This is a genomic window from Williamsia sp. R60 (assembly GCF_054063855.1).
Map to the genome: position 1 here is coordinate 115,344 of NZ_JBSSGR010000003.1, position 914,179 is coordinate 1,029,522.

Sequence of the window (914,179 nt, forward strand, 5' to 3'; positions counted from 1 at the left end):
GGACTCGGCGGCGAGTCGTCGGATCCTCAGGGCGCTCTCCTCGAGGACCACGAGGTGCCATGGCTCGAGCCGTTTGCCGGGTCGGACGAGACGTTGTCCGAGACCGCGGACCCCGCCGCCGTCGTCGGTTCCCGTGAATCCATCCGGTTGGCGTTCATCGCTGCACTCCAGCATCTCCCCGAGCGCCAGCGCGCGATTCTGATCCTGCGTGATGTACTCCAGTGGCGTGCTGCCGAGGTCGCCGAGACGCTGGGACTGACCACCGCAACGGTGAACAGCCTCCTCCAGCGCGCCCGAGCCCAGCTCAAAGAGGTTGCGCCGGAGCGTGATTCCGTGGTCGAACCCGGGGACGCCGCCCAGCGAGAACTCTTGCAGAAGTGGGTCGCCGCCTTCGAGGCGTACGACATCGACGCCATCGTGGCGTTGTTCACCGACAAGGCCATCTGGGAGATGCCGCCCTTCACCGGTTGGTACCAGGGCCCGGAGGTCATCGGTACGCTCATCGGTTCCAACTGCCCGGCCACCGCAGCGGGCGACATGGTGCTGCTGCCGGCGGTGGCCAACGGACAGCCCGCGTTCGGGCTGTACATGCTCGACGCCGACGGTGTGCACAGGCCCTTCCAATTGCAGGTCCTGGACATCACCGCCGACGGCGTCGGTCATGTGGTGGCTTTCTTCTCCGACACCATGGAGGCCGACTTCGCCCGGTTCGGACTACCTGCCGTGCCTCCCGGCCCGTCGGCCTCGGAGAAAGAACCGGTTCAGCCATAGATGCCGAGCTAGCCAGAATGCCGTCCTAACCCGATATGGCGGACTGATCCATCCAGGTGACCTCCCAGACGTGGCCGTCGAGGTCGAGGAAGCTACGGCCGTACATGAACCCGTGATCCTGCGCGTCCATCCACTTGGAGCCACCGATCTCCAGTGCCTTGTCGACGAGTGTGTCCACGGCCTCACGGGACTCGGCGGAGATGGCGATCAGCACCTCACGTTCTTTGCTGGTGTCGGCGATGCCTCCGGTGATGAAGTCCTGGAACCGGGCGGGTGTCATCAGCATGGCGACGGTGAGTTCGTTGATCACAAGGCACAGGGTGTTCTCGTCGCTGAACGTCTCGTTGAACTCGAATCCGAGCTCTCCGAAGAACTTGCGTGTCGCGGGGATGTCGGTGGCGGTTGTATTGAGGAACAGCATGCGAGACATGATGATGACTCCGATCCAGGGTTGTTTTGTGCATCAAGCGGACACCACAACAGACACCGACCGCAACCAAAACTCATCGCCCGCCGAAGTTCCGCCTTTCGCCTGATGCCCCGGGGTCGTCTCGACGCGCATGATCAGGCGATGCGAACCGGTGGGCTGCTGTGACAGAAGGATGGGATGATCTGACGGCTCGGGGCGCGTGGATGCCCGGGGCCGTGCGCGCCGAACTGGAGACCGATCCCCACCCCTTGATCGGCCGGCGGAGCAAACGCGACATCGCGATCGACGTACTGATGATCCTGCTGGCCGCCGCGATCGGGGTCGTTGCCATCAGCCCACGTCTGGACAACATCTCCGGCATGATCGTCGCCGACATTGCGGTCGGGGTGGCGGGCTGCGTGGCCATGGTGTGGCGGCGCCGATGGCCGCTGGCTCTGGCAATCGTCGCGACGGTTGCCTCCGGATTCACCTCGGCCATCGGCGGGGTCGCTCTGCTGGCGGTGTTCTCGCTCGCCGTCCACAAGCCGATGCGTTACGCGGTCTCGGTGGCCCTGGCCAGCTTTGTTGCGGCTATGACAAACCGCTGGCTGTACCCGGAAGGGCAGGAGTCGCTGCTTGCCGTGCTCGTGTTCTGGGCGCTGATGGCCGCGGTGGCGGTCGGGTGGGGAACCATGGTCCGCAACCGCCGGCAACTGCTGATCTCACTGGCCGAGCGTGCGCGAACCGTCGAGGCCGAGCAGCGCGAGCGGATCGCCAATGCGCGGGCAACCGAACGCGAACGGCTCGCACGGGAGATGCACGACGTGCTCGCCCACCGGATGAGCCTGCTGTCCGTGCATGCCGGCGCGCTCGAGTTCAGGCCCGACGCACCACCGGAGGACATTCGCCGGGCGGCCGGGGTGATCCGCGCCGGCGTCCATCAGATGCTGGTCGACCTGCGTGATGTGATCGCCATGCTGCGTGAGGACTCCGAGGATTTTGCTCAGCCCACCCGGTCGCTGAGCACGTTGCCCACCCTGTTCGGCGAAGCCGAGGAGGCGGGCAGTCAGATCCGCGCGACCATCGACATCTGCGACCTCGACGACGTCCCTGGTGTGGTCAGCCGGGCCGCCTATCGAATTGTTCAGGAGGGCTTGACCAATGCGCGTAAACACGCGGGTGCTGTTCCGGTGACCGTGCACATCAGCGGCGGACCCGGAGATGGGCTGAGTGTGAGGATTCACCAACCACTGTCGATGGCTGCCAATTCGGCCATCGAACCGATCCCGGGGGCCAAGTCGGGTCTTGTCGGCATCAACGAGCGGGTCACTCTCGCCGGCGGCGAGTTGTCCTATGGCGTCGTGGAGCGCAACTTCGTGCTGACCGCTCGCCTGCCATGGGAAGCGGGCAGCCTGTGAGCACCGAGGCCCCATCCCCCATCCGCCTGCTGCTCGTGGACGACGAGTGGCTGGTGCGTGCGGGTCTGCGGACGATGCTGTCGGGGCAGCCGGACATCGACATCGTCGGCGAAGCCGCCGACGGATCCACGGTATCGGCGCTTGCACAGCAGACCGGCGCCAACGTGGTGCTGATGGACATCCGGATGCCGAAGGTCAACGGGCTCGAGGCCACCATCGCGTTGCGTTCGATGTCCGAGCCGCCACAGGTGATCATGTTGACCACCTTCGACACCGACGACCTGGTGTTGCGTTCGTTGCAAGCCGGCGCCAGCGGCTTCCTCCTCAAGGACACCCCACCCGCCGACCTCATCGCATCTCTGCGCAAAGTTGTTGCGGGCGAACCGATCTTGTCACCCTCGATCACCCGCAAGTTGATCGTGCGCTTCACCGACCCCGGCGATCGCCGCACGAAAGCAACAGAACAGTTCGATCTGCTGACCGCCGGCGAGCAGCGCGTGGCCATCGCGGTCGCGCGCGGGATGTCGAACGCCGCGATCGCCGAAGAGTTGTTCGTGTCCATCGCCACGGTCAAAAGTCACATCTCGCACATCCTGGAGAAGCTGGCGTTCAACAACAGGGTGCAGATCGCACTCCTGGTTCACGACGCATTGCCAGGTGAGGTGCTCTGAACTCGACGTCGCGCGTTCGATCCTCCACAGACACAGGCTTTTCGTCTCGACGCAGGGGTTGCAACTCCGGCGCCTGGATACAAATCCTGCGAATTCGTCGCTGCGGCAACTACTTCAAGACCAATGCGATGGTGTCGACCAAGAGGTCGACCATCTCGTGCAGGGAGTCCGCGCCGAGCGCGCCGGCCATCTCATCGGAACGCATGCTGATCACCGACTCGACGAGCCGGAACGGCAGGTGTCGACGCGGATCGTCGGGGTCACCGAGTACCTCCCCTGCCAGCGCCGCGTAGATACGCGCCAGATCTGTTCTCGCCTGGCGGAATTCGGCGAACCGCTCGGTGCGCAACTCCGGCAGGAGATACAGGGCGCCGAGGTTCCACCTCGAACCCGCGAGTTGGGCGGCGTCGAATCTGGCAAGCGACTGCAGCCGTTCGAGCGCCGGCTCGCCGACGGCCTCTCTTAGCTGCTGCGCCGTGACCAGCGCCCGTGCCACGGTGTTCTGTAGCAACGCCTCGAGGATGTCGTCCTTGGTCTTGAAGTGGTGATAGAGAGAGGCCTGCCGAATACCGACGGCCTCCGCGATCATCCGGGTAGAGGTACCTGAGTAACCGCGTGTGGTGAAGAGTTCTCCGGCGGCATCGAGGATCTCGTCCCGTGCGGTATCCCCACGGCGACGCTGCTCCACCAACCTCGGGCGACCTGGCCCTGCCGAAACCGAACTCACACAGAGCACCTTACTGTCATCCGCCGCAGCCGATCCGCCGTCACAGCGCGGCTCGGATGGCAAACGGACCTGACCGGGCAAGTGCGCATTCGGAAACACAGTTGTTGCACTCGTTTGCCTCGGGGTAACAAACCTGTCACCCGACAGAAATAGCGAACGGTTTATCTATCACCTGACAGATAAACCGGGCTCATGGGCCCACTACCAGGAAGATCTCCCATGACCGCAACTGCGCAACCACCTTCGGCACCAGTGAGCGGCGGCGTCACCAAGAACGGCGACTCCGACGATCTCTCCGCGTTCGGTTACACCCAGCAGCTCCATCGTTCGCTGGGAACATTCGCGTCCTTTGCGGCGGGATTTTCCTTTGTCTCCATCCTGACGACCATCTTCCAGCTCTTCGGGCTCGGCTTCTCGTTCGGCGGTCCGGCATTCTTCTGGACATGGCCCGCGGTCTACGTCGGTCAACTCCTGGTGGCGCTGTGCTTCGCCGAGATCGCCGCTCGCTTCCCGATCTCGGGGGCCATCTACCAATGGTCGCGCCGGATGGGCGGCGAGGTGATCGGCTGGTTCGGCGGCTGGTTCATGATCCTCGCGCAGATCGTCACCGCCTCGGCGGCAGCGATTGCGCTGCAGGTGGTGATGCCGTCCATCTGGACCGGCTTCCAGCTCATCGGCTCCGACCCTGCCCTCACCAGCACCAGCGGTGCGTCCAACGCTGTGCTGCTCGGCTCGATCCTGCTGGTGATCACCACCATCATCAACTGCATCGGCGTCAACTGGATGAGCCGAGTCAACAGCATCGGTGTCACCTGCGAGATCGTCGGCGTCATCGCCGTGATCCTGGCCCTGTTCACCCATGCCGAGCGCGGCCCCGACGTGGTGTTCGACACCGGCATTCCAGGCGAACAGCCCGGGTACGTCTGGGCTTTCATCGTCTCCGGTTTGATGGCCGCCTACGTGATGGTCGGCTTCGGCTCCGCAGGCGAGCTCGCCGAGGAGACCAAGAATCCGCGGCGCGTCGCACCGCGGACCATCCGTTTGGCGTTGACCGTATCGGCCATCGGCGGTGGGCTCATGCTGCTCGGCGCCCTGATGGCAGCACCGAGCCTCGGTGAAGAACTGGCCGTCGGCGGCCTGCCTTACGTCCTCGACTCCGTGCTCGGATCGTTCTGGGGCAAGGTCCTGCTGTGCGACGTCGTGGTGGCGATCTTCATCTGCACCTTGGCAATTCAGACCGCATGCTCCCGGCTGATGTTCTCGATGGCCCGCGACGACCGGCTTCCCGGATCCCGGATTCTCTCGCACGTCAACCCCAGAACCGGCACCCCGATCGCCCCGTCGATCCTGATCGGTGTTCTCTGTATCGGCGTCCTGGTGGTCAACGTGGGCAACTCGGCGATCTTCGCGACGCTTGCCAGTGTCTGCATCATCCTGATCTATCTTGCCTACCTCTCCGTCACGGGTCCGATGCTGTGGCGACGCCTCAAGGGTTGGCCGCACGGCACCCCCACCGTCGACGCCGAGGGTAAGAAACTGTTCAGCCTGGGCCGGTTCGGGATTCCCATCAACCTCCTCGCAGTCGTCTACGGGCTCGCCATGGTCGTGAACCTGGCGTGGCCGCGATCGGAGATCTTCGACCCGGCCGGCGAGATGCCCATCCTGAAGTGGGCTGGCCCGATCTGCATCGCGGTGGCCATCCTGCTCGGCATCGCATGCTTTCCACACGGCAAGAAGCATCCGATGCCCGTGAAGGTCGCCGCACCCGCAGAGCCCATCTGATCCGGCTCTCCGCGAACAGCTCTCACTGAAAAGGAACTCCGTCATGACAACGTCCACCGAGTCGACAACCGGTTCGACCGGCACCACCGCAGGGGCCCGCGAACATGCGCGGGCACAGGCCGCGACCATCACCGACTCCATGCCGGTGGTGCCGGCATCGACGTGGACACCGTTGCCCGACAACGTCGCCGCGCACGACATGACCTGGGCTGAGACGGTTCCCGGTGGGCGCTACACGGTGAAGGTTCTCGCCCGCGGAACACGCCTGCGACTGCGTGATGTGGCCGGCACCGGATGTGCGCACATCCTCCTGTGGCGCGCTGATGCACCATGGGAGCGGCTCAATGTCGCCGACACGGTCAAGGTGCCCTGGCAGGCGTACCTCGGCTCCGGTCACCCGCTGCTCAGTGATCAGGGGCGCGCACTCGCGACCATCGTGGCCGACACTTCCGGCCATCACGACGCCCTGTGCGGTACCAGCACCCTCGCCGGCAACCTCGCGAAGTATGGTGCCGGAGCTGTTCATTCGACGTCTCCGGCCGGCCGCGAGATGTTCACGCTGGCGGCGGCGAAGCACGGACTGAACCCCACCGACGTGGTTCCGTCCCTGTCGTTCTTCCACAGCATCGTGGTGGAAGCCGACGGAACACTGACGTCGAAGGGCTCCGCCGGCCGCGACAAGTACGTGGACCTGCTCTTGCATCTCCCCTGCACCGTCGCGATCGTCAACACCGCGCATCCTCTCGACCCGTCCCCCGGTTTCGATGTGGGGCCACTGGAGATCTTGGCGTGGAAGGCACCGGGCGATCTCGACTCCGCGTTGGCATCGCTACTCGACACAGACCCGGAATATCAGCGGGCGGTGCTCAACTCCGAGGACGTGTGGGGCGCGGCCCACTTCTAGAATCCGGCCTCCCGCACCTCGTGAACCCCTTCCGCAAACCTTCCGAAAGGACACCGTGATGACCTCTGCCACAACGGCATCGGCTCGCGACCTCGCCCTCGTCGACGGACAGGTGATCCTCGACCACGAGATCGGCGAACGTGCACCGTGGTCAGGCATCGTCGAAGCCGGCGATGTGCTGACCCTCGTCGATCTGCATGGGAACCAGGCCGTGGACACCCTGTTCTTCGGCGGTGCCGATCACACCATCCGCTACTCCGCCCAGACCACCATCGCCGCCCAGGGCAACATCTTCCTCACCACCGGAACCGTGATCCGCGACCACGATTCGGCGCCGATGATGACCATCGTCGCCGATGAGGTGGGCAACCACGACACGGTCGGCGGTGCGTGCTCGCAGGAGTCGAACACGCTGCGCTACGGCCACCACACCAAACACCAGCACGCCTGCGTGGAGAACTTCCTGATCGGTGGGGCGCCGCATGGTCTGGGCAAGGCCGACATGGTAGGCAACGTCAACTTCTTCATGAATGTGCCGGTGGATCCCGACGGCTCGCTCGGCATCGTCGACGGTTTGTCGGCACCAGGACGGCGCGTCGCATTGCGCGCCGAAGCCGACACCCTGGTGCTGATCTCGAACTGCCCCCAGATCAACAACCCCTGCAACGGATTCGACCCCACCTCGGCGCGGGTCATCGTGACACGACCAGAGGCATAACAGATGTCGAGCATCTCGGTACTGCGGGCGGGCCCGCAGAGCACCATTCAGGATTGGCCGGGCCGTATCCGGTATTGGCAGGTGGGTGTACCGCCATCCGGTCCCATGGACGATCTGTCGTTCCGGCTGGCGAACATCGCGGTGGGCAACCCAGAAGGAGCGCCCGGACTCGAATGCACCCTGCTGGGACCGCAATTGAAGTTCGACGAAGACACCGTTGTCGCGGTCACCGGCGCACCTGTGCCGGTGACGGTGGCCGGCGAGGTGGTACCGCAGTGGTCACCGATCGAGGTCAAAGCGGGTCAGATCCTCGATGTCGGCGCGGCAGGCGGCGTCGGGATGCGGATGTACATCGCCGTTGCGGGCGGGATCGACGCGGAGCTGTACCTGGAGAGTCGCGCGACGTTCACACTCGGGCGATTCGGCGGAAAGGACGGACGTTCTCTGACCGACGGGGACACGCTGGCTCGGGCACAGACGTCAGCCGCTGGGTCCCCTCGCCGGATCCTGATCGACGAGAAGCCTGCGTTGACCAACAACTGGCAACTCGCCGTCACTGTCGGACCACACAGTGCTCCAGAGTTCTTCACCCAAGAAGACATCGAGGATCTGTACAACACCGCCTACGAGGTGCATTTCAACTCCGACCGCACCGGTGTCCGCCTGCTCGGACCGCAGCCCCGCTGGGCACGCACCGACGGCGGTGAGGCAGGACTTCACCCGTCCAACATCCACGACACCGCCTATTCCGTGGGCGCGCTCGACTTCACCGGTGACACCCCGATCCTGCTCGGTCCCGATGGGCCGAGTCTGGGCGGCTTCGTCTGCCCGGTCACCGTCACCACGGCGGACCGCTGGAAGATGGGTCAGCTCAAACCGGGCGATACCGTCCGGTTCGTACCGGTGCGCGTTGCCGAGGTGGCGAGTTCGGCCGCACTGGGAACAGCTCGGCGCTCGAACATGGTCACCGTTCTGTCGTCCGGTACCGATCTCGACGACGGAGTGCTCGGATCCACCCGAACCGCTGACGGCACCACCGAAGTGACCTACCGCCGCAGCGGCGACGACAACGTCCTCGTCGAATACGGCGACATGACACTCGATCTCGCGCTCCGGGCACGGGTGCATGCGCTTGCACAACGGATCGAGGCCGACCGGCCCGCCGGTCTCGTCTCGCTCACACCAGGCATCCGGTCACTTCAGGTCAAGGTCGACGCCACCGTGATGCGGCAATCGGTGCTGCTCGACTGGCTCATCGAGTGCGAAGCCCAGCTGCCTTCGGCGTCTGAGCTGATGGTGCCGAGCCGCACGGTGAACATGCCCCTGTCGTGGGACGATCCGGCGACCCGGGAGGCGATCGAGCGGTACATGCTTGGTGTGCGCTCCGACGCGCCCTGGTGCCCGTGGAACATCGAGTTCATCCGGCGGATGAACGGGCTGAAATCCGTCGACGACGTGTACCGCATCGTCTACGACGCCGAGTATCTCGTACTCGGCCTGGGCGATGTGTATCTCGGTGCCCCCGTTGCCGTTCCACTCGATCCGCGACACCGTCTGATCACCACCAAGTACAACCCGGCTCGCACCTGGACCCCGGAGAACGCGGTCGGCATCGGCGGCGCCTACATGTGCATCTACGGCATGGAGGGTCCCGGCGGCTACCAGTTCGTCGGCCGCACCACCCAGGTGTGGAACCATCGGCACCCACTCGAGGCAGCAGGTTTCGAACCCGAGCACCCGTGGCTGTTGCGGTTCTTCGACAAGATCAGCTGGTACCCGGTCAGTGCCGACGAGTTGCTCGACCTACGGGCCGACATGGCCGCCGGCCGAGGACATGTGGAGATCACCGACGGCACGTTCTCACTGGCCGAGCATCAACAGTTCCTCGCCGACAATGCCGACGACATCAGGGTCGAACGGACAGCGATGGAGACGGCGCGCGCCGAGGAGCGCAAGCGCTGGTCCGACGGCGGCGAGTTCGCCACGAAGACAGGGAAAGTCGCGTGACACGCATAGCCGACATCTACGCCCAGATCGCCGCGGCCGATCGGCCGGAGGTGTTCATCACCCTGCGCGATCAGGCGGACGTCGAAAGAGACCACGCTGCCTCCATCGCTGCCGGAGGCGCACTGGCCGGGGTGGTGCTTGCGGTCAAGGACAACGTCGACGTCGCCGGGCTGCCCACGACCGCCGCCTGCCCGGGCTATGAATACCGGCCCGAACACGATGCCGCGGCGGTCGCCGCCCTTCGGGCTGCCGGAGCGGTGGTCATCGGCAAGACCAACCTCGACCAGTTCGCGACCGGTCTGGTCGGCACGCGCAGCCCCTATGGTGCTGTGCGTGATTCACGTCGCCCCGACCACATATCCGGGGGTTCGAGCTCCGGCTCGGCAGTGGCCGTTGCCCTGGGGCTCGCCGACATCGCCATCGGCACCGACACCGCCGGATCGGGACGGGTGCCCGCCGGCCTGCAGGGCATTGTCGGCATCAAGCCCACCATCGGAGTGGTCAGCACCGCGGGCGTGGTGCCGGCCTGTGCCAGCTATGACTGTGTGACCATCCTCGCCGCGGATCTGGACCTCGCCAATCGCACGATGGGGGTGATGGCCGGAGGTGCTGCGTGGCCGGCGTCAACGCATTTCGCTGCTCCCGACAGTCCGGTGGTCGCCGTGCCGGCCACGCTGCCCGCTCTCGATGCACGGTGGCAGGAGGCCTTCCACACCGCGGTGGAACACGCCGAGAACGCGGGTGTGCGGATCAAAGGAATCGATCTGTCGGACTTCCTGGCTGCGGCCAAGCTCTTGTACGAAGGCGCCCTGGTCGCCGAGCGCTATGACGCGGTGGGCGAATTCATCTCAGCGGCATCTTCTTCCGACCTCGTCGACCCGACGGTCGCCGCGATCATCGGCCCGGCCGACCGGTTCAGCGCCACCGACCTGCTGTCGGATCGCCGACGCGTGCAGGCGCTGGGTGAGCGCGCCATGTCGGCGCTCGGCGACGCGACGGCGCTGCTGATCCCGACTGCCCCGATGCATCCGACACTGGCCGAGGTCGAAGCCGATCCCGTCGGCGTCAACGCCACGATGGGGACCTACACCAACTTCTGCAATCTGTTCGACCTGTGCGCGGTGTCCGTCCCGGCGGGTGAGGTCACCGAAAGCGACGGATCGACAGCACAATTCGGCGTCACAGTGGTGGGCCGGGCCTACGACGACGCAGTGGTGCTCGACATCGCCGGCCGGATCGGTACCCGATCGCCTGCAATTGGTCGGTCCTGGCCCGAACGGGCGGGCGCCAAGGCCACCGAGGTGTTCGTGGTGGGTGCGCATCTGCGCGGTCAGCCGCTGATGGGTCAGCTCACCGACAAAGGTGCGCGTTGGGCCGGAGACGCCGCGACAGCGGAGGCGTACCGGCTCGTCGCCCTAGATACCGAGCCCGCAAAGCCGGGGCTTGTCCGCGATGAGTTGTCGGGCACATCCATTCGCGGCGAGCTGTGGGCTCTCTCGCCGGCGGCACTCGGAGAGTTCCTCGGCGAACTCCCGTCACCGATGATGCTGGGGCCGGTCCAACTCTCCGACGGTCGCTGGACCGTGGGCTTCGGGTGCGACCACCAGTCGGTGGGCGAGGCCGTGCCACTGACCGCCACCCATTGGCTCGAACGCTAGGGGTTCGCTTCCGCCGGACCTTGGCGCAGTTCTGAGATCACCCGTCCGAACGCGTCAAGATCTGCCGCCGACGGTTCGATCGGCGTCAGGTAGGTGATCCCGAATTGCTCTCGCAGTTGCCGGATGCGGGTGACCACCTCGTCCTGAGACCCGTGCAACGCGTTGGGTTGGCGCAACAGTTCGCCATCGGTGGCATCGCGGTTGTGGTGACGCAACGTGTCGAGGTCCGGCTCTCGGTCGATGGCGAGGTCGAAGATGATCAGATTCAATTCGAGGTCGTCGAACCTCGGACCTGCTTGGCGCCGAATGTATTCCACGCGCTCGGCGAGCGCCTCGTCGTCGGCGAGACCCGCAAGGGCAACGATGTCCGCATGGTGGGCGGCGATCGTCAGCACTCGGTTTCCCGTGCCGGCGACCATGATCGGGGGTGGTGTCTGCACCGGCGGCGGCGTGCGAGCCGGGTCACCGAGGAGTCGTCTCAGTTCGATCACCATGTCGCGCATGTGGTCGACACGTTGCCCGGGCGACCCGAACGGGATACCCGCTGCTACGAACTCCGCCTCGACATAGCCCGCGCCGAGTCCGATCTCCACGCGTCCACCCGTCAACTGGTCGACACCGGCGATGTCGCGGGCGAGCAGAGCCGGCCGATAGAAGCCCGCGTTGAGGACGAAGTTGCCGACCCGAACGGTCGGTGCGGCAGCTGCGGCCGCGACCAACATGGGGAACGGCGCACCCAGTTCGAGATGGTCAGGCAGCAGCACCACGTCCACACCGCACTGTTCGGCGTGCCGCACCTGGGCCAGGAACTCATCGGCCGTCCCTCGGGCCAGGAAGTTCACCCCGAACCGGAAGTCTCGAGAACCGCTCATGACACACCATTAGAGACGATCGACGCACATCGGCGCGACCGATGCCGGGCGGCGGTCCACCGCACGGCAAGATGATGCCCATGGGTGTCATCTACTTGGTGCGGCACGGTCAGGCCGGTCATGACGAGAACGGTTACGGGAGCCTGACCGATCTCGGACGCGAGCAGGCACGGAACGTGGGCAAGCATCTCGCGCGGCGCGTGGGCCGGCTCGATTTCGCGGCGTCGGGAAATCTGGCTCGGCAGTTGGAGACAGTGCAGGAGATCGTCGCGCAGTTCGAGGATGGGACTGCTCCCGAGCCCGTCGTGAACGCGGGCTGGAACGAATACGACCTGACTCACCTGACCAACCGGGACATGCCACCGGTGGGCACGTCGGCCGCGGCCGCCGACGCTCAGCGTGATTTCCAGCGCGATCTCGACAAGGCACTGCTGGCCTGGGCTGCCGACGGCCACAGCACGGGGGCCGGTTCCTATGCCGAGTACCGCGAGTCGATCCGTGAGGCACTCAAGGAGATCGCGACGTTCGCGGGCCCCGGTCAGGTTGCGCTCGCGGCGTCCTCGGCGGGCACGGTCGCGGCCGTCGTCGCGGAGTTGTGGGGTGTGGACTCGCAAACCTGGCCCGTCATCGCCCGCACCATGGTCAACGCCTCGATCACCAAGCTCATCGTGGGCAGCACCGGCATCAACGTGATGTCGGTGAATGATCACGCACACGCCGACACCCCCGATGACCAGGGGAAACGACGGCTCGTCACCATGCGCTAGAGCGCCTTCGCGTTTGAGATCTCTCGACCTGGGCATTCCGTCGTCAGCATCTCTTGAACCGAGACGATCGCGGTCTCGGGACGAACCCGAATCCCAACCATCGGAGCGCTCATGCAGCCCGCCACCAGTTCGACACCCAGCGCTCTGGTCACCGGCGCCACCGGATACGTCGGCGGCCGCCTTGCACCACGCCTGATCGAACGTGGCCACGACGTACGGGTCCTGGCTCGGACCCCGGACAAGTTGAAGGGCGCTCCCTGGATTGGCAGCGCGAAGGTGATCAAGGGCGACCTGAGCGACAAAGGGTCGCTGGAGAATGCCTTCACTGATGTCGATGTGGTCTACCACCTCGTTCATTCGATGGGCGGTTCCAAAGACTTCAGCGCCGAGGAACGTCGGTCGGCAGAGAACGTCGTCGAGGCCGCACGCAAGGCTGGGGTGTCCCGGATCGTCTACCTCTCGGGACTGCACCCCGAGGGTGTCGAACTCTCCGAGCACCTGAGTTCACGCACCGAGGTGGGCGAGGTCCTGATGGCGTCGGGCATCGAGACCATCGTCTTACAGGCGGGCGTGGTGATCGGTTCGGGGTCGGCGTCATTCGAGATGATCCGGCACCTCACCGAGCGTCTGCCGGTGATGACCACCCCCAAGTGGGTGCACAACAAGATCCAGCCGATTGCAGTCAGGGACGTGATGCACTACCTGGTGGAGGCCGCCACCGCGAAGGTTCCCGAATCGCGCACATGGGACATCGGTGGTCCAGACGTCCTCGAATACGGCGACATGATGCAGATCTACGCCGAGGTTGCTGGGCTGCGCAAGCGCAAGATGATCGTGATCCCGTTCTTGACACCGTCGCTGGCCAGCAACTGGGTCGGCACCGTCACCCCGATTCCCGGTGGTCTCGCCCGTCCCCTGGTCGAGTCGCTCGAACACGACGCGGTCGCCTCCGAGCACGACATCGACGACGTCATCGCACCTCCGGTCGGCGGGTTGACCCCGTACCGCACGTCCGTCGAATTGGCTCTGGCCCGGGTGGGTCGCGGCGATGTGGAAACACCGTGGTCGAACGCGTCGCCCGCATGTGCGCCGTCCGAACCGATTCCCTCAGATCCCAAGTGGGCCGGTGAAGAGGCGTACGTCGATGCCCACACCAGCCACACCGTCGCGACCGCGGCGGCTGTGTGGAAGGCGATCGAAGGACTGGGCACCGAAAAGGGCTGGTACGGAACGGCACCGGCCTGGAAGTTGCGCGCACGGATCGACCGGGCAGTCGGTGGACCCGGATCGTCCGCAAGCCCGAGCCAGCAGGGCACGCCGGCTGCCGGCGACGACCTCGACTGGTGGCGCGTGGAGACAGTGGAGCCCGAACACACGTTGCGGCTACGGTCACAGATGCGGTCGCCGGGTACGTCGTGGCTCGAATTCCGCATCGCCGCAACAGAATCTGGCAGCGAACTCGAACTGCGCACGGTGTTCTATCCGCGTGGCATCGTGGGACGTGTCTACTGGTATGCCCATTTGCCGGCTCATCGCGCGGTGTACCGCACCATTATGAAGAACATCCTGCGCGAGGCCGAGAGATCAGTCTGATCTGACGCACGATCACATCCGAAGGAGCCGAGGACGCATTCCAGCGGGTGTTGGTTTTGTCGAAATCCTCACCAGCCTGCGGCGAACCGATACCAGTCGCCAGAGACGTGGCTGAGTTCGATTGCTTCGAACTGCGCTCGAAATGCGTCTGTAGGGTCATGGAACTGCACGATCCCGAAAGCGCACAAAATACTTACGGCTGTACCGACGTCGCCAACGCTGACAACTGGATCGACTGGTTGAGGGTCCCGTAATCACCTGGTGCCCGTTCGGTGCGCGCGGCATCCGGGACCGATGAGCGCTTCGTCAAATCAACTTGAATAGTTTCTCCTAGCGGCCTGAACCCCTTGTGCGGCAAAAACTTGTGCGCTGAAAGTTCCCCCAGTGGTCAACCCAACGCAGTCACGCGGGCCGGGTTCATGCGAAGACGGACCGTGTCGTCATCCAGCCGTCGATAGCGTTCATGGTTTTGTCGAGTGTTGGCGGGTCGAAGAGTGCGTGGTCGGCTCCCGGTATTTCGACGTGGTCGGCGTCGCGGTATCGCCTGGCAGTGGCGCGAGGGATCCTCGGGTTGACGGCTCTGTCCTGTTCGGCGCCGATCACGAGAACAGGTGCGGTGATCGCGTCGAAGTCGACGCTCGCCGCGTGACGTCGGTCGAGGTACGGGAAGCTCATCTCGCAGTACGCGCGACCCGACTCGGCGACCGCATCGTCGAGGAGTTCGCGCACGTGCTCTGGCGGCTGGTGCTGCGCGATCATCTCAAAGCGAGCCGTGGTGGGCATCAGGGGACGTCGCCACGGTGCGCTCGGTCGAAAGAAATGGGTTCCGAACAGTCGGATCATGGTCGGATATACGGCGAAGATGCCCGCTGCGGGTGCCGGAGCCGCGGCCACGACACCGGCGGTCGGGGTACGTGCGGCGACCAACTGCACCAGTAGACCACCCATGGAGAGTCCGACGACCAGTGGCGGGGAGTTGAGGGACTCACAGAAGTCGACCAGGTCGTCGGTGTAGTCGAGCAGGCTCAGACCGGCGATGAGGGGAGCACCGTCGTCGCGGGGCAGTTCGTGATGGCGCAGGGTCGGGGTGTGAACAGTGAACCCGCGGTCGGCGAATGCCTGCGTGGCCGACCCCCACCAGGTTTCGGTACCGCGGCCCCAGGTGCCATGAACAAGGACGACGTGAAGAGGTGACATGACTGTGAATTTACACGCATCGATCGATTTGGCAATCAATCGATCCGGGTAAATTGGCGCCACTACAGTGGCGATATGGATCGAGAGGACGAGACCGAGGTCGGGATTGATGGTCGTGCCGCTCGCTGGGCACACCGGCGCCCGGAGCTGGTGGCCGCGGCCACCGGCTACGTTCTCGACCATGGCGTCTCGGATCTGACACTGCGGCCGCTGGCATCCGCGATGGGAATCACCATCGCAACAGTGGTGCGTCAGTTCGGAACCAAGGAGGCACTCATCGAGGAGGTCAGCCGGTCTATCAACGCCGACCTGCTGAGAACTCTCCGCGACGATCCCGAACTAGCCGACCTTTCGCCGGCGCAGACCCTTCGCACCCTCTGGCGGCGGTGGCTGGACCCCGCGCAAGGCCGACAGTTCCGAATGTTGTTCGAGCTATACGCCCTGGCACTGCGTCACCCCGAGCAATATCGGTGGTTCACAGAGTCGATCGTCACCGATTGGCTGCCACAGATCGAGTCCCCACTGATCAGCGACGGGGTCGATCCCGCGGCCGCACGCCAACTGTCCACGCTGGTGTTGGCTGTGCTCAGGGGGCTGCACCTCGACCTTGTCGCGACCGGCGACGTCGACCGAGTGGATGCCGCGTTCGAGCTCGCCATGGCGACGCTCGATCCCGCGCTCACGCCATCGGCGGTAGCCAAATCAACGAACATGGGCACCAAGTAACGAATTCTCGCCCGCAACAGCGGGTTCAGGTCTCCATTGACACACATCCGTCCATGTCGCGCCGACAGCTGTGGTTGCCAGCCGCTTTGTTAGTTCCGTTGATCGAAGCCGGCGCCTGGTGGCTCTACCTACGCCGTGTCACGTTTACTTGACACAAGTTAGCTTCCTCAGACGCGAGCGCCCCCAAGCGCCTGTCCGTGCTTCCGAGCGAGCTGCTCGGCTTCGCTACGAAGCGTTGCGGCGAGATTTGTGAACTCGTCGAGCGCCGGGTTCTCACCAACGAGGGTGAACGCGGTTTCGACGACCTCGAGGTCCAGGCTCCAGACATCGGCGAGGATGCGACGCATCCAACCGGTCGCGTGATCCCAGCCCTCGCGTGGTGTCCCGGCCGCGTAGTTGCCACCTTGGACCGTCACGAGCACCGCAGGCCTGCCCGCGAGTACCGGAGCGGCTGCCGGACTGAAGCGCGGGTCGGTCATGACGGTGTCCACCCAGGTCTTGAAGTGTTGGGACACTCCGAAGTTGTACAGCGGCACAGCGAACAGCAGAGCGTCGGCGGCGATCAACTCATCAGCCAGTTCAGCCGCGACACTGAGCGCTTCGCGTTGCTCGGGCGACTGCTGATCCTCAGGGGTGTAGCCGGCGAAGGCAGCTGTGGCCCAGGTCGTCGCGGGAATCGGCTCTGTGCCAACGTGGCGCCGGACGATCCGGTCGTCGGGATGCCCTGCCGTCCACTCCTGTTCGACGATGTCGGCAATTGCCCGGCTGTGTGATCCGTCGACTCGAATGCTGGCGTCGAGACGGAAGAGGGTCATGGGTTCTCCTTGGGTGAGCTGTCAACTTGAACGTGCAAGTTGAACCATACGCCTCATTGTTGAACATTCAAGTTCGCTAGAATGATCGCGTGACCGACACCCCGGATACGCAGGATGACGTGTGGCTATCCCCCGATCAACAGCGCGACTGGGCATCCCTCGTCGCAGTACTGATGACCCTGCCCGGCAAGCTCGACACGCAGTTGAAACAGGTCGCCGGAATCAACTTCTACGAATACAGCGTGATGGTGTCATTGTCGAACGCTCCCAGACACGTCAGCGTGATGAGCGATCTGGCCATGGAGGCCAAGGGGTCACTGTCCCGGCTGTCGCACGCAGTCTCACGTCTCGAGGCTGCCGGCTGGGTGGAGCGCCGGTCGTGCGGCGGCGCCGGCCGACGAACCGAAGTACTCATGACCGAGACGGGCTGGCAAGAGCTTCAGCGTATTGCGCCCACGCACGTCGAGGAGGTACGGCGGCTCGTCGTCGACGCCATGGACGCCGCCCAGCTCGAACAGCTGGGCTCGGCCGCCCGCCTGATCGCCGCCGCCGTCGACCCCGCGCTCGCCGACGTTCTGGCGTCAGCGATTGTTCGTAGCGACAAGACACAGGACTAACAAGTGCCGCTTGCAGTCAACTTATCGAATGGTCGAGCCCACAACGCACATCATGTTCAAGATTCGATGCTCGCTCGACTCAATGCATCGCCCCACGGAGTCGGTGTTGCAGCCGGTCCAGTGCGACAACACAGAGGTATCGTCCGCAGTTCAACTGTGCCGCAATTGATGTCGTCCAAATCAGGCCGACTGTGACATTCACGTTCACTGAGCGCGGCGGGCATTGTCGACCGTGCCCTCAACCTCATGGAATCAGGACCTTCGCCATCGCTTACTCCTGAGCAGTCGTCTGTTCACCCTGCTCACGTGTCGCGGGAACGACCGTCCAGAGCGAACGAGAATTTCATTGACTTACAGTCAACGAAACTATACCGTCGTGCCATGGACGCCACCGCCACCCACGCCGCACCCAAGGAATCGGCCAACCGTCGCAATGACGTTCCCGCCCAGGATGCGGCAGATTTGCGACGCGCGTTCGGATGCTTGCCCGGCGGCGTTGCTGCAATATGTGCCGATATCGAACCCCACCCAACCGGGATGCTGGTGAGTTCACTGACGTCGGTTTCACTCGAACCACCGCTGCTGTCATTCTGTGTTCAGAACGGATCACGGACGTGGGCCGGCCTGCAGAGCGCCACCCATGTCGGGGTGAGCTTTCTCGGCGACACCCACGAACACGTCTGTGTGCAGTTCGGCGGCGAGTCATCACAACGATTGGCGCGCATACCTGTTCGCCGTACCGCTGAAGGTGCGGTCCCCATAGAAGACGCAGCCGCCACCTTTGTCTGCTCGCTCTACGAAGAATTCTCAGCGGGTGACCACACGATCGTTGTACTCCGGATCGAGACGTTCGAGGCGGCACCGGAATGTGCACCGCTGGTCTTTCACCGATCGCGCTACCGCACGCTGACCGGGTAAACACCACTCTTACAACCGATTCCGCGAAACACAGGAGGACCACACCATGACCACAACACAATCACCCCAGATCGACTCTGTTGGCGACGTGCTTGCCCGCGTCAGAGACCTGCTGCCGCTGATCAAACAACATTCGGCCGGCAACGAGCGAGAACGCCGGGTGGATCCGGCAGTCATCGAAGCCCTCCGAGACGCGGGCGCATTCCGCTTGGCTGCTCCGCGACGTCACGGCGGACTCGAAGCCGGGCTCACGTCCATGCTCGAGCTATCGGCGCTTATCGCCGAAGCCGATGGCGGAACATCCTGGGTCACAACGCTATCGAACATCCAGTCATGGTCGACGTGCATGTATCCCCGCCAGACGGTCGACGAGATCTACGCTGACGGACCGGACAAGATTCTGTGCGGTGTGGTCTCACCGGGAGGTACCGCTCGAAAGGTCGACGGCGGATACCGCGTCACCGGCCAGTGGCCGTACGCATCAGCGAGCCTGCACGCCGAGTGGATGGGCGGTGGAGTGTGGGTGCTCGATGACGACGGCGACGAAGAAGACCAGGCAATGATCCTGCTCCCCCGCTCCGATGTTCGGGTTGAGGACACCTGGTATGTCGCCGGCATGCGCGCCTCGGGTAGCAACACCATTGTCGCCGAGGACGTGTTCGTACCCGACCATCGATTGATCTCCATGCTCCCGGTGATGTCGGGTACGTACATGGCCGACCATCCCGACTCTGCGTTCTACCGGTCTGCGTTTGGCCCGATGCTGGTGCTCGTGCTGGTCGGGCCTCAACTGGGCCTGGGCCGCGCTGCGCTCGATCTCGCGGTGACCAAGGCGGCCACCAAGACATTGGCCTACACCAACATTGAACGTCAAGCGGATTCGGTGGCGTTTCAACTGCTCATCGCCGATGCTGCCACGAAGATCGATACTGCCCACCTTCACGCATACCGGGCGACGGCTGACGTGCAGCGTTACGCCGAACAGAACATCTACCCCGACTTTGCCGCCAGGGCCAGAATGCGCGCGGATTCCGCTGTGGCGTTGCGCAGCATCAACAGCGCCATCAACACACTTCTCGATGCTTCTGGTGCCGGGAGCTTCGCCGAAGTCAACGCCATGCAACGTATCTGGCGCGATTCGAACGTCGGTGCGCGCCATGCGGTCATGCTGCCGCAGGTGTCGATGGAAACCTACGGCAAAGCACTGCTCGGCCAACGCGACCACATCACCGCCATCATCTGACCCAGGCCGTCGTGCGCGGATCTCCCCGCCGGCAGACACGTCATCATCCGTCAGTCACAGATATCCAGGAGTAGCGATGCCCGAGATCACCACCACCAGAACACTTCACACCAGCCAAGACAAGGCCTGGGCGGTGATCTCTGACCCCTCCCGATTCGAGGAATGGAACACGCTGCACACCCGGTGGGGCGCCGAGCCACCTACAGAACTGGGCCTTGGTACCAAAATCGTGGAGGTGGTCACCATCAAAGGTGTCGTGGACACCATCGACTTCACCACGTCCGCCTACGACGCACCCCGTTATGTGCAATTGGAAGGGTCCGGGAGCACTGGGTCGACGGTGCAGCTCGATTTCACCGTCGAACCCAACGGTGACAATGCCTGCAACGCAACGCTGCACATTATTTTCGATAGCTCAATCCTGTTCGGCCCTCTCGGAAAAATCATCCAGAAGGCGTTCAGCAAACAGCTCGACAAGTCGCTGGACAAGCTCAGCGAACTGGTCGAATAACACACTGCTGACGGGTTCGCGGAACGATGCCCGCCAGCGAAAGGGTCACAGCCATGAAGACTCGACTCAGGTGGATTGCCGCGCACGGCGTTGTGCGCCGTATGTTGACCAGTGCGGCGCGCGACGGCGATGTGCAGGCGATGCTGCTTGCCGATCCAGTCGCCCGAGCGAATCCACAACAGGTGTTCGAAACAATCAGAGCCTCAGGGCCACTGGTCAAAACGCGTATCAACTACATCTCGGTGTCTCATCGCCTCGCACACGACCTCCTGCGATCAGACGACTTTCGGGTGACGGAACTCGGCGCCAATCTGCCGGGACCGCTGCGGTGGGTGGAGACAAGGACCCGTTCGACTGCCCTTCACCCGCTCAAACCGCCCTCGCTGCTGGCGGTCGAACCACCCGAGCACACCCGGTACCGGAAATTGGTCTCCTCGGTGTTCACCCCACGAGCGGTTGCCAGGATGCGCGAGATGGTGCAGGGCAACGCAGACAGCCTCCTGGACGAAATCGGTTCCGGCGCCGGCCAGATCGACATCATCAGCAAGTACTGCGCGCAGCTCCCGATCGCCGTGATCAGCACCATTCTGGGCGTCCCAGACAACGAACGTCAGCGCGTTCTGGAGTTCGGAGAACAGGCAGCTCCCAGCCTTGATATCGGATTGTCCTGGGATCAGTTCAGGCGTGTCGAAGTCGGCCTGGAGCGCTTTGACGCATGGTTGGCCGACCACCTCGCTGAGCTGCGCCGCAACCCTGGCGACGATCTGATGAGCGAGCTGATCATGGCCACCGAGGAGGGCGTCGGGCTCACCGACGAAGAGCTTCGCGCCACCGCGGGGCTGGTTCTGGCCGCGGGCTTCGAGACCACTGTCAACCTGCTCGGAAACGGCATACGTCTCCTCCTCGACAACCCTGACCAGCTCAGCATTCTGCGGCAAGATCCTGCACTGTGGCCGAACGCGGTCGAGGAGATGCTCCGTCTGGAATCCCCGGTCCAACTGACCGCTCGCAGGGCGAAACATGATCTGACGCTCGAAGGCCGATCTCTGGGGCAAGGCGACCATGTCGTTCTCATTCTCGCCGGAGCCAACCGCGACCCCGAGGTGTTCGACGATCCATACAGCTTCGACGTCACCCGCGAGAACGCCAACAAACACCTGTCGTTCTCAGGCGGCCGCCACTACTGTCTCGGCGCCTCGCTGGCAAAAGCGGAGACAGAGGTAGGCCTGAAAACCCTGTTCGACCGGTTCCCCCACATCACCTCGGCAGGCGACGCAATCCGACGCGACACCCGTGTGCTGCACGGCTGGTCAAGACTCCCTGTGGATCTGGGGCCGGGAACGCTTCGACAACCGGTTTGACCTGGCCCTCAGATCCACCGGCCGACGTAGGCAGTACGCGCAACGTGCAGGGCTCGTCGCCCGGGGATGTCTGATGATGCGCCCTATCGATGGTGCGGCGTTGCCACCCGCTGTCCCGTTAAGATCGGTGGTGTCTGGGGGCGTGGGCAACAATGGTGTGCCACGCCGCGGACGTGACAGCCGCACTGAGGCGAAGACGCTGGCGTTCAGGGAGAACTGATGGAGGTATGTGGTGTCCCAACCTTCAGCTGTCAAACTCGGTAAGCGCGCGGCCCAGAAGGCGGAAACAAAACAGCGGCTGATCTCGATCGCCGTCGAGGTGTTCGCCGAGAACGACTACGACCAGGTGACAGTGGCCGACATTGCCGAGCGGGCAGGGGTTGCCCATGGACTGCTCTTTCACTATTTCAAGAGCAAGCGCGGCATCTACCTCGAGGCAGTACGTGCCTCGGCGGAGCAGATGAACGCCGCTTTTGCTGCAGTGACCGGAACCTCTGCAGGCGAACTGCTGCGGTCGGCCCTCGAACAGCACCTGACGTACTTACGGGACCACCGAGGCCTGGCTCTGCGCCTGGTGCTGGGCGGTCGCAGCGCGGACCCTCAAGCGTGGGAGATCTACGAGGCCGCTCGTTGGGATGTGCTCGGCGGGCTCGCGATGCTGCTCGGCCTCGATCAGAACAACCGTGCACTGCGGTTCGTTGGGCGTGTGACGGTCGGCGCGATTGATGAAGCGAGCATCCAGTGGCTCAACAACCCCGACGATTTCGATCTCCCCCAGCTGGTGAAATGGATGGAATCGCTCATTGTTGCGTGTCTGTCGTCGGCGAGCGTGCTCGACCCAGGCGCGGATATCGCGGCCGCGCTGGCGTCCTTGAAGTAGCCCCCGCCCCCCATTCGTCGACGTTCCGTTCCCCTCTGATCACCACGCGCGGTCGCCGCCTGGTTTGCTATCCGATCAGCGGGATACGGTTGGCCGTCATCGCGGTGAGCTCGTGATCCATCACTGCATGAACACGTCGGCTGAGGACTTCGGCATTCTCTCCATTTTCAGCACGCATCGCTGGGAGCACGGTGGTTGTGATCTTCGTGGGCAAGGGCAGATACGGCAGTAACCCTACGAACCCGGCATTGAGGCCCCACGGCACTGAGACCGTGACAGGAAAGGTCTTCAGCCGCAACACCTTGTCGAGACCAACTCTTTGTGCAGCGCTTCGTCCGCTACTCAGGACGAACAACGACTCCCCCGCGCCGGCGGTGACCACGGGAACAATCGGGACATCGGCGTCGATGGCCAGCCGCGCGAAGCCGGTCCGGCCTTCGAACATGATCTTGTTGCGATTCCTCCATGACTTGAAGCCGTCGACGTCACCCCCGGGGAAGACGAGGACGTGATCACCCGAGTCCAGCGCGCGCAATGCTGTGTCGTGGTCGGCGGGTATCCCATCGAACATGTTGACCAGCTTGCCGACACCGAGCTTCCAGGCAATGGCATGGGTCAGGACCGAGACTCGACGACGCTCACCTAGCCGTTCATACGCCGCGGCGAAAGCCAGCACATTGAGGTCGAACACTCCGCCGAACCCGTGATTGGCCACGAACAACACCGGCCCGTCAGGCATGTGGCAGCGCTGATCAATCTCCATTCGATGATATCGACGCGCAAGAGCGACAGTCATCCCCACGAGATGTCTCGGTACAACGTCCATCCCCAGAGCTTAAGGTCGATTGCTGTGCACCACCGGCTTTTTCGGCACCTGGCGCCACTCGTCGGCGACGACGCAATCGCCCGGTAGACCGGGCTGATGGAATGGGGGTCGACGGCTACGCGTCGGGGATCAGCTGGCCTACCCGGTGTTCGATGAGCTCACGCATCACCAGCGAGGTGGTGGTTCGTTTCACACCCTTGATGTCGAGGATGGTTCCGGCGATGCGGTAGAGGTCATCGGCGTCTCTGGCCACCACCTGGATGAGCAGATCGCTACCTCCGCTGAGCCCGTCGACCGATGTGACCTCTGGAACCTCTCGCAGAGCCTCAGCCACAGGCGCCAGACGTCGCTGCTTCACCTTTGTGAAGACATACGCCCGTAGCGGATATCCGAGGAACGCCGGCGCGACACGGCGATCAAACCCCCACAATGCGGCCTGACTGTCCCATTTGTTGAGGCGTGCCTGCACGGTATTGCGTGATACCCCGACCCGCTGCGCCAAGGTCACAGCAGCAGCCCGTGGATCGCTGATGACCGCGCGTAGCAAACGACCGTCGATGTCGTCGGCGATCACCGTCGTTGCCATATTGCCCACGTTTCCCAACTCCGACGAGGCACTGGCTGTGCAATGTGCATAGCGGCCGGGCCGATGTTTGCACAATTCTAACCCCCGTGATCGACTTGGTCGACGGTTTTGCACACCCCTGGCCGTCGCAGACGACCGCAATCCGGTCCATGGCGCTGCCGCGCGGCACGTGCTCGCCTTGGCAGTGGTTCGGCAACGTCGATAACAACCATCTCCTGTTCTCGACTGCCGGATCACTGTCAGGGGACCCCACTGCTGTCGTCCCCAGGAGGACCTTGACGTGACCGAACACCCCCGAAATGACACCGCAGGCACCCCCGACGATCCGCTCTCGCTGATTGCGCAGCGTGTGCTCTGGACCTCGACAGCCATCATCCACCACGCCAATCATGTTCGTCCGAACACTTCGGGCCTCAAGGTCGGTGGCCACCAAGCATCTTCAGCGTCCATGGTGACAATCATGACCTCGTTGTGGTTCGAGCAACTACGCGCCGACGACCGGGTGTCTGTCAAACCGCACGCCTCACCGGTCCTGCACAGCATCAACTACCTTCTCGGTCTTCTCGACGAGGAGTACCTGTCCACGCTGCGCGAGTTCGGTGGCCTGCAAAGCTACCCGAGCCGAGCCAAAGACCCCGATCCGGTCGACTATTCCACCGGGTCGGTGGGAATCGGTGCGACAGCACCGATCTGGGGAGCGATTGCTCGACGCTACGTCGACACGACCCTGGCAACCACCGGCACCGGGCGTCAGTATTCCTTGGTCGGCGACGCCGAACTCGACGAAGGCGCGGTGTGGGAAGCAATCCTGGACCCTTCTGTCGAAGCCCTCGGCGAGATCGTATGGATCGTCGACATGAACCGACAGTCTCTCGACCGCGTGGTGCCCAACATCGCCGCCAATCGGCTCGAAGCGATGTTCGCCGCGGCAGGCTGGCAGGTGATCACGGTCAGATTCGGCCGGTTGCTCGAGGAACTGTTCAGCCGTGACGGCGGTGATGCACTACGAACCCGCATCCTGCAGATGCCCAACGCCGAATACCAACGCCTGCTGCGGTGTGACGCCGACGAGATCCGGACTCGACTGCCCGGCAACTCACCCGAGGCGGGCTCAATCGCCGGACTCATCGGCGAATTGGACAACACCACCTTGGTGCAGGCGATAGCGAACTTGGGCGGGCACGACTTCGAATCGATGCGCCAGGCCTACAACCAGATCGACGACAACCGACCAACCGTAATCATCGCCTACACCATCAAGGGCTACGGGCTACCCACACAAGGCCATCCCCAAAACCACTCCTCGTTGTTGAGCCCCGCCCAGTTCACCGCACTGGCCAAGCAACTCGGCGAAGACCCGACCCACCCGTGGCGCCGATTTGACGAACAATCACCCGCCGGGATCGTGTGCCGGAAGGCAGCGAAACGGTTGCAGCGCAGACCTGTTCCCGTCCCATCCGAGCTCAGATTCCCCTCTGATATGGGTCGAACCCCGACCACGAAATCCACCACCCAGGCTGCTCTGGGACGAGCCCTGCTCGACCTCTCACGCGAAGCGCCGGATGTGGCCAAACGCGTGGTCACAGTCAGTCCTGATGTCAGCTCCACGACGAACCTGGCGGGCTGGCTGAACAAGGTCGGGGTGTGGTCTCCCTCCGAGCGACGAAACTGGTTCGACGACGACGGTGAAACCATCATGCATTGGCGGGAGAACCCGACGGGCCAGCACATGGAGTTGGGCATCGCCGAAACCAACCTGGTCGGTCTGATCGGGGAGCTGGGTACGACCTGGAGCCGGTGGGGTGAGCGCCTGTTTCCGATCGGCGTGCTCTACGACCCTTTCGTTGAGCGCGCGCTGGAGCCTTGGTCGTACGGGATTTATGCTGGGGGGCAATCGATTCTGGTCGGTACGCCGTCAGGGGTGAGTCTGGCCGCCGAGGGTGGGGCCCATCAGTCGATCAAGACGCCGTCAATCGGGCTCGAACAACCTGGGTGTGTCAGCTACGAGCCCGCGTTCGCCATCGACGTGGAATGGATTCTGCTGAAGTGCATCTCGCAGTTGGGTACGCCCGAGGGACGATCGGCGTACCTTCGGCTGTCAACTCGTCCGGTGGAACAGGCTCTGGCCGAGGTGCCCTCAGATCCTGCGGCCCGCGAACGCCGCCGTGCGCACGTACTTGCCGGCGCCTACACGCTACGGGCCCAACGTAACCCGGCGGCAACGATCGTGACCATGGGCGCCATGGTCTCCGAGGCGATCGCTGCGGCAGACCGACTCGCCGATATGGGAACGGCCGCCGAGATCGTGTGCGTCACCAGTCTGAGCCTGCTGTTCGAGGCCAAACAGGCCCGCCGCGGACAAAGTGCTGGTCCTTCCTGGATCCTGGATCAGGTGTTCCCTCCGGATAAGGCCGCCCCGATGGTCACCGTCCTGGATGGACATCCGAACGCAATGTCGTTCCTACCATCGATCAATCACGTCAAGAGCATCGCTCTGGGCGTCTCGGGCTTCGGCCAGGCCGGTTCCCTCGAGGATGTGTATCGCCATCACCACATCGACTCCGATGCCATCGTGGCCGCAGTACTCGACATCGCATCCTGAAGGGTCCGGCAACCGCACCCGGAACCAACTGCCCCGGTCACCCAGAGAGCGCAATTCGCTCATGACTAAGCGGGTGGGTAACACCGCCCACCCGCCAAAGTCGTATCAGCGGCGAAGGCCGTGCGACCAATTGCTGAGCCGATTGACGCCACCTTCGGTCAGCGCCCTGCGGGCCGCAAACGCAAGAGGTGCACGGCTTCCGACGGCGTAGAAGGAGCGCGGGCGTCGATGTTGAACCGCCGAGACTATTGTCTGCGCAACGCGTTCGGCGGGAATCCCACGCTTTTCATTCCGATCGAGGGCGTCGAGCACCCTCTGAAAGCCGGGCGATACACCGAGTCGTCGGCGATGTACTTGGTGCGGCGCTCACTGATGCCTGTGTTGATCGAGCCCGGCTCCACGGTGATGAATCTGACGCCGAACGGGGCGACTTCACCCCTCGCTGCCGTCGAGAAGGCCTTCAATGCGGCCTTGGATGCCACGTACGACGACCGGTACGCCAGCGGGAAGCTGGCCAACATCGATCCGACCATCACCACCCGCCCGTATCCGCGTTGTCGCATCCCGGGTAGCACAAGCTGCGTCAGCCGCACCGGCGCAAGCACATTGACGGTGAAGAGGCGCTCGATCGCGTCCATCGGCAAATCTTCGAGCGGACCGTTCTGGCTCTCACCGGCGTTGTTGATCAACACGTCCACCGCGCCCACCTCTGCGATGCACTGCTCCGCGCTGTCGACGCTTCCCAACTCGAGCCGCGCATAACGCACGCCCTCGATACGCGCGCTATCGGGAATCTCAGCGGGGTTCCGGCTGGTGCCGTACACCCGAAAGCCCTCTGCGACCAATCGTTCAGCGGTGGCCTGACCAATACCCGAGGATGCCCCGGTTACCAAAGCAGTACGGACGTTCACAACTATCTCCTAAATCGGGGAACCCGAAATGTAAAACTGACGAGGACGCAGTGGCTCTTGTCGCGTCCGGTGGGTCAGCCGACTATCCAGCCGGCAGCGACGAAGGCCGCGAGGGCGCCGCACAGTACAGCTGGCGCAGCGGGTTTGACACTCTTGTCCACGTGCAGATGCAGAATGGCTGCTCCGACCAGAAGCAGCAGGATGGCCAGGGCGCTGATCACCCCGAGTGCGGTCCACCAGTTTCCCGCGATGAGACCGATTGCGCCCGCAATCTCCGCCAGGCCCAGCAACTTGAACGCTTGCATACTGAAACCGAAGTGCTCGGCGTTGTCCCGCATAGATTCGTGCCCAACAACTTTGAGAATGCCGGTGACCGCCACCACGACTGCCAACAACCCCGACGCGATCGCAACAATCACTGACATCGAATCCCCCGTCTCCGAGCCTTGCCTACAACGACCGAACGAGCTCGGTCCGGCCCGCCCGCGTGCCAAAGCTGAGGTCACCGGACGACATTGGTTTGCGTTCCGAGGTCGATGTCGCCGTCAGCGGTCGCGATACGTGCGGTGACCACGTCGTCCGTGGACAGGTATTTTGGGTTGCGTGACTGGCGGGAGAAGAACAATTTCCACTTGATCGTCGCGGGCAGTAGTTCGCCGATCTTCTGCACGATGGCGGGAGGCGCCGAGATGGCCGTTCCGATGGGTGTTCCTGTGAGCAGCAGGTCACCGGGTGACAATGTCTGGAAGCGTGCGAGCCGGGTCAGCGCAGCCGCGGGTGGGGTGAGAAGGTCGTCACCGATGAGTTGATCTTGTCGTACCTCGCCGTTGACTGAGAGCGTCATCCGAAGTTCGGGGATGCGGGCGAACTCATCTGGTTCCAGCAGCACCAGACGTGGGCCGACAGGGGTGAATGTCGGGTACGACTTGCTCTCGTAGACCTGCACCTTCGTCAGCTGTATCTCCCGGGCGGATACGTCGTTGGTCACGACGATCCCGGCCACGAACTCGCTCAACGACTCCGGGGTCACCACCTGGTTGATCGGAACGTGCGCGCCGATCACAAGACCCAATTCGATCTCGTAGTCGAGCAATCCGACCTCGGGTGGTCGACAGATCGGGTCGGTGGGGCCGCTGATCGATGCGGACGATTTGCGAAAGAAGGTCGGCTGCAGGTTGTCCACGTCGGCGCCGGCATCGATGGCGTGTGACCGGTAGTTCAGCAACTGAGCAACCACCCGGCACGGCGCGGTGACCGGTGACACCGGCGCTAGCGTGCCGACAGGTGTGTCCCCGCCGACCGCAGCTTCTACCGCCGGACGGTCTTCCAGCAGCTCGGCCGTCGTGGTTGCGGCCGTGTCCACGCGAGTCGCGACCTCACCCTCGACCCGCCACCAATCCTCGGCTGTGCGTATAACGCTTGTGCTCAACTGACTTCGACCTCCACCAGTTCTTGTTTACTCACAACGTCCTGAAGTTCAGTGTTTTCTTGTTTGCGACGATTTTGCGACCGGGACGGACCCCCGCCTCGCGGCGCCTCAAAGATTCCTGCGTGGCGCCGTTTCGGAGCTGACTGAGCAGATAGTCAGGGTCGATGTTCACACCGATCGGGTTCTCGCTGAACTCGTTGCTGGAGAAGAACTCGGCCGTCTCTTCCGGCGTTGGGAAGTTCTCGACCTGGAACTCAAGACGCACGCCATCAGGATCCTCGTAGTACAACGAGATCGTGGGCCCGTGATTGATCGCCCAAACAGGCCTGATGCCCTGCCTTTTGAGCCGGACGTAATCTTCCAGGAGTCCCTCGAGGGTGGGAACGGTGAAAGCGATGTGGTCGAGACCAAGCACTTTGCGTCGCAGCTTGGCGAACGGGAACAGGTACCGGACCACGTTGGGAACCGAGACGATGGCGAGGCGATGAGACTCATCATCCCAGGTCAGAAAAGTCACCTGCCCATCGTCATGGACCACGCGTGCACCGAAAACCTGTCCATACCAGTCAATCAGCTCAGTTCGCCTGGTGGATTTGACTACCCAATGCGCGATCAGAGCAGGCGCGATGCGACCGGCTTCCACACCATATTGAGCAGGACGAGTAGCCACTGTCATCTCCTACCTACGTAGACGTAACTCAGAATCGGCGAACGTAAGTGCTCGCACGCGATCGCCTGTCGACTCCGATGCCCCTTCAGAGTAGGACATTGGTTGACTAACAGTCAACGAATTGCTTGCTGGCCCGGATCAGCCAGAGCAGCCGGTATTCCATTGCTGCCGCCCTCTCGCCGTAGAATCTGACGATGATCGACAAAGAGCTTGCCGCTGTCCTCGACGCGAACCGTACGGCCCTGATCGACTCGGTGGCCCGCTTGACGGACGTTCAAAGCCGGTCGCGCTTGGTGCCTTCACTGACCACTCCGATTGCACTTGTCAAACATTGCGCCGCGGCGGAAAGGGTCTGGTTCCAACGCACTGTCGCGGGTCTTGCCGAGGCCGAGTGCGACGGCTATGCGGCGGGCGACGACCGCGGATGGCTGGTGGATCCCGAACAAACACTCGCAGACGTGATCGCAGAATACGAAGCTGCCGCTGACCGTTCCCGACACATCGCGCAAGGACCTGATCCGGCCGACCGGTTCGTGCACTACCGCCGCGGCGAGGTGACTTTCCACTGGATAGGGCTTCACATGATCGACGAGCTGGCACGGCACGCGGGCCACGCCGACATCCTCGTCGAACAGATACTCGCCGCCCCGCAGTAGCCCTCCGACGAGGCCTACCTCTCCCCGGATTCAACCCGACGTAGCCAATTTTACCGACGTAAATAGTTTCGCTGCAGGACGTTTCGACACCAGCGACGAAACAGAACCTCACTGCAGCGGATCTGCGTCACCCATGTGGCAAGGTTTGGTGATGACGACACTGCGCCAGCGAGTCGGGGCACGCCGCTGGCGCTTTATCGTTCCTGGGGCGATTCTGGTGGCGCTGGTTTCTGCCGGCATCATCGTCATCGGCAACGAGACGTCGGACCCTGCGGGCCCATCGCTTGCCGCTGCTCTCGAAATTGTTTGTTCGCCCGGAACGCGCAGCGCGGACACTGGTCCGTTGACTGGCACCGTGGCGGGCGGCAACTGTAGGAGCAAAGTCGATCCAGGGGTTCCGTTGTATTACGGCGAGTATCTGGCGGCCTCAACGCTGCGAGATTCCGTGGGCAGTCGCCCTGGCGTGTTCGCGACGGCCCACCTACCCAACTACACCTACGCCGCGATTGCTTGCGAGCACGGCGATCGTTATTTGCTCAAGTCACTTGCCGATCACGGATGGGCGCTCGGCTACGCGATTGAGTAGTCGCATGCAAACGATTTCAACTCAGATTCAGGTTCAGGTGAAGCGACGGCTCATGGCTGTAGTGACGGCAGCGGCACGGGCCCGGGGCGTCTTTATACAGGCGTTCTCCTACAGCTTCCAGCCCAAAGTGTGCGCCAGGTCGATAATCTCGCGGTCGATGACGGGACGGTCATCCGGTTCGGACTGCCACCGTCCTGTCATATCACCGACAGCGTAGATCGCGTAGATGAGCGGTCCTCCGCCACCAACGTCATCGCCGCCGTGACTCCCTGCGTTGCTGTTCCAGATGTGTCCGCCAACCACGGGGTGGACAAAGCCGTCTCCGATACGTGCCGACCACATGCGGCTACAGAGACGGCGTCCCGCGGCCGCCAGCCCATCCCCAAGGTCGCCGCCAAGGTTCAGATACAGCTCCGCGCGAAGCCGAGCCTCTTCGTCGGGTAGATCTATAGCCCCGGCGACCTGCCGACCAAGCTGCCATCGAGAAACGATGCGGCCGACGTGTTCGGTGACCGCCGGCGGAACAAGAGGCACCGGACTGCCGAGGGCGGTCTGATCTGACCGGCACGCCGCCTTGAAGCCGCTGCAGGCATACGAGAACGAGTTCGCAGCGCCTTCGTCCATCGCCCAAAGGGTGGCTTCAAAAATAAAATTGTCGAACTGGTCCCTACGTACCGGCACGCACCTACGCAGTGTTTCGACGTCGGCGAGACCGCCAGACCGCCGGAACCTGTCGAGGACCGACGCTTCAACCTCCCCGATATACATCCCGGCTAGCGTAACGGCCGGCACAAAGAACTCCTACACGCTCGCACAAGGTTTGAGCGCCACGAGTTCAACGCTGGTGTCAGGCCCGACCCAGGTTGGTGCCGGGCCGGGTGAGGACGATGCCGGGAAGCACCGCGTACCGCGACAACTCGGTGACCGCGAACGCCATGGTGGCCACGTCGTCTGCGGTGATCATCTCCGAAGCCGGGATCGCGGTCCACGAGGACATGTCGGTGTTGACGTAGCCGGGCGAGATGGTGGTCGCCGAGACGCCCTTCTCGGATTCCTCGAGGTTGAACGTTTCGCACAGGGAGATCAGCGCCGCCTTCGTGGCACCATATGCGGACAGCTCAGGCTCAGGGTGTACACCGGTGATCGATGCAATGGCAACCACTTTCGCGGCTCCAGCAGTCTCGGCGGTACTGCGCAGAGTCGGCAGCAACGACTGGAGCAACACGTACGCCGAGCGGACGTTGACCTGGTACAGCTTGTCGAATCGGCGAACCGGCAATTCACCGATCGCCCCCTTCTGCCCCATCCCCGCGTTGAGGACCAACGCGTCGACCCTGTCGAAATGGTCGAGATGACCCGTGGCCAGTGTCTGCAGCTGCTCCTCGTCGGACATGTCGGCGGTGACCACCTCCACACGCACCCCGTGTTCGCGGGAAAGGCGTCCGGCCAAGTCCTGCAACGGTTCCAGGCTGCGGGCACTGATCGTCAGATCCCAGCCTGCCGCAGCGAATCGGGTCGCGATCGCCGCGCCGATACCGCGCGAGGCGCCGGTCACCAACGCCACTTTGCGTTCTGCACCAAGTGTCACGTGTGTGCCCCTCTAGTTCTTTCCCTTGATGGCGCGCAATCCTGCCGCCATGAACTCGCCGGTCGCGGCCGCTGCATTTTCGGCGCCGCTCCCCGATGACGAACCATTCAGTGCCCGATGGGTGATGCCCTCGCCGATCACTCCGAGTTTGAAGTTGGCGAGCGCGAGATAGAAGTTCCAGTCGGACAATTCACGACCAGATGCCAGTGCGTACCGCTGGGCGATGGCGTCCGGCGAGGGGTACCGATCACTTGTCCACGCCGCCTTCATGCCCAGGACGGCGTCGAATATCGGTTCCCGGTACGTGCACATCAGTGCGACGTCGGTCAGCGGGTCACCCAGCGTCGACATCTCCCAGTCGACAACGGCTTTCACGATGCCCGGATCACCGGCGTCGAGGATGGTGTTGTCGACGCGGAAGTCACCGTGCACGATCGAGTTGCTGGTCTGCGCAGGGATCGACTCAGTGAGTGCCGCATGCAAAGTCGCGACATCGTCGAGTTCGCGGGTCTTCACGTGTTCCCACTGCCGGGCCCACAGCTTCACCTGTCGTCCGACAAAACCGTCGGGACGGCCGAACTCACCCAGCCCGACCGACTGGTAGTCCACGGCATGCAAGTCTGCAAGTGCCTCGACGAGTCCGGTGACGTTGCGTTCCACGGCTGCGTCGTCGAGAGCGTCGAGCTCATCGGCGCTGCGCACCACGAGGCCGTCGACGAACTCGACCACGGTGAGCGGCGCACCGAGGGCAGTCCCCTCTTTGTCGAAAGCGACGGTGCGCGCCACCGGCACCGGCGTGTCCTGCAGTGCGCGGGTGACGGTCCACTCACGATTCATGTCGTGCGCAGAAGGCGTCAGTCCGCCCGTCGGGGGACGGCGCACCACCCAGTGCGAATTATCATCGCGCGCAGTGAATGTGAGATTCGAGCGGCCACCGCTGATGAGCTCGACCACCAGTTCGCCGGATACCGGCACACCGCTGTCGACCAGGAAGGCGCGTAGGGCTGGGACGTCCATGCCCGGAAGTTCGGTCACGACGACGTTCCGTTCGCGGCGGCAGCGGCTGCCGCCTTCTTCGCCTTGCCCACGGCCCGTTTGGCCAGCGCCCAGCGATGGACCTCGGACGGGCCGTCGTAGATCTGGAACGGCCGCAGCTCACGCTGCAGACGGGCCAATGGCAGCTCGTCGGACACTCCTTGGCCGCCGCACATCTGGATCGCGCGGTCGACGACCCTCGAAAATGCCTCGGCCGCAAATGTTTTTGCGATCGACGTCTCGTCGCCCGCATGTTGACCCTGGTCGAGCGCGTAGCAGGCCTTGACCAGCAACGCCCGCGCAGCAGCTAGATCGATTTCGTTGTCGGCCACCATCTGCTGGATCATGCCCAGATCGCCGAGCTTGCCGCCGAAGGCTTCCCGGCGGGCGACGTAGTCGAGTGCGACGTCCTGGGCACGGTTGGCGCTGCCCATCCAGCGCATGACGTGGGTCATACGCGCTGGGCCCAGCCGCACCTGTGCATAGCGGTAACCCTCGTCGACCTCTCCGAGCACGTCTTCGTCCGGAACGAACACGTCGCGGAATGCCACCTCGCAGTGGCCGCCGATCATCGCGCGGTCGATGGTGTTGATGTGGCGTCCCACCGTGATGCCGGGGGTGTCTGCCGGCGCGAGGAACATCGTCGCGCCGCCGCGGTCACCGGGGGAACCCGCAGTCCGCGCCATGATGATGAAGAATCCGGCACCGTCGGCGCCGGTGATGAACCACTTGTCGCCGTTGATCTTCCAGCCACCGTCGACCTTGGTGGCCGCAGTGCGCAGTGCTGCCGGGTCTGCACCGGCTCCCGGTGCGGGCTCGGTCATCGCGAAGGCCGACCGCACGTCACCGCAGGCGAGTGGAGCGAGGTACTTCTCTTTCTGGTCCGCGCCGGCGATGTGCGCGAGCATGTGCACGTTGCCCTCGTCGGGTGCTCCGATGTGCAGCGCGATCGGACCGAACACCGAGTACCCGGCGGCCTCGAAGACCGGGGCGCGATCGGACATGTTGAGGCCGAGGCCGCCGTATTCGACGGGCGCGTGCGGCGCGAGCACACCGGCGTCGCGCGCCTGGTCACGCAGTTCCAGTCGACGCTTGTCGCCGCCGGCGGCGGTGATGTCACCGGCGAACTCGTCCTCGATCGGCATCACGTGGTCGCGGACGAAGTCACGAGTTTTCGTGACCACGTCCTCGACGGCTGGATCGTAGGAAAGGCTGATCGCCATGTGCACCTCCTTGTGCGGCGCCGGCGAACCCGTGGTTGCGATCCCGACCGAGCGCTCGTTCGGTAATGGGCCCAGAATGTCACGCCCGGACTCGACGGTCAAGCCGGTCGACGTCACCCCTTACGGCTGATCCGGAAAGTACCCCACCATCCGTCTGGCGATCAGCAGATAACGGGCAACGAGTTCGTCGGGACCGAGACGGCCCTGTGGCCGGTACCAGGTGGACACCCCCACACACATGGTGGTGACCGCCCGTCCGGCGTCCTCTGGGTTGGGGCATCGGAAGTCACCCGACTCGACGCCGTCCATCACGAGCCTGTCGACCATCCGCTGCTGCCTGTCACGCAGTTGGATGTAATCGGTGCGGAACGACGGATCCAGGCTGCGGATCTCGGTGGAGCCCACAAACGCCTGGGCCCGCCGGTACATGTGGAACCGCAGCAAGGACTCCACCACGGCGTCGTAGCGTTCGAGCGGCGTCGGACCGGCTTCGGCAAGCGCCGCCTCGGAACGGCCGAGCAGATCACTCATCGTGAGCTCGAGCAAACCCTTGAGAAGCGACTGCTTCGACGGATAGTGGTGATAGAGCCCCGGCACACTCAGGCCTGCGCGTGCGGCGATGTCGCGTACCGAGGTGCCGTGATATCCGTGTTCGGCAAAGGCCGACAGCGCTGCCGCGAGCGGCGCAGGCAGATCTTCCTGGCCGTATTCGCGCCAACTGTCGCCGCCGTGGTCTCTCGGCGTCGGCTCGGGCACGGTGTTCATGTCATCAACCTACTGTGCCGCTCGATCACGCTCACGCGAATACGGGTCGGTCGATGGGCGTTTCGCCGCGGAAAGCCTTCCGATGCCGCCGCGCAGCCTCCTGACCGACGTCGCCGCAGGGCTTCGATCACGCGTCACCGCGACGTATCCGGCAGGCTGGGGATCATGCGACCGACGCCAGGCCCACCCACCGATCCGTCGTCGACGAACCCGGCCTCACCGGGCGACCGGCAGGGGATCAGCAGGTCCCTCGTGGTGTTGTTCGCCATCACGTGCGGCGTCTCGGTGTCGTCGCTCTACGTCCTGCAACCGGTACTCGAGGAGATCCGCCAGGACTTCGATGTCTCCACGGCGACTGCCGCACTGGTGGTGACCACCGCTCAACTCGGGTACGCGGTCGGGCTGCTGTTCTTGGTCCCGCTGGGCGATCTGCTGAACCGGAAGTTGTTGGCGCCCAGCATGATGGTCGCATCAGCAGTCGCCCTGTTGCTCTCGGGACTGGCTCCAGGTTTCGGGACCCTCTTCGTCGCCTCGATCCTGGCCGGCGTGTGTGCGGCCACCGCCCAGATCGTGTTGCCGTGGTCCTCGTCCCTTGCGGTGCCGTCAGATCGCGGGCGCGTGGTCGGCATGGTGATGAGCGGACTGTTGCTGGGCATCTTGCTGGCCCGCGTCGTCAGTGGACTCATCGCCGAATTCGGGGGCTGGCGATCGGTGTTGTTCACGGGGTCCGCCCTGATGATCGTGCTGGCCGTGGTGGTCTACGTCTCGGTGCCACCCGACGCGCCCCGTCCCCGGCAACCCTATGGCCAACTGCTGATCTCGGTGGCCCGGATCGTCCGTGCCGAGACGATGCTCCGGCAACGGATGCTGCTCGGGTTTCTCACGATGTTCGGGTTCAGCGCCATGTGGACCTCGATCGCGTTCCTCCTCTCGGGTAGTCGGGGCGAGCACTTCTCCTACTCGGAGGCTGCCATCGGCCTGTTCGGTCTTGCCGGGGTCGCCGGCGCCGCGGCGGCTCCGCTGTTCGGAAAGCTCGCCGACCGTGGGCATCTGCGGATGGCGACCACGGCCGCGTGGGTTGTCACCATCATCGGCTGGTTGTCGCTCGCGTGGCCCGGAACACCGTTGGCAGCGCTGGTGATCGGCCTCGTGGTGTTCGACTTCGGGGTTCAGGCTTCGCAGTTGGCGAATCAGTCCGCGATCTATTCGCTGGCGTCGGAGGAGCGCAGCCGCGTAACCACGGCGTACATGGTCACGTACTTCGCAGGCGCGGTGGCGGGTTCGGTCTCATCGGGCTACGCATACGGCGCCGGTGGCTGGATTGCCGTGTGCCTGAGCGGTATCGGTGTAGCTGTGGCCGGTCTGCTCGCGTGGCTGGTCTTCGACCGCTGGAACGAACGCCGCGCCGGTCAATCGGTGCGCTGAGCGTTCTCGGGCAACAGTTCGTAGATCGCACCGAACATCATCGTCACGCACAGTTCGATCAATTCGTCGGTGGGGCAATCGATTCGGCCGTCGATCCACGCGTTGAGCACCTGCCCGAGCCCGCCGACGTAGAAGTGGGCTGCTCCTTGGGTGGTCGCGTCGTCGAATTGGGATCCCGAGGTCTGGATGGTCAGCGCCGCGAACATCATGGCGGCGTCCATCCGTTTGGTGGCCAGGGTTCCGCTGAGCAGTGTCTGCGAGAACAGCACCCGACCCTTGCGCCGATCGGTGTCGATGAGCCGAACGATGGCGCCCACCGCGGAACGGATCTGCTCGCGCGGAGACTGACCGCCGGCTGTCACTGCGGTCTGGGCGGCCTCGGCTATGTCGAAGACGACGGCGTCGTACGTGGTGCCCACCAACTGGTCCACGTCTTCGAAGCTCTCGTAGAAGTATCTCGCGGTCAGTCCGGCCTGCCGGCACACCCCGCGAACACTGATCGCCACCCCGTCGGCCGAGCCGAGGATCTCGAGCGCAGCTTCGATCAGCGCTGCCCGGCGACGTTTGACCCGGTCAGCTCCATTCTCGCCGCCATATGGGCGCAAAGGATCTGCCATGGACCTCATCTTTCCACCTTCGGTTAACGACGATTGACTTTCGGTCCGATCGCCGCTTCAATACGAAAGAGATAACGGTTGTTATCAGAAGCAACCTTGGAGGCCGACAATGACGTCTGGAACCGTTGACGGAACGGCTGCCCTGTCCATCGACATGCCGCAGCCCATCCGCACCCGAAATCGCGCAGAGACCGACAGCGCACCGGGCGACCTGCTGGACATGCCGGGCATCTCGGCTCTCGCCGGGGCCGCCAACGTGATCATGCAACTTGCACTCCCTGCGGTCGGATACGGCGTCGCAGAGAGCAAGGTGGACAGCGGCAACCTGTTCAAGCACCCCATCAAGCGGGGCCGCACCACGCTGTCGTACCTCGCGGTCGCAGTGAACGGCACCCCGGAAGACCGCAAGGCATACCGCAAAGCCGTCGGCCACTCACACGCGCAGGTGCGGTCCACCGAGTCGAGCCCGGTCGAGTACAACGCCTTTGATCCCCGCCTGCAGTTGTGGGTTGCCGCCTGCCTGTACAAGGGCTGGGAAGACATGCAGATTCTCTACGGCGACCCATCGGCGATCACCGAAGAGGCATACCAGCAGGGCGCTCTCATGGGCACCACGCTGCAGATGCCGCGCGAGATGTGGCCGGCCACACGCGCCGACTTCCAGGAGTACTGGGATGGCACCGTGGCGCAGCTCGAGATCGACGACACCATCCGGGAACTGCTGATCAGCATCGCCAAGTTCGAGTTCCTGCCCAAGCCGGTGTCCATGCTGATCGGCGACTTCGGCCTGTTCCTCACCGCCGGGTTCCTGCCACCCGAGTTCCGCGAGAAGATGGGCCTCGAGTGGACGCCGCGGCAACAACAACTCTTCGACCTGCACAATCGCATCGTCCGCTCCGTTGTGACGCGACTACCCGAACCGATGCGCGCATTCCCGTTCAACGCCTACCTGTGGGACGTCCGCCGTCGGATCCGGACCGGCCGAAAACTCATCTAGTCGAGTCGTACCTTCTTCAACACCGCCGGCGACAGGTCGGCGGTGCTGGTGTTCCCGGACAGTCCCAGCGTCAGGTCGAGCTCGGCGATGATGTTGGCGACCACGTCTCGCGCACCTGCCGATCCTGCCAGCGCGAGTCCGTACATGTGCGGACGTCCGATACACACCGCGTCCGCACCCAGAGCCAGCGCTTTGAAGACGTCGGCGCCGCCGCGGATGCCCGAATCCAGCAAGATCTTCGCCTTGCCGTCAACTGCGGCCACCACGTCGGTGAGCGCTTCGACTGAGCCGATGGATCCGTCGATCTGCCGGCCGCCATGGTTGGAGACCAGGATGCCGTCCACCCCGGCATCGACGGCTTGCCGTGCGTCGTCGGGGTGCAAGATCCCTTTCAAGACGATCGGCAGCGACGTCCGCTCGCGCAGCCCGGCGATGTCCGTCCAGTTGAGCGAGGGACGCGAGTAGGTCACCAGGAAGGTCTGCACAGACTCTCTGGGCACAGGCGAGCGAAGGTTGGCCAGCACACTGCCGGGGGTGTTCTTCGCCATCGACACCAGGGACTTGATCGCGCCGACCGTCACCTGGGGTTTGGGACCGGGTACGGCCGCAGCGATACGAGCTCGCACCATGTCGATGAAGCGGGGATCAGAGGTGTACTGGTCGATGCCCAACCCTTGCGCGAACGGCAGCGACCCCAGGTTCAGGTCCTGCGGCCGCCATCCCAGCATGGTGGTGTCGAGCGTGACCACGATGGCCGCCGCACCGCATTTCTCGGCGCGCTGCAGGAAGCTGTCCACCAGTTGTTCGTCGCTCGACCAGTACAGCTGATACCAGCGGGGAGCCCCCGGCGACACCTCGTCCATCGCCGCGGCAGTGCTCTCCATCGGTGCGCTGGCCTGGCTGGAGAAGATGTACGGGACACCGAGTTCGGCGGCGGCCCGGCCGATGTGGACGTCGGCCTGCGGAAAGACCAGGCCGCCCGCACCCACCGGGGAGAACAGGATCGGTGCCGGCAACTGCTGTCCGAACAGCTCGGTGGACAGACTCCGCACCGAGACGTCGCGCAGCATCCTGGGGACGATCGCCCAGCTGTCGAGGGCGCGGCGGTTGGCCCGCATCGTGCTGCCTTCACCCGCTCCACCGGCGACATAGGCCCACGCCTTGGCGGACATCGTGCGCTCGGCAGCGCGTTCCAGGTCGTCGAAATTGGTGGGTACCTTGGGCTTTCGACCGAAGACGCCGTCGGTGTAGATCTGGTTCTGTCGAGCCCGGCCGGAAAGATCGGACGCCGGTGGCGTGTTGCTGCTCATCGGCCCACCGTAGCGAACCAGATGAGCGACGATGGTGACTTGAGTTGCCTCACATTCGGCAGCCGACGGAACAGCACGGTCGCCCTTGGCTGTTGACGAGGGAGACCGCAACACTTCTCGACGAGGAGATACATGACCAACGGCACCCGCATCGTCCTGGCAGCACGCCCACACGGCGAACCCAAGGATTCCGATTTCCGATTCGAAGAGTTCGATCTCTCCGAACCGGGGCCGGGCGAGGTGGCGCTGGAAACCCTGTATCTGTCGCTGGACCCCTACATGCGAGGCCGGATGAGTGCGGCCAAGTCGTACGCAGCACCGGTCGAGATCGGCGACACCATGGTGGGCGCCACGGTCTCACGCGTCCTCACCTCGACCGTCGACCACTTCGCGCCGGGTGACGTGGTGCTCGGGTACGCCGGCTGGCGCACCCACTCGATCGAGCAGGCGAAATACCTCCGCAAGCTTGATCCAAAGGCCATCTCACCATCCACCGCGCTCGGCGTTCTCGGTATGCCCGGGATCACCGCATACGCAGGGCTGCTGACCATCGGAAAACCGCAGCCGGGCGAGACGGTGGTGGTGGCCGCAGCTGCCGGCCCGGTCGGGTCAGCGGTCGGGCAGATCGCCAAGCTCAAGGGCGCCCGCGCGGTCGGGATCGCCGGCGGACCGGACAAGGTGGCCTACCTCAAGGACGAGCTCGGCTTCGACGCAGCCATCGACCACCGTGCCGACGACTTCAAAGACCAGCTCGCGGCTGCGACCCCCGATGGCATCGACGTGTACTTCGAGAACGTGGGCGGCGCGGTCTTCAACGCGGTGCTGCCCCGGATGAATCTGTACGGACGCATCCCCGTGTGCGGTCTGGTCGCCAACTACAACCTGACATCGGCCCCTGAAGGCCCAGACCGGTCCGGCGCGTTGATGGGCGCCGTGCTCACCCAGAGCTTGACCATCCGCGGGTTCATCCAGACCGAGTTCGCAGCCGAGCAGATGCCTCGCTTCCTCGAGGAGGCCACACAGTGGGTGGCTGATGGCTCGCTGAAATACCGCGAGGACATCACCGACGGCTTGGACAACGTGCCCGAGGCATTCCGCGGCCTGCTCAGTGGCCGCAACTTCGGCAAGGCTCTGGTTCGAGTAGCCGAGTGAGAGTCGGACTCGAACAGCCCTATCGGCCGTGACCCTGGTTTAGGGTCGGTCATGACCAGACTGCAGATCGTCGTGCTGCTCTTCCCGAACGTCACGCAGCTGGACATGACCGGCCCCGCCCAGGTCTTCTCGCACTTCCCCGACACAGACGTGCACTTGGCGTGGCACAACCTCGAACCGGTGACCACCGATTGTGGTTGGAGCATCGTTCCGACCGTCACCTTTGACCAGGCGCCGCAGGCCGACCTACTGTTCGTCCCCGGCGGGCGGGGAGCGTTCGAGTTGTTCGAAGATGCTGTTGCGCTTGACTTCCTACGCACACAGGCTGCCGGCGCTCGATGGGTGACCTCGGTGTGCACCGGCTCGTTCACCCTCGCGGCCGCCGGCCTACTCTCGGGAAAGATGGCGACAAGCCACTGGGCGTCGATGTCGATGCTCAGCGAGTTCGGATGCGAACCCGTCGGTGAGCGAGTTGTCCAGGACGGCAACGTGATCACCGGAGCCGGCGTCACGTCCGGAATGGACTTTGCCTTGACGGTCGCCGCAACCATCTTCGGCGAGGATGTGGCACGCCGCATCCAGCTGATGATCGAGTACGACCCGGCACCGCCTTTCGACGCGGGCTCGCCGAATACTGCGGACCCGGCTTTTGTCGACGACATGAAACACAAGATGCGGACCGAACGTCTGCCGTTGATCGCGAAGGTGCTTGGGCGCGAGTCGCTTTGATATACCGAGATGCCGACGGCGAGGGTCATCCGAACAGATGACTATCGAATGTGTGTTCGAATAGCTATGCTGATAGCAAGCTGATTGTCCGCAAGACCTGACCCTGAGATACGTGTGACTACGCCACCATTGTGATCGGCTGTCCGATGTTGTTGCCCAATATTGTTGTCTCGGAGGGTGTCTGATGATACGTGTTGTGGATTTGGTTGATGAGGTCATCGGTGTGATGTTTCCTGATGATGCGGCCGGTGCGGTGGGTATGGTGAGGGATTTGATCACGTTGCGTAATGCCGCCGACTTCCAGTTGGCGGTGGGTGCAGCGCTCATCGACCGGATGGGGTTGGCCAAACGGTCTGGATCGACGACGTCGAAGTTGCTGCAGGAGAATGGTGCCGCCCCGGCGACGGCGACGCGATGGCTACGTGTCGGGACCGGACTGGCAGGGTTGGATCGCACGGCCGGTTACGGTCGGGACGGGTTCTTGTCCGTTGAGCATGTTGATGCGTTGGTCACTGGTATGAACCACGTCAGCGGTCGTTCCGGTTCCGCGATGACCGAACAGTTCAGGTCTGACATCGAGCGAAAGCTTCTGGCTGCCGCGATCTCCGGTGCGCCACCGGCGGAGATCAGCACGATCGCCAGGACCGTGGGCAACGAGGTCGCCGGGGAACATGGTGGTGTGCCGGCAGCCGAAGACACCTCACTGAACCGAGTCGACTATGGGGTCACCAGCGACGGCCGACTTACAGGGACCTTCGATGTGGATGCGGTGACCGGGGAGAAGATGATGTCCGCGCTGGACCTGTGGTCCAGACCCCGACCCGAACCCGACGGCAGCAGGGATTCCCGCACACCGTCGCAACGACGGGCGGACGCTCTGAATCAACTTCTTGATTGCGGTGGCGGTGGCGGTGGGCAGGGTTTCGTGTCGGCGCCGAGAACGGAAGTGGCCGTGACCGTTCCCGCTGATCATCCCAACCTTGCGTCACTGCGGTGGATGGGTCCGGTCACCGAAGCCACCGCCGCAGCAGCTGCGTGTGATGCAGTGATCACCTCGATCACCCTGGACGGGCAGCAGGTGCCGATCGACTTGAGTCCACCAAAGCGTTTGTTCACCGGGCCGGTGCGTAAAGCGATCCTGCTTCGCGATACCTGCTGCATCAAGTGCGGGGCACCGGCCACCTGGTCGGACTGCCACCACATCGTGCACTGGGCTGACGGCGGGCCCACCACCCTCGCGAATGGGTGCTTGCTGTGCCGAACGTGCCATCGGGCCGTGCACCACACCGACTGGGACATCACCATGGGCGCCGACCGCCATCCCTGGCTCATCCCACCCGCCCACATCGACCCGACCCGACAACCACTACCGGCCTACAACCGCCGAACCCTCACCCTCGCAGCCTGACTCACCGTCCACTGCAGCGTGCACCTTCGTTCACCTGCAATACGAATGACGACTCACAGACCACTCCACCCGGCCTCACTCGGCACAGCTGAGAACGCGCAGGCACATTGACAACTCCATAGTGTGAGGGCTTCACCCTCAGGAACGTAGCGGAGCTCGCGGTGTCACTCGCTCCTGTCGCGCAGTTCGTCGGTGACCCAGCCGACGTAGCGGTCGGCCGAAAAATGAACGATCGCAGGACCGTTCGACTCGATCACCTGTCCGTCGAACCCTCCGTAGATCCGGTCGAACGACAGCGCCATAACCGTCGCCTCGATTTTCCGGACCAGGCGTGGGGGCAGCGGGATCAGATTGGGGTAGCTACGCATGAACGAGACGCTGCGTCTGTCCGCGCCGACCATGAGGGTGTCACCGACGAAGATCGCTCCCCTGCCATTGCCGCCGTCCGGCCACAGCAGCACAGAGCTGCCAGGGAAGTGGCCGCCGCATTGCACCAGTTCGATCCCGCCGAACACTGGTTGACGCTGGGTCCAGAACCGTATGACGTCGTCGGGGCGGGTCAGTGAGGTCGCGTCGGCCTGGTTGAAATAGACAGGCACCGACTCGAACTCGTGGCTCAGTGAGACACTGGCTCCCACGAGGTGCGGGTGGCTGGACGCGATCGCCGAAATGCCGCCGTGGGACCTGATGAGCCGGACCAACGACTGATCGATGTACCCAGGCGGTTCCCACAGTAGGTTTCCAGCCGGCGTTCGGATCAGGAAGGTTCGTTGCCCGATACCCACTTGCGGATCGAGAGTGATGGCAAGCAGATCGGGCTCCACCTCACTGCAGTCGATGGTTCGCTCATCGAGGTCGGTCGGCCGTGCCCACTGCTGACCGCCCGGCGGAACGAACTCACGTTCATCGGTACAGATCAGACACTCCGCAGGCGGATCAACAGCGGGCGCATACTCGTTGGCGCAGTTGACACAGAACCAAGGGTCTCCGGATGTGGTGTGCGCAGACAAATCAGGAATCTCCAGGCTTGTCGAACTGGGCGCGCTTGTAGTCGCCGAACGGCTCGTCGCGCTCGCGTACCGCCTCGCGGAACCCGACTGTTGCCGAACGCATCTGAAATGCGTAGCCCTCGCGAGTGTGTCGCGAGATGCCGTCGAAGACAGTGCTGACCATCGTCGAATTGGCAACGCCCTGCGACAGCAGGGAACTGTTCATCGCCAACTTGGCCATGATGAGCTGGTTGATCGGCATCCGCGAGATCCGTTCCAACAGATCCTCGGTGCGCTCGTCGAGGCGGTCCGCCTCCGGCGCCTCGATGGCCAGTCCCCACTCCGCAGCCTGTTTTCCGCTCAGGCAGTCACCGGTGAACAAAAGCCGTTTGGCCCGTTGATCTCCGAGTCGGTGCGCCCACATCCCCGCCGCAGGAATTCCCCAGACGCGGGTCGGTGGGTAGCCGATCTTGGTGTCGTCGGCGCAGATGATCTGGTCGGCATACAGCGCGATGTCGGTTCCGCCGGCAACCGCAAATCCGTGGAGTTTCGCCACCGTCGGTTTGTTGGCATGCAGGAGACTGGCGAAACCCCGGTTGAATCGACTCATCATTGCGTAGTCGACCATGGGGTCCCATGTGCCATGAGGATTGTGGTTGCGCGCCTGCACAATCGGATCGAGTACGGTCCCGGCAGCCGCGTCCGGACCGTCTGACGGATTCCCGCCGTTCTCCGCGAAGATCGACAGGTCGTAACCACCACAGAAACCCTTGCCACGTCCGGACACCACCATCACGTGCACTCGTGGGTCAAGGTCGGCGCGCTCGACGGCAGCAGCCAATTCGACCGGGGTGTCGGCCGTGATGGCGTTACCCCGCTCAGGCCGGTTGAAGGTGATCCGCGCGATCCGGTCGGTGACCTCGTAGGTCAGGGTTCGATACTCAGCATCCGGTTCGGCCCGATCCCGTCCGGCGAACAGCGAATCCGCACCCTCCGAAAGGCCTTCTCGCCACGCGGCCGGCCGAGTTCCGGAGTGGTCATCATCAGCCATCAGCCTTCGCCTCCCTCGTGGGCACAGTCCACGTGCGTGGAACCACCGTCAGTATGGGCGATGGGCACTTACTGACGGCGCTGTTTTCCATACCGCGGCGAACGCCGCGTACAGCACGGACGCTCCAAAGATCGCCACCAGCGCTCGAATTGCGTTAGGAGGCGCGCTCAATCCGCAGGTCTCCTCTTGACGCAATTGAGATTGGCCCTTGCGCACTGTGTCAGCACTCGCTAACGTTAGCGATAACCGACATAGCTGACAGTAGGAGTCACCATGGGAGCACCGGTCGCGTTCTTCGAGATCACATCGCACGACCCCACCCGCCTCACCGCGTTCTATCGCGAACTGTTCGACTGGACCATCGACGAGAGCCAGGGTCCCGGATACTCACTGGTCGACACCGGCGCAGGGGAAGAGGCGATCGGCGGCGGCATAGGCGCCGTCTCCGACCCGGCCGAGACCGGCGGCGTGAGCGTGTACATGCGGGTCGACGACCTGCAGGCATCGCTCGACCGGGCCGAAACCCTCGGCGGCAAAGCACTCGTACCTCCCACGGACCTACCGGACGGGTACGGCCGCTTCGCGATGTTCGCCGACCCCGACGGCAACACCATCGGGCTTTGGACATGACCGCAGAACAGCCCGGCGTCGACGAGGCCCTACGTGCGATGGCCGAGCCCCGCCGGCGCGCCATCCTGGAACTCGTTTCCGGTGAAGAGCTCGCGGCCGGCGAGATCGCGGCGCGCTTCGAGGTCAGCCGTACCGCGATCTCTCAGCACCTCACGGTGCTGAAAGACGCGGGGCTGCTCACCGAACGACGTGAAGGAACCCGGCGCATGTACCGCACCCGTCCCGAAGGCATCGACCAACTCCGAGACATGCTCGACGGCATGTGGGCGTCATCTCTCGACGTCGCGCGGCAACTGGTGGAAGCCGAGCGCGGACTGACCGATGGTGACGAGGTGAACCGTGCCGGCTGAACGCGAGACCAACCAGTCCACCCGGCCGGGTAGCGACTCGGTCCTCCCCCTGCGGCGCCCCCCGATCCGCCAATCCACCACCGTGCGCAGCGATCTCGACCACGTCTTCACCACCTTCGTCCGAACCATCGGGGTCTGGTGGCCCCTGCAGCCCATGTCGATCGGCGGCGACCGCGCCCGCAGCGTCACCATCGAGGAGCACACCGGCGGTCGCGTCTACGAGACATGGGACGACGGCACCACCGCCGACTGGGGTCAGCTCGAAGTGTGGGAACCGCCGAGCCGGTTTGTCATGTCGTGGCTCAACACCCCCGAGCCCACCGAAGTCGAGCTGGCGTTCAGCGCCCTCGGCCCCGCACTCACCAGAGTCTCCGTGGAACACCGCGGCTGGGAACGGCTCAGCGAAGAGCAACTCCGCGAAGATTGTGCTGCGCCAGGCGGTTACAGCTCGGGCGCATACTCCGGCGGTTGGGCCACCGCCCTCGCGGCCTCGGTCGCCGCTATCGAATCATCACTCACCTGAAACCTGGAAGGGCGTCGTCATGACCCACTTCGTGTACAAACTCGTTCCACCTCGACCCACTTTCGGTCCCGGCGACATGTCCGACGACGAGGTCGCGATCATGGGCCGGCACGGCGCCTACTGGTCGGAGCTGCTGTCCGACGGCACCGCCGTCATCTTCGGGCCCGTCGTCGACCCGGCAGGCAACTGGGGCCTGGGGGTGGTGCGCGCCGACTCCGAGGCCGAGGTGCGGGCGATCAGCGCCGCCGATCCCGCGATCACCTCAGGTCTTGCGCGCGTCGAGATACTGCCGATGCCCGTCGGTATCGGCCGCGATGACACGGCGGGCTGACCGGCGCCTGCATCACACCGTCAGAACCGGCTTCACAACGGAACCCGACCTCGCCGCCTGCCATGCGCTGTCGAAGTCGCGGAAAGCGTAAGGCGTGATCAGCTTTTCGAGTGGTAGGTCTCCGCGTGAGTACAGATCGACCAGCTCGGGGATGAAGGTCTGCGGCACGCTGTCGCCCTCGACGATGCCCCGGATCGACAGGCCTCTTCCCATCACGAGTCCGACGGGGAGCTCAGCCGTCGGAGCACCCAGGCCGACGATGCCCAACTGGCCTCGCGTACGCAGCGCTGACACGGCTTCGACGAGGACGGCGGGGATGGCGGTGGTGTCGAGGGCGTGGCCGACACCGCCGGCGGAATGTTCCACCACCGCCTCCACCACGGCGGATTCGGTGGGGTCGATGACATGTGTGGCGCCTAGATCCATTGCCAGTGAACGTCTCTCGGCAATCGGATCCACTGCGATGATCGTGTGGCAACCGGCTATCCTTGCCCCCATCACCGCAGACAGACCGACGGCACCTGCCCCGAACACCGCGATCGAGTCGCCGATGCCCGGTCGCAGGGCATTGAGCACCGCACCGACTCCGGTTTGCACACTGCATCCCAGCGGAGCTGCTGTGGCGGCATCGATCTGATCGCCGATCGAGACCGTGTTCCGTTGTGTTGCAATCGCATACGTCGAGAAACTCGACTGGCCGAAGAAGCCACCGACAACCGGGCCATTCGATCCACTCGAGGCCCCCGACCAGCTCAAGGCACCGGACCCGTCCGCACGGTCACCGCGCATGTTCAAGGTGGTCGATCGGTCGCAGTATGCAGGACGACCGGCCGCACATTGCGAACAGACTCCACAAGTGTTGAACGTCAGCACAACACGCTGCCCGACGGCAACCGTGGCACCCGGCCCCACCGCTTCGACCACGCCGCAGCCTTCGTGCCCGAACACGATCGGCATCCGCTTCGCCGGCCATCGGGCAGCCAGGGATATGTCGGTATGGCAGATACCGACAGCACCGATCTTGATCAGCACCTCGTCGCCAACCGGCTCACGGACCTCGATGTCGGCGAGCACCGGGGCACCGCCTGCCTCAGTGAGTACCGCAGCTCGACTCGCGACCATGTCCGCCCTCCACTCGACCGATGAAACCGGATGACACAACGCCCCACCGGCACCGCCATCTGACACTGACTGTAGTCACTTCCATCTGCGACCACCCGATCATTCGCGGGTGTCGCGGGGGCCGAACTCCTCTGGCACGCCGCCCCTCGATGCGGCGGGATCGTCGATGCCCGATTTGGCGGAACCGGGCTCGGCCACGCGTGCGCTGTCGGACTCGTCCTGATCGAGTGCGTCAAGCGCGGCCCGCAGCGCATCGCTTGTGGCGCCCGCCGCCAATGCAAAGGGCTCGAGGACAACGTCCGCACCGGCCGAGCGCAATTGTTCGGCATCGTGGCGGGTGTGCGCGGTGACCACCGTGCGACCGGCGTACTTCGCCTGCCGAAGGTTGTGCAGCAGAGTCCTACTCGTGTCGATCACCGGGATGGTGCTGATGACGTACCGCGTCTGCGCGAGCGGCAATGACTCGAGGAAGTGGACGTCCTCGGCACTGCCGAAGACTGCCGGCTGTCCGCGGTTGTTGTGGTGCGCGACGCGCTGGGGATCGAAGTCGACCACCAGCACCTTGTGCCCCGACTCGCTCAGGTGCTCGGCGACGTGGGTACCGAACCGGCCCAGTCCGTAGACGATCGTGTCGATTTCGGGCGTGACGTCGGCTGCCTCGGGACGCAGCTTCTCGGTCCGTTCGAACACCGCAACCCAGCGCTCCAGGCGGTCGAAGATCGCACTCCAGTACAGGATCAGGTAGGTGGAACAGCCGATGGTGATGAGCCCGACGACCGTGATGAGACTGACTGTGGCGCCATCGATGTGGCCGAGACCGAACCCCAGAGCGGCGAGTATCAGTGAGAACTCGGAGATCTGCGCGAGGGTTGCACCGGTGGCAAATCCCACGCGCACCGGGTAGCGCATCACCGCCATGATCAACATGACGATGATCGGCTTGCCGATCAGGACAAATGCCGAGAACACCAGCGCTTCGACAACTTGGCCACCGGCATCTGCGAACTCGAGTCGTGCTCCGAGGTCGAGAAAGAAGAACAGCAGCAGAAAGTCCCGCAAACTGACCAGCCGCGCACCCATCGCATCGCGATACGGCGTTGCGGCCAGGGAGATGCCCGCGATGAAGGCACCGACCTCGGAGCTGAAACCGAGCCACTCGGTCAGCGCTGCGACACCCACGGCATAGGCGACCCCGAACAGCACCAGCAACTCTTGAGATCGCGCGATGTGACCGAGCAACCACGGCAACACGTACCGCATCATGAGGCCGACGCCCACCAGGAGCGCAATGCCCTTGGCCACCACCAGCACCACGCTGAGCCCGATGTTGGTGTCGCCGCTGCCGTGCCCGACGGCGGTCAGCACGATCATCACCAGCACCACGACGATGTCCTGCACAATCAGGACACCGAGTGCGATCCGGCCGTGGAGCTGCTCGATCTCGTGTTTGTCCGAGAGTAGCTTCACCACGATGATCGTGGACGAGAACGTCAGCGCCACAGCCACATAGAGCGCGGAGGTGGCGTCCATCCCGAACGCGATGGCACCGCCGTATCCGATGACCGCTGTCAAGATCACCTGGCCCAGCCCGGTGATGAGCGCTATCGGCCCGGTGTTTCGGATCAGGTGGAGGTCGAGCCGCAAGCCGACCAGGAACAGCAGTACCGCGATGCCCAGCCGAGCCAGCAGCTCGATGGTCCCATCGGCGACAACCCATCCCGTGCCGACCGGGCCGACGAGCACGCCGACGCCGATGAAAGCCACGATCATCGGCTGGCGCAACCGGGTGGCGACAAGCCCCACGATCGCGGCCATGAGCAACACCAGCGCGATCATCGAGAAGGGCTCGAGGCCGCTGTCGGCACCGAGATCAGCAGAGGTCGCCACCAGGCTGGTCACCAGCGGGCCGCCCGTGGGCCAGGCGCCCGCGCGTGGCCGCCACGTGCATTGACGCAAACTGGCACGGTGCGGGGCATATCGGAATTGTCGCTGTCGGCGCGAGGTCCCACAAGGCCAGAGCCCACGTGTCGGATCAGTCGGGCCGGCTCAGCTCGTCCGGTTGATTACCCAGCGGTCATTCGCGCTCGAGGTAAAAGTAGAAGTGGCGGTCACGGACCAGCGACGTCTTGCCGTTCATGATGCCCATGACGTGGGTGTCGTCGACCTTCTTGAAGTGGTCGATGACCGGCTGGCCGTCGTAGACCATCGACGCGGTGGTCTCGCCGCGGAACTGCACATCCCACAGGCTGGCCTCACCCTTGCCGAGTTCCTGATTCGAGTACAGGTTGCCGTCGTCGTCGCGGCACACCAGCGGTTTGACGTCGTAGATCGAGTTGAATGTCTTGCCGTGCCAGCGCGCCAGCTCGAGCTGACCGTCCATCTTGTGCCCGCTCGGCAGCTCGCCCCCGGACCAGGCGCCGATCATGAAGTCGCGCCCGATCGGTTCCAACGCGGCCCACAGTTCGTCCAGATGGGCGGGTTCGCTCACCGCCTGGCTCTCCTTGAGCTCGAAGAACGTGGCCACGGCCTTGTCGTTGTCCATCCAGACCTCACTGCTCGGGGATTCTGCGCACAAGAGTAGTCAGAAAGGGGCGGCCGACCAACCCGCTTGGTGGATCTGCTTCACAGCGCGCTCACGATGAGACCCACCGCGAGTGACCCCATGACGACGGCCACCAGCACGTCGAGCAGTCGCCATGCCCGGGGTTTGGCGAACAGTGGCGCCAGCTTTCCCGAGCCGAACCCCAGCGCGGCGAACCACAGGAGAGACGCCGCGCAGGCGCCGGCGGCGAACACCCATTTCGATTGCGGGCCATGCGTGTTGGCGATTGCGCCGAGGGTGATGACCGTATCGAGGTAGACATGGGGATTGAGCCAGGTCAGCGCGACCGCTGTGCCGACGGCGGCCCATCTGCTCGTCGCGGCCACCGCGTTGCCTGCGTCGATCGCCGCCGGCCGCATCGCCCGGCGGGCGGCCAGCGCCGCCAGCACCAGGAGGTAGCCGGCACCGGCGAAGGTGGCGAGGTCGACCACCTGCGGGTGCGCGGTGACCACTGCGCCCAGACCGATGACGCCGGCGAGGATGAGGACGATGTCGGACGCGGTGCACACGGCGACGACCGGCAGGACATGCTCGCGACGAATACCTTGCCGCAGGACGAACACGTTCTGTGCACCGATGGCGATGATCAGACCCGCCCCGGTCAGGAGGCCGGCAACCGCCGGGAAGAAGTAGGACACCAGGCCACGCTAAGTCGGTCCGTCCATTCAATCCAGCGAATGATTTTCATGGAGCATTAGACTGACTTAAGTGGACATCACAAGCGAAGGGCTGCGCACGCTCGCAGCTGTGGTCCAAGGGGGCACGTTCGACGCTGCGGCCGACGCTCTGCACGTCACACCGTCCGCGGTGAGCCAGCGGATGAAAGCCCTGGAGGCGTCGGTCGGGCGGGTCCTGGTGCAACGCACCAAACCGGCACGCGCCACCCCGGACGGTGAGGTTCTGCTGCGACTCGCGGCGCAGTGGGACCTTCTCTGGCGCGAAGCCGAGTCCGCTCTGCTCGGCCATCCCGAGGCGCTCGCGGCCGACCCCCGAGATGTCCCCCGCATGCATCTGCCGGTTGCCGCGAACGCGGACTCGATCTCGATCTGGCTGCTACCGGTGGTTGCCGAGATACAGCGGCGCCATCCCGTCGCGGTGGAGGTGCTCAGGGACGACGAGAGTCACTCCACCGGATTCCTGCGGTCGGGACAAGCGGTGGGGGCGGTGACCTCCGACCCCATCCCCGTGCGCGGCTGCGCCGCGATTGCTCTCGGCGCCATGCGTTATCTCCCGGTGGCCAGCACCGACTTCATCGACACATGGCTTCCAGACGGGCTGCGCGCGGCAGACCTGGCGCGTGCGCCGATGGTCGCGTTCGACCGCAAGGACACCATTCAGACGGACCTGCTCAACCGATTGACCCGACGTCACGTCGACCCCCCGATCACCTATGTCCCCGCATCGGTGGAATACCACCGAGCCGTCGAACTCGGGGCCGGATGGGGAGCGGTCCCCGCAGCGCAGATCACCCCGGCGCTGGCGGCGGGAACGGTTCGCACCCTGGGCAATCACCACGTCGACATCCAGTTGTACTGGCAGTACTGGAAACTGGAGTCACCGATCGTCAACGACCTCACCGAACTCGTCGTGGCCGGCGCGAAGCAGTTCCTGATCTGACACGCCTGCCTTCACCTCCACGGCGGGGATTGCTTCGGCCGTGGTGACCACCTCGACAGTCGCCGGCCCGTCGCGCAGGGGATGCGCGATCTCGTCGTGTTGCAGGCGGGCGACGAAGAACGCGACGGCGGCCACGGGAACGGGAGCGATGCCCGCGATGACAAAAGTGGTTGTCAGGCCGATCCATTCACTCACCGGTGCCGCGATCGCCATCGACACGGGCATCAGCGCGATGGACACGAAGAAGTCGAGACTCGAGACCCGTCCCAGCATGTGCGGCGGGACCCGGCGCTGTAGCAGGGTGCCCCAGATGACCATGGGGCCGTCGAACGCGAAACCGAGCACCAGGCCCGCAAGAACGAACACCCACACCTCGGTGGCCATGCCCATCACGACCAACGGCAACGACGACAGACCCCAGACCACGAACATCACCGTCAGATACCGGCGCGGCATCGGCATGGACGCCATCACCAGGGAGCCGACCGCTCCCCCGATTCCGAACGCCGCCAACACCATTGCGTGTGAACCCGCATCGCCGCCGGCGCGTTCCTTGACCGCGAACGGCACCAGCACCTCCAGCGGCCCCATCACCATCAACACCATCAGCAAGGCGAACAGCAGCGTCGCCAAAAGCCAAGGGGTACGCCACATGTACACAAATCCCTCGGCGATGTCGGTGACCGTTCCGCGGACCAGTTCTGCGCGCGGCCTGGGCTCTTGCCTGGCCGGCGTCGGCCGCATCAGGAGGTAGAACACCGCCGACAATGCCGAGGCGACCGCGGACGCGGTGATCGCGAGGGCCGGCGACGACAGCGCGATCAGACCGCCGGCCACTGCCGGGCCTGCTGCCTGAAAGATCGTGGGACGCAACGTACCCTCGATGCCGTTGGCCGCCATGAGCTCCTCGCGCGGCACCAAAGACGGCAGCAGTGCCGAATAGGTCGGGTAGTAGATGCCCGTCGTGATCCCGCCGATGAGCGAGACCAGCGGCAACTGCCACATCTGCAGCGTGCCGGTGAAGCCGAGCACGCCCACGAGGCCGATCACGATCAGTTTCACGACCTCGAGGGCGATCAGGATGGTGCGTTGCGACATCCGGTCGGCCAGCACTCCCCCGAGCAACGTCGAGGCCACCATGCCGACCGCAGCCACGGCGGTGACCAACGACAGCTGCCCTGGGCCGCCGCCGAGGTCGATGACCTGCCACACCACGCCGACCGTCCAGATGCCGTCGGCGAACATCGCCAGCACCAGGCCCATGCACAGCAACCGGTACTGCTGATGCCGGAACGGCTTCAGCGCACGGGGCAGCGACGTCGGTGTGGTCACCGGTCAACTGTGCCCGATCCGGCGACGCACATGCCAGCCGATTTCCGTCGGCATGCTCCGGGCACCTTGGGCACAAAAAGAACCCGCCACCACCGGGTCACGGTGGTGGCGGGCTTGTTCTCGGCGAGAACGTGAGGTCAGGTCACTTCACGCCGACGACTTCTTGCGCGATGGCCGCGATACGGGTCTGTGCTGCCGAGACCACTCCGTGGCGGTTCTTGTGCGCTTCCTCGTATGCGATCACCAGACGGACGTCCGACGGCTTCTCCAACTCCTTGATCGCCGCGACAACCGAGCTCACGTTGAGCGACTCGTAGTCATCGATCGGGAGATCGGCGGGGTCGATGGTGCCAGTGCCTTCGCGGGCCGCGTGCAGCCGGTCCGCGGCGTCGTTCGCGCCGTTGGCCCGAGCAGTCTGCTCTGCCGCTTCCAGAGCCGCGTCCCGGCTCGCGCTGGCAGTCTTGCGTGCGGTGTCTCCAGCGCGCGAGGTGCGGGCGAGTGCATCTTGCCCCGCCTTGGCGGCCCGGCCAAGCGCGGCTTCTCCGGCCTCTTCGGTGCGGTCGAACAATGCGCTGACCTGCGCCGGGGCGTTACGGATCGCGTCGACTGCGCGGTCGACGCCGCGTGCGGTGAGCGTGGCCGGGATGCTGGCGGCGCGAAGAGCAGCTCCGCTGGCGGCCTGCAACGGTCCGCGACGCAGCGCAACCGGTCCGCCGATGGCTTCCTCGGCGAGCAGGGTGGTGAGCCAGACGACTGTCGACTCGTGCGCGTTGATCAGCTGCTCGGACAGGGTGACCACGGTGGTCTCGTTCTCAGCTGTGGCCAGTGCCTTCACGTAGCGTGCCCGGTCGAGCAACTGGTGCTCGAGCGCGAGGTCACCCAGCAGTGCCTCGTCGAGCGGCTGCGCCTGCTCGGCAAGGGCCTTCACGGACGCGGACAGACGGCCGGCGATGGGCCGGATCACGTCGGGCAGACCGCCCAGGTCGCGGATCGCTTCTTCGATGGCCTGTGCCCGGAGTCGGCCGTTCTCGGCGTTCTCGGTGAGCTCGCGACGAACTGCCTCGGTCCGTGCCTGCGCGGTACGCGTCTCGGCGATCTGGATCTCGGTGTTGGTCAGGGTCAAAATGGTGCGCAACTGCTGGCGCAGCGTTGTCGATGTGGTGCTCATATCTCTCCTTCGGTTGGACTCTCTGGTCGATAGAGCTGTCGAGGAAAGGCGTACCCGTGAGGGTTGCAGGTAAACGATGCAGAGATTCAGATCACAATTCGATAACCTTACGGCGCCTAACTACCGTTTTGACCTGCTCGCATTCAGAACCCGCCTGGTCGATAATTATGGTACCAATGGTACCGAATTGATTCGATGGGGAGGAAAATCATGGACCGAGTAGCAGGCAAGGTGGCTCTGATCAGCGGCGGCGCCCGCGGCATGGGCGCATCCCACGCCAAGGCGTTGGTGGCCGAGGGCGCCCGCGTGGTGATCGGCGACATCCTGGACGAGCCCGGGCGGCAACTCGCCGACGAACTCGGCGACCACGCTGTGTACGTCCACCTCGACGTCACCCAGGAAGACAGCTGGCACGAGGCCGTGAAGACCACCCTCGACACCTTCGGCAGCCTGTCCGTGCTCATCAACAACGCCGGGATGGTGAACGGCAACCTGATCGCCGACTTCTCGTTGGCCGACTGGCAGGCCATCCTCGACGTCAACCTGACCGGCACCTTCCTCGGTATCAAGGCGGCAGCGAACGCCCTGGCCGACTCAGCACCCGCATCGATCATCAACGTGTCGTCGGTGGAGGGTTTCCGCGGCAGCCCAGGGCTGCACGGCTACACCGCGACCAAGTTCGCGGTCCGCGGATTGACCAAGTCCGTGGCGCTGGAGCTCGCGCCCAAGAACGTGCGGGTCAACTCGATCCATCCCGGATTCATCCGGACGCCGATGACCGAGGCGATCCCCGAGGACTTCCTCACCATCCCGCTCGGACGTGGCGGCGACCCCGAAGAGGTTTCCGCAATGGTGCTGTTCCTCGCCAGTGACGAATCGTCGTACACCACCGGTGGCGAGTTCGTTGTCGAAGGCGGACTGCTCGCCGGCGTCCCCCACAAGACCTTCTGACCGGGCCGGCATGCGGGTAGCGATCACGGGCGGCACCGGGTACGTCGGTGCACACATCCTCCACGGTCTCGACCGCGCGGGCTTCGACCTCCGAGTAATGGTGGCACCGCACGAGGATCCGTCCCTCGTCGCCCGGTTGGCACCGTCGGGACGTGCCAGCGTTCTGACGGGTGACGTGCGGGATGCATCGGTTGTGAAGAGCCTGCTCGACGGCTGCGACGCCCTGATCCATGCAGCCGGCGTTGTCGGCACCGACGACCGGCAGGCCGACCTGATGTGGCAGATCAACGCTCACGCAACCGAGGCGATCTTGCGGACGGCGGTGGACGCCGGCCTCGATCCAGTGGTCCTGGTGAGCAGTTATGCCGCACTGTTTCCCTCCCCCGACCCAGTGATCGGACCGGACAGTCCCACCGCCACCGCCCGCAGCGCCTACGGGCAGACCAAGGCATATGCCGACCGGGTGGCTCGGGAACTTCAGCAATCGGGCGCGCCTGTGGTGGTGACGTACCCGGCAAGCGTTGTCGGGCCGGCGCTGCAGACGGCCGCGGGTGTGACCGAGCGTGGCTGGGCGCCCATCGTCCGTTCGAGGATCGCGCCGGTGGTCGACGGGGGTATGCAGATGATCGACGTTCGCGATGTGGCCGACGCACACGTGGTGATGATGACGCCTGGACGCGGTCCGCGTCGGTACATTCTGGGCGGTCAGATGCTGACGTTCGCGCGCATGATCGATCTGCTCGAACGCGGAACCGGACGCCGATTCGTCCGGATACCATTGCCGGGCAGCGTGTTCCGTACGCTGGGCCGGATCGCCGACACCGTGGCCGGGATTGTTCCGATCGGCGGACTGAGTTACGAGGCCGCACAGTTGCTGACCGCAGCCACCCCGACGGACGACTCGTTGACCCGCACCGAACTCGCCCTGACCTGGCGCTCGGCGGAGACCGCGATCCTCGAAACCTTCACCACCGCTTCACCGAAGTGATCTGAGCAGGTGAAGAACATGCATCACAATGCGGCCGTGAGGATTTCGATGATCCTGCGCCGCAGGACATCGGAGTCGTCGTCGGTGGCGACCGCGCTCAGGAACAGCGCCGACCCCGCGGCGAGGGCCAAGATGGCGCGGGCATCGACATCGGGATCGGCAGACTTGGTCGACTCCGGGTCGGCAGCGAACAGCGATGCGGGCGGCCCACTGAAGTCCGACCACAGGCGCCGGCGTAGGTCATCGTTCTCCCGCAGCGCCTGAAGCAATCCGGGGACCGCGGCCCGTACCTCCGGGGTGGCGAACAATTCGTGACTTCCGTTGACCGTCTCGGTGATCCACTGCACCCGGTCGGATCCGTCGAACCGCGACATGTCGGGCTCGGGCCCGAGGATCGCATGCAACACCAGTTCGGCCTTGGTACGCCACCGGCGACGCAGACTCGCCCGCCCGACGCCGGCCTTTGCCGCGACAGCACGCAGGCTCAGCCCCTCCCACCCGACATCGAGGAGCATTTCGCGGGTCACCGCGACTATCCGGTCGTCGATCGAACCGTCGCGAGGCCGGCCCGGAGGCCTCGGCTCGTCAGCTGTCGCTTCTGTGTCCGATGTGCTCACCGCACCGATTCAATCACCGCACAGACGACTCGGAGACCGTCGGTGCGGTGGCGGGAGTGATGGCCCGGCCGAAGATCATCGATTCGCCGATGCGATCGAACCGGTGATCGAGGGAATCGAGGAGGAAGTTCTGCCGCACGTTCCACGGACGTCTGGTGCCCGACTTCGGCAGCGCATGTGGCGATCGCAGGACGTAACCCGCCTTGATGTCCCACGCGAACTTCTCGGTGAGCACCTCGTCGCCGAGATGCGGGTAAGCGTGGGTGTAACCGTGGGACGTCATGTGCGACAGCAACTTTGCGACCGATTGCGCTGTCATGTCGGCGCGCAGCGTCCACGATGCGTTGGTATAGCCCACACACCAGGACATGTTCGGCACGTCTTCGAGCATGTGGCCCTTGTAGACAAACCGATCACTCGGCTTGACGTCCTCCCCGTCGACGCTGACGGCGATCCCGCCGAGCGCTTGCAGTTGCAGTCCGGTGGCCGTGACGATGATGTCGGCGTCCAGGTGCTCCCCTGACCGGAGCCGGATCCCATCGGAATCGAACGTCTCGATGTGGTCGGTGACCACGGATGCCTTGCCCTCGGCGATGGCCTTGTACAGATCAGCGCCCGGCGCCAGACACATCCGTTGATCCCACGGCTGATAAGAGGGTTTGAAATGGGTGTCGACGTCGTAACCCTCGGGGAGGTTACGGACGGCGATGTTGCGCAGGAACCGCTTCGCGACGCCGGGCGACTTGCGTGCGACGAGATAGATGAAGGAGTTCAGCAGAACGTTGCGCCACCGCACCACGTTGTGGGCGATCTTGCGTGGCAGCACCTTTCGGATCACATTGGCCAGCGGCTCCACCTTCGGCATCGAGATGATGTAGGTGGGGGTCCGCTGGAGCATCGTCACCGAGTCCGCGGCCTCGGCAAGGGCCGGGATCAGCGTGATCGCCGTCGCCCCGCTGCCGATCACCACCACCTTCTTGCCGGTGACGTCGAGGTCCTCGGGCCAGAACTGAGGATGGATCACCTGGCCGGCGAAGTTCTCCAGACCCTCGAACTCAGGTGTGTAGCCCTCGTCGTAGTTGTAATAGCCGGTTCCGAAGAACAGAAACCGGCACCGGAACGTGGTCTCGGTGCCGTTGTGCTCGGCATGCACGGTCCAGGTGTCGGTGGACGAATCCCAATCGGCCGACCGGACTCTGGTGTCGAATCGGATGTGCCGGTCGATGCCGTACTTGTGTGCGGTGGCGGTGATGTAGTCGCGGATGTGGTCGCCGTCGGCCACCGACTCCTCACGCGTCCAGGGCTCATACGGAAAGCTGAGGGTGAAGATGTCGCTGTCCGAGCGGATTCCGGGGTACCGGAACAGGTCCCAGGTGCCGCCAATCCTGGAACGGCGCTCGAGCAGCGTGTAGGTGAGAGATGGGTTCTTCTCGGCGATCCGGTAGGCCGCGCCGATCCCTGACAACCCCGCACCGATGATGACGACGTCGGTGTAGGGGATGTCGGTGTCAGAGACGTCGGGCACTTCCGGGTGCTCTTGCCCTCGGATGTGCTCTTGCCGTTGATCGTCAATCACTGCGCAGACCTCCACTTGTCGCGGCACCGGGCCGTCTGCCCGCGCGCGGCCGTGGCCGCGGGGGCTCATCCCAGCGCGACGACCGCGCCTACCGACCCGAGGACCACGATAAGCACGAGGAGGTCCATAAATCTCGGACTCCGGTCAGATCGGGACACCGATCCCACGCCACCTCGGGCTTCGATGGCGGCCGCGAGCTCGCGTCCGTTCTGGCAGGCAAGTGAACAGACGATCGGCAGACAGGCCGCCCACCCGTTGATCCTCTCCCGCGCCGTCTGCTCTTTGTCGGATCTGCGCTGGGCGATGGTCTGCAGCAGGGTGCGGAAGTCACTGATCAGGAAGGGACACAACCGCAGGGCAAGGGCCACCGACACCGCGGCCGACTGCGCGGGGATACCCAGTCGCGCTGCCCACCCGACCAGCCGCTGAGCAAACGCAGGTATCTCGACCATTGGGGTGGTCCAGCAGAACAGCAACGCGCTGTACAGCGAGATGACCGTCATGCAGATGAGGATTCCCCAGTACGCGGCACCGCCCAGCCCGAACTCCACCCCGCCGACGGTGACGTACGGCTCGTCGCCACCGAGGGCGGTGATGAACCCGCCGAAGAGTGTGATCCCGACAAGCCAGAGTGGCAGTCGGGGAACGGCAGCGCGTGGGACCTTGCCCAGCACGGTCCAGCCTGCGGCGATCGTGGCGCCGACGGCAACACTGAGCCAGGTGGGTTCGAGTGCGAACATCAGCGCGATCGCCGCCAACACCACGAGTTTTGTTCCCACCCACCATTTGCGCGCGGGTGAGGCGTGGGGCAGCGTGCGCACCACGCTGGCCAGGTTCGCAGTGGATTTCAGACTCGACGGCGGCGGGGCCGGCGTGACCGGCTGCCCGTCGACGGTGCCCTCGTCGACGACAATTGTCCTGTCGACGAGCTCGTCGAGCTCACCGACATCATGCGAGATCACCACGAGTGTGGTGCCCGACGCCTTCACCCGCTGCAGCGCGGTGACCATCGCGGCGCGGGCCGGGGCATCCAGACCGGCGAGCGGCTCGTCGAGAACCAGCAGTCGCGGCTTGCAGGCGAGTAGCCCGGCCAGGGCAACGCGGCGTTGCTGACCCACCGACAGCTCGTCCACCAGCGCATCACCGATGACTGCGGAGTTGAGGCCGAGCTCGAGCAGCGCCGCGTTGGCCGCGGTGTCGTCGACACCCGCGGCATCTTTGACGTCCGCGCGGGCGCGGGACCGAACGATCTGCAGGCGCGAATACTGGAACCCGAGCAACGCGTGTTGCCGACCGTTCTGCACCGGCATCCCGTCGACCAGCACCCGGCCCGAGGTGGGCTGCTGCAGCCCGGTCATCACCCTTGCGAGGGTGGATTTGCCGGCTCCGTTGGGGCCGGTGAGCAGCACGGCCGAGCCCGGCTCGAAGTGCAGGTTCAACCCGCTGAAGATCTGGTTGTGCCAGGGCGTCCCGGCGTCGTGGGCGTACCCGACGTCGACCAGGCTGACCTGAGCGCCGCGGATCGCGCGGCCGGCGCCGGTGGTGGTCCGCAGCTTGGTGGACACCGACGAATGCCGGGAATCCAGCGCGATCTCCCGGTCGGCGACGGCCGATTCGTCGGTGTCGTGGGTGATCTGGAGGACGGCGGTCTCACCGTGGTCGGCGAGCGATCGGAAGATCCCGTTGACCGCCGCGCGACCCTCCTGGTCGATCATCGCCGTGGATTCATCACTGATGAGCACAGCAGGATGTCGGGACAGCGCCGCCGCTATCGCAAGACGCTGCAGCTGACCACCCGACAGCGTCCCGGTCTCGCGGTACAGCATCCCGCCCAGACCGACTTGATCGAGCAACGCCTCCATCTGGGTTTCGGTGAGCCCGGGATTGCCCCACGCCAGGTCATCGGCCACCACCATGCCCAACACCTGGGTCTCGGGCCGCTGGCTGATCACCGCGGTGCCACCCGGACGACCCAGTCCGACCGCCCCCGGCCGGCTGACGGTGCCTGCGGTGGGATCACGTCCGGCGACCACTTTCGCGAGAGTCGACTTGCCGACTCCATTGGGCCCCGTCACCGCCACCAGTTCCCCGGCCGCGAGGGTCATCGACACATCCGCGATGACCGGCTCCGTGGCACCCGGGTAGGTGACGGCGACGTTGTCCAGACGCACGGGCAAGGGGCCGACGGGGCCGGCGTCGGGACGTCGTTCGTCGGTGTGCGGTGTGCCCAGTCGGGCGATCATCGGCGGGACCGGACGGCGATGAAGGAGGAACACGGTCAGAGCGGAGAACGTGACACCCGCGATTCCGGACGCGGGGATCGCGATCCACCAGTAGTCGAGACACCAGTTGACCGCCGGGTCGACCACGGACGTGAACTGATCGAAGCCCGCGTTGTCCATCAATCGCTTGGTGCCCCGCCACCCGTTGTCGATCTGTTTGATCATGAACTCGCGGTAGTCGGTGAACAGCGCCAGAAGACCGGTCGCGACAGCCGCCGACGGCACCGCGATCGCGAACAGTGCGGTGAGGGTGACCCGCGGAGCGTTCCAGCCACGACGCAACGCGATTCCCGAGAGCGTGCCGAAGATCGCCGCACTTCCGACCAGGTTCGCGGCGGAGAACCCACCGAACAAGAACGCCACGATGTACCCGGTGAGCGCGCCGAGCAGACTCACCCGCAGTCGCCGACGCCCGGCAAGGATCGCGAACGGGACGGATGCGACCAATGAGGCCGCGCCCCCGATGGGTAGGAATCGGCTCAATACACAGATCGCCGCCGCGACGTCTGCGAGGGCCGCTGCCTCGGCGATCTCGATGGCGGTGACGCGCCGACGGGCTCTGGCGCTCATCGGTTCGCTCACTGCGCCACCGGCTTCTTGTTTCTGTTGCTGTTCGATCTGTCCAGATTGCCAGAGGACCGAGCCACGGCCATCGGCCTCACGGATGATATTCGGTATGACCGCAGGTCAAACGCGGCTTCGGGTCAGCCGGCCTTACGTTTTGCCGGGGCTTTCTTGGCAGCGGTTGATTTTGCCGCAGCCTTCTTGGCCGGAGCCTTCTTGGCAGGCGCCTTCTTCGCGACCGTCTTCTTCGCGGGCGTCTTGCCCGAATCGGAGTCCTCGCTGCCGTCGGAGTCGTCGGAGTCGTCGGCCGAGCCGGTGCGGTTCTTCACCGATGCCCGCAGCGCAGCGAGCAGGTCGGCCACCTCGGAGTCGTCGTCTTCGTCCTCCGCCTTCTCGGGTGCGGTGAACGCTTCGGTGCCCTCGGCCTTGGCTTCGATCAGCTTGCTCAACTCGTTCTGATAGGTGTCCTCGTACTGGCTCGGGTCGAAGTCCGCCGACATCGACTCGATGAGCGAGGCCGCCATCTTGAGTTCCTGCGGCTTGAGGTCGGGTGACTCGTCGAGCGACGGGAATGCCGCCTCGCGGACTTCGTCCGGCCAGAGCAACGTCTGGAGGGTCAGTACATTTCCGACCACTCGTAGTGCCGCCAACCGGGTGCGGTTACGGAGAGTGAAGGTGGCGATGGCCAACCGGTCTGTGTCTTTGAGAGCCTCGCGCATCAGCGCATACGCTTTCGGCGACTTGCTGGCCGGCTCCAGGTAGTAGGGCTTGTCGAAGTAGATCGGGTCGACCTGATCAACTGGGACGAAGTCGGTGATCGAGATCTCCGGACTGCGCTGGACGGGCAGCTCGGCCAGATCGTCTTTGGTCAGCACCACGGTCTGACCGGTGTCACTCTCGTACGCGTTCGCGATCTGCGAGAACTCGACTTCTTCGTCGGTGCCCTCTCGGACCTTTCGATAGCGGATTCGGGTGCCGTCGTTCGAGTCGACCTGGTGGGATTTGCGATCGTGACTCTCGGTCGCTGAATAGACCTTGACCGGTACGTTGACCAAGCCAAAGCTGAGATCGCCTTTCCAGATCGAGCGCATATCGTCATTGTGCAGGTATCTCGCACAAGACGCAGCCCCCTCCACCAGGAAAGTCCGAACCATGGCCAGCCGCAACACACTCGAGGTCGACGGTCACAAGATCGCCGTCACCCACCTCGACAAGGTGATCTACCCGGCAACCGGGACCGTCAAGGCGCAGGTCATCGAGTACTACAGCGACATCAGCTCGATGATGTTGCCGCACATCCGTGACCGGCCGGTGACCCGCAAGAGGTGGCCGGACGGTGTGAACTCGACCCCGTTCTTCGAGAAGAACCTGCCCGACCACGCTCCGGAATGGCTCGGCCGGGTCCGTCTGGACCACAGCGACCGCAAGGTGGTCTACCCGGTGCTGACCTCGCGCGCCGAGTTGGTCTGGCTCGCACAGCAAGCCGCGTTGGAACTGCACGTGCCGCAGTGGACGCTGCCGCCGGGCCAGGCCGACGTCCCGTACAAAGTCGATCGCATGACCGATCGAGTGGTGCTCGATCTCGATCCCGGGCCGGACGTCACGTTGTTCCAGTGCGCAAAGGTGGCGCTGCGCATCAAGGAGATGCTCGACGGCATCGGGCTGCCGTGCTTTCCGGTGACCAGCGGCTCCAAGGGAATCCACATCTATTTCCGGCTCGACAAGGCCATCTCGTCGGATTCCGCACGCAAGGTCGCCAGACAGATCGGCACCCAGTTGCAGAACGAGACCCCCGATCTGGTGACTGCCCAGATGACCAAATCGGTGCGCGGCGGCAAGGTATTCGTCGACTGGAGCCAGAACAGTGCCTCCAAGACCACGCTGGCGCCCTACTCGATGCGTGGCCGCGAGGAACCCTGGGTCGCCGCTCCCCGACACTGGGATGAGCTGGCCGACAAGGACATCCGGCACATCCCGTTCGACGAGATGCCGGACAGGCTCGAACAATTCGGCGACCTGCTGATCGGACTCGAGGCAGAATCCGGTGACGGCGAGGCCGCGGCAAACCCAGAAAAGGCCGAGAAGCCCGCGCCCGGCCGGGCCGCGGCATCTCCGCCGGTGGTCGACCTCGGGGAGTACCGGCGCAAGCGCGACGAGCGAAAGACGCCGGAGCCGTTCGGCGACAGCCGATCCGAAGACGAGCAGGCCGCCGGGCCCATCTTCGTGATCCAGGAGCACCACGCCCGCCGCCTGCACTACGACTTCCGGCTCGAACGCGGCGGTGTGCTCGTGTCGTGGGCTGTGCCCAAGAACCTGCCGCTCGACGGTGACCAGAATCGGCTCGCCGTGCAGACCGAGGACCACCCGATCGACTACGCCGACTTCGCAGGCGACATCCCCGCCGGAGAATACGGAGGCGGGCATGTCGAGATCTGGGACCGCGGCACCTACGAGACCGAGAAGTGGCGCGACAAAGAGATCATCGTCCGACTGCACGGCGAACGGATTCAAGGCCGGTATGCACTGATCAAGACCGGTGACAAGAACTGGTTGGCACATCTGATGTCCGACGAGCCGCGGCCGATCGTGCCCGACAGCCTCGCCGACCCACGACCGATGCTCGCCACCGACGAGCTCATCGAAGAACTGACCGACGACAAGTGGGCTTTCGAGGGCAAGTGGGACGGTTACCGGATCCTGTTGCGGTACATCGAAGGAAAGCTCCAGCTCACGTCGCGGTCGGGCATCGACATGACCAAGGACTTCCCCCAGCTCCACCCCATCGCCGACGATCTCGGACTGCTCGACGTGGTGCTCGACGGCGAGGTGGTGGCGTTCGACGAGAAGGGCCGGACCAACTTCACCCGGCTCGCCGGGCGCAGCGCGGCCACCGACGACCTCGACATCAAGTTCTTGCTCTTCGACATCCTCTACCTCAACGGTTCGTCGCTGCTCAAACTCAAGTGGGAGGACCGGCGCAAGCTGCTCGAGGAAGTCGCGCAGGCGTTTTCGTCGGATTCGCGGGTGCAGCTGCCGCCGCTCCTCGAGGGTCCCGGCTCCAATGCCGTTGCCTTCAGCCGTGAACGGGGATGGGAAGGGGTGGTGGCCAAGCGCCGCGATTCCATCTATCAGCAGGGCCGCCGCACGAAGACGTGGCGGAAACAGAAGAACTGGACCGATATCGAGGTGGTGATCGGCGGCTGGCGTCCCGGCAAAGGGGGCCGCAGTCAACGCATCGGGTCACTGCTGATGGGGCTACCGGAGGCAACCGGTCTCCGTTACGTAGGTCGGGTCGGCACCGGTTTCACCGACAGCCAGCTCGAGTCCCTGATGGAGGAACTCGAGCCCCTGCGCCGCAAGACCTCGCCGTTCATCGGCAGCCTCGATCGGCCCGTCGAATCCGACGCCGTATGGGTGTTGCCGAAGCTGGTGGCCGATGTGAGATTCATGGACTGGACGAGCACTGGTCATCTGCGTCACCCGTCTTGGCGCGGAATCCGCCGCGACAAGCTGCCCGGGGACCTGTGACGGCGGGCCGGCGAGCACATCCCGCCGGCAATCGGCCGATGCTGAACGCGTCGGGTTGTTCGCGGCGCGTTACGGTCTAGCCTGGCGCTCGTCGTGACCCCCCTCGCTCGTTCGCCCCGAATTGGGTACCCCAAGTACTGGCTGCCCGAATCGGTCGCCCCAGATCGGTCGTCACAGCCGCACAGAAGGAGGCCACGTGCTCGTCGTCGCGCACATGAGTGATCTGCATTTCAACGGGACCCTCCGTGCCCGCCGGCGTATCACCGCTGTGCTCGACTACATCAACGCACGTGCCGAGGGCATCGACGCGCTCGTGATCACCGGCGACATCACCGACACCGGCAAGCAGTCGCAGTACGAGGAAGCGGCCGCCACCCTGCGCAGCGATTTGCCGATCCTCATCTGTCCGGGCAACCACGACGACCGCGGCGAGTTCAGTCACGGCCTCCTCGGTACCCACATCACCGACCGGCCTCTCAATCACTCCCGGACCATCGCGGGCGGCCTGTTCCTGGTGTGCGACAGCTCGATTCCCGGACGCAACGAGGGATATCTCGACGATGCGACCATCGCGTGGATGGATGCCGAGATCTCCTCGGCCGGTCCACACGTCCCGGTGTTCATCGCCTTCCACCACCCGCCGGTCATGCTGCAGATGCCGTTCATGGACACCATTCGGCAGACCGGCGAAGAGCGACTGATCGCCCTGGTCGACAAGCATCCCAACATCGTCAACTTCATGTGCGGCCACGCGCACACCGGTGCGGTCACCGCCTTCGCCGGGCGCCCGGTGTGCCTCGCGCCGGGGGTGGCGTCCACGCTGAACCTGCCCTTCGAAGGCGCCGAGGTGATCAACGAGGGCCAGCCTCCTGGGCTCGCCTTCCACGTGTATGCCGAAGGCCGTGTGATCAGCCATTTCCGCTCGGTGCCGGTCTAGCGACTCAGCATCTCGATCAATGCCTCCGGTGCCGCGTTCTGCCCGACCCGGCGACAGCCGTCGAGTTCGACCGACATGGTCACACCACCCGAGCCATCGGCCCTGGACAATCGAATCGACACCAATCGAGTCGCCGTGAGACTGCAGGGCGCCGCGATAGGCGCGCCCAGGACGGACCGAATCGCGTTCGAACTCTCCCGCGCCGTCAGCCATAGGTACCACCCGCCACCCTGCGCCGGCTCATTCACTCCGTGCCGGCAGGCCTGGAGCGGTCCGACATCGTCGATCGGCAGCGCCAGGTCAGCGAGAAGTGGGCGGGCGGACAGGTTCAAAGCTCGGCGTTCTCTCTCTATCGCGGCCGTGCCGGAGTAGACACCTCCCATGGATCCGCTGAACCGCTCGGTGCAATTGCGAGGCAACGTGATCGGGACCCCGGTGTCGAACGACTCCCGTCCGACTTCGTGGAGCGCTCTGAGCGCATCAAGCGGCTCCTCCCGAAAACTGCACGGGACCGACGGCCAGGCCGGCCGGATTGCGCGACCTCGGGCGTCGACCAGCCACAGCCCAACAGCCGGATCCACACTGATGGCGCAGCTGATCGACACGTTGTCGGGGTAGCGCCTCGATTCGATCGAGAACGCCTCCACCACCGCGGCAACATCGCCGGCCAGCGACACGGCGTCGACTGTTGTGTTGCCCGCCGGGTTCTGCGCGCGTTCACACCGCACCACGGACACCGGTTCGAAGTCGACAGGTGGGTGACCGAGCTCAGGCGCCGGCGCGATGTCCGCCGAGGGCCACGGCCCCAGGCCGGTCAATCCCGTGTAGATGTCCGGGGTCAGGCAGTCGGCGCGGTCGACCACCGGGGCTGTCTTCGGGGTGAACAACACGAAGTCGGGACCGAAGGTCATCCCGGGGGCACAGGCTGTTGTCAGCACCCCGACGATCGCGACAAGGATCAAGCGCGCTGTCGGTCTGCGCTCTGCTCTCAGCCCCTGGTGTCGGGAAGGCCGAGCACGCGAGAGGCGTCGAGGTAGATGTCCCACTGGTCCACCTTCGCAGGCACGGCCACATGAGCGAACAGATCCGTGATTGTTGTCGTCGCACGGGCCACCTTGACGCCGGCGACCTGGAAGTCGACGGCCGCGCGGCGCACCTGGTCGGGCGAGGTCACCAGCACCACGTCGCGAAGTCGCAGCTCCGCGGCCTTCTCGGCACCGAGCAGGGCGCCCTGCACCAGGGTGGTTGCACGTGGTTCCACGTGAATCATCGACGAAGCGATGGCCTTTGCTGTCAGCCATTCTCGGATGCCGGGGTTGTTGCCGACGACGATGATGGGCGACCGTGGGGCTGCCACGGCCTGGAGCCAGGTCGCCACCAGCCGGGCGGTCGTCTCGCCATCGAAACCACCGGCCGCCGGTGGGCCGACACCGATGAGAACGATGCCGGTGGACGGCGACAGCAGGCGCGGTACCGGATCGGGACCGACCAGTACTCCCGTGTCGACAGCGGTCAGTGCCCGCGAGATCACCGCTGCGCGAGCGGGATCGAGACTCCGCAATGCGTTCACCGCGGCCTGGGTGGTGGCCCTGTCGGCGTTGTAGTCCGACCACAGCGCCTGGAGCGCCAGTGCATCAGCGTCGCGCGGGTTCGCCGCGAGCAACCTACGCAAGGCGTTCAGACCGGTCCCGATGTCGCCGGTGCGGAACCCCAGCTGGGCGGCGTTGTACATGCCGGTCACGTCGCCTGCCGACGCGGTCGGCATTACGGCGATGGTCGGGCTGATCACGGTCGGAACCATGGCCACCGCCCCGGTGGACATGCCGATTGCCGCCGCGGCAACCACAAACGTCCGGTTTATGCGCGTCACACGCGCAACATGAGTCACTACAGCCACAGTAGGGCACCGGAGCTACGGCCTCGCACCCACGCGGTCTCAGGTCAGTAACAAGCGCGCGATCGCCGTCCGGTGCCGAACCGCCGCCCTCGGCGCACCCTCACCAGGGCGAATCGACCTGCCGTTCGTGGACGGGCGCGGCGGTCTTCCAGCTCTCGACGCCGTGGTCGGGAGTACCGATGATCGTCTCGCCTGCCGTCACCTCGGCCCAGTGGGCATGGTTGATCTGATGCAGCGAGAAGCAGGCGTTCAGCGCGTTGTAGAAGCCCATGTTGTCGACGGACTGGTTCACCGATTCCTTGATCAGCAGGGAGGCAACCGTCGGACGCTGAGCGATCCGGCGAGCCAGATCCAGGGTCTTGTCGGCGAGTTCGTCGGGGGCGAAGATCTTGCTCACCATCCCGATCTGATGCGCCTCCTGCGCGCTGATCGAATCCCCGGTCAGCAGTAGCTCTTTGGCCCGTCTCGGCCCGAACTCCCACGGATGACCGAAATACTCGACACCACACATGCCCAGGCGCGACCCGACCACGTCGGCGAACATCGTGTCGGTGTCCGCGGTGATGAGGTCGCAGGCCCACGCCAGCATCAGACCCGCGGCATACACCGTGCCATGCGTCTGGGCGATGGTGATCTTGCGGAGATTGCGCCACCGCCGGGTGTTGTCGAAGAAGAAGTGCCACTCCTGCAGCATCCGGGCTTCGGTGCCCGCCTTGGTCCCGCCATAGGTGGACATGGTCGGATGCTGGCCCGAGCCGGGTGCTCGCTCGGCCCGGTCGTCCGACGACCCGAGGTCGTGGCCGGAGGTGAACATGGGTCCGGTGCCGCCGAGAATGATCACCCGCACCCGGTCGTCTGCCTCCGCGGCCTTGAATGCCTCGTCGAGTTCAACAAGCAATCCGCGGTTCTGAGCGTTGCGCGTCTTCGGCCGGTCCAGCATGATCCGGGCGATGGCGCCGTCGTCGATGAGCTCGTAGGTCAGGTACTTGGGCACGAAGGTTCTCCCGTCGAAGGCGGATAAGTTAATCCACATTCGCACGTCCGGACGCCGCACCGCTCCTACCGCGTTTTGCTCGGCGTGGCCGGGCCTGGCGGGGCAAGGTCCGGAGCCACCGCATGCTCGTCCGGTGGTTGTATGGAAGTCGAACAGCCTTACCGTGCTCGGACGCTAGGAGATCCACATGGCCGCCCCACTATCCCGACGCGATCTCGACTTCATGCTCTACGAATGGCTTGATGTCACCGCGTTGATCGAGCGCGAACGCTACTCCGAGCATTCCCGAGAGACGTTCGACAGCATCCTCGACCTCAGCGAAGACATCGCCATCAAGCGGTTTGCACCACACAACAAGAAGGCCGACCAGAACGAGCCCACAATGGGTGCCGACGGCAAGGTCGAGATGATCGACGAGGTCGGCGCCGCACTCGACCAGTTCAGCAAGGCCGGTTTCATCGCCGCCCAATTCGATGAAGAGGTCGGGGGCATGCAACTGCCCACGGTGGTGACCCGTGCCGCCATGGCCTGGTTCCAATCCGCCAACGCATCCACGTCGTCATATCCCTTCCTGACGATGGCGAACGCGAACCTGTTGGTGGAGTACGGTACCGACGAGCAGATCGACACCTGGGTGCGGCCGATGCTCGAAGGCCGTTTCTTCGGCACGATGTGCCTGTCCGAACCGCAGGCCGGCTCATCGCTCGCCGACATCACCACCAAGGCGGTGCCCGTCGACGACGGCAGCTATCGCATCACCGGCACCAAGATGTGGATCTCCGGCGGCGACCACGAATTGTCCGAGAACATCGTGCATCTCGTGCTGGCCAAGGCACCCGATGGCGGCCCGGGCGTCAAAGGCATCTCGCTGTTCGTGGTGCCGAAGTTCCTTGCAGACGGAACCCGCAATGACGTTGTGCTGGTGGGCCTCAACCACAAGATGGGTAACCGCGGCACCACCAACACCCTGCTGAACTTCGGGGAGGGCAAGCATCAGCCGGCGCCGGAGACCGGTGCGGTCGGCTATCTCGTGGGCGACGTTCATCGCGGTCTGTCGTACATGTTCCGGATGATGAACGAGGCCCGGATCGGTGTCGGGTTCCTGGCCACCTCACTCGGCTACGCCGGTTATCAGCAGTCGCTGGAGTATACCAAGACCCGCACACAGGGCCGCGTGCCCACCAGCAAGGACCCGGCCTCCGCGCCGGTGCCCATCATCGAGCACGCCGATGTCAAACGGATGCTGTTGGCGCAGAAGGCATACGTGGAGGGAGCCCTGGCCCTGGGCCTCTACTGCTCCAAGTTGGTCGACGAACAGCAGACTGCTCCCTCGCCGGAAGAAGCCGCCCGGATCGAGTTCCTGCTCGACGTCCTCACCCCGATCGCGAAGAGCTGGCCATCGCAGTGGTGTCTGGAAGCGAACAGCCTGGCCATCCAGGTGTTCGGAGGGTACGGCTACACCAAAGAGTTCGATGTCGAGCAGCTCTACCGGGACAACCGCCTCAACCCCATTCACGAAGGCACGCACGGCATTCAGGGTCTGGATCTACTCGGCCGCAAAGTGGTGATGAAGGGCGGCGCAGGGTTGCAGCTGCTCGTCGACGCCATCTCCGCCACCATCGACCGGGCCGCGGGCGTGGACGCAGCCAAGGCAGACGCCTTGCGGGCGGCCGTCGATCGCTTGGTCGAGGTCACCGGGCAGCTGTGGTCCGCCGGTGACCCGGCGGTCAGTCTGGCGAATTCATCGATCTACCTCGAGGCCGCCGGACACGTGGTGATCGCCTGGATGTGGCTCGAGCAACTCATCGCGGCCGACGGTGCACAGGGCGACTTCTACGACGGCAAACGTGCTGCGGCCCAATACTTCTATCGATATGAACTGCCCCGCACCGGCCCGCAGTTCGATCTGCTGGCCGACCTGGACCGCACAACTCTGGACGCCGACCCGAACTGGTTCTGACCTCCGGCTACGGCCACGACCTCCGGTTGCAACCGGAGGAACTCACCGAAGCCGGAGGGGTTGGCCCCCACCGGCTTCGGTGTCAGCTCTAGAGGGCTTTGAGTTCTTCGATGACCAGGCCGACGGACTTCTTGGCGTCGCCGAAGAGCATCGAGGTGCCCGGTGCGGTGAACAACGGGTTGTCGATACCGGCGTAACCCGATGCCATGCCTCGTTTGAGGACGATGACCGAGCGGGACTGGTCGACGTTCAGGATCGGCATCCCGTGGATCGGGGACGACGGATCATTGCGGGCGGCCGGGTTGGTGACGTCGTTGGCGCCGATGACGAGAGTGACGTCGGTGCGCGAGAACTCACCGTTGATGTCGTCCATTTCCTTCATCGCGTCGTACTCGACATCAGCCTCTGCCAGAAGCACATTCATGTGCCCGGGCATACGACCGGCGACCGGGTGGATGGCGTACTTGACCTCCACACCCTTGTCTTCGAGGATGCTCGCCATGTCCTTGACCGCATGCTGTGCCTGCGCCACCGCGAGCCCGTAACCGGGAACCACGATCACCTGCGAGGCATAGGCCATCTGGATCGCCGCATCGGCGGCCGAGGTGGCCTTGACGGTGCCCTGCTCACCGGCCGGACCGCCCACCGCTGCGTCACCGCCCCCACCGAACGACCCGAACACGATCGCCGGGATGGACCGGTTCATCGCCGTGGCCATCAGGTTGGTCAAGATCGAACCCGACGCACCGACGATCATGCCGGCCACGATCATCGCCGTGTTGTTCAACGCCAAACCGGCTGCCGCTGCCGACAATCCGGTCATTGCGTTGAGCAGCGAGATCACCACGGGCATGTCGGCGCCGCCGATCGGCAGCACCACGAACAACCCCATGATGCCGGCGGCGATCAGCACCAGCACGATCCACCACTGCGACGAACCCTCACCCGGGGTGGCGTTGACACCGATGAACACACACGCCGCCACAGCAACGATCAGCAGGGCGATGTTGGCGAGCTGGAAGGTCTTGGCGTTCTTGACGAATGCCTTCTCGACCTTCTTGTTCATCAACTCCTGCAGCTTGAGGAAAGCGATGAGCGAGCCCCAGAACGACACCGAACCAATGATCGCCGCGAACAGCGACCCGATCACGATGTGGATGGTCGGGGATTCACCGTGCTTGAACTCAGAAAACCCTGCCGTCTCGATAAACTCGGCCCACGCGATCAACGCGACCGTGCCGCCACCGACACCGTTGAACAACGCCACCAGCTGCGGCATCGCCGTCATCTTGGTGCGTTTGGCCGGTGGCACACCCAAGATCACTCCGATCAGCAGACCCGCTGCGATCAGGATCCAGTTGATGGCATAGGTGTCACGGATATCGATGAGCGTCGCGACAACGGCCAAACCCATACCGGCCGCGGCAATCCAGTTGCCACGGACCGCGGTCTTGGGACCTGTCAGCCCGGACAGACCGAAGATGAACAGTGAGAACGCAACGATGTAGAGGATCTGGACGAGGTTGTTCATTTGTCAGCTCCCTCGGCCGGCGCGACCGGCGCCTTCTTGCTCTTGAACATGCCCAGCATCCGATCGGTCACCAAGAACCCACCGACCACGTTGAGGGTTCCGAAGATCAACGCGACGAACGCGATGATCCGCACGCCCCACGGGGCGTCATCAGGCAAGCGGCCCAACACGATCAACGCACCCAGCACCACGATGCCGTGAATGGCGTTGGTACCCGACATCAACGGCGTGTGTAAAGTGTTGGGGACCTTCGAGATGACGGCGAAGCCCACAAAACCCGCCAACACCAAGATCGCGATATTTGCCAATAGACCCGTATACATCTCAGGCACCTGCCTTCACGTCAGTCGTCTCGCGCGTCACGCACGCTTTGGCCAGCACTTCGTCGTCGAAGTCCGGGGCGAGGTTGCCCTCGTCGTCGAGCATCAACTCCAGCAACGCGAGGATGTTCTTGGCGTACAGCTCCGAGGCGTGTTCGGGCATCCCAGCAGGCAGGTTCAGCGGCGAGCAGATCATCACGTCGTGCTTGACGACGTCCTGGCCCGGTTCGGTCAGCTCGCAGTTGCCGCCGGTCTCACCGGCCAGATCCACCACCACCGAGCCCGGCTTCATGCCTTCCACCGCAGCGGCGGTCACCAGACGCGGCGCCGGGCGACCGGGCACCAGGGCGGTGGTGATCACCACATCGAATCCCTTGATCGCATCTTCAAGGGCCTGCTGCTGCTTGGCCCGCTCGTCGTCGGTGAGTTCGCGGGCATAACCACCCTCACCGGCAGCGTCGATACCCAGGTCCAGCCACTGACCGCCCACAGATTTGACCTGCTCGGCCACCTCCGGGCGCACGTCATACCCGGTGGTACGTGCACCCAGACGCTTGGCCGTCGCCAACGCCTGCAACCCGGCCACACCCACCCCGAGCACCAGTACCGTCGCCGGCTTCACTGTGCCCGCGGCCGTGGTCAACATCGGAAAGAAGCGGGTGGAGCGCTCGGCAGCCAAGATCACGGCCTTGTAGCCGGCCACGTTGCCCTGCGACGACAACGCATCCATCGACTGCGCACGCGAAATCCGCGGAATCGCCTCCACCGCAAACCCCTGCACCCCGGCAGACTTGAGTGCGCCGATCTGATTCTCGGCATTACGCGGAGCAAGGAACCCGATCAGCGACGACCCCGACTTCAGCTTGCCGATCTCCTCATCGGTGGGAGCATCAACCTTCACCACCACATCCGCCGACCACGCATCACCGATCGAGGCACCAGCAGCCACGTACAGCTCATCGGGAATGAGCGCGCCCAAACCCGCGCCGGACTCCACGATCACCGACACACCCTTGTTCACCAAAGACGCCGCGACCTTCGGAACCAATGCGACCCGACGCTCCCCCGCAGCCGTCTCGCGCACAACGCCGACACTCATACACGCTCCCTCGTCATGGGTGCGGGCAAGTCACACGGTGCGGCCCGGTTTTCGCCGCCCAGAATTTTTTGCCCACCAATGCCTGATGTGGCGCACGACACGCGCACGCCACATCACTTTGATGGAACATAGCATGATCAAATGGCCCGCCCGGTGTGGCATAGCGCACTGCGATGCGTGACACAGATCTCGGCTGTTGCCTCTTTGATCAGCGCATTTGGTCCAGGCAAACAGACAGCGGGCGTTGTCAGAACTGCACTGCGGTGACGACCTCGCCTGTCGGCTGCGGTGAGCCGCCCTCGGGTTCGATGGTCACTGCGATCCGGTCAGAACCGGTGAGATCCGTGATCGGAACGGCCTGTCGGACGGGCTCGGCGCCCATCGTCCCCACCGAAGTCGGGTCGTGGCCCTCGCCGAGCAGCCACATCTGGTACGTCTGTCCGGGCGGCGTGGGCGGTAGGCCCTCAGCGATCACAACAGCCTGATTGGCCTCTCGTGAGGTCGCGACGATGACACTGCCGCCGTCGCTGAGCGAATCCCGCTTCAGCTGCATGTCCGGCGATCCGAGGATCGCCATGGTCTGTTGTTCGAGCGCGCTGACCGGCGCCTTCTCCTCGGGGGCAGTGACGCGTCCGACCGTCACACCGCCGATCACGAGGATCAGCGCCGCTGCGGCGGCACCGACGGCGATGCTGAACCGGCGCCGGCGTTCGGCCAGATTGATCACCTTTGCCGGCTCGGCATCGGCCTGCGGCACCGCCGACGGAAGCGCCGCGAGCACCGCCTCACGTAGCTGAGGAGGCGGGGGCGTCGCGTCCACTGCGGTCATCTCCACGAGAGCTTCGCGGGTGCGGCCGATTTCCCGCAGGTACTGGGACCGGACTGGTTCGGGTTCCTGGGCGAGCTCGCGTTCGAGGCGTCCCACCTCGTCGTCGTCCAGTGCGTTGATTGCATAGAGCTCGACATGTTCGTCCAGCCAGCTGTGGTCAGCCATGTGATGTCGCCTCCAAGCAGTCTTTGAGGCGTCGCAGTCCGTCGCGGATGCGGGATTTGACGGTCGGGAGTGCGGCGTCGAGCCGCTCGGCGACCTGCCGGTAAGTCATACCGCCGTAGTACGACAGCTCGATGCTCTGCCGCTGGGTGGCGGTGAGGCTGCCGAGACACACCATCACGTCGGATCGTTCTTCGGCCGCCACGACCGAGTCGGCGACGGTGTCGGTGGGTGTTTCCACATTGGAGACGGAGTACTCGTGGCCGCGCTTGCCTGCGGCTTCCTCACTTCGGACCCGATCGACTGCGCGGCGGTGGGCGATGGTGAGCAGCCAGCTCAGAGCCGAACCCGATGAGGGATCGAAACTGTCCGCCTTCTGCCAGACCTGCAGGTACACCTCCTGCACTGTCTCCTCTGCGTAGCCACGATCGCGCAGAACTCGAAGGATCAGCCCGAAAACACGGGAACCCGTCGCGTCGTACAGCTCGGCGAAAGCCTGTCGATCACGGCCGGCCGTTCTGATCAACAGATCAGCTAGATCTACCCGAGCTTCGGGAATTCGGTCGGTCACATCCATGACACTAGCGATAGTCATCAAAACACCTACTCGATCCGGAACACCCGGTTGTGCCAACCGGTCGCTCCGTCGGGGATGGGGGCGACCCTCTCTTCGGGTTGCACTGCCCCCGTTTCGTCAGTTGCGCGGCAGTAGACGGTGTGTTGGCCGGGTGTGGCCTGCCACGTCCAGAACCACTGTCGCCAGGTGTCATTGGAGTACTCGGTGGCCAAGGTCGCAGTGTTCCAGGGCCCGTTGTCGACCCTCACCTCGACCTTCGCGATACCGCGGTGCTGCGCCCAGGCCGTACCCGCGATCACCACTTCTCCCACGGGCAACTTCGCCAATCCGGCGGGCCTGTCGATGCGTGAAGCGGTCTTGATCGGCGCCTTCACACCCCAGTCCCGCTTGGTCCAGTAGGCCTCGGCCTTGTCGAAGCGGGTGATCTCCCAGTCGACGACCCATTTGGTCGCCGAGACGAAGCCGTAGAGGCCGGGCACGAGCTGCCGAACGGGGTAGCCGTGCTCGAGTGGCAGCGGCTCGCCGTTCATCCCGACGACCAGCATCGCGTCGCGACCGTCGGTGAGGGCGTCGATGGGCGTGCCGGATGTCCAGCCGTCGACACTGGTGGAGAACAACATGTCGGCGTCGTCCTGCACTCCGGCGCGGGCCAGGATGTCCTTGATCGGGTAGCCGGTCCAGCGAGCCGTGCCGGCCAGATTGCCGCCGACCTCATTGGAGACACAGGTGAGCGTGATGATCCGCTCCTGCGCCTGCATGTCCATGAGGTCATCCCAGGTCAGCGTGATGTCGTTGTCCACCATGCCGTGGATCTTCAGGCTCCATTCACCGGTCGTGAGCTTGGGGACCTGGAGCGCGGTGTCGATGCGGTAGAAATCTGCGTTGTTCGTCATGAACGGCGTCGCGCCGTCGATCCCGACATCGGTGCCTGCGGGTATCGGTGCCGCGCCGCTGGCGGGACGGGGAAGCCGGACCCTGCGCCGGTCGGCGATCACATCGCCCATCGTCGACATCTGCCGGCCAATGAACGCGGCTGCCACCGAGGCCACCGCGACCACGCCCGCCGAGATGCCGAACTGCCGCCTCGACAGTCCCCGCGAACCGGAGTCCGACGAGTTCGCGGCAGCGTGGGATCCGGTGTCGAGAGGAGCGGAGACCTCCTTCGTGGCCACATCGTCACGGTCCGTGCGCCGGCCTTTGAAGAGAAATCCCCGCAAACCCCTCAGCACCAATATGCCGACCACCATCGCCACCAAAGACGGTGCGGCATACCACATGTCAGATGTCGGGCGATGGAGCGCGGCGAGCACCCCGAAGGCTCCGAAGGCGACGATGAGCGCTGAACCGACTGGAACTGTGCGCCGTTCGGCTATCCCCGCGATGATCGCGAGCACAACAACCGCACCAGCAATGCCCCACAACAGAACCGGCTTGTCATTGGTTCCGAAGGTGTCGATCGCGAACTCGCGGACCGGAGCCGGGGCTCGGTCGACGAGGAATGACCCGACTGCATAGAAGGGAGATGCGTAGGAAGAGACGGCGGCTGCCGCCAGTTCGCCGGCGGCAAGGCCGGCGCCGACCGCGATCAGACCGGCAAGTCCGTCGCGTGCCATCGCTGCGATTCGCAATTGCTCAGCCTTTCAAGAGAAGTCATCGGGTCGGTATCGATGAGGGATTCGGCGCCGAGAACGTTACGGATGGTCATGACCTCTTTGAAAAAGTTTTTCGATCCGCACCCATCCGATTCCGGCACAGCTCCGAACCTGCAGTGATCGACCAAGTGATCGACACACTCCGCCACCAGGTGGTGGACGAAGTCGTTTGCGCCTCCGTAAAAGACAGCAATGGATAGGACAGCGAACATGGCTCTCAAACGAATTCAGCGACTTGCAGTGACCGTGGCGGGCGTCGGCCTGGCAGTAGGACTCGTGGCGGGGTGTTCGGACGACAGTTCCGACTCGTCCTCGAGCACTGCGGCATCGGCACCGATGACCTCTTCCGAAATGACCTCGGGCTCAAGCGCTTCCGCCGAGCCGGCTTCGCTGGTCGGACCGGGCTGCGCGGCATACGCCGAGGCCAACCCCACCGGCGCGGGCTCCGTGAACGGCATGGCGATGGATCCGGTGGCCACCGCCGCATCCAACAACCCGATGCTCAAGACCCTGACCCAGGCCGTCTCGGGACAGTTGAACCCGCAGGTCAACCTCGTTGACACCCTCAACGGTGGCGAGTTCACCGTCTTCGCACCCACCGATGATGCCTTCGCCAAGATCGATCCGGCCACCATCGAGACGCTGAAGACCGACAGCGCGTTGCTGACCAAGATCCTGACCTACCACGTCGTGCCGGGCCAACTGACCCCCGAGCAGGTCGCGGGCGAGCAGACCACAGTTGAGGGCCAGGCCGTCAACGTGACCGGCTCGGGCGACTCGCTCAAGGCCAACGATTCGGCAGTGGTCTGTGGTGGTGTGAAAACCGCCAACGCAACCGTCTACCTCATCGACACCGTGATGATGCCCCCGGCCATGTGATCCATGTCCGACGCGTCATCTCACAGCTGAGGTAGATCAAGATTCGGGCCGGGACGGTTCACCCCCCGACCGGCCGTCCCGGCCCGAGTCGCATGCCGATAACACAATTTTCCAGGGTCTCCCATATCGTGGGGGGTGTGACGGTAGGCCCGGTCCCTGGTGATCAGATCGAAACCGCTCCGGCGGAGACCGATCCGGCCGAGCGGCGAACCATAGTCGACTTTCTGCGCAGACCTGTTTCAGTTCAGGTTCTGCGCTTTTGTGCTGTCGGGATCGCGTGCACCACTGCGTATGCGCTGATGTACCTCAGTTTTCATCCGCTGATCGGCGCGCAGGCCGCGAACTTCGTCGCGATGCTGATCGCGGCAGTTCTCAACACCGGCGCCAACCGCGCCTTCACTTTCCGGCTTCGGGGACAGCGGATGATCCTGCTCCATCACGTGCAGGGCATCGCAGTGTTTGCATTCGGCTGGTCGCTGAGCGCCTTCTCACTGTTCGTCCTTCACCAGATCTCAGAGCACCCCTCGAGCAAGCTGGAACTGGCCCTGCTCATGCTGGTCAATCTGATCGCGACCGCGGTGCGGTTCTTCACCTTCCGGCACGTCTTCTCACGGGCTCTGGCCCGCCAGCTCGAGGCCGGCGGCCAGAGAACCCGTTAGAGCGACGCTGCGTGCCGGCCGGCTCGACGACCGAAGAAGGACCCCTCACCCAGCTGCGTTCCACTGGCGTAGCCCTTACCGTCCTGGGCGATGTTCGCCGCGCCTGCGCCTGCGGCATAGAGCCCCGTGATGACCGAACCGTCGTCGGTGAGCACCTGGCCTTCGGCGGAGGTGGCAAGACCGCCCATCGTGAAGCCGGCGTACATCGCCTTGCCGAGCGACATGTCGAATGCCGCCCATGGTCCCTTGTCCTGGGGCGCGAGCCACTCCGCACGCTTACCGAAGTCCGGGTCTTCACCGCGGGCGGCGTTCTCGTTGTATCGGTCCAGCGTCTCTTGCAGCTGTCCTGACGGGATACCGAGCCCGTCCTCCATCTCGGCCACGGTCTCCCAGCCGTCGATGAACGGGACGAGAGGGAATTCCGGGCGTTCCATGTGCGCTTCGTCCACGATGAGGTAGGCGATCGCGTCCGGCTGCTCCATCACGAATGCCGATGTGCGCGAGTGGTAGGAGTCCTCGTTGACAAAACGCCGGCCGTCTTTGTTCACCGCAAGGCCGGTCAGGAGGATCGACGGCGGGTACAGCGGCGCGGTGACAAACGACTGATCCATGTGCTTTAGTCCGCCACCCACCGACGCGCCCAGCCGGATCCCCAGTCCGTCGTCGTAGGTGCTACCAAGGGTGTACGGCTTCTCGGCCAGTTCCGGCGTGAACTCGGCGACCATGGATTCGTTCATCACGAACCCGCCGGCCGCGATGACAACTGCTTTTGCGCGAATGAAACCGGTCTCCTGCAATCGCTTCCACTTCAAGCCGACAACAGCGCCGGATTCGTCGACCACCAGGTTGCGGGCGCCGGTCTCGTACCGGATCTCGTTACCCGTCTCGGCAAGCCGCTTCACCAGGAGCTCGGTCACCATGCCCGCACCACCGGTGTCGCCTTTGACGGGCACCTTGTGACCACGCGGCGCCGGCTTGGCCTTGTCACAGAACGGCCAGACCTTCTCGTTGCCGGTGAACATCAGGCCCTGGGTACCGGGCTGGATGACGGCCTTCTCCGGGTAGTACGACCGCTCGAACTCGAACCCGAGACTTTCGAGCCAGTTGAAGTGCTCGACACTCCCCTGGCAATAGGCGTGGATCTTGTCCGGTTCGGGATCGCGGGAGACCGCGAGTAGGTACTTCTCCATCTCCTCGGGCGAATCCTCGTGTCCGGTCGCCTGCTGCACCGGGGTGCCGCCACCGAGGTAGAAGTGGCCACCGGCCATCGCCGATGTCCCGCCTGCCGCTGCTGCCCGCTCGAGGACCAGCACACGGGCACCGGCCGACGCGGCCTCCACCGCCGCGCTGCCGCCCGAGATGCCGCACCCGACCACCACGACGTCCACCTCATCGGACCATTCCGACACCTCGGAAACGGGCACTACCTCGGGCAACTCCGCCTGCATCGCGACTTCCTCACTTGTTTGACCGTCGGACGACCGCCATGTCGGACAAATCGTCAAACTAGAACTCGTTCTAATTTAGGTCATTTCGGTGATGAGTGCCATGGCCTTGCACTGTTCGGTGAGCGTCATCGTCGATTGGTTCAGCTCCCAGTGCACTTCGCTCGCGCCGAGTTCACTCGCCTGTGCCAGATCGGCGGGCAGGGTCTCGACGAACCGGTCGAGTGCACCGGGAAGGGAGTCGCGGATCGGATTGAGCCGTAGCGCAACCGGGCCGCGCCCCCCGGCCTGCCGATACAGACCGATCGCCTCGGTGGCCGAGGCCCAGGTAGTAATTGGGTACATGAAGCCATCTGCAATGGCCGCCGCCTGTGCGATGCCCTGGGGCGTCATCGCCGCGATGTACACGGGCAGGGTCGGCTGGGCCGGCTTCGGCTCCACCCAGCTCGGTCGCAGCCGGTAGTGCTCGCCTTGAAAGGAAACCCGGCCAGTGCGCCAGCATCGACGCATCAACTCCAGATGTTCGGCGAGTGCTTCCACCCGGGAAGTCATCGCCACCCCCGCCGACTCGTGTTCGTGCGGGGTCCACCCCTGGCCTATCCCCACATCGAGACGCCCTCCGCTCAGCCGATCGAGGGTGGCCAGCCTCCGGGCCAGCACCACCGGCGGCTGGAACAGCGCATGCACCACGGTGGTCGCGAGCCGAACCCTGGTGGTGTGCGCGGCCGCCCAGGTCAGCATCTCGATGCAATCCCACACCGGTCGGGGCGTCTGGCAGGCCTGGCCGAGGGGTCCGGCGTCGGCCGGTAGCAACAGACGGTCGGCCGAGGACACACTGTGAAAGCCGAGGTCATCGGCGGTGCGGGCGATCTGCGCCACCGAATCGGGTCCGGCCAACGGGCCAAAGGTGGGCAAGCTGATACCGCGGCGGATTGCCGCCATCGCCGCACCTCCTTCGGTCCAGGTGTTGTTGTTCTCACCCGTATGGACCGGTGCGGCGGCGTTTCTTCATCGACACCTGTCACACGTGTTCGGAGATGAGCACCGCGGTGCAGTCCGGTTCGAGGGCTTCGAACGTGTGCGGCAGATCGCCCGGGTAGCTGATGTAGTCGCCCGGGCCCAGTTCGACCGGGTCATCGATGAGTCCGACAAGCGCGCGACCACTGCCCATCACCAGATGCTCGACCACTCCGGCCATGTGGGGGTCGGACACCCGCGGTTCGCCCGGTTGCGCCGTGATCAGGTAGATGTCGCGGCGGGCGTGTGGCGGGCACGCAGCCAGCACAGTCGCCATGTAGTCGGACTGCTCCGACGCCACTGCAGGACCTTCACCGGATCGGATCACCTGCACGCGTGGGGTCGGTGGCTGGACGAGGTGGGCGAAGGGCACATCGAGGGCGGTACTGAGCGCCCACAGCGTCTCCACACTCGGATTGCCGTTGCCCGCCTCGAGTTGCGACAGCGTCGATTTGGCGACTCCCGCGCGGCGAGCCACTTCGGCGAGCGAGAGCCCCGTTCGTTTGCGTTCGCGTTGCAGTGCTGCCGCAATCGCCTGCAGTGGCGCTCCAGCCATGTCCGACCTCCGGTCTCGCCGACAACTCCCCGTGCCGTTCGGCCCAGACTACCTTCGTTCGGCTTGACGAACACCACGGATATCGTTCACCATGTTGATCATGCGTTCGATATGGCGAACACCACGGCTCGGCATCTCGCTTGATGCCGCCACTACCCGCGACGTCGCACTCGTCTGCGTCGCCGTGGGCGTTGTCGGACTGTCCTTCGGCGCGATCGCCGTCAGCAGCGGCTTCCCCCTCTGGATGCCGATGCTGATGTCGGTAGTCGTGTTCGCCGGCGCGTCTCAGTTCACGTTCGTCGCGATCCTGGCCGCCGGCGGTGGGATCTTCGCCGCGGTCGCCGCCGGGTTGCTGGCCAATGCCAGGCACATCCTGTTCGGCTTCTCGATCGGCGACGTGCTCGGGAAGTCCCTCGGATGGCGGTTGCTCGGATCGCACCTGATGATCGACGAATCGGTTGCCTTCACGCTTGCGCAGGACGCACCGAAGACGCGTCGAGCGATCTATTGGGCCTGCGGCGCAGGACTTTTCGTCGCATGGAACGTCGGAGTCCTCGCCGGTTCGGCGGGCGGCACACTCATCACCGACACCGACGCCTTCGGATTGGACGCCGCGTTCCCGGCGGTCCTCCTCGCCCTCATCCTGCCCGGGATGCGCGAGCGAGCCACCCGCAATGCCGCGCTCGCCGGTGCCGTCATCGCCGTCGGTGCCTCGTTCTTCACCCCGGTGGGCGTACCGGTACTACTCGCTTTGGCTGCGCTGGTGCTCGTCGTTCCGATCCCCGGCCGTCGACGTGCGGCCAGCGGATGAACACCTCGACGCCCGTCCTGCTCGTCGGTATCGCCGTATTGGCCTTGGGCACGTACGCTTTTCGGTTCGTCGGACCGGTGCTCGCAGCGCGGGTGACGATGCCTCCGGACGTCCACCGGCTCACAACCGTCGGCAGCGTGGTCCTACTGGCCGCGCTCGTGGCGACCTCCACACTCATCGACGATCAGCACTTCGCGGAGCCGTCCCGCATCGTCGGCGTCGCCGTCGGCGGCGTCCTCGCCTGGCGCCGGGCGCCTTTCGTGGTTGTCGTGGCAGCCGCAGCCGCGTGTGCAGCGCTACTGCGCCTGGCCGGTCTCCCCTGACACCGGCCTTCGGGCGCCGAGCCGGACTGTCAGGCGCCCAGCCAGGTCAAGATGTCTTTGGTGACCGGGTCCGTGATGTCGGCGTAAGCGGGATGCTTCTTCAGGAAGGCCGAGACCAGCGGGCACACCGCAACAATCCGCTTGCCTTGTGCGCGAACATCATCGAGCGCCTCTGAGACGAGGATCGTGGCCAGTCCGCGTCCTCCGAACGCCTCTTGCACCTCGGTGTGATAGAAAACCCGACTCTGTTCGCGGTCTGCGTAGGCTGCGAACCCGACGACCTCGCCGTCCACGGAGACCGTGTACCGGCGCTTGTCCGGATCGGGTGCAACGGTCACGGGCGCGCCGGTCTTGTCGGTGATGGTGGAGCTGTTTTGAGTCATGCCACGACAACCTTTCCGAGGTATCCGCTATTCCACCCACATCAGGACTCAGCGGTCAGACGTGGTTTGATCCGGGCATTCGGCAATGTCGGTGCAGGCAGGCGGTCGACGCCACCTACGTAGCCCTCGACGTGTCCGAACCGGTCGGCTTGCGCCTGCCACTGCGTCCGGTACTCCACGATCTCTTCGTGGCTGCGTCCGACGAAATTCCACCACATCACCAGATCCTCGCCGAATGGTGTGCCGCCCAACAAGATCATCCTGCACGGGCGTTCGTCGGAACTCTGCAACGTGATGTGGTGGTGCCCGGGAGCCAGGTAGGCCAACTCCGTCTGCCCCACCTCGGCTCCTTCCACACTGACCGAGCCCTGGTCCACCAGCACACCGTGCTCGAACGTGGGATGCACCGGGATGGTGACGGACGCACCCATGTCGAGATCGATCTGAGCGCCCAACAGCGGGCTGAACGTGGTGACCGGCGACGACTTTCCGAGCAGATCGCCGATGAAGACACTCACCCGGCCGCCGTCGAGTGCGATCGGTTCGGGAACGAAGTGCTCGAAGTTCCGCGCCGTGTCGCGCGATTCGTCAGGAAGGGCCACCCACAGCTGGACGCCGTGCAACGTGGTGGTGTAAGGCGTAGAGACCTCCGAGTGGGCGATCCCATGACCCGCAGTCATCAGGTTCACCTCGCCCGGGCGGACGAAGGCGTGCACACCCAAACTGTCGCGGTGCTCGATCTCGCCGGTGAAAAGCCAGCTCACCGTCTGCAACCCGGTGTGCGGGTGCGGTGGCACGTCCATTCCACCCGTGGTCCGGACATCCGCCGGGCCGTAGTGGTCGGCGAAGCACCAGGCCCCGATCAGGGACCGGGCACGCTGCGGCAATGTGCGGTGGACAGTCATCGCACGCGGGCCGCCCAGCGGAACGTCGCGCGACGTCAGGATCTGCACGTGATGCCGATCTCCCGGGGCCGGTGAGCAATCGATTTCCGGACCGTTGATTACGTTGCTCATACTGGCGCCTCATTCCTCACCTTGTCGGCGGGCATTCTCATTTCGTGACATTTCAATCCGCAATCCTGGGCTCACGAATTGGGTGACGGTGGTAATACTTTCGATGAGCAACCAGCCGATTCAACTGAAAATCGTCAGGTGACCGCGTCGTTCCACCCGAGTCTAAATCGTGCGCCACAGCTAGACCACTAGTGGAGGTAATCCGAAAATGTCTGCTCCGACGACAGTTCAAAAATTAGCTGCCGAAGCACTGGGAACGTTCTGGCTTGTTCTCGGGGGTTGCGGCAGCGCCGTTTTCGCGGCGAAGGTGATCGCGGACGACGACGGGACCCAGCTCGGCATCGGGTTCCTCGGCGTATCCATCGCTTTCGGCCTCACCGTCCTGACCGGCGTCTACGCCCTCGGTCACATCTCGGGTGGACATTTCAACCCGGCCGTCACGGTGGGCGCCGCTCTGGCCAGACGTTTTTCATGGAAAGACGTACCGGGCTACGTCGTCGTGCAGGTGATCGGTGGCCTCATCGGCGGCGCGATCATCCTTCTCATCGCCAATGGCAAAGAAGGGTTCGAGGCCGAGGGTTCGATGGCCGCCAACGGCTTCGGCGACCACTCGCCGGGCGGGTACACCTTGTGGGCCGCACTCGTGGCCGAGATCGTGCTGACCGCCATCTTTGTCATCGTCATCCTGGGTGCCACCGACACCCGAGCGCCACAAGGTATCGCGGGCATCGCAATTGGCCTGGCCCTCACCCTCATTCACCTCATCAGCATCCCGATCACCAACACCTCGGTGAACCCCGCGCGATCGACGGCGGTGGCATTCTTCAACGGCAATGGCGCGCCCGGTCAGCTCTGGTTGTTCTGGGTCGCACCGCTCGTGGGCGCACTGTTGGCCGGCATTCTCTACCCGCTCGTCTTCGACAAGGGTGCAAACGAACCCGAACTCGATCAGATCCCCAATCCAGCGGTGTCTGCCTGAACTTGCCCGGTCGACAGCTCCGGCCGTCACGCAACCCGGGTGGCGAGCATCGTCTCTTCGAGAGTCCAGGTGTTCTCGCCGTCGTCGGAGAACTCCCCTGTCCATGTGAAGGTGTTGTCGGTGATGTCGGTGAAGCGCCACCGAAGCGTTGGTTCGTCATCTGTGCTGGTCAAAGTGATATCCCCGTCGCCTATTTCGCCGATGAACTTTCGAACACGTGCATTGATCGGCTCCACCCACGTTGATCTCCAGGCTGCGATCGACGGATCGTAGAACCGGATGGTTGACCCATGAAATGCTCGAAATCCCCGTTCCGGTGGCGCAAGAGCAGCCCCGGGCACCATCCACACATCCTGGATCGCACGACCGCCCAGGACCCACCCGAAGTGGAGCTCTCCGTCGAGTTCGGGAGAGTCCGTTGCCGCCGGTATCCAGCGGATATGCCAGGATCCCACGAATCTTCCGAACGCCCGCAAGTGCTCAGTTGCGCCCCGAGCCGGGCCAGGGGAATGCAAGTGGGCGGCCAAGGCGTTGCCGCCTCCGAAATCCGTCAGCATGTTGACATGTTGTCAGATTGCTGACGAATATGCCAGGCTGGGTAGGTGAACAAGGCGGAGGCTTACCGATTACTCATTGCCGACGTCTACGAACTCGCCGGCGCATCGCGCCGGACGAGCGAGGACGTGGCTCGACGGGCCGGACAGACCGTTGCCCGCTGGCACGTGCTCAGCGTCCTGTCCGAACCGTCGACGGTGGCCGGAGCTGCACGACGCCTTGGCCTGTCACGCCAGAGCGTGCATCGCATCTGCGGCGACCTCTTACGTGAAGGGCTTCTGGAGAGCCAGGACAATCCCGACCATCAGACCTCACCCCTACTCCGACTCACCAGCGCCGGCCGGGCGATCCTGGCCGAACTGGTGCGGGAATCGGACGTCGAGAGGTCCCGGTTGCTCACCCGCACACACATCACAGTGGACGAACTTGAGAGCACGCGCACCATCGTCCGCGCCCTGATCACCGCCCTCGAGAGTCAGTGACGCCGGGATCGTCAGCGGAATCGCCTGAGTCGCAGACTGTTTCCGATGACAAACACCGATGACAACGCCATCGCCCCGCCGGCGATCATGGGGCTGAGCAATCCCAGTGCGGCCAGGGGCAGTGCGGCCACGTTGTATCCGAACGCCCAGAACAGGTTTCCCTTGATGGTGCGAAGTGTTGCGCGAGACAGGCGAATCGCATCGCCTGCGGCCCGCAGGTCACCCCGGACCAGGGTGATGTCCCCGGCCTCGATCGCGGCGTCGGTCCCCGTGCCCATCGCCAGTCCCAAATCGGCCTGAGCCAGAGCGGCGGCGTCGTTGACACCGTCGCCGACCATCGCCACGGTCTTTCCCTGTGCCTGCAAATCCTTGATCGTATCGACCTTCGCAGAAGGCAATACCCCCGCGATCACTGTGCTGATACCCACCTGTGCGGCAACCGCTTTGGCGACACTCTCGTGATCACCGGTGAGCAACACCGGCTCGAGACCGAGGTCCACCAACTCCGCAACGGCCTGCCGCGACGTCGCCTTCACCACGTCGGAGACCACGAGCACGCCGCGGGCGCGTCCGCCCCAGGCGACCGCGACAGCAGTCTGGCCTTCCGAACCCGCCCGCTCCAGTGCGGCGACAAGCTCACCGGGTATCTCGTTGCCTCGCTCGGTCAGCAGTTGTGGTCGACCCAGAAGCACCTCCACGTCGTCGACGACACCCTGGACCCCGAGGCCCGCGGAATTGACGAAATCACGAACTGCGGGCAGCGGCCCGGTGCGCTCGCGTGCGCCGTCGGCGATGGCACGCGCGATCGGATGTTCGGACGCGTTTTCGACCGCTCCGGCCACGCGCACAACATGATCCGTCTCTTCACCGTCGGCGACGGCAACCTCCGTCAAGGTCATCTGACCGGTTGTCACGGTGCCGGTCTTGTCGAGCACCACGGTGTCGACCTGCCGCGTGGACTCGAGCACCTCGGGTCCCTTGATCAGTATTCCCATCGTGGCCCCGCGGCCTGTCCCGACCATCAACGCGGTCGGCGTCGCCAGCCCGAGTGCGCAGGGGCACGCGATGATCAACACGGCGACCGCCGCGGTGAAGGCATCGGCAGCGTCATATCCGAGCAGCAGCCATACAGCCAGGGTGCCCAGCGCGAGCGCGATGACCACGGGCACGAAGACACCGGAGATCCGGTCGGCCAAACGCTGTACCTGCGCCTTGCCGTTCTGCGCCTGTTCCACCAGCCTCGCCATCTGCGCGAGCTGTGTGTCGTTACCGATCTTGGTCGCGCGTACGGTGATCCGACCTCCGGCGTTCACCGTTGCGCCGACCACGGCATCGCCTTCGTTCACCTCGACCGGCACCGATTCACCGGTCAACATCGACGCATCCACTGCCGACGAGCCACTTTTCACCACACCGTCGGTTGCGATCCGCTCGCCCGGCCGCACCACGAACAGGTCACCGACGGCCAGGTCTCCGATGGGCACCAGCGATTCGGTGTCACCCCTGAGCACGGTCACGTCTTTGGCGCCGAGACCGAGAAGCGTTCGCAAGGCCGCTCCCGCACGGCGTTTGGATCGCATCTCGAAGAACCGGCCCGCCAAGATGAAGGTGGTGACTCCCGCCGCCGCCTCCAGGTAGATGTTGGCCGACCCGTCCGAGGAGCTCATCTCCATCCCGCCGTGTGCGGTCTGGGGATCACCTGCGGCTCCGAAGAACAGCGCGTACAGCGACCAGCCCAGCGCGGCAATGGTTCCCACCGATACGAGTGTGTCCATCGTCGCAGCGCCGTGACGCAGGTTGATCGCTGCCGCCCGGTGGAACTGCCAGCCTCCCCACACGACCACAGGCGCTGCGAGTGTCAACGAGAGCCACTGCCAATTGTCGAACTGCAGAGGCGGAATCATCGCCATGGCGATCACGGGAACGGAGAGGGCGGCGCTGACCAGCGTGCGATGACGCAGGCGGTTCAGTTCCTGATCATGACCGTCGTCATCGTTGTCGTCGGCGGCGGAATCGGGATGGTCCTCGATCGCTTTCGCCCGGTAACCGGCCGCCTCGACCGCAGCGATCAAGTCGCCGGTGGCGACCGGATCGGAGTAGGCGACGTTTGCCTTTTCGGTCGCGTAGTTCACCGTCGCCTGCACGCCGTCGAGCTTGTTGAGCTTGCGTTCGATGCGGTTGGCACACGAGGCACACGTCATCCCAGCGATCTCGAGGTCGACATGTGCCTGTGGGACAGCCGCTTTCGCGTCGCCGGTGGAACTTGTCGGCGTAGTCGAACTCATTGCTCAGCCCAGCCGGTATCCGGCCTCGTGCACCGCGGCCTCGATCTCGTCCCGGCCGACCGGCTGCTCACTGTGGACGGTGAGCCCGCCGCTGTTCAGGTCCACGTCCACCTTGTCCACACCAGGCACCTCGGACACTTCCTCGGTGACCGATGCGACGCAGTGCTGGCATGTCATCCCCACCACCGTGTAGGTCTGCGCGCTCATGTTCGCCCTCCTTCTACGACCGGACCAGCCGGGCGATCGCCTCGGTGGCCTCTTTGACTTTTTCCTGACCCTGCTCTTCGCTCTGGCGGGCTGCGTCGACGACGCAATGCGACATGTGCTCCTCGAGCAGTCCCAGGCTCACCGCTTGCAATGCCTTGGTCATCGCCGCCACCTGGGTGAGGATGTCGATGCAGTACTTCTCGTCTTCGACCATCCGCTGCAACCCGCGGGCCTGCCCTTCGATACGGCGCAGCCGCTTGAGGTAGTCGTCCTTGCGGTTGATGTAGCCGTGGTGTTGGTGCTCGTCGGCCATGTGTCCTCTTTCGCCCGTTGTTCGTACCGGTTTACCATACCCCCCTACCGTACCCAAGTCGAGGAGTAGAGCTGACGGAACTGCCCAGGTGGGGCGATCGAGTTGATCGGCCCCCTAGGAGAGGGGACGTGAGGCCGGGCCGATGGGCCGCGGCGTGATCATCGGATCCGGCGGATCCGAACCGGCAGGCCGTCGGCGGGCATCGGACCGGTTCCCCAGGTCATCAGAGGGACATAGTCGCGGGGCACCGTCCAAGAGAAGTCGAGGAGGAGTCGATGCAGCACCGCTTTGACGGTCATGGCCGCAAAGTGCATCCCGATGCACTTGTGGGCGCCGGCGCCGAACGGCGACCACGCGTAGCGATGCATGTCCTTCAACACTGCAGGGTCATCGAAGCGACCGGGATCGAAGACGTCCGGCCGCGACCACCACGTGTCCAATCGCATCGACAGATGCACGTTCAGGGCAATCTCGGTGCCCGCAGGTATGTGGTGGCCCAGAATGCTGGTGTCGGACACGGCCTGACGGAACAGCGTCCCGGCAGGCGCATACATCCGCAAAGACTCTTTGAAGGCGCAGTCCAGCAGATGGGCGGAATTGAGCTCGTCCATCGACGCGTCGGCAGGTAGGGCTGCGACCTCCTCTCGCAGGTGCTGCTGCAACTCGGGGTCTTTGCCGAGGTGATAGAGCAGCATGGACAGCGCGATGGTGCTGGTGTCGTGCGCCGCCATCAGCAGGAAGATCATGTGATTGGTGACGTCCTCATCGGTGAAAACGTTGCCCTCGTCGGTGCGCGACTGACACAACACGGTGAACAAGTCGTCGCCGTTTTGACCACGGCGCCTCGGTACCGCCGTCCTGAAGTATCGCTCCAGATGCCGTCTGCCGCGTAGACCACGAGCCCACAGCCCACCGGGAACCGGCTGACGGACAACCGCTTGCGCTCCCCGGACCGCGTCGTCGAACGCACGCGACAGATCAGTCGCAGTCGAGCTGTCGGGGGGCTCGCCGACGAACACCTGACTCGCCATCGCGAGCAGCAACTCCTTGGTGTGGTCGAACACAGGGACTTGCTCACCAGTGGCCCATGTGGCGACGATCCCGGAGACGAGCGGCCGCGACAACGCGAGGTAACCGTCGAGACGGGGACGCGTGAACGCCTGCTGCATGATCCGTCGATGGAACATGTGCTCGTCGAAATCGAGCAGCATGAGGCCCCGACGGAAAAAGGGGCCGATCACGGGGTGCCAACCCCGCTCGCTCGAGAACACCTTGTTCTTGTCGAGCCAGACCTCCTGCAGCGCTTCCGGACCCGTCACGGTGACAACCCTGAAGCCGACGGCGCCGGTCCACGACACCGGCCCGAACCGGCGGTATCGCTCACGCCCGAAGTCGAGAGGATGGGCGATGCTCTCCAGGACGTGCCCCAGACCGGGAATGCCGTAGCTGCCCATGACGGGTTCGAGTCCACTGCCTTCGGGGGGTGCGGCGAGCGGTTCCGCCGAAGACGGGTACAGCGAGGCCAGGCGGGCCGAACCCCGCTGCAGAGTGTCGGTGACCCCTGCCCGCGTCGGCCTCATCGGATCTGGGTCCTGTCGAGGTATGCCCGGCGACCGCCCGGATCGAACGCACCCGGTTCCTTGCCACCCACGAGTCGCTTGGCCTGCAGCAGAAGCCATTCCGGCACACCCTGTTCGACCACGCCCATCGGCGCCAGCCAACGAGGGACCGTGACCTCTGATCTACCGTGACCCGCGCTGGCGACAATCGCCGCCGCGACGTCGTCGGCCTCCAGTGTCGGCTGCAGGCGCAAAGTCACCCCCGAGGTCAAGTCGGTCCGGGTGGCAGCGGGCATCACTGTCGTCACGCTCACCCCGGTGCCGGCGATCTCGGCGCGGATGGCACGCGAGAGTGCGACCACTCCGAACTTGGAAGCGCAGTAGGTTGCCATGCCTGGTGTCGAGACCTTGCCTGCCATCGATGAGACGTTCACGATGTGACCCCGGCCGCGGACGATCATGTGGGGCAGCACCAGATGGGTCCCCGTCACCACTGCGCCGAGATTGATGGCCAGTTCGCGGTGCAGCGCCTGGAGTTCGGAATCGACGAAGCGACCCATCAGCTGGATTCCGGCATTGTTCACGAGCATGTCGATGTCGTGGCCGTCCGCGGCGGCCAGCAAGAACTCCCGAAAGCTCTTCTCATCCGTGACATCGAGAGCTTCCGCCCTGATTCCCAGCTCGTCGGCCGTCGCCGAAGCGGCATCGAGATCGATGTCGCCGATCGTCACGATGGCACCCCTCTGGGCCAAGGCGGCTGCAGTGGCTCGGCCGATCCCGCGAGCACCGCCCGTGACACAGACGCGGGCACCATCGAGGTCGATCACAGGGGTCTTCCGATCGGCTCACGAAGCGCGAAGTAGGCGATGAGTCGGACCTCCCCGCCGGGCATGGTGAGCAATGCGCGCCCCAGATACACCCCCGGGACCAGCTCGACGATTTCATCGCGCGTCCTCTTGATGGGGAACGTGCGGACGCTGGGATTCTTGTATTGGGGCACACCGTAATCGAGCGCGCGCACCATGACTCGTGGCTCGATCAGGCCTTTGTCGATCGCATGGTCGAAGTCGAAACCCTCCACCTCGCCGCGTCCCCGCCGGAGCCCGCGGTACCCGAATGCGACAACCGGCATGGCCAGCCGAGCGATAGGTGCCAATCTGTTGAATCCCGTTCCGGCGCCCAGGTCGAAGGTCTTTCCCCGCCATGTCGGGTTGACGCGCATCAAAGGATTGGCCAGGTGGGCCTCGGGTATCCCGAACAGCTTGCCGACGATCAGTCCCTCCATCTTGCCGTCCGGTCCGTCGGGGGCCGTGCCTTCACCGAACAACTCCGCCAACGCTTCTCGGTCGTTTCGGGCACCGAGTTCTTTGATGTATTGCCACGCCGCTCCCCGGGCGACAGTTGGACGTGCGACTGCCAACTCCCGCAGCTCCGAGGCCATGGAACGAACGGCAGTAACCGACTCCCCATCCCTCGTCGACGAGACGACCTCTTGCTCTTGTACCGACATACGTGGGCCTCCAAACTTTGGTACAACTCTGTTCCAGTTCGTATCTGGAACGGGACGGTACCAGATAGACGTGGGCAATCAAGACCTTTGGCGGACGAAGATGCAAAACTGTGGGCGTGACTAGCGGCAGCACGCGGAACTACGGGGGTGCTTCCGCATCTGCACGTGTCGAGAAGCGCCGGTCCGGTCTCATCGACGCGGCTTTGACGGAGATGGCCGAGAATCGCTGGCGTTCTGCGACCGTCGCCAGCCTGTGTGTTCAGGCCCGACTGAACAAGCGGTACTTCTACGAGAGTTTCGACGACCTCGACCGGCTCGCCGACGCTGTCATCGACAGCGTCGCCGCCGACGTCGGTGGTGCGGCCGTTGCGGCGTATCTCGCGACACTCGACTCGCCTCTGGAGGTGCAGGCCAAGAACACTGTGAGCGCATTGGTCGACGTCCTGGGCACCGATCGGCGCAAGGCGCTTGTCCTACTCGGCGGCGTACCGACTTCCGCAGGTCAGGAGAGCACGCGACGGGCTGCCATCGGTGGTTTGACGGCCATCCTCGTGGACCATGCACGGCGTATCCACGACGTCGAACTGGAACAGGACTCTTTGGCCTTCACAGCCCCGGCGTTTGTCATCGGCGGTACCGCACAGGCGATCTTGTCGTGGGTCAACGGCGACCTTCCGGTCGAGCGCGATCAGTTGATCGACGACATCGCCGCAATCTGGTTGTCGCTCGGCGAAAGCGCGTCGGATATGGCGCGGTCGAGGCTCGATGCCCGCCCGGGTGAGTAACTGTCCCGAGTTTCACCGTTGGGGTTCGGCAGGGCGATGACGCAACGCGCGCGCCAGATCGGTCAGGGCATCCGCGACCGCGAGTAGCGCTTCGTCGACCGTGGGCGTACGCGAGTGGCCGGCCTCCCGGTTCGACTCTGGTTGATCACCGGCCGGACTCACTCCGCTCGGCGCGGGGTCCCGGGGCGAGTCCGCCGTCTCCACCTGCTCCGGGTCAGGTTCGCGGTGTCGACGAGGTGGGGCCTCTGGTGCCATTTCGCGAGACGCGACATCACTGACGGTGACGAGGGTGCCGTTGCGGGAACCGTTCCGGCTGATTTGCGGCTCCGGCCGGTACGGTGCCCCGAAGCCACGCATCTTCGAGGGCGGGGCGAATCGGTGGGGTCCACCGTGGTCGGCGAACAGAACGCAACTGCCTCCGTGAACTCCGTCGGATGCCACACAGCTCTCGAGCTCCGCCAGACGCTGGCCGGGCTGGCCGGGCTGGCCGTCGAGCCACAGCACCCAGGTCCGCCGCGCATCGGGCGGCTCGGATCCCCCGTCACTGCCGTGCGTCCCGTCGTGACCGAGCCCCAGGCGGCATCGTTGAACCCAGCCGTTCTCCGGCGCGTGCGCAAACGCTTCATACGTGTCGGAGGCAGCGATTACCGTGGACCAGCACAGGTCGAATTCGGTCGCCACCGCTACATCTTGGCCTCATCGCGATGCGGTGGCGAGTCCGACACACGAGTTGGGAGTTTTGATGATCGGTTTCGTTAATGCCATTGCCCTCGACGGACCAGATCCGGTCGGGCTCGCGCAGTTCTACCAGCAAGTTCTCGGTGGCGAGCTGGATACAAGCGATCCCGAATGGGTCACGCTGGATTGCGGTTTGGGTAAAGCGAAACTGACATTTCAACCATCAACCAGCTATGTACCCCCGAAGTTCCCCGACCCCAACGGCAGTCAGCAGTTCCATCTCGACATCCAGGTCGACGACTTCGAGTCGGCCGAACCACAGATACTCGACCTCGGAGCGCGCAAGGTCGAGGGTCAGGAACATCCCGGTTTCCGGGTGTACCTCGACCCGGTGGGTCACCCGTTCTGCCTTGTCCTGGAGTAACCGAGGCTTCCTTCTGACTGCTGTCTGACGAAGTCAGGCCGCGTATAGTTGCTGCCATGGTTGCAGTTCTCGACGAGAAGTTGGCCGACCTCGATCGGTGGACACCGGGCGACCGGTGCTCGATAGTCCGCGCCCTCGAGGTGGTCGGGACCAGGACTGCATTGCTGATCATGCGCGAGGCCATGTACGGCACGACTCGTTTCGACGGATTCGCGCGGCGGGTCGGAGTCAGCGACGCAGTCGCATCCGCGCGACTCAAAGCACTTGTCGAAGCAGGTCTGCTGGAGAAGTCGCCGTATCAGGAACCTGGTCAACGCACGCGTTACGAGTACCGGCTCACCGAGATGGGCACCGACCTGGTTCCCGTGCTGTTCGGACTCATGCAGTGGGGAGACAAGTATTTCCAGCCCAAGGGCAAGCCGCTGCAGCTGCAATCCAACGTGACGGGTGAGCCCGTGCACGTGGGACTGACCACGCCTGACGGCACCGAGGTCCCCCTCGACGACTTGCGGATATCGCTGGTCAAACGCTGACGGATAGACTCCTCAGCCATGGTTGCCGACGCTGCGCTGCGTGCTGATCTCGTGGTGGTCGGTGCGGGTGTCGCGGGCCTGACCGCGGCCGTTCGAGCCGCCGAATCAGGGCTCGCGGTGATCGTTCTCAACAAGGGCAGCGGCTGGCGTCCCGACGATCCGGCACCCAACACCGCCACCTACTTCGCGCAGGGTGGCATCGCCGTGGTGGAGCCCAGCAACGCGGAGGACTCGGTCGCACTGCACACCCGCGACACCGTGGTCGCGGGTGCCGGTCTCACCGACCCTGTAGCCACAGAGTCCATCCTCTCGGAGGGCCACGCCGCGGTCTCGGCCTTGGTCAGCTGGGGCGCGCACTTCGACATCGGGGACGACGGGCGCTTCCTGCGGACACGAGAAGGTGGACACAGCGTTCGTCGGATCATTCACGCCGGCGGCGACGCCACCGGAGCGCAGGTGCAACGGTCCCTGGCGGTGCGCGCGCTCGCCCAACCCACCATCACCGTGCTCGACGAATCGTATGCCCAGCAGATCCTGCAGGACCAGCACGGCACAGCGGTCGGGGTGCGCGTCGGACGCTCCGGTGGCTCCTTCCGAGACATTTTGGCGCCCACGGTGATTCTCGCGACCGGCGGGGTCGGGCACCTCTATGCGGCCACCACCAACCCCCTCGGTTCGACGGGTGACGGCATCGCCCTGGCGCACAAGGTTGGTGCGGCGGTCTCGGACATGGAGTTCATCCAATTCCATCCCACGATGCTGTACCGCCCCGGTCAGCGCGGCAGGCGCACACTCATCACCGAGGCCCTACGCGGCGAGGGCGCAAAACTCGTTGACAGCGAAGGCAATTCGGTCACCGAAGGCGTACACCCCCTCGGCGATCTCGCTCCGCGCGACGTGGTCGCCAATGCCGTCGGTGCCGCCATGGCGCGCACCGGCCACCGCTGCGTCTACCTCGACGCCCGTCACATCGCGGACTTCGGCCGCCGCTTCCCCACGGTCACCGCCGGTGTCGCAGCAATCGGCATCGACCCCACCACCGACCTCATCCCGGTGGTGCCCGGCGCTCATTATCTCTGTGGAGGTGTTGTCACCGATACCGAGGGCGCCACCACCGTTCCTGGGTTGTTTGCCGCAGGCGAAGTCGCCCGGACAGGCCTGCATGGTGCAAATCGTTTGGCGTCCAACAGTTTGCTCGAAGGACTGGTGATGGGACTGCGGGTCGCGCGGGCAGCCGCCGGCCGAGCCGGACACCCAGACGCTTCGCGACCGGACGTCGCGACCGAGCTCGACGCACCTGTCGCCCCACGTCGAGACCTCCAGGACCGAATGTCCGCGAGCGCGGCCCTATCTCGCGACCATTCAGGGCTGATGGCTCTCGCCGACCACCTCGACGCGGTGCCGCGTCGGCCACTGCTGGATGGTGCCGACCACGAAGATGCTGCCCTGACCGCCACCGCACGATTGGTGGTCGCCGGCGCTTTGGCCCGAAAAGAGTCGCGGGGTTGCCATCACCGGGTGGACTACCCCGAGGCCTCTGCGCCCATCGCGGGTTGACACACGCGACCCGCCGATTGCCAGGTGGATGTACAGCGCTTTGGCTCCTCAGACTGTTCATAAAGGCTCTCCTGCTTCAGTTTTCGTAGATGCTCATCGTCTTCCCGCCTTTGACGTTCTCGCCTGTGCGCGGGTTCCCGGCCGGTTTCATCTGAACATATGACTATCGAATGTGTGTTCGAGTATCTAGACTGATTCCAAGCTGATCGTCCGCAAGACCTGACTCTGAGATACGTGTGACTACGCCACCATTGTGATCGGCTGTCCCAATGTTGTTGTCTTGGAGGGGGTGTGGTGATGGCTGTTCTCGATGTGGTTGATGAGGTCATCGGGGTGGAGTTTCCGGATGATCCGGCCGGGGTGGTGGCGGTGGTGAAAGATCTGATCACCCTGCGTAATGCTGTGGATGCGCGGTTGGCGGCCGGTGCGGCGATCATCGACCGCCTGGGTGTGGCCAAACGGATGGGTTCGACAACCTCGAAGGTGGTGCAGGCCAACGGTGCCGCCCCAGCGGTGGCGGCACGATGGCTACGGATCGGGACCGGCCTGGCGGGGTTGGAGCGTACAGCCGGATACTTTCGGGACGGGTTCCTCTCCGCTGAGCACGTCGACGCAATTGTTCGGGGCATCAGTCATGTGCGCGGCCGCATGGTGGGTGTGATGAGCGACGACTTCCGGTGTGAGGTCGAGCGGAAACTCGTGGCTCATGCGATCTCTGGTGCACCCCCCGCCGAGATCGGCCGGATTGCCCGGGCGATAGGTAACGAGGTCGCCGGGGAGTCGGGTGGGGTGCCGGCCGCCGAAGACGTTTCGTTGAACACTCTGGACTACGTCATCACTGACGATGGCCGGCTATCGGGCAGGTTTGATGTTGATGCGGTGACCGCAGAGAAGATGATGTCCGCGCTGGACGTGTGGTCCAGGCCGCGACCTGAACCGGACGGGAGCGCCGATGCTCGCACACCGACGCAACGACGCGCTGACGCCCTGCACCAACTGCTTGATTGTGGCGGTGGTGGGCAGGGTTTGGTGTCGGCGCCGAGAACGGAAGTGGCCGTCACGGTTCCGGCGGATCACCCCGACCGGGCCGTGTTGCGGTGGATGGGTCCGGTCACCGAAGCGGTAGCGGCAGCAGCTGCGTGTGATGCAGTGATCACCTCGATCACCCTCGACGGGCAGCAGGTGCCGATCGACCTGAGTCCACCCAAGCGTTTGTTCACCGGGCCAGTGCGCAAAGCAATCCTGATCCGCGATACCTGCTGCATCAAATGCGGGGCACCAGCAACCTGGTCAGACTGCCACCACATCGTGCACTGGGCCGACGGCGGACCCACCACCCTCGCGAATGGGTGTCTGTTGTGCCGGACGTGCCATCGGGCCGTGCATCACACCGACTGGGACATCGTCATGGGCGCCGACGGACATCCCTGGCTCATCCCGCCCGCCGACATCGACCCCACCCGACAACCACTACCGGCCTACAACCGCCGAACCCTCACCCACGCAGCCTGACTCAGGCTGCCTGACTCACGCGAACCAGCACCGCACCGCGAAACACCGCACCCGACACATCGCCGGGACCGCGGACGCACCCTGACAACTCCATAGTGTGAAACCGCGTTCAGGGGCTGTCGCCTGCCCGACTGGCACAGGTCAGGCGACAGCCCTACCAACACGGGCCGGCTCAGGAGCACGATCAGGGCCACATGCGTTGGCGACTTCGAGACGTGAAAAGTGCTGTCGCTGAATGGTTGTTCTTCGCAGGTAGACCGAACTCCATCCCGCCACCACAACCCACGTGATCAGCAGTAGCGCGAACAACGCTGCAGCAATGACGCGCAAGGGTGTCGACCCCACCGCAACGGCAAGTGATGCCAAACCGGTCACGCACGTGCCGATCGGAAAGGTGAAGCTCCACCAGGTGGGCGTGAAGGTCAGTCCCCGTCGGACGTTGTGCACGGTGATCAGCGCCGCGAGGACAAAGACGAACCCTGCAAACCCCGACATGACCAATCCGTAGCCGATACCGAAGACGCGCAGACCGTTTGCGATCGAGGCCTGCTCGCCGTCGAACACGAGGTGGGCACTCGACCCGAGTAACACTGCGGCTGCTATGGATTGGCCGATCATCCCGAGCATGATCCATACCGTCGGTGCAACCTGCACAGACGGCAGTCCGCGATGGATGAGACGCGAATAGACCATCGTCATCGTCAAGAACCCGACAATCAACGTCAGCCCGAACAGCGCGTAACACGTTGCGAGAAGTCCTGATCGGATGTCGCCGGGCGGCAGGTGCGGGAGGAGCAACGGGCCGGTGGCTGCCGACACCATCGGCGGAACCACCGGCATCAACCAACTCGGCATGGCACCGTCCGCCGAACTCTGCGTACCGGTGATGGTCCGAAATGGAACCCACACGGTTGTGAACACGCCCGCGGCGGTACCCACCGCCCACAACGCACCGCCGACCCACACTGCGGCTGAGTCACCGACGAACTGCGGTCCGAGCTCGACCGTCCCGGCCCCGACCGTGAGCAAGGCCATGGCTGGGGCGCCGTAGAAGTGAGCCATACCGGGGTCCGCGGCGTGATCGGCAGGCCCCTTGCCGAGGAACAGGCACGACGCGACCACCAGGCCGGCCAGCGCGATCACCCAGAAAGAGGTGGTGAGAACTCCCATCGCCGGCCAGGCCGAGTGCAACGCCACACCCGACGTGGCCACGATGCCCGTGCCCATCACTGCAGAGAACCAGTTCGGCGTCATGGATTCATGGTCACCTCGTCTCGTCGAGACAGGTAGAGGGCTTGTTGTTGTCCGGGTACAAGTCAGGCTTGTAGCCTCGACAGATGGTGTTGCCCGCTCGAGTCCCCGACCTCTCCGCCCTCGACGTTGTCGTGTCAGTGGCACGGCAAGGCAGTATGAGCGCCGCCGCCCGCGAACAGAACCTCAGCCAGCAGGCAATCAGCGCACGCGTCCATGCCGTGGAACGCGAACTGGGTGTGGTGCTCTTCCGCAGGTCGCCGTCGGGCACCGAGCTGACGCCCGAAGGCGTCGCAGTCCTGGAGTGGGCATCGGGTCTGCTCGACGCGGCGGAACGGTTCTCGGCCGGAATCGACTCGTTGCTGGGCAGCAAGCGCGCCACGGTCACGGTCGCGGCCTCGATGACGGTTGCCGAGATTCTGATTCCGTCCTGGGCCCTGGCCCTCCGGCGCCTTCACCCCGAGACACGGATACGGGTGCAGCCGATGAACTCCGCCGATGTCATCCGGGATGTGTTGGCAGGATCCGTCGACGTGGGGTTTGTCGAAGGGCCACACACCGATTCGCATCTGGATCACCGGGCTGTCGCGCACGACGAGCTGGTGGTGGTCACCCGGCCGGATCATCCCTGGGCGCGAGCCGGCCGCGCGATCTCTCCTGCCGAATTGATGCGCACCCCGCTGGTTCAACGTGAACACGGTTCGGGCACGCGAGTCACCTTCGAGGCGGCGCTCGGTGAGGCCGCGGATCCGTTGCTCGAGCTGACGTCGGTAGCTGCTGTCAAGGCCGCGGTCCTCAGTTCCGACGCACCGGGCGTGCTGTCCAGTCTGTCCGTCGCGCCCGAGCTGGCGGACGGCAAGTTGGTCCGCATCGAGGTGTCCGGCGTCGCAATGCCTCGGGTGTTGCGCGCAGTATGGGATCGAAATCGCGGGTTGCACGGGCCAGCAAGGGATTTGGTCGACCTCGCGATCACCCGGTCTTCCGCTTCGCCCTGACTGAGGTGCCGTCGGGCAATACCATCGGCTGAGGCAGTGGATGCTGCCGAAAGGAGCCATCATGAAGTTCAAAGTTCGCCACATCCCCACCCGGGTCGCCACCGGCGCATTCATCCTCAGTTCGGGTCTGGCCAAGCGACAGGCCGACGAGGAAACCGCCACACAGCTCCACGGCCTCACCGCCGGGACATACCCACTGGCAACCAAGCTCAGCCCACCTGCGTTCATTCGGTTTGTCTCGACCGGCGAGATCGCACTCGGAGCAGCGTTGTTGCTCCCCATCGTCCCCACCGCCGTTGCGGGCGCGGGTCTAACCGCCTTCTCGGCGAGTCTCCTCGGCCTCTACCTGAACACCCCCGGCATGCGGGAACCAGGCACCCTGGCCCCCACCCAGCAGGGCACCGCGCTTGCCAAGGATGTCTGGATGCTGGGCATCGGTGTGGGACTGATGGTTGACGCTCTCGGCGAGAAGGTGCGGTCGAAATAACGGCGGCCTGCCGGTGAGCGGCCCGCCTGCATCCATCCACACCACCGCGATCGGGGACGCCGAACTCGCCTGGACAGAGTCGGGCCACGCCTCCAGGTCAGGCCGGACCGCCATCTGGGCGCATGGGCTGACGTCCAGCGCCACCGCCCAGGAGATCGTCGGCATGTTCGATTGGTCGCCGGTCACCCGCGATCACCGGCTGATCCGGTACGACGCCCGCGGCCACGGCCGATCGACGGGCGGTGCCGATCCGGAGCAGTACACCTGGCCGAACCTCGGCCGTGACCTGCTCGGCCTCCTCGACTCGGTGAGCCCCGACGAGCCGGTCGCCGGGATCGGCTCGTCCATGGGGACAGCCACGCTGCTGTGGGCGGCGGTCGCCGAACCACACCGGTTCCACCACCTCGTGTTGACCACCCCACCGACCGCCGGACAGGTCCGGGCCGCACACGTTGTCGCCTACCGGGCAGGCGCCGACCTCATCGAACGCAGCGGGCTGGCCGCCTACGAAGCAGCTTCCGCAGGACCACCGCCTGCGGTGTTGTCGGGTCTTGCCGACGCCCGAACACCGATCGCTGTGCCCGAATCCCTGCTGCCATCGGTCCTGCGGGGCGCCGCGCGGTCGGATCTGCCGGCGGACGTGGAGCTGCGTGCACTGCGAGTACCCACCCTGGTGCTCGCGTGGTCAGGAGACCCGGGCCATCCGCTGTCCACCGCACGTCGGTTGGCAACCGTCATCCCGGGGGCGCACTTGTGCGTCGCCGACACCCCGGGTCAACTCCGCGAGTGGCCGCAAGGGGTCGCAGACTTCCTGGACGGGTGAGTCTGCCGCTCGGTTGAAGTTGAAAGTTCGGGTACCCGAACTCTAAGGTGAGAGGATGCGAACTCGGTCCAGGGTAGTGCGGGTGACCTCGGTGTTCGTCATCGCCCTGAGCGTGTTGGCCCTCAGTGCGTGTGTCGGCAAACGCGAGCGCAACGACGGTCGGCTGACAGTGCTGACCACGTTCACGGTGCTCCAAGACATCGTCGCCAACATCGCGGGGCCAGAAGTCCGGGTGGAGTCCGTGACCAAGGCCGGCGCGGAGATCCACGGCTACGAACCGACACCGGGCGACCTGCGACGGGCCGCGGAAGCGGACCTCATCATCGACAACGGCCTGCACCTGGAGGCCTGGTTCGAGCAGTTCGTCGACCGGCTCGACGTGGAACACGTGGTCGCCAGCAAGGGCGTCGAGCCCATCCCCATCAGCGATGACGCCGGAACGGGTACCGCGAACCCCCACGCCTGGATGTCCCCGTTGAACGTCCAGACGTACGCCGACAACATCGCATCGGCACTCGCCGAACTCGATCCCGACCATGCTTCCGAGTACCGCCAGAATGCCGTCACCTACAAGGCGCAGTTGCAAGAGGTCCACGACCGGATGGTCTCCGAATTGGCCAAGCTGCCACCGCAGAGCAGAGCGCTGGTCAGCTGCGAAGGCGCTTTCTCGTACCTCGCCCGTGACACCGGTATGCAAGAGAAATACGTATGGCCCGTGAACGCCGAACAGCAGGGCACATCGAAGCAATTGCAGTCCACGATCGACTTCGTGCGCGCGAACAACATTCGCGCGGTGTTCTGCGAGTCCACCGTGAGTGATTCGGTGATGCGCCAGGTCGAGCGCGCCACCGACGCCGACTTCGGGGGCGTTCTCTACGTCGACTCGCTGTCCGAGTCCGATGGCCCGGTGCCGACGTATCTCGACCTCATCCGCCACGATTCCGACACGATCGTCAACGCACTGACCCGAGGTGGATCCCAATGACCACACTTCCTTCCCAGCCTCAGCCGGGCCGAACCCCTCACGACGGGCCCCCCGCCATCGCGATCAACGGGGTCAGCGTGTTCTACGGCGACGTACACGCCCTCGACAACGTCTCCATCAACATCGCGCCGGGGCGCATCTGCGGACTGATCGGGATGAACGGTTCGGGCAAGTCGACACTGTTCAAGACCATCATGGGGCTGGTGAAACCCGACTCCGGATCGGTCGAGATCGCCGGAGGTACACCGGCAGAGGCGCGCAGCAACGGTCTCATCTCCTACGTCCCGCAGTCCGAAGACGTCGACTGGACGTTCCCCATCTCGGTCCGCGAAGTAGCGATGACCGGGCGGTACGGCCGTCAGGGATTCACCCGCAGGCCACGTCGCGCCGACAAGGAAGCCGTCGACCATGCCCTCGCCCAGGTCGAGCTGACCGAGTTGGCCGGCCGTCAGATCGGGCGACTCTCCGGTGGACAACGCAAGCGGGCATTCGTCGCCCGTGGGATCGCCCAAGAGGCGGACGTCCTGCTGCTCGACGAACCCTTCGCAGGCGTCGACAAGAAGTCGGAAGCCACGATCATCGCTCTCCTGACGTCCCTGGCCTCACAGGGAAAGACGATCCTCATCTCCACCCACGACCTCGGCTCGCTCGAGACCTTCTGCGACGAGGCGGTACTGCTGATGCGCACGGTCCTGATGCACGACGAGCCCGACGTCGTACTACGGCCGGAGAGCCTTGCCCTGGCCTTCGGTATGGACGTGCTGGGACGGGGGGTGCGGTCATGATCATCGACTGGTGGCTCGACCCTCTGGCCGAGGACTTCATGGTGAACATGCTTCTCGCGACCACGGTCGCCGCCGCGGTGTGCGCCATGATCAGTTGCTGGATCGTTCTGATCGGCTGGTCGCTGATGGGTGATGCCGTATCCCACGCGGTTCTGCCCGGCGTGGTGCTTGCGTACATCTTCGGCGCGCCGTTTGCGGTGGGTGCGTTGATCTTCGGCCTCGGTGCCGTCCTGCTGATCGGCGTGGTCCGCGACACCAGCAGGGTCAAGGAAGACGCCGCGATCGGCATCGTCTTCAGCACACTGTTCGCCCTGGGCCTGGTACTCATCTCGATCACGCCGAGTCAGACCGACCTCAACCACATCCTTTTCGGCAACGTTCTCGGGGTCTCGCAATCAGACCTGTGGCAGATCCTCGGACTGGCCGTGGTCGCCGTGGTGGTCCTGACACTCAAACGACGAGACCTCACCCTGTTCGCCTTCGACCCCACCCACGCTCACGCGATCGGTTTGTCACCTCGTCGCCTCGGCGCCCTGTTGCTCGGACTGCTGGCTCTCACATGTGTTGTGGCACTGCAGATCGTCGGCGTTGTTCTGGTGGTCGCGATGCTGATCATCCCGGGTGCGTCCGCTTACCTGCTCACCGATCGCTTCAACCGGATGCTGATCATCGCCCCGATCTTGGCCTGTTCCTGCGCAGTCCTGGGGATCTACTATGCGTACTACCTGGACGTGGCACCCGGCGCGATGGTGGTACTCGCCCAGGGACTGGCGTTTGCGGTCATCTATCTGTTCGCACCTCGCCAGGGCGTGTTGATCAAGGCGATCAACCGGGCGCAGCGACGACGCTCCACGGCTCTCGCGGCGTCCTGACGCAGGGCCGGCCCTTCAGGGCCGTCCTGATCGGCGAGAGGATGGCGAGTGATGGGGCTGTACGCGGAGGCTTTTGCGCAGAGTGTGGACGACCCAGACGAGTTCTGGCTTCACGCGGCCAAGGCTGTTGATTGGTACACAGCACCAACCGTCGCTCTCGGCCGACGGAGCGAAACGCAGTACCAGTGGTTTCCCGGAGCAACCCTCAACACGAGTTTCAACGCGCTGGATCGGCATGTGGACGCCGGCCACGGCGATCGGCCGGCCCTGATCTGGGATTCGGCGATGACCGGTGTCTCACGCACCTTCTCCTACTCCGACCTGCTGGCCGAGGTCGCCACATTCGCAGGCGCCCTGCGTGAGCGCGGCGTCACCGCCGGTGACCGCGTCATCATCTACATGCCGATGATCCCCGAGGCCGCCATCGCCATGCTGGCCTGCGCACGGATCGGCGCCGTGCACTCGGTGGTGTTCGGTGGGTTCGCCGGAAAAGAACTCGCCACCCGCATCGACGACGCCCGCCCGGTTGCCCTCATCACCGCATCGGGTGGACTCGAGCCGGGGCGCACCGTGGAGTACCTGCCGATGGTGACCACAGCACTCGAGCTGTCCGATCACCCACCCAGCACGGTGATCGTCAAGAATCGCGAGCAGGTCGCCGGGAGCGCGGCAGACCACGACGGCTGGTTCGACTGGGATGATCTGACTGCCGAAGCGCCTGCCGCAGAACCTGTTCCGGTCGCGGCCACCGACCCGCTCTACATCCTGTACACCTCCGGGACCACCGGTAAACCCAAAGGCGTCGTCCGCGACAACGGTGGCCACGCCGTGGCACTGACGTGGTCGATGCGCAACATCTACGACATCGCCCCAGGCGACGTGTGGTGGACGGCATCCGATGTCGGCTGGGTGGTGGGCCATTCGTACATCGTCTACGGCCCGCTCCTCGCGGGCGCCACGTCCGTGATGTACGAGGGCAAACCGGTGGGAACGCCGGACGCGGGCGCCTTTTGGCGGGTCATCGACGACTACGGCGTACGGGCGCTGTTCACCGCACCCACCGCCATCCGCGCCGTCCGAAAGCAGGATCCGGAGGCGAATCTGATTGCGCAGTACGACATCTCATCGCTTCGGACACTTTTCGCCGCCGGCGAACGACTCGATCCGGACACATACGAGTGGTCGACGAAGGTGCTCGGCGTCCCGGTGGTGGACCACTGGTGGCAGACCGAGACCGGCTGGGCGATCGCGGCCAATCTCCGTGGCCTCGAACCCATGCCACTCAAGGCCGGGTCGCCCACCGTCCCGGTGCCGGGCTTCCGGGTGCAGGTTGTCGACGCCGAGGGGAAAATCGTTCCGGCAGGCGGTGAAGGCAACATCGTCATCGAACTCCCACTTCCGCCCGGAACTCTTACCGGCCTGTGGAATGACGAAGCGCGCTACCACGATTCGTATCTCAAGGCATTCCCCGGTTTCTATCTGACCGGCGACTCGGGATACATCGACTCCGACGGCTATGTGTTTGTCCTCGGACGTTCCGACGACGTGATCAATGTCGCCGGCCACCGGCTGTCCACGGGGAGTATCGAGGCCGTGGTCGCGGCACATCCGGCGGTCGCCGAATGTGCGGTGATCGGCATACAGGACGAACTCAAGGGTCAGCGGCCCAGCGGATATGTGGTTCTCAAAGAAGGGGTCGACATCGATCCGGAGAGTCTCCGTTCCGAACTGGTCGCCATGGTGCGCGAGCAGATCGGCGCAGTCGCGACCTTCCGCGATGTCACCGTCGTCAATGCGCTCCCCAAGACGAGGTCGGGCAAGATCCTGCGCAAGACGATGCGTCAGATCGCCGACCACGAATCCTTCACGGTGCCATCGACAATCGAGGACCCGGCGGTTCTCGAGGCACTGAAGAGCCAACTCGAATGATCGTGGTCACGGGACCTGTCGGTGGCCACCCGTAGATTTGCACCATGCCATTCGCCGACGAACTCCTGGGCGCCTCCGCGGTCGAGGGCCTGACGACGTGCCTGATGCTCGCCGGCTACGACACCGCCCGCACGTCGGCAACCGTCAACGAGTTCGACGGCATGGCGCTCAAGAATCGATCAGATCTCGTCCGTGATGCCCTGATCGGCGATCTGCCCGAGCCGTTCACCGAGTTCGTCGGCGCGGTGAACAAACTCATCGACCAGCCGAGCTGCACCGGGTGGATGGTCTGGCCGATCACCGAAGCAGTGGCCTTGCGTGCCACCGCGCAACGGACAACCAGAGCCTTCGACACCGGCCTGGCGTTGCTCGCCGAGCTCACTCCCCGACTCACATCCGAGTTCGCTCTGCGCACCATGCTTCTGGCCGATCTCGACCGCACCCTTGCCGCGGCGCGCGCCTGGGCGGAATCACCGGACCACCACGTGCGGCGGCTCGCGAGCGAAGGAACCCGGCATTACCTGCCGTGGGCACGCCGGATACCCGAATTACTTAGGCATCCAGAGGCAACCCTCCCGATCGTCGATGCGCTCTACCGCGACCCCAGCGAGTACGTTCGACGGTCCGTGGCCAATCACGTCAACGACCTCAGCCGGCACCACCCCGACCTGGTGGTCTCTACTGCGGCACGCTGGCAGAGTGCACCCGACGCCAACACCGGCAGGCTGGTGCGGCACGCGTTGCGGACGCTGGTGAAGAAGGGCGACCCTGACGCGCTGGCGCTGCTGGGCTTCGATGCGCCGACCGGTCTCGACCTCACCGAGTTGATCGTCGACCCAACCGTGGACACCGGGGACAAACTGGCGTTCGCGGTAACTCTGGCGCATTCCGGCGAGTCACCGGTGAACGTGGTCGTCGACTACAGCATCGGATTCCGCAAGGCCAACGGCGCCATCACCCACAAGGTGTTCAAGTTGGCCACGAAGACGATGAGACCGGGTGAACACCTACGTTTGAGCAAGTCACATTCGTTTGTCCCCATCACCACCCGCCGGTACCACCCCGGCCGCCATGAACTGGCCGTGCAGGTGAACGGCCGGCGCATGGGTGAGGCCGAATTCGATCTTGTCGCCGCCGTAGATCCCACTGTCTTGCGCTGACCATAGTCAGGCCGTACCTTCTGACTATGCTTACTAGTAGTCAGTCGGCCGCGCCGGCGACCGGCAGCGACAACACCCGGTGGTTTGCGCTGGCAGCGGTGTGCTTCGGCATGATGCTCACGTTCCTGAACATCACGGCCACCATTTCGGCCGTTCCCGCGATCCAATCCGATCTCGCTGCCGACAGTGCCACGATGGTGTGGATCCCGAGCATCTTCGCGTTGGTGGTGGCCAGCCTGGTGCTTTCTGCGGGCACCGTCGGTGATGTCATCGGCAGACGAACCGCGTTCATCGCCGGCTCTGCGATCATGTCGCTCGGCAGCCTCTCATCGTTCCTCTCGCACAGCAGCGGCATGATCCTTGCCGCTCAGGCGATCACCGGTGTGGGAGCCGCGCTGGTACTGCCCAACAGTCTGGCCATCATCAGCAACGGCTTCCCCGACCCGAAGGAGCGGACCGAGGCGATCAGCGTCTGGGCTGCTTGCTCCGGCCTTGGCCTCGCCATCGGACCCCTGTCAGCCGGAGCGGTCCTCGGGGCATTCTCCTGGAATGCCGTCTACCTCGTCAACGCCATCGCTGCCCTCGTCGTCGTGGTCATCGCCCCGATTGTTGTGCCACGCAGCAAAGTTCAAGGAGCCAGACTCGACGTTCCCGGCCTTCTGTCCGCCACCACAGCCATCGCCGCGCTCACCTACTGGGTCATCGACGGTTCACACAGCGGCTTCACGTCCACCCACGCGATCATCGCGATCATCGTATTTGCCTGCGCCTTGGCTTTTTTCATCTTCTATGAGCGCTCGACGAACGCCCCGATGCTTGATCTGCGCCTCTTTCGGTCAGCGTCCTTCTCCACCGTCATGGTGGTCAGCGCGACCGTGCTCTTCGGCTTCACCGGACTGTCCCTGATCTCCGTGTTGTTTCTCGAAAGGATAGGAAAGCTGAGCGCCTGGACCACCGGGCTGCATCTGCTCGCTCTGATGGGCACCTACGTTGTCGTCAGTGCGATCGCGCCACGGTTGTTGCCGCGCATCGGATTCAAGGTCATGCTCACAACCGGGCTGATCATCACAGCGCTCGGATCATTACTGCTCCTGCGAGTCCATCCGCACGAGGGTTGGACAAACCTGACCGTGGCACTGGTGGTCCTGGGAGTCGGCTTCGGTTCTCTGATCGCGCCGGCCACCGCTGCCGCCATGAACAGTGTGGCACCCGCTCAGGCAGGGATGGCCAGCGGCACGGTCAACATGTTCCGCCAGCTCGGTGGCGTACTCGGCACAAGCGTGCTCGGGTCGATACTCACCTCGCAGCTCGCTTCCGGTCTGCTGACCCGCCCCGCCGACGAAGCGTTTGAGTCGGCATTCCACACCTGCGCACTGGTGGCTGCCGCAGTCTTTGTCACCGTGGCCATCCCGACCGCCGTCTTCGTCCGAAGCAGGCCCTCACATGGGTGACCCACTTGCATCCGCAGAGTGGGGTGAGCCCCGATCACGCACCGTCACGTGGCACGACCCGTCGAAACCCGCTGCCATATCGCAAACGATGGCCGGGTTGGACTATCTTCAGGCCCTGGCGGCCGGGACGATCCCCGCACCGCCCATCGTCGGTCTGATCGACGCCCAGTTGGCATCGGTGGACTCGGGCACAGCCGTATTCACCCTCGAGCCCAACGAGTCTCACTTCAACCCGATCGGCGCGGTTCACGGTGGCATCATCTGCACACTGCTCGATTCGGCTGCGGGGTGCGCCGTGCACACCACCTTGCCGCGCGGCACCGGGTACACATCCATCGAGATCAAGGTGAACTTCATGCGTGGGGTGACACTCGACTCGGGCCGGCTCACAGCGCGTGGCTGGGTGAAGAAGCCGGGGCGTCGTGTTGCCTTCGCCGAGGCGGAGATCACCGATGCAGCCGGCAAAACGGTCGCGACCGCATCGAGCGCTCTTCTGATCTTCGACACATCCGCGTGAACGCACCTCTCGTCAGCTTCTGATCGAACTCTCAGCGTTCCGCACGGGAATTGACATGTGCGACATCTATGGTCGGCCAAGTGTCTGACGCGATCGTTTCTGCTGCCTCGACCCGTGGCGGGGGCCGCCGATGATCGCCATATTATTGATCGTGCTCATCGGCGCCCTCGGGGTGACTGCACTGTGCCACCGGGCCGGGGTCCAATCCGGATTGGTGATCGTTGTTGTCGCGGGGATTGTTTCGTTCATTCCGGACATTCCGCGGCTTCAGCTGTCCCCCGAGTTGATCTTGACGTTGGTGATACCGCCTCTGCTCTACTCGGCGGCGGTTCACTTCTCGATACTCACCTTTCTGCGCCATCTGCGCGTCATCCTCGCGCTCGGGGTCGGCCTGGTTATGGCGACGGCTGTGTCCATCGGATTCTTCACGTGGTGGCTCGCACCGGGCCTGGGTCTCGGCGGCGCATTCGTGTTGGCCGCCGTGGTCTCGCCACCCGACAGCGTCACAACCGTCCGGCACGGTCGTGAACTCAGTTTGCCCAAACGCGTGGTCGCGATCCTCACGGGCGAGAGCCTCGTCAACGACGCCGCGGCGCTGACCATCCTCGCGGTGGCCGTCGCAGCGGTGACGGGCCGGCACACGTTCATCGCCAACCCCGCCCTTCTGTTCCTCTATGAACTCGGCGCCGGTCTCGCGATCGGTGTGGGTCTGGGGGCGACGGCGGTGTGGATCCGCCAACGGCTCGGCAACCCGGCTCTCGAGTGCGTACTGGGCCTGGCGTTGCCGTTTGCTGCCTACCTCCTCGCCAGCCAGTTGCAGGCATCCGGAGTGCTCGCTGTCGTCGCGGCCGGTTTCACGATCGGAACCCATACGTCGCTTGCGGGCTCCGCCGGCGGTGGTGCGCCGAGCTATCGCACACGGTTGCAGGAACGGGAGATCTGGCCCATCGCGGACACTGTTCTGGAATCCTTCGTCTTCGCGTACATGGGTCTTCAGTTCCGCTTTGTCATCGAGGACCTGATGCACACATCGGGCTCACGCTTCGATGACGTCGGGCTCGGTCTCACCGTGTTGGTCGCGGTGATGGTTGTCCGAATCGTGGTGGTGGGTGCCGCGTTCGGCCGGTTCCGGCGGCACCGAACCGGGCGCGATTCGCAGTCGCCCGTCTCTGAAGGCAGACTGTCGGGACGGGAGATACTGCTCGTCTCCTGGACCGGCATGCGGGGGATCGTCACGCTTGCCGCGGCAGCCGGGTTGCCCATGTCGGTGGCCGGTGAACCGTTCCATGGTCGCGAGCTGATACAGGTGGTCGCCTACATCGTGGCTCTGGGCACCCTGCTGGTCCAGGGGGTGACGTTGCCGCTGCTCGCTCGACAACTCCGGATAGACGTGTCCTCTGAATACGACTGGGAGGCCGCCGAGACCGCTCGCGGTGTGGACATGATCGCGCAGGTTGACCCGAGCGACTTCTCCGGACAACGTGCCGTCATCGCCAGGGCGGTCCGTCGGCGACAGCTGAGCGACGAGATCGGCGATGACCTTCTCCACCACATCGATCTCCAGCAGGCTGCAGCTGAGAGTCGTCAGGTCACTCGGGGCAACTCGATGAGGCCGCCCACCGCCCGTGGTCAGCGATAAGGTGGTTGCACGTACCGACAGGGGAAGCAACATGGCCATTGTGCCCGACACCAAGAACTGGACGTGGGTGCTTGAACGACCCTGCGCTGATTGCGGTTTCGATCCCACCGCGATCGGTTTCCGGGACATCCCGCAACTGATCTCGGTCAACGCGGCGCAGTGGCCTCCAGCGTTGGCCGTGGCCGATCCCTGCCGGCGACCCGATGACTCCACGTGGTCTCCACTGGAGTATGCGGCCCATGTGCGCGACGTGTTCATCAGGTTCGTCGAGCGCCTCGAAGCGATGCTCATTCAGGACAATCCGGCGTTCGAGAACTGGGATCAGGATGCGACCGCCGTTGCCGAACGCTACAACGATCAAGATCCGGCAGTGGTGGCGGACGAATTACTCACTGCCGCATCACGATTGGCCGAAGCCTTTGCTGCCGTTCCCGACAGTGCGCTTTCCCGCCGCGGCCGCCGAAGCGACGGCAGCGAGTTCACCATCGACTCGCTTGCCCTGTACTTCATCCACGATCCGATCCACCACTTGTACGACGTGACCGGCAACAAGTTCTCCCGTCAGCAGTCCTGATACGAGTGGTGTGGATTCTGCCGCTCGGCATGGCCGCGACAGCGGGTGCAGCGACGGGTAAGTCGCTGACGAAGTCCTTGGCGGGCGCGGGGATCGAGTCTCCACTGCACCTCCCGCCGGCGCCATCATCGGGTTCGAAGCAGGTTAGAAATCGACAGCGCCGCAGGTCATACGGGATCGCTCGCAAGGCTCACGATCGTCGCCATGACCGGTCGCGTTGCCAAGGGTGCGCGCAAACAGATGCCCTGTTATTTTGCTGTTATCTTTCCCGCGGGGCCGCATGCGGCACCGGGGTGAGCACCGGTCCGGATCGGGCCATTCACTGGCACCACGTACAAAAGGAAACTGATGCGCGCAAAGCACGCCTGGCGAAAGTTCGTCGCCGGAGCCCTTGCCCTTGTGGCCGGAGTGGCGGTCTCGGTGGCCGCGGCACCCGGCACTGCGTCGGCAGCCCCTCAGACGGTCTACGTCTACTCCGCCGCGATGAACAAGAACATCCCCGTTCGCGTCCTCCCCGCGTCAGGCGGTGGCAGCCATGCCACCCTCTACCTGCTCGACGGCCTGCGTGCACCTAACAACAACAGCGGCTGGCTCATCGAGACCGATGTGCAGCAGTTCTTCGCGGGCAAGAACGTGAACGTGGCGATCCCGTTCGGCGGCGGCGGCAGTTTCTACACCGACTGGCAGCGCGACGACCCGACCCTGGGCCGGCAGAAGTGGGAAACCTTTCTCACCCGGGAACTGCCTGCCTACCTGAAGTCGGCGTTCAACAGCGACAACCGGCGCAACGCCATTGCCGGACTCTCGATGAGCGGTACCTCCGCACTGAACCTGGCCTCCAAGCACCCCAACTTCTACCAGGGCGTGGCGTCGTACAGCGGCTACCCCACGGTCAGCACCCCGGGGTTTGCACAGGGCATCGCCGCATCCGTGCTGGAGATGGGCGGCAACCCGGTGAACATGTGGGGCGTGTGGCCGGCCGGAGCCTGGACAGCGAACGATCCCTCGCTGCACACCGGAAACCTGCGTGGCAAGCGCGTGTACGTGTCCTCGGGTGCGGGTTCGCCTCGGACGAACCCGATCTTCAACCCGGCGAGCCCGTCATTCGACCCGATCAAGTTCTCCCAGATGGTGCCGCTGGAGACCGCGGCGTCGATCAGTAGCCAGCTCTACGTCGCCAGCCTCCGTGTCGCCGGCGTCAACCCGCAGATCCACATCACGCCGGAGGGTGTGCACTGGTGGACTCACTGGGAGGACCGCCTCAAGGAATCCTGGTACGGAACGCTCGCTCCTTCGCTGGGCGTCTAGTCCCACAACAGTCCGTCGGCCGCGCCCCAGAGTTCTCGGGTCGCGGCCGACGTCGTTGTTGCTGTGCTCAGGCGACGAGGTCTATGTTTCAGCGTCCGTTCGTACTCCCCGTTGTCCGAATGTGCCATCGGTGACGTTAACGTCGGCTCATGGATCAGTTCTCAGCCCTGGTGGCGCGACAGACCGACGACGGTATCGAGACCGCAATCGAGACCGTGGACGAATCGTTCTTGCCCGAGGGTGGCACTCCCACCGCGGCGACCGGCGACGTCACCATCCGGGTGTTGTACTCCAGTGTCAACTACAAGGACGCACTCGCTCTGACGCCGAAAGGTGGTGTGGTACGCGATTATCCGATCGTTCCCGGCATCGACCTCACCGGCGAGGTCGTGGAATCGAAGTCACCCGACTTCGCGGTCGGCGATCTGGTTCTCGCCCACGGCTACGAGATCGGCACCGGCCGCCACGGCGGCTACGCCGAGTACGCGCGCGTTCCGGCCGACTGGGTGGTTGCCCTCGGGGCACTCTCGCCACGCGACGGTGCCGCGATCGGGACCGCCGGGTTCACCGCGGCGATGAGCGTGCAAGCACTGCTCGATCGCGGGATCTCCCCCGCCGACGGCCCGGTACTGGTGACCGGCGCGACCGGCGGCGTCGGTTCGGTCAGCGTCGACATCCTGGCGGGTCAGGGCTTCGAGGTGGTCGCGTCCACGGGCAAGGCGGACGCGGGCGATCGGCTGCGACAACTCGGTGCCGCCGACGTCATCGGCCGACTGCCACTGGACCCGGATGCCAAACCCCGCCCGCTCGGCAAGGCCCAGTGGGCGGGCGCCGTCGACTGTGTCGGCGGCAAGACGCTCGCCGAGGTGCTGAGCGGCATCAAGTACGGCGGCGCCGTGGCGGCCAGCGGCCTGACCGGCGGACCTGCGTTGGCCACCACCGTGCTGCCGTTCATCCTGCGCGGTGTCGCCCTGCTCGGCATGGACTCGGTGCAGATGCCGATCGAGCCTCGACGAACCATCTGGGCTGCACTTGCCGGACCGCTTGCCCCCAGGCACCTCGCGCACATCGTGTCGGAGGTCGACGTCAAAGACGTCGTCGGCGTGATCGACCAGGTTCGCGCGGGAGAGTTCTCAGGCCGGGCCGTGGTGCGGGTGGCCGGCGGGTTCTGAGGACTCAGCTCACGGGGTCAACAGAAATGTCGACCCGGTCGGGATAGAAGGCGAGGTGCCCGGCGATCGGCGCGACCGCATCGTAGGGCTCCTCGTACGTCCAGGCCGCATCTTTGATGACGCCTTCGTCGGTGACGACATCGAAGTAGGAGGCACTGCCCTTGAACGGGCAGTAGCTCTCGGTGTCGCTGCGTTGCAGCACTTTTGGATCGACCGCAGCGAGCGGCACGTACGCCACCGGCGGGTAGGACGCCTCACGCAGGGTGAGCGTCTTGTCGGTGTCGGCGACGAGCGTGCCGCCTGCGGTCACGGTCACCGAGTCGGCGCTCGGTTCCACCGTGATCGGATGGTCGGGGCCAGGGATCAATTGCGTTCTCGACATGGTTCGCCTCTTTCTCTCCCTCGGTGCCAACGCTCACCGCAGCCGTGCATTCCCCGCGTCACCGATTAGCGAAGTCGCAGGAACTCCGCCGTCTTGTCGTCGGCCGGATAGAAGCTCTCGACGCTGAGTTCGTCGACCGTCACGTCGAGCGGGGTACCGAACGTGGTGACCGTGCTGAAGAACGACAGCTCACCCTGGTCGCTGCGCAGCCTCAGGTAGATTGCAACATCGCCGGAGAGGGTGGCATCTGCGTCGACATCCTCGTCGGCGTCGGGCACCGGATACCGCTGGAGGCGGGCCAGCAGTGCTTTCAATTCCGTGTCGCCGGTCACCCTGATCTGCCGATCGAGTCGTTCGAACAAGTGCCTGCGCCACTGCCGATGGTTGATGATCCTGGACCCGAGCCCCCGCGGGTCGAGGCTGAACTCGAGCACGTTGAACGGAGGCTCCAGCAAGTCGTCGGGAGCACCGTCGGTGAAGGCGGCAACCGCTGCGTTGGCGTCCACGAGATTCCAGTGCCGGTCCACCGCCAAGGCCGGGGACGGTTCGGTCGCGGCCAGCACCTGACGTAAAGCGCTCCGCACCATGGTCATTCGGGAACCGTCAAGCGGCGTCTCACCGTAGGACGGGGCATATCCGGCGGCGAGCAACATCTGGTTGCGCTCGCGCAGCGGCACATCGAGATGCTCGGCCAGTCTGAGCACCATGGCGCGGCTCGGCACCGATCGGCCAGTCTCCAGGAAACTCAGATGGCGCGCGGAGACGTCGGCCGCTGACGCGAGCTCCAGTTGCGGCACCTTGCGGGTGGTGCGCCACTGCCGCAGCAGGTCACCGAAAAGGTAACGCTGTTCTTCGGTCATGTACTGATCTCCCGGGTTGATCTGTCAGCATTATGGACTGCGGGTTTTGCACCGAGCGCATGTTCGACTGCTGCCCGTCGGTGGGTGTTCGACGATCGAAGAGGAGTTCTCATGACCGTGCTCGACCGCTTTCGGCTCGATGACCGGGTGGTGATCGTCACCGGCGCCTCGTCCGGCTTGGGGGTTGCCTTCGCCAAGGGGTTCGCTGAGGCCGGAGCCCGCGTGGTACTCGCTGCCCGCCGCGCCGACAAGCTCGAGAAGACCGCCGCGCTGGTCGAGTCTGTGGGAGGCACCTCCCTGTCGGTTGTCACCGACATCACGCAGGTCGAGCAGGCCACCGCGATGGTCGAGGCTGCCATGACCGAGTTCGGCCAGGTGGATGTCTTGATCAACAACGCCGGAGTGGGAACGGCCGTGCCGGCCACCCGGGAGACTCCCGAGCAATTCCGGTCGGTCATCGACATCAATCTCAACGGTTCCTACTGGGCTGCACAGGCCTGCGGCCGGGTGATGAAGCCGGGAAGCTCGATCGTCAACATCTCGAGCGTCCTCGGCATCACCACCGCAGGCCTCCCGCAGGCCGCCTACTCCGCGAGCAAGGCCGCGATCTCGGGGCTCACCCGAGACCTCGCCCAGCAGTGGGGATCGCGAAAAGGTATCCGGGTGAACGCGATTGCCCCTGGGTTCTTCGAGTCGGAGATGACCGCCCAGTACCCCGACGGTTATCTGCAGCAGATGGCTGCACGGCAGGTGCTGCCCCGCAGTGGCGATCCCGAAGAACTCGCGGCCACCGCGGTCTGGCTCGCCTCACCGGCCGGCGGGTATGTCACCGGCCAGACCATCGTGGTCGACGGCGGCCTCACCATCACATAGCGGTCTATCCCGGCATCTTGTCGATGAACCCGTAGACGCTGGTGATCTTCTCGTCGTCATTCACCGCGGCGACGTCGAAGCCGATCACCACTGCCTCTTCTCCGCTCTCCGGCACCAGTTCCCAGGTGAAGCGGGCGATGTTGTGGTGCGTCTCGAACACGTCACCCCGAACGAACCGCATCCCCGCGAATTGTTGCTGAGCCCCGGCGAGCACCTGATCGATCGCTTCTGTGCCCGTCACCGAAGCGAGCGGATCGGTGTACACACCCTCGGGGTCCCAGACCTTCTCGACGATCGCTCGCCGTGCGCCTGGATCGGTTTCGTTCCAGGCGCTCAGGTAGTCGTCGACCAGGGCTGTCATCTCGGTCATCGTATCTCCTTCGTCTTGCGTTGATGTTGTGATGACCATGCTGCTGCGCCGCGGTGTGTTGAAGCGATGACCTCCGAGGTAACACTTTTGATCGACCGCTTGCCGCATTGCCGCTCCGGCCGACAATGCTCGCATTCGTCGGCGCGCTCTAGGATTGTCGACAGAATGGTGAGGACGCCGACGATGGAGGGGATGGGTTCACCCGTGGCAGCACCGAAACGAGCTGTGGGAGGCGACGGCTTACCGGTGAGTCTGGTCGACGTGGCCGCGAGGCGGATTCGTGACGAAATACTCAGCGGCGCACTGCAACCGGGCGACAAGATCGTCGAAGAACAGTTGTGTGCTGGCTTAGGTATCAGCCGGGCGCCACTGCGCGAGGCGCTGCGACTACTCGGGCAGCAGGGACTGGTCGAGCATCTCCCCCGGCGCGGATCAAGGGTCACCGAGTGGTCGCCACAGGACATCTTGCAGCTGTTCGAGCTACGGCACCTGCTCGAGCGGCACGCGATCGAGAAAGCTCTGCCGCTTGCCGACGTGACCACCGCTCTGAGTCCGGTGCGGGCCGCGCTCGACGACATGCGAGAGGCCGGTAGGCGCGACGACGACCTCGAGAAGGACGATGCCCATCGTCGTTTTCACGCGGCAGTGGTCGGGTTGGCGGGCAACCGGCAGCTCGACATCGCCATGGAACCCGTGCTGCTGAAGTTGCAGCTCCCGATGGCCATCAATCTGCGCGCGGAGGCGCGGGTCCACGACCCCAGTGACGGCATCCGCCGGCACGAGCGGATTCTCGAGGCACTCGAAACCAACGATGCACGAGTTGCCGTGGAGGCGGCCAAGAATCACGGACAACTCGCGTATCTGGGACTTGAGAGCAACAACTAACACGATCGACACACAACCGTTCCGTCGTCGCCACGATTCTGTCGACAATCGACATTATGACTTTCCGGAAACCGGTTCACGGCCCGACTCTCGGACCCTCGATCGCCGAGATACTCCAATCACACGCCACCGGCACCGGTACCCCGGCGACCACCGCCGCTCGTGTCGCAGACGCCATTGCCGCACGTGGTGACGACGGCACCTGGATCTCCACGGTGCCGCGTGAACAATTGATCGCCGCCGCCGAAGCCATCGAGAGACGGCCCGGGGCGCGCACCCTTCCGTTGTACGGGGTGCCGTTCGGGGTCAAGGACAGCATTGATGTCGCCGGCGTCCCGACCACCCTGTCGTGCCCCGACTTCGCCTACGTGCCAGAGGTCACCGCGGCGGTGGTCCAACGCCTGCTCGATGCGGGCGCTCTGTATGTCGGTAAGACCAACCTCGACCAGTTCGCCACCGGGCTCAACGGCACTCGAACGCCACTCACCGTGCCACGCAGCGTATATGGCAACGAGATGATCTCCGGGGGCTCCAGCTCGGGTTCAGCCCTCGCCGTTGCCCTCGGCCAGGTTCCTTTCGCCGTCGCAACAGATACTGCGGGATCGGGCCGGGTTCCCGCCGCACTCAATGGGGTCGTCGGGTTCAAGCCTTCGCGGGGCGTCATCAGCGCAGTGGGCCTGGTGCCGGCATGTAAGTCGTTGGACTGCATCACGATCATGGCCGGATCGCTCAACGATGTCGACCGCGCATTCGACGTGATGGCAGCCGAGGACGAAAACGACTCGTGGTCGCGCGCACGAGGCAACAGCCACAGCGGTGCGCCGATTCGTGTCGGCCTGCCGTCACCGCAGGAACTCGACTTCTTCGGCGACTCCGACATGGAAACCGCCCATCTTGCCTTCCGCGAACGGCTTTCGCGTGGATCGACAGTGGTGGACGCCCCGCTGTCGCCGTTCCTCGAGGCCGGCGCCCTGCTGTATTCCGGGCCATGGGTGGCCGAGCGACTGGTTGAATTCGCCGACTTCCTTGCTGCACAACCGGAATCGATCCATCCCGTTGTGCGCGACATCCTGCGGAGCGGCGAGCGATACACCGCGGTCGACGCGTTCGCCGCACAACAGAAGCTGCAGGAGTTGCGCGCACAGGTCGGGCGCCTGTGGCGCCAGATGGACGTGCTGGTGGTCCCCACCATCGGAACCACCTTCACAGTTGCGCAGGTGCTCGAGCAACCCATCGACTGCAACACGATGCTGGGGCACTACACGCATTTCGGCAATCTACTCGACCTCACCGGCGTAGCGATTCCCGTGGGTCACACCGCTGATGGGCGTCCGCTGAGTGTGACAGTGCTCGGCCCCGCATTGTCCGACGACATTGTGCTCGACCTCGCAGCTCGACTCCTCAACGAGCCACGCGACGCCGCGCGGGCCGGACAGATTCCCCAAACAGTCACCACCCCAATCGCATCCCACGAGGAGAACCCATGACCGTGGTCACCGTCGACACCGCGGTGCCGGCTCCATTTCCCCTCGAGCTGGGCAGGACAGCCCTGCTCGTCATCGACATGCAACGCGACTTCCTCTTACCGGGCGGCTTCGGCGAGAGTCTCGGAAACGACGTGAGCCTGCTCCTCGATGTGGTTCCGCCACTTACGGCGTTGATCGATGCGGCCCGATCCGCCGGCATCATGATCATCCACACCCGCGAGGGTCACAAACCCGACCTGTCCGACTGCCCCCCGAGCAAACTCCGCCGTGGGGCGGCATCGAAGAGGATTGGCGACCCCGGCCGATACGGCCGGATTCTGATCCGGGGTGAGTACGGCCACGACATCGTCGATGAGCTGGCACCGATTGCAGGCGAAGTCGTGATCGACAAACCCGGCAAAGGCGCGTTCTACGCCACCGACCTGCAGCAGATCCTCACCGACGCGGGCATCACCCAACTGCTGGTAACAGGGGTCACCACCGAGGTGTGTGTTCACACCACAACCAGAGAGGCGAACGACCGCGGATACGAGTGTCTTGTCGTATCCGATTGTGTCGGTTCGTATTTTCCCGATTTTCAGCGCGTCGGTCTGGAAATGATCAGTGCGCAAGGTGGAATTTTCGGCTGGGTTGCCGATTCCACGGCGGCCATCGCCGCCCTGTCTCTCATCCCCGATCCTTCGCAACACAGCTGACAGGAAGCACGACAATGAGTACAGAAGTCAACCAATCGGCGGCTACTCCCCCATCCCCCACCGACGACAAGATCACCGTCGCCTGGTGGACCCGCGGCGACACCAATGCCTTCTTCGGGCTGGGATTCAACATCCTGGTCAACGTCCTGACCCTGACAGGGCTGATGATCGGTGTCGTCAGCGTGCCTGCCGGCGATGTTCTCGGCACAGTCCTTCCCGCTCTTGGTGTGGCCCTGATCCTGGGGAATCTCTACTACACGTTCCTGGCGCGCCGACTGGCGGCCAAAGAGAACCGCACCGATGTCACCGCCCTGCCCTACGGGCCGAGCGTGCCACACATGTTCATCGTCGTGTTCGTCGTGATGCTGCCCGTCTACCTCAACACCAACGACGCGATGGCGGCATGGCAGGCGGGACTGGCGTGGGCCTTCATGATCGGTGTGATCGTGATGATCGGTGCATTCGTCGGACCGTACATCCGCAAGATCACTCCACGGGCGGCCATGCTCGGCACACTCGCAGGCATCTCGATCACGTTCATCTCCATGCGCCCGGCAGCCCAGATGTGGGAGGCGGCATGGATCGGTCTCCCCGTCCTGGCGATCATCCTGATCGGCTTCTTCACGAATGTTCGTCTGCCCGGCAACATTCCGGTCGGCCTGGCCGCTCTCCTCGTGGGTACCGCCATCGGATGGGCCGGCGGATTCATGGATGCTCCGGCGGTGTCCGACGCCGTGAGCGACATCGCCGTCGGCGTTCCCGACCAACGATTCGACATGCTCTTCGACGGCTTGAAAGACCTCGCGCCACTGCTCGGCACCGCCATCCCGCTAGGCGTGTACAACTTCACGGAGGCGATGAGCAACGTCGAAAGCGCAGCAGCCGCCGGAGACAGCTACAACCTGCGCAGTGTGCTTCTCGCCGACGGCGCCGGCGCGGTCATCGGATCGGCCTTCGGTTCGCCCTTCCCGCCCGCGGTCTACATCGGTCATCCCGGTTGGAAGGACGCCGGCGGTCGCACGAGTTACTCACTCGCCAGTGGCGTGGCAATCGGATTGCTCTGCTTCCTCGGCCTTTTCGGGGTGCTCGACTCACTGTTGCCCGTCCCGGCGATCGTCCCCATCCTCCTGTACATCGGATTGCTCATCGGCGCCCAGGCCTTCCAGGCGGTTCCCCGGATCCACGCCGTGGCGGTGGTCATCGCGATCATCCCCAACCTGGCTCAGTGGGCAACGGGCCTGATCGACAACGCCCTCAGCGCCGCAGGCACCACGGCAGGTGAGGTCGGTTACGACTCACTCGACGGCGCCGGCGTGGTCTACGAGGGACTCAAAGCGCTCGGAGAGGGCGCCGTGCTGGTGGGCCTGGTGCTCGGCACCATGGTCACGTTCATCATCGAGAAGAAGTTCCTGTACGCGGCCCTCGCCTCCGTGGCCGGCGCTGCGCTGACGTTCATCGGCCTAATCCACGCTCCTGAGGTCGAGTGGGCCGCAGCTCCGGAGATAGCTCTGGGCTACCTCTTCTTTGCAATCGTCTGCCTCGGTTACCACTTGCTCCCGAACGCGAGGGACGAGGTCGAGATCGATGACGTCGAGGCCGCCCGCGAGTAGCGCAGAATGCGACGGTCACCGAGAGCCTCACGCACGCCGTGGGGCTCTCGGTCTCTCACCATGGACGATCGAAAGGCACGAACGACGCCCCGTACGGTGGTGACAGCAGGACCAGGTGTCAACGAGCAGGAGGACCGCATGACCTTTCCGCATGAAAACGAAGAGCCTGTCGGCGAAACCGACGAGACAGCCGAGCAGAAGAAGACGTACGAAGCAGGCGAAGAAGGCACCGGGGAAGAACGCGACCATGCTCTCGGTGGCAGTGACGGCACGTCCGACGGTCAGTGAGATCGAAGCGTTGATGGAGCCTGCAACCACGGCATAGGGTTCGAGACGAGCCGGGAACTTCCAGCGATGGCGCTGGCCTTGATCATCCGGTTCACCGGACCGAGGATGTGAGATGAACACCGACGCCAGCAACGCACCGGCCATCGTCGTGGGGATCGATGGTTCCGAGGCCGCACTCGGCGCCGCCCGATGGGCGGCGGACTTTGCCGCAGCAAGCCATTCAGCCTTGTCCCTGTTCCACGCCATACCTCGGATCGACTGGTACTTCGCCAACGCGATGGTGTTCACGCCCGAGGCGTTGGCCGCCGAACTCGCCGAGGAAGGCCGCAAGAAGATCGACGAGGCGGAATCCGCCATCCGGGCGGTGCATCCCGATCTGTCCATCGAGCGGCACATCGTGAACGAGGCCGTTGGCCCGGCGTTCGAAAAGATCTCGGCCACTGCGAGATTGGTGGTCATTGGATCTCACTGGACCAGCGCGGCAAGCGATCTCATCCTCGGCGGCCATGTGATCCGGATCGTCAACAACTCGCGCTGCCCGGTCCTGGTGTGGCGCAGGACGGCCTGCCCCGACACCGACGAGACGCTACCCGTTGTTGTCGGAGTGGATGAGTCGGAGAACTCGACGCGCGCGCTGGAATCGGCGTTCGAACTCGCCGACACGCTGCGCGCACCAGTGACGGTTGCACACATGTGGGAGACCGGCGCCGCGGTCGGGCTCGGCTACGGCGAGGGGCCGGTCGACTGGAACCTGCTGCACCTCCTGCAATCCAACCAGGAACAGAAGTTGGACGAACTGGTGGCACCGCTGCGTGCACGGTTCCCGGGTGCACACGTCAACAAGGTGTACACCGACACCGGTCCGGCCAAGGGACTCAAGGAACTGTCACAGTCCGCACAGCTGGTGGTTGTGGGGAGCCGTGGGCACGGCAAGTTGGCCGGAGCCGTTCTGGGTTCGGTCAGCCAGAGCCTCATCCACCATGCTGATTGCTCGGTGCTCGTGGTGCACTGACGTATGGCACGGCTGTTGTGAACAGATCTAAGAAGACGTTCTGCCTTACACCCACGAACAGGATCGGCACACTACGCCCTATACGCGTAGATTGTCGTGTTTTTAGGACTTCTAATCAGTTCGTAACGATCTCATACCCGGAGTACGATCTACAGTTATCGGCCTAAGTGGACGGCACTCGTATGGAGACGACGCCACTCCGCCGCTCAGGGAATGTACTTCGTATCCCTACACGGACAGCTGGCCATTGCCCAGTGTCGTGGCTCGACATCTGCAAACAATTCGCACGTCACCACGGCCCTTTTTTTGCTGGGTCCAAAGGGAAGACAGTCATATGAATACACGTATAAAAGGCGCCATAGCAGCAGCCGCAGCAGCCGTCCTGTGCCTCGGGGGCCTCGGTACTCTCGCCTACTGGAATGATGATGAGTCGACCAACGGCGGCATCGTCTCCTCAGGTGAACTCTCACTCGATCCACCCACGAATGTCTCGTGGTTCGACGTGACAGGCGGAGGCGAGGAGGCCATCGCTGACATCGAAGCCTTCCTGATCGTTCCAGGCGATGAAATCGAGTATCGCGCATCGGTGGTGGTCAATGCAGCTGGCGACAATCTGGCCGCAGAGCTCAACGCAGATGGCTCAACGATCACAGGAGACGCCTCACTGCTGGAGAATCTCGATACGTCGCTGGTGGCATTCATCGGCGTCGCGCCGGGCACTCCGGTCACCGGGGACTATCCGATCACAGCGGCCAATGATGGCGACACCGTCAACGTGGTAGTCACGCTCTCGTTCGATTCGGTCACGACAACGGATCTCGAGGCACAGAACGAGTCCGTGAACCTCTCGGATCTGACGGTGACTCTGCAACAGGTCCAAGAGGCCTGAATCGGCCGGACCGACTGACAGCGCGGAGGCCCTGACATGACCAAATTGGTTGTCGCGCTGATCGCAGCAGCGTCGGCTCTCGTACTCGCCACCTTGGCGACGTACGAGACCGGCGCCCTGTGGAGCGATCATGAGGCAAACGGCGCAACGACAGTCACGTCGGGTACCCTGATTCTCACCGCCGATGGCGTCAAGTCGGTGACGCTGAGCGGATTCTCCAGTACCGCACTCAAACCCGGAGACATCCGGCAGAAATCCTTTCTGCTCAGGAACGCCGGAACCACCCCGCTGACTTACCGCTTGGCGTCAGCAGTCGTTACCGGCAGTCCCACGGGCGGCATGACAGTCAGCGCATCACGAATGGCGTCAGGTTCGGTGGCCGCCGACTGTGACGCCACCATCGCCTTGCCTGGCACCGCACTTCCGGTCAACACCACACCGGCCATCGCGCTTGCACCAGCAACGTCGACACGCATCTGCTTACACGCACTCATCACAAACTTGGCTACCTCAGGAGCAACGTACACAGCTACGTTCACCTTCACCGCCGCGCAGGCCTAGTGCTAGATACCTCAAGAAGCAGGTCAGGACAATGACGCAAACATCCACTCAGGCAACATCGTTGCCGGCCAGACGCACTGGTCCCCTGTGGTGGATTCAGCAGATCGTGACGTGGCTACTGCTGATCGCCACCCTGGTCGTGCTTCTCGCCGTGGTTGTCGTGCCTCGCGTTTCCGGGGCCACGCCATACACCGTCCTCACCGGCTCGATGCAACCTACTTATCCGCCGGGCACGTTGATCGTCGTCAAAGAGGTTCCCACCGATGAACTCGCCGTCGGCACCGTGGTGACCTACCAGCTCGAAACCGGCAAAGCCGCTGTGGTCACTCACCGGATCGTGGCCGTGAACCGGAACACCCGGGGCGAGACCCTCTTCACCACCCAAGGCGATGCAAACGGCGCTCCGGACATCAAACAAGTACAACCTCAGCAGATCCGCGGAAAACTCTGGTACAGCGTCCCTTATCTCGGTCGCGCAAGTTCGATGATCTCTGGTAGCCAGCACATGATTCTACTGGTTGCAGCGGTGAGCATGTTGCTCCTTTACTCCGTTGTCATGTTCTACAAGGGCCACCGCGAGTCACGACGCGAACGGCAGCAATCATGATGCAGGCGCGGGTGGCCCTGCGCATGCTGTGGAAGGCGTGTGCCAGCACGAAGATTCGCGCCATCCTCTCCCTCGGGATGGCCTTGGGTCTGGGAGCGGTGGGCACCCTCGCCGCTTGGAGCGACACCGCCTCAGCAACCTCCGGCGCGTTCACCATCGGTTCGGTAGACATGAAAGTCAATGGAGCGGATTCCTACGCCTTCACAACGTTGGGGATGACCGGCATGACCCCCGGTTCCAGCAAAGCGGCGATGCTCACAGTAAGCAACACCGGATCACTGGCGGTGACCTACCTGGCCAAGGCGTCATCACCTGGCATTCTGGCCCCCTATCTACGGGTGTTCGTGCACGCGGGGGGTTCCGCGACCAACACGACGACCACGGGGACCTGCTCCTCCACCACCGTTGTCGGCACGACAGTCACACCGACGACCTCGCCCGGTGCCACCGTCTTCTCCGCCAGACCACTCGCGGGTACACCGGCCGGTGGCACCGTTGCCACCGACAGCCTTTGCGTTCTGGTCAGCCTGGTCAACACCACGCCGATCACTATGGAGAACAAATCTAGCGTCCTGACGTTGGCCTTCACCGGAACGGCGGCCTGACATGGCAACCCGCCATTCCGCGGCCCGTCGGCACACACGAATCCTTCCCGAGGTGGCGCTGACGGTCGGGGCCGTCGCCGGGCTGATGTGCATCATCGCGGCGGTCCTTGCGCTCACCTTGGGTATCCGCCCATTGATCGTGCGTTCCGGGTCGATGGAACCGGCGATGCCGGTCGGATCACTCGTCCTGGCGAAGGAAGTCGACGCGTCCGCTCTCGATTCGGGTGACATCGTCAGTGTGAAACGGGCGGACGGCTCACTGCTGACCCACCGCCTCGTCGCCATCGATTCCTTGACGCAGGGAACGGCCACGTTCCGAATGAAGGGTGATGCGAACGCCTCTGAAGATCCGGCGCCGTACGTCACCTCCTCTGCTGATCGCGTGTTCTTCACCATCCCTGCCGCGGGTTACGTCGTTTCGTGGCTGGGTACGCCTCCCGCCTGGGGATTGATCGCCCTGACGTCAGCAGGCTTGCTGTTCCTGGCTTTTCGGCCGCAACGCGACGGCGATCATCAAAACCACGCCAGCAGCGGACACAGCCGGAATGGGAGTGGCCGGGTCGGTACCGCGGCAGCATCCCTGGTCATTGCGACCACCGTCGTCACTGCCGGAGTTCAGATCGCCGACACCACAGCCCTGTTTGCTGACACCGCGACCACAACAAGCACATTCACCACAGCCCTCTACGGCAACTTCGCGGTTGTTCCGTCAAACCTGAACTGCGTCGATGATCAGGCCGCACCACGAACTGCCCGGCTCTATTGGACCGCGGCACCGAGTGGCTACTACTACCGCATCGACATTTTCAACGGGACCACCTACGTCGGCTCGCATGTAATCCCCGAAGGCACCACCAGCTATCACCCGACGGCAGGCGCCGCTCCGGCACCAGGCAGCGGCACACGGACCTACACCGCACGGCTCCATACCGTCTACGGGGCAACAGGTTCCACGTCGACGGCCTACTCAACCCACAACTTCACGTCTACCTACGTCAATTTTCTGACAACTATCCAGTGTGCTGCAGGCCAGACGGCGGCCCGAATGGCGGCGCCCGCAACCACCAGCAGCACCAGCACCGCTCCGCCAGCGACGACGACCACAGCGCCCACAACTACGCCGCCGACCACGTCCACAACGACACCGCCAGCCACCACAACGACGACCACAACTACGGCGCCGCCCGCGACGACCCCAACCACAACCCCGCCGGCGACGACGACGACCACAACAACTCCGCCGCCAACCACAGCCTTGCCTGCGGGGGGTGTCACCTCACCGAGCGGGGCCTACACCGCCTACGCGGACGCATCGAATCTGACGATCCGCGATTCAGGAGCATCGGTCGTCTACACAGACAGCATTGTTGCCGGGTCAAATCTGCACTGGCAGTCAGGAACCGACACTCTCTGGGTCATCCACGACGGCCAGGCCGACAAAGTGTCGCAATCAGGCGGAGTGTGGTCGACGACCGCCGTCCCGAACTCCGATCTGCCTCCAGAGATCGCCGCTCTGGTCTGAACTCCGTGGTCACGGGGAGCGACGATCATGGTTCCGATGCCCTCCTGTCTGTCACACAGACGCGGTACTGTCCGATCGTGGACTACACCGATGCACTCGTAGAACAGAACCGGCTCTTCGGCGAGGCGATCCGGGACGCCGACTTCACGCAGCCAGTCCCCACCTGCCCCGAGTGGACGATCCAGCAACTCTTCCGGCACGTCGGACGTGGCGATCGCTGGGCCGCGCAGATCGTGGGCGAGCAACGTGATAGCCCGGCCGACCCGCGCCAGGTGCCGAACGGCAAGCCACCGGAGGACCTCGACGGTGCCATCGAGTGGTTCAACGACGGTGTGCAGACACTCCTCGCCGCAGTCGCGCAGACCGGTGCCGACACCCCGGTGTGGACGTTCACCGGACCCCAGCCGGCCGCCTGGTGGATTCGACGACGGTTGCACGAGACCACCGTGCACCGCGCGGATGCTCAACTGGCGCTTGACGTTCCGTTCGATCTCGTCGCTGATCTCGCTGCCGACGGAATTTCCGAATGGCTGGGTCTCATGGCGGCGCGGCCGGCAGGCGCGACGGCTCCCCTCGACAACGGGGCAACCCTGCATCTACACGCATCCGAGACGGATCTCGGTCCTGACGGCGAATGGTTCATCCGCGGACAGCAAGGAGTGGTGGTGTGGGACCACAGCCACGCAAAAGCAGATGCTGCCGTACGAGGGCCGTCATCGGGCCTGCTGCTGGCGATCAGCCGACGCAAATCGGCGGAGGAAGCTGGCCTGGAGATCCTAGGTGATCGTCAGGTGTGGGACACCTGGCTGGAACGTACCCAGTTCTGACCGGCAGTTCTGAGTCAGCCGATCATCAAGGCAGTGTCCAGAACACCACGGTGACAAGGTAGAACACCACGGTCCACAGAGCCATCACCGCGAGGATCACTGCGAACCCCCGCAAGTTCGTTTGCCTCTTGGGGGTGCTCGGTGACGGGTACAGCCAGTGACCAAGGATCTTGTTGACGTAGTACGGCATCGTGAAGAACGTCATCACAAAGCTCGACAGCAGGTTGCCGATCAGCAACCCGAGCCAGAGCGGCATGCCCAAAGGTGAAAGGGCAAGCGAGAGCAGCACAACGGTGGGATAGAGACCCACCCAGACGGCGGTGGACATCTTCGTGTCCGACGGTATCGGCGCACGGTGACCGTCTTGGTCGAACGCGAACCAGCTACCGAATGAGTTGTCGATCGTGCGCAACTCGAACTCGTTGAACTTCTTGCCCTCGTCCAGCAGTACCTGCCGCTCACGTGAGGTGAGCCATGCATCCAGGTCGGCGGCACTGTCGAAGCGGTACAACGCCGTCCACTCGTTCTGCAGGCCCTCGATGGGCCGGAACAGTTCAGTCCCGCGAAACCCCTTGAACCCGGTCTCGGCCTCGCGCATGCGGCCCTGCCATTCGAGGAAGTCGTCGATGTGTTCCGGTGAGACCCGGTGTGTCACCACCACGGTGACAAGCGGATCCACCGGGGCCGCGCCACCGGTGATGACCTGTTGCGTCGCGGGGCCGTCGAAGTACTTTCGGCCCTTGTCGAGATGTTCTTGCCGTGTGGCGCTGTTGATCCAGGCCTGCACGTGAGCCACCGAATCGAAGCGATACACCACCACCCAGTCGGGCTGCACGTCCGTCGGCTGCGCGGTCTCCGCGGCGATGAACCCCGGATAGCGGGCCGCCGCAGCATTCATGTCGTCTTGCCAGATGGCAAATGCACGCTCAGTTCCTGGGCGGACCTTTTGGCCGATGATCACCGTTGCGGCATTGTTTGTGGTCGTTGCTTCGGCGGTCATCGCCGGCTCCTACTCGTCGTCACGCGGTGGAATCACGGGCAGGCCGGCTTGGGCCACACCTCGACGTGACTCGAAGCGCGTCGTTTCGACTTCCTGGCGGAATCGTACGTGAGACGGCTGCGTTTCACCGGCCGTGTGCAGAAATCGCTCATCGGCACGACCTCGGCGCAACCGAGGGAGGTAGCAACCGCGTGTCACGAAAACCCGGTCGCGCGAGCACCATTGACGCCTCAGACGCTGAAGGCGGCCGGAAATCGTCGACGAAGTGCATCGATCTGTCGACGGACCTCGTACAACTCGAACCGTTTGCGCGAGTGCATCTCCGCTGACACCTTGTTGTTGGTCAGCTCTTCTTCGATCTGCGTTGCCCACAACTCGAGCTGGGCGGCGAAATACGTTGCCTGCGCCTCGTTCGAGTCCTGCTCCCACTGCCCGGAGGTCATGGCGCAAAATTGTAGCCGCTCTATAGTTCCTGTCCGATCCAGATGGAGCCCAGTTCACACCGGCGCAGTCATGCGAGGCGGCGGGTGCACACCTGACGGATCGCGGCGACGACAGACTGGTCGTGACTACCGGCCTGATCGGTGTCGAGCACATCGGTGAGGCGCTCGAAGTAGTCCCGCTCCCCGATGCCGAACTCCACCAGGATGTCGTCGGCCGACCCTCCGCCGTACGGGTACCACCGCCGGGCGAAGTCGAGCATTCGCTCCACCTCGTCCGGCGGGATGTTGCTCCGAGTGGTCATGGTCCAATTATCGATCCTGCGACTGAACTTCGCATCCGACAAAGGGCCGGATCAGCCGTCTGAGAAGATCGTGCGGACCAGAAAGCGAGGGGCAGTGCGACATCGACTGTCGACGTTGATCGAGGTCCTCGACCGCCGGCAAGTGATCGTCTACGTGGCGGCCATCGGTGCCGGCATCGTTCTCGGCCTTGTCGCACCGGGCGCCGGCGAGTCGCTGGACTGGGCCATCAACCCGGCTCTCGGCGCGCTCCTTTACGTGACGTTTCTGCAGATCCCCACCCGTGACCTCGCCCGGTCGCTGCGAGACCGCCGGTTCCTGGTCGCTGTCGCAGTACTCAACTTCGCCATCGTCCCGTTGGTGGTCGCGGCGATGTTCGTGTTCTTGCCGGACGACCAGGCAATTCGGTTCGGTGTGCTGCTCGTGCTGCTCAGTCCCTGTATCGATTACGTGATCGTCTTCTCCGGGCTCGCTGGGGGCAGCGCTCATCGGTTGCTGGCCGCGACGCCGCTTCTGCTCCTGGCGCAGATGCTGTCGTTACCGGTCTACCTCGCCGTGTTCCTCGGGTCGGACCTCGCCCAGATCATCGCGGTGCGACCTCTCGTCGAGGCTTTTGTGATCCTCATCGTGGTGCCACTGCTGCTCGCGTGGGCCACCCAGACGCTGGCGGTGCGTTTCCCGATCGCGCGTCGGGTGAGTTCATGTGCAACAGCCGCGATGGTGCCGCTGATGGTCATCGTGCTGTTCGTGGTTGTCGCGTCGCAGATACCGAAGGTGTCCGGCAGTCTCGGTGACGTCGTCGCGGTTGTGCCGTTCTACGTTCTCTTCCTGGTCGTGATGGCTTTTGTGGGTCGCTGGGTGGCCTCGAGGTTCGCGTTCGACAATCCCGGTCGCCGCGCGCTGGTCTTCAGCGGTGCCACCCGCAACTCACTCGTGGTGCTCCCGCTGGCCCTCGCCCTACCGGCGGGCTACGAGCTGGCAGCGGCCGTGGTGGTGACACAGACCCTCGTCGAGGGGGTCGGCATGGTCGTCTACGTCCGGGTGATTCCGTACCTGCTCCCTTCCCGTTGACATCGTCTGCGCAATTGTCCGAAACGTTCACGATGCCGTGGCCTCCCTGACCTAGCGTGAGAAGGGTGCAACTCGACCAGCAGATCCACTTCCTGACCTTCGCCACCGCCGACCTCGACGCCGCACGGCAGTTCTATGTGCACGCTCTCGCATGGAAGCCGCTGATGGACGTGGAGAACGAGATCATCTTCTTCCAGATCGCGCCCGGCGTTGTGCTCGGGTTCTTCGACGCCGGCAAGTTCGCCGAGGACGTCGGCGTGGCCGGTGCCCCACCGATATCCGGTGCGACAGTTGCCCACAACGTCGACAGTCGGGATGCTGTCCGGGCGGTCGCCGACGCCATGGTCACGGCCGGCGCGACGCTGCTCAAACCACCGCAGCCGGGCGCTTTCGGTGGCATCTTCCACGCACAGGTCCGTGATCCCAACGGCCTCATCTGGGAGATCGCGCACAACCCCGGCTGGCACGTCGAGGCCGACGGAACGGTGGTCCTCGCCTGACTCGGTCCTGGAGAATGCTTTTCGCTCGGCAACAGCAGGTGGCGACGTACGGTGGGGTCAGCACGCGCCCATCACCAGCGAGGATCGATGACCTTTCCATTCGAAGACGAGGAACCTATCGGCGAGACCGATGAACTCCTGAGACAAGCCGCCGTCTACGAGGCGGGCGAGCACGGACACGAGATCAACCGCGGTCACGCCCTGGGTGGGACCGAGGGTTCCACGGACGGGCAGTAATTCACGTGGTCACCGACATCGGCGGCCGCCGTCTGACCTTCGCCGAGGAGTTCGACAACCCCGATCTCGACCCGGCAGTGTGGTTGCCGCACTACTTGCCTGCATGGAGTTCGCGAGCGCTCACCGCGGCTACCTACTCGATCTCCGACTCGTGTCTGCATCTGTCCATCCCACCGGAACAGCCGTTGTGGCTGGCGGGCGAGCACTCCCCGCTACGGGTCTCCGGCATCCAGTCGGGCAACGGATCCGGAGCTGTCGGCAGCACCCTGGGACAGCAACCGCCTTTCGACGGGGCCGTGGTGCGAGAGCATCAACCGGAGTTTCGCGGCTGGACGCCGGCGGGCGGCTACCTGGAAATCCGGATGCGTGCCACCGTCTCGCCCAGATCCATGTTCGCCTGGTGGATGGTGGGCCTCGAAGACGCTCCCGAGCGCAGCGCCGAGATCTGCGTGGCCGAGATCTTCGGCGAGACCATCACCTCGTCGCCCTCCGCCGCGGTGGGTACCGGTCTGCATCCGTTTCGCGATCCGTCGGTGGTCGACGACTTCGCGACGACGGTGCTGCCCATCGACGTGGGCGACTTCCATGACTACGCGGTCGAATGGACCACCGATGCAGTCGAGTTCTACGTCGACGGCACGTTTGTCCGGCGATGCCTCAATCCCCCGACCTATCCCATGCAGATGATGCTGGCCGTCTTCGACTTCCCGGAGCGGTCCAACGGCGCCGACGATGACCTGGTGCCAGAAATGGTGATTGATCATCTTCGCGGCTACGCCTGACCGGGCGGTCAACCGCCGAACAGCAGATACAGACCGAGGAAGGTGTACGCAACCATCGTCAGCAACAGCGCCAACTGCCCGGTGCGCTGGTGACGTGCCGGAAGAAGTCGCAACGACGCATCGTGCGCGGCTATGACTGCGGCGATGTGACCGGCGAGGACAAACCCAACCTTGAGCGTGGCCGCCACGGTCGGGTGTTGTGAGAGAACATAACCGGGGTGGGCGTCCTGGAGCCACAGCACATTCCACCCTCGGCCGAGCGGATCGCCGAGAGCCAGGAACGTCTCCTGCCCCTTCTCCACCAGATATTGCAGATAGTGGGCCAGCACGTACCCGATCACGATCGGGATCAGCGTGTGTGCGAGTTGACCCGGAAGTGCTTGCCGCTGCGCCGAACTCACGCCACCGGTCGCCCGGGTGGCGAGCGTGAAGGTTCCGAACACCACCGCGATGAAAACGACAAGGGCAAGGGTGTGCGCCGCCGAGGAGCCCACATCTCCGCCGCCGATCGACTCCACATAGTCCTTCCACTGGGGAAAGTCGGAGAAGCTGTCGAAAGCGGTGGAGCCGAGCAGCACCGACAGCAGAACCACCGTGCCGGGCAGAATCGGAAGCGTGGTCAGGTGATTCATCGGGTTCCCGACGATGATCCGCCCAGTTGCCCGGTCACGGCCGAATACCGAAAGACGGGAAGCGACAACGCTGTAGACGTCGAACGGGTCGGACCTGGTGAGCCAGCGGTCTCCCCAGACGGCAGCGCCTGCGACCATGAGCACCACGTAGCAGAGCAGCCAGATCCGGATTGCCGGGACCGAATCCGGCTCAGGTGAGGCGAGTTCGAGCCAGACGAAAGCGAACAAACCAATGGATGCGGGCCAGTAGCCCCACGTCGTCGGGTAGACGCGCGTGCGGTCGGAACGCGATCGGCCGACAACTCGGCTATCGAATCGATAGACGGTGCGGATCGGCGAGATGACCCGCCACACCGGGCCGACCAACACGGACAGAACAACAAGCCCCACCCAGAGAAGAACGTAAAAGCTTCCCGCGAAAGGGTTGTCGTCCGAATTCGGGCCGAATACCCCGGCCATCATCACCCACACCGCAAACACCAGAGCCATCACCGACGCCAGGGTGCGCGTCACCCGAGAATCGACGAAGCGATCAACCCACAGCGGTGCCGGCCGCCCAGGTTTGTCCGGACCGAACCTCGGTGTACGCCATGCGAAAACAACCACTGCGAACGAGAACGTCAGCGCCCATGCCCCACCGATGAGCACAGATGTGTACGGGATGGGCAGGTCCTCGGATCCGCCCAGGCCATGCGCAACGATCATCCGCGTGTGTCTCCGGCGTTTCCGTCGCCGCGAACGTATTCGTCGCCGTCGTGCTCGGTGGAGTCGCGTTCGACGTCGCCATCGAGACCGGAGCCATCATCGTCGCCGCGCCGTCGATCCCTGACGGCGATGACAACGATCACGATCACCAGAATGAGCGCCGGAAAGAACGCCGGCGCGGCCAACAGCAGCGAGTGGCCGGCCAGATACTGGACGTTGTTGTCGCCCATCAGGTCTGCGGTTGCACTGTCGGTCGCGTGTCCGTACGGGCCCCGGTCTCCTGCTGCCTGTTGTTGATCCGGCCGGCACCCCACGACAGCGCTGCGATCAAGATCAACGAGCACGCCAACACCACCAGGCCGGCGACCGTGAACAGCCAGCTCGGGTAGTCGAAGCTGCGCTCTCGCTGCAAGATCTTGATCTCGGGCATGAACTCACGTGTCATCGTCGATTCCGCAGCCACCTCAGGGGCGCTGATGCCCGGGTCGGCGGGCAAGAAGATCGGCACGGCGGTCATCGTCGTGCCATCCTGCACGCGCAGAAGCGTTTTCCACGTCCCCGACACCGGCACCGGCTCGGTGGACCGGTAGATGCCGGCACCGACGCGTTCGAGCGGATCGATGAAAAGACCGCGGTCGTTCTCGATGCCGCCCTGCCACGAGAGGATCGACACCCATTCGGGGTCGTCACTGACCAGCCCAGGCGGGTCGATTGTCACCTCGGCCGTCACCATGCGACCGCCATTGCTCGGCACATCGGTGAGTGTGATTGTGGCGCTGGCATTCTCAGGCACCTCGGTGCGCAACCCGTTGGCTACGGCCCCTCCGACGATCAGGACCGTGAGCACCACTGCCACAGCACTGAGGCGGGGACGCGGCAGCGGCTCGCCTCGCAAGACGACGGCCAACAGAGCGCCGCACACACCGGTGGCGATGCTGACCGGGATCGCCATGGCCAGGGCTTCTGCCCACATCCCGGTCGGCCACGGGTAGTGGTACACCGCATCGATCCACCACGACTCGATCCACAGACCGAGGGTGGCCACGCCGAGTCCGGAGACAGCCCCGAACAACACCGGTCGTCTCACCAAGGGCGTTAGGGCCAGCAGTTCGACCACCACGGCCGGGCCGAGGTACAGCGCGAAGAAGTTGATCGGTGCTCCGAGTGCGGGACCGACGACCAGTGCAACGATCCCTCTGATGGCAATTGCGAAAAGGGCTGCGGCGATGGCTGATCCGGGTCCGAGCGTCATGCGGACCGCGACCAGGGCAAACGCTGCCGCGCCGGCGATCATCATGGGCTGCAGGTCAAGCCGGAACTGCTCGACACCGAAGTCGTACTCGATCTGGAAGACCGACAGGCCGATGACAAGTCCGCCGAACGCCATGCACCGAGTGAGCCAGTTGCCCCACCCGTCGGCCGGCGCATTCTCGCCCATCGCGGCGCGGCCCTCACGGTCGAGCAACACCACTGCGATCAGCGACAACCCCGCGCCACCGATCAACATCAGGTGGGTGGGGCCCCACAGGGTGACGTCTTGGCCGAACATGCGGTGCCAGATGTCGTCGAGGGGGAAACCGACCAGGGCGTAGAAGCCACAGCCGGCCAGCAAGATGCCACCGACGGGTGCGTACCAGGTGCGGGTGATCCGAACGGCTGCCGGACCGGGCTTGTCGTACGGCAGGAAGACGGCCAGCATCCCCGCGATGAAGAGGAGGAACAGGCCGACGAGGATGAAGTAGTGAGCAGGGTTTGCCAGCGGACCCTCGTCGCGACCCTTGCCGATATGCAGACTGACGTCCCAGATGAACCCGAACAGGGCGCAGATGATGGTGCTGGTGAACAGGAATACGGGTAGCGCAGCCCATGGCGGGCGGTTCAGGCGGCGACCGGCCCACTCGGCTACAGATGCAAGCCAGGTGATCTTCCGGGTTCGGTGGAGATAGCCAACCCAGAGCAGCATCACCGAGACCACCCCGGCAGCCGCGCTCACGGCGAAGACCTGATCCAGTGCCGCTCCGCCACCTTCGGACGCCGCCAGCACGTTCTCACCTTGTGTCAACATCGACTCCCCGCCACCTCACACCACACTGGGCCGAATCCACTCGACTGGAGATTCTCAGTAAAATACAGTAAACGAACGTGCACCCACAAGGGGACGAAACTACCGCTGCCTGCAAAAATGCGAAGGCTGTGTGGATTGATTTCAGTGCACAGCCGTACACTGGAGGTAGACGAGGCCGTCGGGCTCCGCCGTCTGTAACCGTGCGTTCACCTGACTTTGTACGTTACAACGCCGGGTGTCAAGATCCATTGGGTCTCGAAGTCAGATCACCAAGCCATCCAGGTGGATCGGCGAACGGCCCGGGACAACCTCAGAGGGCCGAGACGAGCCTGGCCACGATGGATTCAGCCGTACCGGAGGTGGCGTTACGAAAGTCCGTACCGGCCCAGAGGTTCGTCGAGTGCGGATCACCCGCAGCGACCGCAGCCTTCCGCAGGGGCCCGGTCAGATGGTGGATCTGCGGGTAGGCGAACGGCGCGGAAGGGTCGTGTTCTTGCATGAACCGGTTGTAAAGACCCCTCGCGTGACGGCCCGAGAACGCTCGTGTGACTCCCGTCGTCGTGAACTCGGAATCCACCAGGGCGGCGCGGTGCACGGCATTGGTCCCCGCCTCGTCGGCGAGCAGGAACGCCGTGCCCACCTGGACCGCCCGTGCGCCCAGGGCGAGTACCCGGCTCACTTCCTCAGGAGTCGTGATGCCTCCGGTCGCGACCACATCGACTCCCCGTCCGACCACGTCGGCGAGGAGCTCGTCGAGGCTGCCCGGTGCGGGTTCAGCGGTGGGGTCGAAGGTCCCGCGATGCCCACCGGCGCCTGGGCCCTGCGCCACCAGCGCGTCGACTCCGCGGCCGAGTGCGATGTCCGCCTCGGTCGACGTGGTCACGGTGCCGAGCGTGAAGATGCCCGCATCGGTGAGTCGGCGGATCTCGTCGGCCGTGGCGCATCCGAAGGTGAAGGACACCGCGTCGGGCTTGAGGTCGAGCAACACCTCGAGCTTCTCCGCCCAGGCGTCGTCGTCGTATCGCGGCTCACCGAGCGAAGCACCGAACTTGTCTGCCAGTGGCGCGAGTTCTGCTGCGTAGGCCTCGATCTGCGCCGGATCACCAGCATTTGGTTGCGGGACAAAGAGATTGACGCCCAAGCGCCCCGACGTCAGAGACCTCGCCTCCTCGATGTCCGCGGCCAGCTTCTCGCCGTTCAACAGGGCTCCGGCCAGAAAGCCCATACCGCCGGCATTTGTCACCGCAGCCGCAAGCGCCGGCGTACTGGGCCCACCGGCCATCGGAGCGCCGATCACGGGGGCGTCCAGGTCACGAAGGTCGAAGGTGGGCACGTGCTACCTCCCGGGGATCTGAGCCTGCGGTCACCGGCTCGGGTGTGCGGCAGTCGGGCTGCTGCATTCGGTCTCGACGCGACGGTAGCCTCTTCGCCATGGCCGACGACATCGACATGGCGACTCCGATCGAGATCTCGACGGACGGAGCATGCCTCGGCAATCCCGGGCCGGGCGGGTGGGGCGCGGTGCTGCGGTACAAGAACCACGAGAAACAGTTGTCGGGCGCCGATCCTGCGACCACGAACAACAAGATGGAATTGACCGGGGCCATCAAAGGACTCGAGGCACTCAAGAAGCCCTCGAAGGTCATCCTCTATACCGACAGCACCTACGTCCGCAACGGGATCATGAAGTGGGTGACCGGGTGGCAGAACAACGGCTGGCTCACCAAGGACAAGAAGCCGGTCAAGAACAGCGATCTCTGGCGTGAGCTGATCGAGCAGTGCGCTCGCCATGATGTGGAGTGGCGCTGGGTAAAGGGTCACGCCGGCGACCACTACAACGAAATCGCCGACCAACTCGCCACCACCGCTGCGAGGGCATTGCGCGACGGCGGACGGACGGGCCAGGTGGCCGGATGACCGCCCCCATCCCGGTGGCTCTGCTGCCGCACACAGATCCACACCTGTCCGAGGCCATAACATCGGCAGGCGGCACTCTGGCCGACCTCGCGGACGCGCGCGCCCTTGTCTGGATCGGGAACGTCGACGGTTTCCCCGATCCGCTGCCCGAATCGATCGAATGGGTGCAGCTGCGGCTGGCAGGCATCGAGTCGTTCCTGCGCGCGGGATTGCTCGACGATCGGCGGATCTGGACCAACGCGTCGGGGTTCTACGCCGAGAACGTCGCCGAGCACGCTCTCGCGCTCTTGCTGGCGGGCCTTCGCCAGATCAACGTCGCGGTCCTGCGGCACTGGGATGAGAAGGCCATCGACCCGGCTGTGCGGTCGCTACACGGCTCCACGGTCGGGATCATCGGCGCCGGTGGCATCGCCAGGTCGCTGATACCCCGGTTGAAGGCCTGCGGAGCCCAGGCGATCGCGGTCAACAGATCCGGCCGGCCCGTCGAGGGCGCTTCGAAGACGCTGCCGGCGAGCAGGATCGACGAGGTCTGGGGTCTCATCGACCACGTGGTCCTCGCGGCTCCGGCCACCGACGAGACCAGGCACCTGATCAACGCCCGCACGCTCACTGCGCTGCCCAGGCATGCCTGGTTGATCAATGTGGCGCGCGGGCCGCTCGTCGATGAAGCTGCCCTGCGGGATGCACTGCTGGCTGGTGAAATCGCCGGCGCCGCGCTCGACGTCACCGACCCGGAGCCACCCGACGCCAACGATCCGCTGTGGGACCTCGAGAACGTGATCATCACCCCGCACGTGGCCAATCCGTCCGCGGGACTCACCCGCACCATGGCGCCATGGCTGGCCGAGAACCTACGGCGTTTCGCCGCAGGCGGCGACATGCTCGCGGTGGTACATCCCGATGCGAGCTATTGATTCTGCCGATGAGTGAGACGCGGCGGCCGGCCGACAAAGAATCTGCGGCACCGAAATGGTTGCGCGGCCTCATGAACATCGGGAGGCTGAAGGCGCGGCATGTTTTCGGTGTCGAGGGCTGAGCCTCAGCCTGATCACACTCCAACAGAATCGAGATTGGCATGAGCGACAACGTCTACCGGGTCACCGAAATTGTCGGTTCGTCGACCACCAGCTCAGACGATGCCATCAAGACCGCGCTGTCACGGGCTGCCCAGACACTGCACAACATCGACTGGTTCCAGGTGGTCGAGACGCGCGGCCATGTGGAGAACGGCGAGATCGCCCACTTCCAGGTGACGGTGAAAATCGGCTTCAAGCTCGAGGACTGACAAGCACGCCGGCGTCGGCGCGGCGTCCGGGTACGGTTTTCACAGGAGCCCAAACCGGACACGGCCGGCGTCGGCAAGGCGCGTTCACCCGGTACCTCCCCGACCGGAAGACGCGCATGACACACAGATTCAGCATCGCGCTGGCGGTGGCGGGTGCGCTGCTCGTCGCCGGGTGCGACAGCCCTGACAACGAACGATCCACTGATCCGGGTGCAACCTCGCAAGCGACCACCCCTGCCTCCTCTTCGGCAACTGTCGCTCCGGCCGGGGCGCCAACGGACCTGGTGACTGGGCTCGACGCGCCATGGTCGATCGTCTTCGCCGACGGTGCACCGCTCATCAGCGAACGCGACTCCGGCAACATCCTCGAAGTCGTCGGCGACCGCACCCGGGTGGTCGGCGCGGTGGCTGATGTCGCACCCGCAGGCGAGGGCGGGTTGCTCGGTCTCGCCGTGCGGGAGGAGTTCCTGTACGTCTACTTCACCAGCGACGACGGGGACAATCGTGTCGTGAGATACCGCCTGACCGGATCAACCGGAGGTCTCGGACTCGGCCCTGTCGAACCCATTCTTGCCGGCATCCCGGGCGGACGAACCCACAACGGCGGCCGTATCGCATTCGGTCCCGACGGCATGCTCTTCATCTCCACCGGCGACGCCCAGGACCGGCCGAAAGCGCAAGATCCCGCCAGTCTCTCCGGCAAGATCCTGCGGATCACCCCGGATGGAGACGTGCCCGCCGACAATCCGACAGCAGGCAGCCCGATGTGGTCGCTCGGACACCGCAACGTCCAGGGTCTGGCGTGGGCAGCCGACGGGACCATGTTCTCTTCCGAGTACGGCCAGGACACCTGGGATGAGCTCAATGTCATCGCGAAGGGCGGCAACTACGGCTGGCCCCGACTGGAGGGCAGAGGCGAGCAATTCGACAGCATCTACATCGACCCCGTCCAGCAATGGAATCCCGACGACGCCAGCCCCAGCGGCATGACCATCGCAGGCGACACCATCTACATCGCCAATCTACGAGGCGAGCGATTGCGTGCGGTACCCGTGGCCGCTCCCGAGACCGCACGCGATCTCTACGTCGGCGAGTTCGGTCGTCTGCGTGATGTCGCCGTGGCCCCCGATGGCTCGCTGTGGTTTCTCACCAACAACACCGACGGGCGGGGCGACGCACGTTCGGGCGATGACCGCATCAAACGCGTGCCGGCCCTCCCCAACTGACCACAAGACGCACCGATACGCGACGAATACCGTTGCGTCACAACATTTTCACCAACATCTCAATATCAGCCGCCAATCCCTTCCGGCGGCCGAGGGGCAGGCACGTCGGCACCGTTTCCGGTGATGTTTGGTTATCCTCGCTCACGGCTATTCGCCAAGAGACACAGATGCGCGCCTCAAGGAGGGAGATCGAGTGGGCGGCGGGAAAGATCACGATGTCCGCGGCGCCGGCCAACCACGCACTGGCGGTTCCGTCTCGACGGGGTTGGGACAACTCTGCGAGGACGTGGTGCACGCCGCCGGTGTTGATGGAGCCGCACTGACCCTCCTCACCACATCGAGCCGGGTTCGCGACCTGGTCTATGCGACCGACGCTCTGGCCCAGCAGCTCGACGATTTGCAGTTCACGCTCGGCGAGGGTCCGTGTCTGGATGCCTACGACAACCACGACGCCCGGCTACTCTCCGATCTCGACAGCCGAACGGCGAGCCCGTGGCCCACATTCGTCGGTGAGGCGTTCGGCCTCGGTGCTCGTGCCGTGTTCGCCTTCCCGGTGGCCGCCGGAGGGACGCCTCTAGCTGTGCTGGAGTTGTACCGTCGCACAGCCGGCGCGTTGAGTGCCGATGAGTACGCTGCCGCGACGGCGACTGCGACGGCTGCCGGGTACACGGTCACCCGTAATTGGCACGATTACCTCGCCACCCAGGGCGACTACGACGACCGGGTTGCCACGGCCGCAGCCGATATGAGTCACGCACAAGACCACACCACGGACAGGTTCTCCCGGTCAGACGTCTACCTCGCATCCGGCATGGTGGCAGCCCAATTGTCCGTGTCCGCCGATGAAGGGCTGGCCAGGTTGCGGGCATTCTCGTTCCGACACGATCGCTCACTCAAGGACGTCGCGGACGATGTGGTCGCCCGGCGGATGAACCTGCGCACCCTCGACCTGGAAGATCACTGAGCGCAGGCGGATATTCGGGCGCCGCGACGTGAGTCACGCGACGAGGATGCGCTCAGGAAGTGAGCTCGATCAGCCCGACCACCCCGAGCACTCCGCCCAGCAGCCCCGACATCGACAGCAACATCGTGAGGTCACTGCCGCTGATGGAGATGCGCGGTGTCTCGCGGGGCGCGATGCTGCGGGTCGTGCGCGTGACAGAGGGCCGGATCGGCCGATGGCCCCCGACGGTGGGGTCCCACAGCATTCCGGTCATCTCGCGCGGAACGGTCCGCCGCGCATCACGACGGACCAGTACTGGCCTGAGCTGCGATTGACGACCCGGCCGCTCAAGAAAAGTCACGCTGTACATTCTGCCGGTTATCGCAAACTCGCGTCGTCTATCGCGAAATGTTCATCCGTTCGACTCACGGGCCTTACCGGCGATGAGGGTGCCGAAGCAGCGGCGTCACCTCCGGCCGTCACACCCCGATGATCGAAAGCACATTCCCCGATGGGTCCCGGAACCATGCGATGTCCGGACCCTGGTCGTTTCGAGATCCGCGAAAGACCCCCTGCTCGTCTTGGTCGAAGTCGTCGTACCGGTCGAACTCGACCCCTCGTTCGGTCAGCGCGGTCACCGCCGCATCGATATCGGGGACCTCGAAGTTGAGAATGGTGAACACTGCCGGTTCGTGGTCGGGCTTGGGATACACCAGCACGTTGGTGCTGCCGGTCAGGTGCAGGTTGAGCAGCCCCATCGGGCCGTCCTCGACCTCGAGGCCAAGTGTCTCGGAGTAGAAACTCCGGGCCTCCTCGATGTCCTTGACCGCGAACCCACTGAACGCGTTGCTGATGTCGAGCATGTCGATCCTCCTCGCCGGCGGTCACCGCCGATGGTCATCGCCTTGCCAATACCGACCACCGATGTGTCCTCAACTCATCGGTCGACCCCGGCGCTCTTCGGCGGCAGATCGTGCTCGACGGCGGGTGGCGCAAAAGTCACCGCATCTCCTCCGCCTTTCTTCGACTGGTACATCGCGGCGTCAGCCGATGGCGCGAGTGCACTCAGCAGAGCGATGGTTGGTCGAAGGCGTCCCGACTTGGTCATGCAGTGCGCCGCCACGGCAACACCGACGCTCACCGTGATCGGGTAGGCATCATGCGGGTTGCGCAGTACGATCCGCAAACGTTCGGCCAGGTCGACCAGCTGCTCGGCTGAGCCCGTGACAGCGACCGCGAATTCTTCCCCACCGACCCTGGCCACCAGCGCTGCCGGACCCGCCGTCGCGGCAAGTCTGGAGGCAGCGAGTTCGAGGACGGTGTCTCCGGCGTGGTGCCCGTGCTGATCGTTCACCATCTTGAACTCGTCGATGTCCAGCATCAGCACGGCCAGCAAGGTCCGGGGACCGTCGAAGCGCAGCTGGGGGAAGTCCACTTCGAGGCCGCGTCGGTTGCGGAGTTGGGTGAGGTGGTCGCGAAACGCGTCGCTGGCGTCGTGGCCGAGGTTCAGCAGGCCGGACTGCATCATGATCGGCGCCGACAACAGGACCGACAGCAAGACTGCCAGCAGAGCGGATGCGATGAATACGTCTTGCCCGGGAGTGACCAGCACGTTGAGGTACAACGCCACGGTGGTCGACGTGGCGAACGCCAGGTGCGCGGCCAGCCATCGCGGGCTGTGAAATGCGCTGATGTGGGCGGCGGTCACCGCGAACAACACACAGCCGGTCATCGCGACGAACGGGTCGGCGAACGTGAACAGCACCACCGCGACACCCACGTCGGAGTAGACGAGGAACAGCTGCGCAGCTCGTCTTGACGGCCATGGGCCCCGGAGCCAAGCCAGGCCGACGACCATGCTGCTGACCGCAGCAACCAAGACCGCACCTTGCGCGGCGACGGTGTCGCGTGGACCGGCCGGGGACCCCAGCGACAGCAGCGCGGCCACCCCGTAGAAGAACGACCACATCCCGACGGCTTGGCGGTTGACGACCAGGGATCCGCGCGAGCGGTGGTAGTTCAGCGTCCACTGATAATCGAACGGTTGCCGCCACCACCTCCGGATGAAGTGCATGCGGCGGCTCCCAAGCAATTAGTGGGCGGTACGAATCAACACGTGAGCAGGCTGCGAAAATGTCACTCTGTCAATTCGGCATCGAAGGGCCGCGAGATTGCTCGGTGAGATGCAGACCACATAAGAACCGGACGTCGCCGGTTCGGTCGTCCAACATGTGGGAACCGATGGAATGGCCCCTCTGACGGGCGTAGTTGTAGAAACCATGACTGATCTCGCAAGCAAGGCAACCACTCTGCTCGAACTCCACCAGCCAGGAAATCCGGTGATCCTCCCGACGGTGTGGGATGCGTGGTCGGCGAACCTCGCCGTGTCCGCCGGTTTCACGGCTCTGACCGTGGGCAGTCACCCGGTGTCGGATTCGATCGGCAAGGCCGACAACGAGGGCATCACCTTCGATGAGTTGATCACCCGCATCAAGCAGATCACCGAAGCTGTCGACGTACCGATCTCGGTCGACATCGAGTCCGGCTACGGCGAAGACCCCAAGCGACTGATCGATGGCCTGCTCAGTGTCGGCGCTGTGGGTTTGAACATCGAGGACACCGTGCACAGTGAGGGCGGCCGCCTGCGTGAGGCACAGGAGCATGCCGACTTCGTGGGAGCACTGCGTGCAGCATCGGACGCCACCGACACCCACGTGGTGATCAACGCCCGCACCGACCTCTTCGTCAAACAGGTCGGCGATGAAAACGACCGCGTCGACCGCGCCATCGACCGCTTGAAACTGGCGGCCGCCGCCGGCGCCGACGTGCTCTACCCCGTCGGCTTCCACTCCGACGACGTCCACAAGCGCCTCACCGCCGAGCTACCTCTCCCGGTCAACGCGATCGGTCACCCCGCCAACGACGACAAGGCAGCCCTGGCCGCGCTCGGTGTCGCCCGGGTCAGCTTCGGTCCGATCCTGCAGATGGTTTTGGCCGAACGCGCAGGCGAGGTACTCGCACGCTGGAAGTGATCAGCGGCCCGCTCGGCGTCGGCTGTCGCACCGGCGTGCCACCATGTTGACGTGGTTGCGACAGCGGCGGCGCACGCTTTGTGGCGCTCAGGGGTGGGGTTGTCGCTGTGGTTCACCGACGCAGACGGCGAACCGTGCACCGGCCACGTGCCGGACGGACTACCGGAGCCGGTCGCCACAGCGGTGTCGGGACGGTCACTGCGGCGCACCATCACCGTTGCCGGCCCCGGGCCCACCCGTCGCGACGTCTCATCGCTGACACTGGGCCCGGCGGCCTCCTGCGACCTCCTGCGGTCAGTGAGCGATGATCCTGCCGTCGGTGGCGAATTACGTTATTACCGTTTCCTTTTGGAATCCACCGAGCGTTTCGTCAGTGCCGGGGCCGTCGCTCCGGCGGTGAACCGGGTCGCCGGCGAGTGGGCAGTGCGCTGGGCTCCGCTCACCACGGCGGGCTGGCGGGCCTGGCTCTCCACAGCCATCGCGTCCGCGCCACCGGTGATCCTGGAGAACGGCGATTCCACCGCCATCATGGACTTCTGTGGCGAGATGACCGACCACCTCTGCCGCATCCGATGCTCCGACATCGCCCCCAATTCAGTGCGGTCGAGCCTGGTCCGAGGCCTGTTGCCAGACACCGATTCGCCGGAGATGTCGGCGGAACGGGCCGCGTCCGCCGCGGCTGCGTGGGCCAACTGGGCCGACGGCCTCCGGCAGGGCGAGTCCGCGCTGGTACTCCGGCTGTGCGAGCCCGAAGAAGACGACAACGACGACTCCGACCTGGTGACCCGGTGGCGCCTGCAGGTGTGCCGGCGAACCCTGGACCGTCCGGATCAACCCGTGGAGCTGCGCCGGCTGGACCCACATCAGATCGATGAGATCACCACCGAGGTCGCCGGAGCCGTCCGCGCATTTCCCGACCTCAAGGCCGCCCACCACGACCACCATTCCCTTGATTTCCTGCTCTCCACCGACACGGTGCTGGCTCTGCTCGACACCGGAGTCGCCGCGTTGGCGGACGCCGGGTTCGAAGTACTGCTCCCTCGGTCCATCGCCCATGTGAGGCCGACCCTGACGCTGCGGGGCAAGACCGAGGGTGGGCCGCGTTCTCGCGCTGTCATGGTGGGGCTCGGCGAGATCCGGGACTTCCAATGGCAATTGGCCTTGGGCGACGACATTCTCGACGCCTCCGAACTCGAGGCACTGGCGCGCCAGAAGGGTGATCTGGTCAGGATCCGCGGCAAGTGGGTGCGCGCCGACAACGCGGCCTTGTCGAGGTCGGCTGCGTTCATCCAGACGCAACGGGCACTGGCCGAGTCAGGTCAGCCGGCCGACATGGGTGAGCTCTTCAACCTCGTCACCGACGGAGACGACCGGCTGCCGCTACCGGTCGGGCGGGTGGAAGGTCTGTCATGGCTCGACGACATCAAGCGCGGTGGGCAACTGGCCCCACCGCCGCTCGAGGCTCCCGCATCGTTGCGTGCCGAGCTCAGGCCCTACCAACACCGTGGGATGGAGTGGCTGCGGCATCTGAGTTCCCTCGGCATCGGCGCGGTGCTCGCCGACGACATGGGCCTGGGTAAGACCATCCAGGTGCTCGCGCTGATCTGCGGCGAAAGTGCACCAGATGATGCCGGTTCGCGCACAACGCTGCTGGTGTGCCCGATGTCGGTGGTGGGTAACTGGGAACGAGAGATCACCAAGTTCGCGCCCCACCTCACAGTGCTCGTCCATCACGGACCAGGCCGCCTTGCCCACGGGCACTTCGAACCGGCGGCGGCCAAGGTGGATGTTGTCATCACGACGTTTGCGATCGCTTCGCGCGACCGGGCGCTGCTGGGTGCGGTGAAGTGGGACCGCCTCGTGGTGGACGAAGCCCAGCACATCAAGAACGTGAACACCGCCCAGTCCAAAGCGGTGCGGGCGATGTCGGCCCGTCACCGTGTCGCCCTCACGGGCACCCCGGTCGAGAACCGGCTCGAAGATCTTCGTTCGGTCATCGACCTGGTCAATCCCGGACTGCTGGGCACCGCGTCGGTGTTCAAGAACCGCTACGCCGAACCCATTGAGCGCGAACGTGATCGGGATGCGGTACGCAGGCTGTCGGCGGTCACCTCGCCGTTCATCTTGCGGCGGGTCAAAACCGATCCCAGCGTGATCTCCGATCTACCGGAGAAGACCGAGCTGACCGTTCGGGCGAACCTCACCGTCGAGCAGGCCGGGCTGTACCGCGCCGTCATCGACGACCTGATGGATGCGCTCGGAAAGGGCGAGAGCCGACAGCCCGGCAGTGAGCGACGCCGAACGGTGTTCGCCGCCCTGACCCGGCTCAAACAGATCTGCAACCATCCCGCGCACTATCTCGGCGACGGCTCCCCCATCCTCCGCCGGAACGAACACCGCTCGGGCAAGGTCGAATTGCTGGCGGACATGCTCGAGAACATCGTCGCCGACGGCGAGCGCGCTCTGGTCTTCACCCAGTTCACCGCATTCGGCACCATGCTCGAACCATGGTTGTTCGACCGACTGGGCCATCCCCTGTCGTTCCTGCACGGGGGCCTCAGCCGCCCGGCGCGTGACAAACTCGTCGCCGAGTTCGGCGAGGCGGACGGGCCACCTGTGATGATCGCGTCGCTCAAGGCCGGGGGCACCGGTCTCAATCTCACCGCCGCGAATCATGTTGTGCACTTTGATCGTTGGTGGAATCCCGCCGTCGAGAACCAAGCCACGGACCGTGTGTACCGAATCGGCCAGGAGCGCCGTGTGGAGGTACGCAAGTTCGTCTGCGTCGGAACCCTGGAGGAGCGAATAGACCAGCTCATCTCCGACAAACGTGAGCTGTCGGAGATGACCGTGGCCACCGGCGAGAATTGGCTCGCCGACACCGGCGACGACGATCTCTACGAGCTGATGCGCCTGCACGATGAGGCGGTGAGCGAATGAGCCGCAAGAAGAAGGCACCTGAACGCGGTTACGGCCTCACGCCGTGGTCCAAGGCCTTCCTGCTGGCCGTCGAGCCGACTGCCGAACAGCGAAAGATCGTCAAGGCGCGCAGCTATTTTCGGGACCGCAACGTCATCGACCTGGTGATGCGGCCGGGCCGGGTCAGCGCCTTGGTGCAAGGTAGCCAGCTCGACCCCTTCGAGGTGGAGATCAACACGCTCGCAGCCGATCCGGCCACTGTCGTATCCATGCTGCGGCATGAAGGCAAGACAGACGATCTCGTCGCCCTGACGCGCGGCAAGCAACCGCAGTTGCTCGGTTCGCTGGTGATCCCGACCGAGGCGTCGGATCTGCGAGTCGACTGCACGTGCCCCGACGACAGTGACCGCTGTATTCACGTGTTGTCGGTGTGTTTCGAGATCGCGGCGTCGATCGACAAGGAGCCCAGCACCCTGCTCACCGTGATGGGGGTTGAACTCGGCGTCTTGCTGGCCCACCTGCGGGACGCACCATCGGCCGATTCGGCTGAGCCTGACGAAGCCTCTGCACCACCGACCGATATCGACTTCTACGGCGACGGGCGCCAGATGCCGGGACTGCCACATCCACCGCCGATCGACGTGTTGTCCGAGTTGGACACCACTGCCCTGACGGCGGCTCTACGCCGATCGGGTTCTGCGGCGATGGATGTGGCGCAGGCAGTGGACGAGCTGGCTGACCTCTACGCCCGGATCATCCGCTGAGCGACTCTGCGGACGAACTCAGTTGAGAACCGACCTGATGACCTCGGAGACCGGGGTCGACTCCCGTCCGATGAGTGCCTGCAGGTCACCACTTGCCGTGTCCAGCTCGCCGCGCGAGATACCGGCGTCCGCATCGGCAAGCATCGCGGCGACCGGTCCCGGCAGGCCGGCCTGCTCCAGTACGGCGGCGTAGTCGGCCTGCGGGAGGTCCTGGTACGTCACTTCTGCGCCGGAGATCTCACTGATGGCCTTGGCGAATTCGGCATAGGTGAGGCGTTCGCCACCACCGAGCTCGTAGATCTTGCCGCCCTGATCGTCGAGCGTGAGGACTGCGGCTGCGGCGGCGGCGAAGTCGCCCCGGGTCGCAGCGGCGAGACGTCCTTCGCCAGCGGCACCGTACAGTTTGCCGGACTCGACCGCCTGCGGGATGGCTGCCGCGTGGTTCTCCCAGTACCAACCGTTCCGCAAGAGCACGCTGGGCACCGACGACTCGGCCAGGCGGGTCTCGGTGGCCTGATGCTCAGGGGCGAGAGAGATGTTGCTCCGGTCTGCGTTCAGCAGACTCGTGTACGCGATCAGTTGGACACCGGATTGTTCGGCCGCGTCGATGACGTTGATGTGCTGCGCAACCCGCTGGCCCACCTCCGAGCCCGAGACGAGAAGCAGTTTGTCCACGCCCGTCAGTGCCGCCCGTAATGCTGCCGGGTCGCCGTAGTCGGCAGATCGAACGTCGACGCCCTTGTCTTTCAGGGCCGCGGCCTTCAAGGTGTCTCGCACCACTGCGACGATCTCGGTCGAGGGCACACCTCGATCGAGAAGGCTGTCGATGACAAGTGTTCCCAGTTGGCCGGTGGCACCGGTGACCGCTGTTGGCATTTCAAATCCTCCGTCTCAAGCGCCGTCCTCAGCGCTACCGTTTCAGTATGCACTTACTTTTAGTAAGCGCAAGCCGATGAGTAACCATCCTGGTCACAGCTGAGTTATCGTGGAGCAATGGCCGACCAGGTGGACAACTCTCTCGAAGCAGACGTCTTCGCGCGCGACTGTTCATCCCGCGAGACACTCCAGGACGTCACCGGTCGCTGGGGGTTACTTGTTCTCGCGGCACTCGCCGAGGGCAGTTATCGATTCAACGCACTCCGCCGACGAGTCGACGGAGTCAGCGAACGGATGCTCTCGCAGACACTGCAAAACCTCGAACGCGACGGCATGCTCACTCGCACGGTGCTCGAGGCCATCCCGCCCAAGGTCGAATACGAGCTGACGCCGCTGGGCCGGGAGATCGCCGAACGGCTGCACGGCCTGATCGAACTGGTGCAATCGAACATGGACGTCGTCTATGCCGCCCGCGCTGCCTACGACAACCAGTGACTGTCCCACCCGTCAGGAACTCCTGCCAGATTCACCGATCCCGACTCCCTGCCTGAGCTGCCGGTTATTCTCGAAACGTAGCTAACCAGTTGCGATGGGCAGTGGGAGCAGAATGCAACGAGCAAAGATCGCCGGGGTGATCGCTGCTCTCGTGTTGACCCTGGGGACCGTGTTCGGGACCGGCCCGGTGGCGGCGAAGGATCCATTGCCCGTCGACTACAACTTCTTCGCAGGTATCCCCAGCGAACTCACTCGGCCCGGCGGCTCCTTGCCCGGGTCCAACGACTGGAATTGCAAGCCGACTCCCGAACATCCGCGGCCCGTTGTTCTCGTGCACGGTACGGGCGGGGGCGCCCAGACCAACTGGGGTACCTACGCGCCGCTGCTTGCGAACAACGGCTACTGCGTCTTCGCCTTGACCTATGGCGCCATCCCGTGGGCGCCGTGGCCGATCAGCGCACTCGGCGGCTTCGCATCCATCGACAAGAGTGCCGCCGAATTGGCCGCCTTTGTCGACAGGGTGCGCGCATCAACCGGCGCGGCCAAGGTCGACATCGTGGGGCATTCGCAGGGCACCTTGATGCCCACCTACTGGATCAAGTTCCTGGGCGGAGCCGACAAAGTTGACAAGTACATCTCCCTGGCGCCGTTGTGGAACGGCACCAACGTCGCCGCGGCCGGTGAGATCGCAGCCTATGCCAAAGCGCTTGGGATAGACCAGGTTCAGCAGCAGACCATCGGGGCCATCTGCGCGGCGTGCCTGCAGATGACCAAGGGTTCGGACATGCTCAAGAAGCTGCAGCGTGATGGCCTCTATGACCCCGACATCACCTACACCAACATCATGACCCGCTTCGACGAACTCGTTGTTCCATACACGAGCGGGGAACTGCGTGCCGAGAACGCCACGAACATCGTTGTGCAAGATGGATGTTCACTGGACTACTCCGAGCACACCGGCATCGCGGGATCTCGCCGTGCGGCGCAGTTCGTCCTGAACGCACTGGACCCGGCGCACCCTCAGGCAGTCGGATGCGAGTTCGTCCCACCCTTCACCGGCTGAGTATGCGACCCCCGGTCGGGTAGGTCGCGAGTGCGGGCGACAACACATCAGGGCCCAGAATTCATCGGCGGTTGACGGGCGGGATATCCCGTTGAACCAGCCGAACCCGATCGCGGCCGACCACACCGGGAAAGAAGTAGTACCCCTGAGGTGACTCGACCAACGTATCGGCGTCCACGCCGCTCACCTCCCACACGTCAACAGGTCCGCCGGTGTTGTTCATTCGAACGAACCAGTCACACTCGTACTCATTGGCGGCGAGAAAGCACCCTTCTTGCTCCGGCCGATCCGAACCGGCAATGCCACGCGCGGCGCCCATGAGCCGCCAGTCCAACCCGCTCCGAGAGATGGACGCACGATTCTTTACAGACGTGACATGAAACCGAGTTGGGCACTCGCGCTCCGACGCTTCTGATTGCATCCGGCCATTGTGCTGCTCCGAGACCTGAAAGCTAAGTCATTTTTCCAGCGGGACGAGACCATTCGCCTCCACCTACATACGACAGCAAGCGGGCGCTGCTCCCGGCGATTACTTCCGTGCTCCGGCTTGGTCTCACTTCACAAGACCGACAAACCGCCACAACCCCAGGAGCGCATCATGACCGCCATCGCCGACAACCCAACCACGTCCACCCGGACCACGTCCCCCATCAGCCGGAGGTCTCAGATCGCCGGCCGAGTGGTGACCGGACTCGTCAGCATCTTGCTGCTCGTCGACGCGATCTCGCACCTGGCATTGCCGGAAGAGGTGACAAAGGCGTCGTACGAGCTCGGCTTCACCGACGGCGACATCGTTGCCATGGGCGTGGTGATGCTGGGGTGCCTTGCGTTGTACCTGTACCCGCGGACCGCGATTCTCGGTGCGGTACTCCTGACCGGATACTTCGGCGGCGCGACCACATCCCACATGATCGATGAAAAGTCGCTCAGCGCAAGCATTTTCCTGCCAGTCGTCGTCGGCATCGCAGTGTGGGCCGGCCTGTGGCTGCGCAGCGCAACGGTTCGTTCGATCATGCCGCTGGTGCGCTGATCACACACATTTCACCCGACACCTGGACCCGGCGAGATCACCTCGCCGGGTCCACTGGGCTCACCGGACAACCGGCGGGCCGACGTATCGGGCGCTCGGCCGAATGCTCTTGCGGTCCTCGGCCTGCTCGAGAATATTGGCGCACCAGCCCACCATCCGGCTCACCGCGAAGGTGGGTGTGAACATCTGTCGGGGCACTCCGCAACTGTCCATGACGACCCCGGCATAGAACTCGACGTTCGCGTAGAGAGGACGATCCGGATAGGCCTCGGCCAACACCGCGACCACATCCTTCTCCACATCGATGGCGAACTCGGCCAGCGGTCCGCCGAGTCGCGACGCGATGTCACGCAACAGGTCCGACCTCGGGTCGTTGGTGCGGTACACCGCGTGACCGAAACCCATGATGCGGCTACGCCCCGCCAGCTGGGCTTTGGCCCAGGCGGTCGCATCGCCGGTCTCGGCGATCTCGTCGAGCGCATCGAGTGCCCGATCCGGCGCGCCGCCGTGTAGGGGTCCGGAGAATGCGCCGAGTGCCCCACACACCGCGCTGAAGACGTCGGCGCCGGTCGACGCGATCACCCGGGCGGTGAACGTCGATGCATTGAAACCGTGATCGACGGTGGCGATCAAGTACTGCTCGATCGCTCGTGCGCGCTCTGGCTCGGGTTTCTTGCCGGTCAATCCGTACAACCAGTTCTCGGCGGTCGAGAGGTCGTCGCGCGGTGGTAGCGGATCCTCACCCGCTCGAATCCTGTGCAAGGCGGCAAGGATGGTCGGCGTCATCGCCGTGGCGGCCAGCGAGTCGGCAATCCTCTGATCCGGACCCGCATCCCACAGCGGTACAACCGATGTGGTTGCCGCGGCTGCTGACAACACGGTGCGTAGTCGCGCGAGCATCTGCCGTTCGTTGCCGGCCAGGGCGATCGTGCGTAGCAGCGACGACAATTCCGCTGGAATCGCGCGAAGGGCCCGCGTCGTGGCGACAAACGTGTCCAGCTCGTCGGGGTCAGGAAGGCGCCCGTAGACGAACAGGAACCACACTTCTTCGAACGTCTTCGTCCTCGCCAGGTCGATGGCCGAGTACTGGCGATACTGATAGAAGCCCTCGTCACCACGTACATCACCGATCGCGGTATCCGCGACCACGACGTTGCTCAACCCCGGCGGGGCGACCATCACCGACATGTGAATCTCCGATCCATAAGTGTGGTTGTCTGGCAATCACATTCGACCGACGGTTGCCATGTGTCAATGTTGATCGAATCAATGTGAAGGGACCTCGACGATGGCAGTTCGATCGACCGACCACGTGGCCCATCACCGTCGGCGGCGACCCACACCGCTGCGACACGATGGGCGCGACTACCTCACCACCGCGCAAGTCGCCCGGGTGCTCGGCGTCAAAACGCAAACCGTGTACGCCTACGTGAGCCGGGGGCTGTTGACCAGCGCTGCAGTCGACGGAGTCCGGGGCAGCGTGTTCGCCGTCGACGAGGTGGACGCATTGACCCGCCGTTCCGCCGGCCGACCTCCGGCCGGGGTCGTCGAACGCATCCGAACCCAGATCACACTGCTCGACGACGATCATCTCTACTACCGTGGCCAGGATGCCGCCGTGCTCGCCACCTCGGTGGACTTCGAGGCAGTTGCCGCAATGCTGTGGCGGAGCGAGCCCGAATGGGGTCGAAACATGCTGCCCCGCAGTGTGATCAAACAGTTGAGAGCCCTCAGCAACCCCGCTGGCCGCCGTGTCGACATGGCCAGAATGGCCATCGACGTACTCGGATCCCGCGACAACCTCCGCCACCAACTCACCCACGATGTGGTGACCCGCAAGGCCGGCGGCATCCTCGACACGGTGGTCGATTGTTTACCTGTCGCCTCGGGTGAGGACGCGATCGGGCAATCACTCGCGGCAAGGCTGTGGCCACGGCTCACCTCGATCCCGGCCAATCGCGGCCGTGTCCGCTTGCTGAACGCCGCGCTGGTCTTGCTGGCCGACCACGACCTGACTGCGAGCACGGTCGCGGCCAGGGTGGCCGCGAGCGCGCGCGGCAGCATCTATTCGGTGGTCACCGCGGGACTCGGTGCGCTCGACGGGCCGTTGCACGGAGGTGCCGCCACCAGGGCGTCACGATTCCTGACCGACGCGCTGGACAATCCTTCGAGTGCATCGGCACTGTGGTCAGGGCCAGACCAGGCCACACCCGGTTCGGTCACGTGGTGTACCGGGACCACGATCCGCGCGCCGAGGCCCTGTTCGAATTGATCGCCACCACCACCGGCGGCAACCGGAAAGTCATCCGAACCATCGAAGAGTTGCGGAGTATCGCAAGCCAGACCGATTCCGCGTTCCTCAATTCGGATATGGCACTGGCCGCGATCGCGGTTCGCTTCGACATGTCACCCGACGCGGCCGAGACGATCTTCGCGATCGCGCGAATCGCAGGATGGGTTGCCCACGCCATCGAGGAGTACGAGGAGCCGAGACTGCGGTTCCGGCCGCAGGGTGTCTACGTCGGGGTGCGACCACCTGCCCTGTAAGTCGACTGCGAGCCGTCCTCGCTGACGCATCGTTTTGATCGCCGCGCACCGGTTCAAACCCGCGCGCGGTGCACAAAACGGTGCGTGGGCAATCTCCTCCGGAGTCAGTCCTGAGCGTCGAGGCGGGCAGCCACGTCTTCCGGAAATCCGCCGGTGGCAATGGGACTCCAGCGCGACGGGGTGATCCGGATCAGCGACTTGCCTTGTACACGCATCGCCTTGCGGTAGTCGTCCCAGTCGGGGTGCTCACCCGAGATGCTACGAAAGTAGTCGACAAGCGCATCTTCGGCCTCCGGCATGTCGAGCACCTCGGCGGTTCCATCGATCTGGACCCAGGCGCCGTTCCATTCGTCGGACACCACACACACGCTCACCGAGCTGTTACGGCGGGCGTTGGCCGTTTTTGCGCGGCCGGGGTATGTCGATATGACGATGCGGCCTTCCTCGTCCACTCCTCCGGTGACCGGCGAAAGCTGCGGACTGCCATCGGATCGAACCGTACTGAGCAGCATGTGGTGGCGCGGCCGGACAAAGTCCAGCAGTGCTTGGCGTTCGACGTCTGTGGTGGTCGCAATTGTTCTGGCCATGGGATGCAGTCTAGTCCTGTAATCCGGTGCGCAGTTCTCGCTTCAGCAGCTTACCGCTCTGGTTCCGCGGCAGATCTTCCACGAACACAACGCGTTTCGGCACTTTGAAGGGAGCGATCTGCTCCTTGACATGAGCGATCAGGTCATCGGGCGACACATCGCCCGCGTCCGGACGCAGCACGACCACCGCGGTGATCGCCTCGATCCACTTCTCGTCCGGTGTACCGATCACTGCGACCTCCGCGACACCGGGATGGGTGTACACCGCATCTTCGACCTCACGCGATGCCACCAGGATCCCACCGGTGTTGATGACGTCTTTGATCCGGTCGACCACGGTGATGTAGCCCTGCGCGTCACGGGTGACCAGGTCACCGGAATGGAACCAGCCATCCCGGAACGCCTCTTCGGTGGCTGCGGGGTTATCCCAATAGCCTTGGCACAGTTGCGGAGAGCGGTAGAGCACCTCACCGGGGGTGCCGTCGGCGACGTCGTTGCCGTCGGTGTCCACCACTCGTGTCTCGACAAAGAACACTGCTCTGCCGCATGACGCCGGCCGATCCGCATGCTCCTCGGGTTGCAGAACCGTTGCCAGTGGGCCGATTTCGGACTGACCGAAGCAGTTGTAGAAGGCGATGTCGGGGTAGCGTTCGCGTAGCCGGTTCAGCACGGTGACCGGCATGATGGAGGCACCGTACTGGGCCTTACGCAGGGTCGAGAGATCGCGGGTCTCGAGATCGGGATGACCGGCCAGCGGCACCCACACGGTCGGCGCCAGGAACAGCGACCCGATCTTCTCGACTTCGATGCGCCGCAGGATCTCCGGGATGTCCGGAGTCTCTATGAGGCTGATCGTGGCTCCCACCGACAGGTACGGGAGCATGAACACGTGCATGCCCGCCGAGTGGTAGAGCGGCATGCAGATGAGCGGATTGTCCGACTCGGTGAAGGCAAGCGCCATCACCGAAGACACGTATTCGTGGACCATGGCGCCGTGGGTCATCATCGCGCCCTTGGGTTTCGACGTGGTTCCCGAGGTGTAGAGCAATTGCACGAGGCTGGTCTCGTCAACCGGGTCGTCGATGTCCGGGATGTCTCCCGAACTGCAGCGCTCCAGTAGTGAATCCGTGTCGTCACGTAAAGCAACGATGTGCTCGACGTCCAGCTGTTCGGCTACGGGCGTGAGGCCCGGCCGAAGTGCCGGGTCCACCAACACCGCACGACTTCCCGACTGCCCGACGAGGTATTCGAGCTCGCCACCCTTCAGCGCATAGTTGACAGGTACATGGACCAGTCCGGCGCGGGCGCAGGCCAAGAATCCGATGAGGTATGCGTCGGAGTTGGTGCCGTACGCCGCGACCCGATCACCTCCGCTCAGGCCTATCGACCGGAGGTGTCCCGCGGCCCTGCTGACTGCGGCATCCAGATCGCGATAGGACCACAAGCGATCGGCGAACCGGAGTGCGATGCGATCAGGGAATTTGGCCGCGCTCCGCCGGAGGATGCCGTCGACGGTACTGGCACGAAACATTGTGCTCATGGGAACAAACTTTATAGGAAGTCCAAGTATCTCGACCGCACATCTGTCGTGAGAAGCTGGGCGCCATGACCGTCTCATCCACTCTGATCCGCGGTGCGCGATTGGTTCCGGTCGGCCGACCAACCCCCACAGATCTCCCCCTCGACATCCGGATCGACGACGGAACGGTGACCGAGATCGCTGCCGGGCTTCGCCCACGCGGCGCGGAGACGGTGATCGACGCCGACGGCCGCTGGGGCATCCCCGGACTCTGGGACCAGCACGCTCACCTGACCTGGTGGGCCCAAAGCCGTTCCAAATTGGACGTATCCGGCACTTCAGGTCCTGGCGACGTGCTGCGCATCGTCGCCGACCACGTGGCGTCACTGCCCCACCCCTGGCGGTCCGGCGCGATCGTCGGCTACGGATTCCGAACGGCCACCTGGCCCGAACAGCCAACCGCTGCCATGCTCGACACCGTCAGCGGACCCCATCCGGTCATCCTGGCCAGCGGCGACGGTCACACCGGCTGGCTGAACACCAAAGCTCTTGCACTTCTGGGGGTTCCGCTTCGCGACGGGCCACTTCTGGAGTCCGAGTGGTTCGACCTGCAACACCATGTCAGTACCCTGACCGCCGCATCGGAGAACATCGACGACCTGCTGCGCGCGACCATCTCGGACGCAGCGAGCAAAGGTGTTGTCGGTGTCGTCGACTTCGAGATGGCTGCGGGCTACCAGGAGTGGCCGGGACGATTTGCCCGCGGTATCGATCAGATCCGCATCCGGCCGGTCACGTACCCCGACAGACTCGACGATGTCCTGGCGGCAGGTCTGCGAACGGGCAGCGAACTCGCCGACGGACGAGGGTTGCTGACCATGGGTCCGTTGAAGATCTTCTCGGACGGGTCGCTCAACACCCGGACCGCGTTCTGCTGCGAGCCCTATACCGACACCGAACACCACACACTCGGCCACCAGGCATACGACCACCAGTCCCTCGTGGAGTTGCTCACCCGTGGACACCGCGGCGGCATGGACATCGCCTTGCACGCCATCGGTGATGCTGCGGTGGACCAAGCACTGAGCGCGTTCGAGGCAACAGGCGCGCGCGGCGGCATCGAACACGTGCAACTCATCCGCCACGACGACATCCGGCGGATGCGAGAACTGGGCGTACGGGCGAGTGTCCAACCGGCCCATCTGGTCGACGACCGGGAGGTGGCCCGGCAATGCTGGTCCGACCGCACCGACCGTTGTTTCGCCCTTCGTTCGATGCTGCGGGGTGGTGTCACACTCGCGCTCGGCTCCGATGCACCGGTTGCGCCGCTCGATCCGAGAATCGCGATGGCAGCAGCCGTCGATCGGGGCGCCGACGCGACAACCGAGCCGTGGAACCCCGATGAGGCGCTCACCCCGGCGCAGGCCCTCTCGGCCAGTACTGATGGGCAGACCACGGTGGCAGTGGGCAGTCGGGGCGATGTGGTGCTGCTCGACGACAATCCGATCACATCAGGTACGTCGACACAGATGGGCGCTCGTCTGCGCACACTCGGGGTCGCCGCCACCCTTGTCCGCGGCCGGCCCGTTCACCTGGCCCTGTAACGGCGAACGGGACAGCACGACTTGGGGGCAAACCTCTCGTTACGGTAGGTTTGCGGGCGGTCCGGCCACGTCTGCCGGCCACCACTCCGACTGCCCACATCAGCTCGAAAGGACGCGCGTGCCCAGCACGAACTCCGTCACCCATTCTCAGAACCCGCCGGCGACGGTGCGCGCACTCGTGCGTTCACCACGCGATCTCCGGCGGGAGGTGCTGGCAGGTCTGGTGGTGGCGCTCGCGCTGATCCCCGAGGCCATCTCGTTCTCGATAATCGCCGGGGTCGACCCGCGCGTGGGGCTGTTCGCGTCGTTCACCATGGCCGTCACCATCGCCGTGGTCGGAGGCCGGCCGGCGATGATCTCCGCGGCCACCGGCGCTGTCGCGCTTGTCTTGGCGCCGATCGTCGACGACTACGGACTCGACTACCTCATCGCCACCGTCATCCTCGCCGGCATCTTTCAGATCGCGCTCAGCGTGATCGGTATCGCCAAGTTGATGCGCTTCATTCCCCGAAGCGTGATGACCGGGTTCGTCAACGCGTTGGCAATCCTCATCTTCGGAGCCCAGCTGCCGCATCTCATCGGCGACGACATCCCTTGGCTCGTCTACCCCCTGGTGGCAACGGGTTTGGCGATCATCGTGCTGTTGCCCCGGCTCACCACGGCCATTCCCTCGCCACTTGTGGCGATCGTGGGTTTGACGGTGGTGGTCACCGCGTTCGGCTGGGATGTCCCCTCGGTGGAAGACGAAGGCGCATTGCCCGATTCGCTACCGTCCCTGTTGATCCCCGATGTGCCGTTCACGATGCACACCCTGTCGGCCATCGCGCCTTACGCACTGGCGATGGCCCTCGTGGGACTGATGGAGTCGCTGATGACAGCCAAGCTGGTCGACGACATCACCGACACACACTCCGACAAGACCCGCGAAGGGTGGGGCCAAGGAGTGGCCAACGTCGTCACCGGGTTCTTCGGCGGCATGGGCGGCTGCGCGATGATCGGTCAGACGATGATCAACGTCAAGCAATCGGGCGCCCGCACCAGACTGTCGACGTTCCTCGCCGGGTTGTTCCTGTTGATCCTTGTCGTGGTTCTCGGCGACATCGTCGGTGTCATCCCGATGGCCGCCCTGGTCGCCGTGATGATCATGGTGTCGGTCGGTACGTTTGACTGGCACAGCGTCCATCCCCGAACGCTGCGGGTGATGCCGTTTCCGGAAACTCTTGTCATGCTGGTCACCGTTGCCGCAACGGTTTTCACCAGCAATCTCGCCATCGGCGTTGTTCTCGGCGTACTCACCGCAATGGTGCTGTTCGCCCGCCGGGTCGCACATCTCACCACGGTCACGCCGGTCACCGAAAACGACCCAGAGAGTACCGATTTCGCCGAGGTGCGTCGCTACCGGGTCACCGGACAGCTGTTCTTCGCGTCGAGCAATGACCTGGTCTATCAGTTCGACTATGCGGGCGATCCCGACAGGGTCATCATCGACCTGAGCGATGCCGACGTCTGGGATGCGTCGACGGTCGCCAGTCTCGATGCAGTACTGGGCAAGTACCGGGCGCGTGGCAAACGGGCCACGATCGTCGGGCTGGAGGGCGCGGGGCTCGCGCGTCTGGAACGGTTGTCGGGCCGACTCGGCGCATCCGACTGATGGCCGGGAACCGCATGAAGGTGGGCGAGGTTGCCGATCGGCTCGGCCTGTCGGTCCGGACACTTCGCCATTACGAAGACATCGACCTGGTGGCACCGACAGCCCGCACAGAAGGCAATTTCCGGCTCTACACGGAAGACGACGTGCGACGTCTGCTGATCATCCGACGGATGAAACCACTGGGCTACAGCCTCGACGAGATGCGCACGTTCTTACGCGCCGTGGATGCAATACACGGTTCCGACAAGCCAGATCCCGCTGCCCGCATCGTCATCGACGAGGTGAGAGCCGACGCCCGAAACCGCTACGAACGCCTGCTCACCCACGTCGAGTACGCCACCGAGTTCATCGGCATACTCGACGACCTCGACTGACAGCGGGACTCCTCAGTCCTCCAGTTTGAAACCGACCTTCAGGGTGACCTGGAAGTGCGCGAGCTCTCCGTTCTCCACGTGTCCTCGGGTCTCGATCACCTCGAACCAATCCACGTTGCGCAGCGACTTGTTGGCCCGGGCTATCGCGGTCTTGATCGCATCGTCGGTACTTGTTGTCGACGACCCGACGATCTCGGTGACGCGGTAAACGTTGTCGCTCATGCGAATCTCCATTCTCGTTCTGCTCGGCGAGGGTTTTTTGATCTCTCGCCCAACCCACGTTAGGCGATCGCGGCGCCGCACGACATCGATCTCGACGTCGGTCACCGTTGCCCCGTGGAATCGGACTCCTGCCGTTACCATCACGCCATGGGCTTGCCCGTCCCGCGTCGACTGCGCTCGCTGCCTGCGGCCGTGGGTTCGCGCGACCACGGTTTCGATGCGCTGCGGAGGGCGGTGCGCACCGCGATCATCGTCCCGATCGTGGCTGCAATCGCCGTGCATGTCGGCGGCCCCCAGACTCCGTTGTTCGCCATCTTCGGCACCATTGCGCTACTGGTGCTGGTCGACTTCCCGGGCAACCGCACTCGACGTGCCGTCAGCTTCGCCGGCCTCGCCGTTGTCGGATACGTATTCATCACCGTCGGAACGATTCTGGCGACGCCTGCTTGGGTGGGCGTGGTCTCGATGCTGGTGGTCGGGGTGGTGGTGTCGTACCTGGCCATTCTCAGTTCCAGTTTTGCCGCAGGTCAGCGCGCGGCTCTTCTCGCGTTTGTCCTGCCGGTGGCAGTTCCCGATGTCGGACCGATCTCTGACCGACTGTTGGGTTGGACTCTGGCCCTGGTGTTCTGCATCCCGGCTGCGCTGTATTTCCTGCCCCCGGATCACCACGATGCGCTGCGCCGCCGGGCCCGGGAAGTCTGCGAGGCTCTTGCCGAACACATCGCCATGAGCCACAACGACACCGCGTCCACCGCGTCCACCGCGTCCACCGCGTCCACCGCGTCCACCGCGCGAGTCATGGACGCGATGAGCAACTTGCGTCAGGCGTACCTGGGCACCGACAGCCGACCTACGGGGCTCACGGCCGGCAGCCGAGCTCTGGCACGCGTGGTGGACGACCTCGAATGGCTTGCCGCTCAGACCACTCACGGCGAGACCCGGTTGCCCGATGTAGTCCGAGACGCTGCCTCGGCGGTCCTGCGTCGTTGCGTCGAGGTGCTCCGCGAAGGCAGGTCACCAGAAGACGATGACCTGTACCGGCAACGACTCGTCTCCACAGCAACGGACCTGACCTCGGTGTTGCGAAATCGATTCGGTCACAACGTCGAACAGATCGTGGCCGAGCCGAGCGAGCCCGAGGCGGAAGCAACTGGCGCCCGACTGCTCACGGTTCACACCGTCGGCACAACAGTGGCTCTCGTCGGGCGGACCATCGCGTGGTCGTCTGCTGCCGATGCGCGGCCGATGATCGCCAAGGTGCTGGGCAGGCAGTTGCCACCGACCGGCGCAGCAGATCTCGTGCTCTCCGAACTCGAGGCCACCCGAAAAGCCGCATCCCCGGTCGTCATCGCCCGGTCGGTGATTGCCCGCAACGCCCTTCGCACCGGTGTGGGCCTCGCTGCCGCAGTGGCCCTCATTCAGGTGGTGCCGGTGCAGCACGGGTTCTGGGTGGTGCTGGGCGCGATGTCGGTTCTGCGCAGCAGTGCCCTGACCACGGGCTCGAAAGTGGTACGGGCAGTTGCGGGAACCACCGCGGGGTTTGTCATCGGCGGAGCCATCGTCGTCGTGTTGGGGACCAACGGCACCCTGTTGTGGATTCTGCTTCCCTTTGCAGCTTTCGGAGCCGCCTACATTCCCAAGGTCTTCTCCTTTGCCGCCGGTCAAGCCGCGTTCACGGTGCTGGTGATCACCATGTTCAACATTCTCAAGCCCAGCGGTTGGCACGTGGGCCTGATTCGCGTAGAGGATGTTGCCATCGGATGCGCAGTGGCAGTGGTGGTCTCGTTTCTCCTCTGGCCCCGAGGTGTCGCAGCGACGGCACGCGCAGCCATCGACAGCGCAACCGGCCAGTACCTGCAGTACCTCGATGTTGTGGTGGGCCGATTACTCCGGGGCGCCGACCGCTCGGCGAACGCCGACGTCACCAAGCATCGCAACCTGAGTGTCATCGCTTATCGCACTGCCGATGATGCGGCACGCCAATATCTTTCAGAAAGTGGTGGGCCCACGGACGAGAGAACGCCCATGCTCCGAGCTTTCGGACACGCCACTCGCCTCCGCGTGGTCGCCGATTCGATCGCAGACCTCCCGTTGCCGCCCGACCCGGACGGCCATCCGCGACTTCGGGCGGTGGTCAGGCGCCACACCGCCAAGATCCGGAGCGGCCATACGACGCACGCCGACGGCGGAGTCGGGATCGCCGAGGATGCCGTGTCGGCTCTGCGCGCGGACACCGCCGATCACCCATTGGACATGGCCACTGCGCGACCACTGATCGGCACATGCGCGTATCTCGGCGAACTCGAACTGATGTACGGCGCTGCCGAGCCGTCTGCTGCGTCCCCACTCGGACGGCCGAGCACCTAGCCGCCCTGTCCGACGAACGGTCGACTCCGAGCGGCGCACGCACGGAAAATCGGTTGCCCCGCGCCATCTGAACCGCCGACACTGTCCTGGCCTGCACAAACACTGTCGAGCGATCGCTTGGCAGGATATTTGCCAATACTGTCAAAACAGACACTGTTGGCGTGATGTATTCGAACGGATAGTTGCTGCCATGGACATTTTGGTGATCTTGGGGCCGGCCGTGATTGCCGGATTGATTGCGACGTATCAAAATCGCACGTCGCCGCGGGCGTCTTTCGACGCCGGATCTGGCATGAGCCGGGCCCGCACCGAGCTCGAACTCGACCTGCTCGATCGAGGCAGCAAGGGGCGCAATGTCGGCTGACGCGGTCTGGTGGGTCTGCGCGGTGGGCGCGATCCGCGGTGGACAAGATGCGCAAACGATCGAACACTGATCTTGTGGTCGAGTAACGATCGATGAGCGAGAGGGCCCAGAATGACAACTCCAGACATCAACCCGTCGGTGCCACCCAGCGGTTCCGGTTGCGTCGAATGCGACCAGACGGGTAGCTGGTGGTTCCACCTACGCCGGTGCGCAACGTGCGGTCACGTTGGCTGCTGCGATGATTCGCTGTCCCGGCACGCCTCACACCATGCCGCCGACACGGGTCATGCCGTCATCCAGTCGTTCGAACCTGGTGAGGATTGGTTCTGGAATTACGCCACCAATGACTACTACCGCGGCCCCGAACTCGCTCCGCCGCACGCGCACCCCGTCGATCAGGCAACTCCGGGTCCTAGTGATCGCGTGCCGGCCGACTGGATGAGCCGGCTTAAAAACCGGACCGACTGACCGGGTTTGGGCTCTCGTAAGGGCCCGGAACGGTGGCGGCACGATGTCTCGGGCCCGTAGCCTTCACATCACCATCGATGTGGAAGGGGCACCATGGCTTCGGAGTTCGACCTCCTGACCGAGAACGCTGCCGAACTGGATATCGACCTCGACCGCATCCCCGAAGTGACCCGCATCGACACCGATGTGGATGGCAACGTGGTCAGCAGCGTGCAGTGGACCGCCGAGTCCCCCCGCATCGTCTTCCTCCATGGTGGCGGACAGAACGCCCACACCTGGGACAGCGTGATCCTGGCACTGGGCCTGCCGGCGCTCGCCGTCGATCTGCCGGGGCACGGTCACTCCGGCTGGCGCGAAGACCACGACTACCGCCCGCAACCGAATGCTGTCGCCGTCGCTCCGGTCATCCGCGACCTCGCCCCCGACGCCGAACTGGTTGTCGGGATGTCGCTGGGCGGACTCACCACCATCGCGATCACCGCACTCGAGCCCCGCCTCATCCGACGGGCCCTGATCGTCGACGTGAGCCCCGAATCGCCAAAACGGGTTGAGCAACTGAGCGGAGCCGATCGAGGCACGGTCGCGCTGGTCAGCGGACCCGACACGTACGACAACCGCGACGAACTGATCGAGCTGACCGCCGCAGCCGCACCCGGACGCAGCAGGTCGTCGATCCGTCGCGGGGTCATCCACAACACCCGCGAACTCGACGACGGTCGTGTGCAGTGGCGCTACGACAAGATGCGCGAGAGCATCGAACCCGGGCCGCTCTGGGATGCCCTGTCGGCCAGCACCATTCCCCTCACCCTGGTCCGCGGCGGCGCGTCGGCCTTTGTCACGGACACCGATGCCGCCGAGATCGTCCGTCGACGGCCGGGCTCCGAAGTGATCTCGGTACCCGGAGCCGGGCACTCGGTGCAGAGCGACGCCCCATTGGAGTTGGCCGCAATCATCCGGTCGACGCTGGGCTTGTGATCGCAGGCCGTTTCCCAGAATTGCTTCGATGAACACAGCCCGAAGACTGCGGAACAGTTCGACGATCAAACCCTGAGCTGCGCGCTCGGTCGCGGGATACTCTTTGCGCACCCTGTTGTTTTCATGTGGATGTTCGTTCGATCACCATCGAGTCAAACTGCTTGTCTGGTGCCCAGGCACCGACGAAGGGAGCCACCCTTGACGGCCACCGTGACACCGGAAGCACCACCACGCGCGAAGGTTGTGCTGGGCACCCTGATACTCGTCGCCGGGGTGGCCAACATCAACTTGGCAGTCGCCAACGTCGCACTCCCCGACATCGGCAAAGCCTTCGACGCCGGTGCCACCGGACTGAACCTTGTCGCAGTGGGATATTCACTGGGATTGGCCGCCTCCGTGCTGTACTTCGGCGCACTCGGCGACCGGCACGGCCGCAAACGGATGCTCGTCTTCGGCATGTTGTTGTCGATCCCGGCCTCGTTGGTGGCCGGCTTCGCGCCGTCGATCGAGGTGCTGTTCGCTGCGCGTCTGGTGGGCGGAATCGCCGCCGGACTGGCGTTTCCGACCACGCTGGCGGTCATCACCGCACTCTGGTCGGGTCCGAGTCGCACTCGTGCGATCGCCGCGTGGTCGGCTCTGGGTGGCGCGATCTCCTCACTGGGGCCAATCGTTTCAGGTGCATTGCTCGAGGTGTTCAGCTGGCACTCGGTGTTCCTGGTGACCCTGCCGCTGGCCGTGGTGGCACTGGTGGCCGCGATATTCCTCGTACCGTCCGATTCCGGCGATGCGTCCGAGTCCGTGGACAACCTCGGCGGCGTGCTCTCCATCGTGTTCGTGGGCGCAATGATCCTGGCCCTCAACTTCATCCCGATGTCGGGCGCCGGAACGGCTGTGGGTGTACTGGCCGCGATCTCTCTGGCCGCCGGTATCGCGTTCTTCGTGCGGCAACGTCATGCCCCCACACCGTTGTTCGATCTCTCGATTGCCAGTCGCCGTACCTTCTGGGTGGCCGCCTTCGGTGGCGTGGTCGTGTTCGGCACGCTGATGGGTGTGATGTTCATCGGCCAGCAGTATCTGCAGAATGTGCTGGAGTACTCGACGTTGGAGGCCGGCACCACCATCGTTCCCGCCGCGATCGGAATGGTGCTCTTCGCGCCGTTGTCCGCCCGGATGGTCGAGGCGCGTGGTTCACGCATCACTCTGCTGGTGGGATTCGTGTTCATCCTCGCCGGTCTCGTTGCGGCGTTGACGATGTGGACCGAGGATGCGCACTACTGGCAGATCGCGGTGGCGTACGCGTTGGTCGGAATCGGGGTCGGCTTCGCCGGCACGCCGGCATCGCGGTCGCTGACCGGATCGGTGCCACGCTCGCGCGCAGGAATGGCGTCCAGCATGTCAGACCTGCAACGCGATCTCGGTGGGGCCATCATGCAGTCCATCCTGGGTGCAATCCTGACCGCCGGATACGCCCGCGACTTCACCAAGTCCATCTCGGATTCGCCCGACGCGTCCAAGGTCACCGACGAGACCGAAGCTGCTCTCACCAAATCGTTTTCGAGTGCTGAGGTGCTGGCCGAGCGTTATCCCGAGTACGGCAAAGAGGTCATCGCCGGCGCCCGCGATGCGTTTGTTCACGGCGACCACCTGGCCTACGCCGCGGCGATCGCCGTTGTGCTGGGCGGCGCCGTGGTGGTGTTCTTCGGCTATCCGAAGGTCGATGACGAACGCAGACTCATGAAAGAGTATGCGCGCGACGGGTCTTAGCTCTGCTTCTTGTTCCGCCAGATCCTCTCGAACGGCAGGCGCCAGGCGTGGGGCGCGATGAGTTGATGAATGGCGTTCGGTCCCCAGGAGCCCTGGTCGTAGCTGCGCACCGGCGGCGGGTTCTCGAGCAACGGCGCCGAGACCTCCCACAGACGCTCGATGCCTTCGGCTGTTGTGTAGAGCGTTCGATCGCCCTTCATCGCGTCGAGGATCAAACGCTCATACGCCTCGAGCACAAGTCCCACCTGATCGGTCTCCTGCATGGCGAACTGCAGACTCAGCTTGTCGAGTTTCATACCCGGTCCCGGTCGCTTGCCGTAGAACGACAGCGACACCTTGAACGCGTCGGCCAGATCGAACGTGAGGTGGTCCGGACCTTGCTGTCCCACACCAGAACCCGGCGGGAACATGCTCTTGGGTGGCTCGTGGAAGGCGATGGAGATGATGCGTTGGCCTTCGCCGAGGCTCTTGCCCGTGCGTAGGTAGAACGGCACGCCGGCCCAGCGCCAGTTGTCGATCTCGGCCTTCAGCGCCACAAACGTCTCGGTCTCGGATTCCGGCGCCACGCCGGGCTCGTCGCGGTAGCCGGCGTATTGACCGCGCACCACATTGCGTGGATCGAGGGGCCGCATGGATCGAAAGACCTTGTTCTTTTCTTCGCCGATCGGTCCCGGCGCCAGAGCGGTGGGTGGTTCCATCGCAACGAACGCCAGGATCTGGAAAAGGTGTGTCACCACCATGTCCCGGAACGCGCCTGTCGACTCATAAAAGTGGGAGCGGCCCTCCAGCGACAATTTCTCTGGCACATCGATCTGGATGTAGTCGATGAAGTTGCGGTTCCAGATCGGTTCGAACAATCCGTTGGCGAACCGGAAGGCCAAGATGTTCTGCGCCGACTCCTTGCCGAGGAAGTGGTCGATACGAAAGACCTGCTCTTCCTTGAACCATCGGTGAATGGAGGCGTTGAGTGCCACTGCACTCTCGTGGTCGGTACCGAAGGGCTTTTCCATGATGACGCGGGATCGCTTGACGAGATCGGCCGCGTGCAGCATCTCCAGCACTGCCATCGCCGCCTTCGGCGGAACACTGAGGTAGTGCAACATGCGCGCTTCGCTGCCGAGCGCATCGAGTTGCACGCGTACGCCGGCCGCGAGCGCCTCAGCCCCGTCGCCCTGCGGCACGTAGGTCAGGTGCTGGGCGAACTCGGCGGCAGCCTCAGGCGTGAACATCCTGCTGGAGAACTCACTGCAGGCCTTGATCGCGACTTCGCGGAACCCCTCGGTGTCGAAGTCGTCCAGCGATGTACCGACGATCCGCAACTCGGGTGCCAGCTTCGACAAGAACAGATGGAACAGCCCCGGCAACAGCTTTCGCCGGGCAAGGTCACCAGTGGCGCCGAACAGTACAACGACGTGGGGGGCGAGATCCCGCTTCTCTCTGCTGCCGCGGGCCTCGATCAGTTCGGTCACACCAGTGATGGTCCCACCTCGGGGGCATTTGGGCGCGCCAACTGTCAGTTGGGCCGGGGAACATCGAATTGAACGAACCGTGTGGTCTCGGCGGGCTCTAGTCCTCCAGATATCCGGTATCGGGGTCGATCGAGCTGAGAAAGTCTCGGATGGAGCTGCGGTAGTGACCGAGTGTGTCGACTCGTCGCGGCGGTCGTCGATTGGTTGCCTGGTCTGCCGGGACTTGGGCGGTGCCCAGCGCACCTTCCGAGAATCCGTAGCCGGGGTTGGGGCCGTTGTCCCAGTTGTAGTCGTGCCCGCCATCACGTTCCGTGATGGTGAAGGTCTGACCGTCGACCGTGAGGATGATCGGGAGTGGAGGGACGGTGTCGTCGGGAGCCGCAGGATCAATCTGAACAGGTGGGCCGGTGTTTGATGATGTGACGGTCTGCCGCACTTCGGAGGTGCTGGGAAACCCCGTGCGAGAATCGCTCGGTGTGCAGGCGGCAAGCATGCATGCGGCAACGGTGAGCGCGGCGACACCTGCTGTTCTCATGTGGTCCCCCTGATGACGTGGCTACGAGGAAGTATGCGGCACCGCCTCGCGGTGGCTGGGAACGAGCCCCCGCACAACCTATTTCACTGAACCCGCAGCCGCCTGGGACCACTGGTACGACCTGGCTCTACAGATCTCCGGCCCCACCGGTGGCCTAAACACCCTGCAATCCAACTGGTTACGTCGGCAACAGACGGCGGTCCACCGGGGCAGACGTAAACCCACTTTGGGCACGTGCTGCGGCTAGGCCCACGGCGGCATAGGTCGCGGTGAGAACGATCATGAGGGCGACAGGTCGGCGCGAACTCGGTTGTCGGAAAGCCTGACCAATGCCCGCGGTGGTGTCGCAGATGTCGATGGCAAGCGATAGCTTGGCCCACCGTGCCTGCTCGTGTGGAGTGGCGGTGAGGTAGCCGGTTCCCATAGCAACTGCTCGGGCGCCGTAGACGCGCGTCATGTATGACAGTTCGTCGCTGGGATTTACAACTCCGACGGCGGTGGCGAACGCTCGTGGCGCGACTAGTGACGTCACGCCGAGAATGATCCGCCCTGCGGCAAGGACTTTCATCATCAATGGCGCGTGCATGATTCCTCCTGCTGGTTCCGGTCTTTGACAAGGCTCACTGGTGTTCTCACGCGTTCGCAGGCCTGTGCACTGCACGCCATGCCTTCGTCTGGTTAAGCATGTGCGTGGTTGACGCCGACCGGCTTCGCAGATGTGTAGTTCCGTCAGTGGCGATGAGTGCAACGTCGCTGGGTAGTCGTCGAGCCAGACGACGTACCAATCGACTCGGACTCTGTCCGTTCATACCGGCGATGATGGTCGGACTTTGATACCGCTCGGCGGTGCTGAGCAGCACGCGGACGGGATCGCCGTGGAGGTAGAGCGCGGCCAGGGGCCGCAGACCGGCTACAAGTGCCACCTCCGTACTTCGGCGGAGGACTTCATCGACTGTTGCCCGGTCGGTGAGCAGGTATGCCTCGGCCTTCAAGGCATCGTGCAGCCGAGTCGGGCGCGGCGGTGGGGAGGGCGCTCTGATCGCGCACACGAGAATGACGTCCGCGGGCCCACCCGTCAATCGGCTTGCTGCTGTGATTGCTCGAATCGATGACTCTGAACCGTTGCAGCCGAGAACAATTGGCCCGTCCTGGCGGGTTGTCGTGTAGGCCACGAACTGGCCTCGATAGAAGTGGGACAGCATCTTGTCGGCCATGGCCAATCGCCTCACAGTGTCAGGGGTCCTGGGTTTGCGTGTAGCCCGAGGGGGCGCCGATGGTTGCCGTTGCCTCGCGGGCCGCCGTGCTGATTCGACTCTTACATAAGATTTCGAAGTACACAAGTAACAAATGGAAGTATGCACTTTTGTAACCACTGTTCTGGGGTACGGTGGTGGCCATGGTGCGACGTAGCTACGACCAGTTCTGTGGGCTTTCCCGTGCGCTCGATGTGGTCGGCGAGCGGTGGACGTTGCTGATCGTGCGCGAGCTGATGTCGGGGCCGAAGCGGTACTCCGACCTCTCGGACGTGCTGACCGGCATCGGCACCAGCTTGTTGGCGTCGCGACTCAAACAACTCGAGGTCGACGGGATTGTCCGGCGGCGGTATCTGAGCCCGCCTGCCGCTTCGACCGTCTATGAACTGACCGACCCCGGCCAAGAACTCGCTGACGCGATGGTGCCGTTGGCGTTGTGGGGGGGCTCGACATCACACCAGCGAAGATCCAAAGTCCGATGAGAGTTTTCACGCCGAGTGGTCACTGCTGTTCCTCGCGCGCATGCTCGACAAGGAATCACTTCGAGGAGTGACTGCGAAGTTCGAGTTCAACGTGGGCAATAGCGTTGCGACACTACAACTTCAAGATGGGTTCCCCCGCGTCCAAGCGGGGTCGCCCGAAACGCCCGCAGACGCGGTCATTTGGACGGAGCCGCCGACAATGGCTGCCATCGCCGGCAATCGGATGACCGTGACCGAGGCCATCGAAAACGGACTCGTCAAGATTGATGGCGACCCCGACGCTTTGAAATCGCTCCTCGAGATGCTGGAGGCCAGCCTCGCGCAAAGGTCGGGCGCCTGATCGGATCCGTCAGGCGCTGTCAATCGCATCGGGCACGTAGACCCCACGCCCACGGAAGTGCGCCGCGCACCTGCCCGAACATGGGCGTGACGCACCTGCGCGGGCGCCGCAGAATTTAGACAGTCGGCGACGGTACTAAATCAATTAGGCGCCTGGATTCAGCAGCAGGTCGTCGGGGCGGCATCTGAGACGTCTCGACTCAGGATCGGGCCTGCAACATCCTCTCGACTGCGGTGACCACAGCCTGCCGGTGAGCATCAACTCCATCTCCATCAGTCTCGTATTCGTCAAGTCCGGTAAGCCCTTTGGGCGACAGCTGCCAGGCTTGCGCGATGGCGTAGATGAAGACCAGCACGTCGACGGCCGACAATGGTTGGGCCGCGTCCGTCGCGACGGCGAGTGCCTTGTCCCGATAAATCTCGCTGGGCTCAGCAGTTGCTTCTGGCCGCTCGAGCTGAGCCCACATGCTAAGCCGAAGCACTTCGGGGAAACGCTGATGATGGTCGAACACGTCACCGGCCCAACCGGCAAGGTCTTCAGGGCGCGGCGGGACGTTCTCGGCCATCCGACGTAGCGCCGCCGCCAGGGTCGCGTCGAACAAGCCGCTTTTGCCGCCGTAGTACGCGTAGATCATCCGAACGTTGCTCTGCGCTTTGGCAGCGATCCGCTCTACCCGCCCACCCGCAAATCCGTGCGCAGAGAACTCGTCGGTTGCCGCAGCGAGGATCCGTTCCTTGGTCGCCTCGGCGTCGCGGGCCATGGTTGACTCCCTGCTTCGTGTTGACGGGCATTCCAACACGATCTACCTTACAAGTAAGTATTCATTTACTTATCTGACTGGAGAAGCCATGACCCATATCGCCCTCGTGACCGGCGCCAACCGTGGACTCGGACGAGCGACCGCGCTCGCTCTGGCCCGAAACAAGATCAGAGTTGTCGCGGCCTCGCGGGGCGGTGGCAGCGAGGTCGTGGATGAGATAGTCGAGTTGGGCGGCGAAGCCATCGCAGTTCACCTGGATGTCGCGGACCTCGCCTCCATCGAGGCGGCACGTGTCGCTGTGCTCGCCGGCATCGAGCGCGAGTGGAGCGCCAGCACCATCGACGTACTTATCAACAACGCCGGGGTGGGCCTGTTCGCGCCGCTTGGCGCCATTACGGCCGATGACTTCGACGCCACCTTTGCCGTCAACGTCCGCGGTCCGCTTTTTGTCACCCAGGCTTTCCTGCCACACCTGTCGGAAGGGGCAAGCATCGTGAACGTATCGAGTTCGCTCAGCCGGCACGTCAGCCCGGCAACCTCCGTCTACGCGGCATCAAAGAAGGCCCTCGAAGCTCTTACCCGCAGCCTCGCTGCCGAACTCGGCCCTCGGGGCATCCGGATCAACTCGATCGCGCCCGGCCCCACCGCAACCGACTTCAACGGCGGAGCCATGCGCGACGACGAAGCGATGCGCGCGGGATTGTCCGGACAAACCGCGCTCGGGCGAGTGGGCGACCCAGCTGAGATCGCCGACGCGATCTCAGCCCTGGTGTCCCGCGAGTTCCGCTGGGCGACAGGCGAACGCATCGAAGTATCCGGCGGTGTGTTGCTGTGACCGGACCGCGGGCCCTCTAGCTCGTCGATCGATTCATACGACGAGTGTGTTCTGCCGACGCCAAATCGCCCAACGACCCTCGCGACGGACAAAGACATACAACGCGTTCATCTCCGGGGGCCTGCCGTCGCGCGCGTCCTCCGAGGTGGACCACGCGTTCTTGCGAGCGACGATGACGTCTTGGGCCAGCAGCGTGACATCGACCAATTCGTAGTAAGCGGTCGCGTCTCTCAGAAACCCCGTCGACAGGCCATCTTTCGTGGATTCCTCGATTGCCCGGCGCCCTTCGAGGACCACCCCACGGGCGTTCACGACGACCGCGTCGTCGGCAAGGTGCGAGTTCATCTGAACAGGGTCGTTGTTGGTGAACCCCTCTTGAACATCGATGATGATCCTTCGGATTGCGTTGAGATCAGCGGTCTCTGGCGCCACGATGCGGTTTGATTGTTGAGTCATGACACGACACTAGGACTTCAAGTGAGCATGAAGTCAAGACTGTGTTCACGCGCAGACGTTGTACGGGGTGGGACAGCGCTCGACCGTTGTCAGTTGGCAGACGCCCAGGATCTACTGCGCTTCCGCTGGCACGTCGGCAGATTCGACCTCAACGACCACACCTGCAACCGCGGTCAAAGACGCAAACACCTTCGCATAGCGAGCAACAGCTTCGGCGATGAACTCGTCGAGTCGGGGCAGATCGTCGATCACGAAGTACAACCCGCGGCCCGGCACCACTGCACCCAGTTCGGCGAGCAGCGGCAACAGTGTGGTCTGGGGAGCGAGCGAATGCGTGAGATCGCCGCCGGTGAAGACCGGGATCGCGACCACTCCCTGCAGCCCATCGGTTCCGTAGCGGTCGAGGAACGCTTTGAGCAGACCCGTATAGGACGCCTTGTAAGTGGGCGTCGCAAAGATCACCAGGTCGCTGTCGGCGACAGCGGTGGTCACCGCCTTCAGTCGCTCCGACGACCACTCGAACAATTCAGATGCGTAGTCGGCGAGCTCGATCACCTCGAGGTCATAGTTTCCTGGAGTCAGCAGGGCCGGTACCAGCGCCTCCGCCACAGTGCGGGTCCGCGACTGCGGTTTGGGGTTTCCGACGACTACAGAGACTTTCATGTGACTCACTCCAGACATGACGGTGCCGGTCGGGATCGACCGCCGGTGACCTTACGATACGAACGGCCGGTTGCCACGGGTTTGTCTCAGCAAGAGTTTTGTTCTGGCGCGTCGAGCGAGAACTGTTGCTGCCTCAAAACTGCCGTGTGCGAGAACACCGAGGGAACATTGCCCTCGGGAGGCCGCTATTCGACAGTTTTCAGTCGAACCTCAGAACCCTTGACTTCACCCGTACTTGAAGTTGGACCATTCTTGTCATGAGCACACTTCCGGCACCCACGGTCACGAACTCATCCGGCCTCGACATCGACGCCTACTTTCGGCGCATCCATCACACCGGACCGTCGAGACCGACGATCGAAACCCTGCACGCGCTGGTGGCAGCGCACACCCGGACCATCCCGTTCGAGAACATCGACCCCCTGCTCGGTGTGCCCGTCGCCGACCTCAGCGCCGCGGCGATGACCGACAAGTTGGTCCACCGGGGGCGCGGGGGATACTGCTATGAACACAACGGCCTGATGCGATACGTACTGTTGGAGTTGGGCTTTGAGGTTGACGCATTGACCGGGCGCGTGGTGTGGATGCAGGCCGACGACCACTTACCGGCGCGGACTCACCAGGTCTGCGCAGTCACCATTCCCGGTGTCGCCGGCAAGTACCTCGTCGACGTCGGCTTCGGGGGCCAGACGTTGTCATCGCCCGTCGAAATGATCACCGACGAAGTGCAGTCGACTCGTCACGAGCCCTACCGGATCCGGCGGCGCGATCAGGAGTTGGTGCTCGAAGCGCTGATACGCGACCAATGGCAGCCGCTGTACCGGTTCACCGAGGACCCGCAGCCGCAGGTCGATCTGGAAGTCGGGAGCTGGTACGTCTCGACACATCCGGAGTCGGTCTTCGTGGTCGGATTGAGTGCGGCCAGGGTCACCGACGACGCGCGGTGGAATCTGCGCGGCCGCAACTTGGCGGTACACGGACGCGATGGCTCGTCGACCCGTACCCGTCTCGAATCGGCTGACGAGGTGATCGAGGTGCTGCAACGCGACTTCGGGATCAACCTCGACGGCGTGAACGGCCTCCGAAACCGGGTCGAGGAAGTTCTGGACACCTAGTCACAAGTCAAGTGCCACAGCGGTATCGAGCGCCACCTCGATGCTGCGCATCCAACCGTCCTTGAGCGCCGAGTCCTTCTTGTCATACACACTCACGCCATCGAGGAGGTTGCTCGAGCAGGCGCAGACCATCCCCGCACGCAGACCACGCAACTTCGCCACCACGAACAGTGCAGAGCTCTCCATCTCCACGTTGAGAATCCCCATCGCGGTCAGCTGCGCTATCCACTCGGGGCCCTCGGCGTAGAAGGCGTCGTCGGTGGCGTTGATACCCGAATAGACGCCGAATCCGCCCCGCTGCTCCCTCATCGATTCGGCGGTGCGACGCAGTTCGCCGGCAATCCCGATGTCGGGCACCGCCGGAAACCCCGGGTGCACGTAGGCGGCGGTGGTTCCGTCGTTACGGAGTGAACCTTCACTGACAAGAAGGTCACCCGGCTCGATACCCGGCTGCAGTGCAGCCGAGCTACCCACGCGGATCATGGATGTGACGCCCACGCGGGCGAGTTCCTCCACCGCGATCGCGGTGGAAGGGCAACCCATTCCAGTGGAGGTCGCGGTGATCATCTTCCCGCGATACATGCCCGTCATGGTCCGATGTTCGCGGTTGTGTGCGACCTCGGTGACGTCGGTGAGGAACTCCGCCACAAACGGCACCCGAAATGGATCCCCTGGCAGCAGCGCCACGCTTCCGACCTCGCCGGGCGCTATCCCGATGTGGTACTGCCGGGCACCACGCCCCGCGGCAGCCTTGTCGACGATCTGCTCTGACACGATTTTCCATCCCGTCCTCAGGAGCGTTCACGCTCCCACAGGGCACGGGGCCTCGCCACTCGAAGCGGGCTCGACAGTTCATCCGGCGGATGAATCCACTAGCGATCGCGAAACCCGAAACAAAGGGCGCTAGCGTAAGGGAATGCCCGCTCCCGAAACGCTCGCCGGCCGCTATGAACTACGCGGTCTGCTCGGCCACGGCGGCATGGGTGACGTGTACGACGGGTGGGATCTGCGACTCGGACGTCCGGTGGCGGTGAAAGTGCTGCGCTCAGATCTGGCCGCGGCCGCCGATATCCGGCTGCGATTCGAAAGCGAAGCCCGTACCGCTGCCACCATCAATCATCCCAATGTGGTGGCCGTGTACGACAGCGGCGAGGACGGTGGTCGCCCGTTCATCGTCATGGAGCGACTACCGGGACGCACCCTCGCCGACGAGATCGCCGAGGCTCCCGTAAGCCCGGACCGGGTCCGGGTGGTGCTCGCCGACGTGCTGTCCGCGCTCGGCGCCGCGCACGCAGCCGGAGTCCTGCACCGCGACATCAAGCCCGGAAATGTGCTGTTCAGTACGGCGGGCGCTGTGAAGGTCACCGACTTCGGCATCGCGAAAACCGCTGAGTCGAACCAGACCGCGACCGGTGAAGTGCTGGGAACAGTGGCCTACCTGAGTCCTGATCGGATCGAGGGCAAACCGGCCGGTGTCACCGACGATCTGTACGCGGTCGGCGTCATGGGCTACGAGATGGTCGCCGGGTTCCGTCCGTTCGCCGGCGACAACATCTTGTCGGTGGCGCGGGCCATCCTGCAGCACGACGCGACTCCGCTTCGCACGCTGTCGCCCTCTGCCGATCCGATGCTGGTCGGGACGATCGAACGTGCGATGGCACCTGACCCTGTTGCGCGTTTCCCCGATGCCGAGAGCATGCGGCGAGCACTGCTGGTTCAGCCGATGCATCCCCCCGCTGCGCCCCCGGTGCCCGCGGCCGTTCCGCCTGCGACCCGGGCATTCACCTCGCCCATCCCGCCGTCTGCTGCCTACGCAGCACAAGCGGCTCCCGCACCTGCGTCGCGGTCACGACGGCCACTTATGGCAGCGGGGCTCGTCGCCGCCGCGATCGTCGCCGTGGTGGCCGGGATTCTGGCCGTGTCACTCGGGTCCGATTCCTCCGATGCCCCGGCGACCACACCGAGCACCACCAGCGCCTCCACCTCGAGCGTCCCGCAACTCGCGCCAGCACCGGTGACCACGGCGACGGTGCCCACCACCTCGACCACCGCAGCCGCACCTGCACCGACAGAGCCGGCTCCCCCTGTCGTCGAGGTGCCCGCCGACACCGGAAACGACAAGCAGAAAGAGAAGGAGAAGGAGAAGGAGAACAAACCGGGCAACGGCAACGGGAACGGCGAGAAGAAGAACGACAACTGAACTCAGCGTCACGGCACGATTGCGCGAGCCCGCCTCTGCGCCTCATCCGCCGGACCGGGCTCGATCGCGGTATAACCCAACTACCGCAATGGAGAGAAAGAGGCAGCCATGTCGCTGGAAGTACTCGGTATCAGTTTCGATGCGCAGAACGCGGCGGCTCTTGCCGGCTTCTGGTCGCGCGTACTCGAACGCGACCTGGGCGACGACGCCACGGAGGAATTCGCCTCGATCGCGCCGAGCAAAGGTGATTCGGGCCCCCTGCTCATGTTCCACAAGGTTCCCGAAGGGAAGACGGTCAAGAACCGGGTGCACTTCGACCTCAAATCGGACGACGTACATGCCGAGACCCGCCGCCTGATCGCGCTGGGGGCGCGTGAGCTGCGCTCATTCGGCGAGAACAACAATCAGTGGGTCAGCTTTGCCGATCCCGAAGGCAACGAGTTCGACCTCGTCCCCGCCTGATCGCGCCTCATTGGTCGATACCCGACCGCTGCATGTCCGCGCCTGTCTTGCGGAGCAGCGTTAGTTCAGCGTCCAGGGCCAGCCAAGTCTGCCTCTGAGATCTCCGCCTCAAAGCGATGGGTCAGGAAAGGACGAAACAAGTCGAGGTGCCCGGGAGAGGCACGGCGGCTCCGGGGTCGATTCGGTCCCGGGATAGTCACCGGGTGATGGTGTAGCGCTAGAACCCGAGGATCCAGCCGATGAACGCGAGTGCAGCCAAGACGTAGATTTCCACTGAGCCCATGACTTTTCCTTTGTACGGAGACTTTGATCGAGCGGAGTTGTCGAAGCTCGGACTCTCGTGGGTCTCGGGATCATCTGAGCCGATACAACTTTGACACGTGACGACGTGTCTGTCACTTTTTTCGGCTAACCAACTTGATGAACATCAGGAAACACATCGCGCCCCATTCGAGCAATCACTTTTCTGCACGACGTTGACCGCGGCAACCACTGCTGCCGCGAGTATCCAGCGAAGCGTGAAGGCCATAGCGACGGCATACCCGAGGAACAAAGTCGACCCGAGCGCAGGCGCGACCTAGACATGCCCATGAGCAACGGCAGAATCAAAACGGCGGGCCGTCCACCTGGTCGGTCGAGCCGCCCCGGCGGCTCTGGGTCATGGCGTCAGTTGCCAGCGCAGGACAGTTACGGCGCCTTCCTCGTCGTAAAATGTATTGCAGTACAACGCCTTCCCACAGGTGAACGCCGGCCGTAGGAACTAAGCCGCCGGCGCCTTACGCGCATCACCCGATCGCGATAGCAGTGGATCTGGCGCAGAGCGCCGTTCGTCAGTGTCGAAGCCGATTAGACCAGCGATGGACTGGGTCACTCCAGCGCCTCAGACGGGATCTGCTTGATGCGTCTGACGCGGCGTTGTTGTACGTGTGGTGTGTCGATCGATAGACCGAGCGGAGTTGTCGCGGAGGACCAGTTGCTGCGCGGCCGTCTCTACCCGCTCGGGCGGAAAGTCCACCGCCGCAGCGTAAATGCGGCTGGCATGTCTACCCTGGTGACGGGGGTAGCGTCCTGCGCTAAAGCTGATTAGCGCAGTCGCAGTGGGCGGCTTCGAGTAGCGATGCCCCCAGGTCGGGTAGCCGTTTGTACTGGAAGCGGGTTTGAACTCCGGTGAGGCTCAGTGCCCATCCTGGACGGTCGTGGCTGTCGAACACCACCGCTCCTACTCCCCAGCTACCTTCGACGATGAGGACCCACCCTGATCCCCGGCTACCTGACCTCCGAGGGTAAGTTCTGGAACGCCGGCTACCCAGAGGAGACCCACGCCGACGAGGGCGACGATCAGCACATGCTGGCCGACTTCAGCCCGTGGGGCGGCGCTCCGGAAATCGCAGTGACCGGCTTCAGCGCCAAGTCGCCGTCGATGAAGTTTGCCGGTGAGCGCGGATTCCGTCCGGTGTCTATCTTCTCGGGCCTCGATGCGCTCAAGACGCACTGGGAAACCTATTCGACGGCAGCGGAAGCCAATGGCCACGTTGCAGACCGTTCCCGCTACCACGTGTCGCAGACCGTGTTCGTCGCCGACACCGACAAAGAAGCGAAGCGGCTCGTGATGGAAGGCCCGATCGGCTACTGCTTCGAGCGCTACCTCATCCCGATCTGGTGGCGTTTCGGAATGATGGACGGGTTCATCAAGGATGCCGGCGCGACCAAGGCCGACGTCAACTTGGAGTGGATCGTCGACAACGTGTTCTGTGTCGGTTCACCGGACACTGTGGTCGAGAAGATCAACACGCTGTTCGAGGCGAGCGGAGGGTGGGCACCCTCCAGGTGGAGTCTCACGACTATTCCGAGGATCCGTCGCCCTGGTACCAGTCCCTGGAAATGATCGCCAAGGAAGTTGCCCCGCGAATCTCCCTGCCGGCCAAAGTCTATGTTTAAGTAGCCGACACTGAGAACTGGGAGACGACATGACTGAGCGGTTGCAGGGCAAAGTTGCGCTGATCACTGGTGCTGCGAGAGGTATGGGCGAGTCGCACGCAAAGACCTTCATCAAGCATGGTGCATGAGTTGTGCTGGCTGACATCTCGGACGATACCGGCGAGAGACTCGCTCAAGAACTCGGCGAGAATGCCGTCTTCGTGCATCACGACGTGACCGACCTCGACTCCTGGGCCAACGTCGTCCAGGTGGGGGTGGCAGCGTTCGGTGAAATCAATGTGCTCGTGAACAATGCGGGAGTCCTCGGGCCTTTGGCCACAACCGCTGATCTGACCGAGCAGGACTACCGCAAGGTGTGTCAGATCAATCAAGAGGGGTGTTCTTCGGTATGAAGTCTGTCCTACCGTCTGTGGAGCGGGCCGGCATTGGCTCGATCGTCAACATCTCCTCGATCGCAGGAATGGCGGCCAACTACGGGTTCCCAAGCCTGGCATACGTCGCCAGCAAGTTCGCGGTGAGGGGAATGACCAAAGCCACCGCCATCGAATACGGCGCGAAGAACATTCGAGTCAACTCGGTGCATCCCGGCTTCATTCAGACCCCGATGATGGTCGAGGCGACCAACGAAGAGGGGGGTGATGCGCTGGCGGAGATCCCGCTCGGACGCATCGCTGACCCGAGTGAGGTTTCAAACCTCGTCCTCTTCCTGGCGTCGGACGAATCGTCGTACATCACCGGTTCGGAACATCTCGTCGATGCCGGAATGCTCGCGCATTAGGTAGCAGAGACGAGATTCACCGGGGTGAGGCATCAGTGCTCACCCCGGTGAATTGCTTTGAACTGAAGGTGGATCAAAAAGTCCTGGCACCCGAAGCCATGTTGGCCATAGGTGGTAGCGGTGTGGAAGCAGACCAAACCAATGCCCGTCCAGGCTCGGCGACACCGCGCGCCGTGGTGCCGTCGATCGCCGCCGCAGACCACGTCTGGCCTGGGGCGATCGGAGTCCCAGTCGTCATTACAAGCCGCTACCCTAATCGCGGCGCAAGGCATCACTGCGGCAACGGGTTTAATGTTCTACGGGCGCCGGCGCTCCCCCATCAGGTCCGCGCAGCAGGACTTCGCCGGTGGTGTGCCATCGTCGTGGCGCGAGCCCATTCCGCTGGTCAGCGAGCCCCTCGTCGAGGTCCGACGAATTGTCGTCGAGGATGCGTTTGACCGGACCGGACTCGATATGTGAATAGGGTTGTCCGCCATGCCGCGACAGTACGACAACTCGCTGCCGCAACCTGCCTTCGTCGACGGCGTCCTCGAATGCGGCAAGGTCGTGCGGACCGAGATCGGGTGTCGCCTCGGTGAACCCGGTGACGCCGAATGCGGCCAGCCGGGCACTGAGCGGCGCAAAGTCCATGGGTTCGCCGGCTGTTACCGAGGCGAACTGTGCGTCTTGCCGAAAAAAGCGGCCGGTGGGGTGGTCCGGCTGGTTCAGTGCGACCAGGCCCAGGGTGTTCACCATCCACAAGGCGCCGCTGCGGTGTTGGATCCGCAACGGGGCGTGGTCGAACAACTCGTCGAGACGATGGCGGTCCGACTCTCCCGCGACACTGTCGCGATAGCCGACCGCACGAACCCAGCCGTCCGCGTGCGGTGCGCTCTGATCGAGCGACGCTTTCAACTGTGTTGCTGTGTTGACATGTGGCGGACCGACTTTCACTGACTGAAATGCTGCGATCGTCGCGCGTTCCTGATCAACATCCCGGACCGCGGCGCTTCTCGACGAGGTCGATGACCCATTTGTCGTCAACGCTCTCGAACACCGGTCCAGGAAACCGCGGAGCCCGTGGTGCCGCGACGTCGATCTCGCCGTCGCCCAAGGGGTCGACATCTTCCAGCACCGGCACCTTTGCGTATTCGGCTGCCACTCCTGCCATCGCAACGTCGATCAGTTCACCACCACCACGACCAAGCGAGGCAACCACTGCATGTGCGGCTTCGAGCCCGGTCAGTGGATCGGCGATTGCATCACCACAGAACACCGGCCCACGGGCACCCCCGAGAGACTGCAGGAGCTGCCCGCACAGTGGACCCGCCCACATCGCAGACAGATCGACCACCACAAGCTCCCACATGTTCGGACCGATCGCCGACGCCGTCGGCAAGGACATCGACGTAGTCCTCGACTGTGCGCGCCGTGCGTCTGCTCCACTCACGGACAGCTCATTTGATCGAACTGTTATCGCACGGCAGCGACACCGCAGCATCGTCCACTTAAAGGTAGAGAGGAACATTCAAATGACGAAACTCACGAACAAGGTCGCATTCATCACCGGCGTCGCACGCGGGCAGGGTCGTGCGCACGCGGTTCGCATGGCACGCGAAGGTGCTGAAATCGTTGGCGTCGACCTGGCAGGCCCGCTGCCCGGGGTGCCCTATGACTCAGCAACGCCGGCCGACCTGGCTGAGACCGCGCCCTCGTCGAAGCTCAAGCCCGCAAGGCGTTGCTACGGCAAGGTGACGTACGCGACCTCGACGGGCTTAAGTCGCTCGCCAACGACCCGGTGGCCCGATTCGGTGGCCTCGACGTAGTGGTGGCGAACGCAGGTATCTGCATTCCCGGGCGGACATTCGCAGTGCAGCCAGCGCTGACTGGCACGTCGGCGAGTGCGGCGGACTCCGCACGTCACAGGAACAGCAACTTCAACTGAGCCGACTTGTACATCCAATCGTCATACGCGCACTTTTCGCTGCACGTGCGGTACGCAAAGGCCTCTTTGGTCACCAACTCCGCATCGCACATCTTGCAGAAGAATGAACGCGCTCGGAGTCTGGACCGCAGCACCGCACATCGGACCGCTGTGTCGTTCACGCCTCGGTTCAAGGCATGCTTCGTGCGCCAGATGGTAAACATGATCCCCCGTTAAAGATAACCTAGTTAGATATGTAGCTAATCAACATCTCGCAGGGTAGGCAAGCGAACAGCGGGTGAACCCGCGGCAAGTAGTACGCGCAGATTCAGAAACGGCATTTAGCTACAAACTGAGAGGGAGCTGGTCGAGGGGTTCATCCGGATCGGCTCCATCCCCGGCGTAGATCGCCACTAAGACCAAACGCAACGCGTGTTTCGCAACATCGTGAACCACGGATCGGCGCAGCTGACCTCGGATCGCGACGGATGAACAGTCGCCATGAGCACATGGGTGGGCCTACGCACAACGCTCAGCGCGACAAGACCGAAGACGCATCTGAATCCCCAGGGACGCGAAGACGCCTCGCGGGAAGCTTGTTCAACTTCAGACCACGCAACCGAAGTGCGACAGCTCCGCTGCCGAATGCAATCTTCCCTCTCGTCAGCATTGCCCTCCGATTGGTTCTGGTCACCGCTTCAGCATCGCTCCCGCATCAATCTTCATCTGCACTCCCGTGACGTATCTGGATTCGTCCGACGCCAGGTAAACAACCGCATTGCTGATGTCGGACGGCTCAACCCACGGAATCGGCATCGCCTGCATGCGAGGGAAGGAGACTGCCGCATCCTCTGCCGTCGGGTTCTCGAGGTCGGGACGGAACTGTTTGTACATGATCGGACTCTGGAGCATGTCAGTGTTGACGTTGGTTGGGTGGATAACATTCACACGAATCGACTCGGGCGCGAGCTGCGCCGCGAGCTGCATGGTGTATGAGTCGACCAACTGTTTTGCGAAGTTGTACCCTTGCCCGCCTGGACCTGCGGGGCCGCCTGCGCCAGATGTCGAGGCGATGAGGCCGGCGATGGATCCCGTGGTGATCACTGATGCACCGGCCTCGAGAAATGGCAGCGCGGCATGAATTGTGTTCACCACCCCCACGAAATCCACGTCGAACGCTTCGGCGAACGCGGTCACCGGTTTTCCTGCCCCCAAGGGGCAGATCCCCGCGTTGGCAACCACCACGTCAAGGTGTCCAAGTTCCCCGATCGCGGCCTCGAGTGCAGCCTCTACAGCAAAGCGATCTCGGACGTCGACCTCAGCGGTCACCACGCGCTGACCAGTCTTCTCCACCGCGAGACCCGCTTCCTCGAGATCGCGACGTGTGGCGAGCGGATAGTCGTTGCTGGCTATGTCCTTGCAGATGTCGAAAAGAACTATGTCGGCGCCTTGCTCGGCGAGCATGACGGCATGGCTCTTCCCCTGGCCGCGTGCACCCCCCGTCACCAACGCGACCTTGCCGGCGACTCTGCCCGTTGTCGTCATCATGTGAACCATCCTGCCTTCTAGATTATTTATCCGGCCGCGCTCGGCTCGAAGTGCCACAGTCACCTGCTCTGTCATGGCAGAGGAACGTCGACCCCCAACTGCGCGAGACTCTGTCGTAGCGACTCGGTGTCGCGGTACAGGATGGTGGTGATTCCCAGAGCAGCAGCCGGTGGCAGATTCTCCTCGAAGTCATCGACATAGATCACCTGCGCAGCATCCCGATCGAGACGGCGCAACAATTCCTTGTAGATGTCGGGATCCGGTTTGCGGAGGCCGACGTCCGCAGAGTTGAGAACGAAGGTGAACAGCTTTCCCGGCAACGTCGCATCGAGGTGCGCTTTGTTCTCCGACACGTTGTTGCTGAGCACCGCGAGATCGTAAGAGTGCGCGAGCTTTCCGAGCAGTTCGATCATGGACGGTTGCAGTTCACGGGATGCGGTCATCGCTGACGCAAGTGCGCGAATATCCACATCGACGTTGTAGGTGTTGCGCACCCGGACACATACACCTTTGAGGAAGTCCCTCACACCGAGTTCGCCCCGCTCGACCTTCGCGAATTCGCCGTCCCCACGCACGTATGCGGACAGAGCTCCGTCCGGTAGCCCGAGTGCGGTGTTGTAGGCCACCAGGCCCGCCAATGGAGGATCTGTGAGGACCCCGCCCCAATCGAATACGATCGCGCTGAATGCGTTCAACTGATGAGCTCATGCCCGTGTGTCTGGGCGGCCTCGAGAACTGTCAGGGTCCCGGACTTGCCATCGATCTCGACCAGGGCACCGTTCTGCACACGGGCCGCCGCCACCTGTGTGTCGACGATGCACGGAACGCCATACTCACGCGCGACAACGGCAGCGTGTGACATCACTCCACCGATATCGGTGACCACGGCAGCCGCGTGAGCGAAGAGAGCGGTGTATCCGACGTCGGTTACGTGAGCGATCATGATTTCGTCGGGCTCGAGGTCATCGATCGTGTCGTGGTTTATCACTCGCGCGCGCCCCCTCACGGTGCCGCCACATATCCCGATTCCGCGCAACGAGTCGCCCGGTTGGAGGGGCGGCAGTACATCAGCCACCTCCCATGTGCCCGCGAAGACGGGAGGCATGTGCAGTGCAGCGAGGCGCACCCGTTCAGCCTGGCGATCAGCGATCGTCGCACGCACAGTGTCCGCTGGGTCCAAAAGCTCCGGAAGTGTCAGCGCGAAGAGGTCGTCAGCGTGGTCGATTCGACCCTGTGCCACCAGCCGTCGCCCCTGCTCACGTACGAGCCGGCGTGTGATCCAGGTAAGGCGGACACATCGATCACGGTTCTGTTCCCGCTGCGACAGAAGATGTTTGGCCAATCGCTGGGCGAGCGTGCTCTTCGCCCGAGGCGTCGCATTGCCGGTCGCCGCGGTTGCGGGGCCATTACTGATGGTGGATGCCGCGCGACCAACCGTTCCGAGGAACATCGGAATGTCGTCGGAAAACGAACGGGCGTCGAACTCTGCCTCGGCCGGACCCCGATGTCCGAAACCCTTGAGCGCAGCCTCGACCGATGCCCAGAAGTCCGGGGCCTGATTTCTCACGCGATCGGCAAGACCTTCGGACCGGTCGCTCAGGAGCGCAACGATCTCGGGATCGGCGGCGGCCTCCGCCGCGAGTTGTCTGACTCCGCGCAGCGTCGCGCTGCTCTCCAGATCGTCACCATTACCAAGTTCATTGCCGCGATTTTTCGACGCCACCTCCAGTGCGGCACCACTGGCCAGGTTCACCACGCCCTGGATTGTCCACGCGTAACCGAGCAAGTCGCGTGCCAGCAGCAAAACACTGCGCAGTCGCTCGTCCGACATCGATTCCAACAGATGAAGGTGCTTTTCGAGCCTGTCCGTTTGCACACGCACCTCGTGGACGTCCTGCTTCACCGTCCGGACGACTCCAAGGACCCGCCGCCCAACCGTCGCCACCCTTTTCGCCTTGGTCACCGCGGAGACCGGTTCAGGTCGGAAGGTGCCCACGATTGCAAACTCACCACCAGGAAGATCGTCGCTGTGAGTCCCGGAAAACTGTCCCCTCATCGCGTCCGGGTTGGTGCCCGGCATCACCAGCGCCACGTGGTACGAACCCGAGGCGTTGATGAACACCCGATGCGCGTGGATCGCCTGGAGCCGGGCAGCGGCTTCGGTTCCGAGTACTCCGTCCAACGCGAGGATGCGGGCGACCGCAGAGGTGGTTCCACGCAACGCACGGCCCGTGACGTCCAGGGTCAGCACGGTCGACGGTCCGGGCAACGCCTCAGAGAGGTTGGTCTGTGAAAACACCGGGAAACGGGGGTCGATCGGGGTGTCAAACGTTCCCCGGACGTCGTCCGGACCGCTGAACTGCAATGGCGCCCCGTCCGATGGCGCGATATCGCCAGGCACTATTTGATGCGAGTACGGGATACGACCACCGGCGGAGACCACCTTGCCGCGCCGCACGGTCCGGGCGACGACCGCCAATCGGGTGTCCTCGACTGTCTCTCGAGCATTCCACGACGGCGTGAATCCCCAACGCTCTCGAAGGATCGTGGTGTCCCCGATGGGCATCCGTTGCGCGCACGCCACCTCTCCGGCAGAGATGTGCAGTTGCTTTCCGGCGACGCTGGCAGCCTTGATCATCACCGACGGTGGAACCGCGGCGAGCTTTTTTCCGAGCACTTTGGCGATGTATGACTGACCGATTGCATCCGTGCCGAGGTTGACGACCCCGGTCTCCTTCGACGACACGGCCAACGTCAGGAAAGCGGCCACGTCGTCGTGGTGGACGATCTGCCAGCCGTACTCAGCACCGCTCGCCGCAAAGTGGATTGGTGCGGCCAGGTTCTCTTGAATCCGATTGTCGGTGCCTCGACCGAGGATGATGCCGGCGCGCACCATCACCGATTCCATCGAGGATTCGGCGAACAGACGCTCACACTCAACCTTTTGCACTGCGTACGGCTGATCGGGATGTGGGCTCGTCCCGCTCGCTTCGGTACGAGGGGGCTCATCCGGTCCGGAGCGCGGTCCGTAGACCGTGGTCGACGAGAGGAATATCGCACGTCGAACGCCGGCCGCCTCCGCCGCGCGGATCAGGTTCTTCGTCCCGCTGACGTTGGTGCGGGCCATCGCTTCGACACCTTCGCGGGCGTCGAGCATGAACGCCGCGTGAACGATGACGTCAACGCACTCCACCGCTCGCGCGATCAGTACGTCATCTGCGATGTCACCTCGCACGTGAGTCACACCGGCCGGCATCTCGAGAGGTGCACTGCGACTCACGCCGATGACCTCGTGGCCCGCGCCCGCCAGCCGCTCCGCGGTACTTCGTCCAACCAACCCACTGACACCGGTCACCAGAACCCGCATAGTCACACTCCACTCTCCACACAGCTACAAAGATCACCAAGTATAACATCTAAAAGAGATCTGGGTCACCTCTTTGGGTCCAGGGCCGCCTCGCCAGTAGCGCAACCCTCAGTCCGTTCGCGCCACCTGCTGTGCGCGGTCGGCCGGGGCTTGCTGCGGTCGTCGATCAGGGGACATCGAGCCCCAATGCCCGCTCGGGGCATGCATTGACCCCGGATCGGACCGCCTCGGTGTCCGCCGGGTCGACTTCTTGATCCGCGACGAGGCTGTAGCCCTCGTCGTCGATCGGGAATCTGTCAGGATCGGCCGCAAAGCACTGCGCGTGACCGACACACTTATTCCTGTCGAGTGAAAGTCTCACATTAATCAACTCCTCATTTATGCTTCACGCCGAAGTCGTCATTCGCAACACAAGGGTAACTAGGTGAGTGATGAAAGTGGTAGCTTCGTGCATACGACGTGCCACGCCAACGACCTGCGAGGGTGAAAACATGACCGACACCGTCCACTCCACCTCGGGCCACGAGTCGACCTTCGACTACCGCACCGACGCCGCGATTCGCTCCGATCAATTCGCCCGGTGGGATGAGCTGCGCAACGAATGCCCCGTCCAGGTCAATACCACCACGGGCCCACGTCCGGTCTGGTACCTGCTGAAGTACGAGGACGTCCGGGACGCCTTTCAGGACTGGGAAACATTCTCGAGCAGTTCAGTCGAGGCGTTCGAGACCGACGAGATGATGGCCCGCAAGGTACCGTGGATCCCCGTCGAGACCGATCCTCCGATGCATACCGAGTACCGTTCGCTCGTCGCGCCGTTCTTCGCACCCAGAGCGATCGCGGACATGACAAGCGGGATCACCGAGCTCTGCAGGAGCCTCATCGGCGACACAGCACCGAGAGGGTCGGTCGATTTCGTTAACGAGTTCGCCAAAGACCTTCCGACCCGGGTATTCCTGAGCATCATGGGGATGCCACTCACCGACGCCCCGTTGCTGCTCGGTTGGATCGACACCCTCATGCACACCAAGGCTGCGGACGATCCCGACTACTCGATCCGCTACGGGGTCCGAGCCGAAGTGATGGGTTACCTGGGACAGATTCTCAAGGCCCGCCGGGAAGAACCACGCGGCGACCTGATCACCACGATTGTCAGTACACCACTTCGGGACGGCCGGCTGTTGACCGACCAGGAGGCGTTGTCGCTGACCTTCCAGCTGTACATGGCGGGCCTGGACACGGTCGCCAACGCACTCGGCTACACGTTTCGTTATCTCGCCACCCACCCTGAACAGCGAAGGCAGGTCATCGCCGGCGAGGTCACACCCAAGGAGGTGACCGAGGAAATCCTTCGTGCCCACTCGGTGGTCAACACCAGCCGGGTGGTCACCCAGGACACGGAGGTCGGCGGTTGTCCGATGCATGCCGGTGACCGAGTCGTGCTCTCCACTGCGGCCGCGAACCGCGATCCCGATGAGTTCGCCAACGCCGACGAGGTCGTCTTCGGACGCAAGCACAACCGCCACATCGCATTCGGTGCAGGTCGGCACCGCTGCCTCGGATCTCATCTTGCTCGAGTCGAGATCGAGGCGGTCGTCGCCGAATGGCACAAGCAGATCCCTGACTACCGGATCCGGCAGGGGGCCGAGATCGACGACCACGTCGGCGCGGTATCGGGACTCACCTCGCTGCCGCTGGAATGGGACGTCGAGAAGCCCCCAAGATGACCAAGGACTCGACCGCGCGGCGTCCGCTGCCCGAAGTCACGGACGAGAACCGGCACCACTGGTCTGGCTCGGCGGACGGCTTTCAGGTGTTGCGCTGCGATGCCTGCCGACAGTGGATGCTGCCCCCGGCCCCGGTCTGCCGCTACTGTCGCATCGGGTCACCGATGCCAGAGACGGTGAGCGGCAACGCCCAAATCGTGTCCTGGACGGTCAATCACCAGGCTTGGATACCCGGGATGGACGTCCCGTTCGTGGTCGTCGTGATCGCGCCGGCCGAACAGCAGGATTTACGACTCTTGACCAACCTGGTCGACGAGCATGGCGCTCCGGTGCGATCAGCGGACGGGTTGCAGATCGGTACTCCTATCCGGCTGACGTTCCAGCAGGTGGCCGACGATGTCTCTCTGCCTCAGTCGGTGATCGCCCCATGAGTGGAGCGGAAGGTTCCGCCGTGGTCAGCGGTGTTGCCCAGTCAGAGGTCGGTCGCGGTTTGGGACGGTCGGCGCTGTCGCTGACCATCGAGGCGGTCACCGCCGCTGTTGCCGACGCTGGGCTCACCCTCGACGACATCGACGGGGTGTCGACGTGGCCTGGTCGCGCGGATCACCTCCCGGGATTCTCGGGGGTCGGCGTGCCGGAACTCCAGCAGGCATTGGGGCTGCAACTGAACTGGTTCGCAGGTGGACCCGAGGCTGCCGGTCAACTAGGTCAGGTGATCAATGCCGTCGCCGCGATACACGCGGGATTCGCCCGGCATGTGGTCTGCTTTCGTGTCGTCACCGAGGCATCTGCGCGCCGAAGCGGAGTACGACCGTCGCAGTCAGGTGTGGGAAGTGGCCGGGTATCGGGGAACGCGGCCATGCTCGCCCCTTACTACGCGACCTCGGCTGCGGTGTGGGTCGCGCTCTACGCCCGTCATCACATGGAGCGATTCGGAACCACGCGCGAGGACCTGGCGCGCGTTGCGCTGAACAACCGCGCCAATGCCGCACTCAACGAATCCGCTGTTCTGCGTGACCCGTTGACGATCGACGACTACTTCGAGGCCCGGATGATCGCTGATCCCCTGTGCCTGCTCGACTGCGACATCCCTGTTGACGGATGCACCGCGGTCGTCGTCAGTGCGGCAGACTCGCGTTCTGATCTCCGAATCAGCCCGGTGTCCATCCTGTCGATTGGCGGGGCGTTGCGAGATTCACCGACATGGTTCGGTCGCCACGACTTCGACACGATGGCTGCCCATGACGCCGCTGCCATGATGTGGTCGCGCACCGATCTCCGACCCGCCGACGTCGATTTCGGCGAGATCTACGACGGCTTCAGCTTCCTCACACTGGCGTGGATCGAAGCGCTCGGCTTCTGCGCGCAGGGTGAAGTCGGCGCCTTTCTCGACCAAGGCCGTACGATCGCCCGAAATGGTTCGCTCCCCCTCGATACCCACGGTGGCCAGCTGTCCGGCGGACGACTCCACGGCCTGGGGTTTCTCCACGAGGCGGTACTCCAGCTGCAGGGACGCGCGGGTCCCCGCCAGTTGACCGGGCGGCACGAGGTGGCCGTCGCCGCCGCGGGTGGCGGACCACTCGGAGGATGTCTGCTTCTGGGAACGGGTTGATCAACCTGCGTGGAATGTGATGCTCTTCGTCTCCAAGAACGACTCGAACCCCTCTTCGCCGTATTCGCGCCCGAGACCACTGCGCTTGTAGCCTCCGAACGGGGCGGCCGGATGCATTCCGCCGGCACCGCCGTTGATCGCCAGGTAACCCGCGCGAATCTGACGGCACATTGCGTACGCAGCCGCGGTGTCGGCGCTGTAGACATGACCGCCGAGGCCGTAGGGACTGTCATTGGACATCCGGACCGCTTCGGCGTCATCTGAGAACGGGATGATCACCGCCACCGGGCCGAAAATCTCCTCCCGCGCACTAGTCGCGGAGTTGGTCAATCCGGTGATCACTGTGGGGTCGTAGAAAAAGCCCTTGTCCAGACCGGCTGTTCGCCGTCCACCGGTCGCGATCGTCCCACCTTCGGCACGCGCCAGGTCGACGTAGTGCTCGACCTTCGCCACCTGACTCTCCCTGATCAGCGGGCCCATCCCGACACCCTGATCGCGCGGTCGCCCGGTCTTCACCCTCGACAACGCCCCGACGACCATCTCGACGAACTGGTCGTGGACCGATCGGTGCACCAGCTGCCTGGTCGACAGCGCGCATCCCTGTCCGGCTTGCGTGATGACCTGCCGCACCGTGTATCCGACGGCCGCCGCGAGATCGGCGTCGGATCGCACGATGAGCGCCGACTTACCTCCGAGTTCAAGAAGTACGCGGGTGATGTTCGCAGACGCCTGAGCGCTCACCAGACCACCTACCCGTTCCGAACCGGTAAAGCTGATGACATCGACCCGCGGGTCTGTGGTGAGCGCCTGACTGACCTCGACATCGCCACACACGACATTGAGTACACCGGCGGGGAGATCGGCCTCTGCCGCGGCCTCGGCGATCACGAACGCCTCTAAAGGCGTCATCGGGGAGGGTTTGAGAACCACGGTGTTCCCCGTCGCCAGTGCACCACCGAGCTTGGCCATGTTGAGGTAAAACGGAAAGTTGTACGCACTGATCGCGGCGACTACGCCGCACGGCTCCTTGATCACCACACCGGATCCGATCGCCCGTCCAGACATCACCGGTAGCGGACGCACCCAATCGCGGTCCGCCTGATCGACGGCCCAGGCGAAGTGCTCAAGGGCGATGCCCACGTGAAAGAGTTCCGCCATCTGCGGCACTGCGCCCGTCTCTGTGACGACGAGGTCGGCGATGTGGGCACGCCTGGAGTCGAGGGCGTCACCGAACCGGCGCAATCGGATCTTGCGTTCGGCACCGCTCATCCGACCCCATGGGCCTTCGTCGAACGCGTACCTTGCAGACGAGATGGCCGCCGAGATATCCGCTGCGGAGCCATCCTGACCGCGAGCCACCACTTCCTCGGTCGCCGGATCGATGACTTCGTTGACCGGACCGTCCGAGTCGCACCACTTTCCGTCGATGTAGGGGCGAAAGGCGAGATCGGCAAGCGTTGTCACAACAACTCCTCGTTTGAAGTATGACCAAGTTATACAACAAGCATCGTAGGTGGTCCGCCCTCGCATAACCACTCCCGGTCGTAGCACAGCGACTGCCGAGAGACGCAGCGCCGATTGGGGTAGACACATGACCCTCGTCACATGTATGACATAGTTGTCTAAGTGACTGCCAGGAGGACAGTGTGACGACTACACACAAACCGCCGTCAACCGGTGCCCCCAGACAATCGAGATCGACACCGACTCTGTTCGTCGTCGGTTCGCTAATTCTGTTCGCGCTGGCGATGTTTGTTCTGCCGGCCGCACTCGGTGACGACCCGTACACCAACAAACCCGAACTCGTACCCGGGTCGGTCGAGGACCCCCCGGCAACGTGGGTCTTCAATTTCCTGATCCCCATCCTGGGCACTGTCGTATTCATCGCCCTGACCGTGCAATCCGTGAAACGGAGGAGCCTGTCCTGGTACTGGCTGTTCTTCGTAGCCGGCGTTGCAACTTTCTGGGTCGAGACAATTGCCGACTGGGGTATCTACCTGACCTACAGTCCCGAGTTCGCCCACTATGAACTGCCCTTCGACTACCCCTGGCACGTGCATGACAACCCGATTTTCATGCCGTTCGCCTACGGCCTGTACTGGGGGATGTTCCCGTATGTAGTCCTCCGCGTCCACAATTACTTCTCGACGCGCTTCGGGTGGAGTGACCTGAAGGGGTTGGTACTGATCGGCGTCCCGTTCGGGATCGTCTGGGATCTGCTGGTCGAGGGCACAGCCACCTATTTCGGTTGGTGGACCTACGAACCACCCCTCGGCCCCAGTTTCTCCTGGGTCCCACTTGGCGGAATCGGGATCCAGACCATTGTCGTTCCCGTGTTGCTGATGATTGTGTGGCCCAACCTCGTGGCGTGGATGGCAGGGGATCCCGACGACGGTTCATCACCCCGCATCGCAGCGCTGTTCCGGATCCCGGCGCATCGCTACCGTGACGACGCCCTGCGTTCAGGTCAACGTGTATCCCTCGCCCTCCCGGCGGCAGCACCACGATGGGACTTTCCGTATGAGTTCATGAGATTGGGAGCGTGGATCTCGGTGTTCTGGTGGGCTCAGGTGACACAAATCGTGCCGATCATCATCGTCCGCTACGTCTTCGGTGGCGACAGCGTCTATGCCCCGTTCCCGGCATGGTTCTGATCGAAGACGTGAACCCACCCCCACGGCCCACCTGTCCAGTACCCGATCTGAAGGAAAAACAATGAGCAGCGCGATGTCCGGAAGCAGCGTGACCGACGCGTCGACCCAGCCACGAGTACCCCTGGTACTCCTCCTCGATGGTTCCGTTCGTCTCGATCGCGAGGTCGTCGGAAACAAGGGATTCGGCGTCGATGCGATGCGCCGCAACGGTTTACCTGTACCTCCCGCGTTTGCCATCACCACAGAGGCCTGCCGCTCGTGGCAGAGCGATCCCGACGGCCTGCTGGATCTGATCTGGCCTCAAGTCATGGAGGCGATGACCTGGTTGGAATCAGAGACCGGCCGCACGTTCGGTACGCCGCCGCAACCGCTTCTGGTCAGCGTGCGCAGCGGTGCCGCGCAGTCGATGCCGGGGATGATGGACACTGTTCTGGATCTGGGTATCAACGACTCGGTGGAGACCGCTCTGGCCGAGGCAAGCGGTCGCGACTTCGCCGCGGACTCCCGCGCACGTTTCGAACAGATGTACCGCAAAATAGTCCTCGGTGACGACAGCGGTACGGTGCCCACCGACCCGGATGAGCAACTGCGCGGCGCGATCGAAGCAGTTTTCGCCTCGTGGAACAGCCCGCGGGCGATTGCATACCGCAAGCACAGCGATCTCGACGATCTCGCCGGCACCGCCGTGGTGATCCAAGCAATGGTCTTCGGCAACATGGCTGCCTACTCGGGAACGGGGGTTCTGTTCAGCCGTAACCCGATCACCGGTGCATCGGAACCGTTCGGCGAATGGCTGCTGGGCGGACAGGGCGAGGACGTAGTGTCAGGGACCAACGATTGCGATCCCATCAGCGTGCTGGCCGATACGCTTCCCGGCGTGCACGACGAGCTGATGAGAGCAGCGAAGGTGTTGGAGGGCCTGGCCACCGACGTCCAGGACATCGAGTTCACTGTCGAGAACGGCAAGCTCTGGCTGCTGCAGACACGCAACGCGAAACGATCGGCGGCCGCCGCGGTGCGCTTCGCACTGACCCTGCACGAAGAGGGAATGATCGACTCCGCCCAGGTGATCGAACGTGTCCTCCCTGCGCATATCGACACGTTGCTGCTCCCGTCGCTGCAGCCGGAGACCCGTCTGGCGGCCAGGTTGCTCGCCACCGGCCTACCCGCCTGCCCGGGTGTGGTCGTTGGTCGCGCGGTCACCGACCCGAACGAAGCGATCGACGCCGCAGACGAGGGCGAGAAGGTGATCTTGGTGCGCTCGTCGACAAGTCCTGACGATGTGCACGGCATGCTCGCCGCCGAAGGGATCGTGACCGAACTCGGCGGCGCGACGTCGCACGCGGCGGTCGTCTCCCGCGAAATCGGCCGGCCCGCCGTTGTCGGATGCGGACCCGGCGTCGTGGATTCCATCGCAGGAAAGATCATCACCGTAGACGGAAATCATGGTGAAATCCGTGAGGGCACACTGGAATTGACGGCCTGGTCGGAGTCGGACACCCCGGACTTCGTACGGCTTCAAGAGATCGTCGATGCCCGATCGCCCCTGCGAGTCCATCCTGCGGGCACCGAATCCGTCGAGCATTTACCCGAGGTGAACGCCGACACCATCCGCGCGGCCCTGGCCTCGGGAACCACCGAGATCAGCTGCGAACATCCCCTTCTTGCTGCTCTGATCGCCGCCCGCCTGACCGCGACCACATAACTTGAACTCGACAGAAAGACACCATCTCATGACTACAACTGCACCCTCCCAGACACCACCCGACGGTGCGACGACGTCCGATCAGTCGTCGGTGTGGGGGGTCGGCCCCACCGACACCGTCGTCGAGATACTCCAGCGCGCGTGCCGCGACCACGGGGGGCAGACATTCCTCGACTTCTCCGGCGCCGACTTCACCTACGACGACGTCTGGCGCGCCTCCCTCGTGCGCGCGGCGGGCCTGCGGGAGCTGGGTGTTGGACCCGGCCAGACCGTGGTCTGCATGCTCGACAACAACCTGGACGCCATCACGATGTGGTTCGCCGCCAACGCCCTCGGCGCGATCTGGGTACCGGTCAACACCGCACTCAAGGCCGACTTCCTGCGCCATCAGGTTGCGGATGCCGGGGCGGCAGTAGTTGTTTCCGAGCAGGACTACGCCGAGCGTTTCAACCAGATCGTCTCCGACCTACCCGACCTGAAGCACTTGGTCATACGGGGCACGCCTGTGGCCACAATCGCCCCGGGCACCGTCACCCAGCACACCCTCGACGAGATCGACGATCACGGGTCACTCGACACACCTGTTGACGTACAGCCCAGTGACCTCTCGATGCTCATTTACACCTCTGGGACCACCGGGCCATCCAAGGGCTGCATGATCAGCCACAACTACGCCACGAATCTGGCGCGCACCACAGCCAAGACGCGGAACCCCGACCACACGCTTTGGACGCCGCTTCCGTTGTTTCATCTCAATGCAGCGGCTACGTCTGTGCTGGCGACGGCCTATAACAAGTCGAAATTGGCCATCGCGCCGCGCTTCTCATTGTCGCGGTTCTGGCCCGAAATCGAACGCACCGGCGCGCAACGGGTGTCGATTCTCGGGATCATGATCACCCTCATCGCAGCTATGGACGACACGCCCGAGATGCTGCGCTGCAAGGGACAGATTGACCACGTCGGCGGTGCACCCTGGACGCCCGAACTGATCGACATCTGGACCAACCGGTTCGGCGTCCGCGCCGCAGGCAGCTCGGTTTTCGGCCTGACCGAGGCGACGTTCATCACCAGCACGCCTGCGGGGGTCGTCGCACCGCTCGGCTCATCGGGCCGCCGTAATGACGACTTCGACGTTCGAATCGTCGACGACCACGATCGCGAGCTGCCCGACGGACAGCCGGGCGAGATCATCCTCCGCCCGCGCCGACCTCACATAATGTTCGACGGCTACTGGCGTCGACCCGAGGCGAGTATGGCTGTCATGCATAACCTCTGGTTCCATACCGGTGACATCGCCCGATTCGACGAGGACGGGTGGTTCTGGTTCGTGGACCGCAAGAAGGATTACCTCCGCCGTCGCGGCGAGAACATCTCCAGCTTCGAGCTCGAGCGAACGTTCCGCAACCATCCCGATGTCGCGGAGGTGGCAGTACACGCGGTGCCATCGAATTACACCGAAGATGACGTCAAGGTGACCGCAACCCTCACCGGTAGCGCGACGGTCACCGAAGAAGAGTTGTGTGCATGGTCGTTGGACAAGCTGCCGTACTACGCCGTCCCGCGGTACGTCGAGTTCCGTACCGAGTTGCCCAAGAACGCCACCGGCAAAGTTCTCAAATATCAACTGCGCGACGAAGGCGTGACCACATCGACGTGGGACGTGGAGAAGTCCACGCTGGTGATATCCAAACGCTGATTCATCCGCCGACGCACGCACGCACCAATGCCCTCCCAAGACACCTGAGACGGAAGAACCCACATGTCTGAACTGGAACTGTTGCAGGCGGTACGCCTGAAGGGACGCGCCACCGGCGCCGACCTCGTCGAAACCTCCGGCATCCCAGCCGAGGTGGCAACGGCTGAACTCGAACGCCTCGGTGATGCGGGGTTGATCAAGTATGGGAAGCTCATTCGCATCACACCGGAAGGCCGCGAACGTCTCTCTGCCTTGTTGGCCACAGAACGCGACGGGGCAAATACCACGAAGGTGGCCGCCGCCTACGACGACTTCCGCTCGGTGAACGGAGATTTCAAAGCTCTCGTGTCCGAGTGGCAGATCCGCGATGGCGAACCGAACCCACACGACGACGGCGCATACGATTCTGCGGTCATCGCTCGCCTACAGGTCATCGACGACCGGGTCCAACCCATCGTTGGGATTGTCGCCCAGGAGATCCCCCGTCTGCGAAGGTATGCCACCAAATTGACCGCCTCGTTGGAAAAAGTCAACGCCGGCGACACGGCCTGGTTCACTCGGCCTCTCGCCGATTCCTACCACACGGTGTGGTTCGAACTACACGAGGAATTGATCCTCGCGTGCGGTCTCACGCGGGACGACGAGGCGAAGGCCGGACATGCTCAGTAGACCTCGATTCGAGAACTGAGCTTTGCGCAGATTACGCAGTAACCGACGATGACGCTGGCCCTCCCGGCCGGTCTATTTTTCTGACCGGCGGGAGGGCTTGTTTATCTGCCTCCTCAGTGGTGCGGATTACGAGACCACCTGCGGCGATGCGTGGACATGGCTGCCCGCCAGAATCATTACCCGCGAGAAAAACTAAACGGCCGCAAGACGGATGCCCAGGTCACGATCAGGCGACTTCATCCCATCCCGGGTCGCTAGCCAGAACCGACTCGATCACGCAGCAGGCAAACAGGTTTCAGGTTTCGGACGGATTCCTGGTCTCTCACACTCACATCACCTTCTCCTCACAACGAGGTAAGAAGACCTCTGTCTCCTCACCTGTTCAGGACAAGCCACGGGACGGTAGACGACAGTCACGCGCGTCAAGGCGCGGGGTACTTGCATGTCAGTCTCTGACAATGTCACAATATGGCGTGCTGCAAGTCACAGTAATGGAAGGCGAGCGCCATGACGACGGTTACAGGCCTACTCGAGTACAAGCCGACGAACAACGATGACCGGGTCCGCCAGACTCGGCGGGCGATCGCGGAGGCGGCGGCACAGGTTTTCCGTAGCCACGGCTACGGTGGGGCTACCGTAAGCGCCGTAGCTGCCGTCGCAGGCGTGAATCCCAGGACGCTCTACCGTCACTACGGGAGCAAGAGTGCGCTTTTCGCAGCAACTGTCGCCCTCGGCACGACCGATTTTCTGGCGACATTCGCTGACCGCGTGAGCGAGCAACCCCTTTGCGACGCATTGGTGTCCGCGTTCATGGAAACCGCCCCCGAAACGACGCCAGAGTGCCAGCAGCTTGTCGCCTTGGTTTGGAGCGAAGATGATGTGCGGCAGTACTGGCTGGCGTCGTCATACCGCATCCAGCCGTATCTTGCCTCGACGTTGCATTCGGTCGCGACCGGCCGCGTACCCACAGACGGCCCCGGCCGGGAGGCAGACATCGCCTGGCTGGCCCGGGCGGGGTGCATCATCGCCGCATTCAACACCGCATACCAACTGTGGGCGGCGTCCGAAGTCGGGGCCTCTCTCGAACAGATCGTCCGTATGGCGGTCGCCACAATCGAACCCGCGCTGGGATTGCCCCAACGCGGCGAACGTCAATTATCAAGCAAATAAGGAGTTCTCATGCCTTTGCAGGACTACATGCAACTCATCTCGACAGACGACCATCTCATCGAGCATCCGATGCTCTGGCAGGACCGCCTCGCGCCCAAGTTCCTCGAGCAGGGGCCGCGCATCATCGAGAAGGTGATGGTGGAGGGAAACAAACCCGCACAGGTATGGCAGTGGGAGGGAAGGGTGTATCCCTATATCGGCCTGAACGCCGTGGCCGGGAAAAAGCCTGAGGAATTCGGTGCCGAACCGGTTCGCTACGACGATATGCTGCCAGGCTGCTACGACCCCAAAGCAAGACTCGCTGACATGGATGTCGACGGGGTGCACTCGGCCTTGTGTTTCCCGTCGTTCCCGCGTTTTGCCGGAACGGTGTTCCTACAGGGTGACGACATGGAGCTCTCCTTGGCGTGCGTCCAGGCATGGAACGACTACATCCTCGACGAATGGTGCCCGACAGCGCCAGACCGATACATCCCGATGACCATCATGCCCCTCTGGGATGTCGATCTGTGCATCGCTGAGATCAAGCGCACCGTTGGTCGCGGCGCACGCGCCATCTCTTTCCCGGAGAATCCGGTTCCATTGGGACTCCCCTCATTTCACACCGACCACTGGGACCGCTTCTTCTCCGCTTGCGAGGAGTACGAGCAAGTGCTGTGTGTCCATTTCGGCACGTCAGGTAAGCCCCCCATCACCGCTCCCGAGGCGCCGATGGCCGTGATGATCTCGCTGTTCGGATGCAACTCGATGTACGCGACTGCCGATTTGCTCTTCTCACCGGTTTTTCACCGCCACCCCAAGCTGAAGTTCGCCCTATCAGAAGGCGGGATCGGTTGGGTGCCTTACATGCTCGAAAGAATCGACCTCACGTGGGAGAAGCACCGCTACTACCAGAACATCGACCAGACCGTGCGGCCGTCGGATCTGTTCCGAGAGCACATGTATGGATGCTTCATCGACGATCAGCACGGCGTCAACATGCGACACCTCGTTGGCATCGACAACATAACCTGGGAATGTGACTACCCCCATTCGGATTCGAACTGGCCGAACAGCCGAAAATTCGTCGAGCAGTCCATGCTCGACGTTCCCGACGAAGACGTTCACAAGATGGTCGAACTCAATGCCCGCAAACTCTTTCGTTTTGAGCGGAGCAGCTGATGAGCGAGCCCACCCATGAGCTGGTCGATCAGATTCCGGCGGCCGATTGGGTCGATCAGGATCTGCTCACGCGCGACGACTCCGCCGAGCTGCTCCGGAAGGAGATCGAGGCCGAAGAGACTCACCTGACACAGATCGACAAGGACCACGAATTGTCCGAGCCCGACAGAGTGGCCGCGCGCGATCTCGTCAGCCGCCGAATCGAAGCCATGAAAGCGATCCGTACACGGCTGTTGTCCACACGTTGAGAGGCTCGAGGCTCAACACCGCTGTGGGCATTGAGTGAGCCAAACCGCCGGCGGCGTTCACCCGTATGTCGTCGTCCCAGCGTGCAGACTTGCTGTGGGCGAACGCGATTCAACTCATGCAGCATCACCGCAATAGTCGACGCACGTCGACGACCGCGAGCGGATCCTAGTCGCCGCCGGCACTCACCAGGCAATCCTGCCGACCGGGCATGACGTCGACGCGAGAACGTGCGATGAATCCCGACATACGATTCGTGCCAGGAGGAATCGGGTTCGCTCACCTCCCGAGCGAATAACTCGCTCTTCGTCCCCGGGCACGATCATAGCCGCCGGCGGTCGCGCGAGGCTCTGGCCACAACGCACACCTGATGCACCAACCCCGGTCAATTCTGCCTCTCCCTGCCGATGAGCTGCGGACGCTGGCGCGCGGTTGATCTCGGACCGCTCAAGTCTCCTGCATCATCGCAAACGGCCGCGGTGGTTCAACTGACCAAAGGGGTGCCTCCTGCCATCAGCGGGGGCCCACTTCTGTTGCCGCGACCATCATTTGGTCCGACGTCCGCATGGATTACACCGTGACCCGCTGATCGCAGACAGATATACTGACTCAAGGAGCAATCGGCCCAGTGGTCACCGGCGCCTTATACGTTTCCGCGAATGCCCGCCGTACAGACCGGAGGGAGAGTGCTCAACGGAGCCGACCGAAGTCAGTCCTCGCGATGTGAAGACATCCGATTGCAGACCATCTGCCGAAGCGTGGTGTGATGTCAAATGGGCAGAGGTTCCCACCTGAAAACCGAGGAGCGCGTTTGTATGACGCACAGGGCGACTGCCGCGGGGCGGCCGCGAGATCCCGCACTCACAGGATTGCTGATGACTGCGGCACTCGAGGAGTACGCGCTCACCGGCTGGGGGTCGTTCACGATGCAAGGTGTGGCCCGGCGCGCTGGGGTGGGCAAGTCAGCTCTGTATCTTCGGTGGCCCACAAGAGAGCAGCTGTTGATGGACAGCATCGAGGCCGTCACAATCCCGCTGACAGCCGGCTTCGATTCAGGGGCCTTACGCTCTGATCTGGGGGGAACAGCTCAAGAGCTGATGCGCTATCTCCTTGATCCGATCGGGTGGTCCACGCTGCGGATCGCAGTTGATGTGGCAGTGGAGTTCGCCGAGTTGGACCAGTTTCAGGAACGAATTGTCGACACAGTCGGCGACGCGGTGTCGCGAGTGTTCAGCCGCGCCGTCGACCGAGGCGAAATAGATTCGACTGCAGACATAGAGGCGCTCGTCCAGACCCTGTTCGGGTCCATTCTCGTCCACGTACTCGGGCTGTCTCCTAAAGCCCGCCGGGCTGCGCAGGACCGCATTGCCCCACATGTCGAGCCCCTGGTCGACGTTGTCTACCGAGCTGCAACGTCGGCCCGCTGACAGACCATCACAACTGGTTGCATACGAAAAGCGCCCGCCAACGGGCCGGTCGACTCTGGTCTCCTTCGCTTACACAGGAGGGAGATGACCGCGTAGCAGCAGCCATGCAATGGCTTTTACGACATACAAAATCGGGTCCACGACGTCGATGTACATGCGCCCTCCTCTCTTCACTGAATCAGAACGGTTCGACAGGCAAGGTGCGGCTTTGCCCCGGCTTGTTGTTATCGCAACACCTCCCGCGACGAGGTCTCATACCGGGTCGAACTTCGAGATAAGCCAGCGGCCATCGTTCTTCACCAGTTCCACTCGCACTGAACTGGCCGAACTCGCCGGGTTCGGAGCTTCGGCGGTTGTCGTCTGCTGGTTCACCATCACGAGGACAACAGCTCTCGAATCTGACACCGAGACCGCGCCGGCTGCGGGAACCGTTGCGGTGGTCGCCACCTTTTTCTCCTTTGCAGCCGGAGCCACCACGGTCGTCGTAAATTTGCTGTAATAATCCAAGAAATCACCCGTCAGCCGCTGTTTTGCATTCAACAAATCGGCGTCGACAGTGTCGGGTTTGTAGGACAAAATCGCTACTGCACCGTCCGATGCCACTTTGGTGACTATCGACGAATCGTCAACCGACGCTCCAACGTCGCCGCGCTCTACGTGGAATATGTACGTGAGCGTCGCACCCGCGATCGCAACAGCGGCGAACACCATCACAACGATCCACCACCGCAGATTCGGCCTTTTGTCGGTTCGCTTGCGGGTGGGAACTTCGTCCGTCTCGTGCGTGGCGACCGCACCCTCAACGCCAGTCGTCTCTTTCGTGAGAGTTGCACTCATGGCACAAACTCCACATTTGTTACGAACATACGATTGTCTTTCTTCTCGACTCTCACCTTCATCCTCCAGGCGCGTGGTTCTTGTTCAGCCGCACCAACGTTGGCCGTCTTGACGGTTGCAGACACGATTACCTGCGCACTGTTGCCCTCCACGGTCTCGAGCCCGGCTTCTGTGATCTCTCCGGTCGAAGTCGACTTCGCTTCCTTCACAACCGCGATGAACGACTTCGATCGGTCGGCGAAGTCTTTCCGAAATGGGTCGCCCGCACCGTCGAGGATGCGCTGCACATCCGAATCGGCATTGTCCCAGCGGATTGTGGTGAGATTGAGAGCACCTTGCCGTCCAGCCTGCAGGAAGGCCTGCCGCTCGGATCGAGCACCCTTCTCGTCATGCAATTCCCGCCACTGCAACACCGCAGAGGTGCAAGCCACGATTGCCAGTAGCGCTACGAGCGCCGCTACGAGCGCGCGCGGAGCCAACAACCGGGCGAGCCGACCCGTTGGCGTCGACCATGCAGGAATCCTCGGCGTGATCTCCGCGGTCGGTTCTTCGCTGTCTGTGCCCTCGGCCTCAGGGATCTCGGCATCCCCATCCGTTGATTCGGCGGGCGTCTCCGCTGGGTTCGGTTGAGCTTTCGTCTTCAGGTCGTCAGGCACTTCGACGATATCCTCGGCAGACGCCTGTACCGGCTTCGTTGCTTTGCGTTTGATGGCGCCCAACCTGACCGGTTTGCGTCTGACCACGCGGGCCTTCGTATCACGTTGTGGGGAAGAGGTGTCGATTTCCGAATTGCGTTCGTTTTTGTCCTGGGTCTCCGCGGGGTCGGTCAACGTCCCGCGGGCGTCATCATGGTCTGCCACGACTTCTCCTTTACAGCTTGATGTCCCAGATCGGTCTGGCGATAGACTTTTCCGTCCGGCCCGACGTAAGTGCCGGTTTCCGGATTGTATTCAGCAGTTGCGACCACTGACTCCGCGCTTGTCGCGTTGCCGGGATCGCCGTTTCTGAAGTTCTGCGGCACGGTCTGACCTGTGTCGGTGGCGTTTGGATCTCCGACTGCCGCCCTCCCATTGTTGAGAGGGACGTACGGTTCGGTGCGTCGGCAATCCTGTACTGTCGCTGCACGCTTGCCGGGTTCCTCGATGCACGGGAAATTCCGGCCGCCGCGAACCACGTTGTCTTCGGATTGCGGTATGCGGCAATAGAAATTCCCTTCTGGACGCTCCGGGTAGTCGACCTCGACCGGGTTGCGTCGCTCCGATGCCGGCAAGTATCCAGTTGTGCAGGGTTGAGGCAGGTTCAGATTGAGGTTGAAGCTCAAGAATGCCCCGGGGAGGTCCGTTCCCAGGTTCGGAACCACTGTTGCCGCGTGAACGGCGGTGCCCTGTGGAAGCAGAACGAGGATCTGCTCGATTGAGGCGTTGTAGACCACGGCCATGTCCCCGAGACTGACGAGATTGGTCAGCAGGATGGGGAGCGTGGGCCGCACCTGCTGGAAAAGCGCATTTGCCTGGTCGGCGGTAGCCGGCCCGTTGCGCAGTATCGAACGAACGCTTTCGTCGTTGGCGCTGAGCTGGCCGCTGATGTCGTTCAATCGATTCGCCCATGTCCCGATGGCGCCCGCAGTTTGTGCCTGCGACTCGAGTACCGGCTCGACTTCTCTGATCAGCTTCACGGACGGGTCGAGATTTGCGCGTGCCTGACTGCTCAATGCGGTTATCGATTCGATGATCCGGCGCAATTCGGGTCCGGATCCGTTGAAAGCGTTGTAGCTCTCATCTATCACGGTCTTGAGATTCTCTTGCGGAAGTGCGGTCACGGTGCTGTTCACCGAATCCATCAGGGAACCGATATCTGGAGGAACGGACGTACGTGACAGCGGAATCACCGAGCCTTCGCCCAACGGCTTGGACGTACCGTCTTCGGGTATGAGTTCGACGTACTGCTCCCCAACTGCCGACCGGCTGTGCACCTGTGCACGGACATTGGAGGGCACCTTGTAGGCCGACTCCATCGAAAGCTCGGCCATCACACCGGACTTCGTCAACGACACGCTGTTGACCTTTCCGATTTCCTTGCCGCGATACGACACGTTGGCAGTGCCGTACAGCCCGCCGCTATTGGCCAGTTGCATTGTCACGGTGTAGTGGCCGATTCCGAAAAGCGATGCGGGCAGCTGCATGTATCGCACGATCATCACACCGCCTGCGATGAGCGTCACGACGATGAAGACGCACAACTGGGCACGAATCCGACGCGAAAGGGTCACGTCAACGCCCCCCGGTGTTGTAGGGGAACGCCAGCGGGTTGCCCTTGGTCGCGGGGCTCGGCTGAACTCCGATCGTGCGGCCCAACACCGCTTCCAAACCAGTGAGTTTGCCTTCGAGGGGGGTGCCGACGAAAAGCGAGGTGTCCAGGCGACTCAAAGTGAGATCAATGATGCCGGTCAGGTTGGCGTAGTCACCGCGCATCCATTTGGGTAGTGTCTCTTTCGGCCAGGGGTAGGTCGCGAGGTAGCTGAGGGAACGCGTCAGCGCCGGTCCAGCATTGGCCAGCGAATCGAGCACGGGTCCCAGATTGCGCAAGTTCATCACGAGCGCGTCGCCGCTCTGGTTGACCACGTCGTTGGCGATACGGCTGAACTCGCCGAGACCCAGCAGCGCATCGGCAAGTTTTTGACGTTGACCGGACAACACGCTGATTGCCTGTGGAATGGTTTTCAGTGCATTGTCCACAACTGTGTTCTGTTCAACGACCTGGCCGGCCAGGTCGTTCAGACTGCCCATCGCATTGATGATGTCGGCGGATTGCTCGTTCAAGCCGGCCACAAACGTGTCGATGCGGTCGATGAGGCTCCGGACCTGATCCTCGCGGCCCGAAAACGCGCGTGCCAGTGTGTGATTAATTTCTTGCAGCTGGCCGAGCCCGCCGCCGTTGAGGACAAACGACAGCGACGCGAGCGTCTGCTCGGTGGTCGGATACAAGTCTCCACGGTCGAGTGGGATGACGTCTCCCTCCTCGAGTTTGCCTTCTGGCGCGATGCCTTCGGGCGGTGGTGCCAACTCGATGTGCATCGATCCGAGGAGGCTCGTCTGTCCGACCTTCGCGGTGGCGTTGACCGGAAGCGAGATGTCCTTCTGGAGCCTCATCGTCACCTCTGCGTGCCAGTCTTCTCGAGCCACCTTGGTCACCGTGCCGACCGTGACGTCGCCGACCCGTACCCGGCTGTTCTGCTCGATGTTGACGACGTCGGGCAATTCCGCCCTGATCTCGTAGGAGCCATCTCCGCCACCGGCAGTCCCGGGCATGGGCAGGGAATTGAGGCCTTGCCAATCGCCGCACCCCGAGAGCGCGACACTGGTCGTCAGACAGAGAAGCATCACACCGATTCCACGACGTTTCATCGCACACCCCCGCCCGGTGCAAGAAGTCCTGCCAACGGATTGGCCGGAGCGGTCGGAGCGGTCGGAGGGGCCTTCGGGGTGGACGGAGCGGGTGTGGCCGGTCTGAGATCGTTGTCGCTGTAGTCAATTTCATTCGGTCTGGCCTGTACCCCGGTAAGTGGGTTGACTCCGACGGCCGGAAAGTTGACGGCCAAATTCTTCAATACTGGCCCCAGATACTGCGCACACAGTTTCGCCGATTCCTCGGCTCCCTTCTGTGAGGCCGCCTGGATCATGCCGCAGATGAACTGCAGAGGATTGGCGAAGTTGTTGAACGCGAGGATGCCGGTCAGGGCGCTCTGCGCAGGCTGATAGATGTTGACGAAGTTCTGGAACGCCGTGGGTGCGACGTGCAAGGTCTGTTCGAGATCGCTCTTACTCTGCTGCAGCGCAGTGGTGACCGAAGTCAGCTGGGCGGTCGTCGTCGACATCCGATCCCTGTTCTCGGCGACAAATGTCCCCACATCCACAATCGCTCCGTCCAATGCGGTCGTCGCCTGGGCTACTTCGTTCGGTTCGTTCGACAGCAGAGTGGACACATCCGCGAGTTGTGCGTTCAGTTGCGCCATCAGGTCGCTGCTCGATGAGAGAGCGGAGACGAAAACCTGCAGGTTACGCACAGTGGAGAAGATGTCGGTGCTCTTGTCACCGAGAATGGACAACGCCTCGGACATCTTGGTAAGTGTCGAGTTTACGGTCAGCCCTTCACCCCGGAGGTTCGCCGCGGCGGTGTCGATCAGTTCGCCCGGAGCAGATTGCCCGTTGCCTTCGGAGGGTCCAACGGATGCGGTGAGCTTTTCGATTTGCGCCCTGAAGTCGTCCCATTCCACCGGCACGGCGGTGCGTTCAAGGGGAATGACGGCGCCGTTGTCCAGAGTCGGCCCCCCTGTATAACCAGGGACCAGCGCGATCGAACGCGCCGACACCAGTGACGGCGACAGTATGGCTGCCTTGGCATTTGCCGGAACTTTGTACTTCTCGTCCACCGAGAAGGTGATCTTTGTGTCACCGGGCCGCGGTTCGATCTTCTCGACGCTCCCCACCGGAACGCCGAGAATGCGTACGTCGTCACCCACGTAGATGCCGTTGGAACTCGAGAAATACCCCACCAACGTGTTGTGTGGTTCGGTTACGACCACACGCAATATCACGACTGCGGCCACCACCACCGCCACCACTACCGCGATCACTCCGACCAGCCGTGTGCGACGCCCGAGGGCCCTTTGCCGATCTGCGGAGCTGAAACGTGCTGCAAACACGCGCATCACCCACCTGCCTGACCTGGTTTGACCGATCCAGGGCCCACCATCTGAGACGGAAGAAGCTGTGCAGGGTCGAGTCCTTGATCAGCGAACGCCGCATCCACAAAGGGTTGCAGGAACTGTCCCGGCAAGAGGTTCACCAGATATGCCTTGAAAAAGGGCCCCGATCCCACCGATTCACCGAGCGAGAGCGCATAGGAGTTGAGTCGCTTGATGGAGACCTGAATGTCCTCTTTACGCCGGTCGAGGATCCCGAGGACCGCGTTCAACTTGTCCAGCGCAGGCCCGAACTGCTCTCGATTGTCCTGCACCAGACCCGATAGCTGTTGAGTTACGGCAAATACGTTGCCCATCAGCGCATCGATGGCTCCCCTGCGTTCTTGGAGGATCGTCAGCAGAGTGGATGAATCGACGATCAATTTCGCGATCTGGTCGCTGCGCTCGGAGAGCACGGACGTCACTTTGTTGGCGTCACCGAGCAGAGTGCGAAGAATTTCGTCTCGCGCGTTGATCGTGTCCGAGAGCCGGCTCACTCCGTCCAGCGCCATCGCCAAGTCGGGTGGTGTGTCCTTGAAAGTGCTTGCCAGCGTGTTCAACGCGCCCGAGAGTTGATTGGTGTCCAAGCCGCTAATCGTGGTGGTGAGATCACCCAGCGCGTCGGGCAGCTGATACGGAGATGAGGTGCGCTCCAGCGGAATCGCACCGTCGAGGTCACCTGACCCGCGCGGGACGACCGCAAGAACCTTCGAGCCCAAAACGGTTTCGGTCTTGATAGCTGCCTCTGTGCCGGAGCCCAAGTGAATGGATTTGTCGATCTTGAACCGGACCAAAACCTGGTTTCCGTCGAGCTCCGTCGCAGTCACCTCACCCACTTCCTTGCCACTGACCTGCACTTTGCTGCCTGTCTTGAGGCCACCGAGCTCGGCGAAGTATGCCGAACTGTCGTGGGTTCCGGAGAAGAGCGGAATCTTGTCGTACTGCAGGGCCCCGACAACCAGCAATACCAAGATCGTGATGCCGATCAGCCCGATGGTCAACGGGTTTCGTTCGCTGAACGTCTTCATTGCGGGGTACACCTACCCGTTTCTTGCCCGACCACCTTGATGTAAACCGGGTTTCCGTCTGGTCCATTGACCTTCAGCGCGGCGTCACACAGATAAAAACTGAAGAAGTCACCGTAGAGTCCTTGCCGCCCGAGAATCTTGTACGTTTCCGGGAGCGTGGCCAGAAGGTTGTCGAAATAGTCTCGGTCACTGTCGATCTGACCTGCAGTGCGTTCAGTTTGATGAATGGTCTCCTGCAGCGGCGGACGGGCCGCGGTCAACAAGTCTGCGACAGAGCCCGAGGCCCTGCTGATGTCTTCGACCGCCGCGCCGATACCCTCCCCCGGCGTTGCCAGGCCGGAAACCAACGATTGGAGTTTGTCGACGGCGGTCGAGAACTCGGCGTTACGGCGCGCAAACGTATTCAGCACGACAGTCAGATTGTTGATGACCGACCCGATAAGTTGGTCCCGGTCGGCCAGCGTGTTGGTCAGTTGCGTTGTCTGTTCGAGGACCGTAGCAATAGTCCCGCCCTGACCTTGAAATACCGAAATAAGTTGCCCGGTAAGATCGTTCACCTGATCTGGATCGAGTGCTCGGAACAACGGCCGGAAACCCCCGAGCAGAGCATCCAGGTCGAGGGCGGGCGAGGTGCGGTCCTCGGGGATCGTTGCCCCGGCCACCAGCGGGATCGGGTCACCGGCCTCTTCGGTCAAGGTCATGAAGCGATCTCCGATCAGGTTTGCGTAGCGGACTGCAGCCCCGGTCGACGATGTGATGCGGACGGACTTGTCGACGCTGAAGGTCACCACGGCGGCGTTGTCCGACCGAAGTTCGATGTCGTCGACCCGACCGACCTCGACGCCCGCAATACGAACGAAGTCGTCGCCCGACAGTCCGGACACGTTCTCGAAAACTGCCTTGTACTCGACCCGGTCGTTGAACCGCACCTCTCCGAACACCACTATCACCGCGAACAACGCCATGACGCAAACGACCATGAACGCTCCGAAACCGACAAGCGCTCCCCTGACATTTTCCTTCATCGACCCGGACCGCCTGCGTTTCCGAACAAGAAGTCGATGAATGTCGGATTGCCGATAGCAGGCTTGGTCGTGATGTCACCCGGGGTCGCACCGTAACCGGTGTCGGTCACGAGAGCTTTGACCGGATAGTTCTTACTCGGATCGGGCAGTGACCCGCACCCCGGCTTGCCTCCGGGACCGCCGGTTGCGTGCACTTTCGGGAGGTTCTTCGGATACTCATATCGGTTGTCTCCCGCAAGTATTCCCGCATCCAAGATGACCGAGTATCCATTCTGACCACCGGTCGCTTCGTATGCACCGTTGTCGAGGAACCACTTGGCGCCCACCAATAGACAGGTGTAGGTCGGCTGGTACTTGTAGAGCAGGTTGGTCGTTGGTTCGAGCAGATTGAGCGACCTGATCAAATTATCTCTGTTGCTGCCCAGCACGTCATTTCCCGTCTGGGTCAGACCAATCGACGCCACAAGCAATTCGTCGAGCTTCTTCTGCTCAGTGGTGATCGTCTGGCTAGTCACCGACGCGTTCCGAAGAACTCCCAGAATATCCTGTGCCGCAGATGAATAGGCGTCGGCAGCCCCCGTCAGTGAGCGCAGATCGCGCCGGATCGTCGGCAGCAACGGATTCCATGCCTCCAGGACGTCGTCGGAGTCGGATATCGCCTGACCCAGAGCATCTCCCTGCCCACGCAAACCCTCGGCCACCGCGCCGAGTGTCGCATTGAGTTTTGCCGGATCGATGGTCTGCAGCACATTGGTCAGGTTCTCGAAGACGGTGTTCACCTCCGTGGTGACATTCCTTGACACCAGTACAGCACCGGCTCTCAAGCTGCCTGAGCTCGGTTCCGGCGGCTCCTCGAGGCTTACGAACTTTGCACCAAACGCTGTCGTCGACTTGATCTCGGCGGCCGCATTGGCAGGTATGCGTTGTGCATCATCGGGGTTGATCAGAAGCCTGAGGGACGCCGTGCCCGTACTGCCCCGCACGCTCACCTCGCCGACCTCACCTACCTGAACACCGCGAAACTTCACTTTTGCACCACGTTCGAGCACGAGTCCGCTGCGATCGGCTGTAAGGGTCACGTCGAGGTGGCGTTTGTAGCCTCCGGTGAAGAACACCCCGGTGAGCACGACGGCGGCGATGATCACGATGATCATCACGAGCCCCCACCATCCGGGCGCGACCTTCGGTTTCTGTCCACTACTCATGGTCGCCGCTACCCGGACAGATCGAAGTTGCCGGAGTCGCCGTAGACCGACAGAGAGATGGCCAGTGTGACGAATACGGTCGCGATCAGCGACATTCGAACCGCGCGCCCGACGGCTTCCCCGACGCCTGCCGGTCCACCAGATGCGTTGAAACCGTATTCGGTGTGAATGAGCATCACGACGATGGCCATCACCATCGCCTGCAGAAACGACCACATGAGGTCGTTCGGCCGTAAGAATGTCCAGAAGTAGTGGTCATAGACTCCCGGCGACTGACCGTAGACGAACGTGGTTCCGAGTCGCGCCGCAAGGAACGACATCAACACGGCCACGGCATAGAGCGGGATGACCACGATCATTCCGCTGATCACCCTGGTGGACACCAGATACGCCACCGAATGAATGCCCATGACTTCCAGCGCGTCGATTTCCTCGGCGATGCGCATGGAGCCCAGCTGAGCCGTTGCACCTGCCCCGATCGTGGCGGCCAGACCGATGCCTGCGACCAGCGGGGCGATGATGCGGACATTGAGAAACGCAGACAGGAAGCCGGTGAGAGCCTCTACCCCGATGTTGCTGAGCGAGTTGTATCCCTGCACCGCGATCAGTGCACCGGCAGACAGCGTCAAAAATCCCACGATGACCACGGTTCCGCCGATCACGGCGAGCGCGCCTGTCCCCAAGCTCATCTCGGCAATGAGGCGAATGGATTCCTTCTTGTATGAACGTAGTGCTTCGCCGATCGACGCAAGCGCTCTCCCGTAGAACGCAGCCTGCATTCCGAGTTTGTTCCACCAGACGACCCGGCGGCGGATGAACCGCCGCGAGCGCGGATAACGCGTAGAGACCACGCTTACCATGTTCGATTCCTCACACAGTTGCTTTGACGCCGACAGCGGTTACGAGGACGTTGATCACGAACAACGCCATAAAGGTGAAGACCACCGTCTCGTTGACGGCATCTCCGACCCCGCGGGGACCACCCCTCACCGTCAGGCCCTTGTAGCACGCGATCAAGCCTGCGCACAGACCGAACAGCGCGGCCTTCACGATTGAGATGACGACCTCGGGCAGTCCGGTCACCAAGGTCATCCCCGCAACGAACGCGCCTGGCGTGACATCTTGGACGAACACCGAGAAGCAGAAGCCACCAATCAGACCTACTACGGCGACAAGGCAATTGAGTAGGAAAGCAACCAACGTGGCGGCAAGGACGCGGGGCAGCACCAGCCGCTGGATCGGGTCGATGCCGAGCACCCGCATCGCGTCGATTTCCTCGCGAATTGTACGGGCACCTAGATCCGAGCACATCGCCGTTGCGCCCGCGCCGGCAACCACCAGCACCGTGACCACCGGACCGATCTGAGAGATCGCTCCCAGGGCTGCTCCCGCCCCCGACATGTCCGCTGCACCGATCTCGACCAGCAAGATGTTGAGGATGAACACGGTCAACACCGTGAACGGGATCGAGAGCATCATGGTGGGCACGATCGACACGCGTGCGACGAACCAGCACTGCAGGATGAATTCTCTTGCGGCGAAGGGCCTCCTCCCAATGGCGAGGACCGTGTCCAATGACATCGCGAAGAACCCGCCCAATGCCCGGACTGGTGTTGCAACGCTCGGCAGGCTCAACGGTCCAACCTCCGGTTTTTATCGATGATGCCTGGCTGCGTTTGTCAGGTCTCTGGAGTGTTCGCGAACTCACCATCGGCTCTGCGGTGACTTGGAACACAACGTTTATTTCATTCGGGACGCTACAGGACCGATATTCGTTACCGCAAGCTGTTCAACTAGGTTATTTATCTGGTGTCGTACAAGCTGGGAAGATGTCACACTTGGCGGGTAGTGGTTGACCTGACCCGCCTCAGGTATGTTTCCTGTATTACCAGGTAACCGAGCCCTGCAGCCGGCAATCAAGCAACCGAGTGGTCGCACATCTGCGTCATCAGATCCGGGCGGACTCACACCGGTGCCGGCTGTCCGGTGAGCACATCGGGCACCAACTAGGCGTCCACGGGCTTCGCCTACGACAGCCCACCACCACACAGCCGATTAGGAAGCGAGAATGCGAGTGAGCAATCCCGGAGGTAGAAACCTGTCCGGTCAGACCCTGATCGTTTCCGGTGGCAGCCGGGGCATCGGAGAGGCAATCGCGATCCGCGCCGCGCGCGATGGCGCGAATGTGGCACTTCTCGCAAAAACCACCGAACCTCATCCCAAGCTACCGGGCACGATCTACACAGCCGCCAAAGCCGTCGAGGACGCCGGTGGCCAGGCGCTCCCGATTGTCGGAGACGTCCGTGATGACGAATCAGTGTCAGCGGCCGTGGCACAGACCGTCGAACAGTTCGGCGGCATCGACGTCGTTGTCAACAACGCCAGCGCACTCGACCTGACCCCTTCCGATTGCATCAGCATGAAGAAGTACGACCTTATGCAGGACATCAACTGCAGGGGGGCATTCTTGTTGTCGACGTTGTCGATTCCGCATCTGCGCGAATCTGCCAACGCACACATCTTGACGCTGTCACCCCCGATTACATTGGCGCCCAGATATTTTGACCAGGTTTGCACGGCATACGCTATCTCGAAGTTCTCCATGAGCCTGGTTACACTGGGCCTGGCCCAGGAACTTCGGAGCGACAACATCGCTGCCAATTCGCTGTGGCCGCGCACCACCATCGACACCGCGGCGGTGCGCAACATACTGGGCGCCAATCTGGTCGCTCGCAGTCGCAGTACCGACATCATGCGCGACGCTGCGTACGCGATCATCACCAAGCCCGCCTCAGAGGTCTCCGGTAGATGCTTCATCGACGACGAAGTCCTGACGGCAGAGGGAGTCACCGACTTCTCCGCCTACCGCCTCTGCGACAGCGAGGACGATCTCGAACTGGACTTCTGGATGGAACGTCGGTGACATCGAGGTGGCACAGCAGTAATCGGGCAAGGTGTCGACCGATCGACAGAACGGTCTGATCCACACCGTGTCGAGCTACGTCGGGCTGTCGGCGGGATCGTATGTGGCCATGAGGGTCCGGCGCAGGATTTTGTCAGACGGCAGGCGCGGGCCGGCATAAACGCGATCTTCACCCGCGAACACGCGCTGCCCCATCTCGTCATCGACGACACCGAACACCGCGGCATCGGCGACATCTGGATGCATCACCAGTGCGTCCTCGATTTCCTGCGGGTAGATGTTGACGCCGCCGGAGATGAAGAGATCTGTCGTGCGCGACGACAGGTACAGACATCCGTCGGCGTCGAGATAGCCGAGGTCTCCGAGCGTGATGCTCGTTTGATCAGCAGGCACTTTCGAGGAATCCGCACGTTCTCATGCAGCGCGGCTTGGACGGAAAAATATGCGGCACAACGGACTACGTGAACGCAAGAAGGACGCCGCACGGCTTGCTCTGGCAACCGTCGTACTACGCCACGCCTCCGCAAGCAGTCTGGAATCGGTGGCTGTGGAGACGGTGGCCGCCGAAGTCGGGGTGATGCTCGAGCGCCTCACTGAGCTCATCGAGTCCCGGCCGTCATCCGACTCCATGTGCGACTCGGTTGAATACCCACTCGCCCATGGATGGCAGCACCTCGAGCCGGGACCATCGAGTGCCGAGGTATCGACAGGGAGCATGCCTTCCAACCGCTCGACATTCGCCAACAATATCCTTTGGATCAGGCGTAGTACCGACTTGCTCAGGGCTTGTAGTCGCTGCACGCCGACCTCCGTGAGGCACCGACCACCCAGTCGACCTGCCGGATGCGAGACCGGTCGATCGTGAGCCGGTGCCCGCTAACCGAGCCTGCTCACCAAGGCTTGTGCGGCGTTGTCACGAAGGCGGTCCGGACGACCGAGAAGCACCTGATTGGAGATTGCGCGACGCAGTAGGAGGTGGGCCGTGTGCTCCCAGGTAAAGCCGATGCCTCCGTGAATCTGTATACAACTCTCCGAGACCGTGACGGCGGCATCAAGCGCCGCCGAGCAGGCAAGGTGGGCAGCCAGCATCGCATCGGGGTCATCCGGCGCCATGTCTGCCGCCGCGAACACCTGGCTGCGGGCACCCTCGGAAGCGACGAGCATGTCAGCGCAGCGATGTGAGATCGATTGATAAGAGCCGATCTTGTGACCGAACTGCTCCCGCTGTCCTGCCCAGTCCACGGCCATCGCCATCGCCCGGTTGGCGACCCCGACCGAGTCGGCGGCTAACACCAACTCGGCGATGCGCTGTGCCGTGCTCAACGCGTGCCGGGCAGCCTCGCCGCTGGCGAGCACGATCACCTCGGTCGAATCGAACTCAACGGTTCCGATGGTGGCGGTCAGGTCGAGCGCGTTCTGCGGCCAGACAGACGCGTCTGCGGCATTGCATGCGACGATGGCAGGTCCGGTGCCGTCGTGAGCGACCGCAATCAAATGCTCGGCGACCGGCGTCCCGGGTACCTCACTCACACCGCCGTTCAGGCGATTTCCTTCAAGAACAGGGAGCCGACCTCGTTCGAATGACCACCCGTCGTCCGACAGCGGGACAACGAAGGCGGCAGTCGCGCCACCGCAGATGGCAGAGACGACGCCACGACCTCTCGCAGCAACGGCGACCTCCAGCGCGATCACGGTCGGAACGAGCGGAACCGGGGCCAGACTGAACGCCGCCTCCTCTACCGCCGCGCAGAGCAGCCGCAGATCCGCTCCGCTGCCGCCGAGGTCTTCGGCGACCGCGAGCCCGGGCAAACCGAACTTGACCAGTTCATCCCAGAGCCCGATGTCGTAGACATCATGGATTTCAGCCCGGTCCAGCAGCCACTCGGTGTTCACGGACGTCGAGATGGCTTTGCCGAGGACCGCGCGGAGGTCGGCCTCGTCCTCGCCAGGCGCGGTCAACGGTCGGCCGGGCGTGATCGAAGCTTTCCGAGTACGCTCGCCGCGGTGCGACGGCAGGCCGAGCACTGATTCGGCGATCGTATTGCGTTGTATCTCAGAGGTTCCCGCACCGATCGTCGACGCGCGCGTCATCAGGTAGCCGTAAGTCCAGCGACCTCCGTCCACCGCACCCGGCGACCGGTTCCCGAGCGCGGCGCCGGGTCCGGTCAGTCGCAACGCGAGCCGGTGGAGTCGCTGTTCGAACTCGGACTTGACCAGCCGGTTCACAGAGGCCACGGCGCCCGGATCTTCGCTGCGCAACACAGCTTCCAACGCCCGAGAGCTGTTGGCCGCGATCACCCGGACACCGGCTTCCATCTCAGCCATCTGCTGCCGGACCATGGGGTCGCCCGCCAATCCGCGTTCGATCGCAAGTCGCACAACCTTGTCGACCAGGCCGCGATAGCGGAACTCGTCGGCCAAGAACGCGGTTGCCCGTTCATGGCCGAGGGACGTGCGCATCACGCTCCAGCCTTCGCCCTCCTCGCCGACCCTGTTCGCGACCGGAACCACCACGTCGTCAAAGAACACCTCGGCGAAATGTACGCCGCCGGATGCGTCACGAAGCGGCCGCACGTCGATACCGTCGGACTTCATGTCGATTAACAGGTAGGTGATGCCTGACGTCCTTCGGCCCGCAGGCCCGGTGCGCACCAGTGCGAACATCCAGTCAGCATGCTCGCCTTGCGTGGTCCAGATCTTCTGACCGGTCACCCGATAGTTGTCACCGTCGCGGGCAGCTTTCGTGGTCAGCGAGGCCAGGTCGCTACCGGCGCCGGGTTCGGAGAAGCCCTGGCACCAGATCTCGTCCGCACGCAGCAGAGGTTCGAGGAAGCGGTCCTTTTGCTGTTGCGTCCCGTAGACGATCAATGTCGGCGCGACGATGAACGAGATGCCACTCGGATGTTTTGGCACCCCTGCCGCGGTGGTCATGCGGTAGTAGTCGAGTTGATCTTCCAGTTCCAATTCCATGCCTCCGACAGCACGTGGCCAACCTGGGGCCGCGAGGCCGGCATCGACCAGTTCCGACTGCCATTGCCGTGCGGCGGCCGCCCGGGCCTTTGAGCTCGATGGCCGGGGCCGGCTCGCACAGTCAGCCATCAGCTGCGTCAACCGCTCTCGCCAATCGATCACGTCGCTGGTCGCCGAACCCACGATCGTCGCCGTGCCTTCCACCTTGCCTCCTCGATCCATGCGACAAAGATAACCTAGTTACACTGCAAAACAGTAGTAGTTGCGCCGATCAAGGAGAAGAAACGTGTCAATTCCGTGGAGCGGGCTGCGAATCCCCGTCATGGCCGCACCGATGTTCATCGTGTCGAACCTGGACTTGGTGATCGCGTCGTGCCGTGCCGGCGTCATCGGCGCCTTCCCTTCCGCCAATCCACGGTCGCCTGAGTCGCTGGGAACCTGGCTCGAAGGGATACGCGCCGCCGAAGCCGAAACCCTCTCACAGGGAGGCGCATTTGCACCGTTCTGCGTGAACATGCTCGCGTCCTCCGCACTCGACAAGGACAGACGCGACCATGCTCTGGCCACGCTCGGCAAATACGAGACACCGTTGATCCTGACCAACATGGGAGATCCCCGCGAGGTCGTCGACGCTGCGCACGACTGGGGCGGGATGGTCTTTCACGACGTGACCACGGTCCGGCACGCCGAGAAGGCCATCGAAGCCGGGGCCGACGGGCTGATGTTGGTATGCGCCGGGGCGGGCGGCCACGCAGGCACGTTGTCGCCGTTTGCCTTTCTGCCCAAGGTGCGCACGTTCTTCGACGGCCCGATCATGCTTGCGGGTGCGATCGCAGATGGTGCCGGTGTCGCCGGCGGCCTTGCCTTGGGCGCTGATCTCGTGGTGATGGGTACGCGGTTCATCGCCAGCGCCGAATCGGGAGCATCGGCCGACCACAAGGAGATGCTGATGTCGTCAAAGAGCGAGGACGTGTTGTTCACCGACGCGATAGCCGGACTGCCGGCCAACTTCCTCAAGCCGTCCATAGTGGCCAACGGTCTGGATCCAGCCGACCTACCGGCACCGAACGGACGCCACCGGCCGAACCTGCCGACCGGCGTCAAGCCGTGGAAGACCGTCTACAGCGCAGGACATTCCACCGCACTCGTCGATGACGCGCCCGACATCGAGGCGGTGGTGAGCCGACTCGCAACCGAGCTCGAGACGGCCACGAGTAAACCCGACTGGCGAACCGCCTTGGAAAACCGCGTGGGCGCGATCCGACACCCAGCCTGATCAATGATGGTCGCACCTGCCTCTGCGCGCTACGCGTTCCTACATCGGAAGCAGTGGACAGGCAGGTGGCGCGTAGCTCGGTTGCCGGCACCTTCCACGGAAGGGCTGACAAAGAAGCGTTAATGTACTAAGTTACACACGTGAAAGATTGACCGCGTCGATCGGCTCGGTGGAGGTCATAAGGTTCGCTATTCCACGGTGCGAATGAGAGGCGACAAGTGCTGCTAGCCAACGAACTAGTGCCCCCTTCGGTCATAGACCCGTCCGGCACCTGGTTCTTCAACTGGGTGATCACAGCCGTCGGAAGCGTGTTCATAGTACTGGCGATCATCGACGTGGTACGGCGGCGTCGGCTGACGTGGGGTTTTCTGTTCCTGTTCAACAGTCTTGCGGTGTATTGGATGGAGACCATCGGCGACTGGGGGCAAATGCTGTACTACAGCCCTGCCTTCACCGAACACCACATGCTCGACTGGTTGCCGCTCAAGACCCCGCACGATCCGCTGTTCATGCCATTTGCCTACGCGGTGTACTGGGGTGTCCATGCGCTGCTGGTGTTGTGGCTGAGTCAGTGGGTGTCGTCGCGGTTCGGCTGGAGCATGCTCAAATCCATGGTAGTGCTTGCCATTCCGGTCAACTACCTCTGGGACTTCGTCGTTGAAGGCACCGCCACCGCCATGGGTTGGTGGACCTACGATCCAGGCATCGGGCCGGTCCTGGAGTGGGGGAACGGCGGTCGGATCACCCTGCTGTGGACCATCGGCATCATGTGCGTGTGGCCCAACCTGATCGCATACTGGGCGGGCAAGCCTCCGATCCGCGGTCTCAATCATTTCGAACGGTTCTGCCGCTTGGACCGGTTCACCGTGCCCAAGGCGACGCCGCGGCTGCCCGAGGAAACGACGCGGTCGGGCGGGACCGTACGTGCTGTTGTTTTCACCGAGCAGCAACTGAAGACCAAGCAGCAGGAGTTCGACGACCACCTCAACTACGAGGTGACCATCCCACGCTGGCAATTCGAACTGATGCGACTGGGTGCCTGGTTCATCAGTTTCCAGGTCTCTTTCTTTGTACTCCTCATCGTCCCACTCGTGGTGCTGCGCACAGTGACCGGCGCCGACTCCCCCTACATTCCATGACTCACGAAGGAGTTCTAGGTGACAAACTTGCCCGATGAGTTCTTCCTTCCGCCACAGAGCGGCGAAGGGTTACGTTCGGAAACCATTCGGATCACCGCAGGGTGCATCGCATTCCTGGTGATCCTGGGCATTACCGTCGCCCTCACCCAGGGAATTGTGATCACCCTTTGATACACGGTGTTGCAGTCGAAAGGGCGCCGACATCGGGTTCGACCCGACAGCGACATCAGGCCGGGCGCCGTCAGACTTTGTTCTTCGCCGGGTGGCCCGCTGAATCCTCGGTTTCATTTGCCGCATTCGCCGACCGTCGCTTGCCGTAGCGTGCACCGACGTCACTGTTGTCGGACTTGAACGACGCAACCGCCTCGGCTTCGAGCCCCAACGCATGCGCGGTCGAGGTGCCGGCGCCTTCCTTGAGCAGTCGAAGCATCCGCTGCACGGCGCCCGGATGGCTCTCGGCAATGGAGGCGGCGATCTCAAGCGTTCGCTTCATGAGATCATCGTGTTCGACCACCTCGTTTGCCAGGCCTACGCGCAAGGCCGTGGCCGAATCGACCGGGTCGCCCGACAGGATGATCTGAATGGTGGCGGGCAGCCCTACCATGCGCGGCAGCATTGCGCTGCCACCCCACCCGTTGAGCAACCCGATCTTGGCGTGGGTGTCCGAGAAGACCGCCCGGTCGGAGGCAATGATGAACGAACAATTGGTCGCGAACTCGAAAGCACCTGTGTAGCAGGGCCCGTTCACTGCGGCGATCACAGGCTTGGTCACTGCGCGGAGCACCTGGGTCGGTGTGGTGCCCTCGGTTCTCGGCGCGGGACCTGACAGCGCTTCGGGCAGATCGACACCTGACGAGAACGCCGTCCCGGCGCCGGTGATGACGATGACCCGCACGTCAGGGTCGGCGTCGGCCTTCCACAGTTCGCTCTTGAGCGCGCGACGCATCGCCCTGTTGATGGCATTGCGCCGGTCGGGGCGGTTGAGGGTCATCACCGAGACGTGTCCGTGCAGCTCCACCAACAGTGGACTGCCGGCCTTGACTTGTTCACTCATGTCTTCATCCTCCAAGAGCTGTAGGCCCGGTTGTGGTGGGTTTCGGCGCGCATTCCCCTGGTTGGGGCAGCCAGAACCCACCTCTTCCGGGGAGCTATCGCGATTTCCAAACCGGGGCTCGCTTATCGGCGAACGCCAGCGGACCTTCCTTGGCGTCCTCGGAGCCCATCAACTTCTGCCATTCCGCCTCGGACAGAGCCCATTTCGACTTCTCTGCCACGATTTCACCGTTCTCTACACCGAGTGCGACGCGCTTGCTGGCCTGTACCGACAACGGTGCGTTCACCGAAATCCGTTCGGCCAGAGCCAGTGCGGCATCGAGCAGCTCGACATCGGGCACCACGTCGTTGATGAGGCGGTACTCCTTGGCCGTCGCCGCAGAGATCGGATCGCCCGTCAGCATCATCTCCATGGCCAGGCGCTGGGGAATCTGCGCCGGGAGACGGAACACGCCGCCGGCACCGGCGATCAAGCCACGTTTGACTTCCGGAAGACCGAAAGACGCGCTTTTCGCCGCGACGATCAGATCAGCAGCCAGAGCCAATTCGGTACCACCTCCGAGGGCGGTCCCGTTGACCGCCGCAATGGTCGGCTTGGAGACGTAGTGGTTCACGAAGCCTGCAAAACCCCACTGCTCGTTCCCAGGGGCGTATAGCCCCTCTCCGCGTGAGATCGCCTTGAGGTCAGCTCCAGCACAGAACGACTTGTCCCCAGCACCTGTCAGGACGATGACCCGGATCTCAGGGTCGTTCTCTGCCTCCTCCAACGCACCGCCGACGGCGATACTGACCGACGCATTCACCGCATTGCGGGCCTGCGGACGGTTGATGGTGATGAGGAGAACGTTGCCGCAGCGTTCGGTGACGGCGCCCGGCTCGGTAGTGGTCGGGGCCGCCATCACTTGACCAGCTCGAGAATCGTCGCGTTTGCTTGTCCGCCGCCTTCACACATCGTCTGCAGGCCATACCGGATGTCGTTGCGACGCATGTGGTGAACGAGGTCGGTCAGGATCCGCGCACCCGATCCGCCGAGCGGGTGGCCGAGCGCGATGGCGCCACCGTTGGGGTTGAGGACGTCGTCGGCAACACCGATCTCCTTCTGCCATGCGAGCGGCACCGGCGCAAACGCCTCGTTGACCTCGAAGGCACCGATGTCGGTGAGCTTGAGACCGGACTTGTGCAGAGCCTTCTCGGTCGCCGGGATCGGCGCGGCCAGCATCATCACGGGGTCCGCACCGACCACGGTGGCGGTATGAATACGGGCAATCGGTGTCACACCCAACTTGTTGGCAGCGTCCTCGCTCATGACGAGAAGTGCGGCCGCACCGTCGGAGATCTGAGATGCGTTGCCGGCGTGGATGACGCCGTCTTCCTTGAACACGGTCTTGAGGCTCGCAAGCTTCTCGACGGTTGTTCCCCGACGGACGCCCTCGTCCATGCCGACAATGCCAACGGCATTGGACACGCCGACGATCTGGTCATCGAAGATACCGGCGTCCTGAGCCGCAGCGGCCCGCTCGTGGGACCGTGCCGCGAACGTGTCCACGTCCGTACGGCTCAGCGCCCACTTCTCCGCCATCATCTCCGCACCGATGCCCTGATTGGGGTCGACGCCGTAACGCTCCTTGAACTTCGGGCCGTTCGGGCTTCCACCGATCGAGCCCGACATCCCCATCGTGATCCGTGACATCGACTCCACACCGCCCGCGACCACCACGTCGTAGTGACCGGCGATGACGCTCGCGACAGCGAAGTTCAGCGACTGTTGGGACGATCCACACTGGCGGTCAACGGTGACACCCGGAACGGTCTCCGGCCACCCGGCCGATAGCACTGCGGTCCGTGCGATGTCGAAGCCCTGTTCACCGACCTGTCCGACACAACCCCAGATGACGTCGTCGACGACGTCGGCCGATACACCGGCCCGGGTGACGAGTTCGTTGAGGACCATGGCCGACAGATCAGCCGGGTGGATTCCCGAGAGCCCACCATTACGTTTTCCCACAGGCGTACGGACAGCTCCCACGATCACTGCGTTGGTCATTCGACTCCTTCTGCTTGGTTCGTCTCTTTGGTAATCGGCTGGCTACAGTCCTAGCGAGCGGCCAATGATCTCTTTCATGATTTGGGTGGACCCTCCGTAAATGGTCTGGATGCGCGCATCGGCGTAGGCCCGGGCCACCGGGTACTCGGTCATGAACCCATAGCCGCCGTGCATCTGCTGGCACTGGTAGATGAGCTTCTGCTGCAGTTCGGTGGTCCACCACTTGGCTTTCGCCGCGTCCGTCACGTCGAGACGCTTCTCGTTGAGAAGCATGATGCAACGATCGATGAAGGTCTGCGCGATGTCGACCTCGGTCTCGAGTTCGGCCAGGGTGAAACGGTTGGCCTGGAACGAGCCGATGGGTGTTCCGAATGCCTTGCGGTCCTTCACATAAGCGAGTGTGTAGTCGAGCACGGCGCGGCATGACGCAACGGCAGAGACCGCAATGGACAGCCTCTCCATCGGCAGGTTGTGCATGAGGTGGACGAAGCCCTTGCCGACCTGCCCGATGACGTTCTCTGCAGGCACCCGCACGTCTTCGAAGTTCAGCTCAGCGGTGTCCTGCGAATGCAGGCCGAGCTTGTCGAGGTTGCGACCCCGCGTGAAACCCGGCGTGTCCCGTTCGACGGCGAACAATGTGAACGCGGCGCTGCCCTTGGCGTTCGGGTCGGTGCGTGCCACCACCACCACCAGATCCGCGTGGATCCCGGATGAGATGAATGTCTTGGCGCCGTTGATCACCCACTCATCGCCTTGCTGGTGTGCGCTGGTCTTGATGCCCTGCAAGTCACTTCCGGTCCCGGGCTCGGTCATCGCGACGGCGACGATCAGCTCACCGGCAGCGAACCTCGGCAGCCAGCGGGCCTTCTGCTCGTCGTTGGTCAGCTCCAACAGGTACGGGGCGATAACATCGTTCTGTAGCGTGAAAGCCGGTGGGTCAGAGTCCATCCGAGCCAGCTCCTCCGCCACGATCGCGTTGTACCGAAAGTCATCGGCGACGCCGGCGCCACCGAACTCCTCGGGAACAGAAAACCCGATCAGGCCGAACTTCGCGGCGTCGGTGTAGATGCTCCGCTCGACGATGCCTTCTTTCGACCAGCGCTCCAGGTTGGGAACGGCGTAACGGGCCAGAAACTCGCGAACGCTCTCCCGGAACTGGTCGTGCTCGGACTCGAATATCTCTCGTTGCATGTCATCTCGATTCCGCACCGGTATGCGGTGCTCTTGTTTTCTGGTCAGCCCAGCTGAATGCTGATTGGCAATCCGTCATCGTGGGCACGTTCGAGTTGCTCCAGTTCGGCGACCTGTTCGAGGAGCCGTCGGCGATCGACCTTCAGCGACACGTTGCGAGGCAACTCCGGCAGAACGAAGATCCGTGTGGGTATCTCGTACGGTGTGAGCTGCTGCCGACAGAATGTCTTCAGCTGCTCCTCGTCGAACGTGGACTGCTCGTCGATCAGTTGAACCACCGCAACCGGAACCTGTCCGAGCCGCTCATGGTCGCGGCCGTACACGGTCGCATCGAGCACGGCGTCGTGCGCTCGCAGCGCATTGGCCACCAATTCTGGATGGACCTTGAAGCCGCCCCGGACGATGGCGTCGTCGGCCCGGCCGTCGATGTACAGGAACCCATCGCTGTCCAGATGTGCAAGGTCACTGGTCCGAATCCAGTTGAGGCCTCCGGAGCCGGTTTGTCCCGAGCGGACCTCGAGGCGACCGGACTCATTGTCTCCGAGCACGATTCCGTCCTCGGACACCACGCGCAGCTCGACGCCGGGAAACGCCTTGCCCACACTGCCGCGTTTGCGCATCCACCACTCCCGATGCAACGGCATGGTCCATCCGGCAATGGCCCCGGAGAACTCGGTGGCGCCGTACATGTCCAGGATTGCGCAACCGAATCGCCGCGTGAACTCGTCGGCAAGATCGGGATCGACGACGGTGGTACCGGCCGTGATCGCAGACAGACTCGACAGATCCCCGGGATCGATGTCGGCCTGCAAAATGGAACGCATGGCAGCCGGGGGGAGGCCTGCGACCCTGGGTTTGTGTTCGCGAACAGCCTTGACCCAGCCGTCGATTGTGAACCGCTCGAGCATCACAAAAGGCCGAGCTTCTGCGAGATTCTGAAGAACACCCCAGAGCCCACCGATGTGCACAATCGGCAAAGTGACCAAAGCCACCCGGCCTGTGAACATCTCGCGTTCGGGCTTACCACCCTTACCGGTGTGGCCATGCACCGCACTGAGGGCAGATTCCAATTGACGCCAAGTGAGAGGAATGCGCTTCGGCGGGCCCGTCGTCCCAGAGGTGAACATCTCGATACCGACCGGTTCCACCGGAAGCTGCCCGAGAGAATGATGCTTGCCGACAACGGTCTCGGCGACGTCGAGGCCGTCTACCGCCAATCCTGCTGCTTTGCAATCGATCACCGCTTGCCTGAACTCATTCTCGGACCAGAACATCTCGCCGGCCAACACGCAGTCGGGCGCGGCACCGTGCAGATCGGAGGACAGCCTTGCAATCGGTTGCATGGGATTCAGCGTTATCAACGTTCGGCCGGCCCGCAGAAGCGAGATGATGGCTGCGATCGACTCGGGCCGATTTCCGAGCACCACACCGATCCGGCTGTTCTCGCCACACCCGATGCGGGCTAATTCAGCATCGATGGCCTCGGCGAGTGCGCGCACATCGCCCCAGGCGGTCCAACGATCGTCTTGCTGAATCATCAGCGCCTGGTCGCGAGCATCCCATAGCCCGTCCAGTGCCTCTCTGATTGTGGTCATACGCCCTTCCCAATGCAGTGCAGCGCTTCACGCGGCAGGTCGCCGGTACGAAGAGGTTCTGAAGAAGCCTTCCGCGCCGCGACAACACCCGGGTACTCTCCAGTTGCAAGGTAGATGACATGGTTAACTAGGTCAACATTCATACCGTCGCGGCTTACGTGGCAGCCAATTTGACCCGGAAGGATCACATGGACTTCGCGCTCACTCCCGAACAGACCGATCTGGCCGCCAACGAGCGCAGTTGGCTGGCAAAGAACGATCCGATCACTGTTCGACGTCCCCGGATCGACGCGGAGCCGGCGTCTGTCGACCGGGGCGCACTTCAACATCTGGTCGAGTCCGGCTTCATCGGACTGCTCGGCGAGGACGTCGGGGGCACCCATGTAGACCTGCTCGTCCTGGTCGAGGAACACGGCCGCGCCGCAAGCTCGGCCCCTCTCGCCGAACTGGCCCTGACAGCGGCTTTCGCGTCCCGAATCGGGGCGGTCGGCGCCGCAATCGCCGACAAGCTCGTCGAAGGTGATGAGTTCTTCACACCAGTGGTCGCATCACCCGAGGGATCCTTCCTCCTTGCCTCGGTGACCGGTCAAATCCTGCACCTCAGTGGCACCTCGGCGCCTGGCCCAGGGCGGTCGGCAGCCACCGGCTTTCTTGCCCTCGCCGACCTCGACGACGGACGACTCGTGGCGGGGATCGTACCGAGAGACGCACCGGGCGTCACCGTACATCCGCTGGGCACACTCGATCTGACGCGCGATTGGACGACCGTTGAGTTGAACATCGAACTGGCTGAAGACCACTGGTCCGTGATCGACCGTGCAGCGGGCGAGAAGTTGATCGACGCCATGGCGCTCTATCGCGTTGTCGACGCTCTCGGCGCTGCTGACCGCTTGCTGAATGAAACCGTCGAATACGCGGTTGCACGAACACAATTCGGACAGGCCATCGGTAGTTTCCAGGCCGTCAAACATCATTGCGCCAACATGGCCGTCGCAGTCGAGTCATCACGCGCGGCGACGTGGGCAGCTGCGGTCGCGCTGGACGGGTCCGATCCAGTGACTCGACGTAGAGCGGTGTCCGCCGCTGCAGCACACGTGGGTACAGCTGCAAGCCAGGCGGCGCAGCTCGCGTTGCAGGTACACGGCGGCATCGGATTCACATGGGAGCACGACCTCCACCTGTTCTTGCGCCGCATAGAAGTCGATGAGGCGCTGGACGGCTCTGCCGCCTACCACCGCCGCCGCCTGATCATGGACCGACTCGTGCAGTCGGATCGATGAACGGGTCCAACCGGATACTTCTTCCATATGGCAGAAGAACTCACCTCACACGGAGGAACGATGAAACAGATTGATCTGTTCTCGGCCGACCTGGATCTTGGCAGCCTGAACACCGTTATCGCCGAACTCGACGATAACGTTCTCACCATCACTCTCAACCGGCCCGACCGATTGAACTCGTTCACCGACGACATGCGGGCTGAGTTCAAAGCCCTGTGGCACTTCGCATCCCTGACCGACGACGTACACGCCGTGGTCATCCGCGCGGCAGGCAACCGCGCCTTCAGCACGGGCGTCGACGTCCAGGAAGGAACCTTTCTGTCCGACAACCCGTTCAGCCGACGCGACCCCGGCGAAGACCTGTCCCCGAAGCAAAACGGTTGCTGGAAACCCGTCGTTGTTGCGGCGCACGGACTCGTTGCCGGCGGCGCGCTCTACTGGCTCAACGAGGCCGACATCATCATCTGCAGCGATGATGCCCAGTTCTTCGATCCACACGTCTCCTATGGAATGGTCGCGGCACTCGAACCGATCGGCCTCGTCCGCCGGATGCCGCTCGGTGAGGTGCTTCGGCTGGTCCTTACCGGCCTCGACGAACGGATGTCGGCGAACCGAGCTCTGCAAATCGGCTTGGTCAGCGAGATCGTCACACGTGACCAGCTGTGGGACCGCGCGTCACATCTGGCCGGCCGCATCGCCAGGAAGCCGCCCGCCGCCGTGCAGGGCAGTATCCGGGCCATCTGGGAATCGCTGGACACTGGACGCAACCAAGCACTGGCAACTGCGATGTCGTACACCACCATCGGCAATCCTGTCGGCACGTCGCGGGTCGACCGATCCGCCGTCGCCACCCGCGACTATGAAGTGCGCTAGCCCCAAACCATTCTTCTGACACGCCCGAGGAGTCAACGTGGATTTCGGAATGAGTGCCGAGCTCGAACAGTTTCGTGCGGAGGTCCGTGCGTTCGTCGCCGAAAACGCACCAGCGATCACCCCAAAAGCGGGGGTGCGCACCCCCGCGGATCGCGAAGAGCTGGCACTGTTCAAGAAGTGGACCGGCGCCTTGTTCGCCGCCGGTTATGCCGGGGCCGGGTGGCCTGAGGAGTTCGGGGGCATGGGCAAGGCCCACTCCGCCGAGCGGGACATCGTCGTGGATGAAGAGATCGCCAGGGCGAGGGCGCCCCAGGTGACCGGTGCAGGAAGTCTCGTCGCCAACGCGCTCATCGACTTCGGAACCCAGGAGCAACGTACGACCTACCTGCCGCCGATTCGGACGGGAGACGCCATCTGGTGCCAACTCTTCAGCGAGCCCAGCTCCGGCAGCGACCTCGCTTCGCTGCGCACCCGCGCGGTTGTCCAGGATGATGGCACCTTCCGGGTCAATGGCCAGAAGGTCTGGACCACCAACGGACACTGGGCCGACTTCGGGTACCTCTTGGCGCGCACCGATCAGGATGTACCCAAGCACAAGGGGATCAGCGCTTTCATCGTCGACATGACTTTGCCCGGCGTCGATGTGCGCCCACTACGTGAGATGACCGGTACATCAGACTTCAACGAGGTCTTCCTCGACGATGTGGTGTTGCCGGCCGATGCAATGATAGGCAACAGCGGCGAGGGGTGGAAGATCGCTAATTCCAGTCTCGCCCATGAACGGAGCGGTGTGGCAACAAGCGCCGTGATCCAACGTCAGAATGTCGATGCCCTGATCACGCTCGCACGCAAAACGATTCGAGGCGGACGCCCCCTCATCGACGACGATCGCGTTGTCGACGAGCTCGGTCGCCTGAGCGCTTCTGTTGATGCCTTGTCGGCGCTGGTATACGCCAACATCAGCCGCTGGTCACACGGCCGCGAGCGGGTCCAGGATGCGCCTGTCGCCAAGCTGATGTTCAGCGAGCTGGGGGTTGAGATATCCAGGCTCGCGATGGAGCTGCTCGGAGAGGCGGCCATTCTCGCCGAGACGGATCCGGACGTCGTCGAACACGGACGCTGGCAGGACGAGTTCCTCTACGCGCGTGCCTACACCATCGCGGGCGGCAGCTCTGAGATCATGCGTAACATCATCGCCGAGCGCGGTCTCGCCCTACCCCGTTGACAACTCGCACGGCGGCGCCCCGACTTAGCAAACGCGCGATTAGGAGTCTCTACATATCAATCGTTTATAACCTAGTTGGCTAGCTACTGGTAGATTGGTGATTCGATGCTGTCAACTATCCGGAGAACGGCACGCTGAGCCCGGTCATGGTGGCAGATGGCATGTTGATACCTGATCAAGAGGAGTACAGCTGTGACGGATGAGGCGTTCGCCCCGGTTTTCGACTCTCGGAACACCACACGGTCCATCCGGACGCCGAAAACCGCCGAATTGGTCGCCCGACGACTACGCCGGATGATTGTCGACGGCGAGTTGAAAGACGGTGACCACCTCCCTCACGAGGCGGAGCTGATGGAGCATTACTCGGTGAGCCGTCCGACTCTCCGAGAAGCAGTTCGCGTGCTCGAATCCGAACGTCTCGTGGAGGTGCGACGTGGATCCCGATCGGGCGCCCGCATCTGCGTTCCCGGCCCGGAGATCGTCGCGCGGCCAGCCTCGCTGTTACTCGAGTTGCGCAATGCGACGGTGGCCGACGTGTTCGTCGCCCGGGAAGCCGTTGAGCCTGCGGCGGCGCGACTGCTTGCCGAACGCGGCGGCGAGGACGACTTCGACGAGCTCGAAAGAATTGTCGATGAGGACATTCCGGCCGCTTTCGCGTCGGACACGCTCGGCGCAGGCGCTGCCAGGTTCCATCTCAGGATGATCGAGTTGTCAGGTAACGCCACGCTCGGTTTGATCGCCGGCATGCTCGACGAGATCACCGAGCGTCACATGACCGAGGCCACCACCAAGAAGGCGCATTCCCACGCAGCCGATGTCGCAGAGTACCAAGACAGTTACAAGCTGCTGATCCGTTCACTCCGCCGGTTGATCAAATTACTCCGGGCGCGCGATGGCGACGGAGCGTTCAATCATTGGCAGAACCACATGGTGATCTCCCGCGACTCGCTGCTCCGTGGCAGTCAGCACGTAGAAGTCCGGGACATCTTGGACTGAGCGATCGAGATCGAAGCAGGCGTTGCCCTCTGCCTCGAAGAGGAGCACCCGGCTGGTTGCCCAGCCGGGCCCTGAACCCACACTTCGAAGATCAGGCTCTCTCCTCCGCGCGGCGCTTCTGGGCACGCAACTCTCCGTGCCGTTTGAGCATTTGAACGGCGACCCGGCTCAGGTCCTCGGGCGGCGTAGGCAACACGGCTTGACTGGTCTCGCGGCTCGGCAATGAGATGACCGCCGTCGCAGGGCAGGTTACCTCGCCGCGCTGGCTGGTACCGCGCAGAGCGACATCGACAAGGTAGCGGTCTCCCTCGGCTCGCTTGCCGGTTACCTCGCCGGTGAACGTATGGGTATCGCCCTGATAGTTGAACTTCCGCATCTGGCTCGACTGCTGCACCAGCCAGCCCTCGTCGCCCATCCAGTCTGTGAGGTAGTGACTGATCCAGCAGTCGCGCATCATGCCGTAGTCATATGCGGCCGGCAGTCCGATGGATCGCGCATACTCGCTGTCCCAATGAATACGCTGCGCCACATCAGGGATCCCATTTTCGTTCGGGATGTAGAAGGCCGTGATTCGCTGGCGATTCTGGTAGGCCAGCCGCCCGGTGGAAGGTGTGTATGGGGCGAATCCGTAACCACCTGAATGGAATACGACCATGTCGGTGGTCGTCAACGGACCTTTGGCCATCGTGCCCAGGCTGTCTCCGACGTTGACGTCTTCCCAGTAGCGTGTCTCGCCGCCGCGGCGGACCTCTGCTGCATAGATCTCGTCGATCCTCGCGATGTCTTCATCGCTGTACGTTGCCGGACTGATGGCATCGTACTTCTTGCGCTTCTTCGATTCATGGCGCTCGGTGTGGATGGTGATCACCCGCTGTACCTGAACGATTTCGGCACGCTGATTCATCTGCACGTGCGACCGGGTCACGATGAGTGATTTGCCGGCAAACTCCGACACTTTCTCCTCAACACTCTCGAACCCCTGGAACGAATAGAGAGTGTCGCCGTCGTAGACCGGCCGGTACCAGTCGGTGGTGGTACCCGAAACGAACACATGAATGCCGCGAAACGACGGCTTGCGCTGCTCTCTTGGAACGGGATCAGCCAAAAGGGACTGTGTCAGTGCGATATTGATCATCGGTGGTGCGATCTGTCCGCCCCAGCGGGTGTCCATACCGTAGTCCTCTTGGCAGAACAGCGGATTGTCGTCGCCATAGCTGCGTGCAAAGTTCCGCATGATGTCGGGAGTCGCACGGGTGTATTGCTCCCGTTGCGTCATCGCGTGATACACGCCGACCAGGTCATGGGCACGCTGGACATCAGACTCTGTGAAGGTGTAGATCTTTGCCTCTTCGGACACCCTCGGTAGCTCGTCTGTTTGTGGGGACGTCATGTCGAATCGAACCTCCGTGATCGTGGGCCTGATCAGACCCGGGGCAGCCGGCCCGGTTGCCAGGGAGACCCGCCGGCGATGTGCGCTCGCAGGGCGCCCACTGACGTGAGCACAGCATCGGGCGACTGTACCAACAAAGGTTACTAAGTAAAAGCGGTAACCTGCGAGGTTGGTCCGCCGCCGCGCCGTCGACGCCTCGAACGTCGATGTGGAGCAAGCAGCGACGGACCAGCCGTTCGGCCCCGGTGCGCGGCGCTTCATTCCCGTGGACAACAGCGATTCGGTTATGCTGCCTTGCAGCGCATTCCGAACACAATAGGCAGAACTCATCGACGTTGACCCCTTCACCCTTTGACGGTGAGGTCTGGGGCATCACCTTCTAAACATATATGACTCGGTTATATTCCTAAGATGTCGCTCTCTCCCGAGGCTGTACGACAGTCGTTGGCGCAAGCTCGCCGACCGCCGCTGCGGCGAATCCTCGACCTCGATCCCGTCGACCGCGACGTGTCCCTGGGTCACTCGGTCATGAAGGCAACCCGGATCTATGGCGGTCAAGCAGCGGGGCAAGCGCTGGTGGCCGCCGCCCAAACGGTGTCGCCAGATCGTCCCGTGCATTCATTGCACGGCAGTTTTCTGCATCCGGGTGACCCTGCGCTGCCAGTCCGGTACGAAGTCGACCGGCTTCGCGACGGCGGCAGCTTCACCTCCCGAAGTGTCAAAGCAACGCAGTCAGGCGTGCCGATCTTCACTGCATCTGTTTCGTTCCAGCGGGTGGAAAACGGCCTTTCACATCAGCTTCGGGTCAGCGCACCCGCTCGGCCACCAGAGGACTTGCCAGAATTGGAGGACAGTCTGACCGAGGACGAATTGGTCACGGCCGCGTGGTTGCCGCAGCTCCATAACAATGTGGCCGTTGACTTCCGATTTCCGGAGGAATATCCCAGGGTCGCCAACGCGCGCGGCGAGTCTCGACCACCTCTCCAACGGGCGTGGATCCGAGCATCGGAGCCACTCGGCGACGATCCGGTGACCCACGCATCGGCGTTCGCGTATCTGTCCGACCTCTTTCTCCTGTCGTCCGCGTTGCCTCCACACACGATCACGATCGAGGACCCACGCCTCCAACTCGCCAGCTTGAACCACACGGTCTGGTTCCACGAGCAGTTCCGCATCGACCAGTGGCACCTCTACGAACAAGAGGGATCGTGGATGGGTCATGGGCGTGGGCTCTGTCGCGGTTACCTCTATGACCGAAACGGAACGTTGATGGCCAGCACGGTCCAGGAGGGACTACTAAGACTTCGGAGTTGAGACAGGGGATCACCGCTGATTTTTCGCCGTGTCGAAGCACGTTGCGAGGCCCCAGAAGAACCATTTTGCAACGCAGGTAGACCCTGACATTTTCGATTGCCCACCCGAAGAACGAAAAGAAAGTCACCGCATGAGCATCCGTACCGCCCAGCAATATCGAGAAGGTCTACAAGACAACCGACGAGTCATCTATCGGGGCGGAGCCGTCCCCGATGTCACATCATTCGCAGAGTTCGACGCAGCAAATCAATCACTCGGCCCTGGCTTACGAAATATCCCTGCTGCGACCAGATCTGGCTGTCGCTGACGGTCCCGACGGTCCCTACACCGCGTTTTACCGAGTCCCCCGTGACGCTGACGAGATCGAGGCCCGGGCAAAACTCATCGAAGAGGTATCCCGGCTCGGCGCCGGCACCATCGTTCTCAAAGAGGTCGGCAGCGACGCTCTGTTCGCCCTGCTTCGTGCCCTGAGCGGCACCGGGCTCGAAAATGCGCGGGCCTTCTACGAGAATTGCTGCGCAAATGATGTGGCGCTCGCCGTGGCGCAAACCGATGTCAAAGGCGATCGCTCTCTGGCACCACACCAACAACCCGATCCCGACCACTACCTCCGCATCGTCAACGAAGACTCTGACTCGATCACGGTGCGCGGAGCCAAGGTTCATACATCATTCTCGGCGAACGCCGACGAGATCATAGTGTTGCCCACCAGGGCGATGGGCGAAGCGGATGCGGACTACGCTGTCAGCTTCGCGATCCCCATCGACACCCCTGGACTCACTCTGTTCGTATCGCCGTATCTTCACGGCGAACGCAACAGCTTCGAGCATCCCATCTCCTCACGCCACAAACTGCTGGAGAGCCTCACCGTCTTCGACGACGTTCGAGTACCCAAGGATCGAGTGTTCCTCAATCGCGAACCCGCACTGGCCGGCCCACTGGCGCTGGCCTTTGTCGATCACCACCGATTCACCGCCGTGAACTACAAGCTCCCCTTCCTCGACATATTGGTCGGCGCTGCAACATTGATCGCTGAGGCAAACGGCATCTCCAAGGCAGGCCACGTCCGGGCCAAGATCACCGAGCTCGTCACCTATGCCGAAACAGTGCGCGGCTTTGCCGAAATGGCGTCCATTCGCTCGGCAGGTGGGGGCAATGGTGTCCAACTCCCCGACCCCCTGGCGGTCAACATGGTCGAAGTTCCATTTTGCGTATGGATTCCACGCGGCCGTCGCCACCGTACTCGATGTGGCAGGCGGTTTGGTCGTCACCGGTCCGGGCGGTGACGACTGGAACGACCCCGAAACCCGAAAGGCTATCGAGAAGTATTTCGCCGCCGCGGTTCCCGCTGAGCAGCGCCTGAGAATTATGAACTTGATCGGAGATATCGGCGCCGGTCAATGGGGTGGCTACCAGTCAGTGCTCGCAACCCACGCCGAAGGATCGATCGAGGCAGAAAAGATGCAGATCGCTCGCTCGTACGATCCCAAGCGGGCGAAGGACGACGTCACTGAACTGATTTGCTGAAGTTCGGGGTAGTGGCCCGATCTACGCCTGTCGCACCACCCCAACACGCAGCTCCTGTGTGTCACAACACTGGCGAGTGGCTCCGTCCTTACGGCATCCTGCGTGCCCGAGCCACGCCTGCTCCGTGCCTCGGCCGTTCAAAGCCTGCTGATCATCTAGGCAGATGGCGCTAGCTGGTGTGGGGCGTCAACATGCGGCCATAGGGATCCGAACCTGGACCGCTTGATCTGGTAATCGTATTCAGCGCGGTGTACCGAACCCACGCCGAGCAGATTAGCTTTAGCAAACCGGGAGGCCTCAGGCCGTGCCAGGTTGCCGGGCGACTCCGACTTCTGAGCCGCAATCTTAGCGCGGGTTGCAGATGGGTCCGGTCATCAGATGTTCGACAGCGTCCCGTCCGCGGTGGCTCAGTCCTAGGCCTCGTCTGGCTGGAACCGGTGCAGAAACGGTTGCTGGCGGGCGGCCAAGCTGAGTTCGGATGCATTCCGGCAAACGCGCAAGCAACCCACGACGTCTCGCCCCATCGGCCGGTCTCGCAGACCACGCCTGATCCGGCGCGGTCGTCAAGATAGATGCCTCCTAGTCCCACTGGCTCGATGTTCGAATCTACGCAGGTTAGTCTAATCGCAATCCGCGCTAATTGGATTTAGCGCAGAAAGTCCCACCACCGAGGTCTGAACTCATGGGCCGCGGTACAACGCGACCGGGCAGACGCATAATCGATGGCACCTCGAGGAGTCGACGGTTGCGCGCGGAGCCAGCGGCGGCGCTAATCAGCGAAGGGGGAGTCATCAACGTTGCCCGGCAACGTCTTGTGTTGTTGTGAGGCCCTGCCGGACTCAGACTGCGACCCAGTGGGCCTGTTTGTACACGTCCACGTTCCCCATGGAGAAGTGTCCGCGCGTACGCACGCCGTTATCGTGGCTGGCATCCGCCCACTCGTGCACATCCACCTGTGCACGACACCGGCCGGCGGGGCGGTCGCTCTCGGGACATCGGCCCGATTAGCTGGGTTCCCTGAAGGCCGCAAGAATCCCGGCGTGCACGGGTAGCATCAAAGCTGAAGTCGGCCGTCCGAACCGTCCCGATACGGGGGGTTGTCAAGTGCGCCAACTCCTCCTGTGGTGGCGGCAGCCAGACCACTTTGACTGGCTGTCTGACTATTTGGCCGCCCGTAGCCTGACGTCGGCGACCAGATACGTCCTTGCGGCGATCTTGGCGATGCTGGCGATGGCGACATTCTTGATGATGTTGAGTCCCTCGGGTCCACAGAACACGTCCCAGAAAATGGTGTCCATCGCCGTGACGGTCGGTCTATCCGCAATCGCCGCCGGCTACGCGTGGCGGTGGCCGAACCGCAGGCAGTCGCAACTTGCCTCCGTCGCAGGAACCCTTTTCATCGCGGCGGCCTGCCTGGCTGACTCCGATCCGCGTGCAGGCATGCTCGGATGCACGGCGTTCATCGGCCTTGCGGGCTATATCGGCTTCTTCCACTGTGCTCGCTACCTGTCGCTCACGCTGATCATCTCGCTGGTGACCGCCGTCATCTGTGCCGTCCGGATCGCGGTCGGCGGCGATCCGGCCATGGCGTTGTCGAAGCTACTGGTGATGGGCGGCGGCATCCTTGCGGTGCCATTCTGTGGTCAGGTACTCGTTCACTGGCTATCCGTCGACGCACTGAAGTCCTCCACTGATGCTCTGACCGGACTGCGCAACCGTCGCGGTTTCCACCGTGCCGCGTCCGATCTCATCACCGGCGCCGCCGGAGACCCCGAGAGAAGCATCACCGTCGTGATGATCGACCTCGACGCCTTCAAGGCGGTCAACGATGCTTACGGCCATACCGTCGGCGACATGACCCTCATCGCCGTCGCTGACAGCTTGCGCAGAGCCAGTCCCGAGGACGCGGTCGTGGGCCGCATCGGCGGCGAGGAGTTCGTGGTAGCCGAGATCACGCCAGGCGGCAAAGCTGACGACACCGCCGAACGCCTCCGCACAGCCATCGCCACGATGTCGTGGAATGTGACAGCCAGCCTCGGCGTCTCGAGTATCGGCCTCGTCGAGGTCACCGGTAACACCCGCGAGCTCATCAGCGGTCTGATCGCCGCAGCCGACGCCGCGATGTACGAGGCAAAACGCGCCGGAGGCAACCAGATCAGTCACGCCGACACGCCGATTCACTGACTACCTGGTCCCAGAACTCACGTTGCCGAATCCTGGCCACCGACTCCTCAGACGGAGCCTTGTTGTGGGCCAACGCGCTGGCCGCGTCCACCCCTGCCGCGAACTCTTTGACAGCTCGCCAAAATCGTTGCATCACAGTCACGTTCTGTTTGTCCATGTACCAAGGGTGGCGGAGATGAACTGCAACGAAAAGTGGCACTGATGCCGATCTCCGTTAAGATAGTGCCATGTCTTCGCAGCGCTCCCGTCCGGGGTCAGCACGCACCGTGGCCATCCTTGCCTACGACGGGATGACCGCATTCGAAATGGGTATCGCCGCCGAGATATTCGGCCTGGCCGAGCTGTCCGAGTCATTCTGGCCGGGCATGGTGCGGCCCTGGTACTCGGTGCAACTGTGCACGGAAACCGCCGATCCGGTGAGAGTTGTGGGCGGGGCGACCCTGAAAGCAGCATTCGGACTCGAACAACTCGCCGCAGCACACACGGTCATCATCCCCAGCATCCGCGACATACACGCCCCCATCTCCCCCGATGTCATCTCCGCGGTCAGACACGCCGCGGGGCGGGGGGCACGTCTGGTCTCCATCTGTTCGGGTGCCTTCGTGCTGGCCGCCGCCGGGGTGCTGGACGGGCGACGGGCGACCACCCACTGGCGTTACGCAGAGCAGCTCCAGCAGCGGCATCCGGACATCGAGGTGGACCGCCTACCCCTCTACATCGACGAAGGCGATGTGCTCACCAGCGCAGGTTGCTCGGCCGGGCTCGACCTGTGCCTGCACATCGTGCGCAACGACCACGGCCCCTCCGTCGCGAACGAGGTGGCGCGAAGCCTCGTGATCGCACCGCACCGTTCCGGCGGACAGGCCCAGTTCATCGAGAACCCACTCCCCGCAGTCCAGGACGACACCGCCATCACCGACAGCATGGCCTGGGCGCTCGCACACATCGACCGCCCCCTGAGCCTGGACGACCTTGCCGCCCAGTGCAATATGTCGAGACGCAGCTATCTGCGCCAGTTCACCAAGACAACTGGCACCACACCGATCAAGTGGCTGATCGCCCGCCGGATCGATGTGAGCCTGGAACTACTGGAAACATCATCCGAACCCGTGGAACGCGTTGCCGCGCTCGTGGGATTCGCGTCCGTTGTGACATTTCGACATCACTTCACCCGATTGATGGACACCACGCCCAGTCAGTATCGGGCGACCTTCCGCGCCGGGTGACCATCGCAGCCATCCTCTGTGTCAACAGATCCCATTCATTCAACGCAAGGTGTCGGCGTCCAGGGTGCGCGCCGCGACATGCTCGACAACCGCCAGAGCGCCGCACCGCTGGAATACCTGGCGCTGCTGCATCGCGCCGTTTCCACGGCGGAAGAGTGTGTCCAGCGCGTCATCCACGGCCGCACGCTCACCCAGGGCGTCGAGTGCGGACGTGATGTGGGCGAGCATCCCTTCCACGGCGGTGCGCACCGAAACCATGCTCCCGGAGAGCAGATCTGGACACTCGCCGGTCAGACCGTCGCGTGCTGCCCTCCATTTTGCCACGCGAATGTCATCGGAACTGATCGCCCGCGCGGCGGTGGGTGGGCCATCAGCAAGGGCCGTCATCACCAGCGCACGCACCAGCGTGGCGTAGAGCACCGTCTCGTCCACAGTCGCGGGAACGTCACTGACGCGGACCTCGATGGTCGGAAAGTTGCTGGAAGGCCGCACATCCCAGTAGATCATCCCCTCGTCGAGCGCAGCGCCCACCTCGAGGAGCCGAGCGGTGGCGGCGTCGTACTCCTCCACCGACGCGAGATGAGGGGGAGCACCCGCGCTCGGCCATCGCGACCACAGCATGGTCCGCCAGCTGCTGTACCCAGTGTCCGAGGATCGATGGATGGCCGAATTGGCCGTCAGCGCAACGAGAACGGGCAACCATGGTCGCAGCGAGTTGCTCACCTCGATTGCACGTGCGCGGTCCGGCACCGCAACATGCACGTGGCATCCACACACGCCTTGCTCGGCAGCGATGATGCCAAAGTTTTGTGCGATGCGCTGGTAGCGGTCGGTTTTCGATACCGGCTGACGTTCTCCGACGATCGGCGGCACGCCCGCTGCAAGCACGCGGCCGCCCATCTCCCGAGCCGCGGCACCGGCTTTGTTCCGGCTCTCCACGAGGTGCCGCCTGAGGTCGGCCATGGAGTCGAGTATCGGCGTCGCGGTCTCGATCTGGCACGGCGTCAGTTCGAGATCCAGGTCGAGTCCCAGCGATTTCGCGACGTGGGCAACCGCGGCGCTTTCCATGAACGGTTCACCTGTCGACTCCTCGACGAGCAGGAGCTCCTCTTCGACACCGAACGTGGGAACGTCCAAACCCGTACTCGCCACCGCACACCTCCTCAGGTCCCCCGACCGACCCCGACCGCCCTCGTCCGTGAGACGCGACCGGCACCTCATTGAGAGGTACCTCCGCATCGATCGCGGCAAACGGCTGGCAGGGGGTGGTTTCGGGCGAGGCCGCACCGGGTACCCGCCATACGAAGGACTGATGTCAATCTGGAGGACGACATGGATCAGCGTACGAAGGACGAAACCCGCAACAAACTGTCTTTGCCAGTCGGCTGGTCCGGATTTGTGGCCATCGCGGGTGGCGCGGCCTGTGTCGCGATGGCGATCCTGACTCTCGCCGGCGGTCACATGATTGCTGCCGTCATCCTCGCTGTGGGCGCAGTGTTGCTGTTTGCATGGGGCTTTTTCGCCTACCGCGCGACCGACAGCCTCAAGGACAATCACGTGTCGGAACTCAAGGCACGCCGTGACCGCGTGCGTTACCGCGCCAAGTACCCGCGAAAGAACCGCTGACCATTCAGGGACCTGAGGCTTGTCGATGACCAACGACGTCGAAAAGCGCTGGAATGATCGAACGGTCTACCGCGCCGCGGTGACGTATGACGTGGCGGTCATCGCCGCGGCATTCGGCTGGCTGATCATCTACCTGGTGATCGACCCGAGCAGTTCGGTCTGGGCGATCGGAGTCCCGGCACTATTACTGCTCGGCGGGCTGGGGGCGTTCGTCCAAACGTACCGTGTGTGGAAACGCGGTGGCGGTTGGCCGGTATGGCAGGGCGCCGGATGGTTCCTGTTCGTCCTGATGCTGCTGACCCTGAGCTTGCCCGTCACCGCCGATTGACAATCCGTTCTGTTGAGTTCTCACGCTTGTGCCCCCGGCCAAAAGGTCGGGGGCACAAGCGTGTTTGCGCTATTTCGACGTTGTCATGACATCGCCCACCAGTCGTTCAACGGACTGGGCTCGGGCCAGATCACGGTTTCATCCAACTCCACAGCATCACCCCTCTTTCGCGGTCGACCAATTGCGATGTCAGTCAGTGGTTCTCAGGAGGAACTCGTCTCGATCGACTTCTGTGAGTCCGTGTGGTTGATCGAGATTCGGCGAGGCTTGGCCTTCTCGGCAACCGGAATGGTCACCGACAGCACACCATTTTCGTAGCTCGCCGAGATGCCCGCCGCGTCGATTCCGTCGCCCAGCGTCAGCTGGCGGCGATACGTGCCGTAAAACCGTTCGCTCGACATCCACTGCACGGAATCCTCCGACCGTGCCGTCCGATGGGCGGTCAGGGTCAGCGTGCCATTGTCCACACTGACATCCACCGAGCCGGGATCCACGCCCGGTAGATCGGCGGTGAGAACGTAATGGTCCTCGACCTTGTAGAGGTCCATCGGCATGAACCTCGGCGTTCGAGATGACCCCACCGCCTGGCCGGTCAACAGTCCCCGCGCCAACGTGTCCACATCACTGAAAGGATCAAACCGAAGCACAGCAACCCACCTCCTGCTCGACACTTCGGCCCGCCACCCTGGCGGGCAGCCAATCACTGTGCACTACTTTTTTAGCACTCATCACCGGGGAGTGCCAAGTACTTTTTTCGACGAGTTGCGCACTCGCACACCATCTCCCGGTTCGGCGCCGATCAGCCCGCCGGATCCCGCCACCACAGGTCGGTGGGGGCGACCGGAACGGTGCGCTTGTGCCTGGTCTTGACGAAGGCCTGCTCGATGGTCTTGGCCGCCTCGTCGGAGACTGCCTCCCCGGTCAGGTACGCATCGATCTCGCGGTAGGTGACACCCAGGGCCTCCTCGTCCGGGATGGCGGGCCGGTCGTCTTCCAGATCGGCGGTGGGCACCTTGGTCCACAGGCTGTCGGGCGCGCCCAGACGTTCCAGGAGTCGCGCTCCCTGCCCCTTCGTCAATCCCGAGAGCGGAACCACGTCGGCGCCGCCATCGCCGTACTTGGTGAAGAACCCGGTCACCGCCTCGGCCGCGTGGTCGGTGCCCACGACGATGAGGTTCAGCTGGCCCGCCACGGCGTACTGCACGATCATGCGTTCACGCGCCTTGACGTTGCCTCGGACCAGGTCGGTGAGCTCGTCTATGCCCAGCGCAGCAGCGGTGGCCTTTGCCGCGGCATCGGCGGTGTCCTTGATGTTCACGCTGATCGTGCGGCTCGGCTTGATGTAGTCGATGGCGGTGTCGACATCGGCCTGGTCGGCCTGCACGCCGTACGGGAGCAAGACCGCCACGAACTCGGCTGATCCTCCCGACTGATTGATCCGGTCAACCGCCAGCTGGCACAGACGCCCGGCCAGCGAACTGTCCTGCCCACCACTGATACCCAAGACGAAACCGTTCGCTCCGGCGTTCTGCGCGTAGTCGACCAGGAATTGCACCCGGTTCTCGACCTCCGCGGCGACATCGATGTCGGCGCGGACGTTCAACTCGTTTCGGACTGTGTCTGCGAGGGAATACATAACTTCACCGTAGCCGGGGTACACCGGTCCTGCGAACCGAATGGCAACTGTTGCACGATGTTTGCAGCAGCGATGCGACGCGCCCCAAAACAACGTGAGGACAACATGATTGCCGATCCCGACGACCGAGTTCCGACCGAGGACGAGGTGCAGGAGCTGTGTGAGGAACTGGCGAAGTTGGCGGGCGAGCACGATCTGACCATCGCGACCGCCGAATCACTCACCGCGGGTAACCTCGCCTCCCAACTCGGCCGGGCCACGTCGTCCGGCGACTGGTATTGCGGTGGCGTGATCGCCTATCGCAAGGAGGTCAAGTACTCGCTCCTGAAGGTGCCCGAGGGGCCGGTCGTCAGCGAAGAAGCAGCTCTGGCGATGGCACGCAGCACCGCAGAGTTGATGGGTGCCAACCTCGCAGTCGCCGTCACCGGCGAGGCAGGACCCGAACCGCAAGAGGACAAGGAACCCGGGACGGTCTGGTTCGGCGTCTTCGATCACGGTTCGGTGGACGCCACCAAGCGGGTCTTCGATGGCGACCCGCCCGACGTTCTGGCCGCGACAGTTGCTGCCTCGGTGCGCATACTCGTCGACCGGGCGAAGTCGTCTGGCGGGTAGCAGCACGGGCCGCGGCGCCATGTTTGGGTACGCCGGCGATGGCTATTCCACACCCATGTCTGAACTCAGCGCCCTCGCCCTGATCTGCAGCCTCAAGCCGTCACCTGCGCCATCGAGCACCGAGTTGCTTGCCGGTCAGGTGCTCGCCCAACTCGAGACCCATGGGGTGTCGGGGTCGAAGATCCGCGTGGTGGACCACGACGTGAAGCCCGGAGTGGAAGGCGACATGGGCGACGGCGACGAGTGGCCGGCCATCCGCGACGCGATCCGGAAAGCCGACATCTTGGTCGTGGCGACTCCGACCTGGGTCGGTCACATGTCGAGTGTCGCCCAACGTGTTCTCGAGCGCCTGGACGCAGAGCTGTCAGAAACCGACGATCAGGGGCGGCCCGCAATGGTGGGCAAGGTCGCGGTGACGGCAGTTGTCGGCAACGAGGACGGCGCACACAAGATCACAGCAGATCTCTTCCAGGGGCTGAACGACATCGGTTTCACGATTCCCGCTCAGGGCGGAACCTACTGGAACGGTGAGGCAATGCAGGGGACGGACTACAACGACCTGGACGAGACACCTGAGCCCGTAGCCACCACCACTGCCACCGTGGCGAGGAACGCGGCCCATCTGGCCGCGCAGCTGAGGTCGGCCCAGTACCCACCCTACTGACCGCCCGCCAAACGGCTTTCAGGGATCAGCGGGTGTACCGCAGATAAAGAAAATCGTTGTGCGAGAGCACATGTGCCAGCTTCATCCGTCGAGGCCCACCCAGAGTGGTCTTCGACCTGGGCGATCCGCCCTGCCCGCCGGCAATCATGGGTGACACCGTCACGCACATCTCATCGATGAGGTCATGCTCTGCCAGGGCCTGCAGCAACGACGGTCCGCCCTCACACAGGATCCGCCGAAATCCACGCTCCCGCAGGGCATCTATCGCCTGCGGCAGATCCACCCGGTCGTGGCCGGCGACGATCGTCTCGTGAGCGTCATCAGGCTCACCCTGGGCGGCCACCGCGGTCGTGATGATCAACGGTCGAGGCTCGACACCGAACAGCCGGGATTCCCTCGGCAGCCTTCCTTTGGTGGTGACCACCGCAACCGGTGGCGGGCCAGTGGAACCCAGCTTGGCCTCGCGGAGCCGTATCTGTCTCTCCGTCAGGATCACTCGACCGTACAACTCCGCACGCACCGTTCCCGCCCCGACGAGCAACACGTCGGCGAACGCGCGCAGATCCAGGAGCAATTGGTGGTCGGTCGGATCGGAGATGGCGGCGACGCGGCCGTCGAATGCCGCCTCGTTGTCCAGGGTGTTCACCATGTTGACGCGCACACCGTCCGGCGGATCGCTGTAGAAGTCGAGCGGCGCCACCGTGTCTGCCGCGGTCAGCACGGTCACCTCTGTCTCACTCATGTCGCGAAACCGACCGGCCCGTCATGTATACGGTTTGCGGGCCGTCTCCGGATCGCCGTAGGTGATCGCGCGTTCACGCCTCGATCCGGTCGCCAGTGTGGCTGCCCAGTTCAGCAGAGTGCCAGTGCGATTGCGCGCGCCGGACAGGAACGCGATGTGGATGACGCCCCACGACAGCCATCCCGCCATACCCGACATGTGCAGGGGTCCGGCTTGGACCAACGCGTGATGCCGGGCGATGTACGCCGCGTTGCCCAGGTCTCGATACTTGAACGGCCGCCTCTTGTTGGTCTTGCCTTCCACCGCAGCGGCGATCACCGCACCGGCGTGCCGCCCACCCTGCATGGCGACCTCGGCGACACCGGGAAGTTTGTTGCGCGACATCATGTCTCCGACAACGAACACATTCGGATGCCCCGGAACGGACAGGTCGGCCTCGACCGCGATGCGTCCTGACCGGTCTTGCTCCGCACCCAAGGCTGTGGCCAGCGTCCGTGCGAACGGAACCGCTTCCACGCCTGCCGTCCACAACACCGTCCGGGTGTCGAACCGGGTCTTCGTCTTCGGTTCGGCCTTGGTGGTGATCTCCACGTCCGTGGCGGTCACATCGGTGACGTGCACGCCGAGGTGGGTCTCGACCCCCACCTTGTCGAGTGTGCGCAGCGCGCTGTCGCTGAGCTTGCTGTCGAACGACTCCAGAACCCGCTGGCCACCGTGCAGGAGCAGCACCCGCGCCTCACCCGGGTCGATCGACCGAAACTCGTGTGTCAGTGCGCGCGTGGCCAATTCGCGGATCTGTCCGGCGAGCTCGACACCGGTGGGTCCACCGCCCGCGACAGCGAAGGTCAGCCAGGGTTGGCGTTCTTCCGGTGTGGGCAGCGATTCCGCCATCTCGAAGGCGGCCACCAGCTTTCGGCGGATGGTCAGCGCATCGTCGAGGGTCTTCATGCCCGGCGCCCACTGGATGTACTCCTCGTGACCGTGGTACGCCTGCTGCATTCCTGCAGCCACCACGAGGTAGTCGTACTTCAGCTCGAAGGTCGATCCGTCGAAGCGGCTCGCTGTGAGCACTCGCGCCTCGGTGTCGATGGCGTTCGCCTCACCGAGCGCAACGTGTGCGTTGTCCTGATTGCGCAGCAGGTGCCGCAGAGGACTTGCGATCGATCCTTCGGACAACAACCCGGTGGCGCACTGGTACAGCAGTGGCTGGAACACGTGACTGGTGCCGCGCTCGACAACGGTCACCGCGACATCGGCGCGCTTGAGGCGCTTTGCCGCGTAGAGACCTCCGAATCCTCCACCCACGATCAACACATGGGGCCGGCCGGGTGCAGTCATTCGGTGTCAACTCCTTTCGCTGCAAGACGGCGCAGCGATACCCGCTTGTTCACAACTCGAATCATGTTATGCGGTTCGGGTCATGACCGGGCCTGACTCAGGCCGCGCGCGGCGTCACGTCAGATAGCCGCCACCGCGTGGGAAGAAGTCTTTGCCCGCATGCTCCACACCGTCTTCGGTCCGCAGTCGTTCCACGACCAGCCCGTGGTTCTTTCCGCGGTATGCGTCGGCTCCGGCCACGATCACCATGCCGTCCCCCTCGTGGATGAACACCCGGCCGGGGGTGCCGCCGTAGATGCCTGTCGAGACCGAGGCCTTGGTGATCCGGATGCGCTCGCCACGGAAGTGGGTGAAGGCGTTGGGGTAGGGATCCGATTGGGCGCGGACGAGGCGATCGATGTCCTCGGCGGGCCAGTTCCAGTTGATCTGGCTGTCGATGTCCGCGCGCTTGTGGAAGAAGGTGCGGTCGGCGAGATTCTGTGGCTTCCAGACGGCTTCACCCGACTCGATGAGGTCGAGGGCCTCGATCAGGACCTCGGGGATGATGTCGATGGTTGCGCGCACGAGATCGGTGGCCGTGTCACGAGGTCCGATCGGCACGGCCCGTTGCACCACCACATCACCGGTGTCGAGGTCGTCGTCCATGCGGTGGGCGGTCAGGCCCACCTCCTTCTCCCCGCTGATCAGCGCCCAGATGACCGGCGAGAAACCGGTGAACTTGGGCAGCAACGAGTCATGCAGGTTCAGGGTGCCGTGCGGCGGTAGATCGAAGAGTTCACGCGGTAGCCAGGTGCGCCAGTTGTTCGCGACGATGATGTCGGGCTCGGCGTGCTTGACCTGCTCGATCAGTTCGCTGTCGGGTCGTTGCGCGAGATGGACGGGGATGTTGTTGGCCCGGGCCAGTTTCTCGACGGAGTCCGACCAGATGGACTCGTACGAGTGCTCACTCGGCGGGTGGGTGACGGCCAGAACCACCTCGTGATCCGACTCGATGAGTGCTTCGAGAGTCTTGTGTCCCCAGGTCTGATAGCCGAAGGTCGCTACTCGCATGAAACTTGCCTCTTCAGTCGTCGGAAGTACGTGGCGCCCGCGAGTGCACCACAAATGTGCGTTCAGCTTGACCGACTGAGATAGGTTATGCAAACCTACATTCACCATTGAAGTTAGTGCAGCATTCCCTAAACTCACCCAGCGATGCAACGGGGCCTCGCCGAGTGGGTCAGCGCGCTCCGGACAGAAGAGATCCTCAGGTGGATTCCGCACATACCTTGACCGGGAACCCCACCCCCTCGGCGCCTTCCCCGACGACTCCAGCTGCCGGATCGGCACCGTTTCCGTTGACCGCGGCCCAACGCGGTATCTGGTTCGCCCAGCACCTGATGCCCCACACGCCCATCGTCATCGCGAACTACGCGGAGATCCATGGCCCACTCGACGTTGATCTGCTCGATGACGTGGTCCGCGCCTGCATGCACGAGATCGACTGCGGGATGCTCCGCCTCGTCGACATCGACGGTGAGCCGTTCCAGGTGGTCGACCAGACCCTCTCGGATCGATTCGAGCGAATCGACCTGCGCGGCGAGGACGATCCCGAACTGGCCGCGCAGGAATGGATACACGCGAATTACTCGGCGCCGATAGATCTGCTCTCCGATCGGCTGATCAAGGGTGCGGTGCTCCGCGTCGGCGACGAGCACTACCTCTGGTACTCCTGCATCCACCACATCGTCATCGACGGCTACGGCGCCATCCTGTTCATCAATCGTGCCGCCGAGATGTACACCGCAAAGCTGGCCGGACGCGAGGCCGACACCCAGGCCGTCCCTCCACTGCAGGCGCTGATCACCTCCGAGAACGACTACCGGTCGTCCAGCCGTTTCCAGCGCGACCGCGACTACTGGCTGGCAAAGGCCGCGAATCTCCCCGAGCCACAGTCGTTGTCGCCGTTCGAATCGGCGCCCGACGTCAGACCACGGCGAGTCGGTGAGCTCCTCTCGACCGAGGTCACCCGGCAACTCGAGGCCGCTTCGACGAGATTGAAGAGCTTCGAGACACCACTCTTGATCGCAACCCTCGCCGTGTACATCGCCCGAATCACCGGTTCGGCGGACGTGGTCCTGAGCCTTCCGGTGTCGGGGCGGACCAACGCGGTGCTTCGCAAGTCGGGCGGGATGGTGTCCAACATCGTGCCCATCCGCGCGTCGATCACACCGACGACGACCGTCGGCGACCTCGTCTCCCACATCCAGCTCGAACTCACCGGGGCCCTGCGCCATCAGCGCTATCGGGCCGAGGATCTGCGACGCGACCTCGGTGCAGGCGAGGACTCCCGCGGCTTCTACGGGCCGGTCATCAACATCATGAACTTCCCGTCGGACATCCGTCTGGGGCCGGTCACCGGGCGGTTCCAGATCCTGTCGACCGGGCCGGTCCACGACCTGTCGGTGAACCTCTACCCGAGTGCCGACGGCAACACCCGCGTCGACTTCGAGGCCAACCGGCACGCTTACGGAAGCGATGAGCTGCGCGCGCACCACCGCCGGTTCGTCACGCTCCTGCAGACGATGGCCACAGCCCCGGCCGGCGCCGCCGTCGACGGCTTCGATGTCTTGACAGCCGACGATCGCCGCGCTCTTGTGCCATCTCGTGGCCCGGTGGCTGTGCCCCCGGCAACGTTGAACGAAATGACAAGGGCCGCAGTGCTGGCCGACCCGGATGCCGTCGCCTTGGAGATGCACACGACGCATACGTACCGCCAGGTGGACGCCTGGTCCGATCAGCTCGCCCGAGAGCTACGCGATGCCGGCGCATCCATCGAGCAGTTTGTTGCCATCGCCTTGCCCCGGTCGCTCGACTCCGTACGCAGCGTGTGGGCGGTTGCCAAGACCGGTGCGGCGTTTGTCCCGGTGGATCCGTATTACCCGGCCGACCGCATCGCGCACATGCTCACCGACTCGGGCGCCCGACTGGGCATCACCACCAGCGAGTTCCGCTCGCAGCTGCCCGACACCGTGCAGTGGCTGGTGATCGACCAACTGGAGATCGACAGCGAGGTAATCGCGACGACGACCCCCGCAATGGAAGTCGATGTCTCGCTGGATCATCCCGCGTACATGATCTACACCTCCGGCTCCACCGGAACCCCCAAAGGTGTTGTCATCACCCACCGCGGACTGGCCAACCTCGCCGCCGAAAGAAAACACAACTACCTCGTCGAACCCCACTCGAGATTCCTCCACAACACCTCACCCAGCTTCGACATGGCCATCGGCGAACAAATCGCCGCACTCTCCGCAGGCGCCACCCTCGTGGTCTCAGCACCGGACCTGAGCCCAGCGGAGCTCACCGATTGGATTGTCACCAAACGGATCACCCACGCGTTGATCACCCCGACCATGCTGTCGGCGCTCGATCCAGACGCGCTGGTCTCCCTCGAGGTGCTCGGGGTCGGGGGCGAGGCGGTGACCGGTGACCTGGTGGACCGTTGGGCCGTCGGACGACAGATGCGCAACGGATACGGACCGACCGAAGCCACCGACATAGCCACCGTCTCCATCCTGCGGGCAGGCAAACCGGTGTCGATCGGTACCGCCGTGCACGGTTTCGAACTGTTGGTACTGAACGCCCGCCTGCAACCTGTGCCTGCCGGTGTACCCGGCGAGCTGTATCTCGCCGGGCCCGGCCTCGGCCGCGGTTACCACCGTCGACATGCGTTGACCGCAGAACGGTTCGTGGCCAATCCATTCGGCAGCCCCGGCGATCGCATGTACCGGACCGGGGACGTCGTCAGCTGGGCCGGCGACCACCAACTCCGCTATCACGGACGAGCCGACAGCCAGGTGAAGATTCGTGGGCATCGAATAGAACTGGGCGAGATCGACGCGGTGCTCCGGTCTTCTCCGGATGTCCGGCACGTACGGACAGCGGTACGCGAACTCGCCGACGGCCATCCGGCTTTGGTGTCGTACGTGGTGGGTGACCCGCGCTCGGCAGACCGTCTTCGAGAGTTCGCCGGGCGTAACCTCCCCCGCCACATGCAACCGGCGGCGGTCGTGCTGATCGACGCGCTACCACTGACCCCCACCGGCAAGCTGGACGAACGGGCGTTACCTGTACCCGAACTCACCCGTAGCGCCTACCGCGCGCCGAGTTCCGACGCCGAACGTGTTGTCGCAGCGGTGTTTGCCGAGGTGCTGAACATCGACCAGGAAGACGTGGGGGCTGACGACAGCTTCTTCGACCTGCACGGCAACTCACTGTCCGCGATGGGGGTGGTCTCCCGCATCAATGCGGAGTTGGGCAGCGGGTTGACCGTTCGCACGGTCTTCGAGAGCCCGACTGTGTCCGGCATCGCCGCGGCGGCGGCGGGAACCACCGGACAGGCAGCCCGTCCGCCTCTACGGCGGGGTGATCGCCCCGCCCGGTTGCCGTTGTCTGCGGCGCAGCAGCGCATGTGGATCCTCAACCAGTTCGACACTGCGGCTGCAACATACAATCTTCCGTTGGCCATCCGACTCACCGGAGAACTCGACACGAGTGCCCTCACGGCAGCTGTCGATGACGTGATCCGACGCCACGAATCGCTGCGCACCACATTCCCGAATGACGACGGCGGACCCAGGCAGGTGGTTCTGCCACCGACTGCGGTGTCGCTCGATCTGACCCCGCAACCGATCGAGGCCGACCACATCGCCGCGGCCGTGCTGACGCTCGCCCGCGACGGTTTCGATGTCGCGGCGGGGGTCGCCATCCGGAGCCGGTTGCTTCGCAGCGCCGCCGACGACCACACGCTGGTACTGGTGATCCACCACATCCTCGCCGACGGCGTCTCCATGGGACCACTCGCTCGCGACGTCATGCTCGCCTACAACGCCCGCACCGAAGGACTTACGCCGAGCTGGCCCGAGTTGCCCGTCCAGTACGTGGATTTCACGCTGTGGCAACATCGTGTCCTCGGCTCGGAAGGCGATCCCGATTCTGTTGCAGCGCAACAGGTCCGATATTGGCAACAAACACTCGACGGCCTGCCCGCGGTGCTCGACCTGCCCACCGACCGACCACGGCCCGCCGTCGCCTCACACCGCGGAGCGTCCGTCGACTTCGAGATAAGCCGCTCGACCGGCGCCGCGCTACGGGAGCTGGCGCGACAACGTGGTGCATCCATGTTCATGGTCGTCCACGCCGCACTGGCCACGCTCCTCGCAAGGCTGTCCGGAACCGAGGACATCGCGATCGGCGCGCCGATCGCAGGTCGCGGCGAAGAACAGCTCGACGACGTCATCGGCATGTTCGTGAACACGCTTGTCCTGCGGACACAGGTGGACCTCAGTACCGGATTTGCCGACCTTCTCACCCAGACCCGCGCCGTTGACCTCGGTGCGTACGCCCACGGTGATGTCGCATTCGAGCGTCTCGTCGACATCCTGCAACCGCCGCGCACCCAGGCGTATTCGCCGCTGTTCCAAGTGGTTCTGAACTTCGAACCAGGGCTGCCCGGCAGCTTCGAGCTCCCGGGCCTCACTGTGACTCCCGTTCCCCTCGACCCAGGTATCGCCCAGTTCGAACTCGCGTTCTCCATCACCGAGCCGGCCCCCGATGACGACTGCCTGCGTGGGTCGCTGCGCTATGCAACCGACCTCTTCGATCGCCGCTCGGCACAGGACCTCGCCGACCGTCTTGTTCGGATCCTCGTTGCGGTCGCCATCGACACTGCCACGCCCCTGGCCGACCTGCCGCTGTTGACCGCCGAGGAGAACGCGAAGCTGGTACCCGTACGCGGCCCGGCATCTGTTCCGGCAGCGTCAATGGCCGAACTGATCGACACGGCCGTGCGGCAACGCCCCGACGAAGCCGCGTTCATCTGGGATGGCCGTGCGCACAGTTATCGAGAGGCCGACGCCTGGGCCGACAGCTGCGCCCGAGTCCTGCAGGAACATGGCGCCGCACCAGAACGTTTCGTCGCCATCGCCCTGCCCCGGTCTGCGGACTCGGTGCGCAGTATGTGGGCGGTTGCCAAGACCGGTGCGGCGTTTGTCCCGGTGGATCCGCACTATCCGGCCGACCGCATCGCGCACATGCTCACCGACTCGGGCGCGCTGTTGGGCATCACCACCAGCGAGTTCCGCTCGCAGCTACCCGACACGGTGCTGTGGCTGGTGATCGACGAGCAGCTCGCCGCCCCCGGCAATAGCATCCCATTCGTGCCGAAACCCCGAGTCTCGCTGGATCATCCGGCGTACATGATCTACACCTCCGGATCCACCGGAACCCCCAAAGGTGTTGTCATCACCCACCGCGGACTGGCCAACCTCGCAGCCGAAAGAAAACACAACTACCTCGTCGAACCCCACTCGAGATTCCTGCACAACACCTCACCCAGCTTCGACATGGCCATCGGCGAACAAATCGCCGCACTCTCCGCAAGCGCCACTCTTGTCATCTCACCCCCGCACCTGCCACCGGCGTCGCTCGGCGACTTCATCCGGTCAGAGCGGGTGACCCACGCCCTGATGACACCCACCATGCTTGCCGCGCTCGCTTCCGACGACCTTCCCGATGTCAGGGTGCTGGGTGTCGGCGGTGAGGCAGTGTCTACAGCGCTGGTCGACCGGTGGGCTACCGGCCGACAGATGCGCAACGGATACGGGCCGACCGAGGCCACCGACATAGCCACCGTCGGCAATCTGCGGCCAGGCGAGCCGGTCACCATCGGCGCTGCAGTGCACGGATTCACGCTCCTCGTGCTCGACGACCGCCTGAATCCGGTACCGGTCGGGGTGCCCGGCGAGCTCTATCTCGCCGGACCCGGTCTGGCCCGCGGCTACCACCGCAGATTCGGCCTGACAGCAGAACGGTTTGTCGCCAATCCATCTGGCGCGCCGGGCGACCGGATGTACCGCACCGGCGATGTGGTCGCCTGGACTGCAGATCTGGAACTGCGCTACCACGGACGCACCGACAGCCAGGTCAAGATCCGCGGACACCGCATCGAACTCGACGAGATCAACGCGGTTCTGCTTAAACATCCGGCGGTCGGGCAAGCCGTCACCATCGGCACCGCCACCCCCACCGGCGAGCCGGCCCTGGTTTCGTATGTGGTGCCATCGACACACTCCAACCCACCGGACATCGTGCACCTCGCGGTGTTCGTCAGCGAGTTCCTGCCCCGGCACATGGTGCCTGCCGCGATGGTCGCGGTGGCCGGCATCCCGGTCACACCGACCGGAAAGCTCGACGAATCACGTCTGCCCGTCGCAACTTTCGAATCGCGGACTCCGTACCGAGCTCCGAGCACACATACCGAAGTCGTCGTCGCGGCTGCCTTCGCTCGATCACTCGAACGACAGCAAGTCGGCGTGCACGATGACTTCTTCGCACTCGGCGGCAACTCCCTGTCGGCCATCGCCATGGTCGGCTCGATCGGCGAGCAACTGGGCCGACGAGTCCAGCTGCAGTGGTTGTTCGCCGACCCCACCCCGATGGCGTTGGCCCGACGGATCGATATGACCGATCCCGTTCAGGACGACGCCGCCCTCGACGTGGTGCTGCCGATCCGCCGCACCGGCTCGGCAGCACCGCTCTTCTGCATACACCCGATAGTCGGATTGTCCTGGTGTTATCGACCTCTGGTGCAGCATCTTCCAGAGGATCGGCCGATCTACGGCATCCAGGTACCCGGGACCGACGACACCGAGCCACCACGGTCCATAGAGGCGACGGCCGCACGCTACGTCGCGGAGATCCGGCGCATACAACCCGACGGTCCCTACCACCTGCTCGGCTGGTCGCTCGGCGGCGTCCTCGCGCATGCGATGGCTGTGCTGATCGAAGAACAGGGTGGCCAAGTGGCCGGTTTGGTGATGCTGGACAGTTTCGCATCACCACCGGTGCCCGCAGCCGACGAATCCGTTCACGCGGGAGATCTGCTGGCGGGACTCGGATTCGACGGTGCCGTACTGGAGCAACTGGGAGCAACGTCCGCAGATTCCCTCACCGACGTGCTCGCGGTGATCGAGGATCTGCCACACGGCATCGAGCGTCATCAGGTTCGGCGCTTGGTCGACTTCGCCGAGCACAACAGCACACTGTTGCGGGAGCATTCACCGGGCATCTACACCGGAGACCTGCTCTTCGTCACTGCCGACGGTGATTCACCGGGGTCCACGGCTGCTGCCGACTCGTGGCTGTCGCATGTGAAAGGCGAGATCTCCACGCTTGCCATCCCGTTCACCCATTGGCAGATGTGCAGCCCCGCCGCGCTTCGTCTCACCGGCCCCTCCATCGCACGTCATCTCGCCCGCCGGTCCGACGTGACACTCGTCGGCGGAGAACGCTGACATGGGGCCTCGGCACACCCGGTCCGGCGCAACCATTCTCCGCGACAGTGTGCGAAGTAACGCCCCGCTGCTGTCCGGCGCAGCACTTCTGCTGTGCCTCCATCAGGCCTGTGAGGTTGCGGTCCCCGTTCTGATCGGCGTGATCATCGACCGGGCGGTGACCAACGGCGATATTGGTTCCCTCGCCACCGGAATCACCTGGCTCGCCGCGGTATTCGTGGCGCTGGCGATCTGCTATCGACTGGGCGCACGGCTCGCGATGCGTGCCGCCCTCGATCAGGCACATCGGCTACGTGTCCAGGCCACCCGCCGCGTGCTCGACCGCGCGATGCTGGACACCGACCTGCGTAGCGGGGAACTGATGGCGGTGGCGGGCACCGATGCCGACGAAACCGCGGCACTGCTCCGGTACCTGCCACAGGCGGCGGGTGCCCTGGCCGCCGTCGCGGTGTGCGGCGGCGCGTTGCTGGTCATCGACATCCCACTCGGACTGGCCGTGTTCGTCGGTGTGCCGGTGCTGCTGCTCGGATTACAGCTCACCGCACCGGGTTTGACCCGGCAGATGATCACTCAACAACAGGGCGTGGCCGAGACGTCGGGATCAGCGGCAGACCTCATAGCCGGTCTGAGACCGCTACGCGGTATCGGAGCCGAGGAAGCGGCCGCGGCGCGCTACCAGAAGTCGAGCCAGGATGCGCTGGTCGCCATGCGGCGCGCAGCGCGTGGGCAGGGCATGTTCATGGGGGCGGCCGCGGGAATCAGCGCGATCCTCGCCGTGGGTGTCGCCACCGCTGCCGGATGGTTCGCGCTCAGTGGCCGGATCAGCGTCGGGGAGCTCGTCACCGTGCTGGGGATCGCGCAGTTCTTCCTCGAGCCCCTCGCCGTGCTCTCGATGTTGCCAGGAAAGGTGTCGACCGCCCGCGCATCGGCCGAACGACTCGCGCTCATCTCAGACGCCGACGTGGTGAAGTCCCGGGCAACCATGCCGCTCGGACCCGGGCCCCACGGCATCGAGTTCCGGGGCGTCGAATACGCCAGCCTGCGCGGCCTCGACCTCATCGTGAAACCCGGCGAATGCGTGGGCATCGTCGCCACCAGTGCCCACGACGCCCACGCGATACTCGCCCTGATGTCCGGCGTGGCCACACCCCGTGCCGGGGGCGTCTGGGTGTCGAATGTGCCCGCCGAATGCACCGACACATCCGAACGGCCGCGACCATTGCTGATCGCTCCCCACGCGACTGACCTCTTCACGGGATCCGTCATGGACAATCTCCGCGCCGGCGATGACGACCTCGACCCCATCGCGGTCGGCGAGGTGTTGCGGACCGTGGCGGGTGAAGACGTGGCCGCGGCCCACACAGACGGCCTCGATCACGTGGTCGCAGACCGTGGCTACTCGTTGTCGGGAGGGCAGCGACAGCGACTGGCACTTGTCCGCGCACTGCTCGCCGACCCCGCTGTTCTGGTCTTGCACGACCCGACCACTTCGATCGACGCCGTCACCGAACGCGCTGTGGCGCACCATGTCCATCGTCTTCGGCATCAGCGACGGGCCGACCGCACCACTGTGGTGATCACCAGCAGCCCAACCCTGCTGTCGGTGATGGACCGTGTTGTGCTCGTCGACGGGGGCCGGGCCGAACGAGACGGCGCGCACGCCGATCTGACCGCCATGGACAACCGCTACCGCGAGGCGGTCCTGCGATGACCCCTGAGTTGCACGAAGACACCCGGGTCCTCCCGGTCGCTTCCGGACGACAGACAAGGTCGTGGCTCGCCGCTGCCCTGGCCCACCACCGCGCGGCGGTGGCCCGTGTCATCGCCGTATCCGCCCTTGCCGCAATCGCATCCGTGACTCCGGCGCTGGCCCTGGGAGTGCTGGTCGACCGTGTGGTCGCCGGTGCCGGTACCTCTGTCCTGCTGTCCATCGCCGCTGTCGCCGCTGCCGCCGCGCTGGTCGGCGGAGTGGCTGCGGGACTGTCGGTCTACTCCGTGGCATCTCTGGGGGCCGGGCTGCTTGCCGACCTCCGTGAGAGCGCGGTCCGGCGGGCGCTTCGCATGCCCACCCGGGTGATCGAAGACACCGGGCGGGGCGACCTGCTGTCGCGCGTCACCAACGACGTTGCGGCCGTGAGCAAAGCCGTGATCACCGTGCTGCCCACCGTGGTGATCGCGACCATCCTCACCGCGGTGAGTATCGCCACGATGGTGGGTCTCGACTGGCGCCTCGGTCTCGCGGGTGCTGCCGCATTGCCGCTCTACGGGCTGGCTCTGCACTGGTACCTGCCTCGGTCGTCCCCGCGCTACGCGGCGGAACGGCGTGCAGTGGGCGAACGCTCCCAGGCCATGGTGGAAAGTTTCACCGGCCTTCGCACCGTGCACGCGTACGGACTCGAGACATCGCAGGCGAGCATCGTCGAGACCAAGTCTGCTGCGGCGCGCGACATCTCCATTGCCGCATTCACGGTGTTCACCCGCATGGTCGGCCGGGTCAACCGGGCCGAGTTCGTCGGGCTGGCAGCGGTTCTGGTGGTGGGCTTCATGCTCGTCGAGGACGGTGCCGTGTCGGTGGGTGCAACGACAGCCGCCGCGCTGCTGTTCCACCGCCTGTTCAATCCGATCGGCATGATCCTGTACAGCTTCGCCGACCTCCAGCTAGCAGCGGCCGGCCTGTCCCGGCTGATCGGCGTGGCCATCTCGACCGACGTCGATTCCGACGCCCCCGCCGACACCCAGATCGACAACACTCTGATCGGCGGCGCGCCGCCTCGGGGAGGCGCCGTCGAACTGCGCGCGGTTCATTTCGGATACGACGCTCGCCGGCCCGTTATTCGCGGGATCGATCTCCGCATCGAAGCAGGCACCCGAGTGGCGCTGATCGGAGCGAGTGGCGCCGGCAAGTCGACGCTGGCGGCCATGGTCGCCGGAAACCTCACCCCGACATCGGGATCGGTGATGATCGGTGGCATCCCGTCGGACGCGTTGCCTACCGCCGTCGTCCGGCAACACGTGGCCACCGTCAGTCAAGAGGTCCATGTGTTCGCCGGGCCACTGATCGACGATCTCCGTCTCGCCAGACCGTCGGCCAACACGGACGAGGTCTGGGCCGCGCTCGACACCATCGGGGCACTCGAGTGGGTTCGCGAGCTGCCCGGTGGTCTGGACACCGTCGTAGGCGAGGGCGGCCATCAGCTCACCGATGCGCAGGCTCAGCAGATAGCACTCGCCCGGCTGGTCCTGGTGGACCCGCCGATCGCCGTACTCGACGAGGCCACCGCCGAGGCGGGCAGTCTCGGCGCGCGCGATCTGGAGCGCTCGGCGGCTGCTGCCACGGCCGGGCGAACGACGTTGGTGGTGGCGCACCGGCTCAGTCAGGCAATGCAATGCGACGAGGTGGTCGTGCTCGATCGCGGCACGGTCATCGAACGGGGAACGCCGGCTCAACTGCTGGCTTCTGAAGGACTTTTCGCCCGAATGTGGGCGGCATGGACGATCCAAGGACACGGAAGGGACGCGGAACAATGAATGACCACAACACGGAGGTCGTCGACGTCCTCGGAATCGGTTTCGGTCCGTCGAACCTCGCACTCGCCATCGCAGTGGAGGAACTGAACTCCGGACTGGACCCAGACCAGCGGATCACCGCCCGATTCGTGGAAGGCAAAGAACAGTTCGGCTGGCACCCTGGAATGCTGTTGCCTCGCACGACGATGCAGGTGTCATTCCTCAAAGACCTGGCGACACAGCGCAACGTTCGCAGCGAGTACACCTTCCTGAACTATCTCGCGGAGGTGAACAGGCTCACGGAGTTCGTCAACTTCCAGACCTTCTTCCCAACCCGTCACGAGTTCCACGACTATCTGGAATGGGCGGCTCGCAAAGTCGATGCCGACGTCTCGTACGGCACCCGGGCTGTGCTCATCGAGAACTCCGGAGACTGCTTCGAGATCCACGTGGAAGGGCGGCACGCCGGGATCATCAGGGCCCGCAACATCGTCGTCGCAGCCGGCTTGGTGGCCAGGCTCCCCCTCGGGATCACTGCGTCGCAGCGGGTCTTCCACAACCACCAACTACTCCCGCACCTCGCAGAGTTGCCCGAGCCCACCGCCAACAGTTTCCTGGTGATCGGAGCCGGCCAAAGCGCAGCCGAGGTCGCGGAGTACCTGCACACCAACTATCCCGGTGCGGAAGTACACGCGGTGTTCGCCAAGTACGGATACACGCCCGCAGACGACAGTCCGTACGCGAACCGGATCTTTGATCCCAACGCGGTCAACGACTTCCACTCGTCGGCTCCCGAGTTCCGGCGTCGGCTGCAGAACTATCACCGCAGCACCAACTACTCGGCGGTGGACCTCCCGCTCATCGAGGAGTTGTACGCCCGCGAATACGACGAACGAGTGCGCGGCCAACGCCGCCTGTTCGTCCACGGCGCCTCCGAGGTGACCCAGGTGGTCGAATCGGACACCGACGTGACGGTAACCGTTCGCCACGAGCCGACAGGCCTCACCGAGGACATCGTCTGTGATGCGGTGGTGTGCGCCACCGGTTTCGATCCGCTCGACCTCAAGGAGATCTTGGGGGATCTGACGAACAGCGTTGCGTACGACGCTGCCGGACCTCAGGTCGCCCGCGATTACCGCCTCATCACCACCTCACCTCTACCCGGCGGGATCTTCTTGCAGGGAGGGACCGAACACACGCACGGCATCTCGTCGTCACTGCTGTCGAACATCGCCGTTCGCACCGGGGAGATCGTGAAGTCCGTGGCCCGCGACCGCAAAGGCGAGGCGGTGTCGACACTTTCGCGGGGGAGCCTCGGCTAGGTCTGGTCAGCCAAGGGCCGGGCGGCCACCGCCTCGACCTCGAACAGGATGTCCGGCATTGCAAGTCCCGCAACTCCGATGACCGTTTGCGTGGGCGGTGCGGCGCCGCTGCCCTGCACTGCCTGGCCGATCACCCCGAGTTTCTCGAAGTCGGGATCCACCACATAGGTCCTGAGTTGGACAACGTTGCCTAGGTCGAGTCCGTGGGCGGCGAGGGCGACACCGAGGTTGCTGAAGGCCTGCTTCACCTGCCCGGCGAAATCTGGCGAGATGACCATGCCGTCCAGGCCCGATCCGTATTGGCCCGCGACGAACACCAGCTCTGCGCCGGACGGAACGCTCGCAGTGTGGCTGTACCCGAACGGAACCGGGTCATGCAGCCCCTCAGGGTTGACGATGGTGTGGGACATGACTTCACCTGTTTCTCATCGAGACGTCCTTCAGACGTCGGTCGGGTTGTGCTCTGATGTGTTGAGGGCGAATGCAAGTTGGGCGAGAACCACCTCGCGGTAGTCGACATCCGTTGGTGACAGATGTTCGAGCACAACCGGATACAACAGGCCGACGATGTTCGCCACGACCACCTCGATGATGGCGTCCGAGCCGAAGCGGGGGCGGAAGTCACCCGCGTCGATCCCGCGCCGGACCGCGTCGACGAAGGGCTTGCGGTACTGCTCTGCGAGCGTGGCGGCATGTTGCTGCAGTTCGACATCGTGCGCGGCGGCGGTCCAGAACTCCATCAGCATTCGCCAGGTGGCAACGTCTGTGGCCAGGCCGCGGTCGACCATCGCGACGAGCTGCTCCCACGGATCTTCGAACTGAGCTGCGAACTCGTTCATTGCGTCCACCGCAATGGAAGTGGCGCGATCGAAGGCTTCGATCAGCATGTCCTCGCGGGATCCGAAATAGCCCTGCAACGTGCTCACTGCCACACCCGATGCGGCGGCGACGTCGGTGTAGCGGGTACCGCCGTACCCGCGGTCCGCGAGTGTCGCGATCACCTGGTCGAGCACGGCCGTGCGCCTCGACCCGCCCGCTCGGCGGCTGCGACTCGGCCTCGGCTCACTCATGTTCGTACCGTATCACCATACGGTACGGAGATACCAGAGCGTCCCGATCCGCCGACCTGACCGAACTGTCTCGCCGGCACGGTAGGGATCCGTCAGACTGACACCATGACCGTGACCGTCGATTGCCTGGTCATAGGCGCAGGTGTGGTCGGCTTGGCTGTAGCGAGGCGCCTGGCCCTGGGCGGGCGGGACGTGGTGCTGGTCGACGAGGCGGATGCGATCGGCACGCAGACAAGCTCGCGCAATTCCGAGGTGATCCACGCCGGCATCTATTACCCGCGGGGCAGCGCCAAGGCCCGGCACTGTGTGGCCGGTCGGCAGATGTTGTACCGCTACTGCAGCGACCGGGCCATCGATCACCGGCGGATCGGCAAGCTCATCGTGGCCACTGATTCCGACCAGCTCGCCCGCCTCGACGCGATCGCGGCTGCAGCGGCCGCAAACGGGGTCGACGACCTCCGGCTACTGAACCGGGACGACCTGGCCTCGATCGAACCCGGACTCGACTGTGCGGGCGCGCTCCTCTCACCGTCGACGGGCATCATCGACAGCCACGGACTGATGAGGGGCCTGCATCGCGATGCCGAAGACGCCGGTGCGACAACCGCTCTGCGCACCAAGGCGACGGGCGGGCACATCGGGCGCGGGCAGCTCGCCGTCGAGCTCGACGGCACGGCGATCAGCTGCAGAACCGTGGTGAACGCCGCCGGGCTCGGCGCCTGGGATGTCGCGCGAGGCATCGAAGGTGTACCACCAGAGACCATCCCGAGGCGGTTTCTGGCAAAGGGTAGCTACTTTGTTCTCGAGAGCGGCCGAGTTCCCTTCTCGCAGTTGATCTATCCCCTACCTGCCGGCGGCGGTCTCGGCGTACACCTCACGCTGGATCTCGCCGGCCAGGCTCGGTTCGGGCCGGACGTCGAGTGGACCGACCACATCGACTACCACGTCGATGCCGCCAGAGCAGATCAGTTCCACGCAGCGATCCGGCGTTACTGGCCCGGCCTGCCGGACAACTCACTGGTACCCGCCTACTGCGGAATCAGGCCCAAATTGTCGGGCCCAGGCGACGGGGACAGTGACTTCCTCATCCAAGGCCCCGCCGCACACGGGACGCCCGGACTGGTGAACCTGTTCGGCATCGAATCACCCGGCCTGACGTCCTGCCTGTCGATCGCAGAGGCCGTGGCGTCGCTCGTGGATGACCGCTAGAGAATTCGGTCGTTGTCCGGATCGTCGGGATTCTCCGGTTCCTCGGGCGGGGGTTCGACCGGACGGCGCAGGTTGGCGATCGTCGCGTCGATATCGGCGAGCGCCTTCGTCTTCGACGCGTAGAAGATCTCGCCGGGAAGCAACTCGAGCCAGCGCACCGACCACCCGATGTCGCGCAACGTGTCGCCGCTCTTCTCCGGCGACGCCGCGGCAGCGATGAGTCGGTCATCGAGTTCGAACACCGCATCATCGAGGCGTCCTCGGGCGGCCAGGAGTTCGTCGTCACTGCGCAGGGAAGGGTTCTCGTACACCAGGCCCATTGCGTAACGGATGCGTCGGTGCAGGACGGCCTCTGGATCGGTGGCGGTGGTCCATTCGGCGGGCGCCCGCCCGGGCTTGCCCGGGACCAGGTCGGCGGAACGGGCAAACCGTCGCACCCGCTTGTTGGAGTCGTAGGCGAACCACAGGCCCCCGAGCAGCATCAGCACGGCGACGACCACCGCGGCGACGACGATCAGCCACGCCACATCCATCACCCTCTCGACCCAACGATCACAACCTTCTCGCCCACGTTAGTTCAGGCACGGGCGTGGCCGGGGACCGCCCGTCCGCGTCATCACACGCCGGCCTCATCTACGCGAGGCCGCTACCAACCCGCTTCGACGCCCGTGGCACGGTGAAGCAATGTCTGTCTGGGAAGTGGTCGCGATCCTGATCGCCGGCGTGGGCGCCGGAGCGATCAACGCGGTGGTCGGCAGCGGAACACTCATCACGTTCCCCACACTGGTTGCGTTCGGATTCGCTCCGGTGACCGCAACGATGACCAACGCCGTGGGGTTGGTGGCCGGCGGCGTATCAGGGACATGGGGCTACCGGCGCGAACTGCGCGGACAGTGGCCGCGGCTGCGGTGGCAGATCCCCGCCTCGTTCGTCGGAGCACTCATCGGCAGCTGGCTGCTGCTGCACCTACCGGAGAAGGCATTCGAGACGATTGTCCCGGTGCTCCTCGTCCTCGCACTGGCCCTGGTGATCTTTCAGCCCAGGATCCAGCGTTGGACTGCCTCTCGGATGGCCTCGGCACCCGTCGACGACAACAACGACACCGTGCTCAGTCCCACGCGCCTGGCTCTGGTCACCGGGGCGACACTGCTCGTCGGTGTCTATGGCGGTTACTTCACTGCGGCACAAGGTATTTTGCTGATGGGCGCGATGGGCGTGCTCGTCTCCGACAACCTGCAACGCCTCAATGCCGCCAAGAACCTGCTCTCTCTCATCGTGAATGTGGTCGCCGCGGTCGCCTACACCATCGTTGCGTTCGACCGAATCGACTGGGCCGCCGCCGGTCTCATCGCCATCGGCTCGCTCCTCGGCGGAGTGATCGGCGCCAAGTACGGCCGTAAGTTGTCACCGTCGGCGTTGCGTGGCGTGATCGTCCTGGTCGGTCTGATCGGATTGTGGCGGCTGCTCGTCTGACCCGTAGTTTGCTGCTACAGGTCCGAGGCCATCAGCGCACAGCTGCAGCGCTCAGGGCAGTACCGCAGTGGCCTCCACCTCGACCAGCAGATCAGGCTCGCCCAGGGACGCAACACCCAGGAGCGTGATGGGTTTGGTGGGGTCCACCCCCAGCTTCGCCGCTGCGCGGCCAACGCCTTCACCCAGGAGCGGGAACTTCTCTTCGCTCCAATCCACGACGTAGACAGTCAGTTTGGCGACGTCGTCGAAGGTGCCGCCCACTGCGGCCAGTCCCGTCGCGATGTTGAGGTACGCCTGCTCCACCTGTGCGGCGAGGTCGCCCTCCCCCACAGGTTTGCCATCGGCGTCGCGAGCGACCTGTCCCGCGAGAAACACCATCCGGGACCCGGTGGCAACCGAGAGTTGCCGGTACACATCGGGTTTGGGCAAGCCATCAGGGTTCATCAGTGTCACGGGCATGGCAATCTCCTTCTCGAGGTCCTGCGGTCCCCCTAACCATAGCAGTGTTATGTATTGTGGAGAAGTGGTCAGAACAAGAGATCCGGCAGTACGTGCCCTGTTGGTCGAGCGCGCTGCGGTGATGTTGGGTCGGCGCGAATCCATCACCCTGCGCGCGCTCGTCGACGGGACAGGTGTTTCGACGATGGCGGTGTACACCCACTTCGGCGGGATGGACGGCCTGCGGATGGCAGTGCGGCAGGAGGGGTTCACCCGGCTGGAAGCACTTCTGCAAGAGGTCCCGGTCACCCGCGACCCGGTCAAGGACCTTGTGGCACTGTCTGCGGCGTACGTCACCAATGCGGCACACAACCCCGACCTCTACCAGGTGATGTTCGAAGACGGCATCGCACTGGAAGATCCCGCTGCCGCCGACAACACCCTGGAGCATCTGGTGCAGGCCGTGGCGCGATCCCGACAGCACGGACGGCTGCGAGATGACGTCGACCCACTCGATCTCGCGACGCAGTGCTGGATAGTCGGCCACGGACTGGTGTCGCTGGTGGTCACCGGACCCCTGCCACCACAGGCAATCCATCACGGTGCGGCGATGCTCACCTCGCTGCTGACCGGAGCCGGCGACGCACCGGACACGTGCAAGCGGTCGGTGCGGCTGGGATGGAAACCCGACATCCCCGGCATCTGACCAACACGGCGCACACCCTCCGGTTTCGGCGACTTCCTCCGACTGCAACCGGTGCATCTGACTGCAATCGGAGGAACTACCCCCACGGCCACACACCCTCCGACTCCAGGCCGAGCCCGGGCGGCTAGGCGGCGCACACCCTCCGACTCCAGCCACAACCTCCGACAGCAACCCGAGCCTGCGGACAAACCAACTCGGCCCCACCATTTCTGTATTGGTGGGGCCGAGTCTTTCGGAGGATGTGGCCGCGGTTGTTCTGGACTGCCGATGAGCGAGCGCAGCGATGTGAGGAGAAGGGAAGAACTACCGCCCGATGGCCACGTCCGACAAAGCGAGCGGAGCGAGCAGAAGGATCAGTGAGACACTGCCTTCTCGACGCCCACTCCGGTCAGCGATCGAACTTCCATCTCGGCCTGCTTGGCAGCGTTCTCCTTGCGACGGCCGCCGATGTAGGTACCGATCACCGCGAGCAGGAAGCCGGCCGGGATCGACACGATGCCCGGGTTCGACATCGGGAAGAGGTCGAAGTTGGCGTCGGGGAACATCGAGGTCGGCTTGCCCGACACCGCAGGCGAGATCACGATCAGCCCGATGCAGGTGATGAGACCGCCGTAGATGCTGAACAGTGCGCCGGTGGTGTTGAACCGCTTCCAGAACAGCGAGAACAGCAACGTCGGCAGGTTGGCCGACGCGGCGACCGCGAAGGCGAGAGCCACCAGGAAGGCGATGTTCTGCCCCATGGCCGCGATACCCAGGACGATGGAGACCACGCCGATCACGACCACGGTGATGCGTGAGACCCGGACCTGTTGTTCCTCGGTGGCGTTGCCGCGCTTGATGACACTGGCGTAGATGTCGTGGGCAAACGATGCCGACGCGGTGATCGCCAGCCCGGCGACGACGGCGAGGATCGTCGCGAAGGCGACCGCCGAGATCACCGCCAGGAAGATGGTTCCGCCGAGTTCGAACGCCAGCAACGGTGCCGCCGAGTTTTCCTTGCCCGGTGCCGCGAGGATCTTGTCCGGTCCCACCGACTTGGCGGCTCCGTAACCCAGCACCAGGGTGAACAGGTAGAACGCGCCGATCAGGGCGATTGCCCAGGTGACCGAGCGACGGGCTTCTTTGGCGGTCGGCACGGTGTAGAAGCGCATCAACACGTGGGGCAGGCCTGCGGTACCGAGGACCAGGGCGATGCCCAACGAGATGAAGTCGAGCTTGGACATGTCACTGATGCCGTACTTGGCGCCCGGCGCGGCGATGTCACGACCGGCGACGGCTTCGCTCGCCGAACCACTCACGGTGGCTTGGGCATCGGCGATCAATTGCGAGAAGTTGCCTTTCACGGCGAACAGCACCAGGACGAACATCACGCCGGCGCCGGCGATCAACAGCACCGCCTTGACCATCTGGACGTAGGTGGTGCCTTTCATGCCGCCGATGAGGACGTAGGCGATCATCAGCACACCGACGACGGCGACGACGACGCCCTGACCGAACTTGCCGTCGATGTTGAGCAGCAGCGCCACGAGTCCACCGGCACCGGCCATCTGGGCGAGCAGGTAGAACAGCGAGACCGTCAGCGTCGACAGTGCAGCGGCCATCCGCACGGGGCGCTCTTGGAGCCGGAAGCTCAACACGTCGGCCATCGTGAAACGGCCTGTGTTGCGCAGCAATTCGGCAACGAGAAGCAGGGCGACCAGCCACGCGACGAGGAAGCCCACCGAGTAGAGGAAGCCGTCGTAGCCGTAAACCGCGATGGCACCGGCGATTCCGAGGAACGACGCGGCCGACAGATAGTCACCGGCGATCGCGAAGCCGTTCTGTGGTCCGGAGAACTGGCCGCCACCGGTGTAGAAGTCAGAAGCCTTTTTGGTGGTCTTGCTGGCGCGGATCACGATAGTCATGGTGATGACAACAAACGCCACGAAGATGGCGATGTTCAGCGCGGGGTTGCCGACAGAGGCGGCGCCTGCAGCGAGCGAGGTCATTTGAGCGGTCCTTCCAGCTCGTCGCGGATCGCGGCAGCGCGGGGATCGAGGTCGCGGTTGGCGAACCGGACGTAGACGGCGGTGATCACGAAGGTCGTCAGGAATTGACCGAGACCGAGGATGATGCCCAGGTTGATGTTTCCCCAGACCTTGGTGGCCATGAAGTCGCTGGCGTAGGTCGCGAGCAGGACATAAAGCATGTACCAGGCGAGGAAAAAGGCCGTCAGAGGAAAGACGAAGACGCGTAGGCGGCGGCGCAGGTCCTGGAACTCAGGGCTTGCCTGCATGTCGATGAATGCCTGCGCGTCCGGTGCGGGTCGCTGTGGCGACGCCTCCGGGCTCAGGTCGGATGTGGTCATGACGACTCCTGGGGTGAAGGGAAAAGCTCGTATCGGACATTAGTGAGATGCCGGTCACAGCAGAAGGGTGTGGCGGCAGTCACACGGCGAGCTGTCGAACTGTGCGATGAACGGTCGGTTGAGCGCGACGAACGGCACCTACTCCGGCCGCAGATTCGCCTCTCGGTCTTTGCCGACACCAAGGCGTTCGGGAGCATGGAGCCTGGTGAGCAGTCGGCCGACATCGGCTGGGATCTGGTGCGGGGTGAGCTTGCTGACCAGCACCATCGAAGCGAACGCGAGGGGCACACTCACCGCTGCGGGATAGCCGATGATCGTGGCGATCCAGCCTTCCTGCAGGACATCGGCGATGCCCGTGATCGAGGTGGCCAGCGCCGCACCCCCGGCGACCACCCCGCCGACGATCAGCCCCGCTGCGGCGCCTGCCGCCGTCAGGCCACGCCACCAGATACCGAGAACCAGCAGTGGACACAGGGTCGACGCGGCCACCGCGAACACCAGGCCCACCGTGCGCGACAGGTCGATCGACGTCACGGCCACCGCGAGGAACAACGGCACCAATCCGGCGAGCAGCGAGGCGATCCGGAAGTCCCGGACCCGACCACGCAAGACATCGGTACTCAGCACGCCGGCCACACTCACCAGCAGCCCCGACGAGGTGGACAGGAACGCCGCGATCGCCCCCGCGGCCACCAGAGCGGCCAGGAGTTGCCCGCCCAGCCCGGACACCACCGATCCAGGAAGGAGCAGTACCGCGGCGTCGGATGCACCGGTGATCAGCAGTTGCGGCACCCACAGCCGAGCGAATGCGCCGAGCAGGGTGGGGAACAGATAGAACACCGCCAGCAGACCCACCACCGCCAATGAGGTTGCGCGGGCGGCCCGCCCATCGGGATTGGTGTAGAAGCGGACCAGGACATGCGGCAGTCCCATGGTGCCGAGGAAGATGCCGATGATCAGTGAATACACCTGATACATCGGGTGGTCGCCCCCGAATCCCCATCCGGGAGTGGCCCATTGATCGTGCGTGGCCGGCGCACCCGACACCACCGGTACGGCCGCACCCGGCGCCAGCACCAAAGACGTACCCGCACTGACGTCATGGTCGCCCGCGGTCAGCCTGATCGGGCCGCTCACCTCACCACCGTCGACCGTGCCGTCCGCGGTGACCCAGAGGTCGCTGTTGACCTGCACCACCACGTCGGTGGTGACGTCGACGGTGGTCTGTTCGGCGACGGTGGGAGGGGCGGCCGACCCCAATTCCTGGTCTTCTCCGTAGAAGTGGATCGCCAGCACGATCGCCGGTACCGCGATGGCCGTGAGTTTGAGCCAGTACTGAAATGCCTGGACGAAGGTGATCGACCGCATCCCGCCGCCGATCACGTTGGCGATCACGATGACCCCGACCAGCACTGCCCCCACCCACGGCGACGTACCCAGCAGGATGTTGAGGGTCAGTCCGGCGCCCTGGAGCTGAGGGACCATGTAGAGGATGCAGATCAACACCACCACGCCGGTGGCGAGCTTGCGCAACAGTGTTGACCCGAGCCGGAATTCGGCGAAGTCAGGGACGGTGTAGGCCCCTGATCGCCGCAGTGGTGCCGCGACGAACAACAGCAGTCCGACGTAGCCTGCGGTGAATCCGATCGGATACCACAGTGCGTCGGTTCCGTACTTCGCGATCAGGCCCGCCACACCCAGAAAGGATGCAGCCGAGAGGTATTCACCGGAGATCGCGGCGGCGTTCCAGTTCGGTCCGACACTGCGGGAGGCGACCAGGAAGTCAGAAGTGGTGCGGGCCAGCCGCACTCCGTACGTCCCGATCGCCACGGTCGCCACCGCCGCGGCGATCAGCGCCAGCAGGGTCGCAGTCGGTACCGATTGTCCGGTGATAGTCTCCATGGCGGACGGTCAATCGTCGACCAGGTCGGCGAACTCTTGTTCGTTGCGGTCGGCGAGCCGGTTGTAGATCCACGAGACCCCGAGCAGCACCGGGTAAACGCCCACTCCCAGAACCAGCCAGGGCAGCCGGATCCCCCACACGGTCACCTCGGCCAGATCGGGAAAAACCGCCCACAGCAACGGGATCGCGCACAACATCGCCACGGTGAACCCGGCGAGCCGCAAAGCCAGTCCTAGCTGCGCCCGCATCAACCCGCGGATGAGGGCGTCACCGACCTCGGTCTGCTCTTGCACCTCCACCCGGGACCGGACCCGGCGGGCTCCGCGCCGCTTGGCGAGTACCACCCGCTCGCGGGGCCGCGGATGACCCTCGGCGGGCGACGTCACGGCGCGTTCCGGGTCTGCCGGGGAATCCGGACCAGACGGTCCTTCAGCTCGCGGGTGTGCCGACGACTGACGGGGAGTTCGACCGGCTGCCCGTCCCGGACCGAACGCAGGCACACCACGGTCCCCGACCCCACCGTGCGGATGCCGGTGACCAGAGGCAAGGCCACGAGATAGGACCGGTGGACACGCAGGAATCCGGCGTCGCGCCAACGATCCTCGAGTGTGGAGATGGGGATGCGGACGAGGTGCGAACCGGTGGCGGTGTGCAAACGGGTGTAGTCGCCGTCGGCCTCCACCCAGTTCACGGTCGACCGGGGCACCAGCGTGGTGGTCCCGCCCATCTCGACCGGGATCACCTCATCGAAGTCGCCGTCCGCCGCAGAGTCCTGCCGGGAAGCTGCGGGGGTCGATGGCCCCCGCTGCTCCCTGTGCTCGAGCACCCGGCGGACGGACTCCGCCAGCCGCTGCGCGCGCAGTGGTTTGAGCAGATAGTCGACGGCCCCGAGGTCGAATGCCCGCACGGCGCGGTCCTCGTGGGCGGTCACGAACACCACGGCAGGCGGGTGCGCAAACGCGGCCAGCACGCCGGCGAGCTCCAAGCCGTCGAGTCCGGGCATGTTGATGTCGAGGAACACCGCGTCGATCGATCCCGGGCGGTCCTTGATCAACCTCAGGGCAGTGGTGGCGTCGCCCGCGGTCAGCACTTCCCCGACGGCCTCTTGGGCACGCAAAAGGTAGCTGAGCTCGTCGAGCGCGGGCCATTCGTCGTCCACGGCGAGCACGGTCAGCGCATGCCGGCCCGGTCGTCCTGGACTGTTCGGTGTCTGCGTCACAACGCATCCATGGTGCCACGCACACCGGTCCGCGCGGTTCTTCTCACGCGGAGATGCCCGGCCGGAATTTCGGTACCCGCATGCTCACCTTGGTTCCCGCTCCCGGCGCGGTCTCGACCACCAGACCGTAGTCGTTGCCGAATGCTGCCCGCAGGCGGTCGTCGACGTTGGCCAGGCCCACGTGTGCGGACTCGGTCGCAGTTGCGGTGGCACCGGACACGATGGCGTCGAGATCGCCCGATCGCAGCAGATCCGGGTCCATTCCCACCCCGTTGTCCTCCACACTGATCACGCAGTCGGTGCCTTCGTCGGCGGCGACGATGATCACCGTGCCGCCGTCGGGTTTGCTCGAGATACCATGCCGCACAGCGTTTTCCACCAGCGGCTGCAAGGCAAGAAAGGGCAGCACCACGTTGAGCACCTCTGGAGCCACCTGGAGGCGGACCTGCAGGGCACTACCGAAACGAGCCCGCTCCAGGGTGAGGTAGCGATCGATGTTCCGGAGTTCGTCGGCGAGCACGGTGTATTCACCTGCCGACCGGAAGGAGTACCGGGTGAAGTCCGCGAACTCGAGGATCAGCTCGCGCGCCTGATCGGGATCGGTGCGCACGAAGGACGCGACCGTGTTCAGCGCGTTGTAGATGAAGTGTGGACTGATCTGTGCGCGCAGAGCCCGCACCTCGGCGCGGTCGAGCCGGGCCCGCGAGGCGTCGAGTTCGGCCAGTTCGATCTGGCTCCCCGCATATCGGGCCACCTCCGTGATCGCCGACAACATGCCCGGCCCCGGCTGGATGCGCGTCACCACCCCCATCACCCCCACCGACGCGGAATCCTCGAGCAGCAGCGGCTGCACGATGAGCGCGCGCACCCCGGGCTCATCCAGGTCAGGGGCTTTGATGAGGATGCGGCGACCTTCGTCGGCGGCGCGCACCGCGGCCTGGGCAAAGGAGTCGGTCAGCGCTTCGTGTGGCCCCGTCCAGGCCAGGAGCGTTCCGTCCGCGTCGGCGAGTCCGAGGGCATCCGCAGACGTCAGCTCCCGTAGATGCGGCGCTGCTTCGGCCGCCGAATCGGCGCCCAGGCCGCGGCGTAACGGGACAGCCGCGAGTGACGCAGTGTGAAGTGTCGCGTGCACGACGCGTTCGGCGGGAGTGGTCAGCGTCGGCCGGGTGCGCACGCGCAGGGCCAGCACCGCCACCACGACGAGCAGGACAGCGATGACCGCGAGGGTGAGCGCGATGCCGGACATCAGCGGGTCATCACGCTCGCGACCCGACTAGCGGTCGCCGAGGGCGTATGCGGCAGCGGAGGTTGCCGCGGTGACGGTCAGCACCGACGGCCACGCGCCGATCTTCTTGGCGAGAGGATGGGAGGCCCCGAACGCGAACAGGTAGCCACCGAGCAGCGGGGCCGCCACAGCAGGCCCTTTGGTCTGCCACCACTGGGCGGTGCTCCAGGCGCCGGCCGCGGCCAGGACGACTCCGCCGAGTTCGCGGCGTCCCGAGTACCTGGCGGCGGCGAAACCACCGATGAGTCCGGCAGCGACAACAGGTGCGGTGTAGGTGGAAGTCACACCAGCGACTCTAACCGCTGAGCGCCTGGGTTCCGATGACACCGAGAAGGTCCAGTCGCTCCCTGGCTGCTGTCCCTGGCTGGGGGAAGTAGACGAGCAGGTGCTGGTCTTCCTTTTGGGTCACGAGGGTCTCGCACAACAGCGCGATCTCCCCGACCTCTGGGTGGATGAACCGTTTGAGAGCACTGGTCCGGGTGGCCACGTGGTGTTCGGACCACAACGCCGCGAACTCATCGCTGGCTGTGTGAAGGGCGCCGACCAGTTCGGTGACGGTGGCGTCGTCGCCACGCTTGGCCGCGATCGCTCGCAGATCGCTGACGTGTTTGTGGCTCATCCGGGCCCAGTCCTCGGGATTGAAGCGTTCTCTCGTCGCGGGGTCGGTGAACCAGCGCCAGGTGTGGAAGCGGTCCAGACCCGTGACCGTCGACTGATCGCCGACGAGAAGCAGGTTCATCCGGTTTTGGGCCAGCGTCTCGCCGAGGTCGGAGATCACGCACGCTGGGATGTCGTCGAGTTTGTCGAGGAGGTGCAGCAGACCCGGACCCACGTGGGAGTCGCCGCCGATACGCGGAGGCGGAGCATGCCCGCACAACAGATAGAGGTGATCGCGTTCGTCATCGGTGAGCCGCAGCGCCCGCGCCATCGAGGCGACGATCTGCGTTGAAGGATGCGGCCCACGAGATTGCTCGAGCCGGGTGTAGTAGTCGGTGGACATCCCGGCCAGCACGGCGACCTCGTCGCGACGCAGGCCTGGCGTGCGGCGGCGCACACCCTCGGGCAACCCGACATCGCGCGGCACCAGGGCCGCGCGGCGCCGGCGCAGGAAATCGGCCAGCTCGGCGCGATCCATTCGTTGACTCACATCCACCACTGTGCCGTTCGCGCGCCACCTCAACCAGGGATCGGCGGTCCCCCGATGACCGGTCTCTGCCGCCGGGGCGGCAACCGGCCGAAGGTAAATGAATGAACATTCAACAGATAACCCTTGGAAAAACTGGTCCCACGGTCTCGCGCATCGGCCTCGGTGCGATGGGCATGTCCGGCGTCTACGGACCCAGCGATGACGCCGAGTCGGTTGCCACCATCCATGCCGCCATCGACGCCGGCGTCAACCTGATCGACACGGGCGACTTCTACGGCATGGGGCACAACGAGATGCTGATCGGTCGGGCACTGCGAGACCGTAGCCGCGACGACGTGCAGCTCAGCGTGAAGTTCGGCGCACTTCGCTCCCCCGACAACGGGTGGGGTGGCTTCGACGGACGACCCGAGGCCGTGAAGAACTTCCTCGCCTACACATTGACGCGCCTCGGGGTCGACCACATCGACATCTACCGCCCGGCCCGGCTCGATCCCGCGGTGCCGATCGAGGACACGGTCGGGGCCGTCGCCGAGATGGTCCAGGCCGGGTATGTGCGGCACATCGGGCTGTCGGAGGTGGGCAGTGAGACGCTCCGTCGCGCGGCAGCCGTGCATCCGATCGCCGATCTGCAGATCGAATACGCGCTCGTCTCCAGGGGCATCGAAGCCGGCATCCTGCCGACCGCGCGCGAGCTCGGAATCGGGATCACGGCATACGGAGTGTTGTCGCGGGGCCTGCTCAGCGACAACGTCTCGGTGGCGAGCACCTTCGCCGCCAACGACTTCCGTGCGCACAGCCCGCGGTTCCAAGGTGACAACCTCGCGAGAAACCTGACGCTGGTCGACACCCTGGGCACCATCGCAAAGGAACGTGGAGTGACGGTGGCGCAACTCGCCATCGCGTGGGTGCTTGCCCAAGGCGACGACATCGTGCCGGTCATCGGGGCCCGGAAGGTGGTTCGGCTGCACGAAACCGTTGCGGCTCTCGACATCCATCTCACTGCCGACGAACTGGCCACCATCGAATCGGCGGTTCCGCCCGATGCGGTCGCCGGCGATCGGTATGCCGAGGCGCAGATGGCCATGCTCGACAGCGAGCGCTGATCTCGCGACCTCCCCGATCCATGCAGGGTTTGTGTTCGTCCGCAGGCACTGCAACGCCGGTATTCGTACACAAAGCCTGCATGGATCGCCTACTGTCCTGCCGGCACACCCCGAACCAAGCACGTCACGACGAACATCCACCTCGAGATCGACGGCGCGTCGGCGGCCGTGCGGTCATACTTCACTGTCCTTCAGGCGGTGTCAGGGTTGTCGCTACAGCCGATCATCGCCGGACGGTACAGGGATCGATTCACGAGAACGGCCGACGGCTGGCAGTTCGCCGAACGGGTGGTCACCATCGATTTGATCGGCGACGTCAGCGGGCATCTTCGCGGGACGCGACCCGCTCCCGTCACCGACTGAGCATCCTCACCACCCTGAGCACCTTCACCACCCTCGTACCGCTGGTCAGCGCCGCCGAATGGATGAGTCCAACAGGACCATGTACTTTTAGCATCGCTATTCATCGAAGAAGTCGAGGACATCAGTGACCGAAGACAGCCGAGTGCTGGTTCCCGGCGACACCTGCTGGCAGATCGCTCGAGCCGATCGCCTCGCCTGCATCATCGATGCCGCCGACTACTTCTTCTACGCCAAGTCGGCCATGCTCGAGGCACGCCACCGGATCATTCTGATCGGCTGGGACTTCGACACCCGCATCAAGCTCGAGCCGGGCGGCCAGACCCTCGAAGGGCCCAATCGTCTCGGCGATTTCCTCAAGTGGTTACCGAAGCACCGGCCCGGCCTCGACATCCATCTGCTGAAGTGGAATCTCGGCGCTCTGACCGCCATTACCCGGGGCATGGCCCCGATCTTCATCGACAACTGGCTGACCGACGAAAGCCTGCACTTCGAACTCGACGGCGCGCACCCGGTGGGCGCCGCGCATCATCAGAAAATCCTGGTGATCGATGACCAGCTCGCGTTCTGCGGCGGCATCGACATGACGGTGGACCGGTGGGACACCTCAGACCACAAGGACAGCAACGACTTCCGAACCAAACCCAGCGGAAAGTCCTACGGCCCATGGCATGACGCGACCACCGCGGTCGATGGGGACGCCGCGCGAGCGATCGGCGAGATGGCCCGCGACCGGTGGAAGGCCGCGACCGGGACAACGCTCGAGCAGATAGCCGGCGATTCCGAGGGTGACCAGTGGCCCAAGGGACTGGTCCCCACGCTGGAGTCGGTGGACGTGGCCGTCGCACGCACACTGCCGGAGATTCCGGGCCGCGACGAGGTGCGGGAGATCGAGGCGCTGTACCTGGCGGCCATCGCGAGTGCGCGGCGTTATCTCTACATCGAGAGCCAGTACCTGGCGTCACGCACCATCGCCGAAGCGATGGCCGAGCGTCTCGGCGAGTCCGACGGACCCGAGATCATGGTGGTGCTGCCACGCAACGCCGAAGGCTGGCTCGGACAGCAGACCATGGACGGTGCCCGCCACCGATTGCTCAAGCTCCTGTGGAAGGCGGACGTGCACAACCGTTTCCGTGCACTCCATCCCGTGACCACCGGGGGTGAGCCGATCTACGTCCACGCCAAGATCCTCATCATGGACGACAGCGTGCTCCGGGTCGGCTCGTCCAACCTCAACAACCGCTCGCTCGGGTTCGACAGCGAGTGCGACCTCGCCGTCGAGATCCGCGATCACGACGCCACCGCCGATGAGCACCGGGCAAGTATTCGGCACGTTCGCGATCGCCTCCTCGGCGAGCACCTCGACGTCGGAACCGAGGGCTTCACGGACGCGCTCACGAAGCACAATTCGCTGGTGGCCACCGTCGATGCGCTTCGCGGAGAAGGCAAGACGCTGATGGAGTTCGACCGGGAGGCCATCGACGGCGAGGACAACCCCCTCGCCGAGAACGAGCTGATGGATCCAGAGCAGGCACCGTCGTCGTTGTTCCAGCGGACGTACCGGGAACTCGCTCGCAGACGCTCGGTTCGACGCCAATCCGCCCACGGCTGAACGGCTTACGCGCCGAGGAGGCCATTCAGAGGGCGTACGTGCGCATCACACCCTTGCTGATGATGGTCTTCTGGATTTCGCTGGTGCCTTCACCGATGAGCAGGAACGGCGCCTCTCGCATCAGACGCTCGATCTCGTACTCCTTCGAGTAGCCGCATCCGCCGTGGATACGGAAACTGGCCTGGGTCACCTCGGAGCAGTACTCACTCGTCAGGTACTTGGCCATACCGGCCGCAACGTCGTTGCGTTCTCCCGAGTCCTTGAGCCGCGCAGCGTTGATCATCATCAGGTGCGCCGCCTCGACCTTGGTCGCCATCTCCGCCAGCGAGAACGCGATGGCTTGATGCTGCGCGATGGGCTTGCCGAATGTGCTGCGTTGCTGTGCATATCGCGCGGCGAGTTCAAACGCGCGTAAGGCGACACCGCATGCGCGGGCAGAGACGTTGACGCGACCGACCTCGATACCGTCCATCATGTGCCGGAAACCCTGGCCGGGACTGCCACCGAGGACCATGTCCGACGAGATCCGGTAGTCGTCGAAGTAGAGTTCGGTGGTGTCGACGCCCCGATAGCCCATCTTCTCGATCTTCCCGGGGATCGTGAGTCCCGGCGCCACCTCGCCGAATCCCACGGGCTTTTCGACCAAGAACGTGGTGAGGTTCTCGTGCGCCTTCGCCGACCCTTCGTCGGTGCGCACCAGAACCGCGACGAGGGTAGAACTCCCGCCGTTGGTGAGCCACATCTTCTGACCGTTGACGAGGTAGTGGTCGCCGTCGCGTGTGGCGCGGGTTCGGATTGCGGCCACGTCCGATCCCAGCTCGGGCTCTGACATCGAAAAGGCACCGCGCACTTGCCCTGTCGCCATCCGCGGCAGAAAGTGCGATTTCTGTTCGGCAGTGCCGTGCTGCCGGATCATGTACGCCACGATGAAGTGGGTGTTGAGCACACCCGACACACTCATCCACCCGCGCGCCAACTCCTCTACACACAGGGCGTAGGTCAGCAGCGACTCACCGAGTCCCCCGTACTCCTCGGGGATCATCAACCCGAAAAGTCCCATATCGCTCATCGTGTCGACCAGAGCCTGAGGGTAGGTGTCGGAGTGTTCGAGTTCCTGAGCGTTCGGTATCACGTCCTTCTCCACGAAATCGCGCACCGTGGACAGGATTTCCTTCTGCACGTCGGTGAGGCCTGGGGTTTGCGCGAGTCGGGTCATTCGGTGTCCTTTGTGGTTGGTCGAGTGGTTGCGCGCACCACGCCGCGGTTGTGGAGGTCGGCGATCTGCGCGTCGGTGAGGTTCAGGTACTCCGCCAGCACGTGCGCCGTATCGTCGCCGTTGGCCGGTGCGGGACGGGCGGGTGGATGTGCGCCCTCGAAGGTCATCGGTGTGGTCGGTGCCAGATAGCTGCCGATGCGCGGCTGCTCGACCAGGCCGAACATGGGGTTGTTCATCACCTTTGGGTCGCAGGCAACCTGCGCGAAGGTGCGGTAGCGCTCGTACACCACCGACGTGTCCGCCAGGGCTGCCTCCGCCTCGTCGGCGATCCGTTCGGCGAACCACACCCCGAACAAACCGTCGAGTACCCGGCGATGACGGTAGCGGTCGCCGTCCTTCGTGAAGTCCACGCGCAGTGCAGTTTCCAGCGCCCCGACCGCATCGGCAGTTCCGGTGGCCTCGGCGAGGTCGCGGAAGTGCCGCGGCGTGATGGCAACCACCATGAGCCGCTCACCATCTGCTGTCGCGAAGTCGCAACCGTAGGTGCCATAGATCCCGTTACCCACCCGCGGTCGATCATCGCCGCCGAGCTGCGCCTCCGCCAGGTATCCGAGATGCCCGGTGGTCGCCAGCGCGACATCTTCCAGCGGCAGCACCACCCGTGCACCGGCGCCGGTCTCCGATCGACGGATCACCGCCGCGGTCACCGACAGCGCCGCGTACAGGCCGCATGCCACATCCCATGCCGGCAACACGTGGTTCACCGGGCCCGCCGTGGTCGATGGGCCGGTGACAAGCGGAAAACCCGTGGCCGCGTTGACCGTGTAGTCGAGGGCACCCGAACCGTCGGCGCGGCCGAGGACCTGAACGTGGATGAGATCAGGACGGATCGCGGCGAGGGAGTCGTAGTCGAGCCAATCTCGTCCGGCCGCATTCGTCACGAGCACACCGGCTTCGGTGATGAGATCACGGATCAGTGCGATCGCCTCGGGGTCGCGGAAGTCGACCGCGACAGATCGTTTGCCCTTGTTCAGATTCGCCCAGTAGATGGACTCGCCTTCGTCGGTGACCGGCCAACGGTGGTAGTCGGCAGCGCCGCCGATCGGGTCGACTCGGATGACCTCGGCGCCAAGTGCTTCCAGTGTCATCCCCGCGAGAGGGGCGGCGACGAAGCTCGACACCTCCACGATCCGCAGCCCCTTCAGTGGCGAGGTCGGCACGTCGGTCACCGCAGGCGGTCTGGAGATTGCAGGCGGTCCGGGGGATGCAGGCAAATGGTCATGGGAACACCCTGCCCGGCATCGGCCCGAAGGTCCATATGCACCGACCCACCATGTTTTCATCCTTCAGCGTGCATGATGGATCCGCTGAGAGGAGCCGGTGTGCGCGATGTGGTGATCTGTGAACCGATTCGGACCCCGATCGGTCGGTATGGCGGAATGTTCAAGTCGCTGACCGCCGTCGATCTGGGTGTTGCCGCCATGACCGGCCTGATCCATCGCACCGGCATCGCACCCGACCTGATCGAGGACGTGATCCTGGGCCACTGCAACGGCAACAGTGAAGCCCCTGCAATCGGCCGCGTGGTGGCCCTCGACGCCGGCCTACCGGTGACCGTGCCGGGAATGCACGTCGACCGCCGGTGCGGATCAGGTCTGCAGGCCGTCATCCAGGCTGCTTTCCAGGTGGGCAACGGCGACAACGAACTCGTGATCGCCGGCGGCACCGAATCGATGAGCAACGCATCGTTCTACTCGGTCGACATGCGCTGGGGCGCCGCGCGAACGGGGGTCCAGATGCACGACAGCCTCGTCCGCGCGCGGTCCACGGCAGGTGGCAGGCACCACCCGGTGCCCGGCGGCATGATCGAAACTGCCGAGAATCTGCGCCGGAGGTACGGCATCAGCCGCGTCGAACAGGACCAGCTCGCGGTGACTTCTCATGCACGCGCTGTGGCGGCACAGCAGGACGGCGTCCTGGCCGAACAGATCATCCCGGTCGGTGTCTCGGTTCGCGGCGGCGAGAAGGTGATCGACACCGACGAACATCCACGTGCCGACGTGACCCTGGAGAAGCTCGGTGCATTGCGTCCGATCATGGCTGCTGACGACCCCGATGCCACCGTCACCGCAGGCAACGCCAGTGGACAGAACGATGCGGCTTCGCTCTGCGTGGTGACCACTGTTGAGACGGCTGCGGCTCTCGGCCTCGATCCGCTGGTCCGGCTGGTGTCCTGGGGAATCGCCGGCGTGGCGCCGGAAGTGATGGGCATCGGTCCCGTCCCGGCGACAGAGAAGGCGCTGGCCAAGGCGAGATTGACGTTGTCGGACATCGATCTGATTGAACTGAACGAGGCTTTCGCGGCCCAGGCCCTCGCCGTGATGCGGGAGTGGGAGTTCGGTGCTGGTGACCTCGACCGCACCAACGTTCACGGTTCGGGGATCTCGCTCGGTCACCCGGTCGGCGCGACGGGCGGACGAATGCTTGCCTCCCTTGCCCGGGAGATGCGCCGCAGAGATGTGCGATACGGGCTCGAGACCATGTGTATCGGTGGCGGTCAGGGTCTGGCCGCGGTGTTCGAGACTGTTCGCTGAGGTCGTTCTGCACGACACCCGAGTCACAAGTTGCTGCCGGCCACCCAGCCTTCCTCCGCCAACACCCTCGACAAGGCGACGGTTGCGCGAGGAGGCTCGGTGACGCCGAATCGTGGACAGCGGGCTCGCAATTCGTTGTGCAGGTGCTGTTGTGGTGTCAGACCGAACGGTTCCTCGCCCGGTGGTGCGATCACACCCCACAGCGAGACGTACACCTCGGCGGTACCGACTCTGAGCCCGGCGGTGTCGCACTCGATCTCGACGCGGCGGTAGTTGGGCTCGGTGCGGTCGACGGCGCTCAGCTGTTCCGGCGTCAGCATTGTCATCACCACCGAGATCGGCGGGCCGGGGCGACGGAACGGGGCCGCGGGGATGAATCCGGCGACGCTGCGGTGCGCACTGTGGCCGACCGAGATGTCGCTGACGGTGCCACGGAGGAAGGGAACACACCCATCGACCTCCGCGAGCTTTCGCCTCATCACCGCTGCACAGGCGTTTGAACCCACCGCGACCACCGGCCGGCGTTGCGCCAGTCCAGGTTTCGCCGCCCTGCGCAGTTCGCGCTCGATGTCCTCGACCGTGGCAAGCTGTCGGTACTCGTCGCCTACGAGCACGCCGGTGCCGGCAACAGCTCGGCCGGGGTACTCCATGGGCTGAGCCGTCAGGTCGTCGTCGCCCTCGGACACCGGCACACAAGACCCGCGAACTCTGCGGTCAGCGATTACGACGCCAGATCGCAGTCGACAGAACCGTCGCGAAAGCGCACCACGCGGCGTACGGAACCAGCGCCGCGGAAGCAATCGGCGACCCTGGCTGCGCGCGCCGAACCAGATCCACACAACTCAGAGTGAGCACACCTGCGGTCGCGGTCGCAGCGTCGAGACGATGCGCTTTGAAGAAGACCCAGGTCCAGGATCCGTTGAGGACGAGGTTCAGGTACAGCGCTCGTTCGAAGGCTGCCGCGTCGATGTGCCGACCCTGCTCATGTAGGCGGTCGACCACCACCGCCGAGCTGATGGCGACATCGCTGTAGAGCGCGGTCCACACGATCGGGAACGCGACGGACGGTGGCTGGAACGGCGGCTTCGACAGCTTGCGGTACCAGCGGGTGTTCACGTCTTGCGACGCCAGCGCGCCGATGCCTGCTGCCAGACCTGCGGCGGCGGATGTCTTGACCAGTGAGCGCATATCGGGCCCCTTTTCGACGACTCTGTCAACGGTACGTCGCCGGTTCGCAGGTCCGAGGGGTTTCGCGTGACCGGAACGGGCTGTCAGCGTTCCTCGCGCCGACGGCGCCGCCATTCCAGATCGGCGTCGCGCCGCTGCTGTTCAGCTCGTTCGCGGCAGCGCTGCAAGAACTCCGCGTCTGCGACGGGGTCTTGCGGGACGAACCGGCCTTTGCGGTCATATTCGGGAAACAGTGATCCGGCACCGCGGTCGGCGGGCCGGTGACGATTGCGGGCACGAGGGCGACCGCTGAGAAACCACACCACCGGTCCGACAAACGGAAGGATGATCACCAGGAGCAGCCAGCCCCACCGCGGCATGCCTTTCGGCTCACCTTCCCCGCCGACGATGTCCACTAGCGAGGCGATCATCAAGATCAGCACGATGAGTGTCACGTAGGGCATGTACGGCCCCCACCAATACATCCCCCACCAGTACGGGTAGTACAACGGCACACTCGCCCCCTCGGTCACATGATCGGCGCAACTCTTTCACGATGACCGCTGCGTGAATAGACACTGAGCGATGGACATCTCCGGCGAAAGGCAATTTCTGTCGATCGATAGGCTGATCGGGCAACACGGCACGTCCGACGCCTCGACAAAACCTCAGAGGGAGCGCTGTTCCAAGTGATCGATGAGAAGCTACATGACCTCTACGAGGACATCGTCGCCCGCAACCCCGCCGAAGGTGAGTTCCACCAGGCCGTGCGCGAGGTCTTCGACAGTCTCGGTCCGGTGGTGGCCAAACACCCTCACTACACGGACGCTGCGATCATCCGTCGCCTCTGTGAACCCGAACGGCAGATCATCTTCCGAGTGCCGTGGACCGACGACGCCGGCGGCGTGCAGGTCAACCGCGGGTTCCGGGTGGAGTTCAACTCTGCACTCGGCCCCTACAAGGGTGGTCTGCGTTTTCACCCCAGCGTGTATCTCGGCATCGTCAAGTTCCTCGGCTTCGAGCAGATATTCAAGAATGCCCTCACCGGCTTGCCGATCGGCGGCGGCAAAGGCGGGGCGGATTTCGACCCGAAGGGCCGCTCCGACAACGAGGTGATGAGGTTCTGTCAGTCGTTCATGACCGAGCTCTACCGGCACATCGGCGAGCACACCGATGTCCCCGCCGGTGATATCGGTGTCGGTGGACGGGAGATCGGATATCTGTTCGGACAGTACAAACGCATCACCAACCGCTACGAGTCCGGGGTTCTGACCGGGAAGGGCTTGTCGTGGGGAGGTTCGCAGGTCCGCACCGAAGCCACCGGATACGGCACGGTGTACTTCGTGAGCGAGATGCTCGCCGCCATGGGCGACTCCTTCGACGGCAAACGTGTCGCAGTGTCCGGCTCGGGCAACGTTGCCATCTACGCCATCGAGAAGATCCAGCAACTCGGCGGGATCGCGGTGGCCTGCTCTGACTCGAGCGGATACGTGGTGGACGACAACGGCCTTGACTTGGAGCTTCTCAAAGACGTCAAGATCAAGCAGCGTGGACGGATCGCAGATTACGTGCAGGCACGAGGCCGGGGAGCCGAGCTCGGCACGGCCGGGAGTATCTGGCACGTTCCGGTCGACATCGCGCTGCCCTGTGCCACGCAGAACGAACTCGACGCCGATGACGCGAAAGCGCTCATCGCCAACGACTGCCGCATCGTGGCCGAGGGCGCGAACATGCCCACCACACCTGAGGCCATCAAGCTGTTCTCTGACGCCGGCGTTCGTTTCGCGCCCGGCAAGGCAGCCAATGCCGGCGGGGTGGCGACGAGCGCCCTGGAGATGCAGCAGAATGCGTCCCGGGATTCGTGGTCGTTCGACCACACCGAGGAACGGCTCGCCGAGATCATGCGTTCGATCCACGATCGGTGCCTGCACACCGCAGAGGCCTATGGCTTTCCCGGCAACTACACCGCAGGAGCGAACATCAGCGCATTCACCCACGTAGCCGACGCAATGCTCGCACAGGGACTGATCTGAAGATCGGCGAAACCGGCACCCCACCCGGGATGATCATGGAGGATCAGGTTCGTGCAGGTCGGAATGACGTTGCCGGTGATGGAACCGGATCTTGATGCAACTGTTCTCAAACAATGGGCGAAAGCCGTTGACGATGGGCCTTTCTCGTCGATCTGCTGGGGCGAGCGGATGGCTTTCGACAACCCCGACAGTCTCACTCTGCTCGGTGCGGTTGCCGCGTGGACCGACCGGGTGCAACTGGTCACCACGGTGATCGTGCCCCAGCTCCACGACCCGGTCATGCTGGCGAAGGCGCTCGCAACCGGCGACATGCTCTCCGGCGGGCGGTTGACGGTCGGACTCGGGGTAGGCGGACGGCACGAGGACTATCGAGCAGTCGGCGCCGACCCGAAGAGTCAGACCATCCGCGGCATGGCCGACCGCGTCGCAATCATGAAACGGGTGTGGGCCGGCGAACGGATCACCGATTCGGTGCTTCCCGTTGGCCCCTCACCCAAGCAGGAGGGTGGACCTCGGCTGATGGTGGGAACCATCGGCCCGAAAACGGTTCGCTCTGCGGCGCATTGGGCCGAGGGCTTGGCGGGGACCACGCTTGACCTGGACGTCGACAAGCAGAAAGAGCTGTTCGACGTCGCCACCACCTCGTGGGCGGAGGCGGGCAAGAAGCCACCGCATCTGGCGACATCCTTCTGGTTCGCACTCGGCGATCCCGAACCCGCCCGTGCGCAGATTCACCATCACCTGCGTCGGTACATGAACTGGATTCCTGCCGACTTCGTCGACGCCATCGCTCCCACCACAGGCTGGGCGGGCGACGAGAATCAGCTTGCCGAGGTACTGGCGAGGTTCGCTGCCATCGGCACCGACGAGATCCACCTCATCCCGACCAGTTCAGACGTCAGCCAACTCAGGCGGGTTGCGGACGTGGTCGAGGCGTTTCGCGATTAGTACTATCCGAAAATCTCGCCAGACGGCCCTATCGAACAGACGTCATTCACTCGTATGCCGACGCCCGCCCGTCGCGGCCCGAGGATGTACACACGCGAAATGTGATCCGGGCGCTCGCGGTGATCTGCGGGACGAGCTTCGGCCATTTGGGTGAGCGGGGCGGATGGGCTGCTCGCGTTTCCGGTGTTTGCTCGGTCTGCGGGACGAGCTTCGGCCAGTTGGGAGAGCGGGGCGGATGGGCTGCTCGCGTTTCCGGTGCTTGCTCGGTCTGCGGGACGAGCTTCGGCCAGTTGGGAGAGCGGCGGTGGTTGCACATCCGGGCGCACCTCGCCGCCGTTACCTTTCCGTTATCGTTCGTCACGATCGCGCGCCGAAGTTCGTTGCGCATTGCTTGGGTGAGCGCAACTTTCTAGTGTTCAGACAGAGCCACCAACCTGACGCCCGAGTTTGCGTGGATTCCCGTATCGAACGAGAAAGGCAGAACAATGAGCACAGATTTCCTGGCAACCGAGTTCTCCGACCGCGAATGGCCGTTCGAGATCAGTGTCGAATCCTTCACCGAAGCACACGCGGTTGTCCGCGTGAGTGGCAACGCCGACATGGTCACATCTCCGCAGCTTCTGGCGGTCATCAATGCAGCGATGGCCAACTACTCAGAGGTGGTACTCGACCTGTCTCAGGTGAACTTCTTCTCCTCTGCCGCCGTCGACGTGGTGCTCGAGGCATACGCTCACCGGCCCGACAGTTTCAGGGTCTTCGCGCCGGTCCGTCCGGCCCGTCAGGTCCTCGAACTGTTCGCCGACGAGCGCCTGCTCACCGAAGCACCTGCGCCGGTCGTCGACATCCGCCGCGCCCACGGCCTTCAGGACGCGTCCTGATCGCTGCGGGTTCACAGCTTGAAACGGCCCGCCATGCCCCGCAAGGGCATGTCTGCACTCGTGAGGATTCCTGGTCGCGCGCTGACCACCGAACGGATCGAGTTCAGCGCAGGTTGACCTGTGACGGTCATGCCGATGGATGCGAAATCCTCGGGGTTGTCAAGCCGCACTCCCGGTTTCGGGAAGATCATGTGCTTGCTGTAGATGTTCGGGTCGCCCTGGATATGGGTGATGTAGCAACCCTTGATGTCCCAGCTGGGCGCGGTGTGCGGCGTCATCTGCCATTCCAGGTGTGACTCGACCCGCGGCACACCGTTCACCATGCCCTGGTACTTGATGTAGTTCGCGCCCAGCGAACCCTTTGGCATCTGATACCACCCGAGGTCCACGTCTTTGGTGCACGCGCCCAGCTCGTAGGAGAACTTGACCTCGTCCAGCTTCAGATCAAAACAGTCGGCCATCATGTAGACGCTGTCGGAGAACACTCTCGTGTACTTCTCCAGTGATCCGGGGATCGACGGGTCGTCGAGGGGGCGTCCGTACCCGACCTCTTTCCACGTCTCCACCGAATGATGGCACGACACATCCACCGATTCGATGACGGTCACGTTTTCGATGTCTGCCACATCGGCGGAGTGGACGACTCCGAGTATCTGGCACAGTCCCGGGTTCATACCGGTGCCATAGAAGGTGGAACCTCCACGCTGACAGGCGGCTTCGAGCACTTCGGTGGTCTTCTTGCCTGACGGGTGCGGGTGGTTCTGATTTCTGTGGTGCCCCGTGATCCAGTCGGCCGTGGTGACGATGTTGATGCCCGCTTCGAGCACACGCTCGTACAGTTCTTCGTCCGGGAACACCCCGTGAAAGGTCAACACATCCGGCTTCGCAGCGATGATGTCGTCCACCGATCCGGTGGCGATGACCCCGTTCGGCGCCAGGCCCGCTATCTCGCCCGCGTCCCGGCCCACCTTCTCCGGGGTGTAACAGTGCAGGCCGATCAGCTCGAGGTCGGGATGACTTGCGATCCGCTTGATCATCTCGGTTCCCACATTTCCTGTGGCAACCTGGAATACGCGAATCTTCTCAGCAGCACTCATGTGTTGTCTCCCTGTTGATCTCGGCTTGTGTACCGATCTTCGGACCGGCGGTTCGACCACCGATCACGATGTGGCCTCGACTGTCGACGTGTGAGCGTGGGTGCGGTTCTGCTCATCTGGATAGAACTGCGCAGCCCAGGCGCGGAGGGCCCGAAAGCCCTCGAACTCCTTGCGGGAGAGAGCCGGTGGGTCGGAGTACCGCTGGTGCGCCCAGATGTTGATGTCGGCCGCGAACTGTTCGATGATGTAGTTCGCCATCGTCTTCGCGTAATCGTTCATCTCCGCGGACTGGTCGCCGGGCTTGCGCCCGATCCACACCGTGAACCGGACATCGGATGTGTTGTCGTCGACGGGCGTCACCGCGGACAGAGTGCGGTTGTCGACCATGCCCCAGCTCTTGGTGACCGCCACGCCGAGTCCGCCGTTGATGGCCTCCACCCCGCTGCTGACTTCGTCTTCGGAGACCGCGTCGTCAAAGGCCACCGTGAAGTCGACATACGAGACCGGCTCGTCGAAGTCCTGCCGGGTGAACTCCGGGATGAACGGCGTTTTGTGCACGAACTTGAAATGGGCGAAGTCCACGCCGTTTTCCATGATGTATTGCGGATGCAGTTCGAGCCGCTCGCGGTAGAGCACGCCGACGGGGAACGATGGGTAATAGTCGTCCGCGCTCTTGCCGTCGTCGAAGTCGGCGAACACATCCGGAACATCGAAGTACGGGGCTCGGCCCTCCACGTCGTGCCAGATCCAGATGGATTCGTTGCGCTCTACGACGGGGTAACTGCGGATCCGCCGGCCCTTGTTCGGATGGTTCTCGTAGGGAATGCAGACATTCCGGCCCTCGGAGTTCCATTCCCATCCGTGAAACGGGCAGACCAGGTTCTCGCCCTCCACATGTCCGCCGTAGCCGAGGTGGGCGCCGAGATGTTCGCAGTAGGCGTCGAAGACCGCCACCTGCCCCGACGCAGTTCGCCATGCCACCATCTCGCGGCCGAAATACGTCATCCGGTGGACTTCGCGCACGGTGACCTCAGCCGACCAAGCCACCTGAAACCAGCCGGTGGGCTTCATGGACAGTGTGGGTTTGGCCACGCCGAACCTCCGCGTCTCTCGAATTACGTTGTGCCGCAGTCGATGCCTAGCATCCACTCGAATGGACCACGCACCCTGCGGCGGCCGCGCTGACCACAACCGTAGAACCATCTGTGAAACTTGTAAAGAGGGTTCTTTGAAAGTAGGCGTCGCGGCTGACACCGACTACCATCGGCTGTCATGACCGAAGTGGCGGCGCCGAGCAGGCGGGCGAACAAGCGAGGAATCGCCACCCGCGAGAGCATGATCAAGTCCGCGATCACCGCGTTGGCAACGGGCGACCCCGGCGCCGTGTCGGGAAACCGGATCGCTCGCGACATCGGGGCCACCTGGGGCGTGGTGAAGTATCAGTTCGGCGACATCGACGGGTTGTGGGCCGCCGTACTCCGCTACACCGCCGAGCAACGTGGCGATCTGCCCGCAAACGTCAAGCCGGGAGGAACCCTCCAAGAACGGGTGACCGGGCTGGTGGAGGCAATGTACGTCGGGCTGCGATCGCCGGAATCACTGGCGATCGAGACACTGCGTGCGGCCCTGCCCCGCGAACGCGCCGAACTCGAGCGCGACTTCCCCCTCACCGCAGCCGAGCTCGCCTCGTGGAAACCACGCTGGGACAACGCTTGTGAGCGTGCGTTCGCCGACCTGGGTGTGGATCCGGTGCGGATCCGGCAGATGGCTGCGCTGATCCCGGCAGCCATGCGCGGCATCACCTCGGAGCGAACCCTGGGAACGTACGGGGACCTCGACGATGCCCGCGACGGCTTGGTCAACGCCATCATCGCCTATCTGGACTCGCAGTAGCCCGAAAGCCTCTAGAGAAAGACTTTCTCAAACACGGAATGAATGATCGTTATTTCGTTGCGGTGCATCATGTTTCGTGAACAGTCGTCGAACTCACTCCGCGGTCGCGGGACCGGTGTTTTAATATCACCATGTCATTTAGTGGTCGGACTCTTGCCCTGCGTGTCGTCGCCGCAGTAGGTCTCCTCGTCGGATCGTTGGCCCTGGCGGGTGTTCCTGCCGCGCAGGCAGATCCGGGGCCCGGGTCCCCGCTACCGTCGGCCGACCCCTTCTACAGCTACGACGGGTCGCTCACCGACATCACGCCGGGCACGGTACTGCGGAGCCGGCCGATGACATTCCGGACGCCGACGCTCGACACGCCGATCACCGGTAGCCAGGTCCTCTACCGCACAACCGATCAGCAAGGCAGAGGTGCTGTCACCGTCGCTACAGTGCTGCGGCCGCTGGTGCCCGGACCGACGAAGCTGATCTCGTACCACATGGCGTACGACGCCCTCGGTTCTCAATGCGATCCTTCGTACACACTCAGCGGCGGGTCATCCAGTCCCATCGCCGAGGCCGAGCAAGCAGTGATCGCCGGATACCTTGCCGCCGGGTACACCGTGGTCGCCCCCGACTACGAGGGTGAAAATCTGGAGTGGACCATCGGACGCCAGTCCGGCTATGCCGCGCTCGACGGTGTCCGGGCTGCCGAGGCTTTCTTGAAGCTGCCGGTCTCCACCCCGGTGGGCCTGCTCGGGTACTCGGGCGGCTCGGTACCCACCCAGTGGGGTGCCGAGGTGGCACCGAAGTACGCGCCCGAACTGAACATCATCGGCGTCGCGGCAGGCGGATTGCCCGTCGACCTCGCCCACAACCTTCCTTACATCAGCGGCGGCACCAAGTGGGCGGGCGTGATCCCCGCGCTGATCGTCGCCTACCAGCGCGCCTACAACCTCGACACCAGCAAGTTCATCTCCGACTACGGCCAGCAGCTGATGCAAACGGTCAGTTCGGAATGCATCGCCAACTTTGCCGGTGACTATCCCGGTCTGACGGACGCCCAGATGGTGAAGGCCCCGTACACCTCACTGTTGCAGGTGCCGCAGGTCGTCGGCGCGATCGACGACAACATCATGGGCAGCCAGGGAACCCCGAAGGCGCCATTGTTCCTGGCTGTCGGACATGCCGACACCATCGGCGACACCATCATGGTCACCGACGACGTGGTGGGTCTGGCACACGAATACTGCGGCCGCGGAGTCGATGTCACCTACGCGCAGTACAACGGTCTGACGCACCAGGAATCGTTCCCACCGTTCGAGGCACAGGGCTTTGAGTACCTGACCGAGCGTTTTGCGGGTATCCCCACCCGTAGCAACTGCGCCGGCATTCCCCCCGGCAACAGCCTCGCGCCCACACCGATTCCCTGACCGCTCCGTCCGGCTCGGTCCAGCAGCACTGGCGAGACCGGTTTGAATCCGCGGTGTTCTGGCTACGCCCTACCCATGCGCCTGGGTTTCCGACATCGAATGCCGACTGTGGAACTCTCCATGTCGTTGCCGTCGGATGCGGTGTGGGACGTCCTGGTGGACCTGACGTCGTGGCCGAAGTGGGGCCCGACGGTTGCCGGTGCTGAACTCGATGATCCCGGGCCGCTGAAGCTGGGCGCCCGCGGCAAGGTGTGGACACCGGTCGGCGTACCGCTCCCATTCGAGATCAACGAGTTCATCGACGGCCGGGTATGGGCTTGGCGGGTGGCAGGTGTGCCCGCGACCCGGCACGAGGTGATCCCGACACGGGGCGGCTGCGTGCTCAGCATGGCTGTGCCGGTGTGGGCGCCGGCCTACCTGAGCATCATGGCGATCGCGGTGCCTCGGATCGAGCGTCTCGCCGCCGAGCGCGTCTCCTGACGCGAACACATCTACAGCCGTTGGTACACGCGCTGTTTCGCCGCCGTTCACACGGGGCGCAGTCGGGTCATCCGGCGTCAGGTGTCATCTTCTGTGCTGTGAGACAACTCCTGCTGGACGTGATGCGCTCACGGTACGTTCTGTGAGTGAGCAACTCGTTCCTGGCGGTACTGTGCGCGATCGGCGCCGCTCTGTGTATCGCGGTGGGCACGGTGATCCGACAGCGATCGGCGTCGGTGATCAGCGATGACGACGTGGGCGCGCTCGGGCCGATCACCACACTCGTTCGCAGACCGGAATGGTGGCTGGGCACACTGGTGGGGTTCGGTGGTTACGGCCTTCAGGCGGTTGCTCTAGGGCTCGGATCGCTTCTGCTCGTGCAGCCCCTTCTCGTGTTGTCGTTGCTGTTCGCCCTACCGCTGGGGGCGAGATTCTCCGGCCGTACCGTCCGGCCACTGGACTGGGCCTGGGCGGCGGCGTTGACCCTGTCTGTCGCCGTACTCGTTGTGGTGGGCGACCCACGGCCCGGTGTCGAACGTGCCGAGACGCAGCACTGGATCATCATCTGCGCCATCGGGTTACCGTTTGTCGCCGCGTGTGTCCTACTGTCGCGCAACGGATCCAGGTCACGGCGTGCGCTACTTCTGGGACTCGCCGGAGGCGCACTCTTCGGCGTTGCAGCAGTGCTGACCAAAGGGGTTGTCCATCTCGTCGGGCGCGGCCCCGTTGCGCTGCTCACGTCGGTGGAGCCCTACGCGCTGATCGTTGTGGCGGTGATCGCTATATCACTGCAGCAGTCAGCTTTTCAGGTCGGCGCATTGCAGGCATCGCTTCCGGCCACCACGGTGATGGAACCGATGGTCGCCTCGCTGCTGGGCTTCGTTGTGCTCGGTGAGTACATGCATGCCGACAAGGCAGCGGCCGCGATCCTGGCCATCGCGCTCGTCGCCACGGTCGCCGCCGCAGTTGCATTGGCCCGAAGTGCTGCCGACAGTGAGGAGGTGGTCGCCACGACCACCTGATTGTGCAAATGAAAACAGGACAAAGGAGCAAAATGTCAAAACTGCCCACCCACAATGACATCTGGCGGCGCCGGTCTCTCATGGTCACGTTCGTGGCGGCCTTGGTGACCCAGAACGCGATCGCGATTCCCTACGTCCGCGAGAACGGCCCGAAGTCGGTGCTGGACTTCTTCATCGGAGACATCCACAAGACGACGCCGGGCCGCTTCGCGATGGTCGACCTCATGTACGTGGTCATCGGATTCCATATCTGGGCGTTCTCGGAAGCGAAGAAGCTCCACATCATCCGATGGTGGGTCGCTTCATTTGTCCTCACCTTCGGGGTGGGCATCGCGACCGCGATCCCCTTCTTCCTGCTCGCCCGGGATCGCGCTCTCGAGCGCCGCGGATCCGACCACCAGGTCGTAAGCGCCATGTAGTGCAAGTGGTGCTGTAGCCAGCGGCCGAGGTGGCCCGCGCTGGCCTTATCGCCACGGCTGCCGTAGCGTCCGCAACGGGGAGGATGTGGATGAACGAGCAGGAATCGTCACGCGCGAAGCAGGCATGGACCTACGGGTTGATCATGGTGTCCGTCGTAGCGTTGGTGATCGCGGTGGCCGGCCTTCTGAGGCCATCGCCGGATCCGGAACTGACCACAGTGCCAACAACATCGACGCCAGAGCCCGATCCGGCTGCGCCCATGGACGTCGACATCGTTGAAGAACCCGTGGACCCGACCGCACCCATTCCGGGGTGCGAGACGGTCGAGCCACCACCCACCGATTCGGGTCGCTACAGTGTTTTTACGTCCAGTAGCGACCCCAGCTACGACAATCCCGAGTTCCCATGGTTTAGCGGTCCAAAGGCGACCGCGATGTCGAACGCTGTTGTCGACGTGCTGCCAGATACTGCGGAGATCGAGTTCGCGAGTCCAGATCGCTCACTTGTTTTCCGGCCGATCACAGACTTCGGAGATTCTGACAGTGAACTCGACGGGTACACCCACGCGTCCGGATCGTTGGTCAACGGCGATGCCAGGGGCAGCCTCTCGGTCCAAGTGCAGAACAGAGCATCACCAATTCCCGCATGTGTGGCGGGCTATCTCGATGAGCGTCGCACCACGACTGACGGCGTTGTGGTTGATGTTCACGACAGCTGGCAGGAGGTGGACGGGGCCCGAACCCTGAGCCGGTCTGCGCATGCGTACGTGTCTGACGGGTCGTGGATATATGCAGACTCGAACGACGTCTTCACGACCACGCAACAAGAGCACAGCGGCAAAGTTCCCCTGACGATCGATGATCTGGTGCGAATCGTCACCGACCCTCGGCTTCGCGTCAGCACCCCCGCACCGCCGGGCACACCTCCGCCGCCAGAAGGTTGTCGCCACCCCTTCGGCTCGAACAGTGAGCTGAACGCCCCACGTATTGATCGCGAGCAGGCGCAGAGGCTGGACTCTGTGCTCGCCACCATCGACCTCGGTGGGCCGCGACTGAATCCGTTACAACCGGGCGGATCCCCGAATGATCTTCTGTGCTCCGACAATCGGGACGTGAAAGGCGCTGCAGGGCTCTATATCTCGATCACCGGAGGCCAGCCACTTCCTACTCCTGAACGTCCCGTTCCCGGGGCCGGTGGTCAGCAGGAGATGCGGACGCTTCCCGACGGGACCGTTGTGCAGACGCAGCAGTCCTCCGGTTCGATCTCAACAACGAGCAGTCCCGACAACTCGCAGAGGGAGACGATCAACTCCGTCGAAGTGACGCGTCCCGGCGGTACTCAAATCTCTGTCAGTTCCAGCGCCCCCGTGCCCAATTCGCCGCTTTCCTTGGAAGAGCTCGAATCGATTGCACTCACAGACGGATTGGAGCTGTAGCCGTGCCCAACAGGAGTACGCGGGCGCTGGTCGCAGCTGCGACAGCCGCCATCGTGACGGTCACCGCAGCGGTGGTCGTGGTGGCCAACCAAGGTCAAACATCGGTCAAGAAGATCACCGGGACAAACGAGCACACGCCCGGGCTCGCTTGGTCGCTCGATGCTGCGGAATACCTCGGCCGTCCTTTCGCCGACTTCTCTGATCCCCGTGGGGGATCGTCGTATATGTCGGGCACTCCCGGATTCATCCTGGCAGCAGACACTCTCGTGACCCTTGTCGGTATCCCGACCGACAGATACGTTCTCGACGAGGCCGCAATGATCGGCATCGATCCCGAAAACGGTGCGGTCCGCTGGAAGGCTCCCGCCGCGGATCTCGAGCAGTGCAGCGGGCAGCCGATCGATGGGAAGATCTACTGCTACGCACAAGCCGATGGCCACGCGATCGTCACATACGACCTCAAGTCGGGTACGTCCGAGAGGCGTTCCGTCGAGGAGTACATTTTCGGTCTCACGACCACCGCTGACACCCTGTACATCATCGAAGGCAGCCCTGAAGACGGCGAGGTCCGGGTCCATTCGGGCGGCTTCGATGACGTTTCTGCCAACTGGACGCAGAGCTTTGACGTCAGCGGCGGATGGGAGGAGGTGTACCAGTCGGGTGTACTGACCGTGAACGACGGGGTCGGGCTCGTGAAGATGGGCATCGACATGGCTCAATTCGATGCCGATTCCGGCACCCTGTTGTGGGGCAGCGGGGAGAGCTGCGTCTCCAGTGCGACCCTCGGGTCCGGAGGTGTTGTGGTGCAATCGGACAGCGGGTGTGGGTCCGGCGACACCGAGTCCGAGCAGGTACTACGGGGCCCGGACGGGAAGGTGCTCGCAACCTCGAAGAGTCCGGAAGTGCAGCGTCCGACATTCGATCACGCCGTCGATGCCGATGCCCCCGTCCTGCTCGGTGATTCCGCGTACCACCGCACCACCGGCGAACGCCTCTGGACCGACGAAGATCTCGTTGATCGAGAGTCCGGAACCGTCACCGCCGTCGTCGGCAACATCGCCTACCTCCGTGATACGGGCAATGCACGCGCAGTAGGCATCGATGTGAGGTCTGGAAGGCAGCTGTGGCGCGTCGATGGAGACCAGTCGTTGACACCCCTCACGGCCGGTGGCGGGTTACTCGTCGGATCCGGAGTGGTCGCCGGGTCCGAGGCGCTGATGGCGGTCGACATCGGTACCGGCGAGATCGTCTGGACAGCGCCATTTGTGGCGATCGACCCAGATCCCGAGACATTCCGTTCAGGCGGTGCGATGACACCGTACGACAACGGGTGGATCTATTCCTCGGATCGCAGGATGATCGGCCTCACTCCGCTCTGACGCGAGGTATGACTGTTGGGCCGCCGCACTTGTTGACGGTGCGAGCACGCAACATGGCAGGCTGGTGCTGTGGCTGAACTCCTGTTGGTGAGCCGATGGTTGTCGGCGGTACCGGGCTTCCTGACGCCCCGAACCCACCCTGGTGCCACAATCGGATTCGTTCCGACCGCATCGTCGATCTATGACGACCGAGCATGGGTGGACTTCGATCGAACAACTCTCCACGAACAGGGCTGGCATACAGTCGAACTCGACATCGAAGCCATGACGGCAATCGACCTCGCGAAGTCACTGGACACGGTTGATGCAGTCTTCGTCTCCGGCGGCAACGTCTTCCACTTGCTCGAGGTGTTGCGGCGCACGGGTTTCGCGGAGGTCCTCTCCGAACGCGTCGAGGCCGGTCTCCCCTACATCGGCGCAAGTGCAGGTGCGTGCGTCATCGGCGCAGATATCGAACCGCTCGCCATGCTCGACGACCCGGCCGAGGCGCGCAGTCTTGACTCCACAACTGGGCTCGGCTGGATTGACGAGGTGATCGTGCCCCACGCCGACGGAATTGTGTCGGGTCGGGCGGTCATCGACGAACTCAGACACCGATTCGGTGGGCGATTCACACTGCGACTACTCGCCGACGACCAGGCGTTGCTGGTTTCAGGCAGTTCGCGCTCCGTGGTCCCCTCCTGACGGCGCAGCTTTCGCGTCAGCACCCGCCGGACATACAAGCGAGGGGAGTGATGCGGTTCTCCGCATCACTCCCCTCGTGTACCCCTGCAGCGGTGAGGCTTTCAGGTCCCCTAGTCGGCCGTGGGGATCAGATGGTCCCGGCCAGTACGGGGTCATCCACGCCGGCGGTGTTCGCGGCCGTGATCGAGTAGTCCGGTAGGACAACGGTTTCGAGTTGCTTGACGTACTGCGTGGCGAAACCGGGGTACATGGTGGCGTTGAAGCCGTCCTCGGTGAGATACCAGCTCGAGCAGCCCGAGTTCCACGTGGTCTTGGTCAACCGTCGCTGCAAATCCTCGTTGTACTGCGCCTGCACATCCGCACGGACGTCGAGGACGAAGTTCTGGTTCACTGCGGTGGCGATGGCGTCGACGATGTAGTCGATCTGCGCTTCCATGTACACCAGCGCTGAGCTGTGGCCCGGGCCGGAGTTCGGACCGAAGGTGAAGTACATGTTCGGGTATCCCGAGACGGCAACGGACTTGTAGGCGTACGCGCCTTTGCTCCACTCCTCGGCGAGGACGCGGCCGCCGCGGCCGGTGATCGGAATCGGTGTGCCCGCCTTGGATACGTCGAATCCCGTTGCGAAGACGATGGCGTCGAACTGGTGCTCGATTCCCTCGACCGTGCGAATCCCCTTCGGGGACATACTGGCAATCGGCCAGGTCACCAGAGTGCAGTTGTCCTTCTGCAGAGCCGGGTAGTACTGACTGGTCATCAGCAACCGCTTGCATCCTGCCCGGAACTCGGGTGTGAGCTGGCGGCGCATCCACGGATCACGCACCTGAGCGCGCAGGTGCAGCTTGGACACCCCTTCCACGACGCGGGTCAGCGGCGACTTCCACACCACGCCCAAGGCGACGGATTCGTGGCCCCAGAACCAGGCTTTGCGGGCCAGCGACTGCGTGAACGGCAGGCGTCGATACACCTCGCGGGTCACCGGCCGTGTGCTCAGGTTGGTGCGCGGAAGAACCCAACCGGGTGTGCGCTGGAAGACCTTCACCGAGTCCGCCACACGGACCAGTTCCGGCACGATCTGCACCCCGCTGGCCCCGGTGCCCACGACGGCAACCTTCTTGCCCGCGAAGTCGTAGTCATGGTTCCAGCGGGCGCTGTGGATCTTTTCGCCCTCGTAGGTTTCGATGCCGCGGATCTTCGGGAGGCTCACGTTGGCAAGGGGGCCCGACGCCATGACAACGGCGCGAGCGAAGACCGGCTCGCGGTCGTCGATGGTGATCTCCCACAGCGACGAGTCCTCGTGCCAGGTCAGATCGGCCACGTTGTGTTCGAACCGGAAGTACTGGCCCAGCTCGAACTTGTCGATCATCGAATCGACGTAGGCGAGGATCTCTTCGCTGCCGGAGTAGGTGTGCGACCAGTCCGGATTCGGCGCGAAACTGTAGGAGTACAGCCGCGACGGAATGTCGCATGCCGCACCGGGATAGGTGTTGTCACGCCACGTCCCCCCGGGACGGGTGCCACGCTCCAAGATGGCGATGTCTGCGATGCCGCGTTGCTTGAGTCGGATCGCTGCGCCCACGCCGGCGAATCCGCCGCCGATGACAGCGACGGACAACACTTCACGGCCGCTCATGCGACGGGCTCGTAGGTCAGTTCCTTCGACCAGGTGGGCTGGGCGCGGAGCAGGCGTTTGGGGTACTTGGCGGTCAGGGTGACCATCGAATCGGCCAAATAATGGTACGGATGGTCACGATTGATCACCACCGATCCGTGCCAGGCGATGAAGCGGTACATGGGCAAGCGTTTCGGGAACGGCGTGCGCTCACCGACCTTCTTGAATCGCTTCATGGCGGTGTAGAGACGCTCCTCGTCGACACCCATCGCAACGATGTTGTCGCGCATCTTGTTCAGCAACGGGATGTAACGCAGGGTGCCGATGATCAGCGACGGGTGCATCCAGGCGCCGACGGTTTCCACGATGATCTTGCGCATCTTCGCATGACCGAGAAGCTCGATGACCTCGAAATCAACTGCGAGATGCCGTGACTCGTCGGCGTTGATGCGTTTGAACACCTCTTGGCAGACCGGGTCGTCGATCTCGTCGACGATGAACTTCACCAGCGCACCGTCGAGGGCCACCTCGAGCATCGGAATCACTGTGCCGAGCACGGCCAGTGGGGTTTGGTCGGAGTACTTGTCCAGCCAGTCGATGATGAGTTTGACATTGACGTTCGGCTGAGGGATCTCGTCGTTCTCGAGCATCCCCCACCGGCGCATCAGCGCCAATTCGGCGTTGGCGTGCTTCTGTTCCTCGGCGTGGAAGTGGCGGTAGATGTCTCGGAGGGTTTCGGTCGGGGCCTTGCGAGCCATGGCCGCGAAACCACGGGCACCGACGTTCTCGATCCACATCAGATCCGACATGAACGGCTTGAGTTTGGCGTGCAGTTCGGGGCTGATCAGCTCCGCACCCGGTGCATCCCAGTCGATGTCGGCGAGGGCCCATTGACGGTCTTTGATCTTGTCCAGCATGGCATCGAAATCGAAGTTCTGTGTCATCGTCACTTTCCTGTCGTTGAAGCGGATTGGAGCTGGCTGTGCGGCGCGGGCTCGTCCGGTATCAGCCGATTGAGCAGCCCGGCACCACGGGCGTAGAGAGCTGGAGTGAGTCGCTTGGCCAGCCAGATCGCCTTGGCATCAAGCTGCGGAACGACGTAGAGGCGGCCTTTGTCGAAGGCGTCGAGCGTGCCGACGGCCACGCGCTCGGGCGAGAACCCGGTCCACCGCATCAGGTTCTGCGCGAGTTGGGACGACTTCGCGGTGATACGGCCGTCCACGGCGACGTTGGTCTTGACGAACGTCGGGCACAGTACGCTCACGCGCACACCGGTTCCCGACAATTCCGCAGCCAAGGTTTCCGAAAGCGACATGACACCGGCCTTGCCGACGCTGTAGGGACCCATGGTCGGCGCGGCGGCGAACCCCGCGGCAGAGGCGACGTTGATGACACCCCCGCGCCCGGCAGCGAGAAGTTGTGGAACGAACGTTTCACACCCGTGGATGACGCCCCACAAATTGATGCCCAAGGCCCAGTTCCAGTTGTCGAAACCGATGCTGCCCACCGGTTGCCCGCCGATGCCAACACCGGCGTTGTTGATCACCACCGTTGGGGCACCACCGAATTCGAGTTCGGCGAACAGAGCGAGATCTTCCACCTGCGATCGATCGGCGACGTCGCACTGCACTGCGTAGCCACGGCCTTCAAGAAGGCGAACGGTTTCCTCGGCCCGTTCGAGTGAGATGTCGGCGCACACGACGCGGCCTCCGCGCCGGGCGAGCTCGATGGCAAAGGCGCGGCCGATACCGCTTCCCGCGCCGGTCACCACGGCATCGGCGCCGTACGACGGCGGCGGGGTCGATCGGAATCCGAACATGACTTCTCGATTTCTGTTAGAGGGCTGAATGGCCGAAAGGGACCGCGGTGAGACCGAGTTCGGAGCGGAGGAACTGTGCTGCCCGCCGCAACGCGGGCGCCGCCTCCGGGGACACGCGATCAAGCGCTTGGAAGACGTGCATCTGGTCAGGCCAGATCTCGAGCGTGCATGTCCCCGCGTTGGCTTCGACGAGGTCACGCAGATATTCGGCGTCGGCGACCAACATCTCGGCGCCGCCCGCCTGCACCAGGAAGGGCGGCAACACGGTTCCGGCCTCCACCGCCAGTCGCAGGCGCGGGATGTCCGGCTCCTGCCCGGTTGTGTAGAGCGTGGTGAGGGCCCGCGCGCCGGCAGCGGAAATCATCGGATCGCGCCGCACGCGCTCGCGACCCTCGGCCAAATCGAAGGTCAAGTCGATCAAGGGGGAGAACAGCACCACCGCAGCAGGCTGAGGTATTGAGCGTCGGGCGTTGTCGATGACCAGGTCCAGCGCGAGGTGCCCGCCTGCGGAGTCTCCCGCGACGACGATGTTGCCGGGGTCGTAGCCACGCTCCAGCAACCATCGATACGCCCTCTCGATGTCGTCCGCGGCAGACGGGAACGGATGCTCGGGTGCGAGTCGATACTCCACCACGAGCACCGGGAGACCCGCCTCACGGGAAAGTCGCGATGCCAGGCCACGGTGCGTGCGCGCCGAACAGATCGCGTAGGCGCTCCCGTGCAGATACAGCACCACTCCGGCGGCCTCGCCCGCGACATTCTGGTCTGGGAACCCGGGTTTTGTGGCATCCACCCACTCACCGACGACACCGTCGTCGCTGATCGCTGTGACCCTGGTTCCGCGCAACCGGCTGCCGCACAAACGCATTGCAACCTCGACGAGAACCCGCGCGACCTGCACGCCACCCTTGTCGTACGGAAGCCGCGACGCGACCGGACGCAGCGTCGCCGCCGTCACCCGCGCAGCACACCGGGACCGCAGGGATCCCCGCAGTGGCACGACCGCACCTCTCGTTGTCATAACGACAGCATCATCGGAAACTGTGCCATTTGTCAATGGTACGGTTTGTTCACGCAGATCGAACGCACTTCACTCCATCGGAACAGGCCCGCCAATGTCGGCCGAGTGCAGACAGTGCACGAAAGGATGACTCTTGACGATCGATTCGGCCGGCACGGCCACGAGTGCACGAACCCTTCGTCTGCAGGTCGAGCGCGTCATCGAGGAAACGTCCGACGCCGTGACCCTCGTCTTCTCCACACCCGACAACGACCGTCCGGCGCCGTTCGACTATCGGCCCGGACAATTCGTCACGCTGGAGATCCCGCATGAGAAGGACAGTTCCGTGGCGCGCTGTTACTCGCTGTCGAGCAGCCCAGACTGCGACGATCGGCCGGCAATCTCGGTCAAACGCACCCCGGGCGGTTACGCGTCCAACTGGCTCTGCGACAACGCGACCGTCGGAATGACCCTGTCGGCGCTGCGGCCCGCGGGCTCTTTTGTGCCGTCACGGTGGGACAAGCCACTCGTTCTCGTCGCGGCCGGCAGTGGCATCACCCCGGTGCTGTCCATCCTCAAGACCGCGCTGGAAGTCCACCAGGAGCGGGTCGTACTGGTCTACGCGAACAGGTCGACCAAATCGGTGATGTTCGCGAGCACCCTGGCCGACCTACTCCAGCGTTATCCAACGCGCCTCGAGGTGATCCACTGGTTCGAGTCCGACCACGGTTTGCCGACCGCCACCGGGCTGCGCAATCTGGTAACCCCATCGCCCGATTCTGATGCATACCTGTGCGGCCCTGCGGTATTCATGGATCTCGCGCATGACGCCCTCGTCGCCGCGGGACTCTCCCCCGATGCCATTCATCGAGAGGTCTTCACCTCCATCCAGGCCAACCCGTTCCATACCTCGGTCGCCGATTCCCCGTCCGCGGCAGACGTGGGTACGCCTGTCACCGCAGAGGTCGAAGGGGAGGACTACACCTTCCGCTGCCCGCCCGACACCGTTCTTCTCGACGCGATGCTCGACAACGGTATCGACGCCCCCTTCGTCTGCCGCGAAGGGAACTGCGGCGCATGCGCTTTCACTCTCAAAGCCGGCGAAGTCGAGATGCGTGTCAACGACACGCTCGACGATTACGAGATAGGCAAAGGCGTGCGGCTCGCATGTCAGTCCGTGCCTGTTTCCGACAGTCTCGACATCGTCATCGAGTAGGCAGTTCGACAGTCATCGGGTCTCGTTGTCGGGGTACTTCAGCGTTCAGCGTCCTATGGCGTGTGACTCCTACGTAACGACGTCGCCGATTGCAGTGTGAACTCCGCCTGCTCTCAAGGGCTTTCGCAGTGACCGAGGACCAATGCTGGTGTTACCGATCGGCGTCGTCGGTGGTGCGTGAGTTGGTGAGCATGAGCGCGCCGCCCGCGGCTATCAACCCGACGACGACAGCAAGAACTCCATAGGTAATTCGCTCGCCGTCGAAGAACGAGTGCACAAGGTCGCTGCTCCAGGTGCCGACGGGCAGTTGGGTGGTGACCAGGATTGCGATGAGAGTTCCGACCAGTGCGGTACCGACACTGGTGCCGACTTCTTGCGCGGTGTCGTTGAGAGCTGTGCCTATCGAGGTGCGATTGGCAGGCATCGCCTCGACGAGCGCGACCGCGCAGATCGTCATGACGGTGCGCAGCCCAATCGTCATCACAACCATGCAGACGGCGATGGCGAAATATCCGTGTTCGACGCCCCACGACAGACCGGCCAGGGATCCCGCGAGACAGCAGGCGCCGATGAGGCAAGCGATCCGATGACCGAATCGGGCACCGAGCCACTCCGAGAGGGGTGTCGCCGCAATCATCGTCACGATGATCGGCAGGTTCGCGAGGCCGGCTTTCATCGGGCTCCACCCGTAGGCGTACTGGAAGTGCAGGATGAGACCGAACATCACACTCGCCATCGCGATCGACGTCCCGATCTGGGCGATGGCCGCGCCTCTCACCGTCCCGTTGGAGAACAGTCGAAGGTCCAGCATGGGTGACGCGCTGCGCCGTTCATGCCAGTAGAAGGCGGCACCGGCGACGACTGCGCCAAGGATGGACGTCACCGTGAGTGCCGAGAGCCAGCCGTGGTCGACACCGCTGGTCAAGGCCCAACACGCAAGACCGATCATCGCGATACTCAGTACGGCACCGAGAAGGTCGAGCGCATCGTTCGTCAGGTCCTGGCGTCGGTCGGCCGACACCCCAAGCCAGACGCCGATGCCGGCGAGCAGCGCGATCGGAGCATTTGCAACGAGTAACCATTCCCACCGGAAGTGGGCCAACACTGTCCCGCCCAGCACGGGGCCGAGGACAAAACCCGACATGCCGACGACGATCATCACGGTCATGGCGCGCATGCGCAGCGTCTTGTCGTCAAAAAGACGGAAGACCAACGAGTTCGTGATCGGGGCCATGGCGGCGGCAGCAAGACCAAGGGCTGCACGTAGCGCAATGAGTTCGCCCGTCGTGGTCACGGCCAGGACCAGCAGGCTCAGCGCGCCAAAGACGCCGAGCCCGATCAGCAAGACCCGTCGGCGGCCGAATCTGTCAGCGACCGACCCGGCAGTCAGCAGTAGGCCTCCGAAGGTCAACGAGTATGCGCCGGTCACCCACTGAAGTGCTGTGGTGCCGCCGCCCAGGTCACGACCGATGGTCGGAAGCGCGATGGACAGCAGTGTGTTGTCGACCATTTCGACGAAGAACGCCAAACACAGTGCGGCAAGGGGTATCCACGCCGCGGCGAGGGATGTGTATGTGCGCGACGGTGCCTCAGTCGCAATACTTTTGGTGGGGGTCATTCGAAGCTCCTAAAGCCAGGGCGATGTCGGACCTGACGCTAGGAGCTGGTTCTTACAGCAGCCTGTCACGCGCTGTCGCCTGCTTGCACCAGGCTGACAGGGCGGGAGAAACACCCCAGCAAGTCGACACTGCCGCTGCCATGCAGGTTGTATCGGTGTTCTGCACCACCCTCCTCAAGACGACGGTCCACTCACCACTGTGTCAGCGGCGCCGCTCGCGGGATCAGTCATCCTGGCCATCAGCCACGGCAGTGCGTGGTCGAACGCCGCGGCAGCGAATTGCCAGGAGTGCCTGCCAGGCCGAAAGTGGCTCGTGGTGGCGATGTCGACCTTTTGTGCCGTCGCCGAGAGCGCTGTCGCAGCGGCGATTTGAGAGGATCCGCAGCGCGAATGATCGGTTCGGTGACCTTCGGACTCGAACCACCCAGACACTCCGGCGTAGGGCCCGTGAGTCCTCATCGCGGTCGTCGGATCGAACCGCGCCCACTGGTCCGGACGTCCCCGGTAGAGCGAAGCGATTGTCTGACTCCGGTTACCCAGATTGGGTCCAGCATCCCCGGAGATGTCGACGAATGTGTGGAACTGATCGGAATGCTCGACAGTGAGGTCAATGGCGCAGGTTCCCCCCATCGACCAACCCGCCACAGCCCACCGAGCCGGGTCTGGGTTCGCGTTGAACGCCGAGATCACAGCCGGCCGAATCTCTTCGGTTATGTGGGTATCGACGTTCCCGTGCGATCCGTCGACGCACTCGGTGTCGTTGGTAAGGCTGCCTGTGGGGTCGACGAACACCAGAATCGGCCCATACCCGCGGTGCGTATCTGCGTAGTGCTGGACGTGATCTATCGCCTCCCCGCTTCGAATCCAGTCTTCGGGTGTGGTGACCACACCACCGATCATGACCACCGCTGGCAACGCCGGCGGGATGGCTCCCTGAAACCAGGCAGGGGGGAGATAGACGTATTCGGTTCGGTGGTGAAAGTGGCTGCGATCATCGCGGCCGTCGATGGCGACCAGTTTGCCGTTGGGCTCAGCGGTGCCCCGCAAGGAAGACAACGTGCCCAGTGACGCTTGGTTTGCAAGCGGCTGCGCAGTGAGTGCATCCCACGCCCTACCGGTGGTGGGATAGAACCCGGCCCACTGGTTTGCCGCCAGTGCGACGCAAAAGCAGATCGATCCAACTGCGGCAACGCTCGCCACCCTCCGCCACCATTGCGCACGCCACCACTCTGCCACCCCCACGATCACTGCAAACACCGCCAGCGACAACCAGATCCAGAACATCATCGGAGCCGACCCGGGCATGAGCTGCCGCTGAGACAACAGCCCATAGAGCCCGAGCGAAACCGACACTCCGGCTGCGGCACCCGTCACGATCGGCCTGAGACGAAATTTGGTCGCGATCAGCAGGAGCACAGCGGCAGCGACTTGGCTTGCAACAGTTGACCATCCGCCCATCAAGGAGACACCGGCTAAGTTCACCTGCGAAGCCTCACCTTTCAACCTGGCAAAGGCCTGTGAGATTGCCGAGAAATGACCCCTGAACATTGGACGCCTCATCGCGGGGGCTGCCGATAGGGCAGCTGGTGACGTCGCCGGCAACGGTGTGGAATCGGTCCGCGCTGACTGGTTTTTGCGGCGGACAGTCGCAGTAAACTGCAAAAAGTTGAAAATGTCGTTGCAACACAACATATTTCGTAACCGGCTACGGAACGTAGCAAGAATCCCGATGGCGCTTAGGAAAGCCCCGCTTCGTAGGCAGCGATCACGAGATGGACCCGATCGCGAGCGCCAAGTTTGGCCAGGATACGGCTCACGTGAGTCTTGGCGGTCAGCGGGCTGACCACCAGCTCGTCCGCGATCTCCTGGTTGCTTCGGCCCAGTGCGATCAGCTGAAGCACCTCGCGTTCGCGCGCAGTGAGGCTGGCCAGTCGCTCCGGCGCAGGCGCATCCGGGTGACTCAATGCACGGGTGATGACCGCCTTGGTCGCGCCGGGCGACAGCAGTGCCTCCCCCGCCGCGATGGTGCGGATGGCATCCAGCAGCGCGTCGGGACGCGTGTCCTTGGGTAGGAATCCACAGGCCCCCGCGCGAAGGCCGCGCAGTACGTTGGTGTCCGTCTCGAACGTGGTCAGAATCAGCACCTTGCTGCCGCTGGATCCATCGTCAGCGAAGATCTGCCGGGTCGCCTCGATGCCGTCGGTGCTTGGCATCCTGATGTCCATCAAGATGACGTCGGGGCGCAGGTCCCGAGCCAGTGCCACGGCCTTGTCGCCGGTGCCGGCCTCGCCGACAACTTCCATGTCATCAGCGGAGCTGACCAGCAGCGCGAATGCGCCGCGCACCAAGGCTTGGTCGTCGGCGAGCAGGACACGGATCACGATTGCACCCGCCAGATCTCCGGGAGGGGAAGGCTGGCGGACACCTCGAATCCCCCGTACTCGCCCGGGCCGGCTGACAGCTCTCCACCGACGGCCTGTGCTCGCCCGATCATCCCGGCGATCCCGAAGCCGGCCGGTGACATGGTCGGGCTCGGTCGCGCGGGCCCGTGGTCGATGACCGCGATCCGCAGCTGATCGCCGTTCTGGTCGAGGCGGACGGTCGCATGCTTGGCCGTCGAGTGCCGAATGACATTGGTGAGCGACTCCTGGATGATCCGGTAGGCCACGACGGACACTGTCGACGGTAACTCGTCCGGAAGCCGATCAGCCTCCACGTCAACCCGAACACCTGCCGCCTCAGCCATCTCCACCAGGCGTTGCAACTCTCCGAGGTGGGGCGCCGGCTCGTTTGGCTCGGCGTCGCCTCCATGAAGCACGTCCAGCACGGCACGCAGCTCATGGAGCGTGGCGCGGCTCGTGTCAGAGAGGCTGTGCAGCGTGCTGGACAACTCCCGCAGCGACGCATCCCCGCGCATCGGCAGCTGGTCGATCAGATGTGCAGCGACGGATGCCTGGACGTTCACGATCGCAAGGCCGTGCGCCAGGACGTCGTGCAGCTCGGCAGCGATGAGTACCCGCTCCTCCGCGACCCGCCGCTCGACATCGTCGGCGCGCTCCTGTTCGAGACGGGCTGCGACGGCGGCCCTCCAGTCTCGATGGAAGCGGACCGCCAGCCCGGCAAAGAAAGCCATGAACAGCCAGCCGGCGCCGAGGAGAGCATCGCCAGACCCCCCTGATGCCTCGTCGGCGAGAACCGGCACGGTCACCGCGGCCACCCCCACCACGGCGGCGGCGACCCGCCGCTGCGGTTCGCTGTAGCGCGCCGCCGTGAACGCCGCCACAAGTGAGGCCGCCATCGTGGCCTCATGGGGATAGTCGAGGAGGTGGTACGGCGCCGACACGGCGAGGACCGCGACGACGACGAGGATCGGCCAACGCCGGCGGGCCAACAACGGCGCCGACATCGCGCCCAAGAGCACGATTGCCCACAGATCCACTCTTCGCTCGCCGTCGAAATCGACCGCTTCGAGCGTGAACGCGACGACAACGCCGATCACAAACGACCCCGCCACCAGCAGCCGATCGGCCACTGGCGGCCGGAGCGCCGTCATCGTTCACACCGAGTCATCAACACGGTCCTTATCTGCACGCCAGAGCTTGCTGGGCCACCACATCCGCGAACCCAGCGACATCGTCAGTGCGGGAACCACGATGGACCGCACCAGCAAGGTGTCGATGAGCACGCCGACGGCCACCAGTATCCCAATCTCGACGAGCATGACGAGCGGCAGCGAGGCGAGCACCACGAACGTCGCCGCCAGCACGACACCAGCCGAGGTGATCACGCCACCGGTCGTTGCGAGGCCACGTTTGGTGGCCTCGACAGTGCCGTACCGGACGGCTTCCTCACGTACCCGGGTCATCAGGAAGATGTTGTAGTCGACACCGAGTGCGACCAGGAAGAGGAACCCGATCAGTGGCACCGACGACTCCAACCCGGCGAACCCGAGAACGTGGTCGAACACCAGGTTGCATAGTCCGAGGGCTCCGAAGTACGACACCACAACGGTGGCGACCAGCACCAACGGAGCCACTATTGCCCGCAACAGCAGCCCGAGGATGGCGAGCACCACCAACAGGATCAGCGGCATCACCAAATTGCGGTCTCGCTTGTTGGTCTCGGCCTCGTCGAGCTTTTCGGTACTCGGACCGCCGACCAGCGCGGCCTCACCGGCGACCTCGCGTACGTTCTCCCGAAGAAGCTTGATTGTTGCGGTCTCACCCGCGCTTTCGGGCGAGTCGACCGGGACCACCGAGATCTCCACCCAATCGTCGCTGGCCCTGCCGATCTCGGCGCTGACGACCCCCGGCGTACCTGTGGCGGCAGCCAGGACCTCACGGCTGTGATCCGGTCGACTCATCACGGTCAGCGGCTGACCGCCCTGGTCGGGGTAGCGCGCTTCGGTCAGCTTCGCGCCGGTCACCGACTCCGGTGTCGAGCGGGCGAACTGATCCAGCTGCGGAAGGGCGCTGTTGACGCCAACAGTGCCCAGCGCGAGACCGCCGAGGATCAACAATGGCACCACCCAGCCGATGACACGGCGGCGCGCAACCAGTTCGCCAAGCCCAGCCCACCGCGATCCGGACGCGCATACCTCAGCCCCGAGTCGCGGCACGAACGGCCAGAAAACGCGGCGACCGAGCAACACCAGCAGGGCCGGGAAGAGCGTCAGCATGACCAGCAATGCTGCACCAACCCCCGCAGCACCGACCGGGCCGAGACTGCTGATGCTCTTGAGATCCGCGGCCAAAAGGCACAACAGGCCGGCGACCACCGTCGCCGCCGAGGCGAGAATGGCCGGCCCCGCCCCACGCAGGGCCGCCAGCATGGCGTCAATCGGACGTTCGTGGTGGTGCAGTTCCTCGCGGTAGCGAGACACGAGAAGCAGGGCATAGTCGGTGCCCGCCCCGAAGACCAAAACGATCAACAGCGCTGAGCTCATGCTCGTGATCGTGAAGTCAAAGACTTGTGCGAGAACGTAGATGACGCCCATTGACGACACCGCCGCAACCCCGACCGAGACCAGCGGGACCAGCCACAGCACTGGGCTGCGGTACGTCAGGATAAGCAGGAGCGCCACCACCACGGCCGTGGCGAGTAGCAACCTCGAGTCCACGGCATCGAATACCTCGTCCATGTCGGCCCCCAGCGCGGTCGGCCCGGTGACGTACACGTTCAAACCGTCCAGCTGGTCGTCGAGAAGTTGACGCGCATCGGCGGTGGCTCCGGCCTCCTCGGCGACCGCATCACCCTCGAGCGACAGCGAGTACATCAGGGCCGTGCCGTCGTCAGATTCAACAATGTCGGGCGCACCAGCGTCGGCGCCAAATCGCTCAGCCAGCTCGGCGTGACCACGCACGACCGCCTCTCGATCGCCAGGTTGGAGGCCCTCCGGTCGTTCGGACACGACCACGAGCAGCCCGTCCTCACCGCCGGGCAGCCCAGCCTCGGCCTGGAGCACCTTCGTCGACTGGGCGCTGGCAGGCAGGTAGTCGACCTGGCCATCGCGAGTCACCGAATCGAGCTTGCCTGCGAGGGAGTAGCCGCCCACCACCAGCCCGACCCACACAACCACCATCAGCCAAGGCAGCAGGGTCTTCATGCGTGATCTCGTCGTTCTCGTATCGGTACCGCTGCGACCTGGCGCGCGTAGATCAGAAGTCATAGCGATGACGCTGTCAGGCCAGGGGGGCTGACACGTCTGGCCACGGTAGACACTTCGCCGTCCTCCGTGCGGAGTACGACCGACGACGGGGAAGGCAGCCAGGGCGGCGCTTTGGGATCAGGCATGGAGGACGACGACGCAGTCAGAACAGCAGCCTACGGCGAACGCCAACGCGCGAACCGAAGAAACTGAACCGCAACCCGGCGCGACGCCGAGCCCCAACGGTCAGACGTGATAGCTCGTCAGCATATCCGATTGTGGTGCAACATTATTCGTCTCAAGTGACGAAACGACCGTATTTCATAGCCATGGTCCTCGGCGTACCAGGTTGCGGATCAGCGCCTGTCCGTCTGCCTGGAGCCAGGTCCGAGACCATGGACGCGGGCGTATTCGTTTCCGCGATTGGGCTCGCTCATATCCTCTCCCGGGAGCAGACCGATGAGCACCTCCCACGACCTCAACAGCTCAGCCGCGCGCCATATCCACGAACCGGCTCAAATGCAGTTGGTGCGCAACGGTAATCGTTGATGTCGGGCCATTACGGTGCTTACCGAGAATGATGTCGGCTTCGCCGGCACGGGGGTCATCGCGTTCGAATGCGTCGGGACGGTGCAGCAGGATGACCATGTCGGCGTCCTGCTCCAGCGAACCGGACTCACGTAGGTCAGACACCTGCGGGCGCTTGTCGGTACGTTGCTCCGGACCACGGTTCAGCTGACTGATGGCAACCACTGGAACCTCGAGCTCCTTGGCGAGCAACTTGATGCTTCGCGAGAACTCGGAGACTTCTTGTTGGCGGGACTCGACCTTCTTGCCCGACGACATGAGCTGCATGTAGTCGATGACCACGAGCTTGAGATCATGCCGCTGCTTCAAACGCCTTGCCTTGGCACGGATTTCCATCATCGTGAGGTTAGGCGAGTCGTCGATGAACAGCGGCGCCTCGGAGATCTCGCCCATACGGCGAGCCAAGCGCGTCCAGTCGTCATCGCTCATCCGACCCGAGCGCATGTCGCCGAGTTTGATCTTCGCTTCGGCTGAGAGCAACCGCATCACGATCTCGGTTTTGCTCATTTCCAAAGAGAACATGGCACTGGTCATTTGGTGTTTGATGGAGCATGACCGCAGGAAGTCCATCGCAAGCGTCGAGTTGTGGGTGGGGATCATGGCCTCACCCGCAAGGTACATGTGGTCGTTGTTGTCGACCTGCACGCACCGCACCGGAACGCTGTCGATGGGCCGCACATCCACGATGAACCGGGAAGATGAGCGTGACAAGTTCTTGGCGCGGCGACGTTCTTTGTGCAGCAGAGCCTTTCGAGCAAGGCCGAAGACCTCATCGTCGGTCGCGAACGTCAGCGAGTAAGCAGTCGATGAGGCTTCGGTACGCCCATTGACCCGCTTCGTCGATGTGCCGCAGCGGTACCCGAGACTCACAATGAGCTCGCGCACATTGGCCACCAGCGCAGGGTTCGTCCCAGTGAATTGAACCGAGCCGCCCACTGTCACAGTGCCATCGGTGTCGAGGAGCCCAGCGAGTAATGCTCGCCGCTGCTCCTCAGATGCGCGTAGGTACTGTGTCGGAATGTGCTTGTTGCCCAACACCCCGAGCATGCGCAACCGGCCCTGAACGCTACCGACCGAGTACAGGCACTCCTGACAAGCGTATTTGCCGGTGAACTCTTGGCCACACCACTTGCACGGGTTCGGAGCAACTGTCGCAGACATGAACCGCGACTTGCCGCCGCATGACTGACCACATGTACGGACGTGGGCGAAGGCCGGACTGAACTCCTTGCCGCACACGACACAGGACTTCTTCGCAAACGGTTCATCGCAAGGCAAACCGATCCGGTAGCGCAGCTTGACGTTTGCACTCTTCCGGCAGACGTAACCCTCACCCTCGATTCTCATCGGGATTTCGGGATCTGCTGACGTCAGGACCGCAGCATCGGAGGACCCATCGCCCAGCCAAGCGCCCAACGTGTACGGCTGAACCAGCAAGTCCTGTTTCGGAAGCTGAACCGGCCGCGCGTTCGTGACGGAGTGGTTCGCTCGCTGGTCCGCTGTATTGGTGCGAAGCGTCGAAAAGATCTGTCCCGTGGTGCGTACCTCCGCAGGAAAGCGTGGAGAGCGGCGCGAAGCTCGGGTGTTGGTCAGCCACTGGTGCTGCTCATCAGCGATCAGCACAGACCCATCTGAGAACTCGACTTCATAGCAAGGCCGATCGCGCATCACGTCGGTCGCTGCAACAACCCGGGTTGGCTTGCCATCGGCGCCGATCAGGTAATCGCCGACCCGGACTTCCCCCATCGTTGTCCAGCCGGACGGCGTCGGCAGAGGCGTACTCAGTGCCAACGCTTTGCCCACACCAGGCCTCGCCGCAACAATGATCATCTGACCCGGGTGCAAACCGTTGGTCACTTCATCAAGATCGTGGAAACCCGTTGGCACACCGAGGGATAGACCACCACGGGACGCGATGGAGTCGATCTCGTCCATCGTGGGCTGAAGCAATTCTTCAAGCGCCACATAGTCTTCGGCGGTACGACGTTCGGTGACCTCGTAGACCTCGGCCTGCGCGCGGTCGACCACCTCGGCGACATCCTGGCCGTCGGCCCCGGCGTAGCCGTATTGGACGATGCGGGTGCCGGCCTCTACCAGGCGCCGCAGGATCGCCTTCTCGGCGACGATCTCCGCGTAGAAGCCGGCATTGGCCGCGGTCGGCACCGTCGAGATCAGCGTATGGAGGTATGGCGCCCCTCCGATACGTCGAAGCTCGCCCGCGCGGTCGAGCTGCCCGGCAACGGTCACAGCATCTGCAGGTTCCCCCTTGCCGTACAGGTCGAGAATTGCGTCGTAGACCGCCTGGTGCGCGGGCCGATAGAAGTCGCCCGGCCGGAGCTTCTCGAGCACGTCGGCGATGGCGTCTTTGGACAGCATCATGCCGCCCAGCACCGACTGCTCGGCGGCCATGTCCTGCGGGGGCTGACGGCCGAAGTCTTCGCTCGGGGGCGCCTCTTCACGCGGAGTTGTATGCCCACGATCGTCAACTACGGCCAACGCGCCACCCCTTTCGCTTCAGGTTCATCGACCACTATTCCAAGAGGGGCTGACAACCCAATCGCCTCAGATCGCCGCCGATCTGCATGCGCACCCGCCAGACACTAAGGGCTCAGGCCGATCCGGCCAAACGGAGCTGTGGACCATCCTGTGCACCAACTGTGGACGGTGTGCGGATAGTTGTTAGCGCCCTGTTGGCTACCTGTGGATAAGTGCGGTGAATAGAAGCATCGTCCCAGCTCAAATGCGGTGACTCACTTTTTCTTACTGTGGATACCCATTCACACGGCGTGTCTCTGCAAGTGCGGTTTCGGGCGTGTTCGGTTTGACAAATCGACTTGTACTACAAACGCACGAACTTCCATCACTTGCCCTGAAGTGACCGTGACGTGCATAGATCTGTGCTCACGGAACCGGTCACACGAGGCGGCCAACAGTGGTGCAATGATCCGGCACGAACGAATGATCTGGGGAGGCGTTCATGAGGAAGATCATCGGGGTGATTGCCGCGGTCGCGGCCACTGTCGGACTGCTGTCGGCAGGTTCGGTGGCCTCGGCCGTACCGGGTCCCACGTACACACAGGTCCCCGATCTCGCCGGTTACGTGCCTGTGGACCCCTACGGCTACCGGTCCCCCGATTTCGTCGACAACGGCAAGACCTTCTTCGTCACGCCCGGTGGTCGAGTCTGCGCCCTGGGCCCCGGCTACGCGTACGCAGCGTGCACCGGCCACCCGTCCACCGCGCCCCCTGGAATCGTCGGTGCGGCCATCTCGGCAGGGCAGACGGGCCCCTATTGGGTCCCCCCGAACACCTCGTACACGGTGCGACCACGTGGTTGGTTCCAGCCACCCCTGCTTCAGATCGGTGAGTCGATCACCGTCGACGGGTCGAGCTGCGCGGTGAGCCCCATCGGCGTCACGTGCGTGGCCGGTCCGAGAGCGTTCACGTTGACCCAGTCCTGGTACAAGTTCGTGACGCCGGCCGGCGACGAGTACCACGACGCGAACCGCTCCCCCGAGTTCCTTCCTCCCGCACAGCGCTGACCCAATCATCTTGAGCGACAAACCCTCCGACTCTGATCACGTCCTCCGACTGCAACTGGAGGAACTCGCCGAAGTCGGAGGGTCTGGGTGCCGCACACCGACTCCGCGAGTCACCGCCCTGGCGTCGTCCCACCGGCATTGCCGAGTTCGTCTTCGTACGTGTGCATCGCGGAGATCAACGCCGTGAACACCCGATGGGCCGCAGCAAGATCTTCGTCGGGAAGGTCCACCATCGCATCGTGGGTGTGCTTGCCCAGCGGGGCGAAGAACGCCCTCGCCACGGCCATTCCGTGTTCGTCGTAGCGCAGGATCACCTTTCGGCGGTCGCGTTCGTCCGCTTCCCGCCGGATGTGCCCCGAGCCGATCATGCGTTCCACGAGATGGGTCACAGCCCCGCCCGACACCTGCAATCGCTTGCCGAGAGCACCTGACGTCAACGGCGCACCAGCGGCGTCAGCGACCATCACATGCAGCAGGGCGCGAAAGTCGTTTGCACTGAGGTCATTCAGTGTCGCGAACACACGCGAGATCTGGTCGGACTCGGCATTGAGCGCCCGGACATCCGACGAGATCTGGGACTCGAGCGCCGCACGGTTGTCCTGCGCCGGCTGATTGTCGGGCATCGGTACCTCCTGCCAGGACTATAAGGCCTGGAGATAGTTTAGTTGCTCAATATTTTAAAATATGAGATTGTTGGGAACATGGCGACCTCGAACACGTCGACTCATTCTCCCACCTGGTGGGAGCGCTTTGCTGCCGCGGTGAGCGGCCGTAGGTCGTGGTGGATCGCACTGGCGGCCATCCTGATCTCCGGCGCAGCCATGGGGCTCATCGGCGAGAACGACTCGGGAGATCAAGCGCCGGATTCGCTTCCGCCATCGGCTGATTCGGCGCAGGTCAACGAATTGCTGGACAGCTTCCCGGATTCGGACGTATCTGCAGCCGTACTCGTCACCGTTCGCAGCGACGGCGCGCCGCTGTCCGACGACGACGAGGCCGCGGTCGAGCAAGCGCAACAGCGCATGCTGGCGGTCGACCGCTCGGTGCCCACCACCGCATCGGCCGGTCTGGGCGCTGTCGTCTCTCCGGATGGAATCGCAGCCATCTCAGTCGTCCCTGTCAGCGCCGAGCTCAACGGCTTCAAGCTCACCGACCTCGTCGATGAGTTGCGAGACGCCGCCGACGACGGCCTACCGAGCGGACTGACCACCTACGTAACCGGTGGCCCCGCGTTCGGCGCCGACACCGCGAATTCGTTCTCCGGTGCCAACGTCACACTGCTGGCAGTGACGGCACTCGTTGTCGCCCTCTTACTGATCGTCACGTATCGCTCGCCGGTTCTGTGGCTGGTTCCGTTGCTGGTCATCGGGTTTGCCGATCGGTTGGCGAGTTCGGTCGGCACCGGGTTGGCCGAGCTGACCGGCCTCTCGTTTGACGGATCCACCTCGGGCATCACCAGTGTGCTGGTGTTCGGCGCGGGCACCAACTACGCGCTGTTGCTGATCTCGCGGTATCGGGAAGAGCTGCGCAAAGAGCAAGACCACCGGATTGCGTTGCAGCACGCAGTCCGTCATGCCGGCCCAGCCATCCTCGCTTCGAACGCGACAGTGGTACTGGCACTCCTCACGCTCCTGCTTGCCGCATTGCCGAGTACCCGCAGCCTCGGGGCACTGGCGGCCGCGGGTCTTGTTGTCGCAGTCATCTTCGCCCTGCTGGTGTTGCCACCCCTGTTGGCGCTCTTCGGAACTCGACTCTTCTGGCCGTTCACCCCCAAGGTGGGCGATCCGGTGCCCACCGAGGGCGGCAACTGGTTCAAGATCGCAAACGCCGTCTCCCGGCACCCGGTTCGCGTTCTCGCGGTTGCCCTCACGGCATTGATCGCATGTTCGTTGGGTCTGCTCGGCGCAAACATCGGCCTCTCGCAGACCGAGCAGTTCCGCGTCAGCGCGGACTCCGTCGAAGGTTTCGACACACTCGCCGAGCACTTCCCCGCCGGGCAGTCCGACCCGACAACCGTCATCGCGAACACCGCTGCCGCCGAGAGGATCCAGTCCGTCCTGGACAGCACTGACGGAGTGATCTCGGCGACCGAGACGGGACGGTCCGACAACGGCCTCACCAAGTGGTCCGTGGTCATCGACGCCGACCCAGCGTCCGAGCGGGCATTCGACATCATCGATCAGTTACGCGACGCCACGGGCGACGTTCCCGATGCGCAGGCACTCGTCGGCGGGTCCGATGCCAAAGCCGTCGACATCGCAAACGCGTCCGAACGTGATCGGCTCCTGATCATCCCGCTGATCCTCGCCGTGGTGTTCGTCATCCTGATCGTGTTCCTGCACGCCCTGGTGGCACCGGTGGTGCTGGTCGCGACAACAGTGCTGAGCACCATCGCCGCCATCGGGATCGGTAGCCTCATCAGCGAACACATCTTCGGCTTCCCGGCCCTGGACAACAACGTCCCGCTCTACTCCTTCCTCTTCTTGGTTGCCCTGGGAATCGACTACACGATGTTCTTGGTGATCCGCGCGAGGGAGGAGACACCCGGCCACGGCACGCGAGACGGCATCGTGCGGGCAGTGGCCTCTACCGGTGCCGTGATCACCAGTGCGGGAATCGTATTGGCCGCAGTCTTCTGCGTGCTCGGCATCCTCCCGCTCATCACACTGACCCAGCTGGGCATCATCGTCGGACTCGGAATCCTCCTCGACACGTTCCTGGTTCGGACCGTGGTGATCCCCGCACTCTTCAGCGTGATCGGGCCCCGCATCTGGTGGCCAGGCACCGTGGACCGAAAAGCGCGTCCACAACCGGAGTTACAACAACAGAAGTAGGAGATGACACCATGGCGTTTTCACCACGCCGACTCAGTCGCATCGTGATCGGCGGTCTTGCAATCGCTTTCGCTCTTGCCTGTGCGGCTCCCGCTTCGGCGGACACCAGCTCGCTACCCCAGCCGCTGAAGCCGGTGGCCAAGCTGGACACCCAGCGCTATCTCGGTGACTGGAATCAGATCGCCGCCATCCCACAGCCGTTCAACCTCATCTGCGCGCGCGATACGATAGCGAATTACCAGTTGCTCGACCCGTCGAACATCCGGGTGGAGAACACCTGCACCACCTGGACCAACCAGGAGAACCGGATCGTCGGCAACGCTCGGGTCAACGACAAGGTGACCGGTGCCCAGCTCCACGTCAGCTTCCCAGGCGTTCCGACGCAGGAATCCAAGGACGGGCCCACCAACTATGTGGTCACCTACATCGCCGATGACTACTCCTGGGCATTTGTCGGAAGCCCGGAGCGCACATCAGCATTCGTGTTGTCGCGTGAGCCGGCCGTGAGCACCGACCAGTGGAAGCAGATCCGCAAGGTCGCCGAAGACCGCGGCTACAACGCCTGCCTGCTCCTCACCTCTCCGACCACCGGCGGTTCAAACGAGATCCGTCCGCTCTGCACCGTCTGATCATTCGCAGATACAACAAACCCCCGACCACATGTGGCCGGGGGTTTGTTGCGTGTAGAACCTGGTGACTACTTGCCGGCAGTCACGGTGAGGTTGAACTGTGCAACAACATCGCTGTGCAGGTTCACCAAGACCGGGTAGGTACCGGTGGCCTTGATGTGACCCTTGGGCAGCTCGATGTTGCGCTTGTCGACAGCAGGTCCGCCGGCACTCTTGATGGCACTGACCACGTCAGCGGCCGAGACCGAACCGAACAGCTTGCCCGAGTCGTGGGTCTTGACACCCAACGTGACCTCGGCGAGCCCTTCGATGGCCTGCTTGAGCTCGTTGGCGTGCTCGAGACCGCGCACTGCGCGAGCGTCCTGTGCACGACGAATGCCTTCGACCTGCTTCTCTGCTCCGCGGGTGGCGACGATGGCCAGCCCACGAGGCAGCAGGAAGTTACGGCCGTAGCCGTCTTTGACCTCGACGGTGTCGCCGGGGACACCCAACTTCTCTACCTCTGCGGTGAGGATCAGTTTCATGTTCTTGGTCCTTTCCGCTTATCGAGAGGTGGAGGTGAAGGGCAGCAAGGCAACTTCGCGCGAGTTCTTCACCGCGATGGCCACGTCCCGCTGATGCTGGACGCAGTTTCCGGTGACCCGACGCGAGCGGATCTTGCCACGGTCAGACAAGAAACGACGCAGAAGCGCGGTGTCCTTGTAATCGATCAGCAGGTTCTTCTCTTTGCAGAAAGTGCAGGCCTTGGCCTTGACGATCTTTTCTGCGCCACGGACCTTCCGTCCGCCTTTAGCTTTTCCAGCCATGTGTTGTCACTCCAAAAGTGTTGAGGTGCACAGCTACCTGTGCAGACTCAGATGTTCGTCAGAACGGTGGTTCGTCGTCCCCGCCACCGAACGAGCCGCTGGCAGGCGCGCTGCCCCACGGATCGTCGTTCTGTGCGGCTGCACCCGAGTTCGCAGCAGCGCCGCGGTTTCCACCGCCGCTTCCGCCGGAACCGAAGTTGCCGCCGCCTCCGCCACCGCCGCCGCGCGAGGCCCGATTGACCTTTGCGGTGGCGTAGCGCAGCGAGGGACCGATCTCGTCGACCTCGAGCTCCACCACGGTGCGCTTCTCACCCTCGCGGGTTTCGTACGACCGCTGCTTGAGACGGCCGGACACGATCACTCGTGAACCCTTGGTGAGGGATTCGGCAACATTCTCGGCGGCATCGCGCCAGATGTTGCACCGCATGAACAGCGCTTCGCCGTCTTTCCATTCGTTGGACTGCCGATCGAACGTGCGTGGCGTGGATGCCACGGTGAAGTTCGCGACGGCTGCACCGGACGGCGTGAACCGGAGTTCCGGATCTGCCGTCAGGTTTCCGACAACGGTGATGACGGTATCGCCTGCCATGTGTATCTCCCGAGTTCAGTTGCGGTTGCGCAGTGGTGTGGGTCGATGTGCACCGAGCCTAGAGCCCGGCACCGACACGCATTGGACGTTCGAGCGAGCCCGATCGGACCACTCGAACATCACGAGCTACTTGGCAGGCTTGGCCGCAGCCTTGGCAGCGTGCTTCGCAGCAACCTTGGCGCGGCGTACCTTGGCACGCTCGTCCACGCGCATCACCTTGGTGCGCAGCACGGACTCGTTCAGCTTCAGCTGGCGATCGAGCTCGGTGACCGTCTTGGGCTCGGCATTGAGATCGACGACTGCATAGATCCCCTCAGTGTGCTTGAGGATTTCGTAGGCAAGACGGCGCTTGCCCCAGACATCAACGCCCGCAACATTTCCGCCATCCTGGCGAATCACATTGAGGAAGGTATCCAACGATGGAGCTACAGTTCGCTCATCCAGGTTGGGGTCAAGAATGACCATCAATTCGTAGTGACGCATAAGACCTCATCACCTCCTATGGACTAGGTCGGCCACGGACGATCCGTGGCAGGAGGGTCGCCTGCGTCGGCAACCGGTCCAGGCTACCCCAACAGTGCTTGACCAGCGAAATCCTGGCCTCCACGCCACAGCCACCCCCAGACCGGGCGGGCCGAGGCGTATCGACACCCCCTACCCTGTAGGCCATGCCTTCGCCGTCCCCCACCCCCACCTGGGAAATGACGACGACACCGCGACCGGGCTGGCGGGCGCGTATCAGCGCCGGCCGCGGCGAGCTCCTGCTCATCCTGACCCTCGCGCTGTTGATCAGTTCACTGTTCATGTGGCTCGGCTACCTGGGCAAGGCCACCTGCGGCGGCCCTCCGTTCGACGAGTCCGGCCGCAGTGCGCTCTGGCCGGTCGGTTCGAGCGAGATCATCATGCCCTGCTATTCCGACCTGCAGTTCTTGTGGATCGGCCGCGACATCAACAACCACGTGTTCCCGTACATCCACGGGGGCATCACCGACAACGGGGTGCTCTTCGGAGGCGTGGTCGAGTATCCGGTGCTGTCGGGACTGCTCATGTACTTCGGCGCCAGCGGCGCCCACACCGACACCGAGTTCCTGACCCAGTCCGCGATCCTGCTCGTACCCTTCGGGATCCTGATCGTCATCCTGCTCGCCCTGCTGGCCCGCTGGTACGTGATGCTCTGGGCAGCCACTCCCCCGCTGATCCTCTACGCGTTCCACAACTGGGAGCTGCCGGTGGTCGCGACGTCAGTGGGCGCCATCGCGGTGATGATCCTCGGCGCACGGATCAATCCGCGGACCGGCAGGCCGTGGTTGTCGTTGCGGACCAGCGCGCTCTGGGCGTCCTTCATCCTCTCGATCGGCTTCTGTCTCAAGATCTATCCCGGCTTGTTCGTGCTGCCGTTGGCCATCTTCGTGCTGACCCGCGCGATGGTGCCCGACTCCAAGGCGAGTGGGTCCACGTCGCTGCGCACCCGGCTGACCCGCCGGTCCCTGGATTGGACCGGAGCCGCCGGCGTCGTCGCGGTCGCGGTCGTCACGGTGATCGCGGTGCAACTGCCGTTCATGATCGCCGGGTTCAAGGGCTGGCAGGCTTCGCTGTCGTTCCAGGGCAAACGCAAGGCCGACGTCGACACCAACACCATCTGGTACTGGGGACTGAGGCATGTCACCGGCGACGGGCCGAGCGATGCGAACAGCGTCTACAACTCGATCGTCGGGGTCGCCTCACCTCTGCTGATCATCGTCTCGCTGGGCGTGGCGGTGTGGCTGGGGCTCAGACATTGGCAGCGCGGCAACGTCTTTCCGTGGATCGGCGTGAGCGCGGCGATGCTGGCCGGGTTCATGCTGTTCCACAAGGTCCATTCGCCGCAGTACACGCTGTGGGTACTTCCGTTCTTCGTGCTCCTCAAGGTCGACTGGCGCCTGGTCACGCTGTACCTCGTCGGCGATCTGGCGCTCGACCTCACCATCTTCCGCATGTTCGGCATCCTCACTCGCGGTGACGAGATGGAGTGGTGGGTGATGGGCGGTGTCCAACTGGGCGTGTGGTCGCACGCGCTGTGCCTGGCGATCCTGATCTACCACTTCGTCGGCCGGCCCCTGCGGGTGCCACCGGAAAAGGCCTCGCCCACGGCCTCCACGGCGGCTACCGTACCGGCATGACCTGGTACACCGCCCCCACGCTCTCCGGCGCCCGAATCATGTTGCGCGAGTTGGTACCCGACGATGCGCCCGCCCTCGCTGCCGCGGTGGACCGACCTGAGGCATTCCGGTGGACAACGGTGCCCGGCGACGTTGGCGCCGCCGAGCGGTACATCCAGACCGCCCTCGACGCCCCCGACCGGGTCGCCTTCGCGGTGGTCGAACGAGCCAGTGGTCGCGTGGTCGGCTCCACGAGCTACTACGACATCACTCCCGACTACCGCGCGCTGGCCATCGGCCACACCTGGTACTCCGCAGCCGTACACGGCACCGCGGTGAATCCGGAGGCCAAGCTGCTGCTGCTGCGCCGCGCCTTCGAAGACCTGTCAGCCGTCAGAGTGGTGTGGCACACCGATGAACGCAACGCCCAATCGCGGGCCGGCATCGCCAAACTCGGCGCCACGTTCGAAGGTCTGCTGCGCAAGCACCGTCCACTTCCCGATGGATCATGGCGCACCACAGCGCAATACGCGATGACGGACGACGACTGGCCCGCCGCGAGAGAGGCTCTCTCCACGAGGCTGGAACGATGAGACCGGCCTGAGGGCCGCCTCAGCTCACACCGTTCAGGTGCGGCAGGTCACGTGCGCGAGGAGACCGCCATCGAGTCGGTGGTCGGATCGTCCGGCGCCGGACGGGTTCTCACCTTGATCCGCCTCGGCCACGGCAACCGGTCGGGAGCCCTGTCGAGCACCCCACCGCCGGGGTCGTCCACGGCCAGGCTCTGCCATCCGGAACCGCGACGCACCAGATCGTCGGTCGGGTGATAGATCTGCCAGATCACCAACGCGCACAGTGCCAGAACCGCGAAGTCCCGGACCACAACTGCGGACAGGAACCACTGCTCGGGCAAGCCGTCGTCCGTCTCCTGGAACAGGTACCACATCATGCGCGGCACCCACACGAGAGCGTCGACCAGCATCCACGCCAACAGGATCCGCGTGTGCGGCAAGGCCAGAACCGCGAGAGGCACCAGCCACAGCGAGTACTGCGGACTCCACACCTTGTTCACCAACAGGAACCCGGCGACGGTCAGGAAGGCCAACTGGGCCAACCGCGGCCGAAGCGGCGCGTGGAAGCCGATGAACGCGATGCCGATACAGACCACCACGAACAACGCCATGCTCACCGCGTTCAGCAGAGATGGCGGCTGCCCGGGTTGGTTACCCCACTGGTAGTCGGTGACAGCCGACACCACGTTGTAGATCGTGTCGGGATCGGTACCCCGAGACGAGTTGTGGCGGAAGAACTCGGTCCAGCCGCGAAAGTGCAGGACCATGATCGGCAGGTTGATGATCAACCAGGTCGCGGCGGTCATCAGAGCGGTGACGGCGAAGTCCCGGACCTTGCCCGCACGGAGACAGAGCACCAGCAAGGGGACCAACAACAATCCGGGATAGAGCTTGGCCGCGATGCCGATTCCGAGGAACACCCCGGTCATCCACGGATTTCGTCGGGCCCACGCCAACATCGCCAAGGCGAGCGCCGCAGTGGCGATGGCATCGAAGTTGGTGAAGATGTGGACCACGACCAGAGGAGAGACAGCTGCGAGCATCACGGCCCACACCCTGCGCCCTGCGGTGAGCGCGGTGGCCCAGATGGTCACCAGCCAGCACAATGCCAGTCCCAGCGCCACGAGATTGAAGAAGACCACCACGTCCAACGCGCTGGGCAAGCCCCAATTGTCGTGTGCCCATTGCCAGGCCTCGGTGGCCTGAGCCGCGGCGTACATGAACATCCCGGTCAGTACCGGGTACTCCATGAACCGCTGCTTCTGTCCTCCGGCACCGTTGTCCTCGTACCAGAACGTCTTGTACGGAAGTGCGCCTTCGTTGAGTCGCTCGGCGCTGTAGAGCGGGATGGTGTCGGCGTAACACATCGCGGTGTATTGGCGGTGATCCGACCAATCGAGTGTCTGTTCGCCGGTCGTCTTGTCCGGAGCCTGTTGCAGGCAGCCGGCTTTCGCATACCAGCCCAACGCCATGAACACGAGGGCGATCAGGAGAATAACCCGGATCGGCGTCCAGCCGGGGCTGCGCCCCACCACCGCGTGCAGACCGACCGGGCCACCGATCACCATGCTGCCCGGAGAAGCGATCGGATCGGTACGGCTCGGCAGGACGCGTGTGGTCGCCTCCCGACGATCGGCCGCCGGCAACCCAGGCGACTCGAATACGTTCAGGTGTTCCGTCGCAGCCGAACCGTCATCGTCGCGCACTTCGTGCGACGTCGATTCGGTCGCTTCCCCGTCGGTCATCACCCCACTCGCTCAGCGGGTACCTGTGGACGGTCCACCCTCTTCGGGCGGGAGTACCGGCTCTGTCTCCGTCTCGGTGTCAGGGTCGGGCCCGCCACCCGGGAGCGGGATCACCACACCGGGGCCTAGCGTCACGCCCGGCCGAGTGGTGGTGGTCGGCGGTGTGGTGGTGGTCGGCACCGTGCGCGTGGGGGTGTAGGTCTGCGGCGGCGGCTCATAGGGAACGCCTGCGACTCCACCGATCTCGCCCGGTTCCGGGAACTCCTCGATCGGCCGGCCGTCGAGAGCCCGGTTCATCGCTGTTCGCCAGATCTGCGCCGGGAGGCCTGACCCGTAGATCGTTGCGCCGGTGTAGTTCTTGAGCGCGGTGCCCTTGTCGGTACCAACCCACACTGCCGTCGACAGCTGCGGCGTGTACCCCACCATCCAGGCGTCCTTGTTCAGCCCGGTGTCGCCGAGCTGGGTGGTGCCTGTCTTGGCGGCGGACGGCCGCTCGCCCCCGTCGAGTGCGTTGCCGTTCGAGTACGAGGCGATCGGTTCCAGTGCAGCAGTGGTGTTGTCGGCCACCTCGGCCGGCAGCCGGCGTTCACCCGCATTGTCGGTGCGCTCGTAGAGCACCTGGCCCTGCGAGTTCTCGACCTTCTGAACGAAGTGCGGGGCGTGGTACATGCCCGACGCCGCGAGCGTGGCGTACGACGACGCCATGTCGATGACGCGAGATGCGTACTGCCCGAGCACAACACCACCCTCGACTCCGCCGTCGGGGTTCTGCAGTGTCTTGGCGCCGTCGGCCGCGACCTCGGGGATGCCCGCGCGGTGAGCCGCATCGGCGACCGCGGTGGGTCCACCGTTGAGGTCCATCATCAGGCGGTAGTAAACGGTGTTCAGCGACATCTTCATGGCCGTCGCGAGGTTGCACGATCCGCAGGATTCGCCGTCCGAGTTGGTGACGGTGAGGCCGCCGGGTCCCTCGAAAGGCGCCGAGCTGTAAGTCTTCGACAGCGGGATGCCCTGCTCGAGTGCTGCCACCAGAGCGAACACCTTGAACGACGAGCCGGTCTGCAGATTGGCCTGCGCGTAGTCGAATCCGTTGCCGTCGTTGCCACCGAAGTAGCCCCGGACCGCGCCGGTCCGTGGATCGATCGACACCACAGACGTTCGCAGCTCGGGCGGCTCACCCTCTCGGAGGTCGTTCGCCGCGGTGAAGTTCGCCCGCTGCACCTGCGGATCGATGGTGGTTGTGATGCGAAGACCGCCGGTGCGGATCTCCTCTTCGGAGATGTTGAGTGTGCCGAGCTCGGCCAGTACCTGCTGCTTGATCAGTCCGTTGGGTCCGTCGCTCGCCGGGTCGCCGGCAACGGCCTGGGTATCGACGACCTTCGGGTACTCCTGCGCGTCGGCCTCTTCCCTGTTGATCGCGCCGATCGTGACCATGCCGTCGAGGACGTACTCCCAGCGCCCTTCGGCAGCCTGGAGGTTGGTTGCCGGGTCGTAGTAAGAGGGAGAGCGGATCGACGACGCGAGTACAGCCGCCTCCGACAGGGTGATGTCGGCGAGGTTCTTGTTGAAGTACGCCTTGGCCGCCGCCGAGACACCGTAGGCGCCGCGACCGAAGTAGATGGTGTTGAGGTACGCCGCGAGGATCTCTTCTTTGGTCCACTCGCTGGACATCTTCGTGGAGATCGCAAGTTCACGGAACTTGCGCTGGTAGCTGGCCTCGTCGCCGGTCAGCACGTTCTTCACGTACTGCTGGGTGATGGTCGAGCCACCACCCGCGTCCTCGCGACCGGTCACCTTGCCCCACGCCGCGCGGGAGTAACCGCGGATCGAGAAGCCCGAGTTGCTCGCGAACTCGCGATCCTCGGCTGCGATCACGGCCTGCTGCAGCACCTGCGGGATCTCGGTGATCGGCACATCGGTGCGGTTGCCCTCCGGTGGCACGATTCGCGCGAGTTCGCCGCCCCGGGTGTCGACCACCGTGGCGATCTGACTCTGCTTGATGTCGCCGGGTGCGGGCACCTCGGCTCCGGCGTAGGTCACCAGGAACACCGCTGCCATCACCAGCGCGAAAGCCGGGAGCAGCGCGCCGCCTAGACCGACGATCCAGGCGACTGCCTTCTGCCACCGTCGCTTCTTCTCGACCGGGTTGCTGCTGGAGGGAGCGCGGCCGCCGCCGTCGTGCTCCGAGGTCCAACCGGACCGGTTGGGTCCGTCAGGGCCATTGCTCACAAGTACTTCTCCATACCTTCAGTGCCGATCCCTTTTGAGCCCATTCCTTCTGGGCCACCGCCGGCACCCACGTCAGTGGCTGCATCGGCTGAACTGTTCGCCATTCGACCCCCCGCTACCCGCCGGGTCCGCCGTACCCGTGGACGCGGAGGCAGGCCGGACACGTACGACTGGACCAGGTGGTTCCAGCTGCAGGTCCGGCACACCTCGACCACATGAACCGAGAACTCCTCCTGGCTCACGGCCAGGCGGAGGATCTCCTCCGTGGTCCGCGCCGACCCCGACACCTGCCCGAGCTTCTCGCCGAACACCCAGGACACGATGGTGACCTGTTCTTTCCGGCAGATCGGGCATCGCACCGAACTGGGACGGCCATGAAACTTCGCCGCACGCAGCAAATAGGGGCTGGCATCGCACACCTCGGCAACCCCGGTACGTCCGGAGTAGACCTCGGCCAGCCGGGACTTGCGCTGTAACGCGTAGTCCACCACCTGTCGCTGCAATCGCACGAATCAAGAGTACGTGCCGCCGACTCGGAAGATTTGGCGGTTCGGCGCCGCCAAGACCGCGAAAGGGCTCCGATCGTCGCTGCTGACGGCCCAATTCTCGCGGCACCGACCGTTCTCAACGCGTGCATGCTGCGGATAAGCCCAGTTCAGGCGTAGTTTCCATCCCGGTTATATCGGCCCGATACATATGTGTGTAGCATCTGCGGTACAGGTTTCTGCAACACGTTGAACGGAGGTGCGATCGGAGATGCTCGAACTCGCGGTACTCGGTTTGCTCCTCGAATCCCCGATGCATGGCTATGAGCTGCGTAAACGGCTCACCGGACTGCTCGGGGCGTTCCGCGCGTTTTCGTATGGATCGCTGTACCCGTCACTGCGCCGCATGCAGGCCGACGGTTTGATCGCTGAGGATTCGGGCCCTCCGGGAACGCTCAAACGACGCGCTCGTCGCGTCTATGCGCTCACCCCGAAGGGACGCGAACGGTTCGCCGAACTGGTCGCCGACACCGGACCACAGAACTACACCGACGACGGCTTCGGAGTGCATCTCGCATTCTTCAGCCGGACTCCCGCGGAAGCGCGCATGCGCATCCTCGAGGGTCGTCGCCGGCAGGTGGAAGAGCGGCGCGAAGGTCTCCGAGAGGCCGTCGGACGTTCGAACCGCACAGTGGATCGCTACACCAAGCAACTCCATCAGCTGAGTCTCGAATCCAGTGAGCGTGAAGTTCGCTGGCTCAACGAACTCATCGCCGCCGAGAGTTCGGAATGGGCCGGGGAGTCGACCAAGACGTCGAGGAATCCCGGACCGTTGCCGACCGAGGCGGTTACGACAGAACCCGAAACAACTTCGGTTACACCACACAAAGAAGGGGAACCCGACCATGGGTGACAACACAGTACGCGTGGCAATTGTTGGCGTGGGTAACTGCGCCTCATCCCTGGTCCAGGGCGTGCAGTACTACAAGGATGCCGACGAGAACGCTTCCGTTCCGGGCCTCATGCACGTGAAGTTCGGCAAGTACCACGTCCGCGACGTCGAGTTCGTCGCCGCATTCGACGTGGACGCCAAGAAGGTCGGCTTCGACCTCTCGGATGCCATCTTCTCCAGTGAGAACAACACCATCAAGATCGCCGACGTGCCGCCCACCGGCGTCACCGTGCAGCGGGGCCACACCCTCGACGGACTCGGCAAGTACTACCGCGAGACCATCACCGAGGCCGACGGCGAGGGCGGCGATGTCGTCCAGACCCTGAAGGACGCCAAGGTCGACGTGCTCGTGTCCTACCTGCCCGTCGGTTCCGAGCAGGCCGACAAGTTCTACGCGCAGTGCGCCATCGACGCGAACGTCGCGTTTGTCAACGCCCTCCCGGTCTTCATCGCCAGCGACCCCGTGTGGGCCAAGAAGTTCGAAGATGCCGGTGTGCCGATCGTGGGCGACGACATCAAGAGCCAGGTCGGCGCCACCATCACCCACCGCGTGATGGCGAAGCTGTTCGAGGACCGCGGTGTCACGCTGGACCGTACGTACCAGCTGAACGTCGGCGGCAACATGGACTTCAAGAACATGCTCGAGCGTGAGCGTCTCGAATCCAAGAAGGTCTCGAAGACCCAGGCCGTCACCTCGAACCTCACCGGTTCGCTGGCGGGCAAGATCGACGACAAGAACGTCCACATCGGACCGTCCGACCACGTTGCGTGGCTGGATGACCGCAAGTGGGCCTACGTCCGCCTCGAAGGTCGCGCCTTCGGCGACGTGCCGCTGAGCCTCGAGTACAAGCTCGAGGTCTGGGACTCCCCCAACTCGGCCGGCATCATCATCGACGCCGTTCGTGCGGCGAAGATCGCCAAGGACCGCGGCATCGGAGGACCCATCCTCCCGGCCTCGGCCTACCTCATGAAGAGCCCGCCCGAGCAGCTCGCCGACGACGTCGCGCGCAAGCAGCTCGAAGCCTTCATCATCGGTGCAGACGCCTGATCTGATCCGACAAGCTCCACCCGAGAGCCGCACGCCTTCTAGAAGGTGTGCGGCTCTTGGCATTTCCGGTACAAAACGGTCCTCAGATTCACGCATCACGGGAGCGAAACGACAAAACCCACCGAATACTCGGTGGGTCTTCGTCAGTTACATCGGGGAGTCTGTGGATCAGCCGACCACCGTGGTGTCGTAGTAACCGTCGCCATCGGTGTCGACGTGCACGGTGTCGATGTAGCCGTCGTTGTTGGCGTCCTCGTGCATCTCGTCGGCGAATCCGTCACCGTCGGTGTCGTACTCCTCGTAGTTGGCGATGCCGTCGCCGTCGGTGTCGGTGAGAGCGGTGTCGATGATGCCGTCTGCGTTGGTGTCGTAGTACTCGGTGGCCATGATGTCTCCTGTGACTCGGTGCTGTTGATTCTCTGTCTTGGTGAAGCAGTCAGAGATAGGAGACCTCGGTCATGGAAAATGTTCCCGCCGATTCGCGAATAATCCGGCACACGGCCGCGGCCGGTGTCTACAGCTGCCAGTGCACCGGCTGGGAGATGATGTCGCCGAGACGGCGGCGGTAGTACTTGGCGGACTCCTCGTTGAATGCGTTCATGGCCGTGGCGGTCGCCTCGGAATCCCGGTCACGCATCGCGTCGAGCACGTCCTGCTGCATCTCGATCGCGGCGAGGCGGGTGGGCATCGGATGCTCGCTGGGCTCGGCGTCGCGCACCAGCAGCCATAGCGTCTCCATCACGATCTTCAGGACCGGGTTTCCCGCTGCCTCGTACACACTGCGCTGAAAGACCGCGTTGTTCTCCTGAAAGTTGGCGTAATCGCCGGGGTCCTCGCGCATGCGGTCGAGCGCCAGTTGCATGGTCTCGAGCTGATCGTCGGTGACGTTCGCCGCGGCCTGACGGGCGACGATGGGCTCCATCATCAGGCGCACGTCGATGACATCGCTGATGTTGGCGCCGTTGATCTGCAGGAACAGCTTCATCGTGTTGCCGAGCGACTCGAGCTCCGGCCGCTTTGCCACCGGGCCGCCACCGATGCCGGACTTGATCGTCACGAGGTCGCGGCTTTCGAGCAGACGGAGCGCTTCCCGGACGGTCGTGCGCGCCACCCCGTGCTCTGCGACCATTTCTTTCTCTGTGGGCAGCCGTTGTCCGACGACGATTCCGCCTCCGAGGATCTGATCCGCAATCACGTTGGCCACTCGCGCCGAGATCTTGGGCGCGCGCGCCCGCGGAACGCTTTCCTCGATGGTCATGTGTTTCTCCCCCGCCTCCAAGTTCGTCTCGCAGTGCTAACCATACCTACGGACAGTGTGATGTGCGCCAAGTCTGTACATAGTTAGCGGGATTAGATACTGTAGTCCGTGTCAGAAAAGTACTCACGGGGGCGAGGAGGTGGTCATGTATCCCACACGGCCACCGAATGCTGCTCTGACGCAGAGCTATAGGAATGCCGGGCACTGGCGCGATCAGCCCGTCGCCCACTTTCTCGAGCAAGCCTCCGCTCGATATCCAGACGCTGTTGCGGTGATCGACGGTGCCCGTCGCATCACCTTCGGTGAACTCGACGACGCGTCGGCACGGCTCGCGGCAGCACTGCGAGGTCGCGGTGTGCGATCCGGCGACGTCGTAGCGTTCCAGCTGCCCAATTGCGCCGAGGCGGTCATCGCGTTTCAGGCCGTCATGAAGCTCGGCGCCATCGCCAACCCGATCGTTCCCATCTACCGAGCCCGGGAACTCCGATTCATCCTCGGGCAGGCTCGCGCAAAGGTGGTGCTCATCCCCGGAACGCACCGTGGTTTCGATTTCGGGGCAATGTACCGGGACCTGGTGACCGACCTTCCCGACCTGCAGCTCGTCGTCTCCATCGAAGGAAACCCCGTCAACGCGGCAGTCGGCACCACATTGGACGAATTGACGAAGTCAGCCACCCCGCAAGCCATTTCGGCAGTACGTAATCTACCGCCGGCCGACCCTGACAGTATCTGCCTGTTGCTGTACACCTCTGGTACCACCGCCGACCCCAAAGGCGTTCTGCACAGCCACAACACCCTCATCTACGAGAACCGGTCGATGATCACCTGGTTCGGATTGAACGAGCGCGACGTCATCTTCAACCCATCACCGGTCACCCATGTGACCGGGGTGAACTGCGCGCTGACGCTGCCGTGCCTACTCGGCACAACGGTTGTGCTGCAGGACATCTGGGATGCCGAAGCCGCCCTGGATCTCATCCGGTCCGAGCACGCCAGCTTCATGATCTTCTCGACGCCTTTCCTCCGGGGCCTGCTCGACACAGCCACCGCGGCGGAGCTCGACACCCCTTCCATCCGCTACATCGCCTGTGGCGGAGCCGATATCCCCGACTCGCTGACCGCCGCCGCAACCGAGCGGCTGGGTACGGTCACGAGAATGTACGGCGCCACCGAGGGCCCGTCTGTCACGGCGTCCGACCGATGGGACCCCATCTATCTGCGCACCAAGACCGATGGTCGGCCGATCTCACCCACGGAGGTGATCGTCGCCGACGACGACGGCACGTCCGTTGCCACAGGGGCGGTCGGCGAAATCCTCTGGCGAGGGCCGGACACCTTTCTCGGATACCTCGATGAGCGCCTGAACGAGACCGCCTTCACCGACGACGGTTTCTTCCGTACCGGTGACCTGGGTCGCTTCGACAGCAGCGGCGGCATCCACATCGTCGGACGTATCAAAGATGTCATCAATCGTTCGGGCGAGAAGATCAGCGCACACGACGTCGAGAACCAACTCAGCGAGCATCCGGCTGTTGTCGAGGTGGCCGTTGTCGCCGGGCCTGATGCCCGGACCGGTGAACGCGGGTGCGCGTTTGTGGTGACCCGGGATCAGCGCGATCTCACACTGCCCGAGGTGCACCGGTTTCTTCTCGAACGAGAGATCGCGGTGCAGAAGATCCCGGAGAGCGTCTTCGTGGTCGATTCGCTGCCGAAGACGGCCAGCGGCAAGGTGCAGAAGTTTGCGCTGCGCGACTGGACCCGCGATCGGGATGCGCTCCCACCCCAGATGACGGCGATGAAATTCGCCGCAACACACGAGAAATAGGGGCCGAATGACCGTTCAGACACCTGGGATCGAACATCTCGTCGTCACCGAGCCGGAACCGGGTATCGCACTCGTCGAACTTGCCCGCGGCAAGGTGAACGCGATCGACACCCAGATGTACGACGAGATCGCACGAGTCTTCGACATGTTGTCCGACAACCAGGACATCCGCGCCATCGTCCTCACCGGCCGCGGCAGGATCTTCTGCGCGGGCAATGATCTCGGCAACTTCCGGGTGATGGATTCGGTCAGCGGCGACGTCGAGATGCGTAGCGTGAGACGGGCACTCTTCGGGCTGTACGACTGCGCGTTACCCGTTGTTGCTGCCATCAACGGTCCCGCTCTCGGCAGTGGACTTGCGTTGGCTTCGCTCAGCGACATCGTGGTCGCCTCCGACCGGGCGACGTTCGGCCTTCCGGAGATGGGTGTCGGAGTGCTCGGTGGAGGCCGGTTCACCGCCAGAATGCTTCCGCAGCAGGCGATGCGACGGATGTTCTTCACCGCGGAGCCCGTCGATGCAGAGACCCTGCGCAGCTGGGGTGCGCCCCTCGACGTGGTACCGCATGACGAGCTCCTCGAGGTCGCGATGTCGCGGGCGCGCGTCATCGCCGCCAAGAGCCGATACGCGCTCACCCTGGCAAAGCAGTCGCTGAACGGGTGCGAAGACGTCGATCTCAAACGCGGCTACGAACTCGAACAGACTTTCACCGTGCGACTGTCCGAGCACCCCGACTCCAAGAAGGCAGTCGAGGCCCGTATCGCCGAGATGTCGAAAGGAAAGAAGCCATGACCCCGAGCCCGGGATCAAGTGGATCCGTCGACGCGCAGGTGATCGACGTCGACGCCTTCTCCGAAAAGTGCGTTGCGTGGCTCGACGAGCACCTCGACCGGCGGGAGACGGGGCCGGCGGTGGCCGCAGACCCGAACTACGCAATTTTCCACAACCACACCCACGACGAGGAACGCGACCTGATCGACGCCGCCCGGGACTGGCAACGGAAAAGGGTCGATGCCGGGTTCGGTGCCATCACCTGGGGTCCGGAATGGGGTGGCGCAGGACTGACTGCCAGCCACGAACGCGTGTACGTCGGCCTCGAGCGGCAGTACATCACGCCGGACCGTCACGAGACCGTGCTCGTCACCGTCGAATTGGTGGCGCCCACGCTTCATGCGCTCGGCACCGAGGATCAACAACAGCGATTCGTCCGGCCATTCCTTCGCACCGACGAACTGTGCTGCCAGCTCTTCTCCGAGCCCGGCGCCGGTTCCGATCTGGCCGGGCTGTCCACCAAAGCTGTGGCCACCGGCGATGGTTGGCGCATCAACGGGCAGAAGGTGTGGAGCTCGGGTGCACAGTTCTCCGAGTGGGGCCTGCTCATCGCCCGTACCGACACCACCGTGGCCAAACACCGTGGCATGACGGCGTTCATGGTTCCGATGGACGCGCCCGGGGTCGATGTACGACCCATTCGGCAGAGCTCCGGTGGATCGACCTTCAACGAGGTCTTCCTCACCGACGTCGAAATCCCTGACTCGCTGCGCATCGGTGCCGAAGGTGACGGTTGGAAGGTCGCGCTCACCACGCTTGGCTTCGAACGCAATTCGAGCGCGGGTATCGTCAGCGCCGGCGGTAACAGCGCCGATCTGGTGCGGCTGGCAAAGAGTCTGGGCATCACCGACGATCCCCTGGTACGCCGGCAATTGGCAGACGCTGCGATCTACGAGCGCGCCTCGGCACTGATGGTGGCTCGTTACGCCGAACGTGAGCAATCCGGAGCCGTTCCGGGAGTGGAGGGTTCGATCGGCAAACTCGTCTGGACCCAGAACCTCAAGCGGATCGGCGACGCCGCCGCTTCGTTCCTCGGCCCGAAGATCCTCGCCGACACCGGAGAGCCGAACACGTTCGCCTGGACCGAACACCTCCTGGGCGCACCCGGCTATCGCATAGCGGGAGGCTCTGACGAGATCCAGCGAAACATCATCGGCGAACGCGGGCTCGGACTGCCCCGCGAACCACGTTAGGAGATCGGCAATGCCTCTCGAATTGACGGTCGAACAGCGCGATCTCGAATCAAGTCTCCGGTCGTCGCTGGCCCGCACCGCAGCCGGCGACAACGTCTGGGCCTCGCTGCTGGAGATGGGTCTGACCGAGGTCCCGTTCCCGGAGAACTACGGCGGAGCAGGGTTCACCCTGAAGGACACCGCTGTGGTGATGGCCGAACTGGGCCGGTCACTCGGCGCCGGTCCGTACTTCTCCTCGGTCATCCTGGCAGGTTTCACTCTGCTGCACGCAGGTTCGGATGCCGCCAAGACACAACATCTTCCGACCATCGCGGATGGCAGCGTGACCGCCGCACTCGTGACCGGATACCCGTTTGCGTCCACGTCGATCACCGCGTCCGGAGGTGACGACAACACAATCGTTCTCGACGGCGCGCAGGAGGCCGTGGTCTCCGGAGCCGATGCTGATCTGCTCGTCGTCGTCGCCGAGGGACCCTCGGGTCCGGAGTTGGCGGTCATCGGCGGTGACGCCGCCGGCGTAACACGCACCGCGCGTGAATCACTCGACTTCACCAGGCCACTCGCGCGGATCGAGTTCACCGGGGCATCAGCGCAGCGCGTCGGCGGCAACCACCTCGTAGCGGGTCTCGACAGGGCGCAGGCCATCGCCATCACCGCGCTCGCCGCTGAGCAGGTGGGGGCTGCACGCGCCTGCCTGGAGATGTCTGTCGATTACGCCAAGACCCGACAACAGTTCGGACGTGCCATCGGGTCGTTTCAGTCGATCAAACATCGACTCACCGACATGCTGGTGGCGATCGAACTGGCCGAGGCAGCTGTACTCGATGCCGCCGACGCCGATTCCCGCAGTAGCGGCGAGCTGTTCGTCGCTGCTGCGACCGCGCGAGTACTCGCCTCCAGAGCCGCGACCTTCGCGGCCGAGGAGTCCGTGCAGATCCACGGCGGCATCGGATTCACTTGGGAGCACCCATTGCACAGGTACTTCCGCCGGGCCAAGACGAGTGAACTGTTGCTCGGCAACACCGCCGTGCACGCCGAGACAGTTGCCGCGGCGCTGGTGTCCTGAGTCAGACGACCCAGCTACACGAAGACGAGCCACCCGCGGGTGGCTCGTCTTCGTGTTTCCGGCTCGTTGTGCTGTGCAGCAAGAACTTCAGGACGCGATCACGGCTTGTTCACCGCGCCGGCATCGACGGAGTACTGCGACGCCGTCACGTAACGCGCTTCGTCGGAGGCCAACCAGGCCACGAGGTTGCTGACGTCCCGAGCGTCGATCCACGGAACCGGAAGAAGGTTGGTCACCTTCATCGCCTCGGCGGCGGCCTCGCGGGTGGGATTAGGGTCATCCGGAGAGAACAACCCCCACGTCCGCTCGTTCTGGATCATCGGGGTGTCCACACCGGTCGGGTGAACCGTGTTGACCCGGATGCCGTAAGGGCCGAGTTCCTGCGCGAGACTCTTCATCAACCCGACCACGCCATGCTTACTCGCCGTATAGTGCGGCGCGTTCGCGTAGCCCTGCATTCCGGCAGTGGAACTGGTCAGCAAGATGACACCGCCTCCCTGCTTCTTGAGGTGCGGGATGGCAGCGTGCGCAGTGAAGAAGACGCCGGTCAGATTGATGTCGACGACGTCACGCCATGCCTCTTCGGGCATGCCGTCGGCGTCGTGACTGATGAAGATGCCGGCGTTGGCCAGAACGATGTCCAATCCGCCCAGTGCCGAAACACCCTCTGCAAGAGCACTGGTCAAGGCGGAGAGGTCACGCACGTCGACCTCCCGCGCCACGATCCGTCTGTCCAGAGCCTCGACCAGGCGTACGGTCTCCGCCAGGTCGGAAGGCTCCGCCAGCTCATAGAACGGCGTCACGCTCTCGATCGGCCGACAGATGTCGACCGCGATGATGTCCGCGCCTTCTTCCGCAAGACGGATCGCGTGCGATCGTCCCTGTCCTCGTGCAGCTCCCGTGATGAAGGCGACTTTGCCTTCGAACCGACCACCCATGTGTCACTCCTCATTTCTGTTGTTGCAAACGACCAGCAATCGAGCGCTGACTTTCTGGCACAGTGAGTCGACATGACCTCGCGTTCAAAAGGGTTGACGACCAGGTCATCGGTTCACCCGATAACCAGAAGCAGGTCGCCACCATCGACCTGTGCTGCACCACTGATGGGCACACGGCTGACGGTGCCGGAGCGGGGCGCGGTGATCGCGGCCTCCATCTTCATCGCCTCGATGCTTCCCACCAATTCACCCTGCTCGATGGCGTCGCCCTCTTTGACCGACAACGTGACCACACCGGTGAAGGGCGCCGGTACCTGCCCCGGGTCGGTGCGATCGGCCTTTTCGGCTTCGCGAGTGGTGGTCTCGACGCTGCGGTCACGTACCTGCACCGGCCGGAGCTGACCGTTGAGTATGCACAGCACGTTGCGCATGCCCTGGGCGTCGGGTTCGGAGATGGCTTCCAGACCGATCAGCAACTCCACGCCGGGTTCGAGCTGCACCCGATGCTCCTCGCCTTGCCGCAGGCCGTAGAAGTATTGATTGGTCGACAACTGCGCGGTGTCTCCGAAGTTGTCGCGGTGGTTTTCGAACTCCGTTGTCGGGCCGGGGAACAGCAGCCGGTTCAACGTCTCCCGCTTGACCTCGCTCGGCCCCGACAGTCCCGACAGCTGTTGTTCCGTGAGGGGCGTGACCGCTCTTGCCTCGGCCCGACCGGCCAGCGCCCGAGACCGCAGCGGCTCGGGCCAACCACCGGCGGGGTCGCCGAGGTCGCCGCGGAGGAAGTCGATGACCGACGACGGGATGTCATACGAGGACGGTTCGGCTGCGAAGTCGTCGGCTGTCGCATCGGCGCCGACAAGCGCCAACGCGAGGTCGCCGACCACCTTCGACGACGGGGTCACCTTGACCAATCGGCCCAGAATCCGGTCGGCGCCGGCATAGGCCGACTCGATGTCCTCGAACCGATCGGCCAGACCGAGCGCCGAGGCCTGCTGGCGCAGGTTGGACAGCTGCCCGCCCGGGATCTCGTGGGTGTACACGCGGCCGGTGGGTGCGGGGAGTCCTGACTCGAATGGCGCATAGTTCGAACGGATTGCGGCCCAATACGGTTCGAGGTCGCACACGGCGCTGAGATCGAGCCCGGTGTCACGTTGTGTGTGCTCGGTCGCGGCCACGATCGCCGACAGCGCCGGCTGACTGGTGGTGCCGGCCAGCGCGGCGCTGGCACCGTCGACGGCGTCGACCCCGGCGTCCCAGGCCGCGAGGTACGTGGCCAACTGACCGCCCGGGGTGTCATGGGTGTGGAGATGAACCGGTAGATCAAAACGTGAACGCAGTGCTGTGACAAGGGTGGCGGCGGCCGGGGGACGCAGCAGACCGGCCATGTCTTTGATCGCGAGAATATGTGCGCCGGCCTCCACCATTTGTTCGGCGAGTCGCAAGTAGTAGTCGAGCGTGTACAGATCCTCATCTGGATCGGTCAGATCGCCGGTGTACGACATCGCCACTTCGGCAACGGCTGTGCCCGTGTCGCGAACCGCATCGATGGCCGGGCGCATCTGGTCGATATTGTTGAGCGCATCGAAGATCCTGAAGATGTCGACACCCGTGTCTGCCGCCTCGCGAACGAACGCATGGGTCACCTCGTCGGGGTACGGCGTGTATCCCACCGTGTTCCGGCCTCGCAGCAGCATCTGGATGCAGATGTTCGGCATCGCCTCACGTAGCGCGGACAGTCGCTCCCACGGGTCTTCGTGCAGAAAGCGCAGCGCCACATCGTATGTCGCCCCTCCCCACGCCTCCACAGACAGCAGCTGCGGGGTCATCCGGGCCACATAGGGCGCAACGGCGACAAGATCACGGGTTCGTACGCGCGTTGCCAATAAGGACTGATGGGCATCCCGGAATGTGGTGTCGGTGACGGCCAGAGCCGTCGAGCGACGGAGGTCTGCGGCGAACGCCGTCGGTCCGAGGCGGAGCAGCCGATCCCGCGACCCGGCCGGAGGTGGGTTGCCGACGTCCACCGCCGGCAGCTTGTCGACGGCGTAGACGGTGGACGGACGCTCGCCGTGTGGCCGGTTGACGGTGATGTCTGCAAGGTAGCGGAGAATCCGAGTGCCCCGGTCCGCGGAGACGTTCTGGGTCAACAGTTCCGGGTGATTCTCGATGAAGGACGTGTCGACCCTCCAGGCCAGGAAGTCGGGATTGTCCAGGACTGCCTGCAGGAAAGGGATGTTGGTCGCCACGCCACGTACACGGAACTCGGCGATCGCCCGCCGGGCGCGGGCCGCTGCGGTGGCGAAGTCGCGTCCTCGGCAGGTGAGTTTGACCAGCATCGAGTCGAAATGCGAACCGATCTCCGACCCGAGTCCGACACTGCCGTCCAATCGGACGCCGGAGCCGCCAGGTGTGCGATAGGCCGTGACCCGGCCGGTGTCGGGGCGGAACCCGTCGGTGGGGTCCTCGGTGGTGATCCGGCACTGCATGGCAGCGCCGCGGATCTCGATGGACTCCTGCGTCAGGCCCAGCTCGGTCAGCAACTCACCCGAAGCGATACGGAGTTGCGCCGCAACCAGATCGACATCGGTGATCTCCTCGGTGACAGTGTGCTCCACCTGAATCCGCGGGTTCATCTCGATGAAGACGTGATTGCCGTACGGGTCCAGGAGGAACTCCACGGTGCCTGCACAGGTGTATCCGATGTGCCGAGCGAACTTCACCGCGTCCGCGCAGATACGTTCGCGCAGTTCGGGATCCAGGTTTGGCGCGGGAGCCACCTCGACAACTTTCTGGTGTCGCCGCTGCAACGAGCAGTCCCGCTCGAAGAGGTGGATGACCTCGCCGCTGCTGTCACCCAGGATCTGGACCTCGATGTGCCGGGGGTTGACCACCGCCTGTTCGAGGAAGACGGTCCCGTCACCGAACGCCGTGTGCGCCTCTCTCGATGCAGCCTCGATGGAAGACCTGAGTGACTCCGGGTCGGCGACACGTCGCATTCCTCGGCCGCCGCCGCCGGCAACTGCCTTGACGAACACAGGGAAGCGCATTCCCTCCGCTGCGGCGACCAGCTCGTCGACATCATCGGATGGCGCACAGGAGGCCAGCACCGGCAGCCCGGCGGCTCGGGCGGCGGCAACAGCGTGCGACTTGTCTCCGGTCAGCCGGAGTATGTCGGCGGACGGGCCGACAAAGGTGATCCCCGCAGCTGCACAGGCAGCGGCCAGGTCCGGATTCTCGGAGAGGAAACCGTATCCGGGGTAGATCGCGTCCGCACCAGCACGTTGTGCGGCCGAGATGATCTCGTCGACAGAGAGGTAGGCGCGAACGGGATGGCCTGGTTCACCGATCTGATACGCCTCGAACCCTTTGGCGCGATGGGCCGAGTTGCGGTCTTCGTACGGGTAGACGGCAACCGTGGACGCACCCAGTTCAACGGCGGCACGAAATGCGCGGACCGCGATCTCGCCACGGTTGGCGACCAGGACCTTTGTGAACATGGGCGTTCCTCTCTTGTCGGGACGATGCCGGGAACGGCGAATCACACCGCACGGGCAGGCACGGTGGGGCGAGGTATGTGAGCTGAGTCTCTCACGTTTTGCCATCACTTACTATATGGACAGTCAAGTTAGTCAGAATCGGTGGCTGGCTGAGAATGTTGCTCAACTTGCTACGCAATATCTCTGTACATGTTTCTATTTGGGCGATGTTTCTATAGTGTGACTTGAAATACAGTCCGTCAGCCGCCTTCAGGAGGACTCGATGAGCAACGCGCCACGCCCCGACCACTGGATCACCGATTGGGAGTTCAGTGAGCGCTACCCCGTCTACACGCGGGCCAACGCGGGAGAGGTCCTGCCCGACCCGTCGAGTCCGCTGAACGTGACCCTCGTGTGGAACAAAGGCCTCAACATCGGGTGGCGCGAAGGCTACGTCGAGCACCTCGGAACCCACCTGGCCTCCGAGATCGACGAGACGATGCCCGAGATCATCGGTAACTTCGGCGGCTACCACTACACCAACTTCTCGATGACCGAACTCAACGGCGCTCGTCTACCGGGCCTGACCGTGCCGGTGTGGAACCGCCTCTGGGTGGGCGACCACCCCGACCTGCCGGAGTACGAGCCGAAACCGGACCACGAGAACGCTGAACTGACCGCGGGTCTTGCCGAGAAGACCGCATGGGCATTGACCACCAATACGTATCCCGAGGCCGAAGAGACCAAGCGCCGCGCCGACCTCGCGCGTGAGCAGCGTCCTGACCTCAGCGACCTGAGCGATCAGGAATTGGTCGACCATGCACGATCATTCGTTCCCGACCTGGTCTTCTGCTACGCCTATCACCCGGTCACCACCACACTGTCCACGATGGGACCGGCAGTGGCCGGCGCCCTGCTCGAGTCCATCGGTGAGAGCGACAAACTCGGCGATCTGCTGAGCGGATTGGGTGGTGTCGATTCGGCCGCTCCGTCTTTCGCGATGTGGAAGATGGGCCGCCTTGTCGCTGCCTCCGACGAACTGACCACCATCTTCGACGGTGGTCTCGCCACTGTGCTCGACGCGGTCGACGCCAGTGATTCCCCCGACGTCAAGCAGTTCCGCATCGACTTCGACGACTTCTTGTACAAGTACGGCTCCCGGGCACCGAACGAATGGGACATCCGTTCGGACAGCTGGGAGACCAAACCTGTTCTCGCACTGATGGCGATCAACGGCATGCGTCTGAGTCCCGACGATGCCGATCCAGAGCTGATCCTTGAGCGCAACCAGGCCAAGCGCATCGCGCTCACGGCCGAACTCGCCGACAAGATGCCCGATGCAGACACCCGCCAGAGCTTCCTCGACGCAGCCAAGTCGATCACCAAGTTCATGCCATGGCGCGAACGAACCAAGACATCGTGCGTCAAGGTGATGGGTGAGATGAGAGCGGCACTTTACGAATTGGGGCACCGCATGGTCGCTCGCGGAGTGATGGACGACCACCACGACATCACCATGCTGCTCGACACCGAGCTCGACGACTTCGCTGCCGACCCCGAGTCGTTCTCGGCCACCATCGCCGAGCGTCGCGAACAATACCTCCAGTTGTTCGACCTGGAACCGCCGTTCTTCCTGTTCGAGCCGCTCCCCCTGTCACAGTGGCCGCGCCGGACCGAACACAAATCGGAGCCCGCCCTGCCGGGCGACACTCTCAGTGGCGTGGGTGGCGCTCCGGGCGTGAGCCGGGGTCGAGCTCGAGTACTTCACGACCCCTATGACGCAGGCGATCTCGCCGAGGGCGACATCATCGTCGCACCGCAGACGGACCCGGCCTGGACCCCGTTGTTCGTCTTTGCCGGTGGCGTGGTGGTAAACGTCGGGGCCACCATCACGCACTCGTCGATCGTCTGTCGCGAACTGGGCATTCCCTGTGCGGTCTCGGTCCAGGATGCGACCGCACGCATCCCCGACGGCGCGATGATCGAGGTGGACGGCAACACCGGGACAGTGACCGTACTGTGACCCTGAAGGTCGGTCTCACCCTCCCCCAGCTCGGAGAACACGTCGACGCGACGGCGGTGCGCGACTTCGCCGTTGCCGCAGAGGAACTGGGCTTTGGCAGCCTGTGGGTTCAGGAGCACCTGTTCTACCCAGAGCAGAACGAATCGATCTACGGCGGCAGGCACACCACCACCGTGCACCCGGCCTACCGCTCCGTGCTCGGCGCCACCGAGCTCATGGCGTTTGTTGCCGCGTGCACACAGAAGGCGATGATCGGCAGCAGCATCCTGGTGGCCGGGTATCACCGACCCATCGAACTGGCTCAGCGTCTTTCGACGCTCGATGTGCTGTCCGGCGGCCGACTGGTCGCCGGGCTCGGCGCGGGCTGGTCAGACGAAGAGCACGGACAGATGGATGTGGATCCGCGCACACGCGGACGACGGATGAGCGAGTTGGTCGCGGCTGTCCAAGCATGTTGGGGCCCCGACCCTGTCGAGTTCTCAGGCGACTTCTTCAACATTCCCAGGTCGGTGGTTCGGCCCAAGCCGGTGCAGCAGCCTCACCCGCCGCTGTTGTCCGGGCTGCGTTCGGCCGCTGGATTGGCCCGTACCGCAGCATTGTTCGACATCTGGAATCCCAGCAGCGGGACCGCGGAGGCGTTGCTCGATCAACTGCAGACCATGCGCGAGGTACGGCCGGATCAGCTCGCCCCCGTACGCCTCTTCTTGCGCTCGTACCTGCAGCGGCCGACCGATGCGGTCGGTTCCGGTGGCCAGGGTGTCGACGGCGTCCGCCGGGACATCCGGACGGCAGTCGCTGCCGGGGCCGAACAGTTCATCGTCGAGATCAATTTCTGGGACGAGATGCGGTCCACCCGAGACTGGGCACAGGCACCCGCGCGGCTGGCCACCTTGCTCGAGACCGCCGAAGAAGATTCGGCAGCAGCACAATTGGCGAAGGAGAGTGTGTAAGTGAAGGCAGCGGTGTGGGCCGGAGACGGCCCCGACCTCACGATCGAAGACATCCCCCGACCCGAGCCACGCCGTGGCGAGATTCTTCTCAAGGTCACCGCCTGCGGCGTGTGCCACACCGACCTGCACGTGCTCAAGTCGGAGGTGAAGTTCCCGGCGCCCGCAGTACTCGGGCACGAGGTCTCCGGCGTGGTGGAGCAGATCGGCGATGGCGTGGACAACGTTGCTGTCGGCGACCGGGTCGTCTGCAGTTTCATCATGCCCTGTGGCGACTGTCGTCACTGCGTGCGCGGACTGGAGGACCTGTGCGAGAAGTTTTTTGCGCACAATCGACTGAACGGCACTCTCTACGACGGCGAGACCCGGCTGGCGCGCGAGGACGGTACGTCACTTGCGATGTACTCGATGGGCGGGTTGGCCGAGTTCTGCGTGGTCCCGGCGTCTGACGCCTTCAAGGTTCCGGATGGTGTAGGCCTCGGTGAGGTGTCGATTCTGGGATGCAGCTCGTTCACCGCGCTGGGCGCGGTCAACAATGCAGAGCTCGAACTCGGTGACCGCATCGCAGTGATCGCTGCCGGAGGTGTGGGGTCGTCGATCGTACAGTTCGCTGCGGCCGCCGGAGTGGCGCAGATCATCGCCATCGACGTCAACGACGAGAAGCTCAAAGCCGTTGCCGCACTGGGTGCAACTCATACCATCAATTCCAGCACCACCGACGTGGTCGCCGAGGTTCGGGCGCTGACCGACGGCCACGGTGTTGACGTGGCCTTCGAGGCGTTGGGCAACAAACACACCTTCGCCACGGCGATGGAGATCCTCGACGACGGTGGTCGCGCCGTGGTGGTCGGCATCGCCCCCGCCGGCTCTGCGGGAGAGATCGACCTCGCCCGGCTCGTTCGCCGCAAGCTGGAGATCCATGGTTCGTATGGAGCCAAGGCACGGCGGGACATGCCGGCACTGCTCCGCATGGTCTCGGGCGGCATCGTCGAGCCCGAGCGCGTCATCACCCGTCGGTACACGCTCGAGCAGGCGGACGAGGCGTACAAGGCTCTCGCGCGCGGCGAGATCGTGGGACGTGCGATCATCGAGATGCCGTCATGACCCAGGCCGAGAACGGTTCGGATGCAACCCGACTCGTCGCGGTCGTGACAGGTGCTGCCTCCGGCATCGGCCGGGCCGCCGCCGAGCTGATCCTCGAACGCGGCGGTCGCGTGGTCGCGTTCGACCGGTCGGCCGACAGCCTGGACTGGCTCAGCGGCAACGACCACGCGGTGCCCTTCGTCGGCGACGTCACGCTGAGCGTCGACAACCGCGACGCGATGTCGGTGGCCGTCGAGTCATTCGGGACCCTCGATGCGCTGATCCTGAATGCCGGAGTTCCGGCGTCGGGTTCGATCGAGACCCTCGACATGGATGTCTTCGACCGGTCGATCGACGTCAATCTCCGCGCGGTGGCCCTCGGTATCCGCGAATCGATCCCCTTCTTCCGCCAGGCGGGCGGCGGTTCTGTGGTGATCACCTCGTCCGCCACCGCCATGGGTGGCGAGCCGAACCGGTGGCCCTATGCCGCGGCCAAGGCGGGCGTCGTCAATCTCGCCAAGTCACTGGCACTGGACTTGGCCAACGACTCGATCCGGATCAATTGCGTCTGCCCGGGGCCCATCAGCACGGGCATGACCAAACGCATCGAAGAGAACACGCCGGAGCGGTACGAGTCGCTCAAAGCCATGGTGCCGCTGCATCGTTGGGGTACCGCACGTGAGGTCGCCGAGGTGATCGCGTTCCTCGCCTCACCGCTTGCGTCGTTCGTGACGGGAACCGCGATCCCGGTCGATGGCGGCGCCACTTGTGGGAGCGGCCAGACCATCCCGGTACCTGCGCGCTGATTCACCCACCCGGCGTCGGCGTGGCCGACGCGGTCGTGGGGGTCGGTGCCCCCGCAGACGACGGTGCCGCTGCCGGGTCAGCTCCGGGCACCGATCCCGTGCCGTAGAACACCGGCATGATGGCTTTGAGGATCGTCAATGCCGAACCCTCGCCTGTGGGCACGGTGGCTAGATTGGTACCGATCGTGATCGTGAGTCCACTGCTCGGGTCGTGGCCCATGAATGTCATGAACCCAGGAATCTGTCCGTCGTGTCCGGTCAACTCAGGACCGAAGCGGGCGATGCCGAGTCCGTAACCGGCAGCGGCCGGGTTGCCCGGATCGGTCGGGGTGATGCTGGACAGCCGTATCTGCTGCATCTGCGGGTCGAGCAGACCACCTCCCACCAAAGCGCGGACGTAGGTCGCCAGATCGCCCATCGTCGATATCGCTCCACCCGCCGTCCACGCCCACGACGGGTTGGCGTCGGTTTCGTTGTTGGGCTTGAGCGTTCCGTTCAGGGCCAGCGGCTGCTCCGCAGCGGGCAATTCGTATGTGTTGATGGTCGACACGTTGGTACCGAACGAGTACCCGTTCGGGTGCGGGTCCGGGATGGCAGAATCGGGGGGCAGCGGCAGCGAGGTGTTCTTCAGTCCGAGCGGCTCGAAGATGCGCTCGGAGAACGCTGCGGAAGCGGTCTTTCCGGTGATCTGCTCGATCAGCAACCCGAGAAGAACGATGTTGGTGTTGCAATAGTCGAACCGCGCGCCCGGTTCGAACTGGACCTCGTGGGAGAACGCGATATTCAGGAGTTCCTGGGGCCGCCAGACCTTGCCGGGGTCAGCGTCGAGAGTCGCATTGAAGCCGGCGTCGAGGGTGTAACTGTAGAGCCCGCTCCGCATTTCCGACAGCTGGGCCACGGTGATGCGGTCGCCGTTCGGAACGCCGGGAATGTACTTACCGATCGGGTCATCCAGTGCGAGCTTGCCTTCCTGGACCAGTTGCAGGATCACCGTCGACGTCATCGTCTTGGTGTTGCTGCCGACCCTGAAGTGGTCGTCGACGGTCATTGGTTCGTTCGCTCCGATGGTGCGCGTCCCGAAAGCCTGTGCCCAATCACCGTGACCGGGCCAACTGACCATGACAACCGAACCGGGAATTACGTTGTCCGCCATGGTCTTCTCGATCAGCGGCGCCAGAGTGGCCGCGAACTGTGGCGGGGCCGGAGTTGAACTCGTAACCGACGACGAGCCGGCCGAAGGGGATGGCGACTGCGAATTGCTGTCGGAAGTACTGCACGCAGTGGCGATGACGCACACCGCGACGAGTGAAGTTCCCATGAGCTTGCCGGCACGAATCATCTGCGTTCCTCATCCAGGTCGAATCAGAAGGAGACTACCTGGTGTTCAGCGCTTCCATACAGCAACCGTGGCGACTGGCATACCCGTCGGCCACCACCCGCGTACTACCTCCTCGGATCCACCAGAACCTTTGCGTGACGACTCTTTCCCGAATCCAGTTCGGCGAACATGGGTACCAGCTCATCGAGGCCGATGGTGCCCGTGTGCAGGGAGCGCACATCCACCCGGCCGGCGGCGATGAGTGTCATGGCGCCGAGGAAGTCCTCGTGCGAATACGCCAGGGAACCGATCACCGTCAGCTCTCGGCTCTGCCAGTCTCCGTAGCTCACCGACGAATTGGCACCCGGGTAGCCCAGCAATGCGAGGGTTCCGCCTCGACGGACCAGTTCGGCCGAGGGCTGGAGCAATTCGGCCACGCCTGTGCATTCGAAGAGCACATCCGCACCCAGTCCATCGGTGGCTTCGGTGAGCAGCGCCTTCAGATCGCCCGGCTCGACCACCTCGGTGAACCCCAGATCGACGGCCGCCGAGCGTCGAGCGGGCGAAGGCTCGCTCACGATGATCCTGCCGGCACCCGCCACCCTCGCATGCTGGGCGGTGAGCAGACCGATCGGTCCCGCTCCCTGCACCACTACGGCGGCACCGAGGCGAATACCGGCGCGCTTGACCGCGTGGAAGGTGACGGTGGCCGGCTCCATCAGGGCCGCCTCCTCGTCGGAGATCGTGTCTGGGATCGGAATGGCCCTGCGCGCAGACACTTTGAGCTTGGTCGCGAACCCGCCGTGAACAGGGGCGTCGTCGGTGATCCCGTTGGCTTCGGCGAACGCGAGGTCGCAGTGAGCCGCATGCCCGGCGCGACATTGAGCGCACCGGCCACACGCCGGCCCGACGCCGGCGACCACACGTTGCCCGACCGAGAGTCCGGTGACCTCCTCACCGACCGCGCTGATCGTTCCCATCCACTCGTGTCCGAAGACGGCAGGCGGCAGGCCGGCGGATGCGTAGCCGTGGGTATCGGTGGCGCAGATTCCGCAATAGCCGATGTCGACTATCACGCCGTTCGGCGCTGGGACCGGGTCGGCCTCCAGCGCGGTTTCTGCTGTCTGCGGCGCAACCATGTGTACGTACTTGTTCTGTCCGTCGGTAACCATGCTCTTCACTTCCCGCTCATACGCTCGACCACGGGCGCAAACTGTTCGTAGGCCCTATCGCCGATCGTAAAGTAGGAGAATCCGAACTCCTCGCGACGTTGTTCGAGCTGCTCGCAGATGTCATCGACGGACCCGACGAGAGCATGCGGAAATGCCCGGAGCTCTGCTCGGCTGAAGCCGGTGCGATCGATCAAGGCCTCTTCGGTGACGTCGGTCTTGCCCTCGATCGCCACGAAATACGCGCCGGTCTCGATCTCGATGTCTTTGAACCGATCGCCGGCGCCGTCCCGAACCCAGCCCATCTTCTTGTGGGTCTCTTCGACGGTGGAGGTGAGCACACTGTCCGAACCCAGGACACCCGAACGGTTGTTGAAGTTGATGCTCACGATGTCGGCGGTCCTACCGGCGAGCGTCAGGACCCGGCGAGCGCCGCCTCCGACCATGATCGGGGGCGCGGTCTCGGGTACGGGCAGCGGAGCAAACCCCGTGGCCTTGACGATCTTGCCGTCCACGTCGATCTGCTCGCCCCGGAACTGCTGGACGATGAGTTCGATCGTCTCCTCCAGACGGTCCACCCGGGACCCCGCCGAAGGGAAATCGATACCCATGGCTTCGTATTCGGCCCCCAGCCATCCCGCTCCCAACCCGATCTCGATCCGGCCCGGCGCGAACATCGCAAGCGTTGCAGCCTCTTTGGCCAGCACAACCGGTTCGTGGTAACTGGTGCAGAACATTCGGCACCCCACCTTCAGGGTCTCGGTCACCTCGGCCGCCACGGCCATGCTCGTGATCGGGGCCATCGTCACCGGCCGGTGGCCGGTGCGATCCAGGGCAGCGCCAGGCCCGATGTAGTGATCTGAGACGTGAAGCGCCGAATAGCCCATGTCCTCGACCTTGTGGGCCACATCGCGCCACTGTCTGCCAGTGTTCGCGCGGTAGACCTGCGCAGCGAATCGAAACGGGCGGGTCTGATGTGTCATGACTTCCACTTTCGTCCTGTTGTGTGTCTTTGTCGTCCAGATGGGCCGATGGGCTTGTTGGTCTGGCGGCCTGAACGGTCCGCAGTCGGTCAGGGCTAGTGACCCGCAGCTGCCGTTCGGTCGAGATCCAGGTCGCGGTCCAGGTACTCGAAGAGTTCACGAGCAGCGGCACCCAGCTCGGCCGCCCACCCACGGGGATCGGCGGAGCCGCGGTCAGACGGCGCCTCGACACTGATCGCGGCCGTCGGCGGCAATGCGCGGACCAGATCGGCCAACGGCAGCACACCCTGACCGGGCGCCAGCCGGTGCTGGCGCGCTTCGGTGATCGCTGCGTTCTCATCGGTGGCCGGTTCGGCCGAAAGTGCGTCGCACAACTGGCAATAGGGAAACAGGTCCGGCGACTGTCTTGCGATGTCGTCGATCGATGTGCCGGCCCGGGCAACGTGCAACGCGTCGAGCAGGATCCCCGAGCCGCCCTCACCCGTGTCGGCCAGAAAGCGAGCCGCGGCATCCATGTCGCGGACGGCACTGAAAATCATCGGTTCGAGGCAGCACCGCAGACCATGATCGGCTGCGGCAGCCGCGAGTTCACCGAACAGCGTGGTCGCCCGCTGGTAGTCGTCATCGAGAACGGTCACGAGCAGATACGACGCCGACAAAGCCTGCCCGGCCTCGAGCACATGCATCCAGTCCTCGCGCGAGCTGCCCGGGTGCAGTTTGATCACCTCGGCGTCGAGGACGCGCATTCCGTTGTCGTGCAACGCCTGCCTGGTGTCGCGGAGAAGAGCCGAACCCTCCAGCAACTGGAACCCGCGGTCTCGTGGTGTCTGTGCCACCCGGAGTCCGACTGCGTTGAATCCCGCCGCCGCGGCGTTCTCGATGAACTGGGGCGGCGGCACGTGAATCGCCGAGAGGTGTGACAACGACAGGATTCGTTGCTGTGGAGGCTGTTCCATACGGGTTCCGATCGTTCGGGGCGTCTCACCGATGGCGCGGAAGTGCCCGGGGCATGGTGCTCGCCCCGGGCAGTTCCTCACCTACACAGAGATCACTTCTTCCAGAGGGCCTTGAACTGGTCCTGGTAGTCGGCGACTCCGACATAGAAGCCGGTCTTGTCGTCGATCACCGCGGATCCGATGTTGTCCTTGTTGAGGAGCTGGGTCGGCAGGAATGCATCGTCCGCGGGCTTGAGGTCATCGCCGTTGAACGAGCGGGCCAACATGTCCAGCACGCGCCACCCGAGGATCTGCACGGGGAAACCGACCCACACGCTGTTGTCACCGTCTTCCAGCGACTTCAGGTTGTCCGGTGTGGGGGTCTGACCGGCAAAGGTCACCTGGTCTTGCAGGCCGGCACCTCGCAGTGCCGCGTCCACGCCGAGCACGAGGTCACCGAACGAGAAGACCGCGTAGTTGATGTTCGGGTCTCGCTGCAGCGTGCTGACCACGCTTTGAGGGGTCTTGGTACCTAGGTCGGTGACCTGCTGATTGACCATCTCCACCTTGCAGCCCGGGCACTGCGCCTTCATCTGCGCGGTGAAGGCATCGGTGAAGACATTGAGGATCGGGTAATCGGTGATCGTGAAGACCGCGACGTTCGCGTCGCCTTCACTGTCGACGACAACCTGACTGGCCACCATCTTTCCCCACTCTTGCACCTGCGCAGTTCCATCCAAGGATGTGGAGATCACGCCGGGGATCGGCTCGTCACCGACACTGTCGGCGATCACGGTGATCCCGGCCGCCTTCGCGGACTCGATCTGCTTGCTCAGCATCGACACCGGGGTGCCCGAGAAGTGGATGGCATCCGGCTTCAGCGCAATGGCCTGATCCATCGCCTTGGGTGCGGCCTCTGCGTCGGTTCCCATGATGATCCGCTGGTACCGCCAGCCGAGCAGATCGGCAGCCTGCTGGATGGCGTCGTCCTTGGCACTCGAGATCGGTTGCGGGGTTTCGATGCTGATGACGTACTTGCCCGCTTCGGGGGCTTTGCTCAGCGGGGTGTCGAGCACGAGGTTGGCCGGCGCGGCCTCGTACTGATCGGTCACTGCCTGCGCGGCGGCGATGTCTGCCGGCTGGCTGGAGCCGCCGTCGTCGCTGCTGCTACACGCGGTGGCGAACAGACTCGCGGAGACAACGGCAACGAACGCCTTTGTCCAGGTTGTCGTTTTCACATGGATTCCTTTCGAGGGGTGGCCGATAGGCCGGGTGGAGAAGACGTTTCGAGACCGGGCCGTCAGGCGCGACGGGCGGTGCGGGCCGCCAGCGCGACGGCGACGATGAGCGCGAGACCGTTGAAGAGGTCGTTGACGTAACTGGGCGCGCCTGCGAGCTGCAACCCCTTGACGCCCGTCGCCAGGAGGTAGATGGCGATCAGCGTGCCGAGTACGTTGACCCTTCCGGCCCGGATCTGTGTGGAACCGAGGAACACCGCGGAGAACGCCGGCAACAGATACGAGGGACCGATGTCAGGCGCGGCGGTCCCCAGTTTGGCAGCCAGGATGACGCCCGTGAGGGCCGCGACGGTCGCCGAGGTGACCAACGCGCCGAACATGATCCGCTCCACCCGAAGTCCGGCGAGCCTGGCCGCCTGGCGATTACCACCGGTGGCGTACAGGTACCGGCCGAGGGGAGTCTTTTCCAAGATCACGTACATCACTGCGGCGACGGCGATCATGTAGAAGAACGGGAGGGGCAGTCCGAGGAAGGGCTTGCTGCCCAGATCGAGGAAGCCGTCGGTGAAGCCCTCGGTGATCTGCTTTCCGTCGGTGACCCAATATGTGCCTGCCAGAAGGATGCTCGACATACCAAGGGTCGCGATGAAGGAGTCGACGTTGAGTTTGACCACCACGAACCCGTTGACCGCACCGATCAGGGCCCCGCAGAGCAACGTGGTGATGATCGCGATCGGTGCACTGATCCCCTTGGACAGCTGGTACGAGACCATCGCCACCGAGAAGCCCATCACGCCGGCTATCGAGAGGTCGAAGACTCCCGCCGCCAGGGGAACGATCAATCCGATCGCCAACATCGCGGTGATCGCCTGGTCGCCGGCGATGATCCGGAAGTTGCCCTCGGTCATGAACGTGTCGGGGATCCAGATCGCGAACAGCACGATGATGGCAACCCACACATAGATTCCGCTGAACCGGTCGAGACCCAGGTTGATCTTGCGCCTGCCGCGCCCAGCCTGATGGCCGCCCGTGGGCGGTGGACCCTTCGGTGATGTCGCGGTCTCTTCAGGGGATTGTGTTGTCATGGTGTTCCTTTCACCGAAGTGGTGCCCGGAGGTAGAGGGGGTGTCGCTGCGGCGGATCGGGCATCGGGTCCGCTGCGATGCCGCGAGACGGCGGCCGCGGGGGGTCAGGACTCACAGGGCTCAGGACTCGGCGAGTACGGGCTTCTTGAGAGTGGAGGCGGTCAGTCGATCGGGGTCGATGCGCGGCCGGCGCAGATCGTCCACGACCCGTCCGGCGGACAGGACGATCACGCGGTCGCACAGCCTCGTCAACTCACCGTGGTCGGTGGAGACCACCAGGACGGCGGCACCCTTCTCCGCGGCGTCGTCGATCAGCGCGTGGATGTCGGCTTTGGCGCCGATGTCGACCCCTTGGGTGGGCTCGTCGAGTAGGAGTACACGCGGATTGCGCCGCAGCCAGCGTGCCAGCATGACCTTCTGCTGGTTGCCACCGCTGAGGGTGCCGAGGGCCCGCTCGGTGTCACCGGTCGGACGCACCCCGAGACGTTCGAGCCACGTTGCCACATCGGACTTCTCACGTCCCGCGCGGAGCCAGCCACCGCTGGTGTACGCCCACGGGTCGGCCACGGACACGTTCTCGCGCAACGATGCGGTCGCGAACGCGGCGTTGCTGAGACGCTCGGCGGGAACACAACCCATCCCCGCCGACATCGCGAGATCGGGACGGCCCTGCTCGACGACCTTGCCGTCGATCGTCACCACGCCTGCGCGGCTCTCGCCGCCGAACAGCGCCGGGACGATGTGTTCGCGGCCCGAACCGGTGATCCCAGCGATCCCGAGGACCTCTCCGGGATGGATCGCAAAGCTGAGCTCGTGTGCGGCACCACAGGTGAGCGCATCGACCTCGAGCGCAGGCGCTCCGGCATGTGTTGTCTCTTCGGGCTCGGCGAGGAACTCCTCGACTCGGCGGCCGATCATCAGTTCCACCAGACCGGGTTCATCGAGCCCCTCGAGGGGTCGCGTGGTCACAACTCTGCCGTCGCGCATCACGGTCACGCTGTCGCACAGCGAGAACACCTCTCCGAGGTGGTGCGAGACGAACAGTACGGCCACCCCGCGGTCCCGGATCTTGCGGACCAGCTCGAACAAGCGAACCGCCTCGGCCGCAGGCAGATTGGCGGTCGGTTCGTCGAGCACGAGAATGTGGGTGTCGCCGCTGCGGCCCTGGACCGCGCGTGCGACGGCCAGCATGGTCCGCTCGCTCATGGTGAGGGCACCGGCGAGCTTCTTGAGGTTCAGGTCGAATCCGAGTTCGGCGAGCGCTTCCTTGGCCTGGGCCCGTTCTGCGCGGTTGTCGATGGTGCCGACCGCAGTGCGCTTGTAACCGTGGCCCAGCGCAAGGTTGTCGACGACATCCAGACTCTCGACGAGGCCCAGTTCTTGGTGGACAAAGCGCAGCCCGGCGGCCTCCCCACCACCAGGGACTCCGAGGTTCAGCTCATTTCCCGCCACGGTGATCTTCGCACCGTGGTCCGGATCGTGATATCCGGCAAGAACTTTGATCAGTGTCGACTTACCGCACCCGTTCTGCCCCACCAGTCCACGGATTTCACCGGGGGCGAGCGAGAGATCGACACCATCGAGGGCTCGTTGGCCGCCGAAAGTTTTCGAGAGGCCGCTGATGCTGAGCGCGTCTGTCATGTTGGCCTACCTACGTGAGGAGAGTTACTTGAACATCACTTGTGTTACCTGGATCATAGTGAAGTATGTACATGGATATGTCCAGCGTTTGCTTAATTTGTTATTTCCCGCTCTGACCGGGAGATTCATGCACACCGCGGCAGCTGTCCCGCGTCACCGCCGGAAACCCGGCATTGTTGCGACAACAGGTATCTACAGTCAGATAGAAGTTACCGAGTGGTAGAGGAGAGTGGCGTTCTGTGATCGATGTCGAATTGGGCACCGTCGTACAAATCGCGTACATGGTGGACGATGTCGCGTCCGCTGCCGAGGACTTCGCGGCGCGGCTCGGCGCCGGGCCCTTTTTCGTGCGTCGCAACCGCATCACCGGCGCCCTGGGCCCCGACGGCCTGCCGGGCGCTTTCGACCACTCATCCGCCTACGGCCAGTGGGGTCGATTGCAGATCGAACTGGTGCAGACCCACACCGCAGAGCCCGCGGCGTTCGCGGCCACCACCTCCATACGGGGCGGAGTGCATCACGTGGCGATCATGGTGGAGTCGTTCGCCGAGCAGCAGCGCGTGTATACCGAATCAGGTTGGCCGGCAATACTTTCTGCAACAACCCCGAACGGCAATGACTTCGCCTTTCACGATGCCCGTCCGCAACTGGGCCACCTGGTGGAGATCTACGAACCCAGACCGTCCATCCTGCGCCTGTATCGGACGGTCGCCGATGCCGCCGTGAACTGGGACGGCACAGACCCCGTGCGTGAAATGTGATCAGGCGGCCGCCAGCAGCTCGGCGGCCCGATCGCGGGCAAGTGCGAGAACCTGCGGATTACCAGAGTTCCACAGCACCGTGAGCTTTTTGCTCCGGATCTTCCACTCTCCGCCAACCCGCACCACCCCGTCGGTGTAGTAGCCGCCGATCGTGAACATCGCGTCTCCGGCGGTGTTGGGCAGTACGTGCTCAGCCCGCACGTAAGAGGTCACCGTGCCCTCCTCGCCGTCGATGTCGATGTCGAGGTTCGACAGGAAGTGCTGGGATGCAGCCAGACCCGGGAACAGCATTCGTCCGCGTTGCACCCAGTCCTCGGCGCGAAAGCGACCTTCGTTCCCGGCGCGATAGCTCGTGTAGTCGACGTCGATCTCATCGGTGAACACAGAGCGGTACAGATCCCAGTCCCGCAGGTCGATACCCCGCGCGAACCTTGCCATCAAGCGGGTGATCTCCACATGTGCCGTCTCGGTCATCGTCGGTTCCTTGTCTACAGGTTCGTTCAGGGCAGCGGGGGCGTTGAGGGGAGCGCGTCAGCCACGCAGCTGGAGTGAGATCTTCTCGAAGTACTCGTCGAGTCCATCGGGACCGAGTTCACGTCCGATGCCCGATTTCTTCATGCCGCCGAACGGGGCCATGGCGTTGAACCGCCCGCCGTTGATCGAGACCTGCCCTGTGCGCAGGCGCCGGGCGATCGCGATGGCCTGGTCGTCATCGGCCGCGAACACCGCACCCGACAACCCGTACTCGGAATCGTTGGTGATCGCGACGGCGTCGTCGATGTCCCGATAGGTGAGGACGGCAAGCACCGGGCCGAACACTTCGTCCCTGGCGATGGGGGTGTTGTTGTCCACGCGACTGACCACGGTCGGACGCACGAAGTAGCCCGACCGCAGTCGTTCATCGAGCCCGTCCACGTCGCCGGGGCCGCCCACCAGGAACTTCGCATCCGCCGGCACGTCCGCGAGATGTTTGAGCACCGACTGCTGCTGTTCCCGCGAGGCCATCGGTCCCACATCGACCGTTTCGTCGAGGGGGTCGCCGATCGTCTGAGAGCCGACCAACTCCACCAGTCGCCGCTCCACCTCGTCGAGTCGGTCGGCCGGGACGAGCAACCGGGTGGTGGCCGTACAGGTCTGGCCGTTGTTGACGTAACAACTACGAACAGCGGCGTTCAGCGCCGCGTCCATGTCCGCATCCGGGGCCACGATGAACGCCGATTTCCCTCCCAACTCGAGAGTCACTTTCTTGATTCCGGCTGCAGCCAATTGGCCGACTCGAGCTCCTGCAGATGTCGACCCGGTGAGGCTCACCAGATCGACGTCCGGGTGCCCGGCGAGCCGTTCGCCGACTCGGCCACCAGAACCCGACACCACATTGAGGACGCCAGGCGGCAATCCGATGGCGTGGGCAATGTCGGCGACCACAAAGGCAGCAAGCGGAGCAACGCTGCTGGGCTTGACCACGGTGGTGCATCCTGCCGCGATCGCCGGGGCAACTTTTGCCGCCAGTTGGTACAGGGGGTAGTTCCACGGAGTGATCGCACCGACCACACCTGCGGGAACCTTGAGGATCAACGACGTTCCGCGCCGCTCTTCCATCGGGAGCGTCTCGAGGACGTCGGCCATCGTTCGGAAGATCGTCACGCCCAGGCCCACCTGCACGCTCCGTGACCGCGCGATGGGGGTTCCGACCTCTCGCGCCATCGTCTCGGCCAACTCGTCCTCGCGCTGCAGGAGTTCGTCGGCGAAGCGTCGGAGCAGCGCAACGCGGTCGGCCACCGGCGATTGTGACCACGACGGGAACGCCCTCTTTGCCGCTGCCACCGCAGCGTCGACATCAGCTTCTGTACCTGCGGGGACGCGGGCCAGCAGGCCGCCGGTGGCCGCCTCGAAGACGTCGATCGTGCCTCCACCGTCCGACGGCACCCACGCGCCGTCGATATAGAGCTCGGTGCGATCGTCCATTGGGGGCGCCTCCACTTCGTCGTGCGATGAACACCGAGTGGCGACCATCACAGCCAGCGTAAACTACTTTACGGATTCGGTGTCAAGTAACTATTCGGTTTCAAGTCTGTACATAGTTTCGGCGTTCTTTCTTGACTTCCACTACTATTTGGGTACGTTATGAGCACGGTCACAGTCTCCGAGAGCGAGGCACCGACCACTCTCGCCATCCGCCGTCCCGCAGCCGGGACCCGTTCGAGGAGCACCATGAACGACCTCGCGATCAACAACTCTGCACCGGCCACCGCGTCAGCCGAGCTGGTCAATCTTGTTGTTAAGGGCATGTCCCGTGGGCCGATCGCCCCTGAGCTGCAGATAGTCGTCGACGCCGGGCATGCCATCGCCAAGGGTCCGATGGTGATGCCGACCCCCGCGGGTATTGCTGAGGCAGGCCGCCTGGTCCGTCTGCCGGAGAGCAGCGCGCAGGAGCAGGCCGTGCGGGACTTCCTCCACGCCTTTCTTCCCGTCAACCGGCAGCTGCGTGAACTGTGCACCGCGTGGCAGTGCCGACCGGACGGCTCGGCCAACGACCACTCGGACGCCCAGTACGACGCCTCCATCCGGGATCGACTCGACGACATCCACTCGGCGGTCTCGAAGATGCTGCGGCGGGCAGGCAAACAGGCCCCCGAACTCACCGAATACCGCGACCGTCTCGGAGTCGCGCTCGAACGGTTCGACGACGGCGACACCGCATCCCTCACCTCACCCCTCACCGACGGCTACCACACCGTCTGGATGTGGCTGCACCAGCACGTTCTGATGATGCTCGGTGTCACCCGCGCCGAGGACGAGGCACTCGAGGAGGAGCTCGTTTCGGGTTCATCCCGATGACGTTGTCGGAGAACACATTCCCGGCAACGACCCGCGCCGCCGTCCCGTACGGCCAGGGACGTGCCCGCGGACTCGGCGCAGACGTGCTCGGCGTGCACGGCGTCGAGATGGACAACCTCGTCGCCCTCGGCCTGCCCGTCGTCCCAGGATTGACGGTGCCGATCGGCGCCGGATCCGGCCTGCAGGATCACCAGACCGCCACCACGGCGATCGACCTGCTCGAAAAGCTCGCGGTCCGAGGCATCTGGCCGGCTGTGCGTACAGAGCGTCGGCCCATGCTCATGCATCTACGCTGCAGCGCCCCCGTACCCGTGTCGGCTCTACCGCCCGCCATCTCGGTCATCGGCTTGTCCAGCCGGAACATCGACGCGCTGGTGGAAGTCATCGGACGCGAACGCGACATCTACGACTCCTGGGCCGCGAATCTGCGGTTCGTCGCCGAGAACGCGCTCGACGTGGATGTCGATGACCTCGACGACCTCGCGGACGACCATCCCGACAGCAGGGCCCAGGTGCCCGCACTGCTGGAGCTGATCGAAGAATCGACAGGTGCACCCTTCCCCGCCGACCCGGCCGAACAACTGGGCCTGGCGGCCACGGCGATGCTGGCTCGGTGGGCGTCACCTCGAGGCCAGCGGGCCCGTAGGGCGTTGTCGCTCCCCGACGATCTCGGGATCGCCCTGCATGTCCGAGCGCTGCGTCTGGGCTCGTGGAACGAGTCCGGGTACGGATCGGCCATCAGCCGCGACCTCGAGACCGGCCGTTTCGCACCCCACGGAGTCTTTCATCTCGGCGTTCGCCGGGCCGACCCGAATCCGGGCCCCGGTGACCCCCTTGACCAGACACCGGGCGGCGTCCAGATCCTGGACCAGATCTTCGCAACCCTCGAGCCGCATCTGCGTGGAGTCGCAGAGGTCGAGTTCGAGGTGCGAGACCGCCAGCTGGCATTGCTGAGTGCCCAGGCGGTCGAACACCCCGGCCCACGCGCGATCACGCACCTCGCGGTGGATCTCGCGACCGCAGGCTCCATCGACCGCAGCGAAGCCGTTCGCATGCTCGAACCAGACCTGATGCAAGACCTCCTGCACGCCCAGCTCAAACTGACCGGGTCCGAACAATTGCTCGCACGCGGGCTACCGGCCTCTCCCGGCGCTGCGATCGGTGAGATCGCTCTGTCGAGCGACCGCGCGATTGCGCTCGCAGGCCAGGGCAAGAACGTCATCCTCGTCGCATCCGAGACGAGCCCGGCAGACGTGCCTGCCCTGCTCGCGGCCACCGCGGTGGTCACATCGAACGGCGGGCTGGCATCGCATGCCGCGGTTGTCGCACGGGGGGCCGGACGCCCGGCTGTCTGCGGAGCGACGACGCTACGAATCGACGCGAACGCCGGCACGGTCACCTCCGGTGAGGTGACGCTCCGTGAAGGCGACACCGTGTCGGTCAACGGGCGCACCGGAGACGTGTATTGCGGCACCGTGACGATCCGCCCCGCCGAGCCATCGGCCGAACTCGAGGTACTGCTCGGGTGGGCCGACGAGATCCGGCGCCTGAGGGTGCGCACCAATGCAGACAACGCCGAGGACGCCGCAACGGCGTTTCGGCTCGGCGCCGAGGGAATCGGCCTCTGCCGCACCGAACATCAGTTCCTCGGCGATCAGCTTCCTCTGGTGCAGCGCCTGGTACTCGCAGAATCGGAGGCTGAAGAGATCGAGGCGATCGCCGCTCTCACCACGGCCCAGCAGAGCGACTTCACCGACCTGCTGCGAGTGGTCGGGAACCGGCCGATCACGGTTCGCCTTCTCGACGCTCCGCTCCACGAGTTCCTGCCTGCCGACGGCGAGTACCGCGACGAGGCGCAAGCCCAGCGCGCCGCCGACACCCATGAATCGAATCCGATGCTCGGATTGCGGGGTGTGCGGTTCGCGATGGTGCAACAGAAGCTGTATCCGGCACAGGCCGAGGCGCTGTTCCGGGCGTGGGTGACCGTGAACGGCGAAGGGCTGCAACCACAACTCGAGGTGATGATCCCGCTGGTGTCACTGCCCGGCGAGCTGTCCAAAGCAATCGAGCAGGTGCGTTCGGCCGCAGCGGATGTTGAGCAGGACACCGGCGTGACGATTCCGTATCTCGTGGGCAGCATGGTGGAGACACCCCGCGCCGCCTTGCTGGCCGAATCGTTGGCCGAAGACGCGCAGTTCCTCTCGTTCGGCACCAACGATCTGACGCAGCTCACCTATGGGTTCTCGCGGGACGACGTCGAGAAGACCATGCTCACCCACTATCTCGAACACGGACTGCTCGACGACAGTCCCTTCGCCGTACTGGACACCGATGGTGTCGGGGCGTTGATCTCGATGGCCGTCCGCAGTGCGCAGCAGGCACGACCCGAGGTGAAGCTCGGCGTGTGCGGCGAACACGGCGGCGATCCTGCGTCGATCGCCTTCCTGGATTCTGTTGGACTGCACTATGTCTCGTGTTCGCCGCGTCGTGTCCCGGTGGCCCGGCTGGCTGCTGCGCACGCGGCACTCGAAAGCAGGTGATGGGCGCTGAGTACCGAACTCGATGACCTGCGTACTGCAGTCCGTGATGCCGCTGCCGACCTCGGCGGGCCGGCCCTGTGCCGTCGGCTGGACGCCGACGGCCCTGGCTGGGATGCCAGAGCGTGGTCGGTGCTGGCCGAGCAGATCGGCATCGGCGCACTGGGCTTGCCCGAAGACCTGGGAGGTCTTGGTGGTCTCCCCGAACTGGCGGTGGTGGCCGAAGAGCTCGGTGCCGCACTGCTGCCGGTCCCCTTTCTCTCCACCGTCATCGCCGGCCAGGTCCTACTGGGCACACCCACGCCCCCCGACGACGTCCTGACGGAGATCGCCGAGGGAGCGCCTGCGGCATTCGCAGGGCTCGACCGACGGGGGTGGTGGTCGGCTGCCGAATTGCTCTTCGCTGCAACCGAAGTCGACGGTGGCTGGGTGATCGACGGACACGCCCCGGCCGTGCTCGGCGCCGCGGGAGCGACATGGATTGTCGTCGCCGCGAACACCGCAGACGGTCCCGACATCTTTGTCGTCGCGGCGGCCACAGCCGGCGTGGGCGTCCATCCCATTGAAACCCTCGACCTCACGCGCGCTCAGGCCTCGGTCCATCTGGCTGCCGTCCCGGCGATCCGGCTCACCACCGGTGGAAATGCCTCTGCTGCAGTGCTTCCGGCCCTCGATACAGCGTGCATCGTGCTGGCAGCCGAGCAACTCGGCGGTTCTCAGGCCAGCCTCGATCACACGGTCGACTATGTGAAAGAGCGCCGGCAGTTCGGTCGGGCCATCGGCAGCTTCCAAGCCGTCAAACACACCCTCGCGGATCTGCTTGTCCTCGTCGAGTCGAGTCGCTCGGCAGTGAGCCGCGCAGTCGAGTCCGATGACCGGACCGAGGCCGGGGCCGTCGCTAGGGCCTGGTGTTCGGACGCCTACCGGAAAGTGAGTGCCGAAGCCGTGCAGTTACACGGCGGCATCGGCTTCACGTGGGAACACCACTGCCATCTCTATTTTCGTCGAGCGCGCGCCGACGCCCAACTGCTCGGCGGCAGTGCCATGCATCGCGAGCGACTGGCCACGGCTCTGGCCTGGTGAACGCCTGACCACAGGGAGAGGCGCGGCCGACGCGTTCGCCCGATGTTCATTTGGCGCACTGCATCGACACCTGTCAATATAGATCGGTGTCGAATCAAAGTCCGAACCCGTCCGGCGATGAAGCCTGTTGCTCGCCCTTGGTCCACGAACCGCTCAGCATGGACCGCACCGTCCAGCTGGCGCGCATGTTCAAGGCGTTGGGAGACCCGGTACGGCTGCGGCTGCTGAGCCTGATTGCCAGTCACCTCGGCGGCGAAGCATGCGTCTGCGACATATCAGACTCATTCGACCTGTCCCAGCCGACGATCTCGCATCATCTGAAGGTGCTCCGGCAGGCCGGCCTGCTCGACTGTGAGCGCCGCGGGACCTGGGTCTACTACCGGGTGATACCTGCGACGCTGCAACAGCTTTCGGCGACACTCGACATGTCCGATCTCTTGCACACCGTCGATGAGGCTCTGGTGACATCGTGAACACGGCGACAAACGCGGTCGACAGACCGGCGGTCGTCGCGAAGCTGTCCACACTCGACCGCTTCCTGCCGGTGTGGATCGGCGTCGCGATGGTCGTCGGCCTGGCGCTCGGCCGGCTGATCCCCGGACTGAACAACGCGCTGTCCGCGATTTCGGTCGACGGCGTCTCGCTGCCCATCGCCATCGGGTTGCTGATCATGATGTACCCGGTGCTCGCCAAGGTCCGCTACGACCGTCTCGACTCCGTGACCGGCGACAAACGACTGCTGGTGGCCTCGTTGGTGCTGAACTGGCTGATCGGCCCGGCACTGATGTTCGCCCTGGCATGGCTGTTCCTCCCAGATCTGCCCGAGTACCGGACCGGCCTCATCATCGTCGGGCTGGCACGGTGCATCGCGATGGTGATCATCTGGAACGACCTCGCGTGCGGTGATCGCGAAGCTGCCGCAGTGCTGGTCGCGATCAACTCGGTGTTCCAGGTGGTCATGTTCGCCGTGCTGGGGTGGTTCTACCTCTCAGTACTCCCGGGGTGGTTGGGCCTGGAACAGACCACCATCGAGGCGTCGCCCTGGCAGATCGCGCAATCCGTGCTGATCTTCCTGGGAATCCCGCTCATCGCCGGGTTCCTGTCCCGTTATCTCGGCGAGAAGCGCAAAGGCCGAGAGTGGTACGAGACAACCTTCCTACCGCGAATCGGCCCCTGGGCGCTGTACGGGCTGTTGTTCACGATCGTCATTCTCTTTGCGTTGCAGGGTGATCAGATCACGTCGCAGCCTCTCGACGTGGTCCGGATCGCGCTCCCGCTACTGGTGTACTTCGCGGTCATGTGGGGTGGCGGATACGCGTTCGGGGCTGCGATGGGGCTGGGGTACGCACGCACCACCACACTCGCGTTCACCGCGGCGGGCAACAATTTTGAACTCGCCATCGCCGTCGCCATCGCCACCTACGGCGCCACGTCGGGGCAAGCGCTCGCCGGCGTTGTCGGGCCCTTGATCGAAGTGCCGGTCCTCGTCGCACTGGTGTACGTGTCGCTCGCCCTGCGTCGACGCTTCACCCCGCAGCCTTCCTCCCGGTCAGAGGGCGTGACGGGCAATGTCTGACAAAAGGCCAATGGCCAACAGGGTTCCCAGCGTGCTGTTCGTATGCGTGAGCAACAGGGGCAAGTCGGTGATGGCGCAGGGCCTCGCCCAGAAGATCGCCGGCGCCAAGCTGTCCGCAGGCTCAGCGGGCACGGATGCGAAGGTCGATGGCCGGGTGAACGAGCTGTCCGCCCAGGCTCTCGCCGAGGTCGGGGCGGATGTCTCCGATCACCGGCCCCGCCAGCTCACCGACGACCTGATGCGCGCCGCTGACGTGACCGTGGTCGTCGGGACAGCCGCGCAGGTGAACCCTCCCGAGGGAACGACACTCGAGGTGTGGGACACCGATGAGCCATCACTGCGGGGGATCGAGGGCATCGACCGGATGCGCGTGATCCGCGACGACATCGCAACCCGGGTCACCGACCTCATCGCCCGATTGACCTGAGCTGTTCGAGCGGGGTTGGTGGGCAGCTCACGAAACCCGCACACGCTCGCACTACAGGCCGAGCAACAGCGAGAACCCCGAGCCGGTCGCGGGTCGGCTCAGTCTGCGGGGCGAGCAAGAGCCAGCACACCGAGCGGGGCGGACCAGGAGCGAACCAACTAGCAGCAGGACTTGCTGGGATCTTCCCCTGCAGCTGAACCGCAACACACCGAATCAGTCGGGCTCGCCTCGGTACTGCTGTCCAACAACAACTTCGGGCTGGTGCCGAACGTGTCCGAATCCGCGAGGACGGTGTACACCTCCCACTTTTCACCCGCCGGGCCGGTCACCCACACCTTGTCCTGGGTGGCAAAGCAGCATGTCGAGTTGATCTCTTCTTCGGTGAAGAGTCCTTCGCCACTGAGTCGGGCGATTTCGTTGTGAACCTTCTCGCTCGACTCCACCTCGACCCCGAGATGGTTGATCGTTCCACCCTTGCCCGGGTTTTCCAGCAGGACCAACTTCAGTGGCGGTTCGGTCACCGCGAAGTTCGCATATCCGGGCTTGAGTTTGGCCGGCGGGACGTCGAACAATTTCGAGTAGAACGCGACCGCCTGGTCCAGATCGTCAACATTGAGTGCCAGCTGCATACGGGACATGGTTTGACCTCCACCTGTGAGACATACGTCGAATTACTTGCCACCCCACACTGGCTACCTTTTCGACATATGTCAAGGAAGTCGGTAGAGTTCGGGCATGCCCAAGACTCTTCCGGTGATCGACATGACGGCACCCATCTGCTGCGCGCCGGTCTCGGCGTCACCAATGGACGATGCGGCCGCGCTGGAAGTTGCGTTGCGGCTCAAGGCACTTGCCGACCCGGTGCGGATCAAGCTCATGTCGATTCTCCTCACGGCGGAGTCGGGTGAGGTGTGCACCTGCGACCTCGCCACGGCCGTGAAGTTGTCCGAGCCGACGGTCAGTCACCATCTCGGACAGCTCAAGAAGGCGGGCATGGTGCGGCCGGAGCGACGCGGCATGAACGTCTACTACCGCGCCCACACCGACGCGTTGCAGGCCCTGCGGCAGGTTCTCGACCCCTCCTGCTGCCGCTGAGCGCGTCGCCCGGCCGCACACGCACCGATCAGTTCGCCATCTGCGCGAACATGCCTGGGACATAGCCGCCTGCCGGCGTCTTCACGATCACGTTGATCCGATTGGCTGCGTTGATCAATGCGATGAGACAAATCAGGGCGCCAACCTGATCGTCGTCATGGTGTTTGCGCGCCTCCGCCCAGGTTTCATCGCGGACGCCACGGTGAAGATCGGCGAGTCGGGTGGCTTCTTCGGTGAGGGCCAACGCAGCACGCTCGGCGTCTGTGAACACGGTTGCCTCACGCCAGACGGCAATCAAATTGAGCCGCGTCGATGTTTCCCCGGCCGCGGCCGCCTCCTTGGTGTGCATGTCCGTGCAGAATCCACACCCGTTGATCTGACTGGCGCGAATCTTGACCAGTTCCTGGGTCGATCTCGGCAGTGGCGAATCGTCGATCACCAGGCCGGCGTTGAGGAACCGCTTGCTGAACTTCGCGGCGACGTCATTGTCGAGCATGTCGAATCGGGCAACCATTGATCATGTCCTCACTTGAGATGGTGTCTGTCGCGGAATGCGACAACCACGAGATGTCGGCGAGCCTCCGGTTGTGACACCCCCAGCCAGGTGTCACACATTCGCCGACACGGGCGTCTGATGGGAACAAGCGACCAACGCAAGGAAGGCACCGATGACCGACGAGCCCCTGACCGCAGCCGCCGCCCCCGGCGGACATTCTGATGCCGCGACCGACGTGTTCCTCGCTCATCGCAATCTGCTGTTCACGATTGCCTACGAGATCCTCGGTTCGGCTGCCGACGCCGAGGATGCGTTGCAAGAGACCTGGATGCGCTGGGCGGGAGTCGACCTCGACGACGTGCACAACGAGCGCGCGTATCTGGTCACAATCGCCACCCACCAGGCACTGTCACGGTTGCGGACGCTGGGACGTCGACGTGAGTCCTATGTCGGCCCATGGCTGCCGGAACCGTTGCTGACAGCACCCGATGTGGCGGATGACGTCGAGCTGGCCGAGAGCGTGTCGATGGCGATGCTGCTCGTGATGGAGACTCTTGCACCCACCGAGAGGGCGGTGTTCGTATTGCGGGAGGTGTTCGACCTTCCGTATGACGAGATCGCGATCGCCGTCGACAAGACCTCCGCCGCCGTCAGACAGATTGCTCACCGAGCCCGCGCTCATGTTGCCGCTCGCCGACCGCGAGGCACTGTGAGTCCTGACGAATCGCGGGTTGCCCTGCAAGCCTTTCAGCACGCCGTCGAAACGGGTGATCTGCAAGAACTGGTCGACCTCCTCGCACCTGATGTGGTTCTCCTCGGCGACGGAGGCGGTGTCAAGAAGGCCGTTGTGCGCCCCATCGTCGGGTCCGACCGCGTGGCACGACTCCTCGCCGGCGGCCTGCCACGAATCGATGGATCGGTGTCCACCGAGCGAGTCCTGATCAACGGCTCCCCCGCTATCATCGTCAGCATCGATGGACAGATCGACAATGCGGTGTCGTTCAGGTTCGACGAGGGCAAGATCACGGGCCTCTACATCGTGCGCAATCCCGATAAGCTCTCCCGTCTTGCCCAAGAGGTCTCACTTGATCGGTGAGTTCTTCCCCATCGAATATTTCCGAATTCCGGTTCGCCCGATAAGAACGCGGAGTACATTCACTGCTCGAACACGCCGAAGGTGCGACTCCTGAGGAGGGCGTATGAGCACCTCACAAGAACGCGCCGAGCAACTCGACCTGATCGCCCGACTTCAGTCGTCCTATCCCGAACTCCCTGACGCACCGACACCAGACCTTCTCGACCACAAACGGTTTGTCGCGTACATGAAGCCCGTTCACGACGTCGGCGGCGAACCCGATGCGCCGTTGAAGTACGAGAACAAGGCGTACGAGTACTGGGAGCACATGACATACGTGATGTGCGAGGTTCTCGCGTGGCGGGGAATCTGGCTGTCCGAAGAACGCCGGCGCATCGGCAACGTCGACGTCGGCCGAGCGGTGTACCTCGGGATACCGTATTACGGCCGTTGGCTTTACGCCGTTGCGCGGATACTCGTGGAGAAGCACCACATCGGGCTCGGAGAACTCGCCGAGCGAATGTTGGAAGTTCAGAACCGCTACCCGGACGGACTGTCCGGCAACAGACTCGAGGCCACACCGCGCCACGAGGGCGACGGGTCCGGCGTCTCACGCAACACCCATCATCGGCACGCGGTGGGAATCGGGGATCCGCAGATCTACGCGGGACGGGCCGGTGAGCCCGCGTTCGCAGTTGGCGATCGCGTCCTCGTCCGCGAACTCCCGGTGCTGCTCTACACCCGCACACCCGAGTATGTGCGCGGAGCCCATGGACGGATCGAATCCGTCGCCTACGAGAGTCCCGCACCCGAAGACGAGACATGGGGTCGCGAGGACGCGAAACCGGAGTGGTTCTACGTCGTCGGGTTCGAGATGGCGGAGCTGTGGGAGGGCTATACCGGCACACCAGATGACATCCTGCGCACCGAGATACCGCAACGGTGGCTTGCATCGGCGTAGGGGAAGGACAGGGGGAATGACCGAGCACAACCACAACCACGATCACGACCACGAGCGGACTGTCGCCCCGATGGTCGACGAGGTGACCGATTTCGAGGTGCTCGAGATCGCGTTGCGCGAACTCTGCATCGAGAAAGGGCTTTTCACCGCAGAAGAACACCGGCTGTTCACCGAATTCGCGGAGCAGATCGGGCCGACGCCCGCGGCGCGCCTCGTTGCACGCGCCTGGCTCGATCCCGAGTTCAAACAACTCGCCCTGAGTGAACCGATGGCGGCAAGCAAGGAGGTCGGTGTTGATTGGCTCGAACCCACCGGCTTCGGAACCCCCAGCGATTTCACCGCCTTCTCCATTCTCGAAGACACCCCCACCGTTCACAACGTCATCGTCTGCGCGCTGTGCTCCTGCTATCCGCGACCCATCCTCGGCAACTCGCCTGAGTGGTACCGCACCCCCAATTACCGGCGCCGCATGGTTCGGTGGCCCCGTCAGGTACTCGCCGAATTCGGCCTCTACCTTCCCGACGATGTTGCTGTGCGGGTGCAAGATTCGAATCAGAAGCACCGATTCATGGTGATGCCCATGCAACCGCCTGGCACCGAGGGTTGGAGCGAAGACGAGCTCGCCGAGATCATCACCCGCGACAGCCTCATCGGGGTGGCGCTGCCGAAACCCGGCGTGACCACCAATGTCATCACCGAGACACGGGCCGCCATCCACCCCGCACAGGACAATTGACATGGGAGACAGCACTTCCGGGAGCAAGAGCGACTACGCACCGCTCGCCGAGATCATCGAACGGGGGCAGGTGTGGCCGACGATGGCGCAGAAATACGGCGTCGAGAACCCGGTACCGCCGTGGAAGACCAGTCTTGATGGCGTCTGTGACGCGCTCGATCGAGCCGCTTCCGCCCAAGCGCCGAGTGTCACCGACCGCAGGGATGACGAGGACCGCTTGTCATCGACGATCTATGCGGATGTGCCCTACCCCGAGAGCCAGTTGATCTCGCTAGCGCACTCCCTCCTGGATCGTGGCGTGATCGACGAGACCGAGCTACGTCAGCGGCTCTCCGCCGTCCGTGCCCGACTCGAGGCCTGACGCCTCGCCGTACCGGTGTGCGATCCATGTCCCGAGCGCACGCAACCTGTCGTTCAGTGCGGGCGGCTCCAGCACATCGAAGTCGAAGTTCTGGTAAATCAGCCAGCGCGCAGCCCAATCCAGGTCGTCGGCACCAAGCGTCAGTACGCAATCGTCGCCGTCGTCGGTGACCGAGCCGACCACCGGACGCACTATTCGTCTTGCTTCGTCGCCCGACATGTAAAGCCGCACCCGGATGTGGTGCCGCCAGCCGTGAGCGAAGGCGTCTGCCACGAAGGCCGCGGCATCGGGAGGTGGGGGCGGGGTACCGAACCTCGTGCCCAGCGGCCTCACATCGCTGATCCGGTCGAGGGCGTAGGTCAGCCACTGCTGCGACCCACGCTGGTTGCCCACCAGATACCAACGCCCACTTGCCCGGACAAGATTCAGTGGCTGAACATCGCGTGCCTCACCACGGTGATCTGTGCGTCGGCGATGCCGGAAGCGGACGGCCTCCCCTGATCGGCACGCAAGCGCCAAGGTGACGAGCACACCCGCGTCTGCAGACACCATCTCGCCACCCTCGAGGGCCTCGGCTGCAGCCACCGCCTCGAACCGCCCGCGCAGGCGCGACGGGATGGTCTCGGTCAACTTGGCGAGTGCGGTGACCGCGGCGGGGGCCAATCCCCCGACCCCCACCGACCCGTGCAGCCCGAGGGCGACCGCCAGTGCCTCGTCGGCGTCGAGGACGAGAGGCGGAGTCACCGATCCGGCGGCGAGCGTGTACCCCCCGAAACGGCCAGGTTCGGCGTCGATCCGATAGCCCAGATCTCGGAGATGCTCCACATCGCGTCGCGCCGTGCGCTCGGTGACATCGAGGCGATCGGCCAGCCGGCCCGCGCTGATACCCGGGTTCGACTGCAAGATCGCCAGCATCTGCAGGCGACGACCGGTGGGTGTGGACATCAGGTTGACGATGATGCCAAACCCTGACAGTTCTTGGCAGGGTATTGGTCTAGCTTTCCTCGCATGGACACAATCACATTGATCAGGCCCGAAGGGCTGGTACGTAGCCCGGCGTTCAGTCACGTTGCCGTGGTCCCGCCAGGGGCCACGACCATTTACGTCGGCGGCCAGAACGCGGTCGATGCCACCGGGGCGATCGTCGGTGGCGACGACGTCGGAGCCCAGACCGCACAGGTCATGAAGAACCTGCAGACCGCGTTGGCCGCCGCCGGGGCGACGATGTCGGACGTGGTGAGCATGACGCTGTTCGCGGTCGACGGCATCGACCTCACCGCTGGTTATGCCGTTGCCGCACAAGCTCTCGACCCGACAGGCGATCCGCCCTTGATCGCGGCGGCGATGGTCTCATCGATGGCGGTCCCCGGTGCACTCGTCGAGCTGTCCGCGATCGCCGCCGTCATGCGATGAGCTCGCGCGAGACCGGTCACACCAAGGACGCGGGGTGGCAGATCGGTGTCTCGAAGACGGCGGATTGTCCGATCGATGTCGTCTGGGATTTCCTCACCTCGGCCGAGGGGACGCCACTGTGGCTCGGGCACGGGGTGTCGGTGCTGGACGAAAGGGGTCGCGCATACCAGACCCACGACGGAATCGTCGGCGAGACAAGGACTTTCCACTGGCATGACCGGATCCGACTGACGTGGCAGCCACCCCACTGGGATCACGACAGCACCGTGCAGCTCGCGGTGAGGGCCGGCGGACCCGGCAAGACGATGATCCGCTTCCACCAGGAGCGACTGCTCGATGCAGGCGAGCGAGAACAACAGCGCACCCACTGGCGGGCCGTCATGGCCTCTGTGGTCGCGGCACTGGACGCCCTCGACGCCTGACCACTCCGCGGCGAATCTTTTTTTGACTGATTCCAGAAAAACCTTCCCATCGGGCCGACACTTTGCTTATCGTGGTCACCATGGCCACCACACCGGACAACGCGGAACGGCTACGCGCCGCAGACCTCCGCGTCACCCAACCCAGGGTGGCCGTTCTGGAAGCCGTGGACAGTCATCCGCACGCCGACACCGACACCGTTTTCGGTCTCGTGCGCGCAGTGCTGCCCTCCGTCTCGCGCCAAGCCGTCTACGACGTGCTGGGCGCGTTGACAACTGCACGGCTCGTGCGTCGGATACAACCGGCCGGCCACGTCGCACGGTACGAATCCCGGGTCGGCGACAATCACCACCACGTGGTGTGCCGCGCGTGCGGCGTGATCGCCGATGCCGACTGCGCGGTCGGAGAAGCGCCTTGTCTCAGCGCTTCGGACTCGCACGGATTCCTGCTCGACGAAGCCGAGGTCACTTATTGGGGTCTGTGCCCCGATTGTGCCGACGCGACCAGAGTTTGATCACAGCCCGTGATCACAGCCCGATCAACCTAACCGCGAAAGGAACGCAGTGACCTCCGATAGTCGCCCGCCCCATTCAGACGCCGGAACCGCTACCGCCAGTGAGAGCGAGAACCCGGCGATCCCATCGCCGAAGCCCAAGGGGCATGCCCCGCTCACCAACAAGGACTGGTGGCCGGAACAGATCGACCTGTCGATCCTGCACGCGCACACGTCCAAGTCGAACCCGCTGGGTGAGGACTTCGACTACGCAGCAGAGTTCGCGAAGCTCGACGTGGAGGCACTCAAGGCCGATGTCATCGATCTGATGACCACGTCGCAAGACTGGTGGCCGGCCGACTACGGGCACTACGGCGGCCTGTTCATCCGCATGAGCTGGCACTCCGCGGGCACCTACCGGGTGTTCGACGGACGCGGTGGCGGCGGTCAGGGCGCACAGCGTTTCGCGCCGCTCAACAGCTGGCCCGACAACGCAAACCTCGACAAGGCCCGCCGGCTTCTGTGGCCGGTCAAGCAGAAGTACGGCAGCAAGATCTCGTGGGCCGATCTCCTGGTCTTCGCCGGCAACTGCGCACTCGAGTCGATGGGTTTCCAGACCTTCGGTTTCGCGTTCGGCCGGGCAGACATCTGGGAGCCCGAAGAGGTGTTCTGGGGTCCTGAGGACGAATGGCTGGGCACCGACAAGCGTTACGAAGGCGAACGTGAGCTCAACGAGCAGCTCGGCGCCACCACCATGGGCCTGATCTACGTCAATCCCGAAGGGCCAGAAGGCAAGCCCGACCCCATCGCGGCAGCCAAGGACATCCGCGAGACGTTCGGCCGGATGGCCATGAACGACGAGGAAACCGCTGCGCTGATCATCGGTGGACACAGCTTCGGCAAGACCCACGGCGCCCACAACGCCGACAAGATCGGTCCCGAGCCCGAAGGCGCGCCGAAGGAGCAGCAGGGTCTGGGCTGGAAGAACGGCTACGGCAAGGGCAAGGCCGAGGACACCGTCACCAGCGGTCTCGAGGTCGTGTGGACCTCCACCCCCACCCAGTGGGGCAACGGGTTCCTGCAGAACCTCTACGGCTTCGAGTGGGAACTGACCAAGAGCCCCGCCGGCGCATGGCAGTTCGTCGCCAAGGACGGTGCCGGAGCGGGCACCATCCCCGATCCGTTCGACGGACCGGGCCGTGCCCCCACCATGCTGGTCACCGACGTCGCCCTGCGTGAAGACCCCATCTACGGCGAGATCACCCGCCGCTGGCTCGATCACCCCGAGCAGCTCGCCGAGGCCTTTGCCAAGGCTTGGTACAAGCTCCTGCATCGCGACATGGGACCCGTCACCCGCTTCCTGGGCCCCTGGGTCCCCGAGGCACAGCTGTGGCAGGACCCGGTTCCGGCAGTCGACCATGAACTGGTTGACGACCAGGACATCGCCTCGCTCAAGAGCAAGGTGCTCGAGTCCGGTCTGTCGGTGGCTCAGCTGGTCAACACCGCCTGGAAGTCGGCGAGCAGCTACCGCAGCACCGACATGCGTGGCGGTGCGAACGGTGCACGTATCCGCCTTGAGCCGCAGAAGAACTGGGAGGCCAACGAGCCTGCCGAGTTGGCAAAGGTGCTCACCGTTCTCGAGCAGATCCAGCAGGACTTCAACGGCTCGGGTGGCAAGAAGATCTCGCTGGCCGACCTGATCGTGCTCGCCGGTTCCGCTGCCGTGGAGAAGGCTGCGCAAGACGCCGGCCACGGCGTCACGGTGCCGTTCAGCCCCGGCCGCACGGATGCCTCGCAGGAGGAGACCGATGCGGAGTCGTTCAAGGTGCTCGAACTGCGGGCCGACGGATTCCGCAACTTCGTTCGCACCGGAGAGAAGACACCAGCGGAGGTGCTGCTGCTCGACCGCGCCTACATGCTGGACGTGACCGCACCGGAGCTGACCGCTCTGGTCGGTGGTCTGCGCGCACTGGGTGCCAATCACGGCGACACCAAGCACGGCGTCTTCACCGACCGCCCGGGCACGTTGACAAACGACTTCTTCGTCAACCTGCTCGACATCGGCACCGAGTGGAAGGCATCCGACTCCGATGCCGGCATCTACCAGGGCAGCGACCGGTCGACGGGTGCTCCCAAGTGGACCGCGACGGATGTCGATCTGGTGTTCGGATCGCACTCTCAGCTGCGTGCGCTCGTGGAGGTCTACGCGCAGGACGACGCCAAGGACAAGTTCGTCAACGACTTCGTCGCCGCATGGGTGAAGGTCATGAACAATGATCGCTTCGACCTGAAGTGATCGTTTGATCAACTGACAGAACAGATCACGTCGATGCCGGTCCCGTTCAGGGGCCGGCATCGACTTTTGTCACGGCTTGCCTGAAGTATCGATCCCCGAGCGCGGGGCAAACCGGCGAGCCCACACCTCACGCACCGCAACCGCGACCAGCACCAATCCCAGTGTCTGCATCGTCCCGAACCGAACACTGTCGAGGACGCCGGGAGTTGCCAACAGCAGCAACCCGAAGGCAACGCACGGCGCCGCAACCGTCACGACCCCAGGCACCAACCGGCGTACCGAGATGGCCGCGGCAACAGCTGCGAGGATCACCACTACGAACGCAATCACCGACAACACCTCGAGCTCGGTCCACGGGTCGGCCCCTGGGCCGGGCCAGGAGTTGGCTTCGAACGACGACGTGCCCGTGAAGTTGGCGATGGCGACCGGAGCTGTGATCTCGCTGTAGGCCTGCCGATTTCCCGACCATCCCGTGCCGGATGCGGGGCCAAGGTACTCGCTGGCCCCCGTCCAGGTGATGCCACCTGCGAACAACGTCACCACCACGAACACCCACCAGGCAACATGGCCGGTGATGCGGGCGAGCGGGAATACGCGGTGCCAGGTCATCGGCACAGTTTTACATCACCGAACGTCCGCTCTACCGACTTTCGGCAGCTGAGCGCAGTGCTTCAAGCGTTTTCGCGATGTTCCGTCGTTGGAACTGCGAGAACGTCATGCCTCGCGTGGCGACCCGGTCAAAGACGGCCGCGACCGCATCGGGCCACTTGATCCTGTCGTCGGACCACGTTTCGGTGACGCGGGTGCGACCGGCCTCCACGGTGTCGAACCTGTACTCCCACGTGGCGATCGGGCCCTTGAGCCGCGGCGTCTTCGGGCCGATCGCATCCACACGAAAAACGAAATGCGCACCGGGCTCGGCAGCGGTGACCGTGCAACGTGTAACCCAGTTGACGCTCCCACGTCTGTTCCGCCCGTGAAACACCATTCCCACAAAAGCTGCACCGTCGGCCGCCGGGTTCACCACGGTTGCACCCAGGTTCTCCGGACTCCATTCACCCATCCGGGTCGGGTCACTGACCATCTCGTACAGACGACCGGGGTCCGCTGCGATGTCGATGCTGTCGGAGACCTGCATGAGGCGCTTGGCTGTGGGCATCTCTCGACAGTAGTGGCGGGTAGGCCGCGGCGGATACCTCGCGTCAGCGAACGCGCAACCCATCCATGAGCAGCCCGACCATCCGTCGTGCGTCGTAGCTCGAGTTGCCACCCGATCCGATGCACAAGTTGCCGACGCCCCTCATCAGCTCCAATGCGGCTACGTCTGAACGGGTTTCGCCGGCTGCCGCGCCGGCTTCGAGCAAAGACGCACACACGGGCACGAGCCGCTCGAGAAAGTAGCTGTGCAAGGTCTGGAACCCTGCGTCGTCCGATTGTAGCGCCTCGGCAAGACCGTGCTTTGTCACCAGGAAGTCGACAAACAGATTGATCCACTGGGTCAGCGCGGCGTGCGGAGACGTTACGGACGTCAGGAGCGCCGGGCCGGCCTGCGCGCATTCTTCGACCTGGTGCCGGTAGACGGCGACGATCAGGTCGGCCCGGTTCGGGAAGTGCCGATAAATGGTGCCGACGCCAACCCCCGCCCTGGCGGCGATGTCGCGCACCGGCGCGTCGACGCCGGCGCTCACAAAGGCCGCAGCGGCCGCGTCGAGCAATGTCTTCTCGTTCCGTCGCGCATCTGACCGCTTCCGAGGTGGCGAGCCCTCGCTCTCCGTTCCACCCTGACCGTCCTGTGCCGCAGACGTCTGTTTGTTCACCACAGAGCTTTCGGCCCTTCCACTTGGCAAACGGAACATTGTTCCGTATCGTCCTTTACGGAACACTGTTCCGCTTTGTCCAGTATGTCAGAGCCGCACAAGCTCTCGCGTCACACCGTCAGAGGAGACACTATGAAGTACCGCACCCTGGGTCGTACCGGCGTCCAGGTCAGCACATTGGCGCTCGGAGCGATGAACTTCGGCGCCATCGGTCGCACCACCCAGGAGGAAGCGATCGCCATCGTCGATGCCGCTCTCGACGCTGGGATCAATGTCATCGACACAGCCGACATGTACGGCCAGGGAGAGTCCGAAGAGATGGTCGGCCGCGCGATCTCCGGTCGCCGCGACGACATCATCCTGGCGACGAAGGCAAACATGCCGATGGGCGAAGAACTGAATCATCAAGGCAGTTCCCGCCGTTGGCTCACCATGGAGCTCGACAACAGCCTCCGCCGGCTCGGCGTAGACCACGTCGATCTGTACCAGATCCACCGGTGGGACCCGACCACCAGCGACGAGGAGACTCTTTCTGCACTCACAGACCTGCAGCGGGCGGGCAAGATTCGCTATTTCGGCTCCTCGACGTTCCCCGCATATCGAGTTGTTCAGGCACAGTGGGCGTCCCGTGAATACCGCCTCAGCAGATATGTGACCGAACAGCCCAGCTACTCGATCCTGCAACGGGGCATCGAGACCCATGTGTTGCCGGTCACGCAGGAGTACGGAATGGGCGTATTGGCGTGGAGCCCACTGGCGTCGGGTTGGCTGTCTGGCGCGATCCGCGAAGGTCGTGAGATCGCAACCAGCCGTTCTGGTCTGATGCCGGCCCGGTTCGACACCACGATCCCGGTGAACCGCGCCAAGATGGAGGCAGTGGAGCAGTTGGCGGGTGTCGCCGACCAGGCGGGCCTGACCATGATCCAACTCGCGCTCGGCTTCGTCACCGCTCATCCCGGCGTGACCAGTGCCATCATCGGCCCCCGTACGCTGCAACATCTACATTCTCAGACTGCGGCCGCCGACACGGTGCTCTCGTCAGACATCCTCGATGCCATCGACGCCATTGTCTCCCCCGGAACAGATATCGCCCCGGACGAGAAAGTGGACACCCCTCCTTCCCTCCTCGACCCCTCTTTGCGACGTCGCTGACGTCCATCGCCACCCCAACATTCAAGGACGCATGCTCATGGCCACCCCAAGTTTCGGCATCCTCACCGCTCAACAACAAGTCGATTACCGCGACGTCCTCCGCGTGTGGCTCGAGGCGGACGCGATCCCCGAGATCGAACATGCCTGGCTGTTCGACCACCTCATGCCGATCGGTGGCGACCCCAACGGGCCCATCTTCGAAGGCTGGACGCTGCTCTCGGCTCTCGCCGCAGAGACCGAGCGCCTACGCCTCGGCATCCTGGTCACCAGCAACCGCTTTCGACCACCGGCGATGCTAGCGAAAATCGCCACCACCGTCGACATCATCGCCGACGGTCGGTTGGACTTCGGGATCGGAGCGGGCTCGCGCCCGAACCCTCCAGAAGCTCGACGCGAGTACCCCGCGCACGGCTTGCCGTTCCACGACGTCGCTCATGCGGTGGGGAGTCTCACCGAGGCCTGCGTGGTGATCAAACGCCTGTGGACTGAGGACTCCCCGTTCGACTTCGATGGCCAGTACGTGCAACTGACCGGGGCGTTGCAGAATCCGAAACCTGTTCAGCGTCAACATCCGCCGTTGTTGATCGCCGGGCGTTCGGCCGCAGTGTTGCGCATCGTGGCCGAGCACGCAGACATCTGGAACATTCCCGGCGGTGACATCGCCGATGTCATCGCGCGCAGTGCTCTATTGGATCGCTACTGCGTCGAGATCGGTCGCGATCCTGCTTCAATCACTCGGTCGATCCATGTGCCGGTCTCCTATGAAGAGCCGGAGCGCACCCGGGACACGATCGGCCGAGTGGTCGATGCCAGCTTCGGGCACATCGTGCTGGGTCTGCCCGCTCCGTACCCGGTCCGCGTGGCCCGCTGGGTGGCCGATGAACTCATCGGCACATCCGCTCACGCACACGCTTGACCACTTGTGGCAGCCTGGACCGCATGGCCAAGGAAGTCGAACACACCGACGACGGTCGCTACATCGTGGTGGGCGGGCGCCGCTGGCGCGCCACGGATCCCGCGATTCCTGAGGATCGAAGTGCCGAGTTGCGCTCGATACTGATGGCCTGGCGTCGCGAGGTGAAACGGACCAGCGGCGCGCCGGAGTCACGAGCGGGTGTCCAGGCCACGAAAGTGGCTCTCGGCGAACGCGGTACACCGTGGTGGGAACAGACGGTGGACGAACGGCGCGCACGCTGGGAGGCCGACGTGCCTCGCCCTGGTGAAGACGGCCAGTAGCGCCGTCAGAGTCTGTCCCGTTGCGACCACGGCTTGTCGCGGTCTTCACGCGGCTCAGGCGGAAGGCCGAGTACCCGCTCGCCGATGATGTTGCGCTGGATCTGGTCGGTGCCACCCGCCAGCCGGTAGCCCGGACTGCCCAGTAGATGCTCCGTCCAGGCGAACTGATCAGGGTCCACGGCAGCGGTGATGTTGTTGCCCAGCAGGTCTGCGGCGATCTCACCGATACGTCCGAGCACATCGGAAGCCATCAGTTTGCCCACCGACGCAGCCGGGCCGGGCGAGCGTCCGGCTGCAGCGGCACGAGCGACCCGGTCGGCGGTCGCGGCACGCAGTTCTGAGCGTATGTAGGCGTCCGCCAGGTCTTGACGTACCAGCGGATCGTCCACAAGACCCAGCGATTTGGCCAACGCAACGAGTTCGGCGACCGAACCGCCCTTCTTCCGGGTGACCGACCCGGACGCCGTACGTTCGAATGCCAATGTGGCACTGGCGACCTTCCAGCCCTGACCGACCGAACCGAGTCGCATGCTGTCCGACACCCGAACGTTCTGGAGGAACACCTCGTTGAACGAGGCGCCACCACTCATCTGCCGAATCGGCCGGATGTCGACGCCCTCTGCATCAAGAGGGATCAGGAACGCGGTGATCCCCGTGTGCTTTGGGGCGTCGGGGTCGGTTCTGGCCAGCAGCATGCCCAGATCAGCGAATCTGGCACCCGACGACCACACCTTCTGGCCGTTGAAGATCCAGTCGTCGCCCTCCCGGACACCTCGACAACTCAGAGCGGCCAGATCTGAACCGGCGCCAGGCTCACTGAACAGTTGGCACGCGAGAAGATCGGTACGCAGCAACGGGTTCGCGTAATTTGCCCGCTGCTCGTCAGTTCCGAACATGGCAACGGCGGGACCGACAAGCCCGGTGGTGACGCTGATCAACTCAGTGGACGGTGGGACGTCGAACTCCCGCTCGGCCTGTGCAATCGCCGATGCGAAAGAGGCAGGCAGTCCACGGCCTCCGTGTTCGACGGCGAGCGTGACGGCGCCATAGCCGGCATCGAAACGCTGCCGGCGATACGCCCGGACGGCATCGAGCAAATCGAGTTCGTCTTCGTCGGACAGGTTACGGAACACCGCGAGGTCGGGCTTGTCCGTTGGAGTCGGCGCCGGCCGCGGGTCCACGATGGACGCCAGCCAGTGGCGTACCTCCTCCTGGAAGTCGGCGAGAGCCGGCACGGTGTCGAAAGTTTCGGTCACGATGGTCCTTTCGTGCTCAGACGGTCAAGACCGTGCATGCCGACAGGCCCGGGGCACCGTAGACGTGGGTGAAACCGATCTCCGGCTGATCTGGCACCTGGTGGCCTTCGGCGCGCCCCTGCAACTGGCGGACCACCTCGTGTACCTGGCGTAATCCGGACGCACCGATGGGCTCGCCGCCGGCCAGACAGCCGCCGTCGGTGTTGATGGGCAGTTCTCCGTCATGACGGGTGGCACCCGAGTCGAGCAGTTTGGCTTGCTCGCCGTGCCGGCACAGTCCGGTCTCGGCCATATGGATCAACTCTGAGCCAGAGTCGGTGTCCTGCAACTGCGCAACGCCGACATCAGCCGGGCGCACACCCGCAGCATCGAACGCGGCTGCAGCGGCGTCGATGCTGGGGCTGTTCACCGGGTCGGTGTGCAGCCAGGGTGAGAACACCTCGAACGACCCGAAGCGCCGGGTTCGGACCTCGACAGCCGCGAGCCGAATCGGGTTGTCGCACAGGTCATGGGCACGGTCGCCGCGGGCGAGGATCAACGCCACACCACCTTCGCCGGGCGAGCAGAACATGTACTGCGTCAGCGGATCGTTGACTGTCGCGGCGTCGAGCACCTGCTGTGAGGTGAGCGGTGTGCGACGCCACGCCATCGGATGCGCTGCACCATTGGCGAAAGCACGTTCGGCGACTGCCGCCAGCGCTGTCCTGTCGATGCCGTATTGATGCAGATACCGCTGGGTTTTCATCGCGAAGTACTGGGTGGTGACCATCATCCCGCTCCGGGCGTACCACTGACCGAGTCCGTACGCGGCGGGATCCGAGCCGAACGCCCCCCGCTCGTGTTTGTCGAACCCGACGACCGCAACCACATTCGCGCGTCCGGCAGTGAGCATGTCGGCCGCGGTCGACAATGCCACTCCGCCTGTTGCACAGCCGTTCTTGACGGTGGTGAACGGTATGCCGGTCAAACCGAGCCGCGACACAAGCGAATCCGGCTTGCCGGACACATTGCTCCCACCGACGGCGGCATCGATGTCGGACCATTCGAGTCCTGCATCGACGAGAGCGGCCCGCAATGCGTGCTCACCCATGTCCATACCGGTCACCCCGGGGTGCCGACCGAACGCGTGCATGCCTGCACCCACGATGTAGACGTCCCTGGCGCTCATTCGGCGACCTTCTCGAACGCAAAGGAGATGTCGCCCCCGGCCAATGGGAGAAGACGCAATTCCACCTCGTCACCGATGACCACCGATCCGAGAATCCTTGACTCCACCAGTACCGAACCCAGATCGACGTAGCCGACCACAAACGGCTCGAAACCCGATTCAGGTACCTCGTACGGCGGCTTCGGCGCGAATGACTGCGACGTCCAGGTCCATACCCTGCCGCGCGTCGGGAGTGACCGTTGCTCCATCGCTGCACTCGGACACGCAGGACACCGGGTCGCGGACGGGAACACCACCACACCGCATCCCGCGCAACCCGACCCGGCCAGCACCGGCGGTTCCACTTGGGCGAACAACGTCTCGTCTACAACGCTTCCTTCCATGCCAGAGCCCTGACTAGCGCCCGGCCAACAGTGAGAGCGGACGACCCAAGATTGCACTCAGCGTCTTGAGGTATTCGGCGGCCGGTGCCCCGTCGACTGCGCGGTGGTCAAAGGTCAAGCTCAACGTCATCACCTGCGTGCGGGCGGGAGTCTCACCCTCCCAACGGAAGCCGTCTTTCACTCGGCCGACGCCCAGGATCGCGACGTTGCCCGGGTTGATGACGGGGGTGAAGAAATCGACACCGTACGCGCCGAGCGTGCTCACCGAGAACGTCGCGCCCTCCATGTCCGACAGACCCAGTTTGCCGGTCCGCGCCCCGGACGCAAGGGTTCGGGTGCGGTCGGCGACCTCGGCCACCGACAGACTGTCTGCGTCGCGCACCACGGGCACGATCAGACCACCGTCGACCGCAACCGCCACACCGACGTTGATCTCCTCGAACAGCGTGATCTTGTCGTCGGCGATGCCTGCGTTCAGCAGCGGGTGCTCACGCAGCGCGAGAGCCGCTGCCTTGACGACGAAGTCGTTGAGACTGGGCGCCTTTGAACCGGATTGTGCTGCCTCGGCCTTGAGTTGCTCGCGGACGGCCACCAATGCGGTGACGTCCACCTCGTAGCTATGAGTCAACTGCGCCATCGTCTGCAGGCTGTCGATCATGTTGCGCGCGATGGCACCTCGCATGCCTGTCAGCGGGATGACCTCACCCGCTTGGGGACCCGTTGTCGGCGAGCCGACGCCGAGGGCCGCCGGAGCTGCGACCGTGCCCGCTGCCTCGACATCTGCCGTGGTGATGCGGCCTCCGATACCCGTCCCCGCGACCGCCGCGAGATCGACACGGAGTTCATCCGCGCGACGACGAACGAGTGGTCCAACGAATTGGCCTGCCGCGCCGGTGGTCTGGGTGGTCTTGCCTATGGTCGGAGTCGCTGCGGTCGGTTCGGGTGCCTTGGCGGGAGCTGCGGCGAGATGTTCCTCGACGTCCTCGGACACGATCCGGCCGCCGGGCCCCGTGCCACGGATGGTCGAGAGGTCCACGTTCGCAGCAACGGCGACCCGCCGTGCATTCGGAGAGGACTTGATCCGGCCCCCGTCGTCGGGGCCACCCACGACCACCGAGGCAGGAGCGGTGCGCGTTTCGGCGACAGGTTCCTGCTGCGCGACGGCAGCCGTTCCGTCGGGCGCCGACTCGCCTTCGCCCAGGAGCCAACCGATCACCGCGCCAACCGGCAGGACGTCACCGGCCGAAGCACCGGTGGCCAGGATGCCCTCGGCCTCGGCCTCCACGTCCACCTCGACCTTGTCGGTCTCGAGCCGCAGCAACAGGTCGCCCACCGCGATGTGCTGGCCTTCGCCGGCCAGCCACTCACCGATGACGCCCTCCTGCATCGTGAGCCCCAACTTCGGCAGCACGATCTGCTGAGCCACGATCAGTTCCTTTCGAGCAGTCGGCGCGCTCCTGCGACGATGCGGTCCGCGTCTGGGACATAAGCCTTTTCGAGCGGGGTGCTGAACGGCACCGGCGTGAAGGGTGCTCCGATCCGGAGGACCGGGGCATCGAGGTAGTCAAATGCCTCTTCCTGGATCTGGGCGGCCACTTCCGCGCCGATCCCGCCGAAGGTCACTGCCTCGTGGACCACCAGGATGCGGTTTGTCTTGGATGCGGACTTCACGATGGTGGCGGTGTCGAGCGGCTGGACCGATCGGGGGTCGACCACCTCCACGGAGACGCCGGACTGCTCGAGGATGTCGGCCGCCTTGAGTGCTTCGGCGACCATTCGTCCGAACGCGACGATGGTGACGTCGTCTCCTTCCCGCGGGATCGCTGCCTGGCCCAGCGGGATCTCGTAGATCTCTTCGGGCACCTCGCCGCGGGCGCCGAGCAGAACCTTGTTGAGCATGAACACCACGGGGTTGTCGTCACGCACCGCAGACACCATGAGGCCCTTGGCGTCATACGCGTTGGACGGCATGACCACCTTCAGACCGGGGGTGTGCGCCAGCCAGCTCTCCAGGCTCTGCGAGTGCTGCGCGCCCGCGCTCACGCCGGCGCCGTATGCCACCGCGATCACCATGGGGACCTTGACCTCCCCGCCGTACATGAACTTCATCTTGGCTGCCTGGTTCACCACCTGGTCGAGCGCGACCGCGAGGAAGTCCATGAACATGATGTCGACGATCGGACGCAGACCCCGCGCAGCGGCACCGACTCCCAGCCCGATGAGGCCCATCTCCGCGATGGGGGTATCGACCATCCGACGATCACCGAACTCGTCGAGCAAGCCGTCGTACATGTGGAAGACGCCGCCGTATCCCGCGACGTCCTCGCCGATGACAAAGACGTCCTCGTCTTCGCGCATGATCTGCGCGATGGCCTCGTTGTAGGCCTTGACGTAGGTTGTCTGACGCGCGGCCGGAGACGTCTCGGTCGTCGCCAATTCTGTTGCAGTAGACATGTGTTCAGCCTTCTCGGGTTCAGTCGCTGTAGACGTTCAGGGCGAAGTCGGCCAGGTCCGGGAATGGGCTGTTCTCAGCGAACTTCACGGATTCGGCGATGTCGGCGTCCACCTCGGTCCAGATCTGTGCGAACTCGGACTCGGTGACAACACCTTCGGAGACCGCGCGGGCCTCGAGCAGCTTGATGGCGTCCCGTTCTTTCCAAGCCTCGACCTCTTCGACGGTCCGGTAGGTCTTGCGCAGACCCTTGACTCCCTGGTGGTCGTAGTACCGATATGTTTTGGCCTCGACCAGCGTCGGACCGCCGCCATTTCGAGCTCGTTCGACGGCGCGCCCCACCGCGGCACGCACGGCGATCGCGTCCATTCCGTCGCAGATCTCGCTGGGGAAGCCGTACGCAGGTGCGCGATCGGCCACGTTCTCGAGCTTCATGTGGTCGCGCAGTGCGGTGAACTCCGCGTAGCCGTTGTTCTCGCAGACGAATACCACCGGGAGGTTCAGGATCCCGGCCATGTTCGCTGCTTCATGGAACGCGCCGATGTTGCTTGCGCCGTCGCCGAAGAACGGGATGGCAACGGTGTCCTCGCCGCGGTACTTGGCCGCGAACGCAGCTCCGACGGCGATCGGGATACCGCCTCCGACAATCCCGTTGGCGCCGAGCATGCCGATGGAGAGGTCGTTGATGTGCATCGAGCCGCCGCGGCCCTTGCAGTAGCCGTCGACCCGGCCGAACAGTTCGGCGAACATCTGCCGGAACTGCGCCCCCTTGGCCACGGCGTGACCGTGTCCGCGGTGCGTCGACGAGATCTGATCGGTGTCGCGCAGATTGCTCATGGCGCCGGCGGCCACCGCTTCCTGTCCGACGTACAGATGCAGGAAGCCGGGTAGCTTGCCGCCCTCCATGAGGCGACCTGCCTCGGTCTCGAACTGCCGGATTCGGACCATGAGGCGGTGCAGGTCGAGCAGCACTTCTTTGCTCGGAGTGGGGTCATTGGATCCGACGGGCTCAATGGCCTCGCGGGTTGCGTTGGTCGCGGTCGAAGTCACCACGAGCACCTCTTCTCTCGTTTCGAACCTTGCAGTCATGGACGCCGGGGGCGACTTTGTTTACTTCTTCTGCAGTATCGACCACTACTGTAGCCGAATGTAAGTAGAATCACTATAAAGTTACTACAGAGATCCGCGGCCCAGCGTGTTACTTGACTTGGTATCCAGTAAATCGCACGATGGGCGCCTACACGGACGTATTGGAAGGACTGAGTCAATGCTCGACCGAATCCGCGATCGGGCGATGACCGATCCCACCGGCACAGCCCTGGTGGACGACCGCACCGTCACGACCTGGCAGGAGGTCCTGGGCATTCTCGACGCGCTCGGCGAGCGGCTTATCGGCCTGGCAAGTGATCCTGATGAGCGCATCGCGGTGATCGGCGAGAACAACGTGGAAACCCTGCTCGCGCACGCTGCAGCCATCGGCCGCGGCGTCGGGCCGGTGGCGGTATCCCGCCAGCTCAAGGCGGGCGAGATGGCCGACCAGTTGATCGACTCCGGATCCGTGGCGGTGGTCACCGGCCCCCTTGGCCTCCAATCGGCGACAGAAGCGGCTGGCAAGGCGAACTTACGGGCCGTGATCGCACACCACGCTCCCGACGCCGACGGTGTTGTCACCTGGGCTGACTTTCTGGACGCTTCCCCCACCTCGGGTGCCACAGCGGCTCCCGATCAGCGGCCCGCCCGACCCCCGTTGGTCTACACATCGGGCACAACCGGGTGTGCTCGTGGAACCGAGGTGCACTGGCTGCCGGCGCCCGCGGCCAACGCCGCCGACTTCGCGACGGCAGTCGCGGGCCGATCGGGGTACCCGGCAGGCACCCACCTGGTGGTCGGGCCCCTGCAACACAACGGGCCGCTGACGTCGATTCGCCATCTGCTCTCCGGCCAGCCGGTGGTGATCCTCGGCCGTTTCGATCCGGAGCGGACCTTGGAACTGATCGAGACGCATCGGGTGACCTCCACGTTGATGGTGCCCACACACTTCCAACGCCTGCTGGCCTTGCCCGATGCCGTGAGAGACCGTTACGACGTGTCGAGCCTGGAGTACGTGGCACATACCGGCTCGGCCTGCCCACCAGACGTGAAGCGCGCGATGATCGACTGGTTCGGTCCGGTACTCATCGAGTCGTACGGCGGCAGCGAGATCGGCACCGTGTGCAAGATCGACTCGGCAGAATGGTTGGAACATCCACGCTCCGTCGGCCGGGCAGTACCGCCGTTCGAAGCTGTTGTCGTGGGCGACGAGGGCACCGAACTCGAGCGCGGCGCCGTCGGCGTGCTGGGATTTCGTACCCCACCCGAACGCGGTGTGGTCTACCACGCTGATCCCGAAAAGACCGCTGCCGCCTACATTTTGCCCGGCGTCGCGACTCTTGGGGACGTCGGCTACGTGGACGACGACGGGTACGTCTTCATCACCGACCGGGTGGCCGACATGGTGGTGTCCGGCGGGGTGAACCTGTACCCGGCCGAGAGTGAGCGCGTGCTGCTGACCCATCCGAATGTTGCCGAGGTCGCCGTGATCGGTGTACCGGACGGTGATCTCGGTGAAGCGCTCCTCGCGCTTGTTGTTCCCGCACAGGGCACTTCGCTGGACGTCGACGCGCTTGCATCGTTCGCCAAGGAGTCGATGGCCTCGTACAAGTGCCCCAAGCAATACGTGGTCGTCGACGAGCTGGCACGAAACGCGATGGGCAAACTCGACAAGAAGGCCCTGCGCGCCCCCTATTGGGCCACCGGCCGCACGATAGCCGGCTGAGTCACCCGTTCGTCCGCACGACCTGATGCTCTTCGAAAGGCACCGATGATCGAGATCCTGTTCGTCCGGCATGGCCAACCCGTGTCGGGGGTTCGTGATCCCGTCCTGGCGCCCGAGGGAATCGCCGACGCAGGCAAACTCGCCGAATGGTTGCGACACGAGACGGTCGATGCGATCGTCTCCAGTCCTCTGGCCCGCGCGCGTGAAACCGCTGACACCATCGCAGCCGGGTTGGGCCGCGAGGTGGATCTTGTCCTCGAAGATCTCCGTGAGTGGGACGACGACATCAGCCCCGAAGACTATGTCGCCCTCGAAGACATGGGACCGGACGATCCCCGGCTACTCGCCGTGGCGGCCGGCCGGTTCGAAGACTATGTGCCGCAACTCGATCTGCCGAAGTTCCGTGCTCGCGCGAGGAGTGCGATGGAGCAGGTGATCGACCGTTACGGATCGGGACGGGTGGTGGTGGTCGCCCACGGCGGCATCCTCAACGCAGCCATCGCGGACGTACTCGAGATGCCGAAGACGTTCTGGCACAACCCCGCCTACACCTCCGTGGCCCGGCTGCGCCGACTCGATTCCGGTGTAACCGTTGTTGATGCCATCAACGACACCGCCCACCTGCGTGGCACGGTGAACCCATGACACAGGTCGACAACACGGTCACCGCTACCCCAGACACCACCGCCGCCGACACCATCGCCACAGCCAGTCAGATCATCCTGGTCCGCCATGGACTACCTGGAGGCCCCGCGGTGGCCGACCCTTCACTGGGCGCCGAGGGTGTCGCTCAAGCCCGGCGTCTCGCCGAATGGCTGAGGGCGGAGCCGGTGGCCCAGTTCGTCTCCAGCCACTACGCTCGAGCACACGAAACCGCGCTGCTGGCAGCGCAGCCGCACGCCCTGGATGTGCAGGTGGACAAGCGGCTTCGCGAGTGGGACAGCGACCGCACCACCTACGCCACGCCCGAGGCCATCGCAGCCACGCCGCGAGGAAAAGCCTTCGCGGAGGGCCGATATGACGAGTTCATCCCCGACTTCGACAAGGTCGCAACAGCGGCCCGCATGCGCACAGCGGTGACCGAGGCGGCCGAGCGGGCACCAGGGCAGCTGACCGTCATCGTGTCCCACGGCGGTGTGATCAACACCCTGCTGACCGACATCCTGCAGGCCCCTTCGCCGTTCTTCTTCAACCCCGGCTACACCTCGATGACCCGCGTCGCGGTGCTGCGGTCGGGCAGGTTTGTCATCCAGTCCGTGAATGAGACCGCGCACCTGCGGGATTAGCAGGTCAGCGACGCCGGAGATCTCCGGCGAGCCGAACTCGGTGGGGATTGTCAGACCCCTCCGATACACTCGAACACATGTTCGGGGGGACAAGATCAGAGCAGGAACGGGCAACCGGAATCGGGGCGGCGGCGGTGCTGCGGCCCAACGAATTGCTGCGTAACGCCGAGGCAGCGGTTGCAGGCCAGGCCTACTTGGAGTGGGCGCGATACGACGCTGCCGCACAGCTGCACCGGCAGTTGGTCGAGCCACATGAGGACACCGCGGTTGCGCTGAGGGCGCTCGACCCGTTCGCCGTCTGCGCGGCGCGCTTGGCAGCGGCGCAGCAGATCACACAGCAGGGTGCCGAGCACCACCTGTCGCGAGCATTGGCTCTGCGAGACCGGCTACCGGCCGTCAACGAACAACTGCGGCAAGGACGGGTTGCAGCTCATCACATCGCGACGATCGTCTCGAGGACCGACCTGATCGACGGGTCAGCGTTCATGGCCGACATCGACCACGAAATAGCTGGGCACCTGCAACGAAACGGATCGTGGTCGAAGAACCGTATGCGAGACATGGTTGACTCCACGATATTTCGCCGCGACCCTGACCTCGTCCGTCACGATCGGGAAGACGCGAAGAACAAGCGCGGCGTGTGGTCGAACAACATCGAGCACGGAATGTCCGCCATCGATGCGGCCGCGAGCGCCGAAGAGACCGCCATGATCATGGCGCGCCTCGAGAAGCTGGCGATGTCGGTCTGCAAGGCCGACCCACGACGCAAGTCCGACCGGATGGCCGACGCTCTGTTCGCAGTCGTGATGGCCCGCGAGTTCTACTGCCAGTGCCCCAACGACCCGAAGCACCCCTGCACAGCCGACATTCGCACGGTCCCGACCCACGAGGCCGTGGCGTCGGGCATCGACGTGAAGATCATCCTTCACGTGATCGCCGATCAAGCCACCGTCGACGGCAGCGCAGACAGCCCCGGATACCTCGCCGGACATGGGGTGATCAGTGCTGACCATGTGCGCGACATCGCAACCAAGCCGGAAGTCGTCGCCCGTTCCATGGGAAACGACTACCGGGAGGTGCGACGGGACGAGTCTTTCGCAGAGACCGCCCCCACGTCGCATCTGGACGACCCCCGGTCCGCAGAAGCCCCCAGTTTCGTTCGCGACCGCGGAGATCCCGAGCAGGTGTCCGAAGAACACACATCATCCGACGGTGATCTCACTCAGCGGACGTCGTATTGCCGGGCAACACAGAGCATTCCAAGCGTCGACGTCAGAGGTACGCCGGACGCCGTCGAACCGCCTTTTGTGCAGGCCGTTCCACTGCCTGCCGTACAACCAGGCGACCCGTACAGGCCATCCGCAGTCGCAGACAGCTACATACGCATCCGCGACTGCTACTGCACGTGGCCTGGCTGCGACCGCAAGGCCTGGGGCGCCGACCTCGACCACACCCACGAGTACAACCACAACGATCCGGCCGCCGGAGGACATACCCACCCGGGCCACATGAAGGTTCTCTGCCGCTTTCACCATCTGCTCAAGACCTACTCCGACTGGCTCGATGACCAGTACCCGGACACGCGCAACGGTCGCACCCGGCTCGTCTTCATCACGCCTGAAGGGCGCTCCTATCGCGGCCCAGCCTGGACCGGCGAAGACCTGTTTCCGGTGCTCGCGCGTCTCGTCTGGGACGCCGGCCCGGTGCCCCGCAGACGCCCATCATCTCAGTCGCCACCATTCACGGACGGCCGACAGAAGACGCGTACCGCTGCCAAACACGCACGCCGTCAACAGGAAAGGAAACGAAACCGCCGACGAAGTCAGGAGACGGGCGAGCTCGCTCCTCCACCCTTCTGAGTTACTTGACAACGCCACCTGTTTGTTGATTGACTGTCGATATTGAGACGCGCGTCACAGTGTGCGTATCGTTCGCCGAGGGAGTCCCCTATGAGCACAGCCGGGTTGGTCGCGAGCAAGAAACTCGCCGAGAGGTACTCGGACGTTGTCCGCAGCCTTACGGCCGACGAGTGGGAGGCACCAAGCCGCTGCGCCGGGTGGTCGGTGAAAGACCTGGTGGCACACACGGGTTCGAACTTCAAGGTGATGGTCGATCCCCCGGCCGAGGATCCCGGAGCACCGACTCCCGCCACCGCCGAGGAGATGCAGGAACTGCTCGTGGCGCAGCGCCGCGACTGGACCAGTACTCAGGTCGCCGACGAGTTCCTGAGCAGCGCCGACGGCGCCATGGGGGTGCTGGAGATGATGCAACAAGACGGTGTGGCAAGTACCCCGATGACCATGACAGACCTGGGAACGTATCAGAGTCACCAACTTTCGGATGCCTTTGCGTTCGACATGTGGTGCCACATGTATGTGGATCTACTGGCACCCGAAGGCCCGGTCACTCGCCCGGTCGCCGAACCCGACAACGAGGTGCTGAGCGCTGCGATCGGCTGGATGTGGGACGGACTGCCGCAGATGTGCAAGCCGGTCAGCTCGGTGCTCGACCGCCCGCTGGGCGTGCGTCTTTCCGGGCCCGGTGGCGGCGAATGGACCCTTCGACCCGGTTCCGACCTGCTCGTTGTCGAGACCGGAATTGCCGATGCAGACACTGTGATCGCCTCTACCGCAACCTCTTTTGTGATGTGGGGCACAACTCGTACTTCATGGCGTGACCACGTGTCCGTCGATGGTGATTCGGATTTCGCCGCGACCGTGTTGGACACCATCAACATCGTGTGACGACCAACTCCCCGGGTTCCGAAACGGTTTGCCCGTGCGCGACGATGGGTACAGCGAGCGTGATCAGCCGGGTTCTGCCCATGTGCCCGGTGATCTGACGCCACGTCTGTCTCTCACCCACCACCTTTAGGGCTCGCACATGGGATCCATCCGGAAACGCCGCTTCGCTGCGTGCACATTTGTCGGCCTCGTCGGCGCCACACTCATCGGTGGAGGTATCGCCAACGGCGATCTGCCCATGAACTTGTCGATCTCTGGTCAGTCGTCGCTGGCGACGATCTCGTCGGGCACGGCACAGAACGTCACCTTGTTCGCCCGGGAGGTGGAGACCACCACCGAAGGAAATCTGCCCAGTGCCGCCATAAGCATGGAGTCCGCGCAACTGACCGACGTGTGCCTCTCGACTGTGGCACACGGCCTTCCGTTCATCGGTGACGTGACCATGTACATCCGGGTTCCAGGCAACAACACAACCGTGGACAATCTGGTTGTCGATGCCTCCTCCGTGGGAGGGTCCGTGAAGGCGGGACCGGCGCAGCTCGGACTCGACGTCTCCGCGACGGGTCAGGCCGAGGGCGTGGTGACAGCCGGGAAGACGGCGGCGAACGCGACGATGACGCAAGCCCGCATCGACGTCATCTCCCTGAACGCCAGCGCGGTGTCGATGAAGAACTTCACCATCGACGTCGACAAGGGATCCACGACTTGCTGACCACGGAAAGCACTCAGACCCGACGCGCGCGATTCCGGAAGTGGCGGACACAACGTCCGTTCTGGGCCGCCACCTTGATCATCCTGTCAGGTCTGTGCCTGCTGCTGCCCGCCTACACGACCATCCATGTCGGCGATGTCCTGGTCACCATCAGCACCATCTCCGGCGTATCCACCCTGTTGCTCGGCGCGCTGATGTTGCTGTGCGGAGTGGCTTCGTTGTTGCGTCCGAGCGTGAAGTTGCCCGCGGGTGTCAGCGCCATGATCATCGCGCTGGTTGCACTCCCGGCAGCCAACTTCGGCGGCTTCATCATCGGCACGTTGCTCGGCATTGTCGGTGCGAGCCTGGTGTTGGCCTGGTCTGATGCCCCACGTTCACCGATCTCCGCAGAAAGCGCGGCCGACCGCCACGCGTAGGGCCGCCCGTCGTCGGCTGTGATCCTCCGGGCTGTCGTCACCGGTCGCGGTGTAGACGATGGCATTCTGGGCCCAGGTGCTCGCCAACGCGATCAACATGGACCACAAGTCTTCCGCACCTACATCGTCGACGAGGATCCCGCGCGCCTGGCCGTCCGAAATCGCTTGAAGCACATCGGCATCGCGGTTTGGTAGGTGCGCGAAGAGGGCGCCTGTGGGCGTGCGCTCCAACCTCGCCCATGACAACAACCGAACAAGACACGGGTCCTCGAGGTACATGTCGTACAGACGTACGGCGTAACCGGGGAGATCGTCCGCATCAAACGGCACGGTGTCCACGTCGGCATCAACACGCGCTGCGAAGACGGCGTCGAACAACTTGTCCTTGCTGCCGAAGTAGCTGTAGATCTGCGACTTGTTGATCGGTGTGGTGGCAGCGATCCGGTCGACCCGGGCGCCGGCGATCCCGTAGGCCGCGAACTCCGCGGTGGCCGCGGCCAGTATTCGCCGCCTGGTCTCTGATGCGTCGCCCATGGACACCCACTCTACCCAAAACCAACTCGTTGGTTGCCAGCTCGGCGAACATGCCCTACCGTCGGATCCAACTGGTTGGTTGGTTATTGAGATGAGGACACATGCGGACAATCACGGGCTATCGAGCGAGCACCACAACGTCAGGTGTCGAACCCTTTCGCTTCGAAAGGCGAGAGCTCAGGGATGACGATGTCGCCGTACAGGTCACGTTCTGCGGGGTCTGTCATACCGACCTGCACGCGGTGCGCAACTCTGCGCCCGACCGGGACTCGTCCCCCGTGGTCCCCGGTCACGAGTTCGTCGGGACAGTCACCGCGGTGGGAGGGGCGGTCACCGCATTCGAAGTGGGCGATGAGGTGGCGGTGGGCAACATCGTCGACTCGTGCGGGGACTGCGACATGTGCGGGGTGGGTCAGGAGAACTTCTGCCGAAACTATCCGACATTGACCTATGGCGGCACCGACCGACGTGACGGTTCGACCACCTTGGGTGCGTACTCCACCGAGTACGTTGTGCGCGACCGATTTGTCTACCACCGTCCCTCGGTCCTCGACCCGGCAGCAGTGGCGCCTCTGATGTGCGCGGGAATCACGGTGTGGGAACCATTGCGCAGCAACTCTGTCGGTCCGGGCATGTCGGTCGGTGTGGTGGGAGCCGGCGGCCTCGGCCACATGGCCGTCAAGTTGGCGAATGCGCTCGGCGCCGAGGTCACGGTGTTCACGACGTCGACCGGAAAGGCCGAGGACGCCTCTCGGCTCGGCGCCCACCGCGTGGTGATCTCGACCGAGTCCGCCTCGATGGCGGAGATGACCGGAAAGCTTGACCTCATCATCGACTGCGTCCCGGTGGAGCACGACCCGGCCCCATATCTCCGCTGTCTCGCTCTCGACGGAACCCTCTGCGTGGTGGGGCATCTCGGGCCGATGACGATAGACACCGTCGACCTGCTGATCGGCCGCAAGAGCCTCAGCTCTGCGGGCAGCGGCGGCCGCAGACACACGCAGGACCTGCTCGACTTCTGCGGTGAGCACAACATCACCGCAGATGTCGAAGTGCTGCCTTCACGCCAGGTGAACGAGGCATTGGAGCGGTTGTCTCGCAACGACGTGCGTTACCGGTTTGTCCTCGACATGGCCGATGCCGCCGAACTCAGCCGAGTCTGACCAACATCTTGCCGACGTTCCCGCCGCCGAGCATCGACAGGAAAGCGTCCACGGCGTTGTCCAGACCGTCGTAGACGGTGGATTCGGCGACCAGTTCGCCAGCCTCAAGCCAACCGACAACCCGATCCTCGAACTCGGGCCTCAGATCTTCGTGGTCACGGACGATGAAGCCGCGCAGAGTGATTCGCTTGAGGATGGCGTTCATCAACACGTCGATGGGCGGACGGTCAGGCCCACCGTTGGAGATCATCCCGCACAGCGCAACTCGGCCCCCGACCTTCAGAGACGACAGCGCGGCGACAAGATGGTCTCCACCGACGTTGTCGAAGTAGAGGTCGATGCCATCGGGAGCCGCGGCCCGCAGAGCCGAACCGATCGGCTCGCTGCGATAGTCGATGCCCGCGTCGAAGCCTAGATCCTCTATGAGCTTCCCCGCCTTCGACGGGCCTCCCGCGCTGCCGATCACGGTGCGCGCACCCATCAATCGCGCGAACTGGCCGGCTGTGCTGCCGACCGCACCGGCGGCAGCCGAGACGAAGACGTCGTCACCCGGACGTAGTTCGCCCGCACGGACCAAACCTGCGTAAGCGGTGAAACCTGTTTGCCCCAGCGCCCCGAGCCAGTGGTGCAGTTCGAGCCCGCGGGGTTCGATGACCGCCGCGGCGGAAGCGTCGACCACGGCGTGTTCGCGCCAGCCCAACCGGTGGCGCACGTACGACCCGTTCGGGATCAGGCCGTTCCCGTCGACCACCACGCCCAGCGCCGAGCCGTCCAGCGGGGCGTCGACCTGGAAGTTGGTGGTGTAGTGCATCTCCGAAGTGCCCAGACGGCCCCGCATCGACGGGTCGACACTCATGAACAGGTTCTGCACCAGCACCTGACCGCCCGAGATCTCGGGCACAGCCGTGTCACGAACCTCGAAATGCTCTGGACGGGGCTCCCCGTCTGCCGGCCGCTCCTTCAGGAAGACCGCGCGCGTGGTGGTGATGACACCGCTGCTCACGGCAGCTCCAGGATTGTTACCGTGCCCTTGGAGCCATCGACCTCGACCAGCGCGCCGTCCGGGATCCTTCGGGTGGCCGCGGGAACGCCCGCTGTGCAAGCGATTCCGAGCTCGCGACTGACGATCATGGCGTGCGAACCCATGGCACCCACGTCGGTGATCGCACCGGCGGACACCATGAACAGCGGAGTCCACGACGGATCGGTCTGCGGCGCGACGAGGATCTCGCCGACCTCGAACGTGTCGAGTGCGTCCATCGAGGTGATGACGCGGGTGCGCCCCGTGGTGATGCCCGGCGAAGCACCCGAACCCTGCAGCACGTCACCGACTTTCACACCCTCGACGACCGATTCGCCCTTGCGCTTGAGACCCGACAGCGGGGGCATCGGCTCCCGGGTGTCAAGGAACGTCGGCAGTTCCAGTCCGAACAGCTCGCGCCATTGCCGGTGCCGGTCGGCCAGTGTTCGTGTCATCGACTCCGGCGCGCTGGCCAGGGCGTCGAGTTCGTCGTCGACTGCCATGAAGACGTGGTCGGGTGACTCGAGATGACCCTGCGCGTGCAGCCGTCGGCCCAACTCGACCAGCGGGACACGTGCCTCGTGCAACACCTTGATGCAGTTGGTCTTTGCCCGTTCACGCCAGGCTGCGAACCGTCGGGCCGATGCGACCGCGGCGTCGAGGGTCGCGAGTGCCTCGGTGTCGTCACCCACGATGGCCCGGGCACGCGCCAACGCGTCGTCGGTGGCGGACGCATGTTCTGACAGCCGAGCGGCGGGTGATGCCGAATCGTCTTGCAGCCGGAGGCGATCGATCAGCGAGAAGACCAGGTCGGGCTTGGTCTCCCAGGAAACCGAACCGAGGTCCCACTCGTTCGGTCCTCGGTATCCGAAGTCGAGGAGGAACTGCTCGAGCGACGCGTCGAACTTCGGATCGATGCCGGCGATCCGCGTACCCACCCCGGCGACGCCACCGTCGAAAGCCGCCATCAGCTGCTCGTCGGCGCGGACAAGGCGACCGAGCTCCCACAACGCATACGACGGCAGGGCCGAATCGACGTCGCCGGCCGAACCGACAAGCGTGACGATGAGGTCCTGATGATCGGCACCCAGCAGTTGGCCGAGCACGGCGGGGCCGACAGCGGCGCAGTTGGTGGCCACCACCTCGCCACGCCAGGCGACCCGCTCCAGCGGCATCACCGAACGTGCTCGCGCGACAAGGGCCGCTGGGGTCAGCGACGTGAGGTCGGGCCGCTCGGTGCGCAGTCGGTCCGCGAGCGTGCGATCTTCCTCCAGTTCCGGGAAGGTTTCTGTAGACAGCGCCCAGGCGTTGCGGTCGGCCAGACGCCGGCTGGCGTCTGCGTTCTCGTCGTCCGGATGGCCCACGTAGGCGGGGATGTCGGGGTCGCCGCCGTACCAGAGCTGGTCTACCAACTCCACCGGCAGTCCACCGCGGATCCCGACGAGCCGCGACATCGAGAGGTTGATGTACAGGTGGCCGTAGAAGATGCCGGACGATGCGGCCACGTCAGGCTTCTCCGCCAGCGAATAGCTGCCCAAGCTGGCGTAACCGAAGTTCCAACCGGGCAAGATGTTCTGGATCCATCCGAGATCGGCGCCCAGTGGGGTGATCGGATCGGACAGCACGTCGCTGGCGTTCAGCCGGGTGTACACGGGCAGGCGGTTGCTGGGATCGGTATCGACCAGCCAACGTTCTTCGGTCATCTCATCTCGACTCTGGGTTAGTTTCTATATTTTGGGTGCAGTACGGTGTGTGACATGTAACACTGTACCGAGACTGTAGACGAATACAAGTAACTTGTCTGCACTCACCGACCGTTGGTTCAAGGGAGATTTGATGAAGCTGCAAGACAAGGTCGTCGCCATCACCGGCGGTACGCAGGGCATTGGACGAGGGATCGCCGAGGCGGCTCTCGCCGAAGGCGCCAAGGTGGCGCTCAACGGACGGTCGGCCGAGAAGGGCGAGAAGGCACTGGCCGATCTCGGAGTCGGCGAGCGAGCCGCATTCTTCCCCGGCGACGTGACCGTACAGGCGGACGTCGAGGACTTCATCGAGCAGACGGTCGCCACGTTCGGACGCATCGACGTGCTGGTCAACAATGCCGGTGGCGCAAAGGACCTTCAGCCCACCGCCAAGCTCACCGATGACGAGTGGAATCTGGTGATGAACTGGAACCTCAACGCCAACTTCTGGGCCACCCGCCGCGCGCTGCAGCACATGCTCCCCAACAAGTACGGACGCATCATCAACATCTCGTCGGTGGAGGGCAAGCAGGGCAAGCCTGTCTTCACCGCCTACGTCGCCGCCAAGCACGCGATCAACGGGATGACCAAGTCGATCGCCCGGGAAGTGGGCACCGAAGGCATCACCGTGAACGCGATCTGCCCGGGCCTGGTGATCACCGACATCATCAAGGACAACGGCCCCGCCACCGCCGAGGCGATGGGTATGTCATTCGAAGAGATGGTTGCTCTGTTCGCCGAGGAGTCGGCGATCAAGCGCCCCAACACTGTCGAGGAAGTTGCCGCAATGGCGATGCTGCTTGCCTCGGACGCGGGCGCCGGAATCACCGGAGCGCTACTCAGCGTCGACGGCGGCACCGCGTCCTACTGACTTCACCGGACTTCTCCGACCACGGAGGAGAGACATGAACCCACCGGTCGAGCCGCACATCGGCCGGTGGGTCCACTGTCCGATAGACCCGCGCCACCCCTGCGGTGTCACCTACGATTGCTCATCATGGACACACCCACGGCGCCTCTCGGCCACCGATGATCGGCCGCATCCGAAACCGCGCCGAATTCCATCCCGACCTGCGCTTCGCATCGATGCTGTTGCCGCCTCGACTGGTGAGCCGTCGGACCCTGCCGATCATGCGGAAATTGAGGACCATCCTCCCCTCGGGCGGAGATGTGGAAGTTCACCAGGTCGAGACAGGCGCCTCTGCGCGGGTGTTCAGGCATCCGGGTGCCACCGCGCCATCGCCTGCACTTCTGTGGATACACGGTGGCGGATACGTCATCGGTGCAGCCGCGCAGGACGACGGCCTCTGCCGTGCCTTCGCCGAGAAGCTCGCCGCGACAGTGGTTTCCGTGGACTATCGACTGGCTCCGGACAATCCGTACCCGGCCGCACTCGACGACTGCGACGCCACCCTGCAATGGATGGCCACTCAGCCGGACATCAACCCTGCCAATATCGCAATCGGTGGTGCCAGCGCAGGAGGTGGGCTGGCGGCGGCACTGGCGTTGCGTGCTGCAGACCGCGGCGAGATCAACCCGGTGCTACAGCTCCTGTCGTATCCGATGCTCGACGACCGCTCGGAGACACCTGATCGACATCATCGGCTGTGGGACGCGCGGAGCAATCGTTTCGGCTGGCAGAGCTATCTCGGCGACGCCGATCCGGCGACGGCGGTGCCGGCACGTCGCGAGAACCTCAGCGGCGTCGCGCCGGCATGGATCGGGGTCGGCACACTCGATCTGTTCTTCGACGAGGACAAGAGGTACGCCGAGCGCCTCGAAGAGGCCGGCGTGCCGTGTGAGTTCGTCACCGTACCGGGCGCCTTCCACGGGTTCGATCTGGTGGCGCGAGGGGCAGAGGTGTCCAGGACGTACTTCGGATCGCAATGTGATGCTCTGAGAAGAGCTTTCGCAGCCTAAGCGGGCCCCGGGCTGATCAGTCCGGTGATGGCCCATTCGAGGCACCGCGCCAGGATGGTGTCGAATTGGGGAACCACCCAGCTGCCCCGGTCCACCTTGCCGAGGTCGTCGATGCCCAGGTCCTGCACGTCGAATCGTCCCCGGCAGTGACCGAGAGTGAAGTAGCAGACCGTTCCATCGCCGTGGTCCTTGAGGTACAAGACGGGCCGGGGCTCGTCCACACTGGTGTGCCCCTCCTCGAAACCTGTTGATGCGCCGACGAACCGGGTGTGCGCGAGCACCTGAATGGGCGGGTGCAGTTCGCTGATGTACAACTCGTCGGTCACCTCGAACGGTTCCACGTCGGCCACGAACGGATGGTCCGGATCGGTGATCTCGACGAGGTACGGTGCGATCGGCGGGTGTCCGAGGAACTGACTGCCGATCACAGCCGGCAGCTCACCCATCGACCTGGGGGTCACGTACTTGCTCGGGCTTCCCGGCGCCGTCGGCTCGATCGCCGAGTTGGTCCCGTGCAGGGCGAGCCATCTACCGCCACGTCCGACGAAGTCGATCAGTGCTTGTTGCTGGCCGGCGTCGGGAACCACGTTGCACGTATAGGTGATCAGCATGTCCGCCGAGTCGATCGCTTCGAGACAGTCGTAGTTCTCGAAGACGCGGGTACGCACGTGCTCGTAGTCCGCCAAGGCCGAAAGCAGTTGCAGCCGCGCGTAGTCGAAGTCGTGCCATTGGCCACCACACACCAGTACCGCGTCGATACGGCCCGAGGGTCCAGACATGTGTTCCTCTCTCCACGTGAACCGGTACCGCGTTCAGCCGTGTGCGTGCAGTGCCTTCCCCGCCAACGCGAGATGCGCCTCACCGAGCGCTTCAGCCTGTGTGGGATGGGCATGGATCAACTGGGCGACATCGCCGGCAGTCGCTTCCCAGTTGTAGATGAGTTGTGCTTCACCGATGAGCTCACCGACGCGGGCACCAACCATGTGGATACCGACAACCGGTCCGTTCTCGCCGGCGCGCACGAGCTTGATCCCGCCTGTCGTGCGCAGGATGCGGCTCTTGCCGTTGCCACCGAGATCGTAGACGGCCGTGGAGACGTCGCCGTACTTCTCGGCCGCCTCCGACTCTGTCAGGCCCACCGATGCCACTTCCGGGTTCGAGTACGTCACCCGGGGAATTCCCTTGTCCGCGATGGGCATCGCGTCCAGTCCGGCGAGTTGCTCGGCCACCAGGATGCCCTGGGCAAAGCCACGATGCGCCAGTTGCGGCCCGGGCACGATGTCCCCCACCGCGAACACACCTGGCACGCCGGTCTGTAACAACTCGTCGGTGATCACCCACCCGCGGTCGACTTCGACGCCGGCCTCTTCGAACCCCAGCCCGGCAGTTCGTGGACCCCGTCCCACCGACACCAGCAGCAGATCCGCGCTGACGTGCCTGCCGTCGGCCAACTCGACGTCGACCCCGCCGTCGGCGTCCGTGGTCACGGATGCAAAAGCGGTACCCGTCAGGCTCTTGATGCCTCGTTTGCGAAACGCGTGCTCGACCTGCTTCGAGCTCCACTCGTCTTCGGTGGGCAACAGGCGCGGAGCAGCTTCGACGATGGTCACCTCGGTGCCCAGAGATGCCCAGACACTGGCGAATTCGCATCCGATGACACCACCACCGAGAACCACCACCCGATCGGGAACGGAGTCGAGTTCGAGTGCCCGGTCACTGGTCATCACAGGCCCTCCGAGCTCGAGTCCGGGCAGGCTCCTGGCCTGTGAACCTGTCGCGAGCACCAGCGCCTCTCCGCGGTATCGGGCACGCCCACCCGCCGCGAGTTCGACTTCGACCGTACGGTCGGCGACCACTCGGCCGTAGCCGGCGACAACCTCGATACCGCGCGAGGCCACCAAGCCCTGGAGTCCGCGATAGAGGCCGGCAATGACGTCGTTCTTGTAGCTGTTGACGGCACTCATGTCGATGCCGTCGAGGGTGGCCTTGATGCCGAAGCCGTGGGCTTCGCGCACCGAGTCGGCCACCTCGGCCGCGTGCAGCAACGCCTTGGTGGGGATGCACCCGTTGTGAAGGCATGTGCCGCCGAGTTTTCCGGCTTCGACGAGGACCACCGACATGCCCAGCTGCGCCGCACGCAGGGCGCACGCATAGCCGCCGGATCCGCCGCCGAGGATGACCACGTCGGCCGGCTGATCATTGTTGTCGCTACTGGTCATGTCGTTTTCCACTCGCCGAGATATCGATCAGAAGTCGAAGCGGTTCGTGAATCCGCCGTCGACGACCAGGTTGGTTCCGGTGATGTGACCGGCAGCGGGGGATGCCAGGAACACCACGGCGTTCGCCACGTCCTCGGCCGAACCGAGTTTGCCCATCGCCGCGGCCTCGAGCGCACCCTCGTAAAGAGCCGGACGACTGGTCTTGATCGTGTCCCAGGCGCCGCCTTCGAAGAAGATCGGCCCCGGCGATACCGAGTTGACGCGGATACCCTTGGGACCGAGTGCTTTTGCCTGTGCTGAAGCATGCTGCAACGCGGCCGCTTTCAGGGCGCCGTAACTGTTGGCCGTGGTGATCGGGCCGGCCTCGAGAGCCGAGGTGGTCGCGATGGCGACCACGGCGGCCGCCTCGCTGTTCTCGAGATGACCGGAGGTCGATTCGATGAAGTTGACCAAGCTCATCAGATCCACGTTGAAGCTGTTCACCCACGCCTGCGGGCCCTTGCCGGTGGCGGCAGAGGCGTTGACGATCACGATGTCGATGCCGCCGAGGGCTTCTGCGGATGCATCGACAAACGACTTGACCGACTCACTGTCGCCGACGTCGACCGCCTTGTGAAAAACCGTTCCGTACTCGGACAATTCGGCGGCGACCTCATCGAGGTGTTCCTGACCGCGCGCACAGATTCCGACGGAGGCACCCTCGTTCAACAGGGTCCGGGTGATGGCCAGGCCGATGCCGCGGCTCGCACCACTGACGATTGCGCGCTTGCCTTTGAGATCGAGATCCATTGGTACTCCTTGTGATGGCGGAGGCGGGTGGCCCCCTGGAAGGTCAGAGATTCATTGCTCCCACGTGTGTCTGGAAAGACAGCACGTGGGAGAAGTCGTTGATGGACTGCACCGCGCGGCGCGTGTCCGCCCCCCGCAGAACCGAGATGGATGTGTGGTGCACCCGCACCGGCATGTCGAATCCACTGCCCAGTGCGTCGGCGAGCGCGGCGTTGATGACGCCGCCGTGAGCGGTGACGACCACCCGTTGACCGCGATGCGCGTCGATGATGCGCGACAGCTCGCCGAGCACACGTGCCCGGAATGCGGCCCCGTCCTCGGCGTACGGAAACGCCTCGTACCGTCTGGTGCGGATGTGTTCGCGGAAGATGGTCGAGATCTCTTCGTGAGGCAGCACCTCGAACGGCGACTGGTCTGCGGGGAAGTTCTGCCACGGCTCGAACTCGGTGAGGGTGTCGCGCACCTCGGGGGTCAAACCGTGCCGGGCGCCGATCTCGGTGCCGGTACGCAGCGCCCGTTGCAACGGCGAGCTGTACACGGCGTCGACCCGGGTGGCTGCCAAGCGGTCGGCAACCGCCTGCACCTGACGTTCACCCGTCTCCGACAACGGCGGGTCCACGGTCTCCCCGGCGCTCAACTCCTTGGTGAGCTGCTGCTCACCGTGACGCACCAACACGAGCTCGCACAAGCCGTCCAGTGGCGCGAACGGATTGTCGAGGTCTATGGAGCGGGCACGCGGCTGACTGAGCACTCTGCCAGTGAACCACAAACTGTCGTCGGTCTAAAGATACGTTCGCGAAGTGCCAGCTAGATGGCCTGAGCGAGCTTCGGAAGTGCAGTCGGAGACCAGCGATGTGCATCACACGCTGCAGATGTCCGCCGCCAACTCTCGGACCTCGTCGGAGAACTTTCGGCGGCCGAGGTTGGCCAGCACAGCGTCTTCGGTGAGCCATGACGCGGCTGAGACCTCCAGCAGACTCGACAGCGCGGTTGCGGCGGCAGCCTGCTTCGCCTTCGACGCGACACGATTTCGCGTCCGCAGCTCGGCCGAGAACACCGCGAGCATCTCGAGGCGCACCTCTCGGCGGAGTGCCTCGATCGACAGACTCCAGCCGGGCGACCGGACGAAGTAGACCAGCGACGCCGACCGCTGGCTGTCGGTCCATTCCAGCAATCGCACGATGATGTCGCCGAGCGGTGCGTCTGGATCCTCGGCCACTTTGCCCCGCAACTCATCGAGCAGTTGCTCCGCGAAAAGGCGCAGACCACCGAGCAGCACCTCGTCTTTGGACGGGTAGTGGTAGTAGACCGCGGCCGACGTCATGTGCGCTTCGGCGGCGATGTCGGCAACGGTGACGTCTTCGATCGACCGGACGGAGTACAGGTGCATCGCCGCTTCGACCACCACTTCGCGCCGCGAGGGCCTGTGTGCTGCTCTTTTGGTCCCCTTGCCCACCGGGGTCGCGGCAGCAGACGTACCAGCGCCGGACCTCCCTGGCTCCCCACCCTTGCTTGTCATGCACTAGATGATGACAGGCGGAACAAGTTCTCGAGGCTGTGACATCCTGATGTGGTAACTCAAGGGGCAATGCAGTCATCCGGGGCGAGGAGGAACGACTGTGGCACGGCGGAAGACAACCACACCGGCATCGAATGGTGAACGCACCACCGACAGCCGGACGCTGGACACCGACGAGAACTGGCTGGGCTGGGACTCGCTGCCTGCGGCGGATGACCAACCGGGCGGGGGCCTCGGCTCGCCGACACCCGAACCGGCAGACGACTCCGACCCCGATGAGCCCGTGAAGAAGACCGCACCGGCAAAGGGCTCGGCGCACCGGCCGTCACGGCGCCACCTGATCGTGAAAGCGGCGGTCAGGGTGTTTTCGAAGAAAGGCTTTGCCGAGGCCTCCATCCAGGAGATCGCCGAGGAAGCCGGCATGGTCCCCACCGCCGTCTACTACCACTTCGCCAGCAAGGAAGAGCTGTTCGAGAGCGCTCTGGGATACGCGATGGACGCCAGCTCCAAGGCGGCGCACTCGGCCCGACCCGATGACGTCTCTGCAGATGCCGACTCGTTCAAAGAGGTCGTCTCGGCCGTGTGGGACTGGACCGCGGAGCACCCGAACTCGGCACGCATGCTGTTCCTGCAGATGGCGGGCGGCGCGACTCCCGGAACACGCCTGCTCACCAAGGAGTACGAGGAACGGCACATCCGCCGCGCGTTCGACTACTTCCCGGTGACCGATGTGCCTCCCAACAAGCGTGCCGCCGCGGCACAACACGCAGCCCGCTCACTTCGGGTGCGCACGATGATCGCGATGACCATCGCCATCCAGCCACTCCGTATCGAGGGTGGGCCGCTCGCCGACATCCCCGTCCCCCGGCTACGCACTGCGACCACCGAGGTCTGCTCGAGGATGATCGAAGGTCGCTGACCCGCCACTCCATGCCACTCCGTCGAGTAACTTGACAGCAATACCAGTTGAGTTCGACGAAGTGGAGCGATTCGATGCGAGTTCTGGCTGTCACGGGTGGGCATTCCTTCGACCGGGAGGCCTTCGCCGAGTTCCTCGACTCCCTGCCTGCGGACATCACATGGCGTGAGCATCCGGACGCAGACATCTCCGCTGTAGAACTCGCCGAGTTCGACGCATCACTCCACTACGACATGCCCGGGACCCTTCCGGAGCCGACCGATCCCCCAGAATCGATCCGTGAGGCCGTCCGATCAGCGCCCGACACGGGCCACGGGTACGTGGTGCTCCACCACGCGCTCGCATCCTGGGCGCGCTGGGATGAGTGGGCAGAGTTCGTCGGGGGTCGCTACCTCTATCAGCCAGGCGTGGTCCGTGGCGTCACCTGCCCGGATTCGGGCTATCGACACGCAGTGCCAGAGACGATCTCGGTGGTCGACTCGGCTCACCCGGTGGTCTCGCAGGTGCCCGCAGAGTTCGGGCTGACCGACGAGACGTACCTGTGCGAGGTCTTCGAAGACGACGTCGAGCCACTACTGCGCACCGATGCCGAGATGACCGACGCCGTCCACTGGTCGACGTCGCTGGCCATGGCGGGCCGCCGCGACCACCGCGAGGGCTGGCGACATCGCGAGGGCTCCTCCCTGGTCGGGTGGACGAAGACCAATGGACGAAGCCGGCTGGTCTACCTGCAACCCGGCGACAAGGCCCCCACGTTGCGCGACGCCAACTACCGAGCCCTGGTGTCGGGTGCACTCGAATGGGTGAGTCGTCGCCGCTGACCTACTTTTTGGTGACAACCTAAAGAAATTTGTGCTCGCGATCACTCTTCGCTGCTACAGTTAGTGCATTCGGTACCAAGTAAGGCAGCGAGTCTCAGAAGAGGGAGCACGCGATGCGTCAGATCAAGCATCCGATGAGCCGGGCGATCTATGAATTCGATGAGGATTTCAACGTCCGGGTCACCACCAAAGACGGCAAGACCGGCACTTTCGACCCCGAGGGTCGGTACCTGCACGGTGAGGTGAAGGCTGTGGATCCCGAACTGGCCCGGTGGGTGGGTCTCGGACCGCGCGAACCGGTGCCGATCACCCAGAACCGGCGTTTCATGGGCGCAGCCAAGCTGCTCGAGAAGATGCAGGCCGACAAAATGGCACAAGACGCCCTCGCCGTCAGCCTGGAACAAGGAGGCAAACTGTGACGAACACCGAGGCCCGTCCCACAGGTCAAACCGATGACGACGGTTTCATCGAGAACGGAACCGCGTACCAGCGACTGCTCGACACCGACACCCATCCGGTGCCCGACATCCTGCGCGAGGAGTCGCACGAGAAGTACGAAGACCAGAACTTCGTGCCGGTCTCCCGCTACATCAGCCGCAAATACCACGAGCTCGAGCGCGACCGCATGTGGTACAAGGTCTGGCAGATGGCATGCCGCGAGGAAGAGATCCCAGAACCGGGCGACACCCTCGTCTACGAGATCTGCGAGAAGTCGATCCTCATCGTGCGGGGCAAGGACATGAGCATCCGCGCGTTCTACAACTCGTGCCTGCACCGTGGCCGCACGCTGCGCGAAGAGGACGGGCCAGCAGGTAACGAGATCCGTTGTCCTTTCCACGGATTCGCCTGGAACTTCGACGGATCGCTCAAATCCATGACCTGTGCCTGGGACTTCCCTCAGGTCGACCAGGGCAAGATGGATCTGCCGCAGGTCAAGGTCGACACCTGGGGTGGTTTCGTCTTCATCAACATGGACCCGGCGTCAGAATCGCTCGCGAGTTTCCTCGGCGACCTCGGAAAGCACTTCGAGGCTTGGCCTTTGGAGGACCGCTACATCCAGGCCCATGTCGCCCAGGTCATCCAGGCCAACTGGAAGATCGCGCAGGAGGCCTTCTCCGAGGCATTCCACGTCATCACCACCCATCCGCAGCGAGTGGTGGGCACCGGCGACTCGAACAGTCAGTACGACAGCTGGGGAAACTTCAACCGCGGCATCACCGCGAACGGTGTACCCAGCCCGCACATCAAGTTCGTCCCATCCGAGCAGGAGATGTTCGACTCGATGGTCGACGCCCGCATCGACGAGGACCCGATGGTGACACTGCCCGAGGGCGTGACCGCCCGCGAGATGTCCGGGATGCTGGCCCGCGAGGGCCTGCGTGACATCATCGGAGATGTCAAGGCAGACAACATGTCCGATGCCGAGTCGCTCGACAGCATCTACTACACCGTGTTCCCCAACTTTCATCCGTGGGGCGCCTACCAGCGCATCGTCTACCGGTTCCGGCCCAACGGCGACGACCACGAGACGTCGATCATGGACGTCTACTTGCTCGGCCCCTTCAAAGGCGAGCGGCCCAAGCCGGCGAAAACCCAATGGCTCGAGCCTGATCAGTCGTGGATCGAGGCGACCGTTCTGGGTAGCTCTGCGCGGGTGTTCGACCAGGATGCCTACAACATGCCCAAGGTGCACAAGGGTCTGAAGTCGGCACAGTCGAAGTACCTGCCATTGGCCCGGTACCAAGAGGTGAAGATCCGCCACATTCATCATCTGCTCTCGCAGTGGATCGGCGAGGACGTCGACTGACCGTGTCCGCGACCATGAAAGCGCTGCAGTACCGCGAGTTCGGGGCACGTCCGGAGGTCGTCACGGTCGACAAACCAGTGCCGGGGCCCGGCGAGGTGCTGCTGAAGATGACCGCATCGGGTGCGTGCCACTCCGATGAGTTCATCATGTCTACGCCTGCCGACCAATACGTGTTCGCACCACTGCCGTTGACCCTCGGGCACGAGGGCGCAGGCGTCGTCGAGGAACTCGGCCCGGGCACCACCGGCATCGAGGTCGGCCAAGCGGTACTGGTGTACGGACCGTGGGGCTGCGGGATGTGCCATTCCTGCGCGCAGGGCAGTGAGAACAACTGTGTTCACGGGATCAGCGCACCCGGAATCCACCGACCGGGCACCATGGCCGAGTACATGATCGTCGACAGTCCAAGGCATCTCGTGCCGTTGGGTGATCTCGACCCGGTCGCGAGCGTTTCACTGACCGACGCCGGACTCACGCCGTATCACGCCATCAAGCCCTCGCTGTCGCGTCTGTCCCCCGGCACCACCGCACTGGTGATCGGGGTCGGCGGTCTGGGTCACGTGGGTGTGCAGTTGCTCCGTGCGCTGACTCAGGCAACTGTCATCGCTGTTGATCTCGATCGATCGCGGGTCGATCAGGCCCTCGAACTGGGTGCGCACCACTCTTTCATCTCCGATTCCGATGCGGGAGAACGCATCAGGGAGCTCACCGGTGGTCGCGGCGTCGATGCGCTCTTCGACTTCGTCGGTGCGCAGAGCACCGCCGATCTGGCGCAATCGTCGGTGGCCGTGGCCGGCGAGATCGTCCTGATCGGTGTCGGCACAGGCACCGTGGGAGCCGGGTACCTCACCCTGCCGTTCGATGTGTCTGTGCGCGTGGTCAACTGGGGCTCGCGTAGCGAACTGATGGAGGTCATCGAACTCGCCAAACGCGGTGCGATCAGCGTGACGGTGTCCGAGTTCTCGATGGACGACGCGCCATCGGCCTATGAACAACTCCACGCGGGCAAGGTCCGGGGTCGGGCCGTGGTGGTTCCCACCCGCTAGTACCGAACCCGTCGACGGCGGCAAGGGCCCGGCCGGCGGGTCAGTAGATGGCTTCGCGGTGCGGATCGAAGTAGTGGCCGATCCGCCGGGCGGAGAGCTGACGGAAGATCTCGCCTGCGGCCGTCGGCCACGCGGACGTGGTGACTGCCTCGCTCGCTCGCAACAACGTCACCGAGACCAGGGCGACGCGGCCGAGTGGGGTGTCGAAACCACCCGGGGCGCCCCAGCCCTTGTTGCTCAGCAGTACACCCACAGTGCTGCCGACCGCCCACTCGCGGGGCGCTCGTACCCCGGCGAGCTCCACATACACCGGGTCGACCGAAGCGGTGATGGTGCGTACGAAGTCTTGCCCACCAGAGGCGGCATGGGCCGCGACCGCGGCGATGATCGTGAAAAGCCAATGTTCGCGCGCGCTTTCGTCGGCACGCAGCTCGGGGTCGATGGACTCGACGAAGAACTCCGCGCCCACACCGACCATCGATCCGTTCAGCGCACCGACAAGACTCGGCGCCGACAGACCATCGGTGGCCACCACGGTGGTCCGTTCGCGCGCCACCACCCGAAAGCCCCTGGTACCGCCTGGCCACAACACCTCGTTGTCGGGTAGCGGTGCGAGTATCTGCTCATACATCCGTCCGACGCCCCGCCAGATGTTGTCGCGTGCCGTCTGCGCCTCACGTGCGCCGGGAACATCCTGTGTCGACTCCTGGCCGCGGATCGCAACGCCCACTCCTCCGCCGTGCTGCACCGGAGCCGGAGTGGACGGCACCTGCGAACGGGCATGCGCCCGTTCGAACGCACGCTGGGTGAACGCCAGCTCGTTGGACTCAGGAGTCATTGCAGGCGAGGGGATCTCGACCACCGCGTCGTCGGCTACGAGGAACACCAGACGCATGCGGCCGCTTGATCGCGCCGGGTCGGCTGGTGTTTGTGTGAAAACCCGCCAGCCCGCCTGAATCCGTTGCGCTGCCAGGGAGTACAGATTGTGCCCCGCGTGGTCGATCCGGTGGTTGCGGATGAAGTCCAGCGTGATGGTCACCGCTGCAGCGGCATCGGTGGCGCGGGCGGGCACCGACCCTGCGGATGGGAACGGGAAGTAGGAGCCCGACAGCAGGTGTGCAAGGGGAACGCCGCCAACGTAGTCGACCAACCACTGCGGGGCATCCCGCGGATACCTCAGCAGATCGTCGCGGTAGGCATCGGCGTCGAAGATGAGCGCCGGATCGATCGGCCCGTGCTCACCGTGATCGAACCGGATAACCGGGGCGCCGGGCCCCAGCACGATCTCGAGCAGCAGGCACGCATCCGCCCCGGATTGATACCGCCCCACCCTCAGGTCTCTGGCCACTTCGAGCGCAGGCAGCGGCATCGGAATGGGCGTCGGTGGCACAGGCCCGAAGTACGTCAGGGCGTAGCGGGTGGCGGTACCGGCAAAACTGAATGTGGCTTTCGCTCCGGTGGCACCGAGAGGCGCGACCGATTGGATGAGCCTGCCGATGGTCGAGATGAACTCGGGCTCAGCCATCAGGCGGGCTTGCGTCGAGGACCAATACGTCATCGCGCAGTCACCTCCCCACCTGCGGCCTTCGGATCCGTCACGTGTCGCGATCTTGTGATCGGCGTGCGATCGAAGCCATTATCGCGCATGTGGGGAGGTGCGCGTCTACCTATCCGTTCCGGCGGTCACGCCACTTGCACAGTTCGGTGGCCAGCGAGATGTCGTAGTCGGGGCCGTTGACACCGACCGTGAACAGGGAAACGCCCTCGTCGGCGAGACTGTCGGCGAGCTTCACGGCTTCGTCGAGACCGCCTGCCTGCGACAGCTCCGCCGAGTGGGCGATCTCACCGGGGTCGCGACCGACTGTTGCGCAGTGATCGGCCAGTACCTGCGACTTGTGCCGGTAGGTCTCCAGGTCGACGAACGAGTGCCAGTAATGAGCGTGTTGGGCGACGAACTTGAGCGTCTTCTTCTCGCCGCCGCCACCGATCAGGATCGGGATCTCGCGAACGGGCGCCGGGTTGAGCTTCGCGAACCGGTTCTTGATCCGGGGCAGTGCCTCGCCGAGGGCGTCCAAACGGCTTCCCTTGGTCCCGAAGTCGTACCCGTACTCGGTGTAGTCGCGTTCGAACCAGCCCGAGCCGATGCCGAGGATCAGCCGGCCACCCGAGATGTGGTCGACGGTGCGGGACATGTCGGCCAGCAGATCCGGGTTGCGGTAGCTGTTGCAGGTGACCAGCGCGCCGAGCTGAATGCGTGAGGTCTGCTCGGCCCACGCCGCGAGCATCGTCCAGCATTCGAAGTGCGCGCCGTCCGGCTCACCGTAGAGCGGGTAGAAGTGGTCCCAGTTGAACGCGACATCAACACCGGCGTCTTCGGCGCGGCGAACCGCGTCACGGATGTTGTTGTAGTCGGCCGCGTGCTGTGGCTGTAACTGGACTGCGATCTGAATTGGTGTGCTCATGATTTCCAGTGTGCATCAACCGTGCCGACGGATCGCGGCCTGCGCGGCATGCATGCCACACATACCGTGGACACCGCCGCCGGGCGGGGTCGACGACGCGCACAGATAGACACCGTCCACGGGGGTTGCGTATGGCACGCGCGCAGCCACGGGCCGTGTGAACAATTGCCGCAAATCGGACACGCCCGAATTGATGTCGCCGCCTACGTAGTTCGGGTTGTACACCGAGAGCTGTTTGGCCGTCATGCTGTGCCTGGCGATGATCACGTCCTTGAACCCTGGGGCACACCGCTCAATCTGCGCTTCCACCACTTCGGTCATGTCGACGTCAGAGCCATGAGGCACATGGCAATACGCCCAGGCGACGTGTTTGCCGTCCGGAGCACGTGATGGGTCGATCACGCTCGGCGTTCCGCCGATGAGATTGGGACGCTCCGGATGGCGTCCTGCCTTCACGTCCTCTTCGTTCTGCCTGATCTGCTGGTCGTCCGAGGCGATGTGAAAGGTCGCCGACTTCGCGGTGTAGGGGTCGTTCCACGGGATCGGTTCACTCAATGCGTAGTCGATCTTGAACGACCCTGGGCCATAACGGTATTTGGCGAGGCGGCGGCGGTACCGGGTCGGCAGACGGTCGCCCATGATCCTGCTGAACTGGGTCGGGTCGATGTCGAAGAACTTCAGGCGGGTGTCGGGCATATCATCGAAACTCCGCACGGGATGATCGGTTCGGATCTCGCCACCGTGAGCTTTGAGCGCGCCGGCAAGGGCATCGGCGATCGACTGACTCCCGCCTCGCGCGATCGGCCACCCGCCCGCGTGCGCGAGCATCCCGAGTATCAACCCGAACGATGCCGTGGCCACCCCGCTGGTGGGCCGGACCACGTGAGTTGCGATGGCCGCGAACAACGTACGGGTGCGTGGATCTCGGAACATGATCTTGTTGAACGCGTCTGCACTCAGCAGCGCCTGCGGTCCGAACCTGGCCGCCACCAACAGGTGGCGCGGGATCCGGAACGGGCCGAAGAAGTCGCTGATCAGGTCTTGCGAGTGTTTGGCGGCAAATCCGAGGGTCGCGCCCCATGCGGCAGCATCACGGCCGAGCGTCTCCTGGGTACGCGCGAGATCCCGGAACAGCGGCAGGGCGGTGCCGTCTCCGAACACCTGCGACAGCTGTACCTCGGGGTCGAGCCATTCCAGCCCATATCGGCCCAGATCCATCGAATTGAATGCCGGCGAGGCCAATCCGGTCGGGTGCACCACCGAGCACATGTCGTGCCAGAAGCCGGGTTCGGTCAGTTCGCTCGTCCGGGTTCCACCACCGATCGTCGGATGAGATTCGAGTACCAGAACCTTGTGACCGGCTTTGGCGAGTGTGACCGCTGCCGACAAACCGTTGGGTCCTGATCCGACCACCACCGCGTCGTAACCATCCGCCCTCACAAACACCAACCTTAATCGCGTAACCGCGAGTCTTTACCGCTGATTCATGTTCAGGTTCCCGCCGGTTTCACTGCGATGCCTACCGTTCGACAAGTTGGTCGAAGCCCGCGACCTCGTCAGCCCATCACTTTCGTCAGCACAGGGAGTCACCACGGTGAGAGTTCCACTTGCCATTTTTGATAAACACGCAGGCGCCTCGAAACGCTCCCGCGTGACGTGCCACTACAAATGTGGCGACGCATGCTGGCATGAACCTCCCAACACCAGCGACAACGAGTACTTCCGGGACATCGTCCGCAACGCGGTCTCACGTCGCTCGGTACTGCGTGGTTCGGCCGCTGCAGTGGTCGCGGTGGGAGCCACCTCGGCCCTCGCCGCATGCGGTGATGACAGCAAGTCGACGGCGCAACCGTCGAGTGCGGTGGAGGTCACCGGCACCGGCGACGGCAACGGGATGAACTTCGTGCCCGTCGCGCCGAACACCGAGGACGCCCTGGTCATCCCCGATGGGTATGAGCAGGCCGTGGTGATCATGTGGGGCGACCCGGTGGTCCCCGGGGCCCCCGCGTTCGATTTCGACAACCAGACCCCTGAAGCGCAGGAAAAGCAGTTCGGGTTCAACAACGACTTCGCCGGACTGATCCCCATCGAGGGACAGGCGGGGCACTACTACCTGGTGGTCAACCAGGAGTACACCAGCGAAGAGTTCATGTTCAAGGGTTACAAGCCGAAGGAACCGACCGAGCAGCAAGCGCGGATCGCCATGGCTGCGCACGGCATCACCGTTGTCGAGGTGAAGAGCGAAGACGGGTCGGGCAAGTTGACTCCCGTTGTCGGCGAACGGAATCGACGCCTCACGGCGATGAGTCCGTTCACCCTGACCGGCCCGGCGGCCGGCAGCGAGTTCGTGAAGACCAATGCCGATCCCCAGGGAACCACGGTGCTCGGCACGATCGGCAACTGCTCCGGTGGTCTCACGCCGTGGGGAACCATGATCTCCGGCGAAGAGAACTTCAACGGTTACTTCACCGGCGCGTCCACCGTCGCCGATTCCACGGCGAAAGACCGCCTCGAGCGGTACAGCTTCGACGATGAAGACGACTTCCATCAGTGGGGCAAGTACGAGACCCGGTTCGATCTGGCGAAAGAACCCAACGAGGCGAACCGATTCGGCTACGTCGTGGAGGTCAATCCACACGACCCCAAGTCCACTCCTGTCAAGCATTCCTCGATGGGTCGCCTCAAGCACGAGGGCGCCAACATCTTTGTCACCGACGACGGCACCGTGGTCGCCTACACCGGTGACGACGAGCGCTTCGAGTACATCTACAAGTTCGTGTCCAGCAAGAAGATTCAGCCAGGCGTGGGTGCGGCGGCCATGCAGCACAACATGACCATCCTGTCGAACGGCACCCTGTACGTGGCTCAGTTGACCGGCAACCAGCCCGATCAGATCGACGGCAGCGGCAAGCTCCCTTCCTCGGGATCGTTTGCCGGAACGGGCAAGTGGTTCCCGCTTCTCACCGTCACCGACGACGGCGCCGAGTCCAAGGTCGAGGGCATGACGGCCCAGGAGGTGGCAGTGTTCACCCGGCTGGCGGCCGACAAGGTCGGTGCCACCAAGATGGACCGTCCCGAAGACATCGAGCCACATCCCAAGACCGGCAAGGTCTACTGCGCGCTGACCAACAACGACAAGCGCGGCACGGCGGGCAAGGCCGGCGTCGACGAGGCCAATCCCCGGAACGAGAACAAGAACGGACAGGTCATCGAGTTCACCGACGACCATGCCGGTACGGAGTTCACCTGGGACCTGTTGCTGGTGTGTGGTGACCCGGCCGCCGCCGACACCTACTACGGCGGATTCGACAAGACCAAGGTCAGCCCCATCTCGTGCCCGGACAACGTGGCCTTCGATCCGCACGGGAACCTGTGGATCTCCACCGATGGCAACGCGCTGAAGAACAACGACGGACTGTTCGCCGTTGCACTCGAGGGCGACAACCGCGGCGAGACGAAGCAGTTCCTCACCGTGCCGAGAGGTGCCGAGACATGCGGTCCGATCATCGGCACAGACCGGATCATCGTCTGCGTACAGCACCCCGGCGAAGAAGACGAGTACTCGGCCGACAAGCCTTACTCGAACTGGCCCGAAGGCGGCGATTCGCAGCCTCGCCCGTCGGTGGTCTCGGTGTGGAAGTCGGGCGGTCAGATCGGCGTCTGACCCGATCCCTGTCGGATTCGCTCCGCTTACCGACGTCTGCTCCCGTTGTAACGGGCGCGAACGCGCGCGAGTGGAGCGAATCTGCCGGTGAGGTCAGGGCTTGGCTGTCAACGCGGCGACGATGGCGGCGACCTGCGCGGCCAGCGCGTCGGCGGAACCCTCGTCACCGGTGAACCACCGGAAGAGTGCTTGCTGGAACAGGCCGTCGAAGATCGCGTAGGCCACCGGCGGACTCAGCACCGGGGGTCGACCGGTGAACTCGGAATGGCGTGTGACCATTCGCCAGATCATCGCTTCCAGACCCTGTTCGATCTCGCCGACGGCGGGCCGGAAGACCTCGTCGAAGTAGCTCTGGGCTCGCATGTCGTACCAGAGACGGTGCATCGGAGCCTCGTCCGTCAGGCTCGTCGCCATGGCGGCGGAGAATCGTTTGGCGAGGTCATCGACGTTTTCGGAGCCGTCGATAGCGGCGTCGTACCGGGTGACACATTCGGCTTTGTACTCGCGGACTCCGAAGATGATGAGTTCGTTCTTGTCGGCGAAGTAGTAGTGGAGCACCCCGTGGGTGAAGTCGGAGTTGCTGGCGATGTCGCGAAGACTGGTGTTCGCATAACCCCGTTCCGCCAGAGTGGCCAGCGCCGACCGGGCAAGCTCTCGCTGCCGTTCGCCGAACTTGTCCACGCGACTCTCTGCGCGCGTCCTCCGGGTTGAGGTGCTCATCACCGAGCAGTTTAGATCCGGGTCACGGCCGGAACAATGGCGAACGGACTGTTTTTGCAGTTACCGCGTCACGCCAGGAACTCGATGATCAGGTCGCCGACCACCTCGGGTTGTTCGAGATGCAGGAAATGCCCGGCTGCCTCGACAACGCGGACGTCGCTGCCGGCAGGCAACACCGCACCCGCCCGTTCGGCGAAGCCGGCCTGCATACATCCGTCGTCGGCACCGTGCAGGTAGAGGGTGGGTGTGCGGGCTTCGCCTGTCATCGCCCTCTGCATCGATCGGTATCGCTCGGCGGGCCGGGTGGGTCGCAGCGTGGCCCGGTAGTACGCCAAGACCGCGGTGCGATGCGCTGCGGTGGGCAACGAGTCGAAGACGTACCGCAGGTCTTCGGTGGCGTCGAACCCTGGTGACCATCTCCGCCAGAGGAGCGGGATGAGCTTGTCCAATGTCCGCTCAGACAGACGCGGCAGCTGGACGAACATGGTGTACCAGCTCAGAAAGGCTTGCCGTGCATACAGTTTCGCCATCGCTGCGGGATCGGAACGCACCTGGGTGAATGCCCCGATCGGAGGTACCGCCATCGACACCACGGTGCGGAACGGCGAGCCTTCGAAGGCCGCCAGCCCATTCGATGTGAGTGCGCCCCAGTCGTGTCCGACCACCACGGCCTGATCATCGGCGCCCACGCACCGGTGGATCTCCACGGCGTCGTACATCAGTGCGCCCACGTGGTAATCGCCGTCGCGGGCGAGCCCGGAGGGCGCGTATCCCCTGCCGAACGGAGCGATCACCCGGTAGCCCTGCTCGGCCAGCCGCGGTCCGAGGTGCCGCCACGTGTACGCGGTATCAGGGAACCCGTGTAGGCACAGAGCCAGTGTTCCGTCTGCCGGCCCCCAGGCGAACGCCTGCAGATCCACGGTCGGCAACGTCAGAGAGATCGACTCGGCTCCGGCGGGTGGCTTTTGCATGTACTGATCCAACCAGGTCGGCTAGTCCAGCCAGTCCAAAACGGCTGCAGCGGTCCAGGATTGCTGCATGCTACCCAGCGGCTCTCCGGTGAACGGCTCATAATATTCGGCGAACGACCCGTCTTGCGCCTGCCTCAGCCCTTCTTCACGCAGCCGCGCCGAACGTTCCGTCCAACCGCGACGGGCGAATGCCCACGAGAACAGCCAGGTCATCACCGGCCATACGGGCCCGCGCCAATACTCCCGCGATTTGAAGTCCGCCGAGATCGGTGAGGTCGACGGCGGCACCGCGTACTTGAGGTCGGGGTGACCGCAGAAGCGAGGACCTTCGAAGAGCTTGAGCAGTGCACGCTCACGATCGCGCGGCAGGCCACCACACAACAGCGGCGCAAACATCGCGATGGTCTCGGTGTTGATCCAGCGGCCCGCACGCAGATCGAAGTCGCGAGCGGCCCCGTTGCGTTCCGAGGTCGCCGCCGCGACGCCGGCACGGTATCGATCCGCCCAGGCCCGCAGGTCACGGACATCCGAGCGAGGTTTCGAATAGTCCTCGCCGATCGTCGCGAGCACGTCGCACGCCACCGCGAAGATCGCGCTGACGAAGACGTCCTCGATGGCGAAGCTCATCACCTCGGGCAGCACCGCATCGTCGTAGTTCGCCATCTTCATCTCGTGGACGAGCCACAGATAGCGGTCGTACTCGACGTCGGATGGGCGCATCGAGGCGTCGGCGCCGTGAGAGAGGTCGGCGCGGGTGTACGGCGGCAGATCGGCCCCCGGCTTCACGTTCTCGTAGGCGGCATCCCAGCGGGGCGAGTTGTCCATCCCCGATTCCCAGCCGTGGTACAGCGTGATGCGACCGCGGCCCTGCGGATCCCGGGCATGCGCAAGCCATCTGTGCCACCGGACGAGGTCGCCCCATCTGCGGTCGAGGAACTCCTCGGCGACCGAGCGTGTGGTGCGGCCCTGCCGGCGAGAATGGTCGAGGATGCGTTGCACCGCAATGGCGTGGACGGGCGGCTGGGTGATGCCCGAGGTGTGAGGCGCCCGCGGTGCATTGAACGCGAGCTGTGAACACTCCCATCGCGCCGGACCCGGGAAGTACCCGTCGCGGCCGTTCGCGAAGACGATGTGCGGGATCATGCCGTTGCCCCACTGCGCCGAGAGCAGGGTGTCCATCTCGACCACCGCTCGTTCCACACTCAGCGGAGCGAGGCCGACCGTGACGAAAGCCGCATCCCAGCTCCACATGTGCGGGTACAGACGCGGCGCCGCACTGGTCATGGTGCCCAGATCATTGCCACGCAGCAGATAGGCCGCGCGCGCCGACAGTTGCGTGTTGGTGAAGCCGACGTATCCCACGGTCACATTCTGGCCCCACGGGCGCGATCGTGCCCATCTCGCTGTCCAGACCCTCTGGCAGCCCAGGGTGCTGACTAGGGTGGCGATCATGCCAACCGCGTTGATCACCGGAGCCAGCCGTGGTCTGGGCGCTTCCATCGCCCGTCTGCTCGCGCCCACTCACGACCTGTTGCTCGGCGGTCGACCGTCGACCGAATTGGACAACATCGCATTGCAACTCGACGGGGCCACCACCTGGCCCGTCGAACTCACCGACGCCGACGAGCTCGCGGCCGCCACCGAGGCGATCAGCGAACTCGACGTCCTGGTGCACAACGCCGGCGTGATCAGCTGGGGTTCGATCGAAGACACCCCGGCCGATGAATGGCGTCGTGTGCTCGAGGTCAACCTGATCGCCGCTGCCGAGCTGACCCGCCTCCTGCTGCCCGCACTCCGTGCCGCGCGGGGGCATGTGGTGTTCATCAACTCGGGTGCCGGCCGACACGCCAATCCGGGGTGGGGCGTCTATGCCGCGAGCAAGTTCGGCCTACGCGCACTGGCCGATGTTGTTCGGGCAGAGGAACCATCGTTGCGGGTCACGTCGATCTTTCCCGGGCGCATCGACACCGACATGCAGCAGGAGTTGGTGGCGATGGAGGGCGGCGAGTACGACGCCACCCAGTTCTTGCTGCCCGACACGGTGGCGTCGGCGGTTGTGGCAGCCATCCACACGCCGGCCGACGCCCATCCCCAAGAGGTGGTGCTCAAACCGACGGGCCGTCGCTGAAACGTCTGACCGCGCCGATGCAGCCGAGTTCGGTGTCAACGGCCCGCGGCCGGATTCTCGGACCGTAGGGTGAGGGTCATCGGGCAGACAGCGCAATCGGCAGTTGGGGAGAACATGACGTTGAAGTATTCAGAATCCGATCGGGCACTTGCCCGGGCGGCGTACGAGACCCTCGAACCGTTTCACGTTGTCGCCTACTTCAGCCCTGACATCAAAGCCGCATGCGCCGACACCGGACTGGACTTCCACGGCTGGTACGTGGGCGCTCGGGGCGCTCCGTTGGGGCCATGTGACGGCTCGGTTGTCGCTGCGGCGTTCTTCAACTTCAGCCCCGCGGTAGTCGGTCCCGGGTGGGATGCCGCCAAAGCCGTGGGCCTGGACGTGGTGAACGACCGCCGGTACCAAATGCTCGACGAGACGTTGGGCCGTGCGCTCGGCGACCACGTCGGGAATCCCGTGCTCGATGAGCTGGCGGATCGCTACGCCCAGAAGGCTGCAGACCTGCCCATGGGCGGGCGCACACTCGCCGCGGCATGGGCCAACTCGCAGCCGCCGACCCAGCCGCACGTTCGGCTGTGGCATTCCATCGCAATCGTCCGCGAGTGGCGGGGTGACGCCCACATCGCCGCGTTGGTCACCGCGGGCCTCGACCGGCTCGAAGCGCTGGTGCTTCACGAGGCACAGCACCCCGACCCCACGGTGCGGCGCCGTCTGCTCGGTAAGAAGCTGGTGATGGTGACCCGCGGCTGGTCCGAGGACGACTGGAGTGCGGCCGCGGACAATCTGCGGGCGCGCGGGTTGATCGATCAGGCGGAGTCGGGCGAGATCCTCACTGCAGCCGGCGCCGACCTCTACAACCACATCGAGGAACTCACCGACGATGCAGCGGCCGCTGCCTGGTGTATAGACGACGACACCGAGCAATTGCTCACGGCGACAAAGCCATTCGTCAAATCGGTGATCGACGCGGGAATCCTCCCGGGGACCAAGAAGAAGTAACCGGTTCGGTCAGCTGGCGAGCCAGAGCCGGCGCCGGATCACTCCGCGCATACGTTCGACATCGTGCGGATTGAGTGACGCCGGCGGTTCTTCGTCGACGATGTTGTTCAATTCGGCGAAGAAGTCACGGACGGGCATGCCGAACCGCTCACGGATCTGATCGGACGGGCCACCGCCGAACTGGTACCAGTGCGACTCGAACTCCACCATTTGCTGCTGCTGTGGTTTCAGCGACATCGCAAACACACCTCCCCGATCGACGTAAGAAGAATCCCCGGTTGTCCGACGGTTTCTGCGTCGGGCCATCGATTCTTGATACCGCAAACTTCGGTTCGATGCGAGATTTAGATCACACATGATCGGAATGCCGCGAGAACAGGCGGCACTCACCGCCAGATGACGCCGATCCCGGCGGCCAGGAGCGACAACACCCCGACGGCATAGAAGAGCGGGCGCGGGACGGGACGGCCCGTGCGTCGCTGCTTCGCGTTCCCCGCACCGAGAACCCCACCCAGGACGATGAGGATGGCCAGTTTGAGGCCTACCTTCGGCCAATTGGTCTCCACACCGGCAGGCCAGGGTGCAGCCAGGACGACCCCACTGATCAAGGAGACCAGCAAGCCGTAGTCCATCGCGGCGGTGGTCCTGAAACGGCGTGCCAGCGCCTCCGCCGCCCAGCCACCGAAGGTCACGGCGAACCCGATCAGATGAATCCAGATCACGACGTTGCGAAGTACGTCCACGCTCACCCCTTGCCTCGGCCCGCCACAGGGGCAGTCCATGCTTGGCGCCCAATGGTTGCGGCAGTTTCAGTCAGACTGTAACTGAGGATGCTCGCATGTCAAACCGTCTGATCGGCGCCTCATTCCCGGCCGCACCCAGCCCCCACGGTGGTCTACTGTTGGCCGGAATCGACGAGTGAGGAATGTCAACGTGCCGGAGGACGATCGCGCTGCCGAGGCGGCTCCGACCGCCACCGAGGATGGCATCGCGCCCTCGAGTGCAGCCTTCGTCCTGATCGCCCTGGGCAACCGGATGCGCGCGCGGGTGGAGTCCCGCTTGGCGACCGAAGGCATTGCCATTCGCCACCTGTCGGCTCTGGGCCACCTGTCACGAAGGCCGGGGATCTCCTACAGCGAGCTCGCACGCCGTGCGTCTGTGACCCCACAGAGCATGCAGGCGACGTTGAACAAGCTGGAGGCGATCGGCGCCGTGGAGAGGACGACGAGTGGCGGAAGAGGCCGCACAGCAACACTCTTCGTGACCGAGGAAGGCAAAAGACTACTGGCCGTGAGCTACTCGTCGTACGCAGAGCTAGATGCCCTGCTCACAGAGCATCTCGACATGAAGACGTTGAACGACATGATGTTGCCGTTCATGAAACTCCTGCGGAGCCTCGACTCCGAGTGAGTCAACCGCGACCATCTCCGCCCCGTCGGGTATCAGGAGTTGGTGGCGTATGCGACAGCGGAACCCGTCGGCGGCACCCGAACCGCGCGCCCAGCCGACGACATAGCCGCGGTGTGGATCTCGATGGTCCCGTCGGCGCGCTGGAGAAGCGTGGTCACCGTGCCGTCGTCGCCGACCAGCTCGATACTCCTGACGCCTGTCTCCGCGTCGCCCCGACTCCTCATCGGGTCACCTGAGAAACGAGTCTCGTCACCGACTGTTCGCACGCTGCTTGCCATGTCCGCCGCCTTCTCCGAGTGTGTACATGGGAAGTTCGTCGCCGACGATGCGGCGGATTGGTTCACACAGCACCTCGAGAACTCACTCAGGTGCAGCCCACAGACGGAACACCGTCCTGCACCGACCTCGCGAAGCCGATCAATGCCGCGGTCACCTCATCGGGCCGCTCCATCTGGATGAAGTGTCCGGCCCCGTCGAAGGTGCGGACTGTCTGAAGCCTGGGCATCGTCTCGCGCATCCGGCCGATGGCTTTGCGGCCTGCCATCGTGATCACCGGGTCCTCACCACCGGCGAGAAAACAGGCCGGGACGTCGATGACACGACCGTCGACGGCGCTCTCCCAGTTGAGGTCCGCGGCGCGGTACCAGTTCAGACCACCGGTGAATCCGGTTCTGCGGAAAGCTGTCTCGTATTCGTCGAGGTCCCCTTCCGACAGCCACGACCACGGCAGTTGCGGTGCTGCGGGCAGTACGTCGAGGTACCCCAGTCGGCGGCCGTCGCGGTGGCTCGGATGCTGCCAGATGTCGAGGTAGCGAAAGTTCCCCGACAAGGCGTGGAACAACCGCATGAGGAACTCGCGCGGTGCTGCGTTCAGTTCGGCCTCGGCGAGATCTGGCTGCATGAAGTACTCGAAATGGAAGAAATGGCGCTGTGCCAGAGCCGAATAGGCGTCGGACGGCCTGATCGGCAGCCGGTCCGGAGCGTAAGGCATGGCGAGCAGCACCAGCCCGGCCACCCGCTCGCGATGCTCGAGGGCAACGGTCCATGCGGTCGGGGCGCCGAAGTCGTGGCCCACAACAATTGCCTGTTGAACCTCAAGAGAGTCGAGCAGCGCGACCACACGATCGGCGACTGCGGCAAAGGTGTACTCGGCAACGCCGCCGGGCGAATCGGTGGCCCCGTAGCCGGGCATGTCCGGCGCGATGACGCGGAAGCCGGCCGCCACCAGGGGCTCAACCTGGTGACGCCAGCTGTAAGCGAGCCCAGGAAACCCGTGGAGCAACAGCACGGCCGGACCGTGTCCGTCGTCCACGAGGTTCCACGTGAATCCGTCGACCGTCAGTGTTCGGTAGGGCACCGACTAGACCTGCTGGAGGTCTTCCTGGCTCCACACCGCACGCATGCTGGTGATCTTGCAGTTGTCATCGAAGACCATGATGTCCACGGGCGTGATCTTGAACGCGGAGCCGCCCGCCTCGGTGATGAGGGTGAACTCGAAGACTGCCGTGTCGCCGGCGATCTTGGACCAATGCAGCTCAGCGGTGGTCTTGTCCATCGCAGCAATCACGCCATAGAACTCCACGATCGATTCGCGCGTGCTGCGCACGTCGGCGCCGATCGGGTCTTCGACGGTCGCGCACTCTGCGTACAGATCGGCGACCTGCTCTGGCTTGCCGTTCGCCACCAGGTCCACGTAGGACTCGACGACTTTTTTGATTTCCTCGACACTCGGCATGTGCATCTCCCTCATCGACTAGAACATGTTCTAGTTCGAGGACGTTACCCGTGATGTCCAGCTGAGTCCCGGAAAGGTTCAAACACCCACCAAAGCCAAGAGGTGCTCACCCGCAATGGGTGAGCACCTCGAGATGACTTCGATGGTGTGGTGAGCGGGTCAGCGACTCTGGTCGGCTGCGCCCTGTTCCGTGCTTGCGCCGGCATTCGCCAGCTCTCCCGAGGCGTTCTCGAGGTGCGCACGGACGAACCATTGGAACTTCTCGAGTTCCGCGGTCTGGCCGATCAGGATGTCTTCGGTGACCGGATCGATCTCGCCTGCAACGGCAATGGCCTCACGCTGCGAGGTGATCACGCCAACGTAGACGAGGTCGAGGGCGCCGAGGTGGGCCTGCACCGTGTCGCGGCCGACCGAGTAGTCGTTCCAGGACCGATCCTCTTCGATCGCCTTGGCGGTGCCCTTCGGTGAGCCACCCAGGGTCGCGATGCGCTCGGCGAGCGTGTCGGCGTAGCCGCGGGCGAGTTCGACCTGGGGATCGATCATTTCGTGAACGCCGATGAAGTTGGCACCGACGACGTTCCAGTGGATGTGCTTCAGAGTCAGATGAAGGTCGTTGAACGCGCTGAGACGTTCCTGCAGGACAGAGACCAGTTTCTTTGTGGCGTCATCAGAGAGGCCAGGCGCGGTGAAAGTCATGACCGCAGTTTGCCCTGCCGACCCAGATCTCAAACCCGACCGTGCCGCCGAGACCGAACTGCGACCTTGTCATAACGGTTCGGTAACGGGTGCGGGTACACCTGGGCCTACCGTGTGGTTGGCTTGGTTGATGATCGAACGCAAGTGCTCGACAGTGGCAACCGGTGACCTCGACCTCTGAGTCGGACGAGATCTTCGAGGGACTCGAACTCGTACCGCATTACGCACCCATTCGCCGGCTCGCCGACGATGCGCTGGTCGCTGTGGAACTACAGGTCCTTGGACGCGGGGACACCGCCCTGAACACCCCGAAATCGCTGCGCCGCGCTGCGCGGATGATGCAGCAGACCGACGTCGTCGACGGTCGCAAGCTTTCATTTTTCAACGCGGACCCGGCCAAGACCACCGTGCCCATCTTCGCGACCGTTGATCTGCTGTCGCCCGCTCACCTCGCGTTCGCGGCCCCGGCCGAGCACCACCTGCTTCTTTCCGTGGACCCCGGCGAGACCTTCCGCCGGCCCCGCTCCGTGTTGGACGAGGTCGCTGCGGCCCGTGCCGCGGGTCGCCTGATCTGCGTGGACCGGTTGGGGCTCGATGATCGCGCGTTGACCCTGCTGTGGCTGATCGAACCCGACGTGATCTTCACCCCTGCGGAGTTGCTGGCCCGCACCCGCGATCCAGAGATCGCCGGGCTGGCCCACGCACTGGCCGCCCACGCCGAACGGACCGGAGCTCTGGTCATCGCCGAAGGCGTCGACAGCGAGGCGCTGCGGGTGGCGGCGCAGACGGTCGGAGCCACCCACGGCATGGGAGCCCTGTTCCCGGCTGCGCACAGCCCGGCGCTTTTCGCCGACGAGCCGGTGGCTGCACTTCCGCCACGTGACTCCGCGGCCGGCCCCGCAGATGATGATTCGGCGACCACCCCGTACGCCATCGTCCGTGCGAGTCACGTTCCCCGCCCCGGCGACAAACGCCTGCTGATCGAGATGAGCAAAGCCCTGGAGACGCAGGCTGCGGCCGCCGGCCCGGGAACCCTGGTGCTGGGCACCTTTCAGGAGGCTCGGCAGTTCACGCCGGCGACGGCACGGCGTTGGCGTTCCCTGGCGGACAAAGCCGGTTTCGCCGGTGTGTACGGCGTCGGCCTGCCGCAGATGCTCGACGGAAACGTTCAGCACGCTCCCCTCGACCCGGATGATGACCTCGTCAACGAGTGGACGGTAGTGGTTCTCGGCCCGCACGCCTCGGCAGTCCTGTCCGCGCGAGACCGGCACGAACCGGTCCCCGACCTCGATCGCACCTTCGACGTGGTCCAGAGTTACAACCGTGACCTCGCATCCCGTGCGGCGCACGCCATCCTCGCCCGATTCACCTCACCGCGAGTGGCTGACTGATTCGACGGAGGGCGCCGGCATGGCCAAACAGACGATCGACCTGCGCCGGTTCGTGCGCGCAGATGATGTCCTCGAGCAGGGACGTCGATTGCGCGAGGACCTTGCGCCCGGTGCACACGCTCACCGCGCCGCAGCCGCGGATCGACCCGGCGTGCTCGAATACATCGCTGCCAGCAATGAAGGCCGGATGCCCGAACTCATTCCGCTGCGTATCGGGCGGATGACCGCGTCCCCGTTCTCCTTCTTCCGCGGCGCAGCCGGTTTGATGGCGGCCGACCTGGCCGGTACACCCGACAGCGGGCTGGCCGCACAGTTGTGTGGCGATGCGCACGCCGCCAATTTCGGGTTGTACGGGACCCCCGACGGCAAGATCGTGATGGACATCAACGACTTCGACGAGACCATCCCGGGCCCATGGGAGTGGGACCTCAAGCGCCTTTCGGCGAGTTTGGTGCTCGCGGGCCGGCAGGGCGGGGTCTCGGAATCCGGCTGTCGCGAAGCCGCGGAGGACGCCGTGAAGTCGTATCGCAAGACGATGAAGAAGCTCGCCGACGCGCCTTTTCTGCGGTCGTGGTCAGTGATCCCTGACGTCTCGGTTCTGGATCAGGTCAAAGCCGACTCTCTGCTGGACAGCTTCGAGGCTGCCGCAGACAAGGCGATGAAGAACACGAGCGAGAAGGTGGTGGCGAAGTGGACGCAACAGGTCGATGACCCTGCCACCGGAATCCAGCGGCACCGGTTCGTCGCCGATCCGCCGAACCTCACCCGGGTGGACACCGCCACCGCCGATGCGGTCATCGACGGCCTGACGGACTACGTCGACACGCTTCGCGAATCGCGGCGAAATCTGATCGCCCGATTCGCGGTGTCCGATGTGGCTTTCCGGATAGTGGGTACCGGCAGCGTGGGCCTTCGGAACTACGTGGCCTTGCTGCACGGTAATCGCTCGGAAGACCTTGTGCTGCAGGTGAAACAGGCAAAGCCATCGGCGTTGGCCCCCTACGTTGCAGCCGACACTCCCCGGCACGAGGGCCGGCGCATAGTCAACGGCGCACGGATGGTTCAGGCCGAGACCGATATCCTGCTCGGCTGGACGACGATCGGTGGGATCCCGTTCATCGTCCGACAGTTCCGAAACCTCAAAGGCGACATCGACCCCACCACCCTCAAGGGCAGTCTGCTCGACGACTACGGGCGTTTGGCGGGCGGACTGCTGGCGCGAGCTCACTCGCGGTCGGTCGACCCGCGCCTGCTGGCCGGCTACTTCGGCGGTGGCAAGGTGATCGACAAGGACATCGCAGCGTTCGCGGTGAACTACGCCGACCAGACCGAACGCGACCACGGTGAACTGGCCGCCGCTGTCGCTGCGGGAACGATTGAGGCACAGCTCGGCTAACACCACGCGTATTACTTGACACCGCACCTACATACGGGCTTTGGTCAGAACAGTGTGCAAAATCGACCAGCCGCACCGACGTAGGAGCAGGCCATGACCGAGTACCCACCGCGCGAGAACGAACCCCATGTGCCCCTCGGGAAGGGTTCGGGTCAGCCAGAGCCACCAGCAGGGCAGTATCCCCCACCCGGCGGCCAGAACTATCCGCCGCCCGGCCAGGGCTTTTCGCCTCAAGGTGGCTTCCCGCCGCCACCTCCTCCGGTGGATCAGTACTCCGCTCAAGGTGGCTACCCCGGGCCTGCCGGCTTCGGACCACCGCAACTATCGGTCGGCTCAGCTCTGAGTTACGGATGGTCCAAATACAAGGCAAATGCCGGCGCCTGGATCGCGATCTGCCTGCTGTCCCTGGTGGCCAGCTGGTTTGTCCAGTTCGCGTTCTCCGGCTTTGATTTCCAGAATGAGTTGTCCGGTGGTGGGGCCGCGCTCAGTGTGATCGGGACCGTGCTGTCGTTCATCGTCAGCACGCTGTTCCGTGCCGCGTTCACCAACGGCGCTCTTGCCGAGCTCGACGGTAACCGGCCGTCGATCGGCGTTTTCTTCAACTTCCGCAATCTCAGCGCGGTGTTCATCATTGCGGTCCTGGTGGGCGTGGCGACCGTCGTCGGGTTCATCCTGCTGATCATCCCCGGCCTCATCGTCTTGTATTTGACCTGGTACGCACTGACTTTCGCGATCGATCGCAATCAAGACGCCTTCACCGCGATCAAGTCGAGCTTCGAGCTGACGTCGAAGAACATCGGGTCGCTGCTCCTGTTGGCGCTGGCCTGTTTTGGGCTCAACGTCCTCGGCGCGATCCTGTGCCTGGTCGGCCTGCTGGTGACCATTCCGGTCACGCTCATCGCAAGCACCTACGCGTACCGCGTGCTCACCGGCGGTCCGGTGTCACCGGTCGTGTGAGTGCACCCGGAGCCCGCTGATCAGGTCGGATGACCCTGTAGCTCAGTGGGTTCCGGGTCTTCTGCGGGTTCGGGTCGCTGGCCCACATGGATCAGGTTGCCGTCAGGGTCGGTCACGTCTGCGACCCGCTCGCCCCAGGGCATGTCCGTGGGCGGACTGACAATCGCGGCACCCGCAGACACCAGGGCGTCGAACCCGTCCTCACAGCTCTCCGCGTACAGCCACAGTGCTCCCCGACTGGGTGTCTCCGGCGCTGAGGCATCTGATCCGATTCCGAAAGACGACTTCCCGATCTGCAGACTCGCATAACCCGCGGGCCCTTCTTCCGGAAACCGGTAGACCAGTTGGGCATCGCATGCCTGTTGATAGAAGGCGACGAGGCGATCGAGGTCTCGGCTGGACAGGATGGGGAACAGCTCGGTGAACACGATTGAAGCCTCCTTGCAGCCCTGACATCGGTGTTGTCGCCCAGACTAGCCGCGTATCCGTTTGCTTCTCAGCCTGTTTCGATTCCGGGAGCCGGGTCCGACAGATTTGTGCAGCGTGGGGCGATAATGTCGGATATGCGGTCGCGGCACAAGATCCTCGAAGCCACTCGTGCGCTCATCGCCGAGCAGGGGTTCGACGGCGTCAACATCGCTGCTGTCGCGCATGCCGCGGGGGTGTCACGCCAGACGGTCTACTCCATCTTCGGGTCCCGTGAGGAACTGGTGTCTTCGGCGATCGCCGATCTCACCGTCCACGTGCTGGGAGACATTCACGCCCGGGTGGACACCATCGACACCTCGATCGCCTATGTTGTCGAACTCATCGTGGCCGGACGATCCGCGGTACGCGATGACCCCCTACTCGCTCTGCTGCTGCAAGCACAGCAGGGCAACCCCGTGTTCGACACCGGAATGATGTCGCGAGCGAAGCCGGTTGCCCGCGAGTTCCTCTCGCCCCTGGCCGCGCGAGATCCACACGTCGCGGAAAACCTCGACAACATCGTCGAGATCGCTCTGCGCCTCGGCTTGTCGGTGGTGCTGTTCGACAGCGACGCCGTCCACACCGACGATGATCTACGCCAATTCCTCACCATGTGGCTTCGCCCTGCGCTGGAGCCCACTTGATGGCCCGAATGTAATTCTTGACACATTGGCCCGTGACTGTCTAGTTTTGACCACGCCTGCAGAACGGTCACCACTCGCGTCGACCAGGGCATCCGGGGTTTGTCCAGCTCATGATTCGGGGGATCCATGTCCGCGTTCGACCGCCGTTCCTTTCTGACCGGCGCCGCCGTGGTCGGAGCCGCCATCGCGAGTCCGGCCATCGCCCGCGCAAATCCCACGCCGCGAAAGCGCACCCCGGTGGTCCGTGAAGACCATCGGGCGATCGTCATCGGCTCGGGATTCGGTGGCGGTGTCGCCGCACTGCGGCTGGCCGAAGCGGGTGTGCCGGTGACGGTGCTCGAACGCGGAAGGCGGTGGGCGACAGGCCCGAACTCTGAGACATTCCCCAGAGCCACCACGCCCGACAAGCGCATTCTGTGGTACCGGTCGGCGCCTCAACTGTTCGGCAAGCCCGCCGTGTTCGAGCCCTACGTCGGACTGCTCGAGGCGGTCCCCGGCGAGAACATGACCGCGCTGTGTGCGGCCGGGGTCGGCGGCGGTTCGCTCGTCTATCAAGGCATGACCCTGCAACCTGACGAGTCGGTGTTCAATACGCACTTCCCCCAAGAACTCGACTGGGCGACCATGAATCGGGTCCACTACCCCCGTGTCGCCAGGATGCTCCGACTCGCGGAAGCACCCGACGAGCTGATCGGCACCCCGAACTACCGGGCCGCGCGGGTGTTCGCCCAGAGCGTTCGCGAAGCGGGCCTACCGGTGTCGAAGATCCCGATGCCGATCGACTGGAACTTTGCGCTCGACGAGTTGCGCGGAAAGATGAAACCCTCGTACACCAACGGCGACGGCGCACTCGGGGTGAACAACGGCGGGAAACACTCGGTCGACGTCACCTATATCGCTGCGGCCGAAGCGACCGGGCGGGTTACCGTGCACACGCAGCACCACGTCACCGATGTCGAGCGGACACCCGAAGGTCGTTGGCGGGTCCATGTCGACCGGATCGATTCGGCCGGAAACGTTCTCGAGAACAAGATCTTGACCACCAACGCACTCGTGATGGCCGCCGGCAGTATGAACACCTCCAAGTTGCTGATGCGCGCCGCGGCAAAGGGAAAGATACCCGACATGCCCGACGACCTCGGCGGCAACTGGGGCAGCAACGCCGACCGGATCTACGTATGGACCAATCTGGAGACCGAGTTCGGGGCGCCGCAAGGTGGGCCCGTCATCTACGGCAGCAAGAACTGGTCCGACCCGAACGCCGCGCACACCGTGATCCAGGCGTCGGTGCCGCCGCTGTCCTTCGATGCCCGCAGCACGATGATGGTGGGTTACGGGGTGAGCACCGGACGCGGCCGCTTCCACTACGACTCCTACCGTGACGACGCAATCCTGCGGTGGCCCACCGACAGTGACGCAGAGATCCAGAACCGCCATATCGGCCCCACGGTGCGCAAGATCGCGGGACCGGGCGGCATCCTCACCGACACCAACGAGTTCTTCCCTTCCACCTGGCATCCGCTCGGTGGAGCCAGCATGGGCTCGGTGTGCGACCTCGAGGGTCGCGTGCATGGGCAACGCGGTCTCTACGTTCTTGACGGCGCACTGATGCCCGGCAACTCGGCAGCATGCAACCCGTCGATGACCATCGCGGCCGTGGCTGAACGGGCACTCGATCATCTCGTCACCACCGATGTCGGTACGGTCATCTGAGTCCACGATCACCAGCGGTCGGCGAATCCCTTTCATAGTCAGGAATCACGTTGCTACACACCCTTTCCACGCACAGCGGGGCCACCAGGCGAGTTCGCTTCGCCATACTGGCGCTCAGTGTTTCGGTGGTGACGACTACCGCCGTGGGCGCGGCTCCGTCTGCGTCGGCTGCGCCGACCTCGGACTTCTACAGCGCGCCCGCCGAGTACTCGACCACTCCGGGTTCGGTGATCCGGACCGAATCGATGCCCCTGCTGGTGTCGATCCCGGGTGTGAACGGCCCGTGGCCGGGTTCTGCAAGCCGCGTCCTCTACACCTCGCGTCTGGAGAACGGTGAGCCGACGCCGGTCAGCGGCACCTTCATCGACTCGACCCAGCCGTGGCAAGGCGAGGGAGAGCGGCCGACCGTCATCATCGGCCCGGGCACCATGGGTCAAGGCGATCAATGCGCACCGTCGCGAGCATTCGCCACAGGGTTGATTGCACAGACCGACCCTCTTTCCTTCTCCGCGAACCAAGAGGCGTTGTCGGCCGCGCGCTGGAATGCCCTGGGCGCAAGGGTGTTCGTCACCGATTACGTGGGGCTGGGCACTCCGGGCGTCCACACATACGTCAACCGCGTCGAGGAAGCCCACGCGATGATCGATGCTGCCCGAGCGGCAAACGCACTCAGCGGTACCGGTTCTCGTACACCGATAGCTTTCTGGGGCTACTCCCAAGGTGGTGGGGCATCGGCGGCCGCGGCCGAACTGCAGCCGACCGACGCCCCCGAGCTCAACCTCAAGGGCACATGGGCAGGCGCGCCCCCGGCGGATCTCCTCGACGTTCTGGCGAAGGTCGACGGCAATCTGATCGGAGGTGTCATCGGCTACGCAATCAACGGCTTCGTCGCACGCCATCCCGCGCTCAAGAAGCCGCTCGCCGAGCGCACAACGCCTGCGGGACAGGCGCTGCTGGATCGGTTGGGAACCGAGTGCATCGGTGATGTCATCTTCCAGCAACCGTTCCTGCGCACCAGCTCGCTCACCAGGGACGGCAAGTCTCTACTCGAGAACCTCGACACCATTCCCGAAGCTGCTCCCATCTTCGAGGAACAACGCATCGGCACGCTGACACCGGCGAGTCCGGTGTTCGTGACCAGCGGCATCAACGACGACACCATCCCGTACGAGCAGGCGCGGCAGCTCGCCGGCGAGTGGTGTGAGAAGGGCGCCGACGTCACGTTCCGCACCAACCAGCTGCCGCCCATCACCCCGGGCTTGGTGTTGCCCAACCACTTCGGGCCCGATCTCATCGACGGTCTCGGAACGGGTGGCGCCGTCGACTACCTCATGGATCGATTTGCGAACAAGCCCGTCACCGGTTGCACCTTCAACTGACCAGGCCCGTTGCGAGACACTCGTCAGCGTGAGCTAGGCAGGTCCGCGGTGGCCGGTTCCTGGTTGTATTCCTCGTCTGTGACGGGTGCGAGCCATTGGACGGCGTCGTACTCTTTGCTGCTCTCGTTGATGGCGAGGTGGACCATCAGGCCGGTCGGTGCGGCACCGTGCCAGTGCTCTTCATCGGCCTCGAACAGGACCCGGTCGCCTGGTCTGATGATCTCGACTGGTCCACCTCGGCGCTGGCACAACCCGATTCCCTCGGTGACGAACACGGTCTGACTCAAAGGATGACGGTGCCAGTGCGTTCGCGCCCCGGGCATGAAATGAACCAGGTTGGCCGACACCCGCGATGGTGCCGGCGCAGCGGCGACGGCGTCGATGTAGACATCGCCGGTGAACCAGTCGCTGGGCCCCTTCGTGGTCGAAACCGAACTGCGGACTATCTGCATGTGAACTCCCGGATCAATTGATCGACAATGTCTTCACGTCTGCGAAGACTCGGTCTGGCTGTGCTCGGCCGCCCACGATCCGAGTAGCCGAAGACGCTCGGAACTGGGCGAACCGGGTTCGGCCGTGTACACCATCAATACCGAACCCGGATCAGCGGTGATAACGAGTTCCTCGTAAGCCAGGCTGATGTCGCCGACCACCGGGTGATTGAACCGTTTCGTGCCCGACCCATGCGTGCGGACATCGTGGGCGCCCCACAACGTACGGAAAACATCACTCCGCGTCGACAATTCGCCCACCAAGTCCTGCAAACCCTTGTCGTAGGGATCGCGGCCTGCTTCTGCTCGCATGATCGAGACACACATCTGGGCGAACAACTCCCAATCCGGGTAGAAGTCATGTGCTGCCGGGTCGAGGAACTGGAACCGGGCGAGGTTCGGAGTGCGCCCACCGTCACCGATCAGGGGCGAGTAGAAGGCGCGCCCGAGTTCGTTTGTGGCCACCAGGTCTTGATGCTGATTGCGGACAAACGCCACTCCCTCGGTGATGGAATCGAGTGCCCACTGCAGACTCAGCCGCGGGGTCGCCGACTTGCTGCTACGCCGTCGGGGGCGGCCTGAAGTCGGGATACCGTCAGCAGCCCTTGCCAGGTCGAACAGATGCGCCCGTTCGGTGTCGTCGAGGAGCAACGCCCTGGCGATGGCGTCGAGCACAGATGCCGACGCACCAGCGATGGTCCCGCGCTCGAGGCGGGCGTAATACTCCACACTCACCCCGGCCAGCATGGCCACCTCACTGCGGCGAAGTCCCGCCACCCGGCGGTTCTGCCCCGCAGGCAAGCCGGCCTCCTCCGGTGTCACCTTCGCCCGTCGCGACATCAGGAACTCACGTACCTCGTCCCGGTTGTTCATGGAGCTCAGGGTAGGCGCGGCCGCGGCGTTCAGGGGTTCCCTGCCAGTACACCTCTTGTCAGTGACTCCCCCGCCCCGCGTATTCGCGGTTGTGTGGTGGACATACACCCACTTCACCGAAGGAGACACCAGTGCGTGGAGTCATTCTCGCCTCGCCCCGCGACGTCCAGATCGTCGACCGCCCCAACCCGGTCATCGTCGAGCCGACCGATGCGATCATCCGCCTTGCCGCAACGTGCGTCTGTGGTTCAGACCTGTGGCCATACCGCGGCGACGACCCCGCCGACCAGATACCCATGGGTCACGAGTACGTCGGCACCGCCACCGCCATCGGTGATGCCGTGACAACCGTCGCTGTGGGCGACTTCGTCGTCGGGTCGTTCTTCGCCTCGGACAACACCTGCGAGATATGCCAGGCCGGGTACCAATCGAGGTGCGTGCACGCCCAGATCATGGGTGAAATCGGAACCCAGGCCGAGTACGCTCGCATCCCCTTCGCGGACGGCACATTGGTGTCGACTCCCGGTCAGCCCGACCCCGACCTCATCCCGTCACTGCTGGCCGCCTCCGACGTGCTCGGCACCGGATGGTTCGCCGCCGTCGCAGCCGAGGTCGGCCCGGGCAAGACCGTTGCCGTGGTCGGAGACGGTGCGGTGGGGCTCCTCGGTGTGCTCGCCGCGAAACAGCTTGGTGCAGAGCGCATCATCGCAATGAGCCGTCACACCGATCGCCAATCGCTCGCCCGGGAGTTCGGTGCCACCGACATCGTCGAAGAACGCGGCGATGAGGGTGTCGCCAAGATCAAAGAACTCACCGGCGGGCTCGGAGCGCATTCCGTCATCGAGGCAGTCGGGACGCAGGAGTCGATGATGCAGGCCATCCGCTCGACCCGCCCCGGCGGACACGTCGGTTACGTCGGCGTGTCCCACGACGTCGATCTACCCGGGCTCGAACTGTTCTTCTCCGGCATCCACCTTCGTGGCGGCCCCGCACCTGTTCGCCGCTTTCTCCCTGAATTGATCGATCTCATCTGCAAGCGCACCATCGACCCCGGGAAGGTCTTCGACCTCACCCTTCCGCTCGAACGAGCCGCTGACGCCTACCGGGCAATGGACGAACGCCGCGCCACCAAAGTGCTTCTCACGCTCTGACACCCCACATCGATCGGAACCCCATGACTTACGAAGACTTTGCCGGCAAAATTGCCTTTGTCACCGGTGCGGCCGGTGGAATAGGCCGGGCCACCGCGATCGCATTTGCCGCCGCAGGTGCCGACGTGGCAGTAACCGACATCAATGTCGGCGAGCTCGAACGAACCGTCGAATTGATCGAGCAACACGGCGTCCGAGCCCTGGGAATCGGTTGTGACGTCACCAACGGTGACGAGATCGAATCGGCACTGGCCAAGACGATCGAGACGTTCGGTCGTCTGGACATCGCCTTCAACAACGCCGGCGTCGAACAGCCGATGGCGCCACTGGTCGACATCCCCGAGCGCGACTGGGACCGTCTTGTCGCGACCAACCTCAAGAGCGTGTTCCTCTGCATGAAACATCAGATTCCGCACCTGCTGTCCACCGGAGGCGGGTCGATCGTCAACACGTCTTCGGGCGCCGGCATCGTCGGGATCCGCGGTCAAAGTGCCTACACCGCTGTCAAACACGGTGTGATCGGGCTGACGAAGTCGGCAGCGCTCGACTACGCAGCCCAGGGAATCCGGATTAACGCGATCTGCCCCGGCATCATCGAGACGCCCATGATGGACCGCTTCTCCGGCGGAACTCCGGAAGGTCGCGCGCGCGTCATCGCCCAAGAACCCGTGGGACGGATGGGCCGTCCCGAGGAGGTCGCCTCCGCCGTGTTGTGGCTGAGCTCCGATCTCGGCGCGTTCACCACCGGCCACGCTCTGGTCATCGACGGAGGGCAGACCGTCGGTCTGTGACGGCTCGGCGCGTCACTGCGCTGTCAGCACCTTCGCGTAGAGACTGACACCCTTCGCGTCGCGCAAATTCACTGTGAAGGTGCGCTCGTCGGGGTTGATGCTCACTTCTCCGAAGTGCTGAAAGCCCTCCGCCGGTGAAACGTTCGCTTCCGCCGGCGCATGCACGAACTCGTACCGGGCACCGAACGTCCCATCAAGCGGGCTCTCCGGGAACGCGCCGGCGTTCAGTGGACCCGACACGAACTCCCAGAACGGGGTGAAGTCGGTGAATCCGGCGCGGCCGGGGTCGTAGGAGATCGCGGCCGTGTAGTGCACATCGGCGGTCAGATAGACGATGTTGGGGACATTCTTGGTTTGCGAGAGGATGGCGGAGAAGGCGATCTCGCGACCCAGCGGCTGACCGTTCTCACCCTGCGCCACACCTTCCATCGACTTCGGCCCGACCACGGGATCTGTTGCCTTGTCGGGCACCACGATCGAGAGCGGAAGATCGTTCGCCACCACCTTCCATCTCGCAGTCGACGCCTTCAGTCCATCGATGAGCCACCGCGTCTGCTTGACCCCGAGAACCCCTTCCGGGCTGTCGGTGCTCCATGCGTTCGGATTCGGATCCTTGTAGCTGCGCATGTCAAGGACGAAGACGTCCAGTTCTGGCCCATACGCGATCTTTCGGTACAGACGTCCGTCGACGGCTTCACTGGGCAGGACGGGCTGCCACTCCTGCCAGGCCTGCGCAGCGAAACCGGTGAGCTTGTCGACGTCGGTCTCGGTGTATCCCTTGCGTTCTTGCCCGGCCAGGCTTTCCCCGGGGAACCAGTTGTTCACCACCTCGTGGTCATCCCACTGGACGACCTGCGGCACGGTGGCGGCAAACCTACGGTAGTGGGCGTCGGTCAAGTTGTAGGCGTAGTTTCCCCGGAAGTCGTTCAACGTTTGTGCCACATGCGATTTCGCGTCTGTGGTCAGGTTCACGTACACGTCACCGTTGTTCTGCTTCTGCGATTCCATCACCGGTCCATCCGCATAGATGGCATCGCCCGAATGCAGGAAGAAGTCGGGACGGCGATCGGCGATAGCACCGAAGATGCTCATGCCGCCCAGACTTTCGTTGATCCCCCAGCCTTGCCCGACAACATCTCCCGACCAGACAAAGTTCAACGCTCGAGGCCGCACGGGCACGGTGTTGAAAACACCGGCGAGCGGCTCGGACTCAATGCCGTTGTCATCCTGCAGAACAACCCGGTAGTGGACTGTCTGGCCCGGCTCGAGACCGGTGAGCCGCAATCGGCCGGTTCCATCGGACGCCGGTGTGAGCCTCGGACCGGAGAATCGTCGCGTCGACGTGAACGACTCGGTGGCCGACGTCTCGACGACCATCGTCGCGGGCGCATCCGAACGCGCCCAAATCAGCGCGCCATCCGCGCGCGGATCTCCGCTCGCGATTCCGTGGGTCAACCGTGGGCGGGCCACAGACAGTCCAGTCGAGGACGGTGACGTTGCCGAGCCGGAGCCACCGCATGCGGCAAGTGCGCTTCCAGCCGGAATGAGCAGGGCGCCGATGGCGGAAGCGCGCAGAAGCGCGCGGCGGTTCAACACAGGATTGGTCTGGGGCATGAGAATCAGGCTGTCGACCGCGGGCGACGCGAGTCCAAACGCAGTCCCCACCGCGGACGAACGCCAGGTTTCATCGCGGCAAACCCGCAGGCCATGGACCACCGGGTCTCGGCGGCGCGACCACTTCGGGGTCGACGCGCCTATTGCGCTACGCGTTCAGGTCGCCCTGTTCTATCCGTCCGGCGACCATTTCCACCCATTCGCCGATGATCCGGTCGTCGTCGACCATCAACGGATGCAAACCCAGGAAGTGGGGCAACGTCCGATGGGCAAAAAGAGCGTTCAATGCGACTGTGGCGATGGTTTCGGCCCGTTCTCGCCCGATCGCGGGGACGCGCCGCTCTATCCAGCTCGCCATACCCGCATATGAATCGTCGACCAGGTGAGCAAGAGTGTCGGCCAGCTTCGCCGGGCGATCTCGCAGCTCCGATGAGACGATTCGCAACAGCTGGCTCTCCTCGTTGATGACTTCCAGCGTGTATCGCCCCATCACGGTCAGTTCGGACCGCAGATCGGTGAGCCCCTCGAAGATCTGCCGGATGTCCCTCAGGGCTCGGAGCCGGTCGAGCTGCCTGTCGATACCCGCTTCCAGCAGCAGTTCTTTCGATCGAAAATGGTGGTAGAGCCCGCCCGAACCCGGTGTGAGTCCTGCAGCTGCCTCGATCTGGGCCACGCTCGTCGCCCGGTAGCCCTGCTCTCCGAACAAGCGCATCGCCTCGTCGATCAAGCGATCCCGTGTTGCTGTGGTCATCGATCTCATCTCGTCTGACATGGCTTCATCTGTATCCGAACGGCCGCCTGAATCGTTGACAGCCGCTAAGTGCGCACTTAGTGTATCCAAGTAGCCAGCTAAGTGATCACTTAGGAAACCTGGAGGGCCCATGGACCTGATGACCGACTCCAAGGCGGCAGCGTCGGCATGGCGGTGGCCAGACGGCACGTCCCCACAAATTGCCCGCCCCTGGGATGACGGCCGACGCCCCATCCACTACGACGAACCAACGCAGTCGTGGCTGGTCAGCAGCTACCAAGCGGCCCGCGAGGTCTTGCACGGCACGGGATGGAGCAGCGATCCTGCGGCGGCCGAAGTGAGTCGGAAGGCACTGCGTGACGCAGGCTTCGAGGACGCGCCGCTGGCGCAGACGATGCTCACACTCGACCCGCCAGACCACAGCCGACTTCGAGGATCACTGCGCGATGTCTTCACACCCAACTACATCGCATCGATGAGAGACGGAATCGAAGCGATCTCCGATGAGGTCACCGGGAACGTCGCGGCCGGGGAACAATTCGACCTGATGTCGACGATCGCCGAACCGTTGCCCATCGCCGTCATCGCCGAGTGGCTTGCCCTGGATCCTCATGTCGCGCAACTGATGCTGGACGAGACGAGCGAGTTGATCCTAGGCCTGGAGGGGACCATTCTCCCGAACCGCGATATGCCGCGCCTGTCTGGATTGGCCGCGGTGTTCGCTGAATTCCTGGCCGTCTGCGCCGAACGTCGACGCCGACCCGAGAACGATCTACTCAGCCTGCTGGCCACCGATCCCGGCCTCGCACTGGACGAAGTCGTGGCCAATGCGATCCTCCTCGCCGTGGCGGGGCACGAGACGACGGCAAAACTTTTGGGCACAAGCATGACTCGTTTGTGCATGGGGGAACCCGGTGAGCGATTGATCGACACACTCGACGACGTCGGTGCCGACACCGTTGTCGATGAACTACTGCGCCTGGACGGTACGGCCCAGGTGGTTGTTCGTGCGGCGACCGAGCCGCACCGGATCCACGGGCACACCATCGAAGCGGGCGCGCGCGTGATCGTCGCCATCGCGGCCGCCAACCGGGATCAAGAAGTATTCGAGGAACCCAACCGGTTCCGTCTGGACCGGCCCGAACACCGGCCCCATCTCGCGCTCGGCCACGGCCGGCATCGATGTCTCGGTGCAGCGTTGGCCCGTCTGGAACTGAGTATCGCTCTGCGACAATTGAAGTCTCGGCAACCGCAGCTCGTCGGCCCGGTCACGTGGCACCCGTCAGGAATCCTGCGTGGTCCCACCCGGGTTCCGATGATGTTCACCGACGGAGGAGACCGATGAAAGACGAGATACCGGCACCTGACAGCAATGATCGTTTCGGGTCCGTACAGGCCGGCCGTGTCCGTCGCACAGTTCCCGTCGTCGGCTTCGCAGCCCGCGCGGCCGGGGGACGAGTGGTGGCAGGCCTGCGCGCCCGCGCCGGCGACACCGAGGCCGTCGATCGTTTCCATGATCGCACCGCTAGGCGCTATGCCGACATGCTCGGCCACTCCAAAGGCGTGCTGATGAAGGCCGGCCAGCTCATGTCGACCTACGACGTGAACCCTGAAGTCGAAGGCCCTCTCGCCACCTATCAGGTGGCACTGCAGCGTCTTCAGTCGAACGCACCACCAATGGATTTCGCGACAACCCGTGGAGTCATCGAAGCCGATCTCGGCCGCCCGGTCGACCAACTCTTCGACGAGTTCTCGCAGGAGCCGATCGCTGCGGCATCAATCGGGCAGGTACACCGGGCACGGTTGGCCGACGGCCGAGACGTTGCCGTGAAAGTCCAATACCCGGGCGTCGCCCGCGCGATCCAGGACGACCTGGCAAATACCGAACTTTTGGCAACCTTCCTCAAACTCGGGATGTCGTTGACCCCCCGCGCGATGCGCACCGATCATCGGTCCGCGGCAGCCGAGGTCGCCGAACGGATCACCGAGGAACTCGACTACCGGCACGAGGCACGCAGCATCCGCAGATTCGCCGACCTGTTCCGAGGACACCCCTTCATTCGGCTACCGGACGTCATCGACACCCACTCCGGCGATCAGGTGATCACCATGACGTTCCTCGACGGACTCGATTGGACCCAAGCACGCAATGCCGATGCCAGACTCCGGAATCAGTGGGCAACTGCCATAGGGTATTTCGGCTTCGGGGCATATCGCCACAGCAACCTCTTCAACGCCGACCCGCACCCAGGTAACTACCGGTTCGGCGAGGACGGAACGGTTGGATTCGTCGACTTCGGGTGCGTCAAACAATTTCCGGAGCACGTTCGTCGCGGCATCGTCACCATGTTCCGAGCCACGTGCGACGGCGATCGCCACGAGCTGTACCGCCTCATGATCGACCACGGATTCATTCCTCCCGACACCGACCTCGGTGTTGACGACGCCTACCAGTGGTGGTCGATGATGGCTTCGAGTGTGAACACCGAGCAACCACACACCTTCGTCCCATCGGACAGCACTGGCCTGTTGCAGTCCATGTTCGACGACGGACCGCTGGGCTCGGCGGTCCGCAAGATGCAGATCCCCAGCGACTACGTCATGCTCGCCCGGATCAACCTCGGCATCAACGCGATCCTCAGTGAACTGGGCGCCACTCTGGACACCCGCGACCAACTCGATTGCCTGGACGGCGTCGGCGAACCGAGAACCCCCGCCGGCCACGCTCACGTCGAGTGGGCACGTCGCCGCGGGCTGTTGTTCGGTCTCACCGAACGCTGAAGCATGTCGAGGCCGTTCGCTCTCCGCCGTGGTAGCTCTACCCGGGTAGCTCAGTTCTCTGAGCTGCGCACGTTTTCGCGTCCCACAGCCGGTCCTCACTACCCTGCCGGGAATGGCACATGCGTACCGAACCGCCTTTGGTGATAGGTAAGGGGTTCAGAGCTTTGCAGGTCTGCGTCGACGACGTTGCCTGAGACGATCAGGTGGTCTCCGCCCTCGGCGAGGCCGGCGACCTCGCACGCTATCCATCCAGCACTGGTGGCGATGCGCGGTACTGCGTGGGACGGCGACCACCTGACATCGTCGAACTTGTCCGGGCCCTTTCTCGCGAATCGCAGTGCCAGGTCGGCATTTCCGATTCCGAGGATGTTGACGCCGAACCGCCCTGAAGCCTTTAGGGCTCGAAGTGTGTCGGATTCGCGGTTGAGCGCCACCATCACCATCGGAGGATTCATCGACAGAGAACAGAAGGCGCTCACCGTGGAGCCGAATGGGGTGGTTTCCACGCATGACGTAACGATGGCAACCGGGGTACAAACGTCCGCCATGACATCGCGCAGGGATGCGCCGAGGTCTCCCTCGTGCCGGATGTCGATTGTCATTGCAGCACCTTGTCTTCGTCGGAGACCTCGTTGTTCAGTTCGACCAGTCCCGGAATGCGGATAGAGAGTTTGTCGCCCGCGGCGAGATACCGAGGTGGTTCGTGCCTGTGGCCGATACCCGAGGGAGTGCCGGTCGCGATCACATCGCCTGGCACCAATTCGGTGAAAGCGCTTACGTATTCGATGATGGCACCCACGTCGAAGATGAGGTCGGACAGTCGGCCATGCTGCATCCGCTCACCATTGAGTTCGGTGATGACTTCCAGAGCAGCCGGATCTGGCACCTCGTCTCGCGTGACTATCCAAGGTCCCCACGACCCCGTTGCATCGAAGTTCTTGCCCGCGGTGGCCTGCTTCGTGTGCAGTTGCCATTCTCGAACGCTGTTCTCGCCCATCGGGGCATACCCGGCGACATGATCGATTGCCCTGTCAGCGCGGATGTGTCGCCCACCGGTCCCTATGATCACCGCGATCTCACCTTCCCAATCGAGCGTGTCGGACACGCGCGGGCGGATCAACGGCTGGTTGTGGCCGACAAAGGTCGACGGGAACCGGGTGAACAGTGTGGGATGCTCGGTGATCTCGGAAAGCACCTCAGCGGCGTGTGTGGCGTAGTTCAGTCCGACACAAAGGATCCGGTGCGGCCGAGGAATCGGCGGAAGCCATTGTGCGCCAGTCAGGTTGACCGCGGGATACCTTCCGATGTCGAGGTCGGCGATCTCTGCCGGGTCGAGCGAGCTGAACAGGCCCGCCAGTCCGTCGGACCCTGCCAGCCGGGAGACGTCGTGTGCCGCGATCCCGTCAGTACTCGCGACAGTGAAGAGGCCACCGTCGCGGGCAATGGTGCCCAGTCTCATCTGATTTCCCTTTCCAGCGTCATGAGAGCGTCTGCTTCGGTGAGCAATTGGCTGATTCTGCTGACACCCTCAGTTGTTGTCTCGACGAGAGGTGGCCGGACATGTGCCGAACTGATCCTGCCCTCGGTCTCGAGAACCCACTTCGCTGTGGTCGGGTTGGTCTCGACGAAGAGCAAGTCCACCAACGGATGCAGTGCGTAGTGGATACGCCGCGCCTCGTCATGGTCGCCGGCCATCCAACATTCGTACATGCGCGCGGACGCCCTCGGCGCTATGTTCGCGGTGGCGCTGATGTAGCCGATGCCCCCAAGTGCCAACAAAGGCAGACAGAGCAATTCGATTCCCGACCAGACGATTAGGCCGTCGTCTGCCGCGTCGATCACCCGTGAGAAGTGTTCGAAGTCTTTGGTGGTTTCCTTGATGCCGACGACGTTGGCGACGTCCCGGTGCAGACGAGCGACTGTGAGTGGTGACAGCTCCACGGCAGTGCGAGATGGAACGTTGTACAAGATGATCGGTAGGTCGGGGAACTCGCTTGCGATTCGCGAATACCACTCGTAGAGCGCCTGCTGCGTCGGGCGGGCGTAATACGGTGTGATCACGAGCGCCGCGTCAGCGCCGGCACGGTGTGCTGCAGCTGTCAGTGCCAACGTCTCATCAAGCTTCGCCGATCCGGTGCCGGCGATGAACGGCACCCGATCGTCGATCGCGTCAGCCACCACCTCGATCGCGCGAATCCGTTCATCCACCGTCTGCGAGCTCGGCTCGCTGGTGGAGCCACCGATGGAGAGTCCGTGGCTGCCTGCGTTGATCTGCCAGTCCACAAGCCTCTGCAAGCTGGGGCTGTCGAGTGCTCCCTCGTCGGTGAACGGGGTGATCAGTGGCGCAATGGACCCGGACAAGCGCGCAGGGTTGGCGCGGTACTTCATGAGAGGGCCTCTGCACGAGAGTTCTCGACCGTCCGCCAGACAAGGCACGCGATCGCCAAGTCGGTGAGCCCGGAGCCGACGCCCTTGAAGACGGTCAGCCGAGTATCTGGGGGACGTGTGACGCCACTATCGATGGCTTCGCCCAACGTCATGACGCCTGTGAGGTCATCGCCGAAGTACTCTCGCAGTTCGCGTGATGTACGACGCGCGTTCTCCAGGTCGTCAACAACGGTGAAACCACTCAGCGGGAGCACAGTCGGGAGGAGTTCAGCAGCGGTGGGCAGGATCGCCCCGATCGCATTGAGGTGAGCTCCGTCTTCAAGCCACGCACCGTCCACAAAGGGTTCGTTTGATCGGGTCACGGTGGTGACGATCGACGCGCCACGCGCCGCATGTTCGGCGTTGTCAGCTACCTCGACCGCAATGCCGAGGACGTCAGTGACCCTCCGTGCGAACGCCTCCCGGCTTCGTACTGAGGGGCTCCACACGCGGACCAATTCAAGCCGTCGGACGCCGAGTATCGCGCGCACCTGCTGGAGTGCTTGGCGACCGGTTCCCAGGACCGCCATGACAGCAGCATCGGGGGCGGCCAGGATGTCAGTCGCTGCTGCAGCAGTTCCTGCTGTGCGCAGCATGCCCAGCGCCCCGGCGCTCATCACCGCGAGCGGCCGACCCTCGGTGGAATCGAACAGAGACAAAAGTGCGGATGCACCTCGCGGGGTGTTGACCCAGTTCTTGAAGGCGACGACGTGCTGCTGCATGTCGACTGCGCCGAGTGAGTGGGCCGTGCTCGACCCGTCCCACTGAGACATCGTCTTGGCGATCCCATGGGCTGTTCCGCGGTGCGCCGACAGCAGAACCTCGCGAATTGAGACGACCGCTGCGTGTTGGTCGACAGCTGCGGTGACCTCGTCGTCGGTGAGGATCGAGATAGAGCCCACTGTGCTGCGGTCCGCGGCGTCGGTGGGTGTTGGCATTGCGCACCTCTTGTACGTTGACCGCCGGCTAGGGCGGGATTGGCGATTTGTGTGACTTGACTTACAGTGATCCAGGCAGCGGTATAAATCAATTAGCAAGATCCGCATGCGGCCATACTCAATTGCTTATGAGGTGAGGTACGTGGACAGCCAACTATCGATGAGACGGCTCGAGATCTTCCGTCTGGTCGTCGACGAACGGAGCGTCACCCGCGCCGCGGAGATCCTGATGATTGCGCAACCTGCGGTTTCCGCCCAGCTGCGCTCCCTCGAATCCTGGGTTGGTGCCAAGCTATTCGTCCGGCGAGGCAACCGGCTGGTGCTGACCGAGGCCGGTGAGAGAACCAACCTGTGGGCCAAAGAGGTACTGGCCAGTGCAGCGCAGGTGCGCAGGGATGTCGGCGATCTCGCATCGGGGGAAACCGGGCGCGTGCTTGTCGCGTCGAGCATGGCCGTCGGCACCTACCTTCTCCCTCCGATAGTCGCCAGACTCGGCAAGCAACGACCGCACGCGGAGATCACCGTGTCGATCTCGCGGCCCGAAGAGGTGGTGCACGGAGTGGAGACGGGCGAGTTCGACTTCGCAGTCCTCAACTGGGATGAGCGCGAGTTGTCGGAGTCGATGCAATCGGAAATACTTGCGGCTTACAGTCTTTCCGTGTTCGCGACGGAGCAACTCGTCCCGCCGGGCACAACTTTGACGGTAGACGAGGCGTTGAGGTTGCCCCTGGTCGGCGCACCAAAGGACGTTGTCTACCAGCGCAACCTGGTTGCTCAGCTGCGCGCCGACGGTTACGACGAGCCGCACTTCGTCATTCGACTCGGTCACGCCGAGGCAATGAAAAGTGCTGCGATCGAGAACGACTGGGCCTTGATCGCGCCGCCTTACACGATAGGTGCGGGCGATCACCTACTACGCGCACTACAGGTTCCGGACTTCGATCTGGAAGAGCGGATCGTCTTGGTCCATCGCCGCGACAAGCACTTCTCTCCACTGCAACAAGCCACCCTGGACGCGATTCGATTCACGCTCGGGAATGACCCCGTCGAGCATGAACCCGATTGATGAGTCACCAGGAGTGGTTCCGCTGTTCCGGCGGTGACCAGATCCCCGCTTCCCGCAGGATGTCGAGTACCGGGCTGAACGATTTCAGCTCGTCGGGACTCCACAGCGGAAAGTTGATCAAGAGGTTTGTTGCCCCTGTGGTGGACTTGAGTGAGATGAGTTGCTCAGCAACACTTTCCGGTGTTCCGATGAACTTGAGCATCGAACCCGCACCACCGAATGCCTTGGTGGCCTCTTCGGGCCCCATCTTCTCGTACATCGCCCGCGACGATTCGATGGAGCCCAGGACATCGGCTGCGATCTCCGCCGTAGCCTCCACGTTGAGACTCTTGAGCAGTCCGTCGAACACTTCCTCGGCTTCGCCGTTGCCATCGCGGATCAGCGCCATCGAGAACGGGCACAATCCGACCGACCGTTGAGTTTGTGAACTCAGACCGGTCAGCCGCTCCCCGATCTGCGCGACCAGCTCGGGAGTGTTGCCCATGGCAACCAACTGATCGCAGTACTGCGAAGCGAACGCCGTACCAGCAGGGGAGGCACCCGCACTCACCAGAAGTGGGCGTGGTTGTTGCGCCGGCCGGGGCAGCTTGATTCGTCCGGCTGCTTTGTAATATGCGCCCTGGAAATCGATCGACTCCTTCTCGCTCCACAGAGAGGTCACCACTTCTACGAACTCGCCGGCCATCCGGTAGCGCTCGTCGTGTTCGACGAAGTCCTCACCGAACAAGGCCGCCTCTGCGGCGCTGAACCCGGTGACCACGTTCCAGCCCCATCGGCCTTCACTGAACGCGTCGAGGGTTGCTCCCATGCGGGCGACATGCGCCGGCTTGTGATGCGTGGTGTGGAACGTGGAGACCACGCCGATGTGCTCGGTGGCAGCGAACAATGCCATGGCCAGCAGTGGTGCGTGATATGCCGGCGCCTGATGGCCACCGGCTTCGGCTGCTCGCTGATGACCAGACCAGTTGTCGGCGATGAACAATGAGTCGAACCCGACGCCCTCCGCGGCCTGAGCCAACGCCAGAAGGTTCTTCTTGTTCATGTCCGGCCGAGTGCGCGCCGCCTCGTCCGAGTACAGAAAGTTCGTCTTGCCAGACGGAAAGAAGTAGCCGAAGTGCAGTTCGGAGGTGTCGGTGGGCTGATGCTTCATGGCGACCTTCCAGGTCATTCGGAATCTATGCGGCACTGGATAAGTGACACTGATCACGTTAGAGCGTCGCCGGGATAAGACAACATCAGGTTTATCGATAGGCGCATCACTTACGACTTATGCCCGGCGGGCAGCTCCGTATAAGGAAAAGCTGATCGCGTGATCGCAATAGTCATCTTGGCGTTATTCCGACGCAGGAACCTACCGTGACGCAGGACACCCGAGAACGCAGTCACCTCCTGCACGCTCCCACGTGAAAGATGACCATGACAGAAGTCGAGACAATTCCTGAGAACAATCAGCGCCCGGCCATCTTTGCTAGCCCGCACGCCGATGTCGTCATACCCGACCTCTCGTTGCCCGGTTTCCTCCTCGGCGATCTGACAGACGAAGACCGTGGCCGGATAGCAGTCGTCGACCGATCCGGCCCAGCCCTCACCTATGGCGAACTGCAGTCCACGATCCGGCGAACCGCCGCTCGATTGTCGCCGGCCATCAAGACCGGCGATGTAGTCGCGTTGATGGGCCCGAACTCGGCGGACTGGGTCGCAGCATTTCTGGCGGCGATCAGCATCGGAGCAGCAGTCACCACGATCAACGTCCTGGCGACCGTGGGCGAGGTCGTCAAACAGTTGCGGGACTCGCGCGCAACACTTTTCGTTGTGGCGAAATCGTGCGAACCCGTGGCGCGCGCTGCAGCCACCGAGATGGGCATGTTGGGGTCGGACGTCCGGCTGCTGCCAGATGTGGTCGCATCACCCAAGTCGGCGACGCCTGCCGTAGAGCCAGTGCGTCCGATCGTCGTCCCGACAACACAATTGGCTGTTCTCCCCTACTCATCCGGCACCACCGGCGAGGCAAAAGGCGTCATGCTCACCCACCGGAATCTGGTGGCGAACGTCTGCCAGCTCGATGGACTTCTAGGGGTTGACGAGCACTCCTCGGTGGTCGCCTTGTTGCCGTTTTCACACATCTACGGCATGACGGTGGTTCTACACCTCGCGCTCAGGCAGCGCGCCAAAATTGTCATCGTCCCCCGGTTCGAGGTCGAAGATCTGCTCTCCACGATGGAAAGAGAACGTGCAACGCACCTTTTCGTCGCTCCACCGGTGGTCGTGGCGTTGGTGAAATCGGCCGCAGTGGAACGCTACGACCTCTCTGCGCTGAGACTTCTCGTCTCCGGAGCCGCGCCCTTGGATGCGGGGCTGGCACAAACTGTCGCCGAGCGACTCTCGTGTCAGGTGCGCCAGGCGTACGGGATGAGCGAGATGAGTCCGGTCAGCCATGTTGCGCCCCTGTCCGGACCATCGGTAGAGCCGAGTTCGGTCGGTTTCACCGTTCCCAACATGACCTGCAAGATCGTCGATCCGGTGAACGGCGAGCCGGTCTCCATGCCCCACAGCGGCACCAGCGCCGCAGGAGAACTCTGCTGTGCTGGACCGAATGTCATGGCTGGGTACCTCGGCAATGCTGAAGCGACCGCCGGCGCCATCGATGCTGACGGTTTCCTTCACACCGGCGATCTCGCGACCGTCCACGCCGCGGGGGCCGTCACGGTTGTGGACCGGCTCAAAGAACTCATCAAGTACAAGGGCTACCAGGTGGCCCCGGCCGAGCTGGAAGGCCTTCTGCTAGACCATCCCGATGTTGCCGACGCAGCTGTCGTCGGCGTGCCCTTCGGCGAGGGTGGCGACGAGGCTCCTCGCGCTTATGTCGTTCGACGGCCCGGCTCCACCGTGGACGAGCCTCGCCTCATCGATTACGTCGCATCGCGAGTGTCTCCGTACAAGAAAGTGCGTGAGGTCGTATTCCTCGACGAGATACCCAAATCGCCTTCCGGCAAGATCCTTCGCCGTCTGCTTCGAGACCGATGACCCCCGAGCCTTGAACAACCCACTGGAAACGAGGATCAATGACTGACGCATCCCCGCGGAATGCGTGCCCGGTCGCACGCCATGAGCGGACAATCGCTGACAGCACAACCGATTTCGACCACCTACGTCGAGACTGGGATGAACACAGTCTGTGGACTGCCTACGCTGACCTGGTCGAACGAGAATCCGTTGTCCATTCGGCTGCACATGGCGGCTTCTGGACCGTCAGTCACCATGCCGACGTCAAAAACGCTCTACGCGACCATCAAACATTTTCCTCGGCACACGGGCACCGCATTCCCTACGTGGAGGCGATGGGCACCATTCCCATCGACTTCGACCCCCCTGCTCACGGCCCGTACCGTGACCTACTGGTGCAAGCAGTCTCCCCCCGCCGCGTGCGGGAGCTGGAACCCTTTCTACAGCAGACGATCAGCGAGCTCATCACCGAGTTCGTCGAGCGGGGTGGTGGCGATGCTGTGACCGAGTTGGCTCTGCCATTGCCGCTCACCGTCCTGACCGAGATCGTCGGATTCTCGGCCTCGACCGTTGCATCTTTCAGGGAACTCACTGTGGCGTTGTGGGCCGACGGGACAGCCGAAGGCCAGCTACGTGGGCGCGAGGCGCTCACCGAAGTGCTGACGAATGAGATCAGTCGACATCAGCAGACCCAGCCCGACGACTACCTCAGCTGGCTGCTGCGAGCGCAGATTGACGACCGTGCGATTCGTGAGGACGAAATCGTTTCGATCCTGCTGTCTCTGGCAGTCGCCGGCCATGAGACAACCATGAACTCGGTCGGTTCACTGTTGTATCTCCTGGCGACACACCAAGGCGACCAGATACGACTGCGCGGGGACGCCTCGCTCGCACCCGGCTACGTCGAGGAGATGTTGCGCTTGCGCACTCCTGCGCAAGCGTTCGCTCGTCGCACAACCCGCGACGCCGAGATCGCGGGCACAACGATCCCACGCGGAGAGTGGGTCCTCCTACTCAATGCGGCCGCCAATCGAGACCCGCGGCATTTCGAGAATCCTGACGCATTCGACATAAACCGATCGGCGCGTGGCCATCTGGCCTTCGGGTGGGGCATTCACCAATGCGTCGGTGCATCACTCGCTCGCCTCGAGCTTCGCATCGTCCTCGAGCAGCTCTGCACTCATCCTGCATTCGTGCTCGACGGCGAACCCACATTCAGTTCTCTGGAAGCCGGCACCCACTACGGCCCCACCCATCTCCCGATCCGTTTCACGAAGGAGACATCATGACTGTCCGAATAGACATCGACACAGCAGCCTGCAACGGGTACGGAAACTGCCTCGTCGCAGCTCCCGAGGTGTTCGAACTCGACAACAACAACATTGCTGCCGTTCTACCCGGCCGCCCGACCGACGCGGACCTGGACGAGGTCCGCGAAGCCGTCGCCGACTGTCCGGCCAGAGCGCTGCGTATCCATGAACACTGAACAGCATCGCTCTGGCCCATCGGGCACCGAACATGACACCGACGTTCTCATTGTCGGCGCGTCCGTAGCGGGGGTCAGAGTCGCACAGGCGCTCAGAGCCCGCGAGTTCAGCGGCCGAATTCTGTTGCTGGACCGCGAAAACCACGATCCGTACGACAAACCGCCGCTGTCGAAGGAAGCGCTCAGAACCGGCGCCGGCCCCACGCGACTACTGGGACCCGACTCACACGTCGACCTCATGCTCGATGTCGACGTGACGAGCATCGATTTGCGAACCGGCACGGCGCGACTTTCAGATGGCCGGGTGCTCACCGCCACCCATATCGTCTTGGCCACCGGTTCTGATCCTCGGAAGCTCGACACGCTCGATCAAGCGCACCCCCACTATCTCCGCACGATCGACGAGGCGAACCGACTCAAGCAGGCGTTGAGCCGTTCCCATACCGTAGCTGTCATCGGTGGGGGCTTCATCGGACTCGAAGTAGCCTCCACAGCACATGCGCTCGGATTGAGCGTCACGGTGATCGAGGGCTCGACCCACCTTGCCTCGAGGGCGCTCCCTGCCGGCCCTGCGCAACTGGTTGCTGATCTCCACCGGCGGCACGGCGTCGACGTGTGGGTCCAAACGACGGTCGCGGAAGTACTCCCGGTCGACGACTCCGTCCGGCTTCGCCTGTCAAATGATCGGGAGATCACCACCGACCTGGTTGTGGCCGGAGTGGGTGCCCGTCCGCGATACCCGGAACTGATCGGCACCGAGTTCCCCTCGTCTCGAGGTGTGGTCTGTGACCACGCCATGCGGATAGTCGGGCACAAGAGAATGTATGCCGTCGGCGATGTCGCAGGCTGGCTCAACCCTCGCTATGGCCGATATATGCGGCTCGAGACCTGGACCAGCGCCCGCGAGCAAGCGGTGGTGGTCGCGAACAACATCGTTGCCGGAGAGGCCGTCTCGGTCGCCTCGGTTGTGCCTTACGTCTGGTCTGACCAGTTCGGCTCGCGGCTGCAGATCGTCGGTGACGACGACGTGAGCGGTGCAGCCGTCGAGCGAACGACGACCCGCGGTGGTGGGCACCTGTTCACCTACACCCGCCGCGACCAAGTGGTCGCAGCAGCGGGACTGGATGCTCAGGTCGACATAGCGCGTATTCGACAACAGTTGGTGAACCAGTCTGTGCGGCACCAATATTGATGACGTCGAACATCTTCTGATCAATTCCGGACATCGCATTCTTCGGATGCCCTCGTATACATCCTCAGTTCCCGCAGTACGTCCTTCATGAACGGGGTCCTTCAGTCACCATGATCGATGTGCCCTTGGTTTCGGGGGTGAAGTACATGACGATGGCCCCGACGACTGCAGCAATCGACAGGTAGACCGGGAACACCTCGGGATGTCCGCGCTCGGCAAGCCATTGCTGCAGATACGGTGTCGTGCCGGCGAAGACAACAGCGGACAATGCGTAGGGAATCGCGATACCTGTCGCGCGCACTTCGGTGGGAAACAGCTCGGACAGGAGCGCGGGCAAGATCGAACCCACCAGCGTGAACAGCAAGAGCATGACCGTCATCGCCGTCGCGAACCCGACAGCACCCTGTTGGGCCAGAAGGTCCATCGGGTACGCCAGCACGCCGACGCCGATACCGAAAAGGAAGAAGTTGCCTCGCCTGCCGATTCGGTCGGACAGCGCGCCGGCAAAGGGGAACGCAACCATGCTCACCGTCAGCGCCGCAACACCGGCCCACAGCGCCTGCGTCGCATCGATGCCCAGGGCCTTTATTGCCCACGTGGTGCTTGAAACCCCCCAAGCGTAGTAGAGCGCCGACAACGAAGCCATGATCAGAAACACACGAAGTCCGGACGAACGGTATCTCCAGAGACTCGCGAATACTCTCTTGTCGCCGGCAACCGAATCTTCGACCATCTCCTCGTACGCGTGCGATTCCGGCATGCGGCGACGCATTACCAGTGTGACGATTCCGAACGCGAACCCGATGATGAAGGGGACCCGCCAACCCCACGATGTCATCGCGTCGGCGGGGAGAGTGGAGTTGAGCAGGGCAGCGATCAGCGTGGCAGCAATGATTGCCCCAGTGAAGGAAACGTAGATGGCCGACGACCAAAGCCCGCGGCGCCGGGCCGGTGCGACCTCAGCGACATACGTGTAAGCAGACGCCACTTCTCCGGTGTGCGCGAGCCCTTGAAGCAGTCGGGCCAACAGCAGGACTGCCCCCGCACCGATTCCCGCGACATCGTAGGTCGGCACCGAGGCAATCAAGAGCATGCCGATCGTTGCGAACCCGATCGCTCCCAACAGCGATGACCTCCGGCCGAACTTGTCTGCCCACCATCCGAACAACATGCCCCCGAAAGGGCGCACCAGAAAACCCGCGCCGAACACCACGAAGGTAGAGAGCAATGCAGATGTCGCGTCGGATGGATTAAACACTTGAGTGGCGAAGAACGGGGCAAAAACTGCATAGACCGCCCAGTCGTAGCCCTCCAGCGCGTTCCCCAGGGATACGCCGACCAACGACTTCTTCCTCTCCGGGGCCGCGCCGCCGGAGCGGGCTGCTGTCTGGGCGGTGATCTTCTGCGGGTGCACCGGAATGGTTGGCTGCATGGTTGTACCTCGATGTCGACTGCTGGGCGTTTGGAACCAACGGCTGAGCCTGTTCGCTCGCGCATGTGGTGCAGGTCACGCTATCGGCACCGTGGGCAACGTTCCCAATACGAATATCCGCATGCAGCAATCAAATTAAGCGTATGGCCGCCTGCTTACGAGATAACGCCCGACTTATGTGTCGATGCACCAATACGTCTTAGCGATATGTCTGGCATGCGCCTAACGTCCAGGGAGACAACAAAAGTGACGTTCACCACCACGGAGGCCGGCCAATGACGGTTACAGCATCTAACAACCGCGACACTATCTTGGACTCGGGCGTTCATCTGTCCGATGTCAGTACAACGGGCGAGGCCATTCCTGCTCCCTGGGCACCGATCAAGGTGTCGCGCAGAGACATAGAGTCGATAGTCTCTCGGCTGGCGGCAAGCCCACGGCCATCCGACGGTCGCCGGGCCACCTTGCTGATCCACCCGGAGTCGACCGGCCGCGGGTTTGCACCGGGCATCGACGTCACCGTGGAAGTCCTGCTCCCCGGTGAGTCCACGCAGCGCCTACGGCGCAATTGCACTCAGGTCCACATTTGCATCCGCGGTGGTGGACGGGTCAACGCCGACCAGGTCAATTTCGACATGGCCGTGAATGACGTCTGCACCATTCCGTCGATGAAGCCGTACCAATTCTTCAACTCTGGTGAAGACACATGGGTTCGGTTGGCGTACTCGAACTCTCCTCTGCTCGCTCAGCTCGGCACGCTCTACGTTGAGCCGGTTGCCGACGAGTGGCGTCCCACCAAACCTGTTGATGGGCCCATAGATATGGAGGAACCGGCCACGACCAGCAGCGTTGTTGCCCCGGATCACGTCGTATCACCCGAGGGCGCCAGGCTGAGAGGCTACGAGTTCCTCGTTGATATCGAGCCGGTTCCTGATCGCCCGCTGCACTGGCCTCACCAGGCGATGTCCGAACTCATGTCGCAGCGACCCGGGGACGGTGAGCGGACAATCATGGCTCTGTACAACCCATCCACGCAACGGAAGCAAGGAGCGACGAGCAGCTTCTTCGTCACGCTGTCCCAAATCCCCCCAGGGCATACGCCTCGTGCCGAGGGTCGGGGACACAGACACAGTTCGGTCGCCATCAACTACCACTTCAGGGGCACAGGATATTCCGTCGTCGACGGCCAGCGAATCGACTGGGAGCCGGGCGACCTCCTGCTCTCGGCACCGTCATGGCGCGAACACGCGCACTACCCGAGCGAGACCGGTGTGAGCGCATACACCGTGCAGGACCACCCTCTTCACATCGGAATGGAATCGCTTGTCTGGCAAGAGGACATGGATGGCCCGATCCTTGCGCTCGGCACGGAAGCCGGCCAGACCGGTTATGTCGCCCCACGGAACTGGGACGATGAAGACAAGTAGTCATTGCGCACGGTTGTGCAACGCGTATCAACATCTGACAGCTCACTGTTCCGAGTCCGACAGGCGGGCGATCTACGCAGGAACCGCGGCACGCGTGTACGGGTTGAGCGAGCCGATTCCGGCTGATGCGCTTCGCTGAGATCGTCGACTTCGACTATGAACGCATATCGCTGCTCGGCTGATCATCTGACTGCTCGCGAGACAACGGCCTGACGTTTTGGATGGCGGTGACCACAGCTGCCGCAATGAGCCAGACAAATACTCGGTTGCCTGTGTCGCGGGCGGAAAGGTCGCCGCTGCCCAGTAGCCCGGCAATCCCTGCGACGATGAGGAAGAGCCATGGCGCAAAGGTCGAGCGATACGTGTGCATCTCGCGATCTTGTCACTCAAGCGCACGCATTACATGTGCGACGATCACAGAATGGGGATCCACGGGAATGTGACCAGCGATCGATCGCTGACCACGATGTTCCTCGTCGTCATGGTCGCTTTGGGTGGTCCGGCATTCATCGGGACTGCAGCGTCTGATGGGTCCCCGTGGGACTGGTTTCTGCTGACCGTATGGGTGTGCACGGTCCTCGGGGCCGCATGGTCGACCAGAAGGGCGTGGCGCGCCCGACACACCCCCGATGTGGCTTTGGAGACCTATCCCGCCCTAGGCCTCACCGAGGGGAAGCAACTGTCCACCAGCTGGCTTCGCACGGTGTGGCTCTCTTCCCTCTTTTTGGCAACCCTGGCCGGTGGCTATGTCGGCGCAGTCACTTCGACGACGGTCGTGGGCGCCGTCGTCGGGGCGATGATGGCGGTGCCGGCTGGGGCGATCGCGGCCTTGATCATCGTTGGCACTGGCGCGCTCTTCCTCAGAGCCTCCGGCGGCGGGGAGCGGAGGGCGTCACGGGACAGATGGTTCCGAGTTGTGTTCAGTGTCTACGTCGGTACGGTCGTCGGACTGCTGCTCTTCATCGTCTCCTTTGTTCTGGCTGCTGGAGACTTGGCACAAGTGCCGTACGTCGGGATTGTCTGCGTCACCGCCCTGGTCGCAGCGATGGGGTTCCGCTTTCCACCGACTTATCGAACAGCCGGTCGCTGAAGACAACCCTCCGCACGCCAAGCTCCACGATTGAAGTATCAGTCTTCTAGGACATCTCGGATTTGCAGGGAGCCGAAATCGACGGTGTGGCCGCCGCCCTTGTTGCGGGCGACGTACATTGCAGTGTCGGCGGAGCTGACGATCTCCTCTGGGCTGCGTTCGTCGTCTGGTGATATGTGGGTGATTCCCACACTGGCCCGCAACCGGACAGCAGCCTCTTCGACGACCACCGGTTCGGTCAACGCCAGGTGGATGGAATCGGAGACGTCGTCGACGAAGTCCTGATCCACTCCTTGGAGAACTGCGATGAACTCTGCACCAACGACCCTGCCCAGCAGATGAGGCTGGGGAAGGCAGTCACGTAGGCGTTGAGCAGTCTCGGCGAGGGCCTCGTCGCCACGTAGGTGGCCCAAAGAGGCGTTGAGTTCTCTCAGCTTGTCGAAATTGATGACCATCACAACGTTGCTGCGATCGACATCGTCGGGCGCAGACTCGAGCAGCGAGGCGAGGTGCTCAAGGACGGCGGGCAACCTGGGAAGTCCGGTCAGCTGATCGTTCACGTCGCCGGCGAACAAACGTTTCCGCGAGAGGTGAAGTTCCGTGATATCGCGGAAAGACAACAACACCGAGCACTCGGGATCGTCCAGCCGTAGCTCCGCTCGGGACACTTCGAGCCACACCTTCCGACCGTCGAGACTGTCGAAAGAGACTGTTGCAGTTTCTATTTTCTCGTGAGGATCGGCTCGACCGTGTGAAATAGTCTGCGACTCAACGAGTTCCCCCTGGGAGTCGTGAAACGATATCCCGAACCCGTCCGGAAAGGACATATCGGCGACCTGACGTTCGTCGAGCTCGAACAAGCTGCTTGCCACGTCATTGACGAGTTGCAGGAGCCCATTCTGCGACAGAACGATCGCACCGATCGGCAGCGCATCGATGACGGCCTCAATGCCCTGCCGGTCTGCGTGGATAGGCACGCTGTGCAGGCCGCCTGGGCGGTTGTTTCGGGTCATCATCGGCCCTTCTCGTTGACTCACCAAGTGAGCATGTTCGGTCGGTGTCGTGACCCCAACGTAGATGGGCGGCGCCGATCCTTGCGCCCTGGCCGACTAATACTCCTCGAGCTGCGCGCGTTTTTCGCGTTCCATCTCGCGAACGGCCTTGCGACGAGTGCTCAAGATTCCGACGGTGGCGATCAGCCAGACGGCGTACTGCACCGTCCATGCCACCCGGAACGAGTCGAACGAGTAGCCGCCCATCGCCCCGATGATGATGCCCATCACCTGCATCACGATCAGCGACACCAGGAAGCCACCCATGTTGACCATGCCCTGTGCGGTCCCGAGGCTCTTACTGGGATTGAAGGTACGCGCGAAGTCGAAACCGACCACCGAGCCCGGCCCGCCCACCGAGATGACCACCACGAGGATCACCAAGAGCCACGTGGGTGCGGGTGCCGGCAATGCCAGCACCACCGTCCAGATGGCCGCATTGCTACCCATGATTCCCAGGACAAGCCAGGAGCGTCGGGCCGGGAATCGACCGGTGAGCAAGCCGATGATGATGCCGGCGCCGATGATCGACACCACCGAAGCGCTCAGCAGTGCGCCCGCTGCACCAGCCGAAAGGTTCTGTCCCGTTGTCAGATACGGAATACCCCACATCAACGCGAAGACGGTGATGGAGAACTGGGTGCCCATATGGCTGAAGAACCCGAGCCTGGTTCCCGGGCGCGACCACACCGTCTTGATGCTGCGCAGTGTCTCCCTCACCGATACCGACTCGGTGGTGGCGTCGGTGCCGGGGGGAGCGTCGCGTACCAGAGCGAGTGCGAGCACGGCGGTGAGGAGGCCGAGCGCGACGGCCGACGAGTATGCGGCCGTCCAGCCCGGCCCGTTCAGCAGAGCAAGGAACGGGACCGCCGACAGCACCTGGCCGAGTTGGCCGAGGATGCCGGTCAACTGGGTCACCAGCGGTACCCGCTTGGGCGTGAACCACCGTGGCACCAGCCGCAGAACCGAGATGAAGGTGAAGGCGTCGCCCGCCCCGACCAATGCGCGGGCGATGATGGCGGCAGGAAGGGCCTCGGTGAGGGCCAAGGTCATCTGGCCGACGGCCATGATCAGCGCACCCGTCACGATGAGCGCCCGGCTGCCGTATCGATCGAGTAGCAGACCAGCCGGGATCTGCATGCTCGCGTAGACGATCACCTGCAACACCACAAAGGTTGAGAGCACGCTGGGGCTCGCCGAGAACCTGTCGGCGGCGTCGAGGCCGGAAACACCCAGCGTTGTCCGGTCCAGAACGGCGACGACGTACGCCAGCAGTCCCACCGACCAGACCAGCCAGGCGCGCACAGTTCCTCCTCACCGACTCGATCGTCCTGCAACACGCGCGGGACCGGCCGTCACCGCGATGCCCTCAGTCCACACCGGTCGTGCCGCATCGGCTCGCCAGGGGTACTCAATCGGTAGCCTAGGTAACAACCGAGGACCGCTGATGCGCCACTGGCGTCGGAGGAACACCCGGGACACACTTGTTGTTGTCATACCCGAGTGACACCTCCGTCCCTCAGCCAGCGGAGACGAATCCCCCGAGGAGGACAACGTGTCGCATGAATATCGCAAAGACCCCGACGCCGTCGCCCGATTGAACCCGGCGCAGTTCGCCGTCACCCAGAAGTCGGCCACCGAGCCGGCCTTCCGGAACGAATTCTGGGACAACCACGAGGCCGGCCTGTACGTCGACATCGTGTCCGGTGAGCCCCTGTTCACGTCGACGAAGAAGTTCGACAGCGGATGCGGATGGCCCAGCTTCACCACACCGATCGAACCGGCGAACGTGGTCGAGAAGACGGACAGCACCCACGGCATGGTGCGCACCGAAGTCCGGTCCACCCATGGCGACAGCCACCTGGGGCACGTCTTCAACGACGGACCGATCGACGAAGGTGGTCTGCGTTACTGCATCAACTCGGCCGCACTCCGCTTCATCCCGGTCGCCGAGATGGAAAGCGCCGGCTACGGCGAGTACCTGCATCTGTTCAACAGCAAGGAGGCCACACGATGACCGATAAAGCGATACTGGCGGGCGGATGTTTCTGGGGCGTCCAGGAACTGGTTCGTAGGCAGCCGGGCGTCATCTCCACTCGCGTCGGCTACACCGGCGGCGACGTCCCCAACGCGACGTACCGCAACCACGGCACTCACGCCGAGGCCATCGAGATCGAGTTCGACCCCGAACAGACGAGCTACCGGGATCTTCTCGAGTTCTTCTTCCAGATCCACGACCCGTCGACCAAGAACCGGCAGGGCAACGACATCGGGATGAGCTACCGATCGGCGATCTTCTACACCGGCGACGAGCAGAAGCGCGTCGCTCTCGACACCATCGCCGATGTCGACGCGTCGGGCCTCTGGCCAGGCAAGGTCGTCACCGAAGTGGTTCCTGCGGGACCGTTCTGGGAGGCCGAGCCCGAGCATCAGGACTACCTGCAGCGCATTCCGAACGGGTACACGTGCCACTTCGTGCGTCCGGGCTGGAAGTTGCCGCGGCGGGAGAACGCCAGCGCGTGATCACCGCGCCGGTGATCGCGGTCTGATCATCGGCACATGACACATCAGGGCGACGCGCACAATGCGCGTCGCCCTGACTCGTGTTTGGACCCTTGCTCAGCCGGCGATGTCCTGACCACCCGTGGGCCTGTCAAAACGACGGCGGATCAGCAGGACTATGCCCGCGATCAACGAGATGCCACCGATCGTTCCCACGATCGCCGGGATGATGACACCACCCCACCGGAGCTGATCGACATACCCGGAGGCTTTGTCCGACTGCCGGTCTTCGGTTGCCGAATCCCAGGCCATCGTCGCCTTGAACACGTCCATCCGGAAGTCGCGGATGGGCTGGGCAAGACCCGGATCTTCCCAACCCGGCGATTTGAAGTACTGGTGCTGCTCCTCGAGGCCACGTAAAACGGTTCCCGTCTTCGGTTCCACCCACACATGCCGCGTCGCGGTCGCAAAGCGATCCATCACGATCTTCTCGTTGGCAGGCACACCTTCGATGCCCCACCAGCTCGCAGGCATCTCGAGTGACGTCCCTGGCGCGGGTTCGCCGCTGGGGGTCTCGAGCTGCACCTGATCGATCTCGGGCACCTCGCTCACGAACTCGTACGCGGTGAGTCCGTTGATCTTCGTCTCCCCGACGAACTTGGCGGGGACGTCCTGGCGGGTGTTGACGTCGTAGTACGGGTACTCCGACTTCTCGACGTCGAAGCCAAACTTGTACTGGAAGCCCTCTCGTGGTGCCTCCACGAAGTTGCTCTCGTCCTCGATGGTTCGCACGCCGGCCGGCGCCTGCACAGTGTGCAGGCGGTGGATGTCGCCGTTCGGCTTGCTGGTCTCCCGATCTATCGAGACGACGTCGATGTTGCCGGTGAGCACGCCGTCGGAACACGTGCGCGCGCTGTCGACGGCAGCAACACTCGGCTCGACGATCTCGTCGCCGTCGCGGATGCGGTCGATCCGCACGGTCTGACCGGACTGCACGGTCACCTGATCGCTGTCGGACGGTTCGATGACCACGGTGCGGCGCTGCTGGGTGAGGTGGGCGTCCAATACCTCGGCGCGTGGACCGGACACCGAACAGCGGTCGAAGACCTTTGCCGGCAGCTCGTCGTCGTCGGTGATTCCGGCCGGCTGCGACACCGCCACGGTGGTGATGTCGAGATCAAGCGGTACCACCTTGAGCTGGGGGACCAACCAGACCGGGACGGCAATGGCAGCGGTCACGGCCGCGACGCCGAAAAAGATCAGCGCGGGCGCCAGAAACCTGTTGATTGTGAGCTCCCTTCGGATGCCGATGTGGCTCGACAAGTATGGCAAGCGGACATGACGAGCTGACGGCGCACCTCATCGACGACGATCACAGCGGGTAGGTACCGAAGACTCCGGTGGGATCCATCTGGTCTCGCAGCCCACGCAGTCGTGCGAGGTTCCCACCGAAAGCGGCTGCGATCTCCGCGTTCGTCTCGGCGAAACCTGGACGCACTTCCACGCTGTAGACACCGGTGGTGTGCCCGGACAAAGCGGCCAGCGTCTCGCTTGCCCAGGACAGACATGCTTCTTCGTCAGACGGATCCGACCAGATCGCGTTGAGCGGGATGTTCCATTCGGCTGATCGCCCCCAGAAGGCCGTATCGGTGTCACCGACATCGGCGAGGGCGCCGCCTGTCTGCTGGAAGTCGATGCGGCAGGCAGGTGTAGGTGCGGCAGCGATCTGGGTGGCGAGCGCGTCCGCGACCGACGCATCGAGCGAGGGACCGGTGAACACGGCCTTCCCGAAGAACGAGCCTCTGGCGTCGGTGGGTTCTGGCAGCAGGAGCGGCGACGGTTCGGTACCCCCGGCACCAGGTGGGGTGTATTCGGGCAGGCCTGAGAGATAGCGGCCCGACATCTCCGAACGGTAGTGCACCTCTTTCGACGCATCCATGACAGCCGTTGCCGCCCTTCGTGACTCATCGATGTCGGCGGCGTCTTCACTCGCACATGTGGTGAACAGCAGCATCACCGGTTGTTCCGGCGTCAGGTCGGTGTAGCCGAGCACCGCACCCATCATCGTGTGCCGCGGCACCTCTGGTGCGATGCGGAAGTATGTGGCGAGCGCGTCAAGATCCACCACACTCCGGTGCACCCACATCGGGCCCGCGCGATGCGTGTTCAGGGTGGCCGAGGTGACCACGCCGAACGGTGGCGCGCACCCCCGAACCGCCCACCACAGGTCTGCGTCGCGGCCGGTACTGCTGTCGGACAACTGCACGACCTCCCCGGAGGGCAGGACCAACTCCACTGCGGCGAGGTGGTCGAGGGTCAACCCGAGGCTGCGGGTGTAGTAGCCGACCCCACCGCGGGTGACCAACCCGAACCCGGCGTGCTGTGAAATCCCGACCGGGACGATGCGACCGGGGCCAAGGCCGTCGAGCATGGTGCCAACGCTCGCTCCGCCACCGACGGTGACCTTCTCGCCTTCTGCTTGCGCACCGTTCATATGAGCCGACAGATCGACCATGATCGACTGGTCGGCAACGCAGTTCGAACTCAGTCCGCCGCCTCGCACGGTGACCGTGTTTCCCGACCGTTCGGCGATGGTGACGGCCTCGGCCACCTCGCTCACGGAGGTCGGCTGCACCACGCACAGCGGGCGACGTCGCGCTGCATCGGGAAAGAAGATTCGCCCCAGGGCGTCGCGGTAGCCGGCCGTCCCAGGTTCGTGCACCCGGCCTGCCAACGCCGCGTTCAGCTCGCGGATCGCATCGGTGCCCTGAGCCGTCACGATGGCCCCCATTCCCGGTTCTTCGTACGCGGTGCCGCACAGACCTTCCGACGCGACCGAGTCTCTCAGACCACACGGATACTCACAGCGGAACGCGCGACGGCTCGAGATCATGGCCTTGCAGCACCGGGCCGAATCTCATTCGGCGCCTTGTCAACCCGCTACAAAGATCGTGAGTGAAACTATCCATCTGGGCCGGGGTGTGCCCGTGACGATCACTTTCTCCTGCAACCACCGTCTTCACCGCGCCACGGGCCGCAGGGTGTGGTATGCCTCTCGTATATCGCGCGGATGCGGACGTGATGGTCGGGTGGAAGCCAAGGGGTAACGAATGGGTCACCTACGTCTGGGTGCCGCGCTGGCCGCAGCTGTTCCGGCACTCGTGTTCGCGTTCCTGGCACCTGTCCCGGTGTACGCCGCGCCCGCAGATGAATCTGCTCTTCCTGGCGTCAACCAGTTCACCTCGTGCACACCGGCACCCGAACATCAACGACCCGTGGTGCTGGTCCACGGCAACGGGTCCGGGATGGCCGCCACCTGGCGGACGTTGTCGGAGCGGCTCTCCGACTCCGGCTTCTGCGTGTTCGCGCTCGACTACGGACGTCATCAGCCCGGTAGCGATGAGAACCTCCTCGACCTCGCCGGCGGAAGCGACATCGGGGAGTCTGCGGACGTGCTCGCCGCGTTCGTCAGCAAGGTGCGATCGGCGACGGCGGCCGACAAGGTCGACGTGGTCGCCCATTCGATGGGCGCACTCACTGCACGCCACTACCTCAAGTTCGTGGAGCGCAACACCATTCACACGGTGGTGAGCGTCGGCGGAACCAACCACGGATCGACCTTCGAATCGAACACGGACCTGCCCCTTGGTTCCAATTCGGAGATATACAGGCACACCGACGCTGCCGGACTACCCGCCGACGAGGTGCTTGCCGCGGCCGTCGGTCCCGCGTACGCCCAGCAGATGGCCGGGTCGTCTTTCCTCACGCAGCTGAACGCCGGCGGCGACACCGTGCCCGGGGTGGATTACGTGGCCGTGGCAACGCGCGGCGACAGGGTCGTCACTCCGCCGGAGTCGGCGTTCCTGACTGCTGGCCCCGACGCCACGGTGCGCAACGTGTGGGTTCAGGACGGGTGCCCCGGATTGGCCGTCGACCACATGGGGCTGACCACCCACCCGCGCTCCTTGTGGCTGATCCACACCGCTCTCGACCCCGACCATGCCGACACGATGCCCGCACCCTGCCCGTGAATCTCTTTCTTCGACCCACCACATGTTCATGCTCGCGACGTCACTAGGGACACCATGAGAAACCCCGTCACACAGTTCCGCCGAAACTTCCGTCTGCTCGTCGCCGTGGCAGTCGCGGGACTCGCGGTGGCGATGGCGCCTGCCGCCACGTCCTCCGCCGACCCGATCCTCGACCGCGCGATCGCGGCGCCCGACGGCTCCTATCTCGTGAGTCTTGTGCGCGGCGAAGGACGCGAGGCCACCGCCGAGGTGTACTCCGCCGCGATGGAGAAGAACGTCGGGCTCAAGCTGCTGATCGCGCCCGGAGACGAGCCCCGACCGACCGTGTACGTCCTCGACGGGGTCGGTGGAGCCGGCGAGGAGAACGGCCTGCTCAGCTGGGGCGATGCAGCGTCGTTCTACAAGACGAAAGACGTCAACGTGGTCGCCACCCTCGGCGGTGACTCGAGCTACTACACCGATTGGCAGCGCGACGACCCCGAACTCGGGCGCAACAAGTGGACCACCTTCCTCACCGAGGAACTCCCGCCCATCGTCGACTCGGCCTTGAACACCACAGGCAAGAACGCGATCGTGGGTGTCTCGATGTCCGCCACCTCCGTGCTCGCGCTGTCCATCCAGAAACCCGACCTCTATGAAGGCGTGGCCTCGTTCAGCGGCTGCGCCCAGACCAGCGATCCACTCGGACGTGCGTACGTCTACATCACGGTGTCGAACTTCGGTGGCAACCCCGTCAACATGTGGGGTGAGCCGGACGACCCCGCCTGGCAGGCGAACGATCCATATGTCCACGCCGCGGGGCTGCGTGGGACCGCGCTCTACATCTCCACCGGATCAGGACTGCCGGGTGAGCACGACAACCTCGATGCCCCCAACGTCGACGGTGAGACCAGCCAGCTGGTGGCGCAATTGACTGCCGGCGGGGTGATCGAAGCTGCGACGAATCAGTGCACCCAGAACTTGCGTGGCCGGCTCGACGCGCTCGGGATCCCGGCCACCTACAACTTCAAGGACAAGGGAACGCACTCCTGGGACTACTGGCGCGACGACGTACACGACTCATGGCCCGTGCTCTACGAGTCGATTCGGTGACGCGCCGACTTCAGAAGCCGAGACCCATCCAATCGGTTCCCACAAAATCGGCCTCCAATTTGGCGGCCTCCACGCGCACGTCGTCGGGGTCCGGGTCGAGACCGTCTGCGGCGATTGCGCGTAGTGCCGCGGTGACTCCTGCCTCGTAGGTTTCGTACCCACCGATGATCTCGCTGTCCGCACGCCACCACACCAGCAGATGGGTGCCGTTCGGCGACGGGCAGAAGCCGACCACCTGGCCGTCGCGGGACAGGGTGGGGCAGCCATCCGGGTAGTCGTCGTCGCTCATAGCCGCACTCTAGACATCGCCGCCGACAACAGTGTTTGCTGTGCCCCGACCCTGTGACCTGCAGACCGGTGACCTTGCACAGATCTCATTCCGGTATCGAGATCACAAATCGCCCGCTTGCCGTAGCTTGACCGGCGGACTCTTGTGTTTGAGACCACAAATCCCTGGGTAGTCCGGGAGGAAATCGTCTCGTCAGGAGTCAACGTGGATACCGTCGTCTGGATCGTCATAGCCGTAGTGGTGGTGCTGGCTCTCATAGCGCTCGCACTGTTCTTGGCACGCAAGCGCAAGGAAAGCCGTCGGGTGCAAGCCGGAGAGATCCGGGAGCAGGCGTCCGAACGCGTTGCCGGCGTCCGTAAGCGTGAGGCCATCGCCGAAGAGCACGCAGCCAACGCCCGACGGGCTCAGGCGGAAGCCGACGCCAAGGCCGCCGAGGCCAAGCGCCTGGCCGCAGAGGCGAGCACTCATCAGGGCACAGCTGCCAGCAAGCGCCAAGAACTAGACGCCGAGTTCCAGCGCGCCGACAAGCTCGATCCCGACGTCGGCCGGAACGGCCGCGATGACAACCGCCACGACAACGGCAACCGCATGGATCCCCGCCAGGCTGAAAACGGCCCCGGCAACGGCCTCGATCCCCGCCACACCGGAAACGGTCCGGGCCACAATTTGGACCCCCGTCAGACAGGGAACGGTCCCGGCGACAACGGAAGCCACGTTCCCAGGCACAACCGCTAAACCTCTTTGCAGAGCCGAGAGTCCCGTCGCCACGTGCGACGGGACTCTCGTGCGTCTGGTGGACATTGTGAGAACACCTGTTTAGCAACTTGATTCACCTGAATGAACACAGACTGACGTCAGGCTTGATTCTTCGCTCCCCCAGCCACTCTCGAAGGCGCGATTTCTCCACACTCATCTGTGGATAACCGCACGATTTGTGGATAACTCTCAATATGTCGTTGATGCATCGCGTTTCGCGATGGTGTCGTCGCCCACGGCTACAGTGAGCCCATGCGATACGGAATCTCCATCCTGCCCGATCACTCGTGGCACGATGCGCGGCCGAAATGGGAACGTGCTGAGGAGATCGGCTTCGACCACGCCTGGGTGTTCGACCATCTGGTGTGGGGCGGACTGCCCGACGCTCGTTGGTTCTCCAGCGTCCCGACGATGACCGCTCTTGCCATGGTGACCTCCACGATCAAGATCGGCTCGTTTGTGGTGTCGCCCAATTTTCGTCACCCCGTGTCTTTTTCGCGTGAGGTCGAGACCTTGCTCGACATCGCCGGCGACCGCGTGTTGCTGGGGCTGGGCGCGGGAGGTACACCTGACGACGGACTGCAGGGCGCCCCGGCGATGACACCGCGCCAGAAGGTCGACCGTTTCCAGGAGTTCACCCTCTTGCTCGACCGATTGCTCACCGACGACCATGTCTCGGCCGACGGCGAGTATTACCAGGCTCGCGACATGCGTCTGGTCGGCGGCTCGGTCCGGCACCGGGTCCCGTTCATCCTGGCCGGCAACGGGCCCCGTTCGATCCGCTTCGCCGTCCGCCACGGTGATGCCTGGATGACAACCGGGCAGAAGGCCGAGACGCTCGATGAGTGGTTCGACGGGGTCAAGCGTGGGTGCGACCACCTCGATGAGGCGCTGGCCGATGAAGGTCGCTCCCCTGATGGCTTCGACCGCTACCTGAACCTCGACGCATCGCCGCAGTTCTCACTGACGAGTCTGGCGACGTTTGATGACATGGTCGGCCGGGCCGGGGAACTCGGCTTCACCGACGTGATTATCCACTGGCCGCGAGACGGTGACCCGTTCCGTGGCTCCGAGCGTGTGCTGGATGCACTGGCCGAGCGCGGATTCCCGCCACCGGTCTGACCGACCGCGGGTGCACTGACTACCGTCGCAGGCATGAGCACACCGTCGTGGGTGGAGTTGGCCGGCCGCAATGCGGCCGCCGAGACCGTGTACGTGTCCGGGTCGATGCGAACGTCCGCCAAAGAAGGCGACGAGACGCCCGGGCCCGTGTTCGACTTCTGGCACGGACCTCATGATCGGTGGCGGATCGAGCGCGAGGGTGATGTCGTCTACATCCAGGGCGCAGGCGAGAAGCCCTTGGTCCGCATCGATGGCGAGATGCGGCGCCTCGGAGGTGACATCCGCGTCCTCAACCTGGGAGCGCACTTCAGCCCTGTCGATCTGCTGGGCGGGGACTCGTTGCTGCGACGGATGAGCCAGAACATGCGCGTGGCCGCACCTCCGGCGCCCATTGACAGAGCAGGCCGGGCAGCGTGGAGAACCACTCTGCTGTCGAGGTCTGACGATTCGATCGAGATCACCTTCGACGACATCACCGGCATCATCGTGGGAGTCGGCAATCCCGAACGCGGCGAGCTGTTCGAGGTGTACGACGTCAGCGAGCACGACGACCTACCTGCTGACCTCTTCGTCTGGACCGGACCCGTTGTCGAGGCCGAGCCCCGCGACCGCGGGCGCCGGGGCGGTCGGCCCGGGGACCCACGCGAACGGCGCGAGCAGACCCTCGAGGTGATGGCGGCGACGGTGGCAGCTCTGGATCGGCCGCAGGACGTCCTCGAGGTCATCGCCGGCGCTGACAACGGCGCCGCCGCACGAGCCGCCATTATCGAACTGCTCGGAGTCACCGAACGTGGTGCCGAGGCGGTGGCGGCAATGCAGTTGTCGCAGTTCCGTTCTGACGTTGCGAGGATGGCCCGCGCCGGGCTCATCGAGTTGCAGCGGACGCCCCCGCCTGCCTGATGGGGGCACAGTCCGGTCGAATTGTGTTCGCCATCGGCCAACTCGCCACGTGAGCACCGGCGTTTTCGGCACTATGTATCCATGGACACCACGGTCGTGGCATCTGGCGAGCCTGGTGGGCGTCGGGTCGGCCTGTGGGATGAGTTGCGGACCAAGTACGCCGACGTCGGGTTCACCAGTGCCGTAGGCGGATTGCGCTCAGTGACCACCGTCGACGGTGAGGTGACCGCGGCAACCGCCAGTTTCACGATCATGCCGGGCGGCCGCTGGCACGTCACCGATGACCACGGAGAGGTACACGTCCAGCAAGGAGCCCGGTGCTGGATACGGGGTGGTCGCGGCCACCTCGAACCTGTTTCAGGTGGCTCGGCATTGTCGGCTGCGGCCAAGTGGCGGCACGTGCATCCGTACCGTTTGCTCGGAGACCCGGGCGATTGGCTTTTCGCCGACCCGCACAACTACCACTCCCCCGCTGCCGATCCCGTTGCGACCACGGTGGCGGGCCGGCCGGCCTGGGAGTTCCTTCTTGACCCACCGCGCGGCAAGATCAACTCATTGCAGGCCACCCTTGATGAGCACACCGGAGCATGCCTGCGCTTCTACGACCACGCGCACCTCATGGAGATTACTCACGTCGAGTTCAACGTCGCGGTGGACCCTCGGCGCTTCCTTCCTTCGGAGCCCGTGATGGAACCCGACTACGCCGAGCAATCGCACGGGCAGCTGCAGGCCGACCTGGATCGTTTCGCGGGCTACCTCCGGGCCTTGGACCATGCTCCCGAGCTCATCGACATCGTGCAGCACAGTGCAGATCCGTCGGTTGCGGCGGCGGAAGTGGCTGAGCTGCTCGAGGTTTCGGCCCAGACAGCCCGCGCGATCCTCGATCAGCCCCTACATCGGTTCACCGCGCTCTACCGTCAGCGGTTCGTAGAACAGTTGACCAGGGTCAGGGAGCTTCTGGGTTCGTGACGTGGATGGGAAGGTCATCCTGCCCATCCTGCCGGCTTGTTCCGGGGCGGGCCTGTGACCTAATACCGAACACCCGAGGGCGGTTTCCCTGTGCTGCCGGGCACTTGCGATGGTCGGCCCTGAAACACTTGCGACCATGACCCGGCACCGCGTGTTTTCACATGCCCGCATCACAGGCCATAGCGCGTGGTGGATCTTTATGGTGGCGACGCTGTTTGCCGGGGGCATCACCTGGACGGGTGTGAGCAGGTATGGCAGCTACATCGGAGCGACCTCTTTCACCAAGGAGTACGGCTGGACGGCGTATACCGGGTTGACCGACTTACCCGTAGGCATCGCCGACTTCGCAGGCTCGTCGTACGACCCGTGGACCGATCCTGAGTTGTGGTCGGCGATCGCGTTCGGCGCGGTACTCATTGCTGCTGTTATTGAGGCGGTCTCAGCTCGCGAGGTGTTGCCCGGAATTGTGACGGTCGCCGCGCCGTGCGTGGCGTTTGGACTGCTGTTGTTGGCCACTCCGGGTGTCCTGGACAGTGTCCAACTCGGAACGATGACGACCATCGGTGTGGTGTTGGTGGCCGTTGCAGTCCGGGAAGTGTGGGCGCGCCGGTTCGCGCCGCAGCCCAGCTAGTCCGACCGCAACGGTGAATGTTCGGTGGCTCTTGCTACTGCTGTGGTGGAGGGGCAGGCATCTACACCAGCATCGCGGCGATGGGACGAAGTGTGTTCTCTTTTGAGCTGCTGGCGGTTTCAGACCTGACAGCCCGTGCGATCCTCGATCAACCCGTGCATCGCTTCACTGCGCTCTACCGGCAGCGGTTCGTAGAACAGTTGACCAGGGTCAGGGAGGTTCTGGGTTCGTGACGTGGATGGGGGACGACTAGGGGCCAGTCGTCCTGCGGGCACTGTCAGCTCGGCGTTGCAGTGATCGCGGCATCAATCGCGACAGGTTCGAGTATGGCTTTGTGGTGATTGCGGTTCGGCGGTGCGGCTAGAACCTCAATCGTCCGATTCTTCAGAGCGGCACGGTCGATGGCTCCATTACTGGCCATGACTGCCTCCAGTGCGCTCACCCAGTGTTCGTAGTACGACCACGACTCATCGGAGGGGACGGAGCGAGTTGACTCCCAGTCCTTGATGGCGCCGATGAGCGCGCCCTGGAACAGTTGCCAATCGAACTCGCCTGCGGTGTGCGCCGCCACCGCCAGCGCGAAAGCTCTGATCTCCCAGGGGTGATCGAATGACATTTCTCCGGGCCGTCCGCCGGGTAGGTTGCGGACCAGATCATCCACCGCTCGGCGGTCCGCATTTGGTGCGGTGGCGGGCACGTCGTTCATGATGCGGCTCTCACCGGGCCGACGCCGATCATCGAATCCCGCGTGACCAGTGCAGCGAGTTGTTCTTCACTCCAGCCGTCGGTACCGGTCGGTCGCTGCGGCAGCACCCAGTAGCGCATCTCTGAACTCGAGTCCCAGATGCGGATCTCGACGGAGTCGGAGATGGCGAATCCGAAGTCGTCGGCCAGGACCTTGCGCGGCTCACGCACGATGCGGGCCCGATATTGCGGGTCTTTGTACCAGTTGGGAGGCAACCCGAGAACCGGCCACGGATAACACGAGCACAATGTGCACACGATGGCGTGGTGCACCTCGTCGGTGTCCTCGAGGACCACCATGTCTTCGCCTTGCAGACCACCGATGCCCAGTTCTCTGCAGGCTTCGCCGGCGTTGTCGAGGAGTCGCCGCCGAAAGTCGGTGTCAGTCCATGCTTTGGCAACTACTTTTGCTCCCAGCTGCGGCCCGACCTGATTCTCATAGATGTCGACGATGCGGTCGACCATCGAGCTCGTCATCACCCCCTTTTCGATGAGCATCGACTCCAGCGCCTTGACGCGGGCGGCCGTTTCTTCCTGACCTGAGCCCCAAGCACTCATGCGGTCGCCCCGTTCTCTTCATCGATCATTTCGACGTAGGGGTCCCATACGTCGAAACACACCGACGCATTCGGATCGCCAAAGCCTGTGCCCCACAACTCTTCGCTGGTGAGCTTGATGGTGTAGACATGCTCGGGTGCGTCGCCCAGCCCGTTCCCTGCCGAATCTGGGTAGATGAACGACCCGCGGTGAGCGACAACCACAGCCCGTTTACCTCGGATGTACCGGGCCAACCGGGTGTGTCCGAACGGGCTGACGTGCGACGTGCGCACCTTGTCACCGACGGTGAAACGCGGCTGCTTGTTGGTTCTTCGAGCAGCGGAAGCGCCCGCCGATACCGCGACATCAACGAAGTCGAGCAGCTCTTGGCGTTGGCTGTGTTCAGGGAGCGGGGCGTCGGGGTTGTCGAGATAGTGGCGGGTTCGGCGGGCTAGTTCGTCCGCCTCGATAGCGCCTATCGCGATGACGTGGGCCTCGATGGAGTGGAGCCAGTGCTGATAGTAGGGCGAGCTGAGGTAAGTCGCCGGGTCCATCTTCTCGGTGCCGTGTCGGAACTGGTCAATACCGAAGTACCCGGCGCCAACGCAGGCCGGGTACATGGCGAACACCGTCTTTTCCCACTCTGCCCTGAAGACCGGTTCACTGTCCGGAGGATCGACCGGACCTAGACCATCGGTCCCTCCGAGATCGAATACGCCGTTCATATGGTGCTCCCAACTCCGGCGTGGTCTGTTGCTTCGAACTCGAGAACCCTCGGAGCCGCACTCTGAGGAACTCCCCCTTCGAAGTGACTTACCTCACAAATCTTCCCAGCGCGGTGTCTAGGATGTCAACCGACGTACCCACGGCAAGGCACTCCCTTTGAACTCGCCAATCATGGTGCGGACCTTGCCCTGCGGGACAACATGTTCCGCGTTCAGCCAAGCGGTGCAGTGGGAACATCATGCCGCCCGACCTGCAATAGCGCGGTCGAAGCCAGCGAACCCTGCAGGCGGAGTCAGGAGCGGTTCCTCCGCTGTCTGGTGATCACGCCGAGACCGGATCAGCGGTGAGCCGCTTCTGATACACCCGACAGGATCGCCAGCCGAAGTTTGGTTTCGTCTTCGGTATCCGTTGCAGCGGTGAGGATTACGATCTTCAACTCCGCATCACCGTCGGTGAGGACGTCGCAGTCCACCGCGATGGGCCCAACCTGGGGATGCTCGATGATCTTGTGTGACTCCCGGTGCGCTCCAACCTTGCCGGAGGCCCATAGGTCGGCGAAACGCTCGCTACCGGCAGTGAGCGAGTCGATCAGCTTGATCAGGCGACTGTTGTTCGGGAAACGCCCGGTGGCTCGGCGTAGGTCGGACACGATGGCCTCCTCCGCGGTATCACCGGCAGGTATTGTCACGGGCCATTGCGACAGCGCTGGGTTGTCGTCGGCGAGGAAAGTGTCGCGGGCGAAGTTGCGGAGCGACGGTGGAGTTGACGATGGATCGCCGATCAGAGCCGCCCAGCCCCGGTTCCACCAGATCAGCTGCCAATCTGCGGCAAAGACCGCGACCGCTGTGTCTCCGAGCCGGTTCAGGACGCGGTGAACGCCGGGTGGGATGTGATCGGAGATCTCGTCGGAGCCGGGAGGGACATGCCCGGCCAGTCTGTACAGATGGTCCCGCTCCGTATCCGTCAGCTGCAGGGCCCGACCAAGCGATGCGATCACTTGCGCAGACGGTGTCGTCGCCCGGCCTTGCTCGAGGCGCACGACGTAGTCGACGGACACGCCGGCCAGGTCGGCGAGTTCCTCCCGTCGTAGGCCTTTGGCACGGCGGGCATGCCGCTCCGGTAGTCCGGCCGCGGACGGGGACATCCGGTCGCGGCAGGCGCGCAAGGTGACGCCGAGATCGGTCGGGTGAGTGTTCACGTCCTCGATTGTGCCCCGCCGGCACGGTTCGAAGGTGGTACTCGTTGTCCTACCGTCCAACCGTCTCTGGTGAGCTATCCGTGTCGAGCACAGGATGAATGCATGACAATCACATTCATCACCGGAGCCAACAAGGGCCTAGGACACGAGACCGCTCGACGACTCATCGAACAGGGTCACACCGTTCTGATTGGAGCCCGCGACAGCCGTGCAGGTTCAGCGGCTGCCGAAGCGCTCGGAGCCCGATTCGTTCAAATAGATGTCACCGATGACCTATCGGTGGCCGCAGCCGCAGACAACGTCGCGCAACACGAGGGGGCGATCGACGTCCTCATCAACAACGCCGGCGTTGCGGGTCCGATGGGCGATCCGAGTGACTTGACCGGCGCCGACGTGCTCGGCGTTCTCGATGTGAACGTCGCCGGTGTCGTCCGGACCACTACGGCCTTCCTTCCCCTCTTGAAGCGGTCTGATGATCCTGTGGTCATCAATGTGAGCAGCGGGATGGGATCGCTTGCGGCAAAGCATGATCCGAATCGCCCGGAATCTCACGTCGTCGCGCCGATCTACACGGCCTCGAAGGCGGCGCTGACCATGCTCACCACCCAGTACGCAAAAGCTCTCGTCGGCATCCGCATCAATGCTGCCGACCCCGGTTACACCGCAACGGATTTCAACGGCCACTCCGGTCTTCAGACCATCACCGAAGGCACCGACGCGGTCGTCAGTCTCGCCACCGAAGGGCCCGGCCATGGATCGGGGCGGTTCGTTGACCGGGAAGGCGAGATCAGCTGGTCGTGAAGGCGGATTGCGCGATCGGCGGCGGCGCTGGTTTCGACATTTGACCCTGGGAGACGGTTGGTCCAGTGGTGACTATCCGGTCGGCAAGTTCGCGAGTTCGACGGCCCGACGCAGCGTCTCATGTTCCAAGCCAGCCACCAAGGTGCTCGATCTCGGTTGTGGCTACGTCGCCCGGCTCACTGTGCCGCAGAACTTTTTCGTCACTTGTCGTCGAAGGACACCTCAGACAGGTAGCCGGTTTCGGGATCAATTTCCGCGAGGAACTCACTGATACATGTGCGGTGATAGCGAACGGCCGGTAGCGGGACCGGGAGCGGCGCCGGTGGAAGCCAATCGTCAGGTACTTCATCAGGTTCCACAAGTTTCATCGTCGCTGAACGCGGCGCTGATCGCGAATGGTTATCGCTGACAGAAGGACCCAACCTAAGGGTGCTGACTTCCGCGGTTGAACGCGCTCAGGGGCCTGGGCGCACCAGAGGTCGTGCGGGCCTGGTGAGCCATAGGCCCGTCAGTAGCGCGGCACCCCACACCACAAACAGCGGATCCCATATGAAGGCGTGCCCGATCATGGTGCTCCGGTTGTATCCATTGCTGGGCGAGACGAGGCCGGCGAGCACCGCGCACGCCGACAACGACGACACCCCTCCCCACACCACCAGAACGACACCGCCTGACCACCCACACCATCGAATCGGTCGATAGAATCGGCTCTTTCGTCGCTCGTTGACCATCGGCACAACAGCTGCGACCGCTTTTACCAGCGCGATGAGACCCAAGGCCAGACCGATTTCGACCGGGCTCTCGCGCGCGAGCTCGACAGCCCACTCTCCCACTGACTCGAGTTGCCAACGGCCGCCGACGGCCCAGTACAGACTCGCCACCGCGTGCAATAGACCGGCGGCCGCAGCGATGCCGAAGGCTACCGAGGCGACGTCGGTCTGCGCCGTCGACGTGTGTGTTCGCATGAAAACAGCCTACGAACGCTGGGCTGCAGGCACATCCAGGTTTACCCGCAACCTGACCCCGAGAAAGTGTTCGTCGATCAACGCGCCGTACCCGGCGAGACCGGGGTGCGCAGAGTCCTACATGATTCGCGCCTCACTCACTCCGACGCTTGCTCGCGCGGCGGGGTTTGGCCGAGCGAGGGGGAATGGTTCGCATGTGGTCACGAACTTTCGTGAGTACGCGGGCGAGGTCATCGATGTCATCCTGGTCCAGCGCGTCGAAGAGTAGTTGCCGAACGATCCCGATGTGCCCTGGGAACACGGCCGCGAGTACTCGACGGCCGGCCTCGGTCACAGTGACGGTGATTCCGCGTTCATCTTCCTCAGAAGCTCTGCGGGTCACCAGCCCCGCGCGTTCGAGAAGACCCACTTGATAGGTGAGTCCGCTCCTGCTGTAGACCACGCCGTCGGCCAGTTCCGTCATCCGGCGACTGCCCGTAGGTGCGTCTCCAAGCGATGCGAGCAATTGAAACTGCACGTAGCTGAGGCTGCCCGCCTCCTGTAACTGCTGTTCCACTGCATGCCGCACCAGGCTGCTCGTCTCGATCAGCGCGAGGTACGCGCCGAGCTCGACGGCGCTCAGACCTTGTTGTTCTCTGCGTTCGGTCACGTGAACAGTTTACCTGTTGCTTCGATTTCAAAGCACTGCTATGTTGGCCAAGTGCTTCACATTCGAAGCATCTATATAAAGGAGTCGTCATGAAGGCAGTACAGTTCCACGAGGTCGGCGGTCCCGAAGTCCTCCACTACGGAGATGTCGAGCAGCCGACGCCGGCCGCTGGAGAGGTCCGCGTACGTGTGGCAGCGTCGGCGTACAACGCCGCCGACAACGGCATGCGGGCTGGGTTCTTGCCCATCCCAATCGTTTTGCCCCACATTCCCGGATATGACGTTTCGGGAACCGTAGATGCGCTCGGCGAGGGAGTGGACGACCTGGCAGTCGGCGACATCGTCGTCGGGTTCCTGCCGATGGAACATGACGGCGGCGCAGCCGAGTACGTCACCGCACCGGCCCAGGCACTGGTGCACGCCCCCACCACCATCCCGTTGGACGACGCCGCGGCACTACCGTCCGTCGCCCTGACTGCCTGGCAGGCGCTGTTCGAAGACGGGCAACTAGAGAGCGGACAGAGCGTGCTGATCGTTGGTGCAGGAGGTGTGGTCGGCAAGTACGCCATCCAACTGGCCAAACGCGCCGGCGTGCACGTCATCGCAACCGCCAGCCCACGCAGCATTGACGCTGTCCGCGCCGCGGGCGCCGACCACATCATCGATCACACCAACACCGCGCTACTCGATGCCCTCGACGGGCAAGTCGACGTACTGCTCAACCTCGCCCCCATCGAGCCCGAGCAGTTCGCCACCCTCGTCACCGCCGTTCGAGACGGCGGCGCCATTGTCAGCACCACCGCGTTCATGGCGACGCCCGACGACAAAGCACGAAATGTGCGGGCAGCCACCGTGTTCGTTCAACCGAACCGCACACGCCTCACCGAGATCGTGTCCCTGGTCGACGCCGGCGCACTCACCATCGAGGTCACGCGGCGGATACCTCTCACCGAACTGCCCGCCCTCCACAAGGAAGCAGCCGGCGGACGGATCACAGGGAAGGTCGTTGTGCTCCCCTGAATCCGAACCGGTTGATTCACCGGGTAGGCCAACCTACTGCTCTTACGTTTGTAAGATGCGTGGCATCCTCGTGCAGGCGCGTCAAGACAACGCCAGTGGCTTGTCTGGGAGCAGCAGCGTGCTGATGGCGGTGCCCATCGGTACCGCGTTGTTGGTGTCGGCGTTGGCCGTCGGGCCAAGTGTGGCGTACACGATGATCGTCGTCTTCGATTCGTTCTCGTAGAGAACTACGCCGTTGTAGCCGCCGAATGAAGGGTTCATGACCAGCCAGCTGTTCAGGTGGGCGGTGCCGAATGCGAAGTACTTCTCTTCGGTCAACGGGCCCAGCCCAGCGGTCGAGGGACCCATCATCTCTTTGAATGCTCTGTCCGACAACACTTCTCCTGAAGCAAGGGCGCGTGCCCAACGAGCGAGATCTGTCACCGTCGAGTTGGTGTTGCCGCTGTTGAGGAACGCCGTGGGGTTCCAGAATGTGGAGTCCTCGAAGACTTCACGTTCGTTCGTGTAGCCGTGCAGCATCGGTTCGGTCATTTGTGGTGTCAAGACCACATTGCTGTTGCTCATTGCAAGCGGTGTGAAGATGCGCTCCTGCAGCAGCTCTTGTAGAGGCTTGCCCGAGGCCCTTTCGAGCACGACGCCAAGGAGGCACAAATCGCTGTGCGAGTATGCGAAGCTCGTTCCCGGCTCGAACAGTGGCGGGCGGGACGTGGCCAGGTCGAGGATCTCTTGTGACGTGAACCCTTTGATCGGGTTGGCGTAGAAGACTTTCAAGAACTCAGGATTCGTCACGTAGTCGGAGATTCCTGAAGTGCTATTGGCGAGCATCCGGGGGGTGATGGTGTCGGCGCGCGGAAAGTCGGGCACCCATTTGGCGATCGGCTCGTCGAGGCCCAGTGTTCCGTCTTCGTTGAGTTGCAGCAGAACTGTCGACAGCATCGGCTCCATCGGCTGGCCGACACGCAATTGCATGTCAGCCGTGGCGGGAACACCAACCGGAGATTCGCCGGCCGCGTCGACGACGAGCTCCTCGTCGCCGCGCCACACTCCGAATACGGCGCCAGTCAGATTCAGCTCGGCGAGCTTGTTGCGGACAATGTCCACGATCGCGCCGGCCTCCGCGCTCACGGCTTTCGAGCTCGGCTGTGCGGAGTCCTGCTGACCGCTGCCGGAACCATCTGATCCGCACGAGAGGCCCGTGGTTGCAAGGATGCCGACGAATGCGGCGGCCGCAACTCGTTGAAGCCGCCTACGCGTTGACACAGCCATGGGGTTGATCCCTTCGTGCACAAAGCCTGGTGGGACTTGAATTGCTGATTGACGTATCAGCTTTGACGTGGATTTTAACGGCTGACCGGGTTCGACATGCAGTTTTCTCAAGGGTGCGGATCGGAGCCACAGACCGCGGTGACCGATGTTCCTCCAGGGGCGAACCGTTACGGTACTTGCTGGGCGAGGTCGGATACGCAGACCTGTCCATCGGCCAGGTTGCCACTCGCGCCGGGGTGCATCGCCCCGCGGTGTACCGGCGGTGGCAATCCAAACGGCACTTGATCGTCGACACCGTCATCAACCGAACTCGGCACCACACCCACACCCACTCCCGACACCGACGACCTCAGAGCTGACCTGATCGTCGGCATCACGACGCTGGCCACCGCGCTAGGAGGCACCACTCTTGGCAGGATTCTGCCGGCATTGGTGTCTGATCTGGCCTGCGATCCAGACTTGTCCGAGGACTTTCTTCACAGAGTCTTCGTTCCACGGCGAAAGTCCACTGCCCTCGCTCTTGAATCCGCACGCCAGCGAGGCGCGATCCGACAATCGTTCGATATGGAGTTCGTACTCGATGCGCTCGCCGCCCCGCTGTACTACCGAATTCTGTTCCGGCACCTACCTGTCGACGCCGCTCTTGCGATCCAAACCGTCGACTCGGTTCTGGCCGCCCTGACAGTGCAACCAGCAACTCGTTGATCAGCAGGAGGACATCCCTGCCGCACTCGCCGCACACGTTGCGGCACTGCATGTTCAGCGCAGCCGGCCCCGAGATGCGTGGGACGGCAGGAGCAAGTCTGATGGTGACACTGGCCCAGAGGGTCGGTATAGGCGTGACGAATCTGTGACATCCACGTCGTGATCCTCCGTGGGCCGGTGTGGTGAGGCAGGCTGGCTTCATGAGTGCACAACCTCGCATCGGAGTCATCGGCGGTTCTGGCTTCTACTCGTTCTTTGACTCGAGCGCCGATCAGGTGAAAGTACGCACCCCGTACGGCGATCCGAGTGCGGCGATCACCATTGGCGACGTCGGTGGGGTCTCGGTCGCGTTCCTCCCCCGGCATGGGGTGTCTCATGAGTACGCGCCCCACACCGTTCCGTACCGGGCCAACGCGTGGGCCTTGCGGTCTGTGGGTGTCCGGCAGGTGTTCGCGCCCTGCGCAGTCGGCGGGCTCAACCCCGATCTCGCTCCCGGCACGATGGTGATCCCCGACCAACTGGTGGACCGCACCACGAGTCGTTCCCAAACATTCTTCGACGGCCCCGCGGTTCACGTGGGCTTCGCGGACCCCTACTGCCCCACGCTGCGCAGGGCGGCCGCCACGGCCGCACCGGAGGCAGTCACCGAAGGCACGATGGTGGTGGTCGAGGGTCCGCGGTTTTCGACGAGGGCCGAGAGTCAATGGTACGCCCGGCAGGGTTGGACGCTGATCAACATGACTGGGCACCCGGAAGCGGTTCTCGCCCGCGAACTCGAGATGTGTTACGCCTCCATTGCTTTGGTCACCGATATCGACGCCGGGTTGGTGGCCGGTGAAGGCGTGACCGCCTCGGAGGTGTTCGCGGTCTTCGAGCTTGGGCTAGAGCGCCTCCGGGAGGTCCTCGGCACCGCCATCGGTGATGCCGCAGAGCAATCCGAATGTCTCTGTGCACGAGGCGAACACGACATTGCCGCGGTGATGGAGGTTGAGCTGTGACACGGGTGTTGCTCACCGGGGCCGCCGGATTCATCGGTTCGCACATCATGTCCGCACTTATCGATCGCGGACATGAAGTGGTCGCGGTCGACGGCATGGTGCCGGCGGCACATGGCGCCGGTGCCACGGCGCCTGCCGGGGTGCAGGTGGCCGACCTGAGGACAGCCGAGCTCATCGAGATGCTCGACGGCGTCGACGTCGTCTGTCATCAGGCTGCCCGGGTGGGCGCTGGTGTCGATGCCCGCGACGCGCCGGACTATGCTGCCGACAACGATCTGGTGACCGCCCGGCTGTTGGCCGCAATGTTCGAAACCCGTTGTCGCCGAATGATACTTGCATCGTCGATGGTGGTCTACGGCGACGGCACCTATAGAGATCGTTCTGGTGCTGTTGTCGACCCACCGCCACGTGATGTCGCCGATCTCGAGGCGGGCAGATTCGAGCGCTACCTTCCCGGCGGCGAGCCCGCGCAGTGGGACTTGACCCCAGAAGACGCCCCGCTGTCACCACGAAGCTACTACGCGGCGAGCAAAGCGGCACAGGAATCCTATTGCCGTGCATGGTCGCTCGAGACAAGCGGTGCGGTGACCGCGCTGCGCTACCACAACGTGTACGGCCCGCACATGCCCCGTGACACCCCGTACGCCGGGGTGGCGGCCATCTTCCGGTCGCAACTCGAGGCGCGGACGGCGCCGACGGTGTTCGAGGACGGCGGACAGATGCGGGACTTCGTGCACGTGGCCGACATCGCGGCCGCCAATGTCGCGGCCATCGAGCGGTCAACGTCCGCCGACATCCGCGGGTTCGAGGCATTCAACATCTGCTCCGGGCATCCGATCTCGATCAAGCAGGTGGCCGAATCACTCACCACCGGCATCGACGGACCTGCTCCGGTCACCACCGGGCGATACCGGCCAGGGGATGTCCGCCACATCGTCGCCGATCCGGCGCGGGCCGCCACCGCACTCGGTTTCCGGGCCACGATCATGCCGGAGTTCGGCCTGCGAGAGTTCGCGACCGCGCCGCTGCGCTAGCCGTCGGATCTTTCTGCAGGCGCGGGCCCCGCGGTCACCGGCAGGAGTACCTCGAACCGGCTGCCCGGTTCACGATTGGACACGGTGATCCGGCCCCCGTGTGCACTGACCAGGCCCTCGGCGATTGCCAGTCCCATTCCCGATCCTGCAGGTAGTCCGTTGTCGTCCCGGGGCGTCCGCGCCGATGTGCCGCGGTAGGCGATCTCGAAGATCCGTGTCATCTCGTGTTCGGCGATTCCGGGTCCGGCGTCGTCGACCCGCAGAAACGCATACGATTCGTGGCGGCCCACCTCGATGTGCACCGGGCAGCCATTCGGGGTGTGCGCGATCGCATTGATGACCAAATTGGTCAACACCCGCGACACGGCTCTGCCGTCGGCATCGACCACAACGGGAGATTCCGGCATGACGGGCCACAGGCGGACCTCGGCCCGATCGGCGGCGGCACCGCATCCGGCGATGACTTCGTCGACCACTTCGCGCAGATCCAGGTGTTCGCGATCGAGGCGCACGGCGCCGGCATTGATCTTGGACATCTCGAACAGGTCGTCGACCATGTCCGACAATCGGACGGCGTCGCGATCGATCTGACGCGCGAACGTGGAGACCTCCTCGGCGTCGGACACGATCCCGTCCGCGAGGGCTTCTGCCATTGCGCGGATGTCGGCGAGCGGGGTGCGCAAGTCGTGACTGACCCAGGCGATCAGTTCCCGCCGCGACTGTTCAGCGGCCCGTTCCTGTTCGCGCGCATGACGCTCCCACACGGTGCGGCGGGCCTGGAATCGGCCTAGCAGCACCGCTGCCGGGATGGCGATGACGGCCACCGAGGTGAGAACCGTCGCGGTCCGCTTCAGGTCGTCGGTGAACATGAATCCACTGACGCCGATCACTCCCATCAGGATGGCGACGGGCGGAATCATCACCATGACAACGGTGTTCGTCACCAGCGACAGTCGCTGGAGGCGTAGCAAGATCACGGTGCCGAGTAGGACCACCGGTGCGGACCAGAGCAACGAAAGTCCGACTATCTGTGGGATGTCGGTTGCCATCAGGTCACCGCCTGGCCGATTCGGATACCCAGCGGTATCCCTGTCCCCACACTGTTTCCAGTGAATTGGAGTCGCCGAGCTTTGCGCGTAACCGTTTGACGTGAACCGTCACGGTGGACAGGTCGCCGAACGACCAACCCCAGACCTGAGAGAGCAATTGTTCGCGACTGAAGACCACGTCGGGGTGGGCGAGAAAGAAGCGCAGTAGGTCGAACTCGCGTTTGGTCGTGTTCACCGGCTCGCCGGCGACCGTGACGTTTCGTGCGTCTGCGTCCATCACGATGTTGCCGTCGCTGAGGTTGACCGCGGCCGCGGGACCGGACCAGGTCGCGACGCTGCGGCGGAGAACCGATTGCACGCGCAACGCCAGCTCCCGCGGACTGAAAGGTTTGATGACGTAGTCATCGGCGCCTGCCTCCAAACCGACCAGTCGGTCTTCTTCTTCGCCGGACGCCGTCAGCAGAATGACCGGCATCCCGGCGTAGGGTCCACGCCGAATCTCGGTCAACACCTCGATTCCACTGCGTGTAGGCATCATCACGTCCAGGATTGCCAGGTCCACGCGATGATTCTCGAGATGCTCCAGCGCCTTGTCGCCCGAGCTCACCAACGTCACCTGCAGTCCGTCACGCTCGAGGTAGCGGCGCACCACATCACTGACGATGGGATCGTCGTCGGCCATCAGAATTCGCACCTCTTCAGCAAACATTGCATTTACCAATAGGTCCACACGAGGTGGTTGATCAGCAGTGCGGTGAGTGCCTGCCCGGCCAGCCAGAATCGATGGGACTGGCGCGGCAGCAAGGCCGTCGCCACCAGTAGCCATACGCTGAACGGCAGCCAGATCCGCTCGACCTCGGCTTTGCTGAGAGCGCTGAGGTCAGCGATGATCATCGCGAGCAGACCGGCCACCGCCAGCAGCACAACGGCTTCTCGTCGGCGAAGCCTTCGCGGTCGTAGCGCGCGCCCCAGTCCAACCGCGGCAGCGGGCCCCACCGCACACAACGCAGAGGCGAAGTTCGCCCAACCCCAGTACGAGAACGGTCGTAAGGTCGCCACTCCCTGGTAATAACGTTCGACAACGAGGTGGTAACCGTCGAACCACCAGAATCCGAAGGCAGCAAAGATTCCGGCCACAACCCCCGCGGCCGGAACCGCGTAAAGAATCGGACGGTACTTCCGTGCGGCGACGAGGACTGCGATGGCGAGGACACCCATCAGCACAAGCCCATAGTTCAGGAAGATCGCGAAACCCAGGACCAGGCCGCTCCCGACCGCGGCCGCGACAGCGCGCTTGCCGGCGGCAGTCGCAGCCATCGCCAGCAGGGCGATGCCCCAAGCGGCGACCCCCATGTAGTAGCCGTCCGCAGAAACGCCCATCCACACCGCCCCCGGGGTGAGCGCGACGAACGGAGCAATTCGCCTGGCCGTCGCTTCGTCACCGAGGCGCGCCGTCGTGATCAGCAGGGCCCCGGCGGCACTGCAACCGACGACGATCACAAAGCCGGCGGCCCAGGCACCGCCACCGAGTCCGATCCGGTCGAGCAGAACAAACGTCAACAACGACCCGGGTGGGTGTCCGGAGACGTGCGTGGTCCACGAGTCCGGCTGAAAGTCGAGGATGCGGCTCGAGAACTCGTCGAGCATCCCGGTGATGCTCGAGACTTCGGGGACCTCGGCCAGATATTCGTCCGGTCTGACAAGCCGACCGGCAAACCCGCGGTTCCAGCCGTCGATCATCGACAGCGAGAAGGTCCAAACAAGCCCGGTTGCCATACTGGTGATCACCAGCAGCGTCCAGGACAACCGAGCCGCAAGGACTGGTCCGTACGCGATGACAGCGAGAGCGGTGAGAACCGCAGCCACGGTGCCGTATCCGAAGTGCGGGTCGAACTCCCCGAACAGTGGCGGTGCGAGCGCAAAGATGTTGATGCGCCACTCGGCATCACCAACCATCGGCGCCACCACCGCGGCGACCAGCAAAGCCGTTGCCGCAAAAACGGATACCAGATCTCCCCGGCTCATCCAGGGGCCATGTTCCGGAGTTCCCGGTGTTGTGCCGGTGTCCAGGGTTTCGGTCACAGTTACAAAGTAGGCGCCGACTCCCACCGTTTTGTGCTCTTCGAAGCAGACGTCATTGTTCCGTCACCTGATTCTGCTGGCCATGTCCACCGGTCCCTCCTACCGTCGAAGACATGGGAGATCACAGTAATTCGCGCATGATTGCCACTGTTGTGATCCCGTGCCGGGACGAAGCCGGGTCTTTGGCTGCGCTCGTTCGCGCTCTGCCCCCTGATCTCCACCCGCTGGTTGTCGACAACGGCAGCACCGACGGCACGGCAGAGATCGCCGCGCAGCTGGGTTGCACCGTTGTGTACCAACCGGTTCCGGGATATGGTTCAGCCGTCCACGCCGGCATTGAGGCGTCCGACACGGAGATCGTCTGCACCATCGACGGTGACGGCTCGATGGACCCGGCCGATCTGCCGAAATTGGTTGCTGCGGTTGTGGCGGGCGCCGACCTCGCTGTCGGACGACGACGGCCTGTGGGCCTGCGAACCTGGCCACTACATTCACGGCTGGGAACCGAGTGGATTGCCCGCCGGCTCCGAAAGCGTTACCGCATACCGATACATGACATCGGGCCGGTTCGTGCGGTTCGAAGAGATGACGTGCTGGACCTGGGGATCACCGATCGTCGGTTCGGGTACCCGGTGGAACTCTTGGCCAGGGCGGGAGCAGCGGGTTGGAAGATAACGGAATTGGACGTCGCCTATCGACCCAGGTCTGCCGGGCGATCAAAAGTGTCGGGGTCAATGAAAGGGACGTTTCGGGCAGCCCGTGACTTCCTTTCGGTTCTTCATCAGATGGAGGAGAAAGTTGCCTACTGACACGCACCAGGGAATTTTGATCGTTGCCAAAGCGCCGGTCCCCGGACAAGTGAAAACCCGTCTCACAAAACTTCTTTCGACCGAGGATGCCGCCGATCTGGCAGCAGCCGCGCTGCTCGACACCTTGGACACCGCTTTGACGGTTCACTCGGCGGTGCCGGTTGTCGCCATCACAGGCGCGCTGGACAGTGCGATGCGTAGCGAGGAGATCGGCTGGCGATTGCGCCACGTCACGGTGATAACCCAGCGTGGCAACACTTTTGGTGAGCGCCTGCAGAACGCCCACAGAGATGCGAATGACGTGGTGGGCGGGGCCATCTTCCAGGTCGGAATGGACACTCCGCAAGTCACCGCAGGACAGTTCAGGGCAGCGCTGGCAGCGCTGGCGGAAACAGATTCGGTTCTCGGCCCGGCCACCGACGGCGGTTGGTGGGGGCTGGGCCTTAATGGTGCCCGCGGAGCTCACTCTCTCGTCGGCGTCCCGATGTCATCACCGGACACCGGCGCAGCCACCCGGTCAGCTCTGGAGGACAGCGGCCTTCGGGTGACCGAACTACCTGAATTGACCGACGTCGACCGACCCGAGGACGTCGATGAGGTTGCTCGGCGGTGTGCACCAGGTAGTCGATTCGCTGAGGCAGCGGCGGTTCTGCTGGAGCGTTCAGTATGACGATCGCCAACGAGTCGTCGAGCACAGAGATCTTCGACGGTGCCGTGTCTGAAGCCCTCGCCGGTGAACGTGCCTGGTTGCGGCACGCCGACGGTAGTCGTGACGAATTGCCGGTGGATCGCTGGCTCGGGACGAGCGTCACTGCCTCTGACTCCGAGTTCGATCGCCGGGTCGCCGGAAAGTGTTTCGGGCCCACTGTGGACCTCGGATGCGGACCTGGCCGGCTCGTGCATCGGTTGAGCGCCAACGGCATCGCGGCCCTGGGTGTCGACCACAGCGATCAGGCGGTGGCCATGACACGCGCACAGGGCGGAGCTGCCATCCGGCGCAGTATGTTCGACCGTCTTCCGGGAGAGGGTCGGTGGCGGCATGTGCTGCTGCTGGACGGGAACATAGGTATCGGTGGCGACCCCGCCCGCGTGACGAAGCGGGCTGCTGAGTTGATCGCGCCAGGAGGATCCATCATCATCGAACTCGACTCGGACGTGGACGGGCTTCGACGTGGCGCGGCGCGGGTTGAGACCAGAACGTCTCATGGTGAGTGGTTCCCGTGGGCGCGAGTCGGAATCGGCTACGCATCAACGTTGGCCCATTCCGCCGGACTACCGTTCCGGAACGAAATAGTCTGTGGGCGAGACGTGTTGGAGTTCATTGCGCGGTGATGGCCCGAACTCCGGTGTCGCAGAGCGGGTGGGCGACGATTGGTCGTCGGTGTCGTAGTAAATGCGTACCGTGCTCGGTCCGATCCATCCCGCTGATACCGCGCCACACACACTCTCACCGTGTGATCGGGCGTGCAGGGCAGCGAGATCATCGAACAATCCGCAGTCCCTCATCGATGCCAGGGCTGGGTCATTCCGAGCGAGCATCAGATGTCCGAGAATGAGTTCGCGCCTGGTCATCGAAACCGCCGCGTCGTACGCAATGGGCCCGCTCCCGTGTGGGAGTGGCCGCCGTATTCAAGCATGTAATTCCTGTCATTGGTCAGCAGGGGATCGGGACGAGCCCATAGGTGTGGCCAGAACCTCTTCTGGTTCTGGCCACACCTACCTCTGACAGCGAGAGCTACTGGGTGTTGATGGTGATTGTCGCGATCCCGACAACCAGCCCGGCCTTCACAGCGTCTGTGTTGAAGGTCTTGTTCAACAGGCCTGCAGCGTCGGCGGACATCTTCACGGTGGTTCCTGTCAGTACGGCGGTGCCGTCGGGATTGGACTGCAACGGCTGGAGTGTGCTGCCGTCCAGATCAAAGATGACTGCCTGCGGCGCTGCGACGGTTCCGTTGACGGTCACATCGCCCATCAGTTTCGATGTACCGGGGTCGATGTTGAAGTTCGTGAGTTCGACGACGGTGTCGCCGGCCGTCAGCGACAAACCGCTGCCCTCGTGGTTGATGATGCCCTGCACATAGGGCTGGATGCTGCCCGGTGTGTAGTAGGTGACATTGCCGCCGGTGATCGGGAAGACCACTGAGCCGCCCTCCATCGTCGCACCGCCTACGGTGCCCGGGGTCAGCATCAGCGTGGTCAGCGCGTCGGTGAATCCTTTGTCCAGCGCAACCGCGGTGGTCCGTCCGGTCAGAGCGGGCACGACGGCCGCGGGAGTGGGTGCAGGTTGCTCGCTTGTCGGTCCTGCAGTCTGGGCCGACGTAGCTGACGAAGTCGATGACCCGCCCGAGGAATCGTCATCGGAACAGGCCGCGAGGCCGAATACGGCAATGGCAGCAATAGCAGTTCCGGTGAATACTTTTCGAGTTGTATACATGTGGTTTGTCCGATCTACCCGAGGGCAAGTTGTGTAATGGGTATTCGCAACCCTCCCTTTCTCGGATGGGTTTCGCGCCCAGCAGAAGTAATGTCCGAGTTGGCAGCAAGGTCATGAGCTCTACAAGAACGGTCGACATACGCTGTGGGCCAGCCGATTACGGTTCTAATTTTGTGTGCACCATGCGCTCTCGCGGGGCCGATTGAAGCAGTGGGAGAAAATTGATTTCCCTTCGATCGGTTTTTCGTGAAAGAACAGGGGCACAACAGACCAAGCCGCCGACCCTGTGGGTACGAATAACTGATATGTCTGCACATTGGCGCGTTCCGTTCGAACGGTTTCGTACCAATTTGTCGCACGGTTCTGACGCGACCGCGAACGCGGTCAGCTCGCCCTCGGTCGACGACACCGGCCTGCGGAGCCCCCGGCTGATTGCCCGGGTGGGGACGCTGCTGGCGTTCTGCATCACCGTCTGTTTCGTCACCGGGATGCTCAGCCATTGGATTCAGCATCCGCCGAGCTGGTTCTATTGGCCGTCGCGTCCTTTGTGGCTCTACCAGGTGACACAAGGACTGCACGTGATAACCGGCGTGGTGACCATCCCGCTACTGCTGATCAAACTTCAGCTCGTTTACCCCAAGTTGTTCGCCAGGCCAATTGTCGGTTCGCCTGCTCGCGCCGTTGAACGAGCCTCGGTCGCCGTGTTGGTCAGTTCGACCATATTTCAGCTCTTGACCGGTCTGCTCAACACTGCGCAGTGGTATCCGTGGAAGTTCTTCTTCACCACCACCCACTACGCAATGTCGTTTCTCGTCGTGGCCTCGGTGCTGGTTCACATCGCAGTGAAGCTCCCGATAATCCAACGTGCCCTGGGCAGTCCATTGGAAGCCACTGACCCCATCGACAACAACCTCCGACCTGCGACACCGATCGAGGATTCAGAGGCCCTGCACGAGCAAACGCCACCTCGCGAGGTCACGTCAGTCGCGTCTTCTGCCGGCAGCCGGCCTTCAGTTCGAATGGGGAAAGACAACTGGTTTGCAACTTTCGGTTCGGATGGGGGTGCGGTGTCGCGGCGCACGGTTCTCCGGGGCACTGTCGCCGTCGGACTACTCACCGCACTGGCCTTCGCAGGTCAAACGGTGCCGTTCCTGCGCTGGTTCGCTTTCCTCGCTCCTCGCTCGGGGGAGGGTCCGCAAGGTGTTCCGATCAATCGGACTGCATCGGCGGCAGGCGTACTCGAGTCAGCCCGCAGCCCCGACTATCGGTTGACGATCAGCAGCGGGCCGATGACGCGGGAACTGACCATCGATCAGCTGCGAGCCCTGCCACAACACCGCAGCGATCTTCCGATCGCCTGCGTGGAAGGGTGGAGCGCCCAAGGCAAATGGGGTGGCGTACGGGTCCGTGATCTCGTTGCGTTCGTCGGCGGCGATCGCGGCCACGACATCCGCTTGACCTCTCTGGAAGCCGGCCTCTACGGAGTCAGCACCCTCCCCGCCAACTTCGCCGACGACCCACTCTCGCTGATCGCCCTCGAACTCAATGGAGAGCCGCTGACCATCGACCACGGCTACCCATGTCGACTCATTGCTCCGAACCGGCCCGGGGTATTGCAGACCAAATGGTTGACGCGAATCGAGATCCTATGACTGTGCGCATTATTCGGATCACCCTTGTGCTCCTCGCCTTGGCTGCCGGCTACTACGGGATCTCCTTGATCTGGTCCATGCCACGCGGGGACCAGCTCTCCATCGCGTTCTGGCTTGCAGGCGGACTGATCGTCCACGACGCGCTCTTCGCCCCGGCATGCATCGCTCTTGGCTACGCGGCGAAACGTATTCTGCCACAACGATGGTGGCCACCGGCGCTGCTCGCGCTTGCAGCGAGCCTGATCGTACTCATCCTGTCCGTACCGGTTCTGGCGCCCCGACCTTCGGACAGAGACCCCGACAACGCGACCATCCTCGACCGCCCTTACGGGGTGAGTGTCCTCATCGCCCTCGCCATCATCTGGCTACTGGCATGCATCATCATCCTCATGCAGCGACGTGACCACGCCGCGACAGCCGGGCGCGAGGGGTAGCACTTCGGCCCCGGCCGTGGTGCCCATCAGTTCGGAGCGAACACTCGACGCAGACCCAGGAAACGCACGACGGTGGCAACCAGATTCGCGGCCACCAGAACCAGAACTTCCTGTGCTCGGGACGGATCCGGTCTCCAGATCTGCAACAACCACAACGCTCCGCTGGTCACCATCAACCCGAGAGCGAAAACGGCAAGGCCCTGTGCGTACTGCCGGACGATGGCGTCATTTCCGCGGATCCCAAAGGTGAACCGCCGGTTGACCGCGGTATTGCCGATCGCAGAAATCAACAGTGCCAACACATTCGCGACCTGCGACGGCATCGCGATGCGAAGAAGAACGAACAGCAGCACATAGGCGGCCGCACTGGCGCCCCCTACGACGTAGAAGCGGAACAGCACGCTGCGATACCACTTGGCAAACACCGTTCCGCACCCTTACCCGATCGATGAAACGCCGCACCAACGACGCACACGGTCCGCCACACATGGCGACGCCATCTGGATCAATCATGTCATCTACGACCACTTGTGCAGGATTGACCGTGCAAGCGATGGCCTCGACATCTCGACCATGGATCGCTACATCGCGAGGCGGGCGTTGTCGACTGTGCCCTCCACTTCACAGATGACGCCGCCGAGTGGCCCGGGTTGGCGGCGGTTTCACCGGCCCGCAATCACCTCGTTGCCGACTCAGTCAATCGATGCCCGATAAGCTGAAGACATCTTTGTTCGGAGGATGCATGCGTCCGTGACCGAGGTGAGGACGCACATGATCGAGGACGCCCCCGACGCGATTGCAGCATCCGCTGGGCTCGACGCTGAAGCAGGCGTGGATCGCGCCGAACTCTTCGGCGGCGATGCCGACGATCTCCGGGACAGTTTGAGCTCGTTGTCGCAGCTGGCGATGACGTCACTGACACTCCCGCAAACACTCACGCACATAGCGGAATTCGCGGTCAATGCCATTCCCGGTGCCGATGGGGCCGGGTTGACCTTACTGGAGGGCGATCGCCGGAACACGGTTGTCGCCAGCGACGATTTTGTGGTCGCGGTGGACAACATCCAGTATTCGCTGGGCGAAGGGCCCTGCATCACTGCCGCCGAGCAGGGGCAGACCGTACGGTCGGGCTCGCTCGGAGGAGACGCGCAATGGCCGCGTTTCGGTCCGCGGGTCGGCCGGCTCGGCGTGCACAGTGTTCTGTCTCTGCCGCTGCAGACAGATGACGGGGTTCTGGGCGCGATGAACGTGTATGCCCGTGCAAAGGACGCGTTCGACGACCGCGCCGTCACCCTCGGCGAGCTGTTCGCCGTCCCAGCGGCGGTCTCGGTGCAGAACGCACAAGCACTGTCCAACGCGTTGCTGTTGTCCGAACAGCTGCAGAAGGCGCTGACCAACCGGAAGATCATCGACCACGCCATCGGCATCGTGGTCAGTCGCAGCGGCTGCACCAGCGCCGAGGCGTTTTCGAGGCTGCGGGAGATGAGCCAGAAGGAACACAGAAAGTTGGCAGAGGTCGCCCAGTCGATCTTCGACGACGCGAAACGGCGGGCTCAGGCGCGACGCTCAGGATCGTGAGGACGACCCGCCTCTCGAACCGAGACCACGGCGGTGGTGGGGTTTCACACCGGATGTGAGACGCGTAGGGTCGAATTGCCGACGTCAGCCGAGCTGATTCCCATCCGCTGCAGGCGTCGGGTATCGCACGTCCCCCTGGTCGTGTGCAGGAAACACCCTATCGGCGGTCGGGTCCGCCTCGGATGCACATGAAGTCGAATCCCCAATTGCTCACTGCCCTTGCGTCACTGACCGACGGGCTGGACGACCCGTTGATCGATCTGCACGAGCGCGTGAGCGAGCTGGTCGTCGCGCTGGCCCATTCGATCGACTCCCTGGTTTCTGTGGCGTTGACCGTGGTGGTCGATCACCGCCCGTACTCGGTCACCGTGCCGGTTGGAAGCGGATCGGTGGCAGTCTCCTCGGTCTCGATACCGCTGGGCGCCCCCTCCGAGCCTGCAACGGGGTCGCGATTGGTGCTGTGGGCCGGGGCGCCAGGCGCATTCGACGAACTCATCGCCGACGTCAGCTCTGCAATGGACTGCGATCCCACGACATTCGACACCGTTACGCATCTGCCGGCCCGCACCGCATTCGGCGGTAGTCATGCCGTCGACATGCACCAGGACCTCGAAGACCGTTCAGCGATCGACCAGGCGCTCGGAGTCCTACTGGAACGAGGACTGACGATGCGAGAGGCCGGCCGGCACCTCACGCAGCGCGCCGAGCTGGACGATGTCTCCCTCGCCGACGCCGCGCGTGCGGTGATCGACGACGCCGTCAATGTGCACCGGCCCGACTTCTGACCTCTCACCGCGATTTTGCGCTAGAAGGTGTCGGTACCAGTACCCATTCATTTCAGCGTCGAGCGAACAGGCCCCGCTGCGCATTGACAGGTGGCGGTTTTGCGGGTTACGTGGACAGTGCTGAGAAAACCAGCCGGCCCGGGGCCGGTTCCGCCGCCCACCAGGTCCGCGGGATCGCCACACAAGTTCGCTGCCCGGATATTCAAGTGTTGAACGATGTCGACCTCGAGCACCGGGGTCCGCCTTCGTCCGAACACCACCGACGAGACTTCTCGAACGAGGCTCGCCGGAGCGGAGTGCAACCCGTGGCCATCACCGACATCGCTCGATACGCCCACCTCACCGACGTCGACATCGACTCGCTCAGCCGCGAACTCGACGCAATCCGACGCGACATCGAAGATCAACGCGGCGAACGTGATTCGAGATACATACATCGCATCATCGCCGTGCAGCGTGGGCTCGAACTCGGAGCCCGCGCCGTGCTCCTGGGATCCCGGCGCAAGCCCACATGGCTCGTGGGCACATCGATGTTGGCCTGCTCGAAAATCCTCGAGAACATGGAGCTCGGTCACAACATCAGTCACGGACAGTGGGACTGGATGAACGACCCGGAGATTCACTCGAACTCATGGGAATGGGACCAGGTCGGCCCGTCGTCTCAGTGGAAGCGCGCCCACAATTACTCCCACCACGTCTACACCAACATCGTCGGGATGGACGACGACATCGGTTTCGGGATTCTGCGAATGACCCGCGATGTGGCATGGCGTCCGGTGAATCTGATTCAGCCGCTGGCCAATGTTGTCCTCGCGACCACATTCGAATGGGGCATCGCGCGCCACGACCTGGACGCCCAGAAGCGAATGGACGTCGAGCGCCATCCAGGCACCGACGTCAGCCGGATCGGCAAGTCCGAAGCCAGTCGCACCTTCTGGCGAAAGATCGGCAAGCAGATGGGCAAGGATTTTGTCCTCTTTCCTGCCCTGACCGGACGAGCGTGGAAGACCACTCTCACGGCCAACGCTTCGGCGAACCTGATCCGCAACCTCTGGGCGTATGCGGTCATCTTTTGCGGTCATTTCCCTGACGGCGCAGAGAAATTCACGATGGCCGAGTACGAGTCGGAGACGCGGCAGCAGTGGTATCTGCGACAGATGCTCGGCAGTGCCAACTTCAGGGCCGGACCATTGATGGCGCTGATGAGTGGGAACCTCTGCTATCAGATCGAGCACCATCTGTTTCCGGATCTGCCGAGCAATCGCTACCCCGAGATAGCTGAACGCGTCGAGGCCCTCTGCGAGAAGTTCGATCTCCCGTATACGACGGGGTCGTTGCCGCGACAGTACTGGCTGGCCTTGCGCACCATTCACAAACTCGCCCTACCCGACAGCCTTCTGTCCCGGACGTCCGACGATGCACCGGAGACCAGCAGCGAGCAGCGATTCGGACTCGCCGACCCGCGCGAGACGACCGTGGAAGCGGCGAGTCCGCGCCGTGGACTGAAAGCGGCCATCGGAGCTCTGCGCTCCGCGCACAGGTGAACACGTGACGGGGAGCTGCGGAACACAGGCGTGCACCCACGCCGGGGGGGACTCAGCGAAGCGACCAGGTCAGCTCTCCGTCAACAACCTCGGCAGTCCACCCATCGAAGTCGCTGCCGTTCGCGATCGCCCCGATGAGGTTGTCGAGCACAGATGCGACGCTTGGCCATGAGGTGGTGCTGTCGTCGGCATCGATCTTGTCGTAGCGCAGCACTTCGCCCCATTGGCTGCCGGTTCGTAGGTCAGCGACCAGCAAGTATCCGTCACGTTCGGCGAACGGGATGTATTCCGGGACAAAGCCGTACGCCGGAAAACCTGCGTAACTTGGGTATCCGCTTCTGGCGCCGGCAACCTCGAGCATCATCGCACGCACACTGATCATCTCCCGCAACGACAGGAGATCCACGTCGGGGAACACACGCGTCCATTGCCCCTCGGCGAACCCGTTGACGCATTTAAACAAGTCGAGAATCTGCCCACGTACAGCCCCCGGAGCGAACCCGGCCTCCTCCAGGATCCGCTCGGCTTGGTCGTACGTCAGGCCCGGAGCAAACGAGTCAACGGTGCGATACGCACCGCGCTCGGACAGTGCGACCAATAGTCGATCCCACCGCGGCCGCAGTGGCCCGTACTGGTCGCTGAACACCCGATCGTCTGTCATTCCGAACACCCTCCCCTTGCCCTCACGGCTACGGCCGAGTCTAGAACCACCATCCGAGTTGTCCTCTGCCAGCGCTTCCTGGTCTTCGCGTACCGAGCACCCGCTCATCGTCACCGCGCCACGACCGTTGATTTCGCTCTCGAAGAACACCGACTACCTGGGGGAACAAAGACCACCAACGGAAAGTTGAGCCCGAAGTACTTAACTTTGGAGGAAACATGAGCGAACTGAATCGCTTGCCGGTGTTGTTCCTGACCGACCCCGTCTTGCTCCCCGGCATGGTGGTCCCGGTCGAACTGGACGATGCTGCACGCGCCGCCGTCGACGCCGCAAAGGCCTCAGAGGCGGGCAAACTCTTGGTCGCCCCTCGATTGGACGATCGTTATCCCGCCTACGGCGTCGTCGCGTCCATCGTGCAGCTCGGCCGCCTCGCCGGCGGCGAATCGGCCGCGGTACTCAAGGGCGAGTCCCGCGCTCACATCGGGTCCGGAACCGCCGGCCCCGGCGCCGCGCTCTGGGTCGAGGTCGAATCGGTGTCCGAGCCCGCGGTCACCGACGAGGTACGCGAACTGGCTGCCGAGTACAAGAAGCTCGTGCTGGCCATGCTGCAGCGTCGTGAGGCGTGGCAGGTCATCGACTCGGTCAACAAATTGTCCGATCCGTCGGCACTTGCCGACACAGCCGGTTACGCGTCGTACCTCACCGACGTCCAGAAGCGGCAGATGCTCGAAACCCCCGACGTGGCAGAGCGTTTGACCACGCTGATCACCTGGACCCGAGACCACCTCGCGGAAGTCGAGGTGAACGACAAGATCGCCGGCGAGGTCCGCGACGGCATGGAGAAGACGCAGAAGGAGTTCCTGCTGCGTCAGCAACTGGCCGCGATCCGTAAGGAATTGGGCGAGGACGAACCCGACGGCAGCGACGACTACCGCGCCCGCGTCGAGGCGGCGGAGCTGCCTGACAACGTGCGCGAAGCTGCGATGCGTGAGGTCGGCAAGCTGGAGCGCGCCAGCGATCAGAGTCCGGAAACCGGTTGGATCCGAACCTGGCTGGATACGGTGCTGGACCTGCCGTGGAATGTGACCACCACCGACTCCACCGACATCAAGGGCGCCCGCGCCATCCTCGACGCCGACCACCACGGGTTGGACGACGTGAAGGACCGCATCGTCGAGTACTTGGCGGTCCGTGCTCGCCGCGCCGAACGCGGCCTGCAGGTCGTCGGTGGTCGCGGGTCGGGTGCGGTGATGGTGCTGGCCGGACCTCCCGGAGTCGGCAAGACGTCGCTGGGTGAGAGTGTTGCCCGCGCCCTCGGTCGAAAGTTCGTCCGGGTCGCCCTCGGTGGCGTCCGCGACGAGGCCGAGATCCGTGGACACCGACGTACCTACGTGGGCGCGCTGCCCGGACGTATCGTGCGTGCCATCGGCGAAGCGGGATCGATGAATCCCGTTGTGCTGCTGGATGAGATTGACAAGGTCGGCGCCGACTACCGCGGCGACCCCAGTGCCGCACTGCTCGAGGTGCTCGACCCGGCGCAGAACCACACCTTCCGCGACCACTACCTGGACCTGGATCTCGACCTGTCGGATGTGGTGTTCCTGGCGACCGCCAACGTGATCGAGCAGATTCCGTCAGCCCTGCTCGACCGCATGGAACTGGTGACCATCGACGGCTACACCGAAGACGACAAGGTTGTCATCGCCCGCGACTACTTGCTGCCTCGACAGCAGGACCGGGCGGCCATCACCGACGACGAGGTGGAGGTGACGGACGCCGCGCTGCGCAAGATCGCGGCCGACTACACCCGTGAACCCGGTGTGCGGCAGTTTGAACGGCTACTTGCCAAGCTGATGCGGAAGGTGACCACTGCGCTCGCAGACGCTGAGAACAAGGACAAAGTGCGGGTCGATGAGCCCGATCTGGTCGGCTACCTGGGTCGTCCCCGGTTCACTTCGGATGCCGAAGAGCGGACGGCCGTGCCGGGTGTGGCAACCGGGCTCGCGGTCACCGGACTGGGTGGCGATGTGCTCTACATCGAAGCCGGGTCCACCGATGGCGAAGGACTGGTCCTCACCGGACAGCTGGGTGATGTGATGAAGGAGTCTGCACAGATCGCGCTGAGCTACGTGCGTTCCCATGCAGCCGAATTCGGGATCGACCCCAAGTCGCTGGAACGCAGCATTCACGTGCACGTCCCGGCCGGCGCCACTCCCAAGGACGGTCCGTCGGCGGGTGTCACGATGGTGACCGCCCTGGTGTCGATGGCAACCGGACGCAAGGTGCGGGCCGACGTCGCGATGACCGGCGAGGTCACCCTCAACGGACGGGTGCTGCCCATCGGTGGCGTGAAGCAGAAGCTGCTGGCGGCCGCGCGGTCGGGAATGACCACGGTCTTCATCCCGCAACGCAACGAGCCCGATCTGGACGATGTGCCTGCCGAGGTGTTGGAGGCACTGACAGTGCTGCCGATGACCGACGTCGCCGACATCATCGCCCAGGCGCTCGAGCCCGCTGCCGATCAAAAGGCAACCGTCGCAGCCTGATCGACATCTCCGCCCACCTGTTCTCATATCCGTCAACTGCCTCTGGCGGGGCGGGTACACGAAAACAGGTGGGCGGACTTCTGTCACGGGTGGCTGTACGAGGTTTCGGCATCACCGCACCGAGGTAGAGATCAGTATCGATCTCGATGTCCGAGGGAAGGACCGCCCGATGAGTACACAGACGAACGATGCCGTGGCCGAGGTGTGGGATGACTGGAAAGAGGCAGTCAACATGACGGCGAGCGAACTCGAGTCCTTCCTCGGCACTCCCGAGTCGAAAGACGTAGGAGACAAGAGCTCGGGCGGGGAATCGACCGGCCACAAGTCAGGCCGACGGATCGTGGAAATCCTGCGTGCCACCAAGAGCGACCTGACCGAGGACGATGCGGCACACATGCGCAAGGTCGTCGGCTACGTCCATCGACATCTGGCTCAGCGACCCTCCGGCGACGTTTCCGACACCGCCTGGCGCTACTCGCTGATGAATTGGGGCCACGACCCCACAAAATGAAGTCGGTTGTCGCACACTTGATCCATGGCCTATGACACGCACCTGGCGGACCGCGTCCGAGAACTCGTGGGTCCCGAGGCGGGCGTCTCGGAAAAGCGGATGTTCGGTGGTCTGGCGTTCCTGATCGACGGTCACATGGCCGTGGCGGTCAGCGGGCAGGGCGGGCTGATGGTCCGGATCGACCCGGCCGAATCCGAGACCCTGCTCGGCCGCGCCCATGTGTCGCCGATGGTGATGCGTGGGAAGGAGCTTGCCGGATGGATCCGGGTGGCCACGGACGGGGTCAAGACCAGAAAGCAACTCCAGACGTGGGTGGACCGCGGCGTCGCGCGAGCGCGGCTGGCGTAGCCGGCGGTCAGGGCGCCTGGCGCCACCATGCGATGACGTACAGCGACATCGCGGTCACCAGCCCGGCGACCACCCAGAGAACAACCGAGTAGTCCACCCAGGAACCGAACGGTGGCGACCCGGGGAAGATGTTTCGCAGAGGGAGCACCGCGAAGAGCATCACCGCGAACCATGTGACCATCGGCGGCTGAAAAGCCTTGCGCCGTCGTACGGTCTGGATCGACACGAACAGGGCACACACGGGAAGGACGATCAGTACCGCACAGAGCGCGAGATCGAAGACCAGCGATCCGGCCGTCCGATCCGCGTAGATCGTGAACGCTTGTCCCCCACTGGCATCCCGATCATCGGATGTCACGTCCCAACCTGTCAGTGAGTCGGTCACCACCACATCCGTGGGCAACGGGAACGAGACGGTGCCGGCCTCCGGCGACGAAGCCTGGCTGAAGGCGCGCACAACCACGTTGTCGGACCGGTATTCGTCGAATGGCCACTCGCGGATGTCACCGTTCGCGTAGAGCTTGACCGGCAGCGGTCCCACCCTGGTCCCGCTGTTGAACACGAGCCGTCCGTCGGCGGCGATCGGTGAGACGTCCACCACCAGTTCGTTCTTCAGATATCCGTTGTCGCCCACCAGGTTTTTGCCCGGATACACCGACACATTCGCCGCCATGGAGAAATCACTCCCGTTGACGGCATCGATGTCGAGGTAGACCAGCACACTGTTGTCGGCGGCCACCCGGCCATCCTCTCCGGAGTCGCCGTCACCGGACGCATAACCGAGGAGAACCGCAACATAGACCACCACGAGGCCCAGCACGATCAGGAGACCACGCCACCACGTACCTCGTTTGGCCGTCTCCCGACCGTCCGCCGATACGTTGTCCACCTTTGACGCCACCCGTGGCCTCCCGCGCTCGATACACCGCTTCACGATGCCGACGGATCGACCTCGGCTCGAAGTGAGTGTATCGGCCGAGGCGGGTCAACCTGCGGCTTCGCTCAGGATCGCTCCGTGCGACAACGGCGGTCCCTGCTGCAGCCGGCCGAAGTCGAGCTTGACCAATTGATCCGCGACGTCGAAGTAGCGGTCGTCGTGGGTGATCACCACAACCGTCTTCCCGGCCCTCTTGAGGTCGGCGAGGATGTTGCGGTAGAACACCTCTCGGAACTGCGGTTCCTGATCAGCGGCCCATTCGTCGAACACGTATATCGGCCGGTCCTCGAGCAGTGCGGTCACCAACGTGAGCCGTTTACGTTGTCCCTGCGACAACGCGAGCGTGGACAACCGGCCCTCGTGGACCGACACCTTGTGAGAGATCTGCATCTGTTCGAGGTAACGCCGCACTTCGTCGTCGATGCCGGGCCGCCGGAACCCGAGGTAGTCCTCGAAGAGGTGGAAGTCGGTGAAGACCGCCGATGCATTCTGCCGGAACCACTCGACGTTCCCGTGGGTGATCAGCTCACCGTTGAGCGTGAGCCTGCCGGAGTGCGGGGCATAGAGTCCCGTGATCAGTTTCGCCAGCGTCGATTTCCCACTGCCGTTGCCGCCCACGATGAAGGTGACCTGGCCGGGGTCGAGCGTCAGATCGATGGGTCCGAGATGGAAGCCCGCCGCCGGGGGGCCGGCCGGGTGGGGTGCGCCGGGCGGTGGCGGCGGACCGGCCATCTGTTCCCCGCGATAGGTGTAGCCGATGCCCGACAATTCAAGCCGGGCATGCCTGGCCAGCGGCCGATCGGTGAACGGAAGACTCGACTCGTCATGCATCGACGACATCGACAGGTCCATCTCTTGGATCTTCTTCAGGGCCACATCGCCGCGCAACAGGTCGGGGATCAGATGCATGATGTTCTGCATCGGCATGGCGAGGAACGTGGTGATGAGGACGTACCCGACCATCACCTCGCGCGGCAATTCGAGGATGACCGCCAATCCGAACAGGATGAACGCCATGGTGCCGAGTTGGCACAACTGCCCGAAGCCCTGGGCCACGGAGAACTTGGTGCCGGCCTCGACGTTCTTGGCTCGCAACGCTTCCGCGGTGCCCAGGAGGTGACGGTCCATGAAGTCACGTCGACGGCCCCGGTGCAGTTTCAGCTCCTTGATACCGAGCGTCACCGATTGGAATGATCTGAGCAGGTCGTCCTCGTTCTCGCGGGCATTTCGATAGATCTTGCGAACACGCTTGAGCACGGTTTCCACGCAGGCGATGGCGGCAAGGGTGGAGCCGACGGTGATGGCGAAGATGACTCCCGACACCACCGACAGGTACACCAGACAACCCACGATGGTGGCGGCGTCGATGCAGATGCTCGGGATCGCCGACACTGCCTGCGACAGCGCACGTACGTCCTCGGTGAGTGTTGCCATCAACCTGTGCATGCCGAGACGTTCGAGATGCTCAAGCGGCGCCGACACCACCCCGGTGCTGAGCTTGGCCCGCAAACGGTAGATCGCGTTCTGCGCCAGATGGATCAGCAGGATCTGGGACAGCAGACCGGTGACCAGGACGACGGCGGCGGTGAGCAAGAACAGCTCGACGGTATGACCGGGCTGCTTGTCCGGCGAGATGATGCTGTTGATCTGGGTGACCAGGTACGCGTTGGCTGCACCGCCGATCAGGCCGGCCACCACGGCAATCGCGATGCCCTTCCACGACACCGACACGAGAAAGCGGATGAGTTGCATGGTGATTGCCTGCTACTTCCGGACGATGTCGAAGAGAAGGCCTTCGAGCGTGACCCCGGGGGCAAATGAGAATGCGATGCCCGTGCTGACCTTGTTGTCGTCGGAGGTCCGCTTGGCCATCTGCTCGAGAACGAAGATGAGCGAGACGCTGAGCATGTTTCCGTAGCGCGCCAGGATGTCCCAGCTCGCTTCGGCACACGCCGGGTCGAGGCCGAGGGAGTGCGCCGATTCATCGATGATCTTCGGTCCGCCAGGGTGGATTGCCCACAGGTTGACGTCGGACTTACTGAGTCCGTGGGACCGGAGAACCGCGCTGATCACCGGATCGACACCCCGATAGATGTAACCCGGGAGATCCTCGGCCAGCTCGCAGGTGATCCCGTTGTGGTTGACGCCCAATACGATTCCGTCCTCGGCGCCGTCCAGCAGGTGGCTGAACGTGTCGCGGATGACGATGTTCCCGGCCGGGATCGGGTGGCGGACCTCGCTGGCACCGACGACCACCGCGCCGCAGCCATCGCCGAACAGACTGTGGGTGATGACCTCGTTGATGTCGTCTGCGAACACGGCGTTGACCGACGAGATCTCCAGGCAGATGACCAGGGCCTTCTTGTCAGGATTGGCGCGCACGAAGTCCGTCGCCATCCGGATACCGTTCATCGCTGCAGCGCAGCCCATGAAGTTGACCACCACACGACTGGTCGTGCGGGGCAGGCCCAGTTCCTCGATCACGGCCACATCTACTCCGGGAGCGATGAATCCGGTGCTCGTGACGAATACCAGGAGACCTACCTGGACCTCACCGGGAACGGCACCGAGCGCACGACGCGCGACGTCGACTGCCAACGGAGCGGCGTGCTCGAGGTACAGGTTCATGCGCTCGCGGATGGTGGCCCGTTTCTGACTGAAGGCCCTGAACTCGGGATCGGTCGGGTTGATGGCCAAGTGCCGCTCGTTGATCCGCGTCTTGTCGTACACCCGCCGGATGCGCTCGCGCTGCTTGGGATCGTCGAACAGTGCGGCCACCTCGTCGGCGGCTTCGCGCTGGGTGAAGACCTGGTCGGGTGCGCCGGTGGCGATTCCTTCGATGACCGCAACCGTGGTCGGCGGAGCGGGCGGAAGTATCGGCCGGGCCACCGGGCGGCGGCCCACATAGGTGGAGTGTGGCCCGGTGAGAGAGTGCTCTGGGATGACGGTCATGGGAGTTCCTTTCAGGTTCAATGCTGTTGAGAGACAATATGTTCGGACTCAGACCGTGCCGAGGCCGGTGAATCCCTTGATGGTGTAGTCGGCGCAGGTCTTGAGCGCCGCAGGTGAGAAGTGTTCGCGGAAGAACCCCCAGCCGTGTTCTTGGGCCGGCCGCGACCGCGATCCCAGGTAGACACGGCACTGTTTGGGCAATCGATCGGTGACGAAGCTCTTCGCGGGCAGCCACTCGACCCCGAACGCCGCCGACTCCTCGCGCACCACGTCCTCGGTGGCGATGTTGGCGAAACCGCTGCGCTGGAACGGGAGTACGTGGTGAACGCGGTGCGAGCTCAGACCGGCAGACAAGAAGCAGTCGATGTAACGGTTGCCGACGATCTTCAGGTCGTAGGCCTTCTCGAGCTGATCCACCGCCCAGTCGTCGGTGTCGATGTCGGGATGTTCGTGAGCGTCGGTGTCGAAGTCATGGCTGGCAACGATGAGGAATGTACTGAACCAGAGGGTTGCGACGAACTGCAGAGCCCAGGCCCACACATCACCCATCGCGATGAAGACCACCAGTTCGGAGATCAACAGAGCCCTCACACCGAAAGCACCGATGAAGTGGGGCAGGCCGCCCTTCCACGACCCGTACATGTCGGCGATGCCGACCTGCCGGGTGAGTTTGCAGATCTCCAGCAACCGAACCACCATGCCCGTCGCGGTATGGCCGAACTTGTGGACGGTGTGGATGGGCACCCGGAACCACCTGGGCAGATCCATCATGAAGGTGAAGACGTTCTTCTTGATGTCCACTTCGCTCTGCGTGTGCGGATGATGTAACAGTGCATGGCCATCCGCGGTGACAAACGACAGCGCGACGTAGTTGACGTCGAAGGCGCTGACAAACGCCTTCGTCAGCCCTTTCTGGGGACGATGGATCGCATAGTGTCCGTAGCCGGCGATACCGCAGCGCAGCACCACCATGGCAATGACAAAGGCAGGCAACGGCATCCAGCTGGTGTCGAACAGCCGGAGTCCCTGTACCGCGAAGTACGCGACCACGAGGCCGATCACCACAATGTTGAAGACCGTGTCCATCCGCTTCAAACGGGCGGCCAGCTGGGGTTCCTTGAGCCTGGCCTTGATCCTGTGGAGGAGATCGTTCTTGTCGTCGAAGCGAAAGTGCGGGGTGTCGCGCCAGCTGTCGAAGTTCTCCTTGAAGAGGAAGTCGGGGGCATTGGCCTTCGGATGGATGTCCTCGACGACGGCATCACGATCCAGCGCGTACTTCTGGAGCATCCGCTCGATCTTTTCCGGATCACGGTGGTACGAACCGATGATGGAGGTGATGTCGCGGTTCTTGGTACGTCCGATGAAGAACTCGCCACCGGGATGTTTGGAGATCCAGTCGGTCAGGTCGTAGGCGCGCCCTCGATAGACCCAGACGTTCGCGAGCCGGGGCCCGCCGTCGGGACCGGGCATCCTGCCGAGATCATGATCCTCCGCCGGCTGGTCGAGGTCGGTGGCCTCATCCCCGACATGGGTGTCAGTCATGCGCTGTCCTTCGTGTGTCACACCGTCCGTTTGGGGACGGCCTCTGCCTCAGTTGGGGATAGGAGGCAGGGCCATGCCGGAATGTTCCCGAGCCGCGCACAGACGTGAATTCAAATGACCGACTTCCGGGGTCGTCGGCAGTCCACTAGCGTCCGTCACCATGCCGAACCAACCCAGCCCAGCGCGAACCGTCCGTTCGCGAACCACCCTTGTCGCGGCGGCTGCCGCCCTGTCGCTTTCCGCCGTGTTGCTCACCGCGTGCGGTGGTGGGTCAAACTCCGATCCCACCACCACACAGTCGATTCCGCCCGTTCTGGAGAGTTCACGGGAGGCCCCGCCGTCGGTGGCGGCGTCCGATCCCACCGCGGTCGTCGAGCAGAGTTCTCAGACGACACGAATGATGAACTCGGTACACATTGTGCTGGATGTCAGCGATTCGATCGACAGTCTGCCGATCCAGAATCTGACCGGCGACGTGACCAACCGCCCCGCTGTTGCAGCGCATGGTGACGGCGAGTTCCGGATCAACAACAACCTGTCGCAGTCGGAGTTCATCGTCTCCGAGGGCAACCTCTACACCAACGGTGACGGCGGCACCGAGTACACGAACATGGGACCGGCGAACCGTATCTACGACCCCGCGGTGATCCTCGACAAAGACCTCGGGTTGGCGAATGTGATTGCCAAGGTGCAGGATCCGACCTCTGCCGGCACCGAGGAGATCAACGGTGTCAAGGCCATCAAGGTGGAGGGCACCATTGCCAGTGCCGAGCTCAAACCGATCCTCCCCGAAATCGACAAGACACAACCCACCCTGCCGATCACCCTGTGGGTAGCCGCCGAGGCGCCGTACAACCTCGTCCAGGCGACCATCACCGTCGACGACGGAAAAGTGGACATCATCACCTCTGATTGGCAGAAGCCGTTCACCATCGCCAGCCCACAGCAGTGACGAGTGGTGAGATGACCGCGCCCACAAGGACCGAACTACAGGTGTGGGTCGACGGTGTGCCCCGGTCGGTACGACCGGCCCCGCAGCTGGCCATCGGCCGGGTACCCGAATGCGACATCACCGTCGACCACCCGCTCATCTCGCGGCGCCACGCGATGGTGAGCTGGCAGGGCGGCTGGGTGGTGACCGACGAAGGCAGCACCAACGGCCTCTATCTCGACGGCCGGCGTGTGCAATCGGTGCCGGTGGGCCGGGGTCAGCAGATTCGCCTCGGTGACCCCCACAACGGCCCGCTCCTCCAGATCCGGGTGGTCGAGAGCATCACACCGACGAATATGCCTCACCTGCAGGCCATTGCGCAGAACCAGTCGCCGCCACCGCAGCGCGAGGCCCTGGACATCGCCCGTGGTTCCACGGTCCGGATCGGGCGCACACCCGACAACGACATCGTGGTCAGCGACGTGCTCGCCTCGCGTCGTCACGCCCAGATGATCAGCGGACCGCAGGGGCTGCTGATCGAAGATCTACGCAGTGTCAACGGCACCTACGTCAACGGTCGCCGAGTGATGCGGCACCAGCTGACCGACGGCGACGTGGTGACCATCGGCAACAGCGACTTCGTGGTCACGGACGGCAAACTCGTCCGGGGACAGGACCAGTCGGTGGTCGCCGGCGGTGTCCACGTCAGCTCGGTCAGCCTCACGGTCGACCGGAAGCAACTCGTCAGCGACATCGAGTTCAGCGCTGCGCCGGGCACTCTCACCGCGATCATCGGGCCGTCGGGCGCCGGGAAGTCGACCGTCTCCCGAATCGTGTCCGGTGCCGGGCATCCCACCGCCGGCCAGGTCACCTTCGAAGGTCGCAGCGTCCACGAGGAGTACGAGGCCCTGCGAACGCGCATCGGCATGGTCCCGCAGGACGACGTGCTGCACGGACGGCTCACCCTGCGCCAGGCCCTGCGCTACGCCGCGCAGTTGCGACTGCCGCCCGACACGTCCCGTGCCGACCGCGACGCCGTGATCGACGGCGTGCTCGCCGAGCTGCAACTGACCGAGCACACCGGCACCCGCATCGACAAACTGTCAGGGGGACAACGTAAACGGGCATCGGTGGCGATGGAACTGCTGACGGGCCCGGCGCTTCTCATCCTCGACGAACCGACCTCCGGCCTCGACCCGGCGCTCGACCGCCAGGTGATGCAGACCCTGCGCCGACTCGCCGACGCAGGCCGGGTTGTCATCGTGGTCACCCACTCCGTGGCGCATCTGTCGATCTGCGACCAGGTGCTGCTGTTGGCCCCCGGCGGTAAGACAGCATTCTGTGGTCCGCCGGAGTCGGTGAATGCCGCGATGGGGACCGGTGATTGGGCCGAGATCTTCGCGTACGTCGCGGCGCGACCCGATGAGGCGGCGACCCGCTACCGGTCGACCGCGCTGCGCCGCCGACCGCCGCAACCACCACCGCCATCGTCGCCGCGGCCTCGACCGCGTCAGACCAGCGCGTTGCGCCAGGTCAGTACGATCGCACGACGTCAGATACGCCTGATCTTCGCCGACAGAGGCTATCTGATGTTCCTGATCTTGCTTCCCGTTGTCTTGGGGGCACTCACCCTGGTGATCCCGGGGTCGGCCGGTTTCGGTCTGAACGCCCCCGGCACCACCGAGACACTGCAGATCCTGGTGGTCCTGTCGATCGGCGCGACATTCATGGGCTCGGCGCTCACGGTGCGCGACCTCGTCGGCGAGCGGTCCATTTTCGAGCGAGAACGTGCCGTCGGCCTACGGCCAGGTGCCTACCTCACCGCCAAGGTGGTCGTGTTCGCCCTCGCAGCCATCGCACAGACGGTGATCATGCTGGTGATCACCTATGCCGGCCGGGGCACACCGGGTAAGGGCGTATACCTGCCCGGTGCAATCGAACTCGGCATCGACCTCGCACTGCTCACCTGCATCGGTGCGCTCATCGGCCTGGCGATCTCGGCGACGGTCCGCACCCCGGAACAGACGATGCCACCGCTTGTGGTGGTGGTGATGGTGCAGTTGGTCTTCTGCGGCGGGCTCTTCGCCCTCCACGATCGAATGGGCCTCGAGCAACTTGCCTGGCTTGTCCCCGCCCGGTGGGGTTACGCCGCCGCGGCGTCCACCGTGGAGGTCCAATGGACCACCCCTGGTGCCGCCACCGAGGACGAACCGATGTGGAAACACGATATGGCAACTCTCGGCCCGAGTTACGGCGTGCTCGGGGTCATCGCGCTGCTGCTCTTGGTCTTCATCTACAGCCGTCTGCGACTCAAGCGATCGGCATGAAGCCTCAACGCGTCGCTCCGGGATGCGGTCGCGATAAGGTGCAGAAAGCCGTGGCCCAGTGGCGGGTCCGCGAATCGCAGACGATTGGTGGGGGTTGTTCATGGGAGTTGTCCGACACAGTTCCGAGGTGAAGGCGACGCGAGAACGAGCCTTTGCCTATGTCAACGACCACCGGCATGTCCCGGACTGGATGTTCGGTGTCAAGAAGTTCGAACCGGTGTCGGAGACCATCTATGGGCTCGGAGCCACGTTCGACGTGGTGATGAACGTCGGCCCGAAGGCTCTCAAGGCCACCCTCGAGGTCACGGAGTTCGTCGAGAACGAGCTGGTCCGCCTTGAATCGGTCAAAGGCTTCTCCGCCGCCACGGTGTGGCGCTTCGAGGACACCGCGACCGGCACCGACGTCAACGTCGAGATGTCGTACGACCTCCCGGGAGGTATCGCCGGTCGCGCACTGGGCGCGGTGATCGAGCCTGTCGTGGGACAGGCTGTGCGCCACACCGATTCGGCGCTGAGGGCACAGCTGGACAAGCCCGCCTGACAAAGGCGGGCTTGTCGCCGTGGTCCACTTCAGCTCAAGGGATGATGTTGACCATTCGGCCGGGCACCACGATCACCTTGCGCGGTTCGCCGTCGATCAACGGCGCGATCTTCTCGTCCGCCAATGCCGTTGCCCGCAGAGTGGCCTCGTCTGCGTCGGCGGCCACCGTCATCCGGCTGCGGACCTTGCCCTTGACCTGGATCGGGATCTCGATGGTGTCTTCGACCAGCCACTGCGGATCCGGCGTCGGGAACGGCCCGTGCGCCAGCGATCCCTTGCCGCCCAGCCTGCCCCACAGCTCTTCGGCGATGTGCGGCGCGACCGGTGCGAGCATCAACACCAACGGTGATACCGCTTCTCGCGGAGCCCCTTTCGGATACTGCTTGGTGAGGTGATTGGTGAGCTCGATCAGCTTGGCCACCGCGGTGTTGTCGCGCAGGTTCGCGTAGTCCTCCCGAACGCCCTCGATGGTCTTGTTGAGCAGACGATTGGTGTCGTCAGCCAGCGGTTCTTCGGTGACCCGCATGTCGCCGGTCGCCTCGTCGACCACCAGGCGCCAGGCCCTCTGGAGGAATCGTTGGGCGCCCACCACGTCTTTGGTCGCCCAGGCGCGGGAGGTGTCGAGCGGACCCATCGACATCTCGTAAACACGCAGGGTGTCGGCGCCGTACTCGCGGCAGATGTCATCGGGCGCAACGGAATTCTTGAGCGACTTGCCCATTTTTCCGTACTCGCGGTTGACTTCCTGACCCTGGTAGAAGAACTTGCCACCTTCTTCGGTGACCTCTTCGGCCGGGACGTAGATGCCCCGCGAATCGGTGAACGCGTACGCCTGGATCATTCCCTGGTTGTAGAGACGGCGGTACGGTTCTGCCGAGGTGACGTGTCCGAGGTCGAACAGCACCTTGTGCCAGAAGCGCGAGTACAGCAGGTGCAGCACGGCGTGCTCCACGCCGCCGACGTAGAGGTCGAGGCCACCGGGGTCCTGCGGTCCGTGCAACTCCGGACGCGGGCCCATCCAATAGGCCTCGTTCTCCTTGGCGCACAACTCTTCCGAGTTCTCGGGGTCGATGTAGCGCAACTGATACCAGGAGCTGCCCGCCCACTGCGGCATCACGTTGGTGTCGCGGGTGTAGTGCTTGAGACCATCCCCGAGGTCGAGTTCGACATGCACCCAATCGGTGGCCTTGGCCAGCGGCGGCGACGGCTCACTGTCAGCGTCGTCGGGGTCGAAAGAGACAGGCGCATAATCGATCACGTCGGGCAGCTCGACCGGCAGCATCGAATCCGGGATCGAATGCGGTGCGCCGTTCTCGTCGTAGACGATGGGGAAGGGCTCGCCCCAGTAGCGCTGCCGGGCGAACAGCCAGTCGCGCAGTTTGTACTGGATCGTCCCGCTGCCGGCACCCTCGGACTCGAGCCGCTCGATGATCGCCGCCTTGGCGTCCTCCACCGTCATCCCGTCGAGGAATCCGGAGTTCACCAGCGTTCCGTCACCCGTGTACGCCTGCTCGGCGACACCTTGTTCCGAACCGATCACCTCGATGATCTCCAGACCGAACGACGTCGCGAACTCGTGGTCGCGGGGGTCGTGTGCCGGCACCGCCATGATGGCGCCGGTACCGTAACCGATGAGCACATAGTCGGCGATGAAGATCGGGATCTGTTGTCCGTTGACCGGATTCGTCGCGTAGCTGCCGGTGAAGACACCGGTCTTCTCTTTGTTCTCTTGGCGCTCCAGGTCGGATTTGGCCGCGATGGTCTCCCGGTACTTCGCGATCGCGGCCGCGGGAGTCGGCGCACCGAAGGTCCAGAGCGAGTTGACGTCGGCCCGCCAGGCAGCGGTGGTGAGCTCGTCGACCAGCTTGTGTTCGGGCGCGAGCACCATGTACGTGGCACCGAACAGCGTGTCGGGCCGGGTGGTGAACACCTCGATCTGGTGATCGGTGCCGGGCACACCGAACGACACCTGGGCACCGCGCGAACGGCCGATCCAGTTGCGCTGCATGGTCTTGACCTTCTCGGGCCAGTCCAGCAGGTCGAGGTCGTCGAGGAGGCGATCGCTGTAGGCAGTGATGCGCATCATCCACTGGCGCAGGCGTTTACGGAAGACCGGGAAATTGCCGCGGTCGCTGCGGCCGTCCGCGGTGACCTCTTCGTTGGCCAGCACAGTTCCCAGCCCGGGGCACCAGTTGACGAGTGAATCGCTCTGGTAGACCAGCCGGTACTCGTCGATCACGTCGTTGCGGGCGGCCTGATCCAGTTCCGACCAGGTCCGGCCGTCCGCCAGGGTGCGGGCGCCCGATTCCAGCTCGGCGATCAGTTCAGGGATACGCCGCGCCTTACCCTGCTCTGCGTCGTACCAGGCGTCGTAGATCTGCAAGAAGATCCACTGCGTCCAGTGATAGAACTCGACGTCGGTGGTGGCCACCCGTCGCCGCTCGTCGTGACCGAGGCCCAGCCTGCGGATCTGCTCGAGGTATCGCTCGATGTTGGCCTCGGTGGTGGTGCGCGGATGCGTGCCGGTCTGCACGGCGTACTGCTCTGCGGGCAACCCGAAGGAGTCGAAGCCCATCGTGTGCAGGACGTTGTAGCCGTTCATCCGGTGGTAGCGCGCGTACACATCGGTGGCGATGAAGCCCAGCGGGTGCCCGACGTGCAGCCCCGAGCCCGACGGGTACGGGAACATGTCCTGGACGAACAGCTTGGCGTCCGGTCCGTTGAACGACGAGAGGTCACCGGCCAGTTCACCGGTCGGATTGGGGGCCTCGAAGGTACGACCTTCTGTCCAATTCCGCTGCCAGCGCTCCTCGATCTGCCCGGCCAGGTCCGCGGTATAGCGGTGCTGCAGGGTGTCGTCAGGGCCAGGAGTCGTCGAACCAGTCACTTGACCAGCGTAAAGCGTTGCTCGCAGCCGCCGTACGCAGGCCTTCCGACGGGCGATTTGCACAGCAATCGTATGGTGGTGGGGTGACCATCGCCGCCTTCATCCTCGCCGCTATCACGCTGGTGCTGGCGCTGATCTTCCTCACGGTGGGTGCCCTGGGCACCACTCGCAAGCTGCCTCGCAACCGGTGGTTCGGTGTCAGGTCGGCAGAGACCATGCGCAATGACGACGCGTTTGTCGTCGCCAACCGCGTGGCCGGCCCGGGGTTGATCTGCGCCGGAGCCATCCTCGCGATGGGTGCCATCCTCGCCTTCGCGCTCGGCGGCGGAGCCGGTGTCGTCCTCGCGCTCGCCGCGATCGTCGTCGGTGTGGTCATCGCCGGCGTCATCGGGTCATTCGGCATCCGCGCAGCGACCACTGTCGAAGAGCCCGCATCGGACTGTGGCCAGAGCGGTGGCTGCGCCAGCTGCTCACTGCAGAAGGTGTGCACCAACTAGCCAAACGGCCACAGTCAACGGCGACGCCGCCCAGGTCAGGGTGCCGGTATCGACACCGGGATGCTGAGGAAGCTCGGGGCATTCGGATCGAGCTGGATGTGTTCCGGTTTGAGCTCCGACTCGTTCAGCAGCGGCCGAAGCGGCAGCCCCTTCGGGAAGTTCATCGCGAACACGTCCACCCGCAGCCGGTGGCCCGGTTTGATCAACGCGTCCGTCGCGAGCAGACCGACGTCGAGCTGGACTGCCTTGCCCGGCTGCACCGGTTGCCGGGTTTCCAGCGTCAGCGTGTTGACCGGGTCCACCACGTCGCCGTTGGGTGCGTAACCCGTCTTCTCCGCGTCGAGGGCACGCAACGACGCCATCACCTGGCCCGACGTCAGGACGGTCGACGTACCGTCAGGCGCGACGTCGTTGAGCGTTGCCGTCCAATACCCATCGGTTGCGTCCATCACCGTGTTGAGGTGCAGGTTCACCGGCCCGCTGATGGTTGTCGGCACCTGCACCGGCGCACTGGTGAACGCCAGGGCCGTGGACTCCGAGATCCGCGCGTCGTCGGCACAGAACGGGAAGATCCCCACCAGGCCCGCGGTCTGCTGGGCCGCATCGCGGGAACACAGGGTGGCCAGGCCGGGGGCAACGGTCATCCGGCCCCGACTCGGTGAGGGCTCCGTCGACAGCGAGCCGTCGCGGACGGCGTGCGGCGCGGTACCGCTCGAGCGGTCGGACAGGTACATCCGCTGGTAGTTCATCCCGGGGCGCGGGAAGTCCGACGCCGTGGTCCAGCCGTTGCCCAACTGGTAGAGCGTGGCAGGCCCGTAGTTCTCGATCCCGTTGTCGATGCCCTTGAGCCACCTGTCGAACCACGCCTTCTGCAGCACGTCGAGCCGGGGTGGGCTGCCGGGATCACCGAAGCCGGCGCCACCGGTGATGTGGTAGGTGGGGCCCATGATCAGCTGCTTCTTGCCGCCGGAGAGCGGGATCTTGTCGTACATCCGCCACTCGCTGTTGGTGAACAGGTCGAACCAGCCGCCGTAGAGCATCGTCGGCACCTCGATGTTCTCGGCGAGATCGCGCCAGCCCACGCGCTCGGCGGACGCGCTGTCGAGCAGGTTCATCGTGCGCGGCGGAATCGACTCGATGGTCGGCGACAAGAGCGCGTCTAACAGCTGCGGCGCGAACACCGCCGGATCGGTGAGCCTGTCCGACAACCACTTCCAGTCGAAGGTGCCGTTGAGCATCGACTGGACGTCGGGGACGAACTTCAAGCCGTTGACCAACGCGAGCCATGCCGGCAGGAAGCCGACGCCGAGGGCGCCGCCCGGCGCGACGATGTCGCGGATGAGGTCGCCGCCCGGCTCCACCGGGAAGATCGCCTTGAGCGGCTCGGGGTTCTTGTTGGCAGCCTGGATCTGGTTGATCCCCGAATAGGAGACACCGCTCATCCCGACGTTGCCGTCCGACCAGCCCTGCGTTGCCGCCCAGTTGATCACCTCGACGGTGTCCTTCTGCTCGCGCTCACGGAAGACGTCCCAGACACCCTGGGAGAAACCGGTTCCGCGCACATCGACCACCACCTGGGTGTAACCGCTACGGACCAGTTTCTGGTCGACGGAGAAGGTGCGGGCAAAGCCACCGCGGATCGCGCCCGCGAAGTCGTTGATGCCATCGATCGGTGTACCCGACAGATTGATCATCCCCGCGAGCTGGTCGGCCAGCGGACCGAGCACCGGGTTCGACAACGCCGCATCGGCCACCGCCGACACCAGCTTGGTGTACGGGGTCATGTTCACGATCACGGGCGTCTTGGTGGCGACGGGATTATGGGCGGCATCCGCCGGACGGTAGACGTTGGCCTTGAGAACCGTGCCGTCGCTCATCGTGATCGGCACGTCCCACTGGACGTTGACGTCCGGGTACCGCAGGCCCTGATCGTGTCCGGCAGTCCACTGCTGCCCGTTCGCTCCCGCGGTCGGATCTGCTTGCGCCGCAACCGGATTGATCAACCCGGCCATCAGTGCCACCGTCGTGACACCGGCCATCACAGCGACTTTGCCGAAACCGTTCCTACGAACCCACCCTGACATCGGACCCCTCCAACTCCCCACACCCGGCGACGCCTGTCTCTCACCGTCACCGATTTCGAATCGAACCGTAACAGTTCGGTGACCCGGCCAGGACGGGTTGTCAGTTTCGTTCGAGTTCGATCGGGTGAGTGGACAACAGCGGCAGCGGCCACGGCTGACGGCGCAGCACCTGTGCCCAGAGATCGACGTCCGCGGGTACCAGGACATCGTCGGCCAGCGACGGCGCCACGATCCAGCTTCCCTGGCGGAGTTCGTCACCCAGTTGCCCGATCCCCCAGCCCGCGTAGCCCGCGAAGATCCGGACGCCGGTCAGCACCGACCCGAGATCATCGGCGTCGGCATCGAGGTCCACCAGCACCACGCGGCCTTCGACGGGGCGAAGGGCGGGAAGGTGGTCGATGGGCATACCCGGCTTGACGACACCGAGACACAGAGCGGAGTCCTGCTTGACCGGCCCGCCCACGAAGATCGCCTTCGGCCGGGCGGCCGTGTCGGTCCATGCCGGCAGAAGATTGTGCACCGCAGTCTGACTCATCCGGTTCAAGACCACCCCGAGCGTGCCCGCGTCATTGTGTTCGATGACGTAGATCACCGTTCGGCGAAACGTGGGCTCGGCGAGATCGGCTGAGGCCATCAGCAGACTGCCGGCAGACACCTGGGCGGTACTCGGTGACACGCGTTCATCATCGCACGCCACCGGCGAGGTGTTTGTACGCTGGACATGGTGAACGTCGAACCCACCACGGCGGCAACCGTGCCGCCCTCCCCCATCGGTGACCACCGGTTACCTCTGCGGGACTTCATCAGGTCTTTTCGTTGTTCACCGGGCCTTTCTCGGCTGCTCGCGGTCCGTCTGGGCAGCCAGTTCACCGACGGGCTCTTCCAGGCCGCCCTGGGCGGCGCGATCCTGTTCAATCCCGAACGGCACGCCGACCCGATGGCCGTCGCCGCCGGAATGGCCGTACTACTTCTCCCCTACTCGGTGATCGGCCCGTTCGCCGGCGCCCTCCTCGACCATTGGGATCGGCGCACCGTGCTCGTGTGGGCCAATGTCCTGCGCGCGGTGCTGGTGAGCCTTGTGGCGATCGTGATCGCCACCGGAACCGGCGACACCGGCGTCCTCATCGCCGCCCTGGCGGTGACCGGCGCGAGTCGTTTCGTGGCGTCCGGACTCTCGGCGGGATTGCCACACGTTGCCGCGCGCGAGCACCTCGTCGGAATGAACTCCTTCTTCACGACCATCGGTGCGGGCGCTCTGGCCGCCGGAGCCGGCGGAGCTCTCGTCCTGCGTGAGATCTTCGGTTCCGACAACACCGGGAGTGCCGCGACCACGATGGGTGCAGTGGTGGTGGCTCTGATCGCCGCCTTCATCGCCCACCGCTTCGAACCACTTCAGCTCGGACCCGACCACCCCGACGTCGTCGGCGGATCGCGGGCACGAAGTCCCGGCGGTTCGGCACTGCGTGCGGTCGCGGTGGGTCTGGGCCATGGAGCCCGGGCCGTCTGGAAGGTGCCATCGGTGGCCGCGGCCCTCTCGGCGGTCGGCGCCCACCGGCTGGTCTTCGGGGTCAACACCTTGGTGCTGCTGGTGCTGACCAAACATTCGTCGCTCGGTGGCGGGCTCACCGGCTTCGGCCTGGTGGCCGGGATGATCGCGGTCGGGATGTTCCTGGCGGCGGTGATCACACCGTTCCTCGTCGCCCGCATCGGCAGGACACGGGCGGTGGTGTCGGCGCTGGCGGTCGGAGCCCTTGCCCAGATCGCGCTGTGCACGTTCAACGGGATCGTCATCTGCGTTGCTGCCGTGGTGCTCGGACTGATCGGCCAGGTGTGCAAGCTGTGCGCCGACGCCGCGATGCAGATGGACGTCGACGACGCCCGTCGCGGGCAGGCATTTTCGTTCCAGGACGCGCTCTTCAATTTCGCATTTGTCGGTGCGGTGTTCGTGGCGGCCTTGACGATTGCGGACAACGGCAAGTCGCCCGATCTGATCATCGCGGGTTCCGTGGTCTACGTGGTGGCGATCTTTGTCGTACGTGTGGTCAACAATCGGTCATCACCGGAGAAGATCACCATCTGACCAGGAGGCGGCGTGCAGTACGGAATCGTGTTCCCGAAGGGCGCCGGCATGGAGTTCGCCGAATTGGCGGTCGCGGCGGAAGCGGCCGGTTGGGACGCCGTCTTCGGCTGGGAGGCACTGTGGGGCAACGACCCCTGGATCTCGCTGACGGCCGCGGCAATGCGCACCGAGCGCATCCGCCTGGGCACGATGCTCACCCCACTGCCCCGCCGCAAACCGTGGGATCTGGCTTCGACGACCACCACCCTCGACCGGCTGAGCAACGGCCGTGTGATCCTCGGCGTCGGCATGGGCGCCCTGCATCCCGGGTGGCTGGCCTTCGAGCGCGACCAGGGCCGTAAAACCCGCGCCGAGCTGTTCGATGAGGGACTCGACGTGCTCTTCGGTCTCTGGGCTGGGCAGCCGTTCGCCTACGACGGCAAGCACTATCAGGTGCAGCCGACGGGCTTCGAGCTGCCACTGCCGCCGGTCCAGCAGCCGCGGATCACCACCTGGTGTGTCGGACTACAAGGTGCCCGCAAGTCCATGGCTCGAGCGGCTCGGTGCGACGGGCTCCTACCGAACTTCCCTCGTGACCCCGGAATCGAAGGCGTGGTACCGGTTTCGGTGGAGCACTGGGCGAGGGTGGCCAGGGAGATCCGCGAATTGCGGGCCGAACTTGGTTTCACGGGAAACTACGACATCGTCTACGAAGGCACTGCCGACCTGTCCGACCCGGCCGCCGAACGCGAACAGGCTGGGGAGCTTGCCGCTGCGGGCATCACCTGGTGGCTCGACTCCGATTGGGAATCCGCGTCTGCCGACCCCATCGCCTATCAACTCGAACGGATCGAGGCCGGCCCGCCCAGGCCCTGACGCTCAGTCGCGGAACGGGGTCGAATAGACGTAGCGGCTCGTGGGCACGGTGTCGATGTTCTGGTCGGCACCGAACGCGCCGGTGCTCGCGAGCATCCGGCCCATCCTGTCCGCCAGATCTTTGTCGTCAGCGGCGCCGAAGAAAGCGTGCACATCGTGAACCGCCTCGATCGGGAACAGTTCCTCGACGATGGCAGTGAGCGGTGGCGACGTAGCCGTGAGCGGCCTGACCACCGCGTTTTGCACGTAGCCGAACGTCGACTGCGTCTCGATCGCCACGCTGGTGTGGTCGAGATGCCACCGTCGCAGCCACGTCTGTTCATCGATGTGTTCTGGTCTGCGCAGAAACGCCATGTTCGCCAGCCCGGGTGTTCTGGTGCCCGATTCGACAACAGGCGGCGGCAGTGGAATCGATTCGGTGACGAGATAGGCGGCGATGTTTTCGTAGTCGGGGTTTCGATAATCGCTTTCGAGAGTGTTGATCAATTCCGAGACACCGGGACCGTAGTTTTGGTGGGTCCACACGCTGATGACGGCCACAATCGGAGGTTCCAGCGTGGTCAGAGTCATGATCGAGTCGGTCACAGGCGAATCCCGGACATTGATGGTGACCCCCGAAAAGTCCGCTTTCGCAGTCAATTCCACGACACGTTTTCGCAGTTCAGAGCACCATTCGTCGTCGGGAACGGGGGCGCGAACGGACATCATGACTTTTTCCATGCTCGACCTCGACTGCAGACTGTGGCGACAAAGTGGTATTGGACCTGGCATTATTACCGCATGCGCAATCGTGATGAGGTGTCGGAGTTCGCTATCGAGCTCAATAAGCTCTGTGCCATTCGGTGGCCGGGTGGGTCTCGTACCGCGAACGCCGAGATCGCTGATTGGGTCACGGCAGAAACCGGCCGCAACATCGACCGGCAGTTCGTGTGGCGGATCCGCAAGGGTCGCGTGATGAAGGTCGACGGCGCCGTTCGCGACGCCATCTGCTCCTTCTTCGGGGTCTCCAAAGACCACTTTTCGAACAACCCCCGCACTCTAGGCGAAGAGGTGCAGGCGGCGATCGAAGAAACGGGACTACAGGTGGCCGGGCTTCGCGCCGACCAGCTGTCGTCGACCGGGCGAGCCGAACTGGCGACGTTGCTCCGCGAGGTGAGCCGGGTACTGGAAGCAGAGAAGAGCGTCGGACAATGATGACCCGACAGAAGATGTTCCGCCTGGCCGCCGCGATCACCCCCGAAGGTGATTGGTCCTGGGAGGACTTCGAACACCGCCTCACCCGCCAACTCGATTGCGCGGTTCGCTGCATCACCTCGGACAGCCTGACCTCAGGCGAACTGACGGGGGCGGCGTTGCGTACCGCAAACGGCACCGCGATCATCGTCATCCCGGGCAACGTCTCCACTGCCCATCGCATCCACATCGCCGCGCATGAGGCCTGGCACCTGCTGGCAGGCCACGACGGTTGCGATCAGAACTCACGCCGGGAGGCCAAGGCCGAGGCCTTTGCGACCACAGTGGGCACGCTCGCCGAAGGCCGAGGCAATGAGCCCCGGACCAATCGCGCCCTGACCGCTGCATTCGGAGCTGTTGGCATCGTGGCATGAACACCCTTCTCGGGGCCCTGGCTTGGACAGGGGTGGCCCTGGGAATCCTGATCGCCCTCCGAGGCGGTTGGTATCGCCGTGCCACGACAATCGTCTTCGGTGTGTGCATCACGTTTTACTGCCTCACCGGAGAGAACTACCTAGCGCTCGTACCCGAAGACGGGGTACGACATCTGATGACCACTGCCGAACGCATGTGGGGCGCAACATCAGCTGTGCTTGCCGGTTGTGCGCTGGTCGGTGCATTGATCGCGATCCGGAGGAACAGCCTGGATCCCGACGGCGACGAGTGGACCGATCCCGAACTGCACCAACGGGTGATGATCCTGGTGCTCGGTGCCGCGGCGTCCGTCGCGGTGATCAACATGACCCTCGTGCACGCGGACTTCCCGCCGTCGGCCAACTTCCTCACCGAATACGGTGACCACTTCAACGTTGTTCTGTACGAGGCGGTCTTCGCCATCTGGATCGGTCTTCCGGCAGGCTTTCTCGGCTGGACCGTGGTGCGCTCCGAGCTCGGCCCGCTGCGCTATCTCGTCGGCCTGGGCGGTCTCTTCGGTGTGGGCTGGGCGGCGTGGAAGTTCGTCGGAACCGCGCTCATCTATATCGCGGACATCCCCATAGCCGAGACAAGCCCTGTCAGCGTCACACTGGGACTGCTGGCGCTCGGTTTCTGCGTTGCCGGGTCGCTGCTTCTCAGTCTCGAGGCCGCGTTCCAGGTGTGGCGTGCCGGCCGCACCTACCGCACCGCGCGAGCGCTCGAAGACCGGCGACTGCGCCGGCACAATCCCGCCGCCTGAAACGACTCGGGCACAACCTCACAGCTTGAACTTGTAGACCTTGCCGCTGTCGTCGCGCGGGAGATGGTCGAGCACCTCGATGATCCGTGGCAGCTTGTATGACGCCAAGCGCTCACTGAGCGCATCGAGCAGCTGGGTCGGCTGGACGTCGTAGCCGGGCCTGGCCACCACATACAGGGCCACCTGCTCCCCCAGGTCACCCTCGTGTGGTCGGCCGACCGCGGCAGCGTCTTCGACGTACGCCAGTTCCATCGCGGCGGCCTCGATCTCGGCGGGATAGATGTTGACCCCGCCGGAGATGATCACCTCGGTGCTGCGGCCCGTCAAGAACAGGTATCCGTCGTCGTCGACGTAGCCGACATCGCCCACATCCAGAGGGAACCGGGCCGGCGTGGGGCTGCGCAGGTAGGTGAAGGCCGGCCAGTCCGGCGCCGGCTGGATCTGTACACGCCCCGCCGTTCCGGCCGGCACCGGCCGGCCCTTGTCGTCGACGATCCTCACCGAAGAACCGTCGACCGGACGGCCGACCGATCCTGGCCGCTCCGACCACTCCTGCGCGTCGATCCAGGTGATGATTCCGCCTTCGGTGCAGCCGAAGAACTCTTGGACCGCGTCCCCGAACCACGCGATGGAAGCACGCTTGATGGCCGGTGGGCACGGCGCCGCCGAATGGACGAGGTGCGTCAGGGACGACACGTCATAGGCGGCCCGAACCTCGGGTGGCAGCGACAGCAACCGGGAGAGCATCGTGGGGACGACCTTGGCTTGCTCGATACGCCTGGTGTGGATCAACTCGAGGAAATCTTCGGCATCCCATCTCGGCATGAGTGTGACGTTCGAGCCGATCCGCAGGCCGAGGAGAGCAAAGGCATTGGGACCCGCGTGATACAGCGGTCCGGCGACGAGCAGCTGGCCGCCTTGACGGACTCCCATGCGTTCGGCCGTGGCGCTGGCCACGGTGAGCATCTGATCCACGCTCATGCGTTCGCGCACAACCCCTTTGGGTCTGCCCGTGGTACCCGAGGTGTAGATCAGGCCGAGAGAGGACGCCATGGCGTCATCCCGGTTCTCGAGCCCGTCGGACCGACTCGCGATGAGCGCTTCGTGCGAATTGCGGCGGTTCACGCCGTCGCCGGTGACCTCGACGATCTGAACATTCGAGCGGGCCGCCGCGACGGCCTGGCGGGCGGTGCGCATGTGCATGGTGTCGCAGAAGAGGATCCGCAGTTCGCAGTCGTCGAGCAGGTAGGTGATCTCCGGTGCGGTCCAGTGCCAGTTGATGGGTACCGGATTGCCTCCCGCAGAGGCGATGGCGATGGAGATCTCGAGGAAGTCGACGCTGTTGAAGGCGAGGAGTCCGACCCTCTCACCGAACTCGATGCCGCAGTCGACCAGCGCTGATGCCAGCCGACCCGCCCGGTCGAAGCACTCTTGATGCGTGCGCACGGTGGACCCGCAGAGCACCAGAGGCTGTGCGTGTTCCTGGGCCGCCCCGAAGTCTTGCACTGCATCTGCCCTCATGGTTGACTGAGCCTTACTTCCATTTCTGATCGTAACGGTCATTCAAGTGGAGCGAGGGGTGGCTCTCAGGGTGGCTGCTGACAGGGGCGGCAACCGCCCTGAGACTCGTCGCCCGATTCGAGCAGCCGTCTGTGCGAACTATCCGTCGATTCTCCGATGAAGTCGATAGCCCCAGACTGTTAGCGGAGCTACCCATAGCGGTCGAACGTCAAACCTTCCGGCCCGGGATGGGCCCCCGAGTCGGCGGCACCATCCAGATCCGAGTCGATCAGCACCTGATCGAACTTCCCGTCGTCATCGGTGTCGATGTAGAGCCGCCCGCCGGTGCGGGAGACCGCGATGTCGTCCTGTCCATCGGCGTTGCTGTCGAACGTACGCTCCCCTGATGGTGCAGACGGCTCTTCTGGGTTTACCGGCGAGGGCGAACGGGGCGGATCAGGCGGCACGTCCGGTCCGGCACCGGCAAGGCCCTCGGACCGCCTTCCCCACACTCCTGAACCATCGTCGGTGAACCAGGCGTCGACGGCGCCGTCGTCGTCGAGGTCGAGCGCGCTGCAGTCGGCCCGTCCGTCATGGTCGCGATCCCACAACGCATCGTCGGACAGTCCGTCGCCGTCGAAGTCGAGCCGAACCGCATCCGGAGCACCTCCTCCGAGGGTCAGATCTGCCGACGAGGTCCAGGTGCTGGTCCGCCCGTCACCGGCCCCGAAGACATACTCGATCGTCGGTTCCATGAGTACTTGGACGGCGCTGGTGGGTGACGGGTTCCGCCGTGCCCCTTCGCGGTAGCGTAAGAGCGACCCCAGTGCCCGGCGTCACCCAGCATGACCTGCGAGGAGGACCTTCGGATGTACGTCAGCGAGCTCGGTGACCTATGGCATCGGGCCCGAACAGAGCCCGTCAGCATCCACCTCGATTCCGCCGCGGCATCGCGCGCTTCGAATCAGGTCATCGAAACCATCACCGCCCACCTGTGGCGCGAAGCCGAGCGCGGCGCCTACGTGGCCCAGGAACAGATCACCGAGTCGCTGGACCGGTGCCGTCGTGACATCGCCACGCTCGTCGGGCGCCAGGCGCATGAGCTCGCGTTCCGCGAGTCGGCGAAGGCCGCGCTCCGCGCGCTGCTGACCTTCTGGAATCTCCCGATCTCGGCATCGGTATGGGTGGCCAAAAACGAGTTCGGGCCCAACCTCGACGAGTTCGAGCGCCGCGGGTACGCCGTGCACACCATCCCGTCCGCCGACGTGTACGGACACGTCGACACCGATGCGCTCGAGAACATGCTGCAGTTCGAGCAGCCCGACTTCATCCACGTGTGCCACATCGGATCTCACAGCGGAGTCGTGCAGCCGGTCGAGAAGATCGTCGAGCTGGCGCGTACCGCCGGGGTACCGGTGGTGGTCGATGTCGCCCAGTCGTTCGGTCAACGGGACTGCGCTTCCGGTGCCGACGTGGTCTACGGAACGAGCCGCAAGTGGCTGGCCGGTCCTCGCGGCGTCGGTTTCCTCGCCGTGCGCGGCGACTCGGTACGGCCTGCGGAGATCGAGAGTTCCGAAGCGTTTGTCGCGGGTCGTCTCGGTCTGGGTGTGGCGATCCAGGAGCTGCAGAGCTTCGGCCCCGAGCGGGTCAGCCGCGAACTCGCGGCCATCGGGCAGTTCACCCGGGAGCGGTTGCACGGCATCGGCAGCTGGGAGGTGATCGAACCGATCAACGAGCCCTCGGCGATCGTCACCCTCGCACCTCCCCCGGGCTGGGGCCCGTCGGACGTCCTGGCGGCACGAGACAAGTTGCGGTCCATCGGCATCCTGGTCACCTGCGCCGACAGCTGGCGTGCGCCGCTCAGTGCCGAGCAGTCGGTGCTGCGGATCAGCCCGCACCTCGACGTCCAGCGGTCGCACCTGGACCAGCTCGCGAACGAACTTCGCGGGATGGGTTACTGAGCCCTCTTCTTCTCCGCCCGCACCAGGCCTGAGCCGATGATCAGCCGCTGTATCTCACTGGTGCCCTCGTACAACCGCAGGAGTCGCGCGTCGCGGTAGATGCGTTCGGCCACAACACCTCTGATGTATCCGCTGCCGCCGTGTACCTGAACCGCGAGGTCGGCGACCTTGCCGAGCATCTCGGTGCAATACAGCTTTGCCACCGAGGGCGCGATGCGCCGGTCCTCCCCGCTGACCCATTTGCGTGCTGCCTCGGCCACCAGCGCCCGGCCGGCCATCACACCGGTTTGCTGGTCGGCGAGCATTGCCTGCACCAACTGGAAGTCGCCGATCGTGGTGCCTCCCTGCGTCGTCAGCGCGGCGTACCGCACCGATTCGTCCAGTGCACGTTGCGCCTGCCCGACTGCGACTGCCGCGATGTGGATGCGGCCACGGGCAAGGATGGTCATGGCTGCCCGGTATCCCACCTCTGGATCGCCGCCGACAAGTGACGCGCCGGGCACCCGGACGTCGTCGAAGAAGACCTGGGCGGTCACCGACCCCTGTTGGCCCATCTTCGAATCCTTCGGGCCCACACTCACTCCGGGGGTATCGGCAGGCACCAGGAAGACTGCGATGCCCGGGCCGGTCTCATCGGCCGGCCGGTAGCGCGCAAACACCACGAACAGATCGGCCCACGGCGCGTTGGTGATGTAGCGCTTCTCGCCGCTGATCACCCAATCATCCTCGTCAGCAACGGCTTTCGTTCGTAGGCCCGCCGGATTCGAACCGGCCCCATCCTCGGTGAGCGCAAACGACGCCACCACCTCGCCCGATGCGATCCGGCTCAGCCAGGCTTCTTTCTGTTCATCGGTTCCGAACTCCACCAGCACCTGACCAGCGATGCCGTTGTTGGTGCCGAGGCTCGACCGGAAGGCCAGACTCGTGTAGCCCAACTCCTGTGCGAGTCGGACATCCTGTTCGAGGTCCAGACCAAGACCACCCCACTGCTGAGGGATCGCAAACCCGAACAAGCCCATGTCCTTGGCCGCCTGCAGGAGGTCGGCAGGAATCGCATCGCCGTCGGCGATCTCCTGCTCGCGCGGAACCACCTGCTCACGCACAAAACTCCGGGTTGCCGCCAGGATGTCGGCCAGGTCGTCCTCGGTGACTTCGCTCATCGCACCAGGATAGGGTCAAGCGCTCGCAGACACGGCCGCCTTGACGATCTCGGTGACTGCCGGGCGTGCCGCGTCGGCATCGCTGGGCACCAACGCAATTCGGGTGCGTCTGGCCAGGATGTCATCAACGTTCAGCGCCCCTTCGGCGGTCAGCGCGTACTGCACTTCGGCCCGGGTGACGTCGATGTCCTCGGCTATTCGGCCGGCCGGGTTGCTCACCGTGGCCGTCTCGATGACGCGCTCGGCCTCGGCACCGAACCGCGCCACCAGCGACTCGGGCAACGTGCTGTCGCCGGTCCGCCCGACGGCGCCCACCAGCGCCAGTGACTCGGTCTCGCACGATGCAGCGCGTATGCCGCCGCGCTGGACGGCTTCGTCGACGGCGTCCTGGGCCATCTGGCGGTAGGTCGTCAGCTTCCCGCCAACCACCGTGATCACACCGGTGGGACTGACTCGGACCAGATGGTTGCGCGACAGGTCCGCGGTGGCCCGCTCCCCCGTGCCGCCGTCGTCGATCAGCGGTCTCAGTCCCGAGTAGGTGCCGCGAATGTCCGACCGGGTGAGTTCTCGGCGCAGTGCCTGGTTGATCGTGTTCAGCAGCAGATCGATCTCGTTCTTGGACGGGGTGGGCTCGTCCGGGATGTCGCCTGGTGCGTCTTCGTCGGTGAGCCCGATGTACACCCGGCCCAGCTGCTGCGGCAGTGCGAAGACGAACCGGCTGATGCTGCCCGCCATCGGAACGGTGAGGGCGGCGGTCGGATTCCCCACAGCAGCGGCGTCGACCACGAGATGCGTTCCGCGACTTGGTCGTAGGCGTATCGAATCGTCGACCTGGCCCGACCACACCCCGGTGGCGTTGATCACCGACCGGGCTGCGATCGGGAAGCTGTGGCCCGTCCGGGTGTCGGTGAGCACAGCGCCGTGCCCGGTGACATCGGAGGCGCGGGTGTAGGTACAGATACTGGCGCCGAGACCCGCCGCGGTACGCGCGAGTGCGACCACCAGACGGGCATCGTCGATGAGCTGCCCATCGTGTCCCAGGACCGCCGACCGCAACCCATCGGTCCGGATTCCCGGACACAGTTCGCCGGCGCGCTGCGCCGATACCCGGCGTGAGCGCGGCAATACGGTGGCAGGGGTCTTGGCGTTGTGCCGCAGCACATCTCCGGCAAGCATGCCTGCGCGGGCCGCGACCTTGGCGACAAACGGGGTGTCGGAGTAGACGGGCAGCAGCTGGCCGACCGGCCGTACGAGATGCGGTGCGATCACCGTCATCACCCGATGACGTTCGAGCGCGGATTCGCGTGCGATCGCGATGTTGCCGGTCGCGAGGTATCGCAGACCGCCATGGACGAGTTTGCTGCTCCATCGGCTGGTTCCGAAGGCCAGGTCATGCGCCTCCACCAACACCACCGAGAGCCCGCGGGCTGCTGCATCGAGTGCCGCCCCGGCCCCTGTGACACCCCCACCGATGACCAGTACGTCCACCGGATCGGTGCGCGAAGCGAGGTGTGCGAGTTCGCTGGTGCGGCGGTCGGCGTTCAACGACGCGTCGGCAAAAGACAGGGGTCGGCCGGTCATGGCGCGCTCCTCAGATAGGACATGAGTGCGTGCCGCAGTTCTGGCGACCATCGCTCACCGAGAATGGGTTCGACGATCGCGTGGGACTGGATCGTGGACTGGCAGATCAGCAGGACCATGGTGGCCAGCTGGTCCGGATCGCCGTCGCGGATGTCGCCGCGGCGCTGACCGTCTGCGATCGTGCGGTTCAGAAGTGCGAGCACCGCTTGCTGACTCCGCCCGAACCTGACGAACACATACGGTGCCAGCGCTGCCGACGGCTCACTCCACAACACCGCGAACAGGTCGTTGCGACGGATGGCGTCGGCCACGGCGACAATTCGGTCGACCTTGTCCCCCAGCGATGTGCCTTGTGGCGGCTCGCCGGCGATGACCCGGCTCATCTCCCTCGTGACGAGGTCGGCGGTCACCGACTGCACGTCGGGCCAGCGTCGGTACACGGTCGGCCGACTCACTCCGGCCAGTCGCGCGACCTCGGCGAGGGTGATCTTGCCGCCTTCTGCGCGCACGAGACATGTCCGCGCCGCGTCGAGAACGCGGTCGGCGACGGAGGGATCGCCCACTGCGGCGATCTTGGCGTGACGGATTGACATATTGTGTAAAACTGTAACGCATGACGGTGAACTATCCACAACACGCACTACCGCTTCCCCCGATGAAGTGGGATGCGTGGGGAGCCGAAGCGGCGGCCACCCACCTCTCCGCCGACATCAAGAACCTTCTCGTCGGCGTCTTGGGTATCTCCGGCGATCCGATCGATGCACCGACCGCCGATCGGGTGCGCCTGTCCCCCACCCGCCTGACCGACACCGACCTCGATGCGTTGCGCGCGATCGTCGACGCCGTCTCGACCGCCGACGGTGATCGGCTGATCCGATCCGGCGGCAAATCCACCCTGGACCTGTTGCGACGCAAGCAGATAGAGCAGGCCGCGCCGGACGGTGTGGCGATCCCCGCGTCTGACGACGAGGTACATGCCCTGCTGCAGTGGTGCGCGCTCTCCGAGGTGGCCGTGGTGCCCTTCGGCGGCGGCACCAGCGTGGTCGGTGGCCTCGATCCCGACAGCGGCGAACACCGCGCGACGCTGTCGGTCGACCTGCGCCGTTTCGACGAACTGATCGCGATCGACACCGTGTCGGGGCAGGCCACCCTCGGCGCAGGGGTGACCGGACCGGCCGCCGAACAACTTCTCGCCGAACACGGCTTCACACTCGGGCACTTTCCACAGAGCTTTCAGTTCGCCACCATCGGCGGGTTCGCGGCCACCCGATCGTCGGGGCAGGCATCAGCCGGGTACGGGCGCTTCGACGACATGGTGACCGGCCTACGAGTGGTCACGCCCGTTGGCACCCTCGACCTGGGTGGCGCGCCGAAAACTGCTGCCGGGCCTGACCTTCGGCAACTGTTCCTCGGTTCGGAAGGCACCTTCGGGATCATCACGCAGGTCACCGTGCGAGTTCGCCGCATCCCCCCGGTGACCATCGGCGAAGCGTGGCACTTTCCCGACTTCGCCTCCGGCGCAGATGCGTTGCGTGCCGTGGCACAGCAAGGCAGTGGTCCTACGGTGATGCGGTTGTCGGATGAGGCGGAGACCGGGGTGAATCTGGCGAGGCCAGCCGAGATCGGCGCAGGTGATCAGGACGGCGCCCGGTCAGGCGGCTGCCTGGCGATCACGACCTTCGAGGGCACAGACGATCTCGCCGCCGCGCGCCGCGACCTCACCGCAGCCCTGTTCTCGGCTGCCGGCGCCACATCGATGGGCGCCGAACCCGCACACGCCTGGGCGCACGGCAGGTTCAACGCCCCGTACCTACGTGATGCGCTGCTCGCGATCGGCGTCGGTTGCGAAACCCTCGAGACCGCGACCACGTGGGCCGCACTGGCTGACACCAAGGCTGCCGTGGCCACAGCCCTGACCACCGCCATCGAGGAATCCGGCTCGCCCGCCCTTGTCCTCTGCCACATCTCCCACACCTACCCCACCGGGGCTTCGTTGTACTTCACGGTGGTCTACCGGGCCACAGATGATCCCATCGGGCAGTGGTTGCATGCGAAAAGCGCTGCATCACAAGCGATGATCGATTCCGGTGCGACGATCACCCACCATCACGCCGTCGGCGCCGACCACCGGCCGTGGCTGGCGGACGAGGTCGGCGACGTGGGACTGCGGGTGCTGCGCGCGGTGAAATCCGCGCTCGACCCCACCGGCATCCTCAACCCGGGCAAACTCATCCCATGACCACTGCGATCGCCAGGGTGTCCGCTCTGATCAATCCCGCTGCCCGCCATGGCCTCGGCGTGCGCGCCGCAACCACCGCACTCGCCGCGCTGCGTGACCGCGGTGTGGAGGTGACCGAGCTGGTCGGCCGCGACCCAGACGACGCCCGCGAACTCGCGCGCACGGCGGCCGCATCCGACATCGACGCCCTGGTGGTGGTCGGCGGCGACGGCAGCGTTCGCCTGGCCCTGGAGGCCGTCGGCGACACCGGTGTCCCGCTGGGTCTCATCCCGGCCGGGACCGGCAACGACCACGCACGCGCTCTGGGGATCCCCACCGACGACCCTGCTGCTGCGGCCGCCATCATCGCGGCCGGGCGTCGCCGACCGTTCGACATCGCGGTCATCACGCCGGCCGACGGCCCCAGTGCCGTTTTCGGAACGGTCGCGGCCACCGGACTCGACGCACTGGTCACCGAGCGCGCGAACAACATGTCTTGGCCCAAGGGGCAATTGCGCTATCCACTGGCGGCGGTCGCCGAACTGGCACGGATGAAGCCGTTTCACTATCGGATCACGTTGGACGACAACACATTCGAACGCGATCTCATCCTGGCGGCGGTGGGCAACACACCCTCGTACGGCGGTGGGATGAAGATCACGCCGTCGGCGGTCATCGACGACGGCCTGCTCGACCTCACGCTGATCTCTCACGGACCACGCCTGAAGATGTTCGGATTGTTCCCGACCATGTACAGCGGCAAGCACATCGAGCACAAAGAGGTCGAGCAGTTCCGTGGTTCACGCATTGTCCTGGACTGCGTACCCACCGCGCCGATCTATGCCGATGGCGACCGGATCGGGCGTTTGCCGGCAACCATCGAGGTGCGACCGGGTGCGGTAACGTTCCTGGCGTAGCCGCCGTCGTCGTCGGGCACCAATCCAAGCCGCACGGGGCTTCCCTTCCGCAGAGCCCGTCGTGCCGAGTCCCGTCCTGCCGAGGAGTTCTTGTGCTCAAACGTGATGTATCCGCCCATCTCGACGTCGACATCACCGGCGAGACCGATCTGGAGTTCCAGATCACCGTGGCCCCGCATCCCGGGGCCGAGGTCACCGAGTCGCTGTCCTTTGTACTGGACGGAAAACCCGTGTCGGCCAAAGAGATCAGCGGTGCGCACGGAAGCCGCATCCACATGCTGCACGCCGGGGTGGGCAATCTGCAGGTGGAGTACACCGCCACCGTCCTCGGTTCCGCCGACCCGGCACCGGTGTCCGACCACGACCTGTCGATGTACCTGCGGCCGAGCCGATACGCCGAGGCCGACAAGTTCTTCGGTTTCGCCGCAAAGCAATTCGGCGATCTGACCGACCCCGCGGAGCTGCTCGAAAAGGTCGCTTCGTGGGTGGGTACGCATCTGGACTACGTCCCGGGTTCCAGCGACCCCATCGACGGTGCCGCCGACACCCTGCTGGCCGGCGCCGGCGTCTGCCGCGACTACGCACATCTGGTGGTCGCGATCCTGCGGGCGGTGAACGTCCCGGCTCGACTTGTCGCCGTGTACGCGCCCGGTTGCGATCCGATGGACTTCCACGCGGTCGCCGAGGCATTTGTCGACGGCCGGTGGCGAGTTGTCGATGCCACCTGCCTGGCGCCTCGCCAGACATTGGTCCGCATCTCGACCGGCCGTGACGCCGCGGACACCGCCTTTCTCGACAACCACAGAGGTGCGATCACCCTGAACAAGGCAACGGTGACCGCTGTGGTCGACGGTCCGTTCCCGAACGACGACATCAGCGAGATGGTGTCACTCGGCTAGCCAAAGAACAGCCGGCTCAGCTCTGCTGCTCGGCGGCCCACCATCGCCGCAACGCCTCTTCGGCCTCCTCGCGCGACATGGGTCCGCGATCGAGCCGCAGTTCCTTGAGATACCGCCAAGCCTTGCCGACCATCGGGCCCGGGGGCAGGTCGAGCAACTCCATGATGGTGTTGCCGTCGAGGTCGGGCCGGACCTTCGCCAGGTCTTCCTGTTCGGCGATCCTGGCGATGCGCTGCTCGAGGTTGTCGTAGTTCTGTTGCAACTTGCGCGCCCGGCGCTTGTTGCGAGTGGTGCAGTCGGCCCGCACCAGTTTGTGCAGCCTCGGCAGCAGGGGACCGGCATCGGTCACGTAGCGTCGCACCGCCGAATCGGTCCATTGATTGTCGGCGTAGCCGTGGAACCTCAGATGCAGGAACACCAGGTTCGCGACGTCCTCGATGACCGCCTTCGGATACTTCAGAGCGCGCAGGCGCTTACGGACCATCTTGGCGCCGACCACTTCGTGGTGATGAAAACTCACCCCACCGTTCGGTTCGTGACGCCTGGTTGCCGGCTTGCCGATGTCGTGCAGGATCGCCGCCCACCGCAAGACCAGATCGGGATCGCCATCCTCGAGATCCATCGCCTGGGCGAGCACGGTGAGGGAGTGGGTGTAGACATCCTTGTGCTGATGGTGTTCGTCGATGGCCAACTTCATCCCGGGGATCTCGGGGATGATCAGCTCGGCCAGGCCGGTCTCACACAACGTCTCGACTCCTTCGACCGCATGTTCACCGAGGATCAGCTTGTCGAGTTCGGCTGCAATCCGCTCCACAGTGATCCGTTCGATCTGGCCTGCCATCTCCACCGTGGCCGCGAACACCCGTGGTGACAGCGAGAACCCGAGCTGCGAGACGAACCGCACACCACGCAACATGCGCAGCGGATCGTCGTTGAATGAATCCTCGGGCGCGGCGGGCGTGTCGATGACCCCGGCCAGCAACGCGTCCATCCCACCGAGAGGGTCGATGAACTCCTGGCTGCCGTCGGCACCGATCTTCACGGCCATCGCATTCATGGAGAAGTCGCGGCGCACCAGATCGTCTTCGAGTCGATCACCGAACCGCACCTGGGGGTTGCGGCTCACCCGGTCGTAGGAATCGGCCCTGAACGTGGTGATCTCGATCTGGATACCCGCCCTGACCGCGCTGATGGTGCCGAACTCGATCCCGGTGTCCCAGATGGCCTCGGCCCACCCGCGCAGCAACTCCTGCACCTGCTCGGGACGTGCGTCGGTGGTGAAGTCCAGGTCGCCGGTGCTGAGCCGGCCCAGCACCGCGTCGCGCACCGAGCCGCCCACGAGGAACAGCTCGTGTCCCGCTGCGGCAAATCGAGCCCCGAGGGGATCGAGGGTGTCCGAGAGTCCCCGCAACGACACCGCAGCGGCTGCGAGCAACCTGGTGCGTCGCTCATCGGCGGCCGAGGTGCCGGTGGAAGAAGGGGGAGTTGTCACGACTGGCCAGACTACCGACCGACCGGCGACGATCCGAACCCCGATCGCGCGGCGTCACCAAACCGCGGTGGGTCCAGGGCGCCGCCATCGGCCCCGCTGGCAGAAACGGTGGGTTAACGGCGACTAGCATCGTGTGAGTGTCAGCCGAACCCACCGAGCCGAATAGGGACGTCCCTCGACGTCCGCGGCGCAGGCGCGGCAATCGGCGCGGCGGATCGACAGCCACCCGGATCGACAGCTCTCATCACAGTGGAGCAGAGCCCCGTCCCCAGCCGAGTCCCCAGCCAGGTCCGGAACCGCAACGCAGCGACGACTCGACCGTCGCCGACGCCACCGCGTCAGCCCCCGGATCGCGGCGATCGCGTCGCGGACGTCGCCGAAAGCCGTCACGCCCCGCCGACCACAGCGTCGAGGCCGCCCGTAGTGAATCCACCGGGGTCGCCGGAACCCACGTTGTCGAAGGTCGGACCGCGCAGGTCAAGCCTTCGGATGTGGGCAAGGTCAAAGCCCCTGCCAAGGTGCCCCCGAACCTGGCCAAACAAAGACTTCGCACGGTGCGGGAGACCTCGGCCGGCGGGCTGATGGTGTCGGGCCTCGACGGACCGCACGAGCAGCGGTGCGCCGCCCTCATCGGGCGGGTCGATCGCCGCGGCCGGATGATGTGGTCGCTGCCGAAAGGTCACATCGAGACGGGGGAGACCGCCGAACAGACGGCGATCCGTGAGGTCGCCGAAGAGACGGGCATCGAGGGCAACGTGGTGGCCCCCCTCGGAAAGATCGACTACTGGTTTGTCAGTGAGGGGAAACGGATCCACAAGACGGTGCACCATTACCTGATGCGCTTCACCGGTGGTGAACTCTCCGATGCCGACTACGAGGTGGCCGAAGTCGCCTGGGTTCCACTCGCCGAGCTCCCTCGTCGACTGACCTATTCGGACGAGCGACGATTGGCGCGCGTCGCCGAGGACGTCATCGCCGAGCTCGTCGCCGACCCCGACCGGATGGCCGAGTCCGAGGCCAAGGGGGCGCGCACCGAACCGAACGCCTACGAGAAGGCCGCGGCCGCGCGGAACCAGAAGCGCAACGAGCCTCCGCCCGCACCGGCGAGGCCTCGCCGCAGACGCCGCCGGGGTCGTCGCGGCGGCGGTGGCGGCACCGAGACCACATCCGAGAACCGCGGGGCCGGCAACAGCGGGGGACCGGCCGCCCATGCACCACCGCCGGAATCCGGCCCGCACGTCGCGACGTGAACGGCCGATCGATGCGGGCGCTGACGATCCTGGTCAGCGTTCTCGCCCTGGTGTTCGGACCCCTCGCGGTGTCGGCGGTGGCCACACCCGCCGACGACACCTCGCAGACCGATGACACCTCGCAGACCGGGGAGTTCCTGCGGATCTCGCTCGAGTCGATCGATCCGTCCACAGTCACCACCTCCAGTCCCGGCGTCGTCACCGCCGGCGGGACGCTGACCAACGTCGGGGACCGGCCGGTCCGCAACATCGCCATGCGCCTGCAGCGCGGGGCCGCCATCACCACCAGTGCCGGCCTCGGCGACTCCCTGTCCGCCGACGCGAACAGTTTCGAGACCGTCGGCGACTTCACCGACGTGAGTCAGCAGCTCGGACCCGGGCGGTCGATTCCCTTCTCGCTGCGAATTGATCTGTCCGTCAATGCTTCTGGTGCGCCCAGCTTCCAGATCGACAAGCCGGGGATCTATCCGGTGCTGGTCAACGTCAACGGCACCCCCGACTTCGGCAACCCGGCACGGCTCGACGACGCGCGAGTACTCCTGCCCGTGGTCGGCCTGCCGCCGAACCCTCTGCGCGCTCAGTCCCAGGCCGACGACGACGCCTCGGGTGACCCTGTCGCCGCGCCCATCGGAGCCGACGGTTCGGTGGCCCCGGACATCTCACAACCGGTCGGCATGACCATGCTCTGGCCGATCGCCGCACCGGCGTCGCTCGCGCCGGGGGTCACCGGGGGAGGCGACGAGACGGTCCGGTTGATGGACAACGGTCTCGAGCAGTCACTGGCCGCCGGCGGACGTCTCGATCGACTGGTGGCGACCATGGAGCAGACCCGGACGCGAGATCTGGAGTCGCCGCTGGCGCGCAGTCTGTGTCTGGCGGTGGACCCCGATCTGCTGATCAGCGTGCAGGCGATGACCGGCAGTTATCTGGTCACCACCGACCCGGCCGATCCGACCGGTCCGGCTCGGGAGGGCACCGGATCCGAGGTCGCGGCGGCCTGGCTCGCTCGGCTGCAGGCCCTGGCCACCGGTATGTGCGTGGTGGCCACCTCGTTCGCCCACGTCGACACCACCGCGCTGACCCAGGTCGCCGATTCCGACCTGTCGGACACCGCTTTACGAGCACCCGCCGACATCGTCGACCGCATCCTCAACGTGAAGAGTGTGCGTGGCCTGGCGATTCCGGCCTCGGGGGTCCTGGACACCGCAGGCGCCGGACTGATCCGCGACAAGGGCGCGGTGGGCACTGTCGTCGCGGCGTCGAGTGTCAGAAACCTCACCCCCACCTCGACGAACGGCGAATACCCCCTGGGCGAGGACCTCGCCGTCCAGACCTATGACCCGGCGGTGGCAAGCGGCCTGTCGGCACTCGGCCCGGGTCCGCGGTCGGCCCAGGTCACCCCGACAGCCCAGCGGGCAGGCTGGTTGGCCGGCACCGAACAGGTCCGCCGCCAGAACGCGGTCGCGGCGATGATGTTCTCTGCGCTCGCACCCTCCACACTCGCCGACGACTCCAGGACGGCCGAGACGGGCACGCAATCGTCGGACGCGCAGGCCGTGGCCGACCCGATCGCCGAACGCATCGGGCGCGGTGCGGTGCTGATGCCCCCACCCACGTGGTCTGCGTCCGAGGATGACACCCGTGCGGTGTTGTCGGCGATGTCTCTGCTGCTCGGTTCAGACCTCGCGATTCCCCGGCCGCTGGCCGGGATCGCCACCGACCTCACCGCCACCTCGGGTGCACCCGCGGGTGCTGAGCTGGTGGCCCCACCCGAGACCACCGTCACCGGTCCCGATCCCCGGGTCATCGCCTCGGTACGCGCCGACCTGCAGCAGTTGCGCGACCTGCAGGACTCGATGACGCGCCGCGCGGACGTGCCGATCACCCCGGGTGCCTACCTGGCGCCGCTGCGTGAGGACATGCTGCGGGCGATGGCGTCCGTGGCGCCGCAGGATGAGCAGGCTGCGACGCGGTCGGCGTCGATGCGCACATCTGCGGTCGCGACCACGCTGATGAACATCCGCAACGGTGTGGGCATCCTCGACCCAGGTGGGCGGTTCACCCTGGCCTCCGAACGCAGCCCGTTGCTCCTGGTGATCCGCAACGATCTGCCCGTGGCGATGCGAACTCGATTGAACGTCTCGGCACCGAGCGGCATGACCGTCGGAGACATGGGTGTGTTGGAGATCCCGCCCAGGGGCACCCGTCAGATCCAGGTCCCGACTCGTGCCGACCGCTCCCGTTCGATCACGGTGGAGATCGGTCTGGTGACCACAGGCGGCGTCCCGTTGGGCGACTCGATCAACCTGTCAGTACATTCCAATGCATATGGTAAACCGCTCTTCATCATCACAATCTGCGCCGGCGCACTCCTGGTGTTCTTGTCGGGCAGACGGTTGTGGCATCGATTCCGTGGGGAACCCGATCCAGCCGACCTCGACCGGCCCGAACCCGACGAACGCGATCGTCTGATGGCGGACAGCCGCGCGTTGCACAGTCCACCCGAGCGCGAGCACCACCTCGGCCGACATCACCCTGATCACGACAACGGCGGTGACAGGCCATGACCAACGGTGGAATGCAGCCGCCACCTCCGCGCCGAAGGCCCCCGCCCCGGTCTGTGGGGGTTCCGCCCGGTGCACCGCGCGACCCCGCACCCGGACCACGCCCGACAGCCGGTGAGCTGGCCTCGGCTGCGTCCGGCAAGATGACGACGTCCACGGCGATCGACCCCGGTGCCCGCGTCCGCGAACAGCCGTCCGACGACAGCGTCCTGCGCACCAGCGGATCCATTGCGCTGGCCACCCTGGTCTCACGCATCACCGGATTCGTACGCACGGTCCTGGTGCTGGCCCTGCTCGGCGCCGCGGTCGCTTCGTCGTTCCAGGCCGCCTATGTTCTGCCCAACATGGTCGCCGAGGTGGTCCTCGGTGCCGTCCTCACCGCCATCGTGATCCCGGTCCTGGTACGCGCCGAATCCGAAGACGCGGACGGGGGAGTGGGATTCATCAACCGCATCTTCACCCTCGCGGTGACCGTGCTGGGGGTGGCCACCCTCGCGGCCCTGATCGCTGCGCCCGCGCTCACGATGCTCAACCTCGGTGACGGCAAGGTCAACCGCGACCTCGCCACCGCACTCGCGTTCCTGCTGATGCCCGCCGTGCTGTTCTACGGGTTGTCGGCGCTGTTCATCGCCATCCTGAACATGAAGGGCTTCTTCAAGCCCGGCGCCTGGGCACCCGTGCTCAACAACGTCGTACAGATAGTCACCCTGATCGCCTATGCGGTCGCCCCGGGTGACATCTCGCTGAACCCCGTCAGCATGGGCGACACCAAGCTCCTGATCCTGGGCGTCGGCACCACTCTCGGCGTGATCGCCCAGACCGCGGTCCTGCTCCCCGCCATCCGGCGCAGCGGGGTGAAGCTGAAACTGCAGTGGGGTCTGGACGACAGGTTGCGCAAGTTCGGCAACATGGCGCTTGCCATCGTTCTGTACGTCGCAGTCCTGCAGGTCGGTCTGATCGTCACCTATCGCATCGCCTCGAGCGCAACCGAAGCCGGCGTCAGCGTCTACGCGACACACTGGCAGCTCCTCCAGTTGCCCTACGGCGTACTCGGCGTGACCATCCTGACCGCGATCATGCCCCGCCTCTCCCGTAATGCCGCCGCCGACGACACCCACTCGGTGGTCGACGATCTCTCACTGGCCACCCGGTTGACGATGGTCTCGCTGGTGCCGGTCATCGCGTTCATGACGTTCTTCGGGCCGGCCATCGGTGTCGCCGTGTTCAACTTCGGCAAGTTCGACGCCGACACCGCCTCACAGCTCGGCAGCGTGCTCTCGTGGGGCGCGTTCACGATGATCCCGTACGCGATGACACTCGTGCAGCTCCGCGTGTTCTACGCCCGCGAGGACGCCTGGACCCCGACGTACATGGTCATCGGGATCACCGCGGTGAAGGTGGCAGCGTCCTATCTCGGCCCGGTCCTGTTCGACGACCCCGACGCGATCGTCCGGTGGCTGGCCCTGTCCAACGGTCTCGGCTACCTCGTCGGTGCGGTGGTCGGTCACTATCTGCTGCGTAGCAGGCTCGGTGGCGCAAGAATGACCAACGTCGGCCGCACGGTCATCTGGACCATCGTGGTGTCGGTGGCGTGCAGCGCCCTGGTGTGGGCGCTGGCCGAGGTGTCCGGACTGCACCGGCTCAGCACCGACCACGGCAAGGTCGGCTCCCTCGCCTATCTCTTGCTCGTCGCGGTCGTCTCCATCGGCCTCACCTACACGGTCCTGACCCTGCTGCGTGTTCCCGACGTGCTCGCAGTGGTGGTCGCAGTCCGGCGGGTCATCGGCCGGTTCATCCCCGCTGTCGCCCCGGCCCCCGAACCCGCCACCGACGGCGCTGCCACCATGACCGTTCAATTCCCGCGGATCTCTGGGGACGAATCGGTTCCGTATTCTGGTCAGGTCGAGGTCATTCAGCGCTTCGACCGGGGAACATCGAGTTGGCAGGCGTATTCGGTCACCAGTGGTGGTGCCGCCGGAATGGGCGTCCGCCAACCCCAAGATCTTCGCTATCGGAGGAGAGGAGCAGGTGCCTTGAACAAACCAGAGCCCGACAGCAAACCGGCCGGGCCGCCCACGCCTGCTGCCGGTTCCACCGCCGTCTCGCCAGAAGACGGGCCCGCCACCAAGGCGATGCCCAGTCAGGCCGGCGCCCGCCAGCCCGCTCGCGAGCAACCGCCCGGGGACCGCCCCGCATCAGGTCCCCCCGGGCCTCGCACACCCGCGGCGGCAGGCGACGGACCCCCACGTCCTCCCGAGGCGCCATTGCCGGGCCTACGGCCACGTCGCGGTCCCCGGCTGGTCCCGGGCGCTGCCGTCGCCGGTGGCCGCTACCGTCTGCTGCAGCACCACGGTGGCGCACGCGGACTCCAGTTCTGGCAGGCCCGTGACATCAACCTGGACCGCGACGTCGCCCTGACGTTCGTCGACGCACAGCAGGTCGCACCACCACCCGACCCCGGCGTGCGTATCGATCCGCGCGACGAGGGTCCGCAGGCGGTGCTCTCGCGCACCCTGCGACTGGGACGCATCAACTCGCCCGGGATCGCTCGGGTACTCGACGTGGTGCGCGGATCGTCCGGCGGAATCGTTGTCGCCGAATGGGTTCCGAGCTCGTCACTGGCCGATGTCGCCAAGACCAGTCCGTCTCCGGTCGGTGCGGCCCGTGCCGTGCGGGCGCTCGCAGCTGCGGCCGAATCGGCGCACCGCAACGGCGGCGCGCTGTCCATCGACCATCCCGAACGAATCCGGATCAGCCAGGACGGCAACGCGTTCGTCGCGTTCCCTGGCACGCTGGCCGACTCCGACAAGTCCACCGACGTCCGTGGTCTCGGTGCCGTCCTGTACGCACTGTTGCTGGCCCGTTGGCCACTCGACGCCGACACCGGTAGGGAGCTGGCGACCAACCGCGCGTCGAACGAGCCCGTCGGGGGACTGCACCCGGCATCACCCGGACCCGGCGACCTGCCCCGCGAGCCACGCGCCGAGCGTCCTGACGTCCCGTTCGAGATCTCGGCGGTCGCCGCCCGGGCCCTCGAGGGGAACAGCGGGATACGCACCGCGGCAACGGTTCAACACGTTCTCGACCAGGCAACCGTGCTGGATCAGAAGACCGATCTCATCGCACAGGTCCGCGACGATGACGGACCCGGTTCGTCGTCGCGCGCGACGCCGCGCATGCTCGGCACCGGGGGTGACGGTAAGAAGCCACGGTCGGTGCGGATGATGGCGCTGATCGCCGGGGCCGTGCTGCTCACGTTGTTCCTCATCATCGCGATGGTGGTCTGGATCTCGAACTCGGTGGGCGGCAGCAACGACACCCCCGACATCGACAAGATCTTCTCGTCCTCGGCCGGCGCCCCGTCCCCCGGCGCACCCGCGCCTGCCGTCGGGTCGGCCCCGCTCGCGTTGACCGGCGTGACGATGCTCGACTACTCCGACCAGGAGCCGGACAGCCGGACGAACCTGAACAACGTCATCTCCGGCCAGGCCCCGGCATGGCAGACAGACGAGTACCGCGGTGGACCCCGGTTCGGGAACCTCAAACCCGGTCTGGGACTGATGTTCACACTGGACCGCGACGCCACGCTGACCGAGGCCGTCATCCGTACCCCCACACCGGGCCTACAGGTCCAGATCCGCACCGCCGACGACCCACGCGCCCCGTTCGAGGCCACCACACAGGTCGGGGCAGCGACCCTGGACAACGAGACCACCACCATCCCGATCGCCGGCGCCGGACCCTCGCGGTACGTCATGGTGTGGCTGACGTCGTTGCCCCGCAACGACAGCGGCCGCTACCAGGGGTCGGTCGCCCAAGTCACGCTCACCGGTTCCTAGGTCGACAAGGCGGTGACAACCGACGGGTTGCCCGCGGGTGCAGTGCGGTGTGAGGACGGGCTCATCCGTCCTCTGTGGGCCGCACAGACCGGCCTGATGCGCGACTACTACGACAACGAGTGGGGCATGCCGGTCTCCGGCGAGAATGCCCACTTCGAAAGACTTGTGCTGGAAGGCTTTCAGGCCGGCCTGTCATGGGCGACCATCCTGCGGAAGCGACCCGCCTTCCGTGAGGTCTTCCGCCATTTCGACGTCGACACCGTCGCCGCGTTCGGCGACCGCGAGGTCGACGCGATGCTGGCCGACGCGCGCATCATCCGCCATCGCGGCAAGATCGAGGCCGCCATCGGGAATGCCAGAGCCACACAGCAATTGCGCGCAGATGGTGGCCTGGTCAACTTCCTGTGGTCGTTCAAACCCGATCGCACCCCTGAGCCCGCGGAGATGGCCGACGTGCCGACCACCTCGGCTGAGTCCATCGCGATGTCGAAGGCCCTGCGCGCACGCGGCTTCCGGTTTGTCGGGCCCACCACGATGTTTGCCTTGATGGAGGCCATCGGTATCGTCGACACCCATCTGATGAGCTCACACCGACGCGGCAGTTCCGGTATCTGGCCCTGATGGGCCGGCAACCCAAGCTCGTGGGTGTCACTCGCTGGGGTTGTCCAGGTGCTGTCGGACCAGATCCGCAAGATTGCCCGGGTAGATCATCTCGTCACTCGACTCGATCTCTTCGGGTTTCCACCACCGATGGCCGAGTATCGAGCTGCGCTCCAAATCCGTCCACCCCGCCGAGTGAGGCTCGAACGTTCCCACATGCGCCACGAAGTAGGTCTCCACCTGATGGATCGGCTCGCCCCCGAAGACGATGTCGAACTCGCGGGCATAGACAGGCGCCGACATCTCGGTGACCCGCAAGCCGGTCTCCTCGTACACCTCACGGAGCGCCGCCTGCTCATCGGTCTCGTCGCCTTCTCGGCCGCCACCAGGGGTGAACCACCACGGCCCGGCCGACGGGTTCTGTGGATCCACACCCCGGAACAGCAGCGTGCGGCCCTCCTCGTCGATGAGGATGATGCGGGCGGCGCGACGCAGCCGGCGAACGATCTTCACAGCTCTCCACCTCTCAGGCGGCTCCCAGCGTGCCAGACCGGTCCAGGTGTCGCGACATCCGCGCGACCGCATCTGTTCACCCTGCCGCGGCGGTACGGGCCCCGGCTGGCAGTTTCAGACTGTTTGGCTACTGTGGACACCGCGGCGGTCACCTGATCACCGCACCACTCCACGCCAGCAGTCTCCTCCAGCGCCAATCCGATCGGAAGCGAGAGACCGATGATGGCTCGGACGGCCGAGTATCCCCGGCCCAACCACTGCATCGTGCACGTCAGCGACACCCACCTCATCGACGGCGACGGCGATCTCTACGGGGGAGTGGACAGCACCTCACGCCTTCGTCAGATACTCACCGAACTCACCGGTTCCGGTTCGAGGATCGACGCGCTGGTCTTCACCGGCGACCTCGCCGACAAAGGTGATCCGCGCGCCTACGAGACCCTCCGGACGATGGTCCAGCCTGTCGCCGACGACCTCGGAGCCCAGTTGATCTGGGCGATGGGCAATCACGACGACCGCGCGCACTTCCGCATGAAGCTGCTCGACCAGGAGCCATCGACCACAGCGGTCGACGCGGTGTACGACATCGACGGTCTGCGGATCGTCACCCTCGACACCACCGTTCCCGGACTCCACCACGGCGAGATCGCCGACGAGCAACTCGATTGGCTGGCAGGGGTTCTCGCCACCCCCGCCGACTTCGGGACCATTCTCGCAATGCACCACCCCCCGGTACCCTGTGTGCTCGACCTGGCTGTCCTGGTGGAGTTACACGACCAGGATCGTCTCGCAGATGTGTTGCGCGGCAGCGATGTACGGTCCATCATCGCCGGGCACCTGCACTACTCCACCACCGCCACCTTCGCGGGCATCCCGGTATCGGTGGCCGCAGCCACCTGCTACAACCAAGATCTCAATGTCCCTGCCGGCGCCATGCGCGGCCGCGACGGAGGCCAGGGTTACAACCTGGTTCATGTCTACGACACCACCATCGTCCACTCAGCGGTGCCGATCGGTACGTATGAGACTGTCGGAGAGTATGTTTCGCCGGCTGAGAGCGCTCGCAGACTGGCCGAGGCAGGGATCGTCATCGCCGACGGCCGCAGAGCAGATTCGGTCAGTCGCGTCTGAGCAAGCGTGGCCGCCTACGCGAGAGACGATGCCTTGGCGGCAGTCTCCCACGGGGCGACGATGGGGAAGTAGCGGTCGAGGAAGCTCGTGACCGTCTGCGTCCGCAGTTCGAGGTCGACCTCCGGAACACTGCCGTCGTTGAGGCAGAAAAAGTCCACCGCGCGTTTGGGGAGCATCTTTTCCATGTCCTTGAGCCCGGCGTACTCGGTGGTGTCGATGTAGCGCACCTTCGCGTCCTTCTGCACCACCGCACGCCCGGTCATCAACGCGTAATAGTGGTAGAGGGAGTTGGTCACCGAAATGTTGCTGCTCGATCGGAACGCGCTCGCCGCGGTGGCGGCGAACTCCGCGGGGAACTCCCTCTCCATCTCTTCGAGCACACTCTTGCGCAGCGGGGTGGCGGCATGTTCGAGGTGCCGAGTTGTCATGAGCCCGAACCGATCCTGCAACAACCGGCGGTTCACCCTCGCCGCATTCTCGAACCCGCTGCGGTCCTGGTCGCTGTATCCGAGACCGATGCGTGTGGTGGCCTCGATGAACATGCTCACGCCGCCGGAGGAGAAGAACGCCTCAGGGCTGACCGGCCGACCGAAGAACATGTCGTCGTTCGAGTACAGGAAATGCTCCGACAACCCCGGGATGCGGTGCAGCTGGCATTCCACGGCCTGCGAATTGTGTGTCGGCAGAACCGATGTGTCGGCGAAGAACTCCTCGCTCGGCACGAAGGTCACCCGCGGGTCGTCGGCCAGCCAGGACGGCCGCTCGGAATCGGTGGCCACGAAGATGCGGCGTACCCAGGGTGCGTACATGTACACCGACCGCAACGCGTACTTCAGCTCGTCGATCTGCCGGTACCGCGCTGCCGACGCATCCCCTTCTCCGACAACGTAGTTCTTCATCCGCTTGGCACGCTGGGCCTGGAACTCGGCCGACGAACCATCGACCCAGGAGAAGACGATGTCGATGTCGAAGTTGATGTCGGAGGCATGGCCGGCAAACATGTTCTCGATGGTCGGCCACGTCTTGCCGAACTTGTCCACCGTGCCGCGCACCGCTTCTTCTTTGCGGATCGTGCGACGGGTGAGTGAATTCTCGATCGGGAGAATGATTTCCGACGGCGTGAACGACCACAGCTCCACCTGTACAGCCGTGGATGCGCCGTAATGCAAGCCGCTGCCGGGTTCCACCCGTGGCCGGTAGAGCCGGAAGATCCGCGCCTTGGACGACGCCGACAGACGTCCGTCGCCGACGAAGACCGCCTTACCGCGTTCTGCGTCAACGGTTTTCGAGTAGAACGGTTCGCGTTCGCAAGCATCCGCGAGAGCTCGTGTCATCGCTTTGCGGTTGGTCCATGCCACCGCGATCACCGGACGTTCGTCGTTCCCGCGCACAAGCAGGTATTCGATCTGCGCGTCGTCGAGGACATCGCGGATGAACAGCAGATCCTCGACCATCGCCTGGTGAGGTGTGGTCGAGGTGATGGTCAGCGCGTATCGACCCTCGAACCCGACGACGTCGGGCCGCTCCCGGAGCCGTGCGACCGAGGCCGGTGACTCACGAAGGACGGCCTCCGGTTTGTCGAGCTCCGGAGGAACGAGGTAGATCTCATGTGGCGCAGACGACAGAGTGATGTGACGATCCTTCCGGGGAGCACAGCCGAGAATTCCCCGCCGATCGGTCAAGTCTAATGCTCTCGCCGGTCAACCCCGTCCGCTGCTCGGTCCGGTGGACCCATCAGCGCCGGTCACGGCCCTTTTTGACGCGTTGTCATACAAACAGATGCACTTGCATCTGGTCTCGCACGCGACATTGTGGTCCATTAGTCTCACTCCCATGGCCAAATGGGGGAGGGCCGGCGGTGACGTGCGGACCGATGGGGAATTGCTTGCAGCGCATGTGCAGGGGGACAGGGATGCGTTTGCGGTTCTGATCACCCGCCATCAGAGCTATCTATGGGCAGTTGCCCGCCGCACCTCGCATTCCGACGAAGACGCCGCCGACGCACTGCAAGAAGCCCTCCTCAACGCCCACCGCATGGCCCATCGGTTCCGCGCCGACGCCAAGGTCACATCGTGGCTGCACCGTATTGTCGTCAACGCATGCCTGGATCGTATCCGTCGCAACAAATCTCGGCAGACCGTTCCTCTACCCGAGTTCGACATCGCACAACTCGCCGATCCCCATGACCGCACCGGCACCGTCGACCTATCCATGTCGATCGGCCGTGCGCTCGACTCTCTGCCTCCCGAGCAGCGTGCGGCGATCGTTGCCATCGATGTCGAGGGTTACTCGGTGGCGGAGGCGTCCGAACTCCTCGGGGTTCCCTCCGGGACCATCAAGAGTCGTTGCGCGCGCGGCCGCGCGAAGTTGGCGGTACTGCTGGGCCACCTCCGTGACACTGCCGACGAGGCCCAGGGGTAGTCCCTCCCTTCACCAATCCTGGCCACGTCTTCCGCGCGGGGCTGATCCGGTCCGTCTGTGGCATCCACGCGAGACCGTGCGGTCTACTGGTCCGATGGGCTTCACACGCGCCGAACTCGAGTCGTATCGCGATGCCGTCGTCCCCGATCTCATCGGGCCCGACTGCAAATTGTTGTTCGTCGGGATCAATCCCGGACTGTGGACGGCGGCGACCGGCGCACACTTCGCCCGGCGCGGCAATCGTTTCTATCCCGCTTTGTGGCGAGCCGGGATCGTCGATCGATTGATCGATGCGTCGGCGGGCATGAGCGATGACGATCGGGCCCTGTTGCTCGACCGGGGGATAGGCATCACCAACGTGGTCCCGAGGGCGTCTGCACGGGCCGACGAACTGACCACCGAAGAACTGGTCGAAGGCGGCCGCAAGCTGATCGACACGGTCACCCGCGTGCACCCGAAGGTCATCGCGGTCGCGGGAATCACGGCCTACCGCACGGCTTTTGGGGACCGCAAGGCAACTGCCGGACGTCAGGACCGTACGATCGGCGACACGGTGGTGTGGGTTGTTCCCAACCCGAGTGGTCTCAACGCACACCACACCGTCGACACCCTTGCGGAGGCCTATCGGGCCGCGGCGGTGGAGGCGGGCGTGGTCCAGGAAAGTCGGCAATAAAAGACAGTGTGTCGAGGGAACCGTTGCGAACAAACTGGCGTCCTAGCTTTCACATCAAGAAAACGAGGGAAACTGGGGTTCGAACGATGTTCGGAATCGGCAATCGGCACCACACTGACCGCGAGCTGCCAGAACCGCCGTACCCGCTGGACATGATCGCCGACCTCCACGCCGGCGTCTATCCCGACGAGGTGGCCGATGCCTTGCGCGCAAAGGTGTTCGACGACCCGGATTCGATGACCATCTGGAAAGCGCTGGACGCCACCACCGGCGAACTGGCCTCTGCGCCGGTCGTCGAGGAGCCGTTGCCCGCCTACGCGCAGCACAAGCTCGACCAGGCGCTTCACATGATGGCCGCTGACCATCACGACGCACCTACAGAGGCTGTCACCCCACTGAGACGGCATCGTGGTGCCATTCTGCTATCTGCTGTCGCCGCGGCGGCAGCAGTGGCCGCGATCGCGGTCGCGACCACCTTTGCCTTCAGCGGACGCTCCGAACCTGCAATTGCCGAACAGAACGCTCCCACCCCCACTTCGATTGCCGCACCTTCGGATGCCACCCTGCTCAGCGCGCTCGGCCAGTCCGCCGACACCGCGTTCGGCGACCTCGCCCAGCGCGACCGATGTCTGGCGGCCAATGAGATAGAGCCGGCCACTCCTGTGTTGGGTACGAGCTCAATTCAAGCCGGTGGCGGCCCTGCGGTGGTGATATTGCTCAGCACGGGTATGGCGGGACGGTTCGATGCGCTGGTGGTCGGAGCCGACTGCGACACGGCCAATCCGGCGACGCTCAGTCGCACCACCATCGGCAACAAGTGACGCCACGGCAGCTGCCGCGATGAGTCCCACCGGCAGCACCGCCAGATGCCCCGTTCCCACCGACCACACCACCGGTCCCGTCGCTGCTGCGGCTGCTGTCCAGACGCCCGCCCGTACGCCTGACATTGTGCGAAAGCCGAGGTCGTAGGTGTGTCGCCGGGTCGGCGGCACCAGATGCATCAGGGCCGTCGCAAGCAGGATCGACCCAATCAGGTCGCTGGGCCGGTGCCATCCCCAAACCATCAGGTCCTGACCGACAAGCGTCAACCAACCGACTCCGAGGATGGCCAAGACCGGGGCCACCCGTCTCGGAGCCGCTCGTACGATGGCCGCCACACATCCGGCAGCTGCAGCGGCGTGCCCACTCGGGAAGGTGTTCGACAGCCAGCCGAGTCCGACGAAGTCGGGGCGCAGCAGCACCTCGTCCCGCAGGAATTGAGCCAGCAGGATCCCGGCGATCGGCAACAGCAGCAGAGGCAGCAGACTCCAGCGGCGCCCCGCGACAATGCCCAGACCGATGATCAGGGCCGCTGCAACCGTCCACAGTCGGTAGTCGGTGATGGACCCCAGACCGACCATGTGGGGCAGGTCAGCACTCGCCCCGGTGCCGCGGAGGGTCAAGTAGGCCTGCTGGTCGAGATATTGACCCCACTGGCTACGGACGGCCAGTAGGTATACGGCGCCCATGGCAATCGTCAGCGTCGCCGCCCAGGCCAGCGGACGCCACGTGGAGAGTCGCGAGGGTCGCAAGAGCATGACTCCATCGTGCCGAACATTTCTGTGAGCTCTCACAGGGTCTGCGGATCTGTTCCGGGAACAGATCCCTTTAGGCTGGTGTTGTCCATCGCGGGTGAAGAAAACGTCAAGGCTTCGCTGACAGCGGAGCCCACCGCCGCGCCCCGACAGGCCACGAGCCCAGGTTGAACCACCGTAAGGAAGTAGAGCACCGATGACCTCAGCAGGTACCGAGACCGTCCACGACGTGATCATCATCGGATCAGGACCGGCCGGATACACAGCAGCCGTGTATGCCGCACGTGCCGAACTCTCTCCGGTGGTCTTCGAGGGCACCCAGTTCGGTGGTGCGTTGATGACCACCACCGAGGTGGAGAACTTCCCGGGATTCCAGAAGGGGATCCAGGGTCCCGAACTCATGGACGAGATGCGTGAGCAGGCCATTCGGTTCGGTGCTGATCTGCGCATGGAAGACGTGGATGCGGTCCGCCTCACCGGCGAGATCAAAGAGGTCGACGCCGGCGGCGAGACCCACCGGGCGAAAGCCGTCATCTTGGCCATGGGCGCCGCAGCCCGCTACCTCGACATCCCCGGCGAGCAGGATCTGCTCGGCCGAGGTGTGTCGGCATGTGCCACCTGTGATGGCTTCTTCTTCCGTGACCAGGACATCGCCGTCATCGGCGGCGGTGACTCCGCCATGGAGGAGGCAACCTTCCTCACCAAGTTCGCACGCAGTGTCACCGTCATCCATCGCCGCGAGGAGTTCCGTGCCTCACGGATCATGCTCGAGCGTGCCCGCACGAACGACAAGATCCGCTTTGTGACCAACGCGACCATCGGCCGCGTTCTGGGCGAGACGTCGGTCACCGGCCTGGAATTGGTGGACACCGTCACCGGCGCCACCTCGCAGATCGATGCCACCGGCATGTTCGTGGCCATCGGCCATGATCCACGCAGCGCGCTGGTCAAAGACCAGGTCGACCTCGATCCGGACGGCTACGTGCGGGTTCAGGGCCGCACCACGTACACCTCGCTGCCCGGCGTATTCGCCGCCGGCGACCTGGTGGACCACACCTACCGGCAGGCCATCACGGCCGCTGGCTCGGGTTGTGCTGCCGCCATCGACGCCGAGCGCTGGCTGGCCGACCAGAACGACATCAGCCCGCTCGAGGTCCCCGAGGCGGCCGGCGTTCAGGCCTGACCGCTCGAACCGACCGGTTCGACCGAACCGGCCCCCACAGACGAACCAAAGGAGATCAAAATGGGTGCAAACACCGTTGCAGTGACAGATGCCACATTCAAGGAGGAAGTGCTCGGTGCCGGCAAGCCGGTACTGGTCGACTTCTGGGCCACCTGGTGCGGACCGTGCAAAATGGTCGCTCCGGTGCTCGAGGAGATCGCCGGGGAGAACTCCGACAAGCTCACCGTCGCCAAGCTCGACGTTGACCAGAACCCAAATGTCGCAAGGGATTTCCAGATCATGTCGATCCCCACGATGATCCTTTTCGAAGACGGCAAGCCCACCAAGACCATCGTCGGGGCGAAGGGCAAAGCTGCGCTTCTCCGCGAACTCGACGGTGTTCTCGGCAAGTAGTCGTCCCTGATCAGCAGCCCCCTCGCCAGCGGTCACGTACCAGTACTGAGATGATTACGGTCATCAAATTGGTACGTGACCGTATTGGCTCTGACGGCGGATTGCTGAGACACTCGTAGCTGACTCGGAGCCCTGCGCTCCGAAAACCACGCCGAGCGCGGTACCCCTGTGCCGCCGACGCCCGAGTTGACGCCAGAAGGGGAGGCCCCGTGACGCCGTTGTTCCGGTTGGGAGATCACGGCTCGGCTGTGGCCGAAATTCGTGGCATTCTCACGGGACAAGGTCTGCTGAACGACGCCCCGTCACCGTCCGGCCGGCTGGTCGATCCGAACGGCTGGGCGCAACCCGAAGCCGTCTTCGACCTCGCAACCGACCATGCGGTCCGGGCGTTCCAGCAGCAACGCGGCCTGATCGTCGACGGTGTTGTCGGGCCCGCGACGTTCCGGGCCCTCCGCGAGGCCTCTTACCGCCTGGGTGCGCGAGTGCTCTCGTACCAACTCTCCGCTCCCATGCACGGCGACGACGTCGCCACTCTGCAGGCGCGCCTGCAAAACCTCGGTTACTACACCGGCTTGGTCGACGGGTTCTTCGGTGCGGACACCTACAACGCGCTGTGCAGCTACCAGTCCGAGTTCGGACTCAGTTCAGACGGTATCTGTGGGCCCGCGACCCTTCGTTCGCTTGAGCTACTGGGTACCCGTGTCACCGGTGGATCACCGCACGCGATCCGCGAAGAAGAACACGTCCGCCGACTCGGCCCCCAGCTGTCCGGCAAACGGATCGTCATCGACCCGGGTTCCGGCGGATCGCACCCCGGCACCGACCCGGCCACGGCAAAGATCGAAGAAGAGATCCTGTGGGACCTCGCCCGCAGGCTCGAAGGCAGAATGATCGCTGCCGGCATGGAGACCTTCTTCTCGCGCGCGCAAGGCGAGGACCCCACCGATGAGGAGCGCGCCGAGACCGCCAACGCGATCGGTGCCGATCTACTTCTCGCGCTACGGTGCGCCCACTATCCGAACGACCGCGCCAGTGGCGTCGCGACGTTCTATTTCGGTACGCCGCACGGCTCTTCGTCCACCATCGGCCGATCGCTCGCCGGGTTCATCCAGCGTGAGATCGTCGCCCGCACCCATCTGCGCGACTGCCGGTGGCACGAGCGCACGTGGGACATCATGCGACGAACACGAATGCCCGCCGTGCAGCTCGACGTCGGCTACATCAGCAACCTCCACGATGCGACCGAGCTGAGTGACCCGGCAGTGCGCGACATCATCGCCGAGGCCATCTTGGTCGCCGTGAAGCGGTTGTACCTTCTGGGGCGCGATGATCAGCCGACCGGCACATACACTTTCGCCGAGTTGCTCGCCTCTGAAGAACTCGCCCGCTGACCACCCGCCGGTAACCGCATCTGGCGGTTGAACCGTCGAGTTCGCCTCTACTGCCCGGCCCGCCGTCGCAGTCGGGTCTTCTGGCCGACCCAGGTCTTCTGGCCGACTGGCACTGCCGTCCGCTCGCGACCCGCAACGTCGATGGCTGCCATCACGACAAGCTTCTCGAGCGCGCTCTCCACGCCGGCTTTCCAGCCGAGATCGTCATCGAGTTCCAAACGCAGTCGCGGGTACCGGTGATGAGCCGACACCACGTCGAACCCTGCCCCTTTGAGGAAGTGCGCGTCGATCATGCAATGCGGACAGATCGATTCCTGATCGGGTTCCTCCACCGATGTGGTGTGCGCCGACCGAACGATTCCGAACGACTCGATTGCCCGGACGCCACGACGGGTGAGATCGCCGACAACGGCGGTGGCCAATTCGTCGGCCGCGCCATCAAAGCCCGGGTCGACCCAGAGCGAGGTCAGGATCACTGCGTCAGCCGACACCGGGGAAGTGGGGAACATCAACGAACGCGGCACGCTGCGTGGGGGACCGTAGAAGGCCGCCCCGACCACTTTGCCGGTATGGGTGTTGATCGCGAGTTGACCGCACGTGCCCCACTCGAGGAGCATCATCGACACCCAGGCTTCTTTGTCGAACTCGCTGTCGAACTCTCCGCCGCCTGGATTCGCGGGAATGAGCTCTGGGTCCATCTCCCAGAAGACACACCGACGAGTGTGCGTGGACAGTGACTCGAACCCGTCCATGGTGAGCGGCGTTATCGTTACCGACACGGCCCCGCCGCCTCCTGAACACACTCAATTGGAACGAATTCTGCCCTGAACGCTTTCCAGTTTAAGTGATGATCGGTGATCGATTGAGATGAGCCGCCCAGATTCCGAAAGACCATGTGCAACAGCGTGTTCCACGTTCTCCGAGCACCCCGTGACGGGACTACGTCACAGTGACGTTTCATCCCGATACTGGGGTACTCGGAAATTCGCGGCTCAAAACTCATCTTTGCGCGATGATCTCCACGAGTCGTTCGAGGTCGCCGACGGACCCGAATTCGACAGTGATCTTGCCTTTGCGCTTGCCCATCGCGACCGTCACGCGCGTATCCAACTTGTCAGACAGGCGCTCGGCGACGTCTTGGAGACCGGGCATCTGCATCGGTTTGCGTTTCTGTTGAGCTGGAGCAGCGGGTCCATCGCCTCGGTTGGCAAGATGCACCGCTTCTTCGGTGGCTCGCACCGACATACCTTCGGCCACGATTCGTGCGGCGAGTGCTTCCTGTGCGGCTGAATCCGCTTCGAGGGCGAGTAGCGCACGTGCGTGTCCGGCCGACAGAACGCCGGCTGCAACACGTCGTTGCACGGGAATCGGCAGCCGCAGCAGACGGATCATGTTCGTGACCACAGGCCGCGACCGACCGAGACGAGTTGCCAGCTCCTCGTGGGTCACCCCGAACTCCTCGAGCAGCTGCTGGTACGCGGCCGCTTCTTCCAACGGGTTGAGCTGGACCCGGTGGATGTTCTCCAGGAGCGCGTCGCGCAACATGTCGCCATCGGCGGTCTCGCGAACGATCGCGGGAATCGTCTCGAGTCCGGCTTCCTGACTCGCTCGCCAGCGGCGCTCGCCCATGACGAGTTGGTACTCGGCACCGCCATCTGGTTCCGCCAGACGACGTACGACGATGGGCTGCATCAACCCGAATTCGCGGATCGAGTGCACCAGTTCGGCGAGCGCTTCTTCGTCGAACGCCGTACGCGGCTGTTGCGGGTTCGGCTGAATCAGAGCCGGCGGGATCTCGCGGTAGATGGCCCCCACCGTGTCATCCACACCACGTGGATCCGTCACGGTCGGGGGAGTGGGCACCGGAGAGGTGGCGGATTCCGAAGAAATGGTGGATTCCTTCGCCGGACCGAACACGGCGTCGGACGCCGCGGAACCCATCCGGGGGCCCTCGGTGGGCCCGGTCGGGATGAGTGCCGCCAGTCCTCGACCGAGGCCGCCCTTGCGCTGTGGTGCCTTTGGCTTGCCGCCCGCGGTCTTGGCCGGAGTTTTCGAAGGGCCGATGGCCTGATCTGACTCGGACACTACCGGTTCTCCTCTTCTCGATCTGACCGCAACGCCAACTCGCGGCCCGCATCCAAATAGCTCATGGCTCCACGTGAACCCGGGTCGTACTCGATGATCGTGGTGCCGTAGCCCGGCGCTTCAGAGACCTTGACGCTGCGTGGAATGACCGTGTTGAGCACACGGTCACCGAAATGCTCACGCACGCTCTCGGCGACCTGGTCGGCCAGCTTCGTGCGGCCGTCGTACATCGTCAGCACCACGGTGGACACGTGGAGGTTCGGATTGAGGTGCGCCTGGACAAGATTGATGTTCGACAACAGCTGGCTCACACCCTCGAGGGCGTAGTACTCACACTGAATCGGGATCATCACTTCTCGCGCCGCAACCATCGCGTTGATGGTCAGCAGTCCCAACGACGGCGGGCAGTCGATCAGCACGAAGTCGAAGTCGTACCGGTCGAGAGTTTCTTGATCGAGTGCGTTCCGCAGCCGGTTCTCGCGCGCGACCATCGACACCAGTTCGATCTCGGCGCCGGCCAGATCCAGTGTCGCCGGCACACAGAACAGCCGCTCGTTCGACGAGCTCTGGACGATCGTGTCGGCAAAACTCACTTCACCGATCAGGAGTTCGTACACGGACGGGATCCCCGACCGGTGGTCGACGCCGAGGGCTGTACTCGCGTTGCCTTGAGGGTCAAGGTCGATCACGAGGACGCGAAGCTGATGAACCGCCAGTGCCGCCGCCATGTTCACGGCGGTGGTCGTCTTGCCCACTCCGCCCTTTTGATTGGCGATCGTGATGATCCGGGTGTGCTTGGGCCGGGGGAGTGCACCCGAGCCTCCGGGGGTCAATACGCGGCTGGCTCGTTCAGCAGCAGCCGCAATCGGGGTGTCCAGCGGGGACTCCTTGCGGAAAGTAGATGTGGTCTCGTACGCGCTGGTTTCACGTGAAACTGTTTCACGTGAAACGTGCGATTCGTTGGACACGCTTGGGCTCCTTCGGCTACGCCTGCTGAACATTCTGCGCTCTGTCACCGACGACCACCAACCCGCGCGCCAGAGACGACTGTCGTGGGGGTCGGGAGTAGTCCGGTCCCGCACACTTCGACCCGGAGTCTGGCGAGACCGATGCGGTTCAGGGTGCCTTGGTGGGTTGCGATTTCGTCGGCAGCGGAGGATCCCTTCACAGCCAAGAGTCGGCCGCCTGGACGGAGCAGGGGAGTGCTCCACTTCCCGAGACGATCCAGCGGGGCGACGGCGCGCGATGTCGCCACGTCGGAATCGCCCACCACCTTGCGTACCGACTTCTCTTCGGCCCGTCCGCGCACAACCTTCACGTCCAGTTCCAGTGCTTCAACAACCTCGTCGAGGAATGTGGACCGGCGCAGCAGCGGTTCTACGAGGGTCACTCGAAGCGACGGTTTGGCAATCGCAATAGCGATGCCGGGCAGACCCGCGCCACTGCCGATGTCGACCACTGTCTCCCCATCGGCGATCAGCTGTGCAACCACAGCGCAGTTCAGAATGTGGCGCACCCAGAGACGATCGACCTCGCGAGGCCCGATCAGTCCACGTTCAACCCCGGCGTTAGCCAGCATGTCCCAGTAGGCCTCTGCCTTACCCAGTTGGTCGCCGAACACCGTTGCTGCCGCTCGCTGCAACTGCTCGCCGTTCTCGGCAGAAAATTCTGCGGTCACCCGCGCCTCCGTTTCACGTGAAACAACTTCCTCACACATCCTCTCGCGCCACCTACACACCGGCCAAACGACATCGGTGTAATTCAGACCGGAGAAAGCAGTGGGCCCCCGGCGAATCCGCCGGGGGCCCACTTTCTAGGTTTCGATCAGGACTTCAGGACAACAACCCGACGATTGGGTTCAGCCCCTTCGCTCTCGGAGTAGACGCCACTGACAGCGGCGACCGCGTCGTGAACGATCTTGCGCTCGAACGGAGACATCGGATCGAGCGTCTCGCGCTCGCCGGTCTCCAGCACGCGCTCAGCGACTTCACCACCGAGCCGGGCCAGCCGCTCCCGACGATCAGCCCGCCACCGTGCGACATCAAGCATGAGGCGGCTCCGGTCGCCCGTGGTGCGCTGCACCGCCAGGCGGGTCAACTCCTGCAACGCGTCGAGAATCTCGCCGTTCTTTCCGACGAGCTTCACCAGATCCGCTCCGCCGTCGATGCTCACCACTGCACGGTCACCGTCTACGTCGAGATCGATGTCGCCATCGAAGTCGAGAACATCAAGCAACTGCTCGAGGTAGTCGCCCGCGATCTCGCCCTCTTCGACCAAACGCTCTTCGTCGGTCATGTCTGGATCTCTGGTGGTGTCTTCATCGGACACCGACTCTTCCGACACGGGCTCCTCGGACACATGGTCCTCGGACGCCGGCTGATCGACCAGATCGTCGACAGCAACGTCCTTCGTCTCTGCACTCATCGAACTACCCTCGCTTTGCACTCTTTCGGGAACCGACCGCTCATGGGTCAGCGCCTCTTTTTACGACGTTGTTGGTTGCCACCGCGTTGACCGCCTGGCCCTGAGGCCGGCCGTCCGGACGCCGGCTTCTTTGCACCGTTTGATCCAGGGGAGCCGCCGACCTTCGGAGTACCGCCCTTGGGTGAACCGCTGTTGGTCTTGTCCGCACCCGAAGCGGTCGCACCGTTGGACGAGGTCTTCGACAGGTCCACCTCATCGTCAGTCGACGCGCCCTTCGACATGTTCACGGCTGCGTCTTTGCCGCCTGCGGCGTCGGTCTTCGACTTGCCTGCCGGCTTCGCACCGGGCTTCGGCTTGGACGACACTGCCGGCTTCGCACCGGGCTTGGGTGCGTTGTTCGACCGCTTCTCGAGCTTGGCAGCCTTTTCGGCTTCCTCTTCCTTCTCGATGTTGCCGAACACAACGTGCTGCTGAACGTAGGTCCACAAGTTGTTCGACACCCAGTACAGAAGGATGGCGACCGGGAAGAATGCGCCCGACACCAGGATGCCCAGCGGGAAGACATACAGCGCGAGGTTGTTCATGATGCGCGTCTGCGGGTTCTCCATCGCCGCCGCGCTCTGGCGGGCGACGGACGCACGAGAGTTCATGTGCGTCGCAATGGAGGAGATGATCACCAGTGGAATCACCAAGATGATGATGTTCAGACGGGTGAAGTCGATGGACCCGTCAGCGCTGAACGCCACCCATTCCGAGGTGGGCTGAATGATGTAGGACGAGAGCGGCACACCGAACAACCGAGCGTCGAGGAAGTTCTGAACCTGGTCGACGTTGAAGATGTAGTTGCCGTACGACCGTGTCTCCTCGGCCGTCATGCCCAGCTGGCCGAAGCCCGTGCCCATCCGGTTGAACGAACGCAGCACGTGGAACAGACCGATGAACACCGGGATCTGCGCCAACATCGGCAGACATCCGAGCAGCGGATTGAACCCGTGCTCCTTCTGGAGTTTTTGCATCTCCTCGGTCATCTTGACCCGGTCTTTGCCGTACTTCTTGCGGATCGCCTGCATCTGCGGCTGGATCTCTTGCATCTTCCGCGTGGTGCGGATCTGCTTCACAAACGGCTTGTAGAGGATCGCGCGCAAGGTGAAGACAAGGAAGACAACCGACAGGGCCCAGGCGATGCCGGAGCCGCCGGGGGAGTCGGGGAGAACATGGCTGAACAGCCAGTACCACACCCACATGATCGCCGAGACCGGCCAATAGATGAAATCGAGCACGTCGTCAGTTCCTCACTGTTACAGCAGATTCCGGCTCACAGGCCGAGGGTTCATCAGGCTTGGGTTCCGTCGGCGACGACATGTGGCCGCGCCGCTCGGGAATCGGGTCGTAACCCGGCTTGTGCCAGGGACCGCATTTGAGCAGCCGGACCACCGACAGCCAGCCGCCGTACAGCACCCCGTACTCGGTGAGCGCCTCAACCGCATACGTACTGCAGGAGGGCTCGAACCGGCACGTCGGCATCCGCATGGGGGAGATCCACGTGCGGTACAGCTCGATCAAGAAGATGACGGCGCGTCGCGGCCAGGTCCGCACGCTCATACCTGAGCGGACTTCCTGATCGGACGACACCGACTGAGACATCACACGGTCGATTCGAGACGACGCTCGGCTTTGGCAACGGCCGCCGTGAGCTGTCGTTCCAGTTCCGGTTCGGGGCACGTGGCGCTACCGGGTAGCGCACGCACGACCACCATCGTGCTCGGGTCGCATCGATCCACCAGAGGACGTGCAGCTGCACGAAGCCGCCGGGCAACCGCATGACGAACCACCGAATTGCCCACCGACTTGCCGACGATCAAACCGATCCGTGGACCACCGTGGGTGACGAAGTCAGGAGACTCGGGTACGAGCACGTGCGCGACCACATCACGCCGACCAACCCGCACCCCATTTTTCAGAGTGCGGGTGAAGTCCGATCGCCGGGTGATCCGGTTAGGTGGGGCCAACACGTGTGTTGCGGCCGGCTGCGCGGGCTGCGGTACCGTGTCGGCTCAGGCCGTCAGGCTCGAGCGTCCCTTGCGACGACGGGTGTTGACGATCGCGCGACCCGCACGGGTACGCATACGCAACCGGAATCCGTGCACGCGCGCACGACGACGGTTGTTCGGCTGAAAGGTCCGCTTGCCCTTGGCCACGGTGAAACTCCTCGTGTGACGGGCTCGCGTCCATGATTGAGCCCAGCTTGTTAATAGGTGGTCTGGTCGCTACCCCGATGCTTCGGCTCCCGAACCACTCGCGAGTGGTTCACCTCAGCCGGAATCGACGTTCGGCGACCGTTCGAGACTACTGACTCGCCAACGGCCGGTCAAACCGCCTCCGTACCACGAAGCGTGCCGCGACCTGCGGTATCGGCGGACGACACGCCTCGATCGGCCAGATTCTTGCCTTTACCTGCAACATGTGGTGATCAGTTGTGAGCCCCGGCCAATCTCTGTTAACTTCACCCAAGCTATCCACCCGGGGCGGAATCGCGACAACCCTTTCTGGGGTTCGCTGTGTCTCGCTGTTCCTCCACACCTGTGGATAACGGTGTGGACAATTGGTGACGAACCACAAAGAGGGATGACCATGCCAGCCGATTCGGATCACGATTCGTTCAGTGTGATCTGGCGCAAGGTGGTCACCGAACTCAACGACGACACATCTCCCGGTAGCTACCCCCTCTCCAAACAGCAGAAGGCGTGGCTCTCGCTCGTCCGCCCGCTGACACTCGCCGAAGGCTTCGCGCTCCTCACCGTGCCGACCCCCCGGGTCCAGGAACAGATCGAACGCGGTTTACGGGAACCGATCGTTTCCGCCCTCAGTCGTCACCTCGGCCATTCGGTGGATCTCGCGGTGCGCATCGATCCGATCGCAGCCGACGCCTACGAGCCCGATCCTCCCACCGAGCCCGAGTCGGTCGCGGCAAATGGCCGGCCTCACCGCATAGACGACATCGGGGGTGGCCCCCGGATGAACGGGGACTCCCGCATCGACGCCGGACCACGGCTCGACGGGGATTCCCGCAACGTCCATTCGATGGCATCGCCGCCGCCGGAGACCTTCGCCGACCGCGACCGCGACATCAACGGGGGCGCCGGTGGAGACTGGCCGAGTTACTTCAACACCGACTCCGGTTCGAGGCGCCACGTCGACTCGTCGCGGAGCAGCACGTCGGGCAATTCCAGCGGCGACTCCAGTCTGAACTCCAAGTACACCTTCGAGACGTTTGTCATCGGTGCCTCGAACCGCTTTGCGCACGCTGCGGCCGTTGCCATCTCCGAGGCACCTGCCCGGGCCTACAACCCGCTGTTCATCTGGGGAGAATCCGGCCTCGGAAAAACCCACCTGCTCCACGCAGCGGGCCACTACGCACAGCGGCTGTTCCCGGGCATGCGGGTGAAGTACGTGTCGACCGAAGAGTTCACCAACGACTTCATCAACTCCCTTCGCGACGACAGGCGAGTGGCGTTCAAGCGCCGCTACCGTGACATGGACGTGTTGCTCGTCGACGACATCCAGTTCCTCGAGGGCAAAGAAGGCATCCAGGAAGAGTTCTTCCACACCTTCAACACCCTGCACAACGCGAACAAGCAGATCGTGGTGTCGTCCGATCGGCCTCCGAAACAGCTTGCAACACTTGAAGATCGGCTACGAACCCGGTTCGAGTGGGGTCTCATCACAGACGTCCAGCCACCCGAGCTGGAAACCCGCATCGCCATCCTGCGCAAGAAAGCGCAGATGGACGACATCCGCGTGCCCGACGACGTCCTCGAGCTCATCGCGTCGAAGATCGAGCGCAACATCCGCGAACTCGAAGGTGCGCTGATCCGCGTCACCGCTTTCGCGTCGCTCAACCACTCAGAACTCGACACCGCCCTGGCCGATGTGGTGCTGCAAGCGCTGTTGCCCGATTCGGCCAGCCTGGAGATCACCGCGGCGACCATCCTCGCGGTCAATGCCGAGTACTTCGACATCAGCATCGAAGAGCTGCGTGGGCCCGGCAAGACCCGCTCGATCGCCCAGGCACGGCAGATCGCGATGTATCTCTGTCGCGAACTCACCGACCTGTCGCTGCCGAAGATCGGCGAGACATTCGACCGAGATCACACCACGGTGATGTACGCGGACAAAAAGATTCGCAAAGAGATGACCGAGCGTCGGCGCGTGTACGACCAGGTGCAGGAACTCACCGCCAGGATCAAACAGCGTTCACGCCGCTGACGCCTGCCGTCGCACACCCTTCTGTTCTTCTCCCGGGCGCCGTTCTTCTGCCGTGCGCCCAGAGCGCTTCTGCGTGGCCCGGTGCTGCGTCCTGGCTGACACCTGCGTCTTGACTCACCCTCCTGGATCACAATGCGTCGCTGATACCCGCCTCCACGCCGACGCCGCGGACCCCCGGAGACCATGCCTCGGGCAACCACATCCCACCCGGTATCCCCGCCGAAAACGACAACTCTCGACCACTCCCGCAGACTTTTCAGACTTGTCATCCCATTCCCTGGTGATCTGCGCGACTCGATCTGCCTGTGTACAAGCCCGTGGATAACTACCGAAATCTGTGGATAGACAGTGGACCGTTCCCGCGGCGCCGGGTTGTGTTCACATGTACTTCAACTTCACGCGACATCGGCCAACGTTTTGCCCCCAGGCCCACAGACCGGCCACCAGCCAACAAGACCTGTCATCCACAGATTTCACAGGACCTATTACTAAGAAGAATTTCTCTCTTAACAAGACTCTTTAAAAGAAGGTGTGTGCACAACCCTCGTCCACAGGTCTCACAAGACCTCCGGGGACGTCGGGGCGAGCGCACCCCATCGGCACCGAATACTTGTCATCCGCTTTAGAGTGGAGACCCTGAACGCCTGCGCTCGGAGGAGTTCACCGCCCGCCGGCGACCTCTTGCGCAGTGGAACGATCAACCAGAAGGAAACTGAAGACGATGAAGTTTCGGGTGACTCGCGACGAGTTCGCAGATTCGGTCGCGTGGGTTGCACGCAGCCTGCCCAGCCGCCCACCGGTTCCGGTCCTCGGCGGTGTGTTGCTGACCGTGACCGACACCGGACTGTCCGTCTCGGGTTTCGACTTCGAGGTCTCGGCACAGGTGAACGTCTCAGCCGAGGTCGCCGACGAAGGTCAGGTCCTGGTGTCGGGCAAGTTGTTGGCCGACATCACGCGCGCCCTCCCTGCCAAGCCCGTCGATGTGCAACTCGACGGGACCCGCGTCGCGATCGTCTGCGGTAGCGCGAAGTTCTCGTTGCCGACGATGCCGGTGGAGGACTACCCGCAGCTTCCCGAGGTGCCCGACAACACCGGGTCCATCCCGGCCGATGTCTTCGCCGAGGCGATCACCCAGGTTGCGGTGGCCGCCGGCCGCGACGACACCTTGCCGATGCTCACCGGTATCCGCCTGGAGATCGACAACGAGACCGTGGTGCTCGCCGCGACCGACCGTTTCCGGCTGGCAGTTCGCGAACTCACCTGGAAACCGGAAGTCGCGGGCACCACGTCCGCTGTGCTGGTCCCGGCGAAGACACTCGCCGAAGCGGCTCGCACAGCCGGATCCGACGGAACCTCGGCCGTCGGCCTGGCCTTTGGATCGGGCGGGAGCATCGGTGCGGACGGTCTGCTCGGCATCCTGGGATCTGGCCGTCGCACCACCACCCGCCTGCTCGATGCGGAGTTCCCGAAGTTCCGTCAGCTGCTGCCCCCCACCCACACATCGGTGGCCAACATCGAGATCGCACCGCTGACCGAGGCCATCAAGCGTGTGGCCCTGGTCGCCGAGCGCGGTGCGCAGGTGCGGCTCGAGTTCGGTGAGGACACCGTGCTGCTCACCGCCGGCGGCGACGATGCAGGTCGCGCCGAGGAACAGCTGGATGTGAAGTTCTACGGCGACCCACTGACCATCGCGTTCAACCCGGGTTATCTGCTCGACGGGCTCACGTCGCTGCATTCGTCCACCGTCGACTTCGGGTTCACCACACCGTCGAGGCCGGCTGTGTTGCGGCCGGGTGCCGACACCGAGCCGGTCACCGACGAGAACGGCGCGTACGCCGCACCCAACAGCGAGTACACCTACCTGCTGATGCCGGTTCGACTGCCGGGCTGATCTGCCGACGACACCGCGCCAGATGACCAGGTCGGCCGGAAAGGTCAGCGCACCGAGCCACACTGACCGAGAATGAGTGCGGTGACCAGCGACTGACGCAGGTTGCCCGAGCGTTGATCCGACTCGAATCGATTCGCGGCCATCTGACCGCGAGGACCGTGACTGGCAAAGGACTGGTGAGACCATGCAGCTGGGTTTGGTGGGATTGGGAAAGATGGGCGGGTTCATGCGGACCCGGGTCAAGAACGCCGGAATCGAGGTCATCGGATACGACCCACGCCCAGAGGTCACCGATGTCGCATCGCTTGCCGAACTCGCCTCCGCGCTCGACGCCCCGAGGATCATCTGGGTGATGGTGCCCTCTGGTGAACCCACGCGGTCCACCGTCCGGACGCTCTCGGACATCCTATCGCCCGGCGATCTTGTCATCGATGGCGGCAACTCCAAGTACACCGATGACGCGATCAACGCAGAGCTGTTGAGCACCAAGGGAATTCGTTACGTCGACTGCGGAGTGTCCGGCGGTATCTGGGGCTTGGAGAACGGATACGGCCTGATGTGCGGCGGCGCCAAAGAGGACGTCGAACGCGCCATGCCGATCTTCGACGCGCTACGCCCGCCCGGTGAGCGGGCCGACGGATTTGTCCACGCCGGACAGGTCGGCGCCGGCCACTACGCCAAGATGGTGCACAACGGCATCGAATACGGACTGATGCACGCCTACGGCGAGGGCTACGAGATCCTCGACGCCGAACCCCTCATCGAAGACGTCACCGGCACCCTGCGGGCCTGGACAAACGGCACCGTCGTGCGATCGTGGCTCCTCGAACTGCTGGTCAAGGCACTGCAAGAAGATCCCGGCCTGGCCGAGATCTCCGACTACACCACCGATTCCGGCGAGGGCCGGTGGACGGTCGAAGAAGCCATCAGGCATTCGGTACCCGCCAACGTCATCTCCGCGGCCCTCTTTGCACGCTTCGCCTCACGCCAGGAAGGCGGCTCGCCCGCTCTCAAGGCCGTGTCGGCATTGCGCAACCAGTTCGGCGGACACTCGGTGGTTCCGAAGTCGTCGGGCGACTGACCGGGAGTTGATCTGAGCAGGTGTACGTCCGCAATCTGTCGCTGCGCGATTTCCGTTCCTGGGATGAGGTCTCCATCGAACTCAGCCCGGGCACAACACTTTTCGTGGGGAGAAACGGATTCGGCAAGACCAACCTGCTCGAGGCGCTCTACTATGTCGCCGGCTTGCGGTCGCACCGGGTGAGTACTGATCAGCCACTGATCCGTACCGGGGCAGACCAGGCCCGGGTCACCGCGACGGTGGAGAACGACGGCCGCGAACTGACGGTGGATCTGGTGATCGGCGGAGCTCGCAGCAACAAGGCCGCCATCAACGGTGCCCCGTGCCGCAGGCCACGCGATGTGCTGGGGATCCTGCGCGCGGTGATGTTCGCGCCCGAAGACCTGTCGCTGGTGCGCGGAGATCCGGGGGAACGACGTCGGTTCGTCGATGAACTGGTCGCCATGCGTGGCCCTCGGTGGGCCGCGGCCAAGTCCGACTACGACCGGGTGTTGCGTCAGCGGGCCGCACTGCTCAAGACGGCGGCGGCCGCCCTACGTAGGGGTGGCAGCGACGCCGAGTCGGTGATCAGCACCTTGGACGTGTGGGACGCCCAGCTCGCCGCCTACGGCGCCCAGGTGAGCGCCGCACGGATCGATTTGGTGAAAGAACTGGAACCCCATGTGGCACAGGCATATTCGACGATCGCGCCGCATTCTCGGCCGGCGAACATGCGTTACCGATCGTCGGCGTCGATCGATGTGATTCCGGCGCATGGGGAGAAGGCCGATGTGGACTACATCGAAGCGGCCCTGCTCAGCGACCTCGCGGCGCTGCGTCAGAAAGAGATAGACCGCGGTGTGACGCTGGTCGGGCCTCACCGAGACGACGTCGATCTCTTGCTCGGCACCGAACCGGCGAAGGGTTTCGCCAGTCACGGCGAGTCGTGGTCGATGGCCCTGTCATTGCGTCTGGGCTCTGTCGAGTTGGTGCGTGCCGACGGCGTCGAACCGGTACTGATGCTCGATGACGTGTTCGCCGAACTCGATGCCAAGCGCCGCGAGAAACTCGCCGACGTCGCGGCCGGGGCCGAGCAGGTCCTCATCACCGCGGCGGTCGCCGACGACATCCCCTCTCAGATCGGCGGCAGGACCGTCGCGGTGAATATCATCGAGTCGGCAGGCGTTCGAACGTCGGAATTGGTGGTCGGGTGATGACCGAGGAACCCAGCAAGGGGCAAGAGCCGGGTACAGGAAACGAGTCCGGAGGCGGCGGCAGGTCCGAGGGCAGCGGCTACGACATGGCGCGCAAAGCACTCGAAGACGCCCGGGCCGCTGCTCGCGCGGCCGGTAAATCCGTCGGTCAGGGCCGTGCGTCTCCTGGCAGACGGACAGCTGCACCGCGCAAAACCACCCGTAGATCGTGGACCGGTGCCCACCCCGACCCCTACGACCCGCAACCTCTCGGTCGTGTCGCCGGGGGTCTGGCAGGCCGTCGCGGATGGAACGCCAAGCTCAGTGAAGGCACCGTATTCGGTGCCTGGGACCGGATCGTCGGTGCCGAGATCGCGGCGCACGCGCAGCCCAAAGCATTGCGCGACAAGGTTTTACACGTCACGGCCGAGTCGACTGCTTGGGCCACCCAACTGCGGCTGATCCAGAGCCAGATCCTTGCCAAGATCGCGGCCTCGGCCGGCCACGGGGTTGTCACGAGCCTTCGGATCACCGGCCCGCAGAGCCCGTCCTGGCGCAAAGGCGAACGTCACGTCCGTGGCCGAGGACCCCGCGACACCTACGGCTAGACACGGATTTGGCGAACCGGCCACGAATCCCGTCAGAACGTGGACGACGTACCCGCTGTGTCGGTCGGACTAGGTCTCATCCGAGAAAATCCGTCTGAGGACAAGTCAGGGGTGTTGCAGGGCCATTCCTTGTCGCCTTACCCAGTAGTATGTAGAGAGTTGCCCCGAACCGGGGTAGACCGCCGCATGGGAACCCCGGGAGCAGAACAGCGATGGCTGCCGGGCGCATACCGCGTGGTGTGACTCAATGGCGATGTAAGGAGCGGACGCACTCGTGGCCGACAGCACCGAACCCCAGAATTTGGAACAGCCGGAACAGCCGGAACCGACCAAGAAGGCCCCGGCCAAGAAAAAGGGCAGCGACTACGGTGCGGATTCGATCAGCATCCTCGAAGGCCTCGAGGCGGTTCGCAAGCGTCCCGGTATGTACATCGGTTCCACCGGTGCGCGCGGCCTGCACCATCTGATCTGGGAGGTCGTCGACAACTCGGTCGATGAGGCCATGGCGGGCTACGCCTCGCGGGTCGACGTCACCCTTCGCGCCGATGGCGCGGTGCAGGTGGTCGACGACGGCCGCGGGATCCCGACCGGTATGCACAAGACGGGCATCCCGACCGTCGAGGTTGTCATGACACAGCTGCACGCAGGCGGAAAGTTCGACTCCGACTCGTATGCGGTGTCCGGTGGTCTGCACGGCGTCGGCATCTCCGTGGTCAACGCGCTGTCGAAGACGGTCGAGCTGGAGATCAACCACGCCGGCTTCTCGTGGGAGCAGACCTACACCAATGCAGTTCCGGGGCCTCTCAAGAAGGGTGCGCCCACCAAGAAGACCGGCACAACCGTCAGATACTGGGCCGACGAGAAGATCTTCGAGACCACCACCTACGACTTCGACACCATCGCGCGCCGCCTGCAGGAAATGGCCTTTCTCAACAAAGGCCTGACCATCACCCTCACCGATGAGCGGCCGGCGACCATCGAGGTCGGCGACGCAGACGACGTCGACGTGGCAGAGGCACCCAAGTCCGAAGACGAACTGGCCGAGGAAGCCGCCAACACCGAGCTCGCCGACGAAGCCGTCGTCGACGCCGAGGGCAAGCCGGAGAACTCGAAGAAGAAGAGCCGTACCCGGATCTACCACTACCCGGGTGGTCTCGAGGACTTCGTCCGTCACCTGAACAACCGCAAGACCGCCATCCACAACTCCGTGCTCAGCTTCACGGCCAAGGGCACAGGCCACGAACTCGAGGTGGCCATGCAGTGGAACAGCGGATACGCCGAGTCGGTGCACACCTTCGCCAACACCATCAACACGCACGAGGGTGGCACCCATGAGGAAGGTTTCCGTTCCGCGCTGACGGCGACCGTCAACAAGTACGCCACCGAGAAGAAGCTGGTGAAAGACAAGGGCGACAAGCTCACCGGCGAAGACATCCGTGAGGGCCTGGCCGCTGTCATCTCGGTCAAGGTCGCCGACCCGCAGTTCGAGGGTCAGACCAAGACCAAACTCGGCAACACCGAGGTCAAGAGCTTTGTGCAGAAGGTGAGCAACGAGAACCTGGCGCACTGGTTCGAGTCCAACCCTGCCGAGGCGAAGATCATCATCCGCAAGGCAGTGGAGTCGGCGAACGCCCGGCTGGCCGCGCGCAAAGCGCGAGAGTTGGTGCGCCGCAAGAGCGCCAACGACATCGGTGGGTTGCCGGGCAAGCTCGCGGACTGCCGCAGCAAGGACCCGAGCAAGTGCGAGGTCTACATCGTGGAGGGCGACTCGGCCGGCGGCAGCGCCAAGTCGGGACGCGACTCGATGTACCAGGCGATCCTGCCGATCCGCGGAAAGATCATCAACGTCGAAAAGGCCCGTATCGACCGTGTTCTCAAGAACACCGAGGTGCAGTCGATCATCACCGCCTTCGGTACCGGTATCCACGACGAGTTCGACATCAGCAAACTGCGGTACCACAAAATCGTGCTGATGGCCGACGCGGACGTTGACGGACAACACATCTCGACCTTGTTGATGACGTTGCTGTTCCGTTTCATGCGACCACTGGTGGAGCACGGTCACGTGTACCTCGCTCAGCCGCCGCTGTACAAGCTCAAGTGGCAGAAGGGTGCACCGCCGGAGTTCGCGTACTCCGACCGTGAGCGCGATGGTCTGCTCGAGGCCGGCGCCCAGGCCGGCAAGAAGATCAACAAGGACGACGGCATCCAGCGGTACAAGGGTCTCGGCGAGATGAATGCCAAGGAGTTGTGGGAGACCACGATGGACCCCTCGGTGCGTGTCCTGCGTCAGGTGACGCTCGATGATGCCGCCGCCGCCGACGAACTGTTCAGTGTGCTGATGGGGGAGGACGTGGTGGCCCGGCGGAGCTTCATCGCCCGCAACGCCAAAGACGTTCGCTTCCTGGACGTCTGACGGACTCCGCTTCCATCTGCTTCGACCTGACACGACGAAAGTGAACTGATGACCGACACCTTGCCACCGGACAGTGGCGCCGGAGACCGCGTCGAGCCGGTAGACATCCAGCAGGAGATGCAGCGCAGCTACATCGATTACGCGATGAGCGTCATCGTCGGCCGCGCGCTGCCCGAGGTCCGAGACGGACTCAAGCCGGTGCACCGCCGACTGCTCTACGCGATGAACGACGCCGGGTTCCGGCCCGACCGCAGTTACGTCAAGTCGGCCAAGCCGGTCGCCGAGACCATGGGTAACTACCACCCGCACGGCGACACCGCGATCTACGACGCGCTGGTGCGATTGGCGCAGCCGTGGTCGATGCGATATCCGCTGGTCGACGGCCAGGGCAACTTCGGTTCCCGCGGCAACGACGGCGCGGCCGCGATGCGGTACACCGAGGCCCGGTTGACGCCGCTCGCCATGGAGATGTTGCGTGACATCGGCGAGGAGACAGTCGATTTCACTCCCAACTACGACGGCAAGACCCAGGAACCGACGGTCCTGCCCTCACGTGTACCGAACCTGTTGATCAACGGGTCGAGCGGCATCGCGGTGGGTATGGCCACCAACATCCCGCCGCACAACCTCGGTGAGGTGGCCGATGCCATCTTCTGGGCGCTCGACAACTACGAGGCCGACGAGGAGAGCACCCTCGAGGCCTGCATGGAACGCATCAAGGGACCCGACTTCCCAACCGCCGGACTGATTGTCGGCGGCCAGGGCATCCGCGACGCGTACACCACCGGCCGGGGCAGCATCCGTATGCGAGGCGTGGTGCGGATCGAGGAGAACAAGGGTGCCACCACCCTCGTCATCACCGAGCTGCCGTACCAGGTGAACCCCGACAACATGATCCTGTCGATCGCCGAACAGGTGAACGAGGGAAAACTCAAGGGCATCAGCAGGATCGACGACGAGTCGTCGGACCGTGTCGGCATGCAGATCGTGGTCACCCTGCGTCGCGACGCCGTGGCCAAGGTGGTGCTGAACAACCTCTACAAGCACAGCCAGCTGCAGACCAGTTTCGGCGTGAACATGCTCTCGATCGTGGACGGTGTTCCGCGAACGTTGCGCCTGGACAAGATGATCCGCCTGTATGTCGAGCATCAGATCGACGTCATCATCCGGCGCACCCGCTACCGGCTGCGTAAGGCCGAAGAGCGGGCCCACATCCTGCGCGGTCTGGTCAAAGCCCTTGACGCGCTTGACGAGGTCATCGCGCTGATCCGCCGGTCCCAGACCGTCGACCTGGCGCGTACCGGTTTGATCGAGCTGCTCGACGTCGACGAGATCCAGGCCGACGCCATCCTGGCGATGCAGCTGCGCAGGCTCGCGGCTCTGGAACGACAGAAGATCGTCGACGAGTTGGCGGAGATCGAGATCGAGATCGCCGACTACAAGGACATCCTCGCCAAGCCGGAGCGCCAGCGCGCCATCGTGCGCGACGAGCTGGCCGAGATCGTCGAGAAGTTCGCCGACGAGCGACGCACGAAAATCATTGCGGCAGACGGGGATGTGTCCGACGAGGACCTCATCGCCCGCGAAGACGTGGTGGTCACCATCACCGAAACCGGCTATGCCAAGAGGACGAAGACCGATCTCTACCGCAGCCAGAAGCGCGGCGGTAAAGGTGTGCAGGGTGCCGGTCTCAAGCAGGACGACATCGTCCGGCACTTCTTCGTGTGCTCCACCCACGACTGGATCCTGTTCTTCACCACCAAGGGCCGGGTATACCGGGCGAAGGCGTACGAACTGCCGGAGGCCAACCGCACCGCCCGTGGCCAGCACGTCGCCAACCTGCTGGCATTCCAGCCCGAGGAGCGCATCGCCCAGGTCATCCAGATCAAGAGTTACGAGGATGCGCCCTACCTGGTGCTCGCGACCCTCAACGGACTGGTGAAGAAGTCGCGTTTGGTGGACTTCGACTCCAATCGCTCCGGCGGCATCTTCGCGATCAACCTGCGCGGTGAGGACGAGTTGGTGGGCGCACAGTTGTGCAGCGCCGACGACGACCTGCTGCTCGTGTCGACGAAGGGACAGTCGATCCGCTTCTCGGCCACCGACGACGTGTTGCGTCCGATGGGGCGGCAGACCTCTGGTGTCCAGGGCATGCGATTCAACGACGATGACCAGTTGTTGTCGCTGAATGTGGTCCGCGAGGACACCTACCTGTTGGTCGCGACATCGGGTGGCTACGCCAAGCGCACCGCGATGAGCGATTACCCCGTGCAGGGTCGCGGCGGCAAGGGCGTCCTGACGATCCAGTACGACAAACGCCGCGGCGCGTTGGTGGGCGCAGTGATCGTCGACGACGACAGTGAGCTCTATGCGATCACCTCCGGGGGCGGCGTCATCCGCACCGGTGCGCGGCAGGTTCGCAAGGCCGGACGCCAAACCAAGGGCGTCCGCCTGATGAACCTGGGCGAAGGAACTACGCTCTTGGCTATTGCCCGCAATGCCGACGAGCCGGATGAACCGGCTGACACGCAGAACGGGCCGGCCGGCAAGAAGTAGCTGAGGCGAACGCAAAGGAACGCATGAGCACAACTGACGAGCCCAACGAACCCAAGGTCGCGGGCGAACCGAACCGCACCAGTGGGCCGCCGAAAGGTCCGCAGGGATCGTCGGGCAGCGGTGGTGAGCAGGACACGACGGCCTCCGCCGCGGCGAACTCCTCGGCCAACGGCGCACGTCCTTCGGTGTCAGTGCAGGATCAGGCGCCGCGGCCGGACGCCGGTCAGGGTCAGGCCCCGGCCCAGGGTCGGCCTCCCGGCAACGGGACCGGTCCCGGTGGCGTGCCTCCTTGGCAGCGTGCCGGCTCGCAAGGCGGCCAGGGGCAGCCCACCGGCCCCGGGCAGCCGTCGGCATCGGCAACCGGTCCACAGCCGCAGATCAAGCAGCCGCCCCAGCAGCCACCGCAGCAGGGGTCGGGCCGGGGTCCTGCCGGCCCACCTCCGGGTCGGCAGCCCGGTCCGGGTGCTCCGGCACCGACGGCCAAGCGCCCGGTGATCACCGGCACCGCAGCGCCCAAGTTGCCGGGCTCGGAGACCGACTCGACCAGTAGGTCTTCGCTGTCGAAGCCGATCGACGGCCCGACCCGCAACATCGACCGGCGCGACCTTCCTCAGGAAGATCTGCCCGACCTCGATGCCATCCATCATCCGGAGGCCTCGCAGCCGGCCAATCGCTCGTTCGAGGCGATGCCTTCACCGAGTGCCATGGGTGCGTTGCGCGCTGCTGTCCAGATCCGTCGGATCGACCCCTGGTCGGCGTTCAAGGTGTCTGCGGTCCTGTCTGTCGCCTCGTTCTTCATCTGGATGATCGCGGTGGGTGTGCTGTATCTCATCCTCGACGGCATGGGCGTCTGGGACCAGCTGAACAACTCCTTCGGCACGCTGGTGTCCAGTGACACCACCGCGGAATCCTCGTTCGAGATCAGCGCCGGAGGTGTGTTCGGTATCGCGGCTCTGATCGGTGCGGTCAACGTCGTGCTGTTCACCGCTCTGGCCACCGTCGGATCGTTCATCTACAACCTGTCGTCCGACCTCGTGGGTGGTGTGGAGGTAACCCTCGCCGACCGCGACTGAGGGGCTTTTGACCAGCCGTTTTGTCGCGGGGGCACGCAGTCGGGTAATCTCTGACTTCGGTTCACGGGCCTATAGCTCAGGCGGTTAGAGCGCTTCGCTGATAACGAAGAGGTCGGAGGTTCAAGTCCTCCTAGGCCCACTGTGACGACGAATCGAACCAAGGGACCACCACCCAAGGGAATGAGCGGATGAAGGCAGTTGCAGTAGCGATCGCCGCAGTCGCACTCGTCGTCGCGGGCCTGCTCACGGAATCTCGGCGCAACATCGAGGTGTGGCATGGTCTACCCGAAGGTCAGAGAGATCTGACAGCCGGTTGATCCGGCAAACGGGGCCTTAGCTCAGTTGGTAGAGCGCTGCCTTTGCAAGGCAGATGTCAGGAGTTCGAATCTCCTAGGCTCCACAAAGTACGAACTGCACCACCCTGATCCGGCTGTCAGGCCCCCGAGGTGGCGAACGCGATCAAAGCCCGTAAGAGTGGCTGTATGGATTTGCGAATATTTGTCGAACCCCAGCAAGGTGCAACCTACGACGACCAGCTTGCAGTCGCGAGAACCGCGGAGGCAGGCGGATTCGGGGCGTTCTTCCGTTCCGACCACTACCTGGCCATGAACGTCGAGGGTCTACCGGGCCCGACCGATGCGTGGACCACCCTGGCCGGGCTCGCCCGCGAGACCAGCACCATCCGCCTGGGCACGCTCGTGTCCTCGGCAACGTTCCGCCATCCGGGCCCGCTCGCGGTCACCGTCGCCCAGGTGGATCAGATGTCGGGCGGTCGCGTGGACTTCGGGCTCGGCGCCGGTTGGTATGCCGCCGAACACGAGGCCTACGCGATTCCGTTCCCGGATCTTCGCGAACGGTTCGACCGACTCACCGAGCAGCTCGCCGTCATCTCCGGATTGTGGACCACACCGGTCGGGGAGAAGTTCTCGTATTCGGGAGATCACTACACCGTGACCGACTCTCCGGCACTGCCCAAGCCCGTTCAGTCGCCCGCACCACCGATCGTCATCGGTGGTGCCGGGAAGAAGCGCTCAGCAGCACTGGCGGCGCAGTACGCCGCGGAGTTCAACGTGCCGTTTGCACCCGTCGAGGACGTCGAGGCGGCGTTCGGACGAGTCCGGGCCGCCTGTACCGACCGGGGCCGCCCGACCGACGACCTGACGTACTCAGCGGCGCTGGTGGTGTGCGCCGGACGTTCCGACGCCGAGCTGAACCGCCGAGCCGACAACATCGGGCGCGGGCTCGACGATCTGCGCCGAGATGGTCTGGCGGGATCACCGGACGAGATCGTGGACAAGATCGGCACCTACGCGGCGATCGGCGCCACAAGGATCTACTTACAGGTGCTCGACATGTCCGACCTCGAGCACGTCGAGTTCATCGCCGAGACGGTGATCCCGCAACTCTGATCTCGCAGCGCTTTGACCGTGTGAGCGTCGCTAGTAGCCGAAGTCCCGACGTCGGCGTGATTCGATCTCACGCCGGCGCCGGAGTTCGGCTAGATCGAGGTGTCCGGTGTCGTCGTAATCCACGTCGTCACCACCAGTTTGGCCGGACCAGATGCGGATCCCGCCGAGGACAAGCGGGAAGACGATGAACACCAGCCAGGCATTGGGCACGCCGAACACCACCTGCAGCAGAAGAAAGAGCAGCAGGGTGCCCCCACCGGCGAACAGGTTGAGGGTCTGGATCAGCTTCTTGCCCGGCGCGCGCTGGACACTGTTGTTGCGAGGTGCCTGGGCAGGGGAAGAACTACGGGCAAGGGCAGGCGCGGACGATCCTGAGCCGAACGGGGTGGGTTCAGGTAGATCGCCGAAGAGCTTGTCGAGCTCGGAGCGGGTGTGCGCGGCCGCGGCCAGCTGAACGCGTTCTTCGTACTCGGTGTGGTCGAGTCGACCACTGGTGAAATGCTCACCGAGTGCGTCGAGGGCGCGACCCCGCTCATCGTTGCCGATCCGGATGTCGCGGGTCTTGTCATCGTCCATGCAGCAATTCGATCACGCGCCGGCGGTCCGTGCTCTGTGGTTGGAAGGCTCCGTGGTGGAGTGGCTCAGTTGCCTTGGCCGACGATGTACAGATAACCGGCGAGAACCAAGATGCCCGCTGCCAGATAGAGATAACCGACCCACAGGGCGGCGACCGCGAACGGCATACCTTGCTCGCCGGTCCGCCGGATCTGTGACCGCGCAACGTGGCCGCAGACGATCCCGATCAACGAGGTGACCCCCAGCACCGACAAGATCAACGCGACGATGGCGGTGACATTGGTCTTGTTGGTTCGCGACGCGGGCGCAGGACTCATCTCGGCTCCGGACTCCTGATCTGCTGGGTGGTCGCCCTGCGGACCGTCATAACGGGTTTCTGCCGGATCAGACGTCTGCGAATAGGCACTGCTCAACGGCGCGGGTGAGGCACCGAGACCAGCCGCAGGGCCGCTCAGTGGTGCCGGAGAGGAGGGAGGCGGCTGACGTCGCCGAGGATCTTCTCGTGGGCGGTCGACCGGGCCGGGATTGAAAGGCGGAGGTCCGCTGGGACCAGGCCGTGGGGCATAACCACGACCCGGCTCGGGCGGAAGGCCACCTTGCGGGGCCGGAGCCTGAGGGGGGCCGGGCCGGTAACCCGGCGGTGGGCCTTCGGCAGGCCCGGTGCGCGGTTGCCATGCCGGGATGGGCTCGCCATGGCGGCGTCGGTTGCCCTCGCCGTTCTCAACACTCACCCGTCACACCGTACCTGCCGCAGCGACCTCAACTGTCGCACCAACTTCAATTGGCGGATTGCCCGTTGGTGGATTGACCGGCGGGGTCGACGGACTCGGCTTCGGTCTCGACAACCGGCACGTCGGCCAGACGCGGGGGAGCAGCGGCCACCGATGGCGGTTGCGGACGCGTGCGACGACTGATCGCGAAGGCGGCCGCACCTGCACCCACCAGCGCTGCCACGATCAGGGCGATCCTGAGGCGACGACGAGAAGGCGACCTCGTGGTCACCAGCTGGTTGGGGAGTACATCGACGAGCCCGGCGCGTTCGAGGGCGTCGACGACGGTGGGGTTGCTGACCGTCACAGGGAGCACGTCGGCGGCCCGGTCGCGGTACGCAGCGGTGAGTTCGCGAGCCTCGGCGGCGAGCTCGGACTCCTTCGAACGCGCCTGGGCCGCGACCTTCTTGGCGCCGGCGAGTGCGACATTGCCGGCCCCTCGGGTGGCAGCGGACGCACCGAGCAGCGACTTGCGCGCGCCGGCGACGCTCAACCCGGCGGACCCACGGGTGAGGTTCGACAACCCGGCCAGGGTCTGCCGACCGCCGAGCTTCACCCGCTGCCCGGCGCTGCGGGCAGCGGCACGTTGACGGACCGCTTTCAGTTCGGATTCGAGTTTGCTCATGAAACCTCCTCGGTGAAACCAGCTCGGACTCTTGACCACCCTAGTGCGCGCAGCGGGGTCAGGGGTTCACCCGGTGGGAAGCCCGGAGACCGACCGCGGGACGGTCTCGGCCGACCAGTCGGCGGCACACGTCCACCAGACGCGTATTCGATTCCTGCGACAGCTTTTTGAGCAGATCGAATGCCTGCACGGCGTCGAGGTCGTACCGTTCCATGATCATGCCCTTCGCCTGGCCGATGAGGTCGCGCGATGCGAGCGCATTCTCGAACTCCGCGTGCCGGCGAGTGGCATACAGGGCTACGGCGGCGTGGCCGGCGTGCAGCAGACCGATGTCCTCGGAACGACCGGTGAAGGCGAATGCCTTGTCTGCGTAGAGGTTCAGAGCGCCCGACGCCTCGCGATCGGTGTACAGCCGGAACGACATCGACGACCGGATCGGTGTTTCCGCCTCCAGCGCGGCAGCTGCGAAGGCAGGCCAGCGCCCGTCCCCGTGCAGATCGTCTATCCGGATGGTGTGCACGTCGCGAGCTGCGTCGACGCACGGACCTTCGCACAATTCGCCCTGCACCTGCTCGAACCGTTCGGCAGCACGCGAGGTCGCGGCTGTAGAGGTGACCTTCTTACGCTTGGTGACGACGGTGATGCCGGCGTGGTCGGCACCGGGAACATGACGTACCGCGCTGTTGGTGAGGCCGTGGAGAACGGACTCGATGCTGTCGGGCAGACGGGTCCGAATCTCTTCTGCGAGTAGCTCGGTCACCGTTCGCAGATCGCTGTCGATGTCCCTCATCGCGTGATTCCTCCCCGGCACAGATCCGACACCCGGCTCACGTCGAAGCAGATGTCGCATCGAGCCGCCAGCTTCATGTGTCGATTCGGCGAGGTGCCGCTGGCTCGGTCGGAGGGGCGAAAACGCCGGTTGCACCGGGATCGGACGGAGAGCTGTTCTGTGCCGCGACAACCGCCCGGGCGTGAGCTGTGACGGTGGCGCCGTGGGCGCGGGCAAGCCGGGTCAGTTGGTGCCGGGCTTCGACGATCTCGAGGCGTTTGTACTCGGCGAGGATGCCGATCGCGGTGGCGACAACGGTGGTGCCCTCGAGAACCGTGTCGACGGAATCGGACACACCGGTGTGTTGGGCTCCCCGGATACCCGTGCTCAGAGCGATCGCGACGAGATTGGCCAAGATCTGCCCGAACTCACTCGGTTGGCCGGATTCGTTCCAGGGCTGCTCGGTGTGGATGACCAAGGCGCCGACCGGGGCGGACAGCGCTTTGATGGGATACGCACGAATGCCGCGGAGCCCTGCCGAGATCGCCCGCTTCTGATACTCCGGCCACCGGGTGTCGTCGGCGGTGGAGAGATCGGTGACGAGAGTGAGCGCGCCGTCACGCGCACTGCTCAGAGCCGGGCCGGTGGTGTTGAGTTCGAGATCCGCCCCGATCCCGGCGTGGCAGGCCTCGGCGACGATGTGGAGGTCATCTCCCGCAGTGGACCGGCGGTCATCGCGCAGCACGATCACGGCAGAGAATGCGTCGAAACCCTCGCGCGCATGGGTGACCACGGTCTGCAGCAGGGTCGGCAGATCGAAGTCGGTTGTCAGGGTTCCGGTCACATCGGCGATGGCGACCCGGTTCAGCGCATCGCTCATCGGTCAGCCCGGCGCATCTTCGGGGTCATGTGTCCTCCAGATCAGCTTCGTCACGCAGGTTCAGTCGGCGGGCCACCACGTCGTCGGACACGTCCTTGATGGAACGGCCGTGTTGGTAGGAATATGCACGCAGCCGGTCCAGTGCCTGGCCGGCCGGTATACCGAGCTGCACGGCAGCCATCCCGGACGCCAGATAAACCTGGGAACGAGAGAAGGCGCCTGGCGAATCGACCTGCGCCTGGCTGAGATTCTCGGCCGCGGCATCGGCGCCACCGGCGTCGTCCGTCCTCGCGAGGTACTCGTCCCAGTTCTGCCGGACGGTGAAAGCGGCGGTGGCCGCGATGGTCAGGGCTGCGTTGAGCTCGTCGACCGCCAGGGCCCCGGCGGTGCGGCGATACAGCTCGAGAACCCCAAGGGGCGTACCGCCTTCCACCACCGGGAACGCGAACACAGACCGCACACCGATGTCGAGGGCCTCGCCGGCGAACACCGGCCACCGCCCGGTGGCCGCCGAATCGCGCAAGTCTGGCAAGAGCTGGGTGTCGTGGTGATGGTAGGCATCGAGGCACGGGCCTTCACCGAGGGTGAACTGCAGTTCATCGATCTGTTGGGCAGTCGCATCGGTGGCGTAGACGAGGTCGCGGACCCGGCTCGAGCGGGTCAGCAGAGCAATGGCGGCTCCGTCGACGCCGGACAGACGCATCACCGTGTCGCAGAGCTGACTGACCCCGGTGAACACCGAAGTGTTGCCTGCCACGTTCTTGGTCGAACCGGCTTTGGATTGGTCGGGAACTGCGCCTTCACCGTCGGCCGGCGACCCTCTGTCAGAGGTGCCGTTCATCGTGCGCTCCCATCGCCTCCCTCAAACGTACTCGCAGGACCTTCGCCGCGTCTGCCCCTGATACGCCTGTCTGTCGGGGGTGGAGCTAAGCCATCTGGACGACTATCGCCACCGCCGCGGCGGCGAACAACAGCACCAAGATGATCAGCCCGATGATCAAAGCGATGCCGGTGGGAGGGAACCGGTTGCTGGTTCGCGGTTCGGAGTCCGACAGGCCTGACGTCTGTGGTGCATCAGGTGGCGTCGATCCCGGCGCCACCCCACCCCCCGCCTCGAGGCCAGGTGTGTTCGCCGGATCCGGGTTGGTCTCGTCGTGGACCGGCCCTGAGTTCTGGGTCATCGATCCTCGAGTTGTTCGGCCGATGCCCCCGCGTATCCCGAGCTGTTGTCCCAGTTGTCGGGTAGATCGCTGCCGTCTTTCGGGAGTTCGGTTGCGTCCGGAGCGGTGGTTCCGTCGAGTGCTGTGTCTGGCTCTTGCGGTGCTTCGTCGACTCCCGGGGTGGTGCCGGAAACGTCCTTCTTTGCGTCGGTCATCGTCTCTCACTTTCGTCTCGACTCGTCACCAGCGAGGATCTCGAAGGTGGTGGGGCCACGGACTACTGCTGGGCTCCCGTGAGGTGGGTAGTACCCGCGGTGGCGATGGCAAAACCTGGCTCGCCCGTCGGCTGACGTCTGCGCCGACGGCGTTCAGTGGCACCATGGAGGCCGTGACCACAGCATTGAAAACCGCAACCGCGACCCTGCACACCAATCACGGTGACATCAGAATCGCCCTGTTCGGTAACCACGCGCCCAAGACCGTCGCCAACTTCACCGGCCTCGCCGAAGGGTCGAAGGAGTACTCCAAGCCCAACGCTTCCGGCGGAGACGCCGGACCGTTCTACGACGGCGCGGTGTTCCACCGCATCATCTCGGGCTTCATGCTCCAGGGCGGCGATCCCACCGGGACCGGTATGGGCGGACCGGGCTACCAGTTCGAGGACGAGTTCCACCCGGAACTCACGTTCAACCAGCCGTACCTGCTGGCCATGGCGAACGCCGGACCCGGCACCAATGGGTCGCAGTTCTTCATCACCGTCGGCCCGACCCCTCACCTGAACCGCAAGCACACCATCTTCGGTGTCGTCGAGGACGAGGAGTCCCAGAAGGTCGTCAAGGCGATCGAGGCCGTCCCGACCGACCGTCGTGACCGTCCGCTGGACGACGTGATCATCGAAAAGGTCACCATCGAGTCCTGACAGACCGCCATTCGGTCGTGCCGAGCTCTGCTCAGATGAGGACTGTGTGACATCCCAGAACCCGCCGTCGCCGCCCACCCAGGTGTGCGTCCGGCATCCTGACCGGCTGACGGGTCTGGCGTGCAGCCGGTGCGGCCGTCCGGCATGTCCACAATGTCTCACCCCGGCCGCAGTCGGCCAGCACTGTGTCGACTGCGTCCGGGCATCCGGGCGAGACACTCCACGGGCAACCGTGGTCGGACCTCGGGGCATCGGGTCGAAGACCCCGTGGGCGACGTATGTGCTGCTCGCCGTCAACATCGCGGTGTTCGCGGCCACGGTGGCGCAGGCCGGCAGCTTCACCGAAGTCCGCGGCTCGCGGATCTTCTACGAGGGCGCGCTCTTCGGGCCCTTCCTCGCCGATGGCGAGTACTGGCGTCTGCTCACCGCCGGCTTCCTGCACTTCTCGTTGATTCATGTCGCGGTCAACATGTTCTCGCTGTACATCCTGGGCCGTGATGTCGAAATCACCCTGGGCACAGCACGTTTCGTAGGTATCTACCTGGCGTCGCTACTCGGTGGCAGCGCGATGGTCATGCTGTTCGAGAACCCGAACGCCATCAACGCCGGCGCTTCCGGAGCCATCTTCGGGCTGATGGGGGCCACGCTGGTGGTGGTGCTGCGGGCCAAGGTTCCGGCGGGGTTCGTACTGGGTGTGATCGGGCTGAACATCGTTCTCTCGCTGACCATCCCCAACATCTCCCTGTGGGCCCACCTCGGGGGGCTGGTCTTCGGCGCCGCCGCGGCCGCCGGGGTCCTCTACGGCCCCGGTCTTCTGCCCGCTCGCTCGCGTACCGCCCGTAACGTCGCCGCCGTCGGTTGGGCTTCGATTGCCGGGCTGATGGTGCTGGCGTTGCTGATCGGCGTCGTGCGCGCGGCAACACTCACGGTCTGATCTGCGACCGAAACGTCGAGCAGCTACTTTCTGGTCTCCACGGGCAATCCGGCTGCGCGTAGAGCATCTGCCACGTCCAGCGGATTGGTCCCGAGGTCCCACCGGCCGAAGATCACCAATCTTTCACCTTCGCCGGCCGCGGTGTCGTCGAGGTCGAACTCGAGATGCGGTACCTGGCGGCCGTAGCGCGAGTAGGTGAGCACCTGGGCGCGGCGCACCGCATCGAATGGGTATCTGCGCGCGCCCGTCACCGTGCGGATCTGGATCAGGTGTCCGTCGATGATGGCGAGCCTGGGCCGCACCACCAGCGCGATCGCGCCGAGCACCACCAACAACAGTGCCGCAATCGACATCAGCACCAGGCCGGCCGGGTCGGGAGCAGAGAACGCCGCTGCGCCGCCGAGGAGTATGCCGCCGACCACCATGACCGCGCCCATCGCAGCCGGAGTGGACCAGGCGAGAGAAGGCTGTGCCGAGTTATCCACAGGCCTTATCCACAGTGGGGATGAATTACACACATGTTGTTCAAGACTGTGGATGAACCATAATGCCTGGTCAGCGCCATTTCATGGTCATCAGGAGGCCGGCCACCATGAAACCGAAACCGATCAAGAAGTTCCATGGTCCCAACTCGTACATCCAGTTGAGGATCTTGCCGTCGGCGCCGAGCGACTCCGGGGTGGCAACCAGATAGAAGACGATCAGCCACAGCAGTCCCAGCACCATCAGGCCGAGCATGGTGGAGACGTACACCGGGCTCGACGGCCCGGTCTTCACCTTGACCGGTGTGCGGCTGGCGGGGTTGATCGTGTAATCGGTCTTCTTGCGGACCTTCGACTTGGGCATGGTTTCCTCGGTTCGCGGGCAAAAACGTCTCCCTATAACCTAGCCCACCTGGGATCGACGATGGGAGGCCCTCGCGTGCACCCAGGTATTGTTGACCACTGTGAATGAGCCACAGCCCGCGCGAATACTCGTGGTGGACAACTACGACAGCTTTGTCTACAACCTGGTCCAGTATCTGGGCCAGTTGGGTGTGCATGCGCAGGTGTGGCGCAACGACGATGCTCGGCTCGCCGACCCCGACGGTGCGATCAAGGATTTCGACGGTGTTCTGCTGTCGCCGGGACCTGGCACCCCTCAGCGCGCCGGCGCCACCATGCCTCTTGTGAAGGCTGCGGCCGACCAGGGCACCCCTCTGCTCGGAGTGTGTCTGGGCCATCAGGCGATCGGCGCGGCCTTCGGTGCCACCGTGGATCGGGCGCCAGAACTGCTGCACGGCAAGACGTCGTTGGTCACGCACGACGACGACGCGGATGGCGTTCTGGCGGGCCTGCCCAATCCGTTCACGGCAACCAGGTATCACTCCCTCACCGTGCTACCCGAGACGATTCCGGCCGAGATCCAGGTGACCGCGCACACCGAGAGCGGCATCGTGATGGCCATGAAGCACCGCGAACTCCCCATCCACGGTGTGCAGTTCCATCCGGAGAGCGTGCTGACCCAGGGCGGGCACCGGATGCTGGCGAACTGGCTGACCGTGTGCGGCATGACCGTCCCCGATGGACAGGTCAGCACCCTCGAAGCGCAGGTGGCCGCAGCGCTCGGCTGATGACACCCGGCCGATCCTCGGTATCGGATGGATCGGGGTGACTGCGGTCTTCCCGAGGTCAGGGAAGCAGGCTCGCCCGTCCGACCGTGATCGACACCGCCGCGTCCTTGCGGAGAAGACTGCCGGCAACGGGAGCCTGTTCGAGGACCTTCTCGTCGTCGGGACTGCCCAGCGGCACGTTGCGCTGCACGGTGGTGAGGGTGGTTCGTTCCCACCCCGCCGACGTCAGGATCGTCTGGGCCTGCGCCGCTGTTCGACCGCGCAGATCGGGCACCACGAACATGTTGCCCCGGCTGATCGTCACCTGCACGACGCTTCGCTCGTCGACGACCTCGCCGGCGTTCGGCGATGAGCTGATCACGGTGCCTGACGGCAGCTCCGAATCGGTGGCGACCACCGCTATGTCGAGGTTGAGCTGGTCGAGATTGGTTCGCGCCTGCGCCTCGCGCTGCCCGGTGAGGTCGGGGACGGTGACCTTGCGTGGGCCGGTGCCGACCTGGATGGTGATCAGCTCCGTGACCGCTTGCGTACTGCGTGCGGCAGGTGCGGTGGCGACCACTTTGTCCTTGAGGTCGGCGGTGGAGGGCACCTCGATCGACCGGGTGTTGGTGAATCCCAGATTCCCGAGCTCCGCCGTCGCCTGCGCCAACGTCCGACCACGCAGATCCGGGATCTGTTGGCGCAGAGGACCGGTCGACACGTACAGGGTGACCGTGGCTCCCTTGTCGACCTTCACGCCTTCACCCGGGGTGGTCCGGGTGGGTGCACCAACCGCGACGGTCGGGCTCGGCTCGTCGCGCTGGTTCACGCGGAAGCCCATCCGTTCGAGTTCGGCCTTTGCGTCCACCGCCGACATGTCGGTGACCCGGGGAATCGACACTTGTGGAGTCACATCCGACGCCCAGGGACGCAGCAGCAGCAGGCTCACGGCAGCGATCACCAAGGCCGCGAGCACACCGAATCCGGCGAACTTGAGAGCCTTGCGTCGCGTCTGCGAGTCGTCGTCGTCATCATCGCGGCGGTGACTGGTGCCCGCCGGCCCAACGCGAGAGACACGCGCCCGAGGACCGGTGTCGATCAGCGCGGTGCGGTCCTCGTCCGACATCACGATCGGGGCACTGGGTTTGCCGCCTGCGAGCACCTTCATCAGATCCGACCGCATCTCGGACGCCGATTGGTAGCGGTTGGCCGGGTTCTTGCTCATGGCCTTGAGAACCACGGAATCGAGCTCGTGCGGCACCCCCTCGCGGACCGACGACGGCGTCGGGGGATCTTCACGCACATGTTGGTAGGCAACGGCCACCGGTGAGTCGCCGGTGAACGGTGGTTCGCCGGTCAGCAGCTCGAACAGCACACAGCCCAGCGAGTAGACGTCGCTGCGGGCGTCGACGCTCTCGCCGCGGGCCTGCTCGGGTGACAGGTACTGAGCGGTGCCGATGACGGCCGCGGTCTGGGTCACGGAGTTGCCGGTGTCGGCCAGGACGCGGGCGATGCCGAAGTCCATCACCTTCACCGCGCCGGACTTGTCGATCATCACGTTCGCCGGCTTCACGTCCCGGTGGACGATGCCGTTCTGGTGTGAGAAGTGTAGTGCCGCAGCCACGTCAGCGACCCACGTCATCGCCTGTCGAGGCTTGATGTACCCCTCGGCGCGCAGAACGTCTCGCAAGGTTTCGCCGTCGACGAACTCCATCACGATGTACGGCAGCGGCCCCTCCGGGGTGGTGGCCTCGCCGGTGTCGAAGACCTGGACGATCGTCGGGTGATTGAGGGCCGCGGCATTCTGCGCCTCGCGCCGAAAGCGCAGGTAGAACGTGGGGTCGCGGGCCAGATCGGCACGCAACACCTTGATGGCCACATCGCGGTGCAGGAGCAGGTCACGCGCGAGGTGAACCTCGGACATACCGCCGAAACCGAGGGTCTCGCCCAGTTCGTATCGATCAGAGATCTGCCGGGGGTCGGCCATCAACCACCATCCTGTGGTTCGGGCTGCGCACTCGTACTGGCCTGTTCGTCGCCCTGGCCGAGCTGGTCATCGCTCTCCCGAGCCGGCAGGCCGGGGATCTGAATGCTCGGCAAGGTGAATCCACCGGTCGACGACTCGGTGGTCGTCGTCGTTTCCTCAGTGGTTGTCGTGGTCGTACGCGTTGTTGTGGTCGTGGTCTCTTCGGTGGTGGTTTCTTCGGTGGTCGTCGGCGGAGGCGTGGTGGTCCTCGTGGTTGTCGTTGTGGTCGGTGTCGTCGACCTCGTCGGGACGTCGCCGGTGGTGTCATCGGAGTTGAGGATCAGGAAGCCGACCAGGACCAGCGCACCGAGCAGCAAGAGTACGGCTGCGGCGGCGAGCGCCTTCTGCCCTGTGGACCAGCCGTCTTGGCGATCCACGGGCACCGGTGCGACCACGGCACGGTGCTGCGGCGGCGGCGTGGGACGGGTCGCGCCCGTCATCGGGGCCATCATCGCAGTGGCCGGTCGTGCGCCCGCTGCGGCCGCGGTACCCGGCAACGGCGCCCGGCGGCCGGCGCGCACGGCAGCCACCGCATCGGCGAACTCCCCGCCATCGGCGTACCGCTGTTTGGGGTCCTTCGCGATGGTGATCTCGATCAGTTCCCGGACGTTAACCGGGAGGTCGGTCGGAAGTGGTGGTGCCTCTTCGCGGATGTGCTTCATCGCCACGGTGATGGCGCCGTCACCCAGGAACGGACGGCGGCCTGCGATCGCCTCATAGCCGACGATACCGAGTGAGTACACATCGGACGCGGCGGTTGCGTCTTCGCCGAGCGCCTGCTCAGGCGAGATGTATTGCGCTGTGCCCATGACCATTCCGGTCTGGGTGACCGGCGCCGCATCCACTGCCTTGGCGATACCGAAGTCGGTGATCTTCACCCGCCCGGTGGGAGTGATGAGGATGTTTCCGGGCTTGACGTCGCGGTGCACGAGACCGGCGTCGTGGGCGGCCTTGAGCGCACGGCCGGTCTGCTCGAGCATGTCGAGGGAGTTGTTCAGTGACAGCCGGCCGACACGGGAGAGCACCGCGTTGAGCGGCTCCCCGTTGACCAATTCCATCACCAGATAGGCCACCGAACCCGCACCCGGATCCTGCGCCTCGCCGTAGTCGAAGACGTTGGCGATCCCGGGGTGGTTCAGCTGCGCGGTGGTCCGGGCCTCGGTGCGGAACCGCTCGAGGAACTCGGGGTCGTCGGAGAACTCGGCCTTGAGGACCTTGACGGCCACGCGTCGATCGAGCCTGGTGTCCATGGTTTCCCACACCTGGCCCATGCCTCCGGTCGCGATCAACCGCATCAGCCGATACCGGCCTGCGATGGTCGTGCCACCCTGCAAACTCACCCGGTCACCTCTCACCTGCGAGCGCGTTGATCACGGCACGCCCGATAGGGGCGGCTGACGAGCCGCCCGTTGCCTGTAGTCCGCCGTCGCCGTTCTCGACGATCACCGCCACCGCCACCTTGGCATTGCTCGAGGGACCGAACGCGATATACCAGGCGTAGGGGGTCTCATCGGTGCCTTGGGTGTTGGAGTGCTCGGCGGTGCCGGTCTTCGATGCGATCGACACCGGCCCGCCGGATCCGCGGGTGTTGCGTTCGGAGTCGATCATCATCTCGGTCAGGGTCGCAGCGGTCTGAGCGCTGATCGGCTCGTTGAGCGAGTTGGGCCGGGTGGTGTTCAGGGTCTTGAGGTCCGGACCCTGCAACTTGTCCACGAGGTACGGCTGCATGCGAACCCCACCGTTGGCGATGGTCGCGGCGATCATCGCGTTCTGTAGTGGGGTGAACCGCACATCACGTTGGCCGATGGAGCTCTGGCCGAGAGCGGCGAGGTCAGGGATCGGGCCGACCGACGATTCGGAGACGGGCAGCGGGGTGTCGGGTAGTTCGGTATCGACACCGAAAGCGTTGGCCTGGTTCTTGACCGCTTCGATCGGGTTCTGCAGTTTCTCGGTGGACAGTTGCACAAACGCTGTGTTGCACGAGTATTCGAGGGCCTGGTGCATAGTCACCTGGCCACCGCTGGAGTCTGGGCAGGTCTGACCGCCGTAGTTGGTCAGTCCGGTCTCGGTCTGCGGCAGCGTGTAACTGCTTGCCGCCGTAAGGCGTTCGTCTTGGCCGATGCCCTGCTCGAGCGCAGCGGCAGCGGTGATCACCTTGAACGTCGAACCAGGTGGGTAGGTCTCGTTCAGGGCCCGGTTGAGCATCGGCTGGAACCCGGTCGAATCCTCGGTGGGATTCCACGCGGCCCAGGCGTCTTCACGGACGGTGGTGTCGTGGCTGGCCAGCAGGTTGGGGTCGTAACTCGGTGTGGATACCATCGCCAGGATCGCGCCGGTGTTCGGTGCGAGCGCCACCACGGCTCCGCGGCAGCCGCCGTTGCAGCCCTTGTTCATCTCGTCGAAGGCGATCTGCTGCGCCCGCGGGTCGATGGTGGTGATCACGTTGCCCCCGCGTGGATCACGACCGGAGAACATGTCGGCGAAACGCTGTCCGAACAGCCGGTCGTCGTTGCCGTTGAGGATGGAATCCTCGGCCTGCTCGAGTCCCGAACTCGCGTACTGGAACGAGTAGTAACCGGTGACCGGTGCGAAGGCAGGCGCCCACGGTCCCGGATAGGTGCGCAGGTACTTGAGCCGGTCATCGGTGGGCACCGACTGCGCGATCACGTCCTGGCCGGCGGTGATCTGGCCGCGCTGACGCGAGTACTCGTCGAGGAGCACCCTCTGATTGCGTGGGTCGGCCCGCAGGTTGTCGGCCTTGAACACCTGCACGTAGGTGGCGTTGGCGAGCAGCACGAGGATGATCACCATGACCGCGATGACCACGCGGCGGATGGGAATGTTCATGAGCGCTTGACCATCTCGGTGGGCGCATCGGCGATGGGCGTCGACTTCTTCTTGGTCGGATCGGGCTCACGTGCGGCGTTGGACACGCGGATAAGCAACGCGACCAGGATGTAGTTCGCCAGCAGCGATGAGCCGCCGTAGGACATGAACGGCGTGGTCAGGCCGGTCAGCGGGATCAGCTTGGTCACGCCGCCGACCACCACGAAGATCTGCACCGCGATCGTGAACGACAACCCGGTGGCGAGGAGCTTGCCGAAGCTGTCACGAACGGCGATGCCGGTGCGCAGACCCCGGACGATCAACACCAGATAGAGCAGGAGGATCGCCGCGAGTCCCACCAGGCCGAGCTCTTCGCCGATGGTCGCGATGATGAAGTCGGTGTTGGCAAACGGCACGATGTTGGGCCGGCCCGAACCCAGACCGGTGCCGAACAGACCGCCGGTGGCCAGGCCGAACAGGCTTTGGCCGACTTGGTAGCCCTGGCCGTAGAAGTCGCTGAACGGGTCCTGCCACACCGCGACACGCACCTGCAGATGTGAGAACAGCTGGTAGGCGACCAGTGCGCCCAGGGCGAACAGGCTGACGCCGATGATCAGCCAGCTCACCCGCTCGGTCGCCACGTACAGCATCACCAGCATGGTCGAGAAGATCAGGAGAGAGGTGCCGAGGTCGGCCTCGAACGCGAGGACGCCGATGGAGATGATCCACGCGGCGAGCAGCGGGCCGAGGTCGCGAGCGCGGGGTAGGTCCATACCGAGAAAATGCTTACCCGCGGTGGTGAACAGATCACGCTTGGACACCAGCAACGACGCGGTGAAGATGATGATCAGGATCTTCGAGAATTCGCCTGGCTGGATGTTGAACAGCGGGGTGCGAATCCAGATCTTGGAACCGTTGATCTCCGACATCGACGACGGCAGGATCGCCGGGATGGCCAGGAAGATCAGACCGCTCAGGCCCAGCAGGTAGCTGTACCGCGACAGCGTCCGGTGGTCGCGGATCAGGATCAGGATGGCCGCGAACGCGATGATGCCGAGGACGGCCCACAGAACCTGCTGATCGGCGTCGTTGGTGCGGTCGATGGGGTTGGCGGTCTCACCGTTCTGACCGGTCCCGAGGTCGAGGCGATGGATCAGGACGAGCCCGAGACCGTTGATGGTGGCCACCAGCGGCAGGATCAGCGGATCGGCGTAGGGCGCGAATCGCCGTACGACGAGGTGGGCGAAACCGTAGAGCAGGACGTAGGCGGCCATGTACTTGGCCAGTTCCCAGGTGATGCTCTGCGACTGCGCAGCCTCGACCAGGATGAGCGCGGTGAAGACGATGATCGTCGACAGGCCGAGCAACACCAGTTCGGAGTTGCGGCCTGTGTAGTTGCGGATCGGCCCGGAAGCCGGTGTCTGTGTGACGGCGGCCTGTGACATCAGCGCCCCCGACAGTTTTCCGGGGCCGTGACGGGCGGCGTGGTGGTGGACGTCAGCGGAGGCTGCGTGCTGGCACTGCCCGACTGCGGGAGCACCGGCGCGGGCTGTCCCGGTGTGGCCGGCGGCGGTACAGGACTCTCGGTACCCGGAGCGGGGGGCTGGGCCGGGCCCGGGGTGACGCCCTCGGCCGAGGCGGACTCCTCTTCGGGACACAACGGCACTAGGTTGTCCATCAGGTTTCGGACCTGTTCCTCGGCATCGTCGAGAGGCACGGGGTCGCGGCCTTCGAGCGAGGCGGGCGCCGTGCCGGTGAGGTCGGACACCTTCAGGGGTACGCAGTTCTCGGGACGATTGTTGTAGTCGGCGATGGTGACCGTCGGCCTGTCGGTGTCCATGGCTCCGGTGCAGGTGATCTTGCTCAGCTCGTGCAGGCTCAAGCCCAGGAATGACCCCTGCAATCCGCGGTAGAGCACCACCTCGCCGTTGTCGGCGCTGACGTAGTAGTTCGAACGGACGATCGCCCGGCCCACGAAGACACCGGCGATGAGGACGGCGATCACGGCAAGGGCAATACCACCGAGGATCCATTTACGACGCGGGTGTGCTTGCGGCGGTTCGGGTTCGGGGGTTCCGATGGTCGGTCGCCGGGGCGACTGGGCAGGCGGACGCAGCGCGGCCGCACGACCGGCCGAGGTACGCGGATCGGGGACGTACTCCTGGTCGTCGCCTCCGGCCGCGCCGCCGACGATCGGCTGGCTGTCGCCGTAATCCACATCGACGACGTCGGCGACCACGACGGTGACGTTGTCGGGGCCACCGCCACGCAGGGCCAGCTCGATGAGCCGGTCGGCGCAGTCGCGGTAGTTCTCCACCGACGTCATGGTGTCGGCGATGGTCTCTTCGCTGACCACATCGGACAGGCCGTCGCTGCACAGGAGATAGCGGTCGCCGGCGCGGGCTTCGCGCACCGTCAGCGTGGGCTCGACCTCCGTACCGGTGAGCGCACGCATGATCAACGACCGTTGCGGATGTGTGTGTGCTTCTTCGGCCGTGATCCGGCCTTCTTCGACAAGGGTCTGAACGAACGTGTCGTCGCGGGTGATCTGGGTGAGCTGGCCGTCGCGCAGCAGATAGCCGCGTGAATCGCCGATGTGGCACAGACCCAGGCGCGAGCCCGCGAAGAGGATGGCGGTGAGGGTGGTGCCCATGCCGTCGAGTTCGGGGGCCTCGGCAACCTGGTCGGCTATCGCCTCGTTGCCGTGGCGGGTGGCCTCTTCGAGTTTCGCCAGGAGGTCGCCGCCGGGCTCGTCGTCGTCGAGGGGACGTAGTGCCTGGATGACCAGCTGGCTGGCCACCTCACCGGCCGCGTGGCCGCCCATGCCGTCGGCAAGGGCCAGCAATCGGGCACCGGCGTATACGGAGTCTTCGTTGTTCGCACGGACCAAGCCGCGGTCGCTACGCGCGATATAGCGCAACACCAGGGTCACGGGCGCAACTCAATCACGGTTTTGCCCACCCTGACCGGAGTTGCGAGCGGCACGCGCACAGCGGTGGTGACCTTCGCACGGTCGAGGTAGGTGCCGTTGGTGGAGCCGAGGTCTTCGACATACCAGTCATCTCCCCGGCGGATCAGCCGGGCGTGGCGCTCGGAGGCGTACTCGTCGGTGAGAACCAGGGTCGAGTCGTCGGCGCGGCCGAGCAACACCGGTTGGGTGCCGAGCGTGATCCTCGTGTTGGCCAGGGCCCCATGGGTGACCACGAGATATCTGGCCCCGCCTTTCACCTTGGCGGGGGACCCGCCGCGGTTGCGGCGTTCGTAGCGCGTCATGGGTCGCTGGCCGGTGGCGGCGTACACATCGGTGCGGATGACCCGCAGTACTGCCCACACCAGGAGCCACAGCAGCAGCAAGAAGCCGACACGCGTCAGTTGCAGCACTATGCCCTGCACGCTTTTCCACCTCCTGGGCCAGCCATCAACGTCCAGTGCATCTTATGGCCCAGTGTCGCCCCATCACGCATTCGGATGTCTCACTTGTGCATCGAGCAGCTGTGAGCCACGCGGATCGAGGGAGCGCGCTACTGGGTAGTGACGGTTTGTGCGGGCGTCACTGGAAACGGACGGTGATGTCCGAATGCCCCACGCGGATCCGGTCACCGTCTGCGAGTTCCCAGCTGCTGACCTGGACATCGTTGACCGTAGTGCCGTTCGTGGAGTTGAGGTCGTTGAGGAGGGCGCTCGAGCCGTCCCAGCGGATCTCGACGTGGCGACGGGAAACACCGGTGTCGGGCAGACGGAACTGGGCGTCCTGGCCGCGGCCGATGACATTCGAGCCGTTGCGCAGTTGGAACGTGCGGTTGCTGCCGTCTTCGAGCAGCAGCGTGATCGCCGTCGGTGCGTACGCGGCGGGAGCGCCGTAGCCGGGAGCCTGGGCGTACCCGGGCTGCTGGTCGTAGCCACCTTGCTGGTCGTACCCGCCCTGTTGCGGGTATCCCTGCGCGTAGCCGGCCTGCTGGTTGTATGCACCCTGCTGGTCGTACTCGTTCTGGCTGTACCCGGGCTGCTGGTAGCCGCCCTGGTCGTAACCCTGCTGGTCGTATCCGGGCTGCTGGTAGCCGCCCTGGTCGTAACCCTGCTGGTAGTTGCGCGGGTCGTAGCCCTGCTCCTGGTTGGCCGGCGGCTGGGCGTACCCACCCTGGTTGTAGCCCTGCTGGTCGTGGCCGCCCTGCTGGTAGGCGCCCTGGTCGTACCCGGCCTGGTCGTAGCCACCGTGCTGGTCGTAACCGCGTTGGTCATAGCCACGCTGGTCGTAACCCTGCTGGTCGTAGCCGGCCTGGTTGTAGCCCTGCTGGTCGTAGCCACCCTGCTGGCTGTACGCCTGCACACCGTCGCCGGAGTTGTCCTGGCCCTGTTCGTAGGGCTGCTGGCTGTAGGCCGCCTGCGGTGGGTAGGAGCCCTGTTCGTAACCTCCGCGGGGGTCGTATCCGGAGTTCTGCGTCATGGGAGTGGCTCCTACTTGTGGGTTTCGGTTTGGCGCCGCGGGCGGCGGATGGGGCAACGGCGGCCCTGATTGATCTGGAGGACGATGGCCTGCTTGTTGCACAGGCATCGGCCGGACGTCCGGATTAACCGTGCCCCGCGCCCGGAACTGACCGGTGTGCAGGGTGGGTGAGTGGGAGAACTCGACCACCACGTCACCGTATGTCTGCCATCCGTTGTCACGGATGAAATTCTCGAGATGCTTGGAGAAGGTCTTCCGGTTGAGCTCGTACTCGGCAACCATCTCGCGGTGGTCGGTGGAGCTGACCACCAGGTTGTAGGCGTTCGGGGCGAGCTTGCCGCCGTCGCCGAGGTCTTCCAAGTTGTCTTCCGCTTCGCGTTGCAGAGCGTTCTCGACCTCTTGCGGGGCGACCTTGCCGCCGAAGACCCGGGCGAAGCCGTCATCTACCGCACCTTCGAGTTTGCGTTCGATTCTTTGCAGAATCCCCACTACCGACGACCTCCCTTCGAGTTCTCAGCGTGTCGGCGTGCCAATCGTGCTGTTTGATGATAGCGACTCACACCCCGCGTTGGACACTCCAGGCGGAACTTCTGCACCGTCCGCCACAGATGTCCCAGTAGACGCCTGGTGTCCGTTTCGGCCGAATACGTGGGCTGATCGGCCCGAATGGGCCCAGCCGAAAGCTGTGCGGGAAGTGACGTACAACTCATTTGATCGCACGTGCCTCTGACGTGCCGCGTGTTCGACCCGTCACCCTCACGGTCCAGAGCTGCCGATTTCTGACGCAGGGCCGGCCCATGTTACCGTTTTCCAGTTCGTTTGAAGACCGACGAGCAGCCACGGGCGAGTGGCGGAATGGCAGACGCGCTGGCTTCAGGTGCCAGTGTCCTTCGGGACGTGGGGGTTCAAGTCCCCCTTCGCCCACAGATAGCAGTTCAGCTCAATGCGGTACAGAGGTCAGGTTGCAGAAATGCGGCCTGACCTCTTTGCTTTCAGGATCCGCCGGGCCCCGCGGCGTGTGGAATGCGCTAATCAAGACACTCGAGACCCCTTTAAAGGACGCTCCGGGGGCCGCCCGTTCAGGACAGTGCGGTCAACAATGATGATCATCTTTACCAACACGCTGAGAACGAAACCGCCCGTACGTAGCCGCAAATCTCGAGATCAGGCTCGCGCGGGCGCTATCTACACCCCCGACAGGCTCGGGAGGTTGCTGAACCGCCCGATGAGGCGAGCCGAATCTTCTTCCACAACCGCTCCCAGTCGGCCCCGAGGACGTTCGCAATGCAGTAGCGAAGTCGAAGTCGGGTTTGCTGCAACCGCTACAAAAATGGTGAGACATGACCCGGGCGCGGGCTCAGATCTGGCCGCCTTCGAAGGCGCGACGTCTCAACTCATGTTGGTGGCCAACAAGTTCCGACCGCGTTTGATCAACTGCTGCTGACGGCATGTACGTCGACAAGTAGCTCTCGGGAGTGACTGCTGCGCAGACACTTTTGCGGCTCGACCGCACTCATCGCACCCCGAGCGGAGGGTTGAAGCGCAAGACGTTTGGTCGAAGGTGAATTGCTTACTCGGATTGCTCGCGAATCTCCCGCAGATATTTGCGGTATTCGGAACGGAGTTTGTCGTAGCGCTCGTCAGTTACTGAGGACAGATATGACACCGCGTCACCAGACCACACATAGCTCGCAGCGTTGCTGTGCTTCCACGAATACCGTCGCTTGTCGCGCAGCGACTCTTTCCAGCAGATCGCCTGGTGGTCATAACTGTTGATTGCACGGCCCTTTCGCTTGTCGTTCACTCGCTGGATCAGTTCTGTCGCGCTGTAGGGATGCGTTTGATTGGGGTCAGTCTTTTGGATTGCGATCTGCCCGTCTGCGGTTTGGGACACCGCGACCACGAGATCCGCACTCGTCATTTTCTTCTCTGACCGCAGGTGGATGTCGTAAACGACCGCCACCCGCGCCATGTCCGCGCCGCTGGCCTCTGCATCGTCCATAAGATCGCGTAGCTCGTTGATGAAGTCCTCCACCTCGGTAACCATTGTCGAATTTTTGTCGGCCCTCATAAACTGGACCGCATCAGCCGGCGCCGTCGCGCCGAGCGGCAGCAGCTGCCATGTCATAGAGTCGGCGAGGTCCTTTTTGAACCTCGCGAGCACAAAGTCGCGGTAGTTCAGAACATTCTGCTGGAGGAACGGATGGATTACCGACCCGAGCCCCCGCGCGTTGTATAAGTGGATTGCCCGGTCGCGGTATTCGGTGAGCGACTTAATGTTGACAGTCGTTGCGGTGCCGTCAACACTGTCCGGCCACAGTGCCTGCGCGTTCACGCGCCTGAGGGCTTCATCGATCGAGATCGACAGGTATCGCTGACCCGGCTTCTTCGGGTAGAAGATCGACTGACGCTCCTGCCGCAGGGTCGCCTTCAGCGCGAGCTCCCACGCGTTGACCACCAGCATCACGGTGACCTCGTCGCGGTAGGTCATCTGCGGCTTGTTGTAGACCTCGACGGCAGCGAGCATCGCTGCGAGCGAATTGTCGACTAGTCGTTTGATCGAAACGTACGGTGCACCCACGGGCTTCCTCCGCTTCCTCGGGGAGAACGCGGCCAGTCCGCATCGCAGAGAAGAGTACCGGCGGTCACCGGAACTGGGTTCCAGTTACCGCCGACGAAGGACTTGATCAATCCTTTCGAATAATGGCGTCCGCTATCTGCTCGGCAACCTCATCTATGTCGACATCGGAATTGTTATGCGCTAGCTTGTCGGCCAATGACGGGCTGTACTTGCGGACGTCCTCTGCGGTCACCTTGTGCCAGATCGGCAGCATCGTCTGCTCACCAGCTACTGTGCGCGTGACAAGTCCGTCGAGTTCATGATTTGTCCACGCCTTCGCGAAGAAGGCCGGCGAGAGAATGACCACGCCGAAGCGGCTCGATCGGATGCCCTCGTCGATCTTGCGTCGCAGACTGTCGCCGATCCTGATCTCGGTCTTGTCCAGCCACACTCTGACCCCGAGGCTAGTCAGAGCATCACGCAGCGGCACCGCGACCGATTCCTTGTCCTCGGTCGCGTGCGACAGGAAGACGTCCCAGGTCTGGCCGCCGAAAGGGTCGTCGCTCGGCTCGACTGGGTCGCGGACCTCGACGTTCCGGCCGGGCTCGGCTGCTGGCGTAACGTCGGTAGATTCCCGCGTGGCGGCGGCCCGAGTCCCACGCTAGCGCGCATTTTCCCGCCATAGCCGCCCAGGTCGACGACGACACCCGACCTCCCGCTGCGCGAAATGGTCGGGCGCGCGGGCGACTTTGTAGCGAGCCCGCCGATGTAGCTGTACCGGTGGCCCGCCTTGTAAGAGCGGTATTGCGAAGCCGTCAGGAGCTGGACGTTGGCCTTTTAGTCCAGCGTGACGACCGCGACCGCGCCCTTGTTTTAATGACCAAGGTCGTAGTGCAGGTGCTGCACGGCGGCGCCTACTTCTTGTCCTGCGGCGGGAACGGGTCGTTGCCCCGCGCCGCCGTGGCAGAGTTCTGCTCCGCCTCGTTCTTCGCCACCTCATCCACGGGCAACTGCTGTTGGCTCGAATCGGCAGCCAGCTCCTCGAGAACCCTGACCGACATTCCAAGTTCGCGCAGGATTGCCAACACAGTGAAGATTCCCGGCTCAGCAGTCGCCCCCCGCTCAATTTTGCGTAGAGCTGGGAGCGAAAGCCCGGCTTTCTGCGCGAGTCGTTCTTGGCTCAGCCCCCGTGCCAAGCGCCCAGTCTTCAATCGTTCGCGGAGTGCCTCTCCAGCCGAGAGCCAGTCTTCGGCGGAGAGTTTCTGGCGCGACATAGTTCCAATCTAGTGCTAATACAGTAGCGCTACTATAAGGTCTACTTGTACCGTGCACTTCCTGTTGAGCTAAGGGAGGATAGGAGGATGACTGTGTGGCTGTCGTCGCGACGAGATATAAGTAACTGTGCGATCTCGATTCACCTGGGTCAGACACGGTCCAGCAGCATGACTTTCTCGCGCATTGCGCAGGTAAGGTGTGACTCGTGGGGCAGATGAGGCTACGGGATGACCCCTCGTTCACTGTGCCCGCGAACGGCGGCAGCTCCGGGAAGGGACCGGGATGAACGTTCAGCTGGGCTCCCCGAGTCTCGATCCCTCAAAGTATGCCGAGCTTGCTCGACGACGCGAGCACACGCGGGGGCGTTGGACAGCGCTGTCGATGGGTGGGCGACTTCTCTGGCCCAAGCTTGAGCACGCGGACAGGGACGACACTCCTCATATCTCCAACCGCGCCTGCATCTACGTCACGGGGTCCGTAGCCCGAGACGAAGCAAGTGAAGCCAGCGACCTCGACCTTTTCGTACTTGATGACTTGCCGGTTTCGAAAGGTTCAAATGAATCCCGAGGTCGATTGAACTATGTTGAAAGTGCACGGTTGATAGAGGCTTTGGATGAGCTCCGGGGGGCGGCGGAATTTCGGCCGTTTTCGCGCGGTGGAGAGTTTATTCAACCCCATTCATTCATGACAATTCTCTCAGAGATAGGAGCACCCACGGACGATGCATCCAACTCGTTCACTGCGCGCCTCCTGCTTCTCATGAATAGCCGGCCGCTGCTGAATGCTGATGCCTATGACTTGGCCCGTGAGCAGGTGCTCAGCGCGTACTGGGATAGAAGTTCGTCGGACGATCCATTCTTTCCGATAATGCTAACAAATGATATCCGGCGATGGTGGGGTGTACTTTGCCTAAACTTTGAGCGCTATAATAGAAGAATGAAGGGCGAAGGATTCAAATCTACACCCAAGCGCCGTATGGAGAATTTGAAACTGCGCTACTCTAAATTACTTGGGGTTTACTCGACTATTTTAGATCTCGTAGACCGCTCTGCCAGCGAGGGTCTTACAAGGATTAGCGCACAAGAGGTGTTTGACTCTTTGCCAATTGATCGAGTTTTAAACGTCTCGTCGCGACATCCCGAGACATCGGCGGTCCCTGCTCTCGCGCACGAAGTGCTCTCAATGTACAACGACTACTTGACATTCGTTGCAACTAGCGAAGACCAGCTCCTTGAGGCTCTAGCGGACGATACAACCTGGAAGGAGCAACAAGCGTTGGCGTTCGCGTTCCATGAGAAGTTTGTGCGCCTCTTTTCGACTGCGGGCCAGAATCGCTCCCCTCTATATGAGTACTGCATCGTGTAGCGGCCTTGACTTTACACAAAGGAGAAGTAATGACTAAGAACCAACTGGCAGACGAGATCCAGGCACTCAAGGATATCGCCAATAAGCTAAGCGCGATGGCCACTGAGATCGCGGCAAGGCGAGACATCATGCGAGATGAAGCGGTGCAGCTTTCCGCTGGGTACAATATGGTTCTCCGGTCCATCGAGGACGCATCTGTGACTGCCCGCACAATGGCTGATGTCTCCAACGAGAAGTCTGTTGCCTACGACGGCGAGTTTGCAAAAGCTTAAAGTGGACACTACCTATCTTGGTTCTAAACGGTTGGTGCTGCAGTGCTCAGTTACGAACGCTGATGTCGTCCGGCAACAAGTGCCGTCGATTTCAAACTGCAGAGCAAGCGACTTGCATCTGACTGTCTTCCATGTGGGAAAATCACTCGACCTATATCGCGAGATTTCGGCGACAACCGGGGTCTCACTGTGGACCTATGAAGCGGCTATAGTCCGATACCTGCATGAATCTATTGCGAGATCTCTGCCTTCGTACTCCGGACGTGCAGTTGCCATCACTAGTCTCTTATCTAATGGCCGAAGCTATGAAGTAATCACAATCGAGCCCGAACCCTCTCTAGTAGAATTGAGAAATAGCTGCAGAGTTCGCTTCCTGGCTTTCCTCGGAGAGTGCGGGGTCGATAAGCCGGAGGCGTACATGGAGACTTCTCAGGTCGTCGGCCAGCATTCGCCACATTGGCTTCCCCACATTACTTTTGATGCACAACCCCTAGCGCGCAGCCCGGACATGCCGGAGAGTTCTAGAGAGGCTGCGGCTGTCGACTGGCCGATCGACTTTGGCGCGCTACATGTGCGGCGTTCCAATTCGCCGCGCTAGCCGATCTCGCGAAACTTCTGGTGGCGATGAAGACCGACGGCGTCAAACTTGCCATCATACCGCGTCGGCGGTTCACTGTATTGCCCATCTGAGCGCAAATCCGTAGTCGGCAAATCGAGGAACCAATCGCCAATCGCCGGCGAACTAGCCCGTCGATGGCTACTACGACCAGGCAACCTGAACCGCGAAAAAAAGAGACAAAGGCCAGGAAAATCATCGGTTCCCGCCTTTTCTGAGTGCATGCGAGAACGGACGTGCGTGAGGGCACGATTCTCAAGGGGTATGTGGAAAAGGCTCGACCGCGTGGATCGAAGAGCGGCGATGAGCTTACTCAACTACGAACGGCCGGTGGTCTCTGCCGAGTGGTCAGCAACCACGCACCTACCGCGACAACGGCGAACACCGCCGCCATGGTCACGAGCGTCCAGACGAACCCCTGTTGCCCGCCGCCGTATACGGCCATCAGCGTCACGCTGACCGCGCTGCCCACCGAGAAGCCGAGATAGCGCAGAACCATGTTGAACGCCATCGCACTACCGGTTTCCTCCTGCGGAACGTGCGGGACGATGAGCACGGCCAGCGACGAGAACGTGAAGCCGCTGCCCAGTCCACCGACGGCCATCCAGCCCAGAGCCCAATACACATTGCTGTGCACGAAGGCCAGACCGAGAGTGGAACCCATGAACACAACCGAGCCCAGAGGCAGCAGGACGTCGGGGCCGTACTTGGCGCCGGCCGCCAGCGCGAGTCTGCTGCCGACAACACTCGTCAGCGAGTAGGGCACCAGCATCAGGCCGGCGACGGTGACCGAATGGTCAAGCCCCCAGCCAGGATCCGAACTCTGGACCAGCACGATGGTCAACGTCAGCAACGTGTACATACCGATGCCACCGCCGAAGGCCACCAGATTCGGTGCAGCGATTCCCGAGCGGGTGGCCAGGCGGAGATCGACCAGCGGGTGATCACGTCGCAGACTCCATCGCCCCCACACGACGAGGAACGTAAGTCCCACCAGCGCAAGGACAACGGTGCGAAGCGACGTCCAGCCCCATGTCTCACCCCTGCTGACCGCCAGAAGCGTGGACCCCGTACCGGCGGACAGCATCACCGCGCCTGCCCAGTCCACAGGTGCGCGGATCACCGACTGCGCACGCGGAACAAAACTCAGCGCCATCAGCAGGGTGCAGGCGCTGAGCACGGCGCCCATCCAGTAAGCGGCAGCCAAGCCCCAGGTCTGGGCGACCACGGCCGTCAGCGGGTATCCGAGGCCGGTACCGGCGACAGCTGTCACCGACAACATCGCGATGACGCCCGAGATTCTCGGTGGCCGGATGACGTCGCGAGCAACGGCCATCGCAAGGGGGACCAGCGCCAATCCGACGCCCTGCATCGCCCGGCCGATCAACAGCGGAGCAAAACCCCAGGGAAGTGCGGCCAGCATCGAACCCAGGGTGACGATGACGAGACCGGTGATGATCGTCGGCCGACGCATTTGTCCGGCTCCGAGCCTCCCGATGATCGGTGTCGCGACCGCTGCGGTGAGCAAGGTGGCGGTCAGAGCCCACTGCGCGTCGGTGAGCGTCACGTTGTGCTCGTCGGCGATGGCCGGGATCAGCGGGGCCCCGAGGCTGCTGACGATCGCGGTGATGGTGGTCAGCAGGCCCAGGGTCAGCAGCAAGGTGCGGTATCGCGGCTCGCCGGCATCCTCTGTTGGCATCAGTGGTGGAGCACCGCCATCGCCGACGTTGCGGCGCTCGATGTCACTGAGCCGAATCCCAGTGCGCGAAAACAGTTCTCAGTGTGGCGACCAGAGGCAGAGGCTGATCCATCATCGGGTGGTGCCCGGCCTCGGCCAATTCGACCACGGTGGCCCGCGGGACGAACAGGCCGGCGATCTCCTGAGCGGTCTCCGAAGGAACGATGCCGTTCTGGCAGCGGATGTAGGTCGCCCGCGTGCTCACCTGCGCCAAGAAGTCCCGTACTTTGACCCGCTGGCCGCCTTCGTGCCGTTTACGGAACATGTCGGGATCGAACTTCCACATCCAGCCGGCCTCAGTGTCTCGCACCGATTCGCCGGCGACATGCTCGGCCACGTAGGGCAGCAACAGTTCTTGTGCCGGTTCGGTGCGGAAGCGGGCCATGATCTCGGACTTGGACGGATACGCCCGCGCCCTGCGGCTCAACTGGCGGATGATCACCTCTTCGGGCGGTTCACTGAGCAGGGGTGAGTCGATCACCACGATGCCTGCCACCCGCTCGCCGTGCAGAGCGCCCACCGCTGCTGTGACCCAGCCGCCCATACTGTGTCCCACCACGTACGGCTTGCCCGCGATCTCGCCCGCTTGCGCGGCGGCCAGTACCTCTGCGGCCCAAGTCTCGTGCGGGTAGTCGGGGCGTGCATCGCTGTCGCCGTGACCGGTCATGTCCAGGGCGACCACCCGATGTGAGACGGCCAGGAGTGGCGCGACATGGTCCCACCATCCCGAGTGTGCGGAACCACCGTGCACCAGGACAACACCGGGCGCGCCGGGCTCGCCCCAGCAACGCAGATGCACCGACGCACCCTCGACCTCGACGTCGCGATGGTCGGGCGATTGCTCGATGGCGGCGGTGAACCACGCGGGTGTTGCTGTCCCGGACTGACCCGTTGCCATTGCCTGCTCCTTCGCCACGGTGAAACCTCTCGGCTGACCATATCCACCGCGTTTCGGCAGGCACTTGCCAGTGCGAAGGAAGGAGTCGACCATTGGCAGATGAGCGACGAGACGGTTGACGACGACTGGCTGCGCAGGGAGCGCAACGAGACTCCCACACAGCGTCTCGACCGCAACTGGGCAAGTTTGCTGCAGGAGCTCCGGGTGGTGCAGACCGGCGTTCAGCTGCTGACCGGATTCCTGCTCACGGTGCCGTTCCAGGACCGCTTCTACGAGCAGGATGGTCTGTTCCAGAACGTGTATCTCGTGACGGTGACCGCTTCGGTCGGCGCAACGGTGTTGCTGCTCGCACCGGTGGCCATGCACCGGCTGCTGTTCCGGAGGCACCGTCTCGAAGAGCTGGTGAACTCCGCCCAGCGATTCGCCCTCGGTGGGCTTGTCTTGCTCGGAGTGGCGCTGACCGGCGTCATGACGTTGGTGTTCGAGTTGGTGGTCAGCAAATCAGTGGGGTGGGTCGCGGGTCTGGTCGCCCTGCTCACCTTCGCGTTCTTCTGGTTCGCCTATCCCTGGCGCTATCGCCGGCGCGATACCTGATCGTCCGGACATGGGACCCGGCCTTCCCTTACAGTCGGAACATCTGGGAAAGGCGGATCATGGCGCAATCTCGCAGCGGCGAAGATCTGATCGCGGTGGCCGGAGCCATCGCGGACCGCGCCCATCACGGACAGGTCGACAAGGTGGGTGGCAAGTACATCGTGCATCCTCGTTCGGTCGCGACGAGAGTCATGCCCCAGTCGGCCGAGTACATCGCAACCGCCTTGCTGCACGACGTGATCGAGGACTCGGACATCACCGCCTCAGATCTGCTGGCAGAGGGCATCCCGAGAACTGTGGTGGATGCGGTGACGCTGCTGACCCGAACCGAACATGTTGCGCCGCAAGAGTATTACGCACGTATACGAACGAACCGGATGGCTCTGGCCGTCAAACTCGCCGACCTCGCCGACAACACCGATCCGGTTCGGCTGAACCGCCTGCCCGACGACACACAGGCACGGCTGCGGACCAAGTACCGCACCGCTTACCGGTGTCTCGGGGTCGAGTTTCTCGCTGACGCGCTGTAGTCGGCAACTCCTGTCGGTCGGGTCGGGCGTCGCAGAACCATGGCTGATCTGCGCGCGCAATGGCATTGTCGAGCCCATGGCCATCGAATTGTCCACTGCGCGTCGTCTGTGGCGACTGCTCGAACCGATCCACGCCGTCACCTACTTCTCGGACGAGACGCGAGAGGCACTGGCAGCGGCCGGTTATCGCGGTTTCTGGATGGGGTACTTCGCGGGTCGTGCCGCGCCCTTGGGCGAGGTGGGTCCCGAGATCGTGACCGCGCTGTTCTACAACTTCGCGCCCGACCATGTCGCCCGGGCCATCCCGGACGCCTGGCGGTTCGCTCCGCCGGAGACGGCGGTCGATGTGCGTCGACAGGCCGCGGTGGCCACCCTGCAGCGGATGCTGGGTTCGGCGGGGAACGATGAGGTGGTCGATCGGGTGGTGGCGCTGCTGAGGCCGGCAGCGCAGAACGCAGACCTGGGTGGTCGGGCGCTGTTTGCGGCGAACGCGGCGCTGCCGTGGCCGGAGGATCGGTATGGGGCCCTGTGGCATGCCGCGACCCTGCTGCGCGAACACCGCGGTGACGGCCACGTGGCCGCCCTGACCACCGCCGGTGTCACCGGTCGCGAGGCAGGGGTGCTGCATTCGAGTGCCGCTGCCATCCCACGGTCGGTTCTCGAGACCAGTCGCAAGTACACACCCGACGAATGGTCAGCGCTCACAGAACGTTTGGCCGAGCGTGGACTGCTCGACCACTCAGGGGCGATCACGCCGTCCGGGAGAGCGCTCAAGGGTGACATCGAGACCACCACCGACCGGCTCGCCGCACCTGCGTACAACGCCCTGTCCGAATCCGAGGTCGATGAACTCACCTCGGCGCTGATGACGCTGACCAAGACAGTGGTCGCGAGCGGCGACATCCCGTCGGTCACTCCGATGGGTCTCGATCTCGACGATGTCGGGTGATGAGCGCCTAGACTTTTCGCCATGGGCTTCAACGACGAGATCATCAAAGAGTTCCGCGCCAATCATGGCAAGGTCGGTGGCAATTTCGAGGGCGCGCCACTTCTGTTGCTGCATCACAAGGGGATCAAGAGCGGTAAGCAGTACGTGACCCCGCTGGTCTATCTGCCCAAGGACGGGGTCTCGTACATCTTCGCGAGCGCTGCGGGCGCCGACGAGGACCCCCAGTGGTACCGAAATCTGCTCGCCGACCCGGCAACCGAGGTGGAAATCGGCGACGACACCGTCCCGGTGACCGTCTCCGAGGTCACCGGCGCCGACCGCGACCGGATCTACGCCGAGCAGGCCGGTCTGATGCCGGGCTTCGCGGACTACGAGAAGAAGACCAGCCGCACGATTCCGGTGCTCGAGCTGTCTCGAGCCTGAGGTCGGGCGGGCGCGCGATCAGTATGTGCGCTGGCGGGGCGGGGGAGCGGTGATGACACCGACCTCGTCCGAATCGACGATCTCCGCGCCCAGGGGCAGCAGCGATACCGGGACCATCTTGAAGCTCGCGATGCCTAGCGGGATGCCGATGATGGTGAGGCACAAAGCGATTCCGGTGACGATGTGGCCGATCGCAAGCCAGATACCGGCGAAGATCAGCCAGATCACGTTGCCGATGGCCGAGCCGACCCCGGCTGTGGGTTTGCGAACCACGGTTCGGCCAAACGGCCACAGGGCGTACGCGGCGATCCGAAACGATGCGATCCCGAAAGGGATGGTGATGATGAGGATGCAGCAGATGATTCCGGCGGCGACGTAGCCCAACGCCATCCAGAATCCAGAGAGCACGAGCCAGATGACATTCAGAATGGTCTTCATCAGTTCAGTCTGCCAAATGTGACCGACTCCGCATGGATGAACGCAGCCACCCTGTGCGTTCTTCTGAGAAGCTGACGGGACTTTCGCTTCTGAGGAGTCTGATGAGATCTGGGCTTCGAGAGCTCGTGTGGTCGTTCGGGATGATCGTGATCCTGCTGGTCCGGATCGTCACCACCCTCACCACGGCATTGCTGATCATCGGCTGGGTTGTGGTGGCGTTTCGGTCGGACCTGCTCAACAACTGGTTCTGGCCGGCCGCTGTCTCGGGCATCTTGCTGGCCGGCAGCACCTTCCTCTACAACGTGATCCGCGGCTGAGGTCAGACCCCTAGATAGGCGAGCACCGCCAGGACTCGCCGATTGTCGTCGGCGGACACCGGCAGATCGAGTTTCGTGAAGATGCTGTTCGAGTGCTTGCTGACCGCTTTCTCGGAGAAGAACATGGCCTCGGCGATGGCTGCGTTCGAGCGGCCCTCGGCCATCAGGGCCAGCACTTCGCGTTCCCGCGCAGTCAAACGTTCCAGCGGTCCGTCGGCTCGCTGACCGGTGAGCAGCTGCGACACCACCTCCGGATCGAGGACGGTGCCGCCCGCGGCAACCTGCCGTACGGCATCGATGAACCCGGCGACGTTGGCCACCCGGTCTTTGAGGAGATAGCCGACCGCCCCTTCGCCACTCTCCAGCAGCTCTCGCGCGTAGAGCTGTTCGACGTATTGAGAGAGCACCAGGACCGGGAAGCCGGGACGGGAGGCCCGGATCTTGATGGCAGCGCGCAGACCTTCGTCCGTGAACGTGGGTGGCATCCGTACGTCCAGCACCGCAGCGTCGATGGAGGCGTCGCCGAGCGCGACGTCGAGCTCGGTGGCGTTGTCGACGGCCGCCACCACGTCCATGCTGTGGGCTTGGAGGATGCGGGTGAGCCCGTCCCGCAGGAGAACGTGATCTTCGGCGATCACGACGCGCATGGCACCTCCATCGACACGATGGTCGGCCCACCGATCGGACTGTGCACGAAGAGCCTTCCGTCGAGGGCGGTCAATCGCTGGGTGACACCGTGCAGCCCCGAGCCCGAGGGTGCGGCGCCGCCCACCCCGTCGTCGCCGACCTCCACGCGCAGCACACCGTCGAAGATACCCATGGCGATCCACGCGTTCCGTGCACGGGCGTGTTTTCCGATGTTGGCCAGCGCCTCGGCAACCGCGAAATACACGGCGTTCTCCGTGGAAATGGGAAGGCGTTCGCGCACACCGAGATTGAGTGTGATGGGCAGGGGCATATCGAGAGCCAGCGCTTCAACTGCCGGTCCGACGCCGCGATCGGCCAGTACCGGGGGATGGATGCCGCGGACCACTGATCGCAGATCGCCGAGGGCCGACGTGGCAGACGCCCGCGCTTCGGCCATCAGTTGCCGGGCCGCTTCCGGGTCGGTGGCGATCTGACTCTCGGCCAGACCGATCGTCATACCGAGGGCGGCCAGCCGCGCCTGAGCCCCGTCGTGGAGGTCCCGTTCCACCCGGCGCAGCTCGGCTGCCGCGGAATCAACTGTCGCGGCCCGTGACTCGGTCACCTCGTGTACGCGTGCCTCGAGGACTTCGTTACGGCTGCGGTTCAGCGCCCACAGATCCATCACGGCACGGGTTTTCATCAATGGCTCTACGAAGGGGAGCAGGATGAGGGTCGCCGTGAAGATCACTCCTACCAAGGAGATGACAAATCCGACCGTCGACGCGATCACCAGCCAGCCGAGGTCGCGCCAGCGCAGGGAATCGGTACTCCACACGGACAACAGATGAAAGATCCCTCGATTGTTCGTGGGCCGGTAATCACCCGGCTGCCACGGCCGGTCGAGAACGCCTGCTGCCATCCGCCGATGAAGGTCACAGAACGCGCCGGTGATCGGCACCTTGATCCACAGCACCAGAGCGCCGACGGAGACCAGGACCAGCGGGATCGCGACCACCTGGACGACGAACAGCACCAGCGCGACCGGCGCGAGCAGAGTGGTGACAACGGCATACATGGCCGCCTTCAGCCACCGAACAATCGGCGTCGGTTCTTCGTCGGATCTCACAGCGGTCCTTCCACTCTTCAGGTCTCCATCGTGACCGAAGCGGGCAGTAGATGACAGTAGACCTGGGCCTACCCCAGGGGTGGGATATTCCGCCCTCACCTGGGGGATTGACGCTCCTGACCGGGCCCCGGGAAGCGAGCAGTCTCAGGTGGTGCTCGGTGTTCGCCGGGCCACCCGTCGAGGCGGACCGCCTCACGCATCAGGAGCTGACATGGGAAAGATGACCCGAGGGCCACAGGCAGTGGCGCGGTGGAGTGCGCACAACCCTTGGCGCGCAATAGGACTCTGGCTTGCACTCGTGGTGCTGGCCGTGGGTTTGAGCGCGTTGATCCCCACCCAGACAACCGACGACGCCGATTACCGGGTCGGTCAATCGGGGACTGCCGACCAGATGATCCACGAAGCCGGTCTCGCCGCACCGGACACCGAGTACGTCGTCGTCACCGGCGACCGCGACGCGGCGCTGCTCGCCGCAAACGAACTGCGCGAGGCACTGGCCGGCTCGGATCAGGTGCAAGAGATCGTGGCGCCGGTGTGGAGTCCCGATGGCACGACGCTGTTGACGGCGATCGAGCTACGTGCGCCACCGGGCGACGAGGACGCGTCGATCACCGATATCAACACCGCCGTCGCGGCGGTCGAGTCGAATCACCCGGAACTGACGTTCGGTCAGACCGGCGATGTCTCGCTCGACGAGTCGATCAACGAGCGGGTGGCCGACGACCTGGTCTCGGCCGAGATCATCAGCATCCCCATCACGTTCGGCATCATGCTTGTTGCCTTCGGTGCGCTGATAGCCGCCGGCATCCCGGTGTTGCTGGCGATCACCTCAGTGGTCGCCACCATCGGTATCTACGCTCCCATCTCCTACCTCGTTCCTTCCGAGTCGACTGCGTCGTCGATGGTGCTGCTCATCGGAATGGCTGTCGGAGTGGACTATTCGCTCTTCTACCTCAAACGCGAACGCGAAGAGCGGCGGAAGGGTCACAGCACGATCGATGCGGTGGAGATAGCGGCAGCCACCTCCGGGCACTCGATCATCGTGTCCGGTGTTGCGGTGATCGCCTCACTCGCCGGTGTCTATGCGCTGGGCAGTGCGACGTTCAACTCGCTCGCCACATCGGCGATCATCGTGGTGTCGGTGGCGGTCATCGGTTCCCTCACTGTGTTGCCGGCGTTGCTGGCCAAGCTCGGCAAATGGGTAGATCGTCCCCGGGTGCCGCTGCTCTGGCGCGTCAACAATCGGATCGGTCAGGGCGGGATCAGCTCGCGGATCATCGGACCCGTCATCCGTAGACCCATCACCGCGCTGCTGGTGGGGCTGGTCGTGATGCTCGCCCTGGCGGTACCCGCGTTGTCGATGACGATGCGCAGCGCCAACCTCGACACGCTGCCACAGGATCTACCTGCGGTGCAGGTCGCGCAGACGATGAACACGCAGTTCCCGTCCGAGGGCCCTTCGGCCAAGATCGTTGTACAGGGCGGCGATGCTGCCGAAGTTGCTGTCGCACTGGACAACATCGGCAAACAGGCCGAGAGCTCAGGCGAGTGGACGGTCACCGGAGAGCCCGCGATCTCGCCGTCCGGCAGCACCAGCATCCTCGAACTCGCCAGTACCTACCCGCCGGACGACGCCAAAGGCGATGACGCCCTGGTGGCACTTCGGACAAGCGTGGTGCCCGATCAGATCGACCCTGTGGACGGCGCGCGGTTTGCTGTCGGTGGTGACCTCGCCGAACAGTACGACTCGGCGAAGAACCAGTCCGATGGTCTGCCGGTGGTCATCGCGGTGATCCTGACTCTCACCATGCTGATGCTGATCGCGACGTTCCGGAGCCCGGTGATCGCAGTGGTGTCCACGCTGCTCAACCTGATGTCGGTGGGTGCCGCGTTCGGGGTGCTGGCCCTGGTGTTCCAGCATTCGTGGGCCGAGAGCATTCTCGACTTCAACTCGAACGGGACCGTGGTGGAGTGGATACCGCTGTTCATGCTGGCTGTGCTCGTCGGGTTGTCGATGGACTATCACGTGTTCGTCCTGAGCCGGATTCGTGAAGGTATCGACATGGGATTGACGCCTAAGGCCGCGGTGCGCGCCGGCGTCACCCAGACCGCCGGGGTCGTCACAAGCGCGGCGCTGGTCATGGTCTCGGTGTTCGCGTTGTTCGCGGCGCAGAGCATGGTGGAGATGAAGCAGATGGGGGTGGGGCTGGCAGCGGCCATCCTGATCGATGCGACCATCGTGCGCTTGCTCCTGTTGCCGTCCATCCTGGTACTCCTCGGTGACCGGGCGTGGTGGCCACGGCGTGACCGCGCTGTCCGGCGTCAGGCTTCGGATCCCCAGGTCGCACCTGCTCGGGTGTGAGGTAGTGCACAATTGAGGGCAGGCTCACGGCCGTGCCGTGACAGACGCCGAGAACAGATCGGAGGACGCGATGAGTGAGACAACGTCACCGGCCCGCGACTTCTGGACTGCTCTCACCCCCGGCGAAGACCCGGCTGCCCGGCTCGAACAGGTACGCCGCGCCCACGAGCTCTTTGTGCAGACGGGCACACTTGCCCCGGCCACCGGCCCCACCTCGGTGCGGTCGGTGGTCCGGGACTCGTGGCTGCGCTCGGTCAAGGGCGGCGTCAACCCGTCGGGAATGATCGACGCGGGAGGGATGTCGTGGAACGACTTCCTCGAATACCGCGCCGGACACCCGATGGCAGCCGCTTACCCTCTGGTCCGTTCGCTGATGCTCGACGAGGTGTCCGACTCAGGTGTGGTGGTAGCTCTCACCGATGACGTGGGTCGGCTGTTGTGGGTAGAGGGCGACCACAAAGCCCGAGACCAGGCCGGCGGCATCAATTTTGTCGAAGGAGCGGTGTGGGCGGAGCGCGTTGCCGGCACCAATGCCCCCGGCCTGGCTCTCGAGGTCGACCACGGCGTGCAGATCTTCGGGGCAGAGCACTTCTCGGTACCCGTTCAGGAGTGGAATTGCGTCGCGGCTCCGGTGCACGATCCCGTGACCGGCGCCGTGATCGGCGTGATCGATGTGACGGGCGGCGAGCGGGTGGCCGCACCCTTTGCCCTGTCGATGGTGAAATCGGTTGTCGCGGCGGTGGAAAGCGAGCTGCGGGTGCGCACCCTGACCGGGAATGCACCTGCGGTGGCGCCGGCGACGGGCCCGGAATTGCTTGTGCTGGACGGCGATCGTTACTTCTGGCGGACCGGTTCGGCGCCTGCGCTCCGACTGTCCCGCCGGCACGCGGAGATCCTGGTTTTGCTGGGTGAGTACCCGGATGGTCTCGGTACCGAGGAGATCGCCACCATGCTCGCCGAGGACGGGATCGACCCGGTGACCGTACGTGCCGAGATCTCCCGGCTCCGGCGCGACCTGGGTGCGGACCTGGTGGCGTCGCGACCGTACCGCCTCACGGTGCCCGTTGAGTCGGACATCGAGCAGGTGCGTCGGTTGCTCCGCGGAGGTGATGTCGCCGGCGCCATCGAGAAGTTCGGTCGCGGTGGGTTGCTCGCCGCGTCACTGGCCCCGGGGATAGCCGATGTCTTCGAGGAGCTGAAGGAAGACATGCGTTCGACGGTCCTCGCGGCACGCGACCCCGAGTTGCTGCGGGTGTGGACCGGCTCGGTGCACGGGCGTGAAGACCTGACGGCGTGGCGTCGCTGGGCGCAGACGCTCCCACCAGGTCACCGCGACGAAGCCCTCGTCCGCGGCAGAGTACGGCTGCTCGATCGGCGTTTCGGGATCTGATCGACGCACCAACTTCATCCCCCTGCGCGATCTCCGAGGGCAAATAGCCCTCGACAATTACTCACGGGGACGAAGTTGGTGCCAACTCACGTGCCCCCACAATTGGTACCTATCGGCACCGGCCTCCAGCTGATAGGCATATCAGGGCCGAACATTTGTCGCGAGCGGCGCCGTGGTCGGCCGGCCGATGCATACACGCGAAGAATGAGGCGGACATGACCCGATGGATCCGAGCAGCAGCATCGGCGGTGGCCGTCATCGGCGCTGCCACTCTTACCGCCCCCGTTGTGGCGGCACAACCCGTCGGTTCAGACGAGGGCTACGTCGTCAGACTCGATCCTCTGACCACCAAGCTGTTCGCGACCTATCAAGCAGAGGCTCTGGCTGAGGCCGTATGGGCCACCCCGCTACCCGACGGCTTCCTGCTGGGGTCGAACTTGCTGTGGGCGAACAGGATCGCGCAAGTGGCGGCGCGCTACCCCGCAGGCTGCGTGGAGATGCACATACGACTGAACCGCACCTCGTCCTACTCGAGTGGTGTCGGTTCGGCGATAGAGAATTGCCAGTGGCTGGTGCCGTCGGTAGCCCGTGAGGAGCCCACCAAGGGTGGGTGGTCCCGCGGGTAGCTCGGGTCTTCGTTCAACGCCCGTCCGATTGCTCCCGGTAGGCGGCAATGATCTGTTGGCTGATGCGTCCGCGATCGCCGATGTCATAGCCTTGCTCACGGGCCCATTGCCGAATGGATGTCCGTTCGTCGGCGCCGACAACAGGCCCCTGGCGGCCGTTGGTGTGGTGCTTGGGTGCGGTCGACCGTCGACGACCACCTACGCGGGCCGACTTGCTCAGCAAAGTCGAGACCGGAACTCTGCCTGTCTCTATCTTCTCCAAATTTGTTGCACTGGTGTCGATTACATAGTCGACCCCCAGCCACGACCACTCGATCGTGTGCAACTGATCAATGTGAACCGGCTTGCCATCCAAGTCGTCGACGTATTCAACGACGGTCTTTTTCGCCATGCGGCTAAAGATAGCCAAGTTGGTGTCGGTACGCGGGCTAAAAAGACAATCCGTCCGCAAAACGTCTCGTGGACGATGTGATTCGTCGTATGAACGGTTGAATGGCTCCGCACGTAAGCCTGTTGAGGCTACTGCTGACCGCTCGGCCAACGTGTTGTGCCCGCTCGGGGCGAAGCTCCGCTGAACTGTTCTTCGAGCCCTCGCCGTTGTTGCGATAGGTGCCCAGGGAGTTCGGTGGCACCGTCGGCAACGATGTGTACGCCGCTGGAGCGTTAGGGTTTGAAGTTCACCATGTACGTCTTATCGGCCTCGCGCTTACAACTCCGGCGTGGCAAGATAAGCCGGATGGGGGGTTTTGAAGTGTACAAATCAGAGTTGGTCGGTATTTCGTGAACGATTACAACGAATCCATGGAAATCAAGGATGATTCATCAATGCCGCTGGATGCGTCAGTTGTTGATGTAGACCGGATTCCGTCGGCAAAACACACCTTGATCGGGGGCGATCTGATGAAGGTCCTAGCCCTCACTGCTCTTCTGGGCCTGGTCATAGGTGTGATCGTGCTCATCGAACTGGCCAATTGACAGCAGCTCGCGACCTTCGATGCATTGTCATTCGGGCGTGAATGCAATTGTTCGCCCGCTGTGGACACGTGTCTATTAATTGTTCCGGTGAAGACAGAATGCACAAGTGCCTTGACGCGTATTGGATGACGTGAATGGTGTGCCCATTGATGTCACGATCAATCGGCGGCCATAGAAATGTCGCTCGGGACGGACGCGTTTGCTGTGGTGGCCGAGCCCGCTTCTCCAATGCGGCCGAGGTTGCGACCTCATCCGAGAACACTGAGGTATTGCCGGTACTGCCGATTAACGCAGAAGAACGATTCGGCCGCCAAGTGGACGGGGTTGCCTAAGAGCCCTCTGAGTGTCGGGGCGACGACGCGACAAAGAGGGCGACGGCATTCTCCCGCCACACCGTGACGACCGAGAAGTGCCGCTCGAGTAGATCGCGCAACATCTCTTCGGTATCGGTGGTGTTGCCGAACGCGCCGGTTCGATTGCACGCCCACATCAGGATGCGCCCGAGACGATTGTGCTGAGCCGTACCGATCACGGTGGCACCGAACAGTGTTCCCTCCGCGTCCGTCATGCGAGCGAGGTTGGCCACCGCTGGTTCCTTGGCCGGCATCGGTCCCGGAAGGCAATGGATGAGGTAGTTGGCGGCGACGGACTTGTAGCGGCTGGGGGGCAGATCGTCTGAGACGAGGATGTCGGCCACGTATCCAGCGATCCGGGGTTGCTCTCCGGTGAGGCGTCCCTGCCCGAGGCGCGCTCCGGCATATGCGAGTGTTGCGTCGTTCGGGTCGACGAGCGCCAGCTTGTCCCAGGTCTTTCCGAGCTGGGAAAGAAAGTACCCGGACCCGACACCCACCTCCGCGTGCACGGTGGTGCAGTGTTCGGCATAGAGGGCGGAGATCGTCTTGCGGTGGCAGCCCCAGGCGTACGGGGAGGTGAAACGAAGGACAAACAGATCGTAGAGTTGCAACGCGATGCCACTGTAAGGTTTTGCGCTGCGTGGAAGCTCCTGCTGGACAACAGTATCGCGCCGTGGTCCCGTGCTGTCGGCTCCTCGATCCATGATCAGTACTACCTTTCCGGCGGGTGGTGCGGACCGTGCCCAACTACCGGCGTGTGCGAAATCGCTTTCACACCGCGGAGACACGACTGGTACGCACCGCCGAGCAGGTCGCCAGCCCGGCGTATCTCGTAGCGGCACAACTTGTTACGGGTAGTCGACCACGAGAGCGTTAGTCAGGTTACGGGGGCGTCCGGAGGCAGTCAATCTCCGTGCGGCTCTGCGCGTCGAGTGATGCGAACAGTGGCCGCCGGGGGTTCGGTGCCCTTGACTCGTTGGCAGACGAGATCCAGCGTGTGCCAGCGCGCGTCGTCGCCCCAGAGCCGAAGCGTTGCTGTGAGTTCAGGCTCGCGTTCAAGTGTTTCCGCCCAACGGTGCGGGAGTCCGTGATCGTCGGGATGAACACGGGCGCGCCCGTTGTCTGGGTCCACATGGATGCCATCGAGCACCTTCTGGCCCTGCCAGCGGGCCACCATGATGGGGAAGCGGTCACCATGCGTTTGTGACCGATCCAGCTTCCAGTAGACGATCGCGGTCCACCCGTCCACTTCTTGTGCCAGAAGGTTGTTGGCAGCGTGGAGGGGGTTCTCGCGGGGCGGGTCGAACGGCGTCACGTCCCAGGTCACCCCGCGCCAGAAGCACCCGGTATCAGTCTTGATCACCTCGGTGGCCGCCCGTAGCGACCTGGGGTCTGAACTGCCGTCGGGGCCATCTGAGGGGCGATCGATGCGGACGGTCATCGGGTAACGGGTGCCGTCCGCGCGACTCGCGAGCACTCCGGCAGCCGCCACCATGTCCGCTTCCGAGAAAGTGTCGACCGTGTTGTGCAGTGGATATGGCTTCCCGATCGCCCAATCGCGCCCGTAGATGTCGGGTATGCCGGGGCCGTAGATCACGGTCAGGCTCTGCAGGTCCCATTCCCAAGCGCCGGTGATGACGTGGGGATATACCGGCTCGGCTGTACCCCCGGCCCATCCCCAGACCGCGTGAACGTTCCCCGAACCAGAGGTCACCGGCTCGGCGTACGCGTGCAGTCGGTCCCCTCGAAGGAGTAGCTCTTTGCGAACAGGGGCCTGCGACGCCACTGCGACCTCGACGGCCGGCTTGACGAGTTTCGAGATGACGGGCAGCGGAAGGTCGACTCGCTTGAGCTGTTGAAACCCATCGGCACCAGGCGGCACCGCAGGATTGTCGCCCTTGGCCACCACGCCCGCGATGGAACCGCGAAAGGTCGCGATCAACAACCACGTGCCGGGTGAAACAGTCATCGGCCCCCCATGTCGCCGCCTCCCGCGGGTGACATCTCGATACCCTACGGAACCCCATCATTCCAAGCCCCATTGTGCGTGGTGCGCCGACGTCTCAACAATCGCGTGCCGGCCCCCGGGGCAGCAGCCTGGCATCGCCCGATTTAATTCTGGACGCGTGACTATTTCCTTGAAAAGACGGCCGACCGGAATGTTTTCGAACGGACCTGCAATTCCACGGAATATCACCCGGGTCGTTCTATTCGGTCTCTACGGCGACAACTCCAAAACAACCTCGTCCAGGTTGGTGGGTTTTCACAGCACGGTCTCAGTGGTCCCATGCTGTACTTGATCGAAGAGGGGGACAGCCGTGCGATGAGCGACAACAACACAGACGTGAGCACCGGACAGGCCATCGGGGCCGTCGAAGACGCGTCCGAGCAGCGTGCGTTGCGTGAGCACGAGCACTATCAAAGTCTCGTCGAGCACAACCCCCATCCGATTGCCGTGCACTCCGGCGGTGTCATCGTCTATGTCAACCGCGCGGCCATCGTGGAGATCGGCGCCACCAGGCTCGACGACTTGGTCGGTCGGCCCATCACTGACGTCATGCATCCGGACTCGATCCGCGAGATCACCACGAAGTTGGTCTCACTCACGACGGACGGTGACTTCACCGACGCGGTCGAGGTGAGGATGGTCCGATTCGACGGCTCGGTCATCGACATGGAGATCGTGTCTGTCCTCACGAAGTGGCGAGGTGCGCTTGCCTACCAGGTCATCTTCCGGGACCTGACGGCCACCAAAGCCGCGGAGCAGGCGATCCGTCATCAGGTCGCGCTGGTGGCCACCGTCAGCGACGCCATCATCGCCACCGATTCCGCCGGAACAGTGGTCAGCTGGAATCCTGCCGCACAGTCCATCTACGGCTCCACCGCGGTCGAGGCGATCGGCTGTCCGGTCGCCGAGGTACTGGGGGCGCCGATGAACCTCCGTCGCCGTGTCGGCAAACCCGCCGAAAGCGTTGTGCACTACGCGAAAGACGGCACTCCCAGGATGATGCGTCTGGCTGTTTCCGAGATGGACGGCGGATATGTGGTGGTCTGTTCGGACAACACCGCACAGATCGAAGCCGAGACGAAGTTCACCTCGGTGGTCAATTCACTTCAAGAGGGCGTGCTGCTCATCTCTCAAGACGGGGTGGTCGAATCCGCCAACCCGGCTGCTCGGCGAATGTTCGAGAGCGAACAGCGCAGGGCCGCAGGCTCCACCGCGGAGCGCATCACCATCGTCGACCTGAATGGCATTCCCATTCCGCCGCAGAACTGGCCGTCGCAGATCGTGACTGCCACGCACAAGCCGGTCATTGATGCGATCGTCGGCTTCGACCGCCTCGATGGCAGCAGAGTGTGGCTGTCGTGCAATGGTTTTGTCCTGAGCCCCAACGACCCCGACCATTCGTCGGTGGTCATCTCGTTCACCGACGTCACCGAGAGCCGGGCGCATGCCGCACGACTCGAGTACGCGGCCGACCACGACATGATGACCGACCTGCCCAACCGTTCCTATGTACTGCGTCGCCTCAGCACAATGCTGGAGAACCGCGCTGCACAACAAGATTCGGGCGACATCGACGTGGTGATGTACATCGACCTCGACAAACTGAAGAACGTCAACGACTCTCATGGTCATCGCGCCGGCGACCGCGCCCTCATCGCGGTGAGCAGAAGGCTGCGTGCGGCGTTGCCCGCACCGCATTACGTGGGGCGTGTCGGCGGCGACGAGTTCGTAGCTGTGCTGATCGGAGTCGACGAAGAGGACATGGAAGACATCTCCGACGACATCCACCTGCTGCTCCTCGATCCGATCGAGATCAACGGGGAGGAGTTCCGGATGCGCACAAGTGTGGGCATTGTCCGGATTCGCGACGGAGAAGAGCGCACTGCCCAGGACATCATCAGCGATGCAGACACGGCCATGTACCAGGCCAAGCTCCGCGGCGGAGGCCATACGGTGGAGCACGACAAGTCGCACCCGAGCCGCGAATTCGCGCCGGCGGCAATCAAATTGGTGCGCTGAGCTCGGTCAGGGTCCGGGCTTCGCGGGCGTCAGGCGTGGGCGAACAGCCCTCGACCGGTCACCAATGGCAGATCAAGCGTGGTGTGGATGCCCGGAGTCGCTGCGATGACCTCAGGGATCGCGTTGACGATGCGGCCTGCCGCGGCGACGATCGCGGCATGGTTGTGGTCGCCCTTCTCGCTGGTGGGGCAGATGTCAACGGTGTAGCTGGGTTCGCCGGTGATCTCCACGCGGTACGAACCGCCTTCCTGCGCGGGGCGGGCCCAATCGGGCCGGAGGTCGTCGCGTAGTCGGGTGACGTGTTCGACGACGATGGCCGAGTGGCCGTTGACCTTGCCGTGGATCTCGAAACGCATGGCCGCGACGGTGCCCTTCTCGATTCGTCCGACAGCGACGTCGAACGAATCCGGCGCGGGTTCGAGCTCGAAGCTCTCGGTGATCTCGTCCACCTCGATGCCGAGACCGGCAGCAAGCTGGCGGATCGTTGTGCCCCAGGTGAATCCGAGGATGCCGGGCTGAAAGAGGATCGGGAGTTCGTCGAGCGGTTTGCCGAAGCCCATCACGTCGAACATCACGATGGCGCCGTCGTAGGTGGCGTAGTCGGCGATCTCCATGACGCGGACCTGCTTGATACGCTGGCACGTCCCGGCCAGCGCGAGCGGGATGAGGTCATTGGCGAAGCCGGGGTCGACGCCGGTGATGAAGATGCTGGCATCACCCTGCTTCGCCGACGCCTCGACCCTGGCTATGTTCTTGTCGGGTAGTAGCTGCCATGGGTATTGCAGGATCACGGGAGACGACCCGACAACGTTGACGCCGGCTTCCAGGATCTTCTGGCAGTCCCGGAGCGCATCACCGGTACGGGTGTCTCCCATCGCGCAGTAGACGACGCAGTCGGGTTCGGTCGCGAGCACCGCGTCGATGTCGCCGACCGCGGTGGTCCCGGTGACGACGTCCAGACCCGCGAGTTCACCCGCGTCGCGGCCGATCTTGGACTCTGTGGAGACGCCGACAGCGGTCAGTTCGTAGTCCGCACTCGTGATGAGTTGGGTCAATGCCAAACTCCCCACGTTCCCGGTTCCGATATGAGCGACGCGAATCGCCATGGGTGCCTCCTCGTGAAGTGTTGTGCGACTTGCGATCAACGTGCGAGTGCTGCCACGTATGTGCGTTACATGGACTTGTGCGGCACGTCGGTGACCAACCCGCCGTCCACCACGAACTCGGTACCCGTGGCGTACGACGACTCGTCACTTGCCAGGAACAACACAAACGTGGAGACCTCGCTGGAGTTGCCCGGGCGGCCGAGGGGGATCGTCACCAGGTCGTCAGGGAACTTCTCGGTCATGGGTGTGCGGATCAAGCCCGGATGCAGTGAATTGACCCGTATGTTGTGGGGGGCGAGTTCGAGGGCCACTGACTTCGCGAGTCCGCGGACGGCCCATTTCGTGGCGACATACCCGTGGGCCCAGGGTGCTCCGCGAAGTCCTTCGATCGACGACACATTGATGATCGAACCGCCGCCGGCCGCGATCATCGGATCGGTCGAGGCCTGGATTCCGTAAAAAGTGCCTGTGAGGTTGACGTCGATGATCTTCTGCCATTTATCGTGCTTGAACGCCTGGATGGAACTGCCATTGGCGATGCCGGCGTTGTTCACCAGAACGTTGAGTTTGCCGAACTCGCCGACGGCAATGCCCACAGCCTCTTGCCATTGGTCGGCCTGAGCGACGTCGAGGTGCACATAGCGTGCGGCGTCACCGAGCTCATCGGCGAGCGCTTTGCCCTCGTCATCCAAGATGTCGCCGATCACGACCTTGGCGCCCTCGGCGACAAGTAACCGCGCATGCGATGCGCCCATTCCTCGAGCACCGCCGCTGATGATTGCAACTTTTCCGTCCACGCGTCCCATGGGGCGACACGGTACCTGCAAATCCAGACATGTGTCCAGACCCGTGTCGCGCAATCGGTCCAGTGCCGACGGACGTTGCGGTCTGCTGACGAACGAGGGAGTCAGTCGGTCTCGCGTTCGCGTCGACGGCGGTCGAGTTCACCTTGACGTCGTTGCTGTTCCGCGCGCTCGCGGCATCGGCGCAAGAATTCCGCATCTGCTTCGGGATCTTGCGGTTCGAATCGTCCCGGGACGTCGTATTCGGGGTAGCCGAGTGCCGAGGCGCGACCCGAACCGCTGACCCGGCCCGAGACGCCGGAGACCGGACGGCCCGCGAGGAACCACACGATCGATCCGACCAACGGCAAGATGATCACAAGGAGAAGCCACGCCCAGCGCGGCAGTCCCCGGATTCCGGCGGCGTCACTTCCGATGATGTCTACCAGTGCGGCGATCATCACGACGAGCACGATCAGACTCAGATATGGCACGCGAACCCCCCACTCGGTGAAATCGCAGAAAAATTGCGACCCTCATTCGTATCCCGAGGCACTGGCGACGCGCGTCCCCGGAACGGATGAGTTCGGGAAGCTTGATTACGCTGCTCGGCGGAAGAGTGTCACCTGCATATCCAGCTGGATTCGACCCGTGTTGGGCCGATTTAATTACTGATGCTACAAAAATCTATTGGGTTTTGATGCGCTCTTTGTTCCCTGATAAATCCATTCATTCCGGACTATCTTTTCAGAAGGAAGCGGAAATCGAGATAAATGGGGTGGGTTGAATGAGGAGAGTACTTGGTTCATTGGCGTGTGTAATGGCCGTGGCAGGAGGGTGGGTCGCCGCGGCGCCCGCTACTGCGGCACCGGGGTACACGGACGTGGCGCTGTCTTGGGGCGCCGGTTTCGGCTGTCCCGTGAACGTGACGAACACCGGGACCGCGGCGGCCTACAACGTCTTTGTCGTACCCACGACGCCAGCGCCAGTCGCGCCTCAGTGGGTGGGGACGATCGCGCCAGGTGAGACCAAAGCCCTGAGCTACGGCGATTGCTACTTCTATGACCTCTCGTGGCCGCAGCGAATCTTCGCGGCGACCACTTCATGGGACATCAACTGGGACAACAACAATTTCACATTGGTTGACTGACGACCTCAGGAAGTGACGCCGCAGGCGACCGCGACCCGGGATGCCACGTCAGCGGTAACGGCTGCGGTGTCGGGCGCATCCGAGGGCACGTAATGGTCGGAGGCCGCGTCGTAGGCCGCTCCGGCGATCGAACCGTGATCGGCGTCGAGTTCGACGAGTTCGACCGGCCAGTCACTGAGCTGGAGTGTGGCGGCGAAACCTTGGCTGGAGCTGATCGATACGACGTCGTCGGATCGGCCGTGCAGCAACGTGAACGGGGGTCGCTGACCGGTCGACGTCAGTTCCTCGGGGAGCTTCTCGCCGGTGAGCGGATTGGTCGCCGTGAAGGCTCCGGCGAGGCACACGGCGTGATGGATACGGACTCCGAGTGCGTCGGCGTCGATGGTGAGTCCGGCCGCCGCGATGCCACCGAGTGACCACCCGACGATGACAAACCCGCTCGAAGATTCGGTGCGGTCCATCGCAACCTGCGCTGATCGGAGCAGATCTGCTCGACCACCGTCGGCGGAGTGCGAATCCCAGTCCGGAGCAATCACGTTCACCCCGTGTGCGGCGATTCGTTCGGCGAGCGGGCGAACAGCGGCACGTGCATCGGTCTGCATCCCGTGCCAGAGCAACACTGTGGGACGTGCTGGGTCGCCGAAGAGGTCTGCCTGTCGTCCGGGTGCGTAGTCGATGGTCTCCATACCCCGAGTCTGCCCGAGGAACGGGGCTTCGGGGAACGTCAGTGAACCGAACTCACCGAACTTACCTTCCGTGGCCCGACCGCAGCACGTTCTTCTGTATCTTTCCGGTCGAGGTTTTCGGCAGGTCGCTGAACACGATCTCTTTGGGGACCTTGAAACGGGCGAGTCTGGTTCGGGCGAACTCGATCAGGTCGGCTGCGGTGAGGTCGTGGCCCGACCGGACGGTGACATAGGCGACCGGCACCTCACCCCAGCGTTCGTCGGGACGGCCGACCACGGCCGATTCCACGACATCCGGATGCGCGTCGAGGACACGTTCGACCTCGACCGAGGCGATGTTCTCGCCGCCGGAGATGATGACGTCCTTGCTGCGGTCTTTGAGTTCCACGTAGCCATCGGGATGCATCACTGCCAGGTCGCCGGTGCGCAGCCACCCGTCGATTGTCGCGGCGCGGGTGGCATCGGAATCGCGGTAGTAGCCCAGCATCACGTTGTTGCCGCTGACCACCAGCTCCCCGAGCGTCCGGGCGTCGGACGGCACATCGTCGCCGTCGGCTGAAACGACCCGCACCGGCCCGGCGGTGATGTTCCCGATGCCCTGACGCGCCTTCTTCTCGGCCACCTCATCGGGTGTGGCTGCGTCCCACTCGGGTTGCCATTGATTCACAACGATGGGGCCGAAGGTCTCGGTCATCCCGTACAGGTGGGTCACTTCGATATTGAGCGCGGCCATCCGGGCGAGCAGGGCGGGCGACGGCGGGGCGCCGCCGGTGGACACCTGGATCGGGGTGTCGAGCGGTGAGGCAGAACGATCCTCGGCGATCATCGTCAACACCGTCGGCGCAGCGCAGAAGTGGGTGATGCCGGTGTCGCGGACCAGTCGCCAGATCTCGGCCGTGTCGATCGCCCGTAGACAGACATGTGTACCGCCTGCCGCGGTGACGGCCCAGGTGAAACACCAACCGTCGCAATGGAACATCGGAAGGGTCCACAGGTAGTTCGAGCCCGGGTCGAGACGGGACTGGTAGGCCATCGAAACGGCCTGCAGGTATGCGCCCCGGTGGTGGTACATCACGCCTTTGGGCCGCCCGGTTGTCCCAGAGGTGTAATTGATGGCCAGCAGACCACGTTCGCTGGGTTCGCGCTGTACCGCGCCGGGAGACTGAGAGAGCAACTGTTCGTATTCGTCGTCGGGTCCTCCTGCCACGATCAGTCGAATACCCACTGCTGTGGCGACTTTGGCAGCGACGTCGGCGAACTCGGCTGTTGCCACAAGGACCTTCGCTCCACTGTGGTCGAGGATGTACTCGATCTCAGGCGCAGAGAGCCGAATGTTGAGGGGCACCAGAACCGAACCGTGTAGGGGGATGGCACTGTGCAGTTCGAGCATCACGTGGCTGTTGGCACACAGTGCCGCCACCCTGTCGCCCTCACCGATCCCCAGGTCTTCGAGCACTCCGGTGAGGGCAAGTGCGCGTCGGTGGTAGTCGGCGTAGGTGAAGGTGAGATCGCCGTCGACGATGGCGGTGCGGTGCGAGAAGGCCTGCGCAGCCCGCGTCAGAAATGCCGCCGGGGTCAAAGGGGCGAAGGTGAAGTCACTCGGATGGGGGTCGGCTGCTCGTTCTGCTGGCATCGTCATTGCTCCTCCTGGGCCACTCGAATGGTGCAATCGTAGGCTCGGCGTCCGTGGCCGCGGCGTCACCGCGCGATCAGCACAAGCATGGTGACATCGACCGCGGCGATGACGATCGCACCATAGAACGGGGTCCGGCCAGGAGCGCGCATCGTTGCCAGTGCGATGACAACCACCGCGCCGAGTCCGGCCCACAGCCATGGCATGTGGGCGTTGGCGATCACTGCGATCGCCGTGGCGCCCACGAGCAGTCCTGCTGCGACGTAGGGGATTCTTCGAGCGCCCAACAGATGCGGCAGTCCCTCGATGCCGGTGGCGGCGTCGTCTCCGAGGTCGGGCACCACGTTGAGCAGGTGTGCCCCCACCCCGAGCAGTCCACTGACCGCGACCATCCACAGCGGCGGCAGATGACTCGGCTCGGCGGTCAGCATCACGACCACCGGTAGCGAACCGAATGCGATGAAGTAGGGAACCCAGGAGAACACCGTCGACTTGAGTACTGCGTTGTAGGCCAGTGCAGACCCGACGCCCAGAACCAGGTGAACCAGTCCCGGTGCCACCCCGCACGCCAGCGATGCGACCACACACACCACGGCAGTGATGACAACCGAAACGGTCACCGTCCTGGAGCTGAGGTGGCCGGCGGCCAGCGGTTTGTCGGTCCGGCCGACCTGCCGGTCCCGGTCCCGGTCGATGAGATCGTTTGTCCAGCCGACGATCAGCTGCCCGCTGAAGACGGCGACCATCAACACGATGATCAACCGGGCCTCGACGTCAGCGGCGAAGGCGACAGCCGCGGTCAGTGCGGTGACAGCGAGGGCCGGGATCACGTGGGCCGCGCCCACCAACGCAACTGCCGGCCGGAGTGTCAGCACGATACGTCGATCACCGTGGGGCCGGTGGCGGCACGTCGAGTGGTCCGTGTTGCCTTCACCGAACCAACGGTACGGCGAACTCGTTCCGACACAACTCGCTTGAACACGAACAGGTCAGCGGGTGCCCCGCAGAACGATGGCCGGGACCAACTGCTCTGCCGAGTCCCAGGCCCCGTGCTGCCCGACGAGCTGGGACTCGAGTGGTTCGACGACGGAGCGCACCATCGCGGTCACTCCGCGGGCCGCCGCGATCACATCCCCGATCCTGACCTTGTGCCGCTCGGTCACAGCCGGCCCGAACCAGCCGGCATCAATCGCTTCTTCTCGGGTGACCACGGTGGCGCGGTCGCCCAGCGTTTCCTGCCAGACGCTCCGGACATCGGCCGCTGCTCCCGGTTCGGTGTAGATGTGCCGTACCCGTGCCTCACCGGCGACCGCAGTGGTACCGATCGTCAGCTCGTGGTGGGTGTCGATGTCGAATCGGCCGGTCGAGGTGTCGACCATCCCGTGGTCACCTGTCACGACGATCTGCCTGCCCGCCGGTAGCTCATCCGCAAGTGCGCCAACCATCTCGTCGATGAGGCGCAACTGTTCGCGCCAGGACTCCGACCCCGGTCCCTCGAGGTGCCCGGCGAGGTCGAGGCCACCGTAGTAGGCATATGCCAGTGTCGGTTCGCGCCCGGTCATCTCGGCGAGGATGGCCACGCGCAGTTCGTCGAGCTTCTCGGCGGCGATCACCTGCCCGGCCCCGCGGAAGGCTGCGCGCGAGAGACCCGATCCGATGTGGTGGCCCGGGACGATCTGGCGGGTGATGAATCCCTGCGCGCGGCAGCGCTCGAAAATCGTTGTCCCCGATTGGATGTCCTCGGGTACCGCCACATGCAGCAGGTCGTGGTCGTGATCTCCGTGTACGCACCATCGCAGTGTGTTCAGGATCGGCGACTGGGGGACCAGCCCATCGGCACCGGCCCTGAACGTGTAGCCGACCATTCCGTGTTGCCCCACCGTGCGCCCGGTACTCAAGCTGGTCAGGCTCACCGACGTGGTGGCCGGGAAGCCGGCGGCGACCACCGTCGAATGGTCCAGACTCGCGGCATTGAGATTCGGCGCATCAACCGGATGGGCGGCCACCAGTTCCGCACCCAGACCGTCGATGAGTAGAACTGTTGCCGAGTGGGCCGGGACAAGACGCAGCCGATTGTCGAAGTCGGCCGCACCGAGCGATGCGGCGACCGACTCGAGCACCGACGACAACGGCGGCAGGGTGCTGTGGGGATCCAATTCGCTCATCGGCTACGACGCTAACCTGCGACCGCCTGTCTCGCAGGCGCTTTCTTTCGGGGGAGACTCAGGAGGGAGGCAGCCATGAAACAAAGGGCTCCGACGAAGGTGCCTACCTGGTCGATGAAAGGGGCAACCACCTTGCCGGACTGCGGATCGATATAAGCGCCGACCGCCGAGAACCCGAATGCGATGGATCCGGCGGTGTTCAGGGCGGTGGCGCCCCAATCGGGCGCATCGGGTTCATCACGCTGCCGGTAGAGCTCGGTGGCGAATACCGCCAGTCTTGAGCTGACGAGAAACGCGGCCGACCCATAGAGGTCGGGCCGCCAGCTGAAGCGGTCTGCGTCGGCGACTGAATGTACGACAAGCGCTGCGCCGGTGCTGATGTTGAACGCGACGGTGCCCGCCAATTGCACCGTGGCAGACCACCACTCCGACGAGTGCACCTCGCGGCCGACTCGCTGCGACCCGGCGATCGACATCGCGGTTCCGCCAAGCGATCCGCAGAGCTGAAACTGGACAAACGCGGCGACGGTGAAGAACCACGAGCCGACGAAGAACGAGACATTGGCCGCCGGGGCACCGGCCCAGTTCGCGAATCCGGGCGCCGAGCCGATCGCGAAAAGTGCCGAGCCGATCGCAAAACCCCAGCATTCGGTGCGAACGTTGTGACGTATCACCACCGAAGGCTATCGCGCGGCCGAACGTCCCGTGCCGAAGCGGAGTATGTACGCACCTCAACGATTTCGCGGCCGACACGGGCCGCCGGCCAAGTGATCAGTCCGCCAGTGCGGGCTCCTTTGCCGGGTCTGGCGTAGCGACCTTGTTGACGCGGATGAGCGCAAGCGACGCGATCAGTGCCAGCACTGTCACCACGATTGCCGCCTGGAAGGCGTGCTGCTGGCCGGCCACGAAGATGTCTGCCTGACCAGATGTGGTGCCGGCGCTACTGCCGAGGTCGTCGGCTCGGGTGGTCGCGGCGTGCGCAAAGATCGTGCCGAAGACGGCGAGGCCGATTGCGCCGCCGACCTGCTGGCCCGTGTTGAGCAACGCCGAGGCCAGGCCTGTCTCGTGCGGCGCGACACCGTTGACGGCCGTCAAGGTGAGCGGCACGAAGCTGCACCCCATACCCACGCCGAGCAACAGAAGGGATCCGAAGAAGGTCCAATAGCTGCTGTTCGCATCGAGCTGTGCGAACGAGACCATCGCCGCGATAGCGAAAATCGGGCCGATGGTGAGGAAGGGTCTGATGCCGATCTTGGGGATGAGTCGTCGGACCACCACGATGGACATGAACATGATCGTCACCGGCATGGGCAAGAAGCCGACCCCGGTGTGGAACGGGCTCCATCCGTGCACGTTCTGCAGGTATTGCGCCAGGAAGTAGAACGTCGTGAACATTCCCGCCGCGAGGAACAGCATGATCAGGTACGAGCCTGTGCGGTTGCGGTCGGCGAAGATGTGGAACGGCATGAGCGGGTGGCTCGAGAGGTGCTCGATGACCACGAACGCGACCAGGAGGATCACAGCGATCGCGAGGGTCACCACAGTGGTTGTCGAGGCCCAGCCGTCGTCGGCAGCCTTGGTCAGGCCGTACACCAGCATCGACATGCCGGCGGTGACGGAGATTGCGCCCGGCAAGTCGAGCTTGGTGCCTGAACCCTGCGACTCGTTGAGTACCCGTGGCGTCAGAAGGAGGACGATCGCGCCGATCGGCGCGTTGATGAACAGGGCCCAGCGCCAGCTGGCAAAGTCGGTCAGCACGCCACCGAGCAGCAGCCCCAGGGCGCCGCCGGATGCGGCCATGGCCGCGAACACGCCGAATGCACGAGCTCGTGCCTTCGGCTCGGTGAACGTGGTGGCCAGCAGTGCAAGAGCGGTGGGCGCGGCGATGGCACCACCAGCGCCCTGAGCGGCGCGGGCGATGATCAGCATCATCTCGCTGGTGGCGAATCCGCCGACAAGCGATGCGACCGCGAAGAGGGCGATGCCGATCATGAACATCCGCCGGCGGCCGAACAGATCGCCGGTGCGCCCGCCGAAGAGTAGGAGCCCGCCGAACGCGAGCGAGTAGGCGGTGACAACCCAGGTGAGGTTGGCGGCGGAGAAGTCGAGGTCGTCGCGGATGCTGGGCAACGCAACATTCACCACGGTGGCGTCGAGCACCACCATGAGCTGCGCGACGCAGATCACGGCCAGGGCGAGCCCGCCGTTGCGGGTCGAAGAGGAGGGTGGTGCTTCAGTCATGGGCGGTGTCTTTCGTGTCGGTGGTCGAAATGGGTCGCGTGCGGAGACCGAGCACCGGGAGCAGCACGCTGTCCACTATTTGTTCGGCGTAGGCGCGGCCGGCGGGCTGGCCTGTCGTGAGGGCCCGCTGCAGCATCAGCGAGGGCAGCAGGCTCGCCACCATGGCCACGTCGACGTCGGGACCGAGTTCGCCTCGGCCCCTGGCCCGTTCGAGCATCTCGGTCATGCGTGCGATGCGCGGTTCGGTGAAGCGCGTTCGGAACGCCTCGAGCAGCTCGGGCTCGCGGGGCAGGGCGGAACAGATGCTCACCATCACCTGGAACAGCCGCTGTGATTGCGGACTGCACGACACGGAGACCATCAGCTCGATGTCGCCCTCGAGCGTGCCGGTGTCGATGGCGTCGATGGCAGGCTTGAGGGTCGCCATCGTGTCGATGACAAGCTCGGCCTTGTTGCTCCACCGGCGGTAGACGGTGGACTTGCCGACGCCCGCTGCGGTGGCGACACCCTCCATGGTCAAGCGGTCGTAGCCGTCACGGACGAGGACCTCGACCACCGCGTCGGTGATCGCCTCGTCGCGACTCGGATCCCGAGGGCGGCCTTTACGGCGTTCGTCCGCGGTGTTGGTGGATGACACCGGCAGACGCTAACACGAAACGAAACGGAACGGTACCGTATCGCATGTTCGGTTGATGTTGAGCGACGCTCACGGGAGCTCAGACGGTCCATGGACAGTTGCAACCCTGATGCAACGCGGCGACTCGTACTGTGTGCCTTACGTCACACGTGGCCGCCCCGCGGGGGCGGGTCACGAGGGCCCCCACAGGTAACAGAGGAGCATCATGACCGTTTACGCCAATCCCGGAACATCCGACGCAGTGATGAGTTTTGAATCGCGCTACGAGAACTGGATCGGTGGCCAATGGACAGCACCGGTCAAGGGTCAGTACTTCGAGAACCCGTCGCCCGTCAACGGCAAGACGTTCTGTGAGGTCGCCCGGTCCACGTCCGAGGACATCGATCTGGCCCTCGACGCAGCCCACAAGGCCGCCCCGATGTGGGGTCGTACCTCGGTCGCCGAGCGGTCACTGACGCTGCTGCGGATCGCAGACCGTATGGAGGAGAACCTCGAGAAGCTGGCGGTCGCCGAGTCGTGGGACAACGGCAAGGCCGTTCGCGAGACCCTGGCCGCTGACATCCCGCTGGCGATCGACCACATCCGCTACTTCGCCGGAGCACTTCGCGCCCAGCAGGGATCGATCTCCGAGATAGACGAAGACACGGTGGCCTACCACTTCCACGAGCCCCTCGGCGTTGTCGGCCAGATCATCCCGTGGAACTTCCCGATCCTGATGGCCGTCTGGAAGCTCGCTCCCGCGCTGGCCGCGGGAAATGCGGTGGTGCTCAAACCCGCCGAGCAGACACCGGCTTCGATCCTCTACTTGATGAGCCTCATCGCTGACCTGCTCCCGGCCGGCGTGCTGAACATCGTCAACGGATTCGGTGTCGAAGCGGGCAAGCCGCTGGCATCGAGCAACCGGATCCGCAAGATCGCGTTCACCGGCGAGACCACCACGGGCCGGCTGATCATGCAGTACGCGTCGGAGAACATCATCCCGGTGACCCTTGAACTCGGTGGCAAGAGCCCGAACATCTTCTTCGCCGACGTCATGGCGCAGGACGACGGCTTCCGCGACCGCGCGCTCGAAGGCTTCACGATGTTCGCCCTGAACCAGGGCGAGGTGTGCACGTGCCCCAGCCGTGCCCTGATCCAGGACTCGATCTACGACGACTTCATCGATCTCGCGGTGGAGCGCACGAAGAAGATCAAGCAGGGCAACCCGCTCGACACCGACAGCATGATGGGCGCCCAGGCTTCCAACGACCAGTTCGAGAAGATCACCTCGTATCTGTCGATCGGTAAGGAAGAGGGGGCCAAGGTTCTCACCGGCGGCGAGCCCCTCGAATTGGAGGGCGATCTGGCCGGCGGCTACTACATCAAGCCCACCATCTTCGCCGGCACGAACCGGATGCGCATCTTCCAGGAGGAGATCTTCGGCCCGGTCCTGGCTGTCACCAAGTTCTCCGACTACGCCGACGCCATGCAGATCGCGAACGACACCCTGTACGGACTCGGTGCCGGGGTGTGGACCCGCGACGGTGCCACCGCCTACCGCGCAGGCCGTGAGATTCAGGCCGGTCGGGTGTGGACCAACACGTACCACGACTACCCGGCTCACGCGGCCTTCGGCGGCTACAAGCAGTCCGGCATCGGCCGCGAGAACCACCTGATGATGCTCGAGCACTACCAGCAGACCAAGAACCTGCTGGTGGGTTACGCTCAACAGGCCAAGGGCTTCTTCTGATCGAAGCTTTTCCTCAAGCGTGACAAGAGATTTCATCAGGAAGTGAGTGTGTGATGACTGCACCGGAACGGGTCGTCGCAACCGACTCCGCCGTGGAGCTCCTGACCAAGCTGTCGGAGCTCCACGGCGGCCTCATGATCCACCAGTCCGGTGGATGCTGCGATGGATCGGCCCCGATGTGTTACCCCGCCGGAGAGTTCCGCGTCGGGAGTCGTGACGTGCTGGTCGGAACGCTCGACCTGCCCGAACCCCTACCCGCGGTACGGGTATGGATAAACGGCGACCAGTTCGAACTGTGGAAGCACACGCAGTTGATCCTCGACGTCGTCCCCGGGCGTGGTGCCGGGTTCAGCCTCGAGGCGCCCGAGGGTGTCCGGTTCCTCTCCCGTTCACGAGCATTCACCGCTGACGAGAACTCCGATCTCGATGCCGCTCCACCCCTGCGCGGCGCAGAGGTCGGCTGACCCGATCAGGGTCACCCCGCCCGCTCCGGACATCTCTGACGGCCGCCACTGAAAGAGATGACCGGGGCGGGTGTTCGGCATTTCGGCGGGCCGCAGATGGCGCCGGCGCTACGCTACCGACATGGCTGACACCCAGGCGCCCCAGCTGCATCCGGCGGATCTTGCCGAATGGGGCAGGTGGCTGGCAGACAATCACGCCACGTCGTCGGGCGTGTGGCTCGTGTTCTGGCGCAAGGGATCCGGTCACCCACCACTCGACTACGACGAAGCCGTTCGCGAAGCGCTTTGCTGGGGATGGATCGACGGTCACACCCGGGCGATCGACGACCACCGCCGCGGCATGTGGTTCACGCGAAGGGGACGCGACAGTGCGTGGGCGGCGTCGAACAAGGCACGGGTTGCCGATTTGATCGCTCAGGGGCGGATGCGACCTCCGGGGCAAGCGGTCATCGACGACGCCAAAACCCGCGGGCTGTGGAACCTGCTCGATGATGCCGAGGCGTTGGTCGAATCAGCCGAATTGGCAACAGCTCTCGATACCAATCCCGACGCGCGCCGCAACTGGGATGCGTTCCCGCCCAGTGCTCGTAAGTTCGGGCTCTCGCAGATCGCGTTTGCCAAGCGCCCGGAGACCAAGTCCAAGCGCATCGCCGCCATCGTCGAGAAGGCCGCCCGGAACGAACGGCCGTGACAGGGCTGCGCCGCCATTCCCTTTCCAGAAATGGCGGCGTGAGCCGGATCGTTAGTGCTTCTTGCCGTCTTCGTCGACCTCGACGCGCTCCTTGCGCACCTCGTCGGTGACAGTGGCCTCGTCGGACACTGTCTCGGTGTTGAGCCGAACCCGTTCGACAGCTTCGACGTCCTTGTCCACGACGGGCACCTCGCTGTGGAGGACCACCTCGTGCTCCTCTTCGCTGATGGCGGGACCGTCGTGCGCGGCGCCACGATTGGCGTCGGTGATCGGCTCACGCTCCACACGCACCTCTTCATGGCTGACCGGAACCGTCTTGGTGACGTTCTCGGTGACGACATACTTGCGCAGTCGTGCACGGCCGGTCTCCTGCTGGGTGGTGCCGACACGAACCTTCTCCTCGGAGACGGTCATCGCATCGTCCGTGGTGGGACCCGAAGTATCATGTCCGACAACTCCTTTGCCGGAATTGCTCGGCTTGTCCGCGGTGCCGACGTGGCCCGCATCAACGCCGCCGCCGGTTCCTGCGAGACCGTAGTACTCGTAGAGTCGGTCCTCTTCGGCCGGCGACAGACTCCCGTCAGGATCGACCCGCGGCGCGTCTTTGATCTTGTCTTTGTCGTAGTGGATGGCAATGTCGTTGCCCTGCACGGTGGCATCGGCGAGAGGTGCGAACGACTCGGATGTGCCGAACAGGCCCGTCTTGACGGTCACCCACGTGGGCTCGTCGGTCTGGTTGTCGAGGTAGATCTGGCCGATACTGCCGATCTTGCCGCCGCTCGCGGACACGACGTTTCCGCCGCCGCTGGATAGTTTGCTCACTTGGTTGCTGGAAATGGTCACGGTGTCTCTCCTAGTAGTGCTCGGAATGAACGGCGATTTGCAGTCGCAAATGCTGCTCTACCGAACGTATGCCCGTGATCATCAACACCAAAACATCTGAAATTAAAGATAATTAGACAATATGTCCGATTTATCCGGCACGTTTCGGTGGACCCACATCACCGCGCGCCACGGTCACGCCGAGGCTGGGTTGCGGCCGCTCAGGGCCGACTCAGATGACGCCGGTCGCGTCGTACATCCACGACATGTCGGCGGAACTGAAGTTCTCCACCCAGTTCGGCGGCGCGTGATTGGCCAGGCCGCCGAAGTCCCAGTAGTCCTTCCACAGGGTGATGCGCCCATCGACAACCTTGTGCACGGTCACAAAAGCGAGGGTCGCGGTTTCGCCGGTGGGCCAGGTCCAGGTCTCGGTGTGTTCGTACATCACGTCCTGACCGTTCTCCACCAGTAAGCCGTCATGGTTGACGTAGTCGGCGAGGCTCTCCAGGCCGATCTTCAGGCGCTTCACGATGTCCTCGGGCCCTCGGGCGGCAGCGGCAGGACCCACCGGCATGTCGACGTATATGCAGTCGTCGGACACAAAGCCCTTGATGGCCTCCCAGTCGCGTCGGCTCAGGGCGGCCCACAGGCCGAGGACTACGGATTCGTTGGTGCTCGTCACTCATACCCCTTGAGGTGTTGGATGTGCGGATCGATCGTGCGGCGACGGGGCCGGGCTACCACCGGTTCGGGTGCGTAGAAAGCGCCCGACCCGTCGTTTACCGAGAACTGCTGTGGGTGAACCACTCTCGAACACCAATTCGCCGTTGACCATCACGGCGCAAACGGTTTCGTCGTTGCGGTTCACCATTCGTGACAGGCCGCCGAACTGCTCGAGCCTTGATTCGCTGTAGGCATCGAGTTGCTCGTCGAGGTGGTCGGGGTCGAGAACGAGGAGGTCTGCCCGGTCGCCGATGCGAAGGTGCCCGGCATCGATGTCGTACCAGTCGGCGAGCTCACCGGTGAGCCGGTGCACCGCGTGTTCGACCGTCATGAACGGCGTACCGGCCTCTGCCGCCGAATGAACATGGCGCAACAGCCGGAGTCCGAAGTTGTAGAACGCCATGTTGCGCAGATGGGCGCCGGCATCGGAGAAGCCCAGCTGAACACCCGGTTCCACTGCGAGCTTCTTGAGGAGTTCGGGACGGTGGTTCGAGATGGTTGTGCGCCAACGGAGGTGGTTGCCGTGCTCGACGACGAGATCGAGGAACGCGTCGACGGGGTGCAGTCCACCGCGGTCGACACCGACCTGGCCGAACGACTTGCCGACCACCGAGGTGTCGGGGCATTCGACGATCTCGGCGTCGAAGAAGTCGCGATGCCACACCCGGGGGCCGTACTTGCGTCCGTAGTCCTTGCGGAACGCGCGCCGGTAGTCCTCGTCTTGCATGAGCTCGTTGCGGTCGACCTCGGTCTGCAGATGCAGAGCTGCCGCGCCCGAGCCGAACTCCTCGAACACCGCCAGGTCGATTCCGTCCGCATAGACCTCGAAGGGAACCGGGAGGTGTTGCCAGCGGAAGTTCCCGCCGAGCTTGTTGATGAACCGCGCGATCGGACCCATCGCGTGGATGACCTCGGGGCGAGCCTTGATGTCTGCCGCCGAGAGCAGGCTGGTCTTGAGTTGACGACGTCGACCCAGGCCCAGGGAACCGAACGCTTGGGAGAGCACGTTCCATGGCCGCGAGATGTCGGGTCCGGTCTGCAGAACCCGATTGCGGGTGCGCAGTATGGCACCCAGCCGACGGAGTTCTGGCGCCTTGGCGTAGGTGGAAGGAAGCGTGCGAGAACGGCACACCTCTCCGTCGAGTTTGTCGAAAAGCAGCTGCTGCGAGGACATTCCGACAAAGCCGGCGTCCAGCGCCTCGTTGAGCATCTTCTCCATGCGAAGAAGCTCTTCGGGTTCGGGGGCCACCTCTTTGCGTGTCGCCCGGTCGAGGCCCATCGTTGCCGCCCGCATGTCCGAGTGTCCGATGAACGCGGCGAGGTTGGGCCCCAGCGGAAGCGATTCGAGCGCGTCGACGTACTCGGCGGCACTGCGCCAGTTCTTGCGGCTGTCGACGTTGGCGATCACATGTCTCCGCGGGATCGCCTCGACGCGGCCGAAGAGATCGCCGGCCACCTCGGCTCCGATGTGGATCGTGGACAGTGAACACGAACCCAGCAGAACGGTGGTCACGCCGTGCCGCAGCGACTCGCTCAACGCCGGCCCGCCGAGAACCTCGACGTCGTAGTGGGTGTGGATGTCGACCATGCCGGGCAGCACCCATCGGCCGGTCGCGTCGATCACGGTGCGGCAGCCGGCCGGATCCAGCGGCTGCGCGCTGACCGCGACAATTCGACCCTCACGGATGCCGATATCGGCGATGGAAGAAGGGGCGCCGGTGCCATCGAACCACCGACCCCGGCGGATCAGTGTGTCGTAGGTCATAGTCGGATGTAACCCCACTGATCAAGGCGCGTCAACAGTGGGCCCTCTACCGCCGAATTCCGTTGGCATAGTGCAAATGCCGCCTACGGAACCAAGTGCCCGGTCGCACCGTGAAGTGGTGGGAGCATCACGCGTCAGTCGAAGATCCACCCGCAGGGTCCGACGAGTCGGTCAGCAGCACCCGGACCTGCCGATCCAGGGGAATAAGGCTGTGGCACAGGAGGATTGTCGAGAACAGGGGCTGCGACCTCCCAGACGTGTGCCAGACCGTCCGGCCTGGTGAACAGGGAGCGGTCACCGCGTAAGACGTCGAGGATCAGCCGTGAGTACGGGGCGAGGCCGTCGGCGACGCTGTCGAGGGGGAGCGACATGTGTCCGACGGACAGGGAAGTGCCCGAGCCCGGTTCTTTCACGGTCATCGCCATGTCGATCGACCCGTCCCCCTTGAGGTCGAAGGTGAGCACGGTGCCCTCCGGTGGGAGATGTTTGATCGGCCCGTCAGGGCGACGGAACACGAGGCTCACCCGCTGGGCACTGCGGTTGAGCATCTTGCCCGTGCGCATCACGAATGGCACTCCACGCCAGCGGTCGGTGTCGACCCACATGCGGGCCGCCACAAATGTCTCTGTCTGCGAGTCGTCGGCAATGCCTTCGGTGTCCCGGAAACCTTCGTATTGGCCGTAGACCACCTCGGCCGGATCAAGCGGGCGGAAGGCGGCGATCACCGACTCGCGGGCGCCCTGCAGATCGTCGGCGTCCAGGCTCAGCGGCGGCTCCATCGCCACCTCCGCGGCGACCTGGAACAGGTGTGTCACCACCATGTCGAGGAACGCCCCGGTGGCGTCGTAGAAGACCGCCCGATCGTCGATGTCCAACGTCTCGGGAATGTCGATCTGGACCTGCTCGACGTGCTCCCGATTCCACACGCCGGACACCATGCCGTTGGCGAACCGGAGTACATGCAGATTCTGGGTGCTCTCCTTACCCAGGAAGTGGTCGATCCGGTAGACCTGCTTCTCGTCGAACACGTCGTGCACGGCCACATCGAGCTTCCGGAAGTCGTCCGGTGAAGTGCCGAAGGGCTTTTCGTACACCACGCGGGCACCGTCGGCGAGACTGTGTGCCCCGAGGGCGGCTGTGTAGTCGGAGAAGGTCGTGGGCGGCAGCGCGATGTAGTGGACCAATTGGACTTCGCCGCCGAGTTGTCCGCGGAGGTCGTCGATGACGCTTGGCAGATCGCCCGGGTCGTCCACGGAGAAACCACCTCCGGCGAATCGGACGTTCTTCGCGAAATCGGCCCACTGGGTCTCGTCGGGTGCAGCATCGAACGCCGTGACCGACTGCCGCACGTGGTCGCGGAACTCGTCGTCGGAGCGATGGCCGCGCCCGTTTCCGATCAGCGCCCACGTCTCGGGGAGCAACCCTTCGCGGGCCAACTCGTAGAAGGACGGCAACACCATTCGTTTGGCGAGATCGCCTGTGGCACCGAATAGAACGAATACAACCGCGCTGCTCTCGTCGGGCATGTTGGGTGAGCTCCTAGGGCGACGACTTTCCGATGGCTTCCCCGAGTCTAGGTCAGCTCTCGATGGGCTCAGGCGATTTCGCCGATGACCGCAGGCATGGTGATCGACCGCAGCAGGACGGCGGTGAGGACGGCCCCGGCGATCAGAAACGCTGCCACGTATCCGGCCAGGCCGATCCAGCCTCCCATCGCGAACGCGACGCCACCACAGGCCCCGACGATCGAGCTCCCGAGGTAGTAACCGAGTAGATAGAGCGAGGAGGCCTCGGCTCGGTGATCGGTGGCCCGGGCACTGACCCACCCGCTGGCCACCGAATGAGCCGCGAAGAACCCGGCGGTGAAGATGAAGATGCCTGCCAGAACCGTTGGCAGCCAATCGGGAACGCTGAGCGCCAACCCGGCCACCATCACGCACATCGCGGTCACCAGCACGCGTTCCCGTCCCCAGGAATCCGACAACCTGCCCGCCACGGCTGAGGATGCGGTTCCGGCGAGATAGAGCGTGAACACCAGTCCGGCCAGAACTGCCGGCAGATCGAACGGGTCGGCGAGCAGGCGGTAACCGAGAAAGTTGTACACCGTGACGAACCCGCCCATCAGCACAAACGCGAGCCCGAACAAACACAGGAGCGGGACGTCGCGCAGGTGAATGGCGAGGTTCTGCAGTGTCCGCCTCGGCGAGATCGGTTGTGGCCGAAATTGTTTGGACGGCGGCACCAGGCGCGAGAACATCGCTGCGAACACAAGCGCAACGGCGGAGACAACCTCCAGCGCCCACTGCCATGCCGTGAAGTCGACCACGAGGGTGGGGATCAGGCGCCCGGTCAGGCCTCCGATCGTGGTGCCGGAGACGTAGATCCCCATCGCCGTGCCCAGCGATCGGGCGTCGATCTCCTCGGCGAGGTAGGCCATGGCCACTGCGGGAACTCCTGCGCAGAGGATTCCCTGGACTGCGCGTCCCGCCAGCAACAGTTCGAACGTCGGGCTCCACGGCAGCACCACGCCCAGCGCGGCGGCCGATACCGCCGACACGGTCATCACCCGTACTCTGCCGAACCGCTCCGACAGCACGCTGGCGGGCACGATCGCCACGGCGAGAAGACCTGTGGTGACGGAGACGGCCAGTGCCGAGACGGCCGGCGACACCCCGTAGTGGTCCGAGAACATCGGCAGCAGACCCTGCACGTAGTACAGCGTCATGAAGGTCGCCATCCCTGCGGTGAACAGCGCGAACGCAGTTCTGCGATAGCCGCGCTCGCCGGTCCGATATCCGGCGCGGGGCGGGATCGGGCGAGGAGGGCTGATCGGCGAGCGGGTCACCGATCCCAGGGTTCCACTAGTGGGCCACGAGTGGAAATGAATCATTTGGTGCGTTCTAATGCATCTGACGCATAAGGAGGCTCCCATGGCCGACGCCTGGTTCATCACCCTCGCGGAACTCGAGAACACGTCCGCGGCCGCTCGCAAGCTGCATCTGACGCAACCCACGTTGTCGCGAATGCTCGGCAGGCTCGAACGAGAGCTCGGGGTGGAATTGTTCGACCGGCACGCCAAGCGGCTCCGGCTCAACGCCTACGGGCAGATCTACCTAGGGCATCTGCGTCGGGCCGTCGCCGAGATGGACGCCGCCCGCCACGAGATCGCCGACCGCGCCGGCCCGGTCGAAGGGTCCATCGACCTGGGCTTCCTGCACTCCTTCGGGGTCTGGCTGGTGCCGACCCTGATTGGGGAGTTCCGGCGCCAGATGTCGTCGCGGGTCGCCTACACCCTCACTCAGGGTGCAGCTGAGTCCATCCTCGACCGGGTGGTCGCGGGGCCGGCCGACCTCGCCATCGTGTCGCCGCGACCAGGGAGCAACGATGTGGGGTGGGCGCCGATCATGAGTCAGCGCCTGGCCCTCGCGGTACCCGCCGACCATCCGTTTGCGGTCCGCGACGAGATCGCCATGACCGAGGCGCGCCACGAGTCGTTTGTCGCGATGGGGCCGACGTTCGGCATGCGACGGATCCTGGAGGAGCTGTGCGCTGAGGCGGACTTCCGGCCGCAGATCACCTTCGAAGCCACCGAGCTGGGGACGGTCGCAGGCTTTGTCGCCGCGGGCCTCGGGGTTGCGGTGATACCAGTGGAGGACAACCCGCAGCTGCCCGCGGGCCTCACCCTGCTCCCACTGACCGGTGACCGCAGTTCGCGTGATGTCGGGCTGATCTGGCATCGCGACCGGGCGATGACGCCGGTTACCAGACGATTCCGCGACTACGTGACCGAATGGGCGGCCGAGCGCCGGTGATTGGTCGTTTCATCCGTGCGCCCTGAGCAGTTCAAGAAATTTCCGGCCAAGGGTTTTTTCGCACCGTCGACGGGGTAGGGGAATTCCATGACCGAGATCGGAGAACCAAGCGATGTCCAGCCAGTCGAAGACGTGCTCGAACAGCAGCAAGACGTGGACCCGGAGCAGGCCGACGTTGCCGAAGACGCCGGCGGCAGTGGGCCGCTCGACGCGGACCCGGCCGACGTCCAGGAACAGGAGCAAGTGGTGACCGCGCCGCTGGAAGACGAGTACCGCGAGGACTGAAGGCCCTCACCCAGGCTGCGGGCGACGGTCTCGTGCAACCGTCAGTCCGATCGCGGCCACGCCGAGTGCGGCAACTGACGAGTTGACTACGCCGAGCGCGATCACTTCAGATGTGGTCGCGCCGTGGGTGTGGGTCAGATGAAAGATCAGGTGCGGCAACGAGAACACCGTGTAAGCCGCAGCGGCGGGGATCACGAACACCGCCCTGGGCCGGATGAGGGCAAGGCCCAGCAGCAGAGCGATGCCCAGTGTGGCACCACCGAAATCCCTCGCGTAGTGCTCGCTGAACGGCGGCGTGAGGTCGACGGTGGGGAAGTCGCGGTAAAAGGATGCTGGGAACAGCTGATTCCACAGGCCGACGGTGAACTCGACGAGGAAAAGGATCAGCAGGCACAGACGGATGAGAACGGTCATGCAGGGGAGACCGTCGAAGCGACCCGAACGTGACAGATCGGCTATCCGGTGGGCGCTGAGGTCGTGCGGGCGATGAGCAGCCCTCTCGCAACCAATTCGGTCGTCACCACCATTGCGCAGGAACTCACGGCGAGAATGGAGATGAGCACGAAGAGTTGCATCACAGCGGCATCGGTGGTGGACGCACCACCCAGCACCATTCCCACGAACGCGCCGGGAATGGTGACCAACCCGACCGTCCGGGTCTGGTCGAGGGCGGGGATCAGGGCCGTGGACGCAGCGGTGCGACAGATCTCCATCCGCGCCTGGTGATTCGACAGCCCGAGCGACATCGCGGCCTCCACCTCACCGCGTCGCGACGTCAGTTCGTCGAGGGCGCGGCGACCAGTCAACGAGGTGGTGTTCATCGCGCCGCCGATCATGATGCCGGCGTTCGGTATCAGCGCGAGACCGGTTGCGGGTAGCACGCCCACGACAGTCAATGCGCTCACCACCACAACTGACGGTGCGGCGACCGGCAGCAGTAATCGGGCGGTCTCGGACACCGTCGGACGACGGCCGGTCACCCGGCCCGCCGCCGTCCAGGCGGCCACCAGAGCCATCAGCACCACGAATCCGGCGGACAACCAGATGTGGCGGACAAGCAGTCCCAGCACCACCGCCAGCAGGCCGAGCTGAACGGCCGCACGCACCGACGACCAGGCCACGGCGCGTTCGTGCCCGGTGCGGCCCAGATAAGTGACCGCGACCGCCACGACGGCCAGCAGCACCACAGCGACGGCCAGCGCCGGCCCGATTCGGACGACCGTGTCGGACAACGGGATCGACCTCCTGCCCAGATGACATCTGTCATGCCGATCTCGTGACATTAGCCGTGGGTGGCGGACCGCGGTGGCCCGCAGGCTGTAAACCATGAACACAACGGCGCTCGAACTGAGCGGATTGACAAAGACATTCGACTCGGCGGGCGGGCCTGTGCGCGCCGTGGACGGCATCGATCTCCGTATCGCGGCGGGCGAGATGGTCGCGTTTCTGGGGCCCAATGGCGCAGGCAAGACCACAACAATCGACATGATGCTGGGACTCTCGACACCCGACTCGGGAACGGTCAGCGTCTTCGGCCAGAACCCGGTGACGGCCGCCGGCGACGGACGGATTGCTGCGGTGCTGCAGACAGGCGGGTTGCTTCCCGACTTCACCGTCGCCGAGACCGTCCGCATCGTGGCAGGAACGTTCGGCGACGCTGCTGCAGCCGCGGACCTCATCGAGCGTGCACAGCTGACCGGGATCGCGGACCGCAAGGTCTCGAAATGTTCTGGCGGCGAACAGCAACGACTCAAGTTCGCGCTGGCCCTGTTGCCCGACCCGGACCTCATCGTGCTGGACGAACCGACGGCAGGCATGGACGTGGAGTCTCGACGATCCTTCTGGGCGACGATGCGTGCTGATGCCCGCCGGGGCCGCACCGTGGTGTTCGCCACGCATTACCTCGAGGAAGCGGATGCTTTCGCCGACCGCATCGTGATGATGGCCAACGGGCGCATAGTCGCGGACGGTTCGGTTGCGAGTATTCGCGCACAGGCCAGTGGACGCAGCGTCTCGGCGTTGATGTCGCCGAGCGATGTCGCCCGGACGCAGGCCGCGTTCGGAGATCTCGCCGAGGTCGGCGAGCGGAGCGGACGGACCATTCTTCGCACTGACGAGTCAGATGACCTGGCGCGCTTCCTTCTCACGCAGACAGGTGCGCGCGAGGTCGAAATCGGCTCGCGGAACCTCGAAGACGCATTTGTCGCACTCACCTCGGACCACGACCGAACCCTCGAAAGGATCACCCTGTGACCACCCTGACCGACACTCACACCGCGTCGCCCCTCCGGGGCTTTACGACCACGTACATACGCCTCGACCTGCGGCGGGTCCTGCGCAACCGGCGGGCACTGATCTTCACCCTGGCCATCCCGACGCTGATGTACGTGATCTTCGGGGCCACCACCGACTACGGCAGCGGCCGGATCGGCAGTGCCGACACCGCGGCCTACGTCATGGTGCACATGGGAATCTATGGCGCGATCCTCGCGACAACCACCACCGCGGCCTCGGTGGCCTCCGAGCAGCAAGCCGGGTGGACGAGGACGCTGCGTATGACGCCGCTGACACCGCTGGGATATGTGATGTCGAAGGTGACGGTGGCCCTTGCGGTCGCGGCGATGCCCTTGGTCTTGCTCTCTGCGGTCGGCCTGGCCACCGGAGCCAGCGCACCGGCAGGCCAGTGGGTGTTGTGTGTGGTGCTGGGGTGGCTGGGCTCCGGGGTGTTCGCGGCATTCGGCCTGGCAGTCGGCAGCGCGCTTCGATCGGACGCGGCGACCCAGGTGCTCGGTGGCATGCTGACGTTGCTGGCGTTCGCGGGCAATCTCTTCGTCCCGCTCAAAGGTGCGATGCTGACGTTCTCGATGTTCACCCCCATGTTCGGGGTCAGCACGCTGGCCGGTTATCCGATGACCCACGGCGAGACCGCCTACGGCGAACACATTGCACTGTGGGTTTGCGTGCTCAACGTCGCGGTGTGGGCCGTCGTCTTCGGCTTCGCTGCTGTTCACTGTTACCGCCGGAGCACGGTCCGCCAGTGAGTAGTTTGATGAGGACATCGTCTGTGCACAGAAACCGGAGAGAACATGTCTTTGACCGCCCTGCTCGAAGTGACATTCAAGGCCGAAGCGTTGTCGGACGCCAAGGAGCTCATGGCAAAGGTTCTCACCGAGACACGTGCCTTCGACGGGTGCGAGGGCGTCGAGGTGCTGGTCGACAGCGCTGATCCGAATCACTGGATGATCCTCGAACGTTGGGAAACGGAGAAGCACGATGCGGCGTACCGGGAGTTCCGTGCCGGACCGGGTGCCATCACCGAGCTCGGCCCGCTGCTTGCCGGCGCTCCCGGCCTGACAAAGTACGAGACCGACACCAGCGTGTAGGCCGCAGGCGGCGCCGATCGATGGTGGACATCGAAAACGGAAACGTGTTCTAGTTCTCCGATGGTGCAATTTCTGCAGGAAGATCTGAGCGACGACGAGATCGCGCGGTTGCGCGGGGTCTTCGAGCCGCTCGCGGTGGCGGTACGAGACCTCGTGGACGCGACGATCCGTACAACGGTCGACGAGGAGACCGTACGCACCGTTCAGTCGCAAATCGAGCAGGCGACCGCCCAGCTGAGGACCCAGCAGATCGGCGGTTCCTACGGTGTCCGAATAACGCCCTCGGGATTGTCGATGCCGTGGGGGAACGCCGTCGTCGGAGTCCGCAATGCCCTGGCGCCGCCCCTGAAGATCCACCACGACCGGGAGGGCGAGGCCTGGTCTGAGTTCCACCTCGGCGCCGCATATGAGGGTCCGCCGGGAATGGTGCATGGTGGCGTGTGCGCCTTGGTTCTCGACCACATACTGGGAGAGACCTCGAGCCACGGCAAGCGGACGAAGTTCACGGGCACCATCGAGGTGAAATACCTGCGGGCAACCCCGCTGGGTCCGGTCCGTGCCGACGCCTGGATCGATCGGATCGAGGGAATCAAGACCTACGTCGTGGGCACGCTGTCCGACCAGGACGGTGTCACCGCCGAGGCACGTGGGGTGTTCATCGTCCCCAAGTGGGCTCGCGAACCCGGTGAGTAGACGTATCGAGTAGAACGGGAGCGCGTTGTCCGCCATCTCCAGCCGGCTCACCGCATGGCGTGATCTGCGCTGGGCCTTCGCCGCTGTGTGGTTGCTCTTCCTCGCCTATCCCGTTCTGACCGTGAGCAAGTCGGACACCATGAGCACGGCGGAGCGGGTCTACACCCTGGTCCTGCTCGGCGGGTTCGCAGTCGGGTATCTCCTGACATGCGTCTACGTGCTGTTCGGGGCGTCCAGGCATTCGGACCGGAGACGGGCAGCGCCGGTGGCGTTCGTCGCGCTCGCCGTGGTGGCCGCGGCGACAACGGTCACGCTCGACCAAGAGGTGTTCGCGCTGGCCCCCTACCTGATGGCCGTCGCCGCACTGTCATTCGCAATACCGGTATCGGTGGCCATCTTTGTGCTCCTCACCGGTTCCGCGGTGGTGATGCCGGAGATCGTCGACGGCTGGGAGCTCGACACGGGCGTCGTGGTGATGCTGTTGGTCGTCGGTCCGACCGTGCTCGCGGTGAGGATCTTGCGCGCCCGCGAAGAGTTGCGTGAGGAGTCCGAAGCGGCGAAACGCAGCCTCGACGAGCAATTGGCCATCGTCGCCGAGCGAGAGCGCGTCGCCCGAGACGTCCACGACATCCTCGGGCATTCGCTGACGGTGATGACGGTCAAGTCCGAGCTCGCGGGGCGGTTGATGGACGTCGATCCGACGGCGGCGAGAGCCGAACTCGCCGACCTGCACCGCATTTCGCGCGAAGCCCTCGCCGAGGTCCGCACCACCGTGGGGGGTCTGCGATCGCCGGATCTGGCGACTGAACTGCTGGCCGCCGACACGGCCCTCACCGCCACTCGGATCGCTGCCGATCTACCTGCTGACGCCACCGTCGCCGCACCGGAGAACCGGGTGTTGTTCGCATGGGTACTGCGTGAGGCGATCACCAACGTCGTACGTCATTCCGGAGCGACGACCTGCCGGGTGCGCCTGCAGCCCAACGCGATCGACATCGTCGACGACGGCGTCGGGCTCGACGGCTCGGTGTCGGGCAACGGGCTCCGCGGCCTTCGTGAACGGGTCCAGGCCGCGGGCGGAACACTGACCCTCCGCGGCGACCACGGCACCGAACTGCGAGTGTTGGTCCCATGACCGAGATCCGGCTGCTGCTCGCGGACGATCAGGCGCTCGTGAGGGGTGCCCTGGCGGCCCTGCTCGACCTCGAATCCGACCTGCGGGTGGTCGCTCAGGTGGGGCGCGGAGACGAGGTCGTGGAACATGCACGCGACGCCGAGGTCGATGTCTGCCTGCTCGACATCGAGATGCCGGGGGCCGACGGCATCGAGGCGGCCGAAGCGCTGCGCCGTGAACTCCCGCACGTGCGCAGTCTGATCGTCACCACGTTCGGCCGACCCGGATATCTGCGCCGAGCGATCGAGGCGGGAGCTTCGGGGTTTGTCGTGAAGGACACACCGGCGGCCGAACTCGCCGATGCGGTGAGGAGGGTTCACGCTGGCCTCCGCGTGATCGACCCCACCCTGGCCACCGAGAGCCTCACCACCGGACAGAATCCGCTCACCGAGCGTGAGCAGGACGTCCTACGCAGTGCACTCGGCGGAGCGACCGTCGCGGTCATCGCCTCCCAGGTACATCTGTCCCCGGGCACGGTCCGCAACTACCTGTCGAGTGCGATCGGCAAGACAGGAGCGGGTACCCGGGCCGAAGCCGCTCAGATTGCCCAGCGACACGGATGGTTGTAACGCCTGTTCAGAGAGGGTTTGACGGTCATCTCGAAGACGTGGCACACTCGCGATTTCAATACGGCGCGGGTGGCGTGAGAAAATGATCTGATGCCTGAAGCAGGAGTGATCCTCCATGCGGTGGGCAAACACGATCCGCGGTCAGCAATGGCGCTGGCCTCGGTGCACGGAAATGCTGCTCAGCAGCGCTGTATGCGCAGGTGAGAGCGGTGCGGTGGTCCTGACAAGGGCTGCCACAACCCGTGCGCCGTAACCTACAGCTGAAACGGTGCGCTCGCACGGCGAACGCGATGTTAAGGGCGAAAAGTATGAAGCACGCTCCCGGCCCGATAGGGCTCTATGACCCGCAGAACGAGCACGACTCCTGCGGCGTTGCCTTTGTTGTCGACATGCATGGACGACGCAGTCGCGACATCGTCGACAAGGCCATCGCGGCCCTGGTGAACCTCGAACACCGAGGTGCAGCAGGAGCCGAGCCGAACACCGGTGACGGTGCCGGAATCATGATCCAGGTACCGGACAAGTTCTTCCGTGCCGTGGTCGATTTCGAGTTGCCACCGGAAGGCTCCTACGCCACCGGTATCGCGTTTCTCCCGCAGGGTTCCGGCGACGCCAAAACGGCTGTCGACGGTGTCGAGAAGATCGTGGAGGCCGAAGGTCTCACGGTTCTCGGCTGGCGTGACGTGCCCACCGACGAGAGCTCGCTCGGTGCGCTGGCCCGTGACGCGATGCCGACGTTCCGGCAGATCTTCATCGCCGGCGACAGCAGCGGCGACGACCTCGAACGGCGTTCCTACGTGGTGCGCAAACGGGTCGAGACCGAGCTGGGCAACAAGGGCGCGGGCCAGGATGGCCCCGGACGCGAAACCGTGTACTTCCCCAGCCTTTCCGGCCGCACCTTCGTCTACAAGGGCATGCTCACCACCCCGCAGCTGCGCGGCTTCTACGTCGACCTGCAGGACGACCGGGTCGAGAGCGCGCTCGGACTGGTGCACTCCCGCTTCTCCACCAACACCTTCCCGAGTTGGCCGCTGGCCCACCCGTTCCGACGCGTCGCCCACAACGGCGAGATCAACACCGCCACCGGCAACGAGAACTGGATGCGGGCGCGCGAGGCGCTCATCGACACCAGCGTGTTCGGCGAGGGCACAGCGGAGAAGATCTTCCCGGTTGTCACCCAAGGCGCCTCGGACACCGCGCGTTTCGACGAAGTGCTCGAGCTCCTGCACCTCGGTGGCCGCAGCCTTCCGCACGCGGTCCTGATGATGATCCCCGAAGCGTGGGAACGCCACGAGTCGATGAAACCCGAACACCGGGCGTTCTACGAGTACCACTCCACGTTGATGGAGGCCTGGGACGGACCGGCGTCGGTGTGCTTCACCGACGGCACCGTGATCGGCGCGGTGCTCGACCGTAACGGCCTGCGCCCCAGCCGTATCTGGGTCACCAAGGACGGACTCGTCGTGATGGCGTCGGAGGTGGGCGTTCTCGACATCGACCATTCCGACGTGGTGCAGAAGTTGCGTCTGCAGCCGGGCCGGATGTTCTTGGTGGACACCGCAGCCGGCCGCATCGTCGACGACGCGGAGATCAAGGACGAGCTCGCCGCCGAACACCCGTACCAGCAGTGGCTGGACGAGGGCATGCTGCACCTCGACAAGCTGCCCGGACGGCCGCACACCCACATGCCACACGACCGGGTCCGGCTGCGCCAGCAGGTCTTCGGGTACACCACCGAAGAAGTCGACCTGCTGGTCTCACCGATGGCCACCACCGGTGCCGAGCCCATCGGCTCGATGGGAACCGACACCCCGCTCGCTGTGCTCTCGCAGCGCCCGCGCATGCTGTTCGACTACTTCCAGCAGATGTTCGCGCAGGTCACCAACCCGCCGCTGGACGCCATCCGTGAAGAGGTGGTCACCAGCATCGGCGTGAGCATCGGCCGTGAGGCCGACCTGCTGAACCCCGGGCCCGAGTCGTGCCGCCAGATCGTGCTGCCCCAGCCGATCCTGGACAACGATGACCTCGCCAAGCTCGTGCACCTCGGTGACAACGAGCAGTACGCCGATTACCGCAGTGTGCAGATCCGCGGTCTCTACCCGGTCGCCGAGGGCGGCGACGGCCTGCGCAAGGCGCTCGACAACGTGCGTACCCAGGTGTCCGAGGCAATCGCGGACGGCGTCCGACTGGTTGTCCTTTCCGACCGCGAATCGGACGAGACCCTGGCACCCATCCCGTCGCTGCTGCTGGTCTCCGCGGTGCACCACCACCTGGTGCGGGAGAAGACCCGCACCCAGGTCGGCCTGCTGGTGGAGGCCGGCGACGCCCGAGAGGTGCACCACATGGCCGCGCTCGTGGGCTTCGGTGCCGCGGCGATCAACCCCTACATGGCTTTCGAGACCATCGAGGACATGTCGGTGCGTGGCGCCCTGGGCGACCTCGACTACGAGACCGCGCGCAAGAACTACATCAAGGCCGCCGGCAAGGGTGTTCTCAAGGTGATGTCGAAGATGGGCATCTCGACTCTGGCGTCCTACACCGGTGCACAGCTGTTCCAGGTCATCGGCATCAATCAGGACACCGTCGACGAGTACTTCACCGGGTTGCGGTCGCACCTCGGTGGTATCGGCCTCGACGACATCGCTGCCGACGTCACCGCACGCCATCAACTGGCGTTCAATCACCGGCCCGAGGAGCGCGCACACCGCGAGCTCGAGGTCGGTGGCGAATACCAGTGGCGTCGCGAGGGCGAGTACCACCTGTTCAACCCCGACACGGTGTTCAAGCTGCAGCATTCCACCCGCACCGGGCAGTACTCGGTGTTCAAGGAATACACCAAGCTGATCGACGACCAGTCGAAGAAGATGGCGTCGCTGCGCGGGTTGTTCGAGTTCAACTTCGACGACCGCGACCCGATCCCCATCGACAAGGTCGAGCCTGCCAGCGAGATCGTCAAGCGGTTCTCGACCGGCGCGATGAGCTTCGGCTCCATCTCGGCCGAGGCCCACGAGACCCTCGCGATCGCGATGAACCGACTGGGTGGGCGCTCGAACTCCGGTGAGGGCGGCGAGAATCCGAGCCGTTTCGAACCCGACGAGAACGGCGACTGGCGTCGTAGTGCCATCAAGCAGGTGGCCTCGGGCCGTTTCGGCGTGACCGCGCACTACCTCACCAACTGCACCGACATCCAGATCAAGATGGCGCAGGGCGCGAAGCCCGGTGAAGGTGGACAGCTCCCGCCGCACAAGGTGTACCCGTGGGTCGCCGAGGTGCGCGGCTCCACACCCGGCGTCGGCCTCATCTCGCCGCCGCCACACCACGACATCTATTCGATCGAGGATCTCGCCCAGCTGATCCACGACCTGAAGAACGCGAATCCGTCGGCAAGGATTCACGTGAAACTTGTGTCGGAAGTGGGTGTCGGCACCGTCGCGGCAGGCGTCTCGAAGGCGCACGCGGACGTGGTGCTGATCTCCGGTCACGACGGTGGCACCGGCGCGACGCCGCTCACCTCGGTCAAGCACGCCGGTGGTCCCTGGGAACTCGGCCTGGCCGAGACCCAGCAGACGTTGTTGCTCAACGGACTTCGCGACCGCATCGTGGTCCAGGTCGACGGCCAGCTCAAGACCGGCCGCGATGTGGTCGTGGCCGCGCTGCTCGGTGGCGAGGAGTTCGGATTCGCGACTGCGCCGCTGGTGGTCTCGGGTTGCATCATGATGCGCGTCTGCCATCTCGACACCTGCCCGGTGGGCGTCGCGACCCAGAACCCCGTGCTGCGTGAGCGTTTCACCGGCAAGCCCGAGTTCGTCGAGAACTTCTTCATGTACATCGCCGAAGAAGTGCGCGAACTGCTGGCCCGCCTCGGCTTCCGCACGCTGCAGGAAGCCGTCGGCCAGGTGCAGATGCTCGACACCACGAAGGCGCTGCAGCACTGGAAGTCGGCCAAGGCAGGAAAGCTCGACCTGTCGGCGATCCTTACCCAGACCGATTCGCCGTTCATGAATCAGGACCTGTATTGCTCTGGCAGCCAGGACCATTCGCTGGACAAGGCGCTCGATCAACAGCTGATCACACAGGCTCGGGCGGCGATCGATTCGGGTGAGCGCGTGTCGTTCACCTCTGAGATCGCCAACGTGAACCGCACCGTGGGCACCATGCTCGGGCACGAGATCACCAAGGCGTACGGTGCCAACGGCTTGCCCGACGGCACGGTCATCATCGATTTCCACGGCTCCGCCGGAAACAGCTTCGGTGCGTTTGTGCCCAAGGGTGTGACGCTGCGACTCAAGGGCGACGCCAACGACTTCGTGGGCAAGGGCCTCTCGGGTGGCCGGATCGTGATCGCTCCGGCGGACAACGCGCCGGAAGGCTTTGTCGCCGAAGAGAACATCATCGCCGGCAACGTCATCGGGTTCGGCGCCACCTCGGGCGAGATCCTGCTCCGGGGTGTGGTCGGCGAGCGTTTCTGCGTCCGCAACTCGGGCGTCACCGCTGTCGTCGAAGGCGTGGGTGACCACGGCTGCGAGTACATGACAGGTGGTCGCGTGATCGTGCTCGGACCGACCGGCCGCAACTTCGCCGCCGGTATGTCCGGTGGTATCGCGTACGTCTACGACCCCGACGGCGTACTGGAGAGCAATCTCAACACCGAACTGGTGCAACCGGAGCCGCTCGAGGACGAAGACCTCGAGTTCCTGGAAGGCATCGTGAACAAGCACCGCAACGAAACCGGTTCGCCGGTGGCCGCTCGTATCCTCGAAGACTGGGAGAGCAACGTCGGCCGATTCGTGAAGGTGATGCCGCGCGATTACAAGCGAGTCCTGCTCGCTATCGCCTCAGCCGAGAAGGACGGGCGCAACGTGGACGAAGCAGTGATGGAGGCCGCACGTGGCTGACCAGAAGGGCTTTCTCAAGCACCCCGAACGTGAACTGCCGCAACGGCGGCCGGTCCCGCTGCGACTCATGGACTGGAAAGAGGTCTACGAGGACTTCGATCGCGACAAGCTTCGCGTGCAGGCCAGCCGATGCATGGACTGCGGGATCCCGTTCTGTCACAATGGTTGTCCTCTCGGGAACCTGATTCCCGAGTGGAACGACCTCGTGTACAAGGACCGTTGGGCAGATGGCATCGACCGTCTGCACGCCACCAACAACTTCCCGGAGTTCACCGGTCGGTTGTGCCCGGCCCCCTGTGAGGCGTCGTGCGTGCTGGGCATCAACCAGCCTGCCGTCACCATCAAGCAGGTCGAGGTCGAGCTCATCGACAACGCCTTCGATGAAGGCTGGGTCACGCCGGTGCTGCCGACCGAGAAGACCGGCAAGTCGGTTGCGATCGTCGGGTCAGGCCCTGCGGGTCTCGCTGCGGCGCAGCAGCTCACGCGCGCCGGGCACGACGTCACCGTCTTCGAGCGGGCCGATCGGATCGGTGGTCTGCTCCGCTACGGCATCCCCGAGTTCAAGATGGAGAAGCACCACATCGACCGCCGTCTGGACCAGATGGTCGCCGAGGGCACCCAGTTCCGTGCGGGTGTCAACGTCGGTGTTGACGTGACCGTCGAACAGCTCAAGGCCGACTTCGACGCGGTGGTGCTGTGCAACGGCTCCACCAAGGGCCGCGACCTGCCGATCCCGGGCCGTGAACTCGATGGCATCCATCAGGCGATGGAGTTCCTGCCGTGGGCGAACCGGGTTCAAGAGGGCGACGACGTCGTCGACGGTGACGGCATGCCGCCGATCAACGCCAAGGGCAAGAAGGTGATCATCATCGGTGGTGGTGACACCGGCGCGGACTGCCTCGGTACATCGCTGCGTCAGGGCGCCGAGATCGTCCACCAGTTCGAGATCATGCCGCGCCCGCCGGACGAGCGCGCCGACTCCACTCCGTGGCCCACGTACCCCCTGATGTACCGGGTGTCCTCGGCCCATGAAGAGGGCGGTGAACGCGTATTCTCGGTGAACACTGAGCAGTTCATCGGTGAAGACGGCAAGGTAACCGGTTTGCGTGCGCACGAAGTCGTGATGAACGCCGGCCGTTTCGAGAAAGTCGAAGGCAGTGACTTCGAGCTCGAGGCCGACCTCGTTCTGCTGGCCATGGGCTTCGTCGGACCCGAGCGCGAGGACTTCCTCGACAAGCTCGGCGTGGAGTACAACGAACGCGGAAACGTCAAGCGCGACGACAACTTTCAGTCGACGGTCCCCGGCGTGTTCGTGGCCGGCGATGCCGGTCGCGGTCAGTCGTTGATCGTGTGGGCGATCGCCGAAGGACGGTCCGCGGCTGCCGCTGCGGACAAGTTCCTCACCGGCGCCACCCTGCTCCCCGCACCCATCGTTCCCACCCTGGCACCGCAGCGCTGAAGGTGCGGGATCGCTCCCGACCTGTCAAGATGAATCGGAACACGCCTGTGTTCTGATTGGTATCGAGCTGTGATAAGCAGTTTTGCTCGGGAGGAAAAGTTCATGCGGGTGGGCACTGTTCTTGGTTGGCGGCGACAGCGTGGACGCCGCACACGCGCGATGACAAGTGTGTTGGCAGCAGCTGTGGTGACGGCCGGCGCATTGAGTGCAGTGTCGGCACCCACCGCATCGGCTGATCCCGCGGGCTGTCCAGAGCTCTACGTGCTGGCCATTCCCGGAACCTGGGAGAAGTCGGCCGACGCCCAGATCCGCGGAATGCTCGCCTACCCCACGACCGGCCTCGGCGGCGAGACCCAGACCCAGCTGGTCGGGTACAACGCCACCGCCTTCCCCTGGGAGAACGGTGGTGCCGTCTACGGCGAGTCGAAGGCGCAGGCCGTGGCCAACGCCGAAGGCCTGGCCATCACGATGACCAAACGGTGCCCGGGTACGAAGGTCGCCCTGATCGGCTACAGCCAGGGTGCTGACGCAGCCGGTGACCTCGCCGCCGACATCGGGACCGGCCGGGGAGCCATCGCGCCCGCCAAGTTCGCCGGCGCGGTGCTGATCTCCGACCCGCGCCGTTCCAAGCAGGATGCGCTCATCGGACCGGAGCTGTCGGGCGAGGGCAACGGCGGGCCACGTCAGGGCGGGTTCGGATGGGTGAAGAACCGCACCTTCACCATCTGCGATCCGGGCGACCAGTACTGCAACATCCCCCGGGACTACTACGTCTCCCGCGTGGTCGGGTACCTGGCCGAGACCAGCAACCCGAACCCCGACATGTTCGCCCAGTACCAGGCCGAGGCTGCTGCGATCTTCAGCGAACTGGTCACCCGCGGCGGACCCGGTGCCGTACTGAACGAACTCAGCAACGAGAAGGCCCGTTCGCAGATCATTGCGTTCAACCGCTTCATCGAATCGGGCTCGCACACCAACTACGGCAACTTCCAGGTGCAGCCGGGCGTCACCGCACTGCAGTGGGCCCAGAACTACCTGGCCGGCCTGGCCTGACGTACTTCCTCCGGTTTTGGTCACTTCCTCCGGTTGCAGTCGGAGGGTTTGGCTGGAGTCGGAGGGTTTGCCGGGCCGGCGTTCCCTCCGGTTTCGACCACTTCCTCCGGTTGCAACCGGAGCGTCTGACTGGAGTCGGAGGGTTTGGCGGCACCTGCCCGCCCGCCGTGTTACCCCTGGGGAAGATGTGACTCGCCCGCGTGGCAACCCGAATCCGGACATCTCCGGGCGTAGCGTGACGTTCACCACATTGTGGCAGCAACACCCCTGGTGGGGCCTGTGCAGAGGTAACGACGCGGCGGGCCGTCACGACACACAACGCGAAGGTACGGATGTTCAAGGGTTTCGGCTCTGGACGATCGCGGTACCCAGAAAGTTATCCGCTGCACTAAACAGGACGTGATCAGTCGTGAAACTGGCGAAGTCGCACAACAGCCGCCGCACCCCACTACTCGGACGACACCCGCACATTTTCGGTTCGGATGGGCTGATCGCACATCGACGACTCGCGCGAATGCTGCCCGAAGAGGGCGAGCGTCTGGTGACAGTCGCCGACCTGAGGAACTTCAACCTCTGATCGATCCGGCTGGGGACTACCTGTCGGCGATCGCGCGGGCGGCGAAATCCTCGATCAGCCCGGCGGCGACATCGGGCTGCTGCACGATGAAGAAGTGGCGCGCGGGAATCACGGGCGCGTAGTCGGCGCCGAGGAATCGGGCGTACCGGGCCTGCTTCCAGTTCCAGATCAGTCGGACCGGTGTGCGCCGACCGGGCAGCGCGGAGACAACCAGAGTCGGCGCCGTGAGAGGCATCGTCCGTCGCATGGCCACCAATTCTGAATTGAGCACCCCAAACGCGACCTGCTCGACGAGAAGTGCTCGTGGATAACGACTTCCGCCCAGAACCTCCGCGATCCAGTGGCGCTGTTCTGCTGTGTACCCACCCGGTGGCCCGGGCGACGTCGCGATCGCATGGCCGCGGATGCCGGCCGACCGGGGAAGCCGCAGAGCCTTGATGAGGTGTGCGGTGAGGTGCGCCAACCGGTTGCTGAGGCCCGGCGGCACCATCTGCAGGGGCAGCATCACGTACGACCCGTCGAGCATGATGACTGCGGCCACCCGCTCCGGCCGGCCGCGGGCGAATCCCTCCGCATAGAGAGACGCCAGCGAATGCCCCGCGACCACAACGGGTTCGGTGACCCCGACCGCGTCCAGCAGTTCGTCGATCCGCCGGTTCTCGTCGTCGATCGACGGGATCTGGCCGGGAGGGAGTGGATCGGACAAGCCGTAGCCGGGCCGGTCGTATCGGATCACCGTCCATTGGTCGCGGAGCAGTTCGGCGAGGTGATCGAAGTCGAACCAGTTGCCGCCGAGTGCGGCCAGGAGAAGCAGTGGTGGACCCTGGCCCTCGACGACCACATGGGTGCGCAGGCCGCAGATGGTGAAGAACGCGCCGGGCGGCTGCAGCTGCATCGAGCCATTCTATGCCGGGCTCACCACTCGGCACGGCCGGCGGACACTGGTCAGGTGGGTGGTTGCGGTCGAAACGGTCGTTGCTCGTCCGGGCCCTTCTGCACGATGAGAGCGCTGGACGGCGGCACCTCGTGCCACAGCCCGGGAAGCGTGACCAGCGGTTCGGACACCACCACGCGGGCTTCCTCCGAGAAGTGCGCAAGACGTTCGTTCTCCGGGTACAGCTCGCGAACCGACTCGACGTCGCCGCTGACGTACAACGTGTTGACCACCGGGCCGCTCGCGTAGCGCACGGCGTAGAGCCGCTCACCGTCGGTGAGCCCGATCGTCATCTGAACAGGCTCGGATATGCCCTGCGATGCCGCCAGCGCTTCGATGTGACCGGCCATCCGCTCCAGACCGCCGAGTGGATCGTCCTGCAGCCCGAAGGTCAGCGCGAGGTAGAACATCACCTCCGAATCCGTTGATCCACCGATGCTCTCGAACAGGTCCGGTCGCACGGCGAGGATGAGGTCGCGTCGGAGACGTTGGAAGTCGGCGATGAAGCCGTTGTGCACGAACATCCACCGCCCATACCGAAATGGATGGCAATTCGTTTGCTGCACTGGGGTACCGGTGGCCGCCCGCACATGTGCGACGAACAACGACGATCGCACCGTCGCCGACAGCTCGCGAAGGTTTTCGTCACCCCAGGCGGGGGCGGCGCTACGGAACAGCGTGGGCCGGCCCGCCTCGCTGTACCAGCCCAGTCCGTGACCGTCGGCGTTTGCGGTGGGAACATCGGGCGCAGCAAGGCGACTCTGCTGAATCAGGGAGTGCTCGGGGTCGTAGAGAAGTTCTTTGGGATTGATCGGATTCCCGTAGTAGCCGAGCCAGCGACACATGGGTCATCTCGTTCTCTGAGCGCCGGAGGAGGTGGGTGCAGCGGTCAGGGCGTTCGTTGTTCGCGACCGCCGACGAGATCACGCATCCGGTCACGACGACCGACGTACAGCTCGAACCGGCGCTCGGCGCGCTCGAGCTTGCGTTCAGAGTAGAACCTGCGCGCCCAGTACGAGGTCGGATGAGCCAGCCGCAACGCGCCGATCAACCCGAGTAGTGGCACCGGCAGCCCGATCAGTCCTGTCGCGAGCTTGCCCTTGAGCAGACAGATCACCGAGTAGGCGACGTGCACGAGCACGATCGCCGCTGTGATGGCCACGCTGGTGCTGGACGGATTGCCCTCGTCGATCCCGCCGAGGGGAGTGGTGCCGACAAGCATCGCCACACCGAACACCGTCGCGATCATCACCGCGTCGATCGACTTGCGCCCCTCTTCGGACCAGTACACGTCTTCCAGATGCAGCCACAGCGCGAACTCGTCGAGCGCGAGGGCGGCGCCGATCCCGAACGCGGCGGCCAGCACCTCGCGCCACGGCGGGTCGGGCTGGAACCGGAACTCGAGCAGCCCGGCGGTGAGGATCAGCAAGATGCCCCACACCTGGTGGTGGATGTGTACTCCACCGATGTAGATGTCGTTCACCGGTCCGCCTGACGAGGCCTCGGCATCGTCCGGCGTGTTCTCACTCCGAGCCCGGATGGATCGGGTGATCCAACGCGTGATGCCGTAGGTCACGATGAAACCGACCAGGGCGAACACGGCCGCAGACCGGCCTGTCTCGACCACGTGGGTCATGTACCAGTTCAAGCGTCAGCCTTCAGAGCGGTCACTTCGGCTTCGCGAGTGGGAACGCGAGCGTCTCCCGGATCGACTGTCCGGTGAGCAACATGACGATGCGGTCCACTCCGATGCCGAGTCCGCCCGTGGGGAACATGCCGTGTTCGAGGGCCTGCAGGAAGTCCTCGTCGAGTTCCATCGCCTCGGGGTCGCCGCCCGCGGCGAGCAACGACTGTTCGGTGAGCCGCCGGCGCTGCTCCACCGGGTCGGTCAATTCGGTGTAGGCCGTACCCAATTCGACACCCCACGCCACCAGGTCCCAGCGTTCGGTGACGCCGGGGATGGTGCGGTGCTGACGCGTCAACGGTGACACCGACGTCGGGAAGTCCTTGTAGAACGTCGGGAACGTGGTCTGGTCTTCCACCAGGTGCTCGTACATCTCCAACGCGACCTGACCGGCATCCCAGTCGTTGCGGTAGGGGATCTCGTGCTTGTCGCACAGTTCCTTGAGGTACTCCACCTCCGAGTACGGGGTGACCTCTTCGCCGATCGCCTCCGACACCGCGCCGTGCAGTGTCTTCACCGGCCACTCACCGGAGATGTCGACCTTCTCGATCTCCCCGTCCTTGCCCTCGATGTAGACCACCTGCTCGCCGTGCGCGGCGACCGCGGCGTTCTGGATCATCTCGCGGGTGAGGTGCAGCATGCGGTCGTAGTCGCTATGCGCCTCATACGCTTCCAGGCTGGTGAACTCCGGGTTGTGCTTGAAGTCCACACCTTCGTTGCGGAAGTTGCGGCCCATCTCGAACACGCGCTCCATGCCGCCGACACACAGCCGTTTGAGGTAGAGCTCGGGAGCGATCCGCAGATACAGATCGAGGTCGTAGGCATTGATGTGTGTGCGGAACGGCGCGGCGTTCGCGCCGCCGTGGATCTGCTGCAGGATCGGCGTCTCCACCTCGAGGTAGTCGCGGCCGGAGAGGTAGTCGCGCATCGACTTCACGATGGCGCTGTGCACTCTCATGAGTTCGCGGGCTCGGGGATTGATGGTCAGGTCCACGTACCGCTGACGCACTCGCGCCTCGGGGTCGGTGAGCCCACTCCACTTGTCCGGCAACGGATGCAGACACTTACCGAGCATCCGCCAGTCCTTGGCCAGCAGCGACAATTCGCCCTTGCGGCTGCGCCCCACCACTCCGCTGACCTCGATGAGGTCGCCGAGGTCGACGGTGCTTGCCAGGTCGAGGGTTTCCGGCTTCAGTGCGCTCGCATCCACGAGTACCTGCACGTCCCCGCTCCAGTCGCGCACATCGCAGAACACGACCTTGCCGAAGTCGCGCATGCGGATGACGCGGCCTGCCACCCGGGCGGTGGTCCCTTCAGGCGCGCTGACGGCCTGCGCGATGGTGTGGGTGGGCGGATAGGCGGGCGGATAGGGGTCGACGCCGGCAGCGGTCAGCTGTTCCAGTTTGGCCAGACGGACGCGGACCTGCTCGGGACGCCGCGGTCCGCGATGCTCGGCCTTCTCCTCGCTGGCGATCTCCGCGGCGATCACGTCGATGTCGACACCGGGCGGCACCGAGGAGGCATCACCGGTGAAGTCGTTGCCCTGCCCGAACTTCGGCAGCTTCACAAATCCTTCGTTGACCACCGCGGCCAGGCCTACTCGCGGGATGGTGCGGCCGTCCTCGAAACACAGGAACCGGGGAACCCACTCGGGGTGGTACTTGGCGTTCGACTTGTAGAGCGATTCCATCTGCACGAACTTCGACGCGAAAGTGAGAGCGCCGTACATCGCCCGCATGATCGGGCCGGCGCCGATCTGGCCGCCTTCTTCGAACACCACACGGAAGGCTGCGAAGTTCATCGAGATGTCGAGGATGCCGAATGCCTCGGCGTTCTCGGCGAACTCGGTCACCATCGTCTCGACCAGTCCGTTGATCGAGTCCCGGTCGCGGCGCATCACATCGAGCGATGCGCCGGTCTGGCCCCAGGGGACAAACGAGAGCATGCCGACGACCTTCTCATTCGCGGTGCCCGCGTCGCGCACTGCTTCCACGAGAATGGACCGGCCGTCCGCAGGGTCACCCAGACGCCCCAGCGCCATCGAGAAGCCGCGTTCTTCGTCTGTGTCGCGCCATTCGTCGGCGCGCGCGATCACCGCGGCCATTTGTTCGGGGGACAGATCCTCGTGGCGGGCGATACGCACGGTGATGCCGGCGCGCTTGGTGCGGGCCACCGACTGACGGACGGCCTTCATCTCCGGTCCGTTGAGGTTGTACCCGCGGGTGTGGACGATCGCCTCGTCGCCGATGTTGAGTGTGGTGAATCCGGCAGCGTCCCACGCCTCCGCGCCGGTGGCACTCACGCCGATGGCGCCCGGATGCCAGCCGTACCGGTCGCAGATCTTGAGGAACTCCGCGATGGCGTCGGGCCAGTAGCGCTTGTCGCCCACGGGGTCTCCGCCGGCCATCGCGGTGCCGACCTCCACCCGATAGGTGATCGCAGCCATGCCGTTGGGAGCGAAGACAACCGCCTTGTCGTGGCGGGTGGAGAAATACGCCAATGAGTCGTCGCCGCTGAAGCCATCGATGAGCAGCCGCAGCAACCTCTCGTCGGTCGCGGTCATCGAGTTGTTCGACCGCTGCGAACGGAACAGGATCAGCGCCGCGGCGATGAGCGCCAGAGCGCCGAGCAGACCCAGGAACGTCTCGACGGGTGCATAGGAATGGTGCTCGTCGAAGTCGGTCGAGAGGTCGACAGACCCGAACGTCACCACATGGTTGATCGCGTAGGGCAGTCGCTGGGAGGCGGTGAGGGTGTGGGGGAAGATCTCGACGAGCGCCCAACCGATCAGCGAACCGATGACCAGGCCGGCGACCAGCACGCCGGCAGCGCGCCAGAGAGCGCCACGGCGCACACGGGTATAGAACTGCCGATAACTCGCGATCAAATACATCAGGGCAAACACGTGCAGGACGACGCCGATGCAGATATTGATCCGCACCACGGTGTTCACGCCGTTTTCCGACGATAACGGCTCGAATAGGTAGAGCGCATTTCCGATGGCATAGACGGCGACGTACGCCACCGTGATCCACCACGCGATCCGCTTGCGGGATGCGAGTGCAAAGGCGAGCAGTGCCAGAACGAACGCCCAGGCGAAGCTGGTGTCGGGTGCGGAGATCAGATAGTTGTCGACGTAGTCGCGAGGCACCTCGGTGAGGCGCCGGAACTGCAGGGAGATGCTGCTGAGCAGCGAGATGGCGGCGAGGACGCCCGCAACCCAACTGACGTACCGGGGCGCGTTCTTGAACCATCCCGCAGGTGGGACCAGGCGAGCCGGCCGACGGGGCGCAGGAGTTGCCTGGCTGCTCACATCGATTGAGTCGACCGTGGTTTCGGGTGAATCGACGCTCACAGGTGTTGCCTTTCCGCAGCTGGTCCGCAGTAACGTTATCTCTCAGATGGGAGGATTGAACGGTGAGCCGAGAAACAGTTCCGATCCGAGACAATTCCATCCGACTGGGCCAATTCCTGAAGCTGGCAAATCTCATCGAATCCGGGGCCGAGGCAAAAGAAGTCATCGCGGACGGATTGGTCAGCGTGAACGGTGAGACCGAGACGCGGCGCGGCCGACAACTGGTCACCGGCGACGTCGTGGAGATCGGCGGCACCGAGGCCGTGGTCGGCGGACCAGACGATGGTGCGCTCCCGGACTGATGTCCACGGCCGCGTTCAGCTGACTCGGATGCGGGCCGGTCAGCGGTGGTTACCGGTCGGTAAGTAAGAGTCGTTAGGCTGAGGTGCATGAGTGAGATCACCTTCGTCGCCACCGCCGACCTCGTGGACGAGATCGGCGAGGAGGTACGCAGCTGCGACCTCCAGTTCACGCAATTCGGAAAGCGCAGGGAGTTCGTCGGCCGGGTCACCACGGTTCGGTGCCTCCAGGACAACGCCCTGCTCAAGCAGGTGCTCGGCGAACCCGGCAAGGGCGGGGTCCTCGTCGTCGACGGCGCCGGATCAGTGCACACCGCCCTTGTCGGCGACGTGATCGCCGAACTCGGCCGGTCCAATGGCTGGAGCGGGATCATCGTGAACGGTGCGGTCCGTGACTCGAAGCTGCTCGCCGGCATCGACATCGGTATCAAGGCTCTCGGCACCAACCCGCGCAAGTCCACCAAGACCGGAGCCGGAGAGCGTGACGTCCCTGTTGAACTGGGCGGTCTGACCTTCAATCCCGGCGACCTTGCATACAGCGACGACGACGGCATCGTGCTCGTCGCGGCCGAATAGGAGACATTGATCATGGGCAAGCCAGACACAGCCACGTTCGACCGTTTGCGAGGGCTCATCGCCATCGACGATCCGGACGCCCGCTCCACACGCTCGGTTCTCGAGGCGTTCACGGGCGAGGAGATGACCACAATCCCGGTCGGCACCGCCGACGACGTGCGGGCCGCATTCGAGCGGGCGCGCGCCGCACAGGTCGAGTGGGCGAAACTCTGGCCGCGTGACCGTGCCAAGATCCTGATCGACTTCGCGGCCCTGGTGCTCAAGAACAGGGATGCGCTGGCCGACATGGCGCAGGCCGAGACCGGCAAAGCGCGCGCCTACGCCCAGGAGGAAGTGCTGGACGTGGCGATGACCGCCCGGCACTACGCCAAGACCGGCCCGCGGCTCCTGGCGGCGAGCAAGGTCAAGGGAATGCTGCCCCTGGCCACCGACGCCCGCGTTCGGTATCAGCCCAAGGGTGTTGTCGGCGTGATCTCGCCGTGGAACTACCCGATGACCCTGGCTGCCTCGGACGGGGTCGCCGCCCTGATGGCCGGTAATGCGGTGGTGCTCAAGCCCGACAGCCAGACGCCGTACTGCGCCCTCGCCGTGGTCGAGCTGCTCTACCAGGCCGGCCTGCCGAAGGATCTGTTCGCCGTGGTGCCCGGACCGGGCTCTGTTGTGGGACAAGAGATCTTGGCTCAGGCCGACTACCTCATGTTCACTGGATCTTCGGAAACCGGCGCGCAGCTCGCCGAGCAGGCCGGCCGTCGCCTGATCGGGTTCTCCGCCGAACTCGGTGGCAAGAACCCGATGATCATCACCAAGTCCGCCGACATCGACAACGCTGTCGAAGGTGCAGTGCGCGCCTGCTTCTCGAACTCGGGGCAGCTCTGCATCTCGATCGAGCGCATCTACGTCGAGAAGCCGATCGCCGATGAGTTCTCCGCCAAGTTCGCGCAGCGGGTGTCGGCGATGAAGGTGGGCAAGTCCTACGACTTCTCCACGGAGATGGGGTCGTTGGCCTCGGCGGACCAGGTCGACACCGCCGAACGGCACGTCGAGGACGCCAAGTCCAAGGGCGCCGTGGTTCTCGCCGGCGGGAACCGCCGTCCTGAACTCGGTCCTTTCTTCTTCGAGCCGACCGTTCTGTCCGGGGTTGCCGACGGGATGGAATCGTTTGCCGGAGAGACCTTCGGACCGGTTGTCGCCATCTATCCGGTCGATTCCGTGGACGAGGCCATCAAGGAGGCCAACAACACCGAATATGGCCTCAACGCAAGCGTTTTCGCCGGGTCATCGGACGAAGGCCGCAAGATTGCCGCAGAACTGCGCGCCGGCACGGTCAATCTGAACGAGGGCTACGCGGCGGCATGGGGTTCCACTGCGGCTCCGATGGGCGGTATGGGCAAGTCGGGCGTAGGCCGCCGTCACGGCGCCGAAGGGCTTCTCAAATACACCGAGCCCCAGACGATTGCCGAGCAACGGGTGATCGGTCTTGGTGGCATCAAGGGCGTGCCGCAGGGGCTCTTCCTGCGGACCGTTCCGGCGTTCGTGAAGTCGCTGAAGTTCCTGCCCGGTCGGTGACCGACGATGCCGGCCGTGCGTTTCGCGCGGTCGGCATCACTCAGCGTGTGTTCTGGACCTGTTGTTCCGCACACGCGATGACGGCGTCCAGATCGAGTCCGTACGGCGTCGCATCGACCAGGCTGTAACGCAGGAGCCGACCCGCCCCGCGTTCGACGAGACGCACTGCGCCCCTTGGGTTTCCGCGCAGATGATGCGTCAGGCCGACGCAGATCTGGGCCAGTCCCTGCCACAGCTCCCGTTCGTCGGCCGGGCATGTCTTCCAGCGGACCTCGAAGACCTCGTGGGCTGCGAACGGACGTCCGGCGTCAATGAGTTGACGTGCCAGCGCGATGGTTTCGGCGGGTGGTAACGGTTCTTCGGAGACCGGTTCGACACCCTCGGCGCCGTACGGCAGCGGCCTGCCCAGCTCGTCGCGCGGCCGGGCCTGCCGAGCGCGGCCGTCGGGGTCGCGGTCGCGACGTTCAGGCATCGTCCACCTCGTTGCCCGTCCTGTCGCCCAGCCAGGCGAGGACCGCGGGATCAGCCGATTGCAGGCGCTGTACTTCTTCGCCACCGTCGCAGGTGCACATCGAGATGGTCACGGCAGAGGCGGTCCGGGACGTCACGCGCCATACCGCACCTGAATCCGTCCACCGGATCAGCGATTCGATCACGTTCTCGTCCACGATTCCTCCCTTCCGGCGGTCGGTGTCAAAACTATCCCGTCACATACCAACTCTGGGACAGCAGCAGGATCCCGGCAGTGACGAGCGCGGCCACTTTGAGCACTTCGGCGCCGATGTACACGTGATGTGCGTGCGACCTCGGCGCTTGCTCGCCGGCGATCACCCGATCCGACCGACGGGTGAGTGGCGGCCTGACCACGATGACCTGAAACGCGAGGATCGCGATCGCACACAGGCTTGGGATCAGCACCCGGTACGGGACGTCGCCGACCACCATCGCGATCGCCAATACAACCGCAAGGATCGCCTCGACTGTGTTCAGCGCCCGGAACACAAGCCGCCCGATGCCCAGTCCCGTCTTCAGGTCCACCCCGGGAGCGCGGAACTTCAGTGGAGCTTCCAGGAAGGAGATGGCCAGTACCATCCCCAGCCAGATGAAGACGCCGGCTGTTGCGATGGCTTGTGCTGTGGTCATGCTGCGGGGGTCCCATCGTTCGGAGTCGTTCGCAGTGCCATCATCGAGGACAAGGTGCCTCAGCAACAGCACGTGCTCGACCAGCGAGTCCACGACGACGGGAGAATCCGGTGACCCAACATCCATCCATCGCGGTCACGGGGGCTACCGGCAATGTCGGGGGATCGGTCGCGCGTGCCCTGTCGGAGGCCGGGACAGCTCTCCGGTTGGTGGTGCGTTCACGCGGGCGCGCGCCGGTGTTGCCCGGGGCAGCGGTCGCGGAGACGAGCTACGGCGACCACGACGCCGCGGTCGCCGCGCTCGCGGACGTCGACACCTTGTTCATGGTGTCGGCCTCGGAGAGCGCAGACCGGCTGGACCAACACCGCACCTTCGTCGATGCGGCTGTTCGGGCCGGTGTGCAACACATCATCTACACGTCATTCCTGAATGCGGCACCCGACGCGACTTTCACTCTCGCGCGCGATCATTGGGCGACGGAAGAGCACATCCGTGCGTCGGGTGTGCAGTTCACGTTCTTGCGCGACAGCTTCTACATCGATTTCCTGCCGAGCCTCGCCGGCACCGACGGCGTGATCCGTGGCCCGGCCGGCGACGGCGCGGTGGGTGCGGTGGCGCGTGCCGACGTCGCGCGAGTGGCGACCGCGGTTCTCTCCGATCCGGCATCACACCGGGGTGAGACGTACGATCTCACCGGCCGCGAATCACTCACCTTCGACGAGGTGGCGCGGATTCTCGCCGAAACCAGCGATCGCACAGTCACATTCCACAACGAGACGATCGACGAAGCCTACGAGTCGCGGAAGTCCTATGGGGCGCCGGACTGGCAAGTGGACGCCTGGGTGTCCACCTACACCGCGATTGCTGCGGGTGAACTGGCAGCGGTGACCGACAATGTGGAGACCATCACGGGCCGGCCGCCGATGACATTGCGCGACTTCATCGTCGGCTCGGCGTGACCGTGCACGAACGCTGACGATCCTGGCGGGAGCGCTCGTCAGCAACCCTGTGATTCGCCGAAGGTTTTCGATCGTCGCTCGCAGGCTATGCCTACCTGGAACAAACGTTGTAGAAACAGCCGGCCCTCGGGCGACGTCGGTCGGCTAATTCTCGGTTGCACCAGGAGATGCGAATGACGGCTGATGCCGAAACGGGAACACAGGCACCAGGCGATGAGCCCGCATCCAAACTGAAGCGGAAGATAACCGGCCCGCTGCTGTTCTTGTTCATCTTGGGTGACGTGCTCGGAGCCGGTATCTACGCCCTGATGGGAGTGCTGTCCGAAGAGGTGGGTGGCGCGCTCTGGGCCCCGCTGATCGTCGCCCTTCTGCTGGCCCTGCTCACCGCCGGCTCCTATGCCGAGTTGGTCACCAAATATCCGCAGGCCGGCGGCGCGGCGATCTTCGCCGAGCGGGCCTTCCAGCAACCGATCGTCTCGTTCCTCGTAGGTTTCTGCATGCTGGCCGCAGGCGTCACGAGCGCAGCCGGACTGGCGCTGGCCTTCTCCGGCGAATACCTCAAGACCTTCATCGATGTGCCGACCGTCCCGGCCGCGCTGGTGTTCTTGGCACTGGTGGCCTGCTTGAACGCACGCGGCATCAGTGAGTCGGTGAAGAGCAACGTGGTCATGACGATCATCGAGGTCAGTGGACTGGTCATCGTCATCGCAGTGGTCGGGGTGATGCTCGGCGAAGGTAGAGGTGACGTGTCCCGGGTGACCGAGTTCCCGGACGGCTCAACCCCCGCGATGGCCATCCTCAGCGGTGCAATCATCGCGTACTACTCGTTTGTCGGATTCGAGACCTCGGCCAACGTCGCCGAAGAGATCCGCAATCCCAGTCGCGTGTATCCGTTGGCCCTCTTCGGATCGTTGGCAACGGCCGGACTCGTCTACGTGCTCGTGGGGCTCGCGAGCTCGATTGCCCTGCCCGCGAGCACATTGTCCGAGTCGTCGGGACCGCTGCTGGCCGTTGTCGGGGAGTCCGGTGTCGGAATCCCTGACTGGGTCTTCAGTCTGATCGCGCTGGTGGCTGTGGCCAATGGCGCTCTGCTCACGATGATCATGGCCAGCCGCCTCACCTTCGGTATGGCCGAGCACAGGCTGCTGCCGAGCGCACTGGGGAAGGTGCTGCCCAAGCGGCGTACCCCGTGGGCGGCGATTGTGGCGACGACGTTGGTGGCCATGCTGCTCACACTCAACGGCGACCTGTCGACATTGGCCGAGACGGTGGTGCTGTTGCTGCTGTTCGTCTTCATCTCGACGAATATCGCTGTGCTGGTGCTGCGGCGGGATCCTGCGAAGCACAAGCACTTTCGGGTACCGACAGTCATTCCGATCCTGGGAGTCGCGTCGTGCGTGCTGCTGTTGACCCAGCAGAGCGGTGAGGTCTGGATGTATGGCGGGCTCCTTCTTGCGGTGGGTATCGCACTTCATTTCGCGGCGGTCTGGGTTCGTCGACGTGCCGCGTGACGCTCGCGTCTCGCGGTGCGGATGGCGCCGACGAGGTCGCGAAGCAGCCCGCGGTCAAATCCGGGTGGGTAGTCTCCAGAGATGAGCAAACCATCTGTCCGACCAATGGATTCGGACACCGCAGGTCGTTTGCGGGCGGCGGAGTTCACCTATCCGGAGGTCGGTGCGACCGCGACCGGTATGCCGTCCGGTTACCACCACCTGCGACGAGAAAGAGTCGTGGGATCGGGCGCTGCGGTGTTTCGTGAACTCGGCGACGCTGTTCTGAGATGGCAGGTGCAGCTCGGCGCCGGCCTGACGGTGAGCAGTCCCGACGCGAGAGTCAGCGAAGGAAGTGTCGGGCTGGTCGGGCTCGGCGTGGGTGCGGCCCGGCTGAAAGCGCCGGTGCGAGTTGTGTACGTGCTCGCCGAGCCCGATCGCTGTGGTTTCGCCTACGGCACCTTGCCCGGCCACCCAGAAGCAGGTGAGGAGCTGTTCTGCGTCGAGCACCGAGCCGACGACAGTGTGGTGCTGGTGGTCGCAGCCTTCTCACGCCCACACTCGGTTCTCGCCCGGGCGGGCGGACCTGTCGGGAGGCTCGGTCAACGCCTGGTGACGAAGCGCTATCTTCGTGCGCTGGACAATCCGGAGAGCTGATCCGGCGACGTCGAAGCCTTCATGGCATCGCGCACATGCGTTCGCAGCTCGGAGATCCCGGCTCTCTGTGCCCGAAGACGACGCATCGCGTCGGCCAGCTGATTTTCGCGCTCGTCGAGTTGCCGTAGGGCTTCACGGCGTTCCTCGTCGGTCGCCTCGTCGGGGTCGGCGCACGCAACGCGAAGGATGAAAGCGGACTCCGACAGCGACAGTCCTGACGCCAAGAGGCATCGGATGTCTTCGACGGTCTGTACGTCTTCTTTTCGGTACCGCCGATAGCCGTTCGGATCACGCGTCGGCGTCAGCAAGCCGGCCTTTTCGTAATGCCTGAGCATGCGGGAACTGGCGCCGGTGATGTCACTCAAGTCGCTGATGTACATCGATGCCTCTTCTCGAGATGGACCTTGACATTGACACTGATGTCATAGTTTACCGTCGCCGGTATGAGCAACGCAGATCAGCAGTCCGATGTCATCCTGGTGGTTGTCCACCCCGATACCGAATCGGTCACCTGGAATGTGGCCCGAGCGATGAAAGAGAGCATCGCCGCCGAAAACCTCACTGCCACAACGTATGACCTGGCGGCGTCGGGATTCGACCCCGCCTTCAACAGCGACGATCTCGCACATTTCCGAGGGCTCGCCGGGGTCCCCGTGGACGTCGCGGAGCAACAGCAGATGTTGCGATCTGCCGCAGCGGTGGTGTTGGTTTTTCCGGTCTATTGGTGGTCGCTGCCTGCACTCGCCAAGGGCTGGATCGACCGCGTCTTCACACGCGGCTTCGCCTATGACGATCGAGTTGCCGACGCCCCGAGCGCCATCAAAGGCCTGCATCTGGTGGCGATCGGCGGAATAGATGAAGGGACTCATCAGCGCCACGGATACAAGGAGGCGATGACGCTGCAGATGATCCATGGGATCGCGGACTACTCGCGCATCGAGGCGTCGTCGCTCGACTTCCTCTACGACGCGGACTCCGACGACCCGGCCGTTCGGCGTGAACTGATCGGTCAGGCCGAGGTCATCGGCGCCAAGATCGCGGCGAGTGTGGTCGGGCAACGCGAATCGGCATCACCACAACAGCTTTCGTCCCCCGGGCTATCGACGTAACCGCCGGATGGTCAGGAAGATGAGCGCCAAGAGAACCACGGCGCCGCCGACTTTGACCACCGGGCCTGTTGTCGACGGCTCAGGCAGAGGCAGAGGTTCCGTGCGCTTGAGAGCTGTGAACCGGGCCTGCTGATCCTCGTCCGGAGTGGACGCCGCGGGTTCCGGGTGTGTGGGTTCCGGTGTCGCGGCCGGGGCGGGAGCTGTCTTGGGAGACGGGGGAGCCGCCGACTGTGCCGGGGTCGATTTCGGTGGAGCCGTGTTGCCCGGCTTGCCAGGACTCTTGCGTACCGGGGGCTTTTTGGCGGGCGCCTTCTTCGATACGACGTGTTCGGCGTTGGCGTGATCGGATGTGCCGGCGTCAGAGCTACTCTGCGCAGACGCCTTTGTGGGTGGAGTGTTGCCGGGCCCAGCCTTCTTCGCCGGTGCCTTCTTGGCAGCGGTCTTCTTCGCAACCTCCTTCTTGGGGGCTGCTTTCTTTGCCGCCTTCTTGGCAGCGGTCTTCTTCGCCGCGGTCTTCTTCTCAGGAGCCTTCTTCGCCGCCGACTTCTTGGCCGGCGGGGCGGGGCGCTCGCCCGAGTGATCGGAGTCGGGCTGGGAGTCCGGGTCGGCCATACGGCTCAGCTCCTTCGAAGACGGGCGGACTGATCACCGCGTCTCGATTGGGCCCGGAGGTAGTGATCCGGGCCTGCATAGAGACGGGGGCGACGCCACGTGTACGTGGCTGCGCCGTCGTCAATCATGCCCGGTTCCGGCTGGTTCGGCTCAGCTGGGTGCGGTGGTCCCGAGCCCGGCGGCCAGTCCGATGACAACCGCCATCAACAGCACCTCGACGATCGCGCGTCGCAGCGACGCCTGTTCGGAAATGCGATGGGTGTGGGCCGAAGGCAGCCACCGCCGCCGTTGATCGGCAGCCACCGCAAGCAACGCCACCATGCCCACCGACTTCGCGAGCAGGATCCGGCCGTAACCCGTGGACCAGACCTCGCTGATCGAATCCAACTCCAGCAGGGCAGCGACCACACCGCTGACGATCAACGCCAGGACCAGCCATTGCGCGTACCGCGAGAACACGGGCAGCACGGTTGCCCAGCCTTTTCGGCCGCGGACGGTGAGGGCGAGAGCGGCGAGAGAACCGCACCACCAGCTCGCCGCGAGTACATGGACGGCGATGAGCAATGCTCCACCGGTCAGCTGTCCCAGATGCCCGGTGACGGGTCCGATCAACAGACCCAACGCGGCGAGGGCGCCGACGGCTTCGGGCGCGATCAGACTCGGATACCGGATCCAGACCGCGCAGAACAAGGTGACCGCCAGCGCGCACATCGCCGCGATCAGACCCGCGGTGGTGCCGTTGACCCGGAAGAAGTCGTTGACCCCCACCTCGTGCGGTGCGAGCCCCGTCCGCTGGGCGGCACCCAGCCATGCACCCACCAGCAGCGATACAGCCCACACCGCAGCGAGCACCGATGCCAGACGCAGCACCGGCGGGGTGAGCTCTTCGCCGCCGAGAAGTTTGACGGTGGACAGCCCGAGCACGGTCATCCCGGCGAGCAGGGCGACGGCCCCCGCGATCGATTCGGCTTCGGGGCCGGCGGGACGGGCGAGCGCCCAGGCCAGCAACAAGCCCAGCCAGACCGCGGGCACGGCGACGAGCAACCACTCGCGCCGCGCCGCGCCCGCGGTCGTCACTGTGCGCTACTTCTTTCGCTGGGGACGCAGTGCAAAGGCAAGCCCGGCACCGAACACCACGACGCCGCCCACGATGAACGGCCACACCGGGATTCCTGATGACGAGGAATCGTCGGCGTCCACCGCAGGTCCCGGAGTTCCCGAGCCCGCGACGGTGAGCTCGAAGTCGAGCTGGCCTTCCACCGGATGGCCGTCGGCCGACGTGATCCGGTAGTTGATCAGGTACGTGCCGGTCGGCCCCAACTCGCGCACCGGGACGGTGACCGTACGGCCGGTGACCGTCGGTTCACCGTCCTGCCAGTAATGCTCGTCCGGCCCGACCACCTTCAGCACGGCGTAGTTCTTCTGCACCGGCTCGTTGAAGGTGAGTGTGACCGCAGCCGGGCCGGCCGCCAGCGGCGCGCCGTCGGCCGGATCAGATCCGATCAGCGCCGAATGGGCCGACGCGGTCGGTGCCCAGGCCACCGTCGCGAGAACGGTCATCATCAGCGCGACGATAGAGAAGGTCAGACGCCTCATTGAATCTCGCCTCACTGGCGTTTACGCGCGAGGGCGCCGATCGCGACGCCGATTCCCAACGCGCCCAGCAAGATTCCGGCACCGGCCAGCCAGCGGGCGGTGTCGTCGGTGCTGTCGGTGTCTGAGGACGCGGAGTTCTCCGAGGCGGTCTGGGTGTCTTCCTCGTGAGTCGCCGAATCGCCGTGACCGTCGGCGGTCGGTGCGCCGAGCGTCACCGTGGGCGCGGGCTTGTCGGGCTCGGGCTGACCCTCGACGGTCGGCTGGTCCCAGCGGACCACCTCGCCGTCGGAGTACGTCTGCGTTGCGGCCATGGTGACCGTCTCCTGCTCCGGCAGGGGCCCACCGGACACCCGGAACTGGAGGAACTCGCCGGGACGGATGCCGGGGTTGCCGTCGGCGACCTTCCAGGTCACCTCCGTGGCCGCTTCGGTGGCCGGGTCCTTCTTCACCTCGGCGGTCCAACCGGGCAACGGCTCGGTACGGGCGGAGGTCAGGTTGGGCAGGGCGACGGTCAGCGCGACCGTGCTGGCGGTGTCCGACTCGTTGGGGACCCGGAACGTGATGACGCCGTAGCCACCCTGGGTGAGACCGTCACCGGCCGCGGTGACGTGAGCCGAGGCCGAACCGGCGCCCAGCAAACTCAGGCCACCGACCATCGTGACGGCGGCGAGTGACGCACCGAGAAGACGGAAGCGTCGCTTGAACAAAGACATGGATGTTTCCTAACGGAGATGGGAGAAACCCACCCGGGTGACCGTGTCGATCTACGGGCTCGGGCGGATGAAGGGTGTGGGCGAAGATCAATTCGCCGGTGGACCCCGAACCCCTGTCCCGCCAGGAGCGAACACCCCGACCAGAGGTCGTAGATGGGGTGAGGGAGGAAGATTCGAGCTCGCGAGTTCGGCAACCGGGCCGCCCAGGAGGCGGCGCACGACGGCCAGGACCGACGTGATCACCTCGTACAGCGAGGTGCCGCCGGCGATGAGCAGCGCGCACACCGGGATCGCGATCAGGTGGGTCACCAACATCAGCGTCTGCGACCCGTGCGCATGGGCCATCGGGTCTGCGGTGGCCGAGAGGAGCATGTGTCCGGCGATCTGGGCGCCAGTCAGCACCGCGAGCAGAGCGAGCGGGGAGTTGAGCCGACGACACAGGGTGGCCGCGACGACTCCGACCAGCAGGAGCAGCAGCATTCCCGCGGAGTCAGGAAAAACGCCTGAAGCCGCCCCGTGGGCAGCAATTGCCAGCGCCGGGGCGGTCAGGAGGATGGACAGAGCGGTCAGGGACGCACTCCGAGGCGTGCGAGCAGATCGGCGTCGATGGCGGCCAGCTCACGACTGATGGCGGCGTGCGCACTGCGGCGCCGTGCGGCGGGCATGTGTTCGGCTGCCGCAACAGCGGTGGACAGGTCCGACAGCCGCTGGTTCATCGTCGACGCGAAGGTCTTGGTCTCGGCGTCCGACGGATGCTTGGCGGTGAGGGTCTGCAACGAGGAGTTCGCACCGGCGATGCGTGCCGACAGAGCGGCGCCATGGCCGCTGTACTTGTTCAGCTCGGCAACGGGGACACCTGCGCGATCGGCCTGGATCCGGCTGATCTGCTCGCGGGCGGCAGTGCTGGCGCGGTAGGCGATCGGCACCAGGATCGGCGAGAGCACCTTGGCGACCTGCAGATAGCGCTTGACCCGAGCGGGCGAGAGCACCTTGCCATCGGCGACCGCCTTGGCGTTGGCCTGCGCGATCTTGACGCTCGCCGAGTTCGTCTTGTCGGCGATCTTCAGTGCACTCTTGTCCGACTTGGCCTGCGCCTTGCGCGCTTTCTTGGCGAGCTTGCGCTGCTGCTTGAGCTCTTCCTTGGCGAACTTGCGCCCGGACTTGTCTTCGAGGCGGGCTTCGAGCTTGGCCTTCGCCTTGAGGGCCTTGGCCTCAGCTTTGCGCTGTGCCCGGCTCTTGCGTCCGGAACTGAACAAACCCATGCGTTGGGGACCTCTCGTTAGCTTGGTCGAGCATCGCCGTCGGCGGTTGACGAAATTGTCCTGCAGTTGCGGTACAAGCATTACATAGCGGGGGTACGGCAGGTGCCCCAGATCGGTGAGGAGAGGATGGTGTGGATGGCAACTCGTTCATCGGTGCCATCCGGCCCGACAAGACCGCCGCTGCTCAGTCCCAGGGATCTGAGCGGCTGCGAACATCGGCTTGCCCTCGATTCCCGATTCCCCGGCTCAGAGAAGGTCGCCGAAGACCCCGCGGTGACGCTGCGCAAAGAAGCGGCGGCCGAGCACCGTGAGCGTGTGCGCGACATGCTCCATGCGGTCCACTCGATCGAACTCAGCGGCTGGGCCGACGTGGGCAGCGGCGGCGGCAGCCGGCAGCGGGCCGAGCGAACCATGGCGGCCATCGCCTCCGGGGCCAGATGGATCTGGGGCGCGTCCCTGCCCGACGACGAGGCCGGTGGCCGCCGAGGGTGGGCGGAGCTGCTGATCCGCATGGACGATCCGCAACGGACGTCGGGTTACGTGCCCGTCATCGTGGTGAATCACAAGGCTTCCGACCCCGGATCGGGCGCGGTGACCAGCCCGGTGTGGAGTTGGCAGCCGATGCTCGACGAGACGCGGAAGGTTCGCGGCAATTCGCGGGACACCGTTCGGCTGGCGCAGCTGTACCGGATGCTCGAGGCGCTTGGCGTCGCAGGGGTCGACCCGGGAACCGGCAAACCGGTCGGCGCGGTGATCGGCCTCGACACCGACTGCATGGTGGTCCTCGACCTCACCGACACGCTTGTCCGATACGACGCGCTGCTGGAGCGCCGGGCCGGGATCGCCGCGGGCCGGATATCGACGGCACCGTCACGGATCGGGGAGTGCCGCAACTGCGCGTGGTGGTCCAAGTGCGGTCCGGAACTGCACGAGGCGCGCGACGTGAGCTTGGTGGTCAACGGCAATCTGACACAGCTGCTCGCGACGGTGGGCGTTCGCACGGTGGACGAACTGGCCGCCTACGACGGCCCCGTGCCCGACGGCTGGCCGGGCAACAGCCTCGCTGACTCGATCCTGTTGGCGCGTGCCTGGCTGGCTCAGGTGACGCTGATCCGGCGAATGCCCGAGGTGCAGGTGGCGCGGGCCGACGTGGAGGTCGACGTCGACATGGAGAGCTACCAGGACGACGGCGCCTACCTGTGGGGCACGTTGCTCACCGACAACACCGATCCCGCCCGAGACGTCAGATACCGCCCGTTCGTCACCTGGCAACCGCTGCCCACCCAGGACGAGGCCCGCTCGTTCGCCGAGTTCTGGCAGTGGCTGATCGACGAACGCGACGAGGCCCTGAGTGAGGGCAAAACCTTTGCGGCCTACTGTTATTCGCAGCAAGCCGAGAATCGTTGGCTCCTCGGGTCGGCTGACAGGTTCGCGGGATCGCCCGGTGTGCCGAGCCGTGAAACCGTGCAGGAGTTCATCAACTCATCGCACTGGGTCGACATCTATGAGGCCGTCAGCGTGAACTTCCTCAGTCCCGAGGGCAAAGGCCTCAAGAAGGTGGCGCCCCACGCGGGCTTCCACTGGCGCGACGACGAAGCCGGCGGCGAGGCGTCGATGCAGTGGTATCGGCGGGCAGTGGGCCGCGACGGCGAAGAGGTGGATCAGACCCAGCGGGTGAGGTTGCTCGAATACAACGAGGACGATGTGCGCGCCACGAAGGCGTTGCGCGAATGGATGACAACCACCGCAGCTCAACAGGTGCCGTTGGGTTCGGATTTACCCGTGCCTGCTGTCGCGCCAGGGCACGATGGGGTGCCTACGCCCCGGATTGATCCCGCCGCCAGCTGATGAGGTGAGAAGTCAGCCGCGGCCGTTGCGCAGCGACTCGAGGAATGCGCCGCTACCGAACAAGGCGACCGAACCCAAGACGAGTAGCCCGGCAGGCGACAGATCGCGAGCCACCTCGGCGCCCGCGCAGCCGCCAGCGGTCCCGGCGCCCATCAGGCAGGACGACGCGGTTGGTGTGGCAGCGGGCGGGGTGTTCGGGTCGGACAGCGGATCGCCCTGTGGGACAGCCGGTTCGGAGTCACCTGGGGTCAGTTCGGGCGTCCCGGGACTCGGTGCCGGGGAGCCAGGTGTCGGGGAGCCCGGCGCCGGGGGAGTTGATGCGTCCGGTGCCGGCATACCGGGGATCGGCAGGCCCGGGATCGGAAGACTCGGAATCGTGATGGCCGGCGATTCGATTCCGGGTAGGTCGGCGGTCGGGGCCGTGGGGAGACCGTCGTCGTCGCTATCGGTATTGCCGTTGTTGCCATTGTTCCCGGGGATGCCGGTGTTGCCGCTCCCGTTCCCGTTGTTGCCGTTTCCACTGTTGCCGTTGCCCTGGCCACCGTCTGGTGTCGGGCCCGTCATCAAACGGGAATTCTCCGCGTGGTCGGCGGCGGGAGAGTCGTCGTCCTCGTCCGCCGCAGATGTCTCCGTCGTGGTGGGCGTGGACGTCACCGTGACGTCCGTCGAAGGTCCGGGATCGGCGAACGCAGCGGGTGAGGTCAGAGCCAGGAGAATGCCAGAAACCACCAACCCCAGCGACGCGACGAGCACCGAGAACCACACCGTGGTGGGGCGCATCACGCGATGCTTCGGCATCGAGTCCTCCAGTCCGGAAATCACCAGGGGCGGGCTATTGAATTTTCGGCATCTTCACGGTTTATTCAGGTGGGCTCGATCAGCGTTGAACGAGTCCGAAAGTGAAGTACCGAAGACCGACTCCGCGCAGCGCGAAGCTGTTTGGCTGCCTCAGGGCTGTAAGCTACCATATGGCAAACACGGCGTGCGGAGTAGTGAATTTCATACTTCTGGCTGGTCTCCGTTCGGTGATCGGCCCTCATTGGGAGGCACACGGAGAATGCGCGTGGAGCGTGGCATGACCGACGACATGGACCAAGCAGACACCGAGAACGTATTTGATCCCGGTCTGTTCGCGCGACGTCTGGAAGAGCTGTTCCGAACGGTCCCTGGCCCCAACGGTCGTGCCTACAGCGCCAAAGCCATCGCCAATCGCTCCACTGAACTGGGCTTTCGTCTCGGTGAGTCCTACTTGAGCCAGCTCCGGTCGGGGAAGGCCAAGTCGCCGTCGTTCCGTACGGTAGAGGGCATCTCAGCGGCATTCGGAGTCGACGTCCATTACTTCCTGGAAGATCGGGCCGCCCAGCGCACCCGCGACCAGATCGACCTGATGCGGCTACAGGCCGACAGCAATGTCCAGCTCGCCGCGTTCCGGCTGGCCGGTCTGTCGAGTGACTCGGTCACCGTGGTCAACGAACTCATCAAGGTCCTCCGGGTTCAACAAGGTCTGCCCGCCGACCCCCCCGACCTGCTCAAGTCGGCCGAACCCGAATTGGGGCATGGTCACTCGGGACTTCGAGTGGTCGAAAGGCACGAAGCCGCAGACTGATCGCGGGGGCACCGTCTTAAGATGGAGCATGCGATCCGAGCGCGAACTACGGGCATTGTGCCGAAGCGAACTCGGCGGTCTCGACCTGGATCTGCCTCTCGACGCTGAACAACTCTGTGACCTGTACGGCGCGCGGCGTGGTCGGCCGATCAAGATCGTTGCGCACCCGATGCCGGCCGGTATGCCGAACGGTGTCTGGTTGGTGGCGGCCGACGCGGACTATTTCTTCTGCCAGGCTGCCACGACCAAGCTCCATCGCGATCAGATCATCATCCACGAGTTCGGCCACCTCATCGCAGGTCACCAGTTGATCGACCAGGTCGAGGACCGGCTCATCGGGAGTCCGGCAGGTGGCGAAAACACCGACGACGCACTGAGTCGGACGTGCTATTCGGATGAACGTGAATGGGAAGCAGAGTTTTTGGCAACCCTGATAGGAGAATGGGCGGCAAAAGCCACCCAGGGCGTCGGAAAGACGGCCGGCCATGATGGATTACGGGGAATCCAAAGCATCCTCGGGGGGCACAACGGATGGTTGTAGGGGTAGTCAACGCCATCGCGTTGGCGTTGTTCGCCCTGGCACTGTGCTGGCGCATCGACCGCCTTCGCAGGGAAGCCGCCGGTCTGCAGCCGGTCGCAATGACCGTCGCCATCTCGGCGACAACTCTCGCCTTTGTGGTCGGTAACCCCCGCGTACGGCAGTGGCTCAACGACGAAGTCTTCCCGGGCGCGGACCGGTTGTCGATCTATTGCCTGCTCGCGATCGGTGTCGCCGCCCTGGTGGTCGTCTTTTTGTACGGGACAACCGAGGAGCAGCGGCAGCGGCGCGCAGGCGTGGAAGCAATCCCGCTGGTGGTCACCCTCATCGGCCTCAACGTGGCGATGCTGGCCACGCCCGTGCCGGTCCGTACCGAGCACATGTCCGACTGGACCGTGCACCATGTCGGATACGCGCTGTTCTTCGTGATCGCCGATTGCTACGTGGCGTATGGGATGGCGGCTTGCGTGGTGTCGATCGGGCGATACGTGCGTCACGCTGAGGGATATCTTCGCCATTCCCTGATCATCCTGTCGACCGGGTTGGGGTTGCTGGGGGTCGCGGCCCTGATACAGACGCTGTACGTCGTCACCGCCGGACTGCATGTGGCGCACCTACATGTGTTGCTGAACGTCGCGGCCGTCCTGGCCGTCTTGGGGGCGGTCCTGTTCCTCGCCGGCATCTGCTACCCGCTGGTGCGAGCGCGAGTGATGTCGTTCCTCCACGACCGCCGTCACCGCAGTCAATACCGGGAACTCGAGCCTTTGTGGGCTTTGACCACGTCGGCACTGCCGGGGGTGGTGTTGCCGTCGCCGCCGCAGGGTGCATTCGACGGTTCGATCATCTGGCTCTTCCAGCGGCGGGTGGTCGAGATCCGCGACGCATTGCTGCAGCTGAGCCCTTATCTGCCCGACGACTTCGACGAACTCGAATCGGCGGCCCAGGCCACCGCGCTCCGCGACGCGGTGAATACCTACGTCGACCTCGGCGGATCAGCCGGGGCGGTCCGGCAGGTCCTCGCCGGCGCCGGCGACGACCTCGACAGCGACGCCGCACCGCTGCTCCGGATATCTCGTGAACTAGCGCGCAGTTCCGGTCCGTCGCGGCAGAACTCGGTGACGTCGAGGCAAAAACAGAACCGGACCGGCTGAAGGCCGGTCCGGTCTGAGTGTTCAGTTGCTGGTGACGTCAGTGGTCAGCGCGGAGCCATCCGCAGCGCGCCGTCCATGCGGATCGTCTCGCCGTTGAGGTAGTCGTGGTCGACGATGAACGCGGCCAGCTTGGCGTAGTCGCTCGGATCGCCAAGGCGCTTGGGGAACGGGATACCGGCTTCGAGCGTCTTCTTGAACTCCGGGGTGATCCCGTCGAGCATCGGGGTGTTGATGGTGCCCGGGGCGATCGTGTTGACCCGCACGCCCACCTGCGCGAGGTCGCGGGCAGCCGTGATGGTCATGGCGTGCACGCCGCCCTTGGATGCGGTGTAGGCGATCTGACCGATCTGGCCTTCGAATGCCGCGACCGACGCGGTGTTGATGATGACGCCGCGCTGGTCGTTCTCGTCCACCGCTTTCTGGCTCTGCATCCGATTCGCGGCCAAACGCATCACGTTGAAGGTGCCGACCAGGTTGATCTCGATGATCTTCCTGAACAGGTCGAGCTCGTGGGGGCCCTTCTTCGTCAGGATCCGGCTGGCCCAGCCGACACCGGCGCAGTTCACGGCGACGCGGAGCGGGGCGCCGGATTCGGCGATGGTGTCCAGCGCTGCCTCGACATCGGCTTCGCTGGTCACGTCAGCCGCCAGGAGCGTGACGCCGTCCACCGCGGTTGCCTTGTCGATCGAAGGCTGCAGGTCGAGCCCGAACACAACCGCCCCGGCATCGGCGAAGCGCTTTGCTGTTGCTGCGCCCAATCCCGATGCTCCGCCGGTGACCAATACCGCTGATCCTGAGATCTCCACTGATGCCGTCCCTTCTACAAAGTGTCCGCGGGGGTTGTTCAGCCCGCTGGGATCACCCTAGTCAGTGGCTGTGGCGACAGGTCGCTCGGCTACGAGGCCGGCGGGGTGCTCACCGGGCAGGTCGGCTTCCGATTCCGGCTCGGCGAGGAGCCGTTCGCGTTCGGCGGCGCGGATCTGCTCGCGGTGGCTGTGGACGTACCAGGTGCCGGCGCTGACGATCATGGCGACGGCGGTGATGGTGGCCATCGTGACGATGAAGTTGTTGGCGGTCACCAGGCCGTCGGTGGTGAGCCACGCGGCGAAGACGAAGAAGAGTGCAGCCGCGCCGTATGCGATCGCCTTCTCGGGGAGCTTGCGGCCTAGGACTGCGCCGACGGCGATGGCCAATGCGTCGGCGGCGACCATGCCAATGGTCGATCCGATCCAGACACCGACCCAGTTGTGGTCGGTGGCCAGGGTGATGGTGGCGAGCATCGTCTTGTCGCCGAGTTCGGCGAGGAAAAACGATCCGATGACCGCGAACAGCACCGACTTCTTCACCCGATCGGCCTTGTCGGATTCGTCGGTGTCGAGGCTGTCGCCGCGAAGGGTCCAGAAGCCGAACAGCAACATCGCCAGTCCACCGACGATTGTCATCAGGTCGGTCGGGATCGAGAGACCGAGTACGTGTCCGAAGAGAACAGAGACCGCGTGCACGGCGGTGGTGGCCACCGTGATGCCGAGCAGGACAACCCACCAGCGGTAGCGGATGGCGTACGTCATTGCCATCAGCTGGGACTTGTCGCCGAGTTCGGCCACGAAGATCACGCCGAAGCTGACCAGGAGTGCGGATATCACCAGACCAACGTAAGCGCCGCTCACGACTGTTTGCAACTGATCGAATGCCCGCATTTATGCAGGTAGGGAGCCCTTTTTCGAAAGTTTGGGTACCCGAACATTAGGGTTCCCTTACCCGGTGATTCGCGAAAGGTTCGCCGCGAGGCTGTGACATGCGGACATGGGTGGTCGGAGGCGGGTTTGGCGGCTCGGGTGGCTGGGATTTGCGCGCTCCGCAGACCGAGCGTCGGCGGGTTCCCGAGCGGGCCAGGTCTACCGCTCGCGCAACTCGAGTTTGCTCGGTCTGCAGACCGAGCGTCGCCCAATTTCCCGAGCGGGCCACGTCTACCGCCCGTCGAACTTGGATTTGCTCGGTCTGCAGAGCGAGCGTCGGCCCGTTTCCCGACCGCGCACCCGCTCGCAGACCTTTACTACTCAAGCAGCGAGGAGCATCGCCAGGACAGCGGTATCGGGGTCGGTTCCCAAGTCCAGACCTACCTGATTGCGGAGGGTCACCACGGTGCCGTCGGCTTCGGCCTCGGCCCATCCCGCGCGGTGTTCGAGGCCGAGTTCGGGAAGTCCTGGCAGCAGTACGCACCCCGAGGCAACGTCCGAACACTCGGGCAGGGACGGTCGCGTCTCGGACGGGGGATGGAGCATGAACAACGCGGGCGGCGGAGTGTGGAACGGGCCGGCCTCGGTGAAGTTGTTGTCGATCACGCTGCCAACGGCGAGCATCAATCCGACGGTGTCGGGGTCGCACACCTCTGGTTTGTCCTCGATGACGCTGAACACGGTGGTGGTGCGGAGAAATCCTGGCCGGCAGGCGATACGCACCGATGCGACGAGCGTCTGCGTCCACTCCAGGGTGGTGTCGGGCCAGCGGCCCGAGATCAGGATTCCGCGTAGCTCGCCGTGGCGGTGGAACGGGGTCAGCCCGATGGGTATTGACCCGGACCGCGACATTTCATGGCCGGTGGCGTCCTCGCTCATGGTTACCTCCTGTTGCCGGAAGTTCCTCTGCTCAGGTCGCCTTTGACCAAGTGTCGAACTCTATTCGCAGCATGCCCGGTAAACGATTGGCACACAACCCGACTCGAGTGCTAATCGCGGCGGTTAACAGGAAGTTTCCCTCTGGGGACGGAGACGCCGACGGCGGCCACCCGAATGGGGTGACCGCCGCCTGCGAAAAGGCTGTACGAAAGTGCTTATGCGGGCACGATCAGGCCGGAGCCCTGTGCCTGTGCCTTGGCAAAACGCTCTGCGGCGTCTGCCCAGTTGACGACGTTCCACCATGCCTTGACGTAGTCAGGCTTGACGTTCTGGTAGTCGAGGTAGAAAGCGTGCTCCCACATGTCGAGCATGACCACGGGGATCAGGCCCACCGAGGTGTTGCCGTGCTGATCGGTGAGCTGCTGGATGACGAGCTTGCCCTCGATGGTGTCGTATCCGAGGATCGCCCAGCCGCTGCCCTGCAAAGTGGTTGCCGCAGCGGTGAAGTGCGCCTGGAACTTGTCGAACCCGCCGAACTGGTCATCGATTGCCGCTGCCAGTTCGCCTTCGGGCTTGTCGCCACCGTTGGGCGACAGGTTCTTCCAAAAGATCGAGTGGTTGGTGTGGCCGCCGAGGTGGAAGGCCAGGTTGGCCGAGAGCTGGAAGACCTTGTCGGCGATGGTGCCGTCTTCGCGCGCAGCCGCCAACTTCTCCAGTGCGGTGTTCACGCCCTTCACATAGGTGGCGTGGTGCTTGCTGTGGTGCAGCTCCATGATCCTGCCGGAGATGTGCGGCTCGAGAGCTGCGTAGTCGTAATCCAGATCCGGCAAGGTGTATTCAGACACATTGTTCCTCTCACTATGTGGGGACACGCGTGCCCCCTTATTGATGTCCTCTGGGATCTATCCCTCGAGTGCAACTTCCACCCTTGCTCAGGAAATTGGGTTGTGCAATAGGACGTGAGCAATGCGCCTCAAGCCCAGTTGAGGTTTGCCGGGGTTGCGCTGGGGTGTTTCGCAGGTGCCGGGGTGCCGCAATCGCGGTCGACCACAGCCGGCTCAGGACCGCTTACGCGACAAAAATCAGCGCGAGCAAAAGAAGGAACAGGGCCAGAATACTGATGCCGGTGGTGATGCATCGTGCGCCCACATTGATGGGCTCGGCGCCCGGCCATGAACGGGGCCTGCGATCGAAGACCGGGAGGCCGCTGCCGCTGTCGGTAGAGGCTGCCATCCGATCTCCCCTCGTCAACTCATGGTCCTGCGGGTCGTCAGTGATAACGATCACATACCCCGGTGGTGCACAGCTAAACACGTCTGGGCGCAGTACTCAAGCTGCGGCGGATCGGGGACCGCGATCGAACGCCCGCAAGGCCGCTGCAGGGCGGATGTGGGTCGTTTGACCAGGTCCGACGGGCCGCTGTCGGCGATCTCCGGGTCGGGACGGACGTCGCCGCAATAGGGTGGTCGTACAAGAGCGGTCGTCGACGTCCGCGTTCCGCAGTGGGTGACGAAAGCACCCCTTGCCGAAAGGAATCAGCCATTGGTCAGCACAGTCGGTCTACCACGCGAGATGCGAATCGGGGCGGGCGCACTCGATCAGCTGGTCGACGTGGTGACCGGATTGGGCTCGCGGCGGCCGATGGTGATCACGGACGGTTACCTGGCAGGCGGCGGGCGGGTTGACCAGTTGATCATCGCGCTGATCGAGGCCGGCCTCGATGCGGTGTACTTCGACGGAACAGTGCCCGACCCCACCACGGCTTCGCTTGACGCCGGGCTCCGCGCGGTGCGCGACCACGGCGCCGACCTCCTCGTCGGATTCGGTGGGGGCAGTCCGATGGACACCGCGAAAGCCCTGGCTCTGCTCGCCGTCGAAGGCGGCTCGATGCGCGACTACAAGGCGCCCCTGCGCAATGACCGTGCCGGCCTCCCCGTGGTCGCCGTACCGACCACGGCAGGCAGTGGTTCGGAGGCCACGCAGTTCACGATCATCACCGACAGCGACAGCGACGAGAAGATGTTGTGCATCGGTCGGGCGTTTCTGCCGGTGGCCGCGATCGTCGACTTCGAGCTCACCATGACGATGCCGCCGCGTCTCACCGCCGACACGGGTATCGATGCGCTGACCCACGCGGTGGAGGCCTACGTCAGCCGGAAGAACAACCCGTTCTCCGACGGGTTCAGTCTCTCGGCGATCACGACCATCGGCCGGCACCTGCGCAGGGCCTACACCGACGGCTCCGACCGCGAGGCCCGGGGAGCGATGATGCTGGCCTCCACGCAGGCGGGGATCGCATTCTCGAACTCCAGCGTGGCCCTGGTCCACGGGATGAGCCGGCCCATCGGGGCGCACTTCCATCTCGCACACGGACTGTCGAACGCCATGCTCTTCCCCGCGGTCACCCGGTTCTCCCTGTCGGCAGCGACCTCGCGATACGCCGACTGCGCCCGCGCGTTCGGGTGCGCAGATCCCGACACCTCGGACGAGAACGCCGCAGAACGACTGGTCGATGCCATCGTCGATCTGTGCCGCGACCTCGCCGTCCCCACGCCGGGCGAATGTGGCATCGACCGCGACCGCTGGTTCGGACTGTCCGCACTGATGGCCGAGCAGGCACTGGAGTCGGGGTCGCCCGCCAACAACCCGCGGGTTCCGAACGCGGGCGAGATCGAAGCCATCTACGCCGAGATCTACCGCTGATCGACACCGGGTCGGCACGACCGCGGACCGACAGTGAGGCGTCGGCCAACTATCATCGCTGCGGGCAACCAGATGGGCCTTGCCGCCCGTCGTGAGCGCCGAGCTGCGGGCAGCAGGTCGGTGGGTGAGCTCGCCATGGCAGGAAAAAGTGAGGTGGTCCGATGGCACGCCCGACAGCGGCGCAGCTCTACGCCGCCTACGGGGACAACGCGGACAGCGATGTCACCCTGCGACTGCTGAGGTCCCGGAACGCGGTGCCCTATCTCGCGATCATGGCTGCGCGTCTGGCCGACGGTCAGGTGGACGGCGACCATCTCGCGGAGGGTATCGACCGCGACCTGGCGGACTTGGCCGTGCACTGGACCGAGCGAGGGTGGGAACTGCCCACGGCCGATGACCTGTTGGACCGCTGGGTGCGGGCCGGTTATCTCGCCCGCACCTTGCACGCCGACTCGCAGCGAGAGCGGTACCAGCTCACCCGCGGTGCCACGCAGGCCATCGCGCAGGTTCAGGCCGTACGCCGTAACCGCACGGTGGCCACCGAGACCGTGCTCGAGCTGGTGATGTCGCGGCTGTCGAACATCGCCGTGTCGATCAACCCGGATCCCGGCGAGCACATCCGCGACATCGATCAGAAGATCGCCGAGCTCACCAGACGGCGGGAGGAACTCGCAGCGGGCGCCATCCCTGCGGTCGATTCGCGGCGGGTGCTGGACGACATCCGGATGGTCACGTCGCTGGCCGAACGGATGCCCGCCGACATCATCGGATACGGCGAGAAGATGCGTGAGAACTCCCGCGCCCTGCTCACCAGTGGCCTCGATGCCGAGCACGGCTCGCATGCCGACGTGCTCAACCGGATGTTCGACGGCCATGACGCGCTGGCGGACTCCGACGAGGGCAAGGCTTTCGACACCTTCTACACGCTGATCGCGGATCACCGGTTGCGCGACGACCTCGAGTCGAGCATCCGGCAGATCGCCGAGGGCATCCCGAATCTCCCGCACGACATCCTCGACACACTCACCGGTTTCATCGACCGGATGTGGGATGAGGTGCAGTCGGTGGACGAGGTGCGTGGTCAGGTCTACCGGCGCATCAACACCTTCGTCAAAGACGGCGACTTCCTGCACTATCGCGCGTTGCGCAGCCAGATCGCCGATGCGCAGCGCGCCGCCGCCGCTGCGTTCGTACACGCGGGGCCGGGCAAAGACCTGGGCATCGCGGTACCGATGAGCGCCGCTGTGTCCAATTCGGTCGGCGCGTTGATCTTTCACGACGGGATCGTGGATTCGCCTGAGACGGTTGCCGACACCGTGGGCGAGATCAACATCGACCCTGCCGACCTGGTGGGTGCCGAATCGATCGACTGGCATGCACTGACCGACGCGGTGAACGAGGCCGTGGCCGACGGTCCCGCCGAGATCGACGATGTGTTGGCGTTGTTGCCCACGGCCCGTACCGGTGACGTGATCGGCATCTGGTCGCTGGCGCAGCGGCATGGCGCCGCAGAACATGGGCGGGACGAAGTCACCGTGCTCGCTCACACCGCTCGCGGGATGCGCGAGATCCGTTTGCCCGCAGTCCGATTCACACACTTGCTGCCCGATCCGATAACCGCTCAGCCACACGAGGTGATGCATTTGCTCGATGAACCAGCCGAGCCTGTCCGAGGTGCGACCCGGTGAGCACGCCAGAAGACGATGTCGTGGTCCAGGAGGGCGACGACCTGTTCGTCGACTCACCCGAAGCGATCACTGAACCATCGGTCGACTTGTCACACTTCGCATTCGATGGATCAGAGCCGGTCGGAACGATCAGTGAGGCGCGGATCGAAGCCCGATTCGACGGTGACACCTCGGCTCTGCCTGCGCCGGTCTGTTACGCGCTGCAGGAGTTGGTCGCCGCCGCACACGTATCGGCGCGGTCTCGTAACTGGAAGACCATCGAGGTGCACGAGGAGATCATTCGGTCTCGCCTGTCGGAGCTGAATCTTCAGCTCGAGATCAACCGAGAGCACAAGTACGCGTTCACCCGCCAGGTGTCTGAGAACGACCCGCGGCAGCGGAACATCTTGCGCGCGCAGACACTCACCCTGGCAGCGTCGGTCCTTGCGCTGTTCCTGCGACAGAAGTACTTGACCAGTGCCGATGAATCGGTGGTCACCGAACGGGGCGAGATCATCGACCACATGCTCACCTACAAGCCGGTGTCCGACACCGACGAGGCGGGCTTCATCAAACGGATCGATGCGGCCATCAATCAGCTCGAATCACGAAAGATCATTCGAGCGTTGCCGGGAACGGACCGGTTTGTGGTGCACGGGGTGATCGCTTCGCTCCTCGGGCCCGAACAGGTGGCTGCCTACACAGAGGCCTACCGCAGGCTTGCTGGTGAGCACACCGAAGAGGGCACCGACCTCACCGAACTCGATGACCAGGAGCGCACGTCATGACAGAGATCCTGGAAGTGGACACAGCCGGCGGATCTCGACCGGTTGACCGCGATACGCCATCGCCACTGGCCGCCCCCGCGGGCAAGCGCACCCTCAATATCGGTCAATTCCGTTTGACCAGACTGCAACTGGTCAACTGGGGGACGTTTGACGGGTACAAGGACTACCCGATCGACGAGCGGGGCGTGATGCTCACCGGGCCGTCCGGGTCGGGCAAGTCATCGATGATGGACGGTCATTCGGTGGTGCTGCTGCCCACCTACGATCAGGTGTTCAACGCGTCGGCCGATCTGTCCGCGAAGGGTGCGAAGAAGGCGGCTCGGTCGATGGCCGACTACGTGCGCGGCGCGTGGGCGGAGAACGACGACCGGTACAACCAATCGCAGGTGCAGTACCTGCGGGCCGATGGTGCCACCTGGTCGGCGATCGCGGCGACCTACGACAACGGCGCAGGGTCTGCCACCACCGCGGTGGCGATCAAGTGGTTCCCGGGGTCGGGCACCGACGGCAGTTCACTGCGGTCGTGGTACCAGCTGCATGACGGGCATTTCGACCTGCTTGGCCTGAACACTTGGGCGCAGAACGGATTCGACATCCGCCGGTACCGGTCGGCCAACCCGACCGTGGAGTGTTTCGATGTGCAGAGCGCCTACCAGGAGGCGCTGAGGCGACGTGTGGGAATCGGCCAGTCGTCGGCAGCCCTGTCTTTGATGGGCAAGGCGAAGGCCATGAAGAACGTCGGTGACCTCAACCTGTTCATCCGGACGTACATGCTCGATCGACCCGACACCTACGCCAAAGCCGAACGGCTGGTGGAGAACTTCACTCAACTCGACGAGGCGTATCAGGCCGCGGCCCGCGCCAACGCGCAGGAGCAGGTCCTCCGGCCGATCCCGGCGGCGTGGGAAACATACTGCAGCGCTGAAGAATCCACCACACGCGCGGGCACGCTGTTGGGTCCGCCGATGAGGGCCTTCATGCGTGAGCATCGGCTGACGCTCCTGCAACAACGTCTGGATCAGATCGACGCCGACCGGATGAGGTTGGACAACGAGGTGGCCAACTGGGAGAACCTCGCGGACGAACGCGAGGAGCGCCACAGCTCGCTGCGCGACCAATTGACCGCCGAGAAGGGCGAACTGACCACTCTGGAGTCGGAGCTCAAATCCTTCGAGGCGCAGGTGACGGCCCGGAACCGCGCCTACGAACGGTATGCGACGTTGGTGGGCGGCCTGGGGGAGCAGACCCCCGAAACCCAGGACGAGTTCGCCGCCCTGCGGATGCGTGCCCCGGAGATCGCCAGGGCTGCAAGAGAAGCCGCCGACAGGTTGGCCACCACGGCACACAGCTTCTTCGCCGCCGAGACCGATGCCAGGCGCGAGTTCGAGGCGGTTGTGGAAGAGCTGGCGAGCTTGAACACCCGCCGGTCGCTGCTGCCGCGCGAAGTGCTGGCACAACGCGACGGCATCGCGCAGGCCACCGGGGTCGCGCCCGCCGAATTGCCGTTCGCCGCCGAACTCATCGACGTCGACCCCGCCGCCAAGGATCGCTGGGCCGGGGCCGCGGAGAGAGTGCTGCGCGGACTGGGCATGACCATGCTGGTGCCGGCTCGGCACCGCACCACCATCGGCGAGTTCGTCAACCGGACCAACATCGGCGGGGTGCTCGAATACCGCGTCTACCAGGAGGACTCAGCGGTTGCTGCCGACCCGGTTCGCGGTTCGCTCGCCGAGAAACTGATCGTCGACCGGAAACACCCCGCCGGAGCGTGGCTGACCACAGTTGTCGCCCACAGCGCTGAACACATCTGCGTTGATCTGCCGTCCCAGCTCGACGAGCACACACTCGCGGTCACCCCGCAGGGACTGGTGAAGTCGGGCCGCGACCGTTTCCGCAAGGACGACCGGCGTTCGGTGTCCGACCGCACACAGTGGATCCTCGGCTCCAACACCGACGGCAAGCGCTCTGCTCTCGAGGAGCTCAAGGCTGAGCTCGAACTCCGGTATCAGCAGGCGCGGCAGGCGGCTCAGGACAAACGGGACCTGTTGGAGCAGAACCGCGAACGCGCGAAGAACGCCGATGCCCTGACCGGTTATGCGTCGTGGGCGGAGCTGAACTGGTGGTCTTCGCGGCGCGATGCCGACGAACTCAACGCACGCATCGATCGCGTTCGCGAAAACCGGGTGGATCTCGCCGAACTCGAGGAGCAGGTGGAGATTGCCCGGGCGGACTGGCGAGAGGCCGTCGCTCGGGTGGGTGCGCTGGGCGATCAACTAGGACACATCGGCTCGGACTGGGACCGATGGTTCGCCGAGTTCGAGCAGGTCAAGAACGAGGGCACCAAACTCGACGATTCCGACCGGGAGTATCTCGCCGAGGTGCTCGCCGAGACGCTCGCCGACGGCGGCAAGACACTGACCTTGGACAACTACGGCGAGGTGCGGTCTGATCTGCGCAACTCGCTCGAAGCCGTTGTGGGTAAGGCCAATGCCGAACGTGACGGTGCCGAGAACCGAATCGTGCGCGCCGCCGAGGCCTTCCTGCGGGAATGGCCGGAGGCCGCATCGAACTTGAGTGCCACGGTGGAGTACGCGTCCGATCTTGTGTCGATTCACCAGAGCCTGGTCGAGCACGGTCTGGCGTCGACACAGCAACGCTTCCGGCAACTGATCACCACCGACATCAGTCACTCGGTCTCCAACTTGTACAAGGAGATCGGCGACACCAACAAGCGCATCACACAGGGCATTGCCGAGGTCAACATCGGCTTGCGCAGGGTCGACTTCAACGAGGGCACCTATCTGCAGATCGCGCAGCTGCACAACCCGACTGACGAGTCGCGGGAGTTCGGCAAGATCGTCGACGCGATGATCCGCGACGCGCCGGCGGCGAAGTCGGGTGACGGCGCGGTCTTGGCGCGGCAGTTCTATCGCATCCGGGGGCTCGTGGCCCGGCTCACCGGCACCGACGCGGAGAACCGCCGCTGGTGCGACAACGTGCTCGACGTCCGCAACAGCTACACCTTCTATGGCAAAGAGCTGAGTTTTGATGCCGCACCGGACGATCCGCCCGTGCACACCTACCGCAACACCGCATCCAACTCCGGCGGCGAGCAGGAGAAGCTGGTGGCGTTCTGTCTGGCTGCGGCCCTGAGCTTTTCGCTGAGTCACGGCGAGGACCATCGTCCGGGGTTTGCGCCACTCATGCTCGACGAGGCGTTCAGCAAGTCCGACGAGACCTTCAGTTCGCAGTCACTCCGCGCATTTGAACAGTTCGGGTTCCAGCTGATCATCGCCGCTCCGATTCGTATGGTGGGCATCGTGGAGCCGTTCATCGGCCAGGTCATCCTGGTGGACAAGCAAATCGGCGACACGGGTGCCCGATCGGATGCACGCGCGGCCACGTTCGGAGAATTGGCGAAGGCGCGGGCGTCGTCGGGCCGACGCGAATCATGAGCACGACGTTGTCGATGCGGCAATGGAGCCGCACGCTCCTGCAGCGCCAGCATCTACTCGAAAGAGTTGACGAAGACGTTCTCGAGGTACTCGACCGTTGCGTCGGTCTTCAGTCGCAGGACCCGAAGTCCGCGTTTTACGGCCTCTGGTCACGAATCGCGGACTTCGATCCTACCGACCTCGATCAGCTGATCGAAGAACGCGAGGTGGTGCGAATTGCTCTGCTGCGCAGCACCGTATTCCTCATCGACAGTGAGGATGCGCGATGGATCCGGCCGCTCACCCAGCCTCTGATGGACAAGGTGTTGCGGTCGAACCACTACAAGCTGATCGGCGATGCCGATCCCGCTCAGGTGGTGGACTACGGACGAGAATTGTTGCGCGGCAATCAAATGACCGTCAAAGACCTCAAGACGGCGTTGTCGGAGCGCTGGCCGGCAGCAGACGCATCGTCGCTGGTGACAGTGGTGCGCTGCCTGGAGTCATTGGTTCAGGTGCCTCCGCGGGGTACGTGGCGAGGTTCTGCGACGACGACCTATCAACTGTTTGACGACTGGTGCGGGGCGGGCGAACCTGCAGTGACCGGCGACGAAGCCATCGCTGATCTGGTCAGGCTCTACCTGCGTGGGTTCGGGCCGGCATCGATCAACGGCATCCAGAGCTGGTCGGGTATAACCGGTTTGCGCCCGATCGTCGAGGCGATGGAAGCGGACTGGGAGCTTGCAAAGCTGCAAGGTCCTGACGGTGAGGAACTCTTCGACATCGAAGGACTGGCGCCGGCCGACGAGGGGGTCGACGCCCCCGCCCGTCTGGTTGCGCCCTTCGACAACATCGTGCTGGCCCAGGGCGCCGATCGGCGACGGGTGATCGACGACGAGGTGTTCAAACAGACGACGACCCCCAACGGCCGTTCCCCCGGGTTCGTTCTCGTCGACGGTCGGGTGGCGGGTATCTGGAATCCCCGCAAGGACGGCAAGAAGATCACGGTCGAGGTCGAGTACCTGCTGAAGGTGTCCGCAGCGGATCGCCGCGCAGTCGATCGCGAGCGCGATCAGTTGATCGAGTTCTGCAACTCATGAACGCCACACAGCGAACCCGCATTCTTCAGGGCTCCGACCCACACCTGCCCCGGCTGTCATGACCATCCAGGATCTGCCGCCCGGTACGGCGAAGGCACGTCGACGCCCCGACGCCCCGGTTGCGGAAGCGGTCGACAAACGAATGCTCCCGGTTTACGAGGCTGGTGCCATCGACGTCCCGTTTGTGATCGCGGGCAACTACGAGGTGATGGCGCGTAACACTTTCTGGGAGGAGCACTCCCATCCCACGCATGAGCTGCTCTGGACAGAGCGGGGAGCGTCGACGGCCACCATCGGATCGCGGATCTGGGCGATCACGCCGTCTGTGGGTCTGTGGGTGCCGGCGGGCGTACGACATTCGGGATGGACACCGGAGGGCATCACCTTGCGGGCCGCGCAGTTCAGTTTCAGTGCGGCTCCGTCGATCTCGCCCGAGCCGGTGGCGGTGGAGATGTCCACGTTGCTGTTGTTGTTGCTCGATCGGCTGACGGTTGACGGGCTGGACCCCGCCTCGCGGACGGCGACAGAGGCGATGGTGCTCGACGTGCTGGCCCCCGCGAGGCACGAGGTGTCGCTGCGAGTGCCGACGGCGGCGCTGCTGGCGCCGATCGTCGCGGCGATTCGGGCGGACCCCAGCGATTCGACCACGTTGGCGCAGTGGGCGGTTCGACTCGGTGTCAGCACCCGCACCATCACCAGGGTCTTCCACGCCGAAACCGGTGTCGGGTTCAGCCGATGGATCGCGACGGCGCGAGCCCAGCACGCCATCGAGTTACTGGCCCGGGGCGAGGCGATCGACGAGGTCGCCTATTGCGTCGGCTACCGGTCGACGAGTGCATTCGGCACAGCCTTCCGGCGGGTCACCGGAATGAGCCCAGGGCGATTCCGCGCCCACTGACAGCGGCTCACATCAGCTCGCCCCGGTAGCCGGACCGGAGATTGTTCCGGCTACACCGGGGGCATCCCGCGTGAGGAGTCGTGCGCGCGGCCGACCAGGTAACGACCCCTACTGCGACTGATGATCAGGAGGCGGTCAGTCCGCCGTCGATGACATGCTCCATTCCACTGATGTACGAGGAGTCGTCGGAAGCGAGGAACAGCACAAGACTGGAGACCTCGTCAGGTTCGGCCATCCGGCGAAGCGGGACGGTTGCCGAGATACCGCCGCCGTCGGCGTCGGTGGCAGCTTCCATCATCGGTGTTTTGATGTAGCCCGGGTGCACTGAGTTGACCCGGATCTGTTCAGGCCCGAATTGGACGGCAACCTGTTTGGTCATGCCTCGCGAGGCGAACTTACTGCCCACGTAGCCAAGGTTGGGAGCACCGACAATGGAAACCATGCCGGCGGTTGAAGAGATGTTGACAATGGCGCCGCCGCCGGCTTTGCGCATCGACGGGATCACGGTCTTCATGCCCCATACCTGTGAGTGTTGGTTCACCGCAACAACTTTCAAGTAGGCGTCGGGGTCGATCTCGACGACGTCTTCGATAGGTCCGAGGATTCCGGCATTGTTCACCAGAATGTTCACCGGGCCGAAAGTGTTCTCGGTCTCGGTGACGACTGCACGCCACTGATCCAGTGAGGTGACGTCATGCTTGATGAAGTGTGCGCTGTCGCCGAGTTCCGCGGCGAGTTTGTTCCCACCGTCATCGTTGACGTCGGTGAACACAACCTTGGCGCCCTCTGCGACGAACCGCCGCACATGCGCTGCTCCCATGCCTTGTGCCGCTCCGGTGATGATGGCGACTTTGCCGTCCAACTTTCCCATTTCGAAACTCCTTCGATGCTCAGATCACCGCGAGCGCGGTGTCGGTCCCGGCGGCGTTCTGTTGAGACGCTCCGGTACGTATTCACAGTATTGGTACTCGGTACCACAATACGCCGCCACGGGCGTCGGAGTCGAGTGATCAGGCTGTGCCCGCATAGGTTGGGGTCATGGAGACTCAACGACGCCAGCCGGGGCGCCCGCCGGCGGCGTCGAAGGCTTACGTGGAGCAAGTGGCTGTCGCATTGATGCTGCAGCGCGGCTACGAGGAGGTGAGCGTTGAGGACATCGTCGCAGCTGCGGGCATCGGACGTACCACGTTCTTTCGCTACTTCGGGTCCAAATCGGGTGTGATCTGGCTGGAGTTCGATGCGACGATCGAACGGCTGAATCGAACTCTGGCGGAGTCGGACTCAGACGATGTGCTCGACTCCGTGCGTACCGCCGTCCTCGAGTCGACACGTGAAGCGGTGTTCAGCAGCGACGTGTGGCTGGAACGCTTTCGGCTCCTGGATACCACTGCGGATCTACACGCCGGCGCGCACGCTCATTGGGAGGCCTGGAAGCTGCCAATCGTCTCTTTTGTGGCCACTCGGACCGGCAAGGGTGTGGGCGATTATGTCCCGATGGTGGTCGGCGCGGCATGTCATGCCGTCTTTGTCGCGGAGCTTCGCCACTGGCAGAACCGAGACAACGCGCGCACGGACCTCCTCGCGCGTTTGGATACGCACCTTGCTCACGTCCTCTCACATTTGAATGGGTTGGTCGACTGACACGCCAGCCTGTTCGTACCGCCCCGGACCGGTTGTCTCTCGTAACGAAACATGTTGCGCCGCAGCCTATCTAGTCTAGTCGAAAACGGATTTGAGGTACCGTCGGTCGTTGTCGCCCATTCTCGGGCCCGGACCGTGTCAGAGGTGTGTCAGGCGTCATTCTTGCCCCAGCGTCCCAACGCGACGATTGCGTCGCGCAACGCAAGCCCGCGATCGGTCAGTGCGTAGGCCCGGGTGTTGTGCCGCAGGGGAAGACGGATCAGTACGCCGGCGGCTTCGAGCTCGCGTAGGCGGGTGGCGAGCATGTTCGTCGGGACGCCGAGGTCGCGCTGCAGATCGCCGTACCGCTGTGGCCCGTCGAGCAGCCGCTCCACGATGAGCAGGGCCCACCGTGCTCCGACGATGTCGAGGGCAGCGGCGAGGTCACTCATGTGGCGGGGTCGGCGTCCGGCTTCATCCAGAACGGCGAGTAGTGGTAACCGTCGAGATCGTCGAACTGGCGCTGGTACATGAAGGGGTAGTCGTCGGTGTCACCGATTCGCCCGCCGGCCGCGGCGGCGCGCTCGACGAGGTCGTCGACCGCTTGGCGGCTGTCGAGGTCGAACGAAACCGTGACTTTCGAGGGGGTCTGGGGTCCGCCAATCAGCTCTTCGACGCCGCCGACGCTCGCGTACATCTCGCGGCTGCCGAGCATGACGTACTGCTCGGGAGCAATCGCGAAGCACGACACGTTGTGGTCGGACATTTCGGCGTTGAGGGTCCATCCGAGGGCTGTGTAGAAGGCGGTCGTGCGCTCGACGTTTTCGACGGGGCAGGTGATGAAGAGGCTCATGAGGACCATACTTGCAAAATGCAAGTGCGTCGTCAAGGGTCGTGACCATGCGACCGGGCTGAGCGGTCTTGGTTGAACGCCTATGTTTGGCTGAGTGGGACTCGTTGCAGCACAAACCAAGTCACGTTGGGTACCGCGGCCCTGCCTGTGGGGCCGATTGGAGTCGGGGGCACAGAACGCTCTCGGCTAGGGCGGAGACTGCCCGTCCGGGCTCTGACAACCCCGCCCACCCGTCAGCGTCTGGCGACCGCCCTACGAAGCCGGGCGCGGCTCTTCACACGCGGCGGCCAGCTGAGCGAGTAGGTGGCGAAAGTGTGCAGCGTCGGTGGACGACATGGCGGAGGCGAGGAGCTCATTCTCCACCGCACTGATTTCCATCTGCACGCGCTGGAGCAGTTTCTGTCCGGTCGGCGTTATGCCGACGGCACGTTGCCGCTGGTCTCGTGACCGTTCCCGGGTCACAAGTCCCCGCGAGACCAACTCGTCTATATGGCGCCCCAACCGTGTGGGATCTCGGCGGGTTCGAAGCGACAGCTCTCTCTGCGACACGGCGATACTCGTGGCGACCTCGGTCAGAATTGCGTACTCCCACATGGAAAGCCCCGCGGCACGCAAGACGGGCTCTTCCATGGCTGCCAGCCGCGGCAGGATTCGAGCCATCAGTGCGCCCAGATCTTGCTGGCCGCGAGACGGATCGACTGCACCAGCCATGGACAACCTCCCGCCTATCGTCTACCGTGGTAGACGATTAATGCTCTACCGTGGTAGACGATCGACACGCGCTCTCTTGCCTCGAATCTAGTCACGCTCAGCCAGTTCCTGCGCATTCAGAATGCCTCGGCGCTTGTGAACATCACGAACTGGTCTAACCGGAAGGACACCGCTGTGGAGGTTTCCACTTTGCATTCAGTCACCGAAGACCTCGCGGGGTACCTGTCAGAGGTAACGCAAGGCGATCTTCGGAGTCCCACACACCTAGCAGGCTGCGACATCGGCGACCTGTACGTAGACCTCCTGAACCGGAACATTCGCGCGGCCGCAGCAATTGCACCCGAATCCTCGCGACAATCGCCTACGCGACTGGTGGACCGATCCGCGTTAGCCAGTGTGGTGAATCTGTACGGGGGCGGCTTCGACACGCGATATCGCCAAACGGCTCGGGCGATCGAGATCGCGTTGGCGGCTTTGGAGACTTCCGCTGCGGGCTCGCGCATCAACGGAGTACAGGTAGACCTCGGCGCGATCTGCGCGACGCTCATCAGTGACACAGTCGTCGACACCTGGTACCTCGCAGAGGCGATGGGCTTGTCCTATCGTCCAAACCCCGCAGTGGTGATGGACGTCTTCAACGGACTGAAAACCCCACCGCTGGATGAGGATGAGGATGCGGAGGCGATCTGGGCCTGCGTCCTCATACTGCATGGGTCACGAAAAGGCCGAACCGATTATCGCCCTGCAGTCATCGAGCCTTCACGGAGCTAGCCCAACCCGTTGTGGCTAGATCACGTTCGCCGCAGCGCGGACGATGCGCCCGACCCGAAAGATGCATCCTGCCGGAGGGGTCGTCCTTTGACGAAGCCGCGAAAGCAATAGTGGGTCAGTGGTTTACTGCGATGTCGCTGACTGTGCCCGGCATTCCTGGCGCGAGGGCGGGAACGTAGTTCGCGATACCGACTTACATCGATACCGACTTACATTGGGCCGGCATCCGCGGCATAGTGCTGGTCGGGCCATTCGTCTTGCTACATACTGGACGACGATGCTTCTTCCTGCGATCTTCAATTACAGGCGTGAGCAGAGACTGCCTCAGCTCGGCGAACACAGCGAATGGCACCTTTCCTGGAACTCAAAGTCTGCTGACCTTTGGGCCGGCCTGCGCCCAGAATGGCGCCTCAACGCCGCGCTGCAGATCCGACATGATCAAACAATCAACTCAATAACCGGCCAGAAGCAACCGCTACTGGCGGCGGTCGCAACGTCTGGCGAGGTGCAGATCGACTGCCGCGTCTACGGTTCGGTGCCCGATAACATCACCCTGTCTGGTGCTGTGCACATCACTGGCCGGGTCGGCGAGGATGACCCAGATCGCCGTGGACTGCCACCTCGCCCAGTGACCGCGGCGACCGTGACACGAATGCAGCTTGTCTCCGTCGTCTTCGACCACCGGCCCTCGATAAACATCGACATTCCCGACCCCAGCCGGCAATACACGAACCTCCAGCCCATCGCGGGCACCGAATGGTTCTACGAACTCGCCCAACCCCCGCGCCAACTACACACCTACCGACCCCACGATCGCGAGGTCGGCCAATTGCGGCAAGAGCTACTACTCCTCGACCTCGACACAACGAGCTAATCGGCCAGGCCAGCGACTAGGCGTGGTGGCCGCTTGTCAGGTGTGCTGTGATGTCATGGATTTGTGGTGCTGAACCCGTGCGCGACTCCGAGGCCAACTGACTGGATCGTGAACTCCGACGTCGAGTGGTACGAACTCGCGGTGTTCGGGCCGACGAAGTTCGACGCGTATGCGCGTCTGCGTTTCATGCCTGATCCGTCCGACCACGATGACGCGGACGACGAACCTGATGATGGGCCCTCGGATGACCAGGCCAAAGTCGGCAGACTTTGCCAACTTCTACGCTCAGCTACCGGCACGCCAGACGACTGCTACTTCGCGATCTGGGCCGGCTGGCCCAACGCCTCCGACCTCATGCGTCGGAGCGCCCGGATGCAGATACCCAATCGGACCTACTACCTACTCCACGGTCCTCTGTCCGACTTTGGGCAATGGGGTGTGCGCGAAAGCGGTCACAACCCAGCGGCATTTGTGTGGCCGGCCGACCACGCTTGGTGCATCGCATCGGATGTTGACCAGCATTGGGCCGGTATTGGAGCCAACACCTCTACGGTCAATCGGATACTTGCACAACGTGACTTGGACATCGTTACTGTTGACCCGGATGCCGGAGTCCCCGCCCAATACGTACGCCGACGGCAGTAGCGCAGCATATGGATTGGGATGAGAGATTTCGACGACCGCTACGGAAACGTCGAACTGATGTCCCCCGTTCGTCGACCACAGTGCGGCGGTGAGCAGATGGCGGTGGCCGCTGGTTGCGGCCACCGAGCGGCACTTTCTCGTGTAAGAGTTCCGTAGCTCGCAATCGAACACCGCAGCACTCATCACAGATGGAATCGCAACACCTCGACGACCTGCCCGTTTTCGTTGTCCCCAGACCATGCATCGCCGAGCGGCTCGGTACCGATCCCATCCTCATCGACGGAGACGAGTGTCCGTTTCGCGACATTTGGTGTCACATTTGCTCGATTGCAAACCTGCACAGCTGACCCTAACGTTACTTAGGCAAACCTAATCCGCTCTCCGATCAGGCCCCGCTGCTGTCCACAGATGAACACGCGCGGACGTTCGGTGACCGATCCTCGGCGCCGCCGCGGTCGGTGGAATGGGGTATCACGATCGAAAGGGAACCATGCCTCGCGCATCACGATTGGTTGCATTGACTGCGGCCGCGCTTCTGGCCACCGGGCTCGCAGCGTGCTCGTCGTCGTCCGACGACAACGGGTCGGGGGACGGCGACTGGACGCCGATCACCATCCAACACGCACTCGGGACCACGACGATCGACGAGAAGCCCGAGCGCGTCGCGACGGTGAACTGGGCCAACCACGAGGTGCCCTTGGCGCTCGGAGTGGTGCCGGTCGGTATGGCGGCGGCCAACTTCGGTGACGACGACGGCGATGGCGTGCTCCCGTGGGTGGAGGAGAAGCTCCAGGAACTCAAGGCACCCACGCCGGTGCTGTTCGACGAGACCGACGGCGTCGACTTCGAAGCTGTCGCGAACACGCAGCCCGACGTCATCCTCGCCGGCTACTCGGGTCTGACGCAGGAGGACTACAACACCCTCAGTGAGATCGCTCCCGTGGTCGCTTACCCGGTGACCGCCTGGGGCACACCGTGGCGCGAGACCATCGAGCTGAACAGCAAGGCGATCGGCAAGGAGAACGAGGGCAAAGAACTCGTCTCCCAGCTCGAGAAGGAGATCGCCGACGCAGCTGCCGAGCATCCCCAGATCGCCGGCAAGAACGTCATGTTCCTCACCCACGTCGACACTACCGACCTAAGCGAGGTCAGCTTCTACACAACGCATGACACCCGCGCCGCGTTCTTCGAAGACCTCGGAATGGCGACCCCGCCGAGCATCGCGACCGCGTCGGCCGGCACCGAGAAGTTCTCGCTGTCGCAGAGCGCCGAACAGGTGGACGCGCTGAACGACGTGGACGTCATCGTCACCTATGGCGGCGCCGATCTCGTCAACGCGCTCAAGGCCGACCCGCTGCTGTCGAAGATGCCGGCTGTCGCCTCCGACGCGATCGTCACCTTGCCGAGCAGCGACCCTCTTGGCACTGCCGCCAACCCGACGCCGCTGTCGATCTCATGGGTCCTCGACGACTACCTGTCGATGCTCGCGCAGGCTTCAGACAAGGTTCAGTGACCCTCAAGTCGTGACGACGGACAAGCAGGCGACACCTAGCCGACTGCGCAAGGCTGAACCCTCCCCAGCCCTCTCGGGCGCCGCCGCAGTGCGGCGCCCGAGAAGGGTTCGAGCACTGTGGCTGCTGATCGCGGTCGCAGTGCTCGTGGTGTTGGCCATCCTGTCGGTCAAGGTGGGTTCACGGTTTGTCGGCTGGGCTGATGTGATGGGCGCGCTGGATGGCACCGACGGGAGTATCGAGCAGGCTGCTGTCGAAAAGCGCATTCCGAGAACGCTGTTGGCGATGATCGTCGGTGGCGCCCTCGGCGTCTCGGGCGCGGTCATGCAGGGAGTGACCAGAAATCCCATCGCAGACCCGGGCATTCTGGGCGTCAACATGGGGGCCTCGCTGGCCGTGGTCATCGGTCTTTCCTACTTCGGGCTCACGTCGTCGACCAGCTTCATCTGGGTGGCCATCGTTGGTGCTGCTCTCGCTGCAATCTTCGTCTACACCGTGGGATCACTCGGGCGCGGCGGGACCACCCCGCTCAAGCTCGCGTTGGCGGGCGCCGCGACATCTGCGGCTCTACTCTCTCTGGTCACCGCACTTGTGCTGGGCCGCAACGACACTGCCGATGTGGTGCAGTCATGGCGGGTGGGCGGTGTCGGCGGCGGCACATTCGACAGCATCGAACGTGTGCTGCCGTTCCTCGCCGTCGGTTTCTTGATCTGCTTGTTGTCGGCGCGTGGTCTCAACTCGTTGGCGTTGGGAGACGATCTGGCCGCCGGGCTCGGTGAGCGAGTTGCAATGGTCCGCGGCGGTGCGGCACTGGGCGCGGTCATCCTCTGTGGCGCTTCGACTGCCGTGACCGGTCCGATAGCCTTCGTCGGACTGCTGGTTCCCCACGCGTGCCGGCTGATCGTCGGTGTGGACCACCGCTGGCTGCTGCCGTTCTCGGCGATCACCGGCGCCGCGCTGTTGACCGGCGCCGATGTGCTCGGCCGAATCATCGCCCGCCCCGCGGAAATCGACGTGGCGATCCTGACGTCCCTGATCGGGGCACCGTTCTTCATCTACATCGTGCGACGCCAGAAGGTGGGCACATTGTGAGTGTGCCTGTCGTGACAGCAGAGTCGATCGCCGAGAGCCGGCAGAGCCGTGGTCGTCGGCGTCAAGCCGTGATCGCTGTGCTCGCCGTGCTGATCGTGATCGGATTCGCTGTCAGCCTGATGGTGGGGCACACGTACTACCCTCCCGGCGACGTCCTGAAAGTCATTCTGGGCGAACAGGTGCAGGGTGCGACATTCACTGTCGGACGACTGCGTCTGCCTCGCGCTGTGCTCGCGGTTGCCGCTGGTCTGTGTTTCGGCTTCTCCGGCATCGCCTTTCAGACCATGTTGCGCAACCCGCTGGCCAGTCCGGACATCATCGGTATCAGCGCCGGTGCGAGCGCCGCGGCCACCTTTGCGATCGTGACCCTGTCACTCGGGGCCACCCAGGTTTCGATCTTTGCGATCGTCTCCAGCCTCGCGGTCGCGGTGCTCATCTACGTCTTGTCGTTCAAGAGCGGCGTGGTGGGCACCCGGCTGATTCTCATCGGTATCGGTTTTGCCGCAATGCTGCTCAGCATCACCGACTATCTCCTGGACCAGGCTGCCGAATGGGATCTGCAGGAGGCGACGCGTTGGCTGACCGGGAGTCTGAACGGAACGTCGTGGACCGAGACGATCCCGGTTCTCGTCGCCCTGGTGGTGCTCACCCCGATCCTGCTGAGCCAGACTCGTAACCTCGCGATGACCCAGCTCGGCGATGACGCCGCGTCGGCACTCGGGGTGCGGGTCAACCGCACCCGACTCATCGTCATCGTCTCCGCGGTCGGCCTCATCGCGTTCGCCACGGCAGCCGCGGGCCCGATCGCATTTGTCGCCTTCCTCTCCGGTCCGATCGCGGCCAGGCTGGTCGGACCTAACGGCTCGCTCCTCATCCCGTCCGCGCTCGTCGGTTCGTTGCTTGTACTGGTGGCGGATTTTGTCGGTCAGTTCGCGCTCGATACGCGATACCCGGTGGGCGTCATCACCGGTGTGATGGGGGCTCCCTACCTCATCTACCTCATCATCCGCACCAACCGCGGAGGCGGCTCACTGTGACCACCACACACTCGCTGACCATCGAGAATCTGACACTCGGGTACGGCAACCGAAACGTCATCGAAAAGCTCGACCTGACTATCCCCCCGGGGCAGGTCACGGCGATCGTCGGGGCGAATGCATGCGGCAAATCGACCCTGTTGCGGTCGATGTCGCGGTTGCTGGCACCCCGCACCGGCCGCGTGGTGCTCGATGGCAAAGAGGTACATCGGACTCCTGCCAAGCAGCTGGCCCGCACTCTCGGGCTGTTGCCGCAATCGCCGATCGCGCCCGAAGGCATCACGGTCGCGGACCTGGTTGGACGTGGTCGCCACCCACATCAGGGCATGTTCGCGAGGTGGAGCAAAGAGGACGATACGGCGGTCGCAGAGGCTCTCGATGCAACAGAAACATCCGCTCTCGCCGATCGGCCGGTCGACGAACTCTCCGGTGGACAACGCCAAAGGGTGTGGATCGCAATGGCCCTGGCCCAGCACACCGATCTGTTGCTGCTCGATGAACCCACGACGTTTCTCGATGTCAGTCACCAGATCGAGGTCCTCGATCTCCTGACCGACCTCAACCAACAACGGGGCACCACCATCGTCATGGTCTTGCACGACCTGAACATGGCGGCCCGGTACTCCGACCACCTGATCGCACTGGCCGACGGAACACTTCATGCCGCTGGGAAACCCGCAGAGGTTCTCACCGAGGACACCGTTCGCGCGGTGTTCGGTCTGGAGAGTCAGGTAATCACCGATCCCACATCAGGGAAGCCGTTGATGTTGCCGCTGGGTCGGCATCATACGATCACCGTCTGAGTCGCGCCGTTCGCTCGCTGCCAGAGTTGCCGCGAGTTCCCGGGCCTGCACCTGGCGTCGCCGACTGGCAGCCGCCCGTGTCCCGGGCACCGGACTCGCTTCCGCGATAACGTCGTCCTGGCGGGAACGAACCGAACAGGCTGGGGGTCATCGTGAACCGTTTCGCTCTCGTGTCCGGATCAGCCGGCCAGATGTTGCGCGAACAGAAGGTCCGTGTACTCCGCATCTACCTGGCCGCCACGACGTTCTTGTACTTCGTCGGGGTGTTCCTCAACCGGATCTCACCGAGGAGTGACGAGCTCGCGAACCCCACCGGCGGCATGATCGCTGTTGTCTTGGGAGTAGGCGCACTGATCTACGTGGCGTTCGCTCACGCAAGGCTGGCTCCGGCGCTTGTTGCGGCGATGATCGCGACGCCGGTGGTCATCGCATTCCACAACTCGATCATCTACGACTTCCCCTGCCTGATCGCGGTGATGTTCCTGGCGATGTACATCCGGGCGTTCTATCCGCCCAAGCGCGCGTGGATGATGGTCATCTTCCTCACCGCCGCGACGTGCGTGGCCCTGGCGATCGGGCCGGCGCACAAGCTCGGGATCACCTACGTCGTGTTCGCCATCGCGATCGTCGGAGCGGCAGAGTCTTTCGGGCTGGTGACACGGTCACTCGTCACCATCGCGTGCACCGATCCACTGACGGGCGTGCTGAACAGGGCGGGGTGGGAGATCGCGACCACCGAACAACTCGCGCGCGCACGGTCAGCCCACGCCACCATCACGGTCGCTGTATTCGACATCGACGATTTCAAGAATGTGAACGACTCTCTGGGGCACCAGGTGGGCGATCAACGACTGATCGAGTATGCCCAGCGGTGGAGTTCGGTGGTCCCGAAAAGCGCCGTTCTCGCTCGCCTCGGCGGCGACGAGTTCGCTCTTCTCATCGCCGGTACCGCACAGACATCCGCATCAGAAGTGATCGAGCAGCTTCGGTCTGTGGTTCCCGAGGCGAGTGTCGGATTCGCCACCGAGGATGCCGGTGCGACAACCATTTCCGACCTCCTCGAGCAGGCGGACGCGGCGCTGTACGACGCAAAACGAGGACGTTGAGACTGCTCGGTCCCGTCCCATGGACGGCGCCCATTCTCGGGCAACGAACCTTCGTGGCCGGTCCCCCCGCGTCGGCCACCTCTACTGATCGGCTGTGTTGGACGTGATGACGCGGTTGAGTGCTGCCCACTGGAGCAACATGATCGTCTTCGCGTCTGCGATGCGGCCGTCGACGATCATGGCGAGCGCATCGGCGAAGGGAATCTCAAGCCGTTCGATGTCCTCGCCCTCCCCAGCGACTCCTCCACCGGGGCCGTCCATGTCGGAGGTGGTGTAGGGCGCGGCGTAGAAATGAACGCGCTCGGTGACGGACCCCGGGCTCATGAACACATCGAACACGTGCTGCAGCGGGCCGACGCTCACCCCGAGCTCCTCGTGGGCTTCGCGTCGGATGGCGGTGGCCGGGTCGTCGTCGTCCAGCAGTCCGGCCGCCGTCTCGATCAGCATGCCGTCCGGGTGGCCATTGACATACACCGGAAATCGGAACTGCCTCGACAACAGCACGACACCCCGTGCGCTGTCGTAGAGCAAGATGGTCGCGCCGTTGCCCCGGTCGTAGGTCTCTCGTTGTTGGGTGACCCACTCGCCGTCATGTCGCCGGTAGTCGAAGGTCGTGCGTCGCAGCACATGCCAACCCTGCGAACACAACTCCACGTCGCGGACCACGACGCCCGGGTTACCGGTGAGGTCTCGGCCCGCTTGGTCGAGCCCCGTTCGTCCCCGGTGGTCGGGCAGATCGATCCCGGGTATTCCGTCGGCGGACGACGTGGTCATGGACTTCTCCTTGTCGAACTCGCTTTACGCCGTTGATTCGTCCCGTGTCTGGGCGTTGGTGCGACGCATGTGAAGTAGTGGGAAGGGCCGACCGTCCGAATCCAGTGGCGAACGTCCGATCTGTTCAAACCCGCGTCGTTTGTAGAAGGCGACGGCGTCCGGGTTCTGTTCGTTCACATCGACATCGGTGGCGCCCTGCGCGTGAACGGCCCGATCGAGCAGCGCTGTACCCACTCCGCGACCGTGTGCTGCGGCATCGACGAACAACATCTCGAGCCGGCCCTCGGTGGTACCGCTGAATCCGACTATGCGGCTGTCCAATTCGGCAACGAGAAGCTCCACCATCGGAAAGAACTCGGTCGCCAAGCGCCCCGAGTATCCGTCCACATCGGAAGGTGAGAGGAAGTGGTGGGTTGCCTCCACGGCGGTACGCCAAACCTCGACCAGCCGGTCTGTATCCCCCTCGTCGGCACGTCTGAGCACCAGTTCAGGCATGGCATCGGAGGATGCGAGGGCCCAAATTGGGCCCGGGGTGGTGACGGTTAGCGATCGAGTTGAGCATCTGTTCCACGACTGTGCATGGTAATTCGGGCAAACCCGAACGAACAAGGCGAATACAGCGGGGCCGGCAGCGCAACTTCCGTCAGCCTGCGGATGTGCCGGCGCCGACCCGGGCACTGAACTCGACCAGCCGGTTGGAGAATCCCCACTCGTTGTCGTACCAGCCGAACACCTTCACCTGTTTGCCTGCCGCCTCGGTCAACGGTGCGTCGAAGATCGAAGAGTGAGGATTGCCCACGATGTCTGCCGACACCAGAGGAGCGTCGGAATACTGTAGATAGTGCTCCAGTGGCTGGGACGCGGCCGCCTCTCGGAACGCGGCGTTGATATCCTCGATGCTGACGCTCTGCCGAAGGGCCACAGTGAAATCTGTGATCGAACCGGTCGGCACCGGGACGCGCAGCGAGGCTCCGGTGAGGAGTCCGTCAAGGTCGGGGATGATCTTTCCGATGGTGTTTGCCGCCCCCGATGATGTGGGAATGATCGACAGCGCTGCCGCCCGTGCTCGACGTAGATCCTGGTGCGGGGCATCATGCAGTCGCTGGTCGCCGGTGTATGCGTGAATCGTTGTCATCAGACCGGATTCGATACCGAACGAGTCGTGGAGGACTTTGGCCAGTGGGGCGAGAGAGTTCGTGGTGCACGAGCCGTTGGAGAAGATGTCGTGGCCGTCAACGTCGAGTTTGTCGTCGTTCACTCCGAGGACGAATGTGGGGACATCACCTTTGGCCGGCGCCGAGATGATCACCTTTCTCGCACCGCCCATGAGGTGGGCGGATGCTGCGTCGCCGTCGGTGTAGCGGCCGGTGGATTCGATCACGATGTCGGCCCCTACCTCTCCCCAAGGAATGAGAGCGGGGTCCGGCTGCGCAAAGACCTTGATGGATTTGTCCCCGAGTGTGATCGAGTCACCCTCGACACCGACGCCCTCGAGATGCCCAGACACCGAGTCCCACTCGAGCAGCGTCGCCAAAGTATGGGCGTCGGTCAGATCATTGACCGCAACCACTTCGATGTCTGCGCCGTTCGCCAGAGCGGCCCGCAGATAGCTGCGGCCGATCCGGCCGAATCCATTGATACCGATGCGTACTGCCATGACGTTCAGTTCCTCCTGTTGCTCTTGGTCTTCGGGGTTTGCGGGGCTGCTGCACGAAGCAATTCGACGGCGCCGGCGCATGCATCCTCGAACGGCGCTGAATCCTGCTGTGCGATGGCAAGTACGTATCCGCCTTGCAAGACGGCCATGAGGGTGGACGCGAGATGCTCGGGCTCGAGATCGTCGCGCAACTGGCCCGCGGCAATCGCCTGGCGTAGTACCTGCACCCACACGGAACTCGTCTGGGCGAAAGCACGCGCGACAGGGGCGAGCAAGACTGGGTCCTCACGAACTTGAGGATCCTGCGTCATCCGGCCGACCTTGCAACCCTTGAGGGCGTCGCGTGGACGCAAAAGATAGGCCTCGATCCTTGACATTGGATCACCCGGGCCGTCCAGATCCGATGTCGCGGGCAGTAAATCGGCGACATTGCGCTCGAGGGCGGCAAGAGCCAGATCCCTTTTGGTCGAGAAGTGGTGATACAGACTGCCCTGACCCAGGCCCGATCGTTCGCGCACGTCGCGCGGGCTCGTGTCGGCGTACCCGCGCTCCCAGAGGAGGTCGCTCATTGTCTCGATCAGAAGTTCCCGCGAGTCCATACCGAGAAGTTCTACCAGAAACATACTAGTAGGTACAGAGCGCGGAATGCGAACGTGCGGCCGACACCGTTCGAGGTGGGGCTACACGAGTTCCAGCACCACGTGGTTGTTGAGGTCGGCCGCCCGGATGATGAACTCGGCCATGACCGCGAACTTGGATCGCAGATATTCGATGTTCTCGTCGCGCCAGTTCAGGAACGGCCGTATTCGCTGATCGGTGAGATCGGCGATCGTCGTGGACTCGAGCAAGGTGTCGAATGTCATGTGAGCGAGAATCTCTCGCGTAGCCGCTACATACGAGGGGCTCATGTAGTTGGGGATGCCCTCACTGAAGTTGATGTCGCCGGGCATGGAACCCTGACCGACAACAGGATTCACCGGCAGTCCCGAGCGGTCGAACATGAGACCGAGAGCCTCGAAAGCCTTGTCGATGTCCACCGTGATGGTCGGATCGGCATCGCGGAGATCGTTGACGAACCCGACGACGTCCTCGGTCGAATCCTGCAGGTAGATCTCGTGCAGCTCAGCGTCGCTGAACCGGGTGTATGACCTGATGAGCCCCATGTCGGTATCTCCTCCTCCGGGCATCAAAGTATCGCGGCACCGGCTTGGCAACAGTCGGTCATTGAGAGGACTGTCGACGCCGCCCCTATTGGGCGCCTTTACTGGGTCCGGATGGCTCTCGCGTCGTTCGAACGAGTGACATCCTGAGGCCGAGACGGTGGAGTTAAGCGGCGGTGAAACAACAGGATTCGGCATAGCATGGGCTATGCATACTCAGGAGCTGGTGGACTCTCACCACGGTCTGATCCTGTTGGATCGTGATGACGATGGCCACGTTGTGGTCAGTGGCGAATCGATTCCCACCGCGTCGATCAACCTCTCCATCGACGGCGACGCCAGCCGCAACAACCTGACCCTTGACGAGGTTCGATATGAACTGCTGGTGTCCAAGGGGTCCTGGCGTCGAGCGCATCGGATCGAGATCTCTGGCCCTACCGGGCGTTGGATATTTGCGCCGGCGACCCGAAGAAGTCATCGCCTCATACGCGGGCACCGGGGTGTCGAAGCCACAGAGGTCGGCAAATTTGTTGCGGAACAACAACGAGTAACCGCCCACTGGGGAAGCGGCTCGGACTCGAAACCATCACCGGGGGAGTGTGCGATGGGATACCTGCTTGCCGCGACGTACGGGACGGGCAAACCGTTGACGCTCATGGCGATCTTCCAGGGAACTGTGAACGTGCTCGTCCCCGGTTGACCGAGATCACGGCCGCTAGTCGTACAGGACTGCATCTCCGCGCCGTCGCAGCGCGTCGAGTCCGGCGCGGAATTGACGAAGGTACTCAGGGGAATGTCCCACCCAGTCGGTCATCTCGCCGATGACCTTCACCGGCTGCGCGCTCCGATAGGAGTGAGTTGGATTCCCGGGGAACTTCTTGTCGGTGACGTTGGGGTCGTCCTCGACATCGTCCTCGGGCTCCACGATGTAGACGCGGCAGGGCCCATCGCCCATGGCCATTTCCGCTGCCAGCACCGCGCCGTCCAACACCTTCGTCATGTAGACGTAGTTCGAGATGTGGTCGTCGCGGTAGTTGGAGCGATGCCCGGGCACGAGGTAGTCCCCAACCCGTAGGTCGGCCTTGGTGCCGTGAAAGTAGGCCCCGGACTCGTGCACCACAAAACGTTCCGGCGTATCCGCCATATCTGCCATCGAGAACCCTCCGTATGTCGGTTGCCGGGCGATTGTGCACGACAAACGGGGTCTTGCCGCAAGCCCCCGTCTCCGCGTTACGATGAAAGGGGAAGTGATAGCACGGACGATCGAGCCAGGCGGCGTGCCATGGGACTGTTCAGTTGAGTGAGAAACCACCTTCCTCCGAGAATCACCGTAGGGTCGCGGGAACCGGCGCTCTTGTTGCACTCGTCATCGTGATCGCAGTGTTGGTAATCCTTTTTGCCGTGCCGGTTTTCATCGTCATCGCTTATCTCGTCGCGCTCTGAACGGGCGAGTTGCTCGATGCCGTTCGCGGATTAGTGATAGCTCAATTGGTGCAAACCGTCCCCTGGCGCCGATGAGTGGATCACACTCGGAGGCACGTCCGTCGGGATAACTGATTGTCGGCAGGACGCAGCCCGGCTGTTGAGGGGATGACGATGCGAGTGGCACGGATCCGACAGATCAAGCTGCCTGTCACCGATCTCGAGAAGAGTGCCAGGTGGTACCGGGATCTACTCGGCTTGAGGTTGGCTCACGAGTTCGAGGAGCAGGGCGTCGTCCGCGGCGTAGCTTTGGCGGACCCTGAGTCGGGTGTCGTTGTCGGGCTGCGCGAACGCGAGCATTGCGAAGGCAAGCCTCGTATGGACGGATTTGATGTCGTCGCGTTCGAGCTGGAGTCTGTCGATGCGGTTCACGAGTTCGCTGCCCGATGCGACCAAGATGCAATTGAACACGGAGAGGTGCAAGACCGCGGGCCGTTCGGCGTCGCGTTGGATGTGCCTGATCCCGACGGAACCGTCCTGCGGTTTGTGGCCGGCCAATTCGTCAGCGATGACTTCACTGGATTGTCGTTCGGAGACGCGCCTCCGCAGATGTACACGGAACCTCGCCTTTTGATTTGAGCCGCTGGAGGACATGCGGATTCATATACGAGGCCTTGGCAGTGACCATCGCGCATCATGAGGCTGTAGGTCAGTGACGCTCAGGTTTCTTTGCTTCCCAGACGGCCGTGGCGATGCCGATGACGCCCAAGATCAGCAGGACGATACCCAACGGCTGGCCACGGAACCACCAGAACTCGCTGTCGCGAAAGAAGAGCAAAAGCACAAGTCCCACGATCATGAGTGCCGCATCGGCTACGAGGTTCATAGTCAACTTGTTGGTGAGCATGCCAATAGTGTGACCGCGACCAGCCTTCCCCGCGTCCGACATAGTGATGACTTCGCGGATGAGATGCGGGGACCTCCCAGACTGATCGAGTGTGAGCTCGATGTCGGAGTGCAACCCCGATTTACGCAGTGAGTTCGGCGCTCACATGTTCCCCGGGTTGACCACCCGCCTGAATCACGCAGTGGCCGTTGGCAGCCCAGATGGCCGACCCTCCACAAGTCTGTGTATATCCGCCGTCAGTCGGACCGGCGAAACCCGCGAACACCACTGGAACCGAGCCCAGAGCGCAGATACGGCGCGCGCGGACATCGAACTGGTCCACTTCGTGTGGTCTGTGCACGAGACCGGCAGCGTACAAGTCGATCGCCGAGGCAATGGTGGCGCTGGTGTGATCGTCGATGCGGGTGTCTTTGCAGATCCCGATGCCGACACGCCATCCCGAAACCTCCACCACAGCCACCGCCGATCCCGGTACGTACACCCCGACCTCGGGGCCTCCGAGGTGCACTTTGCGGTAAACGACTTGGGCGCCGGTTCCCGCCACCGCCAAGACTCCGATGGCCCGTCCGGACAAGTGAGGAACAGCCGCGCCCGCGAGCGCGATCGAGCCCGTCGCCTCGCATGCGTCCACCAGTGGATCCAACGCCGGGTCATCGACGTCGACGGCCTGCGCTTCCATGCTGTACCCGGTCAAGGACATCTCCGGGAACACAACAAGTCGTGCACGGCAACGCCGGACGGCATCGGCATGGGCTAGGGCGTTCGCGCGGAGGTCGCCGGTCTTTGTGACTGGCTGCGCCGCAGCTACCCGCAGAGTCGGGCTCTTCGTCGTCATCGGTCTATATCGCTGCCTGGCCTTCAGGCGTAGCGCCCAACTGCCCAGCCTCGAGCTGCGTCAGGGCGTATCGCCTCGACCGCAACACCATCCTGGAACAAGCCTGTTTGCAGCACGGTTCCGGCTTCGATCGCCTCGCGCCACGCACGGATGGGCCCCTCGCCCCACGGCTTGTGCGGGAGCAGATCGTCGAAGATGAGCACGGTGCCCTCGTGGGCCAGGCGCTTCATGTTGGATATGTCGGCGGAGGCAACCTCGTGCGTGTGCCCACCGTCGATGAAGATCAAATCGAAGGTGCCGTTGGTCTCCGAGTCGGCGAACAGCGGAATCGTCTGGCGCGAATCGCCGGCGATCAGCGTGTGGCGCTCCGGGAACTCCGCGTCGATGTGTTTCTTGGCCATTGACACGTACTCGTGTTCGGCCAGATCGAACGACGTGACATGAACGAGGGGGCTGGCACTGAGGAAGGCGTAGCTCGAGAACCCCACGTTGAAACCGATCTCGCCGATTCGGCGTATCTCTTGCCTGGCAGCCAGGGCCTTGAGGAAGGCAAGTTGCTCGGGGTTCGCGGACCCCTCGACGAACCACCCGTGACCACGGGCTTCGTTGACGATCTCTTCCAGGCGGTCAAAGCTCATGTGCCACTTCCTCGGACGGTGAGGCACGTCGCAGCCTCGGACACCTCATTTTAAGAGCAGCCGCGCGCAAGAGTGCGGATACCCTTGCCGACCGTGCGTGTCCGGCCTGGCCGGTGAGGGTCGAGACAGGGCGGCGCGGGAAAGTCGACGTCCAAGTGCTTGTCGGCGCACTGCTCAGAAGTCCGACTTCGGCTTTTGCCAAGTGATCGCGTAGCGCCATAAGGGTAGGCGGCGCCAGCTCAGGCCTGGTAGTACGGCTGTGGCAATGCTTTTGACCTGTGTATAGGTGTGCGGAAAGAGCATCTGCACCGGAGCATTGTGTTGCCAGTAGCCGCGCCTGCGAGACAGCACTTGGTGTTGTATGGCGCCCACGAGTTCCAAGGCGTAGTCCTGCGCGGTAGAGCTGCGTGCGCAGCCGATGACTACCAGGGTGCCGCCGTGAGCTGTGAGGCGCGCGAGCCGTCCGAGTCCTGCCGCGAGGTCGGGGAAGTGATGGACGGTTGCTACTGCGGTGACGAGGTCGTAGTGCCCTTCGGGGAGTGGGTACGTCAGTACGTCGCCAGCAATCCACGTGACATCGGCGGAGGCGTTCTTCTGCGTGTTGGTCAGCGTCTCACTGTCAGAATCGATACCGGTGACCTCATCGACGTTCTCGGCGAGGCTGGCGGCGAGGAGTCCGTCGCCGGTACCGACATCGAGAGCCGTTCTGGCCATCGGCGCCGCCGCCAAAGCGATGTCGTAGTAGTGGATGTTGTGGTTCCATCGGCGGTTTAGCTTCTTGTCCACTCCACCACTCTGGCATGCGGCGCCGACATGGGACACTTCCAACGTGCGTTCAGAGCAGCAGCTCGTTGCGGCGGTCGATGCATCGGCGACGCGGGCCGGGTTCACTCTGGACGCTGCCCAGCGGCGACTCCTTGACCGACTCGCTTGTGTTGCAGCAACAGCCGACAAGAAGCAGAGACGCCAATCAACGCCTCGTGGCCTGTACATCTATGGCGACGCCGGCAGGGGTAAGTCGTGGCTGACCGACGCGCTCTATGCAGCAGTGCCTACGACCCAGAAGACCCGTATTCACTTCCACCGCTTCTTCGACGAGCTCCATCGCAACATCCACGATCACCGCACCGAACGGGAGGCTGTGGACCGGGCAATCGACGAAGTGACTGGCGCGGGCAGTAGACGGTCCTACCGACTACCGGTCGCTCCCGGTTGATCACACAGTCGGCTTCGCGGTCGGCACCTGGACTACGCGAACGCCAGTGGCGCTTCCACCACGCAGCGAGGCCACAACGGCGGAAGTTCGCGGCCGCCACTTCCCGGTCCTTGCGACGCGCCCCGCTCACCTGTGGGTTTCTTTCAGCCAGATCTGCGATTCCCCGACATCGACAATCGAATACCTGGAATGGACGCGGGCATTCACCACCTGGACGATTACCGACGTCCCCTTGCTTCGAGACGCCGATCTCGAGGCTCAGCAACGTTTCATCAATCTGATCGATGTGCTTGTCGATGCCGATGTGTGCGTCCACTTCACGTCCATTCACGAACTCGCGACCTTCCTTGAGGGCGCCACTCGACGGCCCGATGCGTTTCGGCTGGCCAGTCGCATGCAACTGCTACGTCAAGATCCAGCCTGACGTTCGGCCGCGATGTGTTGGTGAGGGCATGCACGAGACAGCTTCTTGTGGCCGCGAACCAGACATCCTTTACCGACAACGCAATGATCAGGGCATATCGCGGAACTCGGTGAACAGTCTGGGTAAGAACGCAGACAAGTGGTTCATCTCTCCGGCACAGTGGCGGAGAAGATCGCGAGCGAGCTGTGCGCCGGTGCGTCTACGCCCGACCGTGGCGACCACAGGAGCAAGTGCTCGGTGACCCACCGGATTTGCGAGCAGCCGGGTGCTCATGGGTCGTGATGTGGAACTCGCTGGTACATCGAGGATCTCGGCGCGTCCGAGAAAGAAGCGGGATCTCATCTCACTACCGCGATCGGTGGGGCGGACCTGGTGAACAAGCCACCCAGCAACCACCGGGAAGTCGCTTGTACCGATGCGGGCGCAGATGTGGGTGGTACCTGCGCTGGGGGCAAAACCCAGCGTGCTCGGTTCGACGAACCTGATTGCGAAGTGCGACAGGGTGGATCCGATGTATTCGTCGACGTATGACACGTTCCCGATGTAGCGCTCCGTGTCCGTCAGGTGCCGCTGGGAACTGCGATCATCTCCCCACGCTGCGAAGACATGGGCGCGAGGGTGCCACAACTTGTAACGAGCGCTGTCGGAGCCATGCCATCCGAACCACCAGTCCCACATGCCGGCCGTGACACCGGGCATGTCGGTCAGGCACGACACCACAAGTGTTCCCGCCGAGGTTCGGGTCCACCCGGTTTCCATCGGTGTATATCCCGGCGCCGACAGATGCTCAGCGACGACTTCGACCTCGTAGCCCCCAGCTGTGGGTTCCGGGCCGGTTCTCAGCGCGTTGTCGACGTGCGGCGGGAGCGGCAGCATCGTCGAGTCCAGGTGGTGCGCAAATGGTTTCGTGAGATCGTCGTCGCGGTAGCCAAGGTGGCGCGGCTCGGTTCGATACGACCGCGGCAGCGGGCGACGGTCGGCGTCAGTGACCTGATAGTCGGCGATGGTCACGATTCCTCCTCCAGCCCACGCCATGCGCCGTGTTCGGCCCACTTCTCAGCCCGCGCGGTGATCTCTTCGATGAGGGGCCCCTTGGCCGAGGCGTAGGCGTTCATGTCTTGCCAATTGCGCTGAGCCAGGGACTTTTTGAGTTCGCCATAGGCTTCGCGATCGCGCGCGTCGTGGCGCAACCAATCTCGGAACAGGAGGTGCCGACGTTCCCAATCGCTTCCACTGCGACAGATGTGTACGTGCACGTCGAGGCTTGCCGTGCGCACCATTCGATGTCCGGGCTCACGCACGCGAAGACGGTAGCCGGCTGATTCGAGGGCCGGCAGGTAGCTGGCCTCGTCATCGGGGTCGGCAACGCTCAGGTCGATGTCGATGACGGGCTTTGCGACCAGACCTGGAATCGACGTCGATCCGATGTGATCGATCCGAATGGCCACCTCACCGAGCGCGGCCGCAATACGGCGACGCTCTCGCTCGAAGGCCCGGGGCCAGGCATCGTCGTACGGGACCAGGACGATCGCCCGTTTCTCGATTCCGCCGATCAATTCGAAGGCCACCAGGCAAGAATAAAACGCCCCACCGCCCGGTCTGCCAAGACTTCTGCTGCGGCTGCGTTCTCATCGCCGTGTGGCAAGCATGTGGACCTCAGCGAATCGGTGCTGATCGTCGGGTTGGCTCACCGCCCGCCACACCTCGTCGAATCCGGCGTCGGACAGGGCCGCTGCCAATCGATCGGGGTGCCATCGCCAGGCGGGCGCCACTTTGTGGTCGAACTGCTCGACTTGTCCGGCGTGCGAACTGATCTGGCACGCCATCAGGATCGGCGCGCCCGCCGCGGTCCGGGAGGCCCAGCAGCGCAGCACACCCGGGACATCCTCGGGCGGTATGTGGATCAGGCTGAAACGCGCCAGGATGGCAGCGATCGGCAAGTCGCCACCGAGTTGATCGAGCGTGGCATCACCTCTGACGAAATCGAGATGTGGGAACTGGCGCGCCGCCCGAGCCAGCATCTGTTCGCTGGGATCGATGCCGATCGACGCCAGCTCTCGTTCGGCCAGAAATGCGGTGACCTGTCCCAGCCCGCACCCGACATCCACAACAGGTCCATCGGCGCCACGGTCCCGGACCGTGTCGGCGAACGCCGCGACGGCGTGTTCTTCGAGGGGAGTCAGGAACGGATGAGGAAACGTTGCGGCATACAGGTCCGCCATTGCGTCGTACCCCGGTTGCTCCACGGTGCGCACCTCCTTCGTCGTCGTCTGGACTCGGCCGGCGGCTAGTGTGTCAGGTCGCCCGACCGCGGGTTGCGATGGGTGATGCAGTAGCGACGACCGATCGGGTCCGACATCACGGTCCAGAACCGGTGGTGCTGCTCGACTTTGGCGCCCCAGCCCTCGTGCCGAGCGACCTCCTCCTCGGGATGGGTGCTGGCGAGGTCGAGATGACCGCCGATCGTGGATGAGCCGATCCGTTGGAGCAGCACCCGTAGCGGCATCTCCTTTGGACGTCGCAGATTACGGAATTCGGGCATCACGCCCTGACGCCACGGCCAGCCGGTGAGCGTGGCCCAGAAGTCGCATTCGGCGTCATACAGTTTCGCCGGTATGTCGATGCACAGCTGATCGATGATGCTGATGGTGTCACCGGGCCACCGGATGGGCCGGGAACGTTCGTGTTCTCCGTTCCACGGCACAAGGCAGAACCCGAATCCGGCGGGCGACGTCAACACCACCAAGTCGCTTGCTGCAGAGACGATGTGGGCGCCCAGCGATTTGGCGTGCGCAGTGGCCGGCTTGATGTCGTCGACGTGCAGATCGAGATGGACGCCGCCGGGTCCGTCCTTGACCCGTTGAACACGCAGGTGCGGGTCGCCGTTGAACGGCTCCAGAGATGCGAACTGGCGGTCCGGTCCTCGGGCGGGCGACACGGTGCTCCCGGCGATCGCGCGCCAGAACGTCACCTCGTTGCTGAAGCTGTCGGCAGGAAAGTCGAGAAAGGCGCTGAGCCAGCGGATCGTCATCGATCACTCACTCCGAAGCGGTGTCCCATGTCGACAGTCTGACATCGACCGCCGTGAGTCCGGCACCGGTCAGGCGCCTTTGTCGTTCCGGGTGAGTCGATGTTCGGCTGCCACCGGCGTACACGCGCATATTGTTGGGAGATGGGTCCGATCAAGCAGCTCGCCAAGAAGATGGCCAAGGCACACGCCGACAAGGTTGCAGTGGTGCGCCTGGAGGGTCCGATCGGCTCGGTCGGGATGGCACGCGGCGGCTTGACCGCCGACAACCTCGAACCGAAACTCAGGCGTGCGTTCGAGACCGAACGGCTCAAAGCAGTCGTTCTGGTCATCAATTCCCCAGGTGGTTCGCCCGCCCAGTCGGAGTACATCGCTGAACGCATCCGCCAATTGTCCTCGGAGAAGGGTATTCGGGTCATCGCGTTCTGCGAAGACGCGGCAGCATCGGGCGGCTACTGGATCGCTTGTGCGGCCGACGAGATCTACGCCGCGCACACGTCGATCGTCGGTTCGATCGGTGTGGTGTCGTCGGGTTTCGGTGCTCCGGAGTTGCTGGGCAGGGTGGGAGTGGAACGGCGGGTCTACACCGCAGGCGAGAACAAGTCGCGTCTCGATCCGTTCTCGGCGGAGAAGCCCGAAGACGTCGCCTGGCTCCACGGTCTCCAGAACGACCTGCACGCGGCATTCATCACCTGGGTGCGTCAACGCCGTGGCGCCAAACTCGTCGGGTCTGACGCCGAGCTGTTCAGCGGCGACGTCTGGGTGGGCCGCGCTGCTGCCGATGTGGGCCTCGTCGACGGAATCGGAGTGTTGCGGTCGGTACTGGCAGAACGTTTCCCCGACGCCGAACTCGAGATCATCGCCTCACCGAAGCCGCTGCTGACCCGGCTGACCGGGGGTGTGTCGCGCAGCGAAAGTCGTATGTCGACGATGGCTGCGGAGACCTTCGATGGCGTGGTCACCGGTGTGCTGGCCGCTGCCGAGCGTAGGGCGCACTGGATGCGGATCGGCCTCTAGACGCCGACCGAGTGGTCCTGGCGGCACGGGACCTGTCCGAATTGGATAGGTTCATCGCATGGAGTCGCTGCTGATCATCATCGTCGCGATATTGGCCATCATCGCGGTGATCATGCTGTTCAACACAATCGCGAAACGTCGCGAGCGCCAGGCAGCCGAGACCAAGGCGGTTCGCGACCGCGCGTACGCTCCGCGGGATCCGTTCTCGAGTGCCGACGACGACGCCGTCCGTGGAGATCCTCGCGTGCTCAAGCCCGGCGACATGGTGGAGATCCGCGGGGAGATGTTCGCGGTCCGGGGCACCCTGACCCTCTCGCAGAGCGGCTTCTCGTGGACCGAGAACTTCCTCGACACCGGAACCGGCCGCAAGGCGTGGGTGTCGGTGGAGGAGGACCCCGACCTCGAGGTGGTGCTGTGGGAGGAACTCAAGGGTGTCACCGTTTCCCCCGGGCCCGAGTCGGTCGAGGTCGACGGCCGCCGATACTCGTCGGACGAGACCGGGTCGGCGAGGTTCACCAGCGCCGGAACCACCGGCCTGGCCACCGGAAACATGTCGTATCACGACTATTCGGCCGGCGACGCCCGGTTGTCCTTCGAGGACTTCGGTTCGGGGTGGGAATGCGCGCGGGGACAGGTCCTGGCCCGCGCCGAGTACCGCATCTTTCCCGCAGACACCGGTCCGAGCTGAGCATGCAGGCGATTCTCGCGGTGCCGTACTCGGACACCAGCGCCGACCAGCTGGCGCTGTCCTTCGATGAGCCGTTGCTGCCCGCTCTGTCCACCGTTCGCTGCCAATTCGACAACGCAGACCTCACATTGCGGTTGTTGGGCGCAAGCCACCAGGTCAGCGCGGTGACCGCACTCGGCGAAACCGTCGAAACCCTGGCGTGCCTCCCGGGACAGCACCGAGAACTACCGTCGACGTTGCAAACGCCCACCGTCTCGTTCCGGGCGCGAACCGAACGCCACAACGCACGGTCCCTCTCCGTGCTCGGCGCGCAGATCTCGGATCGGGCGACAGGACCGCATGCTCTGATCGGGCACTATCCCGGCAGTCCCGATGCCTTCACCGCGATCATCGCCGCCGACCTCGGAGACCGGATCCGCTGGGACACCTGGCACGCCTATCCCCAGACGGGCGACGTGGTGATCACCTCGAGCCTCGTGCAGGTGCGTTGATGACCTACGACCACGATGCGGGCGGCTACAACCGCAAGCCCCTCAACCGCATCCGTAACGGAATCATCGCCGCCATCGTCCTGGTGGCTGTTGCGCTGCTTGCCTTTTCATGTGTGTCCGGCGGGGTGGCATCCACCAGCGCGCGCAGCTACATCCAACAGAACTATGACCGGGCGCCGAACCTGGACGAAGGATCGGTGGATGCGTACATCGCCGACGGCAATCCCGAGCAAGTCGCCGGCCAGATCCGCGGTGCCCAGAGACCGGCCGATCAACGTCAGGCGACCCAGACCGTCGCCGGGGTGCCCACGAGCGGGTTGTTCATGCAGTATCCCGACTACCTCGTGGGCCTCTTTCCCTATGAAAACAACAACACCCGCGTGATGCTCAGCGACGACTACGAATCCGGGTACCGCCATTACGGCGGGTTCATCGGTGGGTTCTGGGTCTCACGTCCCAATTTTTCCGGTGGCGGCTCCGACTATCGGGGTGGCGGCGGCGGTTCCGGCAAGTAGCGCAGAAAACAACAGGTGGGAGACAAAGTGGAGTGGGAGATCTTGCGCGACAACGTCGTATCGGCTGCGGCGTACAGCTGCGTAGGCGTGTTGCTGATGATCCTCGGGTTCGTCGCCGTCGACCTGGTGACGCCGGGCAAGCTGCGACAACAGGTCTGGGTGGACCGCAACCGGAACGCGTGCATCCTGGTGGCGAGCAACACCCTGGCGGTGGCGATCATCATCGTCGCGGCGATCACCGCCAGCCAAGGCGACCTCGGTGAAGGACTGCTGTACACCCTGATCTACACGGTGATCGGGATCTTCGTGATGGCGTTGGGCTTCATCCTCGTCGACGCCCTCTCACCCGGCGACCTGGGCGAGGTGTTGATGGATGATCGACCGCACCCCGCCGTCTGGGTCTCCGCGACGGTTCACGTGGGTGCCGGACTGATCATCGCCGCGTCTCTGCTGTAGTCCGCTCCATTGGCCACATCCACCGCCCCACCCGACACCACCGCGCCGCCGCCACTACGCCGGGCAGCACGGTCAGCGCTCCTGGCGGTGGTGTTCATCTGCGCCGCTTGCGGGCTGGTCTACGAACTCGCGCTGGTCACACTCGGGTCGTACCTGATCGGGAACACGGCCACGCAGGCCGCAATCGTGTTGTCGGTGATGGTGTTTGCGATGGGCATCGGATCGCTGGCCGCAAAACCTCTGCAGAGCCGGGCCGCCGTCAGCTTCGCAGTCATCGAGCTGGTGCTGGCGCTGCTGGGTGGTCTCTCGGTGCTGGCGTTGTACGGGGCGTTCGCCTATCTGTCGCTCTACACACAGTCGCTCGTCGTGGTTGCCTTTGTGCTCGGAATGCTGATCGGCGCCGAGATACCGCTGCTGATGGTGTTGCTCCAACACATCAGGAAGCAGTCGGCAGGGTCTGCGGTGGCCGATCTGTTCGCCGCCGACTACGTGGGCGCGTTGCTTGGCGGCCTGGCGTTCCCGTTCCTGTTGCTGCCGTTGCTCGGCCAGATCCGCGGCGCGCTCGTGGTCGGCATGATCAACGCCGCTGCCGGAGCCGCTCTTGTACTCATCGTGTTCCGCCGAGACCTCGGTCGAGTCCGCATGCTGGCATTGGGGGCCGGGTCGGTCGGTGTGGTCGCGGTGTTGACGGCGGCGATGTTCTATGCCGACACCTTCGAGGTCAACGCACGGCAGGCGCTGTATCGCGACCCGATCGTGCTGGCCGACCGAACCCCGATCCAGGACATCGTGATCACCAATCGCGGCCTCCCCGACGGCGAGGACACCCGACTCTTCCTCAACGGCGATCTGCAGTTCTCCAGCGTGGACGAGTACCGATACCACGAGTCGCTGGTGCACCCGGCGCTGGCGCAAAAGCGGGACAACGTCCTGATCCTGGGCGGTGGCGACGGTCTGGCACTACGCGAGGTGCTGAAGTACCGCGATGTGCAGTCGGTGCACCTCGTCGAACTCGACCCCCGGATGATCGATTTGGCGCGCACGGAACCGAGACTCACCGAACTCAATGGCAACGCCTTCGCCGACGACCGGGTCTCCGTGGTGACAGCCGACGCGTTCAACTGGTTGCGTGGGGACTCGGGGCTGTTCGACGCCGTGATCGTCGACATGCCGGACCCGGACGAGACGGCAACCGCCAAGCTGTACTCGGTGGAGTTCTACGGGCTGATCCGCGGGCACCTGGCGCCGGGTGCCCGAATGGTGGTCCAGGCGGGCTCGCCCTACTTCGCGCCCCGCTCGTTCTGGTGCATCGGTCAGAGCATCGCCGAGGCAGGGGTGACGACCGCGGCCTATCACGTCGACGTGCCCTCGTTCGGTGACTGGGGTTTCTTTCTGGGGGCAGTGGGTGACGTCGCACCGGCGGTGACGGTGGACCCTGCGGTGGACCGTCGCTTCTTGTCGGCGGACGAGCTGGATGCCGCCCGTACGTTCCCGCCCGACCGCCCACCATTGGAGATGCCCTCGTCCACCCTGATGCAGCCGCGGATCCTCGAGTACTCGCAGTCGGAGTGGTCGGTGTACTGACCGTTCCGGCGATGCACCGAAGGGATGTCTTCCGCAAATCGGACCCTGTGAGTTGTCGTCTCCGGTTGACGTGAAGTTATCCACAGGCGTCGCCTAACGCGCTGGTTCAGAGCCTGCCAGCAAACACTCAACCTGTGGATGAGGCTGTGGAAACTGTGGAGAACTAGGCGTTTTGAGTGAATTGTTAGTGAACCTCGTCACAAAACATGTTGCTGCTCGAAGGATTATCTTTCGGATTGTTAATTATCTCGACATTTGGGCGACGATGAGCGGAACGCGGGGCCCTGTGGATAACCTGTTGAAAACTGCGGGGTGGCGGCGCACGCCGAGGCAGCGTGCCACCATGGACGGGTGACTATGTCGGATGTTCCGTCGGTGCCCGTCACCGACCTACCGGTCGATTTCACGGCAGAGACGAACAGGATCCTGCTGGACGTTCGAGAAGACGACGAGTGGGCGAACGGGCACGTTCCCGGAGCCCTTCACATCCCTCTCGCCGAAGTGCCCGCTCGGGTCGACGAGATCGACCCCGACGCCGAGCTGTTTGTCATCTGTCACTCGGGTGGCCGCTCGGCCCGCGTGCTCGGGTACCTCTCGCAGCGCGGGTACGAGGGCGCGAACGTCGGGGGCGGGATCCTGGCGTGGGCGCAGGCCGGTAGGCCCCTGGAGACAGGCGCAGGTGGATCCGGGGGAGCGGCGTCCTCGGAGACCGGGCGGTGACAGTTCCGCCTTCTGGCCCGGTCCGGGACTACTGCCCGCACTGCCGGATCGCTGGACCGCACGATCCCCGTCGACCACGCTGCCCACGATGTTCGGGTCCGCTGACCCCGCTCGACGCCTACGGCCGCGCCGTGGTGTTCCGTCCGCCGCCGCAGCAACGGCCCGTGTCTGCCCCGGCAGGCGTTCCCGCACCCCCTCCGCCTGGCCCGCAGCCGCGGCCGAACAACATGTACGTCCCGCCGCGCAGTCAGCGTCATCAATCGGTGTCCGGCGGCGCGCCGCGTCAGATGTCGCCGACAGCACGGCGGATGGTGCGCTGGGTGGCGCTGCGTCCGCCCGAGGCCCGGCCGCGTCCGCGGGCCCGGGTCGAGCGGCACGAAACACCCACGCCTCGCTACCGAAGCGTCCCGCAGTGGGGTCTGCAGGACAGCCCGGCAACCGAACCCGAGACGCGTGAGCAGAACCTGATCGAACAGGCGACAGCCCGGCTTCCGCAGATGTTGCTGATCGCAGCGGGCGTACTCGTCGCGGCGGCCGCCGCCGAGGCGTGGATCTACGCATTGCTCGTGGTCAACCTTGAAGAACCGGTCAGCCGCGGTATGCAGGTTGCTGCCGAGGCCGCGGTGTGGATCACCGGCCTGGCGTCGGTGGCGATGATGCTCGCGTGCCTGGCCGGCGCGGCCGGATGGTTGATCGAGGAGCGGCGGAGGTCATACGGCGAGCACGGTCAATACGACCCGCGAACCCGCCGGGAGATCTTCATCGGGTGCTGGGTCCCGGTGATCAACGTCTTCCGTCCGGTGGCCTTCATGCGCGAGGTACTCGAATTTCGCGACGACCTGCCGCGCGACCACATCCGTAAGCGACTGTGGTGGTTGTGGGCCGGCTGGGTACTGGTGAATCTGCTGGTGGTCGGGTGCATCGTGCTGCGGATCTTCGCCGAGTCCCTGCTGTGGCAGTCGAATGCAGTGCTCCTTGTCATCGTGTCCGACCTGGCCAGCGCCGGGTTCGCGGTTGCGGTGTGGTGGACGATCACGCGACTGCTCGACCGGGAGGCCGAGACGGCGGCCCCCACCCGATGGCTGGTCGCGGTATGACCGACACCCATCGGGTGCTGCGCACGGAAACGCCTGCGGTGGTGGCTCACCGGGGGGCGTCGGGCCACAAACCCGAACACACGCTGATGGCGTACGAGCTCGCCCTCGAGCAGGGCGCCGACGGACTCGAGTGCGACGTCCGGCTCACCGCGGACCACGAGCTGGTGTGTGTCCACGACCGCACGATCGACCGCACCTCCGACGGCAGCGGTGTGGTCAGTGAACTCACCCTCGCTCAGCTCCGGGAGTTCGACTTCGCGAGTTGGCATACGTCCGGTCTCACCTCGAAGGTCCTCACGCTGCGCGAACTGATGGAGCTGACGCTGGACTGGAAACGCCCGGTGCGCCTGTTCATCGAGACCAAGCACCCCGTTCGATTCGGTGGTCTGGTGGAGCAGCTGCTCCTCGCCGAACTGCAGCGGTTCGGTGTCGCGACGCCGGCATCGGCAGATCACAGCCGCGCCGTGGTGATCTCGTTCTCCACCGCCGGTGTGTGGCGCATCCGACGCAACGCGCCGATGCTGCCCACCGTGCTACTCGGCGACACCGCCCGGTTTCTCGGCGGAAGCGCCGCCACCGCTGTGGGGGCCACGGCCATTGGGCCGTCGATCTTCAGTCTTCGGGAGCATCCCGATGCGGTGGATCGTGCTGCCGCCGCTGGTCGGGCCACGTACTGCTGGACGGTCGACGAGCGGCGCGACGCGACATACTGTGCCGATCTCGGCGTCGGCTGGATCGCCACCAACTACCCCGACCGGGTGCGGGGCTGGCTCGCTGCGTAAGTTCTTCTCACGTGGCTAAGAAGAGTAAACGTGGCAGCGGACCCCGACCCGGAAGCAATCGCGCCGAACGGGTGGCGGCACGCAAGGAACGGCAGGCCCAGGCAGCTGCGCCGCTCTTCCGGCCGTTCGCCGGGATTGCCGCCGAATGCGACCTGGTGGCCCTGAGGGCCTTCGTCGCCTCGGCCACCGCCGAGTTGCCGCTGACCACACCGAGCGCAAACCCCGTGCGACTGGTGACGGTTCTGCCCGGTGCCGGACCGGCACTGGTGCGTGAGGAGTCCGGCGCAGCTGTGGGTCTGGTTGCGCTGCAGACCCAGCCCGAGCACGAAGAGCCCGGCGCCGCATTGGCTGCCGCGATTCGTTGGGCAACCGAAAGCGCTGCGGGAGAAACACTTTCAGAGGTAGACATCGCCGAGGCCGGTGCACTCGAGGACGTGCTCGATCCCGCCGCTGCGCTCGACATCACCGTCCACAACGACTTCAACTGGTGGATCGGGGGTCAGGAAAACCCCGCCCCTCAGATCACCGCGATGATCGAGCAGGCCAACGCGTCCATCATGCCGACGGCCCGGTTGGCCGGGGATTTCGTCGGGGCCCCGTGGTGGGTTGACGCCGGTGAGCGTGCACATCTGCGGTGGATACGCCCCGAACCCGAAGACGACGTGATGGCGGCGCTGGCGCGCGTGCATGCATCGGGTGGGCTGACACTCGGCGAGGGATCACGCTTCGCGGGTTCATTCCGTACACACGGGCTGCTGGTTCCGGTGTTCGACCTGGACCGCGAACTGCACCCCACCGAGTGGACTGCGGGCGTGGAGACGTTCAACAACCGGCTCAACGAGGCGCTGGCCTCGGACGCCGAGCTGACCAGCGACGAGCGGCGCTCACGCGACGGTATCCGGGCCCGGCAGGTCACCCTGCGCTGAGGTGGCGGGCAGTACGCCCGGTACAGATACGACAACAAAGGGCGCGGCCGGAGAGATCCGGCCGCGCCCTTTGTGCGTGTTGACGTGCTGTCGAGCGGGTTTACAGGGTGCCGCCGGCGGCGCCGGGCGCCGTGGCGTCTGCCTTGGCGGCGGTGCCGACCTCTCGGGCGACGAAGTTCTCGAGGTCGAAGAGATTGCCTTCGCACCGATCGGCGACGGTCTGCAGGGTGCGCATCACCGCGACCTCTTCGATCTGCTCCTTGAGGAACCACTGCATGAACTGCTCGCCCAGGTAGTCACCCTCGTCGCGGGCCGTCTTGGCCAGTTCGACGATCTGGTCGGTGACACGCTGCTCTTGCGAGAGCGCCACCTTGATCGGGGCGCGGTAGTCGGCGAACGAGTTCTCCGGCTGGTCGATGCCCGGGGTGTGTACAACCATGTCGCGGTCGAGGAAGTACTGCACGATCATCATCGCGTGATTGCGCTCTTCGACGGCCTGTGCGTAGAAGTGCTTGGCCAACTGCGGCAGATCTTCGTTGTCGTAGTAGGCGGCGATGGCGATGTACTGCTGCGACGCAGAGAATTCTTGACGGATCTGGTCGTGCAGGAGCTCATGGAAGCGGGTTCGGATTGTGCTCATGACGACCAGGTTAGGACCAGGTGAAAGCCGTTGTCATCCAAGCTCATCCTTACTAAGGGTGGCATTGCCGAACTTGTCCGAGGGAAGGTTTACCTTGGCTGACAACAACTTCAGCGCTCCGTGCGTGTGATCGGCGCGGTGTGAGCTGACGGCGCCTCACACCGCATCGTCGAGCCGGCGCCGCGCGATCCGGTCGGCAGCCACACCGGCCGCGATGTTCTCTCGGGCTGCGGTCTGGAGAATGAATGTCATTGTGTCAAAGACGGATTCGACGCGCTTGCGTACCGCTTCGCGGGTGCGCCCGCGGAGCTCGCCCTCGACCTGGATGAGCCCACCGGAGTTGGCCACATAATCCGGTACCCACACGATTCCGCGGTTGACGAGTGTCCTCTCGGCCCCAGGGGTGAGCAACTGGTTGTTCGCGGCGCCGCAGACGATGGATGTGTTCAGCGTCTCACTGGTGGCTATGTCCAACGTGCCGCCGAGCGCACACGGGGCATAGACGTCGAGGCGCTCGGCTCGGACGTCTGCCGCCACCCTTGTGCGGCGGAAGGCGTCCAGCACGCGGTCGAGTGAGGGCTGATAGACGTCGGAGACCAGAACCTCGGCACCGGCATCTGTCAGGAGCGACACCAGTTCGAAGCCAACCTTTCCCGCACCCTCCACGCCCACTGTGCGTCCGGCGAGTTCGCGTTCCCCCCACACCTGCACTGCCGCTGCACGCATGGCCTGGAACACCCCGAGGGCGGTGTTGGGCCCGCTGTCACCCGATCCGCCGGCAGCCGTGTTGCGGCCGACGACGTGTGCGGTCGATTCGCCGATGATGTCCAGGTCGTCGCTGTTCGTGCCCACATCGCCGGCCGTGACATACAGACCGTCGAGTCTCTCCACGAATCGGCCATAGGCGCGCAACAACTCCGGCGTCTTGATGGTCCGCGGATCACCGAGGATGACGGCCTTGCCTCCGCCGAGGTCGAGTCCGGCTGCCGCAGCCTTGTACGTCATCCCGCGGGACAGCCGCAAAACATCTGTGAGCGCGGCACTTTCGTCAACGTAGGGATGAAACCGGGTGCCGCCGAGGGCGGGTCCCAGCGAGGTGGAGTGCAGCGCGATGATGGCCTGCAGGCCGCTTGCGCTGTCCTGGCAGAACACGACCTGCTCGTGCGCGGGCTCGTCGATGGGGAAGTCTGATCGACCGAACACGTGGCTTGTGGCCGACTCTGCGGACAGAGGGGTGACGGTGACGGACATGGAAACCTCCGGGTAGGTGGTCGAGGGTTGAGTGTGCAACTAGCTGCACGAATGTTGTCCCGGAGCGACGAAGTGGTCAACAGTGAACTGGATAATTGCGCAACGTGCACATTTTGGTGCGTGTGCCGGCTGTCACGTTGCTCAGATTGCCGCCTCGGTCACCACGCGCCTTGGCCTCACCGACCGTGCGCGAGCCGCTCGAGCAGGGGGCGGGTCCGGTAAGGGATTGCGTCGCGCATGGCCACCGACATGGTGGTCCGTTCGACGCCGGGTACTGCCAGGATCAGCCCGGCCACGCGGTAGAGGTCGTCGGCGTCGAGGGCTGCGACCGCGATGAGAAGGTCTGCGTCCCCGGAGATCCCGATCACCTCGATCACCTCCGGGATGTCGCTGAGGAGGGCAATGATCGGTTCGAGTCGGTGCTGGTCGACGACCGCGCTGATGTAGGCGCGCAGCGTGTATCCGAGGTCTCTGGTGGAGATCAGTCGGTCCATCGGCGCCAGCACACGCCGCTCTTCCCATCGGGCCAACCGGGATTGGACGGTGTTCCTGGCCATCTGGAGGGCGGCCGCCAGCTGCACCCCGGTGGCGCGTGGGGTCTCGCAGAGGGCGAGTAGAAGGCGGGCGTCAGAGCGGTCGAACTTCGTCATGTCGCACAGTGTCGCACGTCTCATCGCCGCGAAGTTGGTCAAAATGCGCAAGTTAGTCGATAGCTCTTGTGCAGTGTGGCGCTCACTGGTTGGCTGACGTGCACCGAATGAACCGTGGGCGAATGTCCACGTCAGCCCTGGCGAGTGGAGGCCCCGGTGATCGACAACGACGATGTGGTCCAACTGATCAGCCCGACGGGCGAGCGACTCGAGCACCCCGAGTACTCCGACCTCGTCTTCGACATCGACGTGGACGCGTTGCTGCGCCTCTACGAGGACCTGGTGGTGGTGCGGCGCATCGACGCCGAGGCAACCGCTCTGCAGCGCCAGGGAGAGCTCGGCCTGTGGGCGCCGCTGCTCGGCCAGGAGGCGGCGCAGGTCGGCTCGGCGCGGGCGCTCGATCCCCAGGACTTCGTCTTCGCCAGTTACCGCGAGCACGCGGTCGCCTACTGCCGCGACGTGGACCCGGCCCACATGCTCCGGTTCTGGCGAGGATCCACCCATTCGGGCTGGAACCCCTATGAGTACCGGATGACAACACCGGCGATCATCGTGGGCTCGCAGGCGTTGCACGCCACCGGATACGCGCTGGGCATGCAGTTCGACGGTGTGGACGGCGCCGCGATCACCTACTTCGGTGACGGGGCCACCAGCCAGGGCGACATCTCCGAAGCCTTCGGTTTCGCCGCGAGTTTCCATGCCCCTGTTGTCTTTTTCTGCCAGAACAACCAGTGGGCGATCTCCGAGCCGGTCTCGTTGCAGTCGCGTGTGACCATCGCCGAACGTGGCCGGGGTTTCGGGGTTCCGAGTGTGCGGGTCGACGGGAACGACGTACTTGCCGTCATCGCGGTCACCCGCGCGGCGTTGGCGCGGGCCCGAGAAGGCAGTGGCCCGACCTTGATCGAGGCGGTGACCTATCGGATGGGACCGCACACCACATCCGACGATCCGACGCGATATCGACCTGCGGCGCTGGACGACGAATGGCGCGCCAAGGACCCTCTCGACCGGGTGCGGGCGCTGCTCGACGCGGCAGGCGTACTGACCGACGATGTCTACGAACGGATTCGAAACCAATCGGACACAACCGCAGCCGAACTCCGACGCGGCTGCCTCGAGACCGTGGAACCGACGCCGCTGTCGATGTTCGACGAGGTCTATGCCGAGCAACACCCCCTGATCGATGAGGAACGACGCGAGTTCGCCTCGTACCTCGAAGGATTCGAAGGAGACGCCCGATGAGTGCCCCGGCCATCACCCCCGCGGTCATGCCGATCGGCAAGGCCATCAACTCCGGCCTGCGCAAAGCGATGGAGAAGGACCCGAAGGTGGTGCTCCTCGGCGAGGACATCGGCAAGCTCGGAGGTGTGTTCCGGGTGACCGATGGTCTGCAGAAGGACTTCGGACCGCAGCGGGTCATCGACACGCCCTTGGCCGAATCCGGGATCATCGGCACGGCAGTGGGTCTGGCGATGCGCGGCTACCGGCCTGTGTGTGAGATCCAGTTCGACGGGTTCATCTATCCCGCGTTCGACCAGATCGTCTCGCAGGTTGCCAAGCTGCACTACAGGACCGGCGGCAACGTGAAGATGCCCATCACGATCCGGGTTCCCTACGGCGGTGGAATCGGCGCGATCGAGCACCACTCCGAGTCGCCTGAGGGCTACTTCGCCGCGACCGCTGGTCTGCGTGTGGTCACCTGCGGTACCTCCGCCGATGCCCACCAGATGATCCAGCAGGCAATCGAGTCCGATGACCCGGTGCTGTTCTTCGAACCCAAACGCCGGTACTGGGAGAAGGGGCCGCTCGCCGAGGCCGGGGATGCCTACCCGCTGCACAAGGCCCGCGTCGTCACGCCCGGCTCGGATGTCACCCTGGTGGCCTACGGCCCCCTCGTCACCACCGCGGTGCAGGCGGCGAAGATCGCAGCGGGAGAGGGCCGTTCGATCGAGGTGATCGACCTACGCTCGATCTCCCCGCTTGATGTCGACACCGTTGCGGACTCGGTTCGCCGCACCGGGCGCCTGGTGATCACCCATGAGGCCCCGGTGTTCCTGGGTATCGGCGCGGAACTCGCGGCGCGCATCGGTGAACGCTGCTTCTTCCATCTCGAGGCCCCGGTGGCCCGCGTGGGCGGGTTCACCCTGCCGTATCCGCCGGCCAAACTCGAAGAACACTTCCTTCCCGACGTCGACCGCATTCTCGACGCCGTCGACCGCACGTTCGCATCGTAGGAGCCAGCTCATGTCGACAACCCAGACCTTCTTGCTCCCCGACCTCGGCGAGGGGCTCACCGAGGCCGAACTGCTCACCTGGCTCGTCGCGGTCGGCGACACTGTCGAACTCAATCAGAACATCGCCGAGGTGGAGACGGCCAAGGCCTCGGTCGAACTCCCCTCTCCCTACGCGGGAACCGTTGTGGCGCTGTACGCAGACGAGGGCGCCACCATCGAGGTGGGCCGGCCGTTCATCGACATCGCCGTCGAGGGCGCCTCCACTGACGACCACACGCCGACTGCCCCGCAGGATCCCGTCTCATCAAGCCCTGCCCCGTCGGACTCACGTCCCGCGAGCAAGGAACGCACGCCGGTTCTTGTCGGGTACGGCGTGGCCGAGGAGAGCACGGGACGGCGTCGACGGCGGACAAACGCGGCCACCGTGTCGGCGGCCGATGCTGTTGTGACAGAGCAGGAGCGCCCGCTGGCCGCGCCGCCGGTCCGGTTCGCAGCCAAGCAGAACGGTGTCGATCTGGCCGAGGTGCCCGCCACCGGCGATCGGGGACAGGTCACCCGCGACGACCTCGAGCAGTACCTGGCCCGATCGGCTGCTGACCCGGTGCCTGAGCCCGTACCCGTACCCGAACCCGCCGCAGCTCCGGGCGAATCCGCCCGCCCTGCCGCGGCGGTGCTGGACGAAGAACGCACCCCGATCAAGGGGGTACGCAAACACACCGCCGACGCCATGGTCCGCAGTGCCTTCACCGCACCGCATGTCACCGAGTTCGTCACCGTGGACGTCACCCCGGCCGTCGATCTGCTCGCACAACTCAAGGAGTCCAAGCACTTCCGGTCGGTGCGCATCACGCCGCTGGCGCTGGTGGCCAAGGCGCTGCTCGTGGCACTGCGGTCCAATCCGTCCCTCAACTCTGCGTGGGACGAGGCGAATCAGGAGATCGTCACCAAGCGCTACGTCAACCTGGGAATCGCGGCGGCGACCCCGCGCGGCCTCATGGTGCCCAACATCAAGAACGCCCACACGTTGAGCCTGCGTGACCTCGCCGAAGCGCTCACCACGTTGACGACAACGGCGAAAGAAGGGCGCACCGGTCCACAAGACCTGTCCGCGGGCACCATCACGATCACCAATGTCGGTGTCTTCGGGGTGGATTCGGGAACGCCGATCCTCAACCCCGGCGAGGCGGCGATCCTGTGCTTCGGCGCAATCCGCCGACAGCCGTGGGAGCACCGAGGTGAGATCGCCCTGCGATCGGTGACCACGCTCAGTCTCTCGTTCGACCACCGGCTGGTCGACGGCGAGCAGGGATCTCGTTTTCTCGCAACCATTGCCGACATCCTGTCCGATCCCGTCACCCTGATCGCGCTGAGCTGAGCGCACCCGGAGGAAAGCCATGACCGACATCTCCGACGTCCTGATCCTGGGAGGCGGGTCGGGTGGGTACGCTGCGGCCTTCCGCGCCGCCCAACTCGGCAAGACCGTCACCCTCATCGAAGAAGACAAGGTGGGAGGGACCTGTCTGCATCGCGGCTGTATCCCCACCAAGGCGTTGCTCCACGCAGCCGAGGTCGCCGACACGGTTGCCCACGCATCCAAGGTCGGGGTCGGTGCCGAGCTCACGAAGGTCGACGTGGCGGGAATCCACGCGTACAAGAACTCGGTGGTCGACCGCTTGTTCCGCGGCCTGCAAGGGCTGGTGAAGGCCCACCGGGTCGACATCGTGAACGGCACCGGCCGCTATGTCGGGGGACGCAGCGTCGAGGTCGGGGGGACCACGTTCACCGGACGATCACTGGTGCTCGCGACGGGTTCGGCAGCCCGGACCCTGCCGGGTGTGGACCGCGGTGGTCGAGTCCTGACGAGTGATGACGCCCTCGAACTGCCCACGCTTCCCGAGCGGGTGGTGGTTCTCGGCGGCGGTGTGATCGGCGTCGAGTTCGCAAGCGTCTGGACATCTTTGGGTGCGCAGGTCACCATCGTCGAAGCGCTGCCACGATTGATCGCCACCGAGGACGAGTGGTCGTCCAAACAACTCACCAGGGCTCTCAAGAAGCGCGGCGTGACCGTCAGGACGGATGCGCGGTGCGAGGCTGTCACGCAGCAGGCCGACGGGGTGACCGTGGCACTGGCAGGCGGCGACCTTCTCGAGGCGGACGTTGTGCTCGTGTCGGTGGGTCGTGGTCCGCGGACGTCCGGGAATGGCTTTGCAGAAGGCGGCATCGAGCTCGACGAGCGTGGATTCGTGCGCGTGGACGGTGCGCTGCGCACATCTCAGGACGGGGTATACGCGGTGGGCGACATCGTCGCGGGACCACAACTCGCCCATCGCGGTTTTGCGCATGGCATCCACGTGGCCGAGGTGATCGCCGGACGCGATCGGGTTCTCGCCGACGACTCCTCCATCCCACGAGTCGCGTACTGCAATCCGGAAGTCGCATCTGTCGGGCTCACCGAGGTGCAGGCGCGTGAGAAGTACGGTGAGGTGTCAACGGTGGTCTACGATCTGGCCGGAAACGGGAAGAGTCAGATACTCGGGACCGGCGGCGGGATCAAAGTGGTTCGTGCGCAGAAGGATTCGGGACCGGTAGTCGGCATCCACATGGTGGGTGAACGCGTCGGCGAACTGATCGGCGAGGCACAACTGACCGTGGGGTGGGGCGCCTACCCCGACGACGTCGCCGCTCTTGTCCATGCTCACCCGACCCAGTCCGAAGCGCTGGGTGAGGCGCACATGGCGTTGGCGGGGCTGCCGTTGCACAGCCACGGCTGAACCCCGCCCGCCTCGTCACACGGTGGCGCCTCTCCCGTCGAGTGCGGAGGCCACCAGGTTGCTCGCCGCAAGCGGTTCACCCTTGTCGACTGCCGCAGCCCACTGCTCGGTTGTCGCCACGGCCGCGAAGTTCGAGTTCAGCAGAACCATGATCGTCTCGTGTAGCTGCTGGGCCGACACACTGCCGGCCTCGTTCGACAACGCTATGGCTCCGGTGGCGTCAGAGAGCACCTCGGTTGTGAACCCGAGGGACTCGGCGTGGGCGGCGGTTGCGATGTCGCAGTTGTTGGTCATGAAGCCGACAATGGAGATGGTGTCGACACCGTTGTCGCGCAACCACTCTCCCGCATCAGTGTCGGCAAAGACGCTCCCGTACACCTTCTCGACACGTTTCCACTCGGGTTGGACGAGTTCAGCTACCGCGGGGTGCAGTTCACTGCCCGGCGAGCCCGAAGCGAACACGGGGGCACCTGCCGGGAGGAGATGCTGAACGACCACGACGGGAATCGACTGCGCTGTGGCGACTTCGATCGCCCGTACGACGTTGGTCAGCGAGTCCTCACGAGGTGGGTACTGGATCTCCAGAGGGCCGTCGAAGTACTCCTGCTGGACGTCGATGACGATGAGTGCGCGTCGAGGGGACGACATGGATGGCTCCTTCTGGGTCAGGTGCGTGCTGGTGTACCCGCCATTCTTCGGGTCGGACGTACACTGCGACAGTGGCCCATATGCACTCTTTCGATGAGATCGTGCCAATCTGATGCGGATCGGTATCTACGCTTTCGACGGCATCACGTCGTTTCATCTGGCCACTCCCCAGATGGTGTTCGGCGAAGTCTCTCGGCTGGGCATCGACGCTGCATGGGAGACGTTTCTGTGGTCCGATTCGCCGGGGAGCATCAGAACGCTCGAGGGATACACGGTCGATTCGGTCGGCGGACCGGAACTCGCTGATGGGGCCGACATCATTGTTGTGCCGTCCTGGCCCGTTGATGCGCCGGCGATCGGTGATTCCCTGCGACAGAGCCTGATTCGTGCCCACGATGCGGGCGCCATCATCGTAGGGCTGTGTCTCGGTGCGTTCGCCGTTGCCGATACCGGCATCCTGCACGGACGCAGCGCCGTGACCCATTGGGAGGCGATGCCCCAACTCTCGCGCCGGCATCCGGACATCGTGCTGGACGATTCGGTCCTCTATGTCGACCACGGCGATGTGCTGACCTCTGCGGGCACCGCAGCCGCAATAGACGCGTGCCTGCACCTCATCCGCAACCACATCGGCGCGGCAGTCGCTGCCCGCGTGGCGCGAAGTCTGGTCGTGGCTCCACATCGGGAAGGTGGGCAGGCCCAATACATCGATCGGCCTGAGGCGCTTCCCCGGATCAACGGGGCCATCGCGGAGATCCAGCACTGGGCACTCGAGCACCTCGATGAACCGCTCGGTGTGGATCGCCTGGCTGCACACGCCCGGATGAGCCGGCGCAGTTTCATCCGGAAGTTCACCCAAGAGACCGGATCGAGTCCTGCCAGATGGGTGTTGCGGCAACGCATCGGCGCTGCCCGGGCACTCCTCGAGAGCACGGACTGGGGGATGGATCAGATCGCCGACGCCTGCGGGTTCGGCAGCACCGTTACTTTCCGGCAGAACTTCGTGGCCATTCTGGCGACAAGCCCGACCAGCTATCGCCGCCAGTTCACGACGCAGAGCACGCCCACCGGCGACCGTGGCCAGAACCGCCGGCGGGACAGCCGAGAGCCGGTCAGCGCGCGGCGTTGATCGCGAACCGCTGGTTGCGTGCCCGCAGTTCGGACTCGGTGGCCGGAACCATGAAGTCGCGGGCTTCGTGAACGCCTTCTTGCGCGGTGGCCACCCGCGGGCGCAGCAACTGCTCGTAGCGGGTGAACGCGATGTCGTGAGCGGCGCCGGCTTTTGTCATCTCCGACACCAGGGTGTGGGCACCGATCATCGCCAGTGAGGTGCCTCGCCCGGAAAAGAGTGATGCGGCGTGTGCGGCATCGCCGATCAGGACCACCCGCCCGCTCGACCACCGGGGCATGTGCACCTGGCTGACCGAATCGAAGTACAGCCTGTCGGCCTCGGCAACGGCCTGCAGCAAGAACGGGGACTCCCAACCCTGCTCGCCCTTCATCAGGTCGACCAGCACGCGCTTCTGGTCGCCCAGGTCACGGTTGTCGTAGTCGACCTCGGGGGTACGAGCGGCCATGAATCCGATTGTGCGCGAGCCGAAGTCCGTGATGCAGAACATGCGGCCGGGGGTGTTGTAGGTGACGCTCTCGCCCGGGGTTCCCGAACCCAGGGGAAGGTCGACAAAAGCGGTATAGGTGTCGAGGTGCCGGCGGAAGGTGGTCTCGGGTCCGAACACGGCTTCGCGGACCGTCGAATGGATACCGTCGGCGCCGACGACGAAGTCGAAGGCGCCTGTGCGGCCGGACGCGAGCGCGACATCGACGGCAGCACCGGTGTCGGTCACATTGACGATCGAGTCGTCGTAGACGAACTCGACATTCGGGCCGATGGCGCCGTGCAGGATTCCGATCAAACTGTCCCTGGCGATCTCGACGTCGTCGGCCGAGTCGGTGGCGAACTCGTTGGGGAGCACGGCAATCGGTTCGCCCTGGTCGTCGACCCAGGTGGTGAACGCCTCACGGCCGGACGTCGGCACCCTGCTGTCGCGGATGTCGCCGAGGATACCCATCGCGTCAGCGACCGCGAGTGCGTCGCCACGGATGTCGATCGGTGACCCTGCAACCCGTAGTGCGGGTGCGCGCTCGACCACTGTGACCTCGTGACCGGCCTTCTCGAGCCAGAATGCAACCGAGAGACCGGCGACGCTCGCTCCCGAAACCAATACAGCCATGGTGGCCTCCTTCAGATCTGAGCCCGCATCCGATCGTATGCAATTCGGCTACAATAGGATCCAATCTAGCATTGGATGCGTGTTCGCGCACTCGATTGCGACGATGTTTTCCTCCCATCGAGAAAGAAGATCGACATGTCAGACATCGTGGTCACGCTCCGAGACGGCAGATCGGTGCCATGCATCGTAAAAGGTTCTGGCGCACCGCTGTTGCTGATCCACGGGGCAGAGAGTGATCGGACGCAGTTCGCCGACCTGATGACACGGCTCCCATCCGGCCTGCAGGCAGTCGCCTACGATCAGCGCGACACCGGCGACCAGGTCAGCCCAGATGAGCACTACACGATGGACGCAATGGCAGACGACGCCGCCGAGGTGATCGAGGCATTGAAATGGTCGAAAGTGCACGTCCTCGGAACCTCGTACGGTGGCGTGGTTGCCCAGTTGCTGGCGATCCGGCATCCGGAGCGGGTCAGAACACTGTCGTTGGTGTCGACCACCGGTGCGTACTCATGGCTGGCCGGATTCGCGGAGAAGTCGAAGAAAATGTCGGCTGCCGCGAGGGCCCAGACCATGCTCGACGCCGCGGTCAGCCCAGACGCGCGAGCGGCCGATCCAACGCTAGTGGACCGTATCCGGGCGGCCTTGGTGGACCGGACAGCCGAGCAGCACGCCCGGCGGATGAACGCACTGAAGCACCACGACTCGAGGCAGCAGCTTCACCGGATCGGTGTGCCCACTCTTGTCGTGCACGGCGCCGACGACCCGGTGATCCCGATCGCCGCAGGTCGGGAGTTGGCCGATCACATTCCTGGGTCCGCATTCTGGGAGATCCCGAACGCGCGGCACGCCACCGCGTTCGAGTACGGCGACGAGTTGTCCGGGAGGGTGGCGACCTTGGTCGAAGGCCGATGATCGTGCCGTGATCCGGGTTGGTCAAGCCACACAACGGGGGTGCCTCCGAGCGGAGGCACCCCCTTTCTGCGGTGGCTGATCTCAGTCGGTGAGGTGCTCCTCCAGGTCGTGGCCATGGCCACGGCGCCGGTACACGACGGCCCCGTAGATTGCGCCGATGACGGGGATCGCCGGCATGGCTGCGACGATCCAGGAATCGCTACCGGTGACGTCCTGGTAGTTGATCACGACGATGACCCCGATGGCGGTGAGCAGCAGACCCGAGATGGCCGGTGCGATCTTCGACGACCATGCGGTCTCTCCGTCGAGCCGACCACGCATCGAGGCGACGACAACACTGAGGGAGCAACCGATCATCAGGCCGATGATCGACAGTGATGTGATGCCTGAGACCGCCGGGAAAAGATTGATGATGGGGTCGGACTCGGCGATGACAAACGGTACGAGAACGATCAGGGAGATGGCGATCTGAACGGCACACGACACCTGTGGCGTGCCGAAACGGGGGTGGACGTCAGCGCATCGCTCCGGCAACAGCCGCGACCGGCCGAGCGCGAACATGTAGCGCGCGGCCATGTTGTGGAAGGCAACCGCTGCGGCCAAGAAGCTGAAAGCGACGAGCAGGCTGAGCATCTCATCGGACCATCCACCGAGGTATTCGCTGGCGGTGGCGAAGATCAGGCTGCCTGGATCCTCGGCGGCCACGGTCTGGACGTCAGGAAACGCTGCCACGATCGACCACGTCGAACCCATGAAGACCAGTACTAGAAGCGCCAGAGCGCAGTACGTCGCGACCTTGATGCTGCGTCGGGGTGCACGCGCCTCCTCGCCGTAGATCGCCGTGGCCTCGAAGCCTGCGAATGACAGCACGCAGAACACCAGAGACAGTGCGAGGTTGCCTTCGAACATCCGGTCCGGGGCAAACACGTTGAGGGAGAAACCCTCCGGGCGCTGGACGAGGATTGCAATGCCCAGCCAGATGATGATGCCGAACTGGGCGATCGAGACCAATGAGGTCACCTGTTTCGTGATCTCCACACCCACCAGTCCGAGGACTGCGGTGATCACCAGTGCGATTGCGCCGTAGACGTACCAGGGCAGGTCGATGTCGGTCATCGTGCCCACCGCGATGTCGGCGAAATAACCGGTGGCAGCGATCATTCCAGCGGCAGCGAGGTTGTATGCGATCGTCGCCACGAATGCCGAACCGGCGCCGGACGCCTTGCCGAGACCGTAGCCGATGAATGCGTAGTAGGCACCGGCGTTGATGACCCGCCGACTGAGAACCACGTAACCGGCTGTGAAGATGGCGAGCAGGATGCCGACGAGGACAAGCAGTCCGACAAGTCCCTCACCGACTCCGAATGCCAGGCCGATCGAGAGGTTCGACGCCATCGCGGTCAGGGGAGCGGTCGCAGCGACGACCATGAACACCATGCCGGCGACGCCGATGGTGTTCTTCTTGAGTTGATGTGTTTCTACCGGGCTCGTGAGCTCGTCGTTGGGGACGGCCATGTCTTCTTCTCCTGGTGAGGGGATCTGTCTGTGGTGATCAGGGCGCACGGAATCGCAGTCGGGCATCGCCGCCCCGTGGTGGTGTTCTGCGTGGCGCCGCTGGGGCGCCGATGTTCAGATGGTGAAGGACTCAGCGATCGGCGGGTGTGGTGAACGACCCGCGATCGTTGTGCTGCCAAGGCAATTCGGTCTCGCTCGGCGAGGTCTCGAGCAGTTCTACGACGTAGTGGGTGACGGTCTCGTCACCCAGGTTGCGGATGCGGTGAGGATTGAGCGGCTTCGCCGATCCCACGGTCTTGTAGAGGACAAAGCCGGGCTCCGCGTGCTGCGTGATGCCCCATTCGTCGTCACCCAGCTCCTGCCCCTGGGCGTTGCCGGCTGCGGGCCAGATGACGACGTGATCGTGGTGGTGCTGATGGAAATCGAACATCCCCCCGGGTTCGAGCGTCATCGACCACACGCGCACTCGATCGTTTTCGAAGATGAGGGTGTCACCGGGCGTCGGGGGAATGGCGGTGCCGGGACGGGTCGGGGTGTCGGCCATGTGAGTTGCTCCTAGCGGGTGGTGAAGTGCTGTGTCCAGTGTTGCTGATCTGAACGTAGTTCGTAGTTGGATCCAAGAAATTGAAACAGGATGCAACGGCGACCTTGCCACTTCGCGAACAGCCCGTCAATAGGAACGTCCGTTATCTACGCAGGTAGAAGATGTTTCAGGGACGTTACACCGCCCGGTTCGCGGTATGCGGTGGTCGGATGACTGTTGCGAGTTGCTCATGTAGGAGCACCAATCCGTTCTGGTATGGCTACTATTCGATCAGATAGGATCCAATAACAAGAGCCAGCGAGGTTGACGATGTCCTTCACGCCCCCGAGTGAGTTCCTCACCCGCCCAGACCTCAAGGGAACCTTCGGGATGTCGGCCTCGACGCACTGGCTGGCGTCGGGTGCGGCACAGTCGGTGCTGGAACGCGGTGGTAACGCCTTCGACGCAGCCACGGCTGCCGCGTTTGTGTTGCACGTTGTCGAACCGCACCTGAACGGCCCGGGTGGCGACATGGTCGGCATCGTCTCCCCGGTGGGCAGACCGCCGCAGGTGCTGATGGGCCAGGGCCCGGCGCCGGCCGCAGCCTCCATCGCTCACATGCGTCGACTCGGTCTGGACATGGTGCCGGCGTCTGGTGCACTCGCCGCCGCGGTGCCGGGTGCGGTGGATGCGTGGTTGCTGCTCCTGCGTGACCATGGCACCTGGGAGCTGAGCGACATCCTCGATTACGCGATCGGCTACGCCGACAACGGCCACTGCCTGTCAGGACGAGCGTGCGCGGTGATCGGCACCGTCGCCGACCTCTTCTTCGAACACTGGCCGACATCGGCAGCGCTGTGGATGCCCGACGGTCGCGTGCCACTCGCCGACCAGTTGTTCAAGAATCCGGCGTACGCGGTGACTCTTCGACGGCTGATCGCCGCCGGCCGGGACCGACGTTCACGATCAGAGCGGATAGAAGCCGCGCGTACGGAGTGGGGCTCGGGGTCGATAGCGGCTGAGATCGATGCGTTTGTGCGACAACCGCACCGGCATTCATCCGGACGGGACCATCGAGGGGTGCTGGCGCTCGCTGACATGGCGGCGTTCAGCGCCTGCTGGGAGCATCCGGTGGCCTTCGACTTCCGTGGATCGACCATCCTCAAGTCCGACGCCTGGGGGCAGGGGCCGGTGTTGCTGCAGGCGCTGGCCATCCTCGACGAATTGCCCGACGAGGATGTCGATCCGTCGACCGCGGTCGGCGCGCACAATGTCCTCGAGGCGCTCAAGCTGGCCATGGCCGATCGAGAGGCGTACTACGGCGACGGCCTCGACCGGTCGCAGCTCGAGGTGTTGCTGTCACGGGAGTACGCCGCCGTTCGCCGAAAAGAGATTGGATGGCATGCGTCCACCGAGTTCCGGCCCGGGGTGTGCGGCATCGATCCCTACGTGCCCCCGCTGGTGGAAGCGGCCGGCCAGGCGTCGGGCGGTGCGACCGGCGAACCGACCGTCACCGTCACCGGCGAGACGCGCGGCGACACCTGCCACATCGATGTCATCGACCGGTGGGGCAACGCGATCTCGGCGACTCCCTCGGGCGGGTGGCTGCAGTCGTCGCCGACCATTCCCTCGTTGGGTTTTGCTCTGGGAACACGACTTCAGATGACGTGGCTCGATGCCGCCAGCCCGTCTGCCCTTCGCCCCGGGAAGCGGCCGCGGACCACGCTGACCCCCACGATGGTGATGCGCGATGGATGGGCGGTTGCGGCGCTGGGCACGCCCGGTGGCGATCAGCAAGACCAATGGCAACTCAGTTACCTCCTACGAACGCTTGTCGGGGGCTACACACCTCAGCAGGCGATCGATGCCCCGACCCTGCACACCACGTCGATGCCGGGCTCGTTCTGGCCACGCACCTGGGAGCCGGGAGGAGCCGTGGTCGAGGATCGGCTGGGGGACGGGGTGATCGGGGAGCTCGTCGCTCGTGGGCACCACATCACCCGCGCCGGTGATTGGTCACTGGGCCGGCTGAGTGTGGTCACCCGCGACCCGTCTTCCGGCGTACTCGGGTCGGCTGCCAATCCCCGTGGGGCACAGGGTTACGCAGTCGGGCGATGATCGGCGCGGACGGTGGGATCTGTGACGGTCAGGGCGTGAAGGTCTCTTGTGATCGGCTGGTGATGAGTTCGCGAGCCCGGCGGGAGTGTTCGATCATCAGGTCCCGGGCAGCGTCGCCGTCCCGGCGGTCGATGGCTTCGACGATGCGTGCATGCGCGTCGGCGTTCTCGGCCAGCAAGCGTGGGTCGGCATCAAGAGCCGTCCATGTGAGGTTGCGGGGGATCCGGTGATGCAGCGACGACACCGTCGCGGTGAGCTGAGTGTTCCCGCCCGCGTCCAGGATCGTGTCGTGAAAGGTGGAGTTGGCCTTGACCCAGCGCTTGCGAAGCTCTGCAGGCGTGGACTCCCCGTCGAGGGCAGCCTGCACGACGGCACGGAAATCATCGACGGCCGCGTAGAGAACCTGCAGTTGAGAGTGGGTGATCAACCGGGCTGCCTCGTGGGCGGCGTGCCCCTCGAGCAACGCCCTGACCTCGAAGACCTCGGTCAACTCGCGCAACGACGGCTGACGGGGCCGGGCTCCGCGGTTGGGGACGATCTCAACGACGCCCAGAGCCTGCAGTTGGCCGAGCGCTTCACGGATCGGCATCCGGCTCACGCCGAGTTCTCTGGCAAGCGACTCCTGGCGTATCCAGGTCCCGAAGTTGTACTCGCCGCGGCTGATTCGCTCCGCGATCGTGTCCACGAGCTGCTGGACCAGCGGCGAGGTGGCTCCGGCGGGCTCACCGCCGCCGTTCTGTGCCATCGATTTCCTTCCGCAGGCGTCTCGAAGATTGGATCCAGATGAATGCTACTGACTCGGCCGGTGCAGTGTGGGCAATGGTACCCACGCCCTTCACACCAGGCGGCGAACGTATCTGCGAGCAGTCCCTCCGGGCGCTGACCCACGAAATGCTCGGGCGAGGATGTACGGGATCGATCGCGCTCGGGGTCATCGCCGAACCGGCCTCGCTCACGCTCGACGAGAAGATGACGGTGCTCGACGTCGTGATCAGCGCATCGGAAGGCGCTCCCGTCATCGCCACGGTCATGTCACTGGACCCGGCGGTCGCGGCGGACGAGGTGACAGCGTTCGTCACACGGTTCGGGACGTCGCTGGCAGGGGTGATGATCCCTGTTCGATCAAGCGACGCCGATGTCGTCAGGCGTTCAATTGTTGACACCCACGGCCTGAGCAATCTCCCGGTGATGGTGCAGGATCTACCGTCGGCCACCGGTGTCCGCATCGACATCGACGACCTGGTCGGTGCACTCGCAGGTCTGGGATCATCGTTGATGGCGGTCAAAGCCGAGGCGCCGCCGACATTTTCGAGAATCCGCAGGCTTCGCGAAGACGTGGGGACCGTGGTTGTTTCCGGCAACGGTGGGATCGGCGTGGTCGATGACTTCCTGGCCGGGGCCCGGTGGGCTGCTGCCGGGATCTCGCGTCCCGAGGTACTGGTGCAGGCAGTCAGGCGCATCGAGTCGGGCGACCTCGTGGGTGCACAGCGAATGATCGACTCCGTGGCCTCGCTGATTTCCTACGAAACCCAACCGGGCACGAGCATTGCGATCCGCAAGGAGCATTGGCGACGGCAAGGTGTGATCGCCGACTCGGCTGTCAGGCGACCTACGATGTCGTACGACCCGGCATTCGACGTCCACAGCGAGCGAATGGGTTTCGCCGCCGGCTGAGCCCACACCGCCCGTTGCCGAACTCAGCCCGCCCCTACCAGTTGGAGCATCCGATGACATCCCCGAAAGAACCGGCACTTCTCGACCGCGTCGAAAGGCGGGGCCTGGTCCTGATGTTGGTACTGACGTTTGTCACCGGCGTGGTCGATGCGGTCGGCTACCTGGGGCTGGACCGTGTCTTCGTGGGGAACATGACGGGAAACATCGTCATCCTCGGAATGGGTGTCGCCGGCGCCGATGATCTCCCCGTCCTCGGACCCGCCATTGCGCTCGGTACCTTCGTGATCGGAGCTTTTGCCGCGGGAATGGTGTTGCGGCGCAGGCCGAAGGGCTGGACAACGGCCGTGACAGGTTGCCTTGCTGCGGGTTCGCTGATTCTTGCTGCCGCGGCGACAGCTGCCGCCCTCACCGACACCGAACACTCTGTGCCGGCTCAGATCTGCGTTGCCGCGGCAACGGCCGCCGCAATGGGCATCCAGGCGTGCGTGGCACGCAAGGTTGCCATCGCCGACATGACGACGGTGGTGGTGACTTCTACCCTGACATCGCTGGCCGCCGAGACATGGACGCGTGGTGGTCGAACTGCCCTGTGGAACCGCCGATTCGGCGCCATCGCAACGATTTTCGTCGGAGCGTTGATCGGTGCTCTGCTGCTGGCGGTGAGCGCCGTGGGTGTCGCGCTGGCCGTCGCCGCGGGGTTGTCGGTCCTGGTCACCGTGATCGGGCACATTCACATGCGAGCGTCGGCGTGAAGAAGTTCTGATCCGCTGTGCAGCGGGGGTGGACTCCCGAGCGTCACTGCTCTTGAGTGTGCGGTGCGGGCGGTATCCGGAAGCCCCGGAATGTGACCTGTTCGTGTATGCGGAAACCGAGTCGTTCATAGAGTGAGACGGCAGCGGTATTCGACTTGATCACGTGCAGGAACGGCCGATCACCGCGGGCCATGATGCTGGTGACAAGCGCGGTGACCAGTTGAGAAGCGTAACCGCGTCCTTGAGCCGCGGGGGCGGTGCAGACCGCACTGATCTCGGTCCAACCCGGTGGCCGCAGCCGTTCGCCGGCCATCGCCACCAACGCGCCGTTCTCACGTACTCCGATGTAGGTACCCATATCTGGGGTCTGCGAGAAAAATGGACCGGGGCGGGTCAGCGCGACGAGGTCGAGCATGTCGGGCAAGTCATCTGAACCCAGCTCGACCACGTCGACGCTTGTGTGCCCCCTCGGCTCGTTCTCGTCGTAGATCATCTGAAAGCCGTCGAGATCGAACACCGGTTCCCAATCGGCCGGCGGCTCGGCGGTGGAACTGAACATGTCGGCGAGCTCACCTGGGCCGAGTAGTTGTGCGAGATCGTCCCATCTGCGCAGGTCTTGCTCGCTGTCCACGGCTGCAAAGGTGGCGACGCCGGAAAGGTATGCGCTTGCCCGGCCGAATCTGCGCGCGAGATGAGCGTGACGATGCCGCAGTGATTCACCGACTGGGTCCGCCAGCGGGCCGATGTCGCTCACCGGTGTGGAGCTGGTGTTCTTCTCAATGCCTGCCACCTCGCGAGTATGCACGACTCCCACCGTGGTGTTCAGTGCACACCGTGGCGCCGATCGCCGAGAATCCTGGTGGTCACCGCTGCCTCGATCTCCCGTGAGAACGACGCCGCTCTGGCTTTGACCGCTGCCTGCACATCGCTGGAGATGAGGTCGAAGTTGATGGCGGCGGCGGCCCTCATCCCACCGGCGGCCGACGACCCGACCGTTGCCGAAAGGTCGGTGACATTGCCTGCAGCCCAGACACCTTCGATGTCGGTGCGACCCATCTCGTCGGTGGCCACGTAGAGGCCGCCGGACATGTGGTCGGACAGCTTGCCGCCGAGCAGCTCGTAGACGTCGGCTCGTGCGACCATCCGCGGCATGACCGTGACGGCCTCTACATCAAAACGTCGTCCGCCGGCCACCTCCACTCCGCGCAGCGTGCCATCTTCTATGACAAGCTGCGTCACTTTCCCTTGCACCACAGACACATTCAGAGCAGCGAGCTGCAACCATTCGCTCTCGCTCGGTTCGGGCATCTCGTGCAGGAACAAGGTGACGTTGTCGCTGAGCTGGCGGAACAGCAGCGTCTGGTGCACGCTCATGGCTCCGGTGCCGAGCACCCCGAGCTTGCGCCCGCGCACTTCCCAGCCGTGGCAGTACGGGCAGTGCAGCACACTCGATCCCCACAGCTCGGCCACGCCGGGAATGTCAGGGAGTTCGTCGATGAGGCCCGTGGCCAGCAGGAGCCGGCGGCTGTTGACGGTGTGACCGTCGGTGAAGTCGACCTCGAAACCGTCGGTGTCGCGTCGGACCGTCGCCACGCTGCCGGTCGTGATCTGCGCGCCGTAGTGCTCTGCTTCGCGTCGCCCCTTCGCCAGCAGCTCAAGTGGTGAGATGCCCTCGTTGCCGAGCAGATTGTGCGCGCCGTCTGCCTTGGCGTTGCGCGGTTCGCCGCCGTCGATGACCAGAACCGTGCGGAGCGACCGCGCCAGCGTCGTCGCTGCGCCCAGCCCAGCCGGTCCGCCGCCGATGACGACCACGTCGTAGAAGTTGTCAGTCGAGTTCATGAATCCTCCTTGAGGTGCTCATCGCCTATCGATGGGCACGGTTCAGGGTGGCTCAGGGTTTGGAGATTCGGCAAGTATTCTTGCCGTATTGGCAAATTGTTGGTGGGTTCGTGTGTAGGACGGGTTGTGTCGCCACCGCGGGCTCGCCTTCAAAGAAGCTCAGGAAACCGGGACAAGCGGGGGTCGGCAAAGCCGGTCATGAAACTCGCGCGCGCTCGGTCTGCGGGCCGAGCTTGTGCTGGTTTGGCGAGCGGAGCCCGAGGCCCGCTCGCGAAACTTGCGTGCGCTCCGTCTGTAGTCCGAGCGTTGGCGGGTTTGCTGAGCGCTCCCGGGTGCCCGCTCGCGAAACTCGGCGTTGCGTCGTCTGTAGACCGAGCGGCGACCAGTACCGCGAGCACACACCCACCCAACGACAAAAGGCGACGCGGTGAACACCGCGTCGCCCCTGCTTTGTCGTGCTGGTTACTTGGTCTTCGGGTCGTCCGCTGCAGCGATCTCGACCTCGGCTGTGGCCTGGATCAGCGCCAGCAGTTCCTTGTCGAGGCCGGGTGCGAACTCTTCCTTGCGTTCCGGCGCGATGGTCATCGGGAAACCTTCAGGCATCACCGCAGTCGACAGTTCGGTTCCGTCGTTGGACGGCGACGCTCCGCGGTAGAGCTTGGCGGCTTCACTCTGGTCGTCGGCGCTGAAGGTGTACTGGATGCTCTGCAAACCCTTGTCGAGGAGCTTCTTGACCTCCGGGAACGACTCCGCGTTCGTCTTCGGGATCGGCAGCACCTTGCCCCAGTTCACGCCGAGACTTTCCAGCGCCTTGGCGAAAGCGTTTTCGTGGGCCTGATCGCGCACGATCAGATAAGAAATCGTCGAACGCGCCGCTTTGTTGTCGGTCATCTCGTAGATCCGGCATTTCTGCAGTCGACCGGTCGACTCCAACATCAGGTTGTACAGCAGGTCGAGGACCAGGTTTCCGCTGTTGTAGACATACGACCCCAGCCACGGGTTGCCGGCGGCGTCCACAGGCAGCGCACCCTGTGCGCCCACCAGGTAATGGTGGATATTGCTGGTGTCGAGAGCGATCTTCAGCGGCGTCGCGCCCTTGGCGCCGGGCTTGTCAACGGGATCGGTCTTTTTGCCGTTGTACTCAGGCGACCCGTCCAGAAGGCGTGAAATTGTGGTTCCGATCAGCTCGACGTGGCTGATCTCCTCGGTCCCCACGCCCTGGAGCAGGTCTTTGTATGCCTTGGACGACGCATCGCCGCGGAAGTTCATCGACTGGAAGAGGTACTGCATCATCGTGCGCATCTCGCCGAACTGACCACCCAGACCCTCTTGCAGCGCGTTCGCGGCTGCGGGATCGGGCTCGTCGATGGCGATCTCATTGATCAACTGCTGTGTGTGCAAGTACACGATTTCTCCTCAAGATTATTTCGGTGAAACGACCGGAAAACATAAACTGAATGCATTTGTTCACCGACTCAAAGCGGGCGGAAACGGCGTCTTTGTATTCGCCCACCGCATTCGGAGCAACCGGTCAGTCGTCTAGTACCCATGTAATTTCAGATCAAACCGACGTGTCCGTATTAGGGATGTCAAGCGTTCAACCGCGGGTCGTACGTGGGGTCCGGATACATTGAGGGGGAGCCGTTCTCAATTGCGTCGAGGCGCAATTCGAAGTGCCACGGCTCGTTCTGATAGATCCGGCACAGCCCGTACCGTGCACCGTTCGTGGACAGCCACGCCGCCGCCCGTGGGGGCCCGATGTCGATGGCGTCTCCGGAGACATGTGCCGATCTCTCCGGCGTGGCGACCCACCGTGCCGCCTCTGCGCGCGAGCCGAACTTCAAGACCGCGTCCTGAAGGAGCTGCGACTGATAGGCCGGAGAACGCCATCCGCTGTTGACCTGCAAATCGACGCCCTCGGCTGCCGCGTCAACGGCCGCGCGGCGGACGGCACGGAGGAGGTCGCGGTGGACGTTGGCCACACCCGGGAGGTGGTCATCGAATACTGAGGTGCCTGGGGGCAGGACTCCGTCATCCTCGGACAGGACGCGGCGACCGGTGGTCGCGCTACTAGGTACCGGTGCTGTGCGGGTCATGGTTCCAGTGAAGGAACTCCCGTATTGCCAGCGTGTACGTGCTTTTCGGTATGCCGACGATATGCGGCGGCTCGTAGCATCAACGAATGCGTGTTTTGGTGGTCGAGGACGAACCGTTGATGGCCGAGGCCATCCGGGATGGGCTGCGCCTTGAGGCGATTGCCGCCGATACTGCCGGTGATGGCGACACCGCTCTCGAGTTGTTGAGCATCAACTCCTATGACATCGCTGTGCTCGACCGCGACATCCCCGGGCCGTCCGGCGATGAGATCGCCGAGAGCATCGTCGCTTCCGGCAGTGGGATGCCGATCTTGATGCTGACGGCGGCCGACCGGCTCGACGACAAGACAACCGGGTTCGAGCTGGGTGCCGACGACTACCTCACCAAGCCGTTCGAATTGAAAGAGCTCGTGCTCCGGCTCCGCGCGCTCGACCGCAGGAGGACACGCAACAGGCCGCCCATACGGGAGATCGCGGGGTTGCGCGTGGACGCATTCCGCCGAGAGGTCTACCGGGATGGTTGGTATGTGGCGTTGACCCGCAAGCAGTTTGCGGTGCTCGAAGTCCTCGTAACCGCTGAAGGAGGTGTGGTCAGCGCCGAAGAACTTCTGGAGCGGGCATGGGATGAGAATGCCGACCCCTTCACCAATGCGGTGCGGATCACGGTCTCGGGATTACGGAAGCGGCTTGGTGAGCCCTGGCTGGTCGCCACCGTGCCGGGAGTCGGGTATCGGATAGACACGGCGGCGGGCACGGACGACGTAGGAGAAGGACGTGGATAGGAAGCCCGGGTTGAGTGTCCGACTCAAACTCACTCTCAGCTATGCCGGGTTCCTCATGCTCGCGGGAGTTCTGCTGCTCGGTGCAGTGCGGGTGTTCCTGCTGCGCTACGTACCGGAGGTTGCCGAGATGAACTCGGGCGGGATGCCGAGGATGCCGGGCTCCGGCCCCGACCGCTCCGACTTGGAGGAAGCTTTCATACCCAAGGCGGCCGCCGCGATGGCGTTCCTGCTTGTGTTCGGCCTCGTGGGAGGCTGGATCCTCGCCGGACACATGCTGGCACCGCTGACGCGGATCACCACCGCCACCCGGCTGGCCGCGGGTGGGTCACTGTCCCACCGGGTTGCACTCGAGGGCCGCAACGACGAGTTCCGCGAGCTCGCCGACAGCTTCGACGCAATGCTCGCCCGACTCGAAGCGCACGTCGCGGAACAACAACGGTTCGCCGCCAACGCTTCTCATGAGCTGCGCACCCCACTGGCCATCACACAGACCCTTCTCGATGTGGCACGCAGCGACCCGAACCGCGATACCGGAGAACTGATCGACCGCCTCTATTTTGTCAACTCGAGGGCGATAGATCTCACGGAAGCGCTCCTACTGCTCAGCCGTGCCGACCAGCGCGTGTTCAGCCGGGACCACGTCGACTTGTCCCTCATCGCCGAGGAAGCCGTCGAAACCCTTCTCCCCCTTGCAGAAGACCGTGGCCTGACCATCGAGACCGTCGGCGACATCGCTTCCACCACCGGTTCACACGCACTTCTGCTCCAGATGGTGACCAACCTGGTTCACAACGCGATCGTTCACAACCTGTCCGAATCGGGCACGGTGTGGATCAGCACGAGTGTCGGGCCCGACGCCGTGGCTCTCACGGTGGACAACACCGGCGACAAGCTCACCGCTCAAGCGGTTTCCACGATCACCGAGCCATTCCAGCGGGGGACCGCCCGTGTTCGGGACGGCCACGCGGGTGTGGGTCTCGGTCTGGCCATCGTCAAGAGCATCGCCCACGCACACGACGGAACGCTGACCCTCACGCCGCGGCCGGCCGGAGGCCTGCGCGTCATCGTCCGATTGCCCGCGGCAGGTGAGCGCATCGTCAGGTGAAAGTCGGCCCTTACTCCGTTGATGTGCGTCGGTCGGCGACAACATTCAGTACATGGCGGGCGAGAACCACGTCGGCATCTGGTACGCCTGATGCCGATGCCCGGGCCGACATCGCCTTGAGCCGAACGTGATTCGTGAGCAACGGGATCAACGTGGTCTCGATCCAGGTCGTGTCGAGGCACGCGTCTTCGATCTCTATCGCGCCGCCGGCCGCCACAACCGGCGCTGCGTTCAACCGCTGCTCGCCCCCGCGCAACGGCAGCGGTACGTACGCTGCCGGTAGGCCGACGGCGCCCAATTCTGCGCACGTCATGGCGCCTGAACGGCAGATCGCGAAATCTGCTGCAGCGTAGGCATATTGCATGTCGCCGACATACGGTACAACGACATAGGGTGCGCCCTCGAAGCCGTCACCGGGAACATCGACCCGGCGCTGAGATCCCGCGATGTGCAGTACCTGTACACCGTGTGCCCGCAGTGACGGGGCCGCACCGGAGACCGCCGCGTTGATGGTTCGGGCACCTTGGGATCCGCCGGTCACCATCAGGACCGGCAGGTCGGTTCGCAGGCCGAATCGGCGACGGGCCGTGTCGCGCAGACTGAGACGATCGAGCTGAGATATGGCCGGGCGCAGGGGTATTCCGACGACCTTGGCGTATGGCAGGCGAACGCCGGGCGCGGCGGTGAACACATGTGTCGTGAGTCGGGCGCCGAGTCGGTTGGCCATGCCGGGCTGGGCGTTTGCCTCGTGCACAACGATCGCGAGACCACGCATGCGTGCGGCCAGATACGCCGGGCCGGAGACGTATCCGCCGAAACCCACCAGAACCTCCGCGTGGACCTCGTCGAGGACCGCACCCGCAGACCGTACCGAAGCGCACAGCCGTGTCGGCAGGTTCAGCAGCGCACGGTTCATTCGGCGGGGTAGCGGAACCGGTGGGATGAGTTCAAGCGGGTATCCGCGCGACGGGATCAGGGTGGTGTCGAGTCCGCGAGTGGTACCAAGCGACGTGATGACGGCAGTGGGTTCCAGGCGGCGGAGTGCGTCGGCGAAGTTCAACATCGGCTCGATGTGGCCGGCTGAATGTCCCCCGGCCACAACCACACGCGGTGCCGGTACCGGGCCCGCCGTCACGTGATCGGGAAGTCGAAGTAGATGTCGGGGTAGGGCTCGTCCCTCAGTGTGTAGTGCCACCACTCACTGTCGTAGGAGGCGAAGTCGCACGCCTCCATGAGAGAGCGCAAACACTCCCGATTCCTGGCCGCGGCGGCTGTGGTCCCGGGCGCGCCATGATGCGAGATGGGATCCATCAGGTCATGCCCGCCACCCATCGCGGCCAGTTCGCCGCTGTTCAGGTGGTACAGCGTCAGGTCGGTGGTGCTCCCGCGGCTGTGGCCCGATTTGTAGGCTACATAGCCCCTTTCGAACATCTCGGTTCTGCTGATGTTGGGGTGGTACCGCGACTTCGTCTCCGGGTCATCGGGCTGCTGTGCCCAGCGGACGAAGCAGTCGACGGCGCACTGAGGACGGTAGCCGTCCCAGAGCAGCAGGCCGAACCCGAGTGATGCGGCCTTGTCCCTCACCTGCTCGAGGGCTGAGCACAGGGCTCGCGTGCCGACTATCCGATTGGCGAGGTACCCGTCGACGGGTTTGCCGGTGAAGTTGTCCCACGTTGCATATTTGGCGTCCCAACGTATGCGGGACACGAACTCATCGACGTAGACGAAATCGGCATTCATGAGTACGCACCGGCCAACGTCATGGAGACCATGTGGTCGATCACGCCGGACAACGACATGCCCGCAGCTGCCATCATTCTCGGGTACCGGCTGTATGAGGTCAGTCCTGGCAGGGTGTTGACCTCGTTGAAAATCACCTGCCCGTCCTCGGTGAGGAACATGTCGACGCGGGACAGCCCCCGGCAGCCCAAAGCGCGGTAGATGGCCTTCGCTGTCTCCTGCACATGTGCTCGCGACTCGGCGGATATGTTCGCGGGAACGGTGACGGTCGAGTTCTCCGAACCACTTTCCGGATTCGCCTCTTGATGAATTCGAAAGAAGCCGTCGGACAACGTGATCTGGTCGACCTCACCGACGAGCACGTCGCTGCTGTTACCCAGCATGGCGCAGCCGACTTCGCTGCCGAGAACGGCCTCCTCGATGAGAGTCTTCGAATCATATTGGCGTGCATCGGCAATGGCATCCGCGAGCTCGCCCGGAACCCGCACCTTGCTGACGCCGAACGAGGATCCGGAGCGTGCCGGTTTGACGAAGACCGGGTAGGGGAGTTGATCGGCGTCGACGTCTCCCTGGACACCGACAACCCAGAAGTTCGGCGTGGCGATTCCCGCGCTTCTGGCGACGGTGTACGCGAGTGATTTGTCCATACAGAGGGCTGAGCTCTGGATGTCGCAGCCAAGGTAGGGAATGCCGGATAGTTCCAGCAGTCCCTGGATGGCCCCGTCCTCGCCGAGGGTGCCGTGCAGAACGGGAACCACCAGATCCAGACGCATGATCTCGTAGCGTCCGTGGTCAAGGACCAGCAACCCGTGGACGCTTCGGTCGGGAGACAGCAGCGCCGGTCGAGATTCGGCTGTTTCCCAACCGTATTCAGGGTTGTCGCACAGCCGCCAGGCGCCACTTCTGGTGATGCCGATGTAGAAGGGCTCGTACTTCGCGAGGTCCACGTGCTTGGCCACCTCCTGCGCGGACTTGACCGAGACGGGGTGTTCCTCGGAACATCCGCCGAAGATGATTCCGATGCGCAACCTAGCCATGATGTTCCCTCTCGAATCTCAAGCAGTTGACGACGGAGTTCTCGACCGTGTCGCGCAGTGCGTGGTCGGTGTAGTAGGCGGTGTGCGGACTGACGATCACGTTCGGCATCCTCTGCAAACGCGACAGGAGGGTGCTTCTGAGCGATCGAGTCCTGCAGTCCGCGTAGAAAATCCCCTCCTCGCCCTCCACCACATCGAGGGCCGCGCCACCGAGGTCGCCCCTCTCCAGCGCACCTACGAGCGCCTCGGTGTCGATGAGCGGGCCCCGGCCGGTGTTCACGATGTACGCGCCGCGCTTCATCCGGCCGAGTCGTTCGCGATCGAGGAGGTGGTGTGTTCCCGCGTGGAGCGGTGTGTGCAGGGTGATGAGGTCACTCTGCTCCACCAGTTCGTCGAGGTCGACGTAATCGATGCCAACCGTGGGCCGGGTGTCGTAGGCCAGGATGCGGCTACCGAAGCCTCGCAGTCGATTCATGACGGCGGTGCCGATGCGGCCGGTGCCGATCACTCCCACGGTCATATCGCGCAGTTCTCGACCGCGAACCTCACTCAACCGGTAGTCGCTGACGTCCGTGCGTCTGATGACCGACTTCGCATCTCGCACGGACATCAACATCAGCATCACGGCGTAGTCCGCGACGCTGTCGGGGGAGTAGCTGACATTCCCGACCGAGATGCCGAGCCGCCGAGCATATTCGACGTCCAGATGGTTGTAACCGATGCTCCTGGTGGAGATGTACTCCACACCGGCCCGGCTGAGTGCGACCAAGGTGGGATTCGACACCGGTGTCTTGTGCCCGATGCTGATGCAGCGATTCCCCTCTGCCAGCGCTGCATTGGAGGTGGAAACCGTTTCTGCCGTGACGGTCATCGCCACACCCAGCTCGAGCGCCATCTCTTCGAAGAGGTGGGCTTCGTCGTGCTCGCAGCCGTATACCGTGATTCCCACGAAAGGTGCCGGCGTTGCGGACGAACCGACAGGCATCGGCCGGTGGGCCGCCTGGTGTACTGATGTGCTGTAGGGCATGCCCACAGTCAAGACAGGCGGGTGTTGCCAGGACGTATGAGGAAATCGATACGCCGACGATACGTGCCGCCTCTGGTTGTGCTCACGGCATCACGCCGTGTGAAGGGTCAATCCTGTTGCAAGGCCTCCTGGTCGCGGCCTGCCATGTCTCCGGTTCCGGGAGTTCCATCAGCGAGTTCATAGCGCAGATAGACGGTGCCGCGAGGCCCCGCTGTCGGCGGTTCGACGAGGGTGAGATTGGTGGGAACAGCTCCGCCATCAAATATCTTCTTGCCGACTCCGAGCATGATGGGATGAAGCCACAGATCGATCCGGTCGAACAGCTTCTCGCGCAACAGGGTCTGTACGAGGTTCAGACTTCCGACGACCTTGATGTTCTCGTGCCGCTCACGGATCTCGTTCACCGCATCGGACAGATTCGGTCCGAGTTGAGAAGAGCCTGCCCACGACAGGTCCGGCTTGCCGCGTGAGGCGACGTACTTGGGGATGCGGTTGAACAACGTGGCGATCTCGTTGTCGGGGCCTTCCTCCTGATGAGGCCAATGTGCAGCGAAGATGTCGTAGGTCCGTCGGCCGAGAAGAAGGGCGTCGGTGCCCTCGTAAGCAGCGCCGACCTGTCCCCCTGCGACCTCGTCGAACAGTGGCGCCTGCCAGCCACCGAACGGGAACCCGATCGGGTCCTCGTCGGGTGCGCCGGGCGCCTGTCCGACGAGGTCGAGGGTTGCGAACAATTCCAGGTATATCTTGCCCATGGTGTACTCCCGATGAAGTGATCTGGCCGTCGAAGAGTGGACCCTGCAATTCGCTGGAACTCATCGGTGACAAGGCCGCGACGTCAGTACAGGGTCTGGTAGGCGACCTCGATGTCCTCATCGATGCGGTGCGCGGTGGCCTCATCACGCTGCAACTGAGCGGCCATGATCTCGCCGGTGGTCGGTACCTCTCCGGGTGACGCAAGACTCGCGGGGTCCCACAACTTGGATCGCAGAATGGCCCTGCCACAGTGCAGATATGCCTCGTCGACCTCGACGATGAGAGCGAGTTCGGGGGTTTTGTCTCTGGCCGCGAGTTGGGGCAGGACGTCGGGATCCTCGGTCAGGTAGCCATTCCCGTTGATGCGCAGGGTCTCGCGATGTCCGGGCACAAGAAAGATGAGACCGATGCCGGGGCGCGACAAGATGTTCTCGAACGAATCGATCCGCTTGTTGCCGATGCGGTCGGGGATGGCGATGGTGGTGTCGTCGAGAACCTTCACAAATCCTGGCTGGTCGCCGCGTGGAGAGCAGTCGGCGGATCCGTCGCTGTTGGAGGTGGCCATGCACAGGAACGGCGAACGCGCGATGAACCGGCGGAAGTTGGGGTCGATGGTGCGCTGCACTTTTGTCACCGCCAGGCCGGCGGGCTCACCGATCAATTCCCTGACCCGGTCATGCGACATACGGCTCGGACGTCCTGTGGCGGCGGACCCACCTGATGTCGATGCCATGGCAGAAACGCCCTTTCGATGGTCGAAGTGATCCATGTCAGAGGATCAGCCTGTCTGGATCAGTTCGGGCGGAACCTCTTTGCCGTCTGCGATGGCAGCAAAGAACGCTGTCGTGTTGTCGCCCCAGGCAAGTGAGTCACCGTCATCGGTGATGATCGACCCACCGTTGGGAGTGGTCACCGTGACCGGGTCGCTGCGCAGCGCCCAGGCGAGGCGCGCGAGATGCCATATGTGGTCGCCGTTGTCGACCGTCAGGGAGCTCACGGTTCCGTTCACCAAGGGCCAGAAGCGGAACGGGTTCAGGATTGTCGAGACGCTGGTTGCCTTCTTCATCAGCGCTGCCATGAACTTGCGCTGGTTCACTACACGCTCGAGGTCGGCGTTCGCGAATGCGCGGGTGCGGACGAACCCCAGGGCCTCGCGGCCGTTGAGTGTCTGGCAACCGGCCTTGAGATCGATACCGGCGAGAGGGTCGTTGATCGGGGCGTCGAGACACATCTTGATACCGCCAACTGCGTCGACCATCTTGTCGAACCCACCGAAGCCGATCTCCGCATAATGGTCGATCCGCAGACCTGTGTTGGTCTCGATGGTCTGTACCAACAACTTCGGGCCGCCCAGGTTGAAGGCAGCGTTCACCTTGTGTGAACCCTGCCCGGGGATGTCGACATAGAGGTCTCGCGGGATGGAGACGATCATCGGCTTACCGCCGGAGCCGAAATGGACCAGCATGATCGTGTCTGTGCGAGAGCCCTCGCTGTCACCTGTCGAGAGGGCCTGACGCTCGGCCTCACTGAGGTCGGCGCGGGAATCAGAGCCGACCAGTAGCCAGTTGGTGCCGGCGCTGCTCGCGACCCGACCCTCGTAGTTGGACAGGGCGTCGACGCGATTGAGTTTGGTGTCGAAGTAGACAAGCAGACCGACGGTGCCCAGCACCATCACCAGCAGCAGGATCAGGACGGTGCGCACGATCGGCAGCCGTCTGCGGCGGCGCGGCGGTGGTGGCGGGACCGCACGGTCGGGACGGCGATGCCCCGGATCGCGCAGAGGTTGCCGTGGCCGGTTGTAGGCGACCACCGGGGGCGGTCCCTGAGCAGGTCGCGACGTTCGGGTCTCGGGGGCGCCGGACTCCGACCACGCGCGGGCGGGTTGATAGTTGTCCTGCGGGCGTTGGGGTGGCGGACCCTGAGGCGACCGCGGTGGTCCGGCGGGAGGCGGCGCCTGACGCGGCGGACCCTGCCCGGGGACACGTCCGCGGAACGGGTCCTGCTGTGGTGGGCGCCCGGGAACCGGTCCAGGCCTTCCGTTGGGTTGGCCACCACCGGGGCCCGGGACCATCCGTCGCGTCGGCCCCCCGGGCTGAGGCGGTTGTCCCTGACGGGGACGTCCCGCGCCGCCTGGGCGGCGGATGAACGGCTCGTCCTGGTCAGTCATTGCACAGACTCTACTGAAGAACGCAGGGCAGAACGCGAGTCAATTCGCTTCCAGCCACCCGAGGTGGTCCTTCAGCAGCGCGTACCCGACAAAGGCGACGGTATCGATGAGTGCATGCCCGATGACCAGCGGCCACACTCGATTGGTCCGCTGGAAGACGCGGCCGTAGACGAGGCCCATGACGACGTTGCCGAGTCCACCGCCGACACCTTGGTAGAGGTGATAGCTACCGCGCAGCACGGCAGAGAACAGCAGGCTGCGGTTCTCGCTCCAGCCGAGTTGTCGCAGCCGGGTGATGATGTAGGCCACCACGAGGAACTCTTCGGCTGCCGCGTTGCCGATTGCCGCGAACACCAACATCGGCAATCTCCAGAATGTCTCGTCGAGATTCGACGGGAGAACCTGGACGTTGAGATCCAAAGCCCTTGCGACAACGTAGAGGCCGAGGCCGGGTATCCCGATCAGCGCGGCGAGCCCGATCCCCAGGGGAAGATCGAGCCGCGCCTTGATCCGCGGAAAACCGATGCGTGCCAAGGGAACCCCGGCACGCCAGATCAGGTACACCGCCAGTGCGGCGATACCGAACAGTCTGCAGGCGTCGAGCAGTTGGTAGAAGAAGTCGATGAGGCCAAGATCGGATGCGCTGTTGTTCAGAGCGACGGCGCTGCCGCCCACCCCGCGTTCGGACATGGCGGTCTCGATGATCGAGACCAGAGATCTTGCTCCCGACAACCCGAAGGTGAGGACGAGCACGATCGTGATCTCGATACCGATCGCGCGTCGCTGACGGGGATCGGTGATCACCTCCGGCTGCGCCGGTCGTGTCGGTTGTAGCCACGGGCGCAGGTTCACCCGGTCGAGATTACTGGCGCTTTCTGCGCAGCGGCGTCAGCTCTGGCCGGGCAGGCTGTTGATGTAAGGGCAGCCGGCCAAGGCGCGCAGGGCACGCGACAACTCGAAGACGTCGTGAACCGGTCGTGGGAACGACAGTCGAACATCGGAGTCGCTCTCGGGTCCCTCGATACGGAGCCGGACGCCGAAGCGGTCGATGCCCAACGGGCGCACCTGGCCTTCGCGCAGTTCTGCCGGCAGCCGGCCGCTCAGCGCGGCGACCAGATCGGCGTGATCCTCGTCGAGGTGGGCGACCCAATCGGCCTCCAACTCCCAGAAGGGGTCCGGCGCGGCTGCGGCCAGCTCTGGCGTGGACACCGAGGCGGCCCCGGATGAATTGGCAAGAACCGCGGAGGACAGGTTCAGGCGGAGCAGCGAGTAGCCATGACCGATGTCGAGCAGGCCCGCCGACGGGTGGTCGGTGGCGATCTCACAGGCCAGATCCCGTTCGAGATCCGAGGGCACCGAGTGCAGTGCCCCGTTCAGCCAGATCAGGGAACGGACCTGTTCCCGTAGCTCGATGGGGGCGAGGTCGGTCACCTCGACCATCGCAGGCAGTCCCGCTGAACCGGCCTGCCAGGCCAGAGCGCACGCGGCGGAGTCGGAGGGTACGAGGACAAACGCCTGCGAGTCGTACAGGTGCACCATCGTCACCGGCGAGGGTTCGCTGCCCTCGATCGCGAGCATTGCCTCGGTGACGCGCATGCAGGCGGTACGGATCAGCTCGGCGTCTGATGGTCGTGCGGTGGCGATTTTCGACATCTGCTGTCCTCGATGGTCGGCGGAAGGGTGTCACCCTGTCTGCTCGGTGTAGGTAACCCTAACCTAATCACGGGTTGTCTCGTCCCGCAAGCTTTCCGGCGACTCCCGTTCACTGCCGTAATCTTCAAATCGTGCCTGCGATCGCCTACTTCGGACCCTCCGGAACGTTCACCGAGATGGCTCTGGAGCAACTGCTCACCGAGAATCCGTCGTTCGGGGACGACGGTGATGTCGAACGCGTCAGCGCCACGAGCCCGGGCCGAGTGATTGATCTCGTCCGTCAAGGTGAGGTCGCCTACGGATGCGTTCCGATCGAGAGCTCGGTGGAAGGGTCCGTGCCGGCGACCCTGGACGCGCTGATCAAGGGTTCCAGGGTGCAGATCTTCGCCGAAACCGTCCTGGACATCGCCTTCACCTTGGCCACCCGTGGGCCGATGGCCTCCTCGGACATCACGACGATCGCCGCCTACCCGGTGGCCTCGGCACAGGTTCGCGAGACGCTCGAGCGCGACTATCCCGGGGCGCAGCTCGTCACCAGCGGATCCAATTCGGCGGCCGCGCAGGACGTGGTGGAAGGCAAGGCGGATGCCGCGATCACCACGCCGCTGTCGGTCCGGCTCTACGGCCTGCACGCGTTGGCGACGGGCGTCGCCGATTCGGACGAGGCCAAAACCCGCTTCGTGCTGGTGGGCCGGCCCGGTCCGGTCCCCGCTCGCACCGGCCGCGACCGCACGTCGGTGACCCTGGACCTGCCCAACGTCCCGGGTTCGCTGATGGCTGCCATGTACGAGTTCGCGACGCGCGGCATCGACCTGACGCGTATCGAGTCACGACCCAGGCGGGAGCCGGGCGGCTTCTTCTTCAATCTCGATGTGGTGGGTCATCTCGACGATCCGCCCATCGCCGAAGCGCTCGGGGCCCTCCACCGACGGGCCACGGCGATGCACTTTCTCGGCTCGTGGCCGTCGGCCCGGCCCAACGGCACCCCGCCGCCCAGCCATCAACAGAGCGATCAGTGGCTCGAATCGATCAGGCAGGGTCTGGACCGATGAGCTCATTGCATCTCGTGCGGCACGGCGAAACCACCTCGAACGTGCTGCAACGACTCGACACCGCATTGCCAGGCGCGGGTCTCACCGACTTCGGCGCACGTCAGGCCGCCAGGTATGCACTCGAACGACCTGACGTCGCGAACCCGGTGCTGTTCTCGTCGCAGGCACTACGAGCTCGGCAGACGGCCGACCTGATCGGTTCGGTGTGGGAAGTGCAGAACCAGGTACTCGACGGCTTGCACGAGGTACAGGTCGGCGACCTCGAGGACCAGACGTCCGAAGACGCACACAAGGTGTTCTCCACCACGGTCCGCAGCTGGTTCGCCGGCGACCTCGGCGCGCGGTTGCCCGGTGGTGAATCACTGAACGACGTCTACGAACGTTTTCTGCCTGTCATCGAGGACATCGCCGACCGGTACCTGCAGGCCGACGGTTCCGGTCCCGATGTGCATCTGGTGAGTCACGGCGCGGCCATCCGGCTCGTCGCAGCCCGCCTGGTGAACATGCCGACCGAGTTCGCGCTCGCCCACCACCTCGGGAACACAGGATCGATCGAACTGACCCGGACCGCCGACGGATGGACATGCCTGCGGTGGGGGAGCGAATTGCCGCCGTTCCGGCGTGACGACGAACCAGAGCTCGCCCGCGACCCGATGGGCTAGTCGCTCCGGTCTCAACCCCACCCGTTGGCGTGGAGCCAATCGTCGGAGATTCCGAAGTGATGTGCGATCTCATGGACCACCGTGATCGCGACCTCTGAGATCACCTCGTCCTCGCTGTCGCACATGTCGAGGATGGGCTCGCGGTAGATGGTGATGGTGTCCGGAAGGGTGCCGCCGTAGTGGCTGTCGCGTTCGGTCAGTGCGATTCCGTAGTACAGCCCGAGTAGGTCGGGTTCCTCGGGATGGTGCGGCTCGACCAGGACCACCACGTTGTTCATCGCAGCGGCGAGTTCTTCGGGGATGGTGTCGAGCGCATCGGACACCAGTTCGTCGAACGCGTTGTCCGACATGACAACCGGCATCGGTCAGCCACCACCGCCGCCGGCCGGCGCCGGGGTTTCGATCGGATTGGGTTCGATGCCGGGGGGCAGTGGCACCGGCGATGGGATGAGGCGTCCAGGAGGCTCGACGGGTGGCGGGGTGGGCACCTTGCCGTTGATGAGCAGGGTCCCGGTCGCGGCGTCGCCGACCAGCGTCGCGAATCCGCCCTGATCAGGCAAGCCGATGTAACACACCACTTTTCGGCTACCTGCCAGCCAACTCGGCTCGGCGAGTGTGGACCACTGCAGGTTGAGGGTGGTCTGTGTCAGCTTGTCGGGGCCGCCGAGGAACTGGCTGGTGACGTCGGGGCAGGTGGTCTTGAGATAGTTGTCCTGTTCGGCCACGGGGGGATACGGCGCACCCGCCCCCGTGGGGTCGAATCTCGCCGAGAGGTCGACCACGGACGTGACCTGAAAAGCGTGGGGCTCAGCGCAATCCACCGGGTCGGTGGGCTTGCGGGTGGCCGGGTCGATCCCGATGCAGGTTCCCTCTGGCCACTGCTGCGACTGGTCCTGGTCGCGCACCAGGCCGGCGAACGGCTTCAACGTGCCCGTGGTGCCCGACAACTGCAGCCCACAACGCAAACTGCGTTCGCCGTCCGTCCACTGCTGTTGGGAGGGATACATCAGCCCGATCGAGAACCGCCCGGCCGGATCGAGCTGCCCGCCGAGGTAGTTGTTCACCACCACCGGGCAGTGCTCGTCGCGGATTGCGGTGAACTGCTCGGCGGTGGGCCACGGCGCGTCCTCACCGAACTGGACACCCGGGTAAGCAGCGGTGTCCACTGATCCGGCGACCTCGAACATGTGCTCGGCGGTGCAGTCGACCTTGGACTGTTTGGCCGGTAGGTCCACCGGCCAGGTCAGGCAGTCGCCGGCAACCGACTCCGAGAACGGGCTCGACCGCGCCGACGTCTTGGCGTCGCCGATCTCTTCTCCGTCGACCTTGCCGGGATCGTCGAAGCCACCCAGCACAGCAACTACGCCTGCGCAGATCACCGCACCCGCGAGGATGGCGGCAAGCAGCACCCTGACCGGGTGTCGAAGCACGTGACCCAGTCGATCCCGTCGGCCGTCTCTGTCAACCATCGGTGTCCATCATGCACTGAGGACTATTGCCGCGAGACGAAACCCTCGTGCGCATGGCCCGCGTTGTGCACTGAGGGCTGTGGCCGCGAGACGAAACCCTCGTGCGCATGGCCCGCGTTATCGTCGGAGGATGGAATCAGACGCGCGAGGCGATGAATCCGACGCCGTGACGCCGAGCGAGGACGTGGCCGAGCTGGCCGGACGGCTGTTCGACATGGCGCGGTCCGGTGACACGGCCGTGCTCGACTATGTGAAAGCCGGTGTGCCGGTCAATCTGACAAACGGCGCCGGCGACACCCTGCTGATGCTGGCGGCCTACCACGGGCATCACGACGTGGTGTCCGGGCTGATCGAATCGGGTGCCGACGTCAACCGCGTCAACGACAAGGGGCAGACGCCGCTCGCCGGCGCTGTCTTCAAATCGCATGACGACGTGGTGCGAGCGCTCATCGCCGCGGGGGCCGATCCGGACACGGGGCACCCCACCGCGCGTGATGCCGCTTCCATGTTCGGGCGCGAAGATTACCTGGGGCTGCTCGACCAGTAGGGTTTCCAGAGTGATCGACCTGAAGATTTTGCGCGACAACCCCGACCTCGTCCGGGCATCTCAACGCACCCGCGGTGAGGATCCCGGCCTCGTGGATGTGCTGCTCGCCGCCGACTCCGAGCGTCGGGCCGCCATTGCCGAGGCCGATCAGCTGCGCTCGGAACAGAAGGACCTCGGCAAGCTCATCGGGAAGGCGCCCGCCGAGGACAAGCAGGAACTGCTCGCCCGGGGCAAGCACCTCGCGGACCAGGTCAAAGCCGCTCACGCCCGTGAATCCGCGGCCGACGAGAAAATGGCTGCCGCTCATCGCGCCATCAACAACATCGTGGCGCCGGAGGCACCTGCCGGTGGCGAAGAGGACTTCGTCCTCGTGGAGACCGTGGGCGAGCCCACCCCGATCGAGGACCCCAAGGACCACCTGGAGCTCGGCGAGAGCCTCGGATTGCTCGACATGGAGCGCGGCGCAAAGGTGTCGGGCTCACGCTTCTACTTCCTGACCGGACCGGGAGCCATGCTGCAGCTCGGACTGTTGCAGCTGGCAGCGCAGAAGGCGACGGCCAATGGCTTCACCGTGATGATCCCTCCGGTGCTTGTTCGACCCGAGGTGATGGACGGCACCGGATTCCTGGGTGCTCACTCGGCCGAGGTCTACCACCTCGCCGAAGATGATCTGTATCTCGTCGGTACCTCCGAGGTCCCACTTGCCGGCTACCACATGGGTGAGATTCTCGACCTGTCCGCCGGACCCAAGCGGTATGCGGGTTGGTCCAGTTGTTTCCGTCGTGAGGCAGGCAGCTACGGCAAGGACACCCGCGGGATCATCCGGGTGCACCAGTTCGACAAGGTCGAGGCCTTCATCTACTGCAAGCCCGAAGACGCCGAGACCGAACACGAGAAGCTCCTTGGCTGGCAGAAGGACATGCTCGCCGCGATCGATGTGCCGTACCGCGTCATCGATGTTGCCGGCGGCGACCTCGGTTCGTCGGCGGCCCGCAAGTTCGACTGTGAGGCATGGGTTCCGACACAGAACACCTACCGCGAACTCACCTCGACATCCAACTGCACGACGTATCAGGCCAGAAGGCTCCAGGTGCGTTACCGCGGGGACAACGGCAAGCCGCAGGTGGCCGCGACCCTCAACGGGACTCTGGCCACCACCCGCTGGATCGTGGCGATCCTGGAGAACCACCAGCAACCGGATGGCAGCGTGCGGGTGCCGGAGGCGCTGGTGCCATTTGTGGGTTCAGAGATTCTCGCGCCGGCCGCACTCAGGCCTTGATCAGGATGCCGGCTGAGGTAGTTCGCCGGTGACCTGAAAGACGATACGCCGGCCGATCAGCACTGCGTGATCGGCAAAACGCTCGTAGAACCGACCGAGAAGCGTCACGTCTATCGCGGCGGCGACGCCGTGCGGCCACGAGCTGTCGTCGAGGGTCGCCGTCAGTCGGTGGTGCAGATCATCCATGATGTCGTCATCGTCGTGGAGACGGCGCGCATCGGCCGGGTCATGAGTGAGCAGCACATCGCCGACGGTGTGCGACATCGTCACGGCGACCTGTGCCATCTCCGAGAAGTAGGGGGCCACCTCGTCCGGGACGACGCTCGCGGGATGACGCCTTCTCGCTGCTTCGGCGATGTGGACGGCGAGTCCACCCATGCGGTCGATATCGGCGATGATGTGCGTCGCGGCGACAACCGTCCGCAGATCACAGGCCACCGGGGCCTGCCGGGCCAGTAGCAGGAAAGCCTGAGACTCAGCCTTCGCCGACAGCGCCCGTAGGTCATCGTGCGAACTGACGACCTCCTCTGCAGCTGCGAGGTCTGCGCATAGAACGGCGTGACTGGCTCGCTCGACGGCATTGCCGGCAAAAGTGGCCATCGTGCTGAGCGTCGTATTGAGGTCGCGTAACTGGTCGCGGAATGTGCTGCGCATGAGAGTGTCTCTCTGTCTGGAGCCAGTGGCCGAGTGGAGATCGCCGAGCGAGTGATGCACTCGCTGAAAGTGACTGCGCATTCTTAGACAGTTGGAATGGCGCGCGAGCTACGCGCGTGTGATTCATGCTACATGTCTGCTCATCGGTGACGACGCTTTAAATGCAACGCAACCGATTCCGCCAGATTTCAGGTCACAAGGTGCTGATTCGGTTGGAGCCCACGACAGCGACGTGGGTTTACGCATCGACGAGGCTGCACGGAGAGGGTTACGCACGGAGGCCGCGACACCGATGGGTGTCGCGGCCTTCGCGTCAGACAGGACGATGTTCGCCAGTGCGCCTCTCGGCAAGTGGTTGCTCGCAGCAACTTTGGGGTGGTACCCGGGGCAGTGATACGAACACCGTCGGTTCGTACAACGGGCGGACGTACCGCACTATTCCCCGCTCGAGGCGCGTTCGTGCGCGGAAGTGGTCGGGCCCCGACATAATCCCCTCATGATCATCGGGATTCTCGCGGCGTTGTTCGCCTGCATCGCATACGGGGTGTCCTCCGTCATGCAGGCCTACGGCGCACGCTCGGCGAAGCAGGCGGCGGCAGCGCGCGGCGCGAGCGGTTTCGAGACCGACAAGGGCGCACCGACCATGCGATCGACGATGGCCGCGGTCTTGACGACCGCGTTCATCGTCGGAACCGTTCTCGATGTCGTCGGGTTCGGCGGCAGCGCGGTGTCGGCACGTCTCATTCCGCTCTTCCTGTCGCAGACGATCGTCAGTGCGAATCTGGTGGTGACGGCGATCCTCGGCATCTTCGTGCTCGGCATCAACCTCCACAAGAGGGACTGGCTGGCGATCGCCGTCGTGATCGTGGCGCTGTTCGCGCTGGGCATCTCGGCGGACTCCGAAGGCCACGGGCACGACGCCGCCTGGTTCCACTGGGGCCTGCTTGCCGTCACCCTGGTGTTGTTCGCCGGTTCGATCGGATTGATCAGGTGGCTGGGCTCCCGGGCGGCGATTGCCGCCGGGCTGTGCGCGGGCGCGATGTTCGGTGCCGTGGCCATCGCGGTCCGCATCCTGCACGGCATCTCTGACTTCGACGTGGTCGACATCCTCACCGATCCCGCCGCGTACGCGCTCGCTGTCGCCGGAATAGGTGGCTACTACCTCCACACCGTCGCCCTGCAGTTGGGCTCGGTCAACGGCGCGACGGCCGCGCTGGTGGTGGGCGAGACGGTGGTGCCCGGTCTGGTCGGCATCATCTGGCTGGGCGACAACGCACTCCCGGGCCGGACATGGTTGGCTGTTCTCGGCTTCATCTTCGCGGTCGTCGGCGCGGTCACAGTGGCGTGGTCGGGCGCGGTGGAAGCCAGCGCACAGGCCGAGTCCGGAGCAGAGAAGGCACCAGCATGAGCACCACGATGTACAAGCGGTCCACCCGAATGGTCCGCTTCGACGAACTGTCCATGGAGATGACAGCAGCCCTGGCAGAACATGCACAAAGCCACCAGTTGGTTCTCAGCGATGACATGCCGGCCTGGCTCACCTCCAGCCAGAACCTGCCATCCAATTCGCTTCTCGGAAAGGTGTTCCGCCGCAAGGCCAACTGGACCGATCCCGATGCGGCGCACGAGGTGCTCGTGGTCATCCACTCCACGCACCTGATCGTGGTGACAGCGGGTGAGAAGCGGGGGACCGCCGTGTTGTCGGTTCCGATGTCGCAGGCCTCGGCCCGGGTGGGCAGCGCGCTCGAAGACACCTTTGCGGCGGTGGAGGATTCAGGGATCACGCTGGGCGGCTTCCCGGGAGAGCACGGACAAGCCGGTACCTTCTACATCGGGCTCGGTCCCGAACCTGCGGGAGCCGAATGCGCAGAGGCGATCCGTGAGGCGATCACCGAGGCAAAGAACCCGTAATCGGTTGTCCTGCCCGGCCCCAAGGTCACTTCGGCAATCTGGGTTGTCGCCCCGCCGACCTCAGCCGGGTAGCGTTTCGCCGCCAATCGGAGCCAGCACCTCACCGCTGTAGTACGACGACATGGTCTGCGATGCGAAGAACACGTAGGACGGTGCGATCTCGTCCGGCTGTGCGGCGCGACCCATGGGAACCTGCTTACCGAAGTCGGCGACCTTGTCGGCCGGCATCGTCGCGGGGATCAACGGTGTCCAGACAGGTCCCGGCGCAACACAGTTCACCCGGATTCCGCGGTCGACGAGACTCTGCGCGAGCGAGTAGGTGAGCGCGATGACAGCGCCCTTGGTGGCCGAATAGTCGATCAGTGACTTGTTGCCGCGCAACCCGTTGATAGAGCCGGTGTTGATGATCGCCGAACCCTCGCCGAGGTGCTCGAGAGCGGCGTGGGTGACGTGATAGAAGCTGTGGATGTTCACATCGAACGTTCGCTTCCACTGCTCGGGGGTGATCTCAGAGAAGTCCTCGACAACGTGTTGGTAGGCAACGTTGTTCACGAGGATGTCGAGACCGCCCAAGTCCTCGACCGTTCGGCCCACGATCTGGCGGCAGTGCGTGGGGTCGGCCAGATCCCCTGCGTACGTGGTGCATCGGCGTCCTTCGGCTTCGACGAGCCCCTTGGTGTGTGCGGCATCGTCGGACTCGTCGAGGTATGCGATGGCGACGTCGGCACCCTCTTTGGCATAGGCCACGGCGACCGCCCGTCCGATGCCGGAGTCACCGCCGGTGATGAGAGCCTTTTTGCCCTGCAAGAGTCCGCGGCCTTGGTACGACCGCATTTCGTCGTGCGGCTGCTCGCTCATGTCCCCGGTCCGGCCCGGGTACTCGATGTTCTCGGCTGGATGTTCGCTCATGGTCTGCACCTTTCTGTTCCACCGCTGCTTACCCGGCTCTGACCGGGTGAAACCTCGAGTTTGACGGTCCTGCTGACGGGTAACCTCCAGGACCGATCGAACATCTCGAGAAGGAGGAAGCACATGCCGAAGACGACAAAATCGGGTGCGCCGAAGAAGAGTGAGCTGCCCAGTACGTTGATCAAATCGGGCAAGAAGGCACAACGCACCTTCACCAAGACCTACGACTCGGCGATGGACGAATACGGCGACGAGAAACGTGCGCACCGCACGGCATTCTCCGCTCTCAAGCACAGCTTCGAAAAGGTGGGCGACCGTTGGGAACCCAAGAAGAAGAAGGGTCCCTCCGACAGCCGGGCCAAGAGTGGTGGCCCCAATCCCTCAGGTAAGTCTGCCGAGGGTGTGGACGCCAACGCCAGTAAGGATCATCTGGTCAAGGTGGCGAAGCGGCTCGACATCAAGGGCCGCTCTTCCATGAAGAAGAAGGAACTGGTTTCCGCCATCAAGAAGGCGAACAGAAAGAAGACTGCCAAGAACCGGTAAGGGTTCTCGAGCAGTCTTCTCCTGGTTGGCCGTGAGGCCTTCGGGCCTCAGGGACGGAGCAGGATCTTGACCGCGCCGTCCTGCTTCTTGGAGAAGATCTCGTAGGCGTGCGGGGCCTCTTCGAGACTGACCTCGTGCGTGGCGAAGGTGTCCACGCCCAGCGGGTCGTCGTCGGTGAGGAGCGGCATGATGTCGTCCACCCAATGCTTCACGTTGGCCTGTCCCATACGCACATTGATCTGTTTGTCGAACATCGTGCCCAGCGGCAGCGGGTCTGCCTCGCCGCCGTAGACGCCGATGAGAGACACCGTGCCACCGCGGCGGACAGCGTCGATGGCGGTGTAGACAGCCGTGAGCCGGTCCACACCGGCGGTTTTGAACACCGGCTGAGCCACCGCATCGGGAAGGAGGCCGGCGACCGTCTGGACAAGCTTTGCCACGGGCGCACCGTGGGCCTCCATACCCACCGCATCGATGACGGCGTCGGTTCCGCGCCCTGAGGTGCGGTCCCGGATGACTTCCCCGATGTTCTTGTGCGAGCGCATGTCGATGGTGTCGATACCGCGCGCCTTGGCCCGATCCAGACGTTCCGGCACCATGTCCACCGCGACGACGTCGTACCCACGGTGAGCAGCGATGCGCGCACACATGTCGCCGATCGGACCGAGACCGAGAACTGTCACCGTTCCACCGTCGGGCACGTTCGCGTACTCCACGGCCTGCCAGGCTGTCGGCAGAACGTCGGAGAGGTACACGAATCGCGAGTCGGGCGGCCCCTCGGGCACCTTGATGTGGGTGAAGTCGGCCAGCGGGACTCGAAGGTATTCAGCCTGACCGCCGGGAACCTGACCATAGAGCTGGGAGAACCCGAAGAGGGCCGCGCCGCGACCCTCCGACGTGACCTGCGTGGTCTCGCATTGGGTGTGGAGCCCTCTGTCGCACATGAAACAACTGCCACAACAGATCTGGAACGGGATGACCACACGGTCACCCACGGCCAGGTTCTTCACGTCTGCCCCGACCTCGACCACACGTCCCATGGGTTCGTGACCCAGGATGTCGCCGGCATTCATGAAAGGCCCGAGCACCTCGTAAAGGTGGAGGTCCGAGCCACAGATGTTCGTGGTCGTCAGCTCGATGATGGCATCGGTCGGCTCCTGGATCTTGGGGTCCGGTACCGTTTCGACACGCACGTCCCGTTTGCCCTGCCACGTCACTGCTCTCATGAATCCTCCTGGTCGGGTTCGCCCGATTCGTTCCTCGGGCACGCGGGTCGGATACCCATGGAGTGCCGTGGTGAACCCAAGCGCTGCTCGAGAACAGGGCCGCATGACAGGGTGATTGAAGACGAACTCGACGGGGTAACCCAGACGAGTTGAATCAGCAGCGTAGATGGGACCGTGTTGGAGCGAACTCAACCGAAGGCGCGGGTCTCTGACGACTATGCCGACGTCGTGGACTTGATCGCGCGTCTACGGGAGAAAGAGAAGGGCACGCCCGCTGCGGACCGTCTTCGCGACCAGGTCATCACCCGCTGCCTCCCTCTCGCCGAGAACATCGCCCGCCGTTTCAGTGGTCGCGGCGAAAATCATGACGACCTCGTCCAGGTTGCCCGCCTGGGCCTGGTCAATGCGGTGGATCGGTTCGACCCTCAGCACGGTTCGGAATTCGTGTCTTTTGCGGTACCCACGATCATGGGTGAAGTGCGCAGGCATTTCCGGGATGCGGCCTGGGCCACCCGTGTCCCACGTCGGCTGAAGGAGTTGCACAAGTCGATCAGCGACGCCTCGGAAAACCTGTCCCAGCGCCTCGGGCGGGCACCATCGCCCAGCGAGATAGCCGCCGAGCTCGACCTCAGTGTCGCGGAGGTGACCGAAGGCCTCCTGGCGCGTGGGGCTTACCAGGCACTGTCCACCGATTCCGGTGCGGCCGATGACGAGCTCGGCGCCCCATTGCTGGAAACGCTGGGCTCCGAGGATCCCGAGTACGAGCACGTTGAAAGCTATGTCGCGATCCGGCCGGCTCTCGCCAAGCTGTCCGAGCGGGAGCGACGAATCCTGGTGCTGCGATTCTTCGGATCCCAGACCCAGACCGAGATCGCGAAACAACTCGGGATCTCACAGATGCACGTGTCGCGCATCCTCTCCAGCACCCTCGCCAAGTTGCGTGACGAGCTCGGCTCTGACGAAGACGGGGCATTGGGTGGCCCGAATTCCTTCCTGAATTGAACAATGAATTGTAGATTGTTAATCAGGTTGGGAAGGCAGCCGGGCTTTCTGGAGTGGCCTGCTCGGTAGGCGGCGAGCTCCAGGGGCAGTCATCGCCAGTCGGCCGGAGGTTTTCATGTCGCCATCGGAGACCAATTTCTACCCTGAACTACGAGACATCGGCTCCATGACCGAGCTCGGGCACACGTGCACCAGAAAGATCACGTTCTCCTGCACCCGTGCGCATCCCGTCGTTGTCCGGGTCGATGGTGAGATGGACCGCGACACCGTAGTGCTTCTCCAGGACTACCTCGACCATCTGCTCAGCGGAACCAAGGCACTGATCGTCGACCTGTCCGACGTCGACTTCGCACCGTCGTCATGCCTCGAACTGCTCATCGATGTCGCCGATACAGCAGCCACAGGGGATCGGTGGTTTGCGGTGGCCTGCGGGCGACCCGTGAGTCGACCGCTGGAGCTTCTCGGGGACCTGGTCGAATGTTTCGATTCGTTGGAATCGGCACGCCAAGCCACTCCTGCGCAGTAGTAACCCGGCCCGAAACTCGCTCGAGACGGCTTCACTTACGCTCACCGCGGAAGGGTGATGCGGCGCGTGCCCGGACATCGGACTGTGAAATCGTGGGGCTCAGAAGGCACCCTGACTATTTGTTCCGCGAGAGTGCTTAGGGCAGCCATCGTCGGGGTATACGGGGTGAGACCGTAGTAGGAGTAGTGCAAATGTCGATCGTGATCAACACCGTTGGCCGGGGTAACCTGCCCGGTAAAGGGGGATCGAAGTGGTAGTGGGTGACGTCATGCGTATCGACGAAACGGCAGTGGCTCCGGTGAATATCCGGGTGCCCGCCGACAAGTCGCAAGTTGCGATGGTCCGGGCCATCGCCGAGACCTTGGCGGTCCTGGCCGATTTTTCCCTGGATGAGGTAGCCGACATCAAACTGGCCGTCGACGAGGCCGCGATGACGATCATCGGACATGCCGGACCGGGTGCCGAACTCACAGTCGCCTTCACCACAGCCGAGCACCACTTCAACGGCGTGGTCCAGTCGTGGCTCCCGCGCTCTAACTCCTTGCCCCAGACGGGGTTTGGGTGGCATGTGCTGCAGACGCTGACCGAGTCGGTGACCGTCCATGAGGGCGAGGCCGAAAACGATGGCCGTCTGGTCGCAATCGAACTGGTGAAATAACCAGATCCCGTCCGAGCCGACGGCGCCGACCACATCGGCGCGGGCTCAATCGAGCTTGGTGAGCGGCCGGGTGGCTGGCCCCTCGAGGACCGCCCCATCGGCCGCGAAACGTGATCCATGGAGTGGGCAGTCCCACGACTTCTCGGCGTCATTCCAGTTGAGTACACCCGCAAGGTGAGGGCACACCGCCGACACCTTGTGCGTCTGTCCTTCCACGGTGCACACGCCCATCGGCCGGGCACCGTCGCGACGCAGCACCCCGCCGCCCTCGGGAACGGTCTCGTCGGTGGTAGTCGAGGAGCCGGGTTTGATCGCTGCGCCCGCCCACCCCCTGGCCATGTGCAGCCCGACCTCGGCATTGATCACCGCGGCAGACGGGACGCCCACAACCTGCGCGGGGCGGGACGAGTCCAGGTACTCCGCCCACGCCGGACCACCGCCGAGGAGCCGGCCGGCGAGCGCCAACGCAGCAGCCACCCCATTTGTCATGCCCCACTTGGCAAATCCGGTGGCCACGTAGATACTGTCGTGCCCGGGAAGGATCGGTCCCACGTAGGGCAGCTCATCGATCGTGATGTAGTCCTGCGCCGACCACTGATGGGTCAGCTCAGCGGTCGGGAAATACGTTGTGGTCCAGTCGATCAGCTCGTCGACGTGTTCCTGCTCCGATTTGGCCCGCCCCACGGGATGGCCGCTTCCGCCTGTGAGGAGAAGTGGCTCGCCGTTGGGCCCCGGAACCCACCGGACCGACCTCGACGGCTGATCGGCGGCAAGGTACATGCCCGCCATGATCGGCTCCGAGACCGAGAAGGCGGCAGCGTACGAGCGCTCGGGATGGACGCGGGCAAAAAAGCCGCCGCGGTCGAGAATCGGTGTACCGGTGGCCAATACGATCTTCCTGCCACGCACGGTGAGGTCGTCTCCGGTGACGGGGTCCACCTGGTCCGTGCGAAGTATCTGTTCGCCGTCTTTGCTGTGCGCAGACACGACCCTGGTGTTCTCGTAGACCTGCACGCCATGCCGCTGGGCTTCGGCGACGAGAGCTTCGAGGGCATCGAGTGGGTGGAACTGGGCCTGGTCGTCGAGGGCCACTGCCGCCACCGATGGAAACGGTGTCCCGGGATCGTCGACCCAGTGGACGTCGAGGCCCGCTTTCTGGCCGGCTTGGAATTCCTTGCGGATGCTGTCGAGGCCCTTGTCCGACTGCGCGTATGTGTATGCCGTCTCGATTTGGAACGGCACCTCGTGCTGCCCGCAGAAGGCCAGCAGCCATTGCTGCGCTTCGACGTTGGCGTCGACGTACCCGCGCAGCGCAGCGGCCGAGTGCTTGCTCGAGATGGAGGACAGTCGGGTGCCCTGGAGCACACTGACTTTCGCGGTGGTGTTGCCCGTGGCCACGGCGCCGAGTTGTCGGGCTTCGACCAACGCGACGTCGGCACCCGATCGACCCAGGAGCAGCGCAGTGGTCACGCCGGTGATGCCTCCGCCGACAACGACGTAGTCGAAGCGTGAGTCGGTGATGCTTCGAACAGGCGGATCGACCTTGACGCTCTTCATCCACAGTGAGGACACAGCGCTTTGATACCCGCGGCGTCTGCAGTTCAAACTGCTCCCCGCGAAACACCGTTCCGCCGGCATCGATTGAACCGGCGGAACGGGAAAGCGGCGATGAAAGCAGAAAGTTTGAGGGGAGACTCGCTTTTTGAGTCTCCCACGCCGAAGGGAATGGTCACCTCAAACGCCGGAAAAATATAACTCCCGTACGGCTTTGAGGTCAACCGGTCTTAAAAGTCAGCGTCAGGACTCGATTCGAGCGCTGCGCAATTCATGCCCCTTGCTGGTGAGGCACCGTCCGCTGGGCAGGTCCCATGACCAGCCGTGGAGGTTGCAGGTCAGCTTGTCGCCCTCGATGACACCAAATTTGGTCAGATCGGCTTTGAGGTGCGGGCAGCGGCGCTGCAACTTCCAGCCGTCCTTCTCGATGGAGGACGAGTCATCGTGTGCCTCGGCGAACCACCCGTCGGCGTAAGCAATTCGCTCATCGGTCAGACACTTGAAAAACGTGTACAGGAATTCGTTGTATCCGCCGATGCGCCAGGTGGTGAAACGCGTCGAGAGAAAGATCGTGTTGACCCAATCGGGTTCGTTGTCACGCAGGACAGTTCTGACCAACTCGGGCGCAATCCGGAATCCATACCGGTATTTGCCTTCTTTTTCTTTCGGTTCTCGCACTGTGCGGTTGGGGAAGTCGAGGACAACGGTCTCCTCGCCCATCACCAATCCGACCGGGTACCCGATGCCGTCGCAGATCAGATCGCTCTGGGCCATGATCGGCTCGAAGAGCTCCTTGAGAGCGGGCAGCAAGGGGTCACCGACGGCGGGGGCCCACGTGGCCTTCTGCGCTGCGATCACCGGAGCGAACTTCTCGGCCATCCGATCGAGGTATGCGGCCTTGTTGGGGCCGAAGACCTGCTCTGGCGGATACGGATGCGACAACTCGTTGAGCTGTGAGCCCGTGATGTCGACGGTGGAGCCCGACACCATCATCAGGCCGCGGTGCTTCTCCCCGTCGTCGGTGCCCTTCTCCTTCATCTGGTCCAGGAACGTCTCCTGGTCCGGGAAGATGCTCGTGGGGTCGTTCTCGATGTCGTTGAGGTAGCGCAGATCCTCGTCGAGGAACATGGGCGGCCCGGCAGACGGGACGACCCAGGTGGCACCGACCTGCTCGATGTACGACCTCGCCCTGTCCATACCGCGCTGGCGCTTCTGGGCAGCGAAGTTGGCCTTGGAGCGTTTCGGGATGTCGTACACCATCGGGTACCAGATCGCGCCCGAGTACTGAAGCAGGTGCAGGTCGATGTGACCGAACTGCTCAGCGATCACGTCGAGATCCACAGGCCGCGCATCGTTCATGTTGAAGACGGTGGTCTCACCATCGCTGACCACAAGGCCGCTGTCGCCGATGGGACCGTCAGCCGGCGCCCGCAATGCGACGATCATCACGTCGAGACTGCCCTTGTCGTTCGTGACGGTGGTCTTCACCGAGTCCTCGGTCTCCACGAACTTCGTGAACCCCAGCTTCTCCAGTTCGCGGCGCAGGTCCGGCACCGGGTAGTCAGGAAGCAGTACGGTCGCGTCCTTGCTGACGTTGTCGCGCAGGTTCTGCTCGTCGAAGTGGTCCCGATGGAGATGGCTGACGTACAGGTAGTCGCAGTTCCCGAGCGCCTTCCAGTCCAGCTCACTGTTGTCGGGGAACGGCACCCATGAGGCGAAGTAGGCGGGGTTCACCCATGGGTCGCACAAGATCGACCCGGCATCAGTCTGGATGTGGAATCCGGCGTGCCCAATGCTCGTGACCTGCACGTGCTGCCTCCAAAATCGTGGTTATTGCTTCAACTTCTGGTTCGTCGCAATGAGAACCAGAGTATCGACCAGTTCCGGTTGGCCCCTCTTTGGCCAACGCTATGCTCGCCGCATGGAACCGGTCTACGACACAGTCATCGCCATTGCCAGATCACTCTGGGCCGCCGAGGGCCTGAAGTTCACCGTGACCGGGGTCGAGAACGTACCGAAGACGGGTGGCGCGGTGGTGGCGATCAACCACACCGGCTACCTCGACTTCACCTACGCCGGCTTGCCTGCGTTTCTGCAGGGTAAGCGCAAAGTACGGTTCATGGCCAAAAAGGAGGTCTTCGATCACCGCATCAGCGGACCGATCATGCGGAGCCTCAAACACATCCCGGTGGACCGTTCGGCCGGCGCGGACAGCTACCGCGCCGCGGTGGAATACCTCCAGCGGGGAGAGCTCGTCGGCGTCTACCCCGAAGCGACGATCAGCCGGAGTTTCGAGATCAAGGACTTCAAGTCCGGTGCTGCGCGGATGGCGCTCGAAGCGGGTGTCCCGATCCTGCCGACAGTCATCTGGGGCGCTCAGCGGGTTTGGACCAAGGGCCATCCCAAGCGGCTGGGCCGGACGAACATCCCCATCTCGATAGGTGTCGGAGAGCTGATCGCGCCCGATGGCGATCCGGCCTCGCTGACCGAGCGTCTGCACAAGACGATGAGTGAGGAATTGCTGACCTTGCAGCAGAATTACGGGCCACATCCACAAGGGGAGTTCTGGGTGCCCGCCCGACTGGGCGGATCGGCGCCCACGCTGGAAGAGGCCAACCGGATGGATGCCGAGGACCTGGCCGCCCGGGCGGCCAAGCGAGACGGCGGCGTCTGACCTACTTGTCGCGCTCGGCGCCGAGGTTCCACTCCAGGTTCACAGTGGTGCCCTGAGGACTGGGGTTGATGCGCGGATGGTCCGCGAGCGCTTGCATGAGGGGAATGCCGCGGCCGCGAAGCCGGTGAGTCGTCGGGTCGGGTTCTCGCCAGTTCCCGTGGTCCTGAACGGTCACATTCAACTGCTGATCATGCGGATGGTAAGTGGCACGCAGACTCATCGTGCCCGGCTCACGCCCGGTGTATGCGTGCTCCACCGCGTTGGCAAGCGCTTCGTAGACCGCCAGCGTGATCGAGTCGGAGAGGTCGCCGACATCGGGTACATGTTCGGCAAGCCATTCAGCCAGCAACTGGCGTAGCGAGGTCGCGGCCGCCGGTTCGGCAGCCACATCGGTATACATGAGCCGTACGCCCTCGGTCGGCGAGTTCGTCATGACTTGATCGGCACCCACAGCTCACTGTTACCCAAGCAGTACCGCTTTTAAGCGGTGTAAGGATCGTTGCTCTCTTCGGCGAAGTCCGCAGCCGCGGCATCGACGGTCGCATACATGAGAATCGTCTCGTCCAGACCGACGAGACGCATGGGCCGTTCGGTGGCCGGGCCGTCGGCGACGACGCCGAATTTGCCCGTCGGCGCAATGTTCTCGTGGGCGGTGACCAGGGCGGCCATGCCCGCCGATGACAGGAAATCGACTTCGGTGATGTCGATGATGAGTCCGGCCGGCACGCCACTGATCGCCTCGCGAACGGCGTCTGCCAGCTGCGGGACGGTGAGGATGTCGATACTTCCGCGCACGGTCAACACCACCAGCCCACCTTTTCGGTCTGCGGCGATGGTCAGTCCGGTGCCCGGCAACTCATGACCCTCGCGGGCGACTTGCGCTTGCCCGTCGATCGATTCCATCGATACCCCTTGCTCAATGGTGTTGTCTACCGTGCGCGCGGTCTGGGTTGTCAAGACAGCACGCACCCCCGGCTGCTAGCTGAACCGACCTGTCCATGTTTGCACAACTCGGCGACACGGTAACCGAATGGTCGCCGAAATCGGACTCGGAAGCCACCGGCAAGGACTCGGCACTGGTGCGTTTGCCGGAAGGTTTGCCTGGGTACTAAACCCGTTGCCTGTGCGGCGACCGAGATGGATCGTTCGTCGTACCCCCCAAGAAATGGATCGTGGGCCTCCTTCGAGCCGTTGTCGAGAGAGTCAGGAGCTTTGAGAGTCCATGAGCGGTGTTCGACTCGCAGCCGTACACGACGTCATCAGCAACAAAGTGCCGCAATGATGACAGGCGCAGAACCTCTGTCGATCGCCCTCATCGCATCACACCGCTATCCGATCGCCGAACCGTTTGCAGGAGGTCTGGAAGCCCACGTGTGGCATCTGGCCAGGGCACTGGCTGGACGTGGCCATGACGTCGCGCTGTTCGCAGCTGCCGGATCGGACCTCGGTGTCGAGCACGCATTGCTCGACGTCAGCGAGTTCGAACCGAGTCCGGCGGCTCAGCGCGACACCTCCATGCCGGAACCGGGGTTCATGGCTGCGCACCACGCCTACCTCGAACTGATGATGAGACTCGGTCGCGACGACCGGTTCGAAGTCATCCACAACCACAGCCTCCATTACCTCCCGATCGCGTTGGCCCGGACGGCCAAGGCGCCGGTGCTGACCACACTGCACACCCCGCCGACGCCGTGGCTGGAGTCAGCCATCGACGTGAACGCTGAGAACACACGGTTTGCCGCGGTCAGCGAACACACCGCCCGATCCTGGAGTCATGTCGCCCGTGACATCGAGGTGATCAGCAACGGCGTGGATGTCAACCTCTGGCCGGCCGGGTCCGGCGGCGACGACCTCGTGTGGTTCGGACGGTTTGTACCCGAGAAGGGCGCCCATCTCGCCGCACGGGCCGCGGAGAGGGCCGGACTCGGCCTGCGCCTGGCCGGGCCGATCAGTGATCGCGACTACTTCGACCGCGAGATCAGCCCGCTGTTGTCCGATCGCATCCGGTATGTGGGGCACCTCGATCAGAAGGAGTTGGCGACGGTGGTCGGCTCGTCGGCCGCCACCCTGGTGACACCGCTATGGGACGAACCCTACGGACTCGTGGTCGCCGAGTCGCTCGCGTGCGGAACCCCGGTGGCGGGCTTCCGGCGCGGGGGGATCCCGGAGATCGTCGGCGACGACGGCGGGGTGCTCGCCGACTCCGACGACGCCGACTCGCTCGCGGCGGCGGCGCGCCGGGCGATGAGCCTGGACCGGCGGGTTGTCCGAGCGCGGGCCGAGAGTCACTGTGCCGAGGATGTGATGGTGGATCAGTATCTGTCGCTGTACCGGCGGCTGGCCGGCCGGGCGCACCTGGCCGCATGATCGGCTACTACGTCCACCACCAAGGCCACGGCCACCGAAATCGCGCGGCATCCATCGCGGGCGCAATGCGAATTCCCGTCACCGCGTTGTCGTCGGCACCGATCGAACCCGGAGTGTTCCATCGCGTTGTCGAGTTGGCCCGCGACGACCTCGGCCAGCGCCGCGGTGTCACCGCCGCCGGCATGGTGCACTGGGCGCCGATCCGTGACCCGGGGATGCGAGGTCGGATGGCGCAGCTCGCCGCCTGGGTGGAGGAGACGGACCCGGCCGCACTCGTTGTGGACGTCTCGGTCGAGATCGCGGTGTTCGCGCGGCTTCTCGGTGTTCCGGTGATCGTGGTCGCGATGCCCGGCACCCGCGACGACTCTCCTCACCAGCTGGCTTATGGCTTGGCCGACGCGATCATCGCGCCGTGGCCGTCGGCGATCTACGAACCCGACTGGCTGCGTCCGCATCTGCACAAGACCACCTTCACCGGCGGCATCAGCAGATTTGCGGGCCGGACCCTTTGCGTCGATGACGCCGAACGCTCCGACGTCCTGGTGATGACGGGATCGGGAGGCACCCAGATCTCGGAACAGACCGTCGAGGCCTGCCGCTCGGCGTATCCGGACATGACGTGGCGGTTCGCCGGTGGGCCGGGGAGCTGGTTCGCCGATCCCTGGCCGGCGATGTGCAACGCCGGTGTGGTGGTGGGCAATTCGGGACAGAACACCGTCGCCGACCTGGCGGTCGCTGCCAGGCCGGCCATCGTCATCCCCGAAGACCGTCCCTTCGGAGAACAGCGGGCCGTCGCCGAGATGCAGCGGGTGCTGCAGTTGGCCACGGTGGCATCGGCATGGCCAGAGACCTCGGCATGGCCGGCGTTGTGCACGGCGGCGGCGCGGACACCCTCGCACCGCTGGTCCCGGTGGGAGACAGAAGGAGCCGCTGAGCGCGCCGCAGATGTGATCGAGGACGTCGCCCTGAGATGGACATGACCGTCGCCGTGCTCACGATCGTGAGTGGCCGGCACCGGCATCTGCAGGCCCAATTAGGTGCTCTCGCTGCCACTTCCGATCGACCCGACCTCCACGTGGTGGTCGCCATGGACGATCCCGACATCGCTGAACAGGTCGAGCTGGGTGAGGCAGTGGTCGCACACGTCGCGCGCGTCGAGGACAGGCTGCCGCTCGCGCTTGCGCGCAACACAGCTGCGGCGATCGCCCGTGACCGCGGCGCCGACCTGCTGATCTTCCTCGATGTCGATTGCATCCCCGCCCCCGACCTCGTGTCCCGATACAACGCCGCCGTCCAGCTCCGGGCCGGAGAACGCCTGCTGTTCTGTGGGCCTGTCACCTATCTCGACGAACGGGCTTCCGAAGTGGCACGTGGCGGAGGTGACCTCGCGTCGCTGACGGCGCCCCACCGCGCGCGGCCGAACCCGCCGGCCGGTTCCGTGGAGCTCGGCACCGACATGAATCTGTTCTGGTCGTTGTCCTTTGCTGTCACCGCAGCCAGCTGGACGCGGATCGGCGGCTTCTTTGACGGGTACGCCGGTTACGGCGGGGAGGACACCGACTTCGCCCAGATGGCGGCGTCCCAGCGATTTGAGATCGCCTGGGTGGGCGGTGCCCATGCCTATCACCAGTTTCACCCCGTCTCGAACCCGCCCGTGGAACACCTTGACGACATCTTGCTCAATGCCAACATCTTTCACGCTCGCTGGGGGTGGTGGCCGATGGGCGGATGGCTGGACGGCTTCGCGGAACTCGGACTGGTCGTTTTCGACACCGAGCGGAATCGTTGGGTGCGAACGTGAATGGTCCACGGACCGGGGGATAGTTCCTGGTTGTACGGGCTCTGGGTGAGAACGCTAGCCGGACGAACTGACATCATTACCCGGGTACCAGCTCCGGATTGCAGCGAGATATGTTGTCTCGCTGGCGCATTGCAGCCTCCTGTGGGCCAGTCCTCTCGAGGACTTCGACGGTGGACAGTTCGGTGGTTGCCTTGGCGAGGGCGTGTGGATCAAGTCGGAACTGATCCGATCAGCGATGAGCGGAGCGTTTCAAGTCTCAACGTCAGTTGCGTGGCGTAATCTCGGCCCGGTGGCATCGAACGAGACACGACGACCCCGCGTCATGATGATGTGCGGGCCAGGTGGTGCCGGAAAGACCACTTACGCCAAGCGCTTGGAGCGCGAGGGCTGGACGCGTTTGTCGTTCGAGGTGGAGTTCTGGGATCGCGGTATTACGACGATGCCCTCCGCCGAAGTGGTCGGCGAGGTGGCAGCAGACCTGAAGGCGCGTTTGCTGCGCCATGTCGCGACGGGGAACGATGTCGTGCTCGACTTCGGATTCTGGTTCCGGCGACAACGCGATGAGTTCCGCGCATTGCTCGCACCGCAGGGCATCCTGCCGGAGACCATTTACATTGCGACGAGTCTTGAGACCATCCTGAGCCGGGTCGACGACCGACTCGGCAGGCGGGCGGACGATTGGCCACTCACCGAACAGACGGCAACGGAGTACTTCGAGCGGTTCGAGCCGCCGACGCCCGAGGAGGGGCCGCTCAAGGTGGTCCGCTAGGGCGCGTGAAGCAATTCGAGTGCTTGTCCCCAAGGATGTCAACGTATCCATCGTCGCCAACGCCATTCCACCAGTTGCTTCCTGAGGAGCCCGGAACGCGCATGGACCCCCACGCAACGGCCCACAAAACGGCCAGACACCCCCGCCCGCCTCTTGTGAGGATCACTTTGGCGGTGGGGCGGTGCTGAAAATGGGCCAGCAGATTTCGGTGGCTGTGAACGTTGTCGGCTTTTCGGGCGTGCCGCCGATGTAGTGCTCGCGGATTGGCCCTTGGTCGCTGATCAGATGCTCGTTTGCGTATGTTCCCAGCGCCGCGTAGCTGCGGTCGATGCCGTGGTGGCCGCCAGAGTGGGTGAGCACCGCGAACTGGGCCTGAGGCAGGACTTGGACCTGGATGGCGTGCGGGGGTTCCACCGAGGGCGGAGCTGCGACGAAGAGTGTTGCGTTGCCTCGGGATTCGAGAAAGAGTGCTCGGTCGTAGAGGCCGCCTGGCACGACCTCGGCGTGAACGCTTGTGGCTGATGCAACTGCGTCTCGTAGTTTGTGGACCGTGGCCGCGAACCAGCTGTCGATTTCGGCGGTCTCGAGAGTGGCGCCGATAGACCAAACGGTGAGTGCTGGTTCAACCCGCACCTCGATCTCGGCGGGGGCGTGGACGGGAGAAAGCAACTCGCGCAGCGCTCCGACGGTGTCGCGAGTGTGCTGTAGCTGCGCTTCCATCTGTGCGAGATGAGTCGTGATTATCTCGGTGCGGGACGCGGCGTCGTCTGTGCCCAGCAGTGCTTTGATATCCGGGATCGACATCCCGAGGGATCGGAACCGGCGGATGATGTGTGCGTGATCGACCTGGCTGGTGTCGTAGAAGCGGTAGCCGGTGTGCACGTCGATGTGGGCCGGTTCGAGAATCCCGATGTCGTGGTAGTGCCGTAGCGCTTTCCGGCTCAGGCTGGTCATCACCGCGAAGTCGCCGATCGAGACCCGTGCGCCCATGACTTCTCCTGTCGTTGCGTCGTCGGGGTTGTTGTCAGGTGGGGCCCATCGTGAAGCTTGCCCCTAGGGGAAGGTCAACAGGGGCCGGCGCTGAGTGTCCGACATGGACACCAGTTTGCGACTCAGTGTTGACTTTCCCCTTACGGGAAGCACGACCGTGGGGCCATGACAACAGATTGGGATTATCTCCCGGACAACGTAAAGAAGTTCATGACCGCGATCGACGCCCGACAGCGCGCTCAAGCGCTCGCCGTGTTCACCGCGGATGCCGTGGTGACCGACGAGGGCCGCGACCACTCGGGCCGTGACGAGATCGGGGCCTGGCTGACCGACTCGGTCACTGAGAGCGAGTACACCTACACCTCCGAGTTCACCGGTGCGACCACGACCGGCACGACCGCCGACGTCCAGCAGCACCTGGAGGGTGACTTCCCCGGTGGGGTCGCCGACCTGCACTACCGCTTCACACTCGACGGCGCATTGATCAGCCGGTTGGTGATCGAGCCATGAGCAAGCGGTGGTTCATCACCGGCGGCACACCCGGAAACTTCGGCATGGCGTACGCCGAGACTGCCCTGGAGATAGGGGACCGCGTGGTACTGACCGCCCGACGTCCCGAGGAGCTGGCGACGTGGGCTGACCACTACGGCGACCGCGTTCTCGTTGTGCCCATGGATGTCACTGACGCGGCGCAAGTACGACACGCGGTACGAGCCGCCGAGGAGCGTTTCGGCGGTATCGACGTGCTTGTCAACAACGCTGGGCGCGGCTGGTACGGCTCGATCGAGGGGATGAACGAAGCCTCGATACGGGCGATGTTCGAGCTGAACTTTTTCGGCGTGCTGTCCGTGACGCGCGCAGTGCTACCAGGAATGCGTGCCCGCAGAAGCGGGTGGATCGTCAACGTGTCGTCGGTGGCCGGGCTGTTGGCGGCGGTCGGATTCGGCTACTACAGCGCTACGAAGTACGCCATCGAAGCCATCACCGACGCACTGCGCCAGGAAGTCGCCGAGCACGGCATTTCCGTGCTCACGGTCGAACCGGGGGCGTTCCGCACGAACGCCTACGCCGGATTTGCCAGCGAGCCCGTCGCAGAGGCAATCCCGGATTACCACGACATGCTCGAGCAGGTCCGTGCCGCCTTCATCGACATGAACGGGGTGCAACCCGGCGACCCACACCGCGGCGCCCGTGCGGTCATCGCCGCGATGGCCCAAGACCCGCCACCCCGCCGCCTGGTCCTGGGCAACAGCGGATACGACGCCGTGATCGATGCCTTGGAGCAGAACCTGGACGACATCCGATCGAGCGAAACGTTATCTCGCAGCGCGGACTTCCCGTCCTAGACCGATCCCCACGGTGACAGCGGCCAGGTCGCCCTCCTGGACCTGGCCGCCGTCACGCGTTCCACGGTCAGAGCCGGGAGGCGGCGTTGTACCACAAGCCGTTTCGCTTCAACTGTCGTCGGACGGCCTGACCTGCGCCAGCTTCTGCTTGGCGGTGTTCTTCACCACCTGCCACGCGTCCTCGTCGCCTTTGATGAGCGCGCTGCCGAGTGACTTCGCCTGCTCGAGCGTTGCGTGCGGCGGAATGGGCGGGACATTCGGGTCGCACCGGACGTCGAGCAGTGCCGGTCGGTCGGCCGCGAGGGCCGCGCTCCAGGCAGGCCCGATCTCCTCGGTGGTATCGACATTGATGCCGAGAAGTCCGATGCCGCGCGCGAACTCGGCGTAATTCATGTCGGGCAGCGACTGCGACTCGACGAACTTGGGGGTGCCCTCCATCCCGCGTTGTTCCCACGTGACCTGATTCAGGTCGTTGTTGTGCAGCACCACCACGATCAGCCGCGGATCGGTCCACTGCTTCCAGTACCGGGCGATGGTGAGCATCTCGGCGAGGCCGTTCATCTGCATCGCGCCATCGCCTTCGAATGCGATTCCGGGCCGGTCGGGGTGGGCCCATTTCGCCCCGATGACGTATGGCACCGCGGGGCCCATTGTTGCCAGTGTCCCCGACAGTGAGCCGCGTACCGAACCGCGGAACTTGAGATGGCGCGCATACCAATTGGCGGCGCTTCCCGAGTCTGCGGTGATGATGGCGTTGTCCGGCATCCGCTCCGACAGCTCGTGGAACATCCTGATCGGATTGGTCGGTTCGGCGTCGGTGGTGGCCTGACTCTCGGCCATCGTCCACCACTGGTCGACATTCGACTCGATGGACTCCCGCCAGCTGCGGTCTTCTTTGCGACGCAGCAGCGGAATGAGTTGTCGCAGCGTGGTCTTCGCGTCACCGACGATGTTCAGTTCGTAGGGGTAACGCATGCCGATCCACTTTCCGGATCGGTCGATCTGAACGGCCCTGGCCTGGTCGAGTTCGGGCAGGAATTGGCTGTACGGGAAGTTCGACCCCACCGTCAGCAAGGTGTCGCAGTCATTCATCATCTGGTAGCTGGCTGTGGTGCCCAGCAGTCCGACCGATCCGGTGACCCACGGAAGATCATCCGGCAGAACATCTTTCCCGAGCAGTGCCTTTGCGCATCCCGCGCCCAGGAGGTCGGCCACCTCGGTGAGTTCCCCGACGCAGTCGCGCGCGCCCTGACCGATCAGGATGGCAACACGCTCGCCGGCGTTGAGGAGGTCCGCGGCCTGCTGGACCGCGGCCGGATCGGCGGCGGGCGCGCCAGGTGAGAGTCCCAGGCTCGACGGCACGTGCTTGAACTCGTGCTGTGGCGGCGTGTGTTCGAGTTCGAAAACATCCGACGGGAAGATCAGCGCTGTGGGTGCCTGCTCGGACAGGGCGATCCGGATCGCGCGGTCGATCAGATTGGGTATCTGCTCGGGCACGGTGCACATCTGGACGTACTCACTGCAGACGTCTTTGAACAGCGAGAGCATGTCGATCTCCTGCTGGTACGACCCGCCCATGGCGCTGCGCTCGGTCTGGCCGACCAGTGCCAGTACCGGCACGTGGTCGAGCTTCGCGTCGTAGAGCCCGTTGAGCAGATGGATACCGCCGGGGCCACTTGTGGCGGCGCACACTCCGATCTGTCCGGAGAACTTCGCATAGCCGACTGCCTGAAAAGCCGACATCTCCTCGTGGCGGGACTGGACGAACTGGGGAGAATTGTCGGCGCGACCCCAGGCGGCCAGCAACCCGTTGATGCCGTCGCCCGGATAGCCGAAGACCTGCTCGATGTTCCACTGCCGTAGACGTTCCAGGACGACATCGCCGACCGTTGCTGACATGGCTCTCCCTGTGGTGGGTGAATCACTCTCCGTGCCGGCCGCATACCCGCCCGGCAGCTCGCTCACACCCCGTGTGCAGAGGTCGCGTCACCTTTGGGCCGTTACCCTGAGCGCATGGAACCGGTATTCCGGGCGCTCGAGATCACCGCCAAGACCCTGGTCAAGGTGCAGGGCCTGAAGCTGACGTTTCTTGGTCTCGACAAGTTGCCGGCCGCCGGCGGAGTGGTTCTCGCGATCAACCACACGGCCTATGTGGATTTTCTGCCCGCAGCATTGGGCGTCCACCACCGGGGTCGCCGCGTGCGTTTCATGATCAAGTCGGAGATGCAGCAGATCGCGATCATGCGGTTCCTCATCAAACACACCCGCACCGTGCCGGTGGACCGGTCCGCGGGGGCGCAGGCGTACGAACTCGCGGTGCAGGCCTTGCGTGATGGTGAGGTGGTGGGTGTGTATCCGGAGGCGACGATCAGTCGGAGTTTCGAGATCAAGACCTTCAAGTCGGGCGTCGCGCGCATGGCGATGGATGCCGAGGTGCCGATCATGCCGGTCATCGTCTGGGGCGCTCAGCGGATCGCCACCAAGGGTGGACCGAGGAATCTGGGTCGTAGCCGCACGCCGATCATCGTGCAGTTCGGTGATCCGATCTGGCCGCGTGGAGAGGATGCGGTGGAGGCCCGCCGACTGGCCGACCATCTGCGGTCGACCATGCAGGACATGCTCACGGACGTCCAGGAACGCTACGGCGAACACCCCACGGGTGCGTATTGGGTGCCGGCCCGGCTCGGCGGCGGTGCGCCCACGCTGGCCGAGGCGGACGCCCTGGACGCAGCCGATTCGGCCGCCCGACGCGACAAGCGGCAAAATGGATGAAATGCCCCAATTGGATCAAACGCTGTCAGAGTTCGCCGGGCCTCCCACGCTGATCGCCAGCGACGTTGATGGAACCCTCATCGACAACCAGAACACCGTTCCCGAGCTCGTGCGAACGATGATCACCAAGGCGACGGCGGCGGGTGCGACGTTTGTGATCGCGACCGGCCGTCCGCCGCGGTGGATAGCCGAGATCACCGACCAACTCGAGGTCGAGCCACTTGCGGTGTGCGCAAACGGGGCGATCGTCTACGACGTCGCGACCGACCAGGTGCTGTATTCGGCGACACTCGGAGCGTCAGTGCTCGAGCAGCTGGCCGCGCTTGCCTACGAGCAGATCCCGGGGTGTGGTCTGGCGGTGGAGCGGGTGGGCAAGAGTGCACACGATGCGGCGACGCCCCCGTTTGTCGCGACCGCGGGCTATCAGCACGCGTGGCTCAATCCGGACCACATCGAGATGAGTGAAGCCGACGTCCTGTCGGAGAACGCGGTGAAGATGTTGGTCCGGCGCCCCGAACTCAGCAGCGACGAGATGGCTCGGCGTCTGGAGGCGGTGGTGGGCGACCTCGCCGACGTCACGTTCTCCACCGACAACGGGCTCATCGAACTCTCGGCACCCGGCGTCAGCAAGGCCAGCGGATTGCGGATGCTGGCCGAGCTGAAGGACCTACCGACCGGTGCATCGATCGCGTTCGGAGACATGCCCAACGATGTCGAGATGTTGCGGTGGGTCACCCGGGGTTTTGCGATGGCCGGTGGCCATCCTGCCGCCATCGCCGCGGCAGATGAGATCGCGCCCGACAACAACTCCGGCGGGGTGGGCCAGGTGCTGGCCCGGTGGTTCTAGCGACACCGACCGCGCGCGGCCCCGAGCGTCGCGCACCGGTGTGAACCGTTGCGCGACAGCCGGAACCATCCGTCAGGTGTCAGCCTGCCGGCGGTACGGTCGGTACCGCGGCCGCCTCGCGCTGGGCGTCGTAGGTGTCGTTGAACGTGTCGATGTAGGTACGCAGCACCCGCACGATGCCGGTGACCAGGTTCCACACCAACGTCCCGCCCTGGAAACTCTGCGTGACGCCGTCGGGTCCCGTTGTCTCCGATGACGTGGGCAGGCCCAGCGGGCTGTTCTCGAAGCCCATGAGGGCCCATGCTTTTGCGATGGCGCCCTTGACGATCTGCGCGCCGGTGGACTCGGACCAGTAGATCTTGCCGTTCTCGAAGTCCACGAACTTGGCACTGCCATTCGGTGTGGTCTGCTCGGTGGTCACGGCATTGCCGAGTTCACCGGTGGGACCGCCGGTGGCCATCCACTGCTGGGCGATGGCGCCGGTGTCGGTGGTGGACAGCACCTGAGGATTTTCGGTGCCCGACACTGGGCTTTCCACCGGCGCCGGGTCCGCTGGGGCGGGGGCAGCCGGGGGTGTCACCACGGCGGCACCCGACGCGGCGATCTCGCGGATCTGTGGGAGTGCCTCGTAAGCGAGGTTGCCCGGGCATTCGGTGGAGTAGAAGTCGCGGTGCCCGCTGATGATCGGCAGCGTCGCCGTCTCACCGGCCGCGAACAAGGCCCCGTCGAAGCCCTGCGACACCACCGAGCCCGTGCCGCGGGGATCCAGGCCCGCCAGCCGGAGACGCCAGCCCAGGAAAGATCCTGCGGCAGCGAGCATCTCGGGCGAGGGAGCCATCTCGTTGAGATTGCCCATCAGCGACAGGCCCATCGTGTCCTTGTTGAAGCCGCCGGTGTGGGTGCCCTGGACGTTCTTGTCCAACCCGCCTGCGGTGCCTTCGAAGATCTGACCGTACTTGTCGACCAACACGTTGTAGCCGATGTCGCACCAGCCCAGGGTCTGCGCGTGGTAGGCGTAGATGCCGCGCACGATCTCGGCGGACTGCTCGCGGGTGTAGTCGTTGGTCCCCGCAGTGTGGTGCACGACAGTCTCTTTGAGGGTGTCGTCGTACGTCGGCTCCGAGCACCGGATGGATTCGTCGGCGCCCCACTGCGCCCGGGTGATGACCTGCGGAGTGGCCGACGGTGTCGCCACGGCGGGCGCCGCGGCCGGTGCGGCGGGATCAGCCGCCAAGGGCTGTGATCCCAGGACCGCGCCGGTGCCGGGTGTGATCAATGCGGCACTGATGGTCGAGATCGCCTGCTGCAGCGCATTTTGTCCGGGTGCACCGGTGGTGGTGAGCAGCGGTTCCTGCTTGGGCGTGAACGCCTGGGGCACCACCTCACCTGATGTGACGGTCGAGGTAGGGATGGAGGTGTCGGTGCGCTTGGGAACCGGGGGAGTGGTGAAGGTGGTGGTTGTCGTCGGCACCTCATCGGTGGGGCCGGTTGTGGTGGTGGGAGGTGTTCCACCCGGCGAACTCGTCGCAGACCCCTCGGTGGATCCGGTGCCGGTGCCAGGGGCGGCGACACCGTCGTCGGTGACCGCGATCTGCACCAGGTTGGTCTTGCCGACCCACACCGGTTCGGTGCCCTGCTTGTTCGGATCTTTGGCACTCACGCCGTCGACGCGGTCGGCCGAGACCCATGGGCCCCAACTGCCGTCGATCTGTTTGGCGCGCACGTAGGCGGTGGTGTTGGCGACGCCCTGCCAGGTCAGCCCGACCATGGAGAACGGGTCTGATTGACCCACCTCTTTCACGATCGCGCCCTCGGGGACGTCGTCGCCGGTCGCAGGGGCCGGAGCACTGCTGGACGCATCTGTCGACGATGGCGACGAAGGCGAAGTGGTGATCGTCCCCGGCGCGGTGGTCGAGGGGAGCAGATCGGTCGGCAGGAGGCCGGGTGGGATCTGCAGCGGAATGTCGGGCAGTTTGATGCCCGAGACATCGATCGGGGGCAAGGTCACCCCGGCGTCGGCGAGCCCGGACTTGACCAGGTTCAGCACGATCGTCGGAACCTCGTTGAGGTTGATCTGGTTGATCGTCGTCGCGGTGACGGCGGGCGGCTCGGTCGGGTCGACGGCGAAATTCGGCGCGCTTCCCCCGACCAGGACTGCAACCGGGCTGGCCACAACGACGGCGGCCACCGTCCCCAGGACGATCGACGGCTTCGGTCGGCGGTAGCGCACGTGGTTCTCCCTTGATTGTCGTAACTGATCGACAGTCTTTTCACCGGCGCCCCCACGCACGCCAAACTGGCGTCTCGTGGGCGACGTCGACTTCCCCATCGACTTGCCAGACGGCCAAATCGTGGCTTCTACGGACACCGAAGTCCACGACCGCTCTCGGCGTGGCGTGAAACTCGTGATGCTGTTGTTACTCGATGTGACTTTTGTGGCCGCTGTTTCTTCACTACTGTCACAACAGTCCCACTAGTCACATGCTCGCGGCTGTCGCGTGCGCCTGACCGCGACCGTGGGCGAGTGATGAGAGGACATCTATGCCGCGCATTCCAGGGCTGTACACAACCCGCCCCATCGGGGGCCGTGATGTGTTCGGCACCGGTCTGCGGCGGACGGCTGCGGCCGGGGTGTCACTGTTGCTCGCCGCCGGCGTGACCATGTGGGCAGTGCCGCAGACGGTGAAATCGAACGTCGATCTCACCGTCGGTGGCGAGGTGACGCTGATCGGACACGGCAACGGCCACGGACGCGGGATGGGTCAGTGGGGTGCGTTCGGCTACGCCAAACAAGGTTGGTCCTCGACTCAGATCCTGAGTCACTACTACGGCGGCACCACCGCGGGGAAGGTGGACAACGTCGACGTCTCGGTAATTCTCACAGGCGAGTCGTCGGTCAATGTCTTCGCGGATGCCGGCCTGAAGGTCGGTGAGGTGGCGGTGGCGCCCGGACAAGCAGTCAGTTTGTCCGGGTCCACCGCCACCATCACTGATGGATGCGGTGGCGGTGTGGTCCAGACGGTCGAGCTGCCTCGATCGCTGGTGTCGCCAATCACCGCGGGTCCAGGCCGTCCGGTGCCCGAACTGCTGAAAATGTGTGGTTCGAACCAAACCTTCCGGGGCTCACTCGGATTCGACGGTGACCGCGTGATCAACGTCGTGCCGCTGGACGACTACGTGAAGGGCGTCGTCCCCAAAGAGATCATCGTCAGCTGGGCGGACGAGGGCGGCGCCGAGGCGCTCAAGGCCCAGGCGGTGGCCGCCCGTACCTATGCTCTTGCGTCCATGGACATCAGCAAGCCCATCGACGACACCCAGAACTCGCAGGTCTACGGCGGTTTCGGTGCCGAGGACCCACGAACGAACGCCGCTGTCGACGCCACCGCCGGTGTGGTCCTCATGAAGGACGGGAAGCCGGCCTTCACCGAGTTCTCCTCCTCAACCGGTGGCGCCACCGACGGCCGGGACTTCCCGGCGGTGCTCGACGAAGGCGACACCATCTCGCCGTACCGCGACTGGACCGCCACTGTGAGCTCGGACAGCATCGCCTCCACCTTCGGTGTCGGGTCGCTCACCGGTTTCGAGGTGATCGAGGCCTACGGCATGGGCGCGGAGAACGGCCGCGCAGCGATGGTTCGGATCAGCGGGACCGGCGGCACGGTCGACGTCCCGGCGCAGGAGGTGCGCACCAAGCTGCAGCTACGTTCCTCGTTCTTCTCGGTCCAGGGTCAGACCTCTCCGCCCGCGATCGTTGCTCCTCCCTCCGGCGTCGGTTCCACGCCCACAGGTGGCGTGCCGGCCATCCCGACGCCGGGCGGCACCCCGCTGCCCACCGGCGAACTGCCCGCAACGCCGGGTACCGGGACCGGAGATCTCGTCAGCGAACTGCTGGCTCTCGCCGAAGCAGCCATCGGTGGCAAGTTCACCGAACTGGGCGGCAGCTCAGGTGTGCTCGGGGAAGCGCTCGGGCCGATTCTGCCGACCACGTCGGGAACCGGAGCGGTTCAGCAGTTCCAGAACGGCTCGGTGTTCTTTGGTCCCGACACCGGTGCACATGCTCTCGGCGGCCTGGCCCTGCTGAACTTTGCACTACAGGGCGGCGAGAGCGTGCTCGGCCTACCGCTCGAGGACTCGTTGAGCACCCTGCTCGGGCCGGTCACCCAGGTTTTCCAGAGCAAGTTCGCCGGTGGCATCCTCGAGGTCGATCCCGCCACCGGACAGGCCTCGCGCAAGTAGGCGTTCGCGCCCGCAGCGCTGCGTTTCGGCAGCCGTGCAAACGGGCATTCGGTGTCCATGAGTATTGAAGACGGTCCTGGCGACACCCTGAGCCCAAGCGAGAGCCTCGACTCCGACGACCTCAAGAATCATGGTGACGACGACGTCGTCGATCCCCCAGAGCACTGGGCGGAAGCGGACAAGTTCGGCACCACGCACAGTGAGGAACGCGAAGGCGAGTCCCTTGACGAGCGAATCGCCGAAGAGGTCCCGGACGTGCAGCCCGAGGAACAGCCTGAGGTACCTGTCGCAGCCGCTCCCGACGACGAGCTGACCGAGAAGCTGGTCGACGAGGTGATCGATGATCAGGGACCCGACGACAATGTCCTCGCCGACGGAGTGCAGGAACTGGAGACCGACGACGGTCTGATCGTTCACGACGGTGGGTCGCGAGTGCAGGGACAGGGTCAGGCATTCCCTGACGACGGCGATTCGCTGTTCCAGGAAGTCGACTGAACGCCTACGTTCTTCTTCTCGAACAACCAGTCCGCCCGCCGGCAATGCCGACGGGCGGACTGTTTTGTTGGACTGCTATTTGCTGGACTCGGTACCGGGCTCGCGCCGATTCAGCAGAGACAGATGCCGGCCGACTGCAGCCACGCGGTGAAAGCTGCCTGATCAGGACTGGTGGTCACCCACCAGGTCACCGTCGAGTTGGCCTCGGAGTACACGAAGTATCCGGTGCCGCCGTTGTCCATCGCGGCGAAGTACGCATATGTGGTGCCGCCGTCGAAAGGCCGGGAGAACATCTCCGACGAGTTGCCTTCGGAGTACTCCTTGTCGGCTATTGCCTTGATGTTCGAGTCCGACGACTCGATGATGACGATGCTCTCGGCGCGTACCGCTCCGGTGCCGTCGGCCACAACGGCGGGCGCCGGGTCGCAGACGATCGCGGCCAACGCGTAGTCCGGTCGCGACTTTTCGCCACATGTGGTGATGTCGACGAGATCGGTGTTCGCATCGGCGAGCGCCTGATCGTCGGCGTCGAGCGATGTTGATGCGGTCGAGGTCTCGGTGGTCGGCTGCGTGCGCCGCGTGGTTGTTGTGGTTGTTGTCGTCGACGTTGTGGAGGACTGGCCCGGTTGTGCTTTCGGGTCGTCGTCGCCTCCCGAACTCGCCAGGGCCACACCGAGGATGACCACCACCAAGACAACAACCACGGCCGCGATGGCGGCGATGGCGATGTTCCGGTTGCGGTTGGGATTCGGCGGCGTGGCCGGCGCGGCCCCGCCGTACGGGGGCTGACCACCGCCGGATCCGTACAACGGGCCCGAATTCTGCTGGCCTGCAGAACCGTACGGCGACCCCTGGCCGAACGGGGCCGGTCCGTAGGGGGCTTCTTGGCCGTAGGTACCGGCCTGCCCGGCTGCGTAGGGGTCGGCTCCTGCACTGTCATAGGGGTTCTGGGCGTAACCACCGGATTGCGCAGCCGGGGCGCCCCATGGCGGCGGCGGTTCGATTCCCGCAGGAATCGGTGCCTGTTGGGTGGGTGGGAACTCCGGAGTCGACGGGGCCGAGGGGGTTGCAGGGGCCGATCGGGGAGGTTCGGGTGATTTCGACAGGGGGACCGGGATGACGGGCGGCATCGGTGCGCCGGGCAAAGCTGAAGCCGATCCCTCTTGTTGTCCGACAACGGATTCGAGGGCACCGAGGGCCACGACGGTCTTCGGGTTGTCGAGTGTGGCGACGGTGCCGAGCTCGCCGAGTCGTTGGTGCACCAGCGGCACCCGAGATGATCCGCCGGTGAGATAGATCCGGACGTCGCGGCCGGCTCCGGCACGGGCCAGTGTGCGGGAGGTCAATTCCACCACGGCATCGACGTTCTGCGAGATGAGCTGTTCGAACTCGCCCCTGGTGAGTTCGAGGGTGGCCTCATGGCCGCCGGCGCTGATGTTGATGACGGCCCGAGGCGACTCCGAGAGCAATTCCTTGGCCCGCCGGATGTTGTCGTCGACCGCCCGTTTGGTGGACAGGTTGGCGCCCGTGCGCAGGTACTCCAGCAGTTCGGGGTTCCGCGAGGTGAGTTGCTTGTCCACCCAACGCCGGATCATCGCGTCGAGGTTCTTGCCACCGAGACCGTTGTTACCGTCGTGGGCAACGAGGTCGATGGGTCCGGCACCGCCGGCGGCTCCCGCACCGAGCTTCACCACCGCCACATCGCATGTCCCGCCGCCGTAGTCGACGACCACAACCGTGGTCGAGCCCGCGTCGGCGGCATCGCCGATCGCGCTGGTGTAGTGGGCGATGGCCGCGCGTGGCTCGGAGATCAGCGTGACCGCAGATCGATCGAAGCCGATCAATTCGGCAGCGCGGGTGAGGATGTCGACTTCCTCGGGTGACCATGCCACGGGGTGGGTGAGGATCAACCGCGTCGGCCTGGTGCCACCGCGCCTCTCCGCCGCGCGTGTCAAAGCCGAATTGAGCACGGCAGCAATGAGATTCTCCAACGGAAGATCCAGATTGCCGACCGGAACGGTTCCGGCGTTGATGTGCCGCTTGGGATGGGTGATGAACGCCGCCGGGTTGTTGCCGGCCTGATTGACCGCGGCCTCGCCGACCACGATGTTGCGATAGGAGTCTGCGTAGACCGACGACGACATGATGTCGCTGTTGTGCGAGAGCGGCACCACCTGCGGCGCGCCGTGCCCGGGTTCGTAGGCGGCCGCCGCGGTATTGGACGTGCCGAAGTCGATAGCCAGCCACCATTGGTTCGACATCGGTGATGGGTCCTTCCGGTTTCAGGATTCAGTGTGGGGAATGACGATTGGGACAGCGGACTCGGCCACCGTCAACCTAGTTGATCACCGGGCTGACGGCGGCCGATTGTCCTGCTGTCGAATGACCGACGAATGCGGTCCGGGTTGAGGCGGGGCGTTGGGTGCTCGTCAGAGCAACGTGAACCCGTCGGGGATGCCGTTTTGGTCGGAGTCGGTGACCGACAGGTCGTGCACACCGTCTTGGTCCAGGTCGGCGAAGACGGTGTCCGCCGTCCCGTCTTGGTCGAGGTCGGACAGGCTCGTCTCGCTGAACCCGTCGCCGTCGGTGTCGTAGGCGATGGTCTCGGCTTCCCCGTCTTCGGTGAAGTCCTGGACGATCGTGTCGCCGACGGTGTCACCGTCGGTGTCGAGCAGCGCGGACTCGGAGTAGCCGTTTCCGTCGAAGTCGGCTGTTTCGACGACGTAAGGCGGTTCGTCAACGTAGGGCGGCTCGACGACGTCGGAGTGGCCGCTGTACTCGGCCGGCGGATCCTTAGGGGACGGCTCGGGGTGGACCGAATCAGACATGGTTCACAACTCCTGTGATCGTTCGTGAATCTAAAGAGCGCTGGTGTCGGGCGTCTCGACGGTGGAGGGGTCGACCTCGGTCCACTCGTCGGTGGTGATGTCGTGGGTGTAGACGGCGTCCACCTCACCGTCCTGGTTCTCGTCGACAAAGGCCACGTCGTGGACACCGTCGACGTCCTCGTCGACGAAGACCGTGTCGACTTCGCCATCCTCGTCGGTGTCGGAGACCGCCGTCTCGTGGTGCTCGTCGCCGTCGGTGTCGAAGGCGATGGTCTCCGGCTCGCCGTTCTGGTCGTAATCCTGGATGAGTGCGTCGCCGGAACCGTCGGCGTCTACATCGACCAGGGCGGACTCGACGACTCCGTCGCCGTCGATGTCGAAGACCTCGAGGACGGTGGCGTCTTCGGCGATTTCGGGGATGCTGTTGTCGGACATCGGGTTCTCCTTGTGTGCGGGGCGGGTGCAGGCCGTGGTGGCTTTGCTGTGTTGTGAATAGGAGAAACCCGGTGGCGTGAATGTTCCGGTTGTTCGCAGAAAATCTCAGGAAGATTTGCTGCCCGGCGGATCGAGCCGGGAGAACTCAGTGCGGACCGCGCGAGAGGGCGAGGTCGGCGGCCGCCTCGATGCCGTCGTTCCAGGGTTCACCGTGTCCTGTCAGCACCACCGACGCGTGCGTATCGGCGAGCTTTTGCAGCGAACCCAGGGCGCGACCACTGTCTGCTGTCGCGGCACCGGCAACGATCTGTGGTCCGGGCTGGGCGGTGTAGGGATCGAGCGTGACCAGTGCGTCGCCGGCGATCAGGGCGTCGCGGTCGGGGAAGTGCAGAGCGATGTGACCGACGGTGTGTCCCGGCGTCGGGATGACCACCGGCGCCCCGGGTAGCACCTGGTCGGTGGTGATCGGGGTCGGATCGAGTACTCCCCGAACCATCAGTGCCCCGGCCATGGTCATCCGCCCGAGCGCGGGAATGGATGCCGGATACCGAAGGGGGTATAGCAGCCGCGTCTTCTCGTGCTGGTAGCGGTAGGGGTGCCGGGCGAGCCGTTCGTCGTCGGTGTGCACCCACACCGGCACATTCCACTCCTTCTGCGCCCGACGTGCGGTGCCCACGTGGTCGAAATGCGCATGGGTCAGCACTATTCCTTCGACCGAGTCGGGCTTGCGGCCCAGTTCGTCCAGGGCTGAGATCAGGTGCGGCCACACCCGGGGCAATCCGGAGTCCACGATCAGCACCCGATCGTCGTACTCCACGAGATACAGATTCGTGGAGGCGTAGGTCAACATGTGGATGCCCGGGGCGACATCTTTGCTCAGCACAGTGCTGCTCCGATCAGAAGTGGATCTTCAGGGCGTCTTGTGTCTGGCGGCTCCCGGCGGATTACCCGGCCTGCGGGGCCCCAAAACGCACAGGTCCGGCGAAGGCTCCTGTTCCACCGGTTGTGCCGAGGTGATCAGAGTTCACGTTTTGTTGAGTCCGCGTTCGATCGGCGGATGCATCAAGCTCTTCTGCTCGCGACACAGTCCGAGGATGCGAGTGGTGCAGGTCGCGAACTTCTACGGCCCCCGGTCCGGGGGCCTCCGGACTGCGGTCGATCAACTCGGGGCCGGGTACTGCGCGGCAGGGCACGACGTGACGCTGATCGTTCCGGGACCACTGCACACCGAGGAGAAGTTGGCGTCCGGAGTCGTGCGGATCACCGTCCCTGCTCCCAGGGTTGCGTTCACCGGAGGATATCGGGTGGCGCGGATGCGGCCCGTGGTCGACGTCGCCGCTGCCATGCGACCCGACGCCATCGAGGTGTCCGACCGGCTGACGCTACGTGGGCTCGGGCAATGGGCTCGGCGCCGAGATGTCGCCAGCACGATGATCTCCCACGAACGCCTCGACCGCATGCTCGGTCAGGTGATGCCTGCACAGGCCGCGCGACGGCTGGCCGACGTGGCCAACCGCCGCACCGCGCAGTCGTACGACACGGTGGTGTGCACCACCGACTTCGCCCGCGAAGAGTTCGACCGGATCGGCGCGACCAATGTCAGGCGGGTCCCGCTGGGCGTGGATCTCCAGACCTTTCACCCCGATCGTCGCGACGCAGGCACTCGTGCCCGGTGGGCGAGGACGGATCAGCCGCTCTTGGTCCACTGCGGACGATTGTCGGTCGAGAAGCACGTGGACGGGAGCATCGACGCGCTTGGTGTGCTGCGCGACAACGGAGTCGACGCCCGGTTGGTGATCGCGGGCGACGGGCCGATGCGAGGTCGGCTCGAACGCCGCGCCGCCGGTCTGCCCGTTGAATTCGCGGGGTTCATCACCGACCAGCTGGCACTCGCCCGGCTGCTGGCGTCCGCGGATGTGGCACTGGCCCCGGGACCGCACGAGACCTTCGGGTTGTCGGCGCTCGAATCCCTTGCCTCGGGGACACCGGCAGTCGTCTCCGCCACGTCGGCGCTCGCCGAGGTCCTCGATCGAGGGTGCGGGTTCGTGGCAGAGAACTCGCCCGAGGGTTTCGCCCATGGCATCGGTGATGTGTTGTCCCGGCCCGAGGCCCCCCGCCGGGAGGCCGCCCGGCGGCGTGCCGAAGACTTCGGGTGGCCGCGGGCGGTCCGGGAGATGCTTGCCGCGCTGGCGGTGTGACGGGACGCCCGGATCAGATCGCGCGACGCATCATCGAGTAGGTGCGCAAGAGTACGGCCACCGCCTGCTCCTCGGCCGCGGACCCGCCCATGAGGCCGGCCTCATGGACCTGGCGAAGGCGTCGATCCAGCTCGGCCGCAACGGTATTGCGGTCAGCGGTGTGCGGCAGTCCGATCCGTCCCGCGATACCCGAGCCGATCAGGATCTGCCGTAACTCGCCGACCCAAGGCGACTCGGGGTCCGATCGGGTCAGGGCGTGCATCGCCTTGAACTCGGCCATGGTGTGTGCCTGAGGGGTCTGACGAACCTGCCGCAGGTACGACCGGATCTGCCCGCCTGCAGGATGGGTCAACGCCAGATGCTCGATCTCGGTGCACGCCCGCACAGCTCGCGTGATGAGTACCGACCGGGTGAGATCGAGTTCGATGTTCGCCCGGAGCTCATCGACTCCCGAACGCTGCTGCAGCCATGAGTTGACCGCGTGGGCGCCGCGCGGGGCGAGCTTTCTGGCGTGCCGTAAACCGTACTCGCCCAACAGGTCCAGTAGTCGGTCGCGCTCGGCGTCGGTGCCGATGGAGGGGGTCTCTGCTTCCAGCCAGAGCTCGAGCGCCGTGTCGGAGAGCCCGGCCAGTGCCGCCAGTGCGTCGGCATCGGATTCGGTGAACTGGCCGGTCTGCGCCGTCTGCGCCAACAGTCCGGCGACGGGCTGCACCGTCAGCAGGCTCGCCGACATCGATTCGGCGATCACGGCGGACTGTGCTCGTGCCGCGTCGATGGGATCGACGTCGCCGAACGCGCCCTCGCCCAGGGTGTCTGCCTTGGCCAGGGCCCCGATCGTGTTGACCGCCGAGAAACCCAGCTCGCGCAGGAACTGCACTTCGTCGGCGCGCGGCGTCGCGTCGAACAGGAAGATCGCCGCGTCGGCGTTCACCGACGCGTCGCGGGTCTGCCCGAACCCGTCGATCAGTGCGCGGCGGGTGGCCTGCTCGTTACCGGTGGTGATGGTCGCCAGTCCGGGGGTGTCGATCAGCACCATGCTGCGCAGCAGTCGGCTCGGCAGGAAACGGTCGAGATAGGCGACCTGATCTGTCGGACAACCCAATTCGGTGGGTCTGCCGTCGATCAGCCGGACGGTGTGCCGGGCGCCGCCGATCTTCACCGCCTCGGCGCGCGCCGGCGCACCGTCCTGGTACACCGCAACGACCTTGGTGCACTCGGTGGCCGCGGTGTCGGCCACCAGGTCGCCGATAAGGGCATTGACGAGCGTGGACTTGCCTGCCTTCACCCGCCCGACGACCACCACACGCGGCGGCGCCCACAGGGTGTCGCGGATCTGAGCGGTGCTGCGAGCCAAGGGGCGGTCGATTCGTGCGATCTCTGCCAGCGCCGCGGTGAGCTGATCACGGAGAGCATGGGGCCGGGTCCGTCGCCCTTCGTGGGGCCGGCTCACGGGGTGTCACCGATGGAGGCCGGCTCTGTGCCGAGTACCGGGTCCTTCTCGAGAGCCACATGCTCGCCCAGGTCCACATCGCTGCGTCGGGCATCGGCTTTGAGCCCGGCGATGGCGGCGTCCAATTGTTCGATGAGAGAGACGATCTCGGTGAGGCGACGGGTCAGACCGCGCACCCGCTTGTCGCGGGTTGCCTTGTCTTCCTTTGCCGCTTCGGCTCCGGCGTTGATCTGTTCGGTGATCTCATCGGTCTGGGCACGCAGGTGACGGCGATAGGCCACCACGATTTCCGGGCGCGCGGTCGCGACGGTTCGGTCGATCACACGCAGAGTCGATTTGTTGGCGAGCGACAGTGTTTCGCGCAGCCAGGTGATGAGGTGCTGGCGTCCGTTGCGCATGGCGCGGTAGCCCAGGTTCACCGACAACCAGACACCTCCGGCCACGAGCCCGATCGGCAGCACGGCCGCCATCGCGAGACTGCCGAAGATCGCGCCGCCGACCATTCCGCCGGTGAGCAGGTTCGCCCCCATGAAGCCCATCATCATGGCGCTGGGATCGACGACGTCTTTCCACTTCCGTTGCACCTCTGGGGAATTGATGTCCTCGGCCACCAGCGCGCTCGCAACGGTGTCCATGATGTCTTCCCAGTGCTCGTCGTTGCCGAACAGCCGGGAGACGATGTCGTGTAGCGAGGTCGCGAAGGTGTCGAATGCCCGCGCCGACGCGGCCTGTAGGTCGGACATGATGGCGGCGGTGAACACCTGTGGTTGCTTGCGCAGGATGCGCCACCCCTCGCCGTTGATCCGTGCGCTCCAGTCTTCCTTGATCTTGTTGAAATCGGCGTCGAGTACGGCCACGGCCCGCTGACGGGCGAGGGTGATGTCGCGGGAGAGGTGCTGGTCCCACTCGGTGCCGTGCTCGCGAAGCGCCTTGAGCTGTGCCTTTTTTTCGTTCAGGTCGTCGAGTGCGCTCGAATTGCCCTGCACCACAGCGATCTCGGTGTCGAGGCGGGTCTTCATCCGATGCATGCCGCTCAGGCAGACCTGCAGTCCGTCGAGTTGCGGCGCGATCTCGGCGTTGTCCAGCAAGCCGGTGATGGCGTCGCGCAGCGCCGGTATGCCCGAGGCCGTGAGGATTTCCTCGCGGGTGTCCGCAGGTTCGGTCAACGCAGCAAGCGCGCGCACCCCGGACACTCCGATCACCTGGACATCGCGACCGAGTTGGCTGCGGACTATCGTCCTGTTCTCCTCGGCGATGGTTCGCCAGTTGCGGCGGTTCTTGTCGATCTTCGTCATCGCCACCACCACGGAACCGGAGGTCTCGGTAGCGGTCCTGAGGAACTCGATCTCCGGTGCCGTCAGGGGAGCGGCGCTGTCACACACCATCACGATCGCCCCGGCGCGGCGCGCGGCGGTCAGTGCCAGGCGCGCGTGCCGTGGGTCCAGGCCGCCGGCGCCCGGTGTGTCCACCAGGGTTAGACCGGGGAGGTGCAACGGGTCGACGGCAACCACGGCCTCGGTGGGCAACGCCTCGATCGTCGGGTCGAGCACGTGGCGGCCACCCATCGTCACCCATTCCGGGAGCTGGTCGACCGGGATCACCTGATCGGAATCGCCGAAGACCAGGCGGGCGGTGCCGGCCGCAAGCGTGTCGTCGGGTGGCGAGAACCACACGCTCGCGCTGGTGGTGATGTCGACACCGACGGGGGCGAGGTCGGCCCGGCCGATGAGCGAGTTCACCAGGGTGCTCTTGCCGCGCTTCACCTCACCGACGAAGACCACCGCAGCTGCCGAGCCGGCTGCGCGGAAGCGGGCCTGGGCCAACTCGGCGGCCTTCGTCTGGCCGTACTTGCGCAGCGTCTCGGTCGCAGCGGCCAGGGCTTCGGCCGCGTGGGCGGTGGCACCTGCGTTCACGGTCACTCCAGATTCGATCGAGTAAAAGGGTCAGTCGATGGATCGGTTTCGCTGCCGATAACTCTGCCGTATCCCGGGGTGTCTGCGACATTTATCAAGTGACCGACATGAGCGAGCGTGACCTGGTACTACGCAGTCAAGAAGGCGACCAGGCGGCTTTCGGTGAACTCGTCACCCGCAACCGCGACCAGATCTGGGCCGTCTGCCTACGGATCACCGCCAACCGACACGACGCCGAGGACGCCCTGCAGGACGCGCTGATCGCTGCCTGGCAGAACATCGGCAAGTTCCGTGGCGACTCGAAGTTCACCAGTTGGATGTACCGGATCGCCGCGAACGCCGCACTCGCGGTGATCCGCAAGCGTCTCGACACCTCCGCAGACGGTCCACCGGAGTTCGAGTCGGCTGCGCCCCGGATCGATGCCCAGGTGACCGACGTCGACCGGGTTCGCACCGCGCTGGCCGCGTTGCCGCTGGAGTTCCGGGAGGCAATCGTGTTGCGCGAGTTCGGCGATCTCTCATATCAGGAAATAGCCGACCAGCAGGGGGTGGGCGTGCAGACTGTGAAGAGCCGGATCAACCGGGCTCGCGCCAAACTGCTGGAGATTCTGCAAGATGCCTGAGGCAATCCCCGCCACGATCGACACCATTCCCGCCACCGCCGAGCCCGAGGATGCCCTCAATCGCTTCGCGTTCGGTCTCGACGCCGCCGACCGAGGTCTGCTCGAGTCGGCATTCACCGACGACGTCTTGTTCGACGTCAGCCGGGTCGGCGACGAGGACAGTGGATTCCCCCCGATCGAGGGCCGCGAGTCGGTGGTCGGGATGTTGCTGATGTCGATGGGACCGCTCGACACCATGCACGCACTGTCGAATTTCCGGGTTCGCGTAGACGGTGACCGTGCCGTCCTCAACTGTTACGCGATGGCCCAGCATTTCCGCCCGGGTGAAGGGCCATCACGGCACACCACCGACCAGGTGATGATGGGCAACAAATACGACGCCGAGCTCGTCCGCGACGGCGACATCTGGCGGATCAAGCGCCTCACCATCGTCACCGTGTGGTCGCAGGGCAACCCCGACGTCCTGATCGACCACCTGCGCTAGCCCGCCCCTCCCAGATGTTGTGCCCTTGTGGCGGCCTCGACCTGGGGTTTTGGTCGCCAGAAGGGCACAACATCGGGTTCACAGGGTCAGGTCGTCGCCCGTGGAGTAGTCGTCGGTGAGGTCGGGGCCGATGGAGAAGTCGGTTGCATCGCCGTCGATGTCGGCGTCATCGGTCTCGAAGGCATCGTCATGGGAGTCGACATCGCCGCCATCGACACCGGCAACGAGATCGCCCTCGGTGGAGCTGTCGTCGTTGTCGGGCACAAGTTCGTCGAAACCGGAACCGTCGTGGTCGAAGGCGGCTTCGAGACTCTGGTCGAAGACCGCCGGGTCAACCGCGTCGTCGGCGGCGATCTGCGAAAAGATGTCGCTGAGCGGGTCGTTTGGGCTGGTCACGGTACTTCTCCTCGGTCGTGGGTGCCGCTGCGCGGGCGGCGCGCGGCATGTTGGTCGGAGATAGGAGTGCCGTGGACCCCGGAATGTTCCCCAGAACACCCGCTTTGTTGTCCGTGCGTCGCCCGTGGCGGGTCGGAGCTGCGGGGCCGGTCCGTTACGCTGAACACCCGTGACCCCCGACAGCTCCAGTTCCGATACCACCTCAGGCTACGACCTCATCATCGTCGGATCGGGCTTCTACGGACTGACCATCGCCGAGCGCGCCGCGACCCAGCTGGGCAAACGCGTCCTGGTTCTCGATCGCCGCTCGCACATCGGTGGCAACGCGTACTCCGAGCCCGAGCCCACCACCGGTATCGAAATCCACAAATACGGTGCCCACCTGTTCCACACCTCGAACAAGAAGGTGTGGGACTACGTCAACAAGTTCACCGACTTCACCGGGTATCAGCACCGTGTCTTCGCGATGTACCAGGGGCAGGCCTACCAGTTCCCGATGGGTCTCGGCCTGGTGTCGCAGTTCTTCGGGCGGTACTTCACGCCGGACGAGGCGCGAGCGCTGATCGCCGAGCAGTCCAGCGAGATCGAGACCGACAAGGCTGCGAACCTCGAAGAGAAGGCCATCAGCCTCATCGGCCGCCCGCTCTACGAAGCGTTCGTCAAGCACTACACGGCAAAGCAGTGGCAGACCGATCCCACCGAGCTGCCGGCGGCCAACATCGCGCGCTTGCCGGTGCGGTACACGTTCGACAACCGCTACTTCAACGACACCTACGAGGGACTTCCGGTCGACGGATACACCGCGTGGCTCGAGAACATGGCCGCCGACGACAACATCGAGGTCCGGCTGAACGCGGACTGGTTCGATGTGCGCGACGAGCTGCGGGCCCAGAGCCCCGACGCGCCTGTGGTGTACACCGGGCCGCTGGACCGCTACTTCGACTTCGTCGATGGCGAGCTGGGCTGGCGCACACTCGACTTCGAGACCGAGGTCCTCGAGACCGGTGACTACCAGGGCACCCCGGTGATGAACTACAACGATGCCGACGTGCCGTACACGCGGATCCATGAGTTCCGTCACTTCCACCCCGAACGTGAGTACCCGGCCGACAAGACGGTCATCATGCGGGAGTTCAGCCGGTTCGCAGAGAGTGGCGACGAGCCCTACTATCCGATCAACACCCCCGAGGACCGCGAGAAGCTGAACGCCTACCGGGCCCGGGCCAAACGCGAGACCGCGTCGAACAAGGTGCTGTTCGGTGGCCGGCTCGGCACCTACCAGTACCTGGACATGCACATGGCCATCGCGAGCGCACTGACGATGTACGAGAACACGTTGGCACCGCATCTCGAAACCGGTGCGCCGCTGGCGGAGACGCAGCCAGAGGCGGAGCCGGGCTCCACCAAGGCCGGCTCGACCCCATCGGAGAGGCGTAACTCTTGACAGTCACCACTGCAGCCGAGCAAACACAGAATCCGCAGACGTACGACGCAGCCAAGAACCTGCTGCAACGCGTCATCCTGCCGCGCCAAGGCGAGCCACTCGACGTGCGTTCGCTGTACCTGGTGGAAGCCACGAGCAATGCCCGTCGGGCACACGCGCCCACCCGCACCTCGGTGGTGCTCGGGGCCGAGACCGAGGTGAGCTTCGAGACCTACTTCAACGCCTTCGCCGCCTCGTACTGGCGTCGGTGGACTGTCCTGAAGTCGGTGGTGCTGCGGATCGAGCTCGTCGGCAAGTGCCGAGTGGACGTCTATCGCTCCAAGGTCGACGGTTCGCGTATCGCCGTCGACGGCAACCTGGTGCCCGTCGACGAGAACGGCAAGGGCGCCATCGAGTTCGAGGTGGGACTCGAGCCGTTCGAGGATGGCGGATGGATCTGGTTCGACGTCACCACGGACACCGACGTCGAGGTGACGTCGGCCGGCTGGTACGCACCGATCGATCCTCCCGTCGGCCCGGACACCAAGCGCGTCACGGTCGGTATCCCCACCTTCAACCGCCCCACCGATGCGGTCAATGCCCTGCGGGCCCTGACCTCCGACCCGTTGGTCGACGAGGTCATCGATGCGGTGATGATGCCGGACCAGGGGACCAAACTCGTCACCGAAGAGGCCGGATTCGCCGAGGCCGCAGCAGCATTGGGCGACCGGCTCCACATGTTCAAGCAGGGGAATCTCGGTGGCTCGGGCGGCTACTCGCGCATCATGTACGAGGCCCTCAAGCTGACCGACAGTCCGTACATCCTCTACATGGACGACGACATCAGCATCGAGCCCGACTCGATCCTGCGTGCGCTGGCGATGTCCCGATTCGCCAAGTCGCCCATGCTCGTCGGTGGGCAGATGCTCAATCTGCAGGACCGCAGCCATCTGCACTGCATGGGCGAGGTGATCAACCACGACACCTTCATGTGGACCAGCGCGCCCTATGTCGAGTACGACCACGACTTCGCGCAATACCCGCTGCGCGACCGCAGGCACTCCAAGAATCTGCACCGTCGCATCGATGTGGACGGCAACGGCTGGTGGATGTGCATGATTCCGCGGGAGGCCGCCGAGAAGGTCGGCCTGCCCATGCCGCTGTTCATCAAGTGGGACGACTGGGAGTTCGCCCTCCGCGCCGGCAAGGCGGGATATCCCACCGCCACCATCCCCGGCATCGCGATCTGGCACATGGCTTGGAGCGACAAGGACGACGCCATCGACTGGCAGGCGTACTTCCATCTGCGTAACCGACTGGTCGTCGCGGCCATCCACCACGACGGGTCCACCGCCGGGATCCTGAAGTCGATGGCGAAGGCAACCGCCAAACACCTGCTGTGCCTGGAGTATTCGACGGTCGCCATCCAGAACGAGGCGATCCGCGACTTCCTCGCAGGCCCCGAACACGTTCGGGACCTGTTGCCCACGGCACTGCCCAAGATCGCGGCGATGCGCAAGGAGTACCCCGATGCGGTGGTGCTGCCTTCGGCCACCGAACTGCCGCCGACCACCGGTGAGGCCACCGCGTACGGCATGACCATCCCGCTCAACCCGGTGGCGAAGATCCGTTCGCTGAGCGCGAGCATCGTCAACAATCTGCGTCCGGCCGATCCTCGCCATCACGAGGTGCCGCAGGCCAACTATCCGCCGCTGCAGGCCCGTTGGTTCAGCCTCGGCCGGGTCGACGGGGTCACGGTCACCACCGCGGACGGCCGGGGAGTGGTCTACCGGCAGCGTGACCGCGACAAGATGGTTGCGCTGGCAAAGGAATCAGCTGCCCTGGTTCGCGAGCTGAAGGCCCGGTTCCCCGAGATGCGGGAGACGTACCGATCCGCTCAGGCCGACCTGGTCAGCAAAGAGAGCTGGGAACGTGTCTTCGGAATCGACTGATACGTATCCCGCGGCGTTCGCGCCGATGAGTGGCGAGACCAAAGTCCTTGTGGCCGTACAGAATATGTTCGTGGACAAGCCGGGCGCCGTGGCTTCGGCACGAGCACTGTCGCACTTCGGTGAACACTCACTGGGCTGGCTTGCGGTCGCGGGCACAGGTGCTGCCATCGCGCAGATCCGCGGCGACGAACGTGGTCGGAACCTGTGGGTGACCGCGGGTGTCGGAGCCTTCGGTGCCCATGCCGCCTCGGTGGTGCTCAAACGCATCGTCAGGCGCAGGCGCCCCGATCATGCCGACGTGAGGATCGGGGTCGGAACCCCCAGTAAGTTGAGCTTCCCATCCAGCCACGCCACATCGACCACGGCCGCGGCCATCCTCATCGGTCGCGCCGCCGGTTTACCTCCTGCCGCGCTACCCGCTGCGCTGGTTCCGCCCATGTTGTTGTCGCGGTTGGTGCTCGGCGTGCACTACCCGACCGACGTCATCGGGGGCGCGTTGATCGGTGCCGCCTGCGCCGCCGCGGTCGGTGCCGGTGAAAGACTGACGAGAACAGAGAGCCGAGGAATGTTGTGAGCGAGGAGCCGATCGAGCACGACGTGGTGCGCGGCCCGCCGAAGAATCTGGCGACCGGTCTGGTGAAGGCTGTCCGCCCACGGCAATGGGTCAAGAACGTCCTGGTCCTGGCTGCACCGGTGGCGGCCGGAGCGGTCGACGAACCCGACATCCTGGGCCGGACGGCCATCGCGTTCGTCGCGTTCTGCCTCGTTGCCTCGTGCATCTACCTCGTCAACGACGCCCTGGACGTCGAGGCCGACCGCAATCATCCCACCAAGCGCTTCCGTCCGATCGCGGCCGGGGTGGTCCCGGTCAAGCTGGCGTTTGTGCTCGCCGTCGTGCTCGGTGTCGCGTCGATCGGGATATCGTTCCTGGCCAACTGGCAGCTCGCGGTGGTCATCGGCATCTACATGGCCATTCAGCTCGCCTACTGCTTCGGCCTCAAACACGAACCCGTCATCGACATCTGCATCGTCTCGTCGGGCTTTTTGCTCCGTGCGGTCGCGGGCGGCGTGGCCGCCGATCTCCCCAACGGTCTGTCCAAGTGGTTCCTGCTGGTGATGACCTTCGGTTCGCTGTTCATGGCGGCCGGTAAGCGGTACGCCGAACTGCAGCTCGCCGAACGGACCGGCGCGAAGATCCGCAAGAGCCTCGAGTACTACACCACCACCTACCTGCGCTTCGTCTGGACATTGTCCGCAACCGCGGTGGTGCTCTGCTACGGCATGTGGGCCTTCGACACGGACGGCGGCCACGACGACAATGTCTGGTACGCGCTGTCCATGGTGCCTTTCACCATCGCCATCTTGCGATACGCAGTGGACGTCGACGGTGGTCAAGCGGGCGAACCCGAAGAAATTGCGCTCGGCGATCGTGTTCTCCAGCTGCTGGCAATCGCGTGGATAGTATGCGTGGGTGTCGCGGTCTATGCCATCAGCTGAACGGCGGCCATCAGCTGAACACCGGTCAGCAGTTGAGAATCGGCCGGTAGCTGAACCACGCGTGCTCGGCCGCAGCGTCAATCCGGCCACCGTTTCACTGTGGATCAGCGCTGTCGTGGTGGGTGCGATCTTCGGTTACGGCGCGTGGCAGCGCCGGTGGATCGCCGACGACGGTCTCATCGTCTTGCGCACCGTCCGGAACCTGTTGGCCGGCAACGGGCCCGTCTTCAACGAGGGGGAGCGTGTCGAGGCCAACACGTCGACGGTGTGGACGTACCTGATCTGGTTCTGGAGCTGGATCACCGACGCCCAGACCGAGTACGTCGTGTTGTGGATAGCCCTGGTCCTCTCCATATCGGCCGTCCCGATCGCCATGTACGGCACCGGACGGCTCTATCGCATCCGCAAGGGCACCGGTCCGGTCAACCCCGGCTGGATGTTGCTGCTGCCTCTCGGAGCGCTGGTCTACATCACGCTTCCGCCTGCGCGTGACTTCGCCACCAGCGGCCTCGAGGTTCCCCTCTGTATCTTCTGGGCCGCGGTGTTGTGGTGCCAGCTGGTCGCCTGGAGTCAACGGCCCACCCCAGATCGCGGCATCCTCCAGGGACGCAAACAGGTGGTCACCACCCTGTTGCTCGGATTCAACGCCGGTCTGGCCCCCCTCATCAGGCCCGAACTCGCCGTCGTCGGCGGACTGGCGTTACTGCTCGTGGTGTGCGCGCCGATGACGTGGCGGATGCGCTTCGCATTTGCCGCCGCAGCGGCGGTGGTTCCGGTGGGCTACCAGATCTTCCGGATGGGTTACTACGGCCTTCTCGTTCCCAACACTGCCGTGGCCAAGGACGCCTCCGGCTCGAAGTACGAACAGGGCCTCAAGTACCTGGGCAACATGTTCAGTCCTTATGTATTGCTGCTCCCGCTGTTGGTCGCGGTGGTCGCGGCCGGTCTCGCCTGGTATCTGCAGACCCATCGGGCCCAGGTGGCACCTGGGGAATCTCGTTCCGGTCGAGTCGATCTGGTGAAGGGGCGGGCCGAGTCGGGTTGGCGTGAGCGCGCCACCAGTTGGAGTCGGCGGTTGCAGACCCCGACCGCGGTGGTCGCACTGATACTCGTCTCCGGATTGCTCGAGAGCTTCTACTGGGTGCGCCAGGGCGGCGACTTCATGCACGCCCGGGTGCTGCTGGTCCCGCTCTTCTTGCTGATGCTCCCGGTGATGGTGATCCCGATCGCGCTGCCCGCAGGCGTCGGGCGTGATCACCTCGCCGGTTGGGTCGGCGCGGTGGTGATGGCCGGGCTGTGGATCACCACGGTGGTCTGGGCGGCTTCCACGTCTCATGTGGCCGGGATGAAGAACGGCACCGAGATCGGCAGGCAGGGCATCGTCGACGAACGGCGCTTTTATATACAGAACATCGGGGTGGAGCACCCCGTCACGGCTGCCGACTACCTCAATTATCCGCGGATCCGAGCGATGGTCGAGGAGATTGCCGAGCACAGCGACACCGGCGGGGTGTTGCTGGCGTCGCCGAACTACGACGAGTGGTACTTCGATCCGCTACCCGTCCCGCCACCGCCCGGAGTCCCCAAACAGCTCACGGTCTTCTATCTGAACCTCGGTATGACGAGCATGAACGCGCCACTCGATGTGCGGGTGACCGACCCGATGGGCCTGTCGTATCCGATCGCGGCGCACACGGACCGGCTTCCCGACGGCCGGATCGGACACGACAAAGACCTCGAGGACGAATGGGTGATCGCCGAGTCCGGCGCGTGGTCGAGATACCCGGTGTTGCCGGCGAATCTCGATGCCGACGACGTGCAACAGGCGAAGGTGGCGCTGACGTGCAAGCCCACCCAAGATCTCATCGCCTCGTACTCCCAGCCGTGGTCGTTCGCCCGCTTCAAGCACAACCTGCGTCAGGCGGCCGGATTCACCTCTTACCGGATCGATCGGATACCCGAGTACGAACTGCAGCGGTGCAAACTACCCATTCCACCGCCGCTCTACCCCCGGTAGAAATCCCACATGCTGTGCAACCGCCCACATTATTCTGAGATTTCCCTGAGAAATCGAGGCCGATCGGCGCGGGAGCTCACCGAGCCCGCAAAACCGCAAAAGCCAAGGTCTCGAATGTGTAACGCGGCGTTTCGCATGCCCGATAGTTAGGGAGAGCACGGATTTGGCCTGGTCAAGTGGCCAACCCAGGTCGGAGTGGATCCGGTCACAGGGTTTGTCAGCAGGGGATGCATCTAATAGGCTCCGTTCGGTTGCAGGACGGCGTCGCCAGATGACCGCCAAGCTGTGTGGCACCTGAAAATTTTGGTGCCGATTTCAAGACCCTCGTGGCCGTGGTTCGAGATGGAACCAGACAAGGCCCCGCTGCTGGACAGAGAGAGAGTTGTATTCGATGCGCGTAAGCACACCGTCGAGGCGAGTGGGGATGGGCAGACGCCTCATCGCTGCGTTTGCCGCACTGGCGACCATTGCCGGAGTCGGGGTTGTTGCCGGCACCGGCACAGCCAATGCCTGGGGCACCGGTAACGGATTCCAGCAATGGAACGTCGATGGCTGTGGGATGCCGTCCGTGAAGGTCCGGTCCTGGTCGAAGCCCGGCAACTACAAGACGGTTGTGCTGCTCGACGGCCTGCGCGCGACGTACGACGTCAGCGGCTGGGAGCACGAGACCAATGTCCAGAACATGGTCAACAGCGGCGTCAACGTGGTCATGCCCGTCGGCGGACCCGCCAGCTTCTACAGCGACTGGAACGCGCCGAGCAACTTCAACCGCCAGCCGTACAAGTACATGTGGAACTGCGTCATCACCAACACCCTGGTCAAGGGTATGGACGCACGCGGTCTTCGCGTTGGCCCCGGCGGCAAGTACGCCATCGCCGGCATCTCCATGGGTGGTAACGCCGCCCTGGTGATCGGCGCCAACAACAAGCAGAACTACTCGCACGCCTTCTCGATGTCGGGCTACCTGAACCTGTCGGCACCCGGCATGAAGTCGGCCATCCGCGTCGCGCTGCTCGATGCCAACGGCGGACCGTGGAACGCGGACAGCATGTGGGGCCCCCCGTGGAGCACCCGCTGGTACGACAATGACCCGTTTGTGCAGATCACCAAGATGCACGACATGAAGGTCCGCGTCGCGTCGGGTAGCGGTATCCCGGGCGGCTACAACCAGAACGAGAACGCGGTCAGCATCGTGCAGGGAGTGCCGCTCGAGGTGCTGTCGCTCGCCCAGACCCGCGCGTTCGAGGTCCAGGCCTTCGTGAACCGCGTCAACCTCACCACCGACTACCCGGTCACCGGCACTCACAAGTGGGGCTACTGGCAGGACATGATGTGGCGAGCACTCCAGCAGGGCTGGTTCCGCGGATAATCCTGGTGACATCCCTCTAGTCACAAAATTCACACCTGTCACAGGTGTGGCAACCTCAAAACAGAACGTCCTACGTGTAAGAAACACGTAGGACGTTCTGTTTTTGTCTGCGGGTCCGCCTTGATCCGGACTTCGTCCGGTGACATAGGGCAGCAGAGCAAGACCACAGTGGTGACGGTGACTTGAGGAGTAGAGGTACATGCGGCAGAGATTTGTGCGCGGCGCACTGGGACTGATGGCCGGCGCGGTATCCGTGTGCACAGTGCTGGGTATGTCCTCGACCGTTGCGGTCGCCGCCCCAGCACCGCAGAGTCCGGTGGCACCTGCTGTGCAGGCTCCCGCTCTCCAGGCGCCGGCGCCGGTCCCAGGCGTCAAGATCACCAACACCTTCTGGTACTCCGACCGCCGCGTGGCGATGTGGGTGTACTCACCCGCGATGGGCACCAACATCCAGGTTCAGCTGCTGCTCGCCCGCGACTGGAACTACCGTCCGGCGAACAAGTTCCCGCAGATGTACATGCTCGACGGACTCCGGGCCCAGGAAGATCAGAACGGCTGGGTCCTCAACACCAACATCGAGGACTTCTACAAGGACAAGAACGTCAACGTTGTCCTGCCCGTCGGTGGCGAGTCGAGCTTCTACACCGACTGGGCCGAACCGGACAACGGCAAGAACTACCAGTGGGAGACGTTCCTGACCAAGGAACTCCCACCGTTGCTGGAGAGCCAGTGGCGCTCCACGGACGTGCGCGGGGTCGAGGGGCTGTCGATGGGTGGCAGCGCCGCGATGATGCTCGCCGGCCGCAACCCGGGTTTCTTCAAGTTCGCCGCATCGTTCTCGGGCATCTTGCAGCTCAGCTCGTTCGGGATGCCGCAGGCGGTGCAGTTCGCGATGAACGACGCCGGTGGATACGACTCGAGCAAGATGTTCGGACCGCCGACCAACCCGGCGTGGAAAGAACACGACCCGTACCTGCTGGCCGACAAGCTCAAGGGCGTGAGCCTGTACGTCTCGTCCGGTAACGGCATGGTCGGTCAGTACGACACCCCGTCGACCATCCCGTACCTCGCGACGAACTACGCGGGTGTGGGCCTCGAGGTGCTGTCGCGTGTCACTTCCCAGCAGTTCGCCAGCAAGCTCAACCAACTCGGCGTCCCGGCCCAGGCGGTCTACCGCGCTTCCGGAACACACACGTGGCCGTACTGGCAGTTCGAGATGCAGCAGGCGTGGCCCCAGGCCGCAGGTGCACTCGGGCTCGGAGTCGACAGGCCGGCGTGCTCGACCGGCGGCGCGATCGCGCCCGTCTACAAGGCCAACAAGAAGGCGCTCGAGGAGTGCCTGACCCCCGAATACGACGTGCCGGGTGGGCGCGCGCAGGACTTCCGCAACGGACGGATCATCTGGTCGGCGAAGACCGGCGCCAAGGTCGTCGGTGGCGGAATCGGCGGCGCGTACGTGGCTGCCGGAGGCCCGGGCGGGTGGCTCGGGTTCCCGACCAGCGACGAGCTCGCGACACCGGACCGGATCGGGCGCTTCAACCGCTTCCAGAACGGCAACATCTACTGGACCGCGAAGACCGGCGCGCATGCCGTCGGTGGGGCGATCCTGGCCGACTGGGGCAAGGCCGGTTACGAACGTGGGCCGCTGAAGTACCCGACCGGGGACGAGATCGACACACCCAACAAGAAGGGTCGGGTGCAGGCGTTCCAGATCGGCGGCTACTACTGGACTCCGGCAAACGGTGCGCACTCGGTCCAAGGCAAGATCATGGACAAGTACGCCACGCTCGACTTCGAGGGCGGCTGGCTCGGATTCCCGAAGACCAACGAGATCGGATTGCGCGACGGCGGACGGTTCAACGCGTTCGACGGCGGCAACATCTACTGGACGCCGGCCAAGGGTGCTTTCGCCATCCCTCTCGGACCCATCTACGACGCATGGGGCAAGGCCGGATTCGAGAACGGCAAGTTCGGCTATCCGGTCAGCGATCAGATGAACATCACCGGCGGTTACCGGGTGAACTTCGAACGCGGCGCCATCGAGGTCGTGAACGGGGTCGTCACCGCCAAGTGATTCCTCAGGTGCCTTCTGTAGCCTTGCGGAGGTATTCAGGGCGCAGAGCGCGAATCCCGGCGCGCAGCGCGGGGTGTCCGGGTCGGCCTGGCGGAGCGTTTTCGGTCCGTCGGCTCACCGGACCCCGCCGTGCCGCCCGGCGAGAAGACACAAGGAAGTGACATGACAGGCAACATCATTCGGGTTGTGACCGCGGGTGCCGCGCTGCTCATCACCGCAGCGCTCGCCACCGGTTGCGGCGACGATTCGACCGCGTCGGCGCCGACTGATTCGGTGAGCGCAACCAGTACTACGACGAGCGCCACCAGCAGCGCTGCGCCGCCGTCGGGCGCCTCGACGGCCACGTCGACCGAGGCGAGCAGCGACGGGCAGCCCGACGACACCGAGGGTCTTCCCGAGACGGGTCCGCCTTCGGCGAATGTGCCCGAAGGCGTCGACGAGAACGACAAGACCGAGGACTACCTCGCGGAATTGAAGAAGCAGGGCGTCGAGTTCCCCAACGACCCCGACAACGCCATCGCGCTCAGTGCTGCCTCGGCGGTCTGTCAGGGCAAGGAGCAGGGCGCCAGCCCGGCCGACATCAAGGTGATCGTGGTACCTCTCGTGGGCTCGGGCACCACCGACGAGGCCAAGGCGCAGGCCAACGCCGACAAGGTGATCAAGGCCGCCGAAGCCAAGTACTGCTGACGGTCGCCGACATGACAACCACAAAGCGGCCGACATGACACGTAAGAAGCGAAGTCGGGGACGCACGTTGCTGTTTGTGGTCCTCGGTCTGGGGATCCTCAGCGTCATCGCGGTGATCCTGGTGATCATCCTGATCATCAACCTACTTCGGCCCGACCCGGGGCAACCGGGTGGACCTTCATCGTCGCCGCCGTCGTCGGCTGCGCCGCGACCCACCGCGCAGCCCGCCGATTGCCCGGACGTCCAGGTGATCGTGGTGCCAGGTACGTGGGAGTCGGCATCGAACGACGACCCCTACAATCCGACTGCGAACCCGAACTCGTTGATGCTCAAGGTGTCCGGGCCGCTCGCAGAGGAGTTCGACAGCTCGCGGGCCGACGTCTACACGGTGCCGTATGTGGCCCAGTTCCGGAATCCGACCGTGCTGACCGACCGACAGATCGACTACAACACGTCACGGGCCGAGGGCACCAGCAAGGCCCGCGCCAAGATCACCGAGGTCAACCAGAAGTGTCCGCTCACGAGCTTCGTCCTGATGGGCTTCTCGCAGGGAGCGGTCATCGCAGGTGACATCGCGGGTGAGATCGGTAACGGTCGGGGGCCGGTCGCTGCCGATCTCGTGGTGGGCGTCGGACTGATCGCCGACGGTCGCCGTCAGCCGAATCAGGTGGAGACGGTGGGTCCCAACCCGGCCGGCGTCGGTGCGGAAATCGCTCTCGACATCCTCCCGATTCCCGGCATCGACCTGACCGGGCCACGTCCGGGCGGATTCGGCGAGCTCACCGACCGCACGTACTCCCTTTGTGCGCCAGGCGATCTGATCTGTGATGCACCCACCATCGCCAACCCGATCGAGGGCATCAGCAAGTTGATGGGTGCCGTCAACAACCCGGTACACGCGATGTACAACACCACTCGGTACTGGAATGACGACGGTGAGCCGGCCACGGAGTGGATGACGGGCTGGGCACGTGACGTGATCGACAAGGCGCCTTTCCCCAAGCACGAATGAGCCCGCCGGACCGGATCGAGCGCATTTTGCGCTGACCAGGTGCGGAAGTATCGTCTACTGCCGAGCCGGGCCCGTAAGGCATGGGCGACGACCACCGGGCATGTTCGACAACCAGGAGACTTGCGATGACTTCAGCCGAGGCCGCACCGGGCCCCCGTAAGTTCCGGTTCGGAGCGGGTGGCGAGGGCAACCGTGACGAGGGTGGGGCGCGCAAGTTCGTCAAACTCGCGCAGACCGCCGAGGAGTACGGGTTCGACACGTTCGCCGTGCCCGACCATCTGGGCAACCAGGTGGGGCCGCTCGCGGCCCTCGGTGCACTCAGCCAGGCCACCGACCGGATCCGGCTTGCCACGTCGGTGCTGGCCAACGGTTACCGGCACCCGGCCCTGCTGGCAAAAGAGGCCACCACCATCGACGTGCTCTCCAAGGGCCGCCTGGAGCTGGGGATCGGCGCGGGATGGATGAAAGAGGAGTTCGACAAGGCCGGCATCGAGTTCGAGTCGCCCGGCGTCCGGATCCGCAGGCTCGATGAGTCGCTGACCATCCTCGACGGACTCCTGCGCGGCGAGGAGGTCAACTTCTCCGGCGAGTTCTACAACATCAAGGGTCTGGTCGGCAGTCCCCGTCCGCGGCAGGGTCCCCGGCCTCCGATCGCGGTCGGCGGCGGTGGGCCGAAGATGCTCGCGCTTGCCGCCAAGCACGCCGACATCATCTCGGTCGCGACGGGCACCACGCCCGACGGCCGGCTGCGGCTGTCCGACATGACGATGGAGAAGACCATCGAGCGTGTGGACCGCATCCGGCAGGCGGCCGGCGACAGGTTCGACGACATCGAACTCAACTGGACCATCGCCACAATCGTGATCACCGACGATCGCGAGGCGACCGCGGAGATGGCGCTGGCCGCACTCGACCAGGGCTATCCGCCGAACATCGCCATGGACGTCAAGTTGTCGGTCGACGACATCCTGGCCTCGCCGTACCTTGCTTTCGGGTCGTTCGAGCAGATCGCCGACCAGATCCGCGAGGTGCGCAGGCGAACGTCCATGTCGTATGTCGGGGTGTTCCCGACGCAGATGGATGCCTTCGCGCCGATCATTCCGATACTCAAGGGCGAGTAGCCACATTCGTGGTCGCGGAAGCGTAGGTTGTCTCACGACCCGTACCCAAGGCGAGTGGTACTGGCCGGTAAGATGTGGAAGGTTTGGCTCGGGTCGGCGGCGACCGCGAGTCCTATTTGGCTTGACAAGAAAAGTAGGGAACGCTGTTGGAGACGAGGCGTGTGGCATCGATGAAGCACATGGTGCCGCGCGCTGAGCTCGACCGTTCACAGGTGACGCAAGCCGAACACAAGGTGGATCACCCCGCGGACGCACTGTCACGCAGGGCTGGTGACCAGATTTGTGTCAGGGGCGTCGAGGTCGCGATCAGGAGTACGAATGAACAACGAGTTTGACCAGTTCTTGGACGAGAACGGAAATCTGTTCTTCGACGACGACGTGACGCTGGTCGACTACGTGGAACGCAATGTCATCGAGCAGGCCGAGACACTCGCGTACCGCTTCATGGACTACAGCCGTGAACGCGATGGCGAGCAGATCGACCTGACCTGGGCCGAGTTCGGCAAACGGCTTCGTGCCATCGCCGCGCGGCTGCAGCAGGTCACGCAGCCGGGCGACCGGGTGGCAATCCTGGCCCCGCAGTCGCTGGAGTACGTGATCGGCTTCTTCGGGTCGCTGTTCGCGGGCAACATTGCGGTTCCGCTGTTCTCGCCGGACGAGCCGGGTCACACCGACCGGCTCACCGCTGTGCTCGCCGACTGCAAGCCGAGTGTGATCCTCACGGCGACCAAATCGGCCGAGGCCGTCCGTGACTTCTTCAAGCCGTTGCCTGCCAAGGAACGCCCCCGTGTCATCGCCGTCGATGCGGTGCCCGATTCGGTCGGCGACACGTGGGTCAAGCCGAAACCGGCCCTGCACGATGCGGCATATCTGCAGTACACCTCGGGTTCCACCCGGGTTCCCGCCGGCGTGGTCATCACCTATGAGTCGGTTGCCGCCAATGCACTGCAGATGATCGATGCGATCGAGTTCGACCACAATTCGCGCGGCGTCACGTGGCTGCCGATGTTCCACGACATGGGGCTGCTCACGGTCATCCTGCCTGCGCTGGGCGGCAAATACATCACCATCATGAGCCCGCAGGCGTTCGTCCGGCGGCCCGGCCGGTGGATCAAGGAACTGGCCGCCATCGCCGATGGTGCCGACACGTTCGCCGCCGCGCCCAACTTCGCGTTCGAGCACGCCGCGGTGCGTGGCGTCCCGAAGCCCGGTGAAAAGCTCGACCTGAGCAACGTCATCGGCCTGATCAACGGCAGCGAGCCGGTCACCGTCAGCTCGATGAAGAAGTTCAACGAGGCTTTCGGTCCGTATGGACTCCCGAAGACCGCCATCAAGCCCTCGTACGGGATGGCAGAAGCCACACTGTTCGTGTCGTCGACCAAACGCGAGAACGAGGCGAAGGTCATCTACGTCGATCGCACTGCCCTCAACGCGGGACAGTTCAAGCTGGTCGACCAGGATGCGCCGGGTGCGGTGGCCCAGGTGTCGTGTGGACAGGTCTCGGTGAGCCAGTGGGCCGTGATCGTCGATTCCGAGACCGGTACTGAGCGCCCCGACGGCCACGTGGGTGAGATCTGGCTGCACGGGATGAACATCGGCCACGGATACTGGGGTCGCCCGGAGGAGACCGAGGAGACGTTCAACAACACCCTCACCGCGCCACTGCCCGAGGGCAGCCGGAGCATCGGCTCTCCCCAGGGCGCCAAGTGGATGAAGACCGGCGACTACGGCGTGTGGTTCGAGGACGAGCTGTACATCACCGGACGCGTCAAGGACCTGGTGATCGTCGACGGCCGCAACCACTACCCGCAGGACCTCGAGTTCTCGGCGCAGGAAGCCAGCCCGGCTCTGCGTCCCGGCTTCGTTGCCGCGTTCGCCGTACCTGCCAACGAACTGCCCGAGGTGGTGTTCCAGAACTCCGCCAGCGGACTCAAGTTCGACGCGGACGACGCATCCGAGCAGCTGGTGATCGTCGCCGAGCGCGGACCGGGCAAGAAGGTCGACCCCCAAGAGGTGGCCGACACCGTGCGCGCCACGATCGCCCAGCGACACGGTGTGATGGCGCGCGACGTGCTGATGGTTCCGGCGGGCTCGATCCCACGTACCTCCAGCGGCAAGATCGCCCGGCGGGCATGTAAGGCGGCGTACATCGACGGAACTCTGCGCGGTGGTTACCAGCAGACGGCGTTCCCCGATGCGCCACACGAGAATCAATAGTCTGGACTACCCGATGCCTGAACTGAACAGTTCGACGAATGAGCCCCTGAACTCCGAGGACAAGCTGCCGGGGTCGAGTTTTGGTCCGGGTGACAGTAGTGGCGACGGTGAGTTGGATGTGTCGCCGGTGGGTGCGTCGACCGATTCAGGCGAAGAACGGCAGAACGACGAGAAGGCCGGCGACCTGACGGTCTCGGAGCTTCGGGAGTGGCTGCGGCAGTGGGTCTCCGACACGACCGGACTGCCGGTCGACCAGGTCTCCGACGATCGGCCGATGGAAGAGTTCGGCTTGTCCTCGCGTGACGCGGTTGCGCTGTCGGGCGACATCGAGGACAAGACCGGCATCATCCTCACCGCCACCGTCGCGTACCAGCATCCGACGATCGCGTCGCTGGCCAAGCGCATCATCGAGGGCGACCCGGATGCGGGCCGCGAGGACGATGACGACGACGATCTGTACAACCGCACGCGAGGCCCGAACGACGACATCGCGATCGTCGGTGTGGCAACACGTTTCCCGAAAGCGGGCCACACCCCGGAATCCACCTGGGACCTGCTGATCAACGGCGGCGACGGCATCAGTGACCTGCCCGAGGACCGCTGGACCGAGTTCAAGTCGGATCCGCGGATCGCCAAGGTGCTCGACGAGGCCAACCTCAAGGGTGGCTACCTCGACGACGTCAAGGGCTTCGACGCCGACTTCTTCCAGATGTCGCCGCGCGAGGTCGAGATGGTGGACCCGCAGCAACGCCTCGCACTCGAATTGACCTGGGAGGCACTCGAACACGCGCACATCCCGGCCAGCGACCTCAAGGGCGGCCAGGTCGGTGTGTTCATCGGCAGTTCCACCAACGACTACCAGATGCTGGCGGTCTCCGATCCCGAAGGCGCCGGCGAAACCGCCGCGTATGCCCTGACGGGTACCTCCACTTCCATTGTGGCGGGACGGGTTTCGTACTATTTCGATTTCCGCGGGCCGTCCATCGCACTCGACACCGCATGCTCCTCGTCGCTGGTCGCGGTGCACCAGGCAGTGCGCAGCCTGCGCAGCGGCGAGTCCGATGTCGCTCTCGCCGGCGGTGTCAACATGCTGATCACCCCGGCCGCGACGCTGGGGTTCGACTCCGTGGGTGTGCAGTCGAAAGACGGTTACATCAAGGCGTTCTCGTCCGACGCCGATGGCATGATCCGCGCCGAGGGTGGCGGACTCGTTGTGCTGAAACGACTTTCCGATGCCCGCCGCGACGGTGACAACGTGCTCGCGGTGGTCGCGGGATCGGCCGTCAACTCCGACGGGCGCTCCAACGGACTGCCCGCCCCCAATCCCGAAGCTCAGGTTCAGGTGCTGCGCAGCGCCTACATCGACGCTGCCATCAATCCGCGCGACGTCGACTACATCGAGGCGCACGGCACGGGAACCATTCTCGGCGACCCCATCGAGGCGGACGCACTCGGTCGTGTGCTCGGCAAGGGGCGCGATGCAGCCAAGCCGACGCTGCTCGGCTCGGCGAAGACCAACTTCGGCCATCTCGAAGCCGGTGCAGGTTCCGCAGGCCTGATCAAGCTGATCCTTGCCCTCCAAGAGGACAAGCTCCCGCCGTCGCTGCACTACGCCGGCCCCAACCCGTACATCCAGTTCGACGCGCTGCGGCTCAGTGTTGTCACCGAACCGGCTGATTGGCCCAGGTACTCCGGCCGCGCCATCGCGGGTGTCTCCGGATTCGGGTTCGGCGGCACCAACGCCCACGTGGTGGTCCGAGAGGTGACGCCAGAAGACCTGAGGGAACCCGCCGCAGAGATCATCGACGAGCCGGTTGCCGCCCAGGCCACGGTCGCCGACTTCCTCGACGAGGACGACGACCTCGACGAGTTCCTCACCGAGGCCGAACGCGCCGCGTTGGGCCAGCTCGCGGCCACACCGGCGAAAACCGAAGAGCCGCAAGCCGAGGAGGACCCGGCAGAAGGATTCGCGCCGTGCCGGGCCGAGGGTTCGGTTGTCCCGCTGGTGGTCTCGGGGTTCCTTCCGTCGCGTCGCCGCAAGACCGCCGCCGACCTCGCCGACTGGCTCGAGACCGACGCTGCGAAGAACACGCCGCTCGTCGACATCGGGCGGGCCCTGGCACACCGCAACCACGGACGTACCCGATCGGTGGTGATGGCCCGCACGCACGAGGATGCGCTCAAGGGCATGCGGGCGGTCGCTGACAACAAGAACAGCCCGCTCGTCTTCACTTGTGACTCACCGGATTCGGCGTCGCCCGTGTGGCTGTTGTCCGGCTTCGGTTCGCAACACCGCAAGATGGGCAAGCAGCTCTACACCGAGAATCCGGTGTTCGCCGCCGCGGTGGACAAGGTCGACAAACTGATCGTCGATGAGCTCGGCTACTCGATCGTCGAGCAGTTCCTCGACGATTCGGTGGCCTACGAGATCGAGACGTCGCAGATCGGTATCTTCACCATTCAGATCGGCCTGGCCGAGTTGCTCCGCCACCATGGTGCGGATGCCGGTGTGGTTGTCGGACATTCGATGGGGGAGGCGGCAGGCGCCTACATCACCGGTGGGCTGTCCCTCGAGGACGCCGTCCGGGTCATCTGCCAGCGGTCGCGGCTGATGGGCGAGGCCGAGGCGCAGCTGACCGGCGACGACATCCGGCTGATGGCTCTGGTGGAGTACAGCGCCGACGACATCACCGGTGTGCTCGCCGACTACCCCGATCTCGAGATCTGCGTGTACGCAGCACCCACCCACACCGTCATCGGCGGTCCTGAACCGCAGGTCGATGCCATCGTGGCGCGGGCCGAGAGCGAGGGCAAACTCGGGCGCAAACTCGCCACGAAGGGTGCCAGCCACACGTCCCAGACCGACCCGTTGCTGGGTGAACTCGCCTACGAGCTCACCGGCATCGAGCCGCTGTCGCCGAAGATCGGGTTCTACAGCTCGGTCGACCGCGAGACCTTCTACCGGCCGGGCAGCGAGCCGGTGCACGCCGTGGAGTACTGGACCAAGGGCCTGCGGCACAGCGTGTGGTTCTCGCAGGCCGTTGCCAAGGCCGTCGAGAACGGGCACACCACGTTCCTCGAACTGTCGCCGAACCCGGCGGTATTGATTTCCGTTGCCGCCGTGACCTTCTCGGTCGGCATCCACAACGCCGAACTGATCGAGACGTTGCGCCGCAAGGAAGACGAGAGCCACGGCGTGATCAACGCGCTGATGAAGCTCTACGTGCACGGTCATGCCGTCGACGTCGGATCGTTGTTCGGTAAGGGCGATTTCGCCGAGATCCCGCGGACCCGGTTCGAACGCAAGCCGTACTGGCTGACCGCGAACATCTCGGCCGGGTCGGGCGATTCCAGGATGCCGGGATCGCACGTGGCCCTTCCCGACGGTCGCCACGTCTGGCAGGTGTCCGCATCGGCGGCATCCGACCTCACCGAACTCGTCAGAGTTGCCGCGTCGCAAGTGCTTTCCGATGTACAGGTGACGGCGGTGCTCCCGCACGGTGAGCCGGTGGGCGCCTCGACGCTCACCACCACTTTGGCACCTCACCCGGGCGGCGGCGCTCTGCAAGTGCATGCTGCCGAGGGCACTTCGTTCCGACTGCTGCTCGACGCCGTGGTGGTCTCCGGTGGATCGGCTCCGGCCGCCGTCCAGACGGCCCCCGCCACCGCGCCTGTGACGGCCGAGCAGTCCGGGTTCGTCGACAACACGCTGGTGACCGAACCGGAGATCAGCGATGAGATCGGCGCCCGGTGGGATCCGACCTCCGGCGAGACCATCGACGACCGGTTGGCACAGATCGTCGCAGAGTCGATGGGTTACGAGGCCGAGGATCTGCCTCGTGAGATCCCGCTGATCGAGCTGGGTCTGGATTCGTTGATGGCCATGCGCATCAAGAACCGTGCGGAGTGGGAGTTCGACATCCCGCAGCTGCAGCTGCAGGCGATGCGCGACGCCAACCTCCAAGACGTGGTCAAGTTCGTCACCTACGCCGTGGAGCACCGCGACGAGGTGGAGGCGCTGGCCGCCGATGCCGCGGGCAAGGGTGAACTGGACACCGCCGCATTGGCTGAACTGATCAACTCCGAAGGAACCAAGACCGACGAGTCCCAGCCCGTCGAGCCCCAGGCCGAAGCACCTCTCGAAACGTCCGCACCCGAAGAGGCTGTCGCCGAAGCGGATTCGGCGTCTGCCCCGGCTCAGCCGGCACCGGCACCAGCCCAGGCCGACAAGCCGAAGGCCAACCTGCAGAACGCGGCCGCGGTCGCTGCCGCGGCCGGTGCGGACGTCCCACCGCGAGATGCCGCCGAGCGTCTCACCTTCGGCGTGTGGGCCGTGGTGACCGGAAAGTCTGCCGGCGGCATATTCAACCCCCTCCCGGTGCTCGACGACGAGACCGCGGAGAAGTTGACGGCCCGGTTGTCCGAACGTGCGGGCGGCGAGCTCGACATCGAGGACGTCATCGACGCCGACAACATCGAGACGATGTCGAACTACGTGCGTGAGCATCTCGAGGGTGGGCTGGTGGACGGCTTCGTCCGCTACCTCCGGACCCCCGAGAACTCAGACCGCACACCGGTGCTGGTGTTCCACCCGGCCGGTGGCTCCACCGCCGCGTACGAGCCGCTGCTCAAGCGACTGCCCGAGGACGTCCCGGTCATCGGATTCGACCGCGTCGAGGGGACCATCGAAGAACGGGTCCGCCAGTACTACCCGAAGCTGCGCGAGATCCAACCAAACGGCCCGTACGTGCTGGTCGGCTGGTCTCTCGGCGGCGCCCTGGCATACGGATGCGCGCAGGTACTCGTCGAAGCGGGCGAAGAGGTCTCGTTTGTCGGCCTGATCGATGTGGTGCGCCCGGCCGAACCGGTCGAGGACACTCCGGAGACCAAGCGGGCCCGCCTCGAGCGGTACCTCGACTTCGCCAAGCGCACCTACGGCCTCGACGATGTGCCGATCCCGATGGACCGCCTGGTGGAAGCCGACGACGACGGCCAGTTCAAGATCATCATGGAGATGCTGGCGATGAGTGACGCCAAGATCCCTGGTGGCATCATCGAACATCAGCGCACCAGCTTCCTCGACAACCGCGCGTTGTCGACGGTGGAACCGACGCGCTTCGACGGCAAGGTGGTCCTCTACCGGGCCGACAAGATGCATGATGGCGCAATCGAACTCGAACCGCAGTGGGCAAAGATCGATGAAGACGGAAGATGGGGAGAGGTGGTCGACGATCTCGAGATCATCCATGTCGGAGGCGATCACCTGGCGATCATCGACGAACCCTACATCGGAAAAATCGGTGCCGATCTGACCGCACGGTTGGAAGAGCTCGCAAGAAAGTGACCCAGATTGACTGACACCACCGCCGGCAAGCTCAAAGAACTTCGCGAGAAGCTCGAGGCGGCAAAAGAACCCGGCGGCGAGCGGGCGGTCGCGAAGAGGGCTGCCAAAGGCATCGCCTCGCCTCGTGAACGACTGGACATGTTGTTCGACCCCGGCACATTTGTCGAGTTCGGCCGACTCGCCAAGATGCCCGGCGCCGCGGACAGCGGCTACGGCGATGGTGTGGTGACCGGGCACGGCCTGGTCAACGGCCGTCCGGTCGCGGCTTTCTCGCATGACCAGACGGTGTTCGGCGGAACGGTCGGTGAGATGTTCGGTCGCAAGGTCTCGGCCATCATGGAGTGGGCAGGCAAGATCGGCTGCCCCATGGTCGGCATCAACGACTCCGCAGGCGCCCGTATCCAGGATGCGGTCACATCGTTGGCCTGGTACGCGGAGATGGGCCGTCGCAACGACCTGTTGTCGGGGCTGGCGCCGCAGGTCTCGATCATCCTCGGCAAGTGCGCGGGGGGCGCGGTGTACACCCCCGCGAACACCGACATCCTCGTCGGCGTCAAGGATGAGAGCTACATGTTCGTCACCGGGCCGGACATCCTCCGTGAGGTGAACGGTGAAGACGTCACGGCCGAAGAACTCGGTGGCTCGTACAACCAGTCCAAGTGGGGCAACATCCACCACCTGGCCGATGACGAGAAGAGCGCATTCGAATGGGTGCGTGACTATCTCGAGTACATGCCGTCCTCGTGCCACGAGAAGGCACCGGTGATCAATCCCGGGCTGGAACCGGAAATCACCGCAAGCGACCTCTCACTCGACACCTTCATGCCGAACAACGACAACACCGGCTACGACATGCGCGACATCATCCTGCGCGTGTTCGACGATGGTGCGTTCCATGAGGTCGCCGAGTTGTTCGCACCCAACATCATCACCGGTTACGCGCGGGTGGACGGTATCTCGGTGGGTGTGGTGGCCAATCAGCCGAACGTGATGGCCGGTGTGCTCGACACCGACTCGTCGGAGAAGGCCACTCGCTTCGTCCGAATCTGCAACGCGTACAACATCCCTCTGATCTTCCTGGTCGACACCCCGGGCATCCTCCCGGGCGTCGAGGAGGAGAAGAAGGGCACCATCCGGCGCTCGGGCAAGTTCCTGTTCGCCTACGTGGAGGCCGACGTCCCGAAGATCACCGTTGTGCTGCGCAAGGCATATGGCGGCGCCTACGCGGTGATGGGTTGCAAGCAGCTCGGTGCCGACATCAACTTTGCGTGGCCCACAGCCAAGATCGCGGTGATGGGTGCGGAGTCCGCGGCCACCATCCTGACCCGGCGGCAGACCGAGAACGCGACGCCGGAGGAGGCTTCGAAGATCCGGAAGGATTTCGTCGACTTCTACAACACCATGATGGCGACCCCGTACCTCGCCGCCGAGCGGGGCTACATCGACGCGGTGATCGATCCGTCGAGTACTCGGTTGCAGCTGCGAAAAGCGTTGGCGCAGCTGAAGGACAAGCACATCCTGCGGTCGCCGCGTAAGCACTTCCTGATGCCGATCTAGATCCTCGGCTTGTGGTGACATCCTCCGGTTGCAACCGGAGAATGTGGCTGTAGTCGGAGGGTGTGGGGGTTTCAGCTGTCGTCGTCGGGATGCCGGATGCCACCCGCGAGCATCACGCCGATGGCAAACCCGGCCACGGGGAACGCGTACGCCCACCCGAAGCCGATGTCGGGCAGCTGACCGTCACCCGAGACGAGTACGGCCTTGTGGGGGACCAGCCGTATCGTCGCCAGGATGGCTGCGCCACCGAGCGTGCAGCCCGCGACCGTCGTCAGACTGAGCACCTCACTTCGGGTGCTCGGACCGAGCCGCGCGGTGAAGCGCTCGGTGGCCCAGCCGAGCAGACCCGCGCAGATCGCGAAGGCAGCGGGGATCAGCCAGACCCAGCCCGGCACGTGGAGGGCGAGGTCGCGGCCGGACGGCACGTGCACCTTGGTTGACGACTCCGTGATCCCGGGAGTGATGAAATACCAGCCGAGGACCGCGACGAACCCGAAGCCCAGACCGATGACGGCGGCACGCAACCACGTTGTGCGCCACAGGCGTAGTACAGCTGGCGTGGACCGGACCGTTCCCATCCTCATACCGTCGCACACAGCCGCCCCAAGACGCCGAAGTCGGAGGGAATCGGCGGGACCCGGGCCTTGGTGGACGCCGGTTCGCCATTTCCTCCGACTCTTGCCCGTTCCTCCGGTTGCAACCGGAGTAAGTAACCGAAGTCGGAGGGAGTCAGCGGGAACCGAGGCCTCGGTGGACGCCAGGTCGCCAGTTCCTCCGCCTCCTGCCTGTTCCTCCGGTTGCAGTCGGAGGGTGTGACCGGAGTCGGAGGGAACCGGCGGGAACCGAGACTCAGTACCGGGCCGCTCGCATCGGCGCAGGCGACCACAGACCCGAGTGCGTGCTCGATCCGATCGTCAGTTCGGCGGGCTTCGCGGGTGCGATCTCGCTGAACTGCTGTAGCGAGCCCCAATCGCGGCCCCAGTCGTTCCGCAGATAAGACGGAATGATGGTCGCGCGCAACATCGATTGGGTGACACCCAGCGGACCACCGGCATCGGCGGACATCCACGTCTGGCTGTTCTGGCGAGTTGCCTGTGCGTCGGGGAGGATGCGCCACTGCGGAACCTCGACGACGCCGTACTTCACCGCCATCGGTTTCTGGCACGGGAACACCAGCGCCGGCAGCCAGTCGATCAAGACCGGATCGTCCTTGCCCACCAGGTCGTTGAGCGTGCGCATCGTGGTGATGCGCGGCGGTGTGACCGCAAGCCACTGATCCGGTGCGCCGGCGTTGTCCTTGGCCATCACCCGGACCACCGAGGCACCCGCGGGGGCGTCGGAGAGCGGGAAGCGGAGGTTGCGCCAGATGGGTGGATCGCCGATGTCGATCGGGCTCATCTGTCCCATCGGGATGACCGTGTTACCCGGTCCGGGCCTGCCGAACTCGACCACCAGTTGCTGTCCGGGCTGGGCGATGCCCTCCCCGTCCACCGCGGCGATACGGCCGGCAGCCGACAGGGTCAGCAACGGCGCATCGGCCTGTCGCTGCGGCATCTGGTACCAGGCCGACGTGAGCGACGCGTTCTGCGAGCCGTAGCTACCCAGGACGGGGGTCTCGGCAGGGTCGAGTCCGAACGGCAACCGCACGGTGGACCCGTTGACGCCGAGGGCGCCCTGTCCGCCACCGGTACCGGCCTCGTCTGCCTCGGTCGTGTCGCCCGATCCGGCGCCGGTCTGGGCGGTGTTCTGCGCCGTGGTGGTGTCGCTGGTCTCGGTGGCATCCACCGACAGATCGTTCGGCACACCGTTGGGGGTGAATCCCGCCATGCCCGTGCCGGCCAATGCGTCGCCGGGCGACAGATCGGCCTGCCCTGCCACCGTTGCCGGTGCCAGCAGTCCGCGGTTCGGATCCGGTTCCACCAGAACGTCATTGGCGAGCGCGCAGATGTTGCCCTTCAGTGCGTCGACGTTCGAGTTCAGCCACGACCAGCTGTCCCGCTGCTCGTACGCAGCCTTGACAAACGAGAGCAGCATGAACAGGACCACCAGGCCGGCCAGCACCGGCATGGGTGAAAAGGCCAGTCTGTGTAGTGCTTTCGACCCGGACGCCCGCCGTTCGGCGTCCACGTAGTCGTCCCGGAAGTGCTGGTAGAGGCCGACAAGCGTGGTGGCGACAGCGATTACCAGGACGATCCAGGTGACCCGGATCCCGCCGATGGCAGGCGGCTGGTCCCACCAGGGGATGCCGTAGCTCGCCACGAACCACCAGCCGTTGGTGCCGGCGAACGACAACGCGACCACGTACAGCACCGCGGCAGCGAAGAAAGTGCGATTACGCCTGCGCCGCAACAGAGCAGGCGCCATCATCGCACCCGCCGCGGCGGCCAGCGCCGCACCGATACCGGCGTACACACCGAGGTGGTGGGTCCACTTGGTGGGGGTGAAGGCCAAGAAGAACATGAAGCCGAGCACGCCGGCGACCAGGCGCCAGGTGGGCCCCTTCGCGATGCCCATCGGCTGACGACGACGCAGCAACATGAGCAGCACCACCATCAGGCACAGGAACGCCATCAGGATGCCGAATCGCCTCGACAACGTGCCGTCGGCTGTGGGCAGCATCAGGTAGTAGTACCGAACCGGTTCCTGCCACCATTCGAGCGTCGGCCCCACCTCGGAGGCGACCTGTGACGACGTCAGGATCGTCGAAAGCGTCTGATCGGCAAAGATGTTGTACAGCACCGATGTTCCCGCGGCGAGGATGGGCATCAGCAGCGGTAGCAGCCCGTCGCGGTGCCTGCGTGCGACCACTCGTCTCAGCAGCGGGCGGATTCCGGCGAGCAGCAGTGCGACGGCCATCAGGCCACCCGGTGCGAGCGCGAGGGTGAAGGCGGCAACAGCCGAACCGATCGCCAGCGGCAGCAACCGACCGGTGGCGATGGCGCGGTCGACACAACACCAGGTGAGCAGTGCGCCGATGGCGAGTGCGGGTTCGGGGCGCAGGCCGTTGTTGAACGGCATCCAGATGGCCAGGAACACAAACGCTGCCGACCACAGCGCTGGGGTGGAGTGACGGACCGTCCGGCCGAGGCGCGGGATCACCTCACGCGAGATCAGCCACCATCCGAGAAGGCCCAGCAAGAACGCGGGCAAACGCATCCACGGCGCCGACAGGCTGACCTCGGTCATCGCCGAGATCACCTGGTAGTGCCAGCCGAATGGATCCTGGGGCACTCCGTAGTAGCGGTAGTAGTTGTCGACGTACCCGGCTTCTCCGGCGATGCGCCCGACGGTGAAGTTGTAGCCGTCGTCGGAGGTGTTCGACCCCATCAGCCACCAGAAACCGAGTACCGCGAAGACCACGACGTCGGAGAACCGGATGGTCCACCAGTGGGTGGGCAGGATGCGCCGATGTCTGCGACCGTCCCGGGAGTCGAGGACCGCGAGCGCTATCAGCGACACCACAGTCATTGCCACACCGATGACAAGGGCGGCGAACTTCAGGTTGGTGGGGGTGGTGACGAATCGGGTGTCGATGGTCGCGCTGAACTCCAACCCCTCGGGTGAGGTGCCTTGGGGGAGTTCGGTGAAGACGCCGACGATCTGCGGTCGGAGGTTGGGATCGCGGACGTCGAAGGACAACTGGCCTTCGGTGCCGCCGTTCTCGATGCGCCCGGCAGTACCTTCACCGTCGGCCTCGACGGTGATGCGGCAGTTCGGATCCGCCTGCGCGACAGCCCGATCCGCGGTCAGCAACACCACGTCGCGGCCGGTCACCGTGATGCTGTCGGACGTGGCCCGGATGAACAGGCCCTTGGACGTGGCCTCCTGCCCGCCGGCGGGGATCGTCGAGAGCAGAACCCCACCGTCGGCGGGGAGGTCGGCAGCGGTGGAGCAGGGAACGGAGACCCGCATGTCGGTGGGGACAAACGACACGAGCGGCGCCGCCACGTTGACCACCTGGTTGTCCTGTGGCCAGTTGAGTTGCGCCGTGGTCTGATTCACCGGCATGAGCGGGCTCAGGCAGGCAAGCAGGAACCCGATGAGGCCGGAGACGACCGCCACGATCTTGACGTTGCGGTAGCCAGGGCCGACGTAACGGCTCAGGTTCCGCTTTCCGGTGGGCGGTTCTGTGTTGATGGTGCTCGCCTTTTCACTCATTTTCCTGCGGCACCACCCTTAGTGAGCCGGTGCGTGACCATCCCCAGTTCTTCTCTGTCCCTGTGGTGATGTCGGCTGCCGGAGCATCGGGCACCAACGGGGTGTACTTCTCCAGCGACCCCCAGTCTCGATACCAGTCGTCGTCGAGGTAGGTCGCCACGGTGTTCGCCCGCGCCAGCGCCTCGGGCACGGCCAGCACACCACCGTCGTCTGCGGCCTGCCACGTCTTGGATTGGGAGGCGGCGGTCACCCTGTCGGGCAGGATGCGCCACTGCGGGATGTCGGCGACGCCATCGGTGATGGAAAACGGTTGCTGGCAAGGGAACTGAGACGCCGCGCTCAGGTCGATCAGCGTGGGTGAGTCCGATCCGACGACTTCTTGCAGGGTCTTGAGCTGCGGTGCGCGGGGTGGGGTGACCGCGAGCCACTGCTTGGGGTTGACGTTGTTGTCCTTGGCCACGATCCGCATGGCGGTGGCATCCCGGGGGACCTGCGCCATCGGGACGCGCAGGTTGCGCCACGGCCGGTTCGGCTTGTCGGGCCCGGGGTCGATGGGCACGATCTGCGGGCCGATGTCGGTGAAGGACCCGTCGGGGTTCGGGACACCGAACTGCACCTTCAGCTGCTGCCCGAAGGTCGCCACACCCTCTTCGTTGAACGTGAACACCGGTCCGGCGGCGCTGAACACGAGTAGCGGCGACGCGTCACGTGCGGGGAGGTTGTACCAGCCGGTGGTCAGTGACGCCTCTCCCGAGTCGTACCCGTAGCTGCCGAGCACCGGCGTGGTGGCCGGGTCGAGGCCGAACGGCAGTGCCACGGTGGAACCGTTGACCGTTTCCGGCCCGGTACCGCCGGTGATACCGGCACCGGCACCCGAGACCACAAAGGGTTTGTTGAAGCTGGCCGACACGTTCATCTGGCCGGGACGGGCGGAGCCCGCCTCGGGTGTCAGGTCGCCGGCAACGCCGTTCGGGGTGAAACCGACCGCATCCTCGCCCGCGAGGGCGTCGGACGCCGAAACGCCGTCGGCAGGGGTCAGCATGCCGCGGTTCGGATCTTCTTCGACCAGCACCGCATCCGCCATCGCGCAGCTGTTCCCGCGAAGAGCATCGAAGTTCGCACCGAGCACCGTGTAGGCGGGATACCGCGACAGCGCGGCCTTGGCGAAGACCGCCAGCATGCAGATCACCATGAAACCGGCGATCAGGGCGATGGGGGAGGAGGCGATGAACAGGCGGCGGCGGTCGGACCGCGCCTCGGCGGCCGAGGCGTCGGGTCCGTGGGCAAGCCCCTTGTTGGCGACGTAGTCGAGGCGCAAGTGCTGCCACACCGCGACGGCGCCGGCCACCACGGCGAGAACCAGGAAGATGGTGGACACTTCGCGACCGGCGAGTACCGGTGCCTTGTCGAACCACGAGATGCCGAAGTTGTAGGCGAAGGGCCAGGCGTTCTCGCCGGCCATCGCCGCGGCGAGGGCGAAGAGCAGTCCCGCGACGAAGACCGACAGGTTGCGCACCGACCGCGCCGCCGACTGGGCGACAGCGATGGTGGCCGTGGCGGCCAGCGCAGCGGCGAAACCGGCGAACACGCCGTAGTGGATGGTCCACTTGGTGGGTGTGAACATCATCAGCAGCAACGTGATCAGTGTGGCGCCGAGCAGTCGCCAGGCCGGCCCCGGATCGACCGCACGAATCTTCTTGCGTCGCAACATCACCGCGAGTGTCACGAACACCGACGACAGCAACAGCAACAGCGGCACCCGACGGGTCAGGGCGCCGTCGGGGGTGGTGACGGTGATGAAGTAGTACCGCAGGTACTCCTGCCACCACGAGATGGTCGGTCCGACGATGTAGCGCGTGCGCACGGCATCGAACACCGATGCCAAGGTCTGATCGCGGAAGACCACGAGCACGACCAGCGAGGCGGCCGCGATGGACGGTGCCATCACAGCGGCGAGGTTGAGCACCCGCACGCGGTTGCCGCGTTCGGGATCGCGGCCGCGTTCGAGCAGCACCCGCAGCATGGGCCGGGCGCCCACGATCAGCACGGCGACCGCGATGACACCCTGCGGCGCCAGGGCGAGAGTGAGCCCGGCGCACATCGCAGCCAGGGCGGCCGGTAGCAATCGGCGCGTCGCGATGGCGTGTTCGACGGCCCACCAGGTCAGCAGGGACCCCAGAATGATGATCGATTCGCTGCGCAGACCACTGGCGAACGGCAGCCAGAATGCGGTGAACACGGCCGCGGCCGCCCAGATGGCCCAGGCGCTGCGGCGGACTCCGGCACCGAGTCGGGGCAACAGCACCCGGGACAGGATGAACCACGACCCGAGGCCGGCGGCGAGCGACGGGATGCGCATCCACAGTCCCGAGGCCGACATCTCCGACCAGACGGCCAGGAACGAGTAGTACCAGTCGAACGGCGCCTCGGCGATGCCATAGAAGCGGTAGTAGTTGGCGAGGTACCCCGCACCCTCGGACGCGCGACCCATGTTGAGGATGTAGCCGTCGTCGGGTGAGCCGGCGCCGAGGAAGTGCCAGATGAGCAGCACACCGGTGACGGCCAGGTCGGTGACACGCGGTCGCAGCACCTTGCCCCAGGCGGGGGTGCCGATCCGCCGGTGGTAACCGGCGAGCCAGTCGAGCCGGCCGAGGCAGATCAGCGAGACGGCGATCGCGACCAGCCCGACGATCAGCGCGAGCTGTTTGATCAGGGTTGGGGTCGAGGAGAAGCGCGTATCGACCACCGTGGTGACCGAAAGTCCCTGCGCCTGGGCGGCTTTCACGTCGTCGGGGGGGATGTCGGTGAAGACGCCGTCGAACTGGGGTCGTTGGTCGATCCCCAGGGTGCCCACCGGGCCGAGGCCGACGAACTGTGCACCCACCCCTGCAGGGTTCGACCAGATCCGGAGATCGCGGCACTGCGGCGATCCGACGGCGTCGCGGGGCGCCGTGGCAGCCAGCTCGTTACGGAAAATCACCGACACCGACGACGCGGAGGCGGAGACGACCAGGGCCTTCTGATTGAACTGCTGGGCGCTCGGCGGCATCGTCGCCAGCACCAGGCCCCCGTCGGTTCCTAGGCTGTCGATCAGGGAGCACGGAATGGTCGCATCGAGGGTCTGCGGCGTCTGCGCGATCAACGGTGCGGTGACCGACGCGGTCGCGCTGGAAAGCGGCTGACCTGCGGGCCAATCGATCTTCGTGGTGGATTTGTCGACCGGCAGCAGAGGGGTGATCGCACACAGCACGATCCCGACCAGTCCCGCCACGATTGCGGTCCAACGGACAGTCCCCGCACTGGGGATGTGAGAGGACACAGGCACGAGCAACGATGGTATTGCACTGACCTGAGAGCCCGAACCTGCCCCGAGCGGGGGATGGGTCCTGCGACCGCTGCGGTGACCTACGGCACAGTCAGTACCGGATGGGCGCAGGACTCCACAGTCCGGACCGAGTGGTCTCGCCCAGCTTCAGTTCCGCCAGATCCGCCGGCTCACCGTAGGGCTCGTAACGGACCAGCGAACCCCAGTCGCGACCGATGTCGCCCTCGAGATAGGAGGGCACCGTGGTCTTGTCCAGGGCCACCTCGATCCATCCCAGTGGTCCACCACCGAAGGCGTCCTGCCACGCGCCGACCGCGGCGGACAGATCGGCACCGGGAGCGATCCGCCACTGCGGGATCTCAGCGACCCCGTCGCGATGGTCGAACGGCCGCTGGCACGGGAACGCGAGCCCGCTGGTCCAGTCGAGCTGGACGGGATCGGTGCTGCCGACCATTGTCTGCAATGTCTGCAGACGCGGTGATCGGGGAGGCGTCAGTGCGATGAAGCTGTCCTGTGCGAGGTTCTCGTCCTTCGCGACGATGCGGATCGCCGTGGTGTCGTTCGGGAACGAACTGCGATAGGTGCGCAGGTCCCGCCAGGAGGGTCGTGGACCCGGGTCGATCAGATCGACCTCGCCCGCCACCTGGAAGTCCTGGTTCGAGTCGCCGGACCCGGTCGAGTACTCCATCTTGATGTTCTCGATGTCGAACTGACCGGCGACCGCCATGGTGATCAGCGGGGTGTCGGCGTTCCGTGCGGGAAGCCGATACCAGGACGAGGTGAGATACGAGGGGAACTGGTCGTTCTGCGAATAGCTGCCGAGCACGGGTGTGACGGCCGGATCCAGCCCGAACGGCAGCTTTGCCGTACTGCCGTTTACGCCGGCCTGATCGGTTTCACCGCCGCCGGTCCCGCCCGCGTTCGAGTTGAGCACATCCGGCGAGATGGCGACGTTGCCGCCGAGCACGCCGAGGCTCCCGGCGCTTGCGGTCGAGTCCAGGGTCAGCGGCAGACCGTTTGCGGTGAAACCCGCGTTGGCAGGCGCCCCTTCGGCCGGTTCGGACGAGCCGTTCAGGCCGAGTGCGACGTTGCCGTCCACCGGCTCGAGGAGGTCGCCTGAGGGATCGGGTTCCACCAGGACCTTCTCGGCCATCGCGCAGATGTCCCCGCGCAGGGCATCGACGTTCGACGACGGAATGGAGAACGATCCACTCTGCTTCACGCCCGAGGCGACACCGGTGCCGATCTGGAAGACCACGAGGAACGCACCCGCGACGGCCAGGGGTGCCGCGGCGAGTGTGCTGTACCACCGGCGAGGACGGGTGCCCGACGCCCGTGAGCCGGCCGCGACGCCATCCTTGCGCCGATCGAACGGCTCGCGGAAGTGGAACCAGAAAGCGACGAGCAGCGCGGCCGCGCAGAGGTACAGCATGACGCTGCCCAGAGCGACCCCGAAACGAACGGGAAGCGCGCCCCACGGCATGCCCCAGTTCGAGTAGTAGAAGAAAGCGTTCGGTGCGGTGAACGACAGACCGGTGATGAACAGAACGAGCGCGATGAAGAGCATCCGGTTGCGCCGGGCGTGCATGGCTTCGGCGCTCACCGCGATGGCCGCGATGGCGGCCAGTGCCGCCGCCAGTCCGGCGAACACACCGAATTGGTGAGTCCATTTTGTCGGGGTGAACATAAGGAAGATGAGCGAGGCGAAGGTGATCCCGACGATGCGGCGGGACGGGCCGAGCGCTGTACCGGGTATGCGGCTCTTGCGGATGAGCATCGCGCCGGAGACCACCAGCCCGACGAGCATCGCCAGCACCGCGAATCGTCGGGACACCGAGCCATTGGCCGAGAACTCGAACAACGCGGAGTACCGGTCGATCTCGTTGTACCAGTGCAGTGATGGACCCAACGCGGTCTTCATGCTCGTCGACTGCGTGAATGCGGCGAGGGTCAGATCGGAGAAGACGACAAACATCACGAACACCCCGGCCGCGGCGACCGGAGCCACCATCGCCAGATAACTCCTGAGGTCCCCGCCGATGGCCTTGGCTCGTTTGATCAGGGCCATCACCATGGGGCGGGCACCGGCGATCAACGCCGCGACGGCCATCAAGCCCGTGGGTCCGGCCGCGAGGCTGAATGCTCCGATCGTGCAGGCCACTGCCGCAGGAAGGATCCTGCCGGTCGCGATCGCGCGTTCCACCGAGCACCATGTGAGCAGCGCGCCCAGGCAGATGATCGGCTCAGGCCGGAGTCCGTTGTTGAACGGGAACCACGACGCGAGGAACACGAAGGCGGCGGTCCACGGCACGATCCGGTTGGTGGTCGCCGCGCGGCCGAGGCGAGGGAGCACCTCGTGGGACAGGATCAGCCACACCAGGATTCCGCAGACCAGCGCGGGCAGGCGCATCCATGGGCTGGCGGTGGTGACGTGCGCCAGCCATCCGAACACCTGGTAGTACCAGCCGAACGGGGCCTCCGGCGCGCCGTACCAGCGGTAGTAGTTGGCGGTGTAGCCGGCGTGCTCGGCAACCCGCGACATCGTCAGGATGTATCCGTCGTCCGATGTGTTCGCGCCGACGATGTGCCAGATGACCAGCGCGCCGATCACCACGCCGTCGCGGGCGTTGAACGTCCACCATCGGGCGGGCAGGAACCGGCGGTGCTTACGGCCGTCGGTGGAGTCGAGCACGGCCAATGCACCGAGAGAGATCAACGTGCAGAGCACCCCGACCGCGATCGCGAGCCACTTGAGGACGGTGGGGGCGGTGCTGTACCGATCGTCGATGGTGGCGTGCGCCGTCAGGCCGGGCAGCGACGTCGCAGCGCCGGTCAGGTCTGTGTAGATGCCGGTCATCTGGGGGCGCTGGTCGCCGTCGGTCGTCTCGCCGACGAGGGGTTCACCTTCGGCGTCGGTCATCCCGACGAACTCGGCCTTCACCGATTCAGCGGTCGCGGTCACCTTGATGCTCTCGCAACCCTGTGACCGGATGTCCGCGAGCGTCGCGAAGGCCACGGGGGTGTTGCGGACCACCACCTCGACGGACTGCCGATCCAGTGCGTCCGTCGCCTGGCCGGACTTGCGAATGAAAAGACCTCGGGCAACTGCCTTTTCGGCTTGTTTCGGGGTGGTCGAGACGAGCACGGTCTGGCCGGGCCCGTTGAGTTGGTCGACGGCGCTGCACGGCACCGTGATGTCGAGGTCGATCGGCACATAGGAGACGAGTGGTGCCAGCACCGACTGCAATTTGTCCTGCTGCGGCCAGTTCACCTCGGCGGTGGTCTGATTGACGGGCAGCAGCGGCGTGGCCAGGGCAAGGAAGACGCCGAGCAGACCGGTGACGATCGCAGCGAGCTTGGCGATCCGCGCCCGGTCGTGGGTCGGTTTCACGGTCGGGGCGTCAGCAGGCACAAACGCAGATGGTAACCGCCTGGGCGTGTCGGATTCTCTTGCGGTGCCGCGCCGAGCCATACAGTTGCCCCATGATCGACAGCCGCGAATCCGGTGACCGTGCGCCCATCCTCTTGCTGAACGGGCCCAACCTGAATGCGCTCGGCACCCGGCAGCCTGATGTCTACGGCGCCGACACCCTCGAGGACGCGGTGGCGATCGCCACCTCGGCCGCTGCGGAATCCGGATTCACCGTGCAAGCGCGCCAGACCAACCACGAGGGCGAGATGCTCGAGTGGATCCACGGGGCACGTGGTCATGCGTGCGGAATCGTCATCAATCCCGGCGGATGGACGCATACCTCGGTGGCGCTGCGGGACGCGCTGGTCATCCCCGAGGTGCCGATCTTCGAGGTGCATGTCAGCAACGTGCACGCGCGTGAAGAGTTCCGTCACCGTTCCTATGTGTCCGGCGTCGCGGAAGGTGTCGTAGCGGGGTTCGGCATCCGCGGTTACGAGTTCGCGGTGCGCCGACTCGTCGAGCTGGTGATGGCGTCGACGGGTGTCGATCGGACGTAATCTGTGACGAGCATCACATTCGAAGCACAGTAAATTGTTGAATAGAAGCCCAACGACGGGCAAATGGCTCTGACTTTCGCCAGCTCAGAGCGTTCACGGGCCGCGTGTGGGAAGGTTGGAAGCCCTTCCTCGGTTATGATCCTGCAGAACCATTGCGCCCTCTCCGGTCAGCCATCGTAACGAGATGTGTCGGACCTGTGACTTGTACGCGGTAGTTTCGCGTTCGATCCGCAAACTCGGGTCAGGCGGTACGAGCTCGAAGTAGGTAGTTGGAGGGTTATATGCGGGAGTTGATTTATGGCAACCCGTGATGCCCGATCGACCACCGCCCCGGAACTCGACTCGGCTGCGTTCGATGCCTACGAATCCGAACTGCGGGAGACCGGCTTCCGTGCCGCCGTCACCCGCGTCAATCGATACCTCGCCCGCCCTCGATGGTGGGTCGAGATCCTCATGCTCGGCGCGCTGTACGCCATCTACTCGGCCATCCGCAACAGCGTCGGCGACGTCGCCGCGGCGGCTTACCGCAACGCCGACGAGATCCTGAGGATCGAAGACAGCTGGAACTTCGCCCTCGAGCGGCCACTCAACGAACTGGTGCACACCACCACGTGGCTCGCCAACCTGGTTGCCCTCCAGTACGCCACCCTGCACTTCATCGTCACCCCCGTGGTGCTGATCTGGCTGCTGTTCCGGCGCAAACAGTATTACCGCCAGGTCAGCGGCGTGCTGGTGCTGACGACAGGCTTGGCCCTGATCGGTTTCTACTGGCTGCCCACCGCGCCGCCGCGCCTGCTCAAAGGCGAGGGATTTGTCGACGTCATGGCGCAAACCGCCTCATGGGGCTGGTGGCCTGAGTCGGGTGCGCCCGGCAGCGACGCCATCTCCAACCAGTTCGCCGCCATGCCTTCGCTGCACTGCGCATGGGCCACCTGGTGCGGTGTGACGCTGTTCTTCCTGGCCAAGTGGAAGTGGCTGCGCATCCTCGGCCTCATCTACCCGTTCACCACATATTTTGTGGTCATGGGTTCGGGAAACCACTACATTCTTGATGTCATCGCGGGAGTTTGGCTCCTGGCGGTGGCGGCGCTGATCATCTACGCGCCGACGTTGACCCGATGGTGGCGCAACCGAGCGGCCCGCAGGCCGGAGAGCGCAGGGGTGTCGATCGGATGAGCTTCCCGGTGGCCTTGCCGGCACTTGGCCGGCGGCCGCTCCTCCCACTCCTGGTGGCGCTGATCGCCATCGTGGGCCTGTGGGTGGCGCACCCGACGGTCGGGGATCTGCAAGCGGCCATCGCGCGTGAGGAAGCTGCTCGATCCGGCGTCGGCCTCGGTTACTGGTTCGGCTGGTACGGCGGGGTCTCGCCCGGCAGCTATTCGCTGATCGTCCCGGCCCTGTCGACACTCACCGGTTCCCTGCTCCTGCTGTGCCTTGCCACCGCTGCCACCGCTCTGCTGGCCGTCCCGCTCGCCAAAGGCGCCACGCACCAGACCGTGCTGGTCTGGGCCATCACCATCGCCGCCGTACTCAACATGCTCTCGGGCCGGGTGGCGTTCGCGGTGGGAGCGGCCATCGCCCTCGGGGCCATCGTCGTCGTACGCCGCGGGTACCTGGCGCTGGGGGTCATCGGCCTGCTGGTCGCCGGACTCGCGAGTCCGCTGGCCCCGGCGTTTGTCGGACTGGCCGCGGTGCCATTTGCGTTCGGCCGCGACGAGCAGGCCCGGACCACCTGGTGGGTGCTGGGTGGGTCTGCCCTCGGAGTGGGCGTCCCGTTCTTGATGTTCGGCAGCCCCGGCGCCCAGGGGTTCCCCGCCACCACCCTGTTCTGGGTCGCCCTGATCGCCGCGGGCGGCGCCGCCGCGCTCACCATCCCACCGGCCCGGTGGATCGTGCCGCTGGCGAGCGCCGCGGCCATTGTCATGTTCCTCGTGCCGACGGGCGTGGGCTCCAACCTCAGCCGGTTCTTCTGTCTGGTGCTGCCGTGCCTGTGTCTCTTCTACTCGAAGCGGTCGCTCAAGTTCCTGGCCATTGCGCTGGCCCCGGCCCTCATCTACGCGACGTTCGTGGCAACCGCAGACCAGGTGGTCGGAGCCGACTCCGGTGACAGCAACCGCGACTACATCCCCCTGCGTTCACAGCTGGTCGACCGGCCGGAGATCAATAACCACCGCGTTGAGTTGGTGGATGCCCAAACCCACGCGGGCGCACACAAACTCGGGATGACCATCAAGCTGGCGCGCGGCTGGGAGAACCAGTCGGACTCGCGGTTCAACCCGATCTTCTACGAAGAAGACGCGCTGACTCCTCAGTCGTACAGGCAGTGGCTGTCGGAAAACGCTGTCGCCTTTGTTGCGGTCTCCGCCGATCCGCTGCGTCAGATGAAAAACGAAGCCGCACTGGTGCAGTCGGGCCTGCCCTATCTCGAACGGGTCTGGGGCAACGACAAGTGGGACCTTTACAAGGTCGATGACCCCGCCCCGATCGTCCCGGCGCCGCTGACAGTTGTCGAGTCGTCGCCGGCGAAGCTCGTCCTGGACGTACCCGACGCGCAGGCGCACGCAATTCAGGTGCGCTACAACAAGTATCTTGTCGCGCGCAGCAGTGTGGACGAGAACCTGTACGCCTGCATCACCGAGACGCCGGACAGCTGGGTCACCTTGCAGGCCACCCTTCCGGGTCAGTACATCCTCGAGGGCCTGCTGTCGGTCCGGGGAGTCGTGGGCGCGCAGCCGCTCGACTGTGGCCCTGACCGGTAGAGAAACTAGGGGCCCTGACCGGTAGAGAAACTAGGGGCCCTGACCGGTAGAGAACTGGGGGCCCTGACCGGTAGAGCGTTAGTTGCGGACCACCAGGACGAAGGGTCCGATGTTGGTCACCGTGAATCGGGGATCCTCGAACACCGACCGGTTGAAGGTCACCGTGTAGCGACGGACGTTGGGGTCGTTGGGGTAGACGTCTTCGGCCAGGCGCAGATCGTAACCTTCTGCGCTGTAACGGAAGAGGAACACCGTCGGTGGTCGCCACGGTGAGGCGTCGAGTTGCTCGACGAGGCTGTCCGCGGTTTCGGCCGTCGACCACTGTTCGATGGCCGCAGCGCGTTTGTCGAACTCCGCCAAAGGGTTCGCGTAGTGAGACGTGAGTCCCTGGAACCCGTAGTAGGGGTACACCGAGAGGAATCCGTAGTCGGCGGTGAGCACCACGGTGTCGTCGCGGGGCCTGCCCGTCTGGGTGGTGATGGCCGCGTCGATCTCGGGGAAGTAGGCACCGGCTCCCGGCGGCCGCTGATCTGCGCGCACACCGTTGCCGTCCGTGTCGGTGTAGGCGACGGTGATCTCGGTGGCGAGGTGACCTGGGATGCTCTGTGCCACAGCGATGGCCGCACCGGTGGCGAGTACCGCCACCAGGGTGCGCACGTCACCGAATCGGCGGACCGCCACCGACGCCAACTCCGCGAAGCCGTACACGCCGGCAACACCGAGGACCACGATGAGCAGCGGCTCCATGCGGAACGAGAGCAGGGTGGTCCCGGTGGCCGTGACCGCCATCGACAGCAGGCAGAACAGATAGATCGAGACGACCGTGACACCGAAGGTGAATGCTGCGGTCCTGGTGCGGAACCGGAGGATGATCCAGACCAGACCGACCATGGTCAGCGCGCCGATCAGCGACCAGTGCAGCATCGGTGTCGGGAGCACGGCGCCCGATCCCGGCAGGTAGTGCTCGGCCGTACCGCCCGAGGCGGGCTCGTTGCGGAACCTGTCGTAAAGGTATGGCGCCCAGACGATGAGCGCCACGAGGATGGCCACCGCGGCCATACCGGCCAGTCGCAACGCCAGGTGCAGCACGGCGCGTACCCGCTCGGTACGGATTCGAGACTTGTTGACCGCTTTGTTGTCCAAGCCGAACCACGCCACTGCGGCGAGGTAGAGGGCCATCAGCACAGCCGTCATGGCGAACAGTCCGGTGTAGAGCGTGTAGAAGGTGGCGCTCAAACCGAGGAACAGTCCACCGGCCACGATCGCGGGCACGCTGCCCGACCGCAAACCGTGCAGAATCGCCACGAGCATCGGAGCTCCGAGGATAACCAGCACCGCCGCGTAGGGCTCGGGGCTCACGTACATCAGGGTGAGCACGGTGGAGGCCAGTGTTGCCGCGATGGCCAGGTCGGTGCGGATCATTCGCTGCCACAGGGCCATCGCCAACGCGGCGGCGATGGATATCGAGATGATCGCCCACGGTTTGTACGCTTCCCAGCCGGGCTGACCGGTGAGGGAGGCGTAACGGCCGCCCAGCCAGAACCACCCGGCCGGGTAATACGGCGGCAGATCGGCGTAGGTCATGTCGGCCAGGGCGGGGCTGTTCGTCAGCCTGGTGAGGTACTCGGTGCGGAACTGCTGATCCACCGAGATGCCGAACAGATAGAGCTTGGTGGCTCCCAGCGGCATCGCCAGCGTGACCGCTGCCAGGGCCGAGATACCCAGCCACGACAGGGGTTTGATCGCCCACGTCGCCTTGCCGGTCCGCGACAGAATGACGGCGACGATCATCAGGACGACCGCGAGGACCTGACCGGTGGTGGTGAGGGCGGTCTCGACGTTGGACGAGTTGAACGCCGGCCAGTCCACGCGGCCGATCGCCGCCAGCGCAATGCTCGACACCACAAGGGCGACGACGGCCGCGCCGATCAGGTCTGCAACCGACAGCAGGTGTCTACTCCCGCTTGAACCGTCCGCGACGCGATGCCCATCGTCGGCTCTCGACCACAGGTGTCGGCGCATGGATCAGATGGGAAGTTTGCGGAAGATCGGACGGGGGATGTGGCGAAGCACCATCATCACGAAACGGAATGGTGGGGGCGCCCAGACGAGTTCCTTGCCCTTGTCCGCTGCCGACACCGCCAGCTTGGCGACGTCTTCCTTCTCGACCGTCAGCGGTGCTTCCTTCACGTGCGCCGACAAGCGGGTGCGCACCATGCCCGGGCGGATGACGAGTACGCGGATGTTGTGTTCGCGCAACGCCTCACCGAGACCGAGGTAGAACCCGTCGAGGCCGGCCTTGGTGGATCCGTAGACGAAGTTGCTGCGCCGCACGCGTTCTCCGGCGACCGAGCTCATCGCGATGATCTGGCCGTGGCCCTGTGCGCGCATCTTCTCGCCGAGGAGAACGCCCACCGATACCGCGGCGGTGTAGTTGATGTTGGCGGTGAAGACTGCTTTTCGCTGGTCCTGCCAGACCTCTTCGTCCACACCCTGGACGCCGAACGCGACGATGGCCACGTCGATGTCGCCCCCGGCGAACGCCTGGTCGATCACCGCGGGATGGCTGTCGGGGGTGAGGGCGTCGAAGTCGATGCGCTCCACCGACGAGGCGCCGGCGGCCTTCATCTTCTCGACTGCGGCCTCACCGGCGGGGTCGCCGGGCATGGTCGCCAGGACCACACGCATCGGCCCCTTCTTGAGGTATTCGGCGGTGATGGCCAGTCCGATCTCGGAGCTGCCACCGAGTACCAGGACGGACTGTGGGACGCCTACGGCGTTGATCATGAATGTTCCTGTCTAGTCGGCAGATCGGGGGAGTGCAGGCTCGAACGAGTTGTTGCTCAGGCGAGTTCGAGGCGGCGGGCCATGTCGGACATGAACACCCCGGTCGGGTCGATCCTTCGGCGCGTGGCGATCCACGAGTCGATCTCGGGATACATGGCGTGGAAATTCTGCGCTGAGGTCCGCGAGTCCTTGGCCGTGTACAGGCGTCCGCCCATGGCCATCACGCGGCGATCGAGCTCGTTGAGGTACTCGCCGAGTCCCCGCTTGATCGGGAAGTCGAGGCAAACGTTCCAGCCACGGAACGGAAAGCTCAGGGGCGCTTGGTTTCCGTCGCCGAAGAGCTTGATCACGTTGAGGAAGCTCACGTGTCCGGAGGCCTGGATGTCGGCGATGATCCGCTTGAACTCGTCCTCGTTGCCGGTGGGCACGATGAACTGGTACTGGGTGAATCCGCCGGTACGTCCGTAGGCCCGATTCCACTCTCCGAAGATGTCGAGGATGTGGTAGAACTGCGCCAAATTCTTGACCTGGCCCTTTTTGTTCGACCCCATCCGGTAGTAGGCCTCGCCGACGATGGAGAAGTCGAACTTGTTGGCCAGCCCGTTCGGGAAGATGTCGGGGAAGGTCACCAGCGGTTTGCCGTTGAACTTCAGCGGATCCTTCTGCAGCTTCGGCGGCAGCTCGTCGAGTCTGGCCAGATTGCCCCGACTGAATGACCCGCGGCCGAGCTTCGGCGGCTTGCTGATCGAGTCGAACCAGCCCGATGCGTACTCGTAGCCGTCTTCGAATCCGTCTTCGAGATGGAGCGCGATGGTCTCGTCGAGACTGCTGGTGGTGGCGGTGTCCGCGATGAAGTACGCACTCTCGGTCCGCTTGAGCTGGACCTTGGCCCGCAGGATGATGCCGGTCAGGCCGATTCCCGCGATCGTCGCCCAGAACAGCTCGCCCTGGGGGTCGTCGGGGCTGCCGGAGGGGGTCAGGGTGAGGATGCGTCCGTCGGCCACCAGCAACGTGATCTCGACAACGTGCTGGCCGAAGGTTCCGGCGCTGTGGTGGTTCTTGCCGTGGATGTCGTGCGCGATGGCTCCACCGATGGTGACCTGCCTGGTGCCCGGCAACACCGGGACCCAGAGACCGAACGGGAGGGCCACGGTCATCAGCTCGTCGAGCGAGACGCCGGCATCGAGGTCGACGATCCCGGTGGAGTCATCGATCGAGTGGACGCGCTTGAGCTGCGTCATGTCGACGGTCAGGCCACCGACGTTCTGCGCGGATTCGTTGTAGGAACGTCCCAGTCCGCGGGCGATCACGCCGCGACGCAGGTAGGACGGCTTGTCGGCGTTTGCATCGGCAACCTGCGCGACAGCCTTGGCGATCACCTCGACATCGGGTGTCGCCAGCACGTGACCCTCGATCGGCGTCGTGCGGCTCCAGCCGACGAGCTTGCGGGTTTCAATGGGCAATTCAGCGGTAGACATCGGAGCAGAGCCTACCGGGCGTGTCATCGGAACTAGCCATTCGACAATGCGCGGTGTAAGAATCCCGTATGCCTACACGATCGGTCTTCATCACCGGTGCTGCAGCCGGAATCGGACGTCACACTGCGCTCACGTTTGCACGCAAGGGATACCTCATCGGTGCGTACGACATCGACGAGGCGGGATTGGCCAGTCTTGTCGACGAGGTGAAGGCCGCGGGAAGTCGCGCGGTCACGGGCCACCTCGACGTCACCGACGCCGATGAGTTCGCCACCCGTCTCGACGAGTTCGCCGACAGCAATGGTGGCCGGCTCGACGTGCTGATCAACAACGCGGGAATCTTGCTGGCGGGTCCGTTCGAGGAGATCCCGCTCGCCACCCAGCACAAGCAGATCGACATCAACGTCAAGGGCGTGACCAACGGGTGCCACGCCGGGTTCCGGCATCTGAAGGCCACTCCGGGGTCGGTGCTGGTCAACATCGCGTCGGCGTCGGCGATCTACGGCCAAGCCGAGCTGGCCAGCTACAGCGCCACCAAGATGTACGTCCGCGGTCTCACCGAGGCGCTGGACATCGAGTGGGGCAAGCACGGCATCCGCGCCATCGCCATGTGGCCGCTCTACGTCCAGACCGCGATGACCAAGGGCGTCCGTACGGGCACCACCGACTCGCTCGGGATCCGCCTCGGACCCCAGGACGTCGCCGATGCCATCCTCGCTGCCGTCGAGGAACCCAAGACCAGCAAGCTCATCCACCGGGTGCACTACGCCGTGGGGCTCCAGACCAAGGCGCTGTCGCTCGGTGCGCGCTTCTCGCCGGCATGGCTGACCCGGGTGGTGAACAAGAAGCTCGCCCACTCCTGAGCGCATCCGTCGACCGGGCCGAAACCACCGTCGACCGGGCCGAAACCACCGTCGACCGGGCCGAAACCACCGTCGACCGGGCCGATATCGCCGTTGAGCGGGCCGAAAGCCGTAAGACGATGAGTGAGACGTGCCTCTACGGGTCTGATTCAGACGATCGACGGCCCGGTGAATGCAAGTTTCGGCCCGGTCGACGGGGTTTTCGGCCCGGTCAACGGACTGGCTAGCGGCCCAGCACCAGCGCCGCAGCGTTGTGGCCCGGGATGCCGCTGACACCGCCGCCGCGCCGAGCGCCGGCCCCGGCGAGCAACACCCGCCGATGGCCGGTTTCCACACCCCATGTGCCGACTTCTGTAGGTGATTCCGCCCAAGGCCATTGCAGCGGCCGGTGGAAGATGTGGCCGCCGGGCAGTCCTACCGCCGCTTCGAGTTCCGGCGGGGTCTTTGCTTCGATGCAGGGCGCACCGGTGCTGTCGGTGGCGATGACGTCGGCGATGGGTTCGTCGAGCACCGAGTCCAGGGCGGCCAAGGTGGCGGCCACGGCTTCGTCTTTCGCCCCTGGCCGGGTGAACAACTCCGGCGTCATGTGCAGTCCGAACAGCGTCAGGGTGTGCATACCGGTGAGATCGGGGCCGAGAATGCTCGGGTCGGACAGGGTGTGGCAGTAGATCTCACTCGGCGGAGTCGTCGGGATCCGACCGGCCGCGACCTCACGATGTGATCGCGCCAACGCGTCGAAGCCCTCGTGGATGTGGAAGGTGCCCGAAAATGCCGCGCCCACCGGGACGTCGGTATCCCGCAGTTTCGGCAGCCGCCGCAGCAGCACGTTGATCTTGAGTTGGGCGCCACGTGGCTTCGGTTGGAACTCAATATCATTCCCGACAAGTCGATCGAGAACAAAAGGGGCGCAGGCGGCGTGGATGAACTCGGCCCTGGCCGTGCCCTGGTCCCATTCCACGGTGCCGTCACCCGGGTCGACGGCGGTCACCTCGGCTCCGGTGCGGATGTCGGCACCGGCATCGACGGCTGCGGTGGCGAGGGCGCCGGAGACCGCGCCCATGCCACCCACCGGGACGTCCCAGTCGCCGGTGCCACCGCCGATGAGGTGGTAGAGCAGGCAGATGTTCTGGGCCAGTGAGGGATCGTCGAGATCGGCAAACGTGCCGATGAGCCCGTCGGTTGCGACGATGCCCCGGACCAGGTCGTCGCCGAACGTGTCGGTGATGATGGCGCCGGCCGGTTCGGTGGTGAGGCGTTCCCACATGTCCATGGCGGCGAGATCGCCCCCCGCGATCATCGCCATCTCATCGGCGCTGACGAGCGGTTGCAGCATGGTCGGGAAAACACCCTCGGCGATCGTCGACATCGCGGCATAGAACCGTTTCCACGCACGAAAGTCCGCGTCAGATCCCGTGACGGCTCGGAACGATGCCGCTGTCGCTGCTTCATCGGCTGTGTCCACGAGAATGCCCCTGGACGGGTCGGCGGGCAGCGGTGTGTACGAGGAATACCTGCGCCGGACGAGGGTGATGTCGAGTCCGAGATCGGCGATGATCCGCCGTGGCAGCAGCGACACCAGGTACGAGTAGCGGGACACTCGCGCATCCATGCCGGGGAACGGCCGGGCGGAGACGGTTGCGCCGCCGACGTGCGGGGCGCGTTCGAGCACGAGCACCTTGCGGCCCGCGCGGGCCAGGTAGGCGGCCGCGGTGAGGCCGTTGTGGCCGGCACCGATGACGATGTCGTCGTAGATCTGCATGCCCGTCATGATGCTCTCGGTCCGCATCGCCGGCCACGCGAGCCACGACGGTCTCTTCACCCGAGTCGCCGCTCGTCCAGGCCCGATGAATGTTTGAATTGAACAAAACACCCGATGCGAAAAAATGAGTCGGTCAATTCACGTATTGTTCAGGACGAGACCTCGAACACGCGGGGGACAATGGGGTAACAACTCGCAGCACGTATGCGACAAGTATGTGAGACCAAAACGTCCGTGTCGCGGTGGAGAGGTGTCGACGATGCACATTTGGGGAACCGGTGTTTTCGACAACGCGCCTGCCGTCGAATGGGCTGATCAATTCGACCGTACAGCTGCCGTCGGACGCCCTGCATTGGTCCGGTCGACGCTGGCAACCGCAGTGCGTGCTGACAATCAGCGCGCGTGGTTGGTAGCTCTGGGAGCAGCGACCACAGTGGTGGCAGCACTGCCCGGCGGCATGCTCCTCTCCGAGAACATCGGCCCGAAGTCAGTGACCGACAACCAATTTCAACCCTCCGCCGAATTGGCGGCGGCTGCAGTGGAAACGCTGGAGCAGTGCATGTCTGTGTACACCGAATGGACGCGTCTGTGGAGGCGTGCGGCGCTGCTCGACGACGCAGTCGCAGTTGTCGAAGCGGTGATCGAGGAGTTGGAAGAGCGAACTGCGCTGACTGTCAGAGTGCGCGAAGCTTCGTGAGCAAAGGCTCCGCCGCCTCGGCCAAGAACTGGTCTTGACTGTCGCCGCCTATTTGAACAAGTGCCACGTCCGTATAACCGGCCTCGATGAACGGTTTCACACTCTCGGCCAATTCATCCAGGTCCGGACCGCAGGCAATTGATGACGCAACATCCTCTGGCCTCACGAATTGTGTGGCGCCGCTGAACGCGGCAGTTGTCGGCAAATCGGCATTCACCGACCAGCCGCCGGCGAACCAGCGGAATTGGTCGTGCGCGCGCGCGACAGCGGCGTCTTTGTCGGGATCCCAACAGATCGGGATCTGCCCGATTTTCCGGGACTGCTGGGGATGGTGCTGATCCCACGACTTCACCAGATCGCCTGACGGCTCGGTGGAGATCATGTGGTCACCGAGCGGCGCGAGATGCTCGATCGATCTGTCGCCGGAGACGGCGAGACCGATCGGGACACCGCCGTCGGGCAGGTCCCAGATACGTGAGGAGTCGACGCGGAAGTACTTGCCGTCGTAGGTGACGAGTTCGCCCGCGTGAAGTTCGCGGATGATCTTCACGGCCTCGGCCAGCATCTCTTGTCGCTGCTCAACGCCGGGCCAACCCTGACCGACCGTGTGCTCGTTGAGGCTCTCGCCTGATCCGAGGCCGAGGATGAATCGCCCGTCTGCCAGCAACTGCATGGTCGCGGCCTTCTGCGCCACCACGGCGGGGTGGTATCGCATGGTCGGCGCCGTGACGTAGGTCGCCAGTTCGACCCGCTCGGTGGCGTGGGCGACCGCGCCCAACACACTCCACGCATAGGGCGCATGTCCCTGGGATACGAGCCAGGGAGAGTAGTGATCGCTGGAGACCTCGAAGTCGAAGCCCGCGTTCTCGGCTGACACGGCGTAGCGCACCAGGTCCTTCGGTCCACTCTGTTCGGTCATCAACGTGTATCCAAAGCGCATGACGCTTGAGTTCCCTCAGAGTCGAGCGATAAACCCCCGAGTACGGCGGGTGCGCGACCGTGCGAGCTTGTAACCTGTTTCACATTGGTGGACTTCGAGTCTCTCGAACACACACGGAACCGACAGTCCAGGAGCACACATGCCGTACATGCCGATCACCGAATCGATGTTCCTGCTGGCCGAATCGCGCGAGCATCCGATGCACGTCGGTGGTCTTCAGCTCTTCGAGCCGGCCGAGGGCAGCTCAGCCGAGGAACTCGGTGAGCAGATGTTCGAGACGCTGCAGGCGCAGACCGACGTCTACCGGCTCTTCCGGAAACGGCCCGCATCACCCGTGGCGCTGATGGGTACGGTCCGGTGGACGTACGACAAGGAGATCGATCTCGAATACCACGTTCGCCGAACGGTTTTGCCGCGCCCGGGCCGAATCCGCGAACTCCTCAAGTACGTCTCGGCGAACCACGGCGCGCTCCTCGACCGTTACCGGCCGATGTGGGAGGTGCACCTGATCGAGGGCCTCGCCGATGGCCGGGTCGCGATGTACACCAAGATCCACCATTCGCTGGTGGACGGAGTGAGCGCGCTCAAGTTGCTCGAGAAGACGCTCGACACGGACCCCGAGGCACGGAACGGGCGCGCCCCCTGGGACCCGGCACTGTTCGCGCGCAAACCCAAGGAGCCGGTGGAGGATTCGGGTTCACAGCACGTGGTCGGGCAAGTACTCAGCGGCGGGGCCAAGATCGCCGGTGAACTCGCCGGGCTGGCTCCCGCCGGTGCCCGTCTGGGGCTTCGGGCGGTTCGTGACCGCAACCTGATCCTGCCGATGCAGGCGCCCCGCACGATGTTCAACGTGCCGATCGGTGGCGCACGGCGATTCGCGGCCGATCAATGGTCGGCCACCCGGTTGCGCGAGGTGGCGGCGGGCCTCGACATCACGATCAACGACGTGGTCATGGCGATGTGCGCCGGAGCGCTCAGGTCGTACCTGATCGACCAGAACGAGCTGCCCGAACAGCCGCTGATCGCGATGATGCCGGTGTCGATGCACGCCGCGGGCAGCGACACCTCCGAGGGCAACGCGGTGACCGCCATCCTGGCGAATCTCGCCACCGATCAACCTGATCCGGAACGCCGGCTGGCCACCCTCGTGGAGTCGACGCGGTCGAGCAAGAACGTCATCCGCGACCTCAGCCCGCTGATGGCATTGGGCTACGGTGCAGCGGTGATGGCGCCGTTGGCCTTTTCTACGGTGCCCGGATTCGTGCGGTACACCCCGCCACCGTTCAACATCATCATCTCCAATGTGCCGGGCCCGAAACAGGATCTGTACTGGAACGGTGCGCGGCTCGACGGGGTCTACCCGGCGTCGATCGCCATGGATGGGCAGGCATTGAACATCACCGTGGCGTCCAACGGCGACAACATCAATTTCGGTCTGACCGGCGCACGGGCGACGATCCCGAGCCTGCAGCGACTGTTGACCCATCTCGACACAGCACTCGAGGAGCTCGAAAAACTCTGTGACATAGCCCGATAATCGTGTGGCGGACCGTGCGCCGGCCCGCTCACGATGATTGCCCCTCGCGTCAGCGGGGTAAGCGGTTCGTCATGGACACCACGACCGATGGGCCCGACGCCTTCACCGAGTATCGGGGAACGCGGTCGCGGGAATGCCCCAAACGCATGGTGTTCGGACCATGCGGTGGCGTGCGCGACGACGCCACGTGTGAGATGGACGCCCACATCTGTCCGTTTGCCGTTCTCACCGAACCCATTCCGTGGCCACAGCCGTTGACCAGTCCGGCGTCGCCGAGTGAGTTGATCAACGCCTCCCGTACCCGCCCGGTGGTGCTGTCCGACTTGTCGGTCCCGGCCTTCGACCGGGGCGTCCTCGAACAGGTGGCATCCATTCTGGGTGAGAGCAGCGATGCCGTCCTCGTCGGCGAACACCAGAACCGGCCCGACTACCCGCCAACCGTGATGGCGCAGATCATCCGCGGTGTGGGTGGATGCCCGTGGGTGACGCTGACCTGTCGCGACCGCAACCGGGTGGTACTCGAGCAGGAACTGATGGGTCTGGGCCAGGCCGGGGCCGACGGCGTCTTCTGCGTCACCGGTGACGGCCGGGCACAGGGTGTTCGACAAGATGTGACACAGGTTTTCGATCTGGACGGAACCCGGCTCGCGGCGCTGGCGGCACAGGCTGATCTTGCCGTGGGTGTGCCGGAGGCTCCCGAAGCCGTGCCGACCAGCATCCGCCCGGCGCGTTTGCTCGAGAAGCAGAGGGCCGGCGCCCAGTTGGCGGTACTGAACCACGTCAGTACACCGGAATCGCTGAGGGCGTTCATGTCCGCAGCGCGGGCGCTGGGCGTCACGATGCCGATCATCGCGGGCGTGGCCGTGTACACCGACGAGCGGTCAGCTCAGGTGCTGGCGGCTTTTCCCGGTCTCCACCTCGACCACTCGCAGATCACCAGGGTGCTGGCCGCTGACGACTCGGTCGAGGCGGGCATCGAGACCGCGGTAGTCGAAGCAGTTGCGCTCCTCGACATCCCGGGTGTGGTGGGCGTCAACCTCTCGGGGTTGGCGTCGGCGGCCGGTGAGGTTCCGGCCGCGAAGGTCAAGGCAGAGATCGGACGGCGGCTACGTGAGCGCCTGGCCGATGGGGCACAGTCGGTGAAGGCGGCACAGTGGTAGTCGATGCAGAGGCGATGAAAGACGAGTTCGATACGGTCCCGTCGTGGACCGTCCGGGCCGTCGAGACGCTTGGTCGCGAGTACGCCATACCCGCCGCATGTCGCGGCAGCGGCAGCCCCGAAGCACTTCGCTGGCTGGCGGGCAAGCTCGCTCTCGACACTGAGACCAGACTCGTCGATGTCGGGGCGGGCATGGGTGGGGCAGCCGAGTTCGTCGCGCGAGAGTTCGGGCCCGAGGTGGTGCTGGTCGAGCCGATGATGGGCGCGTGCCAGGCCGCGCAACGGTTGTTCGGCCGGGCCACCGTCGCGGCCGCCGGCGAGAATCTCCCGTTCCCGTCCGAGACATTCGACAAAGCGTGGTCGCTCGGAGTCCTGTGCACCAGCAGCGATCAGCCCAAGATGCTGCGCGAACTCCGACGTGTTATCCACGCCGATGGGAGAGTCGGTGTGCTCGTCTACATCAAGACGGTCGACGACCTGCCGAACCAGCCCGAGGGCAACAACTTTCCGACGCGCACTGGTTTGGACCGGCTCGTGGAGGATGCCGGGATGCGCATCGTCGATCGCGCAGATCTGGCCGACTTCGCTGCTGCCCCCGAGTGGTGGCAGCAGCGGGTCACCGAATGCGACGACCTCGTCGCCGAGCGCCACCGCCACGACAGTCGCTGGGACAACGCATCCGAGCAGGAATCGATCATCACTGGATTGATCCGGGACGAACTGGTGATCGGCACGATCCTGATCCTGGAACCGACCGAATCGGGGAAGCCGGCGGTTGCCGTTTAGTGTGTTGGGGTGTCTGAGGAGCTAGCACCACGCGTCGGGGTCGACCTGAAGACCCAGTTGGTCCGGTTTGTGATCACCGGGGCCGGCTCAGGCGTCCTCGACTTCGGGCTCACCCTGTTGCTCCAATACGGGTTCGGTATGCCCGAGTGGTTCGCGAAAGCCGTCGGGTTCATCTGCGGCACCACCACGGCGTACCTGATCAACCGTCGGTGGACCTTCGCCGCCGAGCCCAGCGCGCTTCGCTTTGTCGCCGTCGCGGTTCTCTATCTGGTGACCTTCGTGGTTCAGGTCGGCATTTACACCGGGCTGTCGAGGGTGTGGGAGGAGACTTTCGTCTACAGCCTCGCTGCCTTCGTGATCGCTCAGGGAACCGCAACTGTCATCAACTTCGTTGTGCAGCGAATGGTCATTTTCAAGATCCGCTGACCCCCGCCCGTTCCCCGATCTTGGTGGGAAATGGTGAGGTCCACCTGGGCTTATGCTCGCCCGAACCCACCAAGATCGGGGAGCCTTGGTCAGCCGTTGACCTTGCTGATCACCGAGTCGGCGAACATGTTGAGGTTGTCGATCTTCTTCTGGAGCGGTTCGGTGTCGTCGCCGGTGATGTACGGGATCCGGAAACCGACGATGACATCGGTGATGCCTTTGTCCTCGAGGCGTTTACAGCCGTCGGGTGTGTACGCGTCGTAGGAGATGACGTGGATCTCGAAGGGGTCGTTCAGCTTGCCTTCGGCCTTGCGGATGTCGTGGATCTTGTCGAGCAGGGCGTCGAGTTCCTCGGGCGGGCCGCCGCCGTGCATCCAGCCGTCGCCGCGGATCACCGCGCGCTTGAGTGCCAGATCGGCGTGCCCGCCGACGAGCAGTGGGATCGGTTTGGTGGGCGCCGGGTTCATCTTGATCTTCGGGATGTCGTAGAACTCCCCGTGGAACTCGAAGTACTCGCCGGTGCTGAGCCCGCGGATGATGTCCATGCACTCGTTCATTCGTTTGCCACGACGCTTGTAGTCCACGCCCATGATGTCGTAGTCCTCGGCCCACGGGCTGGTACCGACACCCAGAGAGAACCGGTTGTTCGTGAGTACGGCCACCGACATCGCCTGCTTCGCGACCAGCGCGGGAGGACGGATCGGCAGTTTCAGCACAAACGGGTTGAATCGGATCTTCTCGGTGACCGCGCCCATGGCTGCCGCCATCACGAAGGTCTCGATGAAGGCCTTGCCCTCGAGGAACTCCCGACTGCCGTCCTCGGTGTACGGGTACGTCGAGTCCGACTCCTCCGGGTAGGCGATGGAGTCGGGGATGGTGAACCCCTCGTACCCGGCAGCCTCTGCCGCTTGAGCCAGTGGCAGGTAGTAGCTCGGATCTGTCATCGCCTCGGCGAATGTGAACCGCATGATCCTCCTAGATGTGTTCCCTGAGCCTGGTCGAGCCAGACCCGTCTCAGTTCAGTAGAACACGTTCTAGTTTGGCTTGGGAACGATTCGGCAGCAGTCGGTGGCTGTTCGTATCGAGACCGCCCGAATCAGGGTCGCGAGAACCGTTCCCGACGGCCCAGCGACTGCAGACGCAGCCACTCCCGGAAGCCGGCCAGATCCCGTTGCTGCACAAGGAAATACCAACCGAAGCGGGCGTATTCCTGCACCAGCAGCTTGCGCATACCTGGCCGGCTCATCAGATAGCCGCGATTGCGGTAGGTGAAGAATCGCTTGGTGTCGTTGTCGGGATACTGGGTGTGCATCCGCCCACCCATGATCGGCCGGAACTCGTCCGTGCCGTCTGGATGGAGATATGCGGTGGTGAGGCAGGTGCCGAAGTCGAGACCCGACCGCACCAGTCGGCGGTGCATCTCCACCTCGTCGCCGCGGACGAAGAGGCGCAGGTCGGGGACACCGACGGCCTCGATGGCCGATGCGGAGAACAGGGCGCCGTTCATCAATGAGGCGATGCCGGGCAAAAGGTCTGAGGTCTCGTCCCCGGCGAACAGTTCGGATCGCTTGCGGCGCCACACCAGTCCACGTCGCAGCGGGAAGGCCAGCGTGTCAGGGTCGCTGATGTTGCACACCACCGGCGACACCTCGGAAAGCTGATGCGTGACAGCGCATTCGAGCAGCGTGCCGAGAACGTCGCTGCCTTCGGGCCTGCCGTCGTCGTCCGCGCACCACACCCAATCGGCGCCCAGTGACAGCGCGTGCAGCATGCCGAGCGCAAATCCGCCGGCGCCGCCGAGATTGTGCTTCGACCCGATGTAGGTGGTGGGAATGGTCTGCGCGGCAACCAGTTCGGCGACCGCGGGTTCGTCGGCGTTGTCGACGACGATGAGGTGGTCGACGGGCCGACTCTGGTTGGTCAGCACCTCGAGCGATTGCCGCAGCAGCTCGAGGCGACGGTGGGTGACCACCACGCCGATCACGCGGTCCGCGGTCTGCGCGCCCCCGGAGGGGGCCGCGGCGGGCTCAGCCATCCTTTTCGACCTCGGCCAGGACTTCACGCACGTGGCGCGCGGCCTCCGGTCCTTCGTAGGCGTGCACCACTTCCTCGATCCCGCCGTCCATCCGGATCGCGCCGTGGTCGATCCAGAGTGCGCGGTCGCAGAGTTGCGCGAGGAACTCGTTGGAGTGGCTCGCGAACACCAGGATGCCGGACCGTGCGACCAGCTCCTGCAGGCGGATACGTGCCTTTTTCATGAACTCAGCGTCGACGGCACCGATACCTTCGTCGAGGATGAGGATCTCGGGATCGATCGAGGTGACCACCCCGAGCGCCACGCGCACGCGCATACCGGTGGAGTAGGTGCGCAGCGGCATCGACAGGTAGTCACCCAGTTCGGTGAACTCGGCGATGTCATCCATCTTTCGGAGCATCTCGCGGCGGCTCATGCCGAGGAACATGCCCCGAATGACGATGTTCTCGTAGCCCGAGATCTCGGGGTCCATTCCGACACCGAGGTCGAACACGGGTGCCACCCGACCCTTGATGCTGCATGCACCGCGAGTGGGTTCGTAGATCCCCGACAGCAGGCGGAGCAGGGTGGATTTGCCGGCACCGTTGTGTCCGACGAGTCCGATGCGATCGCCGTGTTCGAGGTGCAGATTGATCTGCTTGAGTGCCTCGACCACGACGACATTGGAGTCGTTGGCGCCGATCACGCCCCCGGCGCGGCCGAGCACCGACTTCTTGATGGACCGGGTCTTGGCGTCGAAGATCGGGAAATCGACGCAGGCGTCCCAGGTATCGACTCGAACTGAACTCATGACCTCACACCCAATACGCAACGCGAGCACGGTAATTACGCAGCACCATCAGTGCCACTGCCCAGCCGCCGATCGTGCAGGCGATGACGATCAGCCAGTGGTAGAGCGCCACCGACTCGCCCAGCAGCGGACCGCGGGTGATCTCGAGGTAGTGGTACATCGGATTGATCTGGACCAGCTTGACGCGGCTGGAATCGGCCCCGACATTCTTCTCGAGATCGGTGGCACTCCAGATGATCGGCGTCATGAAGAAGACCAGTTGCACTGCGGTGGCCAGTAATTGACCGATGTCGCGGAACCTGGTGGACAGAATGCCGAACACGATGGACACCCACACGGCGTTGAGTACGAGCAGTGCGATGCCGGGGATGACAAACACCACGGTCCAGTTCACCGGCTGCGGGAAGATGATCAGCAACACCGCATACAGCGGGATGTTGTGCGCGAAGATGATCAGTTGCCGCCAGGTGAGGCGGTACACGTGCACGCTCAGCGGGGCGGGGATCTGTTTGATCAGCCCCTCGTTGGTGGTGAAGAGCTCAGCACCTTCGAGGATCGATCCGGAGATGAAACCCCAGAAGATGAACCCGAGCATGACGTACGGCAGGAACGTGTCGATCTCGTTGCCGAACAGCTGCGAGTAGAGAAGTCCCATGGCCACCGCAGTCACCGCTGTGGCGATGGTGATCCAGAGTGGGCCGAGGAGGGAGCGGCGGTATCTCTGCTTGATGTCCTGCCAGCCGAGAAGCAACCACAGCTCCGACTGGCGGAAGCCCGCTGCGAGGTCGCCGAATGCCCGGCGGAAGGACCGGGAATCGGACTCCGCTGAGGGCGGGCGCACCGGCTCGCGATCGACTGCTGTTGACACGAGAGACGAGCCTACCGTCAACGCCGGCCCGCCCCGGACGCCGCAGTTGTCGATCTCGGCAAACCGGGCGCCGCAGGCCCGCCGGCGCCAGGCGTCGGATCAGAGGTACTGACCGGTGCCCGCGACCCCGTGAGGAGGCCCACCGGGGCCACCCATCGGACCCGACGGCGGCAATTGCCCCTGACGCATCTGCTCGAGTTGCGCCCGCGCGGCCATCTGCTGGGCGAACAGCGCAGTCTGGATGCCGTGGAACAGTCCTTCGAGCCAGCCGACCAGCTGCGCCTGGGCGATCCGCAGTTCCGCGTCGGACGGCGTGTTGTCATCGGTGAACGGCAGGGCCAGCCGTTCGAGCTCTTCGCGCAGCTCAGGGGCCAGACCGTCTTCCAGTTCGCGAATCGACGACTGGTGGATCTCGCGCAGCCGAACCCGGCTGGCATCGTCGAGAGGTGCCGCCCGAACTTCTTCGAGGAGTTGCTTGATCATCGTGCCGATCCGCATCACCTTCGCCGGCTGCTCGACCATGTCGGCGACACCCTGCTGTTCGTCACCTTTACCCTGGTCGGAGTTCGCCGACGGCACCACAACGATGCCGTCGTCGCTGTCGGACGGGGGTCCCTGGTTGAAAATGTCTTCGGCCATGTCCCCATTGTCCAGATGTCCCGATCTCGTGTTCGCAGCAGGCCCACAACTCAGGTGGCAGCGTCGGAAGGACGGTCTATGGTGACTGCCATGGCTTATGACGTCGCACGCGTACGGGGATTGTTCCCGTCGCTTGGAGACGGATGGATCCATCTCGATCCCCAGGCCGGGATGCAGATCCCGGACTCGGTGGCGACCACGGTGTCCAAGGCGTTCCGTGGCCTGGTCTCCGAACCCGGCGGCATCTATCCCGCGGCGAAGAAGACGGCCGGCGTCATCGACGCGGCACGGCAGGCCGTCGCGGATCTGGTCAACGGCGATCCGCGGGGAGTGGTGCTCGGTCCGTCGCGTGGGCAGTTGCTCAGCGTTCTGGCCGAATGCCTCAACACCCGGGTGTGGCTCGGTTCGGAAGTGGTGGTGAGCCGCCTCGACGACGAGGCCAATGTGGTGCCGTGGCTGCGCGCCGCCGATCGGTTCGGCGCCAAGGTCCGCTGGGCCGAGGTGGACATCGAGAACGGCGACCTGCCCGTCTGGCAATACGAAGGTCTGGTCAGTCGGTCCACGAGCGTGGTCGCCATGCCACTGGCGTCGTCGACGCTGGGGACGGTGGTCGACGTGGCGGCCGCGGCGGTCACCGTTCACGCGATCGACGGACTGCTGGTGGTGGACGCCACCAGCGCAGCGCCGTACATGCCGCTGGACATCGAGGTGCTGGGCGCGGACGTGCTGGTGGTCAGTGCGAAGCGCTGGGGCGGGCCGTCCACCGCAGCGCTGGTGTTCCGTGACCCGGAGATGCTCACCCGCGTGCGGCCGATGTCGCTGAACCCGGATGCACAGGGGCCGGAACGGCTCGAGGTCGACGGACATCAACACGCGTTGCTCGCCGGCCTGGTCGCATCGATCGAACACCTTGCGGCGCTTGATGAATCGGCTACCGGAACCCGGCGCGAGCGGCTGGTCCAGTCGATGACGGGCCTGGCGGAGTACTCGCAACGATTGCTGCGCTACCTTCTCAACTCGCTGCGGCAGCTGAACTTCGTGAACGTGATCGGCGATGCGCCGGTACAGATTCCGGCGGTCAGCTTCACTGTTTCCGGGGTCACCGCGGACAAGGTGGTCCGGCGGCTGGCCGACAACGGCATCAGCGCGCTGGCCGATGTGAACAGTCGCGTGTTGTCCGGGATCGGTGTCAACGATGTGGGCGGTGCCGTCACCATCGGGCTCGGGCCGTACACCACGCCGTATGAGGTCGACCAGCTCGTTCGCACTCTCGGTTCACTAGGCTGACGCCACCACAATCGTCCCGCTGAGGCGCCTCCGAGGGCATGTTTCCCTCGGTGCCCGCCCAGGGACCCGATTCTGGTGGAAAACCCCGGGGATCAGACGGTGAGCAACACCTTGCCGGTGACTTTCCCTGATTCGAGCAAGGCGTGTGCCTCGCCCGCCTCATCCAGTGAAAATGTTGCTCCGACAACAGGTTTGACGCGACCATCGGCGATCATCGGCCAGGTGGTCGCGATGGTGTCAGCAACGATCGCCGCTTTGTCCGACTGCTCACGACCACGCAAGGCCGTCGCATGGATGGTCCCGCGTTTGGATAGCAAGGCACCCAGGTTCAGTTCGGCGTTGACGCCGCCCTGCATGCCGATCACCACCAGCCGTCCGTCAGCGGCCAATGCAGATACGTTGCGGCTCAGGTACTTTGCCCCAATGATATCGAGGATGACGTCGGCGCCGCCGTGTGTCTTGAGCACCTCGACGAAGTCGTCGTCGTGGTAGTTGATGGTGATGTCGGCGCCGAGATCGCGGCACAGTTCCAGCTTTTCGGCTGAGCCGGCGGTCACGGCAACCGTGGCTCCGAGAGCCTTCGCCCACTGGATGCCGTGGGTGCCGATGCCGCTTGCCCCACCGTGGAGCAGCAGCAGTTCACCTCGCTGCAGATGAGCGGTTCGTTTGAGGTTGGACAGCACTGTGCAGGCAACCTCGGGAAGGGCGGCGGCCTCGATCAGGTCAACTAAGCCGGGTACGGGCAGCAAGTGCTCGGCGGCCACTGTCACGTATTCGGCGTAACCACCGCCGGCGATCAACGCGCACACCTGTTGTCCGATTTCCCATCCCGTGACCTCGGTGCCGAGTTCGGCGACGGTGCCCGAGACCTCCATCCCGATGATGTCGCTCGCGCCCGGTGGCGGCGGGTAGTTTCCTTGGCGTTGCAGCAGGTCGGCGCGGTTCACGCCGGCGGCGGCCACTTTCACCAGAACCTCACCTGCAGCGGGGGACGGTCGTTCGACGTCGGTGATCACCAGGTTCTCCGGCGGTCCGAACTCGGTGACGGTCACTGCGCGCATGTTGCTCATGTCTCAACCAATACCCCAGTCCTGCCGTCGAAGTGCGGAACCGGAAGGCCGGCTGGTGCGTCACTTGTATGGTGACCGCGTCTTGACGAGCGAAAACGTTCGGCGGATCACCGTATTGGTGCGGGGTAACCTGTGCTTCACATTGCTGATCGGTGACCGGGAATGGACCATGACAGAGGACGATGTGCCGTGGCTTGACGAGGCTGAGCAGATGGCGTGGCGTTCGTTCATGGACGGCACCCAACGTCTGTTCGACGCCATCAACGATGCCCTGGTCACCACGTCGGGTCTCACCTTTGCCGACTACCGCATCCTGGTCCTTCTGTCCGAACACGACCACATGCGGATGAGTGACCTGGCAGATGGCGCGCTTGCCACCAAGAGCACCATCTCCCGCCGGGTGGACAGGCTGGTGGAGGCCGGCTTCATCGAGCGGATGGCCAAAGACCAAGACCGGGACCTGCGCAACCGGGAATGCCGCATCACCGACCTGGGTCGAGAGAAGTTGCACGAGGCGGCCAAGGGTCATGTGCTCGCGGTGCGCACCTACCTGCTCGACCACCTCGACGACCACGAGCGCGACGCGATGGCCACCACCTTCGCAAAGGTCGATACCTGGCTCCGTGAGAACGAACGACTCCGCGTCAAGTAGGCTCACTGACCGAAGGAAGCGTGGCAGAGCGGCCGAATGCACTCGCCTTGAAAGCGAGCGTGGGTGAAACCACCGGGGGTTCAAATCCCTCCGCTTCCGCTGCACGTCAGGGGCGGTTTCAATAAACCGCCTCTGACACCGAGGTTCCTCCTTTTATCCGGATCACCGCGCTCCACACCCTTCTGAAGTAAACGACCCATTTCCGGAGGGCGGGCTCGTCACCGCCTCGGTTTACGTGGGCCCTTCCGGGGGGTCTTTCCGGCGGCTTCTCTGGAAGCGCGCTTGGCAGCGGCCTTCTCTTTGGCCGACCGTTTCGGGGCAGGTTCGGACTGACTCCGCGACGACGTCGCCTTACGTCCGCGCACGATGCCGATGAACTCCTCGGCGAGCTCAGATGTCGGTGCCGGCCACAGAAGGCCCACCGATCCGGTTGGCGCGTCGGTCACTGGGCGATAGGCAAGGTCTTTGCGATGGTGCAGCCGGGCCAGCGACTGCGGGACCAGCAAGAGTCCGGTGCCCGCTGCGACGAGTTCGATTGCGTCGCTGGTGGTTTCCGGTCGATGTTCCACGGCGGTTCCCGGCCGTTGCCCGACCACCAGCGGTTCGTCGAGCGGCCACAGGAGTTGTTCGTCCGCCAGATCGTCGATGCCGATCTCATCGACTGCGGTGAAGACGTGGTCTTTCGGCACGACCACGACGGTCGTTTCCTGGTAGAGCTCGATGGTGTGGTGCGGCCCCGGGTCGTGGTGATCCAGGGCATCGGGCAGCCGGGTTATTGCCATCTGTATCCGCCCGTCGCGGATGGCATCGGCGCATGCGGCGACGTCGATCGGGACGAGTTCGAGTCGCACCTGCGGTAGGCGTTCACTCCAGGTCCGTGCCCATTTGCCGGGCGTCACGCCGGGCACAAACGCCAGCTGAAATGAAAAGGCATTACCTGGCGCGGTCACGCCCACAGGCTACCGGCCGATAGTCTCGGTTCATGAGTTCGCAGTCGATGAAGCCGGCCACCGCCGCCAAGAAGTTGGACGTGTACCTGCCGGCGACGCCCGCCGAGTTCCAGGAGGGCGTCATCACCCGTGCCGAACTCGAAGCACTGCAGGCGGACCCGCCGAGTTGGCTGCGTGATCTGCGCATCAAGGGACCCCACCCGAAGAACCTGGTGGCGATGAAACTCGGCGTTTCGAAGGGCGCGCTGGTGCGCCACGAGATCACCGAGGCGCTGACCACCGAGCAGATCAACGAACTCCTGTCCGAGATGCCCGATTGGCTCGAAGCCGAGCGCGCCACGCAGGTCGAGGTTCGCGCCGAAGCGGCCGCACCAAAGTCCATGCCTCCTGCCGACCGGCCACGTTCACGCAAGCGGCGATAAACGCGGTGTTGATCCGGGCATCGGCCTGATGGGCACAAAGACCTCGATGTCCTCGACGGCCACACCTGACCGTTCGATGACACTCGACAGCGCCTTGGGCAGAGTGATTGCGGCCCAACGAAACACGCGGGTGCCCGACCATGCGCCCGACCGGGTCGGTCTCCGAGTCTTTCGACTGGAACTCCTCGGCGCGGTCCATGTACTCGGGGATGTCGTAGTTCTCGGAGATCGCATCGCTGTTCTCCCCGTCGCTGCCCCACACGGCGGGGGAGATGCCGTTGTCCTCGCTCGGTCCGACGACCACGGCGCCGGCCCCGTCGCCGAAGATGAAAGCGGTGTTGCATCGTATCCGCTGCCCGGTTTGGTTTTTCGTCACACCAAATCATGCGTGGAATGCTTTGCTTGACGCGTGAAACATGTCTATCGCGGTCAAATCTTTCATGTCGCCGGCTCGGCGAAGGTCACCACGGCTGAAGAAGCGCTGGTCTTCGTCGCCGACGGGGCATTGGTGGTGGACAGCGAGGGCAGCATCGAGTGGTGCGGCGAGTTCGCCGACCTGCCCACCGAGCACGAGCACGCCGCGATCGTCGACTACCGGCCCGGTTTCATCCTGCCGGGGTTCGTCGACACCCACATCCACTTCCCGCAGACCTACGCCGGTGACTCCTACGGCGGCGGGCAACTGCTCGAATGGCTCGAGAGGTGCATCTTCCCCTCCGAATCCAAGTTCGGTGATCGCGACTTCGGGCGGGCCGCGGCAGTGGAGTTCACCAATCAGCGGGTGCGGGCGGGTACCACCGCGGCGATGGTGTTCGGCTCGGCATTCCCTGACGCGCAGGATGCGCTGTTCGAGGAGACGCAGCGCCGTGGACTGCGAATCGTGAGTGGTCGCGGCATCCAGACAAGAGGACCCGACTCGGCCGGCCCGCTGATCACCAGCGAGGAGAAGGCCATCGAGCTGACCGCTGCGGAGGTGGACAAGTGGCACGCCGCCGACACCGGAGACGTCGCGACTGCGCTGCTGCATGTGGCACTGGTGCCGAGGTTCTCGCTGTCGGTGACCCCGACGACGATGGCCGCGCTGGGGGAGCTCTACACCGACCTGCGGTCGAAGGGTGTCTACGTCCACACCCACCTCAACGAGAACAACCGTCCCGGCACCGGTGAGGTGGACGCCACCAAGGCCGACTACCAGGTGAACTCGTATCTCGACACCTACGACGGCAAGTTCCTGCCCGGCTCGAAGGTCGGTGGCGAATCGCTGCTCGGACCGCGGACCATCGTGGCCCACTCGGTGCACTGTCAAGACGGTGAGCTTGCTCGGATGGCCGAGACCGGCACTTCCATCTCCCATTGCCCGGTGTCCCAGTTGTTCCTGGGGTCGGGCACGATGCCGTGGCTGCGGACAGTGGAATCAGGCGTCAACATCTCACTCGGCACCGACCACGGTGGCGGTGACGAATGGCTGATCTCGCGAGTTGCCAACGACGCCTTCAAGGTTCACATCACCGAGCCCGGTGATGCCGGGGTGTCCATGCATCCGGCCGAGATGTTGTTCGTCGCGACTCTCGGCGGGGCCCGGGCGTTGGACATGGAGAATCGCTTCGGGAACTTCGACACCGGCAAAGAGGCTGATTTCCTGGTGATCGATCCCGAGCGTTGGCCGTCGCTGGCCAACGCCATCGACAACGGCGCCCGCGCCGATGACGAGAAGATGGCACGCGACCAGATGCTGTTTGCCTTGCTGATGCAGCTCCGAGAGCCGGCGATCAGCGCCGTTTACGTCAAGGGCCGCAAGATCGACGACGTCTGACTCCGCTGTTGTGACCGAAAGATCGACTGAGGCAACGGTACTCGTTCCGTTCCACGATGTACCGGATGCCCAGTTCGAGTCGTGGTTCGAGGAACTCGCCGCCCGTATCCAATCGGCACCCGGTCATCTGCAGACCTTGTCGGCGGAACATGCGCAGCGGGCTGTTGCCCTGACGTTCGACACCGAGGAGTCGTTGCACCGCTGGCTGGATTCGGCGGAGTGGGCCGACACGCTGAAGATGGCTACAGAGAACGGTATTCGGCGGGAGTTCAGCGACCTCGTGATCGTCGAAGGCCAGGTGCCTCCCACCGGGGTGGCGTTGTTCCGTCACAAGGTCGATCAAGAAAACGTCGACGGGTTCATCGACGCCCAGCGCACCTTGATGGATCTGAACGCCGCCGCACCCGGCTATGAGTTCGCGGTGCTGTTCGGCCCCAGGGAGCTGGCTGACGGTTCCGACGAATGGAGCGCTGTTCTCAAGTTCCGCAACGACGAGTCGCTCGCCGCCTGGGTTGACTCACCCGGCCGTGCCGATGCCCTGACTCAGCTGCGGTCGCATCTTTCGGAGGAGTACTCGGCGTCGTTCGAACACAACACCTTTGGATCCATCATGCGGGTCACCGACGGAAAGCCCACCGTCACGCCCGAATGGAAGGTCGCGATGATGGTGCTGTTGGTGCTCTATCCGACCGTGATGACCCTGTCCCGATTTGTCGGACCGGTGCTCGACGGATGGGGCGCCGACCCCTGGCTGTCGATGTGGCTCAGTCAGATCCTGTCGGTGTCGCTGCTGACTTATGCGCTGATGCCGCTGGCCACGTGGGCTTTCGGCTTCTGGCTCGACCCCGCCCGGGGCTCGACGGTGAGAGTGTCTGTGGCCGGTGCAGTTGCCGTGTGTCTGCTCTATGCGCTGACGCTCGCCGTGTTCGCCTCGGTGCGATGGCTGCAGTTCTGGGATTACGCCTGAGCGTCCCGTAGCCCGAGGACGTCTTGCCGGCCTTCTTCGGCCCTCCTGCGAATCCGACTAGGGGCGGCGGGGCCGACCGTCGGGGTCGATGCGCCATCGCCCGACATCGCACTGGCCGTCGTCGTTGTTCCCCGTGGCCATGACCGAACCGTCGGCTCGTAAACCGAGGGTGTGCGTCGAGCCGGCCGCGACGGCGACGATATCCCGCCACGATCCGACGTCGCATTGTCCACGGGTGTTGTTGCCTGCGGCGCGAACTCGACCTCCTGCGTCGATCCCGACGGTGTGATGACTGCCGGCGCAGACCGCCACGATGTCACGCCATCTGCACGCGTCTGCGATCCCGGCGCCGCGGTCACCGACTGCGAACACCCGTCCATCGGCATCGAGCGCGACGGTGTGCAAATAGCCCGCCGCGACTGCCCTCACCCGGCGCCATCCTGTGACCTCGCACTGAGCTCTACGGTTGTTGCCCACTGCAACCACGGTGGCGTCCGCCCGGACCCCCACCGTGTGCCAATCCCCGGCTGCCACAGCAACCATCTCGCTCCATCCGTCGACATCACAGGCACCCTCGCGGTGACGTCCTCGCGCGCTTGCTGATCCGTCTGCGAAGACAGCCACCGTACGCCGCCAACCAGCAGCAATGTCCGCCACGTTCACCCAGTCGGCGACCTCGCACTGCCCATCGTCGTTCCACCCGGTGGCGACGACGGTACCGTCCGTGCGCAATCCGACAGTGTGCGATCGACCCGTATTGGACGCCGTGTGCACATTCCCGGCCGCGACCGAAGCTACGCCCCGCCAATCGCCCACCCAGGTCTCTGGAGCCAGCAGGTCGCCGGCGGCAACCACCGAGCCATCGGCCATCACACCGACCGAATGGCGCCGTCCGGCAGCGATGAACTTGCTCATCAGCAGCACCCTAGTCGGCAACAAAGACCGAAGATCCTGCACTCCACTCGGTCAGATCGGAGCTTTTTCGGTATCTATCGATGCTCTGAGAATCGTTGCCGAACGTCTTCCGGACGGCAGCGGCGAGTCGTCATCGTCTCCTGCGACCAGTTCTGGACTGTGGAGTCGATAGTGTCGGCCGCGGTGCTCGACCCGTGCCTGGCCGGCTTCGAGGACGTTTTGTACCCAGTCCGAGTGGACCCCGTAGTTGAGCACGACCGAGACGGACTGGCCGGATCTGAACACCATCACCGGTGTCTTGAACGTTCGGCCACTCCGGCGGCCGATGTGTTCGATCACGGCCATATGGGGCACGCGTCCGGCCCACAGCCGCACGATGTGGTTGGTGACATGCTTGTTGAACTGCGCCAACGCCCGCATGCCGGACGTGCCGATCGCCGACGCCAACCGGGCTGCGAATCTGGCCAATTCAGCTGCTGCATTCACGTAGGCCCCCGGATTGATACCCCGCTTTGTTGAGAACACGGTAGGACGAGCGCGCGGGAAGCACATCGGGGAGAACCCTGAACCCCGGCCAGTGGTCCGATTCCGCGGTGCTATTCGTCAGAGTCCGCGGTAGTGAGCGCCTGGGCGAACATGACGAGAATCCCGCTCGGCCCGCGCACGTAGGTGAGCTTGTAGATCCCCTGATAGTCGGCGACGCCGCGGAGCGGGTGGTGGCCGTGCCGTGCTGCGATCGCGAGGGCGTCGTCGATGTCGTCGACGGAGAAGGCGATGCGGTGCATGCCGATCTCGTTGGGCAGCGTGGGCGGCGTATCAATCGCCTCGGGGTGGATGTACTCGAACAGTTCGATCTGTCCGTGTCCGTCAGGAGTCTGTAGAACGGCGATCTTCGCGTGGTTTCCGTCAAGGCCGACAGCGGTGTCGGCCCACTCACCGCTGACCGTGTCACGGCCGAGGAGCGTGAGGCCGAGATCGGTGAAAAAACTGATCGCGGCCTCGATGTCGCGTACGGCGATACCGACGTTTTCCAGCTTGATGGTCATCAGTGGGTCTCCTTCTTGTCGGTTCGGGGGGGGGCGGCTCCCCGAGGTCAGTCCCAACCGGAAGACGGTTCTGATCTCGCGTTCTCGACATCGGGGCTGCCGGAGTCGGCATGCGAAACACACCGAATTGCGGATCAGGCCCATCCACCCCGGTGCCCTGCACCGAATTGCATCAAGAGCCAGCGAACATCACATGGATTTTGAGGAGCGTCGTGGAAAACCCCGACATGGAACTCGATCTGACGGCCCGGATGGTCGCCGTGGCGGGCACCCTGCGGTCGAACAGTAACGGCGTCGACACACTTGCGCAGGCCGTCACCAAGACGGCGGTGGACTGCATACCTGGCACCGAGTGCGCAGGTGTCATCGCGTGCCTGGGCCCGCACGGCGAGCCGGTGGCGGGTAACGGCCTGGCAAGCCAGGCGGACCAGCTGCAGCACGAGCTACGCGAGGGCCCGGCCGTGCGCCCCAAAACCGATCGCTCCACCGTGTGGATCGACGATTTCGACTCAGAGGACCGATGGCCACGATTTGCCGCGCGCGCCCAGGAGTTGGGGATCGCCTCGATGGCGAGCTTCCGGCTGTTCTCCGGCAAGGACGACCTCGGGACCCTCAATCTCTACAGTTCGACCAAGAAGGCGTTCGATGAACGCGCTCGGACGCTCGGCGAGGTGTTCGCCGCGCACACCGCCGTTGCGTTCTCGGTACTCCGCGAGCGCGAAAACCTGTCTGTCGCCCTCACCAGCCGCGACCTCATCGGTCAAGCGAAGGGGATGGTGATGGAGCGCTACGGCATCGGCGCCGATGAGGCGTTCGCGCTGTTGGCAAGGCTGTCCCAGGAGTCGAACACCAAGGTCGCCGAGATCGCGAGGCAGGTCGTAGAGGCCGGATCAGATCCGAGCTGAACCGACCTGAGGGTGCGCCTCAGCGCCTCCTCGTCGCTGCTGCTCGAGCCGCGTAACCGATGGCTGCACCTGCGGCGATCCATGGTCCGCCGACAAGGATCGGATCGATCCATGCGTGGTTCTTGTCCACGCGTTTGGTTCCGGTGCGCGACGCCAAGCCGTGGTGGGTGAACTCGCTTCGGATTCCGGTCTGGGTGATCGGGTTGTCCGGCCGCATCGTGAGGAAGGACGCGAGATGGGCCTCTGCGGCGTTCACGCGGTCGGCCCCGAGTAGGAGCAGCCAATGCGCCGCGCGACCTTCGCTGTACCGATAGGCGACCTTGCGGATCACGCCCGACAACCCGGACGGAGGCGTCGACGTACCGAAGACAGGCGTGAGGAACCGATGTTCGATGGATCTCTCCCTCGGCCATTTCTCGGGCTGCCGTTCAGGGAAGTCCCAGTGTGCGCCGGTCGCTTCGGGGTCGAACCGTTGCTGTGGGACCGCCGGGCGGTCCTTCGGGTCGAGGTCCACGCCCCACCCGGGAATCCTCGCCCGCAGCTCTTCGCTCGACGGGGACGCGGGCCTCTTCGAGGTGTAGGTGGGCACCTGGTCGGTCGGTTTCTTCGGGGCTGGTGATGTCATGACTCTCCTCAGGCCGCGTCGGTGACGATGATCGGTTTGATGCACTCGTCCAGCTTCGACGAGAAGATGTGGTAGCCCTCGGCGATGTGCTCGAGCGGGATACGGTGCGTGACAATGTCGTTCGGCTTGATGTGACCATTTCTGATGTGCTCGAACAGCCGTGGCCATTGCCGTTTGACGGGACACTGGTTCATCTGGAGGGTCAGTCCCTTGTTCATCGCGTCGCCGAACTTGACGGCGCTGAACATCGGTCCGTACGCACCCATCACCGACACGGTTCCGCCTTTGCGGACCGAATCGATCGCCCAGTTCAGCGCAATGGGAGAGCCGCCCTGCAACTTGAACTTCGACGCCGCGACGTGCTGTAGAAAGTTTCCGTCCGCTTCTGCGCCCACCGCATCGATGGCCACGTCGGCGCCCAGATAGTCCGTGGACTTCTTCATCTGGACCACGATGTCGTCGTACTCCGCGAAGTTGAGGGTTTCGGCGTGCGCGAAGGTGCGGGCCTTCTCGAGTCGGTACTCGAGGTGGTCGATCACGATCACCCGTCCGGCGCCCATGAACCAGGACGAGAGGGCGGCGTAGAGACCCACCGGTCCCGCACCGAAGACGGCCACCGTGTCGCCCTCACGGATGCTGCCCAGCTGTGCGCCGAAGTACCCGGTGGCCAGAGCGTCGGTCAGCAGCAATGCGTCTTCGTCGTCCATCCAGTCGGGGATGATTGCGGGCCCGACGTCGGCGAACGGGACCCGCACGAACTCGGCCTGGCCTCCGTCGTATCCACCGCACGTGTGCGAGTAGCCGTAGATGCCCCCGACCGCGGTGGCGTTCGGATTGACGTTGTGGCAGTTGGAATACAGTCCGCGCGCACAGAAGTAACAGGAGCCGCAGTAGATGTTGAACGGCACCATCACCCGGTCGCCGGGCGTCAGGTTCTGGACCGACGAGCCCACCGATTCGACCACCCCGATGAACTCGTGTCCGAACGTCATTCCGGGGCGGGTGTCGGGCATCATGCCGTGGTACAGGTGCAGATCTGACCCGCAGATCGCAGCCCGGGTCACCCGCACGATGGCGTCGTTGGGGTGCTCGATGGGAGGGATGTCCTTCTCCTGCACGCGCACCTTGTAGGACCCCCGGTAAACCATTGCCTTCATGCTGTCCTCCGCGCCTTTTTGTCTATTGGGGGTGGGCCTACCCCGCGCGACACGGCACTAAACGGTTGTTCATCTCGCCCCGGCGCAATGGACATGCGCCGCACCGTGTTTCGTCGAGAGAGTGGCGGTGTGTCGCGAGCAGGAAATCGCCGACGAATTCGGTCCAAATGGACGGCCGCAGCGACGATGAAGAGCCTCGGGCAGCGTGTATCGAGGCCGGTGTGAGCTCGGCCGCCCCACGAGTATGGAGCGCTTCGGTAAAGCTCTGGCTTAACTATGAATACAACCTGGTTACGGACGTTTAACTGCTCCGGCGCCGGGTATTCGGCCGACACGGGACGGATGCGGGTGCAAGAGGATCGGCCGCGCCGAGACCCGACAGAGGTCGGACGGGCGTTTGCCCAGAGAACATCTCCATCAATGTGAAGGGTTAGCACAATGAGTACACGGAGTACCCGCACCCCGCGCACCACCAAGCGTTCCCCGGTCCAACTGGCCGCACTCGCGGTCGGCGCGGTGTTCTTGCTTGTCGGAATTCTGGGCTTCATCCCAGGCATCACCACCGACTACGACACCATGTCCTTCGCCGGCCACCATTCGGAAGCAAAGTTGCTCGGGATCTTTAACGTTTCAATTCTGCACAACCTGGTGCATGTGGCCTTTGGTGTCGCAGGAATCGTTCTCGCAAGGGCGGCAGCCACCGCGAAGTCGTACTTGATTGTCGGCGGCGTCATCTACCTGGCCCTTTGGTTGTATGGCCTGGTCATCGACAAGGACTCGGCCGCCAACTTCGTCCCGGTGAACTCCGCCGATGACTGGCTGCACTTCGCCCTCGGTGTCGGCATGGTCGCCCTCGGCGTTCTGCTCGGACGCAACCGGCACACGTCTCGTGTGTGAACAACGGGATTTCGCCACAGGAGTTCAAACGCAGCTCGCGGTAGCGGGGCGCGCGTAGGGCTCCTGTCACACAACAACATTCGGCTTCCCGGCGGCCCGCTTCAGGGCTGTCGGGAAGCCGCTTGTGGTTGCCGGGCTATTGCCATCGGTGCCCGATGTGACACACTGAAGAAGTCGGTTGAAGAGGAGCCGCCCTGCGTGGACCGGTGAATAAGCTCGCCGTAGCGCTTCTAGCCCGACAACTTTTAGGGGTCGATCGTGGCGCACAAAATTTCTAATTCAGATTTCGTTTCCGATAGTGCTGAACTCGCCGGCGGAACACTCACCATCGCGACTGTGTCGCACGGAAGCATCGTTGCCCTCACCGTGTGGGGCAGCATCGATTTGCTGACGGTTCCCCAGCTCACCGAGGCGGTCGATGAAGCAGTCGCCGGACGCCCTGAGGGTCTGATCATCGATCTGACCTACACAGATTTCCTTTCGTCGGTCGGTATGGCTGCGCTGGTCAACGCACACGACGCGGTTCTTCCGTCCGGCGGACGATTCGGTGTTGTCGCCGAGGGTTCGTCCACGGCTCGTCCCATCAAGCTTGTCGGACTCGACCAGACCATCAGTCTGTATGCGACCATTGAGGACGCACTGCAGGCGCTGACCGAGGAGTTGGCCCCGGCCACTCGCCGCGCTTCGGCGTAGCGGGTTCGGGCGCGCGGTGCGCCTGCACGCTCAATGCGTGCGAACCGAGTAGATGGAGCCGTGCGTGGGCAACAATCAGGGCAATGAGATCCACATCGCTATCGCAAATCTCGCCCGTGGTCTGCACAATTCATCGCTGGCAGGAAGCGATGTGGACACCGTCCTGGAGTCGATCACCGCCGGAGCAGTCGATCACGTGGGCGGCACCATGTATGCGGGCATCCTGCTGGTGGAAAAGCGTAAGAAGAAGACGCAGTCCGTCGCGGCCAGCGATCCGGTTGTGGAAAAGCTCGATGCCATCCAGATGGATGTCGGCGAAGGCCCTTGCCTCGAGGCAGCGTGGGAACACACCACCTTCAGGCTCGATGATTTCACCACCGAAAAACGGTTCCCCAAGTTCATCGCCGAGGCATTGGCGCAGACTTCGGTCAAGTCCAGCCTGTCGTTCGAGCTGTACAGCAACGAGCAATCGATGGGTGCCCTCAACCTGTTCTCGGACGAGACCAACGCATTCTCCCTCGCTGCCGAGGAAACCGGCCTGGTGTATGCCACCCACGCCGCTCTTGCGCTGTACCGGGCGAGAGAGAAAGAACATTTCACCAGCGCACTGGCCAGCCGCGATGTCATCGGGCAGGCCAAAGGCATGATCATGGAACGGTTCAACATCGACAGCCTCCAGGCCTTCGAGTTGCTCCGAAAACTGAGCCAGGATTCCAACACCCCGATCGCCGACATCGCTCGTCAGTTGGTCGACACGGATCATCCTGCGCGCGACTCGAGCGCCTGACCGGAGTTTGCGAACTACGACTTCCTGTTCGGTGCCGGTGACTTACCCGTCGCCTGGAACACCACTCGTTGCCCGATGAGTACGGCGTGGTCTGCGAAACGTTCGTAGTAGCGGCCGAGCAGGGTCACGTCCACTGCGCAAGGCACGCCGTGTTGCCAGTTGCGGTCGAGCAGCACGGTGAAGAGATGCTCGTGCAGCGCATCCATCGCGTCGTCGTCATCGCGTAGCCGCATCGCGTCTTCGGGGTTCTGGCTCTTGAGCGCCTCACTGGCATTGTTCGCCAGGTTGACGGCCAGACGCCCCATCTCGGCGAAGTATCCGTGGACGTCTTCGGGCACAGCCTTGTCCGGATGGCGGCGGCGGGCGACCTTGGCGACGTGCAGCGCAAGAGCGCCCATCCGGTCGACGTCGGCTACGATCTGGAACGTCGAGACGATCGCGCGCAGATCGCCGGCAACCGGGGCCTGCAGCGCCAGCAGTGCGAACGCGCGCTCCTCGGCATCAGCAGACATCCGGACTATCTGCTCGTGGTCGGTGATGACCTCCTCGGCGACGGCGAGATCGGCGCGCAGGAGCGCATGCGTCGATCTCTCCATGGCCTCACCGGCCAAGTCGCACATCTGGCCGAGCAGCTCGTGCAACGCGCTCAGCTGAGCGAGGTAAACGCCCCTCATCAGCCGCAGCGATTCGTGTTCATGACGCCTCTACTCGCGATGTGTCTCGGCCCGGTCTCCCCTGGTGAGGAGCGGTAGGTGTTCGATGCGGCCGGCAGCACCGGCCAGTGCTCCACTCACAGTACGCAGCCGTGCCGACGTCGATCCGTGGGTTCGCAGAGATGCGCGGTCGAGTTGGTCACGACCGCGGTCGAGAATGGTCAAGGGGAGGGCCGCGAGCACGTTCCCAGGCGGGCGGCGGGCGACCACCGGGTGAGGCCGCGTGGGCGCGGTGCGGCGGACGACCTCCCATTGAATGCCGATCTGCCGCAACTGCTTCGGTGACACCTTGTCTTGTAGTTTCGGCAACAACACGTCTTCCTCGTCGCGCACATCCTCCCGGAACCCGCGATGCGGTCCGGTGGACTTGTCGATGGCATGCAGCAGCCGGTCGAGTTCGACGTGGTCGCGCTTCTGGCGAACCAGCACACTCCGGGACCCGCCCAACTGGGACTCGGTCTGGTCGGCAATGGATCTGGTCATGGTCGCTCCTGGTCGGACACGGATTGTTCGAGCGGTGAGTACCCAGGGAACGTGCTCTCAATCAGTGAGACGGAACCGACTCAGAATCGCTACTTCGCAGCGTAATCGACCAATCGGTGGTGTCATCGTTCGACGGAACGTAAGGTCGCCATAGTCCGCGGGTAGCGGACGGCAACGTGGCAGCCACACCCGACGTCGAGCCCACGGCGAGGGTGTCCTATGAGGCCCGTGATCGGGCCGGCCGAGGGGTCTGAAAAGTGCCGAGAACTGTTCGAAGTAACCCCACACCGACGACACTGCCGCACCGGTGCGGAGGCAGTAATGGCTGAGCGCGGTGCAACACCCAATGTGCCCACGCTGCGCAGGCGAGCCCTGCGCGCGATAAGTCATCTCTTCAGTCCGTTGGAACCCGACGACTACCTGGAGATGATCAATCCGCTGTGGACCACGAAGGAACTTCGTGGCCGAGTGGAGGAGGTGCGTCCGGAAGGGGCCGAGGCCGCGACCGTATGGATTCGTCCGGGCTACGACTGGCCGGGTCACCTGCCGGGACAGTATGTCCGGCTGGGGCTCGTCATCGATGGCGTGTTCTATTGGCGCGCTTACTCTTTGACGTCGGACCCGGAGCCGCGTGACGGTTTGATCGGGGTGACACCAAAGCTGGTGGAGAACGGCGTCGTCTCGCCGTACCTGGTCCAGAAGATCAAGCCGGGTGAGATCGTTCGGTTGGGTGAGATCGAGGGCGTGTTCACCCTTCCCGAGCCGTTGCCCGAGAAGATGCTGTTCATCAGTGCCGGCAGCGGCATCACGCCGATCATGAGCATGCTGCGCAGCCTCGATCACCGCGATGAGGTGCGCGACGTGGTGGTGCTCCATTCCACCCGCACCGAAGAGCAGTGCATGTTCTTCAAAGACCTTGAAGACATGGACGAGCGGCATGAGGGGCTGCGCCTGATCATCCGGCGAACCGGGGAGGAAGGCCGGATCAAACCGGAGGACATGGATGATCTCGTCCCGGACTGGCGTGAGCGGGAGACGCTGTGTTCGGGGCCGGGCGAATTGCTGGATGCACTGGTCGAGCACTGGGACCGCCACGATGCGTCCGACAAGATCCATCTCGAGCGCTTCCAGCCGATCATCGGTGGAGCGGCGGGCGAAGGTGAAGGCGGCAACGTCACCTTCACCAAGAGTAAGAAGGAAGTCGAGTGTTCCCCGGGAACACCGATTTTGACTGCAGGCGAAGAAGCCGGACTGGAACTGAAGTTCGGATGCCGCATCGGAATCTGTCACACCTGTACGGGCACCCTGCGGTCCGGTCAGATCAGGGATCTGCGGACCGGGGATGTCAGCGAACCGATCAACTCGTCGGTGCGTATCTGCGTGAACACCGCCGAAGGCGACGTCGAAATCGAACTGTAGAACTTTTAGGAGTCACCATGACCATCAACGCCGAACGAATCCGTCCGATCACTCCGGACCCAGAGAACCCGCTGGCGCATCTGAGTGACGAGACCATCGAACAGCTGGGCAAAGAGTTCGATGCGATCCATGACGAGGTCTACGGCGACCTCGGTGATCGCGACCGCGCCTACATCAAGAACGTCATCGCCACCCAGCGTCAGCTGGCCGTCGCCGGCCGTGTGCTGCTGCTCGGGTCGCGGTCGAAGGTGTCCTGGGTGGCGGGCACCGCGTGCCTCGGGATGGCCAAGATCCTCGAGAACATGGAGATCGGCCACAACGTGATGCACGGCCAGTGGGACTGGATGAACGATCCGGACATCCACTCGTCGGTGTGGGACTGGGATACCGCATCCACCGGCGAATCCTGGCGTCACTCGCACAACTACATCCACCACACGTTCACCAACATCCGCGGCAAAGACAAAGATCTCGGCTACGAGATCATGCGGATCGACCCGCACCAGCGCTGGAACCCCGTTTACCTTGCCCAGCCGTTCTACAACTTCCTGCTCACCGCGTTCTTCGAATGGGGTGTGGCACTGCATGATCTGGATCTGGAGGCGATCCGCAAGCGGGAGAAGTCGATGTCGGAGCTGTGGCACGACATCAAGGGCATCGGTGTGAAGGCGCGCCGCCAGGTGATCAAGGACTACATCGGCTGGCCGGCCATCAGCGCCGGTGCGTTTGCGCTCACCCAGATCGCGTCCGGTGGGCGGATCGAGCAGCCGAAGACGTCGCGCCTCGCGCGCAGGCTGCGTCGCGTCCAGGGCGGAAAGGGTGCGGTGGGCAACGTTGCCAACGTGATGGACAAGGCCCTCCCGGGCGTCGAGCAGACCTTCATCGCGACGTTCGCGGCGGACTTCACGGCGAACATCATCCGCAACGTGTGGGCCCACGCCATCATCTTCTGCGGCCACTTCCCGGACCAGACGTACACGTTCAGTCAGAAGGAAACCGAGAACGAGACCCGTGGTGGCTGGTACGTCCGGCAGTTGCTCGGCGCGGCCAATATCGAGGGCAGCCCACTGTTCCACGTGATCAGTGGAAACCTCGGCTACCAGGTGGAACATCACCTCTACCCGGATATGCCGAGCACTCGCTACTCAGAGGTGGCACCCAAGGTCAAGGACATCTGTGAACGGTACGGATTGCCTTACAACACAGGACCTTTCGGGCAGCAGTGGTTCCAGGTGCACCGCACGATCTTCCGTCTCGCACTGCCGGGCGGAAAGCCGCGTCCCAAGCCGGGCCCGTTCCAGCGGCCGCCGCACAGCGGATCCGGACAGGACCCCCGGCCGAGCGAAGCGGCTCGTTTCCGTAGTCGCGTACCGGCCTCACACCCCAACGCCGGACCGGAGCACGAATCCGGGGGCGTCCAGGTGTCGCCGCCGCCGCGCGACTGAGTATCCGATCTGAACTACTGACCACCGGTGCATGAGCCGAAGACGCTCGTGCACCGGTGGTGTGCTCGGTAGGCTCGTTTTCATGGCACTCGATGATGCGACCACCGCCCTGCTCGCCGAGTTGGCCAAGGCCGGCGGACCGCCGATCGCCGAACTGAGTCCGGCCCAGGCGCGGTCGGTCAGCACAGCGCTCGGAGACCTCAGCGGAGCCGGCCCACAGCTACATACGGTGCGCGACGACACGATTGCGGCCGACGACGGCTACGACATCCCCGTACGCGTCTACAGCGCCTCCGACAGCACTCGCGGCGTCATCGTCTTCTTTCATGGCGGCGGTTGGGTGATCGGTTCGGTGGACCAGTACGACGCCCTCTCGCGCCGGCTGGCTCAGGCAACCAATTGTGTTGTGGTGACGCCCGATTACCGCCTCGCACCCGAACATCGTTTTCCGCACGCGGTGCGCGACGCCTGGGACGCGACGATGTGGGCGTCGGCGAGCTGGCCGGACGAGCCGCTCATCGTTGCCGGCGACAGCGCAGGCGGAAACCTGGCCGCAGTGGTCGCACAGCGGGCGGTGGCCGAATCGGGTCCGCCACTGGCCCTGCAGATCCTGGTCTACCCCGTCACCGGACACGATGTGAACACCGTGAGTTACCTCGACCCTGCAAATCAGTTGCTGCTGGGCCGCGACACCATGATCTGGTTCTGGGACCACTACGCCCCAGACCCGGCCACCCGGCTCAGCCCGGAAGCTTCTCCGCTGGAGGGAGACCCGGCCGGCACTCCGCCCGCACTGGTGTTGCTGGCCGAACACGATGTCCTCAAGGACGAGGGCGAGGCCTACGCGTCGTCGATGGCCGACCGGGGAGTACCGGTGCAGTTGACGATCTTCGAGGGACAGATGCACGGGTTCTTCCAGCTGATCAACGTGCTCCCCGGCGCCGAGCAGGCGGTGCAGGCGATCGTAAACCATCTGGACACGGTGCTGGGAGTCTGACACCACTCGCCGGCGTGCAGCTCGCGGCCGGGTGACCTAGCATTGCCGCTGCAGCGGTTCACGTCCACAACTGACTTGATGTCGACACGTGTCCCGCGAGGAGATAGACATGTCAGAATCCGATTTTGTTGTCCCCCTGGTGGATATCTCGCCCTACGTGCGGCGCGGAACCGATGAGGAACGCGCAGAGGTCGCCCGGAAGATCGACAAGGCCTGCCGAGAGGTCGGCTTCATCCAAATCCTCGGTCACGGAATCCCACCCGAGATCACCGACGCGTTCACCGCCGCCATGGACCAGTTCTTCGCGCTCCCACTTGACACGAAGAAGGCCTACCGCACACCGCCGCGCATCAATCGTGGGTATGCGCCGCCCAAGACCGAATCGTTGTCATTGAGTCTGGGGGTCGAAGCGGCCAACCGGATGAACGATTTCTTCGAGGCGTTCAACGTGGGCGTCGCGGCAGCGCAGTACCCCGATCACGATCTGCCGGCCGACGACTATGCCGACAACCTGTGGCCATCTGAGGCCCCGGAGTTCAAAGCGGGCGTCGAACCCTACTTCGCCGAGGCCGCCAGGGTGGCCCGCACGCTGACACGGGTGTTCGCCGACGCACTCGATCTCGAACCCGATTTCTTCGAACGGTTCACCGACCATTCGCTGGATGTGTTGCGTATGAACAACTATGCGCTGCCGCCCGGCGAAGTGGAGCTCGACGGCGAGCTGACCGGGATGGGGGAGCACACCGACTACGGCATCGTGACCGTGTTGTGGGCGGACCAGGTCAAAGGGCTGCAGGTGCTTGCGCACGACGGCACGTGGCACGACGTGTCGCCTGCGGATGGAGCGTTGCTGGTCAACCTCGGCGATCTGATGGCCCGGTGGACCAACGAGCGCTGGATGTCGACGCTGCACCGGGTCAAGCCGCCGATCGTCGACGGCACGATCGAGCGGCGCCGTTCGGCCGCCTACTTCCACGACGGCAACATCGACGCCACGATCAGCACGTTGCCTTCGTGTGTGGGTGCGGGGAGTCGCTATTCGCCGGTGACCGTTGCCGATCACATCGCAGGCAAACTGGCGGGGTCGCGTGCCGGGGTGGCCAACGCTGCTGCCGGACGCGAAGCTGCCCGGCTCCGTTCGGCCGGCGTCCGCTGACCGGAGTCTGGATCAGAGCCAGTCGCGTTTCTTGAACAGGATGTACAGCGCCAGAACGGCCACGACGATCACCACGGTGCTGGAGATGAAGCCGCTGTAGTGGTCGAACCCGGGGTAGGGGATGTTCTGTCCGTAGAAGCCGGTGACGGCGGTGGGAACCGCGATGATCGCGGCCCATCCGGTGAGCTTTTTCATCACGGTGTTCAGGCGCGCGTCCTGGAGGGACAAGTTGGTCTCGAAAAGCGTTGTGACCATGTCCCGCAACGATTCCGTCCACTCCGTCGCGCGCAGGACGTGGTCGTAGAGGTCTGAGAAATTGGGATCGAGTTCGCTGGGTGCGTTGTTCTCCAGCCGGCTTCGCTGGATCATCGCGACCACCTCGCGCATCGGCATCACCACTCGGCGTAACGCGACCAGGTCCTTGCGGAGCCGGTACGTCTGCTGTTGTAGCTCCCGGCTGTTGTACTTGTCGTCGAAGAGCAGCGTCTCGAGGTCCTCGATGCCGTCGTCGAGTCGTTGCACGGCGTCGAAGTGCCCGTCCACCACCACATCGAGAAGCCCGTGGATGAGCGCGCCGATGCCGTACTGCTGGCCCCCCATCTCGTCCCAGCGGGTGGTGACCTCGTTCATGTCGAAATGGTCGGACAGTCGCACGGTGATGAGAATGTTGTCCTTGATGAACAACGAGATGCGGTCGCTGTGCAGGGCTGCGCCCTTCCCGGAAGTAGGGTTCGCGTCGACGTGAACGGCGTAGACGGTGACAAACCGGTGCGTGGGATAGACGGTTGCCTTCACGCGTTCTGCGTCGCCCAGGGCATCCTCCACGGCCCAGGTGTTCAAATCGATTTCCGCGGCGAGCTTGCTCAGCGCCTCGTGAGTGGGATCCACAAGGTCCACCCAGACGAGTCTGCTGGCGTCGCCGAGGCAGTCGGACACCATCTCGAGGGCAAAATCCCGCTGTAGCTCGCCGTGTATCCAGACCCGGCCACTCACGTTCTCTGTCACGGACCCATCGTGCCAGCCGAGCTTGCCGGTCGCGTCGCAAAGGGCGGGGGTAACTGCAGTTAGATTCTAGTTAATAAAACTGCTTTCCGGAGAAAATATCCAAATGATCTTGCTGTCTATTGCCCCGGGCTCCGCTGGCGTCGCCAGACTTACCGTCTGATTCGGCATGACGAAATGGCCGGAACGCTTGCCGAAAAGTTCACATAAGCCCCGGTTGTTCGGTGTGAAGTCGACCACGAAACTGGCTGCGTAGGATACGAGCATGCTGGTCAGAACCCTGAACGATCCGGGATATTGTTCGCATCTGTACGTAGTTCGTCACCTAGGGGCTGCAGGATGGGTTCAACAATGAATGGTGATACATAATGATATTAAATTACCGTTCGCCATCTTTAGCCAACCGTATTTTGTCTCAGAATCTGTTTGACAACCTGTCTGAATGAGCGTTCACTCGAATCAAGCGGCCGGTGTCACAAGAGTTTCGCCAGAGTGGAACCACTTGATGCGGCCAGGCAAATCGGGGCGCGGGGTCCGTTGTTCGCCGGGTGGACGTGAGTGGTGCCTGACCGAAGTTCGGCAGTCATTGATCTCTGAGACCCAGGATTGGGCTGAGCCAAGTGCGTATGAACCCGCAATACAGACCTGCAATCGTCCGCAAATCTCCCCTGAAGAAGGTGTTGCTGGCCGCGACGTCTGTTGTCGCCATGTCACTCGCCGCCATCACCTTCACCGCCACGACAGCGACGGCTGCCGCGGTGGCTCCGCCGCTGGGCACCGCCGAAGAGTTCGCGGTACTGGCCTACTCGGGCATCACCAACACCAACACAACTACGATCACAGCCGGCGACATCGGTACCACCACGTCGACCATCACCGGAATCGGTCCTGGCGCAAATCAGATCGTCCCTTCACCGACTGTTCGCAGCGTCCCGGATTCGGAGCTCGCGCGTGGGTCGGCGAACACCGCGTACAACAACATGGGCAGCCAGAGCGGGACCACCCTCGGGGGTGTGGAACTCGGTGGGCGCACACTGTTCGGCGACACCTACGACACTGGCGGTGTACTGGGGCTCACCGGAACCCTCACGCTCGACGGGCAGGGGCGAAACGATGGGGTGTGGATCTTCAAGAGCACATCCGCGCTCACCACGGCCGCCAACAGCAGCGTGGTTCTGACCAACGGGGCTCAGGCGTGCAACGTCTTCTGGCAGATCCCCTCTGCCGCAACGATTGGTACCGGCACGAACTTTGTCGGGACGGTCATCACGAACAGTGAAGCCATCACGGTTGGTCAGGGCGCCACGATCGACGGTCGTCTGATCTCGCTCAACGCTGCCGTGACCCTGAACAACAACACGATCTTCAATTCGGGGTGTGAGGACGAGCCGACGGAAACCACCACGACGACAACGACCACAACGCCGGACACCACGACCACAACGCCGGACACCACGACCACCACAACTGAAGAGACGACCACCACCGAGGACACCACCACAACAACGGATACGACCACCACAACTGAAGAGACGACCACCACCGAAGACACCACCACATCTACGACAACGTTGCTGCCGAACGAAAACACCTCGACCACAACGACATTGCCGACGCTCACGCTGCCGTCGATCCCCGGACTGCCGGCTCTGCCCAACATCCCGGGTCTACCGAACATCCCGGGCCTGCCCGGAGCGCCGGGCGGACCAGGACAGCCGGGAGCACCGGGTGGACCAGGGACACCGGGACAGCCAGGAGCACCGGGCTACAACCAGCCGGCACCGGAATCAGGGGAGTACACCGCACCCCAGGCGCCGTCACCGGGTCGTCAGGTTCCCAACGTGCCGCGTGGTTCGGTCAACACCGGCGACGGGAGCAGCGCAAGCGCCCTGAGCGTTCAGTGGCTCCAACAATTCGGCCGCGCAACGGCTTCCAGCGTGCAGGTCTCCTGATGATGCCACCGGACGCGTCGACCGGAACCGGCGGTAGACGCACAACACCTCGCCTGTCGGCGGTGCTCGCAGCTCTGTTGCTCGCGATCACATTGGTGGCCACAGGATGTGCCGGTCAATCGTCGCCTGGCAGCGTCGACGTACCGACGAGGGACGCCGTCGTCAATCCTGCGGTCAACGCCGCGGGACTGACCAAGTCGATTCCCACCCGGATCGAGGTTCCTTCGATCGGCGTCGACTCGTCGTTGATGGGGCTCGGACTCGATGCGCAAGGGGCGATGCAGGTTCCGGCAGAAGGTTTCCCGGCCGGCTGGTACACCGGTGCGCCGACGCCGGGGGAGACGGGTCCGGCAGTCATTGCCGGACACGTGGATTGGGCAGGCGCTCCAGGCGTCTTCTTCGAGCTCACCAACCTCGAGCCCGGTGCCGAGATCTCCGTGACCCGTGAAGATGGCAGCATCGCTCGATTCGAGGTCACCGAGGTGACGACGTTCCCGAAGGACGAGTTCCCGACGGACCTCGTCTACGGCACGCTCGACTACGCGGGACTTCGCCTCATCACCTGTGGCGGCGCGTTCGATGAGAGCGCGAGCAGTTATCAGGACAATGTAGTCGCATTCGCGAAGCTGGTCGGAACGGGCTGACCGAACACCCGATCGATGGGGCGCGGGACACCTGACGGTGTTCCGCGCCTTTCGCGGTCGCTGGTCAGTGTTCGGTGCTGAATCCAGCTCGCAGTGAGTGTCTTTCTCGAGCGAGCTCGACCAGCCTGTCGATCAAGGAGCTGTAGTCGAGCCCGGTGGCCTCCCACAGTTTCGGGTACATCGAGTGGGGTGTGAAGCCGGGGATCGTGTTGGCCTCGTTCAGCAACCAGCCGCGGCCGCCCTCTTCGAAGAAGAAGTCCACCCGGGCCATCCCTGAGCATCGCAGCGCCCGGAACGATCGCACAGCCAGCTCGCGAACGCGTTCGGCCTCGTTCGCCGGCAGCTCGGCCGGAATCATCAATGCCGCAGCACCGTTGATGTACTTGTCCTCGTAGTCGTAGAACTCGGCGCCCGGCCGCACTTCGCCCGGCACCGACGTCTCGGGCTCGTTGTTGCCCAGCACGGCCACTTCGATCTCGCGTCCGACAACACCTTCTTCGATCACCACGACTTCGTCGTAGCGCAGCGCCAGTTCCACCGCAACAATGAGCTCGGCCTCGTCATGGGCTTTCGAGATACCCACGGAGGAACCCAGATTCGCGGGTTTGACGAACATCGGGAAACCGAGTTCGGCGACTGCGCGATCCACCAGCGTGCTGTGGTCCGACGCGCCCACCCGGTACTCGATCCACCGGCACTGAGGGATTCCGGCCTGCGCGGCAACGATTTTCGCCAACGCTTTGTCCATGCAGACAGCCGACCCGAGAACGCCTGCCCCGACGTACGGGATCCCGGCCAGCTCCAGCATCCCCTGAACGGTTCCGTCTTCGCCGTGGGGGCCGTGCAGCAACGGCAACACGACGACGGGTAGCCCGTCCGGTGACGCGAGCAGCTCTGACAGCGGATCGACTTCGGTACCGGCGGGCTCGAGGGCGTCGGGCAGTGAGACGCCAGGGTCGGACAGGGCCGCGATGGCCTTGTCGTTGCGGAACCACGTGCCGTCTTTGGTGATGCCGACCGGCACCAGGTCGTACTTGGACCGATCGGCCGCGGCGAGAACGTGCGCTGCTGTCACGCAGGACACATCGTGCTCGGCGGAGACACCGCCGAACAACACGACCAGGCGCAGGAGATCGGAAAGTACGGGCGAAGACATGGCAGACACAATACGGGCCGAAGGAGGTGGCAAACTACGCCCAGGTGCGGGATGGGTCGTCTCGACACCCACGTTGCCGGTAGCGTCGACGCGTGCGATTCAAGGCGAGTGATGTGGCAGCGGCGACCGGTGGACGTCTGATCGGACCCGACACGACCATCGACGGTGCGAGCATCGATTCACGCAGCGTGCGCCCCGACCAGCTGTTTGTGCCGATCGTCGCCGAGCGCGACGGCCACGACTTCATCGGTAAGGCGCGCGAGGCCGGGGTCACCACCTATCTGACCAGCCGGGGCGCTGAGGACGGTAGCGGTACGGCCGTCGTGGTTCGCGACACCGCATTGGCCCTCGCCGACCTCGGACGTGCCGCGCGCGGGCGGTTGACCGGCCCGGTTGTGGGAGTCACTGGCTCAGTGGGAAAGACCTCCACCAAAGACCTGCTGGCATCGGTGCTGGCCACGTCGTACGTCACCGCGGCCAACGAGCGCTCCTTCAACAACGAACTCGGCTTGCCGTTGACCTTGCTGGGCGCACGCGACGACACCGAGGCCGTGGTCGTGGAGATGGGTGCACGCGGAGTCGGGCACATCGCGCTGCTGTGCGACATCGCGCGGCCCACGGTCGGGATCGTGACCAGGGTTGAAGGTGTGCACCTCGAACTCTTCGGCGACATCGAGTCGGTGGCACGGGCGAAGGGCGAATTGATCGAAGCGCTGCCCGACGACGGTTTGGCCGTACTCAACAACGACCACCCGCTGGTGGTGGCCATGGCTGACCGCACGTCGGCGACCGTATTGCGTTACGGGTTCACCCCCGACGCCGACGTCTACGCCGACAACATCTCGCTGGACGACGAACTGCGTGGCAGTTTCACTCTGCACAGCCCCTGGGGAAGTGCGGCCGTCACCCTTGGTGCCCGCGGGGAACATCAGATCTCCAACGCGCTTGCGGCGGTGGCCGCTGCCGGCGGCATCGGCGTCCCGGTGGACAGGATCGCCGCAGGATTGGGACAGGCCGCGATCTCCGGTCTGCGTATGGAACTCACCCGCACCGAGGGTGGCGTGCTCATCCTCAACGACGCCTACAACGCCAACCCGACATCGATGGCCGCAGCGCTGGACTCCCTGGCGACGCTGGCCGCCTCGCGTCGTGTCGCGGTACTCGGCGTGATGGCCGAACTCGGTGAGTCGGCGCCGGCAGAACATCTGGCCATCACCGAGCGCGCCCGAGCGCTCGGCGTGGAGGTGATCGCCGTCGATGCACCCGATTACGGTCCAGACGCCCAGCATGTCCAGACCGTGGAACAGGCTGCGGCAGCACTGTCGGATCTCGCCTCGGGCGACGCGGTGCTCGTCAAGGGCAGTCGCGTGGCCGCACTGGAACGGGTGGCCGCGGCTTTGACCGCCGGCTGACCCCGCCGAGCCCACCATGACCGACGTTCCGGCAGCAGGGCCCGCACCCGTCGGTCGAGTCGACTCACTCACCGGGATCCGTTCTCTGGCTGCACTATTGGTGTGCGCCACCCATGCGGCGTTTTGGACCGGCAAGTACACCGACAACGTCGAGGGGTGGTTCTTCGCGCGCCTCGAGGTGGGTGTCGCGATCTTCTTTGTGCTGTCGGGCCACCTGCTCTTCACCCCGTGGGTCACCTCGCTACGACAGTCTGGAACGGCGCCGGACGTCGGCCGGTATTTCTGGCACCGGGCCCGTCGCATCCTTCCGGCGTACTGGCTCACCGTGCTCGGCGTTTACCTCGTCTTCGTCTGGAAAGAGGACAACTCCACCCTCGGTCACGGAGCCGAGGGCCTGGTCCGCAACCTGACCCTCACGCAGACCTACGGCTTCGGCTTCCTCCATTCCGGCCTCACGCACATGTGGAGCCTGGCCACCGAAATTGTCTTCTATCTGTTGCTGCCCGTATTCGGGTGGGTGATCTCCCGGTTGTGCGGCGGGCGGTGGCGTCCAGGCGTGATGATCGCCGCGGTGATCGTGCTCATGCTGGTGTCGCCGGCCTGGGCGGTGGCCACTCATCACATCACCGGGCTCGACGTCACGGCTCGGCTGTGGGCGCCCGCGTTCCTGATCTGGTTCGCCGGGGGGATGCTGCTGGCAATCCTGGGTCAGCTGATGCGTAATTGGCATCCGCTGCTGTCGGTACTGGTGGCGGTACTCGCGTTCCAGCTCGCGTGCACGTCGATCGCGGGAGAGCCGACCATCACCCCGAACTCGCTGTCGGCGACCATCGTGAAGTCGGTGCTGTACCTCGTCATCGCGGTCGGACTGATCGCGCCGCTGGCCATCGGCGCACGTGACCACTGGTGGAGCCGGGTGATGTCGCGGCCGGCGGTGGTGTGGTTCGGCGAGATCTCCTACGAGTTCTTCCTCGTCCATCTCATCGTGCTCGAACTGGTGATGGACATGCTCGGCTATCCGATCTTCTCCGGATCTGTGGTCGGGGTGTTCATCGTCACTGTGGTGCTGGCCACCCCCGTGGCCTGGGCGTTGCACCAGGTCACCGCCCCTTTGTGGCACAAGCGGAAGTCGGCGGTCGTGAGCGTCCGGTAATACTGGTTGAAAGCGCTTCACCGGGAGGTCACATGACCGACAGTTCTGCATTCACCGCCGACGGTGGTGCTGCCGCGGATATCCGCCGTTGGTGTGACCACACCAAGATCCCCGGTCGGCACCCCGATCTGTCGGACGCAGCCTCGATCCTGATCGCATCCGGCTTCCTCGCCGATTCGGCGCGGGCGGTGCTGGTGCGTCGCGCGACGGCCGGTATGCCGATTCCCGCGATCGGCGGATTCGGTGACTTGCGCCGGCTGCATCGCGAGCTGGATCAGCTCGACGACTACCTGCGCAATCCCCGAATGCCCCGGGTCGGCGCGATGGTGCTGCGATCGCGGATCATGACCCTGACCCGTCGGCGAGAGACCGCGCGAAATCTTGTCACCGCCTCCAAGCCGGTGTTCGCGGGCACCGTGCGCGGCATCCGCCGAGAGCGTCGCGACGGTCTCTACCTCGATATCCCGGACCGTGAGCGACTGTTCAACGCGCTGCTCTTCACGCCGACTCCCAACAGCCTGGACTCCGGTTATCTGCGTCGCGCAGGAGCGATGGCTGCGAACACCGCCGCAGGCGTGATCGGCCAACTCACCGACGGGCGGTCCAGAGCAGGCCAGTGGGTGGCGGAAAAGGCTGCGATCATCGAGGGGCCAGACGATGACAGTTCGTCGACAGCGCGGTTCGTCGACGGGTACGAGACGTTGCTCTACATCGCCGGTAGTGCCTACGACCGGATCGTTCGGTCGCCTGTGTGGCGTAGCGACCACTTCTCGGTGCAGCGCACCCAGATCAATCTGCATGCCGAGCTGGCGGAGATCTCCGCCGACGTGATCAACCTCCGTACAGTCCGGATCGAGTTGGACCGGGTTCGTGTGGTCGCGGCATCCGATGAGCGTCTCGGTGAGCAGCTGCGTTCACGCGAGGCCGAGCTGCGTCCGGTGTGGTCGCAGTTGATCGCGCGGGTGGCCGCCCTGGCCGATGTCGCCGACGCGGTGGCCGCGGCCGCTCACGAACTGCGGATCCTCGAGCAGGTCAACTACGCCGGCACCATCGACCATCGCATCGATCAACTGATAGGCCGCTCCGGCGAACGAGAACTGTCGGCCGAGAACACCCGACGGCTCAGCGAACAGCTCGGCATGGGTCGTACACACCTACGTGACTACCGAAACATCCTGCAGGGCAACGTCAGTGGTGTTCTGGGCCCGGCGTTCGAGGAGCCCGTGCTCCCCGCTCCGAGTCGGGCAGCCACCAACCCTCAGCTGAGGAAGAACGCAGACGGGTGATCGGCGAGGTCGTTCAGGCTCGCGACCACTGCTGTAGGTAGGACTTCTCGGTGTCCGTCAACCGTCGTAGTCGTTGGTTCTCGATGTCGACCACGGCCATCTGCGTGCTCGCGACGCAGGCCGGCTTGGAATCCGGGCTCGCTGTTGCCGACCTCACCTCGTAACCGATTGTGAAGTCGACTGAGCGAAATCTCTTGATCCACATCGCAATTCGAAGCGGGCTGTCTTCGTGACGCAGCTGGGCCTGATACCGGATCTCGACGGTTACGATCATCGCACTCTTGATCAGCGGCGCGTACAGCTCGCCAACGCTCAGCAGCCAGGCGACCCGCGCCTCCTCCATGAGGGTGATCATGCGGGCATGGTTGATGTGTCCGAACGCATCCATGTCCGACCATCGAACCGGAACATCGGCGATGAATGCGAAATCGCCTGGGTCTCTCGGCGTCTCAACAGCCATCGTTCGTCCCCTCCGTGTCGGTCGGCGGCAGTCGGCGTGCCACCTGGTTGAGGGTAGTCGCCGGGGAGGCCGCGAATATGTGAGGCTTCCATCATTTCGTTGCTCTCAGTACTCACGCTGGGTAGTCTTCGCGGGTCAAGAAGTCGGCGATCTGAAGGAGTGGTCCGTGCCTCGCACCATGTTTGTGGCCCGCTTGTTCGGCGCCTTGGCCGCATGCGGAGCGATCCTCGCATCGACCTCCGTCGTCGCCACCGCCACCCCGCTCGTTGGTGAGGCGACGATCGAGAAGGTTGTCAAAGTCGGCGCCCAGCGTGAAGACCTGACCATCTCATCACCGGCAATGGGCGGGGACGTACACGTCACGGTGTTGTTGCCCCGCGACCGGTCGTCCTCGCGCGGCAGCCTGTACCTGCTCGACGGCGCCGGAAGCAAGTCGTCGACCGTCAGCGACTGGATCGAAAAGGGCGGCGCTGACCGGTATTTCGCCGACAAAGACGTCAACGTTGTCCTTCCCGCGGGTCGCGGTGCGTTCTACACCGACTGGCAACGTCGTGATCCGGAGATGGGCAAACCCAAGTGGGAGACGTTCCTGACCAAGGAACTGCCCCCTCTGATCGACGAGACGTACAACAGCAACGGCAACAACGCGGTTGCGGGGCTGTCGATGGGCGGCCAATCGGCGTTTGCGCTCGCCACCCGGCATCCGTCGCTGTACACGGGCGTCGGTTCCATGAGTGGCTGCCCGCCGGTGAGTGGCCCCATCAACGAGAGCTACGTCCGTGCGACCGTCGCCAAAGACGGTGGCGATGCCACCAACATGTGGGGACCGTGGGGTTCGCCCGGTTGGGCTGAGCACGACCCGTCCGGTCGTCTCGATGCGCTGCGCGGCAAGCAGATCTACATTTCGGCGGGCTCCGGTGTCCCCGGTCCACTCGATCGACTCACTGTGCCCGACCCCGGGTTCACCAGGGACCAGGCCGTTGCCGTCGGCGGCTATCTGGAGATCGGCGCCTACCGGTGCTCGATCGAGTTCGCCGTACGGATGCGGGCCGCTGGGATCCCCGCCACCGAGAACTTCCAGGTGATCGGCACACATTCCTGGGCGTACTGGGCCGAGGACCTCAAGACTCTGTGGCCGGCGCTCTCGCCCGGTCTGTAGTCAGTTCGAAACGATCAGCGGGACGCGCGGTCGCGGGCGAAGGCCAGGAACCGGTCGTTCTCCTCGGCGTGGGTCACCGTGATTCGCACGCCCTCGCCCGCGAAGGGCCGGATGATCACCCCGGCATCCGTCGCGTCTTGGGCGAATTTCGTGCTGTCATCGTCGAGGTCGATCCACACGAAGTTCGCCTGACTCGGCGGCACGTTGTATCCGGCGTTGCGAAGCTCGCTGGTGACCCGCTCGCGCTCGGCGACCACGGAGTCGGTCCGCGCCAGGAGTTCATCTTTGGCATGCAGGCTCGCGATGGCAGCCGATTGCGCCAGCGAGTTCACGCTGAAGGGCACGTGCACCTTGAGCAACGCATTGGTGACGGCCGGGTCGGCGATCGCATAACCGACCCGCAGCCCGGCCAGACCGTAAGCCTTGGAGAACGTGCGCAGCACAACGAGGTTCTTGTAGCGGCGGTGTAGTTCGACTGCGTCGTAGCGTTGGGCCTCGGTGGGCCTGACGTACTCGTAGTAGGCCTCGTCGAGCGCCACGATCACATTGGACGGAACCCGAGCCATGAAGTCGTGAAGGGAAGCTGAGTCGACGACGGTGCCGGTTGGGTTGTTCGGGTTGCAGACGAACACCAGCCGGGTGCGGTCGGTGATGGCATCGGCCATCGCCGCCAGATCGTGCACCCGTCCGTCGGTGAGTGGCACCTGAACCGGTGTTGCACCAGCGACCCGGGTGGCCAGCGGGTACGTCTCGAACGACCGCCACGCAAAGAGCACCTCGTCTCCAGGCCGCGTGGCGATGGTGATCAGGTTCTGGCAGAGGGTGACCGACCCGCAGCCGGTCTGAATATTCTCCGGGGCCACATCGAGGTGCTTGGCCAGCTCGCTGGTCAGCTCCACCGCACCGTTGTCGGGGTAGCGGTTGACGCCGGACGCGGCCTCGGCGATCGCGGCTGCGACACCCGGCAGGGGGCCGTCGGTGGTCTCGTTGCTCGCGAGTTTGAGAGCGCCGGGAACGTTCTTGCCGGGGACGTAGGCGGGCACGTCGGCGAGATCGGGGCGGATATGCGGGGTCACCCCAACCAATCTAGGGGAGGCCGCCGACTGCCCTCACCAGGGCCTCTTGCCGTTACGGAGGTGGCACGACGAGGCGGTTTGCTCTGGCCGCCGCGGACTGTGTAATCTTTTGCTTCGGCAGTTCGAAAGGACTCCACCAGGAGGCGTGCCAGAGCGGCCGAATGGGACTCACTGCTAATGAGTTGTTCCGCTAAAACGGAACCGGAGGTTCAAATCCTCTCGCCTCCGCCAGTGCAACCAGACTGACGTACAACTGAACACGAGCACGCGCCCGTAGCTCAACGGATAGAGCACTTGACTACGGATCAAGAGGTTAGGGGTTCGAATCCCTTCGGGCGCACCATATTATGGCTTTCACCAGGCCAAATGCACTGTCGTTCTCGGTGAAATTGCCTCTGAAACCCGATCTACTCATCACTTTGAGTTGAAAGTGATGAGTGATTCCAGCCGTCGCGGGCCGTGTCTTGGTGGATGTCGGTCGGCCTCAGGGACAGGATTTTGTCGCCTCCGTCTGGCGAATTCCATCCCCCGCATCTTCTCCGATGACCGCATGTGCAGCGACAATTCACCAGCGCTGGCCCGCGCCGAGATTGGTGTGCTGATCACTCTTGATTCTCACGACGTTCCTCCACTGCCACTGCGCCCGACCTCGTTGCTGGCAACGTGAAGTCTACGTATGGCCCATGGTTGCCCGAGTCGCTCGTCGCGATCGATGCTTGCCCGACATCGTTCCCGCCGCCCACGTCGAGATGACGGAATTAGTAGCTACGCGCTGACTGTCGCACTGGAAACTGTTAACCGGCCGGGCCGCATGCATGGGTTCTGGCGACGAATTCGGTGTTCCCTTCTTCGACATCGCCACGGTGATAGCACGGAAGGTTCCGGCCGTGCGGCAGCTCGCTCATCGTGCTCGTAGTTAGCTGACGGATCACGCCGCTGGAGTCACCGGTCCCGCGAGAGGGAGCATGGAGCTCGTGTCCGCCTCTGTCACGGCAGCACAGACAGGCAATTTCGAGCGGCTGGGTGAGTCGAAGCGGTTTGCCTTGTGGCCGGCCGAGCCGTAGTGACCGCGCAGGTTCATGACCTGGTGCGGGCTGATCCACCGCGACGGTCACTTGTCCCTTCGAAGTCTGGGACGCAAATCAGGGCACTTTTTTTGCGAATAAGCACTTCTAAGACACTCGCCCGTCGTTATGCTCCTCGACATTGCCTTCAAGCGAGGAGTACTCACATGGGTCTGTTCCGTACACGAGTTCCGTGGCGCGCGGTTCTCGTCAGCGTCGCCGCAGCCCTGGTCGTTACCAGCTCGGTGGCAGTGGGAGGCGAAACGGCGTCAGCCGCTCCCGCTCCGCGCCCCTCTGAGCCGCTCTACGGTGTCGGCAAGCAAACCAACGTCGGCGTGGTCATGGACGACGGCGTGCGCCTCTCGACCAACGTTCTCTACCCGACCACCGCCTCCGGCGCCCCGGCGGAGGGCCCATTCCCGGTGTTGCTGGTCCAGACTCCGTACGACAAGAACCTCCCAACGCTGGGCGGCGAGGACGATTTCTACGTCAAGCGGGGCTACATCCAGGTCGTCGCGGACATGCGCGGCCGTGGCGGTTCCGAAGGGGCCTGGGACTTCTGGGGACCCCGCGAGGGCAAGGACGGTGCCAACCTGGTCGAATGGGCGGCCCGGTTGCCGCACTCGAACGGGAAGGTCGGCACGTTGGGCTGCTCCGCTCTGGGCATTACGCAGCTCGCCACCGCAAACGCCGTCGGACCAAACTCGCCGTTGAAGACCATCGCACCGGCCTGCTTCTCCGGGGACGTCTACCGCGACGCCATGAGAGGTGGCCTGCCCAACCTGCTCGGCCTGGCCGTCGTGGCCAGCGGCATCTTCTCCGCCACCGGGGTGACCGGTCCCGTCACCACCTGGGGAACCTCTGACCCCACGCGCATCCTGTCGTCCGTGTCGAACAACCTCGCGGGTGTCGACAACCAGATTCTGCAATGGGCCAACGAATCGCTCCAGGGCGGTGACCGGCTGTATGACGGCGAGTATTGGAAGCAGCGCGAGTTCGCGAACTTTGCACCAACGATCGTGCGTAACGGCATCACGGTGCTCATGTGGGGCGGCTGGTTCGACCAGTTCCAGACCACCCAGTCACAGATGTACTCGGCGCTGCAAAACGCTTGGGCCGGTAGGCCGTACGACTCACCTATGGCGTCGGGACAGCCCGCGTCAGGACGCTATCAGTTGTTCATCGGACCATGGGAACACACTGAGATCGCATCACCAGAGTGGAGCAAGACCGTTCAGCTCGCGTGGTACGACCGTTGGCTCAAGGAAGTGGACAACGGCATCGACAAGACCGAGACTCCTCTGCACATGACGCTCACCGGCAGCGGCACCGGTACGGGCAGCTGGTACGACACCAGCACGTACCCGCTGACGGGCGCGAAGCCGACGACGTTCTGGTTCGGCGGCAAAAGCACCACCGCGGCTGCACCGTCGACCAACAACGGATCGCTCCAGTCGACGCCACCGACCGCGGTGACCGGCGCCGACTCGCTCCAGTGGGTCCCCGAGTCGGTTCCCTGCAACCACCAGAATCAGACGATGCCGATCGGTGATCCTCTCAAATGCCGTGACAACGATCTGCTGTCCCAGGTCGGGGCGCTCACCTATACCTCCGCGCCGATGGAGAGGGACCAGATCATCGCCGGCCCGTCCGACGTCACGGTGTTCACGAGGTCCACGACCAAGGACGCCATCCTCGCGGCGTCGCTCCAGATCGTCTCGCCGGATGGGTCGAAGTCGAACGCCATCGCGTCGGGGCGGCTTCGCGGTCAGCTGCGGACACTGGACCGCAATCGCACCTGGTTCACGCCGGCAGGCCAGCCCTGGCTGCCCTACCAGCCGCTGACCCGAGACAGCCTGCAGCCGATGTCGACGACGGGGATCAATCAGCTCGACATCGGGCTGGACCCGGTGTTCGCCCGCATCCCCAAGGGGTACTCGCTGCGAATCACGGTGCGCTCCAACGAGCCCAACTCCCTGATCCCGCAAACGATGTTGCCCGATCTCGTCGGTGGCAGCTACGAAGTCCAGCACAACAAAGCCGCGGCGTCGTTCGCCAACATCCCACTCGCCGACCCGACGGCGGTCCAGGAGCCCTGCGTCATCTGCAACTAGGCGGTTCGGGCCGGCGGCGCGGTGATACGTTCCGCGGAACCAGGAGGCTGCAGCCGGGGCGCCGAAGGTTCGGGCTCGGAGCTGTTGCTCGCCAGAGTGGACCAGAACGTGTTCCGATCCGTCATGGAACCGCCGCAGCCGCGCGGCCGGCGCTTCACCCGCTGGGAGCTGGGACTGCCGCGACAGTGGCCCTGTATCAAGTGTCTCAGCGGGCCCGCTTCGCGCAGATCTTGCCTGAACGCGATCGAGGTGCGCTGAGCTTCAGCATCGCCGCGATGCAACTAACCACCTGCGAATGCTGCAAGACACAGAAGCAGGTAAAGCGTTATAATAGTTAGGTGATTATGGGACGAGAAGACTCGCTCATCCTTGGAAGGACTGCCCGGCTCGCGGAAGCGATCGACGGCACACAGGAAGGCCGATGGCCATGACGCACGTCATCACTCAGAATTGTTGTAACGACGCCGCCTGTGTTCCGGTGTGCCCGGTCAACTGCATCCATCCCACGCCGGACGAGCCCGATTACGGCACCGCTGAGATGCTGTACATCGACCCGTCGAGTTGCATCGATTGCGGCGCGTGCGTCGATGTCTGCCCCGTCAGCGCCATTGCACCCGACTACGAGCTGTCCGATGAGTTCGTCCAGTACGAGCAGATCAACGCGCTGTACTTCAAGGATCCGGCCCACGCCGACTACGACCGAAATCCCGAGCGTCCCGCCGCTCGACTTCTGGACAGCTCGCCGGGCCCCCTTCGCGTGGCAATCGTCGGTTCGGGTCCGGCCGCCTGCTACGCGGCTGAGGAGCTCCTGTCTCAGCGTGCCCTGGGCGCGAAGGTGGACATGTTCGAACGACTCCCGACCCCCGGCGGGCTCGTGCGGTTCGGTGTCGCGCCCGACCACCAAAAGACCAAGCAGGCCGCTGACACCTTCGTCAAGACATTCCGACGCAAGGACTTTCGGCTTTTCCTCAACACCGAGGTGGGGCGCGACATCACCCACGAGCAGCTGACGGACCGGTACCACGCGGTGATCTACGCGGTTGGCGCGATGGCAGACCGTTCCCTCGACGTGTCCGGCGAGGACCTGCCCGGAAGTCACTCGGCGACCGAGTTCGTCGCCTGGTACAACGGCCACCCTGACTTCGCGGAACGGACGTTCGACCTGTCGGGGGAGCGAGCGGTGATCCTGGGCAACGGCAACGTCGCGCTCGACGTCGCCAGGATCCTGGTGAGTGACGTCGAACGTCTCCGCAAGACGGACATCGCCGATCACGCACTGGAGCAGCTCGCGAAGAGCAACATCAAGGAGGTCGTCGTCGTGGGGCGTCGCGGTTCTATGCAGGCCGCCTTCACGACGCCGGAGCTTCTCGGCTTGCGCGACCTGCCCGGCGTCGATCTGCTGGCACGCCCAGATGAGCTCTCGATGGAGGAGATAGAAGAGGGCGACGAGAGCTTCTCCACGGGGCGGGTCAAAACTCAGCTCCTCGCCGAGATGGCGACCAAGCCGCCGACGCATCCGAAGCGGATCACGTTCCGGTTCCTCGCATCGCCCACCGAGATCCTCGGCGACGGTTGGACAGAAGGCGTTCGTCTGGTCCGAAACAAGCTCGTTGAGCACGACGGCATGGTGACTGCGGTCGCGACCGACGACATCGAGGATCTGTCCTGCGGCCTGGTGCTGCGATCGGTCGGCTACCGCGGCCGACCGGTCGAGGGACTGCCATTCGACCAGAAACGCGCCGTCCTCCCGAACGTGGCTGGGCGTCTGATGGAGCCCGAGACCCTCGATCCGATCCGTGGTGTGTATGCGACTGGATGGATCAAGAGGGGGCCGTCGGGTGTCATCGGCACCAACAAGAAGTGCGCCAAAGAGACCGTGCAACTCCTGATCGACGACTACCTCGCCGGGACGCTCAACGAGCCTGCCGGTGACGCCGACGCGGCCGAGCTCCTCCCATCCCACCTGGGTGTGCAGGACTGGAAGGCGATCGACACGCATGAGAAGGCTGCAGGGCGCGAGGCCTCGCGGCCCCGCGTCAAGCTCGTGAGCATCGACGAAATGCTCGCCGTCGCGCGGGGTTCCAGCTGATGGCAACTCAGCGCGACGAGATCCACGTCGTGGCGGCTGAGTGACGCCCCTCGACTCGCCGCTTCATTGACGTCCGACCTGGTGTCAGTGCCACCACTCGGTCAGCGCCGAGAGGTGGCGGCGCATGCGGTGGCGCGCGATCCCTTCGTCACCGGTGATCACTGCGTCGGCGATCCGACGATGCACGTTCTCGACCTGTAGGCGTGCCACCGGATCTACCTCTGCGGACCTTTCGCCCAGGTGCCGGCGCCAGAGCTCGCTGAGGATGCGAAGGAAGAGTGCGAGAACGGGGTTGCCCGCGAGATCGGCGAGCTCCGTATGGAAGTGGTCGGCCTTGCTCTGGTCGCTGCCCTCGCCCGCGCTCATTCGCCGCACGGCCAGGTCGAGTTGCTCCGCCAGCCCCGGTTCGTTGTGTCGGCTGGTCACCCGGGAAACGATGCCCATCTCGATGGCGTCGCGGACAGCAACGAAGTCAGGGCCTGAGACCTGCATGTACTCCAGGTAGAGCGCCATGGTGTCGATGCTGGCTTGTGGGTCGGGAGCGCCGACCACGAGTCCACCCCTCGGTCCGCGACGCATCCGCGCGATCGAGTGGTACTCGAGAAGGCGCACCGCCTCGCGCAGGACGGCACGGCTGATGCCGTAGCGCTCCAGTAGGTCGGTCTCCGAGCCGAAGACCGAGCCGATAGGCCAACCGGCGGCGGCGATGTCGTCCCGGATACGGTCGGCGACGACCTCGGCGAGCTTGGTGAGGGGCTCACCCTCCTTCACGGGTGCGATCACTGACCGGGCCGTACCGGAGGCAGGTGCGCGGCTGTGGGTTCGCATCCATTCGGAAAGGCCGTCGAGGAACTCGCTGCTCCGGGCCTCGGCCTTGCCGCTGTCGCCGGCGATGACTGCGTCGGCGATTGCGATGTGCTGGTCCACGACCCACGCACGCGCTCGGCGGTACTCGCGGGTCCCGACGCTCATGGGCTCTGAGAATCGGTATGTGAGCCGAACGAGCACGTCGATGAACAGCTGGTATACGGGATTGCCGGAGAGTTGACCCACGACGACCTGCAGGCCCTCGGCACTGCGGTCTTCGGGATGGTCGGTGAACCGCTCCGCATCGACGGTCTGGCGGACAAGGGTGATGCCCTCTTCGGTGATCCGCTCTGCGGCCAGTCCGGCTGCCAGGGGCTCGAGCAGACGGCGGGCGTGCATGAGGTCGTCCAGGCTGGTCCCCACGTACTCGAGGTAGATGACCAGGGCTTGGGCAGCGGGACCGGCGTCGGGGGCCGTCGCGAACAGCCCACCGTTGGGGCCGCGGCGCATTCGGGCGACCTTGTGGTGTTCCACCAGCCGCACAGCCTCGCGGAAAACGGCGCGACTCACGCCATACCGCTCGCGCAGGTCGGGTTCCGAGCCGAGGGATTCGCCGATCGGCCAGCCGCGTTGCACGACCTCTGCCTCGATTCGCCGGGCCACCTGTGCGGCCAGTTTGCCGACCGCCGGCTCGTCGGGACGGTCGAGAGCGTCGGCCTCAGCGGGGGGATCGTTCCTGGACGGGTCGGCTTGAGCGACGGACATCGGCGGGCTCCTGGGTGACTCCGGAAAATGAGTATACGTGATACCTACCATGCCCGGGTTTTGTAAGCCTCGAGGAGGTCTGTGCCGCACAAAAGTAACATGTCCGGATAGTTCGGGAGCCTCTAATCGGCGCGCGTCAAGTGGCGTCGAGCGCGTACGCGGGCCGCTGCAAGGCCCGGACATTCAGTCGGCGTCGCAGAGGAAGCAAATGCGGACCGCGAGCGCCACCTGCGAGTAATAAGGGTCAAGGCGAGCCGGCTACGGGGCTAATCACGTTTTCGGCCTACGTGGTCATGAAGCCGGGAGGGAGAAGTCGGTCGGGGATCTTCACGGCCATGAACATGATCTCGTCACGGGAGTATGAGCGCTGATGAACGGTGTCAAGGTGCGCCTGCGTGGAACTCACCACCGCGTCATCGGTCAACCCGTACATCATCTCGCCGCAGGGACACGTTACTCGTAATGCCATATATCCATTGTCCAATCCTTCGGGTATGCCACCCGATGTTTGGCTGCGTGCCCGTGATCTGATGAACAGCTCAAATCGAAGTAGCAGTGCGGCCCCAGTTCTCGCATGCGATAGAGACCGGCTACTGATACCGCGTGATGCAACCGCGGATACGAGCCGGCCAGAAGCCGTCGTCAGCGACAGTCTTTGAGCCCGAGAGCCGCGATCGATGACGACTGCTGGTCCCTGTCACCTCGGGCGAGGGACCAGCAGTCGTCGGTGGTCGGTCGTGCTCATTTCATGCTGATGGCGATCGACTTGACTCGCAGGAATTCCTCGATGCCTTCATGGCCGCCTTCTTTGCCCACTCCGCTGAGCCCGAAGCCGCCGAACGGGCGTCCGGTCACCGAGTTGGCGGCGCCGTTTATCAGAATCTGGCCGGCCTCGAGCTCGGAAGCGACACGGACGGCCCGTTTCAGGTCGTTGGTCTGCACGTACGCCGACAGGCCGTATCGGGTGCTGTTGGCGATCTCGATGGCCTCCTCCTCGGTCGAGAACTTCATGATCGCCAGCACGGGGCCGAAGACTTCGTTCTGCGCGAGGTGCGACTGGGGATCGACATCGGTGAATATTGTTGGCCGGAGGTAGTAGCCCTCGGCCAGCTCGCCGCCGATCCGCTCGCCGCCGGTGATCAGCGTGGCTCCGTCCGCCTTGGCCTGCTCGATAAAGGACAGGATTCGTTCGACGGAGGCCGCGTTGATCACCGGGCCGGACATCGTGGCCTCGGCGAAGGGGTCACCGACGACGACCGATTCGGCGATGGACTTGGTCTTGGCCACGACTTGGTCGTAGATCGACTCGTGCACGATCATGCGGGTCGCGAAGGAGCAGCCCTGGCCGCTCATCAGGATGAGCGAGAAGGTCGCGCCCAATATGCACGCCTTCTCGATGTCGGCGTCCTCGAAGACGATGTTCGCAGACTTGCCGCCCAGCTCGAGCACCGCGGGCTTCATGTCCGCCGCGCACCCGCGCAGGATGTTCTCCGCCGTCGCGGGACCGCCGGTGAAGGTGACCTTCTTGACGAGTGGATTGCTGACCAGCTGGGCGCCGGCTTCGGCCGTGCCGGGCACAACGTTGATGACGCCGGGCGGGAAGCCCGCCTGCTCGACCAGATCCATGAACAGCTGGCCACTGAACGGAGTCAGCTCGGACGGTTTGACGACCACGGTATTGCCCGCGGCGACGGCCGGCGGGACCTTCATTGCGAGCGAGATCAGCGGGCCATTCCACGTGATGATGATGCCGATGACGCCGTACGGCTCGGTCAACGTGTAACCCAATTCGCCGTCGTACACCGGGCTGCCAGTGACCTCGCCCCGGAGTTTATCGGCAGCGCCGGCGTAATACCGAGTCCACTCAGCGGAGAGGGGACCAAAGCCCTTGGCGCGCGTGAACGGTGTGCCGTTGTCGAGTGTCGCCCGGCGGGCGAACTCCTCGGTGTTCTCTTCGATCAGGTCCGCCAGCTTGAGCAGCAGGGCGCGACGATGAGCCGCTGGAGTGCGCTTCCAGCTCTTGTACGCCTCGTGCGCCGCCGTGACAGCCTGCTCGATCTCGTCCTTGTCGGCCAGGGGGATCTTCGCGTCGACGCGGCCAGTGGCGGGACTGATGTGGTCGTGGGTGCCACCGGTGCCGGTGGCAAGTTTCTCGCCGTTGATCCGCAGGTGGACGGTCGGGGGGGTGCGGTCGATCTCGGTCATGGGTTGGTGACTCCTGCTAGGTGGAAACAGATAAATAATTAATACAGATGATTGATTGTACCATTTGACGTGATGCGCGTCACCAAGTCAAGAGATGGTGGTGCTCGTCCCCATGTTGTTGCCGTTTACCGGCGAACCGTCAGGTCGCGACCGATGATCTGCCGCATGATCTGGTTGGTGCCGCCGTAGATCTTCTGCACGCGGGCATCCAGATACGCCTTCGCGATGGGGTACTCCATCATGTAGCCGTAGCCGCCGAACAGCTGCAGGCAGCGGTCCACCACTCGGCTTTGGACCTCTGTCGCCCATAGCTTGGCCTTGGACGCCTCGACCGTGGTCAGAGTGCCGGCGTTGAAAGCCAGAATGCACTTGTCTATGTACGCGCGTGTGACGTCCAACTCGGTGGCGATGTCTGCCAGGACGAACTGGGAGTTCTGGAAGGTGCTCAACGGTTGACCGAAGGCCTCGCGCTCGTTTGTGTAGTTCAGGGTCCAGGAGAGGGCTGCATCGGAGGCCGAGATGGCCATCATCGCGATCGACAGTCGCTCCAAAGGCAGGTGCTGCATGAGCTGTCGGAAGCCGCCGCCGACGGTGCCCAGCACGTTCGCGTCCGGCACGAAGACGTCCTCGAAGAACAGCTCGGCGGTGTCCTGCGCCTTTAACCCGAGCTTGTCGAGCTTGCGACCGCGGGAGAAGCCGGTCATGCCTTCCTCGATCACGAGCAGTGTGAAGGCGTCGGTACCTCCGGCCGGATCGGTCTTGGTGACCACGACGACGAGATCGGCCTGAATGCCCGACGTGATGAATGTCTTGGAGCCGTTGACGTTCCAGCCCCCGTCGACTTTGACCCCGTTGGTCCGGACGCTCTTGAGGTCGCTCCCTGTCCCGGGCTCGGTCATGGCGACGGCCATGATCGCCTCGCCGGCACACATGCGTGGCAGCCAGCGCTGCTTCTGCTCGTCGTTGCCGAGTCCTGCGACATACGGGATCAAGATGTCGTCCTGCAGTGCGAAGCTCGACCCCAGAGATGCCGCGCCGACCTTCGCGAACTCCTCACAGACAATCATCCGGTAGCGGATGTCCTCGACCCCCGCTCCGCCGTATGCCTCGGGGCCGGAAAGGCCCACGACGCCCTGGCGTCCGGCGGCCAGCCAGACATCGCGGCCGGTCGCTCGGTTTTCGTCCCACTCCTCGAGGTGAGGGGTCACTTCGCGTCGGACGAACTCCGCAACGACACTGCGGTACTGCTCGTGGTCCTCGGTGTACAGGTCGCGGTCCATCTCGACTCCAGTTCGACTCGGGCGAGAGGCGGACGTGATCGCGCCTCTTCGACACATGACACACTAATGGCTTAATAAGATAACTAATAGCTCTACTGGGTTGTGCTGCCGAGCGGGCCCCTGATGTTAGGAGATATCCATGACCAGCGCTGTCATCGTCGACATCATCCGTACCGCCTCCGGCAAGGGCAAGCCCGGCGGGGCGCTCTCGGGTGTCCACCCAGGGGACCTGCTGGCGCAGACGCTGCAGGCGCTCGTGCAGCGCAACGATCTCGATCCCGCCCTGGTCGACGACGTCATCGCCGGCTGCGTAGTCCAGGTCGGTGATCAGGGGCTCAACATCGCACGGACCGCGCTGCTCGCGGCCGGCTTCCCGGAATCGGTTCCCGGTACGTCGATTGATCGCCAGTGTGGCTCGAGTCAGCAGGCCGCCCACTTTGCCGCGCAGGGCATCATGGCCGGTGCCTATGACATCGCGATCGCCTGTGGTGTCGAGTCGATGAGCCGCGTGCCGATGGGCATGAACGCCCAAGGAGGCGACCCCTACGCCCCGCTGACCAAGCGGTACCCCGAGGGCCTGGCCAACCAGGGCATCGGTGCCGAGTTGATCGCCGCCCGCTGGAAGTTGTCACGCGAGGTGCTCGATGAGTACTCCGCCAGGTCCCACCAGCGTGCGGCCGCGGCTGCTGCCGCCGGTGGGTTCGAGCACCAGGTCATTCCCATCACGCTGCCCGATGGATCGGTGCACATCGTCGACGAGACGGTGCGGGCCTCCACGACCGTCGAGGGCCTTGCCGGGTTGCGTCCGGCGTTCAGGGACGAGGGCTACGCGCAGCGGTTTCCGGAGATCGAGTGGTCGATCACGCCGGGCAACTCGTCGCCGCTGACCGACGGTGCGTCGGCCGCACTGATCATGAGCGAGGAGAAGGCAGCCGCCCTGCGTCTCAAGCCGCGTGCCCGCTTCCACACCTTTTCGGTCTCGGGATCGGATCCGCTGCTGATGCTGACCGGCGTCATTCCGGCAACCCACAAGGCGCTCAAGCGCTCGGGACTGAGTATCGACGACATCGATTCCTACGAGGTCAACGAGGCCTTCGCTCCAGTCCCGCTGGCTTGGGCAAAGGAGTTCAACGCCGATCCTGGCAGGCTGAACCCGCTCGGCGGTGCGATCGCGCTCGGTCACCCGCTTGGCGGCTCCGGCACCCGGCTGATGGCCACGATGTTGGGACATCTGGAGGCAACCGGCGGTCGCTATGGACTCCAGACGATGTGCGAGGGCGGCGGTATGGCCAACGCCACCATCATCGAGCGCCTCTGACGCTCGCCGCAACGCTCAGAGCTGCCACGGGCCTCTGCACAGCACAAAAACGGACGCCACCCGAAGATCAATGGGAAGGGGCCCGTCGCTGGAGGCGACCCGGGTCTAGGGCATTGCTGGGGGAGTCGCGGCAAGCCAGTTCGTCAACGGCGAGGTGTGGGGGCGCCCAGCATCCCGAGTTTGTCGGGCGTCACCCGAACAAATCGACAAGCGGTTTGTTCCGCTCGTCGAACAGGAACAGGTACTTCTTGGCGCCTTCCATCTGGCGACGCCAGTGGGCCTCGGCCTCGTTGCCATCGCGCTTCTCGACGAGGTCCACCAGCTTGGCATACGAACGCAGGGTTTTCTGGAAACGGGCTGGCTGCTCGCTCTCGCCCATGCCCTGCGCGACGCTCAACTGCAGATGGATCGCGACGATGTCGGCCAGGACGGCGCCCTGGATCGCGAGCGTCTTGTTGCCACACCGTTGCATGATCAGCTCGTGGAATCGGTAGGTGATGCCGCTCCACTCCGCCGGGTCAGGCGTCTTGTCGAAACCGGCAGCCAGCATCGTGCGGATTTCCTCGATGACCGCACGCATATCAGCAAGGTCTTGATTGGTCCGGGCCTTGGCGAGCAAGCGCGCGCACGGCGGTTCGGTCACCACGCGTGCCTCGTAGACGTCTTGGATGGTTGTGCCTTGCAGCTGCAGAAGCAGGCCGACGTGGCGTGCGGCGACCATCGGGTCGGGCTCCAGAATCCTTGCGCCCCCGCGGGCCCCACGCCGCACGCCAATCAGTGACTCGGTCTCAAGAATTCGAAAGGCTTCGCGGAGCGTAGGGCGCGAGACGCTGAATTGCTCCATCAGCTCGACCTCGGAGGGCAGTGTCTCACCGGGCGTGAGGTCACCCTTAACGATCTGGCGACGCAGGTGATGGGCGATGAGTTCTGCGGTCTTGGGTGCCCGCATCGTGGTGCCTACACGCTGCACTGCGGGCGTTGGGATCGAGCCGAGGTCGGTAGACATGCAACTAAATATACCCTTAGAGCATTAAGTTCGTACCCTTTGGTATGAGTAAGATGATTCTACTGTTGGCGGCGAGAGGTGGGTCATGGGTGTGGATGTGCGCCTGTTGACCACTCTTGCCTGCGTACTCTCAGTCGGGCTCTTGCTGTTGGCGATCTCGACCCATCGCCGGCGCAAGAACCACTTCGTCGGCGCCGGTGCGGAGTATGCGCAGTATACGGGCCTAATCGCGCCGATTGCGCTGGGCGTTGCAGCAGCCAGATCCGGGAATCGGTCGCCACGCGATCTCCACCTGGCAGTGGCCCGAATGGCTCTCGGGGCTAAAGCCTCAGGAGGTTTGGCTCCAAGGGGCCTGTTGGTCGTCAGTAACTGGCCGGTGTCGGCGAGATCATGAGCACTGACATCTCGTTAGAGGTTCGTGGCCCGGTCGACGCATCGCCTCCGCGGCGGCCCGGATCGGTGAGGCGCACCACCACCATCGACATGACCTGGCCCGGCGGTCTGGGTACGGAACTGTTGTTGCGTGGACGGGGGCGTGACCTGCGGACCACCTCTGACAGGGGCGATCGTGAGCCGGCGGAAGAAGTGCTCTCGGAGGAGACCATGGAGGTCGTGGTGGCTGCCGATCGAACAATCGCCACAATCGAGACGGCGCCGTCGTGGCCTGAACTCCAGGCTCTGGTGCGGGCTCCGAGCGGGAGTGGCTACCGCGCGGCACTCATGGAGGTGCTGCCGCCCTCCGAGATTGACGACGGGCCACTGCGTCTGCTCCTCGACGATCTTCCCGGCGCGACTCTGATCTCCGGCTTCGCGTTCGCGCAATGGATTTCGGCCGATCAGCTGCTCGCGTCGGTCAAGGGTCGGTCGGACGGGCCGGGTCGGAAGATGGAGGGCGTCTGTACCGGGTTCATGCCGGGTTCCAGCGGCCTGGCGCCCGACGGTAGTTCTCGATGGACACACCGTACGCAAGCGGTCAATGCTCTCGAGTCGAGTCCTGACCCGCTTGCGTGGCACAAGATCCGGAAGATCGATGAGGTGTCTATGCGTAGGGCGCGTCGCATGGATGTCTGGGTCGACGGAGGAACCATTCACGTCGATGCGATGTTCCAGGACTCCGCGACACGTCCTGACGGTGGCCGTGTTGCGGTGCACGAGTACACCCTCACTGCCACCGCAGACCGGGACACCGGCTTGCTTCGCTCGATCGATCCGGTACCCCGGGTGTTGCCGTATGCCGAGTGCCCGCTCGCCGTACGCAACGTTGCATCGCTGATCGGGACTCCGGTCACCAAACTGCGGGCCGTCGTGCTCGACCGCCTCAAGGGCGTTGCCGGTTGCACGCACCTCAATGACGCCATGCGCGCCATGGCCGACCTTCCGCGGCTCGCAGCGCTGATCTGATCTGTCTTACAAGAGGGCGAGCGTCTCATCCGAGACCGGGGCGGCCAGCAGGGCGGCCCAGCCGTCGACGTAGTTGTGCAAAAGCGCCTCGCTGATCTCGTGGTGGCTACGGGCGTGCTCGCCGAGCAGATTGAGCACACTGTTGTAGAGCTGGAAAGCGCGTCCGCGCCTGATTCGCTGCGGCAAGGTGCTCAGGGCCTCGTCGACGACTTCCTCGACAGCAGCGGAGCCCCACGCTTGGACGTCGTCGGGCCAGAAGTCTGCGTATGCGCGCGGGTTCTCGCTCAACCGAGCGAGGAACGGTACGAACATCTCGCCGGCCCGGATGCTGCCGATCAGCGGGCGGACGATGAGCCACACCACAGCACGCGGATCGATCAACTGCCCCGCGTCGCGCATCGCGGCCAGCGCAGTGAGTCGATGCTTGTCGAGTTCAGCGTGGCGATGACGGATCAGGGCGTGCACGAGGCCGGTCTTGGAACCGAAGTGGTACGTGATGACCGATGAGTTCGATTGGCCCGCCGCGTGCTGGATTTCTCGTAAGGTCACGCCCTCGATGCCCCGCACTGCGAACAGTTGCTCGGCAGTTTCCATCAACAGGACCCGCGTCGACTCGCCGGCCGCGTGTTTGCGCTTGTGGGTGCGCAGCTCGCGCTCGCTTTCGGGGGCGTCGGTGTCCATGCGCCTTCTCCTGCAGATCTGGTTGCGGTGCGTCCAACTTTTTAATGACTATCTCTGAAATCGCACGTACTGTCGAACGCGAGCAAACCTAATCATCAGATCTTAGAAACACTGGACAGTTGAATCAGTTAATGGAATGCTCTAATTGACAGCGGACACTTCGAGGCGCGCAGGTCGCGACCTCCCACGTTTGGAGACACCCATGAACAACAAAATCTGGACGAACTCCGGAGACTCGCACTTCCTCGAGCCCGAAGATGTGTGGGAGTCGCGCCTTCCCAAGGCGATGGCTGATCTCACGCCCAAGTCGCAGAAAGACCCCGACGGCGAGTACGAGACGGTCACTGTCGACGGTCAGACCTTCCGGCGGAAGCTGCCGAACTCGGCGGTGGTGCAATTCACCGAGGAGAGCCACAAGCCGCAGGGTGTGCGCGACGCCAAGGCCCGCCTCGGAGACCTGGACAAAGAAGGCGTCTGGGGCGAGGTCATCTTCCCGAGCCTCGGAATGTGGGCCTCCACGTTCCGCACCCCCGAACTGTTGAAGGCCTGCATGCGCGCCTCCAACGAGTACGCCCTCGAGGAGCTCGTGCCCGTCTCCAACCGCTACGTGGTGACAGGTCAGGTCTCCACCCTGCGCGTCGAGGATGCCGTCTCGGAGATCGAGTGGCTTGCCGAGCACGACTTCAAGAGCGTCTTCCTGCCAACCACCCCTCACCCGAGCGCACCGGACTGGCACCGCAATGACTGGGAACCGTTCTGGGATGCGTGCGCGGCGTCCAACATCATCCCGGCCTTCCACATCGGGACCGACCCGGTCGACATGACCGCAGGTGGCGCGGGCTTGGTTTACCGCGGGCCAGGTGGTGCGGTCATGAACTACACCGAGACCACTTTCTCGGGCCAGCGCGCCGCGATGAAACTCGTCGCCTCGGGCGTCCTGGATCGTCGCCCCAACCTGAAGATCCTCATTTCCGAGGGTGGTGCCACCTGGATCCCCTTCCTCGGCGACCGTCTGCTCGAGGGCTACCGCCAGCACCACATGGCCGTCCGCCCCAAGCTTGACCGTGACCCGAAAGAAATTCTGATGTCGCAGGTCTACGCCTCCTTCCAGCACGACGAGACAGCTGTCGCGGCGCACGACGCGATGGGCTACAAGAACGTCATGTTCGGCTCGGATTACCCCCATATGGAGGGCACCTTCGGCCACACGCAGAAGACGCTGCAGGGCCTCTTCGCCGACGCCTCCCCCGAGACCACGCTGCGCATCACGCAGGGCGCGTTCTACGAGCTCTTCCCCCACGTGCCCCCGGTACCGACCAGCACCGACGTGATCCAGGGCTGACGGGTGACGTCTTCGACCCCGGACGGGGGCCTGCGCGACGTCGCCGTCGTCGGCGTCGGGCGCACCGAGTACTACAAGCGGGGCGAGTCCTGGCCGCGCACAACCACGCAGATGGCGTGCGAGGCGATCCTCAACGCGTGCGACGACGCGGGCATCTCCGTCAAGCAGATAGACGGGTTCGCCTACTACTCCGGTGCCAGCGCCGGGTACGTCGACAAGATGGACACGGCCGATTTCATGGAGACCCTCGGAATCCCTGAGGTGACCTTCACGGCCGCTCTGACCAGTGGGGGAGGAGGTTCGGCCGGTTCGATCGGCCTGGCTCGCGCCGCCATCGTCGCCGGTGACGCGACGTACGTCGTATCGCTCATGTCGCTGCAACAGAGCAAGGCCCGCCTGGGCACGGTGTTCTCACAGGTCGCGCTCAATCCGACCAACTCGTTCCTGCAGCCCTCTGGGCTGGCGGGACCGGGCCACCTGATGTCGCTGTTGGCGCGTCGTCACATGCACCTGTATGGCACACGCCGCGAGGCGTTCGCCGAGGTTGCGATCTCGCAGCGCGAGAACGCGATGAACCGTCCGGATGCGCTGATGAAGAAGCCGCTCACGAGCGAAGACTATTTCAGCGCCCGGATGATCGCCGAGCCACTGTGTCTGTTCGACTTCTGTCAGGAGACCGACGGGGCCGTCGCGGTGATCACCACGTCGATCGAACGCGCTCGGGATCTCAAGCAGAAGCCTGTGCCGGTCGTTGCCGCCGCCCACGGTGGTGTCAGGGAGTGGGGCCGCGCGTTTGCGTGGATGGGAATGCCGGACGAGTACTTCGCCTCCTCAGGCAACAAGCCGATCGCCAGGCGACTCTATGAACAGTCCGGTCTCACCGCCGACGATCTCGACGTTGCACTGCTCTACGACCACTTCACGCCGATGGTCGTGATGCAGCTCGAGGACTACGGATTCTGTGAAAAGGGTGAAGGCGGCGCATTTGTCGAGTCCGGAGCAATCCGCTACTCGGCGCAGAAGAAGCCCGGGCAGATCCCGGTCAACACTCATGGCGGCAACTTGTCAGAGGCCTACATCATCGGCATGACGCACATCGTCGAGGGCGTGGAGCAGATGCGCGGCACCGCGATCAACCAGGTCGAGAACGCCGAGCATGCGCTCGTCACCGGAGGTCCCGCCAGTCTCCCGGTCTCGGGCCTGATCCTTGGAAGGGACGACCGATGACGGTTTCCACCGCACTGCCCGGTGACATGGTGCGCATCACGACCAACCCGATCACAGAGGGGTTTTGGCTGGCCGCCAAAGAGCGTCGTCTGGTCGCTCCGAGGTGCACGTACTGTGAGACCTTCCGGCTGCCTCCGACGCCGTATTGTCCCGAGTGTCAGTCCGAGGGTGTCGAGTTCGTCGAGCTGAGCGGCCGCGCGGAGGTCTACAGCTTCGCGGTCGTCCACGGTTTTCCGGGACTGCCGGACATCACCCTTGTCCCGACTGTCGTGGACCTCCCCGACGCGCCTGGGGCCAGGCTCGTCAGCAACTTGATCGGCATCGACCCCGCCGACGTCGAGATCGGCATGCAGCTGGTCGTCGACTTCCACCCGATCCAGGACGACTGGCTGCTGCCGGTCTTCCGGGTCGCCGATTGATCGACTTCTACCCACATCCACGAAAGGACGGACACCATGAGTGACCACGACGAAGACAACAGCCTGCACGAAAAGCCGCTGGAGTTCCTGCAGAGCATCGCGAACACCGGCGGTAGCTGCGACGGACAGGCGATCATCCCCAAGGACGGGCACTACGAGTGCTGGTGCTCTTGCGGCGAGTGGTCGGTCGAGGCGCCCACAACCGAGGACGGGCTGCACGCGGCTCGCATCCACACCGGCAGCATCCCGGCTTGAGCGAGTCGACGGGCGGTCACCCGGGGTTCGATGAAAGCGCTCGCCCTTGGCGCAGCAAGACGCTGCCTGGGGGCGAGGGCTCGTACGGTCCCGCCTGGGCGGAGCTGACCGACGCCCTCGCTGATTTCCTCGACCGCCTCGCGGCGGCCGCTCCCGATGAGGCGATGGTCCGGTCGCTGACCGGCGAGCTGGCTGCCTGGGCAGACAAGCTCGAGCCGCACGCTGTTGTAGAGCGGGAGAGGGTCTTCGGTCGCCGGACGGACCTGGCCGGCCGCGGGCAGACAATGTCACCCAAGGTGGTGGTGACCGCCAGCACGCCCGACACCGTGGAGGCCACGGTCCGCTTCGGCGACTACTTCCTGGGCGGCAACGGGGCGGCGCACGGTGGTGCGGTGCCGCTGATGTTCGACGAGGTGCTCGGCCGGTTGGCCAACTCCGCCGGCCGCCCCGCGCAGCGAACTGCCTTCCTGCACACCGACTATCGGTCGATCACTCCGATCGGCAAAGAGCTGTCGATCAGGGGCTGGGTGGAGCGTGAGGAGGGGCGTAAGCGGTACCTGCGTGCGACGCTCCACCAGGGTGACGTGCTGTGCGCTGAGGCCGAGGGCCTGTTCGTCGCGCTGAAGCCAGGGCAGCCCTGAGGGATTGGGAAATCGCACCCCATACGGCTAGATGATTTTTCCGAATCTTAAATGTTTTCTTCCATGTTAGGAGCCTCATGACCGAAGCAGTGATCGTCAGCGCTGTCCGTACTCCGATTGGTGTGGCGTACAAGGGCACGCTCCGCGACACACCGGCTGAAGAACTTGCCGCACTCGTCGTATCCGAGGCACTGGCTCGGTCAGGGGTTCCCGCCGAGAGCGTCGATGACGTGATCCTCGCCGAGGCGCTCTACGGAGGCGGAGACACGGCTCGTTACGCGGCCCATGCCGCGGGACTCCAGCATGTTCCCGGGCAGTCGGTCAATCGGCACTGTGCCGGTGGCCTCACCGCAATCGGGAACGCCGCGGCGAGCATCAGAGCGGGCATGGATCGGGCGATCATTGCCGGTGGCGTGCAGTCCAATTCGATGGCGCCGCAGACCGGATGGCGGGAGGCGGGTTCCAGCGACTACACGGTGGGACTGAGGCCGACGTTCCCTCACACCGACGATGCCAACGACGACGTCACGCTCACCACGGGATGGAATGTGGCGCAGGAGGTCGGTATCTCCCGAGAAGAGATGGACGCGTGGGCTCTGCGCTCGAACCAGCGTGCGGTTGCAGCGATCGACGCCGGCACGTTCGACGATGAGATCGTGCCGGTCAAGGTGACTCAGGCGGATGGCTCAGTTCTCGATTTCGCAGTCGACGAGCAGCCCCGCCGCGCCACCTCGGCCGAGAAGCTGGCCAGTCTCAAGGGCCTGCACCCGGAGATCGACGGGTTCTCGATCACCGCCGGTAACGCGTCGGGTGTCAACGATGCAGGCGCCGCAGTGATGGTCGTCAGCCAAGAATTCGCCGACGAGCATGGCCTGACTCCGCTTGCCAGGGTCGTGGCGTGGGCGGCGATTGGTGTAGATCCGCGGCTGACCGGTTTGGCAGGAGTCTCGGTGATCCCTCGAGTGCTCGAGCGAGCCGGCTTGGCGATTGACGACGTCGATCTGTGGGAGATCAACGAAGCCTTCGCGGCCGTTCCAGTCGCGGCCTGCAAGCTGCTGGGCCTCGACGAGGCCAAAGTCAACATTCACGGCAGCGGTTGCAGCCTTGGTCACCCGGTGGGGGCGTCCGGTGCTCGGATGGTGACGACTCTGGTCCATGAGCTCAAGCGCCGTGGCGGGGGTGTTGCCGTCGCTGCCATGTGTGCAGGCGGCGGTCAGGGTGGCGCGGTGGTCATCGAGGTCTTGTGACCGCCAGCTGACGAGGTGGTCCGCGACGATCGTTGCGGCGCAGTGATCCTGGGATGCTCGGCTGGTTTCCTTGCGTAAACCTAGCAGTCGGCCCGGCCTATATGAGTACACTCATACGCAAAGCGATACTGCGACACTGGAACTGATCTAGGCGGCAACGGTTCTTACTGTGCGCCAACGGAAGTGAGAAGGTTCGGCATGACGACCATACGACCGTCCTTTTGCCGAGTGTGCTCGAATTACTGCCCGATTCTCGTAGAGATCGAGGACGAGCGACCCGTCAACGTCCGCGCGGACCTCGATGGCATCACTCACAATGGCTACACGTGCGTGAAGGGCCGCTCTTTCGCGGACATGATCACCAGTGACAGCCGCCTCTTGCACTCGATGAAACGAAGCGCCGACGGCACGCACGCGGCAATCGGGTCGAGCGAGGCGTTCGATGAAATCGCGCAACATCTCCGGCGCATAGTCGACCGGTACGGCCCCCGCGCAGTGGCGCTCTACTCCGGAACGAAGGGCCAACAGAACGCCCTCAGTCACCCGATGGCAACGGCGTTCATGCGAGCCCTTGGCTCGCCGATGATCTTCACGTCGAACACGATCGATCAGCCTGGCAAGCCAATCGCCCGTGCCTTGCACGGAACATGGATGGCGCCGCCCCAGGCTTACGACAACCCGGATGTGGTGCTCTTTGTCGGAATCAATCCGCTCGTCACGTATTCGGGTGCGCCCAGCGGCAATCCGAATACGTACCTGAAGGATCTGCGCAGCCGCGGAGCGAGAGTCATCGTGATTGATCCGCGCCGAACCGGGGTGGCAAAACAGGCAACTCAATTCATCCAGCCGACGCCCGGACAGGACATCGGGTTACTTGCGGCCATGATTCGGGTGATCCTCGACGAGGAATTGTTCGACAAGACGTTCGTGGAGGAGAACGTCCAAGGTCTGGACTCGCTACGCGAAAGGGTACAACCGTTCTCGCCCGAAAGGGTCGCTGCCCGAGCGGGAATCACCGCCGCCGAAATTCGGCGCGCCGCACGCACCTTCGCTACGGCTGGACGCGGATACGCGGTAGCCGGCACCGGCCCCAGTATGGGTACCGCCCAGAGCACGCTTGTCGAATACCTGGTCCTCACCTTGGACACTCTCTGCGGGCACTATCTTCGGGCCGGCGAGACGGTCCGCAATCCTGGGACGCTCATCCCAACACTGCCCGCCATCGCGCAGGCGTCTCCAGCGAGGCCCAACCCCGTAGTCGGGGCACCAATGCGGGTGCGCGGCCTGGCCGGTACCCCTGCCGGGCTACCCACTGCCGCTCTTCCGGAAGAGATCCTGACTCCAGGGGAGGGGCAGATCAGAGCGCTGATTTGTCTTGGGGGCAACCCGGTATCGGCGTTCCCCGACCAACTCAAGACCATCGAAGCGATGAAGGCTCTCGATCTGCTCGTCACGCTGGACGTCGATATGTCCGCTACCTCGCAATTGGCGGATTACGTCATAGCCCCGACGATGAACCTCGAGGTGTCAGGCGTCAGCCTGCTGACCGACGCCATGCTGCTGTTCGCCACGGGGTACAAGGGCTTTGCCGACGCTGCCGCGCGGTATTCTCCTCCGGTCGTTGCACCGCCCGAGGGGGCTGATGTCGTCGAGGAGTGGGAGTTCTTCTACGAGGTTGCCCGCCGGCTCGGGCTCCCGATCAGCTTCAGCGGCGCTTTCTCCTTCAGCAAATCCGCACTACCTCCGGCCGAACTGGACATGGTCACCAAGCCGACCGCCGATGAGCTCTTGGAGATCCTGCTCGCCGGATCGCGGATCCCTCTGTCGGAGGTCAAGCGCCATCCGCACGGCGCGCTCTTCCCGCCCGATCCAGCCGTCGTGGTGCAGGAGAAGGAGCCGGGGTGGAATGGCCGGCTGGACGTCGGCAACGCCGACATGATGGCCGATCTCCAGGCCGCCGAAAAGGACGATCTGGCAGTTGTTCTTGCAGACGGGTTTCCGTTGCGGTTGATCTCCCGGCGCCTGAACCACGTCGTGAATTCGTCGCACAATGTGGACGCCACAAACCGCGGCAGGTTTTACAACTTCGCGTACATGAACCCAAAGGACATGGAATCGCTGGGGTTGTCCGACGGTGACGTGGCGGAAATCGAATCGGTCCGCGCAAGCATTTCTGCCGTTTTCGCTAGTGACGAAACTCTCCGTGAGGGCCTCATCTCGATGGCCCATTCCTTCGGCGGCCGGCCAGACCAGGACAGCCAGATGTTCGACATCGGGTCTCCGACCAATCGACTGCTCACCATCACCGATGTCTGGGAGCGCTACTCCGGGCAGCCCCTCATGTCCAACGTCCCGGTACGAGTTCTGGTGCCTGAGACGCGTCGATCAGCGCCGGCCTGAGGTGACTGCGTTGTCGGTGAGTCGCCGATGACGCGAGGACTCGGATAGGCAGTGGTCTGTCGGTGCCGCGCCATCGCTGCCGGTAGGAGGAAGGGTCTAAACACGCAAGCTCACCCCGGAGGGGTGAGCTTGCCTGCTTCAGTCGTCCGACCTACGCCAGTTCGAAATCGAACATCTGCGCAGCAAAACACGCAGCTCAGCGCGGGCCGAATCGCATTCCTGCATCGAGGCGCAGGCACTGACCGTTCAGCATGCCGTTCTCGGCGATCGCGACTGCGAGCTTTGCGTACTCGTCGGGGCGTCCCATGCGCTGGGGAAATGCGTTGCCGGCCACCAGCGGCGCAATGACATCTTCCGGCAGACCGGCGACTGCACCGGTGGCGAACAGACTGGGCGCGATGGCCAGCACACGGATGCCGTAACTACCGAGGTCACGGGCCATGGTGAGGGCCATCCCTGCAATGCCGGCTTTGGCGGCCGCGTAGGCGACCTGACCGATCTGCCCCTCGAAAGCTGCGATCGAGGCGGTGTTGATGATGACTCCCCGTTCACCGTCGGCGTCAGGCTCAGATTTGCTCATCGCGTCGGCCTGAAGGCGGTTGAGGTTGAATGTCGAGACCAAATTGAGGTTGACGACCTGCTCGAAGTCTGCGAGCGAGTGCGGTCCCTTCTTTCCCAGTGTCTTGGCTGCGATCCCGCCGCCGGCTGTGTTGACCGCGATGTGGAGGCCACCGAGATGTTCGACAGCCTCGGTCAAGACGCCCTCGATGCCGGTGTGGTCGGTGATATCGCCTGCGAAGAATGCACCGTCTACTGCTGTGGCAATCTCCTCACCGGCACCTCCCGGGCGATCAATGATCGCGACCCGTGCCCCGCGCTCCGCGAGCGCCTCGACAGATGCACGCCCCATGCCCGAGGCGCCCCCGACGACAATGGCGAGCTTGCCTTTGATGTTCATTCTGTTCTCCTGGTTCGTTGAAAAGTTTTGGAGCGACGACGGGGCCGGCAGGGGGCCCGGTCAGAAGCCCATGTCGCGACCGATGATGTCCTTCATGATTTCCGTGGTGCCGCCCAGGATCGTCGAGATGCGAACGTCCTGGTAAGCCTTCGCGACCGGGTACTCGAGCATGTAGCCATACCCGCCGTGCAGCTGCAGGCACTGGTCGACGACCTTCTTGTGCAGTTCGGTGCACCACCATTTGGCTTTCGCGGCGTCCGTGGCCGTCAGGGTCTCGTCGAGTACGCGGCGGATGCACTCATCGACGTAGATGCGGGCGATATCGAGCTCAGTGGCCATCTCGGCCAGCGTGAAACGGTTCGCCTGGAAGCTGCCGATGGCCTGGCCGAACGCCTCGCGCTCCTTGGCGTATGTCTTGGTCTGCTCGAACGTTCGCTCGGCGCCGGCGATCGCCGAGATCGCGATCGACAGTCGCTCCGAAGGCAAGTTCTCCATCAGGTGATAGAAACCGCGGCCCTCCGTACCGATCAGATTGTCGACGGGCACGCGGCAGTCCGCGAAGAACAGCTCGGCGGTGTCCTGAGCATGATGGCCCATCTTGTTGAGCTTCTGACCCCGCTCGAAGCCGACGGTGTCGCGTTCGACCATGATCAGTGAGAAGCCCTTGTGGCCGGCCTCAGGATCGGTTCGGCACACTACGATCACGGCGTCGGAGATGATGCCGTTGGAGATGAAGGTCTTCTGCCCGTTGATGACCCACTCGTCGCCGTCGCGGACTGCGGAGGTCCGGATACCGGCCAGGTCGCTGCCCGCCCGCGGCTCACTCATCGCGATCGCGAAGGAGAGGTCACCGGCGGCCAGTGGCGTGAGCCAGCGCTGTCGCTGCGCCTCGGTGGTGAGGCGCAGCAGATACGGCGCGACGATGTCGTTGTGCAGCGTCAAGGCCGGTCCGGTGAGTCCGGAGACGGCGAGCTCTTCGGCGACGATCGCGTTGTACCGGAAGTCGTCGACACCCAACCCGCCGTACTCCTCGGGAACAGAGAAACCGAGCACTCCGGCGGTCGCTGCGGCCTTGTACACCGAGGGATCGATCTGTCCGTTGCGCTCCCACTCGTCGTGGTACGGAGCCACCTCGCGAGCGATGAAGTTCTTCACGAGAGCGCGAAAATCCTCGTGCTCGGCGGTGAACACGGTGCGTGTCGCAGTCATCTGGGATCCCTTCAGGAAGTGTTACCGAGAGTTTAATCAGTAAACTCATTTAATGCTACTGTCTCTGCCATAGATGCTGACAAGCATCGGCAATTGGCCGGTCTCGGGCCGGGGTCGGCGAGCCGGGAATCCGTGAGTCAGCAATCAATCGACTAACCAGTGACAGCAGACAAGGACAAGGGGTTCAGATGTCAGACGAGGTGCTGGTGGAGCGTCGTGACGGCGTCCAGATCATCACGATCAACCGACCCCAGGCGAAGAACGCCCTCAACGGCGCGGTCGCGGTGGGCATTGCCGCCGCTGTCGACGAGCTGGACGCCGACGACGAGCTTCGGGTGGGCATCCTCACCGGCGCGGGCGGTACGTTCTGCGCCGGCATGGACCTCAAGGCCTTCCTGCTCGGCGAGAGTCCGACTGTCGAGGGCCGCGGTCTGGGCGGTATCACCACCCGCCCTCCCCGCAAACCGCTCATCGGTGCTGTCGAGGGCTGGGCCGTGGCCGGTGGCTTCGAGCTGCTGCTGGCGTGCGATATGGTCGTCGCCGCGGCGACGGCCAAACTAGGCGTCCCCGAGGTCAAGCGGGCTCTGGTCGCCGGCGCCGGCGCCGCAATGCTGCTGCCGCAGCGCATCCCGCAGGCCATCGCACTCGAGCTGCTGCTGACCGGTGACCCCATAACCGCCGAGCGCGCCGCAGCCCTGGGACTTGTCAACCGCATCACCACCGACGGTGGCGCCCTTGACGGGGCCTTGGAGCTCGCTGCCACGATCACCGCCAATGGTCCGCTGGCGGTCGCCGTGACCAAACAGATCGCCCGTGAGTCGTCGGACTGGACGACAGAGGAGGGATGGGCGAAGCAGGCCGCGATCATGGAACCGGTCTTCACCTCCGAAGACGCCCGAGAGGGCGCAACCGCCTTCGCCGAGAAGCGCCCGCCGGTCTGGAAAGGTCGATGATGAGCGCCCGCGACCGGTTCCGGCAGCTGCTGGATGAGGCACCCGGCGACGTCGACGCCATCGAGTTCAACGACGAGTGGATCACGTGGAACTCGCTCCAGCAGGTCGACCGCGACCTCGAGCGTGAGCTGGGCTCCCGCGGCCTGGGCAAGGACGCGCGGGTCGGCGTGATCCTCGAGAACACCCCGGAGCACGTGGCCACCCTGGTGTCGCTGATCAGCAGCGGACGTTGCGTCGTGACCCTGAGTCCGCTACAGCCCCCGCAGCGGCTCGCCGCCGACCTGACCGCGGCCGAGGTGCCGGCCCTCGTCGGGTCGTCCGAGGCGCTGGCGCGTGCAGGTGTGCGGCAGGCCGCGGGCGACGCGATCGTCCTCGAGGTGTCCTCTGGCGGGGCCCGGCTCACGTCCGATGCCCAGCGTGGGCCTCGGCCCACCGATACGTCGCCGGGCATCGTCGTAGAAATGCTGACCTCCGGCACCACAGGACCGCCCAAGCGGGTTCGTCTGAGTGAGCGGCAGTTCGACACGGCGCTGACCGGGAGCGTGCCCAATCCGCCGGAGGGGACTCTGTTCCGCAGCGGTGTCTCGCTCGTCGTCTCCCCGCTGGTGCACATCGGCGGATTCTGGGGTGCGGTGGGTCCAATCTTTGCCGGACGCCGCATCTCCCTCATGTCCAAGTTCTCAGTGGACGCCTGGGTCCGCGCGGTCGTCCGCCATCAGCTCCGGGCCTGCGGCCTCGTGCCGGCGGCGTTGCGCTCGATACTGAGCGCGCAGGTCCCCGCTGGGCAGCTGTCGAGCCTTCAGGTCATCACAACCGGCACGGCGTACTGCCCGCCGGAGCTGATCGACGAGATGTTCAAGGTGTACGGAATCCGGGTGCTGCCGACTTACGGCGCGACCGAGTTCGCCGGTGCCGTGGCGATGTGGACGTATCCGTTGCACGAAAAGTATTGGGCCACCAAGGCAGGCAGTGCCGGACGCGCCTTGCCGGGCGTCAGCCTGCGCGTCACCGATGCGGACGGCGTGGAGCTGCCGACCGGTGAACAAGGTCATCTGGAGATTCGCTCCAAGCAGACGCCGGTGGGAGAGCACGAGTGGCTCCGCACCAGCGATTTGGCGGCCATCGACGAGCAGGGCTTCCTGTGGATCCGCGGGCGCGCTGACGACGCGATAGTCCGCGGCGGCTTCAAGGTGCACCCCGATCACGTCCGCTCCGTCATCGAGAAGCATCCGTCGGTCCGTGAGGCCGCGGTCGCGCCCAAGGCCGACGAGCGACTGGGGCAGGTCCCGGTTGCCGGGGTCGAGCTGGAGCCCGGGATGCCCGTGCCGGATGAGGCCGAGCTACGCGATTTCTGCCGCGAGACGCTCACTCCGTACGAGGTTCCGGTCAACATCGTGATCTTGAGTGAGCTGCCCCGCACGCCCTCGTCCAAGGTGAGCCGGGTCGACCTTCTGGAGCAGATCGAGGAGTCTCTACGGCAGAGGTTGACGGCTTGACCGTCGACCTCATCGACGGCCGCCGGCCTGCGCCCGAGCCGTGTCGAGACCTCGTCGAAATCGGTTTAATCATATAACGATTTATGCTAGTGTGACGGAGACCTCATCCGTTGCACTCGCAGAGACGTCAGCAGGAGAAAATCGTGAAAATCAGAGTCGGGCAGTCGCTCGTCAGCGCAGTCGACACCACCACTGTCATCGTCACCCGCGTTCCCGACGGCGATGTCGATCTCACGTGTGGCGGCGTGGCCATGTTTGCCAAGGGAGACACCGCCCCTGAAGCGGCGGCAGACCCTCAGCTGATGGGGGGAAGCCTCCTCGGCAAGCGCTACGTCGACGCCGATGACACGCTCGAGGTGCTGTGCACCAAGCCTGGAGAGGGCACTCTCGCCCTCAACGGCAAACCGCTGATGACTGCGGAGGCCAAAGGCCTCCCATCCTCGGACTGAGAGGCCCGCCGTGCGTCTGACAATGCTGCTCGACATGGCCGCCGACGGATTCGGCGACCGCGTGGTCGTTGGAACTCGCGCCGACGGGATCACTGCTCTGCAGATGCAGAGCCGTGCCGCCGCCGGTGCGGCGCTGGTGCGCGAGGCCAGAGCCGACGCGATCGTGTACATGGCGACAAACGGTCCGTCTTTCCCGGTCGCGATGTTCGCGGCGGCGCGCGCCGGTGTGCCGTTGGTGCCTATCAATTACCGGCTCGGCGTCGAGCAGCTCGCCCAGGTGCTGTCGAAGCACCCGAATGCCTACGGCATTGCCGACGGGCTCGCCGCCGACGCGCTGGCACGCTCCGGCATCCGCTCGATCACCACCACCGAGTGGCTCGGCGCGACCGCGGCCGGAGCCGAGCAGGGTGTTGAGATCGAGGAGTTGTACGGCGACGTCGAGGCGCCTGCGCTGGTGATCTATACCAGCGGGACCACGTCAGAGCCCAAGGGTGTCCTGCTGCGGCACGACAACCTGGTCTCCTACGTCCTCGGCTCGGTCGAGTTCATGGGTGCGACAGAGGACGATGCCGCGCTCGTGAGCGTCCCGCCGTACCACATCGCTGCGGTCGCCAATGTGATCTCGAATCTCTATGCCGGCCGCCGCACGATGGTGCTCGAGCAGTTCACGCCCGAGGAATGGCTCGACATCGTGAGGGCAGAGCAGGTGACCAACGCGTTGGTGGTGCCCACCATGCTCTCGCGCATCGTCGAGTGCGATGCCGACAAGGCCGTACCTTCGCTGCGCGGCCTCGCCTATGGCGGCGCGCCCATGCCGGCCGCCCTGATCGAGAAGGCCCTCGACGCTTGGCCCGAGGTCGGCTTCGTCAATGCCTACGGTCTCACCGAGACCAGCTCGACCGTGGCCGTCCTCGGTCCAGACGACCACCGCGCGGCCCTTGCCTCTGAAGATCCGCAGGTGCGTGCCCGACTGTCCTCCGTCGGCAAGGTGCTTCCCGGCATCGACCTGGAGATCCGCGACGTCGACGATTCGGTGCTCCCGCCCGGGGTGGCCGGCCGGATCTGCGTCCGCGGCGACCAGGTCTCCGCCGAGTACGCCGGCATCGGCCGAGCCGTCGACGAGCGCGGCTTCTTCGACACTCGCGACAAGGGTTTCGTGGACGAGGAGGGCTATCTGTTCATCGGTGGCCGAGTCGACGACACGATCATCCGTGGCGGCGAGAACATCGCGCCCGCCGAGATCGAGGAAGTGATCCTGCGCCACCCCGACGTCATCGACGTCGCGGTCGTCGGCGTTCCCGACGAGGAGTGGGGCCAGCGGATCGAGGCTGCAGTCGTCGTGCGTAGCGGGTTCACAGTCGATGAGAACGATCTGCACGACTACGTCAAAGCGTCGCTGCGCTCCAGCAAGACGCCGAGCCGGTTCTTCTTCTGGCCCGAGCTGCCGCGCACGGAGACCGGCAAGTTGGTCCGTCGGAACGTGTTGGCGAAGGTACTCGAGGACGAGACGACAGTACCCGGCTGAATCTGTCTGCAAGGCTCATCAGGCCCCGTGACTGACCCGCCCGGGGTCAGTCACGGGGCCTCGTCGTTGTTTTCAGCGGCGCCGGTTGGCCGGCTTCAACGCCGGGTTGAGTGCGCCGCCATCAGACGGCTTCACGTTGCGGCCGGGCTCGACGATGGCGTCGATCGCGTCCAGGACCTCGCTGGTCAAAACGAGGTCGGCGGCACCGAGCTGGGACTCGAGCTGTTGCAGCGTCCGCGGTCCGATGATCGCGCTGGTCACCGCCGGATGGCTGAGAGTGAAGGCCAACGCCATCTCGATCAGCGTCAACCCATGCTGCTCGGCCAAGGCGTACAACTGTTCCGCAGCAGCCTGCTTGGCGAGGTCTCCCGGCTCCGAACCGGTGGATCGGAGGAAGGTCGTGTCGCGGTGGGAGGGGGTGGGAGCCTGCCCGGGCCGGTACTTGCCCGACAAGAACCCACCGGCCAGCGGTCCCCACACCAGCACGCCCATGCCGTACCGGGCGGCGACCGGAAGCACATCGGCCTCGATCCCGCGGGTCAGCAACGAATAGGGCGGCTGCTCGGTGGTGAACCTGACCAGATTGCGGCGTTCGGCCGCCCACTGCGCCTCGACGACCTCGGCGGCCGAGAATGTCGAGCTGCCGACGTACAGCACCTTGCCGGCGCGCTGTAAGTCGTCGAGGGCCGAGAGCGTCTCCTCGATGTCGGTGCCCGGCGCCGGCCGGTGCATCTGGTAGAGATCGATGCGATCAGTACCGAGGCGCCGGAGGCTGTTCTCGACGGCCGTCACAATCCAGCGCCGCGAACCGCCACCCCGATTGCGTCCGCCCATGTCGAGGCGGAACTTGGTGGCCAGCACGACATCGTCGCGGTCGACGCCGACCAGCGCCTTCCCGAGCATCTCCTCGGACACACCGCGGGAGTAGACGTCGGCGGTGTCGATGAGGTTGATCCCGGCATCGAGCGCGCTCCGAACCATTGCGGTCGCGTCATCCTGGGTGGTGCGGCCGAGGTCGCCGAAGTTCATGGTGCCGAGGGCCAGGGTGCTGACCTGCACCCCGGTCCGGCCGAGCGCGCGGTGCTTCATGGAATCTCCGGGGTGTGGAAGGTTCCGTCCTGAGGCCAGTCCCGGTTGACCTGCGAACGCCACTGAGGGGCACGCTTCTGGAGGGCAGCGGTGCCGCCCTCGAGTGAATCAGGCCGACCCATCAGAATGCGATGTGCCTCGGACTCCATGTCGTCGATGAGTTCCATGTCCCCGTCGGCTGATGCCCACAGGATTCGTTTGCTCAAGGCCAACGACATGGGCGAGCACTCCTTCGCCATTTCTCGCGCCATGTCCAGGGCGGCCGGCAGCACTTCGACTGCAGGCAGGCTACGGCTCGCGACGCCGAGTTCCACGGCCTCGGTGCCGGCGAACAGGCGTCCGGTCAACAGCACTTCTGCGGCCTTGGCCATCCCGACCGCTTTGGTCATCGTCCAGTGCGATATCGCATCTGGGACCACGCCGCGTCTGACCTGCACGATTCCCCACTTTGCCTCGTCGGCGATGATCCGCAGGTCACAGTGCATCGCCAACGTCATGCCCAGTCCGATCGCGTGGCCGTTGATCGCCGCGATCACCGGCTTGCGGATCTGGAAAGCCAGGGGACGTGGCGGCGACGAGCGGTACTCGCTGTGGTCGCGGGGCGCCTGAAAGGCTCCGCCCTCACGCTGGAGGTTCGCGCCGGCACAGAATGCGCGACCAGTACCGGTCAACACGATGGTCTTGACCTCGTCGTCAGCATCGAGCTGTGCGTAAGTCTCGGAGAGCAATGCGATGGCTCGACCGTTGAGAGCGTTGAGCTGATGCGGACGATTGAGCGCCACCACGCCGACCCCGTCCTTCACTGTGACGAGGACGGGCCGATCCGCGGTCGGTTCAGCGGCCACGAGTCAGACTGGCCGTTCGCTCGGTGCGTCCAAGATCCCCTCGCGAAGTTCGGCGGCTGGTAGGCCGACCGTGCACCACACCTGCGTTCGCTTGAGGTACAGGGAGGCATCGTGCTCAGCCGTCAGACCGATGCCGCCGTGGTTCTGGATGTTGTCTCCGGCATTTCTGGTGGCATGGTCGCGGCCGATCGACAGCGCGGCCAGTCCGAGCAGGTGGGTATCGCTGCGAGTCTTGGCATCTGCCAAAGCTGCCAAGGTGACGATTTGCGTGGAGGCCTCAGCTCGAACCGCCATGTCGGCGCAACGGTGCTTGACCGCTTGAAAAGTCCCGATCGGGACGCCGAACTGCTCGCGCACCTTGGCGTAGGAGGCGCTCATGTCGCGTGTGGCCTCGGCGCTGCCTGACAGGATCGCGGCGAGAAGAATCGACACGTAGGCGTTCCCATCGAACTCGTCGGACGCAACCTGGACGAGAGGTTGACCAACTACTCGTAGATGTGCCGGCCGTGTCGCAGGGTCGACCCCGTTCTTGACTTCGACCACCTCGATTGCGGCGTCGTCGTAAATTGCGCTGACGCCGTCGGCCACGGCCCAGGTCGTCGCCTCTCCGAAGTCGAGGGTGCGGTACAGGTTGTCGCCGACACGTTCCAGGAGGCCGACTGGTCTGACCCCCGACAAGATCTCCTCGAGCAGGTCTCCGCTGTTGGCCGCGAGGGCCGTTTGGGCCGCGAGGGCTGTCCCGAGGAAGGGGCCGGGGACGAGGCCGCGGCCGAGCTCGCGAAAGATGAGCGTCTGTTCGGCCAGGCCGAGGCCTGCTCCTCCGTGGTCGTCGGGCACATCGAGCCCGAAGAACCCATTGCGCGCGGCCGACGACCAGAACACCTCGTCAGTCACTTTGTCTGAGGGAGACAGGCTGCGCAACCGCTCGGCAGGACCCGATTTCTCGATCATGTCCCGCGCTGTCTGAGCGATGGCTGTCTGTTCTTCGTCAGGAAGGAGGTCCACGGTGGTCACTGTCCTTTCGGCAGGCCCAGGACCCGCTCGCCGATGATGTTGCGCTGAATATCTTTGCTGCCGGCAGCGATGGTCTGGGCGAAGCTGTGATGCCACACCTTCGACGGGTCCTTCGGTCCTTCGAAGCGTTCGGCTGAATCGGCGCCGAGGATGTCGATCGCCAGCTTCTTGACTCGCTGATCGAGCTCGGCGTAGAAGAGCCTCAGCATCGAGCCTTCCGGTCCGGGCTGAGTGCTGCGGGCATTCCTGGTGATGTTGGCCAGACCCATGGCCGAGAGTGCCGTGGCTTCGGCTCGTGCGGTGGCCAGGCGCTCGGCAATCGCGTCATCGCTGATGCGCGAGCGGCCTCGACGGTCGACGCGCGTCCGGGCCTCCTCGGTCAGCCGGTCGATCTCTCGCGCTGTCTCGACCTGGTCCTTCATGAACCCCGTGCCGCGTTCGAACGAGAGCGTGGACATGGCGACGCTCCATCCGTCGTCGACCTTGCCCACGACGTTCGAGAGCGGAATCCGTACGTTGTCGTAGTAGACCTCGCACAGTTCTGGTTCGCCGGTGACCAGCTCGATGGGTCGGACCGTGATGCCGGGAGTGTGCATGTCGCACACGGCCCAGGTGATTCCGTGGTGGCGCTTCTCGCCGCGGCTGGTACGGATCAACAGTTCCTGGTAGTCGGCGAACTGGGCATAGCTGGTCCAGATCTTCTGCCCGTTGACGACCAGATGATCGCCGTCGATCTCGCCCCGAAGGGACAGGCCGGCCAGGTCGCTGCCTGCTCCGGGCTCGGAGAAGCCCTGACACCACACCGTTTCGCCCTTCAGGATCTTGGGCAGATGAAACGTCTTGAGCTCTTCGTTCGCACGGGCGATGAGGGTGGGGCCGGCGTGATTGATGCCCACGAAGCACACGCCGATGTAGGGGGCATCAGCCCACGCCATTTCTTCGAACCAGATCATCTGCTCGAGCAGTGACAGGCCGCGGCCACCGTATTCCTGTGGCCAGTTGATTCCTGCCCAACCGCCGTCGAACTGCGTGCGCTGCCAAGACACGTCGAAGTCGCGAGCTTCGGCGCTGACGGGGGGACGGGGTGTACGAGGCACGTTCTCGGAGAGCCACGTGCGGACCTCATGGCGGAACTCAGCCAGTTCGGGGGGCATCGCCAGATCCATGAACTCTCCTGAAATGGTATAGGTAAATGATCTATCTCATTTAAGCATTTGATGCGAAGATGGTCTATACCACCGAGCAGGGTGGATTTCGGAAGGGAGCACGATGGGTCTGAAGACGGAGATCGACAGCGGGGTCTGCGTGATCTCACTCAATCGGCCGGAGCGACACAATGCTCTTGACGATGCGACCGTCGAAGCGTTTGATGCCGCGTTCCACGGTGCCGTCGACAACAGCGACGTGGCGGTGATCGTTCTTCGCGGTGAAGGTCCGTCGTTCTGCTCCGGTCGCGACACCACTCAGCTCGGTCGACGAGTCGAAGGTGAGAGCGACTTCGCATTTGTTCGGCGTCACCAGGACTCCCGGCTCGCGCAGGCAGACTGTCCCAAGCCGGTGATCGCTGCGCTGAAGGGACATGTCCTCGGCGGCGGCCTCGAGATGGCCTTGGCGGCCGACATCAGGGTTGCGGCGCCGGATGTGCGGATGGCTTTCCCCGAGATCAAGTACGGATTGATGACAGACACGGGCGGATCGGCCTTCGCGACCATGTTGGCAGGCCCGTCGCGTGCCAAGCTCATGTTGATGACGGGCCGACGTATTGGCGCTGATCAGGCGCTTGCATGGGGCCTGATCGATGAGCTGGTGGCCCCTGAGGATCTGGACGACACCGCGCTCTCGCTCGCCAGGGAGATCGCGCAGCACGCGCCGATGGCACTGAGCAGCATCAAGCAGGTGGTCGATGAGACGTGGCACGCGGCTTTGCACAGCGGCGTCCGGGCAGAGCTTCTCGCTCAGATCGCCCTTTTCTCCAGTCCGGAGTATCTCGACATCAAGAACAAGCGGCAGGAGTTGGCACGATGACAGGTCTTCAGAAGGCGCCGGCATTCGGCTCGGCGGCACTTCCAGCCGGAACGTATGACGGTCAAGTTGTCTTCATCACCGGCGGCGGTACGGGCCTGGGCAAGGCGATGGCCATCGAGTTCGCCCGCCTCGGGGCTTCGGTCGCCATCGCCAGTCGCAAGGAGGAGCACCGGGCGGCCGGTGTGGCGGCGATCGAGGCTGTGGGCGGCAAGGGTTTGGGCGTCGAGGTCGACGTGCGCCAGCCGGCGCAGGTCGCGGCGGCGTTCGACCTGGTCGAGTCAACGCTCGGTCCCGTGGACGTGCTGATTAACAATGCTGCCGGGAATTTTCAGGTGAAGGCGGAAGATCTATCGATCAACGGCTGGCGTGCTGTGACGGGAATCGTCCTTGACGGCACCTTTATCTGCAGCACCGAGCTTGCGCGGCGGGCCAAGAAAGCTGATCGCCCGGCCGGCATCCTGAACATCGGTGCGACCTATTCCTGGACCGGCGGTCCAGGAACGTCCCCGTCTGCTGCCGCGAAGGCCGGGGTGACCAACCTGACGCAAACCCTCGCGGTGGAATGGGCGCCCTATGGCATCCGTGTCAATTGTCTCGCGCCGGGTGCGTTCCCGCACAATGATCATCCCGACGCGCTGATCGCTGCGCGCAACGGCGGATCTGCCGACCCCGCGACACGGGTTCCGGCCGGCCGGGTCGGTGAGCTGCACGAGCTGGGCTGGACTGCAACGTTCATGTGCTCTCCGTATGCGGCCTACCTCAGTGGGCACACGTTGGTGCTCGACGGGGCGAACTGGCTGCGCAGGGGATTGCGGATGCCGGTGTTCGTCCCTTTGGACGAGCAGATGGCCGACCCAGATCATTCTTGACGACCCACGGGCCACAGAGGGACCTCGCGGGTCGTCGTTCTCGACGGCATAGCTCGGTCACCACGCGGTAACACCAGCCCATGAAGTTCACGGTGGAATACCCGGTCAGCGCACCAGACCATGACCCGGCGGTCGTCAGCGGTGAGGGGATGACCTCTATCGCACAAGCGGTAGAGGCGGGGGGTTACGAGGCCATCGCGTTCACGGAGCATCCCGCTCCCTCGAAGAAATGGCTGGACGCCGGAGGCCACGAGTCGCTCGACCTGATTTCTTCGTTGTCCTACTGTGCGGCGATCACTCAACGGATACGTCTCATGACCTACCTGCTGGTGCTGCCCTACCACAAGCCGTTCATGGCAGCCAAGGCGTTCTCGACACTCGACAGGCTGTCCGGCGGGAGGGTCACGATCGTGGCCGGCGCAGGGTACCTTCGCTCGGAGTTCCTAGCCCTCGACGTGAACATGGAGAATCGTAACGAGCTCTTCGACGAGGCCATCGAGGTCATGCGCGGAGCATGGACCAAGGTGCCGTTCAGCTACCGAGGCAAACATTTCGAGGGCAGAGGCGTCGCTTCGGTTCCCGGACCGGTCCAGGTCGGGGGACCCCCGATCATGATCGGGGGCAACAGTGCGATGGCAAGACACCGCGCCGCCCGTCATCAGGGCTGGAGTCCGCTGCTGGTCGGCCACGAGATCGCGCAGACCACGCGTACGCCGGCCCTGGCAACCATCGAGCAGCTTGCTGTCCGAGTCGCCGAGGTCCGCGAGCACGCAATCATCGAGCAGGGCGAGGGAACTCGGATACAAATCCAGGTTCAGACGCCGGAGTCTAAATACCTCGGCAGCAGCACCGGAAGCATTGAAGAACATCGTGATCATCTCGGGCGGCTCGCAGACGCAGGAGTGGATTCCTTCGTGCTTGCGCCGCCGGGGGACAGCGTCGCGCAGACCGTCGAGGCGCTACACGGCTACGCGGAGACGTTCCTGCAGAGATGACCTGATTCCCTTGAGCTCGATGGCTCAGTGAGTTCGCTTTCGGGTCGCCCCGCGATGCGCAGGTAGGTCGCGCTCGCCGGCTCACTAGTCTTTCGTGGTATCCAAACCGGGCGTGATCACGCGTCGGCCGCCATCCACGTCCAACACGCTTCCGGTGATGAATCCGGCCCGGTCGGACGCCAGGAACTGCACCGCGCCGGCGATGTCCTGCGGGGTACCAACGCGCTGAGCGGCAATGTCGCGCGCAATTCGTTTGTACGCACTCTCGTCGAATGCGGCATCGAAGAACTCGGTACCGGGTACGAAACCGGGTGATACGCAATTGGCCGTGATCCCGAGGTGCCCGAGGTCGCTGGCAACCTGGACGATCCACCGGTTGATGGCGGCCTTACACGCGGCATAAGCGACTTCCCCGCCATTGCGGTGCGCAGTGGCCGAGGAGATCGCGATGAATCGCCCGCCGCCCCGCCGTAACAAGTGCCGTAGCGCGCGCTCGAGTAGCACCGCGGACAGGATGTTTGCGTTGACCGTGTTGTGCCAATGGGCAGCGATGTCCTCCAGAGTTTCATGAGCGTCGTGGTTACTGCTTCCTGCATTGGCCACGACCACGTCGATCGCCCCGAACCGTTCCTCCAGGCGCGCCGCGAGCTCCCTCAACTGCGCAGGGTCGGTCACGTCTGCTGCCATCGGTATGACGTTTTCGCGCCCATCGACTGCAGCTTCCAGAACTGCTGTGCGTCGTCCGACGATGACCACCGTCGCGCCGGACGCGGCGAAGATGTCGGCGATAGCTCTGCCGATACCTGTACCGCCGCCCGAGACGACCACGACCTGCGGTTCTGTGCTCATGACGGGTCCTTCTTCCGTGCCGTGTTCAGTGGTGTGTCGGACGTCAGGCGAAGCGTCTGATCTCGACGTCCAGCAGGTCGGTCAGGTTGTCGGCCGGCGGCGTGGGTAGTTTGACCGCGCTGTCACGGGTCGGAAGCAGCACGACGGCCGTCCCCGGGGTGTTGACCTCGCCACGCTGGTTGGTGCAGGTCAGCTCGAGGTGGACCTCGTGGCGTGCGCCCTGCTCGTCGGTGACCTCACGCTTGTCCACGACCGTGCCGGTGACGCACGTCGTGTCGCCCATGTAGTTGAACTTGCGGTGCTGGCACGACAGCTTCCAGAGCCACGCGTCGTCGCCCATCCAATCGGTGACAGCGTGCGTCAGCCACGTCTCGCGCATCGCGCCGTAGTCGTAGTTCATCGGGATGCCGAGCTCGGTGGCGCGCTCGGACTCCCAGTGCAGACGCTGCACGGTGTCCGGGATGTTGCGCGAGTTGGGCGGGTACAGCCCGGGGATCTTCTTGCGGATCTTGCGGGAGATGCCAAACGCCCCGGGGGGAGTGAGCTGCATGCCCCAGCCGACGTGCCACACGACCACATCGGTCATCGTCAGTGGGCCCTTGACGCGGGGCTGGATCTCGTCCCCGATCGCAACGTCCTCGAAGTAGCGCGTCTCGGCGCCCCGGATCGTCTCGGCGTCGTATGCGGCGTCGATCTCGGCGATCTGCTCGTCGGTGTAAGGCTTCGTGAAGTCGATGGGGTCGACTTTCTTGGCGTTCGCGCGCGAGGTGTGCCGCTCGGCGTTGATCCACGTGCCGCGCTGGATCGTGACGATGTCTCCGTCACCGTTCGCGAACAGGAAGTCATTGGTCACGTGCGCGGTGCGGTTGCCGAACTTGCTGGGCTTCTCCTGCACGCCCACCTGGGCGCGGAGGACCTGGCAGCGGTCGCCGAGCATGAGGGGCTTGTAGTACTCGAACTCCATGACCGCCTGGTATGAGCCGAGGCCCGCGAACGGGTCGCCCTTGAGGGCAGCCTTCTGCTCCGGAGACAATGGCGGCGCGGCGTTCTCGCCCATCGTGTACATGAAGTTGGGCGGGGCGATCAGGCCACCCCAGCGGGTGTTCTTGCCGTAGTCCGGGTCGCACCACAGCGGGTTCGAGTCACCGTAGGCGTAGGCGAAGTGCCGCACGTTGTCGGTCGCGACCTCGTGGTTGTGCGGCGTGAGCGGACGCTCCGGGATCCCGATGCGAGCGCGCGAGCGCTCGAACGCACCGTCGGTCAGCACGCCGAACGTGCTCTCGGTCGATGCCGGACTGCTATCGGTGGTGCTCACGCATTTCCTCCTGGGGGCGGGGACTCTCGACACGAGACTACAAGCAGTTATATAATTTATCTATACCGAGGGAGGGGCTGACGTGCAGTTTGGGATGTTGTGGCCCGGCGCCGACCTGGCAGCCGAGGCCGAGAAGGCCGGAGTGTCGGCCTTTTGCACCGGCGAGTTCGTCGATCTCGAGGCGTACTCGACGCTCGCGGACATGGTCGACAAGACCACCGATGCCCTGGTGGGGACGTCGATCGCCTACGCCTTCGCCCGCACGCCGTACGCCCACGCAGCCGCAGCACGCTCGTTGTCGAAGAAGGCCCCGGGCCGCATCTTCATCGGGCTGGGATCGGGCGCGTACTCCATCAACCGTGACTGGTTCGGCGTCGAGGCCGATCGCCCCGTCGCGCGGATGAGCGACCTGGCCGGCGCGATCCGGGCCTGGCTGCACGCCGAGAACGGCAAGCCGGTGGTCTACGACGGTGAGTACTACCAGATCAACGCGAAGGTGCAGGCGCCTGTGCTCGGCCGCCTCGACGTGCCGGTGCTGTTCGCCGGATTCAACAAGGTCATGGCCGCCGCCGGAGCACGCGTAGGCGACGGCGTCATCGGGCACGGGCTGTTCACAGCCCAGTGGTGGGACGAGGTCGTCCGTCCGGCCACGGCCGCCGGCTTCGCCGAGCGCGCGGACAACGACCGCCCCGCTCCGGTCGAGCACGGCTGGCTGATCACCGCGATCGACGACGCCGACCCCGCGCGAGCGATTCAGGACGCCCGCCGCATGGTGGCCTTCTACCTCACGGTCAAGACGTACGATCCGTTCGTCGAGGCCCACGGATGGGCCGATCAGGTCCATCAGCTCCGTGCCGCCTTCAGGAAGGGCGACATGGACGGTCTCGCGGCTGCGGTCACCGACGACATGCTGGCGGCCATCGCGGTCTGCGGCACTTCTGCCGATGCCCGGGAGCAGTTCGCTGTCCGTCAGGCAGAGGGCTCGCTTGCTCGCGACGTGACCTTCCTAGCGCCTCCGTCGTTCCTGGTCAGCGACCGGCGGCGCGCGGTCTACGCCCGTAACAGCCTGGTGCTTGTCGCCCCGCCTCGACCGAGGAGCCCGCGGATGACTGACAGCGGCCCCAAACCGGCCTTCATCGACGCTGCCGGGGCAGTGGACTGATGCACCTGACGCGGCTTGCCGCAGAGCTGGGTCACCGGCGCGCCGTCGTGATGGCGCACTCCGGTGAGAGCTTGAGCTACGCCCAGCTGGAGGCGGAGTCGAATCGGATCGCACATATATTTCACGATCTCGGGCTCAGGACCGGCGACCACATCGCGATCCTGATGACCAACCAGATCGAGCTGTTCCCTGTCGTGTGGGCAGCGCAGCGCAGCGGACTGTTCTACACGCCCGTCAACTGGCACCTGACGGCCGACGAGGCGGCCTACATCGTCGACAACTGCGAGGCGACGGTGCTGATCTCGTCGCCTGAGCTCGAGGCGGTCGCGACTCACTGCGCTGCGGCGGCGTCGCGGCCAGTGGCCCGGATTGTGATCGGCTATGAGGAGGGCGCGGAGCCCGCCGGTGCGCTGCGCCTGGAGTCCCTAGTGGCCGAAGCGTCGCCCGAGCCGCTCGAGACCGAGCTCGAGGGCTACTACATGTTCTATTCGTCGGGCACCACCGGACGGCCCAAGGGCATCCTGCCGGAGCTCAATGGTGCGCTGTTCGGCACCGGCCATGCGATCGACCACATCATGGCCACCTCGTTCGGATTCGGTCGCGACACGATTTACCTGAGCCCTGGCCCGCTGTACCACGCAGCGCCGCTCGGGTGGTCGGTCGGAACGATCCGCAGCGGCGGCACGGTCGTGGTCATGGAGCGGTTCGAGGCTGCGCACGCCCTTGAGCTGATCGATCTGCACAAGGTCACCCATGCCCAGTTCGTGCCGACGATGTTCGTGCGAATGCTCAAGCTCGACGAGAGCGTGCGTCGGATGCACGACGTGAGCTCGCTGCAGGTCGTGGTCCACGCCGGGGCACCGTGCCCGGTCGATGTCAAGCGACAGATGATCGAGTGGTTCGGACCGAAGCTGGTCGAGTTCTACGCAGGGTCCGAGGGAACCGGCTTCTTCATGATCGACTCCGCGACCTGGCTCGAGCGCCCCGGGTCGGTAGGCCGTCCGGTGGTCGGCAAGCCTCACATCTGTGACGACGACGGGCGTGAGCTGCCGACCGGTGAGATCGGAACGGTCTGGTTCAGCGACACCCTTCGATTCGAGTACCACAACGATCCCGAGAAGACGGCCGGCGCGTGGGACGACCGCGGCTGGACGACCCTGGGGGACCTGGGCCACGTCGACCCCGACGGCTTCCTCTACCTCGCCGACCGGCGCACCGACCTGATCCTGTCGGGTGGGGTCAACATCTATCCCCGCGAGATCGAGGACACGCTGATCGCTCATCCCGCTGTGACCGATGTGGCGGTCATCGGGGTGCCAGACGAGGAGTTCGGGCAGGCCGTCCATGCCGTCGTCCAACCGGCCGACCCAGCTGCTGCCGGCGACGACCTCGCAGCCGAGCTGATCTCGTTCGTACGCCGCCACCTCGCCCACTTCAAGGCGCCGCGGACGCTGTCGTTCACAGACGAGCTGCCGCGTCTGCCCAGCGGCAAAGTACTCAAGCGGAACCTGAATCGATGACCGGGACACAGTCGATGGCGGATTGGGAGCTCGCTGCCCGGGAACGGGTGCGGGACACGTACGCGGCGTACACCCACGCCGGGGACCGGTTCCGCCTCGCGGAGCTCGCGGCATGTTTCACCGAGGATGGTGTTCTCGAGGTCAAGGGTGACGGGACGGCGGTCGGTCGGGAAGCGATCGTGGCGATGTTGTCCGGCGCTCGACGCGATCCGGGCTCTGCCGCGGAAGTTCCCCGGATCCGGCACTTCGTCGCCAATATCGCCTTCACCTCGGTCACGTCCGAGCGGATCGGGGCCTCAGCGTACTTCCAGGTCCTGACCCAGCGGGGCCCTGACCACTGGGGTCGCTACCGCGATGTATTCGTGCCGGTTGGCGCCCGCTGGCTGCTGTCCCATCGTCTGGTGGCAGTGGACACAGTCATGCCCGGCAGCTGGTATGAGCGAGTCCACGCATCGTGACCCCTTAGTCGCGAGGCGCAGGGCCGGATCGGCATCGACCCCTTACGCGGGGCCGCGGCCCGTGGGAACGAACAAGACCACCGGAACCTTCTGCACCCGCCCAGTTTCAACACGCGGAGTCTGTATTAGGTGTACTCAGATAGCCAGAAATTGTTTCTTGAAACTCAACATCGGGCTAGGTCTAATAATGTAGTGTACGAAATAGGTCCCCCCGAAGGGGGCGCTGAGGTCGCCATGCTGGCCGCCCGCACCGGGAATGCTCTCCGAACCGACAGCAACCTGGCGTGCGTGCTGGGGCGCCTCCGGGACGCGCGTTGACAGGCAGATTTCAAGACTCTCCGCGCCATCAAAAACAAAGGAAGGCGATTCCCATGACACGACGCTCGGACCGTAGTGCCCCATTTCGAGTAGCAGTGTGGGGGCCTGGTGGTATCGGCAAAGCGCTGATCCGCGAAGCCATCGACAAGCCGGAGATCGATCTGGTCGGCGTTCTGTGTTTCAGTGACGAGAAAGACGGTCAGGACGCCGGCGAGTACTTCGGCTACGGCACGGCAGGCGTGCGGATGACCAAGGACAAAGAAGCGATTCTCGCCCTCAAGCCCGATGTCATTCTGCATGCCACACGGGTCACGGCCCCGGTGGACATCGACTCCGACGTCACCGACGACGTGGTCCGCATGCTCGAATTGGGCATCAACGTGGCCAGCGCGACCGCCTATCACTGGCTGCCGGTTCACGGAGCCGATTTCGTGGAGAAGGTCGAGGCTGCGTGCCGTACGGGCGGCACGGCGCTGCACTCGAGCGGGATCAATCCCGGCCTGCTCAACGAGCGCTGGGTCTTGGGTCTCACCGGAGTCTGTACGAGCATTGACTCGATCAAGGTCCAGGAGATCTCCAACATCTCCACCCTGCCGACCCTCGACATGCTGGTCGACCGGATCGGGGTTGGCCGACCGCCCGAGGACGTGCGGCAGGAGCACACGGGAGGCGCGCACTATTACCACGAAACGATCACATTGACCTGCCACCTTCTCGGCATGCAGGTTGACCGCGTCGACTACGAGCGCGGCTTCATCGTGGCCGAGGAGGATCGGGAGATCCCTGTGCACAAGACGGACGGCTCCACTGCAGTCGTCAAGGTCGCGAAGGGGATGGTCGCGGGAAAGCTCGACCGATATGTCGGCCATGTGGACGGGAAACCGTTCTTCACCCTCGAGGAAATCTTCTTCGTGGACGAAAAGGACTCCCCAGTCGAGATGAACGGGATGCCTTACCTCGCGACTGCTCGCATCGAGGCGAAGCCGACCTCGGTTGACGCTCGGATCGCCATGGCCGCCTCGGTGATCGAGAACAAGATCCTGCAGGACGACGGCACACGGCCGACATACAACGCGACAGCGGTGTCACTGATCCAGGCCATCCCGATCGTCTGCGGGGCGCAGCCGGGCATCATCTACCCCTCGACCTTTGCGCACTACTACCCAGACCTGCGGGACTTCCCGAGCCCGCTGATCGATGCCTCGCCGCAGACGGCGTCAACAAGCTGAGACTCCAGCTGGGCTGAACTCGAGAACCATGGTCGCCGGTGGGGCCGGCGGCGCGGCCGCCCGCTATGGGACTCGAGTAGAGTAACCTTAATTACGTGGCCGTGTGGCCGGATCCCCACTCTCTGAGAGCAACATGCAGGTGGGCAGAAGCGGCAAGGGTCAACTTGCGGCGAACTCGGCGCTGCTGTGATCGGCGCCATGTACAGGAGAAATTTCGATGGCACGAACGGTACGGATCGCGAACTTCTCCGGCGCAATGGGCGACCGGTTCACCGCGCTCGAGGAGGCCGTCCGAGGGGAGCCGGTCGACGTCGTGATCGGCGATTTCATGGCCGAGATCACCATGTCTGCCATTGCGTCGGGGCTCTCACGCAGCGGGCGGGGAGCACGAGAGTTCTACGCACGCGTCTTCCTCGCCCAGGTCGAGCCGCTACTGGGCGACATTGCCGAGCGGGGGATCAAGATCGTGGTCAACGCCGGGGTGTTCAACCCGGCCGGCCTGTCGGAGGCGCTGCGCGCGGTGATCGCCGAGCGGGGCGTAGACCTTGCGGTCGCCCATGTCGTCGGCGACGACCTGTTGGACCGCACCGCGGCACTCGTGGCCGAGGAGCAGCTGACCCACCTCGACACCGGCGCGGCTTTCGATCCCGAGGGTCCCGAGGTCTTCGCGGCCAACGCCTACCTCGGCGGCTGGGGCATTGCCGCAGCGCTCGGGGCGGGCGCCGACATCGTCATCACCGGCCGGGTCGCCGACGCCTCGCTCGTTCTGGGCCCCGCGGCCTGGTGGCACGGCTGGGGTCAAGACGACTGGGACCGGGTCGCCGGCGCCGTGGTCGCCGCCCACATTGTCGAGTGTGGGCCTCAGGCTGCAGGTGGCAACTTTTCCGGCTTCACCACGATCCCGAACAACACGTTGGTGGCTTTCCCGATCGCCGAGGTCGACGAGGACGGGTCCTGCGTGATCACAAAGCGGGCGTCGGACGGCGGAGCGGTCACCGTCGACACGGTGACAGCTCAGCTCATGTACGAGATCCAGGGACCGCGCTACCTGAACCCGGACGTGGTGGCTCACATCGACCCAGTTCAGCTGACCCAGGAGGGGCCAGACCGCGTCCGGGTGTCCGGCATCCAGGGCGGCCCGCCGCCGGCGACCACGAAGGTCGGCATTCACCGGCTCGCGGGCTACCGCGGCGCCACTTGGATCTACCCGACCGGCCTGGACATCGAGGCCAAAATCGATGTGCTGCGCCGGCAAGCCGCCGCAGCCGCGGAAGGCCTGAACCTGACCGAGGTCCTCGTGACACCGTGCGGGCGCCCGGCAGAGGATCCCGCCGACCAGTACGCCGCGACCGTCGCGGTGCAGATCGCGGCCTCGTCGGACGAGCGCGGGCAGGTGCGCGAGTTCCTGGGCAAGTTCACCTCGTACGGGCTGGGCAGCATCCCCGGCTACTACCTCGACATGACAGGAGCGTCCGGGGCCGAGGTCCAGCGAATCGACTACTGGCCGGGACTGGTCCGCCAGGAGGATTTACAGCACGAGGTCGTGCTCGCCGACGGGCGACGAATCCCTGTCGCCGTCCCGAAGACCGCCCCGTTCGACGGCCAGCCCGCACCTGTCGCAGTCGAGGCTGCGGGGGAGCTCGGCGAGACCCGGCGGGTGCCTTTCGGTGAGATCGCCTACGCCCGTACCGGGGACAAGGGCGGCAACGCCAACCTCGGCGTCTGGGTGCCGCAGCCGTATGCGGCCGCGTACCCGTGGCTGGTGGGCTTCCTGACCGAAGACCGGCTCCGAGAGCTGCTCGGGCTCCGGGAGGGTGTCGCGGTGGAGCGGTATCCGATGCCGGCGATCCACGGCCTGTCGTTCGTGCTCCGAGACTTCTTCGGCACCAGCGGCTCCTCGTACCTGGGGCTGGACCAGATCGGAAAGTCGCTCGGCGAATTCCTGCGCGCCAAGCACGTCGACGTCCCTATCGGCCTGTTGGGCGGCGTCGCGAACTAAGCCTGCGTGCGAAAAGAGGATACTTTTTATGCCGAAAGTCCGATATGCTTGGCTGGCCGCGCAGTGCTGCGAAAGTCGGTGAGGAGTACGAATGACTCTCACGTTTAGTGACGAGCAAGAGGAACTGCGAGCGTCAGTGCGCCGGTTCCTGCTGGACAAGGCCCCGACGGAGGCGGTGCGCCGGGCCGTCGAGACCGACGAGGGGCACGATCCCGCGGTTTGGGGGCAGATGGCGAACCAGCTGGGGCTGCACGGCATAGCGCTGCCCGAGGAGCACGGCGGGATGGGCTTCGGCGCAGTCGAGCTGGGTATCGTGCTGGAGGAGCTGGGGCGCGCCCTGAGCCCGGAGCCGTTCCTTTCCACTGTCGCCCTGTCCGGTCGCGCGCTCGCCGTCAGCACGGACACCGCGCTGCAGGAACGGTGGCTGCCGGGGATCGTCGAGGGCACGGTCACCGCGGCGCTGGCGGTGGCGGAGCCGGGTGGCGGCTGGAACGCCGACGCGGTGTCCACCGTGGCCGAGCGGTCCGGGGACGGGTACGTCCTCACAGGGACAAAGAACTTCGTGATCGGCGGTGAGTCGGCGGACCTGCTGCTCGTCGTCGCCGTGGCGGACGACGCCCCCGCACTGTTTGCAATCGACGCGGTCGCCGGCCCGGAGGGGCTGACCCGCACGCGGCTCGCAGTACTCGACGAGACCCGGAGGCTTGCTCGGATCGACCTTGAAGGCACGCCCGCGCAGCGGGTCGACGCGCCGGCGGGTCACCTTCGTCGTGTCCTCGACCTCTCGCTCATAGCGCTCGCAGCGGAGCAGGTCGGCACCGCGCAGGCCTGCCTGGATCTGAGTGTCGAGTACGCCAAGGTGCGCGTGCAGTTCGGTCGCCCGATCGGCTCCTTTCAGGCCATCAAGCACAAGTGCGCCACCATGCTGGTGCAGCTCGAGGCCGCCCGGTCTGCCCTCTACCACGCCGCGTCGCTGGCCGCCGACCCCGATGCGGACCCGGTCGAGCTCGCCGCGGCTGCCGCCGTCTGCGCCGCCTGGGTCGGCGACACCGCTGTGCAGATTGCCAAGGAAACCATCCAGATCCACGGCGGTATCGGCTACACATGGGAGCACGACTCCCACCTGTTCCTGAAGCGGGCCAAGTCTTCCGAGCTGCTCTTCGACACACCAGCAGTGCATCGCGCGCGGCTGGCAGACCTGGTCGGGATGTGAGGAAAAAGATGACGCTCACCACCACGCCAAACAGCACCACCGAGACGGACCAAGAGTTCCGCGCTCGGCTGCGCGCCTTCCTCACCGAAAACCACCCCGGCAAGCCGCCGCGTGAACCCGAAGAACGCAGGGCCTGGCAAAAAGATTGGCTCGCCGCCCTCTTCGACGCCGGCTATGCGGGGCCGAGTTGGCCCAGAGAGCACGGTGGGATGGACCTGTCGTTCGCTCGCCAGGTCATCTACCAGGAGGAGTACAGCAAGGCGCGGGTACCCGGGCCGCAGGGCACCGGGCTGGGCATCGTCGCGCCGACGATCATCAAGTACGGCACGGACGACCAGAAGGCCCGCTGGCTGCGCTCGATGCTGCGCGGCGACACCGTGTGGGCCCAGGGCTGGTCGGAACCGGGGGCCGGGTCTGACCTCCCCGCGCTGCGGACCACCGCCAAGCGTGACGGCGACCACTACGTCGTCAACGGGCAGAAGGTCTGGAATACCCAGGCGAGCCAGGCGGACGTGCTGTACACGCTGGTGCGCACCGGAACCCAGGAGTCCCGGCAGAAGGGCATCAGCTACATCATCATCGACGCCAGAGCCCCGGGTGTTCTCATCCGCCCGCTGCGGGACATCACAGGTGGCTCGCACTTTTCGGAGATCTTCTTCGATGACGTCCGGGTTCCGGTGGCGGACCGGATCGGCGAGGAGAACGAGGGTTGGAAGCTGGTCCGCACCTCACTTGGCCATGAGCGCGCCGCGGGAGCGATGAACCAGGCCACCACGTATCGGCGGGTGGTCGACGAACTGATCGCGTTGGCCAGAGAGCGCGACGTAGCTGCGGACCCGCTGGTGCGGGACAAGTTGGCGGACTTCGAGATCCGGGTGCGGATCATGCGATATACGGGCATGCGGATCATCTCGGACATCATCGGCCGGGGAGAGCCGGGTCCGGCGTCGTCTACCGCGCGGTTGTTCATCACCTCGTTTGAGCAGGATCTGCACGAGTTCGCGGTGGATATGCTCGGGATGGACGCGCTACTGCTCAAGGAGGACCCGGGCGCGGTGCAGCGCGGCCGGTGGACCCGCGGCTTCCTTTCCAGCCGCGCAGCGACAATCGGCGCGGGTACCTCCGAGATCCAGCGGAACACGATCGGCGAGCAGGTCCTCGGCTTGCCGCATGACCCTGCGATGCCGCCTCGCTGAGGCCTCCGCCGCCCGCTGTTTCGAACGCCAACCTGGAGGAATCATGACCGACGAGCGAACGGACACCCCGCACATCCGGACCGTCGAGGATGACGGTGTGCTCATCGTCATTTTCGACCGGGACGCAAAGCTGAACGCGATCAGCCCTGAGATGACCGCGGTCCTGTGGGACGCAGTGCGGAACCTCGGCGACCGGGAGGACCTGCGGGCGCTCTTGATCACCGGCCGGGGCCGCTTCTTTTCGGCAGGGATGGATCTGGCGGCCAAGACGCCGGTCACCACGGCGAAGCGGGGTTCGGAGTTCCGTCGGGCATACCGTGACCACCACCTGCTCTACGACGAGATCGAGTCGGTGGAGAAGCCGGTTTTCGTTGCCGCGCAGGGGCCTTGCCTCGGCGGAGCGCTGGAGATGGCTTGCTCGTGCGACTTCCGTTTCGCCTCAGAGGAGGCGCGCTTCCAGCTGCCCGAGGTCAAGCTCGGTGCGATTCCCGGCAGCGGCGGGGTAAGCAGGCTGACGCGTCTGGTGGGGCCGCACTGGGGCAAGTGGATCGCGATGGCGGGGCGCAGCGTCGACGCGCACCAGGCTGAGCGGATCGGATTGGTTCACGAAGTGTTCCCGGCAGATGGTTTCAACGAGGCGGTGTTGTCGCGGATCCGCGAAATCGTCGCCCTACCTGCAGAAGCGCTGGGCGCGGCCAAGTTGGCCGTAGACCTGGTCGCAGGCACAGACCGAGGAACGGCTCGCGACATCGAGCGGCTCACAAACACCCATCTCGTCCTCGCCGACGGCTGGCCGGACCGAGTGCCGGGACAACCGGGCGGGGACTGAAGAAGGCGAGGGGTCCTCGCGTTCCTGCCATGATCATCTTGTGAGCGCCCTTCGACCGGTTGTCTGCTCAACCACAGGCAGTAGGCAGGGGTGTATCAGTACGGACCCCGCGTTGTCCGATGACCCTCATCGACCAGGCAACACTGGCGGCCTCCTGCAGTGCGTGACCAGCACTGAGCGTTATGTCGTGACCGGAATCGGCAACTGAGCAAGCCTCGACGTGCGCGCTGGGTCCATAGAGTGGCGCTTCTTGAGAAGCAATGGCCGAGCCTGAGCTGCAGTCGAAGCTGCCCAACACACCTGGCGCGTCACCAAGGGGGCCCGGAGGACAAAGAAAGTCGTCCGATCCCATGATGACCATGGTAGGCACGTTGATTGCCCGAGTCGCGTCATTGAGGTTCAGGAAGAACCCGTTCAACTGCGCCACGGAGAACACGTCTTTCGTTGCTTCGTCCTTTGCTATCACCGATGGGTCGGAATGCGGGACATCAAAGAACGAACGTCCGCGGGTATTTGGTCTGGTTGTCCAATATCCCGGGTCGGTGATCTTTCCGGCGAACTTCGGATCGAGCACAGCGGGATAGAGAGAGGTTCCGAACCCCATCGCTCTCTCGCCCGACACATGGTGAACCATGCCGGTGACGATGAGGCCGCTGATGTCGCGGTATCTGATGGCCTCCGCCCATGCAGTCATTGAGCCCAGAGAATGACCGACGAGAATCACCTTTCCGAAACGAGGCCATCCAGGGTCACCGGACGAATCGCCTGTCCCCAAGAGGGCCTGCACTACCTGATGTAGGGCGTCACCGGCTTTTTCGATGGTGAGATCTGCGCTTGGCGGCCGGGAGCTTTCACCAGTACCGAGAGGATCGATGGCGAATGTCGGGATGCCGGATGCCGCGACCGCTCGCGCGTACGAGTAGTCGGTTCCATTGACTTCCCCAAAATCCCAATAGCTGTGGTCGTACGTCGCGCCTGGAACAAGGAGCTGAATCGTGGATTCGTCTCTGACGTCCGCCGGTGCTGCACAAAGAACGCCAGATATAGAGAGTGACTTGGCCCCGCCGGGCGTCAGCGAGACCGGCACCGTGTGCCGCTCACAGTTCACCTCTCCTGATTCTCTCTCCAGGCCGGGACTTGCCTCCGCGGTTCCCGCGAAGCTGAGTAGAAGGCCGAGCACTACGCTCGCAACTGCCGATGCCTGCAATCTTGTGGTGCGGCGAGATCGTTTCATGGTCCTGTGGATCTCAATTCATACTCTCGTCGTTCTGTGGACAGAACATCGCGCCACTTTGTTTGGGGCCGAACTGGTTTGGCCTGATGGGAAGTTCTCGACAGGGACTCGTCGGCCAGCCGCTTTGGGCGTTCAGGCCCGGCGAAACGGCGAATCGAGGTCTGAGCCTGTTGTGGATCGGTGAGGATCTCCGCCATGCTCGTTCAGCCGACAACCTGCCGCGCGTGAAGATCCGTGATGACCTCGGTGTCGTATCCGATCTCCGTCAGGATGGTGTCGGTGTGCTCGCCGGTGAGGCACCCTCCCTTGGTCTGAGTGGTGGAACGGGAGAACTTCACCGAGGGGCCGAAGCGAAGGTGTTCCTCGAAGATGGGGCTCGTCGCGGTGCCTGCATACTCGGCGGCGAGCTCGGGGTTCGTCTGCATCTGATTCTCCGGCATCGCCTCGGTGACCTGGACGCAGCCCACACCGGCGTTGAGAAGGCGTTTTTCCCACTCGGCGGCGGGGTTGTGGGCAAAGACGTGGGTGAGGGCTTCGGCGAGGTCTCGATCGTGATCAGTCCGGTCCTCAGGGGTGGCGAAGCGGGGATCGTCAGCGAGGCCTACGAAGTCGGCCAGCGCTTCGGTGAGGGGCGCCCAATCCTTGGCGGCGGGCGCAGCCAGGCAGACCCATCCGTCGGCGGCGCGATACATGCGGTAGAGCGCGTTCCACCCGATGCAGTCGTCGTCTACCTCTGGCGTCTGTGGGCGCCCGGGGAAGTCGACAAGCCGGTCGAGCAGCACATGTGTGCCGGTGGCCAGCATGGTCACCGTGAGGGGTCCGGTGGGTCGAGACCGCTGACGGGCCAGCAGACCGAGCAGAATGGTGGAGGCGACACTCAGAGCCGCCAGGCCGTCAGCCTGCAGGCTGGGCACGGCGGTCGCGGAGTTGAACTGGCGCATCGCCGACTTCTTCTCTTCCAGGGTGTGCACCGACCGAGTGGCACCGGGCGCATCGGTGAGGGCCAGGCCCACCGCGGCGGAGATGGACGGGGCGTAGGCGGGTCGGTGGCCGTACGGACCGCCGACCCCGTAGCCGGGGGCGTTGACGTAGATCAGGTCGGGGTTGATGGCGCGCAGTGCGTCATAGCCGATGCCGGCTCGTTCGGCGGCGCCGGCGCGGAACGACTGCAACACGACGTCGGCGCGGCGGACGAGCTCGTGCAAGATCCGCAGGCCCTCGTCGGTGCCGATGTCCACCGCGATGGACTCCTTGCCCTGCATGACCCGGGCTCCGCCGGACTCGGGGAAGGGCAGCACGTTGCGGATCGTGTCCCCGGACACCGCCTCGACTTTGATCACCCGCGCGCCCAGGTCGGTCAGCTGGGTGCTGCCGAACGGGCCCGCGAACATGACACCGAAGTCCAAAATGGTCACCCCGTCCAGCGGCAGGGTCGGCGGAACGTCGGTTGCGAACGGCTCTCCCGTGGACTCGGCCAGATCAGCGCGAATCTCGGCGCCGTGTTCGTCGAGGCGGGGAGCGGGGCGCGGCGGGAGGAAGGGATGCCCTTCTACGTGAACCAGGGCGCCGGGACGACGGACCCGCCCGTACTCGGGATCGTCGACGACAACGTCGCGACCCTCCCACTGCAGCTGCGGGTGGTCGAGCGCCTCGGGCCCACGGCGGAACAGCTCCGCACTCAGGTTCGGGTTGGTCTCGAACACCTGCTGCCAGTCGGCGAGCGTCCGCTCACCTACTCTCTCCAGCATCATCTCCCACAGCTCGGTCCGCAGCTCCTGCGTCTCCAGCTTGGGGATGCCCTTCCACTTCGGGTCGGTGAGCAGAGAGCCCAAGCCGAGCTCTTCCAGCATGGCCACGAACAGCCGCGGGCCCACCTGCGCGAACTGCAGGAAGCGGCCGTCTTTGGTCGGAGCCGCCAACAGCGGGTAGGACATCGGGCTGCGCGGCTCGCCGGCCGCGCTGTAGGGGGCGACGGTGTGGTAAGCGCCTGGCCAGCGGATACCGACCAGCTCACCGAACCAGTTCCAGGCATCGATCATGCTGGCACCGCGGACCAGGTCAGCTTCGACATGCTGGCCGCGCCCGGTGCTCTCCCGGTCCAGCAACGCGGCCAGGATGCCGTGTACCGCCGTCTGTGCCGCACCCCATGAGGCGTTGGGGACAGAGACGAAAGCGGGTCCCGGCCGCTCGACCATGTTGGCCTTGGCGTGGAACATCCCGAGCTTGGCCATCACCAGGGCCTCGTAACCGGGAAGATCCGCCCATGGCCCTGACATGCCGAACCCGGTGATCGCACAGCTCACCAGTCGGGGGTTGACAGCCGCCAGCCGCTCTGCGGTCAACCCGCGGCGCGTCAGCGTGGCCGGACGCATGGTGGTGACGCAGACGTCGGCTCCCGCCAGCAGTCGGTCCAGTTCGGCCCGCCCGGCCTCGTTTCGGATGTCGATCACGATGCTGCGTTTTCCACCGCTCATCGCCGGCCAGGCCGCCGAGGCCCGCAACGGGCTGCCGCCCGGCGGCTCCACCAACACCACATCGGCCCCGGCGTCGGCCAGGAACTGGGTGGCCTGACCGCCCGGTGCGGTCGTGGACAGGTCCACGACCTGCAATCCCGTCAGCGGACCCGGCCCGTCCTGGGTGTCCACCGACGCGACTTCGTGAGATGGGTTGTTAGTCACTGTGTTCCTCCGGCCAGCGGAATTGTTCCGCGTATTTCTTGAATCGCTTTGGGGATCGTGTCTTGTGGCCACACCGGGCAGAGGCGATGGCGCGTACTTGATAACCGGCGAGCCGCCGCGGCACGGGCGGTTCAGCTGACCCGAATGTTCCTGGGCGGGAACAGGGGAACCTCGTGCTGGAGCCGGATGCCGGGCGCAGCGTCGCAGACGTAGGGGATCGCTGCGACGGCCGACAGGGGAGTGGTGCTGAGGCCTCCTCCGACCCGGAACAGCTCGTTCTCGAGCACCGGGTTGCCGGTGATCTTGATCTGTTGTGTCACACCCGGTTTGCCTTTTGCCAAGGCGGAGTTCGGCCAGTCGGGGGCAGCATCCTCGTGGAGTCGGAGGATCTTGTTGTAGACGAGCACTGGCGAATCGCCCAACATGGCCTCGACCTTCCACCAAGCCGCCGCTGTCGCTCCTGCCTTCGCAAGGCCGTAGGCGGCGGTCTCGTAGTCGTGGTCGACGGCGGCGGTGTCCCAGGTTTGGCGGAACTCGTCCACCCCGACACCTATGAAGTCGGCGATACCGCGGAGGGTGTTGATATGCCACGACGCCCCCACTTCCGAGGTGAACATGGGGGGAAGGTAGTCCAGCGGCTTGTTGAATCCGTACATGTCGAGCGACTCGGTCGCAGAGTAGCGACGCACGTTGGAGATCTCGATGAGGTCGATCCGATCCACGTGCCCGGCGACGTTGAGCAATGTGAATAGATGTTGACCGAATCCGAACCCCGGGTCCTCCCCGGTCAGGAGGATCGAGCTCTTCCCGCGCTCGCACGCCTCTTGCACGGGATCGACATGCTCCGACTGCCCATGGACGGGGTATTGCAGCTCGAAGTGCGAGATGGTGACCACGTTCGTGCCGCGTTCGAGGAATGGCACCACGTCGCCGGTGGTTTGCGTCTCTCGATTTGCGCTGCTGGCGAAGTAGGCCAGACAGTCGGCATCCAGCGACAGCAATTCCTCGACGTCATCCGTCAGCCGCACGCCCGTCGGTCCGACGCCGGCGAGGTCTCCGGCATCCATTCCGACCTTCTCCCTCGACCAGGCATGGACGCCGACCAACTCGAGATCGGGATGATCTATGACCATCCTCAAACCGTCGCGCCCCAGATACCCGGTTCCCCACACAATTACTCGCCGCATCGCCATCGACTGTCTCCCTGTTTCACACGAAAGTTCTCGGGGCGGTCCGAGTCGGCCGCCGGACCTGCTCACGCTCTCCTGGCCTAGGTCCAGCTGAGCGGGAGCTTGTCGATGCTCATCAGGCCGGCGCCGTGCATGCTGAGTTCCGTGCCTGGGGTGACGTGATAGTCAGGAATGGCCTCGTGCCACTCCTCGAAGGCGATCTTCAATTCCAGGCGGGCGAGGTGGGATCCGAGGCAACGGTGCGGCCCCATACCGAAGATCGCGTTCCGGGACACGGTCCGGTCGAAGTCCACCTCGTCAGGCCTCTCGTTCTCCTCCGGATCACGGGATACGAGGGAATTGCACAGCAGTACTCGATCGCCCTTCCGCATGTGGACGCCGGCGAATTCCATGTCCTCGATGACGGTCCGCGCGTTGTTGGTGAAGGAGAAGTACCGCAGCAGTTCTTCCGCGGCTGCCGCCGAATAGGAGAGGTCCTCGACCAACTGCTGCCGGTACTCGTCATGGCGCGCGAGGAAGTTGAAGGACCACGTCATCGCCGTGGCAACGGTCTCCAGCCCAGCCATGAAGAGCAACATCGTCACAGATATCACGTCGGACTCGCCCATCGGCTCGCCGTCGACACGCGTCTCGAAGAGTCGGCTGACCCAATCCTCGCGGGGTTGAGCCTTGCGGTCCGCCACCAGAGCCGTTATGCGCGCGTGTACCTGTTGATACGCATTGATCGCAGCTGCCCGATCGGAGACCGGATCATCCGTGTGGCGCATCATGTCGTTGTTCCACGACACGAACTGCTTTGTTTCCTCGACCGGCAGACCCAGTCTGTTGACGAAGAATTGAGTCGGTAACGGCACGGCGTACAGCTGACAGAAGTCACCCGAGCCCAACGACTTCGCGGTCTCCAGCAGCTCGCGGGCGATGCCTCGGATGTCGTCCTCCATCTCGGCGACCTCCTTCGGCGAGAACATGCCGGCGATGGCCCGCCGGTACTTGGTGTGCTCTGGCGGATCGAGCTCCTCCGGGATGAGCGGATACTCTGTCGGCTTCGCTGGAAGCCCACCCGGATTGTTCGAGAAGAGGTCGGGCCGCTGGAACGTCTCACGAATGTCTGTTGCCCGCGTGAGGACCCAAAAGCCTTCCCAACGAGGGCTGAAGAAAGCACGATCGTCCCCGCGGAGCCTCAGCAGGGATTCGAATGGGTCGGCCAAGAACTCAGGGTCAGCAATATGGTCGAAGTCCCGGACCAGGTTCTCCGGAACGTGTTCCGGGACCGTAAACGCAGATGTCACAATCGCTCCTGTCGTCTTAATGAGTGAACTAAATGTACACCCGACGTGGCGCGGGTCACAAGCGCGGACAGGAGGCGCAGCTTGATCGCCCGGTCGATCCCGAATGAGCCGTTCTGGTCTTTTGATGGACAGGACGGGTCGGCGTGAGTAACGTAATTAGAATACTCATTAATCGATTTCTGAACTGCCGTCGAGGCGCGTGCGGCTCTACGCGTCCGTGGAATCCGCGCGGCACCCCGCTCAGTCCCAGGGGTTTCGACGACCTCACCGCCGCGGGGCGTTAGCCCCGAAACCAACGAACGACCCAAACCCACGAACGAAGGAGTTCCACCATGGCCGGATCGCTTGAGGGCCGCGTCGCGTTCATCACCGGTGTTGCGCGCGGCCAGGGCCGTGCCCACGCCGTTCGGTTGGCACGTGAAGGTGTTGACATCATCGGTGTCGACATCTGTGAGAACTACCCACACATGACCTACCCCAATGCTTCGGAGGCCGATCTGGCCGAGACCGTCGAGCTGGTCGAGAAGCTGGACCGCCGGATCGTCGCCCGCAAAGCTGACGTCCGCGACTACGACCAGCTCAAGGCGGCCTTCGACGAGGGCATCGCCGAATTCGGCCGCGTGGACATCATCATTGCCAACGCCGGCATCATCCGCCTGGGCGAGGAAGAGGACTTCCTCGCGGAGTGGAAGGAGGTCATCGACACCAACTTGACCGGAGCCTTCCACACCATTCGCGCGGCACTTCCAGCACTCAAGGAGGGTGGGAGGGGCGGCTCGATCGTCATCACCAGCTCCACCGCGGGACTCAAGGGCACCAGTAGCCCGCGGGCCAGTTATCAGGCCTACAGCGCGGCCAAGCGCGGTTTGGTCGGGTACATGCAGGCCCTGGCCAACGACCTGGGACCGGAGTGGATCCGGGTTAACACCATCCACCCCACCGGTGTGGTCTCGGGAATGACCCAGAACGAGCCGATGGACCGGCTCATGGCGCAGGCCGCGGCCGGCGGCAACAACGACATCTCGGGCATGCAGAACCTGCTGCCCATCGGGATCCTCGAAGCCGAGGACATCGCCAACGCCGTCGCGTGGTTGGTCTCCGACGAGGCCAAGTACATCACCGGTGTACAGCTCCCACTAGACGCCGGGTTCACGGTGCGCTGACTACCGGCCAACCAAGTCGTGCGCCGGCATCGGCGCCGTTCGACAACCAGGAGGACATGTGAAGGTCACCATCAACACCAGCCAGTGCGCGGGCCATGCCCGTTGCAACGCCATCGCACCTGACGTCTACGAACTCGATGACGGCGGATATGTCCTGCCCTTTGACGGTGAGGTCCCCGCTGAACTCGAGGTCTCGGCACGTAAGGGCGCAGAGGTTTGCCCTGAGCGGGCCATCACCGTCAGCTGACCCGCGCTCGGCACCTCTTTTCGCCGAGCGGCGCCGATCGGGCGACCGTCGCTGGAGCGTGCTCGGGGACCGGCTGCGTGCATCGAGAAAGAAGTGGTCATGAGCAGTGGGACAACGCCCGGCACGGCGGCCGGGCCCGAAGGCGCAATGATCCCTGGCGGCGGCGGGCGTCTGGTTGTCGTCGGAGGAGGACTCGCGGCGACCCGGATCGTCGAGGAGTATCGACGGCTCGGCGGAGACGGGGCGGTCAGCATCGTCGCCGCTGAGCAGCATCTTCCCTACGATCGGCCTCCGCTGACGAAGGCCGTGCTGCGCGGAGAGCGGGATGACTCACCGCTGCGCGAGGAGTGGTCGTCGCTCGACGTCGACATCAAGCTCGCGCGTCGGGCGGTCGCCCTCCACCTGGGCGACCGGTCGGTCCTCCTCGATGACGGGGAGGAGCTGACTTACGAGGCCCTCGTGATTGCCAATGGCGCGACCGCACGCACCCTTCCCGGCCTGACCGGGCCAAAGGTGCACGTCGTCCGGTCTCTCGATGACGCGCTGGCGCTGAGGCGCGACATCGCGGAGCACGGTCGGCTAACGGTGGTTGGCGGCGGGTTCATCGGCTGCGAGGCTGCTGCCAGTGCTCGGAGCATGGGCGCGGCGGTCACGCTGGTGGAAACGCTCCCCACACCGCTGGCTCGGGTACTGGGGACGCGCGTGGGGGCCGAGGTCGCCGCCCTGCACGAGCGGGCCGGCGTCGAGCTGCGCTGCGGCACCGCGGTCGTGGAGGTCAGGTCGTCCCGCGACGGCCGCCGCGAGCTGCTTCTCTCGGACGGTTCCGTCGTGGATGCCACGGTGGTACTGGTCGGTCTCGGTGTCGTTCCTGACACGGGGTGGCTCACGGGCTCCGGCATAGCCGTCGACGACGGTGTCTTGACAGATGCTCGAGGCCGCACCTCGCACCCGGGAGTGTGGAGCGCCGGGGACGTCGCCCGGTGGCGGGATCCGCACTCCGGCGAAAGCGTGCGGGTCGAGCACTGGACGAGCGCCGCCGATCAGGGAACGACTGTGGCCCGCGACATCCTCGGTCAGAGCGCTCCTCTGAATGAGGTGCCTTATTTTTGGAGCGACCAATACGATCGAAAGCTGCAGATGCTCGGCAGCCCAGAGCCGGACGACGACGTCGAGCTGATGTCGGTGGGGCCGAGCGGTGATCGGCTCCTGGCCGTCTACGGGCGCGACGGGCGGTTCACCGGAGTGGTCGGGGCGAGCGCGCCTCGCTGGGTGATGCGCATGCGCAACCTGCTGGCAGCGAAGGGCAGCTACGACGACGCTCTTGCACTTGCCCGGTCCTGAGACTGCACCGGCGGTCGCCGGTACCTCCCGGGTCGCGGATGACCATGTGGTGAGGCTCCCGCAATAACGTCAACTGCATTGCAATCCAGTGCTATTCGGTGCGTCGCGCACGAGTATTTTGTCGACTTTCCCCACCCTGTTCGACGTCCCTGTCACCAACTCAGGGCCCGGTGGAACAACTGCAACCACGCGGTCACCGGTTGACCATTGCGCTGGTTCTCGCCCTGCCGAACGGCTGAGGGTCATTCATTTCCCCGCAGCGCGCAGCCCAATGCGTCAATGTCGAAAATGCGGATGGTCGGCGCATGGCGCCGATGACATCGTGTCCGCATGCGTTCGGACGTAACCGCTGAAGGCGTCTCCCCTCACCGTGTCAGCTTGAATCGGACATTGACTCTTAATTGAGTCTCCTCTATTATATGACGAAGTTCACATCTCCGATGACGAGTGATCCCCGCGATGCTCCGTCGGGCCCTTTTGGACGATCCGATCCGGGCAACAACCGGGACGGCCCCCATTCCTGAACCTGAAAATGAGGTACGCCACGGTGACGCACATCGGATTCCTTCTGCTGGGGCTGGGCAGCGGTGCAGTATTCGCCGCCCTGGCCCTGGCCCTCGTGATGACCTACCGCAGTTCCGGCGTGGTGAACTTCGCCACCGGTGCGCAAGCCCTCCTCGCTGCGTACGTGTACGCGTTCCTGCGTCGGGGAGAATTACTCATCCCTATCCCGGGCTTGCAGGAGTCGGTCAGCATCGGCGGCGATCCGGGGGTGATCCCTTCGATCCTGATCGCAATGGCCATCTCGGCGTTGTTCGGGATGCTCCTGTACGTGGCCGTGTTCCGGCCTCTACGCAATGCTCCGCCGATCGCCCCGGCCGTTGCGTCCATCGGCGTCCTGCTGATCATCCAGGCCTCGATCGCGACCCAGGTGGGCACCCAGTCTCAGTCGGTGACACCGATCCTGCCGCGGGACGTCGTCGAGTTCATGGACATCCGCATCCCGATGGACCGGGTGTGGTTCGCTGCGATCATCGTGGCCGTCGGGATCGCCCTCACGCTGTGGTTCCGGTTCACCCGGTTCGGACTCGCAACCCGGGCGGCGGCCGAGTCGGAAAAGGGCGCGCTGGTGTCAGGGTTGTCTCCGCAGCGGATCGCGCTCGCAAACTGGGCCATCAGTGCGGCGGTCGCCGGGCTGGCGGGAGTCCTGATCGCGCCGATCGTGCCGGTGGTGCCTGGCGCCTACACGTTGTTCATCGTTCCGGCGCTGGCTGCGGCCCTGGTGGGCAACCTGACCGCAATCGGACCGGCCATCGCCGCAGCGTTCGCGATCGGCATGGTGCAGTCCGAGCTGACATACCTGCAGACCGATTGGTCGTGGCTGCCGTCCAGTGGCACGGCACAGCTGGTCCCTCTGATTGTCATCCTGGTCTTCCTCGTTCTTCGGGGGCGGCCGCTGCCTACGCGCGGTGCGATCGTGCAGCGCTCACTGGGCCGAGCCCCTCGCCCGCGCAACCTGGTCATCCCGGTAGTAGTCGGCGTTGCGATCGGGGTGGTGGCGCTGCTGGTCACCAGCGGCGGGACGCGATCCGGCGTGATCTTCACCCTGGTGTACGCGTTCATCGGCTTGTCGTGGGTGGTCGTCACGGGGTATGCAGGTCAGATCAGCCTCGCCCAGCTGTCCCTGGCCGGGGTCGCCGCCTTCTCGCTCAACAGGTTCGCCGAGGCGTGGGGAGTTCCCTTCCCCTTGGCCCCTCTCCTCGCGGCGTTGGTTGCCACCGTCATCGGGGTGCTCGTCGGCCTTCCGGCACTGCGCATCCGAGGCCTCCCCGTCGCTATCGTGACCCTTGCGCTTGCTGTCGCGGTGGAAGCGTTGTGGTTCCGCAACACGGACTGGAACGGTGGGCTCTCCGGGTCCCCCATCAGCTCACCCGAGCTCTTCGGCGTGGACCTCGGGATCGGCAGCGGAGATAGCTATCCACGGCTGACCTTCGGTTTCATGTGTCTGATTCTGCTGGTGATTGCCGGTCTTGCTGTCGCTTTGCTGCGGCGGAGCCGGCTCGGGGCAGCCATGCTGGCGGTACGGGCCAATGAGCGGTCTGCAGCCGCGGCCGGTATCGCGGTCTCTCGAACTAAGATCATCGCCTTCGCCATCGGCGCCTTCATCGCGGGTCTCGGTGGAGCCCTTCTCGGGTACGCCCAAACGACTGCCACGGCGGACACGTTCTCGGCAATCGTGGGCCTGAGCATGTTCGCGACCGTCTATATCGCGGGCGTGACCTCGCTGGCCGGTGGCATCGTTGTTGGCGTCATCGCCCCGGGTGGCATCCTCTACACCCTGCTCAACAACTCATTCTCACTTGGCCATTGGTACGAGATCGTCGCAGGAATCGGTCTGATCCTCACTGTGATCATCGAACCCGAGGGTGTTGTCGGGCCCTGGCACCGCATGGTGGACCGGATCCATGACCGGTACACACACTCACGCCGTCGGGTGCCCGAGGCGTACGACGACAGCTTCCTCGAAGATGAGGCAGCGGGCACGGCTACCGATGTGGGTCCCGGGCCGGGCACACCTGCGATCGGCGACGTGGTCCTTCGAATCGACTCCGTCGGGGTGCGCTACGGCGGTGTGGTGGCGGTGAACGATGCCTCGTTCGATGTACGCGAGGGCGAGATCGTCGGGCTCATCGGTCCCAACGGCGCCGGCAAGACGACTCTCGTCGATGCCCTCAGCGGGTTCGCTCCGGCGACCGGACGCGTCGAACTGCTGGGTAAGAACATCAGCGAACTCCCACCGCACCGACGGATGTGGTCCGGCATGGGGCGCACGTTCCAGGGGATCGAGCTGTATGAGGACCTCAGCGTCGAGGAGAACGTCGCGGTCGGTCAGGAGGCCGCTCGCCATGGCGGTCCGCACACCGAGTGGTCAGAGGACGAGGACTACATGACCGGGCTGTTCCGGGTGCTCAAGCTCGATGATGTCCGAGACCGGCCTGTGCGCGAGCTTTCCCAGGGGCACAAGCAACTGGTGTCCGTCGCGCGGGCGCTGGCCGGCCGGCCACGGATGGTTCTGCTGGACGAGCCGGCGAGCGGCTTGGACAGCACGGAGAGCGCATGGCTGGGGCAGCGGCTGCGCGGGGTGCGTGACTACGGAGTGACGATTCTGCTCATCGACCACGACATGGGGCTGGTGTTGGAAGTGTGTGATCGCGTTGTTGTTCTCGACTTGGGGGCGGTGATCGCAGACGGTCCGCCGTCCGCGATCCGGACCGACCCCAAGGTCAAGCAGGCCTACCTCGGAACCTCGGACGAAGGGGAATCGTCGGATGCCACCGTCGCAGCCCCCTCCTACTCAGCGGCGGTGACGAAATGAGT

General features: G+C 64.3%; 876 protein-coding genes, 6 tRNA genes and 8 pseudogenes (2 of these 890 only partly in view). 471 read left to right on the top strand and 419 right to left on the bottom strand.

Annotated elements, in window-relative coordinates; genetic code table 11:
• Positions 1–771: the 3' portion of a sigma-70 family RNA polymerase sigma factor gene (locus ACVWY6_RS13820; RefSeq protein ID WP_457538761.1), read on the top strand. The gene continues 258 nt to the left of window position 1, outside the view; the window shows 771 of its 1,029 coding nt (coding positions 259–1,029); its start codon lies beyond the left edge, outside the window; the stop codon is at positions 769–771.
• A gap of 25 nt (positions 772–796) precedes the next feature.
• Here ACVWY6_RS13820 and ACVWY6_RS13825 read toward each other — a convergent pair whose 3' ends face one another.
• A complete protein-coding gene (locus ACVWY6_RS13825) occupies positions 797–1,201 on the bottom strand; it encodes a VOC family protein (protein WP_062796745.1) in 405 nt (134 codons plus the stop codon).
• 161 nt (positions 1,202–1,362) lie between these two features.
• Between ACVWY6_RS13825 and ACVWY6_RS13830 the strand changes: the two genes are divergently transcribed.
• Complete coding sequence (locus ACVWY6_RS13830) at positions 1,363–2,598, top strand: histidine kinase (protein WP_457538763.1); 1,236 nt, start codon at positions 1,363–1,365, stop codon at positions 2,596–2,598.
• The gene (locus tag ACVWY6_RS13835; RefSeq protein WP_457538765.1) at positions 2,595–3,269 is read left to right on the top strand and encodes a response regulator; all 675 of its coding nucleotides are present in this window, start codon (positions 2,595–2,597) and stop codon (positions 3,267–3,269) included. Before ACVWY6_RS13830 ends, ACVWY6_RS13835 begins: the two co-directional genes overlap by 4 nt.
• A gap of 109 nt (positions 3,270–3,378) precedes the next feature.
• Here the strand turns inward: ACVWY6_RS13835 and ACVWY6_RS13840 are convergent, their stop codons facing one another.
• Entirely contained in the window at positions 3,379–3,996 is a 618-nt protein-coding gene (locus ACVWY6_RS13840) for a TetR/AcrR family transcriptional regulator (RefSeq protein WP_457538767.1), read from the bottom strand.
• 219 nt (positions 3,997–4,215) lie between these two features.
• Between ACVWY6_RS13840 and ACVWY6_RS13845 the strand changes: the two genes are divergently transcribed.
• Genes ACVWY6_RS13845 through atzF (ACVWY6_RS13865) form a run of 5 tightly spaced genes read left to right on the top strand, consistent with a single transcriptional unit; the run spans position 4,216 to position 11,065 of the window.
• Complete coding sequence (locus ACVWY6_RS13845; protein WP_031333382.1) at positions 4,216–5,778, top strand: amino acid permease; 1,563 nt, start codon at positions 4,216–4,218, stop codon at positions 5,776–5,778.
• Between the two features lie 43 nt (positions 5,779–5,821).
• Positions 5,822–6,682, top strand: coding sequence for an urea amidolyase associated protein UAAP1 (locus ACVWY6_RS13850; RefSeq protein WP_400721217.1), 861 nt, complete (start codon positions 5,822–5,824; stop codon positions 6,680–6,682).
• A 58-nt stretch (positions 6,683–6,740) separates the two neighbouring features.
• On the top strand, positions 6,741–7,400 hold the full coding sequence (locus tag ACVWY6_RS13855; RefSeq protein WP_457538770.1) for an urea amidolyase associated protein UAAP2: 660 nt from the start codon (positions 6,741–6,743) through the stop codon (positions 7,398–7,400).
• A 3-nt stretch (positions 7,401–7,403) separates the two neighbouring features.
• Complete coding sequence (locus ACVWY6_RS13860) at positions 7,404–9,407, top strand: 5-oxoprolinase/urea amidolyase family protein (RefSeq protein WP_457538772.1); 2,004 nt, start codon at positions 7,404–7,406, stop codon at positions 9,405–9,407.
• The gene (gene atzF, locus ACVWY6_RS13865) at positions 9,404–11,065 is read left to right on the top strand and encodes an allophanate hydrolase (protein WP_457538774.1); all 1,662 of its coding nucleotides are present in this window, start codon (positions 9,404–9,406) and stop codon (positions 11,063–11,065) included. Before ACVWY6_RS13860 ends, atzF (ACVWY6_RS13865) begins: the two co-directional genes overlap by 4 nt.
• On the opposite strand, the gene ACVWY6_RS13870 is transcribed toward atzF (ACVWY6_RS13865), so the two are convergent.
• On the bottom strand, positions 11,062–11,937 hold the full coding sequence (locus ACVWY6_RS13870; RefSeq protein ID WP_457538776.1) for a TIGR03621 family F420-dependent LLM class oxidoreductase: 876 nt from the start codon (positions 11,935–11,937) through the stop codon (positions 11,062–11,064). The two genes, atzF (ACVWY6_RS13865) and ACVWY6_RS13870, sit on opposite strands and share 4 nt — an antisense overlap.
• A gap of 80 nt (positions 11,938–12,017) precedes the next feature.
• Here ACVWY6_RS13870 and ACVWY6_RS13875 point away from each other — a divergent pair, with 80 nt between their 5' ends.
• On the top strand, positions 12,018–12,704 hold the full coding sequence (locus tag ACVWY6_RS13875) for a histidine phosphatase family protein (RefSeq protein ID WP_457538777.1): 687 nt from the start codon (positions 12,018–12,020) through the stop codon (positions 12,702–12,704).
• A 111-nt stretch (positions 12,705–12,815) separates the two neighbouring features.
• Complete coding sequence (locus ACVWY6_RS13880) at positions 12,816–14,297, top strand: SDR family oxidoreductase (RefSeq protein WP_457538779.1); 1,482 nt, start codon at positions 12,816–12,818, stop codon at positions 14,295–14,297.
• A 417-nt stretch (positions 14,298–14,714) separates the two neighbouring features.
• On the opposite strand, the gene ACVWY6_RS13885 is transcribed toward ACVWY6_RS13880, so the two are convergent.
• Positions 14,715–15,494 carry an alpha/beta hydrolase gene (locus ACVWY6_RS13885; protein WP_457538781.1) on the bottom strand — a complete coding sequence of 260 codons (780 nt, stop codon included), beginning with the start codon at positions 15,492–15,494 and terminating at the stop codon, positions 14,715–14,717.
• Positions 15,495–15,569: 75 nt separating this feature from the next.
• Between ACVWY6_RS13885 and ACVWY6_RS13890 the strand changes: the two genes are divergently transcribed.
• Positions 15,570–16,220 carry a TetR/AcrR family transcriptional regulator gene (locus ACVWY6_RS13890; protein ID WP_457538783.1) on the top strand — a complete coding sequence of 217 codons (651 nt, stop codon included), beginning with the start codon at positions 15,570–15,572 and terminating at the stop codon, positions 16,218–16,220.
• Between the two features lie 167 nt (positions 16,221–16,387).
• Here the strand turns inward: ACVWY6_RS13890 and ACVWY6_RS13895 are convergent, their stop codons facing one another.
• Complete coding sequence (locus ACVWY6_RS13895) at positions 16,388–17,035, bottom strand: FMN-dependent NADH-azoreductase (RefSeq protein ID WP_457538785.1); 648 nt, start codon at positions 17,033–17,035, stop codon at positions 16,388–16,390.
• A gap of 89 nt (positions 17,036–17,124) precedes the next feature.
• Between ACVWY6_RS13895 and ACVWY6_RS13900 the strand changes: the two genes are divergently transcribed.
• From ACVWY6_RS13900 to ACVWY6_RS13925, 6 genes are all read left to right on the top strand, one after another.
• Entirely contained in the window at positions 17,125–17,652 is a 528-nt protein-coding gene (locus ACVWY6_RS13900) for a MarR family winged helix-turn-helix transcriptional regulator (RefSeq protein ID WP_457538787.1), read from the top strand.
• A gap of 381 nt (positions 17,653–18,033) precedes the next feature.
• Positions 18,034–18,570, top strand: coding sequence for a flavin reductase family protein (locus tag ACVWY6_RS13905; RefSeq protein WP_457538789.1), 537 nt, complete (start codon positions 18,034–18,036; stop codon positions 18,568–18,570).
• A gap of 46 nt (positions 18,571–18,616) precedes the next feature.
• The gene (locus ACVWY6_RS13910) at positions 18,617–19,813 is read left to right on the top strand and encodes an acyl-CoA dehydrogenase family protein (protein ID WP_023962353.1); all 1,197 of its coding nucleotides are present in this window, start codon (positions 18,617–18,619) and stop codon (positions 19,811–19,813) included.
• Between the two features lie 76 nt (positions 19,814–19,889).
• A complete protein-coding gene (locus ACVWY6_RS13915) occupies positions 19,890–20,324 on the top strand; it encodes a type II toxin-antitoxin system Rv0910 family toxin (protein WP_457538791.1) in 435 nt (144 codons plus the stop codon).
• A gap of 53 nt (positions 20,325–20,377) precedes the next feature.
• Positions 20,378–21,685 carry a cytochrome P450 gene (locus ACVWY6_RS13920; RefSeq protein ID WP_457538792.1) on the top strand — a complete coding sequence of 436 codons (1,308 nt, stop codon included), beginning with the start codon at positions 20,378–20,380 and terminating at the stop codon, positions 21,683–21,685.
• 232 nt (positions 21,686–21,917) lie between these two features.
• Positions 21,918–22,565, top strand: a complete 648-nt coding sequence (locus tag ACVWY6_RS13925; protein ID WP_161634047.1) for a TetR/AcrR family transcriptional regulator — start codon at positions 21,918–21,920, stop codon at positions 22,563–22,565.
• A 67-nt stretch (positions 22,566–22,632) separates the two neighbouring features.
• Here ACVWY6_RS13925 and ACVWY6_RS13930 read toward each other — a convergent pair whose 3' ends face one another.
• Both ACVWY6_RS13930 and ACVWY6_RS13935 read right to left on the bottom strand, forming a co-directional pair.
• Positions 22,633–23,304 (bottom strand): 1-acyl-sn-glycerol-3-phosphate acyltransferase, encoded by a 672-nt coding sequence (locus ACVWY6_RS13930; RefSeq protein ID WP_457538794.1) that lies wholly within the window; start codon positions 23,302–23,304, stop codon positions 22,633–22,635.
• Between the two features lie 202 nt (positions 23,305–23,506).
• Positions 23,507–23,977, bottom strand: coding sequence for an Lrp/AsnC family transcriptional regulator (locus ACVWY6_RS13935; RefSeq protein WP_457538796.1), 471 nt, complete (start codon positions 23,975–23,977; stop codon positions 23,507–23,509).
• Positions 23,978–24,257: 280 nt separating this feature from the next.
• Between ACVWY6_RS13935 and ACVWY6_RS13940 the strand changes: the two genes are divergently transcribed.
• A complete protein-coding gene (locus ACVWY6_RS13940; protein ID WP_457538798.1) occupies positions 24,258–26,579 on the top strand; it encodes a transketolase-like TK C-terminal-containing protein in 2,322 nt (773 codons plus the stop codon).
• A gap of 105 nt (positions 26,580–26,684) precedes the next feature.
• Here ACVWY6_RS13940 and ACVWY6_RS13945 read toward each other — a convergent pair.
• The 4 genes and pseudogenes from ACVWY6_RS13945 to ACVWY6_RS13960 form a co-directional block, all read right to left on the bottom strand.
• Positions 26,685–27,490, bottom strand: a pseudogene (locus ACVWY6_RS13945) (SDR family oxidoreductase).
• 74 nt (positions 27,491–27,564) lie between these two features.
• A complete protein-coding gene (locus tag ACVWY6_RS13950; protein WP_023962337.1) occupies positions 27,565–27,915 on the bottom strand; it encodes a DoxX family protein in 351 nt (116 codons plus the stop codon).
• A gap of 77 nt (positions 27,916–27,992) precedes the next feature.
• Positions 27,993–28,919 (bottom strand): fumarylacetoacetate hydrolase family protein, encoded by a 927-nt coding sequence (locus tag ACVWY6_RS13955; RefSeq protein ID WP_457538800.1) that lies wholly within the window; start codon positions 28,917–28,919, stop codon positions 27,993–27,995.
• Between the two features lie 31 nt (positions 28,920–28,950).
• The gene (locus tag ACVWY6_RS13960) at positions 28,951–29,595 is read right to left on the bottom strand and encodes a VOC family protein (protein ID WP_457538802.1); all 645 of its coding nucleotides are present in this window, start codon (positions 29,593–29,595) and stop codon (positions 28,951–28,953) included.
• A 188-nt stretch (positions 29,596–29,783) separates the two neighbouring features.
• Between ACVWY6_RS13960 and ACVWY6_RS13965 the strand changes: the two genes are divergently transcribed.
• Both ACVWY6_RS13965 and ACVWY6_RS13970 read left to right on the top strand, forming a co-directional pair.
• Positions 29,784–30,245 carry a DinB family protein gene (locus tag ACVWY6_RS13965; RefSeq protein WP_457538804.1) on the top strand — a complete coding sequence of 154 codons (462 nt, stop codon included), beginning with the start codon at positions 29,784–29,786 and terminating at the stop codon, positions 30,243–30,245.
• A 151-nt stretch (positions 30,246–30,396) separates the two neighbouring features.
• The gene (locus tag ACVWY6_RS13970; RefSeq protein WP_457538806.1) at positions 30,397–30,831 is read left to right on the top strand and encodes a hypothetical protein; all 435 of its coding nucleotides are present in this window, start codon (positions 30,397–30,399) and stop codon (positions 30,829–30,831) included.
• Positions 30,832–30,939: 108 nt separating this feature from the next.
• On the opposite strand, the gene ACVWY6_RS13975 is transcribed toward ACVWY6_RS13970, so the two are convergent.
• From ACVWY6_RS13975 to ACVWY6_RS13995, 5 genes are all read right to left on the bottom strand, one after another.
• Positions 30,940–31,455: a hypothetical protein gene (locus tag ACVWY6_RS13975; protein WP_457538808.1), complete on the bottom strand. Its 516-nt coding sequence runs from the start codon at positions 31,453–31,455 to the stop codon at positions 30,940–30,942.
• A 223-nt stretch (positions 31,456–31,678) separates the two neighbouring features.
• Positions 31,679–32,419: an SDR family NAD(P)-dependent oxidoreductase gene (locus ACVWY6_RS13980; RefSeq protein ID WP_457538810.1), complete on the bottom strand. Its 741-nt coding sequence runs from the start codon at positions 32,417–32,419 to the stop codon at positions 31,679–31,681.
• Between the two features lie 12 nt (positions 32,420–32,431).
• On the bottom strand, positions 32,432–33,436 hold the full coding sequence (locus tag ACVWY6_RS13985) for a phosphotransferase family protein (protein ID WP_457540145.1): 1,005 nt from the start codon (positions 33,434–33,436) through the stop codon (positions 32,432–32,434).
• 14 nt (positions 33,437–33,450) lie between these two features.
• Positions 33,451–34,677: an acyl-CoA dehydrogenase family protein gene (locus tag ACVWY6_RS13990; RefSeq protein ID WP_457538812.1), complete on the bottom strand. Its 1,227-nt coding sequence runs from the start codon at positions 34,675–34,677 to the stop codon at positions 33,451–33,453.
• Between the two features lie 120 nt (positions 34,678–34,797).
• Entirely contained in the window at positions 34,798–35,442 is a 645-nt protein-coding gene (locus ACVWY6_RS13995; protein ID WP_023954281.1) for a TetR/AcrR family transcriptional regulator, read from the bottom strand.
• 165 nt (positions 35,443–35,607) lie between these two features.
• On the opposite strand from ACVWY6_RS13995, the gene ACVWY6_RS14000 reads away from it, so the two are divergent.
• A complete protein-coding gene (locus ACVWY6_RS14000; protein WP_457538814.1) occupies positions 35,608–36,867 on the top strand; it encodes an MFS transporter in 1,260 nt (419 codons plus the stop codon).
• On the opposite strand, the gene ACVWY6_RS14005 is transcribed toward ACVWY6_RS14000, so the two are convergent.
• Positions 36,852–37,484, bottom strand: a complete 633-nt coding sequence (locus ACVWY6_RS14005) for a TetR/AcrR family transcriptional regulator (RefSeq protein WP_457538816.1) — start codon at positions 37,482–37,484, stop codon at positions 36,852–36,854. The two genes, ACVWY6_RS14000 and ACVWY6_RS14005, sit on opposite strands and share 16 nt — an antisense overlap.
• Before the next feature lie 109 nt (positions 37,485–37,593).
• Between ACVWY6_RS14005 and ACVWY6_RS14010 the strand changes: the two genes are divergently transcribed.
• Positions 37,594–38,481, top strand: a complete 888-nt coding sequence (locus ACVWY6_RS14010; protein ID WP_457538818.1) for an oxygenase MpaB family protein — start codon at positions 37,594–37,596, stop codon at positions 38,479–38,481.
• On the opposite strand, the gene ACVWY6_RS14015 is transcribed toward ACVWY6_RS14010, so the two are convergent.
• Positions 38,478–39,791, bottom strand: coding sequence for an alpha-hydroxy-acid oxidizing protein (locus tag ACVWY6_RS14015; protein WP_457538819.1), 1,314 nt, complete (start codon positions 39,789–39,791; stop codon positions 38,478–38,480). The two genes, ACVWY6_RS14010 and ACVWY6_RS14015, sit on opposite strands and share 4 nt — an antisense overlap.
• Positions 39,792–39,923: 132 nt before the next feature.
• Here ACVWY6_RS14015 and ACVWY6_RS14020 point away from each other — a divergent pair, with 132 nt between their 5' ends.
• From ACVWY6_RS14020 to ACVWY6_RS14030, 3 genes are all read left to right on the top strand, one after another.
• The gene (locus tag ACVWY6_RS14020; RefSeq protein WP_457538821.1) at positions 39,924–40,943 is read left to right on the top strand and encodes an NADP-dependent oxidoreductase; all 1,020 of its coding nucleotides are present in this window, start codon (positions 39,924–39,926) and stop codon (positions 40,941–40,943) included.
• 51 nt (positions 40,944–40,994) lie between these two features.
• The gene (locus ACVWY6_RS14025) at positions 40,995–41,672 is read left to right on the top strand and encodes a DJ-1/PfpI family protein (RefSeq protein ID WP_457538823.1); all 678 of its coding nucleotides are present in this window, start codon (positions 40,995–40,997) and stop codon (positions 41,670–41,672) included.
• Between the two features lie 196 nt (positions 41,673–41,868).
• Complete coding sequence (locus ACVWY6_RS14030; RefSeq protein ID WP_457538825.1) at positions 41,869–43,080, top strand: HNH endonuclease; 1,212 nt, start codon at positions 41,869–41,871, stop codon at positions 43,078–43,080.
• Positions 43,081–43,244: 164 nt separating this feature from the next.
• Here the strand turns inward: ACVWY6_RS14030 and ACVWY6_RS14035 are convergent, their stop codons facing one another.
• Positions 43,245–44,090: a hydrolase gene (locus ACVWY6_RS14035; protein WP_457538827.1), complete on the bottom strand. Its 846-nt coding sequence runs from the start codon at positions 44,088–44,090 to the stop codon at positions 43,245–43,247.
• A 1-nt stretch (position 44,091) separates the two neighbouring features.
• Complete coding sequence (locus ACVWY6_RS14040) at positions 44,092–45,123, bottom strand: crotonase/enoyl-CoA hydratase family protein (RefSeq protein WP_457540147.1); 1,032 nt, start codon at positions 45,121–45,123, stop codon at positions 44,092–44,094.
• A 270-nt stretch (positions 45,124–45,393) separates the two neighbouring features.
• On the opposite strand from ACVWY6_RS14040, the gene ACVWY6_RS14045 reads away from it, so the two are divergent.
• From ACVWY6_RS14045 to ACVWY6_RS14060, 4 genes are read left to right on the top strand one after another with little or no spacing between them, the layout of a single operon-like run.
• Positions 45,394–45,750: a VOC family protein gene (locus ACVWY6_RS14045; protein WP_030176375.1), complete on the top strand. Its 357-nt coding sequence runs from the start codon at positions 45,394–45,396 to the stop codon at positions 45,748–45,750.
• Positions 45,747–46,100 (top strand): ArsR/SmtB family transcription factor, encoded by a 354-nt coding sequence (locus tag ACVWY6_RS14050; protein WP_023954301.1) that lies wholly within the window; start codon positions 45,747–45,749, stop codon positions 46,098–46,100. The genes ACVWY6_RS14045 and ACVWY6_RS14050 overlap by 4 nt, the downstream gene beginning before the upstream one ends.
• Positions 46,090–46,623, top strand: a complete 534-nt coding sequence (locus ACVWY6_RS14055) for an SRPBCC domain-containing protein (RefSeq protein ID WP_023954303.1) — start codon at positions 46,090–46,092, stop codon at positions 46,621–46,623. The genes ACVWY6_RS14050 and ACVWY6_RS14055 overlap by 11 nt, the downstream gene beginning before the upstream one ends.
• Before the next feature lie 19 nt (positions 46,624–46,642).
• Positions 46,643–46,954, top strand: coding sequence for a YciI family protein (locus ACVWY6_RS14060; protein ID WP_023954305.1), 312 nt, complete (start codon positions 46,643–46,645; stop codon positions 46,952–46,954).
• Positions 46,955–46,966: 12 nt separating this feature from the next.
• Here the strand turns inward: ACVWY6_RS14060 and ACVWY6_RS14065 are convergent, their stop codons facing one another.
• The 4 genes from ACVWY6_RS14065 to ACVWY6_RS14080 form a co-directional block, all read right to left on the bottom strand.
• Positions 46,967–48,076, bottom strand: a complete 1,110-nt coding sequence (locus ACVWY6_RS14065; protein WP_457538829.1) for an NAD(P)-dependent alcohol dehydrogenase — start codon at positions 48,074–48,076, stop codon at positions 46,967–46,969.
• A gap of 99 nt (positions 48,077–48,175) precedes the next feature.
• Entirely contained in the window at positions 48,176–49,975 is a 1,800-nt protein-coding gene (locus ACVWY6_RS14070) for a cation:proton antiporter (protein ID WP_457538831.1), read from the bottom strand.
• A gap of 175 nt (positions 49,976–50,150) precedes the next feature.
• On the bottom strand, positions 50,151–50,618 hold the full coding sequence (locus ACVWY6_RS14075) for a DUF4334 domain-containing protein (protein WP_116916892.1): 468 nt from the start codon (positions 50,616–50,618) through the stop codon (positions 50,151–50,153).
• 80 nt (positions 50,619–50,698) lie between these two features.
• Positions 50,699–51,319, bottom strand: a complete 621-nt coding sequence (locus ACVWY6_RS14080) for a LysE/ArgO family amino acid transporter (protein ID WP_062796672.1) — start codon at positions 51,317–51,319, stop codon at positions 50,699–50,701.
• Between the two features lie 67 nt (positions 51,320–51,386).
• Here ACVWY6_RS14080 and ACVWY6_RS14085 point away from each other — a divergent pair, with 67 nt between their 5' ends.
• Complete coding sequence (locus ACVWY6_RS14085) at positions 51,387–52,295, top strand: LysR family transcriptional regulator ArgP (protein ID WP_457538833.1); 909 nt, start codon at positions 51,387–51,389, stop codon at positions 52,293–52,295.
• Here ACVWY6_RS14085 and ACVWY6_RS14090 read toward each other — a convergent pair.
• Positions 52,233–53,627, bottom strand: coding sequence for an MFS transporter (locus tag ACVWY6_RS14090; RefSeq protein WP_457538835.1), 1,395 nt, complete (start codon positions 53,625–53,627; stop codon positions 52,233–52,235). The two genes, ACVWY6_RS14085 and ACVWY6_RS14090, sit on opposite strands and share 63 nt — an antisense overlap.
• 142 nt (positions 53,628–53,769) lie before the next feature.
• Complete coding sequence (locus ACVWY6_RS14095) at positions 53,770–54,795, bottom strand: hypothetical protein (RefSeq protein ID WP_062796666.1); 1,026 nt, start codon at positions 54,793–54,795, stop codon at positions 53,770–53,772.
• A gap of 210 nt (positions 54,796–55,005) precedes the next feature.
• Here ACVWY6_RS14095 and ACVWY6_RS14100 point away from each other — a divergent pair, with 210 nt between their 5' ends.
• Together ACVWY6_RS14100 and ACVWY6_RS14105 are read left to right on the top strand one after the other, a co-directional pair.
• Positions 55,006–55,746, top strand: a complete 741-nt coding sequence (locus tag ACVWY6_RS14100; protein WP_317712355.1) for a glucose 1-dehydrogenase — start codon at positions 55,006–55,008, stop codon at positions 55,744–55,746.
• A gap of 10 nt (positions 55,747–55,756) precedes the next feature.
• On the top strand, positions 55,757–56,734 hold the full coding sequence (locus ACVWY6_RS14105; RefSeq protein ID WP_457538837.1) for an NAD-dependent epimerase/dehydratase family protein: 978 nt from the start codon (positions 55,757–55,759) through the stop codon (positions 56,732–56,734).
• 23 nt (positions 56,735–56,757) lie between these two features.
• Here the strand turns inward: ACVWY6_RS14105 and ACVWY6_RS14110 are convergent, their stop codons facing one another.
• The 4 genes from ACVWY6_RS14110 to ku all read right to left on the bottom strand — a co-directional run bounded on the left by ACVWY6_RS14110 (position 56,758) and on the right by ku (position 62,864).
• The gene (locus ACVWY6_RS14110) at positions 56,758–57,351 is read right to left on the bottom strand and encodes a TetR/AcrR family transcriptional regulator (RefSeq protein ID WP_062796660.1); all 594 of its coding nucleotides are present in this window, start codon (positions 57,349–57,351) and stop codon (positions 56,758–56,760) included.
• Positions 57,352–57,364: 13 nt separating this feature from the next.
• Positions 57,365–58,876 (bottom strand): flavin-containing monooxygenase, encoded by a 1,512-nt coding sequence (locus tag ACVWY6_RS14115; RefSeq protein ID WP_457540149.1) that lies wholly within the window; start codon positions 58,874–58,876, stop codon positions 57,365–57,367.
• Positions 58,877–58,992: 116 nt separating this feature from the next.
• Positions 58,993–61,779, bottom strand: coding sequence for a DUF2232 domain-containing protein (locus tag ACVWY6_RS14120; protein ID WP_457538839.1), 2,787 nt, complete (start codon positions 61,777–61,779; stop codon positions 58,993–58,995).
• A gap of 134 nt (positions 61,780–61,913) precedes the next feature.
• A complete protein-coding gene (ku, locus tag ACVWY6_RS14125) occupies positions 61,914–62,864 on the bottom strand; it encodes a non-homologous end joining protein Ku (RefSeq protein WP_457538840.1) in 951 nt (316 codons plus the stop codon).
• A 61-nt stretch (positions 62,865–62,925) separates the two neighbouring features.
• Between ku and ACVWY6_RS14130 the strand changes: the two genes are divergently transcribed.
• Both ACVWY6_RS14130 and ACVWY6_RS14135 read left to right on the top strand, forming a co-directional pair.
• Positions 62,926–65,301, top strand: coding sequence for an ATP-dependent DNA ligase (locus tag ACVWY6_RS14130; protein WP_457538842.1), 2,376 nt, complete (start codon positions 62,926–62,928; stop codon positions 65,299–65,301).
• A gap of 196 nt (positions 65,302–65,497) precedes the next feature.
• On the top strand, positions 65,498–66,238 hold the full coding sequence (locus ACVWY6_RS14135; RefSeq protein WP_457538843.1) for a metallophosphoesterase: 741 nt from the start codon (positions 65,498–65,500) through the stop codon (positions 66,236–66,238).
• Here the strand turns inward: ACVWY6_RS14135 and ACVWY6_RS14140 are convergent.
• From ACVWY6_RS14140 to ACVWY6_RS14150, 3 genes are all read right to left on the bottom strand, one after another.
• Positions 66,235–67,200 carry a hypothetical protein gene (locus ACVWY6_RS14140; RefSeq protein ID WP_457538845.1) on the bottom strand — a complete coding sequence of 322 codons (966 nt, stop codon included), beginning with the start codon at positions 67,198–67,200 and terminating at the stop codon, positions 66,235–66,237. The two genes, ACVWY6_RS14135 and ACVWY6_RS14140, sit on opposite strands and share 4 nt — an antisense overlap.
• A gap of 26 nt (positions 67,201–67,226) precedes the next feature.
• Positions 67,227–68,108 carry a YdcF family protein gene (locus tag ACVWY6_RS14145; RefSeq protein WP_457538847.1) on the bottom strand — a complete coding sequence of 294 codons (882 nt, stop codon included), beginning with the start codon at positions 68,106–68,108 and terminating at the stop codon, positions 67,227–67,229.
• Positions 68,109–68,235: 127 nt separating this feature from the next.
• Positions 68,236–69,168, bottom strand: a complete 933-nt coding sequence (locus ACVWY6_RS14150; RefSeq protein ID WP_457538848.1) for an enoyl-CoA hydratase — start codon at positions 69,166–69,168, stop codon at positions 68,236–68,238.
• Between the two features lie 148 nt (positions 69,169–69,316).
• Here ACVWY6_RS14150 and ACVWY6_RS14155 point away from each other — a divergent pair, with 148 nt between their 5' ends.
• On the top strand, positions 69,317–71,089 hold the full coding sequence (locus ACVWY6_RS14155; protein WP_457538850.1) for an acyl-CoA dehydrogenase: 1,773 nt from the start codon (positions 69,317–69,319) through the stop codon (positions 71,087–71,089).
• 88 nt (positions 71,090–71,177) lie between these two features.
• Here ACVWY6_RS14155 and ACVWY6_RS14160 read toward each other — a convergent pair whose 3' ends face one another.
• The 6 genes from ACVWY6_RS14160 to ACVWY6_RS14185 form a co-directional block, all read right to left on the bottom strand.
• Positions 71,178–72,620 (bottom strand): NAD(P)(+) transhydrogenase (Re/Si-specific) subunit beta, encoded by a 1,443-nt coding sequence (locus tag ACVWY6_RS14160; protein WP_062796648.1) that lies wholly within the window; start codon positions 72,618–72,620, stop codon positions 71,178–71,180.
• Complete coding sequence (locus ACVWY6_RS14165; RefSeq protein WP_062796646.1) at positions 72,617–72,943, bottom strand: NAD(P) transhydrogenase subunit alpha; 327 nt, start codon at positions 72,941–72,943, stop codon at positions 72,617–72,619. Before ACVWY6_RS14165 ends, ACVWY6_RS14160 begins: the two co-directional genes overlap by 4 nt.
• A 1-nt stretch (position 72,944) precedes the next feature.
• Entirely contained in the window at positions 72,945–74,039 is a 1,095-nt protein-coding gene (locus ACVWY6_RS14170; RefSeq protein WP_023954347.1) for a Re/Si-specific NAD(P)(+) transhydrogenase subunit alpha, read from the bottom strand.
• Positions 74,040–74,286: 247 nt separating this feature from the next.
• On the bottom strand, positions 74,287–75,033 hold the full coding sequence (locus ACVWY6_RS14175) for an anti-sigma factor (protein WP_457538853.1): 747 nt from the start codon (positions 75,031–75,033) through the stop codon (positions 74,287–74,289).
• Positions 75,026–75,625, bottom strand: a complete 600-nt coding sequence (gene sigK, locus ACVWY6_RS14180) for an ECF RNA polymerase sigma factor SigK (RefSeq protein ID WP_457538855.1) — start codon at positions 75,623–75,625, stop codon at positions 75,026–75,028. The genes ACVWY6_RS14175 and sigK overlap by 8 nt, the downstream gene beginning before the upstream one ends.
• A gap of 8 nt (positions 75,626–75,633) precedes the next feature.
• Positions 75,634–77,220, bottom strand: coding sequence for a molybdopterin-dependent oxidoreductase (locus tag ACVWY6_RS14185; RefSeq protein ID WP_457538856.1), 1,587 nt, complete (start codon positions 77,218–77,220; stop codon positions 75,634–75,636).
• A 249-nt stretch (positions 77,221–77,469) separates the two neighbouring features.
• Between ACVWY6_RS14185 and ACVWY6_RS14190 the strand changes: the two genes are divergently transcribed.
• On the top strand, positions 77,470–78,138 hold the full coding sequence (locus ACVWY6_RS14190) for a fasciclin domain-containing protein (protein ID WP_023954357.1): 669 nt from the start codon (positions 77,470–77,472) through the stop codon (positions 78,136–78,138).
• A gap of 137 nt (positions 78,139–78,275) precedes the next feature.
• Positions 78,276–78,797 (top strand): GtrA family protein, encoded by a 522-nt coding sequence (locus ACVWY6_RS14195; protein WP_243404533.1) that lies wholly within the window; start codon positions 78,276–78,278, stop codon positions 78,795–78,797.
• Here ACVWY6_RS14195 and ACVWY6_RS14200 read toward each other — a convergent pair.
• From ACVWY6_RS14200 to ACVWY6_RS14210, 3 genes are all read right to left on the bottom strand, one after another.
• Positions 78,794–80,245 carry an FAD-binding protein gene (locus ACVWY6_RS14200; protein ID WP_457538858.1) on the bottom strand — a complete coding sequence of 484 codons (1,452 nt, stop codon included), beginning with the start codon at positions 80,243–80,245 and terminating at the stop codon, positions 78,794–78,796. The two genes, ACVWY6_RS14195 and ACVWY6_RS14200, sit on opposite strands and share 4 nt — an antisense overlap.
• 75 nt (positions 80,246–80,320) lie before the next feature.
• Positions 80,321–81,184 carry an LLM class flavin-dependent oxidoreductase gene (locus tag ACVWY6_RS14205; RefSeq protein WP_457538860.1) on the bottom strand — a complete coding sequence of 288 codons (864 nt, stop codon included), beginning with the start codon at positions 81,182–81,184 and terminating at the stop codon, positions 80,321–80,323.
• A 79-nt stretch (positions 81,185–81,263) separates the two neighbouring features.
• Positions 81,264–81,815 (bottom strand): helix-turn-helix domain-containing protein, encoded by a 552-nt coding sequence (locus tag ACVWY6_RS14210; protein WP_023954365.1) that lies wholly within the window; start codon positions 81,813–81,815, stop codon positions 81,264–81,266.
• A 100-nt stretch (positions 81,816–81,915) separates the two neighbouring features.
• On the opposite strand from ACVWY6_RS14210, the gene ACVWY6_RS14215 reads away from it, so the two are divergent.
• Both ACVWY6_RS14215 and ACVWY6_RS14220 read left to right on the top strand, forming a co-directional pair.
• Positions 81,916–82,626: an AzlC family ABC transporter permease gene (locus tag ACVWY6_RS14215; protein WP_457538863.1), complete on the top strand. Its 711-nt coding sequence runs from the start codon at positions 81,916–81,918 to the stop codon at positions 82,624–82,626.
• Positions 82,623–82,949, top strand: a complete 327-nt coding sequence (locus tag ACVWY6_RS14220; RefSeq protein WP_457538865.1) for an AzlD domain-containing protein — start codon at positions 82,623–82,625, stop codon at positions 82,947–82,949. The genes ACVWY6_RS14215 and ACVWY6_RS14220 overlap by 4 nt, the downstream gene beginning before the upstream one ends.
• 29 nt (positions 82,950–82,978) lie before the next feature.
• Here ACVWY6_RS14220 and ACVWY6_RS14225 read toward each other — a convergent pair whose 3' ends face one another.
• Both ACVWY6_RS14225 and ACVWY6_RS14230 read right to left on the bottom strand, forming a co-directional pair.
• The gene (locus tag ACVWY6_RS14225) at positions 82,979–83,332 is read right to left on the bottom strand and encodes a GNAT family N-acetyltransferase (RefSeq protein ID WP_030176496.1); all 354 of its coding nucleotides are present in this window, start codon (positions 83,330–83,332) and stop codon (positions 82,979–82,981) included.
• A gap of 41 nt (positions 83,333–83,373) precedes the next feature.
• Positions 83,374–84,348 (bottom strand): pirin family protein, encoded by a 975-nt coding sequence (locus tag ACVWY6_RS14230; RefSeq protein WP_457538866.1) that lies wholly within the window; start codon positions 84,346–84,348, stop codon positions 83,374–83,376.
• Positions 84,349–84,556: 208 nt separating this feature from the next.
• Between ACVWY6_RS14230 and aqpZ the strand changes: the two genes are divergently transcribed.
• Complete coding sequence (gene aqpZ, locus ACVWY6_RS14235; RefSeq protein ID WP_457538868.1) at positions 84,557–85,327, top strand: aquaporin Z; 771 nt, start codon at positions 84,557–84,559, stop codon at positions 85,325–85,327.
• A gap of 26 nt (positions 85,328–85,353) precedes the next feature.
• Here aqpZ and ACVWY6_RS14240 read toward each other — a convergent pair whose 3' ends face one another.
• Entirely contained in the window at positions 85,354–85,782 is a 429-nt protein-coding gene (locus ACVWY6_RS14240) for a hypothetical protein (RefSeq protein WP_457538869.1), read from the bottom strand.
• A gap of 147 nt (positions 85,783–85,929) precedes the next feature.
• Between ACVWY6_RS14240 and ACVWY6_RS14245 the strand changes: the two genes are divergently transcribed.
• Positions 85,930–86,364 (top strand): MarR family winged helix-turn-helix transcriptional regulator, encoded by a 435-nt coding sequence (locus tag ACVWY6_RS14245; protein WP_457538871.1) that lies wholly within the window; start codon positions 85,930–85,932, stop codon positions 86,362–86,364.
• Positions 86,365–86,375: 11 nt separating this feature from the next.
• Here the strand turns inward: ACVWY6_RS14245 and ACVWY6_RS14250 are convergent, their stop codons facing one another.
• The 6 genes from ACVWY6_RS14250 to ACVWY6_RS14275 form a co-directional block, all read right to left on the bottom strand.
• The gene (locus tag ACVWY6_RS14250; protein ID WP_457538872.1) at positions 86,376–88,649 is read right to left on the bottom strand and encodes a heavy metal translocating P-type ATPase; all 2,274 of its coding nucleotides are present in this window, start codon (positions 88,647–88,649) and stop codon (positions 86,376–86,378) included.
• Between the two features lie 3 nt (positions 88,650–88,652).
• Positions 88,653–88,856 carry a heavy-metal-associated domain-containing protein gene (locus ACVWY6_RS14255; RefSeq protein WP_030176524.1) on the bottom strand — a complete coding sequence of 68 codons (204 nt, stop codon included), beginning with the start codon at positions 88,854–88,856 and terminating at the stop codon, positions 88,653–88,655.
• 13 nt (positions 88,857–88,869) lie between these two features.
• The gene (locus ACVWY6_RS14260) at positions 88,870–89,169 is read right to left on the bottom strand and encodes a metal-sensitive transcriptional regulator (RefSeq protein WP_030176527.1); all 300 of its coding nucleotides are present in this window, start codon (positions 89,167–89,169) and stop codon (positions 88,870–88,872) included.
• A 158-nt stretch (positions 89,170–89,327) separates the two neighbouring features.
• Complete coding sequence (locus ACVWY6_RS14265; protein ID WP_457538874.1) at positions 89,328–90,749, bottom strand: cytochrome P450; 1,422 nt, start codon at positions 90,747–90,749, stop codon at positions 89,328–89,330.
• Entirely contained in the window at positions 90,746–91,555 is an 810-nt protein-coding gene (locus ACVWY6_RS14270) for an SDR family oxidoreductase (RefSeq protein ID WP_457538876.1), read from the bottom strand. The genes ACVWY6_RS14265 and ACVWY6_RS14270 overlap by 4 nt, the downstream gene beginning before the upstream one ends.
• Entirely contained in the window at positions 91,552–92,238 is a 687-nt protein-coding gene (locus ACVWY6_RS14275; protein WP_457538878.1) for a hypothetical protein, read from the bottom strand. Before ACVWY6_RS14275 ends, ACVWY6_RS14270 begins: the two co-directional genes overlap by 4 nt.
• A gap of 116 nt (positions 92,239–92,354) precedes the next feature.
• Here ACVWY6_RS14275 and ACVWY6_RS14280 point away from each other — a divergent pair, with 116 nt between their 5' ends.
• Positions 92,355–93,023, top strand: coding sequence for a TetR/AcrR family transcriptional regulator (locus ACVWY6_RS14280; protein WP_457538880.1), 669 nt, complete (start codon positions 92,355–92,357; stop codon positions 93,021–93,023).
• Positions 93,024–93,035: 12 nt separating this feature from the next.
• Here ACVWY6_RS14280 and ACVWY6_RS14285 read toward each other — a convergent pair whose 3' ends face one another.
• Positions 93,036–93,704 (bottom strand): hypothetical protein, encoded by a 669-nt coding sequence (locus ACVWY6_RS14285; protein ID WP_457538882.1) that lies wholly within the window; start codon positions 93,702–93,704, stop codon positions 93,036–93,038.
• 61 nt (positions 93,705–93,765) lie between these two features.
• Between ACVWY6_RS14285 and ACVWY6_RS14290 the strand changes: the two genes are divergently transcribed.
• The 4 genes from ACVWY6_RS14290 to ACVWY6_RS14305 all read left to right on the top strand — a co-directional run bounded on the left by ACVWY6_RS14290 (position 93,766) and on the right by ACVWY6_RS14305 (position 97,727).
• Positions 93,766–94,125: a VOC family protein gene (locus ACVWY6_RS14290; protein ID WP_023954391.1), complete on the top strand. Its 360-nt coding sequence runs from the start codon at positions 93,766–93,768 to the stop codon at positions 94,123–94,125.
• A gap of 56 nt (positions 94,126–94,181) precedes the next feature.
• Complete coding sequence (locus ACVWY6_RS14295) at positions 94,182–94,658, top strand: winged helix-turn-helix transcriptional regulator (RefSeq protein WP_062796611.1); 477 nt, start codon at positions 94,182–94,184, stop codon at positions 94,656–94,658.
• An 18-nt stretch (positions 94,659–94,676) separates the two neighbouring features.
• Entirely contained in the window at positions 94,677–96,215 is a 1,539-nt protein-coding gene (nadB, locus tag ACVWY6_RS14300; protein WP_457538883.1) for an L-aspartate oxidase, read from the top strand.
• Positions 96,216–96,512: 297 nt separating this feature from the next.
• The gene (locus ACVWY6_RS14305) at positions 96,513–97,727 is read left to right on the top strand and encodes a DUF222 domain-containing protein (protein WP_457538885.1); all 1,215 of its coding nucleotides are present in this window, start codon (positions 96,513–96,515) and stop codon (positions 97,725–97,727) included.
• A gap of 141 nt (positions 97,728–97,868) precedes the next feature.
• Here ACVWY6_RS14305 and ACVWY6_RS14310 read toward each other — a convergent pair whose 3' ends face one another.
• Complete coding sequence (locus tag ACVWY6_RS14310) at positions 97,869–98,981, bottom strand: TDT family transporter (protein ID WP_457538888.1); 1,113 nt, start codon at positions 98,979–98,981, stop codon at positions 97,869–97,871.
• Positions 98,982–99,064: 83 nt separating this feature from the next.
• Here ACVWY6_RS14310 and ACVWY6_RS14315 point away from each other — a divergent pair, with 83 nt between their 5' ends.
• The 14 genes from ACVWY6_RS14315 (at position 99,065) to ACVWY6_RS14380 (ending at position 113,675) form a co-directional block, all read left to right on the top strand.
• Positions 99,065–99,973 (top strand): LysR family transcriptional regulator, encoded by a 909-nt coding sequence (locus ACVWY6_RS14315; protein ID WP_457538890.1) that lies wholly within the window; start codon positions 99,065–99,067, stop codon positions 99,971–99,973.
• A gap of 61 nt (positions 99,974–100,034) precedes the next feature.
• Positions 100,035–100,460, top strand: coding sequence for a hypothetical protein (locus tag ACVWY6_RS14320; protein WP_030165686.1), 426 nt, complete (start codon positions 100,035–100,037; stop codon positions 100,458–100,460).
• 13 nt (positions 100,461–100,473) lie between these two features.
• On the top strand, positions 100,474–101,283 hold the full coding sequence (locus ACVWY6_RS14325) for an alpha/beta fold hydrolase (protein WP_457538891.1): 810 nt from the start codon (positions 100,474–100,476) through the stop codon (positions 101,281–101,283).
• Between the two features lie 55 nt (positions 101,284–101,338).
• Complete coding sequence (locus ACVWY6_RS14330; protein ID WP_457538893.1) at positions 101,339–102,268, top strand: metal ABC transporter substrate-binding protein; 930 nt, start codon at positions 101,339–101,341, stop codon at positions 102,266–102,268.
• A complete protein-coding gene (locus ACVWY6_RS14335; protein ID WP_051721135.1) occupies positions 102,265–103,053 on the top strand; it encodes a metal ABC transporter ATP-binding protein in 789 nt (262 codons plus the stop codon). The genes ACVWY6_RS14330 and ACVWY6_RS14335 overlap by 4 nt, the downstream gene beginning before the upstream one ends.
• On the top strand, positions 103,050–103,925 hold the full coding sequence (locus ACVWY6_RS14340) for a metal ABC transporter permease (protein ID WP_023954409.1): 876 nt from the start codon (positions 103,050–103,052) through the stop codon (positions 103,923–103,925). Before ACVWY6_RS14335 ends, ACVWY6_RS14340 begins: the two co-directional genes overlap by 4 nt.
• A gap of 51 nt (positions 103,926–103,976) precedes the next feature.
• The gene (locus ACVWY6_RS14345) at positions 103,977–105,854 is read left to right on the top strand and encodes a propionyl-CoA synthetase (RefSeq protein ID WP_457538896.1); all 1,878 of its coding nucleotides are present in this window, start codon (positions 103,977–103,979) and stop codon (positions 105,852–105,854) included.
• Between the two features lie 44 nt (positions 105,855–105,898).
• A complete protein-coding gene (locus ACVWY6_RS14350; RefSeq protein ID WP_457538898.1) occupies positions 105,899–107,014 on the top strand; it encodes a DNA alkylation repair protein in 1,116 nt (371 codons plus the stop codon).
• Between the two features lie 26 nt (positions 107,015–107,040).
• Positions 107,041–108,465 (top strand): MFS transporter, encoded by a 1,425-nt coding sequence (locus tag ACVWY6_RS14355; RefSeq protein WP_400721454.1) that lies wholly within the window; start codon positions 107,041–107,043, stop codon positions 108,463–108,465.
• 88 nt (positions 108,466–108,553) lie between these two features.
• A complete protein-coding gene (locus tag ACVWY6_RS14360) occupies positions 108,554–108,982 on the top strand; it encodes a PaaI family thioesterase (RefSeq protein WP_457540151.1) in 429 nt (142 codons plus the stop codon).
• 130 nt (positions 108,983–109,112) lie between these two features.
• Positions 109,113–110,621: a cation:proton antiporter gene (locus ACVWY6_RS14365; protein ID WP_457538900.1), complete on the top strand. Its 1,509-nt coding sequence runs from the start codon at positions 109,113–109,115 to the stop codon at positions 110,619–110,621.
• A gap of 31 nt (positions 110,622–110,652) precedes the next feature.
• Entirely contained in the window at positions 110,653–111,195 is a 543-nt protein-coding gene (locus ACVWY6_RS14370; protein ID WP_457538902.1) for a DinB family protein, read from the top strand.
• 348 nt (positions 111,196–111,543) lie between these two features.
• On the top strand, positions 111,544–112,503 hold the full coding sequence (locus ACVWY6_RS14375; RefSeq protein WP_457538903.1) for an alpha/beta hydrolase: 960 nt from the start codon (positions 111,544–111,546) through the stop codon (positions 112,501–112,503).
• Positions 112,504–112,652: 149 nt separating this feature from the next.
• Complete coding sequence (locus tag ACVWY6_RS14380) at positions 112,653–113,675, top strand: oxidoreductase (RefSeq protein ID WP_457538904.1); 1,023 nt, start codon at positions 112,653–112,655, stop codon at positions 113,673–113,675.
• A 4-nt stretch (positions 113,676–113,679) separates the two neighbouring features.
• On the opposite strand, the gene ACVWY6_RS14385 is transcribed toward ACVWY6_RS14380, so the two are convergent.
• Both ACVWY6_RS14385 and ACVWY6_RS14390 read right to left on the bottom strand, forming a co-directional pair.
• Positions 113,680–114,057 (bottom strand): DUF427 domain-containing protein, encoded by a 378-nt coding sequence (locus ACVWY6_RS14385; protein WP_457538906.1) that lies wholly within the window; start codon positions 114,055–114,057, stop codon positions 113,680–113,682.
• A 65-nt stretch (positions 114,058–114,122) separates the two neighbouring features.
• Positions 114,123–114,917, bottom strand: a complete 795-nt coding sequence (locus ACVWY6_RS14390) for a helix-turn-helix domain-containing protein (RefSeq protein WP_457538907.1) — start codon at positions 114,915–114,917, stop codon at positions 114,123–114,125.
• Between the two features lie 111 nt (positions 114,918–115,028).
• Between ACVWY6_RS14390 and ACVWY6_RS14395 the strand changes: the two genes are divergently transcribed.
• Positions 115,029–115,790, top strand: coding sequence for an SDR family NAD(P)-dependent oxidoreductase (locus tag ACVWY6_RS14395; RefSeq protein ID WP_023954463.1), 762 nt, complete (start codon positions 115,029–115,031; stop codon positions 115,788–115,790).
• Between the two features lie 4 nt (positions 115,791–115,794).
• Here ACVWY6_RS14395 and ACVWY6_RS14400 read toward each other — a convergent pair whose 3' ends face one another.
• Positions 115,795–116,160 (bottom strand): nuclear transport factor 2 family protein, encoded by a 366-nt coding sequence (locus ACVWY6_RS14400; RefSeq protein ID WP_457538908.1) that lies wholly within the window; start codon positions 116,158–116,160, stop codon positions 115,795–115,797.
• 192 nt (positions 116,161–116,352) lie between these two features.
• Here ACVWY6_RS14400 and ACVWY6_RS14405 point away from each other — a divergent pair, with 192 nt between their 5' ends.
• From ACVWY6_RS14405 to ACVWY6_RS14460, 12 genes are all read left to right on the top strand, one after another.
• Positions 116,353–117,045 carry a GntR family transcriptional regulator gene (locus ACVWY6_RS14405; RefSeq protein ID WP_457538910.1) on the top strand — a complete coding sequence of 231 codons (693 nt, stop codon included), beginning with the start codon at positions 116,353–116,355 and terminating at the stop codon, positions 117,043–117,045.
• A gap of 56 nt (positions 117,046–117,101) precedes the next feature.
• On the top strand, positions 117,102–118,532 hold the full coding sequence (gene atzF / locus ACVWY6_RS14410) for an allophanate hydrolase (protein WP_457538911.1): 1,431 nt from the start codon (positions 117,102–117,104) through the stop codon (positions 118,530–118,532).
• On the top strand, positions 118,529–119,227 hold the full coding sequence (locus tag ACVWY6_RS14415) for a cysteine hydrolase family protein (protein WP_457538913.1): 699 nt from the start codon (positions 118,529–118,531) through the stop codon (positions 119,225–119,227). Before atzF (ACVWY6_RS14410) ends, ACVWY6_RS14415 begins: the two co-directional genes overlap by 4 nt.
• A 14-nt stretch (positions 119,228–119,241) precedes the next feature.
• The gene (locus ACVWY6_RS14420; RefSeq protein ID WP_457538914.1) at positions 119,242–120,837 is read left to right on the top strand and encodes a regulator; all 1,596 of its coding nucleotides are present in this window, start codon (positions 119,242–119,244) and stop codon (positions 120,835–120,837) included.
• Between the two features lie 138 nt (positions 120,838–120,975).
• The gene (locus ACVWY6_RS14425; protein WP_457538916.1) at positions 120,976–121,125 is read left to right on the top strand and encodes a hypothetical protein; all 150 of its coding nucleotides are present in this window, start codon (positions 120,976–120,978) and stop codon (positions 121,123–121,125) included.
• A 112-nt stretch (positions 121,126–121,237) separates the two neighbouring features.
• Complete coding sequence (locus tag ACVWY6_RS14430; protein WP_457538918.1) at positions 121,238–122,137, top strand: universal stress protein; 900 nt, start codon at positions 121,238–121,240, stop codon at positions 122,135–122,137.
• 334 nt (positions 122,138–122,471) lie between these two features.
• The gene (locus tag ACVWY6_RS14435) at positions 122,472–123,026 is read left to right on the top strand and encodes an alternate-type signal peptide domain-containing protein (protein ID WP_457538919.1); all 555 of its coding nucleotides are present in this window, start codon (positions 122,472–122,474) and stop codon (positions 123,024–123,026) included.
• A gap of 36 nt (positions 123,027–123,062) precedes the next feature.
• On the top strand, positions 123,063–123,587 hold the full coding sequence (locus tag ACVWY6_RS14440) for a hypothetical protein (protein ID WP_457538920.1): 525 nt from the start codon (positions 123,063–123,065) through the stop codon (positions 123,585–123,587).
• 31 nt (positions 123,588–123,618) lie between these two features.
• Complete coding sequence (locus tag ACVWY6_RS14445) at positions 123,619–124,194, top strand: signal peptidase I (protein WP_457538922.1); 576 nt, start codon at positions 123,619–123,621, stop codon at positions 124,192–124,194.
• Complete coding sequence (locus tag ACVWY6_RS14450; protein ID WP_457538924.1) at positions 124,191–124,799, top strand: SipW-dependent-type signal peptide-containing protein; 609 nt, start codon at positions 124,191–124,193, stop codon at positions 124,797–124,799. The genes ACVWY6_RS14445 and ACVWY6_RS14450 overlap by 4 nt, the downstream gene beginning before the upstream one ends.
• Position 124,800: 1 nt before the next feature.
• Complete coding sequence (locus tag ACVWY6_RS14455) at positions 124,801–126,321, top strand: signal peptidase I (protein WP_457538925.1); 1,521 nt, start codon at positions 124,801–124,803, stop codon at positions 126,319–126,321.
• A 77-nt stretch (positions 126,322–126,398) separates the two neighbouring features.
• Positions 126,399–127,148: a maleylpyruvate isomerase family mycothiol-dependent enzyme gene (locus ACVWY6_RS14460; RefSeq protein ID WP_457538927.1), complete on the top strand. Its 750-nt coding sequence runs from the start codon at positions 126,399–126,401 to the stop codon at positions 127,146–127,148.
• A 25-nt stretch (positions 127,149–127,173) separates the two neighbouring features.
• Here the strand turns inward: ACVWY6_RS14460 and ACVWY6_RS14465 are convergent, their stop codons facing one another.
• The 3 genes from ACVWY6_RS14465 to ACVWY6_RS14475 form a co-directional block, all read right to left on the bottom strand.
• Positions 127,174–128,148 carry an antibiotic biosynthesis monooxygenase gene (locus ACVWY6_RS14465; protein ID WP_457538929.1) on the bottom strand — a complete coding sequence of 325 codons (975 nt, stop codon included), beginning with the start codon at positions 128,146–128,148 and terminating at the stop codon, positions 127,174–127,176.
• Positions 128,149–128,378: 230 nt separating this feature from the next.
• Complete coding sequence (locus ACVWY6_RS14470; protein ID WP_023954477.1) at positions 128,379–128,591, bottom strand: hypothetical protein; 213 nt, start codon at positions 128,589–128,591, stop codon at positions 128,379–128,381.
• A 68-nt stretch (positions 128,592–128,659) separates the two neighbouring features.
• Positions 128,660–128,893 carry a DUF3263 domain-containing protein gene (locus tag ACVWY6_RS14475; protein ID WP_457538931.1) on the bottom strand — a complete coding sequence of 78 codons (234 nt, stop codon included), beginning with the start codon at positions 128,891–128,893 and terminating at the stop codon, positions 128,660–128,662.
• Between ACVWY6_RS14475 and ACVWY6_RS14480 the strand changes: the two genes are divergently transcribed.
• The 4 genes from ACVWY6_RS14480 to ACVWY6_RS14495 all read left to right on the top strand — a co-directional run bounded on the left by ACVWY6_RS14480 (position 128,892) and on the right by ACVWY6_RS14495 (position 131,481).
• Entirely contained in the window at positions 128,892–129,962 is a 1,071-nt protein-coding gene (locus ACVWY6_RS14480; protein ID WP_457538933.1) for an arsenic resistance protein, read from the top strand. The two genes, ACVWY6_RS14475 and ACVWY6_RS14480, sit on opposite strands and share 2 nt — an antisense overlap.
• A 65-nt stretch (positions 129,963–130,027) precedes the next feature.
• Positions 130,028–130,462, top strand: a complete 435-nt coding sequence (locus ACVWY6_RS14485) for a VOC family protein (RefSeq protein WP_457538934.1) — start codon at positions 130,028–130,030, stop codon at positions 130,460–130,462.
• Between the two features lie 87 nt (positions 130,463–130,549).
• Positions 130,550–130,699 carry a hypothetical protein gene (locus tag ACVWY6_RS14490; RefSeq protein WP_023954481.1) on the top strand — a complete coding sequence of 50 codons (150 nt, stop codon included), beginning with the start codon at positions 130,550–130,552 and terminating at the stop codon, positions 130,697–130,699.
• A gap of 5 nt (positions 130,700–130,704) precedes the next feature.
• On the top strand, positions 130,705–131,481 hold the full coding sequence (locus ACVWY6_RS14495) for a glycoside hydrolase family 16 protein (protein WP_457538936.1): 777 nt from the start codon (positions 130,705–130,707) through the stop codon (positions 131,479–131,481).
• 8 nt (positions 131,482–131,489) lie between these two features.
• Here ACVWY6_RS14495 and ACVWY6_RS14500 read toward each other — a convergent pair whose 3' ends face one another.
• The 4 genes from ACVWY6_RS14500 to ACVWY6_RS14515 form a co-directional block, all read right to left on the bottom strand.
• Positions 131,490–132,818 (bottom strand): hypothetical protein, encoded by a 1,329-nt coding sequence (locus tag ACVWY6_RS14500; RefSeq protein WP_457538937.1) that lies wholly within the window; start codon positions 132,816–132,818, stop codon positions 131,490–131,492.
• Positions 132,815–133,048: a hypothetical protein gene (locus tag ACVWY6_RS14505; protein WP_457538939.1), complete on the bottom strand. Its 234-nt coding sequence runs from the start codon at positions 133,046–133,048 to the stop codon at positions 132,815–132,817. Before ACVWY6_RS14505 ends, ACVWY6_RS14500 begins: the two co-directional genes overlap by 4 nt.
• Complete coding sequence (locus ACVWY6_RS14510) at positions 133,048–134,883, bottom strand: hypothetical protein (RefSeq protein ID WP_457538940.1); 1,836 nt, start codon at positions 134,881–134,883, stop codon at positions 133,048–133,050. The genes ACVWY6_RS14505 and ACVWY6_RS14510 overlap by 1 nt, the downstream gene beginning before the upstream one ends.
• A gap of 310 nt (positions 134,884–135,193) precedes the next feature.
• On the bottom strand, positions 135,194–136,216 hold the full coding sequence (locus ACVWY6_RS14515; RefSeq protein WP_457538942.1) for a nitronate monooxygenase: 1,023 nt from the start codon (positions 136,214–136,216) through the stop codon (positions 135,194–135,196).
• Positions 136,217–136,314: 98 nt separating this feature from the next.
• On the opposite strand from ACVWY6_RS14515, the gene rnhA reads away from it, so the two are divergent.
• The 5 genes from rnhA (at position 136,315) to ACVWY6_RS14540 (ending at position 140,275) form a co-directional block, all read left to right on the top strand.
• Positions 136,315–136,800, top strand: coding sequence for a ribonuclease HI (gene rnhA / locus ACVWY6_RS14520; protein ID WP_457538944.1), 486 nt, complete (start codon positions 136,315–136,317; stop codon positions 136,798–136,800).
• Positions 136,797–137,714, top strand: coding sequence for a D-isomer specific 2-hydroxyacid dehydrogenase family protein (locus ACVWY6_RS14525; RefSeq protein WP_457538946.1), 918 nt, complete (start codon positions 136,797–136,799; stop codon positions 137,712–137,714). Before rnhA ends, ACVWY6_RS14525 begins: the two co-directional genes overlap by 4 nt.
• A gap of 161 nt (positions 137,715–137,875) precedes the next feature.
• Entirely contained in the window at positions 137,876–138,085 is a 210-nt protein-coding gene (locus ACVWY6_RS14530; protein WP_023954488.1) for a dodecin, read from the top strand.
• 116 nt (positions 138,086–138,201) lie between these two features.
• Positions 138,202–139,311 carry a PQQ-dependent sugar dehydrogenase gene (locus ACVWY6_RS14535; protein ID WP_457538948.1) on the top strand — a complete coding sequence of 370 codons (1,110 nt, stop codon included), beginning with the start codon at positions 138,202–138,204 and terminating at the stop codon, positions 139,309–139,311.
• Positions 139,312–139,504: 193 nt separating this feature from the next.
• Positions 139,505–140,275 carry a GAF and ANTAR domain-containing protein gene (locus tag ACVWY6_RS14540; protein ID WP_457538950.1) on the top strand — a complete coding sequence of 257 codons (771 nt, stop codon included), beginning with the start codon at positions 139,505–139,507 and terminating at the stop codon, positions 140,273–140,275.
• Between the two features lie 52 nt (positions 140,276–140,327).
• On the opposite strand, the gene ACVWY6_RS14545 is transcribed toward ACVWY6_RS14540, so the two are convergent.
• From ACVWY6_RS14545 to ACVWY6_RS14555, 3 genes are all read right to left on the bottom strand, one after another.
• A complete protein-coding gene (locus ACVWY6_RS14545; RefSeq protein ID WP_457538952.1) occupies positions 140,328–140,615 on the bottom strand; it encodes a hypothetical protein in 288 nt (95 codons plus the stop codon).
• Positions 140,616–140,733: 118 nt separating this feature from the next.
• Entirely contained in the window at positions 140,734–141,117 is a 384-nt protein-coding gene (locus ACVWY6_RS14550; protein ID WP_457538954.1) for a VOC family protein, read from the bottom strand.
• A 74-nt stretch (positions 141,118–141,191) separates the two neighbouring features.
• The gene (locus ACVWY6_RS14555; protein WP_457538955.1) at positions 141,192–142,328 is read right to left on the bottom strand and encodes a diguanylate cyclase; all 1,137 of its coding nucleotides are present in this window, start codon (positions 142,326–142,328) and stop codon (positions 141,192–141,194) included.
• Between the two features lie 205 nt (positions 142,329–142,533).
• Between ACVWY6_RS14555 and ACVWY6_RS14560 the strand changes: the two genes are divergently transcribed.
• From ACVWY6_RS14560 to ACVWY6_RS14570, 3 genes are read left to right on the top strand one after another with little or no spacing between them, the layout of a single operon-like run.
• Positions 142,534–143,286 carry an isocitrate lyase/PEP mutase family protein gene (locus ACVWY6_RS14560; RefSeq protein WP_030165905.1) on the top strand — a complete coding sequence of 251 codons (753 nt, stop codon included), beginning with the start codon at positions 142,534–142,536 and terminating at the stop codon, positions 143,284–143,286.
• 51 nt (positions 143,287–143,337) lie between these two features.
• The gene (locus ACVWY6_RS14565; RefSeq protein WP_457538958.1) at positions 143,338–146,226 is read left to right on the top strand and encodes a DEAD/DEAH box helicase; all 2,889 of its coding nucleotides are present in this window, start codon (positions 143,338–143,340) and stop codon (positions 146,224–146,226) included.
• Positions 146,223–146,969, top strand: coding sequence for an SWIM zinc finger family protein (locus ACVWY6_RS14570; RefSeq protein ID WP_457538960.1), 747 nt, complete (start codon positions 146,223–146,225; stop codon positions 146,967–146,969). The genes ACVWY6_RS14565 and ACVWY6_RS14570 overlap by 4 nt, the downstream gene beginning before the upstream one ends.
• Positions 146,970–146,987: 18 nt before the next feature.
• Here ACVWY6_RS14570 and ACVWY6_RS14575 read toward each other — a convergent pair whose 3' ends face one another.
• Entirely contained in the window at positions 146,988–147,845 is an 858-nt protein-coding gene (locus tag ACVWY6_RS14575; RefSeq protein ID WP_457538961.1) for an SDR family oxidoreductase, read from the bottom strand.
• A gap of 117 nt (positions 147,846–147,962) precedes the next feature.
• Between ACVWY6_RS14575 and ACVWY6_RS14580 the strand changes: the two genes are divergently transcribed.
• Positions 147,963–148,340 (top strand): winged helix-turn-helix transcriptional regulator, encoded by a 378-nt coding sequence (locus ACVWY6_RS14580; protein WP_099382587.1) that lies wholly within the window; start codon positions 147,963–147,965, stop codon positions 148,338–148,340.
• Positions 148,341–148,452: 112 nt separating this feature from the next.
• Entirely contained in the window at positions 148,453–149,403 is a 951-nt protein-coding gene (locus ACVWY6_RS14585) for an esterase/lipase family protein (RefSeq protein ID WP_030165920.1), read from the top strand.
• Between the two features lie 61 nt (positions 149,404–149,464).
• Here ACVWY6_RS14585 and ACVWY6_RS14590 read toward each other — a convergent pair whose 3' ends face one another.
• Positions 149,465–149,626 (bottom strand): hypothetical protein, encoded by a 162-nt coding sequence (locus ACVWY6_RS14590; protein ID WP_245968898.1) that lies wholly within the window; start codon positions 149,624–149,626, stop codon positions 149,465–149,467.
• A 375-nt stretch (positions 149,627–150,001) separates the two neighbouring features.
• On the opposite strand from ACVWY6_RS14590, the gene ACVWY6_RS14595 reads away from it, so the two are divergent.
• A complete protein-coding gene (locus ACVWY6_RS14595; RefSeq protein ID WP_457538964.1) occupies positions 150,002–150,433 on the top strand; it encodes a DoxX family protein in 432 nt (143 codons plus the stop codon).
• A gap of 60 nt (positions 150,434–150,493) precedes the next feature.
• On the opposite strand, the gene ACVWY6_RS14600 is transcribed toward ACVWY6_RS14595, so the two are convergent.
• A complete protein-coding gene (locus ACVWY6_RS14600; protein ID WP_457538966.1) occupies positions 150,494–151,621 on the bottom strand; it encodes a citrate/2-methylcitrate synthase in 1,128 nt (375 codons plus the stop codon).
• A 100-nt stretch (positions 151,622–151,721) separates the two neighbouring features.
• Between ACVWY6_RS14600 and ACVWY6_RS14605 the strand changes: the two genes are divergently transcribed.
• Positions 151,722–152,705, top strand: coding sequence for a citrate/2-methylcitrate synthase (locus ACVWY6_RS14605; protein WP_457538968.1), 984 nt, complete (start codon positions 151,722–151,724; stop codon positions 152,703–152,705).
• The gene (locus ACVWY6_RS14610; RefSeq protein ID WP_457538970.1) at positions 152,657–152,980 is read left to right on the top strand and encodes a citrate/2-methylcitrate synthase; all 324 of its coding nucleotides are present in this window, start codon (positions 152,657–152,659) and stop codon (positions 152,978–152,980) included. Before ACVWY6_RS14605 ends, ACVWY6_RS14610 begins: the two co-directional genes overlap by 49 nt.
• Before the next feature lie 104 nt (positions 152,981–153,084).
• Here ACVWY6_RS14610 and ACVWY6_RS14615 read toward each other — a convergent pair whose 3' ends face one another.
• On the bottom strand, positions 153,085–153,567 hold the full coding sequence (locus ACVWY6_RS14615) for a PPOX class F420-dependent oxidoreductase (RefSeq protein ID WP_457538972.1): 483 nt from the start codon (positions 153,565–153,567) through the stop codon (positions 153,085–153,087).
• A gap of 10 nt (positions 153,568–153,577) precedes the next feature.
• Positions 153,578–155,107, bottom strand: a complete 1,530-nt coding sequence (locus ACVWY6_RS14620) for an acyl-CoA synthetase (RefSeq protein ID WP_457538974.1) — start codon at positions 155,105–155,107, stop codon at positions 153,578–153,580.
• Positions 155,108–155,172: 65 nt separating this feature from the next.
• Between ACVWY6_RS14620 and ACVWY6_RS14625 the strand changes: the two genes are divergently transcribed.
• The 3 genes from ACVWY6_RS14625 (at position 155,173) to ACVWY6_RS14635 (ending at position 158,715) form a co-directional block, all read left to right on the top strand.
• Positions 155,173–156,690 carry an amidohydrolase gene (locus ACVWY6_RS14625; RefSeq protein ID WP_457538976.1) on the top strand — a complete coding sequence of 506 codons (1,518 nt, stop codon included), beginning with the start codon at positions 155,173–155,175 and terminating at the stop codon, positions 156,688–156,690.
• Positions 156,691–156,808: 118 nt separating this feature from the next.
• Positions 156,809–158,341, top strand: a complete 1,533-nt coding sequence (locus tag ACVWY6_RS14630; RefSeq protein ID WP_457538977.1) for a SulP family inorganic anion transporter — start codon at positions 156,809–156,811, stop codon at positions 158,339–158,341.
• A gap of 14 nt (positions 158,342–158,355) precedes the next feature.
• Complete coding sequence (locus ACVWY6_RS14635) at positions 158,356–158,715, top strand: MerR family transcriptional regulator (RefSeq protein ID WP_457538979.1); 360 nt, start codon at positions 158,356–158,358, stop codon at positions 158,713–158,715.
• A gap of 12 nt (positions 158,716–158,727) precedes the next feature.
• Here the strand turns inward: ACVWY6_RS14635 and ACVWY6_RS14640 are convergent, their stop codons facing one another.
• On the bottom strand, positions 158,728–158,937 hold the full coding sequence (locus ACVWY6_RS14640; RefSeq protein WP_062797488.1) for a dodecin: 210 nt from the start codon (positions 158,935–158,937) through the stop codon (positions 158,728–158,730).
• 147 nt (positions 158,938–159,084) lie between these two features.
• Between ACVWY6_RS14640 and ACVWY6_RS14645 the strand changes: the two genes are divergently transcribed.
• The 5 genes from ACVWY6_RS14645 to ACVWY6_RS14665 all read left to right on the top strand — a co-directional run bounded on the left by ACVWY6_RS14645 (position 159,085) and on the right by ACVWY6_RS14665 (position 164,875).
• Positions 159,085–161,304 carry an FUSC family protein gene (locus ACVWY6_RS14645; protein WP_457538981.1) on the top strand — a complete coding sequence of 740 codons (2,220 nt, stop codon included), beginning with the start codon at positions 159,085–159,087 and terminating at the stop codon, positions 161,302–161,304.
• A 190-nt stretch (positions 161,305–161,494) separates the two neighbouring features.
• Positions 161,495–161,668 (top strand): hypothetical protein, encoded by a 174-nt coding sequence (locus ACVWY6_RS14650; RefSeq protein WP_023954511.1) that lies wholly within the window; start codon positions 161,495–161,497, stop codon positions 161,666–161,668.
• Between the two features lie 111 nt (positions 161,669–161,779).
• Positions 161,780–162,136: a UBP-type zinc finger domain-containing protein gene (locus tag ACVWY6_RS14655; protein ID WP_023954512.1), complete on the top strand. Its 357-nt coding sequence runs from the start codon at positions 161,780–161,782 to the stop codon at positions 162,134–162,136.
• A gap of 93 nt (positions 162,137–162,229) precedes the next feature.
• Positions 162,230–163,111 carry an alpha/beta fold hydrolase gene (locus ACVWY6_RS14660; RefSeq protein WP_457538984.1) on the top strand — a complete coding sequence of 294 codons (882 nt, stop codon included), beginning with the start codon at positions 162,230–162,232 and terminating at the stop codon, positions 163,109–163,111.
• Positions 163,112–163,309: 198 nt separating this feature from the next.
• Positions 163,310–164,875 (top strand): MFS transporter, encoded by a 1,566-nt coding sequence (locus ACVWY6_RS14665; protein ID WP_457538985.1) that lies wholly within the window; start codon positions 163,310–163,312, stop codon positions 164,873–164,875.
• Here ACVWY6_RS14665 and zwf read toward each other — a convergent pair.
• From zwf to ACVWY6_RS14685, 4 genes are all read right to left on the bottom strand, one after another.
• Positions 164,872–166,344 (bottom strand): glucose-6-phosphate dehydrogenase, encoded by a 1,473-nt coding sequence (zwf, locus tag ACVWY6_RS14670; protein WP_457538987.1) that lies wholly within the window; start codon positions 166,342–166,344, stop codon positions 164,872–164,874. The genes ACVWY6_RS14665 and zwf overlap by 4 nt on opposite strands.
• A 97-nt stretch (positions 166,345–166,441) precedes the next feature.
• On the bottom strand, positions 166,442–166,879 hold the full coding sequence (locus ACVWY6_RS14675; RefSeq protein WP_457538989.1) for a hypothetical protein: 438 nt from the start codon (positions 166,877–166,879) through the stop codon (positions 166,442–166,444).
• 178 nt (positions 166,880–167,057) lie between these two features.
• Positions 167,058–167,465, bottom strand: coding sequence for a hypothetical protein (locus tag ACVWY6_RS14680; RefSeq protein ID WP_457538991.1), 408 nt, complete (start codon positions 167,463–167,465; stop codon positions 167,058–167,060).
• A gap of 46 nt (positions 167,466–167,511) precedes the next feature.
• Positions 167,512–168,093 (bottom strand): universal stress protein, encoded by a 582-nt coding sequence (locus tag ACVWY6_RS14685; RefSeq protein ID WP_457538993.1) that lies wholly within the window; start codon positions 168,091–168,093, stop codon positions 167,512–167,514.
• A 182-nt stretch (positions 168,094–168,275) separates the two neighbouring features.
• Between ACVWY6_RS14685 and ACVWY6_RS14690 the strand changes: the two genes are divergently transcribed.
• On the top strand, positions 168,276–168,614 hold the full coding sequence (locus ACVWY6_RS14690) for a winged helix-turn-helix transcriptional regulator (RefSeq protein WP_457538995.1): 339 nt from the start codon (positions 168,276–168,278) through the stop codon (positions 168,612–168,614).
• Positions 168,615–168,654: 40 nt separating this feature from the next.
• Positions 168,655–168,954 (top strand): alkyl sulfatase C-terminal domain-containing protein, encoded by a 300-nt coding sequence (locus ACVWY6_RS14695; RefSeq protein ID WP_457538996.1) that lies wholly within the window; start codon positions 168,655–168,657, stop codon positions 168,952–168,954.
• A gap of 199 nt (positions 168,955–169,153) precedes the next feature.
• Here ACVWY6_RS14695 and ACVWY6_RS14700 read toward each other — a convergent pair whose 3' ends face one another.
• Positions 169,154–169,714, bottom strand: a complete 561-nt coding sequence (locus ACVWY6_RS14700; protein ID WP_457538998.1) for a TetR family transcriptional regulator — start codon at positions 169,712–169,714, stop codon at positions 169,154–169,156.
• An 88-nt stretch (positions 169,715–169,802) separates the two neighbouring features.
• Here ACVWY6_RS14700 and ACVWY6_RS14705 point away from each other — a divergent pair, with 88 nt between their 5' ends.
• On the top strand, positions 169,803–170,549 hold the full coding sequence (locus tag ACVWY6_RS14705; RefSeq protein ID WP_457539000.1) for an SDR family NAD(P)-dependent oxidoreductase: 747 nt from the start codon (positions 169,803–169,805) through the stop codon (positions 170,547–170,549).
• A 33-nt stretch (positions 170,550–170,582) separates the two neighbouring features.
• On the opposite strand, the gene ACVWY6_RS14710 is transcribed toward ACVWY6_RS14705, so the two are convergent.
• Positions 170,583–171,005 carry an SgcJ/EcaC family oxidoreductase gene (locus tag ACVWY6_RS14710; RefSeq protein ID WP_457539001.1) on the bottom strand — a complete coding sequence of 141 codons (423 nt, stop codon included), beginning with the start codon at positions 171,003–171,005 and terminating at the stop codon, positions 170,583–170,585.
• A gap of 111 nt (positions 171,006–171,116) precedes the next feature.
• Positions 171,117–171,668: an NADPH-dependent FMN reductase gene (locus ACVWY6_RS14715; RefSeq protein WP_457539003.1), complete on the bottom strand. Its 552-nt coding sequence runs from the start codon at positions 171,666–171,668 to the stop codon at positions 171,117–171,119.
• A 257-nt stretch (positions 171,669–171,925) separates the two neighbouring features.
• On the opposite strand from ACVWY6_RS14715, the gene ACVWY6_RS14720 reads away from it, so the two are divergent.
• The gene (locus ACVWY6_RS14720) at positions 171,926–172,783 is read left to right on the top strand and encodes an arylamine N-acetyltransferase family protein (protein WP_457539005.1); all 858 of its coding nucleotides are present in this window, start codon (positions 171,926–171,928) and stop codon (positions 172,781–172,783) included.
• Here ACVWY6_RS14720 and ACVWY6_RS14725 read toward each other — a convergent pair whose 3' ends face one another.
• Complete coding sequence (locus ACVWY6_RS14725; RefSeq protein ID WP_457539006.1) at positions 172,784–173,557, bottom strand: nucleoside phosphorylase; 774 nt, start codon at positions 173,555–173,557, stop codon at positions 172,784–172,786.
• A 142-nt stretch (positions 173,558–173,699) separates the two neighbouring features.
• On the opposite strand from ACVWY6_RS14725, the gene ACVWY6_RS14730 reads away from it, so the two are divergent.
• From ACVWY6_RS14730 to ACVWY6_RS14745, 4 genes and pseudogenes are all read left to right on the top strand, one after another.
• Complete coding sequence (locus ACVWY6_RS14730; protein ID WP_457539008.1) at positions 173,700–174,983, top strand: serine/threonine-protein kinase; 1,284 nt, start codon at positions 173,700–173,702, stop codon at positions 174,981–174,983.
• A gap of 108 nt (positions 174,984–175,091) precedes the next feature.
• Positions 175,092–175,445, top strand: a complete 354-nt coding sequence (locus tag ACVWY6_RS14735; protein WP_457539010.1) for a VOC family protein — start codon at positions 175,092–175,094, stop codon at positions 175,443–175,445.
• A gap of 1,345 nt (positions 175,446–176,790) precedes the next feature.
• Positions 176,791–177,330 (top strand): LLM class flavin-dependent oxidoreductase, encoded by a 540-nt coding sequence (locus tag ACVWY6_RS14740; protein ID WP_457539012.1) that lies wholly within the window; start codon positions 176,791–176,793, stop codon positions 177,328–177,330.
• Between the two features lie 82 nt (positions 177,331–177,412).
• A pseudogene (locus tag ACVWY6_RS14745) lies at positions 177,413–178,161 on the top strand (glucose 1-dehydrogenase).
• Positions 178,162–178,449: 288 nt separating this feature from the next.
• On the opposite strand, the gene ACVWY6_RS14750 reads toward ACVWY6_RS14745, so the two are convergent.
• Both ACVWY6_RS14750 and ACVWY6_RS14755 read right to left on the bottom strand, forming a co-directional pair.
• Positions 178,450–179,094, bottom strand: coding sequence for a hypothetical protein (locus ACVWY6_RS14750; protein ID WP_457539014.1), 645 nt, complete (start codon positions 179,092–179,094; stop codon positions 178,450–178,452).
• Between the two features lie 34 nt (positions 179,095–179,128).
• Positions 179,129–179,428, bottom strand: a pseudogene (locus ACVWY6_RS14755) (CoA transferase); the annotation flags it as partial.
• Between the two features lie 244 nt (positions 179,429–179,672).
• On the opposite strand from ACVWY6_RS14755, the pseudogene ACVWY6_RS14760 reads away from it, so the two are divergent.
• Positions 179,673–179,995: pseudogene (locus ACVWY6_RS14760) on the top strand (SDR family NAD(P)-dependent oxidoreductase); the annotation flags it as partial.
• A 759-nt stretch (positions 179,996–180,754) separates the two neighbouring features.
• Here the strand turns inward: ACVWY6_RS14760 and ACVWY6_RS14765 are convergent.
• From ACVWY6_RS14765 to ACVWY6_RS14780, 4 genes are all read right to left on the bottom strand, one after another.
• Positions 180,755–181,609, bottom strand: a complete 855-nt coding sequence (locus ACVWY6_RS14765) for a mycofactocin-coupled SDR family oxidoreductase (protein WP_457540153.1) — start codon at positions 181,607–181,609, stop codon at positions 180,755–180,757.
• 74 nt (positions 181,610–181,683) lie between these two features.
• On the bottom strand, positions 181,684–182,307 hold the full coding sequence (locus ACVWY6_RS14770; RefSeq protein WP_457539015.1) for an HAD family hydrolase: 624 nt from the start codon (positions 182,305–182,307) through the stop codon (positions 181,684–181,686).
• Positions 182,304–184,979 carry an NAD-dependent epimerase/dehydratase family protein gene (locus ACVWY6_RS14775; protein WP_457540155.1) on the bottom strand — a complete coding sequence of 892 codons (2,676 nt, stop codon included), beginning with the start codon at positions 184,977–184,979 and terminating at the stop codon, positions 182,304–182,306. Before ACVWY6_RS14775 ends, ACVWY6_RS14770 begins: the two co-directional genes overlap by 4 nt.
• 166 nt (positions 184,980–185,145) lie before the next feature.
• Positions 185,146–185,340: a ferredoxin gene (locus ACVWY6_RS14780; protein WP_457539017.1), complete on the bottom strand. Its 195-nt coding sequence runs from the start codon at positions 185,338–185,340 to the stop codon at positions 185,146–185,148.
• Positions 185,341–185,470: 130 nt separating this feature from the next.
• Between ACVWY6_RS14780 and ACVWY6_RS14785 the strand changes: the two genes are divergently transcribed.
• Genes ACVWY6_RS14785 through ACVWY6_RS14795 form a run of 3 tightly spaced genes read left to right on the top strand, consistent with a single transcriptional unit; the run spans position 185,471 to position 188,318 of the window.
• Positions 185,471–186,706, top strand: a complete 1,236-nt coding sequence (locus ACVWY6_RS14785) for a cytochrome P450 (protein ID WP_457539019.1) — start codon at positions 185,471–185,473, stop codon at positions 186,704–186,706.
• Complete coding sequence (locus tag ACVWY6_RS14790) at positions 186,703–187,137, top strand: Zn-ribbon domain-containing OB-fold protein (RefSeq protein WP_457539021.1); 435 nt, start codon at positions 186,703–186,705, stop codon at positions 187,135–187,137. Before ACVWY6_RS14785 ends, ACVWY6_RS14790 begins: the two co-directional genes overlap by 4 nt.
• On the top strand, positions 187,134–188,318 hold the full coding sequence (locus ACVWY6_RS14795; protein ID WP_457539022.1) for a thiolase family protein: 1,185 nt from the start codon (positions 187,134–187,136) through the stop codon (positions 188,316–188,318). Before ACVWY6_RS14790 ends, ACVWY6_RS14795 begins: the two co-directional genes overlap by 4 nt.
• Here ACVWY6_RS14795 and ACVWY6_RS14800 read toward each other — a convergent pair whose 3' ends face one another.
• Complete coding sequence (locus tag ACVWY6_RS14800) at positions 188,319–189,782, bottom strand: aldehyde dehydrogenase family protein (RefSeq protein WP_457539023.1); 1,464 nt, start codon at positions 189,780–189,782, stop codon at positions 188,319–188,321.
• A gap of 182 nt (positions 189,783–189,964) precedes the next feature.
• Here ACVWY6_RS14800 and ACVWY6_RS14805 point away from each other — a divergent pair, with 182 nt between their 5' ends.
• The 8 genes from ACVWY6_RS14805 (at position 189,965) to ACVWY6_RS14840 (ending at position 199,046) form a co-directional block, all read left to right on the top strand.
• Positions 189,965–190,972 carry a hypothetical protein gene (locus tag ACVWY6_RS14805; protein WP_457539025.1) on the top strand — a complete coding sequence of 336 codons (1,008 nt, stop codon included), beginning with the start codon at positions 189,965–189,967 and terminating at the stop codon, positions 190,970–190,972.
• 73 nt (positions 190,973–191,045) lie between these two features.
• Positions 191,046–192,677 (top strand): pyruvate, phosphate dikinase, encoded by a 1,632-nt coding sequence (locus ACVWY6_RS14810; RefSeq protein WP_457540157.1) that lies wholly within the window; start codon positions 191,046–191,048, stop codon positions 192,675–192,677.
• A 28-nt stretch (positions 192,678–192,705) separates the two neighbouring features.
• Entirely contained in the window at positions 192,706–194,373 is a 1,668-nt protein-coding gene (locus ACVWY6_RS14815; protein WP_457539027.1) for an AMP-binding protein, read from the top strand.
• Between the two features lie 63 nt (positions 194,374–194,436).
• Entirely contained in the window at positions 194,437–195,042 is a 606-nt protein-coding gene (locus tag ACVWY6_RS14820; RefSeq protein ID WP_457539029.1) for a MarR family transcriptional regulator, read from the top strand.
• A 507-nt stretch (positions 195,043–195,549) separates the two neighbouring features.
• Positions 195,550–196,212, top strand: a complete 663-nt coding sequence (locus tag ACVWY6_RS14825; RefSeq protein ID WP_457539031.1) for a TetR/AcrR family transcriptional regulator — start codon at positions 195,550–195,552, stop codon at positions 196,210–196,212.
• Positions 196,213–196,221: 9 nt separating this feature from the next.
• Complete coding sequence (locus ACVWY6_RS14830; protein WP_457539033.1) at positions 196,222–197,373, top strand: amidohydrolase family protein; 1,152 nt, start codon at positions 196,222–196,224, stop codon at positions 197,371–197,373.
• On the top strand, positions 197,373–197,621 hold the full coding sequence (locus ACVWY6_RS14835) for a hypothetical protein (protein WP_457539034.1): 249 nt from the start codon (positions 197,373–197,375) through the stop codon (positions 197,619–197,621). Before ACVWY6_RS14830 ends, ACVWY6_RS14835 begins: the two co-directional genes overlap by 1 nt.
• Before the next feature lie 873 nt (positions 197,622–198,494).
• Positions 198,495–199,046, top strand: coding sequence for a TetR/AcrR family transcriptional regulator (locus ACVWY6_RS14840; RefSeq protein WP_457539036.1), 552 nt, complete (start codon positions 198,495–198,497; stop codon positions 199,044–199,046).
• Positions 199,047–199,298: 252 nt separating this feature from the next.
• Here the strand turns inward: ACVWY6_RS14840 and ACVWY6_RS14845 are convergent, their stop codons facing one another.
• The 10 genes from ACVWY6_RS14845 to ACVWY6_RS14890 are packed head-to-tail and all read right to left on the bottom strand — an operon-like array spanning position 199,299 to position 209,463.
• A complete protein-coding gene (locus ACVWY6_RS14845) occupies positions 199,299–199,883 on the bottom strand; it encodes a twin-arginine translocation pathway signal (protein ID WP_457539037.1) in 585 nt (194 codons plus the stop codon).
• Positions 199,880–200,743, bottom strand: coding sequence for an Mce protein (locus tag ACVWY6_RS14850; protein ID WP_457539039.1), 864 nt, complete (start codon positions 200,741–200,743; stop codon positions 199,880–199,882). Before ACVWY6_RS14850 ends, ACVWY6_RS14845 begins: the two co-directional genes overlap by 4 nt.
• Complete coding sequence (locus ACVWY6_RS14855) at positions 200,710–202,152, bottom strand: MCE family protein (RefSeq protein ID WP_457539041.1); 1,443 nt, start codon at positions 202,150–202,152, stop codon at positions 200,710–200,712. The genes ACVWY6_RS14850 and ACVWY6_RS14855 overlap by 34 nt, the downstream gene beginning before the upstream one ends.
• Position 202,153: 1 nt before the next feature.
• Positions 202,154–203,287, bottom strand: a complete 1,134-nt coding sequence (locus tag ACVWY6_RS14860) for an MCE family protein (RefSeq protein ID WP_457539043.1) — start codon at positions 203,285–203,287, stop codon at positions 202,154–202,156.
• Complete coding sequence (locus ACVWY6_RS14865; protein ID WP_457539045.1) at positions 203,284–204,591, bottom strand: MCE family protein; 1,308 nt, start codon at positions 204,589–204,591, stop codon at positions 203,284–203,286. Before ACVWY6_RS14865 ends, ACVWY6_RS14860 begins: the two co-directional genes overlap by 4 nt.
• The gene (locus ACVWY6_RS14870) at positions 204,591–205,652 is read right to left on the bottom strand and encodes an MCE family protein (RefSeq protein WP_457539046.1); all 1,062 of its coding nucleotides are present in this window, start codon (positions 205,650–205,652) and stop codon (positions 204,591–204,593) included. Before ACVWY6_RS14870 ends, ACVWY6_RS14865 begins: the two co-directional genes overlap by 1 nt.
• Entirely contained in the window at positions 205,649–206,677 is a 1,029-nt protein-coding gene (locus tag ACVWY6_RS14875) for an MCE family protein (protein WP_457539048.1), read from the bottom strand. Before ACVWY6_RS14875 ends, ACVWY6_RS14870 begins: the two co-directional genes overlap by 4 nt.
• Positions 206,674–207,882, bottom strand: coding sequence for an MCE family protein (locus ACVWY6_RS14880; RefSeq protein WP_457539050.1), 1,209 nt, complete (start codon positions 207,880–207,882; stop codon positions 206,674–206,676). The genes ACVWY6_RS14875 and ACVWY6_RS14880 overlap by 4 nt, the downstream gene beginning before the upstream one ends.
• Before the next feature lie 8 nt (positions 207,883–207,890).
• Entirely contained in the window at positions 207,891–208,742 is an 852-nt protein-coding gene (locus ACVWY6_RS14885; protein WP_457539051.1) for an ABC transporter permease, read from the bottom strand.
• Positions 208,743–208,752: 10 nt separating this feature from the next.
• Positions 208,753–209,463: an MlaE family ABC transporter permease gene (locus ACVWY6_RS14890; RefSeq protein WP_457539053.1), complete on the bottom strand. Its 711-nt coding sequence runs from the start codon at positions 209,461–209,463 to the stop codon at positions 208,753–208,755.
• Positions 209,464–209,956: 493 nt separating this feature from the next.
• Between ACVWY6_RS14890 and ACVWY6_RS14895 the strand changes: the two genes are divergently transcribed.
• A complete protein-coding gene (locus tag ACVWY6_RS14895; protein ID WP_457539054.1) occupies positions 209,957–210,805 on the top strand; it encodes an SDR family oxidoreductase in 849 nt (282 codons plus the stop codon).
• Positions 210,806–210,880: 75 nt separating this feature from the next.
• Here ACVWY6_RS14895 and ACVWY6_RS14900 read toward each other — a convergent pair.
• Both ACVWY6_RS14900 and ACVWY6_RS14905 read right to left on the bottom strand, forming a co-directional pair.
• A pseudogene (locus ACVWY6_RS14900) lies at positions 210,881–211,174 on the bottom strand (AMP-binding enzyme); the annotation flags it as partial.
• Positions 211,175–211,681: 507 nt separating this feature from the next.
• Positions 211,682–213,904, bottom strand: a complete 2,223-nt coding sequence (locus tag ACVWY6_RS14905) for an acyl-CoA dehydrogenase family protein (RefSeq protein WP_457540159.1) — start codon at positions 213,902–213,904, stop codon at positions 211,682–211,684.
• A gap of 157 nt (positions 213,905–214,061) precedes the next feature.
• Here ACVWY6_RS14905 and ACVWY6_RS14910 point away from each other — a divergent pair, with 157 nt between their 5' ends.
• From ACVWY6_RS14910 to ACVWY6_RS14920, 3 genes are all read left to right on the top strand, one after another.
• Positions 214,062–215,051 carry an NAD(P)H-dependent flavin oxidoreductase gene (locus tag ACVWY6_RS14910; protein ID WP_457539056.1) on the top strand — a complete coding sequence of 330 codons (990 nt, stop codon included), beginning with the start codon at positions 214,062–214,064 and terminating at the stop codon, positions 215,049–215,051.
• Between the two features lie 218 nt (positions 215,052–215,269).
• The gene (locus tag ACVWY6_RS14915) at positions 215,270–216,190 is read left to right on the top strand and encodes a spirocyclase AveC family protein (RefSeq protein WP_457539058.1); all 921 of its coding nucleotides are present in this window, start codon (positions 215,270–215,272) and stop codon (positions 216,188–216,190) included.
• Between the two features lie 18 nt (positions 216,191–216,208).
• A complete protein-coding gene (locus ACVWY6_RS14920; RefSeq protein WP_457539060.1) occupies positions 216,209–216,361 on the top strand; it encodes a DUF7156 family protein in 153 nt (50 codons plus the stop codon).
• Between the two features lie 70 nt (positions 216,362–216,431).
• On the opposite strand, the gene ACVWY6_RS14925 is transcribed toward ACVWY6_RS14920, so the two are convergent.
• From ACVWY6_RS14925 to ACVWY6_RS14945, 5 genes are all read right to left on the bottom strand, one after another.
• Positions 216,432–217,244 (bottom strand): enoyl-CoA hydratase-related protein, encoded by an 813-nt coding sequence (locus ACVWY6_RS14925; RefSeq protein ID WP_457539061.1) that lies wholly within the window; start codon positions 217,242–217,244, stop codon positions 216,432–216,434.
• A 94-nt stretch (positions 217,245–217,338) separates the two neighbouring features.
• Positions 217,339–218,142: a crotonase/enoyl-CoA hydratase family protein gene (locus ACVWY6_RS14930; RefSeq protein WP_457539062.1), complete on the bottom strand. Its 804-nt coding sequence runs from the start codon at positions 218,140–218,142 to the stop codon at positions 217,339–217,341.
• Positions 218,142–219,287, bottom strand: coding sequence for a thiolase family protein (locus tag ACVWY6_RS14935; protein WP_457539064.1), 1,146 nt, complete (start codon positions 219,285–219,287; stop codon positions 218,142–218,144). The genes ACVWY6_RS14930 and ACVWY6_RS14935 overlap by 1 nt, the downstream gene beginning before the upstream one ends.
• A 42-nt stretch (positions 219,288–219,329) precedes the next feature.
• Positions 219,330–220,478 (bottom strand): acyl-CoA dehydrogenase family protein, encoded by a 1,149-nt coding sequence (locus ACVWY6_RS14940; RefSeq protein ID WP_457539065.1) that lies wholly within the window; start codon positions 220,476–220,478, stop codon positions 219,330–219,332.
• Positions 220,479–220,522: 44 nt separating this feature from the next.
• Positions 220,523–222,073 carry a class I adenylate-forming enzyme family protein gene (locus ACVWY6_RS14945; protein WP_457539066.1) on the bottom strand — a complete coding sequence of 517 codons (1,551 nt, stop codon included), beginning with the start codon at positions 222,071–222,073 and terminating at the stop codon, positions 220,523–220,525.
• Between the two features lie 188 nt (positions 222,074–222,261).
• On the opposite strand from ACVWY6_RS14945, the gene ACVWY6_RS14950 reads away from it, so the two are divergent.
• From ACVWY6_RS14950 to ACVWY6_RS14965, 4 genes are all read left to right on the top strand, one after another.
• Positions 222,262–223,353 carry an acyl-CoA dehydrogenase family protein gene (locus ACVWY6_RS14950; RefSeq protein ID WP_457539068.1) on the top strand — a complete coding sequence of 364 codons (1,092 nt, stop codon included), beginning with the start codon at positions 222,262–222,264 and terminating at the stop codon, positions 223,351–223,353.
• Between the two features lie 60 nt (positions 223,354–223,413).
• The gene (locus ACVWY6_RS14955) at positions 223,414–224,226 is read left to right on the top strand and encodes an enoyl-CoA hydratase/isomerase family protein (protein WP_457539070.1); all 813 of its coding nucleotides are present in this window, start codon (positions 223,414–223,416) and stop codon (positions 224,224–224,226) included.
• Positions 224,227–224,263: 37 nt separating this feature from the next.
• Positions 224,264–225,451: an acyl-CoA dehydrogenase family protein gene (locus ACVWY6_RS14960; protein WP_457539072.1), complete on the top strand. Its 1,188-nt coding sequence runs from the start codon at positions 224,264–224,266 to the stop codon at positions 225,449–225,451.
• Positions 225,452–225,643: 192 nt separating this feature from the next.
• Positions 225,644–226,447 (top strand): FadR/GntR family transcriptional regulator, encoded by an 804-nt coding sequence (locus ACVWY6_RS14965; RefSeq protein WP_457539074.1) that lies wholly within the window; start codon positions 225,644–225,646, stop codon positions 226,445–226,447.
• Positions 226,448–226,538: 91 nt separating this feature from the next.
• Here the strand turns inward: ACVWY6_RS14965 and ACVWY6_RS14970 are convergent, their stop codons facing one another.
• Positions 226,539–227,837 (bottom strand): FAS1-like dehydratase domain-containing protein, encoded by a 1,299-nt coding sequence (locus ACVWY6_RS14970; protein WP_457540161.1) that lies wholly within the window; start codon positions 227,835–227,837, stop codon positions 226,539–226,541.
• Between the two features lie 411 nt (positions 227,838–228,248).
• Between ACVWY6_RS14970 and ACVWY6_RS14975 the strand changes: the two genes are divergently transcribed.
• The 3 genes from ACVWY6_RS14975 (at position 228,249) to ACVWY6_RS14985 (ending at position 230,678) form a co-directional block, all read left to right on the top strand.
• Positions 228,249–229,151, top strand: a complete 903-nt coding sequence (locus ACVWY6_RS14975) for an acyl-CoA thioesterase (RefSeq protein WP_457539076.1) — start codon at positions 228,249–228,251, stop codon at positions 229,149–229,151.
• Positions 229,152–229,363: 212 nt separating this feature from the next.
• A complete protein-coding gene (locus ACVWY6_RS14980; protein ID WP_457539077.1) occupies positions 229,364–230,437 on the top strand; it encodes a 4-hydroxyphenylacetate 3-hydroxylase N-terminal domain-containing protein in 1,074 nt (357 codons plus the stop codon).
• A complete protein-coding gene (locus ACVWY6_RS14985) occupies positions 230,400–230,678 on the top strand; it encodes a 4-hydroxyphenylacetate 3-hydroxylase C-terminal domain-containing protein (RefSeq protein WP_457539079.1) in 279 nt (92 codons plus the stop codon). Before ACVWY6_RS14980 ends, ACVWY6_RS14985 begins: the two co-directional genes overlap by 38 nt.
• A gap of 1,160 nt (positions 230,679–231,838) precedes the next feature.
• On the opposite strand, the gene ACVWY6_RS14990 is transcribed toward ACVWY6_RS14985, so the two are convergent.
• Positions 231,839–231,976, bottom strand: coding sequence for a hypothetical protein (locus tag ACVWY6_RS14990; protein WP_161633962.1), 138 nt, complete (start codon positions 231,974–231,976; stop codon positions 231,839–231,841).
• Between the two features lie 4 nt (positions 231,977–231,980).
• On the opposite strand from ACVWY6_RS14990, the gene ACVWY6_RS14995 reads away from it, so the two are divergent.
• Together ACVWY6_RS14995 and ACVWY6_RS15000 are read left to right on the top strand one after the other, a co-directional pair.
• On the top strand, positions 231,981–232,862 hold the full coding sequence (locus ACVWY6_RS14995; protein WP_457539081.1) for a GGDEF domain-containing protein: 882 nt from the start codon (positions 231,981–231,983) through the stop codon (positions 232,860–232,862).
• Positions 232,863–233,089: 227 nt separating this feature from the next.
• Entirely contained in the window at positions 233,090–234,088 is a 999-nt protein-coding gene (locus ACVWY6_RS15000; RefSeq protein ID WP_457539083.1) for a helix-turn-helix domain-containing protein, read from the top strand.
• A 39-nt stretch (positions 234,089–234,127) separates the two neighbouring features.
• Here ACVWY6_RS15000 and ACVWY6_RS15005 read toward each other — a convergent pair whose 3' ends face one another.
• A complete protein-coding gene (locus ACVWY6_RS15005) occupies positions 234,128–235,240 on the bottom strand; it encodes a carboxylate-amine ligase (protein ID WP_457539085.1) in 1,113 nt (370 codons plus the stop codon).
• 180 nt (positions 235,241–235,420) lie between these two features.
• Here ACVWY6_RS15005 and ACVWY6_RS15010 point away from each other — a divergent pair, with 180 nt between their 5' ends.
• Together ACVWY6_RS15010 and ACVWY6_RS15015 are read left to right on the top strand one after the other, a co-directional pair.
• Positions 235,421–235,714 carry a hypothetical protein gene (locus ACVWY6_RS15010; protein ID WP_062796431.1) on the top strand — a complete coding sequence of 98 codons (294 nt, stop codon included), beginning with the start codon at positions 235,421–235,423 and terminating at the stop codon, positions 235,712–235,714.
• A gap of 25 nt (positions 235,715–235,739) precedes the next feature.
• Entirely contained in the window at positions 235,740–236,042 is a 303-nt protein-coding gene (locus ACVWY6_RS15015; RefSeq protein ID WP_457539087.1) for a hypothetical protein, read from the top strand.
• 203 nt (positions 236,043–236,245) lie between these two features.
• On the opposite strand, the gene ACVWY6_RS15020 is transcribed toward ACVWY6_RS15015, so the two are convergent.
• A complete protein-coding gene (locus ACVWY6_RS15020) occupies positions 236,246–236,689 on the bottom strand; it encodes an Hsp20/alpha crystallin family protein (RefSeq protein ID WP_023954550.1) in 444 nt (147 codons plus the stop codon).
• A gap of 152 nt (positions 236,690–236,841) precedes the next feature.
• Positions 236,842–237,678 (bottom strand): ammonia-dependent NAD(+) synthetase, encoded by an 837-nt coding sequence (gene nadE, locus ACVWY6_RS15025; protein WP_457539089.1) that lies wholly within the window; start codon positions 237,676–237,678, stop codon positions 236,842–236,844.
• Positions 237,679–237,735: 57 nt separating this feature from the next.
• Here nadE and ACVWY6_RS15030 point away from each other — a divergent pair, with 57 nt between their 5' ends.
• Together ACVWY6_RS15030 and ACVWY6_RS15035 are read left to right on the top strand one after the other, a co-directional pair.
• Positions 237,736–238,290, top strand: a complete 555-nt coding sequence (locus ACVWY6_RS15030) for a CinA family protein (protein ID WP_457539091.1) — start codon at positions 237,736–237,738, stop codon at positions 238,288–238,290.
• A gap of 55 nt (positions 238,291–238,345) precedes the next feature.
• Positions 238,346–238,954, top strand: a complete 609-nt coding sequence (locus tag ACVWY6_RS15035; protein WP_062796426.1) for a flavodoxin family protein — start codon at positions 238,346–238,348, stop codon at positions 238,952–238,954.
• A gap of 25 nt (positions 238,955–238,979) precedes the next feature.
• On the opposite strand, the gene ACVWY6_RS15040 is transcribed toward ACVWY6_RS15035, so the two are convergent.
• The 3 genes from ACVWY6_RS15040 to ACVWY6_RS15050 all read right to left on the bottom strand — a co-directional run bounded on the left by ACVWY6_RS15040 (position 238,980) and on the right by ACVWY6_RS15050 (position 242,084).
• The gene (locus tag ACVWY6_RS15040; RefSeq protein WP_457539094.1) at positions 238,980–239,696 is read right to left on the bottom strand and encodes a pyrimidine reductase family protein; all 717 of its coding nucleotides are present in this window, start codon (positions 239,694–239,696) and stop codon (positions 238,980–238,982) included.
• A 21-nt stretch (positions 239,697–239,717) separates the two neighbouring features.
• Positions 239,718–241,034, bottom strand: coding sequence for an NAD(P)/FAD-dependent oxidoreductase (locus ACVWY6_RS15045; protein WP_457539096.1), 1,317 nt, complete (start codon positions 241,032–241,034; stop codon positions 239,718–239,720).
• A 114-nt stretch (positions 241,035–241,148) separates the two neighbouring features.
• Positions 241,149–242,084 (bottom strand): methionyl-tRNA formyltransferase, encoded by a 936-nt coding sequence (locus tag ACVWY6_RS15050; protein WP_457539098.1) that lies wholly within the window; start codon positions 242,082–242,084, stop codon positions 241,149–241,151.
• A 200-nt stretch (positions 242,085–242,284) separates the two neighbouring features.
• On the opposite strand from ACVWY6_RS15050, the gene ACVWY6_RS15055 reads away from it, so the two are divergent.
• The 4 genes from ACVWY6_RS15055 to ACVWY6_RS15070 are packed head-to-tail and all read left to right on the top strand — an operon-like array spanning position 242,285 to position 254,199.
• Positions 242,285–249,370, top strand: a complete 7,086-nt coding sequence (locus tag ACVWY6_RS15055) for an amino acid adenylation domain-containing protein (protein ID WP_457539100.1) — start codon at positions 242,285–242,287, stop codon at positions 249,368–249,370.
• A 49-nt stretch (positions 249,371–249,419) separates the two neighbouring features.
• Positions 249,420–251,081, top strand: a complete 1,662-nt coding sequence (locus ACVWY6_RS15060) for an ABC transporter ATP-binding protein (RefSeq protein ID WP_457539102.1) — start codon at positions 249,420–249,422, stop codon at positions 251,079–251,081.
• Positions 251,078–252,898 (top strand): ABC transporter ATP-binding protein, encoded by a 1,821-nt coding sequence (locus ACVWY6_RS15065; protein ID WP_457539104.1) that lies wholly within the window; start codon positions 251,078–251,080, stop codon positions 252,896–252,898. The genes ACVWY6_RS15060 and ACVWY6_RS15065 overlap by 4 nt, the downstream gene beginning before the upstream one ends.
• Positions 252,895–254,199 carry a lysine N(6)-hydroxylase/L-ornithine N(5)-oxygenase family protein gene (locus ACVWY6_RS15070; RefSeq protein WP_457539106.1) on the top strand — a complete coding sequence of 435 codons (1,305 nt, stop codon included), beginning with the start codon at positions 252,895–252,897 and terminating at the stop codon, positions 254,197–254,199. Before ACVWY6_RS15065 ends, ACVWY6_RS15070 begins: the two co-directional genes overlap by 4 nt.
• On the opposite strand, the gene ACVWY6_RS15075 is transcribed toward ACVWY6_RS15070, so the two are convergent.
• Complete coding sequence (locus ACVWY6_RS15075; RefSeq protein WP_317712478.1) at positions 254,196–254,609, bottom strand: RidA family protein; 414 nt, start codon at positions 254,607–254,609, stop codon at positions 254,196–254,198. The two genes, ACVWY6_RS15070 and ACVWY6_RS15075, sit on opposite strands and share 4 nt — an antisense overlap.
• Positions 254,610–254,639: 30 nt before the next feature.
• On the bottom strand, positions 254,640–255,269 hold the full coding sequence (locus ACVWY6_RS15080; RefSeq protein ID WP_457539108.1) for a TetR/AcrR family transcriptional regulator: 630 nt from the start codon (positions 255,267–255,269) through the stop codon (positions 254,640–254,642).
• 105 nt (positions 255,270–255,374) lie between these two features.
• On the opposite strand from ACVWY6_RS15080, the gene ACVWY6_RS15085 reads away from it, so the two are divergent.
• Complete coding sequence (locus ACVWY6_RS15085) at positions 255,375–256,478, top strand: NAD(P)/FAD-dependent oxidoreductase (protein WP_457539110.1); 1,104 nt, start codon at positions 255,375–255,377, stop codon at positions 256,476–256,478.
• Here the strand turns inward: ACVWY6_RS15085 and ACVWY6_RS15090 are convergent.
• Positions 256,475–257,011 (bottom strand): hypothetical protein, encoded by a 537-nt coding sequence (locus tag ACVWY6_RS15090; protein ID WP_457539112.1) that lies wholly within the window; start codon positions 257,009–257,011, stop codon positions 256,475–256,477. The two genes, ACVWY6_RS15085 and ACVWY6_RS15090, sit on opposite strands and share 4 nt — an antisense overlap.
• A 151-nt stretch (positions 257,012–257,162) precedes the next feature.
• Between ACVWY6_RS15090 and ACVWY6_RS15095 the strand changes: the two genes are divergently transcribed.
• The gene (locus ACVWY6_RS15095; protein WP_457539114.1) at positions 257,163–257,951 is read left to right on the top strand and encodes a sulfite exporter TauE/SafE family protein; all 789 of its coding nucleotides are present in this window, start codon (positions 257,163–257,165) and stop codon (positions 257,949–257,951) included.
• A gap of 51 nt (positions 257,952–258,002) precedes the next feature.
• Here ACVWY6_RS15095 and ACVWY6_RS15100 read toward each other — a convergent pair whose 3' ends face one another.
• Positions 258,003–258,410, bottom strand: a complete 408-nt coding sequence (locus ACVWY6_RS15100) for a RidA family protein (RefSeq protein ID WP_099382623.1) — start codon at positions 258,408–258,410, stop codon at positions 258,003–258,005.
• A gap of 64 nt (positions 258,411–258,474) precedes the next feature.
• Here ACVWY6_RS15100 and ACVWY6_RS15105 point away from each other — a divergent pair, with 64 nt between their 5' ends.
• Positions 258,475–259,095, top strand: coding sequence for a TetR/AcrR family transcriptional regulator (locus tag ACVWY6_RS15105; RefSeq protein ID WP_457539115.1), 621 nt, complete (start codon positions 258,475–258,477; stop codon positions 259,093–259,095).
• Positions 259,096–259,448: 353 nt separating this feature from the next.
• Here ACVWY6_RS15105 and ACVWY6_RS15110 read toward each other — a convergent pair whose 3' ends face one another.
• From ACVWY6_RS15110 to ACVWY6_RS15145, 8 genes are all read right to left on the bottom strand, one after another.
• Entirely contained in the window at positions 259,449–261,083 is a 1,635-nt protein-coding gene (locus ACVWY6_RS15110) for a solute symporter family protein (protein WP_457539117.1), read from the bottom strand.
• Complete coding sequence (locus ACVWY6_RS15115; RefSeq protein WP_023954569.1) at positions 261,080–261,442, bottom strand: DUF485 domain-containing protein; 363 nt, start codon at positions 261,440–261,442, stop codon at positions 261,080–261,082. Before ACVWY6_RS15115 ends, ACVWY6_RS15110 begins: the two co-directional genes overlap by 4 nt.
• Positions 261,443–261,580: 138 nt before the next feature.
• Positions 261,581–263,344: a sodium:solute symporter family transporter gene (locus ACVWY6_RS15120; RefSeq protein ID WP_437423115.1), complete on the bottom strand. Its 1,764-nt coding sequence runs from the start codon at positions 263,342–263,344 to the stop codon at positions 261,581–261,583.
• Positions 263,345–263,353: 9 nt separating this feature from the next.
• Positions 263,354–263,731: a hypothetical protein gene (locus tag ACVWY6_RS15125; RefSeq protein ID WP_457539119.1), complete on the bottom strand. Its 378-nt coding sequence runs from the start codon at positions 263,729–263,731 to the stop codon at positions 263,354–263,356.
• Complete coding sequence (locus ACVWY6_RS15130) at positions 263,728–264,564, bottom strand: LytR/AlgR family response regulator transcription factor (RefSeq protein ID WP_457539121.1); 837 nt, start codon at positions 264,562–264,564, stop codon at positions 263,728–263,730. The genes ACVWY6_RS15125 and ACVWY6_RS15130 overlap by 4 nt, the downstream gene beginning before the upstream one ends.
• 43 nt (positions 264,565–264,607) lie before the next feature.
• The gene (locus tag ACVWY6_RS15135) at positions 264,608–265,810 is read right to left on the bottom strand and encodes a sensor histidine kinase (RefSeq protein WP_400721776.1); all 1,203 of its coding nucleotides are present in this window, start codon (positions 265,808–265,810) and stop codon (positions 264,608–264,610) included.
• 27 nt (positions 265,811–265,837) lie between these two features.
• Positions 265,838–266,134, bottom strand: coding sequence for a hypothetical protein (locus ACVWY6_RS15140; RefSeq protein ID WP_023954574.1), 297 nt, complete (start codon positions 266,132–266,134; stop codon positions 265,838–265,840).
• A gap of 10 nt (positions 266,135–266,144) precedes the next feature.
• Positions 266,145–266,984 carry a helix-turn-helix transcriptional regulator gene (locus ACVWY6_RS15145; RefSeq protein ID WP_457540163.1) on the bottom strand — a complete coding sequence of 280 codons (840 nt, stop codon included), beginning with the start codon at positions 266,982–266,984 and terminating at the stop codon, positions 266,145–266,147.
• Positions 266,985–267,097: 113 nt separating this feature from the next.
• Here ACVWY6_RS15145 and ACVWY6_RS15150 point away from each other — a divergent pair, with 113 nt between their 5' ends.
• The 3 genes from ACVWY6_RS15150 (at position 267,098) to ACVWY6_RS15160 (ending at position 270,071) form a co-directional block, all read left to right on the top strand.
• The gene (locus ACVWY6_RS15150; protein ID WP_457539123.1) at positions 267,098–268,099 is read left to right on the top strand and encodes an aldo/keto reductase; all 1,002 of its coding nucleotides are present in this window, start codon (positions 267,098–267,100) and stop codon (positions 268,097–268,099) included.
• 84 nt (positions 268,100–268,183) lie between these two features.
• Entirely contained in the window at positions 268,184–268,462 is a 279-nt protein-coding gene (locus ACVWY6_RS15155) for a nuclear transport factor 2 family protein (RefSeq protein ID WP_457540165.1), read from the top strand.
• A gap of 124 nt (positions 268,463–268,586) precedes the next feature.
• On the top strand, positions 268,587–270,071 hold the full coding sequence (locus ACVWY6_RS15160) for a phospholipase D-like domain-containing protein (RefSeq protein WP_457539124.1): 1,485 nt from the start codon (positions 268,587–268,589) through the stop codon (positions 270,069–270,071).
• 25 nt (positions 270,072–270,096) lie between these two features.
• Here ACVWY6_RS15160 and ACVWY6_RS15165 read toward each other — a convergent pair whose 3' ends face one another.
• Together ACVWY6_RS15165 and ACVWY6_RS15170 are read right to left on the bottom strand one after the other, a co-directional pair.
• On the bottom strand, positions 270,097–271,287 hold the full coding sequence (locus ACVWY6_RS15165) for an acyl-CoA dehydrogenase family protein (protein ID WP_457539125.1): 1,191 nt from the start codon (positions 271,285–271,287) through the stop codon (positions 270,097–270,099).
• Positions 271,284–272,516, bottom strand: coding sequence for a CoA transferase (locus ACVWY6_RS15170; RefSeq protein ID WP_457539126.1), 1,233 nt, complete (start codon positions 272,514–272,516; stop codon positions 271,284–271,286). Before ACVWY6_RS15170 ends, ACVWY6_RS15165 begins: the two co-directional genes overlap by 4 nt.
• Before the next feature lie 153 nt (positions 272,517–272,669).
• On the opposite strand from ACVWY6_RS15170, the gene ACVWY6_RS15175 reads away from it, so the two are divergent.
• Positions 272,670–273,881 carry an acetyl-CoA C-acetyltransferase gene (locus ACVWY6_RS15175; protein WP_457539128.1) on the top strand — a complete coding sequence of 404 codons (1,212 nt, stop codon included), beginning with the start codon at positions 272,670–272,672 and terminating at the stop codon, positions 273,879–273,881.
• 23 nt (positions 273,882–273,904) lie between these two features.
• Here ACVWY6_RS15175 and ACVWY6_RS15180 read toward each other — a convergent pair whose 3' ends face one another.
• From ACVWY6_RS15180 to ACVWY6_RS15190, 3 genes are all read right to left on the bottom strand, one after another.
• Positions 273,905–274,567: a hypothetical protein gene (locus tag ACVWY6_RS15180; RefSeq protein ID WP_457539130.1), complete on the bottom strand. Its 663-nt coding sequence runs from the start codon at positions 274,565–274,567 to the stop codon at positions 273,905–273,907.
• Positions 274,568–274,595: 28 nt separating this feature from the next.
• Entirely contained in the window at positions 274,596–275,069 is a 474-nt protein-coding gene (locus tag ACVWY6_RS15185; RefSeq protein ID WP_457539132.1) for a TspO/MBR family protein, read from the bottom strand.
• Between the two features lie 83 nt (positions 275,070–275,152).
• Entirely contained in the window at positions 275,153–275,563 is a 411-nt protein-coding gene (locus ACVWY6_RS15190) for a PLD nuclease N-terminal domain-containing protein (protein ID WP_457539133.1), read from the bottom strand.
• Between the two features lie 174 nt (positions 275,564–275,737).
• On the opposite strand from ACVWY6_RS15190, the gene gdhA reads away from it, so the two are divergent.
• From gdhA to ACVWY6_RS15205, 3 genes are all read left to right on the top strand, one after another.
• Positions 275,738–277,081, top strand: a complete 1,344-nt coding sequence (gene gdhA, locus ACVWY6_RS15195) for an NADP-specific glutamate dehydrogenase (protein ID WP_399510133.1) — start codon at positions 275,738–275,740, stop codon at positions 277,079–277,081.
• 63 nt (positions 277,082–277,144) lie between these two features.
• Complete coding sequence (locus ACVWY6_RS15200) at positions 277,145–278,029, top strand: LLM class flavin-dependent oxidoreductase (RefSeq protein WP_457540167.1); 885 nt, start codon at positions 277,145–277,147, stop codon at positions 278,027–278,029.
• 485 nt (positions 278,030–278,514) lie between these two features.
• Positions 278,515–278,907 (top strand): STAS domain-containing protein, encoded by a 393-nt coding sequence (locus ACVWY6_RS15205; RefSeq protein WP_457539135.1) that lies wholly within the window; start codon positions 278,515–278,517, stop codon positions 278,905–278,907.
• A gap of 11 nt (positions 278,908–278,918) precedes the next feature.
• Here the strand turns inward: ACVWY6_RS15205 and ACVWY6_RS15210 are convergent, their stop codons facing one another.
• Both ACVWY6_RS15210 and ACVWY6_RS15215 read right to left on the bottom strand, forming a co-directional pair.
• On the bottom strand, positions 278,919–280,004 hold the full coding sequence (locus ACVWY6_RS15210) for an NAD(P)H-dependent amine dehydrogenase family protein (RefSeq protein WP_457539137.1): 1,086 nt from the start codon (positions 280,002–280,004) through the stop codon (positions 278,919–278,921).
• Positions 280,005–280,067: 63 nt separating this feature from the next.
• Entirely contained in the window at positions 280,068–281,096 is a 1,029-nt protein-coding gene (locus ACVWY6_RS15215) for a Rieske 2Fe-2S domain-containing protein (protein ID WP_457539138.1), read from the bottom strand.
• A gap of 180 nt (positions 281,097–281,276) precedes the next feature.
• On the opposite strand from ACVWY6_RS15215, the gene ACVWY6_RS15220 reads away from it, so the two are divergent.
• The 8 genes from ACVWY6_RS15220 to ACVWY6_RS15255 all read left to right on the top strand — a co-directional run bounded on the left by ACVWY6_RS15220 (position 281,277) and on the right by ACVWY6_RS15255 (position 288,732).
• Positions 281,277–281,897, top strand: a complete 621-nt coding sequence (locus ACVWY6_RS15220; RefSeq protein WP_457539140.1) for a TetR/AcrR family transcriptional regulator — start codon at positions 281,277–281,279, stop codon at positions 281,895–281,897.
• Positions 281,898–282,028: 131 nt separating this feature from the next.
• The gene (locus tag ACVWY6_RS15225; RefSeq protein WP_457539142.1) at positions 282,029–283,312 is read left to right on the top strand and encodes a lipase family protein; all 1,284 of its coding nucleotides are present in this window, start codon (positions 282,029–282,031) and stop codon (positions 283,310–283,312) included.
• Between the two features lie 75 nt (positions 283,313–283,387).
• Positions 283,388–283,792 (top strand): SRPBCC family protein, encoded by a 405-nt coding sequence (locus tag ACVWY6_RS15230; RefSeq protein WP_031332439.1) that lies wholly within the window; start codon positions 283,388–283,390, stop codon positions 283,790–283,792.
• A 146-nt stretch (positions 283,793–283,938) separates the two neighbouring features.
• Positions 283,939–284,814: a DMT family transporter gene (locus tag ACVWY6_RS15235; protein ID WP_457539143.1), complete on the top strand. Its 876-nt coding sequence runs from the start codon at positions 283,939–283,941 to the stop codon at positions 284,812–284,814.
• Between the two features lie 32 nt (positions 284,815–284,846).
• Positions 284,847–285,233 carry a DUF2834 domain-containing protein gene (locus ACVWY6_RS15240; protein ID WP_457539145.1) on the top strand — a complete coding sequence of 129 codons (387 nt, stop codon included), beginning with the start codon at positions 284,847–284,849 and terminating at the stop codon, positions 285,231–285,233.
• Positions 285,234–285,322: 89 nt separating this feature from the next.
• The gene (locus tag ACVWY6_RS15245) at positions 285,323–286,669 is read left to right on the top strand and encodes a hypothetical protein (protein WP_457539147.1); all 1,347 of its coding nucleotides are present in this window, start codon (positions 285,323–285,325) and stop codon (positions 286,667–286,669) included.
• A gap of 2 nt (positions 286,670–286,671) precedes the next feature.
• Positions 286,672–288,048 carry an outer membrane protein assembly factor BamB family protein gene (locus ACVWY6_RS15250; protein ID WP_457539149.1) on the top strand — a complete coding sequence of 459 codons (1,377 nt, stop codon included), beginning with the start codon at positions 286,672–286,674 and terminating at the stop codon, positions 288,046–288,048.
• A 69-nt stretch (positions 288,049–288,117) separates the two neighbouring features.
• Positions 288,118–288,732 (top strand): Type 1 glutamine amidotransferase-like domain-containing protein, encoded by a 615-nt coding sequence (locus tag ACVWY6_RS15255; RefSeq protein WP_457539150.1) that lies wholly within the window; start codon positions 288,118–288,120, stop codon positions 288,730–288,732.
• A 127-nt stretch (positions 288,733–288,859) separates the two neighbouring features.
• On the opposite strand, the gene ACVWY6_RS15260 is transcribed toward ACVWY6_RS15255, so the two are convergent.
• The 4 genes from ACVWY6_RS15260 to ACVWY6_RS15275 are packed head-to-tail and all read right to left on the bottom strand — an operon-like array spanning position 288,860 to position 293,184.
• The gene (locus ACVWY6_RS15260) at positions 288,860–290,365 is read right to left on the bottom strand and encodes a flavin-containing monooxygenase (protein WP_457539151.1); all 1,506 of its coding nucleotides are present in this window, start codon (positions 290,363–290,365) and stop codon (positions 288,860–288,862) included.
• Entirely contained in the window at positions 290,362–291,288 is a 927-nt protein-coding gene (locus ACVWY6_RS15265; protein ID WP_030166382.1) for a hypothetical protein, read from the bottom strand. The genes ACVWY6_RS15260 and ACVWY6_RS15265 overlap by 4 nt, the downstream gene beginning before the upstream one ends.
• A 2-nt stretch (positions 291,289–291,290) precedes the next feature.
• Positions 291,291–292,163 carry an SDR family NAD(P)-dependent oxidoreductase gene (locus tag ACVWY6_RS15270; RefSeq protein WP_457539153.1) on the bottom strand — a complete coding sequence of 291 codons (873 nt, stop codon included), beginning with the start codon at positions 292,161–292,163 and terminating at the stop codon, positions 291,291–291,293.
• A 16-nt stretch (positions 292,164–292,179) separates the two neighbouring features.
• Entirely contained in the window at positions 292,180–293,184 is a 1,005-nt protein-coding gene (locus ACVWY6_RS15275) for an alpha/beta hydrolase (RefSeq protein ID WP_457539155.1), read from the bottom strand.
• 133 nt (positions 293,185–293,317) lie between these two features.
• On the opposite strand from ACVWY6_RS15275, the gene ACVWY6_RS15280 reads away from it, so the two are divergent.
• Positions 293,318–294,379, top strand: coding sequence for a 2Fe-2S iron-sulfur cluster-binding protein (locus ACVWY6_RS15280; protein ID WP_457539157.1), 1,062 nt, complete (start codon positions 293,318–293,320; stop codon positions 294,377–294,379).
• Between the two features lie 151 nt (positions 294,380–294,530).
• On the opposite strand, the gene ACVWY6_RS15285 is transcribed toward ACVWY6_RS15280, so the two are convergent.
• From ACVWY6_RS15285 to dnaB, 6 genes are all read right to left on the bottom strand, one after another.
• On the bottom strand, positions 294,531–295,997 hold the full coding sequence (locus tag ACVWY6_RS15285; RefSeq protein ID WP_457539159.1) for an MFS transporter: 1,467 nt from the start codon (positions 295,995–295,997) through the stop codon (positions 294,531–294,533).
• A gap of 174 nt (positions 295,998–296,171) precedes the next feature.
• Positions 296,172–297,479 (bottom strand): alpha/beta hydrolase-fold protein, encoded by a 1,308-nt coding sequence (locus ACVWY6_RS15290; protein ID WP_457539160.1) that lies wholly within the window; start codon positions 297,477–297,479, stop codon positions 296,172–296,174.
• 254 nt (positions 297,480–297,733) lie between these two features.
• A complete protein-coding gene (locus ACVWY6_RS15295) occupies positions 297,734–298,381 on the bottom strand; it encodes a response regulator (RefSeq protein WP_457540169.1) in 648 nt (215 codons plus the stop codon).
• The gene (locus ACVWY6_RS15300; protein ID WP_457539162.1) at positions 298,375–299,550 is read right to left on the bottom strand and encodes a sensor histidine kinase; all 1,176 of its coding nucleotides are present in this window, start codon (positions 299,548–299,550) and stop codon (positions 298,375–298,377) included. Before ACVWY6_RS15300 ends, ACVWY6_RS15295 begins: the two co-directional genes overlap by 7 nt.
• Positions 299,551–299,553: 3 nt before the next feature.
• Complete coding sequence (locus tag ACVWY6_RS15305) at positions 299,554–301,602, bottom strand: MMPL family transporter (RefSeq protein WP_457539164.1); 2,049 nt, start codon at positions 301,600–301,602, stop codon at positions 299,554–299,556.
• Positions 301,603–302,130: 528 nt separating this feature from the next.
• Positions 302,131–304,728: a replicative DNA helicase gene (gene dnaB / locus ACVWY6_RS15310; protein ID WP_457539165.1), complete on the bottom strand. Its 2,598-nt coding sequence runs from the start codon at positions 304,726–304,728 to the stop codon at positions 302,131–302,133.
• A gap of 481 nt (positions 304,729–305,209) precedes the next feature.
• Between dnaB and ACVWY6_RS15315 the strand changes: the two genes are divergently transcribed.
• Positions 305,210–305,773: a hypothetical protein gene (locus ACVWY6_RS15315; RefSeq protein ID WP_457539167.1), complete on the top strand. Its 564-nt coding sequence runs from the start codon at positions 305,210–305,212 to the stop codon at positions 305,771–305,773.
• Between the two features lie 110 nt (positions 305,774–305,883).
• On the opposite strand, the gene ACVWY6_RS15320 is transcribed toward ACVWY6_RS15315, so the two are convergent.
• Entirely contained in the window at positions 305,884–306,396 is a 513-nt protein-coding gene (locus ACVWY6_RS15320) for a MarR family winged helix-turn-helix transcriptional regulator (protein WP_457539168.1), read from the bottom strand.
• A gap of 78 nt (positions 306,397–306,474) precedes the next feature.
• Here ACVWY6_RS15320 and ACVWY6_RS15325 point away from each other — a divergent pair, with 78 nt between their 5' ends.
• Positions 306,475–308,607: an MMPL family transporter gene (locus ACVWY6_RS15325; protein WP_457539169.1), complete on the top strand. Its 2,133-nt coding sequence runs from the start codon at positions 306,475–306,477 to the stop codon at positions 308,605–308,607.
• A gap of 11 nt (positions 308,608–308,618) precedes the next feature.
• Positions 308,619–309,236: a lipocalin family protein gene (locus tag ACVWY6_RS15330; RefSeq protein ID WP_457539171.1), complete on the top strand. Its 618-nt coding sequence runs from the start codon at positions 308,619–308,621 to the stop codon at positions 309,234–309,236.
• A 68-nt stretch (positions 309,237–309,304) separates the two neighbouring features.
• Here the strand turns inward: ACVWY6_RS15330 and rplI are convergent, their stop codons facing one another.
• The 4 genes and pseudogenes from rplI to rpsF form a co-directional block, all read right to left on the bottom strand.
• A complete protein-coding gene (gene rplI, locus ACVWY6_RS15335) occupies positions 309,305–309,760 on the bottom strand; it encodes a 50S ribosomal protein L9 (protein WP_023958688.1) in 456 nt (151 codons plus the stop codon).
• Positions 309,761–309,778: 18 nt separating this feature from the next.
• Positions 309,779–310,042, bottom strand: a complete 264-nt coding sequence (gene rpsR, locus ACVWY6_RS15340) for a 30S ribosomal protein S18 (protein ID WP_023958686.1) — start codon at positions 310,040–310,042, stop codon at positions 309,779–309,781.
• Positions 310,043–310,100: 58 nt separating this feature from the next.
• Complete coding sequence (locus tag ACVWY6_RS15345; protein ID WP_023958684.1) at positions 310,101–310,631, bottom strand: single-stranded DNA-binding protein; 531 nt, start codon at positions 310,629–310,631, stop codon at positions 310,101–310,103.
• A gap of 207 nt (positions 310,632–310,838) precedes the next feature.
• Positions 310,839–311,114: pseudogene (gene rpsF, locus ACVWY6_RS15350) on the bottom strand (30S ribosomal protein S6); the annotation flags it as partial.
• 185 nt (positions 311,115–311,299) lie between these two features.
• Here rpsF and ACVWY6_RS15355 point away from each other — a divergent pair.
• Both ACVWY6_RS15355 and ACVWY6_RS15360 read left to right on the top strand, forming a co-directional pair.
• Positions 311,300–312,790 (top strand): hypothetical protein, encoded by a 1,491-nt coding sequence (locus ACVWY6_RS15355; RefSeq protein WP_457539174.1) that lies wholly within the window; start codon positions 311,300–311,302, stop codon positions 312,788–312,790.
• A complete protein-coding gene (locus ACVWY6_RS15360; protein ID WP_457539176.1) occupies positions 312,787–313,362 on the top strand; it encodes a GNAT family N-acetyltransferase in 576 nt (191 codons plus the stop codon). Before ACVWY6_RS15355 ends, ACVWY6_RS15360 begins: the two co-directional genes overlap by 4 nt.
• A gap of 47 nt (positions 313,363–313,409) precedes the next feature.
• Here the strand turns inward: ACVWY6_RS15360 and ACVWY6_RS15365 are convergent, their stop codons facing one another.
• From ACVWY6_RS15365 to ACVWY6_RS15375, 3 genes and pseudogenes are all read right to left on the bottom strand, one after another.
• Positions 313,410–315,086, bottom strand: coding sequence for a glycosyltransferase family 87 protein (locus tag ACVWY6_RS15365; RefSeq protein ID WP_457539178.1), 1,677 nt, complete (start codon positions 315,084–315,086; stop codon positions 313,410–313,412).
• A gap of 12 nt (positions 315,087–315,098) precedes the next feature.
• Entirely contained in the window at positions 315,099–317,144 is a 2,046-nt protein-coding gene (locus ACVWY6_RS15370) for a transglycosylase domain-containing protein (protein WP_116916439.1), read from the bottom strand.
• 284 nt (positions 317,145–317,428) lie between these two features.
• Positions 317,429–317,818: pseudogene (locus tag ACVWY6_RS15375) on the bottom strand (DUF5318 family protein); the annotation flags it as partial.
• A gap of 253 nt (positions 317,819–318,071) precedes the next feature.
• Between ACVWY6_RS15375 and ACVWY6_RS15380 the strand changes: the two are divergent.
• Positions 318,072–318,713 (top strand): PadR family transcriptional regulator, encoded by a 642-nt coding sequence (locus ACVWY6_RS15380; protein WP_038253268.1) that lies wholly within the window; start codon positions 318,072–318,074, stop codon positions 318,711–318,713.
• Positions 318,706–319,800, top strand: coding sequence for an inositol-3-phosphate synthase (locus ACVWY6_RS15385; RefSeq protein ID WP_062796329.1), 1,095 nt, complete (start codon positions 318,706–318,708; stop codon positions 319,798–319,800). Before ACVWY6_RS15380 ends, ACVWY6_RS15385 begins: the two co-directional genes overlap by 8 nt.
• 168 nt (positions 319,801–319,968) lie before the next feature.
• Here the strand turns inward: ACVWY6_RS15385 and ACVWY6_RS15390 are convergent, their stop codons facing one another.
• Positions 319,969–320,187, bottom strand: coding sequence for a hypothetical protein (locus tag ACVWY6_RS15390; RefSeq protein WP_023958664.1), 219 nt, complete (start codon positions 320,185–320,187; stop codon positions 319,969–319,971).
• A gap of 127 nt (positions 320,188–320,314) precedes the next feature.
• A complete protein-coding gene (locus tag ACVWY6_RS15395) occupies positions 320,315–321,058 on the bottom strand; it encodes a FadR/GntR family transcriptional regulator (RefSeq protein WP_030166434.1) in 744 nt (247 codons plus the stop codon).
• Positions 321,059–321,203: 145 nt separating this feature from the next.
• Here ACVWY6_RS15395 and ACVWY6_RS15400 point away from each other — a divergent pair, with 145 nt between their 5' ends.
• From ACVWY6_RS15400 to ACVWY6_RS15415, 4 genes are read left to right on the top strand one after another with little or no spacing between them, the layout of a single operon-like run.
• The gene (locus ACVWY6_RS15400; RefSeq protein WP_457539181.1) at positions 321,204–322,883 is read left to right on the top strand and encodes an AMP-binding protein; all 1,680 of its coding nucleotides are present in this window, start codon (positions 321,204–321,206) and stop codon (positions 322,881–322,883) included.
• Positions 322,884–322,890: 7 nt separating this feature from the next.
• Complete coding sequence (locus ACVWY6_RS15405; protein ID WP_062796325.1) at positions 322,891–323,673, top strand: enoyl-CoA hydratase-related protein; 783 nt, start codon at positions 322,891–322,893, stop codon at positions 323,671–323,673.
• Entirely contained in the window at positions 323,670–324,905 is a 1,236-nt protein-coding gene (locus tag ACVWY6_RS15410) for an acyl-CoA dehydrogenase family protein (protein ID WP_457539183.1), read from the top strand. Before ACVWY6_RS15405 ends, ACVWY6_RS15410 begins: the two co-directional genes overlap by 4 nt.
• 10 nt (positions 324,906–324,915) lie before the next feature.
• Entirely contained in the window at positions 324,916–325,971 is a 1,056-nt protein-coding gene (locus tag ACVWY6_RS15415; RefSeq protein WP_457539185.1) for an acyl-CoA dehydrogenase family protein, read from the top strand.
• Between the two features lie 98 nt (positions 325,972–326,069).
• On the opposite strand, the gene ACVWY6_RS15420 is transcribed toward ACVWY6_RS15415, so the two are convergent.
• Together ACVWY6_RS15420 and ACVWY6_RS15425 are read right to left on the bottom strand one after the other, a co-directional pair.
• Positions 326,070–326,909, bottom strand: a complete 840-nt coding sequence (locus ACVWY6_RS15420) for a mycofactocin-coupled SDR family oxidoreductase (protein WP_457539186.1) — start codon at positions 326,907–326,909, stop codon at positions 326,070–326,072.
• A 113-nt stretch (positions 326,910–327,022) separates the two neighbouring features.
• Positions 327,023–330,406, bottom strand: coding sequence for a pyruvate carboxylase (locus ACVWY6_RS15425; protein ID WP_457539188.1), 3,384 nt, complete (start codon positions 330,404–330,406; stop codon positions 327,023–327,025).
• Between the two features lie 262 nt (positions 330,407–330,668).
• Here ACVWY6_RS15425 and ACVWY6_RS15430 point away from each other — a divergent pair, with 262 nt between their 5' ends.
• From ACVWY6_RS15430 to ACVWY6_RS15445, 4 genes are read left to right on the top strand one after another with little or no spacing between them, the layout of a single operon-like run.
• Positions 330,669–332,408 carry a PEP-utilizing enzyme gene (locus ACVWY6_RS15430; protein ID WP_457539190.1) on the top strand — a complete coding sequence of 580 codons (1,740 nt, stop codon included), beginning with the start codon at positions 330,669–330,671 and terminating at the stop codon, positions 332,406–332,408.
• Entirely contained in the window at positions 332,405–333,358 is a 954-nt protein-coding gene (locus tag ACVWY6_RS15435; RefSeq protein WP_457539191.1) for a TIGR03619 family F420-dependent LLM class oxidoreductase, read from the top strand. Before ACVWY6_RS15430 ends, ACVWY6_RS15435 begins: the two co-directional genes overlap by 4 nt.
• Positions 333,359–334,459: a zinc-binding dehydrogenase gene (locus ACVWY6_RS15440; RefSeq protein ID WP_457539193.1), complete on the top strand. Its 1,101-nt coding sequence runs from the start codon at positions 333,359–333,361 to the stop codon at positions 334,457–334,459.
• The gene (locus tag ACVWY6_RS15445) at positions 334,456–335,244 is read left to right on the top strand and encodes an SDR family NAD(P)-dependent oxidoreductase (RefSeq protein WP_457539195.1); all 789 of its coding nucleotides are present in this window, start codon (positions 334,456–334,458) and stop codon (positions 335,242–335,244) included. Before ACVWY6_RS15440 ends, ACVWY6_RS15445 begins: the two co-directional genes overlap by 4 nt.
• Position 335,245: 1 nt before the next feature.
• On the opposite strand, the gene ACVWY6_RS15450 is transcribed toward ACVWY6_RS15445, so the two are convergent.
• From ACVWY6_RS15450 to ACVWY6_RS15480, 7 genes are all read right to left on the bottom strand, one after another.
• A complete protein-coding gene (locus ACVWY6_RS15450; RefSeq protein WP_457539196.1) occupies positions 335,246–336,583 on the bottom strand; it encodes a serine hydrolase domain-containing protein in 1,338 nt (445 codons plus the stop codon).
• A gap of 104 nt (positions 336,584–336,687) precedes the next feature.
• On the bottom strand, positions 336,688–337,734 hold the full coding sequence (locus ACVWY6_RS15455) for a zinc-dependent alcohol dehydrogenase (RefSeq protein WP_457540171.1): 1,047 nt from the start codon (positions 337,732–337,734) through the stop codon (positions 336,688–336,690).
• A gap of 5 nt (positions 337,735–337,739) precedes the next feature.
• The gene (locus ACVWY6_RS15460) at positions 337,740–338,714 is read right to left on the bottom strand and encodes a TIGR03621 family F420-dependent LLM class oxidoreductase (protein WP_457539198.1); all 975 of its coding nucleotides are present in this window, start codon (positions 338,712–338,714) and stop codon (positions 337,740–337,742) included.
• A gap of 95 nt (positions 338,715–338,809) precedes the next feature.
• Positions 338,810–339,670, bottom strand: coding sequence for a sugar phosphate isomerase/epimerase family protein (locus ACVWY6_RS15465; RefSeq protein WP_457539200.1), 861 nt, complete (start codon positions 339,668–339,670; stop codon positions 338,810–338,812).
• A gap of 92 nt (positions 339,671–339,762) precedes the next feature.
• On the bottom strand, positions 339,763–340,887 hold the full coding sequence (locus ACVWY6_RS15470; protein WP_457539202.1) for a sugar ABC transporter substrate-binding protein: 1,125 nt from the start codon (positions 340,885–340,887) through the stop codon (positions 339,763–339,765).
• A 62-nt stretch (positions 340,888–340,949) separates the two neighbouring features.
• A complete protein-coding gene (locus tag ACVWY6_RS15475; protein WP_051721164.1) occupies positions 340,950–341,972 on the bottom strand; it encodes an ABC transporter permease in 1,023 nt (340 codons plus the stop codon).
• A 120-nt stretch (positions 341,973–342,092) separates the two neighbouring features.
• A complete protein-coding gene (locus ACVWY6_RS15480) occupies positions 342,093–343,613 on the bottom strand; it encodes a sugar ABC transporter ATP-binding protein (RefSeq protein WP_030166490.1) in 1,521 nt (506 codons plus the stop codon).
• A 239-nt stretch (positions 343,614–343,852) separates the two neighbouring features.
• Between ACVWY6_RS15480 and ACVWY6_RS15485 the strand changes: the two genes are divergently transcribed.
• Positions 343,853–344,374 (top strand): VOC family protein, encoded by a 522-nt coding sequence (locus ACVWY6_RS15485; RefSeq protein WP_457539205.1) that lies wholly within the window; start codon positions 343,853–343,855, stop codon positions 344,372–344,374.
• On the opposite strand, the gene ACVWY6_RS15490 is transcribed toward ACVWY6_RS15485, so the two are convergent.
• Positions 344,375–344,848, bottom strand: coding sequence for a nuclear transport factor 2 family protein (locus tag ACVWY6_RS15490; protein WP_457539207.1), 474 nt, complete (start codon positions 344,846–344,848; stop codon positions 344,375–344,377).
• Positions 344,849–344,905: 57 nt separating this feature from the next.
• A complete protein-coding gene (locus ACVWY6_RS15495; RefSeq protein ID WP_457539208.1) occupies positions 344,906–346,339 on the bottom strand; it encodes an aldehyde dehydrogenase family protein in 1,434 nt (477 codons plus the stop codon).
• 159 nt (positions 346,340–346,498) lie between these two features.
• Here ACVWY6_RS15495 and ACVWY6_RS15500 point away from each other — a divergent pair, with 159 nt between their 5' ends.
• The 6 genes from ACVWY6_RS15500 to ACVWY6_RS15525 all read left to right on the top strand — a co-directional run bounded on the left by ACVWY6_RS15500 (position 346,499) and on the right by ACVWY6_RS15525 (position 352,835).
• Complete coding sequence (locus ACVWY6_RS15500) at positions 346,499–347,212, top strand: hypothetical protein (protein ID WP_457539210.1); 714 nt, start codon at positions 346,499–346,501, stop codon at positions 347,210–347,212.
• Positions 347,209–349,752, top strand: coding sequence for a putative PEP-binding protein (locus tag ACVWY6_RS15505; RefSeq protein WP_457539211.1), 2,544 nt, complete (start codon positions 347,209–347,211; stop codon positions 349,750–349,752). Before ACVWY6_RS15500 ends, ACVWY6_RS15505 begins: the two co-directional genes overlap by 4 nt.
• 27 nt (positions 349,753–349,779) lie before the next feature.
• Positions 349,780–350,832 carry an acyl-CoA dehydrogenase family protein gene (locus tag ACVWY6_RS15510; protein ID WP_457540172.1) on the top strand — a complete coding sequence of 351 codons (1,053 nt, stop codon included), beginning with the start codon at positions 349,780–349,782 and terminating at the stop codon, positions 350,830–350,832.
• 86 nt (positions 350,833–350,918) lie between these two features.
• A complete protein-coding gene (locus ACVWY6_RS15515; protein ID WP_457539212.1) occupies positions 350,919–351,305 on the top strand; it encodes an ArsR/SmtB family transcription factor in 387 nt (128 codons plus the stop codon).
• Positions 351,302–352,408 (top strand): ACR3 family arsenite efflux transporter, encoded by a 1,107-nt coding sequence (arsB, locus tag ACVWY6_RS15520; protein ID WP_457539213.1) that lies wholly within the window; start codon positions 351,302–351,304, stop codon positions 352,406–352,408. The genes ACVWY6_RS15515 and arsB overlap by 4 nt, the downstream gene beginning before the upstream one ends.
• Positions 352,409–352,418: 10 nt before the next feature.
• Positions 352,419–352,835, top strand: a complete 417-nt coding sequence (locus tag ACVWY6_RS15525; RefSeq protein ID WP_400721957.1) for an arsenate-mycothiol transferase ArsC — start codon at positions 352,419–352,421, stop codon at positions 352,833–352,835.
• Positions 352,836–352,993: 158 nt separating this feature from the next.
• Here ACVWY6_RS15525 and ACVWY6_RS15530 read toward each other — a convergent pair whose 3' ends face one another.
• Positions 352,994–353,473: an ArsI/CadI family heavy metal resistance metalloenzyme gene (locus ACVWY6_RS15530; protein WP_457539215.1), complete on the bottom strand. Its 480-nt coding sequence runs from the start codon at positions 353,471–353,473 to the stop codon at positions 352,994–352,996.
• 97 nt (positions 353,474–353,570) lie between these two features.
• On the opposite strand from ACVWY6_RS15530, the gene ACVWY6_RS15535 reads away from it, so the two are divergent.
• Positions 353,571–353,930, top strand: a complete 360-nt coding sequence (locus tag ACVWY6_RS15535) for an Rv2640c family ArsR-like transcriptional regulator (RefSeq protein WP_116916239.1) — start codon at positions 353,571–353,573, stop codon at positions 353,928–353,930.
• Between the two features lie 28 nt (positions 353,931–353,958).
• Here the strand turns inward: ACVWY6_RS15535 and ACVWY6_RS15540 are convergent, their stop codons facing one another.
• A complete protein-coding gene (locus ACVWY6_RS15540) occupies positions 353,959–354,444 on the bottom strand; it encodes a carboxymuconolactone decarboxylase family protein (protein WP_400721962.1) in 486 nt (161 codons plus the stop codon).
• A 154-nt stretch (positions 354,445–354,598) separates the two neighbouring features.
• Here ACVWY6_RS15540 and ACVWY6_RS15545 point away from each other — a divergent pair, with 154 nt between their 5' ends.
• The 4 genes from ACVWY6_RS15545 to ACVWY6_RS15560 all read left to right on the top strand — a co-directional run bounded on the left by ACVWY6_RS15545 (position 354,599) and on the right by ACVWY6_RS15560 (position 357,559).
• Positions 354,599–355,522 carry an RNA polymerase sigma-70 factor gene (locus ACVWY6_RS15545; RefSeq protein WP_457539217.1) on the top strand — a complete coding sequence of 308 codons (924 nt, stop codon included), beginning with the start codon at positions 354,599–354,601 and terminating at the stop codon, positions 355,520–355,522.
• A gap of 103 nt (positions 355,523–355,625) precedes the next feature.
• Positions 355,626–356,462 carry an SH3-like domain-containing protein gene (locus ACVWY6_RS15550; RefSeq protein ID WP_457539219.1) on the top strand — a complete coding sequence of 279 codons (837 nt, stop codon included), beginning with the start codon at positions 355,626–355,628 and terminating at the stop codon, positions 356,460–356,462.
• Positions 356,463–356,478: 16 nt separating this feature from the next.
• The gene (scnC, locus tag ACVWY6_RS15555; protein ID WP_457539221.1) at positions 356,479–357,198 is read left to right on the top strand and encodes a thiocyanate hydrolase subunit gamma; all 720 of its coding nucleotides are present in this window, start codon (positions 356,479–356,481) and stop codon (positions 357,196–357,198) included.
• 1 nt (position 357,199) lies between these two features.
• On the top strand, positions 357,200–357,559 hold the full coding sequence (locus ACVWY6_RS15560; RefSeq protein ID WP_457539223.1) for a thiocyanate hydrolase: 360 nt from the start codon (positions 357,200–357,202) through the stop codon (positions 357,557–357,559).
• Here the strand turns inward: ACVWY6_RS15560 and ACVWY6_RS15565 are convergent.
• The gene (locus ACVWY6_RS15565; RefSeq protein WP_023958598.1) at positions 357,515–358,504 is read right to left on the bottom strand and encodes a helix-turn-helix transcriptional regulator; all 990 of its coding nucleotides are present in this window, start codon (positions 358,502–358,504) and stop codon (positions 357,515–357,517) included. The genes ACVWY6_RS15560 and ACVWY6_RS15565 overlap by 45 nt on opposite strands.
• A gap of 63 nt (positions 358,505–358,567) precedes the next feature.
• Between ACVWY6_RS15565 and ACVWY6_RS15570 the strand changes: the two genes are divergently transcribed.
• The 4 genes from ACVWY6_RS15570 (at position 358,568) to katG (ending at position 362,181) form a co-directional block, all read left to right on the top strand.
• On the top strand, positions 358,568–358,972 hold the full coding sequence (locus tag ACVWY6_RS15570; protein WP_457539225.1) for a RidA family protein: 405 nt from the start codon (positions 358,568–358,570) through the stop codon (positions 358,970–358,972).
• The gene (locus ACVWY6_RS15575; protein WP_457539227.1) at positions 358,969–359,394 is read left to right on the top strand and encodes an SRPBCC domain-containing protein; all 426 of its coding nucleotides are present in this window, start codon (positions 358,969–358,971) and stop codon (positions 359,392–359,394) included. The genes ACVWY6_RS15570 and ACVWY6_RS15575 overlap by 4 nt, the downstream gene beginning before the upstream one ends.
• 80 nt (positions 359,395–359,474) lie before the next feature.
• Positions 359,475–359,906, top strand: coding sequence for a Fur family transcriptional regulator (locus tag ACVWY6_RS15580; protein WP_062797441.1), 432 nt, complete (start codon positions 359,475–359,477; stop codon positions 359,904–359,906).
• Between the two features lie 49 nt (positions 359,907–359,955).
• Positions 359,956–362,181, top strand: a complete 2,226-nt coding sequence (gene katG, locus ACVWY6_RS15585) for a catalase/peroxidase HPI (protein ID WP_457539229.1) — start codon at positions 359,956–359,958, stop codon at positions 362,179–362,181.
• A gap of 69 nt (positions 362,182–362,250) precedes the next feature.
• Here the strand turns inward: katG and ACVWY6_RS15590 are convergent, their stop codons facing one another.
• The 3 genes from ACVWY6_RS15590 to ACVWY6_RS15600 are packed head-to-tail and all read right to left on the bottom strand — an operon-like array spanning position 362,251 to position 363,998.
• Positions 362,251–362,790 carry a hypothetical protein gene (locus ACVWY6_RS15590; protein ID WP_457539231.1) on the bottom strand — a complete coding sequence of 180 codons (540 nt, stop codon included), beginning with the start codon at positions 362,788–362,790 and terminating at the stop codon, positions 362,251–362,253.
• A 31-nt stretch (positions 362,791–362,821) separates the two neighbouring features.
• Entirely contained in the window at positions 362,822–363,340 is a 519-nt protein-coding gene (locus tag ACVWY6_RS15595) for an SRPBCC family protein (protein ID WP_457539232.1), read from the bottom strand.
• A 43-nt stretch (positions 363,341–363,383) separates the two neighbouring features.
• Positions 363,384–363,998, bottom strand: coding sequence for a TetR/AcrR family transcriptional regulator (locus ACVWY6_RS15600; RefSeq protein ID WP_457539233.1), 615 nt, complete (start codon positions 363,996–363,998; stop codon positions 363,384–363,386).
• 132 nt (positions 363,999–364,130) lie between these two features.
• Here ACVWY6_RS15600 and ACVWY6_RS15605 point away from each other — a divergent pair, with 132 nt between their 5' ends.
• The 3 genes from ACVWY6_RS15605 to ACVWY6_RS15615 are packed head-to-tail and all read left to right on the top strand — an operon-like array spanning position 364,131 to position 366,386.
• Positions 364,131–365,150, top strand: coding sequence for an aldo/keto reductase (locus ACVWY6_RS15605; protein WP_457539235.1), 1,020 nt, complete (start codon positions 364,131–364,133; stop codon positions 365,148–365,150).
• A 37-nt stretch (positions 365,151–365,187) separates the two neighbouring features.
• A complete protein-coding gene (locus ACVWY6_RS15610) occupies positions 365,188–366,066 on the top strand; it encodes an LLM class flavin-dependent oxidoreductase (RefSeq protein ID WP_457539236.1) in 879 nt (292 codons plus the stop codon).
• A gap of 23 nt (positions 366,067–366,089) precedes the next feature.
• Positions 366,090–366,386 carry a hypothetical protein gene (locus ACVWY6_RS15615; RefSeq protein WP_023958578.1) on the top strand — a complete coding sequence of 99 codons (297 nt, stop codon included), beginning with the start codon at positions 366,090–366,092 and terminating at the stop codon, positions 366,384–366,386.
• 5 nt (positions 366,387–366,391) lie between these two features.
• Here ACVWY6_RS15615 and ACVWY6_RS15620 read toward each other — a convergent pair whose 3' ends face one another.
• From ACVWY6_RS15620 to ACVWY6_RS15645, 6 genes are read right to left on the bottom strand one after another with little or no spacing between them, the layout of a single operon-like run.
• A complete protein-coding gene (locus ACVWY6_RS15620; RefSeq protein ID WP_457539237.1) occupies positions 366,392–367,642 on the bottom strand; it encodes an acyl-CoA dehydrogenase family protein in 1,251 nt (416 codons plus the stop codon).
• A gap of 16 nt (positions 367,643–367,658) precedes the next feature.
• On the bottom strand, positions 367,659–368,810 hold the full coding sequence (locus ACVWY6_RS15625) for a thiolase family protein (RefSeq protein ID WP_457539238.1): 1,152 nt from the start codon (positions 368,808–368,810) through the stop codon (positions 367,659–367,661).
• Positions 368,807–369,193, bottom strand: coding sequence for a Zn-ribbon domain-containing OB-fold protein (locus tag ACVWY6_RS15630; RefSeq protein ID WP_457539239.1), 387 nt, complete (start codon positions 369,191–369,193; stop codon positions 368,807–368,809). Before ACVWY6_RS15630 ends, ACVWY6_RS15625 begins: the two co-directional genes overlap by 4 nt.
• Positions 369,194–369,206: 13 nt before the next feature.
• A complete protein-coding gene (locus tag ACVWY6_RS15635; protein WP_457539241.1) occupies positions 369,207–370,619 on the bottom strand; it encodes a 2-oxo acid dehydrogenase subunit E2 in 1,413 nt (470 codons plus the stop codon).
• 2 nt (positions 370,620–370,621) lie between these two features.
• Positions 370,622–371,647, bottom strand: a complete 1,026-nt coding sequence (locus ACVWY6_RS15640) for an alpha-ketoacid dehydrogenase subunit beta (protein WP_457539242.1) — start codon at positions 371,645–371,647, stop codon at positions 370,622–370,624.
• A gap of 19 nt (positions 371,648–371,666) precedes the next feature.
• Complete coding sequence (locus ACVWY6_RS15645; RefSeq protein WP_457539244.1) at positions 371,667–372,695, bottom strand: thiamine pyrophosphate-dependent dehydrogenase E1 component subunit alpha; 1,029 nt, start codon at positions 372,693–372,695, stop codon at positions 371,667–371,669.
• Between the two features lie 217 nt (positions 372,696–372,912).
• On the opposite strand from ACVWY6_RS15645, the gene ACVWY6_RS15650 reads away from it, so the two are divergent.
• From ACVWY6_RS15650 to ACVWY6_RS15680, 7 genes are all read left to right on the top strand, one after another.
• Positions 372,913–374,460 carry an AMP-binding protein gene (locus tag ACVWY6_RS15650; RefSeq protein ID WP_457539246.1) on the top strand — a complete coding sequence of 516 codons (1,548 nt, stop codon included), beginning with the start codon at positions 372,913–372,915 and terminating at the stop codon, positions 374,458–374,460.
• A 45-nt stretch (positions 374,461–374,505) separates the two neighbouring features.
• Positions 374,506–375,105, top strand: a complete 600-nt coding sequence (locus ACVWY6_RS15655; protein ID WP_457539248.1) for a histidine phosphatase family protein — start codon at positions 374,506–374,508, stop codon at positions 375,103–375,105.
• A complete protein-coding gene (locus ACVWY6_RS15660) occupies positions 375,102–375,746 on the top strand; it encodes a histidine phosphatase family protein (RefSeq protein ID WP_457539249.1) in 645 nt (214 codons plus the stop codon). Before ACVWY6_RS15655 ends, ACVWY6_RS15660 begins: the two co-directional genes overlap by 4 nt.
• Positions 375,747–375,823: 77 nt before the next feature.
• Positions 375,824–377,605, top strand: coding sequence for a DUF222 domain-containing protein (locus tag ACVWY6_RS15665; protein ID WP_457539251.1), 1,782 nt, complete (start codon positions 375,824–375,826; stop codon positions 377,603–377,605).
• Positions 377,606–377,695: 90 nt separating this feature from the next.
• On the top strand, positions 377,696–378,490 hold the full coding sequence (locus ACVWY6_RS15670; RefSeq protein WP_457539252.1) for a maleylpyruvate isomerase family mycothiol-dependent enzyme: 795 nt from the start codon (positions 377,696–377,698) through the stop codon (positions 378,488–378,490).
• 139 nt (positions 378,491–378,629) lie between these two features.
• On the top strand, positions 378,630–379,202 hold the full coding sequence (locus ACVWY6_RS15675; protein WP_031332417.1) for a DUF6230 family protein: 573 nt from the start codon (positions 378,630–378,632) through the stop codon (positions 379,200–379,202).
• Positions 379,196–379,618 (top strand): DUF6114 domain-containing protein, encoded by a 423-nt coding sequence (locus ACVWY6_RS15680; RefSeq protein WP_457539254.1) that lies wholly within the window; start codon positions 379,196–379,198, stop codon positions 379,616–379,618. The genes ACVWY6_RS15675 and ACVWY6_RS15680 overlap by 7 nt, the downstream gene beginning before the upstream one ends.
• Here ACVWY6_RS15680 and ACVWY6_RS15685 read toward each other — a convergent pair.
• A complete protein-coding gene (locus tag ACVWY6_RS15685) occupies positions 379,577–380,152 on the bottom strand; it encodes a TetR family transcriptional regulator (protein ID WP_457539256.1) in 576 nt (191 codons plus the stop codon). The genes ACVWY6_RS15680 and ACVWY6_RS15685 overlap by 42 nt on opposite strands.
• A 101-nt stretch (positions 380,153–380,253) precedes the next feature.
• On the opposite strand from ACVWY6_RS15685, the gene ACVWY6_RS15690 reads away from it, so the two are divergent.
• Positions 380,254–381,315, top strand: coding sequence for an NAD(P)-dependent alcohol dehydrogenase (locus tag ACVWY6_RS15690; protein ID WP_457539258.1), 1,062 nt, complete (start codon positions 380,254–380,256; stop codon positions 381,313–381,315).
• On the opposite strand, the gene ACVWY6_RS15695 is transcribed toward ACVWY6_RS15690, so the two are convergent.
• Together ACVWY6_RS15695 and ACVWY6_RS15700 are read right to left on the bottom strand one after the other, a co-directional pair.
• Positions 381,302–382,318: an NADP-dependent oxidoreductase gene (locus ACVWY6_RS15695; RefSeq protein WP_457539260.1), complete on the bottom strand. Its 1,017-nt coding sequence runs from the start codon at positions 382,316–382,318 to the stop codon at positions 381,302–381,304. The two genes, ACVWY6_RS15690 and ACVWY6_RS15695, sit on opposite strands and share 14 nt — an antisense overlap.
• The gene (locus ACVWY6_RS15700) at positions 382,315–384,039 is read right to left on the bottom strand and encodes a PEP-utilizing enzyme (protein WP_457539261.1); all 1,725 of its coding nucleotides are present in this window, start codon (positions 384,037–384,039) and stop codon (positions 382,315–382,317) included. The genes ACVWY6_RS15695 and ACVWY6_RS15700 overlap by 4 nt, the downstream gene beginning before the upstream one ends.
• A 133-nt stretch (positions 384,040–384,172) precedes the next feature.
• Here ACVWY6_RS15700 and ACVWY6_RS15705 point away from each other — a divergent pair, with 133 nt between their 5' ends.
• Positions 384,173–384,949 carry an SDR family NAD(P)-dependent oxidoreductase gene (locus ACVWY6_RS15705; protein ID WP_031332414.1) on the top strand — a complete coding sequence of 259 codons (777 nt, stop codon included), beginning with the start codon at positions 384,173–384,175 and terminating at the stop codon, positions 384,947–384,949.
• Positions 384,950–385,107: 158 nt separating this feature from the next.
• On the top strand, positions 385,108–385,998 hold the full coding sequence (locus ACVWY6_RS15710) for an alpha/beta hydrolase (RefSeq protein WP_457539263.1): 891 nt from the start codon (positions 385,108–385,110) through the stop codon (positions 385,996–385,998).
• Here ACVWY6_RS15710 and ACVWY6_RS15715 read toward each other — a convergent pair.
• From ACVWY6_RS15715 to ACVWY6_RS15735, 5 genes are all read right to left on the bottom strand, one after another.
• Positions 385,995–386,777 (bottom strand): ThuA domain-containing protein, encoded by a 783-nt coding sequence (locus ACVWY6_RS15715; RefSeq protein WP_457539264.1) that lies wholly within the window; start codon positions 386,775–386,777, stop codon positions 385,995–385,997. The two genes, ACVWY6_RS15710 and ACVWY6_RS15715, sit on opposite strands and share 4 nt — an antisense overlap.
• Positions 386,778–386,810: 33 nt before the next feature.
• Positions 386,811–388,217 (bottom strand): dihydrolipoyl dehydrogenase, encoded by a 1,407-nt coding sequence (gene lpdA, locus ACVWY6_RS15720; protein ID WP_457539266.1) that lies wholly within the window; start codon positions 388,215–388,217, stop codon positions 386,811–386,813.
• 27 nt (positions 388,218–388,244) lie between these two features.
• A complete protein-coding gene (locus tag ACVWY6_RS15725) occupies positions 388,245–389,006 on the bottom strand; it encodes an SDR family NAD(P)-dependent oxidoreductase (protein ID WP_400722055.1) in 762 nt (253 codons plus the stop codon).
• Between the two features lie 43 nt (positions 389,007–389,049).
• Positions 389,050–389,757 (bottom strand): histidine phosphatase family protein, encoded by a 708-nt coding sequence (locus ACVWY6_RS15730; protein ID WP_457539268.1) that lies wholly within the window; start codon positions 389,755–389,757, stop codon positions 389,050–389,052.
• 108 nt (positions 389,758–389,865) lie between these two features.
• Positions 389,866–390,525, bottom strand: a complete 660-nt coding sequence (locus tag ACVWY6_RS15735; protein WP_062796234.1) for a TetR/AcrR family transcriptional regulator — start codon at positions 390,523–390,525, stop codon at positions 389,866–389,868.
• 100 nt (positions 390,526–390,625) lie between these two features.
• Between ACVWY6_RS15735 and ACVWY6_RS15740 the strand changes: the two genes are divergently transcribed.
• From ACVWY6_RS15740 to ACVWY6_RS15760, 5 genes are all read left to right on the top strand, one after another.
• On the top strand, positions 390,626–391,444 hold the full coding sequence (locus ACVWY6_RS15740) for a TetR/AcrR family transcriptional regulator (protein WP_457539270.1): 819 nt from the start codon (positions 390,626–390,628) through the stop codon (positions 391,442–391,444).
• Between the two features lie 74 nt (positions 391,445–391,518).
• Positions 391,519–392,265 (top strand): ThuA domain-containing protein, encoded by a 747-nt coding sequence (locus tag ACVWY6_RS15745; protein ID WP_457539272.1) that lies wholly within the window; start codon positions 391,519–391,521, stop codon positions 392,263–392,265.
• Between the two features lie 113 nt (positions 392,266–392,378).
• On the top strand, positions 392,379–392,684 hold the full coding sequence (locus ACVWY6_RS15750; protein ID WP_457539274.1) for a hypothetical protein: 306 nt from the start codon (positions 392,379–392,381) through the stop codon (positions 392,682–392,684).
• Positions 392,681–394,072 (top strand): aromatic ring-hydroxylating oxygenase subunit alpha, encoded by a 1,392-nt coding sequence (locus tag ACVWY6_RS15755; protein ID WP_457539276.1) that lies wholly within the window; start codon positions 392,681–392,683, stop codon positions 394,070–394,072. The genes ACVWY6_RS15750 and ACVWY6_RS15755 overlap by 4 nt, the downstream gene beginning before the upstream one ends.
• 14 nt (positions 394,073–394,086) lie before the next feature.
• A complete protein-coding gene (locus tag ACVWY6_RS15760; RefSeq protein WP_457540174.1) occupies positions 394,087–395,118 on the top strand; it encodes an NAD(P)-dependent alcohol dehydrogenase in 1,032 nt (343 codons plus the stop codon).
• Positions 395,119–395,158: 40 nt separating this feature from the next.
• Here ACVWY6_RS15760 and ACVWY6_RS15765 read toward each other — a convergent pair whose 3' ends face one another.
• The 3 genes from ACVWY6_RS15765 to ACVWY6_RS15775 all read right to left on the bottom strand — a co-directional run bounded on the left by ACVWY6_RS15765 (position 395,159) and on the right by ACVWY6_RS15775 (position 399,020).
• The gene (locus ACVWY6_RS15765) at positions 395,159–396,676 is read right to left on the bottom strand and encodes a hypothetical protein (RefSeq protein ID WP_457539278.1); all 1,518 of its coding nucleotides are present in this window, start codon (positions 396,674–396,676) and stop codon (positions 395,159–395,161) included.
• Positions 396,677–396,785: 109 nt separating this feature from the next.
• Positions 396,786–397,580, bottom strand: coding sequence for an LLM class F420-dependent oxidoreductase (locus ACVWY6_RS15770; protein WP_062796226.1), 795 nt, complete (start codon positions 397,578–397,580; stop codon positions 396,786–396,788).
• Between the two features lie 15 nt (positions 397,581–397,595).
• On the bottom strand, positions 397,596–399,020 hold the full coding sequence (locus ACVWY6_RS15775; protein WP_457539280.1) for a phytoene desaturase family protein: 1,425 nt from the start codon (positions 399,018–399,020) through the stop codon (positions 397,596–397,598).
• A 154-nt stretch (positions 399,021–399,174) separates the two neighbouring features.
• Between ACVWY6_RS15775 and ACVWY6_RS15780 the strand changes: the two genes are divergently transcribed.
• Positions 399,175–401,244: a PhoX family protein gene (locus ACVWY6_RS15780; protein ID WP_457539282.1), complete on the top strand. Its 2,070-nt coding sequence runs from the start codon at positions 399,175–399,177 to the stop codon at positions 401,242–401,244.
• 93 nt (positions 401,245–401,337) lie between these two features.
• Here the strand turns inward: ACVWY6_RS15780 and ACVWY6_RS15785 are convergent, their stop codons facing one another.
• The 3 genes from ACVWY6_RS15785 to ggh form a co-directional block, all read right to left on the bottom strand.
• Positions 401,338–401,964, bottom strand: coding sequence for a TetR/AcrR family transcriptional regulator (locus ACVWY6_RS15785; protein ID WP_038253236.1), 627 nt, complete (start codon positions 401,962–401,964; stop codon positions 401,338–401,340).
• A gap of 68 nt (positions 401,965–402,032) precedes the next feature.
• The gene (locus ACVWY6_RS15790) at positions 402,033–402,935 is read right to left on the bottom strand and encodes an alpha/beta hydrolase (RefSeq protein ID WP_400722077.1); all 903 of its coding nucleotides are present in this window, start codon (positions 402,933–402,935) and stop codon (positions 402,033–402,035) included.
• A 21-nt stretch (positions 402,936–402,956) separates the two neighbouring features.
• Positions 402,957–404,297 carry a glucosylglycerate hydrolase gene (gene ggh / locus ACVWY6_RS15795; RefSeq protein ID WP_030166637.1) on the bottom strand — a complete coding sequence of 447 codons (1,341 nt, stop codon included), beginning with the start codon at positions 404,295–404,297 and terminating at the stop codon, positions 402,957–402,959.
• Positions 404,298–404,385: 88 nt separating this feature from the next.
• Here ggh and ACVWY6_RS15800 point away from each other — a divergent pair, with 88 nt between their 5' ends.
• Together ACVWY6_RS15800 and ACVWY6_RS15805 are read left to right on the top strand one after the other, a co-directional pair.
• Positions 404,386–405,063, top strand: coding sequence for an SDR family oxidoreductase (locus tag ACVWY6_RS15800; protein ID WP_400722080.1), 678 nt, complete (start codon positions 404,386–404,388; stop codon positions 405,061–405,063).
• Positions 405,064–405,177: 114 nt separating this feature from the next.
• Positions 405,178–406,062 carry an SCO6745 family protein gene (locus ACVWY6_RS15805; protein WP_457539285.1) on the top strand — a complete coding sequence of 295 codons (885 nt, stop codon included), beginning with the start codon at positions 405,178–405,180 and terminating at the stop codon, positions 406,060–406,062.
• Between the two features lie 9 nt (positions 406,063–406,071).
• Here the strand turns inward: ACVWY6_RS15805 and ACVWY6_RS15810 are convergent, their stop codons facing one another.
• Positions 406,072–406,299, bottom strand: coding sequence for a DUF3263 domain-containing protein (locus ACVWY6_RS15810; protein WP_400722086.1), 228 nt, complete (start codon positions 406,297–406,299; stop codon positions 406,072–406,074).
• Positions 406,300–406,448: 149 nt separating this feature from the next.
• On the bottom strand, positions 406,449–406,805 hold the full coding sequence (locus ACVWY6_RS15815; RefSeq protein WP_099382731.1) for a Fe-S protein: 357 nt from the start codon (positions 406,803–406,805) through the stop codon (positions 406,449–406,451).
• Positions 406,806–406,995: 190 nt separating this feature from the next.
• Between ACVWY6_RS15815 and ACVWY6_RS15820 the strand changes: the two genes are divergently transcribed.
• Positions 406,996–407,472 (top strand): MarR family winged helix-turn-helix transcriptional regulator, encoded by a 477-nt coding sequence (locus ACVWY6_RS15820; RefSeq protein WP_457539287.1) that lies wholly within the window; start codon positions 406,996–406,998, stop codon positions 407,470–407,472.
• A 32-nt stretch (positions 407,473–407,504) separates the two neighbouring features.
• Here ACVWY6_RS15820 and ACVWY6_RS15825 read toward each other — a convergent pair whose 3' ends face one another.
• The 4 genes from ACVWY6_RS15825 to dps form a co-directional block, all read right to left on the bottom strand.
• Positions 407,505–407,696, bottom strand: a complete 192-nt coding sequence (locus ACVWY6_RS15825) for a hypothetical protein (RefSeq protein ID WP_457539288.1) — start codon at positions 407,694–407,696, stop codon at positions 407,505–407,507.
• 140 nt (positions 407,697–407,836) lie between these two features.
• Entirely contained in the window at positions 407,837–408,829 is a 993-nt protein-coding gene (locus ACVWY6_RS15830; protein WP_457539289.1) for an alpha/beta fold hydrolase, read from the bottom strand.
• Positions 408,830–408,832: 3 nt separating this feature from the next.
• Positions 408,833–409,207: a nuclear transport factor 2 family protein gene (locus ACVWY6_RS15835; protein ID WP_457539291.1), complete on the bottom strand. Its 375-nt coding sequence runs from the start codon at positions 409,205–409,207 to the stop codon at positions 408,833–408,835.
• Positions 409,208–409,366: 159 nt separating this feature from the next.
• Positions 409,367–409,903: a DNA starvation/stationary phase protection protein Dps gene (dps, locus tag ACVWY6_RS15840; RefSeq protein WP_023958495.1), complete on the bottom strand. Its 537-nt coding sequence runs from the start codon at positions 409,901–409,903 to the stop codon at positions 409,367–409,369.
• A gap of 164 nt (positions 409,904–410,067) precedes the next feature.
• Here dps and ACVWY6_RS15845 point away from each other — a divergent pair, with 164 nt between their 5' ends.
• The 3 genes from ACVWY6_RS15845 to ACVWY6_RS15855 all read left to right on the top strand — a co-directional run bounded on the left by ACVWY6_RS15845 (position 410,068) and on the right by ACVWY6_RS15855 (position 413,647).
• Positions 410,068–411,294 carry a DICT sensory domain-containing protein gene (locus ACVWY6_RS15845; protein WP_457539293.1) on the top strand — a complete coding sequence of 409 codons (1,227 nt, stop codon included), beginning with the start codon at positions 410,068–410,070 and terminating at the stop codon, positions 411,292–411,294.
• A 19-nt stretch (positions 411,295–411,313) separates the two neighbouring features.
• Positions 411,314–412,690: a DUF2252 domain-containing protein gene (locus ACVWY6_RS15850; RefSeq protein ID WP_457539295.1), complete on the top strand. Its 1,377-nt coding sequence runs from the start codon at positions 411,314–411,316 to the stop codon at positions 412,688–412,690.
• A 93-nt stretch (positions 412,691–412,783) separates the two neighbouring features.
• Positions 412,784–413,647: a hypothetical protein gene (locus tag ACVWY6_RS15855; protein ID WP_457539297.1), complete on the top strand. Its 864-nt coding sequence runs from the start codon at positions 412,784–412,786 to the stop codon at positions 413,645–413,647.
• A 20-nt stretch (positions 413,648–413,667) separates the two neighbouring features.
• On the opposite strand, the gene ACVWY6_RS15860 is transcribed toward ACVWY6_RS15855, so the two are convergent.
• Positions 413,668–414,075, bottom strand: a complete 408-nt coding sequence (locus ACVWY6_RS15860) for a VOC family protein (RefSeq protein WP_457539299.1) — start codon at positions 414,073–414,075, stop codon at positions 413,668–413,670.
• Between the two features lie 135 nt (positions 414,076–414,210).
• Here ACVWY6_RS15860 and ACVWY6_RS15865 point away from each other — a divergent pair, with 135 nt between their 5' ends.
• From ACVWY6_RS15865 to ACVWY6_RS15875, 3 genes are all read left to right on the top strand, one after another.
• Positions 414,211–414,759, top strand: a complete 549-nt coding sequence (locus ACVWY6_RS15865; RefSeq protein ID WP_457539301.1) for a TetR/AcrR family transcriptional regulator — start codon at positions 414,211–414,213, stop codon at positions 414,757–414,759.
• Between the two features lie 126 nt (positions 414,760–414,885).
• The gene (locus tag ACVWY6_RS15870) at positions 414,886–416,472 is read left to right on the top strand and encodes a GMC oxidoreductase (RefSeq protein ID WP_457539303.1); all 1,587 of its coding nucleotides are present in this window, start codon (positions 414,886–414,888) and stop codon (positions 416,470–416,472) included.
• A gap of 50 nt (positions 416,473–416,522) precedes the next feature.
• Positions 416,523–417,851 (top strand): lipase family protein, encoded by a 1,329-nt coding sequence (locus ACVWY6_RS15875; protein ID WP_457539305.1) that lies wholly within the window; start codon positions 416,523–416,525, stop codon positions 417,849–417,851.
• A 23-nt stretch (positions 417,852–417,874) separates the two neighbouring features.
• Here ACVWY6_RS15875 and ACVWY6_RS15880 read toward each other — a convergent pair whose 3' ends face one another.
• Positions 417,875–418,303 carry a (R)-mandelonitrile lyase gene (locus ACVWY6_RS15880; protein WP_457539307.1) on the bottom strand — a complete coding sequence of 143 codons (429 nt, stop codon included), beginning with the start codon at positions 418,301–418,303 and terminating at the stop codon, positions 417,875–417,877.
• A gap of 33 nt (positions 418,304–418,336) precedes the next feature.
• The gene (locus ACVWY6_RS15885) at positions 418,337–419,215 is read right to left on the bottom strand and encodes a helix-turn-helix transcriptional regulator (protein WP_457539309.1); all 879 of its coding nucleotides are present in this window, start codon (positions 419,213–419,215) and stop codon (positions 418,337–418,339) included.
• Between the two features lie 131 nt (positions 419,216–419,346).
• Here ACVWY6_RS15885 and ACVWY6_RS15890 point away from each other — a divergent pair, with 131 nt between their 5' ends.
• Together ACVWY6_RS15890 and ACVWY6_RS15895 are read left to right on the top strand one after the other, a co-directional pair.
• Positions 419,347–420,366, top strand: coding sequence for a zinc-dependent alcohol dehydrogenase family protein (locus ACVWY6_RS15890; RefSeq protein WP_457539310.1), 1,020 nt, complete (start codon positions 419,347–419,349; stop codon positions 420,364–420,366).
• 23 nt (positions 420,367–420,389) lie between these two features.
• Positions 420,390–421,157 carry a glucose 1-dehydrogenase gene (locus ACVWY6_RS15895; protein WP_457539312.1) on the top strand — a complete coding sequence of 256 codons (768 nt, stop codon included), beginning with the start codon at positions 420,390–420,392 and terminating at the stop codon, positions 421,155–421,157.
• Between the two features lie 12 nt (positions 421,158–421,169).
• Here the strand turns inward: ACVWY6_RS15895 and ACVWY6_RS15900 are convergent, their stop codons facing one another.
• Together ACVWY6_RS15900 and ACVWY6_RS15905 are read right to left on the bottom strand one after the other, a co-directional pair.
• Positions 421,170–422,771 carry an alkaline phosphatase D family protein gene (locus ACVWY6_RS15900; RefSeq protein ID WP_457539314.1) on the bottom strand — a complete coding sequence of 534 codons (1,602 nt, stop codon included), beginning with the start codon at positions 422,769–422,771 and terminating at the stop codon, positions 421,170–421,172.
• A 148-nt stretch (positions 422,772–422,919) separates the two neighbouring features.
• Entirely contained in the window at positions 422,920–423,522 is a 603-nt protein-coding gene (locus ACVWY6_RS15905) for a TetR/AcrR family transcriptional regulator (protein ID WP_031332397.1), read from the bottom strand.
• A 130-nt stretch (positions 423,523–423,652) separates the two neighbouring features.
• Here ACVWY6_RS15905 and ACVWY6_RS15910 point away from each other — a divergent pair, with 130 nt between their 5' ends.
• Entirely contained in the window at positions 423,653–424,867 is a 1,215-nt protein-coding gene (locus ACVWY6_RS15910; RefSeq protein ID WP_457539316.1) for a cytochrome P450, read from the top strand.
• Positions 424,864–426,303 (top strand): ABC1 kinase family protein, encoded by a 1,440-nt coding sequence (locus tag ACVWY6_RS15915; protein WP_023958471.1) that lies wholly within the window; start codon positions 424,864–424,866, stop codon positions 426,301–426,303. Before ACVWY6_RS15910 ends, ACVWY6_RS15915 begins: the two co-directional genes overlap by 4 nt.
• A gap of 98 nt (positions 426,304–426,401) precedes the next feature.
• On the opposite strand, the gene ACVWY6_RS15920 is transcribed toward ACVWY6_RS15915, so the two are convergent.
• Genes ACVWY6_RS15920 through ACVWY6_RS15935 form a run of 4 tightly spaced genes read right to left on the bottom strand, consistent with a single transcriptional unit; the run spans position 426,402 to position 429,668 of the window.
• Positions 426,402–426,905: a flavin reductase family protein gene (locus ACVWY6_RS15920; RefSeq protein WP_457539319.1), complete on the bottom strand. Its 504-nt coding sequence runs from the start codon at positions 426,903–426,905 to the stop codon at positions 426,402–426,404.
• Positions 426,902–427,762 carry a fumarylacetoacetate hydrolase family protein gene (locus tag ACVWY6_RS15925; protein ID WP_457539321.1) on the bottom strand — a complete coding sequence of 287 codons (861 nt, stop codon included), beginning with the start codon at positions 427,760–427,762 and terminating at the stop codon, positions 426,902–426,904. Before ACVWY6_RS15925 ends, ACVWY6_RS15920 begins: the two co-directional genes overlap by 4 nt.
• Complete coding sequence (gene dapA / locus ACVWY6_RS15930) at positions 427,759–428,691, bottom strand: 4-hydroxy-tetrahydrodipicolinate synthase (RefSeq protein ID WP_457539323.1); 933 nt, start codon at positions 428,689–428,691, stop codon at positions 427,759–427,761. The genes ACVWY6_RS15925 and dapA overlap by 4 nt, the downstream gene beginning before the upstream one ends.
• A complete protein-coding gene (locus ACVWY6_RS15935; RefSeq protein ID WP_023958463.1) occupies positions 428,688–429,668 on the bottom strand; it encodes an ornithine cyclodeaminase family protein in 981 nt (326 codons plus the stop codon). The genes dapA and ACVWY6_RS15935 overlap by 4 nt, the downstream gene beginning before the upstream one ends.
• A gap of 142 nt (positions 429,669–429,810) precedes the next feature.
• Here ACVWY6_RS15935 and ACVWY6_RS15940 point away from each other — a divergent pair, with 142 nt between their 5' ends.
• Positions 429,811–430,734, top strand: a complete 924-nt coding sequence (locus tag ACVWY6_RS15940; RefSeq protein ID WP_023958461.1) for a LysR family transcriptional regulator — start codon at positions 429,811–429,813, stop codon at positions 430,732–430,734.
• Between the two features lie 4 nt (positions 430,735–430,738).
• On the opposite strand, the gene ACVWY6_RS15945 is transcribed toward ACVWY6_RS15940, so the two are convergent.
• A complete protein-coding gene (locus tag ACVWY6_RS15945) occupies positions 430,739–431,902 on the bottom strand; it encodes an LLM class flavin-dependent oxidoreductase (protein WP_457539325.1) in 1,164 nt (387 codons plus the stop codon).
• Between the two features lie 248 nt (positions 431,903–432,150).
• Here ACVWY6_RS15945 and ACVWY6_RS15950 point away from each other — a divergent pair, with 248 nt between their 5' ends.
• From ACVWY6_RS15950 to ACVWY6_RS15965, 4 genes are read left to right on the top strand one after another with little or no spacing between them, the layout of a single operon-like run.
• Complete coding sequence (locus ACVWY6_RS15950; RefSeq protein WP_457539327.1) at positions 432,151–433,758, top strand: AMP-binding protein; 1,608 nt, start codon at positions 432,151–432,153, stop codon at positions 433,756–433,758.
• A gap of 38 nt (positions 433,759–433,796) precedes the next feature.
• Positions 433,797–435,026 carry a cytochrome P450 gene (locus tag ACVWY6_RS15955; RefSeq protein ID WP_457539329.1) on the top strand — a complete coding sequence of 410 codons (1,230 nt, stop codon included), beginning with the start codon at positions 433,797–433,799 and terminating at the stop codon, positions 435,024–435,026.
• On the top strand, positions 435,023–435,223 hold the full coding sequence (locus tag ACVWY6_RS15960; protein WP_457539330.1) for a ferredoxin: 201 nt from the start codon (positions 435,023–435,025) through the stop codon (positions 435,221–435,223). The genes ACVWY6_RS15955 and ACVWY6_RS15960 overlap by 4 nt, the downstream gene beginning before the upstream one ends.
• Positions 435,213–436,415, top strand: a complete 1,203-nt coding sequence (locus ACVWY6_RS15965; RefSeq protein ID WP_457539331.1) for an NAD(P)/FAD-dependent oxidoreductase — start codon at positions 435,213–435,215, stop codon at positions 436,413–436,415. Before ACVWY6_RS15960 ends, ACVWY6_RS15965 begins: the two co-directional genes overlap by 11 nt.
• Before the next feature lie 85 nt (positions 436,416–436,500).
• On the opposite strand, the gene ACVWY6_RS15970 is transcribed toward ACVWY6_RS15965, so the two are convergent.
• Positions 436,501–437,847 (bottom strand): MFS transporter, encoded by a 1,347-nt coding sequence (locus ACVWY6_RS15970; protein ID WP_457539333.1) that lies wholly within the window; start codon positions 437,845–437,847, stop codon positions 436,501–436,503.
• A 275-nt stretch (positions 437,848–438,122) separates the two neighbouring features.
• Here ACVWY6_RS15970 and ACVWY6_RS15975 point away from each other — a divergent pair, with 275 nt between their 5' ends.
• Both ACVWY6_RS15975 and ACVWY6_RS15980 read left to right on the top strand, forming a co-directional pair.
• Positions 438,123–439,274, top strand: a complete 1,152-nt coding sequence (locus ACVWY6_RS15975) for a hypothetical protein (protein ID WP_457539334.1) — start codon at positions 438,123–438,125, stop codon at positions 439,272–439,274.
• A gap of 421 nt (positions 439,275–439,695) precedes the next feature.
• Positions 439,696–440,364, top strand: coding sequence for a hypothetical protein (locus ACVWY6_RS15980; RefSeq protein ID WP_457539336.1), 669 nt, complete (start codon positions 439,696–439,698; stop codon positions 440,362–440,364).
• 38 nt (positions 440,365–440,402) lie between these two features.
• On the opposite strand, the gene ACVWY6_RS15985 is transcribed toward ACVWY6_RS15980, so the two are convergent.
• A complete protein-coding gene (locus ACVWY6_RS15985) occupies positions 440,403–441,401 on the bottom strand; it encodes a diguanylate cyclase domain-containing protein (RefSeq protein WP_457539337.1) in 999 nt (332 codons plus the stop codon).
• A gap of 72 nt (positions 441,402–441,473) precedes the next feature.
• Entirely contained in the window at positions 441,474–442,721 is a 1,248-nt protein-coding gene (locus ACVWY6_RS15990; RefSeq protein WP_457539339.1) for an MFS transporter, read from the bottom strand.
• A 250-nt stretch (positions 442,722–442,971) separates the two neighbouring features.
• On the opposite strand from ACVWY6_RS15990, the gene msrB reads away from it, so the two are divergent.
• Together msrB and msrA are read left to right on the top strand one after the other, a co-directional pair.
• Positions 442,972–443,433 (top strand): peptide-methionine (R)-S-oxide reductase MsrB, encoded by a 462-nt coding sequence (gene msrB, locus ACVWY6_RS15995; RefSeq protein WP_023958441.1) that lies wholly within the window; start codon positions 442,972–442,974, stop codon positions 443,431–443,433.
• Entirely contained in the window at positions 443,430–443,939 is a 510-nt protein-coding gene (gene msrA, locus ACVWY6_RS16000; RefSeq protein ID WP_457539341.1) for a peptide-methionine (S)-S-oxide reductase MsrA, read from the top strand. The genes msrB and msrA overlap by 4 nt, the downstream gene beginning before the upstream one ends.
• Positions 443,940–444,035: 96 nt before the next feature.
• Here msrA and ACVWY6_RS16005 read toward each other — a convergent pair whose 3' ends face one another.
• Together ACVWY6_RS16005 and ACVWY6_RS16010 are read right to left on the bottom strand one after the other, a co-directional pair.
• Positions 444,036–445,250 (bottom strand): DUF3068 domain-containing protein, encoded by a 1,215-nt coding sequence (locus ACVWY6_RS16005; protein WP_457539343.1) that lies wholly within the window; start codon positions 445,248–445,250, stop codon positions 444,036–444,038.
• Between the two features lie 40 nt (positions 445,251–445,290).
• The gene (locus tag ACVWY6_RS16010) at positions 445,291–446,697 is read right to left on the bottom strand and encodes an FAD-binding oxidoreductase (RefSeq protein ID WP_457540175.1); all 1,407 of its coding nucleotides are present in this window, start codon (positions 446,695–446,697) and stop codon (positions 445,291–445,293) included.
• A 331-nt stretch (positions 446,698–447,028) separates the two neighbouring features.
• On the opposite strand from ACVWY6_RS16010, the gene ACVWY6_RS16015 reads away from it, so the two are divergent.
• Positions 447,029–447,949, top strand: coding sequence for a lipase family alpha/beta hydrolase (locus ACVWY6_RS16015; protein ID WP_457539345.1), 921 nt, complete (start codon positions 447,029–447,031; stop codon positions 447,947–447,949).
• Between the two features lie 54 nt (positions 447,950–448,003).
• Positions 448,004–449,041, top strand: a complete 1,038-nt coding sequence (locus tag ACVWY6_RS16020; RefSeq protein WP_457539347.1) for an alpha/beta hydrolase — start codon at positions 448,004–448,006, stop codon at positions 449,039–449,041.
• 10 nt (positions 449,042–449,051) lie between these two features.
• Here ACVWY6_RS16020 and ACVWY6_RS16025 read toward each other — a convergent pair whose 3' ends face one another.
• Positions 449,052–449,330: a hypothetical protein gene (locus ACVWY6_RS16025; protein WP_457539350.1), complete on the bottom strand. Its 279-nt coding sequence runs from the start codon at positions 449,328–449,330 to the stop codon at positions 449,052–449,054.
• A gap of 204 nt (positions 449,331–449,534) precedes the next feature.
• Here ACVWY6_RS16025 and ACVWY6_RS16030 point away from each other — a divergent pair, with 204 nt between their 5' ends.
• From ACVWY6_RS16030 to ACVWY6_RS16050, 5 genes are all read left to right on the top strand, one after another.
• Positions 449,535–450,065 (top strand): hypothetical protein, encoded by a 531-nt coding sequence (locus tag ACVWY6_RS16030; protein WP_457539351.1) that lies wholly within the window; start codon positions 449,535–449,537, stop codon positions 450,063–450,065.
• Between the two features lie 273 nt (positions 450,066–450,338).
• Positions 450,339–451,208 carry an LLM class flavin-dependent oxidoreductase gene (locus ACVWY6_RS16035; protein WP_457539353.1) on the top strand — a complete coding sequence of 290 codons (870 nt, stop codon included), beginning with the start codon at positions 450,339–450,341 and terminating at the stop codon, positions 451,206–451,208.
• Positions 451,209–451,241: 33 nt separating this feature from the next.
• Complete coding sequence (locus ACVWY6_RS16040) at positions 451,242–452,108, top strand: hypothetical protein (RefSeq protein WP_457539355.1); 867 nt, start codon at positions 451,242–451,244, stop codon at positions 452,106–452,108.
• 81 nt (positions 452,109–452,189) lie between these two features.
• A complete protein-coding gene (locus ACVWY6_RS16045; RefSeq protein WP_457539356.1) occupies positions 452,190–453,077 on the top strand; it encodes a hypothetical protein in 888 nt (295 codons plus the stop codon).
• Positions 453,078–453,276: 199 nt separating this feature from the next.
• Positions 453,277–453,708 carry a hypothetical protein gene (locus ACVWY6_RS16050; protein ID WP_457539358.1) on the top strand — a complete coding sequence of 144 codons (432 nt, stop codon included), beginning with the start codon at positions 453,277–453,279 and terminating at the stop codon, positions 453,706–453,708.
• A gap of 277 nt (positions 453,709–453,985) precedes the next feature.
• Here the strand turns inward: ACVWY6_RS16050 and ACVWY6_RS16055 are convergent, their stop codons facing one another.
• The 4 genes from ACVWY6_RS16055 to ACVWY6_RS16070 form a co-directional block, all read right to left on the bottom strand.
• A complete protein-coding gene (locus ACVWY6_RS16055) occupies positions 453,986–454,414 on the bottom strand; it encodes a nitrile hydratase accessory protein (protein WP_457539360.1) in 429 nt (142 codons plus the stop codon).
• The gene (nthA, locus tag ACVWY6_RS16060) at positions 454,411–455,010 is read right to left on the bottom strand and encodes a nitrile hydratase subunit alpha (RefSeq protein WP_457539362.1); all 600 of its coding nucleotides are present in this window, start codon (positions 455,008–455,010) and stop codon (positions 454,411–454,413) included. The genes ACVWY6_RS16055 and nthA overlap by 4 nt, the downstream gene beginning before the upstream one ends.
• The gene (nthB, locus tag ACVWY6_RS16065; RefSeq protein ID WP_457539363.1) at positions 455,007–455,714 is read right to left on the bottom strand and encodes a nitrile hydratase subunit beta; all 708 of its coding nucleotides are present in this window, start codon (positions 455,712–455,714) and stop codon (positions 455,007–455,009) included. Before nthB ends, nthA begins: the two co-directional genes overlap by 4 nt.
• 338 nt (positions 455,715–456,052) lie before the next feature.
• A complete protein-coding gene (locus tag ACVWY6_RS16070) occupies positions 456,053–456,913 on the bottom strand; it encodes a helix-turn-helix transcriptional regulator (protein WP_457539364.1) in 861 nt (286 codons plus the stop codon).
• Positions 456,914–457,015: 102 nt separating this feature from the next.
• Here ACVWY6_RS16070 and ACVWY6_RS16075 point away from each other — a divergent pair, with 102 nt between their 5' ends.
• On the top strand, positions 457,016–457,714 hold the full coding sequence (locus ACVWY6_RS16075; RefSeq protein ID WP_457539366.1) for an SDR family NAD(P)-dependent oxidoreductase: 699 nt from the start codon (positions 457,016–457,018) through the stop codon (positions 457,712–457,714).
• Positions 457,715–458,169: 455 nt separating this feature from the next.
• On the opposite strand, the gene ACVWY6_RS16080 is transcribed toward ACVWY6_RS16075, so the two are convergent.
• Positions 458,170–458,679: a DUF3995 domain-containing protein gene (locus ACVWY6_RS16080; protein ID WP_457539368.1), complete on the bottom strand. Its 510-nt coding sequence runs from the start codon at positions 458,677–458,679 to the stop codon at positions 458,170–458,172.
• Between the two features lie 133 nt (positions 458,680–458,812).
• Entirely contained in the window at positions 458,813–459,328 is a 516-nt protein-coding gene (locus tag ACVWY6_RS16085; protein ID WP_457539370.1) for a MarR family winged helix-turn-helix transcriptional regulator, read from the bottom strand.
• 89 nt (positions 459,329–459,417) lie between these two features.
• Here ACVWY6_RS16085 and ACVWY6_RS16090 point away from each other — a divergent pair, with 89 nt between their 5' ends.
• Positions 459,418–460,347, top strand: coding sequence for an NADP-dependent oxidoreductase (locus tag ACVWY6_RS16090; RefSeq protein ID WP_457539372.1), 930 nt, complete (start codon positions 459,418–459,420; stop codon positions 460,345–460,347).
• Between the two features lie 81 nt (positions 460,348–460,428).
• On the opposite strand, the gene ACVWY6_RS16095 is transcribed toward ACVWY6_RS16090, so the two are convergent.
• Positions 460,429–461,613 carry a serine hydrolase domain-containing protein gene (locus tag ACVWY6_RS16095; RefSeq protein WP_457539374.1) on the bottom strand — a complete coding sequence of 395 codons (1,185 nt, stop codon included), beginning with the start codon at positions 461,611–461,613 and terminating at the stop codon, positions 460,429–460,431.
• 113 nt (positions 461,614–461,726) lie between these two features.
• Between ACVWY6_RS16095 and ACVWY6_RS16100 the strand changes: the two genes are divergently transcribed.
• The 4 genes from ACVWY6_RS16100 (at position 461,727) to ACVWY6_RS16115 (ending at position 464,350) form a co-directional block, all read left to right on the top strand.
• Complete coding sequence (locus ACVWY6_RS16100; protein ID WP_457539375.1) at positions 461,727–461,972, top strand: helix-turn-helix domain-containing protein; 246 nt, start codon at positions 461,727–461,729, stop codon at positions 461,970–461,972.
• 22 nt (positions 461,973–461,994) lie between these two features.
• Positions 461,995–462,318: a TetR-like C-terminal domain-containing protein gene (locus ACVWY6_RS16105; RefSeq protein ID WP_457540177.1), complete on the top strand. Its 324-nt coding sequence runs from the start codon at positions 461,995–461,997 to the stop codon at positions 462,316–462,318.
• A 200-nt stretch (positions 462,319–462,518) separates the two neighbouring features.
• On the top strand, positions 462,519–463,316 hold the full coding sequence (locus ACVWY6_RS16110; protein ID WP_457539377.1) for an S-methyl-5'-thioadenosine phosphorylase: 798 nt from the start codon (positions 462,519–462,521) through the stop codon (positions 463,314–463,316).
• 5 nt (positions 463,317–463,321) lie between these two features.
• Complete coding sequence (locus tag ACVWY6_RS16115; RefSeq protein ID WP_457540179.1) at positions 463,322–464,350, top strand: NAD-dependent epimerase/dehydratase family protein; 1,029 nt, start codon at positions 463,322–463,324, stop codon at positions 464,348–464,350.
• Here the strand turns inward: ACVWY6_RS16115 and ACVWY6_RS16120 are convergent.
• From ACVWY6_RS16120 to ACVWY6_RS16130, 3 genes are read right to left on the bottom strand one after another with little or no spacing between them, the layout of a single operon-like run.
• Positions 464,347–465,399 carry a sensor histidine kinase gene (locus tag ACVWY6_RS16120; protein WP_457539379.1) on the bottom strand — a complete coding sequence of 351 codons (1,053 nt, stop codon included), beginning with the start codon at positions 465,397–465,399 and terminating at the stop codon, positions 464,347–464,349. The two genes, ACVWY6_RS16115 and ACVWY6_RS16120, sit on opposite strands and share 4 nt — an antisense overlap.
• A 4-nt stretch (positions 465,400–465,403) precedes the next feature.
• Positions 465,404–466,081 (bottom strand): response regulator transcription factor, encoded by a 678-nt coding sequence (locus ACVWY6_RS16125; protein WP_457539381.1) that lies wholly within the window; start codon positions 466,079–466,081, stop codon positions 465,404–465,406.
• Between the two features lie 32 nt (positions 466,082–466,113).
• A complete protein-coding gene (locus ACVWY6_RS16130) occupies positions 466,114–467,481 on the bottom strand; it encodes a hypothetical protein (RefSeq protein ID WP_457539382.1) in 1,368 nt (455 codons plus the stop codon).
• 113 nt (positions 467,482–467,594) lie between these two features.
• Here ACVWY6_RS16130 and ACVWY6_RS16135 point away from each other — a divergent pair, with 113 nt between their 5' ends.
• From ACVWY6_RS16135 to ACVWY6_RS16145, 3 genes are read left to right on the top strand one after another with little or no spacing between them, the layout of a single operon-like run.
• Positions 467,595–468,290, top strand: a complete 696-nt coding sequence (locus ACVWY6_RS16135; protein ID WP_051406517.1) for a glycosyltransferase family 2 protein — start codon at positions 467,595–467,597, stop codon at positions 468,288–468,290.
• Complete coding sequence (locus tag ACVWY6_RS16140; RefSeq protein ID WP_457539384.1) at positions 468,280–468,960, top strand: TIGR04282 family arsenosugar biosynthesis glycosyltransferase; 681 nt, start codon at positions 468,280–468,282, stop codon at positions 468,958–468,960. Before ACVWY6_RS16135 ends, ACVWY6_RS16140 begins: the two co-directional genes overlap by 11 nt.
• Positions 468,957–469,622 (top strand): SAM-dependent methyltransferase, encoded by a 666-nt coding sequence (locus ACVWY6_RS16145; RefSeq protein ID WP_457539386.1) that lies wholly within the window; start codon positions 468,957–468,959, stop codon positions 469,620–469,622. The genes ACVWY6_RS16140 and ACVWY6_RS16145 overlap by 4 nt, the downstream gene beginning before the upstream one ends.
• A 403-nt stretch (positions 469,623–470,025) precedes the next feature.
• Here ACVWY6_RS16145 and ACVWY6_RS16150 read toward each other — a convergent pair whose 3' ends face one another.
• Positions 470,026–470,550, bottom strand: a complete 525-nt coding sequence (locus ACVWY6_RS16150; RefSeq protein WP_197037748.1) for a hypothetical protein — start codon at positions 470,548–470,550, stop codon at positions 470,026–470,028.
• 479 nt (positions 470,551–471,029) lie between these two features.
• Between ACVWY6_RS16150 and ACVWY6_RS16155 the strand changes: the two genes are divergently transcribed.
• Positions 471,030–472,376, top strand: a complete 1,347-nt coding sequence (locus ACVWY6_RS16155; protein ID WP_457539387.1) for a molybdopterin-dependent oxidoreductase — start codon at positions 471,030–471,032, stop codon at positions 472,374–472,376.
• Positions 472,373–472,810 carry a hypothetical protein gene (locus ACVWY6_RS16160; protein WP_457539389.1) on the top strand — a complete coding sequence of 146 codons (438 nt, stop codon included), beginning with the start codon at positions 472,373–472,375 and terminating at the stop codon, positions 472,808–472,810. The genes ACVWY6_RS16155 and ACVWY6_RS16160 overlap by 4 nt, the downstream gene beginning before the upstream one ends.
• A gap of 26 nt (positions 472,811–472,836) precedes the next feature.
• Here ACVWY6_RS16160 and ACVWY6_RS16165 read toward each other — a convergent pair whose 3' ends face one another.
• Positions 472,837–473,235 carry a GtrA family protein gene (locus ACVWY6_RS16165; RefSeq protein ID WP_457539391.1) on the bottom strand — a complete coding sequence of 133 codons (399 nt, stop codon included), beginning with the start codon at positions 473,233–473,235 and terminating at the stop codon, positions 472,837–472,839.
• 325 nt (positions 473,236–473,560) lie between these two features.
• Between ACVWY6_RS16165 and ACVWY6_RS16170 the strand changes: the two genes are divergently transcribed.
• The 3 genes from ACVWY6_RS16170 to ACVWY6_RS16180 all read left to right on the top strand — a co-directional run bounded on the left by ACVWY6_RS16170 (position 473,561) and on the right by ACVWY6_RS16180 (position 476,717).
• Positions 473,561–474,388 carry an ANTAR domain-containing protein gene (locus tag ACVWY6_RS16170; RefSeq protein ID WP_457539393.1) on the top strand — a complete coding sequence of 276 codons (828 nt, stop codon included), beginning with the start codon at positions 473,561–473,563 and terminating at the stop codon, positions 474,386–474,388.
• Between the two features lie 188 nt (positions 474,389–474,576).
• Positions 474,577–475,173, top strand: coding sequence for an ANTAR domain-containing protein (locus ACVWY6_RS16175; protein WP_457539395.1), 597 nt, complete (start codon positions 474,577–474,579; stop codon positions 475,171–475,173).
• Positions 475,174–475,478: 305 nt separating this feature from the next.
• A complete protein-coding gene (locus ACVWY6_RS16180; RefSeq protein ID WP_457539396.1) occupies positions 475,479–476,717 on the top strand; it encodes a fatty acid desaturase family protein in 1,239 nt (412 codons plus the stop codon).
• Between the two features lie 52 nt (positions 476,718–476,769).
• Here the strand turns inward: ACVWY6_RS16180 and ACVWY6_RS16185 are convergent, their stop codons facing one another.
• A complete protein-coding gene (locus tag ACVWY6_RS16185) occupies positions 476,770–477,528 on the bottom strand; it encodes a hypothetical protein (protein ID WP_457539398.1) in 759 nt (252 codons plus the stop codon).
• Positions 477,529–477,596: 68 nt separating this feature from the next.
• Between ACVWY6_RS16185 and lon the strand changes: the two genes are divergently transcribed.
• The 3 genes from lon to ACVWY6_RS16200 all read left to right on the top strand — a co-directional run bounded on the left by lon (position 477,597) and on the right by ACVWY6_RS16200 (position 480,783).
• Positions 477,597–479,924, top strand: a complete 2,328-nt coding sequence (lon, locus tag ACVWY6_RS16190; RefSeq protein WP_457539399.1) for an endopeptidase La — start codon at positions 477,597–477,599, stop codon at positions 479,922–479,924.
• A gap of 169 nt (positions 479,925–480,093) precedes the next feature.
• Positions 480,094–480,435, top strand: coding sequence for a DUF3140 domain-containing protein (locus tag ACVWY6_RS16195; protein WP_400722354.1), 342 nt, complete (start codon positions 480,094–480,096; stop codon positions 480,433–480,435).
• Positions 480,436–480,459: 24 nt separating this feature from the next.
• A complete protein-coding gene (locus ACVWY6_RS16200; protein WP_457539402.1) occupies positions 480,460–480,783 on the top strand; it encodes a TfoX/Sxy family protein in 324 nt (107 codons plus the stop codon).
• A 7-nt stretch (positions 480,784–480,790) separates the two neighbouring features.
• Here ACVWY6_RS16200 and ACVWY6_RS16205 read toward each other — a convergent pair whose 3' ends face one another.
• The 4 genes from ACVWY6_RS16205 to ACVWY6_RS16220 form a co-directional block, all read right to left on the bottom strand.
• Positions 480,791–481,672, bottom strand: coding sequence for a DUF4436 family protein (locus ACVWY6_RS16205; protein WP_457539404.1), 882 nt, complete (start codon positions 481,670–481,672; stop codon positions 480,791–480,793).
• 96 nt (positions 481,673–481,768) lie between these two features.
• Complete coding sequence (locus ACVWY6_RS16210; RefSeq protein ID WP_457539406.1) at positions 481,769–483,472, bottom strand: cyclic peptide export ABC transporter; 1,704 nt, start codon at positions 483,470–483,472, stop codon at positions 481,769–481,771.
• Positions 483,473–483,484: 12 nt separating this feature from the next.
• On the bottom strand, positions 483,485–484,672 hold the full coding sequence (locus ACVWY6_RS16215) for a type III polyketide synthase (RefSeq protein ID WP_023958362.1): 1,188 nt from the start codon (positions 484,670–484,672) through the stop codon (positions 483,485–483,487).
• Positions 484,673–484,720: 48 nt separating this feature from the next.
• Positions 484,721–486,214: a cytochrome b5 domain-containing protein gene (locus ACVWY6_RS16220; RefSeq protein ID WP_023958361.1), complete on the bottom strand. Its 1,494-nt coding sequence runs from the start codon at positions 486,212–486,214 to the stop codon at positions 484,721–484,723.
• 160 nt (positions 486,215–486,374) lie between these two features.
• On the opposite strand from ACVWY6_RS16220, the gene ACVWY6_RS16225 reads away from it, so the two are divergent.
• From ACVWY6_RS16225 to ACVWY6_RS16235, 3 genes are all read left to right on the top strand, one after another.
• Positions 486,375–487,166, top strand: coding sequence for an LppX_LprAFG lipoprotein (locus ACVWY6_RS16225; RefSeq protein ID WP_457539408.1), 792 nt, complete (start codon positions 486,375–486,377; stop codon positions 487,164–487,166).
• 11 nt (positions 487,167–487,177) lie between these two features.
• Positions 487,178–489,472, top strand: a complete 2,295-nt coding sequence (locus ACVWY6_RS16230; RefSeq protein WP_457539410.1) for an FHA domain-containing protein — start codon at positions 487,178–487,180, stop codon at positions 489,470–489,472.
• Positions 489,473–489,572: 100 nt separating this feature from the next.
• Positions 489,573–490,013, top strand: a complete 441-nt coding sequence (locus ACVWY6_RS16235; RefSeq protein WP_457539411.1) for an SRPBCC family protein — start codon at positions 489,573–489,575, stop codon at positions 490,011–490,013.
• Between the two features lie 34 nt (positions 490,014–490,047).
• On the opposite strand, the gene leuS is transcribed toward ACVWY6_RS16235, so the two are convergent.
• The gene (leuS, locus tag ACVWY6_RS16240; RefSeq protein ID WP_457539413.1) at positions 490,048–492,900 is read right to left on the bottom strand and encodes a leucine--tRNA ligase; all 2,853 of its coding nucleotides are present in this window, start codon (positions 492,898–492,900) and stop codon (positions 490,048–490,050) included.
• An 83-nt stretch (positions 492,901–492,983) separates the two neighbouring features.
• Between leuS and ACVWY6_RS16245 the strand changes: the two genes are divergently transcribed.
• Positions 492,984–493,397: an SdpI family protein gene (locus ACVWY6_RS16245; protein WP_457539415.1), complete on the top strand. Its 414-nt coding sequence runs from the start codon at positions 492,984–492,986 to the stop codon at positions 493,395–493,397.
• A gap of 35 nt (positions 493,398–493,432) precedes the next feature.
• On the opposite strand, the gene ACVWY6_RS16250 is transcribed toward ACVWY6_RS16245, so the two are convergent.
• Both ACVWY6_RS16250 and ACVWY6_RS16255 read right to left on the bottom strand, forming a co-directional pair.
• Positions 493,433–495,436 carry a CocE/NonD family hydrolase gene (locus tag ACVWY6_RS16250; protein ID WP_457539417.1) on the bottom strand — a complete coding sequence of 668 codons (2,004 nt, stop codon included), beginning with the start codon at positions 495,434–495,436 and terminating at the stop codon, positions 493,433–493,435.
• Positions 495,437–495,581: 145 nt separating this feature from the next.
• Positions 495,582–496,178 carry a YqgE/AlgH family protein gene (locus ACVWY6_RS16255; RefSeq protein ID WP_081729758.1) on the bottom strand — a complete coding sequence of 199 codons (597 nt, stop codon included), beginning with the start codon at positions 496,176–496,178 and terminating at the stop codon, positions 495,582–495,584.
• A gap of 24 nt (positions 496,179–496,202) precedes the next feature.
• On the opposite strand from ACVWY6_RS16255, the gene ACVWY6_RS16260 reads away from it, so the two are divergent.
• Together ACVWY6_RS16260 and ACVWY6_RS16265 are read left to right on the top strand one after the other, a co-directional pair.
• Positions 496,203–497,561: an MFS transporter gene (locus tag ACVWY6_RS16260; protein ID WP_084248091.1), complete on the top strand. Its 1,359-nt coding sequence runs from the start codon at positions 496,203–496,205 to the stop codon at positions 497,559–497,561.
• A gap of 12 nt (positions 497,562–497,573) precedes the next feature.
• Entirely contained in the window at positions 497,574–498,416 is an 843-nt protein-coding gene (locus ACVWY6_RS16265; protein WP_457539419.1) for an LLM class flavin-dependent oxidoreductase, read from the top strand.
• Positions 498,417–498,419: 3 nt separating this feature from the next.
• On the opposite strand, the gene ACVWY6_RS16270 is transcribed toward ACVWY6_RS16265, so the two are convergent.
• Entirely contained in the window at positions 498,420–499,136 is a 717-nt protein-coding gene (locus ACVWY6_RS16270; RefSeq protein ID WP_457539421.1) for an EthD domain-containing protein, read from the bottom strand.
• 60 nt (positions 499,137–499,196) lie between these two features.
• Between ACVWY6_RS16270 and ACVWY6_RS16275 the strand changes: the two genes are divergently transcribed.
• The 3 genes from ACVWY6_RS16275 to ACVWY6_RS16285 are packed head-to-tail and all read left to right on the top strand — an operon-like array spanning position 499,197 to position 500,823.
• A complete protein-coding gene (locus ACVWY6_RS16275) occupies positions 499,197–499,610 on the top strand; it encodes a hypothetical protein (protein WP_023958350.1) in 414 nt (137 codons plus the stop codon).
• Entirely contained in the window at positions 499,607–500,023 is a 417-nt protein-coding gene (locus tag ACVWY6_RS16280) for a hypothetical protein (RefSeq protein WP_030166927.1), read from the top strand. Before ACVWY6_RS16275 ends, ACVWY6_RS16280 begins: the two co-directional genes overlap by 4 nt.
• Positions 500,020–500,823, top strand: a complete 804-nt coding sequence (locus tag ACVWY6_RS16285; protein WP_062796123.1) for a hypothetical protein — start codon at positions 500,020–500,022, stop codon at positions 500,821–500,823. The genes ACVWY6_RS16280 and ACVWY6_RS16285 overlap by 4 nt, the downstream gene beginning before the upstream one ends.
• 18 nt (positions 500,824–500,841) lie before the next feature.
• Here ACVWY6_RS16285 and ACVWY6_RS16290 read toward each other — a convergent pair whose 3' ends face one another.
• Together ACVWY6_RS16290 and ACVWY6_RS16295 are read right to left on the bottom strand one after the other, a co-directional pair.
• The gene (locus ACVWY6_RS16290; RefSeq protein WP_457539424.1) at positions 500,842–502,344 is read right to left on the bottom strand and encodes an AMP-binding protein; all 1,503 of its coding nucleotides are present in this window, start codon (positions 502,342–502,344) and stop codon (positions 500,842–500,844) included.
• Between the two features lie 188 nt (positions 502,345–502,532).
• Complete coding sequence (locus ACVWY6_RS16295; protein WP_457539426.1) at positions 502,533–503,078, bottom strand: hypothetical protein; 546 nt, start codon at positions 503,076–503,078, stop codon at positions 502,533–502,535.
• Positions 503,079–503,192: 114 nt separating this feature from the next.
• On the opposite strand from ACVWY6_RS16295, the gene ACVWY6_RS16300 reads away from it, so the two are divergent.
• Entirely contained in the window at positions 503,193–504,284 is a 1,092-nt protein-coding gene (locus tag ACVWY6_RS16300; RefSeq protein WP_062796119.1) for an aminotransferase class V-fold PLP-dependent enzyme, read from the top strand.
• Here ACVWY6_RS16300 and ACVWY6_RS16305 read toward each other — a convergent pair.
• From ACVWY6_RS16305 to ACVWY6_RS16315, 3 genes are read right to left on the bottom strand one after another with little or no spacing between them, the layout of a single operon-like run.
• Positions 504,278–505,444, bottom strand: coding sequence for an acyl-CoA dehydrogenase family protein (locus ACVWY6_RS16305; RefSeq protein WP_457539428.1), 1,167 nt, complete (start codon positions 505,442–505,444; stop codon positions 504,278–504,280). The genes ACVWY6_RS16300 and ACVWY6_RS16305 overlap by 7 nt on opposite strands.
• A 15-nt stretch (positions 505,445–505,459) precedes the next feature.
• Positions 505,460–507,025, bottom strand: a complete 1,566-nt coding sequence (locus ACVWY6_RS16310) for a glycerol-3-phosphate dehydrogenase/oxidase (protein ID WP_457539430.1) — start codon at positions 507,023–507,025, stop codon at positions 505,460–505,462.
• On the bottom strand, positions 507,022–507,618 hold the full coding sequence (locus tag ACVWY6_RS16315) for a TetR/AcrR family transcriptional regulator (protein WP_457539432.1): 597 nt from the start codon (positions 507,616–507,618) through the stop codon (positions 507,022–507,024). The genes ACVWY6_RS16310 and ACVWY6_RS16315 overlap by 4 nt, the downstream gene beginning before the upstream one ends.
• A gap of 20 nt (positions 507,619–507,638) precedes the next feature.
• On the opposite strand from ACVWY6_RS16315, the gene ACVWY6_RS16320 reads away from it, so the two are divergent.
• The 3 genes from ACVWY6_RS16320 (at position 507,639) to ACVWY6_RS16330 (ending at position 511,059) form a co-directional block, all read left to right on the top strand.
• Positions 507,639–509,264, top strand: a complete 1,626-nt coding sequence (locus ACVWY6_RS16320; protein WP_457539434.1) for an FAD-binding oxidoreductase — start codon at positions 507,639–507,641, stop codon at positions 509,262–509,264.
• On the top strand, positions 509,261–510,160 hold the full coding sequence (locus ACVWY6_RS16325; RefSeq protein WP_457539435.1) for a diacylglycerol kinase: 900 nt from the start codon (positions 509,261–509,263) through the stop codon (positions 510,158–510,160). The genes ACVWY6_RS16320 and ACVWY6_RS16325 overlap by 4 nt, the downstream gene beginning before the upstream one ends.
• Positions 510,161–510,252: 92 nt before the next feature.
• On the top strand, positions 510,253–511,059 hold the full coding sequence (locus ACVWY6_RS16330; protein ID WP_457539437.1) for a transglutaminase-like domain-containing protein: 807 nt from the start codon (positions 510,253–510,255) through the stop codon (positions 511,057–511,059).
• A gap of 16 nt (positions 511,060–511,075) precedes the next feature.
• On the opposite strand, the gene ACVWY6_RS16335 is transcribed toward ACVWY6_RS16330, so the two are convergent.
• Entirely contained in the window at positions 511,076–512,551 is a 1,476-nt protein-coding gene (locus tag ACVWY6_RS16335; protein ID WP_457539439.1) for a CCA tRNA nucleotidyltransferase, read from the bottom strand.
• 137 nt (positions 512,552–512,688) lie between these two features.
• Here ACVWY6_RS16335 and ACVWY6_RS16340 point away from each other — a divergent pair, with 137 nt between their 5' ends.
• From ACVWY6_RS16340 to ACVWY6_RS16355, 4 genes are all read left to right on the top strand, one after another.
• Positions 512,689–513,801, top strand: a complete 1,113-nt coding sequence (locus ACVWY6_RS16340; protein WP_457539440.1) for an NUDIX hydrolase — start codon at positions 512,689–512,691, stop codon at positions 513,799–513,801.
• The gene (locus ACVWY6_RS16345) at positions 513,798–516,368 is read left to right on the top strand and encodes a hypothetical protein (protein WP_457539441.1); all 2,571 of its coding nucleotides are present in this window, start codon (positions 513,798–513,800) and stop codon (positions 516,366–516,368) included. The genes ACVWY6_RS16340 and ACVWY6_RS16345 overlap by 4 nt, the downstream gene beginning before the upstream one ends.
• Positions 516,369–516,508: 140 nt before the next feature.
• Positions 516,509–520,204, top strand: coding sequence for a murein biosynthesis integral membrane protein MurJ (gene murJ, locus ACVWY6_RS16350; RefSeq protein ID WP_457540181.1), 3,696 nt, complete (start codon positions 516,509–516,511; stop codon positions 520,202–520,204).
• Between the two features lie 12 nt (positions 520,205–520,216).
• A complete protein-coding gene (locus ACVWY6_RS16355; RefSeq protein ID WP_457539443.1) occupies positions 520,217–520,825 on the top strand; it encodes a DNA-3-methyladenine glycosylase I in 609 nt (202 codons plus the stop codon).
• Between the two features lie 27 nt (positions 520,826–520,852).
• Here ACVWY6_RS16355 and ACVWY6_RS16360 read toward each other — a convergent pair whose 3' ends face one another.
• Positions 520,853–521,317, bottom strand: a complete 465-nt coding sequence (locus tag ACVWY6_RS16360; protein ID WP_457539444.1) for an NUDIX hydrolase — start codon at positions 521,315–521,317, stop codon at positions 520,853–520,855.
• 219 nt (positions 521,318–521,536) lie between these two features.
• Between ACVWY6_RS16360 and ACVWY6_RS16365 the strand changes: the two genes are divergently transcribed.
• Positions 521,537–522,448, top strand: coding sequence for a phosphodiesterase (locus ACVWY6_RS16365; RefSeq protein ID WP_457539446.1), 912 nt, complete (start codon positions 521,537–521,539; stop codon positions 522,446–522,448).
• Between the two features lie 14 nt (positions 522,449–522,462).
• Here ACVWY6_RS16365 and ACVWY6_RS16370 read toward each other — a convergent pair whose 3' ends face one another.
• Positions 522,463–523,902, bottom strand: coding sequence for a stealth family protein (locus ACVWY6_RS16370; RefSeq protein ID WP_457540182.1), 1,440 nt, complete (start codon positions 523,900–523,902; stop codon positions 522,463–522,465).
• 379 nt (positions 523,903–524,281) lie between these two features.
• Between ACVWY6_RS16370 and sigM the strand changes: the two genes are divergently transcribed.
• Both sigM and mug read left to right on the top strand, forming a co-directional pair.
• Positions 524,282–524,869 carry an RNA polymerase sigma factor SigM gene (sigM, locus tag ACVWY6_RS16375; protein WP_031331106.1) on the top strand — a complete coding sequence of 196 codons (588 nt, stop codon included), beginning with the start codon at positions 524,282–524,284 and terminating at the stop codon, positions 524,867–524,869.
• Positions 524,870–524,963: 94 nt separating this feature from the next.
• Positions 524,964–525,542 (top strand): G/U mismatch-specific DNA glycosylase, encoded by a 579-nt coding sequence (gene mug, locus ACVWY6_RS16380; RefSeq protein ID WP_457539448.1) that lies wholly within the window; start codon positions 524,964–524,966, stop codon positions 525,540–525,542.
• A gap of 677 nt (positions 525,543–526,219) precedes the next feature.
• On the opposite strand, the gene ACVWY6_RS16385 is transcribed toward mug, so the two are convergent.
• Positions 526,220–527,119, bottom strand: a complete 900-nt coding sequence (locus tag ACVWY6_RS16385; protein WP_457539450.1) for a phosphatase PAP2 family protein — start codon at positions 527,117–527,119, stop codon at positions 526,220–526,222.
• Between the two features lie 193 nt (positions 527,120–527,312).
• Here ACVWY6_RS16385 and trxB point away from each other — a divergent pair, with 193 nt between their 5' ends.
• From trxB to ACVWY6_RS16400, 3 genes are all read left to right on the top strand, one after another.
• Positions 527,313–528,299 carry a thioredoxin-disulfide reductase gene (gene trxB, locus ACVWY6_RS16390; RefSeq protein WP_457539452.1) on the top strand — a complete coding sequence of 329 codons (987 nt, stop codon included), beginning with the start codon at positions 527,313–527,315 and terminating at the stop codon, positions 528,297–528,299.
• 60 nt (positions 528,300–528,359) lie between these two features.
• Entirely contained in the window at positions 528,360–528,692 is a 333-nt protein-coding gene (gene trxA / locus ACVWY6_RS16395; RefSeq protein WP_023954118.1) for a thioredoxin, read from the top strand.
• A gap of 209 nt (positions 528,693–528,901) precedes the next feature.
• On the top strand, positions 528,902–530,083 hold the full coding sequence (locus tag ACVWY6_RS16400; RefSeq protein ID WP_457539454.1) for an N-acetylmuramoyl-L-alanine amidase: 1,182 nt from the start codon (positions 528,902–528,904) through the stop codon (positions 530,081–530,083).
• A 47-nt stretch (positions 530,084–530,130) separates the two neighbouring features.
• Here the strand turns inward: ACVWY6_RS16400 and ACVWY6_RS16405 are convergent, their stop codons facing one another.
• The 9 genes from ACVWY6_RS16405 to rpmH all read right to left on the bottom strand — a co-directional run bounded on the left by ACVWY6_RS16405 (position 530,131) and on the right by rpmH (position 536,790).
• Entirely contained in the window at positions 530,131–530,862 is a 732-nt protein-coding gene (locus ACVWY6_RS16405) for a hypothetical protein (protein ID WP_457539456.1), read from the bottom strand.
• Between the two features lie 220 nt (positions 530,863–531,082).
• Positions 531,083–532,147, bottom strand: coding sequence for a ParB/RepB/Spo0J family partition protein (locus tag ACVWY6_RS16410; protein WP_051406305.1), 1,065 nt, complete (start codon positions 532,145–532,147; stop codon positions 531,083–531,085).
• Positions 532,148–532,167: 20 nt separating this feature from the next.
• Entirely contained in the window at positions 532,168–533,169 is a 1,002-nt protein-coding gene (locus ACVWY6_RS16415; protein ID WP_081906721.1) for a ParA family protein, read from the bottom strand.
• A gap of 11 nt (positions 533,170–533,180) precedes the next feature.
• Entirely contained in the window at positions 533,181–533,747 is a 567-nt protein-coding gene (rsmG, locus tag ACVWY6_RS16420) for a 16S rRNA (guanine(527)-N(7))-methyltransferase RsmG (RefSeq protein ID WP_457540184.1), read from the bottom strand.
• Between the two features lie 245 nt (positions 533,748–533,992).
• Positions 533,993–534,592 carry a Jag family protein gene (locus tag ACVWY6_RS16425; RefSeq protein ID WP_457539457.1) on the bottom strand — a complete coding sequence of 200 codons (600 nt, stop codon included), beginning with the start codon at positions 534,590–534,592 and terminating at the stop codon, positions 533,993–533,995.
• 47 nt (positions 534,593–534,639) lie between these two features.
• Positions 534,640–535,872 carry a membrane protein insertase YidC gene (gene yidC / locus ACVWY6_RS16430; protein ID WP_457539459.1) on the bottom strand — a complete coding sequence of 411 codons (1,233 nt, stop codon included), beginning with the start codon at positions 535,870–535,872 and terminating at the stop codon, positions 534,640–534,642.
• Positions 535,873–535,876: 4 nt separating this feature from the next.
• The gene (yidD, locus tag ACVWY6_RS16435; protein ID WP_400722463.1) at positions 535,877–536,194 is read right to left on the bottom strand and encodes a membrane protein insertion efficiency factor YidD; all 318 of its coding nucleotides are present in this window, start codon (positions 536,192–536,194) and stop codon (positions 535,877–535,879) included.
• 41 nt (positions 536,195–536,235) lie between these two features.
• Positions 536,236–536,604, bottom strand: coding sequence for a ribonuclease P protein component (gene rnpA / locus ACVWY6_RS16440; protein WP_341476862.1), 369 nt, complete (start codon positions 536,602–536,604; stop codon positions 536,236–536,238).
• 42 nt (positions 536,605–536,646) lie between these two features.
• Complete coding sequence (gene rpmH, locus ACVWY6_RS16445; protein WP_081729590.1) at positions 536,647–536,790, bottom strand: 50S ribosomal protein L34; 144 nt, start codon at positions 536,788–536,790, stop codon at positions 536,647–536,649.
• Positions 536,791–537,223: 433 nt separating this feature from the next.
• Here rpmH and dnaA point away from each other — a divergent pair, with 433 nt between their 5' ends.
• The 12 genes from dnaA (at position 537,224) to ACVWY6_RS16505 (ending at position 551,064) form a co-directional block, all read left to right on the top strand.
• Complete coding sequence (gene dnaA / locus ACVWY6_RS16450) at positions 537,224–538,858, top strand: chromosomal replication initiator protein DnaA (protein WP_116916462.1); 1,635 nt, start codon at positions 537,224–537,226, stop codon at positions 538,856–538,858.
• 721 nt (positions 538,859–539,579) lie between these two features.
• Entirely contained in the window at positions 539,580–540,749 is a 1,170-nt protein-coding gene (dnaN, locus tag ACVWY6_RS16455; protein ID WP_457539463.1) for a DNA polymerase III subunit beta, read from the top strand.
• Between the two features lie 184 nt (positions 540,750–540,933).
• Positions 540,934–541,830: a phosphogluconate dehydrogenase (NAD(+)-dependent, decarboxylating) gene (gene gnd, locus ACVWY6_RS16460; RefSeq protein ID WP_116916346.1), complete on the top strand. Its 897-nt coding sequence runs from the start codon at positions 540,934–540,936 to the stop codon at positions 541,828–541,830.
• A gap of 20 nt (positions 541,831–541,850) precedes the next feature.
• On the top strand, positions 541,851–543,023 hold the full coding sequence (gene recF / locus ACVWY6_RS16465; protein WP_457539465.1) for a DNA replication/repair protein RecF: 1,173 nt from the start codon (positions 541,851–541,853) through the stop codon (positions 543,021–543,023).
• Positions 543,023–543,610, top strand: a complete 588-nt coding sequence (locus ACVWY6_RS16470) for a DUF721 family protein (protein WP_023954148.1) — start codon at positions 543,023–543,025, stop codon at positions 543,608–543,610. Before recF ends, ACVWY6_RS16470 begins: the two co-directional genes overlap by 1 nt.
• Before the next feature lie 301 nt (positions 543,611–543,911).
• Positions 543,912–546,026: a DNA topoisomerase (ATP-hydrolyzing) subunit B gene (gene gyrB / locus ACVWY6_RS16475; protein WP_457540185.1), complete on the top strand. Its 2,115-nt coding sequence runs from the start codon at positions 543,912–543,914 to the stop codon at positions 546,024–546,026.
• A gap of 48 nt (positions 546,027–546,074) precedes the next feature.
• The gene (gene gyrA / locus ACVWY6_RS16480; RefSeq protein ID WP_023954152.1) at positions 546,075–548,582 is read left to right on the top strand and encodes a DNA gyrase subunit A; all 2,508 of its coding nucleotides are present in this window, start codon (positions 546,075–546,077) and stop codon (positions 548,580–548,582) included.
• 23 nt (positions 548,583–548,605) lie between these two features.
• The gene (locus ACVWY6_RS16485) at positions 548,606–549,655 is read left to right on the top strand and encodes a DUF3566 domain-containing protein (RefSeq protein ID WP_457539467.1); all 1,050 of its coding nucleotides are present in this window, start codon (positions 548,606–548,608) and stop codon (positions 549,653–549,655) included.
• 65 nt (positions 549,656–549,720) lie between these two features.
• Positions 549,721–549,794 (top strand) — tRNA-Ile (locus ACVWY6_RS16490).
• A 49-nt stretch (positions 549,795–549,843) separates the two neighbouring features.
• On the top strand, positions 549,844–549,972 hold the full coding sequence (locus ACVWY6_RS16495) for a hypothetical protein (RefSeq protein WP_023959051.1): 129 nt from the start codon (positions 549,844–549,846) through the stop codon (positions 549,970–549,972).
• A gap of 10 nt (positions 549,973–549,982) precedes the next feature.
• Positions 549,983–550,055, top strand: a tRNA-Ala gene (locus ACVWY6_RS16500).
• 82 nt (positions 550,056–550,137) lie between these two features.
• Positions 550,138–551,064 carry an LLM class F420-dependent oxidoreductase gene (locus ACVWY6_RS16505; protein ID WP_457539469.1) on the top strand — a complete coding sequence of 309 codons (927 nt, stop codon included), beginning with the start codon at positions 550,138–550,140 and terminating at the stop codon, positions 551,062–551,064.
• Between the two features lie 30 nt (positions 551,065–551,094).
• Here the strand turns inward: ACVWY6_RS16505 and ACVWY6_RS16510 are convergent, their stop codons facing one another.
• The 8 genes from ACVWY6_RS16510 to ACVWY6_RS16545 form a co-directional block, all read right to left on the bottom strand.
• Positions 551,095–551,640: a DUF1707 SHOCT-like domain-containing protein gene (locus ACVWY6_RS16510; RefSeq protein ID WP_457539470.1), complete on the bottom strand. Its 546-nt coding sequence runs from the start codon at positions 551,638–551,640 to the stop codon at positions 551,095–551,097.
• A 65-nt stretch (positions 551,641–551,705) separates the two neighbouring features.
• Complete coding sequence (locus ACVWY6_RS16515) at positions 551,706–551,957, bottom strand: DUF4190 domain-containing protein (protein ID WP_051406550.1); 252 nt, start codon at positions 551,955–551,957, stop codon at positions 551,706–551,708.
• A gap of 460 nt (positions 551,958–552,417) precedes the next feature.
• Entirely contained in the window at positions 552,418–553,035 is a 618-nt protein-coding gene (locus ACVWY6_RS16520; RefSeq protein ID WP_023959058.1) for a hypothetical protein, read from the bottom strand.
• Between the two features lie 58 nt (positions 553,036–553,093).
• Entirely contained in the window at positions 553,094–553,825 is a 732-nt protein-coding gene (locus ACVWY6_RS16525) for a GAF and ANTAR domain-containing protein (protein WP_457539473.1), read from the bottom strand.
• A gap of 73 nt (positions 553,826–553,898) precedes the next feature.
• On the bottom strand, positions 553,899–554,684 hold the full coding sequence (locus tag ACVWY6_RS16530; protein ID WP_457539475.1) for a GAF domain-containing protein: 786 nt from the start codon (positions 554,682–554,684) through the stop codon (positions 553,899–553,901).
• Between the two features lie 25 nt (positions 554,685–554,709).
• Entirely contained in the window at positions 554,710–555,525 is an 816-nt protein-coding gene (locus ACVWY6_RS16535) for a GAF domain-containing protein (protein WP_457539477.1), read from the bottom strand.
• Between the two features lie 85 nt (positions 555,526–555,610).
• Positions 555,611–555,865: a DUF6480 family protein gene (locus ACVWY6_RS16540; protein WP_051721189.1), complete on the bottom strand. Its 255-nt coding sequence runs from the start codon at positions 555,863–555,865 to the stop codon at positions 555,611–555,613.
• Positions 555,862–556,059, bottom strand: coding sequence for a hypothetical protein (locus ACVWY6_RS16545; RefSeq protein ID WP_099382823.1), 198 nt, complete (start codon positions 556,057–556,059; stop codon positions 555,862–555,864). The genes ACVWY6_RS16540 and ACVWY6_RS16545 overlap by 4 nt, the downstream gene beginning before the upstream one ends.
• A 164-nt stretch (positions 556,060–556,223) precedes the next feature.
• On the opposite strand from ACVWY6_RS16545, the gene ACVWY6_RS16550 reads away from it, so the two are divergent.
• Positions 556,224–556,763 (top strand): peptidylprolyl isomerase, encoded by a 540-nt coding sequence (locus tag ACVWY6_RS16550; protein WP_023959064.1) that lies wholly within the window; start codon positions 556,224–556,226, stop codon positions 556,761–556,763.
• Between the two features lie 46 nt (positions 556,764–556,809).
• Positions 556,810–557,697, top strand: a complete 888-nt coding sequence (locus ACVWY6_RS16555) for a rhomboid family intramembrane serine protease (protein ID WP_457539478.1) — start codon at positions 556,810–556,812, stop codon at positions 557,695–557,697.
• A gap of 23 nt (positions 557,698–557,720) precedes the next feature.
• Here the strand turns inward: ACVWY6_RS16555 and ACVWY6_RS16560 are convergent, their stop codons facing one another.
• The gene (locus ACVWY6_RS16560) at positions 557,721–558,182 is read right to left on the bottom strand and encodes a PH domain-containing protein (protein WP_457539479.1); all 462 of its coding nucleotides are present in this window, start codon (positions 558,180–558,182) and stop codon (positions 557,721–557,723) included.
• A 70-nt stretch (positions 558,183–558,252) separates the two neighbouring features.
• Positions 558,253–558,543: a cell division protein CrgA gene (crgA, locus tag ACVWY6_RS16565; RefSeq protein WP_023959067.1), complete on the bottom strand. Its 291-nt coding sequence runs from the start codon at positions 558,541–558,543 to the stop codon at positions 558,253–558,255.
• 100 nt (positions 558,544–558,643) lie between these two features.
• Between crgA and ACVWY6_RS16570 the strand changes: the two genes are divergently transcribed.
• Positions 558,644–559,309: an aminodeoxychorismate/anthranilate synthase component II gene (locus ACVWY6_RS16570; RefSeq protein ID WP_030167098.1), complete on the top strand. Its 666-nt coding sequence runs from the start codon at positions 558,644–558,646 to the stop codon at positions 559,307–559,309.
• A 58-nt stretch (positions 559,310–559,367) separates the two neighbouring features.
• Here ACVWY6_RS16570 and pknB read toward each other — a convergent pair whose 3' ends face one another.
• The 7 genes from pknB to ACVWY6_RS16605 all read right to left on the bottom strand — a co-directional run bounded on the left by pknB (position 559,368) and on the right by ACVWY6_RS16605 (position 569,073).
• The gene (pknB, locus tag ACVWY6_RS16575; protein WP_457539482.1) at positions 559,368–561,275 is read right to left on the bottom strand and encodes a Stk1 family PASTA domain-containing Ser/Thr kinase; all 1,908 of its coding nucleotides are present in this window, start codon (positions 561,273–561,275) and stop codon (positions 559,368–559,370) included.
• Positions 561,275–562,654: a protein kinase domain-containing protein gene (locus ACVWY6_RS16580; RefSeq protein WP_457539484.1), complete on the bottom strand. Its 1,380-nt coding sequence runs from the start codon at positions 562,652–562,654 to the stop codon at positions 561,275–561,277. The genes pknB and ACVWY6_RS16580 overlap by 1 nt, the downstream gene beginning before the upstream one ends.
• Positions 562,655–562,658: 4 nt before the next feature.
• Positions 562,659–564,161 (bottom strand): peptidoglycan D,D-transpeptidase FtsI family protein, encoded by a 1,503-nt coding sequence (locus ACVWY6_RS16585; protein WP_062796044.1) that lies wholly within the window; start codon positions 564,159–564,161, stop codon positions 562,659–562,661.
• Complete coding sequence (locus tag ACVWY6_RS16590) at positions 564,158–565,585, bottom strand: FtsW/RodA/SpoVE family cell cycle protein (RefSeq protein ID WP_457539486.1); 1,428 nt, start codon at positions 565,583–565,585, stop codon at positions 564,158–564,160. Before ACVWY6_RS16590 ends, ACVWY6_RS16585 begins: the two co-directional genes overlap by 4 nt.
• Complete coding sequence (locus ACVWY6_RS16595) at positions 565,585–567,072, bottom strand: PP2C family protein-serine/threonine phosphatase (RefSeq protein WP_023955256.1); 1,488 nt, start codon at positions 567,070–567,072, stop codon at positions 565,585–565,587. The genes ACVWY6_RS16590 and ACVWY6_RS16595 overlap by 1 nt, the downstream gene beginning before the upstream one ends.
• Positions 567,069–567,533: an FHA domain-containing protein FhaB/FipA gene (locus tag ACVWY6_RS16600; protein WP_030167109.1), complete on the bottom strand. Its 465-nt coding sequence runs from the start codon at positions 567,531–567,533 to the stop codon at positions 567,069–567,071. The genes ACVWY6_RS16595 and ACVWY6_RS16600 overlap by 4 nt, the downstream gene beginning before the upstream one ends.
• 157 nt (positions 567,534–567,690) lie before the next feature.
• Positions 567,691–569,073 carry an FhaA domain-containing protein gene (locus ACVWY6_RS16605; RefSeq protein ID WP_457539489.1) on the bottom strand — a complete coding sequence of 461 codons (1,383 nt, stop codon included), beginning with the start codon at positions 569,071–569,073 and terminating at the stop codon, positions 567,691–567,693.
• Between the two features lie 352 nt (positions 569,074–569,425).
• On the opposite strand from ACVWY6_RS16605, the gene ACVWY6_RS16610 reads away from it, so the two are divergent.
• Positions 569,426–569,508: transfer RNA gene (locus tag ACVWY6_RS16610), tRNA-Leu, on the top strand.
• Positions 569,509–570,154: 646 nt separating this feature from the next.
• Here ACVWY6_RS16610 and ACVWY6_RS16615 read toward each other — a convergent pair.
• The 4 genes from ACVWY6_RS16615 to ACVWY6_RS16630 all read right to left on the bottom strand — a co-directional run bounded on the left by ACVWY6_RS16615 (position 570,155) and on the right by ACVWY6_RS16630 (position 572,418).
• Positions 570,155–571,165 (bottom strand): DUF3644 domain-containing protein, encoded by a 1,011-nt coding sequence (locus ACVWY6_RS16615; RefSeq protein WP_457539491.1) that lies wholly within the window; start codon positions 571,163–571,165, stop codon positions 570,155–570,157.
• A gap of 106 nt (positions 571,166–571,271) precedes the next feature.
• Complete coding sequence (locus tag ACVWY6_RS16620) at positions 571,272–571,634, bottom strand: toll/interleukin-1 receptor domain-containing protein (protein WP_457539493.1); 363 nt, start codon at positions 571,632–571,634, stop codon at positions 571,272–571,274.
• Entirely contained in the window at positions 571,613–571,963 is a 351-nt protein-coding gene (locus ACVWY6_RS16625; RefSeq protein ID WP_457540187.1) for a DUF1883 domain-containing protein, read from the bottom strand. Before ACVWY6_RS16625 ends, ACVWY6_RS16620 begins: the two co-directional genes overlap by 22 nt.
• A 95-nt stretch (positions 571,964–572,058) precedes the next feature.
• Positions 572,059–572,418, bottom strand: coding sequence for a helix-turn-helix domain-containing protein (locus ACVWY6_RS16630; protein WP_457539494.1), 360 nt, complete (start codon positions 572,416–572,418; stop codon positions 572,059–572,061).
• A 283-nt stretch (positions 572,419–572,701) separates the two neighbouring features.
• Between ACVWY6_RS16630 and ACVWY6_RS16635 the strand changes: the two genes are divergently transcribed.
• Together ACVWY6_RS16635 and ACVWY6_RS16640 are read left to right on the top strand one after the other, a co-directional pair.
• A complete protein-coding gene (locus ACVWY6_RS16635; RefSeq protein ID WP_457539496.1) occupies positions 572,702–573,784 on the top strand; it encodes a nucleotidyltransferase domain-containing protein in 1,083 nt (360 codons plus the stop codon).
• A 29-nt stretch (positions 573,785–573,813) separates the two neighbouring features.
• Complete coding sequence (locus ACVWY6_RS16640; RefSeq protein WP_457539498.1) at positions 573,814–574,056, top strand: hypothetical protein; 243 nt, start codon at positions 573,814–573,816, stop codon at positions 574,054–574,056.
• A gap of 929 nt (positions 574,057–574,985) precedes the next feature.
• Here the strand turns inward: ACVWY6_RS16640 and ACVWY6_RS16645 are convergent.
• A complete protein-coding gene (locus ACVWY6_RS16645; RefSeq protein WP_457539500.1) occupies positions 574,986–576,371 on the bottom strand; it encodes an MFS transporter in 1,386 nt (461 codons plus the stop codon).
• 43 nt (positions 576,372–576,414) lie between these two features.
• Positions 576,415–577,308, bottom strand: a complete 894-nt coding sequence (locus tag ACVWY6_RS16650; RefSeq protein ID WP_457539502.1) for an alpha/beta fold hydrolase — start codon at positions 577,306–577,308, stop codon at positions 576,415–576,417.
• 99 nt (positions 577,309–577,407) lie between these two features.
• Between ACVWY6_RS16650 and ACVWY6_RS16655 the strand changes: the two genes are divergently transcribed.
• The 4 genes from ACVWY6_RS16655 (at position 577,408) to ACVWY6_RS16670 (ending at position 579,804) form a co-directional block, all read left to right on the top strand.
• Complete coding sequence (locus tag ACVWY6_RS16655; RefSeq protein ID WP_023955246.1) at positions 577,408–577,902, top strand: DUF6328 family protein; 495 nt, start codon at positions 577,408–577,410, stop codon at positions 577,900–577,902.
• 59 nt (positions 577,903–577,961) lie between these two features.
• Entirely contained in the window at positions 577,962–578,432 is a 471-nt protein-coding gene (locus ACVWY6_RS16660) for an HD domain-containing protein (RefSeq protein ID WP_457539504.1), read from the top strand.
• Positions 578,433–578,508: 76 nt separating this feature from the next.
• A complete protein-coding gene (locus tag ACVWY6_RS16665) occupies positions 578,509–579,381 on the top strand; it encodes an SCO6745 family protein (RefSeq protein WP_457539506.1) in 873 nt (290 codons plus the stop codon).
• Positions 579,382–579,402: 21 nt separating this feature from the next.
• Positions 579,403–579,804, top strand: coding sequence for a nitroreductase/quinone reductase family protein (locus ACVWY6_RS16670; protein WP_062796030.1), 402 nt, complete (start codon positions 579,403–579,405; stop codon positions 579,802–579,804).
• 18 nt (positions 579,805–579,822) lie between these two features.
• Here ACVWY6_RS16670 and ACVWY6_RS16675 read toward each other — a convergent pair whose 3' ends face one another.
• The gene (locus ACVWY6_RS16675; RefSeq protein WP_457539508.1) at positions 579,823–580,242 is read right to left on the bottom strand and encodes a YccF domain-containing protein; all 420 of its coding nucleotides are present in this window, start codon (positions 580,240–580,242) and stop codon (positions 579,823–579,825) included.
• 101 nt (positions 580,243–580,343) lie between these two features.
• Here ACVWY6_RS16675 and ACVWY6_RS16680 point away from each other — a divergent pair, with 101 nt between their 5' ends.
• Positions 580,344–580,559 (top strand): hypothetical protein, encoded by a 216-nt coding sequence (locus ACVWY6_RS16680; protein WP_030167137.1) that lies wholly within the window; start codon positions 580,344–580,346, stop codon positions 580,557–580,559.
• A gap of 2 nt (positions 580,560–580,561) precedes the next feature.
• Here the strand turns inward: ACVWY6_RS16680 and ACVWY6_RS16685 are convergent, their stop codons facing one another.
• Together ACVWY6_RS16685 and ACVWY6_RS16690 are read right to left on the bottom strand one after the other, a co-directional pair.
• Positions 580,562–581,206 carry a response regulator gene (locus ACVWY6_RS16685; protein ID WP_457539510.1) on the bottom strand — a complete coding sequence of 215 codons (645 nt, stop codon included), beginning with the start codon at positions 581,204–581,206 and terminating at the stop codon, positions 580,562–580,564.
• Complete coding sequence (locus tag ACVWY6_RS16690; RefSeq protein ID WP_457539512.1) at positions 581,194–582,312, bottom strand: histidine kinase; 1,119 nt, start codon at positions 582,310–582,312, stop codon at positions 581,194–581,196. Before ACVWY6_RS16690 ends, ACVWY6_RS16685 begins: the two co-directional genes overlap by 13 nt.
• Before the next feature lie 211 nt (positions 582,313–582,523).
• Between ACVWY6_RS16690 and ACVWY6_RS16695 the strand changes: the two genes are divergently transcribed.
• The 3 genes from ACVWY6_RS16695 (at position 582,524) to ACVWY6_RS16705 (ending at position 586,690) form a co-directional block, all read left to right on the top strand.
• Positions 582,524–584,674: an MMPL family transporter gene (locus ACVWY6_RS16695; protein WP_457539514.1), complete on the top strand. Its 2,151-nt coding sequence runs from the start codon at positions 582,524–582,526 to the stop codon at positions 584,672–584,674.
• Between the two features lie 70 nt (positions 584,675–584,744).
• Positions 584,745–586,064, top strand: coding sequence for a transcriptional regulator (locus tag ACVWY6_RS16700; protein WP_457539516.1), 1,320 nt, complete (start codon positions 584,745–584,747; stop codon positions 586,062–586,064).
• 215 nt (positions 586,065–586,279) lie between these two features.
• Positions 586,280–586,690: a hypothetical protein gene (locus ACVWY6_RS16705; protein WP_457539517.1), complete on the top strand. Its 411-nt coding sequence runs from the start codon at positions 586,280–586,282 to the stop codon at positions 586,688–586,690.
• 13 nt (positions 586,691–586,703) lie between these two features.
• Here ACVWY6_RS16705 and ACVWY6_RS16710 read toward each other — a convergent pair whose 3' ends face one another.
• Positions 586,704–587,081, bottom strand: coding sequence for a histone-like nucleoid-structuring protein Lsr2 (locus ACVWY6_RS16710; protein WP_457539519.1), 378 nt, complete (start codon positions 587,079–587,081; stop codon positions 586,704–586,706).
• A 410-nt stretch (positions 587,082–587,491) separates the two neighbouring features.
• Here ACVWY6_RS16710 and ACVWY6_RS16715 point away from each other — a divergent pair, with 410 nt between their 5' ends.
• Positions 587,492–587,665, top strand: a complete 174-nt coding sequence (locus ACVWY6_RS16715; RefSeq protein ID WP_457539521.1) for a hypothetical protein — start codon at positions 587,492–587,494, stop codon at positions 587,663–587,665.
• A 328-nt stretch (positions 587,666–587,993) separates the two neighbouring features.
• On the opposite strand, the gene ACVWY6_RS16720 is transcribed toward ACVWY6_RS16715, so the two are convergent.
• Positions 587,994–588,629 carry a hypothetical protein gene (locus tag ACVWY6_RS16720; RefSeq protein WP_457539522.1) on the bottom strand — a complete coding sequence of 212 codons (636 nt, stop codon included), beginning with the start codon at positions 588,627–588,629 and terminating at the stop codon, positions 587,994–587,996.
• 293 nt (positions 588,630–588,922) lie between these two features.
• Positions 588,923–589,987, bottom strand: coding sequence for a GAF domain-containing protein (locus ACVWY6_RS16725; protein ID WP_457539524.1), 1,065 nt, complete (start codon positions 589,985–589,987; stop codon positions 588,923–588,925).
• 354 nt (positions 589,988–590,341) lie between these two features.
• Between ACVWY6_RS16725 and ACVWY6_RS16730 the strand changes: the two genes are divergently transcribed.
• Positions 590,342–592,045, top strand: coding sequence for a diguanylate cyclase domain-containing protein (locus ACVWY6_RS16730; RefSeq protein WP_457539526.1), 1,704 nt, complete (start codon positions 590,342–590,344; stop codon positions 592,043–592,045).
• Between the two features lie 29 nt (positions 592,046–592,074).
• Here the strand turns inward: ACVWY6_RS16730 and ACVWY6_RS16735 are convergent, their stop codons facing one another.
• The 3 genes from ACVWY6_RS16735 to ACVWY6_RS16745 form a co-directional block, all read right to left on the bottom strand.
• Positions 592,075–593,151, bottom strand: coding sequence for an NAD(P)H-dependent amine dehydrogenase family protein (locus tag ACVWY6_RS16735; protein ID WP_457539528.1), 1,077 nt, complete (start codon positions 593,149–593,151; stop codon positions 592,075–592,077).
• Between the two features lie 65 nt (positions 593,152–593,216).
• On the bottom strand, positions 593,217–593,957 hold the full coding sequence (locus ACVWY6_RS16740; RefSeq protein WP_062796012.1) for a glucose 1-dehydrogenase: 741 nt from the start codon (positions 593,955–593,957) through the stop codon (positions 593,217–593,219).
• 101 nt (positions 593,958–594,058) lie between these two features.
• Positions 594,059–594,427: a PLDc N-terminal domain-containing protein gene (locus ACVWY6_RS16745; protein WP_457539530.1), complete on the bottom strand. Its 369-nt coding sequence runs from the start codon at positions 594,425–594,427 to the stop codon at positions 594,059–594,061.
• Positions 594,428–594,753: 326 nt separating this feature from the next.
• On the opposite strand from ACVWY6_RS16745, the gene ACVWY6_RS16750 reads away from it, so the two are divergent.
• A complete protein-coding gene (locus ACVWY6_RS16750; RefSeq protein WP_457539532.1) occupies positions 594,754–595,083 on the top strand; it encodes a hypothetical protein in 330 nt (109 codons plus the stop codon).
• 5 nt (positions 595,084–595,088) lie between these two features.
• Here the strand turns inward: ACVWY6_RS16750 and ACVWY6_RS16755 are convergent, their stop codons facing one another.
• From ACVWY6_RS16755 to ACVWY6_RS16785, 7 genes are all read right to left on the bottom strand, one after another.
• The gene (locus tag ACVWY6_RS16755) at positions 595,089–595,769 is read right to left on the bottom strand and encodes an esterase (protein ID WP_457539533.1); all 681 of its coding nucleotides are present in this window, start codon (positions 595,767–595,769) and stop codon (positions 595,089–595,091) included.
• Positions 595,770–595,830: 61 nt separating this feature from the next.
• Entirely contained in the window at positions 595,831–597,408 is a 1,578-nt protein-coding gene (locus tag ACVWY6_RS16760) for an acyl--CoA ligase family protein (protein WP_457539535.1), read from the bottom strand.
• Between the two features lie 59 nt (positions 597,409–597,467).
• On the bottom strand, positions 597,468–598,277 hold the full coding sequence (locus ACVWY6_RS16765) for a UbiA family prenyltransferase (RefSeq protein WP_457539537.1): 810 nt from the start codon (positions 598,275–598,277) through the stop codon (positions 597,468–597,470).
• Between the two features lie 114 nt (positions 598,278–598,391).
• Positions 598,392–599,567, bottom strand: a complete 1,176-nt coding sequence (locus ACVWY6_RS16770) for an alkaline phosphatase family protein (protein WP_457539538.1) — start codon at positions 599,565–599,567, stop codon at positions 598,392–598,394.
• Positions 599,568–599,578: 11 nt separating this feature from the next.
• Positions 599,579–600,241, bottom strand: coding sequence for a hypothetical protein (locus tag ACVWY6_RS16775; RefSeq protein WP_457539540.1), 663 nt, complete (start codon positions 600,239–600,241; stop codon positions 599,579–599,581).
• Positions 600,242–600,338: 97 nt separating this feature from the next.
• Complete coding sequence (locus ACVWY6_RS16780; RefSeq protein ID WP_457539542.1) at positions 600,339–601,808, bottom strand: MFS transporter; 1,470 nt, start codon at positions 601,806–601,808, stop codon at positions 600,339–600,341.
• The gene (locus tag ACVWY6_RS16785; RefSeq protein WP_457539546.1) at positions 601,801–602,445 is read right to left on the bottom strand and encodes a TetR/AcrR family transcriptional regulator; all 645 of its coding nucleotides are present in this window, start codon (positions 602,443–602,445) and stop codon (positions 601,801–601,803) included. The genes ACVWY6_RS16780 and ACVWY6_RS16785 overlap by 8 nt, the downstream gene beginning before the upstream one ends.
• Before the next feature lie 205 nt (positions 602,446–602,650).
• On the opposite strand from ACVWY6_RS16785, the gene exaC reads away from it, so the two are divergent.
• The 3 genes from exaC (at position 602,651) to ACVWY6_RS16800 (ending at position 605,329) form a co-directional block, all read left to right on the top strand.
• Entirely contained in the window at positions 602,651–604,174 is a 1,524-nt protein-coding gene (gene exaC, locus ACVWY6_RS16790) for an acetaldehyde dehydrogenase ExaC (protein ID WP_023955193.1), read from the top strand.
• 53 nt (positions 604,175–604,227) lie between these two features.
• Positions 604,228–604,638, top strand: coding sequence for a DUF779 domain-containing protein (locus ACVWY6_RS16795; RefSeq protein ID WP_023955191.1), 411 nt, complete (start codon positions 604,228–604,230; stop codon positions 604,636–604,638).
• Positions 604,639–604,759: 121 nt separating this feature from the next.
• Positions 604,760–605,329 carry a YdeI/OmpD-associated family protein gene (locus ACVWY6_RS16800; protein WP_457539548.1) on the top strand — a complete coding sequence of 190 codons (570 nt, stop codon included), beginning with the start codon at positions 604,760–604,762 and terminating at the stop codon, positions 605,327–605,329.
• Between the two features lie 51 nt (positions 605,330–605,380).
• On the opposite strand, the gene ACVWY6_RS16805 is transcribed toward ACVWY6_RS16800, so the two are convergent.
• From ACVWY6_RS16805 to ACVWY6_RS16825, 5 genes are all read right to left on the bottom strand, one after another.
• The gene (locus tag ACVWY6_RS16805) at positions 605,381–606,172 is read right to left on the bottom strand and encodes a YsnF/AvaK domain-containing protein (RefSeq protein WP_457539549.1); all 792 of its coding nucleotides are present in this window, start codon (positions 606,170–606,172) and stop codon (positions 605,381–605,383) included.
• Positions 606,173–606,383: 211 nt separating this feature from the next.
• The gene (locus ACVWY6_RS16810) at positions 606,384–606,833 is read right to left on the bottom strand and encodes a nuclear transport factor 2 family protein (protein ID WP_023955186.1); all 450 of its coding nucleotides are present in this window, start codon (positions 606,831–606,833) and stop codon (positions 606,384–606,386) included.
• Positions 606,834–608,639 (bottom strand): N-acyl-D-amino-acid deacylase family protein, encoded by a 1,806-nt coding sequence (locus ACVWY6_RS16815; RefSeq protein WP_457539551.1) that lies wholly within the window; start codon positions 608,637–608,639, stop codon positions 606,834–606,836.
• A gap of 134 nt (positions 608,640–608,773) precedes the next feature.
• Positions 608,774–610,165, bottom strand: coding sequence for a glucose-6-phosphate dehydrogenase (locus ACVWY6_RS16820; RefSeq protein WP_457539553.1), 1,392 nt, complete (start codon positions 610,163–610,165; stop codon positions 608,774–608,776).
• 68 nt (positions 610,166–610,233) lie between these two features.
• Positions 610,234–611,493: an MFS transporter gene (locus ACVWY6_RS16825; RefSeq protein WP_457540188.1), complete on the bottom strand. Its 1,260-nt coding sequence runs from the start codon at positions 611,491–611,493 to the stop codon at positions 610,234–610,236.
• 76 nt (positions 611,494–611,569) lie between these two features.
• Between ACVWY6_RS16825 and ACVWY6_RS16830 the strand changes: the two genes are divergently transcribed.
• Together ACVWY6_RS16830 and ACVWY6_RS16835 are read left to right on the top strand one after the other, a co-directional pair.
• Complete coding sequence (locus tag ACVWY6_RS16830) at positions 611,570–612,451, top strand: LysR family transcriptional regulator (protein ID WP_457539555.1); 882 nt, start codon at positions 611,570–611,572, stop codon at positions 612,449–612,451.
• An 87-nt stretch (positions 612,452–612,538) separates the two neighbouring features.
• Entirely contained in the window at positions 612,539–612,736 is a 198-nt protein-coding gene (locus ACVWY6_RS16835) for a hypothetical protein (RefSeq protein ID WP_400722607.1), read from the top strand.
• A 6-nt stretch (positions 612,737–612,742) separates the two neighbouring features.
• On the opposite strand, the gene ACVWY6_RS16840 is transcribed toward ACVWY6_RS16835, so the two are convergent.
• Positions 612,743–613,150 (bottom strand): hypothetical protein, encoded by a 408-nt coding sequence (locus ACVWY6_RS16840; protein ID WP_457539558.1) that lies wholly within the window; start codon positions 613,148–613,150, stop codon positions 612,743–612,745.
• 41 nt (positions 613,151–613,191) lie between these two features.
• Entirely contained in the window at positions 613,192–613,968 is a 777-nt protein-coding gene (locus ACVWY6_RS16845; RefSeq protein ID WP_457539559.1) for an ABC transporter permease, read from the bottom strand.
• Positions 613,969–614,062: 94 nt separating this feature from the next.
• On the opposite strand from ACVWY6_RS16845, the gene ACVWY6_RS16850 reads away from it, so the two are divergent.
• The 10 genes from ACVWY6_RS16850 (at position 614,063) to ACVWY6_RS16895 (ending at position 626,539) form a co-directional block, all read left to right on the top strand.
• Positions 614,063–614,989 carry an ABC transporter ATP-binding protein gene (locus ACVWY6_RS16850; RefSeq protein WP_457539561.1) on the top strand — a complete coding sequence of 309 codons (927 nt, stop codon included), beginning with the start codon at positions 614,063–614,065 and terminating at the stop codon, positions 614,987–614,989.
• Positions 614,986–615,777 carry an ABC transporter permease gene (locus ACVWY6_RS16855; RefSeq protein ID WP_457539562.1) on the top strand — a complete coding sequence of 264 codons (792 nt, stop codon included), beginning with the start codon at positions 614,986–614,988 and terminating at the stop codon, positions 615,775–615,777. Before ACVWY6_RS16850 ends, ACVWY6_RS16855 begins: the two co-directional genes overlap by 4 nt.
• A 45-nt stretch (positions 615,778–615,822) precedes the next feature.
• Positions 615,823–616,119 carry a putative quinol monooxygenase gene (locus tag ACVWY6_RS16860; RefSeq protein ID WP_457539564.1) on the top strand — a complete coding sequence of 99 codons (297 nt, stop codon included), beginning with the start codon at positions 615,823–615,825 and terminating at the stop codon, positions 616,117–616,119.
• Between the two features lie 60 nt (positions 616,120–616,179).
• Positions 616,180–616,812, top strand: coding sequence for a PaaI family thioesterase (locus tag ACVWY6_RS16865; protein ID WP_457539566.1), 633 nt, complete (start codon positions 616,180–616,182; stop codon positions 616,810–616,812).
• Between the two features lie 25 nt (positions 616,813–616,837).
• Positions 616,838–617,947: a sensor histidine kinase gene (locus ACVWY6_RS16870; protein ID WP_030167263.1), complete on the top strand. Its 1,110-nt coding sequence runs from the start codon at positions 616,838–616,840 to the stop codon at positions 617,945–617,947.
• Positions 617,944–618,555 carry a response regulator transcription factor gene (locus tag ACVWY6_RS16875; protein ID WP_030167265.1) on the top strand — a complete coding sequence of 204 codons (612 nt, stop codon included), beginning with the start codon at positions 617,944–617,946 and terminating at the stop codon, positions 618,553–618,555. Before ACVWY6_RS16870 ends, ACVWY6_RS16875 begins: the two co-directional genes overlap by 4 nt.
• A 308-nt stretch (positions 618,556–618,863) precedes the next feature.
• On the top strand, positions 618,864–623,450 hold the full coding sequence (gene gltB / locus ACVWY6_RS16880) for a glutamate synthase large subunit (RefSeq protein WP_457539568.1): 4,587 nt from the start codon (positions 618,864–618,866) through the stop codon (positions 623,448–623,450).
• The gene (locus ACVWY6_RS16885) at positions 623,443–624,909 is read left to right on the top strand and encodes a glutamate synthase subunit beta (RefSeq protein WP_023955144.1); all 1,467 of its coding nucleotides are present in this window, start codon (positions 623,443–623,445) and stop codon (positions 624,907–624,909) included. Before gltB ends, ACVWY6_RS16885 begins: the two co-directional genes overlap by 8 nt.
• A gap of 159 nt (positions 624,910–625,068) precedes the next feature.
• Complete coding sequence (locus ACVWY6_RS16890) at positions 625,069–625,962, top strand: cutinase family protein (RefSeq protein WP_457539570.1); 894 nt, start codon at positions 625,069–625,071, stop codon at positions 625,960–625,962.
• A gap of 409 nt (positions 625,963–626,371) precedes the next feature.
• The gene (locus ACVWY6_RS16895) at positions 626,372–626,539 is read left to right on the top strand and encodes a hypothetical protein (RefSeq protein ID WP_157366776.1); all 168 of its coding nucleotides are present in this window, start codon (positions 626,372–626,374) and stop codon (positions 626,537–626,539) included.
• Positions 626,540–626,555: 16 nt separating this feature from the next.
• On the opposite strand, the gene ACVWY6_RS16900 is transcribed toward ACVWY6_RS16895, so the two are convergent.
• From ACVWY6_RS16900 to lysX, 4 genes are read right to left on the bottom strand one after another with little or no spacing between them, the layout of a single operon-like run.
• The gene (locus ACVWY6_RS16900; protein WP_457539572.1) at positions 626,556–627,434 is read right to left on the bottom strand and encodes an alpha/beta fold hydrolase; all 879 of its coding nucleotides are present in this window, start codon (positions 627,432–627,434) and stop codon (positions 626,556–626,558) included.
• A 50-nt stretch (positions 627,435–627,484) separates the two neighbouring features.
• A complete protein-coding gene (locus ACVWY6_RS16905) occupies positions 627,485–628,318 on the bottom strand; it encodes a class II glutamine amidotransferase (protein WP_457539574.1) in 834 nt (277 codons plus the stop codon).
• A gap of 44 nt (positions 628,319–628,362) precedes the next feature.
• Positions 628,363–629,121 carry a hypothetical protein gene (locus ACVWY6_RS16910; protein ID WP_211339041.1) on the bottom strand — a complete coding sequence of 253 codons (759 nt, stop codon included), beginning with the start codon at positions 629,119–629,121 and terminating at the stop codon, positions 628,363–628,365.
• Between the two features lie 19 nt (positions 629,122–629,140).
• On the bottom strand, positions 629,141–632,470 hold the full coding sequence (gene lysX, locus ACVWY6_RS16915; protein WP_457539576.1) for a bifunctional lysylphosphatidylglycerol synthetase/lysine--tRNA ligase LysX: 3,330 nt from the start codon (positions 632,468–632,470) through the stop codon (positions 629,141–629,143).
• A gap of 104 nt (positions 632,471–632,574) precedes the next feature.
• Between lysX and ACVWY6_RS16920 the strand changes: the two genes are divergently transcribed.
• From ACVWY6_RS16920 to ACVWY6_RS16930, 3 genes are all read left to right on the top strand, one after another.
• A complete protein-coding gene (locus ACVWY6_RS16920; protein ID WP_062794640.1) occupies positions 632,575–632,814 on the top strand; it encodes an RNA-binding S4 domain-containing protein in 240 nt (79 codons plus the stop codon).
• A gap of 87 nt (positions 632,815–632,901) precedes the next feature.
• Positions 632,902–633,387, top strand: a complete 486-nt coding sequence (gene rraA, locus ACVWY6_RS16925) for a ribonuclease E activity regulator RraA (protein WP_457539578.1) — start codon at positions 632,902–632,904, stop codon at positions 633,385–633,387.
• A 12-nt stretch (positions 633,388–633,399) separates the two neighbouring features.
• Entirely contained in the window at positions 633,400–634,953 is a 1,554-nt protein-coding gene (locus tag ACVWY6_RS16930) for a succinic semialdehyde dehydrogenase (protein ID WP_457539579.1), read from the top strand.
• A 40-nt stretch (positions 634,954–634,993) separates the two neighbouring features.
• Here ACVWY6_RS16930 and ACVWY6_RS16935 read toward each other — a convergent pair whose 3' ends face one another.
• Genes ACVWY6_RS16935 through ACVWY6_RS16945 form a run of 3 tightly spaced genes read right to left on the bottom strand, consistent with a single transcriptional unit; the run spans position 634,994 to position 636,096 of the window.
• Positions 634,994–635,425, bottom strand: a complete 432-nt coding sequence (locus ACVWY6_RS16935) for a DUF309 domain-containing protein (RefSeq protein WP_457539581.1) — start codon at positions 635,423–635,425, stop codon at positions 634,994–634,996.
• Positions 635,418–635,621: a hypothetical protein gene (locus ACVWY6_RS16940; RefSeq protein ID WP_197037766.1), complete on the bottom strand. Its 204-nt coding sequence runs from the start codon at positions 635,619–635,621 to the stop codon at positions 635,418–635,420. Before ACVWY6_RS16940 ends, ACVWY6_RS16935 begins: the two co-directional genes overlap by 8 nt.
• Positions 635,622–635,652: 31 nt before the next feature.
• Complete coding sequence (locus ACVWY6_RS16945) at positions 635,653–636,096, bottom strand: hypothetical protein (protein ID WP_457539582.1); 444 nt, start codon at positions 636,094–636,096, stop codon at positions 635,653–635,655.
• Between the two features lie 110 nt (positions 636,097–636,206).
• Between ACVWY6_RS16945 and ACVWY6_RS16950 the strand changes: the two genes are divergently transcribed.
• The 3 genes from ACVWY6_RS16950 to ACVWY6_RS16960 all read left to right on the top strand — a co-directional run bounded on the left by ACVWY6_RS16950 (position 636,207) and on the right by ACVWY6_RS16960 (position 639,202).
• Positions 636,207–637,055: an SDR family oxidoreductase gene (locus ACVWY6_RS16950; RefSeq protein ID WP_457539584.1), complete on the top strand. Its 849-nt coding sequence runs from the start codon at positions 636,207–636,209 to the stop codon at positions 637,053–637,055.
• Positions 637,056–637,228: 173 nt separating this feature from the next.
• Complete coding sequence (locus tag ACVWY6_RS16955; RefSeq protein ID WP_457539585.1) at positions 637,229–638,566, top strand: APC family permease; 1,338 nt, start codon at positions 637,229–637,231, stop codon at positions 638,564–638,566.
• Positions 638,567–638,647: 81 nt separating this feature from the next.
• Complete coding sequence (locus ACVWY6_RS16960) at positions 638,648–639,202, top strand: DUF1990 family protein (protein ID WP_457539587.1); 555 nt, start codon at positions 638,648–638,650, stop codon at positions 639,200–639,202.
• Here ACVWY6_RS16960 and ACVWY6_RS16965 read toward each other — a convergent pair.
• Entirely contained in the window at positions 639,169–639,582 is a 414-nt protein-coding gene (locus tag ACVWY6_RS16965) for a MerR family transcriptional regulator (RefSeq protein WP_023955114.1), read from the bottom strand. The two genes, ACVWY6_RS16960 and ACVWY6_RS16965, sit on opposite strands and share 34 nt — an antisense overlap.
• Positions 639,583–639,645: 63 nt before the next feature.
• Here ACVWY6_RS16965 and ACVWY6_RS16970 point away from each other — a divergent pair, with 63 nt between their 5' ends.
• Positions 639,646–640,311, top strand: a complete 666-nt coding sequence (locus tag ACVWY6_RS16970) for an NAD(P)H-dependent oxidoreductase (RefSeq protein ID WP_457539590.1) — start codon at positions 639,646–639,648, stop codon at positions 640,309–640,311.
• On the opposite strand, the gene ACVWY6_RS16975 is transcribed toward ACVWY6_RS16970, so the two are convergent.
• From ACVWY6_RS16975 to ACVWY6_RS17000, 6 genes are all read right to left on the bottom strand, one after another.
• The gene (locus ACVWY6_RS16975) at positions 640,300–640,923 is read right to left on the bottom strand and encodes a hypothetical protein (RefSeq protein ID WP_457539592.1); all 624 of its coding nucleotides are present in this window, start codon (positions 640,921–640,923) and stop codon (positions 640,300–640,302) included. The two genes, ACVWY6_RS16970 and ACVWY6_RS16975, sit on opposite strands and share 12 nt — an antisense overlap.
• A 150-nt stretch (positions 640,924–641,073) precedes the next feature.
• On the bottom strand, positions 641,074–642,000 hold the full coding sequence (locus tag ACVWY6_RS16980) for a copper resistance D family protein (RefSeq protein WP_457539594.1): 927 nt from the start codon (positions 641,998–642,000) through the stop codon (positions 641,074–641,076).
• 6 nt (positions 642,001–642,006) lie between these two features.
• Positions 642,007–642,486: a copper resistance CopC family protein gene (locus ACVWY6_RS16985; RefSeq protein WP_457539596.1), complete on the bottom strand. Its 480-nt coding sequence runs from the start codon at positions 642,484–642,486 to the stop codon at positions 642,007–642,009.
• Between the two features lie 44 nt (positions 642,487–642,530).
• Complete coding sequence (locus ACVWY6_RS16990) at positions 642,531–643,232, bottom strand: YcnI family copper-binding membrane protein (RefSeq protein ID WP_023955104.1); 702 nt, start codon at positions 643,230–643,232, stop codon at positions 642,531–642,533.
• 87 nt (positions 643,233–643,319) lie between these two features.
• On the bottom strand, positions 643,320–643,712 hold the full coding sequence (locus ACVWY6_RS16995; RefSeq protein WP_317712659.1) for a YtxH domain-containing protein: 393 nt from the start codon (positions 643,710–643,712) through the stop codon (positions 643,320–643,322).
• An 86-nt stretch (positions 643,713–643,798) separates the two neighbouring features.
• On the bottom strand, positions 643,799–644,494 hold the full coding sequence (locus ACVWY6_RS17000; protein ID WP_023955102.1) for a DUF6474 family protein: 696 nt from the start codon (positions 644,492–644,494) through the stop codon (positions 643,799–643,801).
• A 135-nt stretch (positions 644,495–644,629) separates the two neighbouring features.
• Between ACVWY6_RS17000 and ACVWY6_RS17005 the strand changes: the two genes are divergently transcribed.
• Positions 644,630–646,342 carry a TM0106 family RecB-like putative nuclease gene (locus tag ACVWY6_RS17005; RefSeq protein ID WP_457539599.1) on the top strand — a complete coding sequence of 571 codons (1,713 nt, stop codon included), beginning with the start codon at positions 644,630–644,632 and terminating at the stop codon, positions 646,340–646,342.
• A 12-nt stretch (positions 646,343–646,354) separates the two neighbouring features.
• Here ACVWY6_RS17005 and ACVWY6_RS17010 read toward each other — a convergent pair whose 3' ends face one another.
• Complete coding sequence (locus ACVWY6_RS17010) at positions 646,355–647,140, bottom strand: hypothetical protein (protein WP_457539601.1); 786 nt, start codon at positions 647,138–647,140, stop codon at positions 646,355–646,357.
• A gap of 277 nt (positions 647,141–647,417) precedes the next feature.
• Between ACVWY6_RS17010 and ACVWY6_RS17015 the strand changes: the two genes are divergently transcribed.
• Genes ACVWY6_RS17015 through ACVWY6_RS17025 form a run of 3 tightly spaced genes read left to right on the top strand, consistent with a single transcriptional unit; the run spans position 647,418 to position 649,637 of the window.
• Entirely contained in the window at positions 647,418–647,948 is a 531-nt protein-coding gene (locus ACVWY6_RS17015; protein WP_031331386.1) for a helix-turn-helix domain-containing protein, read from the top strand.
• A 28-nt stretch (positions 647,949–647,976) separates the two neighbouring features.
• A complete protein-coding gene (locus ACVWY6_RS17020) occupies positions 647,977–648,489 on the top strand; it encodes a hypothetical protein (protein WP_457539603.1) in 513 nt (170 codons plus the stop codon).
• Entirely contained in the window at positions 648,480–649,637 is a 1,158-nt protein-coding gene (locus tag ACVWY6_RS17025; protein ID WP_457539605.1) for an MAB_1171c family putative transporter, read from the top strand. Before ACVWY6_RS17020 ends, ACVWY6_RS17025 begins: the two co-directional genes overlap by 10 nt.
• Positions 649,638–649,681: 44 nt before the next feature.
• Here the strand turns inward: ACVWY6_RS17025 and ACVWY6_RS17030 are convergent, their stop codons facing one another.
• From ACVWY6_RS17030 to ACVWY6_RS17050, 5 genes are all read right to left on the bottom strand, one after another.
• Positions 649,682–650,443 carry an SDR family oxidoreductase gene (locus ACVWY6_RS17030; RefSeq protein ID WP_400722711.1) on the bottom strand — a complete coding sequence of 254 codons (762 nt, stop codon included), beginning with the start codon at positions 650,441–650,443 and terminating at the stop codon, positions 649,682–649,684.
• A gap of 57 nt (positions 650,444–650,500) precedes the next feature.
• Positions 650,501–651,280 carry a TMEM165/GDT1 family protein gene (locus ACVWY6_RS17035; protein ID WP_457539607.1) on the bottom strand — a complete coding sequence of 260 codons (780 nt, stop codon included), beginning with the start codon at positions 651,278–651,280 and terminating at the stop codon, positions 650,501–650,503.
• Positions 651,281–651,694: 414 nt separating this feature from the next.
• On the bottom strand, positions 651,695–652,252 hold the full coding sequence (locus ACVWY6_RS17040) for a hypothetical protein (protein WP_023955086.1): 558 nt from the start codon (positions 652,250–652,252) through the stop codon (positions 651,695–651,697).
• Between the two features lie 215 nt (positions 652,253–652,467).
• A complete protein-coding gene (locus ACVWY6_RS17045) occupies positions 652,468–653,097 on the bottom strand; it encodes a superoxide dismutase (protein WP_030167355.1) in 630 nt (209 codons plus the stop codon).
• A gap of 223 nt (positions 653,098–653,320) precedes the next feature.
• Positions 653,321–653,485, bottom strand: a complete 165-nt coding sequence (locus ACVWY6_RS17050; protein ID WP_156045341.1) for a hypothetical protein — start codon at positions 653,483–653,485, stop codon at positions 653,321–653,323.
• Positions 653,486–653,794: 309 nt separating this feature from the next.
• Between ACVWY6_RS17050 and ACVWY6_RS17055 the strand changes: the two genes are divergently transcribed.
• From ACVWY6_RS17055 to ACVWY6_RS17080, 6 genes are all read left to right on the top strand, one after another.
• Entirely contained in the window at positions 653,795–654,955 is a 1,161-nt protein-coding gene (locus ACVWY6_RS17055; RefSeq protein WP_457539610.1) for an iron-containing alcohol dehydrogenase, read from the top strand.
• A gap of 161 nt (positions 654,956–655,116) precedes the next feature.
• Positions 655,117–656,643 (top strand): DUF3375 family protein, encoded by a 1,527-nt coding sequence (locus tag ACVWY6_RS17060; protein ID WP_457539612.1) that lies wholly within the window; start codon positions 655,117–655,119, stop codon positions 656,641–656,643.
• Positions 656,640–657,410, top strand: a complete 771-nt coding sequence (locus ACVWY6_RS17065) for a DUF4194 domain-containing protein (protein WP_457539613.1) — start codon at positions 656,640–656,642, stop codon at positions 657,408–657,410. Before ACVWY6_RS17060 ends, ACVWY6_RS17065 begins: the two co-directional genes overlap by 4 nt.
• The gene (locus ACVWY6_RS17070) at positions 657,407–660,865 is read left to right on the top strand and encodes an ATP-binding protein (RefSeq protein WP_457539614.1); all 3,459 of its coding nucleotides are present in this window, start codon (positions 657,407–657,409) and stop codon (positions 660,863–660,865) included. The genes ACVWY6_RS17065 and ACVWY6_RS17070 overlap by 4 nt, the downstream gene beginning before the upstream one ends.
• Positions 660,862–661,944: a winged helix DNA-binding domain-containing protein gene (locus tag ACVWY6_RS17075; RefSeq protein ID WP_457539616.1), complete on the top strand. Its 1,083-nt coding sequence runs from the start codon at positions 660,862–660,864 to the stop codon at positions 661,942–661,944. The genes ACVWY6_RS17070 and ACVWY6_RS17075 overlap by 4 nt, the downstream gene beginning before the upstream one ends.
• Positions 661,945–662,002: 58 nt before the next feature.
• Complete coding sequence (locus ACVWY6_RS17080; RefSeq protein ID WP_457539617.1) at positions 662,003–662,842, top strand: helix-turn-helix domain-containing protein; 840 nt, start codon at positions 662,003–662,005, stop codon at positions 662,840–662,842.
• A 124-nt stretch (positions 662,843–662,966) separates the two neighbouring features.
• Here the strand turns inward: ACVWY6_RS17080 and ACVWY6_RS17085 are convergent, their stop codons facing one another.
• Positions 662,967–663,713 carry a glucose 1-dehydrogenase gene (locus ACVWY6_RS17085; RefSeq protein WP_457539619.1) on the bottom strand — a complete coding sequence of 249 codons (747 nt, stop codon included), beginning with the start codon at positions 663,711–663,713 and terminating at the stop codon, positions 662,967–662,969.
• A 167-nt stretch (positions 663,714–663,880) separates the two neighbouring features.
• On the opposite strand from ACVWY6_RS17085, the gene ACVWY6_RS17090 reads away from it, so the two are divergent.
• Positions 663,881–664,483 (top strand): acyl-CoA-like ligand-binding transcription factor, encoded by a 603-nt coding sequence (locus tag ACVWY6_RS17090; RefSeq protein ID WP_457539621.1) that lies wholly within the window; start codon positions 663,881–663,883, stop codon positions 664,481–664,483.
• A 149-nt stretch (positions 664,484–664,632) separates the two neighbouring features.
• Here the strand turns inward: ACVWY6_RS17090 and ACVWY6_RS17095 are convergent, their stop codons facing one another.
• From ACVWY6_RS17095 to ACVWY6_RS17105, 3 genes are all read right to left on the bottom strand, one after another.
• Positions 664,633–664,914 carry a winged helix-turn-helix transcriptional regulator gene (locus tag ACVWY6_RS17095; RefSeq protein ID WP_457539622.1) on the bottom strand — a complete coding sequence of 94 codons (282 nt, stop codon included), beginning with the start codon at positions 664,912–664,914 and terminating at the stop codon, positions 664,633–664,635.
• Positions 664,911–665,315: a VOC family protein gene (locus tag ACVWY6_RS17100; RefSeq protein WP_030167394.1), complete on the bottom strand. Its 405-nt coding sequence runs from the start codon at positions 665,313–665,315 to the stop codon at positions 664,911–664,913. Before ACVWY6_RS17100 ends, ACVWY6_RS17095 begins: the two co-directional genes overlap by 4 nt.
• A gap of 252 nt (positions 665,316–665,567) precedes the next feature.
• Positions 665,568–666,026, bottom strand: coding sequence for a MarR family winged helix-turn-helix transcriptional regulator (locus ACVWY6_RS17105; protein WP_457539624.1), 459 nt, complete (start codon positions 666,024–666,026; stop codon positions 665,568–665,570).
• 372 nt (positions 666,027–666,398) lie between these two features.
• Here ACVWY6_RS17105 and ACVWY6_RS17110 point away from each other — a divergent pair, with 372 nt between their 5' ends.
• The 8 genes from ACVWY6_RS17110 to ACVWY6_RS17145 all read left to right on the top strand — a co-directional run bounded on the left by ACVWY6_RS17110 (position 666,399) and on the right by ACVWY6_RS17145 (position 673,865).
• A complete protein-coding gene (locus tag ACVWY6_RS17110) occupies positions 666,399–666,797 on the top strand; it encodes a hypothetical protein (protein WP_457539626.1) in 399 nt (132 codons plus the stop codon).
• 277 nt (positions 666,798–667,074) lie between these two features.
• The gene (locus tag ACVWY6_RS17115) at positions 667,075–667,671 is read left to right on the top strand and encodes a hypothetical protein (protein WP_457539628.1); all 597 of its coding nucleotides are present in this window, start codon (positions 667,075–667,077) and stop codon (positions 667,669–667,671) included.
• 108 nt (positions 667,672–667,779) lie between these two features.
• Entirely contained in the window at positions 667,780–668,316 is a 537-nt protein-coding gene (locus tag ACVWY6_RS17120) for a hypothetical protein (RefSeq protein ID WP_457539630.1), read from the top strand.
• A gap of 490 nt (positions 668,317–668,806) precedes the next feature.
• Positions 668,807–669,829, top strand: a complete 1,023-nt coding sequence (locus ACVWY6_RS17125) for an iron-siderophore ABC transporter substrate-binding protein (protein ID WP_062795623.1) — start codon at positions 668,807–668,809, stop codon at positions 669,827–669,829.
• An 88-nt stretch (positions 669,830–669,917) separates the two neighbouring features.
• Positions 669,918–670,919 (top strand): FecCD family ABC transporter permease, encoded by a 1,002-nt coding sequence (locus ACVWY6_RS17130; RefSeq protein ID WP_457540190.1) that lies wholly within the window; start codon positions 669,918–669,920, stop codon positions 670,917–670,919.
• Between the two features lie 11 nt (positions 670,920–670,930).
• The gene (locus ACVWY6_RS17135; protein WP_286131325.1) at positions 670,931–671,956 is read left to right on the top strand and encodes a FecCD family ABC transporter permease; all 1,026 of its coding nucleotides are present in this window, start codon (positions 670,931–670,933) and stop codon (positions 671,954–671,956) included.
• A complete protein-coding gene (locus ACVWY6_RS17140) occupies positions 671,953–672,759 on the top strand; it encodes an ABC transporter ATP-binding protein (protein ID WP_023955053.1) in 807 nt (268 codons plus the stop codon). Before ACVWY6_RS17135 ends, ACVWY6_RS17140 begins: the two co-directional genes overlap by 4 nt.
• Positions 672,760–672,911: 152 nt before the next feature.
• Positions 672,912–673,865 (top strand): diguanylate cyclase domain-containing protein, encoded by a 954-nt coding sequence (locus ACVWY6_RS17145; RefSeq protein ID WP_457539633.1) that lies wholly within the window; start codon positions 672,912–672,914, stop codon positions 673,863–673,865.
• A gap of 81 nt (positions 673,866–673,946) precedes the next feature.
• On the opposite strand, the gene ACVWY6_RS17150 is transcribed toward ACVWY6_RS17145, so the two are convergent.
• From ACVWY6_RS17150 to ACVWY6_RS17170, 5 genes are all read right to left on the bottom strand, one after another.
• A complete protein-coding gene (locus tag ACVWY6_RS17150; RefSeq protein WP_457539634.1) occupies positions 673,947–674,639 on the bottom strand; it encodes an NUDIX domain-containing protein in 693 nt (230 codons plus the stop codon).
• A 24-nt stretch (positions 674,640–674,663) separates the two neighbouring features.
• Complete coding sequence (locus ACVWY6_RS17155) at positions 674,664–675,134, bottom strand: GNAT family N-acetyltransferase (protein WP_457539635.1); 471 nt, start codon at positions 675,132–675,134, stop codon at positions 674,664–674,666.
• Positions 675,135–675,282: 148 nt separating this feature from the next.
• On the bottom strand, positions 675,283–676,296 hold the full coding sequence (gap, locus tag ACVWY6_RS17160; protein WP_457539637.1) for a type I glyceraldehyde-3-phosphate dehydrogenase: 1,014 nt from the start codon (positions 676,294–676,296) through the stop codon (positions 675,283–675,285).
• Positions 676,297–676,301: 5 nt separating this feature from the next.
• Positions 676,302–676,865 (bottom strand): TetR/AcrR family transcriptional regulator, encoded by a 564-nt coding sequence (locus ACVWY6_RS17165; RefSeq protein WP_457539638.1) that lies wholly within the window; start codon positions 676,863–676,865, stop codon positions 676,302–676,304.
• Positions 676,866–676,976: 111 nt separating this feature from the next.
• Positions 676,977–677,459, bottom strand: a complete 483-nt coding sequence (locus ACVWY6_RS17170; RefSeq protein ID WP_457539640.1) for a DUF1877 family protein — start codon at positions 677,457–677,459, stop codon at positions 676,977–676,979.
• Between the two features lie 157 nt (positions 677,460–677,616).
• On the opposite strand from ACVWY6_RS17170, the gene ACVWY6_RS17175 reads away from it, so the two are divergent.
• A complete protein-coding gene (locus ACVWY6_RS17175) occupies positions 677,617–678,156 on the top strand; it encodes a hypothetical protein (protein ID WP_457539642.1) in 540 nt (179 codons plus the stop codon).
• Between the two features lie 15 nt (positions 678,157–678,171).
• Here the strand turns inward: ACVWY6_RS17175 and arr are convergent, their stop codons facing one another.
• Positions 678,172–678,600 carry an NAD(+)--rifampin ADP-ribosyltransferase gene (gene arr / locus ACVWY6_RS17180; RefSeq protein ID WP_457540192.1) on the bottom strand — a complete coding sequence of 143 codons (429 nt, stop codon included), beginning with the start codon at positions 678,598–678,600 and terminating at the stop codon, positions 678,172–678,174.
• Between the two features lie 452 nt (positions 678,601–679,052).
• Between arr and ACVWY6_RS17185 the strand changes: the two genes are divergently transcribed.
• Positions 679,053–679,517, top strand: a complete 465-nt coding sequence (locus ACVWY6_RS17185) for a VOC family protein (RefSeq protein ID WP_457539643.1) — start codon at positions 679,053–679,055, stop codon at positions 679,515–679,517.
• Between the two features lie 70 nt (positions 679,518–679,587).
• On the opposite strand, the gene ACVWY6_RS17190 is transcribed toward ACVWY6_RS17185, so the two are convergent.
• From ACVWY6_RS17190 to ACVWY6_RS17205, 4 genes are all read right to left on the bottom strand, one after another.
• Positions 679,588–679,785, bottom strand: coding sequence for a hypothetical protein (locus ACVWY6_RS17190; protein WP_457539645.1), 198 nt, complete (start codon positions 679,783–679,785; stop codon positions 679,588–679,590).
• Positions 679,786–679,906: 121 nt separating this feature from the next.
• Positions 679,907–680,620: a carbon-nitrogen hydrolase family protein gene (locus ACVWY6_RS17195; protein ID WP_457539647.1), complete on the bottom strand. Its 714-nt coding sequence runs from the start codon at positions 680,618–680,620 to the stop codon at positions 679,907–679,909.
• Between the two features lie 23 nt (positions 680,621–680,643).
• On the bottom strand, positions 680,644–681,258 hold the full coding sequence (locus ACVWY6_RS17200; protein WP_457539649.1) for an O-methyltransferase: 615 nt from the start codon (positions 681,256–681,258) through the stop codon (positions 680,644–680,646).
• A gap of 174 nt (positions 681,259–681,432) precedes the next feature.
• Positions 681,433–682,044 (bottom strand): class I SAM-dependent methyltransferase, encoded by a 612-nt coding sequence (locus ACVWY6_RS17205; protein ID WP_457539650.1) that lies wholly within the window; start codon positions 682,042–682,044, stop codon positions 681,433–681,435.
• A gap of 43 nt (positions 682,045–682,087) precedes the next feature.
• Between ACVWY6_RS17205 and zapE (ACVWY6_RS17210) the strand changes: the two genes are divergently transcribed.
• Positions 682,088–682,474 carry an AFG1/ZapE family ATPase gene (zapE, locus tag ACVWY6_RS17210; RefSeq protein WP_457539652.1) on the top strand — a complete coding sequence of 129 codons (387 nt, stop codon included), beginning with the start codon at positions 682,088–682,090 and terminating at the stop codon, positions 682,472–682,474.
• Positions 682,425–682,898 (top strand): AFG1/ZapE family ATPase, encoded by a 474-nt coding sequence (gene zapE, locus ACVWY6_RS17215; RefSeq protein ID WP_457540194.1) that lies wholly within the window; start codon positions 682,425–682,427, stop codon positions 682,896–682,898. Before zapE (ACVWY6_RS17210) ends, zapE (ACVWY6_RS17215) begins: the two co-directional genes overlap by 50 nt.
• An 87-nt stretch (positions 682,899–682,985) precedes the next feature.
• On the opposite strand, the gene ACVWY6_RS17220 is transcribed toward zapE (ACVWY6_RS17215), so the two are convergent.
• The 4 genes from ACVWY6_RS17220 to ACVWY6_RS17235 are packed head-to-tail and all read right to left on the bottom strand — an operon-like array spanning position 682,986 to position 685,929.
• Entirely contained in the window at positions 682,986–683,909 is a 924-nt protein-coding gene (locus ACVWY6_RS17220) for a DAPG hydrolase family protein (protein ID WP_457539654.1), read from the bottom strand.
• A complete protein-coding gene (locus ACVWY6_RS17225) occupies positions 683,906–684,466 on the bottom strand; it encodes a GrpB family protein (RefSeq protein WP_457539656.1) in 561 nt (186 codons plus the stop codon). Before ACVWY6_RS17225 ends, ACVWY6_RS17220 begins: the two co-directional genes overlap by 4 nt.
• Before the next feature lie 60 nt (positions 684,467–684,526).
• Positions 684,527–685,144, bottom strand: a complete 618-nt coding sequence (locus ACVWY6_RS17230; RefSeq protein ID WP_457539658.1) for a class I SAM-dependent methyltransferase — start codon at positions 685,142–685,144, stop codon at positions 684,527–684,529.
• Positions 685,145–685,185: 41 nt separating this feature from the next.
• On the bottom strand, positions 685,186–685,929 hold the full coding sequence (locus tag ACVWY6_RS17235) for a VOC family protein (protein ID WP_400722798.1): 744 nt from the start codon (positions 685,927–685,929) through the stop codon (positions 685,186–685,188).
• 141 nt (positions 685,930–686,070) lie between these two features.
• On the opposite strand from ACVWY6_RS17235, the gene ACVWY6_RS17240 reads away from it, so the two are divergent.
• From ACVWY6_RS17240 to ACVWY6_RS17285, 10 genes are all read left to right on the top strand, one after another.
• Complete coding sequence (locus ACVWY6_RS17240; protein WP_457539659.1) at positions 686,071–686,943, top strand: S49 family peptidase; 873 nt, start codon at positions 686,071–686,073, stop codon at positions 686,941–686,943.
• Positions 686,944–687,001: 58 nt separating this feature from the next.
• On the top strand, positions 687,002–687,631 hold the full coding sequence (locus ACVWY6_RS17245) for a DUF4178 domain-containing protein (protein WP_023955023.1): 630 nt from the start codon (positions 687,002–687,004) through the stop codon (positions 687,629–687,631).
• A 2-nt stretch (positions 687,632–687,633) separates the two neighbouring features.
• Entirely contained in the window at positions 687,634–688,122 is a 489-nt protein-coding gene (locus tag ACVWY6_RS17250) for a DUF2617 family protein (RefSeq protein WP_023955021.1), read from the top strand.
• Positions 688,122–688,637 carry a DUF4247 domain-containing protein gene (locus ACVWY6_RS17255; protein WP_457539661.1) on the top strand — a complete coding sequence of 172 codons (516 nt, stop codon included), beginning with the start codon at positions 688,122–688,124 and terminating at the stop codon, positions 688,635–688,637. The genes ACVWY6_RS17250 and ACVWY6_RS17255 overlap by 1 nt, the downstream gene beginning before the upstream one ends.
• A gap of 15 nt (positions 688,638–688,652) precedes the next feature.
• Entirely contained in the window at positions 688,653–689,093 is a 441-nt protein-coding gene (locus ACVWY6_RS17260) for a DUF350 domain-containing protein (RefSeq protein ID WP_023955017.1), read from the top strand.
• 9 nt (positions 689,094–689,102) lie between these two features.
• Positions 689,103–690,677 carry a polyamine aminopropyltransferase gene (locus ACVWY6_RS17265; protein ID WP_457539664.1) on the top strand — a complete coding sequence of 525 codons (1,575 nt, stop codon included), beginning with the start codon at positions 689,103–689,105 and terminating at the stop codon, positions 690,675–690,677.
• A 357-nt stretch (positions 690,678–691,034) separates the two neighbouring features.
• Positions 691,035–691,397 (top strand): rhodanese-like domain-containing protein, encoded by a 363-nt coding sequence (locus tag ACVWY6_RS17270; RefSeq protein WP_062794688.1) that lies wholly within the window; start codon positions 691,035–691,037, stop codon positions 691,395–691,397.
• Positions 691,394–692,494, top strand: a complete 1,101-nt coding sequence (locus ACVWY6_RS17275; RefSeq protein WP_457539666.1) for a DUF4328 domain-containing protein — start codon at positions 691,394–691,396, stop codon at positions 692,492–692,494. The genes ACVWY6_RS17270 and ACVWY6_RS17275 overlap by 4 nt, the downstream gene beginning before the upstream one ends.
• Positions 692,491–693,276 (top strand): glycerophosphodiester phosphodiesterase, encoded by a 786-nt coding sequence (locus tag ACVWY6_RS17280; RefSeq protein WP_023955010.1) that lies wholly within the window; start codon positions 692,491–692,493, stop codon positions 693,274–693,276. Before ACVWY6_RS17275 ends, ACVWY6_RS17280 begins: the two co-directional genes overlap by 4 nt.
• 11 nt (positions 693,277–693,287) lie before the next feature.
• Entirely contained in the window at positions 693,288–694,202 is a 915-nt protein-coding gene (locus ACVWY6_RS17285; RefSeq protein ID WP_457539668.1) for a DUF5926 family protein, read from the top strand.
• A 100-nt stretch (positions 694,203–694,302) separates the two neighbouring features.
• Here the strand turns inward: ACVWY6_RS17285 and ACVWY6_RS17290 are convergent, their stop codons facing one another.
• The 3 genes from ACVWY6_RS17290 to ACVWY6_RS17300 all read right to left on the bottom strand — a co-directional run bounded on the left by ACVWY6_RS17290 (position 694,303) and on the right by ACVWY6_RS17300 (position 696,743).
• Entirely contained in the window at positions 694,303–694,842 is a 540-nt protein-coding gene (locus ACVWY6_RS17290) for a ferritin (protein ID WP_023955006.1), read from the bottom strand.
• A 156-nt stretch (positions 694,843–694,998) separates the two neighbouring features.
• A complete protein-coding gene (locus tag ACVWY6_RS17295) occupies positions 694,999–696,093 on the bottom strand; it encodes a Glu/Leu/Phe/Val family dehydrogenase (protein ID WP_457539670.1) in 1,095 nt (364 codons plus the stop codon).
• A 176-nt stretch (positions 696,094–696,269) separates the two neighbouring features.
• Positions 696,270–696,743, bottom strand: coding sequence for an Lrp/AsnC family transcriptional regulator (locus ACVWY6_RS17300; protein ID WP_023955002.1), 474 nt, complete (start codon positions 696,741–696,743; stop codon positions 696,270–696,272).
• A gap of 156 nt (positions 696,744–696,899) precedes the next feature.
• On the opposite strand from ACVWY6_RS17300, the gene pdhA reads away from it, so the two are divergent.
• From pdhA to lpdA (ACVWY6_RS17320), 4 genes are read left to right on the top strand one after another with little or no spacing between them, the layout of a single operon-like run.
• Positions 696,900–697,985, top strand: a complete 1,086-nt coding sequence (pdhA, locus tag ACVWY6_RS17305) for a pyruvate dehydrogenase (acetyl-transferring) E1 component subunit alpha (RefSeq protein ID WP_457539672.1) — start codon at positions 696,900–696,902, stop codon at positions 697,983–697,985.
• Positions 697,982–698,977, top strand: coding sequence for an alpha-ketoacid dehydrogenase subunit beta (locus ACVWY6_RS17310; protein WP_031331369.1), 996 nt, complete (start codon positions 697,982–697,984; stop codon positions 698,975–698,977). The genes pdhA and ACVWY6_RS17310 overlap by 4 nt, the downstream gene beginning before the upstream one ends.
• Before the next feature lie 10 nt (positions 698,978–698,987).
• Positions 698,988–700,352 carry a dihydrolipoamide acetyltransferase family protein gene (locus ACVWY6_RS17315; RefSeq protein WP_457539674.1) on the top strand — a complete coding sequence of 455 codons (1,365 nt, stop codon included), beginning with the start codon at positions 698,988–698,990 and terminating at the stop codon, positions 700,350–700,352.
• 19 nt (positions 700,353–700,371) lie between these two features.
• Entirely contained in the window at positions 700,372–701,748 is a 1,377-nt protein-coding gene (gene lpdA, locus ACVWY6_RS17320) for a dihydrolipoyl dehydrogenase (protein ID WP_457539676.1), read from the top strand.
• A gap of 15 nt (positions 701,749–701,763) precedes the next feature.
• Here lpdA (ACVWY6_RS17320) and ACVWY6_RS17325 read toward each other — a convergent pair whose 3' ends face one another.
• Complete coding sequence (locus ACVWY6_RS17325; RefSeq protein ID WP_457539678.1) at positions 701,764–702,396, bottom strand: cysteine hydrolase family protein; 633 nt, start codon at positions 702,394–702,396, stop codon at positions 701,764–701,766.
• Positions 702,397–702,508: 112 nt separating this feature from the next.
• Here ACVWY6_RS17325 and ACVWY6_RS17330 point away from each other — a divergent pair, with 112 nt between their 5' ends.
• Positions 702,509–703,525 (top strand): GlxA family transcriptional regulator, encoded by a 1,017-nt coding sequence (locus ACVWY6_RS17330; protein WP_457539679.1) that lies wholly within the window; start codon positions 702,509–702,511, stop codon positions 703,523–703,525.
• Here the strand turns inward: ACVWY6_RS17330 and ACVWY6_RS17335 are convergent.
• A complete protein-coding gene (locus tag ACVWY6_RS17335) occupies positions 703,509–704,627 on the bottom strand; it encodes an FAD-dependent monooxygenase (RefSeq protein ID WP_457539681.1) in 1,119 nt (372 codons plus the stop codon). The two genes, ACVWY6_RS17330 and ACVWY6_RS17335, sit on opposite strands and share 17 nt — an antisense overlap.
• A 135-nt stretch (positions 704,628–704,762) precedes the next feature.
• Between ACVWY6_RS17335 and ACVWY6_RS17340 the strand changes: the two genes are divergently transcribed.
• A complete protein-coding gene (locus tag ACVWY6_RS17340) occupies positions 704,763–705,542 on the top strand; it encodes an alpha/beta fold hydrolase (protein ID WP_457539682.1) in 780 nt (259 codons plus the stop codon).
• Positions 705,543–705,623: 81 nt separating this feature from the next.
• Here ACVWY6_RS17340 and ACVWY6_RS17345 read toward each other — a convergent pair whose 3' ends face one another.
• The gene (locus ACVWY6_RS17345) at positions 705,624–707,057 is read right to left on the bottom strand and encodes an APC family permease (RefSeq protein ID WP_400722845.1); all 1,434 of its coding nucleotides are present in this window, start codon (positions 707,055–707,057) and stop codon (positions 705,624–705,626) included.
• 130 nt (positions 707,058–707,187) lie between these two features.
• The gene (locus ACVWY6_RS17350; protein WP_023954992.1) at positions 707,188–707,601 is read right to left on the bottom strand and encodes a hypothetical protein; all 414 of its coding nucleotides are present in this window, start codon (positions 707,599–707,601) and stop codon (positions 707,188–707,190) included.
• 309 nt (positions 707,602–707,910) lie between these two features.
• On the opposite strand from ACVWY6_RS17350, the gene ACVWY6_RS17355 reads away from it, so the two are divergent.
• The gene (locus ACVWY6_RS17355) at positions 707,911–709,698 is read left to right on the top strand and encodes a gamma-glutamyltransferase family protein (RefSeq protein WP_457539685.1); all 1,788 of its coding nucleotides are present in this window, start codon (positions 707,911–707,913) and stop codon (positions 709,696–709,698) included.
• A 28-nt stretch (positions 709,699–709,726) separates the two neighbouring features.
• On the opposite strand, the gene ACVWY6_RS17360 is transcribed toward ACVWY6_RS17355, so the two are convergent.
• Entirely contained in the window at positions 709,727–710,443 is a 717-nt protein-coding gene (locus ACVWY6_RS17360; protein ID WP_023954986.1) for a GntR family transcriptional regulator, read from the bottom strand.
• Between the two features lie 38 nt (positions 710,444–710,481).
• Here ACVWY6_RS17360 and ACVWY6_RS17365 point away from each other — a divergent pair, with 38 nt between their 5' ends.
• Positions 710,482–711,372 carry a dihydrodipicolinate synthase family protein gene (locus tag ACVWY6_RS17365; RefSeq protein ID WP_457539688.1) on the top strand — a complete coding sequence of 297 codons (891 nt, stop codon included), beginning with the start codon at positions 710,482–710,484 and terminating at the stop codon, positions 711,370–711,372.
• A gap of 53 nt (positions 711,373–711,425) precedes the next feature.
• Positions 711,426–712,124: a YoaK family protein gene (locus tag ACVWY6_RS17370; protein WP_457539690.1), complete on the top strand. Its 699-nt coding sequence runs from the start codon at positions 711,426–711,428 to the stop codon at positions 712,122–712,124.
• Between the two features lie 43 nt (positions 712,125–712,167).
• Here ACVWY6_RS17370 and ACVWY6_RS17375 read toward each other — a convergent pair whose 3' ends face one another.
• From ACVWY6_RS17375 to ACVWY6_RS17390, 4 genes are all read right to left on the bottom strand, one after another.
• Positions 712,168–712,914 (bottom strand): GNAT family N-acetyltransferase, encoded by a 747-nt coding sequence (locus ACVWY6_RS17375; RefSeq protein ID WP_457539692.1) that lies wholly within the window; start codon positions 712,912–712,914, stop codon positions 712,168–712,170.
• A 32-nt stretch (positions 712,915–712,946) separates the two neighbouring features.
• Entirely contained in the window at positions 712,947–713,963 is a 1,017-nt protein-coding gene (locus ACVWY6_RS17380; protein ID WP_457539694.1) for an NAD(P)/FAD-dependent oxidoreductase, read from the bottom strand.
• A 462-nt stretch (positions 713,964–714,425) separates the two neighbouring features.
• Entirely contained in the window at positions 714,426–715,370 is a 945-nt protein-coding gene (locus tag ACVWY6_RS17385; protein ID WP_062794704.1) for a manganese catalase family protein, read from the bottom strand.
• A 182-nt stretch (positions 715,371–715,552) separates the two neighbouring features.
• Entirely contained in the window at positions 715,553–716,059 is a 507-nt protein-coding gene (locus ACVWY6_RS17390; RefSeq protein ID WP_457539696.1) for a M15 family metallopeptidase, read from the bottom strand.
• Between the two features lie 86 nt (positions 716,060–716,145).
• Here ACVWY6_RS17390 and ACVWY6_RS17395 point away from each other — a divergent pair, with 86 nt between their 5' ends.
• Positions 716,146–716,841, top strand: coding sequence for a response regulator transcription factor (locus ACVWY6_RS17395; RefSeq protein ID WP_457539698.1), 696 nt, complete (start codon positions 716,146–716,148; stop codon positions 716,839–716,841).
• Positions 716,834–717,946: a sensor histidine kinase gene (locus ACVWY6_RS17400; protein WP_457539700.1), complete on the top strand. Its 1,113-nt coding sequence runs from the start codon at positions 716,834–716,836 to the stop codon at positions 717,944–717,946. The genes ACVWY6_RS17395 and ACVWY6_RS17400 overlap by 8 nt, the downstream gene beginning before the upstream one ends.
• A gap of 10 nt (positions 717,947–717,956) precedes the next feature.
• Here the strand turns inward: ACVWY6_RS17400 and ACVWY6_RS17405 are convergent, their stop codons facing one another.
• The 9 genes from ACVWY6_RS17405 to ACVWY6_RS17445 form a co-directional block, all read right to left on the bottom strand.
• Positions 717,957–719,081 (bottom strand): UDP-N-acetylglucosamine--N-acetylmuramyl-(pentapeptide) pyrophosphoryl-undecaprenol N-acetylglucosamine transferase, encoded by a 1,125-nt coding sequence (locus tag ACVWY6_RS17405; RefSeq protein WP_457539701.1) that lies wholly within the window; start codon positions 719,079–719,081, stop codon positions 717,957–717,959.
• Positions 719,078–719,686 carry a D-Ala-D-Ala dipeptidase VanX gene (vanX, locus tag ACVWY6_RS17410; protein WP_457539703.1) on the bottom strand — a complete coding sequence of 203 codons (609 nt, stop codon included), beginning with the start codon at positions 719,684–719,686 and terminating at the stop codon, positions 719,078–719,080. Before vanX ends, ACVWY6_RS17405 begins: the two co-directional genes overlap by 4 nt.
• A complete protein-coding gene (gene vanA / locus ACVWY6_RS17415) occupies positions 719,683–720,723 on the bottom strand; it encodes a D-alanine--(R)-lactate ligase (RefSeq protein WP_457539705.1) in 1,041 nt (346 codons plus the stop codon). Before vanA ends, vanX begins: the two co-directional genes overlap by 4 nt.
• Positions 720,716–721,708 carry a D-isomer specific 2-hydroxyacid dehydrogenase family protein gene (locus ACVWY6_RS17420; protein WP_457540196.1) on the bottom strand — a complete coding sequence of 331 codons (993 nt, stop codon included), beginning with the start codon at positions 721,706–721,708 and terminating at the stop codon, positions 720,716–720,718. The genes vanA and ACVWY6_RS17420 overlap by 8 nt, the downstream gene beginning before the upstream one ends.
• Positions 721,709–721,857: 149 nt before the next feature.
• Positions 721,858–722,502, bottom strand: a complete 645-nt coding sequence (locus ACVWY6_RS17425; RefSeq protein WP_457539707.1) for a dihydrofolate reductase family protein — start codon at positions 722,500–722,502, stop codon at positions 721,858–721,860.
• Positions 722,503–722,585: 83 nt separating this feature from the next.
• Positions 722,586–723,236 (bottom strand): MSMEG_1061 family FMN-dependent PPOX-type flavoprotein, encoded by a 651-nt coding sequence (locus ACVWY6_RS17430; RefSeq protein ID WP_457539709.1) that lies wholly within the window; start codon positions 723,234–723,236, stop codon positions 722,586–722,588.
• A gap of 45 nt (positions 723,237–723,281) precedes the next feature.
• Positions 723,282–724,670, bottom strand: coding sequence for an LCP family protein (locus ACVWY6_RS17435; protein WP_457539711.1), 1,389 nt, complete (start codon positions 724,668–724,670; stop codon positions 723,282–723,284).
• Between the two features lie 39 nt (positions 724,671–724,709).
• Entirely contained in the window at positions 724,710–725,522 is an 813-nt protein-coding gene (locus tag ACVWY6_RS17440) for a CPBP family intramembrane glutamic endopeptidase (protein WP_457539713.1), read from the bottom strand.
• Between the two features lie 36 nt (positions 725,523–725,558).
• Positions 725,559–726,323 (bottom strand): DUF2470 domain-containing protein, encoded by a 765-nt coding sequence (locus ACVWY6_RS17445; RefSeq protein ID WP_023954961.1) that lies wholly within the window; start codon positions 726,321–726,323, stop codon positions 725,559–725,561.
• Between the two features lie 128 nt (positions 726,324–726,451).
• Here ACVWY6_RS17445 and pheA point away from each other — a divergent pair, with 128 nt between their 5' ends.
• Positions 726,452–727,375 carry a prephenate dehydratase gene (pheA, locus tag ACVWY6_RS17450; protein WP_457540198.1) on the top strand — a complete coding sequence of 308 codons (924 nt, stop codon included), beginning with the start codon at positions 726,452–726,454 and terminating at the stop codon, positions 727,373–727,375.
• The gene (locus tag ACVWY6_RS17455) at positions 727,372–728,037 is read left to right on the top strand and encodes a histidine phosphatase family protein (protein ID WP_457539715.1); all 666 of its coding nucleotides are present in this window, start codon (positions 727,372–727,374) and stop codon (positions 728,035–728,037) included. Before pheA ends, ACVWY6_RS17455 begins: the two co-directional genes overlap by 4 nt.
• An 11-nt stretch (positions 728,038–728,048) precedes the next feature.
• On the opposite strand, the gene ACVWY6_RS17460 is transcribed toward ACVWY6_RS17455, so the two are convergent.
• Together ACVWY6_RS17460 and ACVWY6_RS17465 are read right to left on the bottom strand one after the other, a co-directional pair.
• The gene (locus ACVWY6_RS17460; protein WP_437423534.1) at positions 728,049–728,399 is read right to left on the bottom strand and encodes a metallopeptidase family protein; all 351 of its coding nucleotides are present in this window, start codon (positions 728,397–728,399) and stop codon (positions 728,049–728,051) included.
• Between the two features lie 3 nt (positions 728,400–728,402).
• A complete protein-coding gene (locus ACVWY6_RS17465) occupies positions 728,403–729,506 on the bottom strand; it encodes a septum formation family protein (protein WP_457539717.1) in 1,104 nt (367 codons plus the stop codon).
• A gap of 130 nt (positions 729,507–729,636) precedes the next feature.
• On the opposite strand from ACVWY6_RS17465, the gene ACVWY6_RS17470 reads away from it, so the two are divergent.
• Both ACVWY6_RS17470 and serS read left to right on the top strand, forming a co-directional pair.
• A complete protein-coding gene (locus tag ACVWY6_RS17470; RefSeq protein ID WP_457539718.1) occupies positions 729,637–730,053 on the top strand; it encodes an ankyrin repeat domain-containing protein in 417 nt (138 codons plus the stop codon).
• A gap of 10 nt (positions 730,054–730,063) precedes the next feature.
• On the top strand, positions 730,064–731,332 hold the full coding sequence (gene serS, locus ACVWY6_RS17475) for a serine--tRNA ligase (RefSeq protein WP_023954949.1): 1,269 nt from the start codon (positions 730,064–730,066) through the stop codon (positions 731,330–731,332).
• On the opposite strand, the gene phoU (ACVWY6_RS17480) is transcribed toward serS, so the two are convergent.
• A complete protein-coding gene (phoU, locus tag ACVWY6_RS17480) occupies positions 731,333–731,986 on the bottom strand; it encodes a phosphate signaling complex protein PhoU (RefSeq protein WP_317712735.1) in 654 nt (217 codons plus the stop codon).
• Between the two features lie 496 nt (positions 731,987–732,482).
• Here phoU (ACVWY6_RS17480) and ACVWY6_RS17485 point away from each other — a divergent pair, with 496 nt between their 5' ends.
• The gene (locus ACVWY6_RS17485; protein WP_457539721.1) at positions 732,483–733,394 is read left to right on the top strand and encodes a hypothetical protein; all 912 of its coding nucleotides are present in this window, start codon (positions 732,483–732,485) and stop codon (positions 733,392–733,394) included.
• The gene (locus tag ACVWY6_RS17490; RefSeq protein ID WP_023954945.1) at positions 733,391–733,897 is read left to right on the top strand and encodes a hypothetical protein; all 507 of its coding nucleotides are present in this window, start codon (positions 733,391–733,393) and stop codon (positions 733,895–733,897) included. Before ACVWY6_RS17485 ends, ACVWY6_RS17490 begins: the two co-directional genes overlap by 4 nt.
• Positions 733,898–733,957: 60 nt before the next feature.
• Here ACVWY6_RS17490 and ACVWY6_RS17495 read toward each other — a convergent pair whose 3' ends face one another.
• Positions 733,958–734,806 carry an SDR family oxidoreductase gene (locus ACVWY6_RS17495; RefSeq protein WP_062795637.1) on the bottom strand — a complete coding sequence of 283 codons (849 nt, stop codon included), beginning with the start codon at positions 734,804–734,806 and terminating at the stop codon, positions 733,958–733,960.
• A gap of 123 nt (positions 734,807–734,929) precedes the next feature.
• Here ACVWY6_RS17495 and ACVWY6_RS17500 point away from each other — a divergent pair, with 123 nt between their 5' ends.
• Positions 734,930–735,349 carry a ChaB family protein gene (locus ACVWY6_RS17500; protein ID WP_023954941.1) on the top strand — a complete coding sequence of 140 codons (420 nt, stop codon included), beginning with the start codon at positions 734,930–734,932 and terminating at the stop codon, positions 735,347–735,349.
• Between the two features lie 47 nt (positions 735,350–735,396).
• Here ACVWY6_RS17500 and ACVWY6_RS17505 read toward each other — a convergent pair whose 3' ends face one another.
• The gene (locus ACVWY6_RS17505) at positions 735,397–736,575 is read right to left on the bottom strand and encodes a zinc-dependent alcohol dehydrogenase (RefSeq protein ID WP_457539723.1); all 1,179 of its coding nucleotides are present in this window, start codon (positions 736,573–736,575) and stop codon (positions 735,397–735,399) included.
• Between the two features lie 174 nt (positions 736,576–736,749).
• On the opposite strand from ACVWY6_RS17505, the gene ACVWY6_RS17510 reads away from it, so the two are divergent.
• From ACVWY6_RS17510 to ACVWY6_RS17520, 3 genes are all read left to right on the top strand, one after another.
• Entirely contained in the window at positions 736,750–737,577 is an 828-nt protein-coding gene (locus ACVWY6_RS17510; protein WP_023954937.1) for a SigB/SigF/SigG family RNA polymerase sigma factor, read from the top strand.
• Positions 737,578–737,692: 115 nt separating this feature from the next.
• A complete protein-coding gene (locus tag ACVWY6_RS17515; RefSeq protein ID WP_457539725.1) occupies positions 737,693–738,103 on the top strand; it encodes an STAS domain-containing protein in 411 nt (136 codons plus the stop codon).
• 268 nt (positions 738,104–738,371) lie between these two features.
• On the top strand, positions 738,372–738,761 hold the full coding sequence (locus ACVWY6_RS17520) for an ATP-binding protein (protein WP_400722921.1): 390 nt from the start codon (positions 738,372–738,374) through the stop codon (positions 738,759–738,761).
• A 45-nt stretch (positions 738,762–738,806) separates the two neighbouring features.
• On the opposite strand, the gene ACVWY6_RS17525 is transcribed toward ACVWY6_RS17520, so the two are convergent.
• Positions 738,807–740,333 carry an FAD-dependent oxidoreductase gene (locus ACVWY6_RS17525; RefSeq protein ID WP_457539727.1) on the bottom strand — a complete coding sequence of 509 codons (1,527 nt, stop codon included), beginning with the start codon at positions 740,331–740,333 and terminating at the stop codon, positions 738,807–738,809.
• A 225-nt stretch (positions 740,334–740,558) separates the two neighbouring features.
• Complete coding sequence (locus ACVWY6_RS17530) at positions 740,559–742,124, bottom strand: MBL fold metallo-hydrolase (RefSeq protein WP_062794726.1); 1,566 nt, start codon at positions 742,122–742,124, stop codon at positions 740,559–740,561.
• 112 nt (positions 742,125–742,236) lie between these two features.
• On the opposite strand from ACVWY6_RS17530, the gene ACVWY6_RS17535 reads away from it, so the two are divergent.
• Positions 742,237–742,989, top strand: coding sequence for a lysophospholipid acyltransferase family protein (locus ACVWY6_RS17535; protein ID WP_023954931.1), 753 nt, complete (start codon positions 742,237–742,239; stop codon positions 742,987–742,989).
• Between the two features lies 1 nt (position 742,990).
• Here ACVWY6_RS17535 and ACVWY6_RS17540 read toward each other — a convergent pair whose 3' ends face one another.
• On the bottom strand, positions 742,991–743,422 hold the full coding sequence (locus ACVWY6_RS17540; RefSeq protein ID WP_023954929.1) for an ATP-binding protein: 432 nt from the start codon (positions 743,420–743,422) through the stop codon (positions 742,991–742,993).
• A gap of 47 nt (positions 743,423–743,469) precedes the next feature.
• A complete protein-coding gene (locus ACVWY6_RS17545; RefSeq protein ID WP_081729630.1) occupies positions 743,470–743,892 on the bottom strand; it encodes an STAS domain-containing protein in 423 nt (140 codons plus the stop codon).
• 378 nt (positions 743,893–744,270) lie between these two features.
• On the opposite strand from ACVWY6_RS17545, the gene ACVWY6_RS17550 reads away from it, so the two are divergent.
• The 4 genes from ACVWY6_RS17550 (at position 744,271) to ACVWY6_RS17565 (ending at position 747,926) form a co-directional block, all read left to right on the top strand.
• Complete coding sequence (locus tag ACVWY6_RS17550; RefSeq protein WP_457540199.1) at positions 744,271–745,356, top strand: glycosyltransferase family 4 protein; 1,086 nt, start codon at positions 744,271–744,273, stop codon at positions 745,354–745,356.
• On the top strand, positions 745,353–746,336 hold the full coding sequence (locus tag ACVWY6_RS17555; protein WP_457539731.1) for a hypothetical protein: 984 nt from the start codon (positions 745,353–745,355) through the stop codon (positions 746,334–746,336). Before ACVWY6_RS17550 ends, ACVWY6_RS17555 begins: the two co-directional genes overlap by 4 nt.
• A complete protein-coding gene (locus ACVWY6_RS17560) occupies positions 746,327–747,157 on the top strand; it encodes a glycosyltransferase family 2 protein (protein ID WP_457539732.1) in 831 nt (276 codons plus the stop codon). The genes ACVWY6_RS17555 and ACVWY6_RS17560 overlap by 10 nt, the downstream gene beginning before the upstream one ends.
• Before the next feature lie 289 nt (positions 747,158–747,446).
• Positions 747,447–747,926: an AAA family ATPase gene (locus ACVWY6_RS17565; RefSeq protein WP_457539735.1), complete on the top strand. Its 480-nt coding sequence runs from the start codon at positions 747,447–747,449 to the stop codon at positions 747,924–747,926.
• 162 nt (positions 747,927–748,088) lie between these two features.
• On the opposite strand, the gene ACVWY6_RS17570 is transcribed toward ACVWY6_RS17565, so the two are convergent.
• A complete protein-coding gene (locus ACVWY6_RS17570) occupies positions 748,089–748,916 on the bottom strand; it encodes a MerR family transcriptional regulator (protein WP_457539737.1) in 828 nt (275 codons plus the stop codon).
• 165 nt (positions 748,917–749,081) lie between these two features.
• Between ACVWY6_RS17570 and ACVWY6_RS17575 the strand changes: the two genes are divergently transcribed.
• Positions 749,082–749,426, top strand: a complete 345-nt coding sequence (locus tag ACVWY6_RS17575; protein ID WP_457539739.1) for a nuclear transport factor 2 family protein — start codon at positions 749,082–749,084, stop codon at positions 749,424–749,426.
• A complete protein-coding gene (locus tag ACVWY6_RS17580; RefSeq protein WP_457539740.1) occupies positions 749,423–750,262 on the top strand; it encodes an oxidoreductase in 840 nt (279 codons plus the stop codon). Before ACVWY6_RS17575 ends, ACVWY6_RS17580 begins: the two co-directional genes overlap by 4 nt.
• A gap of 108 nt (positions 750,263–750,370) precedes the next feature.
• Here the strand turns inward: ACVWY6_RS17580 and ACVWY6_RS17585 are convergent, their stop codons facing one another.
• Entirely contained in the window at positions 750,371–752,161 is a 1,791-nt protein-coding gene (locus ACVWY6_RS17585) for a thiamine pyrophosphate-requiring protein (RefSeq protein ID WP_457539742.1), read from the bottom strand.
• A gap of 114 nt (positions 752,162–752,275) precedes the next feature.
• Between ACVWY6_RS17585 and ACVWY6_RS17590 the strand changes: the two genes are divergently transcribed.
• Both ACVWY6_RS17590 and ACVWY6_RS17595 read left to right on the top strand, forming a co-directional pair.
• Positions 752,276–753,034: a lysophospholipid acyltransferase family protein gene (locus tag ACVWY6_RS17590; protein WP_457539744.1), complete on the top strand. Its 759-nt coding sequence runs from the start codon at positions 752,276–752,278 to the stop codon at positions 753,032–753,034.
• A 1-nt stretch (position 753,035) separates the two neighbouring features.
• Positions 753,036–753,881, top strand: a complete 846-nt coding sequence (locus ACVWY6_RS17595; RefSeq protein WP_051406338.1) for a Cof-type HAD-IIB family hydrolase — start codon at positions 753,036–753,038, stop codon at positions 753,879–753,881.
• A gap of 79 nt (positions 753,882–753,960) precedes the next feature.
• On the opposite strand, the gene ACVWY6_RS17600 is transcribed toward ACVWY6_RS17595, so the two are convergent.
• Positions 753,961–756,111 carry an N-acetylmuramoyl-L-alanine amidase gene (locus ACVWY6_RS17600; RefSeq protein WP_457539746.1) on the bottom strand — a complete coding sequence of 717 codons (2,151 nt, stop codon included), beginning with the start codon at positions 756,109–756,111 and terminating at the stop codon, positions 753,961–753,963.
• A gap of 311 nt (positions 756,112–756,422) precedes the next feature.
• Here ACVWY6_RS17600 and ACVWY6_RS17605 point away from each other — a divergent pair, with 311 nt between their 5' ends.
• Both ACVWY6_RS17605 and ACVWY6_RS17610 read left to right on the top strand, forming a co-directional pair.
• The gene (locus ACVWY6_RS17605; RefSeq protein ID WP_457539748.1) at positions 756,423–758,117 is read left to right on the top strand and encodes a SpoIID/LytB domain-containing protein; all 1,695 of its coding nucleotides are present in this window, start codon (positions 756,423–756,425) and stop codon (positions 758,115–758,117) included.
• A gap of 57 nt (positions 758,118–758,174) precedes the next feature.
• A complete protein-coding gene (locus tag ACVWY6_RS17610; protein ID WP_023954882.1) occupies positions 758,175–758,612 on the top strand; it encodes a hypothetical protein in 438 nt (145 codons plus the stop codon).
• Positions 758,613–758,722: 110 nt separating this feature from the next.
• Here ACVWY6_RS17610 and ACVWY6_RS17615 read toward each other — a convergent pair whose 3' ends face one another.
• The 4 genes from ACVWY6_RS17615 to ACVWY6_RS17630 all read right to left on the bottom strand — a co-directional run bounded on the left by ACVWY6_RS17615 (position 758,723) and on the right by ACVWY6_RS17630 (position 762,758).
• A complete protein-coding gene (locus ACVWY6_RS17615; RefSeq protein WP_457539750.1) occupies positions 758,723–760,873 on the bottom strand; it encodes an Hsp70 family protein in 2,151 nt (716 codons plus the stop codon).
• Positions 760,874–761,041: 168 nt separating this feature from the next.
• On the bottom strand, positions 761,042–761,440 hold the full coding sequence (locus ACVWY6_RS17620; RefSeq protein ID WP_457539752.1) for a hypothetical protein: 399 nt from the start codon (positions 761,438–761,440) through the stop codon (positions 761,042–761,044).
• Positions 761,441–761,470: 30 nt separating this feature from the next.
• The gene (locus tag ACVWY6_RS17625; RefSeq protein WP_023954876.1) at positions 761,471–761,875 is read right to left on the bottom strand and encodes a hypothetical protein; all 405 of its coding nucleotides are present in this window, start codon (positions 761,873–761,875) and stop codon (positions 761,471–761,473) included.
• Positions 761,876–762,020: 145 nt separating this feature from the next.
• Positions 762,021–762,758, bottom strand: coding sequence for an MBL fold metallo-hydrolase (locus tag ACVWY6_RS17630; RefSeq protein WP_457539754.1), 738 nt, complete (start codon positions 762,756–762,758; stop codon positions 762,021–762,023).
• A gap of 211 nt (positions 762,759–762,969) precedes the next feature.
• Here ACVWY6_RS17630 and ACVWY6_RS17635 point away from each other — a divergent pair, with 211 nt between their 5' ends.
• Positions 762,970–764,073 carry a glycosyltransferase gene (locus ACVWY6_RS17635; RefSeq protein WP_457539756.1) on the top strand — a complete coding sequence of 368 codons (1,104 nt, stop codon included), beginning with the start codon at positions 762,970–762,972 and terminating at the stop codon, positions 764,071–764,073.
• A 13-nt stretch (positions 764,074–764,086) separates the two neighbouring features.
• On the opposite strand, the gene ACVWY6_RS17640 is transcribed toward ACVWY6_RS17635, so the two are convergent.
• On the bottom strand, positions 764,087–765,523 hold the full coding sequence (locus tag ACVWY6_RS17640) for a GTPase (protein WP_457539758.1): 1,437 nt from the start codon (positions 765,521–765,523) through the stop codon (positions 764,087–764,089).
• On the bottom strand, positions 765,520–767,436 hold the full coding sequence (locus ACVWY6_RS17645) for a dynamin family protein (protein WP_457539760.1): 1,917 nt from the start codon (positions 767,434–767,436) through the stop codon (positions 765,520–765,522). Before ACVWY6_RS17645 ends, ACVWY6_RS17640 begins: the two co-directional genes overlap by 4 nt.
• A gap of 107 nt (positions 767,437–767,543) precedes the next feature.
• Between ACVWY6_RS17645 and ACVWY6_RS17650 the strand changes: the two genes are divergently transcribed.
• Both ACVWY6_RS17650 and ACVWY6_RS17655 read left to right on the top strand, forming a co-directional pair.
• Positions 767,544–768,059, top strand: a complete 516-nt coding sequence (locus ACVWY6_RS17650) for an RNA polymerase sigma factor (protein ID WP_062794739.1) — start codon at positions 767,544–767,546, stop codon at positions 768,057–768,059.
• A complete protein-coding gene (locus ACVWY6_RS17655) occupies positions 768,052–768,543 on the top strand; it encodes a nuclear transport factor 2 family protein (RefSeq protein ID WP_062794740.1) in 492 nt (163 codons plus the stop codon). Before ACVWY6_RS17650 ends, ACVWY6_RS17655 begins: the two co-directional genes overlap by 8 nt.
• Positions 768,544–768,621: 78 nt before the next feature.
• Here the strand turns inward: ACVWY6_RS17655 and ACVWY6_RS17660 are convergent, their stop codons facing one another.
• Positions 768,622–768,939, bottom strand: a complete 318-nt coding sequence (locus tag ACVWY6_RS17660; RefSeq protein ID WP_457539762.1) for a hypothetical protein — start codon at positions 768,937–768,939, stop codon at positions 768,622–768,624.
• Positions 768,940–769,108: 169 nt separating this feature from the next.
• On the opposite strand from ACVWY6_RS17660, the gene glf reads away from it, so the two are divergent.
• From glf to ACVWY6_RS17725, 13 genes are all read left to right on the top strand, one after another.
• Positions 769,109–770,383 carry a UDP-galactopyranose mutase gene (gene glf, locus ACVWY6_RS17665; RefSeq protein WP_457539764.1) on the top strand — a complete coding sequence of 425 codons (1,275 nt, stop codon included), beginning with the start codon at positions 769,109–769,111 and terminating at the stop codon, positions 770,381–770,383.
• A complete protein-coding gene (locus ACVWY6_RS17670) occupies positions 770,380–772,314 on the top strand; it encodes a glycosyltransferase (RefSeq protein ID WP_457539766.1) in 1,935 nt (644 codons plus the stop codon). The genes glf and ACVWY6_RS17670 overlap by 4 nt, the downstream gene beginning before the upstream one ends.
• On the top strand, positions 772,295–772,888 hold the full coding sequence (locus ACVWY6_RS17675; protein WP_457539768.1) for a phosphatase PAP2 family protein: 594 nt from the start codon (positions 772,295–772,297) through the stop codon (positions 772,886–772,888). Before ACVWY6_RS17670 ends, ACVWY6_RS17675 begins: the two co-directional genes overlap by 20 nt.
• Complete coding sequence (locus tag ACVWY6_RS17680; protein WP_023954856.1) at positions 772,885–773,811, top strand: decaprenyl-phosphate phosphoribosyltransferase; 927 nt, start codon at positions 772,885–772,887, stop codon at positions 773,809–773,811. Before ACVWY6_RS17675 ends, ACVWY6_RS17680 begins: the two co-directional genes overlap by 4 nt.
• Complete coding sequence (gene zomB / locus ACVWY6_RS17685) at positions 773,798–775,828, top strand: flagellar motor control protein ZomB (protein ID WP_457539770.1); 2,031 nt, start codon at positions 773,798–773,800, stop codon at positions 775,826–775,828. Before ACVWY6_RS17680 ends, zomB begins: the two co-directional genes overlap by 14 nt.
• A 424-nt stretch (positions 775,829–776,252) precedes the next feature.
• Positions 776,253–777,197 carry an alpha/beta hydrolase gene (locus ACVWY6_RS17690; RefSeq protein ID WP_023954852.1) on the top strand — a complete coding sequence of 315 codons (945 nt, stop codon included), beginning with the start codon at positions 776,253–776,255 and terminating at the stop codon, positions 777,195–777,197.
• Between the two features lie 199 nt (positions 777,198–777,396).
• A complete protein-coding gene (locus ACVWY6_RS17695) occupies positions 777,397–779,271 on the top strand; it encodes an alpha/beta hydrolase-fold protein (RefSeq protein WP_099383003.1) in 1,875 nt (624 codons plus the stop codon).
• A 162-nt stretch (positions 779,272–779,433) separates the two neighbouring features.
• Positions 779,434–779,958: a DUF732 domain-containing protein gene (locus ACVWY6_RS17700; RefSeq protein WP_457539772.1), complete on the top strand. Its 525-nt coding sequence runs from the start codon at positions 779,434–779,436 to the stop codon at positions 779,956–779,958.
• A 34-nt stretch (positions 779,959–779,992) separates the two neighbouring features.
• Positions 779,993–780,970, top strand: coding sequence for a cutinase family protein (locus tag ACVWY6_RS17705; RefSeq protein ID WP_317712764.1), 978 nt, complete (start codon positions 779,993–779,995; stop codon positions 780,968–780,970).
• Positions 780,971–781,095: 125 nt separating this feature from the next.
• Complete coding sequence (locus ACVWY6_RS17710; RefSeq protein WP_457539774.1) at positions 781,096–782,091, top strand: LLM class F420-dependent oxidoreductase; 996 nt, start codon at positions 781,096–781,098, stop codon at positions 782,089–782,091.
• Between the two features lie 318 nt (positions 782,092–782,409).
• Complete coding sequence (gene fadD32 / locus ACVWY6_RS17715; protein WP_457539776.1) at positions 782,410–784,308, top strand: long-chain-fatty-acid--AMP ligase FadD32; 1,899 nt, start codon at positions 782,410–782,412, stop codon at positions 784,306–784,308.
• A 13-nt stretch (positions 784,309–784,321) separates the two neighbouring features.
• Complete coding sequence (gene pks13, locus ACVWY6_RS17720) at positions 784,322–789,652, top strand: polyketide synthase Pks13 (protein WP_457539778.1); 5,331 nt, start codon at positions 784,322–784,324, stop codon at positions 789,650–789,652.
• Positions 789,653–789,658: 6 nt separating this feature from the next.
• Positions 789,659–791,209, top strand: coding sequence for an acyl-CoA carboxylase subunit beta (locus tag ACVWY6_RS17725; RefSeq protein ID WP_457539780.1), 1,551 nt, complete (start codon positions 789,659–789,661; stop codon positions 791,207–791,209).
• Between the two features lie 71 nt (positions 791,210–791,280).
• On the opposite strand, the gene ACVWY6_RS17730 is transcribed toward ACVWY6_RS17725, so the two are convergent.
• The 4 genes from ACVWY6_RS17730 to ACVWY6_RS17745 form a co-directional block, all read right to left on the bottom strand.
• Positions 791,281–791,787 (bottom strand): hypothetical protein, encoded by a 507-nt coding sequence (locus tag ACVWY6_RS17730; protein WP_457539782.1) that lies wholly within the window; start codon positions 791,785–791,787, stop codon positions 791,281–791,283.
• A gap of 271 nt (positions 791,788–792,058) precedes the next feature.
• Positions 792,059–795,367: an arabinosyltransferase domain-containing protein gene (locus tag ACVWY6_RS17735; protein WP_457539784.1), complete on the bottom strand. Its 3,309-nt coding sequence runs from the start codon at positions 795,365–795,367 to the stop codon at positions 792,059–792,061.
• Positions 795,360–798,692 (bottom strand): arabinosyltransferase domain-containing protein, encoded by a 3,333-nt coding sequence (locus tag ACVWY6_RS17740; protein ID WP_457539786.1) that lies wholly within the window; start codon positions 798,690–798,692, stop codon positions 795,360–795,362. The genes ACVWY6_RS17735 and ACVWY6_RS17740 overlap by 8 nt, the downstream gene beginning before the upstream one ends.
• A gap of 91 nt (positions 798,693–798,783) precedes the next feature.
• Complete coding sequence (locus ACVWY6_RS17745; protein WP_457539788.1) at positions 798,784–802,164, bottom strand: arabinosyltransferase domain-containing protein; 3,381 nt, start codon at positions 802,162–802,164, stop codon at positions 798,784–798,786.
• Positions 802,165–802,175: 11 nt separating this feature from the next.
• On the opposite strand from ACVWY6_RS17745, the gene aroQ reads away from it, so the two are divergent.
• The 3 genes from aroQ to ACVWY6_RS17760 all read left to right on the top strand — a co-directional run bounded on the left by aroQ (position 802,176) and on the right by ACVWY6_RS17760 (position 805,420).
• Entirely contained in the window at positions 802,176–802,661 is a 486-nt protein-coding gene (gene aroQ / locus ACVWY6_RS17750) for a type II 3-dehydroquinate dehydratase (protein WP_457539790.1), read from the top strand.
• Between the two features lie 297 nt (positions 802,662–802,958).
• Positions 802,959–803,837: a phosphatase PAP2 family protein gene (locus ACVWY6_RS17755; RefSeq protein WP_062794754.1), complete on the top strand. Its 879-nt coding sequence runs from the start codon at positions 802,959–802,961 to the stop codon at positions 803,835–803,837.
• Entirely contained in the window at positions 803,780–805,420 is a 1,641-nt protein-coding gene (locus tag ACVWY6_RS17760; protein ID WP_457539792.1) for a hypothetical protein, read from the top strand. Before ACVWY6_RS17755 ends, ACVWY6_RS17760 begins: the two co-directional genes overlap by 58 nt.
• Positions 805,421–805,498: 78 nt before the next feature.
• Here the strand turns inward: ACVWY6_RS17760 and ACVWY6_RS17765 are convergent, their stop codons facing one another.
• From ACVWY6_RS17765 to ACVWY6_RS17775, 3 genes are read right to left on the bottom strand one after another with little or no spacing between them, the layout of a single operon-like run.
• Entirely contained in the window at positions 805,499–807,442 is a 1,944-nt protein-coding gene (locus ACVWY6_RS17765) for a galactan 5-O-arabinofuranosyltransferase (protein ID WP_457539794.1), read from the bottom strand.
• Positions 807,443–807,445: 3 nt separating this feature from the next.
• Complete coding sequence (locus ACVWY6_RS17770; RefSeq protein ID WP_023954826.1) at positions 807,446–808,207, bottom strand: decaprenylphospho-beta-D-erythro-pentofuranosid-2-ulose 2-reductase; 762 nt, start codon at positions 808,205–808,207, stop codon at positions 807,446–807,448.
• Between the two features lie 56 nt (positions 808,208–808,263).
• Positions 808,264–809,685, bottom strand: coding sequence for an FAD-binding protein (locus ACVWY6_RS17775; RefSeq protein ID WP_457539796.1), 1,422 nt, complete (start codon positions 809,683–809,685; stop codon positions 808,264–808,266).
• Between the two features lie 68 nt (positions 809,686–809,753).
• Here ACVWY6_RS17775 and ACVWY6_RS17780 point away from each other — a divergent pair, with 68 nt between their 5' ends.
• A complete protein-coding gene (locus tag ACVWY6_RS17780; RefSeq protein WP_400723062.1) occupies positions 809,754–810,548 on the top strand; it encodes an SDR family oxidoreductase in 795 nt (264 codons plus the stop codon).
• A 223-nt stretch (positions 810,549–810,771) separates the two neighbouring features.
• Here the strand turns inward: ACVWY6_RS17780 and ACVWY6_RS17785 are convergent, their stop codons facing one another.
• The gene (locus ACVWY6_RS17785; RefSeq protein WP_457540201.1) at positions 810,772–812,316 is read right to left on the bottom strand and encodes a phytoene desaturase family protein; all 1,545 of its coding nucleotides are present in this window, start codon (positions 812,314–812,316) and stop codon (positions 810,772–810,774) included.
• A 250-nt stretch (positions 812,317–812,566) separates the two neighbouring features.
• Here ACVWY6_RS17785 and ACVWY6_RS17790 point away from each other — a divergent pair, with 250 nt between their 5' ends.
• The gene (locus ACVWY6_RS17790) at positions 812,567–813,004 is read left to right on the top strand and encodes a DUF4259 domain-containing protein (protein WP_457539798.1); all 438 of its coding nucleotides are present in this window, start codon (positions 812,567–812,569) and stop codon (positions 813,002–813,004) included.
• Here ACVWY6_RS17790 and ACVWY6_RS17795 read toward each other — a convergent pair.
• Positions 812,982–813,923, bottom strand: a complete 942-nt coding sequence (locus tag ACVWY6_RS17795) for a TIGR03557 family F420-dependent LLM class oxidoreductase (protein WP_457539800.1) — start codon at positions 813,921–813,923, stop codon at positions 812,982–812,984. The two genes, ACVWY6_RS17790 and ACVWY6_RS17795, sit on opposite strands and share 23 nt — an antisense overlap.
• 160 nt (positions 813,924–814,083) lie before the next feature.
• Between ACVWY6_RS17795 and ACVWY6_RS17800 the strand changes: the two genes are divergently transcribed.
• The 4 genes from ACVWY6_RS17800 (at position 814,084) to ACVWY6_RS17815 (ending at position 817,852) form a co-directional block, all read left to right on the top strand.
• Positions 814,084–815,481: a WS/DGAT/MGAT family O-acyltransferase gene (locus ACVWY6_RS17800; RefSeq protein WP_023954814.1), complete on the top strand. Its 1,398-nt coding sequence runs from the start codon at positions 814,084–814,086 to the stop codon at positions 815,479–815,481.
• 71 nt (positions 815,482–815,552) lie between these two features.
• Entirely contained in the window at positions 815,553–816,641 is a 1,089-nt protein-coding gene (locus ACVWY6_RS17805; protein ID WP_457539802.1) for a methylenetetrahydrofolate reductase, read from the top strand.
• Positions 816,635–817,426 carry a class I SAM-dependent methyltransferase gene (locus ACVWY6_RS17810; protein WP_457539804.1) on the top strand — a complete coding sequence of 264 codons (792 nt, stop codon included), beginning with the start codon at positions 816,635–816,637 and terminating at the stop codon, positions 817,424–817,426. The genes ACVWY6_RS17805 and ACVWY6_RS17810 overlap by 7 nt, the downstream gene beginning before the upstream one ends.
• 9 nt (positions 817,427–817,435) lie before the next feature.
• Entirely contained in the window at positions 817,436–817,852 is a 417-nt protein-coding gene (locus ACVWY6_RS17815; protein WP_457539806.1) for a GtrA family protein, read from the top strand.
• Positions 817,853–817,941: 89 nt separating this feature from the next.
• On the opposite strand, the gene ACVWY6_RS17820 is transcribed toward ACVWY6_RS17815, so the two are convergent.
• The 5 genes from ACVWY6_RS17820 to ACVWY6_RS17840 all read right to left on the bottom strand — a co-directional run bounded on the left by ACVWY6_RS17820 (position 817,942) and on the right by ACVWY6_RS17840 (position 822,184).
• Positions 817,942–818,820 (bottom strand): LLM class flavin-dependent oxidoreductase, encoded by an 879-nt coding sequence (locus ACVWY6_RS17820; protein WP_062794764.1) that lies wholly within the window; start codon positions 818,818–818,820, stop codon positions 817,942–817,944.
• Positions 818,821–818,948: 128 nt separating this feature from the next.
• Positions 818,949–819,887, bottom strand: coding sequence for a galactofuranosyltransferase GlfT1 (gene glfT1, locus ACVWY6_RS17825; RefSeq protein ID WP_457539807.1), 939 nt, complete (start codon positions 819,885–819,887; stop codon positions 818,949–818,951).
• Positions 819,880–820,677: a galactan export ABC transporter ATP-binding subunit Wzt/RfbE gene (gene wzt / locus ACVWY6_RS17830; RefSeq protein WP_031331294.1), complete on the bottom strand. Its 798-nt coding sequence runs from the start codon at positions 820,675–820,677 to the stop codon at positions 819,880–819,882. The genes glfT1 and wzt overlap by 8 nt, the downstream gene beginning before the upstream one ends.
• A 4-nt stretch (positions 820,678–820,681) precedes the next feature.
• Entirely contained in the window at positions 820,682–821,545 is an 864-nt protein-coding gene (gene wzm / locus ACVWY6_RS17835; protein ID WP_030167806.1) for a galactan export ABC transporter permease subunit Wzm/RfbD, read from the bottom strand.
• 99 nt (positions 821,546–821,644) lie between these two features.
• Complete coding sequence (locus tag ACVWY6_RS17840) at positions 821,645–822,184, bottom strand: bacterial proteasome activator family protein (RefSeq protein WP_023954800.1); 540 nt, start codon at positions 822,182–822,184, stop codon at positions 821,645–821,647.
• Between the two features lie 90 nt (positions 822,185–822,274).
• Between ACVWY6_RS17840 and ACVWY6_RS17845 the strand changes: the two genes are divergently transcribed.
• Complete coding sequence (locus ACVWY6_RS17845) at positions 822,275–823,471, top strand: cysteine desulfurase-like protein (protein ID WP_457539809.1); 1,197 nt, start codon at positions 822,275–822,277, stop codon at positions 823,469–823,471.
• 92 nt (positions 823,472–823,563) lie between these two features.
• On the opposite strand, the gene ACVWY6_RS17850 is transcribed toward ACVWY6_RS17845, so the two are convergent.
• Complete coding sequence (locus ACVWY6_RS17850) at positions 823,564–824,532, bottom strand: NAD(P)H-quinone oxidoreductase (protein WP_457540203.1); 969 nt, start codon at positions 824,530–824,532, stop codon at positions 823,564–823,566.
• A 178-nt stretch (positions 824,533–824,710) separates the two neighbouring features.
• On the opposite strand from ACVWY6_RS17850, the gene ACVWY6_RS17855 reads away from it, so the two are divergent.
• Both ACVWY6_RS17855 and ACVWY6_RS17860 read left to right on the top strand, forming a co-directional pair.
• Entirely contained in the window at positions 824,711–825,193 is a 483-nt protein-coding gene (locus tag ACVWY6_RS17855) for a MarR family winged helix-turn-helix transcriptional regulator (RefSeq protein ID WP_031331291.1), read from the top strand.
• A gap of 14 nt (positions 825,194–825,207) precedes the next feature.
• A tRNA-Ser gene (locus tag ACVWY6_RS17860) sits at positions 825,208–825,292 on the top strand.
• A gap of 119 nt (positions 825,293–825,411) precedes the next feature.
• On the opposite strand, the gene ACVWY6_RS17865 is transcribed toward ACVWY6_RS17860, so the two are convergent.
• Entirely contained in the window at positions 825,412–826,149 is a 738-nt protein-coding gene (locus ACVWY6_RS17865) for a LysR family transcriptional regulator substrate-binding protein (protein ID WP_457539811.1), read from the bottom strand.
• A 41-nt stretch (positions 826,150–826,190) separates the two neighbouring features.
• Between ACVWY6_RS17865 and ACVWY6_RS17870 the strand changes: the two genes are divergently transcribed.
• The gene (locus ACVWY6_RS17870) at positions 826,191–826,565 is read left to right on the top strand and encodes a DUF5997 family protein (RefSeq protein ID WP_030167820.1); all 375 of its coding nucleotides are present in this window, start codon (positions 826,191–826,193) and stop codon (positions 826,563–826,565) included.
• 7 nt (positions 826,566–826,572) lie between these two features.
• On the opposite strand, the pseudogene ACVWY6_RS17875 reads toward ACVWY6_RS17870, so the two are convergent.
• Positions 826,573–826,905 (bottom strand): annotated as a pseudogene (locus tag ACVWY6_RS17875) (3-oxoacyl-ACP synthase); the annotation flags it as partial.
• 69 nt (positions 826,906–826,974) lie between these two features.
• On the opposite strand from ACVWY6_RS17875, the gene ACVWY6_RS17880 reads away from it, so the two are divergent.
• On the top strand, positions 826,975–828,378 hold the full coding sequence (locus ACVWY6_RS17880; protein WP_457539813.1) for a guanine deaminase: 1,404 nt from the start codon (positions 826,975–826,977) through the stop codon (positions 828,376–828,378).
• Positions 828,379–828,388: 10 nt separating this feature from the next.
• Complete coding sequence (locus ACVWY6_RS17885) at positions 828,389–829,345, top strand: antibiotic biosynthesis monooxygenase (RefSeq protein ID WP_457539815.1); 957 nt, start codon at positions 828,389–828,391, stop codon at positions 829,343–829,345.
• A 57-nt stretch (positions 829,346–829,402) separates the two neighbouring features.
• Here ACVWY6_RS17885 and ACVWY6_RS17890 read toward each other — a convergent pair whose 3' ends face one another.
• The 3 genes from ACVWY6_RS17890 to ACVWY6_RS17900 all read right to left on the bottom strand — a co-directional run bounded on the left by ACVWY6_RS17890 (position 829,403) and on the right by ACVWY6_RS17900 (position 831,306).
• Positions 829,403–830,260, bottom strand: coding sequence for an RCC1 domain-containing protein (locus ACVWY6_RS17890; protein WP_457539817.1), 858 nt, complete (start codon positions 830,258–830,260; stop codon positions 829,403–829,405).
• Positions 830,261–830,311: 51 nt separating this feature from the next.
• Positions 830,312–830,746, bottom strand: a complete 435-nt coding sequence (locus ACVWY6_RS17895; RefSeq protein WP_457539819.1) for a nitroreductase family deazaflavin-dependent oxidoreductase — start codon at positions 830,744–830,746, stop codon at positions 830,312–830,314.
• 110 nt (positions 830,747–830,856) lie between these two features.
• Positions 830,857–831,306 carry a VOC family protein gene (locus tag ACVWY6_RS17900; protein WP_457539821.1) on the bottom strand — a complete coding sequence of 150 codons (450 nt, stop codon included), beginning with the start codon at positions 831,304–831,306 and terminating at the stop codon, positions 830,857–830,859.
• A 212-nt stretch (positions 831,307–831,518) separates the two neighbouring features.
• On the opposite strand from ACVWY6_RS17900, the gene ACVWY6_RS17905 reads away from it, so the two are divergent.
• Positions 831,519–832,211, top strand: coding sequence for a GAF and ANTAR domain-containing protein (locus tag ACVWY6_RS17905; RefSeq protein ID WP_243404702.1), 693 nt, complete (start codon positions 831,519–831,521; stop codon positions 832,209–832,211).
• Positions 832,212–832,230: 19 nt separating this feature from the next.
• Here the strand turns inward: ACVWY6_RS17905 and ACVWY6_RS17910 are convergent, their stop codons facing one another.
• Together ACVWY6_RS17910 and ACVWY6_RS17915 are read right to left on the bottom strand one after the other, a co-directional pair.
• Positions 832,231–832,836 (bottom strand): hypothetical protein, encoded by a 606-nt coding sequence (locus ACVWY6_RS17910; protein ID WP_457539823.1) that lies wholly within the window; start codon positions 832,834–832,836, stop codon positions 832,231–832,233.
• A gap of 8 nt (positions 832,837–832,844) precedes the next feature.
• Entirely contained in the window at positions 832,845–833,993 is a 1,149-nt protein-coding gene (locus ACVWY6_RS17915; protein WP_457539825.1) for a zinc-dependent alcohol dehydrogenase, read from the bottom strand.
• Between the two features lie 438 nt (positions 833,994–834,431).
• Between ACVWY6_RS17915 and ACVWY6_RS17920 the strand changes: the two genes are divergently transcribed.
• The 3 genes from ACVWY6_RS17920 (at position 834,432) to ACVWY6_RS17930 (ending at position 836,370) form a co-directional block, all read left to right on the top strand.
• Positions 834,432–834,890, top strand: a complete 459-nt coding sequence (locus ACVWY6_RS17920; protein WP_062794774.1) for a DUF4383 domain-containing protein — start codon at positions 834,432–834,434, stop codon at positions 834,888–834,890.
• A 258-nt stretch (positions 834,891–835,148) separates the two neighbouring features.
• Positions 835,149–835,583, top strand: a complete 435-nt coding sequence (locus ACVWY6_RS17925; RefSeq protein WP_023954772.1) for an STAS domain-containing protein — start codon at positions 835,149–835,151, stop codon at positions 835,581–835,583.
• 64 nt (positions 835,584–835,647) lie between these two features.
• Complete coding sequence (locus ACVWY6_RS17930) at positions 835,648–836,370, top strand: GAF and ANTAR domain-containing protein (protein ID WP_457539827.1); 723 nt, start codon at positions 835,648–835,650, stop codon at positions 836,368–836,370.
• A gap of 14 nt (positions 836,371–836,384) precedes the next feature.
• Here ACVWY6_RS17930 and phoU (ACVWY6_RS17935) read toward each other — a convergent pair whose 3' ends face one another.
• Positions 836,385–837,044: a phosphate signaling complex protein PhoU gene (gene phoU, locus ACVWY6_RS17935; protein ID WP_400723131.1), complete on the bottom strand. Its 660-nt coding sequence runs from the start codon at positions 837,042–837,044 to the stop codon at positions 836,385–836,387.
• A gap of 30 nt (positions 837,045–837,074) precedes the next feature.
• On the bottom strand, positions 837,075–837,566 hold the full coding sequence (locus tag ACVWY6_RS17940; RefSeq protein WP_457539828.1) for a hemerythrin domain-containing protein: 492 nt from the start codon (positions 837,564–837,566) through the stop codon (positions 837,075–837,077).
• A 321-nt stretch (positions 837,567–837,887) separates the two neighbouring features.
• On the opposite strand from ACVWY6_RS17940, the gene ACVWY6_RS17945 reads away from it, so the two are divergent.
• From ACVWY6_RS17945 to ACVWY6_RS17960, 4 genes are all read left to right on the top strand, one after another.
• The gene (locus ACVWY6_RS17945) at positions 837,888–838,985 is read left to right on the top strand and encodes a ferredoxin reductase (protein WP_457539830.1); all 1,098 of its coding nucleotides are present in this window, start codon (positions 837,888–837,890) and stop codon (positions 838,983–838,985) included.
• Between the two features lie 17 nt (positions 838,986–839,002).
• Entirely contained in the window at positions 839,003–840,430 is a 1,428-nt protein-coding gene (locus ACVWY6_RS17950) for a fatty acid desaturase family protein (RefSeq protein ID WP_023954766.1), read from the top strand.
• Positions 840,431–840,512: 82 nt separating this feature from the next.
• Entirely contained in the window at positions 840,513–841,427 is a 915-nt protein-coding gene (locus tag ACVWY6_RS17955) for an alpha/beta hydrolase (protein ID WP_457539832.1), read from the top strand.
• A 109-nt stretch (positions 841,428–841,536) separates the two neighbouring features.
• A complete protein-coding gene (locus tag ACVWY6_RS17960; protein WP_317712796.1) occupies positions 841,537–842,583 on the top strand; it encodes an isopenicillin N synthase family dioxygenase in 1,047 nt (348 codons plus the stop codon).
• Between the two features lie 12 nt (positions 842,584–842,595).
• Here ACVWY6_RS17960 and ACVWY6_RS17965 read toward each other — a convergent pair whose 3' ends face one another.
• Positions 842,596–843,588 carry a magnesium transporter CorA family protein gene (locus tag ACVWY6_RS17965; RefSeq protein ID WP_457539834.1) on the bottom strand — a complete coding sequence of 331 codons (993 nt, stop codon included), beginning with the start codon at positions 843,586–843,588 and terminating at the stop codon, positions 842,596–842,598.
• 623 nt (positions 843,589–844,211) lie between these two features.
• On the opposite strand from ACVWY6_RS17965, the gene ACVWY6_RS17970 reads away from it, so the two are divergent.
• Together ACVWY6_RS17970 and ACVWY6_RS17975 are read left to right on the top strand one after the other, a co-directional pair.
• Entirely contained in the window at positions 844,212–845,537 is a 1,326-nt protein-coding gene (locus ACVWY6_RS17970) for an ice-binding family protein (protein WP_457539837.1), read from the top strand.
• Complete coding sequence (locus ACVWY6_RS17975; protein WP_457539839.1) at positions 845,537–846,181, top strand: class F sortase; 645 nt, start codon at positions 845,537–845,539, stop codon at positions 846,179–846,181. The genes ACVWY6_RS17970 and ACVWY6_RS17975 overlap by 1 nt, the downstream gene beginning before the upstream one ends.
• Before the next feature lie 64 nt (positions 846,182–846,245).
• On the opposite strand, the gene ACVWY6_RS17980 is transcribed toward ACVWY6_RS17975, so the two are convergent.
• Positions 846,246–847,337: a D-alanine--D-alanine ligase family protein gene (locus tag ACVWY6_RS17980; RefSeq protein WP_457539840.1), complete on the bottom strand. Its 1,092-nt coding sequence runs from the start codon at positions 847,335–847,337 to the stop codon at positions 846,246–846,248.
• 92 nt (positions 847,338–847,429) lie between these two features.
• Between ACVWY6_RS17980 and ACVWY6_RS17985 the strand changes: the two genes are divergently transcribed.
• The 3 genes from ACVWY6_RS17985 to ACVWY6_RS17995 are packed head-to-tail and all read left to right on the top strand — an operon-like array spanning position 847,430 to position 851,188.
• Positions 847,430–848,749, top strand: a complete 1,320-nt coding sequence (locus tag ACVWY6_RS17985) for a UDP-N-acetylmuramoyl-tripeptide--D-alanyl-D-alanine ligase (RefSeq protein ID WP_457539842.1) — start codon at positions 847,430–847,432, stop codon at positions 848,747–848,749.
• Between the two features lie 16 nt (positions 848,750–848,765).
• The gene (locus ACVWY6_RS17990) at positions 848,766–849,902 is read left to right on the top strand and encodes an acyltransferase family protein (RefSeq protein WP_457539844.1); all 1,137 of its coding nucleotides are present in this window, start codon (positions 848,766–848,768) and stop codon (positions 849,900–849,902) included.
• Positions 849,903–849,934: 32 nt separating this feature from the next.
• The gene (locus ACVWY6_RS17995; RefSeq protein WP_457539846.1) at positions 849,935–851,188 is read left to right on the top strand and encodes a hypothetical protein; all 1,254 of its coding nucleotides are present in this window, start codon (positions 849,935–849,937) and stop codon (positions 851,186–851,188) included.
• Positions 851,189–851,201: 13 nt separating this feature from the next.
• Here ACVWY6_RS17995 and ACVWY6_RS18000 read toward each other — a convergent pair whose 3' ends face one another.
• Positions 851,202–851,648: an acyl-CoA thioesterase gene (locus ACVWY6_RS18000; RefSeq protein ID WP_457539848.1), complete on the bottom strand. Its 447-nt coding sequence runs from the start codon at positions 851,646–851,648 to the stop codon at positions 851,202–851,204.
• Between the two features lie 178 nt (positions 851,649–851,826).
• Here ACVWY6_RS18000 and ACVWY6_RS18005 point away from each other — a divergent pair, with 178 nt between their 5' ends.
• Positions 851,827–852,807 (top strand): alpha/beta hydrolase, encoded by a 981-nt coding sequence (locus ACVWY6_RS18005; protein ID WP_400726822.1) that lies wholly within the window; start codon positions 851,827–851,829, stop codon positions 852,805–852,807.
• Positions 852,808–852,821: 14 nt separating this feature from the next.
• Here the strand turns inward: ACVWY6_RS18005 and hisC are convergent, their stop codons facing one another.
• Positions 852,822–853,883 (bottom strand): histidinol-phosphate transaminase, encoded by a 1,062-nt coding sequence (gene hisC, locus ACVWY6_RS18010; protein ID WP_457539849.1) that lies wholly within the window; start codon positions 853,881–853,883, stop codon positions 852,822–852,824.
• A 139-nt stretch (positions 853,884–854,022) separates the two neighbouring features.
• On the opposite strand from hisC, the gene ACVWY6_RS18015 reads away from it, so the two are divergent.
• From ACVWY6_RS18015 to ACVWY6_RS18030, 4 genes are all read left to right on the top strand, one after another.
• Positions 854,023–854,114 (top strand) — tRNA-Ser (locus ACVWY6_RS18015).
• A 36-nt stretch (positions 854,115–854,150) separates the two neighbouring features.
• Positions 854,151–854,226 (top strand) — tRNA-Arg (locus ACVWY6_RS18020).
• An 888-nt stretch (positions 854,227–855,114) separates the two neighbouring features.
• On the top strand, positions 855,115–857,061 hold the full coding sequence (locus tag ACVWY6_RS18025) for a CocE/NonD family hydrolase (RefSeq protein ID WP_457539851.1): 1,947 nt from the start codon (positions 855,115–855,117) through the stop codon (positions 857,059–857,061).
• A gap of 427 nt (positions 857,062–857,488) precedes the next feature.
• Positions 857,489–859,150: an FAD-dependent oxidoreductase gene (locus tag ACVWY6_RS18030; RefSeq protein ID WP_457540205.1), complete on the top strand. Its 1,662-nt coding sequence runs from the start codon at positions 857,489–857,491 to the stop codon at positions 859,148–859,150.
• Between the two features lie 84 nt (positions 859,151–859,234).
• Here ACVWY6_RS18030 and ACVWY6_RS18035 read toward each other — a convergent pair whose 3' ends face one another.
• The 4 genes from ACVWY6_RS18035 to ACVWY6_RS18050 all read right to left on the bottom strand — a co-directional run bounded on the left by ACVWY6_RS18035 (position 859,235) and on the right by ACVWY6_RS18050 (position 864,207).
• A complete protein-coding gene (locus tag ACVWY6_RS18035; RefSeq protein WP_457539853.1) occupies positions 859,235–860,722 on the bottom strand; it encodes a FadR/GntR family transcriptional regulator in 1,488 nt (495 codons plus the stop codon).
• Positions 860,723–861,005: 283 nt separating this feature from the next.
• Complete coding sequence (locus tag ACVWY6_RS18040; protein WP_457539854.1) at positions 861,006–861,191, bottom strand: DUF1059 domain-containing protein; 186 nt, start codon at positions 861,189–861,191, stop codon at positions 861,006–861,008.
• 272 nt (positions 861,192–861,463) lie between these two features.
• Positions 861,464–862,927, bottom strand: coding sequence for an aldehyde dehydrogenase family protein (locus ACVWY6_RS18045; protein ID WP_457539856.1), 1,464 nt, complete (start codon positions 862,925–862,927; stop codon positions 861,464–861,466).
• A gap of 125 nt (positions 862,928–863,052) precedes the next feature.
• Positions 863,053–864,207 (bottom strand): acyl-CoA dehydrogenase family protein, encoded by a 1,155-nt coding sequence (locus ACVWY6_RS18050; RefSeq protein WP_457539858.1) that lies wholly within the window; start codon positions 864,205–864,207, stop codon positions 863,053–863,055.
• A 139-nt stretch (positions 864,208–864,346) separates the two neighbouring features.
• Between ACVWY6_RS18050 and ACVWY6_RS18055 the strand changes: the two genes are divergently transcribed.
• Positions 864,347–865,525 (top strand): thiolase family protein, encoded by a 1,179-nt coding sequence (locus ACVWY6_RS18055; RefSeq protein WP_457539859.1) that lies wholly within the window; start codon positions 864,347–864,349, stop codon positions 865,523–865,525.
• A 190-nt stretch (positions 865,526–865,715) separates the two neighbouring features.
• Here ACVWY6_RS18055 and ACVWY6_RS18060 read toward each other — a convergent pair whose 3' ends face one another.
• Complete coding sequence (locus ACVWY6_RS18060; RefSeq protein ID WP_457539861.1) at positions 865,716–866,531, bottom strand: FadR/GntR family transcriptional regulator; 816 nt, start codon at positions 866,529–866,531, stop codon at positions 865,716–865,718.
• A gap of 390 nt (positions 866,532–866,921) precedes the next feature.
• On the opposite strand from ACVWY6_RS18060, the gene ACVWY6_RS18065 reads away from it, so the two are divergent.
• The gene (locus tag ACVWY6_RS18065; protein ID WP_457539863.1) at positions 866,922–867,932 is read left to right on the top strand and encodes a DUF2889 domain-containing protein; all 1,011 of its coding nucleotides are present in this window, start codon (positions 866,922–866,924) and stop codon (positions 867,930–867,932) included.
• A gap of 6 nt (positions 867,933–867,938) precedes the next feature.
• Here ACVWY6_RS18065 and ACVWY6_RS18070 read toward each other — a convergent pair whose 3' ends face one another.
• The gene (locus tag ACVWY6_RS18070; RefSeq protein ID WP_457539865.1) at positions 867,939–868,613 is read right to left on the bottom strand and encodes a TetR/AcrR family transcriptional regulator; all 675 of its coding nucleotides are present in this window, start codon (positions 868,611–868,613) and stop codon (positions 867,939–867,941) included.
• Positions 868,614–868,815: 202 nt separating this feature from the next.
• Between ACVWY6_RS18070 and ACVWY6_RS18075 the strand changes: the two genes are divergently transcribed.
• From ACVWY6_RS18075 to ACVWY6_RS18105, 7 genes are all read left to right on the top strand, one after another.
• Positions 868,816–869,955 carry an amidohydrolase family protein gene (locus tag ACVWY6_RS18075; RefSeq protein WP_457539867.1) on the top strand — a complete coding sequence of 380 codons (1,140 nt, stop codon included), beginning with the start codon at positions 868,816–868,818 and terminating at the stop codon, positions 869,953–869,955.
• A gap of 3 nt (positions 869,956–869,958) precedes the next feature.
• Complete coding sequence (locus ACVWY6_RS18080) at positions 869,959–871,182, top strand: thiolase C-terminal domain-containing protein (RefSeq protein ID WP_457539869.1); 1,224 nt, start codon at positions 869,959–869,961, stop codon at positions 871,180–871,182.
• Positions 871,179–871,601, top strand: a complete 423-nt coding sequence (locus ACVWY6_RS18085) for a Zn-ribbon domain-containing OB-fold protein (protein WP_457539871.1) — start codon at positions 871,179–871,181, stop codon at positions 871,599–871,601. The genes ACVWY6_RS18080 and ACVWY6_RS18085 overlap by 4 nt, the downstream gene beginning before the upstream one ends.
• Positions 871,602–871,637: 36 nt before the next feature.
• Positions 871,638–871,856, top strand: a complete 219-nt coding sequence (locus ACVWY6_RS18090) for a hypothetical protein (protein WP_457539873.1) — start codon at positions 871,638–871,640, stop codon at positions 871,854–871,856.
• Entirely contained in the window at positions 871,853–872,497 is a 645-nt protein-coding gene (locus ACVWY6_RS18095; RefSeq protein ID WP_457539875.1) for a hotdog domain-containing protein, read from the top strand. Before ACVWY6_RS18090 ends, ACVWY6_RS18095 begins: the two co-directional genes overlap by 4 nt.
• A 77-nt stretch (positions 872,498–872,574) precedes the next feature.
• Positions 872,575–873,744: a thiolase family protein gene (locus ACVWY6_RS18100; RefSeq protein WP_457539877.1), complete on the top strand. Its 1,170-nt coding sequence runs from the start codon at positions 872,575–872,577 to the stop codon at positions 873,742–873,744.
• A gap of 198 nt (positions 873,745–873,942) precedes the next feature.
• Positions 873,943–876,144 (top strand): molybdopterin-containing oxidoreductase family protein, encoded by a 2,202-nt coding sequence (locus ACVWY6_RS18105; protein WP_457539879.1) that lies wholly within the window; start codon positions 873,943–873,945, stop codon positions 876,142–876,144.
• Between the two features lie 196 nt (positions 876,145–876,340).
• Here the strand turns inward: ACVWY6_RS18105 and ACVWY6_RS18110 are convergent, their stop codons facing one another.
• A complete protein-coding gene (locus ACVWY6_RS18110) occupies positions 876,341–877,102 on the bottom strand; it encodes an SDR family NAD(P)-dependent oxidoreductase (RefSeq protein ID WP_457539881.1) in 762 nt (253 codons plus the stop codon).
• Positions 877,103–877,162: 60 nt separating this feature from the next.
• Entirely contained in the window at positions 877,163–878,311 is a 1,149-nt protein-coding gene (locus tag ACVWY6_RS18115; RefSeq protein ID WP_457539883.1) for an acyl-CoA dehydrogenase family protein, read from the bottom strand.
• 188 nt (positions 878,312–878,499) lie between these two features.
• Here ACVWY6_RS18115 and ACVWY6_RS18120 point away from each other — a divergent pair, with 188 nt between their 5' ends.
• The 4 genes from ACVWY6_RS18120 (at position 878,500) to ACVWY6_RS18135 (ending at position 882,734) form a co-directional block, all read left to right on the top strand.
• Complete coding sequence (locus tag ACVWY6_RS18120) at positions 878,500–879,264, top strand: crotonase/enoyl-CoA hydratase family protein (protein WP_457539885.1); 765 nt, start codon at positions 878,500–878,502, stop codon at positions 879,262–879,264.
• The gene (locus ACVWY6_RS18125; RefSeq protein WP_457539887.1) at positions 879,264–880,760 is read left to right on the top strand and encodes a class I adenylate-forming enzyme family protein; all 1,497 of its coding nucleotides are present in this window, start codon (positions 879,264–879,266) and stop codon (positions 880,758–880,760) included. Before ACVWY6_RS18120 ends, ACVWY6_RS18125 begins: the two co-directional genes overlap by 1 nt.
• A 143-nt stretch (positions 880,761–880,903) precedes the next feature.
• On the top strand, positions 880,904–881,209 hold the full coding sequence (locus tag ACVWY6_RS18130; RefSeq protein WP_457539889.1) for a hypothetical protein: 306 nt from the start codon (positions 880,904–880,906) through the stop codon (positions 881,207–881,209).
• A gap of 10 nt (positions 881,210–881,219) precedes the next feature.
• The gene (locus ACVWY6_RS18135) at positions 881,220–882,734 is read left to right on the top strand and encodes a class I adenylate-forming enzyme family protein (protein WP_457539891.1); all 1,515 of its coding nucleotides are present in this window, start codon (positions 881,220–881,222) and stop codon (positions 882,732–882,734) included.
• A gap of 72 nt (positions 882,735–882,806) precedes the next feature.
• On the opposite strand, the gene ACVWY6_RS18140 is transcribed toward ACVWY6_RS18135, so the two are convergent.
• The 4 genes from ACVWY6_RS18140 to ACVWY6_RS18155 are packed head-to-tail and all read right to left on the bottom strand — an operon-like array spanning position 882,807 to position 886,848.
• The gene (locus ACVWY6_RS18140; protein WP_457539893.1) at positions 882,807–883,823 is read right to left on the bottom strand and encodes an aldo/keto reductase; all 1,017 of its coding nucleotides are present in this window, start codon (positions 883,821–883,823) and stop codon (positions 882,807–882,809) included.
• Positions 883,820–884,668, bottom strand: a complete 849-nt coding sequence (locus ACVWY6_RS18145; RefSeq protein WP_457539895.1) for an enoyl-CoA hydratase/isomerase family protein — start codon at positions 884,666–884,668, stop codon at positions 883,820–883,822. Before ACVWY6_RS18145 ends, ACVWY6_RS18140 begins: the two co-directional genes overlap by 4 nt.
• A gap of 3 nt (positions 884,669–884,671) precedes the next feature.
• Entirely contained in the window at positions 884,672–885,673 is a 1,002-nt protein-coding gene (locus tag ACVWY6_RS18150) for an acyl-CoA dehydrogenase family protein (RefSeq protein WP_457539897.1), read from the bottom strand.
• Positions 885,674–885,678: 5 nt separating this feature from the next.
• A complete protein-coding gene (locus ACVWY6_RS18155; protein WP_457539899.1) occupies positions 885,679–886,848 on the bottom strand; it encodes an acyl-CoA dehydrogenase family protein in 1,170 nt (389 codons plus the stop codon).
• Positions 886,849–886,951: 103 nt separating this feature from the next.
• Here ACVWY6_RS18155 and ACVWY6_RS18160 point away from each other — a divergent pair, with 103 nt between their 5' ends.
• The 3 genes from ACVWY6_RS18160 to ACVWY6_RS18170 all read left to right on the top strand — a co-directional run bounded on the left by ACVWY6_RS18160 (position 886,952) and on the right by ACVWY6_RS18170 (position 889,571).
• The gene (locus ACVWY6_RS18160) at positions 886,952–887,707 is read left to right on the top strand and encodes an enoyl-CoA hydratase/isomerase family protein (protein ID WP_457539901.1); all 756 of its coding nucleotides are present in this window, start codon (positions 886,952–886,954) and stop codon (positions 887,705–887,707) included.
• The gene (locus ACVWY6_RS18165) at positions 887,704–888,576 is read left to right on the top strand and encodes an SDR family oxidoreductase (RefSeq protein ID WP_457539903.1); all 873 of its coding nucleotides are present in this window, start codon (positions 887,704–887,706) and stop codon (positions 888,574–888,576) included. The genes ACVWY6_RS18160 and ACVWY6_RS18165 overlap by 4 nt, the downstream gene beginning before the upstream one ends.
• Before the next feature lie 80 nt (positions 888,577–888,656).
• On the top strand, positions 888,657–889,571 hold the full coding sequence (locus ACVWY6_RS18170) for an LLM class F420-dependent oxidoreductase (protein WP_457539905.1): 915 nt from the start codon (positions 888,657–888,659) through the stop codon (positions 889,569–889,571).
• 84 nt (positions 889,572–889,655) lie between these two features.
• Here ACVWY6_RS18170 and ACVWY6_RS18175 read toward each other — a convergent pair whose 3' ends face one another.
• Both ACVWY6_RS18175 and ACVWY6_RS18180 read right to left on the bottom strand, forming a co-directional pair.
• Positions 889,656–890,420, bottom strand: a complete 765-nt coding sequence (locus tag ACVWY6_RS18175; RefSeq protein WP_457539907.1) for an SDR family NAD(P)-dependent oxidoreductase — start codon at positions 890,418–890,420, stop codon at positions 889,656–889,658.
• 43 nt (positions 890,421–890,463) lie between these two features.
• The gene (locus ACVWY6_RS18180) at positions 890,464–891,735 is read right to left on the bottom strand and encodes an FAS1-like dehydratase domain-containing protein (RefSeq protein WP_457539909.1); all 1,272 of its coding nucleotides are present in this window, start codon (positions 891,733–891,735) and stop codon (positions 890,464–890,466) included.
• Between the two features lie 82 nt (positions 891,736–891,817).
• Between ACVWY6_RS18180 and ACVWY6_RS18185 the strand changes: the two genes are divergently transcribed.
• The 8 genes from ACVWY6_RS18185 (at position 891,818) to ACVWY6_RS18220 (ending at position 901,659) form a co-directional block, all read left to right on the top strand.
• Positions 891,818–892,897, top strand: coding sequence for an LLM class flavin-dependent oxidoreductase (locus ACVWY6_RS18185; RefSeq protein ID WP_457539911.1), 1,080 nt, complete (start codon positions 891,818–891,820; stop codon positions 892,895–892,897).
• The gene (locus ACVWY6_RS18190) at positions 892,897–894,417 is read left to right on the top strand and encodes an acyl-CoA synthetase (protein WP_457539913.1); all 1,521 of its coding nucleotides are present in this window, start codon (positions 892,897–892,899) and stop codon (positions 894,415–894,417) included. Before ACVWY6_RS18185 ends, ACVWY6_RS18190 begins: the two co-directional genes overlap by 1 nt.
• Positions 894,414–894,875, top strand: coding sequence for a nuclear transport factor 2 family protein (locus tag ACVWY6_RS18195; protein ID WP_457539915.1), 462 nt, complete (start codon positions 894,414–894,416; stop codon positions 894,873–894,875). Before ACVWY6_RS18190 ends, ACVWY6_RS18195 begins: the two co-directional genes overlap by 4 nt.
• Before the next feature lie 371 nt (positions 894,876–895,246).
• Positions 895,247–896,422 (top strand): hypothetical protein, encoded by a 1,176-nt coding sequence (locus ACVWY6_RS18200; protein WP_457539917.1) that lies wholly within the window; start codon positions 895,247–895,249, stop codon positions 896,420–896,422.
• A 217-nt stretch (positions 896,423–896,639) separates the two neighbouring features.
• Positions 896,640–898,421 carry an acyclic terpene utilization AtuA family protein gene (locus ACVWY6_RS18205; protein WP_457539919.1) on the top strand — a complete coding sequence of 594 codons (1,782 nt, stop codon included), beginning with the start codon at positions 896,640–896,642 and terminating at the stop codon, positions 898,419–898,421.
• Between the two features lie 91 nt (positions 898,422–898,512).
• Positions 898,513–899,634 carry an acyl-CoA dehydrogenase family protein gene (locus ACVWY6_RS18210; RefSeq protein ID WP_457539921.1) on the top strand — a complete coding sequence of 374 codons (1,122 nt, stop codon included), beginning with the start codon at positions 898,513–898,515 and terminating at the stop codon, positions 899,632–899,634.
• Between the two features lie 8 nt (positions 899,635–899,642).
• Complete coding sequence (locus ACVWY6_RS18215) at positions 899,643–900,830, top strand: acyl-CoA dehydrogenase family protein (protein WP_457539923.1); 1,188 nt, start codon at positions 899,643–899,645, stop codon at positions 900,828–900,830.
• Between the two features lie 43 nt (positions 900,831–900,873).
• Positions 900,874–901,659, top strand: a complete 786-nt coding sequence (locus tag ACVWY6_RS18220) for an enoyl-CoA hydratase/isomerase family protein (RefSeq protein WP_457539925.1) — start codon at positions 900,874–900,876, stop codon at positions 901,657–901,659.
• Positions 901,660–901,726: 67 nt separating this feature from the next.
• On the opposite strand, the gene ACVWY6_RS18225 is transcribed toward ACVWY6_RS18220, so the two are convergent.
• The 4 genes from ACVWY6_RS18225 to ACVWY6_RS18240 all read right to left on the bottom strand — a co-directional run bounded on the left by ACVWY6_RS18225 (position 901,727) and on the right by ACVWY6_RS18240 (position 908,050).
• Positions 901,727–902,767: an alpha/beta fold hydrolase gene (locus ACVWY6_RS18225; RefSeq protein WP_457539927.1), complete on the bottom strand. Its 1,041-nt coding sequence runs from the start codon at positions 902,765–902,767 to the stop codon at positions 901,727–901,729.
• Between the two features lie 329 nt (positions 902,768–903,096).
• Positions 903,097–905,571, bottom strand: a complete 2,475-nt coding sequence (locus ACVWY6_RS18230) for a CaiB/BaiF CoA transferase family protein (RefSeq protein ID WP_457539929.1) — start codon at positions 905,569–905,571, stop codon at positions 903,097–903,099.
• A 131-nt stretch (positions 905,572–905,702) separates the two neighbouring features.
• On the bottom strand, positions 905,703–906,758 hold the full coding sequence (locus tag ACVWY6_RS18235; protein ID WP_457539931.1) for a hypothetical protein: 1,056 nt from the start codon (positions 906,756–906,758) through the stop codon (positions 905,703–905,705).
• Between the two features lie 83 nt (positions 906,759–906,841).
• A complete protein-coding gene (locus tag ACVWY6_RS18240; RefSeq protein ID WP_457539933.1) occupies positions 906,842–908,050 on the bottom strand; it encodes a cytochrome P450 in 1,209 nt (402 codons plus the stop codon).
• A gap of 332 nt (positions 908,051–908,382) precedes the next feature.
• Between ACVWY6_RS18240 and ACVWY6_RS18245 the strand changes: the two genes are divergently transcribed.
• The 5 genes from ACVWY6_RS18245 to ACVWY6_RS18265 all read left to right on the top strand — a co-directional run.
• Positions 908,383–909,213, top strand: coding sequence for a mycofactocin-coupled SDR family oxidoreductase (locus ACVWY6_RS18245; protein ID WP_457539935.1), 831 nt, complete (start codon positions 908,383–908,385; stop codon positions 909,211–909,213).
• Positions 909,214–909,271: 58 nt separating this feature from the next.
• On the top strand, positions 909,272–909,460 hold the full coding sequence (locus ACVWY6_RS18250) for a ferredoxin (protein WP_457539936.1): 189 nt from the start codon (positions 909,272–909,274) through the stop codon (positions 909,458–909,460).
• 99 nt (positions 909,461–909,559) lie between these two features.
• A complete protein-coding gene (locus tag ACVWY6_RS18255) occupies positions 909,560–910,801 on the top strand; it encodes an NAD(P)/FAD-dependent oxidoreductase (RefSeq protein WP_457539938.1) in 1,242 nt (413 codons plus the stop codon).
• A 532-nt stretch (positions 910,802–911,333) separates the two neighbouring features.
• Complete coding sequence (locus ACVWY6_RS18260; RefSeq protein WP_457539939.1) at positions 911,334–914,177, top strand: ABC transporter permease subunit; 2,844 nt, start codon at positions 911,334–911,336, stop codon at positions 914,175–914,177.
• Positions 914,174–914,179 carry the beginning of an ABC transporter ATP-binding protein gene (locus ACVWY6_RS18265; protein WP_457539941.1) on the top strand. Its footprint extends 720 nt past the window's final position, so the window shows 6 of its 726 coding nt (coding positions 1–6); the start codon lies at positions 914,174–914,176; its stop codon lies beyond the right edge, outside the window. The genes ACVWY6_RS18260 and ACVWY6_RS18265 overlap by 4 nt, the downstream gene beginning before the upstream one ends.

What these genes read in the sequence shown, in the direction of transcription:
- ACVWY6_RS13825 (WP_062796745.1), bottom strand. Translation starts at nt 1,201, where the DNA reads ATGTCTCGCATGCTGTTCCTCAATACAACCGCCACCGACATCCCCGCG.
- ACVWY6_RS13845 (WP_031333382.1), top strand. Translation starts at nt 4,216, where the DNA reads ATGACCGCAACTGCGCAACCACCTTCGGCACCAGTGAGCGGCGGCGTC.
- ACVWY6_RS13850 (WP_400721217.1), top strand. Translation starts at nt 5,822, where the DNA reads ATGACAACGTCCACCGAGTCGACAACCGGTTCGACCGGCACCACCGCA.
- ACVWY6_RS13855 (WP_457538770.1), top strand. Translation starts at nt 6,741, where the DNA reads ATGACCTCTGCCACAACGGCATCGGCTCGCGACCTCGCCCTCGTCGAC.
- ACVWY6_RS13860 (WP_457538772.1), top strand. Translation starts at nt 7,404, where the DNA reads ATGTCGAGCATCTCGGTACTGCGGGCGGGCCCGCAGAGCACCATTCAG.
- ACVWY6_RS13870 (WP_457538776.1), bottom strand. Translation starts at nt 11,937, where the DNA reads ATGAGCGGTTCTCGAGACTTCCGGTTCGGGGTGAACTTCCTGGCCCGA.
- ACVWY6_RS13875 (WP_457538777.1), top strand. Translation starts at nt 12,018, where the DNA reads ATGGGTGTCATCTACTTGGTGCGGCACGGTCAGGCCGGTCATGACGAG.
- ACVWY6_RS13880 (WP_457538779.1), top strand. Translation starts at nt 12,816, where the DNA reads ATGCAGCCCGCCACCAGTTCGACACCCAGCGCTCTGGTCACCGGCGCC.
- ACVWY6_RS13885 (WP_457538781.1), bottom strand. Translation starts at nt 15,494, where the DNA reads ATGTCACCTCTTCACGTCGTCCTTGTTCATGGCACCTGGGGCCGCGGT.
- ACVWY6_RS13890 (WP_457538783.1), top strand. Translation starts at nt 15,570, where the DNA reads ATGGATCGAGAGGACGAGACCGAGGTCGGGATTGATGGTCGTGCCGCT.
- ACVWY6_RS13895 (WP_457538785.1), bottom strand. Translation starts at nt 17,035, where the DNA reads ATGACCCTCTTCCGTCTCGACGCCAGCATTCGAGTCGACGGATCACAC.
- ACVWY6_RS13905 (WP_457538789.1), top strand. Translation starts at nt 18,034, where the DNA reads ATGGACGCCACCGCCACCCACGCCGCACCCAAGGAATCGGCCAACCGT.
- ACVWY6_RS13910 (WP_023962353.1), top strand. Translation starts at nt 18,617, where the DNA reads ATGACCACAACACAATCACCCCAGATCGACTCTGTTGGCGACGTGCTT.
- ACVWY6_RS13915 (WP_457538791.1), top strand. Translation starts at nt 19,890, where the DNA reads ATGCCCGAGATCACCACCACCAGAACACTTCACACCAGCCAAGACAAG.
- ACVWY6_RS13920 (WP_457538792.1), top strand. Translation starts at nt 20,378, where the DNA reads ATGAAGACTCGACTCAGGTGGATTGCCGCGCACGGCGTTGTGCGCCGT.
- ACVWY6_RS13930 (WP_457538794.1), bottom strand. Translation starts at nt 23,304, where the DNA reads ATGCCTGACGGGCCGGTGTTGTTCGTGGCCAATCACGGGTTCGGCGGA.
- ACVWY6_RS13935 (WP_457538796.1), bottom strand. Translation starts at nt 23,977, where the DNA reads ATGGCAACGACGGTGATCGCCGACGACATCGACGGTCGTTTGCTACGC.
- ACVWY6_RS13950 (WP_023962337.1), bottom strand. Translation starts at nt 27,915, where the DNA reads ATGTCAGTGATTGTTGCGATCGCGTCGGGGTTGTTGGCAGTCGTGGTG.
- ACVWY6_RS13960 (WP_457538802.1), bottom strand. Translation starts at nt 29,595, where the DNA reads ATGACAGTGGCTACTCGTCCTGCTCAATATGGTGTGGAAGCCGGTCGC.
- ACVWY6_RS13965 (WP_457538804.1), top strand. Translation starts at nt 29,784, where the DNA reads ATGATCGACAAAGAGCTTGCCGCTGTCCTCGACGCGAACCGTACGGCC.
- ACVWY6_RS13970 (WP_457538806.1), top strand. Translation starts at nt 30,397, where the DNA reads ATGACGACACTGCGCCAGCGAGTCGGGGCACGCCGCTGGCGCTTTATC.
- ACVWY6_RS13975 (WP_457538808.1), bottom strand. Translation starts at nt 31,455, where the DNA reads ATGGACGAAGGCGCTGCGAACTCGTTCTCGTATGCCTGCAGCGGCTTC.
- ACVWY6_RS13985 (WP_457540145.1), bottom strand. Translation starts at nt 33,436, where the DNA reads ATGGACGTCCCAGCCCTACGCGCCTTCCTGGTCGACAGCGGTGTGCCG.
- ACVWY6_RS13990 (WP_457538812.1), bottom strand. Translation starts at nt 34,677, where the DNA reads ATGGCGATCAGCCTTTCCTACGATCCAGCCGTCGAGGACGTGGTCACG.
- ACVWY6_RS13995 (WP_023954281.1), bottom strand. Translation starts at nt 35,442, where the DNA reads ATGAACACCGTGCCCGAGCCGACGCCGAGAGACCACGGCGGCGACAGT.
- ACVWY6_RS14000 (WP_457538814.1), top strand. Translation starts at nt 35,608, where the DNA reads ATGCGACCGACGCCAGGCCCACCCACCGATCCGTCGTCGACGAACCCG.
- ACVWY6_RS14005 (WP_457538816.1), bottom strand. Translation starts at nt 37,484, where the DNA reads ATGGCAGATCCTTTGCGCCCATATGGCGGCGAGAATGGAGCTGACCGG.
- ACVWY6_RS14010 (WP_457538818.1), top strand. Translation starts at nt 37,594, where the DNA reads ATGACGTCTGGAACCGTTGACGGAACGGCTGCCCTGTCCATCGACATG.
- ACVWY6_RS14015 (WP_457538819.1), bottom strand. Translation starts at nt 39,791, where the DNA reads ATGAGCAGCAACACGCCACCGGCGTCCGATCTTTCCGGCCGGGCTCGA.
- ACVWY6_RS14020 (WP_457538821.1), top strand. Translation starts at nt 39,924, where the DNA reads ATGACCAACGGCACCCGCATCGTCCTGGCAGCACGCCCACACGGCGAA.
- ACVWY6_RS14025 (WP_457538823.1), top strand. Translation starts at nt 40,995, where the DNA reads ATGACCAGACTGCAGATCGTCGTGCTGCTCTTCCCGAACGTCACGCAG.
- ACVWY6_RS14045 (WP_030176375.1), top strand. Translation starts at nt 45,394, where the DNA reads ATGGGAGCACCGGTCGCGTTCTTCGAGATCACATCGCACGACCCCACC.
- ACVWY6_RS14050 (WP_023954301.1), top strand. Translation starts at nt 45,747, where the DNA reads ATGACCGCAGAACAGCCCGGCGTCGACGAGGCCCTACGTGCGATGGCC.
- ACVWY6_RS14060 (WP_023954305.1), top strand. Translation starts at nt 46,643, where the DNA reads ATGACCCACTTCGTGTACAAACTCGTTCCACCTCGACCCACTTTCGGT.
- ACVWY6_RS14065 (WP_457538829.1), bottom strand. Translation starts at nt 48,076, where the DNA reads ATGGTCGCGAGTCGAGCTGCGGTACTCACTGAGGCAGGCGGTGCCCCG.
- ACVWY6_RS14075 (WP_116916892.1), bottom strand. Translation starts at nt 50,618, where the DNA reads ATGGACAACGACAAGGCCGTGGCCACGTTCTTCGAGCTCAAGGAGAGC.
- ACVWY6_RS14095 (WP_062796666.1), bottom strand. Translation starts at nt 54,795, where the DNA reads ATGAGCACCACATCGACAACGCTGCGCCAGCAGTTGCGCACCATTTTG.
- ACVWY6_RS14100 (WP_317712355.1), top strand. Translation starts at nt 55,006, where the DNA reads ATGGACCGAGTAGCAGGCAAGGTGGCTCTGATCAGCGGCGGCGCCCGC.
- ACVWY6_RS14105 (WP_457538837.1), top strand. Translation starts at nt 55,757, where the DNA reads ATGCGGGTAGCGATCACGGGCGGCACCGGGTACGTCGGTGCACACATC.
- ACVWY6_RS14120 (WP_457538839.1), bottom strand. Translation starts at nt 61,779, where the DNA reads ATGAGCGCCAGAGCCCGTCGGCGCGTCACCGCCATCGAGATCGCCGAG.
- ku (WP_457538840.1), bottom strand. Translation starts at nt 62,864, where the DNA reads ATGCGCTCGATCTGGAAAGGCGATCTCAGCTTTGGCTTGGTCAACGTA.
- ACVWY6_RS14130 (WP_457538842.1), top strand. Translation starts at nt 62,926, where the DNA reads ATGGCCAGCCGCAACACACTCGAGGTCGACGGTCACAAGATCGCCGTC.
- ACVWY6_RS14150 (WP_457538848.1), bottom strand. Translation starts at nt 69,168, where the DNA reads ATGTGGATTAACTTATCCGCCTTCGACGGGAGAACCTTCGTGCCCAAG.
- ACVWY6_RS14155 (WP_457538850.1), top strand. Translation starts at nt 69,317, where the DNA reads ATGGCCGCCCCACTATCCCGACGCGATCTCGACTTCATGCTCTACGAA.
- ACVWY6_RS14160 (WP_062796648.1), bottom strand. Translation starts at nt 72,620, where the DNA reads ATGAACAACCTCGTCCAGATCCTCTACATCGTTGCGTTCTCACTGTTC.
- ACVWY6_RS14165 (WP_062796646.1), bottom strand. Translation starts at nt 72,943, where the DNA reads ATGTATACGGGTCTATTGGCAAATATCGCGATCTTGGTGTTGGCGGGT.
- ACVWY6_RS14170 (WP_023954347.1), bottom strand. Translation starts at nt 74,039, where the DNA reads ATGAGTGTCGGCGTTGTGCGCGAGACGGCTGCGGGGGAGCGTCGGGTC.
- ACVWY6_RS14175 (WP_457538853.1), bottom strand. Translation starts at nt 75,033, where the DNA reads ATGGCTGACCACAGCTGGCTGGACGAACATGTCGAGCTCTATGCAATC.
- sigK (WP_457538855.1), bottom strand. Translation starts at nt 75,625, where the DNA reads ATGACTATCGCTAGTGTCATGGATGTGACCGACCGAATTCCCGAAGCT.
- ACVWY6_RS14185 (WP_457538856.1), bottom strand. Translation starts at nt 77,220, where the DNA reads ATGGCACGCGACGGACTTGCCGGTCTGATCGCGGTCGGCGCCGGCCTT.
- ACVWY6_RS14190 (WP_023954357.1), top strand. Translation starts at nt 77,470, where the DNA reads ATGGCTCTCAAACGAATTCAGCGACTTGCAGTGACCGTGGCGGGCGTC.
- ACVWY6_RS14200 (WP_457538858.1), bottom strand. Translation starts at nt 80,245, where the DNA reads ATGCAGGCGGAGTTGCCCGAGGTAGTGCCCGTTTCCGAGGTGTCGGAA.
- ACVWY6_RS14205 (WP_457538860.1), bottom strand. Translation starts at nt 81,184, where the DNA reads ATGGCGGCAATCCGCCGCGGTATCAGCTTGCCCACCTTTGGCCCGTTG.
- ACVWY6_RS14210 (WP_023954365.1), bottom strand. Translation starts at nt 81,815, where the DNA reads ATGGCTGGAGCGCCACTGCAGGCGATTGCGGCAGCACTGCAACGCGAA.
- ACVWY6_RS14215 (WP_457538863.1), top strand. Translation starts at nt 81,916, where the DNA reads ATGCGTTCGATATGGCGAACACCACGGCTCGGCATCTCGCTTGATGCC.
- ACVWY6_RS14220 (WP_457538865.1), top strand. Translation starts at nt 82,623, where the DNA reads ATGAACACCTCGACGCCCGTCCTGCTCGTCGGTATCGCCGTATTGGCC.
- ACVWY6_RS14225 (WP_030176496.1), bottom strand. Translation starts at nt 83,332, where the DNA reads ATGACTCAAAACAGCTCCACCATCACCGACAAGACCGGCGCGCCCGTG.
- ACVWY6_RS14230 (WP_457538866.1), bottom strand. Translation starts at nt 84,348, where the DNA reads ATGAGCAACGTAATCAACGGTCCGGAAATCGATTGCTCACCGGCCCCG.
- aqpZ (WP_457538868.1), top strand. Translation starts at nt 84,557, where the DNA reads ATGTCTGCTCCGACGACAGTTCAAAAATTAGCTGCCGAAGCACTGGGA.
- ACVWY6_RS14250 (WP_457538872.1), bottom strand. Translation starts at nt 88,649, where the DNA reads ATGAGTTCGACTACGCCGACAAGTTCCACCGGCGACGCGAAAGCGGCT.
- ACVWY6_RS14255 (WP_030176524.1), bottom strand. Translation starts at nt 88,856, where the DNA reads ATGAGCGCGCAGACCTACACGGTGGTGGGGATGACATGCCAGCACTGC.
- ACVWY6_RS14260 (WP_030176527.1), bottom strand. Translation starts at nt 89,169, where the DNA reads ATGGCCGACGAGCACCAACACCACGGCTACATCAACCGCAAGGACGAC.
- ACVWY6_RS14265 (WP_457538874.1), bottom strand. Translation starts at nt 90,749, where the DNA reads ATGAGGCCGACGCGGGCAGGGGTCACCGACACTCTGCAGCGGGGTTCG.
- ACVWY6_RS14275 (WP_457538878.1), bottom strand. Translation starts at nt 92,238, where the DNA reads ATGTCGGTACAAGAGCAAGAGGTCGTCTCGTCGACGAGGGATGGGGAG.
- ACVWY6_RS14290 (WP_023954391.1), top strand. Translation starts at nt 93,766, where the DNA reads ATGATCGGTTTCGTTAATGCCATTGCCCTCGACGGACCAGATCCGGTC.
- ACVWY6_RS14295 (WP_062796611.1), top strand. Translation starts at nt 94,182, where the DNA reads ATGGTTGCAGTTCTCGACGAGAAGTTGGCCGACCTCGATCGGTGGACA.
- nadB (WP_457538883.1), top strand. Translation starts at nt 94,677, where the DNA reads ATGGTTGCCGACGCTGCGCTGCGTGCTGATCTCGTGGTGGTCGGTGCG.
- ACVWY6_RS14305 (WP_457538885.1), top strand. Translation starts at nt 96,513, where the DNA reads ATGGCTGTTCTCGATGTGGTTGATGAGGTCATCGGGGTGGAGTTTCCG.
- ACVWY6_RS14310 (WP_457538888.1), bottom strand. Translation starts at nt 98,981, where the DNA reads ATGACGCCGAACTGGTTCTCTGCAGTGATGGGCACGGGCATCGTGGCC.
- ACVWY6_RS14315 (WP_457538890.1), top strand. Translation starts at nt 99,065, where the DNA reads ATGGTGTTGCCCGCTCGAGTCCCCGACCTCTCCGCCCTCGACGTTGTC.
- ACVWY6_RS14320 (WP_030165686.1), top strand. Translation starts at nt 100,035, where the DNA reads ATGAAGTTCAAAGTTCGCCACATCCCCACCCGGGTCGCCACCGGCGCA.
- ACVWY6_RS14330 (WP_457538893.1), top strand. Translation starts at nt 101,339, where the DNA reads ATGCGAACTCGGTCCAGGGTAGTGCGGGTGACCTCGGTGTTCGTCATC.
- ACVWY6_RS14335 (WP_051721135.1), top strand. Translation starts at nt 102,265, where the DNA reads ATGACCACACTTCCTTCCCAGCCTCAGCCGGGCCGAACCCCTCACGAC.
- ACVWY6_RS14340 (WP_023954409.1), top strand. Translation starts at nt 103,050, where the DNA reads ATGATCATCGACTGGTGGCTCGACCCTCTGGCCGAGGACTTCATGGTG.
- ACVWY6_RS14345 (WP_457538896.1), top strand. Translation starts at nt 103,977, where the DNA reads ATGGGGCTGTACGCGGAGGCTTTTGCGCAGAGTGTGGACGACCCAGAC.
- ACVWY6_RS14350 (WP_457538898.1), top strand. Translation starts at nt 105,899, where the DNA reads ATGCCATTCGCCGACGAACTCCTGGGCGCCTCCGCGGTCGAGGGCCTG.
- ACVWY6_RS14355 (WP_400721454.1), top strand. Translation starts at nt 107,041, where the DNA reads ATGCTTACTAGTAGTCAGTCGGCCGCGCCGGCGACCGGCAGCGACAAC.
- ACVWY6_RS14360 (WP_457540151.1), top strand. Translation starts at nt 108,554, where the DNA reads ATGGCCGGGTTGGACTATCTTCAGGCCCTGGCGGCCGGGACGATCCCC.
- ACVWY6_RS14365 (WP_457538900.1), top strand. Translation starts at nt 109,113, where the DNA reads ATGATCGCCATATTATTGATCGTGCTCATCGGCGCCCTCGGGGTGACT.
- ACVWY6_RS14370 (WP_457538902.1), top strand. Translation starts at nt 110,653, where the DNA reads ATGGCCATTGTGCCCGACACCAAGAACTGGACGTGGGTGCTTGAACGA.
- ACVWY6_RS14375 (WP_457538903.1), top strand. Translation starts at nt 111,544, where the DNA reads ATGCGCGCAAAGCACGCCTGGCGAAAGTTCGTCGCCGGAGCCCTTGCC.
- ACVWY6_RS14380 (WP_457538904.1), top strand. Translation starts at nt 112,653, where the DNA reads ATGGATCAGTTCTCAGCCCTGGTGGCGCGACAGACCGACGACGGTATC.
- ACVWY6_RS14385 (WP_457538906.1), bottom strand. Translation starts at nt 114,057, where the DNA reads ATGTCGAGAACGCAATTGATCCCTGGCCCCGACCATCCGATCACGGTG.
- ACVWY6_RS14390 (WP_457538907.1), bottom strand. Translation starts at nt 114,917, where the DNA reads ATGACCGAAGAACAGCGTTACCTTTTCGGTGACCTGCTGCGGCAGTGG.
- ACVWY6_RS14395 (WP_023954463.1), top strand. Translation starts at nt 115,029, where the DNA reads ATGACCGTGCTCGACCGCTTTCGGCTCGATGACCGGGTGGTGATCGTC.
- ACVWY6_RS14400 (WP_457538908.1), bottom strand. Translation starts at nt 116,160, where the DNA reads ATGACCGAGATGACAGCCCTGGTCGACGACTACCTGAGCGCCTGGAAC.
- ACVWY6_RS14405 (WP_457538910.1), top strand. Translation starts at nt 116,353, where the DNA reads ATGGGTTCACCCGTGGCAGCACCGAAACGAGCTGTGGGAGGCGACGGC.
- atzF (WP_457538911.1), top strand. Translation starts at nt 117,102, where the DNA reads ATGACTTTCCGGAAACCGGTTCACGGCCCGACTCTCGGACCCTCGATC.
- ACVWY6_RS14415 (WP_457538913.1), top strand. Translation starts at nt 118,529, where the DNA reads ATGACCGTGGTCACCGTCGACACCGCGGTGCCGGCTCCATTTCCCCTC.
- ACVWY6_RS14420 (WP_457538914.1), top strand. Translation starts at nt 119,242, where the DNA reads ATGAGTACAGAAGTCAACCAATCGGCGGCTACTCCCCCATCCCCCACC.
- ACVWY6_RS14425 (WP_457538916.1), top strand. Translation starts at nt 120,976, where the DNA reads ATGACCTTTCCGCATGAAAACGAAGAGCCTGTCGGCGAAACCGACGAG.
- ACVWY6_RS14430 (WP_457538918.1), top strand. Translation starts at nt 121,238, where the DNA reads ATGAACACCGACGCCAGCAACGCACCGGCCATCGTCGTGGGGATCGAT.
- ACVWY6_RS14435 (WP_457538919.1), top strand. Translation starts at nt 122,472, where the DNA reads ATGAATACACGTATAAAAGGCGCCATAGCAGCAGCCGCAGCAGCCGTC.
- ACVWY6_RS14440 (WP_457538920.1), top strand. Translation starts at nt 123,063, where the DNA reads ATGACCAAATTGGTTGTCGCGCTGATCGCAGCAGCGTCGGCTCTCGTA.
- ACVWY6_RS14445 (WP_457538922.1), top strand. Translation starts at nt 123,619, where the DNA reads ATGACGCAAACATCCACTCAGGCAACATCGTTGCCGGCCAGACGCACT.
- ACVWY6_RS14450 (WP_457538924.1), top strand. Translation starts at nt 124,191, where the DNA reads ATGATGCAGGCGCGGGTGGCCCTGCGCATGCTGTGGAAGGCGTGTGCC.
- ACVWY6_RS14455 (WP_457538925.1), top strand. Translation starts at nt 124,801, where the DNA reads ATGGCAACCCGCCATTCCGCGGCCCGTCGGCACACACGAATCCTTCCC.
- ACVWY6_RS14465 (WP_457538929.1), bottom strand. Translation starts at nt 128,148, where the DNA reads ATGACCGCCGAAGCAACGACCACAAACAATGCCGCAACGGTGATCATC.
- ACVWY6_RS14470 (WP_023954477.1), bottom strand. Translation starts at nt 128,591, where the DNA reads ATGACCTCCGGGCAGTGGGAGCAGGACTCGAACGAGGCGCAGGCAACG.
- ACVWY6_RS14480 (WP_457538933.1), top strand. Translation starts at nt 128,892, where the DNA reads ATGGTCCAATTATCGATCCTGCGACTGAACTTCGCATCCGACAAAGGG.
- ACVWY6_RS14475 (WP_457538931.1), bottom strand. Translation starts at nt 128,893, where the DNA reads ATGACCACTCGGAGCAACATCCCGCCGGACGAGGTGGAGCGAATGCTC.
- ACVWY6_RS14490 (WP_023954481.1), top strand. Translation starts at nt 130,550, where the DNA reads ATGACCTTTCCATTCGAAGACGAGGAACCTATCGGCGAGACCGATGAA.
- ACVWY6_RS14500 (WP_457538937.1), bottom strand. Translation starts at nt 132,818, where the DNA reads ATGATCGTTGCGCATGGCCTGGGCGGATCCGAGGACCTGCCCATCCCG.
- ACVWY6_RS14505 (WP_457538939.1), bottom strand. Translation starts at nt 133,048, where the DNA reads ATGGGCGACAACAACGTCCAGTATCTGGCCGGCCACTCGCTGCTGTTG.
- ACVWY6_RS14510 (WP_457538940.1), bottom strand. Translation starts at nt 134,883, where the DNA reads ATGTTGACACAAGGTGAGAACGTGCTGGCGGCGTCCGAAGGTGGCGGA.
- rnhA (WP_457538944.1), top strand. Translation starts at nt 136,315, where the DNA reads ATGGCCGACGACATCGACATGGCGACTCCGATCGAGATCTCGACGGAC.
- ACVWY6_RS14525 (WP_457538946.1), top strand. Translation starts at nt 136,797, where the DNA reads ATGACCGCCCCCATCCCGGTGGCTCTGCTGCCGCACACAGATCCACAC.
- ACVWY6_RS14530 (WP_023954488.1), top strand. Translation starts at nt 137,876, where the DNA reads ATGAGCGACAACGTCTACCGGGTCACCGAAATTGTCGGTTCGTCGACC.
- ACVWY6_RS14535 (WP_457538948.1), top strand. Translation starts at nt 138,202, where the DNA reads ATGACACACAGATTCAGCATCGCGCTGGCGGTGGCGGGTGCGCTGCTC.
- ACVWY6_RS14550 (WP_457538954.1), bottom strand. Translation starts at nt 141,117, where the DNA reads ATGCTCGACATCAGCAACGCGTTCAGTGGGTTCGCGGTCAAGGACATC.
- ACVWY6_RS14555 (WP_457538955.1), bottom strand. Translation starts at nt 142,328, where the DNA reads ATGCACTTCATCCGGAGGTGGTGGCGGCAACCGTTCGATTATCAGTGG.
- ACVWY6_RS14560 (WP_030165905.1), top strand. Translation starts at nt 142,534, where the DNA reads ATGACTGATCTCGCAAGCAAGGCAACCACTCTGCTCGAACTCCACCAG.
- ACVWY6_RS14570 (WP_457538960.1), top strand. Translation starts at nt 146,223, where the DNA reads ATGAGCCGCAAGAAGAAGGCACCTGAACGCGGTTACGGCCTCACGCCG.
- ACVWY6_RS14575 (WP_457538961.1), bottom strand. Translation starts at nt 147,845, where the DNA reads ATGCCAACAGCGGTCACCGGTGCCACCGGCCAACTGGGAACACTTGTC.
- ACVWY6_RS14580 (WP_099382587.1), top strand. Translation starts at nt 147,963, where the DNA reads ATGGCCGACCAGGTGGACAACTCTCTCGAAGCAGACGTCTTCGCGCGC.
- ACVWY6_RS14585 (WP_030165920.1), top strand. Translation starts at nt 148,453, where the DNA reads ATGCAACGAGCAAAGATCGCCGGGGTGATCGCTGCTCTCGTGTTGACC.
- ACVWY6_RS14590 (WP_245968898.1), bottom strand. Translation starts at nt 149,626, where the DNA reads ATGAACAACACCGGCGGACCTGTTGACGTGTGGGAGGTGAGCGGCGTG.
- ACVWY6_RS14595 (WP_457538964.1), top strand. Translation starts at nt 150,002, where the DNA reads ATGACCGCCATCGCCGACAACCCAACCACGTCCACCCGGACCACGTCC.
- ACVWY6_RS14600 (WP_457538966.1), bottom strand. Translation starts at nt 151,621, where the DNA reads ATGTCGGTGATGGTCGCCCCGCCGGGGTTGAGCAACGTCGTGGTCGCG.
- ACVWY6_RS14605 (WP_457538968.1), top strand. Translation starts at nt 151,722, where the DNA reads ATGGCAGTTCGATCGACCGACCACGTGGCCCATCACCGTCGGCGGCGA.
- ACVWY6_RS14615 (WP_457538972.1), bottom strand. Translation starts at nt 153,567, where the DNA reads ATGGCCAGAACAATTGCGACCACCACAGACGTCGAACGCCAAGCACTG.
- ACVWY6_RS14620 (WP_457538974.1), bottom strand. Translation starts at nt 155,107, where the DNA reads ATGAGCACAATGTTTCGTGCCAGTACCGTCGACGGCATCCTCCGGCGG.
- ACVWY6_RS14625 (WP_457538976.1), top strand. Translation starts at nt 155,173, where the DNA reads ATGACCGTCTCATCCACTCTGATCCGCGGTGCGCGATTGGTTCCGGTC.
- ACVWY6_RS14635 (WP_457538979.1), top strand. Translation starts at nt 158,356, where the DNA reads ATGAAGGTGGGCGAGGTTGCCGATCGGCTCGGCCTGTCGGTCCGGACA.
- ACVWY6_RS14640 (WP_062797488.1), bottom strand. Translation starts at nt 158,937, where the DNA reads ATGAGCGACAACGTTTACCGCGTCACCGAGATCGTCGGGTCGTCGACA.
- ACVWY6_RS14645 (WP_457538981.1), top strand. Translation starts at nt 159,085, where the DNA reads ATGGGCTTGCCCGTCCCGCGTCGACTGCGCTCGCTGCCTGCGGCCGTG.
- ACVWY6_RS14650 (WP_023954511.1), top strand. Translation starts at nt 161,495, where the DNA reads ATGGACATTTTGGTGATCTTGGGGCCGGCCGTGATTGCCGGATTGATT.
- ACVWY6_RS14655 (WP_023954512.1), top strand. Translation starts at nt 161,780, where the DNA reads ATGACAACTCCAGACATCAACCCGTCGGTGCCACCCAGCGGTTCCGGT.
- ACVWY6_RS14660 (WP_457538984.1), top strand. Translation starts at nt 162,230, where the DNA reads ATGGCTTCGGAGTTCGACCTCCTGACCGAGAACGCTGCCGAACTGGAT.
- ACVWY6_RS14675 (WP_457538989.1), bottom strand. Translation starts at nt 166,879, where the DNA reads ATGAGAACAGCAGGTGTCGCCGCGCTCACCGTTGCCGCATGCATGCTT.
- ACVWY6_RS14680 (WP_457538991.1), bottom strand. Translation starts at nt 167,465, where the DNA reads ATGCACGCGCCATTGATGATGAAAGTCCTTGCCGCAGGGCGGATCATT.
- ACVWY6_RS14685 (WP_457538993.1), bottom strand. Translation starts at nt 168,093, where the DNA reads ATGGCCGACAAGATGCTGTCCCACTTCTATCGAGGCCAGTTCGTGGCC.
- ACVWY6_RS14690 (WP_457538995.1), top strand. Translation starts at nt 168,276, where the DNA reads ATGGTGCGACGTAGCTACGACCAGTTCTGTGGGCTTTCCCGTGCGCTC.
- ACVWY6_RS14695 (WP_457538996.1), top strand. Translation starts at nt 168,655, where the DNA reads ATGCTCGACAAGGAATCACTTCGAGGAGTGACTGCGAAGTTCGAGTTC.
- ACVWY6_RS14700 (WP_457538998.1), bottom strand. Translation starts at nt 169,714, where the DNA reads ATGGCCCGCGACGCCGAGGCGACCAAGGAACGGATCCTCGCTGCGGCA.
- ACVWY6_RS14705 (WP_457539000.1), top strand. Translation starts at nt 169,803, where the DNA reads ATGACCCATATCGCCCTCGTGACCGGCGCCAACCGTGGACTCGGACGA.
- ACVWY6_RS14710 (WP_457539001.1), bottom strand. Translation starts at nt 171,005, where the DNA reads ATGACTCAACAATCAAACCGCATCGTGGCGCCAGAGACCGCTGATCTC.
- ACVWY6_RS14715 (WP_457539003.1), bottom strand. Translation starts at nt 171,668, where the DNA reads ATGAAAGTCTCTGTAGTCGTCGGAAACCCCAAACCGCAGTCGCGGACC.
- ACVWY6_RS14720 (WP_457539005.1), top strand. Translation starts at nt 171,926, where the DNA reads ATGAGCACACTTCCGGCACCCACGGTCACGAACTCATCCGGCCTCGAC.
- ACVWY6_RS14730 (WP_457539008.1), top strand. Translation starts at nt 173,700, where the DNA reads ATGCCCGCTCCCGAAACGCTCGCCGGCCGCTATGAACTACGCGGTCTG.
- ACVWY6_RS14735 (WP_457539010.1), top strand. Translation starts at nt 175,092, where the DNA reads ATGTCGCTGGAAGTACTCGGTATCAGTTTCGATGCGCAGAACGCGGCG.
- ACVWY6_RS14740 (WP_457539012.1), top strand. Translation starts at nt 176,791, where the DNA reads ATGCTGGCCGACTTCAGCCCGTGGGGCGGCGCTCCGGAAATCGCAGTG.
- ACVWY6_RS14765 (WP_457540153.1), bottom strand. Translation starts at nt 181,609, where the DNA reads ATGACGACAACGGGCAGAGTCGCCGGCAAGGTCGCGTTGGTGACGGGG.
- ACVWY6_RS14775 (WP_457540155.1), bottom strand. Translation starts at nt 184,979, where the DNA reads ATGCGGGTTCTGGTGACCGGTGTCAGTGGGTTGGTTGGACGAAGTACC.
- ACVWY6_RS14785 (WP_457539019.1), top strand. Translation starts at nt 185,471, where the DNA reads ATGACCGACACCGTCCACTCCACCTCGGGCCACGAGTCGACCTTCGAC.
- ACVWY6_RS14790 (WP_457539021.1), top strand. Translation starts at nt 186,703, where the DNA reads ATGACCAAGGACTCGACCGCGCGGCGTCCGCTGCCCGAAGTCACGGAC.
- ACVWY6_RS14795 (WP_457539022.1), top strand. Translation starts at nt 187,134, where the DNA reads ATGAGTGGAGCGGAAGGTTCCGCCGTGGTCAGCGGTGTTGCCCAGTCA.
- ACVWY6_RS14810 (WP_457540157.1), top strand. Translation starts at nt 191,046, where the DNA reads ATGTCCGGAAGCAGCGTGACCGACGCGTCGACCCAGCCACGAGTACCC.
- ACVWY6_RS14815 (WP_457539027.1), top strand. Translation starts at nt 192,706, where the DNA reads ATGACTACAACTGCACCCTCCCAGACACCACCCGACGGTGCGACGACG.
- ACVWY6_RS14820 (WP_457539029.1), top strand. Translation starts at nt 194,437, where the DNA reads ATGTCTGAACTGGAACTGTTGCAGGCGGTACGCCTGAAGGGACGCGCC.
- ACVWY6_RS14825 (WP_457539031.1), top strand. Translation starts at nt 195,550, where the DNA reads ATGACGACGGTTACAGGCCTACTCGAGTACAAGCCGACGAACAACGAT.
- ACVWY6_RS14830 (WP_457539033.1), top strand. Translation starts at nt 196,222, where the DNA reads ATGCCTTTGCAGGACTACATGCAACTCATCTCGACAGACGACCATCTC.
- ACVWY6_RS14835 (WP_457539034.1), top strand. Translation starts at nt 197,373, where the DNA reads ATGAGCGAGCCCACCCATGAGCTGGTCGATCAGATTCCGGCGGCCGAT.
- ACVWY6_RS14840 (WP_457539036.1), top strand. Translation starts at nt 198,495, where the DNA reads ATGACTGCGGCACTCGAGGAGTACGCGCTCACCGGCTGGGGGTCGTTC.
- ACVWY6_RS14845 (WP_457539037.1), bottom strand. Translation starts at nt 199,883, where the DNA reads ATGAGTGCAACTCTCACGAAAGAGACGACTGGCGTTGAGGGTGCGGTC.
- ACVWY6_RS14860 (WP_457539043.1), bottom strand. Translation starts at nt 203,287, where the DNA reads ATGAAACGTCGTGGAATCGGTGTGATGCTTCTCTGTCTGACGACCAGT.
- ACVWY6_RS14865 (WP_457539045.1), bottom strand. Translation starts at nt 204,591, where the DNA reads ATGCGCGTGTTTGCAGCACGTTTCAGCTCCGCAGATCGGCAAAGGGCC.
- ACVWY6_RS14870 (WP_457539046.1), bottom strand. Translation starts at nt 205,652, where the DNA reads ATGAAGACGTTCAGCGAACGAAACCCGTTGACCATCGGGCTGATCGGC.
- ACVWY6_RS14875 (WP_457539048.1), bottom strand. Translation starts at nt 206,677, where the DNA reads ATGAAGGAAAATGTCAGGGGAGCGCTTGTCGGTTTCGGAGCGTTCATG.
- ACVWY6_RS14880 (WP_457539050.1), bottom strand. Translation starts at nt 207,882, where the DNA reads ATGAGTAGTGGACAGAAACCGAAGGTCGCGCCCGGATGGTGGGGGCTC.
- ACVWY6_RS14885 (WP_457539051.1), bottom strand. Translation starts at nt 208,742, where the DNA reads ATGGTAAGCGTGGTCTCTACGCGTTATCCGCGCTCGCGGCGGTTCATC.
- ACVWY6_RS14890 (WP_457539053.1), bottom strand. Translation starts at nt 209,463, where the DNA reads ATGTCATTGGACACGGTCCTCGCCATTGGGAGGAGGCCCTTCGCCGCA.
- ACVWY6_RS14905 (WP_457540159.1), bottom strand. Translation starts at nt 213,904, where the DNA reads ATGGCTGACTGTGCGAGCCGGCCCCGGCCATCGAGCTCAAAGGCCCGG.
- ACVWY6_RS14925 (WP_457539061.1), bottom strand. Translation starts at nt 217,244, where the DNA reads ATGAGTGAACAAGTCAAGGCCGGCAGTCCACTGTTGGTGGAGCTGCAC.
- ACVWY6_RS14930 (WP_457539062.1), bottom strand. Translation starts at nt 218,142, where the DNA reads ATGGCGGCCCCGACCACTACCGAGCCGGGCGCCGTCACCGAACGCTGC.
- ACVWY6_RS14935 (WP_457539064.1), bottom strand. Translation starts at nt 219,287, where the DNA reads ATGACCAACGCAGTGATCGTGGGAGCTGTCCGTACGCCTGTGGGAAAA.
- ACVWY6_RS14940 (WP_457539065.1), bottom strand. Translation starts at nt 220,478, where the DNA reads ATGCAACGAGAGATATTCGAGTCCGAGCACGACCAGTTCCGGGAGAGC.
- ACVWY6_RS14945 (WP_457539066.1), bottom strand. Translation starts at nt 222,073, where the DNA reads ATGACCACAATCAGAGAGGCACTGGACGGGCTATGGGATGCTCGCGAC.
- ACVWY6_RS14950 (WP_457539068.1), top strand. Translation starts at nt 222,262, where the DNA reads ATGGACTTCGCGCTCACTCCCGAACAGACCGATCTGGCCGCCAACGAG.
- ACVWY6_RS14955 (WP_457539070.1), top strand. Translation starts at nt 223,414, where the DNA reads ATGAAACAGATTGATCTGTTCTCGGCCGACCTGGATCTTGGCAGCCTG.
- ACVWY6_RS14970 (WP_457540161.1), bottom strand. Translation starts at nt 227,837, where the DNA reads ATGACGTCCCCACAAACAGACGAGCTACCGAGGGTGTCCGAAGAGGCA.
- ACVWY6_RS14975 (WP_457539076.1), top strand. Translation starts at nt 228,249, where the DNA reads ATGTCGCTCTCTCCCGAGGCTGTACGACAGTCGTTGGCGCAAGCTCGC.
- ACVWY6_RS14980 (WP_457539077.1), top strand. Translation starts at nt 229,364, where the DNA reads ATGTCACATCATTCGCAGAGTTCGACGCAGCAAATCAATCACTCGGCC.
- ACVWY6_RS14990 (WP_161633962.1), bottom strand. Translation starts at nt 231,976, where the DNA reads ATGGACACCATTTTCTGGGACGTGTTCTGTGGACCCGAGGGACTCAAC.
- ACVWY6_RS15000 (WP_457539083.1), top strand. Translation starts at nt 233,090, where the DNA reads ATGTCTTCGCAGCGCTCCCGTCCGGGGTCAGCACGCACCGTGGCCATC.
- ACVWY6_RS15010 (WP_062796431.1), top strand. Translation starts at nt 235,421, where the DNA reads ATGGATCAGCGTACGAAGGACGAAACCCGCAACAAACTGTCTTTGCCA.
- ACVWY6_RS15015 (WP_457539087.1), top strand. Translation starts at nt 235,740, where the DNA reads ATGACCAACGACGTCGAAAAGCGCTGGAATGATCGAACGGTCTACCGC.
- nadE (WP_457539089.1), bottom strand. Translation starts at nt 237,678, where the DNA reads ATGTATTCCCTCGCAGACACAGTCCGAAACGAGTTGAACGTCCGCGCC.
- ACVWY6_RS15030 (WP_457539091.1), top strand. Translation starts at nt 237,736, where the DNA reads ATGTTTGCAGCAGCGATGCGACGCGCCCCAAAACAACGTGAGGACAAC.
- ACVWY6_RS15035 (WP_062796426.1), top strand. Translation starts at nt 238,346, where the DNA reads ATGTCTGAACTCAGCGCCCTCGCCCTGATCTGCAGCCTCAAGCCGTCA.
- ACVWY6_RS15040 (WP_457539094.1), bottom strand. Translation starts at nt 239,696, where the DNA reads ATGAGTGAGACAGAGGTGACCGTGCTGACCGCGGCAGACACGGTGGCG.
- ACVWY6_RS15045 (WP_457539096.1), bottom strand. Translation starts at nt 241,034, where the DNA reads ATGACTGCACCCGGCCGGCCCCATGTGTTGATCGTGGGTGGAGGATTC.
- ACVWY6_RS15050 (WP_457539098.1), bottom strand. Translation starts at nt 242,084, where the DNA reads ATGCGAGTAGCGACCTTCGGCTATCAGACCTGGGGACACAAGACTCTC.
- ACVWY6_RS15065 (WP_457539104.1), top strand. Translation starts at nt 251,078, where the DNA reads ATGACCCCTGAGTTGCACGAAGACACCCGGGTCCTCCCGGTCGCTTCC.
- ACVWY6_RS15070 (WP_457539106.1), top strand. Translation starts at nt 252,895, where the DNA reads ATGAATGACCACAACACGGAGGTCGTCGACGTCCTCGGAATCGGTTTC.
- ACVWY6_RS15075 (WP_317712478.1), bottom strand. Translation starts at nt 254,609, where the DNA reads ATGTCCCACACCATCGTCAACCCTGAGGGGCTGCATGACCCGGTTCCG.
- ACVWY6_RS15080 (WP_457539108.1), bottom strand. Translation starts at nt 255,269, where the DNA reads ATGAGTGAGCCGAGGCCGAGTCGCAGCCGCCGAGCGGGCGGGTCGAGG.
- ACVWY6_RS15085 (WP_457539110.1), top strand. Translation starts at nt 255,375, where the DNA reads ATGACCGTGACCGTCGATTGCCTGGTCATAGGCGCAGGTGTGGTCGGC.
- ACVWY6_RS15090 (WP_457539112.1), bottom strand. Translation starts at nt 257,011, where the DNA reads ATGGATGTGGCGTGGCTGATCGTCGTCGCCGCGGTGGTCGTCGCCGTG.
- ACVWY6_RS15095 (WP_457539114.1), top strand. Translation starts at nt 257,163, where the DNA reads ATGTCTGTCTGGGAAGTGGTCGCGATCCTGATCGCCGGCGTGGGCGCC.
- ACVWY6_RS15100 (WP_099382623.1), bottom strand. Translation starts at nt 258,410, where the DNA reads ATGCCCGTGACACTGATGAACCCTGATGGCTTGCCCAAACCCGATGTG.
- ACVWY6_RS15110 (WP_457539117.1), bottom strand. Translation starts at nt 261,083, where the DNA reads ATGACCTCGCTCGCTGCAGGCGCCGCCTCTGTCGGCAACCCCGCGCTG.
- ACVWY6_RS15115 (WP_023954569.1), bottom strand. Translation starts at nt 261,442, where the DNA reads ATGACCACATCCGACCTGAGCCCGGAGGCGTCGCCACAGCGACCCGCA.
- ACVWY6_RS15120 (WP_437423115.1), bottom strand. Translation starts at nt 263,344, where the DNA reads ATGGAGACTATCACCGGACAATCGGTACCGACTGCGACCCTGCTGGCG.
- ACVWY6_RS15135 (WP_400721776.1), bottom strand. Translation starts at nt 265,810, where the DNA reads ATGTCCGGCATCGCGCTCACCCTCGCGGTCATCGCTGTCCTGCTCGTC.
- ACVWY6_RS15145 (WP_457540163.1), bottom strand. Translation starts at nt 266,984, where the DNA reads ATGGATCGCGCCGAGCTGGCCGATTTCCTGCGCCGGCGCCGCGCGGCC.
- ACVWY6_RS15150 (WP_457539123.1), top strand. Translation starts at nt 267,098, where the DNA reads ATGAACATTCAACAGATAACCCTTGGAAAAACTGGTCCCACGGTCTCG.
- ACVWY6_RS15165 (WP_457539125.1), bottom strand. Translation starts at nt 271,287, where the DNA reads ATGACCCGACTCGCGCAAACCCCAGGCCTCACCGACGTGCAGAAGGAA.
- ACVWY6_RS15185 (WP_457539132.1), bottom strand. Translation starts at nt 275,069, where the DNA reads ATGCGCTCACTGGTCAAGACATCCGCCGCCGCAGGTCTGGCAGCAGGC.
- ACVWY6_RS15200 (WP_457540167.1), top strand. Translation starts at nt 277,145, where the DNA reads ATGACGTTGCCGGTGATGGAACCGGATCTTGATGCAACTGTTCTCAAA.
- ACVWY6_RS15205 (WP_457539135.1), top strand. Translation starts at nt 278,515, where the DNA reads ATGAGCACAGATTTCCTGGCAACCGAGTTCTCCGACCGCGAATGGCCG.
- ACVWY6_RS15210 (WP_457539137.1), bottom strand. Translation starts at nt 280,004, where the DNA reads ATGAGTGCTGCTGAGAAGATTCGCGTATTCCAGGTTGCCACAGGAAAT.
- ACVWY6_RS15220 (WP_457539140.1), top strand. Translation starts at nt 281,277, where the DNA reads ATGACCGAAGTGGCGGCGCCGAGCAGGCGGGCGAACAAGCGAGGAATC.
- ACVWY6_RS15225 (WP_457539142.1), top strand. Translation starts at nt 282,029, where the DNA reads ATGTCATTTAGTGGTCGGACTCTTGCCCTGCGTGTCGTCGCCGCAGTA.
- ACVWY6_RS15230 (WP_031332439.1), top strand. Translation starts at nt 283,388, where the DNA reads ATGCGCCTGGGTTTCCGACATCGAATGCCGACTGTGGAACTCTCCATG.
- ACVWY6_RS15240 (WP_457539145.1), top strand. Translation starts at nt 284,847, where the DNA reads ATGTCAAAACTGCCCACCCACAATGACATCTGGCGGCGCCGGTCTCTC.
- ACVWY6_RS15245 (WP_457539147.1), top strand. Translation starts at nt 285,323, where the DNA reads ATGAACGAGCAGGAATCGTCACGCGCGAAGCAGGCATGGACCTACGGG.
- ACVWY6_RS15260 (WP_457539151.1), bottom strand. Translation starts at nt 290,365, where the DNA reads ATGAGCGGCCGTGAAGTGTTGTCCGTCGCTGTCATCGGCGGCGGATTC.
- ACVWY6_RS15265 (WP_030166382.1), bottom strand. Translation starts at nt 291,288, where the DNA reads ATGACACAGAACTTCGATTTCGATGCCATGCTGGACAAGATCAAAGAC.
- ACVWY6_RS15270 (WP_457539153.1), bottom strand. Translation starts at nt 292,163, where the DNA reads ATGTTCGGATTCCGATCGACCCCGCCGCCGTCGTACGGCGCCGATGCC.
- ACVWY6_RS15275 (WP_457539155.1), bottom strand. Translation starts at nt 293,184, where the DNA reads ATGACAACGAGAGGTGCGGTCGTGCCACTGCGGGGATCCCTGCGGTCC.
- ACVWY6_RS15285 (WP_457539159.1), bottom strand. Translation starts at nt 295,997, where the DNA reads ATGACCCCCACCAAAAGTATTGCGACTGAGGCACCGTCGCGCACATAC.
- ACVWY6_RS15300 (WP_457539162.1), bottom strand. Translation starts at nt 299,550, where the DNA reads ATGACGGCGCTCCGGCCGCCAGTGGCCGATCGGCTGCTGGTGGCGGGG.
- ACVWY6_RS15305 (WP_457539164.1), bottom strand. Translation starts at nt 301,602, where the DNA reads ATGAAGACCCTGCTGCCTTGGCTGATGGTGGTTGTGTGGGTCGGGCTG.
- ACVWY6_RS15315 (WP_457539167.1), top strand. Translation starts at nt 305,210, where the DNA reads ATGAGGAAGATCATCGGGGTGATTGCCGCGGTCGCGGCCACTGTCGGA.
- ACVWY6_RS15320 (WP_457539168.1), bottom strand. Translation starts at nt 306,396, where the DNA reads ATGCCCGACAATCAGCCGGCGCAGGACAACCGTGCGGCGCTCGAGTCC.
- ACVWY6_RS15325 (WP_457539169.1), top strand. Translation starts at nt 306,475, where the DNA reads ATGGCGACCTCGAACACGTCGACTCATTCTCCCACCTGGTGGGAGCGC.
- ACVWY6_RS15330 (WP_457539171.1), top strand. Translation starts at nt 308,619, where the DNA reads ATGGCGTTTTCACCACGCCGACTCAGTCGCATCGTGATCGGCGGTCTT.
- rplI (WP_023958688.1), bottom strand. Translation starts at nt 309,760, where the DNA reads ATGAAACTGATCCTCACCGCAGAGGTAGAGAAGTTGGGTGTCCCCGGC.
- rpsR (WP_023958686.1), bottom strand. Translation starts at nt 310,042, where the DNA reads ATGGCTGGAAAAGCTAAAGGCGGACGGAAGGTCCGTGGCGCAGAAAAG.
- ACVWY6_RS15345 (WP_023958684.1), bottom strand. Translation starts at nt 310,631, where the DNA reads ATGGCAGGCGATACCGTCATCACCGTTGTCGGAAACCTGACGGCAGAT.
- ACVWY6_RS15355 (WP_457539174.1), top strand. Translation starts at nt 311,300, where the DNA reads ATGCCTTCGCCGTCCCCCACCCCCACCTGGGAAATGACGACGACACCG.
- ACVWY6_RS15360 (WP_457539176.1), top strand. Translation starts at nt 312,787, where the DNA reads ATGACCTGGTACACCGCCCCCACGCTCTCCGGCGCCCGAATCATGTTG.
- ACVWY6_RS15365 (WP_457539178.1), bottom strand. Translation starts at nt 315,086, where the DNA reads ATGACCGACGGGGAAGCGACCGAATCGACGTCGCACGAAGTGCGCGAC.
- ACVWY6_RS15370 (WP_116916439.1), bottom strand. Translation starts at nt 317,144, where the DNA reads ATGGCAGCGGTGTTCCTGGTGACCTACGCCGGAGCCGAGGTGCCCGCA.
- ACVWY6_RS15380 (WP_038253268.1), top strand. Translation starts at nt 318,072, where the DNA reads ATGCTCGAACTCGCGGTACTCGGTTTGCTCCTCGAATCCCCGATGCAT.
- ACVWY6_RS15385 (WP_062796329.1), top strand. Translation starts at nt 318,706, where the DNA reads ATGGGTGACAACACAGTACGCGTGGCAATTGTTGGCGTGGGTAACTGC.
- ACVWY6_RS15390 (WP_023958664.1), bottom strand. Translation starts at nt 320,187, where the DNA reads ATGGCCACCGAGTACTACGACACCAACGCAGACGGCATCATCGACACC.
- ACVWY6_RS15395 (WP_030166434.1), bottom strand. Translation starts at nt 321,058, where the DNA reads ATGACCATCGAGGAAAGCGTTCCGCGGGCGCGCGCGCCCAAGATCTCG.
- ACVWY6_RS15400 (WP_457539181.1), top strand. Translation starts at nt 321,204, where the DNA reads ATGTATCCCACACGGCCACCGAATGCTGCTCTGACGCAGAGCTATAGG.
- ACVWY6_RS15405 (WP_062796325.1), top strand. Translation starts at nt 322,891, where the DNA reads ATGACCGTTCAGACACCTGGGATCGAACATCTCGTCGTCACCGAGCCG.
- ACVWY6_RS15410 (WP_457539183.1), top strand. Translation starts at nt 323,670, where the DNA reads ATGACCCCGAGCCCGGGATCAAGTGGATCCGTCGACGCGCAGGTGATC.
- ACVWY6_RS15415 (WP_457539185.1), top strand. Translation starts at nt 324,916, where the DNA reads ATGCCTCTCGAATTGACGGTCGAACAGCGCGATCTCGAATCAAGTCTC.
- ACVWY6_RS15420 (WP_457539186.1), bottom strand. Translation starts at nt 326,909, where the DNA reads ATGGGTGGTCGGTTCGAAGGCAAAGTCGCCTTCATCACGGGAGCTGCA.
- ACVWY6_RS15425 (WP_457539188.1), bottom strand. Translation starts at nt 330,406, where the DNA reads ATGTTCACAAAGGTCCTGGTCGCCAACCGTGGCGAGATCGCGGTCCGC.
- ACVWY6_RS15430 (WP_457539190.1), top strand. Translation starts at nt 330,669, where the DNA reads ATGAGCAACGCGCCACGCCCCGACCACTGGATCACCGATTGGGAGTTC.
- ACVWY6_RS15445 (WP_457539195.1), top strand. Translation starts at nt 334,456, where the DNA reads ATGACCCAGGCCGAGAACGGTTCGGATGCAACCCGACTCGTCGCGGTC.
- ACVWY6_RS15450 (WP_457539196.1), bottom strand. Translation starts at nt 336,583, where the DNA reads ATGATTCGTGCCGGCAAGCTCATGGGAACTTCACTCGTCGCGGTGTGC.
- ACVWY6_RS15455 (WP_457540171.1), bottom strand. Translation starts at nt 337,734, where the DNA reads ATGGTTACCGACGGACAGAACAAGTACGTACACATGGTTGCGCCGCAG.
- ACVWY6_RS15460 (WP_457539198.1), bottom strand. Translation starts at nt 338,714, where the DNA reads ATGACACATCAGACCCGCCCGTTTCGATTCGCTGCGCAGGTCTACCGC.
- ACVWY6_RS15465 (WP_457539200.1), bottom strand. Translation starts at nt 339,670, where the DNA reads ATGGAACAGCCTCCACAGCAACGAATCCTGTCGTTGTCACACCTCTCG.
- ACVWY6_RS15475 (WP_051721164.1), bottom strand. Translation starts at nt 341,972, where the DNA reads ATGACAACACAATCCCCTGAAGAGACCGCGACATCACCGAAGGGTCCA.
- ACVWY6_RS15480 (WP_030166490.1), bottom strand. Translation starts at nt 343,613, where the DNA reads ATGACAGACGCGCTCAGCATCAGCGGCCTCTCGAAAACTTTCGGCGGC.
- ACVWY6_RS15490 (WP_457539207.1), bottom strand. Translation starts at nt 344,848, where the DNA reads ATGACCGAGACGGCACATGTGGAGATCACCCGCTTGATGGCAAGGTTC.
- ACVWY6_RS15495 (WP_457539208.1), bottom strand. Translation starts at nt 346,339, where the DNA reads ATGGACGATCGCACCGAGCTCTATATCGACGGCGCGTGGGTGCCGTCG.
- ACVWY6_RS15500 (WP_457539210.1), top strand. Translation starts at nt 346,499, where the DNA reads ATGAGCACGGTCACAGTCTCCGAGAGCGAGGCACCGACCACTCTCGCC.
- ACVWY6_RS15505 (WP_457539211.1), top strand. Translation starts at nt 347,209, where the DNA reads ATGACGTTGTCGGAGAACACATTCCCGGCAACGACCCGCGCCGCCGTC.
- ACVWY6_RS15525 (WP_400721957.1), top strand. Translation starts at nt 352,419, where the DNA reads ATGGCCAACAGGGTTCCCAGCGTGCTGTTCGTATGCGTGAGCAACAGG.
- ACVWY6_RS15530 (WP_457539215.1), bottom strand. Translation starts at nt 353,473, where the DNA reads ATGTCCCGTATGCAGCTGGCACTCAATGTTGACGATCTGGACCAGGCG.
- ACVWY6_RS15535 (WP_116916239.1), top strand. Translation starts at nt 353,571, where the DNA reads ATGCCCAAGACTCTTCCGGTGATCGACATGACGGCACCCATCTGCTGC.
- ACVWY6_RS15540 (WP_400721962.1), bottom strand. Translation starts at nt 354,444, where the DNA reads ATGGTTGCCCGATTCGACATGCTCGACAATGACGTCGCCGCGAAGTTC.
- ACVWY6_RS15545 (WP_457539217.1), top strand. Translation starts at nt 354,599, where the DNA reads ATGACCGACGAGCCCCTGACCGCAGCCGCCGCCCCCGGCGGACATTCT.
- ACVWY6_RS15550 (WP_457539219.1), top strand. Translation starts at nt 355,626, where the DNA reads ATGAGCACCTCACAAGAACGCGCCGAGCAACTCGACCTGATCGCCCGA.
- scnC (WP_457539221.1), top strand. Translation starts at nt 356,479, where the DNA reads ATGACCGAGCACAACCACAACCACGATCACGACCACGAGCGGACTGTC.
- ACVWY6_RS15560 (WP_457539223.1), top strand. Translation starts at nt 357,200, where the DNA reads ATGGGAGACAGCACTTCCGGGAGCAAGAGCGACTACGCACCGCTCGCC.
- ACVWY6_RS15565 (WP_023958598.1), bottom strand. Translation starts at nt 358,504, where the DNA reads ATGTCCACACCCACCGGTCGTCGCCTGCAGATGCTGGCGATCTTGCAG.
- ACVWY6_RS15570 (WP_457539225.1), top strand. Translation starts at nt 358,568, where the DNA reads ATGGACACAATCACATTGATCAGGCCCGAAGGGCTGGTACGTAGCCCG.
- ACVWY6_RS15575 (WP_457539227.1), top strand. Translation starts at nt 358,969, where the DNA reads ATGAGCTCGCGCGAGACCGGTCACACCAAGGACGCGGGGTGGCAGATC.
- ACVWY6_RS15580 (WP_062797441.1), top strand. Translation starts at nt 359,475, where the DNA reads ATGGCCACCACACCGGACAACGCGGAACGGCTACGCGCCGCAGACCTC.
- ACVWY6_RS15590 (WP_457539231.1), bottom strand. Translation starts at nt 362,790, where the DNA reads ATGACCTGGCACCGCGTATTCCCGCTCGCCCGCATCACCGGCCATGTT.
- ACVWY6_RS15595 (WP_457539232.1), bottom strand. Translation starts at nt 363,340, where the DNA reads ATGCCCACAGCCAAGCGCCTCATGCAGGTCTCCGACAGCATCGACATC.
- ACVWY6_RS15605 (WP_457539235.1), top strand. Translation starts at nt 364,131, where the DNA reads ATGAAGTACCGCACCCTGGGTCGTACCGGCGTCCAGGTCAGCACATTG.
- ACVWY6_RS15610 (WP_457539236.1), top strand. Translation starts at nt 365,188, where the DNA reads ATGGCCACCCCAAGTTTCGGCATCCTCACCGCTCAACAACAAGTCGAT.
- ACVWY6_RS15615 (WP_023958578.1), top strand. Translation starts at nt 366,090, where the DNA reads ATGGCCAAGGAAGTCGAACACACCGACGACGGTCGCTACATCGTGGTG.
- ACVWY6_RS15625 (WP_457539238.1), bottom strand. Translation starts at nt 368,810, where the DNA reads ATGAGCGCCAGGGACGTCTACATCGTGGGTGCAGGCATGCACGCGTTC.
- ACVWY6_RS15630 (WP_457539239.1), bottom strand. Translation starts at nt 369,193, where the DNA reads ATGGAAGGAAGCGTTGTAGACGAGACGTTGTTCGCCCAAGTGGAACCG.
- ACVWY6_RS15640 (WP_457539242.1), bottom strand. Translation starts at nt 371,647, where the DNA reads ATGTCTACTGCAACAGAATTGGCGACGACCGAGACGTCTCCGGCCGCG.
- ACVWY6_RS15650 (WP_457539246.1), top strand. Translation starts at nt 372,913, where the DNA reads ATGCTCGACCGAATCCGCGATCGGGCGATGACCGATCCCACCGGCACA.
- ACVWY6_RS15655 (WP_457539248.1), top strand. Translation starts at nt 374,506, where the DNA reads ATGATCGAGATCCTGTTCGTCCGGCATGGCCAACCCGTGTCGGGGGTT.
- ACVWY6_RS15660 (WP_457539249.1), top strand. Translation starts at nt 375,102, where the DNA reads ATGACACAGGTCGACAACACGGTCACCGCTACCCCAGACACCACCGCC.
- ACVWY6_RS15665 (WP_457539251.1), top strand. Translation starts at nt 375,824, where the DNA reads ATGTTCGGGGGGACAAGATCAGAGCAGGAACGGGCAACCGGAATCGGG.
- ACVWY6_RS15670 (WP_457539252.1), top strand. Translation starts at nt 377,696, where the DNA reads ATGAGCACAGCCGGGTTGGTCGCGAGCAAGAAACTCGCCGAGAGGTAC.
- ACVWY6_RS15675 (WP_031332417.1), top strand. Translation starts at nt 378,630, where the DNA reads ATGGGATCCATCCGGAAACGCCGCTTCGCTGCGTGCACATTTGTCGGC.
- ACVWY6_RS15685 (WP_457539256.1), bottom strand. Translation starts at nt 380,152, where the DNA reads ATGGGCGACGCATCAGAGACCAGGCGGCGAATACTGGCCGCGGCCACC.
- ACVWY6_RS15690 (WP_457539258.1), top strand. Translation starts at nt 380,254, where the DNA reads ATGCGGACAATCACGGGCTATCGAGCGAGCACCACAACGTCAGGTGTC.
- ACVWY6_RS15700 (WP_457539261.1), bottom strand. Translation starts at nt 384,039, where the DNA reads ATGACCGAAGAACGTTGGCTGGTCGATACCGATCCCAGCAACCGCCTG.
- ACVWY6_RS15705 (WP_031332414.1), top strand. Translation starts at nt 384,173, where the DNA reads ATGAAGCTGCAAGACAAGGTCGTCGCCATCACCGGCGGTACGCAGGGC.
- ACVWY6_RS15710 (WP_457539263.1), top strand. Translation starts at nt 385,108, where the DNA reads ATGATCGGCCGCATCCGAAACCGCGCCGAATTCCATCCCGACCTGCGC.
- ACVWY6_RS15715 (WP_457539264.1), bottom strand. Translation starts at nt 386,777, where the DNA reads ATGTCTGGACCCTCGGGCCGTATCGACGCGGTACTGGTGTGTGGTGGC.
- lpdA (WP_457539266.1), bottom strand. Translation starts at nt 388,217, where the DNA reads ATGACCAGTAGCGACAACAATGATCAGCCGGCCGACGTGGTCATCCTC.
- ACVWY6_RS15725 (WP_400722055.1), bottom strand. Translation starts at nt 389,006, where the DNA reads ATGGATCTCGATCTCAAAGGCAAGCGCGCAATCGTCAGTGGTGCGAGC.
- ACVWY6_RS15735 (WP_062796234.1), bottom strand. Translation starts at nt 390,525, where the DNA reads ATGACAAGCAAGGGTGGGGAGCCAGGGAGGTCCGGCGCTGGTACGTCT.
- ACVWY6_RS15745 (WP_457539272.1), top strand. Translation starts at nt 391,519, where the DNA reads ATGCGAGTTCTGGCTGTCACGGGTGGGCATTCCTTCGACCGGGAGGCC.
- ACVWY6_RS15750 (WP_457539274.1), top strand. Translation starts at nt 392,379, where the DNA reads ATGCGTCAGATCAAGCATCCGATGAGCCGGGCGATCTATGAATTCGAT.
- ACVWY6_RS15760 (WP_457540174.1), top strand. Translation starts at nt 394,087, where the DNA reads ATGAAAGCGCTGCAGTACCGCGAGTTCGGGGCACGTCCGGAGGTCGTC.
- ACVWY6_RS15765 (WP_457539278.1), bottom strand. Translation starts at nt 396,676, where the DNA reads ATGACGTATTGGTCCTCGACGCAAGCCCGCCTGATGGCTGAGCCCGAG.
- ACVWY6_RS15770 (WP_062796226.1), bottom strand. Translation starts at nt 397,580, where the DNA reads ATGAGCACACCAATTCAGATCGCAGTCCAGTTACAGCCACAGCACGCG.
- ACVWY6_RS15785 (WP_038253236.1), bottom strand. Translation starts at nt 401,964, where the DNA reads ATGAGCACCTCAACCCGGAGGACGCGCGCAGAGAGTCGCGTGGACAAG.
- ACVWY6_RS15790 (WP_400722077.1), bottom strand. Translation starts at nt 402,935, where the DNA reads ATGCAAAAGCCACCCGCCGGAGCCGAGTCGATCTCTCTGACGTTGCCG.
- ACVWY6_RS15800 (WP_400722080.1), top strand. Translation starts at nt 404,386, where the DNA reads ATGCCAACCGCGTTGATCACCGGAGCCAGCCGTGGTCTGGGCGCTTCC.
- ACVWY6_RS15805 (WP_457539285.1), top strand. Translation starts at nt 405,178, where the DNA reads ATGACGTTGAAGTATTCAGAATCCGATCGGGCACTTGCCCGGGCGGCG.
- ACVWY6_RS15810 (WP_400722086.1), bottom strand. Translation starts at nt 406,299, where the DNA reads ATGTCGCTGAAACCACAGCAGCAGCAAATGGTGGAGTTCGAGTCGCAC.
- ACVWY6_RS15825 (WP_457539288.1), bottom strand. Translation starts at nt 407,696, where the DNA reads ATGAGGAGTCGGGGCGACGCGGAGACAGGCGTCAGGAGTATCGAGCTG.
- ACVWY6_RS15835 (WP_457539291.1), bottom strand. Translation starts at nt 409,207, where the DNA reads ATGCCGAGTGTCGAGGAAATCAAAAAAGTCGTCGAGTCCTACGTGGAC.
- dps (WP_023958495.1), bottom strand. Translation starts at nt 409,903, where the DNA reads ATGACTTTCACCGCGCCTGGCCTCTCTGATGACGCCACAAAGAAACTG.
- ACVWY6_RS15850 (WP_457539295.1), top strand. Translation starts at nt 411,314, where the DNA reads ATGGCCAAACAGACGATCGACCTGCGCCGGTTCGTGCGCGCAGATGAT.
- ACVWY6_RS15855 (WP_457539297.1), top strand. Translation starts at nt 412,784, where the DNA reads ATGACCGAGTACCCACCGCGCGAGAACGAACCCCATGTGCCCCTCGGG.
- ACVWY6_RS15865 (WP_457539301.1), top strand. Translation starts at nt 414,211, where the DNA reads ATGCGGTCGCGGCACAAGATCCTCGAAGCCACTCGTGCGCTCATCGCC.
- ACVWY6_RS15870 (WP_457539303.1), top strand. Translation starts at nt 414,886, where the DNA reads ATGTCCGCGTTCGACCGCCGTTCCTTTCTGACCGGCGCCGCCGTGGTC.
- ACVWY6_RS15880 (WP_457539307.1), bottom strand. Translation starts at nt 418,303, where the DNA reads ATGCAGATAGTCCGCAGTTCGGTTTCGACCACGAAGGGGCCCAGCGAC.
- ACVWY6_RS15885 (WP_457539309.1), bottom strand. Translation starts at nt 419,215, where the DNA reads ATGAACAACCGGGACGAGGTACGTGAGTTCCTGATGTCGCGACGGGCG.
- ACVWY6_RS15895 (WP_457539312.1), top strand. Translation starts at nt 420,390, where the DNA reads ATGACTTACGAAGACTTTGCCGGCAAAATTGCCTTTGTCACCGGTGCG.
- ACVWY6_RS15900 (WP_457539314.1), bottom strand. Translation starts at nt 422,771, where the DNA reads ATGCCCCAGACCAATCCTGTGTTGAACCGCCGCGCGCTTCTGCGCGCT.
- ACVWY6_RS15905 (WP_031332397.1), bottom strand. Translation starts at nt 423,522, where the DNA reads ATGACCACAGCAACACGGGATCGCTTGATCGACGAGGCGATGCGCTTG.
- ACVWY6_RS15910 (WP_457539316.1), top strand. Translation starts at nt 423,653, where the DNA reads ATGGACCTGATGACCGACTCCAAGGCGGCAGCGTCGGCATGGCGGTGG.
- ACVWY6_RS15915 (WP_023958471.1), top strand. Translation starts at nt 424,864, where the DNA reads ATGAAAGACGAGATACCGGCACCTGACAGCAATGATCGTTTCGGGTCC.
- ACVWY6_RS15920 (WP_457539319.1), bottom strand. Translation starts at nt 426,905, where the DNA reads ATGACAATCGACATCCGGCACGAGGGAGACCTCGGCGCATCCCTGCGC.
- ACVWY6_RS15925 (WP_457539321.1), bottom strand. Translation starts at nt 427,762, where the DNA reads ATGAGACTGGGCACCATTGCCCGCGACGGTGGCCTCTTCACTGTCGCG.
- dapA (WP_457539323.1), bottom strand. Translation starts at nt 428,691, where the DNA reads ATGAAGTACCGCGCCAACCCTGCGCGCTTGTCCGGGTCCATTGCGCCA.
- ACVWY6_RS15935 (WP_023958463.1), bottom strand. Translation starts at nt 429,668, where the DNA reads ATGCCAACACCCACCGACGCCGCGGACCGCAGCACAGTGGGCTCTATC.
- ACVWY6_RS15945 (WP_457539325.1), bottom strand. Translation starts at nt 431,902, where the DNA reads ATGACCTGGAAGGTCGCCATGAAGCATCAGCCCACCGACACCTCCGAA.
- ACVWY6_RS15950 (WP_457539327.1), top strand. Translation starts at nt 432,151, where the DNA reads ATGACAGAAGTCGAGACAATTCCTGAGAACAATCAGCGCCCGGCCATC.
- ACVWY6_RS15955 (WP_457539329.1), top strand. Translation starts at nt 433,797, where the DNA reads ATGACTGACGCATCCCCGCGGAATGCGTGCCCGGTCGCACGCCATGAG.
- ACVWY6_RS15960 (WP_457539330.1), top strand. Translation starts at nt 435,023, where the DNA reads ATGACTGTCCGAATAGACATCGACACAGCAGCCTGCAACGGGTACGGA.
- ACVWY6_RS15965 (WP_457539331.1), top strand. Translation starts at nt 435,213, where the DNA reads ATGAACACTGAACAGCATCGCTCTGGCCCATCGGGCACCGAACATGAC.
- ACVWY6_RS15970 (WP_457539333.1), bottom strand. Translation starts at nt 437,847, where the DNA reads ATGCAGCCAACCATTCCGGTGCACCCGCAGAAGATCACCGCCCAGACA.
- ACVWY6_RS15975 (WP_457539334.1), top strand. Translation starts at nt 438,123, where the DNA reads ATGACGGTTACAGCATCTAACAACCGCGACACTATCTTGGACTCGGGC.
- ACVWY6_RS15980 (WP_457539336.1), top strand. Translation starts at nt 439,696, where the DNA reads ATGGGGATCCACGGGAATGTGACCAGCGATCGATCGCTGACCACGATG.
- msrA (WP_457539341.1), top strand. Translation starts at nt 443,430, where the DNA reads ATGACCGATAAAGCGATACTGGCGGGCGGATGTTTCTGGGGCGTCCAG.
- ACVWY6_RS16015 (WP_457539345.1), top strand. Translation starts at nt 447,029, where the DNA reads ATGGGTCACCTACGTCTGGGTGCCGCGCTGGCCGCAGCTGTTCCGGCA.
- ACVWY6_RS16020 (WP_457539347.1), top strand. Translation starts at nt 448,004, where the DNA reads ATGAGAAACCCCGTCACACAGTTCCGCCGAAACTTCCGTCTGCTCGTC.
- ACVWY6_RS16025 (WP_457539350.1), bottom strand. Translation starts at nt 449,330, where the DNA reads ATGAGCGACGACGACTACCCGGATGGCTGCCCCACCCTGTCCCGCGAC.
- ACVWY6_RS16035 (WP_457539353.1), top strand. Translation starts at nt 450,339, where the DNA reads ATGCGATACGGAATCTCCATCCTGCCCGATCACTCGTGGCACGATGCG.
- ACVWY6_RS16040 (WP_457539355.1), top strand. Translation starts at nt 451,242, where the DNA reads ATGAGCACACCGTCGTGGGTGGAGTTGGCCGGCCGCAATGCGGCCGCC.
- ACVWY6_RS16045 (WP_457539356.1), top strand. Translation starts at nt 452,190, where the DNA reads ATGGACACCACGGTCGTGGCATCTGGCGAGCCTGGTGGGCGTCGGGTC.
- ACVWY6_RS16050 (WP_457539358.1), top strand. Translation starts at nt 453,277, where the DNA reads ATGGTGGCGACGCTGTTTGCCGGGGGCATCACCTGGACGGGTGTGAGC.
- ACVWY6_RS16055 (WP_457539360.1), bottom strand. Translation starts at nt 454,414, where the DNA reads ATGAACGACGTGCCCGCCACCGCACCAAATGCGGACCGCCGAGCGGTG.
- nthA (WP_457539362.1), bottom strand. Translation starts at nt 455,010, where the DNA reads ATGAGTGCTTGGGGCTCAGGTCAGGAAGAAACGGCCGCCCGCGTCAAG.
- nthB (WP_457539363.1), bottom strand. Translation starts at nt 455,714, where the DNA reads ATGAACGGCGTATTCGATCTCGGAGGGACCGATGGTCTAGGTCCGGTC.
- ACVWY6_RS16075 (WP_457539366.1), top strand. Translation starts at nt 457,016, where the DNA reads ATGACAATCACATTCATCACCGGAGCCAACAAGGGCCTAGGACACGAG.
- ACVWY6_RS16080 (WP_457539368.1), bottom strand. Translation starts at nt 458,679, where the DNA reads ATGCGAACACACACGTCGACGGCGCAGACCGACGTCGCCTCGGTAGCC.
- ACVWY6_RS16090 (WP_457539372.1), top strand. Translation starts at nt 459,418, where the DNA reads ATGAAGGCAGTACAGTTCCACGAGGTCGGCGGTCCCGAAGTCCTCCAC.
- ACVWY6_RS16095 (WP_457539374.1), bottom strand. Translation starts at nt 461,613, where the DNA reads ATGGCTGTGTCAACGCGTAGGCGGCTTCAACGAGTTGCGGCCGCCGCA.
- ACVWY6_RS16110 (WP_457539377.1), top strand. Translation starts at nt 462,519, where the DNA reads ATGAGTGCACAACCTCGCATCGGAGTCATCGGCGGTTCTGGCTTCTAC.
- ACVWY6_RS16120 (WP_457539379.1), bottom strand. Translation starts at nt 465,399, where the DNA reads ATGGCAACCGACATCCCACAGATAGTCGGACTTTCGTTGCTCTGGTCC.
- ACVWY6_RS16125 (WP_457539381.1), bottom strand. Translation starts at nt 466,081, where the DNA reads ATGGCCGACGACGATCCCATCGTCAGTGATGTGGTGCGCCGCTACCTC.
- ACVWY6_RS16135 (WP_051406517.1), top strand. Translation starts at nt 467,595, where the DNA reads ATGGGAGATCACAGTAATTCGCGCATGATTGCCACTGTTGTGATCCCG.
- ACVWY6_RS16145 (WP_457539386.1), top strand. Translation starts at nt 468,957, where the DNA reads ATGACGATCGCCAACGAGTCGTCGAGCACAGAGATCTTCGACGGTGCC.
- ACVWY6_RS16155 (WP_457539387.1), top strand. Translation starts at nt 471,030, where the DNA reads ATGTCTGCACATTGGCGCGTTCCGTTCGAACGGTTTCGTACCAATTTG.
- ACVWY6_RS16160 (WP_457539389.1), top strand. Translation starts at nt 472,373, where the DNA reads ATGACTGTGCGCATTATTCGGATCACCCTTGTGCTCCTCGCCTTGGCT.
- ACVWY6_RS16175 (WP_457539395.1), top strand. Translation starts at nt 474,577, where the DNA reads ATGAAGTCGAATCCCCAATTGCTCACTGCCCTTGCGTCACTGACCGAC.
- lon (WP_457539399.1), top strand. Translation starts at nt 477,597, where the DNA reads ATGAGCGAACTGAATCGCTTGCCGGTGTTGTTCCTGACCGACCCCGTC.
- ACVWY6_RS16195 (WP_400722354.1), top strand. Translation starts at nt 480,094, where the DNA reads ATGAGTACACAGACGAACGATGCCGTGGCCGAGGTGTGGGATGACTGG.
- ACVWY6_RS16200 (WP_457539402.1), top strand. Translation starts at nt 480,460, where the DNA reads ATGGCCTATGACACGCACCTGGCGGACCGCGTCCGAGAACTCGTGGGT.
- ACVWY6_RS16210 (WP_457539406.1), bottom strand. Translation starts at nt 483,472, where the DNA reads ATGCAACTCATCCGCTTTCTCGTGTCGGTGTCGTGGAAGGGCATCGCG.
- ACVWY6_RS16215 (WP_023958362.1), bottom strand. Translation starts at nt 484,672, where the DNA reads ATGACCGTCATCCCAGAGCACTCTCTCACCGGGCCACACTCCACCTAT.
- ACVWY6_RS16220 (WP_023958361.1), bottom strand. Translation starts at nt 486,214, where the DNA reads ATGACTGACACCCATGTCGGGGATGAGGCCACCGACCTCGACCAGCCG.
- ACVWY6_RS16225 (WP_457539408.1), top strand. Translation starts at nt 486,375, where the DNA reads ATGCCGAACCAACCCAGCCCAGCGCGAACCGTCCGTTCGCGAACCACC.
- ACVWY6_RS16230 (WP_457539410.1), top strand. Translation starts at nt 487,178, where the DNA reads ATGACCGCGCCCACAAGGACCGAACTACAGGTGTGGGTCGACGGTGTG.
- ACVWY6_RS16235 (WP_457539411.1), top strand. Translation starts at nt 489,573, where the DNA reads ATGGGAGTTGTCCGACACAGTTCCGAGGTGAAGGCGACGCGAGAACGA.
- ACVWY6_RS16250 (WP_457539417.1), bottom strand. Translation starts at nt 495,436, where the DNA reads ATGGCCGGTGTCACGACGGTGGCACTGATGGCCGGGTTGATCAATCCG.
- ACVWY6_RS16260 (WP_084248091.1), top strand. Translation starts at nt 496,203, where the DNA reads ATGGTGAACGTCGAACCCACCACGGCGGCAACCGTGCCGCCCTCCCCC.
- ACVWY6_RS16270 (WP_457539421.1), bottom strand. Translation starts at nt 499,136, where the DNA reads ATGGAAAAAGTCATGATGTCCGTTCGCGCCCCCGTTCCCGACGACGAA.
- ACVWY6_RS16275 (WP_023958350.1), top strand. Translation starts at nt 499,197, where the DNA reads ATGCGCAATCGTGATGAGGTGTCGGAGTTCGCTATCGAGCTCAATAAG.
- ACVWY6_RS16280 (WP_030166927.1), top strand. Translation starts at nt 499,607, where the DNA reads ATGATGACCCGACAGAAGATGTTCCGCCTGGCCGCCGCGATCACCCCC.
- ACVWY6_RS16285 (WP_062796123.1), top strand. Translation starts at nt 500,020, where the DNA reads ATGAACACCCTTCTCGGGGCCCTGGCTTGGACAGGGGTGGCCCTGGGA.
- ACVWY6_RS16290 (WP_457539424.1), bottom strand. Translation starts at nt 502,344, where the DNA reads ATGAGGGCAGATGCAGTGCAAGACTTCGGGGCGGCCCAGGAACACGCA.
- ACVWY6_RS16295 (WP_457539426.1), bottom strand. Translation starts at nt 503,078, where the DNA reads ATGGAACCGACGATCGAGTATGTCTTCGGGGCCGGTGACGGGCGGACC.
- ACVWY6_RS16300 (WP_062796119.1), top strand. Translation starts at nt 503,193, where the DNA reads ATGTACGTCAGCGAGCTCGGTGACCTATGGCATCGGGCCCGAACAGAG.
- ACVWY6_RS16305 (WP_457539428.1), bottom strand. Translation starts at nt 505,444, where the DNA reads ATGAGCGAAGTCACCGAGGACGACCTGGCCGACATCCTGGCGGCAACC.
- ACVWY6_RS16310 (WP_457539430.1), bottom strand. Translation starts at nt 507,025, where the DNA reads ATGACCGGCCGACCCCTGTCTTTTGCCGACGCGTCGTTGAACGCCGAC.
- ACVWY6_RS16315 (WP_457539432.1), bottom strand. Translation starts at nt 507,618, where the DNA reads ATGTCAATCCGTCACGCCAAGATCGCCGCAGTGGGCGATCCCTCCGTC.
- ACVWY6_RS16320 (WP_457539434.1), top strand. Translation starts at nt 507,639, where the DNA reads ATGACGGTGAACTATCCACAACACGCACTACCGCTTCCCCCGATGAAG.
- ACVWY6_RS16325 (WP_457539435.1), top strand. Translation starts at nt 509,261, where the DNA reads ATGACCACTGCGATCGCCAGGGTGTCCGCTCTGATCAATCCCGCTGCC.
- murJ (WP_457540181.1), top strand. Translation starts at nt 516,509, where the DNA reads ATGACGACGTCCACGGCGATCGACCCCGGTGCCCGCGTCCGCGAACAG.
- ACVWY6_RS16365 (WP_457539446.1), top strand. Translation starts at nt 521,537, where the DNA reads ATGATGGCTCGGACGGCCGAGTATCCCCGGCCCAACCACTGCATCGTG.
- ACVWY6_RS16370 (WP_457540182.1), bottom strand. Translation starts at nt 523,902, where the DNA reads ATGGTCGAGGATCTGCTGTTCATCCGCGATGTCCTCGACGACGCGCAG.
- sigM (WP_031331106.1), top strand. Translation starts at nt 524,282, where the DNA reads ATGGCCAAATGGGGGAGGGCCGGCGGTGACGTGCGGACCGATGGGGAA.
- mug (WP_457539448.1), top strand. Translation starts at nt 524,964, where the DNA reads ATGGGCTTCACACGCGCCGAACTCGAGTCGTATCGCGATGCCGTCGTC.
- ACVWY6_RS16385 (WP_457539450.1), bottom strand. Translation starts at nt 527,119, where the DNA reads ATGCTCTTGCGACCCTCGCGACTCTCCACGTGGCGTCCGCTGGCCTGG.
- trxB (WP_457539452.1), top strand. Translation starts at nt 527,313, where the DNA reads ATGACCTCAGCAGGTACCGAGACCGTCCACGACGTGATCATCATCGGA.
- trxA (WP_023954118.1), top strand. Translation starts at nt 528,360, where the DNA reads ATGGGTGCAAACACCGTTGCAGTGACAGATGCCACATTCAAGGAGGAA.
- ACVWY6_RS16415 (WP_081906721.1), bottom strand. Translation starts at nt 533,169, where the DNA reads ATGTTCAGCAGGCGTAGCCGAAGGAGCCCAAGCGTGTCCAACGAATCG.
- rsmG (WP_457540184.1), bottom strand. Translation starts at nt 533,747, where the DNA reads ATGCTGGCTAACGCCGGGGTTGAACGTGGACTGATCGGGCCTCGCGAG.
- ACVWY6_RS16425 (WP_457539457.1), bottom strand. Translation starts at nt 534,592, where the DNA reads ATGAGTGCAGAGACGAAGGACGTTGCTGTCGACGATCTGGTCGATCAG.
- yidD (WP_400722463.1), bottom strand. Translation starts at nt 536,194, where the DNA reads ATGAGCGTGCGGACCTGGCCGCGACGCGCCGTCATCTTCTTGATCGAG.
- dnaA (WP_116916462.1), top strand. Translation starts at nt 537,224, where the DNA reads ATGCCAGCCGATTCGGATCACGATTCGTTCAGTGTGATCTGGCGCAAG.
- dnaN (WP_457539463.1), top strand. Translation starts at nt 539,580, where the DNA reads ATGAAGTTTCGGGTGACTCGCGACGAGTTCGCAGATTCGGTCGCGTGG.
- gnd (WP_116916346.1), top strand. Translation starts at nt 540,934, where the DNA reads ATGCAGCTGGGTTTGGTGGGATTGGGAAAGATGGGCGGGTTCATGCGG.
- ACVWY6_RS16470 (WP_023954148.1), top strand. Translation starts at nt 543,023, where the DNA reads ATGACCGAGGAACCCAGCAAGGGGCAAGAGCCGGGTACAGGAAACGAG.
- gyrA (WP_023954152.1), top strand. Translation starts at nt 546,075, where the DNA reads ATGACCGACACCTTGCCACCGGACAGTGGCGCCGGAGACCGCGTCGAG.
- ACVWY6_RS16485 (WP_457539467.1), top strand. Translation starts at nt 548,606, where the DNA reads ATGAGCACAACTGACGAGCCCAACGAACCCAAGGTCGCGGGCGAACCG.
- ACVWY6_RS16495 (WP_023959051.1), top strand. Translation starts at nt 549,844, where the DNA reads ATGAAGGCAGTTGCAGTAGCGATCGCCGCAGTCGCACTCGTCGTCGCG.
- ACVWY6_RS16505 (WP_457539469.1), top strand. Translation starts at nt 550,138, where the DNA reads ATGGATTTGCGAATATTTGTCGAACCCCAGCAAGGTGCAACCTACGAC.
- ACVWY6_RS16510 (WP_457539470.1), bottom strand. Translation starts at nt 551,640, where the DNA reads ATGGACGATGACAAGACCCGCGACATCCGGATCGGCAACGATGAGCGG.
- ACVWY6_RS16515 (WP_051406550.1), bottom strand. Translation starts at nt 551,957, where the DNA reads ATGAGTCCTGCGCCCGCGTCGCGAACCAACAAGACCAATGTCACCGCC.
- ACVWY6_RS16520 (WP_023959058.1), bottom strand. Translation starts at nt 553,035, where the DNA reads ATGAGCAAACTCGAATCCGAACTGAAAGCGGTCCGTCAACGTGCCGCT.
- ACVWY6_RS16525 (WP_457539473.1), bottom strand. Translation starts at nt 553,825, where the DNA reads ATGAGGGACATCGACAGCGATCTGCGAACGGTGACCGAGCTACTCGCA.
- ACVWY6_RS16530 (WP_457539475.1), bottom strand. Translation starts at nt 554,684, where the DNA reads ATGAGCGATGCGCTGAACCGGGTCGCCATCGCCGATGTGACCGGAACC.
- ACVWY6_RS16535 (WP_457539477.1), bottom strand. Translation starts at nt 555,525, where the DNA reads ATGAACGGCACCTCTGACAGAGGGTCGCCGGCCGACGGTGAAGGCGCA.
- ACVWY6_RS16540 (WP_051721189.1), bottom strand. Translation starts at nt 555,865, where the DNA reads ATGACCCAGAACTCAGGGCCGGTCCACGACGAGACCAACCCGGATCCG.
- ACVWY6_RS16545 (WP_099382823.1), bottom strand. Translation starts at nt 556,059, where the DNA reads ATGACCGACGCAAAGAAGGACGTTTCCGGCACCACCCCGGGAGTCGAC.
- ACVWY6_RS16550 (WP_023959064.1), top strand. Translation starts at nt 556,224, where the DNA reads ATGGAGGCCGTGACCACAGCATTGAAAACCGCAACCGCGACCCTGCAC.
- crgA (WP_023959067.1), bottom strand. Translation starts at nt 558,543, where the DNA reads ATGCCCAAGTCGAAGGTCCGCAAGAAGACCGATTACACGATCAACCCC.
- pknB (WP_457539482.1), bottom strand. Translation starts at nt 561,275, where the DNA reads ATGGCCGACCCCCGGCAGATCTCTGATCGATACGAACTGGGCGAGACC.
- ACVWY6_RS16585 (WP_062796044.1), bottom strand. Translation starts at nt 564,161, where the DNA reads ATGAACATTCCCATCCGCCGCGTGGTCATCGCGGTCATGGTGATCATC.
- ACVWY6_RS16590 (WP_457539486.1), bottom strand. Translation starts at nt 565,585, where the DNA reads ATGTCACAGGCCGCCGTCACACAGACACCGGCTTCCGGGCCGATCCGC.
- ACVWY6_RS16630 (WP_457539494.1), bottom strand. Translation starts at nt 572,418, where the DNA reads ATGTCGCGCCAGAAACTCTCCGCCGAAGACTGGCTCTCGGCTGGAGAG.
- ACVWY6_RS16635 (WP_457539496.1), top strand. Translation starts at nt 572,702, where the DNA reads ATGAACGTTCAGCTGGGCTCCCCGAGTCTCGATCCCTCAAAGTATGCC.
- ACVWY6_RS16640 (WP_457539498.1), top strand. Translation starts at nt 573,814, where the DNA reads ATGACTAAGAACCAACTGGCAGACGAGATCCAGGCACTCAAGGATATC.
- ACVWY6_RS16645 (WP_457539500.1), bottom strand. Translation starts at nt 576,371, where the DNA reads ATGCCAACAGAGGATGCCGGCGAGCCGCGATACCGCACCTTGCTGCTG.
- ACVWY6_RS16650 (WP_457539502.1), bottom strand. Translation starts at nt 577,308, where the DNA reads ATGGCAACGGGTCAGTCCGGGACAGCAACACCCGCGTGGTTCACCGCC.
- ACVWY6_RS16655 (WP_023955246.1), top strand. Translation starts at nt 577,408, where the DNA reads ATGAGCGACGAGACGGTTGACGACGACTGGCTGCGCAGGGAGCGCAAC.
- ACVWY6_RS16660 (WP_457539504.1), top strand. Translation starts at nt 577,962, where the DNA reads ATGGCGCAATCTCGCAGCGGCGAAGATCTGATCGCGGTGGCCGGAGCC.
- ACVWY6_RS16665 (WP_457539506.1), top strand. Translation starts at nt 578,509, where the DNA reads ATGGCCATCGAATTGTCCACTGCGCGTCGTCTGTGGCGACTGCTCGAA.
- ACVWY6_RS16670 (WP_062796030.1), top strand. Translation starts at nt 579,403, where the DNA reads ATGGGCTTCAACGACGAGATCATCAAAGAGTTCCGCGCCAATCATGGC.
- ACVWY6_RS16675 (WP_457539508.1), bottom strand. Translation starts at nt 580,242, where the DNA reads ATGAAGACCATTCTGAATGTCATCTGGCTCGTGCTCTCTGGATTCTGG.
- ACVWY6_RS16680 (WP_030167137.1), top strand. Translation starts at nt 580,344, where the DNA reads ATGAGATCTGGGCTTCGAGAGCTCGTGTGGTCGTTCGGGATGATCGTG.
- ACVWY6_RS16685 (WP_457539510.1), bottom strand. Translation starts at nt 581,206, where the DNA reads ATGCGCGTCGTGATCGCCGAAGATCACGTTCTCCTGCGGGACGGGCTC.
- ACVWY6_RS16695 (WP_457539514.1), top strand. Translation starts at nt 582,524, where the DNA reads ATGGGAAAGATGACCCGAGGGCCACAGGCAGTGGCGCGGTGGAGTGCG.
- ACVWY6_RS16700 (WP_457539516.1), top strand. Translation starts at nt 584,745, where the DNA reads ATGAGTGAGACAACGTCACCGGCCCGCGACTTCTGGACTGCTCTCACC.
- ACVWY6_RS16705 (WP_457539517.1), top strand. Translation starts at nt 586,280, where the DNA reads ATGACCCGATGGATCCGAGCAGCAGCATCGGCGGTGGCCGTCATCGGC.
- ACVWY6_RS16710 (WP_457539519.1), bottom strand. Translation starts at nt 587,081, where the DNA reads ATGGCGAAAAAGACCGTCGTTGAATACGTCGACGACTTGGATGGCAAG.
- ACVWY6_RS16715 (WP_457539521.1), top strand. Translation starts at nt 587,492, where the DNA reads ATGGAAATCAAGGATGATTCATCAATGCCGCTGGATGCGTCAGTTGTT.
- ACVWY6_RS16725 (WP_457539524.1), bottom strand. Translation starts at nt 589,987, where the DNA reads ATGACTGTTTCACCCGGCACGTGGTTGTTGATCGCGACCTTTCGCGGT.
- ACVWY6_RS16730 (WP_457539526.1), top strand. Translation starts at nt 590,342, where the DNA reads ATGAGCGACAACAACACAGACGTGAGCACCGGACAGGCCATCGGGGCC.
- ACVWY6_RS16735 (WP_457539528.1), bottom strand. Translation starts at nt 593,151, where the DNA reads ATGGCGATTCGCGTCGCTCATATCGGAACCGGGAACGTGGGGAGTTTG.
- ACVWY6_RS16740 (WP_062796012.1), bottom strand. Translation starts at nt 593,957, where the DNA reads ATGGGACGCGTGGACGGAAAAGTTGCAATCATCAGCGGCGGTGCTCGA.
- ACVWY6_RS16750 (WP_457539532.1), top strand. Translation starts at nt 594,754, where the DNA reads ATGGCCGTGGCAGGAGGGTGGGTCGCCGCGGCGCCCGCTACTGCGGCA.
- ACVWY6_RS16755 (WP_457539533.1), bottom strand. Translation starts at nt 595,769, where the DNA reads ATGGAGACCATCGACTACGCACCCGGACGACAGGCAGACCTCTTCGGC.
- ACVWY6_RS16760 (WP_457539535.1), bottom strand. Translation starts at nt 597,408, where the DNA reads ATGACGATGCCAGCAGAACGAGCAGCCGACCCCCATCCGAGTGACTTC.
- ACVWY6_RS16770 (WP_457539538.1), bottom strand. Translation starts at nt 599,567, where the DNA reads ATGAGCGAATTGGATCCCCACAGCACCCTGCCGCCGTTGTCGTCGGTG.
- ACVWY6_RS16780 (WP_457539542.1), bottom strand. Translation starts at nt 601,808, where the DNA reads ATGACTGAAGCACCACCCTCCTCTTCGACCCGCAACGGCGGGCTCGCC.
- exaC (WP_023955193.1), top strand. Translation starts at nt 602,651, where the DNA reads ATGACCGTTTACGCCAATCCCGGAACATCCGACGCAGTGATGAGTTTT.
- ACVWY6_RS16795 (WP_023955191.1), top strand. Translation starts at nt 604,228, where the DNA reads ATGACTGCACCGGAACGGGTCGTCGCAACCGACTCCGCCGTGGAGCTC.
- ACVWY6_RS16800 (WP_457539548.1), top strand. Translation starts at nt 604,760, where the DNA reads ATGGCTGACACCCAGGCGCCCCAGCTGCATCCGGCGGATCTTGCCGAA.
- ACVWY6_RS16815 (WP_457539551.1), bottom strand. Translation starts at nt 608,639, where the DNA reads ATGACCTACGACACACTGATCCGCCGGGGTCGGTGGTTCGATGGCACC.
- ACVWY6_RS16820 (WP_457539553.1), bottom strand. Translation starts at nt 610,165, where the DNA reads ATGCCCGACGAGAGCAGCGCGGTTGTATTCGTTCTATTCGGTGCCACA.
- ACVWY6_RS16830 (WP_457539555.1), top strand. Translation starts at nt 611,570, where the DNA reads ATGGCCGACGCCTGGTTCATCACCCTCGCGGAACTCGAGAACACGTCC.
- ACVWY6_RS16835 (WP_400722607.1), top strand. Translation starts at nt 612,539, where the DNA reads ATGACCGAGATCGGAGAACCAAGCGATGTCCAGCCAGTCGAAGACGTG.
- ACVWY6_RS16840 (WP_457539558.1), bottom strand. Translation starts at nt 613,150, where the DNA reads ATGACCGTTCTCATCCGTCTGTGCCTGCTGATCCTTTTCCTCGTCGAG.
- ACVWY6_RS16850 (WP_457539561.1), top strand. Translation starts at nt 614,063, where the DNA reads ATGAACACAACGGCGCTCGAACTGAGCGGATTGACAAAGACATTCGAC.
- ACVWY6_RS16860 (WP_457539564.1), top strand. Translation starts at nt 615,823, where the DNA reads ATGTCTTTGACCGCCCTGCTCGAAGTGACATTCAAGGCCGAAGCGTTG.
- ACVWY6_RS16865 (WP_457539566.1), top strand. Translation starts at nt 616,180, where the DNA reads ATGGTGCAATTTCTGCAGGAAGATCTGAGCGACGACGAGATCGCGCGG.
- ACVWY6_RS16875 (WP_030167265.1), top strand. Translation starts at nt 617,944, where the DNA reads ATGACCGAGATCCGGCTGCTGCTCGCGGACGATCAGGCGCTCGTGAGG.
- gltB (WP_457539568.1), top strand. Translation starts at nt 618,864, where the DNA reads ATGAAGCACGCTCCCGGCCCGATAGGGCTCTATGACCCGCAGAACGAG.
- ACVWY6_RS16890 (WP_457539570.1), top strand. Translation starts at nt 625,069, where the DNA reads ATGACAAGTGTGTTGGCAGCAGCTGTGGTGACGGCCGGCGCATTGAGT.
- ACVWY6_RS16900 (WP_457539572.1), bottom strand. Translation starts at nt 627,434, where the DNA reads ATGCAGCTGCAGCCGCCCGGCGCGTTCTTCACCATCTGCGGCCTGCGC.
- ACVWY6_RS16905 (WP_457539574.1), bottom strand. Translation starts at nt 628,318, where the DNA reads ATGTGTCGCTGGCTCGGCTACTACGGGAATCCGATCAATCCCAAAGAA.
- rraA (WP_457539578.1), top strand. Translation starts at nt 632,902, where the DNA reads ATGAGTGAGATCACCTTCGTCGCCACCGCCGACCTCGTGGACGAGATC.
- ACVWY6_RS16930 (WP_457539579.1), top strand. Translation starts at nt 633,400, where the DNA reads ATGGGCAAGCCAGACACAGCCACGTTCGACCGTTTGCGAGGGCTCATC.
- ACVWY6_RS16935 (WP_457539581.1), bottom strand. Translation starts at nt 635,425, where the DNA reads ATGCCTGAACGTCGCGACCGCGACCCCGACGGCCGCGCTCGGCAGGCC.
- ACVWY6_RS16945 (WP_457539582.1), bottom strand. Translation starts at nt 636,096, where the DNA reads ATGACCACAGCACAAGCCATCGCAACAGCCGGCGTCTTCATCTGGCTG.
- ACVWY6_RS16955 (WP_457539585.1), top strand. Translation starts at nt 637,229, where the DNA reads ATGACGGCTGATGCCGAAACGGGAACACAGGCACCAGGCGATGAGCCC.
- ACVWY6_RS16960 (WP_457539587.1), top strand. Translation starts at nt 638,648, where the DNA reads ATGAGCAAACCATCTGTCCGACCAATGGATTCGGACACCGCAGGTCGT.
- ACVWY6_RS16965 (WP_023955114.1), bottom strand. Translation starts at nt 639,582, where the DNA reads ATGTACATCAGCGACTTGAGTGACATCACCGGCGCCAGTTCCCGCATG.
- ACVWY6_RS16970 (WP_457539590.1), top strand. Translation starts at nt 639,646, where the DNA reads ATGAGCAACGCAGATCAGCAGTCCGATGTCATCCTGGTGGTTGTCCAC.
- ACVWY6_RS16975 (WP_457539592.1), bottom strand. Translation starts at nt 640,923, where the DNA reads ATGGCCGACCCGGACTCCCAGCCCGACTCCGATCACTCGGGCGAGCGC.
- ACVWY6_RS16985 (WP_457539596.1), bottom strand. Translation starts at nt 642,486, where the DNA reads ATGATGACCGTTCTCGCGACGGTGGCCTGGGCACCGACCGCGTCGGCC.
- ACVWY6_RS16990 (WP_023955104.1), bottom strand. Translation starts at nt 643,232, where the DNA reads ATGTCTTTGTTCAAGCGACGCTTCCGTCTTCTCGGTGCGTCACTCGCC.
- ACVWY6_RS16995 (WP_317712659.1), bottom strand. Translation starts at nt 643,712, where the DNA reads ATGCTGCTGCTCCTGCTGGTCGGAGTCGTCGCGGCCACCCTGTGTCGT.
- ACVWY6_RS17000 (WP_023955102.1), bottom strand. Translation starts at nt 644,494, where the DNA reads ATGGGTTTGTTCAGTTCCGGACGCAAGAGCCGGGCACAGCGCAAAGCT.
- ACVWY6_RS17005 (WP_457539599.1), top strand. Translation starts at nt 644,630, where the DNA reads ATGGCAACTCGTTCATCGGTGCCATCCGGCCCGACAAGACCGCCGCTG.
- ACVWY6_RS17010 (WP_457539601.1), bottom strand. Translation starts at nt 647,140, where the DNA reads ATGCCGAAGCATCGCGTGATGCGCCCCACCACGGTGTGGTTCTCGGTG.
- ACVWY6_RS17015 (WP_031331386.1), top strand. Translation starts at nt 647,418, where the DNA reads ATGACCGACGACATGGACCAAGCAGACACCGAGAACGTATTTGATCCC.
- ACVWY6_RS17020 (WP_457539603.1), top strand. Translation starts at nt 647,977, where the DNA reads ATGCGATCCGAGCGCGAACTACGGGCATTGTGCCGAAGCGAACTCGGC.
- ACVWY6_RS17025 (WP_457539605.1), top strand. Translation starts at nt 648,480, where the DNA reads ATGGTTGTAGGGGTAGTCAACGCCATCGCGTTGGCGTTGTTCGCCCTG.
- ACVWY6_RS17040 (WP_023955086.1), bottom strand. Translation starts at nt 652,252, where the DNA reads ATGAGCGAGGACGCCACCGGCCATGAAATGTCGCGGTCCGGGTCAATA.
- ACVWY6_RS17050 (WP_156045341.1), bottom strand. Translation starts at nt 653,485, where the DNA reads ATGGCAGCCTCTACCGACAGCGGCAGCGGCCTCCCGGTCTTCGATCGC.
- ACVWY6_RS17060 (WP_457539612.1), top strand. Translation starts at nt 655,117, where the DNA reads ATGGCACGCCCGACAGCGGCGCAGCTCTACGCCGCCTACGGGGACAAC.
- ACVWY6_RS17070 (WP_457539614.1), top strand. Translation starts at nt 657,407, where the DNA reads ATGACAGAGATCCTGGAAGTGGACACAGCCGGCGGATCTCGACCGGTT.
- ACVWY6_RS17075 (WP_457539616.1), top strand. Translation starts at nt 660,862, where the DNA reads ATGAGCACGACGTTGTCGATGCGGCAATGGAGCCGCACGCTCCTGCAG.
- ACVWY6_RS17080 (WP_457539617.1), top strand. Translation starts at nt 662,003, where the DNA reads ATGACCATCCAGGATCTGCCGCCCGGTACGGCGAAGGCACGTCGACGC.
- ACVWY6_RS17085 (WP_457539619.1), bottom strand. Translation starts at nt 663,713, where the DNA reads ATGGGAAAGTTGGACGGCAAAGTCGCCATCATCACCGGAGCGGCACAA.
- ACVWY6_RS17090 (WP_457539621.1), top strand. Translation starts at nt 663,881, where the DNA reads ATGGAGACTCAACGACGCCAGCCGGGGCGCCCGCCGGCGGCGTCGAAG.
- ACVWY6_RS17095 (WP_457539622.1), bottom strand. Translation starts at nt 664,914, where the DNA reads ATGAGTGACCTCGCCGCTGCCCTCGACATCGTCGGAGCACGGTGGGCC.
- ACVWY6_RS17100 (WP_030167394.1), bottom strand. Translation starts at nt 665,315, where the DNA reads ATGAGCCTCTTCATCACCTGCCCCGTCGAAAACGTCGAGCGCACGACC.
- ACVWY6_RS17105 (WP_457539624.1), bottom strand. Translation starts at nt 666,026, where the DNA reads ATGGCTGGTGCAGTCGATCCGTCTCGCGGCCAGCAAGATCTGGGCGCA.
- ACVWY6_RS17115 (WP_457539628.1), top strand. Translation starts at nt 667,075, where the DNA reads ATGCTTCTTCCTGCGATCTTCAATTACAGGCGTGAGCAGAGACTGCCT.
- ACVWY6_RS17125 (WP_062795623.1), top strand. Translation starts at nt 668,807, where the DNA reads ATGCCTCGCGCATCACGATTGGTTGCATTGACTGCGGCCGCGCTTCTG.
- ACVWY6_RS17150 (WP_457539634.1), bottom strand. Translation starts at nt 674,639, where the DNA reads ATGACCACGTCGTCCGCCGACGGAATACCCGGGATCGATCTGCCCGAC.
- ACVWY6_RS17155 (WP_457539635.1), bottom strand. Translation starts at nt 675,134, where the DNA reads ATGCCTGAACTGGTGCTCAGACGTGCCGACGAGGGGGATACAGACCGG.
- gap (WP_457539637.1), bottom strand. Translation starts at nt 676,296, where the DNA reads ATGGCAGTACGCATCGGTATCAATGGATTCGGCCGGATCGGCCGCAGC.
- ACVWY6_RS17165 (WP_457539638.1), bottom strand. Translation starts at nt 676,865, where the DNA reads ATGAGCGACCTCCTCTGGGAGCGCGGGTACGCCGACACGAGCCCGCGC.
- ACVWY6_RS17170 (WP_457539640.1), bottom strand. Translation starts at nt 677,459, where the DNA reads ATGGGGCTCATCAGGTCATACACCCGGTTCAGCGACGCTGAGCTGCAC.
- arr (WP_457540192.1), bottom strand. Translation starts at nt 678,600, where the DNA reads ATGGCGGATACGCCGGAACGTTTTGTGGTGCACGAGTCCGGGGCCTAC.
- ACVWY6_RS17185 (WP_457539643.1), top strand. Translation starts at nt 679,053, where the DNA reads ATGCGAGTGGCACGGATCCGACAGATCAAGCTGCCTGTCACCGATCTC.
- ACVWY6_RS17190 (WP_457539645.1), bottom strand. Translation starts at nt 679,785, where the DNA reads ATGCTCACCAACAAGTTGACTATGAACCTCGTAGCCGATGCGGCACTC.
- ACVWY6_RS17195 (WP_457539647.1), bottom strand. Translation starts at nt 680,620, where the DNA reads ATGACGACGAAGAGCCCGACTCTGCGGGTAGCTGCGGCGCAGCCAGTC.
- ACVWY6_RS17200 (WP_457539649.1), bottom strand. Translation starts at nt 681,258, where the DNA reads ATGAGCTTTGACCGCCTGGAAGAGATCGTCAACGAAGCCCGTGGTCAC.
- ACVWY6_RS17235 (WP_400722798.1), bottom strand. Translation starts at nt 685,929, where the DNA reads ATGACGATCCGCTGGCTCAGCGCCTTTCTCGACTTTCCTGCCGACAGC.
- ACVWY6_RS17240 (WP_457539659.1), top strand. Translation starts at nt 686,071, where the DNA reads ATGGGTCCGATCAAGCAGCTCGCCAAGAAGATGGCCAAGGCACACGCC.
- ACVWY6_RS17245 (WP_023955023.1), top strand. Translation starts at nt 687,002, where the DNA reads ATGGAGTCGCTGCTGATCATCATCGTCGCGATATTGGCCATCATCGCG.
- ACVWY6_RS17250 (WP_023955021.1), top strand. Translation starts at nt 687,634, where the DNA reads ATGCAGGCGATTCTCGCGGTGCCGTACTCGGACACCAGCGCCGACCAG.
- ACVWY6_RS17255 (WP_457539661.1), top strand. Translation starts at nt 688,122, where the DNA reads ATGACCTACGACCACGATGCGGGCGGCTACAACCGCAAGCCCCTCAAC.
- ACVWY6_RS17270 (WP_062794688.1), top strand. Translation starts at nt 691,035, where the DNA reads ATGTCGGATGTTCCGTCGGTGCCCGTCACCGACCTACCGGTCGATTTC.
- ACVWY6_RS17280 (WP_023955010.1), top strand. Translation starts at nt 692,491, where the DNA reads ATGACCGACACCCATCGGGTGCTGCGCACGGAAACGCCTGCGGTGGTG.
- ACVWY6_RS17290 (WP_023955006.1), bottom strand. Translation starts at nt 694,842, where the DNA reads ATGAGCACAATCCGAACCCGCTTCCATGAGCTCCTGCACGACCAGATC.
- ACVWY6_RS17295 (WP_457539670.1), bottom strand. Translation starts at nt 696,093, where the DNA reads ATGTCCGTCACCGTCACCCCTCTGTCCGCAGAGTCGGCCACAAGCCAC.
- ACVWY6_RS17300 (WP_023955002.1), bottom strand. Translation starts at nt 696,743, where the DNA reads ATGACGAAGTTCGACCGCTCTGACGCCCGCCTTCTACTCGCCCTCTGC.
- ACVWY6_RS17310 (WP_031331369.1), top strand. Translation starts at nt 697,982, where the DNA reads ATGAGTGCCCCGGCCATCACCCCCGCGGTCATGCCGATCGGCAAGGCC.
- ACVWY6_RS17315 (WP_457539674.1), top strand. Translation starts at nt 698,988, where the DNA reads ATGTCGACAACCCAGACCTTCTTGCTCCCCGACCTCGGCGAGGGGCTC.
- lpdA (WP_457539676.1), top strand. Translation starts at nt 700,372, where the DNA reads ATGACCGACATCTCCGACGTCCTGATCCTGGGAGGCGGGTCGGGTGGG.
- ACVWY6_RS17325 (WP_457539678.1), bottom strand. Translation starts at nt 702,396, where the DNA reads ATGTCGTCCCCTCGACGCGCACTCATCGTCATCGACGTCCAGCAGGAG.
- ACVWY6_RS17330 (WP_457539679.1), top strand. Translation starts at nt 702,509, where the DNA reads ATGCGGATCGGTATCTACGCTTTCGACGGCATCACGTCGTTTCATCTG.
- ACVWY6_RS17335 (WP_457539681.1), bottom strand. Translation starts at nt 704,627, where the DNA reads ATGGCTGTATTGGTTTCGGGAGCGAGCGTCGCCGGTCTCTCGGTTGCA.
- ACVWY6_RS17340 (WP_457539682.1), top strand. Translation starts at nt 704,763, where the DNA reads ATGTCAGACATCGTGGTCACGCTCCGAGACGGCAGATCGGTGCCATGC.
- ACVWY6_RS17345 (WP_400722845.1), bottom strand. Translation starts at nt 707,057, where the DNA reads ATGGCCGTCCCCAACGACGAGCTCACGAGCCCGGTAGAAACACATCAA.
- ACVWY6_RS17350 (WP_023954992.1), bottom strand. Translation starts at nt 707,601, where the DNA reads ATGGCCGACACCCCGACCCGTCCCGGCACCGCCATTCCCCCGACGCCC.
- ACVWY6_RS17355 (WP_457539685.1), top strand. Translation starts at nt 707,911, where the DNA reads ATGTCCTTCACGCCCCCGAGTGAGTTCCTCACCCGCCCAGACCTCAAG.
- ACVWY6_RS17360 (WP_023954986.1), bottom strand. Translation starts at nt 710,443, where the DNA reads ATGGCACAGAACGGCGGCGGTGAGCCCGCCGGAGCCACCTCGCCGCTG.
- ACVWY6_RS17365 (WP_457539688.1), top strand. Translation starts at nt 710,482, where the DNA reads ATGAATGCTACTGACTCGGCCGGTGCAGTGTGGGCAATGGTACCCACG.
- ACVWY6_RS17370 (WP_457539690.1), top strand. Translation starts at nt 711,426, where the DNA reads ATGACATCCCCGAAAGAACCGGCACTTCTCGACCGCGTCGAAAGGCGG.
- ACVWY6_RS17380 (WP_457539694.1), bottom strand. Translation starts at nt 713,963, where the DNA reads ATGAACTCGACTGACAACTTCTACGACGTGGTCGTCATCGGCGGCGGA.
- ACVWY6_RS17390 (WP_457539696.1), bottom strand. Translation starts at nt 716,059, where the DNA reads ATGACCCGCACAGCACCGGTACCTAGTAGCGCGACCACCGGTCGCCGC.
- ACVWY6_RS17395 (WP_457539698.1), top strand. Translation starts at nt 716,146, where the DNA reads ATGCGTGTTTTGGTGGTCGAGGACGAACCGTTGATGGCCGAGGCCATC.
- vanX (WP_457539703.1), bottom strand. Translation starts at nt 719,686, where the DNA reads ATGAATGCCGATTTCGTCTACGTCGATGAGTTCGTGTCCCGCATACGT.
- vanA (WP_457539705.1), bottom strand. Translation starts at nt 720,723, where the DNA reads ATGGCTAGGTTGCGCATCGGAATCATCTTCGGCGGATGTTCCGAGGAA.
- ACVWY6_RS17420 (WP_457540196.1), bottom strand. Translation starts at nt 721,708, where the DNA reads ATGCCTGTCGGTTCGTCCGCAACGCCGGCACCTTTCGTGGGAATCACG.
- ACVWY6_RS17425 (WP_457539707.1), bottom strand. Translation starts at nt 722,502, where the DNA reads ATGGGCAAGATATACCTGGAATTGTTCGCAACCCTCGACCTCGTCGGA.
- ACVWY6_RS17430 (WP_457539709.1), bottom strand. Translation starts at nt 723,236, where the DNA reads ATGGCATCGACATCAGGTGGGTCCGCCGCCACAGGACGTCCGAGCCGT.
- ACVWY6_RS17435 (WP_457539711.1), bottom strand. Translation starts at nt 724,670, where the DNA reads ATGACTGACCAGGACGAGCCGTTCATCCGCCGCCCAGGCGGCGCGGGA.
- ACVWY6_RS17445 (WP_023954961.1), bottom strand. Translation starts at nt 726,323, where the DNA reads ATGTCGAAAATCGCCACCGCACGACCATCAGACGCCGAGCTGATCCGT.
- ACVWY6_RS17455 (WP_457539715.1), top strand. Translation starts at nt 727,372, where the DNA reads ATGAGCTCATTGCATCTCGTGCGGCACGGCGAAACCACCTCGAACGTG.
- ACVWY6_RS17460 (WP_437423534.1), bottom strand. Translation starts at nt 728,399, where the DNA reads ATGCCGGTTGTCATGTCGGACAACGCGTTCGACGAACTGGTGTCCGAT.
- ACVWY6_RS17465 (WP_457539717.1), bottom strand. Translation starts at nt 729,506, where the DNA reads ATGGTTGACAGAGACGGCCGACGGGATCGACTGGGTCACGTGCTTCGA.
- ACVWY6_RS17470 (WP_457539718.1), top strand. Translation starts at nt 729,637, where the DNA reads ATGGAATCAGACGCGCGAGGCGATGAATCCGACGCCGTGACGCCGAGC.
- phoU (WP_317712735.1), bottom strand. Translation starts at nt 731,986, where the DNA reads ATGCGCAGCACATTCCGCGACCAGTTACGCGACCTCAATACGACGCTC.
- ACVWY6_RS17485 (WP_457539721.1), top strand. Translation starts at nt 732,483, where the DNA reads ATGATCATCGGGATTCTCGCGGCGTTGTTCGCCTGCATCGCATACGGG.
- ACVWY6_RS17490 (WP_023954945.1), top strand. Translation starts at nt 733,391, where the DNA reads ATGAGCACCACGATGTACAAGCGGTCCACCCGAATGGTCCGCTTCGAC.
- ACVWY6_RS17495 (WP_062795637.1), bottom strand. Translation starts at nt 734,806, where the DNA reads ATGAGCGAACATCCAGCCGAGAACATCGAGTACCCGGGCCGGACCGGG.
- ACVWY6_RS17500 (WP_023954941.1), top strand. Translation starts at nt 734,930, where the DNA reads ATGCCGAAGACGACAAAATCGGGTGCGCCGAAGAAGAGTGAGCTGCCC.
- ACVWY6_RS17505 (WP_457539723.1), bottom strand. Translation starts at nt 736,575, where the DNA reads ATGAGAGCAGTGACGTGGCAGGGCAAACGGGACGTGCGTGTCGAAACG.
- ACVWY6_RS17515 (WP_457539725.1), top strand. Translation starts at nt 737,693, where the DNA reads ATGTCGCCATCGGAGACCAATTTCTACCCTGAACTACGAGACATCGGC.
- ACVWY6_RS17520 (WP_400722921.1), top strand. Translation starts at nt 738,372, where the DNA reads ATGCGTATCGACGAAACGGCAGTGGCTCCGGTGAATATCCGGGTGCCC.
- ACVWY6_RS17535 (WP_023954931.1), top strand. Translation starts at nt 742,237, where the DNA reads ATGGAACCGGTCTACGACACAGTCATCGCCATTGCCAGATCACTCTGG.
- ACVWY6_RS17540 (WP_023954929.1), bottom strand. Translation starts at nt 743,422, where the DNA reads ATGACGAACTCGCCGACCGAGGGCGTACGGCTCATGTATACCGATGTG.
- ACVWY6_RS17545 (WP_081729630.1), bottom strand. Translation starts at nt 743,892, where the DNA reads ATGGAATCGATCGACGGGCAAGCGCAAGTCGCCCGCGAGGGTCATGAG.
- ACVWY6_RS17550 (WP_457540199.1), top strand. Translation starts at nt 744,271, where the DNA reads ATGACAGGCGCAGAACCTCTGTCGATCGCCCTCATCGCATCACACCGC.
- ACVWY6_RS17555 (WP_457539731.1), top strand. Translation starts at nt 745,353, where the DNA reads ATGATCGGCTACTACGTCCACCACCAAGGCCACGGCCACCGAAATCGC.
- ACVWY6_RS17560 (WP_457539732.1), top strand. Translation starts at nt 746,327, where the DNA reads ATGGACATGACCGTCGCCGTGCTCACGATCGTGAGTGGCCGGCACCGG.
- ACVWY6_RS17570 (WP_457539737.1), bottom strand. Translation starts at nt 748,916, where the DNA reads ATGGGCGCACGGGTCTCGATCGGCGACTTCGCGGTGATGACCAGCCTG.
- ACVWY6_RS17575 (WP_457539739.1), top strand. Translation starts at nt 749,082, where the DNA reads ATGACAACAGATTGGGATTATCTCCCGGACAACGTAAAGAAGTTCATG.
- ACVWY6_RS17580 (WP_457539740.1), top strand. Translation starts at nt 749,423, where the DNA reads ATGAGCAAGCGGTGGTTCATCACCGGCGGCACACCCGGAAACTTCGGC.
- ACVWY6_RS17585 (WP_457539742.1), bottom strand. Translation starts at nt 752,161, where the DNA reads ATGTCAGCAACGGTCGGCGATGTCGTCCTGGAACGTCTACGGCAGTGG.
- ACVWY6_RS17590 (WP_457539744.1), top strand. Translation starts at nt 752,276, where the DNA reads ATGGAACCGGTATTCCGGGCGCTCGAGATCACCGCCAAGACCCTGGTC.
- ACVWY6_RS17595 (WP_051406338.1), top strand. Translation starts at nt 753,036, where the DNA reads ATGCCCCAATTGGATCAAACGCTGTCAGAGTTCGCCGGGCCTCCCACG.
- ACVWY6_RS17605 (WP_457539748.1), top strand. Translation starts at nt 756,423, where the DNA reads ATGCCGCGCATTCCAGGGCTGTACACAACCCGCCCCATCGGGGGCCGT.
- ACVWY6_RS17610 (WP_023954882.1), top strand. Translation starts at nt 758,175, where the DNA reads ATGAGTATTGAAGACGGTCCTGGCGACACCCTGAGCCCAAGCGAGAGC.
- ACVWY6_RS17615 (WP_457539750.1), bottom strand. Translation starts at nt 760,873, where the DNA reads ATGTCGAACCAATGGTGGCTGGCTATCGACTTCGGCACGTCCAATACC.
- ACVWY6_RS17620 (WP_457539752.1), bottom strand. Translation starts at nt 761,440, where the DNA reads ATGTCTGATTCGGTCCACCCCGAGCCGTCCCCTAAGGATCCGCCGGCC.
- ACVWY6_RS17625 (WP_023954876.1), bottom strand. Translation starts at nt 761,875, where the DNA reads ATGTCCGACAACAGCATCCCCGAAATCGCCGAAGACGCCACCGTCCTC.
- ACVWY6_RS17635 (WP_457539756.1), top strand. Translation starts at nt 762,970, where the DNA reads ATGCGAGTGGTGCAGGTCGCGAACTTCTACGGCCCCCGGTCCGGGGGC.
- ACVWY6_RS17650 (WP_062794739.1), top strand. Translation starts at nt 767,544, where the DNA reads ATGAGCGAGCGTGACCTGGTACTACGCAGTCAAGAAGGCGACCAGGCG.
- ACVWY6_RS17655 (WP_062794740.1), top strand. Translation starts at nt 768,052, where the DNA reads ATGCCTGAGGCAATCCCCGCCACGATCGACACCATTCCCGCCACCGCC.
- zomB (WP_457539770.1), top strand. Translation starts at nt 773,798, where the DNA reads ATGCCATCAGCTGAACGGCGGCCATCAGCTGAACACCGGTCAGCAGTT.
- ACVWY6_RS17690 (WP_023954852.1), top strand. Translation starts at nt 776,253, where the DNA reads ATGGGCAGACGCCTCATCGCTGCGTTTGCCGCACTGGCGACCATTGCC.
- ACVWY6_RS17695 (WP_099383003.1), top strand. Translation starts at nt 777,397, where the DNA reads ATGCGGCAGAGATTTGTGCGCGGCGCACTGGGACTGATGGCCGGCGCG.
- ACVWY6_RS17700 (WP_457539772.1), top strand. Translation starts at nt 779,434, where the DNA reads ATGACAGGCAACATCATTCGGGTTGTGACCGCGGGTGCCGCGCTGCTC.
- ACVWY6_RS17705 (WP_317712764.1), top strand. Translation starts at nt 779,993, where the DNA reads ATGACACGTAAGAAGCGAAGTCGGGGACGCACGTTGCTGTTTGTGGTC.
- ACVWY6_RS17710 (WP_457539774.1), top strand. Translation starts at nt 781,096, where the DNA reads ATGACTTCAGCCGAGGCCGCACCGGGCCCCCGTAAGTTCCGGTTCGGA.
- fadD32 (WP_457539776.1), top strand. Translation starts at nt 782,410, where the DNA reads ATGAACAACGAGTTTGACCAGTTCTTGGACGAGAACGGAAATCTGTTC.
- pks13 (WP_457539778.1), top strand. Translation starts at nt 784,322, where the DNA reads ATGCCTGAACTGAACAGTTCGACGAATGAGCCCCTGAACTCCGAGGAC.
- ACVWY6_RS17730 (WP_457539782.1), bottom strand. Translation starts at nt 791,787, where the DNA reads ATGGGAACGGTCCGGTCCACGCCAGCTGTACTACGCCTGTGGCGCACA.
- ACVWY6_RS17735 (WP_457539784.1), bottom strand. Translation starts at nt 795,367, where the DNA reads ATGAGTGAAAAGGCGAGCACCATCAACACAGAACCGCCCACCGGAAAG.
- ACVWY6_RS17745 (WP_457539788.1), bottom strand. Translation starts at nt 802,164, where the DNA reads ATGGCTCGGCGCGGCACCGCAAGAGAATCCGACACGCCCAGGCGGTTA.
- aroQ (WP_457539790.1), top strand. Translation starts at nt 802,176, where the DNA reads ATGATCGACAGCCGCGAATCCGGTGACCGTGCGCCCATCCTCTTGCTG.
- ACVWY6_RS17755 (WP_062794754.1), top strand. Translation starts at nt 802,959, where the DNA reads ATGGCAACCCGTGATGCCCGATCGACCACCGCCCCGGAACTCGACTCG.
- ACVWY6_RS17760 (WP_457539792.1), top strand. Translation starts at nt 803,780, where the DNA reads ATGGTGGCGCAACCGAGCGGCCCGCAGGCCGGAGAGCGCAGGGGTGTC.
- ACVWY6_RS17765 (WP_457539794.1), bottom strand. Translation starts at nt 807,442, where the DNA reads ATGCGCCGACACCTGTGGTCGAGAGCCGACGATGGGCATCGCGTCGCG.
- ACVWY6_RS17770 (WP_023954826.1), bottom strand. Translation starts at nt 808,207, where the DNA reads ATGATCAACGCCGTAGGCGTCCCACAGTCCGTCCTGGTACTCGGTGGC.
- ACVWY6_RS17775 (WP_457539796.1), bottom strand. Translation starts at nt 809,685, where the DNA reads ATGTCTACCGCTGAATTGCCCATTGAAACCCGCAAGCTCGTCGGCTGG.
- ACVWY6_RS17780 (WP_400723062.1), top strand. Translation starts at nt 809,754, where the DNA reads ATGCCTACACGATCGGTCTTCATCACCGGTGCTGCAGCCGGAATCGGA.
- ACVWY6_RS17785 (WP_457540201.1), bottom strand. Translation starts at nt 812,316, where the DNA reads ATGACGGGCATGCAGATCTACGACGACATCGTCATCGGTGCCGGCCAC.
- ACVWY6_RS17790 (WP_457539798.1), top strand. Translation starts at nt 812,567, where the DNA reads ATGCACATTTGGGGAACCGGTGTTTTCGACAACGCGCCTGCCGTCGAA.
- ACVWY6_RS17795 (WP_457539800.1), bottom strand. Translation starts at nt 813,923, where the DNA reads ATGACCGAACAGAGTGGACCGAAGGACCTGGTGCGCTACGCCGTGTCA.
- ACVWY6_RS17800 (WP_023954814.1), top strand. Translation starts at nt 814,084, where the DNA reads ATGCCGTACATGCCGATCACCGAATCGATGTTCCTGCTGGCCGAATCG.
- ACVWY6_RS17805 (WP_457539802.1), top strand. Translation starts at nt 815,553, where the DNA reads ATGGACACCACGACCGATGGGCCCGACGCCTTCACCGAGTATCGGGGA.
- ACVWY6_RS17820 (WP_062794764.1), bottom strand. Translation starts at nt 818,820, where the DNA reads ATGCGGTTCACATTCGCCGAGGCGATGACAGATCCGAGCTACTACCTG.
- glfT1 (WP_457539807.1), bottom strand. Translation starts at nt 819,887, where the DNA reads ATGGCTGAGCCCGCCGCGGCCCCCTCCGGGGGCGCGCAGACCGCGGAC.
- wzt (WP_031331294.1), bottom strand. Translation starts at nt 820,677, where the DNA reads ATGAGTTCAGTTCGAGTCGATACCTGGGACGCCTGCGTCGATTTCCCG.
- ACVWY6_RS17840 (WP_023954800.1), bottom strand. Translation starts at nt 822,184, where the DNA reads ATGGCCGAAGACATTTTCAACCAGGGACCCCCGTCCGACAGCGACGAC.
- ACVWY6_RS17845 (WP_457539809.1), top strand. Translation starts at nt 822,275, where the DNA reads ATGGCTTATGACGTCGCACGCGTACGGGGATTGTTCCCGTCGCTTGGA.
- ACVWY6_RS17850 (WP_457540203.1), bottom strand. Translation starts at nt 824,532, where the DNA reads ATGCGCGCAGTGACCGTCACCGAGTTCGGACCGCCGGAGAACCTGGTG.
- ACVWY6_RS17855 (WP_031331291.1), top strand. Translation starts at nt 824,711, where the DNA reads ATGACAGAGGACGATGTGCCGTGGCTTGACGAGGCTGAGCAGATGGCG.
- ACVWY6_RS17870 (WP_030167820.1), top strand. Translation starts at nt 826,191, where the DNA reads ATGAAGCCGGCCACCGCCGCCAAGAAGTTGGACGTGTACCTGCCGGCG.
- ACVWY6_RS17890 (WP_457539817.1), bottom strand. Translation starts at nt 830,260, where the DNA reads ATGAGCAAGTTCATCGCTGCCGGACGGCGCCATTCGGTCGGTGTGATG.
- ACVWY6_RS17900 (WP_457539821.1), bottom strand. Translation starts at nt 831,306, where the DNA reads ATGACCATCAAGCTGGAAAACGTCGGTATCGCCGTACGCGACATCGAG.
- ACVWY6_RS17910 (WP_457539823.1), bottom strand. Translation starts at nt 832,836, where the DNA reads ATGACATCACCAGCCCCGAAGAAACCGACCGACCAGGTGCCCACCTAC.
- ACVWY6_RS17915 (WP_457539825.1), bottom strand. Translation starts at nt 833,993, where the DNA reads ATGAAGGCAATGGTTTACCGGGGGTCCTACAAGGTGCGCGTGCAGGAG.
- ACVWY6_RS17920 (WP_062794774.1), top strand. Translation starts at nt 834,432, where the DNA reads ATGAGTACACGGAGTACCCGCACCCCGCGCACCACCAAGCGTTCCCCG.
- phoU (WP_400723131.1), bottom strand. Translation starts at nt 837,044, where the DNA reads ATGAGGGGCGTTTACCTCGCTCAGCTGAGCGCGTTGCACGAGCTGCTC.
- ACVWY6_RS17940 (WP_457539828.1), bottom strand. Translation starts at nt 837,566, where the DNA reads ATGACCAGATCCATTGCCGACCAGACCGAGTCCCAGTTGGGCGGGTCC.
- ACVWY6_RS17945 (WP_457539830.1), top strand. Translation starts at nt 837,888, where the DNA reads ATGGCTGAGCGCGGTGCAACACCCAATGTGCCCACGCTGCGCAGGCGA.
- ACVWY6_RS17950 (WP_023954766.1), top strand. Translation starts at nt 839,003, where the DNA reads ATGACCATCAACGCCGAACGAATCCGTCCGATCACTCCGGACCCAGAG.
- ACVWY6_RS17955 (WP_457539832.1), top strand. Translation starts at nt 840,513, where the DNA reads ATGGCACTCGATGATGCGACCACCGCCCTGCTCGCCGAGTTGGCCAAG.
- ACVWY6_RS17960 (WP_317712796.1), top strand. Translation starts at nt 841,537, where the DNA reads ATGTCAGAATCCGATTTTGTTGTCCCCCTGGTGGATATCTCGCCCTAC.
- ACVWY6_RS17970 (WP_457539837.1), top strand. Translation starts at nt 844,212, where the DNA reads ATGAACCCGCAATACAGACCTGCAATCGTCCGCAAATCTCCCCTGAAG.
- ACVWY6_RS17975 (WP_457539839.1), top strand. Translation starts at nt 845,537, where the DNA reads ATGATGCCACCGGACGCGTCGACCGGAACCGGCGGTAGACGCACAACA.
- ACVWY6_RS17980 (WP_457539840.1), bottom strand. Translation starts at nt 847,337, where the DNA reads ATGTCTTCGCCCGTACTTTCCGATCTCCTGCGCCTGGTCGTGTTGTTC.
- ACVWY6_RS17990 (WP_457539844.1), top strand. Translation starts at nt 848,766, where the DNA reads ATGACCGACGTTCCGGCAGCAGGGCCCGCACCCGTCGGTCGAGTCGAC.
- ACVWY6_RS17995 (WP_457539846.1), top strand. Translation starts at nt 849,935, where the DNA reads ATGACCGACAGTTCTGCATTCACCGCCGACGGTGGTGCTGCCGCGGAT.
- ACVWY6_RS18000 (WP_457539848.1), bottom strand. Translation starts at nt 851,648, where the DNA reads ATGGCTGTTGAGACGCCGAGAGACCCAGGCGATTTCGCATTCATCGCC.
- ACVWY6_RS18005 (WP_400726822.1), top strand. Translation starts at nt 851,827, where the DNA reads ATGTTTGTGGCCCGCTTGTTCGGCGCCTTGGCCGCATGCGGAGCGATC.
- ACVWY6_RS18025 (WP_457539851.1), top strand. Translation starts at nt 855,115, where the DNA reads ATGGGTCTGTTCCGTACACGAGTTCCGTGGCGCGCGGTTCTCGTCAGC.
- ACVWY6_RS18030 (WP_457540205.1), top strand. Translation starts at nt 857,489, where the DNA reads ATGACGCACGTCATCACTCAGAATTGTTGTAACGACGCCGCCTGTGTT.
- ACVWY6_RS18035 (WP_457539853.1), bottom strand. Translation starts at nt 860,722, where the DNA reads ATGTCCGTCGCTCAAGCCGACCCGTCCAGGAACGATCCCCCCGCTGAG.
- ACVWY6_RS18040 (WP_457539854.1), bottom strand. Translation starts at nt 861,191, where the DNA reads ATGGCATTACGAGTAACGTGTCCCTGCGGCGAGATGATGTACGGGTTG.
- ACVWY6_RS18045 (WP_457539856.1), bottom strand. Translation starts at nt 862,927, where the DNA reads ATGACCGAGATCGACCGCACCCCCCCGACCGTCCACCTGCGGATCAAC.
- ACVWY6_RS18050 (WP_457539858.1), bottom strand. Translation starts at nt 864,207, where the DNA reads ATGGACCGCGACCTGTACACCGAGGACCACGAGCAGTACCGCAGTGTC.
- ACVWY6_RS18055 (WP_457539859.1), top strand. Translation starts at nt 864,347, where the DNA reads ATGACCAGCGCTGTCATCGTCGACATCATCCGTACCGCCTCCGGCAAG.
- ACVWY6_RS18060 (WP_457539861.1), bottom strand. Translation starts at nt 866,531, where the DNA reads ATGTCTACCGACCTCGGCTCGATCCCAACGCCCGCAGTGCAGCGTGTA.
- ACVWY6_RS18065 (WP_457539863.1), top strand. Translation starts at nt 866,922, where the DNA reads ATGAGCACTGACATCTCGTTAGAGGTTCGTGGCCCGGTCGACGCATCG.
- ACVWY6_RS18070 (WP_457539865.1), bottom strand. Translation starts at nt 868,613, where the DNA reads ATGGACACCGACGCCCCCGAAAGCGAGCGCGAGCTGCGCACCCACAAG.
- ACVWY6_RS18075 (WP_457539867.1), top strand. Translation starts at nt 868,816, where the DNA reads ATGAACAACAAAATCTGGACGAACTCCGGAGACTCGCACTTCCTCGAG.
- ACVWY6_RS18085 (WP_457539871.1), top strand. Translation starts at nt 871,179, where the DNA reads ATGACGGTTTCCACCGCACTGCCCGGTGACATGGTGCGCATCACGACC.
- ACVWY6_RS18090 (WP_457539873.1), top strand. Translation starts at nt 871,638, where the DNA reads ATGAGTGACCACGACGAAGACAACAGCCTGCACGAAAAGCCGCTGGAG.
- ACVWY6_RS18100 (WP_457539877.1), top strand. Translation starts at nt 872,575, where the DNA reads ATGACCGAAGCAGTGATCGTCAGCGCTGTCCGTACTCCGATTGGTGTG.
- ACVWY6_RS18105 (WP_457539879.1), top strand. Translation starts at nt 873,943, where the DNA reads ATGACGACCATACGACCGTCCTTTTGCCGAGTGTGCTCGAATTACTGC.
- ACVWY6_RS18110 (WP_457539881.1), bottom strand. Translation starts at nt 877,102, where the DNA reads ATGAACATCAAAGGCAAGCTCGCCATTGTCGTCGGGGGCGCCTCGGGC.
- ACVWY6_RS18115 (WP_457539883.1), bottom strand. Translation starts at nt 878,311, where the DNA reads ATGACTGCGACACGCACCGTGTTCACCGCCGAGCACGAGGATTTTCGC.
- ACVWY6_RS18120 (WP_457539885.1), top strand. Translation starts at nt 878,500, where the DNA reads ATGTCAGACGAGGTGCTGGTGGAGCGTCGTGACGGCGTCCAGATCATC.
- ACVWY6_RS18125 (WP_457539887.1), top strand. Translation starts at nt 879,264, where the DNA reads ATGAGCGCCCGCGACCGGTTCCGGCAGCTGCTGGATGAGGCACCCGGC.
- ACVWY6_RS18140 (WP_457539893.1), bottom strand. Translation starts at nt 883,823, where the DNA reads ATGAAGCACCGCGCGCTCGGCCGGACCGGGGTGCAGGTCAGCACCCTG.
- ACVWY6_RS18155 (WP_457539899.1), bottom strand. Translation starts at nt 886,848, where the DNA reads ATGGATCTGGCGATGCCCCCCGAACTGGCTGAGTTCCGCCATGAGGTC.
- ACVWY6_RS18160 (WP_457539901.1), top strand. Translation starts at nt 886,952, where the DNA reads ATGGGTCTGAAGACGGAGATCGACAGCGGGGTCTGCGTGATCTCACTC.
- ACVWY6_RS18165 (WP_457539903.1), top strand. Translation starts at nt 887,704, where the DNA reads ATGACAGGTCTTCAGAAGGCGCCGGCATTCGGCTCGGCGGCACTTCCA.
- ACVWY6_RS18170 (WP_457539905.1), top strand. Translation starts at nt 888,657, where the DNA reads ATGAAGTTCACGGTGGAATACCCGGTCAGCGCACCAGACCATGACCCG.
- ACVWY6_RS18175 (WP_457539907.1), bottom strand. Translation starts at nt 890,420, where the DNA reads ATGAGCACAGAACCGCAGGTCGTGGTCGTCTCGGGCGGCGGTACAGGT.
- ACVWY6_RS18190 (WP_457539913.1), top strand. Translation starts at nt 892,897, where the DNA reads ATGCACCTGACGCGGCTTGCCGCAGAGCTGGGTCACCGGCGCGCCGTC.
- ACVWY6_RS18195 (WP_457539915.1), top strand. Translation starts at nt 894,414, where the DNA reads ATGACCGGGACACAGTCGATGGCGGATTGGGAGCTCGCTGCCCGGGAA.
- ACVWY6_RS18200 (WP_457539917.1), top strand. Translation starts at nt 895,247, where the DNA reads ATGACACGACGCTCGGACCGTAGTGCCCCATTTCGAGTAGCAGTGTGG.
- ACVWY6_RS18205 (WP_457539919.1), top strand. Translation starts at nt 896,640, where the DNA reads ATGGCACGAACGGTACGGATCGCGAACTTCTCCGGCGCAATGGGCGAC.
- ACVWY6_RS18210 (WP_457539921.1), top strand. Translation starts at nt 898,513, where the DNA reads ATGACTCTCACGTTTAGTGACGAGCAAGAGGAACTGCGAGCGTCAGTG.
- ACVWY6_RS18215 (WP_457539923.1), top strand. Translation starts at nt 899,643, where the DNA reads ATGACGCTCACCACCACGCCAAACAGCACCACCGAGACGGACCAAGAG.
- ACVWY6_RS18220 (WP_457539925.1), top strand. Translation starts at nt 900,874, where the DNA reads ATGACCGACGAGCGAACGGACACCCCGCACATCCGGACCGTCGAGGAT.
- ACVWY6_RS18235 (WP_457539931.1), bottom strand. Translation starts at nt 906,758, where the DNA reads ATGCGGCGAGTAATTGTGTGGGGAACCGGGTATCTGGGGCGCGACGGT.
- ACVWY6_RS18245 (WP_457539935.1), top strand. Translation starts at nt 908,383, where the DNA reads ATGGCCGGATCGCTTGAGGGCCGCGTCGCGTTCATCACCGGTGTTGCG.
- ACVWY6_RS18255 (WP_457539938.1), top strand. Translation starts at nt 909,560, where the DNA reads ATGAGCAGTGGGACAACGCCCGGCACGGCGGCCGGGCCCGAAGGCGCA.
- ACVWY6_RS18260 (WP_457539939.1), top strand. Translation starts at nt 911,334, where the DNA reads ATGAGGTACGCCACGGTGACGCACATCGGATTCCTTCTGCTGGGGCTG.